Origin of the sequence: Bradyrhizobium guangxiense (assembly GCF_004114915.1) — a bacterium.
Lineage (GTDB): Bacteria > Pseudomonadota > Alphaproteobacteria > Rhizobiales > Xanthobacteraceae > Bradyrhizobium > Bradyrhizobium guangxiense.
This window is the reverse complement of sequence record NZ_CP022219.1, coordinates 3193222-4100619: the sequence shown is the minus strand read 5'-3', so window position 1 is coordinate 4100619 and position 907398 is coordinate 3193222. Positions and strand designations below refer to the sequence as shown.

The following is a 907398-nucleotide window of genomic DNA, read 5'->3' as shown; positions in this document are numbered from 1 at the left end:
TCGCGCCTCTGAGGATTTTGCCTGCGTACGCGCCCAACTGGCGATAGGCATCGGAAAGGCTGGCGCCATAGCTCATGAGGCCACCTCCAGCCGGAAATTCCCGGATATGGAAGATGCCCGGCAGACGATCTCGGGACGAGAGTGTCAGGATTTGCTCGCGCCGGCTGTCGAAGAAGGGATCATTCTGCACGATGAGTCCCGAGATCCCTGCCTTGACCAGCTCCGCGAAACTGGAGTCGATTTCGGCATCGGTGCTCGCTTGCTGGACCCGGAGCTCGCGCCCGAGCGTGAGGGCGGCGGCTGCGATGGATTGCTTATGTTCTTCGGCCGCCTCGGCGCCGAAGCGCGGGTTCACAAGTAGTCCCAGCACACGGGCGAGCGGGTGCTGAGAAATCCGACGACGGGTTGCCCCTGCTGGGCACGTGCGATTGCCGGCAGGCCAGCCGCGACGGCAAACGCTCGGATGAAATCGCGCCTTCGCATTGTTTCCTCCGCTCTTACAGCTAAGGTACACATTTTGCCGGTCACGCGCAGAGATTTCGGATGGACGAAGGAATCGGCACCGAGATCGGCGACGCAGCGGTCGCGGGCAGAATCGAATTCATTCGATGCAGCTAAACTTCGTGGGACCCCGGCGTTGGGAACAAATCCATCGAGATCCGCTTGATGCCGGGCGCGATCCCGCGCGGGAGGATTTTCGGTGAAGAATTTCGGATGGACGGCGGCAGTATTGACTATAGCTATGCTCGGCGGCGCGGATGTGGCTTCGGCGAGATTGGGCATGGCGCCCACGGCGACGCAGGACGAAAGCCTGATCCAGGTGAAGGGCGGGCATGGTCACGGTCACGGGAGAGGCCACCGCGGATGGCACGGCAACCGCGGCCACCACTACGGATGGTACATCGGACGCGGCAACCGGCGGCATCACCACTACTGAGGTCGGCTAATGGCACCGCCGGTCCTCCGGCGGTTGTCCACCGCTCTCTGCTCCACTGAGCCGACAATGTGCATCCCCCGCGTGTCCACCCCTCTCCCTGTCCCGATTGCCATCTGAAGGAGGAAGCGCGGGGGCGGCGAGGATGCGCTCATTCGATCAGCTCGTCGGCTGAGGCGAGCATGGTATCCGGAACGGTCAATCCGAGCTTTTTGGCGGTCCGCATGTTGATCACGGTCTCGAATTTGGTCGGCCGCTCAATCGGCAACTGCGATGTCGGCGCGCCCTTGAGGACCCGGTCGACGTAGTAGGCCAATCTGCGATAGCTTTCGGAGAGGTTGGGCCCATACGTGCAGATGGCGCCGCTCTTCGCGAAGACTTGCCAGCCCGAGATGACAGGCGCGCGGTGCTCGATTCCGAAGTCGATGATCCGCTGCCGGTACTGAATGGCGAAGCCGTCGGAAAAGAGCGACATGGCCTGCGGAGGGGTCTTGCCCATGGTCGCCAACGCATCTGCGAGCTGGCCCTCCGTGCCTGTCCCATAATACTCGAGCGCCAGCCCGAGTTTTTTCGCCGCCTCTTCGGAATAGGCCCGCTCGATCTGGGACCCCGGATGTTCGGGATTGGCGATGATGGCGACGCGCTTCAATCCGGGCACGATGTCTCGCAGCATCTCGAGACGTTTGGAATTCAGCTCGGCAGCCATGAAGGTCAGGCCCGTCATGCCGCCGTGCGGATGCGAGAGACTGTCGGCGAAGCCGGCGACGACCGGGTCTCCACTGAAGGCGTAGACGGATGGCGTAGAGAGTTTCAACCCGAACACGATCGGAACGGCCGCTCCTTGGACTACCAACAGATCGACGGGAAGACCGGTAAGCTCCGCGGCCAGTGGCCCGACGCGTGTCCGGTCGTCGTCACCATACCTGTATTCGATCTTCAGGTTGTCCCCCTCGCGATAGCCGAGTTCGGAAAGTCCCTCGCGGAAAGCGACGAGGAAGGGCGTCAGGCTGGCCTCCCGCTGGGCCGTGAGCCAGCCTATCCGGAAGAGCCTGGAGGCCGCACGCGCTTGCCGTCGGACCATGAGCGCCGAGGCCGCCGCGGAGGCGATGAAGGTGCGACGTTTCACTGATCTCTCCACCGTTGCTGCAGGTCCAGCATCAGTCCATTTCGGCCGGGGCTCAAGGGGGCCCCGCGCGCCTGTGGCCGGGAAAAGTCGGCAATTATCCCAGTGCAACTGCGGAACCTTGCCATCATCCGCGGGTTCTTGCAGGCCGCATCCCGCGGTCAGGAGATTTTTGATGAAGAAGCTGATGCTGACGTGCGCGACCGCCGCGTTGATCTCGACGGGCGCCATGGCGCAGTCGACTGTCGTCACGACCACCACCGGCACCGGTCATGCCGCCGCCGTGCAGATCGAGCCGGAATACCGCACCAAGATCCGCACCTACGTCACCGAGCACAAGGTACGTCCGGTGCAGCAGAAGATCGTGGTCGGCCAGCCCGTGCCGCGCGAAGCCGAGCTCGAGGCGGTGCCTGCCGATTGGGGTCCTTCGCTCACCAAGTATCGCTATGTCTACTCGGGCGAGCGCGTAATGCTGGTCGACCCCTCGACCCGCACGGTCGTCCAGGAGATCGACTAAACTTTCCGGCGGCGGGTCGCTGAAAGCAGCGGCCCGCCGCCCCACTCCGGCCCGGCCGATACCTGATTTCTCATTTGCGAGCGGCGTCCATGCCGATCATCCGTTATTTCGTCTTCGTCGGCGGGCTGCTGCTGGCGTTGTTATTCGCTGCGGATCGGTACCTGCCGGCTCCCGTCGAGCGCACGGGCCCATCGGATCCCGACAGGACCATCATCCGGATAAAATCGGCGAGGAGCCTCCCGGATAAAATCGTTTTCGACACCAGCCAGCGGTACGAAGCGCCGATGATCGCGCAAGCCGATCCGATTCCGGAAGAGCCGCCGCGAGAAGCGCGAGAAGCCATGGCCGCCGTGCCTGCAGCACCTTCCGGCGAAGCCCGGAAGGAAGCGCCGGCCCGCGCTGCGGCGGTCCTCACACATCCGAAGCGATCGGCAAAGCTGCAGAAGCGGACACCCGACCGGCGTCTCGCCTTCGAGCGGAGCGATCCATTTGCCGGCAGATGGTGGTGAGCGAAGCGCAACTGGGGTTCAAACAAAAAGGCCGCTCCCTCGGGGGTGCGGCTTTCGTTGCCTTCACGTGCGCCCGCTCTCACCAGTGGCGGTGGTGCCGATGCCAGTGATGGCGAACGACCGGATACGACCCGCGATAGTATGCGTAGGCAGGGCGGACGACACGGCGATAGCGATAACCGTAGGACACCGGAGCCGTGTAGTAGGTCGTGGTGTAGCCGCCGCCCCAGCTATAGGGCTCGTCGTACCCGTAGTCGTAGGGACCGCCATAGTAGCCGGCTCCGTAGTAGCGGGGGCCACCGTAGTAGCCATAGCCCGGTCCCCAACCATAAGCCGAGGAGGCAATTCCGCCAATGACGGCGCCTGCAACCAGGCCGCCGGCGATGCCCGGTCCCCAGCCGCCGCGCCAGTGAGCTTCGGCGGGAGACGTCGTGGCCACCGAGGCGAGACCAAGGGCGCCGACCATCAGCGCCGACATTGCAATCTTCTTCATCGAGGATCCTTTCACTTTGTTCGAACGCCCCGACCACAACGGGAAAAAATGGCAATGGTTTCACTGGCCCCGGCGGCGAGCGGGCAATGGATGCTCGGCGCCGGGGCAGCTTCACTCGAAAGCATCGAGCTTGGACCACAACAGCAAGCTCCGGGTTGGGTTCAGTTCATGTTGCGCCGCGGAAGCTCTCGATGGCCTTCGCTTGATGTAATCGCGTTAACTTTGTTGAATTCGCCGCACAGCGTTTCCGCAGTAAACTAACTCTTCTTGTGTTGGGGGTTCCCATGTTCGATCCGGCCACGACCGCGCTCTTGCGCGCCGTCTTCGACGAGGTCTGCGAAGACGTCTCGCGTCATGAGACCGCGGCGCGCACTCATGTAGCCTCGAAGATTCTGGAAGCGGCTACCGACGGCGACACCTCGCCCGAGAGGCTGAAGCAGGTCGGACGCGCGGCGCTCCACGACGCTCCGACCATGTGGCGATAGGGCGAGGAAGGCGGGGGTGAATTTCCAGGTGACCGTGCTCAAGATCCTGGTGAGCTATCCCGACGGGTTCGCCGTCATGGCCGATCTCAAGCGCGACATGGCGATCCTGGCGACGAGCGGGCGCGACTGGGCCGAGCGGACCAAGCGTCTCGCCGCACGCGTGCCGGAGCTCGACATCTTCTCGCAAGGAATGGTCGAGCGTCTGAATGGCGGATGGCGGATCACGGAGAAGGGCCGATCCGTGCTCGAGTTCATGGAAGCAAAGGCCTACCGAGAGGAACGGAGAGCGCTGCGCCCGCCGTGGAGCCGCCGGCTTCGGATCCAGCGCCGTCCCCACCTCTCGCCGCCAGGCGCTCTGGCCGAAGCCAGCGCCTGCAGCGCCGTCGTGCGGCACGCGAGCGGGCTCGCGCAAAAGCTTGCTGAACTCGCGCTTGTCCGGTTGACGCGGCTGACCGGGAAAAACCGGAAACTTTCCCAAGCGCCTTGAGTTGGCAGCGACTGGGTTCGTCTCCGGAGAGTGAGCATGGCCGGCAACGTCGTCTTGAAGAACGCCACGGAGACAGCCTGGACCGTGTATCGGGTACGGCATCCCGATGTCGACGCTCATGATGGTCGGCGCTGCCTTATGGAACGCCACCTGCATCGGAGATGGGAAGAGCGACAGAGCGATACCGAAGAACTTGCTACCTTCGGGTTAGCCTACCTGCACCGGCTTCCCAGAGACGAATGTTGACGAGCATGAAAATGCTCGTCGCGCGCCTAGCCAACGGAAGCACAAGGCCCGGCTGGACCCTGCTTGCGATTTCGTTTCTGATCTCCGCGACCATCGTCATCGGCCTGCGCATCGCGTTCGGGGCCTAGCTCGATGCGGATCGCTCAGCTTGCCCCGTTGGCCGAAAGCGTCCCTCCGAAGCTGTACGGTGGTACCGAGCGGGTGATCGCCTGGCTGGTCGACGAACTGGTCGATCTCGGCCACGACGTCACCCTGTTCGCAAGCGGCGATTCCAGTACGAAGGCAAAGCTTCACGCGGTGTGGCCGCGCGCGCTGCGCCTGGGGCGGCGCGGTGTCGACGCCAACGCCGCCTGCTCGCTGCTGATCGAGGCCGTCGCCGAACATGCGCACGAATTCGACGTCATTCATTCCCATGTCGACTGGCTGCCGCTGCCGGTGCTGAGCCGGACGGGCGTGCCGTTTCTGACCACGATGCATGGCCGACTCGACCTTCCGGGCTTGCCCGACGCGATCGGGACTTTCCCCAAGGCGCCATTCGTCTCCATCTCCGACAATCAGCGGCGCCCGCTTCCGGGCGCCAACTGGATCGCGACGATTCAGCACGGATTGCCGAAGGACCTGTTTCGTCCTTCCTACGAAGCCGGTGCGTACCTGGCCTTCCTCGGGCGGCTGACGGCGGAGAAGGGGGCGGAAGCCGCGATACGCATCGCGCGGGCGGCCCGGATGCCGCTCCGGATCGCGGCCAAGATACCCAGAGCCGAGACGGCCTACTTCAAAAAGAAGCTCGAACCCGAGATCGACGGCGAGAAGGTCCAGCTCATCGGCGAGGTGGACGAAATCCGGAAGCAACCCTTCCTCGCCGGCGCTGCCGCGCTGCTGTTTCCGATCGATTGGCCCGAGCCCTTCGGCCTGGTCATGATCGAGGCGATGGCATGCGGCACGCCCGTGATCGCCTACCGTTCAGGATCGGTGCCGGAAGTCGTCGAACACGGCGTCACCGGCTTCATCGTGGACGACGAGGAGCAAGCGATCGAAGCGGTCAAGGAAGCGCGCCGGCTGGACCGAAGCACAATCCGCGCCCGCTTCGAGGAGCGTTTCGTCGCCAGTCGAATGGCCAGGCAGTACGAAGAGAGCTATCGGGTACTGGTCGCTCGGAAAGCTCACCACGCCTGAGGAGCGTCTCATCGCGCCAAGGATTCGAAGGCGCGGGTCGTAATCGCACGTTCCGCTCCGGGAACAGCCGGCAGTGATGGGCGTTGGGGGTGCTGCACTCACGCTGGAGGAGAAATTCCATGAAAAGCTTTCTTGCTGTCGCTTTGCTGAGCACCGCCGTTGTCGGGGGCGCCGCGTTCGCGCAATCCGCTCAGCCGGCCGACCGCGCCGCGCCGGCGGCTACCGCCCAGCCCGCCGACAAGATGATGCTGAAGGGTAATTGGCGTGCTTCGAAGCTCATGGGCCTGAACGTGTACAACGAGGCCAACGAAAAGCTCGGCGACATCAACGAACTGCTGGTCGACAAGAACGGCAAGATCAACGCCGTGGTGATCGGCATCGGCGGCTTCCTCGGGATGGGCGAGCACGACATCGCGGTCTCGATGGACAAGCTGGAGTTCGTCGAAGAGCCGGTTCGGACAAGCTCGACCAGCACCACCACTACGCGCGAGACCACCACCGGTGCGGCTTCGACGACCACGACGAACCGCAACACGAACGATTGGGCGCCGGACCACGCCGTCATGAGCGGCAACAAGGAGCAGCTAAAGGCGCTCCCGCAGTTCAAATATTCGGACTACAACTGACGGGACCAAGCGTTCTCGGATTGAGGGGTCTCCATCGGAGGCCCCTTTTTCTTTGAGGTTAGATGAACGCTCGGCAAACAGAAAGGGCCCGTCCGGGAAGCTGGACGGGCCGTTGGTGCGAAAGCCAGTAGCTCAGTGCATATGAACCAGGAAATAGCCGACGCCGCCAACAACGAGAACGGCAGGAACGGCCCACAGAATCAATACAGGCATGGTCTCCTCCAATTGCTGTCGGTAGGCTCGCGGGCCTCCTTCGGCCCGCGAACGGTCGTTTACTGCTCGGTGCAGACCTTGGTGGTCTTCACGGCGGACTCGGCCTCGGTCTTGGTCTTGTAGACGCCGTTGCCCACGACGGTCGTTGTGGTCGTCGTCGGCTTGGTGTCGACCACGGTGCACTTCTTCGTGGTCGCGTCGCGGACGATGTAGAACTCGGCGGCGCTGGCGGCCTGGGTGCCGAGGGCGAATGCGGCGAGCGCGCCGCACACGATCAGCTTCTTCATGATGTCCTCCTCAATGTTCGTAAGTAGTCACTGCCAACTGAGATCCATCATCGAAGTTCCGGTTGTTCCCGACCGCTAACCGTCGTGCCATTTCGCTACAGCACCAATTATCCGGCAGCGGGAAGAAATCGACTGCTGATTGCCGAGTTTTCCCGAAATGGAACCGCACCCGACCCTTCGGGTTAATCGACGTCCGCTTTTAGGAGGTTTCAGAGATGAACAAGCGTTTATTCTTAGCTACGACCGCTGCCGTTGCGATCGCGACTTCGGCCTTCGCTCAATCTTCGCCGAGCACATCGAGCTCCACTCCGTCCGCGACGCAGCAGAAGGACTCCACATCGACGCCGTCCTCTTCGACGTCGACGCCGTCGAATTCGTCGGGCTCGGCTCAGACCAATCCTTCGAGCAACTCGGCTCAGACCCAGTCTCCGTCGTCGACCGGCCAGACCGCCGGTAGCCAGCCGTCCAATTCCGGGACGGGCACCAACACCACGCAGGCGCCCGCCTCGGGCAACTCGACGAACCAGGCCCAGACCAATCAGCCGTCGAACCAGTCCACGACGCCGTCCAACCAGGCGCAGACCAACTCGCCGTCGAGCACGACGCAGAGCGCCAACCCGCCTTCCTCAAGCACCAACCAGGCGCAGTCGCCCTCGGGTAGCGGCTCGACCAGCACCGCCCAGCAGCCGAACAATCAGCAGAACACGGCGGATCGTTCGTCGAACACCAACGTGAATGCGTCGGTGAACATCAACGACCAGCAGCGGACCCGGATCAGCGCGTCGATCTCGCACCTGAACGTGCAGCCGCTCACCAACGTGAACTTCTCCTTGTCGGTGGGCACCGTCGTCCCGCGCGACATCCGCCTGCAGCCGCTGCCGGCCGAGGTCGTCGAGATCGTGCCGCAGTATCGCGGCTACAACTTCGTGCTGGTGAAGGACGAGATCGTCATCGTCGAGCCGTCCACTTACAAGATCGTGACGGTCCTGCCGTACTCCGGCCGCTCGACCGCTTCGGCGCCTGCGCGCAGCGAGCAGCGCAAGGTGACGTTCAGCGACCGCGATCGCGAGGTCGTTCGCAAGCACGCCAAGGCGCGCCCGGTCGAGCGCGAGAAGCGGGTGACCACCGGCAGCTCGGTCCGGACCGAGATCCGGACCGGCGAGCGCGTGCCGGAGGGAGTGGAGATCGAGGCGTTCCCAGAGGAAGTCTATCGGGATGCTCCGACGCTTCGCGAGTATCGGTACATCAACCGGGATAGCCGCACCTACATCGTCGAACCTCATGAGCGTCGCGTCATCGAAGAGATCGATTGATCTCGCAACCGAAGGAGAAGAACATGAAGACCATCGTGTTGGGAGCGCTCACGGCGACCCTGATGGCGGCTTCCGCGAATGCCGCCCCACTCGCCCCTGCGGCCATCGCATCGTCCGAGGTGGGTGGCGTCGAGCAGGTCCGCCTCGTCTGCAACGAGTACGGCCGCTGCTACCGGACCCGCGGCCCCCGCTACGTCCAGCGCTATTATGGCGGGGACGACGGCTACGTGGTTCGCCGGAGCTACGGCTACTATGGCGGCGGTCCCGGCTACTACGATCGCGGCTACGGCTACTACGCCGGCGGCCCGAGCATCGGTTTCAGCTTCGGTACCCGGAGCTGGTGAACTACGAAAGGGCCGCTCTCGAGCGGCCCTTTCTCCGTTGGTTCCTGTGGGGATGATGAGATGTCGGCTGTTGTGAAGCTGCTGGCCCAGAAAGAGCAATTGCTCGCGCGCCTCGAGACCGATCCGGGTCCGAACGAACGGGCCGAGATCCAGGCGCTGCTTTCAAGGATCGAAACCGCCCTGAAGCTGCTCGGAAGCGCGGCAGACGAATAGCGCTCAGCGCGCAATTTCCCCTGGACCTTTTCTCGACGAACATCCTGTCGGGAGTGCTGGCCCCAGCCCTGGGGGGCTAGGGGGCTATGAGCTGGGGCCAGTACGGGGTTTGCCCCTGGGGCAGGGGCACTGGGAAAACTTGGCACCGAAGCCTTCGTTCCTGCGTGGAAAGCGAAGTTTGGATCTGCGGGCATCGCCCGCCGAGATCGCCGAAAGATGCGGCCGCCGCTTGATCGCTAAGCCGGCGGTGCATCCTTCGCTCCGTCGAACTCCTTGACCACCCGCACGATCTCGTCCGGGTGGAAGGGCTTCCTCACGATCCGGCTGCCTGGGACCGGGCGAGGCGGGACGGGCGAGAAGCCAGTCGCGTAGATAACTGGCAAATGCGGACACTGCTCGCGATATCGCTCCGCGATCTGCCACCCGTCGACCTGGCCCGGTAGCCTGACGTCGGTGACGAGTACATCCGCGACGCGGCGTTCGCACCAGGCGAGCGCTTCCTCTCCCGTACTCGCGTGGATCACGTGATAGCCTGCCTCGCGCAGGGCATCGACGACGAATTCGCGGATCAGAGGATCGTCCTCGACGAGAAGTACGCTCACTGGTGGCTCTTCTGGATGTATGTGTCTCGCATTCGAACGGCGCAACGTCGCGGTCGTTCCCGGTTCGGATGAAGCTTGCGAGAGGACTGGCTGTCGCGTAGAGGGGACGCCCCCGGCGAGGAACGGGGATGCGCGGCTGGCGGTTTTCGATCCATGAACAGACTCTTTCCCCTGGTCCTGGAGCATCGGCTTCCGACCGTAGCCAGGTATGCTATTTCGGCGAGCATCATGCTGGGCTGCGCCGTACTGCAGATGGCACTGCAGATGCAGACCGGCTCGCCGGGATATTTCCTGCTGCTTCCGGGCGTCTTTCTATCGGGTCTGATCTTCGACCGCGGCTCCGGAATATTCGCAGCCGTGATCGCAGTCGCCGTCGGTGCCTACGTCAGCTATGCCGGCAACAACGGCATGGACTATTTGGCGACCAACGCTCTCTTCGCCATCACCGCGGCCGGGACGGCCTCGGTCGCCGAATTCCAGCGCGCCGAACTGCGGCGAGTGGTTCTGGCGGATAAGACGAACGCTCTGCTGCTGCAGGAGATGGCCCACCGGACCAAGAACAACCTGGCGATCCTCGGCGGAATGATCCGGATGGAGGCCCGGCACGGCGGCCCGGAAGTCGGCGCCGCGCTGGAAGCCACTGCGCGCCGGCTGCAGGTGATGGCGGAGGTCTACGACCACCTCTCGCCCAACCGGGACTCGCGCTCGGTGAACATGCGCTATTTCCTGAACGACGTGGTCGAAAAGGTCTTCCAGTCATTGGCTCCTTCCGGACCGATCGCCTTCCAGGTGGTCTGCGAGGACATCGATCTCGCCAGCAACCACGCCCTCGCGATTGGCATGATCACGAACGAGCTGGTGACGAACTCGATTAAGTACGCTTTTCCCGGCGACAGGCCCGGCCACATCGTGGTGACGTTCTCGAGCGGCAGCGGCATTGAGCTATCGGTATCCGACAATGGCGTAGGCCTGCGTGAGGGAGCGGAGCCGAGCGGACTGGGGTCGCGGATCGTTCAGTTGCTGGCCCAGCAGCTGGAAGGTGAAACTTCCTACGAAAGGCTCGATCCTGGCTTCAGGGTTCGGCTGCGAGCGCATCCGCGATAGCTGCGCGTTCGGCACGCCAAAGGTCCAATCCCGCTAAAGGTCACAGGCTTAGTTAATTCTTTTGGTCGTGACTTGCTGCCGCCGCCCCAGCCACTCTCTACAATTGGCCCGAAGCTGAGTGACCGCGGACCAAGGTCCGCTTTAAGGGCAAGAACGGACAAGTCCCGCCTAGGCTTCGTTCGTCCGCCTGTGACCCTGAACGGACATTGCCAAGGTCCTTGGTCAAGGCAATCGAGGTCTTTTCGGCCGGACTGAATGCGTAGTCCCACTTGCTTTCCGTGCCGCGGCCTCTTGTAACTCGCGCCGAAATTCGTCCCGTTTCTCATGGATCGAGGCGATGGCCGATCCTGCCGCATGCCCCAATCCAATCAGCGCCGCTTCCGACAGCTGAAGGCTGGCCTCGATCGTTTCAGGCACGGCGTCGGTTACACCGATCGCATAGAGGTGGCGCGCGTGGTCAGCATCGCGGGCGCGCGAAACGATGACTATGTCCGCTCTCAGCGCACGTACCTGTCTTACGATTTCGTCGATATCGACCTGCCCGGCAACCGTTACGATGACGGCTTTGGCGTCCATGAGACCGCAGCTCTTCAGGAATTCCGGGTCTGTTGCGTTGCCGTAATAGACCTCTCGCCCGCTTCGCCGGTATGCCGGGACCGCGGCTGCGTCATTGTCCACTGCGATATAGTGATAGCTGTGCCGATCCAGCAGCGAGCAGACGACGTGCCCAACCCGGCCATGCCCTATGACGATTGCATGTCCAGCGACGCCACTTGGTGCAACGGTCAGTTCCGGGTCGAGCGCCCTGGGCTCCCGGAACCTCGGCGTCAATCGCCGCGCGACCAGAGCCAACACCGGAATGAGCGTCATCGTGATCGATGTCACCGTCAAGGTGAAGCTCGAGACGTCGGAGCTGATAAGTCCGAGCGTAGTTGCCATGCCAACGCCAACGAATGCGAATTCGCCGCCGGGACCAAGGAGAAGGCCTGTTTCGATCGCTGCAGACCAGGACAAGCGAAAGATCCGGGCGAGGCCGGTGAGCAGCAGGATCTTGATGCCGATGAGGCCGACGACAGAGGCAAGAAGCCAGAATGGCTCGCGAGCAAGCTCGCGGACGTCGATGTTCATACCGACAGTAAAGAAGAACACACCAAGCAGCAGTCCCTTGAAAGGACCAGCAGTTGTTTCGATCGCCTTGCGAAATTCGGTCTCGGCGAGCAGCAGCCCCGCGATGAACGCTCCCAGCGCCATGGAAAGTCCGGCCAGCGCGGCCGCGACCGCGGTACCGATAATCACAAACAACGTCGCGGCCACAAACAAATCAATGGTTCCGGCGGAGGCGACCAGTCGAAAGAGGGGCCGCAGAAACAGACGCCCGATGATAGCGATCGCCGTAACGGCAAGCATCGCATTCAGGAGTGTGAGCGCGAGATTGGTAGTGACTGAGCCGGTCGTGTCGCCACCTAGAATAGAGACAAAGAGCAGGATCGGAATCACGGCCAGGTCTTGCGCCAGGAGCACTGCAAAACTGGCTCGGCCAGCAGTCGTGGCGAGCCGGCCTTGGTGGGAAAGCACCTCGATAACAATCGCGGTCGACGACAAAGCAAGGCAGGCGCCGAGGATGACCGATACGGTCGTTGAGTTGCCGGTCAAGGCTGCAATGCCGCCGATCACAGCGGCGGAAATGATGACCTGCAAGCTCCCGAGTCCGAACACCAGGCGGCGCATGGTTTTCAAACGTTCGTAGGATAGTTCCATGCCGACAATAAAGAGTAGGAACACCACGCCGAGTTCGGCGATGCCAGCAACGTTTTTGGCATCGACGACGGTGACCCAGTACAACAACGGAAATGCGTGGATGAGCGAGCCCAAGCCCATTGGGCCAAGGAGCGCCCCAGCCGCGAGGTAGCCGAGCACGGGGCTAAACCCAAAACGCCGCACCAACGGAACAACGATCCCCGCCGTCCCAAGTACGACAAGCGCATCGCTATAGGCATCGATATTGATCGGCGCTGTCTCTCATTCCCCCTAGGTCTGGCTTGATGCACAGTGTCGTACTTGATTGCATCAGGTGTGAATGCGCAAGTCGGGGCAGGAACTAGTGAGGGGCGTAACGACGTACGCGGGGGTTTTCGATGCGGCTGTTCGGCTGCGGTTGGCTGCGGCGCATGATAGAATTCATCGTACGCTTAGTCAGCTGTTGGCCCTTCAGCGACCTTGTGAGATGTCGCTTTTTCGTCGCTGTTGAGGGTAGAGCGAACAGTGGTGGCGGGCTGCTTACTGAGTGCATGGCCTAACGAAAGGCGGTCCGAGTACACGGCGCTGGCTGCGCCCCCCGGGAATGGAGGCCGGCCAGAGTTTGCGGACCCCATCAGGCAGCGCTTTCAACCGACACGACTACCGTATCGTCCGCGTCACGACCGCGAGTGCTCCGGACGCCTCTCCCTGCCGGTGAGTGCTCCGTTCCGGCATGGCGACGAGTGGGCCGTTTCTGTCGGCGATAGCTGCGGTGCCACGATCGCGCCGGTCACCCTCCGCCGCCACCGGAACAACTCGACGGTTCTAGGTTCTGTCTGCGTTCGCCGGGGCGCCGGGGACGTGCTGCACTACAGCGATCGGGTCACGGCCAAAAGGGCTGATCGCGGAGCGCGTTTCACGGGCTAGACGATGCTACAGGTACCCCCTCGCCGCGTGCTGATCGAAAGCAGAGAAGAACGGCGAAAAGCGGCATCTGAGCTGGCGGACGCGGGCTGGGAAGGTTCGCATCAAGAAAAGTTCACTTGGCCTGCTTGCTTGCTCTTGAGGTCAACCATGGCAATTCTGATTTGATCCACGTCAACGCTCGAAGCGGAGCTCAGGATAGCCTTAATAGTAAGGGGTCCGCTATGCGGTTATTCAACTCGGCGAAGGGTTATGGCGCCATTGCGCAGGCGCTGCACTGGTTCACGGTCGTCCTCGTAGTCCTTGCTTGGACACTGGGCGTCTTTGCTGATCTCTTGCCTAAAGGTGAACCTCGTCACGCCGGCTTGGTCGTTCACATTTCGACGGGTATATTGATTATTGTTCTGGTCTTAGCTCGCTTGGTAAGCCGATCAGTTAGCTCGCCACCCGCGTTAGCAGCTTCGGAATTTGGCGCATGGCTCGGAAAGTGGGTCGATCCTGTCGCCCGCATTATGCACTACATCCTTTATGCGCTGCTTGTCGCAGTACCACTTACCGGTATCGTTCTTCAATTCGCGCGTGGAGACGCACTGTCACTTTTGGGGCTCGCCACCATCCCTTCGCCGTGGCTCAAGGACGCAGTTTTTGCTCACAACGTGAAGGAAGTGCACGAAATCATTGCTCACTCACTGGTCATTCTTGCGATGATTCACGCTGGCGCCGCGCTCATTCATCATTGGGTATTTCGGGACAATACCCTTCTCCGAATGTTGCCTCACACCGAAGACTGGCATGCACACGATCGATCGACGTAGCAGGTCGTACGAAATCCGTTATTGTAGGTGATCCATGTGACGGCTGTGGCACCCATTCTCCAATCGATCCTTCTTTTGACGCTCGCAAATGGGGCCCCAGTCCTTGCTAAGAAGCTCTTTGGCTCTCGCTTTGCGATGGCGCTGGATGGAGGTGTTTTATTCCTCGACGGTCGACCGGTGTTCGGAGCCTCCAAGACGGTTCGAGGTATCGTCTCATCAGTCTTCGTAACGGCAATCGGTACGTCCGCTCTTGGCCTGGGGTTGAAATTGGGAGCGTGGGTGGCGATTGTCTCGATGGCTGGAGACCTGTTCTCCAGCTTCTTGAAACGGCGCATGAACCTGCCTCCGAGCAGTCAGGCGATCGGATTGGATCAGGTTCCGGAATCGTTGTTCCCACTCATGGCCTGCCGGGAACTTCTGGGGCTGAACTACGCCGATATCTTCCTCACGGTCGCGATATTTTTCGTCGGCGAACTCGCAATTTCCCGCGTTCTATACGCGTTTCGTGTTCGCGACCAGCCGTACTGAAGCATCGGCGGGCCGGCGCAATCGGTGCAACGTGATCTCCGGCGGGCAATTGAAGCGCACGGCCACGACACTCGATCCCGCGCCGACCGACGTGTAGCCGAGCATGTTATGATAACGCCACGCGCCAGCCCCCATCCTGCGCGGCAGTACCGAGTCCAGCGTGATGGGGATTGACCCTGGAAGGCAGATCTGGCCTCCATGCGTATGTCCGCTCAGCAGCACATCAAAGCCGGCATGCGCTGCCTGCCGGTAGACTTCCGGGGTATGCGTCAGCAGGATCGAAAAAGCGCCGTCGGGGACGTCGGATCCGACCTTCTCGATGTTATCCACTCGGAAGTAATGCGCGTCGTCAATACCTGCGATGTATATCTCCTGATCCCCGCGCTTGATTGTCGTGCACTCATTCTGGAGCATGCGTATGCCCATTTCCTCGAGGCCGGGCAGCATCCTGATCGTGTCGTGGTTGCCCAGCACGCCGAGAATGGGTTGCCTCAGGTGAGCGGTGACCCGCGCCATGCCTTCAAGTGCAGCGTCGAAACTTCCGAAGGTTTTGCCGCGGTAGTCGCCTGTAAGGACGCATAAGTCGTAATTCAGGCCAGAAACCAGCTCGACCATGCGCCGCATGGTTCGCTCGTTCATATCGACGTGGGTATCGCTGATATGAAGTATCGTAAAGCCGTCGAACAGAGCTGGCAAATTGGCGCATTCGATATCGTTCTTCTTCACGAGAATGCGCTCGGCATTGCGCCGCCCGCGCCAGTAAAGGCCAGTCAGCTTCAGGATATTTCGTATAAGCGCATGAACAGAGTACCAGTTTTCGATATGAAAGAAGTTGAGACCTTGACCGAATATCTGAGCTTCATGATCAGTTTCGATCCCGAGGCGTTGCCGCGCGTGAATCCGGCCTAGGCGCTGCTCCAATCGTGAGAGCAGCTCCTCTTCAACCTTGTTTACCTTGGGTTTGGCGATCATCGCCTGCATCTGCACTGGGTGACCATTTATTACACTAGCCCACCTTCCTCATAATCAGTGGAGGTCGCCAGCGCGATTCCGCAAATTGCGAGTAACGATCCCTGAGCCAGATCGGTTCCGAGCCTAATATAGCCCAATACGCTCAATGTAAGTGTCAGCGTATTACAATGCCAACTCGATCACCAATCTAGGCGGCCTATAGGCTCTCGATGACCTTTAGGAGGATGGTCTGAACGCCTTCCGCCGCCGCCTTGAGTTCTGCATTATCGATGGCTTGCATTGATGCTACAGGATCGACAGCAGCGATCTCGGTGCGATCTTGAGCGATTTCCTGGACGACGACGTTGCAGGGCAGCATGTGCCGACCTTGTCTTCGAGCTGCAGCGCGTTGTGGGCGAGGCCCGGATTGCAGGCACCGAGGACGCGATAGTTTCGGAAATCGATCCCGACCTTTTCTTTGAACGTATGCCTTACGTCGATTTCCGTGATGATGCCGAAGCCTTCCTGCTTGAGCACTTCCGTCGCGCGCTGCACCGCTTGGTCAAAGCCGAGCGGCAAGGTCTTGCTAAAATAATAGGCCATTTTTGGATCTTTCCTCGGAAGCTCGCAAACCTCTGACCGCTACCAGGACATCATCTAAAGGAGTCGGATGGCGAAACCGGGGATGGGCATCACCAAAGGTGCCGCCAGAAGCGGTTGCGGTCCGAAGGCGAATCCAGTCGGGCCTTCTGTTCGTCGCTGAGCGTTTCGTAGAATGATTCGAATGCAGGCCGCACGGTCTTGATGGATTGCAACATGGCTTCCATGCGTCTTTCCATAAATTCCATTCGGCTGACGGTGGTGGTCGGAACCTCGGTCGGACAAGCCAGGCGGAGGGCCGCGGAGGCTTTGTCGGATGCCGCTTTCAAATCATCGAACTTGGCGCGTTGCGTCTCGGTCGGTTTGATGACCTGTTCGATCCGATCGATGCGCCACCCGAGAAGGCTGGCAGCAGCGGGGCCGCATGCACCCCGTGGGCCACCGTGGCCCATAAATCCAGGTCCCATCATCATGCCCGGACCCATCACTCCGGGTCCGGCGCGCTGCGCTGGCGCGGCTGCAGAAAACATTGCGGTCGCGATGGATAGGGCACCGACCGCGATGATCTGATTGAACTTAAGCATGGGTGATCCTCTCGCCGTCGCCGTCTTCTGTCAGAGACGAAGTCTTAGCTTAGGAGGTGATCCCAACAGGCCCTTGAGATGGATCAAACTCGCTGAAGCAGTGTTCGAGCCGTTCGAGATGATGCTGGTTGCTCCGACTGAGGGTGTATCAGCTTGGATACTTGCTATGCTGTTAGCGGCGACTTGATATGCGTCATGTCAGCCGCGCCGACTTCCTGGCAATATTTACAATCGAGTTGCGGCCAGCAGCATCGGAGTGATAACATGCGTGTTCTGCTTCTGCTCGGAGAAACCCAATCATCACTTTCCGCGCGGGAATTGGCTTTCGATCTCGCCCGTTCGGGTAGAGTGCTCGTTACTGGCCTCTCGGGAATCGATCTCTCGTCTCTGGCAGTTCCAATGATAGGCGGCATCGGCGCGTCGGCCTATCAAGGCAAGCTCGAGGAGATCCGGGGGCGGCAGGCGCGCGAGAATGACGCTCGAATACACGCATCATATGCCGACGCGTGCGAGGTGAGCGGCCTCGAATAATCCTGGCTCTCCTTCGAAGGTGACCCGCCTGAGGTCTTCCGCGCTGCTTCTGAGACGCGAGACCTGATCGTTACCGGTAACGATACGACCTTTTCAGTTGATCGACCTGCGCCGTTACCAGAATTGCTCTCCAATCTTCTGTTGCTGTCGCCGCGGCCGGTTGTCGTCTGCAGCGACGAGTATCGCTATCCCAGTGATGTATTGGTCGCATATGATGGCAGCTTGCCCGCCATGCGCGCTCTTCAAATGTATGCGCTCCTGGGATTGTGGCGCGAGGCTCGCGTGCACGTGACGTCGATCGCGGCGGACTCGGAGCTTGCGACCCGCCGCGCTCATGCGGCGGCTGAGTTTCTACGCGGCCATGACCGCAGCTGTACGGTCGTTCCGATTGAAGCGGCCATGGACCCAGCCGAGGCTATCCGAATTGAAGTCATTGATCGGGGCGTCGGTCTGCTGGTGATGGGCGCGTTTGGTCATCGCGGCTGGAGCAATGCCCTGTTCGGCTCGACGACGCGACGATTGGTCGAGCGGCCGCCTTGCCCGCTGTTCCTCTTTCACTAGGGGGCGGACTCATAACGCCCGGCCAGCTATAGGCAGATAGATGCGAGTTGGACGAAGGCAAGGTAGTTGCTGCAAGCCTGTCGTAGCGCGTCGCCACCCGACGGCACTGCTTGATTTTGTTGAAGAACCGTTCGACGAAGTTGCGAGCGCGATAGAGGTACGGGCTAAAGCAGATCGGATCGCTGCGATTGCTCTTCGGCGGATGTTGGCCCATGCGCCCTTCTTCATGGCAAGCTTCCTGATCCAGTAGGCGTCATAGCCACGGTCGGCAAACAGCATTGATCCGGATTGAGACGAGAAAGCAGCTTTCCGGCAAGTCGAACGTCGTGCGCCTCACCAGGGCTCAACGCAAGCCGTATCGGTAGACCATTGCTATCGACCACCGCGTGGAATTTGCTTGTCAGACCGCCGCGCGACCTTCCCATCGATTGGCGCTGGTTCCTTGTGATACAGGCCCCATGTTGATGTACGCGAACAATAGACGTGTCGATCATCTGCACGGCAGCATCATGGGCACCGACCAGTGCGCTCATGAGCTTGCCCACACGCCCGCCCGTCGCCAGCGAACGAACCGATTGTAACAGGTCGTGTACGGACCGAAGTTCTCTGGCAGGTCGCGCCACGGCGCCCCGGATCGCAAGACCCAGAAGATGCCATTGAGGACACGACGGTCATTCACTCGTGGCACGCCGCGCGACTTATTCGGCAGCATCGGCTAATGGAAACCACTCATAGTCCGTAAGTTCGTAGCGCATGATTCGGCCCCTTCTGTTGGGTGACTTGAATCAGGGCCCGGCTGTCAGGCTCAACTGGTCGCGATCGACCCGAAAGTGGACCTATAATGCTCACCTTGAGTTTTGTCGTTCATGACCCCAAGCAGACATGATGTCCGCGTTCACAGGCTGCCGCGCGGCGGCAACTGGCGGTCATCGCTACTGCCGGTGAGGTACACGCGCTCGTCTTCCCATGCCGCCGCGTGCTTCGAATGATCGCATCATTTTCGCTTGTACCCCAACGCTGCAGGGCTCAAAGCTCGCGTAGCGTCGGCTGCTGGGGTGGACCGTACGTGGCGTGCAAGGGTCAGGACCGCCCATTTTGGTCCAACTCGGGACTTCGCCCTATCGCGCGCCCACCTCCAGTGAAGGCCCTCTGCGGCCCACAGCAAAGTGCTAATATAGCGACCCACAGAGCGGAATCTTCATGGGGGGCGTATGCGAAGGCGGGAGTTTCTGGCGGCGATTATAGCCGCGTTGCCCTGGTCGCGGCAGAGTTTCGCCCAATCGACAAGCAGGCGAATCGCGCGCATCGCCTTCTTGGGTAATGCGAGCCCGTCAACTATGGACGCCGCGCAAATTGCTGCGTTTAAACAAGGGTTGCGTGAAAACGGGTTGATAGAAGGCAGCAACGTCGACGTCCAATATTTCTGGATTGAGGGCAGCTTGGAGCGCATGCAGAAGCTCGCAGCGGAGCTCAGCCAAAGCAATTTCGACGTCATCCTGACGGCCGGTTCAAAGGCAGTACAGACGCTTCTGGCAACCGGAACAAAGACTCCGATTGTCTTCGCAGTGATCGCAGATCCGGTCGGCAGCGGTACGGTGCAGAGCCTCGCGAGGCCCGGTGGAAACGCCACGGGTCTGTCGATGTCGGACATCGATCTGGAGAGCAAGCGCATAGAGGTTCTGAAAGAAACGGTGCCGTCCATCACGCGGGTCATGATCCTGCGCGACCCGGTCGTGGGGGTTCCGACCGGTGCTGCCGAGGCGGAGGCCACGGCGCGGACTCTGGGCCTTCATGTCGTAGTCGCCGAGGCCGCGAGCTCCGACCAGGTCGAAGCTGCGTTCAGGCGCGGACGAGAGCAGGGCGTCGACGCGGTCGCTGCCATGGCATCGGCTTTCTTCAACTTCCAGCGCAAGCAGTTGATCGAGCTGGCCGCGCTGTATCGCTTTCCCTCGATCTGGGAAACCGGCGTCTACGTTAAGGACGGCGGCCTGATGTCCTACGGACCGAACTTCCCAGACATGTACCGTCGATCTGCCGAATACATCGCTAGGATCCTGAAGGGCGCAATGCCCAGAGACGTGCCCGTCCAACAGCCAACCAAATTCGAACTCCTCGTCAATCTGAAGGCGGCGAAGATCCTTGGAATTACGATACCGCCCACGGTGCTCGCCCGTGCCGACGAGGTGGTCGAATGACTGCGTACGGGCCTTAGCCGAAGGGTAGGAGAATTTTCGCTGCAAGCTATCGGAGGCAGACCGGACGCTGGACCGTGCTCACTTCGACCGCTGCTGGTGATTCTGAGCAGACGGGTGCCGCATCGAACAATGCATAAGCGATACTGACGTGCAATTCATCGTTCGAAGTTGATCCAGCGCAACTTCAGCCGACACCAATTGGTGGTGCAATTTAAGGGGAGCAACGCCTGCAGTGGAGTAGTGCGATGGGTGAGCACGATGAAAAGGTAAAACTGCTGGAGGAAGAAATAGCGCAACAGATCGAATTGGTCGCTGAACTGATCTGCCAAGGACGACCCGCACTAGCAGCCATGCGGGTGCTCTATGCTCTTACCGGGCAACTTGTCTGGGTGGATAGTCACGGTCACACAGTTTGCAAGCGCATTCCGCCGGAACCGGAAGGTGATCCCCAATGCTCGTTATTTTGAAGGACGTAACGCATCTTGGAGGACATTGAGCGGGCAGGGTCCTCGCCACTCTCAAAGATCTTGGACGGTCTGCTTCCAAGGGATGACCGGAAGGCCTTCATAGGGCTGCCCAGGACTGTCTCTGACCCTGGCTCTGTGAAAACGCTGCGCTTTATGTGATTCGCGCGATATGATTCCCGCACGATTTGCGGGGGGCTGGAATGATTCGTTGCGGAGGCGGATCGTGGGCAATCGACGCTATTGCCCGAGTGCCTCGATGATTTCATTGACGAGAGCAACCCTGTTCGCGTGATCGACGTGTTTGTCGATGCGCTCGATTTGGCCGAGCTAAGCTTCGAGGGGGTGAAGCCGGCGGCGACCGGTCGGCCGTCATACCATCCCTCGGTTCTCCTGAAGCTTTACATCTACGGCTATCTGAACCGGGTGCAGTCGAGCCGGCGGCTCGAACGAGAGGCCGGACGCAATGTCGAGGCCATGTGGCTGCTGGGCCGGCGCGCACCTGATCACAAGACGATCGCGGACTTCCGCAAAGACAATGGCCTGGCGCTCCGCAAGGTATGCTCACGCTTCGTCGAAATCTGCCGTGAAATGGGTCTCCTCGCGACGTCGAGCGTCGCCATCGATGGCAGCAAGTTCAAAGCTGTGAACAACCGGGACAAGAACTTCACACGCGCGAAGGTGGAGCGGCGGCGCGCGCAGCTGGAGGAGAGCGTCGCGCGCTATCTGAGCCAACTGGACACGGCCGACCGGCAGGAGCCGAGCGAGGCGTTGGCCGCCAAGGTGACGAGGCTAACCGAGAAACTGACGAAGCTGAGGGAAGAAATGGGCAAGCTTGCCGTCTACGAGAAGCAGATGCTTGCGTCACCCGATCAGCAAATCTCGTTGACCGATCCCGACAGCCGTTCGATGGCGACAAGCGGCCGGGGCTCTGGCACCGTTGGCTACAACGTGCAGGTCGCCGTCGACACCGAGCACCATCTGATCGTAGCGCACGAGGTGACGAACAGCGGCTCAGATCGGGCACAACTCGCCAATATGGCCAAGCAGGCGAAGGCTGTTCTCGAGACCGAGACGCTAGAAGCTGTAGCCGATCGCGGCTACTTCAACAGCCCGGAGATCCTCGCGTGCCACGAGGCCGGCATCACCGTAACTCTGCCCAAGCCGCTGACGTCGGGTGCCAAATCGGAGGGGCGCTTCGGTAAGCAGGACTTTGCCTATTTGCCAGAGGAGGACGCCTATCGCTGTCCGGCTGGGGAGCGATTGCCGTATCGCTACACAAACGAAGAAGACGGCAAGATGCTGCGGCGCTACTGGACCACTGCCTGTCAAAGTTGTTCGCTCAAATCGCAGTGCACGACAGGACCAGAGCGGCGAATTACACGCTGGGAGCACGAGCATCTGCTTGAGGCTGTGCAGCAGCGCCTTGACGCAAACCCAGAAGCCATGCGTCAGCGTCGGGAGACGGTCGAGCATCCGTTCGGCACGATGAAGGCCCGCATGGGAGCGACACACTTCCTCACCAAAACGCTCCCAAAAGTAGCGGCCGAGATGGCACTCTCGGTCTTGGCCTATAATCTTACACGGGTCATGAACATCGTCGGGGCCAAGCCACTGATCACTGCGATCGCGGCCTGAGACAGGCGCGGTTCCTAGCTTCCGGACCGATGCCCTTTGAAGCCGTTTTTACACGGCCAAGACCGGTAGCGGACATTCGGTTTGCGCCACGTAACCAGCGTGGAACAGGAAGCTCACTGCGCGCATTCGCGACGGTTTAAGTCTTCCGGCAACTTTGATTTCGATCAAAAACAAACAACGCCACCTACCTAATGTAGCTCCTGCGTAGCCCCCACTACGCACGAAATGCCCAACCACCACAAGCCGCTGGCTTCCCCAAGGCCGGCGGCTCTTTTTGAGCCGTTGTCGTGGAAACCAACTGGACCTTCAACGCACTGGCGAATTGCGGCTGGCGTGCTCGCCGTGGTCCTATCCTCGATTTTGGTTTTTTATGACCTAAGGTCGCCTCAGCAACTGCTCCGTACAACTACTTTAGCCTGCGCGATTTTGCGGTCGATCAATTCCGGCCCCTCGCGGCCTTCCTAGGCTTTACGGTGACAGGGAGGCAAACCATGCTGGTGAATACCAACACCGCCAAGTACAAGCCAATCGATGGACACCTTGCTGGATTTGTCGGCGACCGCTGTTTGTGACCACAATTCAGACATTGGGATTTTCCGAGCTTCGTCTGCCAGATTTTTTGATAGCCGATGGCCGAGCCGACACGAGTGTGGGGACACGTCACTGTCACATCGAGCGGCGGCGCTGCGCTTCGTACCACCGCAACGAAGCAGCCGCATAACCTGCCATGTGTGGCGTCCACATCAATGCGTTGCGCCGCGCCCAGTCCCAAGCCGCGCGTTCGCGCCCGATCTGATCGGTGGATTGGTCACGGCTCTTGATATGGCCCAACTCGTGCATCGTAACCGCACCAATCTCTGCCGTGATGTGCGGCGTGAGTATGAATTCCAGTTCGCCGCTCAGTGCCAATGCCTTCGACGGAACGTCACACCATTGGACATCCGCTTCTTCGTCCGCGCACAGTTTCAAAAAATGCTTTTTGAGATCGGCGATGGTGGTCATCTTGCAAACTTAGTATCGAAATCGCTATTCCCGTTGATCCCGATCAAGGAGTTCCACCGAAAAGGCCGCAGGAGCAAGCTGCGGGATGGAAGTCGAAGAGCCGTAGGGCTGCCTCAGTTGGCGGCCTCTTTCATTTCGGATGTTTGCTGATGGCCCCTCAGCCGAAGAAGCCCGAGGTTATCCTGATGTGGGCTATCGGCAGTGGACTGACGAGGGGTGGTGATTGCCTCGACCGCCGTTTGTGACCCACAACCGACACGCCAAGGCCAAATGCGTCTGGTTCTCCTAGCGCGCCCACAAGCCATGAAAGGCCAACTCGGGTGCTTGTGCTGGGTCAATATCGAACGGTCCGCGCTAGTTTAGTTTCTATAATGCCTCAGATCCAAGTAGACGCAGGCTCGGCTGACGTTCCGCCTACCCAACAGGTTCGCTGGGCAAAATATCCTTTATTCGCACTCGCAATCGTCGCCGTAGGCCCCAGCATACTCGCACCGTTCGTTTACATTGGGCTGCGATCGTTTGGAATTGATAATCTGGATGGCTACAAAATGGAATTTAGCGGAAGCACAATCGCCTTCATGCTGGTATTCCCGGTGGTTTCCGCGATAGCGAACGTATCGTTTTTCCTGCTTTCCAAGATTTCTGTTTGGAGAGCACGAAAGGAGTGGCCGCATCTTCTCTCTGTAAAGATCGCGATGTGGTTCTCACTGATTGCAATGTGTATCCCGAACACACTTCTTTTCATCGGTACACCGCAGGAGATGATCTTGAAGGCGCCCAACGCGGGGCAGGGATCAGGCCTTGCAATCGTCGGGCTCTTCCTCACCCTTCCAATATTTGGTCTTCTTGGATGGTTTGGCGGGCGGCTTGTAGCGTGGGCTCTCCGAAAGTTCCAATAGCTCAGGTCGGCTCGTGGCCCATGGCTGACCTCAACCCAGAGCGCAGCGATGTGAGCTTCCTAGAGTTGACCCGACCAAGGGCATGCTGGCTGCCGAGGGCAGCCTTTGACCCGAAACTGAAGTTCCGCATGAGCCTGTGGTTTTCGATCACTGCTCGTGCTCAAATGCGCCTATCTGTCGGTGCTCTATCGGGAGGGAGGTATGAAGCGGCGGGACCTATTGCTTATCTCCCTGCTCGTTGCGGCACATCGTCCCCAATTACTCCAGGCTCAGCCTATAAAGGGCAAGATAGGGTATCTGCATCCCGTTACGACCGATCCGAACCATATTACCTTCTCAGTACTTCAGCGCGAGTGGCGGCGCCTCGGGTACGTTGAAGGCGAAACTGTTTTGACCCGTTCCGGCGAGGGCGAACCACAACGACTTCCCGAGTTAGTCCGAGATTTGATTAGCAACGGAATCGGCGCCCTTATTGCCGTCGGAGCCCAGGCTGTCCGTGCCGCTGCTGGTGTGACCTCGAGCACTCCAATAGTGGCTATCGATCTGGAAACCGATCCCATTCAAACCGGCCTCATTCGCAGCGTGGCGAGGCCTGGCGGTAACGTCACAGGGCTATTTCTGGATACACCCGCCCTTGCCGCCAAGTGGATCCAGCTTATGCGTGAGATGGTTCCAGCTCTCGACCGAGTTGCCTTTGCCTGGCAGCCATCTGCCGGAAGAAGCCAGCTAGACGTGGCGCTCCGCGTTGCCGAGAACTTGGGGGTCGAAACGATGGTTCTTGAATTTAGCGTCAACGACGATTTCCCCCGCCTGCTTTCGACCATCTCGGGACCAAAGCGCACCGGCATCATCCAGCTCTCAGGCCCCGGGATTACCCCTGTTGCAGAGAAATTCGTTGCCGCCGCAACGCAAAATAATCTGCCAACCCTTTCGTTTCTCGGTGAAGCGGCGCGGCGGGGGTTCTTGATGAGTTATGGCCCCAGCCAGAAAGACTATTTTCCCCGTGCGGTTCAACTGGCTGATCGAATATTGCGTGGCGAGAAAGCAGGTGATCTCCCAGTGGAGCGCCCCTCGAAGTTTGAGTTCATCGTGAATTTGAGGACAGCAAGAGCGCTCAATCTGACTGTCCCGCCCAATCTACTGATTAGCGCGGACGAGGTTATCGAATGAAATTCAGTTTTTGGCTCGTTGCTGCCCAGCTGAGTTGCCGGTGGGATGTCCTGAGTTAGCGATGAACCAGACGTAGCCAGCTGCCGGTCATGGTCTCAGGTTGACCAGCGGTCATTGCCGGTCCTGCGCCAACACCGTGCCGTTTGATGTATTCCACCAGACGAGCAGACTCGTCCTGGACGGCCAATACAGTGCCGGACTTGCGCGTTACAGCCAAATCCATGCCAGCGAAGTAGATCCCGGGTTGCTTTTTGATTCCTCCCTCGTGCAGCGGCTGTCGTCGTGCATCCAGCACGTCAGGCAGGCGGATCCAAGTAAAGTCGCCCTGCCAATCAGAATGATGGCGCCAACCGTTCCGATCAGAACTATCCCAAAACCTGCGGTTAACACGTGACCCTGGTCGATACGACGATATAAGGGTTCATCGCGGCTCAACTCGTCTAGCAGAACCAGCATCACGAGATTGAAGACGCAACTGCCCAGAGCATCTCCGACGGCTATGTCCGGCACTCGCGCAATGGCAACCGAGCTGATGCCGGTGAACAACTCCGGTAATGAAGTTGCTGTCGCGAGCAGGACGAGGCCAATTCAGGATCGGCTCAGCCCCGTCAGCCGCGCGATGAGATCGCCGTACTGCGTCAACACAGGACCGGCCAGACCGATCGCGATGGCACAGACGGCGAATTCGAGCCAAGGCAACGCGGTTGTCATCTACCGGTCTCGCTTGGCGAAGGCAATGATTGCGCGGCTGACTTGAATTAGCAGCGTTGGCGCGAGGCTGCAGCTCAGGATGATGGTCCACATTGCCCCTGTCGGGGGAGTAACGTGCAAGACCTCTGCGCCAAGGGGCCAGTAGGGTGGGACGGCGAGCAGAGCACTGCAGAGGCCGACCGCAGCCCAGATCCATGGATTGCGCGTGACCTCGTTAACGACGACTCCGGAGCGGCTGCTGTGCATGTCGAAGACGTGCCAGAGTTGCGCGAAGGCGATCGTCAGAAATGTGGTGGTGACCACTGCTTCGCTGGTCCAACCGGCCGAGAGCGCCAGCCCGAGCGAAGCAAAGGCTCCTGCCGCCAGGGCAACGCTCTGCAGCACGATCGTTGTCCATTGCCGGCGACCGAGAATTGGCTCCTTCGGATCGCGTGGCGGTCGCGTGAGGATATCGCGTTCTCCCTCGCCCATGGCCAGCGCGAATGCGGGGAATACGTCTGTCACGAGGTTCAAATAGAGGATCTGCAGTGGCAGGATCGGCAGGGGCAGTGCTGCTGCGATCGCAATACCGACGACCAGGATCTCGCTGAGATTGCAGGACAGAAGGTAAGCGGCGAAACGGCGGATATTTCCGAAAATGGCTCGGCCCTCCCGAACTGCCTTGACGATCGTCGGAAAGGCATCGTCGAGCAGGATCATCGCCGCGGCCTGGCGTGCCACGTCGGTTCCGCGCAGGCCCATGGCCACGCCGATGTCGGCCTGCTTTAGCGCCGGTGCGTCGTTCACGCCATCCCCGGTCATCGCGACGATTTCGCCAGATGCCTGATACGCGCGCACAATCGCAAGCTTCTCCGCCGGGCTCACGCGGGCGAAGATGCCAATGCGCTTCAATTCCTGCGGGTGCCTGTCGATGAGTTGCTCTATGTGGCGACCTTCAGCTACGTTGTCAGCGTCGAGCCCGAGCGCACGGCCTATGCTGCGCGCCGTGACGGCATGATCGCCAGTCACCATAACGACGCGGATGCCTGCATGATGGCAATCGTGGATCGCGTGCGGAACGTCCGCCCGCGGAGGGGCTTCCAGGCCAACAAGGCCTACAAATATCAGCTCACGGTAGGGCTGAACATCTGCCGATGTCTCCAGTTTGGTCGCGCAGGCGAGCACGCGCAGGCCCTGCTGTCCGAGTTCGGCAATCCGCGCGCTCCATAGACGGCGCGTCGCTTCGTCCAGTAAGGTCTCGCCGCCCTCGGTGAGTATGCCAGTGCACGCCGCGAGCACATGCTCTGGTGCCCCCTTCACGGCATAGAAATACGCACCGCCGTGCTGGTGCACCGTCGCCATCATCTTGCTTTCGTTGTCGAAAGCGTGCTTGGCCGCGATCGGAGAACTGCGCAGCAGCTCGCGGCGCTTCAGACCTGCCGCTCGGCCAGCCTGCAGCAGCGCCACTTCCATGGGATCACCGCTATGCGCTGCTTCTCCATGGCCCAGCGAGGCCTCGTTGCAAAGTACCATTGTATGCAACAGCCGCTGCAGCAGGGCATCGCCGGCAAGCTCCTCCGCGCCTGCCTCGTCGACTTCGCCGGACTCGACCCATAGCCGCCGTACGGCCATCCGGTTCTCGGTAAGCGTGCCGGTCTTGTCGGTCAGGATCACCGTGGTCGCCCCCAACGTCTCGACCGCGGATAGCCGCTCCAGAAGTGCATTCTGACGTGCCATGCGCCACATCCCGCGGGCAAGCGCGAGCGTAGCCACGATCGGGAGACCTTCGGGAATGGCGGCCACCGCGAGCGCGATCGACGACTCCACGACCAGGAAGGCATCTTCTCCTTTCGCCACTCCAACCGCAGCAATCACGACGGTCAGAAGCCCGACTGCCCAAACGAGCTGCCCGGATAGGCGCGCGAGCCGGCGTTCAACCGGTGAACTTTCGGGCTCCGCTTGCTCGACGAGGTGAGAAATTCGACCAAGCTCCGTCTGGGAGCCCGTCGCGACGACGATGCCAAGTCCGCTCCCGCGCGTCAGGGCCGTGCCCTTGAACAGCATCGATGTGCGCTCGGCGATCCGTGCATCCTCCGCGGCCGGCCTCGGCGACTTGTCGACCGGCATCGACTCGCCTGTCAGGGTCGACTCGTCGGCCGCGAGACGTGAGGCCTCCACTATGCGCAAATCAGCCGAGATGGCGTCGCCGGCCTCGACCAAGAGCACGTCGCCCGGCACCAGGTCCTCCGCCGGGAGCACGCGCGTGTGACCGTCGCGGCGCACGCGCGCCGATGTCCGGCCTAGCGCACGCAGCGCCTCGATCGAACGCGCGGCTCTGATTTCGGTGATGAAGCCAATGAGCGTGTTGAGCACAAGAACCGCGACGATTGCTACGCCTTCCTCGAGCTCGCCGAACCAGAAGGCAAGCGCAGCGGCTACCGCGAGCAGGTACACCACCGGACTTCGCAGCTGGTGAAGCAGTATGATCAGGGCGCTGACCCGCTTCCTTGCAGCAATCGCGTTTGAACCGAAGCGAATGCGGCGCTCCGTCGCTTCATGTTCTGCGAGGCCCTGTTCTGGATCGACTCGAAGCATGCGAAGGACGTCCTTCAGCGGCAATGAATGCGCGGTCGCCGTCGTCTGTCCGACTTGATCCATCAAATCCTTTGTCGCCATCAATCCTGCGTCTCTCCCGGCTACAGCCGGAATATCTGGTGAACGACATCAGGGCCGGCTGCACCGGCCCACGCAGCCGCGATCACAAGGATGAGGCCGGGCATCAGCCGCAGCGCGAAGGAGCGCCCGCCGCTGACCCAGCCAACGACTATCTTGCTGACCGTGTTCGTCGACAGCGCCGCCAGAATAGGAGCGACGGTGTCGGCGGAGTTGATCGTTCCCGAGGCGGCGAGGGTGGCTGTGGCGACGGCTGGCGAATGCGTGTCTGCCAGACCAGCTACGGCCGCGCTGACGATCAGGCCGATTTCTCCAAACGCTTCCCGCAGGCCGGCGGAGAGCACGAGGACTGCCGAGAGGGTCAGCGCCAGCAGCAAGGCTGAGGACAAGCTGAAAGCTCGTCCGAGCTGGAGCTCGGCACCGCCCGTCTCTTGCATGCCCCTGGCCGTGAAGATCGCGCCATAAACAATCGCCGCGGTACCGGCACAGAGGAGCGGAACCATCAGGTTTTGCAACGTAGTGAGACTTGTCGCTGCGAGCACCGCGGCGAGTTGAACGATCGTTGCGACGGTCGAAAGCGTTGCCCCGGCGGTAGCGGCGCCGAGCAACTCGGGTGCCTTGCGAGCCTGCGCCCCCATCGCTCCGATCGTTGCCGTACTCGAGACGAAGCCCGAGGCGAAGCCGGAGATAGCGAGGCCGCCTCTTGCGCCGAGCAGGCGTATGGCAATATGCCCGGTCGCGCCGATGGCCATCACCAGAATGACGATGATCCAGATCGCACGTGGATTGAGCGCGGCAAAGGGGCCGACCGGCTGATCCGGAAGCAGGGGCAGAACAACGAGGGTGGCGGCGGCAAAGATCAGGCCGTCCTTGACCTCGCTGTCGCTGAGAGCCGTACGGACGAAGCCGTGCAACGCCGCACGGGCCGCGAGCAGAATCGCCACGATGACGGCAACACCTGCGGCCAAGACAGGACGCTGCGTGGCCAGTCCACCAAGCAGAACCGTCAGGATGAGTGCGGTCTCCGAAGTCAGACCGGGGTCGTCGTTACTGGATCGCAGATAGGCGATCGCAGTCAGAACGACGATTCCGGCGGTGACGAGCGCCAGCAGGCCCTTGCCGCCGACCATGTAACTGACGGCACCGGCGAGCGATGCCGCGGCGAAGGTACGCAGCCCGGCAGGCGAGCGCCCCGGTCCGTCGCCCTTTCGGCGTTCCCGCTCCAGGCCGATCAGGAGTCCGATGCCGAGGGCAACGACAATCGCGAGAACCTCGGGACTTAGGCTCGGGTTCAACAAATCCATCATGTGTATTGCACGACCTAACGCGTCTGTGGCGATGCTTCGATCGCGCCTGCTACCCAACCCGCCAGATTCGTATGAACCTCATTGTGACCACGAGCAGCAATGGACCAAGCGCCGCGCCCGACGCTCCACCAACGGCCAATGGCTGGGATTATATCGGCAATGGCGCCAGATAGCCTGTTGATTTGGGTCAAACGCACGACCGCAGAGCATGTCACCCGGCCCGCGCTCTTTGTTCAATAGAGCTGTGATCAATCGGGACCGGAGGCGGCGGCACAGCCGGCAGGTCGAGTGGTGGCCCAGGGCTCAGGGCACCCTGTCTGCTGAGTGGAGGGCGGGTCTGCGCGATGATGTCGCAGCAGAATGTCGTGATAGGCCGACGCCTCTTGTCTGGCGCCGTGGGGCAAGGCGTCGGTACTCTGAGCTATGTCAAGCTGTCCGGAACTTGCGTGAATATGCTCCGGTAGCTTCAGTTCGGAGAGCCCAAAATGGCCATCAAAGACATCTTGCTCACCCTCACCAGCTATCCCGAGCCGACCCCGGCCGGCGTGATCGACCGCGCCGTATCGCTGGCGTCTCTCCTCGGCGCTCATATTGCCGCGGTCTCTTGTGAGGTCCATGTGCAGGTGCCTGGCAGCTTCCTCTCGGGTCCCGGAAATCTCGGGGCGATCGTGGCCAACGAGGCCCATAAGAGCCGAAAGAATGCTCAGGATCTGCTGGCAACCTTTGAATCGACCGCGCAAAAAGCCGGTGTTGTGCACGAGATCGTTCTCGATCGTTGTTTGTCGTCCGAGGTGCCGGACGTTCTAGTGGAATATGCGCGGCTGCGCGACCTCGCCATTGTGCCCGTGCCGGAATCCTACGACCAATGGTATGCTGAAGCGATTATCTTCGGTTCAGGCCGGCCGACCCTGGTGCTTCCGGAAGCATCGGCCTCCAGGGAGTTCGAACTGAACAGGGTTCTTGTTGCATGGGATTTCAGCCGCGCAGCTGCGCGGGCAGTATCGGACGCCATACCGATCCTGGAGAAAGCGCGCGAAGTCTGCATCCTCACGGTGACCAATGAGAAGACGATTTCGAGCCGACGCTCGTCGTCCGAGCTCGCCAAGAACCTGTCGAGGCATGGCATCGACGTGGTCGTGGAGGAGGTCGATGCCGCCGGACAACCCATCGGCGAGGTTCTCGCCGGGCAGGTTGCCTCCCGCAGGGCGGATCTCCTTGTCATGGGGGCGTATGGTCACTCCCGTTTGCGGGAGTTCGTATTGGGCGGCGCGACCCGGAGCATCCTGACAAGGCCGCCGATTCCGGTGCTGTTGTCCCACTGATCACCGGTTGACCAAACACCGAAGGCGGCGAGCGAGTTACGACCATGGAGGCCGAACCTTACGAACTGGATAACAAGAGATCCCCGGTGTTTCATGCCAGGGGCCTTTCGAAGACCTATCGAATGGGAGAGGTCGACGTGCATGCGCTGCGCGACGTCGACCTCGACATCTTCGAAGGCGAGTTCGTCGTGCTCCTGGGGCCGTCCGGATCGGGCAAGTCGACCCTGCTGAATATCCTGGGCGGCCTGGACAGCCCGACTTCGGGCGAGGCTCACTGGCGGGACCATAATCTGGTCGGCGCCACTGATGCGGAGTTGACCCGGTACCGGCGTGAACACGTGGGCTTCGTCTTCCAATTCTACAATCTCATTCCAAGTTTGACGGTGCTCGAGAACGTCGCGCTGGTGACCGAAATTGCGGACAAGCCGCTCGATCCGCGGGAGGTGCTCGCGCTCGTCGGGCTCGAAAAGCGGACCGATCACTTCCCCTCCCAATTGTCCGGCGGCGAACAGCAGCGCGTTGCGGTTGCCCGTGCCATCGTCAAGTCGCCGGATGTGCTTTTGTGCGACGAGCCAACGGGCGCGCTGGACTACGAGACCGGCAAGGTGGTGCTGGCGACGATTGCGCGCGCCAATGAGCGCCTCGGCACCACAACGATCATCATCACCCACAATGCTGCAATTGCGGGTATGGCGGACCGCGTGCTGCGGCTCGGTGGCGGGCGGATCGTCGGCGAGGAGCGCAATGCGCGCCGACTCTCGGCGGACGAGGTACACTGGTGAGCCTGCTTGATCGAAAGTTGTTGCGCGACGTCGGCGCGATGCGGGGGCAAGTGCTGACGATTGCCCTGTTGGTCGCAGCCGGCGTCGCCGTCTTCGTTGGGTCGGTCTCCACCTACGAATCGCTCAATACGGCCGTGGAGCGCTTCTATGCGACTGCTCGGTTTCCTCAGATTTTCGTGACGCTCAAGCGGGCGCCGCTGTCGATCGTCCCGCAACTGGAAGAAGTTGCCGGCGTTGCTACCGTTGAGCCTCGCATCGCTCGGGAAGTGATCGTCGATTGGCCGGCGGCATCACAGCCGGTGTCGGCCCGGATGGTGTCGCTCAACCATGCGGGCGACGAAAGGCTCGCCAGACTTCATCTGCGCCGTGGCACGGCGCCCGAACCCGGCTCTGCGAGAGCTGCAGCGATCAACGAAGCGTTCGCGGAACTCAACGGAGTAAATCCCGGTGACGACGTTCGCGTCCTGCTCAACGGAAAGGTGGAGGCCTTCCACGTCTCCGGCATCGCCCTTTCGCCCGAATATGTCTATGCAGTCAGACCGGGCCTGCCGATTCCGGATGATCGGCTCTATGCGATCCTTTGGGTCGACCGCAGTGCCGCAGAAGCCGCCTTCGATATGAAGGCGGCCTTCAATGACGCCGTCATTTCGCTGGCGCCGGGCACCGACCCGAAGCCGGTTATCGACGAACTGGACCGGTTGCTTGAGCCGTACGGATCGGTCGGCGCCGTTCAGCGGCGAGATCAGCCTTCCAACCGTTTCCTCGAGGATGAACTGAACCAGCAGAAGGTGATGTCGACCACGATCCCGTTCATCTTCTTCGGGGTTGCGGCGTTTCTGCTCAACAGCGCTCTGGGAAGGATTGTGGCGGTCCAACGCGAGCAGATCGCCGCACTGAAGGCACTGGGCTTTCCGACCTCGGCGCTGACCCTGCACTATCTCAAGCTCATCCTCGTCATCGTGCTGATTGGATCCGCGCTTGGAATTGGAGCCGGCTGCGGCTTTGGAAAGGCGATGATTGCAAGCTATCAGAGCTTCTTTCGCTTGCCGGAGCTGCCGTTTCGGCTGACGCCGTGGTCGTTGGCGCTCGGGATTGCAATCAGCCTGGCTGCGGCATCGCTCGGCGTCCTGGCTGCGCTGCGGCAGGTCGTCCGGCTGGCGCCGGCGGTCGCCATGCGGCCTGCCGCGCCGCTTGGCTTTCGCCGCTCGTGGATCGAAGCACTTCTGCCGAGCAACGCGACCAGATCTCGCCGCCTGATGATTTTGCGGAATACCGCCGGACGTCCATTTCGTTCGCTGCTGACGGTCGCCGGGGTGGCCTTTGCCGTCCCAATGATGGTGTTGGGACTCTTTTGGCGCGACGCCATCAACGAGATGATCGACCTGCAGTTTAACCTCGTAGAGCGAGGCAACACGGCGGTGACATTTCCGCACCCTATGGACCGTTCCATCATGCGTGACCTGGCTCGCGAGCCTGGCGTCCTGGCCGTGGAAGGACAGCGCATAGTGCCGGTGCGGCTACGCGCGGGGCAGCGGAGCTATTTGACCTCGGTGATAGGTCTATCGACCGGAGACGAGCTGCGCCGACCGCATGATGCCATGCTGCGCCCGATCGCGGCAAGCCCTGACGGGATTACGCTTACACGGCGACTGGCCGAACGGCTGGACGTGAGGGCCGGTGACACCGTCACGATCGAGGCGATGGAAGGACGACGACGTAAGCGCGATCTGGCGGTCAGCGCCATCGTCGACGAGGCAATCGGAATGGCATCGTACATGGAGATCGATACCCTGAATCGCTTTACGGGTGAGGGCGCCGTGTTTTCGGCGGCGAGCCTCTACGTTGAACCGACGGCGATGACGGCCTTAGGGCGAAGGTTCAAGAGCTTGCCGACCATCGAATCCGTGACGATGAAAGCGTATACGCTCACGTCATTCATGGAAAAGATCGCCGGTCTCGTTTTCGTTACTGCCGGTATCCTTGCGGTCTTTGCCACTATCATCACGGTGGGGGTGGTCTACAACAGTGCGCGCATCAGCTTGCAGGAGCGAGCATGGGAGCTGGCGAGCCTAAGGGTGCTGGGCTTTACGCGCGGCGAGGTTGCGAGCATCCTGTTCGGCGAGTTCGCTATCGAGATCATGCTGGGGATCCTGATCGGATTGCCGCTCTCTCATGCCGTTGTCGTACTGATCGCCAAATTTCACTCGAACGAAAGCTTCCAGATACCAGCCGTGATCGCCCCACAGACTTATCTCATTGCCGCCGGCGTTGTGCTGGTCGCCGCTGCCGCCAGCGCCTGCATAGTCAAAGGCCGTGTTGATCGGATCGATTTGGTCGCAGCTCTCAAGACCAGGGAATGAACATGCACGTCACCGGCCGTCATATCGCAATTGCTGTCGGGCTTTTGGCAGCCGTCGGAATTACGGCCTGGCTCCTGATTCCGGCCCCAGTGCCGGTCGAAACGGCCGCTGTGACAAAGGGAAAGTTCGTCGCCACCGTCGATGAAGATGGCAAGACGCGCGTTCGCGAGCGTTATGCCGTCGCAGCTCCGCTTGCGGGCCGACTGGGCCGGATCAGGTTCAAGGTTGGCGATCAAGTTCAGGTCGACGACGCCGTCGCCACGATCACCCCATCCCCCGCTCCCCTGATGGATCCGCGGACGCGCCGAGAAGTCGAGGAACGACTGGGAACGGCCGAAGCCAATCTGGAGCGCGCCAGGGCCGTCGTCGAGCGAGCGAAGGCCCAGAGCGATCAAGCAAATACTGATTTGGCCCGGGCGCGGACTCTTGCCCAGCAAGGAGCGGCGACGACGCAGGCGCTCGAGCGTGCAGAGCTTGCGGTTCGTCTCGCCGACCGTGATCTACGCGCGGCGGAATTCCAGAATCATGCCGCTGAACATGAGGTCAGCCAAATGCGCGCATTGCTGGCCCGGTACGGCAACGATGGCAACAGGCAGCCCGACAGCTGGAGCGTTGTGTCGCCTGTCGCCGGCGTGGTGCTAAAGGTTGCGCAGGAAAGTGAAACGATTGTGCAGCCGGGTACGCTCTTGCTTGACGTCGGCGACGCCAGCGATCTCGAAGTCGTGGCCGACGTTCTCAGCACTGATGCGGTCGAGATCCGCGCCGGAGCCGATGTCAGCATCGATCATTGGGGCGGGGAGGGAAAGCTGAAGGGCAGGGTGCGCCGCGTCGAGCCGGCGGCTTTCACGAAGATCTCGACGCTCGGTGTCGAGGAGCAAAGGGTCAACGTTCTAGTCGACATCCTCTCGCCCGCGGAGCAATGGGCTCGACTCGGAGATGCCTATCAGGTGGACGTTCAGATCACCGTTCTGGCGCAGGACGAAGCCACGATCGTGCCATCCGGGGCGCTGTTTCGTCGAGGGGAAAGCTGGAGCGTCTATGTTGCGAAGGATGGGCGCGCCGAACTTCGGCAAGTCGAACTCGTGCGCCGGTCTGGCCGTTTTGCGGCCGTTGGGTCCGGCCTCGCCCCAGGAGAAGAGGTAATTGTGTATCCTAGTGACCGAATTGCAGCGGACGTGCGTATTGCCCCGCGTTGATGATATACGTGAGGACTTGATCAGGCGCTGCTCGAGTGGACCCCTGCGTCTCAGGGCTTCAGTGGCCGAGATCTTCGTGCTCGCCCCGCATCTTCCAGTCGCGGCCGGCTTTGCGATGGTCCCAGTCCCTCTGGTCCATCATGCGGTTTAGCTGATGTTCGTCCTTCTGCTTTTGGTTCATCAGCTTCGACTGAGCTTCGCCAGGCTGCGGCGATCGCGTCGTCTGAGCTGGCGAGGAAGCTCGGCTCTTGCCGGCTTCCTTGGCCAAACACGGCACGACGTATGACAGCACCAACGTCATAGCTAAGATTTGAGCTGAAGTACGCATGGCAGCCTCCTCTTCTGATGCAGCCTCCTCTTCTGATAAAGTATCGGCCTGGCGATCGGGCAGATGTTGATCCAGATCAGGCGCTGACGTGCAAGGGACACTGCTCTTTCGTCGCCAATGCTCATGACTTCTTGTTGATATTGCTCAAGGAAGAAGGAAGTTTTCGGCAGAAAGTGCCCTGGTCGATAGCTCTGGAAACCAACGCCATGGCATTAGAAAGGGTCTTGCGATGGACTCTCGTGACGATCGCAGTTGCGGGATTGACTGCGGGAGTTGGTGCGACGGTCGCTGGCCGGCCTGATCTGGCCGATCTCGCCTGGGAACTCGGCACGGCGCCGGTGGTCGGGGGGCTTGCGGTCTCGATCGTCAGGGATCTTCGGAGTGGCCGTTTCGGAGTAGATGCCATCGCTCTGCTGTCGATGAGTGCGGCGTTGGCGTTGGGTCAACCGTTGGCCGGCGCGGTGGTTGCATTGATGTATTCCGGCGGCAGCGTGCTGGAAGACATCGCGATCGCAAGGGCAGAGCGCGACCTACGCTCCTTGGTCGATCGAGCACCGAGACTGGCCCATCGCAAGAGCAACGAGCGAATCGAGGAGGTTTCGATCGAGAAGGTCGCTATCGGCGAAGAACTCCTCGTCCGGGCGGGCGAGATTGTGCCTGTAGACGGTGTCCTTGGTTCGATCTCCGCCACGATCGACGAATCCGCGGTCACCGGCGAGCCCATTCCGGTCGAGAAAGCACGCGGCAGCGCAGTCCTTTCCGGTTCGTTGAATGCGGGCGAGACCTTTGAATTGACCGTGACCGCGCCAGCTGGCGAGAGCACCTACGCGGGCATCGTGCGCATGGTGACCGCGGCCCAAACGGCGAAGGCTCCCTTCGTGCGAATGGCCGACCGCTTCGCACTCATCCTTCTGCCGGTGACGTTCGTCCTCGCGTTCCTAGCATGGTGGATTTCCGGCGATCTAACCCGCAGCCTTGCTGTGCTGGTGGCGGCGACGCCTTGTCCCTTGATCTTGGCCGCACCCGTTGCCTTTATTGCGGGCGTCGCTCAAGCGGCAGGGCGCGGGATCCTCGCCAAGGGCGGTGGGGCGCTGGAGGCGTTGGCTCGCGCACATACGGTGCTCTTCGACAAGACCGGCACCCTGACTGTGGGCGGGGCGCGATTGCTTTCTGTTGAGGTCGCGCCGGGGCAGGACGCAGATGAGATCCTCACGCTTGCGGCCTCGCTTGAACAGGCATCGCATCACGTGCTTGCCAAGGCGGTCGTTGCTGCCGCCGTTGATCGCGGTCTCAAGCTCAAACCGCCTGAACACGTCAAAGAGGTCATGGGTTCTGGCCTCAGCGGGATGATCGACAGTCGCCATGTCACCGCCGGCTCGCGAGCAATGCTTCTCTCTCATGGTCAGCTATCGCCATGGGAACTGCGGGCCATTCGTCGCGCGTCGTGGCGTTCGGCGTTGATCGTCTTCATTGCCGTTGATGGACGTCCAATCGGCGCGCTGCTGCTGGCTGATGAGCTGCGGGCCGATACGCCACGGGCGATCCGGCTGCTGCGCGATGCTGGCATTGCCAGAATGGTGATGGTCACAGGCGATCGCGCCGCTGCGGCTCAGGCCGTCGGAGCAGCGCTCGACCTGGATGCGGTGCTCGCCGACCGCGTTCCTTCAGACAAAGTCGAAGCTGTGCGCAGCGAACAGCGGCTACATCCCACCATCATGGTTGGCGACGGCATCAATGATGCCCCAGCGCTGGCCGTTGCCGACATCGGGGTCGCCCTTGGCGCCCGTGGCGCCAGCGCCTCGTCGGAGGCGGCGGACGTGGTGATTCTGGCGGACCGGCTCGATCGAGTCGGCGAGGCGATTGTGATCGCGCAGCGGGCGCGGCGTATTGCCCTGCAAAGCATCGTCGTTGGTATGGGACTATCTCTGCTGGCAATGGTCGCAGCCACTCTCGGCTGGCTCGATCCTGTGCCCGCGGCGATCATCCAGGAGGTGATCGATGTTGCGGTCATTCTGAACGCGCTGCGGGCGCTTACACCGGCCCTCATCAGGAACGGCCCGCGAATAACTACAGAGCAAGGCCTGACTTTGCATCATGACCATCAGGCCCTCTTCAAGGACCTGGACCGCCTCCGCAGTATCGTCGACGCACTGGACGACGTGATGCCGGAATCCGCCGCAGCGTTGATTGGCGAGGCCAATGGTTTGGTTCAGCGCAGCGTAGTGATGCACGAGCGCGCCGATGAAGATAGCGTTTATCCAAAGCTTGCGGAGGTGTTGCGCGAACGGCACGGCTTGTCTGCCATGAGCCGCGCCCATCGGGAGATATTGCACCTCTCCCGGTTACTCGCTCGGATCGTCGAGGATCTGCCGTCAGAGAACGTCGACCGCTATCTCGTCCGTGATGCTCAGCGGGTCATCGAGGCGATCGAAACGTTAGTGCGCATGCACACAGCTCAGGAGGAGGATATCTATGAATCCGTCGCGGCCTAGGGATGGCGGGATAATCCGTGCTCCACTTTCTTTGAACCCTCCTGACTTTCTACTCCGCTCGTTTCATTAAGATGAGCTGAACTCCGGCTCGTTTCGATAACAGCCTTGGAAAGGCGCTGGTACAGATCTCGCCGCCGGACGAGCGGCCACCAATCATATAGAAAGATCTCCAAAGGACGCCAGTTCGCAACCCAGCCTAGGATCAAGAGGCTTTCCTCCAAGAGACGCCGCAACGGATTGACGAACAGGGCGCCAACGACGATGTGGGCAAGGAGCAGACACGTGATTAGAATGGCCAGCCCGATCGCCAGCGACCAACGGCCTATCCGGAATAATTCGTTGATATCCCTCTGAGTTGCGTCTGCACGATCCGTAAAATAGTGGGAAAATGCCTCATGCAGCTCAAGCGCCGCCTTCACTTGTAGATCAGTGTCGGGATGATGAATCCGGATCAGGATCGGCTCACGGCCCGGCAGCTCGCGCGCCCAGCCGACAATGTACTCCTCGGCCTCCCTGTCGAGATCACGTTCGCGAAACGGAAACGGATCGAGCGTGTGAAAGAGCTGGGCTATGTCGTCGACCCGAAGCTCGATGACTTCCTTGGATGCGCGGCCAATCATCGAATACCATGCTCCGAACTTGTCGCTCGCGTTTGCTCCAAGTCAATGCGGGCCACCGAGACTGCTCCATCTTAAGTATTTTCCTTCCTGTGCAAAAGAGGTCGGCGCAATCAGCAAAGCTGTAACGGCCTAGCGCCGTTCATCGCTATGCAGGGTGCCGTCAAGATCAGGCAGATTGACCCAATCGTGGGGAGGTCGGGGTGCGGATGCTGCTAACCTACATATTACCCTACATTATAGCCGCCATATGCATCGGTGCCCTCGTTTGGGTGGTCGCGCTGAATTAGAATGTGGAGATCGGGGGTATGCGATCCGCATGAGCGGTGGCGTCGACAGAGGGAACGATCGGCCTTCAAACACTTCGGACATCCTATTTGGGAATAATGAAATGCTGTCCCAGGCGAGGCAGCTTGCCGGTTTCACCCGATGAGGTCGATCAGGAGCACAGAGACGCTGGTGATCAGTCCTGTGACGGGCACCCACGCCGGTACGACGAACACGCCGGCAGGCGCTTTCGGCTCAGTCAGCTTGATGCGAAGAAGCGCGAGGTTGACCAAGGCAAAGATTGCGAGTGTCAATCGTGATGTCCATTCGGCCAGTCCCGTGAGCGGAACGCCGAGCGCGAGGACCAGGATCGCCGCGACGCCGCACAGGGTCGCGACGATGGGCGTGCCGGTTCTGAGGCTCACCTTGGCGAGGAGCGGCGGAAGATTGCCTTGGTCGGCCAAGCCGTACAGCACGCGGCCGATCATGATCATGTGGACGATGATGCCATTGACCGTGGCAACGATCGCAATCGCACCCAGAATTTGAGGAGGAAGGCCCGTCAGCCGCTGGAAAACCAGCGCAAGCGGGGCAGCGGAGCGGGCGAGCTCGGTCGGCGGCACGGCGGTGACGGCGATCCAGACCACCGCTGCATAGAGAACCGCCGTCGCGCCCAGCGTGATGAAAAGCGCCCACGGCAAGGTTCGGAGGGGATTTTTCATTTCCTCCGAGATGTTAACGAGGTGCTCGAAGCCGATGAAGGCGAATACGGCCAGCAGGGAGGTCTGTGCGACCCCGGTCCAGGCGCCAAGGTTGTCGGTCGCGGGCCACATTTCGGGCAGCCGCGACACCAGCGAGCCACCCTCGAACAAGCCAGCCGCGACGATGAGAAGCAATCCTCCGATCTCCACGACCGTCATCACGCCGGCGAAGCTGATGGACTGGACCGCGGAGAGGCAGGCCACGGCTCCCATCGCCAGCACGACCCCGGCAATGATCCAGGGGGAAGGGAGCGGAAAGAAGACGCTGAGGTAGCCGGCGCTTCCGACGCTGATGGTGGCGCCGGAAATCGTGGCGGCGGCCACAACGAGCAGCCCGGTGGCGCCCGCAAGCCATTTTCGTTGGAAGGCGGCCTGGATGTAGGCCGCCTCGCTTGCTGCAACCGGCATCCGTGTGCCTAATTCGGCAAACGTCCCCGCGGTCATCCCCATCACGACCGCCGCGGCAAGGAACGCCAAGGGCGCATGCATGCCGCTTCGTGCGGCCGCCGCTCCGACCAGAACGTAAATTCCTGCTCCAATCGTGACTCCGAGCCCATAGAGGACCGCATGGGTCAGCGTGAGGGATCGAATAAGCTGCGTCGGGCCTCTAGACGGCATGCTCTTTCCGGGTGCTCGCGAGGGGCTCCACATCGGAGTTGTTGGCAGGAGGTTTCCCAGTAAGGCCTGCGGCGGATTAAGTCGAGAGCTCGTTATTTTAGGCTACCACCGGTCGATATGTGTGACGGCGCTACCTTGGCGACGAATCCATCAGCCATCGCTTGCATCTTCTCGCAGTGCGGGGCGATAGGCGGCGCATGAGTAAATTCAAGGCAACGGAAGCAACACGTACCTAGGAGGAATGCGGCCCTTCACGCACTGGAGAAGAAGCTCGTGCAGCAATAGTTCGAACAGGGAGACCGATACTCGTAGGAGACCGTCACCAAAATGCGAGGCGGGCCTCGTTGCGGCCACTTACTGTCGGCCGTCAAGGTTCTAGTTGGCGCCAACCGGCATGGTCAAAATACTCGCCGTATTGAGCGAGCGCCCGCACGATCGTCGCGGCTCCTTGCTCGCGTCTGGTCCCGGCCTTCATTTCGGTTGCGCCCGCGATGATCTGCTCGATAACGAGGTGGAGTTGCTTGTCAGCCTGTTCGGGCAGCTTGCAGTTTCCCACCACATAGTCGATCTGCTTCTGGATACGCGTCGACAGAGCTTCATATTGTGCTGACGCGAACGTGTTGTTGTGAATGCGGGCCAGCGATTGGTTCATCGCGAGACGGATTTCGCTCATGCCACGGCGCAGGACGTCGTCCGTCGCCCACTTCCTGCCGTGGTCTAATTGGAGCGCGGGTGTCGCAGCTGGTTTGTCATGTGCGTGCGATCCAGCAGCAAGGACACGCTGCCCCGCGAGATAACCAAGCACGAGGAGTACCGGTATTAACGATCTGGTCAATATGGTCACGGGAGCTGCTCCGGTGCGTCTGCTTGCTTTCAAGTTGGGAGATCGCGATGACCAGGAGTTTGCGCTGGAGCAAAGTCCTGGGGTTTGACCTGCGTCCCCACGACGCAGTATGTGCCGCGATCAGGCCGGGTTGAGCAAGCTCAATGCAGCGCTACTCAATCGGTTCAAGCTGCCTCTGGGGCGTCATGGAAGAAAGGCCACATGCAGAATCTCAGACGGGCATTTTGGGGCAGTCTGGCGGCCCTCGCCCTGCTCTGGCTAATTGCCGAGCCCCAACTGCTTGGCCCGGGCTCCTTCTTTCCGCTTCGCGAGAGGATGGTGCAGTTGAGCGGGGTGCTGGCAATCGGTTGCATGAGCATGGCGATGATCCTCGCGTTACGACCGCGTTGGCCAGAGGCGTGGCTGGGCGGTCTCGACAAGATGTACCGCTTGCACAAATGGTTCGGCATCACCGCGCTAACGACTGCAGTTGTCCATTGGCTTTGGGCCAATGGGCCGAAATGGGCGGTCGGCTGGGGCTTGCTGGCGCGGCCGGAGCGGGGGGCCAGGCGATCGATTGAGAGCCCGATCGAGGGAGTTTTTTCGAGCTTACATGGATCGGCGGAGGGGCTGGGCGAATGGGCCTTCTACGGGACGGTGGTGCTGATCGCTCTGGCGCTCGTTCAACTGTTCCCGTACCGGTTCTTCTATAAGACGCATCGCCTCCTCGCCATTGCTTACCTGGTGCTGGTCTTTCACGCCGTTACGCTGATGAAGTTCAGCTATTGGATGTCGCCGCTGGGATGGATCTTGGGAGCGCTATTTGCCTACGGAGCGTGGGGCGCGGTTGTTGCGCTTTTGCGGCGCATCGGTGCTGGGCGCCAAATCAAAGGGAGGATCACCTCGCTCAAGTACTATCCCGGGGTCAGAGCGATAGAGACAGAAATCGAAGTGCCTCGGGGATGGCGCGGGCATAAACCCGGCCAGTTCGCTTTCGCTATGTCCAATCTCTCGGAGGGTGCCCATCCCTACACAATCGCCTCCGGATGGAACGCTCAAGATCCCAGGATCACCTTCATTACTAAGGAACGTGGCGACCACACCAGCCGTCTGAAGGAGAAGCTGTGTCTCGGGCAGGAAGTGAAGGTGGAAGGGCCCTATGGCTGCTTCACTTTCGATGACAACTGCGCGCACCAGATTTGGATCGGTGGTGGAATTGGCATCACTCCTTTCATCGCTCGCATGAAGGAGTTGAGCATGCTTAAAGGTACATCCGGCGTCGGCATTCCGCCGAGGGTGCACCTGTTTCACACCACAGCTGATGTCGACGAGGAGGCGCTGAGAAAGCTCGCAGCGGATGCACGATCAGCTGATGTGCACCTGCATGTTCTTATCGATACCCGTGACGGACGATTGAGTGGCGAACGCATACGCGAGGTGGTGCCGGAATGGCGCACTGCGAGCATCTGGTTTTGTGGTCCAACTGCCTTTGGTGAAGCCCTGAAGCAAGACTTTGGCGCGCACGGCTTTCGTGTGAAAGAGCGGTTCCACCAGGAGCTCTTCGCAATGCGATAGTAGGATGTTCGAATTGTCCGGACAATCTAGCCGAACAAATGCGGGAGCCAATAGGCCGCACCTGCGGCTAATCCGCCGACGAGCAGAGTTTGCAGCGCCGACTTGATCCTGTTGACGCCGGTGAACTGCCCTTTGACGGCCCCGAAGCAGAGCAGGGCGGCGCCGGTCGCAGCGACCGAGATCTGCAGCGCCGTTCCTATATTCTGGGTGAACATGTAGGGCACCAGCGGAATCAAGCCCCCGACAACGTAGGACCCTCCGATCGTGGCGGCGCTGATGGGCGCTCGCTTCGGATCGGGCCGCTCCAAGCCCAGCTCGAAGCGCATCATGAAATCTACCCATCGTTGTCGGTTTGACGAGATTGCGCCAACGACGGACTGTAGTGCATCGCCTTGGAGACCATACTCGCGAAAGATCCGTTCGACCTCCTCGGTCTCCCGGTCGCGCAGATGATCGATTTCCTGATGCTCGCGCTGTTCCTCGGCTGCGTAGTGCTCGGCGTCCGTACGTGCGGCGAGATACCCACCGAGCCCCATCGCTATTGCACCGGCAACGACTTCGGCGAGCCCCGCCGTGACGATGACGTCCGTGTTGGTCACTGCGGCCGACAGGCCAGCGGCCAGGGCAAACGGCACCGTGAGGCCATCGGCCATTCCAATCACGACGTCGCGGACGCTCTCGGAAGCGGTAAAGTGCTTTTCGACGTGCGGGGTGACGGGCATAGGAGCGCTCCTGGTCGGTAGAGTTTGGCGGTCAAGTTCGAAGAGAGCCGCTCAGTCGGCAGCCCTCTTGCGGCCGGAAATCATGGAAGCCACGCTTGAAGCTCGCGATCCGCACGCCGAGGACATGCGGCACGACCATGCCCGACGGTCAGGTTGGCCGATCGACCACGGCTCATTGGTGCCGTGAATCCTGTACAGCGTGTCCTTGCCATCCCTGAACAGATAGAGAGCACGCGCGCCGAGCGGATTTTGCGTGCCGCCCTCCATGCCTCGGGCCCACTTGATGCACTTGTCCGGCTCGCGGGCGATCATGTCCTTCGTGGGTGTCCAGCGCGGCCATTCGCGCTTCATCGCGACATTGGCGGTGCCCGACCAGGCCATGCCGGCCTTGCCGACACCTACGCCGTAGCGCAGGGCCTTGCCGCCTTCCTGAACCAGATAGAGGAAGCGGTTCTTCGGATCCACGACGACGGTCCCGGCCGGCTGTCCGGTCGGATCGTCGACGAGTTGACGCATGTAGCGGGCCTTCAGGTCGCCCGCCGGAACAGCCGCAATGGTGTAGGCGCCGTCTGAGACCGCGCCATATCGTGGCGCGGACGCCGGGGCATAAGTGGCGGCTGCCGCCTTGCGCATGATGTCCGAGTCGGAGACGCAGCCTGCCAACGCCGCCGGCAGAAACAATGCCGCAGCACAGACGGCCCATTGCTTTCGAAGCGTCATCTTTCTTCCCTTGGTACGGCCCATCGGCGCGCGTGGGACCAGTCTCGATCCGCAGCTTAAGCCAGGCTTAAGAGCGGCTCCGTTGCTCACTTCTTTGCTGCGCGGGCGCGCGCGTCGGCGGCGACGCGTTTGAAGCCTTCGTAGTTCAGTGCCTGCGTCACGCGGTACTGACCGACGATGTAGGCGGGCGTGCCCATCAGCCTGAGCGAGTCGGCTTGGGCCAGGTTGCGTCGCAGGAGCTTGGTGATTTCGTCGCCGTGGGCCTGGAGATCGGCATCCAGACGATCCATGTCGACCCCGGACTTCGCGATCGCCTCCCGCATCCGCTCGGCGGGTATCTTCGGCCCCGGAATTCCCATCATCGCGAGATGCGCGGCGTCGTAGCGGTTCTGATACTTCGCGGCCAGCGCCCACTGCGCACCCTTGATCGAATCCGGCGTGAGGATCGGCCAGTCCTTGTAGACAAGGCGAATCTTGCCGTCGGCCTTCACCAGCCGCTCGAGTTCGGGCTCCGCCTGTTTGCAGAAGGGGCAGTTATAGTCGAAGAAGACCACGATCGTCAGATCGCCCTTCGGGTTGCCCGCGGTGGGCGCGGCCGCATCGTAGAGGATGGCTTCGCGCGAAATGTCCGCCTCGGTGGGAGCGTCGTCTGCGTGCGCGGGGCCGACCATGTAGCGGATGCCCGCGACGGCGATCATCTGGGCGAGCGTGCGTCTGGAGATATGCCGAAGCATGTTGTCTTCCTTATTCTGGGAGTTGAGGTCAGTCGGCCGCGGCGGCCGCCGTCAGTTTTCCGAGCAGGGCTGCGGCATCGACGGCGCCAATGATTTTGACCGCGGGATCGACATTTCCGTGCGTGCCGAACAGCAGGATCGTCGGCGGTCCGACGATGTCGAAGCGTTTCATCAGGGCTCGACTCGCCTCGTCGACGACGGTCACGTCGGCACGAACCATTCTGAAATCTTGCAGCTGCGCACGTACTTCAGGCGTTCGCAGGACGGCATCCATGACCCGACATTCGACACACCACTCTGCCGAGAAGTCGAGCAAGAGGGGCTTTCCGTCCGTGCGGGCCGCGGCGAGTTCTTCGTGCAGCGCGGCGACCGATCGAATCGTCCGGACTGGTGCTTCGGATGCGGTCTCGCGCGTCACGAACGGATCGAGAATGCGGGTGGCGTCGAGGCTGTCGTCGCCTGCCGATCCGATCATCAGAGCCGAACCGATCAGGAGCGCGATGGTGGCCAGACCCATGGAGCCGAAGCGCCATCGGCCGTGCGCCATCAGGAACTGCGTTCCGAAATAGACGGAGACGCCCGTCGCGAGTGCGCCCCAGAGCTGCAGCGTGGTCTGCTGCGACAAAACGCGAGAGAAGATCGAGATCGCGACGGCCAGCAGGATGAACCCGAAGGCATGCCTGACGCGGACGAGCCAGGGCCCAGGTTTCGGCAGAAAGCGGGGGCCCAGCGCCCCGAAGACCAGAAGCGGCATTCCCATGCCGACGCCGAATACGAAAAGGGCAGACATGCCACGCACGACGTCGCCGGTCCGCGCGACGTACAGCAGGGCGGTTGCGAGCGGAGGTGTCACGCAGGGGCCGGCGATCAGCGCCGATCCGAATCCGAGAACGGCGGCGGCGGCCAACGGCCCGCGCCTGCCTTCGGAGGCCGCGCCCGATATCCGCCCGACCAAGGCGGCCGGCAGCTGGATTTCGAACAGGCCGAACATGGATAGCGAGAGGATGACGAGAACGGCGCTCATTGCGCCGAGCGCGATCGGCGTCTGCAGCAGGATCTGCAGGTTGTCTGCGGATCCGGACCAGGCGGCGAACGCGCCGAGCGCCGCGTAGGCCGACGCCGACGCGCCGACGAACATCGCAGCCAGGGTGAGACCGCGACCGAACGAAAGATGGTCCTGCGACCTGGCCATCAAGCCAAAGAAGATCGGCACCAGCGGGAAGGTGCAGGGTGAGAACGACAACAGAACTCCGAATCCGAAGAACGAGACCAGCATGCCGCCGAGCGTCACCCAGGAGGAGATGTCCCGGTCAGGGCTTGGCGCGGCGTTCGTCGAAAGGCGATGGTCCGATCCGCCCGCGACGTCCGGCGCGTCCACGAACTCTGACGAGGATCCGGATGAGGTCGCGCCGTTTTCGTCTCGATCCTTGATTGCCAGGGTCTGCAGGTCGATCGTCTTGGCGACCGGCGGGTAGCAGATTTGGTATTGCTCCGCACAGCCCTGATAAGTCACTGCGATCTCGCGCAGCCCTCGCAAGTCGGCAGATGGGATCTGGGCTTTGGCGGAATTCCGATAGATCTGCTGCGGCCCGAAATCGGGATCGTCCTTCGGTTCTCCTTGGGGAGTCTGGACCGACACAGGGGTCCCGGGGGGCATCGCGTTCTTGGCGACGATCATTGCGCGGTAGAGATAGCTGCCCGGCCCTATCACCCACGTGAGCGACAGCCCCGCGTCGCCGCGCGAAACCTTCAATTGGAAGGCCTTGTCGGCGGGAGGCGGCGTTCCCGCCTCCGCCTGCGCGAGCGGTAACATGAGAACGAACAATAAGATGGATAGTCGCTGAAAGCCCGGCATGTTGGGCGGCGGCCCTGCGTTTTGTGAGCGGATGCCGCGGCTTGGATAGGCTACCTTAAGCCAGCCTTAAGGCTGGCGACCGAGAGGAACCTCGGAGGTATTGATGCGCATACTTGTCGTCGAAGACGATCCGATCCTGGCCGACGGTCTGCGGGCGGGCCTGTCGTTGACGGGTGCGACGGTCGACGCAGTCGAAACCTGCGAGGATGCCGACCACGCGCTTGCGGCGTCGCGCTACTCCGCGGTCGTGCTCGATATCATGCTGCCGGATGGAAGCGGTCTAGATCTGCTGCGCAGGCTCCGGAGTCGGCGCGACGCAACGCCCGTGCTGCTTCTGACCGCGCGTGATAGCGTTGGCGACAAGGTTTTGGGGTTGGATTCCGGTGCCGACGACTATCTGGCGAAACCCTTCGATCTCGATGAGCTGGCAGCGCGCCTGCGCGCCATTGTCCGCCGGGAAGGCGGTCGTGCGGCTCCGGCCATGACCCACGGCGCCATCGTGCTCTCGCCTGCTGATCTCTCCGTCACCGTCGCGGGCGAGCCGATCAACCTGTCGCGCCGCGAGTTCGCGATCCTGGCGGCTCTGATGGAGCGTCCGGAGCAGGTTCGTTCCCGCGCCGAACTTGAGGAGCGCCTCTACGGATGGCAGGAAGACGTCGAGAGCAATGCCGTCGAGGTCCACATTCACAATCTCCGCAACAAGATCGGCAAAGACGCGATTCAGACGCTGCGTGGCGTAGGCTATCGGATGGGGACGGGCCGATGAGGTCCCTGAGACTGAGATTGTTCGCGATGCTGCTCGCAGCGACCGGGATTGTCTGGTTGGCGGCGGTCATCTGGATCTACGTCGGAACGCGTGACGAAGTGGAGCATGTTCTCGACACGCGCCTGCAGGAGGCCGCGCGCATGGTGGCCTCTCTGGCGTCCGGCTTCGATGCTCTTCCCGGGGCCTCGACATCCGCCGCGATGCAGCCCCTCGGCAGCTACGAACGGCAACTGTCATGCCAGATCTGGTCTCTCGATGGCCGCATGGTCGCGAAATCGAGCGGCGCACCCGATCAGCAGCTCTCACCTGCCGCCTCAGGATTCTCGGACCGGATCATCGACGGCGAACCCTGGCGCGTGTTCTCGGTCGAGGATGCCGATCACAATCTGCGCGTGATGGTGGGGGACCGTGTTGGGCTGCGGGAGCGGCTGGGGACCGACCTGATCAAGGGGCTGATGTGGCCGGCGCTTCTCATCGCGCCGCTGCTCGGCGCTGCGATCTGGGCGAGCGTGGGGCAGGGTCTTCGTCCCTTGCGGCAGATGGCCCTGGACCTCGGTGCGCGCGAGCCGGACGACATGCGGCACGTCGAAACCGAACGCGCTCCGACCGAGGTCAGGCCGCTCGCGGTCGCCCTGAATGGCCTTCTCAGCAGAGTGGAAGCCGCGCGTAGGCATGAACGCGAAGTGACCGCCTTCGCGGCGCACGAACTGCGCACGCCGCTGGCAGGACTGAAGACGCAGGCCCAGGTGGCTCTGGCCGCAGACGACCCCAAGGTCGTGCGCGCGGCGCTCGAACAGATCGTGACAGCCGTCGACAGGAGCACGCGCCTGGTGCGCCAACTGCTGACAATCGCAAGGCTGGACTCCGATACGGTCGATGCACCCTTGGCGCCGGTCGCGGTCGGTCCGCTTCTCGAGGAGATCGTCGCCGCCACTCCCAGGCACGAACGGACGACGGTGACGATCGACGCCAGCGTCCGGGCCATGGTGCTGAATACGAATGCCGACTGCCTCCAGCTCGCGCTGCGGAACCTGCACGAAAACGCGATGCAGTACACGAGCGAGGGACGGGTCGTCTGGATGGCCCGGGGTAATGCCATCGCCATCGAGGACGAAGGGCCGGGGATCCCCGCCGACGAACTCGATCAAATCGGAAAGCGCTTCTTCCGGGGTCGACTGAGGAGCCCGATCGGAAGTGGGCTGGGCCTTGCCATCGTCAAGCTCGCGCTCGCCAAGGTGGGAGCGAAACTCACCATATCGAACCGCGAAGGGCGCAGCGGCACTCGGTCGGAGCTGACGTTCGACGTCTGATCAGCGACCGGTGCCGCGGCATGAACGATCGTCTGGGGCCTACACGCAGGTCTGCGCGCCGCCCTTGAGTTTGACGGGGATGGTGAGATAGCGCACCCCGTTGGCTTCGGCCGGCGGGAATTTGCCGGCGCGGATGTTGACCTGAATGGAAGGTAGCAGCAGCTTCGGTGCCGACAGTTTGGTGTCGCGCGCCTGCCGCATCGCTACGAATTCGTCTTCCGATACACCGTCTTTGACGTGGACGTTGTTCTCGCGCTGCTCGCGTACCGTGGTCTCCCACGCGAACGTATCACGGCCGGGCGCCTTGTAGTCGTGACACATGAACAGTCGTGTTTCCGGCGACAGCGCCAGCAGCCGCTTGATGGAACGGTAAAGCTTGTGAGCATCGCCGCCGGGGAAGTCGGCGCGCGCGGTGCCGTAGTCGGGCATGAACAAAGTGTCGCCGACGAACACCGCATCCTCGATCTTGTAGGAGATGTCTGCCGGCGTGTGCCCCGGAGTATAGAGAACCTCGACCTCGAGTTCGCCGACCTTGAAGCGTTCGCCGTCGCGGAACAGATGATCGAAATCGCTGCCGTCGGTCTTCAAGTCGGTAACCTTGAAGATCGGCCGGAAGATGCGTTGGACGTCCTTGATGTGCTCCCCGATGCCGATCTTCGCGCCAGTCTTTGCCTTGATGAACGGCGCGCCCGAGAGATGGTCGGCATGCGCGTGCGTCTCCAGCACCCATTCGATGGTGTTGCCGGCATCTTCCGCAGCCTTCAGCATCGCCTCGACGGATCGCGTGTCCGCCTCGCCCGAACTGTGGTCGTAGTCGAGCACCGGGTCGATGATGGCGGCCTTTTTCGTTGCGGGATCGCCGACCAGGTAGCTCACCGTGTTGGTCGGCTCGTCGAAGAATGATCGGATGATGGGTCGTGACATGTCTGGAACCTCCTGATGTCAGCGTCCGGTTGTCTTGACGGATATATTAGCAATAGCTAAATAAGCAATATCTAAAGTAACGGAGATGGACCGATGGCGTCCCCAACGTTTGATCCGGAAACCTTCGAGAAGCAGGCCGTCGAGGTTGCCGCCATCTTGCGGGCGCTGGCCAATGAGCGTCGGTTGATGATCCTGTGCAGGCTGGTTGAATGCGGCGAGGACAACGTGAGTTCCCTCGCTGAAGCCGTCGGCCTGTCGCAATCGGCCCTGTCTCAGCACCTTGCGAAAATGCGCGAGGAGGGGCTCGTCGCGTTCCGCAGGGAGAGCCAAACGCTCTGGTATCGCATTGCCGATCCGCGTATCGAGCAACTCTTCGCCACGTTCTACAGGCTATTTTGCGCGCCTGTCAGAGCGAAGCGCAGATAAGCCAACAGAAGGAGCCAAGAATGTCGCTACCCGCAATCAATCCAGCACAGGCGCGTAATCTCGTCGAGAAGGGCGCTATCCTCATCGACATCCGCGAAGCGGATGAGCATGCCCGCGAACGGATCGTGGGCGCTCGAAACCTGCCTCTGTCGAAGCTCGATCAGGCCGATCTTGCGGCGCATCAGGGTAAGCAGGTCATTTTCCACTGCAAGAGCGGCGCCCGTACACAGATCAACGCGTCGCGGCTCGCGTCGAAACTGAACGGAAGCTGCGAAGCCTTCATCGTGGCAGGCGGACTCGATGCATGGCGCAAGGCGGGGCTGCCGGTTGAAAGCGTGCGCCGTTGAGCCAAGGTCTCGACCTCCTCGGCGCCGGACTGATCGTCGCTACGACCTGCCCTATGGCCGCCTTGATGTGATCGCCTTGGCATTGCCGGACTACCAGGTGCGGTGGCTGCCTGATGGCAATTGAGGAACGCACGATGCTATCCCTGACCCAAGGCGCGCTTGGTGTAGCCTCCGGTTCGCTGGTCGGCTTCTCGCTCGGCCTCGTCGGAGGCGACGGGTCGATTCTGGCCGTTCCGCTCCTGATCTATCTGGTCGGGGTCGCGGATCCTCATGTCGCGATCGGGACCAGCGCCATCGCGGTTGCGGCGAATGCCGCCGCCAACCTGGCGAACCACGTCCGCGCCGGCAACGTGAAGTGGCGCTGCGCCTCGGTGTTCGCGCTCGCTGGTATAGCCGGCGCCTTTCTTGGCTCCACTCTCGGCAAGATCGTCGATGGTCAGAATCTTCTCGCGCTGTTCGCGATCGTCATGATGGCGGTGGGCGCGCTGATGCTGAGGGGCCGTTCCGGCGAGGGGGAGCCCTCGGTGAGACTCAACCGGGAAAATCTGCCGAAGCTTGCGGGCTTGGGCCTCGCCACAGGAGCCTTGTCCGGCTTCTTCGGGATTGGCGGCGGCTTCCTGATCGTGCCCGCTCTGATCGCCGCCACCGGCATGCCGATCTTGTACGCCGTGGGTTCTTCTCTCCTGGCGGTCACCGTGTTCGGGCTGACAACTGCGGCGAACTACGCTGTGTCCGGCCTGGTGGATTGGTCTCTCGCGGGGCTGTTCATCGTCGGCGGCGTTGTTGGAGGGCTTCTCGGCGCCCGCTCCGCAACTTCCCTTGCTGGCCACAAGGGCGCGTTGAACACCGTGTTTGCGGCGCTCATATTCGCGGTTGCGATCTACATGCTGGTCCGCAGCCTAGGCCTCATTTGACGGATTACCAGTGGTCTGCTTCTCAGAGCCGTCCGGCGAGAGACAACTGCTGTTGTGCCGGTTTTCCAAGCATTCATCGAGTGCTTGCAGGGGGCGGCGGTCGGAACGAAGTTTATCGCTTCAATGTAGCCCGTTGTATCCCCAAGGTCTATTGGCAAGGGTGTGTGGTGAAAAGCACGGGCTACATTTCTGTGCTAAGCTATTGAAAATACTGGTGCCGACTGAGGGGATTGAACCCCCGACCTTCGGTTTACAAAACCGCTGCTCTACCGCTGAGCTAAGCCGGCGACGCCTGAAAACGCGGGCAGGGCCGGCATGGGCCGGGGCTGTCCACCCGTGCGCGCCGCAATACCAGACTTGATCGGAAAGTGCCAGAACCCAAGGCCGCCCTCGCGGACATGAATCAGGCGGCCCTGAAGGCCGCCTGACGTCGCGCTTTCGATTTGGATCGCCTTACTGGCAGATGTGCCGGCGGCCGTCTTCGCCCTTGAACCAGGTGCCGGGCGTACAGACGAAGCCGTTGCGCTGGGCGTAGGTGCGGGTGTCCCAGCCGCGGTTGTCCCACCGATTGTCGTAGGCATAGGAATTGTCCCAAGCGCGGAACGGCGCGGTCGCAATCGCCCCAGCGGTACCGATCGCCGCGCCGGCTACGCCAGCCGCGACGTCGGTCGGCCAGAAGCCGGTACGGCTCCTGTTCCAGTCATTATTCCAGTCGCCGCTGCTCTGACGATAGGAATTGGCCTGGCGATAGGACACGCGGCGATGACGATATCCGCTGTCGGTGTACGGATTTCCAGGGCCGAGATTCTGGCAGTTGGCATTGGGGAATTGCGCCGAGCAGCGGCCCGGATTGGTGACGACCGCCTGCGCCATAGCAGAGCCGGCCAGCATGGTCGCCGCAAGCGCCGTGGCCCCGAGAAGCTTGATGTTCATGGTTGTTGGCTCCCATTTTGTTGACGGGGGCTAAACGCCGAAGGCGCCGGACGTTCCGGTGCAACCTGTGGATTTTCGCAAGCGGACGGTCAAACGGATGTGAGCGCACCGCACGGTTCCGTGCGGCGAGGCCTTGCGCCGTTAACGCTTCGCTAGCTCGCTCTGCAGCATTTGAGCGGCGCGCGATCCTTACACATTAGGCTTACCGGAATTTGGTGAGCGGGCCTTAACCCTCTCTGCGTCGCGATCGGTTAGGTTGCCGCCTGAATAACCGGGGTCTTCTTATGCGCGCTATGGCGCTCGCCGCCTGCCTGATCGGATTGCCTGCGACGGCGTTTGCGGGAGGCTTCGACGTCGTCGTTCCCGGCCGTCCGGGAGTGCCGATCATCATCAACAACATCGACGCGTCCTACGCCGTGGTCGAGGGTGTCTGGGGCCTCGGCAAGAACCAGCAGGTGCAGCCCACGATCTATGGCGGGCGCTACGTCGCCGAGCGGCAGCCCGACAATGTCGGCCATTATTATCCGACGCTGGGACTGCGGCCCGGCTATGGCCGGCTCGAGGTCGAGCCGCCCGCGAACCGCAAACTGCCCAAGCCCGCCGAGAGCTATTACCAGAGCTGGGGCGCGCAATCGGCGCCGCTGCCGCCGCAGATGGACGTCCCCGTCAATCCGCCGGCGGTGATCCTTGCGCCCGAGATCAACGAGCGTCCGCGGCCTCGGCCCCATGTCCAAGAGCCCGGCAGGCCGCCGGGTTGAGAAACGTCAAAATCCAACAAACAGAAATCAACAGGAGAGAGTAATGCGTCAAATGATTTCGGGTCTGGTCGCGGCGGCTGCCGTGATGTTCGCCGCCACCGGGCCCGCTGCGGCCTGCGGCTTCACCACCTGCGCGCCGGTTGCGCCGGTCTATTCCGGCTGCAACACCGGCTGCGGCGGTTATGGTTACGGCTATGGCTATGGTGCCTATGAGCGTCTCGCCGAGCCGACCACGCAGTATTACTATGTCAACCAGGGCCCGACCTATACCGGCCCGGGCGCCTTCGCGCCTTATCCGACCTACCGTGAAGACGCGGTCGTCGCGCCCGCCAATTACGGCTATGGCTATCGCGCCACTGTCGCTCCCTATCACCGCCCGTATTACCGTCCGTACCGCTACGGCTACGGCCCGCGCTACGGCTACCTGCCGCGCACGCATTATGGCTACGGTCCGCGTTACGGCTACGCCCACCGCCACGCGCCCTATTACGGCGGCCATCGCGCGCTGCGCCGCTACTACTGATCCCTGACCGGCTGAAAGCTGCAAAGCGCTCGTTCGCATGATGCGGACGGGCGCTTTGTCTTGTCTAAAGCGCGGAAAACCGCTTCGCACTTCTCCGGATCGTGCTCTACCGCTTCATCAGCCCCAGCCGGCTGGCGCCGACATAGAGCGAGAGCACGGCGGCATTCGACACGTTGAGGCTCTTGATCTCGCCGGGCATGTCGAGCCGCGCCACGACGCTGCAGGTCTCGCGAGTCAATTGCCGCAGACCTTTTCCTTCGGCGCCGAGCACGAGTGCCAGCGGCTCGCGCAACGCGACCTCCGACAGATCCTCGCTGCCCTCGCTGTCGAGCCCAACGGTCTGGAACCCGCGTTCGTTCAGCGCAGTGAGCGCGCGGGCGAGGTTCTGCACGGTGACAACAGGCACCAGCTCGAGCGCACCGGAGGCGGCCTTGGCCAGCACGCCGGTCGCTTCCGGACTGTGGCGCGCGGTGGTGACGATCGCCTTCACCGCGAACGCGGCAGCCGAGCGCAGGATGGCGCCGACATTGTGGGGGTCCGTGATCTGGTCGAGCACCAGCACCATGCCCTCCTGCTTCAGGGTCTCGATATCGGGCGAGGGCAGGGGATCGGCCTCGGCGAGCAGCCCCTGATGCACCGCGTCGGGCGACAGCAGGCGGTCGATCTCCTGAGGCCGAACGATCTCAGGCGTGAGGCGGGTTTCGATGTTCTCTTCCGCAAGCCGCCGGGCCGCATTCTCGGTCAGCGTCAGCTTGCGGATCCGGCGCGCGGGATTGGCCAGCGCCATGGTGACGGTGTGCCAGCCATAGAGGATGACGGGTCCGTCGGGGTGCGAATCGCGGTCGCGCCAGGCCGGCCGGCCGGCCGATTTTCCGGGCCTGTTGAAGGGCTTAGCCCCGCCGCGAGGACCCCTTGGGGTGAATTTTCGATCCTTCATGGGCTCGCTTGTGTCACGGGTCCCCGAATATGGCAATTTGAGTGCCCGCTAGGGTGATTTTAGCTGTTCGCCTCGGTTGACTTTGCCCCACCGCTTCGCCCATAAACGCGCCCGGTCGCGCCCCCATCCGGGCTGTCGCGGCCTTCACGTTCCATGGCCGTCTTCGGTCCGCCGGCAAGGTCCGGCCCGATTGTGCTGCCGTCGAGCGGGGGAGTGTCCCGAGTGGCAAAGGGAGCTGACTGTAAATCAGCCGCCTCATGGCTTCGCAGGTTCGAGTCCTGCCTCCCCCCCCAGCCTTCGCTCGCTTCGCGAGCTACGGCGAGGCAAGCCAGCCAAGATCGTCGTCACGCGAAGCTAGCGAAGACTGTCAAGCTATTGCGTCGACCTGACGTCTGATTTTCGCGCGACTCAAAAAGCACATGCTGGTGGACGTTGCTCCAGGTCAAAATCACTCGGTAGGAGCTCTCGACGTAGGTTGCCTTTTCCGATCAGCAGCAGGCCGTCGCCTCCAAGAAATATTGAAGCCAGCCGCCGGCCGGGCCATTCGCCAAGAAGCGGCCGCCTCTAGAGATTGTGACTGCATCATACCCGTTGCCCAACTCCAGTTAGGCTGAAATCTCCAATCTGGAAAAATGCCGAACTTAATCCCATGCGGTCAGGCGGCCCATGTCAAATGCTGATGAGCCGGGAGCCGGCTTGCATCGGCGGCTTTTCAGTCGCCATTACGAATTGAGGTCCCAAAAAAAGACCCTGTCGTTTGTCACTGCCGAATACCAACTGCCATAGTACATGTCAGCATCGTGTATCTGTCCATTTACCCAGATGTCAGTATGGCCGATGGTACTGGTGTCTGTCGGTTCAAATATGATCACCCCGTTCCGGCTCCCTATTTTAGACGTGTTCGAAAACATCTGTCCGGAGCCGTACCTGTTATTGAGGTACTGCCGAAGATCGAGCGTTGAAAAAATATACTCCCAACCGTCGTCGTCCATAAGAACCCGAACTTTTTTGACGAGCACGCCACCTTTTCCATAGTCGCCATCGCAATTGATATAGTGACCATCGACATGGTTGAATGCCCAACTGATTTTCGAAGCGCACGTATTCTTGTGCCCTGGTTCGTCGTGAAACTTCTTTATGGGGCCGTTGATCATTGTCTTGAAATCGTCGGTCATGCTCGGATGTTTAGCCAGCAAAGCGCTGTAGCCGATATTGATAAAGCCCATGATCTCCCCTTGCCGTTGGACCCTTAGCGGGTGTTCGATGAGAGGGTTATGCGTGTGCACACAATTGTGGGTTCGGTTATCTTGCCTTAGCCGTTGGGTTGGTCAATGGCTTTTGCCGAAGTGTCCGAACCCGCCACCTGTTTCGCTGTCTTCCAAGAGTGGCCGGAATGGCAGAGCCAATCCAGCTCGCTGGTATCGTCGGCACCTGCGGCCTCTGTGGGCGCAACTTGCGCCTGTCTATTGAGGGAAGGGGATCGTGTCGGGCTCGGCGCCCCGCGTGTTCAGTCGGACTCCGCGAACATCGCGACGAGCGTCTCGCGCAGCCAGCGCTGCGCCGGCACCGTGTCGTTGCGCTGGTGCCAGAACAGGCTGACGATGCGCGGCGGCGCACGAAGCGGAAGCGGCATGGCGTGCAGGAGCGGCGCATGCCTTGATTGCGAGCGCAAATCGCTCGGCAGCACGGCGATCAGGTCGGATTGGCGCACGACCTCGTAGGCCGCGCTATAATGATTGACGGTCGCGACCAGGTTGCGCGACAGCCCGCGCGAGGCGAGGAACAAGTCGTAGGACGGCATCGTCTTTCCGGCGAGGCTGACGTCGACATGGCCTGCGCTGAGGAAGGTCCGCGTGCTCAGCCGTTTCTGGGCGGCGAGCGGATGGCCGCGCCGCATGAAGCAGGCGTAGTCGACCGTCCACAGCGAGCGCGAGCGAATGGCGGCCGGCTGCTGCGCCTCGTTGACATAGACGCTGAGCACGCAGTCCACCCTGTTGTCCTCGAGCTGGTCGGCGATCTCGACGACGGTATTGGGCACGGTGTGGACGCGCGACTTCGGCGCAATCTTGCCGAAATGGCTGAGCAGGTTCGGCATGACGAGCGAGGAGACGTAGTCCGACATCGACAGGCTGAACTCGGTCTGCGCGCGTGCGGGATCGAACACCTGCTCGTCGAGCGCACCGCGGACGCTTTCCAGCGCCTCGCCGATCGGCTCCCACAGCACCACGGCGCGCTGGGTCGGGCGGATGCCGGTGCCGGCGCGCACGAACAGGGGATCGCCGAGCGCGTCGCGCAGCCGCGCGAGCGCGTTGCTGACCGCGGGCTGGGTCATCCGCAGCGCATTCGCGGCGCGCGTGACGCTGCCCTCGGTCATCAGCGCCTCGAAGACTTTCAGGAGGTTGAGGTCGAGCGCGCGGAACGACACAAGCATTCACCACAGTGATATATCAGATCATGATTATAAATTATGACGATAATGTCACTTTGTCTATGGTTCCCTCCCGAGCGGCGCGCCGGGCCGTGAAAATCGAAGGGGACTTTCATGTCGATGATATCGGCGCGCATCGAGCGCCTTCCGTACGCCCGCTTCCACACGCATCTGCTGCTGATGGGCGGGCTCGGCTACATGTTCGACGCGATGGACGCGGCGGTGCTGGCCTTCATCCTGCCGGTGCTGCGCACGGCGTGGAATCTGACGAGCGTGCAGATCGGCGTGCTCGGCAGCAGCACCTATATCGGCTTCCTGTTCGGCGCGCTGCTGGCGGGCACGCTCGGCGATCTGATCGGCCGTCGTGCGGTGATGATGTCGGCGCTGGCGCTCTATTGTGCGGCATCGATCGTCAGCGCGGCGGTGGACAGCTGGCCGTCCTTCTTCGCCGCCCGCGTTGTCGCCGGCATGGGCACCGGTGCGGAGAGCGCGATCATCGCGCCTTATCTCGCCGAGTTCGTCGCACGGCGCTTCCGCGGCAGCTTCACCGGCGCGCTGGCCGGCTTCTTCTCCTTTGGCTTCGTCGCTGCGGCCTTGCTCGGCTATTTCATCGTGCCCGCCTATGACAATGGCTGGCGCATCGTGCTCGTCATCACCGCGGTGCCGGTCGTCATGCTGTTGTGGTGGCGCAGGGCGCTGCCGGAATCGCCGCGCTGGCTCGAAAGCCAGGGCAGGGCGAAGGAAGCCGAGGCGGTGCTGGACAGGATCGAAGCCGGCTTCGCGCGCCAGGGGCTGCTACTGCCGCAGCCGGTCGTCGATGTCGTCAGCCCGCCCGTCGCAGGGGGAACACTGCTTGCCAATTTTGCCGCACTGCTCGCGGGGCGGCAGGCGCGCATCACCATCATGACCTGGATCATGTGGCTCGCGATCACCTTCAGCTATTATTCCTTCTTCGTCTGGATCCCCGGCCTCCTGGTCCAGAACGGCATGAGCATCACCAAGAGCTTTGCCTATTCGATCGCGATCTATTGCGCGCAGATTCCGGGCTATTTCAGCGCAGCCTGGTTCAACGAGCGCATCGGCCGGCAGGCGACGATCGCGTGCTACATGGTGCTCGGCGGCGTCAGCGCGCTCGGGCTCGCCTTCGCGCAGAGCGACCAGCACATCATGGTCGCCGGGATCTTGCTGTCGTTCTTCATGAACGGCACCTATGCCGGCGTCTACGCCTATACGGCGGAGGTGTTCCCGACGCCGGTGCGGACGACCGGCGCCGGGCTTGCCTCGGCGATCGGCCGCATTGGCGCCATCGTCTCGCCGATCCTGGTCGGCTATCTCTATCCCAATTTCGGCTTTGCCGGCGTGTTCGGCATCACCACCAGCGTCCTGCTGATCGGCGCACTGACCGTCGTGGTGATGGGCGTGCCGACCCGCGGCCGTTCGCTGGAAGACATCGCCGCGGGCGAAGTCGCATGAGGGAGGCGACACGCCGGGCCGATCCGCTACTCGGCGCCGTGGCGGCGGCGCAGGGCAGGGTGGATCAGCCGGAGGCGCTGTTCGCGGCGCTGGATCAGGCTCTGAAATCGGCGATCGGGCACAAGCTGTTCACGATCCTGACCTATGATGACGGCAGCGGGGAAGCCGCGCGGATCTATTCCAACCGTCCCGGACCTTACCCGACGGGCGGGCGCAAGCGCCTGACCACTGGCCCGTGGACCGAGGCCGTGCTCGATCGCGGCGAAGCCTATGTCGGTTACACGATCGAGGATCTGCGCAACGTGTTTCCCGATCACGAGCTGATCGCTTCACTCGGCTGCGAGAGCGTGCTCAACATGCCCGTGCGCTGGCGCGGGCGCACGCTCGGCTCGCTCAACCTGCTCCACGAGGCGGGCTGGTACGGCGAGGACGATGTCGCCGCCTGCCTTCCGTTCGCTCAGCTCGCATTGCCCGCGCTGCTCACTCCGTCCTGACCCCGGGAATAACGACCATGCCCAGCACCCTCTTCAAGAATGCCGCGCTGCTCGATCCGCTTCAGCCGGATCTGCTGGAAGGCCATCACGTGCTGGTCGAGGACAACGTCATCAAGGAGGTCTCGGACCGGCCGCTCCAGGTCGCCGCCGATCGCACCATCGACCTCAAGGGCAAGACGCTGATGCCCGGCCTGATCGACCTGCATGTACATGCGATCGCGGTCGAGCTCAATCTGGCGCAGCAGGTGCACATGCCGAACGTGCTGGTGACGCTGCGCTCGACGCTGCTGTTGCGCGGCATGCTGCGGCGCGGCTTCACCACCGTTCGCGATGCGGGCGGCGCCGGCCATGCGCTGAAGCAGGCCATCGAGACCGGCCTCACCGACGGTCCGAGGCTGTTCGTTTCCGGCCGTGCGCTGAGCCAGACCGGCGGGCACGGCGACATGCGGGCGCGCTCGGACTTTCTCGCGAGCGATGCGCCGTGTCCGTGCTGCGTGCGTGTCGGCGCGCTTGCGCGCGTCGCCGACGGTGTCGACGGCGTGCGCAAGGCCGCGCGAGAGGAGCTGCAGATGGGCGCCGACCAGATCAAGATCATGGCGTCCGGCGGCGTTGCCTCGCCGACCGACCCGGTCGGCGCGTTCGGCTATTCCGAGGACGAGATCCGCGCCATCGTCGAGGAGGCGCGCGGGCGCCAGACCTATGTGCTCGCCCATGCCTACACCGCAGCTGCTATCGAGCGTGCGGTTCGCTGCGGCGTGCGCACCATCGAGCACGGCAATCTGGTCGATGCGCCGACCGCGCGGCTGATGGCCGAGCAGGGCGCCTATGTGGTGCCGACGCTCGTCACCTACGAGGCGCTGGCTAGCGAGGGCGCCCAATACGGCCTGCCGCCGGAGAGCGTCGCCAAGATCGCCGATGTCCGCGACGCCGGCCTGCGCTCGCTCGCGATCTATCGCGACGCCGGCGTGAAGATGGGTTTTGGCAGCGATCTGCTCGGGCCGTCGCAGCGCCTGCAGAGCGACGAATTCCGCATCCGCGCCGAAATCCTCGGCTCGCGCGCCGTGATCGCCAGTGCCACGGTGATCGGCGCCGAGGTGCTCGGCATGGAAGGCAAGCTCGGCCGGATCGCGCCAGAGGCACTCGCGGACCTGCTGGTGGTCGACGGCAATCCGCTGCGCGATGTCGCCTGCCTGCTCGGCCAGGGCGAGCATATCCCGCTGGTGATGAAGGCGGGCAAGGTTCAGTTCGACAGGTTGGACGCGTAACTACCGCCACATCCCGCGCATCTTGGCCCCGATGTCGATCTTCGGCCCCTGCGCGGCGGATCGCGCCGCCCCCGCCGAGGACTTCGGCCAGGCGGTACGCTCGAACAGATAGACCAGCTGCTCCGGAATGAAGCGGGTGCGCGAGGCGTAGACGTGGCGGTCGCCCTTGGCGGCCTGGCCGTGGGTGAAGAAGCGCTGGGGAACGACGAGGTGGAGATCGTCCTTGGCGCGCGTCATCGCGACATAGAGCAGCCGGCGCTCCTCCTCGAGCTCGGCGCTGGTGCCGGCGCCGAGGTCGGACGGCATGCATCCGTCGACGACGTTGAGCACGAACACCGATTTCCACTCCTGGCCCTTGGCGGAGTGGATGGTGGAGAGGATCAGATAGTCCTCGTCGCGCAAGGGCGGGCCTGATTTGTCACTGGTCGCGTCCGGAGGATCGAGCGTGAGCTCGGTCAGGAATTTTTCGCGCGACGAATAGCCGCTCGCGATCTGCTCGAGCTGCATCAGATCGGCCCGGCGCGTCTCGGAATCCTCGTGGATGCGGTCGAGATGCGGCTCGTACCAGAGCCGCACGCGCTCGAGATCAACAGGCCATTCCGAATAACGCAGATTTCCGACCGTGCGGACGAAGTCGGTCCAGTCCGCGCCGGTGCGCGCCGGCACCGGAAGCTGGCCGAGCGTATGAAGCGGATCGGTGCTTTCTGCCATCTGGTCGAGCACGCGCTGCGCGGTTGCAGGCCCAATGCCCGGCAACAGATGCAGGATGCGGAAACCGGCCACCCGGTCGCGCGGATTTTCGGCAAAGCGCAGCAGCGCCAGCATGTCCTTGACGTGGGCGGCATCGAGGAATTTCAGTCCGCCGAACTTGACGAAGGGGATGTTACGGCGGGTCAGCTCGATCTCGAGCGGGCCGGAATGCGAGGAGGTGCGGAACAGCACCGCCTGGTGCTTGAGCAGCGCGCCTTGCTCGCGGTTGGCCAGCACTTCCTCGACGATGTAGCGCGCCTGATCGGCTTCGTCGTGCACCGTGACGAGCTGCGGCTTCCGCCCCGAGCTGCGGTCGGTCCACAGGTTCTTGGTGAAGCGCTCGCGTGCGAGGCCAATGACGCCGTTGGCCGCTGCCAGCACCGCTTGCGTCGAGCGGTAGTTGCGGTCGAGCGTGATCATGTCCGCGCGGGGCGAGAAGCTCTGCGGAAACTCCAGGATGTTGCGCACGGTGGCGGCGCGGAACGAATAGATCGACTGCGCGTCGTCGCCGACCACGGTGAGCCCGCGTCCGTCCGGCTTCAGCGCCAGCAGGATCGAGGATTGCAGGCGGTTGGTGTCCTGGTATTCGTCGACCAGCACGTGATCGAAGCGGCTGCCGATCTCATCGGCGATCAGCGCGTCGCTCATCATCTGCGACCAGTACAGCAGCAAATCGTCGTAATCGAGCACATGCTGGGCCTGCTTGGCCTCGACGTAAGCGGCGAACAGGCCCTTCAGCTCGGCGGCCCATCCCGCACACCAGGGATAATGTTGGCCGAGCACCTTCTCGATCTCCATCTCGGCATTGACGCAGCGCGAGTAGATCGACAGGCAGGTGCCCTTGGCGGGAAAGCGGCTTTCGGTCTTCGACAGTCCGCGCTCGTGCCGGACCAGGTTCATCAGGTCGGCGGAATCCTCGCGGTCGTGAATGGTGAAGGCGGGATCGACGCCGATCCGCTCGGCATATTCGCGCAGCAGCCGCGCGCCGATGCCGTGGAAGGTGCCGGCCCAGGTGAGCGCGTCGCGCATGATCGCGGCGTTGTTCTCCCCCAGCACCTTGCGGGCGATCCGCTCGACCCGGCCGGCCATCTCGGCCGCGGCGCGGCGCGAAAACGTCATCAGCAGGATGCGGCGCGGATCCGCACCGGCGACGATCAGATGCGCGACGCGATGGGCCAGCGTGTTGGTCTTGCCGGACCCGGCGCCGGCAATGACGAGCAGGGGGGCGCCCACGGTTGCGCCATCGGCCACGCCATGCTCGACGGCGCGGCGCTGCTCCGCATTGAGCGTGTCCAGATATGTCGCCACGAATCGCCCCGGTGAAAGGGTGAGAGTCGGCGATCCCGGCGCGAATCGCAATGCGGCTGGACGGAACCGGTGTTAAGACCTAGGGGAAAGAGGGTCCGAAGGTTCCAGCCCGAAAAGTGCACCCGGCATGACCGAGCTCAAGCCCGACCAGTTCGAGATGCGGCGGCTGGAATCGCTCAGCAACACGATTTTCGGCGTCGCCATGACGCTTCTCGCCTACGACCTGCCCAAGGCGGCGGTCTTCACCAGCGCGCCGGACTGGAGCGACCTCGCCCATGTCTATTCCGGCAGGCTCGCCGGCTTCGCGCTCAGCTTCATCATCGCCGGCGTATTCTGGATCAGCCATCACCGGCGGCTGGCGCGCCCGCCTGTCGGCAGCCGCGGCGCGGTGATCCTCAATCTGTTCTTCCTGCTCTCGATCGTGCTGCTGCCGGTGACCAACGGCCTCTACACCAATTACGCCACGAGCAGCGCGGTCGCGGTGCTCTACGGCCTGCACCTGTCGGCGATCGCCGGCCTCAATGCCTGGCTGTGGTGGACGATCCTGGGCGGTTGGCGCCATGAGATCATGGCCGCGCTGTTTCCGCTGCTGGTGTTCATCCCGGGCACGATCGTTGCGGCGTTCGCCCCGCGCGTCGCGCCCTTCTTGTGGTTCGTCGCGTTCGGCGGAATCGTGATCCAGCGCTTCTACACTGCACGGACCGCGCCGGACGCCTAGCTCACCCCGCTGTCGCGCCGAACCCATCGGCTGGCACGTAAAGCTTGACCGGGCGGATTTCGTAGACCGCCGTCGGATTGACCGCACGCAGCTTCCGCGCCGCCGCGATCGCCTCGTCCTCGCTGGCGCATTCCATCAGGTGGAAGCCCAGAAGCTGCTCCTTGGTCTCGGCAAACGGCCCGTCCAGCACCATGCCCGCGCCCGGGCCACGCAAGGTGCGGGCCTTTCGGGTCTCATCCAGACGGGCAGCCGGCCCAAACTGTCCGCTTGCCCGCAAGGGCGCCTGAACCTCGATGACCTTGGCTACGACCGCGGCATCCTGCTCCGGCGTCCAGGACAGGAGCTCCTCTTCCACGTGATAGGCCAGGATGGCGTACAGCATCGTCACCTCGTCGTTTTTTTTCGCACAGACCCCAAGGACGTAGCACGGGCGGCCGTGCCGACAATCCCCACGCATAAAATATTGCGTGGTCGTGCCGCCACGAAACCGTCCTGAAACGCGATTGCGGCCTGGCTGCGTGAACGCCGCCGGAAGCGATTGCGACTGATGACCACAAACAACAAGGCTTTTGCTGGAGGCGGCTATGTCGGGTCACACCATCAAGATCATCTGCGACGCGCGTCGGGCGGGACGGTCGGAGCCGGCCGACCTGCACGATCAGGCCGGCCATCATCGCTATTACGGCAGCTCGGCCGAGAACGTCGGCGAGCGGATCGTGGAGAGCCGGCGCGGCAAGCGCCCGCGCGTGCTCAACATTCTCGGCTTCTGAATCCTCTGACGCGACCGTCTTTCCACCATGGACGTCCTGCAGATATCGATCGCGGCGATGCCGTTTCTCGTCTCGCTCGTGAGCCGCAACAGCAAGGCCATCGCGCCGTGCCTGCTCGCGAGCATTTTCACCGTGCTCCTCGGTGGGGAGCCGCACCGCGCAGTCATGGCCTGGTGTGTCGGCATCTTGATCGCCGCCGTAGCCTTGCGCGAGCGGCTTCGCGCGAGCTGACGCGTGGCTCTCACGGCGCGCTCAGGACTTGCTTGACCAGCACCTCGCGCAGCGCCGCCAGTTCGCCGCTCGCCTCCATCTGGGCGATCGCCTTTCCCACCTTCGGCGCCAGATCGCGGTGGCGTTCATGCAGGTAGTGGTAGATGTGGATCCGCTCGAGCGGCGGCGAAAGCGGGTAGATCCTGGCCTGCAGATTGAGCTTCCTCACCGCGGCAAGACCGCTGAAGAGGTCGGTCACCATCACGTCGAAACGGTCGGCGTCGAGCATCCTGACCATGTTGTCGAGGCTGCTGGTCGCGGTCACGCGGGCCATGCCGCGCGTGCCTGCTTCCGAGGAGCCGACGCCGCGGACGATGCCGATGCTGTAATCCTTGATCGAGTCCCAGCCGGCGACGTCGAACCGGAGCTTGGTCGCGAACACCGTGGGCTCGATGTAGTTGATCGCCGGCGTGATCTGGATCAGTGTCGGGTAATCGCGCGAGAGCGCGCCGATCCGCTGGATCTCGCCGTCGACCTCGCCGGCGCTCGACAGCGCGAGCGCGCGCTTGCCAGGGACGTCCTCGAATTCCAGCCTGATGTTCAGCTTGGCATAGACGGCTCGCAGCATCTCGCCGCCGACATATTGATCGGGGATGTCGGCGATGCGCGCCAGCCGGATCACGTCCTGTGCCTGCAACGGACCGGCTGCGAGCAACGACAGGCAGGCGACGACTAGCCGCCACATCAGGCGCCTCCTTCGGCCGCGCATTGCTACCACTGGATTCGGACGCCCGCGCGATCTACCGCAAGTTGGCACTTGCGCGCCGGCAACCGTTACCGCCCGCCATGCGAGCCATTCCGGACTTTCACCGATGTCATTCTAACACGCGCAGTGCTAGCTTGCGCAGAAATCCTGCCGTTGCGCGCAAGACATGACCCGCCGACCTCGAGCCGCTTCCCGGGCCGACAGGGTGATTGCGCGCATCGGGTGACGAGGCAGGCGTCTCAACCTTGGACTGCTCGAAACTGCAACCGGTGGACCGGAGCAGAGAGCCGCCATTTCGGGGACGTGGTGCATGGCCAACGCAGGTGACGAGGACGCCAAGCGCAGCCGCGCCATCGCGCCGGCGGCTGCGAAGCCGGGTCTGACTGGCATCGGCGCCCCGCTTGCGCCTTCGATGATCGCATCGCTGCCGTCGCGGCTCTTCAACTGGTCGCGCAGCGGCGTCGGACCGCGGCTGCTCGCGGCCGTGCTGCTGTTCTCTTCGGTCGTTACGCTGACGCTGACCGCGCTCCAGCTCTATCTCGACTACGATCGCGAGGTCGGTCTGATCGAGACGCGACTCGACGAGATCGGCCGCAGCACGACCGGCAGCCTCGGCGAGAGCCTGTGGAATCTCGACCAGAACCAGCTCAAGCTCCAGCTCGACGGCATCCTGCGGCTGCCCGACATCCGCGCCGCCGAGGTGCGCGAGATTGCCGATCGTCCCAATCCGATCCGTCTTGCAGTCGGCGAGCCCGGCACCCGCTCGGTCGTGATGCGCGACTATCCCTTGACCTACGGCGTGCAGGGGAGCGCACGCGGGATCGGCGTGCTCCACGTCGAGGCCACGCTGACCGACGTCTATCAGCATCTGCTGAACCGGGCCGTGGTCATTCTGGCGAGCCAGGCCGCGAAGACGTTTCTCGTCTCCTTGTTCATCATCTACATGGTCCATCTGCTGGTGACGCGACATCTGGTCGCCATCGCCGAGTTCGTCAGCAAGTACAATCTGGCGCGGCCGCCACCGCCTTTGCGCCTGGAGCGCCGGCCGCCTTACGACGCCGACGAGTTGGACAAGGTGATCGACGCCTTCAACGCTATGTGCGCAACCCTCGAGCGAGCCTATGGCGAGCTGCGCGAAGCCAATGCCAATCTCGAGCGTGACCTGACCATCCGGCGGCGCGCCGAAGCGGACGCGCGGGCGAGCGAACAGCGTTTCCGCGACTATGCCGAGACCGCGTCCGACTGGTTCTGGGAGACCGGGCCGGATCATAAGTTTACCTACCTCTCTGACCGGGTGATTGCCTTCGGTATGGATCCCCACGTGCGGATCGGCACGCGTCGTATCGATACTGCGCTTGACCGCGAGACTGAGTCGGAGAAATGGCGCGCGCATCTGGCGACGCTCGACCGCCACGAGCCGTTCCGCAAATTCGAATATCGCGGGCGCGATGCGCGCGGGCGGATGCATCATTTCAGCGTCAACGGCCAGCCGGTTTTCGACGCCGACGGACGCTTCCTGGGCTACCGCGGCTCCGCGACTGACCTCACCGCGCAGCACGAAACCGAGGAGCGCTTACGTCAATCCCAGAAGATGGACGCGATCGGCCAGCTCACGGGTGGCGTCGCGCACGATTTCAACAATGTGCTCACGGTCATCACCGGCACCATCGAGATCATCCGGGACGGGCTTGCGGACAAGCCCGAGCTCGCCGCGATCGCGCAACTGATCGACGATGCGGCTGCCCGTGGCGCGGAGATTACCTCGCAGCTCCTGACCTTCGCGCGTCGCCAGCCGCTGGAGCCGCGCGAGATCGACGTCAACGCCCTCGTGATCGAGACCGCGAAGCTGCTCAAGCCGACCCTCGGCGAGCACATCGCGATCGAGACCCGGCTCGCCGACGACGCCTGGTCCGCAATGGCAGATCCGTCGCAGCTCTCCTCCGCGATCGTCAACCTCGCCGTCAATGCGCGTGACGCGATGCCGGGCGGCGGCAGGCTCGTCCTCGAAACTGCAAACCGGGAGCTCGACGGCACGAGCGGCGATGGCGCCGTGCGCGGCGCCTTCGTGATGGTTGCGGTCAGCGACACCGGTCACGGCATTCCACCCGACATCCGCGAGCGCGTGTTCGAGCCGTTCTTCACCACCAAGGGCGTCGGTCGCGGCACCGGGCTCGGGCTCAGCATGGTCTACGGCTTTGCCAAGCAGTCCGGCGGCACCGTCGCCATCGAGAGCGAGGAGGGGCGTGGCACGGTGATCCGCCTGTTCCTGCCGCGGTCGATGGGCGAGGCGCCGGCCAGGACGGCGCCGGTTCAGGCGCTCGCCACGGCACGCGGGCACGAGGTGATCCTCGTGGTCGAGGATGATCCGCTGGTGCAGGGCTATGTCATCGCCCAGCTCGGCAGCCTCGGCTATCGCACACTTGTGGCCGGCGACGGCGCATCGGCATTGGCGCTGGTCGACCAGGGCGCCAAATTCGACCTCCTGTTCACGGACATCATCATGCCCGGCGGCATGAACGGGCGGGAGTTGGCGGAGGCCGTGCGCCTCCGCCGGCCCGGCGTGAAGGTGCTTTACACCTCGGGCTATAGCGATGACGCCATCGTTCATGAAGGGCATCTGGATCCCGGTGTGGCCCTGCTCGGAAAACCCTACCGGAAGTCGGAGCTGTCGCAGAAGATTCGCGAGGTGCTTGCCGGCGAGCCGCCGGCCTGAGTCGCGCGACCGACGAAAAGGCGCGGCGGGAAGGCCCCGTCGCGCCCGATTTCGTGCTCGCTGGTCCAGAGCTGAGAGCGCCCCGATGCCAAGCCCTTATTCAAAGCTCAGCGGGCGATCCCAGCGAGGTGACAGCGCTTGGTAAAAGACACTGGATCACCTCCTTTCGTTGGTTTCGGAAGACCTCAATATAGGCGGCATTGCCGCCACTGTTAAGGGGCGGCGGGTCCGGAGGAACCGGCGCGGTCGGCAAGGCCGGGGACGACGCCGCAAAGCGGCGTCCTGGCAGTTGAGACCGCCGCCCGGCCGTGTTAGGGAGCCCGTAACGCGGGTGTAGCTCAATGGTAGAGCAGCAGCCTTCCAAGCTGAATACGAGGGTTCGATTCCCTTCACCCGCTCCAACTCTTCTCTATTTCCCCCCTGCAGAATCAATTCGTTAGACGGTTCGCTGAATCACGCCAACAACCCAATTTCTGATTTGACGATTCTTAGGGCGCAAATTGGGCGCACATTTCTCCATGCTCTTGATGCACCGAGTATTTCAGACTCTGCGTGCTCTAGGCATCAGCCTGAAAAATCATCTGCACCGCGCTGAGTGTTCTTTCATTCGTCACGGCAGAACTTGCGCGTCACTTCGCCGAATTTTGCTGCCAATCCACGCCGCCAAAAGATCGAGTGCGTTAGAAACGCACCTGTTCAACTTGTGCGCGGTGTCCTGCGTCGTAAAGGGACGCGAAATTCAAGACTTCTTCGAGTGACTCGTTACGATGCGATGTCGTGGCGATGAACCGGCGCTCATCCGATCCATCTCCCACAACAATCTCATCGATAAGCTCTTCCACGTTTTCCGCGTCGTCGCCGACGACTGCAATCAAGCGGACTCCGTCAGCCAGGCATGCCTCAACGAAGGACTCCAGTTGGCCAGGATTTCCGAGTGGGGAGTGCAGGATGATCTTCGCGGCATAACGACCTCTTTCAACCCAATGCCGCGGATAGGGCTGCATGTCCCACGGATGCTCGGTGGTGTACGGTCCTTGCCTCAAGAACCGATAATAGATTGTCATTGCTTCGTAGTGGCTTCCAGCCTTGAACGTGTGGATTAGACGGGCGCCTGGTCCCAAGAGTTTACGAAAATCGTCCCCATGGGGGCCGGCAAGGCAACAGCTCGGCAACTGCTGGCCTGAGTCGTCGACCTGCACCCAAATCTCATGCGTCAGTTCGACCATACCTGCCTCAGTTGAAACGCGCCGTTCTTTGAGATTGCAGGAACCAGCATGCCACCTCAATCGTCAACCCGAGCTACGTGTAGGTTGACACTTCCCGAGAAATGATCCTGCAGATGCCGCCGGGGCCCATATTTTAGGGCGCAAATAGGGCGCAAAATTCCGATAACCGGGCTGTTTTTCTGTGAAGTGGGGTGAAATGGGTTTGTGATCTAACATGCTAAAATTGCTACATAAATTGCGTTTAGTGAAGTTTGCTGATGGTGCTGGGAGAAGTCTTCCAAGCTGAATACGAGGGTTCGATTCCCTTCACCCGCTCCAATCCTCAGTGCCGGCCGCGCCTGTGTCTTGCCCGGCTGAACGGCGGCGGACAGCTCGCTGCCCGTGAGCCGCTGTGCGTCACGCTGGCGTTGACGAAATCACCCACCGACAAGATCAAGTTCATTCGGTCTCCCGAACGCAATGCATCGAGCACGTTAACAGTGCCAGCAGGGACGGGCCCGGCCGCGCCGGGCCTGATCCAGGTCAATGTCCCGCGCGCCCGATCGTCTATCCATTGCTCGCAACTTCGGGAAGAGTACGACATGAGCGACAAGCCGATCGACTGGACGCCGGATCTCTCCTTGCCGACCTCCAAATCCACGGTCCAGCACTTCATCGCAAAGGCCGGCGGCGACCGCCTGGAGATCGAGACCATGCCTTGGGGCGAGGCCGATCTCATGGTCAACGGTCAGTCGATTGCGCACATCGAGACGGCATCGAGCGCCGGGGATGCGTTTCGGGCGCTCGAGACGATCGCGGAAGATTTCGAGGCCGGCAAGGATGCGCCCCTGGATCAAGCGATCGAGGATGACGAGGTTCGCGAAAGGCTGGGCTTGACGCGCCTCTTCGGCGGTCGCGGTCACCGAGACCGCTGAAGTCGCCGCTGTGATGAGTGCAATCTGCGCGTCAGAACGGGTAACGCGGAGCTTCTTGGAACCATCACACCGCGCACGAGTTGGCCGGTCGGGCTGGGCGAAAGTCACACGAGGCCAACCGTGCAACACGACGCACGCGTTCCTACCACCGCTGAGATCGCGGGTCATCCGATCCATCCGATGCTGGTGCCGATTCCGATCGCGTGCTTCGTCGGGGCGCTGCTGACCGATATCGCCTATATCGCCAGCGCCGAGATCATGTGGGCGGATTTTTCCGCCTGGCTTCTGCTCGTCGGCGTCGTCTTCGGCGTGCTGGCGGCGATCGCGGGCCTGATCGACTTCCTCGGCAATCGCCTGGTGCGGGCGCAAACGCCAGCCTGGCCGCATCTGGTCGGCAATGCCCTGGCGCTGATCCTCGCCATCGTCAACGCCTTGATCCACACCCGCGACGCCTGGACCTCGGTGTGGCCGACGGGGCTCGTTCTCTCCGTCATGACCGTACTGATCCTGCCCGTCACCGGCTGGCTCGGCTGGGCCATGGTCTATCGCCACGGCGTGGGAGTTGCGCGATGATGTCGAAGATTGCCCGCGCGTTGCTGTGCGCCTCGCTGCTGTCTCTTGCCGCTTGCGACGACGGCAGCGGCGATCCCAAGGCACAAATCGGCGCCAACCCCAAGCTCCCGGAAATCCAGCAATATCTGCTGCCGCCCGTGCACATCGCGCGCGTTGTCGGCTGGAAGAAGGACGAGACGCCGACGGTGGCTGATGGTTTGCAGGTCAAGGTCTTTGCGACCGGCCTGCAGCATCCGCGCTTCCTCTACGTGCTGCCCAACGGTGACGTGCTGGTGGTGGAATCCAAGGCGCCGAAGGGAGCCGCGATCAAGCGGCCCAAGGAGATCGTCATGGGATATATCGAGTCCTGGGCGACCTCAGGCGGCGACGACACCGGACCGGGTAACCGCATCACGCTGCTGCGCGATAGCAATGGCGACGGCGTGCCGGAGACGCAAAGCGTCTTCCTCGATCATCTCAACTCGCCGTTCGGCGTCGCGTTGGTCGGCAACGATCTCTATGTCGCCAACACTGACGCCATCGTCAGATATCCCTACACGGAAGGCGATACCAAGATCACTGCGCCGGGCACGGTGTTGACGCCGCTGCCGGGCGGGCCGATCAACCATCACTGGACCAAGAGCCTGGTCGCCAGCCCCGACGGCTCGAAGCTCTATGCCGGCGTCGGCTCCAACAGCAACATCACCGAGAACGGCCTGGAGGCCGAGCACAATCGCGCCGCCATCCTTGAGGTCGATCGCGCCAACGGCCGCTGGCGCGTGTTCGCAAGCGGCCTGCGCAATCCCAACGGGCTCAGCTTCGAGCCGCAGACCGGCGCGCTGTGGACGGTGGTGAACGAACGGGACGAGCTCGGTCCAGATCTCGTGCCCGATTACATGACATCGGTGAAGGACGGCGGCTTCTACGGCTGGCCCTACAGCTATTACGGCCAGCATGTCGATCCCCGCGTCAAGCCGCAGCGGCCGGATCTCGTCGCCAGGGCGATCGTGCCGGACTATGCGCTGAGCTCGCATGTCGCCCCGCTCGGACTGGCCTTCAACACCGGCTCCGGTCTGCCGGCCGCTTATCGCGGCGGCGCCTTCGTCGGCGAGCATGGCAGCTGGAACAGGCAGGGGCTGAACGGTTACAAGGTGGTGTTCGTGCCGTTCGCGGAGGGCAAGCCGAGCGGACCGGCCCAGGACGTCGTGACGGGCTTCCTCAACGGCGACAATCAGGCCCGCGGCCGCCCCGTCGGCGTCGCCATCGACAAATCAGGCGCGCTGCTGGTTGCAGACGACAGCGGCAACACGGTGTGGCGCGTCACCGCCGCGCATCCGCAACTGACGCAACGTTGAGCCCGCCGGCGCGTTATCTGGCAGACGGTTTCTGAAAGCCAAGATTCTGAAACTCAAAGCCAGGAGTTGGACCATGGGCCTTGCTCAATATGCCATCGTGCCGGTGCAGGACGAATGGGGCGTACTGCACGACGGCGACGTCAAGAACACCTATGCCACCAAGGAAGCTGCGTTCGAGTCCGCAGTCGCCGCGGCGTCCCTCGCGCTGCGTGAGGGACACGAAGTCCAGGTCAGCGTGCCCGGCCGCGAGACTGGGGGCAACGCGCTCGGCGTCCAAGACAACGCGTAAGACAACGCATGAGAAGGAAGCCGCGATGACCAAGCCCCGCGAGCCCAACGGTGTCGAGCCATCCCGCTCCGAAGACGACATCCAGCGCGAGCAGCTGGGTCCTCGCGGTGTGCCCGGTGCGCCTGATCCGGCCAAGATGACGCCGCAGCGCGACAAGAAGACCCCGAAGCACGTCGATCCCGGCCATACGGCGTGAATTGACTCGGCGCCATCCCGGCCGTGAGCCCGCGGATTTCGTGCGGCCGTTCAATCCGCCGGAAAGAGCCCTGATCGGACGCCGCTCTGCGGCTGGCGCTGCGGTGCCATTCGGAACCGACATGCCCGTAAACTGAGTCTCCAGCTAAGACTGGCCGCGTCGGCGCGATCTGCGCCCGGCAGGGCAGGCGAACGTCTGGAATGCGCTTCTTGAAATCTGACAGCAGGCTGATCGGCGTCCTGCTGGTGCTCGCCATCACGCAACTGGTCGGATGGGGCACGATCGGGCTTCCTGCCATCGTCGGGCGCGATCTCGCCGCCGATCTCGGCATGAGCCTGCCGGCGGTGTTCGCCGGGACATCCGTTCTCTATGTCGCGATGGGCCTGTGCGCGCCGTGGCTCGCCAAGTCGTTCGCGCGGCATGGCGCACGGACCGTCATGATGGTCGGCACGGTGGTTACCGCGCCGGGCTTCGTGCTGCTGTCTCTCGCGCGCGAGCCGATGCTCTATTTCGCCGCGTGGATCGTTCTCGGCATCGCCGGCAGCGCAACGCTCTCCACCGGCGCCTATATCATGCTGAACGAAATCGCCGGGCGGCAGGCCAAGAACGCCATCGGAGCCCTGATGCTGGTGACGGGCCTGTCCAGCAGCATCTTCTGGCCGACGACCTCGTTCCTGAGCGGCCACCTCGGCTGGCGCGGGACGTGCCTCGTCTATGCCGCGATGATGCTCCTCGTCAGCCTCCCGCTCTACGCGTTCCTCGCGCCGCGCCGCAAGATCGCGAGCGATGATGCCGGCGCGCCGGTCAAGTCGTCGCCGCCGCCTGCGATTCCAAGAAGCACATTCGGCCTCGTCGTCGCCGCGATCACGCTGAACGCCTTCGTCAATTTCGGCATCAGCGCCATTCTAATCGAGCTCTTGAGGGCGGAGGGGCTTGCGCCGGCGCAGGCACTGCTCTTCGGCTCGATGCTGGGCGTGATCCAGGTCAGCGCGCGCGGGCTGGATCTTCTCGGCGGCGGGCGCTGGGACGGGATCACGACCGGGCTCGTCGCGGGCACGGCGCTGCCCGTGGCGATGCTGCTGCTGATGATGAGCGAGGGCGCGACCTGGGCTGTCGCGGTCTTCATCCTGCTCTATGGCGCCGGCAGCGGCGCGATGGCGGTGGCGCGGGCCACCATCCCGCTGGTGTTCTACGACCAGGCCGAGTTCGCCAAGGCGATGTCGATGATCGCGCTGCCGCTCAACCTGGCCTCCGCGATCTCGCCGCCGCTCCTCGTCGGCCTGCTCACCGAATTCGGTAGCCGCGGTGCACTCGGCCTCACGCTGGTGTTCTCCTGCGCGACGGTGCTGATCCTGGTCCTGCTTGGCCGGCGGCGGCCGCGGGTGGCGGCGGCGGTGACCTGACCCGACGAGGCAATATATTCGCGGCGCGGAAAGTTGCTGATGGCAATGGCCTCCGTGCCCCGGCGGGAGATAGCCGTATGCCGCCAGTGCAGTGCTCCAGCGCGCCAAAATGGTGTATCGGCAAGGAGCGCGAGCCGCTTCGAGCGGCCAAGCCAAATCGGCGCCAAGATCAGTTCCCCGGAGGAAATCGACATGTCGGCCCTGCCGCTCTCAGGCATCAAGATCCTTGACCTCACCCGCGTGCTGGCCGGGCCCCTGTCGGCCCAGATGCTGGGCGATCTCGGCGCGGAGGTGATCAAGATCGAGCGGCCGGGCACCGGCGACGACGCGCGCGCGTTCGGACCGCCTTATTTGACCGACCCCGAAGGCAAGGCCAACAACAACAATTCGTTCTATCTCTGCGCCAACCGCAACAAGAAGTCGGTCACGGTGAACATCGCCAAGCCGGAAGGGCAGGCGATCATCCGCGAGCTCGCCAAGGACGCCGACGTCTTCATGGAGAACTACAAGGTCGGCGACCTCAAGCGCTACGGCCTCGATTATGAGACGATCAAGGCGATCAATCCCGGCATCATCTATTGCTCGGTGACCGGCTTCGGCCAGACCGGACCCTACGCGCCGCGCGCCGGCTATGACGCCATCCTGCAGGCGATGGGCGGCCTGATGAGCGTCACCGGCCATATGGACGGCGAGCCGGGCGAGGGCCCGATGAAGGTCGGCCCCTCCATCGTCGACTACATGACCGGCATGAACACCTCGATCGGCATCCTCTCGGCGCTCTATCATCGCGACGCCAATGACGGGCAGGGCCAGCACATCGACGTCTGCCTGTTCGACACCGTGATCGCGTCACTGTCGCACTGGCTGCAGATCTATCTCGTCAACGGCAAGACCCCGCCGCGGCGCGGCACCTGGGGCAATGGCGGCATGCCAGCCGGCGTGTTCCGCTGCACCGACGGCGAGCTGATGCTGGTGGTCGGCAATGACGGCCAGTTCCAGCGCACTTGCGCGGTGCTCGGTGAGCCGGAGCTGGCAAGCGATCCGCGCTTCCTTAGGAACAACGACCGCGTCGTGCACGGCAAGGAGATCATGGCGATCTTCGCCGGCCTGTTCCTGAAGAAGCCGGTGGCCTACTGGCTGGAAAAGCTGGAAGAGGCCGGCGTGCCCTCGGGCCCGATCAACAATTTCGAGCAGGGGTTCTCCGATCCGCACGTCCAGTCGCGCGGCATGCGGGTAAAGACGCAGCACAAGTTCGAGCCCGAGCTCTCCCTGATCCGCAACGCGCTGACCCTCTCGGGCACCCCCATCACCGAATATCGCGCCCCGCCGCTGCTCGGCGAGCACACTCAGGAGGTGCTTGGCGGCAAGCTCGGCTATGATGCGGCGAAAATCGAGGAGTTGAAGAAGCAGGGGATCGTCTAGCATTTTCTTCCTCCGCCTCGCCCCGGCAAGAGGGGCGAGGCGGCGCAGCTACTCTGCGGCGGCGGATTCATCTAACGTAAGCAAGCTTGCGATGTCGGAGTAGCCTCAATGACCACCAAAACCATCATCACCTGCGCCATCACGGGCAACCTGACCAAGCCCGAGCAGTCGCCGTATCTGCCCATCACGCCCGAGCAGATCGCAACCTCTGCGCTGGAAGCGGCCGAAGCCGGCGCGGCGATCGCCCACATCCATGTGCGCGATCCCAAGACCGGTCGTCCGTCCATGGAGATCGATCTCTACCGCGACGTGATGGAGCGCATCCGCGCCCGCAACAAGAGCCTCGTCATCAACCTCACGACCGGCCCCGGCGGGCGCTTCGTGCCCTCGATCGAGGATCCTCGCGTCGCCGGTCCCGGCACCACGCTGCTCCAGCCCGAGAAGCGCGTCGAGCATATCGAGCTGCTCAAGCCCGATATCTGCACTCTGGATCTCAACACCATGAATTCCGGCGGCGAGGTCGTGATCAACACGCCGCGCAACGTCCGCATCATGGCCGAGCGCATGAAGGCAGCCGGCGTGCTGCCGGAGATCGAGCTGTTCGATAGCGGCGACTGCCATCTGGCGCGCGACCTGTTCGCCGAGGGCACGCTGAAGGGGCCGGGCCTGTTCTCCCTCGTGCTCGGGGTGAAGTACGGCTTCTCGGCCACGCCCGAGACGATGTTCTACGCTCGCAGCTTGCTGCCATCAGGCGCGATCTGGTCCGGCTTCGGCATCGGCCGCGCCGAATTCCCGATGGTGGCGCAAGCCTATCTGCTCGGCGGCCACGTCCGCGTCGGCATGGAGGACAATCTCTATATGTCCAAGGGCGTGCTGGCGAAGACCAATGCCGAGCTGGTTGCGCACGCCGCCTCCATCCTGAAAAGCCTGGGCGCGAGCGTTGCGAGCGCGCAGGACGCCCGGGAACTGCTCGGGCTGGCGTAACGACTGCGCCGGATTGCCAAGCATAGATCGGTGACGACAACGTGGCGCTCGCGCGACCTTGCGTAGAGCTTGTGCGCAATCCCCAACTAAACCCGGTCCGTAGTCGCACAGGCTTCCCCTCTGCGCGCGACTCTGATTCGATCTCTCCACTTGAACGCGGGAGGGGAATGAATGTCCTACACGATCGGGTTCCAGACCAAGAACCAGAAGTCCATTCTGGCAACCGAGGCGGCGACCGCCAATCAGGCCGTCGCCATCATTGCCGCGCTGCGGCAAAGCTCCGACGAAATCAAGTTCATCCGCTCGCCGCAGGAAGGCGAGATGGGCATCGAGATGTTGCTGCTGCTCGCCAAGGAAGAGGCCGAGGAGATGCCGCAGCGGGTCTGACCCGCCGACCACACTTCGGTCAGAAGCGAAGCATGCCGGCTGCAAGATGGTGTAGTCAGGCGTCACTTTCGCTCGAACCGAAGGGTGGCCACATGAAACGCGAAGCGCTCCGCGTCGAACCGATCTCGACGTTCCTCGATCGCTGGAAGGCGCCGACCTCGCCGGTCACGCGCGCCGGCAACATGATCTTCGTCGCCGGTCTGCCGCCGTTCGATCCCGAGACGGGCGAGATCGCCTCCGCCCCGATCGAGCGGCAGAGCGAGCTCGTCATGGAGCAGATGAAGCTGTGCCTCGAGACGGCCGGCGCCTCCCTCGACAACGTCATGAAGTGCAACGTCTACTGCACCTCGACCAGGCACTTCGCTGCGTTCAACGCAATCTATGCGCGCTATTTCCCGGTCGATCCGCCGGCGCGGATCTTCGTCTGTACGCCGGAATGGTTCGGCCCCTTCGACGTCGAGATCGACTGTATCGCGATGATGTGAGGGGTGTCCCTTCGCCTCTCCCCGCAAGCGGGGCGAGGGAGCGGATCGTCGCTGTGGCTTTCGCAGTGTCTTACCGCGCCGCCACTTTCGACGGTGCCTTCGTCTCCGCCTTTCCGGCTGTCAGCGCCATCGTCGCCACGCTGACCACGCGCGCGACGACGTCCTCGACGTCGTCGAGATCGCATTTGCCTTCCGACAGCTTGGTCAGCCGCTCGCTCTCGCGGATGGTGTGGTGCGCCATCGCGAGCGCGAAATTGAGGCCCCAGTAGATATCGACCTCGCTGCGCTCTGGCAGGGCGCGGCGCATCGCACCGGCGAATTTGCGCAGATGGTCGATCTCGCGGTTCTTGATGCGCCGGATCGGCGGCACGGATTCGATCGAGGCGCGGATCATGAAGCGCGCCGCGGTCGAGCGCTGGTTCTCAGGGCCGAGGCACCCGCGCAGCGTCGGCCCGACCAGCGCGCGTAAGATCACCTCGATCGGCGCGCGGCCGCCGCCTTGCTCTTCCGCCGCCTTGAGCTCGCGCAGGCGCTCGCGGTTGGTCGCGATCGACCGGGTGACAAACAGTTCCGCGATCAGTTCGTCCTTCGAGCCGAAATGATAGTTCACTGCGGCGAGGTTGACGCCTGCCTCCGCGACGATGTCGCGCAGCGTCACGTCGCCGAAGCCGCGATCGGCATAGAGCCGTTCCGCGGCGGCAAGAATGGCAGACCTCGTATGATCGCTGGCCATGGCCTTCATCCCGTCATTCCGGGGCTCGCGAAGCGAGAACCCGGAATCTCGCGCCACATCTCGGGATTCCGGGTTCAGCCCTGTGGGCTGCCCCGGAATGACGTCGTGAGCGAGGGAGTTGCAATTCAAACACTTGTATGAAACTATCGTTTGAAGGCCGGAGAAAGTCAATCCGCAATCGAGACTCGTTCGCAACTCGCGAGCCGGCTCGGGCAGCCCCGCAAGACGCATATTCGCGCTTGCGGGCCGCGTCATGCGGGAGGACAGTCCGGCGCAAAACGACCAGCGAGAGAGAGACGAGGAGCGTCCCATGGATTTCGATCTGTCCCCCAAGCAGAAGGAATGGCTCGACCGCGTGCGGTCCTTCATGGCCAAGCACGTGCGCCCGGCGGTGCCGATCTACGACCAGCAGGATCACAGCGGCGAGCGCTGGAAGGTGATCCCGATCCTGGAGGACCTCAAGAAGAAGGCGAAGGCCGAAGGCCTCTGGAACATGTTCATGCCGCCGTCCGAGCATGAGGATGACGAATTCCATGGCGCGGGATTGACCAACCTCGAATACGCGCTGCTGTCGGAAGAGATGGGCCGCATCACCTGGGCCTCGGAAGTGTTCAACTGTTCCGCGCCCGACACCGGCAACATGGAAGTGTTCATCCGCTACGGCAGCAAGGAGCAGAAGCGCAAATGGCTGCGTCCGCTGATGGACGGCGAGATCCGCTCGGCCTTCTTGATGACGGAACCCGCAGTCGCCTCGTCGGACGCCACCAACATCGAGACCCGCATCGAGCGCGACGGCGATCACTACGTCATCAACGGCCGCAAATGGTGGTCGTCGGGCGTCGGCGATCCCCGCTGCAAGATCGCGATCCTGATGGGCAAGACCGATTTCAAGGCGGCCAAGCACCAGCAGCAGTCGCAGATCCTGGTTCCGCTCGACACGCCCGGCATCAAGGTCGAGAAGATGCTTCCGGTGTTCGGTTTCGACGACGCGCCGCACGGCCACGCGCAGGTTCTGCTCGAGAACGTCCGCGTGCCCAAGGAGAACATCCTGCTCGGCGAGGGCCGCGGCTTCGAGATCGCGCAGGGCCGTCTCGGCCCTGGTCGTATCCATCACTGCATGCGTACCATCGGCAAGGCCGAGGAGGCGCTGGAGAAGATGGTGAAGCGGCTGTCCTCGCGCACCGCCTTCGGCAAGAAGATCGTCGAGCATTCGGTGTGGGAGCAGCGCATCGGCGAGGCCCGCACCAACATCGACATGACGCGCCTGCTGTGCCTCAAGGCCGCCGATATGATGGACAAGGTCGGAAACAAGACGGCGCAGGCCGAGATCGCCATGATCAAGGTCGCCGCGCCCAACATGGCGCTGAAGATCATCGATGAGGCGATCCAGGCTTTCGGCGGTGCCGGCGTCTCTGACGAGGCGGGCCTTGCCAAGGACTACGCCCACATCCGCACGCTCCGTCTCGCCGACGGTCCGGACGAGGTGCACAACCGCGCCATTGCCAGACTTGAGGTTCGGAAGTATGCAAACTCTCCCAGTCATTAACAGGGAGAGCCGGGAGGCGCTCCCGATCTGAAGAAACGACAGGGCATGATGCGGTGACCGCTTGACGCAAGTGCGTCAGCGGTTACCGATTAGGATCATGCTCGACCTGAAAAGGTCAGGACTGAAGAGGGAGCGTCATCGTGGCTGACGGCGTCAGGAAAGACGAAGAGTTCTCGGGCACCAAGCCGGTCGAGGAGCGGCATCGTTTCGACGAGCTGCGCCTGGAAGCCTGGATGCGCGAGAACGTCGAAGGTTTCGAGGGGCCACTGGTCGTGCTCCAGTTCAAGGGTGGCCAGTCCAATCCGACCTATCGCCTGAATACGCCGAACCGTTCCTACGTGATGCGGCGCAAGCCGTTCGGCAAATTGCTGCCGTCGGCCCACGCCGTCGATCGCGAATACCGGGTGATCGCAGCGCTCGGCAAGCAGGGTTTTCCCGTCGCGCGCGCCTACGCGCTGTGCCAGGACGACAGCGTGATCGGCGCGGCCTTCTACATCATGTCGATGGAGGAGGGCCGGGTGTTCTGGGATCCGACGCTGCCGAGCCAGGACAACGATGCGCGGCGCAAGATCTTCACCAGCAAGATCGAGACGCTGGCGAAGCTGCACATGTACGATCCCACCGCGATCGGCCTCGGCGACTTCGGCAAGCCCGGCAATTATTTCGCGCGCCAGATCGACCGCTGGACCAAGCAGTATCGGGCGTCCGAGACGCAGCACATCCCTGAGTTCGAGAAGGTCGCCGAATGGCTGCCCAAGACCGTGCCGGAGCAGGCGCGCGTCTCGATCGTCCATGGCGACTATCGCCTCGACAACATGATTTTCCACGCGACGGAACCGCGCGTGCAGGCCGTGCTGGATTGGGAGCTGTCGACGCTCGGCGATCCCATGGCCGACTTCACCTACCTATTGATGCAGTGGATCATGCCGGGCCTGCAGGGCGTCGACCTCAAGGCGCTCAACATCCCGAGCCTGGAAGAGGCCGCGCAGATCTACTGCAACGTCACCAGGATGAGCGTGCCAGACCTCAACTGGTACTTCTCCTACAATCTGTTCCGCCTCGCGGGCATCACCCAAGGCATCGCCGGCCGCATCCGCGATGGCACCGCCGCTAATGCCAAGGCGCTCGAATCCGCCAAGCGCACCGTGCCGCTGTCGCAGGCCTCATGGGAATACGCGCAGAAGGCGGGAGCGGTGTAGTGACAACGAAGGCGCGGTCGATGGCCGCGCCTTTTTTGTTTTGGTGTGACGTCGTGTCTTTACCCTCGGAAGTCATTGCCCGCGAAGGCGGGCAATCCAGTATTCCAGAGACGCTAGTATTTGAACTGAGAGGCCGCGGCGTACTGGATGCCCCGGTCAAGCCGGGGCATGACAGCCGTGGTGAGGCGAGTTCATTCTGTCGCCTCTTCTTCGAGCCTCTTCGGATGCTCACACTCTACCACGCTGCTGGGGGCGGCTTGTATTCCGCGTAGTCCTCAAACTCCCATTTCCCGAGCCGAGCCAGCTTCTGGGCCACCTCAGGCCATGTGTTTGCAGAACATTTGACGCAATAGTTTTCGACAAACCTTTTTAGTTGCGCGTAGTTGAAATCCTTGACGAAAAGGTAGTGCCTCCCTTCGACGATGTCGCTCTTCATATGCGAAGCGAACCAGTCGGGAGTGCAGAGCATGAAGTCGAACGACTCTTCACCCAAGCTGTCCGCAGGTCCAATCATCGCCATGATCAAAATGCCGAACGGTCCGTCCGGCATAAATTGATCAATCGGATCGGCGTCCGGACTGAAGAGCGACTTCAGTTGTGGTCGAACTTTCCCTTCCATGGGCTTGCCCGTTCCCGCCTACCCCTTCGCACAATGCGCGATCAGCCTCTCCACGAAGCCCGCGCATTTCTCCAACTCGGCCATCTCCACGAACTCATCCGGCGTATGCGCCTGCGCGATCGCGCCCGGGCCGATCACCACTGATGGAATATCGGCCATGCTGGCGAACAAGCTGGCTTCGGTGCCGAACGCGACCTTGGCGTGGTCGTTGCGGCCGGCAAGGCTCTTGGCGAGCGTGACAATTGCGGCGTCGGCGGCGGTGTCGAGTGCGGGGTAGTCGAGGATCTCCTCGAAATCGATGCCGCAATCCGGATGCCGCGCCTTCATCGCCGGCTCGATCTCGGCTTTGGCCCAGGCGACGATCGCGTCCGTCACCTCGCGCGACTCGGTGATGCCGATGCCGCGGCATTCGAACTCGACCGTGCAGGTGTCGGGCACGATGTTCAGCGCCGCGCCGCCATGCACGATACTGGTGAGCAGCGTCGAGTGCGGAACGTCGTAGAGGCTGTCCGTCGCCCGCGCGGCCGCGAGTGCCACGGCACGGCGGCGGATCTCGGTGATCAGATCGGCCGCATATTCGATCGCGTTGACGCCGTCGGGCGCGATCGAGGAATGGCGGGCGAGCCCGTGAAAGGTCGCGCGCACGCCGTGCTTGCCCTTGTGGCCGATGATCACCTTCATCTCGGTCGGCTCGCCGATGAAGGCGCCGAGCGGCCGGACCGTCTTCTTCGCGATCTCGCCGAGCATCGGCCGTACCCCGACGCAGCCGATCTCCTCGTCATAGGAGATCGCTAGATGAATCGGTGTTGCGAGCTTGGCCTCCACCATCTCCGGGACCATGGCGAGGCATACCGCGACGAAGCCCTTCATGTCGGTGGTGCCGCGGCCATAGAGCCTACCGTCGCGCTCGACCAGCTTGAACGGATCGTGACTCCAGTCCTGGCCCGCGACAGGCACGACGTCGGTGTGGCCCGACAGCACGAAGCCCGGCCGGTCCTCCGGTCCGATCGTGACCCATAGCGAGGCCTTTTGCCCGGTGGCATCGACGATGCGCTCGCCCTTGATGCCGAACGTGGCGAGGTAGCTCTCGATATGAGCGATCAGGGGCAGGTTGGTGCGGTCACTGACGGTGTCGAAACCGACGAGGTCGGCGAGGAGCTTGCGAATACGGTTGGATCTTGAGCTTGGCATTGTCTCGTTCTGTCAGGGGGAGTGAAGCTGAGGTGCTTGCAGGAACCATACCAACGCGGTGGGCTGATGAGCAAATCACCAGGCACCCGTAGCCCGGGTGAGCGAAGCGATACCAGGGGCCGCTGGCGCGGTGAATCCGGATATCGCTTCGCTCATTCGGCCTAGCACACCTTGCGTTGCCCGACGGGCAAAACATACAAGCCATCGGTCAACGTGCGCCGCCGAAAATATTTGTCTTTACCGAAATTCTGAAATTACGTATGTATCGCGCAACCCGGCCCAAGGAAGAGGGGCGTATCGCGATCGTCACGAACGCGGGCGGGGCGGCGGTGGACGCTGATTGCATCGGCGCGACTGATTTTCGCAGGGCGGGCAACCGTGAGCGAAGGCATCGCGCGCACGACCGGTGTGATCGGCGTACGGCAAAATCGTGTGGTCCTGACGCCCGGGGTCTGTGCGTCAAGTGTTGCGGTGATGTAGGCAGCCCAACCGGGCGCACGCATCAGTCATCCGCAAGGCGACGGGGGCAATAGTGCATCGCTCCCCGGGGAGAGCACGACATAAGCCGTAAAACCACTGCGCAGGGAAGGCCGGGATGTCCTGGCTACACCTGTATGCCGCTGTGCACAGTCCTTATTGCACCATCGCACAGTGGACCTCGGGTGCCAGCGGGCTCCCGGTCTTCCCTGCGCCCTCTTTCAATTGAGGGTGAAGAGATGAAGCAAAGCTCGGGCGAAATGCGCCGCGAGGATGCGAAGGTGCGTCTGCCATGACGCGAAAATTGAAAGCGCGAGGCGCCCACCACCTACTCCGTCATTGCGAGCGCAGCGAAGCAATCCAGAACCTTTCCGCGATGGCAGTCTGGATTTACTTCGCTCCGCTCGCAATGACGATGCGGAAAGCAGTATCGCGCCGAGCACGCGGCCCGCTAGGTCCCGGCTCTGCGCCGCAACGCTTGCGCGCTGCGTCGCGTCCGGGACCCGAGACCATTGTTAGACCGGCTTGCCCGTGTACGGCATCGACGCGGTCAGGCCGCCGTCGACCGGGAAGGCTTGACCGTTCACATACGACGCCTCGTCGCTAGCCAGGAACAGGCCCATCGCCGCGAGCTCGTGCGGTTGGCCGGGGCGCTTGAGCGGGTTGAGCTGGCCGATCTTGTCCTGGGTACCGCGCTCCTTGGCGCGGTCGAAGATCGGCTTTGTCATGCCGGTCTCGATCAGGCCCGGGCACACCGCGTTGATGCGCACGCCGGTGCCGGTGAGCGAATAGGCGGTGGTCTGCACCAGGCTGATCACGCCGGCCTTGCTCGCGGCATAAGGATGTCCGCTGGCGCCGGCCTTGAGGCCCGCGACGGACGCTGTCAGCACGATCGCGCCGGACTGCTGCTTCACCATGTGCGGCATCGCATGCTTCACCGCGAGGAACGGTCCGATCAGATTGATGCGAAGGATCTCCTGCCAATGCTCCACCGTCTGCTCGGGAATCGGGACGAGCCCACCGGAGATGCCGGCATTGGCCCAGATCACGTCGAGCCGGCCGTGCGTCGTCACCGCCTTGTCGATGACGGCGATGACGTCCTTTTCGGAGCCCGCATCCGCCACCATGGCCTCCGCAATGCCACCGGCTTTCTTGATCTCCTCGACCGTCTCCTTCACCGCCTCGGTGCGATCGACCGCGATCAGCTTGGCGCCTTCCCTGGTGAAGAGGTGTGCTGCCGCACGGCCGATACCGCTGCCGGCGCCGGTGATGATGACGGATTTGCCTTGCAGGCGGCCCATGCGTTTCTCCCTTGGGTGCTCGCGCGACGCTTGCCGCGCGACGGAATTTCAAACAAGATTTCAAACGGTAAAGTGTCTTGAGACACGTTGCCTACTGACGTACAGCGACATCAGACGGGATGGAAGGGTTTCGATGGCAGGTGTAGACAGGCCCAATGTGGTGGTCACGCGGTGGTGGTGGGTCCGCCACGCGCCGGTGCGCAACGATGGCGGCAACATCTACGGTCAGAGCGATATCGCCTGCGACACCAGCGATACCTATGTGTTCAACGCCGTTGCCAAGGTGCTGCCACGCACTGCCATCTGGTATGCGAGCAATCTGATGCGCACGCATCAGACCGCGGAAGCGATCTGGGAAGCCGGCTTTCCGCGGCCTGCGTCGATGAAGTGGGAGGCGGACCTCGCCGAGCAGAATCTCGGCCGCTGGCAGGGCATGAACCGCGCCCAGTTCATCGCCAGCCGCCCCGTCGGCGCGAGCTGGTTCGCGGACATCAACGAGCCTGCGCCCGGCGGCGAGAGTTTCATGGATCTCTACAACCGCACCCGCCGCACCATCGAGCGCATCAACGTTGAGGCGGCCGGGCAAGACATCATCGCGGTCGCACATGGCGGCACGATCAAGGCGGCGTTGGGACTTGCGCTCGACAGCCAGCCGGAGCGCGGGTTGTCGTTCGACATCGACAATTGCTCGGTGACGCGGCTCGATTATTTCGCAAGTCCCGAGCGTACGGTCTGGCGGTTGCCGATGGTGAACCAGCAGCCCTGGATCGCGGATCCAGCGCACGCGGCGATGCACCAGCTGGCGGGGCCGGAAGTCAAGAAGCTCGCGTGATCTAAATTGTCATTCCGGGGCGATGCAAAGCATCGAACCCGGAATCTCGATATTCCGGGTCCGGTCCTAACGGACCGTCCCGGAATGACATCGCCTTCGAAAATCAAAATCTGGGAGAGACACATGACCTTGTTCGACATGAAGGGAAAAGTCGCCGTCATCACCGGTTCGACGCGCGGCATCGGGCTTGCGATCGCCGAGCGCATGGCCGAGCACGGCGCCAAGGTGGTGATCTCCTCGCGCAAGGCCGACGTCTGCGAGCAGGTGGCGAAAGGCATCAACGACAAGTTCGGCAAGGGCAGCGCGGTCGCGGTCGCCGCCAACATCTCGTCAAAAGAGAACCTGCAAAACCTCGTCGACGAGAGCAACCGCGCCTTCGGCAAGATCGACGTGCTGGTCTGCAACGCCGCCTCGAATCCGTATTACGGTCCGCTCGCCGGCATCTCCGACGATCAGTTCAGGAAGATTCTGGATAACAACATCGTCGCCAACAATTGGCTGATCTCGATGGTGGTGCCGCAGATGATCGAGCGCAAGGACGGCTCGATCATCATCGTGTCCTCGATCGGCGGCCTCAAGGGATCGACCATCCTCGGCGCCTACGCGATCTCGAAGGCCGCCGACATGCAGCTCGCGCGCAACCTCGCCTGCGAATACGGCAAGCACAACATCCGCGTGAACTGTATCGCGCCGGGCCTGATCAAGACCGATTTCGCCAAGGCGCTGTGGGACAATCCGGAGAACCTGAAGGCCTCGACCTCGCGCTCGCCGCTCTTGCGCATCGGCATTCCCGACGAGATCGCAGGCGCTGCCGTGTTCCTGGGCTCGAAAGCTGGCGACTTCATGACCGGCCAGACCATGGTGATCGACGGCGGCGCGACGATCAGTTGAGATAACAACAGCCGTCATCGCCCGCGAAGGCGGGCGACCCAGTACGCCGCGGCGGAAGTTGCGTGAGAACTGCCGCCGCGGGGGACTGGATGCCCGGGCAAGCCGGGCATGACAATGAGCGGGGAGATGCGGCGTCGCGCGTTAGCGCAGAGTCACTCCACCGCCGCGTAAACCAGATCCCGCACCAAGGTCCGGGTGTAGTCGCGTTGTCCCGGTCCCTGCGTCATGAATACCGTGAACAGATCCTCCTTCGGGTCGATCCAGAAGAACGTGCCCGCAATGCCGCTCCAGAAATACTGGCCGACGCTGCCGGGGAAGGGCGCGATGCCGGCCTCGCGGCGCACGGCGAAGCCGAGACCGAAGCCGTGGCCGGGAGAGAGCAGGGTGCCGTTGGTCTGCACGTGCGGTCCGAGGTGATCGGACGCCATCAGCTCAAGCGTCTTGCGGCCGATGATCCTGTTGCCGTCGAGCGTGCCGCCATTGCGCAGCATCAGGCAGAAGCGGGCATAGTCCATCGTGGTCGAGACCAGGCCGCCGCCGCCGGACTCCATGACCGGCTGCTCGAGCATGTTGAACAGCGCGACCTTGTCGCCGGTCCAGGGATCGGCCGCGAACGGCTCGGCGAGCCGGTCGGCATTGGCCTCGGACGTCGAGAACCCGGTCTCGGCCATCTGGAGCGGGCCGAGCACGCGCTCGGTCAGGAATGTGCCGAGCGATTTGCCGCTGACGACCTCGATGATGCGACCGAGGATGTCGGTGGAGCGGCTGTAGTTGAACTCCGCACCGGGCTGGCAGACCAGCGGAAAGCTCGCCACCAGTGCGGCGTGCTCGGCGTTGCTGATTTTACGGCTGCGGACGCGGGACTCCTGGTAGAGCTTGTGCACGGGGCCATCGCCCTGGTGCTCGTAGGTAAGGCCCGAAGTGTGGCGAAGCAGGTCCTGCACGGTCATCGGCCGCGCCGGCGGCACCAGTTCCAGCTTGCCGTCCTTGACGATGCCGACCTGCTGGCTCGCAAATTCCGGGATGAACTTGGCGACGGGGTCGCTGAGCAGGAGGCGGCCGTCCTCGACCAGCGCCATGACGGCGACCGAGACGATCGGCTTGGTCATCGAGAAGATCCGGAAGATCGAATCGCGCGCCATCGGCGCGGCGGCCATCGGGCTCTGCTGTCCGAGCGTCTCGAACCAGCCGATCTGGCCACGTCGCGCCACCAGCACGGTGACTCCGGGAACGGTTCCCTTGTCGATCTCCCGCCTGAAAGCGTCCGACATCGCCTGGAGGCGGGGGCGCGACAGCCCGAGCGTCTCCGGGCGGGCCTCCGGCAAGGGCGGGGTGTACGGCGCGATCGTGGTCTGTGTGCCGGCTGTAGCAGTCGCTGTGGCGGTCATGGGTGCTCCCAATTGTTCTTCATTGTCAGGCGACGACTGTGGCCCAGAAACCTCGCTACAAACAAGCGAACACGGCGCGGTTCACCCTTGCAATCCGGCCGCTCTCTGTGCTTGAAAGCGCCCCTGATCCTAAGGCGACGCAGGGTCTGTAGGAGTGTAGCTCAATTGGTAGAGCACCGGTCTCCAAAACCGGGGGTCGCAGGTTCGAGCCCTGCCACTCCTGCCAGCAAAATCAAGCGCTTAGATCAAGTTCTGGCAGGGTAGGAACACCGTGTCTCACGGGGCGATCCGCCAAGCGCCAGCCCTTTTGCCAAGGGCGTCCGCGGGAATCCTTTCAGTCGCGCCTTCGGGCTCACAGCCATCAGCAAGGGTCCCGCGCCTAGCGGCCAGCCAGCCGTTTCCAAACGGTCTCCGCGAGCGCGATATCGGTCACCGAATCCTCGCCGGAAGCCAAGGGCCTGCCTCGTGCGGCGATTTCGGACACGAAGGCGTCGGCCTGACGCCGAAATGCCCAGCTCCTTTCGCCCGTCAGCCGCGTGCTTTGACCATCGTGATCGACGATGACGTCCGCCTCTTGCTCGGCAAAAGGCGGCGGCAACTCCAGGGTCACCGCGCCGCGCTCGAAATCGATCGTCAGTCCTTCGCGCCAGGCTCCCTCTGATCCGTTCACGAGATTCAACGTGCAGGGCATGCCGTCGAAGTCGAGCGTGAGGCGCCCGGCTCCCGACGTCTCGATCGCGCTTTCGGCGACCGTTGGCGAGCGTCCGAGCAGGTAGCGCACTAGGTTGATGATATGGCTGAAGACGTTCAGAAAATTGTCGTAGCCGGGACGCAAATCGCGCGGCATCCAGTCGGGGCCATCCTGCCAGAGCTCGAGTCCGTCCGGCCGTGCTTCGCCGGTCATCACGAAATTGTCCTGCGACCGGCCGGTGTCGCCGCCGAAGCACCAGCCCCTTGCCCGGACGATGCGTCCGAGCGACCGGTCGTTGCGCAAGCGCATCAGCACCTGCAGCGCCCGCGCCACACCGGCATCGTGACGCTTCATGTAACCGATGCTGTAGACGAGGTTTTGCTGCCGCGCGGCTTCGACCAGCGAGATGGCCTGAGCGGTGGTGTAGGCCATCGGCTTTTCCGACAGCACGTGCCGGCCGCTGTGCAACGCGTCCAGGACGATCGGGCCCGTGGCCCGACGCTTCGTCACGACGACGACGGCGGCCACCTCGCTATCCGCCAGCAGCTCCCGGTGCGTGCCGTAGACGCGCGAGATGCCGAATTTCTGCGCGGCGGCGGCCGCCAGATCAGGCCGGAGATCGGCGATCGCGACGACGCGGCAAGCGGGATTGGCAGCGAAATTGGCGAGGTGGCACATCTGGCCGACCATCCCCGTTCCGATGATGCCAATGCCTGGCTTCACTGGCTACGATCCCTCGAGGCGCTTCCGGACGACGAGGAAATGCGCCGGTTGACCCCAGGTGTTGATGAACGCCGGGTCTGACTGGGTGAGGGCGGTGACCGCGGACGCATCCCGTCGCCCGATCGCGCCGAAGATGCGATGGAAGCTGTCGAGCGTCGCAATGATGGCTTCGACGTCGGCCGCATCGTCGGCGAGAACGTCTGCCGTCCGGATCGTCTCGCGCAGGGACGCAAGACCCGCGACCACGCGCGGCAATCTCTCGCCGAAGGGATCGTCGATCGTCGCATCGACGTCGAGAACCAGCGCCTCGATCGATGCCGAGATCGCCTGCACGGCATCGGCCTTGCCGACCAGATAGAGCTTTCGTCCGCCGAGGAAGCTGAGGCGGCTGCGGTCGAGATGGCGTGCCACACAACGCAGCTTGTCGTCACCGGACAGGACTTTCTTGTGCCAGTAGATGTCCAGGCTGTCGCGGTAGGGCGGCCAGGCCGAATGAATGTCGAAGCCCTGTTCGTGCGCCGCCGTGCACAAGGCGGTGGCATCGAGGAAGTAGCGGCGCCGGACGAACGGATTTTCCAGCACGTCCATCAGCCAGGATTCGAAGCTGCGGGTATGCGGGATGCTGTTCCACTTCGCCTCGAACAGCATCTTCGCCGTCTCCAGCGCGGCGTGACCGGTCAATGCCTTGCCGGCCGCATGGATCGCCTTGAGCGCGAGCTCGAAGAAGCCGCCATAGCGCTCATAATAAGACACGACGGCGTAACCGTCGGGATTGAGCAGGCGGTGGAAGATGCCGAGCCATTTTTCGCTTGGCTGCACGGTGTAGATGAAGCCCTCGGCATCGATGATGTCGAAACGGCGATCGCTGCGGAAACCCTCGACGTCGGCCAGTGCGAGCGTGCGGAGACGTTCGGTCAGGCCGAAATGCGCGAAGTAGGCCTCGATCTTCGGATGGGCATGCCGGTTCGGCTCGGCCAGCGTCATGTTCGCCCCCCAGCCGGCAAACACCAGCGCATTCTCGCCGGAATCGGGACCGACCTCGAGCACCTCGGCATTGCCGAACAGCCGCGGCGGCAGCGCCAGCTTGTCCGCGAACAGTTCGCGCCGCTGGCTGGCGTAGGCGTCGAGCTCGGCGGGCGACTTGAAATTTCCGAACGTCGGCAGGACGTCCTGACGTTCGTAATAGTTGAAGAGCTTGTCCTCAGCCATGCCGCGACCTTAGCGCCGCCTCGAGACGATCGAGCTCGCTCCAGATGTCGGAGGGCGCGAAGATCGACACGATGTGCAGCGGACGTTTCACATTTTCCCGCAGCCGACTGCTGACCTTTGCTTCGTTCTCCTCGTTCACGGCGAGAAGGCACACGAGCGGCTCCGACTTGCCGGCGAGGTCCTCGGGCGAACGGATCGGGATGCCGGTGCCGGGCAGGAACAGCCCCTGACGCTCTTTCTGATCGTCGACCGAGAGGTCGACGAGGTCCGCCAGCTCGTGGGCGTTGGTGAAGGTGCAGGCGCGGCAGCCGGCGCCGTAGATGGCGATCTCGGCGCCGCCGGCGCGGGCGTTCGCGAGAAGCGGGCGGAGACGCGCGCCGTACTCTCTTGCGCGCTGACCGAATTTCTCGCCGACGCCGGATGGTTCAGGCGGTGGCGTCACGTCGCCCTTGGCGCGGCGGGCTGCGATCGCGAGGCTGCCGCCGCTGAAATTGTATTTCTTCACGGAGACCGCCTCGAAGCCATGGCGCGCCAGCAGGGCGAGCAGGGTCGGCTCGGTGAAATAGCTGACGTGCTCTTCCCAGAGGACGGAGAGGTCGCCGGCCGTCGAGCCGGGCGCGAAATCCGGCACGTCGATGAACAGCAGCCCCTCGTCGCTGAGCGCGATCTTGACGCAGTCGAAGAAGTTTTCGAAATCGACAATGTGCTCCAGCACCTGGCGCGAGACGACGAGGTCGAACTTGCCGGCCTCAGCGACTGCGTCGTGACACAGCGCCGGGCTGATCATGTCGGCATAGACTTTGATGCCGCGCTCGCGGGCGATCTTGCCCGAGACGGGGTTGGGCTCCACACCCACCAGGATCTTCGCGCCGCGTTCGCGCAGCTTGTCCATGAACAGGCCGTCGTTGCATCCGATCTCGAACACGGATCGATGCTTCGAGAATTTCGCGATGGTGTCGAGTTCGTCCGCCTGATGCGGCTCCGGCTTCCAGCTGCTGAAATTGTAGTTGAACTGGCGGTACAGAATTTCGGGATCGATCGGCTTGACGATCTGAGGCAGGCCGCAATCGCCGCAGGCCAGCACCTCGAACGGATAGCGCTCTTCCTGCTCGTTTCGGCTATGCCGAAGCCGATGCGCGATCGGCATCAGCCCGAGGTCGATGACCGGACGCAGGTTGGTCGAATGGCAAAGGCGGCAATGGTCGGTCACGGCTTTGACTCTTTGCAGGAGTAGTACGAATCAGCATCGTTGACTGGTACCCAGCCTAGCCGAAGCTGATATTGCGGCACAGGCCGCGCTACAATTCTTAAGTTTGTCGGCCTGACGCCTCGCGGGGCCATCGGCCAAGATGCTGCCGATCGTCTGCGACGATTGCACGCCGTGCTGTTGCGACGCTTTCGTCCCAGGCCTTCATCGACTGGTTCGTCCTCGACCTGTCGCAGCCGTGACAATCGAGCGGCAGCAGCCTTGGAGGCTAGGGTCCCCGCAGATGCGCCGCGGCGAGGGCGCCAATCCTTGCGACGTAGTCCTGCACCTTTGCGGCGTCGCTGCCATCAGGCGCCCAGTCGGGAAATGCGGTACGTGAGGGATCGAACGGACCGGCGGTGGTCTCGTGGAACACCAGCCATTCCGAGGTGATCAGGATCGAGTGAAAGACCTGTTCCGGCATCCGGTAGTAGCAGAGGGCGCCCCGGCCGTATGGCGCCATCTCGAGCACGTCGCGAATGCGGCCGTCGTCCTCGAAGATCACGACCTGCGCGGTGCCTTCGATCAGGTGAAACGATTCTGGTTTGCCAAAATGCTTGTGGGGCCGCACATAGGCCTCGCGGTGATGCACGATCAGCATCTCGTGCAGGCCGGACGAGGGATCCGGATGCGTGCACAGCCGGCTGCGCAGGCGCGGATTGCCGGCGGCGATGCGCTTCAGTTCCGCGATCGTGGCGTCGTCCGCCGTGACGACGGCGTCGTCCGAATAATAGACTTCGGGATTCTGCGCACGCAGTGACGTCGGACGGCGCCGGCCCGCCGCCTCATTCGAAGAAGATGAAGCCATGGTCGCCCCGATACCCGCATTTGTCGTAGATCCACGCCCAGGTTTCCGGGCCGTGGAAGCTCAGGCAGGTGAGCTGCCAGTAGAGTAGATTGGCCTTCTCGCGCTCGTTGCGGAAGGATTCCACCATCAGATATTTCGAGGCGCCGCGTCCGACGCGCTCGATCTCGCCCACCGCGCGGAACACGTCCTCGAGCGGAAGGTTGTGCAGCACGCCGAGTGACACCACGAGATCGAAGCTGTGGTCGGGGTAGGGGAGCTCGACGGCGCTGCCGACCTTCAAATGCGGCCGCACCTCCTCCTTGGCGTTGGCGACGCCGTATTCGGAGATGTCGATGCCGGCGATCTCGAGGTCGGGGACGAGCTGGGTGAACTCATAGAGCAGGTAGCCTTTGCCGCAGCCGACGTCGAGCACGCTCATGCCGGGCTTGATGCCGTAGCGATCGATCAGGGTCTGGGCGAGTGGACGCCAGCGTCCGTCATAGCGATAGCCGCCATAGCCGTAGCGCCGGTCGCCGTCCCAGTAGTCGCGCCCCCATTGTCGTGCCACCGTGGCGGATTCCGCCTTGTCGTGCTCAACCACGCGCTGAACGTAGTTCCGCCTGGTCGACGCGTGCATCGGTTGGAGCAGGTTGATCTCGGCCATCATCGTTAACCGGATCGCGGCATCGTCACAGGATGGTCGCGAATTTGTTGACCAGCAGAATATCCTCGATCGCCTGGATGTCCTTCTGCGACGACAGCGTGATCTCCTCGACGGCGGCGTGGAGGTCGCAGCCTTCGCGCAGCACGCGGTCGTAGATCTGTCGGCGGCGAGCCTCGTCGGGCGGCAGCATGAAGATGCTGTACAGGATCAGGCCGCGCAGCTGCGGCAGCTCGTCCAGGATGTCCTCGAGCACCATGTAGCTGCCGGGCATGGTGTGCTCGGCGGCGCTAAGGAGATATTGCAGGTTCTTTCGTCGCGCGTAATCGCGGATCACGATGTTCTGGACGTGCTGCGGGGTGCGGCTGCCGTTCAGCGGCCGGGCTCCGATATAGCCGCGATGGCCGGTGCGCTCAGCCATGGAAGCCTCCCGGTAGCTTGTACTGCATGCCGACCCGGGTCGCCGGGCGCAGCAGGATCGGCTCGAAGAACTCGCCGAAGCGCTTGTCCGCATAAGGGGACATGATGCTCTTGAAGCGGCAGTTCATGCTCCAGCGCGTGCCGGGTTCCTCGTTGACGCGGTTGCCGTGCATCAGCGTCTGGTTGAACAGCATCACGTGACCGTAGGGAATCTCGATGAAGGTCGCGTGCGGCTTGATCGTCCGGTACAGCTCCTCGGCGCTGCGCAGATCGGCCATCCGGTCCTGCATCTGGCCGTTCAGGGACGGCGGCAGCAGATACATCGACTTGGTCCGGTGCACGTTGACGAGCGGCACCCAGACCACGACCTCGAACGGCGAGTCGCCCGACCAGACGTCGGAATGGGTGGCGAGCAGCGACGAGGTGTCGCCGGGAAGCTGGATGCTCAGATTGACGCGGCGCTGCATGCAGAGCTCGTTGCCGACGATGATCTCGATCGTCGAGCGTGCCAGGCGGAAATAGGTCGGCCGGAACCACGGCTCGGCGTTGAGGCCGTTGAAGACGTGAAGCCGCAGGCCGTTGAGATCGTCCACGCTCACGCGCGTGTGGATGGTGTCCAGCATCGCATAGGGATCGTTGCTGTGCGGCAGCTTCAGATAGTCCGCCGCGAGCTCGGCGGCGCGCCGCTGGATCCGGTCGAGCCCGGCGCGGTCGTCGGCCGGGGTGGTGACGAAGCCGTCGTCGATGAAGCGCTGCGCCAGCGCCTGCTCGTCGGGCTCAAGGAAGTCCGTATCCGTCATGCAAAATACTCCCGGGCGGTTGCGCAGATATAGCTGATATCTGCGGCCGACAGGAACTGGTTGATGGGAAGCGTGAGGATCTGGTCCGCTTGCCGCTCGGTCACCGGGAACGCACCGCGGCCATGCCCCAGATGCGCCGCCGCCGGTTGCAGGTGGATCGGGACCGGATAATGGATGGCGGTCTCGATGCCCTTGTCGGCCAGGTATTTCTGGAAGTCGTTGCGGCGGTCGGTCTGCACCACGAAGGTGTGGAAGGTGTTGAACTCGATGTTGCGGCAGGGCGGAATGAAGAGGGGGAGTCCTGCGAGCTCGGCGCGGTATTGCGCGGCGTTGCGCCGCCGCCGCTCGATCACCGAGGGCAGGTGCCGCAGGCGAATGCGCAGCACTTCGGCCTGCAACGTGTCGAGCCGTGACACGATGCCCCATTCCTGGACGTCACTGCGGTTGATCAGGCCGTGATTGCGCAGCCGGCGGATTCTTGCGGAAAGCTCTGTATCGGCGGTGACGAGGAAGCCGGCATCGCCAGCAGCGTTGAGGTTCTTCAGGGGGTGGGCCGAGAAGCAGCCGAACGTGCCGATGGTGCCGCTCATGCGGCCGTCATAGGTCGAACCGATCGCCTGGGCGCTGTCCTCGATCACCGCGAGCGCGTGCTCGGCGGCGATCGCCATCAGCGGGTTCATGTCCGCCATGCGGCCGGTCAGATGCACCGGCATGATCGCCTTGGTGCGCGGCGTGATCGCGGCCTCGACAGCGGCCGGATCGATGTTCTGGTCCGGCAGCACGTCCGCAAAGACGGGGGTAGCGCCGACCGCGATGATCGCGGCGGTCGATGCCACGAACGAATTCGGCGGGGTGATGACCTCGTCGCCGGGACCGATGTCGAGCGCCCGCATGGCGAGGATCAGCGCGTCGGTGCCGGAATTCAGCGTCACCACATGCGGCGAGCCGAGATAGACCGACAATTCCTCCTCGAGCTTGGCAACTGCCGCGCCGCCGATGAAGTCGCCGCGCTGGAACACGCCCTCGACCGCCTGCATGATCTCGGCGCGTTCTTCCTCGAATTGCGCGGGAAGATTGACGTAACCGATGCGCCGGCGGCCGGTGTCAGCGTCCATGGCAGAACTTCCTGACGGTCTCGATGACGCGGTCCTGGTGGGCGCGCGTCAGATGCTGGTCGACGGGGAAGCTGATGACTTCCCCGGCGTGGCGGTCGGTGACCGGGAAGGTGCCGGGCGCGTAGCCGAGATGCTTGAGGCCTTCCTGCTGGTACAGCGGGATCGGATAGTGGATCTTGGCCTCGATGCCGTTGTCGAGGCAGTATTTGTAGAGCTCGTCGCGGCGTTCGGCGAACACCATATAGAGATGGTAGACGTGCTTCACATTGGGCCGGCGCGGCGGGACGCGCAGGCCAGGCAGGCCGGCAAGGCCCGCGTCGTAATAGGCGGCATTCTCGATCCGGCGCCGCGTGATCTCGCTGGTCTGGCCGATCAGCCAGTTGCCGACGACCGCCTGGAGCGAATCCAGCCGCGAATTGCAGCCGAGAATCGCGATCTCGTCGCGGTTCTTCATGCCGTGATTGCGGATCAGACGCAGATTCTCGTTCATGCCGTCGTCATTGGTGACGACGACGCCGGCATCGCCCCAGACGTTGAGATTCTTGAGCGGATGCAGGGAGAATCCGGCTGCGATGCCATGGGTGCCGGAACGCTTTCCGGCAAACTCCGACAGGATGCCCTGGCAGGCGTCCTCGACCACAGGCAGGTTGTGCCGCTGCGCGATGGGCATCAGCTTGCCCATGTCGGTGACCTCACCGGTCAGCTGGACCGGCATGATCGCCTTGGTTTTCTCGGTGATCGCGGCCTCGACCTGGTCGACGTTCATACAAAAGGAATCGTCGCAGTCGACCAGAACCGGCGTGGCGCCGGTTTCGGCGATCGCGCCGACGGTAGCGATGAAGGTGTTGGCGGCGGTGATGACCTCGTCGCCATGGCCGATGCCGAGCGCCTTGAGCGGCAGCTTGAGCGCGTCTGTGCCGGAGCCGACGCCGATGGCGTGACGCACACCGATCAGTTCGGCGAAGCGCTTTTCGAATTCGGCGACGGGCTTGCCAAGGGTGAAGTCCCCGGTTGCAACCAGCCGGCCGATCTCGGCCAGGATGGGGGCGGGGTCGGCGAATTGCTCGAGCAGATAGGAATATCGAACGTCGTACATGTGACCCGTCAGGTGGAATGAAGTTGAGGAGCGGAGGTGAGCGACGCCGTGAGCGCATGCTCGATCGAGGTCGCAATGGCATTGGCTGACAGTCCGTGCTTCTTCAGCAGCGAATCCTGGGAGCCGTAATTGTGCATGAAGCGGTCAGGCAGCGACAGTCGCAGCATCGCCGGCAGGCCCGAACCGAGCTTGTCGATCAGCGTCTCTGCGACCGCACTGCCAAGGCCGCCGGAGGGCACGTGCTCCTCCAGCGTTGCCACCAGCTTGATACCGCGGACCGCCTGCAGCAGCGCCTCGGCGTCGAGCGGCTTCACGGTATGCATGTGCAGGATGCCGGCGCGAATGCCTTGCGCGGCCAGCAGGTCGGCGGTGGCGATTGCGCGCTGAAGCATGATGCCGGTGCTCACCATGAGGACCTCGCCCGGTGGCCGCATCAGGATGGCCTTGCCGATCTCAAAGCCGTGCTCGGCCTTCGAGACGATCGCATCGCCGCCCTTGCCCAGCCGAATGTAGATCGGCCCGGTCCAGTCGAGGGTCTTTTCCATCAGGCGTGCGGCCTCATCGGCATCGCACGGACAGACCACCGTCATGTTCGGCAGCGCCCGCATGATCGCGATGTCCTCGATCGCCTGGTGGGTGGGGCCGAGCGGCGCATAGACGAGGCCACCGCCATTGGCGATCAGCCGTACAGGCAGATTGTGCAGGCAGAGATCGACGGCCACCTGCTCGTAGCAGCGGCGGGGGAGGAAGGTCGCGATGGTGTTGACGTAGGGCACGAAGCCTTCCATAGCGAGACCAGCCGACATTCCGATGATGTGCGCTTCCGAAATGCCCTCGATCAGATGGCGCTTGGGAAACTCCTTGCTCATCGCGCGCAAGGTGCCGGCGCCGGGATCGGAGCCGATATAGAGCACGCGCTCGTCGCTTGCGGCGAGCTTGTAGACCATGTTCATCGCGGTGTTGCGCATGGGGAGCCGATCAAAAATCGCCGACGGCGACGCGGATGGCGTCGAGCTCGCTGTCGGTCAGCTTGTTCTTGTGATGCCAATCGGCATTGGATTCTGCGGCCGGCAGGCCCTTGCCCTTGACGGTATGGCAGATGATCGCGGTGGGCTTGCCCGGAGCGGCCGGGACTTGCGTGAGCACGGTGCGCAGGGCGCCGACATCGTGGCCGTTGAGCTCCTGCACGGCGAAGCCGAAGCTGCGCCATTTGTCCGCGAGCGGCTCCAGCGGCAGGACATAGTCGGTGGGGCCATAGCTCTGCAGCTTGTTGTAGTCGATCAGCGCGACGAGGTTGTCCAGCCGGTGCTTGGCCGCGCCCATGGCGGCCTCCCACACCGATCCCTCGTTGATCTCGCCGTCGCCGAGCAGCACGAAGGTCCGGTAGCTGCGCTCGCGCATGCGGGCCGCGAGCGCAAGGCCGACGCCGATCGACAGGCCGTGTCCGAGCGCTCCGGTCGATGCCTCGACCCCCGGCACCATGCCGTATTCGGGATGTCCGCCTAAGATACTGTCGGGGCCGCAAAAGCCGTCCAGCTCCGACAGCGGGAAGAAACCGCGATCGGCCAGCAGCGCATAGAGCGCGAGACAACCGTGTCCCTTGCTGAGGATGGCGCGGTCGCGATTCGGATCGCGCGGGTTCTTCGGGTCGATCCGCAGCACGTCGTCGTAGAGCACGCGGACGATCTCGATCAGCGACAGCGCCGGACCGACGTGGCCGCGTCCAGCCGAACGGACGGAGCCGAGGACCAGGCGGCGCAAGTAAAGGCTGCGCTCGTCCAGCGTGCAGGTGAGGGCGGCTTCAGCGTGGGGTGAGATCTGGATCACGTTGGCAAATCGCTTGATGAAGCCGGCGGGCTTTGTCGAGCTGACCGGCAAGGCGGACCGTCAGATCGCCACCTTGCGCGGCCATCGCGCGTCGGGAGCGGCTTTCCGGCAGATAGGCATTCAGGACAATCAGGCACCAAATCGCCCCGAACAAAGGATACAGTACGGCCTGGCGGATCGCAAAGGCGCCATCCCCAGCCTCGAATGTACGCGACAGTCGTTCGATCAACCGATTCGCGCTGGCCTGGGGCAGATCGCTTCCCGGGTGAATCGCGGTATCGGACACGAGCTTGACCGGGTCGTCCCAGCCGAAATATTCGAAGTCGATGAAGCGCAGTCGGCCATCTTCGGCGCGCAGCGCGTTGTGCAGTCCGAAATCCGACGGGCTCAATGCGCGATGCTCGGGCAAGAGGTCCGCGGCGGGATCCCGCGCCAGTTCCGCATAGCGTCGACGCAGTCGCGCTACGGCGGAGGCCGTGCTGGGAACGAGGCTCTTGTCAATGAAAGCGCGCAGATCCGGATGATCGTCCGCGGCCTGCCTCAATCCGTCGAGGCGCTGCTCGTACTGGGCGACGGCTTGCTCGGGCGAAAAGATGCTGGCCGATGCGTTCCGCAAAGTCTGCGCGCCTTCGGCGGCGCGCAGCTTCTGTAGTTCGATCAGGAAGTCGGCCAACTGGTCAGCATCGTCGTGCCGGGGCCGCAGGACTGCCGCCTCACCGTCGAACCATTGATAGAGGGCACAGGACGCATTTGCGTCCTTTGCGATCGGCCGCGGCGTCGAACTGATGCCGTGGCGCGACAGAAATGTGAGCGCGTCGTATTCTTGTCCGAGGCGATCGCGCCCGTCGGACGGATAATGCTTGAGGGCGAGGGGCGGTCCCTCCGCCATCTCCAGTCGAAACACCCGGTTGTTGCCGCCGGACCGCGCCGGCTGGACGGCCACGACCCGCGCCCCGGTCAGGCGGCTGCCGATCGCGATCGCATCCTGGACGCTCAGATCCGGCTCGCTCATGGCGTGAACACTCCGCGGTGGATATCCGCCCAGGTCGCGACCGGCTCGCAATGATCGGGATGAGGAGGCCGCGACTGCGTGAACAGGATCGATCGCGTTGCCTTCGGAAAATGCGGCTGCTCGAAGACATCGACGAGATCGTCAATGAAGACATCGAGCTTGAGGCTTGCGAGTCGCTCGACCTTGGCTGCCAAAGTGTCCTCGAAATAGACGTCGCGCGCCGCCAGCACCGCATCGGCAGCGTCGATGAGACCGGCGCTCTTCAACCAGCCGCGCGCGGCCTCGCGCAAGTCGACGCGGTCGGGGTCCTGATGGCCGAACTGGGTCTTGTGGCTGACGATGTAGACGTTCGCGCCGGCTCTGCGGCACGCCGCGAGGAACTCGCGGACTCCGGGGTAGATCTCGGCGCCGCCGATGCCCTTGCCGTAGACGAAGCCTTGCAGTCCCTGCCAAGCCAGCTCACCGCCGGCGCGGGACCGCAAGAGATCCCGCACCTCGGTCTTCAGCCCGACCCAGCCCTCCGGCACCAGCCCACGCTGCCGCGCGGCGGCGGCAAAGACCTTGTCGTAGCAGATGATGGTGTTGTCGAAATCGATGCCGATCCGCACGCCGCTCACTTCAGGCTAATGTTCTGCATCATCTTGATATTGAAGTACCGGGGATCGCTCAGCGAGTTCGGCAGGCGGCCGGCCTTGAAGGCGTCCACCAGTCCGGACACGGCCTGCTCGATCGTGTGCGTCGGCGCAAATCCGAGCTCGCGGCGGATCTTCTCCGAAGACACGTGGTAGGAGCGCAGATCGTCGGTCGGCTCGACGGCCACGTCGACGTTGCTTCCAACCACCGATTTGACGATGTCGGCGATCTTCATCAGCGAGTGGTTCTCGTAGCCGATATTGTAGGTCTTGCCGTCGATCTTCGCGTCTTCCTGCTGAAGCAGGAACAGATAGGCTGCCGACATGTCCTGGATGTGCAGATTGGGCCGCTTCTGCGTTCCGCCGAACACGCGGATGCGGCCGGTGTTGACGGCGAGATTGGTCAGGATGTTGACGACGACGTCGAGCCGCTGCCGCGGCGCGTAGCCGCAGACGGTGGCGGGACGAACTGTGCAGGTGACGAAGCCCGATGCGGCCTCGTCGGCGAGATCGGTCTCGCACATCGCCTTGAACTTGGAATAGTCGGTGAGCGGCTCGCAGGACAGGTCCTCGGTCACCTCGGCCTCGTCCTTGATGCCGTAGACGCTCGAGGAGGAGGCGTAGATGAAGCGCTTGATGCCGGCCTTCTTCGCAGCACGCACCATCGGACGGAAGCAGTCGTAGTTGATGGACTTGCCGAGCGCCGGGTCCAGCTCGAACGAGGGGTCGTTGGAGATGCAGGCGAGGTGGATCACCGCGTTGTTGCCGCGCATGGCCTCGTTGATCGCGGCCTCATCGCGGATGTCGCCCTTGACCAGACGAAGGTTCGGATTGTCGCGAACCGCGTTGAAGACGTCGTCACCGTACATGAAGAGATCGAGCACCGTGACCTTATGGCCGGCCGCCAGCAGCTGTGGAACCAGCACGCTGCCGACATAGCCGGCGCCACCGGTGACCATCACGTTCCATTTCTGATCAATCACTGTCGTTCTCCGGATTCTTCGATCGCGCTACTTCAACAACGCGGTGACGAACTTGACGAGCGGCGCCTTCTCGACCGAGTTGCGGTGACCGACGATGCCGACCTTGATCGCGCCCGCCGCGTTGCCGATGAAGGCGACGTCCTCGATATTGCCGCCGGCCGCCACCAGCGGCGCGGTGATCGTGAGGAAGGCATCGCCAGCGCCGACCGTGTCCACCACGGTCTTGGTGAAGGCGGGCACGCGCGCGACGCCGGTCTTCGACGAGAACGGGTAGCAGCCGAAGGAGCCGTGCGTGATGATCATGTTGCCGCAATCGATCTTGCGGTGCAGGCCGTCCTGGATCACCGAGGCGATGTCGTTGAACTTGTCGGTGGCGGCCAGCCGGGCTTCCGGCGCGTCGATGCAGATGTAGTCGGCCCGCGGGTACCTCGTGATCAGATTGTAGCCGTGATTGCCGCTGTTGCTCTGGGCGTTGACCGCCAGGAACCTGGCGTTCGCGATCAGCGTGCCGATTGTGCTGGATGCGATCATGCCGTGACCGAAGTCGGTGACGATGACCACGTCCGCGCCGCGCACGCGCTCGGCGGTCATGCGGTCGACCTCCTTGCGCGCGGTCTCGTCGAGCGGCGTGTCGTCCATCGTGTAGACTTCGAACAGCTTGTGCAGATAGCCCATCTCGACGTAGCGCAGCTTGCGGGTCGTCGGACGGCCCTGAATGCGGATCGGCGTCAGCTTGACGTTCGGGCGGACATGCGCGCGGATGAAATCCTCGGGGTAGTCGTTGCCACCCAGCGTCGTGACGATCTCGACCGATTTGCAGAAGCTCGCGACGTGATTGGCCGCGGCGATGACGCCGCCGGCGAACTGCTCGCCATTCTTGAACTGAGTGGCGACGATGTTCTCCTTCGAGGCCTTTCCGAGCGCCGTGACGTACTGATATTCGTCGATGATGGTATCGCCGACCAGCACGACGTGCATGTCCTGGATCTTGTCGATGAGCTTGAGCAGGCGTTCGGCGCCGCCGCCTTCGCGGACCTTCTGCAGGTAGTCGCGCAAGGGGGGATCGTAGATGTCGAAGTAGCGGTTCAGCAGCGACGACGAGCTGAAGGTCACGTCGCGCGTGAAGACGATTCGCCCGCCATGACGCTCGACGGCCTCGCGCTCGACGGCGATCTTGCCGGTGACGTCATCGTCAGGGTTTTCGTAATCGGAGCCTTTCACGTAGATGTCGGGGCGCACGGCATCGAGCACCGGCTCGGCGCTGGAGGTCTGGTTGATGCCGACCCAGTCGACCGTGCCGAGCGCGGCCAGCATCTCGGCGCGCATGCTCTCCGGAAAGATCGGGCGTCCCGGGCCCTTGTTGACGAAACGGTCGGCGGTGATGGTCACGATGACCACGTCGGCCTCGTTGCGCGCTGCCAGGATGTGTCGGACGTGGCCGAGATGCACCAGATCGAACACGCCGTGGCAGAGCGCGACGGTCAGGCCCTTTGCCTGCGCGGCGCGTGCCACCTCGCCGAGCTCCTCGATCGTCTTGATCTTGGCGTGCGGCGCCGGGTGGACGGCCGGCTTGTCTATCGGAGCATTACCCATGTGAATCACCCAAAGCTCCGGTCGGTCTCAGATGGCCGCCCGGGAACGATCGACTCACAGCAACGATAACAGGTGAACCTGTTCAGGAGCTTGCCTTCTGCGGCGAGCCCCTCTCATCACCGAGATATTTGAACCAGTCCTTGGTGGCGTCGGCGATCTTGTCGACGGTCCACAGCGGCGCGTCCTTGTACTGATCCATCGACTTCAGCATCGTCGCGACGCCGTCCTCGAATTTGACCTTCGGCGTCCAGTTCAGGACCCGCTTGATCTTGGTGATGTCGGCGTAGGTGCAATCCGGCTCGCCCGGACGTTTGGGAATGTGGACCTTGTCACCGCCGAGAAGCTCGACCAGCCGGTTGACGCTGTAGGTGTTGTCCGAGCCGACATTGAGTATTTCGTGCGATATATCGGAGCGCGCGGCGGTCACGAAGGCGTCGGCGACGTCGCTGACGAAGGTGAAGTCGCGCGTCTGCTCGCCGTCACCGACCACCGTAAAGGGCTTGCCCGCAAGCTTTTGCGCCATGAACACGCCGAACACGGCACCGTAAGTGCCGGTGGTGCGATGGCGCGGCCCGTATACGTTGAACAGGCGCAGCGCGACCGCAGGCAGCTTGTAGACCTGGCACCAGTGCATGACGCACTGCTCTCCGAGATTCTTGGTCAGCGCGTAAGGATACATCGGCCGAATCTCGGCGCTCTCTGGCGTCGGATAGACGTCGGGAATTCCGTAGCAGGACGACGAGGCGGCGTAGACGAAGCGCTTGACGCCCGCATGCCGTGCCGCCTCGAGAACGTTGACCGTGCCGTCGACATTGGCGCGATGGTAGGGAATCGGCGATTCGATCGAGGGCACGATGTCAGCCAGCGCCGCAAGATGGAAGACCCAGTCGATACCGTGGAAATACGGCTTGATCGATTCGAGGTCGGTGACGTCCGCACGCACCACCTTCAACCGGCTCGATTCGGCGCGCGAGGCCAGATTCTCGGGGCGGCCGATGACGAAATTGTCGAGCGCGATGACCTCATAGCCATCATCGAGCAGGCGATCGACGAGATGGCTTCCGATGAAGCCTGCGCCACCAGTGACAATGCATTTCATGGGGAACATCCGTGATGCGAATGCCCAGCGAAACAGGCCCGCCAACGAGAATCCGACTATCAGCCGCTCGCCGACTTTGCAAGCAGTATACCTTTGCAATCCCTGGTGATAGCCGATATCAGGGCGTGATGCTGCAAGCGAGTCGCCAGCCCATGCCTGTCGAGTCCGTCGATCCCGATCACAAGGCGTTCCTCGACGATTATGTGGCACGGCTGCATCGCGCGACGGCGGTCGACGATGGCGTTTTCGCCGGGATCTCCGCCACCCGCGCGATCTGGTTGCGCGTGCGCGAGCAGGGCAGCCGCGTCATCTTCATCGGCAACGGCGGCTCGGCCGGGATAGCCTCGCATCTGGCGATCGATCTTGCGAAGAACGGATCGGTGCCTGCGCTCTGCTTCAGCGATGCGAGCATGATGTCGTGTCTTGCCAACGACTACGGATTCGAGGACTGGATCGCGCATGCCGTCCGGCTGAACGCCCGTGCCGGCGATTGCCTCGTCGCGATCAGCTCGTCGGGACGCTCGAAGAACATCCTCAATGCGGTTGCGCAGGCGCGCTCGATGAAACTCGACGTCATCACGCTGTCGGGGATGAATGCGGACAATCGCCTGCGCAATCTCGGCGACGTCAATTTCTTCGTCGACAGCCGCAGCTACAACATTGTCGAGACCACGCACCAGTTCTGGATGATGGCCGCGATCGACCTCGTCATCGGTCGCGCGGAATATCCGGCGTCCTGAGAGCAACCGATGCAGGCGCGGTTCAAGCAGGCGGCCCGGTTCTCGCTGAAGCTGTCGATCGCGGCGCCGGTCTTCCGCCCGCGCTCGTTGCTGTCGGCCCGGTCTTCACGGGGTCAGATTACCTCATTCGCACGCAGCGCTCACTTTTCGGTCCAACGATGAAAGATCTGTTCTACGTCCGCCATACCTGCCGCCTCTGTCATTCGGACAAGCAAGAGCTCGTTGTCCCGATGGCCGGCATGCCCATCGGCACGCCGAACTTCCAGGTCCCCGAGGCCAGCGTCGACGATCCCGTGTTCCGGGCCGCGGTGCCGATGGCGCTGCATCTGTGCAGGGATTGTGGTCATCTCCAGATTCTCCATGTCGGCAATCCGGAGGTGCAGTACCGCAACTACGTCTACACCACCTCGCTCTCGCTCGGCCTGCGGGAGCACTTCGCGGGCTATGCCAACGACGTCGTCAGCCGTTTCGGCATCGCGCCGGGCTCGCTGGTCGTCGAGCTCGGCAGCAATGACGGGTCGCTGCTCGGCTTCTTCAAGGAGCGGGGGATGCGGGTGCTGGGCGTCGATCCTGCCGTCGAGATCGCGCGGCGCGCGACGGAGGCGGGAATCGAGACCATCGGCGATTTCTTCACCGACGCGATCGGTCACCGCATCCTGCAGAGCCACGGTGCGGCGAGCGTCGTGATCGCCAACAACATGATTGCCAATGTCGACAATCTCGATCCGCTGGTGATCGGGGTTCGCGACGTGCTCGCGCCGGACGGGTTGTTCGTCTTCGAGACGCAATACGGCGTCGACGTCACCGAGAAGAACCTGCTCGACACCGTCTATCATGAGCATCTGTCGTATTTTAACATCAAGCCGCTGATCCGTTTCTTTGCCCGGCTCGGCATGGAGCTGATCGACGTCCAGCACATCTGGACCAAGGGCGGCTCGATCCGCGTGACCGTGCAGCGCGCCGGTGGCGCCAAGAAGCCGTCGGCTGACGTCGCGCGGTTCGTTGCCGAGGAGGATCGGCTCGGCGTCGATCAGCCGGCCTATTATGCGCCTTACGTGAAGCGGATCGCCGCCATCCGCGACGAACTGGTCGCGATGGCCGATGCCGCCCATGCGCGCGGGCAGCTGGTTGCCGGCTACGGCGTCTCGGTCGGCACCACGACGCTGCTGCCGCAGTTCGGCCTGGAGAACAAGATCGACTTCCTGGTCGACGACGATCCCAAGAAGGGGAACGTGATGGCCGGTCCGGGTTACGACATCCCGATCCTGCCGCCGGGCGCCCTGTACGAGCGCAAGCCGGCGTTCGTCGTCGTGTTCGCCTGGCGCTATGTCGACCCGATCCGGGCCAAGCACGCCCGCTATTTCGCCGAAGGCGGAAAGTTCGTGGTGCCGCTGCCGGGCATTTCCGTGGTCGACCGGGCCGACTGAACCGGCAGTCGCGCTGCCGCAGCGGTCGCTCCAGTGGAGCGACTTGGCGAACCGGTGGGAAGCGGCGGCTGGGCCTCGCAGGGGTGGGGCAGGTAAGCCCTTGATCCGCATGGGCTCTGCTCTGCCGTCCGGGAAGCTCGGCCGGGCCGGGCGAGCCCGCTCGATCTTGACCTTTGGTCCCAACCGCAGTAGATAGCCCGCACTCGCAGCCGGCCCGTTAGACGCGGATCTCCGGCGCGGCTTTGAAATCCCCGAACAATCGAGCCCGGTTTCCGGCTCATCCTTCGAGACAGAGGGTTGGGCCAACGGCGGCTGTTCGGATCCCCGAAATTCAGTTGCGTCTGTCGACGGACGCTGGACCCTAGACGATGGCAGTCAGCCCGTTCAAGTTCTTGCAGGAAGTGCGCTCGGAGACCGCCAAGGTTACCTGGCCGACCCGCCGCGAGACCACGATCACCACCATCATGGTGTTCGTCATGGTCGCCGTGGCCTCGATCTTCTTCTTCGCCGCCGACCAGATCATCCGCTACCTCATCACCTTCCTTCTGGGCATTCACTGATGGCAACAGCAACCGCTCAACTGTCTGACAAGCGCTGGTACATCGTCCACGCCTATTCGAACTTCGAGAAGAAGGTCGCCGAATCGATCCGCGAGCAGGCCAAGCAGCGCGGGCTCGAGGAGCTGTTCGAGCTGGTGCTGGTGCCGACCGAGAAGGTCACGGAAGTGCGCCGCGGCCGCAAGATCGACGCCGAGCGCAAGTTCTTCCCGGGCTACGTGCTGGTGAAGATGAAGCTGACCGACGAGGCGTTTCATCTGATCAAGAACACGCCGAAGGTCACGGGCTTCCTCGGCGCCGAGAACAAGCCGATGCCGATCTCGGAAGCCGAGGCCATGCGGATCCTGCACCAGGTGCAGGAGGGCGTGGAACGGCCGAAGGCGTCGGTGTCGTTCGAGATCGGCGAGAACGTGCGCGTGGCCGATGGCCCGTTCGCCTCGTTCTCGGGTGTGGTCGAGGAAATCGACGAGGCGCGTTCGCGCGTAAAGGTCGCGGTGTCGATCTTCGGCCGCGCCACGCCGGTCGAACTGGAATTCGGTCAGGTCGAGAAGGTCTGATCGGGTCGCGCGCGGAGCCGCAACGCTTCGCGCAAAGAGAGGCCGTGGGAGGACGAGGGCGGTTGCCAGCCGCCCGTTGATCCCGACCACGAACCTGAAACCGCCGGCGACATGCCGGCACAACAGGAGTGATACATGGCAAAGAAAGTGACCGGATACCTGAAGCTTCAGGTCCCGGCCGGTGCGGCGAATCCTTCGCCCCCGATCGGTCCCGCGCTCGGTCAGCGCGGTCTCAACATCATGGAGTTCTGCAAAGCGTTCAACGCCCAGACCCAGAAGGAAGAGAAGAACACCCCGATCCCGGTGATCATCACCATCTATGCGGACCGTTCCTTCACCTTCGAGATGAAGACGCCGCCGATGTCCTACTTCCTCAAGCAGGCCGCCAAGATCCAGTCCGGCTCGAAGGCGCCGGGCCGCGACAAGGCCGGCAAGGTGACCAAGGCGCAGGTGCGCGAGATCGCCGAGAAGAAGATGAAGGACTTGAATTGCGACACCATCGAATCGGCCATGAAGATGGTCGAGGGCTCCGCCCGTTCGATGGGTCTGGAAGTTGCGGGGTAAGCGGTCATGGCAATCGGAAAGCGTCTGAACAAAGCCCGCGAAGGCATTGACCGCGAAAAGCTTTACCCGCTCGCGGACGCCATCAAGATGGTCAAGGAACGCGCCAAGGCGAAGTTCGACGAGACCATCGAGGTTGCGATCAATCTCGGCGTCGATCCGCGTCACGCCGACCAGATGGTCCGCGGCGTCGTGACCCTGCCGAACGGCACCGGCCGTACCCTCCGCGTCGGCGTGTTCGCCCGCGGCGCCAAGGCCGATGAGGCCAGGGCCGCCGGTGCCGACGTCGTCGGCGCCGAGGATCTGGTCGAGAAGGTGCAGAACGGCTCGATCGATTTCGACCGCTGCATCGCCACCCCCGACATGATGCCGCTGGTCGGCCGTCTCGGTAAGGTGCTCGGCCCGCGCGGCCTGATGCCGAACCCGAAGATCGGCACCGTGACCATGGACGTCACCGGTGCGGTGAAGGGTGCCAAGGGCGGCTCGGTCGAGTTCCGCGTCGAGAAGGCCGGCATCCTGCAGGCCGGCGTCGGCAAGGCCTCGTTCTCCGAAGAGAAGCTGGTCGAGAACATCAAGGCTCTGGCCGATGCCGTCTCGAAGGCAAAGCCGGCCGGTTCCAAGGGCACCTACATCCAGCGCGTTGCGGTGTCCTCGACGATGGGCCCCGGCGTGAAGGTCGAGCCGGGCACCATTCTCGGCTGAGGTTTGGAAATTGCATGAGGCGAGGGGCGGAATCGGGCAACCGATTCCGCCCCTCGTCGTTTGTGGCGGCGCTTACCGGAAACAAGAACAATGGCTGACAAGGTCCTGATCTATTCGCGCTTTCCCAAGACCATGATGGCGCGCTTCGCCGAGCGCTTCGAATTGCTCGACACCGGCGGCAAGCCGGCGCGAGACGTGTTTCCTGCCGACGAGCTCGGCGGCATCCGTGCGCTGCTGACTGCCGGCGGCTCGCCGCTCGGTGCCGAGGCGATGGACATGTTTCCGAAGCTCGGCGCCGTCGTCTGCTACGGCACCGGCTATGACGGCGTCGACCTCAAGGCCGCCGCCGCCCGCAACATCGCGGTCGGCCACAGTCCGGGCGCCAACGCCGCCTCGGTCGCCGATATGGCGATGACGCTGATGCTGGCGACGACGCGGCGGCTCCTGGTTGCCGACCAATATGTCCGCAGCGGCGATTGGGCGGCGTCGAAGCCGTCGCCGATGATGCGGCCACAGGCCGGCATGCCCGGCCGCCGCATTGGCGTCTACGGCATGGGCGAAATCGGCCGCAAGATCGCTGCCCGCTGCGCTGCCTTCGAGAGCGAAATCGGCTATTTCAGCCGCACCAGATACGATCTGCCCTATCAATATTTTCCGTCGCTGGAGGCGCTGGCCGAGTGGTGCAGCGTGCTGATGATCGCGGTCCGGGCAGGGGCCGACACCCAGCATGTCGTCAATGCCGACATCCTTGGGCGTCTCGGCGCGGACGGCTATGTCGTCAACATTTCCCGCGGATCGGTGATCGACCAGAATGCGCTCGTGGCGGCCCTGACCGACAAGGCCATCGCCGGCGCCGGCCTCGACGTCTTCGAGCAGGAACCGCACGCCCCCGACGCCCTGACCGCGCTGCCGAACGTGGTGTTTGCGCCCCATATCGGCGGCCACACCCTCGAATCGCATGTCGCCATGCAAGCCTGCGTCCTGGCGAACCTGACCGCGTTCTTCGAGGGCAAACCGCTGCCCCATGCGGTCAAAATGGCCTGAACCGGCCCTTGTCGGCCGCCTCACGCCCGGCCGGCAACGGATTGGAACTGGTGTGAAATTTGCTCTTGGCAAGCGGGCCCGGAGCGGTTAAAGAACCGCCTCCGGACGTGCCGGCCTCGGCTGGCGCGTTCGTGCACGCATTCCGAAAACCCGACACGACAGGAGCTCATTCCTTTTCAGGACGTCCGCAAGGATTTGCCCGAAAAGGAAGGAAAATCCGTCGGTTGGTGGGATGCGGGCAGGGGTCGGGCGGTTCGCCGGCTGACCTTGTCCTGTCCAAGACTGCAGGCGCCCGCGAGGAATTTCTATTTCTCAACGGCTTAATCGCATGGCCTGCATAGACGGGTGAAGACCGGATTTGACTTCGCGCCCAGCTTTAAGGGCTGGTTCGCGAAACGGGTTTGGTTCGGACCTCGACACGCCGTGGGCCCTTGGGCTCCCGGAGGGCAGGCTTTGAATTGTCGTTTTGCCCGGCGTGTCCGTGGGGTTTCGCCCCGAGGTTCAGGTTTGGGTGGGACGATGGGTGCAACCCGGCGGTCCCGCTTTTCGCGATGACCGCCAACCGGAGAGAGCTTGCTGTGGAACGAGCGGCAAAAAAGGAGGCGGTCGAACAGCTCAACGAGGTCTTCAAGACCACGAGCGTCGCGATCGTTGCTCAATATTCCGGCCTGACCGTTGCCCAGATGCAGACCCTGCGCAAGCAGATGAAGCAGGCTGGCGCCTCGGTGAAGGTCTCGAAGAACCGTCTCGCCAAAATTGCTCTTGAAGGCACTGACGTCGTTGCCATCGGCCCCATGCTGAAGGGGCCGACCGTGATCGCCACCTCGAACGATCCGGTAGCGGCGCCAAAGGTCGCCATCGAATTCGCCAAGGCGAACGAAAAGTTCGTCATCGTCGGCGGTTCGATGGGTAAGACCGTCCTGAATGTCGACGGCGTGAAGGCGCTTGCCTCGCTGCCGTCGCTGGACGAACTGCGCGGCAAGATCGTCGGCCTCATCGTGGCCCCGGCGACCAAGCTGGCCCAGCTCGCCAACGCGCCCGCGGGCAAGCTCGCGCGCGTCATCCAGGCTCATGCCTCAAAGGGCGAAGCGGCCTGACGCCCTTCGCAAAACTCAAACCCGAACCAGACTTACACCTAAGGAAACTGAACAATGGCTGACTTGCAGAAGATCGTTGACGCCCTCTCGAGCCTCACCGTGCTCGAAGCTGCCGAACTGGCGAAGCTCCTCGAAGAGAAGTGGGGCGTTTCGGCTGCCGCGGCCGTCGCCGTGGCCGGCCCGGCTGCTGGTGGCGGCGCTGCCGCTCCGGCGGAAGAGAAGACCGAGTTCACGGTCGTTCTCGCCAGCGCCGGCGACAAGAAGATCGAGGTCATCAAGGAAGTCCGCGCCATCACCGGTCTCGGCCTGAAGGAAGCAAAGGACCTCGTCGAGGGTGCTCCGAAGCCGCTGAAGGAAGGCGTGAACAAAGAAGAAGCCGACAAGATCAAGGCCCAGCTCGAGAAGGCTGGCGCCAAGGTCGAGCTGAAGTAACGCAAGTTACTTCGGCGAAATCCCCGGCTCGCGCAGCGAGACCGGGGATCGCGTCCCAGGATCATCATGGCGGGTCAAGCCCGGCCATGATGATCGGAAAGACCGGGACTGGATGCAAAAGGCGTGCGACGGATCGTCCCGACGCGGGCCGAACACGAAAAAGTGTGGGGATTTGAGGGTTCGACCCTCGAATCTGCACTATTGTCGCCCCATATCGGGTCGGCAGCACGAAAGCGCGGTGGGCAGGGAGGCCGGATTTCCCTGTAAGCCGTTGGGAGAGCAGGCTATTTCGGGCTTTTGCAGTCCGTGAAGACGATCGTTGTGACGGGCGGGCGCGCACCAGCGCCCCGCGCGTCGTTTTGCGTTTTGAAGGTCTGAAGAACAGATTCAGGACATTCTAGCCTGAAACTGAGTCTGCGGCCCCCAAAACGGGTTCGAAAAATTCAACCCGGGGAGCGGTGGCAGCCGCGTCCTGGACGGCGCGCCCAGAGCGGGCGACGAAAATGAGAGGCCACGATGGCGCAGCAGACATTCACCGGTCGCAAACGCGTTCGCAAGTTCTTCGGACACATCAAGGAAGTCGCCGAGATGCCGAACCTCATCGAGGTTCAGAAGGCGTCCTATGACCAGTTCCTGATGGTTGACGAACCCCAGGGTGGCCGTCTCGACGAGGGTCTGCAGGCGGTGTTCCGCTCGGTGTTTCCGATCTCCGACTTCTCGGGCACCTCGATGCTGGAGTTCGTCCGCTACGAGTTCGAGCAGCCGAAATACGACGTCGACGAGTGCCGTCAGCGCGGCATGACCTTCGCGGCTCCCCTCAAGGTGACGCTGCGCCTCATCGTGTTCGATATCGACGAGGAAACCGGCGCGAAGTCGGTGAAGGACATCAAGGAGCAGGACGTCTACATGGGCGACATCCCGCTCATGACGATGAACGGCACCTTCATCGTGAACGGCACCGAGCGCGTCATCGTCTCGCAGATGCACCGCTCGCCCGGCGTGTTCTTCGACCACGACAAGGGCAAGACCCATTCCTCGGGCAAGCTGCTGTTCGCCGCCCGCGTCATCCCGTATCGCGGCTCCTGGCTCGACATCGAGTTCGACGCCAAGGACATCGTCTATGCGCGTATCGACCGTCGCCGCAAGATTCCGGTGACGTCGCTGATGTTCGCGCTCGGGCTCGATGGCGAAGCGATCCTGTCCACGTTCTACAAGAAGATCCTCTACAAGCGGACCAAGGAAGGCTGGCGCGTTCCGTTCGACGCCAACCGTTTCCGCGGCTACTCGACCGTCAACGACCTGATCGACGCCGATACCGGCAAGGTCGTGCTCGAGGCCGGCAAGAAGCTCACCGTCCGTGCCGCCCGCCAGCTCCAGGAGAAGGGGCTGAAGGCGCTGCGCATGGCTGACGAAGAGCTGGTGGGCAACTATGTCGCCGAGGACCTCGTCAACCCGAAGACCGGTGAGATCCATGCCGAAGCCGGCGAGGAGATCACCGACAAGCTGATGAAGGCGCTCAACGAGCAGGGCTACAAGGAACTGCCGTTGCTCGACATCGACCACGTCAATGTCGGCCCCTACATCCGCAACACGCTCTCGGCCGACAAGAACATGACGCGCGAGGACGCGTTGTTCGACATCTACCGCGTGATGCGTCCGGGCGAGCCGCCGACGCTGGATTCGGCGCAGGCCATGTTCCAGTCGCTGTTCTTCGACGCCGAGCGCTACGACCTCTCCGCGGTCGGCCGCGTCAAGATGAACATGCGCCTCGACCTCGATGCGCCCGACACCCAGCGCACGCTGCGCAAAGAGGACATCCTCTCCGTCATCAAGACGCTGGTGGACCTGCGCGACGGCAAGGGCGAGATCGACGACATCGACCATCTCGGCAACCGCCGTGTGCGCTCGGTCGGCGAGCTCATGGAGAACCAGTACCGCATCGGCCTGTTGCGTATGGAGCGCGCGATCAAGGAGCGCATGTCCTCGGTCGACATCGACACGGTCATGCCGCAGGACCTGATCAACGCGAAGCCTGCAGCTGCCGCCGTGCGCGAGTTCTTCGGCTCCTCGCAGCTCTCGCAGTTCATGGACCAGACCAATCCGCTCTCGGAGATCACCCACAAGCGCCGCCTGTCGGCACTTGGACCGGGCGGTCTGACCCGCGAGCGCGCCGGCTTCGAGGTCCGCGACGTGCATCCGACGCATTACGGCCGCATCTGCCCGATCGAGACGCCGGAAGGTCCGAACATCGGCCTGATCAACTCGCTCGCGACCTTCGCGCGCGTGAACAAGTACGGCTTCGTCGAGACGCCGTACCGCAAGGTCAAGGACGGCCGCGTCACCGACGAGGTCGTGTACCTTTCGGCGATGGAAGAGGGCCGCTACACGGTCGCGCAGGCCAACGTCCCGCTCGACCCGAAGGGCCGCTTCACCGAAGACCTCGTGGTCTGCCGTCATGCCGGCGAAGTCTTGCCGGTGACGCCGGACAAGGTCGACTACATGGACGTGTCGCCGAAGCAGCTCGTTTCGGTCGCCGCGGCGCTGATCCCGTTCCTCGAGAACGACGACGCCAACCGCGCGCTGATGGGCTCGAACATGCAGCGCCAGGCGGTGCCGCTGGTTCGCGCCGAGGCGCCGTTCGTCGGCACGGGCATGGAAGGCGTGGTTGCGCGTGACTCGGGCGCCGCGATCGCGGCGCGCCGTTCGGGCGTGATCGACCAGATCGACGCCACCCGCGTCGTCATCCGCGCCACGGAAGATCTCGATCCGACCAAGTCGGGCGTCGATATCTACCGTCTGATGAAGTACCAGCGCTCCAACCAGTCGACCTGCATCAACCAGCGTCCGCTGGTGAAGGTCGGCGACATCGTCAAGAAGGGCGACATCATCGCCGACGGTCCGTCGACCGATCTCGGTGAGCTCGCTCTGGGGCGGAACGTGCTGGTCGCTTTCATGCCGTGGAACGGCTACAACTTCGAAGACTCGATCCTGCTCTCCGAGCGGATCGTGAAGGAAGACGTCTTCACCTCGATCCACATCGAGGAATTCGAGGTGATGGCCCGCGACACCAAGCTCGGACCGGAGGAAATCACCCGCGACATTCCGAACGTCTCGGAAGAAGCGCTGAAGAACCTCGACGAAGCCGGTATCGTCTACATCGGCGCGGAAGTGCGCGCCGGCGACATCCTGGTCGGCAAGATCACGCCGAAGGGCGAGAGCCCGATGACGCCGGAAGAGAAGCTGCTGCGCGCCATCTTCGGCGAAAAGGCCTCCGACGTTCGCGATACCTCGCTGCGCGTTCCTCCGGGCGTGCAGGGCACGATCGTGGAAGTGCGCGTGTTCAACCGTCACGGCGTCGACAAGGACGAGCGTGCGCTGGCGATCGAGCGGGAAGAGATCGAGCGTCTCGCCAAGGACCGCGACGACGAGCAGGCGATCCTGGACCGCAACGTTTACAACCGTCTTGCCGAGCTCCTCGAGGGGCGGCAGGGCATTGCCGGTCCCAAGGGCTTCAAGAAGGACACCAAGATCACCCGCGCGGTGCTCGAGGAGTACCCGAAGTCGCAATGGTGGCTGTTCGCTTCGCCGAACGACAAGCTGATGGCCGAGATCGAGGCCATGCGGAAGCAGTACGACGAGTCGAAGAAGGGGCTGGAACAGCGCTTCCTCGACAAGGTCGAGAAGCTTCAGCGCGGCGACGAATTGCCGCCCGGCGTGATGAAGATGGTCAAGGTCTTCGTCGCGGTGAAGCGCAAGATCCAGCCCGGCGACAAGATGGCCGGCCGCCACGGCAACAAGGGCGTGGTGTCGAAGATCGTGCCGATCGAGGACATGCCGTTCCTCGAAGACGGCACGCATGCCGACATCGTGCTCAATCCGCTGGGCGTGCCCTCGCGCATGAACGTCGGACAGATCCTCGAGACCCATCTCGGCTGGGCCTGTGCCGGCCTCGGCAAGCGTATCGGCCAGACCGTCGATGCGTACCTGTCGAAGCAGGACATCAAGCCGCTGAAGGAGACCTTGAAGAAGGTCTATGGCGAGGACGAGACGATCAAGTCGCTCAACGACAACGAACTGCTCGAGCTCGGCCATAACCTCAGCCGCGGCGTGCCGATCGCAACCCCGGTGTTCGACGGCGCCAAGGAAGCCGACATCGAGGAGATGCTGAAGCTTGCCGGTCTCGATGCGTCGGGCCAGTCGACCGTCTATGACGGCCGCACCGGCGATGCCTTCGATCGCAAGGTGACGGTGGGCTACATCTACATGCTCAAGCTGCACCATCTGGTCGACGACAAGATCCACGCGCGTTCGATCGGTCCGTACTCGCTTGTTACCCAGCAACCGCTGGGCGGCAAGGCGCAGTTCGGCGGCCAGCGTTTCGGCGAAATGGAGGTGTGGGCGCTCGAGGCTTACGGCGCGGCGTACACGCTCCAGGAGATGCTGACGGTGAAGTCGGACGACGTCGCCGGCCGTACCAAGGTGTACGAGGCGATCGTGCGCGGCGACGACACGTTCGAGGCGGGTATTCCGGAATCCTTCAACGTGCTGGTCAAGGAAATGCGCTCGCTCGGCCTCAACGTCGACCTGCACAACTCCAAGATGGGACCGGCGCCGACGTCGGAAGCGGCCGAGTAATTCGACCTGTCATGCCCGGCCTTCGCGGCCGGGCATCGGCGCCCGGCCCGAGGCCTTGAGGGCAGGGCGCCGTGCAGAAGTGATTTTCGAATTTGCGGCCGGAGGCGACCGGCACGCGAGGAGAAGACGATGAACCAAGAAATTATGAATCTCTTCAACCCGACGACGCCGGCTCAGGTCTTCGACCAGATCCGGATCTCGATCGCGTCTCCAGAGAAGATTCTGTCCTGGTCCTACGGCGAGATCAAGAAGCCGGAGACCATCAACTACCGCACCTTTAAGCCCGAGCGCGACGGCCTGTTCTGCGCCCGCATCTTCGGGCCGATCAAGGACTACGAGTGCTTGTGCGGCAAGTACAAGCGCATGAAGTACAAGGGCATCATCTGCGAGAAGTGCTCGGTCGAAGTCACGCTGTCGCGCGTTCGGCGCGAGCGCATGGGCCATATCGAGCTCGCAGCTCCCGTCGCCCACATCTGGTTCCTGAAGTCGCTGCCCTCGCGCATCGGCCTTCTGCTGGACATGACGCTGAAGGATCTCGAGCGGATCCTCTACTTCGAATATTACGTCGTGCTCGAGCCGGGTCTCACCGCGCTCAAGGACCGTCAGCTGCTGTCGGAAGACGAGTACCTGAAGGCGCAGGATGAATACGGCCAGGATAGCTTCACCGCCATGATCGGCGCCGAGGCGATCCGCGAGCTGCTCAAGGGCATGGACCTCGAGAAGCTGGAGGCCTCGCTTCGCGTCGAGATGCAGGAGACCGACTCCGACATCAAGCACAAGAAGCTCGCCAAGCGCCTGAAGATCGTGGAAGCGTTCCGCCACTCCGGCAACAAGCCGGAATGGATGATCATGACCGTGGTTCCGGTGATTCCGCCGGACCTACGTCCGCTGGTGCCGCTGGACGGCGGCCGCTTCGCGACCTCGGACCTCAACGACCTCTATCGCCGCGTCATCAACCGCAACAACCGCTTGAAGCGGCTGATGGAGCTGCGCGCGCCCGACATCATCATCCGCAACGAGAAGCGCATGCTTCAGGAAGCGGTCGATGCGCTGTTCGACAACGGCCGCCGCGGCCGCGTCATCACGGGCGCCAACAAGCGCCCGCTGAAGTCGCTCGCCGACATGCTCAAGGGCAAGCAGGGCCGCTTCCGTCAGAACCTGCTCGGCAAGCGCGTCGACTATTCGGGCCGTTCGGTGATCGTGGTCGGTCCCGAGCTGCGCCTGCATCAGTGCGGCCTGCCGAAGAAGATGGCGCTCGAGCTGTTCAAGCCGTTCATCTACTCGCGGCTGGACGCCAAGGGCCTGTCCACCACCGTGAAGCAGGCGAAGAAGCTGGTCGAGAAGGAGCGGCCCGAGGTCTGGGATATCCTGGATGAGGTCATCCGCGAGCATCCGGTGCTGCTCAACCGCGCACCGACGCTGCACCGCCTCGGCATCCAGGCGTTCGAGCCCGTGCTGATCGAGGGCAAGGCGATCCAGCTGCACCCGTTGGTCTGCTCGGCGTTCAACGCCGACTTCGACGGCGACCAGATGGCCGTGCATGTCCCGCTGTCGCTCGAAGCGCAGCTGGAAGCGCGCGTCCTGATGATGTCGACCAACAACATCCTGCATCCGGCCAACGGTCAGCCGATCATCGTACCGTCGCAGGACATCGTGCTCGGTCTCTACTACGTCTCGATCATGCGCGAAGGCCTGCCCGGCGAGGGCAAGGTGTTCGGCGACATGGCCGAGCTCGAGCATGCCCTGCACGCGAAGGTCATCCACCTCCACACCAAGATCAAGTATCGGTGGGAAGGCATGGACGAGACCGGCAAGGTCTCCAAGCGCTGGATCGAGACCACCGCCGGACGCGTCATGCTCGGCAATCTGCTGCCGAAGAACCCGCGGGTCACGTACGAGATCATCAACAAGCTGATGACCAAGCGCGAGATCTCGGGCGTCATCGACCAGGTCTATCGCCACTGCGGCCAGAAGGAGACGGTGATCTTCTGCGACCGCATCATGGCGCTCGGCTTTTACAACGCGTTCAAGGCCGGCATCTCGTTCGGCAAGGACGACATGGTCGTGCCGCACGGCAAGTGGAAGATCGTCGACACCACCCGTACGCTGGCGAAGGATTTCGAGCAGCAGTACAACGACGGCCTGATCACCCATGGCGAGAAGTACAACAAGGTCGTCGACGCCTGGTCGAAGGCCACGGAAGAAATCGCCAAGGCGATGATGAAGGAAATCTCCGCTACCAAGAAGACGGCGAGCGGAGCCGATGCCGACATCAACTCGATCTACATGATGGCCCACTCCGGTGCCCGCGGTTCGCCGGCCCAGATGCGCCAGCTCGCCGGCATGCGCGGCCTGATGGCCAAGCCGTCGGGTGAGATCATCGAGACGCCGATCATCTCGAACTTCAAGGAAGGCCTCTCGGTGCTCGAGTACTTCAACTCGACCCACGGCGCCCGCAAGGGCCTCGCGGACACCGCGTTGAAGACCGCGAACTCGGGCTACCTGACCCGCCGTCTCGTCGACGTCGCGCAGGACTGCATCATCACGCAGAGCGACTGCGGCACCAAGCTCGGCATCAAGATGCGCGCCATCGTCGATGCGGGCACCGTCGTCGCTTCGCTCGGCTCGCGCATCCTCGGACGCACGGCCTGCGAAGACATTCGCGACAGCTCGGGCAAGGTGATCATCAAGCGCGACACGCTGATGGAAGAGAGCCATCTGGAAGCCATCCAGCAGGGTGGCGTGCAGGAGGTGAAGATCCGCTCGGCGCTAACCTGCGAGCTCGTCAACGGCATCTGCGGCAAGTGCTACGGCCGCGATCTCGCCCGCGGCACGCCGGTCAACCACGGCGAAGCGGTCGGCGTCATCGCGGCGCAGTCGATCGGCGAGCCGGGCACCCAGCTCACCATGCGCACCTTCCACATCGGCGGTGCGGCGCAGCTCAACGAGCAGTCCTTCGTCGAAGCCAATTTCGACGGCAAGGTCGTGATCAGGAACAAGGCCATCGCCCGCAACAGCGAAGGTCACCTGATCGCGATGGTGCGCAACATGGTGGTGGCGATCGTCGATGCCGACGGCACCGAGCGTGCGACGCACCGCGTCCAGTACGGCTCCCGCCTGCACGTCGACGAAGGCGACATGGTCAAGCGCGGCCAGCGCGTCGTCGAGTGGGATCCCTACACCCGTCCGCTCCTCACCGAGGTTGAAGGTACCATCGGCTTCGAGGATCTGGTCGAGGGGCAGTCGATCTCGGAAACGCTCGACGAAGCCACCGGTATCGCCAAGCGCGTGGTCATCGACTGGCGGTCGACCCGCGGCGGCTCGGACCTGCGTCCGGCCATCGTGGTCAAGGGCAAGGACGGCAAGGTGCTCAAGCTCGCCCGTGGCGGCGATGCCCGCTACATGCTGTCGGTCGACGCCATTCTCTCGGTCGACGTCGGAGCCAAGGTCAATCCGGGCGACATTCTCGCCCGTGTCTCGACCGAAAGCGCCAAGACGCGTGACATCACCGGCGGTCTGCCGCGGGTGGCGGAACTGTTCGAGGCACGGCGTCCGAAGGATGCGGCGATCATCGCCGAGATCGCGGGCACCATCCGGTTCGGGCGCGACTACAAGAACAAGCGTCGCATCTCGATGGAGCCGATGGACAAGACCGACGAGCCGCGCGAGTACCTGATCCCGAAGGGCAAGCACATCCACCTTCAGGACGGCGACGTCGTCGAAAAGGGCGACTTCATCGTCGAAGGCAACCCGGCGCCGCACGACATCCTTGCGGTCAAGGGCATCGAGGAACTCGCGGCCTATCTGGTCAACGAGATCCAGGAGGTCTACCGGCTCCAGGGCGTGCTCATCAACGACAAGCACATCGAGGTGATTGTCCGTCAGATGCTCCAGAAGGTGGAAGTCACCGACCAGGGCGACACGGACATGATCTCCGGCGAGCAGGTCGACAAGATCGAGTTCGACGCGCTGAACGAGAAGGCCAAGGAAGAAGGCAAGAAGCCCGCCACGGGAACGCCGGTTCTGCTCGGCATCACCAAGGCGAGCCTGCAGACCCGCTCGTTCTTCTCGGCGGCCTCGTTCCAGGAGACCACCCGCGTCCTCACGGAAGCGGCGGTCAACGGCAAGATCGACCCGCTCGAGGGCCTCAAGGAGAACGTCATCGTCGGCCGGCTGATCCCGGCGGGCACCGGCGCCTCCATGGCCAAGATCCGCGAAGTCGCCATGAAGCGCGACAAGCTGATTTTGGACGAGCGCGAGAAGCAGGCGGCGGTCGTGTCGCCCGCGCCGGAAGCGGAGCTTCCTGCGCTGCCGCCGGCGGAATGATCGTTCATCCGTAGGAATACCGAGGACAATGAAAAGGCCGGCGAAAGCCGGCCTTTTTGCTGCTTTCTTCGCTTGCTGCGATGCAGGATCAACCTTTGTTCATCTTTCCTTCAGGCGTAAAAGCGCTTCTGCTAGGAGAGTTTAGGCCGGTGGTCCCGAGCAGGGGGCGGACCGGGAGACCACGGAACTCACATGCTTGATCTTGCAATCGTAGGCGGCGGCCCTGGCGGGCTGATGAGCGCCTGGTATCTGAAGCGCAAGCTCGGCGATCTCTGTCGCGTCACCATCTACGAGGCCTCGGACCGGCTCCGCGGCAAGATCGTCACGCGCAAGTTCGATTCCGCGCCGGCGATCTACGAGGCCGGCGTTGCCGAGATCTACGACTACTCGATGACGGGTCCGGATCCGTTGCGCGAGCTGATCCAGCATTTCGGGCTGCAGACCATTCCGATGGACGCCGAGCAGGTGCAGCTCGGCGGCGAGCTGCTGAACGACGTTCCCGGCATGCGCCGCAGATACGGGGCCAAGACCGCGGCTGCGATCGAGGCCTTCCGCAAGCGCTGCACCGAGGTGATGTCGCCGATCGAATATTACGAGGGCGTCGGTGCGCACGACAACGAGAATCCCTGGGCCTACAAGACCGCCGAGCAGGTGCTCGACGAGGAGGTCGAGGACGAGACGGCCAAGCGCTTCTTCAAGGTGATGGCGCGCTCCGACATCGCGACCGAGAGCCACAACACCAACGGCCTCAACGCGCTCAAGAACTATCTGATGGATGTCGACGGCTATATCGGCCTCTATTCCATCCAGAACGGCAATGAGCAGCTAATCGAGTGCCTGCAGTCGGAGGTCAACGCCGACATCCAGCTCAATCACCGCGTCCTCACCGTGGGCAAGGCGCCGACCGGTCGCTACCAGCTCAAGATGATGAACGGCAAGGGACCGGAGACCCGCGACTTCGATCTCGTGCTGGTCTGCCTGCCGCATTCCTGGCTCGCTACCATGGGGTGGGAAGGCGAACAGCTGCGGAAGTCGATGGTCAAGCACGTCGCCTATTTCGACCGTCCCGCGCATTACCTGCGCGTCTCGATTCTGTTCGACACGCCGTTCTGGGGCGAGAAGATTCCCGGCGCCTGGTTCATGTCGGAAGCTTTCGGCGGCTGCTGCGTCTACAACGAGGGCGCGCGCCACGACGTCGGCAAGCACGGCGTGCTGAACTGGCTGATCCCGGGCTCCGACGCGCTGGCCTATGCTAATCTGTCGGACCAGGAGCTGATCGACGCCGCGCTGAAGTCGCTGCCGGCCTCGCTCGGCGATGCGCGCTCGCACTTCATGGAAGGCAAGATTCACCGCTGGCTGTCGTCGGTGAACGCGATCCCGGGCGGTCTGCCCGTGCGCGACGTCATGACCAATCACCGGCCGGAGCCGAAGGAGCATCCTGGCATCGTGGTGGTTGGCGACTATCTGTTCGACTCGACGCTGAACGGCCTGCTCGACTCCTCTGATGCCGCCACCGACATCATCCTGACCGAGATGATGCGCCTGCGCCGCGAACGCGCGCAGACGGACAAGCCGCTCTCCGACAAGATCGATCGCGATTATTTCGAGAATTATCGCGGCCTCGGTCCCTATCACGAGACGTGGCGCCACTTCACCGATCCCGATTATCTCACCGGGCTGCTCGGCATCGTCTGGGGCAAGACGAAGGGCGCCAAGCTGCTCGTCGCGGGCTCGGCCAGCGGCGAATTGGTCGGCGCGCTGCGCGAGCGCGGCATCGATGCCTTCGGCATCGAGAACAACCGTTCCATCCACGCCAAAACGCCGAAGGCGCTGAAGAAGTACAACAAGCTCGGTTCGATCACCGACATGCCGTTCAAGGACGGCGCGTTCGACTTCGTGTTCGAGACCAGCCTCTGCCACGTTTCCCCGAAGCAGGTGGTGCGTGCGATCCGTGAGCTCAACCGCGTGGTCAAGACCGGCCTCGTGTTCGGCTCGATTACCTCGGACATGGCTCCGGCTCTGATCGATCGCTACGACCTGCTGCGCGGCGTCAAGAAGCTCGGCACCTGGTGGGAATGGTCCGAGCTGTTCTTCGGCAACGGTTTCGACCTGTCGATGCACCGCAAGGATTGCACCGATGCGCTCTGGGAGGCGACGCTCGCCGCCAACAAGGGGCCAGGGCAGTGGTACGCCGACGCCGACAGTCTGCGCTATTCCTTCTTCGACAAGGTCGAGGACGAGGACTAGCCGCGGGGGCGCGCGTCGAATTCGCCAATTGTTTTGCTGAATTCATCCTGATCGCATAGAATCGGTTCAATAGCGGTTGCCGCTATATCCTGCTTTCTCTGCGGTCATGCCGGCCGTCAGCATCGGTTGGTTTCATGGCATCCAAGCCTCTCGCTCCCGACGACAAGCCTCTCTCGCCCGACAAACAGAAGCGCGCCGCGGCAGAGGCCGCCGAGCTCGACGACAAGCTCGCCGCTTCTGCCGAGCCGGACCTCGAAGATGACGAAGAGGACGGCGAAGACGAGCTGGAACTCGACGACGACGACGAAGACGAAGATCTCGTCGTCTTCACCGCGCGGGAAGCTGCCGGCGCGCTCGCGACCATCGTCGGCTTCGTCAAGCCTTTCGTGTCGAACTACAAGCGGATGCTGTCGTTCGTCGCGTTCGGCGTCTTCGTCGAGACGCTGTTCAACGTCATCATGCCGCTCAGCCTCAAGTTCCTGATCGACGACGCGCTCGGCGAAGAGGACTTCCAGGCGCTGTACAAGATCCTCGGCGTGCTCGCCGTCGCCGGCATCTTCACCTCGATCATCGCTGTCTGGTACGAGCGCTGGGATGCGCGGCTGGCGGCCTGCATCATCTCCGACGTCCGCAAGCGCCTGTTCGAGCACGTCCAAGACCTGCCGGCGGCCTATTTCGGCCGCACCAAGCGCGGTGAGATTCTGTCGCGCTTTTCGGTCGACCTCTCGGCCTTCGAAGGCTCGGTGAAGACCTTCGCCAACAGTGCCGCGCTGCCGTTTCTGGAACTGGTCGCCGGCATCATCCTGATGGTGTTCCTGAACTGGCAGCTCGCGGTGGTTGCGCTGCTGGTGTTTCCGATCACGCTGATCGGCCCGCGGATCCTGACGCCCAAGGCGGTGCAGGCCAATTACGAGCAGAAGCTGAACGAGAGCGCGCTGCTCGGCATGGTGCAGGAGAACGTGGCGGCGCAGGCGGTGATCAAGGCATTCAGCCTGCAGCGCAAGATGTTCGGCTTCTTCACCTTCCGCAACGACGAGACCCGCAACAAGATCGCCTCGGCCGCGTTCCTGTCGACCATGGTGGAGCGGACGGTCACCATCTCGGTCTTGATGCTGCACCTCGTGGTGCTCGCGATCGGCGCGTATCTGGCGACCAAGGGCCAGATCACCATCGGCACCTTCGTCACCTTCGAGAGCGCGTTCTGGGAGGTCTCCTACAACATCGCCCACGTCATGCATTTCATCCCGGTGTCGATCTCCTCGGCCGCCGCGATCCGCCACATCCAGGAGCTGCTGGACGAACCGACCCGCGGCGCCGATCGCCCCGGCGCGCCCGATCTGCCGCGCATCACCAACGACATCACCTTCGACCACGTCACCTTCCAGTACGAGGGCAGCCAGACGCCAGTGCTGGACAATCTCAGTCTCAAGCTGAACGCGGGCAAGCGCATCGCGATCGTCGGCCCGAGCGGCTCCGGCAAGAGCACGTTGCTCAACCTGATCCTGCGGCTCTATGTGCCCGACGAGGGGCGCGTCACTATCGACGGCGTCGACGTCCGCAAGGTGACGCTGGATTCGTTGCGCCGGAGCATGGCGGTGGTGTTCCAGGAGAACATGCTGTTCAACATGTCGATCCGGGAGAACATCCGGCTCGGCAAGGAGGGCGCGACCGACGAGGAGGTGGAGGAGGCGGCCAAGAAGGCCGAGATCCACCGCTTCATCATGAGCCTGCCGCAGCGCTACGACACCCCGGTCGGCGAGCGCGGCGACACCCTGTCGGGCGGCCAGCGCCAACGCATCGCGATCGCGCGCGCGATCATCCGCAACCCCTCGGTGCTGCTCCTGGACGAAGCCACCTCCGCACTCGACCAGACCACGGAAGCCGCGATCAACCGCACGCTGCTCAAGGTCGCCAAGGGCCGCACCATGATCTGGTCGACCCACCGTCTGACGTCGGTGGTGGAGATGGACGAGATCATCGTGATTTCCGGGGGCAGGGCGATCGAACGCGGCTCGCACGCCCAACTGCTGGCCAAGAACGGGACCTATCGCAAGCTCTGGAACGACCAGATCCACCAGCCGCACGGCGCGGCGGCTCATGCCGACGACAGAGACGAGGACGACGAAGACGATCTCGAGGATGACGAGGATGACGACGAGGAGTGATCGGGCTCGCAGCGAGTCCGCGATTCCGGCCGTCGGCATGCCTGCGGGCCGAACCTGACGGCGAGGGCCTCGATTCGAATCCGCGAGATCGGATGGCTCTCAGCAGACTGGCCTGGCCGTCGAAAAGCTCGTGCGCCCGACACTGCCGGCGTCAGTCGAGCGGACCACCCGATGCCGAGCATGGCGATGTTCGTCGCGGATTGCTGCGGAATCGAGAGATTAACGCGCCTTAACGCATTACGAGCGCAAAAGCCCCTCGTTTTGGGTCATAAAGTTCCTTTTTATCCGGATATAAATGATCTGCAGGCTGGCGAATTGGAGACTTCGGTCCCATATCAGGGCGGCACGTCGAGGGCGGCAAACAGCGATTTTGACAGGCCCCTGAAGCGCTTTGTGGCTGTCGTTTCGCCTTGACTTGAGCGATTCTCACTTATAGAAAGCGCCTCACTTAACGACAGGCGGTGAGCATCGCCAGCGTCGGAACGGGCCACCCGTTAGACCCCGAAGGACCTGGATCCCTTGGGGTCGCTCAAGGCGGGCACCAACCTCGACGAATGCCGCTCAAACGCTGTCGATCATAGCTAGGCAATGCCAGTGCGACTTTAGTTCTCTTGAGCACGTTCTCTTGAGACCGAATTCGGATGCATGACCTCAGTGCGCGGGCCGCGGCTTTACGCCGATCGGCCCAGATACTGCGGTCCTCTGTGGCGTCGAAGCGCTTTCCGCTCGTTGATGGAGCGGTTGGCGCAATTTCGCTTTGTGCGGATTGTTCCGCGAAGGCGGCCTCGTCGGGCGGGTGGCTCGAAAGAATTTGCAGTCCCGGTAACGGGCTGCGGCAAGACAGTGGATCCGGAAGGATCTGCGACAGAACAAAGGGTAAGGCCAGGATGCCGACGATCAACCAGCTGATCGCTCAACCGCGTGAAGTGCAGAAGTCGCGCAAGAAGGTGCCGGCGCTGCAGCAGTCGCCGCAGAAGCGTGGTGTTTGCACCCGCGTCTACACCACGACCCCGAAGAAGCCGAACTCGGCGCTTCGTAAGGTCGCCAAGGTGCGCCTGACCAACGGTTTCGAGGTGATCGGCTACATCCCCGGCGAGGGCCATAACCTTCAGGAGCACTCGGTCGTCATGATCCGCGGCGGCCGCGTCAAGGACTTGCCCGGCGTGCGCTACCACATCCTCCGCGGCGTTCTGGATACCCAGGGCGTCAAGAACCGTAAGCAGCGTCGTTCGAAGTACGGCGCGAAGCGTCCGAAGTAAGCGGGAACCAGCTCCATGTCTCGTCGCCACTCAGCGGAAAAGCGCGAAGTCCTTCCCGATCCGAAGTTCGGGAACATCATCGTCACGAAGTTCATGAACTCGGTGATGTACGCCGGTAAGAAGTCTGTCGCGGAAGGCATCGTCTATGGTGCGTTCGGCATCATCGAAGCCAAGACCAAGCAGAACCCGCTCGGCGTGTTCGAGCAGGCGCTCGAGAACGTCATGCCGACGATCGAGGTTCGCCCCCGCCGCGTCGGCGGCGCGACCTACCAGGTTCCGGTCGAGGTTCGCTCTCCCCGCCGGCAGGCGCTGGGCATCCGCTGGCTGATCTCGGCTGCGCGTGAGCGCAACGAGAAGACCATGACCGAGCGGCTCTCGGCCGAGTTGCTGGACGCATCGAACAACCGCGGGAACGCCGTCAAGAAGCGTGAAGACGTGCACAGGATGGCGGAAGCCAACCGCGCCTTCTCGCACTATCGCTGGTAACGGCGACACACTCGGACTCGCAAGGAACCACCCATGCCCCGCCAACATGCCATCGAGGACTACCGTAACTTCGGTATCATGGCGCATATCGACGCCGGCAAGACCACGACGACCGAGCGCATCCTCTATTACACCGGCAAGAGCCACAAGATCGGCGAAGTGCACGAGGGTGCCGCGACGATGGACTGGATGGAGCAGGAGCAGGAGCGTGGCATCACGATCACCTCGGCTGCGACCACCGCGTTCTGGGCCGGCAAGCGCCTGAACATCATCGACACGCCCGGCCACGTCGACTTCACCATCGAGGTGGAGCGTTCGCTGCGCGTGCTCGACGGCGCCGTCTGCGTGCTCGACTCGAACCAGGGCGTCGAGCCCCAGACCGAGACCGTCTGGCGTCAGGGCGACAAGTACAAGGTTCCGCGCATCGTCTTCGCCAACAAGATGGACAAGATCGGTGCGGATTTCTTCAAGTGCCTGTCCGACATCGTTGACCGCCTCGGCGCCAAGCCCGTCGCGATCCAGCTTCCGATCGGTGCCGAGAACAACTTCAAGGGTCTCGTCGACCTCGTGAAGATGAAGGGCGTGATCTGGAACGACGAGTCGCTCGGCGCGAAGTTCGACTATGTCGACATTCCGGAAGATCTCGTCGACCAGGCCAAGGAATACCGCGAGAAGATGGTGGAAGCCGCCGTCGAGCTCGACGACGACGCCATGGCCGCCTATCTCGACGGCAAGGAGCCGGACGAGGCGACCCTGAAGCGCCTGATCCGCAAGGCGGTTCTGACCGGTGCGTTCTATCCCGTGTTGTGCGGCTCGGCCTTCAAGAACAAGGGCGTACAGCCGCTGCTCGACGCCGTGGTTGACTACCTGCCGTCGCCGCTCGACGTGCCCGCGATCAAGGGCACCGACGACAAGGGCAACGAAGTCGTGCGCAAGGCGGACGACAAGGAGCCGCTCGCGCTGCTCGCGTTCAAGATCATGGACGACCCGTTCGTCGGCACCATCACCTTCTGCCGCATCTATTCCGGCATTCTGCAGAGCGGCACCGGTGTCGTGAACTCGACCCGCGAGAAGAAGGAGCGGATCGGGCGCATGCTGCTGATGCATGCGAACAATCGGGAGGACATCAAGGAAGCCTACGCCGGCGACATCGTCGCGCTGGCCGGCCTGAAGGAGGCGCGCACCGGTGACACGCTGTGCGATCCCGACAAGCAGGTGATCCTGGAGAAGATGGAATTCCCCGAGCCGGTCATCGAGATCGCGATCGAGCCGAAGTCCAAGGCCGACCAGGAGAAGCTGGGCGTGGCGCTGGCCAAGCTCGCCGCGGAGGATCCGTCCTTCCGCGTGTCGACCGACCACGAGTCCGGCCAGACCATCCTCAAGGGCATGGGCGAGCTCCATCTCGACATCAAGGTCGACATCCTCAAGCGCACCTACAAGGTCGATGCCAACATCGGCGCGCCGCAGGTGGCCTTCCGTGAGCGCGTCACCAAGCGGGTCGAGCACAGCTACACCCACAAGAAGCAGACCGGCGGTACCGGTCAGTTCGCGGCGGTGTCGTTCATCGTCGAGCCGAACGAGCCCGGCAAGGGCTACGAGTTCGAATCGAAGATCGTCGGCGGCGCGGTGCCGAAGGAATACATCCCCGGCGTCGAGAAGGGCCTGGAGAGCGTGCTGTCGTCCGGCGTGGTCGCGGGCTTCCCCGTGGTCGACGTCAAGGTGCAGCTCGTCGACGGCAAGTATCACGACGTCGACTCGTCGGCGCTCGCCTTCGAAATCGCATCGCGCGCCTGCTTCCGCGAAGCGCTGCAGATGGGCAAGTCCGTCCTGCTCGAGCCGATCATGAAGGTCGAGGTGGTGACCCCGGAAGACTACACCGGTTCGGTCATCGGCGACCTGAATTCGCGGCGCGGTCAGATCCAGGGTCAGGACATGCGCGGCAACGCCAACGTCATCAACGCGATGGTGCCGCTCATGAACATGTTCGGTTACGTGAACAACCTGCGCTCGATGAGCCAGGGTCGCGCGACCTTCACCATGCAGTTCGACCACTACGCAGAAGCGCCGGCCAACGTGTCGGCAGAAGTCCAGAAGAAGTTTGCCTGATTGTCGTCGGTCTCAAGCTGACGATTGAACGGAGAGTCAAATGGCCAAAGCAAAGTTTGAACGTACCAAGCCGCACTGCAACATCGGCACCATCGGTCACGTCGACCATGGTAAGACGTCGCTGACCGCGGCGATCACCAAGATCCTCGCCGAAGCCGGCGGTGCGACGTTCACCGCGTACGATCAGATCGACAAGGCGCCGGAAGAGAAGGCGCGCGGCATCACCATCTCGACCGCGCACGTCGAGTACGAGACGCCGAACCGTCACTACGCTCACGTCGACTGCCCCGGCCACGCCGACTACGTCAAGAACATGATCACCGGCGCCGCCCAGATGGACGGTGCGATCCTGGTCGTGTCGGCCGCTGACGGCCCGATGCCGCAGACCCGCGAGCACATCCTGCTCGCCCGCCAGGTCGGCGTGCCCGCTCTCGTCGTATTCCTCAACAAGTGCGACATGGTCGACGATCCGGAGCTGCTCGAGCTCGTCGAGCTCGAAGTCCGCGAGCTGCTCTCGAAGTACGACTTCCCTGGCGACAAGATCCCGATCATCAAGGGTTCGGCGCTCGCCGCTCTCGAAGATTCCGACAAGAAGCTCGGCCACGACGCCATCCTCGAGCTGATGAAGAACGTCGACGAGTACATTCCGCAGCCGGAGCGTCCGATCGACCAGCCGTTCCTGATGCCGGTTGAAGACGTGTTCTCGATCTCGGGCCGCGGCACCGTCGTGACCGGCCGCGTCGAGCGCGGCATCGTCAAGGTCGGCGAGGAAATCGAGATCGTCGGTCTGCGCGCCACGCAGAAGACCACGGTCACCGGCGTCGAAATGTTCCGCAAGCTGCTCGATCAGGGCCAGGCCGGCGACAACATCGGTGCGCTGCTCCGCGGCACCAAGCGCGAAGACGTCGAGCGCGGCCAGGTGCTGTGCAAGCCGGGTTCGGTCAAGCCGCACACCAAGTTCAAGGCTGAGGCTTACATCCTCACCAAGGAAGAGGGCGGTCGCCACACCCCGTTCTTCACCAACTACCGTCCGCAGTTCTACTTCCGCACCACCGACGTGACCGGTGTTGTGCACCTGCCGGAAGGCACCGAGATGGTGATGCCGGGCGACAACATCGCGATGGAAGTGCACCTGATCGTGCCGATCGCGATGGAAGAGAAGCTCCGCTTCGCGATCCGCGAAGGCGGCCGCACCGTCGGCGCCGGCGTCGTCGCCTCGATCATCGAGTAATTACGAGAATAGGGACGGCGAGTAGCGAATGGTGACATTCGCTATTCGCTATTCGCCACCCACTGAAGAGAGACCACGGCAATGAACGGCCAAAACATTCGTATCCGTCTCAAGGCGTTCGACCATCGTATCCTCGATACGTCGACCCGCGAGATCGTGAACACGGCGAAGCGCACCGGCGCGCAGGTCCGCGGACCCATTCCGCTGCCCACCCGCATCGAGAAGTTCACCGTCAACCGTTCGCCCCACGTCGACAAGAAGAGCCGCGAACAGTTCGAGATGCGCACTCACAAGCGCCTGCTCGACATCGTCGATCCGACCCCGCAGACCGTCGATGCTTTGATGAAGCTCGACCTGGCCGCCGGTGTCGACGTCGAGATCAAGCTCTAAGATTTTGGATCCCGTTCGCGTAAGCGGACAGAAAGAACAGGAAGCAAGCCGATGCGCTCCGGAGTGATCGCACAAAAGGTCGGGATGACGCGGGTCTTCACGGAGGCCGGCGAACATATCCCCGTGACCGTGCTGAAGCTCGGCAATTGCCAGGTCGTAGGCCACCGCACCGAAGAGAAGAACGGTTACGTCGCGCTCCAGCTCGGTTCTGGCGCCCGCAAGACCGTTTACATGCCCAAGGCTGAGCGCGGCCAGTTTGCGGTCGCCAAGGTCGAGCCGAAGCGCCGGGTCGAGGAATTCCGCGTCACCGCGGATGCGATGATCCCGGTCGGCGCCGAGATCCAGGCCGACCACTTCGTCGTCGGCCAGTTCGTCGACGTCACCGGCACCTCGGTTGGTAAGGGGTTTGCCGGCGGTATGAAGCGTTGGAACTTCGGCGGTCTGCGCGCCACGCACGGTGTGTCGATCTCGCACCGCTCGATTGGTTCGACCGGCGGCCGTCAGGACCCCGGCAAGACCTGGAAGAACAAGAAGATGCCCGGCCACATGGGTGTCGACCGCATCACCACGCTCAACCTTCGCGTCGTCCAGACCGATGTCGAGCGCGGTCTGATCCTCGTCGAGGGCGCCGTTCCCGGCTCCAAGGGCGGCTGGATCCGCGTGCGCGACGCCGTCAAGAAGCCGCTGCCGAAGGAAGCTCCGAAGCCCGGCAAGTTCAAGGTTGCTGGCGACGCGGAAGCCGCTCCGGCTGCGCAGGAGGCGTGAGATGGAATTGAAGGTCACCACCCTCGAAGGTAAGGAAGCGGGCTCCGTCCAGCTCTCCGACGCCATTTTCGGTCTCGAGCCGCGCGAGGACATCATCGCGCGCTGCGTGCAGTGGCAGCTCAACAAGCGCCAGGCCGGCACGCACAAGGCCAAGGGGCGTGCCGAGATCTGGCGCACCGGCAAGAAGATGTACAAGCAGAAGGGCACCGGCGGTGCTCGTCACGGCTCGGCCCGCGTGCCGCAGTTCCGCGGCGGCGGTCGCGCCTTCGGTCCGGTGGTGCGCTCGCACGCCACCGACCTGCCCAAGAAGGTCCGTGCGCTTGCGCTCAAGCATGCGCTCTCGGCCAAGGCCAAGGACGGCGATCTCGTCGTGATCGAGAAGGCTGCGCTGGAAGCCGCCAAGACCAAGGCGCTGCTGGGCCACTTCTCGGGCCTCGGGCTCACCAACGCTCTGATCATCGACGGCGCCGAGCTCAACAACGGTTTTGCTGCTGCGGCCCGCAACATCCCGAACATGGACGTGCTGCCGATCCAGGGCATCAACGTCTATGACATCCTGCGCCGTCAGAAGCTCGTTCTGACCAAGGCCGCCATCGATGCGCTGGAGGCGCGCTTCAAATGAGCAAGAACATCGAGCCTCGCCACTACGACGTGATCCTGTCGCCGGTCGTGACCGAAAAGGCCACGATCGCCTCGGAGCACAACAAGGTGCTGTTCAAGGTGGCCGCCAAGGCGACCAAGCCGCAGATCAAGGAAGCGATCGAGAAGCTGTTCGACGTCAAGGTCAAGAGCGTCAACACGCTGGTCCGCAAGGGCAAGGTCAAGGTCTTCCGCGGCAATCTCGGTTCTCAGTCGAACAGCAAGCGCGCGATCGTGACCCTCGAAGAGGGTCACCGGATCGACGTCACCACCGGTCTGTAAGGTCGCACGACGATGGCACTGAAGACATTCAATCCCACGACGCCGGGCCAGCGCCAGCTGGTCATGGTCGATCGTTCGGCCCTCTACAAGGGCAAGCCGTTGAAGGCGCTCACCGAGGGCAAGAAGTCCTCGGGCGGCCGCAACAACACCGGCCGCATCACCGTGCGTTTCCGCGGCGGTGGCCACAAGCAGACGCTGCGCACCGTGGATTTCAAGCGCGAGAAGATCGATGTCCCCGCGACCGTCGAGCGTCTCGAGTATGATCCGAACCGCACCGGCTTCATCGCGCTGATCAAGTATCAGGACGGCGAGCAGGCCTACATCCTGGCGCCGCAGCGCCTGGCCGTGGGCGACACCATCATCGCCGGCAACTACGTCGACGTGAAGCCGGGCAACGTCATGCCGCTCGGCAACATGCCGGTCGGCACCATCATCCATAACATCGAGGTCAAGATCGGGAAGGGCGGCCAGCTCGCCCGTTCAGCCGGCACCTACGCCCAGCTCGTCGGCCGCGACCAGGACTACGTCATCATCCGCCTTAACTCGGGCGAGCAGCGTCTGGTGCACGGCCGTTGCCGCGGCACGATCGGCGCGGTGTCGAACCCGGATCACATGAACACCTCGATCGGCAAGGCCGGTCGCAAGCGTTGGATGGGCCGTCGCCCGCACAACCGTGGTGTCGCGATGAACCCGATCGACCATCCGCACGGCGGTGGTGAAGGTCGTACCTCGGGCGGTCGTCACCCGGTCACTCCGTGGGGCAAGCCGACCAAGGGCAAGAAGACCCGCACCAACAAGTCGACCAACAAATTCATTCTCCTAAGCCGCCACAAGCGGAAGAAGTAAGGAACGCCGGACATGGTTCGTTCAGTCTGGAAAGGCCCGTTCGTCGAGGGTTCTCTGCTCAAGAAGGCAGATGCCGCGCGCGCGTCCGGCCGTCACGACGTCATCAAGATCTGGAGCCGTCGCTCGACGATCCTGCCGCAGTTCGTCGGCCTGACCTTCGGCGTCTACAACGGTCAGAAGCACGTGCCGGTGGCCGTCAACGAGGAAATGGTCGGTCACAAGTTCGGCGAGTTCTCGCCGACCCGGACCTTCCATGGCCACTCCGGCGACAAGAAAGCCAAGAAGGCTTGAGGATTAAACGATGAGCAAACCTAAGCGCGAACGGAGCCTCGCCGACAACGAGGCCAAGGCGGTCGCCCGGATGCTGCGGGTGAGCCCGCAGAAGCTCAACCTGGTCGCCCAGCTCATTCGCGGCCGGAAGGCTGCTGCTGCGCTCGCCGATCTGCAGTTTTCGCGCAAGCGGATCGCGGTCGACGTGAAGAAGTGCCTGGAATCGGCTATCGCCAACGCCGAGAACAACCACGACCTCGACGTCGACGATCTCGTCGTGGCGCAGGCTTTCGTCGGCAACGGCCTCGTGATGAAGCGCTTCGCCGCGCGCGGCCGTGGCCGCTCGGGCCGTGTCTACAAACCATTTTCGCAGCTGACGATCATCGTTCGTCAGGTCGAAGCTGAAGCCGCCGCTTAAGGGCGCAGGAGAACACGATGGGTCAAAAGATCAATCCGATCGGTCTGCGCCTCGGCATCAACCGTACCTGGGATTCCCGCTGGTTCGCCGGCAAGCAGGAATACGGCAAGCTGCTGCACGAGGACGTCAAGATCCGCGAGATCCTGCACAAGGAGCTCAAGCAGGCGGCCGTCGCCCGCATCGTGATCGAGCGTCCGCACAAGAAGTGCCGCGTCACCATCCACTCGGCCCGTCCGGGCGTGGTGATCGGCAAGAAGGGCGCCGACATCGACAAGCTGCGCAAGAAGGTCGCGGACATCACCTCGTCCGACGTGGTCATCAACATCGTCGAAATCCGCAAGCCGGAGCTCGATGCGACGCTGGTGGCTGAGTCGATCGCGCAGCAGCTGGAGCGCCGCGTGGCGTTCCGCCGTGCCATGAAGCGCGCCGTGCAGTCGGCGATGCGTCTCGGCGCGGAAGGCATCCGCATCAACTGCTCGGGTCGTCTGGGCGGTGCGGAAATCGCGCGCATGGAGTGGTACCGCGAAGGTCGCGTGCCGCTGCACACGTTGCGCGCCGACATCGACTACGGCGTTGCGACCGCGTTCACGACCTTCGGCACCTGCGGCGTCAAGGTCTGGATCTTCAAGGGCGAGATCCTCGAGCACGATCCGATGGCCCAGGACAAGAGAATGGCCGAAGGCGAGACGGGTGGCAGTGGTGATCGTGGTGGCCGTCAGCGCCGCGATACGGCTGCAGCCTAAAGCCGCACAGGAATTTGAGGGCTTAAAGCCATGATGCAACCTAAGAAAACGAAGTTCCGGAAGGCGCACAAGGGCCGCATCCACGGCGTCGCGTCTTCGGGCGCGACGTTGGCGTTCGGCCAGTTCGGCCTGAAGGCGACCGAGCCTGAGCGCGTCACCGCGCGCCAGATCGAAGCCGCTCGCCGCGCGCTGACCCGCCACATGAAACGCGCCGGCCGCGTCTGGATCCGCGTGTTCCCCGACGTTCCGGTGTCGAAGAAGCCGGCCGAAGTCCGCATGGGCTCCGGCAAGGGTTCGCCGGAATTGTGGGTGGCGCGCGTCAAGCCGGGCCGGGTGCTGTTCGAGATCGACGGCGTCAACACCCAGACGGCGCGCGAGGCGCTGACCCTGGCGGCCGCCAAGCTGCCGATCAAGACGCGCTTCGTCGAGCGCATTGCGGAGTAATGGCCATGGCCCAGATGAAGATCGAAGACATCCGCGCGATGAGCCCCGACCAGCAGGATGACGCCATCCTGAACCTGAAGAAGGAGCGCTTCAACTTGCGCTTCCAGCGTGCCACCGGGCAGCTCGAGAACACCTCGCGCCTGCGCGAAGCCCGCCGTGACATTGCCCGGATCAAGACCGTCGCCGCGCAGACGCGCGCGAAGAAGAAGTAAGAGGCTTACGAAGATGCCGAAACGTACTTTGCAGGGCGTGGTCGTCAGCGACAAGCAGGCCAAGACCATCGTGGTGCGCGTCGATCGCCGTTTCACGCACCCGATCTACAAGAAGACGATCCGCCGTTCGAAGAACTACCACGCGCACGACGAGAGCAACCAGTTCAAGCCGGGCGACATGGTGTGGATCGAGGAATCGAAGCCGATTTCGAAGTTGAAGCGCTGGGTCGTGGTCCGGGGCGAGCACAAGAAAAGCGCCTGATCTGTTGGCTTTAGCCGACTGACTTCAGGGAAATGTTGAGCGCCGGCTGGGCTGGCGCAAAGAGAAAGAGGACGAGGTGCATCAATGATTCAGATGCAGACCAACCTCGACGTGGCCGACAATTCTGGCGCACGCCGTGTCATGTGTATTAAGGTGCTCGGAGGCTCCAAGCGCCGCTACGCCACGATCGGCGACATCATCGTCGTCTCGATCAAGGAAGCGATTCCGCGTGGCAAGGTGAAGAAGGGCGACGTGATGAAGGCCGTCGTGGTGCGCGTCCGCAAGGACATCCGCCGCGCCGATGGCTCGGTCATCCGCTTCGACCGCAACGCCGCCGTTCTGATCAACAACCAGTCCGAGCCGGTCGGAACCCGTATCTTCGGGCCCGTGCCGCGCGAGCTGCGCGCCAAGAACCACATGAAGATCATCTCGCTCGCGCCGGAGGTGCTGTGATGGCTGCGAAGATTCGCAAGGGCGACAAGGTCGTCGTGCTGACCGGCCGCGACAAGGGCCGGACCGGCGAAGTGTTTGAGGTGCGTCCCGACGCCGGTACGGCGCTGGTGCGCGGCATCAACATGGTCAAGCGTCACCAGAAGCAGACGCAGGCCCAGGAGGGCGGCATCATCTCCAAGGAGTCGCCGATCCAACTGTCCAACATTGCGTATGTCGGCAAGGACGGTAAGCCGACCCGCATCGGATTCAAGATTCTGGCGGACGGCAAGAAGGTTCGCATCGCCAAGAGCTCGGGAGCTGAGATCGATGGCTGAGGCCGCTTACACCCCGCGCCTGCGCGCGGAATACGACGCGAAGATCCGCACGGCTCTGACTGAGAAGTTCGGTTACGAGAACGTCATGCAGGTTCCGCGCCTGGACAAGGTCGTGCTGAATATGGGCGTTGGCGATTCCGTCAACGACCGCAAGAAGGCCGAGACCGCCGCTGCTGAGCTGACCCAGATCGCCGGCCAGAAGGCGATCGTGACCTATTCGCGGATCGCGATCGCGACCTTCAAGCTGCGTGAGAACCAGCCGATCGGCTGCAAGGTCACGCTGCGCAAAGCCCGCATGTACGAGTTCATCGATCGCCTGGTGACGGTCGCGCTGCCGCGCGTCCGCGACTTCCGCGGCCTGAATCCGAAGAGCTTCGACGGCCGCGGCAACTACTCGCTCGGCATCAAGGAGCACATCATTTTCCCCGAGATCGACTTCGACAAGGTCACGGAAGCCCGCGGTATGGACATCACCGTCTGCACCACGGCCAAGACCGACGAAGAGGCGAGGGCCTTGTTGACCGCTTTCAATTTCCCGTTCCGGCAGTGAGACGCTGACCTAAAGCCTCTCAAACGCGGATACCCAGGAGCCAAGCATGGCAAAGAAGAGTTCAGTCGAGAAGAACAACCGGCGCAAGCGGATGGTGAAGAACGCCGCCGCCAAGCGCGAGCGGTTGAAGGCGATCATCGCCGACAAGACGCTGCCGATGGAGGAGCGGTTCGCCGCGACCCTGAAGCTGGCGGAAATGCCGCGCAACTCGTCGGCGACCCGCATCCGCCTGCGTTGCGAGCTGTCGGGCCGTCCGCGCTCGAACTACCGCAAGAACAAGCTGTCCCGTATCGCGCTGCGCGACCTTGGCTCCAAGGGCATGGTCCCGGGCCTCGTGAAGTCCAGCTGGTAAGGAGGGTCGTTTAGATGTCTACGCACGATCCAATCAGCGATCTGATCACCCGTATCCGCAACGCGCAGATGCGCTCCAAGACCAAGGTCTCCACGCCTGGCTCGAAGATGCGCGAGAACGTGCTCGAGGTCCTCAAGACCGAGGGCTACATCCGTGGCTACGCCACGCTCGAGCATTCCTCGGGCCGCAGCGAGATCGAGATCGAGCTGAAGTATTTCGACGGCGAGCCCGTCATCCGCGAGATCGAACGTGTCTCCAAGCCCGGGCGCCGTGTCTACGCCTCGGTGAAGAACCTGCCGCGGGTCAACAACGGGCTCGGCATTTCGGTGTTGTCGACGCCGAAGGGGATCATGGCCGACCACAGCGCGCGCGACGCGAATGTGGGCGGTGAAGTCCTCTTCACGGTGTTCTGAGAAGGATTTTTGATCCATGTCACGTGTTGGCAAAAGGCCTGTGGCGGTGCCGTCCGGTGTTACCGCGACCGTCGATGGGCAGACCGTCAAGATGAAGGGGCCGAAGGGCCAGCTTCAGTTCGTCGTTCATGACGACGTCGAGGTGAAGCTCGAGAGCGGCCAGATCAAGGTCAAGCCGCGGCTCGAGACCAACCGCGCGCGCGCGCTCTATGGTACTGCTCGCGCCCAGGTCGCGAATCTGGTCGAGGGCGTCACCAAGGGCTTCGAGAAGAAGCTCGAGATCACCGGCGTCGGTTACCGCGCCGCGATGCAGGGCAAGAACCTGCAGCTCGCGCTCGGCTACAGCCACGACGTGATCTACCAGATCCCGGAAGGGATCACGATCGCGGTGCCGAAGCCGACCGAGATCACGGTGTCGGGCAGCGACATCCAGCGCGTCGGCCAGGTCGCGGCCGAGATCCGCAGCTATCGCCCGCCGGAGCCCTACAAGGGCAAGGGCGTGAAGTATGTTGGCGAATTCATCTTCCGCAAGGAAGGCAAGAAGAAGTAACGGAGCCGGTCATGTCCAAAGCCAAGGTTACGAATGCCCGGCGCAAGCGGAGTGTGCGGCTGAAGCTGCGCCGCTCCGGTGGTGGCCGTCCGCGTCTGTCGGTGTTCCGTTCGTCCAAGCACATCTACGCCCAGGTCATCGACGACCTGAAGGGCGAGACGCTGGCCTCTGCCTCGTCGCTCGAGAAGTCGATGCGCGACGGCGGCAAGACCGGCGCCGACATCGATGCGGCGAAGGCGGTCGGCAAGCTGCTGGCCCAGCGCGCCGCCGAGAAGGGTGTCAAGGAAGTCGTGTTCGATCGCGGCAGCTATCTCTATCACGGGCGCGTCAAGGCTCTCGCCGACGCGGCGCGTGAGAGCGGGCTGAGCTTCTAACAGAATTTGAGGATTGAGGCGTAAGCCTCTGAAGGATTGGAAAAACCATGGCAGCTGAACGCGAACAACGTGGTGGACGCGATCAACGCGGCGGCGGACGTGAACGCAGGGAGCGCGAGGAGCGCGACAGCGAGTTCGTCGACAAGCTCGTCCACATCAACCGCGTGGCCAAGGTCGTCAAGGGCGGTAAGCGCTTCGGTTTCGCAGCGCTGGTCGTGATCGGCGATCAGAAGGGCCGCGCCGGCTTCGGTCACGGCAAGGCGCGCGAGGTGCCCGAGGCGATCCGCAAGGCCACCGAATCCGCCAAGCGCAACCTGACTCGCGTGTCGCTGCGCGAGGGCCGTACGCTGCATCACGACATTGCCGGCCGTCATGGCGCGGGCCGTGTCTACCTGCGTGCAGCTCCGGCCGGTACGGGCATCATCGCCGGCGGCCCGATGCGCGCCGTGTTCGAGACGCTCGGCGTCCAGGACGTGGTTGCGAAGTCGATCGGCTCCTCGAACCCCTACAACATGGTTCGCGCAACCTTCGACGCGCTGAAGCATCAGGATTCGCCGCGTTCGGTCGCAGCCCGCCGCAACATCAAGGTGTCCACCCTCCAGTCCCGCCGTATCGGTGGCGACGCCGAGGCGGCTGCCGACTAACGGAAGCTTTTCGGAGTAGACTCCCATGGCCAAGGCCGCAAAGACGATCAAGCTCGAGCAGACCGGCAGCGCGATCCGCCGCCATCACTCGCAGCGTTCGACGCTGATCGGGCTCAAGCTCAACAAGATCGGCCGCACCAGCGAACTGCCTGATACCCCGGCGGTTCGCGGCATGATCGAGAAGGTTCACCATCTCGTCCGCATCGTCGACGAGAAGTAAGCAAGGGCGCATGATCCCGAAGGGCGGGCTACCCGTTTTCGGCGAAGATCAGGCGCAAGACACAAGGAGAAGGGCGATGAAGCTCAGCGATATCGCCGACAACGCCGGCTCGCGCAAGAAGCGTATGCGCGTCGGCCGCGGCATCGGTTCGGGCAAGGGCAAGCAGTCCGGCCGCGGCGGCAAGGGCCAGACCGCGCGTTCGGGCGTGCGCATCAAGGGTTTCGAAGGCGGCCAGATGCCGATGCATCGCCGTCTGCCCAAGCGCGGCTTCAACAACATCTTCCGCGTCGAGTTCGCCGAGATCAATCTCGACCGGCTCCAGGAAGCGGTCGATGCCAAGAAGATCGACTCGGGCAGCGTCGTGAACGTGGAGGCCCTGGTGAAGGGCGGCGTGCTGCGCCGCGCCAAGGCCGGCCTGCGGCTGCTCGGTCGCGGCGAGCTCAAGTCCAAGCTCAACATCGAAGTGCACGGTGCCACCAAGACCGCGATCGCCGCGGTCGAGAAGGCCGGCGGTTCGGTCAAGATCCTCGCCCCTGCCAAGGAAGAAGGCGAGGCGGCGTAACAACTGCGTCATTGGCCCGCGGCTCGCGGGCCTTTACGCATGCGGGACGTGGACTTATCGAAGCCGAGCCCCAGATAATGTCCGGCGTCCGCTAGAGCATGATCCGGAAAAGTGTGACGCGGTTTTCCGGAAAGATCATGCTCAAACGACAGCCTGAAGCGCGATATCATCGCGCTTTAGTAGCCCGGCCGCGGGCATGACGGCGCAATAGGCGGCGGGAGAAAGTCCAAGATGGCCTCTGCAGCGGAACAACTGGCAGCCAATCTCAATTTCGGTGCGTTTGCCAAGGCTGACGAACTGAAGAAGCGCATCTGGTTCACCCTGGGTGCGCTGCTCGTTTATCGGCTCGGGACCTATATCCCGCTGCCCGGCATCGATCCCAACATCTGGGAGCAGGTGTTCCGCTCCCAGGCGGGCGGCATCCTCGGCATGTTCAACATGTTCGCCGGCGGCGGCATTCACCGCATGGCGATCTTCGCGCTGAACATCATGCCGTACATCTCGGCCTCGATCATCATCCAGCTCCTCACCACCGTCTCGCCGCAGCTCGAGGCGCTGAAGAAGGAAGGCGAGGCCGGCCGCAAGACGCTGAACCAGTACACCCGCTACCTGACTGTGATCCTGGCCGCGTTCCAGTCCTACGGCATCGCGGTGGGCCTCGAGGGCGCCGGCAACGTCGTCAGCGATCCCGGCATGTTCTTCCGCCTGTCGACCGCGATCACGCTGACCGGCGGCACCATGTTCCTGATGTGGCTGGGCGAGCAGATCACCTCGCGCGGCATCGGCAACGGCATCTCGCTGATCATTCTCGCCGGCATCGTCGCCGAGCTGCCCGCGGCGCTCGCCAACATGCTCGAGCTCGGCCGTCAGGGCGCGATGTCGACCGGTCTGATCCTGGTCGTCATCGTCATGGCCGTCGCCGTGATCGCCTTCATCGTGTTCGTGGAGCGCGCGCAGCGCCGTCTCCTGATTCAGTATCCGAAGCGCCAGGTCGGCAACAAGATGTTCGAGGGCCAGTCCTCGCATCTGCCGCTCAAGCTCAACCCCTCCGGCGTGATCCCGCCGATCTTCGCGTCCTCGCTGCTGCTGCTGCCGACCACGGTCGCGAATTTTAACGCGGGCAGTGGACCGGAGTGGTTCCAGTGGATCACCACTCAGCTCGGCCACGGCCGTCCGCTGTTCCTGATCATGTATCTGGCGCTGATCGTCTTCTTCGCCTTCTTCTACACCGCGATCGTGTTCAACCCGACCGAGACCGCGGACAATCTGAAGAAGCACGGCGGCTTCATTCCGGGCATCCGCCCGGGCGAGCGCACCGCGGAATACATCGACTATGTGCTCTCGCGCATCACCGTGCTCGGCGCGATCTATCTGGCGATCGTCTGCTTGATCCCGGAGATCCTGATCTCCTACGCCTCGGTGCCGTTCTATTTCGGCGGTACCTCGCTGCTGATCGTCGTCAGCGTGACCATGGACACGGTGGCGCAGGTGCAGGGCTATCTGCTGGCCCATCAGTACGAAGGCCTGATCCGCAAGTCGAAGCTGCGCGGCCGCCGCCGCTAAACGCATCCTCTCGGGCGGCGCAACTGCGCCGCCGATTCGCGGTGCGAGCAACGTGGTGCGTCCGCGACTGCCGTTGTCGGGCCGCTCGGCCGCATCCGCAGAGCGGCTCTCACTGTGCGCAATCCCTGATTTCAAAGCCTTCTTGGCGTCCGCCCATTCGCTCCCTTATGATATGGGTAGCGGTGCAGCGCTGATTGTGGTTTGCACCGTTCTTGATCTTCAAACACAGGTGCGCGACGTATCGCTCACCAATCCTGGGGGCGTACGCCGATGAGAATTATACTTCTGGGACCGCCGGGGTCGGGCAAGGGGACCCAGGCGCAGCTCTTGGTGCAGCGCTATGGCATCGTCCAGCTCTCGACCGGCGAGATGCTGCGCGCCGCGGTTGCGGCGGGGACGCCGGTCGGGCTGAAGGCCAAGGAGATCATGGCCAGCGGCGCCCTCGTGCCCGACGAGGTCGTGGTCGGGATCATCTCCGACCGGATCGACCAGCCGGACGCCAAGAACGGCTTCATCCTCGACGGCTTCCCGCGCACCGTGCCGCAGGCCGAGGCGCTGGACGAGCTGCTCAAGGCCAAGCACCTCAAGCTCGACGCCGTGATCGAGCTCCGTGTCAACGAGAGCGCGCTGCTGAGCCGTGTCGAGACCCGCGTCGCCCAGATGCGGGAGCGCGGGGAGGAGGTCCGGCTCGATGACACCCCCGAGGTCCTGACCAAGCGACTCGCCAGCTACCGCAGCCAGACGGAACCGCTGATTCACTACTATTCCGAGCGGCGGAAGCTCTCCACCATCGACGGCATGATGGCGATCGACGAGGTCACCCGCGCCATCCATCGCCAGCTGCTGGCGCTGGGGGCGGTCGAGCCCAAGACCCATGCCAGGAGCGCAGCGAAGGCGGCGCCGGCCAAGAAGGCCAAGGCGGGGACCAAGGCAGGGAAGAAGGCGGCCGCCAAGCCGGCGAAAACGGCCAAAAAGGGTGCCAAATCGGCTAAAAAGGCCGCCAAGTCAGTGGTGAAGGGCCCAAAGAAGGCGGCCAAGAAACCGACCAAGAAGGCCACCAAGAAAGCCGTCAAGAAGGCAGCCAAGAAAGCCACCAAGAAGGCCGTCAAAAAGGGTGCCAAAAAGGCCGCAAAAAAGGTCACGAAAAAGCGAGCCAAGCGCTAGCAGCGGTTGACGAAAGCCCCCGGAATCCCCTAATAAGCCCCGCATCCAAGTCGGATAGTTTCAGACGATGCCGGGCCCCAGGAAGACCGGGGGTGGGCGTCGTGTTCGCGTTTGTGAACACCTGCCCGAGAAAGCAAGCACTTAAAGCCCGATTCCTGACGAGGGATCGGCAACAGGAGAGAAGGCCGTGGCCCGTATTGCCGGCGTGAACATTCCCACCAACAAGCGCGTGCTGATCGCGCTTCAGTACATCCATGGCATCGGCCCGAAGATCGCCGGTGACATCATGGAGAAGGTGAAGATCCCCGAGGATCGTCGCGTCAATCAGCTCAGCGACGCCGAAGTGCTCCAGATCCGCGAAGTGATCGACCGCGACTATCTCGTCGAGGGCGACCTGCGCCGCGAGGTGGGCATCAACATCAAGCGTCTGATGGACCTCGGCTGCTATCGCGGCCTGCGTCATCGTCGCGGTCTGCCGGTGCGCGGCCAGCGCACCCACACCAATGCGCGTACGCGCAAGGGTCCGGCCAAGGCCATCGCCGGCAAGAAGAAGTAAGTTTTCGCATCCAATCGCGGCGTGTGGCGAAAGGGGATGACCCGTTCGCCGCGCGCTTTTCGTTCCACAGGTGTAGCCGCTGGCATTACGGCGGCGTTTGAGATCTTCAGGAAAGGGACTCAATGGGCAAGGAAGCCACCCGCGTTCGTCGTCGTGAGCGCAAGAACATCGCCTCCGGCGTCGCGCATGTGAACTCGTCGTTCAACAACACGACCATTACCATCACCGACGCGCAGGGCAACACGATCGCTTGGTCCTCCGCCGGCACGATGGGCTTCAAGGGCTCGCGCAAGTCGACCCCGTACGCCGCGCAGGTTGCCGCCGAGGACGTGTCCAAGAAGGCGCAGGAGCACGGCATGCGTACGCTGGAAGTCGAGGTCGCCGGCCCCGGTTCGGGTCGTGAGTCGGCTCTCCGCGCGCTCCAGGCCGCCGGCTTCACCGTCACCTCGATCCGTGACGTCACCACGATCCCGCACAACGGTTGCCGTCCCCGCAAGCGTCGTCGCGTTTGATTTTGACAAGTTGCGGGCGCATCGGCGCCCGCAATGACTTTGCAAGAAGCCGCGGGAATGCTCTGCGGCCTTTCTCCAACGCCAGTGTTTGATGCCTCAAATTGACTGGCCTGTATGGGTGAAACAGTGACGATCCAGAAAAATTGGCAAGAACTGATTCGGCCGAACAAGCTCCAGGTCACGCCCGGCAGTGACCCCTCGCGTTTCGCGACCATCGTCGCCGAGCCGCTCGAGCGCGGCTTCGGCCAGACCCTCGGCAACGCGCTGCGCCGCATCCTGCTCTCCTCGCTCCAGGGCGCGGCGGTGCAGTCGGTGCACATCGACGGCGTGCTGCACGAGTTCTCCTCGATCGCGGGCGTCCGTGAGGACGTCACCGACATCGTGCTCAACATCAAGGACATCTCGATCAAGATGCAGGGCGAAGGCCCCAAGCGCATGGTCGTGAAGAAGCAGGGCCCGGGCGTCGTCACCGCCGGCGACATCCAGACGGTTGGCGATGTCGTCGTGCTCAACCCGGACCTGCAGATCTGCACCCTCGACGAGGGCGCCGAGATCCGCATGGAGTTCACGGTCTCGACCGGCAAGGGCTACGTGCCCGCCGAGCGCAACCGTCCCGAGGACGCGCCGATCGGCCTGATCCCGGTCGACAGCCTGTACTCGCCGGTCCGCAAGGTCTCCTACAAGGTCGAGAACACCCGCGAGGGCCAGATCCTCGACTACGACAAGCTGACCATGACGATCGAGACCAACGGCGCGATCTCGCCGGATGATTCGGTGGCCTACGCTGCCCGCATCCTGCAGGACCAGCTCAACGTGTTCGTCAACTTCGAAGAGCCGCGCAAGGAAGTCGCCCAGGAGATCATCCCGGACCTCGCCTTCAACCCGGCCTTCCTCAAGAAGGTGGACGAGCTCGAGCTGTCGGTGCGTTCGGCCAACTGCTTGAAGAACGACAACATCGTCTACATCGGCGACCTCGTGCAGAAGAGCGAAGCGGAAATGCTCCGCACCCCGAATTTCGGCCGCAAGTCGCTGAACGAGATCAAGGAAGTGCTGGCTCAGATGGGTCTGCACCTCGGCATGGAAGTGCCGGGCTGGCCGCCGGAGAACATCGACGAGCTCGCCAAGCGCTTCGAGGATCACTACTGAGCGCAGCATGATCCCGGAAAAGTGCAAAGCGGTTTTCCGATAAGGATCATGCTCAAACAAGAAAGCGAAAGCGCGTCGCGCTTTCGCGGGCGAACGCAGGAAGCCCACCTGAAAACCAGTCGCTGAACCACCGCGACACAATCGAAGAAGGACTACACACATGCGTCACGGCAAGGTTCATCGGAAGCTCAACCGCACAGCCGAGCACCGCAAGGCGATGTTCGCCAACATGGCGGCCGCGCTGATCAAGCACGAGCAGATCGTCACCACGCTGCCGAAGGCCAAGGAGCTCCGCCCGATCGTCGAGAAGCTCGTCACCCTCGGCAAGAAGGGCGGCCTGTCGCTGCGCCGCCAGGCGATCTCGGAGCTGCGCGACGTCGATATGGTCAGGAAGCTCTTCGACACGCTCGCGACTCGCTACAAGGACCGCCAGGGCGGCTACACCCGCATCATCAAGGCCGGCTTCCGCTACGGCGACAACGCCGCGATGGCCGTGATCGAGTTCGTCGATCGCGACGTCGATGCCAAGGGGCAGGATTCCGGCCCGGTGCAGGAAAAGGAAGCCGAGGCGGCGTAAGCCGACCGGCAGCCAAGTTTTCGGAAAGCGGCGCCCCCGGGCGCCGCTTTTTTTATGGCGCGGCCATCGTCTCCCGAGCAACGTCTTTCCCTGGAAAGCGGTCGACTGAGCGCCTGGAGCGATCACCAAATCAAACGTGCGATTGCGCAAGACGTGGCGTGAGGCGGGCACAAGCTGGACTCGCCGCTGGTGTATGCTGCCGTTGGATCGCATCCCTCATTGACAGGTCGACGCGCTACGCTTTGCCCACCTTTGCCGCACTGCTGTCATGACGCCGATCCTCACGCGTCGGTGAGGGACGATTGAAGCTGCCTGCGCCGCGCACGATATCTCGGTCAACCCCTATGGAGACGACGCATGAACATCGACCTTTCCGGAAAAACTGCGCTGGTGACCGGCTCGACTGCGGGCATCGGCCATGCCATCGCCAAGGGCTTGGCGGCCTCCGGCGCCAGCGTCGTGATCAACGGTCGCGGCCAGGACAAGGTCGATGCGGCCGTGCGCAAGCTGGAAGGGGCGGGCGCCAAGGTGCGCGGCATCGCTGCCGACGTCTCGACCGCTGTGGGCTGCAAGGCGCTGGTGGCTGCTCTGCCCAAGGTCGACATCCTCATCAACAATGCCGGCATCTTCGAGCCCAAGGACTTCTTCGACATTCCCGACGAGGACTGGAGCCGCTTTTTCGAAGTCAACGTGATGAGCGGCGTGCGGCTGTCGCGCGCGTACATGAAAGGCATGCTCGAGCGCAATTGGGGCCGCATCGTCTTCATCTCCTCGGAATCCGGGCTCAACATTCCCGTCGAGATGGTCCACTACGGCATGACCAAGACGGCCCAGCTCTCGGTCGCGCGCGGCCTCGCGCAGCTCACCCGCGGCACCGGTGTCACCGTCAATTCCGTGCTGCCGGGCCCGACCATGTCGGAGGGTGTCGAGACGTTCGTGAAGGATCTTGCCAAGCAGAACGGTCAGTCCGTGGACGAGGCCGCCGCCAATTTCGTCAAGCAGCATCGGCCGAGCTCGCTGCTGCAACGCTTCGCCAGCGTCGAAGAGATCGCCAACATGGTGGTCTACGTTGCCTCGAAGGAGGCGTCTGCCACCAATGGCGCCGCGCTGCGCGCGGAAGGCGGCATCGTCAATACGATCGCGTAAGGCCCCGTCGCGTGTCAGCCTATGTGATCTCCGAGGTCGAGACCCGCGACAGGGCCGCGATGGAGCCCTATCGTACGCTGGCCGCGCAGAGCATAGCGCGATATGGCGGCCGCTATCTTGCGCGCGGCGGTGCCGCTGAGGTGGTGGAGGGCGGCCCGCCGCCCAAGACCATCATCATCGTGGAGTTTCCCTCCATGGCCCGCGCGCGCGAATGGTTCAAATCGCGCGAATATGCCGAAGCGCTCAAGCTGCGAGAGACCGCATTGGAGCGGCGGCTCATGTTCGTCGAGGGCGTTGTCCCGGCCTACCTGATCTGCTCACTTGCGGCTTCAATTCGGACCCCAACGCGCTTAAACGGGCCTGCATGCTCCGGTCCCTGTCGCCCCGCCATAAACGCCTGTTCAGGCTGACGTCCGCGCGATGGCAGCGGCAGGCCATCTTCCTGCTCGGCGGTATCGGCGTTGGCGCGGCGGCTGTGGCTCTGGCGCAACTCGCCGATCTGGCGCAGCATGCTTTCGCGCTGCTGCTGGCGAAGTCGCGCTACGCCGTGCTGGTGGTGACCCCGCTCGGCTTCATGCTGTCCGCTTACCTGACCATCCGCCTGTTTCCCAACGCGCAGGGCAGCGGCATCCCGCAGGCGATCGCCGCACGCCATCTGACCGATCAGAGGGCGCGCGAGGGTCTGGTGTCGATCCGGATCGCGGTCGGAAAAGTGATCCTCACTCTGTTCGGTCTGTTGTGCGGCGGCTCCGTCGGCCGGGAAGGACCCACGGTGCAGGTCGGTGCCTCCATCATGTTCGCGCTCGGCCGCGTCTCGCCGCGCCGCCAGCCGGGGCTGATCCTGGCCGGCGCCGCCGCAGGCGTTGCCGCGGCGTTCAACACGCCGCTGGCCGGCATCGTATTCGGCATCGAGGAGATGAGCCGCGCTTTTGAGACCCGCACCTCCAGCCTCATCATTGCGGCGGTGATCGCGGCCGGCCTGACCTCGCTGGCGCTGGCGGGCAATTACGCCTATTTCGGCAGCAGCGCGACGTCTTTGGCGCGTGGCACGGATTGGCTGGCGGTTCCGCTCTGTGGCGTGGCAGGCGGCCTCGCCGGAGGCCTGTTCAGCCGCATCGTTATCGCGATGGCGCGCGGGTTTAAGACTCCGCTTGGACGCGCGATCAAAGGCCATCCCCTCTGGTTTGCATTCGCGTGCGGCATCGCCGTCGCGATCTGCGGCCTGGTCTCTGGCGATACGATCTACGGTACCGGCTATGAGCAGGTGAAGACGGCATTGGAGCATGGTTCGGCCTTGCCGCAGGATTTCGGCGTGCTCAAGCTCGTCGCGACGACCTTTGCTGCGATCAGCGGCATACCGGGCGGCATTTTCTCGCCGTCGCTGGCCGTCGGCGCCGGCATCGGCAGCAACATCGCCTCGTTCTTCCACGACGCGCCGCTCGGCGCGATCATGCTGCTCGGAATGGTCTCGTACTTCGCTGGCGTGGTGCAGGCGCCGATCACGGCGTTCGTAATCGTGACCGAGATGACGGACAACCATGGCATGGTCGTGCCGCTGATGGCGGCCGCGCTGATCGCGCATGTGACCTCGCGAATGATCTGCGAGGAGGGCATCTATCACGCACTGGCAAAAGGCTTTGTCGAACGGGCAACGCCTCCTGCGCAGGATAGGGCGCCGTAGGATGGGCAAAGCGAAAGCGTGCCCACCACCTTGGTAGCGTGTCGGGAAGATGGTGGGCACGGCGCAACTGCGCCCTTTGCCCCCAAAGCATGATCCGGAAAAGTGCGAAGCGGTTTTCCGGAATGATCATGAACAGCCCTCAAGCGCGATGATGATTTAAATCTCATCGCGCTTTGGGACGCCATTACCACCCCTCGAGCACGATCTTGCCGCGCGACTTGCCGCTCTCGAGCAGCGCATGGGCGCGCTTGAGGTTGGCGGCGTTGATTGTGCCGAAGGTCTGGTCCAGCGTGGTGCGCAACACGCCCTTGTCGATGAGGTCGGCGACGTCGTTGAGCAGATGATGCTGCGCGATCATGTCCGGCGTCTGGAACGAGGAGCGCGTGAACATCGATTCCCAGTGCACCGAGATCGCCTTGCCCTTGAATGTGCTCATGGCAAATTCCGGGGGATCGTCGATCAGGCCGAACTTGCCCTGCGGTGCCATGAATTCCGCGATCGCCTTGTAGTGCTGGTCGGTGAAGGTGAGGCTGGCGACCAGCGCGACCGGCGGCAGCTTCAATTTCTCGATCTGCTCCTTCATCGGTTTGCCATGGTCGACGACGGCATGTGCGCCGAGATCGAGGCACCATTTCTGCGATTCCGGCCGCGTCGCGGTGGCGAGCACCGTGAGGCCGGTGAGGCGGCGGGCGAGCTGGATCAGGATCGAGCCGACGCCGCCGGCGCCGCCCGTGATCAACAGCGTGCGCGGATCGACGCTTTTGCCCGGCACCGCGCCGAGCCGGTCGAACAGCAGCTCCCAGGCGGTGATGGAGGTGAGCGGAAGGGCGGCGGCCTGGGCGAATGACAGGCTCTTCGGCTTGCTGCCGACGATGCGCTCGTCGACCAGATGGAATTCGGAATTGGTGCCCTGGCGCAGGATCGAGCCCGCGTAAAACACCTCGTCGCCTGGCTTGAACAGCGAGACCTCGGGCCCGACGGCATCGACCACGCCAGCCGCGTCATAGCCAAGGATCTTGATCTCGCCCTCGGGCGGGGCGGCGCGCTTGCGCACCTTGTAATCGACCGGATTGGCCGAGATCGCCTTCACGGCGACGCGGATGTCGCGCCCTTTGGGCTCGGATTTTGCGGTCTCGAAATCGATCAGCGATTCCGCCTCCTCGATCGGAAGCGATTTCTTGTAGCCGACGGCTTTCATGGCATGTCTCCATCAGATGGCGCGCAGCTTGGCATGGGCGCCTGACCTGCTAACTGTCTCCCTGGCTTCGATTTGGCAAGTACTGTAAATTCGGGGATATAGTCCCTGTTTGGATACTATTGGGAAAACTCCGCATGAAACGGCGCAATTTTGCCCGTCGTCCCGGCTGCTCGGTCGAGGCGACGCTGGATCTGATCGACGGCAAGTGGAAGGGGGTGATCCTCTATCACCTGCAGAGCGGCACCCAGCGTTTCGGCGAGTTGCGCCGCCGGATGCCGGGGATCACCCAGCGCATGCTGACAAAACAGCTTCGCGCGCTGGAGGAGGACAATCTCGTCATCCGCAAGGTCTACGCCGAAGTACCGCCGCGAGTGGAATACTGCCTCTCCGAACTCGGTGAGAGCCTCAAGCCGGTGATCGACATTTTGAAAGCCTGGGGCGAAAGCCACCAGCAGCGGCTCTCCTGCGCGCCGCCGCCGGTGGTCGTCAAGAAGAAGCGCGCGGCGTGAAGAGGCGAGGTACGCGGTGCAGACCCTGACCTCTCCCCGACGGGGAGAGGTGAAAGATCAGAACGCGAACTGCGTGCGCATCGCGATGGCGTCGTATTTCGAGCCGACATCGGCGGTCGAGACCGGCGAGGCCTGTCGCGACACGGTGCCATGCAGATAGTCGAGCATAAAGCGGACGTTGCCGTTGACGTACCAGTTGAGCGCCAGCGTGTAGACGGTCTGCCGTCCACCGGCGACGCCGTTGGCGGTCGCGAGCTGGTTGTTGAGGTCGATCGTCGAGAAGCGTCCCGCGATTTCCCACGCGCCCCAGCCGCCGCCGTCGAGGGAGAATGGATGCGCCGGCTTGACGCCGCCATAGGCCGCGCTCGCCGCGTTGTAGGACCGGCTCTCGCCGGTCAGCACGTAGCCGGCCTGGGCATAGCCGCCCTGGAATTTCAGGCTCGGTGCACCGACCAGCGGCACGCTGGTGTTGGCGTTGCGGTCGATGTTGTACCAGAAGTATTCGCCCTGGACGATGAACGGGCCATAGGTCGCGGCCGCCTCGACGCTGTAGACCTGCGCGCCCGAGACGTTGGGGATCGCGCCGGTGGAGATCAAGGCGGTCGGATCGATGCGCAATTCCGGACGGTCGCTGAGCGCGAGCGTTTGCGTGTTGGCGACGAGATTGCGCGGCGGCTGGATCAGCCACTCTGCGTCAGCGCCGATATGGACGGAGTAGTCCTTGCCGCTGATCGGGTTGCCGGCGATACGCGCCACCGCGCCGTATTGCTCGCTGGTGCCCACAGGCGCAGCGCTCGATGCCGAGTGGATCGCGCCGGTCGACGGTCCCGTGACGTAGCCGCCGATCCAGAGCTGGTCGCTATACCAGCGCGTGCCGATCGCGGAGCGGAAGTCGCCCGCGGCGATGTTGGTGGCGACGATGCCGGCCGAGGCGCGCTCCATGAACAGCGTGTCGTTGGAGCTGGTGGCTTCGTCCATGGTGTAGGGCAGGTCCATGATGCCGCCCTCGATCGCCATCTTTCCGCCGAACGGCTTCAGGCCGGTATAGCTGAGATAGGCGTTCTCGACGCCGGACACGGCCCCGCCAGGCAGGGAGCCTGGCGCCGCGCCGCCGAAACCGTCGGAGGAGCCGCCGAAATCGTAGATCAGCGCGAAATTCCAATCGTTGAAGAACTTGCCGGCGACGCCGATGCGCGCGCGGCGGACGTTCTGGCCGCTGTCGAGCTTCTGCGGCACGGTCGCCGCCGTGTTGGGGCGATAGTCGTAGCCGCCGACATCCCAATGCAAGCGGCTGGTGATGGCGACGCAGTTGGCCTGGTCCGTAGTGCAGATGGTCGGCCGGTTGTTCGGCATGGTCACGACGACGCCGGACGCAGGCGCCGGTCCCTTGACGGGGATCGCCGCAGTCGCATTGGCCACGACCGCTTTCGCCTCAGAGCGCGCTTCGGCTTTGGCTTCGGCCTTTACCTCGGCCTTGGCTTTCGCCGCGGCCGCCGTGTTCGCGGCGGTCTGGCTCTGCAGCCTGTCGAGCTTCTGCTCCAGCATCTTCAGCTGCTGCTTGAGAAGCGCGATCTCCTGCTCGCTGCTGTTGGCTGATTGGGCCCGGGCTTGCGAGGCCGCCAGCGCGCCGGCGAGACCAATCGCCGCGGCTGCAATCCTTGTCTTGCTCACGTCATCACTCCCTCGTTGGACGAACTTCCCCAAGTCGCAAGCGCAGAGCCTAGGAATGGTCGATGACTGCCCCGCGACGGCGCGTGTCGATTGCGCGGTTCCCACTGATGCAATTTCGTCGCAACCGAATCCGCCGTAGCAAAGAATGCAAGATGACGCGCGTCATGCCAATGCAGGAGGACCAGCCAGTTGCCTTTTCGCACGTTCCGCTTGCATGCCGGAGCCGCCGGATGGGGGCCGAATATTGCCGCCCGCCGCCCTTCTATTGGGGGACGAACGCGCCTATATTCCGGCGTCTTTTCCAAGAGGTAGGAATGTTTCGATCGATCTCGGCTGCCGTCGTCACGGCTTTGTGCATAGCCTTTTCTGCCCAGTTCAATCCGGCTGCGGCGCAGGACCGTCGGGTCCCGTCTTCGCCGGCCGAGCTGCGGCTGTCCTATGCGCCGATCGTGCAGCGGGTGCAGCCGGCGGTGGTCAACGTCTATGCCGCCAAGGTGGTGCAGAACCGCAACCCGCTGCTGGACGACCCGATCTTCCGTCGCTTCTTCGGCGTGCCGGGCCAGCAGCAGGAGCAGGTGCAGCGCTCACTCGGCTCCGGCGTCCTCGTCGATGCGTCCGGCCTCGTCGTCACCAACGTCCATGTCATCGAAGGCGCGGACCAGGTGAAGGTGTCGCTGTCGGACAAGCGCGAGTTCGAGGCCGAGATCGTGCTGAAGGATTCCCGCACGGATCTTGCGGTACTGCGTCTGAAGGATTCGAAAGAGAAGTTTCCGGCACTCGAATTCACCAATTCCGACGAGCTGCTGGTCGGCGACGTCGTGCTGGCGATCGGTAATCCCTTCGGCGTCGGCCAGACCGTGACCCACGGCATCATCTCGGCGCTGGCGCGCACGCAGGTGGGCATCACCGATTATCAGTTCTTCATCCAGACCGATGCGGCGATCAATCCCGGCAATTCCGGCGGCGCGCTGGTCGACATGAACGGCCGGCTCGCCGGCATCAACACTGCGATCTACTCGCGCTCCGGCGGCTCGCAAGGAATCGGCTTTGCCATCCCCGCGAACATGGTGCGCGTCGTCGTCGCCTCCGCCAAGAGCGGCGGCAAGGCGGTCAAGCGGCCATGGTTGGGCGCAAAGCTGCAGGCGGTGACGCCTGAGATCGCCGAGAGCCTCGGGCTGCGCTCGCCGACCGGCGCGCTGGTTGCCAGCGTGGTCTCGAACGGCCCCGCGGCGAAGGCCGGCCTGAAGTCTTCCGATCTCATCACGGGGATCGACGGCCAGACCGTGGATGATCCCAACGCGTTCGACTATCGCTTCGCCACCCGTCCGCTCGGCGGCACCGCGCAGATCGACGTGCAGCGCGGCGGCAGGCCGCTCAAGCTGACGGTGGCACTGGAGACCGCGCCGGATGCGGGGCGCAACGAGCTCGTCGTCACTGCGCGCTCGCCGTTCCAGGGCGCGAAGGTCTCGACCATCACGCCGGCGCTTGCCGACGAGCTGCATCTGGACGCCGATACCGAAGGCGTCGTGATCACCGATCTCGGCGGCGACAGTGCGGCCGCGAGCGTCGGCTTCCAGAAGGGCGATATCATTCTGGCGGTCAACAACCAGAAGATCAGCAAGACCGGCGACCTCGAAAGGGCGGCCGGAGAGCGCCCGCGGATCTGGCGCATCACGCTGGTGCGCGGGGGCCAGCAAATCAACGTCACGCTGGGCGGATGAGTCCGAAACGACCACAACAGACGCCAACTCTGTTTGCCGCGGCGGGGCTCGACCAAGAGGCTCCGCATCCGCTGCCGGATCGGCTGCGCCCGCGCGCGCTGTCGGAGGTCGTCGGCCAGGACCACATCCTCGGTCCCGACGGTGCGCTGACGCGCATGCTGGAGACGCGCACGCTGGGGTCCCTGGTGTTCTGGGGCCCGCCCGGCACCGGCAAGACCACGGTGGCCCGGCTGCTGGCGGATGCGACGGATCTGCATTTCGAGCAGATCTCCGCGGTGTTCTCCGGCGTTGCCGATCTGAAGAAGGCCTTCGACGCCGCGCGCGCGCGCCGCGAGACGGGCAAGGGCACGCTGCTGTTCGTCGACGAGGTACACAGATTCAACCGCGCCCAGCAGGATTCGTTTCTGCCCGTGATGGAAGACGGCACAGTGGTGATGGTCGGGGCCACCACCGAAAACCCGTCCTTCGAGCTCAACGCGGCGTTGCTCTCTCGCGCGCGCGTGCTGGTGTTCCGCTCGCTCGACGCCGCCGCGATTGAAAAGCTGTTCGCGCATGCCGAGGCGGTCGAGGGCAGGAAGCTGCCGCTGGACGCCGAGGCGCGTGCGGTGCTGGTGCGCATGGCCGACGGCGACGGCCGCGCTTCGCTGACGCTGGCCGAGGAAGTCTGGCGTTCGGCGCGCGCGGACGAGGTGTTCAACGCCGCGCAGCTGCAGGACATCTTGCAGCGCCGTGCGCCGATCTATGACAAGTCGGCCGATGGCCATTACAACCTGATCTCGGCGCTGCACAAGTCGGTGCGCGGCTCCGATCCCGACGCCGCGCTGTACTATCTTGCGCGCATGCTCGATGCCGGCGAGGACCCGTTGTTCCTGGCCCGCCGCGTCGTGCGCATGGCGGTCGAGGACATCGGCCTTGCCGATCCGCAGGCGCTCGTGATCGCCAATGCGGCGAAGGACGCCTTCGATTTCCTCGGCCATCCCGAAGGCGAACTCGCCATCGCGCAGGCCGTCGTCTATCTTGCCACCGCACCGAAATCGAACGCGGTCTACACCGCCTTCGGCACCGCCATGCAGGTCGCCAAGCAGGCCGGCTCGCTGCTGCCGCCCAAGCACATCCTGAACTCCCCGACCAAGCTGATGAAGTCGGAAGGCTACGGCGCAGCTTACGAATACGACCACGACGCCCCCGATGCCTTCTCCGGCCAGGACTACTTCCCGGAAGCGCTGGGGCGTCAGACCTTCTACGACCCGCCCGAGCGAGGCTTCGAGCGCGAGATCCGGAAGCGGCTGGACTATTGGGCCAAGCTGCGCAAGGAGCGGGGCGGCTCGCGGTAGAAATGGCCATTTCGCCGTGACGGGAGCCGGCTTTTAGGGTACGCAGGCATCCATGAGCCGCCGCATCAAGAGAATGAACCCGAAGCCGCGTTCGCGTGACGAGCGCGACGATTCGCGTCCGCATCAGGCGCGTAGTGCGAAGAAGGCCGGTCCGCGTCTTGGCAAGCCCGGCGGTAAGCCGGGTGCGAAGCCGCCGCGCTTTGCCGGCGAGCGCGCCGAGCGGCGTCCGCCCAAGGCTGAGCTGGAAAGAGCCGCACCTACAAAACCCGTCGAGGCGCTGCTGCCGACAAAAGTGCAGACCGTCACAGTGACGGCCGACGAGAACAACATGCGCGTCGATCGCTTCCTCGAAGCGCGCTTTCCCGGCCTGTCGTTCTCCCACATCCAGCGCGTCGTCCGCAAAGGCGAGCTGCGCGTCGACGGCAAGCGCGTCGACAGCAAGGACCGTCTGGAGGGGGGGCAGAGCGTCCGCATTCCGCCGCTGAAGCTCGACGCGCCGAAGGCGGCAGGCCCGCTCTCGGAGGCTGCGCAGAAGACGCTCAAGGCGCTGAAGGAGATGACGATCTTCGAGGACGACGACGTCCTCGTCCTGAACAAGCCGGCGGGCCTTGCCGTGCAAGGTGGCTCGGGCATGACGCGGCACATCGACCAGATGCTGGAGGTGATGCGTGACGCCAAAGGCCAGAAGCCGCGGCTCGTGCACCGCATTGATCGCGAGACCTCGGGCTGCCTGCTGATCGCCAAGACGCGCTTTGCCGCCTCGCATCTGACCGGGGCATTCCGCTCGCGGTCGGCGCGCAAGATCTATTGGGCGCTGGTGCCGGGCCTGCCGAAGCCAAAGCAGGGACGTATCTCGACCTTCCTGGCGAAGGAAGAGAGCGAGGACGACACCATCATGCGCATCGCCCAGCATGGCGACGAGGGTGCGAGCCACGCGGTGACCTATTACGCGGTGGTGGAGACCGCCGGCAACAAGCTGACCTGGGTGTCGCTCAAGCCGGTAACGGGACGTACCCACCAGCTGCGCGCCCACATGGCCCATATCGGCCACCCCATCATCGGCGATCCCAAATATTTCAACATTGAGAACTGGGAGCTGCCGGGCGGCCTGCAGAACCGGCTGCATCTGCTCGCGCGGCGCATCATCATCCCGCACCCGCGCGGCGGCGTGATCGACGCCACCGCGCCGCTGCCGCCGCACATGCAACAGTCGTGGAATCTGCTCGGGCTGGATGCCAGCCGGTTCGATCCGATCGAGAACGCGCCGGAGGAATAGGGGCGCGCCGCGCTATCAGCGGCGGCCCCCTCAATTCCGAAACTGCTCCAGAAACATCCGCAAGCTATCATGCGGGCTCTCGATATCCGTGATCAGCCAGCCCTCGGGACCGTTGACCAGGATGAAGTTCAGCGTCACGGCCCTGCCGCGATTGTCGAAATTCGCGGCGACATAGGTCTTGTCGTATTGCCTGCGGACCACCGCGATCGCGACCGGGCCGAGCTTCCAGCTCTGGCTTTGCACCAGGAAATCGTAGGGTTCGACCCGCGGCGCGCTCCAGGCCCTGCGCAAGGGAGGATCGAAGAATTGCCGGGCTGTGGCCGCATCCCGCGGCAGCCCCTTCGACAGCTCCGGCGCGCCTTCGCCATAATGGGCATAGACGTTGCGGACCAGCGATTCCGGGGTGCGAAAGCCGGCCTCCGCCGCGGCCGGCCAAAGCCCCGCGAACAGGGCCACGATGCCCGCAAGTTCCCTCATGCCCGCTGCTCGCTTTATCGGCTGCCGGTCTTATCTTAAAAGCCTAGCATCCAGTGACCAGGGCCGAAACGACATGCGCGAATTGTTCGAAGAAGCCGCGGGGCAGACCCCGCCCGATCCGCAAGGAGCGATCCGGCAGGCCGCGCGCACGCCCTTGCGCAAGCGCTTCTACAAGGAGGCCGGCGTCACCGATGCCGAGGACGGTTTTGCCATCACGCTCGATGGCAAGCCGATCCGTACACCGTCCGGTCGCCAGGTGGTGATCCCGTCGCGCGAACTCGCCGAGGCCGTGGCTGCGGAATGGGCGGCTCAGGGCGAGGCGATCGATCCATCGACCATGCCGTTGACGCGGATCGCCAACAGCGTGGTCGAGGGCGTGGTCGACCGCGTCGAGTTCGTCAGCGACGACCTTGCGAAATATTTCCAGTCCGATCTGCTGTTCTATCGTGCCGGCCATCCCGAGGGGCTGGTCGCCCGCGAGGCCGCGCATTGGGATCCCGTGCTGTTCTGGGCCGCGGAGACGCTGGGAGCGCATTTCATCCTGTCCGAGGGCATCATGCACGTGAAACAGCCGGACGAGGCGCTTCAGGCGGCCCGCGCCGCGCTGCCCGACGATGCCTGGTCGGTCGCCGCGCTTCACGTGGTGACGACCCTGACCGGCTCGGCGCTGTTGGCGCTGGCGCTGGCTCATGGCGCGCGGGAGCCCGGCCAGGTCTGGGCCGCCGCCCATGTCGATGAGGACTGGAACGCCGACCAGTGGGGCGTGGACGAGGAAGCGGCCGCTCGCCGGGCCACGCGCCTGCGGGATTTCGAAGCTGCCGTGGCGGTCTTGGCGGCGGTCAAGGCGGTGGCGTCCAAAGGTCCTTAACGAGAGGTTTACGACGCAGGCGTTAGGGTGGGGGCATGCTTCCCTGGGCTCCCTGAGATGCCGACGCCGGTCACTTCCATCGTTCCCGTCAGTGCCGCCAGCCGCGCGGCTGATGCGACGACGCCCGACCTCGTGCTTCAGGCCGGCAGCGTCGTGGACGCACGAGTCGTCAGCGTGATGGCCGACAATCTGGTGCGGATTGCGATCGCCAATTTGTCGATGGACGTGATGTCGGAAGTGGCGCTGACACCGGGGCAGAATCTGCAGCTCGCGGTGTCGCAGAATGACGGCACCATCCGGCTCGCCGTGCTGAACGGCGCAGGCGAGGCGGCCAGCGATCAGATCACACTGACGCCGCGTGCGGCCTCGCTGGTGGAGAGCCCGCCGCTTGCGCCCGCGGCGAGCGCGGCACGCAATGCGCTGACGCCGGCGGAGCAGGCGGTTGTCACCACCGCCTCGGCCGAGGCCGTGACAAAGCAGGGCAGTCAGGCACCGCTGTTCGCCAACCTGGCGTCCGTCGTCACCGGCAGCAATCTGCCCGCGGGCCTGAAGCAGGCGGTGCTGGATGTGCTGGCGCAGCAGACGCCGCTCGATTCCGGGCTCGACGGTGCCGACATCGAGTCCGCATTCCAGAAATCCGGCTTGTTCCTCGAGGCCTCGCTGGCCACCGGCGCGACGCCGCCCTCCGGCACGATGCCCGACCTGAAGGCGGCACTGCTGGTGCTGCGCCAGGCCTTGGTCACGCTCGAGGCCGCGGCGCCGCAGGCGCAAGCCGCCGCGCCTCCGGCCAGCATCGCCCCCGCGCCGGCTCAGCCGGCAAATCAGGCCGCGCAGGCCGTGCCGCCGTCGATCGCAGCCGAAACCGCGCAACAGCCGCAAATGCCGCGCGGTGCCAATCTCGCAGCCGCGGTGCTCGCCGACATGACGGCCGACGCGCCGCAAACGGCGATGTCGCGGATCATGTCCGCGGGTCTCGCCGCGAGCCTGCTGCGGGAGGTCACGCAGAACCTGCCGCGTCTCACCGGCAATGTCCCGGGCTCCAACGAGGCCGTGCCCGATAGCCATATCTTCGAGGCCGCGGCGCGGGCGACACCGCCGCCATTTCGTGGCGCGCTGCCATCGGCGCAGTCCATCGTCTCGCCGTCGCTCGCACCGGATGCGCCGCTCTCTGCGACCGTGCATCGCCTGCTCGACGATACCGATGCCGCGATCGCGCGGCAGACCTTGCTCCAGGTCGCATCGCTTCCCGATCGCACTGACGCCAGCGGTCATCGCGTCGATCCCACGGTGCCGCAGTGGAATTTCGAGATTCCCTTTGCAACGCCGCAAGGCACCGCGATGGCGCAATTCGAGATCTCGCGCGACGGCGGCCATGAGTCAGAAGATCCCGCCAGGCGCGCCTGGCGCGCGCGCTTCTCGCTCAATGTCGAGCCGGCGGGCCCGGTCCACGCGCTGATCACGCTGAGCGGCGACAAGACGTTCGTGCGGATGTGGGCGGAGCGGCCGGCGACGGTGCAGCAGCTCCGCGCCGGCATCGGAGAGCTCAATCAGGCGCTGACACGGGCCGAGCTCAAGCCCGGCGACATCATGGTCCGCGAGGGCACGCCGCCGCAACCGGCACCGGCGCGCGCCGGCCACTTTCTGGATCGCGCCACATGAGCGACCCCTCCAAGCTTGCGATCGCGCTGCATTACGAAAAGGGCTCGGGCGCGCCGGTCGTCGTCGCCAAGGGCAAGGGCACGATCGGCGAAAAGATCGTCGAGATCGCCAAGGCCCATGACATCCCGATCGAGGAGAACGAGGTCTTGGCCGGTGCGCTGTCCAAGGTCGAGCTCGGCGACGAGATCCCGCCCGATCTCTACAAGGCCGTCGCGGAAGTCCTGGTGTTCGTGCTGCGGCTGTCGGGCCGGGGGCGGTAGAGCAGCGGTTTTTCGAATAGACCTCGAGATTTAACCCGTCATCGTTTCACCATGGAGCGGCTGCATGGTCGCGCCACCTCCATCGCTCAACGGACATCCCGCTTGCTGACCCGCCGCTCCACCCTCGGCCTTCTCGCCGCAGCCGCCACCATGCCGCAGCGCGCATTCGCCCATGTCGCGCCGCCACGAAATGAAATTCGCGACAGCCTGGCAAAACGCTTCGCCGATCTCGGCACATCCGGCACCTTCGTCGGCTACAAGGTCGAGGACTATCTGGTCGTCGCCAGCGACAAGGAGCGCTCGGGCGAGGGGAAGCTGCCGGCCTCGACCTTCAAGATTTCGAACTCGCTGATCGCGCTCGAGACCGGCGTGGTCGCTGACCCCGACAAGGACGTGTTTGCCTGGGACGGCGTCAAGCGTCCGATCGAGGTTTGGAACAAGGATCACACGCTGCGCAGCGCCATCGCGGTCAGCGCAGTGCCGGTCTACCAGGAGATCGCGCGCCGCATCGGCCAAGAGCGCATGCAGAAATATGTCGACGAGTTCGACTATGGCAATCGCGACATCGGCGGCGGCATCGACCAGTTCTGGCTCACCGGGGCCTTGCGCATCGATCCGGTCGAGCAGATCGATTTCATCGACCGATTGCGCCGCCGCGCGCTGCCGGTTTCCAAACGCAGCCAGGACCTCGTCGCCGACATCCTGCCGGTGACCAAGGTGGGCGACAGCGTCATCCGCGCCAAGTCGGGCCTGCTCGGTGCCGAGCGCGGCGAGCCGTCGCTCGGCTGGATGGTCGGCTGGGCCGAGAAGGGCGAGGCGCATACCGTGTTCGCCCTCAACATGGATTGCAAGGAGCCGCGTCTCATCGGCGAGCGCATGACGCTGACGCAAGCCTGCCTTGCCGATATCGGCGCGATCTAGCGCTGCCGCGCCGGCGGCGCTCGATTAGCATCCTCCCGGCCAAGAAAGAAAACCGGGAGGATCACGATGAACTCAACGCCACTCTGGCTCTCGTCGCTCATGCTTGCCGCAGCCGGCGGCTGGCTCGCCGCAACAATGTTCGCCGGCCCCGCCACCAGCAAGGAGCCGCGTTTTCCGCAGCTCACCATGGATCAGCTCGATGCCAAGCAGAAGCCGCTCGGCGAGCAGATCATGAAGGTGTCGAGTGTCGGCATCGGCGGTCCCTACAATCCGATGATCCGCAGCCCGGTGCTGGGCCAGCGCCTGTTCGACCTGTTCCATTATCTGCGCTGGGAGACCTCGGTCCCGATCAAGCTCAACGAGTTTGCGATCCTGATCATCGGGCGGCAGTGGCGTTCTCAGGTGGAGTGGTTTGCGCATGCGCCGCTGGCGGCCAAGGCAGGCTTGTCGGCCGACATCATCGCGGAGCTGAAGGCCAACAAGCGGCCGTCGAAGATGGCCGAGGACGAGGCGGCGGTCTACGATTTCGTCACCGAGCTCACCACAACCAAGAAGGTTTCCGACGAGACCTATGCGCGGGCGAAGGAGGTGTTCAACGACCAGCAGATCGTCGATTTGACCGCGGTCGCCGGCAACTACGTGATGGTGGCGATGCTGCTGGCGATGGCCGAGGAGACCGTGCCGCCGGACAAGCAGGAGCCGTTCAAGCCGGGTGAGCCGTGATAGGAGCTTGCGGCCATCCTCGAACCCATGCAGGCCCCGGCTGCCTCTCAGCCCAGCTTGAACAGCGCCTGCAGGAACTCCACCACCGCCTTGCGCGACTCCGCCGCCGTCGTTGGATTGCCGCCGACATGCGGGTTCAGCTCGACGCAGGAATCCTTGTAGGTGAAGGGGGCGTTGGTATCACCATTCATCAGCACGCCGCCATCACCTTCCCTGATCTTGCAGCTGCGCACGGTCTGCGCGTTGGCTGATACGGCCACGGTGCCGACGCCGAGCAGGCCGCTGTCAAACCCGTGCGCGCTGTCGGGGTATTCGGTCAGTACCACGTCGCGCCCGGCCGTCTTGAGCCGTTCGACGAAGGCCTTGCAGCTCTTCACAGGATTATAGTCGTCGGGCGAGCCGTGGAAGATGCGGATCGGTCGTGCGCGACCTCGTTGTCGCTCCGATACGTCGTCGAGCAGTCCGGATAGAACGGGATATAGGCCGCGAACTGGATGCCTGACTTGTTCCAGAGCTTGTTGAAGCGGTCGAGGCTCGCATAGAGCGTCGCCTGTCCGCCGCGGGAAAAGCCCATCAGCACGATGCGATCAGGGTCGACGCGTGGATGTTTCGCCAGGATCTCCAGGGAGCGGTAGATGTCCACGATCAGGTTGAGTCGACCGAGCAGGGCCTGGTTCGGCCCGACCACCGTCAGCCCGCGGCCGGTGAATCCATCGATCACGAAGGTCGAGATGCCCATGGCGTTGAAGGCGTGCACCCAGGCTTCGGTGGTGGCGCCGACGCCGCTCGAGCCGTGCATCAGCACCACGACGGGGAGCTTGCCGGTGCCTTGCGCGACGCGGAGTTCGCCGGCCACCGTCACCGGCCGACCGGCGGCGGCATCGCCGCTGAGGAATTGCTGGTCGGAGAGGGTGAGGGAGGGGATCGGATAGATCTCGGCGCGGGTGGCGACTTCCCTGGGCAGGGACTGCGCATGGGCGAGCACGGTGGAAGCGCAGAGTGCAATGAGCGCCATGGCGGCGCGGAATGCCGTCGGCATCGGATCCTCCCTGATGTTTTTTTCAGTAGAACAACGTGCCGGAGTGCTGTCAATTTGTCGCGGCTCGGCCTCAGGCCTTGTCGGTAGTCTTCTTCGCCGTCAGCGCCTGCTCGATCGCAAAGCCGCCGATCTCGCTCATGGCCTGCGAGATCACGTCGCCCTTGCGGGCAAAGCCGGCCGAGAGAAAGTCGAACTGCGTCCGCGCCAGCCGCAGCACCTCGATCGGCACGGAGACCACGGTCTCGTTGAAACTGTCGACGGAGGCGCGCAAGCTGTCCAGCTCGCTGGTGAGGTTGCCGATATGGCTCTCGGCATTCTGCATCAGGCCGATCAGCTTGCCGCGCTCGGCGTCGAAGGCGGCGCGCTCGGCCGCGGCTGCTGCCGTGACCTCGGCGAGCTGCGCCCGCAGCAGCTCGATCTTGCCGGCCATGGCATCTGCGGCGCGCTCGGCGACCTCGCGCAGCTCGGAGTTGCGCGTGCCTTCGATCTGCTGCTCGTGATACAGCCGCTCGGCCGACATCGCCCGCTGTGCCAGCGACTCGATCAGCTTCGCGGCGCGCAGCAGCATCTCGCCATTCCGCCCCGACACCATGCTGGCCATCCGCCGCAGGAAATCGGTGGTTTCGGACGATGACTTCGGCGGCAGGGGGACGACCGTCGCGGACATGAGTGATGCTTGCAGCCAGACGTGATGACCGCCGCCGTACCGACTGGGCTCACGCAACACTCGGCGCCTGATCGTAAGCTTGAAGCAAGCCTGAATCGGCGGGCGCGGTCAACAGCCTGACGCTGCGCTCCATCCGGGCTATCCCGTCCGCCGAAGCCGGGCCGCCACTACCGTCAGGCGTCCTTCTGCCGGCCGATTCGTCCCAGATGGGTGAAGCCGAACCCGGCGGAATATTTCAGCCCGTAGCCCAGCGCCCGGTCGATGCCGATATGGGCGAGCCAAATCAAGGCGATGGACAGGGTGAGCGGCGAGGCGAGGCCAAAGCCCAGTGTCAGCAGCGTCACCGGCGCCATGTAGCTGTGGGCGGCGTTGTAGACCATCGCGCCGAAGCGCGTGTCGGCGAGGTATGCGAGGAAGCTCAGATCGGGGACGAAGAACAGCAGGGCAAACACCAGCCAGGAGCCGTCCCAGGCCCAGTAGAGCATCACCATGCCTGCGAACAGGGTCAGGCCCTCCAGGCGCAGCAGGGTCCTGACGCCACCTGTCGCAGCTCCTGTTTCGGTCGCTCGCTCGTCCATCTAGGCCTCCCAGGCAAAACATTGTAATTCCTTGCGCTTTCACGCTGCGTCAAGGCAGCCCTGCGGCGCCGAAAGCCGCTTCCCGGTCTGCAAAATGCCGTGTTAGAACCCCCGGCAAGCATGGCTTAGTTAAGAACTGGCGGGAGCAAATGAAGCACATCCTGGACGCCCTTGAAGATCGTCGTGCCGGCGCAAAGCTCGGCGGCGGCGAAAAGCGCATCGAGGCGCAGCACGCCCGCGGCAAGCTGACCGCGCGCGAGCGCATCGAGCTCTTGCTCGACAAGGGATCGTTCGAGGAGTTCGACATGTTCGTCGAGCACCGCTCCACCGAGTTCGGCATGGAGAAGACCAAGGTACCCGGCGACGGCGTCGTCACCGGCTGGGGCACCGTCAACGGCCGCAAGACCTTTGTGTTCGCCAAGGACTTCACGGTGTTCGGCGGCTCGCTGTCCGAGACCCACGCGCTGAAGATCACCAAGTTGCAGGACATGGCGATGAAGGCGAGGGCGCCCATCATCGGCCTCTATGACGCGGGCGGCGCCCGCATCCAGGAGGGCGTTGCCGCGCTCGCCGGCTATTCCTACGTGTTCCGCCGCAACGTGCTCGCCTCCGGCGTGATCCCGCAGATCTCCGTCATCATGGGCCCCTGCGCCGGCGGCGACGTCTATTCGCCTGCCATGACCGACTTCATCTTCATGGTGAAGAACACCAGCTACATGTTCGTCACCGGCCCCGACGTGGTGAAGACCGTCACCAACGAGGTCGTCACGGCGGAAGAGCTCGGCGGTGCCTCGGTGCACGCGACGCGCTCCTCGATCGCCGACGGCGCCTTCGAGAACGATGTCGAGACGCTGCTGCAGATGCGGCGCCTGATCGACTTCCTGCCGTCCAACAACACCGACGGCGTGCCGGAATGGCCGAGCTTCGACGACATCGGCCGCGTCGACATGTCCTTGGACACGCTGGTCCCCGACAATCCGAACAAGCCCTACGACATGAAGGAATTGATCCTCAAGGTCGTGGACGAGGGCGACTTCTTCGAGCTCGCGGAAGCCTTCGCCAAGAACATCGTCACCGGCTTCGGCCGCATCGCGGGCCGCACCGTCGGCTTCGTCGCCAACCAGCCGATGGTGCTGGCGGGCGTGCTCGACAGCGACGCCTCGCGCAAGGCGGCGCGCTTCGTCCGCTTCTGCGACGCCTTCAACATCCCGATCGTGACCTTCGTCGACGTGCCGGGCTTCCTGCCTGGAACCGCGCAGGAATATGGCGGCCTGATCAAGCACGGCGCAAAACTGCTGTTCGCCTATTCGCAATGCACCGTGCCGCTGGTCACGGTCATCACCCGCAAGGCCTATGGCGGCGCCTTCGACGTCATGGCCTCCAAGGAGATCGGCGCCGACATGAACTACGCCTGGCCGACCGCCCAGATCGCGGTGATGGGCGCCAAGGGCGCGGTCGAGATCATCTTCCGCAGTGACATCGGCGACCCCGACAAGATCGCCGCGCGCACCAAGGAATACGAAGACCGCTTCCTGTCGCCGTTCATCGCCGCCGAGCGCGGCTATATCGACGACGTCATCATGCCGCACTCGACCCGCAAGCGCATCGCGCGGGCGCTGGCGATGCTGAAGGACAAGAAAACGGAAATGCCGGCGAAGAAGCACGACAATTTGCCGTTGTGAGGACGCTTAGCCCGGATGAGCGGAGCGACATCCGGGTCTTTGCCGAGGTCCCGCATGTCGCTTTACTCATGCGGGCTACCGCTTACTGCTGATTCGATCCCATGACCGAAGCCGATCCGATCGACGAAATCTCCGACATCGAAGATCGGATCGAGCGGCTCGCCGAGATCGCCGAACGATGCCGGAAGTACATTCTGGCATCCAAGATCGCGATCGGCGGCGGGGCTGTGCTGCTACTCGTGACGATCCTTGGCCTGTTCGGATTTGGTCAGACCGCCGCGCTCGGATCGATTGCGCTGGTGCTGGGAGGGATCGTCTCGCTCGGCTCGAATGTCTCGACGCTGCGGCAGACGGACGAGGCCATCAGTGCGGCAGAGGCGCGGCGTGCGGCGTTGATCGGCAGCATTGACCTCAGGGTCGTCGCCGATGCCCCGCTGAAGCTGGTCTGACGCGCACCGGCACGCTCACGCGGCGGTCTTGAGTGTCAGCTCCGACAATTCGGTGCGGCATTCGGCGGCGAAGGCCTGAAGCCGATCGGCGGTGTGCCGGTCGAGGATGGCTTTGGCCAGCCGCTCGGCGCGGGCGATCTGTCGCTTGAGATATTCGATGCGCAGCATGTGGCACCTGTCGAATGGCTTTGTTCCGATGGCGGCAACTCTACGCCGGGCAGCGGGTCGATTATGTGAGGCGCATCACACCCCGCGCGCCTTATCCGCCGCGGCGAAATGCGCCAGCTGGTCCGCATGCGCCTTGGCGAACGCTGGGCGGCCGGTGGCGCGCGCGACATAGGCACGGCAGGCGGGACTGTCCGCCAGCCCGCCGAATTGATCGATGACGCGCAGCACATCCGCCATCAGGATGTCGGCGACGGAGAAGGAACCGGCCAGCCATTTTCGGCCGGCGAGCACCGGCTCGAGATGCCTCAGCCGAAGCTTGAGAAAGTCGTCGACGAATTTCCACGCCGCCGTGTCGGTCGGATGTCCCATGAACTTCGACATCCCCCAGGGCAGGCTGGCGATCTCCACCGAATTGAGCGCTGCGAACACCCATTTCGTCGCTTCAGTGCGGCCGCGCGGATCTCTCGGCATCAGCTTCTCGCTGCGCTCGCCGAGATGCAGCAGGATCGCGCCGGTCTCGAAGATCGAGATGTCGCCGTCGGTCAGCCACGGCACCTGGCCGAACGGCTGGGGCGCGAGGGGTGCGGCCCCGCGATCATCGAACGGAGCGCTGGCGACGCGATAGGGCAGGCCGGCCTCTTCGAGGGCCCAGCGCACGCGAAGGTCGCGCACGAGGCCACGCGGCGGTTCGGGAACCCAGTTGAAGGTGGTCAGGGTGAGGTCGGCCATCTGCTGTCTCCGTGTCCTGTTCGAAGCAAGGACGAGCGAAGAGCGGCCATTCCGACACCACGGCCAACTCTTTTTTGTCACCGGCGGCTGAAGCAGTTAGTCTCGGTGCAAACAACAGGAGCAAATCCGATGCCCGCCGCCTTCTTCGTCGTCCGTGCCACCGTCTCCGATGCCGACAAGCGCGCCGCTTTCGACCGATGGTACGAGACGGAACATGTGCCCGATGCGGTGGAGGCATTTGGCGTGAGCAAGGCGTGGCGGTTCTGGAGCCTCGATGATCCCTCGCTGCATCAAGCGATGTATCAGTTCGATGACGAGGCCAAGCTCGCGGCGATGCTGAAAGGTGATGCGCTGCAAAAGCTGGTCGCCGACTTCAACCGCGACTGGCCCGACGTGAAGCGCACGCGCGAGACGCTGGTGCTGGCGCAGGAATTCGTCGGTAGCGAGGTCCTGTAGCGCGATCGCGCTGCACTCGATCCGGGCTACGAATTCTCATCTACACTCGATTCAGCCTCGGTTGATTCAGCCCTGGTTCATGTCCCGACCGCGACACTTCCTCTGCATCACTTGCCAGGTAGCCTAGAGGTTATGTCATGGAGCGTCGGAACTTTTTGAAACTTGCATTGGGTGTGACCGCGGGCGCGGCGGCCTTCGCCGCGACGGCGACGCAGGCCGCGCCGCTGTCACCGCAGCCGCTCGGTGATCCCGCTCGCACGTCGCAAGGCAATCCCGACGCTCATCCGGCCGTCACCACCAGCGAGGAAGCCGCCAAGCTGACGCCCGAGCAGGTGCACTGGCATGGCCATCACCGCCACTGGGGCTGGCACCGCCGTCATTGGCGGCGGCATCACCGACGCTGGCACCGCCGCCACTACTGGTAGCCTTGCGACAATTCGCGGACTGGACGGGGATCGCCGCTGGCGGTCCCCGTTTCGATTCTGGAGGCGCTTCAGTTCCACGCCGCTTGAAGCGTCGGCAGCCTCCAAAGAAAAAAGGCCGCGCAGGCTTTCGCCGCGCGGCCAATTAGCGATGTGAAAAGGCGAGATCAGAACGGACGGCAGCGGCCGGCGTACCAGCGGAAGCCATAGGGGCACACGCGGGCGCGGGGCACGACGACAACCGGCGGGGCGACGACGACAGGGGCAGGGCGGACAACGACCGGACCGCGCATCGGACGGCAGCCGCCATAAGGGCCGCGATACCAGCCGGGACCGCAACCGCCGGCGGCGCTGGCCGCCTCGCTGAAACCGACCACGGCACTGGCGAGCATGGCGGCGGCGAACAGGTATTTCATTTGATCTTCCTTCTTGTCCTTGGGGGAGGCTCAGGGGAATGGCGCTTGCGGCGCACAATGAATCAACAGACACGATTCGACACGTTCAATCTGGGAGACTCGTGCCGATGCGTCGCGATCCAAACCTGCCAATCATGACCTGAATGCGGCATGAACGTTCGCCGCATCCTGCCTCACGCGACACGCAACGCTCGCTAACGGCCGAGAAAGCCCAGCACCAGCTCGCGATACTTTTCGGGCGACTCCAGGAAGACGAGATGCCCGGTGTCGGGGATCACCTCGGCCCGCGCGTTCGGCATCGTCGCGGCGAGCTGCTTCGCAAGCTCTGCATTCTGTCCCATCTTTGCGCGCAGCGCTTCGGGCGCGAGCGGCCGGCCCGGCGCGTTGTGGTCGTCGGCGCCCATGATGAACAGCGTCGGCAGCGCGATCAGAGGGATCTCGTGTGCGACCGGCTCACGATAGATCATCTGGCCGGAACTGACGAAGGCGCGCAGCCAGCGCGGATAGTCGGGGCTGCCCTTGATGTTGAAGCGGGCATCTATGAACGGCGTGATCGCGTCGCCAGGCAGCTTGATCGCGTAGTTGGTCTGCAGCTGCTTGCGATAGCCGTCCGCGGTGAGCTTGTCCTCAGTCTCGATCATCTTCTCGGTCGGCGTCGGCGGCACATAGAAGCGGTAGTCTTCGAGTCCGATCGGCGCTGTCAGCACCAGATGGGCGACGCGGTCGGGATAGGCACGCGCGATGCGCACGCCCAGCATGCCGCCGAGCGAATGCGCGACGATCTCGGCCTTGTCGATCTTGAGATGGTCGAGCAGTGCGATGGTATTGCGCGCCAGATTGTCGAAATGCAATTCGCCCGCCGGCTTGGAGGACTTGCCGAAGCCGACCTGGTCCGGCACCACGACGCGGAACCCGGCCTCGCTCAGCATCTTGATGACAGGCGCCCAATAGCTCGATGGAAAATTGCGCCCGTGCAGCAGCACCGCGGCGCGGCCGTTCGGTTGCGCGGGCGCTACGTCCATATAGGCCATGCTGAGCTGCTCGCCGTCATTGACAACGGGCAGCAGATGCACGGGATAGGGATAGGCAAAGCCTTCCAGCGCAATGCCGTAGGGCTCGCGCGGTGCGGTCTCGGCAGCGTGGGCGGAGGTGAGCGGCGAAGCGAGGAGAGCGGCGGCGAGTGCGGCCGGGAGGAAGCGGTTCATTTGGGGGTCTCATAATTGGAGCCGTCATTCCGGGGTGCACGGAGCGCGAATCCGGAATCTCGAGATTCCGAGGTCGATGCTTTGCATCGCCCCGGAATGACGTTGGCCATAAACGCGTGGACGGCCGGGTCAAGCGCGGCCATGACCAGAGCGCACATTCACACGCAAACGTGCGATCCCACACAGATTGCGTGATCAATCCTTCCCGTTGCCAAACAGCGCGGCAAACTGCTTCTCACCAGTGCGGGTGAAGTTCACGACGCGGCTCCCCGGGGTCGCGTCGCGTGCCGCCCACTTCAACTCGGCGAAGCGCTGCATCATGGCAGCGCCCAGCGTACCGGCGAGGTGGTGCCGCCGCTCGCTCCAGTCGAGGCAGGCCTTGCACACCGGACGGCGCGGGTGGGCGAGCATGTCGGGCGAGATCTGCAGATGCTTGGCGAGAAAACGCTCGCCCTCGGCGGTGAGCTCGATGTCCTGCTTCTTCTGCCTGACCAGATTCCGCTCGCGCAGGGAATCGAGCATCTGCACGCCGAGATCGCCAGCGAGATGGTCGTAGCAGATCCGCGCGCGCCGCAGCGCCGGATCCTTTGGTCCGGTACGCACCCGCATATGGCCGGTCCGCGCGGCGAGACCCGCAAGGCCCTCGAGCACGCCGGCGACGTCGTCGTCGGTGAGGCGGTAGTAGCGGTGGCGGCCCTGCTTCTCCGGCTCGACCAGGCCTCCGGCCTCGAGCTTGGCCAGATGCGAGCTCGCCGTCTGCGGCGTGATGCCGGCCTCCTGCGCCAGCTCGCTCGCCGTCAGCGCGCGGCCGTTCATCAGCGCGGTGAGCATGTTGGCGCGGGCGGGGTCGCCGACCAGCGAAGCGACCATGGCGATGTCGGGTCCTGATTTCATGCTTCGATGGTAGCCGAAGCATTGACGTCGGGCAAGGGCGTAGCTTCTCACCAACGCGTCATTGCGCACACAGCGAAACCGTAGGGTAGGCAAAGGAGCGTAGCGACGTGCCCATCATTCTTCGTTGCGGAGAATCGACGTGGGCACGCTTCGCTTTGCCCACCCACCCTAGGAGACTGCGCTCGCATTGACGGCGTGGAAACACAGGAGCCCATCATGTCCGTCACCGTCTTCATCCGCTACCAGCTCGATCCGTTCAAGCGGGCGCAGTTCGAGGCGTACTCGAAGCGCTGGCTCACCGTCATTCCGAAATGCGGTGGTGATCTGATCGGCTACTTCATGCCGCATGAGGGCACCAACAACATCGCCTTTGCTCTGATCACCTTCGAGAGTCTCGCCGCTTATGAAGCCTATCGCGCCCGGCTGCGGCAGGATGCCGAAGGCATGGCCAATTTCCATTTCGCCGAGGAGCACAAATTCATCCTCGCCGAAGAGCGCACCTTCCTGCGTAAGGTGGTATTGTAGGCCAATATCGCAGCAGCAGGAGACGCCTATGATCGCCGTGATCTTCGAGGTCTGGCCGAAGCCGGAACACCGCCAGGATTATTTCGACCTCGCAGCCGATCTGAAGCCGATCCTGCAAACCATCGACGGCTTCATCTCGGTCGAGCGCTTCGAAAGCCTGACCGAGAAGGGCAAGATCCTGTCGGTGTCGTTCTGGCGCGACGAGGCGGCGGTTGCTGCCTGGCGCAACACGATGGAGCACCGCCGCACCCAGGCCAAGGGCAGGGCGCAGATCTTTGCCGATTATCACCTGCGCATCGCCAGCGTGGTCAGGGACTACGGCATGAATGATCGCGAGCAGGCGCCGAAGGACAGCCGGGCGGTGCACGACGCGCACTAGCGCTGTCGGCCCGCTCTGGCACTGCCGGCTCGGCGCCCCTATGTGTGCGCGGCCAACAAGGGAGACAAACATGCACGTCACGACGGCGGACAAGCGCGCGACCTTCAGGAAGATGCACGAGAGCGGGTGCTTCATCCTGCCCAATCCGGTCGACGTCGGCGGCGCCAAAGCACTGCAGCATCTCGGCTTCAAGGCGATCGCCTCGTCGAGCGCGGGCTTTGCCTGGACCATCGGCAAGGCCGACAACCACGTCACGGTCGAGGACGTCTGTCAGCATCTGGCAGCATTGAGCTCGGCCGTCGACATTCCCGTCAACGCCGATTTCGAGGGCGGCTTTGCGGTCGAGCCCGACAGGGTCGCGGACAATGTCGAGCGCTGCGTGCGCACCGGGGTTGCCGGCCTGTCGATCGAAGATTCCACCGGCGACAAGGAAAAGCCGATCTACGAGCGTACGCTCGCGGTCGAGCGCATCAAGGCCTCGCGCAAGGCGATCGGCGACAGCGGCACGTTGCTGGTCGGCCGCTGCGAGGCTTATCTGTGGGGCGTCACTGATCTCAAGCTCGTCATCGACCGGCTCACCGCTTACGCGGACGCCGGAGCCGATTGCCTCTATGCGCCGGGCCTCAAGAGCCGCGAGGACATCGCTGCCGTCGTGAAGGCCGTCGCTCCCAAGCCGTTCAACCTCTTGATCGGTGCGTCCGGCCTGTCGCTGAAGGAAGCGGAAGACCTCGGCGTGCGCCGCATCAGTGTCGGCGGCTCGCTGGCCCGCGCCGCCTGGGGCGGCTTCATGCGCGCGGCAACGGAGATGGCGGAGAAGGGCACATTCACCGAACTCGGCAGCGGCTATTCCGGCGGCGAGCTCAATAAGATGTTCAGCTAGCGGCACAACGAAAAGCGGCGGGACTGGATGAGTCCCGCCGCTCCCACGCGCTGTTGCTAGTTGTTACTTCGCGCCGTCAGACGGCGTCTGTGCATCCGGCGCCGGCTTGCTCGGCGCCGCGCCCGTGGTAACGCCGGGTCCCGTGTTGTTGCGCGGCGTCACGTCGCGCATGCCGGGAGGCGCGGCCGGATTGGTGGGCTGCGTCTGTGCCGTCTGCGAGGTCGGTGCGTTGCTGGCCTGGTTGGTCGTGCTGCTATTGTTCAGGCCGTAGAACACGGCGCCCAGCACCAGTGCGATCGCAACGGCGAACAACGCAACCTTGCCGCTGGAGGCGGGGCCTTCGCCGAGCTCGGGGTCGGCTTGCAGATCGGTATCCCGGCGGGCCGCGCGAAGATACTCATCGTCGGCGAGGTTCGGGCGGTACGGATCGTTGGGAAAACGGTCGTCAGCCATCGATTGGGTCTCCTCGGTTATGACACCAAGACAACCCTCAGATGTGAGATTCCGTTCCGCGCTCCCTTATCGTTTCGGTGCATGTTGCTCCGCCGCAGGGAATCGGGAACCAGTTGACGCCGGGAACAGGACGCGAGTTCCATGACCATGAGGAGGGAGCGAGCCAATGTGGAGCTTGCCGCCGACCGACAGCGTGCTGCATTTCATGTCTCTGGTCGCCGTGGCCGCCCAGGGCATGACGGCTGCGCTCGCTGCGGGGCGCCGCAGCATGGACTGGTTGGGGGTCTGCTTTCTCGGCTGCATCACCGCGCTCGGCGGTGGCACATTGCGGGATCTCTTCCTCGGCCATTATCCGCTGGCCTGGGTGCAAAGCCCGGTCTATCTCGCGCTCGCCGGCGGTGCGGCGTTCGTCACCATCCTGACGGCGCATCTGGTGCACCGGCTGAAGGTCGCCTTCATCGTGCTCGACGCCATCGGGCTCGTCGTCTTCACCATGGCGGGCTGCGACGTCGCCTGGCAGATGGACGCCTCGCTGCCGATCGTCATCGTCTCGGGCATGGTGACCGGCTGTGCCGGCGGCGTGTTGCGCGACGTGCTCTGCAACGACGTGCCGCTGCTGTTCCGCTCCGAGCTCTATGCCAGCGTGTCGGTGGTGACCGGCCTGTTCTATGCGACGGCATTCGGGTTGCAGCTTAACGCCGAGCTCTGGACCATTCTGACCTTCGCCCTCGGCATCAGCTTCCGCCTGCTCGCAGTCCGCTACAAATGGGAGATGCCGAAATTCGTCTTCACGGGGGACGAGGAGCGGTAATTACTTTTCGTCTCTTCCCGCAAGCGGAGAGGGGCAACTACTCCGTCTTCCTTGCCTTCGCCACCTGCGCCGGCGTCACCAGCAGGCCGGCATTGCCCCAGGAATTGCGGATGTAGTTCGTCACCGCTGCGATCTCCTCATTGGACAGCTGCTTGGCATAGCCCGGCATCTCGCCGGTGTTGGGGGCGCGCGGCGTCGTCACGGTGTGGGCGCCGTCGAGGATGATGCGCAAGGTGGAGGACGGATTGATCGATTGCAGCAGCGCGTTGCCGGGCAGCGGCGGATAGATGCGCGGGCTGCCCGTGCCGTCGGCCTCATGGCAGGCGATGCAGAGCTTGGCGTAGACCGCCTGGCCCGCTCTCATCTCGGCGTCGTCGGGCGGCGTCACGATCGTCTCGCGCCGTGCCGCCGGCAGGCTCTTCAGATACAGCGCGATCGCGCGCACGTCGGCATCGCTCATCTTCGAGGTCGAGTTGACGATGACCTCCGCCATCGGTCCACCGGCATGGCTCTTCGCGTTGCGGCCGCTTTGCAGATACTCCTTGATATCCGCCTCGCTCCAGGACTTCAGCCCGGTGCGGACGGCGCCGTCGAGGCGCGGGGCAAACCAGCCGCCGACCGCATTGCCGGAGAGCGCCTGGGCGTCCCGGTCCGCGCCGAAATAGTTCTTCGGCGTGTGGCATGCGCCGCAATGGCCGAGCCCGGTGACGAGATAGCCGCCTCTGTTCCAGGCCGCGCTCCTGCTCTGGTCCGGCTCGAACAGGCCGGGCTTGAAATACACGGCGTTCCAGATCCGCATCAGGCCGCGATAGCCGAATGGCCAGCGCAGTTCCGGAGGCTTGTTGCGGCTGACGACAGGCGCGAGCGTGCCGAGATAGGCGCGGATCGCCAGCGTGTCGTCCTTCGTCATCTTCGTGAAGTAGGGATAGGGAAAGGCCGGGTAATAGTTCGATCCGTCAGGCGCGATGCCGGTGCGCAGGGCGCGGGTGAAATCGGCATCCAGCCAGGCGCCGATTCCGGTGTCGCGGTCCGGGGTCAGGTTGGGCGCATAGATCGCGCCGAATGGGGTGTCGATGCGCTTGCCGCCCGCGAACGGACGTGCGGGATCGGCGGTGTGGCAGCCCGCGCAGTCGCCGGCCTCGACCAGCGTCTTGCCATAGGCGATCAGCTCCGGCGACGGCTCGGCCGCGCCTGCAACCGCACTGCACAATGCCAAGCCCAGGGCCAAGCCGGTCAGAATCGTCCGCATCGAAAGCCTCTCCTGCGACCAATCGACGTCACCCGCATGGGTGCAGCGTCAATTCATTTCGCAATGGCGGGGGTATGGTGACACAAATTGAAAATGCCTGGCGTGTTTCAGGCCACGAAATTGCGATTTTTGCTCGGGCCTCCCTCTGGTCCAGATTTGTGATGCGGATCGTGAAATATCCGACATAGAGTGGCGCAATTGGTCGGCGCGCCCTAGCTAAAAACAACGGGAAGGCAACGGCTTAAGTCAGCAAGACCTGAACAGGGCGGCAAAAGAGGACAGCATGGGCATCAACCAGGGTCTGATCAGTCTCGATCAAAAATACACCCAGGAGACCGGGCACGTCTTCACCACGGGCATCCAGGCCCTGGTCCGCTTGCCCATGGCCCAGATCCGGCGCGACCGCGCCAGCGGCCTCAACACCGCGGGCTTCATCTCCGGCTATCGCGGCTCGCCGCTCGGCGGCTACGACCAGCAGCTATTCGCCGCCCGCAAGCACCTCGAGCAGTACAACATCAAGTTCCAGCCCGGCGTGAACGAGGACCTGGCGGCCACCGCCGTCTGGGGCTCGCAGCAGCTCAACCTCTCGCCCGGCGCCAAATACGACGGCGTGGTCGGCATCTGGTACGGCAAGGGCCCCGGCGTCGACCGCTGCGGCGACGTGTTCCGCCACGGCAATGCCGCGGGCTCCGCCAAGAACGGCGGCGTGCTGTGCCTTGCCGGCGACGACCACGGCGCAAAATCCTCCACCGTCCCGCATCAGTCCGACCATGCCTTCATGTCGGCGCTGATGCCCTATCTCTATCCCTCGAGCATCCACGAGATGATCGAGATGGGCCTGCTCGGCATCGCGATGTCACGCTATTCGGGCTGCTGGGTCGGCATGAAGGTGATCACCGAGACGGTGGAGACCACCGCCGAGATCGATCTCACCGACGAGATGAAGCCGTTCATCATCCCCACCGATTTCGAGCTGCCGCCCGGCGGCCTCAACCTGCGCTGGCCCGACGACCGTTTCGAGCAGGATCGCCGCCTGCAGGACTACAAGGGCTTTGCCGCCATCGCCTTTGCGCGCGCCAACAAGGTCAACCGTATCACCATGGATTCGCCGAACGCCCGTTTCGGCATCATGGCCTCCGGCAAGAGCTACGAGGACGTTCGCCAGGCGCTCCGCGAGCTTGGCATCACCGAGGAGGTTGCCGCAAAGATCGGCCTTCGCCTCTACAAGATCGGCATGCCCTGGCCGCTGGAGCCGGAAGGCGTGCATCAATTCGCCGTCGGCCTCGAAGAGATCTTCATCATCGAGGAGCGCCGCGAGATCGTCGAGAACCAGGTCAAGCAGGTGTTGTTCAACTGGCGCGACGATGTCCGTCCGCGCATCGTCGGCAAGATGGACGAGCATGACAAGCGCTTCCTGACCTTCGCCGCCGAGCTCAGTGTCGCCTCGCTCGCGACCTCGCTGACCGAGCGACTTCTCAAGCTCGATCTCAACCCCGAGATCGCTTCGATGCTCCGCGCCAAGGCCGACTGGTTCAACGGCCGCCAGGCGACCCAGATGCAGGCGGTCGCCCCTGTCTCCCGCACCCCTTATTTCTGCTCCGGCTGTCCCCACAACACCTCGACCAAGGTCCCCGAAGGCAGCCGCGCGCTCGCCGGCATCGGTTGCCATTTCATGGCGCTGTGGATGGACCGCTCGACCGAGACGTTTACCCATATGGGCGGCGAGGGCGTGCCCTGGGTCGGCATCGCGCCGTTCACCAACGAGAACCACATCTTCGCCAATCTCGGCGACGGCACTTACTTCCACTCCGGCCTTCTCGCCATCCGTCAGGCCGTCGCGTCCAAGACCAACATCACCTACAAGATCCTTTACAACGACGCGGTGGCCATGACCGGCGGCCAGCGCCATGACGGCGATCTCTCGCCGCAGCAGATCACTTTCCAGCTCCACGCCGAAGGCATTCGCGAGATCTATCTGGTCTCAGAGGCGCCCGACGCCTATCCGGCCGATACCATCGCGCCCGGCGTGAAGAAATATCACCGCGACGAGCTGCAGAACGTCATGAAGATGTGCCGCGAGTACAAGGGCACGTCGGCGATCGTGTTCGTGCAGCCCTGCGCCGCCGAGAAGCGCCGCCGCCGCAAGCGCGGCCTGATGGAGGATCCGGCGCGCCGCGTCATGATTAACCCGGCGGTCTGCGAAGGCTGCGGCGACTGCTCAGTGCAGTCGAACTGCATCTCGGTCGAGCCGCTGGAGACCGAGTTCGGTCGCAAGCGCGCCATCAACCAGTCCTCCTGCAACAAGGACTATTCGTGTCTGAAAGGCTTCTGCCCGTCCTTCGTCACCGTCGACGGCGGCAAGCCGCGCCACCGGGCACCTAGCGAGCTGGCTGACATCGGCGAATTGCCCGAGCCGGCGTCGCGCCCGATGCTCGATAAGCCCTACAACATCGCGGTCGGCGGTGTCGGCGGCACCGGCGTTCTCACCATCGGCGCGTTGCTCGGTATGGCCGCCCATATCGAAGGCAAGGCCTCGATGATCCTGGACATGTCGGGCCTTGCGCAAAAGGGCGGGGCGGTGCTCAGCCATGTCCGCCTGTCGGATCATCCGGCGGAAGTGACCTGTTCGCGCATCGTCACCGGCACGGCCGATCTCGTGCTTGCCGCCGACGAAGTGGTCGCCGTTGCCAAGGACACGATCTCGCTGTGCGACTCCAGCCGCACCCACGGCATCATCAACAGCCACGTCATTCCTACCGCCGATTTCATCCTCAACCGCGACTTCAACTTCCAGACCCGCAAGCTGAATGCGGTGCTGGAGACGGCGCTGCACAAGGACTCCGTCTTCTTCGATTTCACCAAGCCGGCCGAGCAGCTGCTCGGCGATGCCATCGCCACCAACATGATGATGATGGGCTATGCCTATCAGAAGGGTCTGTTCCCGCTGTCGGCGGAATCGATCGAGCAGGCGATCGAGGTCAACGGCGTCTCGATCAAGATGAACAAGGAAGCCTTCCGCCTCGGCCGCCTCGCAGTCGCGGACCCCAAGCGTCTTGCTGACATGCTGAAGGGCACGGACGAGGTGATTGCGCCGAAGACTCTCGACGCGATGACGCTGGACGAGGTCATCGAGCACCGCGCCAAGCATCTGACTGCCTACCAGAACGGCCGCCTGGCCAAGCGCTATCGCAAGCTGGTCGACCAGGTCCGCGACGCTGCCAAGCAGGGCGGCTATGGCGATGCGCTGCCGCGCGCGGTCGCGATCAACTACGCCAAGCTGCTCGCTTACAAGGACGAGTACGAAGTCGCGCGCCTCTACACCGACGGCGCCTTCGAGCAGCAGCTCCGCGATCAGTTCGAGGGCGACTTCACGTTCAATTTCAACCTGGCCCCGCCGATCCTCAGCAGCGGCGTCGACGCGCTCGGCCGCCCGAAGAAGCGCGCCTTCGGCCCGTGGATGCTGAATGTCTTTCGTGTGCTCGCAAAGTTCAAGTTCCTGCGCGGCACGCCGTTCGACATTTTCGGCCGCAGCGCCGACCGCAAGCTCGAGCGCGACCTGATCGCCGGCTACGAAAAGGATGTCACCACCGTGCTCGGCCTGTTGTCGCCGCTCACGATCGACACTGCGGTCGAACTCCTGTCACTGCCCGACCGCATCCGCGGCTACGGCCCGGTGAAGGACAAGGCGGTGGCCGATGCCAAAGCGCGCTACGCGCAGCTCGCCGCGGATCTCGCCAATCCACCGCCCGCGCCACGGCAGATCGCAGCCGAGTAGGGCAGTCTCGTGGGGTGGGCAAAGGCGCAGAGCGCCGTGCCCACCACCTGGCCATGCTTGCGCAAAGACGAGGGCACGCTTCCGCCGTCGCTCTTCGAGCTATGGCGGACAAGTCGCTTTGCCCACCCCACAGCACCATCCCTTGTATTGCTCGGCGGGCAAAACACCCATAGGCCGGTCAATCCACTCTCGCAAAAACATTCCGCTTTACCGAAATTCGGAATTATCGTAATCGTTCGCCACCTCATCCCTCTCAGAGGGGCGTATCGCGATCGTCACGAAACGCGGGGTGAGCGGCGGTGGACGTGGGCTGCGTCGCGCGAGCGATTGTCTCGTGCACGACGGGCCTGTCTCGCGTACGGCAAAATCGTGTGGTCCTGACGCCCGGGGTCTGTGCGTCAAGTCTTGCGGGTCACTCGCAGGGCGACGGGGGCAATAGTGCATCGCTCCCCGGGGAGAGCGCGACATAAGCCGTAAAGCCACTGCGCAGGGAAGGCCGGATGTTTGGCTTCACCTGTATGCCGCTGTGCATCTGTTCTTCGCGCAATTCGCGCACAGCGGACCGTGGGTGCCCAGCCGGCACCCGGTCTTCCCTGCGCCCTCTGTTTTTGGAGGGTCGCAAGACGGACGCAAAGCTCGGGCGAAACGCGCCGCGAGGATGCTAAGCTATGCCCGCAAACTTAACGGGAGCAGGAGATGGATGCTGCCCAGCGTATCGTCATAGGCCTGCCGCTCGCTGAGCTCTGGACCAACCAGGGCGCGCTTCGTGCCCAGCGCGCCGAGAGGATCGGGGCGACTGCAATCGTGGAACTTCTGCTGGATGGGTCGAGCTTCGTCGTTGCTGACGTGGGAAAGCCTTTGCGCTGGATACCGAGCGCGGACCGCTTTGATTTCTGGAGGGTTGAGTTGAAATGTCGGCTCGTGCCTCCCGATGTCGACAGGTTTGATCTCGACGCCTATCCCGGCGGCTATTGCTATCTGGCGTCGGTGTGGCGAGACGAATCTTCGTCTCCAATCATTGTCCTGGAAACGCATCATTGAGGGTTGCAGCCGCGAGCTGCGTTCACCGCTCTTTCCCCGTCATCCTGAGGCGCGAGCCCCTTCAGCGAGCCTCGAAGGACGACGGCCCGGCTGTAGCCGCAAGGATTGCGTAGAGGCGGATCGGCTGTGCATCCTTCGAGGCTCCCGGCGCGATGCTTTGCATCTCGCCACTCGCGCCTCAGGATGACGGGGAGGGGAATTGCGCCAACCTGCTACCCTCTCGCAGGGCGGAATATTTCCGCGCTTGCCAATCCGCCCGGTGCGGTTCAGAAAAACGGGGCAATAAGAAACGCGAGCGGAGACCTGAAGTTTGACCATCAAGGGCAAGGCCTACATTGCCGGGATCTATGAGCACCCGACCCGGCATGCGCCGGACAAATCCACCGCGCAGCTCCACGCCGAGGTCGCCAAGGGCGCGATCGAGGATGCCGGGATCAGCAAGGACGACGTCGACGGCTATTTCTGCGCGGGCGATGCCCCCGGTGGCGCCTGGCCGATGGTCGATTATCTCGGCCTGAACACCAAGAAGCTCCGCCACGTCGATTCCACCGAGACCGGCGGCTGTTCCTACATCATCCATCTCGGCCATGCGGCCGAGGCGATCGCCGCCGGCAAGTGCTCGATCGCGCTTGTTACGCTGGCCGGCAAGCCGCGCACCGGCGTGATGCCGCCGCGCGCGGCCGGCGCCGAGGTCGATTTCGAGTCCGCTTACGGCGCGACCACGCACAATGCCTACGGCATGTGTGCCATGCGCCATATGCACGACTATGGCACGACCAGCGAGCAACTGGCCTGGATCAAGGTCGCGGCTTCCCACCACGCGCAATACAATCCGCATGCCATGCTCAAGGACGTCGTCACCGTCGAGGACGTCCTGAACTCGCCGATGATCTCCGATCCCCTGCATCGCATGGATTGCTGCGTCGTCTCCGACGGCGGCGGCGCGATGATCGTGACGACGCCCGAGATTGCCAAGAGCTTGAAGAAGCCGCTGGTGCGCCTGATCGGCCATGGCGAGGCCATGAAGGGCCCGCGCGGCGGCAAGGATCTCGACCTCACGTACTCCGCCGGCGTCTGGTCCGGCCCGCGGGCGTTCGAGGAAGCCGGCATCACGCCGAAGGACATCAAATACGCCTCGATCTATGACAGCTTCACCATCACGGTGCTGATGCAGCTCGAGGATCTCGGCTTCTGCAAGAAGGGCGAGGGCGGCAAGTTCGTCGCCGACGGCAATCTGATCTCGGGCGTCGGCAAGCTGCCGTTCAACACCGACGGCGGCGGCCTCTGCAGCAACCATCCCGTCAACCGCGGCGGCATGACCAAGATCCTAGAGGCCGTGCGGCAGCTGCGCGGCGAGGCGCATCCGAAGGTGCAGGTCAAGAATTGCGATCTCGCCATCGCCCACGGCACCGGCGGCCTCTTGGGTGTCCGCCACGCCGCCTCGACGGCCATTCTGGAGCGCGTGTGATGGTAGATGCAAAGAAATATCCGGCCCCGGTGACCAATCCCGAGACCGCCGCGTTCTGGGATGCGGCGAAGCAGGGCAAGTTCATGATCAAGCGCTGCACCGCCTGCGGGGAAGCGCACTACTTCCCGCGCTCGATCTGCCCGTTCTGCTACTCCGACAAGACGGTGTGGGAGGAGGCGTCGGGCGAGGGCACGATCTACACCTGGAGCCTGATGCGGAAATCGCCGACCGGCCCTTACGCCATCGGCTACGTCACGCTGAAGGAGGGGCCGTCGGTGCAGACCAATTTCGTCGACTGCGATCTCGAGAAGCTGAAGATCGGCCAGAAGGTGAAGGTGGTGTTCAAGCCGACGGATGGCGCCCCGCTGCCGTTCTTCACAGTCGCCTGATTGCTTTCTTCCTTCTCCCCCTGTGGGAGAAGGTGGCATAGGCCGTCTCTGGCGGCCGTCCCTCAAGAGACGCCGAAGCGAAGCTTCGGCTTCGGCGCCGGATGAGGGGTTCTCTCCGCAGAGAGGCTTTTTCTGAGGAGCCAACCCCTCACCCATACGAGTTTGTTGCTCCGGCGGAGTAGCCCTCTCCCACAAGGGGAGAGGGCACATTAACGAGCGCCGGCGCTCGCTGAGACAAATGCCGGAGAGGAAAGAAAGAATGTCCGCCAGATACGAAGAACTCAAAGGCCTGAAAAACCTCGGTCAGAAATATGCCTACACCGATCGCGAGGTGATGCTCTACGCCTACGGCATCGGCCTCGGCGCCGACCCCATGGACGAGAAGGAGCTTGCCTTCGTCAACGAGGGCACGTTCACCCCGCGGCCGCTCAAGGTGGTGCCGACCTTCGCCTCTGTCGCGGCGTGGGGTGCTGGTCCCGGCGAGATGAATCTCAACCGCGTCATGGTGGTTGACGGCGAGCGCGACATCACCTTCCACCAGCCGCTGCCGGTGGCCGCGCACATCACCGCCGACTCCTCCGTGCTCGAAGTCTACGACAAGGGCAAGGACAAGGGCGTCGTCATCGTGCATCAGACCGTGCTGAAGAACGAGAAGGGCGAGAAGCTGGCAACGCTGGTCGCCTCGCGCTTCGCCCGCGGCGACGGCGGCTTTGGCGGGCCGAACCTGACGCAGCCCGACCCGCACAAGATCCCATCGCGCGAGCCCGACAAGACCATCGATATCACGACGCGTCCCGATCAGGCGCTGGTCTATCGCCTCTGCGGCGACCGCAACCCGCTGCACTCCGATCCCGAGTTCGCCAAGAAGGCCGGCTTTCCGCGCCCGATCCTGCACGGCATGTGCACCTACGGTATCACCTGCCGCGGCGTGCTGCAGACCTATGCCGACTACGACGCCAGCGCCTTCCGCCAGCACGTCGCGCGGTTCTCTTCCCCGGTCTATCCCGGCGAGACCGTGACCATGGATCTCTGGAAGGACGCCAACGTGATCTCGTTCGAAGCCGAGGTGAAGTCGCGCGGCGTCACCGTGATCAAGAACGGCAAGACGGTGCTGGGTTAGGGCCCTCCGTCATTCCGGGGCAGCCCGCAGGGCTGAACCCGGAATCCAGAAGTTGTGGCACGAGATTCCGGGTTCGCGCTTCGCGCGCCCCGGAATGACAACAATAAACAGGGAGAAGCCACCATGGGACTACTCGATGGCAAGGTTGCGCTGATCACCGGCGCGGGCGGGGGGCTCGGTGAGGCCTATGCGAAGCTGTTCGCGCGGGAAGGGGCCGCGGTCGTCGTCAACGACCTCGGCGGGCCTCGCGACGGCTCCGGCGCCGACACCTCGATGGCCCAGCAGGTGGTGGACGCGATCAAGGCCGAGGGCGGAAAGGCGGTCGCTAACGGCGCCGACATCTCCACCATGGAGGGCGGCCAGTCGGTGTTCGACGACGCCATCAAGCACTTCGGCCGAGCCGACATCCTGGTCAACAATGCTGGCATCCTTCGCGACCAGACCTTTCACAAGGCCAGCGAGGCCGACTGGGACAAGGTCATCAAGGTCCATTTGAAGGGTACCTTTTGTTGCACCATGCCGGTGTTTCGCTGGATGCGGGAAAACGGCGGCGGCGTCATCGTCAACACCTCCTCGACCTCGGGGCTGATCGGCAATTTTGGCCAGACCAATTACGGGGCGGCCAAGGGCGGCATCTGGGGCCTGTCCAACGTGCTCGCGATCGAAGGCCGGAAGTACAACATCCGGATCTGGACGCTCGCCCCGGGCGCCCTGACCCGCATGACCGCAGACCTGCCCCGCTATAAGGAGAACCCGGGGGCGGCGCTGGGGCCGGACGGCATCGCGCCGGCCGTGCTATACATGGTCAGCGACTTGTCGGGCGACCAGACCGGCAAGGTGCTGGGCGTGTCCGGGCCCCGCGGCGTGCGCGAAATGCGGATGATGGAAATGGAAGGCTGGAAGCCGCCGCACTCGGGCTGGAACGCCCAGGACATCGTCGATCACGCCAAGGAGATCTTCTTCTCCGAGGAGCAGATCAAGATGGGGGCGCGGCGGTTTTAGCTTTCCCGTCATTCCGGGGCGTGCGAAGCACGAACCCGGAATCTCGGGATTCTCAGGTGCGCAATTGCGCACCAGAGTTCGGCTCTGCGAGCCGCCCCGGAATGACGAACCAGAGGATATTGGACTGATGAAACTGACCGCCGACGCCAAGGGCACTTTCGCAATCGCGCCGACGCCGTTCCACGACGACGGCCGGATCGACGAGCGCTCGATCGACCGCCTGACCGATTTCTACGAGGAGGTCGGCTGCGACGGCGTCACGGTGCTGGGGATCCTTGGCGAGGCCCCGAAGCTCGATGCCACCGAGGCCGAGCAGGTGGCGGTGCGCTACGTCAAGCGCGCCAAGAAGATGCAGGTGATCGTCGGCGTCTCGGCGCCGGGCTTTGCCACCATGCGCTCGCTGGCGAGGGCCTCGATGGATGCGGGTGCGGCCGGCGTGATGATCGCGCCGCCGCCATCCTTGCGCACCGACGACCAGATCATCGGCTATTTCAAGCAGGCGGCGGAAGCGGTCGGCCCGGATGTGCCCTGGGTGCTTCAGGACTATCCGCTCACCTTGCAGGTGGTGTTCACGCCATCCGTGATCCGCAAGATCGTCATGGACAATCCGAACTGCGTGATGCTCAAGCACGAGGACTGGCCGGGCCTGGAGAAGATCACGACGCTGCGCGGCTTCCAGAAGGACGGATCGCTGCGTCCGCTCTCGATCTTGTGCGGCAATGGCGGCACCTTCCTCGACTTCGAGATGGAGCGCGGCGCCGACGGCGCCATGACCGGTTACGCCTTCCCCGAGCTTCTGATCGACGTCGTGAACCTCTCCAAGGCCGGCAAGCGCGATGCCGCGCATGACCTGTTCGACGCGCATCTGCCTTTGATCCGCTACGAGCAGCAGCCCGGCGTCGGCCTGACCGTGCGCAAATACGTGCTGCAGAAGCGCGGCGTCATCGCCTCCAGCGCGCAGCGCAAGCCGGGCGCAACGATGACGGCGACAGCGAAGGCCGAGGTCGACTATCTGTTGTCCCGCGTTGCCCGTTTCGACAAGCGCGCCAATCTCGGCCCGCAATCCAGCGCCGCGGGTTAGTTGAATGGCCGAGACATCAGCATCACGCCCGGCCTCGACCATCCTCCTGCTCCGTGACGGCGGGAAGGAGCTGGAGGTCTTCATGATGGTTCGCCATCATCAGATCGAGTTCAATTCGGGCGCGCTGGTGTTTCCCGGCGGCAGCGTCGATGCCGGCGACAAGGAGATTGTCGCCCGCACCGACCTGTATTCGGGCGGTGAAGGTCTCAGCGAGGCGGACCGCGGTTTCCGTATCGCCGCGATCCGCGAGACGTTTGAGGAGAGCGGCATCCTGCTGGCGCGGTCGAAGGAGACGGGTGCGCCGGTTGATGCCAAGCGTGCCGGCGAGATCGCCGACAAGCATCGCGTCGCGCTCAACGAGCACAAGGTCAGCTTCCTCAACATCCTGGCCGATAACAACCTTCAGCTAGCGCTCGACACGCTGGTGCCTTACGCGCACTGGATCACGCCGGAGGGCATGCCGAAGCGCTTCGACACCTGGTTCTTCCTTGCCGCCGCGCCGCCTGACCAGCTCGGCGCCCATGATGGCCGGGAGTCGACGGATTCGATCTGGGTCTCGCCGCGCGAGGCGGTAGAGGGTGGCGAGAGCGGCCGTTTCAAGCTGCCATTCCCGACCACGCGCAATCTGATCCGCCTCGCCAAACAGCCAAACGTGAGCGCTGCGCTCGACCATGCCCGGGCCATGTCCATCGTCGCGGTGATGCCGGTCATGACCAAGACAGAAACCGGCCGTCAGCTCCGGATTCCCCGTGAGGCCGGCTATGACGGCGAGGTGTTCGATGTCGGGGCCGTTGGCTAAGACACTTCGACGCCAGACGAAGTATTGACGACCGCGGTCGCGCTAGGTTCCGTCCGTTGCGAAGGACGGGAGCGGACCATGGACACCAGGCAGGACACCAACATCGCCGTCGAGCTGGCGCTGCTGGTCGCGCTCGCGACGTTGTGGGGCGGCTCCTACACCTTCATCAAACTCGGGGTCGCCACCATTCCCCCCATCACGTTGATCGCGGCTCGAACCACGATTGCGGGTCTGCTGCTGCTCGTCGTGATGTGGGCGCGCGGCATCATGATGCCCAGAGATGCCGCGACCTGGCGGCGCTTCGCGTTCCAGGCCGTGCTCAACAGCGTCATCCCCTGGACGTTGATCGCCTGGGGCGAGCGTCATGTCGATGCCGCACTCGCCACCATCCTCAACTCGGCCGCACCGATCTTCACGTTCCTGCTCCCCCTCGTCGTCCCCCGCCACGAGGCGACGACCCCCAGGAAACTGTTCGGTGTGGTCGCCGGAATGGCCGGCATCTGCCTCATTGTCGGAACCGACGCCTTCGATGGCATCGGTCGCGGCCTCCTCGCGGAAGCGGCCATCGTTGCCGCCACCCTATGCTACGCCTGCGCCGCGATCTTTGGCCGCAGCTTCAAGGGCCTCGATCCGATGGCCCCAGCCGCCGGCTCGCTGCTGGCGGGGGCGGCGGCCCTGATTCCGGCCTCGCTCGTGGTCGAGCGGCCCTGGACGCTGTCGCCGTCACTGAGCTCCGTGCTGGCGTTGCTCGCGCTCGCCGTGTTCTCGACCGCCGCGGCGTTTGCGATCTACTTCCGCCTGATCCAGACCCTGGGCTCGGTCAGCACCACGGCGCAGGCCTATCTCCGCGTGCCCATTGGCGTCGCCATCAGCGTCGCCTTCCTCAGTGAGAGCCTCAGCCGGACCGCCTGGATCGGGCTTGCCTGCGTCGTCCTCGGCGTCGCCGCCGTGACGATCCCGGCCCGGCAGACGGCGAGCCTCAAACCGTCATAGATTGGGAAAAGGGGGCTCCGGGACCGCCATATTTAGGATAATCGGCGTTCGGAGGCATGTTCCCCCGGGGCGGCAATACGTCGTATATTGGGCCTCCGATAGCCCGGTCCTCTCATCGCCAATGTCCGCCGAATTGACGCCGACCCCTGAGAAAAAGCGAACCTTCTCGCTCTCCATCGGCCAGCTCACCTTCGGCAGCTTCCTGTTGGTGCTGGCGGTGATCATCGTCACCTCGACCGCGAGCGTGATCGCGATCCGGCACATCGACACCACCTTCGCCGAATTGCAGCGGCTGCAGAGCGTCGGCGACCTTGCCGAGGACATCGACCGCCGCATGAACGAATTGCGCCTCGCCGCGCGCGACTTCGTCACCGATCCCGGCGCCGGCATCCAGTTCAAGCAGGTGGGCGAGGCGGCCTCGACCCTGAGCGACATCCTGAAGAAGACCCGCATCGAGCTCGCGCCCGAGCAGCAGGACATGATCGACGGGGTCACCGAGCGGCTTGCGACCTATCGCAATGGCCTCGAGCGGATCTCGACGCTGATCGACCGCCGCGCCCAGCTGCTCGCGGGCTTGCCGCCGTTGCGTGACCAGTTCGATGCGGCCGTGTCGGGCACCGCCGACCGTGAGCTGGCCTCGCGCCTGTCGGAGGCGCAGAGCCGCATCGCGCTCGGGCTGCTCGCGCGCAACCCGTCCGCGGCCGAGCAGGCTGCGCAGACCATGCGGGCCCTGAACATCGGCGATGCCAAGCTGAAGGCGGCGGTGAACGATTACGCCGAGGCGATCATGGCGGTGGCCGTCCGCGAGCGGCAGATCGCCGACATCGACCGCGAGGTGCTGGGAACCGAGGGCCGGCTGATCGGTCGCGTCACCGAATTGCTGCGCGAGGTCAGCGCCCGGCGCGGCCACGTGCTGTCGCGCGATTTCGCCCGGACACTGACGGAAGCGCGATGGCAGAGCATCGTGCTCGGCACCATCGGCGTCCTGATCGGTATCGGCGCTGCGCTGTTCGTGGTGCGCCGGACGGTCCGTCCGCTCGCCCAGATCGCACGCTCCATCCGCGCGCTTGCGGCGGGCCAGAAGGACACCTTGATCCCGTCGGCTGATCTCGACAATGAGATCGGCGACATCGCGCGTGCAGCAGAAGTGTTCCGCCGCGCGCTGGAGGAGGCCGACACGGCGCGCGAGGCGGCGGTGCGCGCGCTCACCGAGCAGCGCCTCGCCGAAGAGAGCTACCGAAAGCTGTTCGAGGGCTCGATCGACGGCATCTACGTGACGACGCCGGCCGGCGATCTCCTCAACGCCAATCCGGCGCTGGCGCGGATGATGGGCTACGACAGCCCGCAGCAGCTGATCGACAGCATCAGCGACATCGCCCACACCATCTATGTCCATCCCGAGGCGCGGGTCGAATACCAGCGGCTGATGGCGCGCGACGGCATGGTGCGCGAGTTCGAGTATCAGGTGCGCCAGCGCAGCGGCAACATCCTGTGGCTCTCCGACAGCGCCACCGGCGTGCGTGACGAAGCGGGCAACATCGTCCGTTACGAGGGCACGCTGCGCGACATCACCGACCAGAAGCGGGCGGAAGACGCCATCGCCGAAGGCCGGCGCCTGCTCCAGCAGGTCATCGACACCGTGCCGGCGGTGATCAACGTCAAGGACCGCAACCTGCGCTATGTGCTGATGAACCGCTATATGGCGGGCATCTTCGGCATCGAACCCGCTGACGCGCTCGGCCGCACCACGGCCGACTTGATGTCGCGCTATGGCGCGGCCAAGACCGACGAGAACGACAAGCGTGTCCTGAGCCTCCGCAAGGGGCTCGGCTTCTACGAGGAGGAGTACAAGGACGCCTCCGGCAACATGCGGCAATGGCTGGTCAACAAGCTGCCACTGCTCGATGCCGACGGCGAGATCGAGCGGATCGTGACCGTCGCGCTCGACATCGGCGAGCGCAAGCGCGGCGAGCAGGAGATGCGCAAGGCCAAGGAAGCCGCCGAGACGGCGCTGCGCAATCTGCGCGAGACGCAGGCCTCGTTGATTGAGGCCGAGAAACTCGCCGCGCTCGGGCGCCTCGTCGCTGGCGTCGCGCACGAGGTCAACAATCCCGTCGGTATCAGCCTCACCGTCGCCTCCGCGCTGGAGCGCAAGACCGCGATATTCACCGCCGAGGTCGAGCGCGGCGAGCTCCGCCGCTCCACGCTCAACGATTTCCTCAGCACCAGCCGCGACGCCTCCTCGCAGCTCGTGTCCAATCTCAACCGCGCCGCCGAGTTGATCCAGTCGTTCAAGCAGGTCGCCGCGGATCGCAACTATTCGGACCAGCGCACCTTCGATCTCGGCGACCTCACCGAGCAGGTGGTGATGAGTCTCCGGCCGGGCCTGCGCAAGCACAACCTGACGCTCAACGTCGAGTGCCAGCCCGATCTCACCATGAACAGCTATCCGGGTCCGTACGGCCAGGTGCTGACCAATCTGTTCCTCAATTCGGTGGCGCATGCCTTCCCGGATGGCCGGCCGGGGACCATCGAGATCCAGGTGCGCGAGTCCGGCACGGACAATGTCGAGATCATCTTCTCCGACAATGGCTGCGGCATGTCGCTCGACGTCCGCCGCCGCGCCTTCGATCCGTTCTTCACGACCCGGCGCGACCAGGGCGGCACCGGCCTCGGGCTGCACATCGTCTACAGCATCGTCACCAACCGGCTCGGCGGACGGCTCGATCTCGATTCCGAACCGGGCAACGGCACACGCATCCAGATCATCCTGCCGCGCACGGCGCCGTTGGAGCAGGCGGCGGAGTGATCCATGACCCGAACGCGTTGACGCGCACCGCTGTCGTCACCCACGAACGAGAGCCGCGCCAAGGACGAGACATAGGACCCCCAACGCGCGCGTCGGCGTGATCGGATGCTGCGGCAGGCCGAACATGCCGACCTGGTCGAGCGCCAACGAACCGACCAACTGGCCGACAACGATCAGCGTGAGCACGGTCGCCACGCCGAGACGCGGCACCATCAAGATGCTGGTCGCGATGAAGATCGCGCCGAAACCTCCTCCGGTCCAGGCGATCCAAGGAGCTCGCCCGGCGAGGGCGGCCGTCGGCATCGGCTCCCGCGCGAAGAGGAGAGCCAGCAGCAGCGCAATCGTCCCGCCAAGATAACTCACGAACGCCGCCCACTTCGCGGATTGCATGGCGCTGCCCAGGCTGGCGTTCAGCACCTGCTGAAAGGCGAGGCTCAGGCCCGCAGACAAGACCAGGAAAGGTGCGAGAAGGTTCATGCGCGGCTCGCAATGGCATGGAGAGATGCAGCCAGCGTAGCGCCCGGGTCAATTCATGTCTGGAACGAAATCGACGGCCTCAATCTGCGAACGCTGAGCGATAGGCGGCCGGCGTTGCGCCGTAAGCGCGCCGAAACAGGCGACCAAGGTGGCTCTGGTCGGAGAATAAACCGGCATAGGCGACGTCGGCAACCGCATCGCCGCGCTTCAGCTGCGAGCGCGCCGACGCCAGTCGCCGCGCGAGACGATAGGCGGCCGGCGTCATGCCAACCTCTCGCTTGAACAGCCGAATGAAGCCATCGGTTGATCGGCCCTGCCGTGCAGCCATCCTGCGGATGTCGAGATCGTCACACGAAGCCAGTTCCATCAGCGCGGCACGTCTTTCCGGCCGCACGGGATCTCTCGGCCACGGATCGTGCGAGCCGACTGCATCGAGTATCTCGTCGGGCAGGATTGCTCGGGAGCGGCGGATGTGGAGCGGCCTCGAGATCTCGCTCACGGCTGCATGATCGCTCGGCACATAGAGATGGGTGACGATGGAGCCAGCGCCGCCGCGCGCGGCGTGTGGTACGTCCTTCGGAATCACGACGATGTCGCCGGCAGCGGCGCGGAAGTCGCCGAACGCGCTCGTGTACGTCCGCCATCCTTCCGTGACGGCGGCGATTTGAACGTCCGGGTGAACGTGACGTGCAAGCACGGTCGCCGATGCCGCCGTGAGACGACCCAGCTCGATCGCCGAACCGCGAGCCAACGGACGATATGTCCACGCTCCAGACATCCTCACTGCCTACGACGTTTCGCTCAGGATGTCAGGGGCCATGTTTCGGCCGCGCATCTAATCGACGTCAGCGAGCTTGTGCAGGGTGGCGCCGAAGATCAGGCTGGCCTTGCCGACCAGCGCCGTGCCGGTCATCTCCGCGCGCGTGTCCGTGTAGGTGCCGCTGACGCCGATGCCGACCGGAGCAGGGCCACCGAACAGCGGATTGTCATCGCCCCGCGGCGAGGTGTGCCGTTGCACCAGCACCTCGCCTTTGAAGGTCGTGCTGTCCTTCACCACGTAGCTGCCAGTGTAATAGAGATAGGCATCGCCGCCAAGAATCTTGCCGTCGCGGAAAAGAATGACGCCGCTGCCCTTGCCGACTCGACCATCGAGCAGGGTCACATGAATCGAATAGAGGCCGTTCTTCATAACGTCCCGTCGGCCGGCCGCCATCGCCCAATGGCGTAACCGGTTCTGCTTTTATGCCAAAGCGCATCCGCTCGCGCAACGCGGCAGTTTGCCGGCCAGACGCAAGTGCCCGCCGCTGCGAGCCGTAGTTGTCCCGGCTTGCGTGTGACGCCTCATGACGGCCTGATGACGGGACGAGGCCGGTCGCTGCGAATCGGACTTGGCCCGTGAAATGCATAACCATTTGTTGCACTGGCCGCGGGGTGCTGGAGCAAGACGATGAGGAACTGGATCAAATCCGGCGGCGATGAGCCGCGTCTATACGGTACGCGTTCCACGACATGTTACGGCGGCAGCTCGACACGCTGGCGAGGCGTCGCAAGCTTCGCTTGCGTCTTGGCGTTGATGGCGCTTGCAGCCCCCTTCGGGCATGCGCGCGACCGCGGTCAGTACGCCAACACCAATCCCGATTTGAAGGCCTGGTTTGACGGCCTGCGCAGCGGCAAGGGGCCGTGCTGCTCCGATGCCGACGGCTCGGCGCTCTCGGATAGCGACTGGGACAGCAAAGACGGGCATTATCGCGTCCGCGTGCCGCGCTACGGCTACGCGATCGACGGCCAGAAGCAGGAGCTGGTCTGGGTCGACGTGCCCGAGGAAGCCGTGATCGCGGAGCCGAACCGTGTCGGGCGTACCATGGTCTGGCCGATCTACGGCTATATGGGCGTCACCATCCGCTGTTTTATGCCCGGCAGCATGACTTGAGCCGCACCGGGCGGCACTTCGCCCGGTGGCCCGATATTCGACTCGGCACGCGCCGCGTCAGGTATATTTCTTGTCGCGCTCGAGCAGCTCGATGGAGATGCCTTCGGGGCCCCGGATGAAGCAGATGCGCACGCCGGGCCGGATCGTGGTCGGCTCGCGGGTGAAGGTGACACCCTTGCCCTTGATCTCCGCCGCGACGGCGTCGATGTCCTTCACCGCCAGGCCGAAATGGTCGAGGCCCTGATGCGGGTGCGGGGGCGGCGGGTTGACGGCGTTGTCGCCCTCAAGCGGCGCGATGAATATCCTCGCACCGCCGAGATTCACGTCGATCCGTCCCGGCGCGCGCACGACCTCGCCGCCGAGGATGTCCCGCAGCCAGGCCGCTGTGGCCTCCGGATCGGGGCTGCGCAGATGGACGTGATCCCAAGTGACGGCGATTGGCATTTCATGTTCTCCCGAGGGGCTTTGATGTTGCAGCGCATGTTAGCGGCCGTGGCCGGCAATCGCCACTGTCCTTGCCGATTCGCAACTACGCGGGAACCTTAGGTCGTCTTCCGGATTGAAGTAGGCTTGCGGCCGAATCCGTCGTCCGATGTGCTTCGGCTGCTATCGGTGATGTCATGAACGCGAGGCTTGACCGAATCGGGTTGAGACGTGTCGCCGGGACAGGCGAGCAGCTGGCGCGGGCCGTGACGATCGCGAGCGTTTCGTTTGGCCGGAGCCTGCTGTGGCTGCTGGCGGCCATCATTCTCGGATGCGGTGTGTGGATGCTGCTGCCACTGTCCAGGGGCAACAGTACCGAGCCGGCGAAGTCGGAGGTGGCTGCTGTCGAGACGGCTCCCCCGGGTGATGCAGCAACGGCGCCTTCGGCTCCCGAGGCGCAAGTGACGGCGAGGGCGGAGCTCGCTCGCTTGCGCATTTCATCGCAGACCTGGCGCCGCGGCGGCCTTGGCTCAAAAGCCTTGGTGACGTTCACGCTGCGAAACGACAATGACTATGCCGTAAAGGATGTCGAGATCGTCTGCGCCTTTGCGCGGCGTGACGGCAGCCATCTCACCGATCGCAGTCGCGTGCTGGCAGACCCGGTCAGCATGAGGAGCCGCAAGACCTTTGCGCGAATTCCCGTCGGCTTCGTCAACGTTAATGCCGATCAGGCGAAATGCTCGTTGGTTGCGGCACACCGCGCGTAAGGCGGCATGCTCCGGTAGCGGAAAAGTTACCTTGCGCGACCCTCCGCGCCCCTTGGCCCAAAAACCTCGCGTCGCCATTTGAACCAAACGGCTGGGCCAGGAACCAATTAAGAGATCGCCTGTTGAGGCGGAGAGCCCACGCGGGGATGCGGGGGGCGGAGCGCGGCCAATGCCCATCTTTCGGTATTTCACGTTTGTCGGTGGAGCTCTGCTCGCACTGCTATTCGCAGCAGACTTTGTTCTGCCATCGCAACCGGTTGCGCAGGCCGTCGCCACGGTAGGCAATGATCAGCCGCTGATCCGGATTCGCTCCGACCGCCACCTGCCCGAGCGTGTTGTGCTCGACACAACCCAGCCCACGATCGTACCGCCTGCGGTGAAGACCGCCGCCGTCGTTGCGCCTCAGCCGCCGGTGCAGGATGCCACGTCTGCAGCTCTCGCCGAGATGTCGGCCAAGGCCCGGGTGCGCGAGACCTTCGCCCAGTTCACGCCGGCCCCCAAGTCCGACGCCACTGCGGCGAAGAAGGCGGACGCCAAGCCGCAGGTTCAGGCCCAGGCCCAGCCTACTCAGGCGCAGCCGCCGAAGCGCAAGGTCGTCAGGGCGCATTCGGTGCCGCAACAGCAGGACCGGCCGATGATGGTGGCGCAGCGCCCGCAATTCGGCTTCTTCGGCAACACCTGGTAAGAACGGCACCGCCCCGCTTCGAAACGAGGCGGGAAGGGCTTTTTATTCGTCGGTCTCTCTGCTAATTCCAACCCATCCGAACGCCGCTCGGTGCGCTGGCCTCAGCCGCGATGCGGTGTTTTCCCGATTGTTGCCGATCGGGCCCAGGCGCTCGTAGCTCAGCTGGATAGAGCATCGGATTTCGATTCCGAGGGTCGGAGGTTCGAATCCTTCCGAGCGCGCCAGCTTCCCTGTCCCGGATATGTTCCGAACCGGCGCTGAGGCCGAGCCACCGTCGCAAGGGCCGCGTCAGTCGGCCTGACGGCAACCTCCTTGCCGGCCGCGTGCCAGCGTGTCGGACGGCGCCTCGTGGAAGATTGCGCGGTAGGCTGCGGCAAATTCGCCGAGATGATGGAAGCCCTGGGCACGCGCGCACGTGGCGACGGTAGCGCCGCCGCCCTTCAGGAGGCGAGCGCGGGTCGCCCACAGCCTCTTGAGACGAATGTATTGATGCAGGCTCATGCCCCGCACCTTGCTCACCGCGCCGCCGAGCGTCCGGATCGAGACACCGAACTGGCTGGCGAGATCGGCGGGGTAGATCGGCGCGGTGGGATAGGCTGCGACGTAATCGTCGATGCGCTGCACGAGCTTGATCGCTCGCTCGCCCTGGGCCGAGGCGCGCAGGTCCAGCATCGGATCAATCCGAAACAAATCGTCAAGCGCGAGCAGCAGGCCCTCCTGGAGATGCGCGGCCACTTCGGTGGTCTCGAACAGGAGCGGCTGCACCGAGGCGGTGCGCAGGATATCGAGCAGGAGTTGCCGCGCGTGGAGCAGGGCGGGCCGGTTCGCAACACGGGCCCGCAAGCTGTCAGAGCGATCGAACCAGTCCCGGTCTTTCAGCTCGGGCGAGAAAATGATCATCGCATGATGGTTGGTCTGAGGCTCGACGAAATGGCATTCGTCGTTGCCGCGGAGCGCAACGAAGAAACGCGCATCGAGATCCAGTCCCTTGAAGTTGACCTGGAGGTCGTCGGTCATGGACAGGATCACCATCCCGCCTGGCATCCGATAGGCGGTGTCGAGGATGCGCGCGAACGATCTCATCACGATGATGCGGCACGCCGGCAGGGAGACGGCGGCGCGGGCCGCGGCGAAGTTCGGAATGTCGAGCGGAATGCTTCTCGCGTCTTCCATCGTCTCAACCGGCCGAAACGCATCGACGTCGGCAAAGCCGATCAGCTGAAGCGCGGAGGAGGGGGCGAAGGCGTCGAACAACATGGATCTGGCGGCTGCTGAAATGGGACAATCAAATGAACGTCGATGTACCGCCATCAATGGCGGAACATCGCGTTTCAGTAAATCGAATTTCAGGCCGTAGTATTGCGGACATCATGCCATGATGTCCGTCCGATCAATGTCACCGTCAACGTTCTTGGCTCATCGGTTTTCCGGAAGCGAGGTCGATGAAGTGCAGCCGTGCAGGCGGGACAGGCAAAGGACGCAAAGCTGCGTCCTTCGATTTTCTCCTGCTTCTCCAGATGCGTCTGCACGTTCATGCCCGTCTGAGGACATCGAAAGACGATCAACTCGGCCATCGTGGTAAAATGACGGTGTGGGCGGCTTTCGCTTTGATCTAGATCAGTTTTGGAATCGCTCCAGGCCGGCGACGACGGGGCAAGACGTGATCTCGCAAAAGCGAAGGGGCCCGAAGGCCCCTTCAGATGTCACCAGCGGCGATAATAGCCCGGGCCATAATAACCATAATAGCGCGGCCGATAATACCGTGGGCCGTAATACGGCCGCGGACCGTAATACCCATAATAGTTCGGACGCCACCAGCAGCGCCCCCAGGCGTCGCAGACCATGCGGACCTGCTCGACGCCGGAGAGCTGCGATGTCGCAGGCGCGGGCGCGATGGGCATGGCGGACGCCGGCGATGCCGCCAACGCGCCAAACACGGCACCGAACAGGCCTGCGCCGACGAGGCCGATCTTGAAAGTCATGATGTCTTCCTCCGCTTACGGAAAGCAGGATATCGAAGATGTTCTGCTCAAATTGTGGCGGAGCCGAAATGTAATTCTGATGAACAGATTTTCAGCCAATCCGGGCCTCTGCGCCTTTGGCGGCACGGCCCATGTGCTTGCCGCCAACCTTGATCCTGCGCAATTCGAAAGTCTGCGTCGGCTCATAGTGTTGCTGGCGTGGCGGCAGCATGGTGCTTGCTGCGGGACAAGGTGAACTGGATGCGAGTCATTCCAAATCTGTCGATCTCGCCGGAGAAGGTCTTCTTCGTCATTTCGAAATCGCGCCGGTCCGACAACGAGGCGGCCGGAGGCGGCGTCGTCCTGGACTTCGGCGACGATGACATGAGCTATGGCCGCGGAGGGCGCGGCGGGACCACCGACCGTGCGGAGCTCGCGGGCTTTATCCGCGATCTCAATGTCGACGAGCAGATCGATCTCGTGGCGCTGACCTGGCTTGGGCGCGGCGACGGTGATCTCTCCAATTGGCGCCAATTGCACACCCAGGCCGCGCAGGCGCACAACCAGCGCACCGCGTCCTACCTGATCGGCACGCCAATGCTCGCCGACTATCTGGAGGAGGCGATGGCGCAGTTCGGCAAGTCCTTCGAGGAATTCGAAGAACATCTCTGATGCCAGCCGCGGCGTCCAAGAGTTTCAAGGAGAGTGGCAATGGACAAAATGAGAATCGACAAAGGCGACTGGCTGGTCGTGTGCGACGGGCGCAAGGCGCTCATTCTGGAAAACCTCGGCGACGAGATGTTTCCGAACCTTCACACCAAGGAGGTGCACGAGCAGCCCAATCCCTCGACCAGCGCGCAAGGAAGCGACGCGCCGGGGCGACTGCACGCCGCTGCCGGCGGGGCCCGCAGCTCAGTCGAGCAGACCGATTGGCACGACGAGGCCGAGCGCGCCTTTCTGCGAAGCCTGGCCGGCCGGCTCGATGCCGCCATCAGCTCGGGCGAGACCACAGCCCTGACCATGGTGGCCTCGCCCCGCGCGCTTGGCATGATCCGCGCCGATTACTCGGACGTCGTGCGCAAGGCGATTCAAGGCGAGGTCGGCAAGGATCTCGTCAAGATGCCGGTTCACGAGATCGAGAAGCAATTGCTGCGCTCGGGCGCCGCCAAATAAGGGCGCCCGGTGCAGACGCTCCGGCGCGCCTCAGTAGCAGGGGTGCCGGCGGCGGTCCTGGCCAACATAGACGGCCGAGCTCTGGTAGCAGTGGTTGGTCGACGGGCCGTCGTAATAGGCGAAGGTGCCGGGGGTGATACCGGGCCCGTAATTGTGCACATAGCTGATCGGGTAGGGCAACGGGTTGATGTAAGTGCGGTGGTGCCGGTGGTGGCCCCCCGCCTCCGCAAGGCCAGGGGCTAGGATTGCAGCCGACAGGGCTGCAACCGCGGCTACAAGCTTGAACTTGCTCATCTCGATTCTCCGGAACCCGCGCGAATAGCACCCTTCTATAGCCATTTCGAGCCCCCGGGGCACCGGTCCTATGCCCGGAAATCCGGGCTAATCCCGCAGATTTCCGGCCGGGTGTGACAGAATTGCCGGATATGCGGTCGAAGGCTGCCTATTTTTGGCCTTTTCGAGATGCTTAACGAATTCCCCACACAAGTATGACCAAAGACTATTCGGTTAAGAATCCTGTCGCCGGCCTGCTGGGGTCCTTCGAGGCCGGTCCATTCCTGAAGGCTGCCGCCGTCACCTCGCCATGCGCATCACGCTTCTGAGCCTGCTGTCGCTCTGCCTCGTCGCCGCTACGCCGGCGCGGGCCGAGCTGCATATCACCCGCGACCACGGCGGCTATGTCGAGGAATACAAGGCCAAGTACAAGCGCGTCCGCGAGAAGGGCGAGCGCGTCATCATCGACGGCATCTGCAATTCGGCCTGTACGCTGGTGCTCGGCATCGTGCCGATGAACAAGATCTGCGTGACGCCGCGCGCGAGCCTCGGCTTCCATCAGGCCTATTACGACAAGGCCTTCACCTTCGGCATCAAGGTCACCAGCTCCGAGGGGACGTCCGACCTGATGTCCTACTATCCCGATACGGTGAAGGACTGGATTCGTCGCAACGGCGGGCTCACCACCGAGATGAAGAAGATCAAGAATGGCGTCGAGCTCTGGAAGATCGTCGACCCCTGTCCGGAAGAATGGTGAGCGGCTGAGCTGAGCCGCCGGCGCCCGTCGCAGCGCAGCATCGCCCGGCCGAAATTCGCATTGCCGCATAGTCCCCGGTGGGGCAATGAGGACGGCAATGAATCATAATCAAGAAGCCCTGACCGCCCGCGCCGCGCCGATCCTGTTCGTCCTGCTCTGGAGCACCGGATTCGTCGGCACCAAATACGTCGTCAACAACGCCGATCCCTTGACCTATCTCGCCATCCGCATGGCGATCGTGGTCGGCCTGATGGCGATCATTGCCGGCCTCGCACGGCCGAAATGGCCGGACCGTGTCGGCATCGCGCACAGCGCGGTCGCCGGCATCCTCGTCCATGGCTTCTATCTCGGTGGCACCGCGATCGCGATCGCGCATTCGATTCCGGCCGGGCTTTCTGCGCTGATCCCGGGCCTTCAGCCGATCCTGACCTCGACAATTGCCAATCGCTGGCTCGGCGAGCGGGTGACGCCGCTGCAATGGGCGGGGCTGGTGCTCGGCCTCGGCGGCGTCGTGATGATCCTGCACAACCGTCCCATGACCGGCGAAGCCGGGCTTGGCTGGCTCGCCTCGGTGGTCTCGCTGATCAGCATCACGCTCGGCACGCTCTATCAGCGCCGCTACTGCAACCAGATCGACTGGCGCGCCGGCAATCTCGTGCAATATGTCGCTGTCACCATTTTCTTCGCGATCGGAGCCTTCCTGTTCGAGGACCGCGTGGTGCACTGGACGCGGGAGTTCGTGCTCGCGCTCGCCTGGCTCGCCGTGGCGCTCTCGATCGGATCGATCGGGCTGCTCTACTGGCTGATCCGCCACGCCGCGGCAACCTCGGTCGCGAGCCTGTTCTATCTGGTGCCGGCCGTGACAGCGCTGATGGCCTACGTGCTGTTCGGAGAGAAGCTCGATGCGCTGGCGATTGCCGGCATGGCGATGTGCGCGGCCGCGGTGTTCGTCGTCAACCGGCGCGCCTAGGCTGACGGGGCAGCGAGGGTAGGCCTCGCCGCACAGATCTCCGGACGCACTCGCATCCGGAGACCCGGTCTCACGCCCCGATCAGCGCTTCGCCTTCTTGGCCTTCTTCTTTGTCTTTGCCTTCTTGGTAGACTTCTTCGCCTTCTTCGCGGTGGTCTTGGCCGCCTTCTTTGAGGACTTCTTGGCGGCCTTCTTCGAAGACTTCTTCGAGCTCTTCTTGGCTGCCTTCTTCGGCGCTACTTTCTTTGCGACCTTCTTGGCGGCCTTCCTGACTTTCTTGACCGCGGTGACTGCCGCGTCCTTGGTCGCTTCCACGGCAGTGGTGATCGTCTCCATCGCCTGTTCGGTGATCGGCTTGTCGTCGTCCATGTCGTCCCCCACAGTTTGACTGCGTTGGTGACGATAGCGGGTTTCGAAATTGAGTCAAAGCCGCGCTCAACCTTTGCGGATCGTCGTGTAGGCAGCGAGCGCACGCTCGCGCCCTTTGGCATGATCGACGATCGGCTGCGGATAGGTCTTGCCGAGCGTGATGCCTGCGCTCGCAAGCTCGATCGGCGTTGCCTGCCAGGGCCGGTGGATCAGCCTGGCCGGCATGTCCTCCAGCTCCGGCACCCAGCGCCGAACGTAGGTTCCATCCGGATCGAACTTCTCGCCTTGGAGCTGCGGGTTGAACACGCGGAAGTAGGGTGCAGCGTCGGCGCCGCAGCCGGCGACCCATTGCCAATTGGCGGGATTGCTGCCGGCGTCCGCATCGACCAGCGTGTCCCAGAACCAGGCTTCGCCCTCGCGCCAGTCGATCAAGAGGTGCTTGACCAGGAAGGAGGCGACCACCATCCGCACCCGGTTGTGCATCACGCCGGTGTGCCAGAGCTCGCGCAGGCCGGCATCGACGATCGGATAGCCGGTGCGGCCGCGCTGCCAGGCAGCGAGCGCCTTGGCGTCGCGCTTCCAGGGGAAGCCGTCGAAGTTCGTTTGCAGGTTTGCGGTGGCGAGGTTGGGATGGTCGTGGAGCAGGTGGCGGCAGAACTCGCGCCAGCCGAGCTCGCTCAGGAACTTTGCGATGCCCGGCCCGAGTGCCGGATCATCGTCCGTGGCAAACCGCGCCGCGTGCCAGATTTGGCGCGGGCTGAGCTCGCCGAACCTCAAATGCGGCGAGAGCCCTGAGGTGCCGTCGCGATCCGGGCGATCGCGATCGCCGACATAGCGGCGCACAGTGTGGCTGAGGAAGTCGCGCAGGCGCGCTCGTGCGGAGGCCTCGCCCGGGGTCCATGCCTCGCGCAGCCCGCCTGCCCAATCCGGCTTGCTCGGCTCCAGTCGCCAGCTCTCCAGCACGTCACCGGCGATATTCGGTGCAGGGCGCAGCTGCTTCGGAGCAGGCAGCGGTTTTGGCGGATCGCCGAGCGACAGCAGGCGCCGCCAGAATGGCGTGAACACGCGCAACCCGCGGCCGTCCTTGGTACGGATTACCGAGGGCGGGACAAGGAGGTCGCCGGGAAAGCTTTGCGAGCCGATGCCGAGCCTTGCCAGCATCGCCGCGAGCTGGCTCTCGACAGCTCGATGCGGCGCTTGCGCGATCTCATTCCAGTAAACGGCACGGGCGCCGCTCTCGCGGGCGAACTCGCCGATGACCTTGGCGGCCGGTCCCTTGCGCAGGACGAGCGACCCGCCGCGCGCGGCGATTGCGGCCCCGAGCGATCGTAGCGACTGCGCCAGCCACCAGCGCGTCGCGGCGCCGGGCGCCCGCCCGGCGGTGTCGTCGACGACGAACAGGCAGAGCACTGGCGCACCGGTTTTGGCGGCGGCATGCAGGGCGGGATGGTCGGACAGACGAAGGTCGTCGCGGAACCAGACGATGATGGGGGGCGCGCTCGGCGTGGTCAGGGGGAGTCCTCGTTTACGATTTGGAAAGCATGTGGGCGGGGACGGTGCGAACCATCGTTAATTTTACCGTAAGTCAACTGCACGAATATGCAGGAATTACGGGGGTAGTTCCATTCATGTCCAAAGCACTGACTGGGAAGTTCTTGTCGCAGTTCAAGCTGGGCACGAAAGCGGTGCTGTGCGCCGTGCTGCTGATCGCCGTGAACACGGCGCTCGTGGTTGGCGCCGGCTATTGGTCGCTGACGTCCGCCTTCAATGACCGCGCACTGCGCGACATCGAGGTCAACCTGCGCACGCTGGCGTTGGCCTTCACCGAAACTGTCCCATCCGCCAAGGTCACGATGCGGGATGGTACGGTGGTGCGCGCCCAAATCCCCAAGATGCCCGATCTTGGTGATCACGCCATCGTCGACCGCGCGGTGTCCTATGTCGGCGGCAATGCGACCCTGTTCGTGTTCGACGAAGCGAGCGGGCAGTTCGTCCGCCGCTCCACCAACGTGAAAAAGGAAAATGGCGACCGTGCCGTCGGCACCCAGCTCGCCGCCGATCATCCGGGGCAGGCGCCGCTGCGCCGTGGCGAGGCCTACAGGGGTCCGGCGACGCTGTTCGGCAAATCGTTCATGACCGCCTATTTCCCGATCGTGGACGGCAGCGACAAGGTCGTCGGCATTCTCTATGTCGGCATCCCCATGATGCAGTACGAGAGTATGCTGGCCCACGCGATCGAGAGCATGGCGGCGGCCGCCGGCCTTGCCGCGCTTGTGGTGCTGGTCCTGACCCTGCTGGTCGTGCGCCGCGTCACCCGTCCGCTCACCTCGGTCACCCGCTCGCTCACCGCGCTTGCCAACGGCCAGAGCGACGTCGCAATCGAGTGCGAGGATCGCGCCGACGAGATCGGCGAGATCGCCCGCACGGTCGCGGTGTTCAAAAGCAATTCGCTGGAGCGGGCGCGCCTGCGCAGCGAGCAGGCGGCGGCCTCGGCCGCAGCGGTCGAGCAGCGCAAATCCGACCTGCGCAACTTCGTCGAGGAGTTCCGCGGCAGCGTCGGCGGCATCCTCGACAAGGTGCTGACGTCGTCGGGCGAGTTCGAGCGCGTGGCGCGGCAACTGACCGACGTCGCACGCTCCACCGCCGACCTGTCGGCGCAGTCCGCCGGCGCTTCCGAAAACGCTTCCGAGCACGTGCGTTCGGCGGCGTCGGCCTCCGACGAGCTGTCTCAATCGATTTCCGAGATCACGCGGCGGGTGCAGGAATCCAACGAGATTTCCGCCGCGGCGGTCCGGCAGGCCGAGGCAACCGACCAGCGCATTGCGCAGCTCTCTGACGCCGGCGCGCGCATTGGCGACGTCGTCAAGCTGATCACCTCGATCGCCGAGCAGACCAACTTGTTGGCTCTGAACGCCACCATCGAGGCCGCGCGCGCGGGCGACGCCGGCCGCGGCTTTGCGGTGGTAGCCCAGGAGGTCAAGACGCTGGCCGGCCAGACCGCAAAGGCGACGGACGAGATCTCGAACCAGATCGAGAGTATGCAGCTCGCGACCGAGGAGTCGGTTGCCGCCATCAAGGCGATCAGCCAGACCATCGAGCGCATCAGCGGCATCGCGGGCTCGATCTCGGCTGCGGTCGAGCAGCAGAAAAGCGCGACGCACAACATCGTGTCCAGCGTTCGCGCCGCGGTGTCGGGCACGGCCGATGTTGCCGTCAACGTCCGCCAGGCCGCCAAGGGCGCCAGCGAGACGGGCGAGACGTCGAGCCGGATGTTTGCCTCCGCCCAGGCGCTGTCGGGTGAGAGCCTGCTTCTCAAGGCCGAGGTTGACGGCTTCCTGGAGCGCGTGCACGCGGCTTGATTGTTACCGTCATTCCAGGACGGTCCGAAGACCGAACTCTGGTGCGCAATTGCGCACCAGAGAATCTCGAGATCCCGGGTTCGCGCTTCGCGCGCCCCGGGGATGACTTCTTGCGGTCGCCATGCGCGACCGCCGAAAAAGTCATTTCGGCTGCGGCACGATGCGGATGTAGGGCTTCGGCTCTTTCCAGCCCTGCGGGTAGATCGTCTTGGCCTCGTCGTTGGAGACCGAGCCCGCGATGATGACGTCGTCGCCCTGCGACCAGTCGGCCGGCGTCGCGACGCGATGCTTGGCAGTGAGCTGGAGGGAGTCGATGACGCGCAGGATCTCCTGGAAGTTCCGGCCCGTGGTCATCGGATAGACCAGCACCAGCTTGATCTTCTTGTCCGGCCCGATGACGAAGACATTGCGGACGGTCTGGTTGTCGGCAGCTGTGCGCTTGAGGGGATCGCCCGAAATGGCAGCCGGCAGCATGCCGTAGAGCTTGGAGACGTTGTAATCGGTGTCGCCGATCATCGGATAGTTGGGAGCTGCGCCTTGGGTCTCCTTGATGTCTTCAGACCATTTGGCGTGGTTGTCGACCGGGTCGACCGAGAGGCCCATCAGCTTGACGCCGCGCTTGTCGAATTCCGGCTTCAGCCTGGCGAGCGCGCCGAGCTCGGTCGTGCAAACCGGCGTGAAGTCCTTGGGGTGAGAGAACAAGAGCGCCCAGCTGTTGCCGATCCAGTCGTGGAACTTGATCTTCCCTTCGGTGGTCTCGGCTTCGAAGTCGGGTGCGGTGGCGCCGATCGGAAGTGTCATGATTTTACCTCATCGCGTTGAATTTACTGGGAAATTCGTCTCTGGCCGTCCGCCTGATTATAGGGGCCTTGCAAGACCAAGTGAACGCCAACTGAACCGGCTCAAGTAAAATGTGAATTTCTTCCCTGAAGGGCCGATTTTCTAGCAACTTATTGTTACAGCGGCACCTGCGGCGAAACAGCTCCACCCGGGCTCACACGGTCTCGCTCGCCCCGATAATGCCTTTTATGACTTCCATCACGCTGCCCGTCGCGAGCCAGAACCAAAACGGTCCTGACAGCGACCAATTGGCAACCATCTAGAAAAGTCGCGACCCCCGTATCGAATCGTTAACCACCCCTTTACGTCGGCATGAAAATGCTGACCGGTCAGAAGAAATCTGGAAGTGAACTATGTCTGCCGCTGCGCCTAAATCTGTTGAGTCGTCGTCCCTCGAACCGTCCTGCCGCGATACCGCGGCTCATGCACTCTCCATCGTGCGCGACGGCGTGATCACGGGCGAAGGTCCGACCACCAAGGGAAGGGTGCACTTCTCCCGTTCGCTCGATGCCGATGACACCGCCTGGTGCACGCGCATCCTGACCGCCACTGCCGTCAACGACCAGCCGGTCAGCCGCGCGGAAGCTGAAGTCCTGTTCGAGATCAACGAGGCCGCGACCGAACGCACCGATGGTGGCCGCTTCGACGACCTGCTGGCGAAGGCCGTTGCCCATTATGCCGCAAGCGCCTCGGGCCTGAAGGTGCCGCCGCGCAGCGTCGCGCTGTCGGCCGACACCGACATCGAGAGCTGGGCGCCGTCCTATGCCTCCAAGGTCAATGGCGAGATGCTGGAGTGGATCGCCGGCCAGATGCGCGGCAAGCGCCACAACAACCGTCGCCTGATGGCGATGGTGGCGACCTTCCTCGGCGCCACCGCGCTGCCTCTGGCAGGCCAATTGCCGAACGTGTTCGACATCGGCATGTGAATTCGCGCCTCTCGCGAGGAGGATCTGAGCGGCGGGGTTATTTCCCCGCCGTTTTTTGTTTGCCGCTATCAGGCTCGAGGCCCAGCGTGCGGCCGGGGAAACCGGCGGCATCGAAGTAGCGCTGGTTGCCGACACGCTGGGCGTTGAGCACGGTCTCCAGACCGTTCTCGGCCTTCTTCTTCGATCTCTCGACCATCTTGAACGCCTTCGGCACGACGCCGTTGGGCAGCGCCTCCGACATCACCCGGCCGACCAGGCCGCCGTTCTGCGAGGCGCGCAGGTCCATGAGATGGGCCGCGGTCATGCCGACATCGGCATTGCTGACCGGGAGCTCGTCGACGAAGCCGGCTTTGAAGTCCGGGCCGATGGCGGCCATGAAGTTCATGGTGTCGCCCCGGCTGAAGCTGCCATGCATGCCCTGGCCCTGGCGCAGCACGGTGTCGGCGACCTGCACCGAGCAGTTGGTCGGAGCCTCGCCGCAGGCGCTGGCATAGGAGCGGAAGTTGACGACGATCGACGGTGTCGGCGTTGCGGCCTTGCCGCGCAGGTTGATGCTCGACAGCGGCAGCGTGCCCGGGAAGCGGCCGAGTGAGTCCTCGACGAACAGGCCGGAGACGTAGTCCTGCTCGAGCAGCGCCTTGATGGTCCTCGCCGCCAGCTTCTTGTCCTTGTTCGGGAGATAGACGAGGTCGGAGCCGCCATTGGTGGCGACGACGAGATCGGGCTTGGTCGGATCGCTGCCGAGCACGCCGTTGCCGGCCTTCGGATGCTTGTTGCCTTCGACCTTCGCATTCTTGTCGTTGGGATCGAACAGCGGCAGGTCGAGCGCCTTGGCCAGGTCGAGCGCCAAAAAGCCCATCGGCAGGAAGTCCTTGGGCGTGTCGTCATAGCTGACCTTGGCCGACGGGCTGGTCTTGCTCTCCTTGGAAATGGTGGAGAAGCCGTGGTCCGCCGAGACGATGATGTTGGTCGAGGCGGCGAGCCCGAGCTCGTCGAGCGCCTTGCGGAGCTGGGCGAGGTTGGTGTCGGCGTTCTTGATGCCGGCCATCGAGGTCGGCCCGTTGATGCCCGGCATGATCTGGTTGAGGCTGTCGCCGGTGTTGTGCTGGCTGCCGTCGGGGGCGCGCGACCAGAACACCAGCACGAACGGCTTGTTGCGCGCCTTGAACATCGGCAGCACCACCTTGGTGGCGACGTCGGCGAAATAGGCCTGCTGGGCGACGTTGGCAACCGTGGTGCCCGGCGTCTTGGCATCGCCCGCCTTGGAATTATCGCCGCGCGGCGGCGTGGCGGTGGGCAGGCCGGCCTTGGTCAGCGCGTCCTTCACCTCGTCCGATAGCGCCACCCCGTTCTTGCCGCCGGTGGAATCGTCGAACACGATCGAATGCTGGCCAGCCTTTTCGGGCTTGTCGGTGTGGTCGAACTGGTAGGTCGGGCCGACCTTGCCGATTGCCGCGGTGCTGAGGCCCTTGCCGCGGGCCATCTTCAGAATCGTCTCCTCGTTGAGATAGTCGCCCTTGAAATGCTCGTCGATGTCGCCGAGCACGGCGTCGTTCTCGATGAAGGGGACCACTGTGTCGCCCGCCGGGGCCGAGGTGTAGTTGGTCCAGATCGTGTTGGAGAACACGCCGGTATCGCCGAGGTAATGGCCGGTCGACATCGCCGAGCCATTGGCCATGGTGAAGGTCGGGAAGAGCGAGTGCGGGTTCTTGAAGTTGACGCCCTTGTCGCGGACTTCGGCCATTGCGGGGGCCGTCTCGGGGGTGACCTTCAGCGCGCGCAGACCATCCGGGATGAACAGGATGAGATTACGGGGGGTGTTGTTCTGGGCGGAAGCAAGTCCGGTGGACAGCACTGTCAGTCCGGCGGACAGCAACAGCAGTGAACGGCGCATGGAGGTCTCCTGGCGGTGAGGCGGCATGGCCGCCGACCGCGGCCCCCGGTTCGTTTAGTTTCGGTGGGTGACAGTTTTGTTACAAGAGCGGCTGCCGATGCAAGAGGGCCGGGAAGGGGATGGCGTTACTCTCGCGTCCCCGGCGCGATAGTTCCGAAATTCAGGAGGCTGAATATCCTCGGCCGCATGCGTTGACCGTCGGCGCGGGTGTTTTGCCCGCCAGTCACCGCAACAGATTGCGGCCGCGACGTTCAGTCCGTCGCGGTCTGCACCCCCGGACTTTGCGCGGGGGCCTGAGCGGGCTTTGGGGCGGGCGGACGGCGGTCGGCCCTGGCAAGATTGCGGCGCAGCGACAAGGGGGCGGCATGCAGGGCAAACGCGATCGCGATCTGCGTTCGGTTCTGGAGCCGGTACTTGCGCATGATGTTGCCGATATGCGCCCGCACCGTGTTCTCCGAGATCTTGAGCTCGTAGGCGATGTTCTTGTTCTGCAGCCCTCGCGCGATCAGCATCATCAGCTCGCGCTCGCGCGGTGTCGGTGTAATCGAATCCTTCGGATCCGGGCTCATGATGCGCTCCTCCCTGGTCTTCGGGCTGAATTGGTCGCCTCCGGCATCTTCTCACTCCGTCTTGAGTGCCTCGATTGGGCTGAGCTTGGATGCCTTGTGGGCGGGATAGAAACCGAAGATGAGACCGGTCGCGATCGAGAAGGCGAGGGCAAGGCCGATCGCCTGACCGTCGATCGAGGTGACCCATCCGGCCATCCGGGCGACCGTCATCGAGAGCGTGACGCCGCCGGCAACGCCGATGGCCCCGCCGAGCAGGCAGAGCACCAGCGCTTCACAGAGGAACTGCAGACGGATGTCGCGCATCCTCCCGCCCAGCGCACGGCGGATGCCGATCTCCCGCGTCCGCTCGGTGACCGACACGATCATGACATTCATGATGCTGATGCCGCCGACCAGCAGCGAGACCGAGGCGATCGCGACGAGCAGCAGCGCGACGGTGCGGATCGCGCCCTGCTGCGCTTCCATGGCGGCGGCGGGATCCTGGACCTTGAAGTCGTCTTCCTGACCGGCGGGAATACGGTGGCGCTGCCGCAGCAGGTTCTCGATCTCCGCTCGCGCTCCCGCCATCTGTCCGTCGCCGGCGACCTTGGCGATGATGTAGGCGACCGAATCGCGATTGATGTTGCTTGCGCTGCCGAGAAAACGCAGCTTGGCGGTGGCGAGCGGCACGAAGGCGACGTCGTCCTGGGCAGGGTCCTTGCGGTCGAGAACGCCGACCACTTCGAGCGGGACCTTCATGATCCGAATCTGCGAACCGATCGGGTCGTCGCCGGCCGGAAACAGCTCGCGCGCGACCCTGCTTCCGAGGATCACGACCTTGCCGGCGCCCGATTCTTCCGCGCTGGAAAAATAGCGGCCGGCGGCAAGCTGCCAGTCGCGCACCATGAAATGTCCCGTGGTCGTGCCGTTGATCGTCGTATTCCAGTTCTTGCCCTCGTGGATGACCTGCGCCGTCCCGGCGATCGAGCCGGCAGCGGCCTGGATTTCCGGAATCTGCTCGAGGATGGCCTGCACGTCGCTTTCGGTCATCGTCAGCTTGCTGCCGTCCTTGAGACGCACGCCGCCCTGGTAGACCGCACCGGGGTTGATCATCAGCACGTTGGCGCCGATCGAGCGGATCTGCTCCTGCAGACGCAGCTGCGCGCCGGCGCCGATCGCGAACACCGTCACGATGGAGGCAACGCCGATGACGATGCCGAGCATGGTGAGGAAGCTGCGCAGCGGATTGAGGCGCAAGGCGTGCAGAGCGATCTGAAAACCCTGGAGCATCGTCATGGCGCAAGGCTCCGCTTCGGCAGGATCGGAGCCTGCGTTTCGTCGCTGACGAGCTCGCCGTCATGCAGGCGGATGGTGCGGCGGCATTGCGTCGCGATGCCGGGATCATGCGTGATCATCACGATGGTCTGGCCGGTGCGGTTGAGCGCGGCGAACAGGGCCAGGATCTCGGCGCCGGTATGGCTGTCGAGGGCGCCGGTCGGCTCGTCGGCGAGCACGATCAGCGGGGAGGCGATCAGTGCGCGCGCGATCGCGACGCGCTGCTGCTCGCCGCCCGAGAGCTGCCGCGGGAAGTGATGGGCCCGGTGCAGCATGCCGACGGCCTCGAGGCTCGCTTCCGCACGCGCCAGGCGTTCCCTGCGATTGATGCCGCAATAGACGAGCGGCAGCGCGACATTCTCGATCGCATCGTGCCGGGCGAGCAGATTATAGGACTGGAACACGAAGCCGATGCTGCGGGCGCGCAAGGACGACCGGCGATCTTCCGACAGACCGGCGACGTCGGTGCCCTCGAGATAGACGGCGCCCTCGTTCGGCAGGTCGAGCAGCCCGATTATGTTCATCAGTGTCGATTTGCCCGAGCCGGACGGCCCCATCACGGCCGCGATCTCGCCTTGCGCGATGTCGAAGCTGACATTGCGCACCGCTGTCACCGCGATGCCGTCGGTGCGGTAGGTTCTGCTGACCGAGCGGAGGCTGATGAGAGGAGAGGCGGTCATGATCCGAACCTGATGCCGAGGAATTCAAAGCCCGCCGGACGGATCGCCTGGCCGACGGCCACCTGGCTGCCCTCGTCGAGATCGCCGCTCTTGAGTGCGACCTGTTCGGTACCGGCCGCGCCGACCGTCACGGCAATGCGCTGGAGCGAGCCGCTCGCGGTGCGCACCCACACCCCGCTGTGCGTGCCTGCCGGCTCCGGCCGCATGCCGGAGGGCTGGAAGCGCAGCGCAGCGAGCGGCACCTTCAGAACGTCGTCCTGCCGCTCGATCACGATCTTCACCAAAGCGGTCATTCCGGGGAGCAGCGCGCCGTCCAGGTTGGAGGTTGCAAGCACGACGGTGTAGGTGACGACGTGCTGCTGAGTCTGCGGCGCCTTGCGGCCCTGCCGCACCACGGCCTCGAAGCGGCGATCCGGGTAGGCGTCCACCGTGAAATGGGCACGCTGGCCGGGAGCGATGCGGCCGATATCGGCTTCGTCGACCTGCGCGTGGATCTCCATGTCTTCCAGGCGATGGGCGACCACGAAGGTGGTGCGCGATTCCAATCCGACCGCGAGCGTCTGGCCCTCGTTGACGAACCTGCCGACGACGACGCCGTCGATCGGCGAGCGGATCACAGTGCGGTCGAGATCGGCCTGGGCCGCGGCGAGAACGGCCGCCTTCTCGGGCACCGTCATCCGGGCCTGCTGCAGCTCTGCCTCGATGCGGCGGACGTCGGCCTGCGCGCCGTCGACCGAATAGGTGTTGAGGGACACCAGGATCTCGGCCTCGCGCTCCTGGGCCAGACGTGCCGTGAACTCCGTCTGCGCGTCGTCGACCGTCGTGGTCGCCACCACGTTCTGCGATTGCAGCGCGAGCTTGCGCTGTAGGGTCTTCTGGGCCGAGCTCTTGACCGCCTGGGCGCTCTCGAGCTTGGCGGCGAGCACGTCCCGGCTGCCTCTGGCGTTTTGCAGGTCGATCCTGGCGCGATCGAGCTTGGCCCTGGCGATGTCGACCATGGAATTGGCGACCGCCAGCGAAGCCCTGGCTTCGTCGACCTTGGCCGCAAAGCTGCGCGGGTCGATCAAGGCGAGCGGCTGATCCTTGGCGACCGTATCGTTGAAGTCGACATAGACCCGGGCGAGCTGCCCGGACAATTGGGAACCCACCTCGATCGTCTTGACCGGCTGCAGGGCACCCGTGACGGTAACTGTCTGCTCGATGCTGCCGCGCTGGATCGATGCGTAGCGGAACACCGGCGAATCGGGCCCGAATGTCGAGGCTTTCTGCCCGGCGGGCACGAGCAGGCGTCTGGTCGATTCCAAGGCGTGCGACGCCTTGTCAGCAGCGCCCCCGGCCGCGCCGATCACGGCCGGCCCTGCGGCATAAACCGCGGCGAGGCTGCAGGCAGTTCCAAGCAAGGCAATGACTGGCACAAATCGCATATCAAAACCCCGCCTCTTGAAATGGCTTCGTGGCGGCACGGATAGAGATCGCGCTATGGTTGTAATTCCCAAAAGCAACACCGATCGTCAGTATGTCGCCGCCGCCGGGGCGACGGTCGGGTGCGTTTGATGATCCAGTAGTAAAGTCTGCGCAGTGCTACTTTTTGTGATTTGAAGACAGGACATACCGGGCGTATCGATATGACGCGCGCGGTATCGAGCTCGATAAGCCGATTGAACGTCCCGTCTGGTCTGGCCGAAGCGGCCATCCGCGGCGTTCGAGCCGGCACATGGGTGACGATGCCATGACGCAGCCGGTGACACCACGACGCAGGATTGCCGCAGTCTCGATATCGGCCCGCCGCGATGCCGCCGGAGGCGAGGCCGAATCTCTTCGATCACGAAGCCAGATATGTGAACGCCTTCACTCGTCTCAGGCGCGTGTTGGCTCTAAGAGGTCGAACCGGCGGAGCGATGCGCCTCGTTCGACCTCCGCGATTCTATCCAAGCACCTTGATCACGCTTGCAAGAAGAATGGATGGTTCGTTGCTTTTTCATCGAGCCCCAAGCCGGGGGAGCCCGCTGCCCATGAGTTCAGGTCAAGCCACAGTTTATATCGTTGACGACGAAGTCCAGATTCGAACCGCGATCGGAAGCCTCTGCGAGGAGACCGGGCATCAGGTGAAGTTGTTTGCGTCGACCGACGCATTCCTCACGGAGACCATTTCGCCTGGGCCTTCTTGCCTCGTGCTCGATGTCCGCTTTCCCGGCACCTCGCCGACCGGCCTCGAGCTACAACGGCGGCTCGCCGAGACCGGCGTGCCGATTCCGATCGTCTTCATCAGCGGCCATTCCGACGTCCGCGTCTCGGTCGAAGCCATGAAGCGCGGCGCGGTCGAGTTCCTGCCGAAACCCTTTCGCGAGCAGGAGATCCTCGACGCGATCAGGCACGGCATCGAGCGCGATCGCAGGCGGCTCGAACGCGAAGATACCGTGCGTGAAGCCCGCCAGCGCGTCGAGACGCTGACGGCGCGAGAGCGCGAGATCATGCTGCTGATGGCCGAAGGGCTCGTCGCCAAGCAGATCGCGGCGCGGCTCGGCGTGAGCGAAGTGACCGCGAAGGTCCATCGCGCCCGGATGATGCGAAAGCTGGAGCTGCGTACGCCGATCGAGGTGGTACGGCTGATCGACAGCATGGGGCGCAACGCAGAGACGACGCGGACCGGTGCTGGGTAGCGGCGCATCGCGCGGCTTTCGAGCAGACTCCGCGCAACGTCTAGTCCGTACCGACTAGCATGAACTGCAGTCTGTCGCGCAGGCCATGATCGGTTCAGAGTATTCCCACGATGTCAGTCGCATTCAGGACCGGCATCCGAACCCAGTCAAACAACTTGGCCCGAAAGGAATACTCCATGCGCAAATTGTTTTTTGCTTCCGTTGCCGTTCTCGCCCTGTCGTCTGCGGCGCAGGCTGCCAACACGTCGACCGTTCTGCAGATTGGCGTCGTGAACGGATCTTCGGTGAACCAGCAGGGTACCGTGAATGACACTTCGACCACCGCCCAGTTCGGTATCATCAACAACGCCAGCACGATGCAGGGTACGACCACTCCGTCCCTCAACAGCGGCAGCTCGGTAACCCAGGTCGGCGCCTCCAACACTGCCGCCACCGGCCAGGTCGCCCTCTTCAACAACACGAGCTCGATCACGCAGCAGTCGATCGGCGGTCCGCCGAGCAACAGCGCAGCGGTCGGACAGCTTTCCATCATCTTCGGTGCGAACTCGAGCACCGTCGTTCAGCACTAAGTCAGCCCCGTGTCGGCCCGGGCGCGTCCATCGAGCGGCGCGTCTGGGCGATACTCGACAGCCATGTTCGGAATGATCGCGATCAGGTCGCCTGAAGGGGGCGGCAGATCGTTGATACCTTGCGGAGGAAATCACGTGCGCATCAAATTTCTCGTCACGACAGTCGTCATGCTGAGCGCGCTGACTGCTGTCGATGCCCAGGCCGCCAACTCGGTGAGCGTGTTGCAGTTCGGCGCGACCAATACGTCCACCACCAGCCAGAGCGGTGCGACCAACAATACCGCGACGGTCCTGCAATTCGGAGCGACCAACCAGGCGACGGCTGTGCAGATGGGGGGGCTTGCCTCCCTCAACTCATTGACGATCGGGCAGGGCGGCACCACGGCAACTGCGTCGAATACGGCGATCGGCGGCCAGGTCGGGGGTTCCAATACGAGCCTAATCGGGCAGATCGGCGCGACCAACTCGGCTGCATTGGCGCAGCTCGGAATTCTGAACTCATCTACGATTTTGCAGCAGGCTCCTTGATTGCGGATCCATTTTGGTAAGCGAGGCAGGTCATGAGACGTTTTTCAGGCGTCGCCTTTGGCGCATTTCTCACGCTGTATTGCGCAGGCATCGGATCGGCCGGTGCGCAGACCGCTGATATCAAGACCATCGTGTCGGTCGGCGGCCCCCCAGTGGTATTGAATCAGAACAGCCAGCTCAACATGGCGGGCGTATTCATGATCGGCGGCAGCACCAGTGCGACCGTCACCCAGAACGGCACCAACAACGCTACCGGAATCCTGCAATTTGGTGGAACGACGACGGCGTTGGTTGGGCAGACGGGCTCAAACAACCTTGCATTCGTCGGTCAGGCAGGTCAGTCGGCGAGCAGTGTGTTGTCGCAGCTCGGTGCCATGAATACCGCTGCTATCGCCCAGTTTGGCATGATCAACTCGTCCACGGTTGTTCAACATAGTCCGTAGGACGGCTGGCGGTTCACTAGCGTCGGGCAAGCCAAAGGGGAAGACGATGAGGTATGGCAGACAGCTCTTGGTGCTGGCAGCGTTGCTGGCCGCCATCGTTACGTCGACGCCGGCGTCGGCCGGATCTGCCCAGCGCAGCGTGACGAACCGGAACGTCAGCATCGAAACCATCGTGCAGTTCGGCGACAATGTTCAGCCGGTCACGATCGAGGAGAGCAGCCGCATCAATATCGCGCGGGTGATCCAGATCGGCGGCACCGGGACGGTGGATGCGACCATCATCCAGAACGGCACGCGCAACTATGCCAACGTGATCCAGGTGGGCGGCACCACCAATGCGCTGATCGGTCAATCCGGCGCGAGCAATACCGCCGAGATCACCCAGGTCGGCAATTCCACCAACGCGCTCCTGCTCCAGATCGGAGACATGAATACGGGAGCGGTGAGGCAGTTCGGGCGTTTCAACTGGCTGGCGATCTTTCAGTTCAGCCGATGATGGAGGTGTGACATGAGGTTGCTCCTGCTCGCATCCGGAATAGGAGTCATGAGCATGATCGCAGCGGCGCCGGCCGGCGCTGCCGACGGTCACACGACGGTGGTGCAGGACGAGAACGGCACCTCGGTCATCACGCAAAGCGGCGATCCCGCGCAGGCGGAGGTCAAGATCGAGAAGGAGCCCGGGCGCACGACGGTCTATCGCCGCAGCGGCGGTAACACCGCGATCGTGACGCAGGGCAGTGGAAACACGCAGGAAAACATACGGGACATGCTCGACTGGCTGCACAAGCAGCAGGGCCGTTGACGCAACAGGGCCCACCGTCCGCGTAGGACGATGGGCCTCGTCGCGAGCCGCGTTACCAGCGATAGCCGCCGGTCAGCGTGCCGTTGTTGTTGCCGTCAGGGCCGACGTCGCCCTGCGTCGAGCCCGGGGTCGGATGGTTGGTGCCGTTGAGCGCGCCATACGGCCCCCCGACATCAGGATAGTATGCCCGTGGCTGGACCGGCTCGTAAGCGGGGGCGGTGCGGTCCCAACCCCTGCGCGGACCGTTCCAGTCGTAGCCTTGCGCCGAGGCGGCTGCCGTGCCGGCGATGAGTGATGCCGCGATCAGGCAGAGGAGTTTTGACTTGTTCTGCATTGGAGATGCTCCTTGCTCGTGTCGGGGGCCAACGGTTGCGCTGCGGGAGCGTTCCGGACGTAGTCGCGGCGTGCGATCAACTCCGATCAACTGGTTATGAAGATCGAGCTCGTTGGACCGAAGTGTTTGAAATGCGTGGAGAAACCGGGCGTCTTGCCGCACCTGTTCCGCCGTTAATCGCGTGCCTTAACCAATAATTAATTATACGTTTGCGGGTGAGTGACGGCCCGGCCTAGCGTAGCTGCGGGGAGCCGCTTTCGCTTAAGCCCAACGAGTTGGTGCGTATCATGACCTATCGAATGCATGGGGCCTTGCTCGCCTCGCTCAGCGCAGCCGCGCTGCTCCTTAGCCCCAATGACAGTTTTGCCAGACCCGGCGGCGGCGCGCCGCACGGGATGATTGCTGCGCCTTCCGGTGCAATGGCGCGTCCGCCGATCGCGCCCGGCGCCCGGTTCCACCGGCGGAATAATCCCTGGGTCTACTGGCCGGGAGGCGGCGGATTCTTCTACGACAGCGCCGGCTACAGCCAGCCCTTCGCTGATGCGGGGCAGCCGGTCTCCACCGACGTGCGCTACACCTACACCTATGATGTCCCGTGGGACTGGACGCATCGCTTCCCGCCGAACGTCGTGCCGTCCGATCGGCCCTACGTGCCGAGCTGCCCGACGGAGCAGGTGACGGTTCCCGGCCGCGGCGGCAGCGAGCACACCGTCAACATTATGCGCTGCTACTGAGTGGCGCTCTAGCCCAGCTCGAAGCTGGTCACGCCGAAGACGCGGTCGATGCGCAGCGGCGGGATCGCTCCCGTGTACATCCGCGCCGTCTCGAACACCGGCTTTAGCCCCAGCGCTTCTGCGAGCCCGACGGCTTCACGATTGACGGCGGGGACGTCGAGAAACACCTCGCCGCCATCCGTGCCTGCCAGCAGAGCCTGCACGATCGCCTCCGCGGCTGCGCGGTCGTCGGCAACCAGCGGGCCGATCTTGCAGCCGGTGCGGCAGGGCCGGATCACGCCCCATGCGGCGAGCTTGCCGTCACGCCGCAGCGCGCGGCCGACATGGCCTGACGTGTTGATCCAGGTGCGCAGGAAGGTGCTGCGCGGCGCGGGGAAGACCGTGGCGTCGTCGGCTTCCACAAGCGTAAACGGGATCGTGTCGAGCGAGACGACATCGGCAGGCGGCTTCGCGGGGGCGACGATGACGCCGCCATAGCGGATATTGGCGTAGGCGAGCTGGAAGCCCGATTTCCTGTAATTGTCCTGCTGTGCCACGACTCCGTCGAGCCCGATCACGCGCGTGCCCGCATGCGCGATTGCCGCGTTCCAGATGCGCAGACCGTGGCCGGAGCCGCGAAAGCTCTTGGCCACGATGTAGAAGCCGAGGAAGGCGAAACGATCGTCGTAATTGACGCAGGAGACGGTTGCCACCGGTTCGCCGTCGATCTCGCCGACGAAGAAGCCGTGCGCGTCGGGAGCCGCGAAGCAGGCGGCATCGGAACGGCCGGGATTCCAGCCTTCGGCCGCCGCCCAGTCGATGGGAAGCGAGACTTCCTCGGGGCGCAGATTCCGGATCAGCAAATCACTCATTGCGCGTCGCTCATGATGGATGCCTTCGACCATGGACCTGCCGACAGGTCTGGCTGTAGAAGGCCTCATGATAGGCCGAGCCTGCGGCTCGCCTCAACTCAAGGGATGATCAAGTCATGGCAGCAGAGAAGGTTGCGCTCGTCACCGCCGGCGGCAGCGGCATGGGGGCAGGGGCTGCGCGGCGGCTGGCGGCGGACGGGGTTCGCGTCGCGATCCTGTCGTCCTCCGGCAAGGGCGAGGCGCTGGCCGCCGAGCTTGGTGGCTTCGGCGTGACCGGCTCGAACAAGTCCAATGACGACCTGAAGCGGCTCGTCGACGGCGCCATGGTGAAATGGGGACGGATCGACGTGCTCGTCAACAGCGCCGGCCACGGTCCGCGCGCGCCCATCACCGAGATCACCGACGAGCAATGGCACACCGGCCTCGACACGTATCTCCTGAACGTGATCCGCCCGACCCGGCTGGTGACGCCGCTGATGCAGGCACAGAAGGGCGGCGCCATCATCAACATCTCGACCGCCTGGGCGTTCGAGCCCAGCGCGATGTTCCCGACCTCGGCGGTGTTCCGCGCAGGGCTCGCCGCCTTCACCAAGATCTTTACCGACGCCCATGCGGCCGACAACATCCGCATGAACAACGTTCTGCCGGGCTGGATCGACAGCCTGCCGCAGCAAGACGCGCGCCGCGACAGCGTGCCGATGAAGCGTTACGGCAAGGTCGAGGAGATCGCGGCGACGATCGCGTTCCTGGCCTCGGACGGGGCCGCCTACATCACCGGCCAGAACATCCGCGTCGACGGCGGCCTGACGCGCTCGGTCTGAGCGGCGCCTCAATGTGAGGCGACAAGCCGCACCAGCTCCGGCAGGATCTTGTAGCGGGCGATCTCGTGCGGATACTCGCCGCGATTGGCTAGCAGGACGATGCCGATCCGCCGTGCTGGCACCAGGCCGATATAGCCGGAGGCGTTGTTGAGGCTGCCGGGCTTGTCGACGATGGTGACCCCTGGGAGACGCACGGTCTCCCAGGCCATGCCCTGTCCGAATTTTTCGTCGACGCGGAAGACCTCGCGCTGCGTCATCCGCAGCGCCTCGCGCAAATGCGGATCGATCGCGCGGCCGTCGACGCAGGCCGCGGCGAAGACGGCAAGATCCCGGGCGGAGGCGAACATCTGGCCCGTGCCGGGAAAATCGAAATAGCTCTGCTGATTGCCGATCGGGCCAATCGCCATGCCCTGGTCGGAATAGCCCTGGACCACGCGCTGCATCGTGGCCCGGTCCATGACGGCGCGGTTGTCCGGGCCGCGCTCGGGGACGAAAGTGGAGTCCATGGCGAGCGGGCGGAGAATGCGGTGCTGGATCAGCGCATGGATCGGCATGCCGTAGCAGCGCTCGAGTACGAGCTGAAGCAGCACGTAGCCAGCATGGGTGTAGACGCGTTGCCGGCCGGGGGCGACGCCGGGCGCCGGCGTGAAGGCGTTCAGCATGGCGATGAACTGCTCGCGTGTGTACTGTTCGTTCGGCCAGGGCGGATGGTCGGTCGGCAGCAGCAGGCCCGAGGTGTGCGTCGCCAACTGGCCAACAGTGACATTGCGGATGTCGTTGCCGTTCAGCTCAGGCAGGTATTTCGGCAGACGATCGTCGAGCCGCAGCTCGCCACGCAGCGCACCGAGCGCCACGAGTGTGGCCTCGAACGGCTTTCGCAACGAGGCGAGATTGAACAGCGTGTCGGGCGTCACCTTCCGTCCGGTCACATCGTCGGCAAAACCGTAGTTGAAGAACTCGACATGCCGCCCGGCATAGAGGGCTGCGGTGAGACCGCCCGCATGGTCCGGCGTCGCGGTCGGCGCCAGCTCGTTCGCGACGATGTCACGCATCTGCGCGATCATGTCGGAATCCGCGGATGCCCGGCGCGGGCAAAGCGCCATCGCAATCGGAATGAGTGCGGCCCGGGCGAAGAGTCGCCGGGTGATCGAGGAAGAGGTGACAATGGGCGGCACGTGCTGTGGTGAACGATGCTGATGTGCCCCGGATATTGTTTAGCGAGGACGGCGCGATGTCCCAATTCACAATTGCGCGTTGTGGGTTCCGCCTGCCGATTGGCGGATGGAGCGCGAAGATCTCCGGATGACGCTGTGTTCCATCCGGGCCGCAAAACTGAGCCAATCAGCTAACAATTGTTGACCTCGGTTATTCTGTGTGTATAGTTAGCTTCATGGCTAACCAATCATCCAGGCTCGACCAGGTCTTCGCAGCGCTTGCCGATCCGACAAGGCGCGCGATCGTGATGCGGCTGTGCGACGGGGAGGCGTCGGTCGGCGAGCTCGCCGATCCCTTCGACATGACGCTGCCGAGCTTCATGAAACACATCCATGTGCTGGAGACGAGCGGGCTCCTGCTCTCGGAGAAATCCGGCCGCGTGCGCACCTGCCGTCTCAGCCCGGATGCGCTGCTCGGTGCGGAAGACTGGTTCCAGCAGCAGCGCGCGATCTGGGAGGCGCGGCTCGACCGGTTCGAAGCCTACGTGATGAAGCTCAAGAAAGAAAAGGAGAGGGCGGCCGCCAAGCGGCCGTCCCGAACAACCAAACGGAAAGGTTCCGAGTGATGACGAATTCTGCCAATCCCGCTCTGTCGCAATGGTCGCTGGATCGCGAGATCGTGATGTCGCGCGTGATCGATGCGCCGCGCGATCTGGTGTTCGAGGCGTGGTCCGACCCGAAGCATCTGCCGCAATGGTTCGGGCCGAAAGGATTCAAGGTCGAGACATTCGAGATCGACGTGCGCGTCGGCGGCGTCTGGCGCTTCAACATGATCGGCCCGGACGGCACGGTCTATCCGAACCGCATGCGCTTCCGTCGCATCGAGCGGCCCTCGCTGATGGAGATGGACCACGGTGTCGATCAGGATGAAGATCCCGGCATGTTCCGCTTCACTGTCACCTTTGCCGAGCAGAGCAACGGCAAGACGGTCTTGATGATGCGCCAGCTCGCTTCGAGCACCGAGCAGCGCGACGGCATGATCGGCTTCGGTGCCGTCGAGTACGGCTATCAGACGCTGGACAAGCTCGCGGCTTATGTGGCGAGCCTGAAGCGTTGAGGACGAAACGGTCCCGGCGAAGGAGTCGCCGGGATCGCATTCGCGCGCGCGTCGAACGATAGGCTCCGAAGCGCGCGATCGACACGCGACTAACGGCGTGGTGTGGTGCCGTTCGACCGCGGCGTGGTCTCGTTGCGCATGCCGGGAGCACTGGACGCGCCCTGTCCACCGCGTTCCGTATGGGTGATGCCGCCACTGCCGGAGCCGGAGCCGTCCCCGGCGCTTCCGGAGCCAGCTCCGCTGCTGCCTGCACCCGCGCCAGCACCACCCGCACCGGCACCACCTGCGCCGGCACCGCCCGCACCAGCACCGGCTCCGCCGCCTGCGCCGCCACCAGCACCACCACCACCGGCGCCTTGAGCGAACGCTGCGCCCAGGGAAGCGCCGGCGAGCATTGCAGCTGTGAAGATCGTCAGCATCGTCTTACGCATGTTGTGTCTCCTTGAGGTTCATGCTGGACCAATCACGCGCGTGACCAACCGTTCCTGCACGGGTCGATGTGGAGGAGCTGCCTCGGCGAAAGTGGCTGGCAGCCTTGTCGCAGATTAGTTTCGGGTCCCAACCCCGGAACATCTTTCGGGCATGCGATGGAAGTGCAGGCGCGGGAGTTGATGGAACGCCAGTCGGAACGGCTGGACGAATATCCGGAGGTCAAGGCGAGGTTACCGCGCACCTGTCGCATCAGCACCAGGCGGTGTAGTTTTCGCATTCTTCGCCAGGATCGGACCACCGGCGCACGAAGGCGGCCGGTGGTTTTTCACGTCCTCGGCCCGGTCCGTCCCCGTCCAGTAGGAACGATCGCTGCGCTCCGGCTTTGGCAGTGATGACGCACATCATCTTCAGCGACTATCGCAATCCCGCCGCGGAGGAGGCCTACGAGATCGCCTGGGACTTTCTCGTGCGCACCGGCGCCATCCACGAGGAGTTCGATGCCTGCGTGTTCCTGGCCCAGCGTATCACGGTGATGGTCGAGGAGGGGCAGACGAACCGGATCCGCATGGCCAACCGTGCGATCTCCGAATATCAGCGCCATATCGACGAGAGCGACGATGTCATCCGCGCCGGCGGCCGTCGCGCGGGACGGCATTGAGAGCCGCACCCGCACGAGCCTTGCGCTGTCGCCTCACTCCCTGGCCTCGTCCGTCACGATCTCGCCGAGCTTCTGCCAGTGCTGTCCGTCGAACTGCACCATCTGGAACTGCTTGTTGACGCGATAGTCGGTCGGCGAAGTCGTGACCGAGATCCCGGGCAGCGTCAGGTCGAGCTCGATATTGTTGAGGTTGGCCGCCTGCCGCATCACATTGTCGCGGGTGAGGTCGTCGCCGCATTGCTTCAGCACTTGAATCAGGAGCTGCGCGGTGATGTAGCCGTAGACGTTCAGGTTCGAATCCTTGTCGCCGTCGGGATAGTACTTGGCCATGAAGGCTAGATAGCGCTTCATGCCGGGATCGACCTTCCATTCGGGATCGGCAGGATCCTTGACGTAGCCGACGCTGACGACGCCCTTCGAATTGTCCAGACCTGCCGGTTTCAGCACGGCGCTGAGCGAGGAGGCGTTGATGTCGATGATGTGCAACGGCTTCCAGCCGATCTCCGCGACCTTCTTGATGGCCTGGGCCGCCTGTTTCGGCGTCGTGGCGCTGAACAGCACGTCGGCACCGGCGTCCTTCAGCCGCAGAATCTGCGAGTCGATCGTCGGCTCGGTGATCTCGTAGGACGTCTCGGCCACGATCATCTTCGCCTTGTCGCCAAGACCGGCCTTGAGCCCGGCGAGATAGTCCTTGCCGAGGTCGTCGTTCTGGTAGAGCACGCCGATCCTGGCATTCGGATGGCTCTTCAGGAGGTACTGCGCATAGATGCGGCCCTCGACGAGATAGGACGGGTTGAAGCCCATCGTCCAGGGGAAGTTCTTGGGATCGGTGAAGCGCGCCGCACCGGTTGCGGCAAAGAGCTGCGGGATTTTCTTGGCATTGAGATATTTCTGCACGGCGACGTTGGGCGCCGTGCCGATGATCTGGAACGTCAGCAGCACCTCGTCGCTTTCGACCAGCCTCCGGGTCTGCTCTACGGTCTTCGGCGGCGAGTAGGCGTCGTCATACTGGATCAGGTCGACCTTGCGGCCGTTTACGCCGCCCTGGTCGTTGATCATCCTCATGTAAGCGGCCTGGGTCTTGCCGATCACGGCGTAGGCCGAAGCCGGACCGCTCAGTGGAATGGTCTGTCCGACCTTGATCGAGGTATCGGAGGCGCCGGGATCATATTTCTTTTGCGCATGTGCTTGTGCGATCGACATCGCCAGAGCGAGTGCGGCGGCCGCGACGCGTTCGAGAAGTCGGGTCTTCATTTTCATTCCCCGTGCACCAACGGTCATTCACCCTTGAGACCGGCGTCGCGGATCAGCCTGGTCCATTTTTGGGTCTCGCTATCGATGAACTGGCCGAATGCGGCGGCGTCGCCCGCGCGTACCTCCAGACCTTGAGCGGTCAGCTTGTCCTTGATCGCCGGCTCGGCGAGCGCGCGCAGGACTTCTGCCTGGAGCTTGTCGATGATCGCGCGCGGCGTCGCAGACGGCGCCATGAAGCCGTACCAGCCGGCGGCGGCGACGTTGGGAAAGCCCTGCTCGCGCAAGGTGGGCGCCTGCGGATAGAGTGCGCTGCGCTCGGGCGAGGCGACGCCGAGCACGATGAACTTGCCGCTCTGGATGTAGGGCAGGGCGGTCGGCAGCGCGGTCAGCGTGGCGTCGACGCGGCCGGCGAGCAGCTCGGTATAGGAAGCGGCATCGCCCCGGAACGGGATGTTGAGACCCTTGACGCCGGCATCGCGGAACAGCAGCTCTCCGGCAAGGTGCGGCTGCGAGCCGGCGCCCGGCGAAGCGAAGGTCAGTCCATCCGGCTTCGATTTGCCGTAGGCGATCAGCTCGGGAAGCGTCTTGAATGGGGCGTCGGCGCTGATGATGAGAAACAGCGGCGCGATCACCACCATGGCAACCGGCTGCAGATCCTTGCGGTCATAGGTCAGCTTGCCGAACAGCGCCTCGGCGGTGGCGTAGGGGGCCGCAACGTAGAGAATGGTGTAGCCGTCGCCCGGCGCATGGGCGACCATGTCGTTGGCGATGCGGGTGCCGGCACCCGGCTTGTTCTCAACGATGAACTGCTGGCGGAGACTGCGGCCGAACTCCTCGGCGAGCAGGCGCAGCGAGATGTCGTTGGAGCCGCCGGGCCCGTAAGGTGAGATCAGCCGCACCATGCGCGAGGGCCATGCATCCTCGGCGCTTGCCGCCAGGCTGGATCCGGCGACCAGGCCGCCCGCGATCGTGCTCAGCAGGGTTCGGCGTGTGACTTCGAGCGATGCCACTGTTGTCTTCCTCCCGTTTTATTGTTGGTCTTCTTGTGACGTTCAGATCACCTTCCGATCGGTGAGTCGTTCGATCTCCTGGTCCGAAAGGCCGAGCCAATCCCGAAACACCTCGTCATTGTCCTGGCCGACGTCGCCGGCGGCGTGACGTATTCGCGCGGGATCATTGGTGAAGCGTGGGACGACATTGGTCATGGCGACGGTGCCAAAATCGCGGTCGGCGACGCGTGTGATCACCTCGCGCGCCTTCACTTGCGGGTCGCCCGCGATCTGGTCGATCGAATAGATCGGAGCGAGCGTTCCCTGTGCGGCATTGAATTTGGCGAGGACCTCGCCGAGGGGATGGGCGGCACACCAGGTGGCGAAGATGTGGTTGAGCTCGGAGGCGTGCTTGACGCGCCGGTCGTTGCTGGCGAAGCGCGGATCGTCGATGAGGTCGGGCCGTTCGATCGCCCGGCAGTTCGCGGCGAAGAGTGCGTTGGTCGAACCTGCGAGCGTCACCCAGTGGTCGTCGCTGGTGCGGAACACGGCAGGCGGCGCCGAATAGCCGTTGGCGTTGCCGATGCGGCTGCGAACGGCGCCGAGCTGATCGTGCTCGATGGCGAGAACGTCGAGCAGGCGGAAAGTGGCCTCAGTCAGCGAAAGATCGATCTCCTCGCCGGGCGCATCGGGATCACGCGCCCGTTTCCACAACGCCGCCAGCACGCCGACGGCGCCGAACAGGCCGCCGATCGAATCTCCGATCGGATATCCGGGATGGGTCGGCTCGCCATCCGTCTCCCCCGTGATGTAGGTGAGCCCGCCCATGGCCTCGAAGATGCGGGCAAAGCCGGGCCGCTCGCGATAGGGGCCATCCTGCCCGAAGGCGGTAGCGCGCAGGATCACGAGGCGCGGCTGGATCGACCACAGCACCTCCTTGGGCAGGCCGCATCGATCAAGCGTTCCCGGACGGAAATTCTCGATCAGCACGTCGAAATGCGGAAGCAGCTGCTTGAACAGCGCAAGTCCGTCCCGCGTGCGCAGGTCGAGCGTGGCAAACTTCTTGTTGCGGTTGGCCGCCTTCCACCACAGCGGCTTGCCGTCCTTGAACGGCGGAAACGAGCGTACGCCGTCGCCCTGGCCGGGCATCTCGATCTTGAGCACCTCGGCGCCGTAGTCGGCCAGCAGCGTTGCGGCAAAGGGCGCTGCGATGATCGTCGCGATGTCGAGAACCTTCAATCCCTCGAGCGGTCCAGCCATGTCATGTCCCGCCGCTTGTGATCTTCTTGGTCTTGCGCGGCGGCGCGAGTTCCGTGTGTCCAACGATGGCGCGGATGCTGTCGGCGAGCGCTGCGATGCGCGGGCCGATCTCGGCTTCCAGCTGGCCCGGCTGGAGGCGAAACGCGGGGATGCCGCAATTGATCGAGAACGACTGCTTCGATTCGCTCGCGTGAAACAGCGGCGCCGCGACCGCATGGATGGAGGCGATGTACTCGCCCCAGCATGTGCAGAAGCCGCGGCTTTTGCATTGCACGATCCCGGCCCGGTACTTGTCGCGAAAAGCCGTCCATAGCCCGGAATCTTCGGCGGCGATGTTCCGTTCGAGCCGGTCGGCATCGGCCGGCGGCAAGGTCGCCGCCGCGGCGCGTCCCATGGCGGTCAGCGCCACGGGGATCGGCATGCCGATGTCGGGCACGTGCGGGCCGACGTCGCCGGAGCGCGCGGTCTCGACGTAGATCATCGAGGTGGCGTCGAGCAGGCCGATCGAGACAGTGCCGCGGACGCTGAGCGCGAGCTCCTGCATCATGGGCCGTGCGACCTGGCGGAATTGCATTCCGGCGAGCAGAGGATGCGCGATGCGCAGTGCCCGCGCACCGACGCGGTACTTTGACCGCTCGGCGTCGTAGCGGAGATAGCCGAGCTCAGCCAACGTGTGGGTCAGCCGCGCCACCGTCGGCCGTGGAATACCCGTCAGTGTCGACAGCTCCATGTTGCCCAGCAGCGTACTCCCGCCCCTGAACGCTTCGAGCACGACGAGCCCCTTTGCCAGCGTTGTGGAGAAGGCGGCGTCATCGACGCTCTCCGCCAGCACGGCAGCGGCGGAGGAGGGCGGGTGTCGCGACTTGGATGAGTCTGTCCTAGGCATTCCCAACTATCGAACGGCCGCATCAGCGCTGTCCAATAAATTCATCGATTATCGATAAAATGTCCGATATGTGGACAATACATATGGGCCGCCGTTCCATGAAAGGATGCGCTGGACCGATCCAACACGCAGATTTTTGTCGTGATTGCATGCCGACTTGTGACAGGATTATTACGTCGACATGTCAGATAGGTAATTTGCGGAGCGGTTCATGTTGCAGTGGCAGGCGCGGTCAAATCCTCTCGCGTGGTGGTGGGGCTCCCTGACGCTTGTGAGCGCGGCCAACATCCTCGTCTGGTTCATGCTGTACCGCGAGTTTTATCCGACGCCCTCTAGCAGCCACGGCGGCGGCTCGGATATCGGGCTGATGTTCCTGCTTTGCGCCGGCTATGTTTTCGGCTGCGCGTTCCGCTCGGTGCTGCCACGCGCCGACGTGCAGCGCATCTGCCTGTTCGACACCTGGTTGTCGAGCGTCGTCGTCGGCCGGACGGTCGCGACCGTGGCCGAGCTCTGCTTCGTCGCGCAATGGGCGATCATCCTGCATCAGCTCGGCAAGATGACGGGCGCCGAGACCGCGGTGAACATCGCGCTGGTGATCGTGCCCATCATCATCATCGCGGAGTGTTTCTCCTGGTACGCGGTGGTGACGACCAACTTCCTCTACAACGGGATCGAGAACTCGCTGTGGGCGGTGACCTTCTTCCTGGCCGGCATCGCGCTGTGCCGCCTGATGCCGGAATTCCAGGGCATGGTGCGCTGGGCGCTGATGTCAGGCATCGTCGGCATCGCTTGCTTTCTCGCCTTCCTCGTCACCGTCGACGTGCCGATGTATCTCAGCCGCTGGCGGGCAGGGCACGCCGAGGGCAACACGTTCCTCGGCCTCATCGAGGGCCTGCATGACGTTTCGACGCGCTGGGTGGTGACCCACGACGTCGCGCATTGGAAGGGCGAGCTGACCTGGATGTTCCTGTATTTCAGCGCCGCCGTGTGGTCGAGCCTGGCGCTCTGCGCGCTCTATGCGATGGAAGGCTATCTGGCGCTGTATCTGGCGTAAGCCTGGAGCAGCGTTCCGATGGAACGTTGCTCCAGGTTCTTGGTTTGACGCGTTTCTTCGCGCGAACCGGTGTCCACTTCGCTTGATAACGCTCTATTTGCCCACCAGGCTGCACTTGCTGCGGTCGAGCGGACGGAAGGCTTGGTCGGGCGGGATGGTCGCGACCAGCTTGACGAAATCCCATGGACCCCGGGACTCCTGGGGCGTCTTGACCTGGACCAGGTAAAGATCGTGCACCATGCGCTGATCCTCCCGGATGCGGCCGTTGGGGGTGTAGGCGTCCGACACCGGCGTCGCCTTCATCTTGGCCATCACGACAGCGCTCTCGTCGGAGTCGGTGTCCTTCACGGCCTGCAGATAGTGGCGCACGGCGGAATAGACACCGGCCTGGATCTGCGAGGGCATTGCTTTCCGCCGCGCATAGAAGGCGTCGGAGAACTTCCGGGCGGCGGGGGAGACGTCCTCGAAGAAGGAGGTGACGATGAGGTCGCCGCGGGTTGCCTTCAACCCGACCGACTCGATATCGACGTTTTGAAACGACATCGGCACGATCTTGATGCCCTGATCGGCGAGGCCGAACTCCTCGGCCTGCTTGATCGCGGTGGCGTTGTCGCCGGCGACGTTGATGGCGAGGATCTTGGCGCCCGACGACTGCGCCTGAAGCAGGAACGAGCTGAAATCGGGCGTACCGAGCTGCGCCTTGACGCTGCCGGCGACCTTGCCGCCGAGCTCGCCGATGCGCCCGCGCGCCGTCGCCTCGATCGAATGGCCGAACGCATAGTCGCCGGTGATGAAGAACCATGGCTCCTTGCTGGTCCGCATGATGCCGGAGACCACGGCGGTCGCGGTGGAATAGGCGTCCTGGGTCCACTGCACGCTGGTCGGCGCACAGGCTTCATCGGTGAGCTGGTTGGCACCGGCGCCGGAGATGAGGAAGATCCTGCCGTTGCCGCGCACCAGCTCTTGCACGGCGAGGGCGGCGCCGGAGCTGCCGCCGTCGGCGATCGCCTGGACACCTTCGCTGAACCATTTGCGTGCGAGCGATGCCGCCAGATCCGGCTTGTTCTGGTGATCGGCCTGCAGGATCTCGATCGGCTTGCCATTGATCTTGCCGCCGAACTCTTCCGCGGCCATCCGCGCCGCCTCGACTGAACCCGGGCCCATGGCAGTTGCGAATACGCCGTTCATGTCGGTGAGCACGCCGATGCGGATTGTCTCACCCTTGATCTCGGCGCGCGCAGGCGGGCCTGCGAACGCCAGCGTGACCAGCAGGATGGCGGCGGATGCAGCGCGAAGGTTGCCCATGGTGTTTCCCCGTTTGTCATTTTGATTGTTCGAAGGCGTCGTCAGGCCGGTTCGGCGATGACCGTGTTGCGCAAGGTTCCGATGCCTGAGATCTCGACCTCGACGTTGTCGCCGGGCTGCATCCACAAGGGCGGCGTGCGCTTGGCGCCGACGCCGCCGGGCGTGCCGGTGACGATGACGTCGCCGGGGACGAGCGGACAGATCGTGGAGATGTAGGCGATCAGCTCGGGGATCGCGGTGATCAGGAGGTCGGTGGTGGTGTTCTGCACCAAAGTGCCGTTCAGGCGCGTCTGCAGGGTGAGCTTTGACGGATCGGGAATCTCGTCCGCTGTCCCCAGCCACGGGCCGAAGCTGCCGCTCTCGGCAAAGGTCTTGCCGGAAAGAAACTGGCTGGTGTGGCGCTGCCAGTCGCGGACGCTGCCTTCGTTGTAGCAGGAATAGCCGGCGATATGATCGAGCGCGCGGCTCGCCGGGATGTGCCGGCCCTGCTTGCCGATGACGAGCGCGAGCTCGCCTTCATAGTCGAAATCGTCGCTCACCTTCGGCTTCACGATCGGCTGGAGATGGCCGACCTGGCTGCAGGGGAAGCGGACGAACAGCGCCGGGTTCTCGGTGACGGTGCGTCCGGTCTCGGCGACATGGTCGCGGTAGTTCAAGCCGACGCAAATGATCTTGCCGGGGTCCGGGATCACGGGGGCGAAGCTGATCTTGTCGAGCGGATGATCAGGCGCGGCGGCCGCGACGAGCTTGGCCGCCTCGGCAAGGCGCCCAGCTTCGAGCAACTGCCGCAGCGTTGAACAGCCCGTCATGCGCGCACCGAGATCGACGACACCGTTGTCCTTGACGGCGCCGAAAGAGGCGCGGCCGTCGGTGATGAAAGACAGCAGCTTCATGAGATATCCCTAGGAGTGTTCGCTTCAGGCCGCGGACGGCACGTGGGTTGAAGGCGTGATGGCGGCGATGAGCTGGTCGAGCTCGGTCTCGTTCCGCGCCGTGCCGCGCACATAGCGGTCGGGGCGAACGAGCGCGGCGATGATGCCGTGCCTGCGCAGCCAGTCGCCGATGGCGTAAGCATCGTCGCCGGTCAGGATTTTGAGTCCCGCAAGAGCCGGGCGTGAGGAGAGGGCGGCCGCGTTTGCGGCGAGCAGGACATGGCCGTAGCCGACACGATCGTCGCTGCGGCTGCCGTCCCGAAGCTCGAACTGCGGCGCCAGATCTCCGGCGAGAGGCTGGTCGCGGGGCGCCAGCCCGGGGCCGAGCAGAGGCTTCTTCACCTCGAGCTTCACGGGCGCGTTCTCGCGAATCTCTCCAGCGGCAAGGCCAGCTTCGATCGCCTTGGTATTGATCACGCCGCCCAGCCGAATGGCGAGCTCGATGAATTCGCGCACATGCGGTTCGCGCTCGTTCTGATAGGTGTCGAGCAGCTCCGACCTTGAGACGCCCCGGATGATGGCGTTGAGCTTCCACGCAAGATTCGCGGCATCGCGGATGCCTGCGCACATACCCTGTCCGAGAAAAGGCGGGGTCTGGTGTGCGGAATCTCCCGCGAGCAGCAATCGTCCACTTCGCCATCGCCGTGCGATGACGGAATGAAAGGTGTAGACCGCAGCACGCTCGATGTCGGCATCGTCGGGCGTGATCCAGCGCGACAGCAGATCCCAGACTTTCGCGGGCTGCGCGATCTCGTGTGAATCCTCGCCCGGAAGAATCGTGATTTCCCAGCGCCGCCGCGTGCCGGTGCCGCGCACATAGGTCGCGGGCCGTGCAGGGTTGCAATGCTGGAGGCTGTAGTCGCCAAGATCGTCGCGCTCACGCTTGAGCAGCACGTCGATCACCAGCCAGCGCTCGTGGAAGCCGAGATCGTCCATGCTGGAGCCGATGAAGCGGCGGACCAGCGAGCGGGCGCCGTCGCAGCCGATCACATAGCCTGCGCGGACTCCAGCGAGTTTTCCGTTCGAGAGGTCCTCATAGCGGACGCGCACGCCATGCTCGTCCTCATCGAGCGCGAACACATCGCAGCGGTTGCGCAGGGTGACGTGCGGCCAGCGGGAGAGGCCACTGATCAGGACATTCTCCAGATCCGGCTGGTGAAAACGGTAGCTGAGATGCCAGCCCATCGGGGTCAATGTCTGCGGACGGGACCAGTCCAGCAGCATACGGCCCTCGGCATCGAGAAAGAGCATTCCGGGGCTGAGGATCACGTGGGGCAGGATGGCGTCGGCGAGACCGATGGTCTGGAACACGCGCATGCATTCGTCATCAAAATGCACCGCGCGCGGCAGATGATAGGTCCGCGCCTCGCGCTCCAGCACCAGCGTTCGCACGCCGCACAGGCCGAGCAAATTGGCGAGCGTGGCGCCGACCGGGCCGCGGCCGACGATCACGACGTCGAATTCTTCGGGGGTGGATCTATCTTGCATGGCGCCATCTCTTCCCCAAGCCGCGCCGCAGCATCAACGGCCGCGCGCCAAGTGTCCGCCCAGCGGACGGGGCTCGTGCCGCTGGCCATTGCCGGCTGGACGGAGTGGAGGCGTGGGTGCGTTACACTTCGAGCGGGATGGCGGCAGCGGTCTCCTGAAGCTGCACTGCGAACTGAGCGATCGCCTCGTCGATCCCCAGTGCCGAGCGAATCCAGATGATGGAGATGCAGCCGAAGACGATCTCATTGCGCACGATGGGGACGGCAATCGAAGCTGTCTTGGGATTGTATTCGCCCTCGCTGCGGATCGCGTAACCGCGCGCCTGCGTCTCGGCGATCATGCGATCGAGGTGGGCTGCGTCCAGGAACGGACGGTCGTCGGCCTCGTCGATGCGGCGCAGATGATTGACGATCAGGTCGCGCTCGCGCGCGGAGCAGGCGGCGAGATAGGCGCGGCCAGCGGAGGTGCGCAGCATCGGCAGGCGCTTGCCGATCATGCCGCGGTCGATCGAGAGCGGGCTGCGCGCGTGGGTGGTCTCCTGCACGACCATCGCGGCGTTCTCATAGGTGGAGAGATCGACCGGCCAGACCAGGGTCTTGCTGAGCTCGGCGAGATAGGGCGCCGCCGCCTGGCAGATCACAACACCGGGATCGTAGCCGTCTCCGAGGCCTAGCGCCCGCCGGGTCACCCGAAATCGGTCGTCGCTGGCGCTGCGTGCGACGTAACCCAGTTCCTCCAAGGTTTCGAGCAGGCGGTAGACGGTGGGACGGGGCAGATCGAGCGCGCGGGCGACGTCACCGGCGCGGATGCCGCCGGACCGGTTGACCTCTCGCAGCACGTCCAGCCCGCGCTTGAAGGCACGGACGCCTTCGGATTGCCGCGGCGCTCCCGGTCCCGTCCGCTCCTTGGACACTTCGCATTTCCTCCCTTGTGGCGCACGGTCCCGCGATTATCGTTGCGAACGCGAAGCGATTGCGAAACGCCACGTTAAGATCGCGCGCGGTCGGTATCAAGTTTGCCGTATTGCGGCACAGGGGATGCCTTCGGGAGGAATTCGATGGAAATCACCGCACTCGGCTACATTGGGATCAACTCATCGCAGCTCGACCAGTGGGACCGGATGGCGACGGGGCTGCTCGGCATGCAGCAGGTCGATCGCGGCGGCAAGATGCGCGCCTTCCGCATGGACGACCGCAAGCAGCGGCTGATCGTCGATGGCAGCAGCGATGCCGGCCTTGCGGTCATGGGATGGGAAGTTCCATCAGGCGCCGAGCTCGATCGCCTCGCCGGGCGGCTGGAGAGCCACGGCATCAAGGTGATATCCGGATCGCGCGCGCTCGCCGATGAACGGCGCGTGACCCAGCTGATTTCGTTCGCTGATCCCGCGGGCAACCGGCTCGAGGCCTTTTGCAAGCCTGAGCTTGCAACCGAGCCCTTCAGGCCGGGCAGGCCGATCTCGGGCTTCCGCACCGGCGCGCTCGGCATGGGGCACGTCGTGCTCAATGTGGAGGATGTCGAGTTGCTGCTGCCGTTCTATCGCGACGTGCTCGGCTTTCACGTCTCGGATTTCGGGTTGAAGCCCTATGGACTGTATTTCTTCCACGTCAACTGCCGCCACCACAGCTTCGCAATGGTCGGCTCCGGGCGGAAGGCGCTGCATCATTTCATGGTCGAGCTCGGCAGCCTCGATGATGTCGGTCAGGGCTACGATCTCGCGCAGCTCGATGAGGGCCGCGTCGCCTACACGCTGGGCCGGCACACCAACGATCACATGACTTCGTTCTATGTGAACACCCCGTCCGGCTTCTTCATCGAATATGGCTGGGGCGGACGTGTGATCGATCCCGAGACCTGGCAACCGCACGAGACCTTTGACGGCCCGTCGCTGTGGGGCCACGAGCGGCTCCATATGCCGGAAGAACAGCGCAAGCGTCTGCGCGACCTGCGGCTCGATGCGGCGGCCCGCGGCGTGCGCGTCGCCGATCCGCGGGTGCCGCCGCTCAACTGCGCATGGCTGGACCAGGTGATCGCGCGCGAATGATCCGTCGTCACGCGCCCATGATCTAACACGCAAGGAATGAGTTATGCTCACGAACCTCGTGCGGGCAGGCCTCGTGCTGCTCGCGCTCAGCACGTCTGCGCCTGCCGAACCGATCAAGGTCACGCTGCTGGGCACCGGCGTGCCGACGCCGCGGCCGACGAGCTTCAGCGCCTCGACACTGGTGGAGGCGGGGAGCGAGAAGCTGCTGTTCGATCTCGGCCGGGGCTCGACCATGCAGCTCTACAAGCTGAAGATCCCGCTCGGCGCGGTCACCGCGAATTTCATCACGCATCTGCATTCCGATCATCTCGTCGGCCTTCCCGATATGTGGCTGACCGGCTGGCTCGCCACCCCCTGGGCATCCCGCAAAGGACCGATGAAGCTCTACGGGCCCAAGGGCACCGTTGCGATGACGGAGAACCTGACGAAGGCCTTTGCCGACGACATCCGCATTCGCATCGATGACGAACACCTCGATCCCGTGGCGATCACATTTGCCGCAAAGGACATCGAGGCCGGGGTCGTCTACGACAACAACGGCGTCAAGGTCACCGCGATCGAAGTCAATCACGGCGAGAAGATCAGGCCGTCGTTCGGTTACGTCGTCGAATATGGCGGCCACAGGGGGGTGCTGTCCGGCGACACCAAGTACGACGAGCGGATCGCGAAGGCGGCCGAGGGCGCCGACCTGCTGATCCACGAAGTCGCGGTGATCGAGCCGGAACTATTGGTCAAAAGTCCAGTCTATAAGGACATTCAGGCGCACCACACCTCGCCCGAGGAGGCCGGCCGGATCTTTGCATCCGCCAAGCCAAAGCTCGCCGTTTATTCCCACATCGTGTTCGGCGTGGTGAAGCCTGCGCCTGACATTCCGGAGGAGCCGCTGATCCTGCGCACGCGCACGAGCTACAAGGGACCTCTGCTCGTCGGCCGCGACATGATGTCGTTTGCGATCGGCGACGCGGTCGAGGCGTTTGCGCATGATGGAGCGAGGCTTGCGCCCTAACGCGTTTTCGAGCGAAGTGGACACCGGTTCGCGGGAAGAAAACGCATCAAAACAAGAATCTAGAGCTTCGGTTCTGATTCGATCAGAACCGAAAATGCTCTATCGGCACGTGACGATCAGGCCTCGCCGAGATCCGGCTCCGTCAGCAGTCCCTGGCGTAGCGCGAGGCGGACCAGCTCGATGTCGGAGCCGACGCCGAGCTTGTCCTTGATCAGCGAATGCAGGTTGGCCACCGTCTTCGGGCTGACATGGAGCGTCTCGGCGATCTCGTCCGTCGTCTTCTCGGCGAGCAGCAATCGCAGCACCTCGAACTCGCGCGCGGTGAGGAGGTCGGTGGCCGAGCTTTCGCCGCCGAGCCGGCTCAGCGCGAGCTCGTGATCGATGTCGGGGCTGATAGCGATCTTGCCGGCGAGCACGTCCATCACGGCCCGCACCAGCGTTTCCGGCGGGCTGGTCTTGGTGACGTAACCCCTGGCGCCGGCACGGATCGCCTGCACGGCGAAGCCCGCATTCTGGTGCATGGTGAAGACGAGGATCCTCGCGCCCTTGTCCCATTGCCTGATCCGCCTGACGGCCTCGATGCCGCCGATGCCGGGCATGCTCAGGTCCATGATGACGAGGTCGGGGGTCTCGGATTTGTACAGGCGATAGGCCTCTGCGCCGTCGGCGGCTTCGGCGACGACGCGCAGGCCCGGCTGCTTCTGGAGCACGGAGCGATAACCCTCGCGGACGACGGAATGGTCGTCGACCAGCAGGATGGACGCATCGGCTGCGCTCATGCCGCGTGCTCCAGCCCCTGCCGATCGGTGGCGGCGAATGGGATGGTGATGCGCAGCGCCGAGCCGCCGTTGCGGCCGACGTCGAAGCTCATCCGGCCGCGCAAGGCCGCAACGCGCTCGCGCATGCCGAGCAGGCCCATGCCGGACTTGCCCGATGCATCGCTCGGCCGGCCGTCGTCGTCGATGGCCAGCGCGATCTCGTCTGCAGCCATCGTCAGCTGCAGGCCGACCTTGGTGGCGCCGGCGTGCTTGGCGGCGTTGGTGAGCGCCTCCTGCACGATGCGGTAGAGATTGGCGCTGATCGCGGCAGGCAGGGTCTCGAACGCGCCGTCGAATTGGATCGTGAAGCGCGTCTCGCCGCGGCTGCGGCCATTCCAGCCGGCGACGAGGCCTTCCAAGCTCGCAACGAGCCCGAGCTCCTCGACGTCGGGCGGCCGCAGCCGGAACAACGCGCCGCGCAGCGTCTCCATCATGCCGGTCGCGGTGCGCGCGATACCGTCGCATTCGGACAGCAAAGCTGGGCAATCCTGCGCGGCGGTCTGGCGGGCGGAGGAGGCCAGCGCGCGGATGGCGGCCAGCGACTGGCCGAACTCGTCGTGCAGCTCGCGCGCGAGATGGCGGCGCTCGTCGTCCTGCAGCGCGATCAGCTTCCGCGTCAGCTCGCTGCGTTCGGCAAGCGCGGTGTCGAGGCTCTCGGCGAGATGGTTGAAGCCGTCGCGGATCGCGGAGAGTTCGGCGAGGTCGAACGGCGGCAGCCGTGCCGAGAGGTCGTTGGCCGCGATCCGCTCGAGGCCGGTGCAGATCAGGCGGGTCGGACGCAGTGCGCGTGCCAGCGCGGCGTAGACCAGCAGGCACAAGAGCGGCAGTGCGATCGCAAGCGCGATCATCAGGCGGCCGGCCTCGTGCCAGGCTTCGGCTGTCTGTACCGCCGGATCGACCGAGACCACGGTCTCGCCGAGCTTCGTGCCGCGCGCGATCACAGGCCGCGCCGCTTCGCGGCCGGGATCGAACAGGCTGCGATAGAAGGCCGCAAAGGCCTGCGGCGGTGGGCTCGCCGGAGCAGGTGCGCCACTGCAGAACCGCTGCAGCATCTCGCCGCTGGCGCCGCGGAATGCCAGGCACAGGCCGGGCGTCATCACATAGGCGGCGACGGGGTCGAGGTTGGGGAAGTCCGAGCGCGGACCGGCCACCCACTGGATCTTGCCCTGCTGCAGCTCCAGTGACTTCGCCACGATGGCGGCGATGCTGTCGATGCGCGCATGGGCCTCACGATCGGCCGTGATCAGGAAATAGGCGGAGATCCCGGCGAAGCAGGCGGCCGATATCGCGGCCACGCGCAACGTCAATCGGACCTTGAGATCGAATCTCGGGCGGTTCCACATCGGGGTGCCTTGCGCGAACGGGTTTGTCGCCTCCGCATTAAACGGCAGAACGCCAGCCGCGGAAAGCGTCAGGCGTTACCGCAGTGCAACGTCGTGAAATTTTCCCGGGGCTCGCCGGGATTCCCCCCGTTGCAGCGCCTCGGGCTGCCGTCGAGATTTCCGACCCGCTCCACCTCGCAAGGCCCCGCTCATGCACCTCTCCCGGTCGATCCTTCCTGCGCTTCTGCTCTTCCTCCTGCCCTGTGCGCCGGCTGCCGCCGAGGCCCCCATCGGCGTTGCCATGGACGATTTCAGCTATACCGATACGTCGGCCGAGCCGACCAACCAGACTGCGGCCCACGAGCGGCGGCTGTCGGCGTTCATGGCCGCGATGCGGCGCGACATCGAGAAGGGTGGGCGCTATCACCTGGTGCCCTCGGCCCAGGAAGGCGCCGCGTTCAAGGTCATCGGCGGCATCCAGAAGACGAGCACGCTGGTGCAATGGGCCAAGGTTGCCGTGATCGATGCCGGCACCAAGAAGCTCGTGATGGACAAGCTCTACACCTTTCGCGGCGACAATGATGAATCCTGGGAGCGCGCCGAGATGTTCGTCTCGCGCGAGGTCATGGCTGCGCTCGCAACACCTGCTCCGGTCGCGCTCGCCGTGTTCGATTTCGAGCTCGAGGACACGACCGCAGCCTCGGTGAGCGGCTCAGCCGCGTCGGACGCGTCGCACCTGGCTGAGGTCACCGGCAGTGTGCGTGACCTCCTTGGCCAATCCGGCCGTTACCGCATCGTCGAGGTCGGTGGGGAGGCGGCGAGGGCGGGTGCGCTGCGCGACTGCGGCGGCTGCGAGGCTGCGATTGCGAAGGGGCTCGGGGCCGATCAATCGCTGATCGGGGTGGTGCGGCGGATCAGCCGCACCGAATACACGCTCCGCTTCCAGGTTCGCGATGCCAGCACCGGCGCGGTGCTGGCGCGCGGCGACAGCGGCTTGCGTATGGGCGCGGACTATTCGTGGAAACGCGGCGCGGTTCGGCTGGTCAGCGACCGGCTGGTCGAGAGTCAGCAAGCTGCAGGCGCTGCTAAAAAGTAAGCTGCACCTTCATCGACTGCGAGCGGTCGCTGGCGAGCTCGAAGGCGGCGACCGCGTTCTCGAACGGCATGGTGGCCGTGATCAGCGGCTTCACGTCGATCAAGCCTTCGCCCATCAGGCGCACCGCGAGCTCGAACTCGGGGTCGAAGCGGAATGTGCCGCGTAGCTGCAATTCCTTGGCGACGATGGAGTTGATCGGCAGCGTCATCTCGCCGCCGAGGCCGAGCTGCACCAGGGTTGCGCCGGGACGCAGCACGTCCAGCGCGGTGCGGAGCGCGGCCTGGTTGCCGGAGGCTTCGAACAGCGTGTCGAACACGCCCTTGCCGGCGCGCCAGGGATCGAGCGCTGCGGCATCGGTCGCGACATTGAGGGCGTGTGTGGCGCCGAGCTTTCGGGCGGCCACGAGCGGCGCCTCGGCCACATCAGTCACGACGATCTCGGACGCACCTGCGAAGCGCGACACCAGGATCATCAGCGCGCCGATCGGGCCGCAGCCGGTGATCAGCACGCGCTTGCCGAGCAGGAGACCGGCCTGCTTGCCGGCATGCAGGCACACCGCGAGCGGCTCGGCGACCGCCGCTTCCGCCAGCGAGAGCTTGTCCGCGATCGGCACGGCCTGCGAGGCGTCGACCGTGATGAACTCACGGAAACCACCTTGCACATGGGGAAAGCGCATTGCGCTGCCGAGGAAGCGCATGTCGAGGCACTGGTTGCGCATGCCGTCCTGGCAATGCGTGCATGCCCCGCACGGTTTGCTTGGATTAACCGCGACGCGCGTGCCTGCCTTCACGCTGCCGACACCATCACCAACCGCGGCGACGACACCGGCGATCTCGTGCCCCAGTGCCATCGGCTGCTGGATGCGGACGACGCCGAAGCCGCCGTGATGGTAGTAGTGCAGGTCGGAGCCGCAGATGCCGCCATTGGCGATCTTGATGCGGACCTCGCCCGAGCCGGGCGCCGGATCGGGGTAGCTGTCGATCCGCAAATCCTTCGGGGCGTGGATGACGACGGCGCGCATGGTCTGCTCCTGGTTCGCGGTCACATCGCGGCGATCATGCCGCCGTCGACATAGATGATCTGGCCGTTGACATAGGTGGAGGCATCCGACGCCAGGAAGATCGCCGCGCCGACCAGCTCGTCCGGCTTGCCCCAGCGCTTGGAGGGGATGCGCCCCATCAGCCAGTTGTTGAAATCGGCATTGTTGACCAGCGCCTCGTTCATGTCGGTCAGCATGTAGCCGGGGCCGATCGCATTGGCCTGGATGCCGTGCTGGGCCCATTCCACCGCCATTGAGCGGGTGAGATTCTTGATGCCGCCCTTGGCCGCGGTGTAGGGCGCAATGGTGGGTCGGGCGAGCTCGCTGCCGAGCGAGCCGATATTGATGATCTTGCCGTGCTTGCGCGGGATCATGCGCTTGGCCGCCTCGCGGCCAATCACGAAGGCGCTGGTGAGGTTGGTCTCGATCACCTTGCGCCATTCGTCGGTGGTGAACTCGACCAGCGGCTTGCGGTGCTGGATGCCGGCATTGTTGACGACGATGTCGACCGCAATGCCTTTTTTGTCGAAGTCGTTGAAGGCGGCGACGATCGCACCCTCGTCGGTGACATCGAACGCGGCGCCTTCGGCCTGATGGCCCGCGGCACGAAACTCGGCGACGGCCTGCTCGACCCGCTTTGGGTCGACGCCGTTGATAATGATCTTCGCGCCAGCCTTCGCCATGCCCTCGGCGATGGCGCGGCCGAGGCCGCGGGACGAGCCGGTCACGAGCGCCGTGCGGCCGGAGAGATCGAAGAGGGAGGTGCTCATGTCGGAAAAGTCCTTAGACGTTGGAGCGGCGCACGGTGAGATCGGTGCGGTCGAACACGGCAGGCAGGAGGTCGACGCCGAGGCCGGGGCCCTCCATCGGGAAGACAAAGCCGTCCTTGATTACCGGCATCGTGGTGACGAGCTCATTGTACCAGCCCTTGTAGAAGGCGCGCACCGATTCCTGGATCAGCGTGTTGGGCTGGCTGAACGACATGTGGATGGCGGCGATGAAGCCGATCGGGCCAATGCAGTCATGCGGAGCAAAAGGCCGGTGATAGGTCTCGGCCATCGCGGCGATCTTGCGGCCCTCGGTGAGGCCGCCGGTCCAGCACAGGTCGGCCATCACCACATGCATGGCGTCGCGGTCGAGCATGTCCTTGTACGGGAAACGCGAGCCCAGCGTCTCGCTGGCGCAGACCCAGACATCGGTGGAGCGGGCGTATTCGGCCAGCGCCTGCGGCGAGTTCATCCGGATCGGGTCTTCGTACCAGGTCGGCTTGTAGGGCTCGAGTGCGCGCGCGATCTGCTTGGCGGTCGGCAGGTTCCAGAGCGAGTGGAGCTCGACCATGATCTCCATCTTGTCGCCGACCGCTTTTCGGATCTTCTCGAACGGCTCGATCGCTTGCTTCATCTGCGCGGCGGTGATGTAGAGCCCCTTGTTCTCCTGGGCCGCCGGATCGAACGGCCAGATCTTCATCGCCGAGATGCCGCTCTCCAACAGGCTTTCGGCGAGGGCATCGGCGCGGTTCATGAAGCCGTCTAGATCCTCGTAAGGACCCTTGGACGCGCCGAGATTCCAGTTCGAGACCGGACTGATATTGGTCGAGCGGACATATTGCGTGCCGGCGCAGGTATTGTAGATGCGCTGCTTGTCGCGGCAGAGGCCGCCGAGCATCTGGTGCACCGGCTGATTGCAGACCTTGCCGAACAGGTCCCACAGCGCAATGTCGATCGCGGACGCCGCGCGATATTCGACGCCGGTCGAGGACTGCGCCATCGGCAGGGTGAGCATGTCGCGATGGATCGCTTCGATGTGCAGGGGATTGCGGCCGAGCAGCCGGCCGGCAAAGGTGTCGTGGATCTGCGCCTCGACCGCGCCCGCGCCATAGAAGGTCTCGCCGAGCCCGATCATGCCGGTGTCGGTGTGGATGCGGACCCAGATGACGTTGGAAAATTCCTCAGTGCGCAGTGTCTCGATCGACGTGATCTTCACGGCAACTACCCTCCCATCGATAGGCGCTTCGCACCCGACGTCTCATTTTGCGCTGCAACATGCTGCAGGCAGCGCCGACGTCTTACGCCTGCTTGTAATATATCACAACATGTTTTAAGGCTGCCACAAACAGGGCGCCATCCTGCAACGAGAGCGCGGGCTGACGGGAGGACGACATGGCACGGCGCAAGCGCGCGCTCGAGGTGGTGAGAAACGATGACGGCGAGGGCAGGCCTTCCCGTAGCAACCGTCTCAACTTTTTCGAGTTGGCCTATCAAAGGATCGAAGAGCTCCTGGTTCATTGCGAGCTCAAGCCAGGCCAGTTCATGACCATGCTGGAATTGCAGCAAATCACTGGTTTCGGCCGCACGCCCGTGCATCACGCCGTCAATCGTCTCTCCGCCGACACCCTCATCATCATCCGCCCGCGTCACGGCCTGCACATCGCGCCGATCGATCTGGCGCGCGAACGCATGCTGCTTGGCCTCCGCCGCGACATGGAGCGTTTTGTCATTCGCCTCGCGGCCGATCGCGCCAGCCTTTCCCACCGCAATCAGGCGCTGCATATCGAGCGTTTGCTGCGCGAACGCCGCGCCACTTTGACACTCGACGAGTTCAACAGCCTCGACCGCCGCATTGATGCGCTGGTGCTGGAGGCGGCCGGCGAGCCGTTCCTGGTCCATACGCTGCGGCCGCTGCACACGCTGTATCGTCGCATCGGCTACATCCATCACCGCTTCATGCCGGGGCAGGCCGACCTGTCCGGCACGATCGATCATCATCTCGCCATTCTGAACGCGGTGGCCAGCCGCCGTGTCGAGGACGCTGTGAAGGCGAGCGATGCCCTGATCGACTACATGGGCGAGATGTTCACGGGCATGGAGGCGGGGATCGACCCGCGCCTGCTCGATTGCAGTATCGAGCCGCTGCTCGGCGCGTAGCGCATGATCCGGAAAAGTGTGAAGCGGTTTTCCGAAGAGATCATGCGCAAGACAACAAGCTAAAGAGCGATGAGATCTCAATCTCATCGCTCTTTAGAGAGTTCTGAGAAAGGAAGAAGAATGTCAACGATGGCGATGCCACAACCGACCGCGAGCGAAGCCGCGGTCCGCTACCTCATCACGAACTACAGTCCCAAGGGCAACAAGGTCGGCTGGCTGATGATGGCCTCGATCCTGGTCGAAGCCTGGGATCTCTATTCGATCGCCTTCGTGCTGATCTTCATCAAGGAACAGTACAATCCTTCGGCTCTGATGCTGGGCCTCGCCGCGGCGGGAACGCAGGGCGGCGCCTTGATCGGTGCACTGCTCGGCGGCTGGCTGTCCGACAAGATCGGCCGCCGCGTGATGTTCCTGGCCACGATGGTAATGTTCATCGTGCTAGCGCTGGCGCAGGCCTTCGTGCCTGATATCACCTGGCTCATCGTGATCCGCTTCCTGCTCGGCATTCCGCTCGGCTCAGACATCTCGACCGGCTACACTTACATCATGGAATCCATGGCCAAGGGCGAGCGCGAGGTCATGGGCAACCGCTGGCAGTTCATGTTCGCGGTCGGCGAGGTCCTCACCATCGGCGTCATCGTGATCTTCCTGCTGATCGACATGAATCACGAGATATTGTGGCGCGTGACGCTCGGGCTCGGCGCGGTGCCGGCGCTGATCATCCTGATCATGCGGCACGACGTGCCGGAGACGGCGGTATGGCTGGGGCAGAAGGGCCGCTACCGCGAGGCCAAGCAGGTCGCGCGCGAGATGTTCAACGACAATCTCGACATGTTGCCGGACCATGACGTCGAGATGCCGAAGGTCTCGACCCGCGCGTTCCTCGCCGATCTCAGGAAGGATCCGATCCGCTGGCGTGCGACGATCTACGGCTGGATCGCCTGCTTCGTGCAAGCCAGCGAGTTCTCGACCTTCGCGTTCTATCTGCCGGTACTCTTCGTGATGGTCGGCGTGTCGAGCGTGCTCGGCATCAATCTGGTGACGATGGCGCTGTTCTCCTTCGCCGCACTGTCGGGTTGGGTCGGTCCGCTGCTGACGCCCAAGATCGGCCACCGCGGCATCTCGATCGCGGGCTTCTCGATCGTGCTGGCTGCGCTGCTGGTCGCGGCCTTCGCGCTCTACACCGACAACAAGATCCTGCTGCCGTTCGCGGCCGCCGCGATGTTGTGGGGCCATTATTGGGATGCGTCGAACTGCATGACGATCCCGACCATGGTCGCCAAGCCCAAATATCGCGGCACCGCCAGCGGCTTCGCCTACATGTTCGTGAAGCTGCCGTCGTTCCTGGCGATCTTCCTGTTCCCGACAGTGTTTGCCGCGATCGGGCAGGCCAATGCCACGCTGACGGTCGCGATCTTCCCGCTGATCGGATTGCTCGCCGCAATCTTCATCCTGCCGGAAGTCTACGGCTACGAGAACGACTGACGAAGCACGGCCCGGTCGCGGCCATGGCCGCGATCGGGAGGGAGTTCGAAATGCTGCGCGACGGCGACTAAGGGCTCAGGAACACCGGATCGATTCCCATCCCATGGCCGAGCAGGCCGAGCGCCTGAAGCTGGACGGTGTGGAGGTCGATCTCCACGATCGCGAACAGGGCGAACAACGCCACTGCGGTGACGATCAGCAGGGGATGGGCCGCCTCGGCGCCGCTCTCGCCCGCTGCGGTGAGGCTCCGGATCGTGCGCCGCAGGGAGAAGCTCTGCGGCAATGCTTTCGATTGGATTTGCATGATAGACCTTCCTTGCCGCGCTGATTTGCGCGACAACGAAACTCTAGGCTCAGCGTCGCCGCCGGCATTGACGCACCGCAAACAGCTGGCACGTCATGTCGAAGCTACGTCCGGTTTCCCTTACCTGATTGCCGCCGCCAGGGCGGCTATCAGGGCGGGCGGCGTCACCAGCAGGCCGAGCTTGAGGAACGGCCAGGCGCCGACCTCGATTTTTTCCCGGCGGAGCGCGACCAGCCAGAGAATGGTGGCGAGCGATCCGGTCACCGACAGATTGGGGCCGAGATCGACGCCGATCAGAATGGCGCTGACGACCGGCGCCGGCAAATGATCGCTGGCGGCGACCGATCCGGCGACGAGGCCCACCGGAAGGTTGTTGGCGATGTTGTCGGCCAGCGCGGTGGCGATGCCGACGCTCCAGGCCGCCTGCGGCACCGATTGCGCGACCGCCTGGTGCAGCAGCGCGCTGAGCTGCGCGATCACACCGGTCTTGATGAGCGCCTCCACCATGACGAAGAGCCCGCCGACCAGCGGCAGCACGCTCCAGGACACGCCCCGCAGTACGGGCACGGGCGACTGCCGGCTGAGCAGCAGCACGATCGCGGCCGTGACGCCGCCACAGATGAAGGTCGGCAGGCCCAGCTGCTTGTCCAGCGCTGACGCCGTGACCAGCACGACGCCGATCGCGACGATGCCGATGGCCGTCAGCTTGCCGCCGCGGCCGAGCTTGGGATGTGGCACGGCACGCGCAATCGTCTCATCCTTCAGCGCGCGGTGCTGGGTCAGGCGCAGCACGATATAGGTCAGCAGGATCGAGGCCACTGATGGCAGGACGAACAGGCGCAGCCATTCCGTCAGGTGTGGCATGCGCGCGCCGAACACGACGAGATTGGCGGGGTTGGAAATCGGCAGCACGAAGCTCGCGGCATTGGCGATGAAGGCGCAGACGAAGAGATAGGGCAGCGGTTTTGCGCCGGCCGCGCGCGTCGCGGCATAGACAGCCGGCGTCAGCACGATCGCGGTGGCATCGTTGGAGAGCAGCACCGTCACGAGCGTGCCGACGAGATAGATCAGCAGGAACAGCCGCTGCGGCGAGCCGGCCGCATATTCCACCGCGAGCGCGGCGAGATAGTCGAACAGGCCTTCGAGCCGCGCGAGCTCGGCGATCAGCATCATGCCGATCAGGAAGAGGTAGACGTCGAGGCCCTTTTCGATGCCGGCGAGGGCATCCCGCCACGGCAGCAAGCCTGATAGCACCAGGGCGCTCGCGCCGATCACGGCCCAGATCGCTTCGGGCAGGCGAAACGGCCGGACGATGACGCCTGCGGTCGCGACGGCGATGATGCTCCAGGCCCAAATGGCGGCAGACGGCACGGTCAGTCCTTGAGATGAAATGCGTTCATTCGGCAGCGATAGCGGATGCCGGCGCTGCTGTCTCCCCCCGGCGCGAGGTGCCATGTCGTGTCTCGGGCAGGGCGAGAAAGCAGATGATGGCACCGATTGCGGCGACGATGCCGAGGGTGATGAATGCCGCGCTATAGCCCGCGCCGACCACGACGAAACCGGCCAGCGTCGTCGACAGCGCCGCGCCAATGCTCTGGGCGGTAATGACCGCGCCTTGCGCGACGTTGAAACGGCCGGTGTTGCGCATGAGATCGGCGACGATGACGGGAAAGATCGCACCAAAGATGCCGGCGCCGACGCCGTCGAGCAACTGCACGCCGACCAGCCAGAACGGATTGTCGGAGAGCGTGTACAGTGCGCCGCGGATCGGGAGGATCAACAGCGCTGCGAGGAAGAATCGCTTGTGGCCCCAGCGGTCGGCCCTGGCTCCGACCAGCAGGGCAAACGGCACCATCACCAATTGCGCGGCGACGATGCAGGCCGACATCAGGCTGGTGCCCATGTTCTTGTCCTGCAGCGCAAGCTTCTGCCCGACCAGCGGCAGCATCGCCGCGTTGGAGAGGTGGAAGAGCAGGACACAGGCCGCAAAGACGAGCAGGGGACGGCAGGTCAGGAGCACGGCGAGGCCCGACGGCGTGTCCCGCTGCGCAGCCGTGTCCGCATCGTGCAGCCCGCGGGCGAGGTCGTGATCGATGGCGCGAGTGGGGATCGTGAGGATGCTGAGGAGGCTCGCGCTCGCCATTGCGCCGAGAAGATAGAACACGACGGTCGGGCCGAACCAATAGGCAGAGACGCCCGCCAGTGCGGCCGCGACGGCATTGCCGGCGTGGTTGAAGGTCTCGTTGCGGCCGATCCGTCGGGTGAAGGCGGCATGGCCGAAGATGCCGAGGGAGACGGCGGCGATCGCGGGTGGAAAGACCACGGCAGCAGCCTGGGCGATGCCTTGCGAGATCGCGACCGGCAGGAAGCTCGGAAACAATGGCAGCGACAGCGAGGCCAGCGTCACCATGATTGCGGCGATGGCCATTACCAGTCGCTTTGCCCGCGTCGCGTCAACCAGCGCGCCGGCCGGCGTCTGTGCCACGATGCCGGCGATGGTCGCGATCGACATCACGAGGCCGATGCGCGCCTCGTCCCAGTGCTGCTCGGTGAGAAGATAGACGGCGAGATAGGGGCCGAGGCCGTCGCGGACATCGGCGAGGAAGAAATTGGCCGCATCCAGCGCGCGGCCGGCCTGCCTTGCCTGATCGGGGTTTTCGCTGGACATCGGTGTCTCGATCGAGGCAGGGAAGTGCCGCGGCAAGAACCGATATCATGGCATCATTGTTCCCGCCTTCAACTTCACATCTGCGCGTTGGGTCGGCGCAACGGTGCCGGCAGCCGCCGGCGCACGTCACCTTCACCTCGCCACCGATAGCTTCTCCGTGATCGCCTTGCGCAGGATTCGCGACAGCGATTCCACCGAATACGGCTTCTGGATCAGTTCGAAGCCGCGATGGGCGTTTTCGGCGAGCACGTTGCTGTAGCCGGAGGTGAGCACCACGGGCAGGCCCGGATAGCGCTCGCGGATGATGCCGGCAAGCTCGACGCCGTTCATGCCGGGCATGATGACGTCGGAAAACACGAGGTCGACGGCAAATTCGTTTTCGCCGAGGATCGCCAGCGCAGCGTTGGCGTTGGCGACGCGGCGAACGACATAGCCGAGATCTTCCAGCAGCTCGGTGGAGAAGCGGCCGACTTCGTCGTCGTCCTCGACCACGAGCACGCGATAGCCGCGCCCGCTGGCTGCCGCCTCGTGGGTCAGTGCCGCGGCTTCCTTGTCCGTCGCCGGGCTTTGCGCCTGCGGCAGATAGATGGTGAAGGTCGCACCCTTGCCCGGGGTGCTCGTCACCGCGACGTCACCCTCGGACTGCTTTGCGAAACCAAAAGCCTGGCTGAGGCCGAGGCCCGTGCCCTTGCCGACCTCCTTGGTGGTGAAGAACGGTTCGAAGATCGAGTCGAGATGTTCCGGCGCGATCCCGCTGCCGGTGTCGGTGACGGAGATGGCGACGTAGTCGCCGCCGCGCGCCGACTGCGCGCGCAGGCTCGGGATGCCAGAGACCTTGCGCACGGCAATGACGAGGCGGCCTTCGCCGTCCATGGCGTCCCGGGCGTTGATGGCGAGGTTGATCAGCGCGGTCTCGAACTGGGCGATGTCGGCGACGGTGAAGCAGTCGGCGTCGTGAATTTCCACCGCGATCTCGATACGTGCACCGACCAGCGGCCGTACCAGTTGCGCGACGGCCTCGACCTGGCTGCCGACGTTGAAGATCTGGGGTTTCAGCGGCTGGCGGCGCGCGAACGCCAGAAGCTGGGCGGTCAGCTTGGAGGCGCGCTCGACCGTCTCGGAGATGGCGTCGACATAGCGGCGGCGGCGCTCCTCGGGTAGCTCGCGGCGGCGCAGGAAATCGGTGGCGGATCGGATGATGGTGAGGAGATTGTTGAAGTCGTGTGCGACGCCGCCGGTGAGCTGGCCGATCGCTTCCATCTTCTGCGACTGCCGCAGCGCTTCCTCGCCGCGGCGTCGCTCGGTGATGTCGACGGCCTCGGGCACGGCGCCGGTGATGTTACCGTGGCGGTCGAGTACGGGACGCATGCTGAAGTCGAAATCGCGATCGCCGATGGGAAGGCGCAGGCGCATCTCCAGGCGCACAGCCTCGCCCTTGAGCACGGTGCCGAAGGCCTCGCGCACCAGCGCGCCCATGCCCTCGGTGGCGCTGAACCAGGGCGTCTCCCACAACGGCTTTCCGATCACATCCGAGGAGCCTGCCTTGATGCCGTCCAGCGCCGTCTTGTTGGCGTAGAGCAGCTCGCCCTTGAGATTGACGAGGCCCTGATATTGGTTGCTGGTCTCGAGGATCGCGCGCAGCCGGGCCTCGTTGGACTCGAGCTCGGCCGTGCGCTCCGCAATGCGCTCCTCCAGCGTCTCATTGAGCCGCCTGAGCTCGATCTCGGCCTGCTTGGCCACGGTGATGTCGTGGGCAACGCCGATGAATCCGATGTGCTTGCCGGTCGGATCCCAGCGGGGCTGGGATTCCGAGCGCAGCCAGCGCCATTCGCCGCTGGCGTTCTTGTAGCGCGCTTCGAGCACGAAGGGCTTGAGTGACGCCTCGCCCTGGACGGATTGCTGGAGCACGTGCGGCAGGTCGTCCGGGTGCAGCACCTTGCGCCAGTCGAAGTCGATGGCCTCATCGTAGGGCAGGCCGACGAAATCCACATAGGCCTGGTTGGCGAAGGAACGCTTGCGATCGAGCTTGGTCACCCAGATCGGCACCGGCGCGCTGTCGGCGATCAGCCGAAAGCGCTCCTCGCTTTCGCGCAGCGTCTCGCGCGCGAGCATCCGGTCGGTGATGTCGATATGGGCGCCGACGAGGCGAATGGCGCGGCCATCCCTGTCGCGCTCGATCTCGGCGACGACACGGATCCAGCGGGTCTCGCCGTCATTGGGGCGGATGATGCGATATTCGGCGCTGTAGTCTTCGCTCGTGCCGGCGAGAGCTTCGAAGAAGTGCTTGACGGTGGCGTCGCGGTCGTCGGGATGGATACGATTGACCCAATCCTCGTGCGACTCCTCCGCCGCCTCCGGCGGCAGGCCGTGGATCATCAAATATTCGGGCGAACGACGGTTCTTGAAGCCTTCGCGGAAATCGACCTCGACGCCGCCGACCTTGCCGATGCGCTGGATGCGCGCCAGCTCGGCCTCGCGCTCCTGGAGCGCACGGTAGGCGTTATCACGCTCGCGCGCGACGTCTTCAAGGTGCTGGCGCAGCCTTTCGGCGGCGATGGTTTCTGGCAAGGGATCGTTCAAGGCGTCGGCCGTTGTCATGCGGGAGCGCACGTGCCGAACCGATATTCACACAGACGGAGCGTGATGGCCATTGCCTAGAGGGACGTGCGTGGCGGGAAAATGCGGACGTGCGCAGACGGGAAAAAGTATGCCTCGCCAACGCCCGGTCTGGCAATTTGTTCCGGAGACTGGAACGATCAGCGGGCGGATGCGTCTTCGCGAGGCGCAATCACCAGCTTCCGTGAGGCTCCCCTTTCCGAAGAGGTTAAATCTTGAAGCTCTTTGTCTGCCAGGCCTGCGGCAACGTCCTCTATTTCGAGAACCGTGCCTGCGAACGCTGCGGCCATCGGATCGCCTTCCTGCCGGAGAAGGAGACGATGTCGGCGATAGAGCCCGACGCGGAGGCCTGGAGGGTCCTTGCCGACAAGGGCGAACGCCGGATGCTGTGCCGGAATGCCGAATACGATGCCTGCAACTGGCTGACCGACGCGGGCGACACCACCGGCTATTGCCGCGCCTGCCGCCACAATGGGACGGTGCCGAACCTCTCTGATCCGGCGCAGCTCGCCGGCTGGCGCGAGTTGGAGGTGGCGAAACACCGTCTGTTCTATTCCCTGATCCGCTGGAAGCTGCCGCTCTGGCCCCGCCAAGACGACCCCGAGCATGGTCTGATCTTCAATTTTCTCGCCGATGATCCGCACAGCGGCGAGAAGGTCCTGACCGGCCACGACAACGGTCTGATCACGATCGCGCTCACCGAGGCTGACGACATCGAGCGCGAGCGCCGCCGGCTGGAGATGGGCGAGCCCTATCGGACGCTGCTCGGGCATTTCCGCCACGAGGTCGGGCACTATTTCTGGGACGTGCTGGTGCGGGCCGGCGGCAAGCTCGATCAATGCCGCGCGGTATTCGGCGATGATTCCGCCGATTACGGCCAGGCCTTGCAGCGTCACTACGCCGAAGGGCCGCCGCCGGACTGGCAGCAGAATTATGTCTCCGCCTACGCCACCACGCATCCCTGGGAAGACTTCGCCGAGACCTGGGCACATTATCTCCACATCGTCGATACCCTGGAGATGGCTGGCGAGTTCGGCATGGAGGTGCGCCCCAAGGTCGACCGCGACGGGGAGTTGACGGCGCGCATTCGTTTCAACCCCTACGAGGCCAGGGACGTCGAGGCGCTGGTCACTGCATGGCTGCCCTTCACCTTCGCCATGAACAGCGTCAACCGTGCCATGGGCCTGCGTGACCTCTATCCCTTCATCCTGTCGCCGGCCGTGGTCGCCAAGCTGGGCTTCATTCACGGCCTGGTCCGGGACGCGGCCAAGCCTGGGAAGCCGCAGGACGCCGCAGGCCGTCCCTAGGGCTCGCCGAGCCCGTTTCGGTCTTGCGCTGGTACGCCAGAGTGGGCCGGATTTAGACCGTTGCCTCCGGCCCATTTTGATGTACCACGGGAGCCACACGGCCCGTCCCGATAGGCCCCAACGGCCGGGGAAGGGTCCCGCCCAAGGTCGAGACTCAAGAAAAGCATGTTCAAACGCATTCTGATCGCCAATCGCGGCGAAATCGCCTGCCGGGTCATCAAGACCGCTCGCCGCATGGGAATCGAGACAGTTGCGGTCTATTCCGAGGCCGATCGCGATGCCCTCCATGTCGAGATGGCCGACGAGGCCGTGCTGATCGGCCCGCCGGCGGCGGCCGAGAGCTATCTGGTGATCGAAAAGATCGTGGAGGCCTGCCGCAAGACGGGCGCGCAGGCCGTGCACCCCGGCTACGGCTTCCTGTCCGAGCGCGAGGCGTTTCCGCGCGCGCTGGAGGCGGCCGGCATCGTCTTCATCGGCCCGAACCCGGGCGCGATCGCGGCGATGGGCGACAAGATCGAATCCAAGAAGGCGGCTGCCAAGGCCAAGGTCTCGACCGTGCCGGGCTATCTCGGCGTCATCGAGGACGACAAGCACGCCGTCCGCATCGCCGACGAGATCGGCTACCCCGTGATGATCAAGGCCTCCGCGGGCGGCGGCGGCAAGGGCATGCGCATCGCGCATTCCAAGGCCGAGGTCGCCGAAGGCTTCAATCTGGCCAAGGCAGAGGCCAAGGCCTCGTTCGGCGACGACCGCGTCTTCGTCGAGAAGTTCATCGTCGACCCCCGCCACATCGAGATCCAGGTACTGGGCGACAAGCACGGCAACGTGATCTATCTCGGCGAGCGCGAATGCTCGATCCAGCGCCGCAACCAGAAGGTCATCGAGGAAGCGCCATCGCCGCTGCTCGACGAGGCTACGCGCCGCAAGATGGGCGAGCAGGCCGTGGCGCTCGCCAAGGCCGTGAATTACGACTCCGCCGGCACCGTCGAGTTCGTCGCCGGCCAGGACAAGAGCTTCTACTTCCTGGAGATGAACACGCGCCTCCAGGTCGAGCATCCCGTCACCGAGCTCGTCACCGGCATCGACCTCGTCGAGCAGATGATCCGCGTTGCCGCCGGCGAGAAGCTCGCCATCGCGCAGAAAGACGTCACGCTGACCGGCTGGGCGGTGGAATCGCGCCTCTATGCCGAAGACCCGTTCCGCAACTTCCTGCCTTCGATCGGACGCCTGGTGAAGTATCGCCCACCAGCGGAAGCCAGCAAGGACGGCATCACCATCCGCAACGACACCGGCGTGCAGGAGGGCGGCGAGATCTCGATCCATTACGATCCGATGATCGCCAAGCTCGTCACCCATGCGCCGTCGCGCGCGGCCGCGATCGAGGCACAGGCCACCGCGCTGGATTCGTTCTATGTCGACGGCATCCGCCACAACATTCCGTTCCTGTCCGCGCTGATGCATCATCCGCGCTGGCGCGAGGGCCGGCTTTCGACCGGCTTCATCGCCGAGGAATTCCCCAAGGGCTTTGCGGTGCGCGTGCCCGAAGGCGAGGTCGCCCGGCGGATCGCCGCGGTCGGCGCCGCCATCGATCACGTGCTCGGGGAGCGCAAGCGGCAGATCTCCGGCCAAATGGGCGGCCGCGTCGTGCAGCGCGAGCGGCGCCGCGCGGTCTGGCTCGACCGCCAGGAGATCCAGCTCGAGGTCGGACGCGAGGGCGAGGCGATCGCGATCCGCTTCATCGACCCCGAGGGCAAGGCTGGCAATGCGCATCTGCTGCGGTCGCCGTGGAAGCCGGGCGATCCGGTCTGGCAGGGCACCATTGATGGCCACTTCATTGCGGTGCAGGCGCGCCCGATCCCGAACGGCATTCGTCTGGCACATCAAGGCGTCGAGGTGCCGGTCTATGTCTGGACCGAGACGGAAGCGACGTCTGCGCGGCTGATGCCGGTGACGGCGGCCTCCGACACCGGCAAGAAGCTGCTCTGCCCGATGCCGGGCCTCGTCGTCTCGATCGCGGTGAGTGAGGGGCAGGAGGTCAAGGCCGGCGAGACGCTGGCGGTGGTCGAAGCCATGAAGATGCAGAACGTGCTGCGCGCCGAGCAGGACGGCACCGTGAAGAAGATCCACGCCAGCGCCGGCGCGACGCTTGCGGTGGACGCACTGATTTTGGAGTTTGCGTAGCGCTCCGGAGTACGACAGTAGACCGTCACCCGGAGGAGCGCGCCTGTTGGCGCGCGTCTCGAAGGGCGGAGGCCACCAGCCTGGCCTGCATCCTTCGAGACGCGCGCAAGAGCGCGCTCCTCAGGATGAGGAATTGAGAGTGAGGCACCCATGGCCTTTCGTTCCCGCCGCGAGAAGCTTCGCGCCGTCCTGTCGGGCGGGGCTTGCGTCCATCCCGGTTCGGTTTATGACGCCATCTCGATCCGCATCGCCGAGGATCTCGGCTTTCCGCTCGGCATGTTCGGCGGTTCGGTCGCCTCGCTTGCGGTGCTGGGCGATCCCGATATTGCGCTGATCACGCTCGCCGAGCTTTGCGAGCAGATGCGGCGAATGTCGCGCGCCTCCGCGCTCCCCGTGCTGGTCGATGCCGATCATGGTTACGGCAATGCGCTGAACGTGCGCCGCACCGTGCAGGAGCTGGAGACGGCGGGCGCCGCCGGCCTCACCATCGAGGACACTCTGCTGCCGGGCGCCTTTGGTGAAGCGAAGACGCAGCTGATTTCGCTCGAGGAAGGCGTTGGCAAGATGAAGGCCGCGCTCGGCGGCCGCAGCGACGCCTCGCTGGTCATCATGGGCCGCACCGGAGCGGCTTCGATCACCTCGATCGAGGATGCGATCAAGCGTGCCAAGGCCTACGAGGCGACGGGCGTCGATGCGCTGTTCTTCACCGGCATCAAGTCGCGCGCCGAGCTCGAGGCGGTTAGCGCCGCGACGCGCCTGCCGATCGTGCTTGGCGGGGCGCCGGAGGAACTGAACGCGCCCGATTACCTCGCAAGTCAGCGCGTCCGCATCGCGCTGCAGGGCCATGCGCCGATCGCGGCCGCGACGCAGGCCGTGTACGAGACGCTGAAGGCGCTCCGCGAAGGCGCGTCGCCGAAAAACCTCAAAGGGCTCGCTTCGTCCGAGCTGACGGCCCGCGTCATGCGCGAGGCCGATGTCAAGGCGCGCAGCGCCGACGTCCTCGGATTGAAGAAATGAGCCGGGCGATTCTCCAGGTCATGATCCGCGGGCGCGTGCAGGGCGTCGGCTATCGGGCCTGGGTCGAGTATCAGGCGGCGGCGAGCGGCCTCGAAGGCTGGGTTCGTAACCGCCGCGACGGCAGCGTGGAAGCGCTGTTCGCGGGCCCACCGAAGCATGTCGCCGACATGGTCGCACTATGCCGCCATGGTCCACCATCCTCGCGCGTGGACAGTGTGACGAGTGAGACGGCCGGTGCGGATGAGCTGGATTTGCGCAGGGCAGGGGAAGCGTTTTCGGTGTTGCCGACGGTGTAGGGGCATCCTCACTAAAGGTCGTCATGCCCGGGCTTGTCCCGGGCATCCACGTCCTTCGCACTGTGGCTAGACGTGGATGGCCGGGACAAGCCCGGCCATGACGCCGTGGAGGCTTGGCGCTTCAAACCCTCACCGCGGCAATTTCGCGATCGCCTCGCTCAGCTCGTGGATCTCATATGGCTTGCGCAGGATCGGGAAGTCGCCGCGCACGTGGGCGGCGACCTCGCTGTAGCCGGTGGCGAGCAGGATCGGCAAACCAGGCCGAATCTGGCGGAGATGATGGGCAAGGGTAAGGCCGTCCATCTTGCCGGGCATGACGATGTCCGAGAACACGAAGTCGACGCCGTTCGTCTCGATCTCGCGCAATGCGGCTTCGGCGTCGGCAACCCGTCGCACGTGGTAGCCGAGTTGCTCCAGCAGGCCGATGCTGACGGCGGCGACGTCCGGATTATCCTCCACCAGCAGCACCGTGCCGCTGCCCTGGAACGCCGGCTCTCCCGTCGTGCCGTGCGACGGCGCGTCTTCCCCGCGTGGCAGGAGGACGGTGAACGTCGCGCCCTTGCCGAGCTCGCTTGCGACCCGCACCGTGCCGCCGGCCTGGTGCGCGAAGCCGTGCACCTGAGACAGGCCGAGGCCGGTGCCCTTTCCGATCGGCTTGGTCGTGAAGAACGGCTCGAAGATCTTGTCGAGAACGTCGGAGGGGATGCCGAGCCCGGTATCGGTGACGTCGATGGCAACGAAATCGCCGGCGAGCGGCGCCTCGTCCAGCACGGCATTGCGCGCGCGGATCGTCACCGTGCCGCCGTCGGGCATCGCGTCGCGGGCATTGATGACGAGGTTGAGCAGCGCGGTCTCGAGCTCGGAGACGTCGGCCTTGATCGGCCAGACGTCATGGCTGATGTCGAAGGCCAGCCGCACGGAGCTGCCGACGCCGGCATCGAGCACCTCACGGATCGCCGCGATGCGTTCGGCGAAATCGATCGCCTGCGGATTGACGCTCTGCCGCCGCGCGAAGGTGAGCAGCTGGTTGGTCAGCGCCGCGCCGCGCTTGGTGGCGGTCTCGATCGCCGAGATCGCGCGCTGAACCTTGGCTGCGTCGCCGGCCCCTCGCTTCAGCATGTGGAGGCTGCCGCTGATGATCATCAAGAGGTTGTTGAAGTCGTGGGCGCCCCCGCCGGTGAGCTGCCCGAGCGCATCGAACTTCTGGGACTCGGCGAGCTGCTTCTGCATCGCCTCGAGCTTGATCTGTGTGTTGCGGCGTTCGGTGATGTCGCGCGTGATCTTGGCGAATCCGACCAGCTCGCCGTCCTCGTAGATCGGATCGATCACGACGCTGGCCCAGAAGAACGTGCCGTCCTTGCGGACGCGCCAGCCTTCCTCCTCGTAGCGGCCCTTTTCTCGCGCGATGCCCAGCGCACGGGCCGGCTTGCCGTTGGCACGGTCGGTCTCGGTGTAGAAGCGGGAGAAATGCTGGCCGAGGATCTCCTCGGGGGAGTAGCCCTTGATGCGCTCGCCGCCGATATTCCAGCTGGTGATGGTCCCCTTGGGATCGAGCATGTAGAGGGCGTAGTCCGCAACTCCCTCAACCAACAGCCGGAAACTGCGTTCGCTCTCGAACAAGTCTCTCTGTTGACTGAACTTTTTGACCATTCCGGACCCCGCCTCGACGGGGACAAACGCGGCAGGCGACGAATGGTTCCCCGAAATGGAGCATTTTTAGGCAGGTATTCCCGTCCGGTATGCAGACAAGGGCCGCTGAAACCTCCACGAGATCGTCAGGCCGCCCCGCTGCGGAACGTCGCCGCCACCGCACGCAGCGCCGCCAGCTTGGCGGGGTCGCTAACCTTCGAATGCAGCATCACTTTGGAGCTGCCGAGCTTCGGCAGCTTGTGCGCAGGTCCGATGTCGATCAGACCGGGAGGCGCAATCCGCCGTGCTAGCGGTGCAATTGCAAGTCCGGCCAGCGCGGCGGCGACCACCGCGGTGACGCCGCCGCCGACAAAGCGCTCACGCCAGGCGATGCCGGCCTTGTCGAGCGCGCGCACGGCAACGGCACGGACGCCGCAGGGCGGGGCGAGCGTTGCAAGCGGCAACGGCTCCCCCTTCGGCAGGGCGAAGCGTCGTGCGGCGTACCAGCCGAACTCGTCTTCAGTCAGCCTCTCGCCGCCGCGGCGACTGCCTTCCTGACGCACGATCACGGCGTCGAGCTCACCCGAATCATAGGCATCCTGCATCTCGCGCGAGAAGCCGATGGTGACGGCGAGCGTGAGATTCGCAGACATCGCGTGCAGGCGTTCCAGCAGCGGCACCAGTTCGGGGCCGGCGGCGTGGTCGGAGATGCCGAGCGAGAGTGAGTGCGCGGTCGATGTCTCGCCCGAGAGTGCGCGGTCATGCGCGGCCATCAGCGCGCGGGCGCGATCGAGGAACGCAGCGCCGTCGGCGGTGAGCCGGACCGCGCGCGGCGAGCGTTCGACGAGACGTTTTCCCAGCAGCGTCTCCAGCCGCTGCAGCTTCAAGCTGACGGCCGCCTGCGTCGTGCCGAGCGCTTCGGCCGTGCGCGTGAAGCTCTGCAAATCGGCGACCAGCAGGAAGGCTCGAACAGTGGCGATGTCGAGGATTTGTGTCATTATGAAGTCTTATCATTGATATCAACAGAGATAAGGTATCAAAATGACGCGCGGGGGTCTAGCTTCTCACCAACGCCGCGCCAGCCAGCGCAGCATCTTGAGGAGAGCCACCATGCCCCTGATCACCGTGTCCTACACCACGTCGCGCCAATCACCTGCCCTGAAGGCCGACGTCGCGAACGCCGTATCCGAGCTCACCGCAAAGATCCTGCACAAGGATCCCAAGGTCACCGCCATCATCGTGAAGTCCGTTGATGCGGGCGACTGGTTTGCTGGGGGCAAATCGCTCGCCGAGCAGAAGCTTGCAAGCTACTGGATCGACATTCACGTCACCGAGGGCACCAACACCAAGGACGAGAAGGCGGCCTATCTCGCTGCCATGTTCAAGCGCATGGCCGAGATCCTGGGCCCGTTGCATCCCGAGACTTACCTGCATGTCGACGAGGTCAAGGGCGACGCCTACGGCTTCGGCGGCCTGACGCAGGAGCGGCGCTACATCGCCGGCAAGCTCGACGTTTCGCTGCAGGCGGCGTGATGCGAGAGGCCGCGGGTGAGCCATGTCCCCCGCGGCCGATTCGCGAGCAATCGTCAGCTTGCTGCGCGGAACTGAACCTCGGAATTGCTCAGGAAGCACGTCTTGTCGAACAGCTTCAGGTCCAGCGGGTTCGGCAATCTGACATCGCTGAGATCAGGACAGAGCTTGACTGAAGGATCATAGGATCGATCGATCTGCGAGACGAAGACGACGATCAGCCCCTTGTCGCGCGCGAATGATTTCAGCGCGCGCACCTGCACGGTGAGATCAGGATTTTCTCGTCTCTGGTCGAGCAGTTGCAGATAGTCGATCACCACGACGGTGCCGCGCGGAGAAGCGGCCATCTGCTTGATGACGTGGTCGGCGCTGATCGCGTCGGAGCAATCGACCTCGAACAGCTTGTCGAACTGCGCCGGCTCTACGCCGATCGCCCGAAGGCGATCCAACACATCTCGCTCGGTATATTCGAGCGAGAAGAACGCGGCCCGATGGCCTGACCTCATGGCCTCCACGGCAAATTCGAGGCTCATCAGCGTCTTGCCCTGGCCGGGACGGGCCCCGACCAGCACCAGGTCGCCTGGCCTGAATTGCGGAAACAGCCTGTTCGCCGGTGTCGTTGCGGCGGCTTTCGCCGCGAGCATGCTCCAGGCTGAAAACCCTTCCGTCGTGGCAATGCGGTCCAGTGCATCGTGGAGCGGAATGCCTTCCTCGCGCGACAGGCGCTTCGCTCTTCGCTTCAGCTGATAGATTGGCGCAGAGAGTCTCATCGTCCAAACCTCCCATTGCGAGCAGAAGCGCAATCCCTCCTTATGCCTGGCGCTCGAACAGTCGGTCCGATGGTCTCATCGCCCGACATGAGGTTTGCTTTCCCGGCGGAGGGGGGAGGCGTGGGCGGCACCGGAATTGAACATAGCCGATTCCGCGTCAGCCGAGAACGCGAGATGCCAAGTCGCCAACAGGAATGGGTCAGGCGACCGCTTCCGGCATCAGCGCGCGGGTCGGTCCGAACAGCTCCTCGAACGCCTGCCGGAGTGCGAGATCGACATCGGCCATGGTCACGAGCTGGCCGAGGTCGACCAGCGAGGTGACGCCGTGGCGGGGATCGACCACGCCGCAAGGAACGATACCGGCAAAATGCGACAGCTCCGGCTCGACATTGATCGCGATGCCGTGGAACGACACCCAGCGCTTCAACCGAACGCCAATCGCGGCGATCTTGTCCTCGTGCTCGGGCCCCTTGTCGGGCCGCCTGACCCAGACGCCGACCCGGTCCTCGCGCCGCTCGCCGCGAACGTTGAAGGCGGCGAGCGTGCGCAGAATCAGCTCCTCCAGGCTCGCGACATAGGCCCGGACGTCCGGCCGGCGGCGCTTGAGGTCGAGCATGATGTAGGCCACCCGCTGGCCCGGCCCGTGATAGGTCAGCTGCCCGCCGCGTCCCGTGGCGAAGATCGGGAAGCGGGGATCGAGCAGATCTGCAGCCTTGCCTGAAGTGCCGGAGGTGTAGAGCGCGGGGTGCTCCAGCAGCCAGACCAGCTCCGGCGCTTCGCCCGCCGCGATTGCGGCCACGCGCGCTTCCATGGCGGCGACGGCCTCCGGATAGGGTACCGGCGCGTCCGAGATTCGCCAATCAACCGGCGCGCCGCCAGAAGTCGAAAACGACGTCAAATCGAGCTGTTGGCGGGGTTTTTGGAGTGAATTAACCATTGGCTAACCATAACGTGGTGATGATTGCAGGCGCAAATGCCAAGTCCTTGGCGTCAGTCTTTTAGTTGCGGCGGTCCTGACAGTGCCCACTCTCGACAAAGTCACCGTGGATCTCATGGTCGTCCTCGGGACGACCACTATGCCGATTCATCAAGTATTACGTCTTTCCCGCGGCGCCATCATCGAGCTGGACGCAACCGAGGCCGATGAGGTCAAAGTCCTGGCCAACAACCTGCCGATTGCCTCCGGTGTCGTGCTCGTCGACCGCAACCGGATTGCGGTGGAGGTCAAGCAGATGCTGCCCCGCTCCCCGGGCACGCGGTAGCGCCTGAGCACACGGCAGTGGCCCGGACCCGGGGAAAAGGCCAATCCCGGGCAGGGCGGCGCTTTCCTGCCGACCCTGTGGAATTCGGGATCTTTGCAGGCTTGTATCCCCCTGATGGATTTGTTAGATCGGCGCCGCTGATCCGGCCGGCCCTCAAGCCTCAGGCCGGCATCCCCAAAGCGCTCGTGGCGGAACTGGTAGACGCGCTGCCTTGAGGTGGCAGTGAGTAAAATCGTGGGGGTTCGAGTCCCTCCGAGCGCACCAAATCCTCGTTTGTCCCTGAAATAGCTAAGCTTTTCCGAAAAGCTCAACCGGGCTTGGCACGGCCTCGGGCCGCGCGCCATCCGTCCGCTGCCGGTCCCCGCGCCGGCCGGGAGGCGTGGCAGTCTAGGGCTGTGATCGACCGAACCGGGCTTTCTCATTTGCGCTGACGCCATCCCGGCCTCGAATCGCCGGGGCGGGCGTATGCGGACTTCGTCGGCTGCCGATCGACGGCCTCTGATGCGGAACGATGATCGTCGAGATCGCATTTGCAGTCGGTAAGCCGCGGCCGACCTGCCGCAGCCATGAGTGCGCCGGTGGAGGACAATGAGGAGCAGCACGTCAGACGTGGCCGACATCAAGGACGCCGTTCACCTCTGCATCGACATGCAGAACATTTTCGCCCCCGGCGGTCTGTGGGCGACCCCCTGGATGGAGCGCGTCCTGCCGACGATCGTCTCGATCGTCTCGCGCAGCCAGGTCAGGACGATCTTCACGCGCTTCATCACGCCGGAAGATCCGCAAGATCGTCCCGGACAATGGCAGCGCTATTTTCAGCGCTGGCATCAGGCGACGCGGAAGCACCTTGCGCCATCCGCCCTCGAGCTCGTGCCGGCCCTGAGCCGCTTCGTTCCGCCGGCCTCCGTGATCGACAAGCCGGCCTATTCCGCCTTCAGCAATCCAGGCCTTGCGGGCCTGCTGGTCGAAAAGAACATCGGCACGGTCGTGATCTCCGGCGCCGAGACGGACGTTTGCGTGCTTTCGACGGTCCTCAGTGCCGTCGATCTCGGCTTCAGGGTCGTCATCGTCGAGGACGCGTTGTGCAGCTCGTCCGACGTCGGGCACGATGCGCTGATGACGATGTATCGCACCCGCTTTCACGGCCAGGTCGACCTGGTGACCGCGGAGGAGCTGGCCGAGTTCTGGCGCGAGTAGCAGCGGCTCAATTGACGTTGTCGGCGAACATGTTGCGGAAGGCGGTGGCGACGGCCGCAAGTCCGGTCACGCCGTGCATGAGCGCGATCTCGCCCTGCTGCTCGTGGCGAATGGCATGAGCCATGATGCGCAGGCGCGGATCGCCGCGGCTCCCCCACATCTGATCGGCCATCCTGACCGCGCCGGCGTGATGCCTGCTCATGGCCTCGACGAAGACCGCGTCGAACCGGTCGGATGGTGCGGCCTTGACCTGTCGCATTTCGGCTGGCGTCAAGAAGCCGGGCATGGCGGCGCGTTCTTCCGTGCTGCAGTCCGGCATCTCCGTGTCGAACCAGCTCAGCCACCAGTTCTCGAAGATTCTGTTCTCACCGGCCTGGCTTGCGACCATCAGCATCGCGAGCTTGCGCAGATGCGGGTCCTGAGCGTGTTCGGCGCCGATCCGCGCAAGTTCGATGCCCTGGACGTGATGCGTCGTCATGTGACGGATATAGGTCTGGTCCGCATCCCTGTCGCGGCCCATCCACGGCGGCTCGTACCCGTGGCTGCCGAACAGCGCGACCGTGCCGACCAGCACCACCGCAGCCAGCGCACCGGTGATCCAGGCATTGGTGAAGAGAATATCGCGCGCCGGCGCATGGCCGCGCCTCCAGCGCAACCGGGCGAACAGGGGGTACATCACGGCCGAGGAGGCGTGAACCAGCAGGCCGATCCAGTAGGGCTGTTGCAGCGTGAACAGCGGCTGCCAGAACGGAATTAGCGGCACCAGCGCAAACCATTCCGCGCTCGACGAGAACACCGCCCAAGGCAGCGCGAGCAAGAGGATCATTCGCGGCCGCAAGTCCGCGGTCCAGCGGCCGAGCACGCCGAAGAAGACCAGGGCCCAGGAAAAATCCGCCCATTGATGAAAGGCGATGCCGGCGAGGATCGCGCTCCAGGATGGCTCTGGGCTGAGCGCCCAGTCGCGCGCGGGGATGGTGGCGACCGTCATCCAGTCGACCGCGGCATCGCGGCCGATGCGGGCGGCGAAAAGCTGGCTGACGAGGGTCGAGAACGTGCTGCTGATCAGGCCGAGCTCGGCGGCGGCGATCCAGCGCGAACGCCGCTGTCGCCCCGCGAACCGCAACGCACCTCCGCCAGCGTGCTGCGCTGGATCGGAAGGCGCTGGTCGCGGTTCGGCGTTCACGTCAGCTGCTTGAGCTTCTTCAGTGGATTGAGTTCGCTCGGCTTGTCCTGTTCGTCGCGGCCGCGCTCGGCTTGCGCCTTGCCGTCATCGTGGAGATCCTGGTCGCCGATGATCTCGCCGACGGCCTGCCTGGTCTTGCCGACGATGCGTTGCCGCAGACCCTTCGTCCTGCTCATGAGCTGCCTCCATTGGCCTGGCTCCAGGCTTCATGCCGCCAACCCCGGCGCCTGAAGGGGGGCGAGCGCCGGGGCCGCGGTTTCGTGCAGTCCGCCTCCGGCAGGGGGGATGTCGGAGGCGTTGATCAGACTCCCTGATGCGCCGATGGTTCCTGCCGTCACCGCGCCTCGACCGCGATGATCACGCCTTCATTGCCGCGGAGCAGGATGGAGGCGTCCGGCAATGGCGCGGGCGGGCGATCGAGATGCGTCGACAACAGCAGGCGGCCGCGACCTTGCCAATGACATTTCCGCGGCTCGGCCGCGATGTTGAGCACGACCAGAAATCCGCTGCCGCCGTCGGTTCGCTTGTAGGCGAGAATATCGTTCTGAGCACGCAGCGGCTCATAGCCGCCCCGGCGCAGACATGCATGCTCGCGCCGCAGTGCCATCAGCGCGCGAAACAACATCAGCATCGAACGCTCGTCGCGCTGCTGCGCGGCGACGTTGGCGGCGCCATCGGGGCGCTCCAGCGGCAGCCACGGATCGCCCGTCGTGAAGCCACCTTGGGGACTATCGTCCCAGCGCATCGGCGCACGCTCGGGATCGCGGCAAAGTTCGAAGCCGGGCACGAGCTTCTCGAAGGGATCGCGAACGCGATCGGACGGGATAGGAACGCGCTTGCGGCCGATCTCGTCACCCATGTAGAGGAAAGGCGTTCCCCGCAGCGTCATCAGCAGCATCGCCAGCACGCGCATCTGCGCTTGCCCGATCCTGCTGGCGATCCGCTGCTTGTCGTGGCCGCCGATCACCCAGACCGGCCAGGCCTGCTCCGGGATGGCGTTGAAGTACGCGTCGATCGCCGCCTGCAGCGACAGGGCGTTCCAGGGCGTGTCGAGCAGCGCAAAATTGAGCGGCAGGTGCAGGCGCGGCTTGCCGTTGCCGTAGAAATGCCCGATGCGGTCGGTCTTGCCCTGGACCTCGCCGCAGAGCATCCGGCCCGAGTATTCGTCGATCACCTCGCGGATGAATTCGATGCAATCCATCGTCTCCGGCCGATCGTCGGTAAACACGGGCGTCTGTCGCTGCGGCGGCGGCTTGCCCTTGGCAGCGGGATTGGCGGGATTGTCGCGCAGCAGCGCGTCCTTGATCAGGACGGCGCTGGCATCGACGCGGAAGCCGTCGACGCCGCGGTCGAGCCAGAAGCGCATCACATCGGCGATCCCGGCGCGGACCTCTGGATTGCGCCAGTTGAGGTCGGGCTGCTCGACCAGGAAGGAGTGATAGTAATATTGCCGCCGCGCTTCGCACCATCCCCAGCCGCTGCCGCCGAAGCGGCTCAGCCAGTTGTTGGGCGGGCCGCCATTCTCCGCCGCGTCGGCCCAGATGTACCAGTCGGCCTTGGCGCTGTTGCGCGAGCTCGCGCTCTCGAGGAACCAGGCGTGATCATTTGCGGTGTGATTGGGCACGAGGTCCAAGACAAGGCGGATGCCGTTCCCGTGCAGCGCCTCGAGCAGGCGGTCGAAATCACCGAGGCTGCCGAAGGCGGGATCGATCGCGCAATAATCGGAGATGTCGTAGCCAAGGTCGCGGAACGGGCTCTTGTAGATCGGCGTCAGCCAGACGGCGTCGACGCGGAGCCATTTCAGGTAGTCGATGCGCGATATCAGCCCGGGGAGATCGCCCTTGCCGTCGCCATTGGAGTCCTGGAAGGAGATCGGTGCGATCTCGTAGATGATGGCGGATTCCCACCACGCTGCTTCGTCACGGGACTCGACGCTCATCACCCTGCTTCACCTCATTATGCCCAGCGTGGGAGGCGATCTGCCTTGCCGCCGTTCGGACGCTCTCGATGCCCTTGGGGAAACCGCTGCGGGTCGGATAGAGCTTGCGCCGTGCGTCGCGCGGCGGACGGCGCGGCTTGGTGTCCTGCGCGGCGCGGTAGTCGAGCATGGCAATGCCGCCGACCATCAGCAGCGCCAGCGCGATATTGCCTTTCCTGGGATTGTCTGCCGTCAGGCCCGACAGCAGCGCGGCGGCATCGAGGCCGTCGCCGCCGACACGGGCCCAGAGGCCGGCGTTCTTGTCGACCGACAGCGACATGATCCCGGCCATGATCTCGCGCACGCCAAAGGCTCGCACCAGCGTCTCCTGGCCTTCCATGCCAAGCGTTTCCGTGACGCGGCGCGGCGCGAACAGCTCGACGACGCCGAGGCCAATGCTGAACCAGCCGAGCGCACGGGCGAGCTGATCTGCGGACCGCTTAAGGCTCGGCCCGCCTTCGACGATCTTCGGATCGCCCTTGGTGCGCACGATGTTGGAGAAGTGAAACATGGCTTGCTCCTTCAGGGTTTCAGCACGACCTTGACGCAGGATTCGCGCTTGTCGCGAAACACCTGGTACATCTCCGGCCCCTGCTCGAGCGGGACGGTGTGGGTGATGACGAAGGATGGATCGATCTCGCCATCCTCGATGCGGCGGAGCAGGTCGTCGGTCCAGCGGTTGACGTGGGTCTGCCCGGTCCGCATCGTCAGGCCCTTGTTCATGAAGGCGCCCATCGGCAGCATGTCGGACAGACCGCTGTACACGCCCGGTACCGAAATGATGCCGCCGGGCCGGCAGACATAGATCATCTCGCGCAGCACGTGGGGCCGGTCGCTCTCCGCCATCACCATCTGCTTGGCGCGGTCGAGCAGGGTGTCGGGCAGCGAGGCCATCACATGCGATTCCATGCCGACGCAATCGATGCATTTTTCCGGGCCCTTGCCGTCGGTCAGCTCCTTGAGCCGCTCCAGCACGCTCTCGGTCTCGAAGTTGATGGTGGTGGCGCCGCCGGCCTCCGCCATGCTCAGCCGCTCGGGCAGGCAGTCGATTGCGATCACCTGATTGGCGCCGAGCAGGATGGCGCTGCGGATTGCCATTTGCCCGACCGGGCCGCAGCCCCAGATCGCAACCGTGTCGGTCGGCTCGATGTCGCATTGCGCGGCGGCCTGCCAGCCGGTCGGGAAGATGTCGCTGAGGAACAGCAATTGCTCGTCGGGAATGCCTGATGGCACCTTGATGTGGGTGGCGTCCGCAAAGGGGACGCGCAGATATTCGGCCTGGCCGCCGGGATAGCCGCCGGTCAGATGCGTGTAGCCGAACAGGCCGGCGGTAGTGTGTCCGAACACCTTGTCGGCGAGATGGCGCTTGCGGTTGGTCGTTTCACAAACGGAGAAATTGCCGCGCTTGCACTGGTCGCATTCGCCGCAAATGATCGTGAAGGGCACGACGATGCGGTCGCCCTTCTTCAGCTTGCCGTCGACGCCGGAGCCGACCTCGACCACTTCGCCCATGGTCTCGTGGCCCATGATGTCGCCGGGCAGCATGCCGGGAATGAAATTGTGAAACAGGTGCAGGTCGGAGCCGCAGATCGCGCAGCTGGTGACCTTGATGATGGCGTCGCGCGGGTCCTGGATCTCAGGGTCTGTGACGGTGTCGCAGCGAATGTCCTCCTTGCCGTGCCAAACCAGCGCCTTCATCTTCCGTCCTCCCGGCTGAACCAGTTGGCACTTAAGTCCAGGAATGAACGATGGTTGCTAGGCGACGTGCAATTCTTCGCAGGCGCGCCTGATAGGAACGAGATGGCGGCGGCGTGATTAGGCGTCATCATCCCACTCAAGGACCTCTGCCATGCCTGCCAATCAACTCGCCGTCGTCACCGGCGCTTCCACCGGCATCGGCCTGGAACTCGCACGGTGCTGTGCCCAGGCAGGATTCAACCTCGTCATCGCCGCCGATGAATCCCAGATCGAACGGGTGGCGGTGGATCTGCGCCGGCTCGGCGGCAGCGTGGAGCCGGTTGAGGCCGATCTTTCCACCACCGAAGGCGTCGACAAGCTCTGCGCCGCGGTCGGCGACCGGCCGATCGACGCGCTGCTCGCCAATGCCGGCGTCGGCCTTGGCAAGGCGTTCCTGGATCAGGACTTCACCAGGATCAGACATCTGATCGACACCAACATCACTGGCACGCTCTATCTGATCCATCGCGCCGGCAACGAGATGCTGCGGCGCAAGTCCGGGCGCATCCTGATCACGGGTTCGATCGCCGGCTTCACGCCGGGCAGCTTCCAGGCGGCCTATAACGCCAGCAAGGCGTTTCTGGACTCGTTCTCGTTCGCGCTGCGCGAGGAGCTGCGCGACAGCGGCGTCACCGTCACCTGCCTGATGCCGGGCGCCACCGAGACCGAGTTCTTCCGCCGCGCCGGCATGATGGACACCAAGGTCGGCACCGAGAAGAAGGACGGCGCCTACGATGTGGCCAAGGCCGGCTTCGATGCGATGCTGCGCGGGGAGGCCGATATCGTCACGGGCCTGAAAAACAAGATCCAGACCACCGTGGCCAACGTGACGCCGAACGAGATGCTGGCCAGGCAACATCGCAAGATGGCCGAGCCGGGCACCGCGAAGTCGTAGCGCGATACCCCCGTAACCACCGCGGAGCGGCGCCGGCCCATCCTGCGGCTCAGAAAGCAGAACGCCGATTCACATAGCCTAATGCGCCGCGGCCTCGAACCCGTCAAATTGTACGGGCTGGAAAAAGAAGGGGGCTGTCATGGCGATGGATCGCATCGAACAGGCCTTTGTCGCAACCGCCATCACCGGGTTTCTTGTGATGATGGCTGCAATTGTCTGGATGATGATGAGCTGATGCGGAAGGGCTTGCGGTTTTGCGCGTCGCGCTACCTTATGCCGCGGTTCTGCTCTGCCTGGCGGTGACCGTCTGGCTCGCCTTCGCGCATCTGTTTTGATCGCCTGTCGAGAATGGTATCGGCTGTGTAGATCATCGGACGTCGCTCGCGTTGCAAGACTGGTTTGCAAGTCGCGGTAACGGCGACGCTGCGCCGCATCATTTCCTTCGATCGCCGACGAGCTTCGCCACGTTCTGCGCCATCGCCACGATGTCGATCGGTTTCTCCCAGAGCGGCACGTCCTTGAACTCTGCCCCGATGCTGACGGTGTCGTAGCCGGTGGTGAACACGAAGGGCACGGAGCGCGCCTTGAGCTCACGGGCGATCGGAAAAATCGGCTCGGTGCGAATATTCACGTCGAGCACCGCGGCATCAAGGGCGCCGCCATTGTTCAGCATCTCGACCGCATCCTCAATGTGGCCGACGGGACCGGCGATCTCCGCGCCGAGCGCGCGCAGCGCCTTCTCGATGTCATCGGCAAGAAAATATTCGTCCTCGACCACGAGGACCCGGCGGTCCGCCAGTGGTGCGCGTTGACGGGATGGCGTCGGTGACACGGACATGATCCCTCCAGCAAGCCGTACGGACCGATAGGAACATAGGGCGGGGCGCCGCCTTGGTGCAAAACGATGGAAGCGAAGGTGGGTTCCATGGGCAACCGCGACATCATTGTCATTGGCGGCTCGGCCGGAGCCACCCAGCCGTTGAGGCAGATTCTGGGCCGCCTGCCCGCGGACCTGCCCGCTGCCATCCTCGTGGTCCTGCACATTCCGGCCCAGGGCATCGGCATCCTGTCGACCGTTGCCAGCAGCGCCGGGCCGCTCCCGGTGCGTCAGGCCGAGAACGGCATGAAGATCGAGCCCGGCAACATCTATCTGGGCGCGCCGGACCATCACCTGCTCGTCGCGGAAGATCGTATCGTCCTCGGCCGCGGCCCCCGCGAAAACATGGTCCGTCCCGCGATCGACGCCCTGTTCCGGTCGGCCGCGCTTCATTATGGCCCGCGTGTGATCGGAGTGCTGCTGAGCGGCCTGCTGTCCGACGGGGCTGCCGGTCTCAATGCGATCAAGCGCTGCGGCGGAATGACCGTCGTCCAGGATCCCTCGGACGCCGTGTCGGATGAGATGCCGCGGCGTGCCATGGAGGCGACCACCGTCGATCTCTGTGTTCCCGGCGCCCGCATGGGCGACGTGCTCTCCGACCTCGTCCGGGAAGAGGCAGGGGCGGCGCTGCCGATCCCGCCCGAGATCAGGCTCGAGGTCGAGATTGCCGCCGGCGACCGGATCGGCAGCGACAATCTCATCTCCGTGGCCGATCCGGTCGCGCTGACCTGCCCGGCCTGCGGCGGGGGGCTGTCGGAGGTCAAGGACTCGCGCCCGATGCGCTTTCGCTGCCAGGTCGGCCATGGCTTCACCGCCGATGTTCTTGGCAAGGAGCAGGAAGGGCGTGTCGATGAAGCCCTGCGGGTCGCGCTGCGCATCATCGAGGAGCGGGCGGAGCTGGTGCAACGCATGGCCGCCGATGGCCGGCGCAGCGGCCGCTCAGCAGTCGCTCAGATGTATGAAGCACGTGCGGTCGAATATCGCGAATATGCCGACATGATCCGGCGTGTCGTGCTAAAGTCGCTCGATCCTCCTCCGGCTCGCAAGCGGGAGGCTTGAGGCTCCGTCATGGCTATGTCCCTTGCCGAACGCGCTGAGCAGCTCAATGCGGAACAGCGCCTGCTGGAGAAGGCCGATCAGGGCATCGATGACGGCTGGCGGCGCATCCGCGATCAGGAGGATCGCGTACGCGAGCTGATGGCGGGCGGCCAAGATACGCGCCAGGCGCAACGGCTGGTCGATCTGCTCAAGCAAACCCTGATCGAATGGGAGCACCATCGCGTCCTGATTGAGCAGCGCGTCAATTATCTTCGGCAGGATGTCGAGACGAGATCGCCGGAAGCCGGCTGACGGCGAGCTTCCTGAACTCTGTGCCGAGTTCGATAGTCTGGTCGAGCTGCCGCCTCGTGCTGCGCCGCCAACTGACGTTCTCGTCGACAAGCCGGTCGGCTGTTGCGATGGCGTCCTCGGCCCGGTCGATCAGCTCCGCGAGTTCGTCACGCATCTGCATCGGGTTCCTGGCCTCCCGGCCCAGTATGGACTTTTTCCGCCGGGCCCGACGGCACTCGGACCGGGAATCGAACGGAGCTTCGGGACATTTTCGCCTTTGATCTGTTTGGATTATATCGATTTCTGCTATTTGCAGGAGCCGGGCCCCTGTTCGTCCCGGTCAGCGAAAGAGAGCGACCAAAGCCATGAATGAAATCGGCGACCAGCCGGTCGATGGAGAGCGCCATAGCAAGGTCCCGCTGATCATCGGCGTCGGCGCATCGCCTGGAGCCCTGGACAGTATCGAGCGCTTCTTTGCCAAGCTGACCGTCGGGGCCGACCAGGCCATCGTGCTGGCGCTTCAGCATCATGAAGCCTTTGACGAGCCGCGGCTGCGCGGCATCGTGCAGGGATCCAATGGCGGCAAGGTCGCCGACATCCGTGACGGCCATGCGATCGAGGGTGGCACGATCTATCTGTGCCCGCCGGCGATGATCACCACGATCCAGGGCGGCCGCTTCGCGATCCGCAAGGCCGAGCAGGCCCCCGGGGAGCGCGCCACCATCGACAGCTTCCTCGTGTCGCTGGCTGAGGAACGCGCCGAGCAGTCCATCGGCGTCATTCTCGCCGGCACCGGCGGCGACGGCACGCTCGGCACCGCGACGCTGAAGGACCACGGCGGTCTCGCCATCGCCGAAAAGAACGCCGGCACCGACGAGGCCGAGCATCTGGTCGATGGCAACACGCCTGCCGCCATCGCCGACTACGTGCTGCAGCCCGAGGACATTCCCGAGCACATCCAGGTCTACGCCCGTCATCTCAGGCGCCTGGAGGAGAAGCAGGGCTTCGACGAGGTTCTGGCCGCGGCGGCAACTTCGCTGTCGCGCATCGCCGACATCCTGCGCAACAAGACCGGCAACGATTTCCACGGTTACAAGCAGAACACCTTTCTACGCCGGGTGCAGCGGCGGATGCAGGTGGTCCGGATCGACGAGATCCCGGCCTATGTCGAATTCCTGCGCAACGACAAGGACGAGGCCCAGCATCTCTTCAACGACCTCCTGATCGGCGTCACCGAATTCTTCCGCGACAAGCGCGAATTCGAGGTGCTGGAAAACCACGTCATTCCGAAGATCTTCGAGAACAAGGGCGCTGGGCAGCAGGTGCGCGTCTGGGTGCTGGGCTGCGCCACCGGTGAGGAGGCCTATTCGATCGGCATTCTCCTGCGCGAACACATGGCACGGATGGATTCCGTGCCGCAGGTGCAGATCTTCGCCACCGACATCGACGGACGGGCGCTCGCGACTGCGCGCGTCGGGCGCTACCGCACCAGTATCGAAGCGGACATGACCAGCGAGCGCCTGGCGCGCTGGTTCGTGCGCGAAGGCGACACCTATTGCGTGGTCAAGGAGCTGCGCGAGATGTGCATCTTCTCGCAGCACAATGTCATCAAAGATGCGCCGTTCTCCAAGCTCGACCTCGTCTCCTGCCGCAATCTTCTGATCTACCTTAATGCAGAATTGCAGAACCGGGTCATCCCGCTGTTCCATTTTGCGCTGTTGCCGGAGCGCTATCTCTTTCTTGGCAATTCCGAGAACGTGACGCGTCACCCGAAGCTGTTTGCGCCGGTCGATCGCCGCGCACGCATCTTCAAGAAGCTTGAAACCGGAACGCGGCTGCCGCCGGAATTTCCGATCACGGCCACGGCGGGCAGGGTGCCGGTCGAAGTGCCGCCGGTGCGCTCGTTCGGACCCGACGTCGGATTGGAGCGGCGCGCACAGCGCATCGCGGAGCGCTATGCGCCGGCCTATGTCATCACCGACGAGAATTTCCAGATCCTGCACTTCTCCGGGCGAACCGGCCGCTACATCGAGCCGATGGCGGGCACCGCTACGCTCGATCTGCTTCAGCTCGTGCATCGCGATCTCCGGCTTGAATTGCGCACCGTGCTCAGCCGTGCCGCGGAAACCAATGAGCCGGCTCATGCCGAGCAAGTGCAGCTCGGGGTCAACGGCCACCGCGTCCTCGTCGACATCGCCGTCGAGCCAATCCAGGAAAACGCCGGTGGCCATCGCAATTTCGTCGTGCTTTTCAAGGACGGCCCCGTCCACGCGATCGAGGCGAACCACAACAACCCCAACGCACTGGTGCGCACCGAACACGTCGAGCGCCTCGAAAGCGATCTGCGCGCCACGCGCGAGCGTCTCCAGGCCACCATCGAGGAGCTCGAGAGCACCAATGAGGAGCTGAAATCCTCCAACGAGGAATACCAGTCTCTCAACGAGGAGCTGCAATCGGCCAATGAGGAGCTGGAAACCTCTCGCGAGGAGTTGCAGTCCGTGAACGAGGAGCTGACCACGGTCAACGGCGAGCTGGCGCACCGGGTGCAGGAATTGACGCGCGCCACCAGCGACCTCAAGAATTTCCTGGAGAGCACGCAGATCGCCACCATCTTCCTCGACAATGACCTGCGCGTGATGAACTTCACGCCTGCGATCACGCAAATCCTGCATCTCGTCGAGACTGACACTGGCCGGCCGATCGCCCACATCAAGGCTCGCGTCCCCATCGAGGAGCTCTATGAGGACGTGCGCCGCGTGCTGCGCACGCTCGCCAGCGTCGAGCGCGAGCTGAGCGCGCCGGACAGCGGCACGCGCTACATCGTGCGCATCCTGCCTTATCGCAGCATCGACAACTTCATCGCCGGCGTCGTCATCACCTTCATCGACGTCACGGCGATCACCCGCGCCGAGGAGCGGCAGCGCCTGCTGCTGGCCGAGCTCCAGCACCGCGTCCGCAACACCATCAGCGTGGTGCGCTCGATCGCACGCCGCTCGGCGGAATCGAGTTCCACGGTCGAGGAGTATGCCGCCCATCTCGATGGCCGCCTCAACGCCTTTGCCCGCACCCAGGCGCTGGTGACCCGCGATCCCGAAGGCGGCGTCGACCTCGAATATCTCGTGGTCGAGGAGCTGCTGGCCTACAACGCCCGCGAAGGTGAGCAGATGAGGGTCATCGGCCCGACTGTTCGCTTCCAGCCCAAGGCCGCCGAGACCTTTGCGCTCGCGATCCACGAGCTTGCGACCAATGCGTTGAAATATGGCGCCCTGAGTCAGCCGGGCGGGCGCATTGAAATCAGCTGGCGCGTCGACGAAAGCACGCAGCCGGCGGAGCTGGTGTTCGAATGGCGCGAGCGCGGGGGACCGCAGGTCAAGCCGCCGCCGAAAAAGGGTTTTGGGACGGAACTCCTGGAGCGTACACTCGCATTTGAGTTCAAGGGGCACACTACGCTGGCTTTCGACCCGGCGGGTCTGCAATGCACCATCACGATCCCGCTCAGTAAGCGCGCGTTCCACACACCGGTGGTGGCTGGCTGATGCCGTTGTCGATGTCCGATCGCAGCCTGGTGGAGCCGGCCATTCGCCGGCTGAATGCGCTGAGGCCGCTATCCGCGGAGGGCCGCACGTCGCTCGAATATGCGATGCTCGAAGGGCTCCAGCGCGCCGGAGCCGGCGAGGACCTCATCTCTGAAGGCGATCCCGTCGATAGCGTCCGTTTCGTGCTGTCGGGCTGGCTCTGCCGCTACAAGACGCTCGAGGATGGACGGCGCCAGATCGTCAATTTTGTCTTTCCGGGCGAGAGCTGCGACGCGCATGCCTTCTTGCTTCCGGTGATGGATCATTCCATCGCGACGCTGACGCCGGTCGTCTATTCCGAAATCAAGCGCGCACGTTTCGAAACCCTGGTGGCGGGGGACCGCTCGCTCGCCGAGGCGTTCTTGTGCGAGACCCTCGTCAACAACGCCGTCCAGCGCGAATGGGCGATCAATCTTGGCCGCCGCACGGCCCTGGAGCGTGTGGCGCATTTGCTCTGCGAGATTGTCGAGCGGCTTCGCCCTGTCGGATTGGTGGACGGCAATTCCTGCAGCATGCCGGTGACGCAGATGGACCTTGCCGACGCCACCGGCCTTTCCGTCGTCCATCTCAATCGAACTGTTCAGGAGCTTCGTGCGTCCGGCCTGATCGTGCTGCGCGATCGGACGTTGATCATCAACGATTTGGGCGCGCTCAGGGAGGCGGCGCTATACTCTCCGAGCTATCTGCAGATGTATCGAGGAGCTGAAGCGACGCGGTGAGGTCCGCGCTTGCCTCGCTCACGCTCTCGGGAACGTCAGGTCCGAGCGGGAGCTCGCCGCTCGCGATCATCACGGTTTGCGAGGCTGCTCGTCCGGCAAATCGTCATCTTGTTCACTTGGAAAAGGTTCGTGAGTTCGTCGGCCGAGAAACGTATCCGGCAGGGGGAGATCCAGGGCTTTCCGCGACTCGCGCATGGCGTCGCGAACCTGCTCCAGGTGCTTCGCATCCGACTGCAATGGATAATGAGTTTGCTTCGCCATAAGGCGCTCCCCTGTTTGGCAGGCGGGAGCGCGAACGGTCTCTCAGCCACCAGCGCCTACGGGCAGAGCCTCAGCCGGTGATGAACCGACCATAGACTGGCCGCGGCGTTTCGGCCAGCGGAAACGGGAGGTCTGCCAAATTTACAAGTCCGGCCCTCCCGGCTCTCGGTTGAAGAGGGGGTCGCAAAGGTTGTGAACACTTGATCCAGGTTAGTCAGAGAAGCTTTTTGAGCGATTGGCTCGATTTGAGTAACCTATGCAAGAGACCGCTCGTGAGCTTTGAGGCATCATGGCGGATGCCTGACGCCCTGTTTGCCCGCGCCACACGCGCTATCGAGGAAAGTCGCGCCCTTCGGGAGCAGCATAGACGGCTTGCGGGTTACTATGGCGAGACCGTAAACGATTTGCGTCTGGCCATCATGGACAGCGCCATGCTTCGCTCCGAGATCAGGGCGCGTCGGGACAACGAGGAACCATAGTCCGTTTTTCCGCAGAAGCGCGCAACCGTGCCGCTGCTGGAACGTTGATCATCTGCCAATTTGTGCAGCCAGGCACCCATCAACGTCAGAACGCAACGGCGCGCTCGGCCTCATGCACCAGGAGACGCCTGATGACGACGCGACAACGGTTCAAGCAAAGAGATTCTCTGGAAATCCGGCTCGCGGCGGAGGCGGAACGGTTGCGGAAACAAGCGAGTTCGCTTCCTCCCGGTGCAATGCGTGATGAGGTGTTGCGCAAGGCACGCCAGGCGGAAACCGGGTCCCAGATGAGCGAGTGGCTGCGCTCGCCGGGCCTGCAGCCGCCGGACTAAGCTCAGCGGCCGTAAAGCGAGCAGGCGGCACGCGCCGGGAACGGGTTAGATGTCGGCGCGTACCGATGCGCTGGTGTCGTGGGCAGAAACCGGAAAAATGAGCGCCACGTCCATCGTCCCCGTTGTGTCCGGTTGTCACCCGGCGGTGCCTTCCGTCAACGCCGCTTCGCGGCTTTGGTTCGCCGGTTGTAGGGTGAACGGTTCGCGGGGCGCAGCGAAATTCCTTCGCGCTGCGCCTTGCTGCGAATGGCTGCGACCGGGCGCTGCAGCTTGATGCTCATCACGCCGGTTGGCGTGTTGCCCTTGGCGAGCTGCTTCAGCTTGCTCACATCCGCAGGCGTCCACGGCTGACGTGCGCGGCGCTTGTACGCGGGATTGGCCTTGCGCGGTCCCTTGCGGCCGATCGGTGAGCCCGGCCGTTTCCATGCTGCTCTTGCCATGATGACTCCTCCTTCAAGTCGCTGTTGAACACACGAATCAGCATTTCGGTTCCGCCGCAGTCAGGACGTGTGGTGGCCGGCTTAAAATCGCGCAGCGTTAACTTATTGAAATGCTGGAACCGGTTCTCGCAGCGGAAGCTATCAACGTTGCCGGGCTGGGCCGCCCCAACCGGCAAGCGACTGAGTGACAACAACTTGGGCCCCGGCGCCCAATCCCCCCGCCGGGGCCCACTTCCCTCACTAAAAATCCCGTGTGAAAGTCAGATGACCGCCAAACGTAACCGCAGGAAACAGACCCAGTCGCTCCAGGAGCGGCTCACGACATTCGCTGAAAGCGCCCGCGAGCGCGCCCGCAGCCTGCCGCCCGGCAAGGAGCGGGAGATGCTGCTGCGGCGTGCCAAGCAGAACGAAGTGACCTCGAACCTGACGGAGTGGCTGAGCGTACCCGTCTATCCAAGGCGAGGACAACCATAATGGGAAGCTTCAAGCACTACCGCGCGTTCCAGATCGATCCGGACGGGCACGTGTTCGGATGCATCAACCTCGTCTGCGACAACGACGAGCAGGCCAAGCGCGAAGCCGCCGGGCTCGTGCTGGTGCACCGCATCGAGCTGTGGCGGCTCGATCAGCGCATCGCGAAATTCGACGTGGCGCAGGACGTGCTTCGGAGTTAACGGAAGGAACCGCGCGCTGCGCCCTGGGTTGGTCGGACCATACCGACTTCGCCGGGAGCCAGCATGACGGACACCGAAATTCGCAAAGGCATGCCGCCCGTCAAGCTGTCGCGCGAAGAGTTCGAGCGGCGGTACAGGAGCCAGTTCGTCGATCCCGCCTTTGCCCCGCTGCAGCGCGAGCTCGATGTCATCACCGGTGCAGCCTGGGACGCCTACAGCCACTCGCGCAAGGCGCCGTTGACGCGGAAGGCGGGCGCAGGTTTTTCCGATCCCGACTACGACATCGCCATCGACTGGCTCGATGCGCGTGCAAAAATCCTGGACGCGCAACGACGGCACGACGATGCGAGCGAGCCGCCGCGCATCCTTGTCATCAACGGCGCGGCCCGCAGCGAGCACACCTGTCCGGGCGAGATGTCCAAGCCCTGGCGCCTGGTCAAGCTGGCCGAGCCTGTCTTCACCGAGATGGGGTTCGCCGTCGATATCCTCGATCTGTCGCGCCTTGTCTCGGAGTTCGGCAAGGCGATCCATCCGTGCAAGACCTGCGTCGGCACCGCCATGCCGCTCTGCCACTGGCCGTGCAGCTGTTATCCCAACTACTCGCTGGGCCAGACCCACGACTGGATGAACGACATCTATCCGCTCTGGGTCGCCGCCCGGGGCATCCTGATCGTAACGCCGGTGAACTGGTATCACGTGCCCGCCGGCCTCAAGGCGATGATGGATCGGATGGTCTGCGCCGACGGCGGCAATCCCGATCCGACCTCGACGCATGGCAAGAACGCCGCTGAAGCCAAGGCGTTGGAGCTGAAGGGCTGGCCTTATCCGCGCCATCTCGCGGGCCGTCATTTCGGCCTCGTCGTGCACGGCGATGCCGTCGGTGCCGAGGGCGTGCGTCGCACCTTGTCGGACTGGCTGACCGACATGCAGCTGATCTCGGCGGGGCGCTTCGCGGAACTCGACGGCTATGTCGGCTACGGGGAGCCGTATGCCACCTCGCATCACGAGCTCGACGAGAACAGGGAATTCCAGCAGCAGGTGCAGAATGCGGCGCGCGCGCTGGGCCATGCAGTCCGGCTGGCGAGAAGCGGGCGTCTTCAGGAGCCCGGCGCCGGTCTTGCGGACCCGAACCCCAAATGACCGGCGCGCCGCCGCTCGATTGCCTGATCGTCGGCGGCGGCCCCGCCGGACTGATGGCCGCGATCTATCTGGCGCGCTTTCGCCGCAACGTCTGCGTCGTGGACGCCGGCGCGAGCCGCGCCGCCTTGATCCCGCGCAGTCACAACGTCCCGGGCTTCGTCCATGGCGTGCCCGGCACGGAATTGATTGCACGCATGTCGGCGCAATTGGATGAGCTCGCCGTCAAGCGGGTGGCGACCGAGGTCACCGCATTGCGGCCGCACGACCATGGCTTTGAAGCGATCTGGAACGGTCGCGCGCATCAGGCCGCCACCGTCGTTCTCGCCTGCGGCATCGTCGACACCCATCCGCCATTCGCCGAATGGCGCGCGGCAGTTGGTGAGGGGCTGCTGCGCTACTGTCCCGTCTGCGACGCCTTCGAAGCTGCTGACCGCCGCATCGGCGTTGTCGGCCCGCTGCAACGCGCTGCCGGCAAGGCGCTCTTCCTGCGCGGCTATTCGCGCGACGTGACGCTGCTCGCAACCGGCCCGGATGACAGAGAGGCCGCAACCTCGGAACTGTCCGAGGCGGGAGTCGGATTCCTGTTCGCGCCCGATCTCAACTTGACGCGGCGAGACGGCGGCGTCCAGGCGGTCCTTGCGGACGGCCGGACCGTCCAACTCGACATGATCTATCCCGCAATGGGCGCGCAGGTACGATCGCAGCTCGCGATGTCGCTGGGCGCCGAACATACGGAGGAGGGTTATCTGAAGGTCGACGACCATCAGCGCACGTCGATTGATGGGCTCTACGGCATCGGCGACATCGTCACCGATCTGCACCAGATTTCGGTCGCGTTCGGTCACGCCGCGATTGCCGCCTGCACGATCCACAACAGCCTGCCGCGCCGTCTGGCGTGACGCAGCCGCGCCGGACAATCAACCGGAACCTGGAACGAAGCGTGCCGCCCCGCTTTGGTCGAGCGGAGCGGGGCGCGCGATGGAGAGAACGGATGACCCAATCCGAAGACATGACCCGCTGCATCGGGCTCTGCATGAGCTGCTACCAGACATGCCTCGGCACGGCGATGAACCATTGCCTCGAGACCGGCGGCAAGCACGTCGAGCCAAAACACTTCCGCCTGATGACGGCCTGCGCCGAAATGTGCCGGACGGCGGCGCATTTCATGCTGATCAACACGCCGCATCACAAGCACACGTGCGGCGAATGCGCCGAAATCTGCACCGAATGCGCCGAGGATTGCGAGCGGGTCGGCGGCATGGACGAATGCGTCGCGATGTGCCGCTCCTGCGCCCAATCCTGCCGCGCAATGGCGGCGTGAAGGACGAAGCCCATGCTGGAAGAGAAACTCAAGGACGCCATCATCGGCGAGCTGCAGCGCCAGGCCGCCAACCGGCCGCAGGCGCTCAAGATCGAGGGCGCCAAGGATGCGAGAGGCTCGGAAGAGCTGACCGTCAACGGCAGAATAGACCTCGGCGCGCTGGTCATGGTGATCGCCGGATCAGTCGCGGGCGGGCCTTGAGCCATCGCCTCAGCCGTATTCCTCGCCGATACCGTATTCCCGGTAGATCTCCAGCGGGTCGAGGTCGGGAAACAGGCGGCACTTGGCCTGGGCGAGGTGCAAGCTCACCGCCGCCGGCTCCTTGCCGTTCGCGAGCAGCTTGCGGATGTCCTCCATATGCGCGTTCGGCTGGTGCTTCGGTTCGAGCTGCTCCAGCGCGACCAGAGCGGTCGCGAGAGCCTCGGTCAGAACCCAATCGTCGTGGCCGGTGATTCCCTTCTTCGGCATCGGCAAGACCCCGGATATGGCGGCACGGCCAAGTCTATGGCCAAGTCTATCGTGACTTCCGTCAAACCGCCAATGAGCCGTTGCGGGCGCGCTGCGCGGGCAGGGCGATGGCTTGCATTGTGGCCGCGTGTGGCTAAAAGGCGGCGACTTGCTGTATCTTTGTTGAAACAAAGTTGGCATAGACCGGGGCCGCAATGGGCATCCGGCCGGCCCTGCCGGTCTGGTTCCTCCGCACCCCGAATTTCGCAACACGATCCCGGTTGCGCCCGCTCAAGGCTCGAACCAGCATGGTCTTTCTCAGCTTCGTCTACCGCTTCTTCACCAACTTCGCGTTCATGGCGGTGGTCTATTTCAGCCTGAACTTCATGGAGAAATATCCGAACCGGGCGATCCTTGCGATCCTGGTGCTGGTCTATGCCGCCATGCGCGCCGTCTCGACGCTGCGCGCGTTCTACTTCTTCCAGAAGGTCGAGAGGCTGGAAGCCGAGACGAAGCGCCTCCAGGGCCCGATCAATGACGGCTCCGGAGGAACGAACGCGCGCAAGCAGATCGTCGTCGACGTCGCGCGGCTGCGGCGCGACGGCGAGCTCAAGTCCTACATGGACCTATTCTTCCTGGCGCTGATCGTGCTGCTCTGCGTTGCCGCCATCCTGCGGCAGTAGGGGCTAAGCGCGCTTCTTCAGGCTGGCGACGCGGGTCGGGCGCGGCGTACCGCTCTTGACCTGCGCGGCATGCTTGGGCGCGGCCGGTGCCGCATGCGCGGCGTGGCGGGCCTGGGGCCTGGCTGTCTTGCCCCGTGCGACCTTGCCCTTGGCTGCCTGCGGCGCCTCGGCCGCCATCGCCATCCGCGTCGCGGCACGCCGCGACAGCGTCGTCGACAGCAACACCTCGACCGAGCCTTCCGGGATTGCAAACAGGGCGCGGCCGGGCACGGGCAGGGTGGATGCGAGATCGATCTGCCCCTTGGCCCGGCGCGGCAGCAGCGACTGATGCTCGGCCTGCGCGTTGAGGTCGGCGAGCGAGGGCGCCGGAAGCGTCCGCGTCTCGGTGAACACGAAGTGCGGGACAGCCGGCCAGCGCGCGATCGGCACGGTCTCGCTCGGCGGATGCAGCAGCCATTCGACCGGCGTGGTCGGCGTCGCCGGCCGGTCGGCGGTCGCCGGTACCACATGCACGATGCGATAGCCGCGCGCCTTGAGGTCGCGGATGATCTTCGGCAGCGCCGCCACGGTGCGGGCCTGGATGTCGTGCAGCAGCAAAATGCCCTTGCCCTTGGCCTCCAGCCGCTGGATCGCGAGCTGATAGACGCGGTCGGACGACACGTGGCGCCAATCGTCGGCCGGGAAGTCGGCGCTCCACACCTGGATGCCGCGCGAGTTCAGATGGTGCTCGACGCCTTCGGCGCGCATCAGGCCGGGAATGCGGAAGAACGGCGCCAGCTTGGACGGATCGGTCATCGCGGCCGAGGTCCACTCGATACCGCCGTTGATCTCGGCCTCGAATTTCTCGGCCGGCATCCGGTCGAAGGTCAGCGGATGGTTCATGCTGTGGGTGCCGACGGTGTGACCCGCCGCCACCAGCTTGCGCACGCCTTCGGGATTGGCCTTGGCCTGGCTGCCGATGATGAAGAAGGTCGCCTTGATGCACTCGTCGTCAAGGATCTTGAGAACCTGGTTGGAATATTTCGGCAGCGGACCGTCGTCGAAGGTCAGGACGACCTCGTGGTCCTTCAACGGCAGCGTCTCGCGGTACTGCATGGTGCCGATCAGCGGATGCTCGCGCGGATCGACCACCAGGGTGCGGGACGTCCCGAGCGCGTCCGGATGGCCCGGACAGTCGGCCGCACGCGCCGCCGGCGATCCGATGGTCGACAATCCAAGGAATCCGCCGAGGCAAAGGACGATCCACGATCGCGTCCGCAAAACAACGCTACTTCCGATCATGAACCCGGTCTGCCCTCATGCGCGATTGCCGCCATAGTAGGTCGGAGACATCCGGAAACGGTTCAGGCGCCACGAGCCCTTCCCGGTATGAAGTCCCCGTCCATTTGCAGGGGGTAGCATGAACAGAGTGTTAATAGGGCCCAAATCACCCCATTTTGCGCCGGCGTGACATTCCGGCATCAGCGCGCGTCGGCATTCTTCTGTGACGTGCCGGGCGGTACGATGTGGACGATCCGGTAGCCGTTCTCGCGCAAATATCGCAGGAAGGCCGGCATCATTGCGGCCGTGCGCGCCTTGTTGTCGTGGAAGAGGATGATGCCTTTGCCGCTCGCGGCGAGGCGTTCGGTGACGAGTTTCAATTGCTGCTCCGGCGTCATCTCCTCCCAGTCGCTGGCCCATAGATCGGCCCCGAACACCACGATGCCGCGCGACTGGAGCAGATCGAGCTGCGCTGGTGTCGACTCGAAATAGGGGAAGCGGAAGAACGGCGTCGAGGGCGTCGTCGTCGAGGTTCCGCGCAGCGCCATCTCGTCTGCGGCAATGCCCCGGTCGATGTCGGCCGTGGCCTTCTCGAACGGAATATGCGCCATGAGCGGATGCGAGTAGGAGTGATGCCCGACGGTGTGGCCCTCGCGGGCGATGCGTTTGACCATGTCGGGATGCTCGGAGGCGTGCTGGCCGATCAGGAAAAAGGTCGCTCGCACGCATTCCTGCGCCAGCGCCGCCAGCACCTTCGGCGTCGTCGGCGGGTTCGGCCCGTCGTCGAAGGTCAGCACGACCTCGTGATCGGCCAGCGGCAGCGTCTGCGGAAAGCTCTTCAGGCCGACGCGCGGATAGGTCTTGGGGTCGACGCTGATGACGCGCGAGGTGCCGAGCGCGTCCTTGCGCGGGCACTCGGCGGCCTCCGCCGCGACGTTGCTGATGACGGTCGCGGCGAGCGCGCCCGCCATGGTCGAGGTCCACCTCAGTCGCAGCATCTTTGTCATTGCGCTTGGCTTTGCCTTGTGGGTATTGCCTGAACAATCAGCTCACACCACCCGTTCCAACCTGTCAAACGGCGAGGCGCGCCATGGATGAACATCTGGACGTTGCCGCCCCCGTCGCGGATTCGGTACTCGACCACGTGCCGATGCGCAATGAAGACGGCGAAATTCGTCACGAATTCGTCGAGGAGATCGCGCGTGCGATCGAGGCTGGCGACAGTGCCTTGCTGCGCGCCTGCGTCGCCGAGCTGCACGAGGCCGATCTCGGCGACCTGATCGGCGCCCTGGAGCCCGACGACCGCGTCCGCCTGGTCGAGCTGACCGGGCGCGACTTCGACTTCTCCGCGCTGAACGAGGTCGACGAGGCCGTCCGCGAGGAGATTCTGGAGGAACTGCCGCCGGAGACCGTCGCCGAGGGCGTCCGCGAGCTCGAATCCGACGACGCCGTCGAGCTGCTGGAGACCCTCGACCAGGCCGAGCAGGAGGAGATTCTCGAGAAGCTGCCGCTGAAAGAACGCGTCGCGCTCGAGCGCAGCCTGCTGTACCCGGAGAATTCCGCCGGCCGCCGCATGCAGACCGAGTTCATCGCCGTGCCCCAGGATTTTACCGTCGGCCAGGCGATCGACTACATGCGCGAGACGCCGGATCTGCCTGATCGCTTCTACGAGATCTACGTCGTCGACAAGGACCAGCACTGGCAGGGCGCCGTCCCCCTCGACGTGCTGTTGCGCGCGCGCCGGCCGGTCGCGCTGACCGAGCTGACCGACGAGGATCGCCGCCGCGTCTCCGTCCTGGAGGACCAGGAAGAGGTCGCACGCATGTTCGGCAAGTACAATCTCGTCGCCGCGCCCGTGCTCGACACCCAGGACCGCCTGGTCGGCGTCATCACCGTCGACGACGTCGTCGACGTGATCGAGGAGGAGGCGGACGAGGACCTCAAGGCGCTCGGCGGCGTCACCAGCGACGAAGAGCTGTCGGATACCTTCCTGACCATCGCGCGCGGCCGCTTCAACTGGCTGTTGGTCAATCTCGCCACCGCCTTCCTGGCGTCCTCCGTGCTCGGCCTGTTCGAGGGCCAGCTCGAGAAGATGGTCGCGCTCGCAGTGCTGGCGCCGATCGTGGCGAGCCAGGGCGGCAATGCCGCCACCCAGACCATGACGGTGGCGGTGAGGGCGCTGGCGACGCGCGAGCTCGGCTCCTCCAATGCCTGGCGCGTGGTGATGCGCGAGGCGCTGGTCGGCCTCGTCAATGGGCTCGCCTTCGCGGTGATCACGGGGATCGCGGCGGTGGCCTGGTTCAAGATTCCCGGCCTCGGCATCGTCATTGGGCTCGCGATCATCTGCAACCTCGTCGCTGGCGCGCTCGGCGGCATCCTGATCCCGATGGCGCTCGAACGGGTCAGGGCCGATCCGGCGGTGGCCTCCGGCACCTTCGTCACCACCGTGACCGACGTCGTCGGCTTCTTCTCCTTCCTCGGGATTGCGACGCTCTGGTTCGGGTTGAGATAGGGCGAGTTGGGACGCCGCGTTCTCTCCACGTCATTGCGAGCCAACGGGTCCGCGCGAAGCGCGGCCCGATGACAGGCTCCGCGAAGCAATCCAGGCTGCCGCTGTGGAGGGGACTGCGTCGTCGCAAGAGCTCCTCGCAATGACAGGGTTGGGCTGGGCTACGGCCCACTATCTTTAATCCGACTTTAAGCGACCTGCCGCATCATCGCCTGTGCGTGGGGGAATGGGCATGCGGTTGCGGCTAAAGGCGGACGGACGGATCGTCGAATTGCGGGATGGGCAGGAATTTCCGGTCCAGCCAACGGCCAATGCCGCGCCGGTTGATACCTCTTCGCTCGCGGTGCGCGATTTGCGCCGCCGCGCCTGCCTGACCCAGATGGAGTTCGCCGCCAAGCTCGGCGTTCCCGTCGAGACCATCCGGAACTGGGAGCAGGGCAAGCGTGCTCCGCGGGGACCGGCCCGCGCGCTGCTCGCGGTGATCGCGCACGCCCCCGAGACGGTGTTCCAGGCGCTCGCCAAAGCCTGACGTCAGGGCGTACCGACCAGCCCTGACACGAACCTCCCGTTAGCATTGCGCCAAATATCCCGCCGGGCTGCCGCGGTCTGCGTTGGCAGGGTCATGGGCCGGGTCCATAATGTCGCCTGATGACGTTTGGGGCTGCCGCAACGGAAGAGGACTCCTCATGCTGTTCGTCGAGGCCAATGGCGCAAGAATTCCGGCGATCGGGCTCGGGACCTGGGAGCTGAGCGGAAGGCCCGCCGCGCGCGTGGTCGAGCAGGCGCTGCGGCTCGGCTATCGCCACATCGACACCGCGCAGGCCTACGACAATGAACGCGAGGTCGGCGACGGCTTGCGCGCCTCGGGCGTGCGCCGTGACGACGTCTTCCTTACCACCAAGGTCTGGACCAACCATTTCGCGCCCCACGATCTCGAGCGCTCGGTCAAGGAGAGCCTGGCGCGCCTGCGGCTTCCCTCGGTCGACCTGTTGCTGCTGCACTGGCCCAATCCCCATGTCCCGCTGGCGGAGACGCTCGGCGCGCTGTCGCATGCCAAGACGATGGGCCTGACCCGCCACATCGGCGTTTCCAATTTCACGGTGGCGCTGATCGAGCAGGCGGTCGCGGCTTCGCCGGAGCCGCTCGTCTGCAACCAGGTCGAATACCACCCTTATCTCGACCAGGCGAAGGTGAGGGCGGCCTGCGACCAGCATGGCCTTGCACTCGTCGCCTACAGCCCGATCGCCAGGGGACGCATCAAGACTGATCAGACGCTGGTCGAGATCGGACGCACCCATCGCAAGACGCCGGCGCAGGTCTGCCTGCGCTGGCTGGTGCAGCAGAATGTCGCTGCGATCCCGCGCACCTCGCGTATCGAGCGCTTGTCTGAGAACATCGAGATCTTCGATTTCGAGCTGTCGGAGGACGAGATGAGCCGGATCGCCGCACTCGCCAACCCCAAGGGCCGGCTCACCGATTTCGGCTTCGCTCCGAAATGGGATTGAGGGGAGACCGCGGTATGCTAACAGCAGGGCGGCAATCCAAGATCAGGCAATGGAACTGCGGTCAATCATACGGACGGACGTTGCTGCGTCGGCGATCGCGCATCTGACGCTGGTGATGCTGATCATCCTGATCAGCGAAGTCCATCCGTTTCGCAGCCAGCCGCCCGAGACCGTCGCGGTGGACATCGTCACGCCGGAGCAGGTGAAACAGGAGGAGGCCAAGGCCCAAGAAAAGGTGGAAGCGAAGGCGGAGGAGAAGGCCAAGGAAGATGCGAAAGACAAGCCGCCGGAGCCCGACCTGAAGCTGCCGAAGCTGGATTTCACCGACAAGGACAAGGCGGAAACGGCGCCGAAGCCAGCGGCCAAGCAGCAGGCGCCATCGCCGCAGCCTTCGCCCGAACCGCAAACGCCCGCGCAGCCACCGCACGAGCAGCCTGCGCAGAAGCCGCGCGAGGCCAACGCGCAGCCGCAACCCCAGTCCCAGCCGACGCCGCAACCGGCACAGCAACCGCCGCCACAGGCTGCACCGCCGCCGGCCTATCAGGCGCCGCAGCCTGACGTCACCGTCAAATACGGCGTCATGCTGGGCCTGCCGCCAGAATTGCCGCTGCAATTGCCGAAAGACGCTCCCAAGGATGACGGCGGCGATGCCAAGGATTCGATCGCGGCCAAGCTGCCGCCCGAGATCATCGCCGAGCTGCGCCGCCATTTGCGGAGCTGTGCGAAGTTGCCCGCCGGACTAAGCCCGGCCGACAACGTTCACATCAAGCTGCGCACGGTGTTCGCGACCGACGGCACGCTTGCGCGTGAGCCGATCCTGATCGAGGCCCCGCCGTCGGCGAAAGGGGTGGCGCTCGTGAAGTCCGCCATGAGCGCGGTTCAGAACTGCCAGCCGTACAAGATGCTGCCCGCCAATCTGTACGGGGAATGGAAGGTCATGGACCTATCGTTCAGCCCGCGGGATTTCGGGTCGTAGCTGTCCCGTGACCCGGGCTACGCGACCGCGCCTGTGTCGCCTCCTGTCAATCCGGCCCGCCCAAAATATTCCGCTTTACCGAAATTCGGTTTTGGCGTATGTGTCGCCCATCCCGGCTCATCCTTGAGGGGCGATCATGTTGTCGTCACGATGCGCGAGCCGGGCTTGCGGTGGACGCGGCAGCGTCGGCACGAGTTGGGGCGGGCAGGGCGGGTAGTCCCTGTGAGCCTGAATCCCGCGTGCAGATGAGCGGCGCTGCTAGGCTTCGTCTCGCTCGTAAGTTTCCGGCTTCGTCGACAGGGCCGGGAAAACTGCGGCGACATGGCGGGCCGTGCGTACGGCAAAACCGTGTGGTCCTGGCCGTCGTTGCTACGGTCAAGCCTTTCGAAGATGCGCGCGAGCCCAACCGGGTGGACGGCATCATCCAATTCGAACGGCGAGGGAGGCCAGAACGAACTCGGCTCCCGGGAGAGCACGGCATAAGCCGTCCGACCATCGCGCAGGGAAGGCCGTGTGTTGGGCTTCACCTGTATGCTGCTGTGCGGTTCTTCCTGCGTGTGCCTTTCGCGCAGCGGACCGCAGGTGCCGCCGGCACCCGGCCTTCCCTGCGCCCTCTTGGCTCAAGAGGTAGCGAGATGAAGCAAAGCTCGGGCGAAACAAGCCGCGAGGATGCGAAGGCGTGTCTGTAGCCACACAATAGGTGTCATCGCCCGGCTTGACCGGGCGATCCAGTACTCCGAGACGGCAGTGATTGAACCGAGAGGCCGCGGCGTACTGGTTCCCCCGCTTTCGCGGGGAATGACGGCGTCACTTGGAGAAGCGACTTGCTACCACATACTCCGTCATTGCGAGCGCAGCGACTTGTCAGCCGAAGCCTCGGCGAAGGCGGAAGCAATCCAGATACTTTCCGCAGAGGGTTTCTGGATCCCTTTGTCGCAAGGGCTTCTCGCAATGACGACGCGGGGAGAGCGAGCGCTCAATGACTGCGCCTGATGCTCTCCTCACCCGGCACCGTCTCCGGCGCCATCGCCGCCCACGCACTGGATGCGAACTGCCGCCGCCATGTCACCACCACCACGGCGGCCGTCGTCACGAACAGCACCCAGGGGCTGACGAACCAGCCGAGATAGCCGAGCGCGAAGAAGAAGGCGCGCTGGCCACGATTGAAATGGCGGCCGGCGGATTCGAACAGGCGCGAGGTGCGGATGACATGGGCCTCCGCTTCGGGCGTGCCGCGCTGCGAGGCCGGCGGCATGCCGCCGAATAGGATCGCGACATAGTTGAACAGGCGATAGGCCCAGGCGAATTTGAAGAAGGCATAGACGCAGATCAGCACGAGGCCGACGCATTTCAGTTCCCACATGGCGGGCGAGGGACTGAGGTCGACCGGCAGCTTGCTCAGGATCGTGATGGCGTCGTTGGTGGCGTGCAGCAGCGCCAGCGCGCCGCCGAGCGCGAACAGGCTGGTCGAGGCGAAGAAGGCGGTGCCGTTCTGCAGCGAGGCCATGATCTGCATGTCCACCATGCGCGTCTCGCGGTCGAGCAATCGGCGCACCCAGACCTCGCGATAGCGGTTCATGCGCGCCGACAGGCTGTCGCGGCCATAGCTCGAATGTTCCAGCGTCAGGGCATAGCCCAGCCACTCGATGATGAAGAAGCCGACGGCGGTGATGTCGACCCAGTGCCTGCTCATGTCTGTCTCGTGTCCGTCTCTTGTCCATCTCTTGGCGCGGATCGCAACGATTGCCACGCATGACGGGGCGCAGCAACGATTGATTGGCGGCAGGTGATGGCGTTAAAAGCGGCTCGTTTCAAAGCGTCTCGGGAAGGATTGATGACATGGCTGCGCTGAAACTCGCCATCGGCAACAAGAACTACTCGTCATGGTCGATGCGGCCCTGGCTCGCGCTGCGCGCCCACGATATCCCGTTCGTGGAGACGCTGATCCCGCTCTACACCGACAACCCCGCGGACAAGGAGCAGATCCTGTCCTTCAGCCGCGCCGGCAAGGTGCCGGTGCTGGTCGATGGCGACGTCACGGTGTGGGATTCGCTCGCCATCATCGAATACATCGCCGAGCGCTATCCGGAAGTGAAGTTGTGGCCCGACGATGTCGCGGCGCGCGCGCATGCCCGGTCGGTGTGTGCCGAGATGCATTCCGGCTTCGTGGCACTGCGCAGCGAATGCGGCATGAACCTGCATCGGCCGATCCGTCCCGTGGCACTGTCGGCGGACGCCAAGGCCAATGTCGCGCGCATCGAGGAGATCTGGCGGGACTGCCGCACCCGCTATGGGGCGAAGGGGCCGTTCCTGTTCGGCCGCTTCGGTGCTGCGGATGCGATGTACGCGCCGGTTGTGCACCGCCTGCGCACCTACGCGATCGAGGTCGCGCCGGAGACCAAGGCCTACATGGAGACGATGATGGCGCTGCCGGCGTTCCAGGAATGGACCCGCGACGGGCTCGCCGAAACGCTAGTCATCGCCAAGTTCGAGGACGCCTGATCGCTCACCTGACCGAGCCGCCGGCCGTGCTTCGGCCGGCGGGCTGCTGGCCCGGAAATTGACCGGGGGTGACGGATCAAGCAGGGCCGCGACACCGCCTGTGACAAGCCGGCCAAATGCTTGGCGCAGGCGGTATCATCGGCCTGCCGGTCCCATCTCTATCGGTTTGAAAAATCTGCAAAATTTGTGCACTCACCACGCCGCCATGGCGCTGGCCAAAACGACCGGCCGCGTGCTATACAGCGGCCCGGGTTTCCGGCCGGCCATCGCAGTGGGACACTGGGCGAGGCAGGCGCTGTTTGAGTAATGGAGAGGGTGTTGAAGCACAAATTCCCCGTGGGAACGCGCGTATTGTTCACGGCCAGCAACGTTGCGCGTCCGGCTGCGAGCGGCGCGTATGAGATCATCCGTTTGCTGCCGACCGAAGGCGACGACTGCCAGTATCGAATCAAGAGCTCGACCGAGGCCTTCGAACGGGTCGCCAAGGAAAGCCAGCTCGCGCTCTCCTGAAGCTCGCGCATTCCGCGCATTGCTGCCATCAGGGAATTGTGTCCTACCGCCGTCAAAAGGCCCGCTTCACCTTCACAAGGTGGGCAGGGGCAGTTGCCGACTCGCGGTGCTCGCTTGACCATTTGCTCTCTGCTCGCGTGAGGGGACGTCGCGCATGAACTGGGCATGGGCCACTTCGCTTGACCAAATCTGGCGCGCGCCGGCCTTTCCGATGTGGATGACGCTGGCCGCTGCCGGATTCTTCGGCTTGATCCTGCTGATCACGCTGCTGCGCGCCGAGAAGTCGGTCGCCAACGGCGCTCTCACCGTCATTACGCTGCTGTCCATCGCAATTGCCGGAGCTGCCACCGTACGCGTCTATGACCCGGCGGGGCAGGACGCCCCGACCGAGGCGCGCGCGCAAGGTGCACTCACCGCCAGCCTTCCGGCATTGTCCTGCCTCGACGATCTCGCCGGCGATACCGTTGCCGCCGGCTGCGAGAAGGCGCTGTTCGGCTCGCCGGATGCCGTGGCCGCGGCCGTAGCCTACACCGCGGCCCGGATCGACCGCCTGACGGCGCTCGGTGATGCCGCGTCCGCCGAGAGAAGCCTGACGGTGGACATGAAGGTGCTGCGCAAGTCGCTGGAGCGCGATCGCTACGGCCTCGTGGCGCAGGTGCTGGTCGTGCGCGACGGCTGCACGCAGTTCGATTGCGCCGCCTTCCGCTCGCTGACCGACCAGCAGCAGGTCGCTGCCAATATGGATTCCCATCTCTACGACACGCTGGTCGCGCGCCATGCGCCGACCTGGAACGCGCCCGCAATGGCGACCGCGCCGGCCGCTTTGCCGCCGACCGCGGCACTCGCCGGTCTGCCGCCGTCGATGCCGACGGGCAAGCCGACCAATGCCGAGTTCCCCAGCGCCTCGTCGACGCCGCCGGTGAGCATCATGAATCCGGAGCCTACGGCAACGACGCGGCAGGCGGCTCCGGCCGCGAACGCGGCAGCGCCGGCAGCTTCGCGCGCGCCGACGCCGACCACGGCACAGGCGGCAGCGCCGGCCGCGAAGAAGCCGCCGGTTCCGAAGGCTGCGCGTGCCCCCGCAGCACCGGTTCCGCTTGCGCCCCCGCCGGCGTCGGTTGCGGCTCCCGCGGCTGCGGATAACGAGTAGATCGGCATTCCAAATGTGGTGCTGCCCGGCTAATGCTTGGGCATGCCGCTACACCTGATCAAGCTCGCCGTCGGCTGCGACTCCGTCAAGGAATTGAAGGAGTGGATCGCCGAGCGGATGCAGACCGCCAAAAAGAAGGGTCTGCCGCAACATCACATCCACATCACCCGCATGGTCCCCAAGCGCGACGCCGAGATCCTCGCGGGCGGGTCGCTCTACTGGGTGATCAAGGGTGAGATCGCCGCGCGGGAAAAGATCATCGGCATCGAGCCGTTCCGCGACAAGGACGGTATCGGCCGCTGCCGCATCGTGATGCAGCCGAAGGTGATCTCGGTGTCGCCCCGGCCGATGCGCCCGTTCCAGGGCTGGCGCTATCTCACCCAGGATTCCGTGCCGCCCGATCTCGGCAAGTCCGCCGCAGGCTCGATCGCGGCGATGCCGGAGCCGATGCGGCGCGAATTGCGCGACCTGGGTCTGCTCTAAACCCCGATATTGTCGATCAACCGGGTGCTGCCGAGCTTGGCCGCCACCAGGATCCGCAACGGGTCATCCTTGCGCGAGGTGATCGGCGCCAGCGTCTCGGCATGGCGGATCTCGTAATAGTCGAGCGCAAAGCCCGCCGCTTTGATCATCTCGGCGCCGCCGGCCATCGCAGGCGCGATGGCATCGCCGGCCTTGATCCGCCGCGCGCTCTCCTTCATCGCCCGGTAGAGCACGGGGGCGGTCTGCCGCTCCTCGGGCGACAGGTAGACGTTGCGGGAGGACATCGCGAGCCCGTCGCGCTCGCGCACGGTGCGGGAGCCGACGACCTTCACACCGAGATCAAGGTCGCGCGCCATCTGCGTGACCACCCGCAACTGCTGAAAGTCCTTTTCGCCGAAGATCGCAAAGTCCGGCCGGACTTGCGTGAACAGCTTGCCGACGACGGTGGCGACGCCGCCGAAGAAATGCGGGCGGAAGCGGTCCTCGAGGCCGGCGAGTGCGGGCCCTTCTGGCACGATTCGCGTGGCGAAGCCGTCCGGATACATGGCCTCGACGCCGGGATGCCAGACGATGTCGACATCCTCGGCGGCGAGCTTGGCGATGTCGGCCTTCCAGGTGCGCGGATAGGCGCCGAAATCCTCCGTCGGGGCGAACTGGGTCGGATTGACGAAGATCGACACCACGACGCGGCTGGCGCGCCGCTTGGCGAGGCGGACGAGGGACACATGCCCGTCATGGAGGGCCCCCATGGTCGGGACCAGCGCGATCGTTGCTTTTCGCTTGCGAAGATTGTCGACGGCGCGGCGCAAGGCTGGGATCGTGCGGGCGATCAAGGGGCTTGGTGACATCAGGACTCGACAGGGTTGGGAATCGGCGCGGCAATGATTCAGCGCCCGGGGCGGCTAACCTTAACAAGCAGCGATCATGGACGCCATGCATCTGGATGCGGCACAGCAACCCGTGCGAGGCCGCGCACGACGTCGCGACATCGTGGACTGGTTCACAGACGAAGATTGGCGCCGCAATTCATGATGAAAATTGCGCCGTGCGATTTGCATCACCTGTCACGCATTTCACTTGACCGCAGACGCGGCCAACTCGAAGATATTCATCAGGGGCGTTGAGGATCACCATGCTTGTGCAGGCTAGCCAAGGCCAATCCGGCGCGGCGCACGTGGTCGTGCTCGGTAACGAGAAGGGCGGCTCCGGCAAGTCGACCACCGCCTTGCATATCGCGGTTGCGCTCCTGAAGGCCGGCCAGCGCGTTGCCACCATCGATCTCGACTGCCGTCAGCAGAGCTTTACCCGCTACATCGGCAACCGCACCGCCTGGGCGCGTCGCACCAAGCTCGACCTCGAACTGCCCGTGCATCGCTGCATCAAGCTCGGCGAGACCATGCAGATCGCCGAGAACGAGAATTCCGAGTTCCAGCAATTCATGGAGGCGATCTCGGCGGTCGAGAGCAGCTTCGATTTCATCGTCATCGACACGCCCGGCACCGACAGCTACCTGATGCGGCTCGCGCACTCGATGGCCGACACGCTGGTCACGCCGATCAACGACAGCTTCCTCGACTTCGACGTGCTCGGCACGGTCGACGCCGCAAGCTACGCGGTGACGGGCGAGAGCCACTACGCCGAGATGGTGCGCGACGTCAGGCGCAAGCGCCGCCAGCTCGACGGTTCGACCACCGACTGGATCGTCGTGCGCAACCGCCTGTCGATGCTCGGCTCCCGCAACAAGCAGCTGGTCGCAGAGGGATTGAAGGATCTGTCGCTCAGGCTCGGCTTCCGCTACGTCGACGGCTTCGCCGAACGCGTCGTCTATCGCGAATTTTTCCCGCGCGGCCTGACCGCCCTCGACGAGATCGACGAGGCCACGCTCGGCATGCGGCCCAATCTCGGCCATCTCACTGCACGGGAAGAGGTGACGAGCCTGCTGCGCCAGCTCAAGCTGCCGCTCGACGAGCGCGGCCGCCGTCGCGCCGCCAACCGGGCCGAGTGGTTCAACCAGGTCGACAAGCCGCTCGAACTCCACGATATCCTGGGCGTCTGAGGTATAGCGCTACTTCCGGTCGGTTGGAGCGGCCGGCTGCCGCGGGAACCGAGCCCGCGCTCTCAGCGTTTTCATCCGACATTCACTGCGAATTGAACCCGATCGGTATCGGTTGTGTCGGATGGTAAGGTGCATCCTGACGTAGCCATCGGAAAACGGGATGCTCAGAAAACGTGTGCGCCGCACAACGAAAGGGCTGCCGGTTCACAATATTTAGCCTTCCTGTCACGCGCCTGTGACATATATTAGGGAATAGGCGACAAGGGGACGAAGAGCCCCGGAAGAACACGATTTTCAACAGGGATTCAGGCCGCAAGCGCCTGAGGCTGAGGACGAAAATGAAGCGTGGAATTGCCGTTCTGGTTTCGGTCAGTGCCCTCTGCGGCGTCGCCTATTTCACGGCGAGCAAGTGGGCGATCAAGCACGAGACCATCACCTTCTACGATGCCTCGCGCGACAACCGTCCCGTGCCTGTCGATATCGCGGTGCGCCGCGACAAGGAAATGCAGGCCAATGCCGGCATGATCACGCTGCCGGTCGCAGTGATCAATCACGGCAACACCGTCAAGAACACCGAGTACGGCTTCCTCGCCAACATCTTCGCTGCGCGCGGCTATATGGTCGTGAGCCCGCAGCACGATTTGCCGACCGATCCTCCGATGGTCACCAAGCCCGGTGAGCTCTATGTCGGCCGGCTGCCGCAGATCCTGCGCGGCGTCGCCAACATCCATCTCGCGATGCAGGAGATGAAGAAGGTTCAGCCCAACGCCGATTACGCCAAGGTGACGATGGTCGGCCACTCCATGGGCGGCGACATCACCATGTATTTCGCCAAGCAGTATCCGGACGAGGTCAAGAAGGTCGTCACGCTCGACAATCTGCGCGTGCCCTTCGTCACCGCCGGCAAGTTCAAGATCCTGTCGTTCCGCTCGCAGGATCCGCAGTTCAAGACCGATGCAGGCGTGATCCCGTCCGACGAGGAATGCGAGAAGGCGGGCATCCAGGTCGTCAAGACCGAATTCCAGCATAACGACATGCGCGACACCGGCCCGGATGTCGCCAAGAGCTCGATCCAGAGCATGCTCGACAAATTCCTGAGCGTGACGGACAGCGAGATCGCGCCGGTCGACACGCAATCGTCCCCGCCCAAGATCCTTGAGCCCGGGCCGGTCGCGCTGATGGCGCCTGCCAAGAGCTGACGCCTCGACGGCTGACGCCTTGGCGTCGGCGTCTTCCGCATGGTTGGTTACAAGCCTCCGCCGGCTCCGCCCGCGGGGGCTTTGCACATTGACCGGCCCGCCCGCGCTGACCACATTAGCTGCCCACGCAGGGTCAAGAGATGTCGGGCGAACCCATCAAGCCGCGCCGCGGCGATGCCGTCTCGGCGCAAGCGGGCGGCGCGGTGCCGCAGGCCGCAACGTCGACCGCGGATGACATTGCCGCTTTCGTCGCCAAGGCGCGGGCGCTGTCTCCCCATGCACCGGGCGCGAAGGGCCGGCTGATCTTCGCCTTGGATGCGACGATGAGCCGTCAGCCCACCTGGGACATGGCCTGCGCGCTTCAGGCCGACATGTTTCGCGAGACCGCGGCGCTCGGCAGTCTCGATATCCGTCTCGTTTACTATCGCGGTCTGAACGAGTGCCGCGCCACGGGGTGGATCTCCGACAGCGACAGGCTCGCGGCGTTGATGAGCAAGATCGATTGCCGCGGCGGCGATACCCAGATCGGCAAGGTGCTGACGGAGGCGCGGCGCGAAGCGGTCGCATCGGGCGTGCGCGCCGTCGTCTTCGTCGGCGATGCCATGGAGGAGAAGGTCGACGAGCTCTGCGCCAAGGCCGGCGAGCTCGGCATGCTCAAGGTGCCGGTGTTCGTGTTTCAGGAAGGCCATGACGCCGTCGCCGAGCAGGCCTTTCGCGAGATCGCGCGCCTGACCGGCGGTGCCTGGTGCCGGTTCGATCCCGGCGCGGCGGCGCAGCTGCGCGAGCTGCTGCGGGCGGCCGCGGCCTATGCTGCCGGCGGCCGCGAGGCATTGTTGAAACTGGCGAAGACCGCGAGCGGTGCGGCGAAGCTGATCGGCCAGATGAAATAGCGCTCGGGCCGTCCTGGCGCGCGGCGGCGCGCATGCGATGCATTTTGCCGCGAGGGCGACTATATTCGGGGCATGACTCTGATTGCCGGCGCCCTTGCCGTTATCACGCTTTATCTGCTGCTCCAGATGTTCCGCGCCGCCAACCCGGTGGTGCTGGCACGCGCCATCAGATTCGGAGGCGGCGTGCTGGCGCTGGCGATCGCAGCGTTCACGGGCTTGCGCGGCGAGCTGGTGGTGGCGATCCCGCTCGGGTTTTTCGGCGCCGGGCTCCTGGGCTGGACACCGCTGGCAAACGCTGGCTTCGGCAATGTCGGCGGGCTGTTCGGCGGCGGCGCTGCGCCCGCGTCAGGACAGACCTCACGCGTGCGCTCGCAATTCCTCGACATGCGGCTCGACCACGACTCCGGCCAGCTTGGCGGACAGATCGTCGCCGGCCCTCACGCCGGGCGCGATCTCGGCGAGTTCGATCTCGCGGGCCTGCTGGCCATGGTCCCGACGTTCGACGCCGAGAGCGTGGCTTTACTTGAAAGCTATCTGGACCGCCGGTTTCCCGCTTGGCGTCAGAACGCGCAGGGCGACGCGGCAGGGGGGCAGCGCCGCACGGCGACGAGCGGCAAAATGACGGCGGAGGAGGCCTATCAGATCCTTGGCTTGCAACCGGGGGCGGGGCGTGACGACATCAGCCGGGCGCACAAGTCCCTGATGAAGAAACTCCATCCCGACCAGGGGGGCTCGAACTATCTCGCTGCCCGGGTAAACGAGGCCAAGGATACTCTGCTTCGTACGCATAACAGCTGACTCCGGCACCACGCCACAAACGCCCGTACCGTGTGAGCTCCGCTTGCTCCGTTTGCCGTCGCCCCGATGCCCGCCATTTCGGCGTGGTCGATCCCTTGAGCAAAGTTTTAACCGTAAATTCTTGACGAGAGGTTGTCGCGGCACAGTCTCGTCGTGATCGCGTCCCCAAAACGAAAATGCCCGCGCAGGGCGCGGGCATTTGGTTTGCAATGGGGAAGGAGATCAGTTGCGCACGGTGATGCAGGAGATGTCGGCGCGCTTCAGGGCGCGGCAGACCGCTTCGGCTTGGTCGCGCTCGAGCCCGGCGAAGCGGGCGCGGTAGAGCTTGCGATTGTCCTTGGCGACGACGGGCTCGGTGAACGGATCGGCCTTGCTGAGCAGGCCGCGGGCCGAGCTGCGCGCAGCGTCGATACGCTGCTGGGCTTCGTTCTCGCTCTCGAGCGCGCCGACCTGGACGATCCAGCCGCTGTGGGTGACGGCCGGCTTGGTGGTGGCGCTCATCTGGACCGGCGTCGGATCGGCGGAGGCGAGCTTCGGAGCCGCCGGGGCGGGCGCGGCGGCCGTTGCGGCCGGCAGCACCCCGAGGATGCCATTGCCGGTGCCGAAGCCTGCCGGCTGCCGCGGCAACTCGGTGCGGGCGACCTCGGCCTTCGGCGTTTCCGGTTGGCTGACGATCTCGGGCTTGTTGATGAGATCAGCCCGGGCGACGACGGCGCCGGAGGTTTCCGCGACGTCGGAACGGGACGGAATGGCGCTTGTGACGGGTGGGGCGACTTGGGTGGGAGCGGCGGAGGCGACCTTCACGGCACCGGCCTTGACCTGAACCGTCTTGACCCGGACGGGCTTCATCGGCTCGGACGAGCCGGGGATGATGGAGAGCGGTTGGCTCGAGATCACGCCATTGGTGAGCGGCGCCGGCTCGATCTTGGATTCCGTCGGCCGAACCTCGGGCTTGGCTTCCGGCCTGGTCGGGGCCGGCGGCACCGCGGCCGTCGCCGCGGCAAGTGTCGAGAGGCGGGCGGCGAGGCGGGACGGGGCCGACTCGGGAGCAGGGGCCGCGGCCTGGACCGGCGCGGGACGGGCTGGCGGCGTATCCGAGGCGTCGGCAACCTCTGTCGCGGCGTCAGCGCCATTGCGCTCGGTGACCGCGGCAACGGTGTGGACGGTCGCCCCCTTCTCGAGATTCTCCGCGAGCAGGTTGCGCATGATGGCATCGCGCGAGCCGCCGCTGCGGCCGCCGAGCACCACGCCGATCAGATGGCGGTTGCCGCGGCGCATCGAGCTGACGAGATTGAAGCCGGAGGCGCGGGTGTAGCCGGTCTTGATGCCGTCCACGCCCTCGACGCTGCCGAGCAGGTGGTTGTGATTGCGGATCGACTGTCCACGCCAATTGAACGTGGAGGTCGCAAAATAGCGATAGTAGCGCGGGAAGCGCTCCTGGATGGCGCGCCCGAGCGTGGCTTGGTCGCGCGCGGTCGTCACCTGCTCGTCGTTGGGGAGCCCGTTGGCGTTGCGATAGACGGTCCTGGACATGCCGAGCGCGCGCGCCTTGCGCGTCATCATCTGGGCGAAGTCGTCCTCGTCGCCGGCGATCGCTTCGGCGATGACCACCGCGGCGTCGTTGGCGGAACGGGTGACGAGACCCTTGATCGCGTCCTCGACACGGATGGTCTGGCCGGCACGGAGGTTGAGCTTGGTCGGATCCTGATCGGCGGCGTGCTGGGACACCGGCATCTCGGTGTCCAGCTTCATCTTGCCGGACTCGAGGCGCTCGAACAGCAGATAGAGCGTCATGATCTTGGTCAGCGAGGCGGGGTGGCGGATCCCGTCGGGGCTCGTAGCCTGCAGCACTGCGCCGGAATTGCCGTCGACGATGATCGACGCGAATTTCGGGCTCGAACTCTCGGATACATCGCGCTGCACCCGGTGGTGCGCGTAGTGGCGGCGATGGCGCCGCGCCTCGGCGGCATCGGTGGTGAAGATGACCGCGGTGGTGACCGTAAGAAGCCCGAAAACGCCAACCCGCGCCAAGCGCGAGGAAGACAAGTTTTTACGAAGCATGGAACCCCGTCCCCGTTTCTGACTAGATCACCGGCTCGTGAGGCGAAATTGTGCCCATCGACCCGGGATCATGACCTGCTCAGGCTGTCCCTCCGCTGGTGTTCGCCGCGGGGGACGTTGGGCCTGAGCCGCTGTTCTGGCTAAGGTGATGTTCTCAAACGGCTTTTGACCGTCTGCGGAAGCTGAACACGTCCAGGGAATCAAGGTAGGGGGCCGCGGTTTCCAAAAGCTTAAAGAACCCTTGCGGGAAACCCCGGGAATCTCAGCGAATTGCGTCTGATTTTGTGCGTCGCACAAAGATTCTTGACTTTTTTGTGCGTTGCACTAATTGTGGGCAGAGTCAGGGAGCCGGGGCTTCCGACGAGAGCCAGGGAAAAGGATTCCGAAATGTTCAAGGTTGAAGACTTCCAGAACTACGGGAAAGAGCAGTTCGAGCAGTGCGTTGCTTCCGCGACCTCGGTGCAGCACGGCCTCCAGGCGATCGCCAGTGCCTATGGCGACTACACCAAGAAGTCGTTCGAAGACACCAAGTCCTTCGTCGAGAAGCTTTCCGGCGTGAAGTCGCTGGACAAGGCCATGGAAGCGCAGACCGACTTCGCGCGCTCCGCCTACGAGACCTTCGTTGCGGAATCGCAGAAGATCGCCGGGCTCTATAGCGACCTTGCCAAGCAGGCATTCAAGCCGGTCGAGACCATCGTCTCGAAGTTCACCCCTGCTGCCCAGTAACGTTTTTCGGGACATCCTGGAATCGAGAAGCCCGGCTGGACCAGCCGGGCTTTTTGTTTGCGCACGGTGGATCCGTCAGCGCGCCACGCGCAGCTTCGACAGCGAGGTGCCGATGTCCTTGAACACCGAGACGGTCTGGCTGGCCGACGTGACCAGGTAGAACTTGTCGGTGCTGCTGGCGCAATATTGCAGCACGCTCAGGTTTGGATCGCCCGTCGACAGCGTCACCCCGCTCCCAGGCGAGGCCAATGCCCCTGGTAGGTGTTGCCCCTGCGCTTCACCGCGTCGATGCGGCTCAGCGAACTCCAATCGTAGCTCAGCGGCATGATCGGTTACAGATAGGACGAGCTGCCGGAGGAGTACTGCTTAGCCAGGAAAAGCGTTCCTGCATTGCCGCTCGCCGGCGTCGACTTTCACGTGTTGCAGTTGTAGGCGTTGCCGGACGTGCAAGTGCAGCTGCCGTTGGCGGCATCCCAATCGCTGAAATCGATCGGGCTCTAATTGCGGTTGATGGCACCGACATTGACGTCCTTGGGGAACAGAACGATCGAGATGCAGACGTCGCCATCGGCCTTCACGAGCGCGCTGAGCTTGATCGACCGGATTCTTCGTGGTCCTCTGCATCGCCGCCATCTGGCGGCGCGCGAAACATGACGATCGCCGAAATCCGTGGTTTTGCCCGGTTTCGCGCCATGCCCTTGAATCCTCGGTAAACTGGACCGTAGAAGACCGGGGTGCCCGGAGCCGAACGGTCATGGCTGCGTCGAAGAGCCAAGTTCCTGCTCAACATGTTCTAAGCGAATTGGGCATAAATTTTTGTCAAATCGGTCCGGATTGATTAACCTTGGTCCGGATCGCCCGGACCAGGAATCGGGACTGCCGCGGCCATCGGTCGGACCTTCGCACGCTTGCGGCGAGCCGGGGGGAGGCCCATATTGCTGGCGAACGATCCGGTCCGGACCGGATCTGTCGGGAGCGGCGATCCAATAAGGCGGCGCGCCTGCGCGGAGCTCCGAAGGGTGGAGTCGCGAGGCAACCGCCATTCGCTTCCGTGGGGAATTTGAACGCCTGTGCCATGCCGCAATTGACTTCCAGACTTGACCTGTCCGCGCCAGCCGCTGCCTATGCTCCTCGTATGAGCAATGACGAGAACCGTTCGGGCAGCCCGACGGGCCCGAACACTTCGGTCATCACCAAGGTCAAGCCGAAGACCAAACGACCGAACCTCTATCGCGTGCTGATCCTGAACGACGACTACACGCCGATGGAATTCGTCGTCCATGTACTGGAGAAGTTCTTCAACAAGGACGTCGAGGCGGCGACCAAGATCATGCTGCATGTCCATCATCACGGCATCGGGGAGTGCGGCGTGTTCACCTACGAGATTGCCGAGACCAAGGTGACACAGGTGATGGATTTCGCCCGCAAGCACCAGCATCCGCTGCAATGTGTGATGGAAAAGAAGTAATCTTGCGGCGCGTTTGATGCCGGCCCTCGAGCAAGTCGCAGTGTAAGCGTCGCGCGACGCCTGCGCCGACGACGTCTGTCGCGATCGACAAAACTACGGAATTCGCCACCGGCGCCGCTCCTGCCCAATTCGGAACGGGTTTTGCATCAAAAAGTACCGCAAGCGTGGAGCCGCCGAGTCGCGGAACCGGTCTTTCGCCGCGGTCTTGTATAACTATATGTGACAAAGGTTGTTGTTGCCTGACCGGGCGATCACGACCATGATGGTGGGGGCCATAGAGGACGCGAATGCCGACTTTTTCCCAAAGCCTTGAACAATCCCTGCATCGTGCGCTGGCGATCGCAAACGAGCGTCATCACCAATACGCGACGCTCGAGCATCTCTTGCTCTCCCTGATCGACGACTCCGATGCAGCCGCGGTCATGCGCGCCTGTAGCGTCGATCTCGACAAGCTCCGTACGAGCCTCGTCAATTATCTTGAGACCGAATTCGAGAATCTGGTGACGGATGGCGCCGACGACGCCAAGCCGACCGCCGGTTTCCAGCGCGTGATCCAGCGCGCCGTGATCCACGTGCAGTCGTCCGGTCGCGAAGAGGTGACCGGCGCCAACGTGCTGATCGCGATCTTCGCCGAGCGCGAGAGCCATGCCGCATATTTCCTGCAGGAGCAGGACATGACGCGCTATGACGCGGTCAACTACATCAGCCATGGCATTGCCAAGCGGCCGGGCGTCTCCGAGGCGCGGCCGGTTCGCGGCGTCGACGAGGAGACTGAAGCCAAGGGCAACGAGGACGCCAAGAAGAAGGGCGAGGCGCTCGAGACCTATTGCGTCAATCTCAACAAGAAGGCGCGCGACGGCAAGATCGATCCGGTGATCGGACGCAATTCCGAGATCAACCGCGCCATCCAGGTGCTATGCCGCCGGCAGAAGAACAACCCGCTGTTCGTCGGTGAAGCCGGCGTGGGCAAGACCGCGATCGCGGAGGGCCTCGCCAAGCGCATCGTCGATAGCGAGGTGCCGGAAGTGCTGGCGGCCGCGACCGTGTTCTCGCTCGATATGGGCACGCTGCTCGCGGGCACACGCTATCGCGGCGACTTCGAGGAGCGTCTGAAGCAGGTCCTGAAGGAGCTCGAGGCGCATCCCAACGCCATCCTGTTCATCGACGAGATTCACACCGTGATCGGTGCGGGCGCAACGTCGGGCGGGGCGATGGATGCCTCGAACCTGCTCAAGCCTGCGCTGGCCTCGGGCACGATCCGCTGCATGGGCTCGACCACTTACAAGGAATATCGCCAGCACTTCGAGAAGGACCGCGCGCTGGTGCGGCGCTTCCAGAAGATCGACATCAACGAGCCGACGGTCGAGGACGCGATTGCGATCCTCAAGGGTCTAAAGCCGTATTTCGAGGACTACCACCGGCTGAAGTACACCAATGAGGCGATCGAGGCCGCTGTTCAGCTCTCCTCGCGCTACATCCACGACCGAAAGCTGCCGGACAAGGCGATCGACGTGATCGACGAGTCGGGCGCGGCGCAGATGCTGGTTGCCGAGAACAAGCGCAAGAAGACCATCGGCATCAAGGAGATCGAGACCACGATCGCTTCGATGGCGCGGATTCCGCCCAAGAGCGTGTCGAAGGACGACGCCGAGGTGCTCAAGCATCTTGAGCAGACCTTGAAGCGCACGGTGTTCGGCCAGGACAAGGCGATCGAATCGCTCGCCGCCTCGATCAAGCTGGCGCGGGCCGGCCTGCGCGAGCCGGAGAAGCCGATCGGCTGCTACCTGTTCTCTGGTCCCACCGGCGTCGGCAAGACCGAGGTCGCCAAGCAGCTCGCGGCGACGCTGGGCGTCGAGCTGCTGCGCTTCGACATGTCCGAGTACATGGAGCGGCACACCGTGTCGCGCCTGATCGGCGCGCCTCCCGGCTATGTCGGCTTCGACCAGGGCGGCCTGCTCACCGACGGCGTCGACCAGCATCCGCATTGCGTGGTGCTACTCGACGAAATCGAGAAGGCCCATCCCGACCTCTACAACGTGCTGCTCCAGATCATGGATCACGGCCGGCTCACCGACCATAACGGCAAGCAAGTCAACTTCCGCAACGTGATCCTGATCATGACCACGAATGCGGGCGCGGCCGACCTTGCCAAGCAGGCGTTCGGCTTCACGCGTTCGAAGCGGGAAGGCGACGACCACGAGGCGATCAACCGGCAGTTCGCGCCGGAATTCCGCAACCGCCTCGATGCCATCGTCTCGTTCGGCCATCTCAGCGTCGAGGTGATCGGCACCGTGGTCGAGAAGTTCGTGCTGCAGCTCGAGGCTCAGCTCGGCGACCGCGATGTCACCATCGAGCTGTCCGAGCCGGCCAAGACCTGGCTGGTCCAGCATGGCTACGACGAGCAGATGGGCGCGCGGCCGATGGCCCGCGTGATCCAGGAGCACATCAAGAAGCCCCTGGCCGACGAGGTGCTGTTCGGCAAGCTGAAGGGCGGCGGCCACGTTCGCGTCGTTCTGGTCAAGGACGAGGCCGACGAGACCAAGGACAAGATCGGCTTCGAATTCGTCGAGGGGCCGGTCACGCCGAAGCAGGAGAAGCTGCCGGGCACCCGCAAGCGCCCGCCGGGCAAACCCAAGCCGGGTGGCCCCGGCGGCTCGAAGGGGCCGACCTCCAAGGGCCCGCTGGTCAAGGCTTGATCCCGAGCGCATCATCAATCGAAAGGCCGGCTGTGAAGCCGGCCTTTTTGTTGTTCGCCATCCGTACCGTGAACCGGCCTCAGTCGCCCCGCAGGCGCTGATCGTCCTGCACCCGGACGTGCTCGGCGCCGCGCGCGCCGGCCGGGGACAGCCGCAGCATGCTGAGCAACGCTCCGCAGAGTGCAAATCCGACGCCTGCGAGGAGTGCCAGCCTGGTGCCGTCGGTCGGATACCGGCCAAGCAGCAGCGCCACGAGTGCGGCGCCCGTGGTCTGGCCGAGCAGGCGCGCCGTGCCCAGCATGCCGCTGGCGCCGCCGGCACGCTCCCGTGGGGCTGCGGCGATCATGGTGCGGTTGTTGGGCGTCTGGAACAGACCGAACCCGGCGCCCGCCAGCGCCATGCGCCAGATCACGTCGAACGGCGCCGGCTCTGTGGGCAGGAAGGCGAGCGCGGCAAGGCCGCACGCGAAAAGAGTGAGCCCGATGCCGCCGAGCAGGCCGGCCGGATAACGCTCGACCAGGCGGCCGGCCAGCGGCGCTGCGAACGCCACCGCGATCGGCCATGGCGTGATCAAGAGGCCCATATGCACCGCCGAATAGCCGAAGCGGCTCTGGAGATAGAAGGGGATCGCGACGAAGGCGAGCATCTGTCCGCAGAACGAGGCAATCGAGGTCGCAATCGACAGCGCGAACACCGGGATGCGCAACAGGTCGACCGGCAAGAGCGGCGAGGTCATGTGGGTCTCGCGGTAGATCAGCAGCGCACCGGCGAGGAGAGCGATGGCGAACTGGATCAGGCAGGTGACCGCTGCCCCGCCATGACCGACGCTGTCGACCGCGGCGATGCCGACGCCGAACGTGATCGCGGACAGCCCCGCGCTCTGCCAGTCGAACGAATGGCTGGCGGGCCTGGTGTGCGGCAGGCTGCGCAGGCCCAGCAACAACGTCACCGCACCGAGCGGCACGTTGATGGCGAACAGCCAGGGCCAGCTTCCGATCGCGAGGATGCCCGCAGCAAGGGTCGGGCCGATTGCAGCGGAGAACGCGACGACAAGCGCGTTGAGACCGATGCCGCGGCCGAGCTGGCTGCGCGGATAGGTGAAGCGCACCAGCGCCGAGTTGACACTCATGATGCCGGCGGCGCCAAAGCCCTGGATGATGCGCGCGACCGTCAGCAGTGGCAGCGTATGCGCCAGCGCGCAGAAGGCGGACGCCAGCGTGAACAGCACCAGCCCGACCAGATAGACGCGGCGATAGCCGACGATCTCGCCGAGCGAGGCCAGCGGCAGCAGCGAGATCGTGATCGCGAGCTGGTAGCCGTTGACGATCCAGATCGAAAAGGCCGGACTCGCATCCAGGTCGGCCGCGATGGTCGGCAGCGCGACATTGGCAATGGCGCTGTCGACGACCGCCATGATGATGCCGAGCGCGATCGTCAGCACCGCCTGGTTGCGCTGCGGCTGCGGCAGGCCGTCGGCGTGCTCGATGGGGGCGGAGGGCATGAGGGAGGCGCGGTTGATTCGAGCCGTGATTCATCTCCGAATAGGAAATTGCCGGATCGACAGCAACCCATCAGGCTACCCGCAGTTCCCGCGAGGAAAGCAGACCTCCCGTTGCGGCAAACGTCGGTCTGGACGGCCTCCGCGCCTTACCAGCGCGCAGTCGACTTTCCGAAGATGTAAAGCGCGATGAGACCGATCGTCACCGCCGTCGAAAAAACCAGGATGCGGCGATCCCAGTCGATCCGCGTCCGCTCGGCGCGGCTCAGATTAAGGGCCGTGAACAGGGCCTTCATGGCAAATCGACGCATCGGGGGCCTCGCGAGGCCGCACGGTGCCACGGCCGCAATGCGCCGGCTTGATGTAGCTCAAAGGGCCGCCGCGTCCTATACCGCCGGCGGGGTGCGGTCGATGAAGGTCGTCCGCTGGTGCCAGTAGGGATAGGGCAGCGTCACCGTGCTCGCCGCGTCGAGCTTTGCGATCTGGTCTTTGGTCAGCGACCAGCCGACCGCGCCGAGATTTTCGCGCAGCTGCGCCTCGTTGCGCGCGCCGATGATCAGCGTCGACACCGTGGGGCGCTGCAGCAGCCAGTTCAGCGCGATCTGCGAGACGCTCTTTCCCGTTTCCTGCGCGATGTCGTCGATGGCATCGACGACACGATAGACGTGCTCGTCCGGCACGGGTGGGCCGAACTCGGCGGTCTTGGGCAGGCGGCTCACCTCGGGCTTGGGCTGACCCCGGCGGATCTTGCCGGTGAGGCGTCCCCATCCGAGCGGCGACCAGACTACCGCGCCCAGTCCCTGGTCGAGGCCGAGCGGCATCAGCTCCCATTCGTAGTCGCGCCCGATCAGCGAATAATAGGTCTGGTTGGCGACGTAGCGCGGAAAGCCGTGCTTGTCGGCCACGGCGAGCGACTTCATCAGGTGCCAGCCCGAGAAGTTCGAGACGCCGACATAGCGGATCTTGCCGGCGCGCACGAGCACGTCGAGGGTTGAAAGCACCTCTTCGGGCGGCGTGAAGGCGTCGAAGCCATGAAGCTGGAACAGGTCGATGTAATCGGTGCCGAGCCGGCTCAGCGAGCCATCGATGGCGGCAAGCAGATGCTGCCGTGACGAGCCGATGTCGTTGGGGCCTTCACCAAAGCGGAAGGTGGCCTTGGTCGAGATCAGCACCTTGTCGCGGCGGCCCTTGATGGCTTCGCCGAGAACGCGCTCGGACTCGCCGAGCGAATAGACGTCCGCTGTGTCGAACATCGACACGCCGGCCTCGAGGCAGATGTCTAGCAGGCGCCGCGCTTCGGTCGCGTCCGTCGAGCCCCACGCCGCGAGGCGGCCGACGCCGCCGAAGGTGCCGGTGCCGAGGCTCAGCGCGGGCACCATGAGGCCGGACCGGCCCAAGCGTCGGTATTCCATCGATATGCTCCTCGGCTGGCTGCTGATTGATCGTTGCGGCCTTGTGCCGAAGTTAGCGCAGGCAAGCGCCTCGTCCTATCACGCGCGCACATACCCGCCTTGCTTCGACAACCGCCTAGTCATGCAACAGCATGTCATCGAGCGCCGCGTCGGCAACGCGCGGGCCGACCGTCTTGGCCGGATGCCGGGCCTCGCTCTGCGTTGCAGGCGAGGGGAAGCAGGCGCTTTCGCCGTCACCCACCTGCCGCGGCAGCAGCGTCAGGCCCCAGCCGACCAGAACCAGCACCGCGAGCCGGATCGCGATCACACCCAGCAGCAGCTCGGTTCCGCTTATCGTGGTGTGAGTCCTCATGCGCGCCAGCCTGATGCAGGCGGCGGGGCCTGACAATCTGGAATTCACGAGCCTTGTCTTCGCCCCGAGCGAAGGCTCCGGCCAATGGCTGCGCGGATGTCAGTGCCGCAACTGGCTGTGCCGGAAGTCGCGCGGCGACATGCCAAAATGCTCACGGAAGACGCGGCCGAAATGCGAGAGATCGTTGAAGCCCCAGGCGAAGGCGATCTCGCTGATGTGGCGATGGACGAGCATGGGCGAGGCGAGGTCGCGCCGGCATTGGGCGAGGCGTTCGGCGAGGACGAAACGCTGGAACGAGGTCTCTTCGTCGGCAAGAAGGTCGTTCACGTAGCGCGGCGAGATGCCGAGCGCCGCCGCAGTCTCCGGCAGTGAAAGGCCGGGGTCTGCGAGATGGGCGCGGACGTGCGCCTTGAGCCGGTAGATCAGTGCGGAGCGGTGGGTCGAGGATGGCAGCGACGTTTTGCCGAGCCGCTCGCTCAGCGCCATCGCGAGCAGATCGACCGCCTGCTCGGACAACGCGGCCGCTTTGTCTGAGGGGAGGCGGTCCGCATTTTGGCAAAGCCGGAAGACGAAGTCGTAAGCGAGCCGCTCAAGCGGAGCGTCAGCACCGAACGACATTGCGGTCAGCGCCTCGGTGGCACCTAACCGGCGCTGCAGCATCTCGCGCGGCACCTTGAAGATGGTCTGGGTGAAAGCATCGTTGAACTTCAGCTCATAGGGACGCGTGGTGTCGTAGAGCGCGAAATCGCCGGGATGAATCACGGTCTCGCGGCCGTCCTGCACCACGCCGCCGTCGCCGCGATGGCCGAGTGCGATTAGGACGAAATCCTGATCCGAGCGCGCGATGCGGGAGGGCGTGCGGAAGACATGCTGGCGATCGGAGCAGACCTCCGAGCACACCGCCTTGCCGAGCGGCACTTGCGTCACCGAACCGCGAAAGGCGCTGCCGAGATCGGATTTGCAGTCGAGCCCGACGAAGACGTCGCAGACGATATCCTGCCAAAGGGCGAGCCGCCGATAGCCGGGGCTGCCGTCCGTCGTGAACTGGATTGGCATTGGGAAAGCCTCCCTTTCACATCCCGTCAAACCGCATGTTGGCGCAATCGAGCCTGACTGCAGGCAAATTCATACTGGGGCGCCGGTCGCGTCCAGTCGAGTTTTTGTTCCGCCGCGGTCGAGCGCCAGGCCGCCCGGCTTGGCCAAATAGACTGCATCGGAGATGGCTTCCGATCAACCGGCAAGGGAGGCGGCAATGGGCATCGAACATCCGAAATACAAGGTGGCGGTGGTGCAGGCAGCGCCGGCCTGGCTCGACCTCGACGGCTCGATCGACAAATCGATCGCGCTGATCAGGGAAGCCGCGGAAAAGGGCGCGAGGCTGATTGCCTTTCCGGAGGCCTTCATCCCTGGTTACCCCTGGCATATCTGGCTGGACTCGCCGGCCTGGGCGATCGGCCGCGGCTTCGTGCAGCGCTATTTCGACAATTCGCTGTCCTATGACAGCCCGCAGGCCGAGCGGCTGCGCGACGCCGTGCGCAAGGCAAAGCTCACCGCCGTGATCGGCCTGTCCGAGCGCGACGGCGGCAGCCTCTATCTGGCGCAATGGCTGATTGGGCCCGATGGCGAGACCATCGCCAAGCGTCGCAAGCTGCGGCCGACCCATGCCGAGCGCACGGTCTACGGCGAGGGCGACGGCAGTGATCTCGCCGTGCACGCGCGGCCCGACATCGGCCGTCTCGGCGCGCTGTGCTGCTGGGAGCATCTCCAGCCGCTGTCGAAATACGCGATGTACGCCCAGAACGAGCAGGTGCATGTCGCGGCGTGGCCGAGCTTCTCGCTCTATGATCCCTTTGCGCCGGCGCTGGGGGCCGAGGTCAACAACGCCGCCTCGCGTGTCTATGCGGTGGAGGGCTCCTGCTTCGTGCTGGCGCCTTGCGCGACGGTGTCACAGGCCATGATCGACGAGCTCTGCGACCGGCCGGACAAGCATGCGCTGCTGCATGCTGGCGGCGGCTTTGCCGCGATCTACGGCCCCGACGGCAGCCAGATCGGCGACAAGCTGGCGCCGGACCAGGAGGGGCTATTGATCGCCGAGATCGATCTCGGCGCCATCGGCGTTGCCAAGAACGCCGCAGATCCGGCCGGCCATTATTCGCGCCCCGACGTGACGCGGCTGCTGCTGAACAAGAAGCGGTACCAGCGCGTCGAGCAGTTCGCACTGCCGGTGGACACCGTCGAGCCCACGGACATCGCCGCGGCGGCAAGCTGATCACTGCAATCGAGGAGAGGGACACGGCCATGGAATCCGCAATTCCTCGGCATCTCGAGACTCAGCGCACGCGCCACAAGCGCGTGCCGGACGATTACCAGCCGCCATATCCGTCCTTCGTGGCGCGCTATAAGCCGGGTGTCAGCCGCCTCGTGATGGCCTATTTCGGCATGCAGTATCGCGGCACGGCGCCGGCCGCCGCAACGGAGGCGCTTGCCGAGATCGCGCGCCGGTTCGTTGCGGCAGGCGGCCCCTCGCATTGGGACCGCGCCCGTTACCTCGACCAGGCCGGCCATGAGACCATCGTCTCGGTCGCCTATTGGGACCATATCGCGCGTTTCGACACCTGGTTCGAACCGGCGCGCGAGGCCTGGACCGGACAGAAGCGCGAGAGCATCGGCACCTTCATCGAGGTGCTGCGTCCCACCGTGGCGCGGCACGAGACGCTGTTCTCCTCGCCCGACCGCACCGAGGGCGTCGCCGCGATCGCCGACGGCATGAGCGGCGAGGTTCAGGAGCACGCCTATTGGGGTGGCATGCGCGACCGTATCCCGCTCTCGCAAACCGACGCGATGGCGCCTGGCGGCGCGCCGGAACTGATCCGCGACGGCGCCCGTCTTCGCGTCGTGGCGCACGACAATCTCTGCCTGATCCGTTCCGGCCAGGATTGGAGCGATACCGAAGCATCGGAGCGCAAGCTCTATCTCGACGATGTCGAGCCGGTACTGCGCGAGGGCATGGATTTCCTGCGCGACGAAGGCCTTGCGATCGGCTGCTATTCCAACCGCTACATGCAGGTGCTCGCGGCCGACGGCCGTGCGAGCGAAAAGTCCTATGGCCAGAGCTGGTGGAAAAGCCTCGCCGCGCTGGAGCGCTGGGCGGAGTCGCATCCGACCCATGTCCGGATATTTGGCGCGGCGATGAAATACCTCTCGACGCTCGGCCCGTCAGCCAGGCTGCGGCTCTATCACGAGGTCACGGTGGCCGCCGCAGACGAGCAGTTCTTCGAGTATCTGAATTGTCACCCGAAAACGGGCATGCTGGCCGCGGTAGAGTCGGTCGGAGCCTGATCGGCTAGGCCACACAATGGCCGAGCAGCTCGGGATGCGCGGCGCAGATGTGATGCGCGCCGGCGTCCTTGAGCTCGGCCTCACTGCCATAGCCATAGAGCACGCCGATCGCGGTCATGCCGTTGGTGCGGGCGCCGATCACATCGTGACTGCGGTCGCCGATCATGATCGCGCTGCCCGCATCGACCTTGGTCTCGTCCAGCGCGTAACGCAGCAGGTCGCGTTTGTCGACGCGGGTGCCGTCGAGTTCGGAGCCGAACACGCGCTCGAAATACGGTTTCAGGCCGAAATGATCGACGATGCGGGTGGCATAGACGGCCGGCTTGCTGGTCGCGACGAACATGCGCGGCGTCGTCGCGGCGAGCGTCGTCAGAGTGTCCACGATGCCGGCATAGGCCTCGTTCTCGAAAAAGCCGATGTCGGAAAAGCGCTCGCGATAGAGCAGGAGCGCACGGTCGGCGAGCTCGTCGGTTCCGGTCAGCTTCTTCAGGCTGGCATGCAGCGGCGGCCCGATGCACCAGGTCAGTTCGTCCTCGCTCGGGACCGTGACGTCCAGCCGCTCCAGCGCATACTGGATCGAGCGCGTGATTCCCGGCTTCGGATCCGTGAGCGTGCCGTCGAGATCGAAGAAGATGGTGGCCATGCCGTCAGGTCCAGGGTTGATATCGCCCCGTTGCTAGTTGGATCGGGTTTCAAGTCAAGAGCCGATGCGTCATTGCTGCCGGGCCCATTCGACGATCGCGGTGGCGTCCGCGCCGGCCTGCGCCTCCCAGATGGCGACTGTGACCGATGCCGCCTTCTGGAGTGCGGCGAGGAGGGATTGCGGCGCCGGCTCGGCGATGGTGACGCCGTTGTCGCGCATGCGTGCATAATTTTCGGAGGTGCGATGGGCCAAGAGCGCGAACTGGCTTTGCTCGGTCTCGGCGGCCGCTGCCATCACCTCGCGTTGCATCGGTTCGGGCAGTTCGGCAAAAGCGTCGCTGCGGACGAACGCGATCGACACCGGCATCGCGTAGTTGATGGCGGTGAAGTGCGGCAGGAAGGCCCAGAGCTTGCGCCCGGCGCCGCCGTCGCCGGAGGTGAGGAACGCGTTCAGACGATGCTCCTTCAGTCCTGCGAGCGCCGCGTCCATCGGCAGAAACTGCGCATTGGCGCCGGCCGCGCGCATGACCGCGCTGGAATTCGCGTCATAGGCCCGCAAGTCCAGCTTCGGGAGATCGTCGGCGCCTTGGAGCGCATGCTCCGACCACAGGCCCGTGGCTGGCCAGATCGTCAGATAGAGCAGCTTGAGGCCGCGCGCCGCGAGCGCCTTCTCGTAAAGCGGGCGCGCCCGCAGATTGGTGGCGCGGGCGAGCTCGACCGATTGCACGAGGAAGGGCAGGGTGGACAATCCGAGCACCGGGTCGACGCCGGAGAGCGCGCCTGCGAAGGCATCGCCGCCGACGATCCGACCATCGAGCGCGGCGCGCGGCATCTCGCCCGAATTGATCTTGAGCTTGTTGTCGAAGGCGTTGGTCACGCTCACGAAACCGTGGGTGCGTTCGGAGACGCGGCCGGCAAAGGTCGCAAGCCCGATCCCGGAGATGTTATTCTCGGGGTATTCTGTCGTCATCTGCCAAGTGACCTGAGTGGCGACCTGAGTGGTGACTTGAGCAAGGGCCGGCGCGATGTTCAGGACCAGCGCGATCCAGGCGGCGAAGGCGACGATGGTGCGGATCCGTTTGGCGGGGGAGCGCATTAGGACAGGCAGGTCAGGCAGCATAGATTGGCAACTCATCGAACCATGGCACAATGCCACAGCATGGCGGATCATCTTGTCGCACGCCGCGGCGGCGCACGCCACTGCCATGCCTGCACGCGATGGGTGCAGATTGCATCTGGCATCGTCACCGCGCTGCTCGTCTCGGCGTCACAGGCCGCGGCGTCAGACAGCTCGCCGGCACAGAGTGATGCCGCCTTTCCTAGCGCCGAGGCGCCCGCGAAGCCGCCGGAGAAGCCCGATGCGCGTGAGAGCGACACGCGGGAATCGATCTGCCTGATCGTGGAGGCCGCCGCGCGCGATGCCAATCTGCCGCTGGAGTTCTTCGCCCGGGTGATCTGGCAGGAGAGCCGCTTCCAGGCCGATGCAGTCGGCCCCATGACGCGCAGCGGCGAGCACGCGCAGGGGATCGCTCAGTTCATGCCGGGCACGGCAAGTGAGCGCGGGCTGCTCAATCCCTTCAATCCGGTGCAGGCGCTGCCGAAGTCGGCGGAGTTCTTGAGTGAGCTGCGCAACCAGTTCGGCAATCTCGGCCTTGCCGCGGCGGCCTATAATGCCGGTCCGCGCCGCGTGCAGGAATGGCTCGCCGGCACCGGACCGATGCCGGAGCAGACCCGCAACTACGTCTATGCCATCACCGGCACCAGCGTCGATGCCTGGGCCAAGGCAGGAGCGACCGGCACGGGGCCGCCGAGCTCGCCGCCGACGAGCTGTCGCGATCTGATGGCGCTGCTCAAGCGCGCGCCGAATGCCTTCGTCGCCGAGCTCGAGCAGCATGTCGAGCTTGCGGCCGCAAAGGCCTGGGGCGTCCAGCTCGCCGCCGGATTCGACCGCAACAGGGCTCTTGCGATGTACTCCCGCGCGGTGACGCGGCTCAATACGGTGATCGGCGACCGCGATCCGAGCCTGCTATCGTCGGTCATGCGCAGCCGCGGCACGCGTGCGTTCTACCAGGTGCGCATCGGGGCCGACACGCGAGCCGAGGCGGATGATTTGTGCAACCGCATCCGGAAAGCGGGCGGCGCGTGCTTCGTGCTGAGGAATAGGGGCGTGAGCGGTTAAATGAGGGCGGTGGGTGCGTCACGCATGCCAGCCCCGCCACGCCTTTCCTTGACGCGCGCCGCCGCATCGCCCGTTATGCGAGCACGATTCCTCACCCGGCCAAGCTCTCCGTGGCGCTTCCTCCGCTCGATTCACCCAAATGGAATAGTCCCTGGCTTGCCTTCGGCTGGGGGCTGCGCTCGATCACGCAGACGATCCTCACCATCGTGCTGTTCGTGACTTATCTCGGCATCGGTGCGCTGGCCCATGACACCCATTTCAGCCTGGTCTGGGCGCTCTGCTCGACGCTGTTCGTGTGGGCGGGACCGGCGCAGATCATCCTGATCACAACGCTCGGCTCCGGTGCCACCATCATCCAGTCGGCGATCGCAGTCACTGTCAGTGCGATCAGGCTGTTTCCGATGGTGGTCTCGGTGCTGCCGCTGATGCGCACGCCGACGACCAAGCGGCGTGAGCTGATCTTTGCCGCGCATCTCACCGCAGTGACGCTGTGGGTCGAATGCCACCGCTTCCTGCCGCAGGTGCCGCGTGAGCGGCGGATCGCTTTCGTTCACGGGCTCGGCTGCGGCCTCGTCTCGGTGTGCCTCGTCGCCAACACGGTCGGCTATTTCCTCGCCGCCAACCTGACGCAGACGCTTGGGGCGGCGATCCTGCTCTTGACGCCGCTATCCTTCCTGTTCTCGACCGCGCGCAACAGCCGCGAGGTCGCCGATGTCGTCGCGCTCGTGCTGGGCATATTGCTGTATCCACTCGCCGCGAAGATGAGCTCCGGTCTCGACATCCTGGTCAGCGGGCTCGTGGCCGGCACGATCGCCTATGGCGTGCATTGGTGGCGGGAGGTGCGCGCATGAACTACGCGCAGCTCATCGGCGACTGGCAGGCGCTCGCGGTGCTATTCGTCGCCGGCGTCGTTCCCAACCAGATCTGGCGCATGCTGGGCCTGTGGTTAGGCGGCGGCATCGACGAAGGCTCCGAGCTGCTGGTCTGGGTGCGGGCGGTCGCGACCGCGATCCTCGCCGGCGTCATCGCCCAGATCGTGGTCGAGCCGCCGGGCGCGCTCGCCAGCGTGCCTGATCTGCTGCGCTACGGCGCGGTGGTCGCCGGCCTCGTCGTGTTCCTGCTGACCCGCCGCTCGATCTTTGCGGGCGTCGTGACCGGCGAAGTCTTCATGCTGGCCGGCAAGTGGTGGTTGGGCTAAAACCGCCGGCGAACAGCTAGGGAACAGGAATATGGTTCGCGAACAGGAGCTCCGCGAGGGCGAGGTCGCCATCGAGCTGCCACCGACGCAAGACGCCGGTCTCGTCTTCATCGGCCGTATCCGCACCCCCTGGACGTCGCGGCTGGAGACGCCGCGGCAGGGACGTCAGGACGGCCCGATCTGCCGGCTCGAGATCTTCGAGCCGTTCGTACCGGCCATCAAGGGCGTCGATTTCTACAGCAATCTCGAAGTGCTCTACTGGCTCGACCGGGCGCGCCGCGACATCGTCCTTCAGAGCCCGAAGAACAACGAGAAGACCCGCGGCACGTTTTCCCTGCGCTCGCCGGTGCGGCCCAATCCGATCGGTACGTCGATCGTGAAGCTGGTCGGCATCGAGGGCAATGCGATCCTGGTGCGCGGGCTCGATTGCATCGACAACACGCCGCTGATCGACATCAAGCCCGACCGCTGCGAGTTCACCCCGCTGGCGGCGCCGCAGAAGGGTGATTTCGAGACGGAGTGACCTTCTTTGTCATTCCGGGGCGTGCCGTAGGCACGAACTATGGTGCGCAACTGCGCACCTGAGAATCCATCGCGCTGCAGAGACGGTGGTGAAATGGATTCCGGGCTCGACGCTTCGCGTCGGCCCGGAATGACGAGGGGAGAGAGTCAGCCCGTCTTCAACGTCGCGATCAGCTTCGCCGCGTGCTCTTGCAGCACCTTGTCGTCTTCCTTGCGGCTCGCGGGCGGCAGCATGGCGACGCCGTCGTGGCGCGGCATCACATGCATGTGCAGATGAAACACCACCTGTCCGCCGGCGGGCTCGTTGAACTGCTGTACGGTGATGCCGTCGGCCTTGAAGGCCTTCATGGCGGCAGCCGCGATCTTGTGCGCGCCGCGGGCGACATGGGCGTAATCGTCAGGCGTGATGTCGAGGATGTTGCGGACAGGGGCCTTCGGGATCACCAGCGTATGGCCGGGCACGCGCGGCATGATGTCGAGGAAGGCGAAGACGTGCTCGTCCTCGTACACCTTGTAGCAGGGCAACTCGCCGCGCAGGATCTTTGCGAAGATGTTGTTGGTGTCGTAGGCGGTCATGGCGGCGGCTCCCAAAAAACGTTCAAGACCTTTGCGCTTGGAACTTTGCGTTTACTGTCACCAGCCGCGGCAGGCCGTCAAGGCGCCTCGTCGGCGCCTTTTCGGAACGGGCCGAGCTCGGCGAGCTCCCGTCCGGCCTCGGCGACATAAGCGCGCTCGCGCTTGAGGTAATCGTCGATGGCGCGGCGCAGGCCGGGATCGGCGATGAAGTGCGCGGAATGGGTGGTGCGCGGCAGGTAGCCGCGCGCGATCTTGTGCTCGCCTTGTGCGCCGGCCTCGACATGCCTGAGGCCGCGTTCGATGGCGAAGTCGATCGCCTGATAATAGCAGACCTCGAAATGCAGGAACGGATGATGCTCGACCGCGCCCCAGTTGCGGCCGAACAGCGTGTCCGAGCCGATGAAATTGATCGCGCCCGCAATCCAGCGATTGTTGCGGCGGGCCATCACCAGCAGCACGTCCTCGCTCATGGTTTCGCCGATCAGCGAGAAGAACTCGCGTGTCAGGTAGGGACGGCCCCATTTGCGCGAGCCGGTCTCCATGTAGAATTCGAAGAAGGCGTCCCAGGCATCCTCGGTAATGTCCTTGCCGGTGAGCCAGTGGATGGTGATGCCGGCGGCCAGCGCATCGCGCCGCTCGCGCTTGATCGATTTGCGGTGGCGCGAGTTCAGCGTCGCCAGAAAGTCGTCGAAGCTCGCAAAGCCTTCATTGTGCCAGTGGAACTGCTGGTCGGTGCGCTGCAGGAAGCCGTGCCCGGCGAGTAGCTTCCATTCGCTCTCCCGCGCGAAGGTGACGTGGACGGAGGAGGCCTTGCTGACTCCGCACAGCGCGATGAGACCACTCGCCAGCGCCTCGGTGATGCGCTCGCGATCGACGCCGTCGCGCACCAGCAGCCTCGGCCCCGTGGCCGGGGTGAAGGGAACCGAGACCTGGAGCTTCGGATAATAGCGTCCACCAGCGCGCTCATAGGCGTCCGCCCAACCGCGGTCGAAGACGTACTCGCCTTGGGAATGCGATTTCAGATAGCAGGGGACGATTCCGGCGATGCGGCCATCGACCTTGGCCACGAGATGCCGTGGGCCCCAGCCGGTGCGAATGGTCGCCGAACCCGATTTCTCGACGGCCAACAGAAATGCGTGCGAGACGAATGGGTTATAGGCAGGCTTTGAGAGCCCGAGGGAATCGCCTGGAAATCCGGATGAGGTTCCATTGCCACCACCATGGCACCAGCCGCCAGGATTGGCGCAGGCGTCCCAATCCTCGGGCGAGACTTCGCCAATGGACGGGACGGCCTCGAGCGTAATTTCGGATGATGCCATTGAGCCCAAGATCGTGCATTGCAGCAGCGAGTTCAAGGGGGCGGGGAACACGGGTCTCGTGCCCCGGACGCAGCGCTGCCGGACGATGCTTCACATCGCCGGGCTAGGGCACGAACCCCTCAAAAATCATCTGGTCCGCGTATTGCGCCACCCGCATCCGTTGCTCCGGAGTGCGGACGGTCCAGCCGAGCAGCGCGCAGCCGAAGACGTTGCGGGCGATCCAGGGGGCGGGGGCCGGGAGATGGTCGACCTTGAAGGCGACGAAGTGCGGCTGGGTCTGGAAGCCGTGGCGCAGGTAGAGCATGCTGTCGCGCTGCTCCTGCGTGAGCTTGGCCCAATAGTCGTCCTCATAGGTACGTTGCGCGACGATGCCGCGCGGGCGGGAGGGCAACAGCTGGCGCAGCGCCAGCACCTGGTCGGGGTCGAAGGACATGCCGACGGCCGGGCCGTCATAGGATGCCAGCACCTCGGCCATCCGCTTCACCAGCTTGCGGTCGCCGCCAAAATGGCTCTTCACCTCGATCACCAGCGGCACGCGGCCGGCGACCAGGGCGCAGAGGTCTGACAGCGACATCATCCGCTCAGGCGTGTCCTTGAACCTGACGGCCTTCAGCTCCGCCGCGGTCTTCGAGATCATGTCGCCGGTGGCCTCCGTGAGGCGGCCGAGAGCGTGGTCGTGATGCACCATGGCCTCACCATCGGCGGAGAGCTGGATGTCGACCTCGATCGCGAAATTGCCTGCGATCGCGGCTTGCACCGCGCCCGGCATGTTCTCGACGATGCCACGGGAGATGTCGTGCAGGCCGCGATGGGCGACCGGCCGGGCTGTCAGCCAATCGGGAGCGCGCATTTGGCGTCAGGCGACCTCGAAAATGCCTTCGACCTCGACCGCCGCATCGGCGGGCAGCGAGGCGACGCCGACGGTGGTACGGGCATGGCGGCCCTTGTCACCGAAGGCGGCGACCATCAGGTCGGAGGCGCCGTTCAGCACCTTCGGCCCGTCCAAAAAGTCCGGCGCCGAGTTGATGAAGCCGCCGAGACGCACCACGCGCACCACCTTGTCGAGATCGCCGAGCGCCGCCTTGACCTGGGCCAGCAGATTCACCGCGCAGCCTCGCGCCGCCGCGGCGCCGTCTTCAATGGAGACGCCGGCTCCCAGCTTGCCCTTGGCGATCAGCTTGCCGGCGGGATCAAAGCAGACCTGGCCGGAGACGAACAGCAAATTGCCGGTGCGCACGAACGGGACGTAATTCGCGACGGGGGTGGGGGCCTCGTGCAGCTTGATCCCCTGTTCCGCCAGCTTCTGCTCGCCCGTGCCCGCCATGTCCGACCTCGTTGTCCAAAAATCCTTCGCCCCGGCGCGACCGCTGGCCGGGCGCGCCCTGTTTCGCCCATCGGGCCGCCACATGCAAGCAACCCGCAAGGAGGTGCCTTTTTCCGCGGCGGAGCAGCAGGTTCACCGGCAGAGCCGCAACTTTACGTGAAACGGCCTCAGTTGCGACGCAATGGAACGGTCATTAAAATGTCGAATCTGCGCTTCCCGAAGGATGCGTCCTCAAGGAATAGACATGGTGCACCTTATCCGGACTTCGCTCGGTGTGATGGCGCTCGCGGCTGCGAGTTTCGGCCTTGGCGAGGGCGCGCAGGCCGCGAACGGTCCGTTCCTGCCGCATCAGGCGCTCTATGACCTCAGCCTGGTGAAATCGCGCTCCAACTCGGTCAACAGCGCGCGAGGCCGTATCCTCTACAACTTTACTGGAAACTCGTGCGAAGGCTACACCTCCGAATTCCGCCAGGTCTCCGAGCTCGACAGCGGCGAGGGCAAGGTCACGCTCAGCGACCTCCGCTCCAATTCCTGGGAGGACGCGGCCGGCAAGAGCTATCGCTTCAAGATCGAGACGCGCATGAACGAGGCGGACGCCGGCCGGGTCGACGGCTCGGCCGAGCGAGACGGCGACCACATCAACGTCAAGCTGAAGCTGCCGGAGCCGAAGAGTTTTACCCTCGACGGCAAGATCGTGTTCCCGACTGAGCAGATCCAGCGCATCATCGCTGCCGCCAAGGACGGCAAGTCGCTGCTCGAGCTGTCGGTCTATGACGGCTCCGACGACGGCCAGAAGGTCTACAACACGCTGACCGTGATCGGCCAGCCGATCACCGCCGACCGCACCACCTCGTCCGATCCGTCCACGTCTGACGAGCACATGAAGTCGCTCAAGCGCTGGCCAGTCACCGTCAGCTATTTCGACCGCGACGCCCAGCAGAAAGAGGGCGAGCAGACGCCGGTCTATGCGATGGCGTTCGAGCTCTACGAGAACGGCGTCTCCCGCCAGCTCGTGCTTGACTACAACGATTTCGTCATCTCTGGCGCGATGGGCAAGTTCGACGTCAAGGACAGCAAGCCCTGTAATTGAGAGGTGTTGCCACAGCGCACGCCACTCTATCACCGTCACCCTGAGGCGCTCGTCCTGCGGCTTGCCGCAGGGCGAGCCTCGAAGGGCGACGGCCCGGCTGCATCTGGGCCGTGCATCCTTCGAGGCTCGCCCAGCGCGCTGCTTCGCACCGCGCAACTCGCACCTCAGGATGACGGGAGTGCGATTGGTGGTCGTCGCATCTAGCCGGTGTCATGATCTCCAGCTACGCTCCATCGCAACCAAGAACCTCAGGGAGCCAGCCCATGCCTAAGCTCGATCATCTGCGTCCCAGCGGCCTGCATCACAATCCCGCTTATTCCCACGTCGTTACCGCCTCGGGCGCGCGCACCATCTATATCTCAGGGCAGGTCTCGGTGGACGAGGAGGGGCGGATCGTTGGCGAGGGCGATATCGCCGCGCAGACCACGCAGGTGATGCAGAATCTCGGGCTCGCGCTGAAAGCGGCCGGGGCGAGCTACTCCAACATCGTGAAGATCACGACCTTCGTGGTGAACTACAAGCCGGAGCTGCGTCCGATCATCGGCAAGGCCCGCTCGGCCTTCTTCGAAGGCATGGAGCCGCCAGCGTCCACGCTCGTCGGCGTCTCCGCGCTCGCCGCGCCGGAATGGCTGATCGAGATCGAGGCGATCGCGGTCGCCGATTGATGTCGCAGCTGCCGTAGCGCGTCATCCGGGCTACGAGTGCTCCGCCTCTGACAGTTCTTGCAGCAGCGCCATCGCCTCGTCGGCCCGGTCAACGGGTACGAAGAGATGATCGTGGTGGAACGCCGACACAGCATTCACGCTGATGCCGGCGCCTGCGAGGCGCACCGTGATCGCGGCCAGCAAGCCGACGGCATCGAGCGCCGAGTGAACAGTGAGGGTGATCACGCGTGAGGGGAATTCGTGGCGCAGTCCCGCGCGTTCAGCGTCCTCGCGAGGGAGCGCCAGCGTCGTTCCTTCCTGCTCGCGAAACGTCATGAGCGGATCGAGTGCTGCGGGAATAGTCTCGTCTGCCGGGATGGTGCAAAACACAAAAATACCCGGCTGCAGCCGCGGTTTCATATGCCGCAGCAGCGCGTCGAGATCGCGTTCACCTGTCATCACTCCTGCGCCTTCTCCGGCCCCTCATAGGCAATGCCGCGGATCACCGCCGCGCTACCGAACTTCTTGCGCAGGCTGTCGACCGCGCGCTCGGCATGGGCGGCGCGGCGGTCGAGCATGTCGGTGTCGTCGGCGGGGGAGCCCTCGCGTAGCGCGCTGACGCCGGCGCCCATCAGGCGGAAGGCGGTGCCGTCGATCTCCTTCGCCAGCATCTCGCGGCAGATCGAGAAGATCTTCGCGGCAAGCTGCGTCGGCGCTGCGATCGATTGCGAGCGCGTGCGCTGACGGAAATCGGCGGTCTTCAGCTTCAGCGTGACGGTGGAGCCGGCGAGCGCGCTGCTCTTCAGCCGTGTCGACGTCTTCTCGCACAGCCGCCACAAAATCTTCTCCAGCGTCGCGAAATCGCGGATGTCGGTCTCGAAGGTGGTCTCGCTGGAAATGGTCTTGGCGCCGCGGTCGGGCTCGACGCGGCGGTCGTCGATGCCGCGCGCAAGGCGCCACAGCCTGCGGCCATCGCTCGGGAACTGCCGCATCATCTCGATCTCGTCGGCCTTCTGCAGGTCGGCGATGATGCGGAAGCCGCGCTGCACGAGGCGCTCCTGCGTGGCGGGGCCGACGCCGAAGATGAAGCCGACCGGCCTCGAAGCCAGCATCGTACGCGCTTCCTCCTGGTCGAGCGCGGCAAAGCCGCGCGGCTTGTCGAGGTCGGAGGCGATCTTGGCCAGGAACTTGTTGCAGGACAGGCCGACCGAGACGGTGATGCCGATGTTCCGTTCGACGTCGCGGGCAAAGCGCGCCAGCACTTTTGCGGGGATCATGCCGTGCACGCGCTCGGTGCCGGAAAGATCGAGGAAGGCCTCGTCGATCGAGAGCGGTTCGACCAAGGGCGTCAGCGCCTGCATGGCCTGGCGCACCTCGCGGCCGACGCGGACGTATTTGGCCATGTCCGGGCGGATCACGGTGGCATGCGGGCAGGCCTCGAGTGCCTTGAACATCGGCATGGCCGAGCGCACGCCATAGGTGCGCGCGATGTAGCAGGCGGCCGAGACCACGCCGCGCTTCCCCCCGCCGATGATGACGGGCTTGTCGGCGATGTCAGGGTTGTCCCGCTTCTCGACCGTCGCGTAGAACGCATCGCAGTCGATGTGGGCGATGGTCAGGCTCGCCAGCGCGCGGTGGCGGACGAGGCGAGGGGAACCGCAGGCGGAGCAGCGGCGTACCCCCATATCGAGATCGGCCGAACAATCCCGGCAGAAGCAGCGAGGCCCGGCCGGGTCGAGCGCGGTCACGGCACGTCGCGCTCCCAATTGGGATCGCCGAGGGCGTCGCCCAGGACCTGCCGCGCCGCAGCAACGTTGGTCGGGTGCAGCTCGGCGACCTTCGCAAACTCCTTCACGGTGGCGTCGTCCCGCATCACGAAATCGAGCACGCTGAGGAGGAAGTTCGGATCCGAGGCGGCGTTGCGCAGGGTCTCCGGACCGACGCCTGTCTCGGCCAGGAACAGGCCCAGCCGCTCGGGCTCGCTGGCGACGAAGGACAGCGCCTGAATCGCAACGATTTCAGCGACTTCGCGGGGGTTGTGAACAGGCTTTTTCAAGGGGACGGTTTGCCTTTCCGTTAACTTTCGGTCTCTAATTTGGAATCATCATGCCCGAGTCTCGGCCTCAAGTCTTCCGACCCCAGACAAGCAACTGGAAACCACATCGCAGAAAGTCGACCCTCGGGTTTAACGAAACTCAAGCGAATCTGAGGCTAGTTTGAATCCAGTTTTCGAAACGCCGGCGAGCGGCGTCTGAGGCGTGACATGTACCGGTCCTTCGGACCAATCAGGAGGGCGGGATGGCTAAGACCGTCCTGATCGTGGAAGACAACGAGCTCAACATGAAGCTCTTCCGCGACCTGTTGGAGGCGCACGGCTACCAGACCACCGGCACCAGCAATGGCTACGAGGCGCTCGACCTCGTTCGCAAGATGCGGCCTGACCTCGTGCTGATGGATATCCAATTGCCGCAGGTCTCCGGCCTCGAGGTGACGCGCTGGATCAAGGACGATCCTGAGCTGCGTGCCATTCCCGTCGTCGCGGTCACGGCATTCGCGATGAAGGGCGACGAAGAGCGCATCCGCGAGGGCGGCTGCGAAGCCTATTTGTCCAAGCCGATCTCGGTCGGCAAATTCATTGAGACGGTCCGGCGTTTTATCGGATAGGAAGTGAGTTCACAGTGTCCGCGCGTATCCTCGTCGTCGATGACGTCCCCGCCAACGTCAAGCTGTTAGAGGCTCGCCTTTCTGCCGAATATTTCGACGTGATGACCGCCTCGAACGGCACCGAGGCGCTGGCGATCTGTCACCGCGCCGAATGCGACATCATCCTGCTCGACGTGATGATGCCTGACATGGACGGGTTCGAGGTCTGCCGCCGCCTCAAGTCCGATCCGGCCACGCATCACATTCCGGTCGTCATGGTGACGGCGCTCGACAGCCCCTCGGACCGCAATCGCGGGCTCGAGGCGGGCGCCGATGACTTCCTGACCAAGCCCGTTTCCGACGTCGTGCTGATCGCGCGGGTACGCTCGCTGACGCGGCTGAAGATGATGACGGACGAGCTGCGCATGCGCGCCATCACCTCGCTCGAGATCGGCATGCAGGCGCCCGAGCGCAGCGCCGTCGCCGACACGGGCAAGGGCGGCCGCATCCTCCTGGTCGACGACCGCCAGTCCTCCTACGAGCGGCTGGCGACGATCCTCGCCGCCGAGCACACCGTCGACGTCGAGCCGAATCCGACGGAGGCGCTGTTCCACGCCGCCGAGGGCAATTACGACCTGCTGATCGTGTCCCTCGACCTCAACAATTTCGACGGCCTCCGCCTTTGCAGCCAGGCGCGCTCGCTGGAGCGCACGCGCCACGTGCCGATCCTGGCGATCGCCGATCCCGAGAATTCCACGCGGCTGCTCCGCGGCCTCGAGATCGGCGTCAACGACTACCTGCTGCGCCCGATCGACAAGACCGAGCTCCTGGCCCGTGCCCGCACCCAGATCCGCCGCCGCCGCTACACCGATCATCTGCGCGACAATGTGCAGAACTCGATCGAGATGGCGATCACCGACGCCCTCACCGGCCTGCACAATCGCCGTTACATGGAGAGTCATCTCGCAACGCTCGCCGAGCAGGCCGCGACCCGCGGCAAGCCGCTGGCGCTGATGATCCTGGACATCGACTTCTTCAAGGCCATCAACGACAATTACGGCCACGACGCCGGCGACGACGTGCTGCGCGAGTTCGCGGTGCGGGTACGCAAGTCGATCCGCGGCATTGATCTCGCCTGCCGTTACGGCGGCGAGGAATTCGTCATCGTGATGCCCGAGACCGATCTCCACGTCGCCGGCATGGTCGCCGAGCGCCTGCGCCGCTCGATCGCGGGCGAGCCGTTCGCTATCCACAAAGGCGCAAAGCGCATCGAGGTCACGATCTCGATCGGCCTCACCACATTGGAGCAAAAGGGCGAGGCGGTCGCCGACGTCCTCAAGCGCGCCGACATGGCGCTCTACCGCGCCAAGCACGACGGCCGCAACCGCGTGGTGTCGCAGGCGGCGTAGAGGCGGCCGCGACACAAAAATTGCGAAAACAACCCCATGCACAGTAGCCGGCGTTAGTCGGATCAATGGCTTACGCGGGTGGCCAACAGGATTGCGTCGCCGGCAGCGCTGTTTGACTCGTCGGGCAAAGCAGGAGCATGTTGGTAGGATCACGACAGTCGTACAATCTCCGCTGTCATTCCCCGCGAAAGCGGGGAATCCAGTACGCCGCAGCCTCTCCGTTCAATCACAACCGCCTATGGAATACCGGATCACCCGCTTTCGCGGGTGATGACACCGAACGATACGGTGGCGGCGATCATTGTGGCGTGGGCCTGCTTCGCTTCGCCGGTTTCTCCGCAATGTCCCCCACATCCACGCCCGCATTCCGCAGCAGCACCGTCGCCGCGTCCTTCGCCGCGCGGGCCATCGCGGGATCGTCACGCACCAAGTCCTGCGCGATGGAACCGTCGACAAGCAGCACGAGCTGCGTCGCGAGCGCGTCGGCATCGGCAACGCCGAGCTCGGTCAGGCGGTCGCGAAACCAGAGGCGGCGGCTTTCCTTGAAGGCGATGGCGATCTTCTTCACGGCGCGGTCGGAAGGCCCGAGCTCGGCGACCGCGTTCACGAATGGGCAGCCGCGAAAATCCTTCGCCGCGAAGCGCCGCTCCAGCGAATCGAAGGTGGCGAGAATCTGCTCGGCCGGCGGCTTGTCGGAGGGGGATGCGTGTACGAAGCGGCGCTCGAGGTAAGCCGCGATCAGCGCGTCCTTGGAGGCGAAGTGGTTGTATAGCGTGCGCTTGGAGATGCCGATCTCGGCCGCGATGGTGTCGACGCCGATCGCGCGAATGCCTTGCAGATAGAACAGCTTGTCGGCGGTCTGAAGGATCCGCTCTTTCATCGTCTGTGGGGTGGGCGGGGGAGCCATGCGGCGGAATGCGTCCTGTTCGCTTGACAGCAGCAGCTATCTATAGCCTAAGTACACAGGTCTGTGTACCCAAAAACATCGGCAAAAGCAGACGACGGCACGCGTGCCGCGCCCAAAAGGGAGAAGAAAAATGCCCCTGTTGCAGGTCCTGCGTCCGACATTGCCCATCCTGATCGGCGCCTCGATCATGCTGACGCTGAGCATGGGGCTGCGGCAGAGCCTCGGCATTTTCATGCAGCCGCTGACGCATGACATCCACATCTCGATCTCGGATTTCACGCTGGCGCTGGCCGTGCAGAACCTCGCCTGGGGCTTCCTGCAGCCGCTCGCCGGCGCGATGACCGTGCGCTACGGCTTCCGTCCCATCATGATCGCGGGCTCGCTGATGTATATCGTGGGCCTCGCGCTGATGGCGACCGCGAATGGGCTTCCCAGCATCATGATCGGCGCCGGCGTGCTGATCGGGACGTCGCTGGCCTGCACCGCGGCCGCGATCGCGATGTCGGTGGCAGCACGCGCGGTGCCGGCAACGGTGCGCTCCACCGTGCTCGGCATCGTCTCCGGCGCGGGCTCGCTCGGTGCGCTGCTGTCGGCGCCGATCGGGCAGATGCTCAACGAGGGCTTTGGCTGGCGCGTCGGGCTCACCGGTTTCGTCGTCATGTCGGTGCTGATGATCCCTGCGGCGTGGTATGCCGGCCGCGTCGATCAGGTCCCGCTGCCCAAGCCTGCTGCCGATGATATCGGCGATGCGACGGCGGCCTCCGTGACCAAGGCGGCGTTCGGCAACGCCTCCTTCGTCGTGATGACCTGCGCCTATCTGGTCTGTGGTATGCAGCTGGTGTTCCTCACCACGCATCTGCCGTCGTATCTGGCGATCTGCGGCCTCAATCCGATGCTCAGCGCGCAGACGCTCGGCATGATCGGCGGCTTCAACGTGCTGGGTTCGCTGTTCTTCGGCTGGGCCGGCCAGCGCTGGAACAAACTGGCGCTGTTAGGGGGCATCTACATCCTGCGCTCGCTGGCGCTCGCCTGGTACTTCATGCTGCCGGCCACGCCGTTCTCGACGCTGCTGTTCGGCGCGATCATGGGCTTCCTCTGGATGGGCGTCGGCCCGCTGGTCGCAGGCGCGGTCGCTGAGATGTTCGGCCTGCGCTGGCAGGCGATGATCCAGGGCCTCGCCTTCATGAGCCACCAGATCGGCAGCTTCCTTGGCGCCTACGGAGGCGGGCTGCTCTACGACGCGCTCGGCTCCTACACCATGGCCTGGCGCATCGGCGTCGCGCTCGGTCTTGCCGGCGGCATCGTGCAGGTGGCGTTTGCGCTTGTCAGGCCGCCACCGCCGCCCGCGCCGGTGCTGCGGACGGCGTAGGCGGGGGGGGGACTCAAAGAATGTCCGTCGGAGTTTGGGGCGGACGCAGGAACGCGATGAAGTCGGTCTTTGACCGGAACGTCCGTCATCCTTCCGGCACGCCAGCGAGGCGGAAGCCTTCACACGCGCGCTCGACCCCAGCAAGGAAAGCTGGATTGTCGCTTTGTTGAGCAGTGACGAAGCGACGGATTGTGAAACCTGAGTTGAGCGCAAGTCCCGTTCTTGCAGCAGTTCGCGCCTCATCGAGCGCGCCAGTCAGGCCTAACGCAGCGGCGAGCGCCAAATGAGCGAGAGGAAAGTTGCGGTTCGCCTCAGTGCTTCGTCGTAGCCAACTGACGGCTTCGACGTTCGAACCCAGCTGTAGCTTGGCCACGCCTACAAAACACGCCCATTGATAGGCATCGATGTCGCGAGGGGAGAGACGTAGAGCCTGGAGTATGTGGCCTTCGGTCTCGGCGGCGCGCCCCATATAGAATTTGGCAAAACCAAGGGCTGCATGAGCGTTGGCTATATTCGAATCGAGCGCCAACACATGCTCAAATTCACGGATAGCTTGGGCGGCCCGGTTCGTAAAGATCTGGACCCAACCCCGAGCCAAGTGGGCCGAAGTACGGTTCGGCCTGATCGACAAGGCCCTATTCGCCATCGCCTCGGCCGCTGCAAGCCGCGCAGGCCCGTCATCCGTCGTAAAGCTGGTCGCAACTGCCGTATCAGCATTTGCCAGGCCAATCATTGCCTCGACGTTGCAGGGGTCGCACGCTAGAGAGCGTTCGAAGAAGCTCCGCGCTTGCGTTACGCATTCAGGGCTAAATCCCTTCATCAACCAGGCCCGGCCTTGGAAGTACAAATCCATCGCATCAGGGTGCAGCGTACGCTCGGCTCGTCGCGCCTCAGCCTCGATGAGCTGGCGACCTAACGTATTGGCGAGCCTCGAAACGATTTCGTCCTGCATGTCGAACAGGTCGACGACAGTATTCTCGAAGCGCTCGGCCCAAAGATGCCGGCCGCTCTCAGCATCAATCAACTGCACGTTCATCCGAAGCCGCTTGCCGCTGCGTTGCACTGAACCTTCGAGCACGTAGCGAACGTTTAATTCGCGGCCGACTTGCCGTACATCGACTGCCCTAGCTTTGTATGAGACGGCGCTGTTCCGTGCGATTACAAATGAACCAGCGATGCGCGACAAGTCTGTGGTCAAACTCTCGGCTACACCATCCACAAAATAGTCCTGCTCACGATCATCGCTCAGGTTCGCGAAGGGTAGCACGACGATGGATAGGCGCGGCGGCATGTCGCCCGCTCGCTCGACTGAGCCAACCGTCTCACTTGCGGAGCTACCGGCTTCCTGCACGGCAGCCACGAAGCGGAAACCTTTGCGCGGCAATGTTTTGATCAACTGCTGTTTCTCGCCGGTGTCGCCGATGGCGCTCCGAGCGGCATTGATGCGCGTCGTCAGAGCGGCGTCCGAGACGATGCGGCCGTTCCAGACGCCAGCGATGAGGTCGTCCTTGCTGACGACACGTTCCCTGTTCCGGATCAAATAGTTCAGAAGGTCGAAGACCTGCGGCGCGATAGAGATTGTCTCGGCTCCTTGCCGTAGCTCCCGCCGTTCCGTATCCAGCGTGAAATCCGAAAAGGAGTAAAGCAAATGCATCCTCCCGCGGTACGATCGCACCCGTGGAGCCGATATGTAAGCAGACGGTAAGAAGAATGGAAGGCGCCTGTAAAGCGCTTCTCGTGACCTTGGCCCATCCTCGTGCGCGGCTGAACTGTATGAACTGCTTGCGGATCTCGCGTCACGAGGGAGGATGTCATGCGGCGGACGGCTGCACTGACGTGGGCTGCCACTGCAGCGAGGCTCTTGATCTGGGTCGTATGCGTTCTCGCCTCTGCGAACCGCGCTCACGCTCAATGCTCGGCGCGCGATGTGTTGCAGAGGCAGTTGGTGCTCAAGGCGGCGCCCGTTGTCCCGACACGCACGGGTCCGGTAGCGTCCGTTTCGGATGTTGCCGAATGGAAAACGATCAGCATCGGGACGTTCCCGGATACGTTTGCTCTCCTCACCGCGCTGAGCGCGATGGGTTGCGGCGTCGGTAACTCGGCTGCGGAGGCTCTTGCCCGACCTGCGTTTACGCTCAGCGGTGCCAGAACGGCGGTAACGCTTCTGACGGTGACCGCGGCCGATCTGGGCTTCCGGGGTGAGACGGTGCCGTTGCGGCAAATCTACGAACTCGCGCAGCAACTGGGCTTCGGACTTGCACCGCCCGAAATCGCTCCGCAGCTCAGACTTCAATATCTGGACCAGCCCGTAGGTGAGTTTCTCGTGATCGGGATGAACCCGATCCGGACATGGGCTGGTGAAGAGGTCATCCTGACCGTGGCAAATGGGGGAGCGGGTCTCATTCTGATCGGCCAGGATGGTCGCGCCGACGCGGAGATACCAGTGACCTCCCGCTTCGTGTTCCTGCGCTCCTTGCCGATTAGGCCAGCTGCGCTGAATCGAAACTGATTTTACGAGATGGCCGAGGTGACGAAATGCTGGCGATCAGAGCGATGAAGCGCTTGGCAGCTCAAATCTGCCTGTTGCTGCCAGTGTCGACCGCGACATTTGCGCGAGACGACGGGCGCTATGCGAATTCCCCGCTGAAGCCCTGGTTCGAAAGTCTGCAAAGCGAATTCGGGAAGTGCTGCGAGGACTCCGACGCCTACGTGGTCTCCGAACCGAATTGGAAGTCCGATCACGGACAATATCGCGTTCGCATCGACGACGAATGGGTGCTCGTGCCAGACGGCGCTGTCATCAAGCAACCCAATCTTGCAGGACGGACCATGGTCTGGAAGCACTACATCGATGGACATCCTCGTGTCCGCTGTTTCATTCCGGGCAGCATGACGTGATGCGTCGACCATCGTTTAGTGGAGGGGGAGAGCGGAAGTCGGCGGCATCCGTCCAACCGGCGCGAATGACCATGGTCGGCGTGGAGCCGACGCTTCCGAAAACCGATCCCATCCTCGTTATCCAGTCGGTCTTCAATGTGCTAGTTTGAAACTGGCGATCGGCTACTTCCAGGCTTGGTCCGCGGGCGCGGGACATGAGACGACGCGAGTTCAGTGCGGTACTCTGCGGCGCAGTCTGGCGGGCGAACTGTTGAGTGAAACAGGGGAGAAGGCCCATGAAGGATCTGGCTGGACGGACCGCCTTCGTGACAGGCGCTGCCTCGGGGATTGGCCTCGGGATCGCGACCGCGCTGTCACAGGCGGGGGGGAAGGTCATGCTCTGCGACATCGAGGAAGAAGCGCTGAAAAAAGCGGTCGCGGATCTGAAGACACGGACCAACGTCGATGTCGATGGTGTGAAAGCCGACGTCTCGCTCAAAGGCGAACTTCAGGCGGCAGCGGACGCGGCCATCGCGCGGTATGGCAAGATCCACATCCTGGTCAACAATGCCGGCGTGGGCGGCGGCGGTCCCTATGGTGAGTGGACCGATGCTGGTTGGGACTGGGTCCTCGGCGTCAACCTGAGGTCGGTGATCTGGGGCTTCGAGATATTCGGTCCGCTGATCGAAGCGCATGGCGAAGGAGGGCAGGTCGTTTCCACAGCGTCCGTCGCCGGGCTGATTCCGGGACCAAGTCCGGCGTACGACGTGAGCAAATACGGAGTGGTGGCGCTGTCCGAAGGGATGCGTAAGGTCCTCGCGCCGAGGAAGATCGGGGTCTCCGTTCTGTGTCCGGGCATCATCCGCACGCAGATCATGAACTCCCGGCGCAACGTGCCGCAGCGATTTGCCGGGGCGGTCGGCAAGCCTCCGCCGACGGAAGGCCCCCGCGCCGAGTTCATCAAGGCATTCCAGGAACGGATCAGCTGCGGCATTGATCCGCTCTATGTGGGCGAGCTGGTCTGCGAGGCCATCGAAAACGACTGGCCTTACATTTTCACCGATACCGAGCACGAACCCTATATCGACGAGCGCTTTGCAGCGATCAAGCAGGGCTTCGACCGGATCCGCGGACGAACGCCGCGACGCTAGGCCTCGTGTCTGCTCGGAGTTTCTGGTTGCCAAGCGCCCCCAACGGACGCGGTCGCTTAGTCGATCTTGTTTCGAGAAGGTTCATGCGGCTCTCGAAAATTTCGCCGCTCCTCAAGGCTCGTATCCAGTCATAGGATCGGTTCTCCGGGCACAATAGCTTTGGCCCAACGCTGAACGCCTGCGTTGGCGCCAAGGCGGAGCTGCTGGTCGAATCCGGCCATAGCCGCAAACAAAAAAGCACAGGGGGGACCATCATGTCCGCGTTGTCACGCCGCGATTTCCTGGCACTGTCGACATCCGTTGCTGCCGTCGGCCTTAGCGCGCCGGTGCAGGCCGCGATGGGGCCGAACGACAAGTACGATCTGGTGATCCGCGGCGGGGAGGTGCTCGACCCCAGCCAATCGCTACGCGCCAGACGCGATATCGGCATCCGCTGGGGCATGATCGAGACCGTGCAGGAGACGATCCCCGCCGAGCGTGCGCTGAAAAGCATCGACGCGTCAGGCAAGCTCGTGATGCCCGGTCTCATCGATCTGCATTGTCATGTGTATCCCTACGGCTCGGCCATCGGCATTCCCGCCGACGAACTCGTGCAATTCCAGGCCACGACAACCGTCGTTTCGGCGGGCGATGCCGGGGTCAACAATCTGGCGGCGCTACGCCGGTTCATCGTGGCCCAAACGCGGGCGCGGATGTACGCCTTCGTCCACATCGCCAATAACGGCCTGTCGGCGTTCCCGGCTGCCGAGCTGTACAATATCGACGTCGCACAGACCGAAGCCTGCGCGATGGCGCTCGCCGAGAACGCCGATTTCCTGCTCGGGGTCAAGGTGCGGATGTCGGAGAACGTGATCTACAAGCACGGGCTCGAGCCGCTGAAGCGCGGCATCCAGGCGTGCGAGATGTGCGGCTGGCCGGCCAAGATGATGGTGCACATCGGCGGCGTCGAAACCAAGGAGTTGATGTCGCAAATTCTCGACTTGCTCCGCCCGGGCGACGTGCTGACCCATGCCTATTCCGGCGCTCCGAACATGTCCAACGTCTTCACCAACATCGTCCAAGACGGCAAGCTGCTGCCTGCGGCTCTCGCCGCCAAACAGCGCGGCGTCATGTTCGACGTCGGTCATGGCGGCGGCAGCTTCGACTTCACCGTGGCGGAGGGGGCGATCCCCGGCGGATGCACGCCCGACACGATCTCCTCCGATATCCATGTCTTCTCCGGCAATTCGCCGGGCATTCCGTTCCTGCCCAACGTGATGAGCAAGTTCATGACGCTCGGCTTCACCCTGGAGCAGGTGGTCGCGATGGCGACCACGGCGCCGGCAACAATCATCAATCGCGCGCCGAAGATCGGCACCCTGCAAGTCGGTGCACCCGGCGACGTCGCCATCATGGAGCTGGTGGAGGGACCGGTCAGCTTCGTCGACACCCGCAACAACAAGCGGGAGGGGAAGGCCTATCTCAAGCCGATCCAGACCGTGATCAACGGGGTGCCCTTCGGCCGGCCTTATCAGGCGCCGTTCGCGGTGAGATAGAGGGGCGGCCGACGGTCCCGCATGCATCTGGGTTTCGAGCCTTCCCCTGCGATGCCGTGCATCGCACGTTTCGCATCTCAAGCGACGACGGCTTGTCGTCGCGCGAGGATGACGGATCGGGGGGATCTCGTCATGAAAGCCGCCCAACTCTCGCGCCCCGGAGGCGGTGCCGCGCCGGAGCGCGCCGAAGACGCGCGTGAACGCGCTTATGGCGGTGCATCGCGTCCGGGACACGAGAGCAGAGGGCTGGAGCTCAACCGCAGCAGAAGAAGGCCTGCGGCGAGGAGGAACTAACGCGAGCGTCCTGAGCGCTTGAGATCGGCGACCTTGAACCTGTTGCCGGCTTGCAGGCTGCTGCAAAACCAATGAGCCCTGTTTCGATTCTCGCCCAGGAACACCTTTGTCTCCACGCAATTCTCGAAGGAAGCGTGGGTGATGGTGTCTCGGCAGGTCGGCGACAAGGGCCCATAGTTCAGGCCGCCGCCCGACTCGCTGCATCCAATCCAGGGCTCGTTGCCTTGACGGAAGCTTGTTGCACAGCCACCGTTGCAGCTGCTGGCGACTTTCTCCAGGCTGGCAATCCTCCCCATCACAGAACCCGGCGCATAGGAAGGCGCGCGCGCGGTTGACGTTTGAGCGGTTGGCGCGGTCCGGCGGGATGCCGTTGTGCTTGCTCCCCGCTCCGACACGTGCGGCCTTGCCACCGGTTTCGGCGCATCGACCGTGACAGGGGGAAGTGTGGCGGCGGCGCCGGTCGGGATTTGCGATGCTGCCGGGGCGCACAGCAAGACAGTCGACAAGGCAGCGATGGTTGAAGGCACGACAAGGCTCGATGACAATCTCATGACCATGTCCTTCCAATGCCGGGACGGACATTCCGCGCCGGTGAATGCACGGTAACATACATTTCCGGCTGAGCAACTGAAGGTTGAGCGACGGCTGCTGATAGTCGCGTCATCGGCGCGTCGTTGCGAGTTCTGCGCAAGGATAGTGTGGAGGAGGAGCGCGTCGACTTCAGTTTCGTGCCGCCCGACGCAGCGCGGCGTCAGCCGAAGCATCATCCGGCGATGGCGCGCCGCAGCGCCGGAAGACGAGACGGCAAAAATAAAACGGGGCCCTAGAGGGCCCCGTCAAACGCTTCGACGCTTGAGCCGATCTTACTTGATCTTGGCTTCGCGGAATTCGACGTGCTTGCGCGCGACCGGATCGTACTTCTTCTTGACCAGCTTGTCGGTCATGGTGCGCGAATTCTTCTTGGCGACGTAGTAGAAGCCGGTGTCGGCCGAGGACACGAGCTTGACCTTGATGGTGACCGCTTTGGCCATGTTCTGAACCTCAGAGAATTGGGGAATCTGGAGCCGGCCAAACGGCCCGCGTTGGCCGGCAACCTAGCCAGAAACCGCCTGATGTCAAGGTTTCGAAGCGTTTTCGAGCGAAGTGGGCACCGGTTCGCCTGAAGAAAACGCGTCAAAAACAACAACCTACAGGCCCGTAGGGGCTGTAGGCCCCGAAAACCACTCAAATCGGGCCTATTGCGCCTCGAAGAAGCGGTTTTTCGGGCGCGGCAGGCCCAGATTCTCCCTCAAAGTGGACCCTTCATACTCTCTGCGGAAAATCCCGCGCTTCTGCAGCTCAGGGACGACCTTGTCGACGAAGTCGTCGAGGCCGGCGGGCAGGAACGGGAACATGATGTTGAAGCCGTCGGAGCCGCGCCCGACCAGCCATTCCTCCATCTGGTCGGCGATGGTCTTGGCGGTGCCGACGAAGGATAGCCCGCCATAGCCGCCGACGCGCTGGGCGAGCTGGCGCACCGTGAGCTTGTCACGTTTGGCGAGGTCGACCATGCGCTGGCGGCCGCTCTTGCTGGCATTGGTCTCCGGGATCTCCGGCAACTGCCCGTCGGGGTCGAAGCCGGAGGCGTCGGTGCCGAGGATGATGGAGAGCGAGGCGATGGCGCTGTCGTAATGCACGCGGCTGTCGAGCAGGGCGCGCTTCTCCTCGGCTTCATCCACGCTGTCGCCGACCACGACGAAGGCGCCGGGCAGAATCTTGAGGTGCTCGGGGTCGCGGCCGATCTTCTCCATGCGTCCCTTGATGTCGGCATAGAGCTTCTGCCCGTCGGCGAGGCTGCCGCCGCCGGTGAACACGGCTTCCGCGGTCTCGGCCGCAAGCTGCTTGCCGTCCTCGGAGGCGCCGGCCTGCACGATGACCGGCCAGCCCTGCACGGGGCGGGCGATGTTGAGGGGACCGCGCACCTTCAGATATTTGCCGTTGTGGTCGAGCGTGTGCATCTTGGTGGGATCGAAGAACAGGCCGCTCTCGACATCGCGCACGAAGGCATCGTCGGCGAAGGAATCCCACAGGCCCGTGACGACGTCGTAGAATTCGCGGGCGCGCTTGTAGCGCTCGGCGTGCTCCATGTGATCGTCGAGGCCGAAATTCAGCGCTGCGTCCGGGTTCGAGGTGGTGACGATGTTCCAGCCGGCGCGGCCGCCGCTGAGATGGTCGAGCGAGGCGAAGCGCCGGGCGACGTGATAGGGCTCGTCGAAGGTGGTTGAGCCCGTCGCGATCAGACCGATGCGCTCGGTGACCGCCGAGAGCGCCGACAGGAGGGTGAACGGCTCGAACGAGGTCACGGTGTGGCTGCGCTTGAGCGCGTTGATCGGCATGTTCAGCACGGCCAAATGATCGGCCATGAAGAAGGCATCGAACTTGCCGGCTTCGAGCTTCTTGATCAGCGTCTTGATGTGGCCGAAGTTGAAATTGGCGTCGGGCCAGGCCCCGGGATAGCGCCAGGCGCCGGTGTGGATGCTGATCGGGCGCATGAACGCGCCAAGCTTGAGTTGCCGTTGTGCCATCGCCCGGTGTCCTTCTTCATTGTCGTTCGGAAAGACATAGGCACGCGTGGGAACTCCGCCATTGGCGGAGGCGGGAAGAATTTTTTGTTTTTTGCTGCTCTCTCAGCACGTCATTCCGGGGCGCGCCTTTTGGCGCGAACCCGGAATCTATCGGGCCGCAGAGATCGTGGATACATGGATTCCGGGTTCGCGCTGCGCGCGCCCCGGAATGACGGAGGAGAGAACCGTCCCGCAATCTTAGCCTAGCTCAAGATATCCTTTTGCATCTTGCCGCCGTAGAAATGGAAGAATGGCACTGGCGCATCGTGGCGGAGCGGACCGGTGGCAAGGCGGGTGTCGAGCTCGTTGAGCACGTTGCGCGTCATCGGATGCAGATCGGCGAGCGGCTTCGAGCCGAGCTCGACCCAGACCAATTCGACCAATTCGGCATCGGCATGGATCACGCCCTCGACGCGGTGGGTGATCGCGGAGGCATCGGCGGTGAAGAAGCGCGTGTCGAACCGCTTGACGCGGCCGGGTGGGGTGATCGCGCGAGCGATCAGGAACAGGCTGGACGGGTCGGGCAGCAGGCCGGCATCGGCGAACGGCTGCCAGGGCCCGTCGAGTTTTGTCACCTTGCCCTCGGTCTTGCGGCCGAGACAAAGGCCGGTCTCTTCGCAGGCCTCGCGGATCGCGGCAATGGCCAGCGACTTCGCGCGCGAGGCGGGCGTCTTCGGGCTGCCCTTGGCGAGATTGGCTTCCAGCTCGGCGGTGATCGGCGCCGCGCAGGGCACGCGATAGTCGGCCTTGTCGACGCGTCCGCCGGGGAAGACGAATTTCCCGGGCATGAACACCACCTTGTCGTGGCGCTTGCCGACCAGGACTTTCGGAATGGCGCCGCTGCGATCGACGAGGATCAGCGTCGCCGCATCCTTCGGGCGGAAGTAGGGATGATGATCGGCTTCCTTCTCCTCGTGGACCTTTGCCTTCTCCGCGACCTGCGCAATATCCGTCATGTCCTCACCCAGACCTGTTCTTGCTTATTTTGCCTAGACCGGCGGAATACCATCCGGAGGGGTGTCGTCAAACCCGTGCATGCGCAGAGCCCATTGCAAGCCGACCACAGCTCCCTTCACCGGCTGCAGCAGCGCGAGCGATGCGACGAAGGTGAAGGGCAGATAGGCCGCGAAGCTGATCCAGACCGGGGTCGTGTAATTGGTCTCGATCCAGAGCACGGCCGGCACCACGATGTGACCGACGATGACGATGACGAGATAGGCCGGCAGATCGTCGGCACGATGCGGGGTGAAATCGAGCTCGCATTTGGCGCAATGATCTGCCGTCTTCAGGAAAGCGCGGAACAGCTTTCCCTCGCCGCAGCGCGGGCAGCGGCCGCGAAAGCCGCGCTTCATCGCCGTCCACACATCGCGCTTCTCGACGAGACCCGTCTCGCGCGTCCAGATCTTGGAGGTCGTGCTCATCGTCACCAAGCTTTGCCCTTCTGACCCTTGCCCTTGGTCTTTCCCTTGTTGTTTCCTTTGGCCTTCTTCCCCTTGCCGGACTTCGGCTTCGCCGGCTTGCGTTTTTTATCCGGGCTGCGTCCCGGATGGGCCTTGAACGAGGGGCGGCGTTGCGGGCCGGGCCGCCTGCGGTCGCGCGGCGCGGTCTCGCTGGAGGATGACAGCAGCTCGAAGCGCAGCGCGCCCGCGATCGGCGCGGCCTCGATCAGGCGGACGTCGACGACGTCGCCGAGCTGATACATGGTGCCGCTGCGGGTGCCGATCAGCGCATGGCGGCTCTCGTCATAGTTGAAATATTCCGTGCCGAGGGATCGGATCGGGATCAAGCCGTCGGCGCCGGTCTCGCTCAGTTTGACGAACAGGCCGGCGCGGGTGACGCCGGAGACGCGGCCCTGGAAGCTCGCGCCGATGCGGTCGGCGAGGTGATGGGCGATCAGGCGATCGACGGTCTCGCGCTCGGCCTTCATCGCGCGCCGTTCGGTCAGCGAAATATGCGCGGCGACCTCGCCAAGGCTCTCCGGCGTCTCGCTGTCGGGCAGGGCGCCTTCGCCGAGGCCGAGCGCACGGACCAGCGCGCGGTGCACGACGAGGTCGGCATAGCGGCGGATCGGCGAGGTGAAATGGGCGTAGCGGCGCAGGTTCAGGCCGAAATGGCCGTAGTTCTCTGACGAATATTCGGCCTGCGCCTGGGCGCGGAGCACCACCTCGCTGACCAGCGGGTAATAATCGTGGCCTTCGAGCTGGGCCAGCACGCGGTTGAACAGGGTCGGGCGCAGCGCGCCGGATTTCGTGAAGGGGACGTCGAGCGTCTCCAGGAATTCGCTGAGCGCGTGGACCTTCTCTAGCGTCGGCTCGTCGTGCACGCGGTAGATCAGCGGGAGCGACTTCTTCTCCAGCATCTCGGCCGCGGCGACGTTGGCGAGGATCATGAACTCCTCGATCAGCTTGTGCGCGTCGAGACGCTCGGGGACCACGACGCGATCGACCGTACCGTCGCTCTTCAAGAGGATCTTGCGCTCGGGCAGGTCGAGATTGAGCGGATCGCGCTCGTCACGCGCACGCTTGGCGCAGGCATAGGCGGCATAGAGCGGCCTCAGGATCGGATCGAGTAGCGGGCCGGTGGTGTCGTCAGGTCTTCCGTCGATGGCGGCCTGCGCCTGCGCGTAAGCGAGCTTGGCCGCCGAGCGCATCAGGATGCGATGAAAGCTGTGCGAGCGCTTGCGGCCGTCGGGGCCGAGCACCATGCGCACCGCGAGCGCGCCGCGCGGCTCGCCCGGCACCAGCGAGCAAAGGTTGTTCGAGATCCGCTCGGGCAGCATCGGCACGACGCGGTCGGGGAAATAGACCGAGTTGCCGCGATCGAGCGCGTCACGATCGAGCGCTGTGCCGGGACGGACGTAGAAGCTGACATCGGCAATGGCGACGTTGACGATGAAGCCGCCCTTGTTGTTGGGATCGTCGTCCGCTTGCGCGTGCACCGCGTCGTCGTGATCCTTGGCATCGGGCGGATCGATGGTGACGAGCGGCACGTCGCGCCAGTCCTCGCGGCCTTTCAGGTTGGCCGGCTCTGCGGCTTCCGCCTCGCGTATCGCCGCGGAAGAGAATTGCAGGGGAATGTCGTGGGCGTAGATCGCGATCAGGCTGATCGCCTTCTCGGACTTGACCGAGCCGAGCTTCTCCTTCACGCGTCCCGAGGCAAGGCCAAAGCCGCGCGAGCGAACGATGTCGACGCTGACGAGGTCGCCGTCCTCGGCGCCGCCGGTGTCGGCCCTGGCGATGTTCAATTCGCGGTCGGCGAACTTCTTGTCGACCGGGATGAGCCGTCCGCCGCCTTCAGGAAGGCTGCGAAACACGCCGAGGATGCGGCTCTTCGCTTTGTCGATGACTTTGATGATGCGGCCGCGATAGGCGGGGCCTTCATCGTCGTCCGAGCGCTCGACGCGCAGCAGAGCGCGGTCGCCGACGCCGGCGGCGGTGCCGGGCCTGGGCCGGCGCGGCATCTCGATGAGGATTTTTGGCGGCTCGCCGCTCTCGACCTCGTCCCATTCGGCGGGGGAGGCGATCAATTCGCCATCGGTGTCGCGTCCCGTGATGTCGGCGAGCAGGGTCGGCGGGAGCACGTCCGGCTCGGAGACCTTGTGGCGCTTCTTCTTGATGACCCCGTCGTCGGCGAGCTCGCGCAGCATGCGCTTGAGCTCGACGCGATCGGCGTTCTTCAGGCCGAACTCGCGCGCAATTTCGCGGGTTCCGACCTTTCCTGGATTTGCCTTGATGAAGGCGACGATGGCGCTCCGCTCGGGAAAGCCACGGTCTTTCTTTGGTTTCACTTAACCTCTAATTCTTGATCTCAAGTCTTGCCGGCACTCTTCTTGGCCGGTGCCTTGGTGGCGGCGGCCTTGGTCGGCGACGTTTTTGCGGTCGACGACACGGCGGCGCGCGCCTTGCTGGTGGATTCAGTTTTCGATTTGGCCGCCTTCTTCGCGGCCGGTTTCTTGGGCTTGGGAGGGCTATCCTCGCCGTCCGCGGCCTTCTCTGCAGTCTTCTTGGTCTTGGCGGGCTTCGCCACCTTCTTGGCTTTCGCCTTTCCGCCCCCCTTGGCCGCGCGCTCGTCGATCAGCGCGATCGCCTGGGCGAGCGTGACGGTGTCCTTCTCGAACTCGGCCGGGATCGTCGCGTTGACGCCGCCCGCGGTGACGTAGGCGCCGTAGCGGCCGCTCTTCACGGTGACGGTGCCCAGCGTCGGATGATCGCCGAGCGCCTTGCCGGGATCGGCGCCGAAGCGGCGGCTCGGGCCCTTGGCGACCTTCTCTGCGATCAGCGTCACGGCGCGGTTGAGGCCGATGTCGAACACCTCGTCGCCGGCCTCGAGGCTGGCATAGGTCTTCTCGTGTTTGACGAACGGCCCGAAGCGGCCGAGGCCCGCCGTGATCGGCTGACCGGTCTCCGGGTGCTTGCCGATCTCGCGCGGCAGCGACAGCAGCTTCAGCGCGAGCTCGAGATCGACATCGCCAGGCGAGGTGCCCTTCGGGATGCCGGCGCGCTTCGGCTTCTCGCCTTCCTCATAATCCTTGGGCTCGCCGAGCTGGATATAGGGTCCGAACCGGCCGGCCTTGACCCAGACGTCGCGCCCCGTCTCGGGATCCTGGCCAAGCGAGCGGTCGGCAGTCGCCTCGCCATCGGCGGCGAGCTGACGCGTGTAGCGGCATTCCGGATAGTTCGAGCAGCCGACGAAGGCGCCGAACTTGCCGGCTTTCAGATTCAGCCGGCCGGTGCCGCAATTCGGGCACTGCCTGACGTCGCCGCCGTCGGCGCGGGGCGGATAGATGTGCGGCCCGAGCATCTCGTCGAGCACGTCGAGCACCTGCGCGACGCGCAGATCCTTGATGTCGTCGACGGCGCCGATGAAGTCGCGCCAGAAATCCTTCAGCACCTGCTGCCAGGAGATCTCGTTGTTGGAGATGCGGTCGAGCTGCTCCTCCAGCGCGGCGGTGAAGTCGTATTCGACGTAGCGGCTGAAGAAGCTCTCCAGGAACGCGATCACGACGCGGCCCTTGTCCTCGCCATGCAGGCGCTTCTTCTCCAGCTTGACGTAGCCGCGGTCCTTCAGCACCTGCAGGATCGAGGCATAGGTCGAGGGCCGGCCGATGCCGAGCTCTTCCATTCGCTTGACCAGCGAAGCCTCGGAGAAGCGCGGCGGCGGCTCGGTGAAGTGCTGGGTGACGGACAGGCTCTGACGCTTCACGGCCTCGCCCTGGCTCATCGCGGGCAGGCGGCGCGAATCCTCGTCCTCCTCGTCGTCGCGGCCTTCCTGATAGAGCGCGAGGAAGCCGTCGAACTTGACGACCTGGCCGGTGGCGCGCAGCTCAAGGGTGCGGGAGCCTGCCTTCGCCGCGATGTCGACGGTGGTGCGCTCGAGCTCGGCCGATTCCATCTGGCTGGCGATGGTGCGCTTCCAGATCAGCTCGTAAAGCTTCGCCTGATCGGCATCGAGCTTGCGGCTCATGCTGTCGGGGCGGCGGGAGAGGTCGGTCGGGCGGATCGCTTCGTGCGCTTCCTGGGCGTTCTTGGCCTTGGCCTGGTACTGGCGGGGGGCGTCCGGCACATAGGCATTGCCGTAATCCTCGCCGATCACCTTGCGCGCCTGGGTGATCGCCTCGGGCGCAATCTGCACGCCGTCGGTACGCATATAAGTAATGAGTCCGGTGGTCTCGCCGCCGATGTCGATGCCTTCATAGAGGCGCTGGGCGATGCGCATCGTGTGCGCCGGCGCAAAGCCGTATTTGCGGCTGGCTTCCTGCTGCAGCGTCGAGGTGGTGAAGGGCGCCTGCGGATTGCGCCGGGCCGGTTTGGCGTCGACCGCGGTCACGGCGTAGCTGGCGGCTTCCAGCGCCTTCTTGAAGTCCTCGGCTTCCGCGCCGGTGCCGATGTCGAGCCGCTGGATCTTCTTGCCGTCGGCGCCGACGAGGCGGGCCTCGAACGCGTCGCCGCGCGGGGTGAGCAGGGTCGCGATCAGCGACCAATATTCGCGCGGTACGAACTTCTCGATCTCAAGCTCGCGGTCGCAGACGAGGCGCAGCGCCACCGACTGCACGCGGCCGGCCGAGCGGGCGCCCGGCAGCTTGCGCCACAGCACGGGGGAGAGGGTGAAACCGACGAGATAGTCGAGGGCGCGTCGCGCCATATAGGCGTCGACCAGCGCACCGTCGATCTCGCGCGGATGCTTCATGGCGTCCGAGACCGCCTGCTTGGTGATGGCATTGAACACCACGCGCTCGATCTTCTGGTCCTTCAGTGCGCGCTTCTCCTTCATCACCTCCAGCACGTGCCAGGAGATGGCCTCGCCCTCACGGTCGGGGTCGGTGGCGAGAATCAGGCGGTCAGCACCCTTCAGGGACTTGGCGATGTCGTTGAGCCGGCCGGCCGCCTTGGGGTCGACCTCCCAGATCATCTTGAAATTGGCATCGGGATCGACGGAGCCGTTCTTTGCAGGCAGGTCGCGGACATGGCCAAACGAGGCCAGAACCTCATAGGACGAGCCCAAATATTTGTTGATCGTCTTGGCTTTCGCCGGCGACTCCACAATGACGATATTCATGTAGTTCCAGTAACTTACGGGAAAATCTCGGGCCGAAAACGAAAGGACTCGGGTCGGCCGTTTCGACCCGAACATGGGTGGTGAGGCCTCCGCTGTCAAATCGAGGGGTGTTGAAAGCCCCCGAAATGGGAAAAGTTTCATATCGAAAAAGTTGCAAATCACCACCTTGGAGTTGCGGCCGCTATCGGCGTAATGTTTCCGCGGGGCATGGATTCGGGTGGGGTCTGGTGACTAGGCCGGGAAAGAAACGGGCGCGCGCCGCATCAGGCGTGCCGGGGGGCTCGCGTCACGACGAACCGGGGGAGGGCGGCGCGGACGAGGCCGTCGCCTTCATCGCCGAGCAGGTCGGAGCCTTGCGCAAGCTCGCCGAGCGCCACAAGCTCGACGTGCTGCATTATCTGCTGGGCATGACCAAGCTGGAGGCCGACGAGCACTTGCGGCTGCGGACCAAGCGCAAGCTGTCGTGAGGGGCGGCGTTGGGAGCGCCGTAGGTCTGACCTGTCCCTGCGCGAGCGCGTAGCGCTCGTCGCTGGAGGCGCGAGCATCGCGCCGGAGCCTCGAAGGATGAGCGGCCCCGCTGATGCAGCCGAGCCGTCGCCCTTCGAGGAAGGACACTCAAAGGTTGCTTCGTCATTGCTTGACAACAAGGACGCCGCCGTCATCCTGAGGTGCGAGCCGTGCGGTGCGCAGCACTGCGCGGGGAGCCATCGAAGGATGGTGTTGTGGGTATCTATGTCTACATGCTCCGCTGTGCGGACGGCTCTTTCTACGTTGGAAGCGCGACCGCCGATGACACATCCAAGCGGGTCGATGAGCACAACGCCGGCGCTTATCCGGGATATACTTACTCGCGGCGGCGAGGCTCGCCGAAGGGGCGAGCTCCTCAGGGTGACGGTGAGAGATTGAGCTCGTAGTCCTGATGACGAACGCGGCAGTCGCGTGGGCTCTCAGGCCGACTTTTTGCGCGGCACGGGGCGCGGCTTCAGCGTGGTCTCGGCCGGCGAGAGCAGCCGTCCATCCTCCGCGCGCATTTCGAGCTTCTTCACCGGGCGGCCATTCTCGCGGTCGACCAGGATGGTGGCGATCTCCTCGGGGTGGTCGTCGAACTCCTCGCTCCATTGCCGCAGCGCGACCAGGATGGGGAAGGTGCCGCGGCCCTTTGGCGTCAGCACATATTCCTGGTAGGCGCTGCCGTCGGAGGCGGGGGCGGTCGCTAGGATGCCGTGATCGACCAGTGCGCGCAGTCGCGCCGACAGGATGTTCTTGGCCATGCCAAGCTTGTTCTGAAATTCGCCGAAGCGGCGGAGGCCAAACAGGGCCTCGCGGATGATCAGCAGCGACCACCAATCGCCGAGCGCGTCCAATGACCTCGCGATCGGGCAGGCATCGCCCTCGAAGCTGGTTCGTTTCACCATCGTCTTTCGTCCTGTCGCATTCGCACGACTCCGGTAGCGATCACACGCTTGTGTGGTTGCATCATAAAACCGTATGCCTTAGATGGCAACTCAGTTTCATCATGAAACCAATGGAGGCGAGCGTGAGACTTCAAGGCAAGACGGCACTGATTACGGGCGGCAACAGCGGCATCGGGTTTGCGACGGCAAAGCTGTTTGTGGCCGAGGGCGCGAAGGTGGTGATCACCGGGCGCAACAAGGAGACGCTGGCGGCGGCCGCCAAGGAGCTCGGCCCCAACGCGCTCGCGCTCGTCGCCGATGTCACCGACATCGCAGCAACGGAAGCCGCGATCAGGCAGGGCGCCGAAAAGTTTGGCAAATTCGACGTCGTGTTCGCCAATGCCGGCATTCCCGGCGCCGGCGGCACGCCGCTCGGTTCGGCGACGCTCGACGTCTTCGAGAAGGTCATCAGAACCAACCTCACCGGCGTGTTCTTCACGGTGCAATCGGCGCTGCCTTATCTCAACGACAATGCCTCGATCATCCTCAACGGCTCGGTGATCTCGGTGCTCGGCATTCCCAGCTACTCCGCTTACGGTGCGGCGAAAGCCGGCGTGCGCGCGATGGCGCGGATCATGGCCTCGGAACTGTCACCGCGCGGCATCCGCGTCAACGTCGTCGCGCCCGGCGCGATCCGCACGCCGATCTGGGGCGCGGCGATCGCAACGCCGGAAGCCGAGAAGGCATTCGAGAAGCGCATTGGACTGATGACGCCGCTCGGCCGTCTTGGTGAACCGGATCACGTGGCGAAGACGGTGCTGTTCCTGGCCTCGGATGATTCCGCGCATGTGCAGGGCCAGGAAATCTTCGTCGACGGCGGCGCGGTGGCCTCGCCGAGCGGCGCGCCGATCTATCGCGGTTGATCAAGTGAAGTGAAAATTGAGTCCGTCGGCGGGACCGCGAGCGGTTGCGCCGGCGGGATCTTGCGTCTTTCGAGAGGTGTTTCCCGAACGATTGCGTGAGGTGTTGAACCTTCGCGCAGTCTGGGAAGACCCTTCTACGGGCAGGGGCAGAAGACTCGTTTTTTAAGGAGAGTCCGTTATGCCGAAAGCAGCTCGTATTCTTTCGTCGATTTCAGCACCGCGCATTTTCACTGAAGATTCGGCCATCCCGGCCAAGCGCTCGGACAAGTCCGAGTTCGTCGCCGTCGCGTTGTTCGCCGGCCTTGGCCTGTTCGTTTCGCTCGTGGCCGTCATCCTGGGCATCCAGGGCAGCTGGCTGTAGCGCTGCTGCGGTGGTCAGCCGCCGCCGGAAGCCGGCAGCGGCCGATGCCAACGGCGCGCCCTTATGCCGCGCGCAGGCCGGTGGCTGCCTGAAGCGCACCCGCCAAGGCCTTCTCACGGTGATCCGGTCCGAGCTGGACGCCGTCAGCGGGGATGAACTCGACGTTGGTGATACCCATGAAACCGAACACCCAGCGCAGATAGGTTTCGAGATGCTCGCCGGCCGCGTATGGCGTCTCGACGCCGTAATGGCCGCCGCGCGAGATCGCGACGATCACGCGCTTGGCCCCAGCGAGCCCCTCGGGACCGGCGGCGCCATATTTAAAGGTCTTCCCCGCCACCAGGATTCGGTCGATCCACGCCTTGAGCTGGCTCGGAATGGTGAAATTGTACATGGGCGCGCCGATCACGACGATGTCGGCGGAAAGGAACTCGTCCAGCGCGGCCGCGCTCGCGGCGAGGTCGGGTCCGAGTTCCGCCGGCGCGGGCGCGCCTTGCGCGGCGGCGAGATGCGAGCCGGAGAGGTGGGCAAGCGGCGTCTGGGTCAGGTCGCGATAGACCACGTCGAGCGAGGGCGTCGCTAGCTTGAGACGGTCGACGATGGCAGCGGAGACCTGTCTGGAGACGGAGTGGGGGCCGAGGACGCTTGAGTCGATATGGAGAAGTTTCATTTGGGTCATCCATGGTATAGATTTGTAACCCGCACTACATGAGTGACTACCAAAAACCCCGCAAGAACGCACTTTTTTGAGCCATGGGCACATTATTGAAACCGACGCACGCCGATTTGCCTGCTCCGTCGCGGCCAAATCCAGCGCCAACTCAGCGGCCCGATCCCAGGCCGGACCCCAACCACGCCGACTGCCGCGGGGTTGCCTCTGTGCTGTCGCGGGTCGGCGACAAATGGAGCGTGTTCGTCATCATGATGCTGAGCGACGGGCCGAAACGGTTCAACGAGCTGAAGCGCATGATCAACGGCATCTCGCAGCGGATGCTGACCCTGACGCTGCGTGGCCTCGAGCGCGACGGCCTCGTCACGCGCACGATCTTCCCGACCATTCCGCCGCGCGTGGACTATGAGCTGACCGACCTCGGCCACGGACTGCAGCAGCCGGTGAAAGCGCTCGGGCAGTGGGCGATAGACCACCTGATCCAGATCGAGGCGGCGCGCAGCCAGTTCGATCAGCGCAACGAGGGCTAGGCTAGCGTTGCTACTCCATCCGTCATTCCGGGGCCCGAGCGAAGCGAGGGAGCCCGGAATCCATTTGGCCCCCAGATCAAGCGGATGAATGGATTCCGGGCTCGCGACTTCGTCGCGCCCCGGAATGACAACCGCGGACGCTACAGCAGCGACACCAATCCGCCGCCGTGACGCTCGAGCTTTCCGGCCAGCTCAAGCTCCAGCAGCACGGTGCGCACGATCGCAGGTGAGGCGCCGGACATCCGCACGAGGTCATCAATCGAGATCGGCGCAGGGCCGAGCAGGCCGGTGATCTGGTCGCGGTCGTGCCCTTGCGGATTGCTCTCGAACGGCTCGCTGTCGGGCTCGCTCGCAGGAACCAGCAGCGGCCGCTCCATGATCGGTGCGACCGCGTTGACGATGTCGGCAGCTTCGGTGACGAGCGTTGCGCCCTGCTTGATCAGATCGTTGGCGCCGGCGGCGCGCGGATCGAGCGGGGAGCCCGGCACCGCGAACACCTCGCGACCCTGTTCGGCCGCCATGCGCGCGGTGATCAGCGAGCCCGAGCGGTGCGCGGCTTCCACCACGACGACGCCGAGCGAGGCGCCGGAGATCAGGCGGTTGCGGCGAGGGAAATCGCGGGCGCGCGGCTCATGGCCGAGCGGCATCTCGGAGATCGCCGCGCCCTCCTGGTCGAGGATCGCCGTGAGCAGACCGCCATGCTCGGGTGGATAGATGCAGTCATGGCCGCCGGCCAGCACCGCGATCGTGCCGCTCTCCACGCTCGCGCGATGCGCGGCTTGATCGACGCCGCGGGCGAGGCCTGAGATGACGGCGAAGCCGGCTTCGCCGAGCTCGCGCGCAAGCTGACCGGCGAATTTCAGCCCGGCGCCGGAGGCGTTGCGCGAGCCGACGATCGCGATCATCGGCCGCATCAGGGTCTTGTTGCTGCCGCGCACCGCGAGCAGCGGCGGCGCATCGTCGATCATCGCCAGCCGCGCCGGATAGCCGTCCTCGCCGGGCGCGAGCCAGGCGATGCCGAACTTGCGGCTCGCGGCGAGCTCGGCCTTCGCGTCATCCGCGCTGCAGATGCGCCCTGACCGCGCCGCGCCACCGCGACGGGCGAGATCCGGCAGCCGCTCCAGTGCGGCGCGCGCGGTGCCGAAATGATCGACCAGCGAACGGAAGGTGCGCGGGCCCACATTGTCGGAGCGGATCAGCCGCAGGCGGTCGATCCGCTCAGCCTCGGTCAGCTCCACGCTTGGATTGATGGCGTCCACGGCGTCTCCTTGTGGACGGAGCATGGAACAACCTGAGGGCGTTGCGCAACAGCGACGTGCGCTTGCGCGGCCTCGTCGCAATGCTAAAAGCGATCCCAATAAGAAGGATTTTGCCATGATCTCACTTGCCGACCTCCAGCGCCGCATCGAAGCGGGGGAGCTTTCGCCCGATGCCGCCATCGCCCAGTCGCATGCGGCGATCGAGGCCAAAGAGAAGGACGTCCGTGCCTTCGTCCGTCACGACAAGGCCGCGAAGGCGCAAGGCTCGGGCCCGCTGCGCGGCATCGCTGTCGGCATCAAGGACATCATCGACACCGCCAACATGCCGACCGAGATGGGCTCGGAGATCTATCGCGGCTGGCAGCCGCGCGCCGATGCGCCTGTTGTCATGATGCTGAAGCGGGCGGGGGCCACCATCATCGGCAAGACCACGACCACGGCGTTTGCCTCGCGCGATCCGACCCCGACGCTCAATCCGCACAATCTCGGCCATTCGCCGGGCGGCTCGTCCTCGGGCTCGGCCGCCGCCGTCGGTGCCGGCATGATTCCGCTGGCGCTGGGCACCCAGACCGGCGGCTCGGTGATCCGGCCCGCCGCCTATTGCGGGACCGCCGCGATCAAGCCCTCGTTCCGCATGCTGCCGACGGTCGGCGTCAAATGCTATTCGTGGGCGCTCGACACGGTCGGCCTGTTCGGTGCGCGCGCGGAGGACCTCGCGCGCGGACTTTTGGCGATGACCGGCCGCACCGAATTTTCCGGTGTCGTTCCGGCGACGTCGCCGCGCATCGGCGTGGTCAGGCAGGAGTTTGCCGGCGCCGTCGAGCCGGCGGCCGAAGAGGGACTGCTGGCCGCGATCAAGGCGGCGGAGCGCGCCGGTGCCAGCGTGCAGGACATCGATCTGCCCGAAGCGGTGCAAGAGGCCTGGCGGATCCATCCCATCGTCCAGGACTTCGAGGCGCATCGCGCGCTGGCCTGGGAATTTTCCGAGCGTCACGACGAGATCGCGCCGATGCTGCGGGCAAGCCTCGATGCGACGGCCCATCTGACGCCGAAGGAATATGACGAGGCGCGCCGGGTCAGCCGTCGCGGCCGCCGCGAGCTCGGCGAGATGTTCGAGGGCGTCGACGTGCTCTTGACCTATTCGGCGCCCGGCACCGCGCCGGCCAAGGAGCTCGCGACGACCGGCGATCCCCGCTACAACCGGCTCTGGACGCTGATGGGCAATCCTTGCGTCAACGTGCCGGTGCTGAAGGTGGGCGGCCTGCCGATCGGCGTGCAGGTGATCGCACGGTTCGGCAATGACGCGGGCGCGCTCGCGACGGCGTGGTTCCTGGAGAACGCGCTGGCGAAGTCAGGTTAGCGCAGGCTCGGAAGCAGCAAGGATCCGGGCGGGCATAGACGGCGGCGTGCCAGCCTTTGCATCTTGCCCGAGCCAGCGCTCGGCGGCTGCGCGGCCGCTCCGGTGCAGCAGCCGAATAAAGCCGCGGCCGAGATCGGTGGATGAGCGTTGTGCCAGGCCGTCGACGGAGTCTTCCGCTGCGATCCTGGTGAGCCGCAGCGGAGAGACCGCGTGCGATCGCGCCCAGGCGATCGCGGCCATCTCGGCGTTGAGCGCGGCGTTGGCCGCGATCTGGTCCAGCCTGCGGTCGATCGCGGCGAGTGTGATCGGCACATAGCTGTCGCGCGCCGGCGTGACCTGGACCAGCAGGACGTCGGCCGTCGTCGTGTCCTGCGCCAGCCTCAGCAAGGGCGGATTGCCGCCAAAGCCGCCGTCCCAATAGGCTTCGCCCTCGATCTCGACGGCGCAGTGCACCAAAGGCGGGCAGGTCGAGGCCAGCGCGACGTCGGCGGTGATGGCGTCGTTGCGGAAGATCTGCTGCTGCCCGTCACGGATCCGCGTCGCAGCGATCAGGAGCTTGGGGCACCGCGCATCGCGCAAGACGGAAAAGTTGATGTCGCGCGACAGCGCCTGCCTGAGCGGATCGAGATCGAACGGATCGAACTGGCCGGAGCGCAGCGTCGGCCCGAATGCGACCGAGCTTCCTGCCGGCGAGAAACCGCCGACCAGCATCAGCGAGCGGAACGAGGCCTCGTGCATCAGGCGGAGCCAGAACCTGCTCAGCCGGCTACGCGCAGCTTCGCGGCCGCCTTCGGCGAGGCCGGAGGCGAGCAAAAGCGCGTTGATGGCGCCGGCACTGGCGCCACTGACGGTGCCGATCTCGACGGGTTCTTCCAGTAACCGCTCCAGTACGCCCCAGGTGAAGGCGGCAAAGGTGCCGCCGCCCTGAAGCGCCAGCGACAATCGTCGCGGCGGCCATTGCTCGGAGCGCGCCGGGGCGGGGGCGACCGGCACGGCCGCGGCGCGGATCTCGACCGCGACAGGAGATGGTGCGACGAGGGCAGGTGACGGCGAAATGGAAGCCGGCTTTGGGGGAGGGGGCGGCGCGGGTGAGTCGGACCAGATGCTGGTCATCGACAGCAGCCGACTTGCCGCGGTGCCCTGCGAACCAACTCCGTCCTGCGTGCCGTCAATCTTCTCGCTCATTCTGAGCAACCGCGTAACGCCATCATGCCTGTCAGGATGACAGGCATGGAACCCGCTCGCTACTACCGGCCGCGAGCAGGCGGTAAGTTGCGAACAGGATTTGGCATATAATGCAGAAAGGGTGCGGCGGTATCCGTACTTTTTACGCCTTCTCGCCGATCCGGCTTTCCTTGCCTGCTTGCAATCGCTTGATGTTCTCGCGGTGCGCGTAGAACAGCAGCAGCGTCAGTACCGCAAACAACGCGGACAATGCGAGATGGCCGAACCACCACAGGAACATCGGCGTGATGAACGCGGCGACCAGCGCCGACAGCGACGAGTAGCGGGTGGTGAAGGCGGTCGCCAGCCAGAGCAGGCAGAACACCACCATGCCGGGCCAGAACAGGCCGAGCAGGATGCCGATATAGACGGCGACGCCCTTGCCGCCCCTAAACTTAAGCCAGACCGGGAAGAGATGGCCGAGGAAGGCGCCGAGCCCGGCCACCATGGCGGCATTGGGTCCTGCAATGTAGCCGGCGATCACCACGGCGGCGGTGCCCTTGAGCGCGTCGAACAGCAGGGTACCCGCGGCAAGGCTCTTGCGTCCGGTGCGCAGCACGTTGGTGGCGCCGATGCTGCCGGAGCCGATCGAGCGGATATCCTGCGTGCCGGCGAGCCTGGTCAGGATCAGCCCGAACGGAATCGAGCCGAAAAGGTAGCCGATCACGAAAGCTACCGGCAAGAATGCTTCAAGCCCCATGGCGGCAGCTCCAAAGGCTGGATCTCAATGTCGCGTGATCGCGCGCGTCAGACATGCTCGTACACCGTACGGCCGCCGACAATGGTGCGCACCACGCGGCCTGTAAAGCGGGCCTCGTCGAACGGGGTGTTCTTGCAGGGCGATTTGAGGTCGGCGGGATCGACCACCCAGGGCACGTCGGGGTCGATCACGATCACGTCGGCGGGACTGCCTGCGCGCAGGGTTCCGCCAGGCAGGCCGAGCAACTCGGCCGGACGGGTCGACATCGCCCGGATCAGCGTCTTCAGTTCCAGCTCGCCATTGTGCACGAGGCGCAGGCCGGCGGGCAGCATGGTTTCCAGGCCGATGGCGCCGGGAGCCGCTTCCGCGAACGGCAGGCGCTTGACCTCGACGTCCTGCGGATTGTGGTCGGACATGATGACGTCGAGGAGGCCGGAGGCCATCGCGGCCACCAGCGCCCGGCGGTCGTCCTCGCTGCGCAGCGGCGGCGACAGCTTCAGGAACGACCGGTAGGGGCCGATGTCGTTCTCGTTCAGCGCCAGATGGTTGATCGAGACCGAGGCGCTGACGGCGAGCCCGGCGTCGCGGGCGCGCTGGAGGACGTCGAGGGAGTCGATGCAGGTCAGCGAGGCCGCGTGATAACGGCCGCCGGTCAGCGCGACGAGGCGCATGTCGCGTTCGAGGACGACCGCCTCGGCGGCACTCGGGATGCCCATCAGGCCGAGGCGCGAAGCGAACTCGCCTTCGTTCATCACGCCTTCGCCGACGAGATCGGGGTCCTCGGTGTAATGCACGATCAGCGCGTCGAAATCGCGCGCGTAGGTCAGCGCGCGGCGCATCACCTGCGCATTGGTCACGCTTCTGGCAGCGTCGCTGAAGGCGACGGCGCCGGCGGCCTTGAGCAGGCCGAACTCGGTCATTTCCTCGCCGTGCATGCCCTTGGTGAGCGCCGCCATTGGCTGGATGTTGACGATGGCGGTGTCGCGGGCGCGGCGCATGACGAAGTCGACGGTCGCCGAATTGTCGATGACCGGCAAGGTATCGGGCTGGCAGATGATGGTGGTGATGCCGCCGGTCGCGGCCGCCTGGCTCGCGGAGGCAAAGGTCTCGCGATGGCTGAAGCCGGGCTCGCCGACGAAGGCGCGCATGTCGATCAGGCCGGGCGCGACGATCTTGCCGGAGCAGTTGACGATGTCGGTGCCCTCGGGGACACCGGCAGCACCAATGCCGCGGCGGGTCTCGCGGATGGGGCCGTCGGCAATCAGGACGTCGCCGATGCCGTCGAAATCCCTGGAGGGATCGACGACGCGGGCGTTGGCAAGCAGGACGGGGCGGCGGTCGGTCAACATCGGCATCACGCGTTCGGCAGGTTACGGGCGAGCGCTTCCAGCACCGCCATGCGCACGGCCACGCCCATCTCCACCTGTTCGCGGATCAGGGATTGCGCGCCGTCGGCGACCGCCGTGTCGATCTCGACGCCGCGGTTCATGGGGCCGGGATGCATCACGAGTGCGTCCGGCTTGGCGTAGGCGAGCTTCTTCTGGTCGAGCCCGAAATAGTGGAAATATTCGCTCGACGACGGCACGAAGGAGCCGTTCATGCGCTCGCGCTGCAGCCGCAGCATCATGACGATGTCCGCGCCGTTGAGGCCCTCGCGCATGTCGCGCGCGACCTCGACGCCCATCCGCTCGATGCCGGGCGGCAGGAGCGTGGATGGGCCGACGACGCGGACGCGGGCACCCATGGTGTTGAGGAGGATGATGTTGGAGCGGGCGACGCGCGAATGCAGCACGTCGCCGCAGATCGCGACGACGAGCCCCTCGATCCGGCCCTTGTTGCGGCGGATGGTGAGCGCGTCGAGCAGGGCCTGCGTCGGGTGCTCGTGCGCGCCGTCGCCGGCATTGATCACGGAACCGTCGACCTTGCGGGCCAGCAGTTCCACCGCGCCGGAGGCGTGATGGCGCATCACCAGGATGTCCGGGTGCATGGCGTTCAGCGTCATCGCGGTGTCGATCAGCGTCTCGCCCTTCTTGATGGACGAGGAAGCGACCGACATGTTCATGACATCCGCGCCAAGCCGCTTTCCCGCGAGTTCGAACGAGGATTGGGTCCGGGTAGAGGCCTCGAAGAAGAGGTTCACCTGCGTCCGTCCCCGCAGGACGGTGCGCTTCTTGTCAACCTGGCGGTTGAGCTCGACATATTCTTCGGACAGGTCGAGGAGGCCGGTGATGTCGGCCGCGGAAAGGCCCTCGATGCCCAGCAAATGCCGGTGGCCGAGGACGAAGGTCGATTTCGATGTCATTAAAAGCAGAGCTATAGGCGGGGATGGGGGGTGGGGCAAGGGGCAAACGGCGGGAGGGGAGTTATCCCCTGATCTGTCGCCCGCATAGTCATTCCGGGATGGCGCGCAAGCGCCAGACCCGGAATCTCGAGATTCCGGGTTCGATGCTTCGCATCGCCCCGGAATGACAGGGGGAAGGTAAATGAGCTTGGTCAGATCTATTTCAGTCTCGTTTTTCATAATCGCATCGATCTCATCCGCTTCAGCCCAATCGCCCCCCGGCGATTTCGTCTATCTGCGCGACGTCGACCCCAGCATCATCCAGGACATCCGCTACGCCACGTCGAACAATTTCGTCGGCCGTCCGCTCGCCGGTTACGACGCCGGCGAATGCGTGGTGAAGCGCGAGGTGGGGCTGCGGCTCAAGGCGGTGCAGCAGGAGCTGGCGGCGCAAACTCTATCGCTCAAGATGTTCGACTGCTACCGGCCGGCGCGGGCCTCGCTCGACATGGTCAAGTGGTCGCAAAACGGTCGCGAGACCGCCGCCGAGCGGCGCTACAATCCCAAGATTCCCAAGACCGAGCTGTTCCGCCTCGGCTACATCGCAAGTCGCTCGCAGCATTCCGCCGGTGCGGCAGTCGATCTCACGCTGGTCGATCTCAAGGCTGACAATTCAGGCAGGTACGACCCGTCGAAGAGCTATGCCGACTGCACGGCGCCGGTCGAAGCGCGGGCGCCGGAAGGCAGCGTCGACATGGGCACCGGTTACGACTGCACCGACACGAAGGGCCATACCGCAGCACCGTCGATCACGCCGGAGCAGCGGGCCTGGCGCAAGCGGCTGGTGGCTGCGATGGCCAGGCAAGGCTTTGTGAACTATTCGAAGGAGTGGTGGCATTTTTCCCTGCCTGGGGCCGGCGGGGCGGCCTATGATTTCCCGATCCAGCCGCGAACAAGGTAGAGTTTGATTGAAGCAGATGCAGCCGCGAGTCGGATTACCTCTCCCAAGGGGAGAGGTGGCACCGCCGGTGCCGACATGGATTTGATCGGAACGCAAATGACCCAACCGAGCTTTGCGACCCACGAGGTCTTCAACCAGTCGCCGCCGTTCGAGGATGTCGACCTGTTCACGGTGGACCGGCCGCTGGTCGAGTCCGTGAAGGCCAATGGGGGTGCGGCGGCGGAACGGGAGCTGTCCGAGTTCGGCAAGCAATGGGGCTCGGCCGCGATGGCCGATCGCGGACGCCTCGCCAACGAGAACACGCCGAAGCTGCGCACCTTCGACGCAAAAGGAAATCGCCGCGACCAGGTGGAGTTTCACCCGGCTTATCACGAGCTGATGGCGCACAGCGCCCACGCCGGCGTGCACAATTCGACCTGGACTGCGAAAGGCAAACCCGCTGGCGAGGCCGCCGAAGTCATTCGCGCGGCAAAATTCTACATGGCCGCCCAGGTCGAGACCGGCCATCTTTGCCCGATCACGATGACGCGTGCCTCCGTCGGAGCGCTGGCGACGCAGCCGGATCTGCTTCACAAGGTGATGCCGGTGCTCTCGACCAAGAGCTACGATCCGAGCTTCGCACCGTGGTGGCAGAAGCGCGGCATGACGCTCGGCATGGGCATGACCGAGAAACAGGGCGGCACCGACGTGCGCTCCAACATGACGCGGGCCGTGCGCGAGGGCGAGGCCTATCGTATCACCGGCCATAAATGGTTCATGTCGGCGCCGATGTGCGATGCGTTCCTGGTGCTGGCGCAGGCCGAGGGCGGGCTGACCTGTTTCTTCATGCCGCGCTTCGCGCCGGACGGCTCCGTCAACGCGATCCAGTTCCAGCGCCTCAAGGACAAGCTCGGCAATCGCTCCAATGCCTCGTCCGAGGTCGAGTTCATCGGGGCCTATGGGCAAGCGGTCGGCGAGGAGGGCAAGGGCATCCGCACCATCATCCAGATGGTGCAGCTGACGCGGCAGGATTGTGCGATCGCCTCGGTCGGCCTGATGCGCGCGGGGCTGGCGCATGCGCTGCATCACGCCCGTCACCGCAGCGTGTTCCAGAAGCATCTGGCCGATCAGCCTCTGATGCAGGCGGTGCTGTCCGACATGGCGCTGCATGTCGAGGCCAGCACGGCCCTGGTGATGCGGCTCTGCCGTGCTTTCGACCGGACGCCGCATGATGCGGCGGAGGCTGCCTATATGCGGCTGCTGACGCCGGCGATCAAATACTGGACCTGCAAGAGCGCGCCGCCGTTCCTCTATGAGGCCATGGAATGCCTCGGCGGCAATGGCTATGTCGAGGACGGCATTCTGGCGCGGCACTATCGGGAGTCGCCGGTCAATGCGATCTGGGAAGGCTCCGGCAACGTGATGTGCCTCGACGTGCTCCGCGCCCTCTCGCGCGAGCCGGAGCCGGCGATGGCGGTGCTTCAGGCTCTCGCGGCCGAGACGAAGGGCCTGCCCGGGGCGGGGGAGGCGGTCAGCTTCATCGGCAAGACGTTTCGACGCGCCGATGGTGAGCGTGTCGCGCGGCTTGCCGTCGAGAAGCTTTCGCTGCTTGCTGCCGCCGCGGCGCTGAATGGCGTGTCGCCACACAATGCCGAACTGTTCGCGAGCACGCGCCTTGCGGCCAATCACGCCAGCATGTACGGCGCCGTCGAGCTGGAGGGCGGCGAGGCGCGCGCGCTGCTGGAGCGGGCGCTGCCGTGAGTCTCCAAAACGAAAGCCTCTTGATGGACTCCCTCAATCCCGACCATCCGCCGCTGACCGAGGCGCCGGCGGCGCCACGCGTCTGGAAGTTCTGGGGCACGGCGCTGTGGGGCCTCTTCATCTTCGTCGCGATGTTCGTCGGGCAGATCGGCGCTGTCGTGCTGCTGGCGGCCTCGCGCGGCCTGCCGATGGATCTTGCCTCGATCCAGCTGGTCGGCCACGAGCCGCAGACGCTCGCGCTCTCGGTCATCATGGGCCTGCCGGCGACGCTTCTGGCGGTGTGGCTCCCCATCGCCATCAAGAAGGCCTCCTTCGTCGACTATTTGGCACTGCATTGGCCGTCCTGGAAGCAGCTCCTGTTCGGCGCGATCGGACTCATCCTGATCGTGCTGGTCTGGGAGACGATGTCGCGCGCGCTCGGCCGCGAGGCGACGCCGGGCTTCATGACCGATCTGTTGAAATCCGGACGCGACAAGGGCGCGGCACTGCTGCTTCTGTTCGCCTTCAGCGTAGCCGCTCCGATGTCGGAAGAGGTTTTGGCACGCGGTTTCCTCTATCGTGGCTGGTCGGCGAGCTTCCTGCGCGTGCCCGGCGCGATCCTCTTGTCGTCGCTGGTGTGGACCATCGTCCACCTGCAATACGACATTTACTTCCTCGCCGAGGTCTTCACCATCGGTCTGTGGTTCGGCTACATGCGCCATCGCGCGGGTTCGCTCTGGCTCACCATCGTGCTGCACGCGCTGAACAACATGACGGCGGTGGTGCTGACGATGTGGCTGGGCGGCTAGGCCACCAGCGCGATCGCGATCGGCATCGTGATCGCCGCCAAAATCGTCTGCAGTGTGATGATCTGCGCCAGCAGCGGCGCATCGCCGCCCATCTGGCGGGCCAGCACATAGGCGCTCGACGAGGTCGGGACCGCCGAGCAGATCGCGACGATCGCCAGGCTGTCGCCCGTTAGCCCGAACCAGACGGCGAGAGCGAGAGCGAGTGCCGGCATCAGGACCAGCTTGAAAACGACGCCGATCGCAGCGGCAGCGCTCGGGCGCAGCAGGCCTTCCAGGTGCAGGCCGGCGCCGGTGACGAGCAGCCCGATCGCCAGCGAGGAACGGCTGAGCGCGTCGGCCACCTCATGCCAGAGTTTCGGCAGCGGCAGGTGGGTGACATTGACGAAGAGGCCGATGGCGCAGGCCCAAATCAGAGGATTGCGCACCAACGTCATCACGATGGCAGGGTCGGATTGCTTTTCGGGCGCGGCGTAATGCGCGAGCACGGCGACGCTGAAGACGTTGACGAGCGGGATGATCGCGACCATCGCCACGGAGGCGAGCGCCAGCCCGAGATCGCCGAACATGTTGGCGGCGATCGACAGCGCGACGAAGGTTTGCCAGCGGGTTGCGCCCTGGAAGATCGAGGTGAAGGCGGGGCCGTCGATATCGAGCCGCGCCAGGGCAGGGCGGAGCGCGAGGCAGAGCAGCGACATCGCCAGCGCCGACAGCAGCAGCGCGCCGCCGACGCCGGCGACCGGCACCTTGGAGAGGTCGGCCTTCACCAGCGTCTGGATCAGCAGCATGGGGAACAGCACGAAATAGGTCAGCCGCTCCAGCCCGTGCCATTGCGTGTCGAGCCGCATCAGGCTGCGCTTTAGCACCACGCCGAGCACGATGAGGATGAAGACCGGCAGCAGCGCCGCGACCACGACGGCCATCGGTCAGGCGGTCCCTGGACCGAGATTGGCGAGACGGTCGAGCGCGCCTTGCAGGATGAAGATCGCGGCATGCTCGTCGATCACCTCGGCGCGCTTGGCGCGGCTGACGTCCATGCCGATCAATTCACGCTCGACCGCCGCGGTCGAGAGCCGCTCGTCCCACAGGCCGATGGGCAGCGCGGTCAGGCCGGCAAGGTTGCGGGCAAAGGCGCGGGTGGATTGCGCGCGCGGGCCCTCGCTGCCGTCCATGTTGATCGGCAGGCCAAGCACGAAGCCGACGACCTTGCGCTCGGCCGCAATCGCGAGCAGCCGGGCGGCGTCCTGCTTGAATTGCTTGCGCAGGACCGTCTCGACGCCGGTCGCAAGCCGCCGGTCCGGGTCGGACACGGCGACGCCGATGGTCTTGGTGCCGAGATCGAGCCCGACCAGCGCGCCGCGCGCGGGCCAGTGGGTTGCAGCATCGATGAGGGGCAGGATAAGAGCCGGCATGGCGTAGCGCATATCACGCGTCGCGCCGGGGAGTGAACCCGGAACCATGGATGCGCTGACATTATTCGGCCTGTTCGCCGTCACGGCGATGCTGGTCACCTACGCCCTGGAAGACCGCAGCCATTGGTTCGTGCTGCTGTTTGCCGCCTCCTGCGCGCTCGGCTCGGCCTATGGCTTCCTCCAGGGCGCCTGGCCGTTCGGTCTGGTCGAAGCGATCTGGGCGATCGTGGCGCTGCGGCGGTGGTACCTGAAGCGGTAGATCGTCCGCCGGCCGCAAGCCGCCGCGAGATCGCGATGCCCAGCTGCGTCGATCAAGTGTGGGAAATCTCACACTGGTGAGGTTGCAGACCATGGCATGATGCCGCGTGGTTGCGTGGCAGTAGATATACAGGTCTAAAGTAGTGTCGGGGGCATGCCCCCGATTTCCGCAGCGACCGGCAGTCCGGCCTGCGCTGCAACTTGGCGTCAATTTTTTGGGGCGCCGACCACGTCCAATATTCGCCCAGCCATTTGAGAGGTCACGATGCTCATCAAGCCAAGCCTGATCGCGGGCTCAGAAAGGCGATTCAAGCAAGCCGAGTTCTCACCCGAAGCCTTGAACCGGAAATTGGGCGACGGTCCGATCGAGATGACCGTCGAAAAGATGCGCCTGCGCCAGCGCCAGCTGCTGGCCGAGACGCAGGACGTGGAGAAGGCCGAGATCGGCCTGGAGCGGATCATCCAGGGCAATGATCTGGACAGCATCAATTATCTCGCCAAAGGGACCGCCGCCTCGCGCTCGGTCTGCCGCATCCAGCTCAGGGATCTCAAGTCGAACCTGCTCGGCTATGGTTCGGGCTTCCTGATCGGCCCAGGCCTGTTGCTGACGAACCATCACGTCTTCGGCAAGCCGGCCGAAGCCGCCAATTCGATCGCCGATTTCAACTATGAGCTCGACGTCGCAGGGCAGGAGCGCGTGCCGGTGCGGTTCGGCTTCGAGCCGGGCAAGTTCTTCTACACCAACGACGGGCTCGATTTTTCGATCGTCGCGGTGACGCCGACCTCGCTGTCGGGCGGAGAGGAGCTCGAGGATTTCGGCTGGGTGCCGCTCAGCGGCGCGCCCGGCAAGGCAGATCCCGGCGAGTACCTCACCATCATCCAGCATCCGAGCGGGCAGATGAAGCAGGTCTGCGTCCGCGAGAACAAGCTGCTCAAATATGTCGGCGACTTCCTCTGGTACAACACCGACACGACCGCGGGATCGTCTGGCTCGCCCGCGTTCAACCGCTTCTGGCAGGTGGTCGCGCTGCATCACAGCGGCGTTCCCCGCAAGGATTCTCAGGGCCGCACCCTGACCAAGGACGGCAAGGTGTGGAAGCCCTCGATGGACGAGACTCTGATCGACTGGATCGCCAATGAAGGCATCCGGATCAGCGCGATCGTCGCCGATCTCAAGGTTGCCGTCGGCTCCCATCCGCTGATCAAGCCGGTGCTGGACGAGGAGGAGCCGCCGATCCGGCAAGAGATCGCGAAAGTCCGGGCACCGGCTGCCGCACCTGCTTTCGGCGCCAGTGTCTGGGTCGAGCAGTCCCTCGACGGAACCTCGCTCGTGGTCCCGATCCGCGTCCCCTTGCCGATGTTGAGGAAGGACATCCCGTTCGCGCCGCCGGCACCGGTGCCGGGACCTGTGGGGGGCAACGGAGGCACGACGAACGGCGGCATGCAGAACGGCGGCACGCCGTTGATCCCCCCGCCGGCCGGCCTGCTGCCTCACATCAGTGCGAACAACGGCCTGCCGATGGAGAGCGTGCATATCGATCAGAGCACGCTCAAATCGCGTCCCGGATACAAGGCGAACTTTCTCGGCAGCGGCAAATTCGCGGTGCCGTTGCCGAAGATTCCGGCCTCCCTCAAGCCCAAGATCGCGATGCTCAAGGGAAGCTCCAAGCAATCCGAGCTGAAATATTTCAACTACAGCGTGGTCATGAACAAGGAGCGTCGGCTCGCCTTCTTCAGCTGCGTCAACATCGACGGCGGCAAGCAGCAGGACGTCGGCAAGCGCGAGGGTGATTCCTGGCTACGCGATCCGCGCATCGACGACGATGCCCAGATCGGCGACGAGTTCTACCGCAAGCAGGCCACCTTCGAGGCGGATCGCAGCAAGAATCCGTTTGACCGCGGTCATCTCGTGCGCCGCCTGGATGCGACCTGGGGCGACACCGTCACTGCGGCCAAGCAGCATGGCGATGATTCCTTCCACTTCACCAATTGCTCGCCGCAGTTCTTCTCGTTCAACCAGGGCAAGCAGCTGTGGGCGGGACTGGAGGATTATACGCGCGATGTCCTGCTCGAAGGCGAGGCGAAGGGCATCGTCATGAACGGTCCGGTGTTCGACGGGCCGGACGCCGATGGATCCGATCTTCCCAATCCGGCAGGCCGGCCGCACAAGGATCCGAGCTTCGGCGGCGTTCAAATCCCGAAATATTTCTGGAAGATCCTGATCCGGCGCAACGAGGATGACGACGCTCTCAAGGCGGCGGCCTTCCTCATGAGCCAGCGAAAGCTGATCACGGAGATCGATCGCATTCAGGAGGTGGATTTGCGCGAGCGGATGTCCGAGGAGGATGTCAGCGTCTTCCAGGTCTCGATCGCGGATTTGACGAGGTTGACCAAGCTGGATTTCGGCACTCTCACCGATGCGGATTCGCACGAGGCAACCTCGGTCGGCCCGCGGCGGATCGAGTCCTACGAGGACATTCGGCTCTAAAGGATGCTGAAATACCGAGGTGGCGTCACCGCGTCAGGCCGCGATGACGTCCTCGTCGGTCTTCAGGCAAGCGGCAAAACCTTGCAACGCGCTGTATTGGTGTCCGGCGCGGCGCTGGATGAAGAGGGTCTCGACGCGCGCGTGCGAGGCGCTCAACGTGTGGATCGAAACACTGCCGTTCATCGCGCTACGCTCGACGACCGCGCGCGGCAGCAACGTCACGCCCATGTCGGCGGCGACGCAACCGATCATGCCGTCGAGCGTGCCGAGCTCGAAGCGCGCTGCCGACGGCCAACCGAACTCGACGAAGATCTGTTCGAGCCTTTGGCGGTAAGTGCAGCCGGTGCGGAACACCAGCGCGGTCGGGCCGGAGTCCGGCGTGCCGGCGCGCAATTCGGCGAGCGAGCTCCAGCGTCGCGCGCCGACCAGCACCAGCTCCTCGCGGAACGCGCTCGTTGCGGTGAGGTCGGCGTGCGTGATGGGGCCTGCGACGAAGGCGCCATCGAGCGTGCCGTCGAGCACGCCGGCGACGAGGTCGGCGGTCGGTGCGGTACGCAAGGACAGCCGCACCGCGGGAAAGCGGCGGTGGAAGTCGGCGAGGAGCGGCGGCAGCCGCACCGCCGCTGTGGTCTCCATCGAACCGATCGCGAGCGGTCCCTTCGGCTCGCCATCGTCACGCGCGGCCAGCACGGCTTCGCGCGATAGCGCAGCCATCCGCTGTGCATAGGGCAGGAGACGCTTGCCGGCGCCGGTCAGCGTCATGCCGCGGCTGTGGCGTTCGAACAGCGGCGTGCCGATCTCGGCTTCCAGCGCCTTGACGCGCTGGGTGACGTTGGATTGCACCGTGTTGAGCTCCTCGGCGGCGCGGGTGATGCCGCCGGTGCGGGCGACCGCGGCGAAGGTCTGGATGTCGCTGAGTTCCATTGCACCGTTTCGCTTTTGAGATGGTAGCGTTCGGAAGAATTCAATTTTCGAGAATGCTAGTCGCGCTTACTGTCGCTGTCCAGATCGGGGAGGGACCATGTCCATTGCGACGTCACTGACGAGGCTGCTGGAGATCAAGCATCCCATTCTGCTGGCGCCGATGGATGTCATCGCGGGCAGCCGCCTGGTCGCGGCCGTGAGCGGCGCCGGCGGCTTCGGCATTCTCGGCGGCGGCTATGGCGAGCGGGCGTGGCTGGAGCAGGAGACGGCGAAGCTCGCCGAACTGCGTGCGCCGTTCGGGATCGGTTTCATCACCTGGAGCCTCGCCAAGCGGCCCGAGCTTCTCGACATCGCGCTCGCCGCAAGACCATCCGCGATCATGTTGTCGTTCGGCGATCCTGCGCCGTTTGCAGCGAAGATCAAGTCGGCCGGTGCGCGTCTGATCTGCCAGGTGCAGGACGATGCGATGGCGCAGCAGGCGCTCGAAGCCGGCGCCGATATCCTGATCGCGCAGGGGACGGAGGCGGGCGGTCACGGCGCCTCCCGCACCACGGTCGATCTCGTACCCGCGATCGTCGATCTTGCCGCGGGCGTGCCGGTGGTTGCGGCCGGCGGCATCGCCGACGGGCGCGGGCTTGCTGCGATGATGATGCTGGGCGCGAGCGGCGTGCTGCTCGGCACGCGCTTCTACGCGAGCCGCGAGGCCGACGGCGCGGAGGAAGCCAAGCGGCGCATCTGCGCGGCAAGCAGCGGCTCCACGGTGCGCGGCATCATCTTCGATCTCTCCCGCAACAATGTCTGGCCGGCGCCGTTTACCGGACGATGCCTGGTCAATGATCACGCCCGGCGCTGGATCGGCCGCGAGGTCGAGTTGATGCAGAATGTCGCCACGGTCGCGGCCGATTATGCCGCCGCGAAAGAAACCGGCAATTTCGATATCGCGGCCGTGATCGCGGGCGAGGCGGTTGGGTTGATTCATGATATCCCACCGGCGGCCGAGATCGTCGAGCGGATTGCGGCCGAAGCGGAGCAGTTGCTGGACGGACGACGCAATTCGGCCGGTGGTGTTCTTCCTTCTCCCCTTGTGGGAGAAGGTGGCGCGAAGCGCCGGATGAGGGGTATCTCTCCGCCAACTTAGTATGGTGATTGAGGAGAGATACCCCTCATCCGTCTCGCCGCTATCGCGGCGATCCACCCTCTCCCACAAGGGGAGAGGGGAACAGCGAATGCGAGGCAAGAACCATGTGGCCTGACCGTCGACTGATCGACCTCTTCAAGACTGAATTTCCGATCGTGCTGGCGCCGATGGCCGGCGTGATGGACGCGGAGCTGGTGATCGCCGTGGCGCAGGGCGGTGGGCTCGGCTCGCTGCCGAGCGCGATGATCTCGCCGGAGAAGGCGCGCGAGCAGGTTGGTCTGATCCGCCAGTGCGTCAAGGCGCCGGTCAACATGAACTTCTTCTGCCACACGCCGGTCGACCTGACGCGCGAGGCCGAGGCGCGCTGGAAGCAGCGGCTCACGGGCTATTACACCGAGCATGGACTCGATCCCGCCGCGCCGATCGCTGCGGCGAACCGCGCGCCGTTCGATGCGGCCTTCTGCGAGGTTGTCGAGGAGCTGAAGCCGGAAGTCGTCAGCTTCCATTTCGGCCTGCCGGAGCAGGCGCTGCTCGAGCGGGTGAAGGCAGCCGGCTGCCTCGTGATCTCGTCGGCAACGACGGTGAAGGAGGCAGTGTGGCTCGAACAGCGCGGTGTCGACGCCGTAATCGCGCAGGGCGCCGAAGCCGGCGGCCATCGCGGCATGTTCCTGACGGACAAGATCTCCGAGCAGCCCGGCACCTTCGCGCTGGTGCCGCAGGTCGCCGATGCCGTGAAGGTTCCGGTGATCGCAGCCGGCGGTATCGCCGACGGGCGCGGCATCGCGGCCGCCTTCGCGCTCGGCGCCTCCGGTGTGCAGATCGGGAGCGCTTATCTGCGCTGTCCGGAATCGAAGGTCAGCGCAGGCGGGCGCAAGGCGCTGGCCGAAGCGCGGGACGATTCCACCGTCATCACCAATGTCATGACCGGTCGTCCGGCGCGGGGTGTGCAGAACCGCCTGATGCGGGAGGCCGGCCCGATCTCGCCGGATGCGCCGCCGTTTCCCCACGCGGCGACGGCGCTGAGTCCGCTGAAGGCGGCTGCCGAAAAGCAGGGCAGGGTGGATTTCACCAACCTCTGGGCCGGCCAGGCCGTGGCGCTGGGCCGTGAGGTCCCTGCAGCCGAATTGACCCGGGATCTCGCCAAATCGGCGCTGGCCCGCATGAAGGCCCTCGCCGGATAGGGAGAAGCGCCGGTTGCGGCGCAAAACCGGCCTCTGCTATACGGCACTCAGGTTTTACCGTGCTGGGTTTTGCCGTGAGAGGCCTTATATAATGTCCGTCGACGCCGCTACCGTCCGCCGCATCGCGCATCTGGCGCGCATTGCGGTCTCCGAGGACGAGGTTCCGCATCTGCAGGGCGAGCTTAACGCCATGCTCGCCTTCGTCGAGCAGCTCTCGGAGGTCAATGTCGAGGGCGTGGAGCCGATGACCTCGGTCACCCCGATGCAGATGAAGAAGCGGCAGGACGTGGTCGATGACGGCGAGATCGCCGACGATATCGTTGCCAACGCGCCCGCGACCGAAGGTCACTTCTTCCTGGTGCCGAAGGTCGTGGAGTAGAGTCTTCAATTCAGGACGCCGTCCGATGTGCATGCTTTGCGACGATGAGAAGGCCTACCAGGCCTACATGAACTATCTCGACAAGATGGAGCGGCAGGGCAAGGCCGCCGATCCCAACGTCGCCGTCAATGCCGTGCTCGACGAGCTCGAGGCCGCCGCGAACGCGGCCGCCAAGAAAAACGTCAGGCAAGACGACCCGGCCAACGACAAGACCCTGTCTCCGTTCTTCTGCAGCCCGATCAATAAATGACCGATTTGACATCGCTGACGCTCGCCGAGGCCCGCAAGGGTCTCGCGGCAAAAACTTTCACGTCGCTCGAGCTGACCGACGCGCATCTTTCCGCGATCGAGGCGGCGCGTGTGCTCAATGCCTTCGTCATGGAGACGCCGGACCAGGCGCGCAGCATGGCGAAGGCGGCTGACGACAAGATCGCCAGGGGCGAGGGCGGTCCGCTCGCGGGCATCCCGCTCGGCATCAAGGATCTGTTCGCGACCAAGGGCGTGCGCACTACGGCGTGCTCGAAGATCCTCGGCAATTTCGTGCCGACCTACGAGTCCACCGTCACCTCGCAGCTCTGGCGCGACGGCGCGGTGATGCTCGGCAAGCTCAACAACGACGAGTTCGCGATGGGCTCGGCCAACGAGACCTCGTGCTTCGGTCCCGTCGGCAATCCCTGGCGGCGCGAGGGCAGCAACACCACCCTGGTGCCGGGCGGCTCGTCCGGCGGCTCCGCCTCGGCCGTGGCGGCCCTGCTGTGCATGGGCGCGACCGCGACCGACACCGGCGGGGCGATCCGCCAGCCCGCCGCGTTCACCGCGACCGTCGGCATCAAGCCGACCTATGGCCGCTGCTCGCGCTGGGGCATCGTCGCCTTTGCCTCCTCGCTCGACCAGGCCGGCCCGATCGCCCGCAGCGTGCGCGATGCCGCCATGCTGCTGCGCTCGATGGCCGGACACGATCCGAAGGACACGACCTCGGTCGACATCCCCGTGCCGGACTACGAGAGCGCGATCGGCAAGTCCGTGAAGGGCATGAAGATCGGCATCCCCAAGGAATATCGTCTCGACGGCATGCCGGCCGAGATCGAAAAACTCTGGAGCGAGGGGGCGGCCTGGCTGAAGGCGGCCGGCGCCGAGCTCGTCGAGGTGTCGCTGCCGCACACCAAATACGCGCTGCCGGCCTATTACATCGTGGCCCCCGCAGAGGCGTCCTCCAACCTCGCGCGCTACGACGGCGTCCGCTACGGCCTGCGCGAGCAGGGCAGGAACATCGTCGAGCTCTATGAGAACACGCGCGCCGAGGGATTTGGCGCAGAGGTGCGCCGCCGTGTCATGATCGGCACCTACGTGCTCTCGGCCGGCTATTACGATGCCTATTATCTGCGCGCGCAGAAGGTGCGCACGCTGATCAAGAAGGATTTCGAGGATTGCTTCGCCAGGGGCGTCGACGCGATCCTCACCCCGGCGACGCCGTCGGCCGCCTTCGGCATCGGCGAGAAGGGCGGTGCCGACCCGGTCGAGATGTATCTCAACGACATCTTCACGGTGACCGTGAACATGGCGGGCCTGCCTGGCATCGCGGTGCCTGCCGGCAAGGACGCGCAGGGTCTGCCGCTCGGCCTGCAATTGATCGGCCGGCCCTTCGACGAGGAGACGCTGTTCTCGCTCGGCGAGGTGATTGAGCAGGCCGCCGGCCGCTTCACGCCGACGAGGTGGTGGTGAATGTCGCGGCCTTCATCGCGAGCCTCGACGGCGCGGCGCCTGCGCCGGATCTGAGCGCGCCGCTTCGAGGTCTCTGGTGGGCCGCCAAGGGCGACTGGGACCAGGCGCACAAGATCGTTCAGGACGACCAGGGCCGCGACGCCGCCTGGGTGCACGCTTACCTGCACCGCGTCGAAGGCGATCTCGGCAATGCCGGCTACTGGTATCGCCAGGCCGGCAAACCCGCGGCAAAGGATTCATTGGAGGCGGAGTGGAAGCAGATCGCTGCCACGCTGCTCGGGAGCAAGACATGAGCACGGCCACGCATAAGCTTCTCAAGGGCGCCACCGGCGATTGGGAGATGGTCATCGGCATGGAGATCCATGCCCAGGTGACGTCGAACGCAAAACTGTTTTCTGGCGCGTCGACCGCGTTCGGCGGCGAGCCGAACAGCCACGTGTCGTTGGTCGATGTCGCGATGCCCGGCATGCTGCCCGTCATCAACGAGGAATGCGTCAGGCAGGCTGTCCGGACCGGGCTCGGTCTTAACGCGAAGATCAATCTGCGTTCGGTGTTCGACCGCAAGAACTATTTCTATCCGGCCCTGCCGCAGGGCTACCAGATCAGCCAGTACAAATCGCCTGTGGTGGGTGAAGGCGAGGTGATCATCGATCTCGACGGCGGCAAGACGGCCACCATCGGGATCGAGCGGCTGCATCTGGAGCAGGATCCCGGCAAGATGCTGCACGACCGGTCGCCGTCGCTGTCCTTCATCGATTTCAACCGCTGCGGCGTGGCGCTGATGGAGATTGTCTCGAAACCGGACATCCGCGACGCCGAGCAGGCCAAGGCCTATGTGACCAAGCTGCGCTCGATCATGCGCTACCTCGGCACCTGTGACGGTGACATGGAGAAGGGATCGTTGCGCGCCGACGTCAATGTGTCAGTGCGCAAGCCTGGCGCGCCGCTCGGCACCCGCTGCGAGATCAAGAACATGAATTCGATCGCCTTTATCGGCCAGGCGATCGAGTATGAAGCGCGGCGCCAGATTGAGATCCTGGAGGATGGCGGGCAGATCGAGCAGGAGACCCGTCGGTTCGACCCCAACAAGGGCGAGACGCGCTCGATGCGCTCGAAGGAAGAGGCGCACGACTATCGCTACTTCCCCGATCCCGACCTGTTGCCGCTGGAATTCAGCCAGGCGTTCGTCGACGAGCTGAAGACCGAGCTCCCCGAATTGCCCGATCAGAAGAAGGCGCGCTTCGTCGCCGATCTCGGCCTGTCGGCCTATGATGCGAGCGTGCTGGTCGCCGAGCGCGAGAGCGCGGTGTTCTACGAGACCGTGCTGGACAAGCTCGGCAACCGTGCGCGCGACGGCAAGATGGCGGCGAACTGGGTGATCAACGAGCTGTTCGGCCGTCTCAACAAGGAAGGCCGGGATATTACGGACTCGCCGGTGAACGCCGAACAGCTTGCTGCGATCGTCGATCTGATCGGCGAGGGCACGATCTCGGGCAAGATCGCCAAGGATCTGTTCGAGATCGTCTGGCAGGAAGGCGGCGATCCCCGCGCGCTGGTCGAAAGTCGCGGCATGAAGCAGGTGACGGACCTTTCGGCGATCGAAAAGCTTGTCGACGACATCATCGCGGCCAATCCCGACAAGGCCGCGCAGGTCAAGGACAAGCCGCAGTCGCTCGGCTGGTTCGTCGGTCAGGTGATGAAGGCATCCGGCGGCAAGGCCAACCCGCAGAGCGTCAACGATCTGCTCAAGTCCAAGCTCGGCGTCTGACGTCGCGCGTTCAAACGAGGTGACGGAGAGTGTCCGTCACGTCGCTTTCAAGTCCTCGATGCGATGCTCGCACGCATCCTCGGCGGCAAACTTCATCCCAATCACCGGCATTGCGGCGACCGAATCGCCGTCACGCGATTCGTCCAAAACGGCGGCTCGCGCACGCTGTGGCGAGCGTTTGCGCCGTTAAGCATGAAAATATTTTCGTTGCCAAAAATCGCGACTCAGAGTCCGCAAAGCGCCTCCGCGAGACCTTCGCGCGATTTGCCGCGCATGTCGTCGCATCGCTCGCGCGTGATGCGCGTGCGCAGAAAAATACTTGCCGCATAGTGTTTTCCTGCAATCGCATCGCTCGCAAACATGGACGATGCGCCCACTCTCTGCGATCGCGCCGACGTGCCGTGCGGCGCACTTGCATCGCGCTCGCCAAGCCCACGCGCGTTGCTGCGTCAACACTTCTTTAAGCGAGACGCTGTTTTTTTCTTCGTGTTGGTGTATTCGGGATGAAGTGCATTCGATCCCCGAGTGCACGCAGCGATTAAAGCCATCTCACACATCGGAGGGCAACATGGCCAAGAAAGCGAAGAAGGCGAAGAAGGCGAAGAGCGCAGTGAAGAAGACTGCGAAGAAGACCCGCAAGGTCGCGAAGAAGAAGAAGTAACTTCGCTTCTGAAGTTGCCGGCTCTTAAGCGCCGGCACGTCATCAGCGCCTCCTCGAGGTTCTGATCGACGATAGAGGGTGTCGGCGAGACATCAGGTCAACGGTCGGACCGTTCTCTTTCACGGTCCGGCAGAAGAAACGAGTTTTCTTCGTTCGGTGCGGTTCTCCCTAATGAGCTCCGCAATTTCACAAGCGGCCTTCGGGCCAACGTGGAATCTGGTCCTGACGTGTTCGCCGACGCCCTCGTTGTCCTGAGCCGGGGTATTGCCGGCATTCCTTTCCCCGACATTGCTGATCTGACCGCGACGTGATCGCGTTGCCATGCTCGAGCTTCCCGCGGGGCAATTGGGGCTGCCGCCTGACGCAGGCCGTTCGCATGCCGCTTTTCCGGTCGCGGTGCCGTCGCCCGGCTTCTTCAGCCCGGGGACATGACCGACGGGCGTTCGGGGACATCGCCGACACGTCGAACCGGGCGCCCCGCTCTGCGAGACGGCCTTGATTGAATTGATCAGCTGCGGCGAGCTCGGTGCCCGCTGGAGCCCGTCATCGGGCGCGCCAAAGGCGAGACCGGTAATTGGGAACGACGCGTTGCGGGTGCCGCCACGACAGTGACCCGCCCCGTGGATCGTAACCTCATGACACGCGCCACCGCGCGCGATGGTTATCGATGTCCTGAGATCACAGGGTAAACCGAATCTGACGAATCGCAGAAGTGCCTGCAAATCAGGGGCTTTTCGAATTCTTTCCGCTCGCCCCACGCGCTCGCGTTTACGTCCGCTTCATCGCGATGCTTAAACTGCCATTCAAATTTGCCCGCCATCATCGCCTTCAACAAGCCGGCAAACGGCGATGGGGAAGAGTTGAGCCGTGCACGATCCCGGGAAAGGTCATGCACACCAGAGTTGGACGGGAGCCGCGCTCGGGGAACGAGGCGGCATTAAGAAGATAGGGGATGCGTGATGTTTCAGGGGACTTTCGATCTGGAGACGGCGACGCCGATCGACGCGACCGCGCTGTCGGATGTGCTGTTCGAGCGCGGGATCTATTGGGCGAGCGGCCGCTCTGGCCTCGTCGATCTCGTCGCCGCGCACAAATGGTTCAACCTCGCGGCGCTGAAGGGCCGCAAGGACGCGGTGGCGCTGCGCCAGGAAGTTGCCGGGCAGATGTCGGATGCCGAGATCGCGGCCGCGCAGCGTGAGGCGAGGGCGTGGGTTTCCGCTCACTGAACCCAGAATCGCGGCCAAACCCGTGTTTGCACGGGTAGGCCTGGTTGCGCTGAATCAAGTTTGCTCGTCGTGCCGCCACATAAGAATTCAGCGGCATGAACGATCCCGATACGAATGGACGATGGCTGCCGATTCAGATCGCGCCCGAGGAGTGCGACCTGGAACTCGGACGCCGGCACAAGACGGGGATAATGCCCTGGCCGTTCCCGTGCCGGCGCAGGTCCGGCGTCTGGTTCAATGTCTGGGCCGACGAAGCCGTGCTGATTTCGCCCTCGCATTGGCGAGTCTGGCGGTCCCGCCGCTAGCGGGCCGACGCACATATATATGGGGTCGTGCGAAACGAGTTGGGTCAGTCGTGCTGGCGTCAGGCTGTCGCGCCGGCCCCGCGACCGCTTTCAAGTGAAAGAACGCTGAGATCCTGATCGATTCTGCCGCTGGGTGGCGGAGAGGGAGGGATTCGAACCCTCGATACAGCTTGAGACCGTATGACGCTTTAGCAAAGCGTTGCCTTCAGCCACTCGGCCACCTCTCCGGTGCGAGCCTTATGCATCTAATTGCTTGGGCCGGTCAATTTGGAAGCGTGTGTTTTTGCTCGAATACTCCCAGCGTTTTTCACGGTTTGCTCTCGGGGCAAGGCCGTAACGCGGCGAGAATGGGCCCAGAGCCGGAACGTGCTGCCCAGGTTGAATGGCGGTGCCGGGCCTGAAAACGCTTCTGCCCGTGCAAAAGCCTGAGTTTGCTGGAAAATTCGACGCGACCTGGGGAAGAGGGCCCGTCGAAGCTCCGAATCGCCTCATCGCCGCGAGTCATAACCTCACTATTGATAAAGGCTGCTGATCGCGCGCCCACTGGCCATGCCTGCAGCCGGCCGGAAGTCGGGGAGCAAGTCGATGCCTTCTCCTTGAGTCTCGCGCTGATTCCGCGATTCGAACGCGTCAAAGCTCTTCAGAACGAGGACTCCTCTCGCGGCGCCTTAAGTGGGGAACTTTGATGGCAAATGGAACCGTCAAAAAAATCATAATAATAACAATGCGTTAAGACGACGGTTTGATCACATCTGCGTGTTATTTGTGCAACACCCGATGGAAAACAAGCTTCATGGGCCCGTTCCGGAGCGTTCTCTTGTTGTGTGTGCAAGGACGTTCGGTAATTGTGACTGAGCGACGGAGGGGGGCATCCCGAGGTCGTCCCGTTTAGGTCATTCGCTTAAGTCCCTCGCGTTCATGCGGGTGTGTCCGAAGGCGCGAAGGGGGCCAAAGCGGTGATTTAGAGGGGGTTGGGGAATTGGCCGTCCGGTCAGTGACCTTCCCTGAAGAGCAACTTGGAGGTTTAACATGAAGTTGGTTAAGAGCCTTTTGCTCGGCTCAGCGGCGGGTCTGATCGCCGTGGGCGGGGCTCAAGCAGCTGATCTGCCCGTGAAGGCCAAGGCGGTCGAATACGTGAAGATCTGCTCGCTGTACGGTGCGGGCTTCTACTACATCCCGGGCACCGACACCTGCATCAAGCTGGGTGGTTATCTGCGCGCTGAAGTCGCGCTGAACACCAACTCGGACTTCAGCGGTCAGCTCACCGGCAACAACGGTGCGCGCAACCGCCTGACGAACTACTACACCATGCGCGCTCGTGAAGATCTCAACATCGACACGCGCACCGCGACCGAGTACGGCGTCGTCCGTACCTTCTTCGACGGCGTGTTCTCCTGGACCACCGGCAACTATGCCGGCACGGGCAGCGCGACCGGCGGCCGTCTACCGGCACCTGGCCTCAACACCTCGGGTGCAACCCCGGCTCTCGTTGGTTCGTCGATCAACGGCACCGACGGCAACACCTCGGGCGGTTCGCTCGGCGTGTACTACGCCTTCATCCAGTTCGCTGGCTTCACCATGGGTAAGGCGGTGTCGCAGTTCGACGCGCCCTGGACCAACTATCCTGGCAACAACATCGACAGCCTCGTCGGCGGTTCCGGCACGGTCACTGGTGTCAACCAGTTCACCTACACCGCTGACTTCGGTCAGGGCGTGACGGCCTCGTTCTCGGCTGAAGATGCGACGGCCTACTACCAGGCGGGCAACCTCTCCGGCGCCAGCGCTGGCATGATCGGTGGCTACGGCACCAACGCCATCGGCGGTTCGCGTTCGCCGAACCTCGTCGGTATGGTCCGTGTCGACCAGGCCTGGGGCCTGTTCCAGGCGTCGGTCGCTGCGCATGACAACCACGTCGCCTATTACGGCGCCACCGAGCCGACTGGCCACCCCGACGACAAGTGGGGTTGGGCGGTTCAGCTCGCTCTGTCGATCAAGAACATCCCGACCGGCGCGGGTGACACGATCAACATCCAGGGCGTCTACACCGACGGCGCATCCCGCTACAACTTCCAGAACCTGGCGGGCGGCAGCTACTCGATGTTCGGCAGCTCGGGCATCGCCTACCAGAGCGTCGGCTTCGCCATCGCTCCGGACACCGTGTTCGTGACCGGTTCGTCTCAGGAGACTGTGAAGACCTGGGGCTTCCGTGGTGCTTACACCCACAACTGGGATCCTTACTGGAACACTGCGCTCTACGGTGCTTGGGCTCAGGCCCAGTTCGGCACGCTGGCCAAGACCACGCTCTGCGGCGCGACTGGCACTGGCGGTGTGTTCGGTGGTCTCGCGGGTGTCACGGGTTGTAACCCTGACTTCACGATCGCCCAGCTCGGTATCATCACCCGCTGGACCCCGGTCAAGAACCTCACGTTCTCGGCTGACTTGAACTGGACCCATCTCGACCAGAGGTACTCCGGTACTGTCGGTTACGCTGGTTCCGGCACGACGGCCAAGCCGGCCGCTGTGTACGAGCTGAAGGATCAGGACACCATCACCCTGCTCCTCCGCGCTCAGCGCAACTGGTAAGTTCGGTCTAACGACCTGACAGAGAGCCCCGGCGGGAAACCGCTGGGGCTTTTCTTTTGCCGATCATTCTTGGTCGGCAATGTTCTTGCCGCCCCCAGTCGATTCCCGCCTCTCGCGCCGCGCCGTGGCAGAATCCGGGCGCCGCTCGCCGTTGATCAATTCCTGGCCAGGCGCGACGAAAGCTGGCCGCGGGGCGGGCTCCGCGTCAGCGCGTCTTCCCCGACCGACGCACCCGCGCGACCTGCGGGCCAGCCGCGATCCTCCTGCATATGCCACGCGGATCAGGTCTTGCTGCATCAGGCGTCTCAGCGCCCCTCGGGCCGATGCGGCTTTGCCTCATCCCGAGGAGACCGCAGCAAGCGGCCGTCTCGAAGGACAAGGCGCCTGTTCATGTCGCAGCCAGGATCCTTTGCGATTGCCCTGCGCTGCAAACGGGAGCGCTCGCGCATTGCACGCGGGCTTCGGATCTCGTTGGCAGAGGCCAGCGCCTGACGACTCGCCGTCGATGCTCCCGGCAGCAAACCGAGCGAGGATGCCGCTACTCGACGCTGCCGGCGCCGCGGCGCAGATCAGCCTCGATCTGCAAGCGCGAGCCGCCGCCGAAGCGGGCGCGGTAGACCTGAAGATTCTCCATGATCCGCTGCACGTAGTTGCGCGTCTCCGAGAACGGAATCAGCTCGACCCAGTCGACCGCGTCGACCTTCGGATCGCGTGGATCGCCGTAGCGGTCGATCCATTTCCTCACGCTGCCGCGGCCGGCATTGTAGGCGGCAAAGGTCATGATGTAGGAGCCGCGATAATCCTCGAGCAGGCCGCCGAGCTCAGCCGAGCCGAGCGTGGCGTTGTAGACCGAATCGTTCTTCAACCGACCCAGATCATAAGTCGCGCCGTGCCGCTTGCAGACATAGCGCGCAGCGTCCGGCGTCACCTGCATCAGCCCGTAGGCCTGCGCCGGCGAGACCACGCGAGGGTTGAACGCGCTTTCCTGCCGCGCGATCGCGTAGACGATGCTGCGCTCGACCTCGGGGCCGATCGGCGTGAAGTGGGGAATGCCGTTGACGGGGTAGGCGTAGAAGTCGAACGGCAGACCGCGATTGAGCGCGGCCTTTCCGAGCAGCAGCATGCCGCGCGCGTCGCTGTAGCGCTGGGTGAGCTCGCCGAGGCCCGCGAGCGCTTCGGGATCGCCGTTCTCGCCCATGTCGGCCAGCAGCGGCACCACCAGCTCGCGCTCGTCCAGCTCGTAGAGCAGCTGCGCGGCGCGCACGATCTCGAGCCGTTCGGCGCCGCGGCCGCGCGGCTGGCTGTTGAGCTCGATCTGCGGCAGGCCGAGCTTTGCGCGCGCGAGCTGGCCGTAATAGCTCGTGGATTGCTCGGCGGCACGGGCATAGGCGTTGCGTGCCTCCTGCTGGCGACCCATCGCTTCCGCGGCGCGGCCCTGCCAATAGCCGGCGCGCGCCAGCGTGGTCGGATTGACGCTGCCGACGCCGATGCGGGCAAAATGCTGGGCGGCGGTGGCGGGATCGTTGAGGAAGCGCAGCGCGATCCAGCCGGCGGTGAATTCCTGCTCGGTCTTGTAGATGTCGCGGGAGGGCAGGGCCGCATCGCGCGCAATCAGATAGGCGCTGCGGAATTCCTCGGTGTCGATCATCTTGCGCGCCAGCAGGCGCCGCTCGATCCACCATTCGTCGAGATTGTAGAGCCGGCCCGGATCCTTCGGTGCCGACAGCATGAGCTGGGCAGCCTCCGCGAACTTCTCCTCGCGGCGCAACAGCTGGATCTTGCTGAAGATGAAGCCGGGATCATTGTGCAGCTCGCGCGGTACCGCATCGAGCAGCGCGTGCGCGTTCGGCGCTTTCTTGACGGCGGCGATGCGGGCCTTGGCAAGCGCAACATAGCCGGCACCGAGGCGCTTTGCGGCACGCAACGCGGCCTCGTTCTCGCTGCCGTAGAGCAACGTGTCCATCCGCGCCTTCTGGTCGCCCGGTGTCAGCAGGGCGCCGAACTGGTCGAGCGCGCTGTTCTCGGTATCCTCCGACATCGGATCGCTGCGCCAGGCCTCCCGCACCAAGCGCTCGGCATTGGCGCGGTCGCCGCGCGCCAGCATCGCCTTGGCGAGCGTGAAGCGGCCCTTGGCGGAGATCGGAGATTCATTCTCGAACCACGACCACGCCACTGAATCGTCGCGCCTGTCGTCCCACATCGCAGCTTCGAGGCGCCGGCGCAGGAAGGTCTGCGACGGCCAGCTCGGATTGGCGGAGAGGAAGGCGCGGTAACGCTCCACGGTCGCGCCATTGTCCTCGCTGCGCAGGATGATCCATTCCGCGAGTTTCCGCGCGACCGGATCCGAAATGCCGGCCGCGGCATTGGTAGCGTCGCCCGCATTGCGCTTGCGCACGAGCTCGATGACGCTCTCGAGGGTTTCCTTGTCGCCCTGCGACGTCGACGAGGTCACAGCGACCGCGGCCGGTATGACCGGCTTGCGCGGCGCGGCATGCTGGCGGGTCGCCGGCGCGAGCACGGGGGCTGCGGCGGGGCGCGGGGCAGGGGCGGAAGGTCTGACAGTGGCGGTCACGGCCGGCGCGGGGGCCGGGTTCGGAGGCGAGCCGCTGGCGGCCGGATGTGATTTCGGCGCAGGGGCCGCGGCGGCAGGTTTGGGCTTGTCCTTCGCGGGGTCCTTCCCGGCGTTCTTGCCGGCATCTTTGCCACTATCCTTGACCGGTTTCTTCGCAGCATCCTTGGCCGGCGCGCCAGCCGCGCCCTTGCTGACGCCCTTGGCTGCGTCCTTCGTCGCTTCCTTGCTGATTTCCTTGCCGGTTCCCTTGCCCGTTCCCTTGGGCGAGCCCTTCGCCGCGGCTGGCTTCGCCGTGTCCTTGGCGGTGTTCTTGGTGGTTTCCGCGGTCGTCTCGTTGGGCTTGTCGCTGGACTTGGCCAGGGCGGCGCAGCCGACCGAGAGCCCTGCCATCAGGCACACGACTAGACCGGTGGATCGCCAGGCGGCGCGAGGGAATGAGGTCACGGGTGTCGTCGCCCCGAATCAGTCAAGTGGCTCAAGATCTAGCTGTATTTGATTGAATATGCGGACAAAATACCAACAGCCGCTTACCTCGGACCGATTTGCACCACCACCGCGGCAAAATCGCGGCCTAAACGGTGCGTCACGCGGCAGCGGGCCTTTTACCGGCGGGATAGACCCGATATGAAGGGGGCTTGCTCAAGAGATAGCCGCGTACGGAGGAAGTCCATGGCAGCCAAGACGAAATTCCGGGGGTCTTTCACCGCCTTGGTCACCCCGTTCAAGAACGGCTCGCTGGACGAGGCGGCGTTCCGCTCCCTGGTCAACTGGCAGATTTCGGAGGGCACCAACGGCCTGGTCCCGGTCGGCACTACCGGCGAGAGCCCGACGCTCAGCCACGACGAGCACAAGAAGGTGGTCGAATGGTGCATCGCTGAGGCCAAGGGCCGCGTGCCCGTCATTGCGGGAGCGGGCTCGAACTCGACCAAGGAGGCGGTCGAGCTCTCCCAGCACGCCGAGAAGGCCGGCGCGGACGCCGTGCTCGTGGTGACGCCGTACTACAACAAGCCGACCCAGGAAGGCCTATACCAGCACTTCAAGGCGATTAACGACGCGATCGGGATTCCGATCATCATCTACAACATCCCGCCGCGCTCGGTGATCGACATGTCGGTGGACACCATGAAGCGGCTGTGGGAGCTGAAGAACATCGCCGGCGTCAAGGACGCCACCGCCAGCATGGTGCGCGTGTCGCAGCAGCGCGCCGCGATGGGCGAGGACTTCAATCAGCTCTCCGGCGAGGACGCCACCATCATCGGCTACATGGCCCATGGCGGGCATGGCTGTATCTCGGTGACCTCGAACGTCGCGCCGCGCCTCTGCGCCGAGTTCCACGCCGCCTGGCAGAAGGGCGACACCAAGGCGGCGCTCGCGATCCACGACAAGCTGATGCCGCTGCACAACAACCTGTTCATCGAAAGCAATCCGGCGCCGATCAAATATGCGATGTCGCTGCTCGGTAAGCTGGATGAGACGCTGCGGCTGCCGATGGTGCCGGTGTCCGAGCCGACCCGCGTTGCGGTGCGCAGCGCCATGGTGCACGCTGGCCTGATCAACTGACGTTAGGCCTTGGGGAGCTTGCAATGAGCGGGGTCGACGACAAGGGCAGGCGGATGCTCAAGGAGTTTCGCGAGTTCGCCATGAAGGGCAACGTCGTCGATCTCGCGGTCGGCGTCATCATCGGCGCGGCCTTCGGCGCCATCGTCACGTCGCTGGTCGGTGACATCATCATGCCGATCATCGGCGCCGTCACCGGTGGCCTCGACTTCTCGAACTACTTCATCCCCTTGTCGAAAGCGGTTACCGCCACCAACTTAGCGGATGCGAAAAAGCAAGGCGCCGTCCTTGCTTACGGCAGCTTCCTGACGCTGACGATCAACTTCATCATCGTCGCCTTCGTGTTGTTTCTGGTGATCCGCGCCATGAACACCCTGAAGCGCAAGGAGGAGGCGGCCCCCGCCGCTCCGCCGAAGCCGTCGGCCGAGGTAACGCTGCTGACCGAGATTCGTGACCTCCTCAAGAAGTGACGCGCGCGCTTCAACCGAACTGTTAGCTTTGCTGCGCATCTCGATCAGGTTTGCCTCTCATGGCCGATAAAAACGAACGTCCCATCAAGGTCATGGCGGAAAATCGCAAGGCCCGCTTCAACTATGCGATCGAGGACACGATCGAGGCGGGCATTGCGCTCACCGGCACCGAGGTCAAGTCGATCCGCAACGGCAAAAGCACGATCGCGGAGTCCTACGCCGATTCCAAGAACGGCGAGATCTGGCTGATCAACGCCACCATTCCCGAATATCTGCAGGGCAACCGTTTCAATCACGAGCCCAAGCGGCCGCGAAAGCTGCTGCTGCATCGCCGCCAGATCAACAAGCTGATGGGCGCGGTCGACCGCGAGGGCATGACGCTGATCCCGCTCAAGCTCTATTTCAATGAGCGTGGTCGCGCCAAATTGCAGCTGGCGGTTGCAAAGGGCAAAAAGCTGCACGACAAGCGGGAGAGCGAGAAGAAGCGGGACTGGAGCCGCGAGAAGGGCCGCCTGATGCGGGCGAGGGGCTGACGAGATGACCCAACGGAACCTGCTCGAGGTCGATTGGAGCCAGATTCCCGCACCCGTCGACGACGGTGCGGCAGACCATCTCACCGGCGCGGTGCTGCCGCCGATCGGCCTGCTCGCGACCAACGACACCTCGGTGACCCTGTCGGCGCTGCGCGGCCGGACCGTGGTGTTCGCCTATCCGCGAACGGGCGAGCCCGGCAAGATCGCGCTGGTGGACGATTGGGACATGATCCCGGGAGCACGCGGTTGCACGCCGCAGACCTGTGCGTTTCGCGACCTGTTCGCCGAGCTCAAGGCCGCCGGCGCCTCGCACGTGTTCGGCCTCTCGACCCAGAGCAACGAATACCAGACCGAGATGGCCTCACGGCTGCATCTGCCGTTCCCAGTGCTGTCGGACGAGAAGCTGGCGCTCACGCGCGCCTTGAGGCTGCCCACCATGGAGGTCGCGGGCCTGACGTTGATCAAGCGCCTGGCGCTGATCATCGACGAGGCGCGCATCACGCATGTGTTCTATCCGGTGTTTCCGCCCGACCGGAACGCCGGCGACGTGCTGGACTGGCTCAAGGCCAATCCGGCCAAGAGCTGAACCTCTCCCCGCCAAGGCGAGGTGGACCCAGATCACCGGCTACCCGAGCCGCATCGGCCCTCTAATCGAGATCCGCCTTCACCTTCGCGAACACCGACCGGAACATGTCCGCGGTCAGCACGCCGGTGTTCGTATTGTAGCGCGAGCAATGATAGCTGTCGTAGAGCTTGAACGCGCCGGCCTGGTGCACGGCGCCATGGCCGAAGGGGGCCTGGGAGGCCTTCAGCTTCAGTGGCTTGAGCACGCTATCGTGCGCAATTCGCCCGAGTGCGATGATGGCGCGCAGGTTCGGCATCGTCTCGAGATTCGCGACGAGAAACTGCCGGCAGGTATTGATCTCGACCGGCAGCGGCTTGTTCTGCGGCGGCACGCAATGCACGGCATTGGCAATCCGGCAGTCGATCAGCTTCAACCCGTCATCGGGACGCGCCTGATAGGTGCCTTTGGCAAATCCGTATTCCAGCAGCGTGGCGTAGAGCAGGTCGCCGGCATAGTCGCCCGTGAACGGCCGTCCGGTGCGGTTGGCACCCTGCATCCCCGGCGCGAGGCCGACGATCAGAAGGCGTGCCTTGATGTCACCGAAGGGAGCGACCGGCGCATTGTGCCACAAGGGCTCGCGCGCGCGATTTGCCGCGCGAAAGGCAACCAGGCGCGGACAGAGCGGACAATCACGGTCGGGAACGACGGTGGGGGGCTGGCGGCTTGACCGAGCCGCCTCACTCCTCGAAGTCGTCATCGCCCCTCGGCGCCATCGTGGTTGCGCGCTGGAGGAACTGCGGGGCGTGGTGGCGGGCCTCGCGCTCGCCACGGTCGCGCGGGGCGGGGCGCTCGGACGGATCGCGGCCGAGCTTGGACTGCAGCTCGACGAGGTCGGTGAAGACGTCAGCCTGGCGGCGCAGCTCGTCGGCGATCATCGGCGGCTGGCTGGCGATGGTGGAAATCACCGTGACCCGCACGCCGCGGCGCTGCACGGCCTCGACCAGGGAGCGGAAATCGCCGTCGCCGGAGAACAGCACCATCTGGTCGATGTGCTCGGCGAGCTCCATCGCGTCCACGGCGAGCTCGATGTCCATGTTGCCCTTGACCTTGCGGCGGCCCGAGGCGTCGATGAATTCCTTGGTCGCCTTGGTGACGACGGTGTAGCCGTTGTAGTCCAGCCAATCGATCAGCGGGCGGATCGAGGAGTATTCCTGATCCTCGATGATCGCGGTGTAGTAGAACGCCCGCAGCAGCGTCCCGCGGCCCTGAAACTCCTTCAGCAGGCGCTTGTAATCGATGTCGAAGCCCAGGGTCTTCGCGGTCGCGTAGAGATTGGCCCCATCGATGAAGAGCGCGATCTTGTTGGTAGGAGAAGGTGACATTCAGTTTGCTCGCGTAGTGTTCGTGATTGATCGTTTATTGTTGGCGCGGCGACAGCAGGCCGCGCATTTCTTAGAGTGCCGCTAAGACCCGTCGAAACCGCAAGTCCGGAGAAGTCGGGGCAATCAAGGTATAGTTATGGCGGACTTGCATACACCCGGCACCGCCCTCGATGGCAGCCCGGGAAACCACCCATCCCAGCCCTAATGTGGGGGTAGCAGAGCCGTTTGGCGAGGCCAAATCACAAATTGGCCTTGCGAAACCGGCCCGGTCCCTATAACTAGCCCCAATCATCCACATATTTCGTCTCACCCACAACGGAGCGACAGTCCATGGCTCGCGTCACCGTAGAAGATTGTATCGACAAGGTCGACAACCGGTTTGACCTGGTCCTGCTGGCCGCCCACCGTGCCCGCATGATTTCGTCCGGTTCACAACTAACGGTTGACCGCGATAACGACAAGAACCCTGTTGTGTCTTTGCGTGAAATTGCTGAGACGACCATTTCGCCCGAAGACCTCCGTGAGGAGCTGGTGCACTCGCTCCAGAAGTTCGTCGAGGTCGACGAGCCCGAGCCGGATACGGTGCCGCTGATCGGTTCCGCGGGTGCGAGCGTCGATGCCGACGACACCGAAGTGGCAGTCGAGCGCATGACCGAAGAGGAGCTCCTGAAGGGTCTCGAAGGCCTCGCGCCGCCGGAGGAGCAGCCCGAGGAAGACGAGTAAATCGTCAGTCGCGATCGTCGATTTCTTGTGATCTTATTCAAAGGCCCGAACCCTCGTTCGGGCCTTTGCTTTTGTTGACGTTTTCGTGGTTACCATAGCGTGGTCGATTGGCGATGTGTCCTGTCACCGAATTGATCGGACACCAACGCGATCGGAGCTAAGATGTATACAACGGGCCGGCTCGGGCCCGTTTGAAGGCAGGAAGGCATGGTATATCGGCGTCGCAGCCCCTCGCAGATGCAGGCCGCAACCGAATCGGTTGCTGTGGCCCCGACTGCGCCGGTCGCGCGCCCAGCCAAGCCCCGCGCACGGATGATGCGTCAATATGACCTCGTCGAGCGCGTCCGTTCCTACAATCCCAACACCAACGAAGACCTGCTGAACCGCGCCTATGTCTACGCCATGAAGGCGCATGGCTCGCAGACCCGCGCCTCGGGTGATCCCTATTTCTCGCACCCGCTCGAAGTGGCGGCGATTCTCACCGACCTGAAGCTGGACGACGCCACCATCGTGGCCGCGCTGCTCCACGACACGATCGAGGACACCGAGGCGACGCGGGCCGAGATCGACCAGATCTTCGGACCGGAGATCGGCGCGCTGGTCGAGGGCCTGACCAAGCTGAAGCGACTGGAACTGGTGTCGCGGGAGGCCAAGCAGGCCGAGAATCTGCGCAAATTGTTGCTAGCCATTGCCGACGATGTCCGCGTGCTCCTGGTCAAGCTCGCCGACCGTTTGCACAACATGCGCACGCTCGACTTCGTCCCGACGGAATCGCGCCGGCGCATCGCCGAGGAGACGCTCGACATCTATGCGCCGCTCGCGGGGCGCATGGGCATGCAGGAAATGCGCGAGGAGCTGGAGGATCTGTCCTTCCGCACCCTCGATCCCGAAGCCTATTCGGTGGTGATGCAGCGCCTCGACGCGCTCGCCGAACGCAACCGCAACTTGATTGGCGAGATCGAGGACCAGCTGTCCAACAATCTGCGCCACCGGGGCCTGGGGGCGCGGGTGTATGGCCGCCGCAAGAAGCCGTTCTCGATCTGGACCAAGATGGAACGCAAGTCGGTCGGCTTCGAGCAATTGTCCGACATCTTCGGCTTCCGCCTCGTCGTCAGCGACATCGAGGCCTGCTATCGCGCGCTCGGCATCGTCCACACCACCTGGCCGGTGGTGCCGGGACGCTTCAAGGACTACATCTCGACCCCGAAGCAGAACGACTACCGCTCGATCCACACCACGGTGATCGGCCCCGGCAACCAGCGCGTCGAGCTGCAGATCCGCACCGAGGCGATGGACCAGATCGCCGAGCGGGGCATCGCCGCGCATGTCTTCTACAAGGAAGGCGTCGGCTCGCCGACCGAATTCCTCAAGCGCGAATCCAACGCGTTCGCCTGGTTGCGCCACACCATCGGCATCCTTTCGGAGAGCGCCAATCCGGAGGAGTTCCTCGAGCACACCAAGCTCGAGCTGTTCCACGACCAGGTGTTCTGCTTCACCCCGAAGGGCAAGCTGATCGCGCTGCCGCGCCACGCCAACGTGATCGACTTCGCCTATGCGGTGCATACCGACGTCGGCAACAGCGCGGTTGGCTGCAAGATCAACGGCCAGTTCGCGCCGCTGTCCTCGGAGCTGCAGAACGGCGACGAGGTCGAGGTGCTGACCTCGGAAGCGCAATCGGCGCCGCCCTCGGCCTGGGAAACGCTGGCCGTCACCGGCAAGGCGCGCGCCGCGATCCGCCGCGCCACGCGGACCGCGGTACGCGATCAATATGCCGGTCTCGGCCGGCGCATCGTGGAGCGCCTGTTCGAACGCGCCAAGATCGAATATGCCGACGACAAGCTCAAGGGCGCGCTGCCGCGGCTCGCGCGCACCTCGATCGAGGACGTGATGGCGGCTGTCGGGCGCGGCGAGATCAAGGCCTCCCACGTCGCACGCGCGATGTATCCCGACTACAAGGAGGAGCGCATCGCGCGCTACGGCGTCAAGAAGGGGCTTGCCGCCAAGCTCAAGGAGAAGTCGTCGGAGGCACCGCGCAGCCCGGTGGCCATTCCGATCCGCGGCATCAATTCCGACCTGCCGATCAAGTTCGCGCCGAACGGCGGCGCCGTGCCGGGCGATCGCATCGTCGGCATCGTCACGCCGGGCGAGGGCATCACGATCTACCCGATCCAGGCGCCGGCGCTGAAGGATTTCGAGGAGGAGCCCGAGCGCTGGCTCGACGTCCGCTGGGACATCGAGGACTCCGCACCGCAGCGCTTCCCGGCCCGCATCAAGGTCGAGAACGTCAACGAGCCCGGCGCGCTCGCGCAGATCGCGACCGTGATCGCCGAGCACGACGGCAACATCGACAACATCAGCATGCAGCGCCGCTCACCCGACTTCACGGAGACGACGATCGATCTGGAAGTCTACGATCTGAAGCACCTGAGCGCGATCCTGGCCCAGCTGCGTGCGAAGGCGGTCGTCGCCAAAGTCGAACGTGTTAACGGATAGGCGTATCTCCCATGCGCCGGTCCCTCTGATTGTAGAGTCCTGAAATGCCCGCTTCGAAGCTTCGCCTCGGCGTCAATATCGATCACGTCGCAACCGTGCGTAACGCGCGCGGCGGCCGCCATCCCGATCCGGTGCGCGCCGCGCTGCTGGCGATCGAGGCCGGCGCCGACGGCATCACCGCGCATTTGCGCGAGGACCGCCGGCACATCCGCGACGAGGACATGGCGCGACTGAAAGCCGAGATCTCCAAGCCGCTCAATTTCGAGATGGCGGCGACCGACGACATGATGCGCATCTCGCTCGCCACCAAGCCGCATGCGGTGTGCCTGGTGCCGGAACGCCGGCAGGAGGTGACCACCGAAGGCGGGCTGGATGTGGTCGGCCAGCACAACGCGCTGGCGCCCTATATCGCGCGGCTGAGCGATGCCGGCATTCGGGTCTCCCTGTTCATCGCCGCCGATCCCGCCCAGATCGAGATGGCGGCGCGGCTGCGCGCGCCCGTCATCGAGATCCACACCGGTGCCTGGTGTGATGCCGTCACCGACGGCCACACAGACAAGGCCGAGGCCGAATGGCAGCGGATCGTGGCGGGCGTGAAGCTGGCCAAGGCCGCCGGCCTCGAGGTCCATGCCGGGCACGGGCTCGACTATGCGACGGCGGAGACGATCGCGGCGCTGCCTGAGATCATGGAACTCAACATCGGCTATTACATGATCGGCGAAGCGCTGTTCGTCGGGCTGGCCGAGACGGTGCGGAGCATGCGCGCGGCCATGGACCGTGGCCGGAGCCGGGCATGATCATCGGCATCGGCTCCGACCTGATCGACATCACCCGCGTCGCCAAGGTGATCGAGCGCCACGGCGAGCGTTTTCTCGACCGCATCTTCACCGCGGCCGAGCGGGCCAAGGCGGAGCGGCGCGCCAAGAACGAGAAGATGGTGGTGGCGACCTACGCCAAGCGTTTCGCTGCCAAGGAAGCCTGCTCCAAGGCGCTCGGCACTGGGATCCGGCGCGGCGTCTGGTGGCGCGACATGGGGGTGGTCAACCTGCCGGGCGGGCGGCCGACCATGCAGCTGACCGGCGGCGCCCTGGCCCGGCTCCAGGTCCTGACGCCGGAGGGGTTCGAGGCGCGGATCGACCTGTCGATCACTGACGACTGGCCGCTGGCGCAGGCCTTCGTCGTCATTTCCGCCGTCCCGCTGCCGAAACCCTGACCGAGCCTCGATCGTTTTGTGATTTTCTTTATAAATCAATACCTTAATCAGTTTTGATGCGATCCTTGATTGCGTGGCCTCCGACAACCGTCTAAAAGTCCGCGAACGCAAATCAGCCTGGGCGAATTCGGCTTTACGCCGGAATTGGCCCTCACTATCAGAATCAGGACAATCTCCTTGCGCCGCGAACCGGTGGGCCGTTCGCGGGAAGAGGGCGCTCTGTGATCGCCGGCCGGAATTGAGAGAGCAATGAGCGTGACTTCGGGAACGAAAACTGAGAGCGGCGTCGGCGAAACGATCCGGGTCGTGATCCACGCTCTCCTGATCGCGCTGGTAATCCGCACCTTCTTGTTCCAGCCCTTCAACATCCCGTCCGGCTCGATGAAGGCGACGCTGCTGGTCGGCGACTATCTGTTCGTCTCGAAATACTCCTACGGCTATAGCCACTATTCGATTCCGTTCTCGCCGCCGCTGTTCTCCGGGCGGATCTGGGGCTCGGACCCCGCTCGTGGCGACATCGTCGTGTTTCGCCTGCCGAAGGACGATTCCACCGATTACATCAAGCGGGTGATCGGCCTTCCCGGCGACCGTATCCAGATGCGGGACGGGCTGCTCTACATCAACGACACGCCGGTCGAGCGGCAGCGGATGAGCGAGTATGTCGGCGAGGAGCCCTGCGGCTCGGAAGCTGGCGGCATCTCCCGGGTGAAGCGCTGGAAGGAAACGCTGCCGAACGGCGTGTCCTATGAGACGCTCGATTGCGCCGACAACGGCTACGTGGACAACACCAACGTCTACACCGTCCCGCCCGGCCATTTCTTCATGATGGGCGACAACCGCGACAACTCCACCGATAGCCGCTTCCTCGGCCAGGTCGGCTATGTGCCGCAGGAAAATCTGATCGGCCGCGCCCAGATGATCTTCTTCTCCATCGCCGAAGGTGAGCACGCCTGGATGTTCTGGCGCTGGCCGTGGGCCTTGCGCTGGAACCGCTTCTTCAAAATCGTCCGATGAAAGACGAAGCCAAGGACATCGCGATCCAACCGACCGAGGCGCAAGCCGCTCCCGAGAGCGAAGCTGCAGCGAAGACGCCTGCCAAGAAGAAACGGGCGCGGAGCAGCAAGGCCAAGGGCACGAATGCCAACGCCGCGCTCGAGGCGCGCATCGGCCACGGCTTCACGGACCCGAACCTGCTGATGCAGGCGATCACGCATGTCTCGGCGCTGAAGTCGGGGCGCAAGCGCGGCGACAGCTATCAGCGGCTGGAATTCCTCGGCGACCACGTGCTCGGGCTCGTCGTCTCAGACATGCTCTATCACGCTTTCCCGAACGCCGATGAAGGCGAACTCTCCAAGCGCCTCGCCGAGCTCGTGCGGAAGGAAAGCTGCGCGGACGTTGCCAAGTCGCTCGGCCTGCTCGACGACATCAAGCTCGGTTCGGTCGGCTCCAGCGCCGACGCCCGCCTGCGCAAATCGATCCTCGGCGACATCTGCGAAGCCGTGATCGGCGCCATCTACCTCGACGGTGGCCATGCCGCGGCGGCCGAATTCGTCAAGCGCAACTGGACCGAGCGCATGCACAAGCCGCGCCGTCCCTTGCGCGATCCCAAGACCGTGCTGCAGGAGTGGGCGCAAGGAAAGGGGCTGCCGACCCCGGTCTACCGCGAGGTCGAGCGCACCGGCCCGCATCACGATCCGCAATTTCGCGTCGCCGTCGACTTGCCGGGCCTCGCGCCGGCCGAAGGCGTTGGCGGCAGCAAGCGCGCGGCGGAGAAGGTGGCAGCTTCAGTGATGATCGAACGTGAAGGCGTCGGCGGCGGCAATGACGGCTGAAGCAAGCGGCGAGACGCCCACCGCGACGCGCTGCGGTTTCGTTGCGCTGATCGGCGCGCCGAATGTCGGCAAGTCCACGCTGGTCAATGCGCTGGTCGGCGCCAAGGTCACGATCGTCTCGCGGAAGGTGCAGACCACGCGCGCGCTGATCCGCGGCATCGTGATCGAGAACAACGCGCAGATCATCCTGGTCGACACGCCCGGCATCTTCCTGCCGAAGCGACGGCTCGACCGCGCCATGGTCTCGACCGCCTGGAGCGGGGCGCATGATGCCGATCTCGTCTGCGTGCTGCTCGATGCCAAGACCGGAATCGATGAAGAGGCCGAGGCGATCCTCGCCAAGGCCGCCAGCGTCAATCACGACAAGATCCTCGTCATCAACAAGGTCGACCTGGTCCAGCGTGAGAAGCTCTTGGCGCTGGCGCAGGCTGCCAACGAGCGCATGAAGTTCGCAAGGACCTTCATGATCTCGGCGATCTCGGGCGACGGCGTCGACGACATCCGCAGGACGCTTGCGGAAATGGTGCCGCCGGGCCCGTACCTTTACCCCGAGGACCAGATGTCGGACGCGCCGATGCGGCAGCTGGCGGCCGAGATCACGCGCGAGAAGATCTATCAGAAGCTGCACCAGGAGCTGCCGTACCAGTCCACGGTCGAGACCGACAAGTGGGAGGAGCGCAAGGACAAGTCGGTGCGGATCGAGCAGACGATCTTCGTCGAGCGCGAAAGCCAGCGCAAGATCGTGCTCGGCAAGGGCGGCGCCACCATCAAGTCGATCGGCGCAGACTCGCGCAAGGAGCTGATGCAGATCCTGGACGTGCCGGTGCATCTGTTCCTGTTCGTCAAGGTGCGCGAGAATTGGGGTGACGATCCCGATCGCTACCGCGAGATGGGTCTCGACTTCCCCAAGGAATAATCAAGCAAAGATCGGTATCTGATGAGCGTGCCCAGCAACGTCCGGCGCTTCGAAGCGCTGCTCTATGCATCGTTGATGCTGGACGCCCTGTCTGTTGCCGTGCAGGACCGCACGCCGAATGCCGAGGTGACCGAGCAGATGATCATGACGGCGACATTGCTCGCCGGCGGCATGATCCTGCTGCTGGTCTATTTCGTCTGGCTGGCTGCACATTGGCGTAAGAGCTGGCCGCGCTTTGTGCTGGCGGCAGCCCTCGTGCTGTCGGTGATCTCGCTCGGCCAAATCATCGGGGAGAAGGGCCTGGAGCTCGACAGCGCCATCGAGATCGTCTCCTGCGCGCTGACCACGATGGGTCTGTATTTCTCATTCAGCGGCGACGCGCGAGGTTGGTTCAACGCGTGAGGCGCCGTAAGGTGGACTAGTGCCTTAGGGTGGGCAAAGGCGCAGCTGCGCCATGCCCACCATCTCGCGCCGTCGATCAAATCGGTGGGCCCGCTTCGCTTTGCCTACCCTACGACAGCTCGAAATGCGGTAGACTTCCCCAATGGAATGGACCGACGAAGGCATCGTGCTGGGCGTCCGGCGGCATGGCGAATCCAGCGCCATTGTCGAGCTGTTGACGCGCGGGCATGGCCGGCATCTCGGCCTCGTGCGCGGTGGCGCCAGCTCGCGGATGCGGCCGCTGCTGCAGCCCGGCAACAGCGTCAGCGCGGTGTGGCGGGCGCGGCTTGACGAGCATCTCGGCACCTATGCCATCGAAGGCCTGAAGCTGCGCGCGGCGACACTGCTGGGCTCCTCCCACGGCGTCTACGGCGTCACCCATCTCGCCTCGATCGCGCGCCTGCTGCCGGAGCGAGATCCGCACGAGGAGATTTTCGCGCTGCTCGAACATGCACTCGACGATTTCGACGACATCGGCGGCGCCGCCGTGCACCTGATCCATTTCGAGCTGGCGATGCTCGCCGAGCTCGGCTTTGGCCTGGCGCTGGAGAATTGTGCGGTGACGGGCGAGACCACGGACCTGATCTATGTCTCGCCGAAATCCGGCGGCGCGGTGTCGCGCGGGGCGGGCGAGCCGTGGCGCGACCGCCTGCTGCGCCTGCCGCCGTTCCTGCGGCATGGCGAAACCGCAAGCGATCTCACCGAGCAGGATCTCCAGGACGGCTTTCGGCTCACCGGCCTGTTCCTGCTGCGCCATGTGCTGGAGCCGCGCGGACAGGCCCATTCCGACGCAAGGGCCGGCTTCATCAACGCGTTGATGCGGCAGCAAACCAGGGCGGCCCTTCCATCGCCATGACGTGGATGCGCCTCTGCGTTGCCCCTGGACATGGAGTTCCCTGGAACGAAATCCGTCCGAGCGGAATTGGCTCAGAGGTTCCAAAATGGGGACAGCCTAAATGTTGATCAGGGGATTCGCCTTGTCCGCGGCGCTGCTCACGCTCGCGCCCGATGCAATGGCCGGTGAGCCGCAACCCGGCGTGTTTCGCCGGGCCTCCTGCACCGTCGTGCGGTACTATGTGGCCAAATATTCCGCTGCGGCTGCAGAGGCATGGGCGCGGTCCCATGGCGCGACCGAGGCCGAGATCGAGACGGCCCGCCGCTGTGTGACCAATGCGCCGGCGCCTGCCCAAACGCCTGGTCCGGCCCAGACCCAGACCGTGACTGCCGGCTGGGCCGGCCACTAGCCGCTCACAGGGAACCAATCGATCCTTGCCCGATTCGCTTCCACGGTTTAACCGGGCGGCATGGGAAAACGAATCGTTCCGCCGGAAGAACCGGCCGAAATTCACGAGGTGCCGCTGCGTGAAGCGCTGGAAGAGCGCTATCTCGCCTATGCGCTCTCCACCATCATGCACCGAGCGCTGCCGGATGCGCGCGACGGCCTGAAGCCGGTCCACCGCCGCATCCTCTACGGCATGCGCCTGCTCAGGCTCGACCCCGGCACCGCCTTCAAGAAATCCGCCAAGATCGTCGGCGACGTGATGGGCTCGTTCCATCCGCACGGCGACCAGGCGATCTACGACGCCATGGTCCGCCTCGCGCAGGACTTTTCCTCGCGCTATCCGCTGGTCGACGGCCAGGGCAATTTCGGCAATATCGACGGCGATAACCCCGCCGCCTACCGCTACACCGAAGCGCGCATGACCGATGTCGCGCGGCTTCTGCTCGAGGGCATCGACGAGGACGGTGTCGAGTTCCGCGCCAACTACGACGGCCAGTCGAAGGAGCCGGTCGTGCTGCCCGGCGGCTTCCCGAACCTGCTCGCCAACGGCGCGCAGGGCATTGCCGTCGGCATGGCGACCTCGATCCCGCCGCACAACGCCGCCGAGCTCTGCGATGCCGCGCTGCATCTGATCGAGAAGCCCGACGCGAAGTCCAAGGCGCTTTTGAAGTGGGTGAAGGGCCCGGACTTCCCGACCGGCGGCATCATCGTCGATTCCAAGCAGGCGATCGCCGAAGCTTACACCACCGGCCGCGGCTCGTTCCGCGTCCGGGCGCGGTGGACGCAGGAGGAGGGTGCCCGCGGCACCTGGGTCGTCGTCGTCACCGAGATTCCCTTCCTGGTACAGAAGTCCCGCCTGATCGAGAAGGTCGCCGAGCTGCTCGACCAGAAGAAGCTGCCGCTGGTCGGAGATATCAGGGACGAATCGGCCGAAGACGTCCGCATCGTGATCGAGCCGAAGTCGAAGAACGTCGATCCGGCGCTAATGATGGAATCGCTGTTCCGGCTCACCGAGCTTGAAAACAAGATTCCGCTGAACCTCAACGTGCTGGTCAAGGGCCGCGTCCCCAAGGTGGTCGGCCTTGCCGAGGCCTTGCGCGAATGGCTGGACCATCTGCGCGATGTCCTGATCCGCCGCAGCAACTATCGCAAGGCGCAGATCGAGCATCGGCTGGAGGGCCTCGGCGGCTTCCTGATCGCCTATCTGAACATCGACAAGGTGATCAGGATCATCCGCACCGAGGACGAGCCGAAGCCCGAGCTGATGAAGGCGTTCAAGCTCACCGAGGTGCAGGCGGAAGCCATCCTCAACATGCGCCTGCGCTCCTTGCGCAAGCTCGAGGAGATGGAGATCCGCACCGAGGACAAGAACCTCCGCGCCGAGCTCAAGGGCATCAATGCGGTGCTCGCCTCCGAGACCGAGCAGTGGAAGAAGGTCGGCGAGCAAGTCGGCAAGGTCCGCGACATGTTCGGACCGAAAACGCCGCTCGGCAAGCGCCGCACCACCTTTGCCGATGCGCCCGAGCACGACCTCGCCGCGATCGAGGAAGCTTTCGTCGAGCGCGAGCCGGTGACCGTCGTCGTTTCCGACAAGGGCTGGATCCGCACTATGAAGGGCCATGTCGAGGATCTCTCGGGGCTTGCCTTCAAGCAGGACGACAAGCTCGGCTTCGCCTTCTTCGCCGAGACCACCTCGAAGCTGCTGCTGTTCGCCACCAACGGCAAGTTCTACACGCTCGATGTCGCCAAGCTCCCGGGCGGCCGCGGCCACGGGGAGCCGATCCGCCTGTTCATCGATCTCGAGCAGGAGGCCGCTCCCGTCGCGCTGTTCGTCAACAAGGGCGGCCGCAAATTCCTGGTCGCCAGCCACGAAGGCCAGGGCTTTGTCGTCAACGAGGACGATTGCGTCGGCACCACCAAGAAGGGCAAGCAGGTCCTCAACGTCGACATGCCGAACGAGGCCCGCGCGATCACCGAGGTGCTCGGTGACACCGTCGCGGTGATCGGCGAGAACCGCAAGATGCTGGTCTTCCCGCTCGACCAGGTGCCCGAGATGGCACGCGGCCGTGGCGTGCGCCTGCAGAAGTACAAGGATGGCGGTCTGTCCGACGTTTCCGTGTTCGAGGCCAAGGGCGGCCTGACCTGGAAGGACTCTGCGGGGCGCGAATTTTCCGCGACCATGAAGGAGCTCGCGGAGTGGCAAGGCACCCGCGCCGACGCCGGCCGCCTGCCGCCGAAGGGTTTCCCGAAGTCGAACAAGTTCGGCAAGGTGATCGGGTAAGACAGTCTTCTGCCCCGGACGCAACGCGCAAGCGTTGATGTGCGGAGCCGAGACCTGTGCCACGCCGCAGATGTCATGCCCCGCCTAGTGCGCAATTGCGCACGGGGGCGGGGCATCCAGTACGCCGCGGCTTCTCGATCTAATCACGCCTGTCTCTTGAATACTGGATCGCCGGTCTAGCCGGGCGATGACTGCGAGGGTCTAGCCCGCAAACGCTTGGCAGATAGGCGTGAGCGCATGAGTGCCCGTGTCGATCGGGCACGAACATTGCTTTTTCCTGGCGACTGCGAACGTTTCAGTCAAAAGGCAAAAACAACCCAATGTTCAAACTGAAGGCTTTCATTCCGGCGCTGTTCGGTCTCGTGCTGGCGGTGGCGCCGGTGCATGCGGCGGGCAATCTGGTCGCGGTGCTCGAGGCGGAAATCGTCACGCTCGATCCGCATTTCTCCACGGCCTATATTTCGCGCACGTTCGGCTATATGGTGTTCGACACGCTGTTCGCGAAGGACTCCAAGGGCGAAATCAAGCCGCAGATGGTGCAGGATTGGAAGGTCTCCGGTGACGGGCTGACCTATACGTTCACGCTGCGCGACGGTTTGAAATGGCATGACGGCCAGCCGGTCACATCAGCCGATTGCGTCGCCTCGCTGCGCCGTTGGGGTACCCGCAGCGCGCTTGGCCGCCGCATTTTTGCGGTCACGACTTCGCTCGAGCCGACCGATGCCAAGACCTTCGTGCTGACGCTGAAGGAGCCGTCCGGCCTTGTCATCGACGCGCTTGGCAATCCCGTCAGCCCCGTCGCCTTCATGATGCCCGAGCGCATCGCGAAAACGCCCGGCGACCAGCGCATCACCGAGATCATCGGCTCCGGTCCGTTCGTCTACAGCAAGGCCGATCACCGCACCGGTGACCGCATGATCCTGAAGAAGTTCGCCGACTATGTGCCGCGTTCCGAGCCCGCCGACTTCCTGGCCGGCGGCAAGCGCGTCAATATCGACTCGCTGGAGATCCGCGTCATTCCCGATGGTGCGACGGCCGCCTCCGCGCTGCAGGCCGGCGAGGTCGACTTCATGCAATACGCGCCGTTCGATCTGTTGCCGCAGCTCGAGAAGAACTCCCGCGTGAAACTGGTCAACTTCACCGGCGGCAACATGTTCGCGGGCGCCTATCGCCTCAACGCCGCGTCGAAGCCGTTCGACGATCCCGAGATCCGCCGGGTGCTGTGGAAGCTGGTCGATCAGCGCGAGGTGCTGGATGCGCTTGGCCTGGACGCCAAATACGCCACGCCTTGCGCGACTTACTTCACGTGCGGCACCACCTATGAGAGCAAGGCCGGCACGGAGGCTGCGGCAAAGCCGTCGATCGAGGCGGCGAAGGCTGCGCTGAAGGCGACCAAATATGCCGGCGAGCCCGTCGTCGTCATGGAGGCCAATGATCTCGAGGCCCCGCGCGTTTCAGCGCAGGTGCTGGCCGAGCGGCTGAAGGCCGCCGGCTTCAACGTCGATCTGCAGGTGATGGACTGGGCGAGCGTGCTGGCGCGTCGTGCCAAGAAGGAGGGCTGGAGCGTCTATGGCGTTCACGCCGGCGGTTTCGATCTGGGCTCGCCGCTGACCAACGTCATGGTCGCCTTCAACTGCGCCGACTTCACCGGCTGGCAGTGCGATGCGCGCATCACGCCTTTGATGGAAGCCTTCGTCAAGGCGCCGGCCGAGGAGGACCGCAAGAAGATCGCGGGCGAGATCCAGACCGTGATGTACGATCAGGCACCCGCGATCCCGTGGGGTCAGTTCGCCCAGCCCGCCGCCTATCGCGCGACTTTGCGCGGTCTGATACCGTCCGCCATTCCCGTGTTCTGGAACGTTGAGAAGTAACGCGATGTACGATGTCATTGTTGTCGGCGGCGGTTCCGCCGGCGCCGCTGTGGCCGCAAGGCTCTCCGAGGATCCCGCACGCCGCGTGCTGCTACTGGAAGCCGGTCTCGACTGGCGCGCTGATGAAGCGCCGTGGGAAGTGAGGACGCCGAACCCGATCCCGATCATCCACAAGCGCGAGTACCAGGAGAAATGGCAGTGGCCTGATCTGTTGACGCGCCGCGTGGCCGGGCAGGCGCCGCGCTTCTACTGGCGCGGCAAGGGGCTCGGCGGCTCGTCGATGATGAACGGCCAGATCGCGATCCGCGGCGTTGCCGATGCGTTCGACGAATGGGCCGCCAACGGCTGCGCCGGCTGGGCGGCCAGGGAGGTGATGCCGCTGTTCTCCGTGATCGAGGACGATCTGGAGTTCGGCGATGCCGCGGGCCACGGAAGCGGCGGGCCGCTGCCGGTCTATCGCGCGCCGCCGGAAAAGTGGGGCCCGATCGATCGGGGCCTGCGCGACGCGGCGCTCGCGAGCGGCTATCCCTGGTGCGCCGATCTCAACGGTCCCGATGGCGAGGGCGTCGCCTGCTATCCCATCAACAGCCGCGACAGCCGCCGCATCAGCACCAATGAAGGTTATCTCGAGCCGGCGCGCGGCCGCGCCAATCTGGAGATCCGCGGCCACGCGCTGGTCGACCGTGTCCTGATCAGCGATGGAAGGGCAACCGGCGTTCGCGTTCACATCGAAGGGCAGGGCACCCATGAGATCAGCGCGCGGCAGATCGTGCTGTGCGCCGGCGCGATCCACAGTCCGGCGATCCTGCTGCGCTCGGGCATTGGTCCTGCGGAGGAGCTGCAAGCGATGGGCATTGCGGTCGCGCGCGATCTGCCGGTCGGCCGCCACTTTTTCGACCATCCGCTGTTTCGCGCCACGATTCAGCTCCACGAGAATCTGCGGCCCACGGATCCGGACACCCGTCACACCAACTGCTGCGTGACTTATTCCTCGGGGCTCGCCGATGGCGGCAAGCGCGACATGATCCTGATCGCCTTCAATCATCGTGGCATCGGCAATGCCGGGGCGATCGGGGCCGGGCTGTTCAACGCCTATTCGCGCGGTACGCTCAAATTGGCCTCGACCGATCCCGCGATCGATCCCCTCGTCGAGGAGAACATGCTCGCCGACCCCCGCGACATGCTGCGGATGATGGATGCGGTGAGGCGGCTCGCGGTGATCACGTCGCAGCCGGCGCTGTCTGATATCGCCGACTGGATCCGGCTCGCCGACACCGATCTGACGCTGCCGCAGGCCGCCAGCCTGCCGGATCACGAGCTCGACGCGGTGCTGCGCCGCGAGACCGGCGACATCCAGCACGCCGCCGGCAGCTGCCGCATGAGCGGCGCTGGTGACGCCGATGGCGTGGTCAATCCCGACGGCACCGTGAAAGGCATCTCCGGCCTGCGCGTCGCCGACGCCTCGATCATGCCGTCCGACTGCCGCGCCAATACGCATTTCACCACGGTGGTAATCGGCGAGGCGATTGCACGGATGATGATGAAGTAGCCACAATGACGGAGCAAGCGGCGGGGGTATTGCTCTCGAACTCGCATGTCAAACAGCAGACGCAGGTTCGCCTTCTCGCGGCGCGTCTCGCCCGAGTTTTGCTTCATATGCCGCGCCCAAAAGACAAGGGCGCAGGAAAGGCCGGGCGCCGGCTGGCACCCGAGATCCGTGCGCGACAGAAATGCACACGGGGTGGACCACAGGTGTTGCCGGTCGCCCGGCCTTCCCTGCGCGAATGGGTTTAACGGTGTCCTTCGTGCTCTCCTCGGGGAGCGTTGCACTATTGCCCCCGTCGGCTTGCGGATGGCTGATGTACGTGTCCGGTCGGACCGCCGCATCACCGCAAGCCTTGACGCACAGACCCCGGGCGTCGGGACCACACGACTTCTCCCGTCCGCGCACGTCCTCGCATGTCGCTTCGAGGGGTGGCGTGTGCTCGCCCCCGAAGCCATGCGAAGACGCTGTCAGCGCCGTGTCGTTCGCGCGATGGTCGTTGCTCACAGCCGAAGCCGCCCTACAATGCCCGATTGCGCCCGACGCCGTCGCGTCCATCGCTCCCCGGCCTGCGGTTCGTGACGATCGCGATCCGCCCCTTGTCTCAGGCCAGGGTGTTTCGTGCGTACGACAAATCCGAATTTCGGTAAAGTGGAATATTTTGCGAGATGGGGCTTGACAGTGCGCGCGGCGGAAATGATCGGTTGTTTTGCACGACGGGCAGTGGCAGCTTGGGCCGGAATGCCGAGTTTCACCCGTAGGACGTGTAGTCGTCAACGGCAGCTTCAGAGAGCAAACCGGAAGGTGCGCCGCTTGGCTATCGTCGACGGCTAGTGACCGATGTCGGACATAAGCCCAAGAAGCGCCGAAAGCTCTTCGGTAATCTGTGCACCTGAAGCGCCCGAGCCAACCACCAGCACCGCGCCCGACGGAAGTTGGTCGGGGCTTCTGTATTGGCTAGCATGCAGCTGAAAAACGTCAGCCTCTTCCTGCAACAAAGATGGGATAAGAGGTCGCTGATAGGGGCCGGTGGCCACAACAACATTATCAGCTTCAATCGGGCCGCCCGACGTCTCGGCAACGAAGCCGGTCCCGCTTTGCTTTCTATGGAGCGCATCAACGGACACCCCGCAGCGAATTGGGGCTGCGATAAAGTCAGCATACGCTGAGATGAACTCAACAATCTCGCTACTGGTTGCGAAACCGTCGGGATCTGTGTGAGCGAACGGAAAGTCCGGCAATTGCACGGACCAGTTCGGAAATTGAAAACGCGGGCCGTCCCACCGTTCGGTTCGCCAGCGCTTGGCGATCCGGCTGCGCTCAAGCACGAGATGAGGGCAGTCGAGTTTCGTCAGCATGTGGCTCATGGCCAGCCCGGCTTGGCCACCGCCCACGACAAGTGTCTTCACACGTTCGATCGGCATCGACTGTTTCCATCGATGAAAACGAGGAGACCGCCGCTGTTAATAGCCGCCACATTCTTTTCGCAGTCAAGCTGCTACGATGACCGCTGTTGGCCCTTAGCCGAAGACCGAGGCGCCCATTGCCATGTCCGCTGTCGCGGATAACCGGACGCCGGGCTGGCGCAGGCTCGATGACCGCTTGTGACCTAGTTCGGACGTCCGCGAACCTAATTTACGGTCGCGCAGCTGGTTTCCGCACTATCAATGTACTCGTTTTCGCCGATATGATGTTGCTTCCCGAACACGAGTGAGACCCATGAAGCGACGAGAACTTCTTGGTGTTATTGGTGGAGCGGCAGCTTGGCCGCTCGGGGTCTGGGCGCAGCAGCCCAAGAACGTACCTCGCATTGGGTTCCTGGTGACGGGTTCGATCGAGTCTCCCGAGGCGCGCGCAGCTCTAAAAGCCTTTGATCAAGGACTACGCGAATTCGGCTACGTCGATGGCCAGAACGTGCTCGTCGAGGTTCGAGCTGCGGACTTGAACGTCGAGCGGTTTCCGGCGCTGGCGAGTGAATTGGTCCGCCTTAAAGTCGATCTCATCGTCGCGTCGAATACCCCCGCCGCGCGTGCCGCACAGCAAGCTACCACCACTATTCCCATTGTCGTACCGGTTATGGGCGATCCTGTAGGAGACGGGCTGGTGGCGAGCCTCGCTCGACCCCAGGGAAACATCACTGGGTTGACCTTCCTCGGCCCGCAGCTTGTCCCCAAGCGCCTAGCCTTGCTCAAGGAAGCACTACCCACAACTTCCCAGGTGGCGGTTCTTTGGCACCCAAGCGCCTATGGCGAGCGCACGATGAATGACATGGTGACAGAGGCAAATGAGGCTGCACTGACCCTGGGAGTTCAGCTTCGACTTGTTGCTGTGCATGTCCCTGACGATTTGGATCGCGCATTTTCCACGATTATTGGAGAACGTGCGGACGCCATTCTCATATTTCCGAGCCCGATGCTTTACAATCAACGTAAACGCATTGTCGAACTAGCGGGAGAGCATCGGCTGCCCATAGTGGCGATGGGAAAGGAGTTTGTACAACTCGGTGGGTTCATGTCCTATGGAGCAGACATTATGGACTTCAATCGGCGCTGCGTTGCCTATGTGGATAAGATACTCAAAGGCGTGAAGCCTGCTGACTTGCCGGTTGAACAACCCACCAAGTTTGAACTGTTCATTAATCTCAAAACTGCGAAGACCTTTGGTATCGAGATTCCACCTTCGCTGGTCGCTCGCGCAGACGATGTGATCGAATGACATTTGTCGATGTACCGCATGAGTCTCCTGTTGGCCCAAAGCTGCCATGCAGCCCTGTCGGCTTCGACGTCGGCTTCCGACAGCAAACCGGACGCGACGACATGGCCATCTTAGATCCCCCCCGCCAGACGTAGCGCCACGCCCGCCGCGCAGCTTCCCGCCAGCACCGTCAGCATCCCCAGCTTGAGCCGGAAGATGGCGGTTGCTGCCGCGATCGCCAGCACCAGCGCCGGCACATCGACGCTTCTCAGCACCGGCATGTCGAAGTTCAGCGGAAACGCATGCACCGGCACGGTCTCGCGGAATAGCGTGTGGAGCGCGAACCAGATCGAGAGGTTGAGGATGACGCCGACGACGGCGGCGGTGATGGCGCTGAGCGCGCCGGCCAAACCTTTGTTGCCGCGCAGGCGCTCGATATAGGGCGCGCCGACGAAGATCCAGAGGAAGCAGGGCGTGAAGGTCACCCAGGTCGCGAGCAGTCCGCCGAGCGTGGCCGCCAGCATTGGCGACAGCCCGCCCGGGTCGCGATAGGCCGCCATGAATCCCACGAACTGCAGCACCATGATCAGCGGGCCCGGCGTGGTCTCGGCCATGCCGAGGCCGTCGAGCATCTCGTGCGGCTTCAGCCAGTGATAATGCTCGACCGCCTGCTGGGCGACATAGGCCAGCACCGCATAGGCGCCGCCGAAGGTGACGAGCGACATTTTCGAGAAGAACAGCGCGATCTGGCTGAAGACGTTGCCTTGGCCAAGGGCGAGCAACAACGCGATCACCGGCACCAGCCAGAGCCCCAGCCACAACGCACTGAGGCGGATCGCACGCGCGGTGTTGGGACGGACGTGATCGGGGACGGCCTCGCCGAGCATGCTGTCGATCGCGGCGCCGCTGCCGCCATGGCCGTGACCGGCCGGGGCGAACTCGGTGCGGCCGCTGCGCGCGCCGGCATAGCCGATGATGCCGGCGGCGATGATGATGATCGGGAAGGGCACCGCGAAGAAGAAGATCGCGACGAAGGCGATGGCCGCGAGCGCGATCATGATACGGTTCTTCAGCGCGCGCTTGCCGACGCGCACCACGGCCTCGACGACGATGGCGAGCACGGCGGCCTTCAGGCCGAAGAACAATGCCTCGACGAAGCTGACATTGCCGAAAGCCGCGTAGATGTAGCTGAGGCCCATGATGGCGATGATGCCGGGCAGGATGAACACCCCGCCCGCCATCAGCCCGCCGGCGGTGCGATGCATCAGCCAGCCGACATAGGTGGCGAGCTGCTGCGCCTCGGGTCCCGGCAGCAGCATGCAATAGTTCAGCGCATGCAGAAAGCGGCCTTCGGAGATCCATTTCTTCTCCTCGACCAGGATGCGGTGCATCACCGCGATCTGCCCCGCGGGCCCGCCGAAGCTCAAGGCGGCGACGCGGAGCCAGACGCGGAAGGCTTCGCCGAAGCTGATGCCGTGACCGGCATCGGCTCCTGCTTGGTTGGCACGAATATCCATCACGCCTTCACCTTGTTGGTCGGCCAGTTGTGGGTCTCGGCAGTCGCGTCGCGGCACCAGCGGTAGAAGGCATCGTACAGCATCATGCCGGCCTCGAGCTGTTCGAGGTCGTCGTCATACATCCGCGACAGCCCGAGCGAGGCCGCGAGCAGGCCGGGGGCCTCCGGGGCGAGGTCTGGCCGCGCGGTGTCGGCGCCGCGCACCAGCGTGGCCAGCCGCAGCAGGGGTGGTGTGGCGATGCCGAACTCCTCGATCATCACGTCGAAGGTGCAGAGCTCGCCGCGGTGGCTCCAGAACACGTTCTCGATGTCGAAGGGGGCGGCGCCAAAGCGCTCGCCGACGGCGACGACCTCGGACGGCGCCACATACAGGAAAACCGCGTTGGGATCGACGAATCGGCGGATCAGCCAGGGGCAGGCGATGCGGTCGACCTTGGGCCGGGCGCGTGTCACCCAGACGGTGCGCCCCTTGGCATCGCGTGGCGGCAGCTTGCGGGTGTCGACCAGCGGCAGCTTGGCCGCCTTCCAGCCCTCGAAGCCGCCTTCGAGCGTCTCGGCGGACACACCCAGCTGGCGAAGCCAGGCCGCCGTGCCCTGTGCGAGCTTCTCTCCGCGCAGGCACGAGACGATGGCCCGGCGACCGGCGAAGTCGCCGCCCCAGTCCGCCACATTGTCGTGGCCGAGCTTGAGGGAGCCGGGAATCAGCCGCCGGTCAGCGGCAAAGTCCTCCTCGGTGCGCACGTCGATCAGGACAGGGGCATTCGCCGTGCCGATCAGCCGGGCCAATTTGTCAGATGATATGGTCGTGAAAGTAGACATGATGCGTCCTCGCAAGAACCGAACGGGACGCGATGCTTGGGCTTGTCGCCTCGTGGGGAGATCGCTCAAGTCCCCATGGCGCAGATTACAGCGAAACTAAGAAGCACTGTCAATCCGCGGAACGGTTGAGCCTTAGAAAAGTGATGCCAGACGTCTATACTGCAGCCCGACAGACCTGAATCTGCTGGAGAATTCGATGCATTCCCATTCCATCGAACAATGGACCCACGATCACGCTTTTCTGGGCGAGAAGCACGACGCGAACGAGCGGCGCACCTGGTTCGTGGTGGTGCTGACGCTGGTCATGATGGTCGGCGAGATCGTCGCCGGCTCGCTGTTCGGTTCGATGGCGCTGCTCGCCGACGGCTGGCACATGGGCACCCATGCGGCCGCGCTCGGCATCGCGGCGTTCGCCTACCGCTTCGCGCGCCGGCATCTGGGCAATGCGCATTTCACCTTCGGCACCGGCAAGTTCGGCGATCTCGCCGCTTTCGCCAGCGCGATCATCCTTGGACTGATCGCGGTCGAGATCGCCTATGAGAGCGTGCTGCGGCTGATCACGCCGGTGCCGATCGTCTATGGCGAGGCGATGGCGGTGGCAGCGCTTGGCCTCTGCGTCAACCTCGCCAGCGCCTGGCTGCTGCGCGACAGCCACGATCATCACCATCATGGTCACGAGCACGGCCACGCGCACGATGAGCATGACGATCATGACCACGATCACCACCGTGGCCATCGCCACCATCATCACGACAACAATCTTCGCGCGGCCTATGTTCATGTCATGACCGATGCTGCGACCTCGGTGCTGGCGATCGCCGCGCTTGCCGTCGCCATGAATTCGGGATGGGTCTGGGCCGATCCCGCGGTCGGGCTGATCGGCAGCGTCGTCATCGCGAGCTGGGCGTTCGGCCTCGTCAAGTCGTCCGGTGCGGTGCTGCTTGACGTGCGGGCCGACGAGAAGCTGGAGCGGGTGATCCGCTCGCGCATGGAGGTCGGCGAGGACCGCGTCACCGATCTGCATCTGTGGCAGGTCGGCCCCGGCCATTGTGCCGTGCTGCTCTCGGTGGTCTCGGACAAGCCGAAGCAGCCGGCCGTCTACAAGCGGCGGCTCGCCGGATTGAAGGGCCTCAGCCACGTCACCGTCGAGGTCGAGACCTGCCCGCATTAACGAGGCCTTGCGGGAATTCTGTGGACGGGCCGGGGTTGATCCTCGGTCACGGCCTGCATGGCTATCGGGAAGGACAACAAATGCCCAGGATCACGCTCGCATTCGCCATCGCAGCACTCGTTCTGTCCGGCCCTGCGGCGCATGCGCAATCGGACAAGGCTGGGGTCGAGAAGCTCTATGTGCTCAATTGCGGAGAGGGGACCGCAGGTGACATCTCGCGCTGGACGCCGGGCCTGAACGAAGGCAAGACGATGGACTTCGTCGACACCTGCTATCTCGTCAGGCACGCCAGGGGCTGGTTCCTGTGGGATACCGGCATCGCCGATTCCGTCGCCGCGATGCCGAACGGTCTCGTCCCCGCCGATCCCAAGGCCGTCACCTGGCGCCGGCCGAAGACGTTGCAGGCGCAGCTCGAGCAGCTCGGCCTCAAGCCCGACGACATCAAGGCGATGGCGGTCTCGCACACCCATCCCGACCATACCGGCAATGTGGAGCTGTTCCCGCAGTCGATGCTCTACGTGCAGAAGGCCGAATATGACTGGCCCGGCGCCAACAACGCGCCGCGCTTCAAGCCCTCCCATCCGGTCGAGCTGCTCAGTGGCGACAAGGATGTCTTCGGCGACGGCAGCGTGACGATCCTGTCGACGCCCGGACACACGCCCGGGCACCAGTCGCTCTTGGTGAAATTGCCGAAGACCGGCGCGGTGGTGCTGTCGGGCGATGCCGTGCACTTCAGGGATAATTGGGACAACCGCCGCGTGCCCAGCATGAACGTCGACAAGGACCAGAGCACGGCCTCGATGCAGAAGATCGCCGATACAATCGCCAAGGAAAAGGCGCAGCTCTGGATCAACCACGACAAGGCCCAGCGCGATGGCCAGAAGCTGGCGCCGGAGTTTTACGACTAGGTCTTTTCCGCATTCCCTGCTGCCATGTCGGTGGCAGCAGGAGTGTGTTAGCCGCCGCTGAAAGCTCCGAAGGAGACGAAGCGTGGGGGAGTGGCTAGGCGTTGCGATTGCGCTTGTCTCGAGCTGCATCGGCGGGGCGGCTGCGGCGATCACCCGCTATCTGGTCGGCGGCGCCGATCCGATCCTGCTGGCGATCCTGCGCTGGGGGATCGGCTTTCTCTGCCTGTTGCCATGCGCTCTGATGCTCGGCGTACGCTGGCCGCAGCGGCCGGACTGGCCGGCCGTGGCGGGGCTCGGCATCTGCTTCTTCAGCCTGTTCTTCATCCTCTACAACATCGCGGTGTCCTACACGACCGCGGCACGGGCCAGTCTCGCGCTGGCAACATTGCCGCTGCACACCATGGTGGTCGGTGCGCTGCTCGGCGTCGAGCGTCTCACCGCACGCAAGATGATGGGTGTCGGCATCGCGGTGCTCGGCGTGGCGGCGGCGCTGGCCGCGGGACTCGCGCAAAGCCCACCGGGAGCCTGGCGCGGCGAGTTGATCATGACCGGCGCGGTGTTCTGCATGGCGTTCTACAACGTGCTGTCGCGGCCGCTGATGAAGCGCTCCAGCGCGCTCGGCTTTCTCACGGTCGGTATGGGCGCGGGCGCCGTCGTGCTGGTGCCCGCTGGCCTGCTGAAAGGCAGCTTTGCGTCCCTCGAGCAATTTACGACAGGGCAGTGGATTGCCGGCATCTACCTCGGCGTCGGTGGTGGCGCGCTCGCCTTCATCCTCTGGGTCATGGCGCTGGCACGGGCCACGCCGACGCGGATCGCCAATACGATGACGGTCAATCCGATTGCCGCCGCGCTGCTGGCGGCGCTGCTGGTCAATGAGCCGATCACGCTGAATCTTCTGGCCGGGCTGGTCGCGGTGTTCGCCGGCGTCTGGATCGCGACCAGCGAGGCGAAGACGGCTTAGGTCCGCGGCGCGCTCGCCGTGGGGGAGCTCGGCTCCGGCGTCTTCTTCGGCTTCAGCGTGCCGGCGTAGAACGACAGCAGCCAGACCAGCAAGACGGCGAGCAGATAGACGCCCCAAGCCTGCGGCGGCGTGGTTGCCCAGCGCAGGAGGCCTTTGAACGTACGGGGCGGGGTCTCTTCGCTCATGGCCTGTTTGTGCGCGAAAGGCTTGGCTGGGTCAATCTTGGGGCTCGTCAATCCGGCCGCGGCGCCGGGCGGATCAGGAACAGCGCCGCCAGCGCCGACAGGCTGAGCGCGGAGGAGACGATCAGCACCTTGGCGCCCATGAGGTCGATCAGCAGGCCGAAGGCCAGCGGCGCCACTGCCTGCGCCATGCGCGCGGGGGCGCCGATGATGCCAAGGCGATAACCGAAATCCTTCGGGCCGAAGATCGACAGCGGCAGGGTGCCGCGCGCGATCGTCAAGATGCCGTTGCCGGAGCCGTGGAACAACGCGAACGCGCTCGCCGCGGCGCCGCCGAAGATCGCCACGATCACCGCACCGATAGGGTGGGTGAGGCGGGCGAGCCGCGTCGACCACAACGGATGGAAACGGCTGAGGAAGCCTGCCTCTAACATGCGTGCACCGACTTGCGCCGGGCCGATCAATGCGCCGGCCGCGATGGCCTCGGCGGGCGTTGCGCCCGTCGTCTCCAGGATGCGCGGGAAATGCGCGGCCATGGCGCCGGTCACGGTCCAGACCGCCGCGAAGATGAAGGCCAGCAGGAGCATGGTGCGGTCGAGCGGCAGATGCGGTTTCTCGGCCGTGGCCGCTGCCTGCTTGGCGCCCTTGATCGCCGGCAGCATGAAGACGTTGAGGGGCAGGCCGATCAGGAGATTGGCGGCCGCCCAGGCAAAGCAAGTGTCGCGCCAGCCGATATGGGCGAGGCCCCAGGCAGTGAGCGGCCAGCCGACGGTGGAGGCAAAGCCCGCCATCAGCGTGATGCCGGTGATGGGCCTGCGCGCCTCGGTGCCGTAAATGCGCCCCAGCGCGGCGAAGGCGGCATCGTAGAGCCCCATCGCCATGCCGATGCCGAGCACGAGCCAGGCGATCGCCATCACGATGATGGACTGCGAGAGCCCGAGCAGCACGAGGCCGGCGGCGATGGTCAGGTTCGAGGCCGACAGCACCTGCCGGCCGCCGACGAGATCGATCTGCCGCCCGATGCGCGGGCCGAGCATCGCCGAGATCACCAGCGAGGCCGAGAACGCGCCAAAGATCCAGTTGGAGGAGACGCCGAGGTCGCGCGCCATGGGATCGGCGAGCAGCGCCGGCAGATAATAGCTCGAGGCCCAGGCCAGCGTCTGCGTGGTGCCGAGCGCCAGGATGATCGGAAGCTGGCGCTGGCTCATTTCCCCGTATTTCTGGTCGTCTGTGTCATTGGTTGCATTTGCCCCCCGCGGCCGGAGTGCGTCAACAGCGCCTGCGGCATATTCGATCTGCTGCGGGCGGGAGCCTTGGCCGGCGCCCGCGCGGCCTTTCGTTGGTCACGAATGCACGCCATAATGGCGTATGCAATTATCCTCGCGCCTCGAATTGATGAACTGGTTGGCCAGCCAGGGCCTGACTGGCCTGCCCGAACCCGAGCTGCTGCGCGGCTTCTGCGAGCGCTGCCGCGCCCAAGGCCTCGACCTGTCGCGCGGCCTCGTCGTCATCGACACGCTGCATCCGATCTACGAGGGCCGCGCTTTCCGCTGGAGCGATACGCCGAGCAACGAAAGCGACGTCATCGAGTACGGTTCGACGGCGGAAGGCGACGCGGCCAAGAACTGGCGCCGCTCGGTGTTCTATCATTTGCTCGAGCATGGCCACGACGAGATGGTGATCGACCTCGCCGAGGCGCCGTCGCTCGATTTCTCGCAGATCGGCGACCTCGCCGAAAATGGCCATCGGCATTTTCTGGCTTTCGTGCACCGCTTCGGCGAGACCGGCGCGCTCGGGCAGATGGACTGCCTCTATTCCTATTGGACGACGCGGCGGGACGACGGCTTTACCGAGGCCGAGCTTGCTGCGCTGCGCGATCTCGTCCCGGTGCTCGGTCTTGCGATCAAGTCGGCGCAGCAGGTCGACATCGTGCGGACCCTCGGCCGCGTCTATCTCGGCCGCGACGCCTCCGAGCAGGTGCTGCGCGGGCGCATCTCGCGCGGCGTCACAGAGCGCATCAACGCGGTGCTCTGGTATTCGGATCTGCGCGGCTCGACCGCAATCAGCGAGAGCATCGGCCCCGACGAGATCATCCCGTTCCTCAACGACTATGCGCAGGCCGTGATCGACGCGATCCACGGCGCCGGCGGCGATGTGCTGAAGCTGATCGGCGACGGCGTGCTCGCGATGTTCTGGGGCGAGGACATGGCGGATGCGCGCCGTGCCGCGCTCCGTGCCGAGCATCTGTTCCGCAAGAACATCGCGACCCTGAATGCCCGCCGGGCGGCGGAGGGCCGTCCGACGACGTCGGCCTATATCGGCCTGCATGTCGGCCAGGTCTTCTACGGCAATATCGGCAGCGATGACCGGCTCGACTTCACCGTGGTCGGCCCGACCGTCAACGAGGTCAGCCGTATCGCCTCGATGAGCCGCTCGGTCGACCGCGAATTGCTGGCGTCATCCGAATTCTACAAGGGCCTCGATGCCGCCGGGCGCCGCTATCTCGTCTCCACCGGCCGTTACGCGCTGCGCGGCATCGGTCGCGCGCAGGATCTCTACACTCTGGACCCCGATGTCGATGCGAGCGAGCCGGTGACGGGAAGCTACGAGCGTTATCTGGCGAGTTAGCCTTCGCTGCCTCAACATACTCCGTCGGTGCCATGACGGTTGCGGCTAGCCCCCCGCCGCGACTTCGTCCCCCACCATCTCCGGCTGCCGGTCGAGCGCCACGGCCGGCGACAGCCAGATCACCAGCGCTTGCACGCCGAACACCGCGGCCGCCAGATAGAGACAGGCTTCCGCGCTCCAGAACCCGCCGACGATTGCGCCCAGCGCGGAGCCGATCGGGCGGGCGCCGTAGCTCATGATGTTGATGGCGGAGACGCGTCCCAAGAGGCGCGGCGGCGTCACCGACTGGCGCAGCGTCGTGGTCGAGATCACCCACAGGATTGGCCCGACGCCGAGCAGGAAGAAGCTCAAGGCCGCAAGCCACGGCGAGGGGACCGGCACTGTCAGCGCCATCACCACCGCGGCAATGAAGCCGGTGACCGGGCCGAGACCGACCACGGTGCCGAAGCTGATGCGCCGCATCACGCGGGTTGCGATCAGTGCGCCGATCACCATGCCGACGCCGTACATGGTCAGCACCGTGCCGACGGCCGCGGCGGTCAGGCCGAGATGGCGTACGGCGTAGGGCACGAACACGGCGATCTGAAGGAACCAGCCAGTGTTGAAGATGAACTGGGTGATGAACACCGGCCGCAGCAGCGGATGCCGAAACACGAAAGCCGCGCCTTCGCGGATGTCCTGGAACGGATGGCGGCGCGGCGCGGGGGCACGTGCGGGCTCGTAGATGCCGGAGAGCAGCACGACGGCGATGGCCGAGAGCGCCGCGGCAAAGCCGAAGGCCGGGCTCGCGCCCCACCAGCCGACCAGCGCGCCGCCGAGCGCGGGGCCGCTGGCAAAGGCGATGGTGCGCGCAAGCTCGATCCGCGCATTTGCCGCCGGCAATAGCTCCGCGCTCACGAGCGAAGGCACCAGCGCTGGCGCGGCCACGCTGTAGACGACCGTGCCGCACACAGCAGTGAAGCCGAGCAGCGCCAACAGCGGCAGATTGAGCGCGCCGAGCGCGAGCAGCAGTACGATCGTCCCGAGCGCTGCGGCCCGCAGCGCCTCGGCCCCCGCCATCAGCGAGCGGCGCGAGATGCGGTCGGCGAGCAGGCCGGCGGGAATTGCGAACAGCACAAAGGGCAGGGTCAGCGCGGTCTGCAACAGGCCGGTCTGGCCTTCCGCGACGCCGAGCGTGAGCACGGCGACGATGGGGGCTGCCGCCAAGGCGATCTGCTCGGCGGACTGCGCTGCGAGGTTGGACCAGGCAAGCCGGCCAAAGGTGTCGGGAAGACGAGGGGGCGTTGACATGGCTCATTTCCTGCAAAGTCGGTTTGGCGCCAGTATTCGGCTCTTGGGGTCCCCAAACCCACCCGCTTTCCGACAGGGCGACCATTCACGGCACGGACGGGAACCCTTGAGGCTAGATGCAGTTGCAAATGAGTTGCAATAAGAACGAAGTTGGGTATTCTGCCGGCATGGATGCCCGATCGCCCGATTTGCCCCCCGACACCGCCGCCGGCTGGCGCGCTGATGCGCCCGCCACCAAAAGCCTCGCCGAGGTCAATGCCACGATCGCCATTCCGGCCGCTGGCCGCTGGTGGCGGCGGCTGCTCGCCTTCGTCGGCCCGGGCTATCTCGTCTCGGTCGGCTACATGGACCCCGGCAATTGGGCGACCGACCTCGCCGGTGGTTCGAAGTTTGGCTACACGCTGCTGTCCGTCATCCTGCTCTCGAATTTGATGGCGATCCTGCTGCAGTCGCTGGCGGCACGGCTCGGCATCGTCACCGACCGCGACCTCGCGCAGGCCTGCCGCGCCACCTATTCGCCGGCGGTGAACTTCCTGCTCTGGCTGGCTTGCGAGGCGGCGATCATCGCCTGCGATCTCGCCGAGGTCATCGGCACCGCAATCGCGCTCAAGCTCCTGTTCGGCATTCCCCTGATCGGCGGCGCGCTGCTCGCAGCGCTCGATGCCTTCCTGCTGCTGTTGCTGATGAACCGCGGCTTCCGCTTCCTGGAAGCTTTCGTCATCGCGCTGCTTGCGGTGATCGCGGTCTGTTTCGCGGTCCAGATCGTCGCCGCCGCGCCGCCGGTGGCGGAGGTCCTGCAGGGCTTCATGCCGAAGACCGAGATCTTCATCAACCCCGAAATGCTCTACATCGCGATCGGCATCATCGGCGCGACGGTGATGCCCCACAATCTCTATCTGCATTCCTCGATCGTGCAGACGCGCGCCTATGCGCGCAACGACACCGGTCGGCGCGAAGCGATCAAATGGGCGACGACGGATTCGACCATCGCGCTGATGCTGGCGCTGTTCATCAATGCCGCCATCCTCGTCGTCGCCGCGGCGACGTTCCACAAGAGCGGCCATTCGGATGTTGCCGAGATCGGCCAGGCCTTCGAGCTGTTGTCGCCGCTGCTGGGGCTCGGCATCGCCTCGACGCTGTTCGCGGTGGCGCTGCTCGCCTCTGGCCTGAACTCGACGGTGACCGCGACGCTCGCCGGCCAGATCGTGATGGAAGGGTTTCTCGACCTTCGCCTGCCGAGCTGGGCGCGCCGCCTGCTCACGCGCGGCATCGCGATCATTCCCGTGATCGTCGTCACCGCAATCTATGGCGAGCGCGGCACGGCGGATTTGCTGGTGTTCAGCCAGGTCGTGCTGTCGATGCAGTTGCCCTTCGCCGTCATCCCGCTGGTTCGCTTCGTTTCCGACCGCCGCAAGATGGGCAAGTTCGCGATATCGAGATCGGTCGCGGCGATCGCGTGGATCATCGCAGGCGTGATCGTGATCCTGAACTTGAAGCTGTTGTTCGACACATTGTTTGGATGAGTGCAGGGGGCTGCAGCTTTTCTATATAGGGCGTCCCGGCCGTACCCGTTTCGCGCGAACTCAGTTCAGCTCTTCGGAAATCCGAGCCGTCCGAGTGGCCGGCGGCTTTCATCGTGAGTCGACGAACTACCGCTTTTCAATTGGTGTGAAGAGGGTATACTACCTTCAATTGCTGATAGGCCGCATATTGCGAATAGGCCGTGGTATGACCGTGTATTTTTCAGGATTGATTGTTCTCCCCGCGGGATAATCGGCGGTCCCGCGCCGGAGTAAGTGCGCCGATCGCATTTTCTCCGGATACGTCTAATGGTTGAGCGCCTAAGTCGGCGCGTGGAGCCAGTGGTGAGACCATTGGTTTGCTGAAGTGATTTGACTGCGCGGGTTCACGTCCGGGGAGGGGACGATGATCAGGCCAGAATGCGTTGATTGCTGCGTTGAAGTCATTGATGAGCGTGTGCTGCCGTGACCAAGTGTCCTGCGTGTTCAGCCCGAATTACTCGCGAGCATCGCTTCTGCTCTCAATGTGGCGCGCGCCTCGATCGCGCCGTGGAGCAGTTCTCCGCTCCGCCGGTTGCCGGCGCAGCTGCCGGCGCAGCGCGGGTTGTTCCGCTGCATGATCATGTCGCGGTTCGGTCACAGATGCTGACCGAGAACAAGCAAGTCAGCGTTCTGTTCGTCGACGTCTGCGACTCGACATCGCTGCTCCAGCACTCCGACCCCGAGGAATCCCGCAACTATCTCGGCAAGGCGCTGAACCACTTGGCCGAGGCGGTCGGGACCTATGGCGGCACGGTCAGCCAGTTGCTGGGCGATGGGCTCGTCGCCTTGTTCGGCGCGCCCGTGGCCCAGGAGGATCACGCCCTGCGGGCCTGTCTTGCCGCTCTCAAGATGCAGAGAGCAAGCATTCCCGGCCAGGAGGTTCAGGGCGTGGCCAGCCCGATGCTGCGCGTCGGCATCAATTCGGGCGAGGTGCTGGTCGGTGTCGTCGGCCAATATGGTTGGTCGCACTACGGTGCGGACGGCAAGACCATTCACCTTGCCTCGCGGCTCGAAAAGATGGCTCCACCCGGCGGCATCCTGATCAGCGCCGCAACGCAGCGCCTTGTCGCGCAACAGATCGACACGCGCCCGGTGGGGACGCGGTCGGTCCGAGGGCTGGATGATCCGGTCGAGCTCCATGAGGTCATAGTCGCCACCGAAAGTTCGGCAGCGGCGCCGTTGACACGCAAGGAGCGCTGGGCGCCTCTGGTCGGCCGCGAGGAGGCTTTGCGGATCCTGGCCGGGGACGTCGATATCGCTCGCTCCGGCGCGATGCGAACCATCGGGCTGTGCGGCGATGCCGGGATCGGGAAATCCCGCTTGATCGCCGACTGGGTCGCCGCGCTCGCAAGCCGCGGCATGGAGGTCTGCGTTGCTCAGGCGAGGGGTTATGCGAGCGCCCGCGCTTACAGCACCGCCGCGGACCTGATCGTAAGCCTGGCCGGCCTGCCGCAAACGAGCGGGACAGACGCGGAATCCGTCAGGCAGACCCTGGCTGCCAAATGGGGCGCTGAGGGCGCCGCGCATCTCGCCGCGGTCAATGACCTGTTGGGGCTGGCAGCGCCGGACCAGGCCTGGCTGGAGCTGAACCCGGCGCAGCGGCGACGCCGAATAGGCGACGCATTGCTGTGGCTCGTGCGCAGACGTACCGAGGCGGGCCCGTTCGTGCTCGTGCTCGAGGATGTTTTCCTGGCCGATCGCGAGAGCCGGCGGTTGTTCGAGGCTCTGCTTCCAAAACTCCAGGGACTGCCCATCCTCGTTTGCGTGAGCTATCGCCCCGATTTCGACCATCAGTGGCGGCAGGCGCCCTGGTTTGCAGAGCGGGTGATCGAGCCTCTGCGCGACGGCGAGATGCTCAGGCTCGCGCGCGCGTTGCTGGGCGATGATCTATCCGTGCTCGGCGTCATGAACGAATTGGTCGGGCGCGCCGACGGCAATCCCTTCTTCCTGGAGCAGTTGGTCATTACGCTGATCGACGACGGATCGCTCGAGGGAACGCCGGGTGCGTACCGCCTGCAGAGGCCGCCCGGAGATCTGCGCGTGCCGGGCTCCATCGCCGCGGTGATCGGCGCGCGCGTCGATCGCTTGCCGGAAGCCGCCAAGTCCGCGCTCGAGGCTGCTGCGATCCTTGGCGATCCCATCACGCGCGAGCTGATCGCGGCGATGCAGGCCGTCGATCTTGGGCGTGCCGAAGAATTGCTCGGTCTGTGCGTTGCATCCGGACTGCTGGCCGGGCCGGATCAGGCGCGCGGTCAGCTCGAGCAGCACGTGTTCGCGTTTCGGCACGCATTGGTGCGCGACGTCGTGCTCGGCGCCCTCACGCGCGCGCGTCTCAAGGCGCTGCACCGACAGGCCTTCCTGGCGCTGCATGCGCAGCCGGGGGCGACCGAGGCGGATGTCGCGCCGGCGCTGGCGCACCATGCCTTCAAAGGGGAGGAATGGGAGCAGGCGGCGAGATTCACGGTCAAGTCGATGGCCCGTGCCATCTCGCGCTCGGCCAATCAGGAAGCCCTTCAACTGTTCGACAGAGGTCTTCAGGCGGCCCGCCGTGTCGACGACGCCTCGATTGCGCAGACCCTCGAGCTCGCGCTTCGGCTGGAGGCGATCGGGGCGATGCTGGCGCTCGGCCAGATCGACGACATCTTCAGCAATATGGAGCGCGCGGAAGCCATCGCGGTGCAGCTGAACGATCAGCGCGCGCGCGCGGCGGTGTCGACCGAAACGGCGGTGTTCCTTTGGATGCGCGGACGCTTCGAGCAAGGCCTGCGCTATGCCTCACAGGGGCTCGAGGCGGCTCGCCTGGCGCAGCGCCGTCACATGATGATGGCGGCGCATCAGACCCGCCTCATGCACCTCCATGCTCTCGGTCGATATGCAGAGGCGGCCGTGGAAAGCCAGGTTCTGCTCTCCGACTACGGACCGGAGCTGTCGGCGCATGTCGTCCAACCCGGATGGGCCGCCATTCCCATCATCAATCTGTATGCGTTTCATGCCAGCACGCTCTGGCGGCTGGGAGACGGCGCAACCGCCCACGCGTTCTGCGCCAAGGCCTACGAGATCCTGTCGAACATCAATCATCCCTATTCCCGCCTGCTCATCGACACCGTGCAGTCGCAGATCTGGATCGAGAGCAGGGAGCTCGATCGGGCCGAGTCCGTGATGCGCATGGGTGTGCAGCAATGCTTGACGCACAACGTCCCGACCATGCTTTCGGTCTGCACCGGCGTTCTGGGCAGCGCGCTCGCGCACAACGGCAAGGCCGCCGAAGCGGTGACGATGCTGGAGAAGGGGTTCGCCGATCGGATCTACGAGGCGGCCGGTCCCTACGGCAGGACGTTCATGCGCGTGAGCCTCGGCGTCGCCTATCGCAAGCTCGGTCGGCTGGACGATGCGATCGCCGTCGGTCGCAAAGCCGTCGAGCAGGCTGCTGAAGAATACGGCCACCAGACCGAAGCTCTGTACGAGCTTGCGGAGACCTTGCGGCAGGCCGGCGATACGGCCGGCGCCGAAACGCATTTCGGGCGAGTCGCCGAGGCCGCGGAGCGTCTGGGCATGCCCCACTATCAAAGACAGGCCGCAGCGGCCCTCGCGGATCGGCGGAAGGACGGGTATGCAGCATGAAGGTCTCAGCCGGCACTCCTGATACAATGCCGCCAGGGCTCCGCAGCCTCCTCTACGGGATCTTTTGCTGGGCCAATCGTCATCCGGGCGCTTTGCGCGCGGTCGGTGCGGTGCTCCGGCATTGGCCGTTCGTCGGCGGCTGGTTGGGCGTGGCGGCCCGGGCCGACGCTGTCAAAAAGGTGCTGACCAGGCCGAACAGTTTCTCCAACACCGCGCACGCGGCGAACCTGTCGGCTGGCGACTATCTGATCGGCATGGATCCCGATGCCACATACAAGGCGGACAGGCTTCTGCTGGATGGTCGGTTGGCTGTCCTGGACACGACATTGCCCGCCGCGGCCGATCTTGCGGCCCGAGACTACGTTGAGAAGCTCCGGCCGATCGGCAAGAACAAATCGTTCGATCTCATCGAGGATTACCTGATGTGGATCGTGTTTCGCGCTATGCATCCCTTGTTCGGGGAGGCGACCAACAGGGTGGCAGCGGGCGCGACCGGAAGCCTCGATGATCCCGGGCTGCAGCGGCAATATCTCCTCGAGATCCGCTATGTGGCGGGGCAACTCCTGGCTGGCAGCTCGGCGACGCTAAGGGTGCAGCGCAGGGCTGAACTCAACGCTGACGCACTGAGATCGCGTATCGCCGGCGTGGGCAACGACATTCAGCTCGCATGGGGGACGTCCTGTCCGTTCAATGTCATCAAGCGGAACGCGGTCGGCCTCGCCTGGATCTCGCATCCGGTCACCGTGCAGTCGGGGGCGCTCGCCGTGCAAGAGCTGCTGGGGCGTCCCGATGTCCATAAGGCATTGCGCGAGCAGGCGCAGCAGCTCCTGAAAACGGGTTCGAACCAGATTTGGGAGGACAAGGCCTTCCGCAAGCTGGTGCAAGATCATGTCCTCGAACTTTTGCGTTTCCGCCCGATTTTTCCGCTGCTCGCGCGCGATGTGCCGCGCGACACGGAATTCGAGACCGGTGCGCGGCACAATGCCAAGTGCCCCGCCGGCGGAAAGATGGCGATCTGGGGGATCGCCGCAATGTTCGATACCGCGATAGAGAAAGACATCAGCCGATTTTCTCCGGCGCGCAACTGGGGCGCGAACGAAGATCTGCGCTGGCTGATGTTCGGATATGGCACGCGTCAGTGTCCGGCCATGGTTTACGCGATCAAGATCCTGACCAGCGCGCTGATCGGTCTGTTGATCCTGCCCGAGCTGGAGCTGGCGCGGGGTGAGGGCAAGCCCATCACCTATGACGGACCGCTGATGTCGCGAATGCGCGTGAGTTTCATCTAGCGGGCGGGAGAAGGACGGGCATGCTCAAGATGGTCCGCCAGCAGATGATCTGCATCGTGGTGCCGGGCTGGAACGGCACGACCGATCTTTCGGAAGGCAGCCCCGTTTCCAACGGGCTGTACTCTCTGTTCCGAGACGTCGAGGTGGTCCAGTTCGCCTCCCTCGCATTGCTGCCGGCGAGGGCCGACGCAAGCGACAAGAGGCCCTGGTTGATGCTCGAGCTCGCGATCGAAGAGGGAATCGATCCCTACGATATGATCTACCGGCTCCTCTACCATTGGAGCGAGGCGATGTGGTCGCTGTACAGCTCCTTCTGGCCGGGCGATGCCACAGCGCTGCGCAGCGAACGCAACGACAAGCTCCACAAGATGTTGATGAAGCATCTCAGCATCGCTGATGGCGGCTTCATCGGCGCCCGTGACCGAACGGCGCGGCAGATCGAGAAGGAGCAGGAGCTGCTTGAATGGACGCGAGACGAGGCGCGGGCCATGAAGCAAGCCATGCTGTATGGCGATGATCGCTCTGCGTTCGCGCTGGCGCTCGCGCAACGGGCATTTCAGAATCCCCGTTTCGGCTGGGCACTGGATCGGGCGCCGCGGTCGTACTGGCGGGGGAAAGGCGCAAGCATCTCCGCAAAAATCGGTTACGTGCTGACGCTGTTCGTGCTGTGGCTGATCGCAGTGTGGCTGGTCGGCGCAGTGCCGCGCGGTGCGCTTGGCATCTACACGTGGTTGTTTGGGCCGCCTTATTCCGGCGTGACGGACGTTGTGGCCTTCATTTCAATGGCCAGTTGCTGGGTGCTTGGCGTCAGTATCCGCAGCGTACTTGCGCTGCTCGGGCTCGGGGTCTTGGTATGGCTGTTCCTGATCGCTCTGCCAGCCCTTTCCAGGACATGGCGACGCTGGCTGGAGAGCGTCGGGCGCGAGCTCGACCGGCCGGCGGAGACTTGGTCGTCATGGCTTACCTATCGGATCGGCCTGTTGCTCAGCGTGCCGATCGCTTGCGCTCTCGTCGCGCTCGCGCTCGCCTTCATCTTCTGGCCCTGGACGATTGTGCAGGCTTACCAAGCGTTGACTGCCAAATTCCTCGGATGGCAGATCATCGCCTTCATCATTCTTGCGATCGTCGTGTTGACCTGCGCGGTCAGCCTGCTGTCCCGGATCAATCAGGATCTCGCGAAAGTTGGCAACTGGTTCTTCCAACCTTATGAAGAGCCTGTGCTGCGCGCCCAACAGGTCGATCCATCGATCGACAACAGCGAAGGGCTGGTGGTGTGCGAAACCGCCCATATGGTCAGCCTGACGGATCTTCGCAGTCCGAACGGCTGGAGTGCCTGGTGGATTCGGGTGTCGCTGCGCATTGTGACGCTGTTTGGACGTGTGATCTTCACCGAGAGCCGGCTGGGTAGTGCGCCGGGCATTCATTTCGGCCATTGGCACATCATCGAAGACGGGCGCCGCTACCTGTTCTGCTCGAACTACGATGGCAGTTTCGGCGGCTATCTCGACGATTTCATCAATGGCGCCACGATCGGGACCAACCTCGCCTGGCGGTGGACCACGTTGAAGCCCCGTGGTTCGGCAGCGATCGGCCAGCCCGCCATCATCCATGCGCGCAGCTTCCCGCCGACGCGATTCATCGTGTTCCGGGGCGTGAAGTGCGAGCTGCAGTTCAAATCATATGCGCGCGACAGCATGCTTCCGCACGTGTTCCGCTTCGACGCCCGCAAGGAGTCGGTCGACCAGATCAACCTCGCGACCGGACTGCGCGACGCTCTGTTTGGCGAGCGCAATGACACCAACGACGACCTGATCATGAGGGCCATCGAATCATGAAAGCGCCGGCAGCGCATCTCGCGCATCATTTCGATGACATCCAGGGAATGCTGAGGAGCGGCTACGGCTGGCTGCAAGACAGTCGGTTCTGGCTGCTGACGATCAGGGACGGGCAGGAGGCGGCGGCCCGGGCGTGGCTCGCAAAATTCGTGGAGAGCGGCGTCATTGCCAACGCAAAGAAGGTCGGGAAATCGAGAACACATCCAATCGCGAAGGCTGCCGCGATCGCGTTCAGTTTTTCCGGGCTAACAAAGCTCGGATGCGTGGAGGACACCCTATATCCATTCCCGACACCTTTCCGCAGTGGCATGGGCAGCGATGCGCGCGCGTTGCTGCTGAGGGACAATCCCCGCGCATGGCGCTGGTCGGACGTTGATGGCGACAGCGGCGATGCCGTACATGTCCTGATTGCCGAATGGACGGAGAGAGGCGTCGGGCCGATCATTTCGCGTCCGGATGAAACGATATTCAGCGCCATCCAGGTTGATAACGATCCTTGCTCATTTCGAAAACTGGAAGGCGACAAGGAAGAGAAATTGCGCGAGGCGTTCGGGTTTCGCGACGGCCTGGCGCAGCCCATCATCATGGGATTGAAGCAAGACGACGGTGTCCGACTGCGCCCGTCAGAGAAAGACAAGAAGGAGCCCGATGCGCTGTACAACGACCGCGTCGTCCAGCCTGGAGAGTTCATCCTTGGATATCGTAACGAATATGATGAGCTCACTTATTGCCCGGACGTGAAGGGGTGGGGGGCCTCAGGCCTCGCCAAACATCCCGGCGGCCGTTTTGCCCTGAACGGAAGCTACCTTGCCGTGCGCCAGATCGAGCAGGACGTGGCGGCGTTCGATCGTTTTCGGGAGGTGAACGGTCAGCACATCTGCAATAAGCTGATGGGACGCCAGGACAATGGCTGGCCGCTCGCGTGGAAATACGATCCGAGCACCCCAAAAACGGATTCGGAACTTGACGCGTTCCGCTATCGTGTCGACGACGCCAACGGCTTCATATGCCCGAAGGGGGCTCACATTCGACGGGCGAATCCGCGGGATACGCTTGGTGCCGACGTCAAATCGAGCATCAAGTCGACCAAGCTGCACAGGCTGCTTCGTCGCGGCCGGCCGTATCGCGAGGATAGTAACGGCGAGACGCGCAAGGGCATCTTCTTCATCGCCTGCAATGCGGATCTCGAGCGGCAGTTCGAGTTCGTCCAGCAGCGTTGGGCGCGGAATCCGAGTTTCGTTAACCTTCACGCCGACGATCCGCTCGTCGGGTCGTCCGACCCACGGACCTTCCCGAAGGCCTTGTCGTTGCCGGGCCTGCCGAGCGGTGGAGAGGTCTCCCTGGCGAACTTCGCGACGACGCTCGGGGGAGGCTACTTCTTCCTGCCCGGACTTGCGGCGCTCGAGTTCATCCTCGGTGAGGAGGGGGCTGCAAAGTTCGCGACATCGGAAGTGGCCGAAGCTGCGGCCCCCTGAAAGCCGCGAAGTGGGACCTCAATCCTGCGGCTCGGACGCCGCATCGCCCTGTGCGTCGATGCGCAGCCAGCCGGAGGGGGCGAGGCGCTGTTGCGGCAGGAAGCGGGCCTTGTAGTCCATCTTCTTGGAGCCCTCGATCCAGTAGCCGAGATAGACGTAAGGCAGCCCTTGCCGGCGGGCGCGCGCGATGTGGTCGAGGATCATGAAGGTGCCCATCGAGCGGCTGACCTGGCTCGGCTCGAAGAACGAATAGACCATCGACAGGCCGTCGCTGAGCACGTCGGTGAGCGCCACCGCGATCAGCTCCTCGCCGCGGCCGGTGAGGCCGCTGTCGGGGCCGCGCTTGCGGTATTCGATGATGCGGGTCTCGACATGGCTGTCCTCGACCATCATGGCGTAGTCGAGCACGGTCATGTCGGCCATGCCGCCATGGCGGTGGCGGGCGTCGAGATAGGCGCGGAACACCGAATATTGCTCGGAGGTGGGGACCGCGCTGCGCTGCTCGCCGATGATGTCGGCATTGCGGGCCATCACCTTGCGGAAGTTGCGGGAGGGGCGGAATTCGTTGGCGACGACCCGGACGGAGACGCAGGCGCGGCACTGGTCGCAGGCCGGCCGGTAGGCGATCGATTGGCTGCGGCGGAAGCCGCCATGGGTCAGGAGGTCGTTGAGGTCGCCGGCCCGGTCGCCGACCAGATGCGTGAACACCTTGCGCTCATGCCGGCCCGGCAGATACGGGCAGGGCGAGGGCGCCGTGAGGTAAAATTGGGGGGTGTCGCGCGAGTGCTGGGTCAAGGGACGTCGTGGGCCTCCGAAGTGAGTATCAGCATCGCGCTACGGAAGCTCCCGGTCAATTGGTCTGCTCGGCAGGTCAGATCGGCAATCAGCTTAGTGGGTCCCGGTTAGTAGGCCGTTGCTCACCAGGTCCTTGGCTCACCTGGTCCTTGGCTCACCAGGTCCTCGCCGCCTGCGGCACCGGCGCGCGGACCGAATTGTTGATCACGACCGTTCCCAGCACGAAATCGTGCAGCAAGCGCCGGCGGCTGTTGAACAGCCCGACCAGGACCACGAAGGGCGACAGGAACGAGACCGTCACCCAGAACAGCACGGCGTGGGTGGCGCCGAGCACGAAATAGCCGGGCGCGCCGTACCAGGTGCGCAGCTCCAGATCCATCAGGCGCATGCCGATCGTCGCCGACGAAGGGCCGCCGATGCAGGCGCCGTAATAGACGATGGCCCAGATGACGGAGGCCGGCCAGGCCAGCCAGAACAGCGCCCAGCCGATGCCGAGCGTGACCACGCCGAACAATGCGATGAAGATGTAGCCGAGGATCACCGGCACCGAGATCACGACCATGTCGATCAGGAAGGCGAACGCCCGCCGCGTCGCAACGCCACGGAACAGTTCCGGATGCAGATCGGGGTCGTAGGCGTGCGGTTGCACGGCACCGTCATTGCGCCAAGCGCCTGAATTGCCCGAGTCGTACGACATGGTCCGTCCTCCCAGCGGGAAACAGAGGGAAAACCCTCAAGGCAGGACATGGGAACAGGCCACCTCCGTGCCAAGGGCGCACGGGCATTAACAAGCCGAAATATTCCGGCGATTCGGGGGCGGTTCTCGCAGCACGGTCATTCCGGGGGCGGTCTGGAGGACCGAACCGGGAATCTCGAGATTCCGGATTCGATGCTAACGCATCGCCCCGGAACGACGAGAGTTGCTCAACGCATTCGCTCCACGGCACCTACACTTGGCTGCGCAGCTTCTCGGCCGCCTTTGGCGCAAAATAGCTCAGCACGCCGTCGGCGCCGGCGCGCTTGAACGCGAGCAGGCTCTCCATCATCGCGCGCTCGCCGTCGAGCCAGCCGTTGTTGGCGGCGGCGGCGATCATCGCGTATTCGCCCGACACCTGATAGGCGAAGGTCGGCATCGCAAAGGTGTCCTTCACGCGGCGGACCACGTCGAGATACGGCATGCCGGGCTTCACCATCACCATGTCGGCGCCCTCGGCGATATCGAGCTCGACCTCGCGCAGCGCCTCGTCGGTGTTGGCGCTGTCCATCTGATAGGTGCGCTTGTCGCCGGTGAGCGTCTTGGCCGAGCCGATGGCGTCGCGGAACGGGCCATAGAAGGCGGAGGCGTATTTGGCCGCATAGGCCATGATCTGCACGTCGAGCAGGCCGGAGCGATCCAGCGCCTCGCGGATCGCGGCAACGCGGCCGTCCATCATGTCGGACGGCGCGATGATGTCGCAGCCGGCTTCAGCCTGCACCAGCGCCTGGCGCACCAGCACGGCGACCGTCTCGTCGTTCAAGATCTTGCCATCGGAGATCAGGCCGTCATGACCGTGGCTGGTGAAAGGATCGAGCGCGACGTCGCAGAGGACGCCGATCTCCGGAAACTCCTTCTTGATTGCTCGCACGGCCTGGCAGACCAGATTATTCGGGTTGGTTGCCTCCGAGCCTTCCTCGTCGCGCAAGGACGGCTCGGTGTAGGGAAACAGCGCGATGCAGGGGATGGTGAGCTTCATCGCGCGCTCGGCCTCGCGCACGGCCTGGTCGACGCTGAGGCGCTCGACGCCGGGCATCGAGGCGACCTGCTCGCGCTTGTTGTTGCCGTCGATCAGAAACAGCGGCCAAATCAGATCGTCGGTGGTGAGCACATTCTCCCGCACCATGCGCCGGGCCCATTCGGCCTTGCGGTTGCGGCGCGGACGGACGGTCAGATCGAGGGCGTGGGGCACCGCCGTGCCTTCGCGGCGCGACACCTCGCGCAATTCGATCGGACGTCCGTATTTGATCGCCATCACTCTTCCTCCGGCTGGAATTATTCTTATCCCAGCTCGCACGGTTCCCGTCACCGCGGCTTGCCCTGCCGCAAGGCAGAGTTGAACTGAAGGCGCAGCCGATTGATTTTGCAGGGCGAAGCAGCCACAAGGGGCCCATGTCCGAGATCTCCACCCGCGATGCGGCCCGCGACGGCGCCAGGGACGCTGCCAGAGACACCGCCAGAGAGACGGCCATGTCGGTCGCGGCGCTCTCGTCGGAGCGGGCCGAGTCCGACGACAATGTCTGGACGCGCCGCCTGGTGCTGTTCCTGCGGGTGATGGCACTGCTCTCGATCCTGAAAGGTCTCTATCACTGGGCGCAGGTGACGGGCTTCGTCGGCGGCGAGGACGAGGCGTTCGAGAACCAGTCGATGGCCTGGCAGGCGGCGACCGTCTACTTCGCGGTGATCGAGCTCGTCGCTGCGGTCGGGCTGTGGCTGGCAACGCCGTGGGGCGCGGTGGTGTGGCTGACCACTGTGGTCTCGATGGCGGTGATCGAGCTGATGTTCCCGGGCATCTACGGCGGCAGCCTGATCGTCGTCGGCGTCGAGGCCTTCATGCTCGCCGCTTATCTTGCGCTCGCGTGGATGGCCGCGCGTGAACGGCCGCCGTAGGCGACAACGCCGCGATCAACAATGCTCTCGTGCCGGGACGCAGCTCACCTTAGCGGTGCGCTGCGGAGCCGGGGCCTATCTCTCCAACATCCCGTTTGTGGCTTCTGGGTCCGGGATCTTCGCTTCGCTCGTCCAGGACACGAGAGCGGAGTTGTGCGCGTTTGGTTGACCGCTGGTTGCCTAAAATTTGCGGTAAGTTTTCGTTGCCCAGCCGGTTCCGCCACAGCCGTTACGCCCGCGTTTCGAAACGGGGCGGGGCTGTTCTGGAATGCGACAGTTGCGGCGGACGGAGGGTGAACAGGACCTTGCGAAGGTCAACAGAGCCTTTCGAAAAGTGCTTGTGGCACAGGCTTAATCCGCAATTCACTGTCTTAAATTCATGATCTCTTTATTCTCTTATTTAAGCCGATCTTCAAACGCGCCCCTTAAGTTGCACCTATCAGACGGGACACAAGTTTCGTCGAATAAGTGTCGATAAAAACGACTACAGGGGAAGTGTCATGATGAAAGCCGTCGCAACTGCGGCAGATACCGCAGAGCGCGTCTCCGGCCAGCAGGGTTCGGTGCAGTCGCTCTATCTGGAAGCTTTGACTCTGGTGGAGCGGCTGCATCGCCGGCTCCTCGACGTGATCAAGGACGAATTCGATCGCCGCGGCCGTGCGGACATCAACTCGGTCCAGGCGCTCTTGCTCTATAACATCGGCGACAAGGAGCTGACCGCGGGCGAGCTGCGCACGCGCGGTTACTATCTCGGCTCCAACGTCTCCTACAATCTGAAGAAGCTCGTCGAGCTTGGCTTCCTCGATCATCAGCGCTCGCGCGTCGATCGCCGCTCGGTGCGCATCCGCCTGACCCCCCAGGGCCAGGAAGTCCGCCGCATCGTCGATGCGCTCTACCAGAAGCACGTCAAGACGGTGGAGCAGGTCGGCGGCATCTCGGGCGAGGAGTTCTCGACCCTGAACAAGTCGCTGCACCGCCTCGAGCGGTTCTGGACTGACCAGATCCTGTATCGGCTCTGATTTTCCAAGGGATCAAGGCCAAGCCGGCCCGCGACAAGATCGGCAAGCCTCCCGAACGTGCCTGACTTCCCCAAGCGCGCCGGCCCGGAGTTGCCCCGGACCGGTGCGTTTTATATTTTGCACCTGCGAAATAATTTCGCGGATGCGAGGAACAAGGTCCATCCTCACGGCTTATCTCCTTCGGATCGGAGACAAGTCGATGCTGGTCGAGCGCGGGCTTCAGGTGATGAACGTGGAACTCGTGAGCGAGGCCTACGCCATCGCCGCGAATTCCCTCCGCCGTTCCGGCGCGATCCCCGATACGCTCGTCACCGACGAACGCCTGCTCGGGGTCATCGTCAAGCTGCTCCAGCACGGCGAATTCAACAAGATCAGGCTCGCCAACAAGGCAATCGCCCGGTTCCTGGCGCAATCCGAGGTCCGCGCGGTTGCCTGATCAACAATCCCAAAATGCCGACGAACCAGAGGGGTGCCATGGAAGCCGCCATCGACCGCATCATGCAGACCTATGACCTGCTCGCCAACCGCACCGCAGCGGCCAGCGAGGAGGCGCGGGCCAAGGTCACGAACTATCTCAACATCCTGGTCGAAGCCGGCGAGAAAGACACTCACAGGTTGACGGTCTGCGGCCTGACCTATCTGCGCCAGCTCGACGGCAGCATCGACCCGGTGAAGGCGGGATATACCGGGCTGTAGCTGAGAGGCCGGTTACACCGCTGGCTACGGACGCAAGGAAAGAGGCCCGAAGCGGCCCATTTTGAAGGTGCTCGCAGAGGGGCGGTTCCATAGAACCGCCTTAGCGTCGAAAACCCTCAATCCCCACCATATCTTGCATAAATATCAGGCCCCACCCGCAAATGCTTGGCCTGTTGCGGGCGATGTGGTAGATCGCGCGTGCTTCCGAACGCCACACCAGACCCGCCCGTAGCCCGCCAAAAGGCTGCGGCGGTGGAGATATTCGCAAGATGACCCTCGCCAAGAACTCTAAAGCGTCCGCCTCCGCGCCCGATTCGTTTTTCTCCGCCTCGCTCGAGCAGGCCGACCCGGAAATCGCCGCCGCCATCAAGGGCGAGCTCGGCCGTCAGCGCCACGAGGTCGAGCTGATCGCCTCCGAGAACATCGTCAGCCGGGCCGTGCTGGAAGCGCAGGGTTCGGTCATGACCAACAAATATGCGGAAGGCTATCCGGGCGCGCGCTATTACGGCGGTTGTGAGTGGGTCGACGTCGCCGAGAACCTCGCGATCGATCGCGCCAAGAAGCTGTTCGGCGCCAATTTCGCCAACGTGCAGCCGAACTCGGGCAGCCAGATGAACCAGGCGGTGTTCCTGGCGCTGCTGCAGCCCGGCGACACCTTCATGGGTCTCGATCTCGCCGCCGGCGGTCATCTCACCCACGGCTCGCCCGTCAACATGAGCGGCAAGTGGTTCAAGGCCGCGCACTACACCGTGCGCCGCGAGGACCAGATCATCGACATGGATGCGGTGGCCAAGCAGGCCGAACAGGTCAAGCCGAAGCTGATCGTCGCCGGCGGGTCGGCCTATTCGCGCGCCTGGGACTTCAAGCGCTTCCGCGAGATCGCCGACAGCGTCGGCGCTTATCTGCTGGTCGACATGGCGCACTTCGCAGGCCTCGTCGCCGGCGGCGTGCATGCTTCGCCGGTGCCCCATGCCCACATCACCACCACAACGACGCACAAGTCGCTGCGCGGTCCCCGCGGCGGCCTGATGCTGTGGAATGACGAGACGCTGACCAAGAAGTTCAACTCGGCGATCTTCCCGGGCCTGCAGGGCGGCCCGCTGATGCACGTGATCGCGGCGAAGGCGGTCGCCTTCGGCGAGGCGCTGCGTCCGGACTTCAAGGTCTACGCCAAGAACGTCGTCGAGAACGCCAAGGCGCTGGCGGAAGCGATGAAGAGCCACGGCTTCGACATCGTCTCCGGCGGCACCGACAACCATCTGATGCTGGTCGATCTCAGGCCGAAGGGCCTGAAGGGCAACGTCTCGGAGAAGGCGCTGGTCCGTGCCGCCATCACCTGCAACAAGAACGGCATTCCGTTTGATCCGGAGTCGCCGTTTGTCACCTCCGGTATTCGTCTGGGCACGCCGGCGGCGACCACGCGCGGCTTCGGCGTCGCCGAATTCCAGCAAGTCGGCGGCATGATCGCCGAGGTCCTGAACGCGATCGCGCAGTCCTCCGACGGCAAGGCGCCGCTGGTGGAAGCTGCGATCAAGGAACGGGTCAAGGCGCTCACCGATCGGTTCCCGATCTACCAGTAAGGCCTGGGGTACACGGATGCGCTGCCCGAACTGCAACAGTCTCGATACGCAGGTGAAGGACTCGCGTCCGACCGAGGACTCGTCCGTGATCCGCAGGCGGCGCGTGTGCGTCGCCTGCAATTTCCGCTTCACCACCTTCGAGCGCGTGCAGCTGCGCGAGCTCACGGTGATCAAGCGCAACGGCCGCCGCGTGCCGTTCGATCGCGACAAGCTGATGCGTTCGGTCCAGATCTCGTTGCGCAAGCGGCAGGTCGAGCCGGAGCGCGTGGAGAAGATGGTCTCCACCATCGTGCGCGAGCTCGAGACCGGGGGCGAGGCCGAGATCTCCTCGGAGGTGATCGGCGAGACCGTGATGGAGCATCTGCGCACGCTCGACGACGTCGCCTATGTGCGCTTCGCCTCGGTCTACCGCAATTTCCGCGAAGCCAAGGATTTCGCCGAGGTGCTCGGCGAGCTCTCCGGTGAGGAGGAAGCGCGGCTCGCCGCGATCCGCAAATGATCTTCCGCATCCTGGAAGACCAGTTCGCGCAGAAGGCCCGCGAGGCCAAGGACGCCGATCTTCGTTTCATGCAGCTGGCGCTTTCGCTCGGCCGGCGCGGGCAGGGACGCACCTGGCCCAATCCGGCGGTCGGCGCCGTCGTCGTCAGGGACGGGGTGATCGTCGGCCGCGGCTGGACCCAGCCGGGAGGACGGCCGCACGCCGAGCCGGAAGCGTTACGACGGGCGGGTGAGGCGGCGCGGGGCGCCGCGCTCTACGTCACGCTGGAGCCGTGCTCGCATTTCGGCAAATCGCCGCCATGCGCCGATGCGGTGATCGCCGCCGGCATCAAGCGGGTGGTGGCGGCGATCGAGGATCCCAATCCCGAGGTCGCGGGGCAGGGGCATGCACGCCTGCGGGCTGCCGGCGTCCATGTGGACGTGGGCCTGTGCGCGGCGGAAGCCGCCTTCGATCATGCCGGGCATTTCCGTCGCATCCGCGACAAGCGCCCGCATGTGATCCTGAAACTCGCGGTGTCACCCGATGGCAAGATCGGCGCCGCCGGCGGCAAGCCGGTCGCGATCACCGGGGAGGCGGCGCGCAATCGCGTGCATCTCTTGCGCGCGCAGAGCGACGCGATCCTGGTCGGCATCGGAACGGTGCTGGCGGACGATCCGGTTCTCACCTGCCGTCTACCGGGCATGGCGTCGCGATCACCGGTGCGCGTGGTGCTCGATCAGAGCCTGCGCATTCCCGGTGCGAGCAGGCTTGTGGGCTCCGCGCGCGAGACGCCGCTCTGGGTGGTGGGGTCTGACCTCGCGGAAGCCGCGGCCGCAACGCGGCTTGGGGCGGCAGGCGCGCAAATATTGCGTGTGCCCGCCGGCGGTGCTTCCGGGCTCGATCTGCCGGCCGTGCTGCATGCGCTGGCCGGGAAGGGCATCACCCGCCTGATGGTTGAGGGCGGCAGCCGGGTTGCATCCTCGTTCGTCGCGGCCGATCTGGTCGACGAGATCTGGCTGTTCCGCGGCGTGGAAGCGGTGGGCAGTGCGGGCGTCGATGCGCTCGATGCATTGCCCCTGTCGAAAATCACGCAGTCGCAGGCCTACAAGGTTCATGCTAGCGAGACATTCGGCAACGATACTCTTACCATCTACGAGCGCGCGTAATGTTCACCGGCATTGTCACCGATATCGGCGAGATCGTCAGCTTCACGCCAACGGCGCAGGGGCAGCTGCACCGGCTGCGTATTGCCTGTCGCTACGATCAGACCACCATTGCCGACGGCGCCTCGATCGCCTGCAACGGCGTCTGCCTGACCGTGGTCGCCTCGGGCGTCGCTGACGGCAAGGATTCTTCTCAAAAGACCTGGTTCGATGTCGATACCGCGGCCGAGACGCTGGCGCTGACGACGGCAAAGCACTGGAGGGTTGGGACGAGGCTCAACCTCGAGCGTGCGCTGAAGATCGGCGACGAGCTCGGCGGCCATATCGTCGCCGGCCATGCCGACGGGATCGCGACCATCGTAAGCCGCGAAGACCTGCCCGACATGGCGCGCTTCGTGCTCTCGACGACACGCGAGTTGGCGCGCTTCATCGCCACCAAGGGCTCGATCACGCTCGACGGCGTCTCGCTGACGATCAATACGGTTGCAGACGTGACCTTTTCGGTGCTGATCATCCCGCACACGTTGACGGTTACGACCATCGGCGGCTGGAAGGCGGGGGACGAGGTCAATATCGAGGTCGATCTGATGGCCCGCTATGCGGCGCGGCTGACGGAAATGAAGTGACCGGCGTAGCCGGTCATTCCGGGGCGATGCGTCAGCATCGAACCCGGAATCTCGAGATTCCGGGTTCGGCTCTTCGAGCCGCCCCGGAATGACGTTTCTAACTTGGCTTACATGCTTCCGGCGACTACATAGCGCCGACCCCTTTCGAAACGGATCTTGACGATGGCAGACGCGCGGCGCGCACCCCTGAAGGACCAGACCGACATTTCCGGCGCGCGCGCGCTGATTGTCGAGGCACGGTTCTATGACGATCTCCAGGACGCACTTCTGGACGGTGCAGTTGCCGAGCTGAAGGCGGCCGGCCTCACCCATGACGTCATCACCGTTCCCGGCGCGCTGGAAATCCCGGCGGCCGTGGCCATCGCGGTCGATGCGGCTGCGGCGAACGGCAAGCCCTACGACGCCGTGATCGCACTCGGCTGCGTGATCCGCGGCGACACCATCCATTTCGAGATCGTGTCGCAGGAATCCTCGCGCGCGCTGATGGACCTTGCGGTGTCGCGGAAACTGCCGCTCGGCAACGGCATTCTCACCGTCAACACCGAGGACCAGGCCTGGGCGCGGGCGCGCGCCAGCGAGCTCAACAAGGGCGGCGATGCCGCGCGCGCGGCGCTTGCGATGCTACGCATCAAGCGCCGCCTGGCGCGGACCTGAAGCCATGGCTGATACCAAGAAACCGGCGGCTGCGGAGAAGAAAGCGAACCGGCGCGGTGCGGCGCGGCTCGCCGCTGTGCAGGCGCTGTACCAGATGGACATTGCGGGCGCCGGCATCAACGACATCTTCGCCGAGTTCGAGAGCCATTGGCTCGGCAACGAGGTCGAGGGCGACACCTACCTGCCGGCGGAAGCGGCGTTCTTCCGCGACGTCGTCTCGGGCGTGGTGCGCGACCAGAAGAAGCTCGATCCCCTGATCGACGAGGCGCTGTCGAAGGGCTGGCCGCTGAAGCGGATCGAGGCGATCCTGCGCGCGGTGCTGCGGGCCGGGGCCTACGAGCTCCAGCATCGCAAGGACGTGCCGGGCCGTGTCGTCGTCTCCGAATATGTCGATGTCGCCAACGCCTTCGTCGACCGGGAGGAGACCGGCATGGTCAATGCCGTGCTCGACCAGATCGGCCGCCAGTTTCGCGGCGACGAGTTCGGGCGGGGGTAGTTGAGACATCGACTTCCGCCGTAGCCGTCACCCTGAGGTGCCGGAGCGAAGCGGAGGCCTCGAAGGGCGGCGGCGTGCCGCTGAGGTCGCACCTCGGCCGTCCATCCTTCGAGGCTCGCAAGGGCTCGCACCTCAGGATGACGGGTCGGCTATCGTGACACAGGACAGAACACAGCCCTCCGCCGAAGACTCCCTCATCGCGCGCTATTTCAAGCCGCTGGCGACCGATCCCGGCGCATTCGGGCTGGTCGATGATGCCGCGGTGCTGTCCTCGTCCGGCGACGACATCGTCGTCACCACCGACGCCATCGTCGAGGGCGTGCACTATCTTGCCAGCGATCCGCCTGAGACCATCGCGCGCAAGGCGTTGCGGGTGAACCTGTCCGACCTGGCCGCCAAGGGCGCGATGCCGGCCGGCTTCGTGCTGACGCTGGCACTGCGCAGCAAGGAGGATTCCTGGCTGCGGCCCTTCGCGGACGCGCTCGGTGAGGACGCAGCAGAATTCGCCTGTCCGCTGCTCGGCGGCGATACCGTCTCAACGCCAGGCCCGCAGATGATCTCGATCACCGCCTTCGGCCGCGTGCCGAAGGGGCGGATGGTCGGCCGGACCGGCGCTCGGCCGGGTGATCGCATTCTGGTGACGGGCACGATCGGCGATGCAGCGCTCGGCCTCGACGTGCTCAAGGGCGGCGCCGCAGCGGCGGTACTTGCGAGCGATCCCGCCGCAAGGGAAGCCCTGGTCTCGCGCTATCGTGTGCCGCAGCCGCGCAACGTGCTGGCGCGGGCGGTGCGCGATCATGCGACCGCAGCGATGGACGTCTCCGATGGCCTCGCCGGTGATCTGGTGAAACTCTGTGCGGCGTCCGGGGTGTCGGCCACGGTCGAGGTGGCAAGCGTGCCGCTCTCGGCCGCCGCAGCAAGCCTGGTCGCCCGCAACGTCGTTTGCGTCGAGACGCTGCTTGCGGGGGGCGACGATTACGAGGTGCTGTGCACCGTCCCGCCGGCGCAAGGCGATGCGCTGATTGCCGCCGGGCGGGCGGCCGGCCTTGCCGTCACCGCGATCGGCACGGTCGTCGCGGGGAAGGAGCGGGTGCGCTTCCTCGATGGGCAGGGCCAGGAACTGGCCTTGACGCGGCTCTCCTACAGCCACTTCTAGGAATTGCTCCAAACCAGCATCTTCGTTCTCGGCACTTGGTCTTAAATACCTGCCGAGATCGGCGTTTCCGGCCCGATCCGGCGTTGCACCCTCAATTTGATTTTGGCAAGCTTGCGGCTGACTGAAGCCGCCCCTTTTGGGCAAGGGGCGGCTTTGTTCGAAATCAAGGCGCCGCACCGCACGACGGACAACAAAAGGCGCCGGGGGTACATCAAGGATCTGAGGCAAAAATCACATGACAGCATTATGGTTGATAGTGCTCTGCGGAGTGCTTTCCGTCGTCTACGCGATTTGGGCGACGTCTTCGGTGTTGAGCGCGGATGCGGGGTCGCCGCGCATGCAGGAGATCGCGGGAGCGGTGCGTGAAGGCGCACAGGCCTACCTGCGGCGCCAGTACACCACGATCGGTATCGTCGGCATCGTCATCTTCGTGCTGCTTGCCTATTTCCTCGGACTTTACGTCGCGATCGGCTTCGCCATCGGCGCCATCCTGTCGGGTGCCGCGGGCTTCATCGGCATGAACGTCTCGGTTCGCGCCAATGTGCGCACGGCCCAGGCCGCGACGACGTCGCTCGCCGGCGGCCTCGAACTCGCCTTCAAGGCGGGCGCGATCACCGGCCTTCTGGTCGCAGGTCTGGCGCTGCTCGGGGTGACCCTCTATTTCGGCTTCCTGGTCCACTCGCTGAAGCTGGCGCCCGATAGCCGCACCGTGGTCGACGCCATGGTGGCCCTCGGCTTCGGCGCCTCGCTGATCTCGATCTTCGCCCGTCTCGGCGGCGGCATCTTCACCAAGGGTGCGGACGTCGGCGGCGATCTCGTCGGCAAGGTCGAGGCCGGCATTCCCGAGGACGATCCGCGCAATCCCGCGACCATCGCCGACAACGTCGGTGACAACGTCGGCGACTGCGCCGGCATGGCAGCCGACCTGTTCGAGACCTATGCGGTGACCGCGGTCGCCACCATGGTGCTGGCTGCGATCTTCTTCGCCAAGACGCCGATCCTCGCCAACATGATGACGCTGCCGCTCGCCATCGGCGGCATCTGCATCATCACCTCGATCATCGGCACCTTCTTCGTCAAGCTCGGGCCGAGCCAGTCGATCATGGGCGCGCTCTACAAGGGCCTGATCGCAACCGGCATCCTGTCGCTGATCGGCATCGCGCTGGTGATCTACTACCTGATCGGCTTCGGCAAGCTCGACGGCGTCGACTATACCGGCATGGCGCTGTTCGAATGCGGCGTGGTCGGCCTCGTCGTCACTGCCCTGATCATCTGGATCACCGAATACTACACCGGAACCGACTATCGTCCGGTGAAGTCGATCGCCCAGGCCTCGGTGACCGGCCACGGCACCAACGTGATCCAGGGCCTTGCCGTCTCGATGGAAGCGACCGCGCTGCCCGCGATCGTCATCATCGCCGGCATCCTGGTCACCTACAGCCTCGCCGGGCTGTTCGGCATCGCGATCGCGACCGCCACCATGCTGGCGCTCGCCGGCATGGTTGTCGCCCTCGACGCCTTCGGCCCCGTCACCGACAATGCCGGCGGCATTGCCGAGATGGCGGGCCTGCCGAAGGAGGTGCGCAAGTCGACCGACGCGCTCGACGCGGTCGGCAACACCACCAAGGCGGTCACCAAGGGCTATGCGATCGGTTCCGCCGGTCTCGGTGCCCTCGTGCTGTTCGCGGCCTACAACCAGGACCTCAAGTTCTTCGTCGGCGACAGCGCACACCATCCTTACTTCGCCGGCGTCAATCCGGACTTCTCGCTGAACAATCCTTATGTGGTGGTGGGCCTGCTGTTCGGCGGCCTCTTGCCCTACCTGTTCGGCGCGATGGGCATGACCGCGGTGGGCCGTGCGGCCGGCGCGATCGTCGAGGAGGTTCGTCGCCAGTTCCGCGAGAAGCCGGGCATCATGCAGGGCACCGACAAGCCGGACTACGGCAAGGCGGTCGACCTGCTCACCCGGGCAGCGATCAAGGAGATGATCATCCCCTCGTTGCTGCCGGTGCTGTCGCCGATCGTCGTCTACTTCGTGATCTACGCGATCGCGGGCGGCGGCGCGGCCGGCAAGTCGGCGGCGTTCTCTGCGGTCGGCGCCATGCTGCTCGGCGTCATCGTGACGGGCCTGTTCGTCGCGATCTCGATGACCTCGGGCGGCGGCGCCTGGGACAACGCCAAGAAGTACATCGAGGACGGTCATTTCGGCGGCAAGGGTTCTGATGCCCACAAGTCGGCGGTGACCGGCGACACCGTCGGCGATCCCTACAAGGACACGGCGGGACCTGCGGTGAACCCGATGATCAAGATCACCAACATCGTGGCCTTGCTGCTGCTGGCGATCCTGGCGCACTGATCGGCGCACACGTGACAAGAGAAAACCCCGCGGCGCGAGCCGCGGGGTTTTTGTTTCTCGCCGTCATTCCGGGGCGGTCCGAAGGACCGAACCTCAGGTGCGCAATTGCGCACCGGGGAATCTCGAGATTCCGGGTTCGGCTCTTTCGAGCCGCCCCGGAATGACGCTGCGCGTCACTGCACATCCATCTGCAGCCCTTCCTTCTGGATGATGCCGGCGAACTTCTTCGTCTCGGCGTCCACGAAGGCGGCGAACTGCTCCGGCGTGCCGTAGTCGGCGCGGGCGCCCATGGCGGCGATCTGCTTCTTGACGTCGTCGCGCTCGAGCATCGCCTTGACCTGAAGATTGAGCGCGTTCAGCACCTCGGGCGAGACGCCCTTGGGCAGGAACACCGAGAACCAGGACGAGATGTCGAAACTCGCCAGCTCCGGCGCGCTCTCGCGCATGGTCGGCAGGTTCGGCGCGAGGTCGCTGCGCTCGGTCGTGGTGACGCACAGACCGTTGAGCGTGCCGTTCTGCACCTGCGGCAGGCTCGGATAGAGATTGTCGAACAGGATCTGGATATCACCGGCAAGCGCGGCCTGGAGCGCGGGACCGGCGCCGCGGAACGGAATGTGGGTCATCTTCAGTCCGGTGAGCTGGAGGAACCAGGCGCCGGTGAGGTGAGGACTCTGGCCGACGCCGGAGGAGGCGTAGCTGAGCTTGTCCGGATTGGCCTTCAGGTACGCGATCAGCTCGGGAATCGATTTGATACCTGTCTTCGGATGCGCCGACACGATGTTCGGGATCCGGATCATGTTGGAGACCGGCTGAAGCTGGTCCGGCTTGTAGGTGAGATTCTTGAAGATGCTGTAGGCGATCGCATTCGGGCCCGGATTGCCGATCAGGATGGTGTGGCCATCGGGCTTGGCGCGGACCGCCTCGGCCGTGCCGATGGTGCCGCCGCCGCCAGAGCGGTTTTCCACCACGGCCGACTGGCCCCAGGCGGTCTGCAGATGCGCGGCTAGGAGCCGGCCCATGACGTCGGTCGACCCGCCGGCCGCGGCCGGCACGATGAGACGAACGGTCTCGGTCGGTTTCCAGTCGGCGAGGCTCGATCGCGGCAGGATCGCTGCGGCCGTGAGACCGGCAGCGCCGGTGAGCACAACTCGGCGGGACAACAAAGTGTTCTGGAGTTTAGCGTTCCGAAGGTCAGCGTTCTGTAATTTCTGGGGCACGAATCCCTCCCTGCTTCTTGCTTTGCAGGGAGCGTAGGGAACCGAGCTTGCGACGGCAAGTCGCACGCGACGTCAAAGGCCGTGCGCAGGGCGGCACGACGCCGCAGGCGAACGCCGATTTACCTTCCAGCGGAATTGGAGCGGGCTGCAGACTCAGTTGAAGCTGAGCAGCTTGAACAGCGGCGCGAGGTAGCTCATCTCCTGACCAGACGTCGGCGTGGTGCGGCTGATGAAGTCGAAGATCTTGCCGTCCTGCAGGCCGTAATTCGCGAGGCGTCGCACGCGCCGGTTCTTGTCGAAATAGATCGCGATCACGCGCTGGTCGATTACCTTCTGGTTCATGAAAGCAACCATGCGCTCCGAGCGCTGCGAGATGTAATAGAACACTTCGCCGTCGAGGGTCGCGACGGTCGAGGGGGTGCCCATCACAATCAGCACCTGGTCCTGGCTCGCGCCGATCGGAATCTGCTCCAGCGCGCCGGGCGGCAGGATGTAGCCCTTCTGGAATTGCTCGCCGGTGCAGCCCGCAAGAGCTGCGCCGACCACGGCCGCGGCCGTGAGCATGCGCAGGCTGCGCCAGCATGCATGAAGGCCGCGCCACTTGTCTGCGCGCAGGCTGGTCTGGTTCGTTGTCGTCATAGCGGAACTGATTCCGTCCCCTTGCGTCGCGCGAGGCGCTGAAGTACCGGGCTGGGCGTCTTAATGCAACACGCGCGCGCCCGCTTGCGGAAACCACAATGCTTTGGCCGTTCAATCACTTCAGGAAACCCCGGCGAACCCCGGCGGGCACCATTGAAGCCATCTATGGCATGATCGTGACGCAGGCGCGAGAACCCATATTTTACCGCGACTTGGGCGTGCCCGACACGGTTAACGGGCGTTTCGACCTGTTGCTGCTGCATCTGTGGCTGGTGCTGCGGCGCCTGCGTATGGCTCAGGGCGCCACTGGAGGTGCCAGTGAACTATCGCAGGCGCTGTTCGATCGCTTCTGCGAGGACATGGACGACAATCTGCGCGAGATGGGGGTAGGCGATCAGAGCGTGCCCAAGCGGATGCGGGCCTTCGGCGAGGCCTTTTATGGCCGCGTCCAGGCCTATGACCAGGCCATGGAAAGCGGCGGCGAAGCACTGGCGGAGGCGATCTGCAAGAATATCTTGAACGGGACCAGCCTGGATCGGGCGCAGCGGCTGGCGGCCTATGCCCGGGCCACCGAGGCCGATCTCGGCCAGACCGACAAGGCTGCGCTGCTGCGGGCCTCATTCAGGTTTCCTCCAGCGCTCCCTGAGGATGTCACGCCATGAGCCGACCAACGACTGGATCCGAGCCCGATCCCTGGCGGGCGCCTGTCATCGTCGCGCAAATCCCCGACACGGGGCTGCATCGCCAGCTCAAGGCCTCGGCTGCCGAGCGGCAGGCCATGGCGGAGGTCGCAGGCCTGCGAGAGATCCTGTCCGCTGAAGCCGACTTCGATGTGGTGCCCAGGAGCGGCGGCCGGGTCCAGGTGACCGGCACCGTTCGGGCCACGGTCGGCCAGACCTGCGTGGTCACGCTGGATCCGATAGAGAGCGAGATCGAGGAGGAGGTGGACCTGATGTTCGCCCCCGAGGCCGAGGCACGGCGCCTGGCCGACCTGATCGAGGAGGGGCAGGACGATGAGGCACCGCCTGAGGTTGCGGATCCCCCGGAGGCGATCGTAGGCGGCATCATCGACCTCGGCCGGCTCGCCACCGACGCCCTGTTCCTGGCGATCGATCCCTATCCGCGGAAGGAGGGAGCCGTGTTCGAGGCGGAGGTCACCGCCCCCGATCCGGAAGACCATCCATTCGCCGCGCTGAAGGCCCTTCAGGACAACAAGAAGGACCGGTAACGGGGCATTTCCTTGAGTGTAGCGCCTTGCTGGCACGTGCGAGGCATTTGCCGGGATGGTTTGAAAGACCTCGTTATCCGACTGATTTCAATGTGTTTTCTGCAAATTCTGGGATTCGCGGCGCGGGTCGCGCGGAAAGCAAAAGGCTGGGGGCAAGAGGTTGTTTCGGGGTAACAAAACGCTATTGTCGCGCCCCGGTCCGGGTGCGGCGTGGCGCTTGGCCGGTCGCCATGTCCGTGGCGAACACATTTTGCGGCCCCGCTCGTGCAAGACCGCACCAGACCAGGTTTCCAGGACTTCTATGCCAAGCAAGGTTCGCATCGCGCTGGACGCCATGGGAGGCGATGTCGGCCCCGCCGTGGTCATCCCGGGCGCCGCCATCTCGCTTCAGAGGCATCGCGACACCGAGTTCCTGCTGGTCGGCGATCGCGCCAGGATCGAGCCCGAGGTCGAGAAGCATCCTGCGCTCAAGGCCGCGTCGAAGATCATCCATACCGACGTCGCCGTCGGCATGGACGACAAGCCGAGCCAAGCCTTGCGGCGCGGCCGCAAGACCTCCTCGATGTGGATGGCGATCGATGCCGTCAAGCGGGGCGAGGCCGATGTCGCGATCTCGGCCGGCAATACCGGCGCGCTGATGGCGATGGCCCGGTTCTGCCTGCGCACGCTGCCGGGCATCGACCGCCCCGCGATCTCCGCGATCTGGCCGACCAAGCGCGGCGCGTCCGTTGTGCTCGACTTAGGTGCCACGCTCGGCGGCGATGCCCACCATCTGGTGTCGATGGCCGTGATGGGCGCGGCGAAGGCGAGCGTGCTGTTCAACAAGAAGCGGCCCACCGTCGGTCTGCTCAACATCGGGACCGAGGAGGTCAAGGGCCACGAGGAAATCCGCGAGGCCAGCGAGATCCTGCGCGCCAGGAACCTGCCCGAGCTCGACTATATCGGCTTCGTCGAGGGTGACGGCATCGGCAAGGGGCTGGCCGACGTCATCGTGACCGAGGGCTTCAGCGGCAACATCGCGTTGAAGGCCGCCGAAGGAACCGCGCGACAGATGGCGGAATTACTTCGGAACGAGATGCAGCGGAGCTGGCTGACCAAGCTCGGCTATCTCCTTGCCCGCCGCGCCTTCCAGGCGCTGCGCGACAAGATGGATCCCAATAAGTCCAACGGCGGCGTGCTGCTTGGGCTAAACGGGATCGTGGTCAAGAGCCATGGCGGAACCAGCGCCGAAGGCTTTGCCTATGCGATCGATGTTGGCTATGAAATGGCTCACTACGATCTCCTGAACAAGATCAATCAGATGCTCAACCGCGAGGGTGGTGCACTCAATTCCGTGCAGGCCGCGCAGGAGGCTGTTTCGTGACTCAAATTCGTTCGGTCGTGCTGGGCTGCGGCTCCTATCTGCCGGAGCAGGTGGTGACCAACGCCCAATTGGCGGCGCGTATCGACACCTCCGACGAGTGGATCGTGCAGCGAACCGGCATTCGCGAGCGGCACATCGCGGCCGAGGGCGAGTTCACCTCGCATCTGGCGCTCAAGGCGGCGCAGGCCGCGCTTAACGACGCCGGGGTGAATGCGCAGTCGATCGACCTGATCGTGCTGGCGACCTCGACGCCCGACAACACCTTCCCCGCAACCGCCGTCGCCGTGCAGAACGGGCTCGGCATCAACCATGGCGCGGCGTTCGACTTGCAGGCGGTGTGCTCGGGCTTCGTGTTCGCGCTCGCCACCGCCGACAATTTCCTGCGTACCGGCGCCTTCAAGCGCGCGCTGGTGATCGGCGCCGAGACCTTCTCGCGCATCCTCGACTGGAACGACCGCGGCACCTGCGTGCTGTTCGGCGACGGTGCCGGCGCGGTGGTGCTGGAGGCGCAGGAGCAACCGGGCAATGCCGCGACCGACCGCGGCGTCGTCACCACGCATCTGCGCTCCGACGGCCGTCACAAGGCAAAGCTGTTCGTCGACGGTGGCCCGTCCTCGACCCAGACCGTCGGCCATCTGCGCATGGAGGGTCGCGAGGTCTTCAAGCACGCGGTCGGCATGATCACCGACGTCATCGTCGATGCCTTCCAGGCGACCGGGCTCAATGCCGACAGCATCGACTGGTTCGTGCCGCACCAGGCCAACAAGCGAATCATCGACGCCTCCGCCCACAAGCTCCATATCGCGCCGGAGAAGGTGGTGCTGACGGTGGACCGTCACGGCAACACCTCGGCCGCCTCGATCCCGCTGGCGCTATCGGTGGCCCGCAAGGACGGCCGCATCAAGAAGGGCGACATGGTTCTGCTGGAGGCCATGGGCGGCGGCTTCACCTGGGGCTCCGCGCTGGTGCGCTGGTAGAGCCACAGTCGATAAACTTTTGCCGGATTTAGCCGCGATTATCGATGCGTCTGCATTGATGAGCGCTGTTGACCGCCGTATCGTAACCTCATAATTTCAGACAACAATTGTTCGCCGTGATGTGGGGCAGGGCGATGACCGATCAAAGTAAAACCGTAACGCGTGTCGATCTGTGCGAAGCCGTCTACCAGAAGGTGGGCCTGTCGCGCACGGAATCGTCCGCCTTCGTGGAACTCGTGCTGAAGGAGATCACCGACTGCCTGGAGAAGGGCGAGACGGTGAAATTGTCCTCGTTCGGCTCCTTCATGGTCCGCAAGAAGGGCCAGCGCATCGGCCGCAACCCGAAGACCGGCACCGAGGTGCCGATCTCGCCGCGCCGCGTCATGGTGTTCAAGCCCTCGGCGATCCTGAAGCAGCGGATCAACGCCCAGCACCGCACCAACGGCGACGCCAGCAAGGCGCAACAAGAGGCGTAACGCCTCTCGCAAAGGATTTGGCATTTGGACAAGGCGCCGGATGCGTTCCGAACCATCAGCGAAGTAGCGCAGGAGCTCGACATCCCGCAGCACGTGCTGCGGTTCTGGGAGACCCGCTTCTCCCAGATCAAGCCGATGAAGCGCAGCGGCGGCCGCCGCTATTACCGCCCCGACGACGTCGACCTGCTCAAGGGCATCCGCCGGCTGCTCTACGGGGAGGGATATACGATCCGCGGGGTGCAGCGGATCCTGAAAGAGCACGGCGTCAAATCGGTGCAAGGCCTCGCCGACAGCGCGGCCGCGGTCTCCTTCGGCGCCATCGAGGACGCCATCGGCGCGAGCCTGATGGAGCCCGGGGACGAGGAGGCGCCGATCAAGGGCGTCACTGATGCCGACGATGACGACTATCAGGGTGACGAGGAAGAAGGCATCGACTTCCGCTTCACCGAGATCGACGACGAGGACATCCTCACCACCTTCCGCAAGGGCGGCGCCGCCGCCGCGCCGGCCGGCCCCAGCGCCATCGACCGGGAACGCCTGGGCCGGGCCCTCGCCGACCTCGTCGCCTGCCGGGAAATGCTGGATCAGGCGCTGAAGGACGGCTAGGGCCGATTTCGGCAGCTTTGCGCGCAGTTCCGGGGGCCTTTGGGCGCGGACATACCAAAATGGTGTGACCTCGCCTTGCGCAAAGCGGCGATCCTAGCTAATGGAACGACGTTCGGAGCGTGGCGCAGCCCGGTTAGCGCACTAGTCTGGGAGACTAGGGGTCGGAGGTTCAAATCCTCTCGCTCCGACCATTTTTTCCAAACCATTTGTTGGGCGGATTGACCGGGGCGGTAGGGCTCGCGCCGGCTTGGGAGGCGTGCGCGATGGTCAGCAGCGGGGGACTGCTTCGGCGGCGGTAAAATCAAAATGCCGAAAACAACCCCATGCACAGTAGCGATGCCATTGATGGAATGTCGTTTTTCCGAATCAATTTTGACGCGTCGGTAAGGGGTATGGTGTCATTATGCCGGGTGTGGGATGGGCTCTCCTGGCCAGCAAATAGCGCCGACACGCCAGACATCACTCCAGCTACTGCGGGCATTCAGTCGATCCTTGCGCACCCTCCTATAGTGTTGCGGGGCTTTGCCTAGATCCAAATGAGTGCACCGTCACCGTAGCCCTTTGACTGAGTTGCGGAATGACTTTGAACCGTGGCACTTCGTTCGCACGAATGCGACTGGGATTCTGATGGCTGATATTTATCTCGACAAGGAACGCTACGGTCGGCTTGTGGCCACACTGGTTGATATACAGCAAAGTCCGGCAATGACGGCGATTGCTGAGGATGCAGTGAAAGCTGCGTTGGGAAAGATAGGCGGTATCTGGCCGGAGGATACTCAAACGATCGAAACGTCACCTTCTAAGAACGAGCCGCCACCTCTGAAGAAGCCGAAGTGGCAGCGGATTTTAGAATTGGAGGCTGCGGCCAAAGGTGCGTTGCCGGAACTCACGGCCGGAGCATATCGGCCTGAAGATCCTCCCGTTGCTAGGCAGATGGCCGATGATCTTCGGGAAATTCGTCGCAAGCAGTCGATCGAGTTCTACGCCCCGGGAATTGCTCTCCTTCTGGTGGTTGGCTTCATTGTGTGGTTCCTAAGGCATTAATCCAAGAATGACCAACTCCTCACCCCTTCCAAGGGAAACTTTCTCCCTCCAGAGATAGGCCGAGAGCAACAGCCCTTGATGCTTAACCCGAAGGGAGAGAGATTCTAAATTGCGGTGACAGTGCTGGACGCTGCCTCGTCCAAATAAGTGCACTGTTACCAATTTAGGTAGTCAGGCATCTAGGTAGTCAAGCATCACTACCTCAAATACCCCACCACCATCCTTGTCGTCTCCTCCACCAGCACCTTCACCATCTTCTCCGACAGCATCTCGGCGCCGTGCAGCACGGTGTTGTGCGCGACCGACTCGATCGCGCTGACGCAGATGAAGGTCGCGACATCGAGGTCGATCTTGCGCATCTCCTTGCGGCGGCTTTCGAGATAGGTGCGCACCAGGGTCTGGACCTCGCGGTTGAAGGCTTCGACGTCCTTGAGCTGGCCGGTGCGCGGGATCTGCTCGGCGAGCACCCGATGGAGTTTCGGGCTGATACGGTGAGCATCGATCGCGACGGTGACGAGTTTGCGCACGGCTTTCTCGATTGGGAGGTCGGCGACTTCTCTCAGCGTCGTGCGGACGATGGCCATGATCTCCTCGTTGTGACGATCGATCACGGCGGCGACGAGCGCCTCCTTGCTCGGAAAATATTGATAGAGCGAGCCGACGCTGACGCCGGCGACCTCCGCGATGCGGTTTGTGCTCGCCTTCTCAAAGCCTTCCTTGACCAGAATGCGAGCAGTTGCCTCGACCAGCGCGTCCACCGTCGCGCGGGATCGCTCCTGCGAGGCATTTTTCCGGGGTGTTGTGGGCGGTTTGCGGGCCACGGTCTTGTGATCTGAATGCGAGTAGGAAAAGCGAGTGAATGCTCACATTATAGCGGCAAGTGGCGGCGGGTCGGCAACCCTCTTCGTCGCCGGGGTCGAAACAGCCGGATGGGGATGTGGCGATGAGCGTTGCAAGACTTGTGTCGGCCTTTCAATTCTGTCCAGGCGGCTGCGTATTCGGCGCGCGGGCGCCACGCGATCCCGCACCAAGCCTGCAAAGCCGTGCCTTCAACCTGCTGCTGCGCCTTCTTCCCTACAAGCAGCAGCTTGCATCAGCAGAAGCCGTGCAGGCGCATGTGCAGAAGCTCGCCTTGCAGCCGGCCTCGTTCGAGCCTAAGGGGCTCGGCCGCGATGTCGAGGCGACGCTGACCAAGATGGGCGGATGGCCGGTGTACTACACCGCGCCGTCGTCGGGTCATGAAGGCTGCAACTACGTCATGTTCCTGCATGGCGGCGGTTACATCAACGAGATCGTGCCGGCGCATTGGCGCTTCATTGGCCAGATGACCCGCAAGGCGCGCGTGTGCTGCGTTGTGCCGATCTATCCGCTGGCGCCGCGGGCGACGGCCAAGGACGTCGTGCCGGCGACGGGCGAGCTGCTGCGCATGTTGCTGGAGGATGCCGAGCCGGCAAAGGTCACGGTGGTCGGCAATTCGGCCGGCGCGGGGCTTGCGCTCGCCGCGTGCCAATGGCTGCGCGACCGCGGCCACCGGCAGCCGAACCGGCTGGTGCTGATCTCGCCGGCGGCCGATGCATCGGTCGGCCGTCCGGAGCAGATCGAGATCGCAAAGCGCGATCCGATCCAGGACATTCCTGGTATCGTCGAGGCCGGGCGGCTTTATGCCGGCGCGCTCGACATTGGCCATCCCTTCGTCAGCCCGCTCAATGGCGCCTTCCGTTTCCTCGCGCCGATGACGATCTTTTCGGGCACGCGCGATCTGCTCTACCCCGACAGCGTCGATCTCGCGGAGCGGGCGAGAGCGGTGGGCGTGCCGGTGGAGCTGCATCTGATGCGTGACCAGCCACACAATTACGCGCTGATGCCGACGCCGGAGGGGCGGCGCGCGCGGGCGATCATTTTGCGGGCAGTGGGTTAGGGAATGTGACCGTCGTCACAAGACGGCCGTCTGATCGGACTGGCGCTGTGCGGCCCGTCGGAGGCGGCCTCCGGGGCGTTTCCTCGTCGTCTTCTATCCGTGGTCGATGTACCAGTAGTTTTGCGGGCCTTCAGGCGTGGCCCTTGATCTCGTAGTGACCGGGCACGCATTTGAACCGATCCAGGCGCCAATTGGCGTGATAGATCGGATGCTCGCCCATCCATTTCGCCAGCGGGGCCTGTGCGCCGACCGCGCACTGCATCATCGAAATCTCGGGCGTCATGTTGCTGTCGGTCACGATTTCCTCGACGCAACTGCCTGAGCTAGCTGCGCTAAGCCGGCAGAGCACGGCTACGACGGTCACGAACATTCCTGTCACCTCATCGGTAGTTGCAGACCACGAAGAGGATGCAAGCGGAGTGCCAGAGCCTGTGACACGCAAACAACACGCTGGCCTGGCCGACTCGACCCAGCGTCCGGGGTCCATTTGGCGATTCGGATTGTAAAAAATTTGCCCATAAACCGAAGCCGGACAAATACGGGAACCGGACCGGTTATGCCCGGCTGTGGCGGCAGCGTCGCGAGCGCTCGCTTGCATAGGCGGGCTAGTGCACGTGCTTCCCGGCGGCGACGGAGCAAGCGCCTCGTCCTTCGAGACGACCGCTTTCAGCGGTCCCTCAGGATGAGGCTATTGGGCATCGGTGCTCGCGAAAACGGCGGCCGCAGACTCCGTCCTCATCCTGAGGGCCCGCCAGCGGCGGGCGTCTCGAAGGATGTGCCGCGGGCGAGGCTTTCTGAAGTACACGGACCGCATGAGAAGCCGATAGTCCGCGCGCCGAAATAATCGCTGCCGAAGATGACATCGCCGATCCGCTTTCATTTGCGGATGCGGCGCTGCTACATTTCGCGCGCGCCCGAGAGCGGCGCGGCGACGAAGAAACATACCGACAAGGGAGGGGCCGAAAGTCCCATGAAGGATTTCGCAGGAAAGATCGCAGTCATCACCGGCGGCGGCACGGGAATGGGGCGCGAGCTCGCGCGGCAGCTCGTGGCCGAAGGCTGCAACGTCGCGATGTGCGACGTCTCGGAAGCCGCCATGGCCGAGACCAGGCGGCTGTGCGAGACCGAGAAGTTGCCGCAAGGGCTGCGCGTCACGACCCATGTCGCCGACGTCGCGATCGAGGATCATCTGAAGCGCTTCCGTGACGAGCTCGCCGAGCAGCAGAAGACCGACAAGATCCATCTGTTGTTCAACAATGCCGGCATCGGCGGCGGCGGCAGCCTGTTCACCAACACGCGCGAGCAGTGGGAGCGCACCTTCAACATCTGCTGGGGCGGCGTCTATCTCGGCGTGCGTACCTTCCTGCCGATGCTGGTGGCGGCGGACGAGGCCCACATCGTCAACACCGCGAGCGTCAACGGCTTCTGGGCCTCGATCGGCATGAACCAGGCGCACACCGCCTACAGCTCGGCGAAGTTCGCGGTGAAGGGATTTACCGAAGCGCTGATCAACGATCTCCGCCTGCACGCGCCGCACGTCAAATGCTCGGTGGTGATGCCCGGCCACATCGGCACCTCGATCGTCTCCAACTCGCGCAAGGTGCAGAGCGCCGATGGATCGGAGCGACTCAACGCCGACGAGGTCGCGCTGACGCGCAAGCGCATGGTCGCGGCCGGCGTGCCGGACGCCGACAAGATGTCGGACGAGGACATCCAGGCGGCGTTCGCCGAACGCGCCCGCAGCTTCCTGGAGGATGCGCCGACGACCGCGGCGCAGGCCGCCAAGATCATCCTCGACGGGGTGAAGGCGGAGCGATGGCGCATTCTCGTCGGCGAGGACGCCAAGCGTCTCGACGAGCGCGTGCGCACCACGCCGGAGCAGGCCTATGACCGAGCCTTCTACGAAAGTTTCGCACAGGAGGTCGGCTGGCGGCTCGGTTGAGATCGCTGGGCCGAGATGGCCGGCGAGCGCGCGTATCTAAGTATGATAATCATCATGACAAGAGGTGCACGGCTGATATTGCGTGCCACCTCTTGCCAATGTCCGGGCCCTCATGCCGAATTGGAATGTCACGCATGCGGCGTGACCATTCGTTCAAGCGATGTTGATCTCAAAGGTCTGTAATGCCACGCGCGACGCCTTGGTTGAGCAACTGAAATAGTTTACTCAATCAGCGATAACGCGACGATAGAGCGTAGCTCCCGATGATGCCTGCATGCCTCTCTGACGACTGGATCCTTTGCCCGGAGCGAGAGGACATTTCTGCTGAATTCACGCGGCTGCTCACCGCGGCCCAGGAGGGCGGCGCCACCATCGCTGAATGCCTGATGATCGCGCGGCAGCTGAAGCGGGGTGACGACCGCTCATGGCATCGCGAGTGGAAGCGGCTGGCGCAAGCCAATCGGCAGCGCGCCGAGGCCGCCTTCGCGGAAGGCCACATGGCGAGCGCACAGCGCAATTGGCTTCGCGCCATGAACTACTATGGCGCGGCGGCGATGCCGCTCGAGCAGGACGACGAGCGCCGCTGGGTCGCGGTGCTCGCGATGCAGGAATGCGCGCGCCGCTATCTTTCGGCGCGCAGCCCGGCCGGCGAAGTCGTAAGGATTCCCTGGCTCGAGGGACATGCGCTGCAGGGTTACTTCCTCCCCGCGGCGAGCGGACGGGCGCCGACCGTGATCTGCATCGGCGAACCCGGCCACCGCAAGGAGGAGTTTCTGTTCAAGCTCGTGCCGCATGCGCGCGAACGTGGATTCTCGATGCTGGCGCTGGACCTGTTCGGCGACCAGCGCGACGATTATATCGACGCGCTGTTGCGGCGGAGCGATCTCGAGAGCGCGATTCCCAGCGTCATGGACTATCTGGAGACGCGCAGCGACGTCGATTTCGCGCGGGTCGGGATCATCGCCGATGGTTGGGGCTCTTCCTTCGTGGCACGCGCGGTGTTGCAGGAGCCGCGGCTTGCCGCCGCCGTCTGCGACGGCGGCCTGTGGGACCTGCACGAGCGGGCCTTCTTTGCCAGCCGATTCGCGCTGAGCGACGTTAGCATCGTGCCGGTGCCGCATGCGCCGCTGATGGCCTCCAGCGCCGAATGCCCGGTGCTGATCACACTCGGCGAGGACGGCTGGCTCAAGGCCGACCGCGCGCGTCAGATCGTCCAGAGCTCCCGGCTCGTCAGCTCGGAAATCGAGTTGAAGGTGTTCACGGCCGCCGAGACCGGCGCGGCACAGGCCCATGCGGACAATCCGAGCCTTGCCAACGAATACATCTTCGACTGGCTCGAATCGCGGCTCGGCGCTGGCAATCTGCGGATCTGAGCGTCGTCTTAGGGCCTAAAGCGCGATGCGATTGCGGTGAATCGTCATCGCGCTTTAGGTTGTTGTTTAAGCATGATCTCTTTGGAAAACCGCTGCGCACTTTTCCGGATCATGCTTTAGAAATCCAGCGAGATCCGGACACAGGCCTTCTCGAGGCGGTTCTTCAATGTCGCGAGCTTGGCGGTAAATTCCGTCAGCTCGTCCTCGTCGAACTCCTGGAAGACGAACTCGCGGATCGTCTTGTACTGCTCGTTGAGGCTTGCGATGTGCTTCTGCGTCTTCTCGACCAGCGACAACCGCACCACGCGGGCGTCGGTCGGGGAGGGACGCCGGCGCAGCAGGCCCTTCTTTTCGAGCAGCTTGGACTGGGTGGTGACGAAGGACGGATCCACGTGCAGGAGCTTGGAGACGACGTTGACCGGGACGCCGTCGTCCTTGTCGAGGTCGGAGATGGCCATCAGGATCAGCCATTGCGGGCCACTGATGCCTAGCGTCTTCGCCCAGAACTGACGCAGCTCCTCCAGATACATGTTGATCGACGATATCTCCCAGGTGAAGCGCCTGATGATATCCAGATTGCCGATCGAGCGCAGGCGCGCCCCTTCTTTCCTCGTCGCGGACACAGCGTCACTCTCCAGTGAACCGATTGTTCGGGCCGATGTTCGTGGCAGGTCATAGTCCACGCAAGCCTGCTCTGACGCAAGTGCAGAGCAGGATAATTTTGTCACGAAAACTACAAAGATGATCAGCTCAGCGATTGGCCGGTCCCCGGTGTTGCGCGCGGGGCACAGGTTTAGCAAAACCGAAAAGCTGATCTAATAAACTATTTTGATTACGGAACGACGCAGGCATAGTGCTCGGCGACGGTGGGGGGTACTCGATCGTCCCGTTGCAGGTGGTTCGCTCACGTTCTCGGCGTCGAAAGCCGGAGTGTCCGAAAGCGGCCGAGCGGATTTGAGAGACGGAGATCTTGGGGGGCCTCACGGTCCGGTCTCCGTAAAGGAGCAACTTGGAGGTTTTAATGAAAGTGGTGAAGAGCCTTTTGCTCGGCACTGCGGCGGGTCTGATCGCCGTCGGTGGAGCCCAGGCGGCCGATCTTCCGGTCAAGGCCAAAGCGGTCGAGTATGTCAAGATCTGCACGCTCTACGGCGCGGGCTTCTACTACATCCCGGGCAGCGACACCTGCATCAAGCTCGGCGGCTATCTGCGTGCCGAAGTGGCGCTCAATGCCGGCGGCAATTACAGCGCCCAGTACAACGGCGTGTTCGCGGCCAACAACCGTCTGACCAACTACTACTCGATGCGCGCGCGTGAAGACCTCAACATCGATACGCGCACCGCGACCGAGTACGGCGTGGTCCGCACCTATTTCGATGCGGTCTTCACCTGGACGACCGGCAGCTATGGCGGGACCGGCTCGGGGACGGGTGCGACCCAGTACAGCGGCACGATCGGCCTCAACGCGGCCGGCACCGGCCTCACCGGCTCGAGCGGCGGCAACATCAACGGCACCGACGGCAACCTCTCGGGCGGCGCGCTCGGCGTCTACTACGCCTTCATCCAGTTCGCCGGCTTCACCATGGGTAAGGCCGTGTCGCAGTTCGACGCGCCCTGGATCAACTATCCCGGCAACAATTTCGACCAGCTCGTCGGCGGCAGCGGCTCCACCAACGGCGTGACCCAGTTCACCTACACCGCCGATTTCGGCCAGGGCGTGACGGCTTCGTTCTCGGCGCAGGATCAGACCCAGGTATTCCAGACCAACATCTGGAACACGGCCGGCATGTCCACCACCGGCGTGCTCGGCGGCGCCTATGGCTCCAACGACCTCGGCGGCACCCGCTCGCCCGATCTCGTTGCTATGGTTCGCGTCGACCAGGCCTGGGGCCTGTTCCAGGCGTCGGTCGCCGCACACGACAACCATGTCGCCTATTACGGTGCGACCGAAGCCACCGGTCATCCCGAGGACAAGTGGGGCTGGGCCGTTCAGCTCGCCTTGGGCATCAAGAACATCCCGACCGGCGCAGGCGACGTGATCAACATCTCGGGCGTCTACACCGAGGGCGGGAGCCGCTACAACTTCCAGGAGCTGGCTGCGACCAGCTACTCGATGTTCGGCAGCTCGAACGCCGCGTATCAGAGCATCGGCTTCGCCGGCGTGTCCGACGCGGTGTTCGGTCCGGGCGGCCAGCTCGAGCTGACCAAGACCTACGGCTTCCGCGGTGCCTACACCCACAATTGGAGCCCGTACTGGAACACGGCGCTCTACGGCGCGTGGGCTGCGGTCAACTACAGCGGCACCGCGAAGGGCCTGATCTGCGGCAGCGCCGCGTTCGCCACCCTGACCGGCACCTGCAACCCGGACTTCAACATCGGCCAGGTCGGCGTCATCACCCGCTGGACGCCGGTGAAGAACCTGACCTTCTCGGCTGACTTCACCTACAGCCACCTCGATCAGAAGTATTCGGGCGCGATCACGACCGGAGCGCTGACGGGCGTCGCCAAGCCGGCGGCGACCTATGAGCTGAAGGATCAGGACACCTACAGCCTGCTGCTGCGCGCCCAGCGCAACTGGTAAGGCCTCGAAATCCTTCGATTCGACGCAAGCCCCGGCGGGACACCGCCGGGGCTTTTTTGTCGGGTTTTCGGATCACCGAATGCCCGTTGCATCGGACGAAGACGAGCCATGCGATTCAAACGCCTCAGATTAATTTACTTACCTGAGTTACTAAGCTATATAGCTCTCAGCCAAATACGAAAGTTGCGGCTCTTAGCTTCACGCTAAGCCTCCAGGAACCTCCGGCGATGCCCCGCCGGAGGTTTTTCATGTGCGGGTTTCAGCCGCGCAGCACACGGGCGCGCGCGGTCGGCCGGTAGGCGAGGCGGCTGTGGCCGGCGCAATAGGGCTGACCGTCGGGCGCGGAGTTGCCGCAGAAGCAGAAATCCTCGGCGCCGGGCGTCGAGATCGGCCAGCGGCAGCGGTTCTCCGCCAGCTCCAGCAACGAGCAGCGATTGGCATCGTCGATGGGACCTGCGGCCGCGGGGGCGTCGGTGTCGCCGTAGATCGTCGCGAGCATCTCGTATTGCAGCCGCGGCACCGCCCTTCGCGCCCGCGCAAAGCCTCTGTCCTGAACCTTGCGATCCTCGTTGATCCGGCCACGCGTCAGATTGAGACGGGACAGCTTGCCGATCACCGCGTTGCGGCTGACGCCGATGTCGGCGGCGATCTCGCGGCAGGAGAGGCCGGCCTCGAAGTGCTGCTTCAGAAGTTCAATTCGTTCGTCGGTCCAGGTGGGTGAGAGAACAGGCATTTGTAAACGGTCCCAGGTTGCAGATGTCGGCCATCCGCCTCCCGAGATCCGTCCGCCTCACGTTCGGCGCGCGCTCACGTCCTGCCATTGTCGCGAATCGACAAAAGCCCGTCCTTGATGGCGAGACGGATGCCTTCCTCGATCAAGGTCCGTGCGACGCCGGGAACGCTGGTGCCGTGGGTGCCCTGTCTCACCAGCTTCTCCAGGTAGGTGATGGTCGAGAGCGCCAAGGTTACGGGAATGCGGTCAGTCTCGGCTTTTTCGGTGGCCATGGCCGAACGCTAGCCTCTTACTCGGGTACATAAAAGTAACGATTAAGACTCTATTTAGGTTCAGGGGCGGAAGTCAAATGCGAGTTGTGTGTGACGCTCAGCATGTTGGAATCGCACGCGAAATCACCCACGACTCAGCGCGCCGCGCGGCAAACCGGGCGGCGCGGGACTTCAACAGGTCAGGAAGAGGTGGCCCGGCTTAGCCGTGCACGATCGCCTTTTCGATCATGCAATGGATGCCTTTGGCGCCGTTGACGGTCTGGGTCACCCTGAGATCGGCGGCCAGGCTGCACAGCGTGTAGGCATCTTCGCGCGACAGATTTCGGGTCTCGCCGAGCAGCGCGATCATGTCCCGCAGCGCGCGCACGACGCACTGGTCGAGATCGGGGTCCATCGCCATCGTGATGTAATGGGTCGGCGTTTCGGCGCGGGGATAGCCGAACTTGAGGTCCTTGCGCAGCGTCAGGCGGAAGCGGCCCTGCAGCGCGGTCTCGATCGCGGTGACGCAGACCTCGCCGTCACCTTGCACGCCGTGGCCGTCGCCGCAGGAGAACATCGCGCCCGGCACGAACACCGGCAAATAGAGCGTCGCACCGGCACCCAGCTCCTTGTTGTCGAGATTGCCGCCCATCGCGCGCGGGATCAGCGAGGAGATTCGGCCCCAGCTGGGCGGCGGCGACACGCCCATCACGCCGAAGAACGGCTTGAGCGGCAGGTCGAGGCCCCACGGCATGCGGCCGACCATCCGTGTCCGGTCGAGCGGGATGTTCAGGATGCGGGTCTCGTGGAAATCATCGGGCAGCGTGCCGGACAGCGGCTTGATCATGTTCCAGCCCCAATCCTGCCGAAGCTGGACGTCGAGGATCTCGACCGCGAGCACGTCGCCGGGCGAGGCGCCTTCGACCGCGATCGGCCCGGTGAGGATGTGGCCGGGCAGCATGCGCTCGTTGTTGGCATGAACCTCGTACATCTCAGGCGGAATGTGAAACTTGTCGCGGTCGGGCAGCATGTCCGGTCCGCCGCTGATGGTATCGACCGTCACCTCATCGCCGCTGGCGATGGTGAGGACCGGCTTGAGCGCGGCTTCGAAGAAGCCCCAATGGCAGGTCCTGGGGCTGGAATGCAGGTGGTGATGGGCCATGTGTCGCGTCCGGTCGCTTTCATCAGGCCGGGCTTGACCCGGCGATCGATCCTCTTCCAAGAAGATTTCTGAAGATCGCCGGGCAGGTCAAGCCCTGCGCAGACCGGCCAGATCATCCCAGCGAGGCTCCCCTGTTTTTCGTTCTGTCCAAGACCATCGGCACCGCGCTCTTGCCGATCAACCTTCTGGTCGAGCTCGGTATTGTCTCGCTGCTGCTGATGGCGACGCGCTTTGCCGCGCTCGGCCGCAAGCTGGCCGTGACCACGCTGGTGCTGCTGGCGCTGGCGGCGTTCTCGCCGCTCGGCAATCTTCTGATCTATCCGCTTGAATCGCGCTTTCCGGCGTGGGACGCCGCGCGCGGCGCGCCCGACGGCATCATCGTGCTCGGCGGCTCGGTCGACACCGATCTGTCGGCGGCGCATCGCACGCCTGTCGTCGCGCACGCCGCCGATCGTCTGTTCGCGCCGGCCGAGCTCGCGCGCCGCTATCCGAATGCGCGCATCGTGTTTACTGGGGGGAGCGCAAACCTGGTCTCCACCGACGCCAGGGAAGCCGACTATTCCGCGCCGATCCTGGAGAATCTCGGCATACCGAAGGAGCGCCTGATCCTCGAGCGCAATTCGCGCAACACCTGGGAGAATGCGATCTTCACGAAACAGCTGGTCATGCCGAAGCCGGGCGAGCGTTGGCTCCTGGTGACGTCGGCCTTCCACATGCCGCGATCTATGGGCATCTTCCGCGCGGCCGGATTTAACGTCGAGGCCTATCCGGTGGACTGGCGGATGGGCGGACGCGACGATCTGTTTTCTTTTACCAACATGGGTGCGGACGGCTTGGGCCGAACCGAAGTTGCGGTGCGCGAGTGGATCGGTCTTACCGCCTACCGCCTGATGGGCAGGACCGCCGAGTTGCTTCCGGGACCCGCCAAGGACTAGAACGAGGCTGCAAAATTAGAATACGCGGCGTGCAATCGCCGGTCCGGAGGACGCCATGCAACAGCACAATGCAGACAGCATCGACCTTGCCGGCCTCGTCGCCGATCTGAACAGCCTGCTGCGGCTGAAGACGAACGTGATCGGCATGAAGCTGTTCGCGAGCGTCGCAGAGATGGAGGCGATCCCGAAGATACGGCGGCCGAATGCGATCCACACCACCGACCAGATCGTCAGCATGGCCGCGCGGCTGGGCTGGACCGTCGGCATCACCGCCGATGATCTCGTAGGCAGCCAGTGCCGTGCAGTGATCGGGCTTGCGCCGCAGGACGAGAAATGGCTGGCCGGTGAGAATTATGTCGGGGTCTGGCATGGCACGGCTGAGGACGCGCGCAAGCGCCAGGAGGCGCTGGACGTCGTGCCGTTCGGACAATATCAGGCGCTCGTCGTCAGTCCGCTCGCGAGCGGCCGGCTCGATCCGCCCGACATCTGCCTCGTCTATGCAACGCCCGGGCAAATGATCATCCTGATCAACGGGCTGCAATATACCGGCTACAAGAAGTTCGAATGGGGCGTGGTCGGCGAGACCGCCTGCGCCGATTCCTGGGGGCGCGCGCTTAAGACCGGGGAGCCCAGCCTGTCCTTGCCATGTTATGCCGAACGGCGCTATGGCGGCGTGCCGGACGAGGAGATGCTGATGGCCCTGAAACCTTCGCATCTCGCCAAGGCGGTTCAGGGCATGAAGGCGCTGGCCAGGAACGGCCTGCGCTATCCGATCCCGCCCTATGGCATTCAAAGTGACGTCCGTGCCGGCATGGGCGTGAGTTACGCGAAAAAGTAAAGGCCGATCATGAGCTCAGCGAAATTCGACATCGTCGTCTACGGTGCGACCGGTTTCACCGGCCAGCTCGTCGCCGAATATCTGGCGGCGCATTACAACGACGACAAAGCGCTGAAATGGGCGATGGCGGGCCGCAGCCTCGACAAGCTGAAATCGGTGCGCGATGCAATCGGTGCGCCCGCGGAGACGCCGCTGATCGTGGCGGACGCGTCGGATGCTGCGTCGCTGAAGGCGATGGTGGGACAAACCAGGTCGGTGATCACGACGGTTGGTCCGTATCAGGTCTACGGCGAGGGGCTGCTCGCGGCCTGCGTCGCTGCGGGTGTGGATTATTTCGACCTCTGCGGCGAGCCGATCTGGATGCGGCAGATGATCGACAAGTACGAGGCGGCTGCGAAACAGAGCGGCGCGCGCATCGTGTTCTCCTGCGGCTTCGATTCCGTGCCGTTCGAGCTTGGTACTTTCTTCGTGCAGGAAGAGGCCAAGCGCGTGTTCGGCGCACCCGCGGCGCGCGTCAAGGGCCGTGTGCGCGACATGCGCGGTACGCTCTCCGGCGGCACCGCGGCGAGCGCGAAGGCGACTTTCGACGCCGTCGCTAAGGACACCAGCCTGATCGCGATCCTGAACGATCCGTTCGCGTTGACGCCGGGCTTCACCGGTCCGAAGCAGCCGAAGGGCAACAGGCCGGTGCTCGAGGAGGACCTGCAATCCTGGGCCGCGCCGTTCATGATGGCGCTGATCAACACGCGCAACGTCCATCGCTCCAACATGCTGATGGGCTTTCCCTACGGCCAGGACTTCGTCTACGACGAGATGGTTCTGACCGGCCCCGGCGAGAAGGGTGAAACCAACGCCAAGCGCGTGATGGCCGCCAATGCCGAGAAGACCGGTCCGAACGCGCCGAAGCCGGGCGAGGGGCCCTCGAAGGAGGAGCGTGAGAACGGCCTGTTCAATCTGCTCTACGTCGCGATCGCACCTGACGGCCGCATGGTCCGCGCCGGCGTCACCGGCGACCGCGATCCCGGCTACGGCTCGACCTCGAAGATGATCTCCGAATGCGCGATCTGCCTGCTGCGCGAGGCGACGGAGGTTCCGGCCGGCTTCTGGACGCCGGGCGCAGCGATGCAGCACAGGCTGATCAAGCGGCTGCAGGATCATGCGGGGCTGACATTCAAGGTGGAAGCCTGAAGTCCAGGGTGCTGCAGGAAGCGTGATCCGTGCCCGCGAAGTTCGACATCGTCGTCTACGGTTCAACCGGATACACCGGCCAGCTCATCGCCGAGTATCTCGCCGCGCATTATGTTGGCGACGGCGCGCCGACCTGGGCCATGGCGGGGCGCAGCAAAGACAAGCTCGCTTCGGTTCGTGACGCGATCGGCGCGCCCGAGGACACGCCGCTCATCGCTGCGGACGCAGCCGATCCCGCATCGTTGCGCGCGATGGTCGATCAGGCGAAGCTGGTCATCACCACCGTTGGTCCGTACCAGCTTTATGGGACCGATCTGCTTGCGGCCTGCGTTGCGTCGGGCACCGACTACATGGATCTGTGCGGCGAGCCGATCTGGCTGAAACAGATGATCGACAGGCATGAGGCCGCAGCCAAGGCGAGTGGCGCCCGCATCATGTTCTCCTGCGGTTTCGATTCCGTGCCGTTCGAGCTCGGTGCGTTCTTCGTGCAGGAAGAAGCCAAGCGCGTGTTCGGCGCTGCGGCGCCGCGCGTCAAGGGGCGCGTTCGCGACATCAGCTGGAAGTTCTCCGGCGGCACCTCGGCGAGTGCAAGGGTCACCTTCGAGGCAGTTGCGCAGGACCTCAGCCTGGTCTCGATCCTCAAGGACCCGTTTGCCTTCACGCCGGGCTTCGAGGGACCCAAGCAGCCGCGCGGCAAAAAGCCGATCTTCGAGGACGACCTGCAATCCTGGTCCGCGCCGTTCGCGATGGCGACGCTCAACACGCGCAACGTCCATCGCTCCAACATGCTGATGGGATTCCCGTACGGCCGGGATTTCGTCTACGACGAGATGGTGCTGACGGGAGCGGGGGACGACGGGCAGGCCAATGCCAGGCGCGTCATGGCCGCCAACAGCGAGAAGACCGGCCCTGAAGCGCTCAAGCCGGGCGAGGGACCGTCGAAGGAGGAGCGCGAGAATGGTCATTACGACCTGCTCTATGTCGCGATCGCGCCCGATGGCCGTCAGGTTCGCGCGGCGGTGAAGGGCGACCTCGATCCGGGCTATGCGTCGACGGCGAAGATCATCTCGGAATGCGCGGTCTGCCTGCTGCACGACGCGCCTGACGTTCCGGCCGGTCTCTGGACGCCGGGCGCAGCGATGCAGCACCGGCTGATCAAGCGGCTGCGGGACAACGCGGGGCTGAGGTTCGAGGTGGAGGGCTAGCTCCTCGCCTTTCCCCGCAAGCGGGGAGAGGGAGAAGAGTCACACCGCCCGCGCGTCATATGCGTACATGAACTCCATGCCTTTTGCCCCGAGCGGCAGCAGCCATTTCAGCATCTGATTGCGGACCCAGGCGCCGGGAGCGCTGAACTCGCGCTTGCTGTTGCCGTTGCGGCGCGCCATGGCGACGATCTTCTCGGTGCGCGGGCGCCGCTCGGCCTCGAAGGCCTGGAAGGTGGCGCCGAGCTCCTGTCCCTCCTGCATCAGGCGGACGAGCCGCATCGCATCCTCCAGCGCGAGCGAGGCGCCCTGGCCGGCATGGGGGCTGGTCGCGTGCGCAGCGTCGCCGATCAGCAGCGAACGCTTGCGCGACCACGTCGGCAGGGTCGCGACATCGAGCATGTCGGTGACCACGATGTTCTCGGCTGCTTCGATGATATCGGGAATCGGATCGTGCCAGCCGCGGTGGAAGTCGCGCAGATGCTGTTTCAGCGTCGCGGGGTCGAGCGCGCGGAACATCGCTGCGTCCATGCCGTGTGCGGGCTGCGTGCTCCACCACATCACGCCGTCGTTCGGATCCGGGCTGCAATAGCCGTAGCCAAAGAAGCCGCTCTGGCCGAACGTGGTCTCGACGTGCCGGCCGATCGATCTTCCGGCGAGGACGGCGTGAGGCACGAAGCCGCCGAAGCCGATCAGTCCGGTGTTGAAGGGTTGCGGCCCGTCCGGCACCACCTGGCGGCGCGTCACCGAGTGGACGCCGTCGGCGCCGATCAGGAAGTCGCCTTCGGCGGTGGTGCCATCGGCGAAATAGGCGATGATCGGCTGGTCGCCGCGGTCCTCGATCTTGATCAGGCGCTTCTCGAAATAAAGCGAGACACAGGCGCACCAGGCCTTGTCGATCAGGATCTCGTTCAGGGTCGCACGGCAGACGTTGACGGCCGGCTGGCCGAAGCGCCGTGCCATGTCGCGGTTGATCGAGCCGAGCTTCGCGCCCCCTTGCGAATAGAAGTCAAAGGAGTCCGCGACCGAGCCGCGGCTGATCAACTCGTTCGCCAGCCCGATCTCGTCCATCACATGCATGCCGTTCGGCGCGATCTGAAGGCCGCCGCCGATGCCCTTCGAATAAGGCCAGGCCTCGTAGATTGCGGAGTCGATGCCGGCGCGGCGCAGCAGGATCGCAGCCACCGGTCCGGCGATGCCGGCGCCGATGATCAGGGCCTTGCGGGGACGATAGGACATGGCTTGCTCCCGACGTTTCCGTGGTGCTAGGAGAAATTACGGTCGCTAAATCTCTTAGTGACTAAGATATATATCGACTAAGATATGAGGTCGGCCTTGTCAAGGACGAAGGTGCGCGCTGCGCTGCTGCAGGATCTCGAAGAGGCGATGCGCCGATCGTCCGCGCAGGGCGTGCTCTATGGGCAAACCGTTGCCAACGTTGCCGGAATTGCCAATTCCGATCTCGAATGCATGGACATCCTCTATCTCGAAGGGCGCGTCACCGCAGGCAGGCTCGCCGAGGTCACGGGCCTCACAACCGGCGCCATCACGGGGGTGATCGACCGGCTCGAGAAGGCCGGCCTGGTGCGCCGCGAGCGGGACGAGAAGGACCGCCGCAAGGTCTTCATCGCGGTCGTGCCAGAGGCGATCGCCGGCCTCGGTCAATACTATGTGCCAATGCAGCAGGCGATGGAGAATGTCTGCAACGGCTATTCAGACGAGGAATTGCGGCTGCTGCTGCGGTTCGCCAACGAGGCCTACAAGGGGGTGCTCGCGGCAACAGAAGCCTTGAAGGGCCTGCTCGACACGCCGCCGGAGAAGCGGCCCGAACTCAAGCTGAAGACGCGTCCTCGCCAGCATTAGCCTTGTAGAGCTGTGCGGCCGCGATCATGCCCCACATCGCGCCCAGCATCATCCAGAAGTGTCGCCAGTGGTCGGTGTCGATCACGAAGCTTTCGCCGACGGTGCCGACGAAGGCCGAGAAGATCGCGAGGTAGGCGCGCTGCCAGGGCACACGGACGAAGATGTGCCGGAAGCCCATGATGACGGTGGTGAAGACCAGCGCGGGATAGCACACGCCGGACAGCCAGCCGCCCGACATGAAGGCGTTGAGATAGGAATTGTGGGTGTCCTCGGGGAAGAAGCGGTGGAATTGCAGGGGACCGATGCCGAAGGGCAGATCCAGCGCCATCTCGGCGCCGAGGATGTGGCGGCCGAAACGGCCGAACCGGCCTTCGTCGTAGCTCTGGTCGAAGCTCGCGCGCTGCTTGAACATCTCGGCAGTGGAATCGAACGACAGCAGCACCGCGATCAGCGCCAGCCCCAGCACCGCAGCGACGATCGCCATGACGATGATGCGCGAGCGCTGCGCGTTGGTGCGGCTGGTCAGCACCATCAGTGCCAGCATGAAGGCGGAGGTCAGCACCAGGCCACCCCAGGCGGCGCGCGAGAACGCGAGCAGGATCGCCAGCGACATGATGCCGAAGGCGATGACGTTGCGGAACGCCTTGGCCACCTTGTCCGAAACCACGCTCTGGAGCGAGAACAGCGCCGGCAGGATCAGGAAGGCGCCGAGCACGTTCGGGTCCTTGAAGGTGCCGCGCGCGCGTCCGTAGAGCGTGAGCAGGTCGTTGCCGCCGGGCACGAGGTGGAAATAGCCGGCGACCGCCAGGAGCGAGGCGACCATCGCGCCGACCACGAGCCCGCGGCGCAGCATGTCGAGCCGGGCCGCCGTGTCTTCCGACGTGACCATGGCGAAAAACACCACCGTCACCGCCATGTACCAAGAGGTCGCGATCCAGCTCATGACCTCGGACTGCTCGAACAGCGGGATCGCGCTGATGGTGTAGCCGACATTGAGCAGGACCAGCAGCGCGACCAGCGGCATCAGAACGAGCTTCAGCCGCAGGCCGGTGGCGAAGAATGTGACGGTCGCGAGCAGCGTCGCGATCTCGTACGGGCTCGGCTCGATGAATACGATCGCACCGGAGGCGCCGACCAGCCACATCAGCGCGCGCTGCAGCGCCAGCACGCCGGGCGCAGCACGGACCGCTGCATTCATCTCCCCGGCTGTCGCCGCATACGTCATCACACGCTCATACCCTTACGCAACTGGTACACCACAAACACAGCTGTCATCGCCCGGCCTGAACGGGCGGTCCAGTGCTCCGCGGCAGCGAGGTTCAGCCTCGGCGTCTCGGCGTACTGGACGCCCCGCTTTCGCGGGGCATCACGGAAGCCTCAATACGCGTTCTCGTTCTTGGTCAGCAGCGAGATCGGCGTCTTCAGGAGAATGACGAGGTCGAACAGCACCGACCAGTTCTCGATGTAATAGAGGTCGAACTCGACGCGCTTCTGGATCTTCTCTTCATTGTCGATCTCACCGCGCCAGCCGTTGATCTGGGCCCAGCCGGTGATGCCGGGCTTGACGCGATGGCGGGCGAAATAGCCGTCGACGGCCTCGTCGAACAGGCGGCTCTGGAGCTTGCCCTGCACCGCATGCGGTCGTGGGCCGACCAGGGAGAGGTTGCCGGCGAAAACCACGTTGAAGAGCTGCGGCAGCTCGTCGAGGCTGGTCTTGCGGATGAAGCGGCCGACGCGGGTGACGCGCCGATCATTCTTGGTCACGACTTTCGAGGCGGTCGGATCTGCCTCATGGTGGTACATCGAGCGGAACTTGTAGACGTCGATGCGCTCGTTGTTGAAGCCGAAACGCTTCTGACGGAACAGCACGGGACCGGGACTGTCGAGCTTCACTGCCAGGGCCACCAGTCCCATTACCGGCAGGGCCGCGAGCAGCGCAAGGCTGCCGACCACGCGATCGAACAGCCACTTCATCACCAGGTCCCAGTCGGTGATCGGCGCCTCGAACACGTCCAGCGTCGGTACCTTGCCGAGATAGGAATAGGAGCGGGGACGGAAGCGCAGCTTGTTGGTGTGTGCGGACAGACGAATGTCGACCGGCAGCACCCAGAGCTTCTTCAGCATCTCGAGAATACGCGTCTCAGCCGAGATCGGCAACGCGAACAGCACGAGGTCGACGCGGGTGCGGCGGGCGAACTCGACGATGTCGTCGACCTTGCCGAGCTTGCGCGCGCCGGCGCAGGTGTCGAGCGCGCGGCTGTCGTTGCGGTCATCGAACACGCCCAGCACGTGGATGTCGGAATCCTCCTGCGCCTTCAGCGCCTCGACCAGCTGCTCGCCGTTGCGGTCGGAGCCGACGATGATGGTCCGGCGGTCGAGGCGGCCCTCGCGCGCCCACCTCCGCACCAGCGAGCGCAGCATCAGGCGCTCGCTGGTCAGCGCAGCGAGCCCGAGAGAGTAGAAGGCGGCAAGCCACAGCCGCGAGATTTCGCTGCCGTATTTGGCGAAGAAGGAGATGCCGATGAACAGCAGGAAGACGAAAGACCAGGACGAGATCATCCGCGTCATCTGCCGAAGCTGACCGCGGAACAGTTGCACCTGATAGATGTCGGCGGCCTGGAAGCAGACGACGGCGGCGATCGCGACCGCAATGACTTCCGCAGGATAGATCCAGCTGAACGCACCGGCGAGCGGCATGACATAGCCGAAATAGACCGCGATACCGACGATGCTCAGCAGCGCGAAGTCGGCCAGGCGTACGAAGCCGGCGATGACGATCGGCGAATAGGCGCGGGCGACCTTCTCGTTGACGACGTCAAGGGCGGCTGGCGAGAGCCTGCGGCGGCGCTCGACGAACGGCTGGTCAGCAGGCCTTGCCGCGGCGCTGGCCGCGGCTTCGAGCATCGAGCGAGCGTTGAGCGGTTCCACGAGCGTCCACGTCCATTCCACGACCCGCGGCGCGGCTTTGCGCGCCGGGGCAAGCATCCCCTGCGTCTCCGATTATCCAACAAATCGGAAGATTCTCTAAAGCGGGCTTAAGGATGGTTAATGATTGGCAAATGCGTCGCGATAGCCGGCGAGCACGCCGTCGACCATCGCGGCTTGCGAGAAATGCGCCGAGATGCGTTCGCGCAGCGTGACTGCGCGCTGGATCGTCGTCTGCGGATCGTCGAGCGCGGCCGCGATCGCCTCGGCCATGGCCTCGGAATTGCTCGGCGCGAACAGGGCCGGGCTCTCCGCCCCGAAGATCTCGGGAATGCCGCCGATGCGCGATGCGATCATGGGAATGCCGGCAGCGCCCGCCTCGATGACGACATAGGGCATGGAATCGCCGCGCGAGGGGACGACGAGGAGCCGTCCCTTGGAAAAGCCGTGGCGCGCCTTGACGTGACCGATGAAGCGGACTGCGTTGGACAGGCCGAGCTTCTCGACCTGCGCCTTCAGTGTCGCCGTTTCCTCGCCGTCGCCGCCAAGCGTCAGCGTGACCTTCTTGCCGCCCTCGTGCAGGCGCGCCACGGCATCGACCAGGAGATCCGCGCCCTTGATGCGCCTGAATTCGCCGACATAGCAGAGGTCGGTGGCATCGTCGGCGGTGACGACGGGCTCGAACTCCTCACGCGTGACGCCGTTGAAGACGCAATGTACCACGCCCTTGGGCGTGCCGACGATGCGTTGATAGGTGTCGCGGGCGAAGGCGCTTTCGAACAGGAACAGGTCCGTCGAATCCATCAGCGCGCGCTCGAGCCGCGCGTAGAACTCGCCCTTGAAGGTGTTGAGAGGATAATGCAGCGAGCCGCCATGCGGCGTGTAGATGCGGATGGTGTCGTCGGAGCGCCGCCGCATGCGGATGAAGGCGCCGGCCTTGGCGCCGTGGCCGTGCATGACGTCGGGTTTGACCTCCGCGATCAGTCGGCGTATGCGCAGCCACACCAGGACGTCTTCGAGCGAGGGTTCGCGGCGGATCGCCAGGCGATGCACGCCGAGCTTCAGCCGCGGCGCGAGTTCGGCAAGCGCCTTGTCGGCGCGTTCGCCGCCGGTGAGGCTGTCGGCGAGGATGCCGACATGGTGCCCGCGGTCGACTTGGCCGTTGGCAACGTCGAGGATGTGGCGGAAGATGCCGCCGACAGGTGCTCGCACGGCGTGCAGGATGCGAAGCGGCTGGTCAGGAGAGGGGGGCATGAAGCAGGACCGGCGCTCGGCGGCGATTGCCAACAATTCCACGAAATATCGAGACGGATTAAGGGCCCTCGTGGTTAACAAACAGTGACGAGCACACGGGTGGTGCTATGGCTGGATGCGTGCGATTAACCCAGCGGCAACCTTAATGGAGTGTAATCGCTGCGGGTGAGGTAGCTTGGTGGCGTTGCCCCCGCGGGAGTGTTCGATGCGTTTAGCGTTCTGGCGTGCCGGCAAGGACAAGGCGGTGGTTGCGAGGGCCGTTGCGAAGTCCAGGGCCGAAGCTACACCCAAGGCTCAGGTCAACCCTGACGTCAACGCTGAGGTCGAGCCCAAGATTGACGTCAGGCCTGCGCCAATCGTCACCAAGCACACGCAAGTCGAGTTCGGCGATATCGATCTGCACGCGCTCGGTGCGGCCTTGGCGCGCAAGCGCGGCTGGATCATCGTGCCGACGGTGTTGGCGCTCGTCGGATCGATCGCCGCCGTCAATCTCGTGACGCCGCGTTACAAGTCCGAATCGCGCATCCTGATCGACGGCCGCGAGAACGTGTTCCTGCGCCCGAGCAGCGACCGTACCGAGGAACGGCAGGCGCTCGACGCCGAAGCCGTTACCAGCCAGGTGCAGCTCGTGCTGTCGCGCGATCTCGCGCGTGAGATCATCAAGAAGAACAAGCTTGCGGAGCGTCCTGAATTCGATCCGGTGCTGCACGGCATCTCGCCGCTGAAGTCGCTGGCCGCGCTGATCGGTATCGGGCGCGACCCGTTCTCGATGACGCCGGAAGAGCGCGTGCTCGATGCCTATTACGAGCGCCTCCAGGCCTATGCCGTCGACAAGTCGCGCGTGATCGTGGTCGAATTCCAGTCCGCCGATCCCGAGCTTGCCGCCCGTGTCGCCAATTCGATCGCTGACGGCTATCTGGTGCTCCAGCAGGCCGCCCGCCAGGAGCAGGCCAAGAACGCCAGCCAGTGGCTCGCCGGCGAGATCGAGAGCCTGCGCAAGAAGGTGTCGGACGCCGAGGCGAGGGTGGAGGACTTCCGGTCCAAGTCTAGCCTGTTCGTCGGCACCAACAACACCACGCTGTCGAACCAGCAGATGGGCGAGGTCAACACGCAGCTCAACAATGCGCGCTCGATGAAGGCGGATGCGGAATCCAAGGCGCGGCTGATCAAGGAGATGCTCCAGAGCGGCAAGCCGATCGAGGCGTCCGAGGTCGTGAACTCCGAATTGATGCGCCGGTTGTCGGAGCAAAGGGTGACGCTGCGTGCGCAGCTGGCCGAACAGTCATCCACGCTGCTCGGCAATCATCCGCGGATCAAGGAGCTGAAGGCGCAGCTTGGCGACCTCGACAATCAAATCCGCGACGAAGCGGCCAAGATCTCGCGCTCGCTTGAGAGCGATGCAAGGATCGCCAGTGGCCGGGTCGACGGCCTGACCGTGAGCCTCGAGCAGCTCAAGAAGCAGGCGGCCTCGACCAACGGTCAGGACGTCCAGCTCCGCGCGCTGGAACGCGAGGCCAAGGCGCAGCGCGATCTGCTCGAGACTTATCTGGCCAAATACCGCGAGGCCAACACCCGCGAAACCATCGACACGGCGCCGACCGACGGCCGCATCATCTCCCGCGCCATCGTCTCGAACACGCCGGCCTATCCCAAGAAGCTGCCGATCGTGCTGATCGCGACGATCGCGACGCTGCTGCTTGCCTCCGGCGTCGTCGTTACCGGCGAGCTGCTGCGCCAGACCGCGCCGCGGGTGGCGGCGGCGGTGCTCCCGGCGCAGGCGCCGGTGCGCCAGACGGCGCGGGTCGAGCCGGCCGTCGAGCCTATCGCCGAGCCCGACATCGATCCCGCTTTGGCGGAGCCCGCGCCGCTCCAGCCGGAGATGACGACCGAAGCGGACGTCACCGAATTCACCGAGATCGAACGCCTGGCCGACAAGCTGCGCGCCGCCGGCGCTGCGGCGAAGAAGGTCACCGTGCTCGGCACCGCCTCGGGCGAGGCCATCACGCTGTCGACGTTGACGCTCGCACGGCATCTGGCGCGCGAGGCGCGCGTCGTCGTGGTCGATCTCGCAGCGTCCTCGCCGACGATTGCCGCGGTGTCCGTCGATGCGTCAGCGCCCGGCCTTGCCGAGCTGATGCAGGGTGAGGCCTCGTTCGCGCAAATCATCACCCGGGACAAGCTGTCACGGCTGCATCTGGTCATGGCCGGCCGTCCCGGCTTCGACCGCAGCCTGCTGCAATCGCCGCGGATGACGCTCGCCATCGACGCGCTGCTGCGCGCCTATGATCACGTCCTGATCGACGCCGGCAGCGCCTCGGATCTCCCGGCCGAGCTGTTGACGGCACATGCCCGCGCCGTCGTGGTGCCCGATGCCTCGATGGCACCGGATGCGCGCACGCTGATGTGTGAGCAACTGAAGGCGGTCGGCTTCAGCGAGGTGACGATGCTGAACAAGCCCGTGCAGCCGTCAAACGCGGTGGAGACACCGCGCGTCGTGGCGGCTTAGGCTTTTCTTTCTCTCTCCGCACATTCGGAATCGTAGGGTGGGCAAAGGCGCGCTTTGCGCCGTGCCCACCACCCGTCGAATACAGTCACGGAAGACGTGGGCACGCTTCGCTTTGCCCCCCCTACCACATCAGCGTATGCGGAGAGGTTTTACCCGAACGCCTGCCGCAGCCGTCGGGCCAAATCGAACAGCATCTGGTTCTGCTTCACCAGCCGCTTGCCGTGGCTGAGCGATGACATGGCCATGGCTGCGAGCTTGCCGCGCGAGGTCAGCGGAACGAAGCTGTCGAAGATCTCCTCGTCGTCCTTGCAGAACATCCGCTTGTAATCGTCCGAGCCGATGCCGAGATCGAGAGAGCGGTAGCCGCGCTCGCCGTAGCGGTCGATGATATAGCGCATCAGGATCAGGCCGGGGCTGTAGCGGGCGTGCTCCGACATCGTGTAGGTGTTGAACATCATCGAGAAGCGCTCGCCATCGGCGACCCCGGCGAAGATCGCGATCACCTCATTGTCGCATTCGAGTGCGTGGATGTCGATGACGCGGCCTTCACCGCGCGGCGCAAGGCAGGCGCTGCGGACGAACTGTTCGACGCCGGGTTCGGCGAAGACGTTCGGGAGCTTTTGTTCGGCCATCCGGGCCGGCTTGACGCGGAAGAACCAGTCGAGCAGGCGAATGATGTCGGCATCGGTGGTGGCGAGGTGATAGCGATAGCCGGAGAGGGACTGGAGCTTCTTCTCCTTGCTCTTGAGGCGACGGCGAAGGGAATTGCTGATCCGTGATGCGGGCGGCCCGCCCGGCTGCATCACCAGTTGCGGACAGCCGTTGATCGCGCTCTGTCGCGGCAATAGCGCAAACGGGTTCTGCTGGTCGTGCCAGCGCAGCGGCTGCTGCGTCAGCGCCAGCACATCGACATGCTCGCGCAACGGCGCCAGCAGCGTCTCGAGATCGGCGACGGCGGTCTGCGCGGCGCACGCTGGGTTCCACATGCCCATGTTGAAGGTTGTATGCTTGCCGCCCATGAAGCAGGCCGTGCGCACGCCGTGGCTTTGCCGCAGCGAGAGCGGCAGCAGCAGCAGCGGCTTGTGATCGGCGTCGCGGCCGATCACGACGAAGGGGCGCGCGCCCTCGCGCTCGCCGACCAGCCGCTGCCAGGGACTGAGCAGATCAAAGCGCTGATAAGGCGTGAAGAGATGTCCGGGCTCCTCGAAGGCGCGCCAGACCGGCTCGGCGGCGCCGAGATCGCTGACGATATCGAGGTGCGCGATACAGCTCGCTTTCGACCGCGCTGGCGCTTCTGCCGTCCGGCTTTGCATCGCCGCAGCCATGGTCATCCGCGAAACCTGTCGAGAAATCAGAAAGTGACGTCAATCGGCCTGTGGCCGACCTTTGCAAAGAATTGTCAACAAAGGGTAAGGACAATGGGAGCGGGAACGGGCGCCTCGCGGGCGCGAAGGATGGGATCTTGGCATCCGACGTGAGATGGCTGGAACGGCTGCGGCTTGAGCTGGCCTGGTTCACCGGCCGGGCCGCCCTGCGCGGTCGCGGTGCCGGCGCCATCCTGCGCTTTCAACGGGTGCGTCCGCGACGGCGCGGCGGGTTTCAGCCGCTGCGCGCGAACGAGGTCACGCCGCAGTTTCTCGACCGCGCCATTCGCGCGCTGAAGCGCTGGCAGTACGATTTCCTCGGCATGGATGAGGTCTGCCGGCGCGCGGTGACGCTGCCGGAGCCGCGGCGCTTCGTGGCGCTCACCTTCGACGGGGCGGCCAAGGATGTCATCGACTTTGCCTACCCGGTGCTGGTGCACCACGCAGTGCCTTTCACGATCTACGTGCCCACCGCGTTTCCCGATAGCGCCGGACAGGCCTGGTGGCTCGGGCTCGAACAGGTGATCGCACGCCAGAGCCGGATCAGCCTGATGATGGGCGAGAAGGAGCAGCGCTTCGTCGTCACCGATCCTGCCGAGAAGCAGGCGCTGTTTTCGTATCTGGAAAGCTGGCTGCGCTCGTTGTCGCCGGCGGACTTGTCGGCGGCCATCGCCGATCTCTGCACACGCTACCGCATTGATCTTGCCACGCTCTCGCGCGAGGCGTCGATGGATTGGGAGGATCTGGCGAAGCTCGCCGCCGATCCGCTCGTCACGATCGGCAGCGCGACCGTGAATTATCCCGTTCTCGCCAACATGAAGGATGCGGCGGCGCTGCGCGAGATGACGATGGGCAAGGCCGTCGCGGAAGCCGCCTTCGGCCGCGATGTCCGGCATTTCGCCTTTCCGTTCGGCGATCGCACCTCCTTCCGGCGCAGCCACGTCTTGATGGCGGCGGAGGCCGGCTTTGCCAGCGCGGTGTCGACGATCCCGGGCATCGTGGATGCGGAGGGACGGACCAATTTGCGCGCGCTGCCCCGGATTTCCTGGGACGGCCGCGTGCGCTCGTTGCGCATGCTGCGTGTGCTGGTATCGGGCGTTGCCTTTGCGCCGGTGAAACCGACCGCTACGAGCCAGACTTGACGCGGTCCGGCCGCTGCATCCAGCTCACGATCGGCATTGCCGGCAGCACCCAGCCCATGCCGACCACGACGTAATAGATCGCCTGCCGCCAGCCGGACTCGGCGATCCAGGGCATCTGCGCCGCCGCCATGCCGAGCAGGGCCCAGACCGTGGCCAGCACCAGGAGCAGGATGGCGCCGAGGAACTTGCGGGTGCGGATCGTCATGGCGGAATATCGTGGCTTTCGCGTAACTTGCGCTGCGGGAGCGGGGGACTATAAGGGGCACGCAGTCCGGTTCAAGTCTCTTCGGCACAGGCTTGGTTTTGTCCCTGAAATGACAATGATTTCCACTCCGTCCGAGCCGCATCGCGCGGTGCGCTGGTGGCTGATCTCCGTGGCCGCGCTGATCGCGCTGATGGTGCTGGTCGGCGGCGCGACGCGGCTGACGGAATCGGGGCTCTCCATCGTCGAATGGAAGCCGGTCACGGGCAGCGTGCCGCCGCTGTCGGAGGCGCAGTGGACCGAGGCGTTCGAGGCCTACAAAAAGATCCCGCAATACCGCGAGCTCAATGCGGGCATGAGCCTGTCCGAGTTCAAGGAGATCTTCTGGTGGGAATGGAGCCACCGGCTGCTCGGCCGCTTCATCGGCGTCGCCTATCTGCTGCCGTTCCTGTTCTTCCTGTGGCGCGGCGGCCTCTCCGGCGAATTGAAGCGGCGGCTGTGGCTGCTGTTCGCGCTTGGCGGCCTCCAGGGCGCGGTCGGCTGGTGGATGGTCGCCTCGGGCCTTAGCGAACGGGTCGAGGTGTCGCAGTATCGGCTGGCGACGCATCTGCTGCTCGCGCTTCTGATCTTCGCCGGTATCGTCTGGACGGTGCGGCGGCTGACGAAGCGGCCGCAGATTGCAGCACCGGCGCGGCTGCGGTTCACGAGCGCGCTGCTGCTCGTCGTGACATTGGTGCAGATCTATTTCGGCGCGCTCGTTGCGGGTTTGCGCGCGGGCCGCGCCTACAACACCTGGCCGCAGATTGACGGTGCGTTCATTCCCTCGGCCGAGCGGCTGTGGTTCGAGACGCCGTGGTGGCGCAACATGTTCGACAACGTCCTGACAGTGCAGTTCGAGCACCGCATGACCGCCTATGCGCTGTTCGCGCTGGCGCTGCTGCATTCATTCGATGCGGTACGCTCGCGCGCAGGCTCGGCGGCGGGCGGGGCGCTGTGGCTGTTCGCCGCGATCAGCCTGCAGGCGGTGCTCGGCATCCTCACACTGCTCAACCAGGTGCCGATCGATCTCGCGCTCGCTCACCAGGCGGTTGCGATCGTGGTGCTCACGCTCGCGGTGATGCAGATGGAACGGCTGGCTTCGCGCCACCAGACGCACGCGCAGACACGCGCGGTTCCGGTCGGTCAGCCCGGCTGATCACGATCGGCCCGGCTGATCAGCAATAGCCGTAAACGCCGCATGCATAGGGCAGGCGCCAGAAATAGTTGACCTGCGGTCCGCCGTAATACGCGCCCTGATAATCGTAGCTCCAGGGCCGGCCATAATAGCCCGGTAGCGCGTGTGAGCCCGGAAGCAGCGGGGTACCCGGCAGGTTGCTGATGTAGCTGCCGATGCCGTAGGCCGGCGAGATCAGCGCGTCCGGATCGGTTTCGACGTAGACTTTCGGCGGCTCCTGTTGAGGACCTGCGGTCCGCCGTTTCGGCGTGGCCGGCAGGTCTGCGGCGAGCGCGCTTGAAGCCGTCAGCGTCACGGCCAGGGCAGGCATCATCCAGCGCAGCATCGTCGGCTCCGAATCAAAGGGGCGATCCAAAAGACGATCTATGCGGCAGATATGGTTAACGATCGTTAACTGGCGGTGGGCCGCCGACGTCATTCCGGGGCGGTGCAAAAGCACCAAACCCGGAATCTAGAGGTGACTAGCGACATCGAGGTTCCGGGTTCGCGCTGTCGCGCGCCCCGGAACGACGGGAGCCTACGCCCCCAGTGCCTGTTCCAGATCCGCGATCAGGTCTTCCTTGTCCTCGATGCCGACCGAGAGACGCACCACGTCGGGGCCAGCGCCGGACTTGATCTTGGCGGCGTCGTCGAGCTGGCTGTGCGTGGTCGAGGCCGGGTGGATGACGAGCGAGCGGGTGTCGCCGACATTGGCGAGGTGCGAGAACAGCTGCAGCTTCGAGACGAGGTTCACGCCGGCGTCATAGCCGCCCTTCAGGCTGAAGGTGAACACGGCGCCCGCGCCCTTCGGCGCGTATTTGCGGGCGAGCTGGTTGTACTTGTCGTTTGCAAGGCCCGCATAGCTGACCGAGGCCACCGCCGGATGGCCGGCGAGGAATTCGGCAACAGCCTTGGCGTTGTCGCAGTGCTTCTGCATGCGCAGCGGCAAGGTCTCGATGCCGGTCAGGATCATGAAGGCGTTGAAGGGCGACAGCGCGGGGCCGAGGTCGCGCAGGCCGAGCACGCGGCAGGCGATCGCGAAGGCGAAATTGCCAAAGGTCTCCTGCAGGCGGATGCCGTGATATTCGGGGCGCGGCTCCGAGAGCATCGGATATTTGCCGCCGGTGGACCAGTCGAAGGTGCCGGCATCGACGATGATGCCGCCGAGCGAATTGCCGTGACCGCCGAGGAACTTCGTCAGCGAGTGCACGACGATGTCGGCGCCGTGATCGATCGGACGAATGAGGTAGGGGGAGGCCAGCGTGTTGTCGACGATCAGCGGCACGCCTGCCTTGCGCGCCACCGTCGAGATCGCCTCGATGTCGGTGATGCTGCCGGCGGGATTGGCGATCGACTCGATGAAGATCGCCTTGGTGCGCGGCGTCACCGCGCGCTCGAAGCTCGCGATGTCATCGGGATCGGCCCACACCACGTTCCAGCCAAAGCTCTTGAAGGCGTGCGTGAATTGGTTGATCGAGCCGCCATAGAGTTTTCGCGCGGCGATGAATTCGTCGCCGGGCTGGAGCAGCTGCTGCAACACCACGACCTGCGCGGCATGGCCCGAGGCGACTGCGAGCGCGGCGGTGCCGCCTTCGAGCGCGGCAACGCGCTCTTCAAGCACCGCGTTGGTCGGGTTGCCGATGCGGGTATAGATGTTGCCGAACGCCTGCAGGCCGAACAGCGAGGCGGCGTGGTCGGCGTCGTTGAAGACGAAAGAGGTCGTTTGATAAATCGGAGTCGCGCGCGCGCCGGTGGTGGGGTCGGGCTGTGCACCGGCATGCACGGCGAGGGTTGAAAATCCCGGAAGGCGATCGCTCATTGAGGGCGTCCTGTTCTTGTGGCCTGAAAATCGCGCGGCATGCTGATCGGCGTCGCGTTCCGCGTCAAGGCGCCGCTTCACATCGGAATGATCTTGCTACGCATTGTCGCGTTCGCGAAATGAATCCTTCGCGATTGCGTCAGCCTTGCTCGGTCTTGTTTTTCGCAGCGCGATCCGACGCTGCAGTGTTGCCGCCGCCGACACTCATCCGATTGAGCGATAGCCGCATGCCCTGGGTCGGTGCCGGCGCGCGCTTGGAACTCAGCGTGCGCGAATTGACGCCCATCCAGGAGATCTCTGACGACAGGCGGCCATATTCGATCTTGGGGCAGCGGTTCATCACCACCTTGATACCGACCGCTTCCGCCTTCGCTGCCGCGGCGTCATCGCGCGCGCCGAGCTGCATCCAGATCACCTTCGGCAGCGGGTCGAGCGTGAGCGCTTCTTCGACGACGGCCATGATGTGGCTGGAATTGCGGAAGATGTCGATCATGTCCACGGGGCGGCCGATGTCGGCGAGGGAGGCGACGAAAGGCTTGCCGAGCAGCTCTTTGCCGACATGGCCGGGATTGACCGGGATCATGTCATAGCCGCGCTGCGCCAGATATTTGAACGCGAAATAGCTCGGACGCACGTTGACGGGCGAGGCCCCGACCATCGCGATCGACTTCACGCCGTTGAGAATGCTGCGGATGTAATTGTCGGGATAGGCGTCGTGGTTCATGTGATCCTTCATTCGTCATTCCGGGCGGCTCGAAGAGCCGACCCGGAATCTCGAGATTCCGGGTTCGATGCTTCGCATCGCCCCGGAATGACGGCGTAAGAAATACAGTTATTCATCCCGCCAGGTCGGCGTGCGCCTCTCGATGAATGCACCGATGCCTTCCTCGGCGTCGCGCGCCATCATGTTCTCGGTCATCACCTCTGCCGCATAGCGATAGGCGTCGGCAAGGCTCATCTCGGCCTGGCGGTAGAATGCTTCCTTGCCGAGCTTGATGGTGTAGGCGGATTTCAGCGCGACCTGCTGCGCGAGCTCGATCGCGGCGCTGAGCTCGAAGCCGGCGGGCACCACGCGGTTGATGAGGCCGATTTCCCGGGCGCGCTCAGCGGGAATGGGCTCGCCCGTCAGCAGCATCTCCATTGCCTGCTTGCGCGGCACGTTGCGAGACAGCGCCACCATCGGTGTCGAGCAGAACAGGCCGATGTCGACGCCGGGTGTGGCGAACTTCGCGTCCTGCGAGGCGATCGCAAGATCGCAGCTGGCGACGAGCTGGCAGCCGGCCGCGGTCGCGATGCCCTGGACGGACGCCACCACGGGCTTCGGCAGGTGGACGATCGCCTGCATCATCGCGCTGCAGGCGGTCATCATCTCGGCGAAGAAGGCGCGGCCGTGGTCTGGATCAGTGCGGCGCGCGGTGAGTTCCTTCATGTCGTGGCCGGCGGAGAAGGCTGGACCGTTGGCGGCGATCACGACGCCGCGGACGGCCTTGTCGTCGCGGATCTCGTTAAGCTCGGCATGCAGGCTGGCGATCATCGCCGCCGACAGACTGTTGCGCGCAGCGGGCCGGTTCAGCGTTAGGACCGCGATGGAGCCTACGGACTCGCGCAGCAGGATCGGCGGTTGCGGGGAGGGGGCGCGGGCGGCCTGGCCGGACATCGAAGCGTTTCCGTTGGATTATTGCATTTGAATGACGCAGATAACTTAATGTAACAGGGCAGGCGAAGCGAGGGTGGGAACAGCATGGCGTCAGCGAAAATGAGCGTGGCAGAGGTCGAGCAGTTCCTCCGTCACGAGTTTCCCCAAGCCTTCAGCGGCGACGACATCACGATTGAGAGTGCCGACGGCCAGACTTGCCTTTTGCGGCAGCGCTACAGCGAAAAGATGCTGCGGCCGGGCGGTACCGTGTCCGGACCAACCTTGATGGCGCTGGCCGATTTCGCGATGTACGTGGTGCTGCTGTCCGCGATCGGGCCGGTCGGGCTCGCGGTGACCACCAATCTCAACATCAACTTCCTGCGCAAGGGCGGGTCCGGGCAGGACGTGCTGGCCGAGGCGCGACTGCTCAAGCTCGGCAAGCGGCTGGCGGTCGGCGAGGTGAAGCTGCTGTCGGGCCCCTCGCCCGATCCGATCGCCCATGTCACCTCGACCTATTCCATTCCAAATGTTTGAGGTTTTTGCAGGTAATATCGCACCATATTTTTAAGCGATTGATATTTCTATTATAATTCTTGCCGTCGGGCATTGACCGTCGCGCGTCTGTTCTCTAGAAACCCGCGCAGTCCGGTGCGGTGTTCGCGCCGATATCTCCCGTCCACGGAAACTCCGACATGAAAACCTTTTCGGCAAAGCCGGCTGAGGTGACGAAGAAGTGGGTGCTGATCGACGCCAAGGGTCTGGTCGTCGGCCGCCTCGCCACCATTGTCGCCATGCGCCTGCGCGGCAAGCACCTCCCGACCTACACTCCGCACGTCGATTGCGGCGACAACGTCATCATCATCAATGCGCAGCATGCGGTCCTCACCGGCCGCAAGCGCGAGCAGAAGACCTATTACAAGCACACCGGCTATGTCGGCCACGTCAAGGAGCGCACCGCGCGCCAGATCCTCGAGGGCAAGCATCCCGAGCGCGTGCTCGAGAAGGCCGTCGAGCGCATGATCCCGCGTGGTCCGCTCGGTCGCGTGCAGATGGGCAACCTCCGTGTCTACGGCGGAGCCGATCATCCGCACGAGGCGCAGCAGCCCGAGAAGATCGACATCGCCAAGTTGAACCGCAAGAACACGAGGGCCGCATAACATGGCCGAATCCATCCAGTCGCTCGACCAGCTCTCGCAGCTCAAGACGGCGGCGGCGCCCGAGGCGCCCAAGCACGAGAAGAAGGTCGACAAGTTCAACCGCGCCTATGCCACCGGCAAGCGCAAGGACGCGGTCGCCCGCGTGTGGATCAAGCCGGGCGCCGGCAAGGTCACCGTCAACTCGCGCGAGGTTGAGGTCTATTTCGCCCGTCCCGTGCTGCGCATGATGATCGAGCAGCCGTTCTCCGTGGCCCAGCGTTCGGGCCAGTACGACGTGATCTGCACGGTTGCCGGCGGCGGTCTGTCCGGCCAGGCCGGCGCGGTCCGTCACGGCATCTCCAAGGCGCTCACCTATTTCGAGCCGGAGCTGCGCGGCGTGCTCAAGAAGGGCGGCTTCCTGACCCGCGACTCGCGCGTGGTCGAGCGCAAGAAGTACGGCAAGGCCAAGGCCCGCCGGTCCTTCCAGTTCTCGAAGCGTTAATCGCTTTTGTCACATTCGCCGCGAAAGCGGCTTCAATGAGATGCAAAAGGGCGCTGATTTCAGCGCCCTTTTTGTTGTTCGTTTGTACGCAAATTGATGGCGTGTTTCCGGAAAACTTGGGCTCGCGCGAAAACCTGAATGGAACCCGCCCGCCCTAGCGTCGCCTTCGGAAGGGCGCGCAAATCGGATGTACCGATCGCGTAACTGCTATGATCTAGAGGGGGCCGACATGATGTCGCTCGATAGCATCACGCTCTATTTGGTCGCCACGATGGTTGCCGCACTGCTCGGCGCCATGATGGTGTTTTTCGGCAGGCAGGAGAACAGTCCTGCACTGAAATGGTGGGGCACCGCCTACCTGCTCGGTGCAGCCTCCGTCGCGCTGTGGACCGCGGCCGGCGACAGGCTGGGCCCGCATCTCTACCTCGCGCTGAACGCAGTCGGCTTCGTCGCCTGCGGCATGGTGTGGAACGCTGCGCGCGTCTTCCATGGCCGCAAGCCGAACTGGCCGGGGCTCTTGCTCGGCGCGCTGGCCTGGGTCGCCGCCGTCACGCTGTTCGCCCCCGAGGCATCCATGCTGCGGATGATCATCGGCGCCGGCATCGTCTCGGTCTATGCGGCGCTGACCGCCAGCGAGCTCTGGACTGAGCGGCGCAAGAGCGTGCAGCGACGCTGGCCGGCCTTCGTGATGCCAGTGATGCACGGCTGCGTGTTGATGCTGCCGATCGTGATCGGCAGCTTCCTGCGTCCGCACGATGCCGGCTTTTCGTCGAGCATCTGGGTCACGGTGTTCGCGGTCGAGCTGATCCTCTACGCCGTCGGCACCGTATTCGTGATCTTCATGCTGGTGTCCGAGCGCACCGTCACTGCGCACCGGACCGCCGCCTCGACCGATCCCCTGACCGGCATGCTCAACCGGCGCGGCTTCTCGGAAGCCTGCGGCCGCGTGATCGAGCGCGAGGCCAAGGCCGGACGTCCTGTGACCGTGATGATCTTCGACATCGATCATTTCAAGTCGATCAACGATCGCTTCGGCCATCCCGCCGGCGACGAGATGCTGAGACTGTTCTCCACCGTTGTCGTCAGCAATTTGCGCATCACAGACCTGTCGGGCCGCATCGGCGGGGAGGAATTCGCAGCGCTCCTGCCATGTTCGCTGGAGGAGGGCGTGCTGGTCGCCGAGCGCGTGCGCGAAGCGTTCGAGACCTCCGGCGTCGTGGTCGATGAGGGGCCGGTCGACACGACGGTCAGCATCGGCGTTGCCGGCGGCCCCGCCGGCACCGAGCTCGAGGTGCTGCTGGCGTCGGCCGACACTGCGCTCTACCAGGCCAAGCGCGGCGGCCGTAACCGCGTCGAGGCGGCGGAAGAGCTGCCGCTGTCGCTGGAGAACTGGCGCCGCCAGAGCGCTGCGCGGGTCGGTGCGCCGCAGGCGCGGCCGGCCACCGCTTAAGACACCAGGTGGCACTGCGATAAGCTTCTGTTTACCATTCGATCCCTACCATTGCGGTCATGGAATCGATCCGTCGACAGAATCCGCAAGTCACCCTGATGTCGCTCGAAGCCGCTGCAGCCTCGGCACGCAGCGGTTTCGCCTGTCTGTTCTCCACCGCGGATGAATATGAGAGCGCGCTGATCGGCGAGCGCCGCGCGCAGGGGCGCTACACGCAAAGTCGCCGCAGCTACTGTCCCGTCGGACTGTTCGTCGGTTGCGCCCTCGTCGTGGCAGGCACGGTCCTGCTGCTGGTCTGAGAGATCTGCATTTTTCGGCCGACCAGGGCGCCGTTTCGGCGCCTTTTTCTTTTTCGCCGGCTGCGGTAGAGACGCTGATCGAACAAAAAGGGTGGGAACCGATGATCACAGAGATCGCGCAAATCGACGTCAAGCCGGGCACTGAGAAGGATTTCGAAGCCGCCGTCGCCAAGGCCAAGGCCACGTTCGGCCGCGCCAAGGGGTTTCACGGCTTCGAATTGCACAAGTCGATCGAGAAGCCGCAGCGCTACCGGCTGATGGTGAAATGGGCGACGCTGGAGAGCCACACCGTCGATTTCCGCGGCTCGGAGAATTTCACCGAATGGCGCGGTCTCGTCGGCCAGTATTTTGCCGCGGCCCCCGAGGTCGAGCACACCGAAACTGTGCTGACGACCTGAGCTGGGTCAGGCCGTCTCACGCCGCCTCCACCAGAGACGTCGCCTGGTAGGTCTTGAAATGGTCGATCATGACCTTGGCGATGGCGACCAGCGGTAGCGCTAGCGCGAGGCCCCAGATGCCGAACACGACGCCGAGCAGGATCTGGAACGCGAACAGCGTGGCCGGCGGAATATCGAGCGCCTGCCGCTGCAGGATCGGCGTCAGCACGTAGCTCTCCATCGCGTGCACGCCCATGAAGAGCAGAAAGGCCGAGAGCGCCGGGATCCAGCCCGACGCAAGGCTCGCCAGCACCACGATGACGCCGGCGATGATGGCCCCGACGGTCGGGATGAAGGCGAGCAGGCCGGCCTGGATCCCCAGGATGAACGAGCCGGGGATGCCGATGAGGGCGAGCCCGATCCAGGTCACCGCGCCGACGGCGAGCATGACGATGATCTGCGCGATCAGCCAGCGCTCCAGGGTCTCGGCGATGCGATCGATGACGAGGGTGACGCGGGTGCGGTGCCTCGCCGGCGCCAGGAACAACAGGCCGTCGTGATAGACGGCGGGCTGGGCGGCGAAGGCGAAGCCCAGGAACAGCACGATGAAGATGTTGCCCACGCCGTGGATGGTGCCGAGCAGCAGCTTGAAGGTCTGGCTCACGATCGCGCCGCCGCTGGAGGCCAGCGCGCCTGCGCTGGGCAGGGGACCGCGCGAAGGCGCAGCCGGTGGCGACGTCGGGCCCGACGTCGCATTGCTCGAGGCGTCAGCCGCGCCGTTGCCGAGATCGAAGAAGCTGGTGTCGATGCCGTGGCTGTCGAGGAAGGACCTGACGCTGGCAAGCTGCGACTTCAGGGTCTTGCTCAGCAGCGAAGCCTGCTCGGCAATGGTGGCCCCGCCGAGATAGGCGATGCCGGCGAGCATCAAGGCGAGCGCGACGCAGACGATCGCGAGCCGCACCGCATGCGGCAGCGGCACGTGGCGGCCGAGCGCGCCTGTCAGCGCGTTGAGGCCGAGACCGAGCAGCATGCCGGTGAAGATCAGCAGCAGGGTCGTGGCGAAATACCACGTGAAGGCGAGCAGCGCGGTGAACAGCACGACGCCGATGCCTCCGACCGAGATCGCCCAAGCGAGGTCGCCGCGAGTCCGGGAGCGTTCATCTTTGGACATGGTCACATCGGATCCTTTTCAGCGCAATGCGCGCCGCACTCTCTCGACAAACGCGCTTCCGATCAAGACCGCGTCAACGCGCTGGTTTGACGCCGGCACGCCAACGGTGCAGAGCGATGCGGACCAGAACAATGGAGCGGTTTGAGCTTCATCGGCAAATGGGCCGGTCTGCTCGGGCTCCTGGCCGTGCATCGAGGCGAAGCTGCCCTGGCTGGCTGCGCCGGGCAATCCGGCGGCAACCGCCCTGAAGGCGGCCGGCCTTGCCTGCCGGGGGCGAGGCCCGGGAGGCATTTGCGCGAAAATAGCATTGCCGTCCCGCGATCCCTTCTGTTGAATTTGTTCCATTGGAGGGGCATGTTTGGAGAATCTTCTTCACGGAGAGGCGCGGAACGACAGATGAGAAAGCCGGTCGTCGGCGTGATCGGGAATTCCCATCGCGTCGAAAATCGATTTCAGGTCCAGATGGTGGGCGAGCGCAATTTGCGCGCCGTGGCCGAGGTCGCCGGCGGCTTGCCGGTGATGTTCGCCGGAGCCCCCGACATCACCGATATCGCCGCGCTGCTCGACACCGTGGACGGCATCATCCTCACCGGCGCACGGGCCAACGTGCATCCGACCCGCTTCAACGTCGACCCCTGCGAGAAGCACGAGCCCTACGACATCCACCGCGACGAGGTGGCGCTGGCGCTCTCGGTCGCCTGCATCGCCCGCGGCATTCCGCTGTTCGGCATCTGCCGCGGCCTGCAGGAGATGAACGTCGCCTTCGGCGGCTCGTTGCATCCTGAGATCCGTGAAATCCCGGGTCGTATGAACCACCGCATGCCCCGGCTCGAGAACGGCGAGATCCATCCCGACCCGACCGTGGTGTTCGCCGACCGCCACGACGTCGACCTGACGCCCGGCGGGGCGTTTGCAAGGATTCTCGGCTGCGAGAAGATCCGGGTCAATTCGCTGCACGGCCAGGGCATCCTCGATCCCGGCAAGCGCGTGCTGATCGAGGGCGTCGCCGAGGACGGCACCATCGAGGCGATCCGGATCGCGGAAGCCCCGACCTTTGCGCTCGGCGTGCAATGGCACGCCGAATACGATCCTCAGCACAATCCGATCAACCGCAAGCTGTTCGAGGCCTTCGGCGAAGCGCTGGTCGCGCGGCAGAAGGCGGCGGCGTAGGGCACGCGCGTTGTCCCGGACGCGCTGCAGCGTTCTTGCGCTGCCGCGCCGAGCCGAACCCGGCGTAGCTGCGTGCACAGAGAGGGCTTCAGGCACGCTCTCGCCGCGTCCGTCACAGATCAGAATTCTGAAGCGTGAGTATTTCGTGCCGAGGGCTGGTGTCTTCGACGCCTTGCGAGATGCCCTGATCTTTAGGTGACCAACGCAGCCCGGCACGTATTGCGCTATCCCAATGCCGGGAGACGACTTATCGGGAAAGATTGGTTTGATGGGGTGGCGTTCTGTCCCAAGACGGAGGATGACTTCATGAGCAGACCGGTGAAGACCGAGAGCGAACTCATCGCCATGGCAAGGGCCGAGTTGAAGGTTCACGCCGACTGTCCCGATGGAATGACGATCTCCATCCTCCGCGACGGGAATTCCTGGGAGTTTCGGGCGAGCGCAGATCGGGCCACCTCGGATCGGCCCGGCTACCCCGAATGCGTCGCCATGCTCGTCCAGATCGGTGATCACCTCTGCAAGCAGTACGACGTCGAGGGTTAGGCCCGCCTCGACGCTTCGAGGCGGGAAAGACATGGCGACCTGCAGCGGGGCGAGAGCCGCGACTCTATTCAAACCTTGCTGCAGCCAACTGTCCATTTTCCTGTTGACCCGGAATTGGCGGACGGTAAAGCTGCCCTCGCTTCGCGCGGCGGGTGAGACCTGAACATGTCTTGCCAAAAACCGACAACAAGAACGGGCGGAAGCATCAGGAGGGGTGGACTAGCTCCCGCGCAGAAATGGATGGCTGCTGACGCAGCGCCATGGTCCTGCTCGTTTGGGCTCAGCACTCAGCGAGCGGGGAAACGGCATCGATGCGCCCATTGTTGGCGGTAAGTACAGCTATCGACTGGCTGAATGAAAAGGTCGGCAACGTCTGCAACATCCTGGTGCTTGCCGCCTGCGTGGTCAGCGCTGCAAATGCGATGATCCGGTATGCCTTCAGCTACAGCTCCAACAGCTGGCTCGAGACGCAGTGGTATATGTTCGCCGTCATCGTGATGTTCGGCTCGTCCTATACCTTCAAGCGCAACGAGCATGTCCGCGTCGAAATCGTCTACCTCATGCTGTCCGAACGCGGCCAGCTGTGGCTGGACCTGATCGGGACTTTGGTTTTCCTCGTCCCGGCGTGCCTGCTCCTCAGCTACCTGTCATGGGCGATGTTCTACAACTCGTTCATCATCGGCGAAATGTCGAACAATGCCGGCGGCCTCCTGCGGTGGCCGATCAAGTTTGTCCTGCCGGCAGGCTTCTTCATGGTGGCATTGCAAGGCGTTTCGGAAGCGATCAAGCGAGCGGCGGCCTTGCGCGGTGAAGTCACCATCGATGCGAAATACGAGCGGCCGACCCAATGATCACGATCGAGATGATGCCGCCGCTGATGTTCGGCGGGCTGGTCCTGGCCATGCTGATCGGATATCCGGTCGCCTTCACGCTGGCCGCTCTCGGGCTGTCGTTCGGATTTCTCGCGATCCACGAAGGATTCTTCGGCTTCAGCTTCCTTCAGGCGATCCCGGAACGAATCTACGGCAGCGTTCTCGCAAACGAGCTGCTGCTGGCCATTCCATTCTTCACATTCATGGGCGCGATCCTGGAGCGATGCGGCCTCGCTGAGGACATGCTGGATTCAATGGGGCAGCTGTTCGGCCCCGTTCGCGGCGGTCTCGGCTATTCCGTGATCATCGTCGGCTTCATCCTCGGTGCCATCACAGGCACCGTGGCGGCGCAGGTGATCGCGATGGCGCTGATCTCGATGCCGGTGATGATCCGCTATGGCTACAACATGCGCTACATCACCGGTGTGCTTGCGGCCTCCGGGACCATTACCCAGCTGGTGCCTCCCTCGCTGGTTCTGATCGTGCTTGCGGACCAGCTCGGGAAGTCGGTCGGTGACATGTATCTCGGCGCCTGGGGCCCATCGATCCTTCAAATCGCACTGTTTGCGGGCTACACGTTTGCTCTGAGCGTGATCAAGCCGGGCCACGTGCCGGCGGTGCCGAAGGAAGCGAGGACGCTCAAGGGCTGGGCGCTCTGGCGCAAGTGCCTCTTAGGCATCATCCCGTCCGCCGTCCTGATCTTCGTCGTGCTCGGCACGATGATGCTGGGCCTTGCCACGCCGACCGAAGCAGGTGCGATGGGCGCAGTCGGCGCGATCGTCCTCGCGGTCATCCATCACAAGGATTTCAGCTCGGCCGGCCACAAGGTGCTGCTCGTCGGCGTCGCGGCGGCCGGTGTCGGCACCATCATCGGCATCTACTTCACGCCGAATCTGGCGTTCAAGATCGCCTTCGCGATCGCCTATCTCGCGGTTGCCTGGGTCTGCATCGAGGCAGCCAGGATCCCGGACCTGCGCATCCTGGTCAAGCAGGGCTACGAGACCACCATGCGCATCACCTGCATGGTGACGTTCATCCTGATCGGATCGACCTGCTTTTCGATCGTCTTTCTCGGTTGCAACGGCGGTGTCTGGCTGGAGCACATGCTGACATCGCTCCCCGGCGGCGTCTGGGGCTTCCTGATCTTCATGAACCTGTTCATCTTCTTCATTGCCTTCTTCCTCGATTTCTTCGAGATCGCCTTCATCATCATTCCGATGATCGCGCCGATCGCGCAGAAGCTGCTCGCGCCCGTCGTGGGGGCGGATGCCGCCTTGATCTGGTTCGGTGTCATGCTCTGCGTCAACATGCAGACCTCCTTCCTGCATCCTCCCTTCGGCTTCGCCCTGTTCTACCTGCGGGGTGTGGCGCCGAAGGAGGTCAAGAGTTCGGACATCTACTGGGGCGCGATGCCCTGGATCGGTCTGCAGGCGATCATGGTTGCGATTGTCATCGCATTCCCGATCACCGTCACCGGGCTGCTGGACGCTCCTAGGAAGGTGGATCTGGACAAGATCAAGATCGAGATTCCGGACGTCGAGCTGCCGCCGCCGCTCGATTTCGGCCAGCCGAAGGATTGAGGATTGTGCCTGGGATAAACCAATCAGTAGGAATTGGTCCGCTCTGATTTTCTCGGCTCTGATTTGTTCTTTGAGAACGAAGTGGAGTCGAATGCGGAACGAAAGCGGACGGCGCCAAAATGCCTCACATCGTCCGCTCCATCCGTCGCGCGCGATAGGCCTGCGGTGACATCAGCGTCAATTTCCGGAACGCCTTACGAAAGCTGCTCTCGTCCTCGTAGCCGGTCGCGCGTGCGATGGCCTTGATCGGCTGCGTCGTCGTCTCCAACAGCGTGCGCGCGTGCTCGAAGCGGCGGCGCATGATGAAGGCTTGCGGCGGCTCGTGCGTGAGCTCCTGAAACTTCCGATTCAGCGTGCGCTCACTGAGGCCGAGCTCACCGGCAAGGCGCTTGACCGTCATCGGGGCCTTGCCGGTGCGGCGAACCAGGAGGTCGGCCTTGGTCAGCAGTGGGTCTTGCGACAGCAGATAGCCGACCGGCATGAAGATCGACTGGCTGCGCTGCGCTGTGTCGATGACGACGTAGTCCGCGCATAGTTTTGCGGTCTGCTTGCCCTCGACCATCTCGATCAGTCTGAGCAGGAGATCGACCCACGACATCGGGCCGGCGGCGCAGACGATGCGGTCCGCAACCGTGATGACGGCGTCGGCGGCGAGGTCGATCGTGGGGTGACGCTGCCGCAACTCGCCTTGCAGCCACCAGGTGATGGTGGCGCGGCGGTTGTCGAGCAGGCCGGCTCCGGCCAGCAGGAACACGCCGCTGCAGAAGGCGCCGATCAGCCGCCCGTTCGCATGCTGCTGCCGGAGCCAGGCGCCGGCGCGGGCATATTGCGGTTGCAGCCGCTCCGCAGTGACATGATCGACGAGGTTGCCGGGGACGAGGATCGCGTCGAAGCGTCCGCGTTGTGCGATGGCGCCATCGACCGCGACCATCTGGCCGCCGCCGGCGCGCACCGGCCTGCCGTCGAGCGAGAGCGTCTGCCAGCTGAAGCGGGCTTTTGCGCCGCTCTGTTGCATCACGTGGTCGGCGAGCGACAGGATGTCGGCGACGCCTGATATCGCCGAGTGCATGCAGCCTTCCACCGCCAGAATAGCGAGCTTCATGAGACCTCCGGGCAGGACGTGGTGCATCCTATCGGATCGGGGGTGCGGGCGTGTGGCGGAAATTGCCTGATCTCTGTCTTATCCGCCACTGCCTCGCCGGTCACGATCAGGTCAATCTGCGCACCGTCGTCACACGACATGATTGGAGAGAGACAATGCCTTACGTCACCATTTCCACCGTCCGCGGCATCCTGGATGCGGCGCAGAAGAAGCAGTTGCTCGAACGCGTCACCGATTTGCTGGTCGAGGTCGAAGGGCAGGGCAATGTGGAATTCCGCCGCAACGTCTGGGTCAGGATCGAGGAGCAGGAGCCTTCGCACTGGTCGCTGGGCGGGATGCAACCGACAGCCGAGATCATCGCCGGCACGTTCGGTGCGATCGGGACGGACGGGCTGCGGATCGCGAGACCGAGGCCGTAGCCGTCTGGCGGGTAGAGCAGAGCAGGGCCCATCGCGACGCGATCGGCAAGATGATGTCCTGCGACGGCTCTGCCCGTCCTGCGTGCGGCTGCCCATCTTCGGCCCAATTGCGCGGTTTCGAATAGCTTGCCCGGGACAGCAGGAGGATATTCGATGATCAGCGACGCCGTCAGATCAGCACGTCACCGGCCCGGCCGGGTCTCGAGACTTGCCATTCCATTGATGTCTTTCGCGCTCTGGTCCGGCAGCATCGGCGTCTCGGCGCAGGCTGCAGAGCCGGGCAAGGATGCCTCCCCCGCCAATCTGCCGCGCGTTCTCGTGCTTGCGACCGGCGGCACTATCGCGGGCCAGGCCGACGCGCGTGCGACCGGCGCCTACAAGTCCGGCCAGATCACGGGCGAGCAGTTGATGCAGTCGGTGCCGGGACTGGACAAGCTGGCGAAGCTGAGCGCTGAGCAGATCTCGTCGATTGGGTCACAGGACATGAACGACAAGGTCTGGTTTGCGCTGGCCCGCCGTGTCCAGGAGGCCTTCGACAAGAACGAGGCCGACGGGGTCGTCATCACCCACGGCACCGACACGCTCGAAGAGACCGCGTTCTTTCTCGACAACGTGGTGCGCGGCGACAAGCCAGTGGTGATCGTCGGCTCGATGCGGCCGGCGACGGCGGTCAGCGCCGACGGTCCCGGCAATCTCTACGAAGCCGTGCAGGTCGCGGCCGATCCGCGCTCGCGCGGGCGCGGCGTGATGGCCGTGCTGAACGACAAGATTCAAGGCGCGCGCTCCGTCACCAAGACCAACACCACCAGCATCGAGACGTTCAGTTCCGCCAATGACGGGCCTGTCGGCTATGTCGACACCGCCGGGGGCATTCGTTTCATGGCGCAGGCTCCCGGGTTCAAGCGTGCGACCTATCCGCTCCCGGCGGGCGAGCAATTGCCGCGCGTCGAGATCGTCTACTCGCACGCCAACATGGACGCCGTTCCGATCGAGGACGCCATTTCGCACGGTGCCAAGGGCATCGTGCTGGCCGGCGTCGGCGACGGCAATACCTCGAAGACTGCGCTCGATGCGCTCGAAGCGGCCGCGAAGAAGGGCATCATGGTCGTGCGCTCGACGCGGGTCCGGTCCGGCTTCGTGACGCGCAACGTCGAGGTCGACGACGACAAGAACGGTTTCGTGGTGTCCGAGGACCTCAATCCGCAGAAGGCGCGCGTGCTCACCCAATTGCTGATCGCGGGCGGCGTGACGGCGCCGGCCGAGCTGCAGAAGGCTTTTACGGCGACGTGGTAGCGGCCGGCCTGCCAAAACGAAAAGGCGCTTCCATCGGAAGCGCCTTTTGTTTTGTTGCGACGGTTCAGGCCGCCTAAAGCGCGATGAGATTTAGATGAAACGTCATCGCGCTTTATGTTGTTGTTTGCGCATGATCTTTCCGGAAAACCGCTTCGCACTTTTCCGGATCATGCTTTAGCCCGAATAGTACATCTCGAACTCGACCGGGTGCGGGGTCATCTCGAAGCGGGCGACTTCGGTCATCTTCAGCTCGATGTAGGCGTCGATGAAGTCGTCGTCGAACACGCCGCCGGCCTTGAGGAAGCCGCGGTCCTTGTCGAGGTTCTCGAGCGCCTCGCGGAGCGAACCGCACACCGTCGGGATCTGCTTCAGCTCTTCCTTCGGCAGGTCGTAGAGGTCCTTGTCCATCGCCGGACCCGGATCGATCTTGTTCTTGATGCCGTCGAGGCCGGCCATCAGCATCGCGGCGAAGCCGAGATAGGGGTTGGCCATCGGATCGGGGAAGCGCACCTCGACGCGCTTGGCCTTCGGCGAAGCGGTGTAGGGGATGCGGCAGGAGGCGGAGCGGTTGCGCGCGGAGTAGGCGAGCAGCACGGGAGCCTCATAGCCCGGGACCAGACGCTTGTAGGAGTTGGTCGACGGGTTGGTGAAGGCGTTGATCGCCTTGGCGTGCTTGATGATGCCGCCGATATAGTGGAGGCAGGTCTCCGAGAGGTCGGCGTACTTGTTGCCGGCGAACACCGGCTTGCCGTCCTTCCAGATCGACTGGTGCACGTGCATGCCCGAGCCGTTGTCGCCATAGACCGGCTTCGGCATGAAGGTGGCGGTCTTGCCGTAGATGTGGGCGACCTGGTGGATGCAGTACTTGTAGATCTGCATGTGGTCGGCCATCAGCGTCAGCGTGTCGAACTTCATGCCGAGCTCGTGCTGGGCGGACGCGACCTCGTGATGGTGCTTCTCGACCTTGACGCCCATCTTGGCCATGGCGCCGAGCATCTCCGAGCGCATGTCCTGCACCGAATCCTGCGGCGGAACCGGGAAGTAGCCGCCCTTGGTGCGGATGCGGTGGCCGAGATTGCCGCCCTCATATTCGGTGTCGGAATTGGTTGGCAGCTCGGAGGAATCGAGGCGGAAACCGGTCTTGTAGGGGTCGGACGAATAGCGCACGTCGTCGAACACGAAGAACTCGGCTTCGGGGCCGACGAACACGCTGTCGCCCACGCCCATCGACTTCACCATGGCCTCGGCCTTCTTGGCGATGCCGCGGGGGTCGCGGTTGTAGGGCTCGCCGGTGGTCGGCTCGAGCACGTCGCAGGTGATGACCATGGTGGTCTCGGCGAAGAACGGGTCGATCGTCGCGGTGACCGGGTCGGGCATCAGGCACATGTCGGACTCGTTGATCGCCTTCCAGCCGGCGATCGAGGAGCCGTCGAACATCGTCCCTTCGGCGAAGATGTCTTCATCGATCATGCTGACGTCGAACGTCACATGCTGCCACTTGCCGCGCGGATCGGTGAAGCGCAGGTCGACGTACTTGACGTCGTTGTCCTTGATCGATTTCAGGACGTCTTTGGCGGTCTTCATGCATACCCCTTTTGGCTCTGCGGGTCAGTTTCTAGATGAGCAAAATTATTCTCGCTCGGGCGAGTTTTGCGCGACCGCACAAACGAAATCAGGCCGCCGAAGCAGCCTTATTTCTAGTCGGAGTGTCGCAAAATGCGGGATAGCACCCGGCTCAGATAGCGTCCAGCCCGGATTCGCCGGTTCGGATGCGGATCGCCTCTTCGATGTTGGAGACGAAGATCTTACCGTCGCCGATACGCCCGGTTTGCGCGGCGCGGCGGATCGCGTCGATGGCACGTTCGACCAGATCGTCGCCGATCACGATCTCGATCTTCACCTTGGGCAGGAAGTCGACGATGTATTCGGCGCCGCGGTAGAGCTCGGCGTGACCCTTCTGCCGACCAAAGCCCTTGGCCTCGGTGACGGTGATGCCCTGAAGGCCGACTTCCTGAAGCGCTTCCTTCACCTCGTCGAGCTTGAATGGCTTGATGATGGCTTCGATTTTCTTCACTGCGCGCCTCCCGGCCTTTCGATCAAATAGTAACGTCTTCGTCAGGATGCGCTTTTCTTCACGCACGATCTTGTCTTCGCTATGCCGGGAGTCCTGACCTGTCCGGCGACAACGGCCGGCGACACCCTGATAAACGCCAGTGAGCACGACGAACCGAAGCGGCTTCCTCGAAAGCAGGGTCTATGCCAAGTTGCAAATGCCCTGATTATCGGAGCGTTATCAGCCTTTTAACGAGCATCTCTGACGGCGGCGCCGGCCTGCACAAAATACCGAAGACTACGAAATAGGCAAACGGTTCAATATATATGCAGATCGTTGTTCCGCGCGCCGCGCCGACGCTGAAGATGCCTGTTGAAAAGGCGATTGTACTAGGGAAATGGCATGGAAGTTCTGACCAACGCCGAAATGCAGCGGGCGGACCAGCTCACCATCGCGGCCGGCACGCCCGGCTTCAAGCTGATGCTGAGCGCGGGCCAGGCGGTCGCCGAGGCCGCCCAGGCGCTGGTGGAGGAGGGGCCGATCCTGATCGTGGCTGGCCCCGGCAACAATGGTGGCGACGGTTTTGTCGCAGCCGCCGAGCTCGCCGCCCAGGGGCGGGAGGGCTCGGTGATCCTGATGTGCGAGCGCGAGCAGCTGCAGGGCGATGCGGCGTCCGCCGCGCGCGGCTGGAAGCACCCGGTGCTGCCGTTCAATCCGCAGGCGATCGGAAGACCTGCGCTGATCATCGATGCGCTGTTCGGCGCGGGCCTCAGCCGCCCCGTCGATGGCGAGGCACGGGAGATGATCGAGGCGATCAACGCCAATGGCGCGCTAGTGCTCGCGGTCGACCTGCCGAGCGGCATCAACGGCACCAGCGCGGCGGTGATGGGCGCGGCCGTGAATGCTGCCGAGACCGTCACCTTCTTTCGCAAGAAGCCGGCACATTTGCTGCTGCCGGGCCGGATGCATTGCGGCCGCGTGCGCGTCGCCGACATCGGCATCGACCCGCAGGTGCTGGACGAGATCGCGCCGCAGACCTTCGAGAACGATCCGGATGTCTGGGGCGCCGCCTTCCCGGTGCCGCGCATCGACGGCCACAAATATGCGCGCGGCCACGTGCTGGCGGTCTCCGGCGATGCAGCGGCGACCGGTGCTGCGCGGCTCGCCGCACGCGGCGCGCTGCGCGCCGGTGCGGGTCTTGTGACATTGGCGAGCCCACGCGATGCGCTCGCGATCAATGCGAGCGCACTGACTGCGGTGATGGTGCGCGCCGTCGACACCGCGATCGAGTTCGGCGACCTGCTCGGCGACAAGCGCTACAACACCTGCATGATCGGCCCCGGCGCTGGTGTCGGTGAACGCACCTGCGACTTCGTTCACGCCGCGCTGTCGGCGCAGCGGCATCTGGTGCTGGATGCGGATGCGCTGACCAGCTTTGCCGCAAAGCCCGAGCGGCTGTTCGAATCGATCAAGTCGTCACAGGACAATGCAGTCGTGCTGACGCCGCACGAGGGCGAGTTTCCGCGCCTGTTCTCCGACCTCAGCAACAAGCACCCCGGCCGCTCCAAGCTCGAGCGCGTGCGTGCCGCCGCCGAGCGTTGCGGAGCCGTCGTGCTCCTGAAGGGGCCGGATACCACCATCGCCGCGCCCGACGGCCGCGCCACCATCGCCGTCAACGCGCCGCCCTGGCTGGCCACCGCCGGCGCCGGCGATGTGCTGTCCGGCATCATCGCAGGCCTGCTGGCGCAGGGCGTGCCGTCGTTCGAAGCCGCCTGCATCGGCGTGTGGATGCATGGCGAGGCGGCAAGCGAAGCCGGGCCGGGCCTCATCGCGGAGGATCTCACCGAGACCCTGCCGGCCGTGCATCGGCGCATCTATGATGTGCTCGGGGTGGAATACTAGTGCTGAGGCAGCTCGCGCTCGCCGACATGGACATGGCCGCGGGCGTCCATCGGATGGCGTTTGACCAGGCGATGCCGTGGCTCGCCGGGCTGCACACACCGGACGAGGACCGCTGGTTCTATCGTGAGCGTGTCTTTCCGACGCGCCGCGTGTGGGGCCGTTTCGACGGCGATGAGCTTTGCGGGATCATCGCGTTTCGCGACGGCTGGGGCGAGCAGCTCTACGTGCTGCCGGTCGCGCAAGGCCGCGGCGTCGGCAGCGAGCTCCTCGACATCGCCAAAGGCGCCAGCGATCGGCTGGAGCTCTGGACCTTCCAGCGCAATGCGGCGGCGCGGCGCTTCTATGAGGCGCGCGGGTTCAAGCTGATCGAGGAAACCGATGGGGCACGGAATGAGGAGCGGGAGCCCGATGCCCGCTACTGTTGGAGGCGGCCGGGCCAATAAGTCGCTTGACTGCGTTCCGGCCCAGTAGGTGGCAAAGCCAAGCGTGCGCACCATGTTTGCCGGCATAAGGAAAATGGTGGGCACTGCGCGAAGAACGCCTTTGCCCACGCGACGAAGCCGAGCGCGTGCATAGCTCACTCCACCGCGTACCAGCGCACCAGCCGCGGCGCGGCCCAGTCGGTCACGACGGATTCGATCAGCCATCGTCCGGGTGCGGTCGCGGCGAAGGCGATGCGCTGGGTCTGGCCGGGTTCGATTGCGAGCGTGTGGAGCCAGTACGGCTTCCAGCCGTCGTCGAGCTTGTCGAGCAGGCGGAACGGATGACCGTGCAGGTGGAACACGGTCGCGATGGGGCCGAGGTTCTTCAGGGCGAGCACGACGGTGCGGCCGGGTTTGGCGCGGAAGGCGGGGGCAGACGCCGTGGAAAAGCTTGCAGGCCGCGCCCAGCCGGAATCAGGCGCGCCGAGCGCGACATCGAACCGCAGGGCACCTTTCAGATCGAGCTTCTCGGGCAGGTCGTTCGGGGGGAGTGGCTGCGGCGGCGCGAGCGGTGCGCGCCGCTCCAGCTGGCCTGACATCTTCAGGCCGCCCACCTGGCGGGCCTCCTTGCCGTCATGCAGCAGGAATGCGGCCGATGTGGCCGCATCCACAACGGCGTCGGCCCGTGCGCCGGGGGCCAGCACCAGCGCCCCGTTGCGCGCCGGGAACGGCTCGGCGGGCTGGCCGTCAAGGGCCATCACCTGAACGTCATGGCCCTCCAATTTGATCGCCAGAACAGTGCGTTGGGAGCCATTGATGAAGCGCAGCCGCAGCCGCTGATGGCCTAAGGCTGAGAGTTCGAATGAAGTCTGCCCGTTGACGGTATAGAGCGGGGTCGTGCCCGTCGGGTCCTGGCCCGGCGGGACCGCGGTGCCATCCGGCCGCAGACGCCATTCCTCGATCAACAGCACCTCGTCATGGTCGACGACTTCAGGGCCGGTCTCAGCCGCAATGATCGGGAGCGGGCGCGCGGGCTGCTTCAGGCCGTCCTCGAACAGGCGGAAGTCGGCCAGCAGGGTTCCAGCGTGAGGTATTGAAATAATTGAGGTTTCGACCGCGCTTGGCGGGGCGGGCGCGCGCCCCCGCAGCGGGGCGGCCGGGACCGCGCCATTCAGCCCGTACCAGACTGGCGCAAGCGGGACAGGGAGGTCGTTCCGAAACACCATCTCACAGCGGTCGCCACGCTTGAGACGGACGTCCTTGAGATGGCTTACGGCGGCCAGCTCCCAGATTGGTATAGCCGGCTGAGCGGGCTTGAGGGCCAGCGTTGCTGCTCTGGCCTGAAGAGCGAGCTGGGCGGTCACGAGCGGGCCTGCGCCGCCCGCGATCAGCCCGACCGCCGACGCTCCAAGCCCAGCCAGAACCTCGCGCCGATGAGGGTCAAAGATCCGCGGTTTCATGTCACGATCCCGACCACGCCACGCTGGATAAGTCCAGCCGCCGTGCCTACTTGAAGCCTGCCTCCATCAGGCCATTTTTTTGCTGCGAACAGTCAGGCACATGCTATAAGCCCGGCCGCCCGCGGCATCGCGGCCGGTCTAGATGCAACTTCACGCGGGCGTGGCGGAACTGGTAGACGCGCTGGATTTAGGTTCCAGTGACGAAAGTTGTGGGGGTTCGAGTCCCTCCGCCCGCACCAAGCGCTTATCGCGTTTGCACGGATTACGAGGACCGCTTCTGCGCGGATTTTGTCCGCATGAAGCCGGTTCGATGAACCACCGGCGGTGAGGCGTTTGCCTCGCGCCGGATCGATTAACGACAGCGTCCCGACGCATGCGCGCCGGGACCGAACGAAAAGAAGATTGGACGCCATGCAGGTCACAGAGACCCTCTCGGAAGGTTTGAAGCACGAGTTCAAGATCAGCGTTCCCGCGTCTGATCTCGACGCCAAGGCCGGTGCCAAGCTCGTTGACCTCAAGGACAAGGTTCGCATCAACGGCTTCCGCCCCGGCAAGGTGCCGGTCTCGCACCTGAAGAAGGTCTATGGCCGCTCGGTGATGGCCGAGACCATCGACCAGACCATCCGCGACACCAACACGCAGCTGTTCTCCGAGCGCGGTTTCCGCCTTGCGACCGAGCCGAAGATCACCATGCCGAGCGAGCAGGCCGAGGTCGAGGAGCTGCTGAGCGGCAAGACCGATCTGACCTACACGGTCGCGATCGAAGTGGTGCCGGCGATCGCGCTCGCCGACTTCAAGTCGTTCCAGGTCGAGAAGCCTGTCGCCGAAGTCGCCGACGCCGACGTCGACGAGGCGATCAAGCGCATCGCTGATTCCAACCGCGGCTACGCGGCGAAGGCGGATGGCGAGAAGGCCGCCTCCGGCGACCGCGTCACCATCAACTTCAAGGGCAGCATCAACGGCGAAGTCTTCGAGGGCGGCACCGGCGAAGGCATCCAGGTCGTGATCGGCTCCAACACCTTTATTCCGGGGTTCGAGGAGCAGCTGATCGGCATCGGCGCCAATGAGACCCGCACGCTGAAAGTGTCGTTCCCCAAGAACTACATGAACGACAAGCTCGCCGGCCAGCCCGCCGAGTTCGAGACCACTGCAACGCGGATCGAGGCGCCGCAGGATCTTGCGATCGATGACGAGTTCGCCAAGACGCTCGGTCTGGAATCCCTGGATAAGCTGAAGGAAGCCGCGCGCGAGCGTCTGTCCGCCGAGTTCGCCACTGCGACGCGCCAGCGCGTCAAGCGCGCGCTGCTTGACCGTCTCGACGAAGCGCATCGCTTCGAGGCGCCGCCGTCGCTGGTCGACGAGGAGTTCAATCTGATGTGGAACTCGGTCAAGGCCGAAATGGACTCCGCCGGTAAGACCTTTGCCGACGAGGACACCACTGAGGACAAAGCCAAGGAAGAGTACCGCAAGATCGCCGACCGCCGCGTGCGCCTCGGCCTCGTGCTCTCCGAGATCGGCGAGAAGAACAAGATCACCGTGACCGACGACGAGGTCGGCCGCGCCGTGATCGAGCGTGCGCGCTCGATGCCCGGCCGCGAAAAGGAGGTCTGGGATTATTACCGCAACAACGCCCAGGCGTTGGCCCAGCTTCGGGCCCCGATCTATGAGGACAAGGTCGTCGACTTCATCCTCGAGCTTGCCAACGTGACCGAGAAGAAGGTCTCGCGCGAGGACCTCTACAAGGACGACGAGGCGGAAAAGACCGCAGCCTGAGGCCGCCAGAGCGCTTTCGAGCGAGGATTGGGATCGGGGGGCAGCCATCTATTAAGGATGATCCGCGAAGAGGCCCAGCTAGCCAGATGGCCGGCTGGGCCTCTTTGTGCGAATCAGCTTCAACTGCCCGACGGATTAAGCCTTAATGCGCTCCGCACTTGTCAGAAGCGAATTGGGCTATATCTGTCGCTACGCCTTCTGCTTCTTACCCAAGTTCCTGCATCACAGGACGTCCATTCGCCTTCCGGCAAATCCAGCCAACTGGCAAGCCTGCCCGGCGATGTCCGTCTCCGAAACCCTAGGTGACTCATGCGCGATCCGGTTGAAACCTACATGAACCTCGTGCCCATGGTGGTCGAGCAGACCAACCGTGGCGAGCGCGCCTACGACATTTTCTCGCGCCTCCTGAAGGAGCGCATCATCTTCGTGACCGGTCCGGTCGAGGACGGCATGTCGACGCTGATCGTCGCGCAGCTGTTGTTCCTTGAGGCGGAAAATCCGAAGAAGGAGATCTCGATGTACATCAACTCGCCGGGCGGCGTGGTGACGTCGGGCCTTGCGATCTACGACACCATGCAGTTCATCCGCCCGCCGGTTTCGACGCTGTGCACGGGACAGGCCGCCTCGATGGGCTCGCTGCTGCTCGCCGCCGGCGAGAAGGACATGCGCTTCTCGCTGCCGAACGCGCGCATCATGGTGCACCAGCCATCCGGCGGCTTCCAGGGCCAGGCCACCGACATCATGCTGCACGCTCAGGAAATCCTGAACCTGAAGAAGCGGCTCAACGAGATCTACGTGAAGCACACCGGTCAGACCTACAAGTCGATCGAGGATGCGTTGGAACGCGACAAGTTCCTGACCGCGAACGACGCCAAGGAGTTCGGCCTGGTCGACAAGGTCATCGATAAGCGCGCCGAGGAAGCCGCGCCGGCGAAGGCCCCGTAACACTACTGGAGTGTGACGACGATCCCATGGTCCCCTTGGGATCGTCCGTTGCCCCATTCAGGTTGTGTTCACGCTATGGACGCGTGCGCGCTTGCAAAACGCCAGTTTTGCGCCCTGCGGCAAGCAGAAAGTTCCGCTTTCGTGCTTGTTTTTCGTGGCAATCCAGCAACGCCGTCGTGATTTCGGTCACTTCGCCCGTGCCAAGGCCGGAAATCACGGTATTGTCACGGGTAGCCGGCGACCCCCGATTAGCGAATTCTTGATAGTCGGGTGACAGCATGGTTGGCTACGATTGATCGGCTATGATCGCGGAGAATCGAGTGACCGTGATTCGCACGGGATGTAAGGCGTAGGGTCTTTTTTGGTACAGAATTTGCTCTACTTAAGCTTCATGCCGACCATCGTGTCGGAATGGAGCGATCGAGCGGAACGGGATCGAACCGCGGACGGAGACATGAATGAGTAAGGTCGGCACGAGCGACTCCAAGAACACGCTATATTGCTCGTTCTGCGGCAAGAGCCAGCACGAAGTCCGCAAACTGATCGCGGGTCCCACGGTCTTCATCTGCGACGAGTGCGTCGAGCTCTGCATGGACATCATCCGCGAGGAGAACAAGTCCTCGCTGGTCAAGTCGCGCGACGGCATTCCGACGCCGAAGGAAATCTGCAAGGTCCTGGACGACTACGTGATCGGTCAGAGCCATGCGAAGAAGGTCCTGTCGGTCGCGGTGCACAACCACTACAAGCGCCTCAACCACCAGACCAAGCACAACGACGTCGAGCTCGCCAAGTCGAACATCCTGCTGATCGGTCCGACCGGCTCGGGCAAGACGCTGCTCGCGCAGACGCTCGCCCGCATCCTGGACGTGCCATTCACCATGGCCGATGCGACGACGCTGACCGAGGCCGGCTATGTCGGCGAGGACGTCGAGAACATCATCCTGAAGCTGCTCCAGGCCGCCGACTACAATGTCGAGCGCGCCCAGCGCGGCATTGTCTACATCGACGAAATCGACAAGATCAGCCGCAAGTCCGACAATCCCTCGATCACGCGCGACGTGTCGGGTGAGGGCGTGCAGCAGGCGCTGCTCAAGATCATGGAAGGCACGGTGGCTTCGGTCCCGCCGCAGGGCGGCCGCAAGCATCCGCAGCAGGAGTTCCTGCAGGTGGATACCACCAACATCCTGTTCATCTGCGGTGGTGCGTTCGCGGGCCTTGAGAAGATCATTTCGGCGCGCGGCCGGTCGACCTCGATCGGTTTCGCGGCCCAGGTGATGGCGCCGGAGGATCGCCGTACCGGCGAGATCTTCCGTCACGTCGAGCCTGAGGACCTCCTGAAGTACGGCCTCATCCCGGAATTCGTCGGCCGTCTGCCGGTCGTGGCGACGCTCGAGGATTTGGACGAGAACTCGCTGAAGAAGATCCTCACCGAGCCGAAGAACGCACTGGTGAAACAGTACCAGCGGCTGTTCGAGATGGAGAACATCGAGCTGACCTTCGCCGACGAGGCGCTTGGCGCGGTCGCCCGCAAGGCGATCGAGCGCAAGACCGGCGCGCGCGGCCTGCGTTCGATCCTCGAGGCGATCCTGCTCGAGACCATGTTCGACCTGCCGGGCCTGGAAGGTGTGGAAGAAGTCGTTATTTCCCGCGAAGTCGTGGAAGGAACGGCGCGTCCGCTCTACATCTACGCCGATCGGTCCGATCGCGCCGTCGAGAACGCCAGCGCCTGATTTGCGGCGCTGGAACGCTCCAATTGTCTCCTCAAAGTGGGCTGCGGAAGTTCATCTCCGCAGCCGGTGTTGCGTCGCTTGTCGCGTTGCGTAAGCGCCTGATGGCGCGCGTTTTTCAATGACTTGACACCCCCCCGGTCGATAGCCACCTAATGTCGGCGGCGAGCGAAAATTCTCTTCCAGATTCGCCTCAGTTCCGATCCGGCGAGCCGGTCCAACTTGCAAAGGACCGACCGGTCTTGCGGATCACCTCGGCACCTTGTGGCGGTTGCGCATGAGCATGGCGGGCTGCGTGCAAGGGGGCAAAGCAAAAGGAAAAGGCCATGACTAATCCGAAACCCCGGCCAACCATCGTCCATGGCGAAACGCACGCCTATCCAGTGCTGCCGCTGCGCGACATCGTAGTCTTCCCGCACATGATCGTTCCGCTCTTCGTCGGCCGCGAGAAGTCGATCCGCGCGCTGGAAGAGGTGATGAAGAACGATGCGCTGATCATGCTCGCGACGCAGAAGAACGCGTCCGACGATGATCCGGCGCCCGATGCCATTTACGAGACCGGTACGCTTGCCAGCGTGCTGCAGCTTTTGAAGCTCCCTGACGGCACCGTGAAGGTGCTGGTCGAAGGGCTCGAGCGTGCGCGCGTGGCGAAGTACACCGATCGCGCCGACTACTATGAAGCGACCGCCGTCGCGCTCGCCGACACCGATGCGAAGTCGGTCGAGGCGGAAGCTCTGGCGCGCTCGGTCGTGTCCGACTTCGAGAGCTATGTGAAGCTCAACAAGAAGATCTCGGCCGAGGTCGTCGGCGTCGTGCAGGCGATCACCGATTTCGCCAAGCTCGCCGACACCGTTGCCTCGCATCTTGCGGTCAAGATCGCCGATCGCCAGGGCATCCTGGAGACGCTGTCCGTCACCACGCGCCTCGAGAAGGTGCTGGGCCTGATGGAGAGCGAGATCTCGGTGCTGCAGGTCGAGAAGCGCATTCGCTCGCGCGTCAAGCGCCAGATGGAGAAGACCCAGCGCGAGTATTATCTCAACGAGCAGATGAAGGCGATCCAGAAGGAACTCGGGGACGACGATGGTCGCGACGAGCTCGCCGATCTCGAAGAGAAGATCTCCAAGACCAAGCTCTCCAAGGAAGCGCGCGAGAAGGCGCAGCATGAATTGAAGAAGCTGCGCCAGATGTCGCCGATGTCTGCGGAAGCGACCGTCGTGCGCAACTATCTGGATTGGCTGCTGTCGATCCCGTGGAACAAGAAGTCCAAGGTGAAGAAGGATCTGGAGCAGGCGCAAGCCATCCTGGACTCCGATCACTATGGGCTTGAAAAGGTCAAGGAACGCATCGTCGAGTATCTCGCCGTGCAGTCGCGCGCGAACAAGCTGACGGGACCGATCCTGTGCCTGGTCGGGCCTCCCGGCGTCGGCAAGACCTCGCTCGGCAAGTCGATCGCGAAGGCTACGGGCCGCGAGTTCGTGCGCGTGTCGCTCGGCGGCGTGCGCGACGAGGCCGAGATCCGCGGTCACCGCCGCACCTATATCGGCTCGATGCCCGGCAAGATCATCCAGTCGATGCGCAAGGCCAAGTCGTCCAATCCGCTGTTCCTGCTGGACGAGATCGACAAGATGGGCGCCGACTTCCGCGGCGATCCGTCCTCGGCGCTGCTCGAGGTGCTGGACCCCGAGCAGAACGGGACCTTCAACGACCACTATCTCGAGGTCGACTACGATCTGTCCAACGTGATGTTCATCACGACCGCGAATACGCTCAATATTCCGGGCCCGCTGATGGATCGCATGGAGATCATCCGGATCGCGGGCTACACCGAGAACGAGAAGGTCGAGATCTCGCGCAAGCATCTGATCCCGAACGCGGTGTCCAAGCACGGCCTGGACTCCAAGGAGTTCTCGATCGACGACGACGCGCTGCTGCTGTTGATCCGCCGCTACACACGCGAAGCGGGCGTGCGTAATCTGGAGCGTGAGCTCTCCACACTCGCCCGCAAGGCGGTGAAGGAGCTGATGATCTCCAAGAAGAAGGCGGTCAAGGTCACCGAGAAGACTCTGGAAGAGCTGCTCGGCGTGCCGAAGTACCGCTTCGGCGAGATCGAGAGCGAGCCGCAGGTCGGCATCGTCACCGGCCTTGCCTGGACCGATGTCGGCGGCGAGCTGCTGACCATCGAAGGCGTCATGATGCCCGGCAAGGGCAAGATGACGGTCACGGGCAATCTGCGTGACGTGATGAAGGAGTCGATCTCGGCGGCGGCGTCCTACGTCCGCTCGCGCGCGATCAACTACGGCATCGAGCCGCCGATGTTCGACCGCCGCGACATCCACGTGCACGTGCCCGAAGGCGCGACGCCGAAGGATGGTCCGTCCGCGGGCGTCGCCATGGCCACCGCGATCATCTCGGTCATGACCGGCATCCCGGTCCGCCACGATGTCGCGATGACCGGCGAGATCACGCTGCGCGGCCGCGTGCTGCCGATCGGCGGCCTCAAGGAGAAGCTGCTGGCTGCGGCCCGCGGCGGCATCAAGACGGTGCTGATCCCCGAGGACAACGCCAAGGATCTCACGGAGATTTCCGATGCGATCAAGGGCGGTATGGAGATCATCCCGGTCTCCCGTCTCGACGACGTCATCGCCAAGGCGCTGGTGAAGAAGCCGACGCCGATCGTCTGGGAGGAGGACACCAAGGTGACGGTGAAGCCGGACGGCGATGAAGCCGCCGGCGGCCTGACCGCTCACTAGGTTTCAGCGAAAGATGATAAAACGGCGCCTTCGGGCGCCGTTTTTGTTTGGGCAAGGGGAGGAGGCAATGCACATCGACGGACAGTGCCATTGCGGCAAGATCACCTTCGAGGCCGACATCGACCCGGAGACGGTCTCGGTCTGTCACTGCACCGATTGCCAGACGCTGACCGGCTCGCCATTCCGCGTGACAGCCATCTGTACCAGCGCCGACGTCAAGCTCACCGCCGGCGCGCCCAAGGTCTACGGCAAGCGCGGCGACAACGGCCGGATGCGCTTCCAGCATTTCTGCGGCGACTGCGGTTCGCCGCTGTTCACCAGCGGCGAGGGCGACCAGGCCGACGATTGGGGCATCCGTTGGGGCTCGATCCGCCAGCGCGATGCGCTGAGGCCGGTGCGGCAGATCTGGTGCCAGTCCGCAGCAGTCTGGATCGACGCGGTCCCGCTGCTGCCAGGGCGACCGCAGGATTGAAGGCTGAGATTGCGGGGCCGAAGCTCGACGCGAAAAGCGCGCCTTCGCCAAACGGCTTCGGCGTGGCAGCCTTCGCCAGCTTCGCGCCATGAGCGCCACGGCTGGCTTGCAAAGCCGTAGCCTGCGAAGCAGGCGAAGGCTGGTGGGCGGTCACGGATTCGAACCGCGGACCCTCTCGGTGTAAACGAGATGCTCTAACCAGCTGAGCTAACCGCCCAAATGCGCCTTCAAGTGCGCCTCTTTAGCGCCCCGGCGGGTGCCGAAGCAAGAGCCGAGCGCGCCGCGAGCTGGCTCCAATTCGCGGGTCAAGCCGGGTTTTCATGCCGGATACGAGCGGACTGCAGCAGGCGCGCTGCAGGGCAATCCTGCTTCGTCGCGCGGATCTTCAGGTCCGGCCGGGGCGGCGACGACGGTGCTCGCCGCCCGCTGCGAGGCCTCGAAACGCCGGTCTGGTGTCAGGCCGTCTTGGTGAACATCGTCAGGACGCCGTCGGCGATGTTGATCGCGACGACTTGTGACGAGCTCAAGCCCTTGGCCTTGAGCACGGAGGCGGCCTGCGGCGTGGCGTCGATGGACTGCCGAAGCGATTGGATGTCCTTGTCGCTCGTTTGCGCCACGAGTTCATCGACCTTCGCGCGAACGGCGGGCTGCAATTCCTTGACGTCCACAACTTGGATGCTCCGGATCACCGTGCTGGACTGTGTGGACGGCTGTTCCGAGCCGGGCTGTGACGAGGTGCCCTGCGCCTGCACGAGGGCCGGTGTGCCCAGGGAGAGAGCCGCAACGATGACGGATGCCGTGAAGCTGCGCATGGTCATGCCTTTCCGGTTTGAGGAACGGCGAAGCCTATCGACCAAATCTGGTTGGCATCTGATTCCGATGTGGCCGTTCGGTGAAACCAATGCGGCCGCAATGCGCACGGAGAAGCCCGCTTTGTCCCGACCGGACAGGACGGCAGCCGGTACAGTTACAGACGATTTGCCCTGTCGCTTGCGGTTTCGCGGACCGGAAAGAGTGCGCCGAGCGTCCCGACGTGATATCGCCGCTGTGCCGGTGCATGCGGGTGGGCCGCGGTGGCGGCGGGTATTGCGCGGATGGGAATGACGGGGACACTATGCAACAACCGAGCGGACACGAGCAGAACGCCGACCAGATCGCCTATTGGAACGGGCCGAGCGGGCAGCGCTGGGCCGATCGCCATGCGGCGCAGGAGAACCTGCTCGGACCCATCGCCGATGTGCTGATCGACCGCGCCGGCGTGACGCCGGGCGAGCGCGTTCTCGATGTCGGTTGCGGCTCCCGCGCGACGACTTTTGCCTTCGCGAGGGCGGTCGCGCCGAATGGATTTGCGCTCGGCCTCGATGTGTCCGAGCCGATGCTGTCGCAGGCGCGCGCGTTTGCGCCAAAAGGCCTGCCGCTCGATTTCGTGCTGGCGGACGCGACGGTGTATCCGTTCGAGCCGGCGAGCTTCGATCTCCTGGCCTCGCGCTTCGGCGTGATGTTCTTCGCCGATCCCGTTGCCTCCTTCACCAATCTGCGGCGTGCGCTGAAGCCGACCGGGCGGCTCGCCTTCGCCTGCTGGCGCGAGCCGAAGCAAAACCCGTGGATGATGGCGCCGTTGATGGCGGTCTACAAGCACGTGCCGAAGATGCCGCCGGTCGGGCCGGAGGAGCCGGGCCCGTTCGCTTTCGCCTCGGAAGAGCGCGTGACGCGCATCCTCAAAGGCGCGGGCTTCGTCGACGTGGCGATGGAGCCCTATGATCTTCCGATGGACGTCGCGATCGGCGGCGGGCTCGATGCGGCGGTCGACGGCGCGCTTCAGATCGGCCCGGCCAGCCGTGCGCTCCAGGGCCATCCGCCGGAGACATACGCGGCCGCCAAGGCGTCGATCCGCGAGATGCTCGCGCCGTTTCTGAAGGGGCAGAGCGTGACGCTGCAGGGCGCGATCTGGATCGTGACGGCGAAGACGGGATAGCGGCAGCGATCCTCGAAGCTTGCGGCCCTATCAGATCCGTCATCCTGAGGTGCGAGTGGCGCGATGCGGAGCATCGCGCTGGGAGCCTCGAAGGATGAACGGCCGAGATGCAGTCGGGCCGTCGCCCTTCGAGGGCCGCTGAAGAAGCGGCCACCTCAGGGTGACGGTGAGAAGCCCTCACACCACATCATCCGGCGCCAGCGCGCAGCCGTTGTCCGGATGCGTCTCGATCTGAAGCGTGGTGTGGCCGATGCGGAAGGAGGCCTTCAGCATCTGCGCGGTCTCCATCAGGAATGCATCGGCGCTGCCTGCGGGCATCACGAGATGGCAGGTCAGCGCCGTCTCGGTGGTTGAGATCGGCCAGACGTGGAGATCGTGAATCCCCGAGACGCCCGGCCGCGCCAGCAGGAACGCCCGGATCGCGGCGAGATCGGTGCCCTTGGGGGCGGCCGCCATCGACATGTCGATGGAGCCGCGCAAGAGGCTGGTCGTGCTCCACAGGATGGTGGCGCAGATGACGAGGCTGGTGACGGGATCGAGCCAGAGCCAGCCACTCCAGATGATCAGCGCGGCCGAGATCACGACGCCGAGCGAGACCGCGGCGTCCGCCGCCATGTGCAAATAGGCGCCTTCGATGTTGATGTCGTCCTTGCGCCCGCTTGCGAACAGCAGGGCGGTGAAGCTGTTGATGAGGATGCCGATGCCAGCGACCACCATCACGGTGACGCCGGCGACCGGCTCGGGCTCGCGCAGGCGCAGGATCGCCTCCCAGCCGATCGCGCCGGTCGCGACCAGCAGGAACACCGCATTGGCCAGCGCCGCCAGGATGGTGGAGGCGCGAAAACCGTAGGTGAAGCGGCCGCTGGGCGCGCGGCGGGCTGCGATCGAGGCGCCCCAGGCGATGACGAGGCCGAGCACGTCGGACAAATTATGGCCGGCATCGGCGAGCAGGGCGGTGGAATTGCCGATATACCCGTAGACCGCCTCGGCGGCGACCAGCGCGGTGTTGAGCGCAATGCCGAGCGCGAACGCCTTGCCGAAATTGGCGGGCGTGTGGACATGGCCGGGCCCATGACCATGATCACCATGGCCATGATTGTGCGCGTGACCTTGGTCGTGGCCATGGTCATGCGAATGGTCTGCATGACCATGGTGGTGATGACCGTGGTGGTCGTGGCTGCCCAATTCTAGCGCTCCCCGGACGCCGCCAAATCAAGCGCCATTGTAGGCGTTTCGTGTGCCACGTCACGGCGGAACAGCACGTAGAGCGCCGGTAGCACCAGCAGCGTCAGGATGGTCGAGGAGATGATGCCCCCGATCACCACGGTCGCGAGCGGCCGCTGCACCTCGGCGCCGGCGCCGGTGGCGAGCGCCATCGGCACGAAGCCGAGCGAGGCGACGAGGGCGGTCATCAGCACCGGGCGCAGCCGCGTCAGCGCGCCTTCGCGCACGGCCTCCGCGATGGTGCGTCCTTCGCGGCGCAGACGCTCGATGAAGGCGATGATGACGAGACCATTGAGAACGGCGATGCCCGACAGCGCGATGAAGCCGACGCCGGCGCTGATCGATAGCGGGATGTCGCGCAGCAGCAGCGCCGCAACGCCGCCGGTCAGCGCCAGCGGCACGCCGGAGAACACCAGCGCCGCATCCGCAGCCGATCCCATCCCCATGAACAGCAGCAGGAACACCAGGAGCAGGGCCACCGGCACCACGATCATCAGCCGCTTGGTTGCCGAGACCAATTGCTCGAACTGGCCGCCCCAGCCGATGAAGTAACCAGCCGGCAGCTTGACCTTCTCGGCCACCGCCGCTTCGGCCTCGGCCACGAAGGAGCCGAGGTCGCGGGCGCGGACATTGGCGGTGACGACGATCCGCCGCTTGCCGTTCTCGCGGCTGATCTGGTTCGGCCCCGGCGTCGCGTCCACGGTGGCGACCGACGACAACGGCACGTAGCGCATCTGGGCGAGGGGAGAGCTGGCCAGCGCCGTTCGAACGGCTGCGCCGATTGCTACGTCCTCGCCGGGCGGCAGCGGGATCGGGATCGCCCGGATCGCCTCGAGATTGCCGCGCAGGTGCTCCGGCAGGCGCACGACGATGTCGAAACGGCGATCGCCTTCGAACAGCGTGCCGGCCGACTTGCCGCCGACCGCGATCTCGACGATGCCCTGCACCTCGCCGACGCTGAGGCCGTAGCGCGCGAGCGCCTGGCGGTCGAGGCGGACGGTGAGGATCGGCAGGCCCGCGACCTGCTCGATCTTGACGTCGCTGGCGCCGCGGATGCCGCGGATCGCGGCCTCGACCTGCTTGGCGGCGCCTTGCAGGATGTCGAGATCGTCGCCGAAGATCTTGACGCCGACGTCGGTGCGCACGCCGGAGATCAGCTCGTTGACACGGAACTGGATCGGCTGGGAGATTTCATAGGCGCTGCCGGGAATCTCGTCCGCGGCATGCTCGATGGCCTCGATCACGTCCGATTTCCGCTTGCCCGGGTCAGGCCATTCGGCGCGCGGCTTGAGCATGATGTAGCCGTCGGTCTGCGCCGGCGACATCGGGTCAGTCGCGATCTCGGCGGTGCCGATGCGGGTGAAGAACTCCTTGACCTCAGGGACTTGCTTGACGCGCTTTTCCAGCGCCTTCTGCAGGTCGAGCGATTGCGTGAGGCTGGTGCCGGGAATCCGGATCGAGGCCAGCGCGACGTCGCCTTCGTCCAGGCTCGGAATGAACTCGCCGCCCATCCGCGCGGCGGCGATGCCGCTCGCGGTCACGATGAGTCCAGCCGTGAGGGCGACGGCAATCCGGTTGTCGATAGCAAGGTGGAGCAGGGGGAGATAGGCGCGCTTGGCCATCCGCATGAACAGGTTTTCGTGCTCGGACACCTTGCCGGTGACGACGATGGCGACCGCCGCCGGCACGAAGGTGACGGAGAACAGCACGGCGGCGACCAGCGCCATCAGCACGGTCAGCGCCATCGGCGTGAACATCTTGCCCTCGATTCCGGTCAGCGTCAGCACGGGCAGATAGACCACGGCGATGATCAGTGTTCCGAACAGGCTCGGCTTGATCACCTCGCTCGACCCGCGCAGGATCGCGCGCAGCCGTTCGGCGGTCGTGAGCAGACCGCCTTTCTCGCGTTGCGCCGCGGCCAACATGCGCAGGCAATTCTCGACGATGATGACGGCGCCGTCGACGATGATGCCGAAATCGATCGCGCCCAGGCTCATCAGGTTGGCGCTCACTTTCGTCGCGACCATGCCTGATATCGTCATGGCCATGGACAACGGAATGACGCTGGCCACCACCAGCGCCGCGCGGATGTTGCCGAGGATCAGGAACAGCACGGCCACCACCAGGGCCGCGCCTTCCAGCATGTTGTTCTTGACGGTGCGAATGGTGGCTTCGACGAGGTCAGTGCGGTCGTACACGGTCCGCGTCACGCCCCCGTCGGGCAGCGACTTGGCGATCTCCTCGAGACGAGCCGCGACCCGGCGGGCGACGCTGCGGCTGTTCTCGCCGATCAGCAGCATGGCGGTGCCGAGCACGGTTTCCTCGCCATCGCGCGTTGCAGCTCCCGTGCGCAGATCGCGGCCTTCCGTGACGGTTGCGACGTCCCTGATCCTGACGGGATTCCCGCCGCGCGAGCCGATCACGATGTCCTGGATCTCGCTGATATTGCCGACCTGGCCCGGCGAACGAACCAGATATTGCTCGCCGTTGCGCTCGATATAGCCGGCGCCGACATTGGCGTTGTTGGCGGCCAGCGCCGTCATCACGTCGCGGAAGCGGAGCCGGTAGGCCATCAGCTTGCCGGGGTCCGGCAGCACGTGGAACTGCCGCTCGAAGCCGCCGATGGTGTTGACCTCGATCACGCCAGGCACGTTGCGGAGCTGCGGACGGATGATCCAATCCTGCACGGTGCGCAGATCGGTCAGCGAATAATCGTGGCCGCCTTGCGTCTTCGCGCGCGCCTTGTCGTCCGTCTTGGCCTCGACGGTATACATAAAGATTTCGCCGAGGCCGGTCGAGACCGGGCCCATCGCGACCTCGACGCCCGCCGGCAGCTGGTCCTTGACCTGCTGGATGCGTTCGCCGACGAGCTGCCGGGCGAAGTAGATGTCGGTGCCGTCCTTGAAGACGACCGTGACCTGGCTGAGGCCGTAACGCGACAGCGAGCGGGTGTAGTCGAGCTTCGGCAGGCCGCCCATCGCGGTCTCGACCGGGAAGGTGATGCGCTGCTCGGTCTCGAGCGGCGAATAGCCGGGCGCGCGGGTGTTGATCTGGACCTGGACGTTGGTGATGTCAGGCACCGCGTCGATCGGCAGCCGCTGGAAATTCCAAACTCCGAAAGCGACAGCGCCGAGCGCGAGCAGGAGGACCAGCCAGCGCTGGTGTAGCGAGACGGCGATGAGGCGCTCAATCATGTTCGGCCTCGCCCTTGCCCATCTCCGCCTTCACGACGAAGCTGTTCTCGGCGACGTAACGCTCGCCGGCCGAAAGGCCCGCCTTGATCTCGACGTGGCGCGAATCGGAATCGCCTGTTTCCACGGGCCGCGCCTCGATCTTGTCGCCGTCCTCGCGTACGAACACGATCGTCTTGTTCTCCGGCGTCTGGATCGCGCTCCGGCGCACCGCGACCGCGACGTCGCGGGCGGCGAGGATCAACCGCGCGGTGACGAACAGGCCGGGCCGTAGGCGCCCGTCCGCATTGGGCAGCACCACGCGGGCGAGCGCGGTCTGCGTTTCGCTCGAGCCGATCGGCGCCATGTAGGAGATCGTGCCCTTGATCTCGCCGCGACCGTCGTCGGGATCGATCAGCACCTCGTCGTTGAGACGGACGCGGCGGAGATCCTGCCGGTAGATCGACAGGTCGACCCAGATGGTGGAGAGGTCCGCGACGACGAAGGCAGGCTTCTGTTCGGAGGCGTATTCACCGAGCGAGATCTGCCGCTCGATGACGGTGCCGGCAATGGGCGCCTTCAGCTCGTAGACGGTGAGGCTTTGGTTGCTCTCGATCGCGGCGAGCAGATCGTCCTTGCCGACCTTGTCGCCGATGCGCTTCTGGATGGATTTGGCGAGGCCCGGAAAGCGCGGCGTCACCTGCACCACGGCTTCCTGGTTGGTGCGCAGAATGCCGTTGAAGGCGAGCGTGTCGGTCAGCGTCGCGCCCGCAGCCTCCGCCAGCACCACACCGGCGGCCGCCAGCTTCACGTCGGAGATGCGGATGCGGTCGGCGCCGTGCTCGTCCTGCTCGACATGGTCGTTCGGCTTCCTCGGCTCGGAATGCTCGGCATGCGCGCTGGGTGCAGGCTTCGCCGGCGCGAGCAGGGAATAGCCGTAAGCGCCGAGCGCGGCGGCAACGACGGCCACGAGAATAATGGAGGGGATCTTCATCGTGCGCTCTCCCGCGCCAGCGTGAAGGGGTTGCCGACGAGACCTTCGATGGTCGCAACGCCGGCGTGAAAGCTCTGCAGCGCCTCCTGCTCGCGCAGCCGCGCCTGGGTCACGCTCGCCTGGGCATCGAGCACCTCCAGCAGGGTGAAGCGGCCCTGGCCATAGCCTTGCGAGATCGCCTCGGACGCCTCGACGGCCTTGGGGATCGCGGTCTCGCGCAGCATCGCGAGCTCGCGCAGCGAGCCCTGCAGCGAATCGTAGGCGCGGCCGGCGATCACGATCAGCGCGTTGCGATTGGCCTCGCGCTCGGCCTTGGTCTTGGCGAGGCTTTCCTGCGCCGAGAGGATGTTGCCCTGGTTCTGGTCGAACACGGGAATTGGCACAGAGAGGGAGAGCCGCACCGCATCGTCATTGGTCTCGCTGTAGTGACGCCAGCCCGCCGCGATCCGCACGTCCGGATAGGGCTTGAGCCGCGCCAGCAAGAGCTCGGCATTGCGCTGCGCATAGACCGCGGTCCAGCGCGCCAGCTGTGGATTGGCGTCGATGGCGGCGACCACGGACTGGAACGTCGGCGGCTTGCCCATGGTGTCGAACCGGCCGGAGACCTCGCCGAATTTCGCCGACGCATCGCCCATCAGCACCGCAAGCTCACGCCGGGCGCTCGCCAGCGTCGCTTTGAAGCGTTCGCGGTCGGCCTTCACCAGGGCGGAGGCGACCTCGGCGCGGCCGGTCTCGGCCGGCGAGGAGGCGCCGGCTTCGACCCGGCGGCGCAGCAGCGGCGTCAGGCGGTCGATGGCGGCGATCTGCTCGTCGAGGATCTGGATGCGCCGCTGCGCGCCGAGCACGCCGAGAAAGGCGATCGCGGTCTCCGACAGCACCTCGAGCCTGATGGCCCTGCGCTGGATCGCGGCGACCTCGACGCCGGCAGCTCCGGCCGCGATCCGCGCGTCGCGCTTGCCGAACAGCTCGAACGCCTGGCTGATCTGGAGCGTGGTCTCGGCCGATCGGGTCCCGCGATATTTGCCTGAACCGAATGAATCGTCCTGTTCGTAGGACAGTTCCGGATTGATCAGGGCGCGCGCCTGGATGCGCTGGCCGGTAGCGATGCCGACGTCGCGCTCGGCTGCCGTCAGACGCGGGCTCGCGGCCAGTGCGCGCGACAGCGCGCTTCGCATCGTCAAAGTCTGGGCCTGCGACGGTGTGAGCGCCACGCCTGCAATCAGGCATGCTGCCGCGCACGCGATGCGCGCGGCCATTCCCTTACGAAACATGAAACCGACCTGTGAAGGATGAACCTATGGGCGCGGAACGCCCGACCAATCCGTTCAGGCAACAGGTCTGGGAGGGGGAGAGTCGGTATCGGGAACAATTCCGGCGAGCCGGGCGGCCTGTTGCGGGCTCGGCGCCGACACGAGCGCGGTCGCTGCGGTCGACAGCGCCGGCTGCGCCACCGTCAGCGAGAAACAGCCATGGCAATGATGTCCGCCGATGGCCTTGTGGTCGCCATGGCCGGCGCTGCCATCCAGGACCGCGGCGATCTCCGAACCGCCGCCGGGCGTGGTGACGTCGATATCGTGTGCGCCGTGCAGCGCGCCCGCGAGCAGATAGACGACCGCGATCAGCACGGACAGCAGGCCGCGCCAGTTGCGCGGACGGCAGGTTCGTGAAGGCTGGCGATGCGCGGGCACGACGTCACTCTGATTGCGGTCGGTGCCCGGCCTAGCATGGCGGCGGGAACAGTGTCGACCCGCAACATTGTTACGTCCTCGGAACAATTGCCGCAGTGCCGCGTCCGCCGCTTACTGGCGGGCGATGAGGCGTTGATGCGGGGCAACGGTTTCGATGATACCCGTCGGCTCGGGATTGCCGCCCTCGACGGTTACGGCGGCGCGACAACTCGCCTCCATCGCGCGTTCCAGCCATTTGATGGCTTCATCGATCCACTGGTCGTGGTGCTCGGGATCGGCGAGGGCCTTCTCCCGGAATGCGTCGGCTTGATGCAGGCACGCCGTTCTGCGATCCACGCGCCTCTCCCGATCTGGAGGTCCCGCCCCGATCGCATCTTCAATGATCGCGAAGCCGGCGTCGTTAACATAGGACAGGTGAGGGGAGCGATCAGGCCTTACGAACGCGGAAAGGCCCCAGCCGGTATGACCGGCTGAGGCCCTTGTGCTCACAATCTTCATCCTCGGGACTCGAACAGGCAACGCGCATGCGGCCGGTTCGTTCCGCAACTGACGCCGAATTAGGAACGTTCGTCATCCTTCCCGATTAGCGACCAGAAATGTCTGAGGAGGATGGGACAATGGACGGACTGATTTATCTGATCGGCCTGATCGTCGTGATCATGGCGATCCTGTCGTTCTTCGGCCTGCGCTGAGAGAACGGCAATGGAAACTCTCGTACGGGAAGACGTGATGGAGGGTGGCGCGGCGACTGCCGACCGCCGGACCATCCAGTGGAGCTCGGTGTTCGCCGGCGCTCTCGCCGCTGGTGCAATGTCGTTCATCCTGGTCGGCTTTGGCGTGGCAGTCGGCCTCGGCGTCAGTTCGGCCTCGCCGACATGGCGCGATGCCTCGGCAGCCCTGGCGCTGCTGTCCGGGCTGTACCTGATCATCCAGGCGGTCATCAGCTTCGGCTTTGGCGGTTACATCGCCGGCCGGACGACGCGTCCAGCGCCCGCGCTGGCGACGATCGAAGACGATGGTGAGCGGCGGGACGGCCTGCACGGTCTGACCTCCTGGGCCATGGCTGTGCTGGCCGGCGCGGCTCTGCTCGCGCTTCTCGGCGCTGCCACGATCGACCGTTCACCGATGCGCAGCTCGGCAGGCACCACGTCGGCGGCCGAACCCTTGTTGAGCTATGAGCTCGATAAGTTGTTCCGCGCGCCGCGCCGCGCGCCAAATGTCGATCTGAGGGAAGCACGGGCCGAGGCGGGACGCATTCTGATGACCTCGTCCAGCCACAGCGGCGTTAGCACCGACGACCGCGCCTATCTGGTGCAACAGGTTGCTGCTCTTACGGGGCTGGCGGCCCCGGACGCCGAACGGCGGGGCGATGCGTTGATCGCGGACTCCAAGACGGCAATCAACCGTGCGCGGCGCAACTCCATCATCGTGGCGTTCTCGATCGCCGCCGCGACTTTGATTGGTGCCGCGGTGGCGTGGGCTGCGGCCGTGGCCGGCGGACGGCATCGTGACGGAGAACCGTTGCCGAACTGGATGGCGAGCTCAAATCGCTTCCATCGCAGTCCTCGCGCAATGCCGGTGCCGTAGGCTCGAAACAAATGGCCGGGCGCAAGCCCGGCCATAACGGACGCCGTCGAGAAGCGTCAGGCCTTCTCTTCCCAGATCATCGCCAGATGCACGATGGTCTGCACCGCCTTTTCCATATCCTGCCGGCTAACCCATTCGAGCCGGGAGTGAAAGGCGTGCTCGCCGGCGAAGATGTTGGGGCAGGGCAGGCCCATGAAGGACAGGCGCGAGCCGTCGGTGCCGCCGCGGATCGCAGTGCGCATCGGGCGCAGGCCGGCGCGGCGGATCGCTTCGATGGCATATTCGAGCACGTGCGGGTGACGGTCGATCACCTGCTTCATGTTGCGGTACTGCTCCTTCACCTCGAACGTGTAGGTCGAGCGCGGATAGTCCTTCATCACGTCCTTGACGATACCCTCGAGCAGGACCTCCTTCTCCTTCAGCCCTTCCTCGGTGAAGTCGCGGACGATGAAGGAGAGCGTTGCCTGCTCCAGCGCGCCCTCGATGCCGATCGGATGCAGGAAGCCCTGCTTGCCCGAGGTTGTCTCCGGCGAGCAGCCTTCCTTCGGCAGGCGCTCGACGATGGCGGCTGCGATCTTGATGGCGTGCTCCATCTTGCCCTTGGCGTAACCGGGATGGGCGCTGACGCCGTTGATGGTGATGGTGGCGCCGTCGGCCGAGAAGGTCTCGTCCTCGACGCAGCCGGCGCTCTCGCCGTCCATGGTGTAGCCGAAATCGGCGCCCAGCTTCTTCAGGTCGACATTGTCGACGCCGCGGCCGATCTCTTCGTCCGGCGTGAACAGGATCTTGATGGTGCCGTGTTTCACATCGGGATTGTTGATGAAGAAATGCGCGGCATCCATGATCTCGGCAACGCCGGCCTTGTTGTCGGCCCCCAAGAGCGTCGTGCCGTCGGTGGTGATGATGTCGTTGCCGATCTGGTTCTTCAGCGCGGGGTGCTCATTGAAGCGGATCACCTGGCTGGTGTCGCCCGGTAGCGTGATGTCGCCGCCGCGATAGTTCTTCAGAACTTGCGGCTTGACGTCCTTGCCGGTGACGTCGGGCGAGGTATCCATGTGCGAGCAGAAGCAGATCACCGGCACCTTCTTCGTCGTGTTGGCCGGGATCGTGCCGTAGACGTAGCCGTATTCGTCGAGATGCGCGTCCGCGACGCCCATGGCCTTGAGCTCGGCGGCGAGCACGCGGCCGAGATCCTTCTGCTTCTCGGTCGAGGGCGAGCGAGGGGATTCCGGATCGGACTGGGTGTCGATGGTGACGTAGCGCAGGAAGCGCTCGGTCACGGTGTGCGAAAAGGTGAGGGAGGACATTGCTGGTCAAACCGCCGGGTCAGGGGAAGACAGGCGGTATAGCAGAAAGCGGGCCGCGGCGCGGCCGGAACGAGATGAGATCAGGCTTAATGAAACCTTGGCTCAGATCGCCTCTTTCAGTTCCTTGACCGGACGGAAGGTGACCTTCTTGCTGGCCTTGATGTGGATGGGCTCGCCGGTGGTGGGATTGCGGCCGGTGCGGGCGGCGCGCTTGCGGACCTGGAGGATGCCGAGCCCGACGATGCGGACGCGGTCGCCCTTCCTGAGGTGCTTGGCGATCAGGTCGACCATGTCGGTCAGGACGGCTTCGGCGCGCTTCTTCGACAGGTCCTGGCTTTCGGCGATGTCGGCGGCGAGGTGCTTGAGCGTGACGGTGGCTGCCTTCTTTGCCGAATCCTTCTTGGCTGAATCCTTCTTCGCCATGTCGGGCCTCCTCGATTCCAATGACAGGGAAGCCCCGGAAAAGCCGGAAATGGGTAGGGATCCCTCTAAGTCCTGGAAGGCGTAGACGATTCGGGCGCGGCCTGACTATGCCGAGAGTTCCCGCGGGATACCGTCAATGGCTGGCGCCGATGCGATGGGCGTCGAGGAGTTCAGGCTAAGGCTATGAAGGGATTGCCAAAATGGCGCGAGAGACGGGGCTCGAACCCGCGACCTCCGGCGTGACAGGCCGGCGCTCTAACCAACTGAGCTACTCCCGCGTGGTTCGCTGGACGCGCGCGGAACGAGGGGGGACTTAAAGGTGGGGCTGGGTGAAGTCAAGGACGTTGCGTGGCGCCGGTGCATCTCGGCTAAGCATTGCTCTGGAAAACGAAAAAGGCCGCCCGGCGGCGGCCTCTGATCAGCCCCAAGCCGGCCGTCTCAGCGAATCTCTGACGTCCCCACGCTCGTCACCACCACCGGCTTGCCGGCCTTGATCACGTGGGTGGACTGGGCGGTCTGGCTGTCATCGGCGTGGGTGCGGGCTGCGATCCCGAAGCCGGCAACGACGATGCCGGCCACCAGCGCCACCACCACGATCTTCAGGTGGGTCGCACGATCAGCAGAATGAATTGAGTGGTTCATCTGAGCCTCCCGACGGGCTTTGCCGCCGTCTGTAGGCTCATGTCTTAAGGACCATCTGTTTCCGGATGGTTTCGCGGGTTCCGCAAAATGGTTTCATCATTACGCCCGCTGGATTGCGCCAGGCTGGCGGCCGGAATGGCCTTCAGGCCGCCAGCCCGGGCGGCCCAGATGAAGAGCACAGCGCCGAGGGTGGTCGTGACGGCTGCCGTGGCACGACACGCCGAGGCCGTCGGCCGGGACAAGGGACAGATCAGCCGCGCGCTGGCCAATCTGCTCTCGCGCAAGCTGATCACGAAGATCGCAAATCCGATGGACAGCCGCGAGGTGGTGATCTCGCTGACCCCGGCGGGTCTCGCTGCGCACGATGCGATCGTCGAAGGCGCGCAGGAGTGTAACCGGCGCCTGCTGGAATAACTGAGCGAGGCCGAGTTCCACACTGCTGGCGCAGGTCGATCTGCTCACGGCGATCGCCGCCGAGATGCTCGAGAGAAGAGGTCGCGCTCATCATCCAGCAATCTCCGGACATCTTGGATCGCCTCTAAGAGTCCTTCTAAGAAGCCTTCAATTAGGGAATTCTCGCGCCCTCTCATAAGCGTCACCTCCAAGCGCATGCCGCCGGGGACAGGCGGCATGACGTGTCGAAGATGCAGCTTTGGGGTAGCGCGTTGAACAATCTTGGAATGCTGCGGTCGGCCGTGTTGGCGACCGCATCCGCTTGGGTCTTGATGCCGCAGGCATCGCTCGCACAATCTTCTGCGCAGAGTGGCGCGCAGAATCTGCCGTCGGTGACGGTCACCGCGCCGGAAGCGCGCCGCCGCGCGGCGACGACGCCTCAGCGCCGTGCGCCGCGCTCGGTGCAGGCCGCCAGCAGGAACAAGCCTCAGCCGCAACGCAATGCCGGCTTCGTCGAGACGCCGCGCGGTCCGGTGAACGGCTATGTCGCTGGCCGCAGCTCGTCCGGCACCAAGACCAACACGCCGATCATGGAGACGCCGCAATCGGTGTCCGTCATCGGTGCCGAGCAGATCCGTGACCAGAAGCCGAACAAGCTCGACGAGGTCTTGCGTTACACCGCCGGCGTGCGCGCAGGGACTTTCGGCACGGACACCCGCAACGACTGGTGGCTGATCCGCGGCTTCAAGTCCGAGGATATCGGCCTGTTCCTCGACGGCATGCAGCTGTTCTACACGTCCTATGCCAGCTGGAAGCTGCAGACCCCGAACATGGAGCGGGTCGAGGTGTTGCGCGGTCCGTCGGCCGTGCTTTACGGCGGATCAAGCCCGAGCGGCATCGTCAACGTCATCAGCAAGATGCCGCCGGCCGAGCCGATCCGCTACATCGAGGCGGGCGTCAACAATTTCGGCAATGCCTATGTCAGCTTCGACATGGGCGGCCCGGTCGCGACCAGCCCCGAGAACGGCAAGCTGTTCGCGCGCGTGGTCGGCCAGGTCCAGAACGGCGGCACGCAGGTTAACTTCACGCCTGATAACAACTACTTCATCGCGCCATCGTTCACCTGGAAGCCCGATGCCGACACGAGCTTCACGGTGCTGGCATCGGCCTCGAAGCAGGATACCCGCGGCATCAACTTCCTGCCCTACCAGGGCACGGTGACGAACGCGCGGTTCGGCAAGATTCCCACCAGCTTCTTCGTCGGCGATCCCAGCGTCGACAAGTTCACACGCGAGCAGGAGATGCTGGGCTATCAGTTCGAGCGCAACCTCACCGACGATTTGACGTTCAGGCAGAACGCCCGCTTCGCGCATGTCGACATCAGCTACCGCGGCTATGTCGGCAACGATTGGGCCAACATCAACACCGCCACGATGGGGCGATATAACTGGTACGCGAAGAACACCGCCACCCAGGCCAATCTCGATAACCAGCTCGAGTATCGCTTCAACACCGGTCCGGTCAGGCACACGATGCTGTTCGGTGTCGATCTGCGGGGCTATCAGATCGACGATTACCAGGCCTTCGGGTTCGGCGTGCCCTCGATCAACGTCTTCAATCCGGCCTATGGGGGAGCCGAGGTTCCGTTACCGGGCTCGCCGTTCCGCAACTTCCTGATCACGCAGAAGCAGGCCGGCACCTATCTTCAGGACCAGATCAAGCTCGGCAATTTCACGCTGGTGCTGAGCGGCCGCAATGACTGGGTCGAGACGACGCAGGAGGCCCGGGACACCGGCGCGACCGTCGCCAGCCGGGACGACAGCAGGTTCAGCGGTCGCGCCGGGTTGATCTACAATTTCGACAGCGGCATCGCGCCCTACGTGTCCTACTCGACGAGCTACAATCCGATCATCGGCCTCAATGCGTCGAACCAGCTGTTCCTGCCGGAGACCGGCAAGCAGGCCGAAATCGGCGTGAAGGTCGCGCCGGTTGGTTTCGACGGCTATTTTACCGTCTCGGCTTTCGATCTTGTTCGCCAGAACGTGACGACGACCACGGGAGCGGGCATCGTGCCGGTGCTGCAGAACCAGACCGGAGAGGTGACCTCGCGCGGCATCGAGCTGGAAGCGGTGGCCAACGTCACGCGTGAGCTGAAGCTGATTGGCGCCTTCACGTCCTATCATCTTTTCACGAGCAAGGACCTCGACCCGACCCTCGTCGGCAAGACACCGACCAACACGCCCCAGCTTCTGGCGTCGGGCTGGGCCGACTACACCTTCAAGGAAGGACCGCTGACGGGGTTCGGCTTCGGCGGCGGCTTGCGGTACATCGGCTCGTCCTGGGCCGACCAGGCCAACACGCTGGAGGTTCCCTCGGTCCTGCTCGGCGATCTCACGCTCCACTACGAATGGGAGAACTGGCGGACGGCCCTGAACGTGATCAACCTGACCGACAAGATCTACGTCGCCAGCTGCGCCTCGGCCACGTCCTGCTTCTACGGCGATCGCCGGCGCGTCACCGCCAGCGTCTCCTACAAATGGTGAGGACGGGCGAGGGGGCGACACCGGAGCCGTAATTGACGAGATAGATGAGCTCGCGGGCCATGCCCCCCGGCCCGAAGCTCATCCGGGCGCGGCACGTGCGATGGCCTGGTCGTCGCCGTCGCCGCGCTCGCGGCTGGGGTCGGTCGGACTGCACTATACCGCGGGACGATGCCGTTCCCGCAGGAGGCAGACCGCTCTCGCCGCGATGCATAGCTCGTCTGACGACCTGCGCCTGTGGATAGGTGGCTTTGCTGCAACTTGTCTTGTCTTGCGGCTGCGACAATCATCGGCGGTCGTGCGGCGCTGTTCAGGGACATGGCCGGCCCAAGATGTCGCCGGATGACGGTCGGAGCCCTGACGGTGGGCGCATCCCGAATTGGGGGCGCTGCGGTGCCGGGAAACCGTGCGTTTTTCTCGGACGAACCGTGGCAAAACGCAGCCGTGGCCTGAGCGCCGCCATCTCCGGACAGCTGCCCTGCAAAACCTGTGGCCGCACTTGCTGGGCCCGACGATCTGCTCCATACCAGCGCCGGGCGATTCCGGGATTTTCACCGTTCTGGGGGCGGCAAAGGGCCTAAAACGAGCGTGTCTTGCGCCCATTGGTGCACTGCGCTAAGGCTCAGAATAATTCCAAATCGGACGAATCCGTGGCTGTCCCGAGGCCTCGGGAAAAAGGGCTCGCCAATGAGCGGCATTCTGCAGAACTATCTTCCACTCGTCGTCTTTATAGGGGTAGCGGGCCTCATCGGCCTCGTGCTGCTGATCGCGCCCTTCATCGTGGCGTTCCAGCAGCCCGATCCGGAAAAGCTGTCGGCGTATGAGTGCGGCTTCAACGCCTTCGACGACGCGCGCATGAAGTTCGACGTCCGCTTCTACTTGGTCGCCATCCTCTTCATCATCTTCGACCTCGAGGTGGCGTTCCTGTTTCCCTGGGCGGTGGCGTTCGGCAAGCTTGGCGCGACCGGCTTCTGGTCCATGGTGGTGTTCCTCGCCGTGCTGACGGTCGGGTTCGCCTATGAATGGAAGAAGGGAGCTCTGGAATGGGATTGAACCCTGCATCGTCCACGGGTCCGGTCATCGCGCCGGCCGCCAAGGGCATTCTGGACCCGTCGACCGGCAAGCCGGTCGGGGCCAATGATCCGTTCTTCCTCGAGGTCAATTCCGAGCTGTCCGACAAGGGCTTCTTCGTGGCCGCGACCGACGACCTCATCACCTGGGCGCGCACCGGCTCCTTGATGTGGATGACCTTCGGTCTCGCCTGCTGCGCGGTCGAGATGATGCAGGTGTCGATGCCGCGCTACGACGTCGAGCGCTTCGGCTTCGCTCCGCGTGCCTCGCCACGCCAGTCCGACGTGATGATCGTCGCGGGAACCCTGACCAACAAGATGGCGCCCGCGCTGCGCAAGGTCTACGACCAGATGCCCGAGCCGCGCTACGTCATCTCGATGGGCTCCTGCGCCAACGGCGGCGGCTACTATCACTATTCCTACTCGGTCGTGCGCGGCTGCGACCGCATCGTGCCGATCGACATCTACGTGCCGGGCTGCCCGCCCACGGCGGAAGCGCTGCTCTATGGCGTGCTGCTGCTGCAGAAGAAGATCCGGCGCACCGGCACCATCGAACGCTAAGGTTTTACGTCATGGACGACGCCAAGCTCGACGCCCTGGGGCAGACGATCGTTAGTGCGCTTCCGGGCGCCGCCACCGGTCATTCGGTGGCCTTCAACCAGCTCACGGTTGATGTCGAGGCCAGCAAGATCGTCGAGGTGGTCAAGTACCTCCGCGACGACCCGGGCTGCCGCTTCGTCAACATCACGGACATCACGGCGGCGGACTATCCGTCGCGCGAAAAGCGCTTCGACGTCATCTATCACTTCCTGTCACCGACGCTGAACGCACGCATCCGCCTCAAGGCGCAGGCCGACGAGACCACCCAGGTGCCGTCGCTGATCGACGTGTTTCCCGGCGCCGACTGGTTCGAGCGCGAGGCCTACGATCTCTACGGCGTGTTCTTCGTCGGCCATCCCGACATGCGCCGCATCCTCACCGACTACGGGTTCGAGGGGCATCCGCTGCGCAAGGACTTCCCGACCACCGGTTTCGTCGAGGTCCGCTACGACGACCAGGAGAAGCGGGTGGTGTACGAGCCCGTCCGGCTCAACCAGGAATTCCGCAAGTTTGATTTCCTCTCGCCGTGGGAAGGGGCCGACTACCCGCTTCCCGGTGACGAGAAGGCGGGACCGAAGGCCTGATCATGAACGAGCAATCTGAACAGCTTCGCAACTTTACCATCAACTTCGGGCCGCAGCATCCGGCGGCGCACGGCGTGCTGCGTCTTGTGCTCGAATTGGATGGTGAGGTGGTCGCGCGCGTCGATCCGCATATCGGCCTGCTTCACCGCGGCACCGAAAAGCTGATCGAGCAGAAGACCTATCTGCAGGCGATCCCGTATTTCGACCGGCTCGACTACGTCGCGCCGATGAACCAGGAGCACGCCTTCTGCCTCGCTGCCGAGAAGCTGCTCGGCATCGAGGTGCCGCGCCGCGGCCAGCTGATCCGCGTGCTCTATTGCGAGATCGGCCGCATCCTGTCGCATCTGCTCAACGTCACCACGCAGGCGATGGACGTCGGCGCGCTGCCCCCGCCGCTGTGGGGCTTCGAAGAGCGCGAGAAGCTGATGGTGTTCTACGAGCGTGCCTCGGGCAGCCGCATGCACGCAGCCTTCTTCCGCATTGGCGGCGTGCACCAGGATTTGCCGCAGAAGCTGGTCGACGACATCGAGGCCTGGTGCGATCCGTTCCTGAAGGTCGTGGACGACCTCGACCGGCTGCTCACCGCCAACCGCATCTTCAAGCAGCGTAACGTCGATATCGGCGTGGTGCCGCTGAAGGAAGCCTGGGAGTGGGGCTTCTCGGGCGTGATGGTGCGCGGCTCGGGCGCGGCCTGGGATTTGCGCAAGTCGCAGCCCTATGAATGCTACGCCGAGATGGATTTCGACATCCCGATCGGCAAGAACGGCGACTGTTACGACCGCTACCTGATCCGGATGGAAGAGATGCGCCAGTCCGTGCGCATCATGAAGCAGTGCATTCAGAAGCTGAATGCGCCTGAGGGCAAGGGCCCCGTCGTCGTCGCCGACAACAAGGTCGCGCCGCCGCGCCGCGGCGAGATGAAGCGCTCGATGGAAGCCTTGATCCACCATTTCAAGCTCTACACCGAAGGCGTTCACGTGCCGGCCGGCGAAGTCTATGCCGCGGTCGAGGCGCCCAAGGGCGAGTTCGGCGTCTATCTCGTCGCCGACGGCACCAACAAGCCCTACAAGTGCAAGATCCGCGCGCCGGGCTTTGCCCATCTGCAGGCCATGGATCACATCTGCCGCGGCCATCTGTTGGCCGACGTGTCGGCGATCCTCGGCTCGCTCGACATCGTGTTCGGAGAGGTCGATCGGTGAAGGCGCAGGCGCCAATCCAGTTTGACCGCGCCTCGGGGGCCCTTGAAGGGGCCAACCTGTGGGAGCGGACGGCTGCCTTGGCGCTGGTGACGGGATCGAAGATCTCCTCGCACTTCTCGCATATGGGCTACATCGCCTGCGCGAATCTGCTGCGGAAGACGCTGCCCGAGCGCAACATCGCGATCAGGCTCAATCCCGACGCCGTGTTCGAATTCCCCTACGGCGACGGCTATTGGAGCAAGCTGCTCAACCGCTCGTACAATTACGAGGACGAGCTCGAGCTTCTGTTCGCCGACTCCATCGACGTCGACTATACGCTGCTCGATTGCGGCGCCAATTACGGTTACTGGTCGGTGCTGGTCTCGAGCAAGCCGTTCGGCGCGCACAAGGCGATCGCGATCGAGCCGTCGGAGCAGAACTATCCGAAGCTCGCCAACAATGCGCGCGTCAACGGCAACCGCTTCGAGACCATGAAATGCGCGATCGGCGCCGCCCGCGGCACCGCGCGGCTGTCCGGCACCAAGCACGAAGCCTTCAGCATCGCCGGCGATCCTTCGGCGGGCGGTGAGGAGGTGCCGGTCATCGCGCTCGACAATCTGATCGAGGACGGCAAGGTGGCGGCGACCGGCAAGTACCTGGTCAAGCTCGACGTCGAGGGCGTCGAGATCGAAGCGATCAAGGGCGGGGCACGGCTGCTCCAGGCCGACAGCGTCATCATGTGCGAGGAGCACGGCAGCGACCGCTCCCATGCCGTGTCGCGCTACATCCTCGAGCAGACCCCGCTGAAGCTGATCGTGTTTGATCCGCGCAGCAACCGGATGGAGACCGTGACCGAGCTGTCGATCCTCGACCGCATCAAGGTCTCGACCCATGTCGGCTACAACGTTTTCGGCACCGCAAGCGCATTCTGGCAGGACAGGATCGAAGCCATGAACGCCAAGAACTTGAATGCCAAGAACTTGAATGCGAAGTCCGCGCGCCGCATGCAGTGAGAGATAACAGATGTCCGTTCGCCGATTAGCACCGAAGGAAGTCCAGCCCGCGAGCTTTGCGTTCACGGAGGAGAACCTCGCGTTCGCCAGGCAGCAGATCGCGAAATATCCGGCCGGCCGGCAGGCTTCCGCCGTGATCGCCATCCTCTGGCGCGCGCAGGAGCAGAACGAGGGCTGGGTGTCGGAAGCCGCGATCCGCGTCATCGCCGACATGCTGGACATGCCCTATATCCGCGTGCTGGAGGTCGCGACCTTCTACACCATGTTCCAGCTGGCGCCCGTCGGCAAGAAGGCCCACGTCCAGGTCTGCGGCACCACGCCGTGCCGGCTGCGCGGCGCCGAGGATCTGATCCACGTCTGCGAGCATCGCATCCATCACGAGCCCTTCCATCTGTCCAAGGACGGCAATTTCAGCTGGGAAGAGGTGGAGTGCCTGGGCGCCTGCGTGAACGCGCCGATGGTGCTGATCGGCAAGGACACCTATGAGGACCTGACCAAGGAGAGCTTCGGCAAGGTGCTCGACGGTTTTGCTTCGGGCAACCCGCCCAAGCCCGGCCCGCAGAACGGCCGCCAGTTCTCGGCGCCGATCACCGGCCCGACCACGCTGAAGGAGACCACCTGATGCGTGATCTTTCGTCGCCCGCGGGGCAGGGGAGCGGTGCCATGAAGAAGTGGGGCTTCATCGCGATGCACGCCGCTGTTGCGGCCACCTTCATTTTCCTGCTGCAGCGTTTCAGCCTGAACGCGTCGCTGGAATCCAGCCTGCTCTGGGCGCTGACCTTCGCCGTCTGCGCCGCCGGACTTGCCTACAAGCAGTCCAATCGTTGATCGGAAAGCACTGATATGCTCGAGGACAAGGACCGCATCTTCAAGAACCTCTACGGCCTCCATGATTGGGGGCTCGAGGGTGCGCGGCGCCGTGGCGCCTGGGACGGCACCAAGACCATCATCGACAAGGGCCGCGACTGGATCATCAACGAGATGAAGGCGTCGGGCCTGCGCGGCCGCGGCGGCGCCGGCTTTCCGACCGGTCTCAAATGGTCCTTCATGCCGAAGGAATCGACCGACGGCCGGCCGAGCTATCTCGTCGTCAACGCCGACGAATCCGAGCCCGGCACCTGCAAGGACCGCGAGATCATGCGGCACGATCCGCATCTCCTGGTCGAGGGCTGCCTGATCGCCAGCTTCGCGATGAACGCGCATGCCTGCTACATCTATGTCCGCGGCGAGTTCATCCGCGAGCGCGAGCGCCTTCAGGCCGCGATCGACCAGGCCTATGAGGCCAAGCTGATCGGCAAGGACAATCTCAACGGCTGGCCGTTCGACCTCTACGTCGCCCACGGCGCCGGCGCGTATATCTGCGGCGAGGAAACTGCGCTGCTCGAGAGCCTCGAAGGCAAGAAGGGCCAGCCGCGCCTGAAGCCGCCGTTCCCGGCCAATGTCGGCCTGTTCGGCTGCCCGACCACCGTCAACAACGTCGAGTCGATCGCCGTTGCGCCGGACATCCTGCGCCGCGGTGCGGCGTGGTTCGCCGGCATCGGCCGGCCGAACAATGTCGGCACCAAGCTGTTCTGCATCTCCGGCCATGTCGAGCGGCCCTGCAACGTCGAAGAGGCCATGGGCATCCCGTTCCGTGAGCTGATCGACAAGCATTGCGGCGGCATTCGCGGCGGCTGGGACAACCTCAAGGCCGTGATCCCCGGCGGCTCGTCGGTGCGCATGGTGCCGGCCGAGCAGATCATCGACACGCCGATGGATTTCGATAGCTTGAGCAAGCTGCGCTCGGGCCTCGGCACCGCGGCCGTGATCGTGATGGACAAGTCGACCGACCTGATCCGCGCCATCGCCCGCATTTCGTACTTCTACAAGCACGAGAGCTGCGGCCAGTGCACGCCGTGCCGCGAAGGCACGGGCTGGATGTGGCGCGTGCTGACCCGCATGGCCGAGGGCCGCGCCCACAAGCGCGAGATCGACATGCTGCTCGAGGTCACCAAGCAGGTCGAGGGCCACACCATCTGCGCGCTCGGCGACGCGGCGGCATGGCCGATCCAGGGTCTGATCACGCATTTCCGTCACGAGATCGAAGCGCGCATCGACCAGTATTCGCACAGGGCCGATGTCGACGATATCGGCGTCCGCGATCCCGTGAACATGGTCGCGGCGGAGTAAGAGACATGACCAAGCTCATCATCGACGGCAAAGAGATCGATGTCCCGCCGGAGTACACGCTGCTGCAGGCGTGCGAGGCGGCAGGCGCCGAGATTCCGCGCTTCTGCTATCACGAGCGGCTGTCGATCGCCGGCAATTGCCGGATGTGCCTCGTCGAGGTGAAGGGCGGCCCGAAACCGGTCGCGAGCTGCGCCTGGGGCGTGCGCGACTGCCGTCCGGGCCCCAAGGGCGAGCCGCCGGAGATCTCGACGCGTTCGCCGATGGTGAAGAAGGCGCGCGAAGGCGTGATGGAATTCCTTCTGATCAACCATCCGCTGGACTGCCCGATCTGCGACCAGGGCGGCGAGTGCGACCTGCAGGACCAGGCGATGGGCTATGGTGTGGACACCAGCCGCTTCGCCGAGAACAAGCGCGCGGTCGAGGACAAATATCTCGGTGCGCTGGTCAAGACCTCGATGAACCGCTGCATCCAGTGCACGCGCTGCGTCCGCTTCTCGGCGGAAGTCGCGGGCGCCCCCGAAATGGGGGCCACCGGCCGCGGCGAGGACATGGAGATCACCACCTATCTCGAGCACGCGCTGACCTCGGAACTGCAGGGCAACCTCGTCGATATCTGCCCCGTGGGCGCGCTGACCTCGAAACCCTATGCGTTCGCGGCGCGGCCGTGGGAGCTCGGCAAGACCCAGTCGATCGACGTGATGGACGGCGTGGGCTCGGCGATCCGGGTCGACACCCGGGGGCGTGAGGTGATGCGGATCCTGCCGCGCATCAACGAGGCCGTGAACGAGGAGTGGATCTCGGACAAGACCCGCCACGTCGTCGACGGCCTGCGCACCCAGCGCCTGGATCGGCCCTATATCCGCGAGGCCGGCAAGCTGCGCGCGGCGAGCTGGCAGGAGGCCTTTGCGGCGATCGCCTCGAAGGCGGCGCGCACCGACGGCAAGCGCATCGGCGCGATCGCCGGCGACCTCGCCGGTGTCGAGGAGATGTTTGCGCTGAAGGACCTGCTGGCCAAGTTCGGCTCGTCCAACTTGGCGGTGCAGGGCGGCGACGCCTTCGATCCCGCACTCGGCCGCGGCTCCTACATCTTCAACCCGACGCTGGCCGGCGTCGAGCAGGCTGATGCGCTGCTCATCATCGGCGCCAATCCGCGCAAAGAGGCGGCCGTGTTCAACGCCCGCATCCGCAAGCGCTGGCGCGCCGGCGGCTTCAAGGTCGGCGTGATCGGTGCCAAGGCAGACCTGACCTACGACTACGATCACCTCGGCGCGGGCACCGAGACGCTCGGTGAGCTTGCAGCCGGCAAGCATTCCTTCATGGACGTGCTGAAGAACGCCAAGAGCCCCATCATCCTGGTCGGCGCGGGCGCGGCCTCGCGCCATGACGGCGCGGCCATCCTCGCGGCGAGCGCCAAGCTCGCGCTCAACGTCGGCGCGGTGAAGGACGGCTGGAACGGCTTTGGCGTGCTGCATGAGACCGCCTCGCGCGTCGGCGCGCTCGATATCGGCTTCGCTGCGGCCGGCGGCGGGCTGAACGCCGCGCAGATGACGACGTTCGGTACGCTCGACCTCCTGTTCCTGCTCGGAGCCGACGAGATCAACGCGGCGGACGGCACCTTCGTCGTGTATATCGGCACCCATGGCGACCGCGGCGCGCACCGCGCCGACGTGATCCTGCCGGCGGCCGCCTACACCGAGAAGTCCGCGATCTATGTCAACACCGAAGGCCGCGTGCAGATGACGGGCCGCGCCGCGTTCCCGCCGGGCGAAGCCCGCGAGGATTGGGCGATCATCCGCGCACTGTCGGAAGCGCTCGGCAAGAAGCTCGGCTATGACTCGCTCGCGCAACTGCGCCAGGCGATCTTCAAGGCCGTTCCGCACCTGATCCGTCTGGACCAGATCGAGGCCGGCTCGGCCGACCAGATCAAGAAGCTGGCGGGGAAGGGCGGCTCGTCGGAGAAGGCCCCGTTCAAGCCGCTGGTCGAGGACTTCTATTTGACCAACCCAATCGCGCGTGCGTCCGCCGTGATGGCGGAATGCTCGCGCCTCGCCTCCGGGCACATGCTGACCGCAGCGGAGTGAGCGTGATCTGATGGAATTCTTCGAAAGCGCATTCTGGACCGGTTTTCTCTGGCCGCTGATCATCATGGTCGCCGAGAGCGTCTTGGTGCTCGTCGTCCTGCTGGTCGCGATCGCCTACATCCTGCTCGCCGACCGCAAGATCTGGGCGGCGGTGCAGATCCGGCGCGGCCCGAATGTGGTCGGCCCCTGGGGCCTGCTGCAATCCTTCGCCGACCTGCTCAAGTTCGTGCTCAAGGAGCCGATCATCCCGGCCGGCGCCAACAAGGGCGTGTTCCTGCTGGCACCGCTGGTGTCTTGCGTGCTCGCGCTCGCCGCCTGGGCCGTGATTCCGACCAATCTCGGCTGGGTGATCTCCGACATCAATGTCGGCATCCTCTTCATCTTCGCGATCTCGTCGCTGTCGATCTATGGCATCATCATGGCCGGCTGGTCGTCGAACTCGAAGTACCCGTTCCTGGCCGCGCTGCGCTCGGCGGCGCAGATGGTGTCCTACGAGGTGTCGATCGGCTTCGTCATCATCACGGTGCTGCTCTGCGCCGGCACGCTGAACCTCTCGGCCGTGGTCGAGGCCCAGCATGCCCGCGGCCTCGCCAGCCTGATCGGGCTGCCGCAGCTGACCATCCTGAACTGGTACGTCTGGCCGCTGTTCCCGATGTTCGTGGTGTTCTACGTCTCGGCGCTGGCGGAGACCAACCGTCCGCCCTTCGACCTCGTCGAAGCGGAATCCGAGCTCGTCGCCGGCTTCATGGTCGAGTACGGCTCGACACCGTACCTGCTGTTCATGCTCGGCGAGTACGTCGCGATCGTCACGATGTGCGCGATGGCCACGATCCTGTTCCTCGGGGGCTGGCTGCCGCCGGTCGACCTGCCGCCCTTCAACTGGGTGCCGGGGATCATCTGGTTCTCGCTGAAGCTGTTCTTCATGTTCTTCCTGTTCGCGATGGCAAAGGCGATCGTGCCGCGCTACCGCTACGACCAACTGATGCGTCTCGGCTGGAAGGTGTTCCTGCCGCTGTCGCTGGCGATGGTGATCGTGGTGGCGGGCGTGCTGCACTTCGCCGGCATCGCGCCGAAGTGAGGGCTGTCATGGGTATCAACGTCAACGCCACTGCACGCTCGCTTCTGCTGTCGGAATTCGTCTCGGCATTCTTCCTCGCCATGCGCTATTTCTTCCAGCCGAAGCCGACGCTGAACTATCCGTTCGAGAAGGGCCCAATCTCGCCGCGCTTCCGCGGCGAGCACGCGCTGCGCCGCTATCCGAACGGCGAAGAGCGCTGCATAGCCTGCAAGCTGTGCGAGGCGATCTGCCCCGCGCAGGCCATCACCATCGAGGCCGGCCCGCGCCGCAACGACGGCACCCGCCGCACCGTGCGCTACGACATCGACATGGTGAAGTGCATCTATTGCGGCCTCTGCCAGGAGGCCTGTCCGGTCGACGCCATCGTCGAGGGCCCGAACTTCGAGTTCGCGACCGAGACCCGCGAGGAGCTCTATTATGACAAGGCCAAGCTGCTCGCCAATGGCGACCGCTGGGAACGCGAGATCGCGAAAGCGATCGAGCTCGACGCGCCGTACCGGTGAGGTGAGGGCATGATCCAGATTTCCAAGTCATTCCGGGATGGTCCGAAGGACCAGACCCGGAATCTCGAGATTCCGGGTTCACGCTTCGCGCGCCCCGGAATGACGGGAGTTTCTCGATGATCCTTCCCGCGCTGTTCTTCTACCTCTTCGCCGGCGTCTGCGTCGCTTCGGCCGTGATGGTGATTGTCTCGCGCAATCCCGTGCACTCCGTGCTCTACCTGATCCTGGCCTTCGTCAACGCCTCCGGCCTGTTCGTGCTGATGGGCGCCGAGTTCCTCGGCATGATGCTGATCGTCGTCTATGTCGGCGCGGTCGCGGTGCTGTTCCTGTTCGTGATCATGATGCTCGATGTCGACTTCCTCGAGCTGCGCGAGGGCTTCATCGAGTACCTGCCGGTCGGCCTCGTGATCGGCGGCATCTTCCTGTTCGAGCTGCTGCTCACCGTCGGCTTCTGGGTCATCAATCCCGGCGTGTCCAAGACGATCACGGCGGCGATCCCGGCCAACGTCTCCAACACCGAGGCGCTTGGGCTCGTGCTCTATACGAAGTACATCCACTACTTCCAGCTCTCGGGCATGGTGCTGCTGGTCGCCATGATCGGCGCCATCGTGCTGACGCTGCGCCACAAAGCGAGCGTGAAGCGGCAGGACATCAACGTTCAGAACGCACGCACGCCCGACATGGCGATGGCGATGCGCAAGGTGGCGCCGGGGCAGGGCCTCTCGGACGCCGATGCGGCGGAGTGGGTGAAATGACGATCGGGCTCGGACATTATCTGGCGGTCGGCGCGATCCTGTTCACGCTCGGGATCCTCGGCATCTTCCTGAACCGCAAGAACATCATCGTCATCCTGATGTCGATCGAGCTGATCCTGCTCTCGGTTAACATCAACCTCGTGGCATTCTCGACCTTCCTCGGCGACATCGTCGGCCAGGTCTTTGCGCTGCTGGTGCTCACCGTCGCGGCGGCCGAAGCCGCGATCGGTCTCGCCATCCTGGTGGTCTATTTCCGCAACCGTGGCTCGATCGCGGTTGAGGACGTCAATCTGATGAAGGGCTGAGCTCTCAAATGGTTCAGGCAATCGTTTTCCTGCCGCTCCTGGGCGCCATTCTGGCCGGCCTGATCGCGCTGTTCGGCGCGCATGCCCGCAACCCCTCGGGCGACGAGGTCGAGCATCACGGCGATCACGGCCACGGCGCGCATGCGCATGCGTCCGATACGATCAGCGAGGATGCATCCGTCATCCACGAGACCCATCACGAGCCCGGCGACGGGCATGACGGTCACGGTCCGGCGGAGCCCCCGGCGGCGGGCTCGCGCGCTGCCGAGCTGATCACCACCGGGCTGCTGTTCGTCTCGGCCGCGCTGTCCTGGATGACCTTGGTCGATGTCGGCTTCATGCACCATGACATGAGGATCCAGCTGCTGCCCTGGATCTTCTCCGGCGACCTCCAGGTCTGGTGGACGCTGCGCGTCGACACGCTGACCGCCGTGATGCTGGTGGTGGTGACGACCGTCTCCTCGCTCGTGCACCTCTATTCCATCGGCTACATGGACGAGGACCCGAACCGTCCGCGCTTCTTCGGCTATCTCTCGCTGTTCACCTTCGCCATGCTGATGCTGGTGACGGCGGACAACCTCGTGCAGCTGTTCTTTGGCTGGGAAGGCGTCGGTCTCGCCAGCTATTTGCTGATCGGCTTCTGGTACCAGAAGCCCTCGGCGAACGCCGCCGCCATCAAGGCCTTCGTGGTCAACCGCGTCGGCGACTTCGGTTTTGCGCTCGGCATCTTCGCGATCTTCATGCTGGCCGGCTCGACCGACTTCGAGACCATCTTCCATGCCGCACCTGGGTTGACCGGCAAGACCGTCAATTTCCTCGGCTGGCACGCCGACGCCCTGACCCTGACCTGCCTGTTGCTGTTCATGGGCGCGATGGGCAAGTCGGCGCAGTTCCTGCTGCACACCTGGTTGCCGGACGCGATGGAAGGCCCGACCCCGGTGTCGGCGCTGATCCATGCCGCGACCATGGTCACCGCGGGCGTGTTCATGGTGGCGCGCCTGTCGCCGCTGTTCGAGCTCGCTCCGACCGCCCAGGCCGTCGTGATGTTCTTCGGCGCCACCACGGCGTTCTTCGCGGCCACGATCGGCCTCGTCCAGAACGACATCAAGCGCATCGTCGCCTACTCGACCTGTTCGCAGCTCGGCTACATGTTCGTGGCGATGGGAGCAGGGGCCTATTCAGTCGGCATGTTCCATTTGTTCACGCACGCCTTCTTCAAGGCGCTGCTGTTCTTAGGTTCCGGCTCGGTGATCTACGCGATGCACCACGAGCAGGACATCCGCAACATGGGCGGCCTCTGGAAGAAGATCCCCTACACCTATGCGGTGATGGTGGTCGGCACGCTGGCCCTGACCGGCTTCCCGCTCACGGCCGGCTATTTCTCCAAGGACGCGATCATCGAGTCCGCCTACGCCTCGCACAATCCGTTCGCGGTGTACGGCTTCCTGATGACGATCATCGCCGCCGGCCTGACCTCGTTCTACTCCTGGCGCCTGATCTTCAAGACTTTCCACGGCGAGCCGCATGACGAGCATCACTATGAGGCGGCGCATGAGGCTCCGCTCTGGATCCTGATCCCGATCGGCGTGCTCGCGGTCGGCTCGTTCGTCGCCGGCTTGCCGTTCAAGGAGCTGTTCGCCGGTCACGGCGTCGAGGAGTTCTTCCGCGAGTCCGTGAAGATGAACCCGCACATCATCGAGGAGATGCACCACATCCCCGAGACCATCGCGTTCCTGCCGACGGTGATGATGGTGCTGGGCTTCCTCGTCTCGTACCTGTTCTACATCCGCCGGCCGTACCTGCCGGTCGAGCTCGCGAAGACGCAGCCGATGCTGTACCAGTTCCTGCTCAACAAATGGTACTTCGACGAGCTCTACGACATCATCTTCGTCCGCCCGGCGAAGTGGATCGGCTACCAGCTCTGGAAGAAGGGCGACGGCTTCATCATCGACGGCTTCGGCCCCGACGGCGTCTCGGCTCGCGTGCTGGACGTCACCCGCAACGTCGTGAAGATCCAGACCGGCTATCTCTATCACTATGCATTCGCCATGCTGATCGGTGCCGCCGGCCTGATCACCTGGTTCATGTTCGGCTTTGGAGGCCAGTAAATGACACCCTGGCCCATCCTTTCGGTCACGACGTTCCTGCCGCTGGTCGGCGCGCTGATCGTTTACTTGAGCCGCGGCGATGACGAGGCGGCCAAACGCAACTCGCGCTGGATCGCGCTCTGGACCACGCTGATCACCTTCGCGGTGTCGGTGATCCTGGTCATGCGCTTCGACCCCAGCAACCCCGACTTCCAGTTCGTCGAGAAGGCGAACTGGCTCGCGACCGGCATCACCTACCATATGGGCGTCGACGGCATCTCGCTGCCGCTGGTGATCCTGACCACTGCCGTGATGCCGTTCTGCATCATTGCGAGCTGGAAGGCGATTTCGAACCGGGTCCGCGAATACATGATGGCGTTCCTGATCCTGGAAACGCTGATGATCGGCACCTTCTCGGCGCTCGATCTCGTGCTGTTCTACCTGTTCTTCGAAGGCGGCCTGATCCCGATGTTCCTGATCATCGGCGTCTGGGGTGGACCGCGCCGGGTCTATGCATCGTTCAAGTTCTTCCTCTACACGCTGCTCGGCTCGGTCCTGATGCTGCTCGCCATCATGGCGCTGTACTGGAATGGCGGCACCACCGACATCCCGACCCTGATGCACACCGCCGTGCCGCGGTCCTTGCAGACCTGGGCCTGGCTGGCCTTCTTCGCTTCGTTTGCGGTGAAGATGCCGATGTGGCCGGTACACACCTGGCTCCCCGACGCTCACGTCGAGGCGCCGACCGCAGGCTCGGTGGTGCTGGCCGCGATCCTCCTGAAGATGGGCGGCTACGGCTTCTTGCGCTTCTCGCTGCCGATGTTCCCGCTGGCCTCGCACGACTTCGCGCCGCTGATCTTCACGCTCTCGGCCATCGCCATCATCTACACCTCGCTGGTGGCCTTGATGCAGGAGGACATGAAGAAGCTGATCGCGTACTCCTCGGTCGCGCATATGGGCTTCGTCACCATGGGCATCTTCGCCGGCACCATGCAGGGCGTGGCCGGCGGCGTGTTCCAGATGATCTCGCACGGCATCGTTTCCGGCGCGCTGTTCCTCTGCGTCGGCATCGTCTACGACCGCCTGCACACCCGCGAGATCGCGGCCTATGGCGGTCTCGTCAACCGGATGCCGCTCTACGCGATGACCTTCATGGTCTTCACCATGGCCAATGTCGGTCTGCCCGGCACCAGCGGCTTCGTCGGCGAGTTCATGACGTTGCTCGGCACCTTCAAGGTCTCGATTCCGACGGCGTTCTTCGCCAGCTTCGGCGTGATCCTGTCGGCGGCCTATGCGCTGTGGCTCTATCGCAAGGTCGTGTTCGGGGCCCTGGTCAAGCCGTCGCTGGCGAGCATGAAGGATCTCACCTTGCGCGAATGCGTGATTCTGTTCCCGATGATCGCGCTGACGATCCTGTTCGGCGTCTATCCGAAGCCGGTGCTCGACATGTCGGCCGCCTCGGTCCAGCAACTCGTCAACAACTACAACACCGCTGTGACGGCCGTGAAGGCCGCCGCACTGCTCCAGTGATCGGGCAGGTCAGGATATCGCCATGAGCTTTGAGACTGCAGGTTATCAACTGGCGCCGGTGCTGCCCGAGATCGTGCTCGCGATCGGGGCGATGGCTCTGCTGATGCTGGGCGCCTATCGCGGGCAGGGGACGACCGGTGCGGTCACCTCGCTGGCGGTCGTGCTCCTGGTCGTGGTCGGCGTGCTCGAATACATGCTGCCCGCGGGCAAGCAGGTGACCTTCGGCGGCAGCTTCATCGTCGACGATTTCGCCCGCTTCATGAAGATCCTTGCCCTGATCGGCTCGGCGGTGACGCTGATCCTGTCGACCGAGTTCCTGTCCGACCCGTCGCGCCGCATCTTCGAATACGCCATCCTGGTGCTGCTCTCGACGCTCGGCATGATGGTGCTGATTTCGGCCGGCGATCTGATCTCGCTCTATCTCGGCCTGGAACTGATGTCGCTGGCGCTCTATGTCGTCGCGGCCTCCAACCGCGACAACGCCAAATCGACCGAAGCCGGCCTGAAGTACTTCGTGCTCGGCGCGCTGTCCTCGGGCATGCTGCTCTACGGCGCATCGCTGGTCTATGGCTTCACCGGCACGGTCAGCTTCACCGGCATCGCCGCCGCCGCGACGGTCTCGAATGTCGGCCTCGTGTTCGGCCTGGTCTTCCTGCTCGTCGGCCTCTGCTTCAAGGTCTCGGCCGTGCCGTTCCACATGTGGACGCCTGACGTCTACGAGGGCGCGCCGACCCCGGTCACCGCCTTCTTCGCCTCGGCACCGAAGGTGGCTGCGCTCGCCGTCTTCACCCGCGTGACGCTGACCGCGTTCCCCGGCATCGTCTCGCAGTGGCAGCAGATCCTGGTGTTCGTGTCGATCGCCTCGATGGCGCTCGGCTCCTTCGCCGCGATCGGCCAGAGCAACATCAAGCGTCTGATGGCCTATTCCTCGATCGGTCATATGGGCTTCGCGCTGGTCGGCCTTGCCTCCGGCACGATCGAGGGCGCGCAGGGCGTCTTGATGTACATCGTGATCTATGTCGCGATGACGCTGGGCTCGTTCTCGATCATCCTCGCCATGCGCCGCAACGGCCAGGCCGTCGAGCAGATCAGCGATTTCGCCGGCCTGTCGCGCACCAATCCGCTGCTCGCCTTCATGTTCGCGATGCTGCTGTTCTCGCTCGCCGGCATCCCGCCGCTCGCCGGCTTCTTCGCGAAGTGGTACGTGTTCGTCGCCGCCATCAAGGCCAATTTGTTCACGCTCGCCGTCATCGGCGTGCTGACCAGCGTGGTCGGCGCCTACTACTATCTCGCCATCGTCAAGACGATGTATTTCGACGAGCCGGCCGGCCGGGTCGATCCGGTGCGCGTCGAGGTGCGGACGGTGCTGGCCGTGGCGGGCCTGTTCAACATCCTGTTTGCGCTGTTCGCAGGTCCGGTGGTGAGCGTCGCCTCCGCCGCGGCAAAGTCGCTGTTCTAGGATGGCGTTCGCGCTCGGTCCTCGCGCGTCGGCCGCGGGCTACAAGCTCGCGGCGTTCGAACGGACCGGCTCGACCAACACCGAGGCGATCGAACGCGCCAGGGCCGGCGAACGCGGCCCGATGTGGTTCGTCACATCCGAGCAGACTGCCGGCCGCGGCCGGCGCCAGCGCCCCTGGATCGCGCCGAAGGGCAATCTCGCCGCCAGCGTCCTCGAAGTTCTGGACGTGGCTCCGGCGGTTGCCGCCACCATCGGGTTTGCCGCCGGGCTTGCCGAGGAGGCCGCGCTCGAGAAGGTCAGCCTGGAGGCCATCCTGCGCCTCGGCGAGGGCCGGCCGCGCTACGCCCTGAAATGGCCCAACGACGTGCTGGCCAACGGCCAGAAGCTCGTCGGCATCGGCCTGGAGGCGGAGGCCGTCGGCGACCGCCTTGCCATCGTCGTCGGCATCGGCACCAATGTCGTCGCCGCGCCCGAGGGCACCCCGACGCCCGCGGTGTCGCTGGCCGGGCTCGGCGTCCAGATCAGCGCGGAGGAGCTGTTTTCGGCGCTGTCGGACGCTTGGGTCGAGTTCCGTGGCATTTGGGACAATGGAAACGGCTTTGCCGAGATCCGTAAACTGTGGCTGGCGCGCGCCGCCGGGCTCGGCGAGCGGGGCGCAATCCACACGGGAACGATGACGCTGGAAGGCATTTTTGACACCATCGACGACACCGGCTGCCTGATCGTCCGCACCGCGGAGGGCCGCCGTGTGCCGGTGGCGGCAGGCGAGGTGTTCTTCGGCCCGGTCCGCTCGGTGGGAGCTGCGTGATGGCAAAGCCCGACGAACTGGTGTTCGCGCCGCTCGGCGGTGTCGGCGAGATCGGCATGAACCTGTCGATCTACGGCCTCGGCAACCGCCAGCAGCGCGCCTGGCTCGCAGTCGATCTCGGCGTCTCCTTCGGCGACGAGGAGCATCTGCCGGGCATCGACCTGATCATGCCCGACATCAGCTTCCTGGAGAAGGAGCGCAAGAATCTGATGGGCCTGGTGCTGACCCACGCCCATGAGGACCATTTCGGCGCCATCATCGACCTTTGGCCGAAGCTGAAATGCCCGATCTATGCGACGCAGTTCAGCGCCGCGTTGTTCGAGGCCAAGTGCGCCGCCGAGCGCAACGCGCCGCAGATTCCGGTGACGGTGGTGCCGTCGGGCGGTCGCATCGATGTCGGCCCGTTCAACGTCGAGTTCATCCCGGTCGCGCATTCTATTCCGGAAGCGCACGCGCTGGCGATCCACACCTCCGCGGGCATCGTGCTGCACACCGGCGACTGGAAGATCGACCCGACCCCGACGCTTGGCGCGCCGACCGACGAGAAGCGGCTGCGCGAGCTCGGCGAGGAGGGCGTGCTCGCCCTGATCGGCGATTCCACCAACGCGGTGCGCGACGGCCGCTCGCCCTCGGAAGCGGAGGTCGCCCGAACCATCATCGATCTCGTGAAAGCCGCCAAGGGCCGCGTCGCCGTGACGACCTTCGCCTCCAACGTCGCCCGCATCAAGGCCGTGGCCGCCGCCGCGAAAGCCGCTGACCGCGAGGTCGTCGTGGTCGGCCGCGCCATGGAGCGCGTGGTGCAGGTCGCGCGCGAGACCGGCTATCTCGACGGCGTGCAGAACTTCCGCTCGCCCGAGGTCTACGGCCACCTGCCGCAGGACAAGGTGCTGGCGCTTTGCACCGGCAGCCAGGGCGAGCCGCGCGCCGCGCTGGCCCGCATCGCCAATGACGACCACCCTGAAATTACGCTCAACCGCGGCGACAGCGTGATCTTCTCTTCGCGCACCATTCCCGGCAACGAGAAGGCGGTCGGCTCGATCGTCAACAATCTGGTGCTCCAGGGCGTCGAGATCATCACCGACCGTGAGGCACTGGTGCACGTCTCCGGCCACCCCCGCCGCGAAGAGCTGCGCGATCTGATCTCCTGGGTGAAGCCGCAGCTTCTGATCCCGGTCCACGGCGAGGCCCTGCATCTGCATGAGCACGCCAAGCTGGCGCGCGCTGCCGGCGTGCCGCGCGTGCTGGTCTGCCGCAACGGCGACCTCGTCAAGCTCGGCCCCGGCGATCCCGGCATCGTCGGCGAGGTGCCCTCGGGTCGGCTCTACAAGGACGGCACGATCCTGGAGGATTCCAAGTCCCGGGCCGTGGTCGAGCGCCGCCGCATGGCCTTCTCCGGCTGTGCCTTCGTCGCCATCGCCATGACCGCGCAGGGCGAGCTCGCCGACGAACCCGAGGTCGATCTGGTCGGCGTCCCCGAGAAGAACCGGGCGGGCGAGACTTTTGACGACCTGGTCTTCGACGCCGTCATGTCGACGATCGAGGGACTGCCAAAGCCGCGCCGCCGCGATCCGGATGCGCTGGCCGAGTCGGTGCGACGCGCCGTCCGGGCGGTGATCAACGAACATTGGGGCAAGAAGCCTCCCTGTCTGGTACACGTCCTGACAGTGTAGACTAGGCGTGGTCTTGCGGATCACGCCGTGAGGGAGAAGAAACATGCTGGGCCGGCTCAACCATGTCGCGATCGCGACCAAGGATGCGGTCAAGGCCGCGAAGATCTACGGCACTGCGTTCGGCGCCCAGATCTCGGAGGCCGTGCCGCTGCCCGAGCACGGCGTCATCACCGTGTTCGCGACGCTGCCCAACACCAAGATCGAGTTCATCGAGCCGCTCGGCGAGGCCTCGCCGATCGCAAAGTTCGTCGAGCGTAACCCGGACGGCGGCATTCACCACGTCTGCTATGAGGTCGTCGATATCATCGCCTCGCGCGACACGCTGGTGAAGGAGGGCGCGCGCGTGCTCGGCGACGGCATGCCGAAGATCGGCGCCCACGGCAAGCCGGTGCTGTTCTTGCACCCGAAGGACTTTTCCGGCGCCCTCGTCGAGATCGAGCAGGCGTAAGGCCGGGTCATGGCCATCCAGATCTCGACCGCGCTTGCGATCTACTTCGTCATCTGGTGGATCGCGCTGTTCCTGACGCTGCCGTTCGGCGTGCGCAGCCAGCACGAGGACGGCGTCGGCGCGCCCGGCACCGATCCCGGCGCGCCGATCCTGACCCGGATGGGCCGCAAGCTGATCTGGACCACCATCATCTCGGCGATCATCTACGGCCTCGGCATGGTCGCCTATCAGGCCGGCTATCTCTCGATCGAGCGCCTGTCGAGGCTGATGGGGATGCCGTTCTAGGTTCTTGGTGCGGCGCATCCTTCGAGACGCCCGCTTTTCGCGGGCTCCTCAGGATGAGGACAGAGTGCGCGGCAGCAGTTTCAACGGGCGCCGATGTCCGTTAGCCTCATCCTGAGGAGACCGCGAAGCGGTCGTCTCGAAGGACGAGGCGTGCGCGCTTCGTCTCGTCTTGAGTTTTGTACCTGTTTTGATTTGGGGGCATCAATGACTTTTCAGAGAATCGTCATCGCGCTGCTGGTGCTCATCGTCGCCGGTCTCGGTGCCATCGCCTACGTCGAATGGAAGATGGCGGTGCAGGTGCGCACTCTGAAGGCGTTCGTCGAGGGCTACGTCTTCAACGAGGCCGTGATGGCTTGCGAGCAGGCCAAAAGCTCGACCCCGTTCAAATGGAACGGCGGCAAGAGCACCTCGGTGATCGGCCTGAACTCCGTCAAGCTGGACAAATACAACGTCAGCGCCAGCTACACGCTGGTGGCGGATCTCGTTTATTGTGATTACGATCCGATCAAAAGAAAGGCCGAGATCGGCTCGAGCTTCCTGGAGCGGGAGGAACGATCCGGCCCACACAGTGGGATGGGATCGTCATGGCGCAGAGGCAGGGGGAATACCGGATTCTGCATGAGGCGGCCTTGCGGGACTATCTCGCCGGCCTGCCGGACCTGACGGCGCGCCTCGGCGGCAATCCGGCCGCCTGGGACATCACCGAGGTCGGCGACGGCAACCTCAATCTCGTCTTCATCGTCAAGGGCGCGCGCGGCGGCGTCGCCGTCAAGCAGGCGCTGCCTTATGTCCGCCTCGTCGGCGAAAGCTGGCCGCTGCCGTTGTCGCGGGCCCATTACGAATATCTCGCGCTGACCCGCCAGGCCGAGCTCGCGCCCGGCCTCGTACCGGCCGTGCTGCATCACAACGAGGTGCTGGCGCTGACGGTGATGGAGCTGCTGGAGCCGCACATCATCATGCGCAAGGGTCTGGTCGCAGGCACGCAATATCCGGGCTTTGCCAGCGACATCACCAATTTCATGGCGCGCACCCTGTTCTTCACCTCCGACCTCGCCCTGTCCGCGGCCGAGAAGAAGGAGGGCATCGCCGCCTTCGCCGGCAATCACGCGCTCTGCAAGATCACGGAAGATCTGATCTTCACCGATCCCTACCGCATCGCCGAGCAGAACCGCTGGACCGCACCCTATCTCGACGGGCTCGCCGCGGCGCTGCGCGACGACATGGACCTGCACATCGCCATCTCCAGGCTCAAGCTGAAATTCATGGCCAGCCCCGAGGCGCTGCTGCACGGCGATCTCCACACCGGCTCGATCATGGTGACGGCCAGCCAGACGCGGGTCATCGACCCGGAATTCGCGTTCTATGGCCCGATCGGGTTCGATGTCGGCGCCGTGCTCGCCAATCTCCTGATGGCCTATTTCGCCTCCGCGGGCCACGAGCGCGCGCCGGGCGAGCGGGCTTCATTCGAGGCCTGGGTGCTGGAGAAGGTCGAGCAGGTCTGGAACGAGTTTGCCCGCAAGTTCCTGGAGCTCTGGCGGGCGGGAGGCACAGGCGATGCCTATCCGGTCTCGCTCTTCGCTGGCGCGCAGGGCGCCGCGCGGCTCGAGGCGGAGCGCCTAACCTACCTGCAGCGCCTGTTCGCCGACACCGTCGGCTTTGCTGCCGCGAAGATCATTCGCCGCATCTTCGGCCTCGCCCACAACATCGATTTCGAGCTGATCGAGGATGCGAAGCGGCGCGCCGTCAGTGAGGGGCGCGCGGTGCGGCTGGCGAGGGCGATGATGGTGGAGACGGCGTCGTTTCGGACCATCGCCGACGTTACGGATGCTGCACGAAAATTGCGGGATTGGCAGCCGGAATTGTCGGGCTGAAGACGCCGCAAAAGGCGGACCCGCATGCTCCGCAATGACAGGGAGGGAGCGGAGCCTCAATACAGCCGCATCGGCAGCGGAGCGCCCTCGGGGCCGACCAGCAGACCCCAGGTCTCGTTGGCCGCGACCTCGAACTGTCGCTTCTGCGCCGCGCTGCCCGCGAGCTTGAGGGTGACGTTGTACTTGCCCGGCTGCAGATCGATCTTCTGGCTGTCGGGCAATTTGTCCGCGGCGGCGTCGGAGTCGATCAGTTTCTCTCCGGCGTGAGCCGCCAGTCTGATGGTTTGCTCATTGACGGTGATGTCAGCCGCTTGATCCGTCTTGTTACCGAGCAACAGCCTCACTTGGCCCGGCGGCGGCTGGATGCGGGCCGTGGCGGCCAACGGCTTACGCAGCGAAAGGTCGGCGATCGTCGTGTTGTCCTGACGGGCAAGCCGGAGCAGTGCCGGCCCATCCGACGTCGTGAAGACGACAACGGCCCTGTCAGGCTCGACGACCGCACCGTCGTCTTCGCTCCATCCGCGCTTTTCGAGTGCGGCGCGATAGAAGCCGAGCACGGCCGCAATGCCGAGCGGCGTCTCGACGTGCGCCGACATGATGAAGGGTGAATTCTTCGCGGTCATCAGGCCCCAACGGTCGGCGAGCGGCAGGCCCATGTCGTCGGACATCTTGGCCTCGAACGTCCGGCTCGCGCCCCGGGCCAGAAGACCTACGGCGTCGCAGAGCAGGCGCTCGCCGAGATAGTCCGGCGCGCAACGGTCCCTGGTCGCCCACCACGTATCGTCGACATAGCCGTCTGACCGCGTGGTATGGGACCAGCTGATCTGGATGGTGTTGGCCGGGCTGTCGCGGACAGGGTCCGGCGTGACGGGGATCGCCATCGCCGCCGTCGCGGCGAACAGACTGCCGGCGAGCAGGATACCTAGCGTTCGGCGTTGCATTTTCCGCGATCCCTGTTTTCCGAGATCGCGATGTTCGGATCCCTGGGGGCTCAGATGACGTTCCTGTGCTTGGTCGCGTCGATCACGAAAAATGTTCACTGCTGCCGGCCGACCGATGACGCACCGCGCCAACCGGCAGCTTGCATCGCTGCGCGGATGCAACCCAACCTCCGGGCTCCCTCGTCCAAGGGCCGCGCTTTCGGAACTGACATTGGAGCCCATCGAAAACGAAGCTTGCATTCGACAGGCTGCGAATGATCAAATCTCTGATCGGAATACACCTGCGTTGTTGGGGGACTCATGATGTTCAGGATGATTGCGGTCGTCGCGGGGCTCGGGCTGGCGCTTGCCGCTACAGCGGAGGCCCAGACTCCGCGCAAGGGCGGAACCATCCGCATGACTGCGCCCTATGGTTCGAGTTTCACCAGCCTGGACATTCACACCACGCAGCGCGCCCAGGACGAGATCTATGCCAAGGCCCTGCATCGCTCGCTCTACATCTGGAATTCCGCCGAAGGCAAACCGGTCCTGGAACTCGCCAAGGAGGATGTGGTCTCGGGCGGCGGCCTCGTTCACACCTTCAAGCTGCGCGACGACGCCTATTTTCACAACGGACGGAAGATGACGGCTGACGATATCATCTGGTCCTATAACCGCATCATGGATGGCACCAAGGCGTTCCCTGGCGCGCGGTATGTCCGCGTAATCGAGGGCGCCGCCGCGGTCGAGAAGGGGCAGGCCAAGGACATCTCCGGGCTGAAGAAGATCGACGACTTCACCATCGAGATGAAGCTGACCGAGAAGGTCGATCCGGGCTTCTACTTCTTCACCGCGCTGACCTCGATCTATCCCGCCGACGAGGGCGCCAAGGAGACTTTCATCCAGAAGCCGATCGGCCTTGGGCCGTTCAAATTCGTCGAGCACGTGCCGGGATCGCGCATCGTCCTGGAGCGGTGGGACCGGTTCTACAAGCCCGGCAAGCCCTATGCCGACAAGGTGGTGGTCTCGATCATGGCCGAGGCCGCGGCGCGCGACGTCGCCTTCCGCAACAAGGAGATCGACACCTCCGTGCTCGGACCCGCGCAATACGTGGCCTACCAGTCCGACGCCGCCCTGAAGGGCACCATCGTCGAGGTCGCCGAGGTGTTCACGCGCTACATGGGCATGAACCCCGCGTTCAAGCCGTTCACCGACAAGCGCGTCCGGCAAGCGATCAACTACGCGATCGATACCGACCTGATCATCAACAAGCTGGTCAAAGGCAAAGCCTACCGCGCCTCGAGCTGGTTGCCGCTGACCTCGACGGCCTACGACAAGGCCATGAAGCCTTACCCCTACGATCCCGCCAAGGCCAAGCAGCTGCTCACTGAGGCTGGCTATCCCCAGGGCTTCGAGTTCGAATGGACCACCAGCCCGAATGAAAGCTGGGGCCTGCCGATCGTCTCGGCCGTCATCCCGATGCTGGACAAGGTCGGCATCAAGGCCAAGGTCAAGCAGGTCGAGACCGCGGTGCTGGCAGAGGTGGTTCGCACCGGCGACTATCAGGCCTTCATCTATTCCCAGGCGAGCGGCCCGGATCCGCTGTCTGCCCTCAAATGCTTCCATTCGTCGACGCCGCAGCCAGCCTGCAACTACATGAGCTACAAGAACGCCGATTTCGACAAGATCATCGATGAGGCAGGGCAGGCCGACGACCCCGCCAAGCGCACCGAATTGCTGCAGAAGGCCAATGCGCTGCTTTATGACGACGCGCCGGTCTGGTTCTTCAACTACAACAAGGCGGTCATGGCGGTGCAGCCGTGGCTCAAGGGGATCCAGCTGAACGCGACGGAGCTGACCCATCAAAACGTCGAAGACCTCTGGGTCGACGAGACCTCGCCCGCGAAGTGACATACGCTCTCGCGCTCCCTTCATCGCTTCGAGCGATGGAGGGAGAGAGGACCAGTGCCGATGCTCTCCTTCCTGATCCGTCGTCTCCTGCAGACTATTCCGACCGTGCTCGCGGTCGTGCTGCTGGTCTTCGTACTGTTCAGCATCGTGCCCGGCAGCATCGTGACGTCGATGAGCGACGACAGCGACCCGCAGGTCGAGCTGCGCATGAAGCAGCAGCTCGGCCTCGATCAGCCCGTTCACGTGCGTTTCGGCACCTACATCGCCCAGCTCGCGACCGGCGATTTCGGCCCCTCGTTCCGGACGCGCGAGCCTGTCACGACCATGATCGCCAAGCGGGCGTGGCCGACGCTGCAGCTCATCTTTGCAGCCATGGCCTTTTCCGTCGTGATCGGTGTTCCGCTTGGCTTTATCGCAGCACTCAAGCCCGGTGGCATCGTCGACACGATCGCCATGATGGTGGCGGTGTCGGGCCTCTCCATCGCCAAATTCTGGCTTGGTCTGGTGCTGATGTATCTGTTCGCGTTGAAGTTAGGCTGGCTGCCGAGTTTCGGCTATGGCGACGGCGGACTGAAATATCTGTTGCTGCCGGCCGTGACGCTCGGCGTCTCGCCGATGGCGCTGTTTGCCCGGACGACCCGCGCCGCGGTCCTGGAGATCATGACGGCTGATTTCGTCCGCACCGCGCGCTCCAAGGGCATGAGCGAGACGAGGGTCGTGAAGTGGCATGTGATGCGCAATGCGCTCGTCATCATTCTCACGACCGTCGGCCTGCAATTCGGCGGATTGATGGGGCAGGCGGTGGTCGTCGAGAAATTGTTCTCCTGGCCGGGCATCGGCTCGCTGCTGGTCGACAGCGTCCTGCAGCGCGACATTCCGGCTGTCCAGGGCTCTATTCTCGTGGTGGTCCTCGCCTTTCTCGCAATCAATCTGCTGATCGACGTGCTCTACGGCGTGATCGATCCCAGGATCAGATACGCATGAAGCTCCGCGCCAATCTCGTCATCGGAGGAACACTGTTCGCGCTGGCGATCCTGGTCGGCCTGCTCGCGCCGTGGCTCGCGCACACCGATCCGGTCATGGATGCCAACCTGATGAACGCGGAGGAGCCGCCGAGCTGGACCTGGTGGTTCGGCACCGACGACCAGGGCCGCGACATCTATTCCCGCGTCGTCTACGGCGCCCGGGTCTCGCTGACGGTCGGCATCATCTCGCAGCTGATCAACAGCGTCATCGGCGTGGCCTTGGGGCTGAGTGCCGGCTATTTTGGCGGCTGGTGGGACGATGTCGTCAACGCCCTGACCAATCTCATGCTCGCGATCCCGTCGCTGATCTTCGCGCTCGCCATCATGGCGGTGCTGGGGCCTGGCCTGACCAGCCTGTTGATCGCCCTCGGGCTGACCAACTGGTCCTTCACGTGCCGGATCGCGCGGGCCTCGGCGCTGTCGCTGAGGAGCCAGGGCTATGTGCAGGCGGCGACCGTGCTCGGCTATGGTGATCTGCGCATCATGATCACGCAGCTGCTGCCGAACATGCTCGGGCCGCTGATCGTCATCGGCACCCTCGGCATGGGCAGCGCGGTCCTGTCGGAAGCGGCGCTGTCGTTCCTCGGCCTCGGCGTCCGTCCGCCGTTTCCAAGCTGGGGCAGCATGTTGTCGGAAGCCCGCGAGCAGATCACGACGGCGCCGTGGCTCTCTGTATTTCCTGGCCTTGCCATCTTCCTGACGGTGCTGGGCCTCAATTTGCTCGGTGATGGCCTGCGCGACATCCTCGATCCCCAATCGCGGAGCCGGCGGACATGACAGGCATGCCGCTGATCGAAGTCGAGAATCTCCGGCTTGATCTCGATGATGGATCGCGGCGCGTCGCGGCCGCCGAGGGCATCTCCTTCCGGATCGATCGCGGCGAGACGTTCGGTCTCGTCGGCGAGTCCGGCTGCGGCAAGAGCATCACGGCGCTCGCCTTGATCGGTCTGCTGCGGCCGCCCTTGTCGATCGGCGGCGGCGTCATCCGGTTCGAGGGGCGGGAGATCCAGCATCTTTCAGCGGCCAAGCAGCGGGAGCTGCGCGGCAATCGTATCGCCATGATCTTTCAGGAGCCGATGACGGCGCTGAACCCGGTCTCGCCCGTGGGCCGGCAGATCGCCGAGATGTTCGTGCTGCACAAGGGCAAGAGCTGGCGGGAAGCCAACCAGCTGGCGGTCGAGGCGCTGGCCAGTGTCCGCGTTCCCGCGCCGGATCGCCGTGTGAAGGACTATCCGCACCAGCTCTCGGGCGGCATGCGCCAGCGCGTGATGATCGCCATTGCTCTGGCCTGCGGTCCGGATCTTCTGATCGCCGACGAGCCGACCACCGCGCTCGATGTCACCGTGCAGGCCGAGATCATCGAGTTGATGCGGAATCTGTGCGCGGAGCGGGGAACGGCGATCCTGATGATCAGCCACGACCTTGGCCTCGTCGCCAATGTCTGCCGCCGCGTTGCCGTGATGTATGCCGGCCGCATCGTCGAGGAACGCGGCTCGGCCGATATCTTTCGTTCGCCCTCGCATCCCTATACGCAAGGCCTGGTCGCCTCGCTGCCGCGGCTCCGCAGCCGCGCTGCGCTTGGCCGCACCAGGCTCAAGGAGATCGCAGGCGTCGTCCCGGCCATCACGAGCTTCCCTGACGGTTGCCGGTTCAATCCGCGCTGCGCGCAGGCGACCGATATTTGCCGGACGGTCGTCCCGGAAACCGATTGGCTGGAAGCCGGCGGGTTGGTGAGGTGTCACCACCATGCATGAGCCGCACAACATGCAGGGCGAGCGCAGGCCGGACGACGATCTCATCCTCAGGGTCGAGGATCTCGCGGTCCATTTTCCGCTCGGCGGCGGCCTGCTGGGCCGTGGCCGGCGGCTGCTTCGTGCCGTGGATGGTGTGGATCTCAGCTTGAGGCGGGGCGAATGCCTCGGCCTCGTCGGCGAGTCCGGCTCGGGCAAGTCGACGGTCGCATTGTCGATCCTTGGCATGCTGGCGCCGACGCGCGGCCGCGTCGTGCTGGACGGGCAGGTCGTCAAGACCCGGCCATCGGGCGATCGCAAGGCGTTGGCGCGCACCGTGCAGATGGTGTTTCAGGATCCCTACGCCTCGCTCAATCCGCGCCAGACCGTGCGCCGCACGCTCGAGGATCCGCTGCGGGTGCACGGCGTGACCGCCAAGAGCGAGATCGAGGACCGCGTCGCGACGATGCTGCGGCATGTCGGCCTGCGGCCCGAACAGTCGTGCCGTTACCCCCATGAATTCTCCGGCGGCCAGCGCCAGCGCATCGGCATTGCCCGTGCGCTGATCCTCAACCCCAAGATCGTCATCTGCGACGAGCCTGTCTCGGCGCTGGATGTCTCGATCCGTGCCCAGATCATCAATCTGCTGCTGGAGCTGAAGGAGACGCTCGGTCTGTCCTACATCATGATCAGCCACGATCTCGGCGTCGTCGAGCACATGAGCGACCGCGTCGCCGTGATGTATCTGGGCCGCATCGTCGAGAACGGCCATTGGCGCGAAATCTTCGAACGCCCGGCGCACCCCTATACGCAAGCCCTGATCGCCGCCATCCCGGATCCCTTGCACCATGCGCCGCTGGCGACGACCGGCGGCGATCTTCCCAACCCGCTCAATCCACCGAACGGCTGCGCCTTCAGCCCGCGCTGCCGCCATGCGGAAGCGGTGTGCCGGAGCGAGCCGGGCCCGGTGCTGGAGGCGCGGCCGGACGGGCATGCGGTGAGATGTTGGCGGGCGGATGACATCGGTCCGGCGAACCTCGCTCTATCTCCGTCACCCTGAGGTGGCCGCTTCTTTAGCGGCCCTCGAAGGGCGACGGCCCGGCTGCACATCTCGGCCGCTCATCCTTCGAGGCTCCGCATGCGATGCTTGTCGCATCGCCAGCTCCGCACCTCAGGATGACGGTCTGGTTGTTGTGAACGCTTGGGGCGAGCTACTATTGATGCGGCGCCGCCACGATGACGTCCTGCTCCTGTTTTGCCGGACGAGTCAAATTTTTGGCGCGGCCGCACTCACATCATTGCGCGTATCGTAAGCCGCTGAACCCCCTCACATTTTCTACTGTGCATGGGGTTGTTTTCGCACTTTTTGTTTTGGCGGCCGTCTAATCCGCCGCCTTTTCTCTCAGCCGCTGCGCATAGACGTTGATGACCAGTGCGGCCAGGAGGATCAGGCCGCGGATCAGGATCTTCAGGAAGCTGTCGATGTTGACGTGGTCGAGGCCGTTGTTGAGAACACCGAGCACGAACAGCCCGACGATGGTGTTGCCGATGCCGCCGCGGCCGCCGAACAGGCTGGTGCCGCCCACCACGACGGCGGCGATGGAGTCAAGCAGGTAAGTGTCGAACTCGTTCTGTTGCGCGCTGCCGAAATGGGCGACACCCAGCATGCCGCCGATGCCGGAGCACACCGCCGAGATCACCATCACGCTGCCCAGGATGAGCTTGACGTTGAGGCCGGAATATTCGGCCGCCTCGCGATTGCCTCCGACCATGTACACGTAGCGGCCGAAGCGCGTGTAGGTCAGCACCAGATGGCCGCCGAGCAGCATGATGGCGGCGACGATGACGATCCAGGGGATGCCACTGACCGAGCCCGAACCGAGCGTCGTGATCAGGCTCGGTACCTTGTAGGCGATCTGGCCACGCACCAGCAGCGCGGAGATGCCGGCGGCGATCTGCATCATCGCCAGCGTCATGATGAAGGAGGGGATGCCGATCACGGTCAGCCCCAGCGCGTTGACGAGGCCGAGCAGGGCGCAGAGCAGGATCGACAGGATGATCGCGACTGCGCCGGGCAGGGGAATGTTGGCGATGTTGACGTAGGATTCCTGCAGCGTGAAGTAGGCGACCGCGATGCCGGTGACGTTGGCGATGCTGGCGATCGACAGGTCGATCTCGGCGCAGAGGATCACGAAGGTAAGTCCGACGGCAATGATGCCCGTGACCGACACCTGGGTCAGGATGTTGCCGAGATTGTCGAGCGTCGCGAAGGAGGGGCTGGCGAAGGCGAAGAAGGCGGACAGGAAGATCAGGGTGAGGAACGGCGCGATGTTGCGCATCTGCGAGCGCAGGAAGGGTGCAAGGCCCCGTGTCCGCTGCTGCGCCGCCAGGGCCGTTTCGCTGCTCATGTGCTTCTCCGTCACGCCGCTTCCAGCAGGCGATCCTTGCTGACCGGCTCGTTCTTGAATTCCCGCACCACTGCGCCGCGCTTGAGCACGAGGATGCGGTCGGCCAGCGACAGCACCGTTTCCGGCTCGGTCGACAGCACCATGATCGCAAGCCCCTTCGCGCGGAGGTCGCGGACGATGTTGATGACGTCGTTCTTGGCGCCGACATCCATGCCGCGGGTCGGCTCGCACAGCACCAGCAGCTTGGGCGGATAGGTCAGCCATTTGGCCAGCGCCACCTTCTGCTGGTTGCCGCCGGAGAGCATGCCGAGATCGAGGCCGACCACCGGCGGCCTGATCTGCAGCTGCTCGACCTGGCGCTGCGCGATATCGCGCTCCCGCGCCGGCTTAAGCAGCAGCGCCGAGATGCGGTCGAGAATGCTGATCGAGACGTTCTTGTAGACCGGTTCCTGGTGGAACAGCATGTCGCGCCGGCTCTCCGGCACCAGCGCCACGCCGGCGCGCCGCGCCGCCGCCGTGCTGGCAAAGGTTTTTGCCCTGCCATCGACGATGAGCGTGCCGCTGTCCGGCTTCAGCTTGCCGAACAGGATGCGCGACAGCTCCTGCTGGCCGCAGCCCATGAAGCCGTAGATGCCGAGCACTTCGCCGGCGCACGCCTCGAAGGAGATGTCCTTCAGGCTGCGGGCCAGCGACAACCGGTCGACCTTGAGGACCACCGAGCTGTCGCTCGGCCGCGGCAGCATCAGATCGTCGGTGTAGCTGTGCTCGAGCGCTTCGCCACCGCGGCCGATCATGGCTTCGATCAGTGCGCCCTTGCTGGTCGCGGCGCTCGCTGTCTCCGCGACCTTCCGCCCGTTGCGGAACACGGTGACCGTGTCGGACACGCGCAGGATGTCCTCGATGAAATGCGAGATGAAGACGATCGCAGTGCCTTCCTCGCGCAGGCGACGAAGGGTCGCGAACAGCCGCTCGACCTCGGGCGGGGAGAGCGCGGAGGTCGGCTCGTCCAGGATGACGATGCGCGCGCCGGAGAACAGCACGCGGGCGATCTCGATCAGCTGCTGCAGCCCGATCGGAAGGTCGCCAAGCCGCGTCATCGGATCGACGTCGATGCCGAAGCGAGCGAGCTGCTCGCCGGCCTCGCGTGCCATGCGCCGCCATTGCACGAGGCCGAGCCGATTGGTAGGCTGGTTGCCCAGGAAGACGTTCTCGGCGACGGTGAGATCGGGCGCGACGCTGAGCTCCTGATGCACCATGGCGATGCCGGCCGCATGCGCATCGCGCGCCGAGCGGAAATGCCTCTCCTGACCGTCGACCAGGAAGCGGCCGGAGAACTCGGTATGCACGCCGGCGATGATCTTCATCAGCGTGCTTTTTCCCGCGCCGTTCTCACCGACGAGCCCGTGTATTTCGCCGGGATGAAGCGCGAAGTCGACACCACGAAGCGCTTCGACGCCACCGAAGCTCTTCGTGATGCCCTGCAGTTCAAGGATGGGCGAATGCACCTCGGGCATGAAGGCTCAGATCAGGAAGTGATCCTGCATCCACTGCATTCCGGCGGCATTGGCCTTGGTCACGACTGGGCCGTCGGTGACGACGTTCTTGGGAATGCCCTGTCCGCTCTTCTCGCCGCCGACCACGGCGGAGACGCCCGCGATGATCGCGCCGCCATGGATGCGACAGGACGGATTGCGGACGGTCGCGAACATGCGGCCTTCGCTCACTGCCTGGATCGCCGGAGGCATGGCGTCGACGCCGCCGATCAGGATGTTGGTACGGCCGCGGGCCTTCATGATGTTGGCGGCGGCGAGCGCCATGTCGTCATTGTGGAAGAACGCCGCGTCGATCTGAGGATATTTGGTCAGGTAGGTTTCCCAGAGGCGGGCGGGCTTGGAGACGTCCCAGTCGGCCGGCTGGGTGTCGAGCACTTCGATGCCGGGGAATTGCTTGACCACCGAGTTGAAGCCCTTGGCCCGTCCTTGCGCGCCTGTATGCCCGAGCGCGCCTTGCGTCATGATGATCTTGCCCTTGCCGCCCATCGCGTTGCACAGCGCCTGGGTGACCGAGGCGCCCATGAACTCGTTGTCGGGAGCGAGGAAGGAGTGGACGTTGATCTGGTCGAGCGGCGCGATCAGCGTGTCCATGTCGATCACGGGCGTACCGGCGTCGATCATCTTCTGCACGGGCTGGGTGAGGGTGCCGATGCCGAAGGCCTGGATCGCGACGAAGTCCCATTTCTGCGAGGCCATGTTGTCGATCGCCGCGCGCTGCTTCACGGCATCGAGCTGGCCGTCGAACCAGGTGACCTCCACGTTGAACAGCTTGCCCCAGAATTCTGCGGCCTGCTTGCCCTGTGCGCACCAGGTCGCCTGAAGGCCTGCGTTGGAGAATGCCGCCTTCAGCGGCTTCTCGCTGCGTCCGACCTCGGCAGCCAATGCGGGGTTCATGCCCATGCTGCCGAGGAGGGCAGCTCCGGCGCCGGCGGTCGCTGCCGCCTGAAGAAGATCGCGCCTCGTCGTCGAGAAATCTTTCGTCCCGGACATCGCTCGCTCCCATATGTCTTGTCGTCGGCGCGTCATTGATTGCGCGACCGATGCCCGAAAGTGTCTCACAAGAGTTGGCGCCACTCAATCTGCAATCACTCGCTACGATTGCAGCAAGCCGCGTTGGTGCAGCGCAAAGCGTCAGGCGGTCGGACCGGCGAATGCGTCGATGTCGACGAGCAGTGTGTCCCAGGCTCGCGCGATCTCGAATGACCATTCATCGTTGAGCAGATCGCGCAGCGTATCCCTGATGACGGCGAAGAAGGCCATGAACAGTTGGCGCGGCGTGCCATAGGCGTCGTGGGAAGTGAGCTCGCAGGCGATCAGCCGGAAATGCCCGCGACGTATCCCGGCGAAATCGAGGATGGCCTCCGAGCGAACATCGCGCGTATCTCGGGATGTGCGTCGAGCAGGCGTCGGTAGACGAGGGGCGTGAGATCCGTGCAGCGCGAGGCCGCGAGCGCGAAGCTGATTTCGATCGGATTGGCCGAGGCATCATCGGCAGTTCAGCCGCGCGGACAAAAAAAGAGCGGGGCCCTGGCCCCGCTCAAAAATTGTGTCGACCCTATTATCCCCGATTCTAAGATTTGCTCTTGATTGACGGGGCGACGCTGCATTTTGCGCGCCAGGGGCTCCTCCCGAGACTTGGACCACCAGACTTGGACCTCGCGGCCAGCCTGAGCGAGAGGGATGCTAGATCAACTTTTCTCACTTGTCATCATTTTCAGCAACGAATGTTCAAAATTCGATCAGTAGACGAAACGATCGAGCTTCGTCCCCGGCAAGTATATGACAAATATAAGAAATCTTTGGAGTTCCGGGTCGCTTGAGGTGCCTCAAATGCCCCACCCCAGTGCCGTGCTGCGTTATCCGGGCCATGATTTTCGCCAAATTTGCGCTGGGCCAAGAAGGCGGCGGAACTGATCTCGACTTGGGCGCGACACGGTGTTTAGTTAGTGGACGAACGAACGGTTCGGCGGATGCGCGCGCGGCTTCAAAAATTCCTGCCCCTGATCCTGCTCGCCCTGGCGATGCAGGTGCTGGCGCCGATTGCCGCCTGCTGGGCGACGGGCCTCGCCATTGCCGATCCGCTGTCTGCGGGCGTCATCTGCCACAGTGCGAGCGAGCAGGGCGGCCCGAACGATCAGACCGGCACGCCGACCGCGCATGCCGGGGCCTGCGCCTTGTGCTGCCTGGCCCAGGCCAACGCCTCGCTCGATTCGCCGACCTACGCGGCATTCGCGATTCCCGTCCGCCATGGCGAGCGGGTGCTGTGGCATCCAGTGGATGCGTTCGCCATCGCCTCTCCCGAGGGGACGATCGCTCAGGCGCGCGCCCCGCCTCAATTTTCCTGACCTAGCGACAAACCGAGTCGTCGGCGCGCGCCGTTGCCGCGCCGACGGCGTGCTCAATGGACCGGCCGACGCGCCGGATGTCAGGAATTCAATTGATGTTGCGCATTCGTGCGATCGGGAGCGCGGGCTTGCCCGTGCTTTTCGGACTGCTGTCCTCGATGGGTTCAGACGCGCTCGCCCAGGTTGCCTCGGAAGCGCTTCCCGCGGTGACTGTTGAGGCGCCGAAAACGTCCCGTCCCAAACCAATCACCCGGCCATCGCGGCCGCGCTCCGCTTCGGCGGCCCGCGCAACGAGGCCGGTGGCGGGGAACGCGCCCGATGGCGTCCAGGGACAAAAGAACACGAACGACGCCGGCACAGTGCGGGCCGGTCTCAACCAGTCACCGGCCGGACAGACCGCGACGACCATCGATCGCAGCCAGTTCGACAATCGCCCGTCCTTCTCGGTCGGCGACGTCTTGCGGGACAGTCCGGGCATTTCGGTCAAGCAGGGGAACGGTCCCCGGGATTTCGGCATCTCGATTCGGGGCTCCAATGCCCGGAACGGTTTCGCCATCCGCAACCTCGTGATCTTCGAGGACGGCTTCCCGGTGACGCAGCCGGACGGCCTGTCGCGCAGCGACCTGATCGATCCGCACGCCTATGGCGCGATCGACGTGATCCGGGGACCTTCATCCGCGCTCTATGGCAACTATGCGACCGGCGGCGCGCTCAATTTTCGAACGCGGCCGGGCGGCACCATCGACGGTGTCGAGTACGGCGTGGATGGGGGCAGCTACGGCTACCTCAACAACTACCTGGCGGCCGGCAAGAAGGTCGGGAATTTCGAGGGTTCGCTGTTCGCGAGCGACACTCGGGGCAACGGCTATATCGGCAACAGCTGGTTCAACACGCAGACCGTCAACTTCCTCGGCACCCTCAAGGCGACGCCGGACGACCGCTTCACGGTCAAGATCATCAACAACGACCTCAGCGCGCGGCTGCCGATCCGCTCGTCGCTGCACCAATATTATCAAAACCCTTTCCAGCAGGGATGTGCGACCGGAGCCACAGCTGCGCCGGGGTGCGGGACAGTCAGGTTGTTCAACAATGGTTTCAACGCGACCGGCGGGACCGACATCGAGACGGCCGTGCAGGCCGGGCTCGGCCGCAACGACCGACGGACCATCGTCGGCGGCCGGTGGGAGCACGATTTCGACAACGCCACAACCTGGCGCAACCAGTTCGTGTTCGACGACCGGAACATCAGTCAGCCGACCGGCACGACCAGCGCGATCGGAGATTTTCCATCGTACAACTTCATGAGCGATGTCACCAGGCGGGGCGAAATCCTCGGGCTGGAGTCGACGACATTCTTCGGCGCCTTCTACAACACGTTGGCGGCGTCGAGCGATACACGGAACGTGATGCCGGGAGGAAACGCGACGCTCGGTCGATTGTCGAGCAATCTCCAAAGCGAAACGACCAACTATGGGGTTCGTGCCAGGGAAGAGCTCAAGCTTGCCTATGCACTGACGGCGGTCGCCGGCATCGGCTGGGAGACGACGCTCCTGAAGGGAGTCAACACGGCGTATGCCTATGCCGGCCCCACCGGCATCACCACCGCGACGCTGACGACCGCGGACCGGCAGATTCAGAACGCTGCGCCAGAACTAGCGCTGCTCTACAATCTCAACAACGAATGGCTGTTCCGCGGACGAGTCGCCACGGGCTATGGCACTCCGCAGGTTTCGAATCTCTTTGTCCTTCCGACCGGGTTGTCGGGCAACAACACCCAGCTCCAGGCTCAGAAGAATCTGGGCTATGATCTCGGTTTCGACTGGACTCCGAACAAGACGCTCAAGCTGAGCGCGACCGGCTTTTACGAGTTTTTCCGCAACGAGATCGTCAGTCAGGCAACACCGGTCTCCGGCATATCCTACACCTTCAACGCACCGCGATCGGAGCATCGGGGTATCGAGCTTGCCGCCGACTGGACGTTCTATCCAGGCTGGCGGTTCATGGCGGCGTACACTTATCTCGACGAGGTCTACACCGAATATGTCGAGAACATCACCAATGGCGCCGTGTTCAGCTTCAACCGGGCGGGTAACAAGATTCCCGGGATCTCGCCCAACGAGCTCACCGCTCGAATTGGCTATGACGCGTTCGTCGGGCCGCTGGCCGGCCTCGGTGGCTTCGTCGAGGTCCAATGGAAGGACTCCTTCTACATGGACAATGCGAATTTGCTGAAGGCGCCCGGCTATGAGCTGGTCAACGTGAACGTTCATTACAAGACCGATCTGGTATCCGACACCGTCAGATCCCTGAACCTGTTTCTCGAGGTCAGGAACGTGTTGGACCGCACCTATGTCGCCTCGGCGAACAACATCGCCAACACCGTCACGGGGGCAGGCCTTCAAAACCCTGCGAGTGTGCTCGCAAACACAACCGGATCGATCTACGCGGGCTCGCCGCGCACATTCGTTGCGGGTATGAAGGTGGCGTTCAAATGATCCGGGCTCTCGAAGGGAGTAGGGCGGTGATCCGAAGTGGCTTTCTCGGCATCGTTGCTCTCGTGTTCCTGCATGGCGCGGCGCCCGGGGAGATGCGTGCCCCACCTGCATCCGAAGCGGCGTGTGAGGAACCGACGCTGCGCTGTGCGACAAAGGCGACGCCTGCATTCGGTCCGGACGGCACGCTGTGGCTGGTCTGGATGGCGGGAGGGCAGGTCTCGGTCGCACGCTCGCAGGATGCGGGCCGCAGTTTTTCGTCACCCATCCAAGTCACGACGAAGCGGCTGAACCTCGACTGGGGGCCGGATGCCCGGCCAAAGATCGTGGTCGATCGCAAGGGCGGCATCGCGCTCGCGTTCTCGACCTTCAGGGACGAGTCCTTCAACGGTCAGGTGCTCTACACGCGCTCGGCCGACGGCGGGAAGAGCTTTGCCGAGCTGAGGCCGATCACCTCAGACAATGAGAGCCAGCGGTTTGAGGCGCTGGCGCTCGATCAGGATGGAACGGTGTTCGCGGCCTGGCTCGACAAGCGCAATCGTGTCCCTGCGAAAGAGGCAGGGCGGAAGTACGAGGGAGCGGCGCTTGTCTTTGCCTCGTCGCGCGATGGCGGGGCCACCTACACGGAGGCTGCTCTTGCGCGTGACGGTACTTGCGAGTGCTGCCGATTGGGGTTGACGTTCGCAGCTCCGGGGCGGCCGGCCGTGATCTTCAGGAACCTCTTCGACGGCGGCGTGCGCGATCACGCCATCATGACCTTCGCCGACCTTTCGACACCGGGTGAAATCCGTCGGGTCAGCAACGACGACTGGCAGATCAACGCCTGCCCGCACCACGGGCCGAGCCTCAGCGTCGCGCCGAACGGGACCTATCATGCGGTCTGGTACACCAACGGGAAGGCGCGAAAGGGATTGTTCTATGCGCACTCCCGCGACGAAGGCCGCACGTTCTCGACGCCGATGGCGCTGGGGCGGCCGGATCGCAATCCTACGCGCCCCTTCGTGCTTGCGGGCGCGGCGCGAACGGCGATGGTCTGGAAGGAGTTCGATGGCGAGAAGACGTCGGTCCAGATCACGACTTCCCGCGACGACGGCGAGACCTGGTCGTCGCCGCGAGCGGTATCGAGCACGACCGACACCTCCGACCACCCCTTGCTCGTTTCCAATAGCGGGCAGATCTACCTGTCTTGGATGACGAAGGCCGATGGCTATCGTCTTATTGCGATCGAGGACCAACCATGAGACGTCGACTTGCAGTGATTCTGGGTCTGGGTGTCCTGATCGCATCGGCCTCGGCGCTCGGAGCGCCGCCGGGCCTCAAACCGTTCGAACGCGGCACCTGGCGAAGCGTCCTGAAGGGGCATGAAGGGCGCCCGACGCTCGTGCACTTCTGGGGCGTGACCTGCGGGCCCTGCAAGGTCGAGCTACCCTTGCTCGGGCGGTTTGCAAAAGACCATCCGGACATCGATGTCGTCACGATCAGCGCAGATCTGGTGCCGAACCTGCCGGCCGCCACGCAGTCGATGCTCGACAAGGCCGGGCTGTCGTCGACCGAGAACTTCGTCTTCAACGACGGCTTCGCCGAGCGCTTGCGGTTCGAGATCGACCCCACGTGGCAAGGCGAGATTCCCAGGACCATGCTCATCTCTCCGGAAGGGACCATCACCACGATCGAAGGCTCGGCCGAAATTGCCGACCTCGAAAAGTGGTCGGCGCAACAACTCTCCAAGCACTGAAGCTCAATCTGCAAAGGAACGACTGATATGAAGACAATCTCGAAGAACGTGTTGCTGGCTGCGTTCGCTCTTGCAATCAGCGCAGCTCCGGCGATCGCCGACGACGTCAAGGCCGGCGACCTCGTCATCTCGCAGGCGTGGAGCCGCGCGACGCCCGGCGGCGCAAAAGTTGCCGGCGGCTATCTCGTCATCGAGAACAAGGGGACGGCGTCGGACAGGCTGGTCGGCGTGTCCGCCGATATCGCCGGGAAGGCCGAGATCCACGAGATGGCGATGGATAACGGCGTGATGAAAATGCGCCCGCTCGACAAGGGGCTCGCGGTCGATCCGGGCAAGACGGTGAAGCTCGCGCCCGGTGGCAATCATCTGATGCTCCAGGAGCTGAAGGGCCCGTTCAAGCAGGGCGACAAGGTGCCGGTGACGCTGCAATTCGAGAAGGCCGGCAAGGTCAGCGTCTCCCTCGACGTCCAGGGCGTCGGTGCGCAGGCGCCCGGCGATGCCGGGCATTCGGGCCATATGGACATGAAGAAAATGCCGGACCATTCGGGAATGAAGATGAAGTGAGACTGATCTCAATTCTCGGGAGGCCGAGCATGTCGAAGCGATCCAGCCTGTTCCTGATCACTGCGCTCGCCGCCTCGCCGGCGGCGGCGCACGTCTCGCTCGAGACCAAGCAGGCGACGGTTGGCGCGCCCTACAAGGCCGTCTTCACCGTACCGCATGGCTGCGCGGGCTCGCCGACGGTGAAGATCCGGGTGCAGATCCCTGAAGGGGTGATCGCGGTCAAGCCGATGCCGAAGGCGGGCTGGAGTGTCGATGTCGTCGAGGGCAAATATGCCGGAGAATACGACTATCACGGCAACAAGCTCTCCTCCGGCGTCAAGGAGGTGGCGTGGTCCGGCGGCAAGCTGCCGGACAAGAACTACGACGAGTTCGTCATGCACACGGTCCTGACCGACAAGCTCAAGCCGAACACGATCCTGTACTTCCCCGTCGTCCAGGAATGCGAGACCGGCGTCAGCCGCTGGATCGAAATTCCGGTCGAGGGGGCAGGGCATTCGCATGATGGCAAGTCTGAAGGCAAGTCGCCTGCGCCGGGCGTAAAGCTGTTGCCCCAACCCTGATGCGCGGACTGGCTGCGCTCGCGACGCTGTTCCTCGCTGCCGGGTTTGCGAGCGCGGCGTGGGCGCATGCGGCCCTCGTCTCGGTCGAGCCGGCGAGCGGGAGCATGCTCGCGGGCGCGCCCAAGGCGGTGCAGCTGCGCTTCAACGAGACGGTCACGCCGGGCGCGATCCGGCTGATCGACGGGGCCGGCAGGGCGCGGAACGACCCACATGTCAGCGTGTCGGGCGAGACCATTTCGATCGTGTTGCCGGCGGATCTGCCTGAGGGGACCGCGATCGTCAGCTATCGCGTGATCTCGCAGGACGGCCATCCCGTCACCGGCTCGGGGATCTTTTCGGTCGGCATGCCGACGGCGACGAAGCCTGCGACCGCCGTGGACGGCAGCTTGAACGCGTTGATCTGGCTGGCACGGGTCGGTCTCTATATCGGGCTGTTCGTTGGCGTGGGCGGCGTGTTCTTCGCGCGTTGGATCGCGAGGTCAACGATCAGCACGGCTGTCCCGCGCATGTCGCTCGCCCTCGGCCTTCTCAGCGCGGTGGCGTCCCTTGGTGCATTGGGCCTGGATCTGCTCGGGCTGCCCGTAGCTGCTCTCGCGACGGCTGGCCCCTGGAAGGTCGCATTCGCGACTAGTGCAGGCCCTGCCTTGCTGGTTGCCTTCACGGCGATGCTGTCCGCATTGATCGCGTTGCGTGGCACATGGCACGCGCGCGCCCTTGCGTTGATCGCATTCATCGGTGCCAGTTCGTCGCTCGCCATGACCGGGCACGCCGCGACGGCATCGCCTCGGGTGCTGATGCAGCCGGCGATCTTTCTTCATGGCCTCGGTGTTGCCTTCTGGATCGGCGCGTTGGCCCCGCTTGTCGCTCTGGTGTCGAAGCCGACGAAGGCGACGTTGCCGATCGTGAGCCGCTTTTCCCGCAGCGCCATGCCGGCGGTCGGAGTTCTGGCATTGACCGGGCTTGGTCTTGCAATCGTTCAGCTCGAAAAGCCAGCCGCGCTGATCGAGACCCGCTACGGCCTCATCCTCGTGGTCAAGCTCATGCTGGTCCTCGTGCTGCTGATGCTGGCCGCGCTCAATCGCTATCGACTGACGCCGGCGCTCGCAAAAGCTCGCAAGGCCGCGACGGTCCTCAAGCGCTCGATCTTGCTCGAAATCATCGTCGCTCTCGCAATTCTGGCCGTGGTTGCCGGCTGGCGCTTCACGCCGCCGCCGCGGACCATGGTTCCCGAGACGCCTTTGGCGATCCACATCCACAGCGACAAGGCGATGTTCCAGGTTCTGGTCTCGCCGGGCAAGGCGGGGATCGACGATTTCGTGCTCCAGCTCATGACTGGCGAGGGGACGCCTCTGGCGGCCAAGGAGGCGAGGTTGACGCTGAGCCTGCCCGAGCGCGGCATCGAGCCGATGGAGCGGAAGGCCTCGCTTGGCCCGGACGGCAACTGGCACGTGCGCAAGGTTGAGCTTCCGTTTGCCGGCCGCTGGCATGTGCGGATCGACGCGCTGGTGACCGACTTCGAGCAAATCACGCTTGAAGATGAACTCGAGGTCACGTCGCCGTAAGGCACAGCTCAAGCTGAACCTGAAGTCCGACGGAAAAATGACAGGAATTCCGTTGCCTTAGCGGCTTTTCCTCATTCCCGGTCTTGTATTTTCGCTCTCAATCCGGTTTCACTGCAGACGATCACTGATTCCCAGAGTGTTGCCATGCGGTTGTCGCGGTTCTTTCTGCCCATCCTGAAGGAAAATCCGAAAGAGGCGGAGATCGCCTCGCATCGGCTGATGCTGCGTGCCGGCATGATCCGGCAGGAGGCGGCCGGCATCTATGCCTGGTTGCCGCTCGGCTTTCGCGTGCTGAAGAAGATCGAGCAGATCGTGCGCGAGGAGCAGGATCGCTCCGGCGCGATCGAGGTCTTGATGCCGACTTTGCAGCTCGCCGACCTCTGGCGCGAGAGCGGCCGCTACGATGCCTATGGCCCGGAGATGCTGCGCATCGCCGATCGCCACAAGCGCGAGCTCCTGTACGGGCCGACCAACGAGGAAATGATCACCGAGATCTTCCGCGCCTATGTGAAGTCCTACAAGAACCTGCCGCTGAATCTCTATCATATCCAATGGAAATTCCGCGACGAGCAGCGTCCGCGTTTCGGCGTGATGCGCGGCCGCGAGTTCCTGATGAAGGACGCCTATTCGTTCGACCTCAACGAGGCCGCGGCGCGCGTCGCTTACAACAAGATGTTCGTCGCGTACTTGCGCACCTTCGCGCGGATGGGGCTGAAGGCGATTCCGATGCGCGCCGAGACCGGCCCGATCGGCGGCGATCTCAGCCACGAGTTCATCGTGCTGGCGGAAACCGGGGAATCCGGCGTCTTCATCAATCGCGACGTGCTGGACCTGCCAGTGCCCGGCGAAGACGTGGATTACGAGAACGACCTGACGCCGATCATCAAGCAGTGGACCTCGCTCTATGCAGCGACCGAAGACGTCCACGACGCCGCGCGCTTCGAGCAGGAAGTGCCCGCCGACAAGCGGGTGAACACCCGCGGCATCGAGGTCGGCCAGATCTTCTACTTCGGCACCAAATATTCCGAGCCGATGAAGGCCCTGGTGGCGGGACCTGACGGCGTTGACGTGCCGATCCATGGCGGCTCCTACGGCGTCGGCGTCTCGCGCCTGCTTGGCGCGATCATCGAGGCCTGCCATGACGATGCCGGCATCAAATGGCCGGAGGCGGTGGCGCCGTTCCGCGTGTCGATCCTCAACCTCAAGCAGGGCGATGCGGCCGTCGATGCGGCCTGCGAGAAGCTTTATGCCGAGCTCACGGCCAAGGGCGTCGACGTGCTCTACGACGACACCGACCAGCGCGCCGGCGCCAAATTCGCCGCCGCCGACCTGATCGGTATCCCCTGGCAAATCATGATCGGCCCGAAAGGCCTCGCCGATGGCAAGGTCGAGATCAAGCGGCGAAGCGACGGCTCCCGCGAGACCATGTCGCCCGCCGACGCAGTCGCAAGACTTGTGGGCTGATAAGGCTGGTCGACTGAATATTGTTCATCGCGCGATATCGCGGCCGCCAATCCGGCCACAATTGACCCCGAATCATGGGATTATCGAGCGATGGATGAAACCATGACCGAAACCGTGCAGACCGCGCCTTTTGCGCCATTCGAGTGGATGCTGTCGGCGCGCTATTTGCGGGCGCGCCGCAAGGAGGGATTCATCTCGGTTATCGCCGGGTTCTCCTTTCTCGGCATCATGCTGGGCGTGGCGACGCTGATCATCGTCATGGCCGTGATGAACGGCTTCCGCAAGGAACTGCTCGACAAGATCCTGGGCCTCAACGGCCACATCCTGGTCCAGCCCCTGGAATCGCCGTTGACCGACTGGAAGGACGTTGCCGACCGCCTCAGCCAGGTCGACGGCATTCGGCTCGCGGCGCCGGGGGTGGACGGTCAGGCGCTGGCGTCATCGCCCTGGAACGCCTCCGGCGTGCTGGTGCGCGGCATCCGCTCCGACGACCTCAACAACCTCACCTCGATCGCCAAGAACATCAAGCAGGGCTCGCTCGAGGGGTTTGACGAAGGGCAGGGCGTCGCGATCGGCCGGCGCCTCGCCGACCAGCTCTCGCTGCATGCCGGCGACAGCATCACGCTGGTGGCGCCGAAGGGCGCGGTGACCCCGATGGGCACGACGCCGCGCATCAAACCGTACAAGATCGTCGCGGTGTTCGAGATCGGCATGTCCGAGTACGATCTCGGCTTCGTGTTCATGCCGCTTGCCGAAGCGCAGGCCTATTTCAACCGCAGCAACGACGTCACCTCGATCGAAGTGTTCACCACCAACCCCGACAAGATCGACGCCTTCCGCAAGGCGGTGACGGAGGCCGCCGGCCGGCCGGTGTTCCTGGTCGATTGGCGGCAGCGCAACTCGACCTTCTTCAACGCGCTCCAGGTCGAGCGCAACGTGATGTTCCTGATCCTGACCATGATCGTGCTGGTCGCGGCGCTGAACATCGTGTCGGGCCTGATCATGCTGGTGAAGGACAAGGGAAGCGACATCGCGATCCTGCGTACGATGGGCGCCTCGCAAGGATCGATCATGCGGATCTTCCTGATCACGGGTGCTTCGATCGGCGTGGTCGGGACGCTGGTCGGCTTCTTCGTCGGCCTCGTGATCTGCCTCAACATCGAATCGATCAGGCAATTCCTATCCTGGCTGACCTCGACCGAGCTGTTCTCGCCGGAGCTCTATTTCCTGTCGAAACTGCCCGCCGAGATCGACATCGGCGAGACCACGGCGGTGGTCATCATGGCGCTGACGCTGTCGTTCCTGGCGACGCTGTATCCGTCGTGGCGCGCCGCGCGCCTCGATCCGGTCGAAGCGCTCCGGTACGAGTGAGGGGCTGATGGAGCAGCAGCAGGGGGCTGAAGATGTACCGGTCATTTATCTCCACGAGATAAAGCGGCAGTACTTGCAGGGCGAGGTGCCGCTGACGATCCTGGACGGCGCCAAGCTGGCGCTGTGGGCCGGCCAATCGGTCGCGCTGGTCGCGCCATCCGGTTCGGGCAAGTCGACGTTGCTGCACATCGCAGGGCTCTTGGAGGCGCCCGATTCCGGCGAGGTCTATGTCAACGGCGCGCCGACCTCGCAGCTGCCCGACATCGAGCGTACCCAGCTGCGCCGCACCGATATCGGCTTCGTCTATCAGTCGCACCGGTTGCTGCCGGAGTTCTCCGCGCTTGAGAATGTCATGCTGCCGCAGTTGATCCGCGGCCTGAAGAAGTCCGAGAGCGTCAAGCGCGCCAAGGAGATCCTCGGCTATCTCGGCCTCGGCGACCGCATTACGCATCGCCCCGCCGAGCTGTCAGGCGGCGAGCAGCAGCGCGTCGCGATCGCCCGTGCGGTCGCCAACGCACCACGGGTGCTGTTCGCCGACGAGCCGACCGGCAACCTCGACCCGCACACCGCCGATCACGTGTTCCAGGCCCTGATGCAGCTGGTCAAGGCGACCAAGGTGTCGATGCTGATCGCGACCCACAACATGGAGCTCGCCGGCCGCATGGACCGGCGCGTGTCGCTGTCGAACGGCCAGGTGATCGAGCTCGACTAGCTAATCTTGCGAAAACAACCCCATGCACAGTAGCCAAGTGCCTGGCGGGACTTGCGAAAAAAATCGGCGCTCCGCCGCCCCCTGAGGCTCAAGGCCGGATCACCGTCAATCTGAACGGCCCGCCATTGGCCGCGGCATGCTCCACCGCCGCGTTGGCATGGTCGAGGTCGAAGGCGGCGGTCTCGTATTCCTCGAGCCGCAGTAGCCCGGCACGCACCAGCGCGATCAGGCGGCTTGCGGCATCGGGCGGGTACATCCAGACACCGTGAATGCTGATGCAGTTGCGCATGATCCAGGGGTAGGGCAGCTCGAGCCCCGCGCCGCCCGCCATGCCGACGCCGCCCATCAACACGACCCGGCCATAGGGACGCACGGTCATCACCGCCGCGCGCACCACGGTGGTGCTCACCGAGGGCGGCATGATGTCGAACACGCAATCGATCGGCCCTGGCGCTGCGCGCTTCATCGCCTCGCGGTCGTGGTCTTCGTTGCCGGTGAGCCTGACCGGTTTCACGCGGCTGCCGAAGCGGCGGACGAGGTCGGCCAGGATGGTCTCGTTGCGGCCCGGCGTGACGACGCAGGCGGCGCCCATCGCCAGGGCCACCGAGACGGCTGCGCTGCCGAAATTGCCGGTGGCCCCACTCACCAGCACGGTCTCGCCGGGGTGCAGGTTCGCCGCGAGGAAGCCGCCGTAAGGCACCAGCAGCGTCCCCAGCGCACACCATTGCGTCGCGTCCTCGGACGTGATCGCGCCCAGCCGCTTCACGTTCTCGGTCGGCACGCGCATCTGCTCGGCAAACGAGCCGTGGCGAAAATGCCGTTGCAAGCGCATGCCGCCGGCACCGGCAGCGGTCAGGCCCTGCAGCGCGATGTCGGGCGCGACGGCGTCGTCGCGCGAACGCACCGTCGGATCGCAGAACACCCACTCGCCGATGGCAAGCTTGGTTGCGTCCGGTCCGATCGAACGGACGCGGCCGATGCCGCCCGGACCCGGGATGATCGGCAGCTCGAGTGCATAATTGCGCGTCCCGTCGAAGACCTCGTTCATGTAGGACAGCACGCGTGTGGCGACGACGTCGACAATGACCTCGCCGGTGCCGAGCACCGGTTCCGGGACATTTTCGATCACCAGCGGCGAGCCGAAGGATTTGAGCACGGCAGCTTTCATCATGTTCACCTCAAAGTCGGGTGAAACCGATATGCGCCGCCTTGGCGGGGACAAGAAGGCCTGGTATTATCCTAGTATTCCAGAGGCCCTCCATGCAGGAGCGACGGTAATGGCCGACCCGCGCCGCGTCGAATTCGGCGATTTCCTGAGGTCCCGCCGCGAAAAGCTGTCGCCGAAGATCGTCGGCCTTCCGGCGGGCCGCCGCCGGCGCACCGCCGGCCTGCGCCGCGAGGAGGTCGCGCAGCTCGCTGGCATCGGCGTCGACTGGTACATCCGTCTCGAGCAGGGCCGGACCGTCAGCCCGTCCGTTACCACCATTGACGCGCTGGCCCGCGCACTCCGTCTCAGCAAGACCGAGCACGCGCACCTGAAGGCGCTGGCCCGCGACGGCGCAAGAGGCGCGTTCACGCGCGAGATTGTGCCGCCGCCGATCCGGCGGATGATCGCGAGCCTGCATCAGCCGGCCTACGTCACCGGCCGGCGCTGGGATGTGCTGGCCTGGAACGAGGCGGCCGAGGAGATCTTCGGCTTCGGGAAATTGCCTGAGCAGGACCGCAACACCCTGCTGCTGGTCCTGACCAACAAGCAGACGCGAAAATTCTATGGCGCGAGCTGGACCGACGTCGCCAGGAGCATGGTCGCGATGTTTCGCGCCACCCACGACGTCTGGGCCGGCGATCCCGCTTTCACGGAGCTGCTGACGCGGCTGCGCCAGGGCAGTCCGGAGTTTGTCAAATGGTGGGAAGACCATGATATCCGCAACACCACCTCGGGCCTCAAGACCATGAACCATCCGACCAGGGGCTTGCTCAGGTTCGAGCACACCAGCTTCCAGGCCAACGACGATCCCGCGCTGAAGCTGGTGATCTACACGCCGGTCGGCGGCGCGGACTGACGAACGGGCAGGCTTCAGCTTCCGGAGATTGACCGGCAAGCCTGCTCATCGCTCGCCGTGCAGTCACGGTGTGGGTGCGGGCAAAGGCGTTGCGCTGATGTTCGTACTTGCCGTCCAAGGATTGTCCGTCCAGGGCGTCGGCTGCAGAGGATTCACCGGCCATCGTTTTGCCGGGCCTGCCGCCGCCGAGGTGCACGACGTTCCAAGCTGCGTCCACACCGACGCCAGGCCTGTCGTGTCGATGTTGAAGCTTGTGACGTCAGCCTTTCCTTCCGAGTCCGGCGCGGTTTCGCGAATCTGCAGGGCGTGCGAGGCCAGCACCGCCTTGACCATGTCGGGATCGACGGCGCCGTTCCAGACCTCGTACTTTCCGAACCGCATCGGAGGCCCTCCCGCTTCCTTGCTCGTGTCGGCGCTGGCCGCCATCAGGACGGTTCTCTTGCCGGTGGCCGATGCGTCGATCTCGCCTGCGAACAACAGCGGCACGCGCTTCTTGTTTTCGCAGTAGAGGCGCCACTCCATGATCCGGAACGAGGCGTCGCTCTCCTTCTTCACCGCAGCGACCTTGCTGACGAACGGCCGTGTTCCCTTCTCGAGTCGCCACATCGTCTCGGCCAGCGGTCGCGTGTCGATTCCGAACCGGTAGAGCTCGGGCCGCGTCAGCACGTGCAGGCTTTCGAACTTCACGCTGTGGATCAGCGCATCGAGCTCGCGGCTGATGCCCATCGCCGCAATGAAGGCGGCGCGGTCGCGGTCGGCGCTCGCGATCCGGCGCCGCCGCGTCTCTGCGACCACTTCCGGAGGCGGATTGCCGCGAAGCTGGAGGATCAGCCTGGAATTATGGACCGCCAGCGCGGCATCGGGGGCAACCTCGCGCGAGGTCGCTCCGAGAAACACGTAACCGCAGGCTGAGTTGCACATCGCATGGTAGGTGGTGAGCTCGGCCTCGACCTCGCCGGTCGCATTCTTGATCTTGAGGCATGCAGCGTCCATCTGCGTGCCCGCGGCGCACGCCGTCGCGATCGTCCGGCCAACCCGGGCGATCGCTTTGCGGCTGCGCAGCAGCCGAGCGATCACATAGGACTGCTCCACGTTTCCGCCGGGCGAATGAAGGTAGATCGGCCGCTGCGGGTCCTTGACGCCGGCGAAGAAGCGGCGAACGCGCGAGGCTGCGTCCTGATCGATCTGGCCCTCGATGGCGATCCAGCGGTCGCAACCCGGCCCGCAGGTGTCGGGAGCGCCCCTGGCGAGATAGATCGTCAGCTTGGTCGCAAATCCGTTCTTCTCGGCCGACGATCCTTCTGCACGCAATGCTCCGGAGATCGATAGGGACGTAAGGAGAAGCAGGACTCGGACGAACATCAATTGTGAGACCACGAGGTGAATATCGGCCGCTGACGCTACACGACGGCCGCTGCCTTCACAACTTGAAGTCGCCTACAGTTTCGTTTGTTGGCTGGGCCAGAATGGGCCATTCTGCTTTCCCCGAAATTGCTGGACGCGTCAGCCGCGATCCGATCTTCCGGAACCTTAGCTCATTCATGAGGTTATCAGGAGCGCCGGTGCCGATCTCTCGCTGGCTCGAAGCTGATGCCGCCAGATTGCTTAAACGACATTCGGTGACGTGAACAAATTGACGGGGGAGTCAGATGACAACGGCGGCCGGGGAGAACTCGACCGATCGCAATGCCGTCTTGGCTGCCCTTGGGGACTACATCCGGGAGATCGCCAACCCTGACGATCTCGCCTATGCGGCGGCAGAGTTGCTCGGCCGCAGCCTCAAGGTCAGCCGGGCGGGCTACGGGACCGTCGATACGTCCGCCGAGACCATCACCATCGCTCGCGATTGGAACGCGCCGGGCATTTCGAGTCTGGCAGGAGTGCTGCACTTCCGCGACTATGGCGACTATATTGAAGACCTGAAGCGAGGCGAAACCGTCATCTGTGCCGACGCGGAGAAAGATCCTCGCGTTGGCGACCGCGCCCGTGCGCTCGAAGCGATATCCGCTCGCGCGCTCGTCAACATGCCCATCTCGGAGCCCGACGGGGTCGTAGCGCTCCTGTATCTCAACGACGCAACACCGCGGCAATGGAGCCCCGAGGAACTCGAGCTCATCCACGACGTCGCGGAGCGCACGCGCACCGCAGTCGAGCGGCGACGCGCCGAGGCGGCAGTGCGGGAGAACGAGAGCCGCCTGCTGTTCCTGGATGCTCTCAGCAGGGAGACGGCCAAGACTCGCGATGCCGACGGCGTGATGGCGGTGACGACGAGGATGGTCGGTGAGCATCTCGGAGTGTCGAACTGCGCTTATGCCGACATGGATCCCGATCAGGACGGCTTCACCATCCGCGGGGATTGGGCGGCCCCCGGCGCGATGCACATCCTCGGTCATTACAGTCTGGCTGATTTCGGCGAGAAGGCGGTGCGAGACCTTCGCGCCGGCAGGCCTCTCGTCATCAACGACAATCTGAAGGAGATCGCGCCGCAGGAAGCAGCCACCTTTCAGAGCATCGGTATCGGGTCGACGATCTGCATGCCACTGGTGAAGGCAGGCCAGCTTACCGCTTTGATGGCCATCCATCATCGCGGCCCCCATCAATGGACGCCCCGCGAACTCGCGTTGCTCACGGAGGTCACCGAACGGTCGTGGGCCCATATCGAGCGCGTTCGATCGGAACAGGCCGCGCGAAACGCGGCCGAACGCCTGAGCCTTGCCAACAAGGCGGCAGGCATCGGCACCTGGGATTACGATCCGGTCAACGACGTCCTTGGCTGGGATAATCGCTGCAAGGAGGTGTTCGGCTTGTCGCCGGAAGCAGCAGTGAGCTACGAGGGGTCGTTCCTGAAAGGCATCCACCCTGATGACAGGCAGCGCGCTCATGAGGCCGTGTCCGCCGCTCTCCGGCCGGATTCCCCGCAAAGCTACAACATCGAATACCGAACCATCGGCATCGAGGATGGTATCGAACGCTGGATCGCCGCGACCGGCGAGGCCATCTTTTCCAAGGGCAAAGCCGTCCGCTTCATCGGGACCGTGCTGGATATTTCGGCGCAGAAGAAGACCGAGCGCCAACTCAGGATATTGAACGATACCGGTGCCTCCGTCGCCCGCGAGCGCGACCTCGAAACGATCGTGCAGATCGTGACCGATGCCGGCGTCGAGCTGACAGGCGCCCAGTTCGGAGCGTTCTTCTACAACGTCCTGGCGGCGGACGGCGGCAGCTACATGCTCTATTCGCTATCCGGTGTGCCGCGATCCGCCTTCGACAACTTCCCGATGCCGCGCAACACCGCGGTGTTCGAGCCGACGTTCAAGGGCACGGGCGTGGTGCGGTCCGACGATATCCTGCAGGACCCGCGCTATGGCAAGAACGCGCCGCGCAAAGGCATGCCCGAGGGACATCTTCCGGTCCGATCCTACCTCGCTGTTCCCGTCATCTCGCGCGCCGGAGAAGTTCTCGGCGGGCTCTTCTTCGGCCATGCCGAGACGGGCCAATTCCAGGCGGAGCACGAGAGCGCATTGCTCGGCATCGCGGGCCATGCCGCCACCGCCATCGACAACGCCCGCCTCCTGACCCGGCTCGAGGCGCTCAATGCCGAACTCGAGAAGCGTGTCGCCGACGAGATTGCCGAACGCATGAAGGCCGAAGAGCAATTGCGGCAATCCCAGAAGATGGAGGCCGTTGGGCAGCTGACCGGCGGGATCGCGCACGACTTCAACAACATGCTGGCCGTCATTCTGGGAGGCTTGAATCTCGCCAAGCGGCGGCTCGGCAAGGGCGAGGTCAATATCGAGCGCTTCATCGAGGGCGCGATCGACGGAGCAAATCGCGCTGCCACCTTGACGCAAAGGCTGCTCGCGTTCTCGCGGCAACAGCCGCTGGCGCCTGAGGTGGTGGACATCAACAAGATGGTCGGCGGCATGAGCGAACTGCTCGAACGGTCGCTCGGAGAGCTTGTTCGCCTCGAAACGGTCCTCGCGGCCGGACTTTGGCGCGTCAAGGCAGACCCGGCCCAACTCGAAAGCGCTGTCATCAACCTTGCGGTCAATGCGCGCGATGCCATGCCCAAGGGCGGCCGGCTGACGATAGAGACCAGCAATGCCTCGATCGACCGAAAATATGCCCGGGAATACGCATTGTCGCCCGGACAATATGTTCTCATTGCAATAACCGATAACGGCACCGGGATTCCGGCGGACGCGCTGGGAAAGGTGTTCGATCCCTTCTTCACGACCAAGGCCGTGGGCAAGGGCACCGGCCTCGGCCTCAGCCAGGTCTACGGGTTCGTGCGGCAATCGGGCGGCCACGTCAAAATCTATTCGGAAGTCGACGTCGGCACGACCGTGAAGGTCTATCTTCCACGCTTCGCCGGCGAGGAGGCAGCCGCGACGTCGTCCCAGGGCGTGACACATCCGGGTGCTAGCCTTCAGGGCGAGACCATCCTGGTCGTCGAGGACGATGAGCGGGTCCGTGGCATCTCATCCGAAAGCCTGCGCGAGCTCGGCTATACCGTCGTCGAAGTCGCGAGTGCCAAGGAGGCGATCAGGACGATTGAAAACGGCCTCGTTCCGGATCTGCTGTTCACCGATGTTGTCATGCCCGAGATGACAGGCGCTGAGCTTGCAGCCAAGCTGTCGAAACGATACCCGGATCTGAAGGTGCTGTTCACCACCGGCTACACGCGCAACGCCATCGTTCACAATGGCATGCTCGACGCCGGCAAGCACCTGCTCTCCAAGCCCTTCGCGATCGAAGACCTGGCCGCCAAAGTTCGTGCCTTGCTGGACGAAGTTTGATCCTCCGTTCGGTCCGATCATCCAGCGGACGATCGTCGCCAACAAACGGATCAGGGATTTGACCGTAGCCATTCCGAAAAGGCGCGGATCGTTCTCGCACGCGGATGGCCTGGCTTGCTGACCACGTGGAAGCCGTAGCCGGGCAAGCTCAACTTGAACGCCTTCACGAGCGTCCCGGCGGCGAGGTCGCGTGCCGTCAGGACATCACTGAACACTCCGATTCCTTGTCCTGCGATCACCGCCTCGATGGCGTGCAGTTCCTCCCGGAAGCTCAGATGCTGCAGGTCCTTGAATGCGGGGACTTCGTGCCATCTGCGCTGAGCCGCGGCGAGCCAGCGCTGCCAGGTGGGCGGGTCACGATCGGCGGGCGACCAATAGGAGTGGATCAGGACGTGATTTGCGAGATCGACTGGGCGCTTCAGGCGCCTCGTTGCAAGCAGGCGCGGACTGCAGATGACCCAGAATGTGTCGCTGAAGAGATCTTCGACGATGCCGTCTGCCGGCCGCACCCGGCTGGTCGCGTAGCGAATGGCAACATCGCCGTCTCCGGCCTGCAGATCGAGCACCGTGTCAGTGCCGATGACGTCCAGTGGCACGTCGGGATGCAACTTCCGCCACAGCGGCAGGCGGGGCACCAGCCAGCGGCTGGCGAATGCGTTGGTCGTCGTCACGCGAAGCGGCTGTTGCGTGCCGTCCTGCTTGACGGTTGCGATGGCCGCAGCGAACACCTCGAGCCCACCGCGTATGGCGGGGGAAAGCCGCACGCCGGCATCAGTCAGCGAGAGCGGTCGTGGCCTGCGGCGGAACAGAGCGCGACCGCAATACTGCTCGAGCAGCCCGATCTGGTGGCTGATCGCCGTTGGCGTCACGCCGAGTTCTGCTGCAGCCTTCTTGAAGCTGAGATGGCGGGCGGCGGCTTCAAAAGCGCGAAGCTCGATCAGCGGCGGCAGCTTGTGCATGCCTCCCAGTGTAGGTGAAATTAATTCATCGTCACCTGAATTCTTCGGATTTGCGCCGAGGCAGTCCGCGGTCGAGGATATGGCGGGTCAAGCTGAGGAGACCATGTCATGTCGTCCATCGCATCTGTCGCCAGCGCTGCCGCTGATCTTAGCGCCTCTTTCGGAGGACAACTCCTCAAACCAGCGGACCAGGGCTACGAGGAGGCGCGAAAGGTCCACAACGGGTTGGTCGACAAACGGCCGGCATTGATTGCCAGGTGCCGCAGCGTGGCCGATGTCGTCGATGCCGTCGCTCTTGCGACCAAGCTCGGCCTTGAGGTCGCAGTTCGCGGCGGTGGCCATAATGTGGCAGGGCGCGCAACCATCGACGGCGGGATCATGATCGACCTCTCGCCCATGAAGGGCGTGCGGGTCGACCCTGTCGGTCGGACCGTCTGGGCGCAGGGCGGGGTCACCTGGGGCGAGCTCAATCGCGAGACGCAGCTTCATGGGCTTGCGGTCACCGGGGGTGTGGTTTCGACCACGGGGATCGCCGGCCTGACCCTCGGCGGAGGAATCGGCTGGCTCATGGGCAAGCATGGTCTCGCCCTGGACAATCTGCGGGCCGTCGAACTCGTCACGGCTGACGGCAAGGTACTGCGGGCCAGCACGAAAGATGAGCCCGATCTGTTCTGGGCCGCTCGCGGCGGCGGCGGAAACTTCGGGATTGCCATCGCACTCGAATACGATCTTCATTCGGTCGGACCGATCATCACCGGCGGCCCGATCGTACATCCCATCGAGCGCTCCCGCGACGTGCTCGAATTTTTCCGGACCTGCACGCGATCGCTCGCGGACGAGCATATGCTGTTCGCATCCTTGACCCATGCGCCAGACGGATCCGGCACAGAGGTCGCCGCCCTGGTCACCAGCCACTGCGGACCCGTGGCGGATGCCGAACGAGCGGTGCGGCCGCTGAAACAGTTCGGGACTCCGATCCTGGATGCAGTCGGGCCGATACCCTATTGCGAACTCAACCGCATGCTCGACGCCAATTATCCGAAAGGCGCCTTCAACTATTGGAAATCGAACTTCCTCGCGGAGTTGAGCGATGGCGCGATTGCGACCATGATCGAATGTTTCGCGCGCTGTCCGACCCCCATGGGTCAGCTCCTCCTCGAACATATTCACGGCGCGGTGGCTCGTGTCGATGCGGGAGACACCGCATTTCCGCATCGACAGGAGGGCTATAACTTCTTGATTCTGGCGCAGTGGACGCAGCCCAGCGATACGAACCGTTGCATTGCTTGGGCGCGCGACACTCACGAAAGGATGCGGCCCTTCTTTGCCTCCGGCCGCTATGTCAATTATCTCGATGATGACGAGACAGGCGATCCTGTCGCTGCCGCCTATGGACCGAACTACCGGCGCCTGCAGCGGATCAAGGCAAAATACGACCCGACGAACTTCTTCCGTATGAACCAGAATATCCGGCCGCTCGCCTGATCATCGACTGAGGACTGGTTGCCCTCATGGCTGTCGTGTGCCGACCTGCTCGCATCGATGATTTGGCCAGAGCCGACGAGATCGTGGTCGCGAGCATCAACGAGCTCACGCAACGGCGGGGGGTCGGCAAGATGGCATCCTCTCAGCCGCTGAGTTTTCAGGCCTTCTCGCTTGCGGATGATCCCGCCGGTCTGTGGGTCGCCGATGACGACGGAGAAATCGTCGGCTTTGCGTGGAGCTGGGTATGTGGCGAGCTTTGGTTTCTGGCGCAGCTGTTTGTCGCGCCTGACCGGCAGAGCGACGGCATTGGCAATCAACTCATCAGCAAGACATTCGCGCACGCGGAAGCGCGCGGAACATCCCTCAAGGCGCTGATCACCTTCACCTTCAACAACGTGTCGCAGGGCCTCTACATCCGCCATGGACTGTTTCCGCGCTGTCCGATCTACATGGTCAGCGTGCCTCGTGACCGCCTGGCGTCACGGCTGGCCGGGCCGCGGCTCCATCTCGAACCCCTTGCTGCTCCGGCGCCCCGGTTCGAGGACCTTGTGCCCATTGATATCAGTGCTCTCGGCGTTTCCAGAGCAAAGCATCACCGATATCTCCTGGGCGACAGCACGACGAACGGGTTCACCATTCATGCCGGCCGTGAATGCGAAGGGTATGTCTATATCTCGGACGGACACATTGGCCCGCTCGCCGTGCGCCGGCTCGATCTCGTTGGGCCCGCCTTTGCGGCTGCGCTTTCATTCGCGGCACGGAGCGATGTCCCGATCATCTCGGCCTTTGTGCCGGGTACGAGCGAGCCGGCGCTCAAGGTGGCGATCGACCACGGCATGCATCTGAAATTCCCGATGCTGCTGATGTCTGATCGACAGTTCGGCGATTGGGCCAGGTATCTCCCGCGTAATCCCGGCTTCATGTAGGTCCGCCCCGGGGCTGGCTATACCACGTTCTCGGAACGCTGAGGCGGCTCCGCGAACGATCTTGGCACACTCCATTTGCAAGCCGTCCTCGCAAGCGCTATGCCGCAGCTTTCGAGAAGAGCCGCCACATGACCATCTCCGACGACAACGACCTGACGCGCCTGCAGGAGATCGGGCGCATCGTCGCCAACACACTGGAGGCGATGGGCAAGGCGCTCGAGCCGGGCATGACCACCTCCGAGCTCGACCGGATCGGGCGAAGGCTCCTGGAGGTCGCCGGGGCACGCTCGGCGCCGGAGCTGGCCTACGATTTTCCCGGCGCGACCTGCATCAGCGTGAGCGAGGAGATCGCGCACGGCATCCCCGGTGAGCGGCGGATCGCGCGCGGCGACCTCGTCAACATCGACGTGTCGGCCGAGAAGAATGGGTTCTTTGCCGATACGGGCGCCTCGTTTGCCGTTCCGCCCGTCACCCGCGCGGTCGAACGGCTCTGCCGCGACGGCCGGCGGGCGATGTGGACCGGGCTGCGGCAGGGGGGCGCCGGCAAACCGATGGCCGGCATCGGCCAGGCGATCGGGACCTTTGCTCGGAAGCACGGCTACAGCCTGGTCAGGAATCTCGCCAGTCACGGCGTCGGCCTGTCGCTCCATGAGGAGCCGACGGAGATCGCAACATGGCCCGATCGCTCCGAACGTCGCATCATGACCGATGGCCTGGTGTTCACCGTCGAGCCGTTCCTCTCCATGGGCGCGGAGTGGGCGGAGAATGGCGATGATCCGTGGACGCTCTACAGCAGTCCCGCAGCGCCGACGGTGCAGTACGAGCACACTGTTGTCGCCACAAAGCACGGCCCGTTGATTGTGACGATGGCGGGCTGAGGCGACCGGGACCGGGACGCCTTATGCCTTGCCTGACCTGCGCCGACGTCATGCCACCGGATCGCAGGCGGAAGCCGAGCGGCTTCGGTGGTCCGGCGCCAGCGGGGGCGCAAGTGGAGCTGCCTCGCGTTGCGCGATGATGCCGGCCGGCGCAGGCCCGGTGTCGCGCCAGGCGATGATCCAGATCAGGAATCCGAGAAGCGCCAGCGCTGCGCCGACAGGGCCGGTGGAGGTCCAACCCAGTCCCTCGCGGATCGCAAGACCCCCGAGGAACGGGCCGAGCGCGTTGGCCGTATTGAATGCCGAATGATTTAGCGCGGCCGCCAGCGCCTGTGCATCTCCCGCAACATCCATCAGCCGCGTCTGCAGGATGGCGCCGAGCGAGACGCTGGCGCCGATGGCGAAGATGTCCGCCGCGAGCAGCCAGGGATTGCCGGCCGCAAGCGGGAATGCCAGCAGCGCGACTGCGGCAAACAGCAGGATGACGCCCGCCGTCGGCATCAAGGCACGGTCGGCGAAGCGCGGTACGAACAGGTTGCCCAATGTCGCGCCGATGCCGAACACAGCCAGGAAGAACGGGATGACCGCGGTGCTGACCTTGGTGACCTCGATCAATGTCGTCGCAAGATACGTATAGACCGCGAACATGCCGCCGAAGCCGATGGCGCCGATCGCGAGCGTGATCCAGACGCGGCCGCTCCTGAGCGCGCCGAGCTCGCGCAACGGATCGGACTTGCCGGCCTGATCGCGCGGCGCGAACAAGGCGCAGAGCAATACTGTGAGCAACGCCAGCACCGAGACGAGGCCGAAGCTCGCGCGCCAGCCGGCTGCCTGTCCGATCAGATTGGCGAGCGGCACGCCGATGATGGTGGCAGAGGTCAGGCCGAGCATAATTTGGCCGACCGCCTGCGAGCGACGATGCTGGGGAACCAGCGAGGCCGCGACCAGTGCGGCGATGCCGAAATAGGCGCCGTGCGGCAATCCGGAGAGAAAACGGGCCGCGATCATCGCGCCATAGCCGGGCGCAAGCGCCGTGAGCGCATTGCCGAGCGCGAACACGGCCATCAGTGCCAGCAGCTGCGTGCGCCGGGCGAATCGCGCGCCGAGCACGGCGATCAGCGGCGCCCCCAGCACCACGCCGAGCGCATAGGCACTGATCGCGTGGCCCGCTGTCGGCTCGTCGATACCGAGATCGGTGGCGAAGAACGGCAACAGGCTCATCGATGCGAATTCGGTGGTTCCGATCGCAAAGCCGCCCATAGCAAGCGAGAACAGCACGATGGCAAGGCGAGGGGGCGCGGAAGCCGGAGCTGATTTTGCGCGACGCGAGGCCGCTTGAGACGAAGTCGTCATGAGTCCTGCATTGGTGGCGGCAACGGGAACCAGCCCAGCGAACGTCGCCACCCTTGCAAGATTTGTCTGTCGTACTTAAACTGCGATCAGCCCGCGTCAACACAAGAGCACCGGCGGAGAGCCGACTGCATATCAGCGTCCCGCACGTGCCGAACCGGGGTTGGCCGACCGCGATGGGCGAGGAGGCTTTTTCAGCGGATAGTATGGATTCACGGTGCAGCTCGCCGAGCGTCCGACGGCGAGATATCTGCACTGCTCGAGCGAGCCGTAGCGGCAATCGAAATAGCCGACGGGGCCGTAGATCTGCATGCAGACCGGATAGCCCGGATCGTAGGTCTGCGCGGGTGCCGGTCCGTCCGCGAGAAGCAGGCCTATGGCGGCGAGCGTGAGACAGGCGCCGCGCATCTCAGCGCGGCAGGTAGATGCCGGGCGAATAGCCCGGCGTCTGTGCGCGCGGACGATTCTGATAGGCGTAGGGGTCGTCGCTCTGTCCGGCGAAATACGGATTCGCGATGCAGGTCAGCGCGCGTCCCGATGCGCTCGCCTGGCACTGCGCGTAGGTGTCAAACCTGCAATTGCTCAGCCCGGGCCATTCATCGCCGGTGAGACAGAACGGATGATGCGTGCCGAATGCGTGCGCCGGTGTGCTGGCGTTCGACAGAAGTGCAAATGTGGCGAGCGCGAGCGAGAATGTGGCGACAATGGGGAGGGCAATTCGTTTCGGCATCTTCAATTCTCCATCACGCGAATGTGCGCGCGACGTTGTTACGCGCATATGCAATTTATCTCGTGTCGCCAACAATGGAACTACAGAAAACACTTGTTTCAAGGGGTTTCCCGCGCGCGCTGATAAACCTTCATTAATGAAGCGCGGGCCTTTGGAGCGAACTGTTGCGTCGAGGTTACAGCAATTCCGTCGATCGCTGTTATGACCACTGCACGGCCAGGGGGCCTAACGACGAAACTGGAACGGGACTCAAATGAAGAAGAATTTGTTGCTTGCTGCTGTGAGCCTTGTTGCGCTCAGCGCGACTGCGCCGGCACTGGCTGCTGACCTCGCAGCACGGCCCTACACCAAGGCGCCTGCGATGGTCGCCGCGATCTACGACTGGAGTGGCTTCTACATCGGTATCAACGGCGGCGGCGGTTCCGCTCACAGCACCTGGGATCTCGTCGGTGGTGGCCGCGAAGGTTCGCACGATGCGACCGGCGGCACGGTCGGTGGCCAGATCGGCTATCGCTGGCAGTCCGGCCAGTGGGTGTTCGGCGTGGAAGGTCAGGGCAACTGGGCCGACTTCTCGGGCGACAATGTCAGCGCGCTGTTTGCCACTCGCAATCGCTCGAAGATCGACTCGTTCGGTCTGATCACCGGTCAGGTCGGCTACGCCTGGAACAACGTCCTGCTCTACGTCAAGGGCGGTGCGGCTGTGGTCGGCGTCAAGTACGACGTGTTCAGCACGGCCTCGGGTGCGTTGCTGTCCTCGAACGACCAGACCCGTTGGGGCGGTACGGTCGGTGCTGGCCTCGAGTACGGCTTTGCGCCGAACTGGTCGGTTGGCGTCGAGTACAACCACATCTTCCTGTCGGACAAGGACGTCACCTTCGCCGGTCTCGCCGGCACCGACCGCATCAAGCAGGACGTCGACATGGGCCTCGTCCGCCTGAACTACAAGTTCGGCGGCCCGGTCCTCGGCCGTTACTGAGATCGATCGCTCTCTCGAGCGTTCGTCGAAGCCCCGGCCTCGGCCGGGGCTTTTTTATTGCGTGAATTCAGCGAGTTAACCATTGCCTTTAGAGATCACCTGACGCGCTTGACTCCCGAGAACGAAATGAGAACAATGTTCTTCATACGTTCTAGCAAAGGAGCGAGACATGTTCAGGGTTTTCGTCGAAGAGGCCGCCGCACTGGCGTCGATCACGCTGTTCGTCGGGATGATCGCGATCTGGGCCCAGGTCATACCCCAGCTCTGAGTCCCGGCCCTTCAAAGCGTGTCTGGTTGGGGAAAAGCGGGACGACGCGGCGAAGCGGCCGCTCCGGCGTGGACTCTCGCGGCGCGGCACCCCACCATTGTGCCTGCGAGTCGGCCGGACAGGCGCATGATGCCTTGAGGAGCCGGCACCCGCTCCATCCCATCTGCGAAAGGCCATCACGCGACCATGCCGAGCGCCGGATTTGTTCACCTTCACGTTCACTCGGCCTATTCGCTGCTCAAGGGCTCGATCAAGATCGGCAAGCTCGCCGAGCTTGCCAAGAAGGACCACCAGCCGGCGCTGGCGCTGACCGACACCGACAATCTGTTCGGCGCGCTGGAGTTCTCCGACAAGATGGCGGGCTCCGGCATCCAGCCGATCGTCGGTTGCGAGCTGGCGATCGATTTCGGTGACCAGGATCCGAATGCGCGCAATGCGATGGGACCCTCGCGTGTGGTGCTGCTGGCGGCGCAGGAGCCCGGCTATCGCAGCCTGATGCGGCTGAACTCGCGCGCATTCCTGGAATCGCCGGACAGCCATGCTCCGTTCATCAAGTTCGACTGGTTCGAGGGCGAGACCGAGGGGCTGATCGCGCTGACGGGCGGACCGGACGGGCCGATCTCGCTGGCGCTGGCCGGGGGGCATGCCGAGCTCGCCGCGACGCGCTGCGAGCGTCTGGCGGGCCTGTTCGGCGATCGCCTCTACATCGAATTGCAGCGCCACAACACCGAAAAGGAGCGGCGCGTCGAAAGCGGCCTGATCGACCTCGCCTACGCCAAGGGACTGCCGCTGGTCGCGACCAACGAGCCGTATTTCGCCTCGACCGACGATTACGAGGCGCATGACGCGCTGCTCTGCATCGCCGGCGGCAGGCTGATCGCCGAGACCGAGCGCGAGCAGCTCACCCCCGATCATCGCTTCAAGACCCGCGCCGAGATGGCGGTGCTGTTCGCCGACATTCCGGAGGCGCTGGCCTCGACGGTCGAGATCGCCGAGCGCTGCTCGTTCCGCCCGATGACGCGCAAGCCGATCCTGCCGTTCTTCACCGTCGGCGCCGCGCAGAGCTCGGACGCCGCCGCAGTCGAGGCGGCGGAATTGAAGCGCCAGGCCGAGGAGGGGCTCGCCAGGCGCCTCGGCGTCCACGGCCTGTCGCAGGGCACGACGGAAGAGACCTACGCCAAGCGGCTCGCCTTCGAGCTCGATGTCATCACCCGCATGAAATACGCGGGCTACTTCCTGATCGTGTCCGACTTCATTAAATGGGCGAAGAGCCAGGGCATTCCGGTCGGGCCGGGCCGCGGCTCGGGCGCTGGCTCGCTGGTCGCCTGGGCGCTGACCATCACCGACCTCGATCCGATCAAGTTCGGCCTACTGTTCGAGCGCTTCCTCAATCCCGAGCGCGTCTCGATGCCGGACTTCGACATCGACTTCTGCCAGGACCGCCGCGGCGAGGTGATCCAATACGTGCAGCAGCGCTACGGCCGCGACCAGGTCGCGCAGATCATCACCTTCGGAACGCTGCAGGCGCGCGGCGTGCTGCGCGACGTCGGCCGCGTGCTGCAGATGCCCTATGGTCAGGTCGACAAGCTGACCAAGCTGGTGCCGCAGAATCCGGCGGCCCCGGTGACGCTGGCGGCCGCGATCGAGAGCGAGCCGAAGCTGCAGGCGTTCCGCGATGAAGATCCCGTGGTGGCGCGCGCCTTCGACATCGCCCAGCGCCTCGAAGGCCTGACCCGCCACGCCTCGACCCACGCGGCCGGCATCGTGATCGGCGATCGTCCCCTGAGCGAGCTCGTGCCGCTCTACCGCGATCCCAAATCCGACATGCCGGTGACCCAGTTCAACATGAAGTGGGTCGAGCCCGCCGGCCTCGTCAAGTTCGACTTCCTCGGCCTGAAGACGCTGACCGTGCTCGACGTCGCGGTGAAGCTGTTGAAGCCGCGCAACATCCATGTCGATCTCGCCACGCTGCCGATCGACGATGCCGAGAGCTACCAGATGCTGGCCCGCGGCGAGGTGGTCGGCGTGTTCCAGGTTGAAAGCCAGGGTATGCGGCGCGCGCTGGTCGACATGCGCCCGGACCGTTTCGAGGACATCATCGCGCTGGTGGCGCTGTATCGCCCGGGCCCGATGGCGAACATCCCGACCTATTGCGCGCGCAAGCACGGCGACGAGGAGCCCGAATATCTGCATCCCGTGCTGGAACCGATCCTCAAGGAGACCTTCGGCGTCATCATCTACCAGGAACAGGTGATGCAGATCGCGCAGGTGATGTCGGGCTATTCGCTCGGGGACGCCGACCTGCTCCGCCGCGCCATGGGCAAGAAGATCCGCGCCGAGATGGACAAGCAGCGCGACATCTTCGTCGCGGGTGCAGTGAAGAACGGCGTGCCCAAGGCACAGGCCGAGACCATCTTCGAGCTCTTGGCGAAATTCGCCGACTACGGCTTCAACAAGAGCCATGCGGCGGCCTATGCGCTGGTCTCCTACCACACCGCCTACATGAAGGCGCATTATCCGGTGGAGTTCATCGCGGCGTCGATGACGCTCGATCTCAACAACACCGACAAGCTGTCCGAATTCCGCTCCGAGGCGCAGCGCCTCGGCATCAAGGTCGAGCCGCCGAACATCAACCGGTCGGGCGCGACCTTCGACGTCGGCGAGAAGACGATCTACTATGCGCTCGCCGCGCTGAAGGGCGTCGGCATCCAGGCGATCGAGCAGATCATCGAGGAGCGCACGAAGCGGGGCTTGTTCACCTCGCTCGCCGACTTCGCCGCGCGGGTCAATCCGCGTGCGATCAACAAGCGCATCATCGAAAGTCTCGCCGCCGCCGGCGCCTTCGACACGCTCGAGCCGAACCGCGCCCGCGTCTTCGCCGGCGCGGATTCGATCCTGGCCGCCTGCCAGCGCGCGCATCAGGCCGAGACCATCGGCCAGAACGACATGTTCGGCATGTCGGCGGATGCGCCGACCATCATGCTGCCGCAGATCGAGCCGTGGCTGCCGGCCGAAAAGCTCCGCCGCGAATACGACGCCGTCGGCTTCTTCCTGTCGGGCCATCCGCTCGACGATTATGCCACCGTGCTGAAGCGGCTGCGGGTGCAGAGCTGGGCCGAATTCTCGCGCGCGGTGAAGACCGGCGCCACCGCCGGCAAGGTCGCAGCCACCGTGGTCTCGCGCATGGAGCGGCGCACCAAGACCGGCAACAAGATGGGCATCATGGGGCTCTCCGATCCCACCGGCCATTTCGAGGCGGTGCTGTTCTCCGAAGGGCTCGCGCAATATCGCGACGTGCTGGAGCCGGGCGCCGCCGTGCTGCTGCAGCTGGGCGCCGAGCTGCAGGGCGAGGACGTCCGCGCCCGCGTGCTGCATGCCGAGCCGCTCGACGATGCCGCCGCCAAGACGCAGAAGGGCCTGCGCATCTTCCTGCGCGACACCAAGCCGCTGGACTCGATCGCCAAACGTCTGGCCGGCCCCGACATGGCCGCATCGAATGGTGCCGCGCCGAAGATCGGCAGTCCGGGCATAGCGCCGCGCTCCAATGGCGACGGCGAGGTATCGCTGGTGATGATGCTCGACCTCGAGACCGAGGTCGAGATGAAGCTGCCCGGCCGCTTCAAGGTCTCGCCGCAGATCGCCGGCGCGATCAAGGCGGTCGCGGGCGTGGTGGACGTGCAGCAGATCTAGCGTTGCGCGTACCGCCGCAAACCAAAGCTTAACTAACAAGCTCACGCATGGTTTCGAAGCCTGCCCGGCACAGCTATCAGTTGTTGCCCGGCGCGAAACCAAGGAAGAAGAACCATGTGTGACAAATGCTCCGAAAATCTGCATCAACCGCGTGCTCCCTCCCGCCGCTCGATGATGCTTCTCGCCGCCTCCGCACTCGGGGCCGCGGCGTTTGGCGGGGCCGCAGTGGCCAAGGAAACCAAGCCTCCGCCGAAACCTCAGAACGTGCTGTCGCCCGATGCGGCGCTCAAGCGGCTGATGGAGGGCAATTCGCGCTATGTATCGGGCGTGTCGCGCCGCCACGACTTCACCCATGAGCGCGAGGCTCTGGTCGGCGGCCAGAATCCCTACGCGGCCGTTCTGAGCTGCGCCGATTCACGGATCGCGCCCGAATATGCCTTCGACAGCGGACGCGGCGATCTGTTCGTGTGCCGCGTCGCCGGAAACTTTGCCGGCGACGAAACCATTGCGAGCATGGAGTACACCGTCGCGGTGCTCGGCACGCCGCTAATCCTGGTGCTCGGCCACGACAATTGCGGCGCGGTCGATGCGACGATCAAGTCGCTGAAGGACGACAAGCCGCTGCCGGGACACATCCCCTCGCTGGTCTCCGCGATTGCGCCGGCGGTGAAGACGGCGGCCCAGCAAAGCGGCAATGCGCTCGACAACGCCATACGTCAAAACGTGATCGATAACGTTGCCAAGCTGAAGTCGGCGGCGCCGATCCTCAACGCGGCGGTCGAGCAGGGCAAGCTCAAGGTGGTCGGCGGCATCTACCGGCTGAGCACGGGGGCCGTCGAGTTGCTGGCCCAGGGCTGAAGCCCGGCATTGAGCACCGGGCGTCATGTGCAGCAGTTCTGACGCCCGGGCTGCACCTTGCATCAATCGTCCCACGACGTTGTTGCAACCTATCGATGATGCCAGCTACATGCTGCCATAGGTGCGCTGCACGACGGATGCTCGATCGGATCGCATAAGGCCGCGGGTTGAAGGAGCCTTACGCCGTTTTGAGGCTGACCCGGCGCTGACGCGAGCAGCCGCGTGGCCACGCCACCGCCTCAATCCGGGCTTTTCGTTCAACCGCCGTTCAGGCGGCCGCGCGCCTGATGCGTCGTGGGACCTCAACAACGATAACGGGCAAGCAAGCCATGCGTGGGACGTTCAGAGTCTTCATCTGCCTTCTCCTGCCGATCGTCGTGCTTGCCGGCGGCGCGCCGGACGCAGCTCGCGCCCAGCAGCCGGAAAAGCGCATCGCGCTCGTGGTCGGCAACGGGGCCTATGCCAAGTCGCCGCTGGCGACCACCGCCAACGATGCCGGGCTGATCGCGCAGACGCTGCAAGCGGCCGGCTTCGATGTCGTCGGCGCGCGCGATCTCGACGGCGACACGCTGCGCAAGAGTTTTCGCGACTTCATCCAGAAGGCCCAGGCCTCCGGGCCGGGAACAGTTGCGATGATCTATCTTGCCGGCTACGGCGTGCAGCTTGCCGGCGAGAACTATTTCATCCCCGTCGATTCCAACATCACCCGCGACACCGACATTCCGACCGAGGCCTTGCGCATCGGCGACTATGTGCGACAGCTTGCGGCCATTCCACTCAAGGCCAACATCGTCGTGCTCGACGCGGCCCGCGCGCAGCCATTCATCGAGGGCGGCCAACCGATCGCAAGCGGTCTGGCGCTGGTCGAGCCGGAGCCGAACATGCTGATCGCCTTCAACGCGGCGCCCGGCACCGTGGCACCCGAGGAGCCGGGGCCGTACGGCATCTATGCGCAATCGCTGGCGGAGATGATCCGCACCGGCGGCCTGCCGCTGCCCGAGGTATTCGACCGCGTCCGCCTACGCGTCAACGAAGCCAGCAAGGGCGCGCAGGTGCCCTGGAACGAGCAGAAGATCTCCGCGCCATTCTCGTTCTTCGAGCGCGGGCCCGATGCGCCACCGCCGGCGGCTGCACCGGACCAGGTCGCTGCCATCCGCAACAAGCCGATCCGCGATCTCGGCGTGCAGGATGCCTATGCTGCCGCGCTCGAGCGTGACACACTGCCGGCCTATGAGGAATTCCTCGCGGCCTATCCGAATGATCCGCTCGCAAAGCGCGTGATGGCGATCGTGGCAGCGCGCCGCGAAGCCATCACCTGGCGGCGGACCTACCGGACCGATACGCCGGAGGCCTATTGGTCGTATCTGCGCCGCTATCCGCGCGGGCCGCACGCGGCGGATGCGCGCCGGCGCCTCGCGATCCTCACCGCGCCGGTCGAGCCGCCGCCGAGCTTTGCGATGATCGACTACGACGTGCCGCCGCCGCCGCCCGAGGAGGTGGTCTATGTCGACCGTCCGGTGCTGTATTTCAGCGATCCCGATTTCGGATTCGCGGCGCCACCGCCGCCACCGGTCTATTATCTGCCGCCGCCACCGCCGGATTTCGTCGTGCTGCCGCCGCCGCTGCCCGTGGTCGGCCTGTTCGTGCTGCCGCAGCCGGTGTTCGTGCCGATCCCGGTGTTCGTCAGGCCGCCGGTCTACGTCGCGCCGCCGCCGAACAACATCATCTACCAGAACATCCACAATACGACGGTGATCAACACCGTGATCAACCAACCGCCGGCACCTGCGCCGGGCGTCGGGCCGGGGGCCGGTCCAGCCGCTCTGGCTCCGGCGATCGCCGGCCGTGCCAACCCGGTAGCTCCGGCCGTGCCGCAGGCGGTCGCGCAGCGCGCCGCCCTGATCCAGCAGGGCAAGGCACCGATGCCTCCGAGCGCGACGATCCAGCCGACCGCAAGGACTGCAACGCCTCCGACGACGCCGACCGCCGTCGCGCCGACCGCAGCACCAACCATCGCGCCACAGACCAGGTTGCCACAGGCCAACACGCTGCCGGTCCCCGGTGCCCAGGGCGGGCCGCCAACGCCGGCCCCGGGGGCAGGGAACCTGCCGGGCGGCAGGCCCGCTCCGACAGCGACTGCTCCCACGAGCTCGCCGACCCATCCAGGAGCGCCGACCACCGCATCTCCCGCTGCGCCGCCGCCGGCTCGTCCCAATACGCCAACGGCTGCCGCGCCGGCGACCGTCGCGCCCAACGCGACAAACCCTGCTGCTGCGACCGGCCAGCCGTCGAAGCTCCCGGCGGCGCAGACACCGCCCGGGACCGCACCGGCAGACCGCGCCAAGTCTGCAGTCCGCGAGCCGGCTGGCGCGCCGCCGCCGGCAGTTGCCGGCAAGCCGGGCACAGTTCCCGGTGCCGTTCCTGGCGCTGCGGGAAGGCCCGTTCCACCGCCGCCATCGGCCGCGCGCGAGCCGATCAGGCCGCAGAATCAGCCGCCGGGTGCACCGGCGCAGGCCACCCGGCCGTCCGCGCCACCAGCGCGCCCCCAAGCGGTGGCGCGACCAACACCTCCGCCGCCGCCCGCGGCCATCGCGCGTCCGGCACCACCACCTCCGCCGCGTGTCGCACCGCCTCCGCCGGCACGGGTGGCTCCGCCCGTGGCGGCTGCGCGGCCGGCGCCTCCTCCGCCTATGGCGCGGCCCGCGCCGCCCCCGCCGGTCGCCCGGCCGGCACCACCGCCGCCTCCGCCGCGGATGGCCGTCGCGCCACCGCCGCGCCCGGCGCCACCACCTCCGCCGCGACCTGCGGCACCGCCTCCGGCGGCTGCGAAGAAGTGCCCGCCCAACCAGCCGAGATGCTAGCCGGGCTCCAATCCAGCGGCAGGGTTTGACGGGGGGCTCTCCGGAGGGGGGCCCAGGCGGGCGAAAACCGCCCCCGAAAGGCCCTTATTTCCTTGCTTCTGGCCGAAATTGCGCTATAGAGCGCGCCATCTCACACGGAAACATGGCTCGCAAGGCCGTCCGGTGGCAACCGGGGCGAGAACGCTCCGTTTTGCTCACACGTTTCCGGAGGAACCAACCGGAGAATTAGAACGATGGCGCTACCCGATTTCACCATGCGTCAGCTGCTCGAAGCTGGCGTGCACTTTGGTCACCAGTCTCACCGCTGGAATCCGAAAATGGCTCCGTTCATTTTCGGCACCCGCAACAACATCCACATCGTCGACCTCGCCCAGACCGTCCCGATGCTGCACCAGGCCCTCCAGGCCGTCAGCGACACGGTGGCCAAGGGCGGTCGCATCCTGTTCGTCGGCACCAAGCGCCAGGCGCAGGACGGCGTTGCCGATGCGGCCAAGCGCTGCGCGCAGTATTTCGTCAATTCGCGCTGGCTCGGCGGCACGCTGACCAACTGGAAGACGATCTCGGCCTCGATCAAGCGCCTGCGTCACCTCGACGACGTGCTGTCGGGCGGCGAAGCCAATTCCTACACGAAGAAGGAGCGCCTGACGCTTCAGCGCGAGCGCGACAAGCTCGACCGTTCGCTCGGCGGCATCAAGGACATGGGCGGTCTGCCCGACCTCATCTTCGTGATCGACACCAACAAGGAAGACATCGCGATCCAGGAGGCTCAGCGGCTCAACATCCCGGTCGCCGCGATCGTCGACACCAATTCGGACCCGAAGGGCATTACCTATGTGGTGCCGGGCAATGACGACGCCGGCCGCGCCATTTCGCTGTACTGCGACCTGATTGCGCGTGCGGCGATCGACGGCATCTCGCGCGCCCAGGGCGATTCGGGCATCGACATCGGCGCCTCGGTTCGTCCGGCCGCCGAAGAGCTGCCGGCTCCGTCGTCAAGCGGCTTCCAGGGCCTTGCAGGTCCGCGCGGCACCGCCGACGACCTCAAGAAGCTCCCGGGCGTGTCGGGTGCGATCGAGAAGAAGTTCAACGACCTCGGCATCTTCCACTACTGGCAGCTCGCCGAGCTCGACCACGACACCGCGCACACGATCGGCGAAGAAGTCGGTCTTCCGAGCCGCGCGGATGCCTGGGTCGCCAAGGCCAAGGCGCTGACCGCGGAAGCGGAATAGTCAAAAAGAGCGATGGGTTGGCCGGATAGGATCCGGCCACCATTTCAGTTGACGCGAATTCCTGAGATGGACCGCGGCGGGGCAGTTGGATGCCACGCCGCGGCAAACCGGCAGGCACAAAGGATTTTCAACAATGGCAACGATCACAGCTGCGATGGTCAAGGATCTGCGCGAGTCCACCGGCGCAGGCATGATGGACTGCAAGGCCGCGCTGACCGAGAACGACGGCAACATGGAAGCGGCGCAGGATTGGCTGCGCAAGAAGGGTCTGTCCAAGGCCGCCAAGAAGTCCGGCCGCGTCGCGGCGGAAGGTCTGATCGGCGCGCTCACCAAGGGCAACAAGGGCGTCGTGGTCGAGGTGAACTCCGAGACCGACTTCGTCGCACGCAACGGCCAGTTCCAGGGCCTGGTCAAGATGATCGCCCAGGTCGCGTTCGACACCGGCGCCGATGTCGAGAAGATCAAGGCCGCCAAGGTCGGTGACGTCACGGTCGAAGCCGCGATCAACGACGCGATCGCCACCATCGGCGAGAACATGACGTTGCGCCGTGCCGCTTCGCTCGAAGTGAGCCAGGGCGTCGTAGCGCACTACATCCACGGGGCCGTCGTCGACGGCGCCGGCAAGATGGGCGTGATCGTGGCGCTGGAATCGCCGGGCAAGGCCGACGAGCTCGCGACCCTCGGCCGCCAGATCGCGATGCATGTCGCGGCCACCAACCCGCTGGCGCTCGATCCGTCCGGCCTCGATCCGGCGGTCGTCAAGCGCGAGAAGGACGTGCTCGCCGACAAATATCGCCAGCAGGGCAAGCCCGAGAACGTGATCGAGAAGATCGTCGAGTCCGGCCTCAAGACCTATTACAAGGAAGTCTGCCTGCTCGAGCAGGCCTTCATCCATGACACCGGCAAGTCGGTGGCGCAGGCGGTGAAGGAGGCCGAGGGCAAGGTCGGCGGCGCTGTGAAGATCGCTGGCTTTGTGCGCTATGCTCTCGGTGAGGGAATCGAGAAGCAGGAAAGCGACTTCGCAGCCGAGGTCGCCGCGGCCAGCGGCAAGAAGTAAGCGCCGGAAAGTTCCTTCCGGCGTGCCGCCGGAAGCGGCGTCCGGACAAGGAAATTGCTCATGACTGATCCGGTCTATCGTCGCGTCGTGATCAAGCTGTCCGGCGAATATCTCGCGGGACAGCAGGGGTTTGGCATTGATCAGCCGACCGTCGACCGGGTTGCGGACGATCTGATCGCCGCCCGTCATCTCGGCACCGAGGTTGCGGTCGTGATCGGCGGCGGCAACATGGTCCGCGGCGTCGAGGTCTCCTCCCGCGGGGTCTCGCGCACCACCGGCGACACCATGGGCATGCTCGCCACCATGATGAACTGCCTCGCGCTGGAAGCGGCGATCGAGCGCAAGGGTACGCCGGCGCGTACGCTGTCGGCCTTCGTTATGCCCGAGATTTCCGAGCTGTTCACCCGCACTGCGGCGCACAAATATCTCGCCGAAGGCCGGATCGTGCTGCTCGGCGGCGGCACCGGCAATCCGTTCTTCACCACCGATACGACCGCGGTGCTGCGCGCCGCGGAGATCGGCGCTCAGGCGGTCCTGAAGGCGACCAATGTCGATGGCGTCTACTCGGCCGACCCGAAGACGGATCCGGGCGCGACCCGTTTCGACCGGTTGACGCATTCGCAGGCGATCGAGGGCGGCTACAAGGTGATGGATGCGACCGCCTTCGCGCTTGCCCGCGAGACGTCGCTGCCTATCATCGTGTTCTCGATCGCGGAGCCGGGCTCGATCGGTGCGATTCTGCGTGGCGTCGGCCACGGAACCATCGTCGCCGGCTGACGGCTCGGCTGCCGCGCCTTGAACGGAAGGGCGTAGGAGCAGTCGCCGGGATTTTGAAGGAGAAACGTGATGGCCACGGGTAATTTCGACCTCAACGAAGTGAAGCGCCGCATGCAGGGCGCCGTTCAGTCGCTCAAGCACGAGCTCGGCGGCCTGCGGACGGGGGGCGCCTCCGCCTCGATGCTCGATCCGGTGCAGGTCGATGCCTATGGCAGCCACATGCCGCTCAACCAGCTCGCCACCGTCAGCGTGCCGGAGCCGCGCCTGATCTCGGTGCAGGTCTGGGACAAGTCGATGGTCAAGGCGGTGGAAAAGGCCATCGTCGATTCCAATCTCGGCCTGTCTCCCGCGACCGAGGGCCAGGTGCTGCGTCTGCGCATCCCCGAGCTCAACGAGGAGCGGCGCAAGGAGCTGGTGAAGGTCGCGCACAAATACGCGGAAGCTGCCAAGGTCGCCGCGCGTCACGTCCGCCGCGACGGCCTCGACGTCCTCAAGAAGCTCGAGAAGAATCACGAGATGTCGGAGGACGATCAGAAGCGTCACGCCGACGAGGTGCAGAAGGCGACCGACGGCACCATCGCCGAGATCGACCAGCTGCTGGCCGCCAAGGAAAAAGAAATCCTGACCGTTTAAGGCTGCCATCATGTCCAACGCCGCCGCGCCTGCAACGGAAGGATCCGATCGGTCCGACGCGCCTGCGCATGTCGCCATCATCATGGATGGCAACGGGCGTTGGGCCGCCGCGCGCGGTTTGCCGCGTGCGGAGGGGCATCGCCGCGGCGTCGAGGCGCTGCGCCGCGTCGTGCGTGCCTCGCACGAGCTCGGCATCCGCTATCTCACCATCTTCTCCTTCTCGTCGGAGAACTGGTCGCGTCCGGCGAGCGAGATCGGCGATCTCTTCGGCCTGCTGCGCCGCTTCATCCGCAACGATTTGGCGAGCCTGCACCGCGACGGCGTCAAGGTCCGCATCATTGGCGAGCGCGAGGGGCTCGAGAGCGACATCTGCGCGCTTTTGAACGAGGCGGAGGAGCTGACGCGCGACAACACGCGCCTCACGCTGGTCGTCGCCTTCAACTACGGCTCGCGGCAGGAGATCGCGAAGGCGGCGCAGAAGCTCGCCCGCGAAGTTGCGGAAGGCAAGCGCGACCCCGATACGATCGACGCCGAGACGCTCGGGGCGCATCTCGATGCGCCCGACATTCCCGATCCCGATCTCATCATCCGCACCAGCGGCGAGCAGCGGCTGTCCAATTTCCTGATGTGGCAGGGCGCTTATAGCGAACTCGTGTTCGTGCCGATCCACTGGCCCGATTTCGACAAGGCGGCGCTGGAAAGCGCGATCGCCGAATTCGCCAGGCGCGAGCGCCGTTTTGGCGGTCTGGTCGCGAAAACCGCCTCGTGAGCGAACAAGACGCCGCACCGGCGGGCGCCAAGCCTGCCCCGAGCAATCTGGCGATGCGAGTGCTCGCAGCGCTGGTGCTGGCACCGTTGACCATTGCGATCGCCTACGTCGGTGGCTGGCTGTGGGTGCTGCTCGTCACCCTGGTCTCGATCGGGCTGTTCGCCGAATGGCTGATCGTGGTCGGCGCAGGCTCCGCCGCGCTGACCGGGGCGGGAACGGTCGTCATCGCCATGATGGGCGCCGCGATCGCCTTTGGCGGGCTCAAGACCTCGGTCGTGGTCGGCCTCGTCGGCGGCGCGATCGTGACGCTGATCGCGCGCGGCAAGTTCGTCTGGGCGGCCACGGGATTTGCCTACGCAGCCGCAGCGCTGCTGGCCTCGATCCTGGTCCGGAAGGATCTCGTTAACGGCTTCTCCGCACTGATGTTCGTGCTGCTCGTGGTGTGGGCGACGGATATCGGCGGCTATTTTGCCGGCCGCAGCATCGGCGGGCCGAAGCTGTGGCCGCGCGTGAGCCCGAAGAAGACCTGGGCCGGAGCGCTCGGCGGCTTCGTGGCGAGCCTTGCGGTGGCCGGAGGTTTTGCCGCGTGCGGGATCGGGAAGGCGGTTCCGCTGCTGCTGGTCAGCGCCGTCCTGTCGGTGGTCTCGCAGGCGGGCGATCTGTTCGAATCCGCGGTGAAGCGGCGCTTCGGTGTCAAGGATTCCAGTCACTTAATTCCCGGCCACGGCGGGCTAATGGACCGCCTGGACGGATTTATCGCCGCCATCCTGGCGGCCTGGTTTATCGGCTTCCTCCGCCATGGTGTGCATAGCGCCGGAAGCGGTCTTATGGTTTGGTGAGGATATGAGCGCGGTCCCATTGCGAAACAACAAGACTGTGGCGTCCGACGTCCGCAGCGTCACGGTTCTCGGCGCCACCGGCTCGATCGGCGACAGCACGATGGATTTGCTGCGCGCCTCGCCCGAGCGCTACCGCGTCGAGGCGCTGACGGCGAACGGCAATGTCGAAGCACTGGCGAAGCTCGCCAAGGAATTTTCCGCGCGTTACGTCGCGATCGCCGACACCTCCAAGCTCGCCGAGCTCAAGGCCGCGCTCGCGGGGACCAGCACCGAATGTGGTGCCGGCGAAAGCGCGGTGATCGAAGCCGGCGCGCGTCCGGCCGAGTGGGTGATGGCAGCCGTGAGCGGCGCCGCCGGACTGAAGCCGGCACTCGCCGCGGTCGATCGCGGCGCGCATGTCGCACTGGCCAACAAGGAATGTCTGGTCTGCGCCGGCGATTTCTTCATGCAGCGCGCGGCCAAGGCGGGCGCCTGTATCCTGCCGGCCGATTCCGAGCACAACGCGCTGTTTCAGGCGCTGAGCTCGGGCAATCGCGACGAGCTCGTCCGCGTCATCATCACCGCCTCGGGCGGCCCGTTCCGCACCTGGAAGCCCGCGGACATCGAGCAGGCGACCCTCGCGCAGGCCCTGAAGCATCCGAACTGGAGCATGGGCCAGAAGATCACGATCGATTCCGCCTCGATGATGAACAAGGGGCTCGAGGTGATCGAGGCCTCCTATCTGTTCGCGCTCACGCCCGACGAGATCGACGTCCTGGTCCATCCGCAGTCGATCATCCACGGCATGGTCGAGTTTTCCGACTGCTCGGTGGTCGCCCAGCTCGGTGCGCCCGACATGCGTACCCCGATCGCGCATTGCCTCGGCTGGCCCGACCGCATTAAGGGGCCGGCGGCCAAGCTGGACCTTGCCAAGATCGGCCAGCTGACCTTCGAGGCGCCCGATTTCGAGCGCTTCCCCGGACTTCGGCTGGCTTACGATTCACTCCGGACCGGGAAGGGGGCGACCACCGTCTACAACGCCGCCAACGAGGTCGCGGTCGCCGCGTTCATCGCCGGCAAGATCCGGTTCGGCGCGATTGCCCGGCTGGTGGAGGCGACGCTGGACGACTGGATCCGCAGCGGGAACCAGGCACCCCTGACGTCCGCCGATGATGCAATCTCTGTTGACCATGTTGCGCGAAATAGAGCTGCCGCCCTATTGCCTCAAATTGCCTTAAAGGCATCCTAGATGGTTCGGGGCCAGGGCCTTGCGGCGCTGGATGAGGGAATTCGATGATCGACTTTTTCGCCCATAGTTTCAATACGTTGAGCCATGGGATCCTGGGTTATGCCGTCCCCTTCCTGTTCGTCCTGACGATCGTCGTGTTCTTCCATGAGCTCGGCCATTTTCTGGTCGCGCGCTGGGCGGGCGTTCGCGTCTTGACCTTTTCGCTCGGCTTCGGACCTGAGCTGGTCGGCTTCAACGACCGCCATGGCACGCGCTGGAAGATCTCGGCGATCCCGCTCGGCGGCTACGTCAAGTTCTTCGGCGACGAGAGCGAGGCCTCGACGCCGTCGGCCCAGACGCTCGCGGCCATGACGGCCGAGGAGCGCGCCGGCAGCTTCCACCACAAGAAGGTGGGCCCGCGCGCCGCCATCGTCGCGGCCGGCCCGATCGCCAATTTCATCCTGGGTGCGCTGATCTTCGCGGGCATGGCGCTGTACTACGGCAAGCCGAGCACGATCGCGCGCGTTGACGGCGTCGTGGCCGATGGCGCTGCGGCAGCGGCGGGCTTCAAGGTCGGGGACGTCGTCATCCAGATCGACGGAAAGCCGATCGAGAGCTTTGCCGACATGCAGCGAATCGTTGCGATGAATGCCGGTTCGGCGCTTGCGTTCCAGGTGAAGCGGGACGGCGCCATCGTCTCGCTGACGGCAACGCCGGCGCTGCTCGAGCGCAAGGATCCATTTGGCAACAGCCATCGTCTCGGCGTGCTCGGCGTCGAGCACAAGGCCCAGGCCGGCGAGGCCTCGACCGCGCCGGTCGGCGTCGCCGAGGCGCTCAAGATCGGCGTCGAGCAGGTCTGGTTCATCATCACCAGCACCTTCAAGTTCCTGGGGTCGCTGTTCGTGGGGCAAGGCAACCCCAACGAGGTCAGTGGCGTCCTGGGAATCGCGAAGATGTCGGGGCAGGCGGCCAGCGCCGGGTTCCAGTTCGTGATCAATCTGTGCGCGGTGCTATCGGTGTCGATCGGCCTGTTGAACCTGTTCCCGATCCCGCTGCTCGATGGCGGCCACCTTATGTTCTATGCGGCGGAGGTGGTCCGTGGCCGGCCCTTGTCCGAGCGGACTCAGGAAATGGGGTTCCGAATCGGGCTCGGTTTGGTGCTGATGTTGATGGTGTTTGCGACCTACAACGACATCCTGCGAATGGCGGCGTCTTGATGGAGGCTTTTTTGTGGCGTTGCTGTTGAGCAACGTCTTGGAATGAATTTGAAATTACGGCGCTTTCGGCCGTTTGCGGCGTCGGGGAAATTGGCTACAAGCGGCCTCGACTTGGGGAATCTTCCAGACCGGCGTTGGGGTTGGGTCTGGCTCGGAATGATAAGGGCGCGTTGCGCATGAAGTTTGGACTGCGACTCCGGGGGGGCTTGCTCGCAACCCTGATCATGTTCGGCGCGCCGGTGGTTGCCCCGGTCGGGGCTGTTTTGGTGTCTTCGTCTGCGCTCGCTCAGACCGTTCAGTCGATTTCTGTCGAAGGAAATCGCCGCGTCGAGGTGGAGACGATCCGCTCCTATTTCAAGCCGGGTCCGGGCGGCCGCCTCGATCAGGCTGCCGTCGACGACGGCCTCAAGGCGCTGATCGAGACCGGCCTGTTCCAGGACGTCAGGATCAACCGCGGCGCCGGCGGCCAGATCATCGTCTCGGTGGTGGAAAACCCGGTGATTGGCCGGATCGCCTTCGAGGGCAACAAGAAGATCAAGGACGAGCAGCTCACCACCGAGGTTCAGTCCAAGGCGCGCGGCACCTTCTCCCGCGCCATGGTGCAGTCCGACACGCTGCGAATCGCCGAAATCTATCGGCGGTCCGGCCGCTACGACGTGCGCGTCACGCCTGAGATCATCGAGCAGCCGAACAACCGCGTCGACCTGATCTTCACGATCGAGGAGGGCGCCAAGACCGGCGTCAAGTCGATCGAGTTCGTCGGCAACAATGCGTTCTCGTCCTACCGCCTGCGCGACGTCATCAAGACGCGCGAATCGAACCTGCTGAGCTTCCTCGCCAGCGGTGACATCTACGATCCCGACCGCGTCGAGGCCGACCGCGACCTGATCCGCCGCTTCTACCTCAAGAACGGTTTCGCCGACGTCCAGGTGGTGGCTGCGCTCACCGAATACGATCCGGAGAAGAAGGGCTTCAACGTCACCTTCAAGATCGAGGAAGGATCTCAATACCGGGTCGGCGCGGTCGACTTCCGCTCCAGCATTCCGAACTTCGATCCCTCGTCGATGCGCACCTATTCGCGCGTCCATGCCGGCTCGCTCTACAACGTCGAATCGGTCGAGAAGTCGGTCGAGGAGATGCAGATCGAGGCCTCGCGCCGCGGCTATGCCTTCGCCGTGGTCCGGCCCGGCGGCGACCGCAATTTCGAGGCGCACACCGTCTCCGTCGTGTTCAACATCGACGAAGGCCCGCGCACCTATATCGAACGCATCAACCTGCGCGGCAACACCCGCACGCGCGACTACGTGATCCGCCGCGAGTTCGACATCTCGGAAGGCGATGCCTACAACCGCGCCCTGGTCGACCGCGCCGAGCGGCGCCTGAAGAACCTCGACTACTTCAAGAGCGTGAAGATCACGACCGAGCCCGGCTCGTCGAGCGACCGCGTCATCCTGGTCGTCGACATGGAAGAGAAATCGACCGGCGACTTCTCGATCTCGGGCGGTTACTCCACCACCGACGGCGCGCTGGCCGAAGTCTCGATCTCCGAGCGCAATCTGCTCGGCCGCGGCCTGTTCGCCAAGGCGTCGGTGACCTATGGCCAGTATGCGCGCGGCTATTCGCTGTCGTTCGTCGAGCCATATCTGCTCGACTACCGCGTCGCGCTCGGCCTCGACCTCTATCAGCGCCAGCAGCTGTCCAACAGCTACATCTCCTACGGCACCAAGACGCTCGGCTTCTCGCCGCGCCTCGGTTTCTCCTTGCGCGAAGATCTGTCGCTGCAGCTGCGCTACTCGATCTACCAGCAGGAAATCACGCTGCCGAGCTACCTGGCGAACTGTAACAATAACCAGTTCCTGGCTGACGGCGTGACGCCCAATCCGGCGTTCAATCCGAGCCCGGCTTTCTCGGCTGCGACTGGCATTCCGCTGAATGGAGGAACCAACGGCCTCGGCTGCTACAGCGACGGTGAGGCCTCGCTGCCGGTGCGCAGGGAGCTCGCCAACGGCAAGACTCTGACCTCGGCGCTTGGCTACACGCTGTCCTACAACACGCTCGACAACAACAAGAACCCCACCGACGGTCTGCTCGTCGACTTCCGTCAGGATTTCGCCGGCGTCGGCGGCGACGTCTCCTACCTGAAGTCGGTGATCGATGCGAAGTACTACACTCCGCTGGTGTCCGACATCGTCGGCCTGGTCCGTCTGCAGGGCGGCATGCTGAACAAGATGAGCAGCGATCTGCGCATGCTCGACCACTTCCAGATGGGTTCGAACCTCGTCCGCGGTTTTGCCCCGAACGGCATCGGCCCGCGCGACCTGAATCCGTTCGGCACGCAGGACGCGCTCGGTGGCACCAAATACTGGGGTGCTTCGCTCGAACTGCAGATGCCGTTCTGGTTCCTGCCGAAGGAAGTGGGTCTGAAGGGCGCGGTCTATGCCGATGCCGGCGGCCTCTACGACTACAAGGGACCGACCAGCTGGACCGCGACCAACGAAGTCAACGTGCCGGGCTGTATCCCATCGACGATCAATCCGTCGAGCGCCGGCACCTGTACCGGCCTGGTCTACGACGACAGCAAGGTCGTCCGCTCATCGGTTGGTGTCGGCCTGATCTGGCAGTCGCCGTTCGGTCCGCTGCGCTTCGACTACGCCGTGCCGCTCAGCAAGGGCAAATACGATCGCGTGCAGGAGTTCCGGTTCGGCGGCGGCACATCGTTCTAGTTCGATCAGCACGGCACGATCCGGATCACTGGAGCCGGTTTCCGAAAGGGATCGTGCCATTTCAAGAGATGGGGCATGATGCGGCCTGATCCGCTTCATGCCGAAGCCGGACCGCGACGGGGTGGAATGGCGCAGCCGATCTTCTTCACAAAGCCGCCGGCCTCAGCGCTGGCCGACATCGCCGCGATGGCCAAGGCGGAACTGGTCGATCCCGGCCGGGGCGGCCACGTCATCACGGGCCTTGCTTCGCTCGACGAAGCGGGTCCGATGCATCTGGCGTTCTTCGACAACCTCAAATATGCCGGCGAGCTCAAGGCGACCAAGGCCGGCGCCTGCCTGGTCAGCCCGCGCTTCGAGGCGCAGGTGCCCGCCCATGTGGCCGTGCTGCGGGTGGCGCAGCCGTTCCGGGCCTTCGTCAGGATCGCTCGGGAATGGCATGGCGACGCGCTGCGGCCGCAATCCTGGGTCGGCAATGACGGTATAGCCCCGTCCGCGATCATCGACCCCTCGGCTCGCCTCGAGGACGGCGTGATCGTCGATCCGCTGGCGGTGATTGGGCCGGACGTGGAGATCGGCACCGGCACCGTGATCGGCGTCGGGGCGGTGATCGGTCCCGGGGTCAAGATCGGCCGGGACTGCAATGTCGGCGCCCGCACCGCGATCCAGTGCGCCCTGATCGGCAACAACGTGCTGATCCATCCCGGCTGCTCGATCGGCCAGGACGGCTACGGCTTCATCTTCTTCGGCCCGGAAGGCCATCTGAAGGTGCCACAGACCGGACGGGTGCTGATCCAGAACGACGTCGAGGTCGGCGCCAACACCACGATCGACCGCGGCAGCCTGCGGGACACCATGATCGGCGAGGGGACCAAAATCGACAATCAGGTCCAGGTCGGCCACAATGTGACGATCGGCCGGCACTGTCTGCTGGCGGCCCAGATCGGCCTCGCCGGCAGCCTGACCATTGGCGACAACGTGGCGCTCGGAGCGAAGGTTGGCATCAACAACCACCTCAAGATCGGCGACGGGGCTCAGGTGACCGCCATGAGTGCCGTCAAGGACGACATCCCGCCGGGCGGCCGCTGGGGCGGGCATTTCGCCAAGCCGACCAAGCAGTGGTTCAAGGAGATCATCGCGGTGGAGCGCCTGGTACGCGACAGCAAGGCCGATCCGAAGGACGAGGGACGCGAATGACGGAGGAATCACCTGTTAAGTTCGAGCTGGTGGATATCAATGCCATCCTCCAGACCCTGCCGCACCGCTTCCCGATGCTGCTGATCGACCGTGTGATCAACATCCGCGCCGACTACAGCGGCATCGGCATCAAGAACGTCACCTTCAACGAGCCGGCCTTCCAGGGGCATTTCCCGGAGCGTCCGGTCTATCCCGGCGTCATGATGATCGAGGCGATGGCGCAGACCGCGGGCGTGATCGGCATCAAGTCGGTCGAAGGCACCGAGAAGCCGCGGGCGGTGTATTTCCTCACCATCGACAAGTGCAAGTTCCGCAAGCCGGTGCTGCCCGGCGACACCATCGAGTACCACATGCGCTCGCTCGGCCGCCGCAAAGCGATGTGGTGGTTTCACGGCGACGCCAAGGTCAACGGGCAGGTCGTCGCGGAAGCCGATGTCGGCGCCATGCTGACGGACTGAGCGGCTTCGGTCCCCGCACGGATGGGACTCACGCGCTGCAATCGTAGCGGCCGCCGGCGGCCTCGCGCCTGATATGCCGGTTGAAGAACTGGCCCATGGACGGCGCGCCCAGAAAGCGGTCGACGGTCTTGGCCGTGACGCCGCAATAGCGCGCATAGAAGCCGCCGGTCGCAACCACGAGGTCGTGCTGCGCGCGGTCGTAACAGACACGCTGAAGCACCGTGCTGCGACTGATGTCGCGGCATTCGAAGGTCGCGAGATCGATGGGGCGGCGATCACCGGTCTCGACCGTCTCCGACACGATCGGTGCGGCCGCCAGCTGTGCGAGCAGAAGTGCCAAGGCCCTGACCACGAGTGCTGAAGCTCCACATGAACTTGCTGCCGGACCGCGACGGCCGCCTCATCCGACACTTGAAACACGGCGAGATGATACGTCACTGGACAGATCGGGCATAGTCGCGCTAACCACCGGAAAACCGAGCGACTTCAACATATAATCAGACCTTCCTAACGAGTAAGATTGCTTGATGAGCAAGATTGATCCCACCGCACGGATCGCGGACGGTGCCGTGATCGGCGAGGGCACCGAGATCGGGCCCTATTGCATCATCGGCCCGAATGCAGTGATCGGCGCCAACTGCAAGCTGATCGGACAGGTCACCGTCATCGGCCATACCTCGGTAGGCGATGGTTGCGTGATCTCGCCGTTCGCGGTGCTCGGCGGCGCCCCGCAGGATCTCAGTTACAAAGGTGAGCCGACCCGGCTCGAGATCGGCTCGGGTTGCACCATCCGGGAAGGTGCGACGATGAATGTCGGCACCATCAAGGGTGGAGGGCTGACGCGCGTCGGCAATGGCGGCTATTTCATGAACAATAGCCATGTCGGCCATGACTGCATGGTCGGCGACAACGTGATCTTCGCGACGTCGGCGACGCTCGGCGGGCACTGCGAGATCGGCGACGCCGTCTACATCGGCGGTCTGTCCGCGGTGCATCAGTTCACGCGCATCGGCCCATACGTGATGGTCGGCGGGGTCTGCGGCGTGCGTGACGACGTCATCCCGTACGGGCTGGTCAATGGTCAGTACGCCGTGCTGGAGAGCCTCAACCTGATCGGCATGAAGCGCCGCAAGTTCACCAAGCAGCGGCTTGCGACGGGGCGGGGGGTCTACCAAAAGCTCTTCCACGGCCCCGGCACCTTCGCCGAACGGTTGGAGGCATCGAGGCCGCTTGCCAGCGAAGATCCGGCGATCGCCGAGATCCTCGACTTCATCGGCAAGGGCAAGCGTCCGCTCTGTCTTCCCGCCATCGCGAAGTGATCTCGGCATGGCCGCGGACATGACATCGGCGGCTTCGCAAGTTTCATCGCCGGTCGGGATCGTCGCCGGCGGCGGCGCAATGCCGTTCGCGGTCGCGGATTCGCTCGCCGCCCGCGGCATCACGCCGGTGCTGTTTCCCCTTCGAGGCGCCTGCGATCCGGCCCGGGTGGAAAAATTCCGTCACCGCTGGATTTCGGTTGGTCAGCTCGGCCGTGCGATGCGGCTGTTTCGCGAGGAAGGCTGCCGCGACCTGATTTTCATCGGCACCTTGGTGCGGCCCTCGCTCGCGGAGATCCGGTTCGACGTCAAGACGCTGCGCCTGCTCGGAAACGTCATCCGCGCCTTTCGCGGCGGCGACGATCATCTCTTGTCCGGCGTCGGCCGCATCCTCGAGCAGGACGGCTTTCGCATGGTCGGGATCAAGGACGTCGCGCCCGACTTGTTGATGCCCGAGGGCTGCATCAGTCGGGCCTGGCCGAATGACAATGCCAAGGCCGACATCGCGCGCGGCCGTGCGGTGCTGACCGCGCTCGGCCCGTTCGACATCGGCCAGGCTGCGGTGGTGATCGACGGCCATGTGGTCGCGGTCGAGGACATCGAGGGCACCGATGCGCTGCTCGCACGCGTCGCGCGGTTGCGCGAGGAGGGGCGGATTCGCGCGGCTGCGGGACGCGGCGTGCTGGTGAAAGCGCCGAAGAGCGGCCAGGATCTGCGCTTCGACCTGCCGACGATCGGCCCGCGCACCATCGAGGGCGTCGCAGCGGCCGGCCTTGCGGGCATCGCCGTCATCGCCGGCAACACCATCGCCGCCGAGCCCCAGGCGATGATTGCGCTGGCCGACGCCAAATATCTCTTCGTCATCGGTCTGCCGGCGTGATGCAGTCGCGCGATCCCAAGCGCAAGATCTTCCTGATCGCCACCGAGGAATCCGGCGACCGGCTCGGCAGCGCCTTGATGAAGGTGCTGCGCCAGCGCCTCGGCGACGGGGTCGAGTTCGTCGGCGTCGGCGGTCGCACCATGGCGCGCGAGGGGCTCGAATCGCTGTTTCCGATCGAGCAGCTGTCGATCGTCGGCTTCGCCGCGGTGCTGCAGCAATTGCCGAAGATCCTGCGATTGATCCGCAATACCGCGGAGGCTGTAGCTGAGGCCGCGCCGGACGTGCTCGTCATCATCGACAGTCCCGATTTCACCCACCGCGTCGCGCGCCGCGTGCGCGCGAAGAATTCCGCGATCCCTGTCGTCGACTACGTCTCGCCGCAGCTCTGGGCGTGGCGGCCGGGACGGGCGCGGACCATGCTCGGCTATGTCGACCATGTTCTCGGTCTGCTGCCGTTCGAGCCGGAGGAATACCGCAAGCTCGGCGGACCGCCCTGCAGCTATGTCGGTCACCCCCTGATCGAGCAATTGTCGTCGCTGCGGCCGAACGCGGAGGAGCAGGCACGCCGCGACCGCGAGCTGCCAGTGCTGCTGGTGCTGCCCGGCAGCCGCCGCAGCGAGGTCAGGCACCATCTCGACGTATTCGGCGCGACGCTCGGCCGCTTGCAGGCGGAAGGCCGCAGCTTCGACCTGATGCTGCCGACCATGCCGCACCTCGAAGCCACCATCCGCGAAGGCATCGCGGATTGGCCGGTGAAGCCGCAAATCGTGATCGGCGAGAACGAGAGGCGTGCCGCGTTCCGTATCGCGCGCGCGGCGCTGGCCAAATCCGGCACGGTGACGCTCGAGCTTGCGCTGTCGGGCATTCCGATGGTGACGGCCTATCGCGTCGGAGCGATCGAGGCCTTCATCCTGCGCCGGGCGATCCGCGTCTCCTCGGTGATCCTTGCCAATCTCGTGATCGGTAAGGACGTGATTCCGGAGTTCCTGCAGGAGGAGTGCACGCCGGAGAAGCTGGCACCCGCGCTTCATGATGTGCTGACGGACTCCCCGTTGCGGCGGCAGCAGGTCGAGGCCTTTGCCCGGCTTGATCAGATCATGTCGACCGGCAACAAATCGCCGAGCGTGCTCGCCGCCGACATCGTGCTCGCCACGATGCGCAAGGGCAGGTGGTAAGCGACGGTCCCGGAGGGTGGGCAAAGCGACTTGTCCGCCATAGCTCGAAGAGCGACGGCGGAAGCGTGCCCACGCATCTCTTGCAATCGACAGAGATCGTGAGCACGGCGTGCGAAGGGCGCGCCTTTGCCCACCTTACGAGATCAGGCAAGTCCGGCATCCACCCGAAAACACTGGCCGGTAATGCGCTGGCTTTCGTCGGAGGCGAGGAACAGCGCCATATTCGCGATATCCTCGGGCGTCACCGCATCCGGAACGGCCTGGCGCGAGCGCATCTCGCTGATGACCTGCTCGTCTGGATACCATAGCCGGCGCTGCCGCTCGGTGACGACCATGCCGGGCGCGATCGCGTTGACGCGGATGCGGTCGGGGCCGACCAGCCGGGCCAGCGAATTGGTGAAACCGACGATGGCCGCCTTCGCCCCGGCGTAGACCGGCAGCGCCGGTGCGCCGCGCATCCAGGCGATCGACGACATGTTGATGATCGAGCCGCCACCGCGCGCCTGCATCTGCGGCACCACCGCTTGCGCAACAAAGAAGACGTGCTTGAAGTTGACGCCGGTCATCCAGTCGAATTCGGCCGGCGTTACCTCCGCCAGCACCTGGCGCTGGTCGTTGGCGGCATTGTTGACGAGCACCGCGGCGTCACCGAGCGAGCGCTGGACCTGCGCCAGAGCGGCGCGCAAGGCGTCGATGTCGAGAAGATCGCACGGCACGAAAAGCGGTGCCGTCCCGCATGCGGCCGCGACCTCCGAGGCCAGCGCCTTGCCGGCCGGCTGGTCGATATCGAGGAACGCGACGCGGGCGCGCTGGGCGGCGAAGGCGCGCACGAACGCGGCACCGATGCCGCTGGCGCCACCGGTGATCAGCACCACGCGGTCCGCGAGGCCGGCATAGCTCGTCTGGGTCATGCGATCAGTCGCTCCGTCACGGGGTCGAACAGGCAGATGCGCCGGGTGTCGAGCGCGAAAGAGGCGGACGCGCCGAGGTGGGGGCGGATATCCGGCGAGACGCGCGCCATTGCTGGCTCGCCCCCGAGCCGCAACGACACCATGGTCTCGGCGCCGGTCGGCTCGACCATCTCCACCCGCGCCTCGACGAGGACAGGCGCCTCTCCTGAAAACGCGCGGCTGCCTTCGGCAATGCATTCCGGCCTGATCCCGAACACCACGTCGCGGCCGACAAACGACCCTGCGCCGTCATAGTCTCTCAGGCGCAGACGGATCTCATCGGGCCGACCCGCGCCGATCACGACCACCAGGGCGTCATTGTCGGTCTCAAGCCGAGCCGGTATCGTGTTCATCGGGGGCGAGCCCATGAACCGGGCGACGAACAGATTGGCCGGATAGCGGTACACGGTATCGGGGTCGGCGAATTGTTGCACGCGGCCCTGATGCATCACGGCGATCCGTGTCGCCATCGTCATCGCCTCGATCTGGTCGTGGGTGACGTAGACGATGGTGGCGCCGATGCGCTGGTGCAGCCGCTTGATTTCCATTCGCATCTCCACCCGCAGCTTGGCGTCGAGATTGGAGAGGGGCTCGTCGAACAGGAAGAGCAGGGGATCGCGCACCAACGCGCGGCCCATTGCCACGCGCTGGCGTTGGCCGCCGGACAATTGCGAAGGTTTGCGGCCGAGCAGCGGCTCGATCTGGAGCAACTTGGCGACATTCGCGACCGCCTTGTCCTGCTCGGCCTTGGGCACGTGGCGGCATTCCATGCCGAAGGTGATGTTCTGACGCACCGTCATGGACGGATAAAGCGCGTAGGACTGAAACACCATGGCGATGTCGCGGTCCTTCGGCGCGACATCGTTGACGACGCGCCCGCCGATCTCGACCGTCCCCGCGCTCGGGCGGTCGAGGCCGGCGACGATGTTGAGCAGCGTGGACTTGCCGCAGCCGGAGGGGCCGACCAATACGGTGAATTCGCCGCTCTCGATGTCGAGCGCGATGTCCTTCAGCACCTCCAGATTGGCGTAGCGCTTGGACAGGGCGCGAATGCTCAGTGCTGCCATGACAACTCCATCATTTCACGGCCCCGGCAGTCAGGCCGCGGACGAAGTACTTGCCGCCGAGGAGATAGATCAGCAGCGTCGGGAGCGCGGCGATGATCACTGCTGCGCTCTGCACGCCATGCTGCGGGATGTCGGCGACGGCGGCCGATAGCGCGATGAGGGCCGCCGTGACGGGCTGCTGCTGGCCGGTGGTGAACGTCACGCCATAAAGGAATTCGTTCCAGATATGCGTGAACTGCCAGATCACCGTGACGATCAGGATCGGCCCGGAGAGCGGCAGGATGATGCGCCAGAAAATACGGAAGAACCCGGCGCCGTCGATCCGCGCGGCCCTGATCAATTCATGGGGGATGGCGACGTAATAGTTGCGGCAGAACAGGGTGGTGAAAGAGAGCCCCTGGATGGTGTGGATCAGCACGAGGCCGGCCAGCGTGTTGATGAGACCGATGTCCCGCAGCACGATGGTCCAGGGCAAGAGGCGCATCTGCTGAGGCAGGAAGAGCCCAAGCGTCACGATTCCGTAGATCCAATTGTCGCCGCGAAAACGCCAGAGCGACACCGCGTAGCCGGCGATCGCGCCGAGCAAGGTCGAGAAGATCGTCGCAGGGATCGTGACGAGCGCGGAGTTCAGCATATAGGGGCGGATGCCGGCGCAGGTTTCGGCAACGCAGAAGCCGCTCCACGCGGCGGCGTAGTTGCTCCAGGCCAGATGTTGCGGCCACCCGATCATCGAGCCCTGCGCGATCTCCTCATTGGTGCGGAGCGAGTTCAGCACGACGACGGCGAGCGGCGCGAGCCAAGCCGCGGCGATCAGTGCGACGGCGAGATAGATGAAGATCCGGCTCGGGGCGAAGCTGCGCTCACGCATGGAGGGCCCGCCGTCGCTGAACATAACGCCACCCCGCATAGGGCAGCAGCACCGCCAGAAGAATGAGCAGCATCAGCACGGCCGCCGCCGCACCCCGACCGAGCAGGCTACGCTGGAACATCAGGTCGTAAACGACGAGGGCGGGCAGCTGGGTCGCAATTCCAGGTCCGCCATTGGTGAGGGCGCGGACGAGATCGAATGTCGAAATCGCGAACTGCAGCTGGATCACGACGACGGTCACGGTGATCGGCCAAAGCGAGGGTAGAATGATGCGCCGGTAGATCCGGACCGGTCCGGCGCCGTCGATCTGTGCGGCCTTGATGATGTCGGCGTCGACGGAGCGAAGGCCGGCAAGAAAGAGCGCCATGGCAAAGCCGGAAGACTGCCAGATCGCGGCGACGACGATGGTCCAGATCGCCATGTCGCGGTCGATCAGCCAGTCGAACTTGAACGAGGTCCAGCCGAGATCGTGGACCAGCTTCTGAATCCCGAGGCCGGGGTTGAGCAGCCAGCTCCAGACCGTGCCGGTGACCACGAACGACACCGCGAGAGGATAAAGGAAGATCGACCGCAGCAAATTCTCGCCGCGAATGCGCTGATCGAGCAGGATCGCAAGGATGAGGCCGGTCGCGGCGCTCAACACCACGAAAGCGCAGCCGAACAGCAACAGATTGTCGAAGGCGATCTGCCAGTTCCGCGATGCCGTGACCGCCGTGTAATTGCGCAAGCCCACCCAGCCCGAGACAGGAACGAGCGTGGACGGCGTGAACGAGATCCAGATCGTCCACAGCGAGAACGACACAAGGTGCGCCGCGGACAACAGCAGCGGCACCCAGATCATCAGAACTTCGGGCAGCCGGCGCACCCATTCAGGAAGCGCCGGCCGGCCCAGTCTCATCGCCGCGGCATTGCTCAACGCGCGCCCTCGACGGCCTCAGCGAGGCGGGTCGCCGCCTGCTCGGGCTTGATCGTCTTGTTCTTCACATACTCGGTGATCACGTCGATCATCGCAGCTGTCATGCCGTTTTCCTGCGCCATGTTGTGCGCCATGCTGAGGACGGCCTGGTTGCCGGCAATGGCGTCCTTCAGGGCCTTAGCGGTGGTGCGCTGACCGTCCGACCAGCCTTCGCCGGACAGATCGACATCGGTGCGAACGGGGATCGACCCCGTGATCTGCGAGTACATAGTCTGGATCGCCGGATCCATGACCAGCTGGGCCATCAGCGTCTGGCCGGCTTGCAGGTCAGCCTCCTTGCGCTGCCAGAAGATGAAAGCATCGGCATTGAGCAGGAAGACCGGCTTGCCGTTGTCGCAGGGGCCCGGCGCGATCGTGAAGTCCTCGAACTTGAAGCCGGCGTTGCGCAACACGCCCTGCGCCCAGCCGCCCATGATCATCATGCCCATATCGCCGTCGACGAAGCGCTTCAAATTGGTCGAGAAGTGCTGGGCGCCGACATTGGGGTCCATCCAATCGGCGATCTTGCGCACCTGCGCGAATGCTGCCTTGATCTCGGCACCCTCCAGCGCCTTCTTCTCAAGGTTCATGATGGCGGCCCGATAGGCGAGCGGACTGATGCCGGCGAGAGCGGCCTCGAATTTCTGCCCGTCGTCCGGGCGGGTGCCGCCGTTGGCGATGGGATAGGGGACGCCGCCCGCCTTCATCTTCTCCGCGAGGTCGTTGAAGTCTGCCCAGGTGACCGGAATTTTGTCGGCCTTGGCCTTGTCCATGGCGCGTTTGGACAGGAACAGCATGTTGGTGCTGTAGATCTGCAAGGGAAGTGCAATCCATTTCCCGCCCGGCTTGTGCAACTTCGCAAGGTCCGGCGCGACGACCTTCTCGTAGCCCGCGGCAGCGACGACGGCGTCGAGATCGACGGTTGGGGCGATCTTCGACCAGGCTGCAATCTCGGGCCCCTTGAGCTGCGAGCAGGCCGGTGGATCGCCCGCCATGATCTGGGCGCGCAGCTTGTTCATCATCTCGGTGGTGAAGCCGGGAACGGGCGAGTGCTGCCAGACGCCGCCCTTCTCCTCGAACTTCTTGCCGAGCGCGGTGATGGCCGCACCATCGCTGCCCGCGGACCATTGCGAGATCGCGGTCAGGCGCGGCTTGACCGCGCCTTGCGCGCGGGCAAAGGCTGGCAGCGCGAGCGTGGCAACGGATCCAGCGAGCAGACGACGCCTTGTTATTGTGATCGGCATGGCAGTTCCTCCCGGTGTGAAATCTTTCGCGCGTGTGGACGTGCTGGTTCAGCGCATGTCAGGCAGCCTCCGTCGTTGCCGTTGGCAGGCCGCCACGGCTGGCGAGACAAAAGGCGGCGAAGGCAAGCGCGGCCTGCGGATCGTTGCCCGTCGACGACGGCACGAAGGCGATGGACACTTGCGCCAATTTGCGTCCGCCGAGCAGGCAGGCATCGATTCCTTCGATGATGGCCTTGCGATCATCGTCGGCGAGCAGCGACGGCCAGCCGCTGATCGCAACGCCACCACACGGCTTCACGTTCAGCGTGTTGCCGATCGAAAGGCAAAGCCGGAATAGCCGCCGGCGCAACTCCTGCCGCACGCGCGATGAGATCGGGATCGTGTTCACCCATTCGTTGCCGAGCCGAAGCAGCTCGGTTTCGGAAACGCCGAGCAGCTCGGCCAGGGCGGGAATCGACGCGTAGGCCTCGACGCAGCCATGATGTCCGCAGCGGCAGCGCGGTCCCCCAGGCCCGAACACCATGTGGCCGAGCTCGATCGGTTGCAGCGCATCGGTCTCGGCCGGATCATCCATCCACGCGCCGGCCACGCCATGGCTGACGAGCACGAACAGATGCGTGTCGTTGAACGGATAATTCTCAGTGCGGCAGCGATGAAAGGTGGCGTGCGCGACGACCGAATTGGTGAACTCGAGCGGCACGTCGGCGAACATCTCGGCGAACATCTCGCCGATGCAGCCGACGTCGCAGGGGATGATCGGATTGGCCGATATGCTCAGGCGGCCGAGGCCGGGAATGGAGACGCCGATCTGCGCGAGCGCGATCCGACGGCGCCGCGCCCAGTCGCGCAGTAAGGTCATGGCTTCGCGAAATGCCCGGCCGACGGTCTCGGCGCTCGGCGTCTTCGGCAGCGGCACACGCTCGGTATAGTGCAACTGTCCCGACAGCCCGCCGACGCCGACGCAGAGATGCTGAGCCGTCAGCTCGAAGGCCGCAAGCGCCACCGCGCCGTCGAGCGACACGAGACCGGTCGGGCCGCCGACATAAGGGGCAGGGCGCCGCACCTCCTCGATCAGGCCTTCGGCCTTCAGGTCGAACAGGATGCGCGACAGGCTCGCTTCCGACAGGCGCACGGCCTTGGCCAGAGGTGGACGAAACGAGCCGCCCGACTGAAGCAGATGGGTCAAAATGGCAGCGCGTGTCTGCCGCCGACTTCTCGGCTGCTCCGGCATGTCCATCCCTATCGTCATTCTTACTTAGTGTAAGAATGCGCGCGGAGCATTTCGGCTGTCAAGCGTTCGGCTGGGTGAGGCGCCGACTTGTTGTTGTGCGCGGCAGCAAGCGTGTCGTGTCGCGGATAGGTGGTGGGCACGCTGCGCTTTGCCCCCCTACGGCGTTTGCGCAAAGAAAAACGGCGCCATCTTGCGATGGCGCCGTTCTGTTGGAGTATTTCCGTCAGATCTTACTTGCGATCCTTCATCGCGACGTAGTCGCGGCGGGGGACGCCGGTGTAGAGCTGGCGCGGACGACCGATCTTTTGCTGCGGGTCCTCGATCATTTCGCTCCACTGGCTGATCCAGCCGACGGTGCGTGCGACCGCGAACAGCACGGTGAACATCGAGACCGGGAAGCCCATCGCCTTCAGCGTGATGCCTGAATAGAAGTCGACGTTCGGATAGAGCTTGCGGTCGATGAAGTACTGGTCGCTGAGCGCGATCTTCTCCAGCTCCATCGCCACCTTCAGCATCGGATCGTCGCCATGGCCGGTCTCCTTGAGCACGGCGTGACACATCTTCTGCATGATCTTGGCGCGCGGATCGTAGTTCTTGTAGACGCGGTGACCGAAGCCCATCAGGCGGACTTCGGAGTTCTTGTCCTTCACCTTGGCGATGAATTCGGGAATCTTGTCCACGGTGCCGATCTCGGCCAGCATCGCGAGCGCGGCTTCGTTGGCGCCGCCATGCGCCGGGCCCCAGAGGCAAGCGATGCCGGCGGCGATGCAGGCGAACGGGTTGGCACCGGACGAGCCGGCGATGCGCACCGTCGAGGTCGAGGCGTTCTGCTCGTGGTCGGCGTGCAGGATGAAGATCTTGTCCAGCGCGTCAGCAAGCACCGGGTTGATCTTGTAGTCCTCGCACGGAACGGCGAAGCACATGTTGAGGAAGTTCTCGGAGAACGACAGCGAGTTCTTCGGATAAATGAAGGGCTGGCCGACCGTGTACTTGTAGGCCATCGCCGCGAGCGTCGGGATCTTCGCGATCATGCGCATGGATGCAATCATGCGCTGCTTCGGATCGTTGATGTCGGTGCTGTCGTGATAGAACGCGGCGAGCGCGCCGACGGCGGCGACCATGATGGCCATCGGATGGGCGTCGCGGCGGAAGCCCTGGAAGAAGCGAGCCATCTGCTCGTGCACCATCGTGTGATGGGTCACGCGGTCGTCGAAATCCTTCTTCTGCGCGGCGGTCGGCAGGTTCCCGTAAAGCAGGAGATAGCAGGTCTCGAGGAAGTCCCCGTGCTCGGCGAGCTGCTCGATCGGATAGCCGCGGTATTCCAGCACGCCCGCGTCGCCATCGATATAGGTGATCTTGGACTGGCAGCTCGCGGTGGAGGTGAAGCCGGGATCATAGGTGAACAGCCCCGACTGGCCGTAGAGCTTGCCGATATCGATGACATCAGGCCCGACGCTGCCGCTGTGGATCGGGAGATCGTAGTTCTTGTTTCCGACCGTCAGCGTAGCGGTCTTTGGGCTTGGTTTTGCGTCCATCAGAGGTCCCCGATGTATGGTGAAACGGGCCGGAGCCGGAGCCCCCGAGGCGGATAATGGGGGCAGACCGGATGTTCCAGAAGGTACGGGGGAGATGGGTATATTATTGCTATGTGCGCTGCAAGATCAGCGCACGCATGGTCGACTTACGTCGTAGACTGATCCTTAAGCCGGCCGAGGCTCTCCTGGCGTCCAAGGACGTCCAAAACCTCAAATATGCCAGGCGACGTCGTCCGTCCGGTCAGCGCCGCCCGCAAGGGCTGGGCAACCGCGCCGAGCTTGAGACTATTTTCCTCGGCAAAACTGCGCAATGCGGCTTCAGTGGTGGCGCCGCTCCACGTCTCGACTTTCTCCAGCGCGGAATGAAGCTGGCCGATCAGCTTGCGGTTCTCCTGCGTCAGCAGCGCCTGCGCCTTGGGATCGAGCTGCAGCGGCCGGTCGGCGAAGATGAAATAGGCGCCGTCGATCAGCTCGATCAGCGTCTTGGCGCGCTCTTTCAGGGCCGGCATGGCCTTGAGAAGCTGAGCGCGCGTGGTGTCGTTTAATTTGGCCTTAATCTCGTCGCGGCTGGGCACGACGTGATCCAAGACGTCCTCGAACATCTTCACGAGTGATTGATTGTCGGCGTGGCGGATGTAGTGGCCGTTGAGGGTTTCCAGCTTGGCGAAATCGAAGCGGGCGGCGGCGCGGCCGACGCTGGCGAGGTCGAAGGCTGCGATCATCTCCTCGGTCGAGAAGATCTCCTGGTCGCCGTGGCTCCAGCCGAGCCGGACGAGGTAGTTGCGCAGCGCCGCCGGGAGGTATCCCATGGCGCGGTAGGCATCGACGCCGAGCGCGCCGTGGCGCTTCGAGAGCTTCGAGCCGTCCGGGCCGTGGATCAGGGGAATGTGGGACATGCTCGGCAGGGTCCAGCCCATCGCGTCGTAGATCTGCTTCTGGCGGGCGGCATTGATCAGGTGGTCGTCGCCGCGGATCACATGGGTGACGCCCATGTCGTGGTCGTCGACCACCACGGCGAGCATGTAGGTCGGGTTGCCGTCGCCGCGCAGCAGCACGAGGTCGTCGAGGTTCTCGTTCTGCCAGACCACGCGGCCTTGAACCTGATCCTCGATCACGGTCTCACCGGTCTGCGGCGCGCGCAGGCGGATGGTCGGCTTGACGTCGCTTGGGGCCGTCGCGGGATCGCGGTCGCGCCACATGCCGTCATAGAGGCGGGTGCGGCCCTCTGCGCGCGCCTTCTCGCGCATGGCGGCGAGCTCCTCGGCGGTGGCGTAGCAGCGATAGGCCTTGCCGTCGGCGAGCAGCTGCTCGGCGACCTCGCGGTGGCGCGCGGCGCGGGCGAACTGGTAGATGACCTCGCCGTCCCAGCCGAGCTCGAGCCATTTCAGCCCGTCGAGGATGGCGCCGATCGCAGCCTCCGTGGAGCGCTCCCGGTCGGTGTCCTCGATCCGCAGCAGCATCTTGCCGCCGTGCTTCTTCGCATAGAGCCAGTTGAACAGCGCCGTGCGGGCGCCGCCGATATGGAGGAAGCCGGTCGGCGAGGGGGCGAAGCGGGTCACGACGGAATCGGTCATTCTTGGCAGGGCCTATGCATTGGAGGCGGTGGTGTATAGCAGGAACGGGACATAACTAAAGCCCGGCGGCGGACCTGCCCGGCCTTGCTCAAGCTCTTGCTTAGGCTCTTGGCTCAGCCTCCCGAATTTGGCAGAAGGACCGCTGATTTCCCGACAGGATTTTCGTAATGACAGAACCGGTGGCAGCTGAGGTTGGGCGCGATTTCATTCGTGACATCATCCAGGCCGACCTCGATCAGGGCAAGTACAGGGAGATCGTGACCCGGTTCCCGCCGGAGCCGAACGGCTACCTGCATATCGGCCACGCCAAGTCGATCGCACTCAACTTCGGCATCGCCCAGGAGTTTCCGGGCCGCTGCCATTTGCGTTTCGACGACACCAATCCGGTCAAGGAGGAGCAGGAATACATCGATTCCATCCAGGCCGACGTGCGCTGGCTCGGCTTCGATTGGGGCGAGAACCTGTTCTTCGCCTCCGACTATTTCGACCGCCTGTACGAATGGGCGGAGAAGCTGATCCGCGACGGGCTCGCCTATGTCGACGACCAGACCCAGGAGGAGATCCGCTCCTCGCGCGGCACGCTGACGGAGCCGGGCAAGAACTCGCCGTTCCGCGACCGCAGCGTGGAGGAGAACCTCGACCTGTTCCGTCGTATGAAGGCGGGCGAATTCCCCAACGGTGCACGCGTGCTGCGGGCCAAGATCGACATGGCCGCCGGCAATATCAACCTGCGCGATCCCGTGCTGTACCGCATCCTGCATGCGCACCATCCGCGCACCGGGACCAAGTGGCACATTTATCCGAGCTACGATTATGCGCACGGCCAGTCGGACGCGATCGAGGGCATCACGCACTCGATCTGCACGCTGGAGTTCGAGGACCACCGGCCGCTCTATGACTGGTTCATCGAGAAGCTGCCGGTGCCGTCACAGCCGCACCAGTACGAGTTCGCGCGGCTCAATTTGACTTACACGCTGCTATCCAAGCGCGTGCTGACCCAGCTCGTCCGCGATGGCCACGTCGCCGGCTGGGACGATCCGCGGATGCCCACCATGGCTGGCATGCGTCGCCGCGGCGTGCCGCCGGCGGCTCTTCGCGAATTCGTCAAGCGCATCGGCGTTGCCAAAGCCAACAGCGTGGTCGATGTCGGCATGCTCGAATTCTGCATCCGCGAGGAGCTGAACCGCACCGCGCAGCGCCGCATGGCGGTCTTGAGGCCGCTCAAGGTCGTGATCGAGAATTATCCGGAAGGACAGACCGAGGAGCTCGAGGCGATCAACCACCCCGACGATCCCTCGGCGGGCACGCGAAAGATCACGTTCGGCCGCGAGCTCTATATCGAGCAGGACGACTTCATGGAGAACCCGCCGAAGAAGTTCTTCCGCCTGTCGCCGGGCAACGAGGTACGGCTGCGCTACGCCTATTTCGTCAAGTGCACCGGCGTGATCAAGAACGACGCCGGCGAGGTGGTGGAGCTGCGCTGCACCTACGACCCCGCGACCAAGGGCGGCAATGCCCCCGACGGCCGCAAGGTCAAGGCGACCATGCACTGGCTGCCGGCGGCGACGTCGAAGCCCGCGGAGATCCGCATCTACAATCAACTGTTCGCCAATCCGAGCCCGGACGCCCAAAACTTCGCGGCCGATCTCAATCCGAACTCGCTGGAGATCCTCAGCGATGCCCGGATCGAGGCATCGGTGGCCGAGAGCAACTCGACCGAGCCGATGCAGTTCGAGCGCCAGGGCTATTTCGTGCGCGACAAGGACTCGACGCCCGGCAAGCCGGTGTTTTCGCGCACCATCGGCCTGCGCGACACCTTCGCGAAGGAAGTCGCGAAGGGTTGACGGGCATGAGCAATGAAGCCGACGCCATCGTTTCCGCCATCATCGCGAAATGGTGCGCCGGCTTTGCTGCGCTCGATGCGGCCGAGCTGTCATCGCTCTATGCGAAGAACGCGTTCTTCTTCGGCTCGAACCCAAAGCTCTATCGGGACAGAGACGGGGTCGCCGACTATTTCAACGGCCTGCCGCGCTGGCGCAGGCCGAGCGCCGTGTTCTCCGAGGTGAACGCAACGCAGGTCGGTCCTGATCTGATCAACATGGCTGCGACCATCTCATTCGATCTCGCCGGCGAGCGGGACGATCTCGTCGTCAAGATGAGCTGGGTCATCATCCGCGAGGACGGTGACTGGAAGATCGTCAATCATCATGCCTCGTCGCAGGCACCGCTGATCTAAAGCACGATCCGGAAAAGTGCGCAGCGGTTTTCCGGAAAGATCATGCGCAAACAACAACCTAAAGCGCGATGACGATTCATCTAAATCTCATCGCGTTTTAGGCAGCACACGGCATCGTCATTCCCGAGGGCGAGAACGAACCTCGTTCCTGCGCGTTGGAGTGGGTCCAACAAGGAACCCACCATGCAGAACATCGCAGAGCATATGGAAGTCATCGGCGCCGACGGCGTCCATGTCGGCACCGTCGATCGCGTCGAGGGCAACCGCATCAAGCTGACCAAGAAGGACAGCGGCGAGGGCAGCCACAAGGGGCACCATCATTTCATCGACAAGGGCCTGGTTGCCGACGTCGAAGGCAACAAGGTGCGGCTGTCCGCCAAGGCGGACGTTGCCGTGACGATGGAAGAGGAAAAGTAGAGCGCTCTCTCTTCGTTCCTGATTTGTGCCGCTATTCGTCTGCCTGCACGTTCCGGTAGCCTCGGCGCTGACCACGTCGCGTAAGGTGCAGGGGAATGACGGAGCCGAGCCGGCCACTACGCTCCCAGGGAGTTGCCGGGACGTGGCCGGTCGGCCGCGCTGCGCCAGCCGGCGGCTTTGCGCCGGCGGGCTTGGGCCTCTGGCCGGCGATCGTCGAGACGCTGCGCGAATGGGTCCGCGCCGAGGCCGGCCCCGGGCGGCTGTTGCCGTGGGTGCCGGTCGCCTTCGGCGGCGGCATTGCGCTCTATTTTGCTGCCGATCATGAGCCTGTGCTGTGGCTTGTTGCGACCACGGCGGGCGCGCCCCTGCTCGGCGCGATCCTGTTGCGGCGGAGCCGGCTGTTTGCGCCGGCGATCATGATCGCGGCGATCGCGGCGGGGGTTGCCGTGGCGACCTGGAAGACCGCGCGCATCGCGCACAACGTGCTGGCCAAGCCGCTCTATTCAGTGTCCCTGTCGGGCTTCGTCGAGACGCGCGACATCCGCGAGCGCACCGATCGCTTCGTGCTGCGCGTCACCGCCATGGAGGCGCAGCGCAGCGACGTCAAGCTCGATCGGGTCCGCCTGTCCGTGCGTAAGGGCACCGCGCCGGAGGTCGGCAGCTTCGTGCAACTCAGGGCGCGGCTGATGCCGCCGCTCTCGCCGGTCCGCCCCGGCAGCTACGACTTTTCGCGCGATATGTACTTTCAGGGCATCGGCGCCTCCGGCTTCGTGATGGGCGCGATCACGGCTGCGGTGCCGCCGGACGCCGGAGGCCTGCGGCTGCGCTACGCCGCCTTCATGCAGGGCCTACGCGATGCGATCGACGCCCGCATCCGAGCCACGCTCGAGGGCGACGACCGCGCGATCGCGACAGCGCTGCTCACCGGGCGGCGCGATGCGATTTCCACGCCCGTCAACGATGCCATGTTCGTCTCGGGGCTCGGCCACGTGCTTTCGATCTCGGGCTACCACATGGCCGTCGTCGCCGGCGTCGTGTTCTTCGCGGTGCGCGCGCTGCTGGCGCTGATCCCGGGTCTCGCCGTCGGCTTTCCCATCAAGAAATGGTCGGCGGCCGCGGCGCTGGTTGCGGCGGCGTTCTATCTTCTGCTCTCGGGCGCGGAGGTCGCCACGCAAAGATCGTTCTTCATGACGGCGGTGGTGCTGATCGCGGTCATGGTCGATCGGCGCGCCATCACCTTCCGTACGCTGGCCGTGGCGGCGCTGATCGTGCTCGCGGTCGCGCCGGAGGCGCTGGTGCATCCGAGCTTCCAGATGTCGTTTGCAGCAACGCTCGGGCTGGTGGCGCTGGTGCAGATCGGCATGCCGAACCTGCTTGCCTCGCCCGACCATTCGGCGACAGCGCGCGTCGCGCTGTGGGGCGGCCGCGAGATCGCGATGTTGTTCCTGGCCTCGCTGATCGCGGGGCTTGCGACCACGCCCTACGCCGCCTTCCATTTCCATCGGGTCACGCCTTACGGCGTGCTCGCCAATCTCGGTGCGATGCCGGTGGTCTCTGCACTGGTGATGCCGGCCGGACTGTTGGGATTGCTGGCTGCGCCGTTCGGGCTCGATGGCGCGTTCTGGTGGCTGATGGGATTGGGCATCGACTGGATGGTTGCGGTCTCGCGCTGGGTGGCGGCCTTGCCGGGCGCGGTCGGCCACATCCCCGCGTTCAGTATTGCGCCGCTGGTCGGAGCGAGCCTCGGCATCATCGTGATGGGCCTGTTGCGCACGCCCTTGCGCTGGGCCGGTGCCGTGGTTCTGCTGGCTTCGATCGCCTGGGGCCTTTCGGTGCGGCAGCCCGATGTCCTGATTGCCGGGGACGGCGCGAGCGTCGCGGTGCGGGGCGGGGACGGGCGTTTGCACCTGATCAGGGCTGGGAAGGACAATTTCCTGCTGAGGGAGTGGTTGGCGGCCGACGCCGATCCGCGCGATGCCGGCAGTAGCGCGCTGGCCGACGGTATATCGTGCGACGAGGCCGGCTGCGTCACGCCGCTCGCCGACGGGCGGCTGGTCGCGCTGGCCTTGCGCATCGATGCGTTGGCGGACGATTGCAGCCGCGCCGCCTTGGTGGTGACGTCACGGCCCGCGCCGCCCGATTGCGCGGCGATGGTGGTGGATCGGCAGCGGCTGGTTCGCCAGGGCGCGCTGGCGCTCACGCCGCGTGGTGACGGATTTTCCGTCCAGGCGGTGAGGGCGAGAGGCACCAACCGCCCGTGGTTGCCGGCCGGTGCCGGCGAAGGCGAGTTCGACGGCAGTCTTGCGCCGAGGACGGCTCCCCGCAACCGCGACGCAACGCCAACGGAGACCGACTTGCAGGCCGACGATTGAGGATGGAGGGGAGGGGAAAGGGGGACGGTCCGATGGGATTCCGTGAGACGCAAGCCATACCATCTCGCCGGCCTCGGCCGGCGACGGCATTTCCTTAGCCTCGACCTTGCGGCCGGGGCGGCGTCAGCCGATCGGCAGACGCGTGACCGGCGGCCGGCTGTCGGCGATGCTCTGCGGCTTGTGCTCGCGCTCGCCGACCGGCTGGGTCACCGGCAGCTGCAGCACGGTCGCACGCTGGCCTTCGACGAGCTGCGTCACCAGCACGTATTTGCCGTCAGGGAATTCGATCGCGTCGTGATGGCGGTCGGGAATGTGCGGATCGATCTTGCCGAACTTGCCGACGCGGGAATTGACGGTGCGCGTCCAGATCCAGCGGTTGTCGTAACGGACGTTGTCGGCGAAGGCGAGCTCCGTTCCTGGAAGCAGGCAGACCGCAACGGAGAGATCGGCTTCGGAGGCGAAGCCGCGTGTCGAGGTGCCGCGGAACGTGGTCGTGACGATCGTCTCGCCGACTTCCGCGGGGCGCGTCGCGACGGCATGCAGGCTATAGTCACACATCGGGTGCTCCTCATGCGAAGAAAGCGACCCGCACCTCTCTTGGAGGCACAGGCCTCTGTCAGAGTAAGGACGCAAAGCTCTGCTTGGTTGAAGGCGAATCTGCGGCTGTGATCTGCGCGCCGCGATCACATTAACTTTCCCGGATTCGCTAGGAACAAAGCCCGCTGCCGCGCATTTGGCCGGCACGTGTCAACGGCTGGCAAACGCGACGCCTGCATCGCCAGCACGATTGCGGTGCTGCGCAATTGCATTGCGCCGGGCGTTGCAGACATGACGATGCGGTTGCGCGGCAACCGCCTGCCGGTGGTGCGACCAGCGGCGGTCACAGCGGCACTCAAGCGATACGCACTTGCCTGTCCCCTCCAACGCGGAGGCCGTGACGCGATGCTGTCTCGTGCGATCCGCTGAGGACGTGGCCGTGGAGGAGGGGCCGGATAATCTGTGCAGAACCAGAAAGACTATCCAGCCGGAGCGGACATCCGTCCGCTCCAATATCTGATCGGCGTACCGATCGAAGGCGCGCAAGGCGCCGGATGTTCCTGTACCGAGTGCGTCCGCAAATCAGTACTTCCGGTAAAGTCCGATCAGCTTGCCCTGAATCTTCACGCGGTTCGGCGGCAGGATGCGTACTTCATAAGCGGCATTGGCGGGCTCGAGGGCGATTGAGGCGCCGCGGCGGCGGAAGCGCTTGAGCGTGGCCTCCTCGTCATCGATCAGCGCCACAACGATGTCGCCGGTGTCGGCGCTCTCGTTGCGCTGGATCAGCGCCATGTCACCGTCGAGGATACCGGCCTCGACCATGGAATCGCCGCGCACTTCGAGTGCGTAATGCTCGCCCGAGCCGAGCATGTCAGGCGGCACGCTGATGGTGTGGCTTCGGGTCTGTAGCGCCTCGATCGGCGTGCCGGCCGCGATGCGGCCCATCACTGGCACCGCCACGGGCCGCTCGCCCTCGTCAGCGGGCGGGCTGGTGCTCGCGCGCACCTTGCCGAGATTGCCTTCGATGACGCTTGGCGTGAAGCCGCGTCGGTTGCCGGCGGCCGCCTGGAGCTCCGGCAGCTTGATCACTTCGATGGCGCGGGCGCGGTTGGGCAGGCGGCGGATGAAGCCGCGCTCCTCGAGTGCGGTGATCAGGCGGTGGATGCCTGACTTCGAGCGCAGGTCGAGCGCATCCTTCATCTCGTCGAAGGAGGGCGGCACGCCGCTTTCCTTCAAACGTTCGCTGATGAACCGCAGAAGCTCGTATTGTTTGCGCGTTAACATCTCGACCAAAGTCCCCCGGTTGATGTCGTTCGATTCCGAGACGGTGAATTCAGCGACAGGGCGCTACATGCTCGAAACAAATCATGAACGGACACTATATGTTCGATATGTGTTCCGCAACTGCTTAATTTACCGTGAACGAAGCGAACCTCGCGGAATACGTGTGGCCGCGCGGCTCAAACCGGCAGCCGCAACACCTCGCAAGGGCTGCCGGCTTCGGCCTTCTGCGCGAAGGGTGCGCGCACGAGAAGTACCTGTGCCGCAGCGAGATTCGCAAGCAGAGAGGAGTCCTGATGGCTGACGGGAAGGGCGACTTGCGTGCCGTCGTCGCGCAGCTCCAGACGCGCGCGCAAGTAATCCTCGCGCTGGTCGTTGGCACCGAGATCGCGGCCCAGCACGGCGCGTTCGCGGCGATGATGAATCACCTCTTGGCCCGATAGGGCACGAATCAGCGGCACCATGAACAGGAACGCGCACACGTAAGACGACACGGGATTGCCGGGCAGGCCGATCACGCGCATGGCGCCGAGCCGCCCGTGCATCATCGGCTTGCCTGGCCGCATCGCGATCTTCCAGAACGCCATCGCGATGCCTTCGTCCTTGAGCGCCTGCTGGACCAGGTCGTGGTCGCCGACCGAGGCGCCGCCGGTGGTGATCAGGATGTCCGCGCCGCTGTCGCGGGCGCGGCGGATTCCGGCGGAGGTCGCCTCCAGCGTATCCGCGGCGACACCGAGGTCGATGGTCTCGGCGCCCTCGCTGCGGGCGAGCGCATGCAGTGCGTAACCGTTGGAATAGACGATCTGGCCGGGGCCGGGCGTGGTGCCGGGCATCACCAGCTCATCGCCGGTGGCGAGGATCGCGACCTTCGGACGGCGGCGGACGGGCAGGTGCGGGTGATTCATTCCAGCGGCGAGCGCGAGATCGCGCTCGGTCAGACGGGCTCCCCTGCGCAGGAGCACGTCACCCTCGCGGAAATCGACGCCGGCCGGGCGAATGTGCCGTCCGGCGATCGCGGCCTCCCTGATGGTGACCCTGTTGCCGTCCGCAACGGTGTCCTCCTGGATCACCACCGCGTCCGCGCCGTCTGGAACGACGCCGCCGGTGAAGATCCGTACGGCTTCGCCGGTGCTGACCGTCCCGGTGAACGGCCGGCCGGCCGCGACCTCGCCGATGACAGTCAGCCTGGAATCAATCATTGCCGCATCCACCGCGCGCACGGCATAGCCGTCCATCGCCGACATGGCATGCGGCGGCTGCGTGCGCCGCGCCGCGAGGTCATGGGCGAGCACGCGGTGGTAGGCTTCGTCGAGCGAAACCATCTGCTCAGGCAGCGGCTCTGCCCCCGCCAGCACCGCAGCAAGGGCGTCGGAAACCGGCATCAAGGCCACGGCGGAACTCCTGCTGAGCACATCGATAAAATGGCGGAGAGTTCTAGCCGAGTGCAGGCGCGAGGCAAAGCAGCACGCAGAATGATTTATCGTGCGTGATCTCAGTGCGGAGGAGGGAAGCTCACGTCCGCCGGGGCATGATCCGGAAGGCAAGGCAAACCGGCATGAGGATCGCCATGGCTAGAACGAGAAAAACAAGCGCCACGGCCAGCATCGGTCAACTCCCGGTCGGTCCGTCCGTACCGAGGTCGAACGCGACGTCTGGAGCTTTGGGCCCTTGATCCTTGTCGGGGAGCGGGTCGGCCTGCGATTTCAGGTCGGCCGCCTTTCTGATCAGCTTGGCGGAAAGGTCCGAATCCGAGGTGTTTCTTGCGAATTCAAGCAGGAGAGAGGCTTGCTTGGTGAGGTAGGTTTTGCCCAGCACGTCGATGAGTCCGGTGTAGAAGTCCCAACGGACTCATGAGTCCGGAGGGTGGTATTCCGTTCCCGGGAACTCTGTATAAAAATGCACAAAGTGATCAGGTTCCATATTTGCTGCAAATTTAGTTCCGGACGCGCTTCCGGCGCGGGCTTCGCGTAACGAATCTCTGGGGTCAGATACCCAACGCCTTCAATGCGTTCCCAACGTCGCGCGGCGACGTTACATGCACGGCCGTCAGGCCGCGCGCCCGCGCGCCCTCGATGTTCTCGGCGAGGTCGTCGAAGAACACGATGCGCTCGGCGGGCACGCCGATCGCGGCAACGACATGGTCGAAAGCCTCCGCATCCGGTTTGCGCAAGCCGATGCTGGACGACAGGTATAGCTCGCGGAAATGGCCGAGCAGGTCGGCATATTCCTTCGAGAAATAGTCGACATGTGGCCGGTTGGTGTTTGAAAAGGCGTAGAGCGGTATCTGCTTCGCAGCGCGCGGCAACAGCTCGGCGATGTCGGGCATCTCACCGGCGAAGATCGCGTTCCAGCCCTCCAGGAACTGCGCGTCCGAAATGCCTATTCCCAATGAAGCGCGCAGCGAGGCGAAATAATCCTCGTCGCTGATCTTGCCAACCTCGTGCAGCCGGTAGGCCTCGTCGCGCACATAGCGCGCGACGATCGCCTCGGGCTGGCAGCCGGCATGTCCCGCCCAGCAGGCGATCGCCTTGGAGAAATCGATGTCGAGCACGACGCGCCCGAGATCGAACAAAAGCGCGTCCGCGCTGCCGGGAGAGAGCGATGTCACATGCATCCTTTCATTTGAGGATCTGCCAATCAGTACCGATAAGGCTCGTGGTCGAACAGCGGGAACGCGCTGAACACGCTCGGCGCGTTGGTGGCGGTCGCCGGATGCAGGCAGGACCTGTCGACCTCGGCAAACGACGTTGCGCCCAACAGGCCGAGGCAGCGCAGCACCTCGTCCTCCAACAGCTCCAGCATCCGCGTGATGCCGGCTTCGCCGGCCGCCGCCAGCGCCCAGCATTGCAGCCGGCCGATGCCGACGAGGTCAGCGCCCGCTGCGATCGCCTTGACGATGTCGGTGCCGCGACAGATGCCGCCGTCGACCATGATCTTGGCGCGGCCTTTGACGGCCTCCACGATCTCGGGCAGCACATGCATCGCACCGCGGCCATGGTCGAGCTGGCGCCCGCCATGATTGGAGACGTAGATCCATTCGACGCCGTGATCGACCGCGATCAGGGCGTCTTCGGCGGTGGCGATGCCCTTCAGGATCAGCGGGATCTTGAACTTGTCCTTGATCATCTTCACGGTCCGCCACTCCAGTCCCTTCTGGAAATCGCCGCCGGTGGCGCGTAGGCGGCTTTCGCGAACGTAGCGCTTGGCGATGTCACGTTCGCGACGGCTGTAATGAGCGGTGTCGACGGTCAGGCAGAAGGCGGCGTAGCCGTTCTTCTCGCTTCTGCTGACGACATCGGCGACGAAGGCGTCGTCGCCGCGGACATAGAGCTGATAGAGCCGGAGCGCATCGGGCGCAGCTTCCGCGGTCTGCTCCAGGCCAGGCTCCGACACCGAGCTCAGCATATGGGCGGCACCGAAGGCGCCGGCACCGCGCGCGACGCTCGCCGCGCCATCGGGATCGAAGATCTCGAGCGCTCCAACGGGAGCGAGCACGACCGGCAGGCGCATCTGGCGGCCGAACCGCTGAACCGAGCCGTCCACCCTGCGGACGTCGCGCAGCACTCGCGGCCGAAAGGCGATCTCGTCCAGCGCCATGCGGTTGCGGCGCATCGTGGTTTCGGTCTCGGCGGCTCCGACGATGTAGTCCCAGGCGTTCTGGTTCAGGTTGGCCCGCGCCTTTCGGATGAATTCGTGCAGGTTCTGGAACGGCTCGTTGCTGGCGCCGAGTTCGACGTTCCGTTCCGGCCGGATGCGGGGTGCTTCGTTCATTGTTTTCCTCCCGAGAATTTGAAGCCTTATGTCATCGCCTAACCCGTCCAGCCCTCCAAAACTATCCTAAAATCGCATAGCTGCGAGGCGTGGACCGGCCCACCGATTCCCCTTGCGGGCAGACCAGTCCTGCAACGTTGCCAAAAGTTTAGGCTCGAACGAAGCGATTTCTGCGGAGGACCCGCCGGCGTGGCATCCCGGCCTTGAAGAAACCAGAATGGTATTGTGAGAAACGGACTGGATCGCCAATTGCATGGCGCCTCCCAAGTCTTGAGAGCAAGCTTAAGCGAACCGCCAAAGCAAAAAGGCCAACCCATCCATGCGGAAATCCCTGCTGTTCCCTCTCGGTACGCTCACCGGCGCGTGTCTGACCCTTCTGGTAGCGAGCCCGCACGGCGGCGTATGGGCGGCGCGGGCGGCAGCGAGCGCAGATGATGCCTATTCCCAGCTCAACCTGTTCGGCACCGTGTTCGAGCGGGTGAAGGCGAGCTATGTCGAGAAGCCCGACAATGCCAAAATGATCGAAGGCGCGATCACGGGCATGGTGACCTCGCTCGATCCGCATTCGCGCTACATGAACGACAAGGCCTGGACCGAGATGCAGGAGACCACCTCCGGCGAGTTCGGCGGCCTCGGCATCGAGGTCACGATGGAAGACGGCCTCGTCAAGGTCGTCTCGCCGATCGACGATACACCGGCCTCGAAGGCGGGCCTGATGTCCGGCGACCTCATCAGCAAGATCGACGGCGAGGCCGTGCAGGGCATGACGCTCGAGCAGGCCGTCAACAAGATGAAGGGCCCTGTCGACACCAAGACCAAGCTCACCATCGTGCGCAAGGGCGCGGACGCGCCGCTCGATGTTGCGATCACGCGCGAGATCATCCACGTGCGCCCGGTGCGCTTCCACGTCGAGAACGGCGACATCGGCTATATCCGCGTCACCTCGTTCAACGAGCAGACCACCGATGGCCTGAAGAAGGCGATCGCATCGATCGTCAAGCAGGTCCCGCAAGAGAAGCTCACCGGCTACGTGCTCGACTTGCGCAACAATCCGGGCGGGCTGCTCGACCAGGCCGTGTCGGTGTCGAGTGCTTTCCTGCAGCGCGGCGAGGTCGTCTCGACCCGCGGCCGCAGTCCGGAAGAGACGCAGCGCTTCACGGCGCATGGTGGCGACCTCACCAAGGGCAAGCCGCTGGTGGTTCTGGTCAACGGCGGCTCGGCTTCGGCTTCTGAGATCGTGGCCGGCGCGCTGCACGATCACAAGCGCGCGACGATCATCGGCACGCGCTCGTTCGGCAAGGGCTCGGTGCAGACGATCATTCCGCTCGGCGCCGGCAACGGTGCGCTGGCGCTGACCACGGCGCGCTACTACACCCCGTCGGGCCGCTCGATCCAGGCCCAGGGCATCGCGCCCGACATCGAGATCCTTCAGGACGTGCCGCCGGAGCTGAAGGGCCGCATGGACACTATGGCGGAGTCCCAGATGCGCGGCCATCTGCAAGCCGCCGACGGCACCGAGCAGACCGGATCGCAGTCCTACGTCCCGCCGGAAGAGAAGGACGACAAGGCTTTGCACGCGGCCTATGACTTCCTGCACGGCGTCACCGCCAATGCGGTCGCCGCCAAGCCTGCGCCGAAGGCTGCGGTGCCGAACTAGACTTTCCGATCTTCAGAGATGGAACGCCCGGGAGTGGATGGCCGCTCCCGGGCGAATTCGTTCTGGGGTGACATCTCGTTGGGGCGGGCTACATGCGGGCTAGCTTGCTTCGCGCCGGCGGCTCTCGCTGCCGCCGCGCTGGGCGAGCTGGCTGCGATGCAGCGCGAACAGCTCCAGCACCTTGTTGGCAGGCTTTGCGGCGCTGAACAGATAGCCCTGCATCTCGGAACAGCCGAGCGCGCGCAACAGGCGCTGCTGCTCTTCGGTCTCGACGCCCTCGGCTGTGGTGGTCATGCGGCGCGCCGCTGCCAGGTTGACGACGGCCTGGACGATGCTGGCGGAGCCGTCGGGACGGGCGATGTCGTCGACGAAACAGCGGTCGATCTTGATCTTGTCGAACGGGAAGCGGTGCAGGTAGCTCAGCGACGAGTAGCCGGTGCCGAAATCGTCGAGCGCGATGCGCACGCCGATGGCGCGGAGCTGATGCAGGATCGTGAGCGCGACATCGTCGTCGCGGATCAGCACCGCCTCGGTGATCTCGAGCTCCAGCCGGCTCGCCGGCAGGTTCGAAGCGGCGAGCGCGGCCATAATCTTCAGCGCCAGCGTGCCGCTTTTGAATTGCACCGGGGAGACGTTGACCGCGAGGCGGATATCGTCCGGCCAGCCCGCGGCGTCCCGGCAGGCGGTCGCCAGCACCCATTCGCCGATCTCGTTGATCAGGCCGGTATCTTCGGCGATCGGGATGAACTCCGCCGGCGAGACCATGCCGCGCTCGGGATGGCGCCAGCGCACCAGGGCCTCGCAGCCGGTGATGCGATCATCCTTCAGGCTGAGGCAGGGCTGGTAGTAGACCTCGAGCCCGCCTTCGAGATCCCCTTGGGCGATGGCGTGGCGCAGGTCGCTCTCGAGCTGCCGGCGCTCGCGCACCTTGGCGTCCATCTCCGGCTCGAAGAAGCGATAGGTGCGGCGTCCGGCGGACTTGGCGGCGTACATCGCCATGTCCGCGTTCTTCAGGATCTGGTCGAGCGCCGTGCCGTGTTCCGGTGCGAGCGCGATGCCGATGCTGGCGTCGGTGGTGAGATGATGGCCCATGCAGTTGAACGGGGCCCGGATGGCCGCGAAGACCCGCGCAACGAGGTCGTCGACCTGATCCCGCGACGTCACGGCGCTCTGGACGATGGCGAATTCGTCGCCGCCGAGCCGCGCCACGAAATCCGTCGGACCCGCACAGCGCCGCAGGCTCGCGGCAACCGATTTCAATAGCTCGTCGCCGACGAGGTGGCCGAGCGCGTCGTTGACGCCCTTGAACTCGTCGATGTCGATGTAATGCACCGCGATCTCTTCGCCCTTGCCAACCGCGGCCAGCTCGGCGCGCAGATGCTCGTGGAACATGGCACGGTTCGGCAGGTCGGTCAGCGCGTCGTAATGGGCGAGGTGGGTGATGCGCTCCTCTATGCGGCGGCGCTCGGTGATGTCCTCATGGGTCGCCACCCAGCCGCCATCCGCGAGCGGTTCGTTGAGGATGTGGATGGAGCGGCCGTCGGCGGTGTCGATCACCATGGAATTGCGGACGTGGATGTCGTTCAGAACGAGCGCGACGTAAGCGTCGACGTCTCCTGTGAACGAACCGGTCGCCTTGCGATGGGCGATGATGTCGTGGAAGCTGCAACCCGGCTTCACGACGTCGACCGACAATCCGTACATCTCGATGTAACGATGGTTGCAGACCACCATCTGCCGCTCGGCGTCGAACAGCAGGAGGCCCTGCGTCATGTTGTTGACGGCGCGGTCGAGCCGCTGCTTCTCCAGCCTCAGCCGTTCGCGCGACGCGCGGTGCTGCTCCAGCAGCTTGCGCACGATCGCGATTAGCACGCCTGCGATGGCGAGCGCGGAAGCCGCGGCGACCGAGATCAGCATGCCGATCTGCTCGCGCCAGTCGGTCAGGGCCGCCGCGCGCGTCGTGGTAGCCATCATCAGGATCGGGAAATGGGGCAGCGCCCGCGAGGAGATCAGCCTGTCCTCGCCGTCGACGGGGCTCGTGAAACGGCCGGCGAAGTGATCGAGGCCGAAAACCCTCTGCTGCTCGAATGAGCCGGTCTTGAAATTCTGTCCCATCAATTCGCTGGCGTGCGGATAACGGGCGAGCAGCGTGCCGTCGCGATGCAGCATCGAGATCGTCGCACCTTCGCCGAGCACCACGGATGCGAAGAACTTCTCGAAATTGGCGGGCTCGATGCCGCGTCCGACGACGCCCAGGAACTCGCCATTGGGCCCGACGATCCTCCGGGCCACCAGGATGGTCCATGCGCCGGAGATGCGACTGTGCAATGGCTCGATTAGGACATCCGGCGAATTGGGATCGTACTTGAAGGTGCGAAAATAGGCGCGGTCGGCCATGTTGACCTTGGGAGCCGGCCAAGCCGTCGACGAATTGATCAGATTGCCTTCGGCATCGATGATGTTGACGCCGCCGATATAGGGCAGCGCCTCGATCTTCGATCGCAGCATCTGGTGGATGTCCCGACCGGAGAGGCGAGCGCGGAGGTCTGCAACGCTTGCGATGCCGATCGAACGCGCGTGATCGACGAAGTCTCGCTGGATGACTGCGAAGTCCTGCAATTGCTGGTCGAAGTGATGGGCGAGCATCAGCACGGTGTTTTCCAGCTCGCGGCCGGAGTTGCGCAGCGCCCGCTCGCGGAAATTCTGCGCCATCAGAACGGAGCCTATGGCGATGGCCGCGATCAGCAGCGTGCCGCCCACCACCAGCCAGCGGATCGGTCCGCCGCGCACGAAGGCTTGGTCAAAGAGGCGATTGCCGAATCTCGTCATCATGCTGGATCATTGCCGCGCACACCTCAGGATCAATTCTTGGCCCCGAAAACATCCGTTGGTTTACGGGAACGGTGTGGAGGCGAAGTTAGGAAGCGCGGTTAACGGAGCATGAACGGTCGCGCGCAAAAGCAATCGATGCGCACGATGCAAGAGGCGGGTCGCTGAAATGAGCGCGCGTCAGGCGCGGTAATGGCCGGACTTGCCGCCGAGCTTCTCGACCAGGTGGATGCCTTCGATACGCACGCCGCGCTCGACCGCCTTGATCATGTCGTAGATGGTGAGGCAGGCGACAGACACCGCGGTGAGTGCCTCCATCTCGACGCCGGTCGGTCCCGTCACCTTCACGCTGGCCCGTACCACGCAGCCCGGCAGCGTTGCGTCAGGCTTGATGTCGACAATGACCTTCGACAGCGCGAGCGGATGACAGAGCGGGATCAGCTCCGAGGTGCGCTTGGCGGCCATGATGCCGGCGATGCGCGCGGTGCCGAGCACGTCGCCTTTCTTGGCATTGCCGGACACGATCAGGTCGAGTGTCGCCCTGGTCATGACGACGCGGCCTTCTGCGCCCGCGAGCCGCTCGGTCGCCGGCTTGTCCGACACGTCGACCATTCGGGCCTCGCCGGAGGCAGCGATGTGGGTGAGGGCGAGGCCGGTCTTGGTTTTCAAGAGCTTGGTTTTCAAGAGCTTGGCCTTCGATTGCCCGGTCGCGGAAGCCTTGCGCGCCATGTCAGCGCGTACCGGTCGCGCGCGCGGCCGTCTCTCGGGCAAGCAGCGTACGCGTCGCCGCGGTGACGTCGGCCTGCCGCATCAGGCTCTCGCCGACCAGGAAGGTCGACATGCCGACGCGCTCGAGCCGGGCAAGGTCGGCGGGCGTGAAGATGCCGCTCTCGCCGACCATCAGCCGGTCCGAAGGGATCAGCGGCGCCAAGGCCTCGCTGGTCGCGAGCGTGGTTTCGAAGGTCCGAAGATTGCGGTTGTTGACCCCGATCATCGGCGAGCGAAGCTTCAGCGCCCGGTCGAGCTCGGCGCGGTCATGGATCTCGATCAGCACGTCCATGCCGTAGGCAGTCGCGGCGTCTTCGAGGTCTCTTGCCGTGGCGTCGTCGAGCGCCGCCATGATGATCAGGATGCAATCGGCACCGTGCGCGCGGGCCTCGGCCACTTGATAGGTGTCGAACATGAAATCCTTGCGCAGCACCGGCAGGGAGGTCGCCGCGCGCGCCGCCACCATGAAGTCGAGATGGCCCTGGAACGAGGGCGTGTCGGTCAGCACCGACAGACAGGCTGCGCCGCCGGCCTCATAGGCCTTGGCAAGCCGGGGCGGGTCGAAATCGGCGCGGATCAGCCCTTTCGACGGCGAGGCTTTCTTCACCTCGGCGATCAGCGCGAAATCGCCATTGGCGTGCTTGGCCCTGATCGCGCGCACGAAGCCGCGCGGCGCGGCTTGCGCCTTGGCCGCCGCCTCGACGGCCGACAGCGGCTGCGCGCGCTTGGCGGCAGCGATCTCCTCGCGCTTGTAGGCTTCGATCTTGGTCAGGATGTCCGACATGCCGGGCTCAGCCGTTCGAGATCGCGATCAGGTGCTTCAGCTTCGCCTTGGCTGCGCCGCTGTCGATCGACTTCATGCCGAGCGCGACGCCTTCCTTGAGGTCCTTGGCGCGTCCGGCCACCACCAGCGCGGCCGCGGCGTTCATCAGGGCGACGTCGCGGTAGGCGCTCGGCTTGCCGTCGAGCACGCTTTGCAGCGCGATCGCGTTGGCGTCGGCATCGCCGCCTTTCAGCGCGCCGGCTTCGCAGCGCGACAGGCCGGCGTCCTCCGGCGTCACCTCGAAATTGCGGATCTCGCCATTGTGGAGCGCGGAGACGAAGGTCGGGCCGGTGAGGGTGATCTCGTCGAGGCCGTCGGAGCCGTGCACCACCCACGCGGATTCGGAGCCGAGATTCTTCAGCACCTGCGCCAGCGGCTGCACCCATTGCCGGGAGAACACGCCGACCATCTGCCGCTTCACGCCGGCCGGGTTGGACAAGGGACCGAGCAGGTTGAAGATCGTGCGCGTCGCAAGCTCGACCCGGGTCGGACCGACGTTCTTCATGGCGGGATGGTGGGCAGGAGCGAACATGAAGCCGATGCCGCATTCACGCACGCAGCGGCCGACCTGTTCGGGCCTGAGGTCGATCTTCACGCCGAGCGAAGCCAGCACGTCGGCGGCGCCCGAGCGCGACGACAGCGCGCGGTTCCCGTGCTTGGCCACCGGCACGCCGGCGCCCGAGACGATGAAGGAGGCGCAGGTCGAGACGTTGACCGAGCCGGAGCCGTCGCCGCCGGTGCCGACGATGTCGACGGCATCAGGCGGTGCCGTCACGGTCAGCATCTTGGAGCGCATCGCCGCAACCGCGCCGGTGATCTCGTCCACGGTCTCGCCGCGCACCCTGAGCGCCATCAACAGGCCACCCATCTGCGAGGGCGTAGCCTCGCCGCTCATCATGGCGTCGAAGGCGGAAGCCGCTTCGTCACGCGACAGGCTGGCGCCGGTCGCCACTTTTCCAATGATCGATTTCAGGTCGTCCATCGCGTGCTTTCAACTCACTGGTTCGCGCCGGTCACCTGCGCGAAGGCGGCCTGATTAATGGTGGTCCCGATGTCGGTTTCAAGCTTGTTGACGTAGGAGGCGACCTGCTCCTCGGTCTGGGCGCGGTCGAGGCTGTCTTTCAGCTTCTTGACCGCGTCGGAGGCGGCGTCGACTGTGGGGTCGACGATGCCGGTGACGCGGAAGACGATCACCTCTGTGCCGCCGGTCACCGGCGTCTGTCCGACACCGTCCTTGGCGGCGCGGAAGGCGGCGGCCACGACGGCTGTGGGCACACTGGCGGGCGTATCGTCGCGCTTGAAGCCGGCGGCGGTCTCGACCTTGACGCCGACCGCTGCGGCTTCATCGGCGAGCTTGCTGCCCGATTCGAGCTTCTGCACCATCTCGGTCGCCTTGGCCTTCAGCTTGGTCGCGGTCTGGTCCTGGCGCCAGCGCGCCTCGACCTGGTCGCGGACCTCGTCGAGATTGCGGTCCCGCGAGGGCGTGATGGCGAGCACGTCGTACCAGACATACCCGCCCTTGAACGAGATCGAGTCGTTGTCGACGCCGACATCGGTGTTGAAGGCCTGCGACACCACGTCGAGGCCCTGCGGAATGTTGGCGACCGCCTGGCCATTCGGGGCGCGGCCGGAACGGTCGACGGCGTCGATGGTCACGGCGGTGAGGCCGAGCTTCTGCGCCGCGTCGATCACGCTGGAGCCGCCGCCGCGCTCGTCTTCCATCTTGTCGCGGAGATCGTTGACCTTGACGCGCGCGCGCTCGGTCGCGATCTCGCGCTTGAGGTCGCCGGCAAGGCTGGCGTAATCCGCCTCCTTGCCCGGCTCGATCTTGTCGACCTTGACGATCGACGTGCCGAGAGGCCCCTGGATCGGCTGGCTGATCTCGCCGGCGGGAAGCGCGAAGGCCGCATCGCCCACCGCGGGGGCGAGCGCGGATTTGGTCACGAGACCGAGATCGACGTCGGAGGGGCTCAACCCGCGCTCCTTGCCGAGGTCCTCGAACGACATGCCGCCGACGAGCCGCTCCCGAGCGGCCTGAGCCTCCGCGGCGTTGGGGAATACAATCTGCTGGATCTGGCGCTTCTCGGGCGTGCCGAGCCGGTCCTTGCGCTGCTCGAACACCTTCTTGGCGTCCTCGTCCGACACCTCGCTCCACTTGCCGATCTCTTCCGGCGAGACCACCACGAAGGCGATCTTGCGATATTCGGGCGCGCGGAACTGGACCTTGTGATCCTCGAAATAGGATGCCAGCGCCTCGGGCGAGGGCGGGTCGATCTGGCCTGCCTGGGCGGTATCGAGCCTGACGAATTCGATGGAGCGCTGCTCGTTCTGATAGCGCGTCAGCGCATCGATCATGGCCTTCGGCGGCTCGAGGCCGGCGCCGATCGTGCCGGTGATCTGCCGGCGCAGCGAGACCTTGCGCTGCTCGGCGACGTAGCGCTGCTCGGTATAGCCGAAATTGCGGATCACGGCCTGGAAGCGGTTCGCGTCGAAATTGCCGCCGACGCCCTTGAAGTTGCGGTCGTTCATGATGACTTGGCGGATCTGCTCGTCGGACTGGCCGAGTCCGAGCCGGCGCGCCTCTTCGTCGAGCGCGGCTTCCGCGATCGTCTGCTGCAGCACCTGGCGGTCGAGGCCGAAGGCGCGCGCCTGGTCGGGTGTCAGCGGACGGCCGAACTGGCGGCTGATCTGCTGCAGGCGGTCGGTGTAGATCTGGCGGAACTCGTTCAGCGAAATCTCGGTGCGGCCGACCTTGGCCACCGTGGACTGCCCGAAGCCGCGGAAGATGTCGGCGATGCCCCAAATGCCGAAACTGATGATCAACACGCCCATCACCACGGCCATAATGGTCTTGCCGAGCCAGTTTGATGAGGCCTTGCGCATTCCTCGAAGCATTTGGTCCAACTTGTTTGGTCAGGAGGGGAACGGGAGCGCGTCTTAATGCAGATTCCGCAAAAGCGCGTCACCAAATTGATAGATCATCATAAAGTGGCGGCTTTCCCCCCGCAACCTCAGGCCAGGGGACCGCTTGAAGCCGCGGTTAAACGCCCCAAAGCGTTTTCCAGCGAAGTGGACCCCGGTTCGCGTCAGAAAACGCTTCAAAACAAGAATCTGGAACTGCAGCAGGTCCTCTGCTAGCGCATGCGCAAACCTCATTTTGCTGGAAATGGACATGACCGACGCCATACGCCCCCTGATCGCCGGCAATTGGAAAATGAACGGCCTGAAGGCCCAGGCTGCTGAATTCGACGCCATGCTCAGCGGCGCGGCAGATGTGGCCGCCAAGGCCGATCTGCTGGTCTGCCCGCCGGCGACCCTGGTGGCGGCCTTTGCCGACAAGGCGCGCGGCAAGAGAGTCGCGGTCGGGGCCCAGGATTGCCATCCCAAGGCATCCGGAGCCCATACCGGTGATATCTCCGCCGAAATGCTGGCGGACGCGGGCGCGACCGCCATCATCGTTGGTCATTCTGAGCGCCGCGCCGACCACGGCGAAGGCGATGCCCTGATCCGCCAGAAGGCGGAAGCCGCCTGGCGCGCCGGAGCGGTCGCGATCGTCTGCGTCGGCGAGACGCAAGGTCAGCGCGACGCCGGCCAGACCCTGGATATCCTGCGCGGCCAGCTCGCCGGCTCGCTGCCGGATGGCTCGACCGCCGCCAACCTGATCGTGGCCTATGAGCCGGTCTGGGCGATCGGCACCGGCCTGACCCCGACGGCCAAGGATGTCGAGCAGATTCATGGGTTTATCCGGGAGATCCTGACCATCAGGTTCAAGGCCGAAGGTGCCAGGATGCGGATTCTCTACGGCGGCTCGGTCAAGCCCTCGAACGCGGCCGAACTGATGGCGGTCAAGAACGTCAATGGTGCGCTGGTCGGCGGCGCCAGCCTGAAGGCGGCCGATTTCCTTGCGATTGCCAAAGGCTGTCCAAATTGAGGGCTGCCCCTAGCGAGCCCAAAGCTTTGGTTCGGGACCGATCGGGGGTGGCAATACCCCCTCTGATCGTGTAACACCGCGCAACTTCAGGAAAACCCGCGAAGCGCGATCGGCCGCCGTCAGGCGCCGCCCGCTTGTGACGGAAGGATACTATGCAGACCGTTGTCATCGTCATCCACCTCATGATCGTCGCTGTCATGATCGGCGCCGTCCTGCTCCAGAAGTCGGAAGGCGGCGGCCTCGGCATGGGAGGAGGCGCTGGCTTCATGTCGAGCCGCGGCACGGCGAATCTGTTGACGCGGACCACTGCAATCCTGGCCGTGGGCTTCTTCCTCACCAGCCTGTTCCTGTCCTGGTACGCCGGCTACGACCGCAAGCCGTCCTCGATCATCGGCCAGCCGTCGCAGACCCAGCCGGCCGGTGGATCGCCGGTCGCGCCGCCGACATCGGGCGGCATCCTGGATTCCCTGAAGAAGGCGGACGAGCAGCAGAACCAGGCGCCGGCAGGTCCGCAGGTGCCGCGTTCGCAATAAAGCAGGGGGGCCATGCAGGGCGGCTTCTACCGTCCTGCATCAACGATCCCCATCAAACCACTGTCACCACTCTTAGTTTTGGCTCACCCACAGGCCCGCAAAATCTTTTGGGGCGGAAGACGAATCGCTTTGGCGAATCGAATTCGAGGGATTAGAGGTTAAGTCCCATGGCGCGGTACATATTCATCACCGGCGGCGTGGTTTCCTCGCTCGGCAAGGGTCTGGCTTCAGCGGCACTCGGTGCACTGTTGCAAGCCCGGGGCTACAAGGTCCGCCTCCGCAAGCTCGACCCCTATCTCAATCTCGATCCCGGAACGATGTCGCCGTATCAGCACGGCGAAGTGTTCGTGACCGATGACGGCGCGGAGACCGATCTCGATCTCGGTCACTACGAGCGCTTCACGGGTCGGCCTGCGACCAAGGCCGACAACATCACGACCGGGCGCATCTACCAGGACATCATCTCCAAGGAGCGCCGCGGCGATTATCTCGGCGCGACGATCCAGGTGGTCCCGCACGTCACCAACGCCATCAAGGAATTCGTCCTCGACGGCAATGACGACTACGATTTCGTGCTGGTCGAGATTGGCGGCACCGTCGGCGACATCGAAGGCCTGCCGTTCTTCGAGGCGATCCGTCAGCTCAAGAACGAGCTTCCGCGCGATCACGCCGTCTACATCCATCTGACGCTGTTGCCCTACATTCCCAGCGCCGGCGAATTGAAGACCAAGCCGACACAGCACTCGGTGAAGGAGCTGCGCTCGATCGGCATCCAGCCGGACATCCTGCTCTGCCGCACCGACCGCGAGATCCCGAAGGAGGAGCGGCGCAAGCTGGGGCTGTTCTGCAACGTGCGCGAAAGCGCCGTGATCGAGGCACGCGACGTCGACAACATCTACGCGGTCCCCGAGGCCTACCACAATGCAGGCCTCGACGACGAAGTGCTCGCCGCCTTCGGCATCGGCTCGCGGATTCCGCCGGTGCTGCAGAGCTGGCAGCAGATCAACGAGCGCATTCGCAACCCCGAAGGCAACGTCACCATCGCCATCGTCGGCAAATATACCGGCATGAAGGATGCGTATAAGTCGCTGATCGAGGCGCTCTCGCACGGCGGCATCGCCAACAAGGTCAAGGTCAATCTCGATTGGATCGAGAGCGAGATCTTCGAGAAGGAAGATCCGGCGCCGTTCCTCGAGCACGTCAACGGCATCCTGGTGCCCGGCGGATTCGGCCAGCGCGGCGCGGAGGGCAAGATCAAGGCGGCGCAGTTCGCGCGCGAGCGCGACGTGCCATATTTCGGCATCTGCTTCGGCATGCAGATGGCGGTGATCGAGGCGGCGCGTAACCTCGTCGGCATCGAGGACGCCAATTCGACCGAGTTCGGCCCCACCAAGGAGCCGCTGGTCGGCCTGATGACGGAATGGCTGCGCGGCAACGAGCTCGAGAAGCGCTCGCAGGCCGGCGATCTCGGCGGCACGATGCGCCTCGGCGCGTATCCCGCCGCGCTCAACCGCGGCAGCCGCGTCTCCGAGGTCTATGGCGGCGCCACCGAGATCTCCGAGCGCCACCGCCATCGCTACGAGGTCAACACCGCTTACAAGGATCGCCTCGAGCAGCACGGCCTGAAATTCTCAGGACTTTCGCCCGACGGCGTGCTGCCCGAGATCGTCGAGTACGAGGATCACCCCTGGTTTATCGGCGTCCAGTTCCATCCCGAACTGAAGTCGCGTCCGTTCGAGCCGCATCCGCTGTTCGCCTCGTTCATCGCGGCGGCGGCGAAGCAGAGCCGGCTGGTCTGATGGCTCAGCGCACGGCGGAGTAGTCGCGCGCGTGATGCATCGGCGCCGGCGCGACGCGCGCTGATGGTTGAGGCGCAAACGATCCCGTGATCAGCTTCATCTGCGGCCGCCGCGTCAGCCTGTAGACCGCGGCAGGCGGCACGTTCAGCAGGGCGCGATCCACGAGCTTTGCGCGCAAGCCGAGCCGGTCAAGCACGGGCCGCGGCACCGGGCAGCTCATGCCGTAGGTGAACTGGTAGAAGGCGCCGCCGGGGCGGACATAGCTGAACGCGCCGTTGAGGATCGAGATCACCTTGCGCCTGGATATGTTGAGCAGTGGCAGGCCGCTCACGACCGCGCCGACCGGGGCGCCGTCATAGAGGCGCTCGGTCGCAAGCCGCGCCGCGTCCATCCACAGCACGCGCGCCCCGGGAAAGCGCATCTGCAGGATCTTCATGAAGTCGGAGCCGTATTCGATCAGCGTGAGATCCTGCGGCCTCACGCCGCGCTTGAGCAGCTTGTAAGTGAACGCGCCAGTGCCGGGACCGAGCTCGAGAATCGGTCCCGTCGTTGCACTGATCTCGCGCGTGATGAGATCGGCGAGCGCCGCACCCGATGGTGCGATCGCGCCGACCCGACGCGGGGACGACATCCAGGACAGGAAAAAGGACAGGAAATCGTTGGGCATGCGCACTCCGGCATCTTGATTGCACCTCGATGGAGGTGCGACGGATGCAGTGTGGCGGGAGCGCATTGCGACAGCATTGCGCTATGGGACGTGAATACGAATTGAATCAGCTCCGCTGGGCGTCCGGCAGCGTCATCCGGAAACAGGAGCCGCCGTCCGGCCCGTCCGTCACCGAGACGTGACCGCCATGCAGCTGCACGATCTCGCGCACCATGTTGAGGCCGAGGCCGGCACCGCGATCGAGCGGCGTCAGCCGATAGAACGGCTCGAAGATCTGCTCGCGCTGATCGGCGGGAATACCAGCGCCTTCGTCCGTGACCTCGATGCTCGCCGGTCTGGCGACGCGAATCCCGATCGTGCCGCGGCGCGGGCCGTGCTGGATTGCATTCTGCACGAGGTTGGTTAGCGCGCGCTCGAGCGCAGCCGCATCGCCGATCGTCTCGACCGGTGTCGCCGGCGCATCGAGGGCAAGCTCGTAGCCAGCGGCAATCGCCAAGGGAGCGAGGTCGGCGGCGACGCTTTGCGCAACGGCGGCGAGATTGACGCGCGTGAACGGATGGCCGCAGCGGTCGAGCCGCTGGATATCGAGCAATTGCTCGGCAAGCGTTGCCAGCCGCGCGGCATCCTCCAGCAGGCGGGTCTTGTCCGGCCCGGGGCTGAGCGACTCCAGGCGCGTGTTCAGGATCGCGATCGGTGTGCGCAGCTCGTGCGCGGCATCCGCAACGAAGCGCTTGTGGCGGGCATAGCCATGGTCGAGCCGCGCCAGCGCGTCGTTGATCGCGGTCACCAGCGGCATGACCTCCAGCGGAATACGCTCCACCGGCAGCCGCGCGCCGCGCTGATGAATATCGATGCGCCTGGCCTCGTCCGCCGCGGTGTCGAGCCCCCTGAACGCGCGCCGCACGATCATCGGCGTGGCAATGAACGTCGCCGTTCCCATCAGCAGCAAGCCGGGCAGGGCGATGCCGAGGAACGCAAGGGATGTCATGAACAGCGCCTTCGGGCCGGTCAGACGTCCCTGGGTCGCCGTGATGACCTGCAAATTGCCCGCATCGGTGTCGACCCGCTTCATCCGCGCCGCCGGCTTGCGCGGATCGTCCTCGAACATCTGCCAGCCGAGCCGCGCCTGGCTGATCTGGTCGAGGCCGCTGCCGATCGCGGCGAACTCGGCCGGCACGCTGCCTTCGCTCAGGACGCGACCCTGCCGGTCGCGCACGAGGAACCAGAGGTCTGGCGTCTCGCTGCGCAATTGCTGCAACTCGGCCGTCGGCTGCAAGGCCAATCCGCCTTGTGCGTCGCGCGCGAGCGCGCGCCGGACGACGTCGATGACGCGGTCCTCGTCGCGCTCGGCGAGCACGAAGCCGGAGGCGCACAACGCTCCGACCACGACGGCGACAAGTGCGAGGAGCAGGGCGGCCTGGAGCGAGAGCAGGCGCCAGCTCAGCCGCGAGCGCAGGCAATAGGGATCGTCGTGTTTGCTCATATCGGCTTCTTCAGGCTGGCAGCTTCTTGAGGAGATAGCCGACGCCGCGAATGCCGTGGATCTCGATGCCTGCGTCGGCGTCCGCAAGCTTTCGCCTGAGCCGTGAGACATGCGTGTCGAGCGCGTTGGACTGGATCTCGTCGTCGAAATTGTAGACCGCCTCTTCCAGCGCCGAGCGCAGCACGGTCCGGCCCATGCGGCGGATGAGGGCCTCAAGCACCAGCAGCTCGCGGCGGGGCAGCTCGAACGGCTCTCCGTCGATGCTAGCCTCGCGATGACTGAGGTCGAAGGCGAGCCGGCCGGCACGGACGACGTCTGGAGACAGGCCGGCGGGGCGCCGCAGCACGGCACGCAGCCGCGCGAGCAACTCCTCGACCGCAAACGGTTTTGCCAGATAATCGTCGGCGCCGCTGTCGAGCCCGGCGATGCGGTCAGCGAGCTCGCCGCGCGCGGTCAGGACAATGATGGGCACGCCGTCGGCGCGCGCGCGGAGCTTGGGGATCAAAGCGAGCCCATCGCCGTCGGGAAGCTGGCGATCGAGCAGGACGGCGGCATGGACGTCGGCCGAAATGGCCTCTTCCGCCTCGGCCAGCGTCGGAGCATGGTCCACCACCATGTCGTAGCGCTTCAGCGCCGAGGCCAGCGCGCAGGCCATTTCCGCTTCATCCTCGACCAGCAAAATCCGCATGTGACAGCCCGAACTGCAACTGAGCCTTTCTAGCGGCCCGATCATTGCGGCAGCATTGCGGGAGTCTGGCGCAACGCGGTGAGCTCAAGCCATGCGCAGAACGCCACATGGGGCGGCCCGGAGGGGCTCAAGACACCGTCGGGGCCAGCCGCTATAACCGCCGGACCTGTTCAGGGAGGACCATGGATGATCTACGAAATGCGCGTCTATCGCTGCCTGCCCGGCCGCTTGCCGGCGCTCTTGAAGCGGTTCGAGACTGCCACGCTGAAGATCTGGGAGAAACACGGCATCAAACAGGCCGGCTTCTTCACCACGCTGATCGGCGAATCCAACCAGGAGCTGACCTATTTCCTGGCCTGGGAGTCGCTTGCCGAGCGCGAGACGAAGTGGGGCAAGTTCATGACCGATCCGGACTGGATGAAAGCGCGCGCCGAGAGTGAAGCGGACGGCCAGATCGTCGGCAATATCGTCAGCCAGATCCTGACGCCGACTGCCTTCTCGGCGGTGAAGTAGGAACCTGCCGCTGCAAGGGTGGCGCCGGTAGCCCCGGCGCAACCCTGATATTCGGATGGCCCGGGCCGAATAGGGTTGATCCGACCTTCGTGGCGGCTATGGTCGCGGCGAAACGAGGGATTTGCCTTGAGCTCTTCGCATTCAGCAGCGCCGATCGTCGGCATCGGCAGCGTCAAATTCGGCAACGATCTGCCGATCTCGATCATTGCGGGACCGTGCCAGCTCGAAAGCCGCCAGCACGCGCTGGAGGTGGCCTCCGCGCTCAAGGAGATCGCGGCGCGGCTGAACATTGGCCTTGTCTACAAGACCTCTTTCGACAAGGCCAACCGCACCAGCGCTTCGGCGGCGCGCGGCCTTGGGCTTTCGCAGTCGCTGCCGATCTTCGCCGAGATCCGCTCCTCGCTCGGCCTGCCTGTTCTGACCGACGTGCACGAGGTCACGCAATGCGCCGAGGTGGCGCAGGCCGTGGACGTCCTGCAGATTCCCGCCTTCCTGTGCCGGCAGACTGATCTGCTGCTCGCCGCGGCCGCGACCGGCAAGGTCGTCAACGTCAAGAAGGGGCAGTTCCTGGCGCCGTGGGATATGGCGAACGTGGTCGCGAAGATCACCAGCGCTGACAATCCCAACGTGCTCGTCACCGAGCGCGGGGTATCGTTCGGCTACAACACGCTGGTCTCTGACATGCGCGCGCTGCCGATCCTGGCGCGCACCACCGGTGCGCCCGTGATCTTCGATGCGACGCACTCGGTGCAGCAGCCGGGTGGGAAGGGGACCTCCTCGGGCGGCGAGCGCGAATTCGTCCCGGTGCTCGCACGCGCCGCGGTCGCGGTCGGCGTTGCCGGCGTCTTTATCGAGACCCATCCCGATCCCGACCGCGCGCCCTCGGACGGTCCCAACATGGTGCCGCTGCGCGAGTTCGAGGGACTGATCGCCAGGCTGATGGCATTCGACGCGCTCGCAAAGAATTCGCGCTGATGCAGCAAGGCGAGGCGCGGCCGCACGATCACGGCTTGCCGACGGCGCTCTACGTCATATCAGGCGCAAGCTTTGCCGCGGCCTTGTCGGCGCGCGCGCTCGATCCGGTGCTGCCGCACGTCGCCGAGGATTTTGGCGTCAGCATCGCGACTGCCGCCGGCTTTGCCGCGGTGTTCGCCTTCACCTTCTCGATCACCCAGCCGATCATCGGCGCTGCCGCCGATCTGTTCGGCAAGACGCGGCTGATGATCGGCTGCCTCGCGCTGCTCGGCCTCGCCAACATCCTGGGCGCATTCTCGACCTCGTTCTCCGTCCTGTTTGCGACCCGCGTCCTCGCCGGCATCGGCTCGGGCGGCGTGTTCCCGGTGGCGCTCAGTCTCACCAGCGACCTCGTCGGGCCCGAGAAGCGGCAGGTCGCGATCAGCCGCACGCTTGCCGGCGCCATGACCGGCAATCTGCTCGGCGCCTCGGCCTCCGGCCTGATCGGCGACTTTCTCGGCTGGCGCGGCGTGCTCGCGGTGCTCGGTGGGCTCGTGATCGTGGCATCGATCGCGGTCGCCGCCGGCTTTCGCGGCGCCAGGGTCAAGCATCCGCCGAAGACGAGCCTGTCGGCTCTGAAGGCCGGCTATCGGACCATCTTCACCAATCCGAACGCCTATGTCTGCTATTCCGCGGTGTTCATCGAAGGCTGCTGCGTGCTCGGCCTGTTTCCCTACATCGCCTCGTTCCTGTTCGAGCTTGGCCAGACCTCGCTCTCGATCGCGGGCCTCGTCATCGCGGGCTTTGCCGTCGGCGGCCTGTTCTACACGCTGACGGTGTCGCGGCTGCTGCCGTGGCTCGGCGTCAAGGGCATGATGATCGCAGGGATGACGCTGGTGGCCTCGCAGCTTGTCGCCGTCGCCTTTGGTCCACGCTGGGAGGTGCAGGCGCTGAATCTGATCGTGATGGGCTGGGGCTTCTACATCGCCCATGGCTGTCTTCAAGTCTTCGCCAGCGAACTGTCGATCGGGGCGCGGGCGACGGCGATGTCGCTGCATTCCTTCTTTTTCTTCATGGGGCAGACCGTGGGGCCAATCGCTTATGGCCTCGGTCTCCAGCATGGCGGCAAGCTTCCGACGCTGCTCGTGAGCGCCGCAATCATGGTGGTGCTGGGCCTGGTCTGCGCCCGGCTGCTCAGGCAGCGGGCACCGTCCGACGCGCTCGCCTGAGGGGGCGGCGACACGATGCATGTCCGGTTGGATCGCAGGACTCGGAAGGAGGCTAGCTCACGCAGCTCTTGCGATACTCGGCTGGCGTGACGTTCATATGTCTGCGGAAAATCCGATTGAGATGGCTTTGATCGGAAAATCCGCTCAAGAGCGCGATTTCCTTCAGGGCGAGCCGATCCTTGCGCAGATGTTGGCGGGCGCGCTCCAGCTTGCGGCTCAGGACATAGGCATGCGGCCGCATGCCATAGTGCACCTGGAACTTGCGCGCGAACTGCACCGGCGAGCAGTTGCAGATATTGGCTAGCTCCTCGAGCGTGATGTTCCTGGAGATGTTCTGTTCGACATAGTCCTCGATCAGCCTTGCATGCGCTGGCCTGAAGCGCCCCTGCGGACAGGGCAACTTGAACTCCACCGAGGCATATCTTCGCAAGATGTGCACGCTCGCCTGAAGTGCCAGCGCATCGTAGCAGAGCCGGCCGCCCGGACCGCCTTCGGACACTTCCTGCACCATCCGGTCGCCGATCCAGGTCAGCACCGGATCTTCGATCCTGAGCAGATCGTGGAGCTCGACGCTTCCTGAGTCGCGGTCGAATGCCTCGCTCGCGGTCTTCGTCATCAGGCTCGGCGAGATGTAGAAATGGCTGACTTCGAGGTCATTGCTCCAGCGCCAGCTCGAAGGCTCCGCACGTGTCAGCAGGGTTGTGACGCCACGTCCGACGTGATCCTGCTTCCAGCCGCCGGTCACGCGGCGGTTCATCGACGTTGCGCCTTCGCGATAGACGACGATCAGGAAATTCTCGGAAGGCGGCACCCAGATGTCGGATGGCGCATAGCGGAAGACGCGCAGCCGGAAGTCAGTCTTGCCCACCGCGGAACTGTCCAGCATCAATTGGCCGGGAGCGTAGTGTGGCAGCTCCTCGACCGTGATGAATTGGCCCATCGCGCGAGACTCCTTCCCTGATTCTAAGGCGCGGTTGACCGCTTCTGCTTCTCATTGGCCGAACGGCGGAGACGAGCATAGGCCGGTTTTGCCATTTGCCAAGCGAGCCGTCTGCCAAACTGCAGTCCCGGCAAGGGAGCCTGCGGCTTCGTTCAAAGAATTGTCCGATTTGTTCAAGCTCCAGCCGCCGGAATACTCATAGCTTTTCTCCCATCCCGTACTGACGGGATCAACAATGACGCGCTGCACCACCATTCCATCGCATGACGGGTGGGGAAGGTCGTGCGCACTCAAAAATCACCGAGGAGGAAAAAATGGCGGAAGCCCTGACCAAATCCAATGGAAGCAACGGTTCGCATGGAACAGCGAGGTTCGATGCCGTGGTTATCGGAGCCGGGGTCGCCGGGCTCTATCAACTCTATCGTCTGCGCGAGCAGGGATTGAGCGTCAGGGGGATCGACGCCGCGGCAGGCGTCGGCGGCACCTGGTATTGGAATCGATATCCCGGCGCGCGTTTCGACTCCGAGGCCTACATCTATCAGTATCTTTTCTCCGAGGAGCTCTATCAGGGTTGGAGCTGGAGCGAGAAGTTTCCGGGCCAGCCCGAAATCGAACGCTGGATGAACTACGTCGCCGACCGTCTCGATCTGCGCAAGGACATCCAGTTCAGCACGACGGTCAAGAGCGCGCATTTCAACGAGGCCACGCAGCGCTGGCTGGTCACGACCGACCGGGGCGACGTGATCGACACCCAGTTTCTAGTCGCCTGCTGCGGCATGCTGTCGGCTCCCTACGTGTCGTTTCCGGGGCAGGAGACCTTCAAGGGGCAGTTGTTCCACACGGCGCGCTGGCCGAAGCAGCCTGTCGACCTCACAGGCAAGCGCGTCGGAGTCGTCGGCAACGGTGCGACCGGCATCCAGGTCATCCAGACGATCGGCGGCGATGTCGGCCATCTCAAGGTGTTCGTCCGCACGCCGCAATACATCATCCCGATGAAGAATCCGAAATTCGGAGCCGCGGATGTCGAGGACTACAAGTCGAGGTTCAAGTCGCTCACTGAACGCCTGCCGCGCACTTTCACCGGCTTCGAATACGATTTCGAGCACGCCTGGGCAGACCTCACGCCGGAGCGCCGCCGCGCGGTGATCGAGGCTTGCTGGAATGACGGTTCGCTGAAGCTATGGATATCCTCGTTCGCCGAGCTGTTCTTCGACCCAGTGGTCAATGCCGAGATCTCCGAATTCGTGCGCGAGAAGATGCGCGAGCGGCTCGGGGACCCGAAGCTGTGCGATGCGTTGATTCCTGCCGAATATGGGTTCGGAACGCACCGTGTACCGCTGGAGCAGAACTTCCTCGAGGTCTTCCATCGTCCCAACGTCGAGATCGTCGGCGTCAAGAGCAATCCGATCGATCGCGTGACGCCCACGGGTATTCAGACCGCTGACGGTACCGTTCATGAGTTGGATATCATTATCCTTGCAACTGGCTTCGACGCCGGCACCGGTGCCTTGACGCGCATCGATATCAGGGGCCGCGGCGGTCGATCGCTGAGCGAGGACTGGGGCAGGGATATCCGCACCACGATGGGCCTGCAGGTTCACGGCTATCCCAACCTGTTCACGACCGCCGTTCCGCTCGCTCCGTCGGCGGCGCTGTGCAACATGACCACGTGCCTGCAGCAGCAGGTCGAATGGATCGATGACTGCATCAAGTACATGCGCAGCAAGGATCTGACGGTGGTCGAGCCGACAAAGGACGCCCAGGACAGCTGGGTGGCCCATCACGACGAGATCGCGAACGCGACGCTGATCGCGAAAACCAATTCCTGGTACCTGGGCTCGAACGTCGAAGGCAAGCCGCGCCGCGTCTTGTCGTACTGCGGTGGCGTCGGCGCGTATCGGCAGAAGTGCGATGAGGTCGCTATGAACGGTTACGAGGGCTTCGCGATGCAATGAGCGCTCGCGACGCGAGCATCGATCACATCAATCAATCCAGCACGGGAAGGACGATCATGACCATGAATTTTGGCGCGACGGCAGATGCCGTTCTCGATGGCGTCGTCACATCCACGCCGCGCGTGCCCGGCGTTGTCGCAATGGTGACGGACCGCCGGCGCAAGATCTATGAAGGCGCGGCTGGCAAACGCCGGCTCGATCAGCCGGCGGACATGTCCACCGACAGTGTCTTTGCCCTTTTCTCCACGACCAAGGCGATTACCGGCACGGCCGTTCTGCAGCTCGTCGAGGAGGGCAAGCTCGATCTCGATGCGCCCGCGAAGCGCTACGAGGACGAGATCGGAAAGCTGCAGGTGATCGAGGGCTTCGATGCGGCGGGCGAGCCGATCCTGCGGGCACCGAAGCGCGATATTACCACGCGCATGCTGATGACCCACACTGCGGGCCTGAGCTACGATTTCATCAATCACACCTATAATCGACTGGCCCAGGAGAAGGGGCAGCCCAGCGTGATCACCGCGACCAAGGCCTGCCTGATGACCCCGCTGCTGTTCGATCCTGGCGAGCGCTGGGACTATGGGACAAACCTCGACTGGTGCGGCCAGATCGTCGAGGCCATCACGGGCAAGCGACTCGGTGAAGTCTTCAAGACGCGCATCTTCGAACCGCTCGGGATCAAGGACATGAGCTTCGAGCTGACCGACGCGATGCGCCAGAAACTGGCCGGCATCCACGCGCGAAACGCCGACGGGTCGCTGACGCCGATGGATTTCGAGCTTCCGGCAAAGCCCGAAGTCCATATGGGCGGCCACGGCCTGTACGGCACGGTCGGCGACTACATGCGTTTTATCCGCATGTGGCTGAACGACGGGGCTGGCGAGCACGGCCGCGTGCTGAAAGCTGAAACTGTCCGGATGGCGGAAAAGAACCATCTGGGCAACACGAAGGTGACGCCAATCACGGGCGTGATCCCGTCGTTGTGCAATGACGCGGAGTTTTTTCCGGGCCAATCCAAATCCTGGGCGCTGAGCTTCATGATCAACGACGAGGAGGCCCCGACGGGACGTCCCGCCGGCGCGCTGGGCTGGGCCGGGCTTGCCAACCTGTTCTACTGGATCGATCGGCAGAACAACGTCGGCGGGGTCTGGGCCACCCAGATTCTGCCCTTCGGCGATCCGACGTCCTTCATCGGTTATATGAATTTCGAGACGGCGTTCTACCAAAGCCTGAGGCAGCGCCTGGCAAGCTAAGACCACGATGCGAGAGCGGCCTCGTCGCTGTCGGCCGAGGCCGTTTTCTCTCGATGTCCAAACGTGACCGAGCTATGTCTTAGGCCCGGTCCCTCACCATGACACCGCGGCGGTCGTATACATGGCACACGAATTGCTTTTATTCAGGGCAACTCGAGGTGTGACATCGTGGACGCCCAGCCGATCCGTTTGCTCAGTCCAGCCGAAGCGGCCCGGTCGACCGGATATCCCGCCAAGCCGCCGCTGCGGCGTTTCCTGAGCGACTGCTACGAGGAATTCAGGACGGACAATTCCGGCGAGCTCGCCGACTACATTCCCGAGCTGACGCGCGCCGATCCCAGCCACTTCGGCATCGCGCTCGTCACGATCGACGGGCACGTCTACGAGGTCGGCGAGAGCGACGTGCCCTTCACGATCCAGTCGGTGTCCAAAGCTTTCGTCTTTGCTCTGGCGCTGGAGATGGTTGGCGAGGCGCGAGTCTCGGCCACCATTGGAGTCGAGCCGAGCGGCGAGGCCTTCAACTCGATCCGACTCACCAGCGACAACCGCCCCTTCAATCCGATGGTCAATGCCGGCGCGATCGCCTGCTCGGGCCTGATCTATGAGGTGGAGGGGAAGGGGGCCTTCGAGCGCGTGCGCGCCAAGCTCAGCCAGTTCGCAGGCCGCGAGCTCGGTGTCGACGAGGCCGTGCATGCCTCGGAGACGGCGACCGGCAACCGCAACCGGGCGATTGCCTGGCTGCTGCGAAACTATGCGGTGCTGCCGGATGACGTCGATGCCGTGCTTGACGTCTATTTCCGCCAATGCGCCATCCTGGTGACTGCACGCGATCTCGCGGTGATGGCGGCAACGCTCGCCAACCGCGGCATCAATCCCGTGACAGGCGTGCAGGTGATCACCCCGCACATCGTCGCCCGGACACTGTCGGTCATGACGAGTTCGGGCATGTACGACTATGCCGGCGAGTGGACCTATCGCGTCGGCATTCCCGCCAAGAGCGGCGTTGGCGGCGGCATCGTTGCGGCGTTGCCGTCGCAGCTCGGCCTCGGCACCTTCTCGCCGCTGCTCGACAATCATTTCAACAGCGTCCGCGGCCTCAAGGTCTGCGAGGCGCTGTCGGAGCGGTTCGACCTGCACATGCTCAACCGCAACGCCGACGTCCGCACCAGCATCATGGCGGATTACGACGTCTACGGCATCTCCTCGCGCCGCAGCCGCCAGCCGCACGAGCAGCAGATCCTCGACGAGCGCCACAGCGACATCCGCGTGCTCGAGCTGGTCGGCGCGATGAATTTCGGCACCATCGACTATGTCACGCGAAGGCTCGTCGAAGAGCCACCCAACGCGCCGCTGCTCATCATCGACTTCCGCCGCGTCCCCGACATCACCACCGCCGGTGCCGAGTTGCTGGGCGAGACGCTGGGCGCGCTCGGCAATGCCGGTGTCACCGCCATCCTGTCCGGCTTCGAGGCGACGTCGGCGGTGTGGACCGCAATCGCGGCGCGCACCGCTGAGCCGCGCCGGTTGCGGCGCTTTGCACTGCTGGACGACGCCGTCGAATGGGCCGAGGATCAGGTGATCTACCGCTTCGGCGGCTTCACCGACGTGAAAGAAGGCGCGCATCTTCACGAACAGGCGCTGCTTGCCGAGCTTGACGCCGACGAGATCGCCGCCATCGTCAAGTTGTCGACCACGCGGCATTACGTTGCCGGCCACCGCATCGTCGCCGCCGGCCAGCCCGCCAATTCGCTGTTCTTTCTCCAGAGCGGCATGGTCAGCGTGAAGCTGCCGAGCGGCGTGCGGCTCGCGTCTCTCGGTCCCGGCATGGAGTTCGGCGAGATGGCTATCCTGGAGCAAAGCCGCAGCGCCGACGTTTTCGCGGACACGCCCGTCACCTGCCTCGAACTGCCGCTCGACAGCTTTGCCGACTACCGCCGGCTGCACCCGGAGACGTCGCTGAAAATCATGCGCAACCTCGCCGCCATCCTAGCGCGGCGGCTCGTCGCCGCCAACACTAAGGTCGATCTCCTGAGCGCTTATTAGCCCCGCCCGCGATAGGGCGCGACGCCTTGCTCGGGCACCCACAGGCCCTTTGGCACGCGGCCGGTCTGCCAGAACACGTCGATCGGGATGCCGCCGCGCGGATACCAGTAGCCGCCGATGCGCAGCCATTTCGGCTTGATCTCGGATGCGATGCGCTTGCCGATCATCACGGTGCAGTCCTCGTGGAAGCCGCCGTGGTTGCGGAAGCTCGCGATGTAGAGCTTGAGCGACTTCGATTCCAGCAACCACGCGCCCGGCGCGTAGTCGATCATCAGATGGGCGAAATCCGGCTGGCCGGTGACCGGGCAGAGCGAGGTGAATTCCGGCACGGTGAAACGCACCAGATAGTCGGTGCCCTTTTGCGGATTGGGCACGCGGTCGAGCTGGGCATCTTCCGGTGTGTGCGGCCACTCGACCGCACGGCCGAGCTGAAGGGATTTTTTCGCCATCGTCGTTGGATCCTGTTTCGGACGCCGGGATGGACGCAATCGCGGCCGCCGTCAACCGGCGGCGATCGTCTGGATCATGACGATGCGGTCGTTGCCGGATTCACAGCCCCAGAGCTCACCCGGCCGCCCGTCGAGCTGGCGCACATTGGCATTGGCCTTGTCGCTCGCGAAGACATTGAATTTCTCAGTCGCGGGATCGAAACGCACGATGGCGTTGGCAGAGAAGTCGGTCAGCCAGACCTTGTCCTTGTCGTCGACGAAGACGGCGTAGGCGCGGGGGCGCTCGCCCGGCAGCTTCCAGGTCTTCCACGACCCGTCGGCGGGGTCGTGCGCCGAGACATGGCCGCTGTTCCACTCGCTGACCCAGATCCGGCCCCTCGAGTCCGACCACACACGCCGTGATCCATGGCCCGGTGTCGGCGGCGCGACCACGCTGGCGCTGCCGCTCGCCAAATCGATCCTGGCGATATAGCTGCCGGCGAGCGAGGCGTACCAGATGTCGCCCTTGGGCGTCACCGTGATGCCATAGGGGCCGACACCCCCCGGCGCCCTGAACACATTCATTTCGCCGGATTTCGGCGCGAGGCGGCCGTAATAGCCGGACTGGCCGGTGAACCAGTAGGTGCCTTGCTTGTCGAACACGCCGGTATTGAGATTGGCGGACGCGAACTTTTCCGGCAGGCGGAACAGCGTGACCTTGAGGTCGGAGGGGTCGACCCGCGCGATCGCGTTCTGGCCGCCCTCGGTGATCCAGGGCGCTCCATCGGGGCCGATGGTCACGCCATGCGGAGCGGCGCCCTGACCGAGACTGACCGTCTTGAAACTGCCATCCCGGGGATCGAGTCTCCCGAGCAGGCCCTTGCCCTGCGCCGTGAACCAGATCGAACCGTCAGGGGCGGGCGTGAGATCGTGCAGGCCCATGCCGGCACTGATCGGGAAGTATTTCGTCCGGAACGGGCCCTCCTGGGCCAAACCCGGGCGGATCACGAACAGGGCGGTACTGGAGGCAAGAAACTGGCGGCGATTCATGGCGTTACCCCGACTGCCTGGGATTGAGGATGCACGCGCTGACCCGGTGTCTCGAGCTTAATCCCGGCGACTTCAGGCGTCAGTCGAAGGGCCACCCTCAAGCGTTCACATTTGCTTGCGGCCCGTGTAAGACCCGCGGCGAACCGATCAAACCCAACGAACGGAAGTGCACATGACCGCCATCATTGACATCATCGGCCGTGAAATCCTCGACAGCCGGGGCAATCCCACCGTCGAGGTCGATGTCGTGTTGGAAGATGGCGCGCTCGGCCGTGCCGCGGTGCCGTCGGGCGCCTCGACCGGCGCCCATGAGGCGGTGGAGCTGCGCGACGGCGACAAGGCCCGCTATCTCGGCAAGGGTGTCACCAAGGCGGTCGGCGCCGTCAACGGCGAGATCTTCGAAGCCCTCAGCGGCCTCGATGTCGAGCAGCAGGCGCAGATCGACCAGATCATGATCGACCTCGACGGTACGCCGAACAAGAGCCGGCTGGGCGCCAACGCCATCCTCGGCGTGTCGCTGGCCTGCGCCAAGGCGGCCGCGAACTCGCTCGACATGCCGCTCTATCGTTACGTCGGTGGCACCTCGGCCCGCCTGCTGCCGGTGCCGATGATGAACATCATCAATGGCGGCGTGCATGCCGACAACCCGATCGACTTCCAGGAATTCATGATCCTGCCCGTCGGCGCATCCTCCTTCGCCGAGGGCCTGCGCTATGGCGCGGAAGTCTTCCACACGCTGAAGTCGGAGCTGAAGAAGGCCGGCCACAACACCAATGTCGGCGATGAGGGCGGCTTCGCCCCGAACCTGCCGTCGGCGGATGCCGCGCTCGACTTCGTCATGAATGCGATCGGCAAGGCCGGCTTCAAGGCGGGCACCGACATCATGCTCGGCCTCGACTGCGCCTCGACCGAGTTCTTCAAGGACGGCAAGTACGTTTACGAGGGCGAGGGCAAGACCCGTTCGATCTCCGAGCAGGCCAAATACCTTGCCGACCTCGTCTCGCGTTATCCGATCGTGACCATCGAGGATGGCATGTCGGAAGACGACATGGACGGCTGGAAGGAGCTGACCGACCTGATCGGCAAGAAGTGCCAGCTGGTCGGCGACGACCTGTTCGTCACCAACGTCAAGCGCCTCGCCGAAGGTATCAAGACCGGCCGCGCCAACTCGATCCTGATCAAGGTCAACCAGATCGGCACGCTGACCGAGACGCTCGCCGCCGTCGAGATGGCACACAAGGCCGGCTACACCTCGGTGATGTCACACCGTTCCGGCGAGACCGAGGATTCCACCATCGCCGACCTCGCGGTCGCCACCAATTGCGGTCAGATCAAGACCGGCTCCCTTGCACGTTCCGACCGCACCGCCAAATACAATCAGCTCCTGCGCATCGAGCAGCAGCTCGGAAAGCAGGCGCTCTACGGCGGCAAGGCTGCATTGAAGGCGCTGGCATAAGCCAGCGCCTGGGCTCGCGAAAAGGCGGGACAGGGGAGGATCGACATGAGCGACGGCACGTCCGGACTGCAACTGCGTTCACTGCTCAAGAAGAGCGGCGAGCTGGAATTGTCCCTCGTGAACATCCCGACGCCGGAGCCGGCCGAGGACGAGGTCGTGGTCCGGGTCGAGGCGACGCCGATCAACCCCTCCGACCTCGGCCTCCTGATCGGGCCCGCCGACATGTCGGCCGCCAAGGCGTCCGGCACCAAGGAGATGCCGGTCATCACCGCGACAATGCCGGAGGCTGCGATGCGGATGATGGCGGCCCGGTTCGATCAGTCGCTGCCGGTCGGCAACGAGGGCGCCGGCACGGTGATCCGGACCGGATCGTCGGACGCGGCCAAGGCCCTGATGGGCAAGACGGTGTCGATGATCGGCGGCGCGATGTACACGCAGTACCGCGTGCTGAAGGTCCGCGACGTCATGGAGCTGCCGGCGGGCACCACGGCCGCCGACGGTGCGTCCTGGTTCGTCAATCCGCTGACCGCGCTCGGTATGACCGAGACGATGCGGCGTGAGAACCACAAGGCGCTCGTGCATACGGCCGCAGCGTCCAATCTCGGCCAGATGCTCAACAAGATCTGCATCAAGGACGGCATCGGCCTCGTCAACATCGTCAGGAGCAAGGAGCAGGCCGATATCCTGCACAAGATCGGCGCCAAGCACGTCGTGAATTCCAGCGCGCCTGATTTCACCGACCAACTCACCAATGCGTTGGTCGAGACCGGCGCCACGATCGCGTTCGATGCCATCGGCGGCGGCAAGCTGGCCAGCCAGATCCTGACCGCCATGGAAGTTGCGGCCAACAAGACCGCGAAGGAATACAGCCGCTACGGCTCCAACGTGTACAAGCAGGTCTATATCTACGGCAGCCTGGACAACCGTCCAACCGAGTTGAGCCGGTCGTTCGGTCTCACCTGGGGGGTCGGCGGCTGGCTGCTGACCCCGTTCCTGCAGAAGATCGGTCCAGCCGAGATCGGCCGCCTGCGTCAGCGCGTCGCGTCCGAGCTCAAGACCACCTTCGCCAGCCACTACACCAAGGTGGTGTCGCTGGCCGAGGTGCTCGATCCCGCCAACATCGCGGTGTACGCCAAACGCGCTACCGGCGAAAAATTCCTCATCAACCCAAATAAATAATCGCGATCTGCGACGGCAGGTCACCGAGCGAAGGTCTTGCCTTCTGAGCGAAGCGGGAGATTATTCCGCCGCCAGTGAATGCGGAAAACCGCAAGGGCTCAGAAGGGGACCTCTCCATGACCGATCTCAATCGCCGTCACCTGCTTGCAGGCGCCGCTGCCGTCGGCGCGGCCGTCATTACCGGCCTTCGTCCGGCCACCGTCAATGCCGCAGTGCCGCAAGCCGGGACGCAGGCACCAGGCTTCTATCGCTACAAGGTCGGCAGCTTCGAGTGCACCTCGATCAATGACGGTGCGCGCACCTTCCCGATGCCCGACAAGTTCGTCGCCAACAAACCGAAGGAAGAAGCTCTGGCCGCGGGCGAGGCGGCCTACATGCCGAAGGGCATGGTCACGGTGCCGTTCAATCCGCAGCTCATCAACACCGGCTCCAAGCTCGTCCTGATCGATACTGGCAACGGCATCGCCAATCTTGAGCCGAGCAAGGGCGCGGTCGGCCGCACCCTACAGAACCTTCAGGCCGCCGGCGTCGATCCGAAGAACATCGACGTCGTGCTGCTCTCGCATCTGCATCCCGATCACACCAACGGCATTCGCCTTGCCGACGGCGCGCTGGCATTCCCCAATGCCGAGATCATGGTGCCGGGCAAGGACTGGGAGTTCTGGACCAGCGAGGACAACGCAGGCAAGGCCGAGTCCAATCCGATGATGAAGAGCTACTTCGCCAACGTGAAGAAGACCTTCGCCGGCCTGGAGTCCAAAGTCACCAAATACGAGTGGGGCAAGGAGGTCGCGCCGGGCATCCCCTCGATCGCGACCCCGGGCCACACGCCGGGCCATACCTCGTTCGCGGTCGCCTCCGGCGATGCCAAGGTGCTGATACAGTCCGACGTCACCAACATTCCGGAATTCTTCCTGCGCAATCCGGACTGGCACGTGATGTTCGACAACGATGCCGCGATGGCGCAGGAGACGCGCCACAAGTTCTACGACATGGCGGCGGCGGAGAAGGCGACCGTGATCGGCTTCCACTTCACGTTTCCGTCGGTCGGCCATGTCGAGAAGGACGGCGCGAAATATCGCCTGATCCCGTCGGCGTGGAATCCGACGATCTGACCTGAATTGGACATTTTGCACGAAAGGTCGGGCCGCCGCTTTGGCGGCCCGATTGTTTTGGGACAACCATCTGCTTTCGCGAAACGCTGCGTTTCCAAATCAATCCGGTTCATGCACTTGCATCAAATGGTCCGGGTCGTTTAAGTGCCATGCGGCACTTTCCTCTCAAGGTCTCAAGGACAACCATGGCCTACAACATCGTCGTTATCGCCGGCAGCCTGCGCAAGGAGAGCTTTTCGCTCAAGATCGCCAACGCGCTCGCCAAGCTCGCTCCAGATACGCTCAAGCTTGAGGTCATCACGCCGGCGGGCATCTCGTTCTTCAATCAGGATCTTGAGGGGGCGCCGCCCGCGGACTGGCTGGCCTTCCGCGACAAGCTGCAGAAATCGAACGGCGTCCTGTTCGTCACCCCCGAATATAATCGCTCGATCCCGGGCGTCCTCAAGAATGCGATCGACGTCGCTTCGCGCCCCTACGGCAAGAGCTCGTTCCTCGGCAAGCCGGTCGGCATCATCTCGAACTCGCCGGGTCCGCTCGGCGGCGTCAGCGCGGCCAAGCACCTGCAGAACATCCTGCCGGGCATTTCCGGTCCGCTGCTCCAGCAGCCGGAAATCTACCTCAACGGCGTCGGCGATGCCTTCGATGCCGAGGGCAACCTGACCAAGGACTCCCTGAAGACGGTGCTGCAGCAATACATCGACGCCTTCGCCGCGCACGTCGCGAAGAACCAGGGCTGAGGCGGAGTGACCCGCGGCCACGCTTGAGGTCCTCATCCTGAGGAGACCGCGAAGCGGTCGTCTCGAAGGATGGCCGTGGGCGCAACATGGGCCTTCATGGTTCGAGACGGCGCTTCGCGCCTCCTCACCATGAGGGTCTGATAGCGCGGCGCGCGGTGGGGGCGAGTTAGCACTCCCTTAACCAACCTGTCCCATCTTCCCAGGATGGTCTCCCGCGCCCGCCTGAAATCGATCCTGACCGGACTTGCCCTCTACGCGATGGCGGCCGCCATCGTCGGCTATTTCGGCGTCAACGCCTATACCGGCAAATACGGCCTCAACGCCCGCCAGGAACTCGACCAGGAGATCATCGCGCTGACCAGCGAGCTGGCCCAGCTCAAGCGTGAGCGGGCCAGGAGCGAGCAGCGGGTGTCGCTGCTGCGGTCCCAGCGGATCGACCCCGACATGCTGGACGAGCGGGCCCGCTTCCAGCTCGACTACGTCAATCCGCGCGATCTCGTTCGGATGATTCCGGCGAACTAGCGCTTTCCGCAGTTTTCGAAACCGACATCGAAAGCCGCCGCCGAAATCCGATCGGCACGCCGTCGGCTCCTGCGAAGGTCGTAATCCCAAGGCCGGGCGGCCGCCTTGACGGCGGCCCCGCGACGGGCTCATGGCTTCTGTGGCAGTCGCCGAAGTTGACGCAGATCAAACGGGCGGCACCGGCACGTCCTAGTCTGCTATCCGGAGGAAACCGTGATGAATGGGCCAATGCCCCGGCATCACGCGGCCCGTGTCGAGGCCGCGATCGCGTCAGGTCAGGCGGCACGATCCGCGCTTGTGGCCTCGTGGTGTCGTTCGTCCAGATTGCATCATCTCGATCCTGTCGGCCACACCTCGCCGATGCGGCTAACCGAAGCCGAGCTGCACCAGGCGCGCGAACGGATCGCGCCGCTGCTGATCGCCGCACAAGGCGCGATGGACCGGCTCTATCAGGCCGTCGGCGCGAGCGGCTGCTGCGTGCTGCTCGCCGATGGCGAGGGCGTGCCAGTCGATCGCCGCGGCACGGCGGCGGATGACGCGACGTTTCAGTCCTGGGGGCTGTGGACCGGTGCGCTCTGGAGCGAAGAGCACGAAGGCACCAACGGCATCGGCACCTGCCTCGTGGAGCAGCGTCCGCTGACGATCGACCGCGACCAGCATTTTTTTGCCCGCAACACGCTTCTGAGCTGCACCGCCGTTCCGATCTACGACCATGAGGCGGCGCTGGCGGGCGTGCTCGACGTCTCCTCCTGCCGCGCCGACCGGACCGATGCGTTTTCCAGTCTGATTGCGCTCGCGACGGGGGAGGCCGCCAAGCGTATCGAAGCCGATCTGTTCCGCAGGGCCTTCGCTCATGCTCGCATCGTGCTGACGCAAAGCGCAGACGGCCAATGCGGAGGTCTCGTCGCGGTCGATGCGGACGATCTCGTGATCGGCGCAACCCGCTCCGCCCGGCTGGCGCTCGGAATTGCCCCCGGCCGGGCGTTGCAGCCGGTGCCCGCAGCCGATCTGCTCGGCGGCGATGCCGCGCGCGACCATCTTGTCAGCGGGCAGCGCGCGGTGGTGCAGCGGGCGCTGCTCCGCGCCGGCGGCAACGTCTCGGCCGCCGCCAAGGCCCTCGGCGTCAGCCGCGCCACGCTGCACAGGAAGCTCAAGCGGTTCGAGCTGAACCACTAGGCCGCGCGATCTCCTCAATCGTCATTGCGATGCGGCTCCGGCGCGCGTGCATCTCGGGCTCGTGCCCCGGACACTGCGCAGCGCGTCGCCGTTGTGACGTGGTGGATACCTCGCCCACGACTGTCGCAGAACTGCGACAGGTCGGCCCCGCCATCGCTCCCCTCAGGGCTGACAGAAATCGTCTCCCGCATCATCGTCCGCGCAAGTCGCGGATCACGCGACGGCTTGCGCAAACAGCAAACATTGGGAGTGATCAATGAACAAGGTGGAATTCCTCAGCGTCACCAAAGTTCCCTTTGCCGAACGCTATGACAATTTCATCGGCGGCAAATTCGTCGCGCCGGTCTCCGGCAAATATTTCGACAATGCCTCGCCGGTGAACGGCCAGATCGTCTGCAAGATCGCGCGGTCCGACGCGCAGGACGTCGAGCTGGCGCTCGATGCGGCGCATGCCGCCAAGGCGGCCTGGGGCCGCACCAGCGTCGCCGAGCGGGCCGCGATCCTGAACCGGATCGCCGATCGCATGGAAGAGAATCTCGAGCGCCTCGCCATCGCCGAGCCCTGGGACAACGGCAAGCCGATCCGTGAGACCCGCGCCGCCGACATCCCGCTCGCCATCGATCACTTCCGCTATTTCGCCGGCGTCGTGCGCGCCCAGGAAGGCTCGATCGGCGAGATCGACCACGACACCATCGCCTATCATTTCCACGAGCCGCTCGGCGTGGTCGGCCAGATCATTCCGTGGAACTTCCCGTTGCTGATGGCCTGCTGGAAGCTCGCACCTGCGCTCGCCGCCGGCAATTGCGTGGTGCTCAAGCCCGCCGAGCAGACCCCGGCCTCGATCATGGTCTGGGCCGAGATCATCGCCGATATCCTGCCGCCCGGCGTGCTCAACATCGTCAACGGCTTCGGCCTCGAGGCCGGCAAGCCGCTGGCCTCGAGCCCGCGCATCGCCAAGATCGCCTTCACCGGCGAGACCACGACGGGCCGGCTGATCATGCAATATGCCAGCCAGAACCTCATCCCGGTGACGCTGGAGCTCGGCGGCAAGTCGCCGAACATCTTCTTCAAGGACGTCACCGCCGAGGACGACGATTTCCTGGACAAGGCGATCGAAGGCTTCGTCATGTTCGCACTGAACCAGGGCGAGGTCTGCACCTGTCCGAGCCGGGCGCTGGTTCACGCCGACATCTATGACCGCTTCATGGAGCGGGCACTGAAGCGCGTCGCGGCGATCAAGCAGGGTGACCCGCGCGATGCCACCACCATGATCGGCGCCCAGGCCTCCGGCGAGCAACTGGCGAAGATCCTGTCCTACATCGACATCGGCAAGCAGGAGGGCGCCAAGGTGCTCGCGGGTGGCGGACGCGCCGAGCTCGGGGGGGATCTCGCCGGCGGCTTCTACGTCAAGCCGACCGTGTTCGAGGGGCACAACAAGATGCGGATCTTCCAGGAGGAGATCTTCGGCCCCGTGGTCTCGGTCACGACCTTCAAGACTGACGAGGAGGCGCTCGAGATCGCCAACGACACGCTCTACGGCCTGGGTGCCGGCGTCTGGAGCCGCGATGCCAACCGCTGCTATCGCTTCGGCCGGGCGATCCAGGCCGGCCGGGTCTGGACCAACTGCTACCATGCCTATCCCGCGCACGCGGCGTTCGGCGGCTACAAGCAGTCAGGCGTCGGTCGCGAGACCCACAAGATGATGCTCGATCATTATCAGCAGACCAAGAACCTGCTGGTCAGCTACAGCCCGAAGAAGCTCGGCTTCTTCTGATCGGCGGTGGGAGAGGGCGGCGCCGTGTTCGGCGCCGTCCGTCCCAAAGGCGGTGATCGGCATGGTCAATAGTTCTTGATCCGGTCCGGAATCCGCACACGCGGGTGATGCATAGATTTGTTGCCCGATCGGCGCCAAAGATTTTCCAATATTTCGATCACGTTGCAGTGCGGCATAATGAAAGTCGTGGCATGTCGCCGCGGTGCTTTCCAAGGGCGTTTGACTTGGGTTAGAGAGGGCGAAAGTTTTCTCTGACCCGGAATTCCCATGGCCGCACCCAAGAAAGCCGCCGCAAGCACTCCACAGGACAAGACCGACGGCGGCTCGCCTCCGGAATTCACGAGGGAACAGGAGCTCAAGGCGCTCCGCGACATGCTCCTGATCCGGCGGTTCGAGGAAAAGGCCGGCCAGCTCTACGGCATGGGTGCGATCGGCGGCTTCTGCCACCTCTATATCGGCCAGGAAGCCGTGGTTGTCGGCATGCAGATGGCCCTGAAGCCGGGTGATCAGGTGATCACCGGCTATCGCGACCATGGCCACATGCTCGCCACCGGCATGGACGCCAACGGCGTCATGGCCGAGCTCACGGGGCGTCGCGGCGGCTATTCCAAGGGCAAGGGCGGCTCCATGCACATGTTCAGCAAGGAGAAGCACTTTTACGGCGGTCACGGCATCGTCGGCGCCCAGGTCTCGCTCGGCACCGGTCTCGCCTTCGCCAATCACTATCGCGGCAATGACAATGTCAGCGTCACCTATTTCGGCGACGGCGCGGCCAATCAGGGCCAGGTCTATGAGAGCTTCAACATGGCGGAGCTCTGGAAGCTGCCGGTGATCTACGTCATCGAGAACAACCGCTACGCCATGGGCACAGCGGTCTCGCGCGCCTCGGCGCAGCAGGATTTCTCCAAGCGCGGCGTGTCCTTCAACATCCCGGGCAAGCAGGTCGACGGCATGGACGTTCGCGCCGTCAAGGCTGCGGGCGAGGAGGCGGCGGCCTGGTGCCGTGCCGGCAAGGGTCCCTACATCCTGGAGATGCAGACCTACCGCTATCGCGGCCATTCGATGTCCGACCCTGCAAAATATCGCACACGAGAGGAGGTCGAGAAGGTCCGCCATGACCAGGACCCGATCGAGCAGGTGCGTAATCGCCTCTTGGCCGCGAAGGTCAGCGAGCAGGATTTGAAGGCGATCGACGCCGAGGTGCGTGACATCGTCAACGCGTCCGCCGATTTCGCCCAGCATGATCCCGAGCCGGACGCCGCCGAGCTCTGGACCGACGTTTACCGCTGAACGCGCGCTAGCTTTCTTTTGGAGAAGATATGCCAATTCAAGTGCTGATGCCCGCGTTGTCGCCCACGATGGAAAAGGGCAACCTCGCCAAATGGCTGAAGAAAGAGGGCGAGACGATCAAATCCGGCGACGTCATCGCCGAGATCGAGACCGACAAGGCGACCATGGAGGTCGAGGCGACCGACGAGGGCACTCTCGGCAAGATCCTGATCCCCGAGGGGACCGCCGATGTCGCCGTGAACACGCCGATCGCGACCATTTTGGCGGATGGCGAAAGCGCCGCGGATCTCGCGAAGGCGCCTGCGCCGGCCGCGCAGAAGGCTGCCGAGTCAGCGCCGCCCGCCGCGGCGAAGGCCGAGGCGCCAGCGCCCAAGGCCGCTCCTGCGCCGCAGGCCGTCGCCGAGCCCGATCCGGAAGTGCCTGAAGGCACCGAGATGGTGACGCAGACCATCCGTGAAGCCTTGCGCGACGCCATGGCCGAAGAAATGCGCCGCGACGCCGACGTCTTCGTGATGGGCGAAGAGGTCGCCGAATATCAGGGCGCCTACAAGGTGACCCAGGGCCTGCTGCAGGAGTTCGGTGCCAAGCGCGTCATCGACACCCCGATTACCGAGCACGGCTTTGCCGGGGTCGGCGTCGGCGCCGCGATGACGGGGCTCAAGCCCGTCGTGGAGTTCATGACCTTCAACTTCGCCATGCAGGCGATCGACCAGATCATCAACTCGGCGGCGAAGACGCTCTACATGTCCGGCGGCCAGATGGGCTGCTCGATCGTATTCCGCGGGCCCAACGGCGCCGCCGCACGTGTCGCCGCCCAGCACAGCCAGGATTACTCGTCCTGGTACTCCCACATTCCGGGCCTCAAGGTCGTCGCGCCGTATTCGGCGGCCGATGCCAAGGGGCTTTTGAAGGCCGCGATCCGCGATCCCAATCCGGTGATCTTCCTCGAGAACGAGGTGCTCTACGGCCACACCGGCGAGGTGCCGAAGCTCGACGATTTCATCATCCCGATCGGCAAGGCCCGCATCGTGCGCTCCGGCAGCCATGTCACGATCATCTCCTGGTCGAACGGCATGACCTACGCGCTGAAGGCGGCCGACGAGCTTGCCAAGGACGGGATCGAGGCCGAGGTGATCGATCTGCGCACGCTGCGGCCGATGGACACCGAGACCATCATCAACTCCGTCAAGAAGACCGGGCGCGCCGTCACTGTGGAAGAGGGCTGGGCCCAGAGCGGCGTCGGCGCCGAGATCGCCGCGCGCATCATGGAGAACGCCTTCGATTATCTGGACGCGCCGGTCGCGCGCGTCTCCGGCAAGGACGTGCCGATGCCCTATGCCGCCAACCTGGAGAAGCTCGCGCTGCCCTCGGCGGCGGAAGTCGTCGAGGCCGCCAAAGCCGTCTGCTACAGGTAGACCATGGCGGGGCCCAAGGAGCAGCCACTTCCGCCCGATGTCATGACCCGCGACGACGCGGTCGAGATCCTGCGCGTCTTCGTGCTGGATGGCGGGCTGTCGATGGCGTTCCAGCGCGCCTTCGAGGAGCCCGACATGTGGGGCCTGTTGCTCGTCGATCTCGCCCGCCACGCCGCGCGCGCCTATGCACGCGAGAGCGAATACACCGAGGAGGACGCCCTGAACCGGATCCTGGAGATGTTCCAAGCCGAGATCGAGCGCCCAACCGACACCGGCACGACGACGCCGAGCGGCAAGGGACACTGACCGTGGCCATCGAAGCCCATCATTACGATCTGATGCTTGAGGCGATCCGCGAGGCGGAGGCTTCGATCGCGCAAGGCGGCCTGCCGATCGGCGCGGTGCTGACGCGCGATAACAAGATCATCGCCCGCGGTCACAACAACCGCGTGCAAGAGAACAATCCGATCCTGCATGGCGAGATGAGCTGCCTGCGCGAGGCCGGCGCGATCTCGTTCCACGACACGGTCATGTACACCACGCTGTCGCCATGCTCGATGTGTGCCGGCGCACTCGCGCTGTTCAAGGTCAAGCTCGTGGTGATCGGAGAGTCCGTCACCTTCGAGGGCTCCAAGGACATCCTCGACAAGTTCGGCATCCCCTGGATCGACCTTGCCGACCAGCGCTCCATCACCATGATGAAGAATTGGCGTTCCATCCCTGCCAATGAGCGCCTGTGGCAGGGCGACATCGGCAACTAAACCTGGTCTGTTCGTCTTCGGTTGTCGAAGACGACGTTTTGAGAAGTTCTTCGTGAGGTCAGCATGCCCATCAACATCCTGATGCCCGCTCTCTCGCCGACGATGGAGAAGGGCAACCTCGCCAAGTGGCTGAAGAAGGAAGGCGACAAGGTCAAATCTGGCGACGTCATCGCCGAGATCGAGACCGACAAGGCGACCATGGAGGTCGAGGCCATCGACGAGGGCACGATCGCCAAGATCCTGGTGCCCGAGGGCACGCAGGATGTGCCGGTCAACGACGTGATCGCCGTGCTCGCCGGCGAGGGTGAGGATGTGAAGGCCGCAGGTAGCGCCAAGCCCAGCGCCTCGGCCGCGCCGCCGAAAGCTGCTGAAGCACCCGCTGCTGCCCCGGCGGCCGCGCCAGCGCCGGCTGCACCCAAGGCCCCGCCGCCCGCCGCAGCACCTGCGCCGCAGCCCGCGGCTCCGGCCGCGCAGGCCAACGGTCATGGCGGCCGCGTGTTCTCGTCGCCGCTGGCGCGGCGTCTCGCCAAGGAAGCCGGCATCGATGTCGGCATGGTCACCGGCACCGGCCCGCACGGCCGCGTGGTCGCGCGCGACGTCGAGCAGGCCAAATCCGGCAAGGGTCTCAAGGCACCCGCCGCGGCCCCGTCGGGCGCGCCCGCGATCGCGCCGACCATGTCGGACAAGCAGATCCTGTCGCTGTTCGAGCCGGGCTCCTACGACATCGTCCCGCATGACGGCATGCGCCGCACGATTGCCCAACGTTTGACTGCGTCGATCCAGAACGTCCCGCACTTCTACCTGACCATCGACTGCGACATCGGCAAGCTGCTCGCCGCGCGCGAGGAGATCAATGCCGCGGCTCCGAAGGACAAGGAAAAGAAGCCGCTCTACAAGATCTCGGTCAACGACTTCGTCATCAAGGCGATGGCGGTGGCGCTGCAGAAGATTCCGAATTGCAATGTGAGCTGGACCGAAAGCGGCATGGTCAAGCATCACCATTCCGACGTCGGTGTTGCCGTGGCGATGCCGGGCGGCCTGATCACGCCGATCATCCGCAAGGCCGAGACCAAGACGCTCTCCACCATCTCCAACGAGATGAAGGATTTTGCCGCGCGCGCACGGTCCCGCAAATTGAAGCCCGAGGAATATCAGGGTGGCACCACGGCGGTCTCCAACCTCGGCATGTACGGCATCAGCCACTTCACCGCCGTGATCACCCCGCCGCATGCGACCATCCTCGCGGTCGGCACCAGCGAGGAACGCCCCGTCGTGCGCGGCGGCAAGATCGAGATCGCGCACATGATGAGCGTGACCCTGTCCTGCGATCACCGCGCCATTGACGGCGCGCTCGGAGCCGAGCTGATCGGCGCCTTCAAGCAGCTGATCGAAAACCCTGTGATGATGATGGTCTGACGCGGCGGCAGAGGGGGCAACCTTGCATGTCCGGACCCGCTGGCCATGGATATCGCTGCTGTTCGGCGCCGTCGTCGCGCTCAACCCGATTGGGCTCGACTTTCTTCACTCTGCGTTCTTTGCCGGAGAGCAACTGGCACGGAACATCGCTCAGCCGATCGTGCTCACCGCGCTGGCCGTCATGGTCCTGGCGGTGATGCTCGAATGGTTGGTGAGATCTTTTCTGGTCAAGCGCCGCGCCCGCGGCGCCTCTTGAGTTGAACGGGAGCCGCCATGGCCGATACATCCTTCGACGTCATCATCATCGGCTCCGGTCCCGGCGGCTATGTCACCGCCATCCGCGCCGCCCAGCTCGGCTTCAAGACCGCGATCATCGAAAAATCCTACCTCGGCGGCATCTGCCTGAATTGGGGCTGCATCCCGACCAAGGCGCTGCTGCGCTCGGCCGAGATCTACCACTACATGCAGCATGCCAAGGATTACGGCTTGTCGGCAGAGAAGGTCTCGTTCGATCCGAAGGCGGTGGTGCAACGCTCGCGCGGCGTCTCCAAACGCCTCAACGACGGCGTCGGATTCCTGATGAAGAAGAACAAGGTCAGTGTGATCTGGGGCGCGGCCTCGATCGACGCGCCCGGCAAGGTCACCGTGAAGAAATCCGACGTCGAGGCCCCCAAGGGATCGCTGGGCGAGGGGACTTACCAGGCCAAGCACATCATCGTCGCGACCGGCGCGCGGCCGCGCGTGCTGCCCGGGCTCGAGCCGGACAAGAAACTGATCTGGACCTATTTCGAGGCGATGGTGCCAGAGCGGATGCCGAAGTCGCTGCTGGTGGTCGGTTCGGGCGCGATCGGCATCGAGTTCGCCTCGTTCTTCCACACCATGGGCTCCGACGTCACCGTGGTCGAGGTGCTGCCGCAGATCCTTCCGGTCGAAGACGCCGAGATCGCGGGCCTCGCCCGCAAGCGCCTGGAGAAGCAGGGCATCAAGATCATGTCCTCGACCAAGGTGACGAAGCTGGAGAAGAAGGCCGACAGCGTCGTCGCCACCATCGACGACGGCAAGGGCAAGCCCGTCACCCCCGAGTTCGAGCGCGTGATCTCGGCGGTCGGCGTCGTCGGCAATATCGAGAATCTCGGCCTGGAAAAGCTCGGGGTCAAGACCGACCGCGGCATCATCGTGGTCGACGGTCACTGCAAGACCAACGTCCCCGGCATCTATGCCATCGGCGATGTCGCGGGCCCCCCGATGCTCGCGCACAAGGCCGAGCATGAAGGCGTGATCTGCGTCGAGGCGATTAAGGGCCTCAATCCGCATCCCATGGACAAGAATATGATCCCGGGCTGCACCTATTGCCATCCCCAGGTCGCCTCGGTTGGCCTTACCGAAGCCAAAGCGAAAGAGAGCGGTCGCGAGATCCGCGTCGGCCGCTTCCCCTTCGTCGGCAACGGCAAGGCGATCGCGCTCGGCGAGGACCAGGGCCTGGTCAAGGTCATCTTCGACAAGAAGACCGGCCAGCTGCTCGGGGCCCACATGGTCGGCGCCGAGGTCACCGAGCTGATCCAGGGCTACGTCGTCGCCATGAACCTGGAGACGACCGAAGAAGAGCTAATGCACACGGTCTTCCCGCATCCGACCTTGTCGGAGATGATGAAGGAAGCCGTGCTGGATGCCTATGGGCGGGTGCTGAATATCTAGTCGCTTCTCCGCTCGTCATGCGCGGGCTTGACCCGCGCATCCATCCAGCGAAGCGCTCTTCAAGGGATGGATTGCCGGGGCAAGCCCGGCAATGACGGAGAAACTGGCACTATAACGAAGAAGAAAGAATCACCCCATGCACGACAACGACAACCTCACCATCGAACGCCCGACCTTCGTCACCCATCTCGAATGCGCGATGGAGGGCGATCATTACGCCGCCGATCAGGTCCACAATCTCTCCAAAGCCGGCAAGCCGCTGCTGGTCCGCTATGACCTCGCCGGCGTGAAGAAGGCGCTGACCAAGGATGCGCTCAGCAATCGCCCCGGCGACATGTGGCGCTACCGCGAGCTGTTGCCGGTGCGCAAATGCAAGGACATCGTTTCGCTTGGCGAAGTCACGACGCCGCTGATCCGGCTGCCCAAGCTCGGCAAGAAGCTCGGCGGTGGCGAGATCATCGTGAAGGACGAAGGGAGGCTGCCGACCGGCTCGTTCAAGGCGCGCGGCCTGGTGATGGCGGTGTCGATGGGCAAGGCGCTCGGCATCAAGCACATGGCAATGCCGACCAACGGCAATGCCGGCGCGGCGCTCGCAGCTTACGCGACGTCGTGCGGCATCAAGACCACGATCTTCTGCCCGGCCGATACGCCCGAGGTGAATGTCAGCGAGATCGAGCTGCAGGGCGCGACCGTCTACCGCGTCAACGGCTATATCGACGATTGCGGCAAGATCGTCGGCGAGGGCAAGGCCAAGGTCGGCTGGTTCGACACCTCCACGCTGAAGGAGCCGTACCGCATCGAGGGCAAGAAGACGATGGGCCTCGAGCTCGCCGAGCAGCTCGGCTGGGACGTGCCCGACGTGATCTTCTATCCGACCGGCGGCGGCACCGGCCTGATCGGCATGTGGAAGGCGTTCGACGAGCTCGAGAAGATCGGCTTCATCGGCTCGAAGCGCCCGCGCATGGTCGCGGTGCAGGCCTCGGGCTGCGCGCCGATGGTGCGCGCTTACGAGGCCGGCACCGAGCATGCGACGCGCTGGGAGGACGCCCACACCATTGCCTCGGGCATCCGCGTGCCGCAGGCGATCGGCGATTTCCTGATCCTGCGTGCGGTGCGCGAAAGCAAGGGCTTTGCGATTGCAGTCGACGACGACAAGATCTCGGCGGCGCTGAACGAGGTCGCGCGCGAGGAGGGGCTCTTGCTGTGCCCCGAGGGCGCTGCCACCTATGCGGCCTACAAGGAGAGCCTCGCCGACGGCCGCGTCGCGAAGAGCGACCGCGTCATGCTGTTCAACTGCGCCCCCGGCCTGAAGTATCCGCTGCCGCCGGTCACCCGTACGCTCGACCGTCACAAGCCGATCGACTATTCGCAGTTCTAGTTTTTGCGCGGCAATACGCCACGAATGCTTCCTCTTCCCGTACGCGGGAAGAGCAAAAACAAAAATGACATCGCTGGGGAGAAGACAATGACGAAGGCCGTCTGGGCTGCGCTGTTCGCTATTCTCGCTGTGACCGGTGCCGTGCGCGCCGATGACTATCCCTCCCATCCCGTCACCATCATCGTGCCCTTCGCGGCCGGCGGCCCGTCGGATGCGATGGCGCGGGTGCTCGCCGAGCGCATGCGCGTGTCCCTTGGTCAGCCCGTCGTGGTCGAGAATGTCACTGGCGCGGGCGGCTCGATCGGCGTTGCCCGTGCGGTGCAGTCGCCAGCGGACGGCTACACCATCTCGTTCGGCCATCTCGGCACCCACGTCGCCAACGGCGCCGTTTACAAGCTCAAATACGACCTCGTCGCCGATCTCGAGCCGGTGGTGCTCTTGCCCAGCAATCCCATGATCGTCGTCAGCAAGACGGCCGTGCCTGCGACCTCGCTGAAGGAGCTCCTGGAGTGGCTAAAGTCTCGGCCGTCGCCGCCGACCGCCGGCACCGCAGGGGCCGGCTCCGGCAGCCACATCGCCGGCGTCTATTTCGAGAGCGTATCCGGCATCAAGCTGCAATATGTGCCGTATCGCGGCACTGCGCCGGCCCTGAACGATCTCATCGCCGGGCAGATCGACATCATTGTCGACCAGACCTCCAATTCGATCGGTCAAGTCCGCGCCGGCACCATCCGCGCCTACGCCATCACCGACGACAAGCGCCTCACCTCCGCGCCTGACATCCCGACCGCGGAGGAGGCCGGCCTGAAGGGTTTCAACATGACGCTGTGGTCGGGCATGTGGGTGCCGAAGGGCACGCCGAAGGAGATCGTGGCGAAGCTCAACGCCGCAGCCGTGGAGGCGCTGAACGATCCTGCGGTGAAGAAGCAGCTCGAAAACCAGGGGCTGGAGATGACGCCGAAGGACCAGCTCACCCCCGAAGCGCTCGGCACCCGTCAGAAGGCCGAGATCGCAAAATGGTGGCCGATCATCAAGGCGGCGAACATCAAGGTGGATTGAGGGAAGGCGTGACGGTGCGTCGCGTGCAACACCCCCAGACCTCATCCTGAGGAGGCCGCTGGAAGCGGCCGTCTCGAAGGATGTGCTGCAGGCGAGATCGGGGCCTTCATCCTTCGAGACGCCTGCTTCGCAGGCTCTTCAGGATGAGGGGATAGAATGGGCGCGGCCTCTTCTAATCCGCGCCGATCAATCCCGCCGGCGTCGCCTTGGCGCTGGCGTCCTTCGTCACCACGCGCTCGTCGCTCTTGCCGGCGAGCATGCTGCTGCCCTCGAACCGGGCGCGATAGACCAGCACGTTCTCCATCACACGCTGCACGTAGTTGCGCGTCTCCGACAGCGGGATGCGCTCGACCCAGTCGACCGGATCGACATTGGGATCGCGCGGATCGCCGCGTGCCTGCACCCATTCGCGCACGCGGCCGCGGCCGGCATTGTAGCCGGCGAAGGTCATGATCTGGTTGCCGCGATATTCTGACAGCAACGCACTGAGCTCGGCGGCGCCCATCTGGGTGTTGTACACGGGATCGGAGACCATCTTGTCCCAGTCGTAGGTCAGGCCGAAGCGCTTTGCCGTGTCGCGGCCCGCTTCAGGCGTCACCTGCATGAGGCCGACCGCGTTGGCCGGCGACTTGTCGCGCTGGTCGAATGAGCTTTCGGTGCGCGCCACCGAATAGATCACGCTGGTCTCGATCGCTGGCGCCAACTGCTTATGCTCGGGAATGCCGATGGTCGGGAAGGCGTAATGGTCGAGGGCAAGCCCGCGCGCCAGCGCCGATTTGCCGACCTCCAGCATCACCCGCGCATCGTTGCGCCGTCCAGCAAGCTCGCCGAGCGCTTCGAGCGCTGCGACATCGGTACTCTCCTTGGCAAAGTCCTCGGCGTAGTAGAACACCACGTCGCGCTCGCCGATGCCGTAGAGCATGTCGGCGGCGCGTACGCGCTCGTCCGCGGGCGGGGTATCGGCGGCGGCCAGCACGGGCGAGGGCGGCCGCAGCTCGATGCGGTCGAGGCCGAGCTTTGCACGCGCCAGCTGGCCGTAATAGGCGGTCGAATAGCGCGAGGCCGCCCGATAGCTCATGCGCGCATCGGCGGTCGCGCCCATCGCCTCGGCGGCACGGCCGCGCCAGTAATGGGCGCGCGACAGCGCGATCGGATTGGCCGAGCCTTCGTCGATCGCGGCGAAGTGCACCATCGCGGTCTTGGGATCGCTCAGAAAGCGCAGCGCGATCCAGCCGCACATGAAGTGATAATCGACGCGATAGACTTCCTTCTCAGGCACCGCGGCCGTGCGCACCACGTCATACGCTGTTCTGAACTTGCCCTGGTCGAGCAGCTTGCGCGCCAGCAGACGCCGCTCGCGCCACCACGCATCGGTGTCCTGCGCGGCCAAGGTGTCGGGCGCGGCCGCCAGGATCACCTCGGCGGCGTCGTCGATGCGGTTCTTCTGCAGGTGCCATTGCGCGCGGCACAGCACATAGCCGAGATCGCGGCGTTCTTGGGCCGCCACGTCGTCGAGATAATCCTTGGCCTTGCTGACCTTGCCGGTCACGGCGGCGCAGGCCTTGACGATCGCAAGCGCATCCTCGCCGAGCCGCTTTGCGGCGCGCCGCGCACCCGCATAGTCCTTGGCGCCGAGCCGCTTGTCCATGCGGGCGCGATGATCCTCGGCGGTGAGGAGATCGCGGAACGCCTCATAGGCGTCCTCTTCGCTGCGCTCGGACAATTCGTCCGTACGCCAGGCCTCGCGTACCAGCTGCGCAGCCCTGTCCGTGTTGCCTTCGGTCAGCAGCACGCGGGCGAGCGCGAACTTGCCCTTGGCGCTGGTCGGACGATCCATGGTGAATTTGTGCACGGTGGTGGCGTCGCTCTTCCCCTGCCACAGCCGCGCCTCGGCGCGCCGGCGCAGCAGCGCGCTGCTCGGCCAGTCCGGATTGGCGGCGAGGAAGCCGGCATAGCGCTTGAAGTTTGCCGTGCTCTCGGAATGGCGCAGCATGAACCAGTCGGCGAGCTTCTGTCCCGCGGGATCGGCAATGCGGTCGCGCGCGGCGTTCGCGTCGTCCGTCTTGCCCTTGCGCGCAAGGTCGATCGCGTCCTTCAGTGCGGCGAGGTCGCCGGTCAGTGCCGGCGCAGCCGGCTTGTCCGCGGGCTCGTCGTCGTGCTTCTTCGACTTGCGCTTGGCCTCGGCGTGCTTGCCGTGACGCGACTTCGCTGAGGACTTGACCGCGGACTTGGCGGCCGCATGACGCTGCTTGCCGGCTTTCGCCTCATGCGTCTTCTTCGGCGCGGATGATTTGTGACTGCTCTTTGCCGCCAGCTCGGTGGGCAGGAAGGCCATTGCGGCCACGGCAACGACACACGCGAGCGAGCGTAGGCACTGGTTCATTCGATGGTCCCCCTGCGAAACCACTACAAACCAAGGTCCGCGACGACATGCGGCTTGAGAATCAAAGACGACACCAAACGATGCCACGGCATCGTTTCGCATTTCTCACGCTCACGCAACAATGCGGCAAAATCCGGATTGGAACTCGGGAACTTCCGGAATGGCAAAATGGCAGCGACTTTAACCTTTGTTAACGCTTGGGCTGTTGCGACGCGTGCCGGGCTCACGGCGTCACGGACGCCCAGATCCGCATGTTCCCGCGGCCAAATCCGGTGTATTGAGTTCCCCGGTTCCGTCCTTTCAGCCTTTGCCCCGTACCTATGCCGATTTTCAACCAGTCGATCCGGCGCAAGATCGTCGGCATCGCCCTCGGATTGATCGTCCTGATGCTGGTCACCTCGATCCTGTCGATGGTGATGTCGAGCCAGGTCGGCGTCCTGCTCGAGGAGCTGACCAACCGCTACATCCCGGCCTATAGCCATCTGGCCCGTGCCAATATCCGTTCGCTGGAGCGGGCGCTGGCCCTGCGGCGAATGATCATGACCAGGATGGGATCGCCGACGGACGAGGAAGCCTACACGACGCGGCTTCGCGACTTCGAGGCATTGGACCGCAAGTTCGAGGAGGAGGCCGAGACCGCGCGCAAGCTCATCAACGCGATCATCGACGACCCCAGGACGTATTCCGACAATGCCGCGTTGGCCCGGCTCGACGTCCGGATCGAAAGCGCCGTCACCGAGCTGCGGCGCGATCTGGACCAGGGCAATGCGAAACTGCTCAAGCAGGTCGAGGCCAAGGACATGGTAGAGGCCCGCGGCACGCTGGAACAGCTCGACACGCTGCGCGATGTGTTCAACCAGAAGGTCGATGCGATCCGCGCCGACATGCTGACGCAGGTGTTCTTCTCGACGGCGCAGGTGATCAGCCGTCAGCGTCAGGCGATTGTCATTTCGGGCATCGTGACCTTGCTCGCGGCGATCGTCGGATTTGTCTTTGCGCTCCTGGTCTCGAGCGGCATCACGCGTCCGGTGCGGCTGCTGCTCGCCGGCACCCGTGAGGTCGAGGCGGGCCGGGTCGACAAGACCATCACCGTCTCCACGCAGGACGAGATCGGCGAGCTCGCGGCGGCCTTCAACCGCATGACCGAGCAGCTCAGGCACAACGAGCGCATCCGCGAGACCTTCGGCCGGTACATCGATCCCAAGGTGGTGCAGGGGCTGATCGACCGGCCGGAGATCGCGATCGATGGCGAGCGCCGGGTCATGACCATCATGTTCTGCGACATGAGCGGCTTCACCTCGATGAGCGAGGGCATGACCCCGCGCGGCCTTGTCAAGGTGATGAACCACTATTTCACTGTCATGTCCGCTCCGATCAGGAACAATCGCGGCATCATCGACAAATATATTGGCGATGCCATCATGTCCTATTGGGGCCCGCCCTTCATCGAGGAGGACGAGCAGGCGCTGCTCGCGGGCCTTGCAGCCGTCGAGATGACCGACCAGGTGCCCGCGCTCCAGAAGCAACTGCCGGACCTGCTCGGCATCCGCGCCATGCCGGCGCCATGTGATTTGCGGATCGGCATTGCCACCGGCGAGGTCCTGACCGGCAGCATCGGCTCGGAATTGATGATGAGCTTCACCGTGATGGGCGATGCCGTGAACCTCGCCTCGCGCCTGGAGGCCGCCAACAAGATCTACGGCACCCGCATCCTGGTCTCGCAGGCCACCGCCGAGGCGATCGGATCGCGGCTCGAGCTGCGCGAGATCGACCGTCTGGCGGTCGCGGGCCAGCACGCGCCGCAGCCGATCTTCGAGGTGATGGCGAAAGCGGGCGCACTCACCGGCGCGCAAGCGAGCTTGCGCGCACACTATGCCGAAGCGCTTGCTGCCTATCGCGGCCGGCGGTTCGATGCGGCGCGCGCGGCCTTCAACGCCGCGCTCGAAGCCGTCCCGGGCGATGGTCCCTCGCGCATGATGCTCGGCCGCATCGCGCAGTTCGAGACGAGCCCGCCGGACGACGGATGGGATGGCGCTTGGCGGCTCGACAGCAAATAGGCCGCGCATCGGAAAAATTGATTGTACTCGATAACGATGTTCGCCATGACCTATTTCCCGGGCTTAGGTTGGATGTCCTTGAGGCGTTTGATGGGGACACGCCGATGACAGACCTTCACGACAGGCTGGAACGGTTCGAGACGCTCACCGCCGAATGCGAGCTGATCGCCAAGCTCGCCACCGACAGCACCAAGCGCGAGTTCTATCTGAAGCTGTCGGAGCAGTACCGTCAGCTGGCGGTGGACATGCGGCAGGCGATCGCGACCAAGGCCGCGGCCTGAGGCCGGCGGCAATCAATCCGTTCTTAATGTTTGGAGCGCATCCTTGAGGCTACGCGAGCGTCGCTGATCGGCGCTCGTGGTGGGAAGGCCGGGGTTCGCTGCGATGCAGCGCGTCCCGTGAGCGTCATTTTGCCGTGCCTGACAGGGCAGTCCCATGCGCCTCGTTGCAGTGATCATATTCGCGCTCATGACGGCGGCCTGCGATCAGGAGCAGGACATCACCGGCTCGACGACGCCGGCCTGCCCGATGCGGAACTACAGCTACAATCCCCGCGACCTGAACCAGTGCGTCAGTGCCTGCAAATCCTGTGATCGCGGCACCACGGTCACCTGCACGACCTCCTGCACCCTCAAGGGCGCGCGCTGAGCGCACCGCCTGCTGTCTTGCACGGGGCGCAACCGCGCAACTGGTGGTGCTTGGGCACCGGAACGATTCACTTGGGTTAATCATTGGAGGAGCGGGCAGGACGCGGAGTCCGATGGAAATGGGTGTGCTGGATCCCGGTCGATTTCTGGTGTCGTGCTCGCATTGCGATGCCTGGCCAATGGCGGCCAATGTGAAGCGGTCGAGCTGGTCGGCGTCCCCGCACGAGGTCCGCTTCGTCTGCACGCGCTGCCGCCGCGAGGAAACCGCGATCGTCTCGGCCTCCGGCGAATTGACCCCGATCAAGCGCGTCGATATTCCCCCGCGCGATGTCGCCGTCGCCTGGGCCCAGGCCCAGCGTTTGCGAGGGCGGACCTGAGCGGCGGCTCGTTTCGTCTTTTCCGCACGGAACCTGGCCTCGCCACCTCTTGGCGGGCTCCCGGTCGGCCAGAGCTGTTCCTTGGCATAACCGGTCGATTGACTCTCCGGCGCAACGACACATAAATGATCGGCGACGGTTCTCCTCACGGAGATCAAAAGGGAATGTGGTGCGGGATTGTCCCAACGCCGGGATTGATCTCAACGCCACGGCTGCCCCCGCAACTGTAAGCGGTGAATCTTTCGTCCTGTGCCACTGGGAATCTCGGTCCTGGGAAGGCGACGTAAGGTCATGCCCCGCGAGCCAGGAGACCTGCCGTCAGCCGTGGTCACACGCGAAGATGTCGGTCGGGGAGTACAGGCATTAGCTGCACCGGAGCAAATCGATTGCTCTGCCGTGAAGCCTCGTTCGCGGTGACGTGCCACTGACGTCATACCGAGGTTACAATTGTGTCCCGTCTCGTCCCTGCCGCCTGGCGCCTCAGCGCCGGCCTGTTCGCGTCCGTTTCCCTCCATTCGCTCGGTCTATCCTCCGCCTTCGCCCAGCACGCCCTTGCCGAGCAGTTACCGCCGATCGAGGTGAGCAAGCCCGACGATCAGAACCGCACGCGGGCCAGGGCGACAGGTGACGGCGAGACGACTAGATACCGGGGAACCGCGAGTGCCGCGCCGGCAGGAAATGGCGCCCGCTCATCCGGCGCCGAGGCCGTCGCCAGCAACGGCGGTATCGTCGGAGCCGCCACCACCGTCATCACGGCCGCCGATATCGCGCATTCGCCATCGCAGACGCTGGCCGAGATCATCGCCGCGCAGACCCCGGGAGCCCAGATCACGACGTTCTATGGCGGCCAGATCGGCGCCAAGACCAGCGTGGACCTGCGTGGCTTCGGCGCCTTTGCCACCGCCAACACGCTGGTGCTGGTCAATGGCCGGCGGCTGAACGACGTCGACATGGCGCAGGTGGACCTCTCCACCATCCCGCTCAACTCCATCGAGCGTATCGAGATCACGCGTGGCAACTCCGGCGCGGTGCTCTACGGCGACAACGCGGTCGGCGGCGTGATCAACATCGTCATGAAGACCGGCGTCGGAGGGCCGCCCATGTCCGCACGGATCGAGGCCGGTTTCGGCTCATTCAACACCGGGCTCGGCAACATCTCGACCTCGCTCAATTCCGGTCCGTGGTCGACCTCGTTCTATGGCAATGCCGTCAGGACCGATGGCTATCGCGACAACAATCGCTACTCCCAGCAGAATGGTGTCGGCAATCTCAATTACACCGCGCCCGGCCTGACCGCGTTTCTCACCATCACCGGTGACAATCAGGAGCTGCGACTGCCGGGCGGCCGCACTGTCGATCCCTCCATCGGCCTCGACCAACTCACCGCCAACCGGCGAGGAACCAGCACGCCGTTCAACTACGCCAACCAGCAAGGCTTTGGCGTGACAGCGGGCTTCACCAAGACCCTAGTCAACGGCGTCGATCTCATCGTCGACGGCGGCGTGCGCGACAAGAAGCAGCAGAGTGCATTCTTCTCCAGCCCGACGCCGGTTCCGGCCTTCTTCACGTCGACTCATGTCGATTCCAATCTGACGAATTGGTCGATCACGCCGCGGCTCAGCGTGAAGAGCCTGCTGCTCGGCATGCCATCGCAGCTCCTCACCGGCATCGATTATTACGATGCGAGCTTTCGGCAGAACCGCGGCGCCGGGCAGGGCCTTGCCGCTTGGCACAATTACGACCTCAGGCAGCAGACGGTCGCGGGCTATTTCCAGCACACATTGGGCGTGGCGCCGGCGACCGAAATCTCCTATGGCGCGCGGGTGCAGACCGTCAGTCTTGCGGCACGCGACAATTTCGACCCGGCCGCGCCATTCAACGCCGACATTGGCGCGCTGCCGCTGACGAGCAATGAGACCCAATATGCGCTGCATCTCGGGGCCGAGCATCGCCTCAATGACACGGTCGCGCTGTTCGGCCGCGCCGCGCGCGCTTTCCGCACGCCTGACGTGGACGAGCGCCTGTCCTCGGGGCCGCCCTTCGATCCCTTGACCTTCGCCGCGATCCCGCAAACGTTCCAGCTCAAGACCCAGACCTCTTGGGATATCGAGGGCGGCCTGCGCATCGAAGGCGGCGGGCTGCAGCTGCAGAGCAGCCTCTATTTGATGGACCTCACCAACGAGGTCCATTTCAGCCCGGTCCTGTTCTACAACACCAATCTTGATCCGACCCGGCGCTACGGCTCGGAGACAAGTCTGTCCTATCGTGTCAATGATGCTCTGCTGCTGCGCTCCGGCATGGCCTACACCCGCGCGGCTTTCCGCGAAGGCATTTGGGCGGGCAACGACGTGCCGCTGGTGTCGCGCTACACGGCGAGTGCCGGCGTCACCTGGAATATCTGGCAGAACTATTTGGTGCTCGATGCCACTGCGCGCTTCTGGAGCGAGCGGCGCATGGACAACGATCAGGCGAACCCCCAGAAGCCGATCCCTGCCAATGGCACGATCGACCTCAGGCTCGGCGGCCAGGTTGAGCGCTACTTCTGGTCGCTCAGCGTCAATAATGTGCTGAATGCGCTCTACTACGACTACGCCGTCGCGAGCACCTTCACCGACGGCCGCTTCAGCGCCTATCCGCTGCCCGGTCGCAGCTATCTGCTCAAGGCCGGCGCAACCTTCTGACCTCAAATGGACTGGCATCCGAAAGAGAAGGAATTCACCCGTGTCTCCTGGCATCATGGCTCGCAGCATCCAGCCGTCTCACAGCGGCCGTTTTCGGCTTCACCCGGTCGCGCCGCGCCTTGCACCGACGTTCTGCTTTGCGCTGCTGACGGCGTCATGTGCGCTCGCAAGCTTCGCATTCGCCTGCGCAACGCCGTTCGCGGCCTTCGCCGTCGTTGCCGCGGCGATGCTGCCGCTGCGGCCGGCGCTGCTCGTCGTCGCCGGCGCCTGGCTCGTGAACCAGAGCATCGGTTTCGGCGTGCTGCACTATCCCGTTGACGCCAACAGCATCGCCTGGGGCTTTGTCATCGGCGCAGCCGCGCTGCTATCGACCGTGGCCTCGTCGATGGTGGTTGGCCTCCTGCCGCAGGGCCGCATGCGGTTGGTGCTCGCGGTCGCGCTCGTCGCCGCCTATGGGACCTACGAGCTCGCGCTGCTCGCCGCGACGCCGCTGCTCGGCGGCGAGGGGGCCTTCACCGCCGCCATCGTGACGCGCATCGGACTGACCTGCGCCGTCTGGCTCGCCGGCCTCCTCGCCATCTGCGAGATCGTCCGTCTGGTCGGTCCGGCCAGGCGCAAAGGAGCGATGTCAGCCTGAGCCGTGCGATTGAAGCCGTAGCCCGGATGAAGCGAAGCGCCCTCCGGGACCGCTCGCGCCGCATTCTGCACCGTCACGGATGACGCTCAGCTGCAGAACCGGGAGCCCATCCATGGGCATCGGACGGTCGCTTCCGAGGGCGGCTCTGCGCAGCAGCGCTGCTGCGCGCCCGGGACACGGCGGTGCGGCTGAAGGCCGACTCACTTGCATGCATCTCCTCGAAGCCGGAGCTTGGGCGCGCGATACGCACCATGAAGCCTGAGGTTGTGAGTTGTCATCTTCTTGATGGTATCAAGGTAACTCTGCCCGTGTCTTCCTGGTAACGATTGTGATGTCTACGCAACACTCGGTTCCGATTTAACCGTCATCACTGGTGGTTCGCATCACCGCCGCTTTTTGGCCACACCCAAACATGAATAAAATCGCTCTAATGTTTTAAGGGCAGCGGCGGTCCTCGAGGCGACGGAAAAATCCCAAGGTCGATTCAAATCTTGGCTCTGATTTTTCGGGTCTGACAGGGTTGACCGGGGAAACTGGTTTGCGATGGACGCGAAGACCGACATCAAGCAGAGGCTGCCAAGCCGTCACGTGACGGAAGGCCCTGCGCGTGCGCCGCATCGGTCGTATTTCTACGCGATGGGTCTGACCACCGAGCAGATCCACCAGCCCTTCGTCGGCGTCGCCTCGTGCTGGAATGAAGCCGCTCCCTGCAACATCGCCTTGATGCGCCAGGCGCAGGCGGTGAAGAAGGGAGTGGCGTCGGCCGGCGGCACTCCGCGCGAGTTCTGCACCATCACCGTGACCGACGGCATCGCCATGGGTCACGACGGCATGCGCTCCTCGCTGCCGTCGCGCGAATGCATCGCCGATTCCGTCGAGCTCACTGTTCGCGGTCATGCGTATGATGCCCTGGTCGGGCTTGCCGGCTGCGACAAGTCGCTGCCCGGCATGATGATGGCGATGGTCCGTCTCAACGTGCCCTCGATCTTCATCTATGGCGGCTCGATCCTGCCCGGCAATTTCCGCGGACAGCAGGTCACCGTGCAGGACATGTTCGAGGCGGTCGGCAAGCACTCGGTCGGCGCCATGTCGGACGAGGACCTCGACGAGATCGAGCGCGTGGCATGCCCCTCGGCCGGCGCTTGCGGCGCGCAGTTCACCGCCAACACCATGGCGACCGTCTCCGAGGCGATCGGTCTTGCGCTGCCTTACTCTGCCGGTGCCCCCGCACCGTACGAAATCCGCGACGCCTTCTGTACGACGGCGGGCGAGAAGGTGATGGACTTGATCGCGTCCAACATCCGGCCGCGCGACATCGTGACCCGCAAGGCGCTCGAGAACGCGGCTGCCGTGGTCGCGGCCTCCGGCGGCTCCACCAATGCTGCACTGCACCTGCCGGCGATCGCGCATGAGGCCGGCATCAAGTTCGATTTGTTCGACGTCGCCGAAATCTTCAAAAAGACACCATATGTCGCGGATTTGAAGCCGGGCGGCCGTTATGTCGCCAAAGACATGTTTGAAGTAGGTGGCATACCGCTTCTGATGAAGACGCTGCTCGACAACGGCTTCCTGCACGGTGATTGCCTTACCGTCACGGGCCGCACGATCGCCGAAAACCTCAAGAGCGTGAAGTGGAATCCGCACCAGGACGTGGTGCACCCGGCAGACAAGCCCATCACCGTGACAGGCGGTGTGGTCGGTCTGAAGGGCAATTTGGCGCCAGAAGGTGCGATCGTGAAAGTCGCGGGAATGTCCAACCTCCAGTTCACCGGTCCGGCCAGGTGCTTCGACCGTGAGGAGGATGCTTTCGAGGCGGTCCAGAAGCGCACCTACCGCGAAGGCGAAGTCATCGTGATCCGCTACGAGGGGCCGAAGGGTGGCCCCGGCATGCGGGAAATGCTCCAGACCACCGCGGCGCTGACCGGCCAGGGCATGGGCGGCAAGATCGCGCTCATCACCGATGGCCGCTTCTCCGGCGCCCCCCGCGGCTTCTGCATCGGCCATGTCGGGCCCGAAGCCGCCGTTGGCGGCCCGATCGGGCTGCTCGAGGACGGCGACATCATCGAGATCGATGCGGTCGCCGGTATCCTTAACGTAAAATTGAGCGACGCCGAGCTCGCCCAGCGCAAGACCAAATGGAGCGCTCGCGCGACTAACCACACGTCGGGTGCGCTCTGGAAATATGCTCAGCAGGTTGGACCAGCGGTCGGGGGGGCAGTGACCCATCCGGGCGGCGCGCACGAGAAACAGTGCTATGCGGACATCTAGGCGTGCCATAGTTGCGTTTGTGTTGGGAGCCGGTGCGCTGGCCGCGCCGGCGCTCGCCTTCGACGGCGCACCGGTCAACAAGGACGCGACCATCCCTGTCGTGACCACCTTGCCGGGGACCGCCGCGACCGTGCGCAGCAAGGTCGCACCGGCGACCGTGCCCCAGGAAACCTCGCTCAGCGCCCTGCAATATGCCGCCGAGGGCGGACACCCGATCGCGCAGTGGAAGCTCGGCCGCATGTACGCCAATGGCGACGGCGTCGCCCAGGACGATTTGCGCGCCTTCGAATATTTCAGTCGGATCGCCAATGCGCATGCCGAGGACAGTCCGTCGGCGCCGCAGGCGCAGGTCGTTGCCAACGCCTTCGTCGCGCTCGGTCGCTATTATCTCAGCGGCATCCCGAACTCGAAGATCAAGTCGGATCCGGAGCGGGCGCGGGAGATGTTCTCCTATGCGGCGTCCTATTTCGGCAATGCCGACGCGCAATACGATCTCGCCCGGCTTTACCTGAAGACGCCGGACGCCTCGCGTGAGGATTTCCGCTATGGCGCGCGCTGGCTCGGCCTTGCCGCGCAGAAGGGCCAGCACGAGGCGCAAGCGCTGCTCGGCCAGATGCTGTTCAACGGCGACCGTCTGCCGCGGCAGGCCGCACGCGGCCTGATGTGGCTGACCCTGGCGCGCGATAGCGCCGGCGCCGAAGAGACCTGGATCAAGGAAAGCTACAACCGCGCATTCGCCAAAGCCTCTGACGACGACCGCGCCATGGCCCTGCAAATGCTGGAGCAATGGGTGCAGGGCCGCCGGGAGTAATCACGACACGCAGTCATTCCGGGGCGGCTCGAAGAGCCGAACCCGGAATCTTGAGATTCCGGGTTCGATGCTTCGCATCGCCCCGGAATGACCAATCTGAAGTCTAAGCCGCCTCCAGATCCAGATCCGCCCAGACCGGGACGTGGTCCGACGGCTTCTCCCAGCCGCGCACATAGCTGTCGATTCCGACATTGGCGAGCTTGTCGCTGGCCTGCGGCGACAGCAGCAAATGGTCGATCCGCAGGCCCTGATTCTTCTGCCAGGCGCCGGCCTGATAATCCCAGAAGGTGTACAGCCCGCCCTCGTCGGTGACGGCCCGTAAGGCGTCGGTCAGACCGAGACCGAGCAAGGACTGGAAGCTCTCCCGCGTCTCGGCCTTGAACAGCGCGTCCTCGGTCCATGCCGCCGGATTGTGCACGTCGCGGGCGTGCGGGATGACGTTGAAGTCGCCGGCCAGGATCAGCGGCTCCTCGGTCTTGAGACGCTCCTTCGAATATTCAAGAAGCCGGGACATCCATTTGAGCTTGTAGGGATATTTCTCGGTGCCGACCGGATTGCCGTTGGGCAGGTAAAGGCAGGCGATGCGCAGCACGCCACGCTTGAGCGTCACCACGCCCTCAAGGAAGCGGGCATGGGCGTCCTCATCGTCGCCGGCGAGCCCCGACTTGGTCTCATCGAAGCGGAGCTTGGAGAGCAGGGCGACGCCGTTGAAGGTCTTCTGGCCGTGCGTCACCACGTTGTAGCCGAGTGCCTCAATCTCCAGCCGTGGAAAGGCCTCGTCGACGCATTTGATCTCCTGCAGGCAGACGATGTCCGGCTGGCACTCCTTCAGCCAAGTCAGCAGCAGGTCGATCCGCTGCCGGACCGAGTTCACGTTCCAGGTGGCTACTCTAATGGACATGGGAAGGGCTCCAGGCGGGGGCCATGGTTAGAACAAACTGCCAACGCGCCCGTCAAGGACGCCGCAAAATCTCCCACAAAATTAACCCGGCTTAAGCACGCGGCAGGCCATTGATCGTCAAAAGGTTCCATGGATGGGATGGCCGCACAAATCGATGACGCGAACTGAGCCGCGCGACGGCGTGATCGGCGCGTTCCTGCATTGGTTCGGCGGCTTCGAGATCGAGGACGGCCTGACCGCCGGGCTCAGCGAGCGCGAGCTGCGGCGCATCCGCGCCAAGCAGATCGACGCGGTCACGCAGCTGATCCCGGTGACGATGGCCGTCACCATTCTCAACGTCGCCATCGTCCTGATCCTGTTCTGGGGCAGGGGCTGGAACGACTTCCTCGCGATCTGGGGCCTGACGCTGGCCGCCACCGCCTCGCTCGCGGTGCGCTCGTGGCGCCGGTCGCACCGGACCCCGCCGCAGGAGGCCTCACCTCGCGCCGCGCAGCAGATGCTGCGGCAGGCCTTTTTCCTCGCCGCGATCTGGGGCACGCTACCGCTCGCTTTGTTCAGCCGCATCGAGCCGACCAGCCAGCTGATCCTGGCCTGCCTCATGGTCGGCATGATGTCCGGCGGCGCCTTCACGCTGTCGACCTTCCCGCGCGCCGGCCTGGTCTATCTCGCCACCATGACGGTCGCTTGCGCCGGCGCGCTGCTGCTCTGCGGCACCGGGCCGTACCTCGTGACCTCGGTGTTCCTGCTGCTGTTCGCGTTTTTCATGGCGCGCAACATCGTCTCGCAGGGCAATCTCTTCCTTGGCAATCTGAAGGCCCAGCTCGAGCTCGAGCGGCAGACCGAGATCATCTCGCTGCTGCTGAAGGATTTTCAGGAGAACGCCAGCGACTGGCTGTGGCAGACCGATGCCGAGGGGCATCTGGTCGACGTGCCCGAGCGCTTCGCCGCGGTCGCGCAAATGCCGCTGCCGCTGCTGAAGGGGGCGTATTTCGCCGACGTGCTCGACATGCTCTGCCCAGAGGACAAGTCCGCCGCCTACAACATCGTCGGCCTGATGGAGCAGTCCGAGCCGCTGCACGAGATGAACCTCAAGGTCGTCGCCGGCGGCGAGGCGCGGTTGTGGTCGCTGACGGCGAAGCCGGCCTATGACCGCGAGGGACAGTTCCTCGGCTATCGCGGCTTCGGGCGCGACGTGACCGAGCGCTGGCGCGCTGAAAAGGCCGAGGCCGAGAGCCGCGCCAAGTCGGATTTCCTTGCGGTGATGAGCCACGAGATCCGCACGCCCATGAACGGCGTGCTCGGGCTTGCCAGCATGCTTCTCGAAACCAAGCTCGATCCGGAGCAGCGCGAGGCCGTCACCACGATCCGCGAATCCGGCGACAATCTCCAGCGCATCCTCAACGACATCCTCGACCTCTCCAAGCTCGAGGCTGGACGCTTTCAATTCGAGGCGATCGACTTCGCCCCGCAGGCGCTGGTCGAGATAGTCGCGAACGTGGCGCGCGCCAGCGCCAAGGCCAAGGGGCTCGCAATCAAGGTCGAGCTCGATCCGAACCTGCCGCCGACGTTGCGTGGCGACGTCGCCCGCATCCGCCAGGTCCTGCTCAACCTCGCCTCGAACGCCGTGAAGTTCACCGACGAAGGCGAGGTGACGATATCGGCGACCTGCCAGGCGCGCCGCGACCTGCTGGCGACGGTCGAATGGACTGTCACCGACAGCGGCATCGGCATCGCTCCGGAAAAGCTCGGTCAGCTCTTCAGCGACTTCGCGCAGGCCGATGCCTCGATCAGCCGCCGCTTCGGCGGCACGGGGCTTGGGCTTGCGATCTCCCGGCGCATCATCGAGCAGATGGGCGGCACCATCGGCGTCACCTCGACGCCCGGGGAGGGCTCGACCTTCCGTTTCACGCTGGTGCTGCCCTGGAGCCAGGCGCCGGCATCCGAGCAGACGGCCGGCCGGGACGAGGCCGACGATCTCAAGGCGCGTATCGCCGAGCTCGACCGGCCGCTGAAGGTGCTGGTCGCCGAGGACGATGCGGTCAACCGCATGGTCGTGAGCAAGATGCTGGGAGCCTTCGACGTCGAACTGCGCGTCGTCACCGACGGTGTCGAGGCCGTGACGGCCGTGTCTGAGGGCGATTACGACATCGTGCTGATGGACGTGCGCATGCCGGAGATGGACGGCCTTGCCGCGACCCGGGCGATCCGCGCGGAAGGCGGGCGCTTCGCGGCCTTGCCGATCATCGCGCTGACCGCCAACGCCTTCCCGGAAGACGTCAGGATCTGCCGCGAGGCCGGCATGTCGGACTTCCTCGCAAAGCCGCTGCGCAAGCCGGCGCTAGTTGCCGCGCTCCTGCACGCGCTCGACGGCCACACCATGGCGGAAGACGCGCCGTTGCAGCCGGAGCTGATGCCGGCTGACGTCGAGTGGACGGACGAGGAAAGGCAGATCACGGGCGCGTAAGCGCTAACCACGTGACTGAATATGCGTTTCGCATCGGTTGGCCGGACGCTGGAAATTCGGATGCGCCGTGTTAGCTTGCTCTGCCATGCGCCTTGTTGTCCTGCTTCTCATCCTGGTCACGGCCTCCGCCCGCGCCGGCGACGGTCCGTTGATGAGCGCGCATATGATGTTGCCTGTTGTGATCTCCGGCAACAAAGTATCGCTCGAAAGCTTCGTCATTCGTCCTGATCGTCCCGGCAAATTTCCTCTCGTCGTGATCACTCACGGAATGCCTGGCGGCGGCGAGGAATTCTTCACTGAAATCCTCAACCGTTCTCCAGTCGGTTACAGCAAGGCGGCCGTCGCCTTCGCGCAACGCGGATATGCAGTGGTCTCAATCATGCGTCGTGGCTATGGACGATCTGGGGGAGGGTTCTCCGAGTCTGCGCGGCAGACCTGCGATTATCTTCCGGCCACGCGCGCTGCCGCCGACGATGTCATTGCGGCGGTCGCCTCACTGAGTCATGAGGCCTGGGTCGACGCTGAGCATGTTGTCTTGCTCGGTCATTCCGTTGGGGGGCTCACGGTGATGGCCGTCGCCGCACAGAACATACCGGGAGTCGTCGGCGCCGTGAACTTTGATGGCGGTCGGCATAGCTTCTCCGCATCCAACCAACCTTGCTCGCCTGATAATCTGGTCGATATATCAGCCGTATTGGGGCGCACAGCCCGTGTCCCGATGCTCTGGCTCTATGCCGAGAACGATCAATTCTACGGTCCAGATTTGGCTCAGCGCATGTTCGCGGCCTATGGCGCTGGCGGTGCGCCTGCGGAGCTGCAGGTGCTGCCTCCGTTCGGATCGAACGGCCACAATACCGTCATGCTCGCACCGGCAGACCATTGGTTTCCGTCCGTCGAACCCTTCCTCGAAAGGCTAGGTCTTCCAACCAAGACCGTCATCGAGGCGCCGTTGTTCGCTGCCCTGCCAATCCCGCCGGGAGCTGTCGCCGCTTGTCAGGGGGCGTTCGCGGACTACCTCGCCAATCCCGATGATGCCAAGGCCTTCGCGGTGAGCACGCGCGGCCATTGCGGGACTGGATTTGGCCGTACAGCTGTCGAGGCGCGCGAACCCGCTGTGATGAAATGCAAGATCAATTCGCGCGGCGAAGATTGCAGGCTTTACGCGGTCGGACAGAAGCTTTCGGGAGATTGAAACGTAGTCCGCGCGATGGCGACACGCCCATCGCAATTCGCCGGAATGATCCAGCCACGACCCGTCAAAAGTCGGATCAGACCGAGAAGCTGGTCCCGCAGCCGCAGGACGCCGTCGCGTTCGGATTGTTGACGCGGAACGAGGCGCCGATCAGGTCATCGACGAAATCGACCTGCGATCCTGCCAGGAACGGTTGCGAGGCGGAATCGACCAGCACCACCGCGTTGTCCTGCTCGATCACGAGATCGTCGTCGGTTCGCGCGCGGTCGATGTCGAACTTGTACTGGAAGCCGGAGCAGCCACCGCCCTCGACCGAGATGCGCAGCATCGCGCCAGACCCTTCGCCCTTGAGGATCTCCCCAATGCGGCGTGCGGCGCGGTCGCTGATGGTCACGGCAGTCGTCATATTCGGTCTCCGATCATCCCGCGGTCACACAAGGGTCTTGCCCATTTCATTTGGTATCCCGCGTCCGGCATAGTTAAGTGCAAGGATACGCAGAATCAAATGGATAGGGACTAAATTCGTCGTGTCCGTCGGAATGGCAGCCCCCCGCGCGCCCTATGCCTGCGATCCCGACCGCAGCCGCGGCCGGCTGGTCGCCGAGCCGCCGAGCCGGACCCGCAGCCCGTTCCGGCGGGATTGCGACCGCGTCATCCATTCCACCGCCTTTCGCCGCCTGAAGTACAAGACCCAGGTGTTCGTGTTCCACGAAGGCGATCACTACCGGACCAGGCTGACCCATTCGCTGGAGGTGGCGCAGATTGCCCGCGCGCTGGCCCGGCAGCTCGGGCTGGACGAGGACCTAACCGAAACCCTGGCGCTGGCCCACGATCTTGGCCATCCCCCGTTCGGCCATGCCGGCGAGCGGGCGCTGGACGCCTGCCTCAAGGATTTTGGCGGCTTCGACCACAACGCCCAGACGCTCCGCGTCGTCGCCTCGCTCGAGCATCGCTACCCCGAGTTCGACGGGCTCAATCTGACCTGGGAATCGCTCGAGGGCATCGTCAAGCACAACGGTCCGCTGACCGATCGCAGCGGCGCGCCGGTCGGGCGCTATCGCGAGCACGGCATTCCCGTCGGCATCGCCGACTATATCAAGACCTACGATCTCGAATTGTGGAGCTTCGCCTCGCTGGAGGCGCAGGTCGCGGCGCTCGCCGACGACATCGCTTACGATGCGCACGACATCGACGACGGCCTGCGCGCCGGCCTGTTCCATCTCGACGATCTCAAGGTGATGCCCCTGACCGAGGAGATCATCGCCGGGATCGCCGCCCATTATCCCGATCTCGAAGCTGTCCGGCGCGGTGCCGAGCTGGTGCGTGAGCTGATCTCCCACCTGATCGGTGCCGTGTTTGAGGAGGCGCAGAAGAACCTCGCCGCGGTGAAGCCGCAATCGGCCCAGGACGTGCGCCGGCAGAGCCGGGCCCTGGTCGCGTTCCCGGCCGAGGTTGCCGAGGAGGAGGCCGCCATCAAGACCTTCCTCTACCAGCACATGTATCGCCACGAGCGGGTGATGCGGGTGATGGGGGAGGCGGAGCAGATTCTGTTCGACCTGTTCGCGAAATACCTGAAATCCCCCAGCGAGCTGCCGCCGGAATGGCTGCTCGGGGCGGAAGCAGACGACGAGGGCGCCCGGGCCCGCCGGATCGGCAATTTCATTGCCGGGATGACTGACCGTTTCGCTCTGACCGAGCATCAGCGGCTCTTTGACTCGACCCCGGATTTGCGTTAGGCGGCGGCCATGCCCCAGACATCCTCATCCCTGCATCTGTTCGCCGACGTGCTCGCACGCGTGCACGCCGCCTGCCGCGCGCTTGCGAAGGACTCCAGCTGGCCCGAGGGCATCGATTTCTCGCGCTTGGTGGTCGAGCCGCCGCGCGACGCCTCCCATGGCGACATGGCGACCAATGCCGCAATGGTGCTGGCGAAAGAGGCCAAGGCAAAGCCCCGCGATCTCGCCGAGCAGATCGCCGAGCGGCTGCGCGCCGACGCGCTGATCGCCAAGGTCGATGTCGCTGGTCCCGGCTTCATCAATCTGACGCTGAAGCCTGCTGCCTGGGCGGAGGCTCTGCGCACGGTGCTGCGCGAGGGCTCCGATTACGGCCGCGTCCACGGCGGCTCCAAGGTGAACGTCGAATACGTCTCGGCCAATCCAACCGGGCCGATGCATGTCGGTCATTGCCGCGGCGCCGTGTTCGGCGACGCGCTGGCAAGCCTGCTCCAGTTCGCCGGCCACGACGTCACGCGCGAATATTACATCAACGATGCCGGCGCCCAGGTCGATGTGCTCGCGCGCTCCGCCTTCCTGCGATATCGCGAGGCGCTCGGTGAGGACATCGGCGCGATCCCGGAAGGGCTCTATCCCGGCGACTATCTGAAACCGGTTGGGCAGGCCCTTGCGGAGGAGCACGGCGACAAGCTGCTCGCCAAGCGCGAAGCCGAGTGGCTGCCAACCGTGCGCGCCAAGGCGATCGCGATGATGATGGACGAGATCAAGGACGATCTCGCCGCCCTCAACATCCGCCACGACGTGTTCTTCTCGGAGCGCTCGCTGCTCGAGACCGGCAACAACAAGGTTGCCGAGACCATCGATTTCCTGAAGGCCAAGGGCGATATCTATGAAGGCCGCCTGCCGCCGCCGAAGGGCGCGCCGGTCGAGGATTGGGAAGACCGCGAGCAGTTGCTGTTCAGGGCGACGGCTTACGGTGATGACGTCGATCGTCCCCTGATCAAGTCGGACAATTCCTACACCTACTTCGCCTCCGACATCGCCTACCACAAGAACAAGTTCGACCGTGGCTTTGCCGAGATGATCGACGTCTGGGGCGCCGACCATGGCGGCTACATCAAGCGCATGCAGGCGGCGGTGAAGGCGACGACGTCGGGCAAGGGGTCGCTCGACGTCAAAATCGTCCAGCTCGTCAAGCTGCTGCGCAATGGCGAGCCGGTGAAAATGTCGAAGCGGAGCGGGGACTTCGTCACCTTGCGTGAGGTGGTGGATGAAGTCGGCCAGGACGCCGTCCGCTTCATGATGCTCTACCGCAAGAACGATGCGGTGCTCGACTTCGACCTCGCAAAGGTCATGGAACAGTCGCGCGACAACCCGGTGTTCTACGTCCAGTATGGTCACGCCCGTGGCCACTCGATCTTCCGCAACGCCCGGGCGGAGGTGTTCCCGGAGCTGCCGGAGGACGCCGGTCAGCGCATCGCATGGCTCGCTGAGTCGGCGGTGGAACGGCTCTCGGACCCTGTCGAGCTCGACCTTCTTAAGCGACTCGCAATTTATCCGCGCATGCTGGAGGCCGCCGCCGCGGCCCATGAGCCGCATCGAATTGCCTTTTATCTCTATGATTTAGCCAGCGAATTTCACGCACTTTGGACGAAAGGGCGGGATTTGCCCTATTTACGCTTCATTATCAATAATGATGCAGATCTTACAAAGGCGCGACTGGCCATGGTCCAGGGCGTCGTCTCGGTTCTGGCATCGGGCCTTGCCATCCTCGGCGTCCATGCCCCGAACGAGATGCGGTAGTTTGGGGCGAACTACTTAGGGGATTTGTTGGGGGTACCGGCAGAAGCCGGATCGCTGAGACTTGGTTGAATGCCTTGTGGGTCGAAAGCCGTGCCTTGGTCGAGGGGCGCGCGGCTTTCCCGAAGGGACGCATCATCACGATGGCCGAACGATATCAGGACAGACCGTTTCCTTCCGATGACTATGGTCGCGGCACCGACCAGCATGGCAGGGCAGACAGCGATCCCTTGGCTGAGCTTGCCCGCCTGATCGGGCAGACCGATCCGTTCGCCGCGCAATCGCGGCCCGGCGCGCGTCCACTGGCTGCTCCTGCGCCGGCGCAGAGCTATCAGGACGACGGCTATCGGCAGGACGATTATCAGCAGGACTATGCGGAGCAGGCTTCACCGCCAGCGGCCGGGCCGCCCTCATGGATGCGGCGCGCCAATGTGCAGCCGCAGCCGGCGCCAGCCCCCGAGCCTGACTATCCCGTCTCGGTCAACCCGATCCATCCGTTGCATCGCTATTCAGCCCAACCCGCGGCGCCGGAACCTGAACCGCGTCAGCAGCAGGCTTATGCGGACCACGCCTATCAGGATCAGGCTTACCAGCCGGATCAGGCCTACCAGCAGCAAGCCTATCAGGAGCCGCATCAGCAGCCGGATCCGTCGCGCTACGACGATGCGCTCTATGGCCGGCTCGAGGCAGGGGAGCAGGACTATCAGCGCGATCCGGCCTATCCCGACGATCCCTACGCGTATCAGAGCGACTATCCCGACGCAGAGGCCGACGACGAGCCCAAAAGGCAACGCGGCGGCATGATGACGGTCGCGGCGATCCTGGCACTGGCCGTGGTCGGCACCGGCGCAGCCTTCGCCTACAAGACTTACATTGGCTCGCCCCGCAGCGGCGAGCCGCCGATCATCAAGGCCGACAACACGCCGACCAAGATCGTGCCGGCGCCGGCGGATTCCTCGGCCAAGGTGCCGGATCGCATGGTGAGCGGCGACGGCACCGAAAAGATCGTGCCGCGCGAAGAGGCGCCGGTGGACGTGAACGCCAGGGCGGGCGGTCCTCGCGTGGTGTTCCCACCGCTGAATCAGAATGCGAACCCGCCGTCGGTTGCGAGCGTGTCGCCGTCTGCGGTGCCGCCGCCGAGCACGACCGCGAGCAACGGCACACTGCCGAACAATTCACCGCGCCCGATCAGGACTGTCGCGGTGAAGGGCGATCAGACCGATAGCGGCACGCCGCAATCGGCTGCTGCCGCCAAGCCCGCGCCTGCACCGAAGCCTGTTGCTGCGCCCGCGGCATCGGCCGCGCCGCGCAATCCGCCGATCTCGGCCAATGCCAGCGCCAACCAGCCGATGTCGCTGGCACCGCAATCCGTCCCGGCCACCGAACCGCCGCAGCGGATGGCGGCGACCGCTCCGACCCAGCTGGCGCCCGCCAGCAGCGGTGGCGGCTACGTCGTGCAGGTCTCTTCGCAGCAGAGCGAGGAGAGCGCCGCCGCGTCGTACCGCGTGCTTCAGAGCAAGTATGGCAGCGTGCTCGGCTCCCGTTCGCCGGTGATCAAGCGCGTCGACCTGACCGACAAGGGCAAGGGAGTCGTCTACCGCGCCTTCGCTGGGCCCTATGGCTCGGCGGAGGAGGCGACGCACGCGTGCAACAGCCTGAAGTCCGCCGGCTTGTCGGCGTGCTTCGTCCAGAGGAATTAACGGCCGTTTCCTTGACCCCCTCGCGGGTCAGGGTTAATCGGCCGTTATGAGCACGCGGGCCTTCATTACCGGCGTATCCGGAACGGAACTGACCGCCGTCGAGCGGGAGTTTATCCGCGACCAGCGCCCATGGGGCTTCATCCTCTTCAAGCGCAATGTCGCAACGCCAGCCCAAGTCGCTGCATTGGTTGCAGAATTGCGGACGGTGGCTGGTGTCGCCGACGCCCCCGTGCTGATCGACCAGGAAGGTGGACGGGTGCAGCGGCTGGGTCCGCCGCACTGGCCTGTCTATCCCCCGGGCGCCGTTTTCTCGACCTTGTACGACACTGATTCGGCGCTCGGGCTCACCGCGGCGCGCCTGTCCGCCCGCCTGATCGCAGCCGATCTCGCAGATCTCGGCATTACCGTGGACTGCCTGCCGCTGGCCGATGTGCCGGTGCCGGGCGCCGATGCCGTCATCGGCAACCGGGCTTACGGCACTGAGCCGGCCAAGGTCGCGGCGATCGCGCGCGCCGTCACCGAAGGGCTGGAGCAGGGCGGCGTGCTGCCGGTCCTCAAGCACATTCCCGGCCATGGCCGGGCCACCGCCGACACCCATCTCAAGCTGCCGACGGTCGATACGCCGAGGGATGAGCTGGAACAGACCGACTTTGCCGCGTTCAAGCCGCTCTCGGACCTGCCGATGGCCATGACTGCACATGTTGTGTTTAGCGCGGTCGACCCCGCCCATCCGGCGACGACATCTGCGAGAATGATTGCTGACGTGATTCGCGGCGCAATCGGGTTCCAGGGTTTGTTGATGAGTGATGACGTGTCGATGAACGCGCTGTCGGGGAATATCGCCGAGCGGACCCGCGCCATCTTCGCGGCCGGCTGCGACGTGGCCCTGCATTGCAACGGCAATATCGACGAGATGCGTGCTGTTGCCGGTCAGACGCCTCTGCTGTCGGACCGGGCGCTCGAGCGGGCTAATGCCGCGCTCGCCGCGCGCAAGGCGCCGCAGCCGCTCGACCGCACTGCCGCGCGCACTGAGCTGGACGCATTGATCGCACGGGCAAATACGGCATCCGCATGACCGCAGAAATTCTATCTTTCGAGACCGGGCGGCCCGCAGAGCTTGCCGAGGGTGAGCCGGCGTTGGTGGTGGACGTCGAGGGCTATGAGGGCCCGCTCGACCTGCTGCTCGCGCTGGCGCGACAGCAGAAGGTGGACCTCGCCAAGATCTCGATTCTGGCGCTGGCCGACCAGTATCTCCACTTCATCGAGGCCGCGCGGAAGATCCGGCTCGAGCTTGCCGCCGACTATCTCGTCATGGCGGCATGGCTCGCTTTCCTGAAGTCGCGCCTACTGCTGCCGGAGCCGCCGAGCGCGGAAGGCCCGAGCGCCGAGCAGATGGCCACCGCGCTCGCCAACCGTCTGCGCCGGCTGGAGGCCATTCGCGAGGCTGCCAATCGCCTGATGAACAGGCCGCAATTGCAGCGCGACATCTTCGCGCGCGGCGAGCCCGAGCAGATCGCCGAGATCAAGCATCCGAAATACACGGCGACGCTGTACGATTTGCTCACCGCCTATGCCTCCCAGCGCCAGTCGCGCGTGCTGGCGAGCGTGCATCTGGCCAAGCGCACCGTGTGGTCGCTCGCCGAGGCGCGCGCCACACTGGAGCGACTGGTCGGCAGCATCACCGAGCAGGACGATTGGGGCGTGCTCGACGATTTCCTGATCCGGCATGTCGCCGATCCGACGCAGCGCGCGACGGTGTTCGCCTCGAGCTTTGCCGCCGCACTGGAACTGGTGCGCGAAGGTCAGCTGGAGCTGAACCAGAAAGAGGCGTTTGCGCCCATCTATTTCCGGAAGGGGCGCCCAAAACCGGTTCCGGACGCAGCTCCTGCGCCTGATGCGCCGGTCGGTTAAGTGCAAGAAGGAGAATCTGCCATGGCAAGCCTGGCTGAAGTGCGGGTAGAAGAGGCCGAGCCGATGGAGAACGAAACCCAGGCACGTCCCGAGGAATTGCGGCTGCTGGAAGCCCTGCTGTTCGCCTCGAGTGAACCGCTGGATACCGCGACGCTGGCCAAACGCATGCCCGAGGGTGTCGATGTCAAGGCCGCGCTCGAACAGCTGCAGGCTGACTACGCCTTGCGTGGGGTCAATCTCGTCCGCGTTGCCAACAAATGGACGTTCCGCACAGCCGGCGATCTCGCCTGGCTGATGACGCGGGAGAGCACCGAGACGCGCCGCCTGTCGCGCGCTGCCATCGAGGTGCTGGCGATCATCGCCTATCACCAGCCCGTGACTCGCGCCGAGATCGAGGAGATCCGTGGCGTCGTCACCTCGAAGGGCACGCTCGATGTGCTGCTGGAGACCGGCTGGATCAAGCCGCGTGGCCGGCGCAAGACGCCCGGCCGCCCGCTGACCTTCGGAACCACCGAGGACTTCCTGTCGCAGTTCACCCTGGAACAGCTCGGCGATCTGCCGGGCCTCGAGGAGCTGAAAGGTACGGGATTGCTGGATTCGCGTCTGCCGACCGGATTCAGCGTGCCGACCCCGTCGGATGATCCGGCTCTGCGGGAGGACGAGGATCCGCTGGAACCGGGCGATGAGCTCGATCTCGCGCTCGCGCCTGCGGTCGAGCCCGAGAGCCCGCCGGAAGGCGGCGATGAGGGGGGCGGCGAGGGCGGCGCCGAGGAGTGACGCCCCGGCGAAGTACGGGTCCCCTGCGACAGTTAACACTAGCAAGATTACGTAGCGCCCACAGCGAATTGGCGCTGCCTTGGTCCTTGTTTTTGAGGCCTGCCAAGCCTAGGTTTCGGTGAAGATCGGCCGGGTCCCCGGCCATGCGCGTTTGGAGGGTTGCAGGATGGGTTCACTCAGCATTTGGCACTGGATCCTGGTGATCGCAGTGGTCCTGCTGCTGTTCGGCCGCGGCAAGATTTCGGATCTGATGGGCGACGTGGCGCAGGGCATCAAGGCGTTCAAGAAGGGCATGCAGGACGACGACAAGCCTGCCGAGAAGCCCGAGCCCGCCAAGTCGATCGAGCACAATGGTGCGCCGACCGCGGCGCGGTCCGACGTCGGCAGCAAGGCCGTCTGAGCCAGAGAGTACGCGAGACGCGGGTAGCGGCCCCGATCCTGCGCGCAAGGGATTGGGCCGATTGCGGCTTCGCGTGAACGGAAGACCTCATGTTCGACATCGGGTGGAGTGAACTGGTCCTCATCGGGGTCGTGGCCCTGATCGCCATCGGCCCGAAAGAGCTGCCGGGCGTGTTGCGCATGGTCGGGCAGTGGATGGGCAAGGCGCGCAAGATGGCCGCCGAATTCCAGGGCCAGTTCCAGGAAGCGATGCGCGAGGCCGAAATGGCCGACCTCAAGAAGAGCTTCGACGAGGTCAAGGAGGCTGCTACCGGATTCAATCCGCTGACCTCGCTGCAGAAGGACGTCAGCGACGCGCTCCGTGTCGACGCGTTGGACAAGCCGGCCGAGACATCCGCAACGACCGCTGTCGAACCGCCTGCGACTTCAAGTGAAGCGCCGGCGACGCCCATGACGCCGGAAGCGCCGACGCCTGCGACCTTCATTGAGGCCGAGGCGCATGCGGCCGCCAACGAGCCGCTCGCGATCACCCGTGAGGTCGAACAGGCGCCGGTTGCGCAGGACACCGCGCCATCCGAAACGATCAAGGACGCCAAAGCGTCATGACCGACGCCGATATCGAGGCCAGCAAAGCCCCGCTGATGGACCATCTGATCGAGCTGCGCTCGCGGCTGATCAAGGCGCTGCTCGGCTTTGGCGTGGCCTTCATCTTCTGCTTCTTCTTCGCCAAGCAGATCTACAACGTGCTGGTGTGGCCGTTTGTGTGGGTCGCGGGTCCCGAGAACTCGAAATTCATCTACACGGCGCTGCTGGAATATTTCATCACCCAGCTCAAGCTCGCCCTGTTCGGGGCCGGCTTCATCTCGTTCCCGATCGTTGCGACGCAGATCTACAAATTCGTCGCGCCCGGCCTCTACAAGCACGAGAAGCAGGCCTTCCTGCCGTATCTGGTCGCGACCCCGTTCTTCTTCGTGCTCGGCGCGGCGCTGGTCTATTTCGTCGTGCTGCCGATGCTGGTGCGCTTCTCGCTCGGCATGCAGCAGGCCGGCAGCGACGAGACCGCGCAGATCCAGCTATTGCCCAAGGTCGGCGAATATCTGTCGCTGATGATGTCGCTGATCTTCGCCTTCGGCATCGCCTTCCAGCTTCCGGTGATCCTGACTTTGCTCGGCCGGATCGGCATCGTCACCTCGAAAATGCTGCGCGAGAAGCGCCGCTATTTCATCGTCATCGCTTTCGTCATCGCGGCCGTGCTGACCCCGCCCGACGTGCTCAGCCAGTGCTCGCTCGCGATCCCCCTGCTGGCGCTCTACGAGGGCTCGATCATCGCCGTGGGGATGGTGGAGAAGAAGGCGGCAGCCGCGCAGACGACCACCGGCACCGACGTGTCGACGCCGGCCAATCCGGCGGAGTAGCGCGGCCCACGTCCTCCGCCGTCATTCCCCGCGGATGCGGCGAATCCAGTACGCCGCGACCCCTCGAGGAATCACCGCCGTCTCTGGAATACTGGATCATCCGCCTTCGCGGATGATGACAGCTGTGCTAGGACGCGCGCCAATGTAAACTGACAACATTCGACGTTGATTGTTTACGCGCCGATCCAGGACCACTGCCATGCACGACATCAAATCGATCCGCGACAATCCGCAAGTCTTCGACGCCGGCCTCGCGCGGCGCGGCCTCAAGCCGATGTCGGCTTCGCTGCTCGCGATTGACGAGAAGCGGCGCGCGGCGATCCTGGCCTCCGAGCAGGCCCAGGCGCGGCGCAACGCGGCCTCCAAGGAGATCGGTGACGCCAAGAAGGCCAAGGACGAGGCGCGCGCGGCCAAGTTGATGGCCGAGGTTGCGGAGCTCAAGACCACGATGCCTGAGCTCGAAGCTGCCGCCAAGGCCGCCGACGAAGAGCTGACAAAAGAGCTGTCGGCGATCCCGAACATTCCGTTTGACGACGTGCCCGACGGTGTCGACGAGCACGGCAACGTGCAGCACCATGTGTTCGGCAACAAGCGCAATTACAGCTTTGCGCCGAAGCTACATGACGATCTCGGCACCGCGCTCGGCTACATGGATTTCGAGGCGGCGGCAAAACTCTCCGGGGCGCGCTTCGTGGTGCTGAAGAAGGGCTTGGCACGACTCGAACGCGCAATCGGCCAGTTCATGCTCGACCTGCACACGACCGAGCATGGCTACACCGAAATCAATCCGCCGCTGCTGGTGCGCAACGAGGTGATGTTCGGCACCGGACAATTGCCGAAATTCGAGGACGATCAGTTCTGGGCGATCAAGGGCGAGCTTCTCGCTGCACCCGACCAGGAGCGCCTGAGGACCGAACGTCTCGGCCTCATTCCGACCGCGGAAGTCTCGCTCACCAACCTCGCGCGCGAATCCATCCTCGACGAGAAGCAACTGCCGATGCGTCTCACGGCGCTGACACCGTGCTTCCGCGCCGAGGCGGGCGCTGCGGGGCGCGACACCCGTGGCATGATCCGCCAGCACCAGTTCACCAAGGTCGAGCTGGTCTCGATCACGACACCCGAAACCAGCAAGGACGAGCTGGAGCGGATGCTGTCCTGCGCCGAGCAGGTGCTGCAGAAGCTCGACCTGCATTATCGGGTGATGACGCTCTGCGCGGGGGACATGGGCTTCTCGTCGCAAAAAACCTATGACATCGAAGTCTGGATGCCCGGGCAGGGCGAGGGCGGCATGTTCCGCGAGATCTCCAGCTGCTCTGTCTGCGGCGACTTCCAAGCCCGGCGCATGGATGCGCGCTCGCGCGGTCCCGACGGCAAGCCGCGCTTCGTGCACACGCTGAACGGCTCCGGCACCGCGGTCGGCCGCGCGCTGATCGCGGTGATGGAGACCTATCAGCAGGAGGACGGCTCGATCGCGGTCCCCGACGTGCTGCGGCCCTATATGGGCGGCGTGAAGGTGATCGGCCGCGACTAGGGTTGCGCGGATCGGGTGGCCGGTTATCCTGCTGCCCACCCTTCAAAGCGAACCCACCGTTCATGGCCTTGCACCGCGACATCTTCTGGGTCGGCCGACAATGGGCGGTGACGGGTGCCGGCATCCAGGCCGTGGATCAGCGCCTGCGCGGCGTGCTCGACATCGAGATCGCGCGGCTCTGGGACGACGATCTCGTGCAGGGCCGGCGGGCCAAGCCCGGTGTCAATGCGTCCGACTTCGACAAGGCGCTGACGGTGGCACGCGAACGCTTTCCGCAGCCGCCGGAGTCGAATCCGCTGGTTGCGCAACTGGAGGCGCTCGGCGTGATCGAGGCTCCAGTCGTCAGTCCGGCCATGCCGGCGATGAAGCTGCGTGCGGAGGGGCGGCTGGCGCGCTTCCTGCCGCAATGGCGCATCCGAAGGTAACAGGATTGGTCGGGAACCTGCCGCCCGGGCTCCAAGCGTCCGGTTTGCCTGATCGGCCGGAGCCGGATAAGACGGCTTAGACCCCGCTTTTCTGGAATCGACCCTTCGCATGCGCATTCTCTGCACCAACGACGACGGCATTCACGCCCCCGGCCTCAAGGTCGTGGAGGAGATCGCGCGCGCCTTGTCCGACGACGTCTGGGTGGTCGCACCCGAGCTCGATCAGTCCGGCGTGTCGCATTCGCTGTCGCTGAACGATCCCTTGCGCCTGCGCGAAGTCGGGCCACGGCACTTTGCCGTGCGGGGCACGCCGACCGACTGCGTCATAATGGGCGCGCGCCATATCCTGGGGCCCAAGCTGCCCGACGTCGTGCTGTCCGGGGTCAACAAGGGCCGCAACGTCGCCGAGGACGTGGTCTATTCCGGCACGATCGCCGGCGCCTTGGAAGGCACTATCTTGGGGTTGCCGTCGTTCGCGCTGTCGCAGGAGTTCAGCGTCGAGACCCGCGAGCGCCCGCCGTGGGACACCGCGCGCAAATTCGGGCCAGACATTCTGCGCAAGGTGATTGCTGCGGGCATCCCGAAGGACACCGTCATCAACGTCAACTTCCCGTCCTGCGCGCCGGAGGATGTGCTGGGCATCCGCGTCACGCGCCAGGGCAAGCGCAATCTGGGCTTCCTCAGGATCGACGAGCGCAAGGACGGCCGGGGCAACCCCTATTTCTGGATCGGCTTCGAGCGCGCTGCGATGATGGATACGCCGGCCGATGGCACGGATCTGGCGGCGCTTCGCGAGCGCTATGTCTCGGTGACGCCGCTTCGGCTCGACCGGACCAACGAAGCCTTTTCGGAAGAGCTGAGCGCGACCCTGAAATAGCGGCCTGCGATGGTCCTGTAGCCCGGATGGAGCGCAGCGAAATCCGTGCTACGGAAATCTCCTAGCTGCCGCGGAGCGCGGCTTCGATGGTCTTGCCGAGCGCGTCGAGCTGAAAAGGCTTCTGGAGCGCCGGCCGGTCGCGGTACTGCTCGGGCAGGCCGGAGGAGCCGTAGCCGGTGGCGAAGATGAACGGGCAGCCTTTCGCCTTGATCACGTCGGCGACCGGCGAGATGACCTTGCCGTTGACGTTGACGTCGAGAATGGCGATGTCGAATTCGGTCGCCTGGGCGAGCCGCATGGCCTCGGTAATGTCGCCCGCCTCGGCCGCGACCTTGTAGCCGAGCTCTTCGAGCATGTCCGCGACCATCATCCTGATCATCACCTCGTCCTCGACGAGGAATACAGAGCGGCCGGAAAGCCCTGTCGCGGTCATAGTTGAGTCCTTGCCCATCGCCAAAAACGTTCGCAGATAACACGAATCGACGCAATGCGCGTTTCGACGAACGGATGTCTGAAAATGGTCATCGCGGCTCGCCCGCGGCAAGCCAATCTGTGGTCAAATGCTCCGCTCGAAGGCTATCATGAGTTCCTGAGCAGGAACAGATTCTCGCGCCCGGGCTTGACGCCCAGCGGGCCCGGGCAAGACAGCACAAGTAGGCAATGACCTCCCATCAGCACCCGCCGGAAAAGATGATGTTTCAGCTCACGCTGAGGCGTCGGGGCATCAGCGATCAGGCGGTGCTGCGAACCATGGAGGAGGTGCCGCGCGAGCTTTTCGTCGACGAGGCCGATCGCGAGGGCGCCTACTGCGACAGTGCGCTGCCGATTGCCTGTGGGCAGACCATCAGCCAGCCCTTCGTCGTGGCCTACATGACCGAGCAGCTTCATCTCCGGAAGCAGCACCGCGTGCTCGAGATCGGGACCGGTTCCGGCTATCAGGCGGCCGTGCTGTCGCGGCTCGCTGGCCAGGTCCTGACGGTCGAGCGCTATCGCAAGCTTGCGGACACGGCACGCGCCAGGCTCGAACAGCTCGGCTGTCACAATGTCGAGGTGATGCTGGGTGACGGCCTCAACCTGCCGCCCAATATCGGCCCGTTCGACCGCATCATCGTCACAGCCGCGATGGAGCAGATTCCGGACAATTTGGTCGAGCGGCTTGAGGTTGGCGGCATCCTGATCGCACCGGTCGGCCCGCACCAGGGCGTGCAGACGCTGATCCGCCTGACCCGCAGCGAAGCCGGGATCGAACGCAAGGAACTCGTCGAGGTCCGCTTCGTGCCGGCACTGCCCGGAGTGGCGCGCGAGCTGTAGATTCCCGGATTGGCTGTGCCGCCAACATCTTATTGGGAGGGTTAAGCCGTTATTTACTCGGCGCGTGTTTACTTAAAACACCAGTTCAGTTGCGTACGAGTGAGTAACCATGTCCGCTGTCGCCGAGTTGCTTTACTCGCGCCGCGTGCCGCAGGTCGCGGTGCTGGCGCTGATCTCCTTCAGCTTCGCAGGGTGCAGCGCCGACATGTCGTCGCGGCTGTCCCAGTCGAACTTCTCCAATCCCTTTTCGTCCGAGGCGACCGGTTCGGTGCAGCAGGCCCCGCCGCCGCAGCGTGAGCTGCCGCAATATGCGCGGCCGCAGACGCAGCCCGGTTATTATCAGTCGCAGCCGCTGCCGCCGCCGGCGGTGTCCGCACCGCAATCCTATCCCGCCGCTTCGGGTGGCGGCGTGTCCGGTGGTGGACGCGGCGTCGGCTCCTACGTACCCCCGGCGCAGCCGCATCTGGAGACCACGGCCACCGTGCCGCCGCGCTCCGTTGCCGCCGCCCAGCCAGCCGGCGGGACCAAGATCATCGTCGGCACCAGCGACACGCTCGACGTGCTCGCCAAGCGCTATCACGTCACGCCGCAGGCGATCCTCGCCGCCAACGGCTACAAGGGGCCGCGCGCACTCTCGCCCGGCCAGCAGCTGATCATTCCGCATCCGGCCACGGCCGCCGCACCCGCGCCGGCGGTGACTCCGGTCGCGGCAGCTCCCGCTGCGAAGCCGGTTGCGGCCATCGCTGCGCCGCCGAGCACCCACTACGTCAATCATGGCGACACGCTCGCCAGCATCGCCCGCAAGAACCATATTTCTGCGGCCGAGCTGGCCCGCGCCAACGGCCTCGATCCGTCGGCCAAGCTCAAGCTCGGCGCCAAGCTGACGGTGCCGGGGGCAAAGACCGCCGCCGTCGGAGCTCCGGTCGCTGCAGCGCCGGTCGGGGTCGCTCCCGTCGCCGGGACCCTGCAGCCCGTCGCCGCTGCTCCGGCGCCCGCAACGAAGATGGCCGCCGCTGCGCCCGTGCAGAGCGCACGCCTGGCGCAGGCCACGGCCAATGTCGAAGAGAAGCCCGCCGAAGTTCCGGCCAAGGCTGCGGAGACCACCAGTGCGCTGCCGACCTTCCGCTGGCCGGTGCGCGGCAAGGTGGTCACGAGCTACGGCGCCAAGACCAACGGCAAGTCCAATGACGGCATCAATCTCGCGGTGCCCGAGGGCACGCCGGTCAAGGCAGCCGAGGACGGCGTCGTCGCCTATTCCGGCAACGAGCTGAAAGGTTACGGCAATCTGGTCCTGGTTCGGCACTCCAACGGCTACGTCACCGCATATGCCCATGCGAGTGAGCTGCTGGTGAAGCGCGGCGATACCATCAAGCGCGGCCAGGTCATTGCCAAGTCGGGTCAATCCGGGGAAGTGGCGTCGCCGCAGCTCCACTTCGAGATCCGCAAGGGATCGAGCCCGGTTGACCCGCTTCAATTCCTGAACGGGGCGTGAGGCGCCGTCAGGCTCTCACATACCAACGGTGTCATCGCCCGCCTTGTGCGCACTTGCACACTGGAGCGGGCGATCCAGTATTCCAGAGACAGTTGTTGTTGAGCCGATAGGCCGCGGCGTACTGGATTCTTTCGCGGGGAATGACAGTTGTGGGTTGAGTTAGAGCCAACCCTACTTCGCCGTCAGCTTCACGCTGAGCCGTCCGGCCAGCTCCTGCACGAACTGCCAGGCGACGCGGCCCGAGCGTGAGCCGCGCGTCGTCGACCATTCCAGCGCCTCGCGCTCCAGCGTCTCGTCATCGATCTTGATGCCGAAATGGCTGCAATAGCCGCGCACCATGGCGAGGTATTCGTCTTGGCTGCAACGATGGAAGCCGAGCCAGAGGCCGAAGCGATCCGACAGCGAAACTTTTTCCTCGACGGCTTCGCCGGGATTGATCGCGGTCGAGCGCTCATTCTCGATCATGTCGCGCGCCAGCAAATGACGGCGGTTCGAGGTGGCGTAGAGGATGACGTTTTCGGGCCGGCCCTCGATGCCGCCTTCGAGCACCGCCTTGAGCGACTTGTACGACGCGTCATTGCCGTCGAAGGAGAGGTCATCGATGAACACGATGAAGCGGAAGCTGGCGTCGCGGAGCTTCTCCATCAGCATCGGTAGTGTTTCGATGTCCTCACGATGGATCTCGATCAGTTTCAGCTTCTCGGCCGGTTTGCGGTCCGCATTGATGCTGGCATGCGCGGCTTTCACCAGCGACGACTTGCCCATGCCGCGGGCGCCCCAGAGCAGGGCGTTGTTGGCGGGCAGGCCATTGGCGAAACGCTCGGTATTCTCCATCAGAATGTCGCGCATCCGGTCGACGCCCTTCAGCAGGAACAGCTCGACGCGGCTGACTCGCGGCACCGCCGCAAGGCGGCCGTCGGGATGCCAGACATAGGCGTCCGCTCGCTCGAACGACTCAGCGGCAACGATCGGCTTGCCCTGGGCGGCGAGGGGCGCCGCAATGGTCTCGAGCGCGCGGACGATGCGCTCCTGGGAGAGGTCCGCGACGGCCTCGAGGGACGCCTTGGCGGCCCCCTTGGAAGTCCCCTTGGAAGTCCCCTTGGAAGTCCCCTTGGGGCGTTTTGCCGCGACGCGGGCGGGCATTCGGGCAGGGGTGCGGGGGCCTTTGCCGGCCGGGCTTTTGCTGAGGTTTTTGGGCATGTCCGAAGTTCCTGAGAACGCAGCCTTATCGGGCCTGAGGAGCCGCCGCAAGGTGGCTAAATGAGCGGTCTGGCAGCGTTGCAATTAGGGCAATGGCCGCTATAGTCCGCGCGAATTTGACCGAACCGGTCGCCTTTAAGGGCCTGACCGGCTTTCCCCCGTTCTCACGAGGATCGTCCGAATGCTGATTACCCCTGCGTATGCCCAGGCCGCGGGCGCCGGTGACACCAACAGCATGTTGATGTCGCTGCTGCCGTTCGCCCTGATCTTCGTGATCATGTACTTCCTGATTCTGCGCCCGCAGCAGAAGAAGGTCCGCGACCACGCCGACCTCGTGAAGAACATCCGCCGCGGCGACACGGTCGTGACCTCGGGCGGCCTCGTTGGCAAGGTCACCAAGGTCGTCGACGACGACCAGATCGAGTTCGAGATTTCCGACGGCGTGCGGGTGCGGCAGATGCGCCAGATGATCTCCGGCGTGCGCGCCAAGGGCGAGCCGGCCAAGGAATCCAAGGATAGCAAGGAAGCTGCCAAGGACGACGCCGCGTCGAAGTGAGCGCGTCCGCGAGCATTTCAAGTCTCCTGATCTGACAGGTCCAGTCGATGTTGTATTTCACGCGGTGGAAGGCGCTCGGGATCATCCTGACGGCGCTGATCGTGTGCCTCTGCGCGGTCCCGAACTTCTTCCCCGAGGCCCAGGTCAAGACCTGGCCCGCCTGGGCGCAGCGTCGGCTCGTGCTCGGGCTCGACCTGCAGGGCGGCTCCTATCTGCTGCTCGAGGTCGATTCCAACTACGTGAAGAAGGAGCGGCTCGACCAGGTCCGTGACGACGTTCGCCGCACCCTGCGCGATGCCAAGATCGGCTTCACCGGCGGTGTGGTCGTGCGCAACGACGCGGCCGAAGTGCGCATCACCAAGGAAAGTGACGTTCAGGCTGCGCTCGCCAAGCTGCGCGAATTGTCCCAGCCGCTGGGCGGCCTGATGGGATCCAGTGGCCAGCGCGACCTCGAGGTCAGCGATGCCGGCGGCGGGGGGATTCGCCTGAGCGTCCCGCAGGCCGCGATGCTCGATCGCCTGCGCAAGACCATCGAGCAGTCGATTCAGATCGTCGAACGCCGCGTCAACGAGCTCGGCACCGTCGAACCCGTGATCCAGCGCCAGGGCAATGACCGCATCCTGGTGCAGGTCCCCGGCCTTCAGGACCCGACCCGCCTGAAGGAGCTGCTGGGCAGGACCGCGAAGATGGAATTCCGCATGGTCGACACGTCAGTGCCGCCGGATCAGGCGCAAGCGGGCAGGTTGCCGCCGGAATCCGAGCTGCTGATGAGCGCCTCGCCGCCGCCCACGCCCTATGTGGTCAAGAAGCAGGTGCTGGTCGCCGGCGGCGATTTGACCGATGCCCAGGCGAGCTTCGACCAGCGCACCGGTGAGCCGGTCGTCAGCTTCAAGTTCAACACCTCGGGCGCGCGCAAATTCTCGCAGGCCACGCAGGAGAACGTGGGGCTGCCGTTCGCGATCGTGCTCGACAACAAGGTGATCTCGGCGCCGGTCATCCGCGAGCCCATCACCGGTGGCCAGGGCCAGATCTCCGGCAGCTTCACCGTGCAATCGGCCAACGATCTTGCGATTCTCCTGCGCGCCGGCGCGTTGCCGGCACCACTCACGGTGGTCGAGGAACGCACCGTCGGTCCGGGCCTCGGCCAGGATTCGATCGAGAAGGGCGAGCTGGCGGCTTACGTCGGCTCGATCCTGGTCGTCGTCTTCATGCTGCTGACCTACCGGCTGTTCGGCGTGTTCGCCAACATCGCGGTGGTCATCAACGTCGCAATGATCTTCGGCCTGTTGTCGTTGCTCAACGCCACGCTGACGCTGCCCGGCATCGCCGGCATCGTGCTCACCGTCGGCATCGCGGTGGATTCCAACGTGCTGATCTACGAGCGCATCCGTGAGGAGCTGCGCGGCGGCCGCAACGCGATTTCGGCGATCGACGCCGGCTTCAAGCGGGCGCTGGCGACCATCCTCGATTCCAACATCACCACCTTCATTGCCGCTGCGGTGCTGTTCTATATCGGCACCGGCCCGGTGCGCGGCTTCGCCGTGACGCTCGGCATCGGCATCATCACCACGGTGTTCACCGCCTTCACCATGACGCGGCTGATCGTCGCCGGCTGGGTACGGTGGAAGCGGCCGCAGAGCGTGCCGATCTAGGAGCCTGATCGTGACTCAGACCGTTCTCATCGGGCTCGGCGTTCTCATCGCCATTCTCACCGTGGTCGCCGCCCTCGGCCTGCTGCCGTCGCTGCGTATCGTCCCGGACAACACGCATTTCGACTTCACGCGATTCCGCCGCATCAGCTTCCCGATCTCGGCGGCGCTCTCGATCGTCGCCATCACGCTGTTCTTCACCCACGGGCTGAACCTCGGCATCGACTTCAAGGGCGGCACGCTGCTCGAGGTGAAGGCCAGGTCCGGCACCGCTGATATCGCCGCGATGCGCACCTCGCTCGACGCGCTGGGCCTCGGCGAAGTCCAGCTGCAGCAGTTCGGCGGCCCCGAGAACGTCCTGATCCGTGTTGCGGAACAGCCGGGCGGCGATGCCGCACAGCAGGCAGCTCTGCAGAAGCTTCGTGGCGCGCTCGGCGACAGCGTCGACATTCAACGCACCGAGGTGCTCGGCCCGCGCGTCGCCGGCGAGCTCTTGGCCTACGGCATGCTCGGCCTGATGCTCGCGATCGTCTCGATCCTGATCTATCTCTGGTTCCGGTTCGAATGGCAGTTCGCGCTCGGCGCCATGATCGCCAACGTGCACGACATCGTGCTGACGATCGGCTTCATGTCGATCAGCCAGGTCGATTTCGACCTCACCAGCATCGCCGCGCTCCTGACCATTCTCGGCTATTCGCTCAACGACACCGTCGTCATCTACGACCGTATCCGTGAAATGCTGCGTCGCTACAAGAAGATGCCGATGCCGCAGCTGCTCAACGAGTCCATCAACTCGACGCTGTCGCGCTCGATCATCACCCACTTCACGGTGACGCTGGCGCTGCTGGCGCTGCTGCTGTTCGGCGGTCATGCCATCCACAGCTTCACCGCGGTGATGATGTTCGGCGTGGTGCTGGTCGGCACCTACACGTCGATCTTCATCGCGGCCCCGATCCTGATCTATCTCGGCGTCGGCGAGCATCGCGAAGATGCGAAGGACGAGGCTACGCCGGCGAAGAAAAACAAGGCATGATCCGAACCGCTTGCCCTCGCGCGAGTTGGCGAGGGCAGTAAGCTCATTCGGACGAAACTGATGGCCGGCGATCCCAACGCACCGCATTTTCCGCGCTCGGCGCCGATCGAGGCCTATGGCAAGGGCGGCTTTGCCTTTGCCGGCATGTCGCATCGGGGATCGCTGCTGTGCCTGCCCGATGCGATCTGGGCCTGGGACGTGACGGACCCGGCCAAGATCGACCGCTATTCGCTGGATCGGGTGTTCGCAGCCGCCAACGGCATCGACACGCTCCTGATCGGCACCGGAACCGGGCTCTGGCTGCCGCCGCCGGAGCTGCGCCAGGCGCTCAAGGCAGTGAGGGTGGTGCTGGACACGATGCAGACCGGCCCGGCCGTGCGCACCTATAACATCATGATCGGCGAACGGCGGCGGGTCGCGGCGGCGCTGATCGCGGTGCCATGAGCCTATGAGCAGCGCCGCGCCGCCGCCCGATTCAGTCGCCTTTTGCGCCGATCTCGTGCGCAGCCACGATTTTCCGCGTTATGCCGCGACGCTGTTCGCACCTGCCGCTGAGCGCCGCGCGCTGCTGGCGCTCTATGCCTTCAACGTCGAGATCGTCCGCGTCCGCGACCAGGTCAGCCAGCCCTTGCCCGGCGAGATCCGGTTTCAATGGTGGACCGATCTGTTCTCGGGCCTCGTCCACGGCAGTGCCGAGGGCAATCCGGTCGCGGCCGAGCTGCTGCGCGCGATCCGCGATTTCGATCTGCCGGTGGAGCCGTTCTCGCTGCTCATCGACGAGCACCAGTTCGACCTCTACAACGATCCGATGCCGACCATGGCGGCGCTGGAGGGCTATCTGGCCGCGACCTCATCGGCATTGTTCGGTCTGGCCGCGCAGGTCCTGGCGCCGCCGTCGGAAGCGGTCGAACATCTCGCCCGTCATGCCGGGCTGGCGCAGGGCATCGTGCAAATCATCACGAACCTGCCGCGCGATGCGTCGCACCGGCAGCTATTCTTGCCGCAGCAGGTGCTGGCGAGCCATGGCTGCCAGATGGAGGACGTGTTCGCCGGCAAGGAGACGTCGAACCTGCGGGCCGTGCTGGCGGAGCTCGCCGGCGAGGCGCAGCAGCATTTGACTACGGCCTTGTCGCTGCTGGCGGATGTGCCGGCGGCGGTGCGTCCGGCGTTTCTGCCGCTGAGCCAGGTCAGGGCCGATCTCAAGCGCCTGTCGCAAGCCGGCCGCAATCCGTTTGCGCTGCAGCCTTCGTCACGGCTGCGTACGCTGTGGACCCTCTGGCGGGCTTCACGTTCCCGGGAATTTACCAAATAGCGGTTGGCTTATCGCCCGAGCCGGGCAAATGCTCTATGCTGTCCCATGGCTGACTTGTCCCAAACCACATCGCCCGACCTGAGCGACTTTCCCGTCGCACCCAGCGACATTCGTGCTGCCGCCGAGACGATCAAGGGCGCTGTCGTCGAGACGCCCTGCAGCTACAGCCGCACGCTGAGCAGCATCTGCGGCTGCGAGATCTGGCTCAAATTCGAGAACCTCCAGTTCACCTCCTCCTTCAAGGAGCGTGGCGCGCTCAACCGCCTCACGGCGCTGACGCCGGAAGAGCGTGCGCGTGGCGTGATCGCCATGTCGGCCGGAAACCACGCGCAGGGCGTTGCCTATCACGCCAAGCGGCTCGGCATTCCCGCCACCATCGTGATGCCGGTCGGCACGCCCATGGTGAAGATCGAGAACACAAGGCATCACGGCGCGGAAGTCGTCGTCACCGGCGCGACGCTGGAGGAGGCGGCCGCGTTCGCCCGCAACCACGGCGAAGCCAGGGGAATGATCTTTGTCCACCCTTACGACGATCCGCTCGTGATCGCGGGGCAGGGCACCGTCGGGCTGGAGATGATGAGCGCCGTGCCGGAGCTCGATACGCTGGTCGTTCCGATCGGCGGCGGCGGCCTGATCAGCGGCATCGCCATTGCCGCGAAATCGATCAAGCCGTCACTGCGAATCCTGGGCGTCGAGGCCTGGCTCTATCCCTCGATGTACAACGCCATTCATTCGAGCAATCTGCCGGCGCGCGGCGATACGCTGGCCGAAGGCATCGCGGTGAAATCGCCCGGCAAGATCACTACCGAAATCGTCCGCCGCCTCGTCGACGACATCGCGCTCGTCAACGAAGCCGAGCTCGAGCGTGCTGTCGCGACCCTGATCTCGATCGAGAAGACGGTGGTCGAAGGCGCCGGCGCCGCCGGCCTCGCCGCGCTGATGTCCGATCGGACCCGCTTTGCCGGCCAGAAGGTCGGCCTCGTCCTGAGCGGCGGCAATATCGACACGCGGCTGATCGCCTCCGTCCTGACGCGCGAGCTCGCACGAGAAGGGCGGCTGACCCAGCTCTCGCTCGACATCCCCGACAGACCCGGGCAATTGGCCGCGGTGGCGACGCTGCTCGCCGAGGCCGGCGCCAACATCATCGAGGTCTCGCACCAGCGCACCTTCTCGGACCTGCCGGCCAAGGCCACGCTGCTGCAGCTCGTCATCGAGACCCGCGATGCCGCGCATCTCGACGAGGTGATGGCCAAGCTCAGTGCATCCGGCCTGAGTGCGCGTTGCACGTAAGCGCAGGCCGGGCCGAGCACTACTCCGGAAGCCCTGCAACGCGGAGGGCATCGCCAAGCGAGGAGGCGAGCGCCGGCGCGCAGTTGACGCCCTGGAATTGACGGCCGTAGCGGAACGTCGGGTGAAGCTCCAGCACCCGCGCGGCCGCCGCTTTCGCCTCCTGCAATCGTCCAAGTTTTGCCAGTGCTGCGGCCAATTGCACATGGGTGATGCTGTGGCGAGGGTTGGCTTGAACCGAGCGGTAAGCGGCGCGGCACGCCTCGTCATATCGGCCGCGATGGAAGTGCCCGAGCGCCTGGGCGTCGAATGCGGCGAAAGCCCAGGAATCGAACGGGCTGAGCCTTAGGCCTTGCTCGCTCCATTCGATGGCGCGGTCGGAATCTCCGCCCCAGCCGAGCACGACACTGCCGAGGATATAGGTCAGCGCCGATGATGGGCTGATGGCGAGCGCGGCCTCGAACGCAGTGAATGCTGCAGAACGATCGTGCCCGTCCATGCCGATCGAGAAACCCGCGAGCGTGAGAGCGAGCGCATCATCCTGGCCGTGGGCAATGGCCGAGCGCGCGTGGCGGATCGAGGCCCCGCGATTGGCATCCTGCAGACCGGCCCGGAGAAACAAGCAATGATGGCACATCGCTGCATTGCCGTGCGCGAGTGCATACGCAGGCTCGAGCGCGATCGCCCGTTCGAGCAACACGAGCGCCTGGGTGACCTGGGCCGGCATGCCGGAATCGACGTCCGGTTGGGCGCGCAGCACGAGATCATAGGCGTCCAGACTCTCGGGCCGCTTGCGCTTGACCCTATTGATCTCGGCGCGCCGCAGGCTGGGCGCGATGGCACCGACGGTCGACAATGCGATGTCATCCTGGAGGGCGAAGACGTCTTCGGACCGGCGGTCAAATCGCTGGGCCCATACGTGCATTCCAGTCGATGCATCGATCAACTGGCCAGTGATGCGGACGAGCGTGCCTGTCCTGCGGACACTGCCTTCCAGCACGTAGCGCACACCAAGCTCGCGGCCGACCTGCTTCACGTCCACCGCGTGGCCCTTGTAGGCGAATGTGGAATTCCGCGCGATCACGAACAGCCAGTTGATGCGCGAAAGCCCGGTGATGATGTCATCGACCATCCCATCGGCAAAATAGTCCTGGTTCGCATCACCGCTCAGGTTCGTGAAAGGCAGCACCGCAATCGACGGCCTGTCGGGCAATGTCAGCGGCGGCGCTTGTGCCGCTGCCTGTGTGCAATCCGGATTTGACGTCGTCACGGTGGGGCCGACATAACGATAGCCGCGGCGCGGCAGCGTTTCGATCCAATGCGCCTCGCCGGAGATGTCCGCCAGCGTGCGCCGCACCGCAGCGATCTGGACGGTCAGATTGCTGTCCTCAACGGCCTGGGCGGGCCAGGCCGCCTCGATCAAGGCATCTTTCGAAACCGGCGCTCCAGCTTGCCGGACGAGGAGGGCCAGGAGCAGCACGGCGCGCTGGCCGAGTCCGGTCGGCTCGGCACCGTGGAACAGGACCCCCGCCTCACCATCGAGCCGAAAGGGACCAAATTCAAGGATCGCGGCCATGCCAAAGAAGGGCACATTTCGCAGGTTTTTTGCAACGTTTTCCGAACGGCTTCACCACTTTTGGCCTGGATCGGACCATGATCGCGCTAGCCGTGAGGAGCACTGCAACAAGCCATGGAGGAGTACATGACCGCGAAACACGTGATCCGCAGGCCCGGCGAGACTGAAGGGGTCATGCTGCGTGGCCAACCAATGGCCTTCCTGGTGACCGGAGAGGACACTAGGCACACCAGTATGTTCGACTGGACAGTTCCGGCAGGATTCGCCACCGGCCGGCACGTTCATCGTGTTCAGGAAGAGACTTTCTACATGCTCGAAGGCACGTGTGAATGGCACGTCGGGGAGGAGGTTGTCCGGGCAACCCCAGGGACCTTCCTCTTCATTCCGCCCGGCATTCCTCACAACATCACCAACACGAGCGAAAAGCCCGCGCGCGTGCTGATGACCGTATCGCCGCCGGGACATGAGCATTACTTCGAGGAGTTGGCCAAGTTGACGGCAAGCGGAGCGCCGGATGCGAAAGCCATCAGCGCGCTACGCGCCCGCTTCGATACCGACCAACTCTCGGCGTTGACCACAAGAGCCTGAGGTCCAGGCGGCGCGACGGTGGATCGGCTTCACGGTCGGCCTGGTCGCGCCGGCTCCTGCTGCTATCGCGACGCCAGATCCGCCAGATGCGCGAGCAGCCGATCGACCTCGGCTTCCGTGTTGTAATAATGCGGAGATGCCCGCACGAGATGGGGCAATGAGCGAAGTTCGGCATCGATGCGCGTGCTCGAGGGATCCGAAGCGCCGATCGTGATGCCAGCTGCCGCGGCACTTGCGACGACCGCGGCCGCTTCGAGCCCGTCCATCGTGAAGCTGACGATGGCGCCCGGCGCGCGCCCGAGGTCGCGAATGGTGATGCCGGGAAGGGCGGCAAGGCCGCTGCGAAGGCGGCCGGCAAGCAGGCGGCAGCGTTGTTCGATCGGAGCGATTCCGATCTCGAGGGCGTAATCGACAGCCGCGCCCAACCCAAGCCGGGCCGCGTAATTGTTTTCCCAGGTCTCGAAGCGGCGCGCATCGTCACGGAGCCGATATTCATCGCGCGCGACCCAGGGCGCCGCGAAGTGGTCGATCATCGGCGGCTCGAGCTGCTGCAGCCTCTCGCGGCGAACGAAGAGAAAGCCAGTGCCGCGGGGGCCCCGCAGGAATTTGCGCCCCGTGGCCGACAGCATGTCGCAGCCGATGGCCTCGACGTCGACGGCCATCTGGCCGACCGCCTGGCAGGCGTCGAGCAGATAAGGAATGCCGTGCGCCCGTGCGATCCTGCCGATTGCCGCTGCCGGATTGACCAACCCGCCATTGGTCGGGACCCAGGTGATCGCGATCAGTTTCACCCGCTCGTCGATCATCCGTTCGAGCGCATCGAGGTCGAGCTCACCGCTGGCATCGCTCGGCACCACGTCAATGACCGCGCCGGTTCGCTTGGCGACCTGAAGGAAGGCGACATAATTGGCTGCGTATTCCGCTTCTGCAGTCAGGATCCGGTCGCCCTTGCGAAACGGAAGCGAATAGAACGCCATCTGCCAGGCGACCGTCGCGTTCTCCACGAGCGCGATCTCGTCCGGCGCGGCATTCAGCAGGCGCGCAACCGAGCCGTAGACCGCCTCGAGCCGACCGGACTCGCGGTCGGACGCGGCATAACCGCCGATCTCGCTTTCCAGGTCGATATGCTGCTTCATTGCCGCGACAACTGAGGTCGGCATGAGTGCCGCGCCGGCGTTGTGGAGATAGGCGAGCCGGTCAGTCGCTGGCGAGTCGGAACGTATCCGGTCGAGGTCGATCACTCACGCCCTCCGCTTCTGGCGATCTCGTGCATGAATTAGGCGCGTTGCCGAGCGCGAGCAAGATGGGCTGGCGCGCCTCAGATGCAGAGGCCCAGCAGCTTGACGTGACAGTTGCCGGACTTTGGCTTGCTGGCCGGAGCGACCTCGCGTTTCACGGCAACGACGGGCTCCTTGTCCTTTTTCTTGCCTTTGCCCTTCGGCTCGTAATCGCCGGCGATCACCATGGCCCAGTAGGTACGCTTGCCGCTGGCGTTCTTGGCGCTGGCGATGCCGACGCGGGAGGCGTTGTGGAGCAACAGGTTCTTGCGGTGCCCGGACGAGTCGATCCACTGCCCCAGGGTCTTCTCGAAATTGTCGTAGCCGTAGGCGATGTTCTCCGCGGCGCGGCCCGCGCCGGCCGGCGCGACACGGCGGTTGAAGGGCCCGAGCGCGTCGTGGCTGAGGTCATCCTTCGCTGCCATCGCGCGGGCCTGGTCCATGGCTATGCGATCCAGGGTGGCATCGCGGACGACACGGGCCTCACCGTGTTTGAGGCGGAAGCCGGAGATCAGCTCGGCCGGAGAGTCCGCCTTCGCGGGCGCTCCCGCCAGCAGCAGAAGGCCGGCGATCATTCCGCCAACCCCACAACGCATCATCCTCCACCGCGTGCTCATGACCCCCACCGAGCCCAAAATGTCGACTGCTTCTCTATCGCCAATGTGGACGCTTCAAGGCGCGGGCAGCCCGTCAGCCCGTCGGCAGGTCCGCCTCGAAGTTGAAGCGGTCGCGCAGGTTCTTCCGTTGTTCGAGGATGTCCTTGAGGAAGGCGCGATCCTGCTCGTTCTTCATCATCGGCTCGATCAGGTCCAGCTGGTTCATGGCCACCAGTTGCAGGATCTCGGTGCGCGGCTTGCCGCTGGTGTCCCGCGGCAGCGCGTGCACGACCTGGATGTGTTCCGGCGGCTTCGGGCCCTTCGCGGCCGTGAGCTCGTTCCGCAACTGGCCTTCGAGCGTGGTCTGATCGGCTTCGACGAAGGCATAGAGGCCGACTCCGGAGCGGCGGTCGGCGAAAGCGACGATGGCGGTGTCGCGCACCGCCGGATTCTTGCGGATCAGCGCGCTCAGCACCGGCGCATCATTCACCAGCCTGCGGCCGCCACCCTCGCGGTCGGTGAAATTGAACAGGCCGCGCGTGATGGCGCGATAGACCTTCTTGCCGGTCGCGAGCCACAGGCTTGCCGCGAACGACTTCTTGGCGAGGATCTTTCGCTCCCGCGGGGTCAGCGCGTCGGGCGCGTAGGAGCGCTTGTGCTTGAGCAGGTGCCGGAGGTCTTCATAGGCGAGGATGCGATAGAGCCGGCTGCGGCGGTCAAAGCAGGCCGCGAGCTGGAAGTCGGTCACATAGGCGCGGCCGTCACGGCCGACCAGCCAGTTCTGCTCCTTGGCAAGATCGTTGTGGCAGATGCCGGCGCGGCGCAGCCGGCGCAGCACCGCCTTGGCCGAACGGAAATAGGCGAGGTCGCCATGCGGCTTGGCCAGATGCAGCGCGGCGCCGTCGACGAAGCCGCGTACCAGGGCGCGCTGCCCGGCCCACAGCAGCTCGGGACCGACATTGAGGCCCTTGGCGCGCGCCAGCGCGTGCTTCTCGCGGGCGAACAGATGACGGGCCAGCAGGAACGACCACCACGGCACCTCGTCGAGTCGGCGCAGCACGGCGTCGACCTCGCCGGTCTCGCTACGGAAGCGCCCGCGCTCGACGGTCGAGAACACGTCGCGTTTGAGCAGCACGCCCTCGGTCCAGCGCGCCGAGAGCTCTGCGGCGTCGTCTTTGGGAAGACTCATCGAAGACTCACGCGGCGGCGGCAATGCGCAGGTGATCGGCGATCCAGCGATCGAGATCGGCGAGCGCCCGTGCGCTCAACGCCTGCTTCTTGGCCACCGTCTTCTCGTTGCCGCGCAGGCGCGTGCCGTCGGGCTTCTTGGTCGGCACGGTCGCAAGCGGCGGGAACAGGCCGAAATTGATGTTCATCGGCTGGAACGAGCGGGTGCCCGGCTCGATGGGTTCGATATGGCCGCCGGTGATGTGGCCAAGGAGCGATCCGAGCGCGGTCGTGCCCGGCGGGCTGACAAGCGCCTCGCCACGCGCGTCCGCTGCGGCATAGAGCCCGGCGATCAGGCCGACGCTGGCCGATTCCACATAGCCCTCGCAGCCCGTCATCTGGCCGGCAAAGCGCAGCCGTGGCTGCGCACGCAGGCGCAGCTGGCCGTCGAGCAGCTTCGGTGAATTGAGGAAGGTGTTGCGATGCAGGCCGCCGAGGCGGGCGAATTCGGCATTCTCCAGCCCCGGAATGGTCCGGAAGATGCGCTGTTGCTCGCCGTATTTCAGCTTCGTCTGGAAGCCGACGATGTTGTAGAGCGTGCCGAGCTTGTTGTCCTGGCGCAGCTGTACGATCGCATAGGCTTTGGTGGTGGGATCGTGCGGGTTGGTGAGACCGACCGGCTTCATCGGACCGTGGCGCAGCGTCTCGGGGCCGCGCTCCGCCATCACTTCGATCGGCAGACAGCCGTCGAAATAGGGCGTGTTGGTCTCCCACTCCTTGAATTCCGTTTTCTCGCCGGCGATCAGCGCGGCGACGAAGCCGTCATACTGCTCCTTGGTCATCGGGCAGTTGATGTAATCCGCGCCGTTGCCGCCGGGGCCGACCTTGTCGTAGCGCGACTGGAACCAGGCGACCGACATGTCGATCGACTCGCGGTGCACGATCGGCGCGATCGCGTCGAAGAAGGCGAGCGCGTTCTCGTCCGTCAGCTCGCGGATGGCATCGGCCAGGGGGGCGGAGGTGAGGGGACCGGTGGCAACGATCACGTTGCTCCACTCGGCGGGCGGCAGGCCTGAGACCTCGCCACGGGCAATCTCGATCAGGGGGTGGTCGTTGAGGGCCTTGGTCACGGCCGCCGAGAAGCCGTCGCGATCGACCGCCAGCGCGCCACCGGCGGGCACCTGGTTGGCGTCGGCCGCACGCATGATCAGCGAGCCGAGCCGGCGCATCTCCGCATGCAAGAGGCCGACGGCATTGTTGGCGGCATCGTCCGAGCGGAACGAATTGGAGCAGACGAGCTCGGCGAGGCCGTCGGTGCGGTGCGCTTCGGTCATGCGGGTCGGCCGCATCTCGTGCAGCATCACGGGCACGCCGGCCTTTGCCACCTGCCAGGCGGCTTCAGAGCCGGCGAGGCCGGCGCCTATCACGTGGACGATGTTGGATTGGGGTCCTGTCATGGGGCGGACAGGTAGCGCTTTTCGGCCGGGAGTGGAATCGCCGAGATCGAGTTTTCTGCCTTCAGAAACGACGACGCCCGCACGAGGCGGGCGCTATCGGTTGGTCCGGTTGAGGGCTGACGATATCAGCCCTGATACTGACCGGCGGCAACGCGCGGGATGTCCGAGCGATCGAGGCCGATATCGGCCAGCTCGCGATCGCTGAGCTGGGACAGCTCGGCAACATTGCGCTGATAGTCCCGGAAGGCCTGGATCATGCGGATGAGCGAGAGCAGCATTGGTAGTCTCCTGTAGTTCGATTCAGCTCTTGCTTCGAGCCTCATCGTTGAAATGAATATAGGTGAGAGTGGTGCAGTGCGAAAGTTCCGATGTTGCGATGCAGCTAAGCGACTAACGCATAGCGGTAGTAACGAACGATTAACGCGAAGGCGCTCCTGCCCAAAGCTTGCTCAAGATCGTTGGAAGGCCGCAATAAGTGTCCGTGAAATCACGGGTTTAAGGCGCATCCTTTGATCTCGATCATCTCGGAAATAGGGTGCATGCTTGTCGACGGCAAGCAGGGGGGGCAGCTTCTAAACCCAAGTCCGACATGCGCGAATCGCATGAGAAGACGACCTCCTGATTGAACATTGATTCATTACATGGAGATGCGGATTCGGGCGCTGAAGTGAGGATCCTGCGCGTCGGCGCACATTTCGCGATGGACAGGACGGTGGGCCTGGTCGAGCTCCACATTCATGGACTTGCCAGGGCCGCACCCGTCTCAAGCGTGCGATTCGATGACCAAGATGTCATGGAGGACAGAATTTCTGCATGCCGCTCTGCGCGGTCCGCAACATCACGCAATTCTCGCGATGAATTTATTGCGGCAAGTTGCCGCACTCGAAGGAAAGTCATGTCGCAGAGTCGGCAATGTCGCCGGGTCTGCCTCAAGAACAAGAGAAGGAAAGTAACATCATGACGAAGTTACTCGGGGTTATCGCCATTGCCACATTCGCGCTCGCCATCGCGCCGGCCCAGGCCGCCAAGCACGCCATGGGCGGCTGCAGCTCGGCCAACCTGGAGAAGACGGAAACCGCGATCGAGAACATGGCCGACGGTGACAGCAAGTTCGTCGCGCAGAAGGAGATCGCGGCGGCGCAGGATTCACTGCTCAACGGCAAAATGACTGCGTGCGGCGCACATCTGAACAAGGCGATGCACGCCACCATGGCCAAGTAGACGGGCAGGTAAACGCGACCCAAGAGAGGGCCGATCGCCGGGCGATCGGCCCTACGCGTTCCGCCGATTGCGATCTATGGGGCGCGGGCGAGCTGGGTGGCGAAATAGGCGACGGTCTTGGAATAGACCTCGCTCTTGTTCCACTGCTGCAGCACCGCAAAATTAGGACTGCCGGGCTGCCAATCCTTCCCCTTCTGCCAGCCATAGCCGGCGAGATAATTGGCAGTGGAGGCGAGCACGTCGGGCGCGTTGTGCAGGAGATCGCGCTTGCCGTTGCCGTCGAAATCGACGGCGTATTTCATCCAGGATGACGGCATGAACTGGGTCTGGCCGAGCTCACCGGCCCAGGCGCCCTTCATCTCGGCTGGCGCGAGATCGCCGCGCTGGACGATGCGCAGCGCATCCATCAGCTCGGCGCGAAACTGCTCTGTCCGCCGGCAGTCATAGGCCAACGTTGCGAGCGAGCGGATCGTGGCGAACTTGCCGGTGTTGACGCCGAAATCGGTCTCCAGGCCCCAGATCGCGACCAGGATCTCGCCGGGAACGCCATAGGCCTGCTCGATGCGCGACAGCACGGAGCCGTATTGCTTCATCTTGTCGGAGCCGCGTTGCATGCGCGGCGGCACCATGCGGCCGGAAAACTCCTCGAAGGTCTGGGTGAAGACCTTTTGCGAGCGGTCGCGGTTGAGCACGCTCTGATCCAGCGTCACGCCGGCGAGCCCCGATGCTATGGCCTGTTGCGAGATGCCCTTGGCCGCAGCGTCGGTCTTGAAGTCCGCAAGCCAGGCATCGAAATTGCCTGAACCGCAGGCAACCGCGGCGAACGCTGGTTGGACGGAAAGGATTGACGCGGAGAGGGCGAAGGCTGCGAGAGCGAGACGAGAAATCGTCGAGGTCATTCGAGGTAATGAATTCCGTGAAGCGATCTGGCCGGCGGGGAGCAATCTCGGTCGGAACCGCGGCCAAAGCAAGGCGCACGACAGCGCGATCCTGCCCGAGCAGGGCAGGATCGCACGTCACGATACCGTCAGGCGTCGGTCCTGTTGCGCCAGGGGAAGAGATTGGCCGGGAAGTCGGCTGCCGGTTTGCGCGGACGATGCGGCGGGGGCGGCATCGGACGTGCGCCGGGCTCCGAGACGATCACCTTGCGGTAGAGATGCCAGGTGGCATGGCCGAGCAGGGGGATCACCACGGCAAGGCCGAGGAACGCCGGAATGGTGCCGAGCGCGAGCAGCACCGCGACGATCAAGCCCCAGGCCGCCATCGGCACCGGGTTCTTCGCGACAACGCGCAGCGACGTGCTCATCGCCTCGAACGCGCCCGCATGGCGGTCCAGCATCAGCGGGAACGACACGGCGCTGAGGCAGAGCGCGGCGAGCGCGAACAGGAAGCCAGTGCCGCAGCCGACCACGATCAGCCACCATCCTTGCTGCGTCGTCAGCACGCGCGTTACGAAGTCCGATATCCCGGTCACGCCCTCATAGCCGAATGCCGCGACGTAGATCGCCTGCGCGGTTGCAACCCAGGTCACGAACAGAGCGAGCAGCAACGTGCCGAGGCCGAGCATCGCTCCGAACGAGGGCGAGCGCAGCACGTCCATCGCATCCCAGGCACTGGCGTCTTCATAGCGTTCGCGCCGGCTGGAAAGCTCGTAGAGGCCGAGCGCCGCGAAGGGGCCGATCAGCGCAAAGCCGGCGGCAAGCGGAAACAGCAGCGGCAGCACCGAATAGCCCATCACCACGCGGGCGAGCACGAGGCCGAGCACCGGGTAGATCACGCAGAGGATGATGGCGTGGCTCGGAACGGCCTTGAAATCATCCCAGCCGCGCCGGAGCGCATCGTGCAGATCGGAGAGTTGGATGGTTCGGATCACTGGTCCTGCCGCGTCTGCGGTCCGACCCATCGTGGGGACATTGCCCCGGTAGAGTGTGGCCATGGTCGCTAGCTCCCTTGCCGCGCGGCCGAATTCGGCGCCGGCAAACGGCGCGAGCGGCCGCCATTTTCGAGTTTCGCGATTCCGACCAGACGCGAATTCCGGAAGGCATCGCGAGCTGAACGTAAAGCGTACGCCTATTTCCGAGTCCTGTCCCTCACGCTTGGGTGAAATTCGATGCCGCAGCGCAACTTCGGCAACGTCATTCGGTCGTCATTTCGCCGCAGATAAGCTGATGCTGCGCGATGGTTCGCGGAACTTTGCGGGCGCTACGCAGTAACTTGGTCTATAAGTGTGCCACTCAGGCCCTTCCAACGGATCCTTTTCGGGGAGCAGATATGAGCATTTTCGGGAAAATCATGAGCGCGATCTTCGGCAGCCAGCCGGCTTCCGCCGCGCCCGGTGGCACAGCGCCGAGCAGTGCGCCCGCAGGGACTGCGCCGAGCGCATCTGCGCCAGCCGCCGCGCCCATGGCCGCGGTCGACGTGGCGGCGATCGTCGACAAGGCGGTGGCCGTGCACAAGGGCGAGAAGCTCGAATGGCGCACCTCGATCGTCGACCTGATGAAGGCGCTCGACATCGATTCCAGCCTCGCCGCGCGCAAGGACCTCGCCAAGGAGCTCGGCTACAGTGGCGACATGAACGACTCCGCCAGCATGAACGTCTGGCTGCACAAGCAGGTGATGTCCAAGCTCGCCGCCAATGGCGGCAAGCTGCCGCCCGAGATCAAGCACTGACCGAGCACCCGGTCGTGCCGCAAGGGCCCGCGATCTCGCGGGCCCTTTTGCTATCAGCCGACCAGATCCGCATCCTCCGGATGCCTGTCGAGATAGTCGACGACGAAGCCGCAGCCGGCGATCACCTTCCGGCCGTCGCGGCGGATCAGATCCAGCGCGCCCTTGATCAGCTCGGAGCCGATTCCGCGGCCGCGCAGTGCGCGCGGTGTCTCCGTATGGGTGATGATGACGGCCGTCGGGGTCAGCCGGTAATTGGCGAAGGCGATGTCGCTGTCGACATCGAGCTCGAAGCGGCTCCTGTCCTTGTTGTCCCGTACCGATGCGGCCATGCAAGATCCTTCCGACGTGCAGTGTCTCTCTGATCTAGGCGCCTGAACCGGTGCTTGCCAAGATGCGACCAAGGAAGGTTGCCGCAGGGGAGATATCCGTAAAATGCGTGTCACGCTCAGTCTCATGGCGTTGCTTGCCGCGCTGATCTCGACGGCGGCGGCCGAAGGCGGTCCGGCCTGGGATGTCTGCGTGGGGCTGACCAGTACGCCCGACCAGCGGGTCAAGGCCTGCTCGAGCGTCATCGACACCAAGAGCGAGAGCGGCCACAGGCTCGCCGGCGCTTATTGCAACCGCGGTCATGGCCTCACCGAGAAGCGCGAGCTCGACGCCGCGCTGTCCGATCTCGACGAAGCGATCAGGCTCGCGCCGGACTATGCCTGTCCTTACATCAATCGTGGCCGCGCCTATTCGTTCAAGCGCGACTACGATCGCGCCATTGCCGACTACGACCAAGCCATCAAGCTCGATCCGTCGCCGGCGCTGGCCTACAACAATCGCGGCGAGTCGCGCTTGAACAAGGGTGACCTCGACGGCGCCCTGGCCGACTTCGATGCGGCGATCAAGCGCAACCCGAATTACGCCATGGCCTATGGCAGTCGCGGTCTCGTCTATTACCGCAAGCGCGACATGGCCCATGCGCTCGCCGACTATACGAAGCAAATCAAACTCGCGCCCGATCTGCTCGCCTATATCGACCGCGGCAACGTCTATCGTGACACCGAGCAGCTCGACCGTGCTGCGGCCGACTATGGCGAGGCCATCCGCCTCGCGCCCACCGACGCCCGCGGCTGGCGCAATCGCGGCCTGGCCCGCCTGTTCCAGGGCGACTACAGGGGCGGCGTTGCGGACTACGACAAGGCGCTGCAATACGATCCGTCCGACGCGTTCTCCTGGAATAATCGCGGACAGGCTAAGCTGCGGCTCGGCGACAAGCAGGGCGCGATCGCCGATCTTAGGAAGGCGCTGGAGTTGAAGCCGGGCTTATCGTCGGCGCAGGAGTCGCTGAGCAAGCTTGGGGCGCTCTAGCTGCGGTGCGGCATGAGCACCGGCGAACGTCGCGCGGCCACCGAAATAATCCTGAAATCCGCTCTTGCGCGGCCGCCGGCGGTTCCCACGTCCTGTGGAGGACATACGTCCGGATGCGGCCGGCAAGGTCGCCAAGACATTCGGAAGTCGTGACCGCCAGCCGCCGACGTGTGCCTCTGTCATAGGAGGGTACGATGTCGGACTTTGGTTTCTTGAAGACTCATCGAACATGGGAAGACTGGTGCGGGATGCTGCTCGGCGCGGTGATCGTGGCCTCGCCCTGGTTTCCGATCCAGGATCCGGCGATCGCCGGACATCAGACGGCAATCTTGAACACGGTCGCAATCGGTCTGGTCGTCTTTGGCATCAGCCAGCTCGAATATGTCGCCTTGCAGCGTTGGCAGGAGGTGACGACGATCGTCATCGGGCTGTGGCTCATCGCCTCGCCCTATGTCATCGGCTATTCCGCTGACGGCTTTCTCCGCGTCTATCACACCGGTCTCGGCGCCGTGCTCGTGCTGCTGGGCATGCTCCAGCTATGGCAGGACTGGGATCTGACCGATCAGGACATGCTCAAGCATGGACAATAGGCGATAGATACCGGCAGGCCCGCCGACTGCAGCGCGGCGGGCCTGTGCCTTATCCCGCCACGAGATCCGCATAGTCCGGGTGCTTCTCGATCCATGCCTTCACGAACGGACATTGCGGGACGACCTTCAATTCCGCCGCGCGGACCTGGTCGAGCGCGCCTTGCACCAGTTTCGAGCCGACTCCCTTGCCGCCAAGCTCCTTCGGCACGTCCGTGTGCTCGAAGGTGATCACATTGCCGTCGAGCTTGTAGTGCTCGGTTGCGAGATAGCCCTCGACCTCGAGCTCGAAGCGGTGATGGGCCTTGTTGTTGATGACGTTGCTCATGTCGTCTCCGGTCAGCCCTTTGCGCACGCAGTCGTAACGCACGATCTGCCCAGCAGGTTTCCAGCGTTGGTTCAATCGGTCGCTTTGGCGAGCCTGGAATCTTCGGGCTGCTGCGGCGGGCGCAGGCACCCTTGGCAGATGACCAGGGAGCGGTTGACCCTGGCATCCTGCTCGGCCTCACTGCCGTCCTGCGCTTGCCACCACTCCTTCGAACGGGACTGATGCTCGGCTTGCGACCCGTTGCGGTCGGATCGCGCCGCGGCGCGCATCGGTTGCGCGGCGGCATGCGGTCGATTGGGATCCTTGCCGGCGCCATCCCAGGCATAACGTGCAGGCTTGAACGCGGGATCGGACGCCAGATGCGCCTGCGGCGTCACGGCACATCCGGCGAGCGCCAGCGACAGCAGGAGGAGGGCGGGCGCTTTGACCATGATGCGGCACTCTGCAGGCGAGAACTGCGCGAGGTTGCGCTGATCATGCTTAAGATTTCCTGAACGGTTGCGGCTGCGCCCGCGACCAACGTCCATGCGCCATCTGCTGCTTCTGCTTGTGCTGATCGCCTCCGCCGCGCGTGCCGAGGATGCCAAGCCGTTCAATCCGTCCGACTATCCGCCGGGCGTGCAGAAGGCGCTGCTCTACGCCAACGAGGAATGCACCAGCCAGGACGGCGGCGAGGTGAGCTTCGCGCCTGACACGGTGCGCAAGATCGATCTGACCGGTGACGGCCGCGACGACTACATCGTCGATTTCCGCGACACCAAATGTGGGAATCGCGAGACCACCTATTGCGGAACCGGTGGCTGCGTCATGAATATCCTGGTGACACTGCCCGACGGCGGTGTGCGTGAGGTGTTCGACGGCTATGTCCGCAGCTACACGATCATGGCACCGCCGGTGAATCGCGGCGCCGCGCGCAGCATCCGCTTCGATCTTCATGGCAGCTTCTGCGGCGGCTTTGGTGCGCAGGTCTGCGTCAAGCAGAGGTCGATCACGGCGACGCCGTTCACGTTCAAGCAGCCGTAGGGCAGGTGTGCGGCCGGCGGCCTTGCAGGGGCGCGGGTGATGGCGATAAATGGGTTGCAATGAGCGGGCGGCCTGCGCGCCGTCCGCCGCCGAAGAGGAATCCCCATGCAGCCCCTGCGCATGTCCCGCCGCGTCATGAATCTCGCTCACATGCTGACCCAGAATGCGCGGCGGCATGGCGCGCGTCCCGGTTTCGTCTGGGGGGACAAATCCTGGACCTGGCGCGAGATCGATATGCGGGTCTCGGCGCTGGCAGCGGCGCTTGCCGCGCGCGGCATCGCCAAGGGCGACCGCATCCTGGTCCATTCCAAGAATGGCGACGAGATGTTCTTCTCGATGTTCGCTGCGTTCCGGCTGGGCGCGGTCTGGGTGCCCACCAATTTCCGCCTGATGCCGGATGAGGTGACCTATCTCGCACAAGCCTCCGGTGCGAAGGCGTTTCTGTGTCACGTCGATTTCCCCGAGCACGCGGCGGCCGTGAAGGGCGGCGCGCTGGAGTTCACCTGGAGCGTCGACGGCAAGGGGGCGTTCGGCGAGACCTCGGTTGCGGAGGCCATCGTCTCGCGAGCCGGAGCGGTGGTCGAGAACGTCGCCGTCGAGCACGACGATCCCTGCTGGTTCTTTTTCACGTCCGGCACCACCGGACGCTCCAAGGCCGCGGTGCTGACGCACGGCCAGATGGGCTTCGTCGTCACCAATCATCTCGCCGATCTGACACCAGGCGTCACGGAGAACGACGCCTCGCTGGTGGTGGCACCGCTGTCGCACGGCGCCGGCGTGCATCAACTGGTGCAGACCGCGCGCGGCGTGTCCACCGTCTTGTTGCCGACCGAGAAGTTCGACATCAACGAGGCGTTCCGCCTGATCGAGAAGCACCGGGTCGCCAATCTCTTCACCGTGCCGACGATCCTCAAGATGATGGTCGAGCACCCCGCCGTCGACAAATACGATCACTCCTCGCTGCGCCACGTGATCTATGCGGGCGCGCCGATGTATCGCGAGGATCAGAAGACCGCGCTGAAGAAGCTCGGCAAGGTCATCGTGCAATATTTTGGTCTCGGCGAGGTCACCGGCAACATCACCGTGCTTCCAGCGGCGCTGCACGATCCCGAGGACGGCCCGCATGCGAAGATCGGCACCTGCGGTTTCGAGCGCACCGGCATGCAGGTCTCGATCCAGGACGACGAGGGCCGAGAGCTCGCGGCCAATCAGAGCGGCGAGATCTGCGTGATCGGACCGGCCGTGCTCGCCGGCTATTACGACAATCCCGAAGCCAATGCGAAGGCATTCCGCAACGGCTGGTTCCGCACCGGCGATCTCGGCCACATGGACGAGGAAGGGTTCGTCTACATCACGGGACGTGCCTCCGACATGTACATTTCCGGCGGCTCCAACATCTATCCGCGGGAGATCGAGGAGAAGATCCTGACCCATCCCGCGGTCGGCGAGGTCGCGGTGCTTGGCGTGCCCGATGCGACTTGGGGCGAGGTCGGCGTCGCCGTCTGCGTTCCGCGCGAAGGTGCGAAGCCGGTGAGCGAGGCGGAGATGGCGGCGTTCCTCGGCCCGAAGGTACCGCGCTACAAGATGCCGAAACGCTTCTTCTTCTGGGAGGCTTTGCCGAAATCCGGCTATGGCAAGGTGCCGAAGCGCATGGTGCGCGACGAGCTCGAGGCGCGCGGCCTGCTGGATCTGGACAAGACGAAGGCAGGCTGAGCGCGCGCGATGCGGAATATCAAGCAGCCGGGCCCGGCAGTCGCCGAACGCATCCAATGGGTGGAGGCGAGCGGACGCGCCTTCTCGTTCACGCTTGAGGCTGGCGTGCCGCTGCTCGAGGCCGCGGGACGCGGCTTTGCAGCGGAGGGTTTTGCCGGCGGCGTGCTGAATTTCCGGCGCGGCGCGCTCGGACCATTCGCCTATGTGATGCCAGCGCTGTCGAAGACCGGCGAGAACGCCGCGTTCTACAGCGACACGTACCGGCCGGGCGGCTTGACGCGTTTGAGGCTCGGCAGCATGACGCTCGGCATGCGCGACGGGGCGCCGTTCTTTCATTGCCATGGGCTGTGGACGGAGGCGAACGGCAAGGCGGGCGGTGGCCACATGATGCCGGATGAGACTGTCGTCGCCGAACCGTTCGAGGTCGACGCCTTCGGCATCGATGGTGCGATGTTCACTGCCGAGCCCGATCCCGAGACCAATTTCAAGCTGTTCGGACCGGTCGCGGCCGCGCGCACCGGCGCGCGCACCACGAGCCGCGCCTTCGCGCTCCGGCTTCGGCCCAACCAGGATTTTGCCGGCGCGCTCGAAGCGTTCTGCTATGCGCACGGCATTGCGCGCGCGAAGATCCATGGCGGCGTCGGCTCGACCATCGGCGCGCGCTTCACCGATGGCGGGGTCACCGAGCCGTTCGCGACTGAGCTTGCCATCACAGCCGGGACGATCGCGCCAGATGCCGCCGGCGCGCGGGAAGCGAGGCTCGACGTCGCCCTGATCGACTACACCGGCGGGATCGCCGAGGGGCGCCTGGTCCGCGGCGACAACCCGGTGCTGATGACGATGGAGCTGGTGCTGGAGGCGCTGGACTAGGTTGCAGCCTGAACTTGTCATGTGCGGCTGAAGCCACTTTCGTAGGGTGTTCGTTCTTGGTATGTTCCGATCGGGATGGCCGGAATTGGAGTTGGCATGAGCCGAAGAAGCCGTCGAACGATTAACCTGCCGGCGCCTTACCTGAAACGGGTCTGGCTCGATCCGTCGAAAGTGCGCGATCGCGACGCCTATCCGTTCTGCTTGCCGATCTTCCCGGACGAGTTCGAGCTCAACTTCGATGCCGCCATCACCATCATCGTCGGCGAGAACGGCACGGGGAAGTCGACGATCCTGGAGGGGATCGCCGCGCTCGCCGGATACGACGATGCCGGCGGCGGCAAGGGGTACATGCCGGTCGATCACTCCGAGGCGCGCGAGGAGATGGGCGGCCAGCTCTCCAGGGCGCTGCGCGCAAGCTGGCTGCCGAAGATCACTAATGGCTGGTTCTTTCGCGCCGAGAGTTTCTTCTCGGTCGCGCGATATCTGGACAAGGCCGCGCGTGATGCCGGCCAGGTCGGTCCTGATTTTTTGTCGCACTCTCACGGCGAAGGATTTTTGCGCTTCTTCGAGGAGCGCTGCCAGCGTCAAGGCATTTTCATCTTCGACGAGCCCGAATCCGCGCTGTCGCCGGCGCGGCAGATGGAATTCCTCAAGCTGCTGCGCCGCATGGAGGAATCCAGCATCTGCCAGGTCATCATGGCGACCCATTCGCCGCTGCTGATGGCCTATCCCGGCGCGCAGCTGCTGCGGCTCGGGAAATACGGGCTGGAGCCAACGACGGTGGAGCAGACCGATCATTACCGGGTGATGCGGGAGTTCTGCGATGACCCGCGGGGGTTCGTCGAGGCAACGATGGCGGAATAGCAATGACGACTGTGGCCGCTTGCTTGCTCCTTCAGCCAGCGTTTGAAGCGCAGACACGCCTTCGCTTCCTCGCGGCGCATTCCGCCCGAGCTTTGCCAGCACATTCGCCCCCAAAGATGCCGAGGGCGCAGGGAAGGCCGGGTGCCCGCTTGCACCCACGGTCCACTGTGCGAAAGCGTGTGCTTAAGGAAGCTGCACAGCGGCATACAGGTGTAGCCAAACATCCGGCCTTCCCTGCGCAGTGGGTTGACGGCTTATGTCGTGCTCTCCTCGGGGAGCGATGCACTATTGCCCCCGTCGCCTTGCGGCTGATCGATGTGCGCACCGGTTGGCCGCCGCATCGCCGCAAACCTTGACGCCAGACCCCCGGGCGCCAGGACCACACGATTTTGCCGTACGCGGGCTGCGCCTGTCGTATGCACGCGTGGCCTGCTCACGGTGTGACCCGCCCTGCAAACCGACGGCGCGCGACGCGGCCCGCGTCCACCACCTCCCAACCCGCGTTCGTGACGATCGCGATCCGCCCCTCGGCCCGGGTTGAGATGACCGAAACATGCGATATTTCCGAATTCTAGTAAAGCGAATTGTTTTGAACTGGACGCATTGACCTTCCCGTAGGTGTTTTGTCCGACCGGCCGCGCAACAGGTGGTCGATGGAGCGCCGCCGCAACGGCGCCACGAACCGGTCTCCCCTCGGCCCCAAAATGCGCTAGGATGACTGGGAGCGCGCACGCCAAGTCGCGCATGATCAACTGGACGTAAGAGGAAGCGAGAATGAGGGTGACGATTGGGCGGCGCACGGCCGTGGCTGCGGCGCTGGCTGTCATTGGGGCGGCAGGCTTGACGGCGACCTTTGGCCCGGCCTGGGCCCACGGGCCGACGCGGCAGAAGGTGCGGGAATCCATCGAGATCAATGCGCCCCCGGCCGAGGTGTGGGCCGCGATCTCCAATTTCCAGGACATGAGCTGGCTTCCTCCCGTCAACAAGACCACGGGCGAGAAGGGCAACGAGGTCGGCGCGACGCGGACGCTGACTCTGCAGGGCGGGGCGACTGTCGAGGAGGAGCTCTACAAATACGAGCCCGATATGCTGAGCTATTCGTACCGGATCACCAAGGTTGACGTGAAGGTGCTGCCGGTGACCAATTATTCCTCGACGTTGACGGTGTCGCCGGCGCCCGACGGCAAGTCGAAGCTGGAATGGGCCGGCGCGTTCTACCGCGGCTTTCCCAACAACGATCCGCCGCCGGAGCTGAACGACGAAGCCGCCAAGACCGCGGTGAGCGGGCTCTACAAGACCGGCCTCGAGGCGCTGAAGAAGAAGATCGAGAGCGGTAGCTGATCGTGCGGGCCTTGGTCCTGGCGGCGCTCGCCGCCAGCCTTTGCTGTGCTGCTCCTGGCCCAGACTTCGGCAGCGCGTTTGCCGAAGAAGCCTTCGTCACCAATCAGCTCAGCGACGATCTGATGGTCGTCGATCTCGGCAAATTTCGCAGCGTCACGACCATCCCGATCGGCGGAAAGCCGGCGGGCGTCGCCGTCAGCGCCGACGGACGCTTTGCCTATGTCACGAGCCCCGACGCCAAGGCGGTGACAGTGGTAGACGCCGCAATGCGGCAGGTGGTGGGACGGATCGAGGTCGGCGGCGGGCCGCTCGGCATCGCGGTCTCGCCCGATAGCAAGACCGTCTATGTCGCCGACTTGTATGCGGCGGCGGTGCGGGTGATCGATGCAGCCTCGCGCAGCGTCACCGGGAGCATCGCGGTCGGCGCCTCGCCGTCGGGTTTGGCGGTGACACCTGACGGCAAGCTGCTGCTCTCGGCCGACCGCGACGACGATAGCGTCTCGGTGGTCGACACCGCGACGCGCCGGCGCAAGGCGGTCATCAAGGTCGGCACGCGTCCCTTCGGCGTCACCATCGATGCCGAGGGCAGGCGCGCCTACACTGCCAATGTCGGCTCCGACGACGTCTCCGTCATCGACATTGCGGAAGGGCGCGAGATCGGCCGCGTGCCGGTCGGCATGCGGCCTTATGCGGTGGCGCTGACGCCAGGGCGCGGCTTCGTCACCGACCAATATGGCGGCACCGTCAGCGTGTTCGACCTTTCGAGCCTGAAACCGGTCAAGCGCATCAATGTCGGCGACTACCCCGAGGGCATCAACGCGACCGCCGACGGCAAGCGCGTCATCGTCGCGTGCTGGGAGAGCAACACGCTCAGCATCATCGATGCGGTCGAGCTGAAGGTGATCGGCGAGATCAAGACCGGCGACGGCCCGCGGGCATTCGGGGCGTTCTTGCGCAGGACGGAGTAGGGGATTGCGTAGGGCGCAGCGTAACCCACCTCTTTGGCTTCCGCGGCGCCAGAGGTGGTGGGTTGCGCTGCGCTAACCCACCCTACGAATTCGGCACACGACATCCGTAATCTCATCCATCCGCTCGAACATATGATCCGGCTCCAGCGCCCGCAGCGCCAGTGGGGCCGCATATCCCCAGCACACCGCGCCGCAGGCAATGCCGACTGAGCGCGCCGCTTCGATGTCGCGCACCTCGTCGCCGATCGCGATGACCTTGCCCGGCTCGACGCCGGCGCGGCCGATGATGCGGCGGAATTTCGCGGGCTTGCCGAACAGCGACGCCGAGCAATCGAAATACGCGAACAGCGCCGCGGCATCCCCGAGCTTCTTGCGCGCATTGGCTTCGCTGTCGGACGTCACCAGCGCCAGCTGCACACCGTTCTCAGCGAGCGTCTGCAGCATCACCTCGACGCCCGCAAACAGCGAGATCTCGCTGGCTGCCTCACCCTTCAGCCGCCGCGCATGCCGCGCGATCGCCGGCAACTTCCACAACGGTACTTCGAGCCGGGTGAGGATCTCGCGCGTCGAGGCATGCCGCAGTCCCTCGATGTCCTCATCGGCGACGCGGCGAAAGCCGAAGCGGTCGGCAATGTCGTTGATGGTGCGCAGGAACCAGGGGAAGCTGTCAGCCAACGTGCCGTCGAGATCGAAGATGGCAAGGGAGTAGGGCATGGAAGCTTCGCAAAAACTAGAACAATCTAAGGGACCATCCATTGAGGCTGGCGGCGGCTCCTACGGAAGGTCTCGATTCCATTTGCTCCAAGGTTCGTCAGTTGCTCCTTCCTCTTTGAGACGAGTGCGCACGCCGTCCGATAGGATCTCTTCCGAGCAATAAAGTGGACGACCAATTCCGCCATAAAATCCCAAGTGTGACAAATGATCTGCCCAAGGACGAATCGCTGGGTCCTCGAAAGCAATTCGATGTGTGAGTTCGTAAATGAGGCCTGCCAGAATTGACCCAGAAAAATCCAACTCGGGATGTTTCCTAGTCTCGTCTAGAGCAGCATACATGGCTGCAACAACGCCATCTCTCTCTAACTCTGAGAGCTCTTCCAAGTCTTGCTGGCTTAGACTCTTGCCGACCAGAACATGCTTGCTCAATGACAAGATCGCTGTATCTGCAACGCACACAACGTCCAACAATTCGCGAGGGTGTTCGGAGCATTCGGCAGCATACTTTTCAACCGCGTCGTATAAACGATGCCAGCTTTTCTCGATCTTCCCAAAGGACTGTGAATGCGCCAACAGTCCGAAAATCGGACCGCGATTTAGCTCTTCGTAGGGAGTACCCGAACGGGGTGGCGCTTTCCGCTTGATTGCCGCTGCTGTCGTAAAGGCTCGTTTAATGTCTGCGATGCGGAGGGTCAATTTGCATTCAAATGCCGCTACAACGCCGCCAGCAAAAACGTACTTTTCATTCCCTAAACCTCGTGGATATGAGGGGGCGAGAACTAGGACATCAACCTGCGGACTTGACGAACCATCAGCAAATAGAATCCTTCCTTTGGTGACGATTTGATAGTTCGCGGGCAGCCAATCTTTTAGGATCTCTGCCCAATCTTCTTCGACCTGATCTCCAGCCGTTCCCGGATCTTCCTTACTTCGTGCGCGTATGCGGAGATAAGCGCTGTTGAGCGACTCCTTCACGGAACTCATTAGTTTGAAGAAGTCGTGGTTCTTCACGCCTTGACCTAGTGTTGTGGAAGCTACTCCGCGGCCTCGCTCGCCGCACGCCTCCGCTTCGGCTTCCGCGCTTTCTCGAGCACCGGCTCCAGGAACTTGCCCGTGTAGCTGCGCGGCGCCTTGGCGATGTCCTCCGGCGGGCCCCAGGCGACGATCTCGCCGCCGCCGTCGCCGCCTTCGGGGCCGAGGTCGATGACCCAGTCGGCGGTCTTGATGACTTCGAGATTGTGCTCGATGACGACCACCGTGTTGCCTTGCGCGACCAGCTCGTGCAGCACCTCCAGCAGCTTCTTGACGTCGTGGAAGTGCAGGCCGGTGGTGGGCTCGTCCAGGATGTAGAGCGTGCGGCCGGTGGCGCGCTTGGACAGCTCTTTTGCCAGTTTGACGCGCTGGGCTTCGCCGCCTGAGAGCGTCGTCGCCTGCTGGCCGACGTGGATGTAATCGAGGCCGACGCGGTGCAGGGTCTGGAAGGTCTCGCGCACGCGCGGCACCGCCTTGAAGAACTCGGCGGCTTCCTCGACGGTCATGTCGAGCACGTCGGCGATGCTCTTGCCCTTGAACAGCACCTCCAGCGTCTCGCGGTTGTAGCGTTTGCCCTTGCAGACGTCGCAGGTGACGTAGACGTCGGGCAGGAAGTGCATCTCGATCTTGATGACGCCGTCGCCCTGGCAGGCCTCGCAGCGGCCGCCCTTGACGTTGAATGAGAAGCGGCCGGGCTCGTAGCCGCGCGCCTTGGCCTCCGGCAGGCCGGCGAACCATTCGCGGATCGGCGTGAAGGCGCCGGTATAGGTGGCAGGATTCGAGCGCGGGGTACGGCCGATCGGCGATTGGTCGATATCGATGATCTTGTCGATGTGCTCGAGGCCCTCGATGCGATCGTGCGGGGCTGCGCCTTCGCTGGCATTGTTCAGCTTGCGGGCAATGGCGCGGTAGAGCGTGTCGATCAGCAGCGTCGACTTGCCGCCGCCGGAGACGCCGGTGACGCAGGTGAACAGGCCGAGCGGAATTTCGGCGGTGACGTTCTTGAGGTTATTGCCGCGCGCGTTCACCACCTTGATGGTGCGGCGATGGTTCGGCGGACGCCGCTCCGGCACCTCGACCTCGAGCTCGCCGGTCAGATACTTGCCGGTGAGCGATTTCGGGTTGCGCATGATCTCGGCGGGGGTGCCTTCGGCGACGATGTGGCCGCCATGCATGCCGGCGCCGGGGCCGATGTCGAGCACGTAGTCGGCGAGGCGAATGGCGTCCTCGTCATGCTCGACCACGACCACGGTATTGCCGAGGTCGCGCAGCCGCTTCAGCGTGTCGAGCAGGCGGGCGTTGTCGCGCTGGTGCAGGCCGATCGAAGGCTCGTCGAGCACGTAGAGCACGCCCGTCAGGCCGGAGCCGATCTGGGAGGCCAGGCGGATGCGCTGGCTCTCGCCGCCGGACAGCGTGCCGGAGGAGCGGGATAGCGTGAGATAGTTGAGGCCGACGTCGAGCAGGAAGGTGAGGCGCTCGCGGATCTCCTTCAGGATGCGTCCGGCGATCTCGTTCTGTTGCGCGTTGAGCGCATCGGGCACGGTCTCGAACCATTCGCCGGCCTTCTTGACCGACAGCTCCGAGATCTCGCCGATGTGCTTGGCCCCGATCTTGACGCAGAGCGCCTCGGGCTTGAGCCGGAAGCCCTTGCAGCCCTCGCAGGGCACGTCGTGGAAGTACTTCGCGAGCTCCTCGCGCGCCCACTCGCTTTCGGTCTCGCGATAGCGGCGGTTAATGTTGGTGATGACGCCCTCGAACGGCTTCTTGGTGTCGTAGGAGCGCACCCCGTCCTCGTAGGAGAACTTGATCTCGTCCTCGCCGGAGCCATGAAGGATCGCGTCTTTCGTCTTCTTCGGCAGATCCTTCCACTTGGTGGTCAGCGTGAACTTGTAGTGCTTGCCGAGCGCTGTCAGCGTCTGCACGTAGTAGGGCGAGGACGATTTGGCCCAGGGCGCAATCGCGCCCTTGCCGATGGCGAGCTCCTTGTCGGGGATGACGAGGTCTTCGTCGACATGCTGCTCGACGCCGAGGCCGCCGCAGGCAGGACAGGCGCCATAGGGATTGTTGAAGGAGAACAGGCGCGGTTCGACCTCAGGAATCGTGAAGCCGGAGACCGGGCAGGCGAACTTTTCCGAGAACAGGATGCGCTCGGGGCCGCTCTTGTCGTGGATCTTGGCGGTCTTCTTTTTCTCCTCGGCAGGTGCTGCCGCCGACGCGTCGGCGAACTCGACGACGGCGAGGCCCTCGGCGAGCTTCAGCGCGGTCTCAAAACTCTCGGCGAGGCGCTGGCCGATGTCGGCGCGCACCACGATGCGGTCGACGACGACGTCGATGTCGTGCGGGAATTTCTTGTCCAGGCTAGGGGCTTCCGCAAGCTCGTAGAAGGTGCCGTCGATCTTGACGCGCTGAAAGCCCTTCTTGAGCCATTCGGCGAGCTCCTTGCGGTACTCGCCCTTGCGGCCGCGCACCACGGGCGCAAGCAGATAAAGACGGGTGCCCTCGGGCAGTGCCAGCACGCGGTCGACCATCTGCGAGACGGTCTGACTCTCGATCGGCAGGCCCGTGGCGGGCGAATAGGGCACGCCGACGCGGGCCCAGAGCAGGCGCATGTAATCGTAGATCTCGGTGACGGTGCCGACGGTCGAGCGCGGGTTCTTCGAGGTCGTCTTCTGCTCGATCGAGATCGCCGGCGACAGGCCGTCAATCTGGTCGACATCCGGCTTCTGCATCATCTCCAGGAACTGACGCGCATAGGCCGAGAGCGACTCAACGTAGCGGCGCTGGCCCTCGGCGTAGATCGTGTCGAAGGCGAGCGAGGATTTGCCGGAGCCTGACAGGCCGGTGAACACCACCAGCTTGTCGCGGGGAATCTCGACGTCGATGTTCTTGAGGTTGTGCTCGCGCGCGCCACGGATCGTAATTGCGCGCAGGCTCGAGCCCGCGTTCTGTTGTTGGCGCTTCGCCTTGATCACTTCATCCATCCGAGTTGCCCTCAAGGAAGCCCATGGGTGCGCGACCGCGCCTGGAAAAAGAGGCGCGCTGCGCCCGGAACCGGGGTCGGCGCCGATGGGTATGGCAGCGAACGTAGGAAGAACGGAAGCGGATTTCCAGAGGGAGTTGCGAATCGTCAACCGAATGTTGGCGCGCTGGCGGCACATGGCAGCAGGAGGACGCGGAGCTGCTCTGGAGCGTGCCGAAAAAACAGAAAGGCCGGCGCGAGGCCGGCCTTTCGTAACGCGGATAGCGTTGGACTAGAGCTTAGTACTTGGCGACGATCGGGCCACCGAAGTGATAGTTCACGCCGACCTGCACGGTGTGGAGGTTGAGCGTGCCGGTGGGAACGGCACCGAAGTAGGTCTCGCCGCCGAGGCTGCGATAGAGATACTCGCCCTTGACCGACCAGTTCGGCGCGAAGAACGCCTCGACGCCCGCACCGACAGTCCAGCCGGAGTGGAACTTGCTGTCGGAGACCGAGAGGCCACCCAGCGTGGCGGTGATCTTGTTGTCGATCCAGGCGTAACCACCGGTGCCGTAGAACAGCACGTTGTTGACGGCCCAGCCGATGCGGCCGCGCACGGTGCCCATCGCGTCGGTCTTGGAACTCACCGAAGCGGGGATGCCACCGATGCCGGGGACGAAAACCGTACCAGCGGCCGAAGCGCTGACGTCAGCCCAGGCGCCATCGGCCTCGACGCCGAACACGACGTTGCCGGTCTGCCAGTTGTAGCCGGCGGTGCCGCCGACGAAGCCACCCTTCATCTTCGGGTCGCCGGAAGCGTCTTCCCAAGCGCCGCCACCGACGATACCGAGATAGAAACCGGTCCAGTTGTAGACGGCCGCAACCGGAGCGACGGGCGCCTTGGTGTAGGGGCGAGCCGCGAGATCAGCAGCCGAAGCGGGGGCTGCCAGAGCAAACAAACAGGCCGAAGCCAACAAAACCTTCTTCATTTTCAACTTAATCCCAGTCCCAGTTTCTGTTGTTGCCTTCCGTGACCGGAAGGGAGCGGACTCATCGGCCCAACTGGTGCCGTGCTTACACCACCAAAGCTGCAAGTTGTGTCTCTCAAAAGCCACACGGTCGCCTAAAACGTGAGCGTGACTCACCCATCCGGCGAGCCACCAACGACAAAGGCCGGCGCGGGGCCGGCCTTCAGTCTCGATGATATCAGACGGATATCAGTATCGCGTGGCGCCCGGCAGGCCCCAGTTGAAGTGATAGTTTATGCCCGCCTTGACGGTGTGGACGGTGTCTTTCCACTCTGAGCGGTTGGTCGGGACGGCGCTGTACTGAATCGTGCTCTTGCCGAAGTCGATATAGTTGTACTCGACCTTGGCGGACCAGTTCGGCGCGAACATGTATTCCGCGCCGGCGCCGACGGTCCAACCCCAACGCCAGTCGTTCCGGACGAAGACGTTTCCGGGGACGCCGTCATAGCGATGCTGGATGTCGCCGACCGCGGCACCGCCGCTGACGAACAAGAGCGCCGGACCGGTCGAATAGCCGAGGCGGCCCTTGATGTCGCCGAAGCCGCGAATCTTCGTGAAGTAGGTGTCGCCAACGCCGGCATTGATCTCGGCCGAACGGCCGCTGATGTCAGCCCAGTGATAATCGCCTTCGAGGCCGAACACGACCGGACCCGACTGCCAGTTGTAGCCGAACACGCCGCCGACGAAGCCGCCGGTGATGTCATAGTTCTGGGATCCAGCGAAGATCGCCGTATTCGGAGCGCCGAAGAAGGTCTCGTTGCTGCGACCCCAGCCGCCGCCGCCCTGCACACCGACGTAGAAGCCGGTCCAGGTGTAGATCGGAGCGGGGGGCGCGACCGGCGCCTTGGTATAGGGACGGGCTGCGAGATCGGCAGCACCGGCCGGAGCCGAGATGGTCAGCGCAGCTGCGCCAGCGAGGCCGAACAGAATTTTCTTCATTGCAATCTCCCCAGTCGTATCCGCCTATCGAGTTCCCCGAGGCGGACTATTCAGGCGCAAGGCCCATTTGCATCAAATCGAGGCAACGATAGCCCGGCGCGGTGGCCGAGTCCGTGCCCGATGCGCAACAGTCCGGGCCAATCCGACCGCTCTTAACTTAATGAATGTTAAGTGGTTTTTGTGGTTCACGGGAACCCGGTTTGGTTCCATTCCCACGGCCATCGCGACGCAATTTTAAGCCATTCCCGTCTCCGCATTTTGTGCTGAAGCTCGTGGGAACAAATCTGGAACAGATCCGACGTCGATGCTATATGTGGGGATAACCTTTGGCGGTGGCGGGCTGAGCGGTCCCGGCAAGCGTATAGGTCGCCTCAGCAGGGGGCAGAGGAGCGCGGGCAGCGCGCTCGGCCTTTCAGATTCAGTGGCATTCGGAGTGGAGAGCGGCGATGGCGGGAAGCGTCAACAAGGTCATTCTGGTTGGAAATCTGGGCAAGGATCCTGAAATCCGCCGCACCCAGGACGGGCGGCCGATTGCGAATTTGAGCATCGCCACCTCGGAGACCTGGCGCGACAAGAATACCGGCGAGCGCAAGGAGAAGACCGAGTGGCATCGCGTCGTGATCTTCAATGAGGGGCTCTGCAAGGTCGCCGAGCAGTATTTGAAGAAGGGCGCAAAGGTTTACATCGAGGGCGCGCTCCAGACCCGCAAATGGACCGACCAGAGCGGCGTCGAGAAGTATTCGACCGAGGTCGTACTCCAGGGCTTCAACTCGACCCTGACGATGCTCGACGGCCGCGGCGGCGGCGGAGGCGGTGGCAGCTTCGGCGACGAGCCGGGTGGCGATTTCGGCTCCTCAGGTCCCATCAGCAGCGCGCCGCGCCGCCCCGTGGCCGCCGGCGGCGGTGGCCGCAACAGCGACATGGACGACGACATCCCGTTCTGAGCGGGTGGAGCACAACGCGGGAGCGGCGGCAGGTTTGGCCAGAGCTCTCATTTTGTGTCAGCAGATCTTACTAATCGACGGGGCGGGCTCGGGATTCCGGGCCCGCTTCACGTTTGGGATGAGGTCGGCTTAGGCCGGGCCGGTTGGCCGGCCGGGGTGGGTTTGCGGCGCGGTCGCTGGACGCGTAATTGACGTTCCGCAGGGGCTGTTTCCCGGGCCGTTCCAGGCACCGGCTCCGAGGCCGTAAGTAGTTGGAAAAATAAGCGGAAAAAGCGCTTTACGGCGGGCTGCAAGGGGGGTTATCCGACCTCCGATGCGCTATATGATTCCCAGACAAAAACTCACCGGATTCCCCCTTGGCTGACGACGACAACAAGCCCGGCGACCAGCCGGCGCAACCCTCGGACATTCGCCCCGTCTCCATCTACGAGGAGATGAAGAAGTCCTATCTCGACTACGCCATGAGCGTGATCGTGTCGCGTGCGCTGCCCGATGCGCGCGACGGGTTGAAGCCGGTGCACCGCCGCATCCTGTTCGCGATGAACAATCGCGGCGACACCCCGGACAAGAAGCACAAGAAGTCCGCCGGTGCCGTCGGTGAGGTCATGGGTAAGTACCACCCCCATGGCGACCAGGCGATCTACGACGCCTTGGTGCGCATGGCGCAGGACTTCTCGATGCGCGCGCCCCTGATCGACGGACAGGGCAATTTCGGCTCGGTCGACGGCGATCCGGCGGCGGCGATGCGCTACACCGAGTCCCGCCTCACCAAGATCGCGCTGAAGCTGCTCGAGGACATCGACGACGACACGGTCGATTTCCAGGACAATTACGACGGCTCCGAGCGGGAGCCCGTGGTTCTGCCGGCGCGGTTCCCGAACCTGCTGGTGAACGGCGCCGGCGGCATCGCCGTCGGCATGGCCACCAACATCCCGCCGCACAATCTCGGCGAGGTGATCGACGCCTGCGTGGCGCTGATCGACAATCCATCGCTGACGATCGACGAGCTCAACAGCATCATCCCGGGCCCGGATTTCCCGACCGGCGGCATCATCCTCGGACGCCAGGGCATCCGCAGCGCCTATCATCTCGGCCGCGGCTCCATTGTCATGCGCGGCAAGGTCACGTTCGAGACGATCCGCAAGGAGCGCGAGGCGATCGTCATCACCGAGATCCCGTATCAGGTGAACAAGGCGACGATGGTCGAGCGCATCGCCGAGCTCTACAAGGAAAAGAAGATCGAGGGCATCTCCGATCTGCGCGACGAATCCGACCGCGACGGCTACCGCGTCGTCGTCGAGCTCAAGCGCGACGCCGTGCCCGACGTGGTGCTGAACCAGCTCTACAAGTTCACGCCGCTGCAGACCTCTTTCGGCGTCAACGCCGTCGCGCTCGATAGCGGCCGTCCGCAGACGATGAACCTGAAGGACATGCTGACGATCTTCGTCGGCTTCCGCGAGCAGGTCGTCACCCGTCGGACCAAATACAAGCTGCGCAAGGCGCGCGAGCGCGCGCATGAGCAGGTCGGCCTCGCCATCGCGGTCGCCAATATCGACGAGATCATCCGCGTGATCCGGCATTCGCCGACGCCGGCCGCCGCGCGCGAAACCCTGATGACGCGTGACTGGCCCGCGCGCGACGTCGAGGACATCATCACGCTGATCGACGATCCCCGCCACCGCATCAACGAGGACGGCACCATCCGCCTGTCGCTGGAGCAGGCGAGGGCGATCCTGGAACTGCGCCTCGCACGCCTCACCGCACTCGGCCGCGACGAGATCGGCGAAGAGCTCGCAAAGCTCGCCGGCGAGATCGGGGAGTATCTCGCGATCCTGCGCTCGCGCGCCCGCATCCTCGACATCATCAAGACCGAGCTTGCCGAGGTGAAGGCGGAGTTCGCGACGCCCCGCCGCACCGTGATCATGGAGCAGGAGGGTGAGGTCGAGGACGAGGACCTGATCCAGCGCGAGGACATGGTCGTCACCGTCTCGCACGCCGGCTACGTCAAGCGCGTGCCGCTGTCGGCCTACCGGGCGCAGCGCCGCGGCGGCAAGGGCCGCTCCGGCATGCAAACCCGCGACGAGGATTTCGTCAGCCGTTTGTTCGTGGCTTCGACGCACACGCCGGTGCTGTTCTTCTCCTCGCGCGGCCAGGTCTACAAGGAGAAGGTCTGGCGTCTGCCGATGGCTGCGCCGAACGCGCGCGGCAAGGCGCTGATCAACATCCTGCCGCTGGAGCAGGGTGAGCGCATCACCACCATCATGCCGCTGCCGGAGGACGAATCCACCTGGGGCGAGCTCGACGTGATGTTCGCCACCACCGGCGGCAACGTCCGCCGCAACAAGCTGTCCGACTTCGTCGATGTCCGCCGCTCCGGCATCATCGCCATGAAGCTCGACGACGGCGAGTCGATCGTCGACGTGCAAATCTGCACCGAGCGCGACGACGTGCTGCTGACCGCGGCCGGCGGCCAATGCATCCGCTTCCCGGTGCCCGATGTGCGCGTGTTCACCGGGCGCACCTCGATGGGCGTGCGCGGCATCGCGCTCGGCGAAGGCGACAAGGTGATTTCGCTGGCGATCCTGCGCCATGTCGAGACGACCTCGGACGAGCGCTCGGCGTACCTGAAGATGCGGCGCGCGGTGGCTGGCGAATCCGCCGCGGAAGAGACGCCAGGGGATGCCGAGGCCGAGGAGACCTCCGGCAGCTTCCAGCTCGCGCAGGAGCGCTATGTCGAGATGTCGGCGGCCGAGCAGGTCGTGCTGACGGTCTCCGTCAACGGCTATGGCAAGCGGACCTCGTCCTACGAGTACCGCACCACCGGCCGCGGCGGCAAAGGCATCGTCGCGATGAGCGTCAACAACCGCAACGGCAACCTGGTGGCGTCCTTCCCGGTGGAAGAGGCCGATCAGATCATGCTGGTCACCGACAAGGGCCAGCTGATCCGCTGCCCGGTCGAAGGCATCCGCATCGCCGGCCGCTCGACGCAGGGCGTGATCGTGTTCGACACCGCCGAGGACGAGCATGTCGTCTCGGTCGAGCACATCACCGAAGAGGCGGAGAGCGGCAACGGAGCGAACGGGGAATAGCGGGTCCTCCCGGTAACCCGGATTGCGCTTCGCTCCCTCCGGGCTACGATGTGGCCTGCGAAAGCTCCGCCGTGAGATCGGCAAGCGCCTCGTGCTTGCCGATCTGTGCCATCCAGCACCATAGCTCCAGCGTGCAATACATGCGGTAGAGACCGAGCGTCTCCTGCCAGTGGGGACGTTCGATCTTGCCATAGCCCGCGAGCAGTCCTTCTCGCTTCGGCGCATCCTTCGGCGTGAAGTAGTAAAGCGCCTTCGCGATATCCATCAGCGGATCGCCGGACGTCGCATTCTCGAAATCGACGATGCCCGACAGGCGCGGTTCGCCCTGCGAGGTCACCAAGATATTTCCGGCGTGGAAGTCGTAATGGCACAGGCGAGGGACATCCACTGCGTCCAACAGATGCTGGCGCGCCAAAACGCTGTCCCGGAGCCGCGCGGCAAGCGCGGGATCGCCGCCCCGCGCGCAAAACTCCTTCAGCTTCCTCTCGAGCTGCGCGGACATGTAGGCCTGATTGCTCGGATATGCCGTCCACACCCCGTTGGGGCCGATATAACCAAAACTGTCGAGGGTAATGTCGTTGATCTCACGGAGCGCCGCGCCCATCGCGGCATAGATTGCAAACAGCTCGGTCTCCGACAGCATTGCTCGCGTCGGCCAAGCATGACGCCGTCCAACTTGGTCATGAGCACATAGTTCAGCTCGATCACCGATCGCGTGTCGTCGGCGAGCAGGATCGTCGGGATGGCTTCGCCGAGATCCCGCAAGAGCCCTAGCACATGGACTTCCTTGGCCATCTTCCACTGCAGCGATTCCGGATAGACCTTGAGGATGCAGGCTGGCGCATCCGCCAGCGTGATCTCCAGGACGGTCCCGATCTCGCCGCCATGCAGTTCGGTGATGCCGAGGACCAACGCGTGCGGAGTGATGCGGCGGACGATCGCCTCGGCCTGATCGCGCGAGATCGCCAACCTGGGTTTCAACATGAGAGACATCTCGTCGCCTGCTGCGGTCAGCCCCCTAGCGCTAGATCTCCAGCTCCGTGCCGAACTCCACCACCTGCTTGGTCGGCACGCCGAAGAACGCCGCCGAACGCTCTGCGTTGCGCTGCAGGAAGGCGAACACGCCTTCGCGCCAGACCCACATGCCCGGAACGTCCTCGCGCGGGATGATGGTCTCGCGGCCGACGTAATAGGTGATCTCGGCGAGATCGATGCCGGGCAGCTGGCCCTGGCGGCAGGTGAGCTTCAGGCCTTCGTAGATCGTCGGATTCTGCATGAAGCCGTAATGCAGGACCACGCGGGTGATGCCGGGAATGATTTCATGCACCTCGGCACGTTCCTCGTCCGGGATGTGCGGGGATTCCTCGATTAGCACGGTGACGATCAGCACGCGCTCATGCAGCACGCGGTTGTGCCTGACGAACTGGGTCAGCGCGAGCGGCACGCCGCGCGGTGCGGCGGCCAGGAATACGGCGGTTCCGGGCAGCCTCGCATGGCATTTGTTGACAGCGGTCTCGATCAGGTCCTCCTCGGGCTGGCGCAGCCGGGCGCGTGCCGCTTCGACCAGCTTCACGCCGGCACGCCAGGTCAGCATCAGGAAGGCGACAAGGCCGGCGAGCAGCAGCGGAAACCAGCCGCCCTCGAACAGCTTGATCGAATTGGCCGAGAAGAAGATCAGGTCGATCGCAAAGAAGCCGCCGTTCACGACGGCCACGAGCCAGGGCGAATAGCCCCATTGGATCGCAACGAGAGCGGCCAGCAACGTGGTGATGGCCATCAGCAGCGAGACTGCGATGCCATACGCACCGGCAAGCGCGTCGGACGTGCCGAAGCTCAGCACCGCCCCGAGCGTTGCGGCGGCGAGCAGCCAGTTCACCAGCGGCACGTAGATCTGGCCGATCGCATCGCTGGTGGTGTGGCGGATCTGCATGCGCGGCAGGAAGCCGAGCTGGATCGATTGCTGGGTCAGCGAGAACACGCCGGAGATGATCGCCTGCGAGGCGATCACGGTCGCGACCGTCGAGAAGGCGACGAGGACATAGTGCAGGGCGTCGGGGCAAAGCTGGAAGAACGGGTTCTCGATCGTCGTGGGATCGGTGATCAGCAGCGCGGCCTGGCCGAAATAGTTCAGCACCAGGGCGGGCAGGCAGATGGCGAACCAGGCCAGCCGGATCGGCAGGCGGCCGAAAAGGCCCATGTCCGCATACATGGCCTCGCCGCCGGTCACCGCAAGGAAGGCCGCGCCGAGAATACCGAACGAGATGTGGAAATCGTGGTGGATCAGGAAGTCGAAGGCGTAGAGCGGGCTCAGCGCCGCCAGCACCGCCGGCGCCTTGACGATGCCGTGGATGCCGAGCGCGGCGAGCACGACGAACCAGGCCAGCATCACCGGTCCGAAGATGCGGCCGATGAAGCCGGTGCCCTGCTTCTGCATCATGAACAGGCCGATCAGGATGGCGACGGTCAGCGGCACCACAGCGGGCGCCAGCGAAGGCGCATCGACCTTGAGGCCCTCGATGGCGCTGAGCACGGAGATGGCCGGCGTGATCGCGCCATCGCCATAGAGCAGGGCGGCGCCAATGAGGCCGACCACGAGCAAATGGGCGCGCCAGGTGCCGGGCTGGGCGTGGCGGGCGTGCAGCAGCGCCAGCAGCGCGACGATGCCGCCTTCGCCGCGATTGTCGGCGCGCAGGATCAACAGCGCATATTTCAGCGAGATGATCAGCAGCAACGCCCAGAGGATCAGCGAGGCAACCCCCAGGACAGCCTCGTGGCTTAGAGTGCCGCCATGCGCAGCCGCCTTGGCAGCTTCCTTCAGGGCGTAGAGGGGGCTGGTGCCGATATCGCCATAGACCACCCCGAGGGCGCCCATGGTCATGGTCAGCGGCAGGGGATCGGGACGGTGGCCGGAAGCGGTTGCTTGTGTCGTAGACAACGGTGCCCCCAATGGGATCGCGCCCGACGGGCCATTCCGACGGGCGCGAGCATCACACAGTCTGCGACGAGACGTCGCAAATATCCATGGGATTTAGCCTGGGGTTTAGCTTGGGATTCAGCTCGGGGAGCTGACGCGAAACTGACAGACCCGACTACGGGTTGCGGTTGGCAGTCACGAGGCGCGCCTCGCGGATGGTCGCCTTGGTGCCGGCACGCCGCAGGCAAGATGCTTCGAAGTTCGGCCAGGCCTGCGCGGAGCAGTCCTTGCCGATGGTGCGGATATCGAGCCGGTCGCTCTTGGCCAGCGGCTGCGGGACGCTGGCCTCGACCGTCGGGGCAAAACCGGGCAGCAGGGTGAGGGCGGCAGCAACGCATGCGGAGATGGCAATCGCCGAGATAGTCTTGATCATTGACAGTCCCCTGTGATGCGGCCGCCTGCATCCTTGATGCGGCCCGTCATTCGTTGACCGGATTGGTAACCATGGCCAGTTTCCGGACGTCTTCGCCGCACCGGGAAATGGTTTCGTGTCCCCGCCTCTTTGTTTCGTGGGCGCCCTCAGGACGAAACAAACCGGCTCTCGCCGACTGGGCCGGCGGGATATTTCGCCGGAAACGGCCACGGAACCTGCCCGGCTTGCCGGGCCGGGCCGGGCGCGGTAGGAGGGAGCCATGCCGCGCATTGCCTTTTATCCCGGTTCCTTCGACCCCATCACCAACGGCCATCTGGACGTGGTCCGGCATAGCGCGTCGCTGTGCGACAGGCTCGTGGTCGCGATCGGGGTCCACCCCGGCAAGAAGCCGCTGTTCTCGACCGAGGAGCGGCTCAAGATGCTCCATGACGTTTGCGGGCCGGTGGCGGCCAAGGCCGGCTGCGTGCTCGAAGCCGTGACCTTTGACGATCTGTCGGTGACGGCGGCGCGCAAGCACGGGGCGACGATCATGATTCGGGGCCTCCGCGACGGCACCGATCTCGACTACGAGATGCAGCTCGCCGGCATGAACGAGGCGATGGCGCCCGAAGTGCACACCGTCTTCCTGCCGGCCTCTCCCATGGTTCGCCCGATCACCGCCACTTTGGTGCGCCAGATCGCCGGCATGGGCGGGGACGTCTCGGCCTTTGTCCCGCCGCTTGTAGCCAGCCAGCTCAAGGCAAAATTCGCCGGATAACGGCGCTTCCTTCTCTTCTCTGATCCGGAGTTGTCATGATCCGAATTCTCGCAGTTCTTGCCGCGCTTCTGTTCGCGGTGCCGGCGCTGGCGCAGCAATTGCCTGTAAACCTCGACAAGGCCAACGCCATCGTCATCGACAGCACCAAGGGCCGCATCGTCATCAAGCTCAGGACCGATATCGCGCCGCAGCATGCCGAGCGCATCAAGCAGCTCGCGCGCGAGGGCTACTACAACAACGTGCCGTTCCATCGCGTCATGGACGGCTTCATGGCGCAGACCGGCGACGGCCAGAATTTCAACGGCACCGGAGGTTCGAAATATCCGAACCTGAAGCAGGAATTCTCCAAGGTGCATTTTGCCCGCGGCATCGTCGGCATGGCCCGGCGCGGCGACAGCGTCGATAGCGCCAACTCGCAGTTCTTCATCATGTTCGCCGACGGCGGCAGCCTCGATGGCCAGTACACCGTGATCGGCGAGGTGGTGCAGGGCATGGACGTCGTCGACAAGCTGAAGAAGGCACCCCCCGGCTCGCCCGGCGGCTCCGTCACCGATCCCGACAAGATGGTGAAGGTGCAAGTCGCTTCCGATATCAAGTAGGAGCGGCGATAGTGCGCTGTGGCGACAAGCTCTTGCTGGTTGCCGCAATGCTGCTGCTCGGCGTCTCCGGCGCAGCCGCCGAGGATGGGCAGGTCAACACCATCCAGGACGTCTTCCGGCACTTGCGTACCTGCTGGAGACCGCCGCCGCCCGCCAAGGCCCGCCCCCTCGACATCACCGTCGTCGTGAGCTTTAACCGGGCCGGAAACATTCTGGGCCATCCGAGGATTACCTATGAATCCGCGGAGGCCTCCGACAATGACCGGCTGCAATACCGGATCGCGGTGATGGAGGCGTTGCAACGCTGCACGCCGATGCCATTTACCGATGCAATGGCCGGCGCCGCCGCGGGACGTCCATTCGCGATCCAGTTCCGCAGCCGCAAAACGTCGCCCGACAAGACTTCACCCCCAACGCAAGAGAGACGAGCATGAGCGTCACCGAAAACACCCTGATCCTCGAGACCACGCAAGGCCCCGTCACCATCGAGATGCGCCCCGACCTCGCGCCCGGCCATGTCGCGCGCATCAAGGAGCTGGTCCGTGAGGGCTTCTACGACGGCATCGTGTTCCACCGCGTCATCGAGGGCTTCATGGCGCAGACCGGCTGCCCGCACGGCACCGGCACTGGCGGCTCCGGCAAGAAGCTGAAGGCCGAGTTCAACAAGGAGCCGCATGTGCGCGGCACCGCCTCGATGGCGCGCGCCGCCAACCCCGATTCCGGCGACAGCCAGTTCTTCATCTGCTTCGACGACGCCCGCTTCCTCGACAACCAGTACACGGTGTGGGGCAAGGTGACCGAAGGCATGGAGAACGTCGACAAGATCAAGCGCGGCGAGCCCGTGATGAATCCGGATAAGATCGTCAAGGCCCGGATGGCCGCGGACAAGGAGTGACCACGTAGCGTCATTCCGGAGCGCGCGTAGCGCGAATCCGGAATCTCGAGATTCCGGGTTCGATGCTGCGCATCGCCCCGGAATGACGGTGGTGACGAGGGATGCGCACCGATCTGTTCGATTTCGACCTGCCCGCAGAGCGCATTGCCTTGCGCCCGGCGAGCCCGCGCGACTCCGCCAGGATGCTGGTGGTGGAGAACGGTGCGTTGCGCGACCAGACCATCGCCGACCTGCCGCAATGGCTGAAGGCGGGCGACCAGCTCGTCGTCAACGACACCAAGGTGATCGCTGCGCAATTGAAGGGCCGCCGCATCGGCCGCGAGACCGAGCCGAAGATCGAGGCGACCCTGATCAAGCGCCTCGACGGCTCACGCTGGCAGGCGCTGGTGAAGCCGGCGAAGAAGCTTGTTGCCGGCGATCGAGTCCGCTTCGGCAATGAAGGCAAGGTCTGCCTGCTCGGTCATCTTGACGCCGAGGTCGAGGCCAAGGGCACCGAGGGCGAGGTGACGCTGTCGTTCTCGTTCCACGGCCCGGCGCTCGACCAGGCCATCGCCGATCTCGGCAGCCCGCCGCTGCCGCCCTACATCGCCTCCAAGCGCACGCCTGACGATCAGGACCTTGCGGACTATCAGACGATGTTCGCGGCGAATGAGGGCGCGGTTGCAGCGCCCACCGCAGGGCTGCATTTCACGCCCGCGCTGGAGCAGGCGCTGCGCGCGCGCGACGTCGGCCTCAACCGCGTCACGCTGCATGTCGGGGCAGGGACGTTCCTGCCGGTGAAGGTGGACGACACCGAAGCCCACAAGATGCACGCCGAGTGGGGCACGATCTCGGCCGAGACGGCGGAGCGGCTCAACACGGCGCGGAAGAACGGCGGCCGCATCATCGCGGGCGGCACCACGTCATTGCGTCTGCTCGAAAGCGCGGCGAGCGAAGATGGCACGATCCGGCCGTTCGCGGCGGAGACCTCGATCTTCATCACCCCTGGCTATCGCTTCCGCGCGGTCGATATTCTGATGACGAATTTCCACCTGCCGAAGTCGACGCTGTTCATGCTGGTGTCGGCATTTTCAGGGCTGGAGACGATGAAGCAGGCCTATGCGCATGCGATCGCGCAAGATTATCGCTTCTATTCGTATGGCGATGCGTGTTTGCTGTTTCGGGCAGAGCTGTAGGCGACCCGCGCAAAAGCATCACCGTCACCCTGAGGTGCTCGCCTCTTCGGCGAGTCTCGAAGGGCGACGGCCCGGTTGCTGCATCTCGGCCGTTCATCCTTCGAGGTTCACCATGCAGCGCCTGGCGCTGCATGGTTCGCACCTCAGGATGACGGATCGACAGGCGTGCTCTGTTACGCCATCACGCGCTGCGGCAGCAGCTCCGCAATCTGCACCGCGTTCAGCGCCGCGCCCTTGAGCAGCTGATCGGCCGCCACGAACATCGAGATCGAATGGCCTGAGGTGTCGCTGAGGTCCTTGCGGATGCGGCCGACCAGCACGTCGTCCTGGCCCGAGGCGTCGATCGGCATCGGGAAGTAGTTCTTGGTGCGGTCGTCGACCACCTTCACACCGGGGGCCTGCGCCATGATGGCGCGGACCTGGTCCTCGGTGATCGGCTTCTCGCATTCGAAGGTGATGGCCTCGCAATGCGCGCGCAGCACCGGCACGCGCACGCAGGTGACGCCAACGGCGATACTGTCGTCCTCGAAGATCTTGCGGGTTTCCTTGATGACCTTGGTCTCTTCGTCGTTGTAGCCGGTGTCAGGGTCGATCGCCGTGTTGTGGTTGAAGAGGTTGAAGGCGTAGGGGTGTGGCATCACCTTGGGCGTATAGACCTGCCCGTTGAGATTGGCGCGGGTCGATTCGACCAGCTCCTCCATCGCCGCGGCACCGGCGCCGGAGGCGGCCTGATAGGTCGAGATGATGACGCGCTTGATGCGGTTCTTCTGGTGGATCGGCCACAGCGGCACCAGCGCGGTGATCGCGGCGCAGTTCGGGTTGGCAATGATGCCCTTGTGGTTGCGGATGCGGTTCGCGTTGATCTCGGGGATCACCAGCGGCACGTTCGGGTCCATGCGGAAGGCGGAGGAGTTGTCGACCACGACGGCGCCGGACTTGACCGCGATCGGCGCGTACTTCCTGGAGATGCTGCCGCCGGCGGAGAACAGGGCGATATCAACACCTTCGAAGGAGCGCTCGGTCAGCTCCTCGATTACGATCTCCTTGCCGCGGAACGACACCGTCTTGCCGGCCGAGCGGGCGCTGGCGAGCGCCTTGAGCTTGCCGACGCGAAAGCCGCGCTTGTCCATGGTGGCGATGAATTCGGCGCCCACCGCACCGGTGACGCCGACAATCGCGACGACGGGATCGTTACTCACTTTGTCCTCCATTGACTTGAGATTGAGACAACAAAAAAGCCCCGGACCATCGAGGGCGGGGCTTGCCGTAGAGCTGATGCGTTTAAGTCGACGACCTACGCGCGCACGCCTCCCCGGGCCCCTGGGGCCGTGGTGGTTTTGGTCGTGCGTTTGGTGGTCGTGAACATGGCGGCGACTTATGCGGGAGAGTCTTGCGCCCGTCAATGGTTTTTCGGCGGGAATGCGGCCCCGCGAGGGACTACGCTATTTGGCGCGCGCGCCCGGCGGCTCCAGGGTGACCTCCTTGAGGTCGTCGCCGCTGAGGACGACGATCGAAAAGTTCAGCCGGCCGCGCTCGCGCACCAGCCCGCCGCTGATCGCCTTGCCCGAGGCGGCGCGCTCGGCAACGCGCACGGCATCGGCGAGCCGATGCCTGATCGCGCCCAGGGCTGCGAGATTGCTGCGATCGTCCTTGTCGAGCTCGGTCAGGGGCAGGGCGGCTTCCCCACCTACAAGCTCGCCGGTCGCAGCGTTGATGGTATGGCGCCAGATCCGGTCGTTGTGCACGGTCTTCACCCGATACACCGGCACACCGGAGCCGCCGTCGAAGCTCACGTCCGCCGTCGTGGCGCCGGCATGGCGGGCTTCCGCGATCGCCATGGCCTGGCTGATCGAGATCGACGAGCTGCGAAAGCGCTCGATCTCGCGGCTGACGGCCTGGCGGTCAGCCTCGGCGTCACCATCTGTATCGCTATGAAGGGCGGTCGGTGTGCCCATGGACACCGTTGCCCCTGCCGGTGCGGCGATGAGCAGCACGGGCAAGGCGATCGCAAGCAGTTGCGAGGTCCATCGTTTGGCAGTCGTCATGCTCGAAACCCTCGGCCAGCGAGTGTGCCGGATGATCGTAAAGAATTCGCGGCCGACCTTGGGCGAAGGCCGGCCGCGGAGCGTCGAGGCGGGTTGTACCCGCCGTGACGATCTCGGTGATACGGGCCGCCTTTGGGGCTGGTGAAAAAAGCCGGTCCGCATCGCCCATAACTAAACCATACCGTGTCGTTTTATTTTGGTCAATGGCGTGGCGGTCGTCCCCGTGGGGATAGAGCGGGATCCTCACGGAATTGTCAGCGCGAGGGGCGGCGGCGTTGCGTGCCCTTGGCGGCGTCTTGGCCGCGGTCGGCAGGTCCGAGCGCGCCGGCCAGGAACAGCTTGATCGTCGCGCGCATGCGCTTTTCGGCGGCCTTCATCTCGAGCGCCATTCCGAAGGTCGCCATGCGGTGGGCGTGACCGGCCACCACGTCGAGAAATACCTCGGCGGCAATGGTGGTGTCCTCGACGTCGAGCGCACCCTGCGCCACCAGATGGTCGAAGAAGCGCGCCGTGGTGGCGACCGCCTTGAGCCAGCCTTCCTCCTTGCCGAGCTTGGCGACGTCGGGGAAGTTGATGGCCTGCGCGGTCATCATGCGGCTGAAGGCGACGGCATCGGGACCGCAGGTGAAGGTCAGCATCTCGCGCCCGATCTCGACCAGCCGCTGCTCGACCGAGATGTCCGCGGGGCTGCTGAGCTGCGTCTCTGCGGCTGCGGACAGCGGCGCAAGCCAGCGCGCGATCTCGCGCCTCAGCACGGCGGCAAACAGGCCGCGCTTGTCGCCGTAGCGGGAATAGACGGTGGGCTTGCTGACCCGCGCCGCTTCCGCGACCGCGTCGAGCGAGGTGGCGTCGAAGCCGCGGTCCAGGAACAGGCGGGTGGCGACCTCGATCAGCCGCTGGTCGCGCTCGATGGCAGCTGACTTCGTCGGCCGGCCGCCGCGGGATTTCGGCACCTCGCGCCGCGGCGCTGCCGGTCTGGTCTTGGTCGCAGTCAATCCCATGCCCAATGATTCCTGCGCGTTTCTGACAGTCGTCATTCGCTCTATATCGCGCAGGAGCCGAGGCGTCATCGCGAATCTGGCCGAATTGGCCGTATCGTCAACGGTTTCGGCCGGGCCTCGTTCCTCCACGCGGGCTCACGGCACCGTGGAGGTCCAGGCCTGACCGGACGCGGCCTTGTCGTACCCGTATTGATAGAGCGCACGCATATAAGCGGTATCGAACCCTTCCGACGGCGGCGCCGGATAGTCGTGCGCGATGTAGGACAGATGAAAGCCGAGACGGTTGCGCCTGGCGAAATCATAGGTCGAGAAGATGATTGAGCGCGTCTGTGACTGGGTGATCGCCGACAGGCTGCGCGAGGCGACATCGATGGTGCCGTTGGAGACGAGCTCGAAATTGCGTTCGATCTTCTTGTTGACGAGGATGTAGATGTCCATCTTCGCCGTGCCCGGCAGCCGGCTGCCCTGGAACAGCAGAGCTTCGGGCAGCGTCAGCACCGGGGCGGTCACGCCGCCGTCGACATGCATCTCCTGAAACTTGCGGCCCGCGCCTTCGGCGTCGATCATGATCGGCGGAAACACCAGGGGAATGCTGGCGGAGGCCGCCATCACGTCGCGAAACAGCTTGAGCGCCTCGGGCGTTCCGACCGCGGCGATCTTGCCCATGTCCCAGATCGCAGTGCGCTGGGTGTCGAGATCGGTCGTCACGATCAGCAGCTTTCGCCCCTTGGCGTTCTCGCGCGCGACCTGCGCCATGATCTCCGGCCCGACATAGCGAGCGACGAGCTCCCGCAGCCGCGTGTTGCCGAACAGGCCGGATCCAAACAGCACGCGCATGATGCTGGGATCGTTCAACAGGCTTTCGGCGATGCCGCTGGTGTAGACCTCCTTCAGCGTGTCGTCATATTGCGAGCCGAGAAACGCGAACGGCGCGATCAGCCCGCCGGTGCTTACGCCCGAGACGACGGAGAAGGCGGGGCGGGTTCTGGCCGCGGTCCAGCCGTTGAGCACGCCGACGCCGTAAGCCCCATCGGCGCCGCCGCCGGAGAGCGCCAGATAGGACTTCGTCGCAGTGCTGGTGTCCTTCTCGAAGCTGAATTTCGTGGCCGGCTCGTCGGCGTAGCGCCTGAGGCCGTCGATATCGAGCACGCGCGATGCGCGGGCTTCAGCGGCCGTGTAGGGCGTGCGGGGCAGGGAGGTGCAGGCGGCGAGCGCCAGGCCGCAGGTCAGGGCCAGGAGCCCGGTCAGGCGGCCGCCTGCCTGCCTGATCCAGCCACGGGAGCGGCTGGACACGTCAGTCGAACACGAAGGAAGAGGCATTGTCGGTGGCTGGCGATCACAGATTTGGCGCCGCCGGCAACTTCGCCGCGGCATCTCGTCCAGCCCCCATGGCAAAACTACACTGTATCGTTTTGTTTAGCAAGCGCGCCGGCACGAATATCCGCGTCGATTGTGTCCCAGTCCGAGGCACCCGGCCGGCCGCAGCGGGTTGATCGACTTGCTCCGACACGCAATAAGCACCGCCATGAATCCCGACAATGATCTACCCAATCACTTCGAGCTGCTCGCCACCGACGGCGCCGCGCGCACCGGCCGCCTGACCACACCGCATGGCGTAGTGCGTACCCCGGCGTTCATGCCGGTCGGCACCGCCGGCGCCATGAAGGGCATGCACTGGCGCGAGGTGCGCGACGCCGGCGCCGACATCGTGCTCGGCAACACCTATCATCTGATGTTGCGTCCGAGCGCCGAGCGGATCGCAGCGCTCGGCGGCTTGCAGAAGTTCACCGGCTGGAACGGCCCGATGCTGACGGATTCCGGTGGCTTCCAGGTGATGTCGCTGGCGGACCTGCGCAAGGTCACGGAGAACGCCGTCACCTTCCGGTCGCATATCGACGGCGCCAAGGTCGAGCTGTCGCCGGAGCGCTCGATCGAGGTGCAGCGCCTGCTCGGCTCCGACATTGCCATGCAGATGGACGAATGCGTGCGGCTGCCGGCCGAGCGGGCCGATATCGAGCGCGCGATGCAATTGTCGCTGCGCTGGGCCGAGCGCTCGAAGCGCGCCTTCGAGAGCGCTCCCGCCGGCTACATGCTGTTCGGCATCGTGCAGGGCGGCGACGTGCCCGAGCTTCGTCATGCGAGCGCCACAGGCCTGGTCGCGACCGGCTTCCACGGTTATGCGATCGGCGGCCTTGCCGTCGGCGAGCCGCAGGAGGTGATGCTGGCGATGATCGACGAGACCGTGCCGCTGCTGCCGACGGAGCGCCCGCGCTATCTGATGGGCGTCGGCACGCCCGACGACATTCTCGAGGCCGTGAAGCGCGGCATCGACATGTTCGACTGCGTGATGCCGACGCGCAATGGCCGGCACGGCGTCGCCTTCACGCGCTTCGGCCAGGTGAATTTGCGCAACGCACGACACGCCGACGATCCGCGTCCGCTCGACGAGGAGAGCTCGTGGCCGTCGACGCGGAGCTACGCGCGCGCCTATCTGCACCATCTCGTCAAGGCGGGCGAGACGCTGGGCGCGATGCTGCTGTCCGAAATCAATATCGCTTACTATCAGTTCCTGATGCAGGGCATCAGAGACGCGATCGCACAGGGAAAATTCGACGAGTTCTATCAGCGTACGCGCGCGGACTGGGCGAGGGGCGACATCGCCCCGCACTAGGTCAGTTGCAAGTGAAGCGTGGCTTCACGGCGTGCTTGGTCACGAAGCCATAGCCGCAATTGTCGCAGGTCCAGAGATAGCTGATCATGTGGTCCGAGACGTAGGCGGACGCTTCGGCGGCGACCATGGAGTCGGCGCAAACGGGACAGGTGGGCAACTCGCTGCAACGCGGATCACGGTTCGGCGCGACGGTCGACAACACTTCAGCAACTGCTGACATCGTGGTGACCTCCCTGCTTTGAGACGTAAGTCTAACATAAGCAGAAGCAGTTGACGAGGTCGCAACACAAATGCGTTGGTTTTCTGATATTTGTCATTCACGTGATTTTGCGATGCAGCGTATTTAACATGTGTCGCATTGTCGCTTGCGTGCTGCCGCAAGCTGTCTGTAACTGCGCAAGGGTCGCGATAGAACTGCAAATTCGCCAGAGGGAGTTCAACATGGACGCATCGTCCAACACGGGTGCAGCGCACCAACCCGGCCGCGGCCGGATCTATGACTCGATCGTCGAGGCCTTCGGCAACACGCCGATCGTGCGCTTGCGCCGGCTTCCCGGCATGCACGGCGTGAATGCGACCATTTTGGCAAAACTTGAATATTTCAATCCGGCTGCAAGCGTGAAGGACCGCATCGGCGCGGCCATGATCGTCGCGATGGAAAAGGCCGGCATCGTCAAGCCCGACACCGTGCTGATCGAGCCGACCTCCGGCAATACCGGCATCGCGCTCGCCTTCGTGGCGGCGTCCCGTGGCTATCGCCTCAAGCTGGTGATGCCGGAATCGATGTCGATCGAGCGGCGCAAGATGCTGGCCTTTCTCGGCGCCGAGCTGGTGCTGACGCCGGCGGCGCAAGGCATGAAGGGCGCGATCGCCGCCGCCGAGGAGCTGTTGAAGACGACCCCGAACGCGGTGATGCCGCAGCAGTTCAAGAATCTCGCCAATCCCGAGGTGCACCGCCGCACCACCGCGGAGGAGATCTGGAACGACACTGGCGGCAATATCGATTTCTTCGTGGCCGGCGTCGGGACCGGCGGCACCATCACCGGCGTCGGCCAGGTGCTCAAGCCGCGCAAAGCCTCGCTGCGCGTGGTTGCGGTGGAGCCGGAGGAGAGTCCGGTGCTGTCAGGGGGACAGCACACGCCGCACAAAATTCAGGGCATCGGCGCCGGCTTCGTTCCTGACATCCTCGACCGTGCCGTGATCGACGAGATCGTGAAGATCAACTCGACGACGGCGATCGAGACCTCGCGCGCGCTGGCGCGGCATGAGGGGATTCCTGGAGGCATCTCCTCGGGGGCTGCGATCGCGGCCGCGCTTCAGATCGGCAAGCGGCCGGAAGCTGCGGGAAAGACCATCCTCGCAATCGTGCCGTCCTTCTCCGAGCGCTATCTTTCGACGGCTCTGTTTGAAGGAATCTAGCACATGGCGGATCAACCGAGACGGCCGCGCACGCTTGGCGATGCCAGGACGGAGGCCGAGGCGGCGTTCAAGAAGGTGACCGCCAAGGTCGCCGCGGCGCCGCCGAAACAGAATGCCGTTCCCGGCATCAAGGAACAGGTCACGCTGCGCATTGACCAGGACGTGCTCCAGTTCTTCCAGGAGGGCGGCGCTGGCTGGCAGGACCGCATCAACGAGGCGCTACGGAAGGCGGCGGGGAAGTAGGCATCCTTTCATCAGGCGGTGTGGACTCCTCATCGTGAGGAGCTTGCGCAGCAAGCGTCTCGAAGGATGGAAGGCCCCGCTGATCGAGGCCTTCATGGTTCGAGACGGCGCTTCGTGCCTCCTCACCATGAGGACCACAAACGAAAAAGCCCGGCGTGAGCCGGGCTTTTGATTTTGAAACGTACGTACGTTCTGCCTCAGCGGCGGAACATGCCGCCCATCATGCCGCCGACGACACCGCCGACGAAGGCCGCACCGGCCGCGTCGCCCGGGCTGCTGCGCTGGGGCGCCGGAGCCGGCGCGCTGCTCTGAGCCGGGGTGCTGGAGGCGCGCCGGGCGGCCTTCTGGCTGCTGTCGCTCGCGGTCGCCGGGGCAGCCACGATCTCCGAGAGCAGGGCCTTGTGCTGGTGCTTGTTGAGGTAACCCGATGAGGGGTAACCACGCGCGGCCTGCCAGCGCTTCAGCACGGCCCGGGTCTCCTCGCTGAACACGCCGGTCTGCTTGGTGTCGAAGCCAAGGCCGGTGAGGCGGCGCTGCACATCGCGCCGCTGGGTCTTGTCGAGGCCGATCTGGTCCTCGGTGAGCTGGGTGGCCTCGTCGGTGAAGGTTGCGGGATCGACGCCGGCGTTCAGCGTGCGGGTCGCAGTCGAGGGGCCGCTCTTGATCGCCGCGAGGCGTGCCAGTGCCAGCGCCTTGAACTGACCATTCGGATAGGCGGAGAGATAGGCGTTGAGTTCCTCAGGCTTGTTGGACTCCTTCACCGAGCGCCAGTATTCGAGCTCGACACCGTCCGAGCTTCCGGCCGCCGCCGGCACGACGCCGGACGCGGTCGGAGCCGCGTTGGCGACCTGGGCGGTCGGAGCCTGATTGAGATAGACGGAGCCCGTCAGGTTGGTGTGGCCCCAGGGCAGCTGGCCCTTGCGCGTCTCTTCATTGACCTGAGCGCGCACCGCCGTCATCGCCTGCTGGATCTCGACGCCGGGCTTGGTGATGTTGTCGATCAGGGCGCGCGTAAACGGGCTGTTGTTGCCCTCCTGGCCGTCGAGCGCGGTCTGGCCGGGGCCGGTGGCGAACGCGATCAGCGTGCCTTCGCCGGACTTCATCTCGGCGAGGCCGCTCTGGACGTTGACGCTGCGGGTCGCCGAGTTCGACTTGATCTTGGCGGCGAACGGATTGTCTCGGCATGCATCGAGGAAGACGAGCTTGACCTTGGCATCGCCCATGGTCTGCTCGAGCGTCAGGTCGATGTTGATGGCGGCCCCTAACTTGACGTCCATCTCCGACTTGATGTCGGCGTCGACGGGCAGGAGGTAGTTGGTGCCGCTCACGGCGATGCCGTGGCCGGCATAATAGAACAGCGCGATATCGGAGCCCTGCGCCTTGCGGCCGAAGTCGAGCAGCTTCTCGGTCATCTGGTCGCGGCTGAGATTGGAGCCTTCGATCACCTCGAAGCCTACATTGCGCAGCGTCGAGGCCATCGCCTTGGCGTCGATCGGCGGGTTCGGCAGTTGCGCGACGTTTTTGTAGGAGCCGTTGCCGACAACAAAGGCGACGCGGCGGTCAGCCTTCGCGGCACCGACCGACAGCGCCACGCACATCAGCGAAGCGAGGAGGGTGAGATAGCGCATTCTGAAATCCCCAGAATCGAATTGCAGGCAGCAACAAATTGGCAACGAACCTACACGAAGTGCCCGACTTCGTGCCACCAAAACGGCAGTCCGCGCGTTCAACCCGCTGCTGTGTGGCCGAATGTGCACGGTGGAATCATTTCCCAACGTGATCCAAATCACACGGCCACTTCGTTTTGTCGCGCAAGGCGGCGGAAGGTTCACTGCGCGCGGGCAGGAACCGCCGGCGCAGGCTTCAGATTCAAGAGATTGCCGCACAGGATCAGCGCCGCGCCCAGCACGGTCCAGCCGTCGAGGCGCTCGGCGTAGAGCAGCCAGCCGGCAATCGCAGTCAATGGAACCCGCAGGAAGTCCATGGGAACCACGATCGTCGCATCGGCATAGCGCATCGCGCTTGCGAGGCAGTAGTGTGAGAAGGTGCCGCAGACGGCGATCACGCCGACCCAGGCCCAGGCATAGGCCGACGGCCAGGTCCAGACCAGCAGCGTCGGCACGAAGCCTGCGACCGACTGCACCACCAGCATCCAGAACAGGATCGATAGCGCGCTTTCCGTGCGGGTCAGCGATTTCACCAGCGCCATCGACACGCCAAATCCCATCGCGGCCCCGAGCGCGATGAGCTGGCCCGGATTGATCTCGCCAGTGGCCGGCCGCACGATCACGATCACGCCGACGAGGCCGAGCACGATGGCGGCGATCTTCCACGGCGTTATGCGCTCGGAGAGGAAACTCGCCGCGAGGATCGCGGTCCAGATCGGCATGGTGAACTCGATCGCTACGACTTGGCCGATCGGAATCAGCGTCAGCGCAAAGAACCAGCCGAGCTGGGCAACATAGTGCACGAGGTTGCGCGCGACGTGGTGTTGCAGGCGCGATGTCCTGAGCATCCTGAAGCCGCCGGCGCGATAGATGATCGGCGCCAGCAGGACGAAGCCCGCCAGCGAACGGATCTCCATGATCTCGAAGACGTTGAGCTCGCGTGTGGTCTCACGTCCGGCCACCGCCATGACCAGCATGAGCGACAGCCAGCCGGTCATCCACAGCGCAGCCATCGTTTTGGACGGTGTCGTGCTCATTGGCGGGAATTGCTGGAGGACCGAATATGGAGGGACGGCCGGTATCGGCGACATCGTTGCCGTTTGCAACGGCCAAATCTGCGGATGCAGCGATGCGGCGTGTCGTGCTACAGCATGATCCGGAAAAGTGCGAAGCGGTTTTCCGGAAAGATCGTGCGCAAACAATCATCTACAGCGCGATCACGATTCATCTAAATCTCATTGCGCTTTAGGCATCATCGAACAACGAGAAAATCGGGAGAGCTTCGCTCATGCAAATCTTGCAGCCGGCCGAATGGAAGAAACCGCGTGGCTTTTCTCATGGCGTCGTGGTCGAGGGACCGGGGCGCTGGGTAGTCCTGGCCGGCCAGACCGGCGGCGACGAGGCCGGCAACTACGCACCCGACATGGCGGCGCAGGTCGCAGCCGCGCTGAAGCGGATCATCAAGCTTCTCGGGGAGGCCGGCGCAGGTCCGGAGCACATCGTCCGTCTGACCTGGTACCTGACCAGCCGCAGCGAATACGAGGCGGCCGGCGCCGGCATCGGCGCGGCGTGGAAGGAAACGCTCGGACGCAATTTCCCGCCGTCGACGCTGCTCTATATCGGCGGCCTCGTGGACGAGCGGGCCAAGGTCGAGATCGAGGTCACCGCGTTCGTCCCGGACGCGTAAAAAAGCGATCCGGCGAGGTCGCCGGATCGCTTGCCGTATGGCCGTAATGGCTTAGCGCGACATCGAGATGTTGGCGCCGCGGAACTGGCTGTCGGCGCGCATCGTGACGGTCTGCTTGTTTCCGCTCGTCCGCAGCCCGATGTTGGCGTTGAAACCGGCGGCGGAGGCGACCACTTCGAAATTCCCGCCGCCGCCGCGGCCCTGGAGCGAGCCGGAGATGTTGCGGCTGGCCTCGGACCAGCTGCCGGTGATGGCGCTGCCCTCAGCCCTGACACTGGCCGCGAGGTTGAACTTGTAGGCGTCGCTGGCGCAGGTCAGCGACATCTCCATGGTGGGCCCGATCGGGGCGTATTTGGCCCGGCAGCGGATTCGTTCGGTCGAGCCGTCGTCCAGGGTGACAGTGCCGCTGCCGCTCCAGCTGCCCGCCATCGGGCCGAACGGGCCCGATTGCGCCTTGCTTTCGGAGCTGGCGATTCCCGCCGCAAACAAAACGGCGGCCGCGATCAGCAGCCGCCGGCTCCAGGCGCGAGCCGCGTTTGGTTTATTGGCGCGATGCTTCCCACCGCCCGCTGCACGGTATGCCTGCAGATGCTCCATTCCACTTCCCCGATCCGGCGTTGCCGTTGAGTTGACCGTTGGCATATGCACCATTGATCGAAACTTTCACAAGTCCCCCACTACCGATGGTGCCGGAAACGTTAGCGCCAGGGGCAGTGATCCTGCCGTCGGCAACCGTCAGCATGGAGCTCGCGGTCGGCTCGCAGGAGCCGCTCTTGGTCACGATCGTGACCTGCCAATTGCCGTCATAAGGGCTCTGGGCGAAGGCGGGAGCGGCGAGGGTGCCGGCGAAAACTGAAGCGGCACAAAACACCGCAATGCGATCAAAACGCATAAATTCCGTCCTTGAATGTGTCTGATATTCTGACGCTTATTCGGACGAAATGTGACGGAAATTTGTTGCAATGCCAAATCGAAAATTGTTCCTGTGGAAACAATGGTTTATTTGCGTTTCCGGATACAATTTTCGAAGCAGATTCAATGCGGCCTCACGTTAAGGGTAAACATGAGGAGCGGGGCTTTACGAGAGGCTCGGCGCAGAGGTCGCGAACTGCTCGTCCTGAATCTTGGCGGGTAGCGCCTTGTGGACTTTGGCGTAGTCGATCACGTCGGCCAGCAGCTTGAGGCCAAGCGGCGCCAGCGCGCGCTCCCAGAGCTCCCGCGCCGTCTCGCCTTTCTTGACGAAGCACCAATCCTGGGCGGCGATGGCGCCGGCGTCCATGCGGTCGGCGAGATGGTAGATCGTGCCGCCGGCGATCGGATCGCCTTCCTTGATGGTCCATTCCACGGCGGCCTTGCCGCGATGGCGCGGCAGCAGCGAGGGATGATAGCCGATCCCGCCAAGCTTGGCGGCGGCGAGCGCGTCCTTGCCGATTCGGGCGTGGCTGTGCGCCGTGATGATCAGATCGGTATCGGGGGCAATCTCGGAGGCCACCACCAGCTTCGGATTGGCCTGCACCACGACCTCGATGCCGGCCGCCTTGGCAGTCGCGGCGAGGCGATCCTCGGCATCGGCCACCACGACCCGGACGACCGAGACGCTGTGCTCCCGGAGCATGTTCAGGGTGGTCACGCCGAAATGGCGGGAGCCGACGAGGGTAATGCGCATGGGTGTCCGATCCGGTCTCGCAACTGCGTTATCCCCCGATAACACGTCCGGACGCCCTGTCACCACCCGCGCAGCGTTTGCCTGGGTTATCAACAATGCGCCGCGGCGCCGGGCGCGACGAACGCCACGCGCGCGGGGGCAGGTGACCAGTTTCTATCATCGCGCCTCTTCCGGCGAGGAGCGGCCGGTGCTCTATCGCGGCTACGCCTACCGGCCGTACTACCGCGACAACGCCCATCGCAGGTTGCCGTGCGCGTCCTTCTGCGTCGCCGACTGGCGTTGCCGCGCGGCACGGTCCGCCTGGCAGGCGGCCGATAAGCCGGTTCCTGTGTTTCGTTTTAAACAGAGGTAACCTTGGTGGGCTGATAAGAAGGTGCCGACCGGGGCTGGCGACATTTCAACCCGCATCCGTTTTCGAACCCGGTTTTGGCCGCTGACCCAATCGTCAGCGGCCTTTTCATGCAGTGCGTCGCGGAAATCATCCCATGGTAACACGATCTCAACCAGCTTGGCGTATCGACGAATCCGTCGCGGATTTGTATTGCGTACCGTGACACCGAAATGTCCCGCCGGCGTCGGGTGCGTCGGCGCGGTCTTTTCCGCCGGGACCAGATTTCATGCCGCGCGCGATTGAGCAGATCGTCGACAGCTATGTCCGACTGAAGAACCGGCGCGGCCTTGACGAGCTTATGATGCACAGGCAGCGGCTCGCGGTCGATCTGAAGAGCAGGACCGGCTATGATTTCAGCCTGCCGATCGGCCAGATCGACGAGGAGATCGCCATCATCGAGGCAGGCCTAGCCCGGCTCAAGGCTGAGAATTCCACGCCGATCTAGCGGAGCCTCGGGCCCTGGGGATCCATTGTCGCAGCTACCCGAACAGCGCACACGCGCCCGTCCTGCACGGGCGCAAGCTGATCGCCCGGTGGGCGTGCCTGTCGTTCAATCGCGCCGGCCGCCGTCGATCACCGTGAACAGGGGCCGCGCCGGAGTCGGCTCGACCAGAAGCTCTTCCACCAGCGCGGTGGCCGCATCGACATATTTGCGTGTTGGCTTGTCGAGGGGCCGCTTGGCCTCGTCGTCGAGGGCGACCTTGGCGGCTTCGACGAGCTTGCGCATGCGCGCCGCATGATCATCGCCCGCCGTCAGCGTCGCGCGCGCCAGCGAGCGCAGCACGAACAACTCGCCTTCGAGGCGGAGCAGGCGGTCGTTGAGCCTGGTGAGGACGGCGTTGAGGTCGGCCATGATTGCGGGTTCGGCGCGAAGGATCCGTCCTGATCTAGCGGCGATCGGTGAACGGAATCCAAACGGCATTGACGCAATTGGGACGATTTCCCGTCACGCCGCGGTCCGCGCCAGATAGTCGCGCGCAAAGGCGAGATACCAGTCGAGGCAGGCGGGATTGGCCATAGCCTCCTTGTTGATCACCTTCTCGACGGGATGGCCGAGCAAGAGCTTCTTGATCGGCAGCTCCTGCTTCTTGCCGGAGAGTGTGCGCGGGATCTCGGCAACGGCGAAGATCTCGTTCGGCAAAAAGCGGCGCGACAGGCCGGCCTCGATCGCCTTGTTGATCTTGGCCTGCATCGCGCCGTCGAGCGCCACGCCCTCGCGCAGCACCACGAACAGCGGCATGTAGCTGTCGCGACCGAGATATTCGAGATCGACGACGAGGGAATCGAGCACCTCCGGCAGCGCCTCGATCGCGGAATAGAGCTCGCTGGTGCCCATGCGCAGGCCGTGGCGGTTGATGGTGGCATCGCTGCGGCCGTAGATGATGCAGGAACCATCCGGATTGACCTTGAGCCAGTCGCCGTGCCGCCACACTGGGCCGCGGCCGCTGCCGTCAAAATTGTCCGGATAGGTCTCGAAATAGCTGGCACGATAGCGCGTGCCGTCCTTGTCGTTCCAGAAGTAGAGCGGCATCGACGGCATCGGTTCGGTGCAGACGAGCTCGCCGACCTCGCCGGTGACTGCGCGGCCCTGCTCGCTGAAGGCTTCGACGGCCGCGCCGAGCAGGCGGCACTGCATTGCGCCGGGCGTCTGCGGCAGCTCGCGATTGCCGCCGATGAAGGCGCCTGCGAAATCGGTGCCGCCGGAGATGTTCGCCCACCAGATGTCGGCCTGCGCCTTGCTGCCGTTCGTCTTCGACAGCGCCGCGAAGCGGTCGTTGAACCAGGCTTGTGTGTCGGCGCTGAGGGGGGAGCCGGTCGAGCCGAGGCAGCGCAGCCGCGACAGATTGCCGGCGGCGGCGAGGTCGACCTCGGCCTTGGCGCAGTTGGCGAAGAACGCCGCGCCTGCGCCGAAGAAGGTCGCCTTCGACCGCGCGACGAAGCGCCACAGCGTGGACCAGTCCGGCTTGTCCTTGCTGCCGCCGGGGCTGCCATCGAAGATGCAGCAGGTGGTGCCGCCGAGCAGACCGCCGACTTGCGAATTCCACATGATCCAGCCGGTCGACGAGTACCAATGATATCTCTCGCCGAACGAGTTCGGGTGATAGGAGCAGCCGATGTCGTTGTGCAGCCCGAGCAGTGCCAGCACCACGATGACGATGCCGCCATGCCCGTGCACGATCGGTTTCGGCAGGCCGGTGGTGCCGCTGGAATAGACGATCCAGAGCGGGTGATCGAACGGCAGCCACATCGGCTCGAACCTGTCGATCGCATCGCCGGTTCGCGCCGTGATCTCGGAGAGCAAGGCATCGGACGCAGCATCCGCGCCGGCCTCACCGTGCAGGATGACATGCGCGACGGTCGGCAGCGATCGCCGCAGTTCGGCCACCACATCGCGCCGATCGTGCCGCCGGCCGGCATAGGTGACGGCGTCGCAGGCGATCAGCACCTTCGGCTCGATCTGCTTGAAGCGGTCGATCACGGCGGGGGCGGCCATGTCGGGCGCACAGACGCTCCAGACCGCGCCGATGCTGACGCTTGCGAGAAACGCGATGATGGTCTCGGGAATATTGGGCAGATAGGCCGCGACGCGGTCGCCCGGCTTGATGCCTATGTCTTTCAGGTGCAGTGCCAGTGCCGCCGCCTTGCGGCGCAGCTCGCGCCAGCTCGTCTCCGTGATCCTGCCGTCCTCGCCGCTGCTGACGATCGCAGGCAGGCCGGCGGCATCGGCCGCTTCGACATGCCGGAAGACCTGGCGGGCATAGTTGACTTGTGCGCCCGGAAACCAGACCGCGCCTGGCATCTTGCGCTCGGTGAGCACGGCCTGGAACGGCGTCGGCGATTGCAGATCGTGATAGTCCCAGATGCTGCGCCAGAAACCGTCGAGATCACGCACCGACCATTGCCGCATCTCCTCGTAATCGGCGAAGGAGAGACCGCGCTGCGCGGCGAGCCAATTGCGGTAGAGGGCGATCTGGGGAACGAATGGGGCGGTCATTGGCTTCGGCGTCGGTTGCGGGGAGGGCAATCTAACCGGTGCCGCAGAGTAGCAGAAGCCGCAGTTCACGCAGGCTGCAATGACGGGAGCGGAGGCGCCGTTGCCTCAGCCTACCAGCCGGCGCCGGCCCAGCGCCGTCCGAACACCGCCGGCTTGGTCTTCACCGCCTGCCAGCCGAAAAAGTGATGCTTGCCGGACCAGCTGTGCACCACGCTGCTGCAGATGGTGCACTTGAAGCAGCCGGAATGGGTTTCGCTATGCTCCTCCCTGGTCGCGGTGTAGTTCATGCTGCAACCGCTGCAGGTGAATTCTTCGATCGTCCAGATGCTATTGGCCATTGCACGGAATGCTTTTTGGTGACCCCGATCCACGGTACGCACGGGCGTTTGCGGCGGCGTAAATTGACGCACGGGAATCCGGTTAACGCGCGTTAGCCAAGCCCGGCCGCAACCGCAGGCCGTGCGCGATCGGCGCGGCCGTTGGACCTGGATCAGTCGCTGTTTCGCATGTCCCGGTCGATGCGCATTTGCACGCGCCGGATCGCCAGCAATGGCAACCGGCCCTGGACCCGTCCGGAGCGGACCTTGTCGTGGATCGTGTAGGCGTAGCGCCAATAGCCCGGCGCCGCGTTCCGTTTGAGCGAAAAGTGAACGCCGCGGTGTGTCCCTGCATGCTGGTCGGGCTCTCTGGGGTTGTGCGGCATCGCAACGGAATGGTTTTTCGATCGATACGTTCCTAATCCGGCGGCTGGTGCGTCCTTGTGAGGGAGGCCGGTCGTCTTGACGGCGGATGCGCGGCTGGCAATAACGGCCTAGCCGTGCAAGTGCCGGAACCCGCGTCGATGCCGCAAGGAAGGTCGTGCCCGTGAAAAGTCTCCGTCAGCTCCTGACGGGAGAGGACGTCATCCAGCTCGTGATCCGGCTCGGTCTGCTCGCCCTGCTGATCATCTGGACCTTCCTGATCATCCGCCCGTTCGTGCCGATCCTGGCCTGGAGCGGCGTGCTCGCGGTTGCGTTCTACCCGGCCTTCAGCTGGGTCGCCAAAGCCATCGGTGGCCGGCCCAAGACCGCAGCAGCGATCCTGACCATGGTCACGCTCGGCATCGTCATCGGCCCGGCGACCTGGCTCGGCATCAGCGCGGTGGACGGCGTGCGCGAGCTGGCACATCAGCTCGGCACCGGCGATCTGGCGCTTCAGGCTGCGCCCGAGCAGATCAAGTCCTGGCCGCTCGTCGGCCCCTGGCTCTACGAGCTCTGGGATCAGGCCTACAATAACGTTCGCGCGGTGGTGCGTGAGGTGGCGCCGTATCTCCAGCCGCTGGCGGGCCCGCTGCTTTCGCTCGCGGGCGATGCCGGCGTCGGCACGCTGCAGTTTCTGGTTTCGGTGTTCGTGGCCGGCTTCCTGTTCCCACACGGGCCGCGGCTGGTCGCGGCCGGCCGCAGCTTCCTGTTTCGCATCGTGCCCGAGCAGAGCGAGCATTTCCTGTCGCTCGCAGGCGCGACCATTCGCGCCGTGGCGCAGGGCGTGATCGGCGTTGCGATCGTGCAGGCGCTGCTCGCCGGCATCGGCTTCAAGCTCGCCGCTGTGCCGAGCGCCGGTCTTCTCGCCTTTATAGTGCTGCTGCTCTCGATCGTGCAGATCGGTGCCTTCCTCGTGCTGCTGCCGGTGATCATCTGGATCTGGACCGCCAAGGACCTCACCACGGCACTGCTGCTCACCGTGTTTCTCGTCCTGGTTGGTTTCATCGACACCATGTTGAAGCCGCTCGTGATGGGACGTGGACTGACGACGCCGACCATCGTGATCTTCGTCGGCGTGATCGGCGGCACGCTTGCCCACGGCATCGTCGGCCTGTTCATCGGCCCGATCATCCTGTCGGTTGCCTGGGAGATGATGATGGCTTGGATCAGGACCGAGGACCGGGCAGGGACGGGCAAGGACTGAGCTCGCCGCCGCGAGCGGTGCGATCCGCCGGCGGTGTTGCGCCAGGTCCCGGCGGCCCGCGGCCTGTGATCAGGCAAGGCCGCGAACTTGTCTATCCGACTAGACAAGTTACGATTGGAACGATTCTGTTTCAATGACGGCAGCAATGGCGAAGTCTTCCAAGCTGGTTGCCGCAAGGCGCGGCAAGGTATTGTTGGTCAGACGCCGGTCGGACGGCCTGTGGATGTTTCCTGGCGGCCGCAAGCGTGGGCGCGAGTCCGCAAAGGACTGCCTGCGGCGCGAGATCAGGGAGGAGCTGCCCAAGCTGAAGCTCGGCAGGATCAGTCTCTGGAAGGAAGTGAAGGCGAGGAACAAGCGCTCCGGCCGCAAGATGAGCGATGCGATCTTCATTGCCAAGACAGCCAAGGGCAGGCTGGCAATTGGCGACAAGAAGGAGATCGACCGCGCCGCCTGGCAGAAGCCGCGCGGCATCCGCCTGACCCCGACCTCGCGCTACATCCGCGACCGCCTGTTTCCGAGGAAGCAAAAGCGCAGGTGAGCTAGCCCTCGCGTTCCCCCGATCGCGCCCGCCCGGCAAATCTCCTCGATTGCCCCGTGCGCGGTTCGGGTGCAGCGAGCTTCGCGACCATGGCCTCCCGCATCTCCTTGCGAGCCTTGCGCGCATTGCGCATCGCGCGCTTGATGAAAGGATGTTGGGAATCCTCGGCGAAGAACAGCACCACTTCGCAACTCGGACATTGCCTGGAATAGCCGTCCTGCAACCGCCCAGCGCGATCGCGAAACACGTTCTTGCACCGCGTGCACTGAATCTGGACCGAACTCATGCGTGGACGACAATGACTTTGAATATGGAACTTCAGCTGATCCCAAGTGTCTGAAGAAAGCTTGAATGGCTTGGCAGTGGTTGTCGCAAGAACGGGCGCGGCCAAGCGCCATCGGCCGGCGGCGGAGGAATCCGGTTCGAACAGTTGCCGAGCGTTATTGCTTGGCCGCCATCGCATCCAGGCAGTGGTTGAGGAAGGCAGTGCGATCTCTGGGCAGCACCTTCTCGAGATCCGCCTTCAGCGCGCATTCGCGCTGGCGCAACTGCTCGGCCCGGCGCTTCTCAGCCGCCTCGCGATATTCCGGAGCAACCTTGCTGGGATCGACCAGCGCCTGCGAGCGGGCGGGAGCGATCGCAAGCAGTGCGATGGCAGCGATGAAAATGAATGGTTTCAAATGAGCCTCCTAAAAAGTGCGCATCCTAGCGCGCAGCGGGTGCGCGCTCAATCGCGAGCGCGGTATCCTGCTCCGGCCTGATTGGCGGATGGACCGTTCGGGCCACCCCGGCGCACCTTTCGGCCGACGGCTTTGGAACGACTGCGCCTGGCCGGCGTCGAATCCTTGCTCTCGGCCCAACCCCAAGCCCCCAAAGCCGCGGGCCGCGAGAAAACCTTCCCCACAAAGGTTGGCGACCTCAGGGCTCCCCGCACTGAGGTCGTTTGTTTGGCGGAGGTGTGAACCAGTTCACACGCCTGCGCTGACATCGCTGCTATGAAGACATCATTGCTTGACCAATTCATTTAGCTCGAAACGCCCCAGCGTGGCTCCAAGCGCTGGGGTTTTTCGTGTCTTCCTGTGCGCAGACCGTCTACAATCGCGCCGGGCGTCGCATCGACCGACGCAGATCCCGCGCCGTGCCAGTTCCGACCCACGCGTCGGGATCGCGGCGTCGCGCCGAACGTTGCCGCCAGGCGTGCGTTCACGGGGCAAATCCCATATGCATGGCGCGAAGTCGCCGAATCGGATTGCGGGCGGCTGGCGTTCAGTTGACGACGGTTTACGACCAGAAACGGATTCAAGTGAGGCTTACCAAGAAGGCGCGGGTGGCCAAGAGGTCGCCGAAGAAGACGTTGCCGAACAGGACGTCGACAAGCAGGGCGTTGCCGGGCAAGAGGTCGCCAAGGACAAGCAAAGCGGCGCAGCGCGCCACGATCTCGTCTTCGTCCCCGCTCGGGGTGCTGGCGCTGCATCTGCTGGCGCAATGGAAACAGTCCGGACGCAGCGGCATCGTCTTTCTCGCCGAGAACGAGAACAGGGCGGAGCGGCTCGGCAGCGTCATTCACGCGCTCGATCCCGCTTGCGAGGTCCTGGTGTTTCCGCGCTTGAACCCCCTGCCGTTCGACCAGCTCGAGCCCTCGCACGAGCTCGCGGGGCGCAGAGCCTCGGTCCTGAGACGCATCGCAAAATCCAAGAAGCCGCTGTTTCTCGTCTCGACGGCGGAAGCCGTGATGGAGCGGCTGCCGCTGCCGGCGAGCCTGTCGCGCCTGAGCGTGAGCCTGAAGGTGGGGGGCACGTTCTCCGAGCGGGACCTTGAGACGCGCCTCGAAGCTCTCGGATACGATCTCGGCGACGAGCCTGATTATCCGGGCGGGGTGCTGTTCCATGGCCAGACCTTCGAGATATTTCCGGCCGGCGCCCTGGGCCCGTTCCGGATCGAGCATTCGGATCGCGCGATCAAACGGATCGTGGCGTTTGACCCGAACGAGCACAGGATCATCTTCGAGACCAAAGAGCTGCTCGTCGATCCCATGTCGGAGCGGCTTGGCCTTGCCGGCCAACGCGGCAAGCGCGCCAGCCTGTTCGACTATTGCGGGCGCGCCAAATGGATCGCCGATGCGGGGGTCCCGGCGCATGCCGAGGGCTGGATCGATACGATCGAGGAGGCCGCTCCGCGCGCGGAGCGCGAGCGCGAATATCTCGGCCGGCGCGACTGGAAGCAGCTTTCCAAGGGCATGAAGGTGCTGCCGCGCGCTTCGTCCTTCCAGACCGTCCCGGAGTTTTCGAAGCTGACATCTGCCAGGAAGGCGCTGCGCGCTTTCGTCGAGGACACACGCCGGGCCGGATCGCGGCTGATCCTCGTCGCGGCGCAGGAGGACGATCTGCGTGTGATGGAGCGGATGAGCGGCCTCAAGGCGCAGCGCTGCGCAGACTGGGACGAGGCAACGAGCGGTCGGAACGGCGAGGCGGCGCTGCTGGCCGATCTCGATGCGGGCTTCGTCGTGCCAGGGAAGAAGCCTCTCGTCGTCGTGACGGCCTCCGACGTGCTCGGCAGCCGGGCGCATCATGCCCAGCCGATGGCGCGCGCCTGGAGCGCGGCCTTCGACCATCCCGATGTGCCCGAGCAGGGCACGGTGGTGATCCATCTCCAGCGCGGCCTCGGCGTGCTCGATGGCTTGCAGACCGTGAACACCGGCGGCGGCGCGCTGCGCGAGATGATCCGCCTGAAGTTCGCCGGCGACAACGCGGTGCTGGTCCCGCCGACTGATCTCGCCTTGATGTGGCCCTACGCCGCCGAGCTCGGCAGGCTCTCGCTCGACAAGGCGGACGGCAGCACATGGTGGGCGCGCCGCACCGAGGCCGAGCGCGAGATCCAGGTCGCCGGCAAGGCGCTGGCCAAGCACATCAGCCAGCGCCGCAAGCGGCGCGGCGAAAAGCTGGTTCCGCCGGGATCGACCTACGAGAAGTTCGTGGCGCGCTTCCCTTATTTCACCACGATCGACCAGGCCAAGGCGATCCGCGACGTGCTGGACGATCTCGCCTCCGGTCATCCGATGGATCGGGTGGTCTGCGGCGACGTCGGCTTTGGCAAAACCGAGGTGGCGCTGCGCGCGGCGGCCGCCGTGGTGCTGTCGGGCAAGCAGGTGGCGATCGCGGTGCCGACGACGGTGCTGGCCCGGCAGCATGTCGCAACGTTCCAGAAGCGGTTTGCGCCGTTCGGCATCGAGGTCGGCAGCCTGTCGCGGGCAACCTCGGGCGCGGAGCTGCGGGAGACGAAGGACGGCCTGCGCAGCGGCCGGACCAAGGTCGTGATCGGCACCCAGGCGCTCACGGCCAAGGACGTCAGGTTCGACGATCTCGGCCTCGTCATCATCGACGAAGAGCAGCATTTTGGCGCGGCCGAGAAGGCAAAGCTGTCCGGCCTTGCCAAGAACGTCCATGTGCTGATGATGAGCGCGACGCCGATCCCGCGGACGCTCGCCGCGGGCCTTGCCGGCTTCCGCGACCTCAGCGTGATCGCCTCGCCGCCGGTGCACCGGCTGCCGGTCGCAACCCGGATCGCGCCGCTGTCGGACGCGGCGATTGCCTCGGCGCTGCTGCGCGAGCAGCGCCGCCACGGCCAGAGCTTCCTGATCTGTCCGCGCATCCAGGATCTCGATCCGATGCTGGCGCGGGTGCAGGCCGTGGCGCCGGACCTGCGCATCGTCTGCCTGCACGGCAGGCTGGCGGCGGACGAAATCGACGACCGCATGATGAGCTTCGTCGAGGGCAGGGCCGACGTCCTGCTTGCGACCAACATCGTCGAGAGCGGCCTCGACATTCCCCGCGCCAACACCATCGTGGTGTGCTGGCCGGAGAAGTTCGGCCTTGCCCAGCTGCACCAGCTGCGCGGGCGCGTCGGCCGCGGCGGCATCCGCGCCTACGCCCATCTCCTGACCGAGACCGAGTCCGGACAATCCGAGAAGCGGCTGGCCGTGCTGGAGGAGTTCAGCCGGCCCGGCGCGGGCTTTGCCATCAGCGAGCGCGACCTCGACCTCAGAGGCGCGGGCGATCTGTTCTCGGAGCAGCAATCCGGCCACGTCCAGGTGTTCGGGCCCGTGCTCTACAGCCACCTCCTGAAGATGGCTTCGGAGAAGCTCGACGAGGGGCAGGCGGTGTGGGTGCCGGACCTGACCCTGCCGGTTGGCGACATGCTGCCCGAGACCTATGTGCAGTCCGAGCCGGTGCGGCTCGAGCTCTATGCGCGCGCCGCAAGATGCACCGACGAGGACGACCTCGAAGACCTCGAGGAGGAACCCGCCCGCCGCTTCGGCCCGCTGCCGAAGGTCGCGCGCGACTTCTTTGCCGCAGCCAGGCTCAGGCTCGAATGCAAGCGAAGAGGCATCATCCGCCTCGACGTCGGCCCCGAAGCTGCGGCCGCAACCTTCCTGCCCGGACGCCTGCGCAAGTCGCGCGGCAAGTCACTGCAACGCGACGGCGATCGCGTGGTCTATCACGCCAAGATGCAGGACGCCCCGTTCGAGCGGGTGGAGGAGTTGTTCGAGCTGCTGGACGAAGGCTAGGGCGGCCATTCGAAAATGCGAAAACAACCCCATGCACAGTAGCTAAGTGGCGCTGGGACAAGACGTTTTGAATTCGGCTGGTGGGCGCGTTTGCTCCGTCGGGCAAAACGGGGGTATTCTGCCAGCTTCGGAAAATCCGTCTTCCGCGTGTTGAGCTAGGTCCGGCTCGGCACCGGTGCCGCGCAGCCGGCCCTTATCCTCAGGGCCCGCCAGCGGCGGGCGTCTCGAAGGATGGCCACGGGAGAAGCGCTTCCACTTGCGACGACCCCCGTAGTCGGCCGGGGTGACCGGGCCCATAGGATGGTCCCGCCGCTAACGTGGAATTAATTCAAAATGCTCACAATTTTGGACAGTTGGAGTTGGGTGCTGCGTACAAGGACTCGTCGCGAGGACGTTCCAGGGGCGGCTTCCTGTTGCTCATTGAGGTCCCTGCACGTGACCACGACTTTGGAAACAGCAAGCTTCGCCGAAGAGCTCGACGCCGCAGCACTTGCAGCCGCCGCAGCAACGCACGAACCCGAAATTCCCGAAGCTCCGGAGCCGATCAAGCGGTCCAGCCGGAAATCGATCCTGGCCTTCTCGCTGTGTGCCCTGGCCATCAACGGCGCGGCGGCGATCTATACATCGCCATCTGATTTTTCGTCGCTGAGTATCAGCCGACTGGCCGAGCTGCTTCCGCGCCAGGGGGCGTCCGAGCCAAAGCCGGATCCCGTTGTCGCCGCGTTGAAGGACATTCAGGCCGCCCAGCAGCAACACACCGCGTTGCTGCAGCAGAACAATCAGGCAGCGGATCAGAACTCGGTCCTGCTGCAGCAGGATTCAATGCTGCTGCTGTCGCTGCGACAGAGCATCACGGACGAGCGGGTCGATGTGAGGAAGATCTCCTCGCAGCTCTCCACGTTGATGGCGAAGATCGACGCACTGCAGACAACGATGATGCCGGACGTCACGTCGTCCATCCGAAGGGCGCATGCGCGCTATGGACTGTCGGCGGCGATGCGCAAGCGGATGGTTCGGGATTCCAAGCCCGTGGGGCCGGTCTCGGTTGGCGGCGCTCCGCTGAGTGTGCCGGTCGCGCCGGCCGCGCCGGAGAGCTGAAGGCAGGTCAAGCGCAGCGCGCCTTGGCGCGTGCGGCCGCCGCCGCGGCCTGAGAGGCCTGCAGCGAAATCTAGAGCATTTTCGGTTCTGATTGGATCAGAACGGAAGCTCTAGATTCTTGTTTTGACGCGTTTTCTTCACGCGAACCGGTGTCCACTTCGCTCGAAAACGCTCTACCTCTTCTTGAAGCTGAGATACCTTATCGACTGATTGGCGCGCGAGGTGCAGGCCGAACCGGAATCCGAAGCGCCGGTGGCCAGGCCGAAGCTGCCATGGCTGCAGTACCTGCCGTGACAGGCAGCCCCGCTCCTCGCGTAGAACACGGTGATGGGGTAGCCGCATTTGTTGGCCACGCTCAGGCACGTGCAGTTCCTGCCATTCGGCTCGTCCGCGCACTGGGTGGGCGCTGAGCCAACCACCGACCCGCAGATTTCATCGGCCGATTTCGCCGCCGGCGGCGGTGGATTTCCTGCGATCTTCTTGCCGGGTTGGAGCGGCTGCGAGCCGGATGGGCGGTACTCGGTTTGAATGGGCGTCGATGTCTCGACCTTCAACTTAGCCGGCGGTGACTGCGGAGCGGGCTTGCCGGGCTGTGCCGCAGCCGGGCCGCCGCCGATCCGCGTGACGACGATCGAGCCGTAGGTCATCACGCCGTTCGACTGCAGCGTGTAGACGTACGTTCCGGCACTGTTGGTATAGGTCAGGCTGTTGCCGCTGCAGGTCCAGGTGCCCTGGACGCAGAAAGCATTCCCGGTGCAAAGCGCCTGCCCATCCGGCGTCAACGTGCCGATGTTGCTGTTGCCATGCTGCCAGGTGCCGATGAACTTGCTTGCACATGATGACGGCGGCGCGGCCAGGGCATTGCCCGCGAGCAGGAGCAAGACGAAAGACCCAAGAGCGCGCAACCAGATCATTCCAAATCCCCCCATTGCAAATGCGGGCAAGAGAGCCATCGCAAAAGCTGAAAATCAAGGCGCCCTTTCCACCGTGGTTACCTCGTCGGCGGGCAGGACCTAAGGCTTGCCCTCAATAGTTTCGCGATCGCACGTCCATCGCCGGACTGTGATGCCATGTCGGATTGCGGCGGGACTGCCGGCGCATCACATCAGCCCGGTTGTTCGACAGGAGCTGATGCGATGCGCGCTATCCTGGCCATGGGCCTCATGATCGTCCTGTGCACCGCTGCGAGTGCCGCGCCAGCGCATCGCGCCCGTGCACATCACCCGAATTATCCCGCGGTCGATCGTTCCGGCGCGGAAGTGAATCCCCGGGTGCAGTTCGCAGTTCCCGGCTGGAGCGATGAAGCAACGCAGCGATGGCTGAACAGTGCCTCGTCCAATGTCGGCCGAGGGGGATAGCCGATTGCATCGTCCGCTCGCGCTGGCGAGCTGATGGGGCCGGCTTTCCAGATGGCGAGGAGTGGAGCGGTTAGGCGGCCTGCTCTTCAAACGAGGTGTAGATGCGCCCGGTGGGATCAACGACCTGAACGTCCCAGCAGCCGTCCTCGACCAGCTCTCGAGCCTTCTTGAGGGCCGCGGCGAGTGAAGGCCGCTTGAGGCTGACGACGCCCGCCGTGTCGAAACCGTTGATTTCAAACATGCCGTTTCCTCCGGTTTTGGTGAAATCCTACACGTTTGCGGCGCCTTGTCAGCGGGTTTTTGGCAGGGCCGGGAAGGGCTGGCTCAGCGCGCAGGATGGGCTGGGCTCTTGCGAAAGCCATCGCCGGCAATTCCGCCGGCGGGCTGCGCGATGGGCGGGGCAGGTCCCGCACAGTCCATCGCCGCCAGCGGCGGCTTGCCCGTCTCGAAGTCTGGTCTGAGCTCGGCACCGCGCCTGCCGCAAGCCGTGCAGACCAAGCGAGGCTCCACGTCCGACAGCCGCAGATCATTCGGCCAGCGATCCGCGCTCAAGGCCATGTGGTGACCGCAGCAGCAATAGACCAGGACACGGCGGACGCCCATCTCGCGCATCTCGCCCAGCGTGATCTTGACGGGCCGACCGTCGGCGCGGGTCGGCGTGATGCGTCTGGTCGGACGAGGCATCCCGCCAAGAATGGCGCTGACGACGCGGAGTCAAATTATCGATTCCGAGTAGGCCGGAACAACGCCGAGCTACTGCCTGTCGTGGCTGTGGACAACAACGCTGCGTCTCCTCGCCTACGCCAGCGGAATGCTGTCGACGCGCAGACAAGGGCGGCACTGGAAGGCGTGGACCGCGGGCAGATTGAGGATGGCGGGGAGCGTGGCCAGAAACGTCATCGGCCGTCTGCACTTGGAGCAGATCAGAACGGGCGGGCCGTCTTTCGCTGTACCGATCATCGCCAAAATGCCCAGGGAGGGAGGGCACCTTAGGCGGATGCTGCGGATGGTTCATCCCGGGGGGACTACGGGGCTCTATCGGAATTTGGCGGGTTCTTGTGCGTCAAAGGCGCGATCGAGGATTGCTGCGAAAGTGTCGGTAGCAGTGGTGCTGATCGAAACGCGCGATGGGGTTTGCAGGAGCTTACCCCCATCCCATGCGTCCGAAATTTCGGTTTTTCAGCTCAGGAGCCCCGCTGGTTCACGCCGGCGGCCCATCGTGCTACAATTGATGAGCAATCGGCAATTGTTGGCTTCGCGTTAGTTGATTTGATGTGGGCGTGAGACATCCGCCTCAAGACGGAGGCTCATGCCATTCCTCTCCTCGTTGGACATAGGAGACTGGGAATGATCAGGCATATTTTATTTGTTTCCATTGCAGTGGCTGTGACTGCTGGCGCTGTACAGGCCCAACAGGGCATGTCTCGTAAGGGCTTTGTCCGAAGCTTGGACAGCTGCAGGCAGCTCGCCAGCGAACGTGGTTTTTCGAGTGCGGGGGGAATTATGAAAGGACAAGGTCGCGCAAAGCGAGAGTTTGTCGTCAACTGCATGCGCGGCAAGCAAGCCTGAGCAAGCGCTTCCATTCAGGGACAATCCGGACAGCGCCGTTTCATGCCGGGACCCCGTTGTTCTCCGGCCAAGAACATCTCTTGCAAATAATCAGTCCTGCTTCGTTCTCTGGGCGTGTATTTATAAGCGGAACACTTAAAAGGAGAGTCTCCAAATTTTTGGCGCCTCGCGGTCTGGCTGGCCGCGCAAAGAAAATAACTGGCGGCGTTCAAGATTCGGGAACAAGTGGCAATTCGGCGAGTTGCCCCTGTGCTCCGGTGTCCCCAACGCCCCCCTGAAACCGGAGCAGACCCCAACGGCCCCGGCAGCCGCCCTGCTGGGGCCGCCCCTTCTAAACCTCCGTCGGCCAATCGATCGGTGTGCAGACCAGCCCGCGGCGCTCGATTTCCTGTTTGAGCCTCTCCGCCCGTTCGCGCGCGGGTTCACCGAGCAGACGAACGCCTGACATGACGTCGGCGCGCGCTTCATCGCGAACGTTTTCGTACATCCGGATGATGAATTGATCGGAGAGATTTTCGAACGGCAATGGGGATCCTCCCGAGAGGGTGGGCCGCCAGACTTGGGGCGGTATCGCTGGCGGCCCGTACCGGACGATTGAAATTGCGGTCTTGGGGTTTCGACCTGGGGGTAAAGACCAGCCTCGTCCGGTGCCCGCGATCATGCCGGCAGCGGAGCCCGCATCAAGCGGATGTTCGGATTAACCTCACCTCTCAAGGTTGAGCAAAGTCGGGCAGGCCGCTCGCATCCGCCAAGCCGATGGCCCACGCCTCGCTATGAACAAAGGTCGAGAGCGGATTTCTTAGCGGTGGTGCAAGTCACTCTCATCGCAGCAAATTGGCCGGACGTGGGCATAGGGCTTCAGCGCGGGCATGCAGCTATCGAGACGTGTCGCGCTCCAGGTCAATTAGCGGTGCGGAGCGAGCGGCAGCTACTGCTTGTCGTGTGTGTGGATGTGCTGGTGTTCGCGCTTTTGGCGGCCTTTTCCAGCATGAAGCGGCCAACTATTGAGCTCCAGAAGATCACCAACCCCACGACAACGAGAGTGACTGCTTCAACGCCACATCGAAGGGCGTCTTGAGGACCGTGCACTTTCAGGGATAGCGGCCATAGCAACCGGCTCCGTGCTCACCAGCGCGCAATCGTCACATCTGAATAATCTGCAGTGGGCGTGCTCGCCCAAGAACTTCATCGGCATCAGGCAAAGCTCGCAAGTCCTGACAGGAGTGCCACTGCTGGTAAAAAGGACTTTCATTATGCTCTCCGCGGAAATGAGGACATAAGAATCCGATTCGCCGGGAAGCCAAAGACCCTCGTTTGTTCAATCGAGCGTCGAAGACGCAAAAAGGGCCGTAGCAGGTGGACTGCTACGGCCCGCGCGATGGTCAAAAATATGCCGGGTGAAAGATCAAAGTGAAACAATGCGCCAGCCCCGGTAGCGCGACTAAATCACTGGATTGTTTCTGGCGTGTTTCGTCGCGAAAGAAATTGCTGTTCCTTTTGAGGAACTTAGGCTGTGTGGGCATTCCGGCGCGGTGTGAGGGGAGGCCCGCCGGGGCTGGCGAGCTGACGGGCCTCCACCTCTGTGCGAAGCCGCGTTTGCCCCCCGCGGCCCGTCCCGAGAGCAAGCTGCCAGATTCTCCCTAAACAGGGACCAGGATCATGGCGGGGTCGGCGCGCTTTATTCTCGCACCGGCGTTGCGTCTGATGCACGCCGAACCGGCCCGGGCCTGACACCTGGAAGAGCTCGCAAGCGCTTGTGCCATGTCCCGGACCACATTCGCCTTCCAGTTCAGAACGGTCGCCGGCGTCGCGCCGCTGACCTATCTCACCGAGTGGCGCATGCATCTTGCCGAACGTGCCTTTCGGGAGGAAGCTGCTCCGATCGCGACCATCGCGCGCTCCCTCGGCTATACGTCGGAGAGCGCCTTCAGCAACGCTTTCAAGCGCGTGACCGGCAAATCGCCGCGAGCGTGCCGGATTGCAAGCGACGTCTCCAGTCCGCTTGTTGCCGGCAGGCAGACCAACGGCAGTCATTCCCTTGCGCAGACCGCGACCAGCATCGAAGCGCGGGAGTGAGGGCGCGGGGCTGACCCGGATAAGTCGGTCGGAAGCTGTTCCCACCGCGAACCGGTTTTAGCGGCGGCGTCATCGACCGCCCCGTTAAGCATGCAAGCCAAGTCAAGCTGCCACTGATCTCGTCCGCGGTACTCACGCGATCCGGCGCGATGTCGCCGCGTTCGTCGGGGGCGGTTCTGAGCCTGCGAACGGCTGGAGCGCGTCCGTCATGGTGGCCTTGCATTGGTCCAATCATTTGAGTATTACATCAGCCATGAACTTCACCACGGTCAAGTCGGCCCGATTGTTCGAGGAAGTCTCGCGGCAGATCGGCGAGCAAATTCAGTCGGGACGGTTCCCGCCCGGCGGGAAACTGCCAAACGAGCGGGAGCTCGCCTCGACCTTCGCGGTCAGTCGGCATGTCGTGCGGGAGGCTCTGCGCTCCCTGGAGTCTCTTGGCCAGATCGAGTTGCGCAAGGGTGCTGCGGGAGGCGCTTTCATTGCGACAAGCGGCCCGCAGCCGCTCACCAAGATCATGCGCGGCATGGTGGCCGTCGGAGGCATCGATCTCGCGCAGCTCACCGAAGCCCGGCTGGCAATCGAATCGGCAGTGATCAAAGCCGCTATCGAAAGGGCAGATGAAGCCGGTCTTGCCGCGCTCGACGGGAATATCGATGAAGCCGAACGTCAAACGCTGGCTGGAGACCTCGCGCTAAAGACGCAGACGAATGTCCACTTCCATATCCTGGTCGCGGAGCTCACGGGCAACCCCATCCTCATCATGATGATGAAGTCATTGATGAGCATCCTCAGCGACTTCATCGCCGAATTTGGCTCCGTCATGGGCGTGGACGTCATCCGGTCGCGCAGACGTTTCATGAAGCACATGCGCGCCGGACATGCCGAGCTCGCGGTAGCCGAGATGGAGCGTCACCTGAAGATCCTGCATCAACACTATCTCGAAGCCGCGAAAAAGGCGCAGAAAAGAAGAGGAAAGCTCGATGGCTGACGCGGAGACTTTGCGATCCATGGTCGATCAGACTCGGCGCTTCGTCCGCGAAGAGCTCATTGCGGCGGAGGAATGGGTCGAAGAACACGACGAAATTCCCGACCATATCGTCGCACGTCTCAAGCAATTCGGCTATTTCGGAATGACGATCCCCGAGCAGTATGGCGGGCTTGGCCTGTCGATGTACGAGGAGGTCGCCGTCGTCTGCGAGATCGGCTACGCCTCGCCTGTATTCCGCTCCTATTTCGGCACCAGCAACGGGGTCGGTACGCTCGGTATCATCATCGATGGTACGGAAGAGCAGCGGAAAAAATATCTTCCGCGCATCGCAACGGGCGATCTTGTCGCCTCGTTCTGCCTTACCGAGCCTGGAGCGGGGTCGGATGCCGCCTCCTTGACAACGCGCGCGATGAGAGATGGCGACAGCTATATCATCAACGGCACGAAGCGCTTCACCACGAATTCGCCCCATGCCGGAATCTTCACCGTGTTCGCGCGGACCGGCTCGAAGGAGCAACGAGCGTCGGGCATTTCGGCGTTCCTGGTCGAGCGGGACACGCCTGGCATTACTATCGGGCCACGCAACAAGAAGATGGGATTTCGCGGAGCGCACACCGCCGACGTCATCTTCGAGGACTGCCGCGTGCCGGCAACCGCTCTCCTGGGCGGCCGGGAAGGTGTCGGCTTCAAGACGGCGATGAAATCTCTGGACCATGCGCGGCTTCACATGTCTGCCGTCGCGACGGGCATGAGTGAGCGCATCATAGATGAGGGGGTGCGCTACGCCTCGCAGCGGGTCCAGTTCGGGTGCGCGATCGCGCAGTTCCAACTGATCCAGGGCATGCTCGCCGACTGTCAGGCAGAGGCGCTGGCATCGAGAGCGATGGTGGAGCGTGTCGCGCACCTGCGCGACGAGGGCAGGGCGGTCACGAAGGAAACGGCCTGCTGCAAATACTTCACGACGGAAGCGCTCGGCCGGATTGCCGATCGCGTGATGCAGATCCACGGTGGGTACGGATACATCAAGGAATATCCGATCGAACGGCTCTACCGCGATGCTCGCCTGTTGCGCATCTACGAAGGAACCAGCCAGATCCAGCAACTCGTCATCGCGCGCGAAATGCTGAAAGAAAGCGCGGCATAGGATGGCGGGTCCGCTCCAGGGCATTCGTGTTCTAGATCTGACGACGGTCGTGATGGGGCCTTATGCCTGTCAGTTGATGGGCGACTACGGCGCCGACGTCATCAAGGTGGAGTCGCCTGACGGCGACGTGATGCGGCTCTCCGGTCCGATGAAGAATCCGGGCATGGGCCACCTCTTCATGTCGACAAACCGCAGCAAGCGGTCCGTTGTCATCGACCTGAAGACGAAGGAAGGACGGAAGCTGCTGCTTCGTCTGGCTGAGCGAGCGGACGTCCTCCTCTACAATATCCGCCCCCAGGCGATGGCGAGGCTGGGGCTGGGGTACGAGGACCTGCGCGCTGTCAATCCGCGGCTGGTCTATGTCGGAGCATTCGGCTTCAGTCAGCGCGGTCCGTATGGGGCGCGCCCAGCCTATGACGATTTGATCCAGGGAATGTCAGGCATCCCATGGCTCTCGCTGAAGGCGGGATCGTCCGAGCCGCGCTATGCCCCCGTGATCCTCGCTGATCGAATTGTCGGCCTGCAGGTCGCTTTTGCGACGATGGCGGCTTTGCGCCATCGCGATCTCAGCGGCGAAGGCCAGCGCGTCGATGTGCCGATGTTCGAGAGCCTTCTGACGATCGTGCTCGGAGAACATCTTGCCGGCGCGATGTTCGAGCCCCGGATTGGCGAGGTCGGTTATCAGCGCAGCCTGGCGCACAACCGTCGTCCACACCGGACGCGTGACGGGTACATCTGCACGCTGGTTTACACCGACAAGCACTGGCGGAGCTTCTTCGCGGCAATCGGGCAGCCGGAGATTTTCGAGAACGACAAGCGGTTCTCCTCGCAAAGCGAGAGGCTCGCGCACATCGACGAAGTCTACGGGGATCTGGCCGGCGTGCTGGCGACCCGTACGACCGAGCAATGGATCGAGCTTCTGACGGAAGCTGACGTCCCGGTGGCGCGCATGAATTCCCTGGATGACGTCTTGAGCGACGAGCACCTGCTCGCGATCGACTATTTCCGAACGGTCGAGCATCCGTCGGAGGGGCCCATCAGGGATATCGCAATTCCGACGGAGTGGTCTGTCTCGTCTCCGGACGTGTCTCGGCACGCGCCGGCATTGGGCGAGCACACGATTGAGGTCCTGAAGGAGGCCGGGTTGGACGCCGAAAGCATCTCAGAGTTGCTCGAAAAGGAAATCATCAGGGCCGGAAAGGCTCGTACTTCCGGGAAGGAACCCCATGGCTAGGCGGCTTGCTTTCGTTACCACCTTATTCGCAGCACTGGCGTGTTTGGCGGCTCTGAGCTGCGCCACGGCCGCGCTGGACGCGAATGGCCCCGTCAAGCTTGCGGTGCTCGACGATATGAGCGGTCCCTACGCAGAAAATTCGGGACAGGGCAACGTGCTGGCAGTTCGGATGGCGATCCAGGATTTTGGTGGTTCGCTGCTGGGCAAGCCCATCGAAATGATGTCGGCTGATCTGCAAAATAAGCCTGACATCGGCATGAACATCGCGCGCAAATGGTTCGATGTGGAGGGTGTCGATGCGATTGTCGGCTTGGGAAGCTCCGCCGCGGCACTTGCCGTCCAAAAGCTCGCTGCCGAGAAGAACAAGATCACGCTAGCGACGACGCCCGCGACCGCTGAACTCACTGGAAAGGCCTGCTCGCCGACCGGCGTTCATTGGGTCTACGATACCTACGCTCTCGGCAAAGGTGCGGCGACCGCAGTGGTCGCCCAAGGTGGGAAGAGCTGGTATTTCATCACGGCCGATTACGCCTTCGGACAGGCGCTGGAGGCAAGCGCTGCAAGTTTCGTAAAATCGCTCGGCGGTACGGTGCTTGGCGCCGTCAGGCATCCACTCAATACGTCCGATTTCAGTTCGTTCTTGTTGCAGGCCCAGAGTTCGCGTGCCCAGATTATTGGTTTAGCGAACGCCGGCAATGATACCATTACCGCCCTGAAGCAAGGTGCCGAGTTCGGCATTCAGCAGAACGGCCAGAAGATCGTCGGCCTCTTGATGCAGGTGACCGAGATTCATTCGTTGGGCCTCAAGGCCTCGAAGGACCTTCAATTTGTGGAAGCTTTTTACTGGGACCAGAACGACGAAACGAGAGAGTTTTCGAGGCGCTTCTGGAAAGAGTATGGGCAGCCGCCGACCCAGGTGCAGGCTGGTACGTACAGCGCCGCCATGCATTACCTGAAATCTGTGAAGGCGGCAGGCACGAAGGACGCAAAGGCCGTCATGGCGAAGATGAAGGAGCTGCCGATCAACGATTTCATGACAAAGGACGGAACCATTCGTGATGATGGGCGCGTGATCAGGAACATGTACCTTCTTGCGACCAAAGATCCGTCCGAGTCGAAGGGCGAGTGGGATCTCATGAAAGTCGTCACGACGATACCCGGCAAGGACGCGTTTCGGCCCTTAGCAGACGGCGAGTGCCCTTTGGTTCAGCGAAGACAATAGCTCGAGAGCGATTGCGCGCTCCACTTGGTCCCATACAACAGAGCCTGATGGCGCCATATTGATGCTAGCGGCGGAGTCGCCGCGCCGTCTTCGTGGCCGCTTGAACTGCAGCCGGAGAGGCGAGGGACCTTATCAGAGATGATTTGACGCTGGCCACATGGTCCCGCATCAGCATCTCGGCGCGCCAGGGCTCGCGCCCGACGATCGCCTCGAAGATGCGATGGTGATCCTCGTGGCGGCGGCGAACGTCCCCTTCTTCGAACGCCACCACATTGCGTGGCGACGAGACCGGCACCTGCTGACACAGATACACCATGTCATTGAGCAGCCTCGAACCGGCAGACGCATGGATCGTGACGTGGAAACACGCATTGATCCGGCTGTACTCGGATCGGTGCTCGTCGGTGATGTGCCCATTACGAAGCAAGTCGTCGCCGTCCCGGAGCGCCTGTTGTAGGGTCCCGATCTCGCCGACGTTAAGCCCGCGCTCGGCGCTCAGTCGTGCCGCAAGGCCCTCCAGCACGGCGCGCACGTCATAGGCGCTGATCACTTCGTCGATTGAGAATTCCCGCAGCGTATAGCCGCGGTTCGGCGTGTAATCGAGCAATCCTTCCGATGCCAGCTTCTGAAGCGCCGCGCGGACGGGTGTGCGTGAGACGCCCAGCAGAGACGTAAGCTTAACTTCGTGCAGGCGTTCGCCCGGTTCAAACTCGCCGGCAAGAATGGCAGCGCGAACCGCCTCGAGCACGGATTCGAACCGGGTGGAGGATGACGTTTCTGAGGCTGGCAGGGCGGCCATACGAAAAGATCCGAAGCTTGTTTGTACACAATCTAGCGAAAGGTCGAAGGCGCGCAAGCTCCGTCGGCCAATCACGGGCGAACACGTTCTTGCACTGCGAGCGGCCCAATTCGGAGCCAGATTGAACAGGGACTGATCGTCCCGTGCACAATATCCAAGCGCAAAATGTATACATTATCTTTGACTCGTCGCAAGAATGTATTGCAGACTGAGGGGAGGCGAGCTTGTCGCTTGCCCAACAATCCGGATGCCAAGGAATGGGCACATGAATCTCGGCGTCGACCACCCTGAGGCTGCGATCATCGCAATTGATCTGCATCGCGGTCACCTGGATATGGACGTCGCGACCATGCCGACATCGCCGGAGATCGCGCAGCGGGTGATCGCGGCTAACAAGCGCCTGTTCGATTGGGCACGTAGCGCCGAGATCCCGGTCATCCACCTGCTGACGCAGTATCGCGATGTCGCCGAAATCGCTTCCAATCCGTTCTGGCGCACGCGCGCGGAAGATCCGAATGCGACTCGCAGGAATGTGCTGCGGCACAACATCGCCGGGATGCCAGGCGTTGCCATCATCCCGGACCTCTATGATGGCGAGCGCGACTTGGTTGTCGACACGAAGAAGCGTTACGATTGTTTTCTCGGCACCGATCTCGATTTCACGCTACGCGCGCACGGCATCAACACGCTGTTGGTGACAGGCGTCAACACCAATTCCTGCGTCCTCGCCACGACGACGGCAGCCAATGTCCGCGACTATGCCGTGATCGTCGTGAAGGATTGCGTCGAGACCATGGATGGTCCGGCGTTGCATGAGGCAGGCCTGCTTTGCATCCGGACCGCATTTGGGTTCGTGCTCGACAGCGGTGAAGTTCAGCAACTCGGCCTGCGTGGCCCGGCCACGAAAAGCGCCGCATAGGAATTCGCGATGACGCCCTCGCTGCACGTTCCGGATCTTCCAGTCCCCGTCATCGCGACCGCATCGCTTCCGGTGGCGGGGGCATCGGTGCGCTTTCCGGTGCGGCGGATCTATTGCGTCGGCCGGAACTATGTCGAGCATATTCGCGAGATGAAGGAAGGTGACGAGCGAGACCCGCCATTCTTCTTCCAGAAGCCTTCGGATGCGCTCGTTGAGGATGGAGCGGTCGTGCCTTACCCAGCCGATACCGAGGATTTCCAGTTCGAGATCGAGCTCGTGGTCGCTCTCGGCGCCGGCGGTCGTAACCTGTCGCGCGACAGCGCGCTGGCGAGCGTTTATGGGTACGCGGTCGGGATCGACCTCACGCGTCGCGACCGGCAACGCGAAATGCGCGCGAAGATGCTGCCCTGGGAACGGGGCAAATCGTTCGATGCGTCGGCACCCTGCGGAGCCATTCATCCTGTTGCCGAAGTGGGGCATCCCGCGCGCGGTGCCATCACGCTCGACGTCAACGGGCGCGAACGGCAGCGCGGCGATCTTTCGCAGATGATCTGGAACGTGGCTGAGATCATCGCCAATCTGTCGTCGTCCTATCGCCTTGCGCCTGGTGACCTCGTGATGACGGGCACCCCTGCGGGCGTCGGGCCTCTGTTGCCCGGCGATCAGGTCACCGGAGCTGTCGAGGGCGTCGGCACAATTGCCATCACCATTGGAGCGCGCGAGACGTGAACATGCTGCCAACCGACCGTCTGGCCTATTCGTCGATCGCGGACCGCCCGCGGCTGGTGCTTCCGGATGCTGCGCGCGTCGCCGTCTGGGTGATCGTCAATGTGGAGGAGTGGGACCCGAAAGAGACAATGCCACGAACGGTGCTGACACCGCCGGCCGGCGGTGCGCCGATGCCCGACATCCCGAACTGGGCCTGGCACGAATACGGCAATCGCGTCGGATTCTGGCGCATGCTGGAGGTGCTGGACGGATTCGGTATCAAGGCGGCTCTCGCCATCAACGGCAAGGCGATCGGCACGTATGAGCCGATCGCGAAGGCGGCGCACGAGCGGGGGGGGGAATTCATCGGTCACGGGTTCGGCCAGAAGAACATGCAGAAAGTCGCGGACGAGCGCGAGGACATTCGCAAGACGCGCGACGCGATCCGCGCCTTCACCAGCAAGAATCCGCGCGGCTGGCTGGGGCCTGGGCTCACCGAGACCTGGGAGACGCCGGACATCCTGGTCGAGGAAGGGTTCGAGTACGTTTGTGACTGGGTGCTCGACGACGAGCCGGTGGTCCTGAAGACCCGCACGAAGCCGATCGTGAACGTGCCCTATACCCAGGAATGCAACGACGTGGCGATGATGCTGATCCAGCATCACAAGGCGTCGGAATACCAGGACCGCGCGATCGACCAGTTCGACCAGATCTATGCCGATGCCAAGAACTCGTCCCGTATCATGGCGCTGGTGGTCCATCCTTACATCATGGGAGCGCCGCACCGGCTCAAACATTTCGCGGCCGCCATCGAGCATATCAAGCGTCATCCCGACGTGACGTTCTGGACCGGAGAGCAGATCTACGATTGGTACCTGTCGCAACGTCCGAACGCACTGAAGGATCAAGCTCCAGAATGATGGGGATCAATCTCTTTCAGATCCTGAACGGCCTGACCTTCGCGGCGCTGATCTTCATCGTCGCGTCCGGTTTCACCTTGATTTTCGGCTTGTTGCGTATCGTCAATCTCGCTCACGGAGCGCTCTATCTGGTCGGCGGCCTCGCCGGTTATTCGGCGGCAAAAGCCAGCGGAAGTTTCGTGGTGGGAGCGTTGGCTGCAATGGCGCTGGTAGCAGCGCTCGGGGCGGTGCTCGACCGTGGCTTGCTGAGCTTCGTGCGCGGGGTCGAATTGCGCCAGGTGCTCCTCACACTCGGCGTCGCCTTCCTTCTCAACGACATCTCGCTCGTGATCTGGGGCGGAGACACGTTCTCGGTGCCGGTCCCGGAGGCCCTGAGAGGCGCCATGTGGATCGGCGGGGGGATGTATCCGAAGTATCGCATCTTCGTTCTAATTCTCGGTCTGCTGGTGTTCGCCGCGCTGTGGCTGCTCCTCAACAAGACGCGGCTCGGCGCCTTGATCCGCGCAGGTGTCGATGATCCCGAGATGGTCGAAGCCATGGGTATCAACATCCAGCGGGTCTTCCTGGGTACATTCATGCTCGGGGCGGCTTTGGCAGGCCTCGGCGGGGGGGTCGGTGGTGCCTTCCTGACACTTTACCCGAGTGCCGACGCCGAGATCCTGGTGTTCTCGCTCGCGGTCGTCATCATCGGCGGACGCGGTAGCCTCGTGGGCGCTGCCCTCGGCGCATTGTTGGTTGGCCTGTTGAATGCGATCGGGCAGGTGATGTTTCCGGAACTCGCCTACTTCGTCATTTTCGGGCCGATGGCGGTGCTGTTGGCATTCCGGCCACTGGGCCTGTTCGGGAGGGCGGCGTGAGATCGGCTCCGTTGTCCCCGGCTGCATCGGCGCCGGCTCCCTCGCTCCGCCGGCCTCGCGCTATTGGCTGGATCGCGATGGTCCTGCTCGCCCTCGCGGTCCTGCCTGCCTTCTTGCCCAGTTACCAGGTCTCCGTCATCACGCAGGTCCTGATCTTCAGCGTCTTGGCGATGTCGATCGACATTCTCGCAGGGTTTGCGGGACGCACCTCGCTCGGTCACGGCGCGATTTTCGGCGTCTCAAGTTATGTCGCGATCTACTGGACATCGACGCTTGGCGGCGACATCTGGATCGGCATCGCCCTCGGCATTCTGGCGGCGACGGCGCTTGCCGGCGTGTTCGCGGCGCTCGCCATCCGCACATCAGGCGTCTATTTCCTGTTGCTGACGCTGGCGCTGGGCATGATCGTGTGGGGCGTCTGCTTGCGCTGGACCGCGGTCACCGGCGGTGAAAACGGACTGCGCGGCGTCGGCCGTCCCGTCTTCATCGCAGACCATGCCAGCTTCTACTACGCTGTGCTGATCGTTGTCGCGCCGCTGACCTGGCTGATGTGGCGGCTGGTCCACTCGCCGTTCGGGCTGACCCTGCGGGGTATCCGCGATTCCGAGAGCCGTATGCGGAGCCTCGGCTACAACGTTCCGCTTCATTTGTTCGTGGCCTTCGTGCTGTCCGGCTTCTTCGCGGGTGTCGCCGGAGGCCTCTATGTCTTGTTCAACAATTTCGTCAGCCCCTCGACGGTGCAATTGTCGCAGTCGGTCTCGGCTCTGCTGATGGCCATCACCGGGGGCGTCGGCACCTTGCTCGGGTCCTTTGTCGGAGCTGCCGCCATCATCGTGCTCGAAAACGCCGTCAGTGCCTATACCGCGCGGTGGCCCAGCGTGCTCGGGATCGCCTTCGTGCTCATCATGATCTTCGCGCCGGAAGGCGTGGTCGGCCGTGCGCGCCTTCTGCTCGCACGCCGGCGTTTCCGTTCCTCAAAACCAAATCATTCCGGAGGGTAGACGATGGACCGCAGACGCTTTCTGAAAACAACCGGCTTGACGCTCGCAGCCGGCACCGGTGTTCTATCCGCCCCCTTCGTGGCGCGCGCCCAGGCAGCGCCGATCCGTATCGGTCTGATGGCGCCGCAGACCGGTGTCGTCGCAGCCGGCGGCCGTGAGATCATCGACGGCTTCTCGCTATTCTGGGAGGGCGCAGGCAACCAGGCGGGCGGCCGCAAGGTCGAGATCATCGTCGAAGACGACGCTTCCAACCCAGACACGGCGCTGCAGAAGGCGCGACGCCTCGTCGAGCAGGCCAAGGTGGATATGCTCTTCGGCAATCTTCTGGCCAACACCGGCCTTGCCGTTGCCAACTACGTCAAGGGCAACGGGACGCCGTATTTCATTCCGGTGATCGCGGCCGACGATCTCACCCAGCGCGCCAGGATCAAGAACGTTATCCGCGCCGGTGGCTACAGCGCCAGCCAGTTCTCGCGGCCTCTCGCTGATTGGGCGCTGAAGCAGGGCTACCGCAAGGTCGCGATGATATCGCAAGACTACACGTTCGGCCACGAGCAGTGCGGCGGCTTCGCACAGACGTTCACGGAAGGCGGCGGCACGGTCGTCGGCCAGTTCTGGCATCCGCTGAACACGTCCGATTTCAGTCCCTATCTTGGTCAGGTGGCGGGTGTGAAAGCTGACGTCGTGTTCGCGATGCAGACCGGCGCAGATGCGACGCGCCTGATCCAGCAATATGCAAGCTTCGGCCTGAAGGATCAGATACCGCTGCTGGGATCGCAGAACGCGACCGACCAGTCCGTGATCCGGACGATGGGTGCCGAGTGCGAGGGGATCGTCACCTCCGCCCATTTCGCCGAGGGCGCCGACCTGCCGGCCACCCAGGCGTTCGTGAAAACCTACTCGGGCAAGTTCAGCAAGATCCCGTCGCTCTACGCCTTTTCGCATTATGTCGGCGCGATGTGGGTGGCCAAGGCGATTAACGCGATCAACGGCAAGGTGGAAGACCGTGATGTCTTCCTCGACACCGTGCTCAAGACAGACCTTCCCGACAGCCCGCTCGGCAAGCCGGTCCGCTTCGATGATTACGGCAACCCAGTTTACGACGTCGTCATCCGCAAGACCATGAAGAACAAAGACGGCAAATTCTGGAATGTCCCGATTGGTGGCTATCCGCAGGTGTCCCAGTTCTGGAAGTATGACCCCGCGACCTACATGAAGCAGCCGTCCTATTCGCGGGATTTCCAGGGCATCAAGAAGGCCTGAGACCATCAAGGCGGCCGGCTTGCCGGCCGCCACATTCTGCCAATCGACGAGAAAGCGCGTGCCGGACACCATCCTCAAGCTTGATCACGTCGGCGTCTCCTTCGATGCGTTGAAGGCGGTTGACGACGTGACCCTGCGGGTCGGGCGTGGCGAGCGGCGAGCCATCATCGGCCCCAACGGCGCCGGCAAGACCACGCTGTTCAACGCCATCACAGGCGTGGTGCCGCCGACCTCCGGCCGCGTCGAATTCGATGGCCGCGACATCACGAGGATGCCGCCGCACCGCCGAGCCGCTTGCGGCATCAGTCGCACCTTCCAGATCACCAATCTGTTTCCGAGTCTGACGGTCGAGCAGAACATGCAGCTCGCGCTTTGCGGCCTGACGCCGCGCAAATTCTCGCTGCTTGGTTCGGGCGGCTTGACTGATGCCGAACGCGGCCAGGCCGACCGCGCCCTCGGCTTGTCGCGTCTCGGCCAACGTGCAGGATCGCTGGTCAGCGAATTGTCCTATGGCGAGCAACGCCAGCTCGAGATGGCGATGGCGCTGGCGCCTAGTCCCCGGCTGCTCCTGCTCGATGAGCCCGCTGCGGGCCTGTCGCCGGCCGAGCGCGTCATCGTTGCCGACGTCATCCGTAGTCTGCCGGCGGAGATCACCATCGTCCTGATCGAGCACGATATGGACCTGGTGCTCTCCCTGGTGGACTGGGTGACCTGCCTCAACAACGGCCGGTTCCTGGCCGAGGGGGCACCGGCAGAGATCCGCGGCAACGCCGACATCCAGGACGTCTATCTCGGCAAGGCACACCGTCATGCTTGAGATCCGCGATCTTCACAGCTTCTATGGCGAGGCCCATGTGGTGCAGGGCGCCTCGCTCACGGTGCGCGACCGCGAGGTTGTCGCGCTGCTCGGTCGTAACGGCATGGGCAAGACCAGCCTGATCCGCTCGGTGATGGGCTTGTCGGCGCCCCAGGTGCGCCGGGGCAGCGTCGCGTGGAAGGGCGAGGTCCTGACCGGGATGAAATCGCACGAGATCGCCGGGCGCAAGATCGCGCTGGTTCCGCAGGGGCGGCGGCTCTTTCCGTCGCTCACAGTGACCGAACATCTCACCATGATTAAATCCGCCCGCGCGCACAACGGCTGGACCGTCGATCGCGTCATGGAGCTGTTCCCGCGGCTGGCCGAGCGGCGCCAGCACCGGGGCAACCAGCTCTCCGGCGGCGAGCGACAGATGCTGGCCGTGGCGCGCGCGCTGATGATCGACCCTGAGCTCATCCTGATGGACGAGCCCTCCGAAGGACTGGCGCCGGTCATGGTCCAGCATCTGGAAGGCATCATCGCGCGGCTGAAGGAGGCGGGTCTGGCGATTCTGCTGGTCGAGCAGAACCTCTACAGCGCGCTTGCGGTCGCAGACCGCGTCTATGTCATCGAGACCGGCAAGATCGTCCACGAGGCGGATGCGTCGGCTCTGGTCGATAACCCACAATCGCTCATACGCTTCCTCGGCGTGCACTGAGGCCCGACTGCATGAAGATCGATATCCACAGCCACGTGATTCCGGACCGCATCGTCAGCGCCATCGCCGCCGATCCCAAGCGCTTCCGCGCGCGCGTCGAAGGCGAAGGGCCTGCGCGGAAGATCATTCATGACCAGGGCTACGTCTATCCCTTGTTCGAGGAGTTTCGCCAGACCGAGGCTAAGCTTGCTGCCATGGACCGCAAGGGCATCGACATGTCCGTGATCTCGCCGGCCCCGCCGATGTTCTATTATTGGGCCGATGCCGATCTGGCGCTCGAAGTCGCCGGCCTGGTCAATGATGGCGTGGCGGACATGGTCGGCGTCAAGCCCGCCCGATTGCGGGGGATGGCGACTGTGCCGATGCAGCATCCGGATGCCGCCGTCGCCGAGCTCGAGCGCGTCGTTCGTGCCTACGAGTTCAAGGCCGTGGAGATCGGCACCTCGATCGAGGGCGCGCAGCTCGCCGAGGAGCGTTTTCGTCCGCTGCTGCGCCGCGCCAGCGAGCTCAACGTCTTCGTCTTTGCGCATCCCTATTATGTTGGCGCCAAGAGCGGGCTCGAGAACTACTATCTCACCAATCTGATCGGCAACCCGCTGGACACCACGGTGATGCTGGCCAATCTCATGTTCTCCGGCCGGCTCGATGAACTGCCCGACCTGAAGCTCGTCCTGGCGCATGGCGGCGGCTTCGCGCCTTACCAGATCGGACGGCTCGTGCACGGACACGCGGTGCGCAGCGAAGCCAATGGCATCAGCAAATCCTCGCCCAAGGACCTGCTCAAGCGGATCTATTTCGACAGCCTGGTTTTCGAGCCGAAGGCGCTGCGTTACCTGATCGATCTCGTCGGCGCAGATCACGTCTGCATCGGAACCGATGCGCCCTTCGACATGGCCGACGTCGACCCAGGTGCGACGATCGAGGCGGTGCCGGCGATCACCCCGTTTGAGCGTCAGTGCATCTGCTGCGGCACGGCGCTGAAGCTGCTGTGCGAAGGTTAAGAGGGAGGAAGAGATGTCAGAGCCCGTCGGCAACAGCCTCCGCAATCGGCTGCCCTATGTCCCGATTCATCGCAGGCCGCCGCTAAAGCTCCCCAACGATGCGCGGGTGGCGGTGTGGACCATCGTCAATGTCGAGAACTGGAGTCCGAACGGCGCGATGCCTCGCGCAGTGCTGCCGCCGCCGATGGGACAGCCGCTGCTGCCCGACGTCCCCAACTGGGCCTGGCACGAATATGGGATGCGTGTCGGCTTCTGGCGTTTCCTGGACGCGCTGGGCAGCCGGAATCTGAAGGCGACGTTTGCGCTCAACGGCTCCGTCTGCGAGCTTTATCCCGAAGCTTGCGAGGCGGCGCGGGACGCGGGATGGGATTTCATGGGTCACGGCTTCGTGCAGAAGCCGATGCACAAGGTCGAGGACCAGAAGGCGGCGATCGCCGACACGATCGCGGCGATCACGAAATTCACCGGCAGGCCGCCCCGCGGCTGGGAAAGCCCTGGACTCACCGAGACCGACGAGACGCTCGATCTGCTCGCCGAAGCCGGCATCGAATATGTCGCCGATTGGGTGCTGGACGAGCAGCCGGTCCCCCTGAAGACGCGCCACGGCGACATCATCTCCGTTCCCTATACGGTCGAAATCAATGACGTCGTCATAAGCGCGGTCCAGCAGCAGCCCTCGGACGAAATCCTGCGCCGTGGCCGGGATCAATTCGACCGGCTTTATCTCGATGGCGCCAAGGCGCCGCGCGTCATGGCCATTTCCATCCACCCCTATCTGACGGGTGTGCCGCACCGGATCAAATATCTCGAGATGCTTTACGACTACATTCTCGGCCACGACGGCGTCGTGATGTGGACCGGGGCCGAGATCCTCGATTGGTACCGTGCGCAGGTGCCGGCTTAGGCCGGCGATGCAGCAAGCGTATCAGGTCAGGAAATCTTCGATGGCGCGGATGAACGCCTCCGGCTGCTCCAGCGGGGGGCAGTGCCCGCATCCCGGCAATTCACGATAGGACGCGCCGGGGATCTTCTCCGCCAGCAGCCGGCAGAGGGAAGGCGGGGTAGCGGCGTCGAGCTCTCCGCACACGACGCGGGTGGGTTTGCTGATCGCGCCGAGTTGCGGCGTCAGGTCCGCAGTCATCAAGCTGCGACAAGCCGCGATGAAGCCCTGGGGATCGATGCCGAGCAATACGCGGCGCCGCTCGTCGACGGCGCCGGGATGCGCAGAAAGATAGGCCTCGTGGAAGACGCGGTTGGCCGAGATCGTCGCAACCGAACCGATGCCTTCGTTCTCCACCTTGGCCGCCATCACTTCGAAGGCCTTGCGGCCTTCCGGCGGAAAGCCGGCAGCGACGTCCGAGAGGATGAGCTTGCCGAACTTGTCGCCGTGCCGCAGCGCCATCGCGACCGCAACCGTGCCGCCGAACCCGTTGCCGACCACCACGGTCTGTTCGGACAAGCCCTGTGGCGTGAAGACCTGGGCGAGATGATCAGCGTAGCCCTCGATTCCCGCGGGGATGCAGGCAGAGCCGTGGAAGCCGGGCAGGTTCAGGAGGGTGACGCGAAAACGCTGCGTGAGCCAGGGCAGGACGGGATCAAAGGCGGTTCGGTCAGCCAGAAGCGAATGAATAACCAGCAGATCGGGGCCCGAACCGGCCTGAACCGCCGTCAGGCGACCTGCCGCGAAGATGACTGGCTTGGGCTTCACGTGCAACTCCTGGAATATTATGGAAGATAACAACGGGCAAACGTTGCCCACGATCTAGCCCATTCGGCAGCAGACTGAAAGTAATTTCAGTGGCTTGCCAAGAAGGGCGAGCCGCTTATAATATATCAGATGAACGAAATTCCTTACCACCTGATGCGCTCCGACATCTACGGCGTTCTTCGCCGGGAGCTGTTGAGTTGCGCTATCCGCCCCGGCGCCGAGATCAAGGACGCTGAGATCGCGGAGCGTTTCGCGGTGTCCCGTTCGCCGGTCCGGGACGCGTTGCTGCGGCTGGAGGCCGAGGGGCTCGTGGTCATCAGCCCGCGCAAGGGCTATCGGGCCGCGCCGATCTCGATTGCGGACGCGCGCGATCTGTTCGAATTCCGTGCCATCCTCGAACCTGCTTGCGCGGCGAGCGTGGCATCAGAGGCTACCGACGAGGCCCTGCGGGGCCTGGAGCGCTTCCGCTCCATGAGCGGGTTCGCTGCGGGGACTTCGGACGCCGAGCCGACATTCGTGCAATACAACCGCGAATTTCATCTGGCGATCGCGGGTCTGTGCACGAACCAGCGGATGCGAGAGGCGGCCATCGACCTGATCGAGCAGTTCGACCGTCTCGTCATCGTCAGCATCAGCAGCGGCGGGGGCGGAGGCCAGCAGGAGGCGCTGATCGCCGAGCATTGCGAGATCATTACGGCGCTGCAGGCGCGCGATGGCAAGCGGGCAGGGCGCATTCTGGCGCGCCATGCGGGCCGTGCGCGCAAGCGTGTGTTGTCGGCGCTCTCGCGCTCGCCCATCGTGCCCTAGGGAGCAGCGATGAAAGCGCCTCCTTTCACCTATCACGATCCGCGCAGTCGCGATGATCTGGTCGGCTTGCTCGCAGAGCTCGAGAACGCCAAGCTGCTGGCGGGTGGTCAGTCGCTGGTGCCGATGTTGAATTTCCGTGTGGTCGCCCCAGACCACCTGATCGACATCAACCGCATTCCAGATCTTGCCGGCATTCGTGTTTCCGCCGATGACGTCGTGCTCGGGGCCATGACGCGGCAATGCGATCTGCAGGCATCCCCGGACCTTGCCGCAACGGCACCTATCATTCGCCGGGCGCTGGCCCATGTTGGTCACTTCCAGACCCGTTCACGCGGCACGATCGGAGGAAGCTGCTGCCATCTGGATCCGGCCGCGGAATTGCCGGCCCTCTGCGCGCTGTTCGACGCCGAGTTCGACGTCGCGGGTCCGAACGGCGCACGCGTCGTGAAGGTCGCCGACTGGTTCAAGGGCTATCTCGAATCCGCGCTGGGAGAACGGGAATATCTGCAGTCCATTAGGCTGCGCCGCTGGCCGGCCGGACATGGCTATGGTTTCAGTGAATACGCGCGCAGGCGCGGCGATTTCGCCATCGCCGGTGCGGGCGCGCTGCTCGATTTTGCCGAAGATGCACGCATCCGGCGCGCTGCGATTGTCGTGTTCGGTGTCGAGCCCGCGCCGGTCAGGTTGGTTGAAGCCGAGCGGATGCTGGTGGGGCAGACATTCAGCGAAGCACTGCTGGCCGAAGTCGCCGCCCTGGCGAGCGCGCTCGATGCGATGGCCGACGTGCATGTCTCCGCCGCCTATCGGCGACATCTCGCCGGCGTCGTGATCCGACGCGCGCTCACCGAAGCCTCGCGCATGGGGGTGGCAAAGCGATGAGCGCCCGCAAGATCAACCTGACCGTCAACGGTCGAGCCGTCGAAGCCGAGGTCGAGGCCCGTGTCAACCTGGCCGATTTTCTTCGCCAGACCCTCGCCCTCACCGGTACGCATCTCGGCTGCGAACATGGCGTGTGCGGCGCCTGCACGGTCATCGTGGATGGGCGGCCCGCGCGCGCCTGTCTGATGCTCGCCGTTCAAGCCGATGGCGCGAAGGTGGAAACCGTCGAGAGTCTGGGAACGCCGGAGGCACTATCGGAACTGCAGCTGGCCTTCCGCGATCGTCACGCGCTGCAATGTGGCTTCTGCACGCCGGGCATGCTGATGACGATCGAGGCCCTTCTGCGCGTCGAAGCTGCGCCGACGCGCGAGCAGATCAGGGACGTGCTGTCGGGCAATCTCTGTCGCTGCACCGGTTACCAGGCCATCGTCGATGCGGCGCTTGATGCAGCCGAAGCGCGCAGGGGGACGCGATGAGCACACGCTATTTCGGTGCCGCCGTTCCGCGTCTCGAAGATCCCCGGCTTCTCACAGGCAAGGGGACCTATGTCGACGACATCGTCCTGCCCGGCATGCTTCATGCCGCCTTCCTGCGTTCGTCGGTTGCGCACGGCCGCATTCGACGTGTTGATGCGACGGCTGCGTTGTCGATGCCGGGCGTGCGTGCGGTCTATACGATGGCCGATCTGGGCGGTTTTGGCGCCCGGCCCATGCCGGCAATGGCGCCTCATCCACTGTTAAAGACCCCAATCACCTGCAGCCCGCTTGCGAGTGACGAGGTCTGCTATGTCGGTGAGGCGATCGCGATGGTTCTCGCCGACAGCCGCGCCGAGGCCGAGGACGCGCTGGGCGCGATCGAGCTCGACATCGAGCATCTTCCGGTCGTCGCAGATGCGCGCCAAGGCGTTGCCGCCGGCGCGCCGCGGGCCCATTCGGGCCGGGACAGCAACGTGATCGCCACGCTGCGCGGGTCCCATGGCGATGTCGACGCGGTCTTCGCCGCCGCAGCGCATCGGTTCAGCGAAACGTTCGAAATCCATCGCGGAGGCTGCCACTCCATGGAATGTCGCGGCGTTGTCGCGGCGCCGGAGCCGCGATCGGGCGAGTTGTCGCTCTGGACGTCTTCACAATCGCCCTACATGGTGCGGCGGCATCTGGCGACGTATCTCGGGCGCGATGAAGCCGATATTCGCGTCACGGCGCCGGATGTCGGCGGCGGATTCGGCCCCAAGGCCAATGTCTATCCGGAAGAATTCGCCGTCGCGCTTGCCGCGCTCGCCTGCGGCCATCCGGTCAAGTGGATCGAGGACCGGCAAGAGCACTTCCTTGCGACCACCCAGCAGCGCGACCAGTTTTGGTCGCTGGAGGTCGCCTGCGATGCGGCTGGCCGCATGCTGGGCGTGCGCGGACGCTGCATTCACGACAACGGCGCCTATGCGCCTTATGGCCTCATTCTGCCCGCCACCGCGCTGGCGTCCTTTCCGGGCCCTTATGCCTTGGCGGCGTTCGATCTGTCGATCGACGTCGTGCTGACCAATCTGGTGCCGACGTCGCCTGTGCGCGGCGCGGGCCGCCCCAACGCCGCCTTCGTGCTCGAGCGCCTTGCCGATACCATCGCCCGACGTTTGAATCTGCCGCGCGAGGAGGTTCGCCGCCGCAGTTTTGTCCGCGCCGAGCAGATGCCCTATGTCACGGGCGGAAAGATGCGTGACGGCTCACCGGTGGCCTATGACAGCGGAGATTATGCGAAGGCGTTGTCGCTGGTGCTCGAGAAGATCGACGCCGCCGGATTTGCGCGGCGGCGCGCCGAGGCCGCGGCTCGCGGGCGTTTGCTTGGATTTGGTCTTGCGTCCTGCGTCGAGGATACCGGCCTTGGACCGTTCGAGGGCGCCTCGGTCCGCGTCACGCCGGCCGGTAAGGTCGTGGTCACGACGGGTGCTGCGAGCCAGGGCCAGGGGCACGCGACGACGCTGGCCCAGATCGCCGCCGATGCGCTCGGCGTCGATCTATCCCAGGTGACCGTCAAGGCCGCCGATAGCCGCGTCTTTCCGCTCGGAATCTCCACGATTGCAAGCCGTGTCGCCGTCACAGCGGGGTCCTCGGTCGAGATCGCTGCCCGCAAGGTACGCGACAAGGCGATCAAGATCGCCGCGCACATGTTGGAAGCGGGTGAGCACGATCTGGAGCTCGAGAACGGGCAGGTTCGCGTGGTCGGCGTGCCCGACATGAACGTGGCGTTATCGACCATCGCACGGATTCTGTCCGGCTCCGCCGGTGTGCCGATCCCTGCCGGCGTCGAGCCGGACCTGGCCGCGACCGGTTATTTCGAGGCGAACCAGCTCGCCTTCGCCTATGGGTCCCAGGCCTGCGAAGTCGAAATCGATCCTGAAACCGGTGATTGCCGGATCACCCGCTACGTGGTCGCGCATGATTGCGGACGATTGATCAATCCGATGATCGTCGATGGCCAGATCAGGGGCGGGGTCGTGCACGGCATCGGCAACGCCTTGTTCGAGCATATGCGGCACGACGAGGCGGGACAGCCGTTGACCGCGACCTTTGCGGATTACCTTCTGCCGGGCGCCGCCGAGATGCCCGATATTGAGATCCATCACATCGAGACGCCGTCGCCGCGCAATCCGATCGGGGCCAAGGGCGCCGGCGAGGGCGGCACGATACCCGCGGCGGCCTGCGTGATCTCGGCCATTCAAGATGCGCTCGGGCCAACGGCGCCCTTCGTCACAATGCATCCGGTCTCACCGGAGCAGATCGTGGAATGGATCGACCAAACCAGAAAATAAAACAGGGGGAAACGATGAGTGTAGTGGCAGATACGACGCCTTTGACTGCAGCCTCGGCGACGATGACGGTGCAGTCGGGAGCCAGGCTCGACCGCTTGCCGATCTCAGCGTTCCACAAGCGAATATTCTGGCTGATCGGAGCCGGGATGTTCTTCGACGGCTACGATCTGTATGTCGGAACCAGCGTGCTGGGCGCTACACTTGCGAGCAAGTTTTCGACCCTGGCACAAAATGCGCAGTTCGTGTCGGTCACCTTCACGGGCATGACAATTGGTGCGCTCGCCGCAGGCTTTCTCGGTGACTCCTATGGACGGCGCTTCACCTACCAGTTCAATCTGCTCCTATTCGGGATCGCTTCTCTGGGGGCTGCGTTCGCGCCGTCCATGGAATGGCTGATCGCCGCCCGATTGCTGATGGGGCTTGGCCTCGGCGCTGAAATCGTCGTCGGCTACTCTTCGCTTACCGAATTCGTGCCGCCCGCCTCGCGCGGCAAGTGGCTGGCGCTGATGACCATGATCGTGGTGAGCGGCCTGCCCGCCACGACCCTGCTAGGTTCGCTCCTGATTCCGCTGGTCGGCTGGCGGGCGATGTTCCTCATCGCCGGCGCCGGCGCGCTGTTTGTCTGGTACCTCAGAAAAGCCTTGCCGGAATCGCCGCGCTGGCTCGAAATCAAGGGTCGTGCCGAGGAGGCGGAGGCCATCGTCGCCGAAATCGAGAAGGAGTGTGGTGCGTCCGCGTTGCCACCATTGCCGCCTCCCGCCGCAGTCAAGAGCTTCAGCGCGGCGGAATTGTTCGGGCCGGTCCTGCTGCCCCGCTTGATCCTCGGGTCGATCGTTCTGATCGTGATCAATACCCTGATCTTCGGGTTCGTGACGTGGCTGCCGACCTTCTTCGTTCAACAGGGCATCACGCTGACAAAGTCGTTCGCTTATACGCTCGTCATGTCGTTCGCCGCTCCGATCGGTTGCGCGTTGGGAAGTGTCCTCGCGGACCGTGCAGGCCGACGGCGAACGATCATCGGCGGATCGGTGTCCACGATCGTGTTCGGACTCATCTATCCCATGCTTTCCGATCCCGTGGCCTTCGTCGCCATCGGGTTCTGCCTGTTGCTGTCAATCTATGTCCTGGTCGCGCTGCTCTACGGCGTCTATACGCCCGAATTGTTCCCGACCGAAGTCCGGCTCCGTGCCAATGGCATCTGCAACATGCTCGGGCGCGGCGCGACCATCGTCTCTCCGTTCATCGTCCTCGGACTGTTTAAGGCCTATGGCATAGGCGGTGTGACATCCCTCATGATCGGCCTCCTGCTGATCCAGATCGTCGCGGTGATGGCTTGGGGGATAGAGCCGGCAAAACGGCGGTTGGAGGAGCTCGCCGACGGGCACTGATTGCTTCACAGTCCCGGCGAGGGGGCCGCTCGGCAGCGTAAGCCCTGGGCAGGGCTTTCGCGCAACGAGAAACGATCGTAGCATGTCGTGAGGCCTAGATCGATCGAGGACCTGACGGATGGCCGCTAAAATCGATCTCCTGACGTTGGAATTGTTCGTAGCGATCGCCGAGGAGCAGAGCATTGCGAAGGCGGCGGAGAAGAAGAACATCGTTGCGTCCGCTGTCAGCCGGCGCATCTCGGATATCGAGGATCGTTTCCAGGTCGAGTTGCTGCATCGCCATTCCAAGGGAATCGAGCCGACGCCTGCCGGCTTTGCCCTGCTCGAGCATGCCCGCATCATCCTGGGCAATCTCAGCCGGCTTGAGAGCGAGCTGACGGGATATCGCCAGGGCAAGCGCGGGCTGATCCGGGTGTGCGCCAACAAGTCGGCGATCCTCGAAGCTCTCGCCGACGAGCTCAGCCTGTTCCTCGAACGGCATCCGCTGGTCCACATCGACATCGAGGAGGACCTTAGCCCGGCGATCGTCCGCGCCGTGATGGAGAACCGGGCCGATATCGGCATTTTCGGCGGCAACATCGACGGGCAGGATTTGGAATTGCTGCCCTATCGCAGCGACAGTCTGGTCGCGCTGGTCACGCGCGATCATCCGCTGGCGGCCCAGAGCAGCGTTCGCTTCCGCGAGCTGGTCGATTTCGACTTCGTCAGCCTGGAGAAGGGCAGCTCGATCGAGACGCTGTGCGTCAGGGCCGCCGCGGCGCTTGGGCAGCATCTCAAGGTGCGCATCCGCGTCAGCAGTTTCGATGCGCTGTTCCGGGTGATCGATGCCAGGATGGGCGTCGGCATCGTCCCGCTCGAGATCGTTCGCGGCCGCTACGGCGTCGACAGCCTTGTCACCATTCCGCTCGACGAGTCCTGGGCGCGGCGCGAGCTGGTCATGGGCGTGCGCGATTACAAGTCGTTGCCGCCGGTCACGAAGCTGCTGGTGGACCATTTGCGGACCCAGGACGAGACGCGCCTCACCGCGAGCGGCGGCTCCGACAGGCTGACGGTCGTCCGCAGCCGAGGCTGATATCGCCGACGCAGATGGGCCAGCCATCGCCGGCCGCGATGGCACCCCTGCCGAACCGTCACTGCACATTTCCTTGGACGACTTCTATCCTGTTCCCAACATCGCTTCCGGTCCATATGACCGGGAGCAATACGGCACATCAGATGCCGAATACGGGAGGACGGATCGTGGACACGCGCGGTCGCACGCTGCTGGCCAAAATCTGGGACCAGCATGTCGTCGCTCAGCTCAGCGACGATACCGATCTGCTTCATGTGGATCGCCATTTGCTGCATGACCTCGGCGGCTCCCGCGGCCTGCTCGACCTCAAGAGCCGCAACATCCCGGTCCACAATCCCGAGCTGACCTTCGCGACGCCCGATCATGCGATTTCGACGGCGGCAGCGCGTGCCGGCACGATCAAGACCGGATGGGATCTGCTGGCGGCATTGCGGACCGAAACATCGGCCAGCGGCATCCAGCTGTTCGATCTCGACCAGCCGGGGCAGGGCATCGTCCATGTCATCGGGCCGGAGCTCGGTCTCAGCCTGCCCGGCTGCCTGATCGTCTGCGGCGACAGCCATACCTGCACCCATGGCGGGCTTGGCGCGCTCGCCTTCGGCATCGGCTCCAGCGAGCTCACCCATGTGCTGGCGACCCAGACCATTATCCAGCGCCGGCCCAAGACGATGCGCGTGACGTTCGACGGCCGGATGCCGTTCGGCGTGACGGCGAAGGATCTCATTCTCGCCTTGATCGGCCATGTCGGCGCCGCCGGCGGCACCGGTTACGCCGTCGAATATGCCGGCAGCGCGATCGGGGAGATGCCGATCGAGGGGCGGCTGACGATCTGCAATCTGTCGGTCGAGCTCGGCGCCAAGATGGGTCTAATCGCGCCCGACGACAAGACGTTCGATTACATCCGCGGCCGTCCCTATGCGCCGAAAGGCGAGATGTGGGAGCGAGCGGTCGCGGAATGGCGGACGGTTCGGAGCGACAGCGATGCGGTGTTCGACCGCGAGGTATCGATCGATGTCAGCACCATCATCCCGCAGATCACCTGGGGGACCAGTCCCGAACATGTCCTTGGCGTGGACGGCCGTATCCCGGATCCCGCCGACATTGCCGATCCGGCGCGCCGCAGCGCGATCGAGATCGCACTCGACTATATGGGCCTGAAGCCAGGTGCGCCCATCGCCGGTACGCCGGTGGATTGGGTCTTCATCGGCTCCTGCACCAATAGCCGTCTCAGCGATCTGCGTGCCGCGGCGGAAGTCGCGCGTGGCCGGAAAGTTGCGCCCGGCGTGCGGGCCTGGGTCGTGCCGGGTTCGGAGACCGTCAAGCGAGATGCGGTGGCCGAGGGGCTCGACAGGATCTTCATCGACGCCGGCTTCGAATGGCGCGAGCCCGGATGCTCGATGTGCCTTGCCGCCAATGGCGAAACCGTGCCACCCGGCCAGCGCTCGGTGTCGACCTCGAACCGGAACTTCATCGGCCGGCAGGGGCCGCGTGCCCGCACCCATCTGGCGAGCCCGGCCACGGCGGTCGCGGCGGCGATTTCAGGCGCCATCGCCGACGTCCGAATGCTGGAGCGCTAGATGCCAAAAGCCTTCACCAAGCTGACCGCGACGGCCGCGCCGATCATGCGCACGAATGTCGATACGGACATCATCATCAGCATCAACCGCATGGTCGGAAATTCCGTCCGCGGCCATCTCGGCAAATGGGCGTTCGGCTCGCTCCGCTATCTGCCTGATGGCTCGGACAATCCTGAGTTCATCCTCAATCGCGAGCCTTATCGCCAGGCGGAAATCCTGGTGACGGGTCCGAATTTCGGCTGCGGCTCCTCGCGCGAGGCGGCGGTGTGGGCGCTGCAGGAGATGGGCATTCGCGCCATCATCGGGTCCGGCTTCGGCGACATCTTCTTCGCCAATTGCTTCCAGAACGGTATTCTGCCGGTGGTGCTGGACAAATCCATCATCGACAGCCTCGCCGCGGAGATCGAAGCGAGTCAGGGCGCGGGGCGTCTCAGTGTCGATCTGCAGGAGCAGACGATCACCTCGCCATCGGGCGTGCGACATGCCTTTGAGATCGATCCGCGCCGGCGCGCGGGTCTGCTCGAAGGCTTGGATGAGATTTCGCTGACGCTGCGGCGCGACCAGGAGATCCGCGCATTCCAGGCATCCGACCGCGCCGCGCGGCCGTGGATTCACTTTGCAGGATAGTCGGCAAGATCATCGTCAGGACACATCAGGCATGAACACGCTCTCGAACATGATCAAGGTCGCTGTGGTCGGTGGTGAAGGCATCGGCCCTGAAGTGACCGACCAATCCCATCGCATTCTCAAATGGTTTTCAGCCCGGCGCGGCATCCCCGTGGCGCTGCGCGAAGCGCAATACGGACTCATCCCCTATCTCGCGACCGGCAAGGTGTTGCCTGACGATACCGCCGAGGCGATGGAGGAGGCCGACGCGGTCCTCTGGGGCGCGACGGGTGGTCCTGAAACCAAGGAGGTTCCTCCGGCAGCGCGCAAGGCGGGAAGCCTGCTGTCCCTGCGCAGCAAGTATGATCTCTATGCGAATCTCCGGCCGATCGTCGCCAATCCGGCGCTGGCCGATTCCGCACCGCTCAAGGCCTCGGTGCTGAAGGATGTCGACTTCATCATCATCCGCGAGCTTACCAGCGGCATCTATTTCGGCGAGCCGCGCGGCATCGAAACGCTGCCCGATGGCCAGCGCCGCGGCTTCAACACCCAGCAATACACCACCAGCCAGATCCGGCGGGTGGCACGCACCGCCTTCGAGCTGGCGCGGACGCGCAAGGGCCGCGTCTGCTCGGTCGACAAGGCCAATGTGCTGGAAACCAGCGTGCTGTGGCGTGAGGAGGTCACCGCGCTGCACCAGGCGGAATTCTCCGATGTGGAGCTGACGCATCTCTATGTCGACAACGCCGCGATGCAGATCGTGCGGGCGCCCTCGCAGTTCGACGTCATGGTGACCTGCAACATCTTCGGCGACATTCTCTCCGATTGCGCCGCGATGGCGTCGGGCTCGCTCGGCATGCTGCCGTCGGTCTCGCTTGGGCCGCCGGACCGGCTCCGCCGTCGCAAGGCGCTCTACGAGCCGGTCCACGGCAGTGCGCCTGACATAGCCGGCAAGGGCATCGCCAATCCGCTTGGCTCGATCCTCAGCGTCGCAATGATGTTGCGTCTCACCCTCAATCGGCCTGATGATGCCGCGCTGCTGGAGAAGGCCGTGGATACGGCTCTGGCGGGCGGCGCAAGAACGGCCGATATCGCCGAACCCGGCGCAAAAAGACTTTCGACCCAGGAGATGGGCGATGCGGTGCTGAACGCGCTCGACAAGGTCGCCGGCAGGGAAAGGGAGCACGCATGATGAGAACTCAGGTCACCAGACGGTCCGCGCTGACCATCGTCGCCGGCGCCGGTGTTTCCTTGGCGGCTGGGCGGGCGTGGGCGGATACCCCGTCGGGCCGCGTGATCTATCCGGTGGCCATTCCGGTCTATCAGTCCCAGTTCGTCGCTGATCGGGCCGGGTTCTTCAAGGAGGCCGGCCTCGACTGCAAGCTGATTCAGGGCGGCAGCGGCGTGAAGACGCGCGAGATCATCGCCTCATCCCAGGGCGACATCGGCATCGGCGACATCACCCACCCGATGCAGCTCAGCAATCACGGTCGCAGCGCGCGGGTCCTGATGCCGGTCGATACCCGCAGCAACGCCGCGATCTTCATTATCCGCAAAGACCTGTTCGATCAGGGCATCACCACGCTTGAGGCGCTGGCAAAGTGGAAACGGCCCGACGGACGGAAGCCGATCGTCTCGGTGTCCTCGCTCGGCGGCACCAACCACGTCTGGGCCTCCTACTACATGGAGACCATGGGACTCGACGACAAGGTGACCTGGATCGGCACCGGCAATGTCGACACCATGATGGGCACGTTGAAGACGAAACAGGTCGATGTTCTCATCAACTCGCCGTCGATCCTGAAGGACTCGATCGAGCAGGGCTGGGGTGCGCTGCTGTTCGATGGCACGGACGAGGCGGTCTGGGCCAAATATATCGGCGGCAAAGTCCCGGTGACGTCGCACTTCACGCTGCAATCGACCATCGACAAGGACCCGCCGAAGATGCAGGCCTTCGTCACCGCGCTGTGGCGCGCCACCCAGTGGATCAAGGGACACTCGCCCGAGGAGATCTATGACGCGATCGAGCCCTATGTCGGGAGCACGTCGCGCGATGCGAATATTTTCGACATTGGGATCATGAAGAAGATCACCGATTACGACGGCATCATCGATGAAGCGAGCTTCGCGCGCGGCCAGAAGGTCTGGTTTCGCGAAATGACGGGCATCAAGCCGCTTGGCATGGCCGACGTCGTCAACACAAGCTTCATCGAAGCGGCACGCAAGGCCTATCCGGCTTGAGCGTGCAGGCCCTCCACGCGCCGCGATCCGACGCGCCGCCCGATGTGCGGCGCATCGACGTGCGCGGGTTATGCAAGACCTTCCAGCTGGCGGGGACGGCCATCGAGGCGGTGCGCGACGTCTCCTTCAATGTCCGGCGCGGCGAATTCGTCGCCCTGCTCGGGCCCTCCGGCTCGGGCAAGAGCACCGTCCTCAACATGATTGCGACGTTGATCAGGCCGAGCAGCGGCGAGATCCTGATCGACGGTGTGCCCGTCGTTCCCGGACGGGCGACGTCCGACGTCGGTTATGTATTTCAGCGCGACACCCTGTTTCCCTGGCGAACCGTCGCCGACAATATCGGCTATGGGCTGGAGCTCGCGGGCGTCTCGGTGGCGGAGCGCAAGGAACGCGTCAACGCCTGCCTGGCGCAGGCCGGGTTGGAGGGCTTTGGCAATGCCTACCCTTCCGCCTTGTCGGGCGGCATGCGCCAGCGCGCCGCCCTGATGCGAACGCTGGTGGTTGAACCGCAGGTGCTGCTGATGGACGAGCCGTTCGGCGCGCTCGACACCCACACCAAGATCGACATGCATGACGTGCTGCTGCGCATCTGGGAGCGCGAAAAGCAGACCGTGCTGTTCGTGACTCATGATCTCGGCGAGGCCCTGACGCTGGCAGACCGCATCATCCTGTTTTCGGCGCGGCCCGGCCGCATCAAGGAGACTTTCGAGGTGGACTTTGCCCGCCCGCGCAACGCCGTGAAGATCCGCGAGACGCCGCGTTACGCCGAGCTATTCCAGTTGATCTGGCACTCGCTCGGCGAGGAATTCATCAGGGGACGCAAGCCGTGAGGCGCACGCGCCGCCCGGGAAGAACGTTTGCTTGGCAGGCGCTGATCTGCGCCAGCCTCCTCTCGATCTGGCAGTGGGGCTACGATCTGCACGGTCGCCTTCCATGGCTGGTGCCGGATTTGCTCGACCCGTACTTCATCTCCAAGCCTTCAGACATCTTCGAGCACTTCCTGATCCTGAGCTGTCTCAAGTCCAAGCTCGGTGTGTTCAACGGCTGGTTCAATGGCGAATTCACCCGATGCATGGCGCGATCCGAGAACAATCTCTGGATTGCGACCGCCATCACGCTGAAAAACACGTTCTTCGGCTTCGTGACCGGCGTCGTCAGCGGCTTTGCCGCGGGCCTCGTGCTGGGGCGCTCGGATCGCCTGAGCGCGATCTTCCAGCCGTTCATCACGGCGGTCAACTCGATTCCCCGCATCGCGCTGGCGCCGATCATCGTGCTGGCCTTCGGCATCGGCGATACCTCGAAGGTCGTGACGTCGTGGATCGTGGTCGTCTTTCTCGTGTTCTTCAACACGTTCGAAGGCGCGCGCTCGATCGACGAAGGCTTCGTCAACGCGGCGCGGCTGCTCGGCGCCAGCGAGTGGCAGATCACCCGCACGGTGGTCATCCCTTCGACCATGGCCTGGGTCTTCGCGTCGCTGACACCCGCGATCTCCTTCGCGCTGATCGGGGTGATCGTCGGCGAGTTCATTGGTGCGGAGCGCGGCATCGGGCGCCTGATCATCGAATCCGAAGCGCGAGCGGAGGCGTCGGGAATGATGGTTGCCGTGATCGTGCTGATGCTGGTAGGCGTTGCGCTGTCTGCCCTGATCTGGCGATTGCAGGCCTACCTGCTGCGCTGGCAGAGCCACAATCTGGCAGAGTAGTGCGGAGCAGGCCGATGCGAATCGCCTGCCGATCGACACCATTGTGCTGAAACTCGGCTCGAAGCCGATTGCATGGCTATACAGCCGTGGTTGAGCGCCGCGCGGCGATCGCCGTGACATCGTAGAGCCAGGATAGGTTTTCGCAGAACTGCTCAAGGCTCATGTCGCGCATGATCTGGTTGCGCAAAAGAGCGTGTGCTCCGGCCGGGTGGTAGACATGGTTGCCGAGTTCGCGCGACTGCAGCTGGACCCGGGTCGTGCGAAGCAGTCGCGCGGCTTGGTACTGCGCCAAAGCCCGCTCGACATTGAATGGACGTTCAGACACCTTTTCCGCGAGGCATACGGCGTCCTCGAGGGCCATGCACGCGCCTTGCGCGAAATACTGCAGCATCGGATGGGCGGCATCGCCGAGCAGGACCACGCGGCCATCGCTCCAGCGCTCGATCGGATCCCTGTCGCAGGTCACCCAGGCTTTCCAATTCTTGCCGTGATGAATGATGGCTTTGGCACGGGGATGCACATCGCGAAAGCCCTCCATCACTTCCTCATGCGAGACCGGCCTGGCCGCGAATGCTTCTGACGGATCGTTATGGCAGGGGATCGCGAGATTGAAGACCTTCCAGCCCGAAAACGGGTAGTGCACGAGGTGGCATTTGGCACCGGCCCATAGCGTCGCGGCGTTCCAGCGAAGGTCTTCAGGCATCTGCTCGGTTGGGATAACGGAACGGTATGTCGTGTGGCCGGCGATGCGCGGCGCACCGTTCTGGGCGATCGGCGGGGCCGCCATCGTCGGGGGGGCTCACGATCGGATCGCTCGGCGTCGGCCGTCAGGCCGTCACTGCCGTCGCGATCCGCGCGGATGGTCCTTGGGCGGGGCCATCATGAATCGCTCTTCTAGGAGCGGCTCGGACGGAGGGCGGTTCGTCCATGATGACGAGGCGCGCATCGAGCGATAGTTCAATATCGTGATGGCGTGTTGATGATCCGCTTCTTTGGCAGTCATGAAGACCATGACAAGGTCAACGCGGAGACGGTGTGATGAAGGCAACATTGATAATTATCCAGAACCAAGCCGATCATGAGGCGGCCAAGGCGCTTGTCGGCAAGCTGATGAAATCGAACGAGGCTGTCGATCGAGCCTGCATGGTCGCGCAGGCTTACCTTATCGAGGCGTATGAACGTGTGCGCTGGCCGCGCAAAGCGCCGCCGTTGCCAGATTTGTTGGCCTATTTGGTGGAGCAACATGGTTTGACGCATGCTGATCTTGTGCCGCTTCTGGGCACTGCGAGTCGCGTTAGTGAGGTCATGTCCGGCAAGCGCGAATTGAGCATGACGATGGTGAAGCGTCTGCGCGAGCGTTTCAATATTCCGGCGGATTTGCTGATTTCAGCGAGCGGAAGTGTTGCTGCTAAGGCCGATCGGGACTGTGACGGTCTGAGTTGAATTTGCCGGCAAGGAGCAGACTCGGATGGAAGCCCCAGTTCTGGCCAACCGACTCGGGTGCAACCAGATGGACTCTGAAGGGCCATAATCCGTGAGGAGCACAACGTCCTCGTGTATCTCAGTTCGCAGAAGGTTCATTACGCGAATTAGCTCGCGAACGCATTCGGTCGGATCGGCAAGGTTGGCCCTCTGAGAACACGGCGCGAACCGAGTTTGCCAACTCGCGGGCAAAAATTGTCAACCGGTAAGCTCGTCAAACATCCAGTCTATATTTTAAGCCGCTGATGTAACTTCAGAAATTTGGTGAGCGCGCTGGGGCTCGAACCCAGGACCCCGTGATTAAAAGAAAGGTGCTCTCGGAAATTCGCCCGTATTATCAATGCCGGCGGGTACAAACTCCGCGATACTAACGCGCTAAAATGGGCATGAAGGAGGGGGCTTTGTACCCGTTATGGCGGGCGAACCGACGGCACCGTTGATTGATTTTGATTGATTTCAAAGGCCCGGGTGCTGTCCGTATTTAACACCCGGTGTCCTAAGTTGATTTGGCGAGTGTCCTAATTCGCCTAACCCAAGTGAAAGCAACTTTCCCCGGTCTGCCGTATTCCTAACGGCATGACCGATTCACTACTCGCCCGCGCCCAATTGGCGATGGAGGAAAACCGCAAGGCCCGCCAAGAACGGTTGGCTCTGCGGGCTGAGCACGAGACCGCTGCAAATGAGTTGCACCGCAACCTTTTGGAGAGCGCATCCTTGCGGGTTGAAATCGGGTACTGTCCGTATTTGACCCCGAGTGTCCTAGTTTAATGAGATCATTGTCCTAATTCGCCTAAGCTGGAGAATGAGCAGATTTGACAAAGAGCGATATCTCGGGCTGACCGAAGACCGAATTTCCCGGGGCGAGCAACGGATTTCGCGGCAGCTCGCGTTGATCGAAAAGCTTCGTCACCGTCACCATTCGACCGATTTGGCGGAGGACACGCTCTCCGCCATGGAGACGACACTGCGGCAGTTCTACAAGCAACGGAACACGCTGCTTTCCCTCAAAGAGTAAGGCCGCCTCAGTTGGCGGCCTCCGCGTCCGGATTATCAGCCCTCATCTTCCGGTAAGCTGCCGTCAGCTTGGTCCTGGCGCGCTTGCGCTCCTTGAGACGTGCTTCGATCTCGCCGGCATCGTTCACTGCGATGGCCGCCATGATCTGGTTGTAGATAGTGTTCCGTACGGACGTTTTGAACGTCCCGGGCGTGGCCGCGATGGCCGCCGGATACATGATCTCGATGTGGGCGACGACCTCCTTGCCGATGTCCATTGCGATCTCCTTGACCAGCTCGCGGCTCCACGGACTTTGGGTTTCGGGCAGGTTTTCAGACGACATTCGGGTTACTCCTTACCAACAATTTTGACGCTGCCGAGGACGCTGGGGCGAAGCTTTGCCCAACCTTCCTCGAACTGCTCCATGGCGGCTCGCGCCAAACGGAACTGGGAAACCTTCTTGCTGTAGTGGTGCACCATCGCCGGGCTCATGTTGACGATCGCGGCGACGCGAGCTTCCGAGCACCCTACCTCCAGCAGGTTATTGACTGCGTTCTTGCGGGTGCCGTGGAAAACCCAGCGGTTCTTCCGGAAAATCTCGAACTCCGGACGATTCATTTCGCGCTGCCAGGCCGTCTTGAATCCGAAATAGGTCCAGGGCTGTCCATCCTCACGGAGATGCAGCATCGTGTGGTCTGACTTCTGAGCCTGGATGATGGCACGGTACTCGGAGTGGATCTGGACCGGCACCAGTTCGCCCGTTTTCTGGGCGACGAGGGGCATCTCTGTCACGCCTTCACGCGGCCGGCGCATGTCGATTACGTCGCTGAGGCGCTGACCCGTGAAAAGGCCGCTATAGACGGGCAAATGCAGCCCGATCCGAGCATGTTGAAAAAAATGCTCAAAAGCTGCCGGCGTCCATGGGTCGTAGGTGCCGGCGTTCTCGCTGGTCTCGGTGTGCTCGACCGGGTTGGAGGTGCCGTACCCGCGCGGAATCCCCCATGAGCAAAGGCGGCTGAGTACGGAGCGGAAAACTCGACCCGCCGACGGCGTGTCGCGGAAGGCGTCGATCGCCTTCTGCACATCCACCGGGGTGAGGTCGGCGACGGGATCCGATCCCCATGCCTCCTCGATATCATCGAGGTTCCGTTCGTACTGGTCACGCGTGGACTCGGCGAGCCCAGGGCGCGAGTTCCCGTTCTCGTCGATGTTCAGTTGATAGGCTGCGCTGGCCTTAAACTCGGCGATCAGGGCCGAGAAAGTCTTCCTGACGCCTGCCGACAGCTCGAGGCCAACGGCGTCGGCGCGCTCGACGGCCTTCCAAAACGCCTCAGGATCCGGCTGAGGGGCGGGGAGGTCGTGGCGCCGGTCCATTATGTCGACGAACTGCCAAGACCAATCCTCGCCTTTCTTGTTCGCCTCGAGGCGAGCGCAGAGGGAGACCTTCCGCACGAACTCCTGCGACAATGGATTGCCCGGGAGCTTCACCCGCGGCCAAGCGTTCGCCGTACCGCGAAACTTTTGGAACGACAGCTCCAGGCCGCCACGGCGGCGCTTGGCGTGCACATATCGCGGTAGCTCAACCATTCCTGCCCCGCTTCGTGGCCGCAAACCGGTCTCCCATGCCGCTCGATGACGTCGCCGCAGATTGCTCGGTGGCGGGGGGCGGGGTCAACCCGAACAAGGCTGCCGACCGGAGGCGGCGCCACTGGTCGATCGCTTCCAGGTCGTACATACCCGTGTCCAGATCGGCCGGCGGAAATCCTCTGGCCAGCAGGCGGGGGAGGACCGCGTTGAACTCCACCAAGGTGAGGTGAAGCCGGCGAGCAGCCTTCTCCGGCGGGACGTCGCCCGGCTCGACCTTGAAGCGCACTGTGGACGGGATCGGGGCGGTCATGATGACCTCCCAACGGGCCTGCACTGAGCCTGAATTTGCAGGTTACGGCTATGGGCGGCGAGCGCGGAATCCTCACCTGCGATTTCCACGCAGACGCCACCACACCACACCCCCACACCCCATAGCTGGGTGTGGTGGGGGTGAAGGTTGTGGACCCGACTCCTCACCGGCCACACCTCACCTACGGCGGTGGTGGGGAAACTAGTCATTGGCCAGAACCCCGACCTGGACGAAGTAGCGCGGATTGCCCTTGGCGTCGTTGTCTTCGACCTTCTTCAGAGCGCCGGACTTCAGCCAGACCTTGAGAAGAGCCATGATCTTCCGCTTGTTCTTGGGCTGGTCGAGATCGATTCCCAAAGCCTCGGCAACGGCCTTGCCGACCCAGTCCTGAGCCTGGTGGTTCTCCCGGTAGGGGCGCTTGGAGACTAGGGCCTGGACCTGACGAAGATCCGAGACGGTGACGTCCGACATGAGGTCCGGCCAGACCCACGGGACCACGACGCCGACCGAGTCGCCGTAGCCGCCGGACGGGTTGTTGCCGAGGTCGATGCTCTTCAGGTGGAACCAGTCTGAATTTTCGGCGGGAGGCGCCAGATTGGCCTTGTCCACAAAGACGCGGAAATAGGAGCGCGGGTTATCGACGCCGGCCTTTTCAGCCTCATCTGCGGTCATGCGGTTGAGAACGCGCACCGATCGGCAACCGTCAGTCAGTGCCTTACCGCCGCGGGCGGACTCGGCCGTGGTCTCGGTCTCGCCCGCCGCCGATTTGCGGCTGTGGTGGACGAGCTCGATGCTGCAATTCGCCCGCTGCGCCACGCGTCCCCAAGCCTTGACGATGCGGTCCATGGCCGAGTTGTCGTTCTCCGAGGCGTCATGGGACGAGACGAACGGATCGACGACGAGATGATCGATCTGGCGAACGAGGAGTTCGGCGACCAAGGCATCGACAACCGGCTCCAAGATCGTGGTGCCGGCGCGATCGGTGATCGTGATTACCAGTCGTTGGTCGCGGCCGCTATCGACGAAAAGATGACCTTCGATGTCGCTGGCGCTCAATTCGAAGTGCTGCGCCGTGGCCTGGACGTGGCGGGCGATCTCTTCCTGCGGGTCCTCAAGATTCCAGAGCCAGACGCGGAGGCGGGACGTCGGCTGGACCCCGAGCAGGGCCTTCCCCGACACCATCGACAGCGTTTCCGAAACGATCAGGCTCGATTTGCCGACACCACCGGGAGCGATCGTGGCGCTCACGAATTTTCGGATCAGATGCCGGCCGTACACGAAGTCTCGGCGCGGGATGATGGTCGGATCCATCCAGGTGTAGGGCGTTGCCTTTAGAACGGAGGCTTTCGTGAGCGCCTCTGCGGAGGCCGGAGAGCTGACGTCAGGCGCGACACGCGGCTTGTACGATTCCTCCATCTTGGAGATCTGCAACAACGCGCCGATCGTATTGCCCATCTGGAAATAGTCCGACACGTCGCCTTTGTGCGGGACCTCGGTGAAGTGCACGACGCGGACTGAAGCGGCGACGGGGTAGGCGAGGGCCGCCTTCTTGGCAGCGTGGTCACGGCCGGGGGCATCGTTGTCCGCCAGGATCACGACGTGCCGGCCGCGGACATACTCTTCGCACCCAGCGGGAAGGCCGTCGCCAACACCACCGAAAGTCACGGCGAGCTCGCCACGGGCGGTGACACTTTCGGCATCCTTCTCGCCCTCGGGCCAGAAGAGAAAATCGTCCTGCCGCTCAGTATCGCTCCAATCCAAGCTGCCGAAAAAGACGACTTCCTTGAATCCAGCCGGCTTCTGAAGCTGCCAGCCCGAAGCGTCGCCGTCGGAGACGCGATACCAGATCAGCGCATCGCCTGCCTTCCGCATCACCTTGATCTTGATGGGCACCGTGCCGCACTTGTAGACGTGGCGGCGCTTCTCATCGCCGTAGACCCGCGGCCCCTCAGCGCCAGCGATCACGAACCGAGGCTTCCCCTCGGCATTTGGCGGCGTCCTGGGCGGGAAGTTAGACGGATCACGGAGGCTTTGACCGGGAGGCAACACGCCCGCGGCCGATGTGGTCACCGCCGGCACGACGCTGGCGCGCGGACCGAGGTTCAAGCGCGCGATGTTCGACGCGCGGGGCACGCCGAGCAGATCGCCAACTTCCCTTGCGGCGTCGAGCGGATCGCCACCAAAAAGATATACCCAGAGATCCATCATGTCGCCGCCGGATTCTCCCGTGGCGAAATCGGACCAAACGCCGGTAATGACGTTGACCTTGAAAGAGCCCGGCCGCCCATCATTGCGCGTCGGATTGGTGGCGACCCATTCGTTGCCCAGGCGCTTGCCGTGAGGCAACCACCTGCCGGCCAGCGTCTCGACCGAGCCAAGGGAAGCGGCTTTGACGGCGGCGAAATCAACGTGCCCGTTAATGGTATTGAGGACGGCTCCCATTATGCCGCCCTCCCGCTACCCGGCCCGATGATGTCGGGCGACATCGTCCGCTCAACAACGGTCTCGGAGGCGTCGCTCAGAGCACGACCGATCTCCATCAGCTCATGCCGCTGAAGTTCGGAACTCGACGTTTCGACCAGATGAGTGATCGCCCGAACCTGACAGATGATTGCAAGCGCGGTAGGCTGCATCGGCTTCAAGACTGCCCCTCCGACGCCGGCAGGGGCGGGCTCACGATCCAGATGCTCGCCGTCATGCCGGACGCGTTCGTGCCGCGGTTCGGAGCCGGCCGGATCTCGCCCTGACGGTGAAGTTCCGCGACCCGCGGACGGACGCTGAGGATCGACTTGTTCAGCTTGGCCGCGACCTCGTCGGCTGTGAGACCCGACGGCGAAGCCGCGATCGTGGCGCGCACACGCTCGCGCAAAGTCTTGGCGGTCGCGGCCATCAAGGTCGCGGCCTGCTCGGAGGGGCCCTTGGCTTTGAAGCCCGGCGCGTCGGGGTAGCCGATGTCTGACGACGAGCCCTTCATTCGCGCGGCCCCATTTTCAAGTCGGAGCAATGGGGGACGTACACCGCGTTCAGTCGGCGCGCTTCGGCCTGAGCTTGGGCCTGCGCATCAGCCAAGCTATTCACGTACGCGCCATTAATGCCGACGCCGGGGAGCCAGTGAACCCACATCCAGCCAACGGGCTTGATGTGCACGCTTCCGCCGAGCTGGATCTCGTCGTAGGTTTCCGCGACCGTGCAGTAGCCGTTCTTCTCGTCGGGGCGGTAGGTCATGCCGACGCCCTCCGCGCGGCCGACGCGTCGTCGATCTCTTTCTGATGCTCCTCGACGAGGCGCTGCAAATCGGCGACAAGGCGGACGAGACCGGCGAGCCGGTGGCATCCGACCTCGAGCGCCGGACCGGCACGGCGGCGGGTTCCGTCCGCCGCCACCTTCCAGCGGCCGATGCTCACGACCTGCACACCAGCAGCGCGCTCGGTGATCTCGGCCCGGAACAGTTCATGCCTGTTCAAGGGATACTCGGTTGCGGGGGTCATGAGTGCCTCCGCGTGTAGGCCATCCGAGCGACGGTCAGCGCCATGTCGAGCGACATCGGATAGTGGCGACGCAGCAGCATCGCTTGCCGGAGCGCCAGCGCTTCGGTATCGTCGTCGAACTTGGTAACGAGAACTTTGCGACCCGCCCGCGTACTGGCTGCAACAGTGCGCGGGCTTCGTGCATCAGCGGTCCTCACGCAGCGATCGCCGCCAGCTTGTGCTCGATCGCCGAGAAAGCGCCGGCGCCGATGATCTTCAAGGCCCAGGCGTCGAGGTCGGTCGGCGAGTAGAGGACGTCACGGCCCGCCTTGTGGAACGCGGGGCCCGTGCCCTGGCTGCCCAGCTTGGCCAGCGTCTTCGGCGAGCGCTTGAGGCCATGCTTGTCACGCAGATAGAGCGCTGCGTCGGAGCGATTGAGAAAACGAACGGTGGTCATCGGTCACCCTCGGTTAAGTCCGGTCAAGGCCGGTTTACGAGAGTGAAAATCTGGGTTTCTGGCCGATTTCGCAAAGAATCCGCCGGAAGACTTGGCCAACTTATCCCGTCACGTCGGAAAACTTGGCCAAGCTATCCAGCCTTGATGATGTCTCTCAGATATCGCTCGAGAGTTGCCTCGGTGTACTGCCCGAGACCATGCTGATCGAGAGCCGCATTAACGAGAGGGAGAAGCACGCCAGCGACGTGCTTCGAGCTCTTCATCTTCGGCGCTGCTCCTTCCTTCTTCCTAAGTTTATCGTACTCGCGGCGGACGACATCCTTCCGTGCTTCGCCTCGTTGCTTTGAAATCTGTGGGCCGGAGCGCAGACCTTCGAGTCCTTTTTCGGCCGACAGACCTGCCGCCGCGCTTTCGTGCTCGCCGCTCCATTCTAGATGTAACCAGTGCCACGCGTCGGCGTAGGCATTCGCCGCTGCCTGCATTTCTGGTGTCTCGCTCAGCAACATGAAGAGCCTATCGCGAGCCTGGATGAACCGGGTGGCTGCAGTCTCGATCGAAAGGGAGCCAGTGCGGGCCTCGACGTCGTCGGCCACGGCTTCAAAATACGTCGTTGCTTCTTCAGGTTCGGCAACATCGCGGCCTTGACGATTGGCGCGGTTATCAGCCTCGCCGATGATCTTGAAAAAGTCCCACTCGCCCTTGGCTCGCAGGTGCCGGTTGGCCGCCATGAACAAGGTAGCGGCCGTATCATCCGGGCCCCACTCGGCGTAAAGGTCTTCCAGCGTCTTTTCGGGCGGTGATGACCAAACACGCCGACGCGATCTACGGATCCCGCGGCTTTCGACAACAGTCTTTGCCAGAGGCGTCCCCGGCACGCCTGGCTGCTCTTCAATCTTATGGGTCAACGTCGAGAAAATCTCGGTGGCGTCGTCTGTGACGTCGCCACCATTTGGTTCGGCTTCACGCAAGAGCCGGCGAACTCGCGCGGCTTCCTGCCATCCTTCCGGAAGGTCGTCTTCGTCAGCCATGGCACCTCCGCACGGTGCATCCGCAAGGTGACGGTACGGCAGGCTGGTGCGGACCAGCTTTTCGGGAGCTACCCTAGCCGTACCGAACTGTTAGGCCTCGTCGTCGTTGGCGCCGACGATACTGCGCTTCTTTCCGTTCTTGGCCATGAGATCGTTCAGAGCCTCAACGATAAGGCTTTGCAGCGACTCGCCTTTTTCGATGCGCAACGTCTGAAGGTCGCGCCATGAATCCTGGGTGAGGCGGGTCTGAACGTACTTCATGCCGCTGCTGCTCTTGCCGCTCGATTTCGCGTTGGTCTTTTTCGCCATGGATGGCCCCATGCCGGACCAGCCGGCTCAGTAAAGCACGAAACGGGTGCGTGGGTAAATGCACCCTTGCACCCATTCTCTGATTCGTCTATTTTTCAAGCTTACGATAATGGTATTTATTGAAAGCTAGGTCATGACCGACGGTCACCAGCTTCCCGTTCCTGTCACCCCGACCGGAACACTGGTCAATCCCTCCGAGATTGCTCAGAAGGCGGCCTCCTATGCCGAGGCCAGCCAGAGCGACAACACCAGGAAAGCCTACGCCTCCGACTGGCTGGTATTCACGGACTGGTGCCGGGTGCAGCAGGTGGAAGCCCTCCCGGCATCGCCCGCGACGGTCACGGCGTGGATCATCGATACCGCCGGCAAGGTAGCGGTGACGACGCAGAGACGTCGTATCAGCGCCATCCAGGACATGCACAAGCAGGCAGGCCATCACCTGGATCTCAGCGGCGGCGCATTCCGTAAAGTATGGGCTGGCGTCAGGCGCACCCACGGCCGGCCGCCAGTAAAAAAGGCCGCGTTTCTCACGCCTGCGCTGCGGAATGCCGTCAATGCGATGCCGGACAGCTTGACCGGCATCCGGGACCGTGCGCTGCTACTGGTCGGATTTGCTGGAGCGATGCGGCGGACCGAACTGGCTGCGGTGGAAGTTTCGCCGCGTGATGGCGCAAACTGGATCGAGGAAGGTGCCGACGGCCTGACTGTTCACCTCGCCCGATCGAAAGGGGATCAGGAAGGCGCGGGGCAGAGGATCGGTATCCCATTCGGCTCGAACCCAAGCACTTGCCCTGTGCGGGCTTACCGGGCTTGGCTGCAAGCGGCTGGGATCACGGAAGGCCCGGCGTTTCGCTCAATCAACCGCCATGGAACCCTCGGCGGTGACGCTCTCTGCGATCATTCTGTGGCGCTCGTCATCAAGCGCGCCATCGTGGCCGGAGAAATCGCTAACGGTGCGGCCAAATCCGAGGCAGCCGCCACAGCAAGGCGCTTCGCCGGCCACTCGTTGCGCAGCGGCCTCGCCACATCGGCAGCGGTGCACGAAGTCGCAGGCCACTTGATACAGCGCCAGCTACGGCACAAAAAATATGAGACGACGAGCGGCTACATCCAGGACGCGGAGCTGCTGCGCAAGAACGCCGCCGGAATGGTCGGGCTGTAGCTACACGGACCAACTGGTACAAGTTGCCATCATATCGATCATGCGTTGGTCGTAAGTGATTGTTGTGTCATCAAACTCTCTGCGCGCTGCGTGGCGATCACGTCGCAACTTCGTCTGGAATTTCGATGAGTGACGCGCAAACCTTGTTGACAAACCCTTGTGCAGCGAGCCTTCGAAAATCGCAAAATTCCCCGCTTTCAAAGCTGTTTCGTGAAACTCCGACCTGAGCCAGCATGAGGCTACAGAAAGGAGAAGTTGAGGACATCAAGGCATGGCGTTTGTGACCACAAGGGCCACACGCCAACAGCCGGGCGGTGCAAGAACACCCCCGACCCCCCCCTCAGCTAACAAGCAAGTAATGATCAAGTCCGAACTGATCCGCTTGCGCGCTGATCCGCGCCAAGTTGCTGCTTGGCATCGCCGTGCCCGCAAGAACGGCATGACGCTCTCCGAATACATCCGCTTGGCCGCAGGTGCGGCTGCCGCGGACATCCTGTTCGGCACGGCCCTGAAGGATGAGTTGCTCAAGGTGCGCTCGGCCCTCAACCTCGCGACGCACGTGCGCACGGCGGACATGAAGAACCTCCGCATCGAGGACGCGCTGGACATCATCAACGATCTCCTGGAGTCCATGTAGATGTTCGTGCACGCCCGCATGACGGAACGCGACCTCATCGAGGATTGCTATGACACGTCCGCGTTCATATCTACGACCGCACTGCCCATGATCATCTCCAATCGGCTGGCCGCGACTGTGAGCGGCGCCAACCATGCCGTGCAGCACCTCCTGAATGCCGACGACAACGAGATCGCAGAATGCATCCAGGGCAGCCCGCGTGATCTGATCGATATGGTCAATCAGGCGCGCGGAGGCGGCAAAAAGTATTCGATGATGCAGTTCATCGTGGCGCCGAACTGGGACATGTCCCGCGCTGATTTCTTCACCTTCCTGCTACCCCTGATAGCGATGGTGTTCGGCTTCGCACAGCTCCGCTGCGTCGTTTTTGAACACGTTAAGCGTCCCGAAGACCGGAAAAACGGGGGGAGCCTGCGTCACTGGCATATTTGCGTGTCATACGTAGATCCCATTACGGGTAAGGTGAGCCCCGGATGGCGGATGAGCCACGCCAAGTGCGAGCGCGTTTCGCGGGAAGCCGAGGCACGCGGCTGGGATGGTCCGCATATTCTTAAGGGGCGTTTCACGCCTGCGGTCATCGCTCAACTCCGCAGCGAGGGTAAGCACGACGTTGCCGACAAGATCGAGGCGGCGCACGCTCCGTACGCACAGCCCGAAGGTCGCACTGCTCCCTTGGAGATCGAACAGCCGGCACGTGCTGCTGGGATCGATTTGCGCGCGATCAGCAAAGCCGTAAAGCAGGCCTTTTACGCCTCCGATGATCATCCGACCTTTACCGCGAAGCTCGCCGATATCGGCCTCGAGCTGCGCGTCACTAATCGTGGAAAGTCGCCCGCGTGGGCGGTTTTCAACGGTCCCGATGACAGTGACTTCGTCAATCTGTTGACGCGCTGCCTCCCGGGCGTACCGCGTCATTCCATCATCAATATTGTGGAGAAGAACTATGACGGACGAGGAAATGCGCGCGCGGTCGATGAACGCGGTGCAGAAGCTGCAGAGCACGTTGGACTCGATCAACCGCGGGGTGCTGTTGATGCAGAAGGGACTGCGCTTGTCCCTGATGCTGCAGCTCAACCCGGTGGATCCCGCGAACCCGGACGCCCCGGAGATGGCCGAGCTGAACAGCTTTTTGTCGAAGCTCTCGGCATCGTAGATGCCGAAACCGGCGCGTTGGATCGGCTCCTGGCCGATGCCCAAGCGCTCTGTTTTGGTACCGCGGCGGTATTCGCCAAGTTTTTCCGCAACGTCGAGCTGGCGGCACGCCGCTGGCTCGACGGACGCGTTACGAAATATGCCAATCAGCGCCCCGCTGTCAGCATGATGCTCGAAGGCATCCGCGCTGAAGGCGATGAGCTCAGGTCCCAGCTCGGCAAGTGCAACGTTGCTGTGTTGGAGGCAAGCAGCCAGATCAGCAGAATGCTGGGGGTGCCGGGGGCGCCAACGGTCGGCGCTAAGGTTCACAAGCAGCGCATGGCTGAGGCGCAGAAGGAGTATGACGAGGCGGTTACGGCTCAGAAGGCCGCCGCTGACGCTTACAAGGCGCATCAGGATCAGGCGCGCATCTACGAAGACGACCTGGCTGCACGTCAGGGCCGCTGGGATGCGAAGATGGATGAGCTTGCCCGCAAGTGGCTGGCGGTCGCGGCGTCCGCGCTGGCTACCGTGAAGCGCTTCCCGCGCCTCGTTCAGTATGGCCCCGAAGCCATCCTCGCGTTGGGCATGTCGCGCTACGGCGACCCCCAGCCCAGGCCGGCAGAAGATGAAGACTACTCCTCGAACGGGCCGCGCGGACCGAAATAGCCGGCGCGAGCGCTGATCGATTCGCTGGAATGCAATAGAAAAATCGCGTTCTTAACGTGCTTTAGGTGTAAAAATTTTGGCCGCAACTTCCTTGCCAAGTTGCGGCCAGCCACCAAGTCAAATGATTGCGAAATGGATCATTCGAGCGAAAGCATTCGCTTGAGCCGCAGAGCCGCTTCTTCCGAGGTGACGCGGGCAAGAATCTGAACCTCGCTGGGTTCTGCACCGCCTTTCGTCTCGAAGAGAAAGTAGCCGCTCTTGTCGTCGATGGTCTCTCCGGAAAGCTCAAGCCGCCGATCAGTTATCGGGGCGATGCAGAGGGTGGTGTCGTTTCCGATGTCTGCGCTGAAATAGAAATCCGACATGCTTATTCTCCACGGAGGGGATCGTGACCAAAAAGACTCACGTTGAGGTCAAGGCACCGGAAATTGACGTCCGGAATCTTGCCGACTACATGGCTGCTTCCGAGAGGAAGCGCCGTTCGATCATTGAGGGTTGCAAGTTTCGGCCCATCGCCAGGTTGCTCCAGCACCGGGAGGCTCGGATCACCGTTGCAAGCGCTCTGCGCAAGCATGAGACAGACCCGCAAGTCCTTAAGGACAAAGCTGAATCGATCCGAAACAAGATCGCCACGGACGACTTTGACGCGTTGACGAATGAGACAAACGCCGACTACGTGAAGCAGTTCAGTTCTGTTTTGGCGAAGGTCGAATTGCCGGAGGCGGAGATTTTGCCGGGCAAAAGTTTCCCGGTGATCCCCGTGAATGGCGTCAATATCAGATTCTCGCCGGACCTGTTGCTGCGCCGCAAAACCAAGACCAACAAGCTGAAGCGCGGTGCAGTGATGCTCCGGTACGCAAAGGGGAAAGGGCTCAGCGAGGCGACCGCGGGATGGCAATCGGCGGCCATTCTCGGCATGCTTGGTGAGCACGCGGACGAAGATGGGGCTGAGCCTGAAAAGGCGCTCTGCGTCACGATCGATTGCCACACCGGCGAGACTTACCCTGCGTTGGGCGCCGCGGTGAGCATGTTCGCGAACATGAAGGCTGCCTGCCAGTCCATCGCGGAGCGGTGGCCCAATATTCCGCCGCCGGACGGTGCCGTTCTCTAGCCAGTAGCACTGTCGTGTGGGGCTGGACATTAGACTCGGACGTCGGTCGCTATTGTCAACTGCTGACCTGAGAGGCACAAAAATCCATCATCGGCCTCGGCGGCGCCCGAGGCCAGCATGACAGCGATCTGGCGTGATCCGTCATCCTGGCTCGCGACCTTGAGGATATGGACTCGCCGGCGGTTGTCTTTTCGCTGGCGCTCGATCGCAATGAGGCGGCGCCTAATGGCGGATCTCATGGCCGGCTCTCCGATCTACTCTCAACAACTCATACCAAAGGTCGGCGTCGCTCCATTCTGACAATCGCTTGTATTCAAGTTGATCGGTCGCTTGTCCGGCGGCCTCTTGAAGTAGCTTGCCGAGCGCGGTCCACTCTCGTTCTGAGATTCCTATGGGGAAATTGCCATACCAAGCAGGTGCTGGCGGCTCGTCGACCGCGGGCCAGGGCGCGATACCCACACGATCGAACGGATCGAAGAGGTGGCGATGTTTTTCGAGAACCGCCTCGGCTCTTTCATTTGATCTGCTCCAAATCAGCAGCATCTCGCCCGCGTGCCTCGCGCGGCCTTCTAGCTTAATGATCCGGGATTCGAGATTGCGGGCTTTCATTGCAGGATCTCCGGCCGGCCGTAGATCGCGATCCACTCTTCGACCGTCGCGCAGGGCCACGGGCCAACCATGAAGCAATGTCCGGCTGATTTGGCTGCCTCGATAGCTGCCAATTCGTCCGCCGTTGCAGGTTCACTCACGTGATAGACGTAGGGCAGGCGGTTCGTAGCTTTTCGGCGATCTTCAAGTTTGGTGACCCGTGTTTTGAGATTTCGTCCAATCATTGACTGGTCATCCTTTCCAGCCGCTCGAGCCGCTCCGTCAGTTCAGCGGTCTCATAGGCCTTCACCCAAGTGTCGATGAGTTTACTGATCTCTCCGGCCTCCGAAGGGGTGAGTTCGCCCGCGGCCACTGCTGACAGCACCGCTGAAGACACCTTCGCCGCATCGTGCGCCGTGTTGATAGGCGGCAGCGCGAAGGTCACGGGCCGATCCTTCCGAGGCGGCATGATGCGATCGAGGCAGATGCGGAGGGCGGGAATGTCGCCCGCCAGTGCAAGATCGATGGCCTTTTGCGTCAATGCCTTCGCCTGACCATCGAGCAGCGCCTCTAGCGCGATGGTAGTCGTGTTGCGGGTGCCGCGCGGCTTGCCTGCCGGGTTTCCGCTTTGGCCGGGTTTAAACCTAGTCGAACGGCCCTGCTGGCTGGAACTCTTGCCCGTCAATTCAACGACCCCACGTAAGCGAGCGACGATAGTTTGTGAAAGAAACCGAGCTCAATCGGCCCAATAGCGAGCTTTCCGCTGGCGGCCTTGGACGTGATCGTGCTGACAATCAGCTCCAGCACCAGGGGGTCGTTTCGAGCCCGGGCGTGCATTACGGCCATCTCGGCGTACGATTCACCCAATGCGACATTCGCCGCGTAGCTGCCTTCTGGCTTCGGAGGGGTCCAGAAGTCGGTCCAGCCGCTCTCCAGCGCTCTCATGAACGGCGGCGGCACTTCTTCGCTCTGTTCCGGAGTCCGGGCTTCGGCTAGGGTGTGCGACATCTGATCCTGCTCGGCTGTGAAAATTGACCGAAAATGCGACGCTTGCAGTTGGAATTGCCTTCACGGTCGTATTCTGGGCGATCGTGATCTGGCTTTTTGCCTCAAGGAAGGGCGGCACGATTTTGCGCCTTGCCGGCCTGCTATTCTTGGCGGCCTGCCTCGCAGGCGGCCTCTATCTGCACTGGGATCCATACTTGGTGATGATTTGCCTTCCAGCAGGGTTCATCGCCGGTCTGTTCTATGCCGAGTGGTACTATGGAGTTCATCGGCTCACTGCGCCCCAATCAGGTCAAGAGCGGCCGCACCCACAGGACGATCATACGGAGCGCTTCCAGACAGAGCCGCGCCCGATGCTAGGTTACGAACCTGCCGGGCAAGCGTACCGGAGCGATCGCGCTGCTGGGCCGCGCGGATAACGGCATCAATGGCCCGCTGCCTATCCGGACCTTGCAGGGTGAGGATGTCTGCCATTGCACCTTCGATGGCCTTCTGACGGCCGGTTTGTACGGCTTCAATGGCGCGATCTAGGAGCTTTAGGCCCACACCGCGGGCTGCGCCCATCATGCCGCCGGCAGCGAAGCTATCCCTGATACCCAAGCCGTTGCTGCCGGGCGTTAGATCCTCGCGACCGGCCACGCGGGCCGCGGTCTCGCTGTTGCCGATCACGCGATGCGAGGTATTCGCCGCGGTCGTCTCAAAGCCAACTTGTCGCATGAGATCGTTGGCGGCCTGTGGTCCCAGCACCATCTCGAGCTTTTCCTGATTGAACCCCTTCTGAAGCAATTGGCGCACCCGCGATGCGTCATTTCGCGCGGTACCCATGATGGTTTGGATCTGCGCACGCGCTCCTTGCAAGAACGCGTCTCGCTCGCCGGCCGTCATCCCGACGAGCTGATCCCCAATTTGCTGGGGCGAGATGTTGTCACCGAAGAGGTTGCGGCCGGCTTGCAAGGCGTCGCGGATCGCGCTTTCGCCAGCGTAGGCATCGCGAGCCATCGCGTATTCGGGGACGTGGTTGTCCACCGCATCGACGAGTCTATCCCGCAGGTTCGCAATGATGCGAGCCTCGTTGTTGCGGCCGGTCCGCTGGCCCATTGAAACGACGTCATCCAGCGTGCGCTTGATAAGATCGACGCCGCGCACGGAGTTGGGATCAAACGGGATTCCTTCGTCCCTGGACAGGCGCGCGGCCCGTGCAGCCGCAGCTCGGCCGGTGGGTGTATTCAGAACCTCCTGAACCTCTGGGATCGGGGGCAGGGGTGTCTGATAGGCTTGGTCGTAGAGAGGCCGAGCTGCGTTGCTACGCCGCTGAATGATGGAGCTCTCGATCTGCCCGTAATTGACCGGCCCGCCCATGGCCCCGTTGACGGCATTTGTCACACGTCCCGACGCACCAGCATTGCGTGCTTCAATTGCCGCGCGGATAGTTTGCTGACCAGCACCGGGAGATGCTGCGATCACGGCAGCCTGCTGCGTCGCGTTTGGACCGACGTCTGCAATCATTGCCTGGGGGCCGATCGCATCAAGCCGACTTTGCAGATTTGCTGGTGTCACGCCGTCACGCTCCAGTGCGTTCAGCACCTTTCCGGCCGCGGTGCCGGCCGTGCCCTCGCGGTTCATCACAGCGCTGATGCCTTTGCCGACAGCATGCCCGACGACGGGAGCGGCACCGCCAAGTACAACACCGACGGGCGCGCCCTCGGCCGCGCCAATCGCCCGGTCGGTGAGATCGCCGTTGGCGTCGCCGGCGCCTGTTATCCCGCCGATGATGCCGCCGGCTGCGGCGGAACGAACGACCGCCCCAGCAAGGGTGGCGCCCGTCCCGACGCCTTTCACGATCTTGCTTGCCGGCAGGAACGAGCCGCCGATCTGCGAGGCGTTGTACGCAATCGGATGATCTTCCGCGGCGTTCTTTTGACGCTCGCGGATTCTGGCCACGGCTTCGTCGTAGGTTTTCGTGGCTTCGCCGGGCTCTCCGCTGAAATGTTCCGCGGCAAGCCTAGCGGCACCAAACGGTGCGCGGAATCCTCCCATCCATTCCGGCAGCCCCGATGCTTTCGAGGCGCCATAAACCTCGTCTCGCCAGCCTGCACCGGCGCCCGTCAGCGCGCCTTGCAGGACGGCTTCGCTGGTGCTGGTCTTGGGCGTCTGCGGCTCCTGAGACGCTGACCAGTCCATCTCCCAAGGTGGCGTTTCCGCCGACGAGGAGGAGGCTTCCGGGGATGCCGGCGCCCAGTTCATCTCCCAGGGATTAGCCATCAGATGCGCCCCCACGACCGTTGGTCTTTCGGGTCTCCGCCGAGATATCTGAAGCCGTTGAAGACAGTCCCGGCCCGCGGGGCGGGCATAGCCTGCTGGCGCGCCTGGTACTGGCCTGGCTGCTCGACACGATAGACCGTCCCGTAGTCCTTGAGGGCATCCGACGAGCTCAGGGTGCGCTCAGCAAGGTTGTTGTGTTGATCAATGCGGGCTCGAGCAGCCCGTTCACCGATGTCGAGGATCCGGCGGATCGATTTCTCGTCTAGTTTGATGTTTCCGCCGGCCATAGCCGCAGCGAAGTCGCGGTCAGCGTTGGAAATGCCGGCCCCGGCACCAAGGCCCTTCACCAGTGAAAGCGTGCGAGAGCCGATGGCGCTACCGAAAGCTTCAGTGTTCGCGATCTTGTCCGCGTTCGGGACGCCCATGAACTCCGCAACCTTCGCCAGCTTCAGGCGTGTATCTGCTGCCGTGCCGGAAAAGATGCCGCCAGGTGCGTCGAGCTGTTCTCGCGAACGGTGGATGGCCAGGATTTCGTCGCGCGCTGCCGACGCGGTGTCTTGGGACTTGTCGAGCTTTGGCAAAATGCTGCCGCTGAGGATCGCTCGCTCAGTGTTGGCGTTGTCGTTGCGATCGATATATTCGCGTACGCTCATGCCGGCCGCGCGCGCGTTCTTCATATCCGGCGTGGGCTCCAGAGCCTTGTGAATGGCTTGGATGCGGCCTTCCAATACCTTGAGCTGGTCGGGCAGCACGCGGCCGCTACCAGCCACAGCTTCCAATCGCTGCACGTACGCGGCGGGGTCGGGATAGCCGGCCGGGATCAATCCGCCTAAGGTCGGGTCAGCCGGCTGGGTTGGCTGGGCCGGGCCCGCGCTCGGCGCCATGGCTGGCCTTGCGGCCATCTGAGGCTGAGGAGCGCTTGCAGCCGGCAAGCCGGCCGGCGCTCCAACTGGGGGCATCTGCGGCTGAGCGGTTGGTCTCGCTACGGCGGGAGCAGCATTCTGCTGCAGTCCTCCGCGCCTGAAGTTAGCGAGCACCTGCCGGACCTGCATGTTATTCATGTCGAGCGGCGCGTTCGGGTCGATACGCCGGCCGGTTACGGCAGCGAGCTGACCGCCAAGAATGTTCGCGGCCGATCCCTGATCTTGCTCGGGTACGCCGTTAGCGGACAAGAAGCCGATCAGCGATCCCTTGGCATCACCACCGCGCCAAGATCCATCAGGCGCCGCCGCAACAGGTCCTGACGCGGTGGAGACGGGGGCTGGAGTACCCTGGGGCGCCGCAGGTCCGGACGACGGTACTACGCCGCCGCGCGCGAGGGGAGGCGCAACAACGGCCGGCGCGTTGCGCGATGCCGAGGGCGGGAAATTCGGCGCCGGCTGCGAAGTGGTAGGCGGCTGGAGAATGGCTTGGACGGTAGGCGCATTTCGATAGCGGTCCTGCTGGAAACCGGTTTCAGCCAGCTTTGACGCCTGGTCGATGGCCCCGACCCCGCCGAGTTGCAGGAGGCGTTCGTATGTCTTTCCCCAATCAACATCTCCCGTTTTGGGATCGCGGGGCACCCCGCCGTTTTCATCACTAAACGCGCCGCGCAACTTTTGCTGATACGCGAAGTCCTTTCCCTCGCGATACGACTTCAGGATGCTGTCGGCGCCGGATAGGAAATTTGCATCCGTCTTGCCGCTATTCGCGATCAAGTACGGCATGTAGTCGGATTCAGCCATTGGCCTTCTCCGGCGCGGGCGCAGCTTCAATGAAACCGGGGACTGTGCCGGCAGTGTTGGCCGGCGAGCGCAGCCACGCGCCGGCACAGAGCGCCAAGCACGCAGCGGTCAACAAGAGCTTGATGGTTTTGATGGCACCCGCCATGGGACCGATCCGTGCTGTCGTACCTGCGGTGCCCAAGCCGCATCAGGGGTAAGACTGCACGACGAAGTGAACCATCACGGTTCAACCAAATCGGCGAGTGACCAGAATCTAATCCGGAAGAGCTCGGCTTTCAATGGGCGCGGTGGCTGCGCCAACAGAAGGCGTAGGGGCTCGGCGAGGGGCCAAGAAGGCCCTCAAAGGGAAGGGGCTCGGCGTCTTCGACATTCAGCAAGGGAAGACTACTTGGCTTTCAATCGCACACCTGGCTGTCCGTGATTCAGAAACTCTATGCCGGCTTGTTCTAGAGCCTTCTGCACAGCGACGACGGTCTGATTGTTCGCTTTGATCGTCTCGTCCTTGGAAGCTTCCATATTGCGGATGGTGTTGACGTTGACTCCCGCCGCCTCAGCCAGCGCGCCCTGATCCATGTCCGCTAAGGCGCGCGCGGCCCGTAGCTGATTTCCAGTCGACAGCATCAGATTTCCCTGTGGGCTGAACTCACAAAAATAGGTTTTATACCCAACAAACTGGTTGACATCACCATCGGAGCCAATTAGTGTTTATACCTATCGGGATGGGTATTAACCACATAGAGGCGGCGATGGCAACTAGCAATGCAATCCTCACGGTGGCGAACCTCACTGACCCGGTCACCGGCAAGCTCAACCGCGAGGTCTATGAGGCGCTGGTTCGCCGCGAGGCGATGCGGACCTTCGGCTCCTGCGCTCCCCGCTACATCCGTCAGGCCTCCAAACTCTATCGCGATCACGTGGCGATGCAGGTGACAGCTTGGCGCCAGCGCAGCGGTCTGACCGTCGAAACCACATTCGTGTCGGCCTTTGGCATCCATGCTGATGGCGTGCGCCGTTCGGCCTTCTGAGGAGCTACCAACATGCTCGCCCCGTCCAACCAAAACTCACTCGTCAAGGTCCCGGCGCGCCACCTTCTGCGTGGTGACGTGACCGGCTCCGGAGAAGTCGTGCTTAGCGTTAGCGCTGGCGCCAAGACGCCCCGCGGCATGGTCGATGTTCTCCTGCAGAAAGGCGAGCGCAAGCGCGCTGCCATCTGGAATGCGCGCACAATTATCGGCGTGCGCCGCGGCAGCGATGCTCCTGCGGACATCGCGCCAGAGCCTGAAATACCTCTCTCGGATCGGCTTCCCACGTTTCACGAACTTGCCTCGTTCGATGCCGGCAAGGCTTGGGATCAGTTGTCACCAGAGCAGCAGCGCGAAATTGGCGTACTCGCCCTCAGGTTCGGCACCGTTGGTCAGTGCGAGGGGTACTTCCACGAAACCATCGAAGCCGTGCGCGCAGGCTTCTCCTCAAGCCATTGGACTCCGCAAGTCCAGGCAACGGCCGTTTGGCCGCGACTGCAAATCGATCTAGTTGAGAGCGCAGCCCGCGCTGCCTTCGAAGCTCTCTGCGAACACTTCGATCCCCTTTGGCCCCAACTGTTCGATTGGCAAGCCGGAAGGGAGGTGAAGCAACCATAGGCTCGCCGGACATCACAACAGACTGTTCACGGGCGGTGCGCAGTCATCATCAATCATCAAATCCGAGAACTGACATGAGCAACGCGGTAGCTAAAGGCGCCACGGGCGCCGGACAATTCTTAACAGCCTCCTCAAATCGGGAAAGCGGGCGGGATGCATGTCAGCCCGTATCAGGACGGCCAGAACCATCCGCTCTCATGGACATTCCCAACTCCGGGGCGCGGATCAACAGGAGAGTAGCCATGAACATGCTCGTCAGCTCTGCAATCGTGGGAAGCACCGTCAATCTCGGGCTCGCACCTGAGGCTTCCGCAAGCTGTGAAGCTGATGCGCGCCTGAAGGAGCTTGCAAGACTGATCCCTGAGGCTGTTGAAGCCGATAAGGCCCTGGATGCTAAGTATGCTGCCGCCCGAGAAGAATATGACGCTTTAGCACCTCAACGGCCGGCTGCCCTGCGATGGACACCCACCGATCCGGTCTGGATCGGCTACGACATGGAGCGGCTTCCGAACAACAAGTGTCTGCTGTGGTGCTCCGCTATCGACATAAACCGCGCTCGACGCGAGGACACAAGACTGGTCTCCTACTATGAATACGTCGGGCCGGAGGGAGGCGATGACAACATCAAGGATGATGACTTCGACGACACGCAAAACCCCTATGCCCCCAAGCCGCACATTGCGCATCTTTACAAGCCAGTCACGCGGGACGCGGACGTAGAGCGCTCCAAGGAGATCATTGCCGCCTACGACGAACACAAGAGCGCTTGTTCCGCGCTGGAAGCGGAACTTGGCATTGATCGGCTATTAGAACTGAGCGACGATTCTGCGGACCGGCTCTATTCGCTTTATCGCGAAGCTACCGAGATCCAAACGGCGTCACTTGAAGGTCTGCGCGCGAAGGCGACCATTCTGTTAGCCTACGATTGGCGCAAAGGGATCGACGATGAAGATGCGGAAGTGGACGACCTGCTCCGTAGCATCGTTGCGGGGCTGCTGCGGCAGCCTGTGGGCATGCAGCAAGTAGAACGTGTGGCGCCTTCCAATGTCGGGTCCGATCCGATTTTCGGGCTGATCGAGGCTCATAAGACCGCCAACACGGAATACGACCAAGCGCTGAAAGTGCTCGTTCCCGGAACTGTCAGCCCCGATCCGGAGAAGGAAAAAACCTTTGGGGAGCAGGAGAGCGATGCCCGATGGGATTTGACGACAACCGTTCCTACAACGCTCTCGGGAGCGCTGGCCGTCCTGACCTACGTTGAGGATGTTAGCAACGGAAAGTACTCTCCGAACGGCAATCCGGATGCCGCGTTCGACGAGGACAGCCTGATGAACGTCATCGTCTCAACAGGAGACTGCCTGAAACGGCACCTGCATATGTGATGCTCGCCTGTCGCTAGGACGAGGGGGCCAAGGCTAACCAGCCTTGGCCCCTATTTTATGTCGGAGGGACGCACAAAAACTTTGACGACCTTCCTGAACTCTTCGTGCAATGAGAGATCGTCGCGATGATGGATGAACGGCACATCTTCGGTGCCGGCATCAGGCGTGACCTCCAAGAGGCCGCCCTCTGGCGGCTCGACAAGTGAATGAGCCATAACGATCCAGTGCGACAGGCCGGTCATCTGAGGAGATAGAACCAGATAACCGAAAACGTGCTTCAAGCCTTCATACCAATTGACGACTGTGGCGACGTTTGCGTGGCAGTTGTGCTGCCTCGGCACCCAGGACGTGCCGGCTCCTTCCAGCTTGATCGGCATAAACCGAGCGTATTCGGCTTCGGTCGGTAGGCGACGGATGACCTCTATGGCGCGGCGCGTCAGTTTATCACCGGCCCACATCTGAATTACCTAAACGACCTGATGACTTTGTCGCTGATCTCGACGAATATTCGCCGGCCTTCCTTGCCGGCGGTGACGTTCCATTCGTGTTCAATTAGCGACATGGCTTCGCGAACGCGCGCAGCAGCATCTGGTTCGAAGCAAGACAGCTTGATGAGGCCTAGCCTTAGGTACTTGCCAGAACCTACGCCGTGTCCCTGCGCTATCCGCTTCATGTCGCCATCGAGAGCGACAAGGACCGCATTGTTGATGTCCGCGATCGCACAGACAAGGTGATCTGGCGATCCTCGAACCAGTTCCTTGTTCAGGAAAGCTACCTGATGGCCATGCTCCATGAAAGCATGGCCTACAGAATCCGGGACACCTTCATCGAGAAATAATCTCAATGACGGTCGATCGGCCATCAGGCAGCCAAGCCGTCTTTCCCGTGCCGTTTCGCGGCCTCAACGTCCGCTTCCGTCAGGCTCGGGTATTCCTTGAGAATACTGGCAGTCGAATAGCCAGCTTCGATAAATCGCAGAATTGTCGCTACCCGAATGCGCGTGCCGGAAATAACGGCCGCATGGTGCGATACGTAACGGTGCTTTTCGACTTGGCCGATTTGCCCAGGCTCGCGCTGACGCAGTTGCTCGGCGGCCTTCCTGACATCTTCCATGACACTGGCAATGGGCAGAAGGGCGTATTGACCGTCAACGACGCCGCGAACTCGGCCGGTGTCCGGTTCTTTGAACTGGACCTTCTTTTTCAGCACGTAAAGCGTGATCTCGGCCCACGGCGCCATGCTGTAGGACGCGAGCTCCTTTGCGACTGTCTGCAGATGAGGCAGCGAGCATTTATACTTGCTCTTCAGAATGCTCAGTGTTCGCAACCCGACTACGTCTTTGAAAGAGTAAATTCGGGAATAAGGCGTCTTCCGATCTTCCGACCCGTACTGCGGCTGAAAAAAGCCAAGCTTGTCCCAATAGGCAAGCTGCCCCATCGAGAGGCCAGTTAGCCGCACGACCTGGTCAGCGGTGAAGGCGCTAGTGATGTTGGTAATTTCCGTCATCGGCGCCTCCTTCCTAGACCAATTTCTAGTCGATTCTAGCACAAATTTGTAAATGCGGCCCGAGGCTGCCCGAACTCGGAACGGCGCGTCGGTCAGCGAGTTCCGGGTCTAATTTTCAATAATACCCATTATCGTAAGTCAGGCCGCGGGAAGGGCGACCAGCTTCCCGGCCTGGGTGCGAAGATGTCCTGGTGGGACAGTCTCGGCCTCCAGATCGCGGTGACACGACGTCACAACATCATCAAGCCAAGGCGAGAAGATCAATGGTCGCCCCGGCTTGAAATCAACCATCCTCAAAGTGGCACTCTCGACGAAATGGCGTGCGGCCATCTCGTCTGGCGCTTCGACCCAGACTGCTTCCTTGAGGTTGGAGGCTGCCCATTTCTCATCGTTTGCTCTGATGTCGATGGGCGCCAGCCGGTACACGGACATCGGACTCAGTACCGCGGCGTGCGCGTGCCGAATGTTCCGTTGTTTGGATTGTAGTTGCCCGACGTGCCGTAATTATCCCTCTGGGTGCCGTTCGGGTTCGTAGCGGTGTAAGGCTGCACGTAGGTGCCGTTGCTCCTGGTGTAGCCCGAAGTGGTGTGGCTATTCGGATTGGAGCCGGTGCCGCTGGTGTATTGCGCCTTAGCTGCGGTCGCGACGAGTGCAAGTGCGAAGGCGAGTGCGATAATTCTCATTTGGTCCCCCCATGGTTTTATGAAACGTGGGATGCAACCATGGGCCGCCCAACGGTGTCGAGTCCGACCAATGGATGAGGACACGCCAGCTCACGCGCTAGAACTTGGGAAATTTACGGGTTGTCAGCCTCCGAGAAGGCTCCCGGGCGTCAATAGCCGCACGTAAGTCCCGCTCTCATGAAGCTCAAGCCAGCCCTGATTGATCGCATGCTTGATGCCGGCACCGAACTCTGGGCCTGATGCCTTGAGCTTCGAGAGGAACGGCGCGTTGATCTTTTCGATATGAATGCGGCCGTCCTGAACCGCCTCGATGCCCATGGCGAGCTCGATCAGCTTGCGCGCCGCGGCCTCTGGATCGGAGTAGGGGCGCTCGCTTATCAATTTCATGGATCTATCCTCAGCCGCAATTGCCGCCGAGCTATAGGCGATTCTCAATTCAGCGGATCACTGTACAGACCCTGGCCTTCTTCAGCCAGGCTCGATTTCGATGATGACGATACCCTGACGGCGCAGAACATCGGCAAGCCAACTCGCCTCAGGTTCGATGCTGCGGACAGCAATGCTCAAAGACGTTCCCGGAAACGATTTCGAGTAGCGCTTTAGCTGTCCTGCCGCTTCACCGAGGGCCGCGCTCGACCCTCGGAACTTGCACTCGATCAGCTCATCCGCCGTCAGATCGAAGATATCGACAATTCCACCCGCACACCGGTGCTGGCGACGTATTTCATGTCCAAGTGCCCGCCGTGCACGCGCCAACGGCTCTTCAACCTTAAGTGCTTCGTTGGTGGGACCTAACTTCGATCGCAACGACTCGACGCCATTTTTGAGCGCTTCCTCAAGACCTGCCTTGAGATCGACCGCCGACCTGAGCATACCGTCGTCCCCCTGATCGCGGGCGACGGCGATATGCCGCTCGACCAGCGCAATCGCTTGCTCAACCATCACGTCCGTGGCGTGTCCACTCCGCGCAAACCTTAGGATCGTGATCACAAGGCTGGTTTCGTGGTGAAGGTCGACGAGTTGCTTCGCCTTTCGCGCAATGTCGTCTTTGGTTGCACTTGCGCTCGCTGGCATCGCAGTCAGGTCCGAATCGGGGATAGGGTATGCTGCCGCTTGCCGAGATCGGTTGACAGCGCCGATTTTTCTTATCCACCGAGCTACCCCGTTCCCATCCGAGGCGGTGGATCATCCCTCCGGACGATGGCGCCTCGCCTGCCGCAGACCCCACAGACGAATCGAGGCTCCAGATCGGAGATGCGGAGTTCATCCGGCCATTGATCGACCACGTCCGGCGCCAGCTTCACGTTATGGCTACAGCGGTAGTCCTCGCAGAACACGATGACGCCGCGCGCGCCGGTCTCGCGCATCTGGCCAAGGGTAATCTTGACCGGGCGGCCATCTGGCAGGGCGGGGGTGATGCGTCTGGTCGGGCGAGGCATCCCGCCAAGAATGGCCTGACCAGAGCTGAGTCAAATTGACGATTCCCAGTAGGTCGGGATGGCGTCGGGCTACTGCGGGTCGTGGGTGTGGAGATCTCTCCTACAGCACAATTCCTCCGGGAGGGGTGCGCGGCTTCAGCTTTCGCTTCTTGATGGTCTTGCGACGAGCGGGTGCTGCGCGACTAGCGCGCATCTCCTGCAGGGCTCTCCGCCGCCGCCCTTCTCGAACCTCTTCCAGTTCCCGGAGGCCCCGATGAAATTCGCTGTCGCCCGCACTCTCCTGAGTCTTCTGACCGATCATGCGCGATGCGATTACCTGGAGTGCACCGCAAAAAGTGATGTACTCAGCCGACATTTCGTCAAGCGTCCCATCGTTTCGCCAACGGTCAATGTCCGCCTGACTTAAGTTGCCAGCGCGGCACCGCTCAAGAATCTCTTGCCTTTCATCATCTAGATGCAGCTCCGCGGCAATCACATCATCGGGCCAGTAGCCGTGCACCTCTTGAAACTTGACGGCGCTATCGATGACTTTCTTCATTTGGAGCAGCAGCTCATGTGGCTTGCCCGCTCCACGGACGATTCTGAGCAAATTGGCTGCGCACTCCCGGACGGCCCATGAGATATCCCCCTTTGCCCACTCGCGCCTGCGAACTTGCTCCTCATGCGCTTGAACTTTGTCGCGTTCTTCCTTGCTCGGCCCGCCGCCGTCGATGACTTTGAAGGACATGCCCGTCTCCCTGTCAGGGCAGGGTGCCTTCGCTTGCGGGGGGTTGTCCAGACACCGTGTGCTGTGCCTCCTCTTTTGTCTGAACCACAAGGGATAGAAAAATCGCGTGACGATTCCGGCCTTGGGACCCTAATAAAGGTCAAAGGGGGACAAATCGCATGAGCGTTACACCAATCGCACTTCACAGGGCGTCGGCCGTAGGAGCCTTCCGCTGGACGGTGTTCTTCTTCGTCGCCATAGCGGCTTTTGCCCAGCGAGACGAAAAAACAGGGACGATCCTGGCGACGCTCGTCTTTCTAATCGACGTCGTGTCGTGGAACCTCAGCGAGGTAATGGTGACGGTCGTCGCAGCATCGTCAAACCAACAGTGGCACAGCACGCTGGCCGATCGAATGATCTTTGAAAAGCTGCTCGATCGCTTCCGCGACCGTGAGCACATCGATTTTCAACAAATCACGAAGGAGGGCACGCGAGCTGCGACCGAAGACGTCAACACTTATGTGCGCGACACGACGTTCTGGTCAGAGTGGGGCGGCTTTCGAAAGACGCTTCTCGGGATCGGATATTATCTTTGGTTCTGGATCAGCTATGGGATGTTCTACGGAGCCGCTGGTTGGATTGGCTCGAGCATGCGAGGAACGTACGGCTACTGACGGGTATGGTCGTTGCTAGTGGCGATACAGTCCTGTGGTGTCAGTTCTCTGTCGTCTTCTGCGCCGCTTCAGGAGAGGCGGCTGCCACTAAACCATCCGTCACTTTGGGCGGCGATATGAGATTTTTGTATGCCTCGACAGTGATCTTTTCGAGCTCGAGATAGAACGGGAATTGTAGGTCAATGAGCGGCCTTGGAGTCTTGGTGCCATGTTCGTCAACAAACGGATTATGCCACTCCAGAAAATGGCCGCTCGGATCCTTTCGTTTTGTTCTTTCAAAAAGTTCACGATAGCGCCGATGTGAGATGCCATGGAAATGAACAAAATCCACGGCCGGGTAATCCTGATACCGACCTCTATCAGCTCCTTCGATCCGCACAGAATCTCCGTGCAATGAAGCCGTCAAACTCTTCGGATAGGGCTCAAGAAATACGACCTTGGCGATTCCTGCAGCGACGACGTGCTTGGCGCACATGTGGCATGGGAATGTTGTTGAGTAGAGAGTCGCGCCGCCCAACGCACGGCCAAGCCTTGCGGCGTCGCAAATTGCCGACATTTCGGCATGGATGATTCTGCCATACTCTAGCGCATCCATGAACTGGGTGTTTTTAACTGCCGGCAAGGTCGCGGCTTCGGTTTTGACATCAAGAGCTTTTGTTAGTTCGGATAGAAGTTCGCGTTTCCGGAGATCGTTGCTGTCGTATTCACGCACGTAGTCTCGATCATCAATTTTCTTGGGATCATCCGACCAATACGTTCCGCCATGTGCCTTCGGTACTTCATTGGATCCCATCGAGAGAATTTCACCGTCGCTGGAGAAGACGGCGGCTCCGACCTGGCGAGATAGATCAAGTGTTCGCAATGCAGCCGATTTGGCAACAAACATTCCATATTCATCGCGCGTAGGCGAAATCTTGTTCGATCCAAACAGCAGATTTACGAAACGACAGATCTGGTCCTCTAAAGCCTGATCGCTCGCATCGGAGTTGAGGATCAAGTCTCCGTTATGGAAGATCGCTGACACGCGTTGTCCATGCGTATTGTCGGCTTCGTTCTGATCGGTCTGGACGATAGCCTCGGCTTTTGAACGAAATGGGTCGCTTGTGCCAGAGTTCTCTGCTCGCGCGAAAGACTTGGCCAGGTGCTCTACTCGAGCACCATATCGAGAATAAATTGATACCTGGAAGAACACTCTGCCATAAATCGATCTCAGTAGATCAACTTCCTCGCGTCGCTTGAATTGATAGAGGAAAAAGACGGTCTTGTTGGGCGTGGATACTTTGTCAGTAGCTTGCTTCACTCGTTCTCTGACAATGCTCGCAATCGTGAGCCCAGCCAAGATTGCATCGTCTTCAAAAAATTCTCTGAGTTGGTTGCCGTATTTTATGTATCGCTCAAGGCGAATATGCGGAGGGCTAGGAACCAGTTCCTCGCGCGGCTTAACGACTGTCTGAAGTTCCTTGAAGACATCTGTGACTTTGATGGGGATGACGTTGTATCCAAACCTTTCAAAGTGAGTGCGGAAGTGCTTCAACGACGAGATCATTTCAACGCCGACCGGAGCGACGAATCCTAGGAAAATTTCTGGGAAGTCAATTCGAGAAAATGCGGCGCACAAGTGAATTTACTCCCCGTTAATACGATGGTAGTTTGCTATCTACACGCGAAGCAGGATGATTCCGCTATGAATCTCAAGATTCAACATGCAAATGATGCTGTCCTGCAGCACTCGGACGAGTTGCTCCGCGCCCATCAATTGATCATCGATTCTTGGTACGCATCATGGTCGAATGAACAGCGCGAGCGTGCTGCTGCCCTCTATCGGCGCAAGGAGATTAGTTCGGCCGTCGATGAAACTAAGGCCGGCTGATTAATTTACCGCCATCAGCCGGCGCGATTCGCGCGGTCTTTCTTGATCATGGCGCCCCCGGAAATTGGACGCCGTCCGGCGCTCTCGCCTGCACAGCAAGGCCATTGCCAGCCCCGCCCGCGCGGCGGCCGGGAGCTGTACAAAGGGTGCCCTCAGAAGGAGGGGCGCACTGCCACTTCGCGCGCGTCCAGAACAGGCGATGAACTGAGTTTGTACCCCGGCGAGCCCAGTTTGTACCCGCGCCTACTTCCTGACAGGCCCGCGAACTGGGAGATTTGTTTATTGGCAATTGGTTAGTTGGTGAGCGCGCTGGGGCTCGAACCCAGGACCCCGTGATTAAAAGTCACGTGCTCTACCGGCTGAGCTACGCGCTCCCATGGCCGCTGATGGCTTTGACGAGATGGCCATCGTTGTCGGACATTCGAGAAGCATGTCTTGCCGCTCCGCCCAATTTGCGTCGCGGGGAAAACCGGCTGTTTCCGGATCATGCCTTCGGCCCGGGCTGTGTAGGGGGAGTGGCTGCGGAGGTCAATAGCGGGCGTGGCTGCCGAAAGTCCTGGCAGGGGCGGGGATTCGCTCGCTGCCTCCGCTGGTTAGGCCGGGAATTTCAACCTGATTGGCGGGCCGTCATCCACGCCGAACTGCAGAGGGACGCCGACGGAGCTCGGCCTTTATGGTTCGAGACGCCGGCTTTGGCGGGCTCCTCACCATGAGGGTCTAAGGGCTTGCCGCAGACACCATACCTCTTCCTGGCCCCGGCGGGCGTCTCGAAGGCTGGCCACTAGGTGAGCTTTCGTCGGTCAGTTCGTCTCCCGCCGCACCTCGCTCGGCACCGGCTGCGGCGTGCCGCCCGGGTGGGGCAGGGCGACCGGGCGCAGCCCGATCAGCTCGGCGGTGCGGATCGCGCTGTCGCGCCAGAACTGGAACGAGTTGATGCGGCTGAGCTCGAGGATGGCGATGGCGACGGCCGCCAGGAACGGAAGGCTCTGCAGCACGAGGACACCGGCGAAGATGTAGATCTCGGTGATCTGGCGGAAGCTGTTGGAGGCGATCAGGACGCCGGCGCCGACCAGGAGCAGGGTGCCGATCACGGCCTCCCAGAACGCCTGGAACTCGATCGACATCCGGGACAGGCCGCCCTTGGAGGTGCGCGCGAACGCGATGTGCTCGGTGATGAGGCCCTGCGCCACCGCGCGCGACACCGTCCACTGCACGCTCATCGCCGCGATCATGGCACCCAGCATCTGGCCAGGCTTGATGGCGACGCGGGCGCGGTACATCGACAGGAAGTGCACCAGCGAGACGACGAAGGCGCCGATGATCGGCAGCGTCAGGATCTTGTCGGGGATGGCGATGTCGGCGAAGGCGACGATCGGCACCCAGACGAGGTTGAGCAGCGCCACCACCACGCCGAGGCTCTCGGCGCCCAGCCAGTTCAGCCAGCCGAGGCCGTATTCGCGCTTCTGGTCGGCGGTCAGCCGGCTCGCGCCCGGCAGGAAGCGGCGCCAATGCTTCTTCACGATCTGCAGGCCGCCATAGGCCCAGCGATGCCGCTGCTTCTTGAAAGCCTCGTAGGTGTCCGGCAGCAGGCCCGCGCCGTAGCGGGTGTTGGTGTAGTGCGTGGTCCAGCCGAGCTCCTGGATCGCAAGACCGAGATCTGAGTCCTCGCAGATCGTGTCGGACGACCAGCCGCCCGCCATGTCCATCGCGGCGCGGCGGATCAGGCACATCGTGCCGTGCACGATGACGGCGTTGAGCTCGTTGCGCTGGACCATGCCGATGTCGAAGAAGCCGGCATATTCGCCGTTCATGATGTAGTGCATGATCGACAGATCGCCATCGCGGTGCTCCTGCGGCGCCTGCACGAGGCCGACACGCGGATCGGCGAAGGCGGGCACGAGATCCTTCAGCCAGTCGGGCTCGACGACATAGTCGGCATCCAGGATGCCGATGATCTCGGCATCGGCCGCGGTGCGATCCATCGCGATCCGGAGCGCGCCGGCCTTGAAGCCCTGCACCTTCTCGGCGTTGATGAACTTGAAGCGTTCACCGAGCGCGCGGCAATGATCCTGGATCGGCTGCCAGAAGGCGGGATCGGGCGTGTTGTTGATGATGACCACGCATTCGTAGTTCGGATAGTTGAGCCGCGACAGCGCATCGAGCGTCTGCTTGAGCATGTCGACCGGCTCGAAATAGGCGGGGATGTGGATCGAGACCTTCGGGCAGAAACCTTCGGGAACGTTCTCGACCGGCTTGTCCTTGGTGATCAGCCGCTGCGGCGGCCGGCCGAAGGCGACGGCGGCGATCTCGTCGATGCGCGCCATCGCGATCAGGACGAGGGGAACAAGCAGGATCATGCCGAGCGTCAGCGCGAAGGCGGAGCCGAAGATGAAGTAATGGCTGTTCCAGAACGCGAACACGGTCGCGGCCCAGGCGCCGACGCCGTTGGCGGTCGCCGAGAGCAGGAAGGCCTGCTTCGCGGTCGCTTTCTCGATCCGCAGGATCGGCAGCGACAGCAGGACGCCGACCAGCAGCGCGATGCCCATCAGCTTCCAATAGTCGGGATTCTCGACCGGGCCGGTCCAGGCGAATTTCGGCTCGCGGTTGGCGTTGAGGATGCCCCAATACGGACCGACGCCGCCTTCGAAGAACTTCCAGGGCTGATCGATGGCTTCGACGATGTTGTATTCCATGCCGATGGCTTCGGCGCGGGTGACGAAGTTGCGCAGGATCAGGGCCTGCTGGAACGGGCCCGGATCGGCGTTGCGCAAATTGTAGCCCTGGCTCGGCCAGCCGAACTCGGCAATCACGATGCGCTTGCCGGGGAACAGGTTGCGCAACAGGTTGTAGCGGTCGACGGCCTGGTCGACCGCCTGGTCGGAGCGGAAGTTTTCCCAATAGGGCAGCACGTGGGCGGCGATGAAATCGACGCTGGAGCCGAGGTCGGGATTGTCGCGCCAGATGTTCCAGATCTCGCCGGTGGTGACGGGCACGCGCACCGAGCCCTTCACCTTCTTGATCATGTCGATGAGGTCTTCGACCTTCTGCTCGCCGCGGTAGATCACCTCGTTGCCGACGACGACGCCGACCACGTTGCTGTTCTTGCGGGCGAGCTCGATGGCGGCCTTGATCTCGCGCTCGTTGCGATCCTTGTCCTTGTCGATCCAGGCGCCGACGGTGACCTTGAGGCCGAACTCGGCGGCGATCGGCGGCACCAGCTCCACGCCGCCGGTGGACGAATAGAGGCGGATCGCGCGCGTCATGGTCGACAGCGTCTTCAGGTCGGCGCGGATTTTCTCGACGGTCGGGATGTTGTCGATGTCCGGGTGGGCCGAGCCCTCGAACGGCGCGTAGGAGACGCTGGGCAGCAGGCCCTTGAAGTCGGGCGCGGGTTCCCTGTCGCGCAAGACTCCCCAGATGCCGGCGTGAAGCGCGGACACGAGCAATAGAACGGCGGCGACAACGCGCATCGCGGCTAAACCAATAGGGGCTGAGGTGGCAGGGAAGCGGATCCGACCCCGAGATCCGACCGTGTCCGCGGCAAAGGAAGCATACCTCTGCCGCGCGGTTTCACAACTGTCATGGCCTCATGTCCTTATGAGGGCATGGCCTTTTCTGGAAGACGCGCGGCAGTGCCAACCCCGTCTATGGCCGATCGTTCCTGAACGACAGCTGAAACGATCCGCGGTTATTTCGGGGGCGCGGGGCTCGGGCTTGCCGCCGGCGAGGGGCTCGCGGCCGGCTGCGGTGCCGGCGGATTGCCTGACGCCGGTGCTGCGGGCTGAGCGGCGCTCGCGGCCGCCTGCTGCGGCTGGGCCGCCGGGTTGATCCAGCAGGCGTGCACACGGCTGTCCAGGGTCTCGGCGACCTTGGGATCGATCTGGCCGCCGAACCGGGTCAGGCAGCGGAACGCGGCCTGGATGTGGCCGCCGGGGCAGCCGAACCGATCGTAGAGGTCGAGATGGCGGAACGCGGTATCGAGGTCATCCCGCCACATCAGCCGCACCACGCGCCGGCCGAGCCAGACGCATTCGGGATTGCCGGCCGGGCCGTTGATGACCTGGGCCGCTTCGGCGAACTCGTCGGTGCGGCGCTGATTCTGAGCGGCATCCTTGGCCGCGTCGGCGGGCTGGGCAGCGGCCTTGCCCTGGTCGGGGGCGGGCGTGCCGCTCTGGGCGGCGGCGCCACCGAGACCGGCGAAAACGAGAAGGGAGGAGACGGCCAAGGTGGCGGCGAACTGCCGCAGGACCGCATTTCGTGACTCGAACACCCGTTGCCGCATGAATTCCCCAATGTATCCGCTGGCCGTCCGCGTCAGGATCCCGCGGACGCGCCGGTGATGGCGTCCAAATGGGTCTCCAATGCGGCGGAAAAGTCTTTCGGAGTCCATGACCTGTATTTGGAATTTTGTCCAGCAAAGTCACGATGCTAGGCCCCGGTCGAACAGCCGCAGTCCGATTCCTCCGAGGGGAGGCGCGGATCAGCGCAGTGCGACCGGCATTTGGACACCCCCTTGGCAGACGGCGTGCAAGCAGGTAATCGACGGACCCTTCGCGGAGGACGGAACCGATTTCTCTTCGTACGCCACTGGCGCTTCTGCTCGTTTCATTGGGTGCGATTGCTGCCGTGTGGTGGTGGTTGGCGACGCCGATTACGCTCGCGCGTGCCCCGATCGATCCCGCCGAGAAGGTCCAATGCGTCTCCTACGCGCCGTTCCGCGGCGAGCAGACGCCACTGAACGCGTGGACCCATATCGACGCCGAGCAGATCGAGCAGGATCTGCGTCAGCTCAAGGAGATCACCGACTGCGTCCGCACCTATTCGATGGAGAATGGGCTGGACCAGGTGCCGGCGATCGCCGCCAAGGTTGGCGGGTTGAAAGTGCTGCAGGGCATCTGGCTCTCCAGCAACCGTGCCAAGAACTACGAGCAGGCCGGGCTCGCCATCCGCCTTACCAAGCAATTCCCAGAGGTCATCACCACGCTCATCGTCGGCAACGAGGTGCTGCTGCGCGGCGAGATGACGACGGCGGACCTCGTCTCCATCATCCGCCTGGTGAAGACGCAGGTCAGCGTGCCCGTCACCTATGCCGACGTCTGGGAATACTGGCTGAAGAACCGCGAGGTCTATGACAGCGTCGACTTCGTCACGATCCACATCCTGCCTTATTGGGAGGATTTCCCGGTCAAGGCGAAATTCGCCGCAGCCCATGTCGAACAGATCCGCGAACGCATGGCGGTGGCCTTTCCCGGCAAGGAGATCCTGATCGGCGAAACCGGCTGGCCGAGCGAGGGGCGCATGCGCGACGCGGCGCTGCCCTCGCGCACCAACCAGGCGCGGGTGGTCTCGGAAATCCTGAGCCTGGCAAAGGCGCAGAAGTTCCGCGTCAACCTGATCGAATCCTACGACCAGCCGTGGAAGCGCAGGCTGGAAGGCACGGTCGGCGGCTATTGGGGCCTGTATGACGGGGTTCGCCGGAGCCTGAAATATCCGCCGGGCCAGCCGATCAGCAATTTCCCGTACTGGAAATGGTACATGGGCGCGGGCATGGGCCTTTCCGTGCTGGTGTTCGCGGTCGCCCTCATCACGCTGCGCCGGCGGCCGTGGACGCCGCGCTTCTCGGCCTGGCTCGGCGTTGCCATCTCGGCGACGACGGCGGGGAGCCTGCTCGGGATCGGCGCCGACAAGATGTATTACGAGAGCTACGGCATCGGCGGCTGGCTGCTCTGGGGCGCGCTGCTGCTGGCCGGCATCCTGTCGCCGATCTTCTGTGCCCAGGCCATGGTGATCGGCCGCAGCCTTCCGACCTTCCTCGATCTGCTCGGACCGCGCGAGGGGCGGAAATGGTCGAAGCTGACCGCCGTGCTCGGCCTGACGCTCGCGGTGACCGCGGTGATCGCGGCCGCCACCGCGCTCGGCTTCGTGTTCGATCCGCGCTACAAGGATTTTCCCTACGCCGCGCTGACGATGGCGGTGGTGCCGTTTGCGCTCTTGATGCTGAACCGGCCGCAGATCGGCCAGCGTCCGATCGCCGAAGCGGTATTCGCGGGCGTGCTGGCGCTGTCGGCCGCCTTCGTGCTCGTCAACGAAGGCCGCGACAATTGGCAGTCGCTGTGGACCTGCACGATCTATCTGTTGCTCGCGCTCACGCTGTGGCGGGCGCGGGCCGAGCAAACCCGAGAATGAACAGGCCGATCGCAAGGCCCGACAGCACGACATTGTAGAGCACGATGCCGAGGCCGGCCGCGACGAGGCCGACCGTGAGCAGCACGATCGAGGGCCGCATCAGGTTCAACGTCGCAACCACCAGCGCGACGATGCCGAACACCGAGTTCTTGAACAGCACGGTCGAGACCGACCGCGACTTGCAGATCAGCGTCTGAAGCCCGGCATCGCAGGCGAGCGCGACCTGCGAAAACTCGATCGCGAGATAGCGCACGTAGAGCGCACAGCCGACGGTGACGAAACCGACGACGAGCAGGAACTGCACCTGGTAGGGCGTGAGGCGGAAGGGCTTCTTTGTCATGGGGGCAATATGGTCGGGATGGCGCGGGCAGGCAACAGGGCAGGTGATGTTTCCGGCGATTTGGCTCGCCCCAGGCCCCGCGAGGAACAGGCTGGGATCAGGCTCGTTCTGGACGGTGTGATGGTGCATCTTCCGGTCAAGGAGCGAGCATGGACAAGCCGACACAGGAGCAGCTCAACGAACTGAAGCGGCTGAGTAAGGAGGCGCGGGTCGAGGATTGGTCGGAGATCGTCCAGTCCAGAGACGAAGCCGAGATGCGCATTCGCGATCTCAAGGAGAAGGCACGCATCGAGTAGTCGCGTGCGCGCAAGAAAACATCAGGATCGACCCGGAATCTTCCGGTTCTGCTCGGCGAGCCGGCGCTCGTATTTTTCGGCCAATGCGAGCAGTCGTTTCCTGATATGGGGATCTGCCTGGTCTGCAAGCTCGCGGATCAACGCGAGTTGCTCCCGCAAGAAATTCGCGTCCGTCATCTCCGCTCCGAATCACATTCGTCGCGGATAGTGCCTTCTTGAGCCGAGCGCTTCGCTATCATTTGGTATGTTCGCCGACCAGCATGATGGCCATTTCGATCCGAGCCGGCGCTCGACCCAGCCGAGGACGAACAGCACAAGCAATGTGAAGGCAGCTCAGGTCCAAGCGTCCGATCGCCGCACGCTAGCGGCGGCTGTCGCGGATGGCGCGTGCTATCGCCTGAAGAACGACGACAGCGTCGATGTCGCGGTTGCCGACGCCGATGCGGTCTCCGGTTTGGCCGGCGCGGGCTGCGCGGCAGGCGCAGGCGGCGGCTCCTCGCGCTTGGTGCGTTTGGAGGAGTAGCTGCGGCGGCGCTGCGGCTTCTCCGGCTTTGCGCTCGGCGCGGGCGCGGTTTCGGCTTGCGGTGCCGCGTCCTGGGTCTTCTCCGGGCTCTTCTCTTGAACCCTGTCCTGAGACTTCTCCTGTCCCTTTTCCGAGCCGCGCATCGACAGGCGCTGGCCGTCGAAGACGGTGGTCTCGCAGTGACGATCGTTCTCGGCGAGGGTCGCGCAGAATTTTGCGGCGGCGGCCGCGTTGACCAGCGGGCCGGCCCCGAGGCGGAGCTGCATGCCGAGCCCGCTGGTGCCTTCCTTGATCATGATGATCGGCCGCAGCGCCGCGATTTCCGGATTGGACTTGGTCACGCCGCGCCAGAGCGCGCGCAGGCCGTCGATCGAATTGGCGCTGCCGAGATCGATCGCAAAACGCGTCTGCTGAACCGCGATCGCGGGGGACTCGCTCTCGGCCGCGTCCGGCGGCTTGGCGGCTGTCGCGACTTCGGTCGGGGCGGCCTCGGTCTTCTTCTCGGCGGCCTTCTCGTTTGCCTCGGGCTGCACCAATTTCGACGCGGCCGGATCGGGTGGCGCCATGATCGACTTGGACGGCACCAGCGCAAGCGTCGGCAATGCCGAAGTCATGGCGGGCGACTGCTGCACCAGCGAGGCAGCCGCCGCGGTCTGCGGCGGCGGGCTCGATGGCTCCTTGGCCGTTTCCTTTACTGCTTCCTTGGCCGTTTCTTTGGGCGTGTCCTTGGCCGCATCCGTGCGCGGCTTGTCCGCGGCGGAGGCTGGCGTCGAGGCGACCGGCGCAACACTGGGGACCGCGGGCACGGCATCCTGCGGCTTGCCGGCCTGCGGCGGCGTGATCTGCTTGGCGATGGCGCCGGTGACGGAATCGAGCCCTTGCTCCAGCACGGTGACGCGCGAATAAAGCCGGTCGCGATCCGTGTTCAGCGTCTCGATGGCGGCTGCGAGCCGGCGCGCCTCGTTTTGGCTTTCCCTGGTCAGCACCTGGAGCCGGTCGGCCTGGCGCGCAAGGTCGGCGGAGGCGACCTGGTCACGGCGCCAGCCGAGCTGAGCCTGATTGGCCATCACCGCGATGGTGACGGCGCCGACGGCCGCCACGCCCCACGAGCCGAGCCGCCACATCAGGCGGCGGTCGAGCGCGCTTTCCTCGGCCACAAGTCCGGAGAACAGCCCGCTGGTCTCCTTGGTGCCGAAGGCATCCGCCAGTGGGTCGGAATCCTTTGCCATGAACGTTAAGTGCCCAGCCCTGTCCGGCTTCCCCGAATCAATCAGGGAACATTAACAGGAAATGCGTGTCGCACTTGAATTCCGGGCGTTTGCGGGGGTAGCAAAGCAGGACCTTTTTGAGGGTGGCTCGCCGCCCGTCGCGCCAATCGATTCGGCCATATCTGACAGGATCTCGATGACCGCCCGTTCCAGCCTCACGATCGTGCTCGCCGCCGGCGAAGGCACGCGCATGCGATCGAGCCTGCCGAAAGTTCTGCATCCGGTCGCAAGTCAGACGCTGCTTGCCCATGTGCTCGCCGCTGCCCCCCCGGGAACCGGCAGCACACTTGCTATCGTGATCGGTCCCGACCATCAGGCGGTCGCGAATGAGGCAAGGCGCATCAGGCCCGACGCGCTCACCTTCGTGCAGGCCGAGCGGCTCCGCACCGCGCATGCGGTGCTGGCAGCGCGCGAGGCCATCGCACGCGGCGTCGATGACCTCCTGATCGCCTTCGGCGATACGCCGCTGATCTCGGCCGAGACCTTCGCGCGGCTGCGTGCGCCGCTCGCGAAGGGCGCCGCGATCGCAGCGCTCGGTTTTCGCGCCGCTGACCCCACCGGCTACGGCCGCTTCATCGTCGAGGGCGACCGCCTGGTCGCGATCCGCGAGCAGGCCGATGCCAGCGCCGAGGAGCGCAAGATCGATCTGTGCAATGCCGGCGTGATGGCGATCGACGGTCGCCGGGCGCTCGAGATCCTCGGACAGATCGGCAATGCCAATTCCAAGGGCGAATATTATCTGACGGACGCGGTCGAGATTGTCCGCAAGCAGGGATGGGAGTCCGTGGTGATCGAGACCGGCGAGGACGAGGTGCGCGGCATCAACACCAAGGCGCAGCTCGCCGAAGCAGAAGCCGTGATGCAGGCGCGCTTGCGCAAGGCGGCGATGGAGGTCGGCGTCACGCTGATCGCGCCGGAGACCGTCTATCTTGCCGCCGACACCGTGTTCGGCAAGGACGTGACCATCGAGCCGTTCGTGGTGATCGGCCCCGGCGTCTCGATCGCCGACGGCACGGTGATCCATTCCTTTTCGCACATCGTGCAGACGACGCTCGGCAAGAACGTCTCGATCGGGCCCTATGCGCGGCTGCGTCCCGGCACCTCGCTCGGCGACGGCGCGCGCATCGGCAATTTCGTGGAGACCAAGGCGGCGACGCTGGAGGCCGGCGTCAAGGTCAATCATCTCTCCTATATCGGCGATGCCACCGTCGGCGCCAATTCCAACATCGGCGCCGGCACCATCACCTGCAACTACGACGGCTTCAAGAAGCACAAGACGGTGATCGGGCAGGGTGCCTTCGTCGGCACCAACTCCTCGCTGGTGGCACCGGTCAGAATAGGCAACGGCGCCTATATCGGCTCGGGCTCCGTGATCACCCGTGACGTGCCCGACGATGCCATGGCGCTGGAGCGCAATCAGCAGACCATCCGGGACGGCGGCGCGGCGCGCTATCGCGAGATGAAGACGGGCGGCAAGAAGCCGGAGAAATGAGCGGCTGCGTGCCGATTCCTATCCGGTCTTGCTAGGGCTACGCGCTCATGGACGAGGACTTCGTCGACGACGCGTTCGCATTCATCGTCAAGCGTGTCATCATGCCACCCGGACGATGGGTCTTGGAGCAGGTCGGCGAACCCAACCCAACCGAGATCGCGTCCCTGGTCACCGGATTGGCGTTCTGGGCGTTCGTCGTGTTTCTCGTGTTCGCCCTGGTGCTGGGGTGGTGACGCCTCGTTATTCGTCGTCGGCGAATTCCGAGAAGATTGCGCGGGTCAGGCGCCAGCCGCGCGGCTTGGCGCGCTTGACCGGCTCGCCTTCCGGATGCTTCATGAAGACGGGCTTGCTTTCCTTGCCGCGCTGGGGCGGTGGCCAATGCGCCAGATGCGTGCCCGTGGTCTCGCTGGCACGCAAATACATCGATGACAGACCTTTGCGGTCGGACGAGCCCTTCATGGCCTTACTCTCCTGGAGCGGAATCGTTGGCCAAACATGTTGACAACGGGTTAACGCGCGCGGTTTAAGGCCGGCCAATTCGACGCAGGCGAAGCTCAGGTTGCGGTCCATGCTGTCTCAATCCGCAATAATTATTGAGTATATGGTTCCCTGGGAATTTCGCTAAAAACCGAACGCGTCGTTTAGGCGATTTTTCGACGATTTGGGGGATAGTGATCCGCATGTGCGGGATTGTCGGCATTCTCGGGCGCGAGCCGGTTGCGGAGCAGCTGGTGGATTCGCTCAAACGTCTTGAATATCGCGGTTACGACTCGGCGGGGGTTGCCACGCTCGAAGGCAAGCACCTCGAGCGCCGCCGCGCCGAAGGCAAGCTGAAGAACCTCGAGAAGCGGCTGGAGGCCGAGCCGCTCAAGGGCACGACCGGCATCGGTCACACCCGCTGGGCCACCCACGGCAAGCCGACCGTCAACAACGCCCATCCGCACGCGACCGAGCGCGTCGCCGTGGTCCACAACGGCATCATCGAGAATTTCCGCGAGCTGCGCGAGGAGCTCGAGAAGAAGGGCACGGTGTTCAACACTGAGACCGACACCGAGATCGTGCTGCACCTCGTCGACGATCTGCTGACGCGCGGCAACAAGCCGGTCGAAGCCGTCAAGCTGGCGCTGGGACGCTTGCGCGGCGCTTTCGCGCTCGGCTTCATCTTCGCCGGCGACGACGACCTCATGATCGGCGCCCGCAACGGCCCGCCGCTGGCGATCGGCTATGGCGACGGCGAGATGTATCTCGGCTCGGACGCGATCGCGCTTGGCCCGTTCACCGACACGATCAGCTATCTCGAGGACGGCGACTGGGTGGTGCTGACCCGCAAGAGCGCCGATATCTTCGACAAGGACGGCAATGCCGTCCAGCGCGACAAGATCAAGCACGCGGCCTCGACCTCGCTGGTCGACAAGGCCAATTACCGCCACTTCATGGCCAAGGAGATCCACGAGCAGCCGGAAGTGGTCGGCCACACGCTGGCGCGCTACGTCGACATGGCGACCGAGCGCGTCGCGCTGCCGGTCAAGCTTCCCTTCGACTTCAAGACCGTCCAGCGCATCAATATCACCGCCTGCGGCACTGCGAGCTATGCGGGCTACGTCGCAAAATACTGGTTCGAGCGCTTTGCGCGCCTGCCGGTCGAGGTCGATGTCGCCTCCGAATTCCGCTACCGCGAGGCGCCTTTGCGCAAGGGCGATCTCGCCATCTTCATCTCGCAGTCGGGCGAGACCGCCGACACGCTGGCGGCGTTGCGCTATGCCAAGGCCGAGGGCGTGCACACGGTCGCCGTCGTCAACGTGCCGACCTCGACCATCGCACGCGAGAGCGAGACCGTCCTGCAGACGCTGGCCGGCCCCGAGATCGGCGTCGCCTCGACCAAGGCTTTCACCTGCCAGCTGATGGTGCTGGCCAACCTTGCGATCGCGGCCGGCAAGGCGCGCGGCGAATTGTCCGACGAGGACGAGACCAAGCTGGTCCACGGTCTCGTGGAGGTGCCGCGCTTGATGGCGGCTGCGCTCACCACCGAGCTCCAGATCGAGAAGCTGGCGCACCGGATCGCCAAGTCGCGCGACGTGCTCTATCTCGGCCGCGGCACCAGCTTCCCGCTCGCACTCGAAGGCGCGCTGAAGCTGAAGGAGATCTCCTACATCCACGCCGAGGGCTATGCGGCCGGCGAGCTCAAGCATGGGCCGATCGCGCTGATCGACGAGACCATGCCGGTTGTCGTCATCGCGCCCTACGACCGGGTGTTCGAAAAGACCGTCTCCAACATGCAGGAGGTCGCGGCCCGCGGCGGCAACATCATCCTGATGACGGACGCCAAGGGCGCGGAAGAGGCGACCGTCGAGTCCCTCGTCACCATCGTCATGCCCGACATGGCGGCGGCTTTCACGCCGATGGTCTATGCCGTTCCCGTGCAGCTGCTCGCCTATCACACCGCCGTCGTCATGGGCACCGACGTCGACCAGCCGCGCAACCTCGCGAAATCGGTGACTGTGGAATAGGCAGACGGGATATCGATCGGTCGCGGTCTTCCAAAACCTGCTAGAAGACCCTAGCTTGTGTGCTGCGACCGACCTGGAACCCGAATGACCCCCCGCGACGACGCGCCTGCGCCTCTTGATCCCGTCCCGGAACCGCATACCGGCCTGATGGGCCGCTTCCGCAATTATTTTCTGACCGGCCTCGTCGTCACAGGACCGATCGCAATCACCCTGTACCTGGTCTGGTGGTTCGTCACCTGGGTCGACGGCGTGGTGCGGCCATTCGTGCCGCTTGCCTATCGGCCCGAGACCTATCTGCCCTACGTCATTCCCGGCTGGGGACTGGTTGTCGCATTCTTCACGCTGACCCTGGTCGGATTCCTCGCCGCCAACCTGATCGGGAAGACGCTGGTCGACGTCGGCGAGACCTTCCTCGGCCGGATCCCGGCCGTGCGCGCGATCTATCGCGGCCTGAAGCAGGTGTTCGAGACGTTGTTCTCGGGCAAGGGATCGAGCTTCCGGAAAGTGGGCCTGGTCGAATTTCCGTCGCCGGGCATGTGGTCGATCGTGCTGATCTCGCAATCGCCGAACGAGGACATCGCGCGCAGCCTGCCGGGGCAGGAGGAGCACGTCTCGGTGTTCCTGCCATGCTCGCCGAACCCGACCACCGGCTTCTTCTTCTATGTCCCGAAGAGCAAGGTCATCGAGGTCGATCTCACGGCCGAGGACGCGGCGACGCTGATCATGTCGGCCGGCGTGGTGCAGCCGGGCTCGGCACCCGATCCGAAGAAGGCGGCGGCGCTTGCCGGCGTGGCGAATGCCGCGCGGATCGCCAATGCGTCGGCGCTTCAGCCCGAGCCTGCGAAGGTGGAGTAGGGCCATTCCCTCGCGGGATGGCCGCGTTCACACAAGCACTTTCGTCCTCTGCTAGTGTTCCGGTTGAATCGAGCGCCTCGCTCGCAATTCGACCTGGAGTGCACGATGTCCAAGACCATTGCGTCCAAGACCATTGCGATCCTCGCACCCGGCGCCATGGGCAGCGCCATCGCCCGTCGCCTCAGCGAAAACGGCGCGCGCGTGCTGACCTCCTTGAAGGGCCGCAGCGAGGCGACGCTGAAGCGCGCAGCAGACGCCGGCATGGTCGGCGCAGATGACGATGCGATCGCCGCCGCCGACATCATTCTCTCGATCGTGCCGCCAGGCGAAGCCGTTGCGCTGGCCGAACGGCTGGCCGCGCTGATCGTCAGGCGCCAGAACAAGCCGATCGTGGTCGATTGCAACGCCGTCAATGTCGACACCGTGCAAAGGATTGAAGAGATCATCGGCTCAGCCCAGGCGCCGTTCGTCGATGCCGGCATCATTGGATTTCCGCCGCAGCCTGGCGGCAAGAGCCCGGCCTTCTACATGTCCGGCGAGTACGCTAAGGACGTTGCGGTGCTCAGGGATTTCGGCCTCGACGTGCGGATCGTCGAAGGCCCGGTCGGCGCGGCCTCCGCTCTGAAAATGTCCTATGCCGGCATCGTCAAGGGCCTCGCCGGCATCGGCTCGGCCATGGTGGTCGCGGCAACGAAAGCGGGCGCGGCCGACGCGCTGCGCGACGAGCTGGCTTTGAGCCAGCCCGCGATCCTGGCACGGCTCGAGATCGCGCTGCCGGACATGATTCCGAAGGCCTATCGCTGGGTCGCCGAGATGCGGGAGATTTCAGGTTTCCTCGGGCCTGATCATCCCGCCAGCCAGATCTATGAGGGCCTTGCACGGTGGTTCGAACATCTGGCGGAAGATGCGAAGGGCGAGGCGATCGACGCCGAGCTGATGAAGACGTTTGCCGCAAGCATCGCGCGGAAGACATCCTGACCGGCCCGTGCTCACTCGCCTTCCACTGAAACCGAGTCCAGAAAGCCCTGAATGTCCCGGTCGCGTCTCAACCGCACGACCGGGACGTCGGGGCCATGTTGGCGGCGCTCGGCGTCGATGACCGGCACGCGCTCGGTATCGTAGCGCCACGCCTCCTGCATCAGCTTCCAGTCGAACTGTTCCGGACATCCCTCGGGCAAATCGGGCCGGCTCATGTCGCGGTCGAAGGCCGAGCGCCAGAGAATGCGCCACTGGCAGAGCCAGCGCGGACGGTCGATAACGACGAGAATATCGGCGCGTGCGATCGTGAGATCGAAGGCGAGGCCCGAGAAGCTGCCGTCGACGACCCATGCATCGCCCGCGATCGCTTCAGTGACTCGCGAGCGAAAGCTGGCTTTGTCGGATGGCGTCCAGCCCGGTTGCCAATAGAGCACGTCGAGATGCACCACGGGCAGGTCGAGCTTTCGCCCGAGATTGAGGGCAAGGCTCGTCTTTCCGCTTCCCTGGGAGCCAACGACGATGATCCGGCGCATGGTGGCAAGGTTTCACGAAAACAGGCTCTGCGGAAGGGTCAGTCTTCTGACCCGGCTCTCCCCACGGCGTCATTGCGAGCCAACGGGTCCGCGCATAGCGCGGCCCGATGACGGGCTCAGCGAAACAATCCAGAATCTTTCCACAGAGACAGTCTGGATTGCTTCGCTTCGCTCGCAATGACCGGGAGGAGACGACGCGAGGCCCATCTGTTATTGTTTCTGCGGATGCAGTTCCTCTGCAATGGGAGCTTGAATGAGAGTGCTGGTGATCGGCGCGGGCGCGCTGGGCGGCTATTACGGGGCTTGCCTCGTCCGAGCAGGCCGCGACGTGACCTTTCTGGTGCGCGGGAAGCGGGCCGATCAACTGCAGCGGAACGGCCTTAAGGTCGCCAGCCCACACGGCGACTTCGCCGTGCAGCCGAAGCTTCTTGTGGCCGGTGAACTCAAGGCGCCGTTCGACGTCGTGCTCGTCGGCGTGAAGGCCTATTCGCTGGATGACGCGATGAGCCAGTTTGCGCCCGCTGTCGGGCCCGACACGATGATCCTGCCGATCCTGAACGGGTTGAAACATCTCGACGCCCTCACCGCCAGGTTCGGCGCTGCTCGTGTCCTCGGCGGGCTCGCGAATGTCAGCGCCGGGCTCGATGCGGAGGGCCGGGTGGTTCACTTCATGGCCAATCAGACCATCGTCTTCGGCGAGATCGAGGGCGCACTGAGCGAACGTGTGCTCGCCCTGGAAAAGCTGCTCCAGGTCCCCGGTATCGACGTGCGCGCCAGCGAAGCGATCATGCAGGACATGTGGGAGAAGTTCGTCCAGCTCTCGACGCTCGCCGGCATCACCTGCCTGATGCGCGCGAGCATCGGAGACATCCTGGCCGTCCCCAACGGGGAGCAATCCATCTTCCGCCTGTTCGCCGAATGCTGCGCCATTGCGACGGCTTCCGGTTTTGAACCACGCGCGCCGTTCATCGAATTCGACCGAAAACTGTTTACGACCCTGGACTCGCCGCTCAAGGCCTCGATGCTGCGCGACATCGAGCGCGGCTCGATCACGGAGGCGGAGCATATTCTGGGCGACATGGCTAATCGGGCCCGCATCCTCGGCATCGACACGCCGCTGCTGGACCTCGCCCGCGCGCATGTGGCGGCTTACGAGGTGGGGCGGCAGAGGGCCGAGCGTTAACCCGCGCCGATCAACGGGATCGCCTCGTCCCGCTCGTACAGATATAGCAGGCAGCGCAGCGCCTCGCCGCGCTCGCCTTTCAGCTTCGGATCCTCCTTGAGGATGCGCAGCGCCTCGTCTCTGGCCTGGGCGATGAGCTGGCCGTGCACCTCCGGGCGCGCGATGCGGTAGCCGGGCAGTCCGCTCTGACGCACGCCGAGCACGTCGCCTTCGCCGCGCAGCTTCAAATCTTCCTCGGCGATACGGAAGCCGTCGGTGGTCTCGCGGATCACTTTCAGCCGCGCCTTCGACATCTCACCAAGCGGCTCGCCATAGAGCAGAATGCAGGTCGAGGCTTCCGAGCCGCGGCCGATGCGGCCACGGAGCTGGTGCAGCTGGGCGAGGCCGAAACGTTCGGCGTTCTCGATCACCATGATGGTCGCGGCCGGCACATCGACGCCGACCTCGACCACGGTCGTTGCGACAAGGAGGCCGATCTCGTGGGCGGCGAACTGGCCCATGACGCGGTCCTTCTCGGTGCCCTTCATCTGGCCGTGGACGAGGCCGACGCGGTCGCCGAAACGTTTTTGCAGGGTCTCGAACCGCTTGGTCGCGTTGGTGAGGTGCTCGGTGCCCTCGGCCTCGGATTCCTCGACCAGCGGGCAGATCCAGTAGACCAGCTTGCCGGCATCGAGCGCGCGGCCGACTCCCTCCATGACCTCGCTGATCCGGCTCATCGGCACCGCGCGGGTATCGATCGGCTGGCGACCGGCCGGCTTTTCGCGCAGCTCGGAAATGTCCATGTCGCCGAAATAGGTCAGCACAAGTGTGCGCGGGATCGGCGTGGCGCTGAGCACCAGCACGTCGACCGCTTCGCCCTTTGAGGTCAGCGCCAGCCGCTCGCGGACGCCAAAGCGGTGCTGCTCGTCGACGATGGCGAGCGCGAGGTCGCGGAAGATCACATCGTCCTGGATCAGGGCATGGGTGCCGACGAGGAGGTCGATCTCACCTGTTGCGAGCTGCGCGATGATCTCGCGCCGTTCCTTGCCTTTTTCGCGGCCGGTGAGGATCGCGACTCGTATGCCGGCCCGCTCGGCGAGCGGGGCGATGGTCTTGATGTGCTGGCGCGCCAAGATTTCCGTCGGCGCCATCAGCGCGGCCTGCTTGCCGACCTCGGCGACGGCGGCAGCCGCGAGCAGCGCCACCACGGTCTTGCCGGAGCCGACATCGCCCTGGAGCAGCCGCAGCATGCGCACCGGCTGCTGCAGATCCTCAGCGATGGCGGCCGCGGCGCTACGCTGGGACGGCGTCAGCGCGTAAGGAAGCGCGTCGATGATCTTGCTGCGCAGGTGTCCGTCGCCGGCATTGCGCACACCGGCCGGGCGGCGGAGTTGCGCGCGGATCAGGGCCAACGCGAGCTGGCCGGCCAAGAGCTCGTCGAAGGCGAGCCGCGACCAGAACGGCCGGTCCGGCAGGATATCCGTCAGCTCGATCGGCTGGTGCACACGGGTGAGCGCTTCCGCGATCGGCGGGAAATTGCAACGGCGCATCACCTCCGGGCTGATCCATTCCGGCAGGGCCGGCAGCTTCTGCAGCGCCTGCGCGATCGCGCGGCGGAGCGAGCCGAGCGCGAGGCCTTCCGTCAGCGGATAGACCGGGTCTATGCCGGAGAGTTTCGAGATCGCCTCCTCGTCGAGCACGCGGTCGGGATGCACGATCTGCGGGATGCCGTCGTACATCTGCAGCGTGCCGGAGACGAAGCGCTTCTCGCCGACGGGCAAGAGCTTCTCGACATAGCCTGGCTTGGCGCGGAAGAAGGTCAGCACGACGTCGCCGGTGTCGTCGCTGGCATAGACCAGATACGGCGCGCGCGCGTTGCGCGGCGGGGGCGGGCGGTGGCGATCGACGGTGACCTCCAGCGTCACCATGGTTCCCTGGACCGCGTCGCGGATCTTCGGCCGCGCCCGGCGGTCGATCACCTGGCTCGGCAGATGCAGCAAGAGGTCGACCAGCCGCGGCGTCTCATTGCGGCTGAGCAGGTACTGCAGCAGCTTGTCCTGCTTCGGACCGACGCCGGGAAGGCTGGTCACGGCAGCAAACAGCGGATTGAGCAGGCTGGGGCGCATTCTCGCAACATTCGTCATGCGCGGGCCTGACCCGCGCATCCATCTTTTCAATGACGATGGATTGCCGGGTCCCGGCTCCGCAAACGGCTTCGCCGGGCTCTCGATATCAGGCCGGCGAAGCTTTGCGAAGACGGCAAGCCCGGCAATGACGGTCCCCAAACAATTGCAATAACAAAGGGCTGACAGGGCCACCTCGAGTGGCTATATCACCCCGGCCCGGCACGTCCGGGCTTTCTGCGTTTGACTGGATTTGAGACATGACGGGAACGACACGATCGAGCAGCGGGCTGGACGACCGCCGCAAGCGGCTTTTGTTCCGCTGCTGGCACCGCGGCACGCGCGAGATGGATTTGATCCTCGGCCGCTTCGCGGATGCCGAGATCGGCAATCTGTCGGATGACGAGCTGAGGCAGCTCGAGACGCTGCTCGAGGTCAATGATCCCGATCTCTATGCCGCCATCACCGGCGACAAGGTGCTGCCGGCCGAGGTCACCGGCGCGCTGTTTGCCCGCATCAAGGCCTATCCGATCGCGGACGGCGGCGTATGAAGCAGGGGATGAAATCTCCGGCCGAGCTGCTTGCGCCCGGCCGAGCGCTGACGCTTGCCAATGTCGCGGAAGGCGCCGAGGGGCTGGTCGTCTCCGACCTCGCGCGGGCCATCGCGGCGCGGCCGAAGAAGCCGGCGGTCAGCCTTGCCGTGGTGTGCCGCGACGGTCCGCGTATGCAGCAGCTCGAACGCGCGCTGCAATTCTTCGCGCCGGATCTGCCGGTGCTGACCTTTCCGGCCTGGGACTGCCAGCCCTATGACCGCGTCTCGCCGCATGGCGGCATCCTGGCCCAGCGTCTGACCACGCTGGCACGGCTGGCGGCGCTCACCGGCAGCGACAAGCCGCTGATCGTGCTGACGACGGTGAACGCGGTGGTGCAGCGCGTGCCCGCGCGCGAGCTCGTCGCGGCGCAGGCGCTGTCGGTCGCACCGGGCAACGTGGTACCGATGGACACCATCGTCGGCTGGCTCGAGCACAACGGCTACAACCGCTCCTCGACCGTGCGCGAGCCCGGCGAATACGCCGTGCGCGGCGGCATCCTCGACCTGTTTCCGGCCGGCCTCGAGCAGCCGGTCCGCTTCGATTTCTTCGGCGACAGCCTGGAATCGATCCGCACCTTCGACGCGGAGACCCAGCGCACGCTGCTGGACATGCGTTCGCTCGATCTCGTGCCGGTCTCGGAATTTCAGCTCGTCACCGACACCATCCGCCGCTTCCGCATGGGCTATGTCGCCGAGTTCGGCGCGCCCGAGCGTGACGATGCGCTGTACGAGGCCGTCAGCGAGGGGCGCCGCCATCCCGGCATGGAGCACTGGTTGCCGCTGTTCCAGGACCGGATGGACACGCTGTTCGACTATCTGCAAGGCGCAGCGATCGCGATCGAGCCGCAGGCCGAGGACGCCGTCCGCGAGCGCTTCAAGCAGATCCTCGATTACTACCAGGCCCGTCGCGAGGCGATGGAGCATCCCGGCGGCGGTGCGATCTACAAGCCGCTGCCGCCGGATCGGCTCTATCTGACCGAGGAGGAGTGGACCAGGCGCCTCGGCGAGATCCCGCTGGCGCGGCTGACGCCGTTCTCGGTGCCGACGGATGGGACGAGCGTCGTCGACGCCGGCGCGCGCAAGGGCCGCGATTTCGCGCCGGAGCGCAACGACACCACCGTCAACGTGTTCGAATCCGTCGTCAGCCACGTCATGGCGTTGCAGGCGCAGCGCAAGAAGGTCGTGATCGCACTGTGGACCGAAGGCTCGCGCGACCGCATGACCTCCATGCTGCGCGACCACAAGCTGGCCCACACCACCAGCGTCAATTCCTGGCGCACGGTGCAGGCCACACCGCGCAACGAGACCATGCTGGCCGTGCTCGGCCTCGAAAGCGGTTTCGAGACCGACGAGATCGCGCTGATCAGCGAGCAGGACATCCTCGGCGACCGCCTGGTGCGGCCGCGCAAGGCCAGCCGCAAGCTCGACAATTTCATCTCGGAGGTGACGAGCCTTGCCGCCGGCGACATCGTCGTCCATGTCGAGCACGGCATCGGCCGCTTCGTCGGCCTGCAGACGCTGGACGTCGCCGGCGCGCCGCATGACTGCCTCGAGCTGCATTATGCCGCCGAGACCAAGCTGTTCCTCCCGGTCGAGAACATCGAGCTGCTGTCGCGATACGGCTCGGACCAAACCACGGTCGAGCTGGATAAGCTCGGCGGCTCGGGCTGGCAGACCCGCAAGGCGAAGCTGAAGAACCGGATCCGCGAGATCGCGGGCGAGCTGATCAAGATCGCCGCCGAACGCATGCTGCACGAGGCTCCGAAGCTGCCGGTGCAGCAGGGCCTTTACGACGAATTCTGCGCGCGCTTCCCCTATGACGAGACCGAGGACCAGCTGGGGGCGATCGAGTCCACGCTGAAGGACCTCGAAAAGGGCCGCCCGATGGACCGGCTGATCTGCGGCGACGTCGGCTTCGGCAAGACCGAGGTGGCGCTGCGCGCCGCCTTCGCGGTGGCGCTCGACGGCAAGCAGGTCGCCGTCGTGGTGCCGACCACGCTGCTGGCGCGCCAGCACTACAGGACCTTCAGCGAGCGGTTCAAGGGCTTTCCCGTCAACGTCGCGCAGGCCTCGCGCCTGATCCCGACCAAGCAGCTCAACGAGGTCAAGAAGGGCCTCGCCGACGGCTCCGTCGACATCGTCGTCGGCACCCACGCGCTGCTCGGCAAGGCCATCAAATTCCGCGACCTTGGCCTGCTCATCGTCGACGAGGAGCAGCATTTCGGCGTCAGCCACAAGGAGCGGCTGAAGGCGCTGCGCGCCGAGGTCCACGTGCTGACGCTGTCGGCGACGCCGATTCCGCGCACCCTGCAGCTGGCGCTGACCGGCGTCCGCGAGCTCTCGATCATCGCTTCGCCCCCGGTGGATCGTTTGGCGGTGCGCACCTTCGTCGCCCCGCACGATCCCCTGATGATCCGCGAGGCGCTCTTGCGCGAGCGCTATCGCGGCGGCCAGGCGTTCTACGTGGTGCCGCGCATCGACGACCTCGCCGAGGTCAAGGACTTCCTCGACAAGAACGTGCCGGAGATGAAGGTCGCGGTTGCGCACGGCCAGATGCCGCCTGCCGTGATCGAAGACATCATGACCGCATTCTACGACGGCAAGTTCGACATCCTGCTGTCAACCACGATCGTCGAGTCCGGCCTCGACATCCCCAACGCCAACACGCTGATCGTGCACCGCGCCGACATGTTCGGCCTGGCGCAGCTCTATCAGCTCCGCGGCCGCGTCGGCCGTTCGAAACTGCGAGCCTATGCGCTGTTCACGCTGCCGGCACAGCAGAAGATCACCGCGCAGGCCGAGCGCCGGCTCACGGTGCTGCAATCGCTGGAGACGCTGGGCGCCGGCTTCCAGCTTGCGTCCCACGACCTCGACATCCGCGGCGCCGGCAATCTGCTCGGCGAGGAGCAGTCCGGCCACATCAAGGAGGTCGGCTTCGAGCTCTATCAATCGATGCTGGAGGAGGCGATCGTCAACCTCAAGGCCGGCGTCTCCGAGCCGGCCGCCGACCGCTGGTCGCCGTCGATCACCATCGGCATGCCCGTGCTGATTCCGGAGGATTACGTCAGCGACCTCTCGGTGCGGCTGTCGCTGTACCGGCGTCTGGCCGATCTCGACACCGAGGAGGAGATCGAGAATTTCGGCGCCGAGATGCGCGACCGCTTCGGCGTGCTGCCGGACGAGGTGCGCTATCTGTTCAAGGTCGCCGCGATCAAGGCGTTCTGCCGCCGGGCCAATGTCGAGAAGATCGACGCCGGCCCGAAGGGCGCCGTCATCGTCTTCCGCGACAATTCCTTCGCCTATCCCGATCGCCTCGTGACCTTCATCCGCAGCTACGGCCAGGCCGCCAAGGTGCGGCCCGACATGAAGGTGGTGTTCCTGCAAGACTGGGAGACGCCGGAAGAGCGTCTCGCCGGCACCACGGAGATCATGCGGCAGCTGGCGCAGCTCGCCGAGAGCAAGAAGGCGGCTTGAAGGCTCCGGTCTCACCACCTCATTGCGAGCAGCCTTTGCGACGAAGCAATCCAGAATCTTTCCACGGAGACAGCCTGGATTGCTTCGCTGCGCTCGCAATGACGGTGTTTGTCGCGGCAGCTCGCGAGAAAGTTACGACGCCGCCCTCGACGCGTCCGCCGACAGCCGCGCCAGCAAGGACCTGGCGGTATCGGACGGCGACAGCGAATCCACGCTGACAACGGGCTCGCTGCGCATCTCGTGCTTGCCGTTGGAGGTGTGCCGCATCACGGCCGATAAGCGTCGCGCGATCATGTGCGCGGTGCGGAAGTCAGTTTCCGCGAAAACGACGATCACCGAGCCGTCCTTCTGCGCCGCGCCGAAGTCCATCTGCCGCATCAGCCGGCTGAGGATGCGGGCAGCATCGAGCTGGGCGCGGGAATTGCCGGGATCGAAGGCGAAGCGCGCGACCGACAAACCACCGCCGCGGGCGAGGGTCTGTTCGACCGCCTTGGCGAAATCGCGAGCGAAGGCTTCCACCGTGAGCAGGCCGCTGCGCGGATCGAGCCAGCCCCCGGCATCGATCGAGCGCAAGGTGCGGCTCAGCTGCGCTTCCATCGCGTGCTGGCGGATCAGGGGCAACGCGTTCGCGGCGACCCTCGCGGGCTCGCCAGGGATCAGCTCGAGATTGGGCAGGTCGTAAGTCTGTGTCAGCTGGTGCGCGGTGACGACGACGGGCAGGCTGCGGAATCGGGTGTCCTCCGCGAGCACCGTGAGAAAGGCATCGGTCACGCGCGCGGTAAAACCTTCGGCGAGCACGACGCCGTCGAGGTCGCGGGTGTTGAGATGCTTGGCGGCGGCCTCGATCGAGAGCGCACCGACCACGCCGACGCGCTCACCCAGCGCGACGGAGAGCGCAGGGTAAGCCGCACCCCGGCCGATCAGGAGCACAGTGGCATCGCGCGCGGGATCGCCTTCCGGCAGCGCGACCTTCGCTTCGGGCAGCCGGCGCAGCACCGTGGCATGGAGCGTACGCACGCGCAGCGCGGCGCGAAGCCGTGCGATCAGGCCGTCAGGATTGCCGCCACGCGAGGAGAAGGGCAGGGCGTTGTGAGGCAGGGTGCCGGCGGCATCGACGGCCACGAAGGGAAGGTAAGGCGATTGTTCGGCGATCTTCTTTGCGAGCGGCGCGATATGCGGCTCGTGTCCGCCATGCATCGCGGCGAGAATTGCCGCCGGCTGCACCTCCTCGACCGCGCGTGCCGCGCTGGCCCAGTCGATGTCCACCACGGGAAACAGCCGGGCCTCGTCCAGCGCCCCGATGAAGGGCGGCCGCTCGGCATTGGACACAAACAGGATCGGGCCCGCCTGGGACATGAGGAAACTCTGATCGCGCAGCAATTTGCCGCGCAATCTAGTTCGGCCGCCTTAATGCAGCGTCAACGGAGGTGGCAAAACTGTGCCTAGACTGGCCCGGAGCGGTCACGAAAGGCTTCGACCATCAGGGGGTTAAGCCCGAGCTCGCTGAGCGCCTCGCGGGCGCGGGCATTGTCCTGGGCGCGCCCGGCGAGCCGGTGGCCCGAGAGCCGGTCGGGCAGCGCGGTAAGCAGCGCGCCCTGGCCGAGCCGGCGGGCCCATTCCTGCAGGTCGTTTGAGAGGAAGCGGTAGCCGCCGACGGCCATAATGCCGGAGGGGGGCGCGGTGATGCAGATGGCGCCGCTCGGACGGTCGAGCCGAGCGGCATAGCCGGTGTCGACATAGTCGCGCGGCGGCTGCGCCGTCAGCGTCTCGCCGACCGGCTGCGGCGGCGCATAGGCCGCGATCGGCACCATCGCGCCGCGGAGGCCGAGCGTGCCCTTCGGCGTCAGCAGGATTTCGCCGGCAATGGACGAGCCCGCTTGCTCGCGCGGGGCGCCGTGCGGCCCGGGCATCACCGGGACCGGCATGCCGTCCTCACCGCGGCGGGCGCCGAACAGGCCGGCCTCTCCGAACAGATAGACGTCGGTCAGGGGCGCATGGGGAGCGATCCAGGCATCGCTCGCCGCCACCTGCTCGGGCGCGCGCCACAGGCCGATGACGTTGCGCAGGGTCGGCATCCGGGCCGCCAGATCGGCATCGCCGAGCCGCAAGGCAAGCTGCGCCGGCGCGATCAGCACCTCGCATTCATGCTCGTTGATCTGCTGCTCCAGCACCTCGTTCTCGAACGGATGATGCAGCGCCAGCGCGCCACCGGAGAGCAGCCACACCGCGAGTGAGGAGGCGAGGCCGGCGAACGACATCGGCGCGAACGCCGTCATCACGGTCGCGCCCTGCCTGATGTCGGCTTCCAGCGACATCGCAAGGCCGCCCGCGATCAGGCTGAAATGCGGCCGCGGCACCGGCCGAAAGCCTTCCGCCGTGACGTCGAAGGAGATCATCGCCGCCTTGCGGCCGTCTTGGATCACGGCACGCGTGGTGCCGGGCGGACGGGCCAGGACGTCGTCGAGCGAGGCCATGCCTTCGGGCAGGTCGCCTCCGAAGCCGTAGACATGACGGATCGAGAAAGCTTCGGCGGCGGCGTGCATCGCGAGGTCGGCATAGCCGATGCCGTCGACCGTGCTCATGGTGACGATGGCGCGCGCCGCGGTGCGGTTGAGCGCCGCGGTCAGCTCTGCATGCCGCCACAGCAGCGGCAGTACGGCGACGACGAGGCCGGCGCGATGGGCGGCGAGCACCGTGAGCACGAACTCGACCGTGTTGGGCAACTGGATCGCAATGACGGAATTGGCCGGCAGGCCCGATTCGACGAAGTGCGCCGACAGCGCCTCGATAGCCGTGTCGGCCTCGGCATAGGTCATCCGCCGCGGCTGGTGCCCGGTGATGCGCGCCTTGTTGAAGGGATCGAGCAGGGCGGTCGCATGCGGCTGCCGGATCAGCGTGCGCTGAAACAGTGTGTCGAGCGTCGGCGATACGGCTGGCTGGTTCACGGCGTTACTTCGCTTGCGTCGCTGGAGGCTCACCCTTCGACCACCAAGTCTCCGGCAGGTAGCCTGAGAGCGAGGTGTCGTTGGGCCGTTCTATCCGATTCCAGCGCGCGATCCATTGCTCGGATACGTTAAACAGCGGGATTGTATAGAAGCCTGCGATCAAGGCGCGGTCGAGCGCCCGCACCGACGAGACGAAATCCGTATGTTCACGGGCCTCGAGCAGGGTGGCGATCATGGCATCGATCGCCGGATCCTTGGCGCCCATGTAGTTGCGGGTGCCCGGATTGTCCGCGGCAGCGCTGCCCCAGTAGAAATATTGCTCGTTGCCCGGCGACAGCGACTGGTCCCAGCGGTTCTGGATCATGTCGAACTCGAAGGCGAGCCGGCGCTGGTCGAATTGCACGGGATCGACCGACCGCACGCTCGGCTCGATTCCGGCGCGCTTGAGGTCGCGCTGGAACGCGAGCGCGATCCGCTCCTGGTCGCGGGTCGTGACCAGGATCTCGAAGGTGAACGGAGCCTTGGTCGTGCGGTTGCGCAGCACATTGCCGTTGAGCTCGTAGCCGGCCTCCGACAACAATTTCAGCGCCGCGCGCAACGTGGTGCGGTCGTGCCCCGAGCCGTCGGTGACCGGCAGGCGGTAGCTGCCCTCCATGATGTCGGGCGGAATTCGGGCCGCGAACGGCTTCAGCAGGTCGCGCTCGCGCGTGTCCGCGGGCCGGCCATAGGCCGAGAGGTCCGAGCCGGCAAAATAGCCGGCGACGCGCGAATAGAGTCCGAAGAAGTAGTTGCGGTTGACCAGCTCGAAATCGAACAGCAGCGTCAGCGCCCGGCGCACGCGGATGTCGGCGAAGATCGGGCGGCGCGTGTTGAAGACCAGGAATTCGGACGGCTGCGGCACCCCCGGCTTGACGGTGTCGCGGATCACCTCGCCGCTCCTTGCGGCCGGAAAATCGTAGCCGTCATGCCATCGCAGCGGCTCGTGCTCGATGCGGAAATCGTAGAGACCGCGCTTGAAGGCTTCGAACTGGCCGTTGGCCTCGCGAAAATAGTCGAGCCGGATCTCGTCGAAATTGTAGAGCCCGCGGTTGATGGGCAGGTCGCGGCCCCAATAGTCGGGATTGCGGGTCAGCGTGACGCTGGCGCCGGGCTTGACCGCCGTGACGCGATAGGGGCCGGACCCGATCGGGCTCGTCAGCGTCGTTTCCTCGAAGGTCGCGACATCGATTGCGTGCTTCGGCAGGATCGGCATCAGGCCGAGGATCAGCGGCAGCTCACGATCGTTGGCGCCTGCGAGATCGAAGCGGACGGTGAGGGGATCGGGCGCCTCGACCTTGGCGACCTTGGCGTAGTATTGCCGGTGGTTGGGCCGGCCGTGGTCGCGCAGCAACTGCCAGGAGAACAGCACGTCCTCAGCAAGCACCGGCTTGCCGTCGGAGAAACGGGCGCGCGGATCGAGGCGGAAGGTGACGAAGCTTCGCTCGTCGTCAGTCTCGACGCTTCTGGCGAGCAGGCCATAGAGCGTGAATGGCTCGTCATTGCCGCGCGCGAGCAGGCTCTCGACCACGTAGCTCCGCATCTGCTGCACGGCCAGTCCCTTGACGATGAAGGGATTGAGGCTGTCGAAGGTCCCGAGAACACCCCAGGTCAGGCGGCCGCGCTTGGGGGCATCCGGATTGACGTAGGGCATGTGGGTGAAGTCGGCCGGCATCGCCGGCTTGCCGTGCATGGCGATGGCATGGGCCTCCTCGGCCCGCGCGGCGCCTGACGGCAGTCCGCCGCCAAGGACCGAGACAACGGCCGAGGCCAGGACGCAAAGACGGACACCGAGGCCCTCGAAAAGGCGTGGGAACATGAACATCAGGACACGTTGATTCGAGGATCGGCGCGTTTGAATCCTATCACAGGGAATTTCACCGGGCGCAGCTGCGGATGTGGTCAAAGGCGCTTGTCGGCATTGATCTTTTCGTCGGCCACGTTAAGAAGGCACCCGATCGCGCAAGAGCGTCGAGCCCGTCACTTATCCGCCTCAATTGACGGGGAGAGAGCCGCGCCCAACGCGGCCAGGTTCGGCGCTTCGGAGCGGTTCGGGCACTTCCCGTTCAGAAAGGGTTTTCCGCAATGAATTTCCGTTACTTGGCCGCGTCCGTCCGGCCGCGCGGGCGACTTCTCGCCTTGTTGACGGCGACGGCGTTGGCCGTTCCGTTTGCTGCCGAGGCCCAGACCCCGGCGCCGGCCCCCGGCGCGCCCAAGGCCGCCCCGGCCCCGAAAGCGGCGGCTCCGAAGGCCGCTCCCAAGGCGCCGGCCCAGGCGCAGCCGGCCCCGCAGGCTCCCGCCCAGGGCGCTCCGGCGCAGCAGGGTGCGGCTCAGCCGGCTGACCAGCAGATCCAGCTGATCTACGCGCCCTGGACCAAGTTCTGCCTCAAGGGCCAGGACGCCAACGCCAAGCAGGTCTGCTTCACCGGCAAGGACGGCCGCATCGAATCGGGCCAGCCGGTCATCGCAGCCGTCATCATCGAGCCGGAAGGCGAGCCCAAGAAGATCCTGCGCGTGACGCTGCCGCTCGGCATGCAGCTCGTGCACGGCACCCGCATCATCGTCGACAGCAACGCGCCGCTGCAGAGCCCGTATGTGATCTGCTTCCAAAACGGCTGCATGTCCGACTACGAGGCGACGCCCGAGCTCATCAACAACATGAAGAAGGGCCAGAATCTCGTCGTCCAGGCGATCAATGCCAACGGTGCGCCGCTGCCCCTGCCGCTGCCGCTCGCCGGCGAATTCCAGAAGGCCTATGACGGTCCGCCGACCGATCCGAAGGTGTTCGAGGAAACCCAGAAGAAGCTCCAGGAAGAGCTGCAGAAGAAGGCCGAAGAGCAGCGCAAGAAGCTCGAACAGCAGGGTACGCCTCCCGGCACACCACCGGCTGGTCAGAAGTAATCGGGACCAAATCCCGGACATGGAAAAGGCGCTCATCTCGAGCGCCTTTTTTGCTGCCCGCACGTCGAGAGGTGAACGAAGCCCTCGCCGCGTGAAGCCTTCGCCGCGTTCTAGTTCAGCGAGGGATTGCGCGGGCGGTAGCCGCCATCCTTGTTCTTGATGAATATCTCGGCGACCTGGGAATGCCGGATCGGCTCGCCGGACTCGTCCGGCAGCAGGTTCTGCTCGGACACATAGGCGACGTACTCGGACTCAGCGTTCTCCGCGAGCAGGTGGTAGAACGGCTGGTCCTTGTGGGGCCGCACCTCCTCGGGGATCGACAGCCACCACTCCTCGGTGTTGTTGAATTCCGGATCGATGTCGAAGATCACGCCCCGGAATGAGAAGATCCGGTGGCGCACGACCTGTCCGATCTGGAATTTGGCGGTCCGCGCTTTAATCATCTCTCGTCGATAGACCAGGATTGTGGCCGATGCTAGTGCCCTGATCTGGAATTCACCTGCGCTTGCTGGGCGGATAGCCCCAAAATCTTCAGAAAACACTTCATCAATGGTCGATATCCTCAATTTGGCACTACCTTATTTCGGCTTGATCTTCGTCGGCTTTGCGTGCGGCAAGGTCAAATCGCTGCCGGAATCGGGCCTCGCCTGGATGAACTTCTTCCTGCTCTACGTGTCGCTGCCGGCGCTGCTGTTTGCGATCATGTCCAAGACGCCGTTCTCGGAATTGAACAACCCGCCGTTCCTGATCGCGACCACGCTGTCCACCGTCGCTGCATTCACGCTGGCGCTGGTGGTCGGCAAGGTTTTCGGCCGGCTGACACTGCGCGAGGCGACGCTCGCCGGCCTCTCGGGTGGCTACGGTAATATCGGCTACATGGGGCCCGGGCTGGCGCTCGCCGTGCTCGGGACCAAGGCTGCGGCGCCGACCGCGCTGATCTTCTGCTGCGACAGCATCTTCCTGTTCACCATCGTGCCGCTGCTGATCGAGCTATCCGACCGCGACCATCCCTCGATCGTGCACGCCTTCGGCGTCGTGCTGAAGCAGATCGTGCTCAATCCGCTGATCATGTCGGCCTGCTTTGGTGCGGCGGTCGCGGCGCTGCATATCGAAATGCCCGTCGCGCTCGACCGCATCATCACCTTCCTGCAGAACGCCGCGGCCCCAACCGCGCTGTTCGTGCTCGGCGTGACCGTGGCGCTGCGCCCGTTCGACCGCGTCCCATGGGAGGTGCCGGGCGTGATCGCGATCAAGCTGCTGGTCCATCCGCTCGCTGCATTCGGCCTGATGCTGGTGTTCGGGCCGTTCGCGCAGCCCTGGGCCGCGACCGCGGTGTTGATGGCATCGCTGCCGCCCGCGCTGAACGTGTTCGTGATCGCCCGGCAGAACGAGGCCTGGATCGAATCCGCCTCCGTCGCCGTGCTGCTCGGAACCTTCGCGTCGGTGGTCACATTGACCAGCGTGATGTGGGCGATCCAGACGGGACGGCTGGCGTTTCCGTAGCGGCTTGTCCGCCGCCAAGCCTAACGTCGCCAGGTTGGCGTCAGGCCCTCGCGCATCGCAAAGCGGCGAAGCGGGCCGATGGCGCCGAGCAGGTGCATCCCGACGGCGCGAACCGGCTGCAGCGGCAGGAAATCATTGAGCAGGGAGCGGTTGGCGATGTCGATCGCAAACGTCCGGCTCAGGATGTCCGGGCGCCGGGCACGATCGTAGCGCTTCAGCACCTCGTCCGCGCCGGGATCCTGGCCCGCGGCGATGGCTTCGCCGGCAAGCCGCGCGATGTCGGCGGCATCACGCAGGCCGAGATTGAGGCCCTGCGCGCCGATCGGCGGAACCACATGGGCGGCTTCGCCGACGAGCGCGATGCGGTCGCGGCCGAAGGATTTTGGACGTTCGATGGCCAGCGGGAACAGGTTGCGCCCGGGCTCGACCGTCATGCGTCCCAGGATCGAATGTGACTGCTTCTCGACCGCTGCGGACAGCTCCTCATCGCTCAAGCTGCGGAGCCGTTCGGCTTCCGCCGGTGCCGAGACCCAGACGACACTGGAGCGGTCGCCGGGCAGGGGCACGAACACGCAAGGCCCGTGCGGGGTGTGGAACTCGGTGGAGACGTTGCGATGCGGCCGCACGTGCCCGACGTTGAAGGTCAGCGCCGTCTGGTTCAGCTCACGCCGCGTCACCTCGATGCCGGCGGCCTCCCGGCACAGCGAATGCCGGCCGTCGGCGCCGACCACGAGACGGGCTGAGAGAAACTGTGCGGAAGCCGTGCGGATCGCGACGTCGTCGGCTTCGATGATGACGCTTTCGGCCTCGTCGTCGAAACGGACGAGATTGGGCAGCTCAGCCGCACGCTGTTCCAACGCCAGCATCAGCGAGCGATTGTCGATATTGTAGCCGAAGGCGTCGAGGGCGATCTCGTGACAGGAGAACCTGACCTCCGGGCTGCGGAACAGCCGGCCGGTGTCGTCGACCAGGCGCATGACCTCGAGCGCGGCTGCCTTGTCCTTGCAGCGCGACCAGACATCGAGCGTCTCCAGGAGGTCGACGGATGCGCCGAGCAACGCGGTGGTGCGATTGTCGGCATAGGGAACGCGGCGCGCCACCAGTGCGGTCCGGGCACCCGCCTGAGCCAGCGCGATCGCCGCGGCAAGGCCCGCCGGTCCGCCGCCGATCACGGCGGTGTCATGGAGTGTCGATGCGTCTGTCATGGAACGACAAATGACACGCTCGGCGGCAAATTCAAGTCCGCTGATTTTGCCCGGTTTTTCGACGAATTGTGCGGCCGGGCGACGCCATGGCGGATGTGCAAATCGGCCTCGTTCTGATAGCAGAAGCCATGGATAGCCAAGAGGATTCCCTGAAGCCCACGCCCGTGATCCGCGCCGCGGCCTTCTCGGTGCACATCTTCACCGCGTTCGGCGCGGCGATCGCGCTGCTGGCGATGCTTGAAGCCGTCCGCGAGCACTGGGCGGCGATGTTTCAATGGCTGGGCGTCGCCCTGATCATCGACGCGATCGACGGTCCGATCGCGCGCCGGCTCGACGTCAAGAACGTGCAGCCGAACTGGTCGGGCGACGTGCTCGATCTCGTGGTCGACTTCGTCACCTATGTCTTCGTGCCGGCCTACGCGATCGTGGCCAGCGGGCTGTTGCTGCCCGTCGCAGCTCCCTTGCTCGGCGTCGCCATCATCGTCACCAGCGCATTATATTTCGCCGATCTGCGCATGAAGGCGGACGACAATCATTTCCGCGGCTTCCCGGCGCTGTGGAATGCGGCGGCGTTCTACCTGTTCCTGCTGCATTGGCCGCCGCTGTGGTCGACGCTGCTGGTGGCCGCGCTCGTGGTGCTGACCTTCGTGCCGTTCCACGTGCTGCATCCGGTCCGCGTCGTGCGGCTGCGCTGGCTGACGATGTCGCTGATCGCGCTCTGGGCGGTGCTCGGCCTCTACGTGCTGGAGATGGACTTCCACGTCGGCACCTCCGTCACCATCGTGCTCTGCGCCATCGCGCTCTGGATCAGCTTCAGCGACGCCTTGATCCGCCTGGCAAGATCGTTCGCATGATGCACCTGCTGACCAGCCCCGAAGCCTGGGCGGCGCTGCTCACCTTGACGTCGCTCGAGATCGTGCTCGGCATCGACAACGTCATCTTCCTGTCGGTGATCGTCTCGCGCATCCCGGCGCGGCAGGCGCATCGCGCCCGCCAGATCGGCCTCGCGCTGGCGCTGGTGTTCCGCATCATCCTGCTCAGCCTCCTGGTCTGGCTGATCGGCCTGACCGCGCCGGTGTTCGCCGTCAAGGGCTACGACTTCTCCTGGCGCGACCTTATCCTGATCGGTGGCGGCCTGTTCCTGATCGCCAAGGCGACGCATGAGATTCACGGCGAGGTCGAAGCCGAGGACGGCGAGGGCGAGGCGAGCTCCGGCCGTAGCGCCTTCTTCTGGGTGATCGTCCAGATCGTGATCATCGACATCGTGTTCTCGCTGGATTCGATCATCACCGCGATCGGCATGGCGCAGGACATCGAGATCATGGTCGCGGCGGTCGTGATCGCATGCCTGATCATGTACATTTCGGCAGGGCCGGTGTCGCGCTTCGTCGCGGAGCATCCGACGACGAAGATGCTGGCGCTGGCCTTCCTGGTGCTGATCGGGGTCGCGCTGGTCGCGGACGGATTCCAATTCCACATTCCCCGCGGCTATATCTATTTCGCAATTGCGTTCTCCGCGGCGGTCGAATTCTTCAATGTGCTGGCGAAGCGCAACCGCAGGAAAACCGGCAAGCCCGCCGCCTAGCGGCTGCGGCGAGCGTCAAGTTGACAAGGCGGGCGCGATGTCTTTCGCTCAAGCCCGGGAGAAGAGGAGGCCAGGTGATGACCAAAGCGGTCCGTGTGCACAAGGTCGGAGGCCCCGAGGCCCTGGTCTATGAGAGTGTCGAGGTGCCGGCACCCGGTCCCGGCGAGGTGCGCATTCGTCAGCATGCGGTCGGCCTGAACTTCATCGACGTCTATTACCGCACCGGTCTCTACAAGGCGCCGGGGCTGCCCTTCATTGCCGGCAACGAGGCCTCGGGCGAGGTCATGGCGGTCGGGCCCGGCGTGACGAATTTCCATCCCGGCGACCGCGTCGCCTACTACCACAATCTCGGTGCGTATACCGGCGAGCGCAACATCCCCTGGGAGAAGCTGGTCAAGCTGCCCGACCACATCACCCACGAGCAGGGTGCCGTGCTGATGCTGAAGGGGCTGACTGTCTGGTATCTCCTGCACAAGCCCTTCAAGGTCGAGCCGCATCACCGCGTGCTGATTCATGCCGCCGCCGGCGGCATCGGCCTGCTCGCCTGCCAATGGGCGAGGGCGCTCGGGGCGCACGTCATCGGCACGGTCGGCTCGCGCGAGAAGGCCGAGCTCGCCGAGGCCAATGGCTGCGACCACGTCATCCTCTACAACGAGGAGGACTTCGTCGCGCGCGTCAAGCAGATCAGCCGCAACGAAGGCTGCGATGTCGTCTATGACGGCGTCGGCAAGGCGACGTTCCCGGGCTCGCTGTCCTGCCTGAAGCCGCGCGGCATGTTCGTCTCGTTCGGCAACGCCTCGGGCCCGGTGCCCCCGTTCTCGATCGCCGAGCTCAACAATCACGGCTCGCTGTTCGCGACGCGGCCGAAGCTCAACGACTACATCGGCACGCGCAAGGAGCTGCTGGAAGGCGCCGACACGCTGTTCGCAGCCGTCATCAACGGCAAGCTGCACGTGCCGATCAACCACGCCTACGCGCTCAAGGACGCCGCAAAGGCCCATATCGACCTCGAAAGCCGCAAGACCACCGGCGCGTCGATCTTGAAGCCGTGAGTGGCTGTCATTCCGGGGTGGCTCGACGAGCCGAACCCGGAATCTCGAGATTCTCAGGTGCGCAATTGCGCACCATAGTTCGATGCTGCGCATCGCCCCGGAATGACGAACGTGCGGATACGTCCTACGCGACGCGCCGTGCCGCCCCAGCTTTCGTCAAGATCGCGTCGAGACATTCGATCATCTCGGCGATCTCTGCCTTCGTGACGTTCAGCGCCGGTATGAAGCGCAAGGTGTCGACCTGCGGGGCGTTCAGCAGCACACCGGCTTCGAACGCCTGCGCGACGATGCCCAGCGCGATCGGCAGCTTGAGGTCGAGTGCGAGCAACAGGCCGCGTCCCCGCACGCCGCCGAGCCCATGCCGGGCCGAGACCTTCTGCAGCTCGCTTTCGAGCAGGAGGCCGGTCTCGGTGACCTGTTTGAGGAAGTCGGGCACGCTGACCTGTTCGAGCACCGCAAGCCCCGCCGCGCACATGATCGGATTGCCGTTGAACGTGCCGCCCTGGTCGCCGTGCTCGAAGCAGGAGGCGCGTTCGGTCGCGAGCAGCGCTGCGAGCGGCACGCCGCCGCCGATGCCCTTGCCGAGCGTCATGATGTCGGGGGCGATGCCGGCGTGCTCGTAGTGGAAGAGCTTTCCGGTCCGGCCCATGCCGGTCTGGATCTCGTCGAAAATGAGCAGCAGGCCGTGTGCCTCGGTCAGCGCGCGAAGCTCCTGCAGAAACTGATCGGTCGCAGGCCATACGCCGGATTCACCCTGGATCGGCTCCAGCATCACAGCGACGGTGTTAGCGTTGATCAGCTTTTCGACCGAGGCGATGTCGTTCAACTTCGCTTTCTTGAAGCCCGCGACCTTCGGCTCGAACAGCGGCTCGAATGCCTTCTTGCCCGAGGCCGACATCGTCGCCAGGGTCCGGCCGTGGAAGCCGCCTTCGAAGCTGATGATCTCGAACGCGCCGCCTTTGTGCAGGCTGCCATATTTTCGCGCGAGCTTGATCGCCCCCTCATTGGCTTCCGCGCCTGAATTGGCGAAAAAGACCTGGTCGAACGCGCTGTTCTCGACCAGCGCCTGCGCCAGCTTCAGGCTCGGCTCGTTGTAGAAGGCCGGGCTCGGCGTCAATAGCCGCTTGGCCTGTGCGGCGAGCGCATCGGCGATCGCGGGCGAGGAGTGGCCGAGGCAGTTCACGGCCCAGCCCTGCACGAAATCCAGATAGCGCTTGCGGCTGTCGTCCCAGAGGTAGGAGCCGGCGCCGCGGACGAACACGGCCTTCGGCCGTGCGGTGATGTCCATCAGCGCGTCATACGGATGCGTGGTCATGTCGAACTCCTCTGGAGGCGGGTGGAAAAGGGGCGCAAAAAGCAGAAAGGCCGCACCTTGCGGGTGCGGCCTTCTCGAAAACTTCAGCTGAATTCAGTGGTTCAGCGGCGTCCTCGGACATGGCGCACCCTCTCGTCGTCGCGGGAGCGACGGCGGTGCATGTTGGTGCGCTGGTTGGTCCGGGCGTTGATCATGGGGCGCGTCCGTACAGCCGAATAGCAGGACTTGTCAAGCGGGCTTTTGCAACAAGCAGGCATTTTGCAAGATGCTCGCCGAGCGTGCGTCGGTCACGTCGGGTGCGCGGCTTCCTCGGCCTCTTCATCGCCCCAATCAGCGTCCGCGATAGCGGTGTCGATCACCTCACCGCGCAGCAGCTTGAGCGGCGAATTCCAGTACAGCGCGATGTTGTGGAAGGGATCGGTCAGCACCTTGAACACCCAGACGAGGCCCATCGTGACATCGCGCGTCGCGAACAGCTGCAGCATGCGCGCAAGTCCGCCGCCGACACCGATGGCGAGCCAGAGCGTGCCGACATGCCGGACGAAATCGAGGCGGTCAGCTGGCGCATCGAACAGCCCGAACAGCGTCGGAAAGGCATACAGCGCAAGCGGCGCGCTGCCCCAGACCAGCAGCAGGATGATCTTGCGGGTCTGGTTGTAGCCGACCTTGATCGCTTCCTTGTGTTCGTTGCTGACGTCGTTGACGGCGTCATAGCCGTTCGGCTCGAAGAAGAAATGCCCGGTCTGCCGCGTCAGCATCGCGAGCCAGCCGACGATGCCGGCGATGGCGGGGTCCTTGAACAGCAGAGCGTAGCAGCCGAGGAAGATCACAGCACTGATCAGGTGCAGCGTCTGGTTGACGGTGCTCTGGTGGTAGAAGCGGTAATCGTCGAAGCGCTGCGTGCGCAGCATGTCCGAGAGGCGGCTCATCCTCGTTCCTCGCTCGCGTTGAAAGCGCGGGCAGAGTTAGGCCGAGTCCGTGACCTCTGCGTGAATGCATTATAGTGTCACATTGCGGCCGAGGGCCTACTGAACGCGATGATGCGCGACGCTATCGGCGATGCCGGCAGTGATCGCCTTGGCCGCCGCGATGTCGCGCTCCGCGCCTTCGGCCTATCGTGCCGATTGCGCCCAGCGCTGAGCCGATACCAACCTTGTGATTGTATTTCGCCGAATGCAGCGCAGAAACCATTGAGCCTCTAGCGCGTTTGTGATCAAGGGACATAGTTTGGTTCGAACCGGCCGCCGGACGGTTGAGACCAAAAGGGACGGGACCAACCAGACAGCTTCAGCCTTGTCCGACACGCCTTACCCAATCGACCTCGACAGCATTCGCGGTGCATTTCCGCCGGGTATCGAGGCGCCATCGCTATTGGTCGATTTCGCCGGCTGGCTCAAGGGGCGCCCCTGGGGCAGCGTCGGCTGCTTCTCGCTGCAAGGCCAGTTCTCCGATTCAGCGCCGATCGTCGACGGCAGTTCCTTGCGCGACCGGTTCTCGCTGTTCATGCGCCTGCCTGACGGCTCGGCCGTCGGCGGCTGGTATGGCGCGGGTCTTGACCGCGACAACCCGCCGATCGTCGGACTGGGATCGGAGGGCGATTACGAGCTGCTGGCACCGTCTCTCGACGCGCTGCTGACGAGGCTGACATCGCAGCAATTCGACCGGGCCTGGAATGATCTGAAACCGCATCAGGAAGTCGAGCCCCAAACAGTCGAGCTGGCGCAATGGCTCGCCGGACAGCCGGTCGGCGACAAGGCGGCGTGTGAGGATGGCGCGGCGGATCTGCCCGACTTCCGCGGCTTCGTGGAAAAATGGAGCCGGGATCGCGAGGACTACTGGGCCAATCACCGCCTGATGGCCGAGCTTGGCTGGCGGCTCGCCGCGCATCTGCCCAAGGGCAGGAATGCTTGGGACAAGACGCGTTTCGAGATCGCGATCGTCGGGACCCAATACCAGGCCCGCGTGCTGACGCGCGGGCCGCAGCCGTTCGAGGAAGCAGGCTCGATCGAATCCCTGCTACGCGATCTGCGCGAGGAAATGCGCCGTGCGCAGCCGGAGCTCGGGCTTTGGTATGCGATGAAATTCGGTCTCTATGCCGACGGCCGGGTCATGCCGAGCTTCGAATACGATGTGCGCCCGACCATCGACGGCGAGCCGGCTGAACTGTCGGAGGCGAAAGCCGATCTTGCCCGCGCCCCGCGCCCGGAGCGCTGGGTGCCGAAATGGCTGGCGTAGCGACCAGTATTCCTAATTGTCGCATTTGCCGGGGTTGCACCAGCGACTGACCGCGGCACTATCCCAGCCACGGGCCTTGTTGACAGAGACACATTGGTCGTAGGTGCACGTCTTGCCCTTTGTTTTTGGCTGCGACGTTTTTTGTTGAGCCAACGTCGGGCTGCTAACGGCCACACCGACGACAACTGCAAAAGCAAATGTCCGCATGAATATATCCCTGCCGGAAAGCTGAAGGCTTACCCCGGCGGAGATGTCTTCGCAATCGGCAGCAGGGCCGGCTCTAGAACCCCGCGACGCTGCCGTGCAGATCGTATGCATCGGCGCGCTCGATCTTGGCGGTGACGATCTCGCCGACACGCAAGGGGCGGCGGCTCGTCAGATACACCGCGCCGTCGATCTCCGGCGCATCGGCCTTGGAGCGGCCCTTGGCGACGGTCGGGCCGACCTCGTCGATGATGATCTGCTGGCGCGTGCCGACCTTGCGCTTGAGCCGGCGCGAGGAGATCTTCTGCTGGCGGGCCATCAGCGCGTTGTAGCGCTCCTGCTTGACCTCTTCGGGCACAGGGTTCTCGATCGCGTTCGAGGTGGCGCCGGCGACCGGCTCGTACTTGAAGCAGCCGACGCGGTCGATCTCGGCCTCGTCCAGCCAGTCGAGCAGATAAGCGAAATCTGAATCGGTCTCGCCGGGGAAGCCGACGATGAAGGTCGAGCGCAAGGCGAGGTCGGGGCATTCCTCGCGCCAGCGCTTGATGCGCGCCAGCGTCTTATCCTGCGCGGCCGGACGCTTCATCGCCTTCAGCACCTCGGGGCTCGCATGCTGGAACGGGATGTCGAGATAGGGCAGCACCTTGCCCGCGTTCATCAGCGCGATGACCTCGTCGACATGCGGGTAGGGATAGACATATTGCAGCCGGACCCAGGCTCCCAGCTCGCCGAGCTCGCGCGCGAGGTCGAGGAATTTGGCGCGGACCTGGTGGTCCTTCCACGGGCTCTCGGCATATTTGAGATCGACGCCATAGGCCGAGGTGTCCTGCGAGATCACCAACAGCTCCTTGACGCCGGCGCCGACCAGGCGCTCGGCCTCGCGCAGCACGTCATTGGCGGGGCGCGAGACCAGATCGCCGCGCAGCTTCGGGATGATGCAGAAGGTGCAGCGGTTGTTGCAGCCCTCGGAGATCTTCAAATAGGCGTAGTGGCGCGGCGTCAGCTTGATGCCGTGCGGCGGCACCAGGTCCACATGCGGATTGTGCGCGGGCGGCAGCGCGCGGTGCACGGCGTCGAGCACGCTCTCATATTGCTGCGGGCCGGTGATGGAGAGCACGCCGGGATAGGCCTGCTCGATCTGCTCGGGCTCGGCGCCCATACAGCCGGTCACGATTACCTTGCCGTTCTCGGCCATGGCCTGGCCGATCGCCGACAGCGATTCCTGCTTGGCGCTGTCGAGGAAGCCGCAGGTGTTGACGATGACAATGTCGGCCCCGTCATGCTTGCGGGCGAGCTCGTAGCCCTCCGCGCGCAGGCGCGTGATGATGCGCTCGGAATCCACCAATGCCTTGGGACACCCGAGTGACACGAAGCTGACCTTGGGCGCAGCCGTCTGATCCATATCCAAATCTGCCTGATTGACCGGCCTGAGCTAGTCCCAATTGCCCATAATTACAACCCTTTGCAGGGCGTTCGGGCGTGCTATGGATGAATCACCTGCCGTGAGTGAGCCATGAGCGCCGAACAGTCGCCCAAAATCGTGATCGTCGACGAAAGCCCGATCCGGGCCGCGATCCTGGAGGAGGGATTGCGCGAAGCCGGGTTCACCCAGGTCGTCCATATCAGCGAGATGCAGAGCCTGCTGGCCCGTATTTATGCGGTCGACCCCGACATCATCCTGATCGACCTGGAGAACCCCAGCCGCGACGTGCTGGAGGCGATGTTCCAGGTCAGCCGCGCCGTGAGGCGGCCGATTGCGATGTTCGTCGACCAGAGCGATTCCGCCTCGATCCAAGCCTCGGTCGAGGCAGGGGTGTCGGCCTACATCGTCGACGGGCTGAAGAAGGAGCGCATCAAGCCGATCCTCGACCTCTGCGTCTCCCGCTTCAACGCCTTCGCCAAGCTCCAGGAGGAACTCGAGCGGACCAAGTCGCAGCTCGAGGACCGCAAGGTCATTGAACGCGCCAAGGGAATCCTGATGAGGGTGAAGGGCCTGACCGAGGACGAGGCCTATGTGCTGCTGCGCTCCACCGCGATGCGCGAGAAGAAGAAAATCGGCGAGATCGCGCAGTCGATCATCACCGCGTCGGAGATGCTGAAATGACCGCCACCCTTCGCATCGGGTTCATTCCGCTGGTCGACGCCGCCGCGCTGATCGTCGCCGTCGACAAGGGATTTGCCGCCGCCGAAGGGCTCGATGTCGAGCTCGTGCGCGAGGTCTCCTGGTCCAACGTTCGCGACAAGCTCAATATCGGCCTGTTCGATGCCGCGCATCTGCTTGCGCCGGTGGCGATCGCGTCCTCGCTCGGACTCGGTCACGTCAAGGTGCCGATCGCCGCGCCGTTCAATCTCGGCATCAACGGCAATGCCATCACGGTCTCGCCGGCGCTTCATGCCGCGCTGATGGAGCAGATCGACGGCGACCGCTTCGATCCGATGGCGACGGCGAAAGCGCTGGCGAAGGTTGTTGCCATCAGGCGCAAGGCGGGAGCCGAGCCGCTGACCTTCGGCATGACCTTCCCATTCTCCACCCACAATTATCAATTGCGGTTCTGGATGGCAGCGGCCGGCGTCGATCCCGACGAGGATGTGCGCCTCGTGGTGCTGCCGCCGCCCTATATGGTCGACAGCCTCAAGAACGGCCATGTCGATGCGTTCTGCGTCGGCGCGCCCTGGAACTCGATCGCGGTCGATCTCGGAATCGGTCACATCCTGCACTTCGTCTCCGACATCCTGGTCCGTGCGGCGGAGAAGGTGCTGGCGGTCCGCCAGACCTGGGCCGACAAGAACCCTGACGTGGTCGCAGCCCTGGTGCGGGCAGCCGTGAAGGCCGCGGAGTTCATCGAGCATCCCGAGAACCGGACCGAGGCGGCGCAAATCCTGGCGCAGCCCGAGCGGATCGGCGTCGACGCCGAGGTCATCCAGCGCACCCTGACGGGGCGCCTGAAGATCTCGCCCGATGGCACCTTCCGCGAAAGCGGCCGCTACCTGCTGGTCGGACGCGAAGGGGCAGGACGGCCCGATCCGACCCAGGCCGCTTGGCTCTATGCCCAGATGGTGCGCTGGGGCCAGACGGCGCTCACCCCTGATGGCGTCAAGACGGCGATGGCGGTGTTCAGGCCCGATCTTTACGACGCGGCGCTCGGCAACAGGGCGCCCGAGCAAGCTCCTGCGGCGTTCGGGGCATTCGCTGGCCCGGTGTTCGATCCCGACAACATCCGGGGGCATCTTGAGGCCTTTGAGGTCGGGCGCTGGAAGACGTGATTCGGCCTTGCATCAATTTTGAGCAGGTGCGCTCGTCGGTTAAAGTTTGAGCGTCCTGCTCGAATTTCGTGAGCCATGGGTGGCCGGGATTTTCCGGGCCGGTCCTTAATCATCTGAAATCACTGCAATTCCTCTTTGGTCAAAGCTGGCACGCAACTTGAATGTTGCACTGCGGCCAGCTTGTCACAGGTGACTGCTGAGCCAAGTCCCGCAGCAACGAAGCTGATCGGACCGTTGGGTAATGAGGCCGGCTTGTGAGCCAGCCAAGTTCCTCGCGGGTCGCACCAATGTCCGTCGATGCCACCCCCCGTGGCCGCAGGAGCTTCGTTACCGACCATGAAAATCGATACGGTCTCAGTCGACTTTACCGACGAGCAGAAACGCTATCTCGAAGGCTTCACGACCGGCCTGCAAATCAGCCGCGTCGGTCGCGGCCTTGGCAGCGGCGGCAAGGCCAATGCCGAGCCTGTTGGTCCCGATGCCGTGCACATCAAGGCGCAGGACAAAGTGATCGCGTCGGGCAAGAAGCTCGCCGACCAGGAGAAGTTCAAGCGCGACGAGCATCCCTTCGATGCCTATCCGCGACTGCGCCAGCAGGCGCGTGACAACGCCCCGCCGAGCCCGGCGGACAATTTCCGCTGGCGCTATTACGGCATCTTCTACGTCGCACCGACGCAGGACTCCTATATGTGCCGCCTGCGGATTCCGAACGGCATCATGAAGCACTGGCAGCTGTCCGGTCTTGCCGATCTCGCCGACGAGCTGTGCGGCCCCTACAGCCACGTCACGACCCGTGCCAATCTCCAGCTGCGCGAGATCCCGCCGAAGCATGCGGTGAAGCTGATCGAGGGCATCCAGGATCTCGGCCTGTGCTCGCGCGGCTCCGGCGCCGACAACATCCGCAACGTCACGGGAACGCCGACGGCCGGCATCGATCCGCAGGAAATCATCGACACGCGGCCGCACGCGCGCGAATGGCACTACCACATCCTCAACGACCGCTCGCTCTACGGCCTGCCGCGCAAGTTCAACGTCGCCTTCGACGGCGCCGGCAGGATCGCCGTGCTCGAGGAGACCAACGACATCGCGTTCACGGCCTATGAGGTGAAGGAGGGGTTCGGGGTCGAGCCCGGGGTCTGGTTCCGCCTCGGCCTCGGCGGCATCACTGGCCACAAGGACTTTGCAAAATACTCCGGCATCATCGTCAGGCCGGAGCAGGCGACTGCCGTTGCCGACGCCATTGTGCGGGTCTTCATCGACCATGGCGACCGCACCAACCGCAACAAGGCGCGGCTGAAATACGTGCTCGATGCCATGGGCCATGACGGCTTCCTCAAGCTGGTCGAGGAACGGTTGAAGACGCCGTTCACGCGGGTGCCGGAGGAGGCGTTTCTCCCGCGGCCCGCGGCTGACCGCATGGCTCATGTCGGCGTGCACAAGCAGAAGCAGGACGGCCTCAACTGGATCGGCGTGTCGTTGACGCTCGGCAAGCTCAGCTGCGACCAGATGCGGGGCCTTGCCAAGGTTTCGCGCGACCTCGGCGACGGCGAGATCCGTCTCACGGTCTGGCAGAACCTGCTGATCTCAGGAGTGCGCGACGAGAACGTCGAGCTCGCCATCGCCGCCATCAAGCAGATCGGGCTCGCGGTCGAGGCCTCGCACATCCGCGCCGGCCTGATCGCCTGCACCGGCAATGCCGGCTGCCGCTTTGCGGCGGCCAATACCAAGCGCCACGCTGCGGAGATCGGCGACTGGTGCGAGCCGCGCGTTGCGATGGACAAGCCGGTCAACATCCACGTCACCGGCTGCCATCATTCCTGCGCGCAGCACTACATCAGCGACATTGGCCTGATCGGCGCGCGTGTGCCTGTGGGCGAGGAGGACACGGTCGAGGGCTATCACCTCTTCACCGGCGGCGGGTTCGGTCCCGATGCCGATGTCGGGCAGGAGGTCTATCACGATCTCAAGGCCGAGGACGCGCCGAAGGCGGTCGAAAAACTGCTGAAGGCCTATATCGCCCATCGCTCGTCGCCCGACGAAACCTTCCTCTCCTTTGCGCGCCGCCACGACGGCGAAGCGCTGCGCAAGCTTGCAGATGCCGAGGTGTCCTCATGAACCAGATCACCCCTCCGCCCAGGCTCGACATCATTCCTGCCAGCGCACCGTTCTCCGATGCGCAGCGCTCCTGGCTGAACGGCTTCTTTGCCGGGCTGCTGTCGCCCGATGTCGCCGCGCCGCTATCGGCGGAGCAGGGCGCCGCCGTCATGCAAGGCGCCGCCGGCGACGGTGACGACGGCGAAGCCCCCTGGCATGACCAGACCATGCCGATCGCCGAGCGGATGAAGCTCGCCGAGGGGCGCCCGGTCCGCCGCAAGATGATGGCGGCGATGGCGCAGCAGGATTGCGGCCAGTGCGGCTACAATTGCCACGACTATTCGGAGGCGATCGCCAGCCGCACCGAAGCGCGGCTCAACCTCTGCATCCCCGGTGGCAAGGAAACCGCGCGGATGCTGAAGTCGCTCTATGAGGAGCTGGACAAGGCGGCGGCCGCCAAAGCGCCCGACAAGGCGGATGCGGTCGCCGCGCCCGCCGTGACGGTGACGATCGCAGAGCCGGGCCGCTCGCGCGACAATCCCGCCTTGGCGACCTTCCTGTCGCGCCGCCTCCTCAACAAGGGGAAGTCGGAGAAGGAGACCTATCACGTCGAGTTCGATCTCGCCGAGAGCAAGCTCGACTACGTGGTCGGTGACTCCTTCGGCGTGTTCGCGCGTAACGATGTCGGCCTCGTCGACCAGATCATCGCGCTGCTCGGCGCCTCCCACACCACTGAGGTCAACGGCAAGACGCTGCGCGAGGTGCTGATCGACGACGTCTCGCTGTCGCCGGCGCCGGACTCGCTGTTCGAGCTGATCTCCTTCATCACCGGCGGCGCGCAGCGCGAGAAGGCGCGGGCGCTGGCGCAGGGCGAGGATCCCGATGGCGATGCCGCCACCCTCGATGTGATGGCGGCGCTGCAGAAGTTTTCGGGCACGCGGCCGCATCCGGAAGCGTTCGTGGAGGCGCTGGAGCCGCTGCAGCCGCGGCTCTACTCGATCTCGTCCTCGCACAATGCGACGCCGGGGAAACTGTCGCTGACGGTCGATTCCGTGCGCTACGTGATCGGCAAGCGCAAGCGCGTCGGCGTCGCCTCGACCTTCCTCGGCGAGCGCATCAACGAGGGCGAGAAGCTCAAGGTCTACGTGCAGAAGGCGCACAATTTCGGCCTGCCGCAGGATCCGAAGACGCCGATCATCATGGTCGGCCCCGGTACCGGCATCGCGCCGTTCCGCGCCTTCCTGCTCGATCGCAAGGCCACCGGCGCGCCCGGCAAGAACTGGCTGTTCTTCGGCCACCAGCGCAGCGATTGCGATTTCTTCTACCAGGACGAACTCAATGCGATGAAGACCTCAGGCCAACTGACTCGGCTGTCGCTGGCCTGGTCGCGTGACGGCGAGAAGAAGTTTTACGTGCAGGACCGCATGCGCGAGGTCGGTCGCGAATTGTGGACCTGGCTCGCCGAGGGCGCACATTTCTACATCTGCGGCGATGCCAAGCGCATGGCCAAGGACGTCGAGCGCGCGCTGGTCGATATCGTCGCGCAGTTCGGCGCCCGTTCGACGGACGAGGCCGTCAGCTTTGTCGCCGAGCTCAAGAAGACCGGCCGCTTCCAGGCCGACGTCTATTGAAGATTGTCACTCCACTGTCATCCGAGCCGGTTCCAACTGGCTCGGATTTGAACGAATAAGATTCTCGGAACCCGCCCTTGCGAAGAATTTGAACCTGCGATCGGGGCTCGAAAGAGAACCCCCATCGCTATTTGCTCCACCATCTTGCCTCCCGCCCTGGTTGATCCCTCATAATCCTGCAAATGGGGCGTTGGAGATCGACCATGCGCGAACTATCGGCGGAAGCCAGGCTGCACTTCTACGCGCGCTCGCTCTCGCGGCAGACCCGGGCGAGCATGCATCATTTCGCTCTCTACAGCGCGTTTGCGGTCATCGCGGCGATCGTGTTCGGCACGCTGTCGGTGCACCCGTTCTGAATCGTCGTTCCGGGGCGGCAAAGCCGAACTCTGGTGCGCAATTGCGCACCTGAGAACCTCGAGATTCCGGGTCTGATGCTTCGCATCATCCCGGAATGACGACAAACCTCACCCCCGCTTGAACGGCGCGACCTCGATCCCTGCGTCCTTCAACGCCTGACGCAAGGTCCGCGCGATCTCGACGGCCCCCTGCGTGTCGCCATGGATGCACACCGTATCCGTGCGCATCTTGATGACCTTGCCGGTCACCGAGACCACCGCGCCGTCCTGCACCATGCGCACCACGCGGTCGGCGATCGCCTTGGCATCGTGCAGCACCGCACCGGGCTTCTTGCGTGAGACGAGGTTGCCGTCGTCCTCATAGGCGCGGTCGGCGAACACCTCGTGCACCATCGGCAGGTTGGCCTCCTCGCCGGCCTTGACCAATTTGGAATTGGCGAGCACGACGAAGATGAGGCTGGGATCGACCGCCTTGATGCCGGCGGCGATGGCCTTCGCCGTCATGTCGTCCTCGCAGGCGACGTTGGAGAGCGCGCCATGCGCCTTCACATGCGTGACCTTGTGGCCGGCGGCCGTCGCAATCGCCTGCAGCGCGCCGATCTGGTAGGCGACGAGGTTCTCGATCTCGGAGGCCTTCAGCCCCGCGATCGGATGCCGGCCGAAGCCGTGCAGGTCGCGATAGCCGGGATGGGCGCCGACCGAGACGCCGCGCGCCTTCGCCAGCTCGACGGTCCGGCGCATGATGTCGGGGTCGCCGGCATGGAAGCCGCAGGCGACGTTGACCGAGCTGGCCAGCTCGATCATCGCGGCATCGTTGCCCATCTCCCACGCGCCGAAACCTTCGCCGAGGTCACAGTTCAGATCGATCGTCTTCATGGGTGCTCTCCGCCTCTGGTCTTGTTGTCGCCTCAAGGCTCCGCTGTGACCTGCCAGGTGCCGGCATCGACCGCGTTCACCGCATGGCCGGCAACGTTGGCATCGCTGAGGGCCTCGATGTTCAGTGCGACGGTGTCGGAGGACCGCAGGCGATCGGGCAGGCTGCGGATCGCTTGCGCGAACTTCCTCGCCTCGTCCTGCGCCTCGGCCATGCTGACCGCCTTGAAGCGAAATGCCGTTCCCGCCGAGGTCTGCGCCAGGCGCCCGACATCGGCCGTGATCACGGTTGCGATCTTCGGATAGCCGCCGGAAGTGCCGCGGTCCATCATCAGCGCGATCGGCGCGCCGTTGCCCGGCACCTGGATGCTGCCGTTGACGGTGCCGTCGGAGACGATGTTGTGGCCGTAGAGATGCTTGATGGCGGGGCCTTGGAGCCGGTAGCCCATGCGGTCGGAGGTCGCCGAGATCTTCCACTCGCTGTTCAGGAACAGCGCCTTATTGGCGTCGTCGAACTCGTCGTCCTGTGGTCCCAGCAGGACCCGGATGGGGCCGCTCACGGGCTTTGGCAATTCGATCCGCATCTCGGGCGCGCCGCTCGCGGCATCGACGCTGAATTCGTCTCCGGCCTGGAGCGGGCGCGGGTAGGGGCTGCCGAGACCAGCGCGCGCATTCACCGCGAGACTGCCGAACACCAGCTCGCCCGTGATGCCGCCCTCGATCGCGAGATAGGTGAAGGCGCCGCCGCGGGCGAAGCCCAGCGTCAGCGTCTCGCCGTCCTTGAGCGTGACCGAACTGTCCATGGCGACCGGGCTTCCGGCGACGTCCGCGTTGCGCGGCGCGCCCGAAATCGCCACCCGCACGGCGCCGTCACGGGCGGTGAAGGCGGCACCGAACGGCCCGATCTCGACGGCGGCTGCGAGCGGCGCGTTGCCGACCAGCGTGTTCGCCGCGGCCAGTGACAGGCGGTCCATCGCACCGCTCACCGTCAGGCCATAGCGCTGCGCGCCGTGGCGGCCGCCGTCCTGGACGGAGCTTGCCGGGCCGATACTGGCGACGACGAGCCGGCTCATGCGGCCACCTGCTCGGCGACGAGTTCGCCGGCTTCCGCAGCGCGGTCCAGCTCCTCGAAGGTCTTGTGGTCGATGGCGAAAAACGTCACGCGATCACCGGGCTCGGTCAGGAAGGTCGGATTGCGGTGGAGCTGATAGGTCCGCACCGGCGTGCGGCCGAGCAGATGCCAGCCGCTGGGGGCGGCCAGGCACTGGATCCCGGCCTGGACCCCGCCGATCGAGATCGTGCCGGCGGGCGTCAGCAGCCGCGGATTCTGCCGGCGCGACATGTGCAGGGATTTGTCGAGGCCGCTGAGATACGACCAGCCCGGCGTGAAGCCGATCATCGCAACCTTGTAGTCGCCGCCCGCATGGCGGGCGATGATGTCGTCCGGCGTGGTGTTGAGCGCCTTGGCGACATCCTCGAGGTCGATGCCGTGCTCGCCGCCATAGGCGACCGGAATGCGCCAGCGGCGCGCCTTTGTCACCGGCGGCGGCGGCTGGATCGCGATCGGCAGCAGCTTTTCGCCGAGTGCATCGAAGCCGATCTTGCCGGGGTCGTAATGCACCAGCAGCGAGCGATAGGTCGGCACGGTCTCGGTGATGCCGTCGATCGGGCTTGCGACAAGCGCCTTGTCGAGCGCCAGCACGCGCTGGTTGGCGTCGTCGTCGATAGTGCGGCTGAACTCGACCGTGACGGCGCTGTCGCCACTGGGCAGAAGGCGGGGCGGGGGAAGCGTCGCGGCCATGAGCTGTCGAAATCGGGCTTCTCAGGAATGCGCGGGCTCGACCTTGAGTTCCGCTGTTCTCCCTGCTTCGCGTAAATGCGCCCGCAAGTCCAATAAATTAATGCAAGGGGACGCGATAAAGCCTTGTTATCGCATCGCATAACAGCCCGGCGGACCTGCATTATTGCTGGCCTTTTGCCCTTGACGCAAGGGCTGCGGCTCGCAAGATGCGCGCGTTCTTTCCCGCACCTCGGAGCTCGTTCTCGTCCATGTCGCTGTCCCCCGAAGCCCGCAAGACCCTCGCCGGCATCACCACCGCCACCATCACCACGGTCCTGCTGAAGAAGGGCCTGCGCAATGTGTGGATGCGCGGCGCGCGGCCGCTACGCCCCGGGCTGCCGCGCCTGGTCGGACCGGCCTTCACGCTGCGCTTCGTGCCGGCGCGTGAGGATCTGGCGACGCCGGAATCCTGGTCCTCGCCGATCTCGACCCGCACCGCGATCGAGGCGATGCCGGAAGGCTGCATCGCCGTGGTCGATGCCATGGGCATCACCGATGCTGGCATCTTCGGCGACATTCTCTGCGCCCGCATGGTGAAGCGCGGCGTCACCGCGCTCGTCACCGACGGCGTCGTCCGCGACGTCGAGGGCGTGCTCGGCACCAACCTTCCGGTGTGGTGCGACGGCTATGCCGCGCCGCCCTCGGTCGCGGGCCTGACCTTCGTCGGCTGGGGCGAACCGATCGGCTGCGGTGGCGTCGCGGTGTTCCCGAACGACATCGTGGTCGCCGATCAGGACGGCTGCGTTTTGATCCCGCAGGCGATGCTCGACCACGTGCTGGCCGAGGGCGTCGAGCAGGAGCGCATGGAAGCCTGGATCGTGGGCGAGGTGAACAACGGCGCCGCGCTGCCGGGCCTCTATCCCATGAACGCCGAAACCAAGGCGCGCTACGCCGCCAGCAAGAAGTAACGGACAAGGAAACGAGGTACCGCATGGATATCACGCTCGCCGGCACGCGGCCGACCCGCCGCGCGCCGAAGGAACACTTCACCGGCACCGTGTTGCAGGATCCCATCAACATGGCCCCGGCACCTGCGCGGCTGAACGTCTCGCGCGTCGCATTCGAGCCGGGTGCGCGCACCAACTGGCACCACCATCCGCTCGGCCAGACGCTCTACGTGATCTCAGGCGTCGGCCGCGTTCAGACCAAGGGTGGACCGGTCCAGGAAATCCGTCCCGGCGACACCGTCTGGATTCCGCCGGGTGAAGTGCACTGGCACGGCGCATCGCCAACCAACGCCATGTGCCACATCGCCATGCAGGAAGCGCTCGACGGCAACTACTCGACCTGGCTGGAGCCGGTGACGGACGCGGAGTACGGCGCGCCGCTCGGCTAAGGCTGTCATGTCCCGGACAAGACGCATCGCCGGTGGCGATGCGTCGCCGAGCCGGGACACGGCGACTTACATCGTCTCCGCCGTCCAGGTGCCCGTGCACAGCGGGCCTCGCCACGCGCCGGAGCCGGTGCCATCACCTTGTTGCCGCGGCGCGATCGATCACGCGCGCCAGCGCGACGGCGGAGTCGGAGTCGGCCAGAGCGGCTTTGCCGACCGTTGTTCGCAGTGCGAAGGCCTCTGACGCGAACAGCTTGTCGGGATCCTCCGGGGCGCCCTTGATGAGCAGGCGGATTTGCATGCCCTTCAGGACCTCGGTCACGCCCGGCTTGATGATCGTCTTGTCGTTGGGGTCAGGCAGAAGTGCCTTCTCCCAGCCGCGGTGAGCGTTTCTCGGGGTCACGCGCTCCACCAGCTTGTCGTAGCTGGTCTGGTAGGCGCCGATCGCCACCAGACGATCGTTTTCGGCAAGCTCGGGCGAGGTGATCACCTCGGCGCGCAGCGTCAACATCTGTTCGTCCGCTTGCTCCAACTCCCGCTTCATGATGCTGCTTGCGACACCCTGCCAGTGTCGATGAAATCCGAGTTGCGTGAGAGGATTGATCGTGTCCGGCCCGTCGGGCAGCAGGCTGGCCGTGAACTCGATGGCAAGGAGGCAATAGTCCAGTCCCGACACGCGCTGGCCGTCCAGCAGCAATCGGTCGTCGGTCACCACCAGCCGCTTGGCCGCCGTTTCCTCGAGGTCGGAACCCGCGACCAGCAGATAGCCGCTGCGGCCAAGCGCGTTGCCGTCGGCATAGGAGAACAGGGGCGTGACGATGTTGAGTCCGAACAGGCCGGCGACCCGGTCGTAGATCTTTTCAGCCACACGCAGCCCGTCGGAGACACCCGGCGCGAGCCCGGTCTGCGTGGTCAGGTCGGCGGCCAATTGCAGGACCTGCTGGGCGACGTCGTGAAACGGAAGACGGAAGAGCCCGACGAACAGAGACAGATTGTCCTGCTTCATCGGCGCGCGCCGGACCGCGTAGATATTCTTGAAATCGACATAACCTGGCGCGGCACCGGCTCCCTTCAGCTGAGCGGCGATCTCGTCATTGCTCAAGATCGTGGGCCGGCGCTGCCGCCCGTCGCCGAAACTGAACTCGGTGAGCACGACGCCGAGCGGGAGGAACGAGCTGAAGAACTTGCCGCCCTCGCGCAAACCCATCTCGACCATGCGCACGCCGAAATAGCTCGCTTCGGGCACGAAGGCCTGTCCCGCCGTCGCTGCATTGCTACCGGTCGAAGCGACGTAGCCGACATAAGGGCGCCGCAGCTCGCGGCTCGCCCCGTGCTCGACGACGTTCTTGAGTGTGGCCCAGACTGTCATGACGTTCGTCCACTACGAGCTGCTCACTGGCAGCGAGCCGCCCAATCGGTCGACTGCGCCAGCAGGATCGGCGACAGCCAGATCGGGCTTTCGTCGTCGTATTTCAGGCTTTCCCAGGATGCGCGACACGCTTTGCGGAACGCCAGGCACACGGACCGCGTCTTGTAGAGTTCGTCATAGAACTCCCTGGCGAACTGCGGCGCGCGTTCGTCCTCGACATTCCATCGGAAGCCCAAAGCATAGGGAATCCCATTCATCACCAGTTGCTGAACGCAGCCCTTGGAGATGCCGCGGCAGGCCGAGAGGTAAACCAGCGTGGTCGCTGACAGGCCGTCCGATGCCGCAACCCTGTCGAGCTTCAGGCCGACGGCCTGCTCCGGTTGCATTCCGGGCAGGACGAGGGTCGCGGTTTTCTGGCCGTCGCTCCAGGCGTGCCCGGCGTAGTGGAGGATGGTCGGCCGAAACGCGTCGAGCTGCTTCAGCAGATAGGGGGCGGCCTCGCCCGGAGGAGCGTCCGACAGGTTGACGATCCTCAGATCGAAATGGCCTTGGGCGCCGAGCGTCTTCACGTGATCCAGCTCGATATCGATATTGCCGAGCTTGTCGAACTTCTTGCCGTCGCAGATCGCGCTGTCGAGCTTCAGGTCGGGATGTTCGCCGATCTGAGAGCGAACGAACATCATTTTCGCGCCCGGTCTGATCCGCGCCCGCTCACTGGTCCTTCCACGGACGAAGGACGGAATGCGCCGGACAATCGGCGCATAGAGCAGCACGAACGGCCCATTTTCCTCCGAGAGATAACGCACGCTCGCCTCGAAGGGCACCGAGTAGAAGCCGGCATCGCTGATGACGAACCGGAACGACAGTCCCACAAGTCCGCCCGCGGACTTCTCGATCTGCGAGAACAGATGTTCGCCGATGGCCTTGACGACGAAGCTCTTGAACAGGCGTGTTCCGACATCCCGGGTCTGGCCGAGCCAGTTGGTCGGCGGCATCTCATCGCGTGCATAGGTTTGAGCGGCGGACTTGAGGTCATCGAGATCGCTGATGGTGTTCCAGCGAAGCATCGGCGAGCCGTCTTCACCCGTTCCGAGCCGGCATTCCACCTTGGCGCTGTGGATCTCGATCTCGATCACGCGGAACGCGCCGGGAATGGCGTCCGTCTCGTCGGGACGGCCGGTGAGCGTCGCAATGAACGGGCGCAAGATCCGATGCCGGTGCAACTGCAGCGTATCCATCGGCAGGATCAACGCATTGCCGACTGCTCTGCAATCCTCGTCGAGGTCCACGCAGGTCCCCAACGAAGGGGCCATGACCAGCACGGAGGTGTGCGGATCCTGCGCCAGCACGGTGTTGAGAACGCGCTTCGCGCCATACGTCGTGCGTGAGTCGTAGGCGGTGTTCGGGTCGGTCGGCAACCGGGCATCGAGCACGAGCAATTCGGTTTCATTCGCGACGAGCCACTCGCTCGTCTGGTCCGGGGTCGTCAGAGGCTTGTCATACAAGTCCTCCACGGTCACTCCCGCCGCGAGCAGATGTGCCCGCAGCGTTTCGAACATGCTTGGCTCGGCGGTGGCGATAGCAATCCTTGCTGTCATGTTGGTGCCTCCTGCGCGCACAATGGCAGGTCGAACTCGAAGCCCGCGCCGTCCAAATCGGCCAGAGTGCCGTCGTGCTGCTCGGCAGTCTTGCGTATCGCCTCGACCGCGACGCTGGCCATCTGTCGGGCCCGGTGCTGGCTCTGCTCGATTGGGTCCGCCGCCGCAGCCAGCGTGTCGGCGATCGTCGCGGGCAAGCGCATGGACACCGAGAAGTGATGCGGCGGCCGTTCCGCGATGGTCACGGTCAGCTTGTCGCTCGGCGTAATGCGCAACAACAGCAGGGAGCTGAGGGCGGAACGAAACGCAAAGCTCAACCGCTTCGTCCAACCGTTGACCAGCAAGGGGCGGCGGGTCGCAATCTCGTCGACGATGTGGATCGCGTCGCGATCTTCGACCGGAAGGCCCTCGATCTCGTGATAGAGCACATCCAACACGTCAAATTGCTCGGGCGCCTCCTGCGGAGCTTGCTGCACGGTCAGACGGTCGGACAGACGCTCGAACGTGAGATCGGCCCTGAGCAGGTGATTGGCGGCCTGCTCGAGCAGATCGGCGCAATTTCTCATGAGGTCCGGGTTGCTCAAGAGCGATGCGGCGCCGCGCAGCAGGCCGTCGGCCATCAGCAGCGGGGCGCGCGTCTCGCGCGCGACCGCCGTGACGGTCTCCTCCAGATAGCCCCAGTCGCTCTCCCGACTTTGATCGGCAAGGCTGGTGAACAGCCAGAGCTGATGACCATAGTCGTCGTTTAGCGGCTCGCGATTTGCCAGAACAGCCAGTTCGGTGCGCGGTGCATCGCCGATCGACAAATGGAGGCGAAGACGGTGCTGAATCCCGGATTCCGACAGTTGTCTCGAATCCTCGTCCCGGGCACCAAATGACGAGAGCTTCTTGTCGCGCGTCTGGCCGAAGATGCTCATGGCTGCACCGTTCATGTGGCAGATCGACCCCACGGCGTCGACGATGACGGCCGCCTGCTCGATCCTGTTCATGAGCGCGTGCTCGATCGCTTCGTGCCAGCGAGCCGCAAAGATCTGTTCGCAATCGGCGGCGAGGCCACTTGCCGCGTCGCGATCGGGTCCACGGAACGCGTTCAGCTCCGATGATTCCATGTCCAGGATCAGTTCGATCTTGCCGTTCACGAACAGGGGCACAGTCATGGCCGATCGTTGATCGGGTGCGGTCTTGATGAAGCCGTAATTGCTCTCGGCATCGCTGATGTCGGGAACGACGAGGATATCCCGCGCGGCCAGGCAGCTGCCGAGCATGCCGCTGGACAGCTCCTGGGTGTATTCGGCCTTGCGGTCGGCTGCTTTCACAAGCAGGTTGCGGTCGTTCTTGACGTGTTCGGCGACGAGGACGAACTTGCCGCGCAGACGATCGACCCGGAACACGCCGACATATTCCCAGCCCAGGCATTTCGTGGCGCCCGTGGCGAGCAGCTCGGCGATGGCGCGTGCACTCGGAGCCTTGTTCAGATCATCCTTGAGTTTGCGCAAGGCGCGCGCCTGAGCCTGTTCCATCGCGGCGTTTGCGGCCTGCAATATCTCCTCGACGCCGAGATTTTGCAGTGTGCGCAAATCCGAAGCCGTGTATTTCTGCGTGCGGGACAGCAGAGCCAGCGAGCTTCCAAACTGGCCTCCCGCCTTGCGGATCGGCAATACGAGCATCGACTCGAACTTGTCGGCGATGATGGCCTTGCTTACCGGGTTGTCCTTTTCCTCGGGATTGCGGCTTTCGACGAATGCGGCCAGATTGTTGTCCCACGTCTTGCCCTGCTCGAGCCACTCGATCACAACCGGCGGCACCGTGAACCAACGCGTGCTCCACTCCCAGTCGGGTCTTGGAAAGATCGTGAGCGCACGCCAATAGTCGTTGAGATCGTTGTAAACCCCGAACATGCTCATTTCGAACGGGATGACCTTGCCGATCGCCTGAAGCGTTGCTTCGATGATCTCTTGCGGATCGTCGTGCTCGACGAGAATCGTCTTGAGCTCCTGGCGCGCGCGATCTTCTGCAAGAGGGGCGAACAGCACCAACAGCCCCGCCGAGCTGTTCGTTGCTTCCATGTAGGGCGTTCCGCTCACCCTTGCCAGAATGGAGCGCCTGTCTTTTGGGCGCAGCCGGACGAAGCTCGAGAACCCCGTTTGCCTGGTGGTCCATTCGGCGAACAGGTTCGTCGTTCCCTCGTCGTCGGGGCCGAATACCTCGGAGAGCGGCATCTCCTTGAGCTCTGATTCCGAGAATCCCAGAACCTGCACCGCGCGCTCGTTCGCGAACCGGATCTTGCCGGTCAGGTCGGTTCGGAGCACACCATCCTGCAGGGCATCGAGGCGGCTCTGCTCGGCGCTCTGGTCGAGAAGCAGTGCATAATTGCCGGGCTTGCCATCTTCGTCGCGCAGCGGGCCAATCTCGACCCTGACCTGACGAACCGTTTCGTTGGTCTGGATGTCTGCGCGCAAGCTCGTGTTGTGATTTGCCCGGAGGGCCATCCACACATCGGCCGCACGGGATCCGAACAGACCGGAGAAGGGAGCGCCGCGGCTGCCGGGAATAAGCTTGTCGAATGCCGCGTTCGAATAGACGATGCGGCCATCATGCGCCAGTTCGACGAAGGGGATCTCGCTGTAATGCGCGGCTTCATCGAGCGCGTCATACCGATCCGACAGGACGCTCAGCACGGTGTTTTGCGATTGCAGGATCTTGCCGACCGTCTTGGCGTCGAAGCCGAATTCCGAAACGAGCACCCGCGCTTGCTCTGTGACCAGCGGCTGCAGCGCGGTCGTCAGGCTTGTCTGCCGGCTTCGGAGTGCGCCGATGACATGGCGCCGTATGCGTTCTTCCGACATCAGCGAGCCGGGGCCCCAGTCACCTGAGACTAGCGATGGCGTCGCACGGAGTTCCTCCATAACAACCTCGCTCGCTTACGCAACGACCGGCGCCGAAAGGATGTCTGGGAAATGACTCGTTTCGGTCTACTCGTCTCGGCGAAACGGTGCCGACTGTGTCGTATAAAGGTCGCAAATAGCCTGACGATCAATCCAGACTAGAAGCACATCCGCGGGTGGAGTATGAAGTGGTTCACATGGATGCGTTTGAATCGCGCGCCGGGGATGCGGCTCTCATTGGTGCGGGATAGCGACTGCCATTTCGGCAGTCGTGTCGTCGATGGCGGGTTGCGCGGCGAAAACGTCAGCGGAGCTGCGCTATGTTGGCTTCGGTGCAGCCGCTCAGTTGAGCCGTGTCCAGGTCTGGCCACCGCAGAACATGCCGCCGAAGGCGCAGCCCTGCACGCGCAGACGGTCCGTGCCTTTCATCGCGATCGTCGAATCGTAGGTCGAGCCGGAGTTCGGATCGAGGATACGGCCCGACCACTTCTGGTCCTTGCCCGGCTTCATGTTGATCAGGACCTGCTCGCCGTTCTGGTTCGATTTGCTGTCGACCGAATAGCCGCACAGATTGGCGCCGCATTGCTCGATGCGGACCTTGCCTTCCTTCTCCTCGGTCAGCCAGACCCCGAGCGGTGAGTTGAGATCGCGCGTGGAAGCGGCTGCCGGGGCCGGTGGGGCGACGGCGGCGGCCTGAGCGGGGGCAGGCGGCGGAGGCGGGGCTGCAACCGGGGGGGCCGCAGCCACTGTCGCGGCCGGCGACGGCGCAGCGGGAGCCGCCTGCTGCTCGACCGGCGCAGGTGCCGCAGGGGGCGCGGGTGGCGGCAAGACGGCCGTCGCGGCCGGTGCGTTGCTGGCGGTCGCTGCCGCAGGCGGAGCCGGAGGCGGCGCTGCTGCGGCAGCAGGGGCAGGCGCGGGCGCCTGCACGGCGGCGGGGGGCGTGGTGACCGGGGTTGGGGCCGACGCAGCCGGCGTTTGCGGTTCGATCGTGGCTTGCTGCGGCGGCTGGCCCGGGGATGTCTCGTTCTTCTTGGCCTTCTTGGCCTTGGTCTGACCGGTGTTGTCGTACACGCCGGGGATCTGCACCGTGCCGCGGTCCGGGTCGATGCGGATGGTGCGCCCGCCATATTCGAAGGTGTACTGCGCCTGCGCAGCCGTGCTCGCCAAAAGGAATGCGGCCGTGGCCAACAGCTTCCTCATTTCCATCTCCTGAACAGGTGGTCCCCGGACCGACGCTTACGCGCCGGTTTGAATGCAGAAAGTGATCTAGATCACTGTCTCGGTATGAGTCGTCGTCCCGCTGTCCCGGGTTCAATAGACCGGTGGCCGGTCCAAAGTTGGGCCAAGACGGGCGACAGGAGGGCGCGGCCTGGAGCGCCGTTCCCGCCGATCGGAGCGGGATCCAGCGTCTTATGCGCCCTGCGCGCCGGTATCGCGCGAAAACGCTAGTCGAACCAGGCGGCGTAGATCTTCCTGTAGCTGCCGTCCTCCATGGAAATGTGCAGCCATTGGTCGACGAAAGCCTTCAGTGCCATGTCGCGCTGAAGCCAATAGGCCTTCTCGGAGAAGTCGAACGGCTTTTCTGGATGCACAGCGCAGAGCACGCCGGCGTGCTGCTTCTGCTGGTAGCGCGTCTCGGAGGCGTCTGTCATCATCAGATCGGCATTGCCCTTGGCGATCTCGTCGAAGATCACGGTGTTGTCGGCGAACACGGTGATCTCGGCGTCCTTGATGTTGGCACGCGCGAAGCGCTCGTTGGTGCCGCCGGGATTGACGATCACGCGGGTGCCCTTCTTGTCGATGTCGGCGATGCTCTGGTACTTGCCGACGTCGGCGCAGCGGGCTATCGGCGTCTTGCCTTCGCGCATGATTGGCGTCGAGAAGAAGCCCTTCCTCTGCCGGTCCAGCGTGACCGAGACGCCACCCATGGCGATGTCGAACTGGTCGGCCTCGAAATCCTTCATCAGCTTCGGCCAGGCCGTCGGGACGAACTCGACCTTGACCCCGAGCGCCTTGCCGAGCGCTTCCGCCATGTCGACGTCGAAGCCGCTGAATGTCTGCGTCGCCTTGTCCAGATAGGTGAAGGGCTTGTAGTCGCCGGTCATGCCGACGCGCAGGATGCCGCGCTTGACGATCTCGTCGAGGCGCGAGGGCGCCTGCTGCGCGTGGACCGAAAGGCTTGCCAGCAGCACCACGGCCAAAGCGACCAAGATTCGAACAGCCATCCGAACGATCATCTCTTCTCCACCCCTGCGCGAGCTGTCATTGTGCAGCTCTTCGGATGTGGATTTAGACCAGATGCCCGTCGCTGGCGAGGCGGAATTGAAAGGAATCTCCGACGTGACGATCTCGATGTACGAGGCCTCGGTAGGCCTCTTCGTGCCGTACTTGCGCAATCTGTCGGTCCTGCTCGACAAGGGCGTCGCCTATGCCGAGGCCCGCAAGTTCAATTCTGCGGTCCTGCTCGGCATGCGCCTTGCGCCGAACATGTATGACCTGGCGCAGCAGGTCGGCGAGGCTTGTCGGCATGCCGTGCTCGCCCCGGCCTTGCTGGCGGAGTGCGAGCCGGTGGCGCTACCGGCGCTGGAGCACGATATGGCCGGGCTCCAGGCACGCATCGCGACCTCGATCGAGTTCATCGAAAGCCTGGCGCGCGCGGATATCGACGCCGCGGCGGAGCGCAATGTCTTCTTCAAGCTGAAGAACGGGACCGAGCTGCCCTTCACCGGGCGGACGCTGCTGCTGACGTTCAGCGTCCCGCAGTTCTTCTTTCACGTCACGACCTCCTACGACCTGTTGCGGCACGCAGGCGTCGAGCTCGTGAAGAAGGATTACCTCGGACGGAAGTAGCAGCCTGGGGGCGTCAGGCTTCGCCCTTGCGCTCGTAATCGGCGAGCGAGCTGCGGCCGGCGATCTCGCTGCGCAGCAGCTCGAAGCGCCGATGCGCCTCGCCCTCCTGGGCATCGACGAAATGCACCGCGGCCTCGCTGGTCATGGGGCCGCTGACCACGGGAGCCGATTGTTCGCCGATGGTCTCGTGCACGTAATACTGGCCGTCATCGCCGCGATGGACCGTCCATTTGAGTCGGATCGCCACCATCGGCCCGGGCCCGACCTTGCTGTAGCCGTCGGCATCGGTGTGCTCCGGCACCAGCGGCTGCTCCTCGACCACGGGGGGCTCGTCGACCGCCGGTTGCTCGTCGATGACCGGAGCCTCGTCGGAAGCAACGTGCTCACGCTCTCCGGCGACCACGATTTCGGTCTCGGTCTGGCGAACGACGAGGACGGGCTCGGGGTGCTCCAGGATGCTGGCGATGGTCGCCAGCGCGTGGTCGGTCGGGTCGATCTCTGCCAAGGCTCCATCCTCCAGCTCGACGCGGCCGGCAAGTCTGTCCCACTGCCGCCGCGGCCGGGAACATTAGGCGCGTTTGATTAAGGCTGAGTTGGGGCCCGATCTGCACCAAAATGGGACGCATTCTGGCCATCCGAAGGCGGCGGATGTCTCCGCCCGCCTTTGCTCCGTTCAGGCCAGCACATCCTGGTTGATGACGTTCTGCCGGATCGGATCGCCGTCCAGCACACTCAGGATGTTGCGCGCGGTCTGCTCGCTCATGCGCTGGACCGCCTCGACCGTGACGCCGGCGACATGCGGGGCGATGATGACGTTGGGCAGGGCGAACAACGCGTTGCTGACCGGCGGCGGCTCCACCTCGAACACGTCGATGCCGGCGCCGGCAAGCTTGCCCGAGACCAGGGCGTCGTAGAGCGCGGCTTCCTTCACGATGCCGCCGCGGGCGGTGTTGATGAGATAGGATTTCGGCTTCATCCGGCCGATCCGCGCCGCATCGAACAGGCCAACCGTCTCCGGCGTCTTCGGACAGTGGATGGTGACGAAATCGGCGTTCGGCAGCGCCGCGTCGAGGTCAGCGACGGGCTCGCAGCCGGCGGCCTTGATCTCGGCGGCCGGCTTGTAGGGATCGTAGACCTGCACGTTCATTTCCATCGCCAGGCACCGCTTGGCGGTGCGGCTGCCGATGCGGCCGAAGCCGATGATCAGCACGGTCTTGCCGTAGAGATCGAACGGCAGCATGCCGAGCCGGTCGGCCCATTTGCCGTCCTTGACGCAGGCATGCAGTTCATTGGCCCGTTTCGCCAGCGTCAGCATCATGAACAGCGCCTGTTCGGCGACCGAAGGCGAGTTGGCGCTGCCGGCGACCATCAGCGGCACCTTGCGGCGGGGGAGGGCGGGCACGTCGACGGCGTCGAAGCCGACGCCGATCCGCGTCACCACCTTCATGTCGCGCGCCGCCTCGAGCTCGGTCTCGCCGAAGGCGGTGGCGCCGAGCGCCACGCCGTGGACCGGGGCGTGGCTCTTCAGCAGGGCCTCGAAATCCTTGGCCGAGATCAGGTTGGAAAATTCGACGAGCTCGATATCGTCCCGCTGGGTGAGGAGGGCACGTGCCCCTGGCGACAAAGTCTGTGTAACGAAAATCTTCTTCTTGTTGGTCGCCATCGTCCCCTGCCTGCACGAGTTTCTTGGACCGGCGTCACAACACGACGCCGGTGGCCTCGTTTAGCAGGTGCATATTGTTGAGGTCCATCGCCAAACGCATGGGTGCCCCGTCCTTGGCGCCGGCATTGGGATTGACGCGGCCGCAGACCGGCGTGCCGTCGAGCCCGAAATAGACCAGCGTCTCCATTCCCATCGGTTCGGTGACGTCGAGCACGGTGTCGAAGGTCTCGACGCCGGGCTCCAGATGCGCGTGCGACTCGGTGAGATGCTCGGGGCGGATGCCGAGCAGCAGCTTGTCGGTGCGCGGCAGCGCGTTGTAGCGCGCGGCACGGGCCGGCGGCAGCGCGAAGGCGATGCGGTCGGTGAGGCGGATCTGCAACGTGCCGCCGACATCCTCGAGCCGGCACGGGATGAAGTTCATCGCGGGCGAGCCGATGAAGCCGGCGACGAAGCGCGTTGCCGGCTTGTGATAGAGCTCGTTCGGGGTGCCGATCTGCTCGATGCGTCCCTTGTTCATCACCACGACGCGATCGGCCAGGGTCATCGCCTCGACCTGGTCGTGGGTGACGTAGACCGTGGTGGTGCGCACCTTCTGATGCACCTTCTTGATCTCGATCCGCATCTGCACGCGGAGTTTCGCGTCGAGATTGGATAGCGGCTCGTCGAACAGGAACACCTTCGGATTGCGCACGATGGCCCGGCCCATGGCGACGCGCTGGCGCTGGCCGCCGGAGAGCTGCTTCGGCTTGCGGTCGATCAGGTCGGTGATGTCGAGCAGGCGGGCGGCTTCCGTCACCCGCGCTTTAATCTCGGCCTTGGGGTAGTGCTTCAAACGCAATCCGAACGACATGTTCTCCGCGACCGTCATGTGCGGATAGAGCGCGTAGTTCTGGAACACCATCGCGATGTCGCGGTCCTTCGGCGGCACGTCGTTGACGACGTCGCCGCCGATCATGATGTCGCCGTCGCTGATGTCCTCGAGGCCTGCAATCATCCGCAGCGTCGTCGACTTGCCGCAGCCGGAGGGGCCGACCAGCACGATGAATTCGTGGTCGGCGATGTCGAGGTCGATGCCGCGCACCGCTTCGACATCGTCGTAACGCTTAACTACCTTCCGCAAAGCAACGTCAGCCATCGAACTTTAGCTCCTCGCCATCAACCCTTTGTCGCGCCGGCGGTCAGGCCGGCAATGTAGTAGTCCATCAGGAAGGCGTAGATGATCAGCGGCGGCGCCGCGCCGAGCAGCGCGCCGGTCATGATCTGCCCCCAGTTGAAGACGTCGCCCTTGATCAGCGTGGTGATGATGCCGACCGGCAGGACGAGTTGGTCCGTGGAGGTGGTAAACACGAGCGGATAGAGGAATTGCGCCCAGGACACCGTAAAGGCGAAGATGGTCGCGGCGATCAGCCCCGGCAGCGCCACCGGAATGAAGATCCGGGTCAGCGTCTGGAACCAGGACGCTCCATCGATGATGGCGGCCTCGTCGAGCTCCTTGGGAATCGAGGCGAAGTAGCCGATCATGATCCAGGTGCAGAACGGCACCGTCAGCGTCGGATAGATGAAGAGCAGCACGTACCAACGGTTGATGAGCTGGATGCCAGTCCAGTCGCCGAACAGCGCAAACACCTTGAACAACGGAATGAACAACAGGCTGTCCGGGATCAGGTAGGTCAGGAACACGCCGGTCGCCAGCGTGGCCGACCCCCAGAACCGCATCCGCGCAAGGGCAAATGCCGCGGGCACGCTGATCAGCATCGTGATGGTGACCACGAAGATCGAGACCAGCGCGGAATTCCAGAAGAACCGCAGAAACTGGTTTGACGTCAGCAGCCCGACATAGTTTTCGAGCGTGGGCTGGAAAACCCACCATGGATTGGTCGCCGCCGAGATCTCGGCGCTGCTCTTCAGCGAGGTGATCAGCATGTAGATGGGCGGGAGCAGCGAGAAGACCGCAAACAGCGTCAGGAAGAAGTACGACCACCGCAGCGCCCATTTGCGGTCGCGGCTCATGCTTCCATACTTGACCGTGCGCGTCGGCGCCGCCTTGTCGATCGTGACTGAGCTCATCAGGCTTCATTCCCGCGCTTGTTGACATCCCGCAGGATGAATATCGCTGCGATCGCCAGGATTGGCACCATGAACAGGGAGACGCTGGCACCGAGCGGAATGTCGCTTCCTTCGATGCCGATCCTGAAGGCCCAGGTGGCGAAGATGTGGGTGTGGTCGAGAGGGCCGCCGGCGGTCAGGATGCGTACGATGTCGAAATTGGCAAAGGTGACGATCAGCGAGAACAGCGTCGTGATTGCTATGATGTTGCGCATCATCGGCAGCGTCACGTACCAGATGCGTTGCCACCAATTGGCGCCGTCAATCGCTGCCGCTTCATAGAGCTGGTCGGGCACCGATTTCAGGGAGGCCAGATACATGATCATGAAGAACGGCGCGCCGTACCAGACATTGACCAGAATGACGGAGAAGCGCGCCCAGGCCGCATCGCCGGTCCATGGAATCGGGCCGATCCCGAAGAACGACAGCGTATAGTTGAATGCACTGTAGGAGGGATCGAACAGCCACAGCCATGCCAGTGTGCTCATGGCGGGCGGGGTCACCCACGGGACCAGCAGCATGCCGCGCCATTTGCGCTGACCCTTGGCCGGAATGTTGTGGACGAAGTGCGCGACGATGAACCCGATCAGCGCCTTGAACAGCACAGCCGTGATCGCGAAGATGCACGATTGCTTGACGACCAGCCAGAAGGTGTCGCGCTTGAACAGGAATTCAAAGTTGCCGAGACCGATGAATCTCTGCATCGACTTGTTGAGGGTCGCCAGATGAAGCGAATAGAACGCAGGATAGAGCACCAGAACCGTGATGAGGATGATCAGCGGTAGCGTCATCAGGAACGCGGCGGTGGATTTGCGTTTAAGCGCCTTCTGCAGACTGGAGCGTTTTCGCGCCGGTTGCGCTGCGCCAACCCTGTCCGGCTGCAATGCGACATCCGCCATGATGCATTTTCCTCGCGCGGTTTGATTCAAAGGGCTCGATTTCGGAACTGTTCCCGGCTCGTGCCGAGGCGGGAGGAGGTGTCGCCGCAAGACGGCTCACGGCCGCTTGCGGCGACACCTCGCCGTCTCAGCTCCGCATGAAGCCTTCACATTCGCCTTCGGCCCAGGCGAGCGTCTTTTCCATCGCTTCACCCTGATGATAACGCAGACACATCTTGGTAAGCGTGGCCTGCGCGTAGATTTGCTGTGCAATCTTCGGCGGCGCCGGCGAGGCTGCAATCGACAGCGTCTGATGCTTGTAGGGGTTCGGATAGTGATAGAGCGTGCCCTTCGGCGGCCCTTCCTCCTGCCAAACCTTCAACGTCGTCAGCTTGTCATAGGCTGGTAGATCGTAGCCGCCGCTGGCCACCACCATCTTTTCGATGGCCGCCGGCTTCGACAAATGGACCAGGAGGCTCTTTGCCGCGTCCTTGTTCTTCGAGAAATTCCAGATGCTCCAGAAGTACGGCAGGTAGGGCGCAAAACGCCCCTTGGGTCCGGCCGGGAAGCCGTGGGTCCAGCATTGCTCTGCAACCTGCGGCGCGTCGCGCTTGGCAACGGCCCAGGCGCTCGGCGGGTTCATGATCATCGCCCCCCGGCCGGAGACCAGCCATTTATTGTTGGATGCGTCATCCCAGGCTGCGACGTCAGGCGGCAGGAAGTTGATCAGCTTCTTGTAGAAGTCGAGTGCCTGACGTACCGCATCGGTCTTGACGGTGAGATTGCCCTTGGCGTCGACGAGCTGGGCGCCAAACGACAGGAAGATCGCGCCCGCCGTATCGACGTTGTCTGTGGTCTCGCCGAGGCCGATGCCGAACGGGACGCCAGCCTTGTGACAGGCTTCGGCAGCCTTCAGGAATGTTTCGAGGGTCCAATCATCCGCTTTTGGTTCAGAACCGGCCGGATACATCGCCTGTACATCGATGCCGGCATGCTTCTTCATCAAATCGATGCGGGAGCAGGGGCCCTTGATCTGACTGCCGACGCAGGCCGGGACTCCAAGCCATTTGGTCCCGACCGTGCCGAGATACTTGGCGGTGCCGTTGACCTCGCCGTTCTCGGCGATGATCGGTCCCATGATATCGCTAACGTTCTCCAACTGCTCGGCATTGGCGTGGGCCCACCACGTCGGCATGGCGAAAATATCGTGGCCCGACTTTGCCTGCGCTTCGGCGGCAATGGTGAGCAGGTTCTTATTGCCCTGACTGGGGATGTAGTCGATCGTGACTTCGACCTTCTCCTTCGCCGCCCATTCGTTGACGAGGTCGGTCGAGGCCTTATTGGCGCCGGGGACCCAATGGTCCCAGAAGCCGATCGAGAGCTTGCCGGCGGCGTAAGCGCCGCGGACATAGGGCGCCGTGATCAGCGCTGTGGAGGACAATGCAGTGGCAGCCACAAATTGACGTCGCGTCAGTGCCTTGCGTGACATCTCGTTTCCTCGCTTGGGTGTTGTTGTTGGAGTTTCCTCTACGACTTCTTTTTCCGAGTTCTTGTTGTTCGATTTTCTTATTGATGCCGTCGGCCCCCATGTGCAATTCGCGAAGGCCGCAGCAAATTGGTAGCGCGATCAGATCATGATTGATCGCGTCTGTCGAGAAAACCAAACGGCTCGCGCATAGAACTAACGTTGCGTCCCGTTGCGAGGGCGTGCCGTGCGGGCGATCGCTTGTTTTGCGACGCACACTTCGCGCGAGCCGGTCGGGAACGATCCGTGCGCAATTACGCCGCAGTTTCGAATAAGCCTGCATAACCGCTTCGCGCGAAAGACTTTTCGGGCGTGGACAGCGATCGGCGGCGTCTGGACCGCAAAGCGGCGGAAACGATAGAGTTGCGGCGGGGGGGGGCTCCCGCCCAACAGGCCAGTCAGATCGACGATGGAGACGAGAATGATCAACCCGGCGCCGTCAGCGCGGCTTCACATGCGGCGATGTTTCGCGCTCGGGGCCGTGCTTGCGTTGCTGCTCGGTGCCGCCGCAGTGGCCAATGCTCAGGGCTTGGTCAAAGGCGTTCAGGACGGCGCGGCGGCCGGAAACAAGGCGGCAGGTCCGGTCGGTGGCGTGCTCGGCGGCGCGATCGGCGGCGTGGTCGGGGTCTTCACCGGCGTGCTCGGCGTCGGCAACAATGGCGGCAATCCGCCGCCGCCGGCTGCCAAAGACTCCGGCAAGGATGCCAAGCAGCCGGGCGCGGCCAAGGACAAGGATGCCAAGAGCGCCAACAAGGCGGGCAAGGGCGCCAAGGCCACCAAGGAGGCGAAGAACGCACCGCAGGGCAAGGACGGCAAAGACGTCACTGTCCTCACCCAGCCCGGCGCACCGCAGCAGACCGCCGAGCAGATCGTTGCCAACAGTGATGCCTATATCGAACGGATCAAGACCGAGCTGAACCTCACGCCTGAGCAGGAGAAGCACTGGTACGGTTTCTCCAGCGCGATGCACTACCTGGGACACAATGGTGCGGAGCGGCTCAACCTGCGGGTTGCCCGCGCCAAGCGGGATCCCCCCGACGACATCATCGAGCAGATGCGCAACGAGTCGCAGTTCCTGATCGACCGTGCCGCCGACCAGCGCAATGTCGCCGATGCCGCCGAGCCCCTTTATTCAAGCCTCGATGACAAGCAGAAGCAGGTCTTCATTCAGGAGATGGTGCGTCTGAGCCACGAGCGTGGATTGGATTGATCAAGTTGAATCGGATCGGGCGCGTCTGAATTAACGGAGCCCGCTATGAATTCGTGAATCCTCTCCAAATTTGAGGTATGATCATCTTCGCAAGCTGACTGCGGGGTTGATATGGCGGACGGACTCTCCGTTTTCCTGGTCGAAGACGAGGCGCTGATCCGGATGATGATCGCCGACATGGTGGCGGAACTCGGCCACCACGTCGTCGCGGAAGCGGATAATGTTCGGGACGCCAGCGCGTTCGCCATGACCGCGCAATACGATCTGGCCATCCTCGACATCAATCTGATGGGCGTCTACGTCGACCCCGTCGCCGACCTGATCGAGCGCCGCGGAAAGCCGTTTCTGTTCGCCACCGGCTACGGGCCGGAACTGCTGCCGTCCTTGCTCCGGCGCCGGCCGATCCTGCGCAAGCCGATCGCAATGGATCAGCTCAAGGCGATGATCGATTCGATGTTTCCGGAAGGCGCAGTCGAGGCGCCGCACTGAAACGAAAATGGCCGCCCGATAGGGGCGGCCATCTGACGAGAGGCTGTCGCACTCTCAGATCAGGCCGGCGCCGAGGTCGATGCCGGACGCCATCAGGCCGAACGAGGCGACCAGGCCCGCGCAGCAGAACAGCAAGATGGTCTTGAAGGACGAATTGGCGGAACGCGTTTCAGCGACGGCCGGCATCGCAGCAAGCGAAATCATGCTCATGTTCATTCCCCCTGTTGTTGATCCTGAATTGCATCAGGTGAGGGAACTCTTAGAGCAAAAAGTTTGACGTGAGATTGCGAGGCGTCGTTAACGAATTCGCAAAGGAATCCCGCGTTTCCACCGCCGCGAGCGGAGTGCAAGTCTCAGTTGCGGCCGTTCTTCAGCACCGTGGCGATGGTGTGGGCGGTCATGGCCGCGCGGTCCGAAACCCGTTGGGCGGCCAGCCGGTCGCGCGCCTTTTCCTCGATCAACAATTCGATCAGCGCCAGCCGCTTGCCTTCGTCGTCCGCTTCGCTCAGCAGACGGTGATAGCGGTGATAGTCGAAACCCAAATCCTGCTTACGCATGCTACGCCCCGCAACTACGCCACACACGGTTTGATTGTTTCTCATCGGGAACATGCAGGCAAGCACGTTGATGGTCGGAACGGCACCCGCTGCAAATCAGCTGTGAATTGTGGAACCGCTGAGCGGAGAAAAGCTTCGTGCCTCAATCCACATTGTGGTCGGCAAACATCTTCAGGCCAACGAAGCTCGCGTCGGGCTTGATCACGAGCCGGGTCGGGATGTTCCGCAGATAGTCCTGGAACCGGCCCTTGGCTTCGAACCGGGCGCGGAACGCGGAGGCCATCAAGAACTCGCGAAAGCGCGGCACGATTCCACCGGCGATATAGACGCCACCGCGGGCACCGAATGTCACAGCGAGATTGCCGGCGACGGAACCGAGGATGGCGCAAAACATCTCCAACGTCGCACGGCTGATGGAGCAACTGCCGTCCAGGGCCGCCTTGGTGATGGCGGCGGCGTCGCGATGCGGAACCTGAGCGCCGTCAATCTCCGCCAAGGCTTCGTAGAGGTTTTGCAGTCCCGACCCCGAAAGCGCGCCACGCTCGATCGAGACGTGGCCGAGGCGTCTGCGCAAGCACGCGATCACGCGTTCCTCGCGCTCGTTCTCCGCCGGCAGGGGCGCGTGCCCGGCTTCGGTGACGACGGCCAGTCGCGCGCCATGGCGCTCGACCAGGCAGGAGACGCCAAAGCCGGTTCCGGGTCCGACCACCAGCAGCGGCTCGCCGGGCAGGCCGTCCTGTCCGCCGAGCGGGATCAGATCGGCGGGCTGCAAGGCGGGCAGGGACCAGGCGACCACCTCGAAGTCGTTGAGCACATGGACGCTGTCGAAGCCGAGTGCCGGTTGCAGCTCGTTGCCGTCGATGACCCACGGACTGTTGGTCATGACGCAGCGGTTGTTGGTGACGGGGCCGGCGACCGCCAGCACGGCCCGTTGCGGCTGCTCGCCGCCGGAGCGGCGTGCGAGGACGTCCGCGATGGCCTCCCGGACGGTCGGGAAGTCGGCGACCTTCACATAATCGATCGGTCCGGTCTGCTCGAAACCGCCCTGGCCCGATTCGCTCCGGCTCAGCGCGAAGCGCGCATTGGTGCCGCCGATATCGGCGAGAAGAATCTGTCCTGTCTTGCCGATATTCATGGTCTCGCGGCTGCCACCGCCTTCCGGCGCAGCAACCCTGTCCTCCGCTCCTTCGCCCCGATCCGCCCGTCGCGAACAATGCGAGAATCCGCCCTTGGGCGCGCCTAGTCAACACGGACGGGGCCAAACCGTTGCATCCTGCCGGCCGTCCGCTGACCAAGTCGCACAGGGCTTCGCATCGTGCCGGTGGTTGCGAAGCTGCGCGGGAAGGCCGACACTGAGGCAGTGTTGTCCGGCGCCGGCGCGCCGGAGGCCCATCGAATGAGATTGGCGATGAAGATTTCCGACCGCGACGTGCTGCTGGCGATCGACGTGCAGAACGACTTCTGCACCGGCGGCGCGCTCGCCGTTCCCGGCGGCGAGAAGGTCGTCCCCGCCATCAACCGAATCGCCCAAAAATTCGTCAATGTGGTGCTGACCCAGGACTGGCATCCGCGCGACCACGTCTCGTTCGCGCCGAACCATGCGGGCAAGCAGCCGTTCCAGACCATCGAGCTCGACTACGGCACCCAGGTGCTCTGGCCGGCGCACTGCGTGCAGGGCACCTCGGGCGCCGAATTCCATCGCGATCTCGATGTCGCCAGGGCGAGCCTGGTCGTGCGCAAGGGGTTTCGCCGCGGCATCGATTCCTATTCGGCATTGTTCGAGAACGACCATCGGACGGCGACGGGCCTGCTCGGGTATTTGCGCGAACGCGAGCTGAAGACCGTCTTTGTCGCCGGTCTCGCGCTGGACTTCTGCGTCCGCTTCTCGGCCGAAGATGCGCGCAAGGCGGGGTTAGAGGTGGCCGTCATCGAGGACGCCTGCCGCGGCATCGATCTCGACGGCTCGATCGCCGCGACGCATCGGAGTTTTCGCGATCTCGGCATTTCCGTCGTCAGCCTCGAGGCGTTTCTGTAAGGACCTTGGGAAAGTCATGGTGGACAAGACCGATAAACGGCCGGGTGGACCGGGTCATGCTCCTGACGAGCCGCTGCTATGGCCTTTTACGGCGGCGCGGCTCGCCATGGATGCTTGCTTCTGGTGGGTCGAGCGCGGCCAGGCCGAGCAGGACGAGAGCACCCTGCCGTGGACGACGCCGAACCGCGTTGCGCTGGAGCTTGCGACGATGCACCTGCGCGACTGCTCGCAGACCCGGTCAGGCCAGCCGGTCCTGGTCTGCGCGCCCTATGCGCTGCATCGGGCCCTGATCGCCGATTTCGCACCCGGCCACAGCGTTGTGCAGTCTCTGCAAGCTGGCGGCATCGACCGGATCTATCTCACCGATTGGCGGTCAGCGACCCCCAGCATGCGCTATCTCTCGATCGACAGCTATCTCAGCGATCTCAACGTCGCCGTCGACGAGATCGGCGCGCCGGTCGATCTGGTCGGCCTGTGCCAGGGTGGTTGGCTGTCGCTGCTCTATGCGGCACGCTTTCCGGCCAAGGTACGGCGGCTGGTGCTGGTCGGCGCGCCCGTGGATCTGTCGATCGAGTCCTCGTTGCGCCGGCTCACCCGCAACGCGCCCGAGATGGTCTACGACCAGCTCGTCGCGCGCGGTGGCGGCAATGTCAGCGGCGGGGGGATGCTCCGCTTGTGGTCAAAGGCGCCAAACCGCGATGATATCGTCGCGTCCTTGCAGACAGATCTGTCGGACGAGGAGGGCGCGGCGCTGCTCGCGCGCTTTGAGCGCTGGAATGCGGAGACGCTCGATCTGCCGGGCAAATATTACCTGGAGATCGTCAGCCGGATCTTCCGGGAGAACCAGATCGCCAGCGGCAGTTTCGTGGCGCTCGGCCGCGTGGTGGATCTGAAGGTCGTCAAGGCGCCGGTCTTCCTGCTGGCCGGGCTCGACGACGACGTCGTGCCGGCCGTGCAGGCGCTCGCCACCGCCAAGCTCGTCGGCACGCCACCGGCCTTCATTGCGGCCGCCTCCGAGCCGAGCAATCACCTCGGCCTGTTCATGGGGGCGCGCACCCACGCCCATGCCTGGCCGCGGATCGCGCAATGGCTGCGCGACGATCTGTCGGGCGTGCTGGCCCGCAGCGCCTGAGCGCGCCAGGCACTCTGAACCGGCGGCCCTGCAAATCCGTTATGCATGACGGCGGATGGCCTGCACGGGGCCGGGCCGATGGGCTACATATGGTCCGGAGCTGACGGCTTGGGCAGCGAAGAGATCAAGGGTACTGCGCTCGATGACTTTCCACTCGATCTACGCCCACGGATTTGCGCGCGTGGCGGCCTGTGTCACCACGTCCCATGTCGCCGATCCCTCGGCCAATGCGAAGGCGGTGCTGGCGGCGGCCAACGCCTGCCACGAGCAATCGGTCGCGGTCGCCGTGTTTCCCGAGCTGAGCCTATCCGGCTATGCGATCGAAGATCTGGTCAAGCAGGATCCGCTGCTCGATGCCGTCGAGCGCGGCCTTGCGGGCCTCGTCGAGGCCTCCGCGGGGCTGATGCCGGTCCTGATCGTCGGCGCGCCGCTGCGCTTTGGCCATCGCATCTACAATTGCGCGGTCGTCATTCATCGCGGCAGCGTTCTCGGCGTGGTGCCGAAGAGCTACCTGCCGACCTACCGCGAATTCTACGAGGGCCGGCATTTCGCCTCCGGCGCCGGGATCGCCGGAGAAACGATTGCCTTCGGCGGGCTGCATGCGCCGTTCGGCGTCGACCTCCTGTTTTCGGCCGAGGACGTCCCGGGCCTCACCATCGGCGTCGAGATCTGCGAGGACATGTGGATCCCGGTGACGCCGGCCTCGGAGCTCGCGCTGGCGGGCGCAAGCGTGCTGATCAATCTCTCGGGCAGCCCGATCACGATCGGCCGAGCGCGTTCGCGCGCGCTGCTGTGCCAATCGACGTCGGCGCGCTGCCTTGCGGCCTATGTCTATTCCGCCGCGGGAGCCGGGGAATCGACCACGGATCTGTCCTGGGACGGTCAGACCTCGATCTACGAGAACGGCGTGCTGCTGGCCGAGGGCGAACGGTTCCGCCAGGGCGGCCAGATCACGCTGGCCGACGTCGATCTCGATCTGCTGAGGCAGGAACGCGCGCTGATGGGCACGTTCGACGATAACCGGCGGCAGCGCGAGGCTTTCTATCGCAAGGTGACGTTCGCGCTGAAGCCGCCATCCGGAGATATCGGATTTCTGCGCAAGATCGAGCGCTTCCCCTTCGTGCCGAGCGACGAAAGCCTGCTCGAGCAGGATTGCTATGAGGCCTACAACATCCAGGTCGCCGGCCTCGTGCAGCGCATGCGCGCCACCGGCACCAAGCGCGTCGTGATCGGCGTCTCGGGCGGGCTCGATTCCACCCATGCCCTGATCGTCGCCGCCAAAGCGGTCGACCTGCTCGGCCTGCCGCGCGAGAATATCCTGGCCTACACCATGCCGGGCTTCGCCACCGGCAGCGAGAGCAAGACCCATGCGTTGGCGCTGATGCAGGCGCTGCACACGAGCTGGCAGGAGCTCGACATCCGCACCACCGCGACGCAGATGCTGAAGGATATCGGCCACCCCTTCGGCAAGGGCGATAAGGTCTACGACGTCACCTTCGAGAACGTGCAGGCAGGCCTGCGCACGGATTATCTGTTTCGGCTCGCCAACCATCACGGCGGCATCGTGATCGGAACCGGTGATCTCTCCGAGCTCGCGCTCGGCTGGTGCACCTATGGCGTCGGCGACCAGATGGCGCATTACAACGTCAATGCAGGCGTGCCGAAGACGCTGATCCAGCACCTGATCCGCTGGGTGATCTCGTCGAAGCAGTTCAGCGACGATGTCAACCGCACGCTTGGTGCGATCCTGTCCGCCGAGATCTCGCCCGAGCTGGTGCCGGTGGAGCCCGGCCAGAAGCCGCAGAGCACGGAAGCCTCGGTCGGGCCGTACGAGCTGCAGGATTTCAACCTGTTCTACACGCTGCGCTTCGGCATGCGCCCCTCCAAGATTGCCTTCATGGCGCTGCAGGCGTGGAAAGACGTTGCCAAGGGTGAATGGCCGCCGGCGTTCCCGAACGATCGGCGCAGGGCTTACGACCTCAAGGAGATCCGCCGCTGGCTCGAAGTGTTCCTGCGCCGCTTCTTCGCCTTCAGCCAGTTCAAGCGGTCGGCGATGCCGAACGGCCCGAAGGTCTCGGCGGGCGGCTCGCTGTCGCCGCGCGGTGACTGGCGGGCGCCGTCGGATTCGAGCGCGACGGCATGGCTCGAGGATCTCGAGCGGAACGTGCCGAACTGATCGGGGCAGTGGGGTCGGTGGGGGATGATCGGATGTCGGCTGGCAGCGGGGCGGAAGCGGAGGCCAATGTCGTCAACGGCCTCTACATCTTCGACATCGAGATGCGGGACGGCAAGCGTGGCCAGGCCAGAGGCGTGGTCGTGCTCTGCGACGGCCGCATCATGGGCGGCGACAGCTATTTCTACTACACCGGCAGCTACACCTTCCGGAACGGCAAGTGGCGCGGCGACATGATCGTCAACCAGCACACGGAAGCCGTCGGCAAGACGCTCGTCTTCGGAGGCAGGGAGGTGACCTGCGGTTTCTCCGGTGACTATTACCCAGGCGGTGCAGAGGTCGAAGGAATGGCGCTGGTCGGCAAGATCAGCGTCACGTTCACGGCCCGGCTCACGCTGAAAGACGCAATGTGAGCCCGATCTGACCCTCCCGGCAGGGAAATGACCTGCGTTCCTCCTCAGGAACATTCGCATCGACGGAGCGTTCGCGTCTGTTGTTACGAATTGTCGAGGAGAGGGACCATGCGTCAACACTTGATGTTATCGACTGCGGCCATCGGGCTCATGCTCGCGTCCGGCATCGCCTATGCCCAGGCGCCCGGTGAGCGCAGAGACGAGCCGAAACGGACCGAGGAACCGGCGAAAGGCGCCACGCCCCAGCACGGTGGGGCAGCTCAAGAACGTGTTCAGGAGCGTGCGCAGGGCGCCCAGGAGCGACTGCAGGGCGCCGGCCGCGAGGAGAAGGGCGGCGCCACCAAGCACGAGGCAAACGAGGACAAGCGTCAGCCCGCCACGGCTTCCGAGCGCAATCAGCCGAAGGCGAAGGAGCAGGCACAAGAATCCCGCGAGCCTGCGCGAGATCGCAACCGCGAAGCCGAGACTGCGAAACCGGGCCGCGACAGCGGCAAGAACAGCGCGGAAACGAAGCAGGACAAATCTGCGCCGCAGAAATCAACGGCCGAGTCCGAGAAATCCAGGACCGGCCCCGCCAGCCAGCAGAACGAGCGCACGGGCGCTGCAGCCAATCAGAACGAGCGCAATCAGGCGCAGCCTCCGCGCAACGCCGCCGAGCAGCAGCCGCCGGCGCAACAGAACAACCGGCCGGCCACTGCGACCGATACGAACCGGACGGCTCCGACCAACAACGCGCAGACCGCGCCTGGCACCTCGGGCACGCAGACCAATCAAGCCAATCAAACCACCCAGACCAATACGCAGGTCAATCAGCAGGCCCAGGTGACTTCCGAGAAGCAGGTGCGGATCTCCGAAACGGTGAGCCGCGCGCGCCTCGCACAACCCGAGCGCAATCTGAACATCTCGATCCGTGTCGGCGAGACGATCCCGCCGCGCGTGCGTCTCTACCGGCTTCCGCCCGAGATCGTGTCGATCGAGCCGGAATATCGGGACTACGAGTATTTTGCCACGGATGACGATGTCGTCATCGTGGAGCCGCGCACGCACCGCATCGTCAGCCAGGTGCCGCGCGATCCGTCGCGCGCCCGCGCGCAAATGGGCGGCAGTGCTCCCTCGTCGAGTATGGCAGCCGCCGGCACCGCGACGAGCAATAACGTGAACTGTCAGATCGTGCGGCGTGACGCGTCGGGCCAAGTCGCCCAGGCTGAACCGTCAACTGTCGGCTCGACCGCGCGCAGCGATACCATGAGCGTGATCGTCCAGATGCCTGGTGGCGGTGCGTCCGCACCGATCGCCCTCGGTGCGCCCGCGGGCAATATCGTGGTGGCAACCCAAGGGCAGGGCGACTGCACGGTGACTCTGGAGCCGCAGACGCGCTGATCGGAAGGACGACCTGAAACGACAACGCGCCGCCCGGATGCCCCAGCCGGACGGCGCGAAGTCGCGTTCAGTCTCAGAAAAGTTTCGAGGTCCGGAGTGCCTAGGAGTCCGGACCTCGTCACCTTGCCCCAGCCTTAGATCCCCCGCCCCATGTGGTCCCCCAACCCCATGTCGCGCGATCAGAGGGTGATGCCCGTGGAAGTGGCCGCCGATCGATGTCCCGCGATGTACGCGAAGCTTGGTTAGGATTCCATTCCGGGTCACTACGGACTCAAATACCGCTTGCCCTGTGTTCGTTCGGCATCGGTCCCGCGATCGCTGTCGTCCGAATCCGCAAGGCGCGGTCGGCACGATGTCCACATCTGTTCGACACTGAGAAACCTCGGTTTCACGGGCCTGTCATTGAACTGGTCTAGCGCTGCTCCCGTCATCGCTGACGGCCAAGGAGCAAGCCATGTCGAAGCCGGTGCTGGGCGCCGCATTGTCCATCAAATCGATCCCCGCGCATCGCGACTGGCTTCTCGAGCGGCAGCGCGATCTCGAAATCCAGGACTTCTTCCGCGCCGATTTGCTTGACAGCGACTGGCGCAGCACAGCCGGCGAAATCAAGCAGATGCTGTCCGGCCATACCGGCCGGCTCGGCATCCACGGCCCGTTCTGGGGCTTTAAGATCGACAGCCACGATCCCATGATCCGCCAGGCGGTGACCAAGCGCCTGCTGCAGGGCCTCGATGCCGCCGAGTTCCTCGGCGCGACGCAAATGGTGATCCACTCGCCGTTCACGACCTGGGACCACAACAATCTCGATCTCTATCCTGACAATCGCGCCAATATCGTCGAACGCGTCAAGGCGACGCTCGCCGAGGTGATCGCGCGCGCCGAGACGATCGGCTGCGAGATCGTCATCGAGAACATCGAGGACAAGGACCCGCGCGACCGCGTCCGCCTCGCCAAGGCGCTGGAAAGTGCCAAGGTCCGCGTCTCGCTCGACACCGGACACGCGAATTACGCCCACATCTCCACCGGCGCGCCGCCGGTCGATTATTATGTCGAGACCGCCGGCGACATGCTGACGCATGTGCATCTGCAGGATAGCGACGGCTTTGCCGACCGGCACTGGGCGCCGGGCGAAGGCAACATCCCCTGGGTCGCCGTGTTCCGCGCTCTTGGCCGGCTGAATTCCAACCCGCGGCTGATCCTCGAACTCCGCAACCACGACGACGTCCGCGCCGGCGCAGCCCATCTCGCCGCGCTCGGTCTCGCCGAATAACAAATCACCAAAGGAGCAGGGGTCACCGCCATGAGCAAATTCACCCGTCGCACCATCCTGAAGTCCAGCGGCGTAGCCGCTGGCGCCCTATTGCTGCCGCGCTTCGCCATCGCGCAAGGCGATAACCGTCCGTCGGTGACCATCGCCGTGCAGAAGGTCACCAATGCGAACGTGCTCGACGTGCTGCGCGAGCAGTCCAATGTCGGCGAGCGCGTGTTCTTCTCCTCGATCTGGGAAGGCCTGATCTCCAAGAACTGGCGCGGCAATCTCGAGGCCGTGCCTGGCCTTGCCACCGAATGGCGCCGCATCGACGACCAGAGCGTCGAGCTGAAGCTGCGCCAGGGCGTCAAGTTCCACAACGGCGACGAGCTGACGGCGGAAGACGTCGTCTTCACTTTCAGCCGCGAGCGCATGTTCGGCGAGACCGAGGCGAAGAGCCGCTCCACCATCCAGGCCTTCGAGAAGATCCCGACGCCGCGCCCAGGCAAGGAATTGCCGCCCGATGTGCCGGCCGTCGCGCGCCGCATCTGGCCGGACCTCGTGCGGGTCGATGCGGTCGACAAGTACACGGTGCGCTTCTACAACGCGACGCCCGACGTCACCATCGAGGGCCGGCTCTCGCGCTACGGTTCCGACATCATGAACCGCCGCGCCTGGGAGGAGTCCGCCAGCTATCTCGATTGGGCGCGCAAGCCCGTCACCACCGGCCCTTACAAGGTCGTCGAGCTCAAGCCCGACGTGTCGCTGACGCTGGAAGCCCACGACGAATATTGGGGCGGTCGTCCGCCGCTCAAGCGCATCCGCTTCCTCGAAGTGCCTGAAGTGGCGAGCCGCATCAACGGCCTGTTGTCGGGTGAGTACCAGTTCGCCTGCGACATCCCGCCGGACCAGATCGCCGGCATCGAGAAGAATTCGGCGTTCGAGGTGCAGGGCGGCACCATCCTCAATCACCGCCTGACCGTATTCGACAAGAACCACGCCGTGCTCGCCAATCCCTTGGTGCGGCGCGCCTTCACCCATGCGATCGACCGCCAGGCCATCGTCGACAGCCTGTGGGCGGGCCGCACCCGCGTGCCGAAGGGGCTGCAGTGGGAATTCTACGGCGACATGTTCAACGCCGACTGGAGCGTGCCGGCCTACGATCCCAAGCTCGCGCAGGATCTGCTCAAGCAGGCCAATTATAAGGGCGATCCAATTCCCTATCGCCTGCTCAACAATTACTACACCAACCAGGTCGCGACCGCGCAGGTGCTGGTCGAGATGTGGAAGTCGGTCGGCCTCAACGTGCAGATCGAGACCAAGGAGAATTGGTCGCAGATCATGGAGCGGGCGCCGACCCGCGCGGTGCGCGACTGGTCGAACTCGGCCGCCTTCAACGATCCCGTGTCGTCGCTGGTCGCCCAGCACGGGCCCAACGGCCAGCAGCAGCAGATCGGCGAATGGACCAATGTCGAGCTCAACACGCTCTCGGAGTTCCTGGAGACCTCGACCGACCGGCCCGCGCGCAAGAAGGCGTTCCGCCGCATGCTGGAGATCGCCGAGCGCGAGGACCCCGCCTACACGGTGCTGCACCAGAACGCGACCTTTACCGCCAAGCCGAAATCGATCAAGTGGAAGGCGGCTCCCGCCTTCGCAATGGATTTCCGCGCCGGCAATTTCGAGGCCTAAAGGTGTCGCCGCTGGTCAGCATCCGGGACTTGCGTGTCGCCTTCAGTGGCGTGCCGGTCCTGCGCGGCGTCGATCTCGTCCTTGGCAAGGGCGAGGCCGTCGGCCTCGTCGGCGAGTCCGGATCGGGCAAGTCGGTCACCTGGCTCGCCGCGCTCGGTCTGCTGCCGCGGCAGGCGCAGGTCTCGGGCTCGGTCCGGCTCGACGGGCGTGAGCTGCTCGGCGCGCCGGCCACCGAGCTCGACGGGGTCAGGGGCGGGCGGATTGCCATGATCTTCCAGGATCCGGCGAGCGCCCTCAATCCGGTGCTGACCATCCGCAAGCAGCTCTGCGAAGCCCTGGCTCTGCATCGTGATCTCCAAGGCAACGCCGTGAAGGCCGAAGCGCGGCGGCTGCTCGACCTCGTCGGCATTCCCGATGCAGGCCGTCGTCTCGAGGCCTATCCGCACGAGTTCTCCGGCGGCCAGGTCCAGCGCATCATGATCGCGATGGCGCTCGCCGGAAATCCAGACCTCCTGATCGCGGACGAGCCGACCACCGCGCTCGATGCCACCATCCAGGCGCAGATCCTGGAGCTGCTCTCGACAGTTCGCCGTGAAATGAGCATGGCGATGGTGCTGATCAGCCACGATCTCGGCGTCGTCGCGGAGAACTGCGACCGCGTCGCGGTGATGTATGCGGGACGGATCGTCGAGCAGGCCCCCAGCAACCAGCTCTTCGCCGATCCCGTGCACCCCTACGCGCAGGGCCTGATCGGCGCGCTGCCGCCGCTCGACGGCCCGCGCCGCCGTCTCACGGCCATCCCTGGCACCGTCCCAGATCCCGCGATGATGCCGAGCGGATGCGCCTTCGCGCCCCGTTGCGCGATTGCGGCCGAGCCGTGTGGCCATGCCGCGCCGACCCTGGCGCCGATCGCGGACGGCCGCGCCGTGGCCTGCATCCGCGCCGAGGCATCACGCCGCGCGCTGCTCGGGATCGCGGCCGAATGAGCCCGCCGCTCGTCGAAATATCCGCGATCTCGCGCAGCTATTCGATGCGCTCCGGCATGTTCGGCCGCAGCACCGCCGTTCACGCCGTCGACGGGGTGTCGCTGGCCATTGGCAAGGGCGAGACGCTCGGCCTCGTCGGCGAGTCCGGCTCGGGCAAGTCGACCACCGGCCGCATCGTGCTTGGCCTCGAGCCGCCCGATCGCGGTGAGGTGAGGTTCGACGGCAAGCCGATGGCGGCGCCGGGCACGTCGGCCTGGCGTGCGCAGCGCGCGCGCATGCAGATGATCTTCCAGGACCCGCTGGGCGCGCTGGACCGGCGGCTGCCGGTCGCGACCCAGATCCGCGAGCCCCTCGACATTCACGGCGTCGGCACGCCCTCGATGCGCGACGAGCGCGTCCGCGAATTGCTGCGCGCCGTTGAACTCACGCCGGCCCATGGCGGACGTTATCCGGGCGCACTGTCCGGTGGCCAGCGGCAGCGCATCGTGCTGGCGCGGGCGCTCGCCACGAAGCCGGATTTCCTCGTCTGCGACGAGCCGGTCAGCGCACTCGACGTCTCGATCCAGGCGCAGGTCGTGAACCTGCTTTGCGATCTTCAGGCGCAGCTGTCGCTGACGTTGCTGTTCATCAGCCACGATCTGCGCGTGGTCAGGCAGATCAGCAATGTCGTCGCCGTGATGTATCTCGGCCGCATCGTCGAGATCGGCAACGCCGACGATCTCTTTGCGCGGCCGGAGCATCCCTACACCCAGGCGCTGGTCTCGGCCTCGCCCGCGCCGGGCCGCCGCAGTGCCGGCCGCATCGTGCTGTCAGGCGATCCGCCGAACCCGGCCGCGCGCCCCAAAGGCTGCGCCTTCCATCCGCGCTGCCCGCGTGCGATCGCGCGCTGCAAGAGCGAGGTGCCGGCGCTGTCGGCCGTCGGCGGTAACAGGCAGGTCGCCTGCCATCTCGTCACGGGCACGCAGACGCGGGACGCGGCGTGATGGGACGCTATTTCGCCATTCGGATCGGGCGCGCGGCGCTGACGATCGTGCTCGTCGTCACCTTCGCCTTCATCGTCTTGCGGCTGTCGGGCGATCCCGCGCTGATGATCCTGGGGCCCGAGGCGCCGCCTGAGGTGCTTGCGGCGTTCCGCAAGGCCTGGGGGCTCGATGATCCCATCTGGTTCCAGTATCTGGATTACTTCGGCGCCATCGCCAAAGGCGAGCTCGGCCGCTCCATGCGCGACGGCCGGCCGGCGATCGAGCTGGTCCTGGAACGCGTTCCGGCGACGCTGGCGCTGACGCTGCCCGCGTTCTTCTTCAAGGTCGCGCTCGGCGTTCCCGCCGGCATCTACGCGGCGCTGCATCGGGGCTCCGCAATCGACCGCGCCGTGATGATGACGGCGGTCGCCGGCTTCACCGTGCCGAGCTTCGTGCTGGCGCTGATCCTGGTTCTGGTCTTCGCCGTGCAGCTCGGCTGGCTGCCCTCGGGCGGGCAGGACAGCTGGCGCCACGCGATCCTTCCCATCGCCACGCTGAGCCTCGGCGGCGCCGCCGTGCTGGCGCGCTTCACCCGTAGCGCGATGCTGGAGGTGCTGGGCCAGCCCTATATCCGCACCGCCTCGGCCAAGGGCGTACCGTGGCGCAAGGTGGTGACCTCGCACGCACTGCCGAACGCGGCGATCCCGACCGTCACCATTTTGGGCTTCATGGTCGGCACCCTGATCGCGGGCGCGGTCGTGGTGGAAAGCGTGTTCGCCTGGCCAGGGGTCGGACGGCTTCTTGTCGTTGCGGTTGCCAATCGCGACCTCGCGGTCGTGCAGTGCATCCTGCTGCTGGTCGCGATGACCATGGTGACGTCCAACCTGATCGTCGACTTCCTCTACGGCTTCCTCGATCCGCGCCTGCGCAGCAAGGGAGCGCACGCATGACCGACGCCGCGTTGAAGGATACGGCCGCGCGCCGCCGCATCAGCCTTCCCGCGATCCCGGTCTCCGTCGCGCTCGCGATTACGTGGATCGTCGCGATGCTGGTGATCGCGGCCTTCGCCGAGAAGATCGCACCTTACGGCTCCACCCAGCTCGATCTGCGCAACCGGCTGGCAGCGCCCGGCAATGTTGCGCACTGGCTCGGCACCGACGAGCTCGGCCGCGACGTGCTGTCGCGGCTCCTGGTCTCGATCCGCATCTCGCTTCTGATCGCGTTCGGCGCCACCGCGATCTCCGCGGTCGTCGGCACCATGCTCGGCTTCCTCGCTGCGCATTTCCGCGGGAGCATCGAGCAGCTCGTGCTGATGCTGTCCGACTTCCAGGCCAGCATGCCGTTCCTGATCATGGCGCTCGCGGTGCTCGCCTTCTTCGGCAATTCGTTGCCGCTCTTGATCGGCCTGATGGGCCTGTTCGGCTGGGAGCGCTACGCCCGCATCGCGCGGGGCCTTGCCATTTCCGCCAATGCGCAAGGCTACGCCGCCGCAGTCCGCCAGTTGGGCGCGACGCCGTCGCGGATTTACCTCCGGCACATCCTGCCCAACATCGCCTCGACCCTGATCGTCTCGACCACGCTGGTTTTCCCCGAGGTGATCCTGATGGAGTCGGGCCTGTCCTTCCTCGGCCTCGGCGTGCAGCCGCCGATGACCAGCCTCGGCAACATGGTCGGCTACGGCCGCGAATATCTGACCAGGGCCCCCTGGATCATGCTGGCGCCGGCGACCACCATCGTGGTCACCACGCTGGCGGTGTCCGTGATCGGGGATTGGCTGCGCGACCGGCTCGATCCGACGCTGCAATAGGAGCTCCGACGCGCCCCCCGCTGTCATTCCGGGGCGCGCCGAAAGGCGTGAACCCGGAATCCATTGTCCCACGGGTGCTGCCGCCCGATGGTTTCCGGGTTCGATGCTGCGCATCGCCCCGGAATGACGGAGCGGTAAGACGGGCGACAAAAGCCCGCGCCGGGAGCAGGGGAGCCCTGTCCGGACCAAGTTCCCGTTGCGCGCGCCCGGCCCGTGCGCTATCCGGCCGGAAAGGCCTGAGGCGGCTCCATATTTTCCCGCCGGCCCCCGAACCCGAGGACGGAAACCGCCATGCCAGCCTATCGCTCCCGCACCACCACCCACGGCCGCAACATGGCGGGCGCCCGCGGCCTCTGGCGCGCGACCGGCATGAAGGACGCCGATTTCGGCAAGCCGATCATTGCGGTGGTCAACTCCTTCACCCAGTTCGTGCCCGGCCACGTCCACCTCAAGGACCTCGGCCAGCTCGTTGCCCGCGAGATCGAGCAGGCCGGCGGCGTCGCCAAGGAGTTCAACACCATCGCGGTCGACGACGGCATCGCCATGGGCCATGACGGCATGCTCTACAGCCTGCCGTCGCGCGAGCTGATCGCCGACAGCGTCGAGTACATGGCCAACGCGCATTGCGCCGACGGCCTCGTCTGCATCTCCAACTGCGACAAGATCACGCCCGGCATGCTGATGGCAGCGCTCAGGCTCAACATCCCCGCCGTGTTCGTCTCGGGCGGGCCGATGGAGGCCGGCAAGGTCAAGCTGGCCGGCAAGACCAAGGCCGTCGACCTCATCGATGCCATGGTGGCCGCCGCCGATTCCAAGGTCAGCGACGACGACGTCAAGGTCATCGAGCGCTCGGCGTGTCCGACCTGCGGCTCCTGCTCGGGCATGTTCACGGCCAATTCCATGAACTGCCTGACCGAGGCGCTGGGCCTGGCGCTGCCCGGCAACGGCTCGGTGGTCGCGACCCATGCCGACCGGAAGCGGCTGTTCGTCGAGGCCGGCCACACCATTGTCGATCTCGTCCGCCGCTATTACGAGCAGGACGACGCCTCCGTGCTGCCGCGGAACATCGCCAACTTCAAGGCATTCGAGAACGCCATGACGCTCGACATCGCGATGGGCGGCTCGACCAACACCGTGCTGCATCTGCTTGCCGCCGCCCATGAAGGGCAGGTCGAGTTCACCATGCGCGACATCGACCGGCTCTCGCGCCGCGTGCCCGTGCTCTGCAAGGTCGCGCCGTCGGTTGCCGACGTGCATGTCGAGGACGTGCACCGCGCCGGCGGCATCATGGGCATCCTCGGCGAGCTCGACCGCGCCGGGCTGATCGACACCTCGGTCTCGACCGTGCACGCGCCGACCATGAACGAGGCGCTGGAGCGCTGGGACATCAAGCGCACCAAGAGCGACACGGTGCGCACCTTCTATCGCGCCTCGCCGGGCGGCATCCCGACGCAAGTCGCCTTCAGCCAGGAGCGCCGCTACGACGAGCTCGACGCTGACCGCGAGAAGGGCGTCGTGCGCGACCTCGCGCACGCCTTCAGCAAGGACGGCGGCCTCGCCGTGCTCTACGGCAATCTCGCGCAGGACGGCTGCATCGTGAAGACCGCCGGCGTCGATGCCTCGATCCTGAAATTCTCCGGCCCCGCGCGCGTGTTCGAAAGCCAGGATGCGGCGGTCGAGGGCATTCTGGGCGGCAAGGTCGTTGCCGGCGAGGTCGTGGTCATCATCTATGAAGGCCCGCGCGGCGGCCCCGGCATGCAGGAGATGCTGTATCCGACCAGCTATTTGAAATCGATGGGCCTCGGCAAGGCCTGCGCGCTCGTCACCGACGGACGCTTCTCCGGCGGCTCGTCCGGCCTGTCGATCGGGCATTTGTCGCCGGAAGCCGCCGAAGGCGGCAACATCGGCCTGGTTCGCACCGGCGACATCATCGCGATCGACATCCCGAACCGCAGCATCAGCCTCGAAGTCTCCGACGAGGAGCTTGCTAAGCGCCGCGCCGCGGAAGAAGCCAAGGGCGATGCCGCCTGGCAGGCGACGGGCCGCAAGCGCAACGTCTCGACCGCGCTGCAGGCTTACGCCGCGCTCACCACCAGCGCTGCGCGCGGCGCGGTGCGCGAGGTCAAGCGGCGCTCGAAATGAGCTTCGTGCCGTCCGCCGAAGCGCGGATGGTCAACGAGTCCTTAGCGGCCGGCGCAAGCCGGCCGTTCGCATTAAGGATGCCCTGATGAACTTCAGCAGCCCTGGATTTTGCCGCGTATAATGCGGCCACCTTCGCAAATCCATTTGGGCAACTGGGGCACTACATAATGTCGCGTACTCTTGCTGTTGTTTTCTCGACCGCCGTCGCCGCGATGTCCATGACGGGCGCAGCCTCCGCCGGTTGCTACAATTGCTACGCACCGCCGCCCTGCACGACCTGCTACCAGCAGCAATACGTGCCGCCGCAATACCGCACGGTCGACGAGACCGTGATGGTCTCGCCGGGCTCCGTGGTCGCACACCGCACGCCGGCGCAGTACCGCACCGTGATGGTGCCGCAGACCGTGATGGTGGCGCCGCCCGGCGTCCAGTACGAGCGCATCCCGCCGCAATACGCCACGCGCCAGCGAGTCGAGATGGTTTCGCCCGGTTATTCCTATTACGCCCCGGTGCAGATGGGCTGCGCGTCCTGCGGATACTGACGCCGACTGACGAGACCGGATTTGCGCGGCGCTCCCTCGAGGGCGCCGTTTGCATTTGCGAGCCGCAAAACGAGGCCCGGGTATGGAGACCAGTCCAACCGGGCCTCGCAACCAGCGACGCCCTGGGAGATGTCGCCAGTGTCCGGGATTTGCGAAGGCACAGGCTAAGCGAACAGGCTGACGCTGGCCTGACAGTGAGCAAGCCCGATGGGGGTGAGGCGAGGGCGCCCAACTTCGCGTTGCCTTGCGCGGTCGGCTGGGCTAAGCGACAGCCATTCCGGACTTGGAAGGGTGGCCGAGTGGTTTAAGGCACCGGTCTTGAAAACCGGCGTGCCCGCAAGGGTACCGTGGGTTCGAATCCCACCCCTTCCGCCAGTCAAGGCTAAAAAGCCAATATTTTTCAATATTTGGCGGTTTTCGTTCGCCAAACGCGACTCGCTAGGTCTGGGGAGTACCGCAGTCGTCACCTATTCTATTTCCTCAAAACTCGTGCTCCGTCAAAGTGAATGCCGATGCTGCATGATAATCGGTGAGCCGTTTGGTGGACGCAATTCTTTCCCAATCGTCGCCACAAGCCATTTCGATCGTTTACGCCCCGAACGCGGCGGATGGTGTTTCCACTTTCGTGGGCAAGCCGCCGAGGAGGGCGCGTGGCCCATCGGTGACGTTGCCGCCGCGTCTGAGGGAGGTCTGCTTATGGCGCCAGAGCGGATCCGATTTGCTCAACCTGAGTTCTTCGCATTTTGGACCCGAAGCTAACCTCAAGTTCGTCAAGACGCCGTCGCTCCGACTAGGCCGCCAGCCTTGAAATACCATTCAACGTCATAAAGGTCTCGGCGGCTTAGCTGATGTAAGCTGCTGGAGTGGTCGGACGCAGCGCAAATTGCCAAGAACATAAGGGTGTGCGAGGCTCGAAACTGTCCGTCGCTATCCGAAGACGGATTGAGTTTTTTCGCGCAAGCAATTGGGAGGACGAAATGCCGTTGTTCATCACGTACGCTTCGTATTCTCACACTGCGATCAAAGGGATGGTCAGCGAGCCAACGGACCGCACCGCAGCTATTAACGGGCTCGTCGAGAAGGCTGGCGGCAAGCTAGTGGCGGCATACATGACGACGGGCTCAAACGACATCGTGATCATCACCGAGGTTGCCGACGGCTCGGATGCGGTCGCTGCAGGAATGGCTGCCGCAGCCACTGGCGCGTTCACGAAGCTCGAAACGGTGCGGGCTTGGACCCTGCCCGAATTTAAGGGTATCCAGGAAAAAGCAACCCGTATCGGTGCAGGGTTCAAGCCTCCTGGGACATGATACCCGCTGAAGGCCGCTTGTCAGACTTCTGGCATTGAGCAGATGCAACCATAATGCTACGATCCATTTACATCATAGCTTTTAGATGATGGGCGGGCGTGATCAGGCTTACGGACTGCCGCCTGCAAATTGAAATTGGAATACTTTAAACCATAGGCCCCGCCTCCGGACGCATTTCCAAGTCGGCCGGGGAATGTTCATGGACGTCATTTCCCTCCGTTCTTCCCATTGACTCGGAGGCGGGCTTTTTCTGTCAAGCTCTTGATTGAAAAAGTGGTTTGCCATGTCTATTGCAAAAGGCATAGCGCAATGGATTGCAGTCAATAGGCACAGCAGGAGCCTGGTCGGCCACTACTTCGTGGTTTTGATACTTTCGGCTTTCATTGTTCAGCTCTCAAGCAGTGCGGCGCAAGCTCAGTGCTCGGCGCGTGATGTCTTAGAAAGGCATCTCAAATCGACGCCACGCAATGCAGAGGGGCCTCAAGAGCTCATTAGATCCTCGGGCGACGTTGCGACTTGGAAAACTATTGCCATAGGCACTTTCGCTGATTCACTTAAGCTGCGCACCGCGATGGACAGTATGGGCTGCAATGTGGGTGGCCAAGCGGCCGAAATTCTTGCTCGACCGACCTTCATCCTTGCTTCTCAGAAGACGAACATCGAGCTCGCACTCGTCTCGCCGGCTCAGCTTGGCTTCACGTCCGATAGCGTCACATTGGCTGACCTTTACGCACGAGCTAGAAACCTCGGCTTACAACTTGCGCCGTCTGAGGTCGGACCCCAGTTGCGCATTCAATATTTCGATCAGCCCATAGGCGAGTTTCTCGTCATCGGAATGGAGCCGATTAAGACGTGGAGCGGAGAGCCGATCATTCTGAATGTAGCAAATGGAGGCGCGGGATTGATCCTGATCGGACAAGATGGTCGGCCCGAGGCGAATCTGCCAGTTACATCTCGTTTCATTTTTGTCCGATCCCATCAGCCTGCAGTCAGCACCGAATCCGTCGAATCAGTCGCTGCATTTTTGCCGCCGTGACTCGCGCCTATTCATTTCATTTATGCGATTGCCTCTTTCCTGGATTCCGAATCATGTTCGTGACGATGGTTGCCGTGCTTTGTCACCTTACCGCGCCGGACTGCACTGAGGTGGTTGTCACAAATTCGTCCTTGGAATCGGGTCTTACTCTCCAAGAGTGCATGATCGGTGGCCAGGCAAGCTTGGCCCAATGGAAGGAGAACCACCCCATTTATCGGTCCGAGGATTGGCAAGTTGGTCGCTATAAGTGCGTGGTAGGTCGCTACGAAGCTAGGGCCAAGATCTGATTTCGCAGACCGTCGTCATGCCCGCAATCTGGCTCGCATTAACGATGCCTATCCGTGACGATTTGCGTAGCCATAGACCGAGCCTTCGTTCGCCGCCCTTGCGTACGCGGCACCTTGTCGATGTGGTCCGATTACTTCTCCGCAAACGGCACCATAATCACCTCGGGATCCTTGACCACGATCCTCGCCGCCCTGTAGTCGACGCACTTATGCGTCGGCGTAACACCGACCGTCGTAGCGAATCTTTGGGCCAGCGCCTCGCATTGGGCTTCTGATTCAATCCCCGGTACTGAAATTGTCGCCGTCGTTCCGATGGTAATGACGAGTAACCACGCAATCATGATACTTCGAACCACTAATTGGTGAGGGAATCCTGCACGTCCTCGCAGCGACGATGGTCGGGCCGGGGGCAGGCGAAATGTCTCGACCCTCGACCGGGGGTGATGCGTTCAAAAGCCGAACCAGAGTTGGTAACGAACATCGCGGCCACGACAACACGAGTGGGTTCGCCGATCGGCGGGAACGGCGCAAACGGCGGACGACCTGCTAGACCATGCCCCCGAAGTCGATGCCTTCCTTGGCAAGCTTCTCGGCTTCCTCGCCCGACGAGGTGGGCTTCGTGTCGAGATAGGGATGCTCGGATGCCGGCATGATCGTACGGATGTTCTTGCCGTCGGTTCGTGTGATGCGGGCAACCCAGCGCTTCGGACCGTGCTCGAGGCGCTCGATGTGGTACTGCTTGTACGTGATCATTACTGTTGAACGCTACTGACGCTGGGAGGCTACCTTCTATCGAAGGGAACCCGGCCGCACAACCGGCAGGCTTAAGACGAGGTTAATTTCCCGAGCGATCCTGTTCACTTTTGACTTACCGCGGGCTGAGCCGAGCCGTCTGTGGCGTAGTGATGGCTCGGCCGGAGTTCTGCCTAAAGCCGGCCTGCGTTCCAGCGTCCTGGCGCGCGAGCAGCAACCTTTGCTGAAGCGAATACCTCAGCTCTTCGGACCTGCGCTCTTCAGCGCGTCCCAGGCGGCCTGGTTCGCCTGATCGAACGCCTTGCGGGATTCGGCGAGCGCGGCGCTCAGGACCGACCAGGATTCGCTGCCAGCCTGCTTCAGCTTCTGCAGGCGCGCTTCGGCTTCGGACGCGTCGGATTTCATCTGCTTGAGCGCGGCATCGACATCGACGGTGCGGGCTGCGGCCACCTTGCCGGCGGCCTCGCGGAATTTGTCCGCCGCTTCGCGCCAGGCCTTGGCCTGTGCCGCTGCGACGTCCTTGAACGTGGCCTGCTGCTGCTCGAACTGTTTGCCGGCGCCTTCGAAGTAGGTCTTCACCTGGGCTTCGAATCCGGCCCACTGCTTTTCCAGGTCCGCCTTGGCCTTGGTCCAGGCGACTTCACCGGCTTCCGCCTGGGTCTTGAGCATGGCCCGAAATTCGTCACGGCGCTTGGTGAGATCGGACAGGAGTTCATCCGTCTTGACCTTGGACTCGGCCTTGGCCTGGCCGGCCTTGACCTCGAACGAGGCCAGCGCGGCATCCATTTCGTCGATCCGCTCCTTGGCCCAATTGAGATAGAAATGCATGCTGCTCTGCTCTGACATGGCCCTCTCCATTGTTTGCCGGAGGCAGAATTCCAAAACTTGGGCTGGTTCATATTGACCTGCCTCAACAACGTCGTGGTCTCACGAATTTGCGTTGCGGCGCCGCACCGCTCTTCCTGTTCGGGATGCTTCGGGTCTGACTTTCAGGAACCTGGCCCTCGCTGACTTGTTGTTCGCACTCTCGTCCAGCCACGGAGAGCGCATTTGGAAAGTACCATCATCGGTGAATTCGACACGCGCCGCGGCGCCGAGCTTGCGATCGAGCATGTCGTGCAGGAATGCGGCGTGCCGCGCAGCGACGTCTTCGTCCAGGCCGCCGGCGGCGCGAATACAGCCGGCACACGACCGGCAGGGAGCGACGTCAAGGTCGCGCCTGCACCGGACGGCCGGCAGAAGCTGGACGGACTGATCGAGGTCTCGGTCGATTTCCACGGCGATGCCCCCGAGAAGATTGCAGACGTCTTGAGGAGCGCCGGCGCCAAGACGGTCCGCACCAAATAGCGCAATCCGCGATGGCGCGAGCCAACTCATGCCTTCGGCATTCTCGCATGCTGAACGGCAATCCCGACTGCTGACGACGTGGAACCCCTTGAGCGTTCAGCGCGTTTAGACGCGAATGCGAATTGCGAGGTCCACCTGCTTCAGAGTTCATCGACACTGATCCCCGGCCACACCGTCTGGCGGCGGTGTGAGGCGCGGCGTGTGGCGGTTCTCAACGATGCTGCCGCTTATTTCGCAGCCCTACGGGAGGCGCTGCTGGAGGCGCAGGATCTCATCTACATCGTCGGATGGGATATCCATAGCGAGACCAGGCTGGTCGGAGCGTCCGGACGCGCGGATGACGGCCTGCCGGAACAACTCGGCCCGTTCCTGCGCGCGCTGGTTCAACGCCGTCCCACCTTGCAGATCAACATTCTGGTCTGGGACTTCGTCTCGTTCTACGCCTCGGAGAGGGAATGGAATTCGGCGGCGAAATTCACCGCAGGCACGGACGGCCGCGTCCAATTTCATTTGGATTCCACGCTTCCGTTCGGCTCGGCGCAGCACCAGAAGATCGTCTGCATCGACGGTTCGCTCGCGTTCGTCGGCGGGCTCGATCTGACGATCAGGCGCTGGGACACCCGTGACCATCGCGCCGATCACGAATTGCGCTGCGACCCCCAGGGTAGGCCATCCCCGCCGTTTCATGATGTTCAATGCCTGGTCGATGGGGATGCTGCAGCCTCGCTGTTCGACCTCGCCGAGGAACGCTGGCGTGCCGCAGGTCAAAAGACGCATGAACGGCGCGCGCTTAAGCGCATGCGATGGCCGGTGCATGTGCCGGTGGAGGCTGAGCATATGCCGGTCGGGATCGCGAGGACCGAGGTGAACTGCCCCGCAGGTTCGACCATCAGGGAGGTCGAACGCTCGTTGATTGCCGCGATCCGGTCGGCCACCAGTTTTGTCTACATCGAGAACCAGTTCACCAGCGCCATCAAGATCGCGCGCGAGCTGGCGGAGCAGATGCGCCGTGTGCCTTCGCTCCGGGCTCTGGTTGTCGCCCCCAAGCTGCATTCCTCGTGGCTGGAATCCCAGGCGATGCAGAACGGCCGCGGCGCCTTCATCGCTTGCTTCGACGAGGCCGGCGTGGCCGATCGGATCCGCTTCGTCTATCCGGTCTCATGCGAGGGCGATACGGAAGCGGCCGTGATGGTGCACAGCAAGCTCATGATCGTCGACGACCGGATCTTGAGGATCGGCTCGGCCAATTTTAACAACCGGTCGATGGGTGCCGACAGCGAATGCGATCTCATTCTCGAAGCCACAACCGATGAGCACCGGGACTTCGTCGCGTCGGTCCGCCGTCGGCTGATCGCCCATTTCTGCGGCCTCGACGAACAGACCATCGCACGCAACGAGGATCGTCTTCCTGCTCTGCTGGATGAGGTGTCGCGAGCCGGTGGGGAGAAAACGCTGCGGGAGGTGGAGTCCTCGGTCCTGACCAGCACTCTAGCCACAATGGTTCAGCCGGTGGCGGACCCTGAGCGGCCGCTTCATCTGGAGCGGGCGGCGTCGCGCATGTGGAGCACGAAGACCATCATCGGGATCGCAGCGATCGCCGCGGCGCTCCTTGGCTTGGCGATGGCTTGGTCCTACACGTCCTTGAGCGATTTCGCCGACACCAATCACGTGTCGACGTTCCTGTCCGCCTACGCGCACTCGGTCTGGGGGCCGCCATTCGCGATCGCAGCCTTTGTGGTGGGCGGGCTGGTCGTGTTTCCGGTTCTCGTGCTGATTGCCGCAACTGCCGCCGCCCTGGGGCCATGGCTGGGTTTCGCCACAGCAATGGCGGGGGTCACGCTCAGCGCCTTCATCCTTTTTGCAATCGGACGTTTGCTCGGCCGCGAACGCCTCCAACATCTGCTCGGACGACGCGCCGCGCGCATCCAGCAACGTGTCGTCGGCAAGGGGGTTCTCGCGGTCGTCGTCATCCGGATGATTCCGATCGCGCCGTTCTCGCTGGTGAATGTCGTGGCGGGCGCGAGCACGCTGCCGCTTCGTGACTTTCTGGTCGGAACCGTGCTCGGCATGATGCCGGGTATTCTCGCCATGGCCGTTCTGGGCGCGCAGATCGCAGATCTGGCCAGGAATGCGTCCTGGAGCAATCTGTTGCTGTTGGCGCTGGCGTTTCTGGGCTGGCTCGGGATCTGCGCGGGCGCACAATTCGTCGCGACCTGGCTCGCCGGGAGACGGTGATGGCGCCGATGCGCTTCATGACGTGGAACGTGCATGGCACGTTCAATCTCAATCCGACGTTCGATCTGGAAGGTGTCTGCTCGATTGTCCGCAAATGGGCCCCTGATGTCGTCGCGCTTCAGGAGGTGGATTCGCGATCGAGGTCCGACGATCCCTTTGCGAAGCTGGCGAGTGTCGTCGGCGATCACCGCGTCCACGCCAAGTCGATCGTCACCAGGGATGGCGACTACGGCCAGATGCTCCTCAGCCGGTTTCCTTTCTCCGCTGCGCCAGAGATCGTCGACGTGTCCTATCGTGAGCGGGAGCCGCGCAGAGCGATTGCGGCGGGATTGCTGGCGCCTTCCGGCGACGTGCGCGTGGTCGCCACGCATCTCGGCTTGAGCATCCACGAGCGCTATGCGCAGGCTCAGACTCTGGTGAGCCTGGTGAAACCCGGGCGGACCGTCGTCCTCGGCGATTTCAACGACTGGTTTTGGGTCAAGTCGGTGCGGCGCGTGCTCGCGCAGGCCTGCCCAAACCGCACGAGACTGCGGACCTTCCCGTCGCGTCTGCCGCTTCTGCGGCTCGACCGGATCTATGCAACGTCCGACAGCCGGATCGTGAAAGTCTGGACCGACGCGGAGGCGAGAGCCTACTCGGACCATCTGCCGGTCATCGCCGAGATCGAGATTTAGGGCCTTGGAGCCTTACAGAAAAGCTTTGTTCTCCAACAGCATAGCTACTGTGCATGGGGTTGTTTTTCGGTATTTTGCGCAAGGCGCGTTCGGGGGAGGTGAGGAACTCTTTCCTCACACCCGCGTTATCTCAGCATGACTGAAGACCTTTCATTCCGACGCAAACCCCTGACCCCCGAGCAGCGCCAGGCCCGCGATGCGGCACGCCGGATCGAGGCCGAAAAGGCCATGCGCGACCATGAAGCGGCGCAGAAGGCGTTCTACGCCAACAAAGAGCGCCTCAGAGCCGAACGCCTTGCGCGCGAAGCCGCCGCAGCCAAGGGCTGAGCGCTTTCGCCAGCCCCAGCGATCTCTTGAACCAGACGCGCCCACCGGCCTTCGTGCCGGTGGGCGCTTTCGCGTTGAGGACCTACGACGTGCCGGATGGCTTGACGGCATTCGCCGTCCGGGAGGAAGCTTGACGCAATCCTGAACCGACCTGAACCCGCGGAGACGTTCGCCCCCGACCAGTCCGACCCTCATCAGCGAAAGCGCAATGGAGCTGACCATGACCACGTTCGACAAGCGCGAGCAGGGCTTTGAGGCCAAATTCGTCCACGACGAGGAGCTCATGTTCAAGGCCACGGCCCGGTCCAACAAGCTGCTCGGTCTCTGGGCCGCCGGCCGGCTCGGTCTGAGCGGCGATGCCGCCGCGAGCTACGCGACGACGCTGGTTGCGGACCATCTGGAAGACCGGACGATGGACGAGGTGCTGGACAAGGTGTCGGGCGATCTCGCCGGCACCGGCGTTGCGCGCGAGCAGGTCGCCGCCAAGCTTCAGGAGTGCCTGCATCAGGCCATGCAGCAGCTTGAAGCCGACAGGTGAGTCGGTCGTCCGGTGCTATGCGGCCTGCTTGCGCGCGCCGGAGTCACCGAGCCTGTCGATAAAGGCAATGCCGATCGCCGAGACGACGAAGGTGAGGTGGATCAGCCCCTGCCACATCACGCCGTTCTCGGTGTAGCCGGCGCGGTTCGAGCCGAGATTGCCGGCCTCGATGAAGGTGCGCAGCAGCGCGATCGAGGAGATGCCGATGATGGCCATGGCGAGCTTGATCTTGAGCACGCTCGCATTGACATGGCCGAGCCATTCCGGCTCGTCGGGATGGCCTTGCAGGTCGAGCCGCGAGACGAAGGTCTCGTAGCCGCCGACGATCACCATCACGAGCAAATTGGAGATCATCACGACGTCGATCAGCGCGAGCACGCTCATCATGATCTGTTGTTCGGTGAGGTCGAGGGCGTGCCAGGAGAGGTGCCAGAGCTCCTTCAGGAACAGCGCGATGTAGACGCATTGCGCCACGATCAGTCCGAGATAGAGCGGCAGCTGCAGCCAGCGCGAGCCAAAGATGATCATCGGCAGCAGGCCCAGGCGCGGCGAGGGTGGGCGGCGTTCGGTACCGAATTCGGATCGGGGTCCAGGCTCAACCGACATTCAGGCCGCATCCTCGCAATCGCAGGCGATCTCGCTTTTCTCTAGCCCGACAAGATGGCCGGCGGAAGACGCCATGCGTCTCGCCTTCGGCGGATCGCACCATTTCGTGCTACCTTGCTATGCGGCCATCGCACGACGGACGGGATTGGGAGGCGGGACGTGACGGGGAGCGGCTTCGGCGGATGGGCCGGCGGGATCGTGCTCGCCGGCGCGATCATGGTGGGCGCCGGCTCCGGAGAGGCCTTGGCAACGCCGCTGACGCCGTTTCGCTACGAGGCGCAAGCGCAGCGTCACTGTCCGCACGACAAGGTGGTCTGGCTCGATTTCAGGAAAGGCGTCTACTACCGCAAGGGTCAGAAGCGCTACGGCCAGGGCTTCGACGGCAGCTTCGTCTGCCAGAGCGAGGCGCGTGGCAGCCTTTATCGCCGCTCCCTGCTGGGCCTGCGCTGAGCGCGCGTGAAGGCGCCGGCTATGGCCGCGCCGGCGGCACCTTCAGCGGCACGTGCGGGGAGGTGCTGATGACCCGCGGGCTTCCGTCCGGATAGGTGCGGTCGCCGCGGAGCAGTGATTCCAGGACCAGGAAGAATTTCTCGGCAAGCATGTGCGTCACCCCAGTCGGTGATGGCCTCTTGAAACTTAGTCGAGGCGCCGCACGCGGAAATTCAATCAACTCAATGAGAGCGGGACAAGGCGGGTAAGGTTGCGTGCCGGGGGGCCGCCGCGCTTGAAAATCGGAAGGAGGGGATAGGCGCTCAGGCGAAGGCCAGTGCCACGAGGCTCGAGCAGAGCAGGACCAAGCCGCCGGCGGTCAATGCCAGGAAGCCGTCAGATACTAGGTCATGGTTGCGCATGGGACCCCTGCCGCTCTCGTCTTCGATGCTCGGTCGGATCGATTGAAATTGTCCGAACGTGCCGTCTTGAAAGAGGTGATGCTTGCCGTGTGCGCGAGTGCCTTCAGGCCCTCGTGCGGTAGCCTTCAAACGCATGGGCCAGGAAGATCCCCGCGCTTACCAGACCCATCAGTGCCGAAACCGTCTCGATCATCGTTAAATTCCAAATCCCGCCCTTGCATCCGAGAGAACGCGTGCGGCCTTGCACAGTCAAAAGAATTCCGGTGAAGGCAACGACAATGGGGGTGGAGTGAGGATTTGGCGCAACAGAATGTCCAGCGCTGGCACAACGCGGGCGCCATCGGCCCGTACAACAACGGAAAAATGCGAACGTCCCGTTTACCATCCCGGCGGGATCGCTGTGGGCTCCCCATTTCCGCCGCGTTCGGGTTGCGTTATCCTTACCACGTCCGAGACGGTGGTGGGCCGCCGCGGATCAGATGACCGGACGGCGCTCCCGTAGCCAAGCGGGTGGGATACGCCTCCGGCAAAATGGTATTTGGGGCGAATGGGGATCCGACGGTCAGATTCGGTTTTGCGGGCCGCGCGCGGTGTTGCGGCGGTCGCGACCTGCGTTGCACTTGCCAATTGCGCCTCCTCCAACAAATTCGCCAGCCGCGTTGATCCCAAATACGGCGTGTCCTCGAGCCCCCGGGTGGTGGCCTGGGGCGATCCGGTCCCGAAGGGCGGCGGCACCTATCGCGTCGGCAAGCCTTATGTCGTGGCGGGCAGGACCTACGTGCCGGAGGAGGACGTCAACTACCGCGCGGAGGGCATGGCGTCCTGGTACGGTGACGATTTCCACGGCCGCCTGACCGCCAACGGCGAAGTGTTCGACATGGCCTCGCTGACCGCGGCGCATCCGACCCTGCCGATGCCGTCCTACGCGCGGGTGACCAACATCTCGAACGGTAAGTCGCTGATCGTCCGCGTCAACGACCGCGGACCCTATCACGGCAACCGCCTCATCGACGTCTCGAACAAAGCCGCCGAACTCCTTGAATTCAAAGGAAATGGCGTCGCCAAGGTCAGGGTTGAATATGTCGGCCGGGCGCCGCTTGAAGGCTCCGACGACCGCCAGCTTCTGGCGACCCTGCGCACCGGCGTTCCGGCGCCGTCGCCCTCGATGGTCCGGGTCGCCTCGGCAAAGCCCTTCGTGCCGGAATTGCCGTCCTCAGGCCGCGGCGCCATTCGCGGCGACGTGCCGATGCCGGAGGGGCGGCCCTATAATCTCGGCAACACCTCCGCCGACATGGCCTCGCTCAATGCGACCTCGGAAATGTCGGCCTCGAGTCGCAGCCGGGGCCGTGCGCTTCAGAATGCTCGCGCGGTGTCATACGACGAGGACGGCCGCTACGCCGCCGAGAGCGCGGCCTCATCGACCGACGGCGCCGCCGAGGCCCGCAGCATCCTGAGCGGTCGCGGGCTCTACTGAGCCGCGCTTTCCTTTAGGAAGGTCACCAGCGCCGCGTTCACCTCGTCGGGCCGTTCTTGCTGCACCCAGTGGCCGGCGCCCTCGATGATCAGCTTGCGCTTCAGATTGGGCAGCACCCGTTCGAGCTCGTTGACGCGCTTGGCCCCGATCAGGCCGGTGATGACGGCGTCCCTGGAGCCGGCGATGAACAGCGAGGGTTGATGAATCTGCGCGTCCTGCCAGGGCGCCGTCAGCTCCCAATTGCGGTCGATGTTGCGGTACCAGGTCAGCCCGCCGCGAAAGCCGGACTTGCGGAAGCTTTCGGTGAAATAGGCGAGATCAGCCTCGTCGAGCCAGCCGGGCAGCGGCTCCTCGGCGGTCGCGTGGCTGAGAAAGCCCTTGCCCTCCTGCACGAACATGGCGGCGGTGGGGTCGGCAAGGCCGCGTCCTCCCAGCACGATGCGCATGGTGCGGGCGACGTCGCGCTCGAGCTCGGCCTCGGCGACGCCCGGCGCCTGGAAATACTGCCAGTAGAAATTGGTGACGCCGCCCTGGCGCAACAGGTCGAGCGGCTTGCCGCGGCCGCGAAACGGGGGCGGCACGCTGAGGCCAGCGACCGCCGTGAAGATGTCGGGCCGGAACAGCGCCGCATGCCAGGCAACCGGCGCGCCCCAATCATGGCCGACCACCATCGCCCTGGACTCGCCGAGCGCCTGCACGAGGCCGACCACGTCACCGACCGTGTCGAAGATGGAGTAGGCGGCAATCTCGGGCGGCGCCGCGCTCTGGCCGTAGCCGCGCATGTCGGGGGCGACGACGTGAAACCCGGCCGCCGCGAGCGCGGGGATCTGGTGGCGCCAGGAATAGGACAGTTCCGGCCAGCCATGACAGAGCACCACCAGTGGACCCTGGCCGGCTTCGCGGATGAAGAGATCGATGCCGTTGGCCTTGATCACGCGGGTAGAAGACATCGCTTTTCCGCCTTGTTTCAGGGGTTTGGTCGAAAAACATGAGGCGCCACGATAGGGGCGCGGTGAGAATCGTGCAATCTCGCGGCAGTCGTCCAACCCTCGTGTTGTTCGCACCCGTTCCAGCTGTTAGAACGCCGCTCTCAGGGCTTGGCCATGGCATTTCGTCCTTCTTTGCTTCGTCGCACCCGCTTCACCGCCGGAGCGCTGGCGCGCGGATTGGTCGCGACGGTTCTCGTTGTAGGCATAAGCTGGGGCGGGGCGCTGCTGGCCGCCAATCAGAGCGTCCAGGGCGCCAAGAAGGCGGACGATACGGGCTTTGACGGCGATGCCCCGACCGCGATCCTGATCGAGGCTTCCAGCGGCAGCGTGCTGTTCGAGAAGAACGCCGACGAGCTGCGCGCGCCCTCCAGCATGATGAAGTTGATGACGGCGGAGGTCGTCTTCAATGCGATCAAGAAGGGCGACATCAAGCTGACCGACGAGTACCGGATCAGCGAGAACGCCTGGCGCCGGGGCGGGGCGCCCTCGGGCGGCTCGACCATGTTTGCCGCCATCAACAGCAAGGTCTCGGTCGATGATCTCCTGCATGGCGCGATCATCCAGAGCGGTAATGACGCCTGCATCGCGCTCGCCGAAGCCATGGCGGGCAACGAGAAGATCTTCGCCGCGGACTTCATGACCAAGCGTGCCCGCGAGCTCGGCATGACCAGGTCGACCTTCGGCAATTCCAACGGTCTGCCCGATCCCGGCAACAAGATGACGGTGCGCGAGCTCGGCGTCCTCGCCCGGCACATCATCCTGGACTTCCCCGAATTCTACAAACTGTTCGGTGAGAAGGAGTTCACCTGGAACAAGATCCGCCAGCCCAACCGCAATCCGCTGCTCAATTCGATGGAAGGCGCCGACGGCCTGAAGACCGGCTATACCAAGGAAGGCGGCTACGGCATGGTCGGCTCGGCCGTGCAGAACGGCACGCGGCTGATCGTGGTCGTCAACGGGCTGGAAGACCCTGAAGATCGCGCGACGGAAGCCAAGAAGATGCTGGAATGGGGCTTCCGCAATTTCGAAACCCGCACGCTGATCGCAGCCGAGCAGCCGGTCGGCTATGCCAAGGTGTTCGGCGGCGAGAGCCGTTCGGTCAAGCTCGTCGCCAAGACCCCTGTGAAGGTGATGGTGCACAAGAACGGCAGCGACAAGCTGATCGCGCGCGTCGTCTATAGGGGCCCGGTGCGGGCGCCGGTCGAGGCCGGCCAGCAGGTCGGCGTGGTCAGGGTCTGGCGCAGCGGCAATATCGCGGTCGAGACGCCAGTCTACGCCGGCGAGGCGATCGGCACCGGCTCGACCATGCGCCGCGCGATCGATGGTGCCAGCGAGCTCGTGATCGGCATGTTTCGCGCGGGCGCCGAGAAGCTCTGATCATGAGCGAGAGCGCGGCACAGCGGCCGTCCGGACGCGGACGCTTCATCACCTTCGAAGGCGGCGAGGGAACGGGCAAGTCGACCCAGATCAAGAAGCTCGCCGATCGCCTCAACGCGACAAAGCTTCGCATCCGCATCACGCGCGAGCCGGGCGGCTCACCTGGGGCCGAGATCATGCGCCATCTGGTGCTGTCGGGCATGGGCAAGCTGCTCGGTCCCGAGGCGGAGACGCTCTTATTTGCCGCCGCGCGCGATGACCACGTCCGTACCGTGATCCTGCCTGCGCTCAACCAGGGCACCTGGGTGCTGTGCGATCGTTTCGCCGACTCGACGCGGGCCTATCAGGGCAGCTTGGGCCGCGTGCCTGATGGCCTGATCAACGCCATGCAGCGGGTCACGATCGGCGATCTCAAGCCGGACCTCACCATCATCCTCGATTTGCCGGTCGAGATCGGCCTGCAGCGCGCGGCCGCGCGGCGCGGCAGCGGCACGCCGGACAGGTTCGAGGCCGAGCAGCTCAGCTTCCACCAGGGCCTGCGCGAGGCCTATCGCAAGATCGCCGCGGATGAGCCCGCGCGCTGCGTGCTGATCGACGCCAATTCCGATCCTGACACGGTCGCGGCCCGGGTCTGGACCGCGCTGCGCGATCGTCTTCTTCCCACACCGGCTTCGGTGATATCCGCATGAGCCCGCGTCAGACCGAGCGCGAAACCGCCATTCCGCATCCGCGCGAGACATCGAGGCTGTTCGGCCATCGCGAGGCCGAGACGGCGCTGCTGACAGCCTATCGCAGCGGGCGGATTCCGCATGCCTGGCTGATCGGAGGGCCGCAAGGGATCGGCAAGGCGACCCTGGCCTATCGCATGGCGCGCTTCGTGCTCGCCCATGGCCAGCCGCTGACGCCCGCCGTGCAGCGCGCCGAAGATCTTGCGATCGATCCTGACGACGCCGTTGCGCGGCAGGTGGCGGCCGGCTCGCATGGCGGCCTGCTGACGCTGGAGCGCACCGCCAATGATCGCGGCGTGATGCGCACCGTAATCACGGTGGACGAGACGCGCGAGACGATCGGTTTCTTCGGCTCGACCGCGGCAGCGGAAGGCTGGCGTGTCTGCGTGGTCGACACCGTCGACGAGCTCAATCCAAATGCGGCCAACGCGCTTCTGAAGATTTTGGAGGAGCCGCCGCAGCAATCGCTCTTCCTTCTGGTGAGCCATGCGCCGGCGCGCGTGCTCGCCACGATCCAGTCGCGCTGCCGCAAGCTGCGCCTGCGGCCGCTGGCCACGGACGACGTTATCGCAGCAGCGGCTGCGGCGGCCGACCTCGATCCAAACGATCCTGCGCTGCGTGAGGCGGCAGAGGCCTCCGAGGGCAGCGTCGCACGGGCCCTGACGCTGCTCGGTGGCGATGCGCTGAAACTTCAGCAGCGCACGGCGGCGCTGCTGGCGCGCCTGCCACAGGTCGATCCGCGCGAACTGCACACGCTCGGCGATTCGCTTGGCACCAGCGACCGCGTCGCGCTTGCGGCCTTCGTCGACGGCATCGATCGCTGGATCGCGGAGCGCCTGCATGCGGACGAGGCCAATGCCAACCAGAACCTGCCGCGCCTTGCGCGCCTAGCCGAGGTATGGGAAAAGATCGTCCGCGCCGCGCGCGACACCGAAACCTACAATCTGGAGCGCAAGCCCTTGGTTTTCTCGGTGTTCGGCTGGCTCGCGGACGCAACGCGCTAAAGCATGATCCGGAAAGGTGCGCGGCGGTTTTCCGAAAGGATCATGCGCAAATCAATAATCGAACTCAGGTTCGTTTCCAGGTTTCGAGAAGCCGGTAAAGGAATTCGTCGTGGCAACGCGAGCTAAGAAAAGCGCCAAGGGCAAGAAGGCTACGAAGAAGGCCGTCAAGAAAGCCGCGAAGAAGGCCGTGAAGGCGCTTGCGCCCAAAGCTGCCAAGAAGGTCGCGAAGGCCAAGAAGGCAGCCGGCAAGAAGAGCGCGAAGAAAAGCGCCGCGAAGACGGCAAAGAAAGCCGGCACGAAGGCTGCGAAGAAGCAGGTCGTTGCCAAGAAGGCAGCGAAGAAGGCGGCCAAAAGGCCAGCCGCGAAGACAGCCAAGACAACAGCGAAGGCTCCGGCGGAGAAAGTAGCCAAGAAGGCCAAGGTCGCTGTGCCTGCTGTGATCGCTGCGCCGGCTGCCGTCGTCGCGCCGCCGAAGGCTGCCAAGCCGAAGACGCCGCCGGCGCCGAAGCCTGCCGCAGCTCCGCAAGCCGCAGCGCAGATTGCCGCTCCCGCGCGCGACAACGTCTTCTACATCACGACCGCGATCGCCTATCCCAACGGCAGCCCGCATATCGGCCATGCCTATGAGGCGATCGCGACCGACGTGCTGGCGCGTTTTGCGCGGCTCGACGGCAAGGACGTGTTCTTCCTGACCGGCACCGACGAGCACGGTCAAAAGATGGTTCAGACGGCGGCCGGTGAAGGCATGACCGCCGCAGCCCTGGCAGCCCGCAATGCCGGCCGCTTCAAGCAAATGGACGAGCGCCTGAACGTGTCGTTCGATCGCTTCATCCGCACCACCGAGGAGCAGCATCACCGCTCCAGCCAGGAAATCTGGCGGCGCATGGAAGCGAACGGCGATATCTATGCCGACACCTATGCCGGCTGGTATTCCGTGCGCGACGAGGCGTATTACGCCGAGGACGAGACCCGCTTGAATGATGACGGCGTCCGGCTCGGGCCGCAGGGCACGCCGGTCGAATGGGTCGAGGAAAAGAGCTATTTCTTCCGCCTGTCGGCATACCAGGACAAGCTGCTCAAGCTCTATGCGGATCACCCCGATTTCATCGGGCCGGATTCCCGCAAGAACGAGGTCGTCAGCTTCGTCAAGGGCGGCCTGCGCGATCTCTCGATCTCACGCACCACGTTCGATTGGGGCGTGAAGGTGCCCGGCGACGAAGAGCACGTGATGTACGTCTGGGTCGACGCGCTGACCAACTACATCACCGGTGTCGGCTTCCCCGACGAAAGCGACAAGAACTGGCGCTATTGGCCGGCCGACGTGCACATCATCGGCAAGGACATCATCCGTTTCCACGCCGTGTATTGGCCGGCGTTCCTGCTGTCGGCCGGCATTCCGCTGCCGAAGCGGGTCTATGCCCACGGCTTCCTGTTCAACAGGGGCGAGAAGATGTCGAAGTCGGTCGGCAACGTCGTCGATCCCTTCAACCTTGCAGACCAATACGGCGTCGACCAGATGCGCTATTTCTTCCTGCGCGAGGTGCCGTTCGGCCAGGACGGCAATTACAACCACGAGGCCATCGTCGCGCGCATCAATGCCGACCTCGCCAACGATCTCGGCAATCTGGCGCAGCGTTCACTGTCGATGATCGCCAAGCAACTGGGCGGCGTGCTGCCCGAGCCCGGCGAATTCAGCGACAACGACAAGGCGATCCTGGCGATGGCCGACGGCATGGTCGCGGCCTCGCGCGAGGCTATGGCGACGCAGCAGATCCATCAATGGCTCAACGCGGTCTGGGCCGTGGTCGCCGAAGCCAATCGCTATTTCGCGGCCGAGGCGCCGTGGGCGCTCGCCAAGACCGATCCTGCCAGGCAGAAGACGGTGCTCTACGTCACCGCCGAAGTCGTGCGCCAGATCGCGATCCTGGCTCAGCCGGCGATGCCGACCGCTTCCAGCAAGCTGCTCGACAGTCTCGGTATCCCCGAAGCCGAGCGCAGCTTCGCCATGCTCGGCGGCGCCAAGCGCATCGCGCCCGGTTCGACGCTGCCGGCGCCGACCCCGGCGTTCCCGCGCTACATCGAGCCGGCGGCCTGAAGGCGTTCGTGCGATGCTGGTCGACAGCCACTGCCATCTGGATTTTCCGGACTTTGCCGACGATCTCGACGGGATCGTGTCACGGGCGCGCGCGGCCGGCGTCGGGCGCTTGGTCACGATCTCGACGCGGGTGCGGCGGCTAAAGGGCCTGCTCGCGATCGCCGAACGCTATGACGACGTCTATTGCTCGGTCGGGACCCATCCGCACAACGCGGATGAGGAGGACGGCATCGCGCCCGACGAGCTCGTGGCGTTGACGGAGCATCCCAAGGTCGTGGCGCTCGGCGAGGCCGGGCTCGACTATTTCTACGACAACGGCTCGCCGGAGGCGCAGGCGAGGGGCTTCCGTGCCCACATCGCCGCTGCACGCACGACCGGCCTGCCGCTGGTGATCCACACCCGCGAAGCCGACGAGGATTGCGCTCGCATCCTGGAAGACGAGGCCGCAAAGGGATCGTTTCGCGCCGTGCTGCATTGTTACACCGGCGGGCGCGAGCTGGCGCTGAAGGCGGTGTCGCTCGGGCTCTATATCGGTTTCACGGGAATCCTGACCTTCAAGAAATCGGAGACCTTGCGCGCGCTCGCAGCCGAACTGCCCTCCGACCGCATCCTGGTCGAAACCGACTCGCCCTATCTTGCACCCGGCAAGTTCCGGGGCAAACGCAACGAGCCGGCTTATGTGGTCGAGGTCGCAAAGGTGCTGGCGGAGACGCGCGGTGTGTCGCTTGACGAGATCTCGCGCCAGACCAGCGAGAATTTCTTCCGCCTGTTCTCGAAAGTGAAAGCTTGAAACCGGGGACCGCATGACGCTGACTCTGACGATCCTGGGCTGCGGCTCCTCCGCCGGCGTGCCGCGCCCGGCGCTCGGCTGGGGCGCCTGCGATCCCAACAATCCCAAGAACCGCCGTCGCCGCTGCTCGCTGCTGGTCGAGCGGACCT

Annotated in this window: 893 protein-coding genes, 13 tRNA genes, 10 pseudogenes and 1 riboswitch (2 of these 917 cut by a window edge); of the genes and pseudogenes, 557 read left to right on the top strand and 359 right to left on the bottom strand. The window is 64.3% G+C overall.

Translation table 11 applies throughout. The annotated features are described in order from the left end of the window. The 3 genes from X268_RS19650 to X268_RS19645 all read right to left on the bottom strand — a co-directional run. Nucleotides 1–355, bottom strand: the 5' portion of a protein-coding gene (locus X268_RS19650; protein WP_164937817.1) for an ABC transporter substrate binding protein. The gene continues 128 nt to the left of window position 1, outside the view; 355 of the gene's 483 nt are visible here — the first part of the coding sequence; the start codon lies at nucleotides 353–355; its stop codon lies beyond the left edge, outside the window. Further along, on the bottom strand, nucleotides 352–783 hold the full coding sequence (locus X268_RS39540) for a hypothetical protein (RefSeq protein ID WP_164937816.1): 432 nt from the start codon (nucleotides 781–783) through the stop codon (nucleotides 352–354). Before X268_RS39540 ends, X268_RS19650 begins: the two co-directional genes overlap by 4 nt. Nucleotides 784–1085: 302 nt before the next feature. After that, the gene (locus tag X268_RS19645; protein WP_128926443.1) at nucleotides 1086–2288 is read right to left on the bottom strand and encodes an ABC transporter substrate-binding protein; all 1203 of its coding nucleotides are present in this window, start codon (nucleotides 2286–2288) and stop codon (nucleotides 1086–1088) included. Between X268_RS19645 and X268_RS19640 the strand changes: the two genes are divergently transcribed. Continuing rightward, the gene (locus tag X268_RS19640; RefSeq protein ID WP_128926442.1) at nucleotides 2233–2574 is read left to right on the top strand and encodes a DUF1236 domain-containing protein; all 342 of its coding nucleotides are present in this window, start codon (nucleotides 2233–2235) and stop codon (nucleotides 2572–2574) included. The genes X268_RS19645 and X268_RS19640 overlap by 56 nt on opposite strands. Before the next feature lie 89 nt (nucleotides 2575–2663). Next, complete coding sequence (locus X268_RS19635; protein ID WP_128926441.1) at nucleotides 2664–3083, top strand: hypothetical protein; 420 nt, start codon at nucleotides 2664–2666, stop codon at nucleotides 3081–3083. A 79-nt stretch (nucleotides 3084–3162) separates the two neighbouring features. Here X268_RS19635 and X268_RS19630 read toward each other — a convergent pair whose 3' ends face one another. Next, the gene (locus X268_RS19630; protein ID WP_208764381.1) at nucleotides 3163–3576 is read right to left on the bottom strand and encodes a hypothetical protein; all 414 of its coding nucleotides are present in this window, start codon (nucleotides 3574–3576) and stop codon (nucleotides 3163–3165) included. A gap of 284 nt (nucleotides 3577–3860) precedes the next feature. On the opposite strand from X268_RS19630, the gene X268_RS19625 reads away from it, so the two are divergent. The 5 genes from X268_RS19625 to X268_RS19605 all read left to right on the top strand — a co-directional run bounded on the left by X268_RS19625 (nucleotide 3861) and on the right by X268_RS19605 (nucleotide 6593). Beyond that, nucleotides 3861–4061 (top strand): hypothetical protein, encoded by a 201-nt coding sequence (locus X268_RS19625; protein WP_128926440.1) that lies wholly within the window; start codon nucleotides 3861–3863, stop codon nucleotides 4059–4061. 28 nt (nucleotides 4062–4089) lie between these two features. Next, on the top strand, nucleotides 4090–4548 hold the full coding sequence (locus X268_RS19620) for a hypothetical protein (protein WP_245477561.1): 459 nt from the start codon (nucleotides 4090–4092) through the stop codon (nucleotides 4546–4548). Between the two features lie 251 nt (nucleotides 4549–4799). Continuing rightward, nucleotides 4800–4922 (top strand): hypothetical protein, encoded by a 123-nt coding sequence (locus X268_RS40550; protein ID WP_283818269.1) that lies wholly within the window; start codon nucleotides 4800–4802, stop codon nucleotides 4920–4922. 4 nt (nucleotides 4923–4926) lie between these two features. Next, the gene (locus tag X268_RS19610) at nucleotides 4927–5967 is read left to right on the top strand and encodes a glycosyltransferase family 4 protein (RefSeq protein ID WP_128926438.1); all 1041 of its coding nucleotides are present in this window, start codon (nucleotides 4927–4929) and stop codon (nucleotides 5965–5967) included. A 119-nt stretch (nucleotides 5968–6086) separates the two neighbouring features. Then, nucleotides 6087–6593 (top strand): PRC-barrel domain-containing protein, encoded by a 507-nt coding sequence (locus tag X268_RS19605; RefSeq protein WP_128926437.1) that lies wholly within the window; start codon nucleotides 6087–6089, stop codon nucleotides 6591–6593. Nucleotides 6594–6865: 272 nt separating this feature from the next. Here X268_RS19605 and X268_RS19600 read toward each other — a convergent pair whose 3' ends face one another. Continuing rightward, nucleotides 6866–7093, bottom strand: a complete 228-nt coding sequence (locus X268_RS19600; RefSeq protein ID WP_124162174.1) for a hypothetical protein — start codon at nucleotides 7091–7093, stop codon at nucleotides 6866–6868. A 215-nt stretch (nucleotides 7094–7308) separates the two neighbouring features. Here X268_RS19600 and X268_RS19595 point away from each other — a divergent pair, with 215 nt between their 5' ends. Genes X268_RS19595 through X268_RS39535 form a run of 3 tightly spaced genes read left to right on the top strand, consistent with a single transcriptional unit; the run spans nucleotide 7309 to nucleotide 8963 of the window. Further along, nucleotides 7309–8406, top strand: coding sequence for a DUF1236 domain-containing protein (locus X268_RS19595; protein WP_128926436.1), 1098 nt, complete (start codon nucleotides 7309–7311; stop codon nucleotides 8404–8406). A gap of 23 nt (nucleotides 8407–8429) precedes the next feature. Further along, nucleotides 8430–8750, top strand: coding sequence for a hypothetical protein (locus X268_RS19590; RefSeq protein WP_128926435.1), 321 nt, complete (start codon nucleotides 8430–8432; stop codon nucleotides 8748–8750). A gap of 60 nt (nucleotides 8751–8810) precedes the next feature. After that, entirely contained in the window at nucleotides 8811–8963 is a 153-nt protein-coding gene (locus tag X268_RS39535; protein ID WP_164937815.1) for a hypothetical protein, read from the top strand. 236 nt (nucleotides 8964–9199) lie between these two features. Here the strand turns inward: X268_RS39535 and X268_RS19585 are convergent, their stop codons facing one another. Further along, nucleotides 9200–9565 (bottom strand): response regulator transcription factor, encoded by a 366-nt coding sequence (locus tag X268_RS19585; RefSeq protein WP_128926434.1) that lies wholly within the window; start codon nucleotides 9563–9565, stop codon nucleotides 9200–9202. A gap of 228 nt (nucleotides 9566–9793) precedes the next feature. On the opposite strand from X268_RS19585, the gene X268_RS40050 reads away from it, so the two are divergent. Then, complete coding sequence (locus X268_RS40050; RefSeq protein ID WP_128926432.1) at nucleotides 9794–10669, top strand: sensor histidine kinase; 876 nt, start codon at nucleotides 9794–9796, stop codon at nucleotides 10667–10669. 222 nt (nucleotides 10670–10891) lie between these two features. Here X268_RS40050 and X268_RS19570 read toward each other — a convergent pair whose 3' ends face one another. Further along, on the bottom strand, nucleotides 10892–12670 hold the full coding sequence (locus X268_RS19570) for a cation:proton antiporter domain-containing protein (protein WP_347341919.1): 1779 nt from the start codon (nucleotides 12668–12670) through the stop codon (nucleotides 10892–10894). An 884-nt stretch (nucleotides 12671–13554) separates the two neighbouring features. On the opposite strand from X268_RS19570, the gene X268_RS19565 reads away from it, so the two are divergent. Both X268_RS19565 and X268_RS19560 read left to right on the top strand, forming a co-directional pair. Then, the gene (locus tag X268_RS19565) at nucleotides 13555–14145 is read left to right on the top strand and encodes a cytochrome b (protein ID WP_128926430.1); all 591 of its coding nucleotides are present in this window, start codon (nucleotides 13555–13557) and stop codon (nucleotides 14143–14145) included. Between the two features lie 36 nt (nucleotides 14146–14181). After that, nucleotides 14182–14673: a CDP-archaeol synthase gene (locus X268_RS19560; RefSeq protein ID WP_128926429.1), complete on the top strand. Its 492-nt coding sequence runs from the start codon at nucleotides 14182–14184 to the stop codon at nucleotides 14671–14673. Here the strand turns inward: X268_RS19560 and X268_RS19555 are convergent. From X268_RS19555 to X268_RS19545, 3 genes and pseudogenes are all read right to left on the bottom strand, one after another. Continuing rightward, a complete protein-coding gene (locus X268_RS19555; protein ID WP_128926428.1) occupies nucleotides 14638–15645 on the bottom strand; it encodes a metallophosphoesterase in 1008 nt (335 codons plus the stop codon). The two genes, X268_RS19560 and X268_RS19555, sit on opposite strands and share 36 nt — an antisense overlap. Nucleotides 15646–15841: 196 nt before the next feature. Further along, a pseudogene (locus X268_RS19550) lies at nucleotides 15842–16227 on the bottom strand (DUF302 domain-containing protein). Nucleotides 16228–16316: 89 nt separating this feature from the next. Next, a complete protein-coding gene (locus X268_RS19545; RefSeq protein ID WP_128926427.1) occupies nucleotides 16317–16808 on the bottom strand; it encodes a Spy/CpxP family protein refolding chaperone in 492 nt (163 codons plus the stop codon). Between the two features lie 264 nt (nucleotides 16809–17072). Between X268_RS19545 and X268_RS19540 the strand changes: the two genes are divergently transcribed. Together X268_RS19540 and X268_RS19535 are read left to right on the top strand one after the other, a co-directional pair. Next, complete coding sequence (locus X268_RS19540; RefSeq protein WP_128926426.1) at nucleotides 17073–17339, top strand: hypothetical protein; 267 nt, start codon at nucleotides 17073–17075, stop codon at nucleotides 17337–17339. A 123-nt stretch (nucleotides 17340–17462) separates the two neighbouring features. Beyond that, a complete protein-coding gene (locus X268_RS19535) occupies nucleotides 17463–17900 on the top strand; it encodes a universal stress protein (protein ID WP_128926425.1) in 438 nt (145 codons plus the stop codon). 26 nt (nucleotides 17901–17926) lie between these two features. On the opposite strand, the pseudogene X268_RS19530 reads toward X268_RS19535, so the two are convergent. Next, a pseudogene (locus tag X268_RS19530) lies at nucleotides 17927–18655 on the bottom strand (IS5 family transposase). Nucleotides 18656–19237: 582 nt separating this feature from the next. Between X268_RS19530 and X268_RS19525 the strand changes: the two are divergent. The 3 genes and pseudogenes from X268_RS19525 to X268_RS19515 form a co-directional block, all read left to right on the top strand. Next, nucleotides 19238–20095, top strand: a complete 858-nt coding sequence (locus X268_RS19525) for an ABC transporter substrate-binding protein (protein ID WP_164937814.1) — start codon at nucleotides 19238–19240, stop codon at nucleotides 20093–20095. Between the two features lie 245 nt (nucleotides 20096–20340). Continuing rightward, nucleotides 20341–20562, top strand: coding sequence for a hypothetical protein (locus X268_RS19520; RefSeq protein ID WP_128926423.1), 222 nt, complete (start codon nucleotides 20341–20343; stop codon nucleotides 20560–20562). Between the two features lie 204 nt (nucleotides 20563–20766). Continuing rightward, nucleotides 20767–22197: pseudogene (locus X268_RS19515) on the top strand (IS1182 family transposase); the annotation flags it as partial. A 666-nt stretch (nucleotides 22198–22863) separates the two neighbouring features. Here the strand turns inward: X268_RS19515 and X268_RS19510 are convergent. Then, complete coding sequence (locus tag X268_RS19510; RefSeq protein ID WP_128926421.1) at nucleotides 22864–23199, bottom strand: hypothetical protein; 336 nt, start codon at nucleotides 23197–23199, stop codon at nucleotides 22864–22866. 371 nt (nucleotides 23200–23570) lie between these two features. On the opposite strand from X268_RS19510, the gene X268_RS19505 reads away from it, so the two are divergent. Continuing rightward, on the top strand, nucleotides 23571–24098 hold the full coding sequence (locus tag X268_RS19505; protein WP_128926420.1) for a hypothetical protein: 528 nt from the start codon (nucleotides 23571–23573) through the stop codon (nucleotides 24096–24098). A 201-nt stretch (nucleotides 24099–24299) separates the two neighbouring features. Next, nucleotides 24300–25268, top strand: a complete 969-nt coding sequence (locus X268_RS19500) for an ABC transporter substrate-binding protein (protein ID WP_128926419.1) — start codon at nucleotides 24300–24302, stop codon at nucleotides 25266–25268. Nucleotides 25269–25475: 207 nt separating this feature from the next. Here the strand turns inward: X268_RS19500 and X268_RS40865 are convergent, their stop codons facing one another. Genes X268_RS40865 through X268_RS19485 form a run of 4 tightly spaced genes read right to left on the bottom strand, consistent with a single transcriptional unit; the run spans nucleotide 25476 to nucleotide 29938 of the window. Further along, on the bottom strand, nucleotides 25476–25844 hold the full coding sequence (locus X268_RS40865) for a hypothetical protein (protein WP_430648420.1): 369 nt from the start codon (nucleotides 25842–25844) through the stop codon (nucleotides 25476–25478). 12 nt (nucleotides 25845–25856) lie between these two features. Continuing rightward, on the bottom strand, nucleotides 25857–25979 hold the full coding sequence (locus X268_RS40545) for a hypothetical protein (RefSeq protein WP_283818268.1): 123 nt from the start codon (nucleotides 25977–25979) through the stop codon (nucleotides 25857–25859). Next, nucleotides 25980–28634 carry a cation-translocating P-type ATPase gene (locus X268_RS19490; protein ID WP_128926418.1) on the bottom strand — a complete coding sequence of 885 codons (2655 nt, stop codon included), beginning with the start codon at nucleotides 28632–28634 and terminating at the stop codon, nucleotides 25980–25982. It lies immediately after the preceding gene. 20 nt (nucleotides 28635–28654) lie between these two features. Next, a complete protein-coding gene (locus X268_RS19485) occupies nucleotides 28655–29938 on the bottom strand; it encodes an MgtC/SapB family protein (RefSeq protein WP_128926417.1) in 1284 nt (427 codons plus the stop codon). 485 nt (nucleotides 29939–30423) lie between these two features. Between X268_RS19485 and X268_RS19480 the strand changes: the two genes are divergently transcribed. From X268_RS19480 to X268_RS19465, 4 genes are read left to right on the top strand one after another with little or no spacing between them, the layout of a single operon-like run. Next, nucleotides 30424–31260, top strand: coding sequence for a universal stress protein (locus tag X268_RS19480; protein ID WP_128926416.1), 837 nt, complete (start codon nucleotides 30424–30426; stop codon nucleotides 31258–31260). A gap of 44 nt (nucleotides 31261–31304) precedes the next feature. After that, nucleotides 31305–32042, top strand: a complete 738-nt coding sequence (locus X268_RS19475) for an ABC transporter ATP-binding protein (RefSeq protein WP_128926415.1) — start codon at nucleotides 31305–31307, stop codon at nucleotides 32040–32042. Beyond that, nucleotides 32039–34402 (top strand): ABC transporter permease, encoded by a 2364-nt coding sequence (locus X268_RS19470; RefSeq protein WP_208764379.1) that lies wholly within the window; start codon nucleotides 32039–32041, stop codon nucleotides 34400–34402. The genes X268_RS19475 and X268_RS19470 overlap by 4 nt, the downstream gene beginning before the upstream one ends. Before the next feature lie 2 nt (nucleotides 34403–34404). After that, nucleotides 34405–35598, top strand: a complete 1194-nt coding sequence (locus X268_RS19465) for an efflux RND transporter periplasmic adaptor subunit (protein WP_128929315.1) — start codon at nucleotides 34405–34407, stop codon at nucleotides 35596–35598. Nucleotides 35599–35656: 58 nt separating this feature from the next. Here the strand turns inward: X268_RS19465 and X268_RS19460 are convergent, their stop codons facing one another. Further along, nucleotides 35657–35899, bottom strand: a complete 243-nt coding sequence (locus X268_RS19460) for a hypothetical protein (RefSeq protein WP_128926413.1) — start codon at nucleotides 35897–35899, stop codon at nucleotides 35657–35659. Nucleotides 35900–36132: 233 nt separating this feature from the next. Between X268_RS19460 and X268_RS19455 the strand changes: the two genes are divergently transcribed. Beyond that, nucleotides 36133–38418: a heavy metal translocating P-type ATPase gene (locus tag X268_RS19455; protein ID WP_128929314.1), complete on the top strand. Its 2286-nt coding sequence runs from the start codon at nucleotides 36133–36135 to the stop codon at nucleotides 38416–38418. On the opposite strand, the gene X268_RS19450 is transcribed toward X268_RS19455, so the two are convergent. The 3 genes from X268_RS19450 to X268_RS19440 all read right to left on the bottom strand — a co-directional run bounded on the left by X268_RS19450 (nucleotide 38415) and on the right by X268_RS19440 (nucleotide 41525). After that, nucleotides 38415–39038 carry a hypothetical protein gene (locus tag X268_RS19450; protein ID WP_245477558.1) on the bottom strand — a complete coding sequence of 208 codons (624 nt, stop codon included), beginning with the start codon at nucleotides 39036–39038 and terminating at the stop codon, nucleotides 38415–38417. The two genes, X268_RS19455 and X268_RS19450, sit on opposite strands and share 4 nt — an antisense overlap. A 419-nt stretch (nucleotides 39039–39457) precedes the next feature. Beyond that, nucleotides 39458–40681: an APC family permease gene (locus X268_RS19445; protein ID WP_128926412.1), complete on the bottom strand. Its 1224-nt coding sequence runs from the start codon at nucleotides 40679–40681 to the stop codon at nucleotides 39458–39460. Nucleotides 40682–41048: 367 nt separating this feature from the next. Next, nucleotides 41049–41525, bottom strand: coding sequence for a hypothetical protein (locus X268_RS19440; RefSeq protein WP_245477556.1), 477 nt, complete (start codon nucleotides 41523–41525; stop codon nucleotides 41049–41051). A 201-nt stretch (nucleotides 41526–41726) separates the two neighbouring features. On the opposite strand from X268_RS19440, the gene X268_RS19435 reads away from it, so the two are divergent. Beyond that, complete coding sequence (locus tag X268_RS19435; RefSeq protein ID WP_128926411.1) at nucleotides 41727–43079, top strand: ferredoxin reductase family protein; 1353 nt, start codon at nucleotides 41727–41729, stop codon at nucleotides 43077–43079. 26 nt (nucleotides 43080–43105) lie between these two features. On the opposite strand, the gene X268_RS19430 is transcribed toward X268_RS19435, so the two are convergent. From X268_RS19430 to dsbD, 4 genes are all read right to left on the bottom strand, one after another. Next, a complete protein-coding gene (locus X268_RS19430; RefSeq protein WP_128926410.1) occupies nucleotides 43106–43801 on the bottom strand; it encodes a VIT1/CCC1 transporter family protein in 696 nt (231 codons plus the stop codon). Between the two features lie 51 nt (nucleotides 43802–43852). Beyond that, complete coding sequence (locus tag X268_RS19425) at nucleotides 43853–44521, bottom strand: L,D-transpeptidase (protein ID WP_128926409.1); 669 nt, start codon at nucleotides 44519–44521, stop codon at nucleotides 43853–43855. Nucleotides 44522–44607: 86 nt separating this feature from the next. Continuing rightward, nucleotides 44608–45243, bottom strand: a complete 636-nt coding sequence (locus X268_RS19420) for a DsbA family protein (RefSeq protein WP_164938161.1) — start codon at nucleotides 45241–45243, stop codon at nucleotides 44608–44610. 40 nt (nucleotides 45244–45283) lie between these two features. After that, on the bottom strand, nucleotides 45284–47110 hold the full coding sequence (gene dsbD / locus X268_RS19415) for a protein-disulfide reductase DsbD (RefSeq protein WP_128926407.1): 1827 nt from the start codon (nucleotides 47108–47110) through the stop codon (nucleotides 45284–45286). Nucleotides 47111–47213: 103 nt separating this feature from the next. On the opposite strand from dsbD, the gene X268_RS19410 reads away from it, so the two are divergent. Next, nucleotides 47214–47876 carry a response regulator gene (locus X268_RS19410; RefSeq protein WP_128926406.1) on the top strand — a complete coding sequence of 221 codons (663 nt, stop codon included), beginning with the start codon at nucleotides 47214–47216 and terminating at the stop codon, nucleotides 47874–47876. Next, nucleotides 47873–49186 carry an ATP-binding protein gene (locus tag X268_RS19405; protein WP_128926405.1) on the top strand — a complete coding sequence of 438 codons (1314 nt, stop codon included), beginning with the start codon at nucleotides 47873–47875 and terminating at the stop codon, nucleotides 49184–49186. Before X268_RS19410 ends, X268_RS19405 begins: the two co-directional genes overlap by 4 nt. A gap of 39 nt (nucleotides 49187–49225) precedes the next feature. On the opposite strand, the gene X268_RS19400 is transcribed toward X268_RS19405, so the two are convergent. Then, nucleotides 49226–50110, bottom strand: coding sequence for an MBL fold metallo-hydrolase (locus tag X268_RS19400; RefSeq protein WP_128926404.1), 885 nt, complete (start codon nucleotides 50108–50110; stop codon nucleotides 49226–49228). Nucleotides 50111–50203: 93 nt separating this feature from the next. Between X268_RS19400 and X268_RS19395 the strand changes: the two genes are divergently transcribed. From X268_RS19395 to X268_RS19385, 3 genes are all read left to right on the top strand, one after another. Further along, entirely contained in the window at nucleotides 50204–50536 is a 333-nt protein-coding gene (locus X268_RS19395; RefSeq protein ID WP_128926403.1) for an ArsR/SmtB family transcription factor, read from the top strand. Nucleotides 50537–50556: 20 nt separating this feature from the next. Further along, nucleotides 50557–50883, top strand: coding sequence for a rhodanese-like domain-containing protein (locus tag X268_RS19390; RefSeq protein ID WP_245477555.1), 327 nt, complete (start codon nucleotides 50557–50559; stop codon nucleotides 50881–50883). A gap of 134 nt (nucleotides 50884–51017) precedes the next feature. Further along, nucleotides 51018–51797, top strand: coding sequence for a sulfite exporter TauE/SafE family protein (locus X268_RS19385; RefSeq protein WP_128926402.1), 780 nt, complete (start codon nucleotides 51018–51020; stop codon nucleotides 51795–51797). A gap of 212 nt (nucleotides 51798–52009) precedes the next feature. On the opposite strand, the gene X268_RS19380 is transcribed toward X268_RS19385, so the two are convergent. Together X268_RS19380 and X268_RS19375 are read right to left on the bottom strand one after the other, a co-directional pair. Further along, a tRNA-Thr gene (locus X268_RS19380) sits at nucleotides 52010–52084 on the bottom strand. 166 nt (nucleotides 52085–52250) lie between these two features. Continuing rightward, a complete protein-coding gene (locus tag X268_RS19375) occupies nucleotides 52251–52730 on the bottom strand; it encodes a hypothetical protein (RefSeq protein WP_128926401.1) in 480 nt (159 codons plus the stop codon). Nucleotides 52731–53014: 284 nt separating this feature from the next. Between X268_RS19375 and X268_RS19370 the strand changes: the two genes are divergently transcribed. Continuing rightward, on the top strand, nucleotides 53015–53488 hold the full coding sequence (locus tag X268_RS19370) for a hypothetical protein (protein WP_128926400.1): 474 nt from the start codon (nucleotides 53015–53017) through the stop codon (nucleotides 53486–53488). A gap of 43 nt (nucleotides 53489–53531) precedes the next feature. Continuing rightward, nucleotides 53532–54011 carry a hypothetical protein gene (locus tag X268_RS19365; protein ID WP_128926399.1) on the top strand — a complete coding sequence of 160 codons (480 nt, stop codon included), beginning with the start codon at nucleotides 53532–53534 and terminating at the stop codon, nucleotides 54009–54011. Between the two features lie 106 nt (nucleotides 54012–54117). Here X268_RS19365 and rlmB read toward each other — a convergent pair whose 3' ends face one another. Further along, complete coding sequence (gene rlmB, locus X268_RS19360) at nucleotides 54118–54948, bottom strand: 23S rRNA (guanosine(2251)-2'-O)-methyltransferase RlmB (protein ID WP_164937813.1); 831 nt, start codon at nucleotides 54946–54948, stop codon at nucleotides 54118–54120. A gap of 207 nt (nucleotides 54949–55155) precedes the next feature. Here rlmB and X268_RS19355 point away from each other — a divergent pair. Continuing rightward, a tRNA-Tyr gene (locus X268_RS19355) sits at nucleotides 55156–55241 on the top strand. Nucleotides 55242–55670: 429 nt separating this feature from the next. Here the strand turns inward: X268_RS19355 and X268_RS19350 are convergent. Next, complete coding sequence (locus X268_RS19350; protein WP_128926397.1) at nucleotides 55671–56174, bottom strand: T6SS effector amidase Tae4 family protein; 504 nt, start codon at nucleotides 56172–56174, stop codon at nucleotides 55671–55673. A 281-nt stretch (nucleotides 56175–56455) separates the two neighbouring features. After that, nucleotides 56456–57379 (bottom strand): LysR family transcriptional regulator, encoded by a 924-nt coding sequence (locus X268_RS19345; RefSeq protein ID WP_128926396.1) that lies wholly within the window; start codon nucleotides 57377–57379, stop codon nucleotides 56456–56458. A gap of 111 nt (nucleotides 57380–57490) precedes the next feature. Here X268_RS19345 and X268_RS19340 point away from each other — a divergent pair, with 111 nt between their 5' ends. From X268_RS19340 to X268_RS19330, 3 genes are read left to right on the top strand one after another with little or no spacing between them, the layout of a single operon-like run. Further along, a complete protein-coding gene (locus tag X268_RS19340; RefSeq protein ID WP_128926395.1) occupies nucleotides 57491–58849 on the top strand; it encodes an MFS transporter in 1359 nt (452 codons plus the stop codon). Next, entirely contained in the window at nucleotides 58846–59343 is a 498-nt protein-coding gene (locus tag X268_RS19335) for a GAF domain-containing protein (RefSeq protein ID WP_128926394.1), read from the top strand. Before X268_RS19340 ends, X268_RS19335 begins: the two co-directional genes overlap by 4 nt. A gap of 17 nt (nucleotides 59344–59360) precedes the next feature. After that, nucleotides 59361–60608, top strand: coding sequence for a metal-dependent hydrolase family protein (locus X268_RS19330; protein ID WP_128926393.1), 1248 nt, complete (start codon nucleotides 59361–59363; stop codon nucleotides 60606–60608). Here the strand turns inward: X268_RS19330 and X268_RS19325 are convergent, their stop codons facing one another. Then, nucleotides 60609–62666 carry an ATP-dependent helicase gene (locus tag X268_RS19325; RefSeq protein WP_128926392.1) on the bottom strand — a complete coding sequence of 686 codons (2058 nt, stop codon included), beginning with the start codon at nucleotides 62664–62666 and terminating at the stop codon, nucleotides 60609–60611. A gap of 127 nt (nucleotides 62667–62793) precedes the next feature. Here X268_RS19325 and X268_RS19320 point away from each other — a divergent pair, with 127 nt between their 5' ends. Further along, nucleotides 62794–63384, top strand: a complete 591-nt coding sequence (locus X268_RS19320) for a TMEM175 family protein (RefSeq protein ID WP_128926391.1) — start codon at nucleotides 62794–62796, stop codon at nucleotides 63382–63384. Nucleotide 63385: 1 nt separating this feature from the next. Here the strand turns inward: X268_RS19320 and X268_RS19315 are convergent, their stop codons facing one another. After that, on the bottom strand, nucleotides 63386–63766 hold the full coding sequence (locus tag X268_RS19315; RefSeq protein ID WP_128926390.1) for a YciI family protein: 381 nt from the start codon (nucleotides 63764–63766) through the stop codon (nucleotides 63386–63388). Nucleotides 63767–63968: 202 nt separating this feature from the next. Here X268_RS19315 and X268_RS19310 point away from each other — a divergent pair, with 202 nt between their 5' ends. Continuing rightward, nucleotides 63969–64154, top strand: coding sequence for a hypothetical protein (locus X268_RS19310; RefSeq protein ID WP_128926389.1), 186 nt, complete (start codon nucleotides 63969–63971; stop codon nucleotides 64152–64154). Nucleotides 64155–64181: 27 nt separating this feature from the next. Next, nucleotides 64182–64385 (top strand): hypothetical protein, encoded by a 204-nt coding sequence (locus X268_RS19305; protein ID WP_128926388.1) that lies wholly within the window; start codon nucleotides 64182–64184, stop codon nucleotides 64383–64385. 10 nt (nucleotides 64386–64395) lie between these two features. Here X268_RS19305 and X268_RS19300 read toward each other — a convergent pair whose 3' ends face one another. Beyond that, nucleotides 64396–65109: a substrate-binding periplasmic protein gene (locus tag X268_RS19300; protein ID WP_164937812.1), complete on the bottom strand. Its 714-nt coding sequence runs from the start codon at nucleotides 65107–65109 to the stop codon at nucleotides 64396–64398. Nucleotides 65110–65440: 331 nt separating this feature from the next. Between X268_RS19300 and X268_RS19295 the strand changes: the two genes are divergently transcribed. Further along, complete coding sequence (locus X268_RS19295) at nucleotides 65441–67843, top strand: ATP-binding protein (RefSeq protein ID WP_128926387.1); 2403 nt, start codon at nucleotides 65441–65443, stop codon at nucleotides 67841–67843. A gap of 327 nt (nucleotides 67844–68170) precedes the next feature. Further along, a tRNA-Gly gene (locus X268_RS19290) sits at nucleotides 68171–68244 on the top strand. A 279-nt stretch (nucleotides 68245–68523) separates the two neighbouring features. Here X268_RS19290 and X268_RS40045 read toward each other — a convergent pair. Then, a complete protein-coding gene (locus tag X268_RS40045) occupies nucleotides 68524–69069 on the bottom strand; it encodes a DUF7684 family protein (protein ID WP_245477553.1) in 546 nt (181 codons plus the stop codon). Between the two features lie 251 nt (nucleotides 69070–69320). Between X268_RS40045 and X268_RS19275 the strand changes: the two genes are divergently transcribed. The 10 genes from X268_RS19275 (at nucleotide 69321) to X268_RS19235 (ending at nucleotide 77056) form a co-directional block, all read left to right on the top strand. Beyond that, entirely contained in the window at nucleotides 69321–69983 is a 663-nt protein-coding gene (locus tag X268_RS19275) for a hypothetical protein (protein ID WP_128926386.1), read from the top strand. Between the two features lie 120 nt (nucleotides 69984–70103). Continuing rightward, nucleotides 70104–70556, top strand: coding sequence for a DUF2231 domain-containing protein (locus tag X268_RS19270; RefSeq protein WP_128926385.1), 453 nt, complete (start codon nucleotides 70104–70106; stop codon nucleotides 70554–70556). Beyond that, nucleotides 70553–71890, top strand: coding sequence for a PQQ-dependent sugar dehydrogenase (locus tag X268_RS19265; RefSeq protein ID WP_128926384.1), 1338 nt, complete (start codon nucleotides 70553–70555; stop codon nucleotides 71888–71890). Before X268_RS19270 ends, X268_RS19265 begins: the two co-directional genes overlap by 4 nt. Nucleotides 71891–71963: 73 nt before the next feature. Beyond that, nucleotides 71964–72179 carry a hypothetical protein gene (locus X268_RS19260; protein WP_128926383.1) on the top strand — a complete coding sequence of 72 codons (216 nt, stop codon included), beginning with the start codon at nucleotides 71964–71966 and terminating at the stop codon, nucleotides 72177–72179. Between the two features lie 25 nt (nucleotides 72180–72204). After that, complete coding sequence (locus X268_RS39525) at nucleotides 72205–72375, top strand: hypothetical protein (RefSeq protein ID WP_018322208.1); 171 nt, start codon at nucleotides 72205–72207, stop codon at nucleotides 72373–72375. Between the two features lie 200 nt (nucleotides 72376–72575). Further along, nucleotides 72576–73778 (top strand): MFS transporter, encoded by a 1203-nt coding sequence (locus tag X268_RS19255; RefSeq protein ID WP_128926382.1) that lies wholly within the window; start codon nucleotides 72576–72578, stop codon nucleotides 73776–73778. Nucleotides 73779–73970: 192 nt separating this feature from the next. Beyond that, entirely contained in the window at nucleotides 73971–75200 is a 1230-nt protein-coding gene (locus X268_RS19250) for a CaiB/BaiF CoA transferase family protein (RefSeq protein ID WP_128926381.1), read from the top strand. Nucleotides 75201–75308: 108 nt separating this feature from the next. After that, nucleotides 75309–76184 (top strand): beta-keto acid cleavage family enzyme, encoded by an 876-nt coding sequence (locus X268_RS19245; RefSeq protein ID WP_128926380.1) that lies wholly within the window; start codon nucleotides 75309–75311, stop codon nucleotides 76182–76184. Nucleotides 76185–76355: 171 nt separating this feature from the next. Then, nucleotides 76356–76571: a hypothetical protein gene (locus X268_RS19240; RefSeq protein WP_128926379.1), complete on the top strand. Its 216-nt coding sequence runs from the start codon at nucleotides 76356–76358 to the stop codon at nucleotides 76569–76571. Nucleotides 76572–76663: 92 nt separating this feature from the next. Then, nucleotides 76664–77056, top strand: coding sequence for a RidA family protein (locus X268_RS19235; protein WP_128926378.1), 393 nt, complete (start codon nucleotides 76664–76666; stop codon nucleotides 77054–77056). 70 nt (nucleotides 77057–77126) lie between these two features. On the opposite strand, the gene X268_RS19230 is transcribed toward X268_RS19235, so the two are convergent. Further along, a complete protein-coding gene (locus tag X268_RS19230) occupies nucleotides 77127–77789 on the bottom strand; it encodes a TetR/AcrR family transcriptional regulator (RefSeq protein ID WP_128926377.1) in 663 nt (220 codons plus the stop codon). Between the two features lie 310 nt (nucleotides 77790–78099). Here X268_RS19230 and X268_RS19225 point away from each other — a divergent pair, with 310 nt between their 5' ends. Continuing rightward, complete coding sequence (locus tag X268_RS19225) at nucleotides 78100–79335, top strand: acyl-CoA dehydrogenase family protein (RefSeq protein ID WP_128926376.1); 1236 nt, start codon at nucleotides 78100–78102, stop codon at nucleotides 79333–79335. Nucleotides 79336–79475: 140 nt separating this feature from the next. After that, a complete protein-coding gene (locus X268_RS19220; protein WP_128926375.1) occupies nucleotides 79476–80534 on the top strand; it encodes a phosphotransferase family protein in 1059 nt (352 codons plus the stop codon). Nucleotides 80535–80769: 235 nt separating this feature from the next. Here X268_RS19220 and X268_RS19215 read toward each other — a convergent pair whose 3' ends face one another. From X268_RS19215 to X268_RS19200, 3 genes are all read right to left on the bottom strand, one after another. After that, nucleotides 80770–81153, bottom strand: coding sequence for an immunity 8 family protein (locus tag X268_RS19215; RefSeq protein WP_128926374.1), 384 nt, complete (start codon nucleotides 81151–81153; stop codon nucleotides 80770–80772). An 18-nt stretch (nucleotides 81154–81171) separates the two neighbouring features. After that, complete coding sequence (argE, locus tag X268_RS19210) at nucleotides 81172–82344, bottom strand: acetylornithine deacetylase (protein WP_128926373.1); 1173 nt, start codon at nucleotides 82342–82344, stop codon at nucleotides 81172–81174. Nucleotides 82345–83336: 992 nt separating this feature from the next. Beyond that, nucleotides 83337–84122 (bottom strand): SDR family NAD(P)-dependent oxidoreductase, encoded by a 786-nt coding sequence (locus X268_RS19200; RefSeq protein WP_128926372.1) that lies wholly within the window; start codon nucleotides 84120–84122, stop codon nucleotides 83337–83339. Between the two features lie 133 nt (nucleotides 84123–84255). Here X268_RS19200 and X268_RS19195 point away from each other — a divergent pair, with 133 nt between their 5' ends. Together X268_RS19195 and X268_RS19190 are read left to right on the top strand one after the other, a co-directional pair. After that, the gene (locus X268_RS19195) at nucleotides 84256–84954 is read left to right on the top strand and encodes a histidine phosphatase family protein (RefSeq protein ID WP_164937811.1); all 699 of its coding nucleotides are present in this window, start codon (nucleotides 84256–84258) and stop codon (nucleotides 84952–84954) included. Nucleotides 84955–85077: 123 nt separating this feature from the next. Beyond that, nucleotides 85078–85845 carry an SDR family NAD(P)-dependent oxidoreductase gene (locus tag X268_RS19190; protein ID WP_128926371.1) on the top strand — a complete coding sequence of 256 codons (768 nt, stop codon included), beginning with the start codon at nucleotides 85078–85080 and terminating at the stop codon, nucleotides 85843–85845. 152 nt (nucleotides 85846–85997) lie between these two features. Here the strand turns inward: X268_RS19190 and X268_RS19185 are convergent, their stop codons facing one another. Further along, nucleotides 85998–87233 (bottom strand): serine hydrolase domain-containing protein, encoded by a 1236-nt coding sequence (locus tag X268_RS19185; protein ID WP_128926370.1) that lies wholly within the window; start codon nucleotides 87231–87233, stop codon nucleotides 85998–86000. Between the two features lie 150 nt (nucleotides 87234–87383). Between X268_RS19185 and X268_RS19180 the strand changes: the two genes are divergently transcribed. Further along, nucleotides 87384–87459, top strand: a tRNA-Trp gene (locus X268_RS19180). A gap of 153 nt (nucleotides 87460–87612) precedes the next feature. On the opposite strand, the gene X268_RS19175 is transcribed toward X268_RS19180, so the two are convergent. The 16 genes from X268_RS19175 to X268_RS19100 all read right to left on the bottom strand — a co-directional run bounded on the left by X268_RS19175 (nucleotide 87613) and on the right by X268_RS19100 (nucleotide 103127). Continuing rightward, nucleotides 87613–88647, bottom strand: a complete 1035-nt coding sequence (locus X268_RS19175; RefSeq protein ID WP_128926369.1) for a Gfo/Idh/MocA family protein — start codon at nucleotides 88645–88647, stop codon at nucleotides 87613–87615. 3 nt (nucleotides 88648–88650) lie between these two features. Continuing rightward, complete coding sequence (locus tag X268_RS19170; protein ID WP_128926368.1) at nucleotides 88651–89856, bottom strand: class I SAM-dependent methyltransferase; 1206 nt, start codon at nucleotides 89854–89856, stop codon at nucleotides 88651–88653. Further along, nucleotides 89849–91066 carry a class I SAM-dependent methyltransferase gene (locus X268_RS19165; RefSeq protein WP_128926367.1) on the bottom strand — a complete coding sequence of 406 codons (1218 nt, stop codon included), beginning with the start codon at nucleotides 91064–91066 and terminating at the stop codon, nucleotides 89849–89851. Before X268_RS19165 ends, X268_RS19170 begins: the two co-directional genes overlap by 8 nt. Before the next feature lie 265 nt (nucleotides 91067–91331). Further along, on the bottom strand, nucleotides 91332–91910 hold the full coding sequence (locus X268_RS19160; protein ID WP_128926366.1) for a WbuC family cupin fold metalloprotein: 579 nt from the start codon (nucleotides 91908–91910) through the stop codon (nucleotides 91332–91334). After that, nucleotides 91888–92553: a class I SAM-dependent methyltransferase gene (locus X268_RS19155; RefSeq protein WP_128926365.1), complete on the bottom strand. Its 666-nt coding sequence runs from the start codon at nucleotides 92551–92553 to the stop codon at nucleotides 91888–91890. The genes X268_RS19160 and X268_RS19155 overlap by 23 nt, the downstream gene beginning before the upstream one ends. Before the next feature lie 25 nt (nucleotides 92554–92578). After that, nucleotides 92579–92971, bottom strand: a complete 393-nt coding sequence (locus X268_RS19150; RefSeq protein WP_128926364.1) for an LIC12192 family sporadic carbohydrate cluster protein — start codon at nucleotides 92969–92971, stop codon at nucleotides 92579–92581. Further along, nucleotides 92964–93770 (bottom strand): sporadic carbohydrate cluster 2OG-Fe(II) oxygenase, encoded by an 807-nt coding sequence (locus X268_RS19145; protein WP_128926363.1) that lies wholly within the window; start codon nucleotides 93768–93770, stop codon nucleotides 92964–92966. The genes X268_RS19150 and X268_RS19145 overlap by 8 nt, the downstream gene beginning before the upstream one ends. Further along, entirely contained in the window at nucleotides 93767–94885 is a 1119-nt protein-coding gene (locus tag X268_RS19140; protein ID WP_128926362.1) for a DegT/DnrJ/EryC1/StrS family aminotransferase, read from the bottom strand. Before X268_RS19140 ends, X268_RS19145 begins: the two co-directional genes overlap by 4 nt. Beyond that, on the bottom strand, nucleotides 94875–95981 hold the full coding sequence (locus X268_RS19135; RefSeq protein WP_128926361.1) for a DegT/DnrJ/EryC1/StrS family aminotransferase: 1107 nt from the start codon (nucleotides 95979–95981) through the stop codon (nucleotides 94875–94877). The genes X268_RS19140 and X268_RS19135 overlap by 11 nt, the downstream gene beginning before the upstream one ends. Before the next feature lie 8 nt (nucleotides 95982–95989). Then, nucleotides 95990–96949 carry a transketolase family protein gene (locus X268_RS19130; protein ID WP_128926360.1) on the bottom strand — a complete coding sequence of 320 codons (960 nt, stop codon included), beginning with the start codon at nucleotides 96947–96949 and terminating at the stop codon, nucleotides 95990–95992. Nucleotides 96950–96959: 10 nt separating this feature from the next. Continuing rightward, the gene (locus tag X268_RS19125) at nucleotides 96960–97808 is read right to left on the bottom strand and encodes a transketolase (protein ID WP_128926359.1); all 849 of its coding nucleotides are present in this window, start codon (nucleotides 97806–97808) and stop codon (nucleotides 96960–96962) included. Next, nucleotides 97783–98820, bottom strand: a complete 1038-nt coding sequence (locus X268_RS19120) for an aminoglycoside phosphotransferase family protein (protein ID WP_164937810.1) — start codon at nucleotides 98818–98820, stop codon at nucleotides 97783–97785. Before X268_RS19120 ends, X268_RS19125 begins: the two co-directional genes overlap by 26 nt. After that, a complete protein-coding gene (locus X268_RS19115; protein WP_245477551.1) occupies nucleotides 98817–99428 on the bottom strand; it encodes an HAD family hydrolase in 612 nt (203 codons plus the stop codon). Before X268_RS19115 ends, X268_RS19120 begins: the two co-directional genes overlap by 4 nt. Before the next feature lie 5 nt (nucleotides 99429–99433). Continuing rightward, nucleotides 99434–100435 carry an NAD-dependent epimerase/dehydratase family protein gene (locus X268_RS19110; RefSeq protein ID WP_128926357.1) on the bottom strand — a complete coding sequence of 334 codons (1002 nt, stop codon included), beginning with the start codon at nucleotides 100433–100435 and terminating at the stop codon, nucleotides 99434–99436. A 27-nt stretch (nucleotides 100436–100462) separates the two neighbouring features. Further along, nucleotides 100463–102028, bottom strand: a complete 1566-nt coding sequence (locus tag X268_RS19105) for a PfkB family carbohydrate kinase (RefSeq protein WP_128926356.1) — start codon at nucleotides 102026–102028, stop codon at nucleotides 100463–100465. An 82-nt stretch (nucleotides 102029–102110) separates the two neighbouring features. After that, nucleotides 102111–103127, bottom strand: a complete 1017-nt coding sequence (locus X268_RS19100) for an SDR family oxidoreductase (RefSeq protein ID WP_128926355.1) — start codon at nucleotides 103125–103127, stop codon at nucleotides 102111–102113. A 152-nt stretch (nucleotides 103128–103279) separates the two neighbouring features. On the opposite strand from X268_RS19100, the gene X268_RS19095 reads away from it, so the two are divergent. The 47 genes and pseudogenes from X268_RS19095 to X268_RS18860 all read left to right on the top strand — a co-directional run bounded on the left by X268_RS19095 (nucleotide 103280) and on the right by X268_RS18860 (nucleotide 146747). After that, on the top strand, nucleotides 103280–103867 hold the full coding sequence (locus X268_RS19095; RefSeq protein ID WP_245477550.1) for an SIS domain-containing protein: 588 nt from the start codon (nucleotides 103280–103282) through the stop codon (nucleotides 103865–103867). Between the two features lie 158 nt (nucleotides 103868–104025). Then, nucleotides 104026–105294, top strand: coding sequence for a class I SAM-dependent methyltransferase (locus X268_RS19090; protein ID WP_128926353.1), 1269 nt, complete (start codon nucleotides 104026–104028; stop codon nucleotides 105292–105294). A 368-nt stretch (nucleotides 105295–105662) separates the two neighbouring features. Beyond that, nucleotides 105663–105854 carry a preprotein translocase subunit SecE gene (secE, locus tag X268_RS19085; protein WP_007611620.1) on the top strand — a complete coding sequence of 64 codons (192 nt, stop codon included), beginning with the start codon at nucleotides 105663–105665 and terminating at the stop codon, nucleotides 105852–105854. Continuing rightward, the gene (gene nusG / locus X268_RS19080) at nucleotides 105854–106408 is read left to right on the top strand and encodes a transcription termination/antitermination protein NusG (protein ID WP_007602985.1); all 555 of its coding nucleotides are present in this window, start codon (nucleotides 105854–105856) and stop codon (nucleotides 106406–106408) included. Before secE ends, nusG begins: the two co-directional genes overlap by 1 nt. Nucleotides 106409–106543: 135 nt before the next feature. Next, on the top strand, nucleotides 106544–106972 hold the full coding sequence (gene rplK / locus X268_RS19075; protein ID WP_011088164.1) for a 50S ribosomal protein L11: 429 nt from the start codon (nucleotides 106544–106546) through the stop codon (nucleotides 106970–106972). A 6-nt stretch (nucleotides 106973–106978) separates the two neighbouring features. Next, nucleotides 106979–107671 (top strand): 50S ribosomal protein L1, encoded by a 693-nt coding sequence (rplA, locus tag X268_RS19070; RefSeq protein ID WP_128926352.1) that lies wholly within the window; start codon nucleotides 106979–106981, stop codon nucleotides 107669–107671. A gap of 90 nt (nucleotides 107672–107761) precedes the next feature. After that, nucleotides 107762–108715: a 2-hydroxyacid dehydrogenase gene (locus tag X268_RS19065; protein WP_128926351.1), complete on the top strand. Its 954-nt coding sequence runs from the start codon at nucleotides 107762–107764 to the stop codon at nucleotides 108713–108715. A gap of 578 nt (nucleotides 108716–109293) precedes the next feature. Further along, complete coding sequence (gene rplJ / locus X268_RS19060) at nucleotides 109294–109812, top strand: 50S ribosomal protein L10 (RefSeq protein ID WP_128926350.1); 519 nt, start codon at nucleotides 109294–109296, stop codon at nucleotides 109810–109812. Between the two features lie 54 nt (nucleotides 109813–109866). Beyond that, complete coding sequence (gene rplL / locus X268_RS19055) at nucleotides 109867–110244, top strand: 50S ribosomal protein L7/L12 (RefSeq protein WP_128926349.1); 378 nt, start codon at nucleotides 109867–109869, stop codon at nucleotides 110242–110244. 516 nt (nucleotides 110245–110760) lie between these two features. Beyond that, nucleotides 110761–114879, top strand: a complete 4119-nt coding sequence (gene rpoB / locus X268_RS19050; RefSeq protein ID WP_128926348.1) for a DNA-directed RNA polymerase subunit beta — start codon at nucleotides 110761–110763, stop codon at nucleotides 114877–114879. Nucleotides 114880–115008: 129 nt separating this feature from the next. Next, a complete protein-coding gene (rpoC, locus tag X268_RS19045) occupies nucleotides 115009–119205 on the top strand; it encodes a DNA-directed RNA polymerase subunit beta' (protein ID WP_128926347.1) in 4197 nt (1398 codons plus the stop codon). 192 nt (nucleotides 119206–119397) lie between these two features. After that, complete coding sequence (locus X268_RS19040) at nucleotides 119398–121452, top strand: FAD-dependent oxidoreductase (RefSeq protein WP_128926346.1); 2055 nt, start codon at nucleotides 119398–119400, stop codon at nucleotides 121450–121452. Nucleotides 121453–121586: 134 nt separating this feature from the next. Then, nucleotides 121587–123617 (top strand): ABC transporter ATP-binding protein, encoded by a 2031-nt coding sequence (locus tag X268_RS19035; protein ID WP_128926345.1) that lies wholly within the window; start codon nucleotides 121587–121589, stop codon nucleotides 123615–123617. An 887-nt stretch (nucleotides 123618–124504) separates the two neighbouring features. Next, nucleotides 124505–124876, top strand: coding sequence for a 30S ribosomal protein S12 (gene rpsL / locus X268_RS19030; RefSeq protein WP_007603006.1), 372 nt, complete (start codon nucleotides 124505–124507; stop codon nucleotides 124874–124876). A gap of 15 nt (nucleotides 124877–124891) precedes the next feature. Continuing rightward, the gene (rpsG, locus tag X268_RS19025; RefSeq protein WP_128926344.1) at nucleotides 124892–125362 is read left to right on the top strand and encodes a 30S ribosomal protein S7; all 471 of its coding nucleotides are present in this window, start codon (nucleotides 124892–124894) and stop codon (nucleotides 125360–125362) included. A 33-nt stretch (nucleotides 125363–125395) separates the two neighbouring features. Next, nucleotides 125396–127468 carry an elongation factor G gene (gene fusA / locus X268_RS19020; protein WP_080137240.1) on the top strand — a complete coding sequence of 691 codons (2073 nt, stop codon included), beginning with the start codon at nucleotides 125396–125398 and terminating at the stop codon, nucleotides 127466–127468. A 40-nt stretch (nucleotides 127469–127508) separates the two neighbouring features. After that, complete coding sequence (gene tuf, locus X268_RS19015; RefSeq protein WP_128926343.1) at nucleotides 127509–128699, top strand: elongation factor Tu; 1191 nt, start codon at nucleotides 127509–127511, stop codon at nucleotides 128697–128699. Between the two features lie 81 nt (nucleotides 128700–128780). Continuing rightward, on the top strand, nucleotides 128781–129089 hold the full coding sequence (rpsJ, locus tag X268_RS19010) for a 30S ribosomal protein S10 (RefSeq protein WP_002712302.1): 309 nt from the start codon (nucleotides 128781–128783) through the stop codon (nucleotides 129087–129089). A 51-nt stretch (nucleotides 129090–129140) separates the two neighbouring features. Then, a complete protein-coding gene (rplC, locus tag X268_RS19005; protein ID WP_027564407.1) occupies nucleotides 129141–129854 on the top strand; it encodes a 50S ribosomal protein L3 in 714 nt (237 codons plus the stop codon). Nucleotide 129855: 1 nt separating this feature from the next. After that, nucleotides 129856–130476, top strand: coding sequence for a 50S ribosomal protein L4 (gene rplD / locus X268_RS19000; protein WP_018647243.1), 621 nt, complete (start codon nucleotides 129856–129858; stop codon nucleotides 130474–130476). Beyond that, nucleotides 130473–130775, top strand: coding sequence for a 50S ribosomal protein L23 (locus tag X268_RS18995; RefSeq protein WP_128926342.1), 303 nt, complete (start codon nucleotides 130473–130475; stop codon nucleotides 130773–130775). The genes rplD and X268_RS18995 overlap by 4 nt, the downstream gene beginning before the upstream one ends. A gap of 12 nt (nucleotides 130776–130787) precedes the next feature. Further along, nucleotides 130788–131621, top strand: coding sequence for a 50S ribosomal protein L2 (rplB, locus tag X268_RS18990; protein ID WP_027574056.1), 834 nt, complete (start codon nucleotides 130788–130790; stop codon nucleotides 131619–131621). Nucleotides 131622–131633: 12 nt separating this feature from the next. Continuing rightward, entirely contained in the window at nucleotides 131634–131912 is a 279-nt protein-coding gene (gene rpsS / locus X268_RS18985; protein WP_008136357.1) for a 30S ribosomal protein S19, read from the top strand. 10 nt (nucleotides 131913–131922) lie between these two features. Then, entirely contained in the window at nucleotides 131923–132309 is a 387-nt protein-coding gene (rplV, locus tag X268_RS18980) for a 50S ribosomal protein L22 (protein WP_028137020.1), read from the top strand. Between the two features lie 17 nt (nucleotides 132310–132326). Continuing rightward, the gene (rpsC, locus tag X268_RS18975) at nucleotides 132327–133052 is read left to right on the top strand and encodes a 30S ribosomal protein S3 (RefSeq protein WP_014494500.1); all 726 of its coding nucleotides are present in this window, start codon (nucleotides 132327–132329) and stop codon (nucleotides 133050–133052) included. A 30-nt stretch (nucleotides 133053–133082) separates the two neighbouring features. Beyond that, nucleotides 133083–133496 carry a 50S ribosomal protein L16 gene (gene rplP / locus X268_RS18970; protein WP_008136349.1) on the top strand — a complete coding sequence of 138 codons (414 nt, stop codon included), beginning with the start codon at nucleotides 133083–133085 and terminating at the stop codon, nucleotides 133494–133496. A gap of 5 nt (nucleotides 133497–133501) precedes the next feature. Continuing rightward, nucleotides 133502–133708 (top strand): 50S ribosomal protein L29, encoded by a 207-nt coding sequence (rpmC, locus tag X268_RS18965; RefSeq protein WP_011088144.1) that lies wholly within the window; start codon nucleotides 133502–133504, stop codon nucleotides 133706–133708. Nucleotides 133709–133721: 13 nt separating this feature from the next. After that, complete coding sequence (gene rpsQ, locus X268_RS18960) at nucleotides 133722–133970, top strand: 30S ribosomal protein S17 (RefSeq protein WP_128926341.1); 249 nt, start codon at nucleotides 133722–133724, stop codon at nucleotides 133968–133970. Nucleotides 133971–134054: 84 nt separating this feature from the next. Next, nucleotides 134055–134423: a 50S ribosomal protein L14 gene (gene rplN / locus X268_RS18955; RefSeq protein ID WP_007603030.1), complete on the top strand. Its 369-nt coding sequence runs from the start codon at nucleotides 134055–134057 to the stop codon at nucleotides 134421–134423. Beyond that, nucleotides 134423–134737: a 50S ribosomal protein L24 gene (rplX, locus tag X268_RS18950; protein ID WP_128926340.1), complete on the top strand. Its 315-nt coding sequence runs from the start codon at nucleotides 134423–134425 to the stop codon at nucleotides 134735–134737. The genes rplN and rplX overlap by 1 nt, the downstream gene beginning before the upstream one ends. Further along, nucleotides 134730–135287, top strand: a complete 558-nt coding sequence (gene rplE / locus X268_RS18945; RefSeq protein WP_018647250.1) for a 50S ribosomal protein L5 — start codon at nucleotides 134730–134732, stop codon at nucleotides 135285–135287. The genes rplX and rplE overlap by 8 nt, the downstream gene beginning before the upstream one ends. Before the next feature lie 46 nt (nucleotides 135288–135333). Continuing rightward, on the top strand, nucleotides 135334–135639 hold the full coding sequence (gene rpsN / locus X268_RS18940) for a 30S ribosomal protein S14 (protein ID WP_024342455.1): 306 nt from the start codon (nucleotides 135334–135336) through the stop codon (nucleotides 135637–135639). 14 nt (nucleotides 135640–135653) lie between these two features. Beyond that, nucleotides 135654–136052, top strand: coding sequence for a 30S ribosomal protein S8 (gene rpsH, locus X268_RS18935; RefSeq protein WP_027554158.1), 399 nt, complete (start codon nucleotides 135654–135656; stop codon nucleotides 136050–136052). A 16-nt stretch (nucleotides 136053–136068) separates the two neighbouring features. Continuing rightward, nucleotides 136069–136602 (top strand): 50S ribosomal protein L6, encoded by a 534-nt coding sequence (rplF, locus tag X268_RS18930; RefSeq protein WP_128926339.1) that lies wholly within the window; start codon nucleotides 136069–136071, stop codon nucleotides 136600–136602. Between the two features lie 11 nt (nucleotides 136603–136613). Next, nucleotides 136614–136976: a 50S ribosomal protein L18 gene (rplR, locus tag X268_RS18925; protein WP_027554160.1), complete on the top strand. Its 363-nt coding sequence runs from the start codon at nucleotides 136614–136616 to the stop codon at nucleotides 136974–136976. A gap of 47 nt (nucleotides 136977–137023) precedes the next feature. Continuing rightward, nucleotides 137024–137620: a 30S ribosomal protein S5 gene (gene rpsE, locus X268_RS18920; protein ID WP_014494507.1), complete on the top strand. Its 597-nt coding sequence runs from the start codon at nucleotides 137024–137026 to the stop codon at nucleotides 137618–137620. A gap of 25 nt (nucleotides 137621–137645) precedes the next feature. Continuing rightward, entirely contained in the window at nucleotides 137646–137840 is a 195-nt protein-coding gene (rpmD, locus tag X268_RS18915) for a 50S ribosomal protein L30 (protein WP_011088137.1), read from the top strand. A gap of 76 nt (nucleotides 137841–137916) precedes the next feature. Continuing rightward, nucleotides 137917–138402, top strand: coding sequence for a 50S ribosomal protein L15 (rplO, locus tag X268_RS18910; RefSeq protein ID WP_128926338.1), 486 nt, complete (start codon nucleotides 137917–137919; stop codon nucleotides 138400–138402). Nucleotides 138403–138633: 231 nt separating this feature from the next. After that, nucleotides 138634–139965: a preprotein translocase subunit SecY gene (gene secY, locus X268_RS18905; protein ID WP_128926337.1), complete on the top strand. Its 1332-nt coding sequence runs from the start codon at nucleotides 138634–138636 to the stop codon at nucleotides 139963–139965. 270 nt (nucleotides 139966–140235) lie between these two features. Next, the gene (locus tag X268_RS18895; RefSeq protein WP_128926335.1) at nucleotides 140236–141129 is read left to right on the top strand and encodes an adenylate kinase; all 894 of its coding nucleotides are present in this window, start codon (nucleotides 140236–140238) and stop codon (nucleotides 141127–141129) included. A 187-nt stretch (nucleotides 141130–141316) separates the two neighbouring features. Beyond that, on the top strand, nucleotides 141317–141685 hold the full coding sequence (gene rpsM, locus X268_RS18890) for a 30S ribosomal protein S13 (RefSeq protein ID WP_027574068.1): 369 nt from the start codon (nucleotides 141317–141319) through the stop codon (nucleotides 141683–141685). A gap of 122 nt (nucleotides 141686–141807) precedes the next feature. After that, nucleotides 141808–142197, top strand: coding sequence for a 30S ribosomal protein S11 (gene rpsK, locus X268_RS18885; protein ID WP_007603045.1), 390 nt, complete (start codon nucleotides 141808–141810; stop codon nucleotides 142195–142197). Between the two features lie 114 nt (nucleotides 142198–142311). After that, complete coding sequence (locus tag X268_RS18880; protein ID WP_100176993.1) at nucleotides 142312–143343, top strand: DNA-directed RNA polymerase subunit alpha; 1032 nt, start codon at nucleotides 142312–142314, stop codon at nucleotides 143341–143343. Between the two features lie 160 nt (nucleotides 143344–143503). Then, nucleotides 143504–143920, top strand: a complete 417-nt coding sequence (gene rplQ, locus X268_RS18875) for a 50S ribosomal protein L17 (protein ID WP_126258111.1) — start codon at nucleotides 143504–143506, stop codon at nucleotides 143918–143920. A 357-nt stretch (nucleotides 143921–144277) separates the two neighbouring features. Beyond that, the gene (locus X268_RS18870; RefSeq protein ID WP_128926334.1) at nucleotides 144278–145066 is read left to right on the top strand and encodes an SDR family NAD(P)-dependent oxidoreductase; all 789 of its coding nucleotides are present in this window, start codon (nucleotides 144278–144280) and stop codon (nucleotides 145064–145066) included. Nucleotides 145067–145077: 11 nt separating this feature from the next. Next, nucleotides 145078–145371: pseudogene (locus X268_RS18865) on the top strand (DUF1330 domain-containing protein); the annotation flags it as partial. A 59-nt stretch (nucleotides 145372–145430) separates the two neighbouring features. Beyond that, nucleotides 145431–146747 (top strand): chloride channel protein, encoded by a 1317-nt coding sequence (locus tag X268_RS18860; RefSeq protein WP_128926332.1) that lies wholly within the window; start codon nucleotides 145431–145433, stop codon nucleotides 146745–146747. Between the two features lie 184 nt (nucleotides 146748–146931). On the opposite strand, the gene X268_RS18855 is transcribed toward X268_RS18860, so the two are convergent. Continuing rightward, nucleotides 146932–147945: a zinc-binding alcohol dehydrogenase family protein gene (locus X268_RS18855; protein WP_128926331.1), complete on the bottom strand. Its 1014-nt coding sequence runs from the start codon at nucleotides 147943–147945 to the stop codon at nucleotides 146932–146934. 134 nt (nucleotides 147946–148079) lie between these two features. Between X268_RS18855 and X268_RS18850 the strand changes: the two genes are divergently transcribed. After that, nucleotides 148080–148454, top strand: a complete 375-nt coding sequence (locus tag X268_RS18850) for a winged helix-turn-helix transcriptional regulator (protein WP_128926330.1) — start codon at nucleotides 148080–148082, stop codon at nucleotides 148452–148454. Between the two features lie 57 nt (nucleotides 148455–148511). Here the strand turns inward: X268_RS18850 and X268_RS18845 are convergent, their stop codons facing one another. Next, nucleotides 148512–150125: an OprO/OprP family phosphate-selective porin gene (locus X268_RS18845; protein WP_128926329.1), complete on the bottom strand. Its 1614-nt coding sequence runs from the start codon at nucleotides 150123–150125 to the stop codon at nucleotides 148512–148514. 314 nt (nucleotides 150126–150439) lie between these two features. Here X268_RS18845 and X268_RS18840 point away from each other — a divergent pair, with 314 nt between their 5' ends. From X268_RS18840 to X268_RS18830, 3 genes are read left to right on the top strand one after another with little or no spacing between them, the layout of a single operon-like run. Next, the gene (locus X268_RS18840; RefSeq protein ID WP_164937809.1) at nucleotides 150440–151846 is read left to right on the top strand and encodes a DegQ family serine endoprotease; all 1407 of its coding nucleotides are present in this window, start codon (nucleotides 150440–150442) and stop codon (nucleotides 151844–151846) included. Then, on the top strand, nucleotides 151843–153180 hold the full coding sequence (locus X268_RS18835; RefSeq protein ID WP_128926328.1) for a replication-associated recombination protein A: 1338 nt from the start codon (nucleotides 151843–151845) through the stop codon (nucleotides 153178–153180). The genes X268_RS18840 and X268_RS18835 overlap by 4 nt, the downstream gene beginning before the upstream one ends. A 52-nt stretch (nucleotides 153181–153232) precedes the next feature. Next, on the top strand, nucleotides 153233–154456 hold the full coding sequence (locus X268_RS18830) for an RluA family pseudouridine synthase (protein WP_128926327.1): 1224 nt from the start codon (nucleotides 153233–153235) through the stop codon (nucleotides 154454–154456). A gap of 30 nt (nucleotides 154457–154486) precedes the next feature. On the opposite strand, the gene X268_RS18825 is transcribed toward X268_RS18830, so the two are convergent. Beyond that, nucleotides 154487–154933: a hypothetical protein gene (locus tag X268_RS18825; protein ID WP_128926326.1), complete on the bottom strand. Its 447-nt coding sequence runs from the start codon at nucleotides 154931–154933 to the stop codon at nucleotides 154487–154489. Between the two features lie 73 nt (nucleotides 154934–155006). On the opposite strand from X268_RS18825, the gene X268_RS18820 reads away from it, so the two are divergent. From X268_RS18820 to X268_RS18795, 5 genes are all read left to right on the top strand, one after another. Further along, nucleotides 155007–155801 carry an ATP12 family chaperone protein gene (locus X268_RS18820; RefSeq protein ID WP_128926325.1) on the top strand — a complete coding sequence of 265 codons (795 nt, stop codon included), beginning with the start codon at nucleotides 155007–155009 and terminating at the stop codon, nucleotides 155799–155801. Between the two features lie 57 nt (nucleotides 155802–155858). Then, complete coding sequence (gene fliK / locus X268_RS18810) at nucleotides 155859–157460, top strand: flagellar hook-length control protein FliK (RefSeq protein ID WP_164937808.1); 1602 nt, start codon at nucleotides 155859–155861, stop codon at nucleotides 157458–157460. Then, nucleotides 157457–157720, top strand: coding sequence for an EscU/YscU/HrcU family type III secretion system export apparatus switch protein (locus X268_RS18805; RefSeq protein ID WP_025036968.1), 264 nt, complete (start codon nucleotides 157457–157459; stop codon nucleotides 157718–157720). Before fliK ends, X268_RS18805 begins: the two co-directional genes overlap by 4 nt. A gap of 102 nt (nucleotides 157721–157822) precedes the next feature. Further along, nucleotides 157823–158641, top strand: a complete 819-nt coding sequence (gene blaOXA, locus X268_RS18800) for a class D beta-lactamase (RefSeq protein WP_128926324.1) — start codon at nucleotides 157823–157825, stop codon at nucleotides 158639–158641. A gap of 66 nt (nucleotides 158642–158707) precedes the next feature. After that, nucleotides 158708–159364: a carboxymuconolactone decarboxylase family protein gene (locus tag X268_RS18795; RefSeq protein WP_128926323.1), complete on the top strand. Its 657-nt coding sequence runs from the start codon at nucleotides 158708–158710 to the stop codon at nucleotides 159362–159364. Nucleotides 159365–159411: 47 nt separating this feature from the next. On the opposite strand, the pseudogene X268_RS18790 reads toward X268_RS18795, so the two are convergent. From X268_RS18790 to X268_RS18780, 3 genes and pseudogenes are all read right to left on the bottom strand, one after another. Beyond that, nucleotides 159412–160403, bottom strand: a pseudogene (locus tag X268_RS18790) (dienelactone hydrolase family protein). Between the two features lie 70 nt (nucleotides 160404–160473). After that, entirely contained in the window at nucleotides 160474–161070 is a 597-nt protein-coding gene (locus X268_RS18785) for a hypothetical protein (protein ID WP_128926322.1), read from the bottom strand. A 173-nt stretch (nucleotides 161071–161243) separates the two neighbouring features. Continuing rightward, nucleotides 161244–161648, bottom strand: coding sequence for a DUF4260 domain-containing protein (locus X268_RS18780; protein ID WP_128926321.1), 405 nt, complete (start codon nucleotides 161646–161648; stop codon nucleotides 161244–161246). 149 nt (nucleotides 161649–161797) lie between these two features. Here X268_RS18780 and X268_RS18775 point away from each other — a divergent pair, with 149 nt between their 5' ends. Next, nucleotides 161798–163330 carry an acyl-CoA carboxylase subunit beta gene (locus tag X268_RS18775; protein ID WP_128926320.1) on the top strand — a complete coding sequence of 511 codons (1533 nt, stop codon included), beginning with the start codon at nucleotides 161798–161800 and terminating at the stop codon, nucleotides 163328–163330. Nucleotides 163331–163431: 101 nt separating this feature from the next. Further along, nucleotides 163432–163779 carry a hypothetical protein gene (locus tag X268_RS18770; RefSeq protein WP_128926319.1) on the top strand — a complete coding sequence of 116 codons (348 nt, stop codon included), beginning with the start codon at nucleotides 163432–163434 and terminating at the stop codon, nucleotides 163777–163779. A gap of 15 nt (nucleotides 163780–163794) precedes the next feature. Here X268_RS18770 and X268_RS39520 read toward each other — a convergent pair whose 3' ends face one another. Together X268_RS39520 and X268_RS18765 are read right to left on the bottom strand one after the other, a co-directional pair. Then, nucleotides 163795–163947 carry a hypothetical protein gene (locus X268_RS39520; RefSeq protein WP_164937807.1) on the bottom strand — a complete coding sequence of 51 codons (153 nt, stop codon included), beginning with the start codon at nucleotides 163945–163947 and terminating at the stop codon, nucleotides 163795–163797. Between the two features lie 75 nt (nucleotides 163948–164022). Continuing rightward, nucleotides 164023–164676 carry a glutathione S-transferase family protein gene (locus tag X268_RS18765; RefSeq protein WP_128926318.1) on the bottom strand — a complete coding sequence of 218 codons (654 nt, stop codon included), beginning with the start codon at nucleotides 164674–164676 and terminating at the stop codon, nucleotides 164023–164025. A gap of 129 nt (nucleotides 164677–164805) precedes the next feature. Between X268_RS18765 and X268_RS18760 the strand changes: the two genes are divergently transcribed. Further along, on the top strand, nucleotides 164806–165132 hold the full coding sequence (locus tag X268_RS18760; protein ID WP_128926317.1) for a hypothetical protein: 327 nt from the start codon (nucleotides 164806–164808) through the stop codon (nucleotides 165130–165132). Between the two features lie 137 nt (nucleotides 165133–165269). After that, nucleotides 165270–165557 carry a twin-arginine translocation signal domain-containing protein gene (locus X268_RS18755; RefSeq protein ID WP_128926316.1) on the top strand — a complete coding sequence of 96 codons (288 nt, stop codon included), beginning with the start codon at nucleotides 165270–165272 and terminating at the stop codon, nucleotides 165555–165557. 164 nt (nucleotides 165558–165721) lie between these two features. Here X268_RS18755 and X268_RS18750 read toward each other — a convergent pair whose 3' ends face one another. The 3 genes from X268_RS18750 to X268_RS18740 all read right to left on the bottom strand — a co-directional run bounded on the left by X268_RS18750 (nucleotide 165722) and on the right by X268_RS18740 (nucleotide 168069). Next, nucleotides 165722–165970, bottom strand: coding sequence for a GCG_CRPN prefix-to-repeats domain-containing protein (locus tag X268_RS18750; protein ID WP_128926315.1), 249 nt, complete (start codon nucleotides 165968–165970; stop codon nucleotides 165722–165724). A 194-nt stretch (nucleotides 165971–166164) separates the two neighbouring features. Continuing rightward, the gene (locus tag X268_RS18745; protein WP_128926314.1) at nucleotides 166165–167175 is read right to left on the bottom strand and encodes an alpha/beta fold hydrolase; all 1011 of its coding nucleotides are present in this window, start codon (nucleotides 167173–167175) and stop codon (nucleotides 166165–166167) included. Between the two features lie 195 nt (nucleotides 167176–167370). Continuing rightward, nucleotides 167371–168069, bottom strand: a complete 699-nt coding sequence (locus tag X268_RS18740) for a winged helix-turn-helix domain-containing protein (RefSeq protein ID WP_128919643.1) — start codon at nucleotides 168067–168069, stop codon at nucleotides 167371–167373. 216 nt (nucleotides 168070–168285) lie between these two features. Here X268_RS18740 and X268_RS18735 point away from each other — a divergent pair, with 216 nt between their 5' ends. The 3 genes from X268_RS18735 (at nucleotide 168286) to X268_RS18725 (ending at nucleotide 169853) form a co-directional block, all read left to right on the top strand. Continuing rightward, complete coding sequence (locus X268_RS18735; RefSeq protein WP_164937806.1) at nucleotides 168286–168594, top strand: NIPSNAP family protein; 309 nt, start codon at nucleotides 168286–168288, stop codon at nucleotides 168592–168594. Nucleotides 168595–168622: 28 nt separating this feature from the next. Further along, the gene (locus X268_RS18730; protein WP_128926311.1) at nucleotides 168623–168973 is read left to right on the top strand and encodes an antibiotic biosynthesis monooxygenase family protein; all 351 of its coding nucleotides are present in this window, start codon (nucleotides 168623–168625) and stop codon (nucleotides 168971–168973) included. Between the two features lie 70 nt (nucleotides 168974–169043). Then, nucleotides 169044–169853 (top strand): isocitrate lyase/PEP mutase family protein, encoded by an 810-nt coding sequence (locus tag X268_RS18725; RefSeq protein ID WP_128926310.1) that lies wholly within the window; start codon nucleotides 169044–169046, stop codon nucleotides 169851–169853. Nucleotides 169854–169916: 63 nt separating this feature from the next. Here X268_RS18725 and X268_RS18720 read toward each other — a convergent pair whose 3' ends face one another. Continuing rightward, nucleotides 169917–170306 (bottom strand): hypothetical protein, encoded by a 390-nt coding sequence (locus X268_RS18720; RefSeq protein WP_128926309.1) that lies wholly within the window; start codon nucleotides 170304–170306, stop codon nucleotides 169917–169919. A gap of 166 nt (nucleotides 170307–170472) precedes the next feature. On the opposite strand from X268_RS18720, the gene X268_RS18715 reads away from it, so the two are divergent. Continuing rightward, entirely contained in the window at nucleotides 170473–171117 is a 645-nt protein-coding gene (locus X268_RS18715; RefSeq protein WP_128926308.1) for a trimeric intracellular cation channel family protein, read from the top strand. Nucleotides 171118–171154: 37 nt separating this feature from the next. On the opposite strand, the gene X268_RS18710 is transcribed toward X268_RS18715, so the two are convergent. Beyond that, entirely contained in the window at nucleotides 171155–172366 is a 1212-nt protein-coding gene (locus tag X268_RS18710) for a c-type cytochrome (protein ID WP_128926307.1), read from the bottom strand. A 283-nt stretch (nucleotides 172367–172649) separates the two neighbouring features. Here X268_RS18710 and X268_RS18705 point away from each other — a divergent pair, with 283 nt between their 5' ends. The 10 genes from X268_RS18705 (at nucleotide 172650) to X268_RS18655 (ending at nucleotide 186843) form a co-directional block, all read left to right on the top strand. Further along, a complete protein-coding gene (locus tag X268_RS18705; protein WP_128926306.1) occupies nucleotides 172650–176141 on the top strand; it encodes an indolepyruvate ferredoxin oxidoreductase family protein in 3492 nt (1163 codons plus the stop codon). Between the two features lie 696 nt (nucleotides 176142–176837). Further along, complete coding sequence (locus tag X268_RS18695; RefSeq protein WP_128926304.1) at nucleotides 176838–177182, top strand: hypothetical protein; 345 nt, start codon at nucleotides 176838–176840, stop codon at nucleotides 177180–177182. A 310-nt stretch (nucleotides 177183–177492) separates the two neighbouring features. Then, nucleotides 177493–178650, top strand: a complete 1158-nt coding sequence (locus X268_RS18690) for a thiolase domain-containing protein (protein WP_128926303.1) — start codon at nucleotides 177493–177495, stop codon at nucleotides 178648–178650. Then, on the top strand, nucleotides 178650–179039 hold the full coding sequence (locus X268_RS18685; protein WP_091957356.1) for a Zn-ribbon domain-containing OB-fold protein: 390 nt from the start codon (nucleotides 178650–178652) through the stop codon (nucleotides 179037–179039). Before X268_RS18690 ends, X268_RS18685 begins: the two co-directional genes overlap by 1 nt. Nucleotides 179040–179298: 259 nt before the next feature. After that, the gene (locus X268_RS18680; RefSeq protein ID WP_128926302.1) at nucleotides 179299–180159 is read left to right on the top strand and encodes a MaoC family dehydratase; all 861 of its coding nucleotides are present in this window, start codon (nucleotides 179299–179301) and stop codon (nucleotides 180157–180159) included. Nucleotides 180160–180282: 123 nt separating this feature from the next. Next, complete coding sequence (locus X268_RS18675) at nucleotides 180283–181161, top strand: SDR family oxidoreductase (RefSeq protein ID WP_128926301.1); 879 nt, start codon at nucleotides 180283–180285, stop codon at nucleotides 181159–181161. A 127-nt stretch (nucleotides 181162–181288) separates the two neighbouring features. Then, on the top strand, nucleotides 181289–182242 hold the full coding sequence (locus tag X268_RS18670; RefSeq protein WP_128926300.1) for a dihydrodipicolinate synthase family protein: 954 nt from the start codon (nucleotides 181289–181291) through the stop codon (nucleotides 182240–182242). A 4-nt stretch (nucleotides 182243–182246) separates the two neighbouring features. Next, nucleotides 182247–183041, top strand: a complete 795-nt coding sequence (locus X268_RS18665) for an NUDIX hydrolase (protein ID WP_128926299.1) — start codon at nucleotides 182247–182249, stop codon at nucleotides 183039–183041. 78 nt (nucleotides 183042–183119) lie between these two features. Continuing rightward, nucleotides 183120–184034, top strand: coding sequence for a DMT family transporter (locus tag X268_RS18660; RefSeq protein ID WP_128926298.1), 915 nt, complete (start codon nucleotides 183120–183122; stop codon nucleotides 184032–184034). 121 nt (nucleotides 184035–184155) lie between these two features. Continuing rightward, nucleotides 184156–186843, top strand: coding sequence for a PAS domain S-box protein (locus X268_RS18655; protein ID WP_128926297.1), 2688 nt, complete (start codon nucleotides 184156–184158; stop codon nucleotides 186841–186843). A gap of 36 nt (nucleotides 186844–186879) precedes the next feature. On the opposite strand, the gene X268_RS18650 is transcribed toward X268_RS18655, so the two are convergent. The 3 genes from X268_RS18650 to X268_RS18640 all read right to left on the bottom strand — a co-directional run bounded on the left by X268_RS18650 (nucleotide 186880) and on the right by X268_RS18640 (nucleotide 188509). After that, a complete protein-coding gene (locus X268_RS18650) occupies nucleotides 186880–187320 on the bottom strand; it encodes a DMT family transporter (RefSeq protein ID WP_128926296.1) in 441 nt (146 codons plus the stop codon). 79 nt (nucleotides 187321–187399) lie between these two features. Next, entirely contained in the window at nucleotides 187400–188071 is a 672-nt protein-coding gene (locus X268_RS18645) for a helix-turn-helix transcriptional regulator (protein WP_164937805.1), read from the bottom strand. An 84-nt stretch (nucleotides 188072–188155) separates the two neighbouring features. Beyond that, entirely contained in the window at nucleotides 188156–188509 is a 354-nt protein-coding gene (locus X268_RS18640; protein ID WP_164937804.1) for a GrlR family regulatory protein, read from the bottom strand. 258 nt (nucleotides 188510–188767) lie between these two features. Between X268_RS18640 and X268_RS18635 the strand changes: the two genes are divergently transcribed. After that, nucleotides 188768–189250: a hypothetical protein gene (locus tag X268_RS18635; protein ID WP_128926293.1), complete on the top strand. Its 483-nt coding sequence runs from the start codon at nucleotides 188768–188770 to the stop codon at nucleotides 189248–189250. A 57-nt stretch (nucleotides 189251–189307) separates the two neighbouring features. Here X268_RS18635 and X268_RS18630 read toward each other — a convergent pair whose 3' ends face one another. Then, nucleotides 189308–189694: a VOC family protein gene (locus X268_RS18630; RefSeq protein WP_128926292.1), complete on the bottom strand. Its 387-nt coding sequence runs from the start codon at nucleotides 189692–189694 to the stop codon at nucleotides 189308–189310. Nucleotides 189695–189870: 176 nt separating this feature from the next. Between X268_RS18630 and X268_RS18625 the strand changes: the two genes are divergently transcribed. From X268_RS18625 to X268_RS18615, 3 genes are all read left to right on the top strand, one after another. After that, entirely contained in the window at nucleotides 189871–190440 is a 570-nt protein-coding gene (locus X268_RS18625) for a hypothetical protein (protein ID WP_128926291.1), read from the top strand. Nucleotides 190441–190609: 169 nt separating this feature from the next. Continuing rightward, nucleotides 190610–191125, top strand: a complete 516-nt coding sequence (locus X268_RS18620) for a hypothetical protein (RefSeq protein WP_128926290.1) — start codon at nucleotides 190610–190612, stop codon at nucleotides 191123–191125. Nucleotides 191126–191272: 147 nt separating this feature from the next. After that, a tRNA-Arg gene (locus X268_RS18615) sits at nucleotides 191273–191349 on the top strand. A gap of 64 nt (nucleotides 191350–191413) precedes the next feature. Here X268_RS18615 and X268_RS18610 read toward each other — a convergent pair. Next, entirely contained in the window at nucleotides 191414–192382 is a 969-nt protein-coding gene (locus X268_RS18610) for an AraC family transcriptional regulator (RefSeq protein ID WP_164937803.1), read from the bottom strand. Between the two features lie 446 nt (nucleotides 192383–192828). Beyond that, the gene (locus X268_RS18600; protein ID WP_128926289.1) at nucleotides 192829–193107 is read right to left on the bottom strand and encodes a hypothetical protein; all 279 of its coding nucleotides are present in this window, start codon (nucleotides 193105–193107) and stop codon (nucleotides 192829–192831) included. Between X268_RS18600 and X268_RS18595 the strand changes: the two genes are divergently transcribed. From X268_RS18595 to X268_RS18585, 3 genes are read left to right on the top strand one after another with little or no spacing between them, the layout of a single operon-like run. Next, entirely contained in the window at nucleotides 193097–193342 is a 246-nt protein-coding gene (locus tag X268_RS18595; RefSeq protein ID WP_128926288.1) for a hypothetical protein, read from the top strand. The two genes, X268_RS18600 and X268_RS18595, sit on opposite strands and share 11 nt — an antisense overlap. A gap of 5 nt (nucleotides 193343–193347) precedes the next feature. Beyond that, nucleotides 193348–193758, top strand: a complete 411-nt coding sequence (locus X268_RS18590) for a DUF3775 domain-containing protein (RefSeq protein ID WP_128926287.1) — start codon at nucleotides 193348–193350, stop codon at nucleotides 193756–193758. Nucleotides 193759–193797: 39 nt separating this feature from the next. Further along, nucleotides 193798–194259 (top strand): host attachment protein, encoded by a 462-nt coding sequence (locus X268_RS18585; protein ID WP_128926286.1) that lies wholly within the window; start codon nucleotides 193798–193800, stop codon nucleotides 194257–194259. Nucleotides 194260–194289: 30 nt separating this feature from the next. On the opposite strand, the gene X268_RS18580 is transcribed toward X268_RS18585, so the two are convergent. Further along, nucleotides 194290–194553, bottom strand: a complete 264-nt coding sequence (locus X268_RS18580; RefSeq protein WP_128926285.1) for a hypothetical protein — start codon at nucleotides 194551–194553, stop codon at nucleotides 194290–194292. 289 nt (nucleotides 194554–194842) lie between these two features. Between X268_RS18580 and X268_RS18575 the strand changes: the two genes are divergently transcribed. Together X268_RS18575 and X268_RS18570 are read left to right on the top strand one after the other, a co-directional pair. Further along, a complete protein-coding gene (locus X268_RS18575; RefSeq protein WP_128926284.1) occupies nucleotides 194843–195289 on the top strand; it encodes a hypothetical protein in 447 nt (148 codons plus the stop codon). A gap of 97 nt (nucleotides 195290–195386) precedes the next feature. Further along, nucleotides 195387–196259: a DMT family transporter gene (locus X268_RS18570; protein WP_128926283.1), complete on the top strand. Its 873-nt coding sequence runs from the start codon at nucleotides 195387–195389 to the stop codon at nucleotides 196257–196259. Between the two features lie 81 nt (nucleotides 196260–196340). On the opposite strand, the gene X268_RS18565 is transcribed toward X268_RS18570, so the two are convergent. Next, on the bottom strand, nucleotides 196341–196628 hold the full coding sequence (locus X268_RS18565; protein ID WP_164937802.1) for a histone: 288 nt from the start codon (nucleotides 196626–196628) through the stop codon (nucleotides 196341–196343). 66 nt (nucleotides 196629–196694) lie between these two features. After that, nucleotides 196695–198086, bottom strand: a complete 1392-nt coding sequence (locus tag X268_RS18560; RefSeq protein ID WP_245477959.1) for a cryptochrome/photolyase family protein — start codon at nucleotides 198084–198086, stop codon at nucleotides 196695–196697. Nucleotides 198087–198256: 170 nt separating this feature from the next. Here X268_RS18560 and X268_RS18555 point away from each other — a divergent pair, with 170 nt between their 5' ends. After that, entirely contained in the window at nucleotides 198257–199987 is a 1731-nt protein-coding gene (locus X268_RS18555) for a methyl-accepting chemotaxis protein (protein WP_128926280.1), read from the top strand. A gap of 141 nt (nucleotides 199988–200128) precedes the next feature. On the opposite strand, the gene X268_RS18550 is transcribed toward X268_RS18555, so the two are convergent. Then, the gene (locus X268_RS18550) at nucleotides 200129–200788 is read right to left on the bottom strand and encodes a peroxiredoxin (protein WP_128926279.1); all 660 of its coding nucleotides are present in this window, start codon (nucleotides 200786–200788) and stop codon (nucleotides 200129–200131) included. A gap of 392 nt (nucleotides 200789–201180) precedes the next feature. Here X268_RS18550 and X268_RS18545 point away from each other — a divergent pair, with 392 nt between their 5' ends. Then, on the top strand, nucleotides 201181–201753 hold the full coding sequence (locus X268_RS18545) for a hypothetical protein (RefSeq protein ID WP_128926278.1): 573 nt from the start codon (nucleotides 201181–201183) through the stop codon (nucleotides 201751–201753). A 37-nt stretch (nucleotides 201754–201790) separates the two neighbouring features. On the opposite strand, the gene X268_RS18540 is transcribed toward X268_RS18545, so the two are convergent. From X268_RS18540 to X268_RS18520, 5 genes are all read right to left on the bottom strand, one after another. Then, a complete protein-coding gene (locus tag X268_RS18540; protein ID WP_128926277.1) occupies nucleotides 201791–203647 on the bottom strand; it encodes an alkaline phosphatase family protein in 1857 nt (618 codons plus the stop codon). Nucleotides 203648–203898: 251 nt separating this feature from the next. Further along, complete coding sequence (locus tag X268_RS18535) at nucleotides 203899–204216, bottom strand: response regulator transcription factor (RefSeq protein WP_128926276.1); 318 nt, start codon at nucleotides 204214–204216, stop codon at nucleotides 203899–203901. A gap of 51 nt (nucleotides 204217–204267) precedes the next feature. Beyond that, complete coding sequence (locus X268_RS18530) at nucleotides 204268–205491, bottom strand: ABC transporter permease (protein WP_128926275.1); 1224 nt, start codon at nucleotides 205489–205491, stop codon at nucleotides 204268–204270. After that, nucleotides 205488–206210, bottom strand: a complete 723-nt coding sequence (locus X268_RS18525) for an ABC transporter ATP-binding protein (RefSeq protein ID WP_128926274.1) — start codon at nucleotides 206208–206210, stop codon at nucleotides 205488–205490. Before X268_RS18525 ends, X268_RS18530 begins: the two co-directional genes overlap by 4 nt. Then, nucleotides 206207–207634: an efflux RND transporter periplasmic adaptor subunit gene (locus tag X268_RS18520; RefSeq protein ID WP_128926273.1), complete on the bottom strand. Its 1428-nt coding sequence runs from the start codon at nucleotides 207632–207634 to the stop codon at nucleotides 206207–206209. The genes X268_RS18525 and X268_RS18520 overlap by 4 nt, the downstream gene beginning before the upstream one ends. A 588-nt stretch (nucleotides 207635–208222) precedes the next feature. Here X268_RS18520 and X268_RS18515 point away from each other — a divergent pair. From X268_RS18515 to X268_RS18490, 6 genes are all read left to right on the top strand, one after another. Next, a complete protein-coding gene (locus X268_RS18515; protein ID WP_128926272.1) occupies nucleotides 208223–208870 on the top strand; it encodes a response regulator transcription factor in 648 nt (215 codons plus the stop codon). Between the two features lie 176 nt (nucleotides 208871–209046). Then, nucleotides 209047–209439, top strand: coding sequence for a curlin subunit CsgB (locus X268_RS18510; RefSeq protein ID WP_164937801.1), 393 nt, complete (start codon nucleotides 209047–209049; stop codon nucleotides 209437–209439). A 135-nt stretch (nucleotides 209440–209574) separates the two neighbouring features. Next, nucleotides 209575–209967: a curlin gene (locus X268_RS18505; protein ID WP_128926271.1), complete on the top strand. Its 393-nt coding sequence runs from the start codon at nucleotides 209575–209577 to the stop codon at nucleotides 209965–209967. 32 nt (nucleotides 209968–209999) lie between these two features. Next, a complete protein-coding gene (locus X268_RS18500) occupies nucleotides 210000–210410 on the top strand; it encodes a curlin (protein ID WP_128926270.1) in 411 nt (136 codons plus the stop codon). Nucleotides 210411–210456: 46 nt separating this feature from the next. After that, nucleotides 210457–210906 carry a curlin gene (locus X268_RS18495; protein ID WP_128926269.1) on the top strand — a complete coding sequence of 150 codons (450 nt, stop codon included), beginning with the start codon at nucleotides 210457–210459 and terminating at the stop codon, nucleotides 210904–210906. Between the two features lie 12 nt (nucleotides 210907–210918). Next, nucleotides 210919–211212 (top strand): hypothetical protein, encoded by a 294-nt coding sequence (locus tag X268_RS18490; RefSeq protein ID WP_128926268.1) that lies wholly within the window; start codon nucleotides 210919–210921, stop codon nucleotides 211210–211212. Between the two features lie 52 nt (nucleotides 211213–211264). Here the strand turns inward: X268_RS18490 and X268_RS18485 are convergent, their stop codons facing one another. Continuing rightward, entirely contained in the window at nucleotides 211265–211546 is a 282-nt protein-coding gene (locus X268_RS18485; RefSeq protein WP_128926267.1) for a hypothetical protein, read from the bottom strand. Between the two features lie 287 nt (nucleotides 211547–211833). Between X268_RS18485 and X268_RS18480 the strand changes: the two genes are divergently transcribed. Continuing rightward, nucleotides 211834–212280 carry a hypothetical protein gene (locus X268_RS18480; protein ID WP_164937800.1) on the top strand — a complete coding sequence of 149 codons (447 nt, stop codon included), beginning with the start codon at nucleotides 211834–211836 and terminating at the stop codon, nucleotides 212278–212280. An 8-nt stretch (nucleotides 212281–212288) separates the two neighbouring features. On the opposite strand, the gene X268_RS18475 is transcribed toward X268_RS18480, so the two are convergent. After that, on the bottom strand, nucleotides 212289–213131 hold the full coding sequence (locus X268_RS18475; protein ID WP_128926265.1) for a GNAT family N-acetyltransferase: 843 nt from the start codon (nucleotides 213129–213131) through the stop codon (nucleotides 212289–212291). A gap of 116 nt (nucleotides 213132–213247) precedes the next feature. On the opposite strand from X268_RS18475, the gene X268_RS18470 reads away from it, so the two are divergent. Then, nucleotides 213248–213952: an SDR family oxidoreductase gene (locus X268_RS18470; RefSeq protein WP_128926264.1), complete on the top strand. Its 705-nt coding sequence runs from the start codon at nucleotides 213248–213250 to the stop codon at nucleotides 213950–213952. Between the two features lie 8 nt (nucleotides 213953–213960). Here X268_RS18470 and X268_RS18465 read toward each other — a convergent pair whose 3' ends face one another. After that, nucleotides 213961–215016, bottom strand: a complete 1056-nt coding sequence (locus X268_RS18465) for a serine hydrolase (protein ID WP_164937799.1) — start codon at nucleotides 215014–215016, stop codon at nucleotides 213961–213963. 326 nt (nucleotides 215017–215342) lie between these two features. On the opposite strand from X268_RS18465, the gene X268_RS18460 reads away from it, so the two are divergent. Together X268_RS18460 and X268_RS18455 are read left to right on the top strand one after the other, a co-directional pair. Next, the gene (locus X268_RS18460; protein WP_128926262.1) at nucleotides 215343–215732 is read left to right on the top strand and encodes an ArsR/SmtB family transcription factor; all 390 of its coding nucleotides are present in this window, start codon (nucleotides 215343–215345) and stop codon (nucleotides 215730–215732) included. Continuing rightward, nucleotides 215732–216223 (top strand): SRPBCC family protein, encoded by a 492-nt coding sequence (locus X268_RS18455; protein ID WP_164937798.1) that lies wholly within the window; start codon nucleotides 215732–215734, stop codon nucleotides 216221–216223. The genes X268_RS18460 and X268_RS18455 overlap by 1 nt, the downstream gene beginning before the upstream one ends. A gap of 89 nt (nucleotides 216224–216312) precedes the next feature. On the opposite strand, the gene X268_RS39870 is transcribed toward X268_RS18455, so the two are convergent. Continuing rightward, nucleotides 216313–216654 carry a hypothetical protein gene (locus X268_RS39870; protein WP_208764378.1) on the bottom strand — a complete coding sequence of 114 codons (342 nt, stop codon included), beginning with the start codon at nucleotides 216652–216654 and terminating at the stop codon, nucleotides 216313–216315. 392 nt (nucleotides 216655–217046) lie between these two features. Here X268_RS39870 and X268_RS18445 point away from each other — a divergent pair, with 392 nt between their 5' ends. Next, entirely contained in the window at nucleotides 217047–217313 is a 267-nt protein-coding gene (locus tag X268_RS18445) for a hypothetical protein (protein WP_128926259.1), read from the top strand. A 33-nt stretch (nucleotides 217314–217346) separates the two neighbouring features. Here X268_RS18445 and X268_RS18440 read toward each other — a convergent pair whose 3' ends face one another. The 4 genes from X268_RS18440 to X268_RS18425 are packed head-to-tail and all read right to left on the bottom strand — an operon-like array spanning nucleotide 217347 to nucleotide 221702. Further along, entirely contained in the window at nucleotides 217347–218567 is a 1221-nt protein-coding gene (locus tag X268_RS18440; protein ID WP_128926258.1) for an ABC transporter substrate-binding protein, read from the bottom strand. A gap of 23 nt (nucleotides 218568–218590) precedes the next feature. Next, complete coding sequence (locus X268_RS18435) at nucleotides 218591–219577, bottom strand: Bug family tripartite tricarboxylate transporter substrate binding protein (RefSeq protein WP_128926257.1); 987 nt, start codon at nucleotides 219575–219577, stop codon at nucleotides 218591–218593. A 42-nt stretch (nucleotides 219578–219619) separates the two neighbouring features. After that, nucleotides 219620–220816, bottom strand: coding sequence for a CaiB/BaiF CoA transferase family protein (locus X268_RS18430; RefSeq protein WP_128926256.1), 1197 nt, complete (start codon nucleotides 220814–220816; stop codon nucleotides 219620–219622). 1 nt (nucleotide 220817) lies between these two features. Continuing rightward, entirely contained in the window at nucleotides 220818–221702 is an 885-nt protein-coding gene (locus X268_RS18425) for an IclR family transcriptional regulator (RefSeq protein ID WP_128926255.1), read from the bottom strand. A gap of 211 nt (nucleotides 221703–221913) precedes the next feature. On the opposite strand from X268_RS18425, the gene X268_RS18420 reads away from it, so the two are divergent. Further along, a complete protein-coding gene (locus tag X268_RS18420; RefSeq protein ID WP_128926254.1) occupies nucleotides 221914–222756 on the top strand; it encodes a hypothetical protein in 843 nt (280 codons plus the stop codon). A gap of 93 nt (nucleotides 222757–222849) precedes the next feature. Here X268_RS18420 and X268_RS18415 read toward each other — a convergent pair whose 3' ends face one another. The 4 genes from X268_RS18415 to X268_RS18400 form a co-directional block, all read right to left on the bottom strand. Then, a complete protein-coding gene (locus X268_RS18415) occupies nucleotides 222850–224061 on the bottom strand; it encodes an ABC transporter substrate-binding protein (RefSeq protein WP_128926253.1) in 1212 nt (403 codons plus the stop codon). Between the two features lie 41 nt (nucleotides 224062–224102). After that, nucleotides 224103–224954, bottom strand: coding sequence for a fumarylacetoacetate hydrolase family protein (locus X268_RS18410; protein WP_128926252.1), 852 nt, complete (start codon nucleotides 224952–224954; stop codon nucleotides 224103–224105). 24 nt (nucleotides 224955–224978) lie between these two features. Further along, nucleotides 224979–226481 carry a bifunctional 3-(3-hydroxy-phenyl)propionate/3-hydroxycinnamic acid hydroxylase MhpA gene (mhpA, locus tag X268_RS18405; protein WP_128926251.1) on the bottom strand — a complete coding sequence of 501 codons (1503 nt, stop codon included), beginning with the start codon at nucleotides 226479–226481 and terminating at the stop codon, nucleotides 224979–224981. A gap of 121 nt (nucleotides 226482–226602) precedes the next feature. Further along, nucleotides 226603–227394, bottom strand: coding sequence for a DNA-binding transcriptional regulator (locus X268_RS18400; protein ID WP_128926250.1), 792 nt, complete (start codon nucleotides 227392–227394; stop codon nucleotides 226603–226605). A 144-nt stretch (nucleotides 227395–227538) separates the two neighbouring features. On the opposite strand from X268_RS18400, the gene X268_RS18395 reads away from it, so the two are divergent. Then, on the top strand, nucleotides 227539–228522 hold the full coding sequence (locus tag X268_RS18395; RefSeq protein WP_164937797.1) for a VOC family protein: 984 nt from the start codon (nucleotides 227539–227541) through the stop codon (nucleotides 228520–228522). Between the two features lie 43 nt (nucleotides 228523–228565). Further along, entirely contained in the window at nucleotides 228566–229528 is a 963-nt protein-coding gene (locus X268_RS18390; protein WP_128926249.1) for an MBL fold metallo-hydrolase, read from the top strand. A gap of 116 nt (nucleotides 229529–229644) precedes the next feature. Here X268_RS18390 and X268_RS18385 read toward each other — a convergent pair whose 3' ends face one another. Both X268_RS18385 and X268_RS18380 read right to left on the bottom strand, forming a co-directional pair. Beyond that, nucleotides 229645–230307, bottom strand: coding sequence for a response regulator (locus tag X268_RS18385; protein ID WP_128926248.1), 663 nt, complete (start codon nucleotides 230305–230307; stop codon nucleotides 229645–229647). Beyond that, nucleotides 230304–231689 (bottom strand): sensor histidine kinase, encoded by a 1386-nt coding sequence (locus tag X268_RS18380; RefSeq protein ID WP_128926247.1) that lies wholly within the window; start codon nucleotides 231687–231689, stop codon nucleotides 230304–230306. The genes X268_RS18385 and X268_RS18380 overlap by 4 nt, the downstream gene beginning before the upstream one ends. 190 nt (nucleotides 231690–231879) lie before the next feature. On the opposite strand from X268_RS18380, the gene X268_RS18375 reads away from it, so the two are divergent. Continuing rightward, the gene (locus X268_RS18375; protein ID WP_128926246.1) at nucleotides 231880–232764 is read left to right on the top strand and encodes a DUF3280 domain-containing protein; all 885 of its coding nucleotides are present in this window, start codon (nucleotides 231880–231882) and stop codon (nucleotides 232762–232764) included. On the opposite strand, the gene X268_RS18370 is transcribed toward X268_RS18375, so the two are convergent. The 3 genes from X268_RS18370 to X268_RS18360 are packed head-to-tail and all read right to left on the bottom strand — an operon-like array spanning nucleotide 232754 to nucleotide 235786. Beyond that, nucleotides 232754–233785, bottom strand: coding sequence for an L-idonate 5-dehydrogenase (locus X268_RS18370; RefSeq protein WP_128926245.1), 1032 nt, complete (start codon nucleotides 233783–233785; stop codon nucleotides 232754–232756). The two genes, X268_RS18375 and X268_RS18370, sit on opposite strands and share 11 nt — an antisense overlap. Nucleotides 233786–233805: 20 nt before the next feature. Then, nucleotides 233806–234573 carry an SDR family oxidoreductase gene (locus X268_RS18365; RefSeq protein WP_128926244.1) on the bottom strand — a complete coding sequence of 256 codons (768 nt, stop codon included), beginning with the start codon at nucleotides 234571–234573 and terminating at the stop codon, nucleotides 233806–233808. A 13-nt stretch (nucleotides 234574–234586) separates the two neighbouring features. Then, nucleotides 234587–235786, bottom strand: a complete 1200-nt coding sequence (locus X268_RS18360) for a mandelate racemase/muconate lactonizing enzyme family protein (RefSeq protein ID WP_128926243.1) — start codon at nucleotides 235784–235786, stop codon at nucleotides 234587–234589. Between the two features lie 176 nt (nucleotides 235787–235962). Here X268_RS18360 and X268_RS18355 point away from each other — a divergent pair, with 176 nt between their 5' ends. After that, nucleotides 235963–236727 (top strand): GntR family transcriptional regulator, encoded by a 765-nt coding sequence (locus tag X268_RS18355; RefSeq protein ID WP_128926242.1) that lies wholly within the window; start codon nucleotides 235963–235965, stop codon nucleotides 236725–236727. Nucleotides 236728–236847: 120 nt separating this feature from the next. Then, nucleotides 236848–238212 carry an MFS transporter gene (locus tag X268_RS18350; protein WP_128926241.1) on the top strand — a complete coding sequence of 455 codons (1365 nt, stop codon included), beginning with the start codon at nucleotides 236848–236850 and terminating at the stop codon, nucleotides 238210–238212. Between the two features lie 67 nt (nucleotides 238213–238279). On the opposite strand, the gene X268_RS18345 is transcribed toward X268_RS18350, so the two are convergent. The 4 genes from X268_RS18345 to X268_RS18330 form a co-directional block, all read right to left on the bottom strand. Beyond that, nucleotides 238280–238516, bottom strand: coding sequence for a hypothetical protein (locus X268_RS18345; RefSeq protein WP_128926240.1), 237 nt, complete (start codon nucleotides 238514–238516; stop codon nucleotides 238280–238282). Between the two features lie 120 nt (nucleotides 238517–238636). After that, nucleotides 238637–239887 (bottom strand): arsenic transporter, encoded by a 1251-nt coding sequence (locus X268_RS18340; RefSeq protein ID WP_164937796.1) that lies wholly within the window; start codon nucleotides 239885–239887, stop codon nucleotides 238637–238639. A gap of 25 nt (nucleotides 239888–239912) precedes the next feature. Further along, a complete protein-coding gene (locus tag X268_RS18335) occupies nucleotides 239913–241184 on the bottom strand; it encodes an MFS transporter (protein ID WP_128926238.1) in 1272 nt (423 codons plus the stop codon). 132 nt (nucleotides 241185–241316) lie between these two features. After that, entirely contained in the window at nucleotides 241317–243794 is a 2478-nt protein-coding gene (locus X268_RS18330; RefSeq protein ID WP_128926237.1) for a PAS domain-containing hybrid sensor histidine kinase/response regulator, read from the bottom strand. 221 nt (nucleotides 243795–244015) lie between these two features. On the opposite strand from X268_RS18330, the gene X268_RS18325 reads away from it, so the two are divergent. From X268_RS18325 to X268_RS18310, 4 genes are all read left to right on the top strand, one after another. Further along, nucleotides 244016–245107 carry a zinc-binding metallopeptidase family protein gene (locus X268_RS18325; RefSeq protein ID WP_128926236.1) on the top strand — a complete coding sequence of 364 codons (1092 nt, stop codon included), beginning with the start codon at nucleotides 244016–244018 and terminating at the stop codon, nucleotides 245105–245107. A 165-nt stretch (nucleotides 245108–245272) separates the two neighbouring features. Further along, nucleotides 245273–247288 (top strand): acetyl-CoA carboxylase biotin carboxylase subunit, encoded by a 2016-nt coding sequence (locus X268_RS18320; RefSeq protein WP_128926235.1) that lies wholly within the window; start codon nucleotides 245273–245275, stop codon nucleotides 247286–247288. A gap of 150 nt (nucleotides 247289–247438) precedes the next feature. Beyond that, nucleotides 247439–248305 carry an isocitrate lyase/PEP mutase family protein gene (locus X268_RS18315; RefSeq protein ID WP_128926234.1) on the top strand — a complete coding sequence of 289 codons (867 nt, stop codon included), beginning with the start codon at nucleotides 247439–247441 and terminating at the stop codon, nucleotides 248303–248305. Then, nucleotides 248302–248601 carry an acylphosphatase gene (locus X268_RS18310; RefSeq protein WP_128926233.1) on the top strand — a complete coding sequence of 100 codons (300 nt, stop codon included), beginning with the start codon at nucleotides 248302–248304 and terminating at the stop codon, nucleotides 248599–248601. Before X268_RS18315 ends, X268_RS18310 begins: the two co-directional genes overlap by 4 nt. A gap of 129 nt (nucleotides 248602–248730) precedes the next feature. Here the strand turns inward: X268_RS18310 and X268_RS18305 are convergent, their stop codons facing one another. Both X268_RS18305 and X268_RS18300 read right to left on the bottom strand, forming a co-directional pair. Beyond that, the gene (locus X268_RS18305; protein WP_128926232.1) at nucleotides 248731–250251 is read right to left on the bottom strand and encodes a PAS domain-containing sensor histidine kinase; all 1521 of its coding nucleotides are present in this window, start codon (nucleotides 250249–250251) and stop codon (nucleotides 248731–248733) included. Between the two features lie 125 nt (nucleotides 250252–250376). Then, complete coding sequence (locus X268_RS18300) at nucleotides 250377–251228, bottom strand: LysR family transcriptional regulator (RefSeq protein ID WP_128926231.1); 852 nt, start codon at nucleotides 251226–251228, stop codon at nucleotides 250377–250379. A gap of 112 nt (nucleotides 251229–251340) precedes the next feature. Here X268_RS18300 and X268_RS18295 point away from each other — a divergent pair, with 112 nt between their 5' ends. Beyond that, a complete protein-coding gene (locus X268_RS18295; protein ID WP_128926230.1) occupies nucleotides 251341–251763 on the top strand; it encodes a tautomerase family protein in 423 nt (140 codons plus the stop codon). Nucleotides 251764–251816: 53 nt separating this feature from the next. On the opposite strand, the gene X268_RS18290 is transcribed toward X268_RS18295, so the two are convergent. Together X268_RS18290 and lipB are read right to left on the bottom strand one after the other, a co-directional pair. Next, nucleotides 251817–252530, bottom strand: coding sequence for a DNA helicase (locus X268_RS18290; protein WP_164937795.1), 714 nt, complete (start codon nucleotides 252528–252530; stop codon nucleotides 251817–251819). Nucleotides 252531–252729: 199 nt separating this feature from the next. Then, nucleotides 252730–253467: a lipoyl(octanoyl) transferase LipB gene (gene lipB, locus X268_RS18285; protein WP_128926229.1), complete on the bottom strand. Its 738-nt coding sequence runs from the start codon at nucleotides 253465–253467 to the stop codon at nucleotides 252730–252732. A gap of 82 nt (nucleotides 253468–253549) precedes the next feature. Between lipB and X268_RS18280 the strand changes: the two genes are divergently transcribed. The 3 genes from X268_RS18280 to X268_RS18270 all read left to right on the top strand — a co-directional run bounded on the left by X268_RS18280 (nucleotide 253550) and on the right by X268_RS18270 (nucleotide 254989). After that, nucleotides 253550–253792 carry a FliM/FliN family flagellar motor switch protein gene (locus X268_RS18280; RefSeq protein WP_128926228.1) on the top strand — a complete coding sequence of 81 codons (243 nt, stop codon included), beginning with the start codon at nucleotides 253550–253552 and terminating at the stop codon, nucleotides 253790–253792. Between the two features lie 179 nt (nucleotides 253793–253971). After that, nucleotides 253972–254056, top strand: a tRNA-Leu gene (locus tag X268_RS18275). Nucleotides 254057–254380: 324 nt separating this feature from the next. Beyond that, entirely contained in the window at nucleotides 254381–254989 is a 609-nt protein-coding gene (locus X268_RS18270) for a cysteine hydrolase family protein (RefSeq protein WP_128926227.1), read from the top strand. 7 nt (nucleotides 254990–254996) lie between these two features. Here X268_RS18270 and X268_RS18265 read toward each other — a convergent pair whose 3' ends face one another. The 5 genes from X268_RS18265 to X268_RS18245 form a co-directional block, all read right to left on the bottom strand. Further along, nucleotides 254997–256112, bottom strand: a complete 1116-nt coding sequence (locus X268_RS18265) for a DUF305 domain-containing protein (RefSeq protein WP_128926226.1) — start codon at nucleotides 256110–256112, stop codon at nucleotides 254997–254999. A 56-nt stretch (nucleotides 256113–256168) separates the two neighbouring features. Next, nucleotides 256169–256348: a CsbD family protein gene (locus tag X268_RS18260; protein ID WP_128926225.1), complete on the bottom strand. Its 180-nt coding sequence runs from the start codon at nucleotides 256346–256348 to the stop codon at nucleotides 256169–256171. 158 nt (nucleotides 256349–256506) lie between these two features. Then, nucleotides 256507–258111, bottom strand: a complete 1605-nt coding sequence (locus X268_RS18255) for an alpha-amylase family glycosyl hydrolase (protein ID WP_128926224.1) — start codon at nucleotides 258109–258111, stop codon at nucleotides 256507–256509. Continuing rightward, nucleotides 258092–258661 carry a hypothetical protein gene (locus tag X268_RS18250; RefSeq protein ID WP_128926223.1) on the bottom strand — a complete coding sequence of 190 codons (570 nt, stop codon included), beginning with the start codon at nucleotides 258659–258661 and terminating at the stop codon, nucleotides 258092–258094. The genes X268_RS18255 and X268_RS18250 overlap by 20 nt, the downstream gene beginning before the upstream one ends. 11 nt (nucleotides 258662–258672) lie before the next feature. Next, complete coding sequence (locus tag X268_RS18245; protein ID WP_128926222.1) at nucleotides 258673–259848, bottom strand: zinc-dependent alcohol dehydrogenase; 1176 nt, start codon at nucleotides 259846–259848, stop codon at nucleotides 258673–258675. A gap of 151 nt (nucleotides 259849–259999) precedes the next feature. Here X268_RS18245 and X268_RS18240 point away from each other — a divergent pair, with 151 nt between their 5' ends. Beyond that, nucleotides 260000–260782 (top strand): SDR family NAD(P)-dependent oxidoreductase, encoded by a 783-nt coding sequence (locus X268_RS18240; protein WP_128926221.1) that lies wholly within the window; start codon nucleotides 260000–260002, stop codon nucleotides 260780–260782. Nucleotides 260783–261215: 433 nt separating this feature from the next. Here X268_RS18240 and X268_RS18235 read toward each other — a convergent pair whose 3' ends face one another. Then, nucleotides 261216–261620, bottom strand: coding sequence for a response regulator (locus X268_RS18235; protein WP_128926220.1), 405 nt, complete (start codon nucleotides 261618–261620; stop codon nucleotides 261216–261218). Nucleotides 261621–261707: 87 nt separating this feature from the next. Between X268_RS18235 and X268_RS18230 the strand changes: the two genes are divergently transcribed. Both X268_RS18230 and X268_RS18225 read left to right on the top strand, forming a co-directional pair. Then, nucleotides 261708–262718 carry a chemotaxis protein CheB gene (locus tag X268_RS18230; protein WP_128926219.1) on the top strand — a complete coding sequence of 337 codons (1011 nt, stop codon included), beginning with the start codon at nucleotides 261708–261710 and terminating at the stop codon, nucleotides 262716–262718. A 9-nt stretch (nucleotides 262719–262727) separates the two neighbouring features. Further along, complete coding sequence (locus X268_RS18225; RefSeq protein WP_128926218.1) at nucleotides 262728–263009, top strand: hypothetical protein; 282 nt, start codon at nucleotides 262728–262730, stop codon at nucleotides 263007–263009. On the opposite strand, the gene X268_RS18220 is transcribed toward X268_RS18225, so the two are convergent. Further along, nucleotides 262960–263163: a hypothetical protein gene (locus X268_RS18220; protein WP_128926217.1), complete on the bottom strand. Its 204-nt coding sequence runs from the start codon at nucleotides 263161–263163 to the stop codon at nucleotides 262960–262962. The genes X268_RS18225 and X268_RS18220 overlap by 50 nt on opposite strands. 190 nt (nucleotides 263164–263353) lie before the next feature. On the opposite strand from X268_RS18220, the gene X268_RS18215 reads away from it, so the two are divergent. Both X268_RS18215 and X268_RS18210 read left to right on the top strand, forming a co-directional pair. Then, nucleotides 263354–266524: a CheR family methyltransferase gene (locus X268_RS18215; protein WP_128926216.1), complete on the top strand. Its 3171-nt coding sequence runs from the start codon at nucleotides 263354–263356 to the stop codon at nucleotides 266522–266524. Next, nucleotides 266524–267282: a Crp/Fnr family transcriptional regulator gene (locus X268_RS18210; protein ID WP_128926215.1), complete on the top strand. Its 759-nt coding sequence runs from the start codon at nucleotides 266524–266526 to the stop codon at nucleotides 267280–267282. The genes X268_RS18215 and X268_RS18210 overlap by 1 nt, the downstream gene beginning before the upstream one ends. Before the next feature lie 69 nt (nucleotides 267283–267351). Here X268_RS18210 and X268_RS18205 read toward each other — a convergent pair whose 3' ends face one another. After that, nucleotides 267352–267543 carry a hypothetical protein gene (locus X268_RS18205; RefSeq protein WP_128926214.1) on the bottom strand — a complete coding sequence of 64 codons (192 nt, stop codon included), beginning with the start codon at nucleotides 267541–267543 and terminating at the stop codon, nucleotides 267352–267354. A 610-nt stretch (nucleotides 267544–268153) separates the two neighbouring features. Here X268_RS18205 and X268_RS18195 point away from each other — a divergent pair. Beyond that, a complete protein-coding gene (locus tag X268_RS18195; RefSeq protein ID WP_128926213.1) occupies nucleotides 268154–268354 on the top strand; it encodes a hypothetical protein in 201 nt (66 codons plus the stop codon). A gap of 155 nt (nucleotides 268355–268509) precedes the next feature. Here the strand turns inward: X268_RS18195 and X268_RS18190 are convergent, their stop codons facing one another. Continuing rightward, nucleotides 268510–268794 carry a hypothetical protein gene (locus X268_RS18190; RefSeq protein ID WP_128926212.1) on the bottom strand — a complete coding sequence of 95 codons (285 nt, stop codon included), beginning with the start codon at nucleotides 268792–268794 and terminating at the stop codon, nucleotides 268510–268512. Between the two features lie 264 nt (nucleotides 268795–269058). Between X268_RS18190 and X268_RS18185 the strand changes: the two genes are divergently transcribed. The 6 genes from X268_RS18185 to X268_RS18160 all read left to right on the top strand — a co-directional run bounded on the left by X268_RS18185 (nucleotide 269059) and on the right by X268_RS18160 (nucleotide 272130). After that, nucleotides 269059–269268, top strand: coding sequence for a hypothetical protein (locus X268_RS18185; protein ID WP_128926211.1), 210 nt, complete (start codon nucleotides 269059–269061; stop codon nucleotides 269266–269268). Beyond that, complete coding sequence (locus X268_RS18180; RefSeq protein WP_128926210.1) at nucleotides 269268–269468, top strand: hypothetical protein; 201 nt, start codon at nucleotides 269268–269270, stop codon at nucleotides 269466–269468. Before X268_RS18185 ends, X268_RS18180 begins: the two co-directional genes overlap by 1 nt. A gap of 63 nt (nucleotides 269469–269531) precedes the next feature. Further along, on the top strand, nucleotides 269532–270608 hold the full coding sequence (locus X268_RS18175) for a flavodoxin family protein (RefSeq protein ID WP_128926209.1): 1077 nt from the start codon (nucleotides 269532–269534) through the stop codon (nucleotides 270606–270608). Then, the gene (locus tag X268_RS18170) at nucleotides 270605–271507 is read left to right on the top strand and encodes an NAD(P)/FAD-dependent oxidoreductase (protein ID WP_128926208.1); all 903 of its coding nucleotides are present in this window, start codon (nucleotides 270605–270607) and stop codon (nucleotides 271505–271507) included. The genes X268_RS18175 and X268_RS18170 overlap by 4 nt, the downstream gene beginning before the upstream one ends. Before the next feature lie 92 nt (nucleotides 271508–271599). Further along, nucleotides 271600–271929 (top strand): four-helix bundle copper-binding protein, encoded by a 330-nt coding sequence (locus X268_RS18165; RefSeq protein ID WP_128926207.1) that lies wholly within the window; start codon nucleotides 271600–271602, stop codon nucleotides 271927–271929. A 12-nt stretch (nucleotides 271930–271941) separates the two neighbouring features. Further along, a complete protein-coding gene (locus X268_RS18160; protein ID WP_128926206.1) occupies nucleotides 271942–272130 on the top strand; it encodes a hypothetical protein in 189 nt (62 codons plus the stop codon). Between the two features lie 9 nt (nucleotides 272131–272139). Here the strand turns inward: X268_RS18160 and X268_RS39510 are convergent, their stop codons facing one another. Continuing rightward, the gene (locus X268_RS39510) at nucleotides 272140–272397 is read right to left on the bottom strand and encodes a hypothetical protein (protein ID WP_164937794.1); all 258 of its coding nucleotides are present in this window, start codon (nucleotides 272395–272397) and stop codon (nucleotides 272140–272142) included. Between the two features lie 287 nt (nucleotides 272398–272684). Here X268_RS39510 and X268_RS18150 point away from each other — a divergent pair, with 287 nt between their 5' ends. Further along, nucleotides 272685–273059: a hypothetical protein gene (locus tag X268_RS18150; RefSeq protein ID WP_128926205.1), complete on the top strand. Its 375-nt coding sequence runs from the start codon at nucleotides 272685–272687 to the stop codon at nucleotides 273057–273059. A gap of 3 nt (nucleotides 273060–273062) precedes the next feature. Here the strand turns inward: X268_RS18150 and X268_RS18145 are convergent, their stop codons facing one another. Together X268_RS18145 and X268_RS18140 are read right to left on the bottom strand one after the other, a co-directional pair. Next, the gene (locus X268_RS18145) at nucleotides 273063–274340 is read right to left on the bottom strand and encodes a polysaccharide deacetylase family protein (protein WP_128926204.1); all 1278 of its coding nucleotides are present in this window, start codon (nucleotides 274338–274340) and stop codon (nucleotides 273063–273065) included. A 179-nt stretch (nucleotides 274341–274519) separates the two neighbouring features. Further along, on the bottom strand, nucleotides 274520–275326 hold the full coding sequence (locus tag X268_RS18140) for a polysaccharide deacetylase family protein (protein WP_128926203.1): 807 nt from the start codon (nucleotides 275324–275326) through the stop codon (nucleotides 274520–274522). Between the two features lie 83 nt (nucleotides 275327–275409). Here X268_RS18140 and mgtE point away from each other — a divergent pair, with 83 nt between their 5' ends. The 4 genes from mgtE to X268_RS18120 all read left to right on the top strand — a co-directional run bounded on the left by mgtE (nucleotide 275410) and on the right by X268_RS18120 (nucleotide 279309). Further along, a complete protein-coding gene (mgtE, locus tag X268_RS18135; protein WP_128926202.1) occupies nucleotides 275410–276831 on the top strand; it encodes a magnesium transporter in 1422 nt (473 codons plus the stop codon). Between the two features lie 223 nt (nucleotides 276832–277054). Then, the gene (locus X268_RS18130) at nucleotides 277055–277357 is read left to right on the top strand and encodes a helix-turn-helix domain-containing protein (RefSeq protein ID WP_128926201.1); all 303 of its coding nucleotides are present in this window, start codon (nucleotides 277055–277057) and stop codon (nucleotides 277355–277357) included. Between the two features lie 157 nt (nucleotides 277358–277514). Continuing rightward, entirely contained in the window at nucleotides 277515–278333 is an 819-nt protein-coding gene (locus X268_RS18125) for an aldo/keto reductase (protein ID WP_128926200.1), read from the top strand. Nucleotides 278334–278382: 49 nt separating this feature from the next. Beyond that, a complete protein-coding gene (locus X268_RS18120; protein ID WP_128926199.1) occupies nucleotides 278383–279309 on the top strand; it encodes a hypothetical protein in 927 nt (308 codons plus the stop codon). A 976-nt stretch (nucleotides 279310–280285) separates the two neighbouring features. Here X268_RS18120 and X268_RS18105 read toward each other — a convergent pair. Further along, nucleotides 280286–281002 (bottom strand): DUF599 domain-containing protein, encoded by a 717-nt coding sequence (locus X268_RS18105; RefSeq protein WP_128926198.1) that lies wholly within the window; start codon nucleotides 281000–281002, stop codon nucleotides 280286–280288. A 146-nt stretch (nucleotides 281003–281148) separates the two neighbouring features. Between X268_RS18105 and X268_RS18100 the strand changes: the two genes are divergently transcribed. From X268_RS18100 to X268_RS18085, 4 genes are all read left to right on the top strand, one after another. Further along, on the top strand, nucleotides 281149–281811 hold the full coding sequence (locus X268_RS18100; protein WP_128926197.1) for a glutathione S-transferase family protein: 663 nt from the start codon (nucleotides 281149–281151) through the stop codon (nucleotides 281809–281811). A gap of 306 nt (nucleotides 281812–282117) precedes the next feature. Further along, nucleotides 282118–282321 carry a hypothetical protein gene (locus X268_RS18095; RefSeq protein WP_128926196.1) on the top strand — a complete coding sequence of 68 codons (204 nt, stop codon included), beginning with the start codon at nucleotides 282118–282120 and terminating at the stop codon, nucleotides 282319–282321. Between the two features lie 154 nt (nucleotides 282322–282475). After that, a complete protein-coding gene (locus X268_RS18090; RefSeq protein ID WP_128926195.1) occupies nucleotides 282476–283471 on the top strand; it encodes a hypothetical protein in 996 nt (331 codons plus the stop codon). Nucleotides 283472–283513: 42 nt separating this feature from the next. After that, nucleotides 283514–283954, top strand: coding sequence for a DUF1489 family protein (locus X268_RS18085; protein WP_128926194.1), 441 nt, complete (start codon nucleotides 283514–283516; stop codon nucleotides 283952–283954). Here the strand turns inward: X268_RS18085 and panC are convergent. Beyond that, nucleotides 283951–284802, bottom strand: a complete 852-nt coding sequence (gene panC, locus X268_RS18080; RefSeq protein WP_128926193.1) for a pantoate--beta-alanine ligase — start codon at nucleotides 284800–284802, stop codon at nucleotides 283951–283953. The genes X268_RS18085 and panC overlap by 4 nt on opposite strands. A gap of 284 nt (nucleotides 284803–285086) precedes the next feature. Here panC and X268_RS18075 point away from each other — a divergent pair, with 284 nt between their 5' ends. The 4 genes from X268_RS18075 (at nucleotide 285087) to X268_RS18060 (ending at nucleotide 288897) form a co-directional block, all read left to right on the top strand. Then, nucleotides 285087–286010 carry a division plane positioning ATPase MipZ gene (locus X268_RS18075; protein WP_128926192.1) on the top strand — a complete coding sequence of 308 codons (924 nt, stop codon included), beginning with the start codon at nucleotides 285087–285089 and terminating at the stop codon, nucleotides 286008–286010. Between the two features lie 338 nt (nucleotides 286011–286348). Next, nucleotides 286349–287209 (top strand): alpha/beta fold hydrolase, encoded by an 861-nt coding sequence (locus tag X268_RS18070; protein ID WP_128926191.1) that lies wholly within the window; start codon nucleotides 286349–286351, stop codon nucleotides 287207–287209. A gap of 140 nt (nucleotides 287210–287349) precedes the next feature. Beyond that, nucleotides 287350–288099: a vWA domain-containing protein gene (locus X268_RS18065; RefSeq protein WP_128926190.1), complete on the top strand. Its 750-nt coding sequence runs from the start codon at nucleotides 287350–287352 to the stop codon at nucleotides 288097–288099. Nucleotides 288100–288171: 72 nt separating this feature from the next. Then, on the top strand, nucleotides 288172–288897 hold the full coding sequence (locus X268_RS18060) for a DnaJ domain-containing protein (protein WP_128926189.1): 726 nt from the start codon (nucleotides 288172–288174) through the stop codon (nucleotides 288895–288897). Between the two features lie 222 nt (nucleotides 288898–289119). Here the strand turns inward: X268_RS18060 and X268_RS18055 are convergent, their stop codons facing one another. After that, nucleotides 289120–290958: a D-alanyl-D-alanine carboxypeptidase gene (locus tag X268_RS18055; RefSeq protein ID WP_128926188.1), complete on the bottom strand. Its 1839-nt coding sequence runs from the start codon at nucleotides 290956–290958 to the stop codon at nucleotides 289120–289122. A gap of 387 nt (nucleotides 290959–291345) precedes the next feature. On the opposite strand from X268_RS18055, the gene X268_RS18050 reads away from it, so the two are divergent. After that, nucleotides 291346–291684, top strand: a complete 339-nt coding sequence (locus tag X268_RS18050; protein ID WP_128920536.1) for a phasin family protein — start codon at nucleotides 291346–291348, stop codon at nucleotides 291682–291684. Between the two features lie 75 nt (nucleotides 291685–291759). Here X268_RS18050 and X268_RS39865 read toward each other — a convergent pair whose 3' ends face one another. Then, the gene (locus X268_RS39865; RefSeq protein ID WP_208764376.1) at nucleotides 291760–291912 is read right to left on the bottom strand and encodes a hypothetical protein; all 153 of its coding nucleotides are present in this window, start codon (nucleotides 291910–291912) and stop codon (nucleotides 291760–291762) included. A 907-nt stretch (nucleotides 291913–292819) separates the two neighbouring features. On the opposite strand from X268_RS39865, the gene clpS reads away from it, so the two are divergent. Both clpS and clpA read left to right on the top strand, forming a co-directional pair. After that, complete coding sequence (clpS, locus tag X268_RS18040) at nucleotides 292820–293152, top strand: ATP-dependent Clp protease adapter ClpS (RefSeq protein ID WP_164937793.1); 333 nt, start codon at nucleotides 292820–292822, stop codon at nucleotides 293150–293152. 287 nt (nucleotides 293153–293439) lie between these two features. Further along, nucleotides 293440–295848, top strand: coding sequence for an ATP-dependent Clp protease ATP-binding subunit ClpA (clpA, locus tag X268_RS18035; protein ID WP_128926186.1), 2409 nt, complete (start codon nucleotides 293440–293442; stop codon nucleotides 295846–295848). 79 nt (nucleotides 295849–295927) lie between these two features. On the opposite strand, the gene X268_RS18030 is transcribed toward clpA, so the two are convergent. The 5 genes from X268_RS18030 to X268_RS18015 form a co-directional block, all read right to left on the bottom strand. Continuing rightward, on the bottom strand, nucleotides 295928–297349 hold the full coding sequence (locus X268_RS18030) for an MFS transporter (RefSeq protein WP_128926185.1): 1422 nt from the start codon (nucleotides 297347–297349) through the stop codon (nucleotides 295928–295930). Between the two features lie 146 nt (nucleotides 297350–297495). Beyond that, nucleotides 297496–297657 (bottom strand): hypothetical protein, encoded by a 162-nt coding sequence (locus tag X268_RS39505; protein WP_164937792.1) that lies wholly within the window; start codon nucleotides 297655–297657, stop codon nucleotides 297496–297498. A gap of 75 nt (nucleotides 297658–297732) precedes the next feature. Continuing rightward, nucleotides 297733–298758, bottom strand: coding sequence for an aldo/keto reductase (locus tag X268_RS18025; protein ID WP_128926184.1), 1026 nt, complete (start codon nucleotides 298756–298758; stop codon nucleotides 297733–297735). A 115-nt stretch (nucleotides 298759–298873) separates the two neighbouring features. Then, nucleotides 298874–299110: a hypothetical protein gene (locus X268_RS18020; RefSeq protein WP_128926183.1), complete on the bottom strand. Its 237-nt coding sequence runs from the start codon at nucleotides 299108–299110 to the stop codon at nucleotides 298874–298876. 99 nt (nucleotides 299111–299209) lie between these two features. After that, complete coding sequence (locus tag X268_RS18015; protein WP_128926182.1) at nucleotides 299210–300166, bottom strand: AraC-like ligand-binding domain-containing protein; 957 nt, start codon at nucleotides 300164–300166, stop codon at nucleotides 299210–299212. 196 nt (nucleotides 300167–300362) lie between these two features. Here X268_RS18015 and X268_RS18010 point away from each other — a divergent pair, with 196 nt between their 5' ends. Together X268_RS18010 and X268_RS18005 are read left to right on the top strand one after the other, a co-directional pair. Continuing rightward, a complete protein-coding gene (locus tag X268_RS18010) occupies nucleotides 300363–301379 on the top strand; it encodes a carbon-nitrogen hydrolase family protein (RefSeq protein WP_128926181.1) in 1017 nt (338 codons plus the stop codon). Nucleotides 301380–301408: 29 nt separating this feature from the next. Continuing rightward, a complete protein-coding gene (locus X268_RS18005) occupies nucleotides 301409–302449 on the top strand; it encodes a phenylacetaldoxime dehydratase family protein (RefSeq protein ID WP_128926180.1) in 1041 nt (346 codons plus the stop codon). A gap of 4 nt (nucleotides 302450–302453) precedes the next feature. Here the strand turns inward: X268_RS18005 and X268_RS18000 are convergent, their stop codons facing one another. Then, the gene (locus X268_RS18000) at nucleotides 302454–303092 is read right to left on the bottom strand and encodes an HAD family hydrolase (protein WP_128926179.1); all 639 of its coding nucleotides are present in this window, start codon (nucleotides 303090–303092) and stop codon (nucleotides 302454–302456) included. Between the two features lie 69 nt (nucleotides 303093–303161). Then, complete coding sequence (locus X268_RS17995) at nucleotides 303162–304211, bottom strand: TRAP transporter substrate-binding protein (protein WP_164937791.1); 1050 nt, start codon at nucleotides 304209–304211, stop codon at nucleotides 303162–303164. A gap of 21 nt (nucleotides 304212–304232) precedes the next feature. On the opposite strand from X268_RS17995, the gene X268_RS17990 reads away from it, so the two are divergent. The 4 genes from X268_RS17990 to tsaA all read left to right on the top strand — a co-directional run bounded on the left by X268_RS17990 (nucleotide 304233) and on the right by tsaA (nucleotide 306991). Continuing rightward, entirely contained in the window at nucleotides 304233–305270 is a 1038-nt protein-coding gene (locus X268_RS17990; protein WP_128926178.1) for a lytic transglycosylase domain-containing protein, read from the top strand. Between the two features lie 110 nt (nucleotides 305271–305380). After that, nucleotides 305381–306121 carry an AzlC family ABC transporter permease gene (locus tag X268_RS17985; protein ID WP_128926177.1) on the top strand — a complete coding sequence of 247 codons (741 nt, stop codon included), beginning with the start codon at nucleotides 305381–305383 and terminating at the stop codon, nucleotides 306119–306121. After that, the gene (locus X268_RS17980; RefSeq protein WP_128926176.1) at nucleotides 306118–306468 is read left to right on the top strand and encodes an AzlD domain-containing protein; all 351 of its coding nucleotides are present in this window, start codon (nucleotides 306118–306120) and stop codon (nucleotides 306466–306468) included. The genes X268_RS17985 and X268_RS17980 overlap by 4 nt, the downstream gene beginning before the upstream one ends. A 31-nt stretch (nucleotides 306469–306499) precedes the next feature. Beyond that, nucleotides 306500–306991, top strand: coding sequence for a tRNA (N6-threonylcarbamoyladenosine(37)-N6)-methyltransferase TrmO (gene tsaA / locus X268_RS17975; protein ID WP_128926175.1), 492 nt, complete (start codon nucleotides 306500–306502; stop codon nucleotides 306989–306991). A 146-nt stretch (nucleotides 306992–307137) separates the two neighbouring features. Here the strand turns inward: tsaA and X268_RS17970 are convergent, their stop codons facing one another. The 4 genes from X268_RS17970 to X268_RS17955 form a co-directional block, all read right to left on the bottom strand. Then, nucleotides 307138–307566, bottom strand: coding sequence for an HIT family protein (locus tag X268_RS17970; protein ID WP_128926174.1), 429 nt, complete (start codon nucleotides 307564–307566; stop codon nucleotides 307138–307140). Nucleotides 307567–307643: 77 nt separating this feature from the next. After that, nucleotides 307644–308885, bottom strand: coding sequence for a GNAT family N-acetyltransferase (locus tag X268_RS17965; protein ID WP_128926173.1), 1242 nt, complete (start codon nucleotides 308883–308885; stop codon nucleotides 307644–307646). Nucleotides 308886–308988: 103 nt separating this feature from the next. Next, nucleotides 308989–309735, bottom strand: a complete 747-nt coding sequence (locus X268_RS17960; RefSeq protein WP_128926172.1) for a glycerophosphodiester phosphodiesterase — start codon at nucleotides 309733–309735, stop codon at nucleotides 308989–308991. A gap of 6 nt (nucleotides 309736–309741) precedes the next feature. Next, nucleotides 309742–310209 (bottom strand): RidA family protein, encoded by a 468-nt coding sequence (locus X268_RS17955; protein WP_128926171.1) that lies wholly within the window; start codon nucleotides 310207–310209, stop codon nucleotides 309742–309744. Here X268_RS17955 and X268_RS39500 point away from each other — a divergent pair. The 3 genes from X268_RS39500 (at nucleotide 310208) to X268_RS17945 (ending at nucleotide 311964) form a co-directional block, all read left to right on the top strand. Beyond that, nucleotides 310208–310369 (top strand): hypothetical protein, encoded by a 162-nt coding sequence (locus X268_RS39500; RefSeq protein ID WP_164937790.1) that lies wholly within the window; start codon nucleotides 310208–310210, stop codon nucleotides 310367–310369. The genes X268_RS17955 and X268_RS39500 overlap by 2 nt on opposite strands. Nucleotides 310370–310453: 84 nt before the next feature. After that, nucleotides 310454–311299, top strand: coding sequence for a cell envelope integrity EipB family protein (locus tag X268_RS17950; RefSeq protein ID WP_128926170.1), 846 nt, complete (start codon nucleotides 310454–310456; stop codon nucleotides 311297–311299). Between the two features lie 263 nt (nucleotides 311300–311562). Then, nucleotides 311563–311964: a RidA family protein gene (locus X268_RS17945; RefSeq protein ID WP_128926169.1), complete on the top strand. Its 402-nt coding sequence runs from the start codon at nucleotides 311563–311565 to the stop codon at nucleotides 311962–311964. 30 nt (nucleotides 311965–311994) lie between these two features. Here the strand turns inward: X268_RS17945 and X268_RS17940 are convergent, their stop codons facing one another. The 3 genes from X268_RS17940 to X268_RS17930 are packed head-to-tail and all read right to left on the bottom strand — an operon-like array spanning nucleotide 311995 to nucleotide 313999. Further along, complete coding sequence (locus tag X268_RS17940) at nucleotides 311995–312402, bottom strand: ACT domain-containing protein (protein WP_128926168.1); 408 nt, start codon at nucleotides 312400–312402, stop codon at nucleotides 311995–311997. Further along, nucleotides 312402–313691, bottom strand: a complete 1290-nt coding sequence (locus X268_RS17935; protein WP_128926167.1) for a DNA polymerase IV — start codon at nucleotides 313689–313691, stop codon at nucleotides 312402–312404. The genes X268_RS17940 and X268_RS17935 overlap by 1 nt, the downstream gene beginning before the upstream one ends. After that, nucleotides 313688–313999: a DUF3572 domain-containing protein gene (locus X268_RS17930; RefSeq protein ID WP_128926166.1), complete on the bottom strand. Its 312-nt coding sequence runs from the start codon at nucleotides 313997–313999 to the stop codon at nucleotides 313688–313690. The genes X268_RS17935 and X268_RS17930 overlap by 4 nt, the downstream gene beginning before the upstream one ends. A 242-nt stretch (nucleotides 314000–314241) precedes the next feature. Here X268_RS17930 and X268_RS17925 point away from each other — a divergent pair, with 242 nt between their 5' ends. Then, the gene (locus tag X268_RS17925; RefSeq protein ID WP_027547216.1) at nucleotides 314242–314607 is read left to right on the top strand and encodes a response regulator; all 366 of its coding nucleotides are present in this window, start codon (nucleotides 314242–314244) and stop codon (nucleotides 314605–314607) included. 14 nt (nucleotides 314608–314621) lie between these two features. Continuing rightward, a complete protein-coding gene (locus X268_RS17920) occupies nucleotides 314622–315995 on the top strand; it encodes a PleD family two-component system response regulator (protein WP_128926165.1) in 1374 nt (457 codons plus the stop codon). Nucleotides 315996–316293: 298 nt separating this feature from the next. Here X268_RS17920 and X268_RS17915 read toward each other — a convergent pair whose 3' ends face one another. Continuing rightward, nucleotides 316294–316902: a TetR/AcrR family transcriptional regulator gene (locus X268_RS17915; RefSeq protein WP_128926164.1), complete on the bottom strand. Its 609-nt coding sequence runs from the start codon at nucleotides 316900–316902 to the stop codon at nucleotides 316294–316296. Between the two features lie 130 nt (nucleotides 316903–317032). Here X268_RS17915 and X268_RS17910 point away from each other — a divergent pair, with 130 nt between their 5' ends. Further along, nucleotides 317033–318271: an MFS transporter gene (locus X268_RS17910; RefSeq protein WP_128926163.1), complete on the top strand. Its 1239-nt coding sequence runs from the start codon at nucleotides 317033–317035 to the stop codon at nucleotides 318269–318271. Nucleotides 318272–318356: 85 nt separating this feature from the next. Here X268_RS17910 and X268_RS17905 read toward each other — a convergent pair whose 3' ends face one another. Further along, nucleotides 318357–319925, bottom strand: a complete 1569-nt coding sequence (locus X268_RS17905; protein ID WP_245477541.1) for a winged helix-turn-helix domain-containing tetratricopeptide repeat protein — start codon at nucleotides 319923–319925, stop codon at nucleotides 318357–318359. Nucleotides 319926–320084: 159 nt separating this feature from the next. On the opposite strand from X268_RS17905, the gene X268_RS17900 reads away from it, so the two are divergent. The 4 genes from X268_RS17900 (at nucleotide 320085) to X268_RS17885 (ending at nucleotide 323834) form a co-directional block, all read left to right on the top strand. Beyond that, nucleotides 320085–320780, top strand: a complete 696-nt coding sequence (locus X268_RS17900) for a hypothetical protein (RefSeq protein ID WP_128926161.1) — start codon at nucleotides 320085–320087, stop codon at nucleotides 320778–320780. Nucleotides 320781–320806: 26 nt separating this feature from the next. Next, nucleotides 320807–321169 carry a hypothetical protein gene (locus X268_RS17895; protein WP_128926160.1) on the top strand — a complete coding sequence of 121 codons (363 nt, stop codon included), beginning with the start codon at nucleotides 320807–320809 and terminating at the stop codon, nucleotides 321167–321169. A gap of 275 nt (nucleotides 321170–321444) precedes the next feature. After that, nucleotides 321445–322299, top strand: coding sequence for an SDR family NAD(P)-dependent oxidoreductase (locus X268_RS17890; RefSeq protein WP_128926159.1), 855 nt, complete (start codon nucleotides 321445–321447; stop codon nucleotides 322297–322299). Nucleotides 322300–322553: 254 nt separating this feature from the next. After that, complete coding sequence (locus X268_RS17885) at nucleotides 322554–323834, top strand: amidohydrolase family protein (RefSeq protein ID WP_128926158.1); 1281 nt, start codon at nucleotides 322554–322556, stop codon at nucleotides 323832–323834. 290 nt (nucleotides 323835–324124) lie between these two features. Here X268_RS17885 and X268_RS17880 read toward each other — a convergent pair whose 3' ends face one another. The 7 genes from X268_RS17880 to topA all read right to left on the bottom strand — a co-directional run bounded on the left by X268_RS17880 (nucleotide 324125) and on the right by topA (nucleotide 333286). Continuing rightward, the gene (locus X268_RS17880) at nucleotides 324125–324679 is read right to left on the bottom strand and encodes a hypothetical protein (RefSeq protein WP_164937789.1); all 555 of its coding nucleotides are present in this window, start codon (nucleotides 324677–324679) and stop codon (nucleotides 324125–324127) included. A 312-nt stretch (nucleotides 324680–324991) separates the two neighbouring features. Continuing rightward, nucleotides 324992–325159, bottom strand: coding sequence for a 50S ribosomal protein L33 (rpmG, locus tag X268_RS17875; protein WP_007603295.1), 168 nt, complete (start codon nucleotides 325157–325159; stop codon nucleotides 324992–324994). 204 nt (nucleotides 325160–325363) lie between these two features. After that, nucleotides 325364–326692 carry an LLM class flavin-dependent oxidoreductase gene (locus X268_RS17870; RefSeq protein WP_128926157.1) on the bottom strand — a complete coding sequence of 443 codons (1329 nt, stop codon included), beginning with the start codon at nucleotides 326690–326692 and terminating at the stop codon, nucleotides 325364–325366. Nucleotides 326693–326934: 242 nt separating this feature from the next. Continuing rightward, a complete protein-coding gene (locus X268_RS17860) occupies nucleotides 326935–327687 on the bottom strand; it encodes an NUDIX hydrolase (RefSeq protein WP_128926155.1) in 753 nt (250 codons plus the stop codon). A gap of 33 nt (nucleotides 327688–327720) precedes the next feature. Further along, nucleotides 327721–328152 (bottom strand): DUF983 domain-containing protein, encoded by a 432-nt coding sequence (locus tag X268_RS17855; protein ID WP_164937788.1) that lies wholly within the window; start codon nucleotides 328150–328152, stop codon nucleotides 327721–327723. Nucleotides 328153–328154: 2 nt separating this feature from the next. Next, nucleotides 328155–330518 (bottom strand): ribonuclease R, encoded by a 2364-nt coding sequence (gene rnr, locus X268_RS17850; RefSeq protein WP_128926153.1) that lies wholly within the window; start codon nucleotides 330516–330518, stop codon nucleotides 328155–328157. A 20-nt stretch (nucleotides 330519–330538) separates the two neighbouring features. Then, nucleotides 330539–333286, bottom strand: coding sequence for a type I DNA topoisomerase (gene topA / locus X268_RS17845; protein WP_128926152.1), 2748 nt, complete (start codon nucleotides 333284–333286; stop codon nucleotides 330539–330541). 227 nt (nucleotides 333287–333513) lie between these two features. Here topA and X268_RS17840 point away from each other — a divergent pair, with 227 nt between their 5' ends. Further along, the gene (locus X268_RS17840; RefSeq protein ID WP_128926151.1) at nucleotides 333514–333753 is read left to right on the top strand and encodes a hypothetical protein; all 240 of its coding nucleotides are present in this window, start codon (nucleotides 333514–333516) and stop codon (nucleotides 333751–333753) included. Nucleotides 333754–334008: 255 nt separating this feature from the next. Further along, a pseudogene (locus X268_RS17835) lies at nucleotides 334009–334143 on the top strand (GIY-YIG nuclease family protein); the annotation flags it as partial. 90 nt (nucleotides 334144–334233) lie between these two features. Here the strand turns inward: X268_RS17835 and X268_RS17830 are convergent. Next, nucleotides 334234–334701: a winged helix-turn-helix transcriptional regulator gene (locus tag X268_RS17830; RefSeq protein ID WP_128926150.1), complete on the bottom strand. Its 468-nt coding sequence runs from the start codon at nucleotides 334699–334701 to the stop codon at nucleotides 334234–334236. Between the two features lie 122 nt (nucleotides 334702–334823). On the opposite strand from X268_RS17830, the gene X268_RS17825 reads away from it, so the two are divergent. Beyond that, nucleotides 334824–335603, top strand: a complete 780-nt coding sequence (locus X268_RS17825) for an SDR family oxidoreductase (protein ID WP_164937787.1) — start codon at nucleotides 334824–334826, stop codon at nucleotides 335601–335603. A gap of 178 nt (nucleotides 335604–335781) precedes the next feature. Beyond that, the gene (locus X268_RS17820) at nucleotides 335782–335964 is read left to right on the top strand and encodes a hypothetical protein (RefSeq protein ID WP_128926148.1); all 183 of its coding nucleotides are present in this window, start codon (nucleotides 335782–335784) and stop codon (nucleotides 335962–335964) included. 61 nt (nucleotides 335965–336025) lie between these two features. Here X268_RS17820 and X268_RS17815 read toward each other — a convergent pair whose 3' ends face one another. Then, complete coding sequence (locus tag X268_RS17815) at nucleotides 336026–336634, bottom strand: FMN-dependent NADH-azoreductase (protein ID WP_128926147.1); 609 nt, start codon at nucleotides 336632–336634, stop codon at nucleotides 336026–336028. An 83-nt stretch (nucleotides 336635–336717) separates the two neighbouring features. Between X268_RS17815 and X268_RS17810 the strand changes: the two genes are divergently transcribed. Then, nucleotides 336718–337164 (top strand): winged helix-turn-helix transcriptional regulator, encoded by a 447-nt coding sequence (locus X268_RS17810; protein ID WP_128926146.1) that lies wholly within the window; start codon nucleotides 336718–336720, stop codon nucleotides 337162–337164. A 140-nt stretch (nucleotides 337165–337304) separates the two neighbouring features. On the opposite strand, the gene dprA is transcribed toward X268_RS17810, so the two are convergent. Continuing rightward, entirely contained in the window at nucleotides 337305–338447 is a 1143-nt protein-coding gene (dprA, locus tag X268_RS17805) for a DNA-processing protein DprA (protein WP_128926145.1), read from the bottom strand. A 91-nt stretch (nucleotides 338448–338538) separates the two neighbouring features. Here dprA and X268_RS17800 point away from each other — a divergent pair, with 91 nt between their 5' ends. Next, nucleotides 338539–339783 (top strand): amidase, encoded by a 1245-nt coding sequence (locus X268_RS17800; protein ID WP_128926144.1) that lies wholly within the window; start codon nucleotides 338539–338541, stop codon nucleotides 339781–339783. Here X268_RS17800 and X268_RS17795 read toward each other — a convergent pair. From X268_RS17795 to X268_RS17780, 4 genes are all read right to left on the bottom strand, one after another. Then, complete coding sequence (locus X268_RS17795) at nucleotides 339775–340968, bottom strand: patatin-like phospholipase family protein (protein WP_164937786.1); 1194 nt, start codon at nucleotides 340966–340968, stop codon at nucleotides 339775–339777. The two genes, X268_RS17800 and X268_RS17795, sit on opposite strands and share 9 nt — an antisense overlap. A gap of 142 nt (nucleotides 340969–341110) precedes the next feature. Continuing rightward, a complete protein-coding gene (gene plsY, locus X268_RS17790; protein WP_128926142.1) occupies nucleotides 341111–341707 on the bottom strand; it encodes a glycerol-3-phosphate 1-O-acyltransferase PlsY in 597 nt (198 codons plus the stop codon). Nucleotides 341708–341754: 47 nt separating this feature from the next. Beyond that, on the bottom strand, nucleotides 341755–343056 hold the full coding sequence (locus X268_RS17785; protein WP_164938156.1) for a dihydroorotase: 1302 nt from the start codon (nucleotides 343054–343056) through the stop codon (nucleotides 341755–341757). 5 nt (nucleotides 343057–343061) lie between these two features. Continuing rightward, complete coding sequence (locus X268_RS17780; protein WP_128926140.1) at nucleotides 343062–344009, bottom strand: aspartate carbamoyltransferase catalytic subunit; 948 nt, start codon at nucleotides 344007–344009, stop codon at nucleotides 343062–343064. Nucleotides 344010–344190: 181 nt separating this feature from the next. On the opposite strand from X268_RS17780, the gene X268_RS17775 reads away from it, so the two are divergent. The 3 genes from X268_RS17775 to X268_RS17765 all read left to right on the top strand — a co-directional run bounded on the left by X268_RS17775 (nucleotide 344191) and on the right by X268_RS17765 (nucleotide 347477). Beyond that, the gene (locus X268_RS17775; protein ID WP_128926139.1) at nucleotides 344191–344949 is read left to right on the top strand and encodes a M15 family metallopeptidase; all 759 of its coding nucleotides are present in this window, start codon (nucleotides 344191–344193) and stop codon (nucleotides 344947–344949) included. 96 nt (nucleotides 344950–345045) lie between these two features. Then, complete coding sequence (locus X268_RS17770; RefSeq protein WP_128926138.1) at nucleotides 345046–346689, top strand: isovaleryl-CoA dehydrogenase; 1644 nt, start codon at nucleotides 345046–345048, stop codon at nucleotides 346687–346689. Between the two features lie 23 nt (nucleotides 346690–346712). Further along, a complete protein-coding gene (locus X268_RS17765) occupies nucleotides 346713–347477 on the top strand; it encodes a CPBP family intramembrane glutamic endopeptidase (RefSeq protein WP_128929302.1) in 765 nt (254 codons plus the stop codon). Here the strand turns inward: X268_RS17765 and X268_RS17760 are convergent. After that, entirely contained in the window at nucleotides 347474–348397 is a 924-nt protein-coding gene (locus X268_RS17760) for an AEC family transporter (protein WP_128926137.1), read from the bottom strand. The genes X268_RS17765 and X268_RS17760 overlap by 4 nt on opposite strands. A gap of 3 nt (nucleotides 348398–348400) precedes the next feature. Next, entirely contained in the window at nucleotides 348401–348886 is a 486-nt protein-coding gene (gene ruvX / locus X268_RS17755) for a Holliday junction resolvase RuvX (RefSeq protein WP_128926136.1), read from the bottom strand. A 46-nt stretch (nucleotides 348887–348932) separates the two neighbouring features. Between ruvX and X268_RS17750 the strand changes: the two genes are divergently transcribed. Further along, nucleotides 348933–349145, top strand: coding sequence for a hypothetical protein (locus tag X268_RS17750; protein WP_128926135.1), 213 nt, complete (start codon nucleotides 348933–348935; stop codon nucleotides 349143–349145). A gap of 336 nt (nucleotides 349146–349481) precedes the next feature. Further along, the gene (locus X268_RS17745) at nucleotides 349482–351632 is read left to right on the top strand and encodes a DNA/RNA non-specific endonuclease (protein ID WP_164937785.1); all 2151 of its coding nucleotides are present in this window, start codon (nucleotides 349482–349484) and stop codon (nucleotides 351630–351632) included. Between the two features lie 33 nt (nucleotides 351633–351665). Here X268_RS17745 and X268_RS17740 read toward each other — a convergent pair whose 3' ends face one another. Continuing rightward, a complete protein-coding gene (locus X268_RS17740; RefSeq protein WP_128926133.1) occupies nucleotides 351666–352556 on the bottom strand; it encodes a LysR family transcriptional regulator in 891 nt (296 codons plus the stop codon). A 97-nt stretch (nucleotides 352557–352653) separates the two neighbouring features. On the opposite strand from X268_RS17740, the gene X268_RS17735 reads away from it, so the two are divergent. The 7 genes from X268_RS17735 to gatB all read left to right on the top strand — a co-directional run bounded on the left by X268_RS17735 (nucleotide 352654) and on the right by gatB (nucleotide 358744). Beyond that, a complete protein-coding gene (locus tag X268_RS17735) occupies nucleotides 352654–353694 on the top strand; it encodes an NAD(P)H-dependent flavin oxidoreductase (RefSeq protein WP_128926132.1) in 1041 nt (346 codons plus the stop codon). A 104-nt stretch (nucleotides 353695–353798) separates the two neighbouring features. Continuing rightward, a complete protein-coding gene (locus X268_RS17730; RefSeq protein WP_128926131.1) occupies nucleotides 353799–354875 on the top strand; it encodes an NAD(P)H-dependent flavin oxidoreductase in 1077 nt (358 codons plus the stop codon). A gap of 91 nt (nucleotides 354876–354966) precedes the next feature. Then, nucleotides 354967–355254 (top strand): Asp-tRNA(Asn)/Glu-tRNA(Gln) amidotransferase subunit GatC, encoded by a 288-nt coding sequence (gene gatC, locus X268_RS17725; RefSeq protein WP_128265297.1) that lies wholly within the window; start codon nucleotides 354967–354969, stop codon nucleotides 355252–355254. 25 nt (nucleotides 355255–355279) lie between these two features. Continuing rightward, the gene (locus X268_RS17720; RefSeq protein ID WP_128926130.1) at nucleotides 355280–355504 is read left to right on the top strand and encodes a hypothetical protein; all 225 of its coding nucleotides are present in this window, start codon (nucleotides 355280–355282) and stop codon (nucleotides 355502–355504) included. Continuing rightward, nucleotides 355501–356976, top strand: a complete 1476-nt coding sequence (gene gatA, locus X268_RS17715) for an Asp-tRNA(Asn)/Glu-tRNA(Gln) amidotransferase subunit GatA (RefSeq protein WP_128926129.1) — start codon at nucleotides 355501–355503, stop codon at nucleotides 356974–356976. The genes X268_RS17720 and gatA overlap by 4 nt, the downstream gene beginning before the upstream one ends. Beyond that, on the top strand, nucleotides 356967–357269 hold the full coding sequence (locus tag X268_RS17710) for a hypothetical protein (protein ID WP_128926128.1): 303 nt from the start codon (nucleotides 356967–356969) through the stop codon (nucleotides 357267–357269). Before gatA ends, X268_RS17710 begins: the two co-directional genes overlap by 10 nt. Then, entirely contained in the window at nucleotides 357266–358744 is a 1479-nt protein-coding gene (gene gatB, locus X268_RS17705; protein WP_128926127.1) for an Asp-tRNA(Asn)/Glu-tRNA(Gln) amidotransferase subunit GatB, read from the top strand. The genes X268_RS17710 and gatB overlap by 4 nt, the downstream gene beginning before the upstream one ends. A 224-nt stretch (nucleotides 358745–358968) precedes the next feature. On the opposite strand, the gene X268_RS39495 is transcribed toward gatB, so the two are convergent. After that, nucleotides 358969–359106 (bottom strand): hypothetical protein, encoded by a 138-nt coding sequence (locus X268_RS39495; protein ID WP_164937783.1) that lies wholly within the window; start codon nucleotides 359104–359106, stop codon nucleotides 358969–358971. Nucleotides 359107–360364: 1258 nt separating this feature from the next. On the opposite strand from X268_RS39495, the gene X268_RS17690 reads away from it, so the two are divergent. After that, nucleotides 360365–360631: a hypothetical protein gene (locus X268_RS17690; RefSeq protein ID WP_128926125.1), complete on the top strand. Its 267-nt coding sequence runs from the start codon at nucleotides 360365–360367 to the stop codon at nucleotides 360629–360631. A gap of 439 nt (nucleotides 360632–361070) precedes the next feature. Here X268_RS17690 and X268_RS17680 read toward each other — a convergent pair. Then, a tRNA-Ser gene (locus tag X268_RS17680) sits at nucleotides 361071–361163 on the bottom strand. Nucleotides 361164–361965: 802 nt separating this feature from the next. Between X268_RS17680 and X268_RS17675 the strand changes: the two genes are divergently transcribed. Further along, nucleotides 361966–363519, top strand: a complete 1554-nt coding sequence (locus X268_RS17675) for a porin (protein WP_128926123.1) — start codon at nucleotides 361966–361968, stop codon at nucleotides 363517–363519. A 538-nt stretch (nucleotides 363520–364057) separates the two neighbouring features. Here the strand turns inward: X268_RS17675 and X268_RS17670 are convergent. Then, the gene (locus X268_RS17670) at nucleotides 364058–366481 is read right to left on the bottom strand and encodes a lytic transglycosylase domain-containing protein (RefSeq protein WP_164938155.1); all 2424 of its coding nucleotides are present in this window, start codon (nucleotides 366479–366481) and stop codon (nucleotides 364058–364060) included. A gap of 279 nt (nucleotides 366482–366760) precedes the next feature. Between X268_RS17670 and dapA the strand changes: the two genes are divergently transcribed. The 4 genes from dapA to X268_RS17650 are packed head-to-tail and all read left to right on the top strand — an operon-like array spanning nucleotide 366761 to nucleotide 369237. After that, nucleotides 366761–367651 (top strand): 4-hydroxy-tetrahydrodipicolinate synthase, encoded by an 891-nt coding sequence (gene dapA, locus X268_RS17665; RefSeq protein ID WP_128926121.1) that lies wholly within the window; start codon nucleotides 366761–366763, stop codon nucleotides 367649–367651. 53 nt (nucleotides 367652–367704) lie between these two features. Beyond that, on the top strand, nucleotides 367705–368118 hold the full coding sequence (mscL, locus tag X268_RS17660) for a large conductance mechanosensitive channel protein MscL (RefSeq protein ID WP_164938154.1): 414 nt from the start codon (nucleotides 367705–367707) through the stop codon (nucleotides 368116–368118). Nucleotides 368119–368177: 59 nt separating this feature from the next. Then, nucleotides 368178–368651, top strand: coding sequence for an SsrA-binding protein SmpB (gene smpB, locus X268_RS17655; protein WP_024341117.1), 474 nt, complete (start codon nucleotides 368178–368180; stop codon nucleotides 368649–368651). A 4-nt stretch (nucleotides 368652–368655) separates the two neighbouring features. After that, a complete protein-coding gene (locus X268_RS17650; protein ID WP_128926119.1) occupies nucleotides 368656–369237 on the top strand; it encodes a peroxiredoxin in 582 nt (193 codons plus the stop codon). Nucleotides 369238–369298: 61 nt separating this feature from the next. On the opposite strand, the gene X268_RS17645 is transcribed toward X268_RS17650, so the two are convergent. Beyond that, on the bottom strand, nucleotides 369299–369973 hold the full coding sequence (locus X268_RS17645; RefSeq protein WP_128926118.1) for a uracil-DNA glycosylase: 675 nt from the start codon (nucleotides 369971–369973) through the stop codon (nucleotides 369299–369301). Then, the gene (locus X268_RS17640) at nucleotides 369954–370598 is read right to left on the bottom strand and encodes a LabA-like NYN domain-containing protein (protein ID WP_028135957.1); all 645 of its coding nucleotides are present in this window, start codon (nucleotides 370596–370598) and stop codon (nucleotides 369954–369956) included. The genes X268_RS17645 and X268_RS17640 overlap by 20 nt, the downstream gene beginning before the upstream one ends. A gap of 330 nt (nucleotides 370599–370928) precedes the next feature. Here X268_RS17640 and rpoZ point away from each other — a divergent pair, with 330 nt between their 5' ends. From rpoZ to X268_RS17575, 13 genes are all read left to right on the top strand, one after another. After that, a complete protein-coding gene (rpoZ, locus tag X268_RS17635) occupies nucleotides 370929–371321 on the top strand; it encodes a DNA-directed RNA polymerase subunit omega (protein WP_007603391.1) in 393 nt (130 codons plus the stop codon). 207 nt (nucleotides 371322–371528) lie between these two features. After that, nucleotides 371529–373814: a RelA/SpoT family protein gene (locus X268_RS17630; protein WP_128926117.1), complete on the top strand. Its 2286-nt coding sequence runs from the start codon at nucleotides 371529–371531 to the stop codon at nucleotides 373812–373814. 44 nt (nucleotides 373815–373858) lie between these two features. Further along, nucleotides 373859–374611 (top strand): pyridoxine 5'-phosphate synthase, encoded by a 753-nt coding sequence (locus X268_RS17625; protein ID WP_128926116.1) that lies wholly within the window; start codon nucleotides 373859–373861, stop codon nucleotides 374609–374611. Next, nucleotides 374608–375027 carry a holo-ACP synthase gene (gene acpS / locus X268_RS17620; protein WP_128926115.1) on the top strand — a complete coding sequence of 140 codons (420 nt, stop codon included), beginning with the start codon at nucleotides 374608–374610 and terminating at the stop codon, nucleotides 375025–375027. The genes X268_RS17625 and acpS overlap by 4 nt, the downstream gene beginning before the upstream one ends. A gap of 249 nt (nucleotides 375028–375276) precedes the next feature. Then, nucleotides 375277–376041: a signal peptidase I gene (gene lepB, locus X268_RS17615; protein ID WP_128926114.1), complete on the top strand. Its 765-nt coding sequence runs from the start codon at nucleotides 375277–375279 to the stop codon at nucleotides 376039–376041. Then, the gene (gene rnc, locus X268_RS17610; RefSeq protein ID WP_128926113.1) at nucleotides 376038–376859 is read left to right on the top strand and encodes a ribonuclease III; all 822 of its coding nucleotides are present in this window, start codon (nucleotides 376038–376040) and stop codon (nucleotides 376857–376859) included. Before lepB ends, rnc begins: the two co-directional genes overlap by 4 nt. Then, complete coding sequence (gene era / locus X268_RS17605) at nucleotides 376849–377775, top strand: GTPase Era (protein WP_128926112.1); 927 nt, start codon at nucleotides 376849–376851, stop codon at nucleotides 377773–377775. Before rnc ends, era begins: the two co-directional genes overlap by 11 nt. A gap of 21 nt (nucleotides 377776–377796) precedes the next feature. Further along, nucleotides 377797–378177, top strand: coding sequence for a hypothetical protein (locus tag X268_RS17600; protein ID WP_128926111.1), 381 nt, complete (start codon nucleotides 377797–377799; stop codon nucleotides 378175–378177). A 142-nt stretch (nucleotides 378178–378319) separates the two neighbouring features. Continuing rightward, nucleotides 378320–379072, top strand: a complete 753-nt coding sequence (gene recO / locus X268_RS17595) for a DNA repair protein RecO (RefSeq protein WP_128926110.1) — start codon at nucleotides 378320–378322, stop codon at nucleotides 379070–379072. 100 nt (nucleotides 379073–379172) lie between these two features. After that, entirely contained in the window at nucleotides 379173–379460 is a 288-nt protein-coding gene (locus tag X268_RS17590) for a hypothetical protein (protein ID WP_128926109.1), read from the top strand. A gap of 60 nt (nucleotides 379461–379520) precedes the next feature. Then, entirely contained in the window at nucleotides 379521–381779 is a 2259-nt protein-coding gene (gene parC, locus X268_RS17585) for a DNA topoisomerase IV subunit A (protein ID WP_128926108.1), read from the top strand. Between the two features lie 320 nt (nucleotides 381780–382099). Continuing rightward, nucleotides 382100–383650, top strand: coding sequence for an ABC transporter substrate-binding protein (locus X268_RS17580; protein WP_128926107.1), 1551 nt, complete (start codon nucleotides 382100–382102; stop codon nucleotides 383648–383650). A gap of 4 nt (nucleotides 383651–383654) precedes the next feature. Continuing rightward, nucleotides 383655–385199: a GMC family oxidoreductase gene (locus X268_RS17575; protein ID WP_128926106.1), complete on the top strand. Its 1545-nt coding sequence runs from the start codon at nucleotides 383655–383657 to the stop codon at nucleotides 385197–385199. 824 nt (nucleotides 385200–386023) lie between these two features. On the opposite strand, the gene X268_RS17565 is transcribed toward X268_RS17575, so the two are convergent. Continuing rightward, the gene (locus tag X268_RS17565) at nucleotides 386024–386617 is read right to left on the bottom strand and encodes a flavin-containing monooxygenase (RefSeq protein ID WP_128926105.1); all 594 of its coding nucleotides are present in this window, start codon (nucleotides 386615–386617) and stop codon (nucleotides 386024–386026) included. A 295-nt stretch (nucleotides 386618–386912) separates the two neighbouring features. Here X268_RS17565 and X268_RS17560 point away from each other — a divergent pair, with 295 nt between their 5' ends. Next, nucleotides 386913–387908 carry an ABC transporter substrate-binding protein gene (locus X268_RS17560; protein WP_128926104.1) on the top strand — a complete coding sequence of 332 codons (996 nt, stop codon included), beginning with the start codon at nucleotides 386913–386915 and terminating at the stop codon, nucleotides 387906–387908. Between the two features lie 110 nt (nucleotides 387909–388018). Here X268_RS17560 and chrA read toward each other — a convergent pair whose 3' ends face one another. Continuing rightward, a complete protein-coding gene (gene chrA, locus X268_RS17555; protein ID WP_128926103.1) occupies nucleotides 388019–389404 on the bottom strand; it encodes a chromate efflux transporter in 1386 nt (461 codons plus the stop codon). Beyond that, nucleotides 389404–390222 (bottom strand): chromate resistance protein ChrB domain-containing protein, encoded by an 819-nt coding sequence (locus X268_RS17550; protein ID WP_164937782.1) that lies wholly within the window; start codon nucleotides 390220–390222, stop codon nucleotides 389404–389406. The genes chrA and X268_RS17550 overlap by 1 nt, the downstream gene beginning before the upstream one ends. A 196-nt stretch (nucleotides 390223–390418) precedes the next feature. Here X268_RS17550 and dmeF point away from each other — a divergent pair, with 196 nt between their 5' ends. The 3 genes from dmeF (at nucleotide 390419) to X268_RS17535 (ending at nucleotide 393262) form a co-directional block, all read left to right on the top strand. Beyond that, nucleotides 390419–391393, top strand: a complete 975-nt coding sequence (gene dmeF / locus X268_RS17545; RefSeq protein ID WP_128926101.1) for a CDF family Co(II)/Ni(II) efflux transporter DmeF — start codon at nucleotides 390419–390421, stop codon at nucleotides 391391–391393. Nucleotides 391394–391473: 80 nt separating this feature from the next. Further along, nucleotides 391474–392301, top strand: coding sequence for an N-acyl homoserine lactonase family protein (locus X268_RS17540; protein WP_128926100.1), 828 nt, complete (start codon nucleotides 391474–391476; stop codon nucleotides 392299–392301). Nucleotides 392302–392383: 82 nt separating this feature from the next. Continuing rightward, the gene (locus X268_RS17535) at nucleotides 392384–393262 is read left to right on the top strand and encodes a DMT family transporter (RefSeq protein ID WP_128926099.1); all 879 of its coding nucleotides are present in this window, start codon (nucleotides 392384–392386) and stop codon (nucleotides 393260–393262) included. On the opposite strand, the gene X268_RS17530 is transcribed toward X268_RS17535, so the two are convergent. Together X268_RS17530 and X268_RS17525 are read right to left on the bottom strand one after the other, a co-directional pair. Further along, nucleotides 393259–393447, bottom strand: coding sequence for a hypothetical protein (locus tag X268_RS17530; protein WP_128926098.1), 189 nt, complete (start codon nucleotides 393445–393447; stop codon nucleotides 393259–393261). The two genes, X268_RS17535 and X268_RS17530, sit on opposite strands and share 4 nt — an antisense overlap. Nucleotides 393448–393494: 47 nt before the next feature. Further along, nucleotides 393495–394652, bottom strand: a complete 1158-nt coding sequence (locus tag X268_RS17525; RefSeq protein WP_128926097.1) for an MFS transporter — start codon at nucleotides 394650–394652, stop codon at nucleotides 393495–393497. 160 nt (nucleotides 394653–394812) lie between these two features. Here X268_RS17525 and X268_RS17520 point away from each other — a divergent pair, with 160 nt between their 5' ends. Continuing rightward, nucleotides 394813–396072 carry an adenylate/guanylate cyclase domain-containing protein gene (locus tag X268_RS17520; protein ID WP_128926096.1) on the top strand — a complete coding sequence of 420 codons (1260 nt, stop codon included), beginning with the start codon at nucleotides 394813–394815 and terminating at the stop codon, nucleotides 396070–396072. A gap of 45 nt (nucleotides 396073–396117) precedes the next feature. Here the strand turns inward: X268_RS17520 and X268_RS17515 are convergent, their stop codons facing one another. Then, nucleotides 396118–397362, bottom strand: coding sequence for an MFS transporter (locus X268_RS17515; RefSeq protein WP_128926095.1), 1245 nt, complete (start codon nucleotides 397360–397362; stop codon nucleotides 396118–396120). Between the two features lie 167 nt (nucleotides 397363–397529). On the opposite strand from X268_RS17515, the gene X268_RS17510 reads away from it, so the two are divergent. The 5 genes from X268_RS17510 (at nucleotide 397530) to X268_RS17495 (ending at nucleotide 407144) form a co-directional block, all read left to right on the top strand. Beyond that, nucleotides 397530–398885, top strand: coding sequence for an Nramp family divalent metal transporter (locus X268_RS17510; RefSeq protein WP_128926094.1), 1356 nt, complete (start codon nucleotides 397530–397532; stop codon nucleotides 398883–398885). Nucleotides 398886–399431: 546 nt separating this feature from the next. Beyond that, nucleotides 399432–402545 (top strand): ATP-binding protein, encoded by a 3114-nt coding sequence (locus tag X268_RS17505; protein WP_245477538.1) that lies wholly within the window; start codon nucleotides 399432–399434, stop codon nucleotides 402543–402545. Then, the gene (locus X268_RS17500) at nucleotides 402542–403834 is read left to right on the top strand and encodes a cytochrome P450 (RefSeq protein ID WP_128926092.1); all 1293 of its coding nucleotides are present in this window, start codon (nucleotides 402542–402544) and stop codon (nucleotides 403832–403834) included. The genes X268_RS17505 and X268_RS17500 overlap by 4 nt, the downstream gene beginning before the upstream one ends. 20 nt (nucleotides 403835–403854) lie before the next feature. Further along, entirely contained in the window at nucleotides 403855–405669 is a 1815-nt protein-coding gene (locus X268_RS39490; RefSeq protein WP_164937781.1) for a hypothetical protein, read from the top strand. Then, entirely contained in the window at nucleotides 405666–407144 is a 1479-nt protein-coding gene (locus X268_RS17495; RefSeq protein WP_164937780.1) for a Dyp-type peroxidase, read from the top strand. Before X268_RS39490 ends, X268_RS17495 begins: the two co-directional genes overlap by 4 nt. A gap of 18 nt (nucleotides 407145–407162) precedes the next feature. On the opposite strand, the gene X268_RS17490 is transcribed toward X268_RS17495, so the two are convergent. From X268_RS17490 to hemB, 3 genes are all read right to left on the bottom strand, one after another. Next, nucleotides 407163–407939 (bottom strand): arginyltransferase, encoded by a 777-nt coding sequence (locus X268_RS17490; protein ID WP_128926091.1) that lies wholly within the window; start codon nucleotides 407937–407939, stop codon nucleotides 407163–407165. Nucleotides 407940–408093: 154 nt separating this feature from the next. Next, complete coding sequence (locus tag X268_RS17485; RefSeq protein WP_128926090.1) at nucleotides 408094–408636, bottom strand: RDD family protein; 543 nt, start codon at nucleotides 408634–408636, stop codon at nucleotides 408094–408096. A 250-nt stretch (nucleotides 408637–408886) separates the two neighbouring features. Continuing rightward, nucleotides 408887–409948, bottom strand: coding sequence for a porphobilinogen synthase (gene hemB, locus X268_RS17480; RefSeq protein WP_128926089.1), 1062 nt, complete (start codon nucleotides 409946–409948; stop codon nucleotides 408887–408889). Nucleotides 409949–410085: 137 nt separating this feature from the next. On the opposite strand from hemB, the gene X268_RS17475 reads away from it, so the two are divergent. The 12 genes from X268_RS17475 (at nucleotide 410086) to X268_RS17420 (ending at nucleotide 420807) form a co-directional block, all read left to right on the top strand. Then, nucleotides 410086–410583 carry a DUF6163 family protein gene (locus X268_RS17475; protein ID WP_128926088.1) on the top strand — a complete coding sequence of 166 codons (498 nt, stop codon included), beginning with the start codon at nucleotides 410086–410088 and terminating at the stop codon, nucleotides 410581–410583. A gap of 500 nt (nucleotides 410584–411083) precedes the next feature. After that, nucleotides 411084–411602 (top strand): transcriptional regulator LdtR, encoded by a 519-nt coding sequence (ldtR, locus tag X268_RS17470; RefSeq protein ID WP_018320040.1) that lies wholly within the window; start codon nucleotides 411084–411086, stop codon nucleotides 411600–411602. Nucleotides 411603–411801: 199 nt separating this feature from the next. Beyond that, nucleotides 411802–412038 (top strand): hypothetical protein, encoded by a 237-nt coding sequence (locus X268_RS17465; protein ID WP_128926087.1) that lies wholly within the window; start codon nucleotides 411802–411804, stop codon nucleotides 412036–412038. A 38-nt stretch (nucleotides 412039–412076) separates the two neighbouring features. Then, the gene (locus X268_RS17460; protein WP_128926086.1) at nucleotides 412077–412298 is read left to right on the top strand and encodes a hypothetical protein; all 222 of its coding nucleotides are present in this window, start codon (nucleotides 412077–412079) and stop codon (nucleotides 412296–412298) included. A gap of 269 nt (nucleotides 412299–412567) precedes the next feature. Then, entirely contained in the window at nucleotides 412568–413878 is a 1311-nt protein-coding gene (glyA, locus tag X268_RS17455; RefSeq protein WP_128926085.1) for a serine hydroxymethyltransferase, read from the top strand. A 16-nt stretch (nucleotides 413879–413894) separates the two neighbouring features. Then, a complete protein-coding gene (gene nrdR, locus X268_RS17450) occupies nucleotides 413895–414377 on the top strand; it encodes a transcriptional regulator NrdR (RefSeq protein ID WP_028135990.1) in 483 nt (160 codons plus the stop codon). Beyond that, nucleotides 414374–415522 carry a bifunctional diaminohydroxyphosphoribosylaminopyrimidine deaminase/5-amino-6-(5-phosphoribosylamino)uracil reductase RibD gene (gene ribD / locus X268_RS17445; protein ID WP_128926084.1) on the top strand — a complete coding sequence of 383 codons (1149 nt, stop codon included), beginning with the start codon at nucleotides 414374–414376 and terminating at the stop codon, nucleotides 415520–415522. The genes nrdR and ribD overlap by 4 nt, the downstream gene beginning before the upstream one ends. Continuing rightward, nucleotides 415522–416145, top strand: a complete 624-nt coding sequence (locus tag X268_RS17440; RefSeq protein WP_128926083.1) for a riboflavin synthase — start codon at nucleotides 415522–415524, stop codon at nucleotides 416143–416145. Before ribD ends, X268_RS17440 begins: the two co-directional genes overlap by 1 nt. Before the next feature lie 162 nt (nucleotides 416146–416307). Next, nucleotides 416308–416799 carry a 6,7-dimethyl-8-ribityllumazine synthase gene (ribH, locus tag X268_RS17435; protein WP_128929301.1) on the top strand — a complete coding sequence of 164 codons (492 nt, stop codon included), beginning with the start codon at nucleotides 416308–416310 and terminating at the stop codon, nucleotides 416797–416799. A 4-nt stretch (nucleotides 416800–416803) separates the two neighbouring features. Then, nucleotides 416804–417295: a transcription antitermination factor NusB gene (nusB, locus tag X268_RS17430; protein WP_128926082.1), complete on the top strand. Its 492-nt coding sequence runs from the start codon at nucleotides 416804–416806 to the stop codon at nucleotides 417293–417295. Nucleotides 417296–417449: 154 nt separating this feature from the next. After that, nucleotides 417450–418451 carry a thiamine-phosphate kinase gene (gene thiL / locus X268_RS17425; RefSeq protein WP_128926081.1) on the top strand — a complete coding sequence of 334 codons (1002 nt, stop codon included), beginning with the start codon at nucleotides 417450–417452 and terminating at the stop codon, nucleotides 418449–418451. A 235-nt stretch (nucleotides 418452–418686) separates the two neighbouring features. After that, entirely contained in the window at nucleotides 418687–420807 is a 2121-nt protein-coding gene (locus X268_RS17420) for a sodium-translocating pyrophosphatase (RefSeq protein ID WP_128926080.1), read from the top strand. A 173-nt stretch (nucleotides 420808–420980) separates the two neighbouring features. Here the strand turns inward: X268_RS17420 and X268_RS17415 are convergent, their stop codons facing one another. Both X268_RS17415 and X268_RS17410 read right to left on the bottom strand, forming a co-directional pair. Further along, complete coding sequence (locus X268_RS17415; protein ID WP_164938153.1) at nucleotides 420981–421970, bottom strand: Bug family tripartite tricarboxylate transporter substrate binding protein; 990 nt, start codon at nucleotides 421968–421970, stop codon at nucleotides 420981–420983. 207 nt (nucleotides 421971–422177) lie between these two features. Next, complete coding sequence (locus tag X268_RS17410; RefSeq protein WP_128926078.1) at nucleotides 422178–422663, bottom strand: outer membrane protein assembly factor BamE; 486 nt, start codon at nucleotides 422661–422663, stop codon at nucleotides 422178–422180. A 98-nt stretch (nucleotides 422664–422761) separates the two neighbouring features. On the opposite strand from X268_RS17410, the gene X268_RS17405 reads away from it, so the two are divergent. The 8 genes from X268_RS17405 to X268_RS17370 all read left to right on the top strand — a co-directional run bounded on the left by X268_RS17405 (nucleotide 422762) and on the right by X268_RS17370 (nucleotide 428357). After that, nucleotides 422762–423325 carry a ubiquinol-cytochrome C chaperone family protein gene (locus X268_RS17405; RefSeq protein ID WP_128926077.1) on the top strand — a complete coding sequence of 188 codons (564 nt, stop codon included), beginning with the start codon at nucleotides 422762–422764 and terminating at the stop codon, nucleotides 423323–423325. Continuing rightward, the gene (locus X268_RS17400; RefSeq protein ID WP_128926076.1) at nucleotides 423322–423891 is read left to right on the top strand and encodes a YceD family protein; all 570 of its coding nucleotides are present in this window, start codon (nucleotides 423322–423324) and stop codon (nucleotides 423889–423891) included. The genes X268_RS17405 and X268_RS17400 overlap by 4 nt, the downstream gene beginning before the upstream one ends. Before the next feature lie 301 nt (nucleotides 423892–424192). Continuing rightward, nucleotides 424193–425254, top strand: a complete 1062-nt coding sequence (gene plsX / locus X268_RS17395; RefSeq protein WP_128926075.1) for a phosphate acyltransferase PlsX — start codon at nucleotides 424193–424195, stop codon at nucleotides 425252–425254. Next, on the top strand, nucleotides 425251–426231 hold the full coding sequence (locus X268_RS17390) for a beta-ketoacyl-ACP synthase III (RefSeq protein WP_128926074.1): 981 nt from the start codon (nucleotides 425251–425253) through the stop codon (nucleotides 426229–426231). Before plsX ends, X268_RS17390 begins: the two co-directional genes overlap by 4 nt. Before the next feature lie 134 nt (nucleotides 426232–426365). Then, on the top strand, nucleotides 426366–426707 hold the full coding sequence (locus X268_RS17385) for an integration host factor subunit alpha (RefSeq protein ID WP_208764375.1): 342 nt from the start codon (nucleotides 426366–426368) through the stop codon (nucleotides 426705–426707). A 24-nt stretch (nucleotides 426708–426731) separates the two neighbouring features. Beyond that, nucleotides 426732–427313 carry a MerR family transcriptional regulator gene (locus X268_RS17380; RefSeq protein ID WP_128926073.1) on the top strand — a complete coding sequence of 194 codons (582 nt, stop codon included), beginning with the start codon at nucleotides 426732–426734 and terminating at the stop codon, nucleotides 427311–427313. Between the two features lie 113 nt (nucleotides 427314–427426). Next, nucleotides 427427–427504 (top strand) — tRNA-Pro (locus X268_RS17375). 436 nt (nucleotides 427505–427940) lie between these two features. After that, nucleotides 427941–428357, top strand: a complete 417-nt coding sequence (locus X268_RS17370) for a hypothetical protein (RefSeq protein ID WP_128926072.1) — start codon at nucleotides 427941–427943, stop codon at nucleotides 428355–428357. A 197-nt stretch (nucleotides 428358–428554) separates the two neighbouring features. On the opposite strand, the gene X268_RS17365 is transcribed toward X268_RS17370, so the two are convergent. Beyond that, entirely contained in the window at nucleotides 428555–429115 is a 561-nt protein-coding gene (locus X268_RS17365) for a TetR/AcrR family transcriptional regulator (RefSeq protein WP_245477535.1), read from the bottom strand. A gap of 185 nt (nucleotides 429116–429300) precedes the next feature. On the opposite strand from X268_RS17365, the gene X268_RS17360 reads away from it, so the two are divergent. Continuing rightward, complete coding sequence (locus tag X268_RS17360; RefSeq protein WP_128926070.1) at nucleotides 429301–430275, top strand: alpha/beta fold hydrolase; 975 nt, start codon at nucleotides 429301–429303, stop codon at nucleotides 430273–430275. Between the two features lie 130 nt (nucleotides 430276–430405). On the opposite strand, the gene X268_RS17355 is transcribed toward X268_RS17360, so the two are convergent. Next, a complete protein-coding gene (locus X268_RS17355; RefSeq protein ID WP_245477533.1) occupies nucleotides 430406–430573 on the bottom strand; it encodes a hypothetical protein in 168 nt (55 codons plus the stop codon). 672 nt (nucleotides 430574–431245) lie between these two features. On the opposite strand from X268_RS17355, the gene X268_RS17350 reads away from it, so the two are divergent. Next, nucleotides 431246–432217, top strand: a complete 972-nt coding sequence (locus X268_RS17350; RefSeq protein ID WP_128926068.1) for an SDR family NAD(P)-dependent oxidoreductase — start codon at nucleotides 431246–431248, stop codon at nucleotides 432215–432217. Between the two features lie 263 nt (nucleotides 432218–432480). After that, nucleotides 432481–433590, top strand: a complete 1110-nt coding sequence (locus X268_RS17345) for an alpha/beta hydrolase family protein (protein WP_128926067.1) — start codon at nucleotides 432481–432483, stop codon at nucleotides 433588–433590. Between the two features lie 116 nt (nucleotides 433591–433706). Here X268_RS17345 and X268_RS17340 read toward each other — a convergent pair whose 3' ends face one another. Next, nucleotides 433707–434213, bottom strand: coding sequence for a MarR family winged helix-turn-helix transcriptional regulator (locus tag X268_RS17340; RefSeq protein ID WP_128926066.1), 507 nt, complete (start codon nucleotides 434211–434213; stop codon nucleotides 433707–433709). Nucleotides 434214–434611: 398 nt separating this feature from the next. On the opposite strand from X268_RS17340, the gene X268_RS17335 reads away from it, so the two are divergent. Next, nucleotides 434612–436168: a porin gene (locus X268_RS17335; protein WP_128926065.1), complete on the top strand. Its 1557-nt coding sequence runs from the start codon at nucleotides 434612–434614 to the stop codon at nucleotides 436166–436168. A gap of 259 nt (nucleotides 436169–436427) precedes the next feature. Here the strand turns inward: X268_RS17335 and X268_RS17330 are convergent, their stop codons facing one another. The 3 genes from X268_RS17330 to X268_RS17320 form a co-directional block, all read right to left on the bottom strand. After that, on the bottom strand, nucleotides 436428–436901 hold the full coding sequence (locus X268_RS17330; protein ID WP_128926064.1) for a GcrA family cell cycle regulator: 474 nt from the start codon (nucleotides 436899–436901) through the stop codon (nucleotides 436428–436430). Nucleotides 436902–436975: 74 nt separating this feature from the next. Then, nucleotides 436976–437173 carry a hypothetical protein gene (locus X268_RS17325; protein ID WP_007603456.1) on the bottom strand — a complete coding sequence of 66 codons (198 nt, stop codon included), beginning with the start codon at nucleotides 437171–437173 and terminating at the stop codon, nucleotides 436976–436978. A gap of 199 nt (nucleotides 437174–437372) precedes the next feature. Then, a complete protein-coding gene (locus tag X268_RS17320) occupies nucleotides 437373–438314 on the bottom strand; it encodes an acetamidase/formamidase family protein (RefSeq protein WP_128926063.1) in 942 nt (313 codons plus the stop codon). Nucleotides 438315–438445: 131 nt separating this feature from the next. On the opposite strand from X268_RS17320, the gene X268_RS17315 reads away from it, so the two are divergent. The 4 genes from X268_RS17315 to X268_RS17300 are packed head-to-tail and all read left to right on the top strand — an operon-like array spanning nucleotide 438446 to nucleotide 442480. Beyond that, nucleotides 438446–439249, top strand: a complete 804-nt coding sequence (locus X268_RS17315) for a YdcF family protein (protein WP_208764464.1) — start codon at nucleotides 438446–438448, stop codon at nucleotides 439247–439249. A gap of 55 nt (nucleotides 439250–439304) precedes the next feature. Next, the gene (locus tag X268_RS17310; protein WP_128926061.1) at nucleotides 439305–440087 is read left to right on the top strand and encodes a DUF169 domain-containing protein; all 783 of its coding nucleotides are present in this window, start codon (nucleotides 439305–439307) and stop codon (nucleotides 440085–440087) included. 9 nt (nucleotides 440088–440096) lie between these two features. Then, a complete protein-coding gene (locus X268_RS17305) occupies nucleotides 440097–441275 on the top strand; it encodes a saccharopine dehydrogenase family protein (RefSeq protein ID WP_128926060.1) in 1179 nt (392 codons plus the stop codon). A gap of 29 nt (nucleotides 441276–441304) precedes the next feature. Then, on the top strand, nucleotides 441305–442480 hold the full coding sequence (locus X268_RS17300; RefSeq protein WP_128926059.1) for a saccharopine dehydrogenase family protein: 1176 nt from the start codon (nucleotides 441305–441307) through the stop codon (nucleotides 442478–442480). A 39-nt stretch (nucleotides 442481–442519) separates the two neighbouring features. Here X268_RS17300 and X268_RS17295 read toward each other — a convergent pair whose 3' ends face one another. Then, a complete protein-coding gene (locus X268_RS17295) occupies nucleotides 442520–443716 on the bottom strand; it encodes an FAD-dependent monooxygenase (protein WP_128926058.1) in 1197 nt (398 codons plus the stop codon). A 147-nt stretch (nucleotides 443717–443863) separates the two neighbouring features. Here X268_RS17295 and X268_RS17290 point away from each other — a divergent pair, with 147 nt between their 5' ends. Beyond that, nucleotides 443864–444340, top strand: coding sequence for a MarR family winged helix-turn-helix transcriptional regulator (locus X268_RS17290; protein WP_164938150.1), 477 nt, complete (start codon nucleotides 443864–443866; stop codon nucleotides 444338–444340). On the opposite strand, the gene X268_RS17285 is transcribed toward X268_RS17290, so the two are convergent. From X268_RS17285 to X268_RS17275, 3 genes are all read right to left on the bottom strand, one after another. Beyond that, entirely contained in the window at nucleotides 444309–445565 is a 1257-nt protein-coding gene (locus tag X268_RS17285; protein ID WP_164937779.1) for an O-antigen ligase family protein, read from the bottom strand. The two genes, X268_RS17290 and X268_RS17285, sit on opposite strands and share 32 nt — an antisense overlap. 152 nt (nucleotides 445566–445717) lie before the next feature. Beyond that, nucleotides 445718–447268: an undecaprenyl-phosphate glucose phosphotransferase gene (locus X268_RS17280; RefSeq protein ID WP_164938149.1), complete on the bottom strand. Its 1551-nt coding sequence runs from the start codon at nucleotides 447266–447268 to the stop codon at nucleotides 445718–445720. Between the two features lie 117 nt (nucleotides 447269–447385). Continuing rightward, nucleotides 447386–448519 (bottom strand): glycosyltransferase family 4 protein, encoded by a 1134-nt coding sequence (locus tag X268_RS17275; RefSeq protein ID WP_128929299.1) that lies wholly within the window; start codon nucleotides 448517–448519, stop codon nucleotides 447386–447388. Nucleotides 448520–448724: 205 nt separating this feature from the next. On the opposite strand from X268_RS17275, the gene X268_RS17270 reads away from it, so the two are divergent. After that, on the top strand, nucleotides 448725–451025 hold the full coding sequence (locus tag X268_RS17270) for a GumC family protein (protein WP_128926054.1): 2301 nt from the start codon (nucleotides 448725–448727) through the stop codon (nucleotides 451023–451025). 149 nt (nucleotides 451026–451174) lie between these two features. Here X268_RS17270 and X268_RS17265 read toward each other — a convergent pair whose 3' ends face one another. Further along, nucleotides 451175–452356 (bottom strand): GNAT family N-acetyltransferase, encoded by a 1182-nt coding sequence (locus X268_RS17265; RefSeq protein ID WP_128926053.1) that lies wholly within the window; start codon nucleotides 452354–452356, stop codon nucleotides 451175–451177. Between the two features lie 131 nt (nucleotides 452357–452487). On the opposite strand from X268_RS17265, the gene X268_RS17260 reads away from it, so the two are divergent. Then, on the top strand, nucleotides 452488–453531 hold the full coding sequence (locus X268_RS17260; protein ID WP_128926052.1) for a polysaccharide deacetylase family protein: 1044 nt from the start codon (nucleotides 452488–452490) through the stop codon (nucleotides 453529–453531). Here X268_RS17260 and X268_RS17255 read toward each other — a convergent pair. Continuing rightward, nucleotides 453515–453736 (bottom strand): DUF2842 domain-containing protein, encoded by a 222-nt coding sequence (locus X268_RS17255; RefSeq protein ID WP_018320088.1) that lies wholly within the window; start codon nucleotides 453734–453736, stop codon nucleotides 453515–453517. The two genes, X268_RS17260 and X268_RS17255, sit on opposite strands and share 17 nt — an antisense overlap. Nucleotides 453737–453845: 109 nt before the next feature. Between X268_RS17255 and X268_RS17250 the strand changes: the two genes are divergently transcribed. Next, complete coding sequence (locus X268_RS17250) at nucleotides 453846–454928, top strand: COX15/CtaA family protein (RefSeq protein WP_128926051.1); 1083 nt, start codon at nucleotides 453846–453848, stop codon at nucleotides 454926–454928. 19 nt (nucleotides 454929–454947) lie between these two features. Here the strand turns inward: X268_RS17250 and X268_RS17245 are convergent, their stop codons facing one another. From X268_RS17245 to X268_RS17230, 4 genes are all read right to left on the bottom strand, one after another. Continuing rightward, complete coding sequence (locus tag X268_RS17245) at nucleotides 454948–455292, bottom strand: hypothetical protein (protein WP_128926050.1); 345 nt, start codon at nucleotides 455290–455292, stop codon at nucleotides 454948–454950. A gap of 192 nt (nucleotides 455293–455484) precedes the next feature. Beyond that, complete coding sequence (locus X268_RS17240; protein WP_128926049.1) at nucleotides 455485–456765, bottom strand: O-acetylhomoserine aminocarboxypropyltransferase; 1281 nt, start codon at nucleotides 456763–456765, stop codon at nucleotides 455485–455487. 139 nt (nucleotides 456766–456904) lie between these two features. Further along, the gene (locus tag X268_RS17235) at nucleotides 456905–457489 is read right to left on the bottom strand and encodes a CoA-binding protein (protein ID WP_128929298.1); all 585 of its coding nucleotides are present in this window, start codon (nucleotides 457487–457489) and stop codon (nucleotides 456905–456907) included. Nucleotides 457490–457597: 108 nt separating this feature from the next. Beyond that, nucleotides 457598–458422, bottom strand: a complete 825-nt coding sequence (locus X268_RS17230) for an enoyl-CoA hydratase (RefSeq protein WP_128926048.1) — start codon at nucleotides 458420–458422, stop codon at nucleotides 457598–457600. An 84-nt stretch (nucleotides 458423–458506) separates the two neighbouring features. Between X268_RS17230 and X268_RS17225 the strand changes: the two genes are divergently transcribed. The 6 genes from X268_RS17225 (at nucleotide 458507) to X268_RS17200 (ending at nucleotide 462186) form a co-directional block, all read left to right on the top strand. Further along, nucleotides 458507–458935 carry a PaaI family thioesterase gene (locus X268_RS17225; RefSeq protein ID WP_128926047.1) on the top strand — a complete coding sequence of 143 codons (429 nt, stop codon included), beginning with the start codon at nucleotides 458507–458509 and terminating at the stop codon, nucleotides 458933–458935. A gap of 158 nt (nucleotides 458936–459093) precedes the next feature. Then, entirely contained in the window at nucleotides 459094–459558 is a 465-nt protein-coding gene (gene rplM / locus X268_RS17220) for a 50S ribosomal protein L13 (RefSeq protein WP_011087726.1), read from the top strand. 1 nt (nucleotide 459559) lies between these two features. Further along, nucleotides 459560–460039 carry a 30S ribosomal protein S9 gene (gene rpsI / locus X268_RS17215; RefSeq protein ID WP_028178828.1) on the top strand — a complete coding sequence of 160 codons (480 nt, stop codon included), beginning with the start codon at nucleotides 459560–459562 and terminating at the stop codon, nucleotides 460037–460039. A 229-nt stretch (nucleotides 460040–460268) separates the two neighbouring features. Beyond that, nucleotides 460269–461489 (top strand): GGDEF domain-containing protein, encoded by a 1221-nt coding sequence (locus X268_RS17210; RefSeq protein ID WP_128926046.1) that lies wholly within the window; start codon nucleotides 460269–460271, stop codon nucleotides 461487–461489. Nucleotides 461490–461548: 59 nt separating this feature from the next. Continuing rightward, complete coding sequence (locus tag X268_RS17205; RefSeq protein ID WP_128926045.1) at nucleotides 461549–461788, top strand: hypothetical protein; 240 nt, start codon at nucleotides 461549–461551, stop codon at nucleotides 461786–461788. A 101-nt stretch (nucleotides 461789–461889) separates the two neighbouring features. Continuing rightward, entirely contained in the window at nucleotides 461890–462186 is a 297-nt protein-coding gene (locus tag X268_RS17200; protein ID WP_128926044.1) for an antibiotic biosynthesis monooxygenase family protein, read from the top strand. A 16-nt stretch (nucleotides 462187–462202) separates the two neighbouring features. Here X268_RS17200 and X268_RS17195 read toward each other — a convergent pair whose 3' ends face one another. Continuing rightward, nucleotides 462203–463342: an AI-2E family transporter gene (locus X268_RS17195; protein ID WP_164937778.1), complete on the bottom strand. Its 1140-nt coding sequence runs from the start codon at nucleotides 463340–463342 to the stop codon at nucleotides 462203–462205. 390 nt (nucleotides 463343–463732) lie between these two features. Between X268_RS17195 and X268_RS17190 the strand changes: the two genes are divergently transcribed. The 4 genes from X268_RS17190 (at nucleotide 463733) to X268_RS17175 (ending at nucleotide 467501) form a co-directional block, all read left to right on the top strand. Next, on the top strand, nucleotides 463733–464506 hold the full coding sequence (locus X268_RS17190; protein WP_164937777.1) for a gamma-glutamyl-gamma-aminobutyrate hydrolase family protein: 774 nt from the start codon (nucleotides 463733–463735) through the stop codon (nucleotides 464504–464506). Nucleotides 464507–464812: 306 nt separating this feature from the next. Continuing rightward, nucleotides 464813–465049 carry a hypothetical protein gene (locus X268_RS17185; protein ID WP_128926041.1) on the top strand — a complete coding sequence of 79 codons (237 nt, stop codon included), beginning with the start codon at nucleotides 464813–464815 and terminating at the stop codon, nucleotides 465047–465049. A 311-nt stretch (nucleotides 465050–465360) separates the two neighbouring features. Next, nucleotides 465361–465900 (top strand): TRAP transporter small permease subunit, encoded by a 540-nt coding sequence (locus tag X268_RS17180; protein ID WP_128929297.1) that lies wholly within the window; start codon nucleotides 465361–465363, stop codon nucleotides 465898–465900. Continuing rightward, nucleotides 465897–467501 carry a TRAP transporter large permease gene (locus X268_RS17175; RefSeq protein WP_128926040.1) on the top strand — a complete coding sequence of 535 codons (1605 nt, stop codon included), beginning with the start codon at nucleotides 465897–465899 and terminating at the stop codon, nucleotides 467499–467501. The genes X268_RS17180 and X268_RS17175 overlap by 4 nt, the downstream gene beginning before the upstream one ends. Nucleotides 467502–467625: 124 nt before the next feature. Here the strand turns inward: X268_RS17175 and X268_RS17170 are convergent, their stop codons facing one another. After that, complete coding sequence (locus X268_RS17170) at nucleotides 467626–468603, bottom strand: GlxA family transcriptional regulator (RefSeq protein ID WP_128926039.1); 978 nt, start codon at nucleotides 468601–468603, stop codon at nucleotides 467626–467628. 155 nt (nucleotides 468604–468758) lie between these two features. Between X268_RS17170 and X268_RS17165 the strand changes: the two genes are divergently transcribed. Next, nucleotides 468759–469022, top strand: coding sequence for a tautomerase family protein (locus tag X268_RS17165; protein ID WP_128926038.1), 264 nt, complete (start codon nucleotides 468759–468761; stop codon nucleotides 469020–469022). A gap of 153 nt (nucleotides 469023–469175) precedes the next feature. Next, nucleotides 469176–470315, top strand: coding sequence for an asparaginase (locus X268_RS17160; protein ID WP_128926037.1), 1140 nt, complete (start codon nucleotides 469176–469178; stop codon nucleotides 470313–470315). Nucleotides 470316–470489: 174 nt separating this feature from the next. On the opposite strand, the gene glnA is transcribed toward X268_RS17160, so the two are convergent. Both glnA and X268_RS17150 read right to left on the bottom strand, forming a co-directional pair. Continuing rightward, complete coding sequence (gene glnA / locus X268_RS17155) at nucleotides 470490–471899, bottom strand: type I glutamate--ammonia ligase (RefSeq protein ID WP_128926036.1); 1410 nt, start codon at nucleotides 471897–471899, stop codon at nucleotides 470490–470492. Nucleotides 471900–472050: 151 nt separating this feature from the next. Next, nucleotides 472051–472389 (bottom strand): P-II family nitrogen regulator, encoded by a 339-nt coding sequence (locus X268_RS17150; RefSeq protein WP_007603495.1) that lies wholly within the window; start codon nucleotides 472387–472389, stop codon nucleotides 472051–472053. Between the two features lie 381 nt (nucleotides 472390–472770). Between X268_RS17150 and X268_RS17145 the strand changes: the two genes are divergently transcribed. Both X268_RS17145 and X268_RS17140 read left to right on the top strand, forming a co-directional pair. Continuing rightward, nucleotides 472771–474270 carry an NAD(P)H-hydrate dehydratase gene (locus tag X268_RS17145; RefSeq protein ID WP_128926035.1) on the top strand — a complete coding sequence of 500 codons (1500 nt, stop codon included), beginning with the start codon at nucleotides 472771–472773 and terminating at the stop codon, nucleotides 474268–474270. Further along, a complete protein-coding gene (locus X268_RS17140) occupies nucleotides 474270–474713 on the top strand; it encodes a GNAT family N-acetyltransferase (protein ID WP_128926034.1) in 444 nt (147 codons plus the stop codon). The genes X268_RS17145 and X268_RS17140 overlap by 1 nt, the downstream gene beginning before the upstream one ends. A 134-nt stretch (nucleotides 474714–474847) precedes the next feature. Here the strand turns inward: X268_RS17140 and X268_RS17135 are convergent, their stop codons facing one another. Then, complete coding sequence (locus tag X268_RS17135; RefSeq protein ID WP_128926033.1) at nucleotides 474848–476152, bottom strand: multicopper oxidase domain-containing protein; 1305 nt, start codon at nucleotides 476150–476152, stop codon at nucleotides 474848–474850. A gap of 154 nt (nucleotides 476153–476306) precedes the next feature. Between X268_RS17135 and X268_RS17130 the strand changes: the two genes are divergently transcribed. From X268_RS17130 to X268_RS17120, 3 genes are all read left to right on the top strand, one after another. Continuing rightward, nucleotides 476307–476391, top strand: a tRNA-Leu gene (locus tag X268_RS17130). 172 nt (nucleotides 476392–476563) lie between these two features. Beyond that, nucleotides 476564–477925, top strand: a complete 1362-nt coding sequence (tig, locus tag X268_RS17125; protein ID WP_128926032.1) for a trigger factor — start codon at nucleotides 476564–476566, stop codon at nucleotides 477923–477925. Nucleotides 477926–478234: 309 nt separating this feature from the next. After that, nucleotides 478235–478870: an ATP-dependent Clp protease proteolytic subunit gene (locus X268_RS17120; protein WP_128926031.1), complete on the top strand. Its 636-nt coding sequence runs from the start codon at nucleotides 478235–478237 to the stop codon at nucleotides 478868–478870. Nucleotides 478871–478943: 73 nt separating this feature from the next. On the opposite strand, the gene X268_RS17115 is transcribed toward X268_RS17120, so the two are convergent. Beyond that, a complete protein-coding gene (locus tag X268_RS17115) occupies nucleotides 478944–479150 on the bottom strand; it encodes a hypothetical protein (protein ID WP_128926030.1) in 207 nt (68 codons plus the stop codon). A 178-nt stretch (nucleotides 479151–479328) separates the two neighbouring features. Here X268_RS17115 and clpX point away from each other — a divergent pair, with 178 nt between their 5' ends. The 3 genes from clpX (at nucleotide 479329) to X268_RS17100 (ending at nucleotide 483819) form a co-directional block, all read left to right on the top strand. After that, complete coding sequence (clpX, locus tag X268_RS17110) at nucleotides 479329–480600, top strand: ATP-dependent Clp protease ATP-binding subunit ClpX (RefSeq protein WP_128926029.1); 1272 nt, start codon at nucleotides 479329–479331, stop codon at nucleotides 480598–480600. Between the two features lie 323 nt (nucleotides 480601–480923). Further along, entirely contained in the window at nucleotides 480924–483347 is a 2424-nt protein-coding gene (lon, locus tag X268_RS17105) for an endopeptidase La (RefSeq protein ID WP_128926028.1), read from the top strand. A gap of 67 nt (nucleotides 483348–483414) precedes the next feature. Further along, nucleotides 483415–483819 carry a GFA family protein gene (locus X268_RS17100; RefSeq protein WP_128926027.1) on the top strand — a complete coding sequence of 135 codons (405 nt, stop codon included), beginning with the start codon at nucleotides 483415–483417 and terminating at the stop codon, nucleotides 483817–483819. Between the two features lie 140 nt (nucleotides 483820–483959). Here the strand turns inward: X268_RS17100 and X268_RS17095 are convergent. Together X268_RS17095 and X268_RS17090 are read right to left on the bottom strand one after the other, a co-directional pair. Then, a tRNA-Val gene (locus X268_RS17095) sits at nucleotides 483960–484036 on the bottom strand. Between the two features lie 238 nt (nucleotides 484037–484274). Further along, the gene (locus tag X268_RS17090) at nucleotides 484275–484631 is read right to left on the bottom strand and encodes a hypothetical protein (protein WP_245477530.1); all 357 of its coding nucleotides are present in this window, start codon (nucleotides 484629–484631) and stop codon (nucleotides 484275–484277) included. 302 nt (nucleotides 484632–484933) lie between these two features. Here X268_RS17090 and X268_RS17085 point away from each other — a divergent pair, with 302 nt between their 5' ends. Then, entirely contained in the window at nucleotides 484934–485794 is an 861-nt protein-coding gene (locus X268_RS17085; RefSeq protein ID WP_128926025.1) for a class I SAM-dependent methyltransferase, read from the top strand. 177 nt (nucleotides 485795–485971) lie between these two features. On the opposite strand, the gene X268_RS17080 is transcribed toward X268_RS17085, so the two are convergent. The 6 genes from X268_RS17080 to X268_RS17055 all read right to left on the bottom strand — a co-directional run bounded on the left by X268_RS17080 (nucleotide 485972) and on the right by X268_RS17055 (nucleotide 493368). Next, nucleotides 485972–486979 carry a cation diffusion facilitator family transporter gene (locus X268_RS17080; RefSeq protein WP_128926024.1) on the bottom strand — a complete coding sequence of 336 codons (1008 nt, stop codon included), beginning with the start codon at nucleotides 486977–486979 and terminating at the stop codon, nucleotides 485972–485974. Between the two features lie 2 nt (nucleotides 486980–486981). Further along, nucleotides 486982–490212, bottom strand: coding sequence for an efflux RND transporter permease subunit (locus tag X268_RS17075; protein WP_128926023.1), 3231 nt, complete (start codon nucleotides 490210–490212; stop codon nucleotides 486982–486984). Then, complete coding sequence (gene ihpB / locus X268_RS17070) at nucleotides 490205–491182, bottom strand: divalent metal ion exporter adaptor subunit IhpB (protein ID WP_128926022.1); 978 nt, start codon at nucleotides 491180–491182, stop codon at nucleotides 490205–490207. The genes X268_RS17075 and ihpB overlap by 8 nt, the downstream gene beginning before the upstream one ends. Next, nucleotides 491179–492453 carry a divalent metal ion exporter subunit IhpA gene (gene ihpA, locus X268_RS17065; RefSeq protein ID WP_128926021.1) on the bottom strand — a complete coding sequence of 425 codons (1275 nt, stop codon included), beginning with the start codon at nucleotides 492451–492453 and terminating at the stop codon, nucleotides 491179–491181. The genes ihpB and ihpA overlap by 4 nt, the downstream gene beginning before the upstream one ends. 54 nt (nucleotides 492454–492507) lie before the next feature. Further along, on the bottom strand, nucleotides 492508–492870 hold the full coding sequence (locus X268_RS17060) for a hypothetical protein (protein WP_128926020.1): 363 nt from the start codon (nucleotides 492868–492870) through the stop codon (nucleotides 492508–492510). A gap of 111 nt (nucleotides 492871–492981) precedes the next feature. Further along, entirely contained in the window at nucleotides 492982–493368 is a 387-nt protein-coding gene (locus X268_RS17055) for a hypothetical protein (protein ID WP_128926019.1), read from the bottom strand. 204 nt (nucleotides 493369–493572) lie between these two features. Between X268_RS17055 and X268_RS17050 the strand changes: the two genes are divergently transcribed. Continuing rightward, the gene (locus X268_RS17050; protein ID WP_128926018.1) at nucleotides 493573–494457 is read left to right on the top strand and encodes a hypothetical protein; all 885 of its coding nucleotides are present in this window, start codon (nucleotides 493573–493575) and stop codon (nucleotides 494455–494457) included. Nucleotides 494458–494513: 56 nt separating this feature from the next. On the opposite strand, the gene pepT is transcribed toward X268_RS17050, so the two are convergent. The 4 genes from pepT to X268_RS17030 all read right to left on the bottom strand — a co-directional run bounded on the left by pepT (nucleotide 494514) and on the right by X268_RS17030 (nucleotide 496829). After that, complete coding sequence (gene pepT / locus X268_RS17045) at nucleotides 494514–495764, bottom strand: peptidase T (RefSeq protein WP_128926017.1); 1251 nt, start codon at nucleotides 495762–495764, stop codon at nucleotides 494514–494516. Between the two features lie 102 nt (nucleotides 495765–495866). Further along, nucleotides 495867–496187, bottom strand: a complete 321-nt coding sequence (locus X268_RS17040) for an HU family DNA-binding protein (RefSeq protein ID WP_128926016.1) — start codon at nucleotides 496185–496187, stop codon at nucleotides 495867–495869. 201 nt (nucleotides 496188–496388) lie between these two features. Further along, nucleotides 496389–496465, bottom strand: a tRNA-Asp gene (locus X268_RS17035). A gap of 160 nt (nucleotides 496466–496625) precedes the next feature. Then, nucleotides 496626–496829, bottom strand: a complete 204-nt coding sequence (locus X268_RS17030) for a hypothetical protein (RefSeq protein WP_128926015.1) — start codon at nucleotides 496827–496829, stop codon at nucleotides 496626–496628. Nucleotides 496830–497033: 204 nt separating this feature from the next. Here X268_RS17030 and X268_RS17025 point away from each other — a divergent pair. The 24 genes and pseudogenes from X268_RS17025 to mtnK all read left to right on the top strand — a co-directional run. Continuing rightward, nucleotides 497034–497316, top strand: a pseudogene (locus X268_RS17025) (MarR family winged helix-turn-helix transcriptional regulator); the annotation flags it as partial. Nucleotides 497317–497509: 193 nt separating this feature from the next. Continuing rightward, nucleotides 497510–499765: a TonB-dependent siderophore receptor gene (locus X268_RS17020; RefSeq protein ID WP_164938147.1), complete on the top strand. Its 2256-nt coding sequence runs from the start codon at nucleotides 497510–497512 to the stop codon at nucleotides 499763–499765. A 684-nt stretch (nucleotides 499766–500449) separates the two neighbouring features. Further along, entirely contained in the window at nucleotides 500450–500815 is a 366-nt protein-coding gene (locus X268_RS17015; protein WP_008136158.1) for an NADH-quinone oxidoreductase subunit A, read from the top strand. Next, the gene (locus X268_RS17010; RefSeq protein ID WP_164937776.1) at nucleotides 500806–501393 is read left to right on the top strand and encodes a NuoB/complex I 20 kDa subunit family protein; all 588 of its coding nucleotides are present in this window, start codon (nucleotides 500806–500808) and stop codon (nucleotides 501391–501393) included. The genes X268_RS17015 and X268_RS17010 overlap by 10 nt, the downstream gene beginning before the upstream one ends. 11 nt (nucleotides 501394–501404) lie before the next feature. Then, nucleotides 501405–502016, top strand: a complete 612-nt coding sequence (locus tag X268_RS17005; RefSeq protein ID WP_128926013.1) for an NADH-quinone oxidoreductase subunit C — start codon at nucleotides 501405–501407, stop codon at nucleotides 502014–502016. Between the two features lie 2 nt (nucleotides 502017–502018). Further along, nucleotides 502019–503215, top strand: coding sequence for an NADH-quinone oxidoreductase subunit D (locus tag X268_RS17000; protein WP_128926012.1), 1197 nt, complete (start codon nucleotides 502019–502021; stop codon nucleotides 503213–503215). Beyond that, nucleotides 503212–504207 carry an FkbM family methyltransferase gene (locus tag X268_RS16995; protein ID WP_128926011.1) on the top strand — a complete coding sequence of 332 codons (996 nt, stop codon included), beginning with the start codon at nucleotides 503212–503214 and terminating at the stop codon, nucleotides 504205–504207. Before X268_RS17000 ends, X268_RS16995 begins: the two co-directional genes overlap by 4 nt. A 10-nt stretch (nucleotides 504208–504217) precedes the next feature. After that, entirely contained in the window at nucleotides 504218–504829 is a 612-nt protein-coding gene (gene nuoE, locus X268_RS16990) for an NADH-quinone oxidoreductase subunit NuoE (protein WP_061877839.1), read from the top strand. Further along, nucleotides 504829–505035, top strand: coding sequence for a hypothetical protein (locus X268_RS16985; RefSeq protein WP_128926010.1), 207 nt, complete (start codon nucleotides 504829–504831; stop codon nucleotides 505033–505035). Before nuoE ends, X268_RS16985 begins: the two co-directional genes overlap by 1 nt. A gap of 15 nt (nucleotides 505036–505050) precedes the next feature. After that, complete coding sequence (gene nuoF / locus X268_RS16980; RefSeq protein ID WP_128926009.1) at nucleotides 505051–506376, top strand: NADH-quinone oxidoreductase subunit NuoF; 1326 nt, start codon at nucleotides 505051–505053, stop codon at nucleotides 506374–506376. A gap of 5 nt (nucleotides 506377–506381) precedes the next feature. After that, nucleotides 506382–508457 carry an NADH-quinone oxidoreductase subunit NuoG gene (nuoG, locus tag X268_RS16975; RefSeq protein WP_128926008.1) on the top strand — a complete coding sequence of 692 codons (2076 nt, stop codon included), beginning with the start codon at nucleotides 506382–506384 and terminating at the stop codon, nucleotides 508455–508457. A gap of 10 nt (nucleotides 508458–508467) precedes the next feature. Beyond that, entirely contained in the window at nucleotides 508468–509535 is a 1068-nt protein-coding gene (gene nuoH, locus X268_RS16970) for an NADH-quinone oxidoreductase subunit NuoH (protein ID WP_128926007.1), read from the top strand. Nucleotides 509536–509543: 8 nt separating this feature from the next. Further along, entirely contained in the window at nucleotides 509544–510038 is a 495-nt protein-coding gene (gene nuoI, locus X268_RS16965; RefSeq protein ID WP_210268102.1) for an NADH-quinone oxidoreductase subunit NuoI, read from the top strand. A 116-nt stretch (nucleotides 510039–510154) separates the two neighbouring features. Further along, nucleotides 510155–510793, top strand: a complete 639-nt coding sequence (locus X268_RS16960) for an NADH-quinone oxidoreductase subunit J (protein ID WP_128926006.1) — start codon at nucleotides 510155–510157, stop codon at nucleotides 510791–510793. Next, nucleotides 510790–511098, top strand: coding sequence for an NADH-quinone oxidoreductase subunit NuoK (nuoK, locus tag X268_RS16955; RefSeq protein ID WP_008547737.1), 309 nt, complete (start codon nucleotides 510790–510792; stop codon nucleotides 511096–511098). The genes X268_RS16960 and nuoK overlap by 4 nt, the downstream gene beginning before the upstream one ends. An 8-nt stretch (nucleotides 511099–511106) precedes the next feature. Next, a complete protein-coding gene (gene nuoL / locus X268_RS16950) occupies nucleotides 511107–513206 on the top strand; it encodes an NADH-quinone oxidoreductase subunit L (RefSeq protein WP_128926005.1) in 2100 nt (699 codons plus the stop codon). Beyond that, the gene (locus tag X268_RS16945) at nucleotides 513207–514715 is read left to right on the top strand and encodes an NADH-quinone oxidoreductase subunit M (protein WP_128926004.1); all 1509 of its coding nucleotides are present in this window, start codon (nucleotides 513207–513209) and stop codon (nucleotides 514713–514715) included. It abuts the gene before it with no gap. A 22-nt stretch (nucleotides 514716–514737) separates the two neighbouring features. Continuing rightward, the gene (nuoN, locus tag X268_RS16940; RefSeq protein ID WP_128926003.1) at nucleotides 514738–516174 is read left to right on the top strand and encodes an NADH-quinone oxidoreductase subunit NuoN; all 1437 of its coding nucleotides are present in this window, start codon (nucleotides 514738–514740) and stop codon (nucleotides 516172–516174) included. Between the two features lies 1 nt (nucleotide 516175). Further along, nucleotides 516176–516982, top strand: a complete 807-nt coding sequence (locus tag X268_RS16935; protein WP_128926002.1) for a biotin--[acetyl-CoA-carboxylase] ligase — start codon at nucleotides 516176–516178, stop codon at nucleotides 516980–516982. Beyond that, entirely contained in the window at nucleotides 516982–518652 is a 1671-nt protein-coding gene (locus tag X268_RS16930) for a ribonuclease J (RefSeq protein WP_128926001.1), read from the top strand. The genes X268_RS16935 and X268_RS16930 overlap by 1 nt, the downstream gene beginning before the upstream one ends. Before the next feature lie 43 nt (nucleotides 518653–518695). Beyond that, on the top strand, nucleotides 518696–519100 hold the full coding sequence (mce, locus tag X268_RS16925) for a methylmalonyl-CoA epimerase (protein WP_128926000.1): 405 nt from the start codon (nucleotides 518696–518698) through the stop codon (nucleotides 519098–519100). Nucleotides 519101–519109: 9 nt separating this feature from the next. After that, nucleotides 519110–519385 (top strand): DUF1467 family protein, encoded by a 276-nt coding sequence (locus X268_RS16920; protein WP_128925999.1) that lies wholly within the window; start codon nucleotides 519110–519112, stop codon nucleotides 519383–519385. 204 nt (nucleotides 519386–519589) lie between these two features. Continuing rightward, nucleotides 519590–520048 carry a hypothetical protein gene (locus tag X268_RS16915; protein WP_245477924.1) on the top strand — a complete coding sequence of 153 codons (459 nt, stop codon included), beginning with the start codon at nucleotides 519590–519592 and terminating at the stop codon, nucleotides 520046–520048. After that, the gene (gene mtnK, locus X268_RS16910; RefSeq protein WP_128925998.1) at nucleotides 519970–521256 is read left to right on the top strand and encodes an S-methyl-5-thioribose kinase; all 1287 of its coding nucleotides are present in this window, start codon (nucleotides 519970–519972) and stop codon (nucleotides 521254–521256) included. The genes X268_RS16915 and mtnK overlap by 79 nt, the downstream gene beginning before the upstream one ends. A 56-nt stretch (nucleotides 521257–521312) precedes the next feature. On the opposite strand, the gene X268_RS16905 is transcribed toward mtnK, so the two are convergent. Beyond that, nucleotides 521313–522197 (bottom strand): hypothetical protein, encoded by an 885-nt coding sequence (locus X268_RS16905; RefSeq protein ID WP_128925997.1) that lies wholly within the window; start codon nucleotides 522195–522197, stop codon nucleotides 521313–521315. Between the two features lie 300 nt (nucleotides 522198–522497). On the opposite strand from X268_RS16905, the gene X268_RS16900 reads away from it, so the two are divergent. Genes X268_RS16900 through X268_RS16880 form a run of 5 tightly spaced genes read left to right on the top strand, consistent with a single transcriptional unit; the run spans nucleotide 522498 to nucleotide 527902 of the window. Continuing rightward, entirely contained in the window at nucleotides 522498–524087 is a 1590-nt protein-coding gene (locus X268_RS16900; RefSeq protein WP_128925996.1) for an ABC transporter substrate-binding protein, read from the top strand. A gap of 60 nt (nucleotides 524088–524147) precedes the next feature. Next, complete coding sequence (locus tag X268_RS16895; RefSeq protein WP_128929295.1) at nucleotides 524148–525071, top strand: ABC transporter permease; 924 nt, start codon at nucleotides 524148–524150, stop codon at nucleotides 525069–525071. Then, nucleotides 525068–525889 (top strand): ABC transporter permease, encoded by an 822-nt coding sequence (locus X268_RS16890; protein ID WP_128925995.1) that lies wholly within the window; start codon nucleotides 525068–525070, stop codon nucleotides 525887–525889. The genes X268_RS16895 and X268_RS16890 overlap by 4 nt, the downstream gene beginning before the upstream one ends. Continuing rightward, the gene (locus tag X268_RS16885) at nucleotides 525886–526866 is read left to right on the top strand and encodes an ABC transporter ATP-binding protein (RefSeq protein ID WP_128925994.1); all 981 of its coding nucleotides are present in this window, start codon (nucleotides 525886–525888) and stop codon (nucleotides 526864–526866) included. Before X268_RS16890 ends, X268_RS16885 begins: the two co-directional genes overlap by 4 nt. Further along, entirely contained in the window at nucleotides 526859–527902 is a 1044-nt protein-coding gene (locus tag X268_RS16880) for an ABC transporter ATP-binding protein (protein WP_128925993.1), read from the top strand. The genes X268_RS16885 and X268_RS16880 overlap by 8 nt, the downstream gene beginning before the upstream one ends. Before the next feature lie 322 nt (nucleotides 527903–528224). On the opposite strand, the gene X268_RS16875 is transcribed toward X268_RS16880, so the two are convergent. The 4 genes and pseudogenes from X268_RS16875 to X268_RS16860 all read right to left on the bottom strand — a co-directional run bounded on the left by X268_RS16875 (nucleotide 528225) and on the right by X268_RS16860 (nucleotide 532272). After that, nucleotides 528225–529250, bottom strand: coding sequence for an ABC transporter permease (locus X268_RS16875; protein ID WP_128925992.1), 1026 nt, complete (start codon nucleotides 529248–529250; stop codon nucleotides 528225–528227). 11 nt (nucleotides 529251–529261) lie between these two features. Next, nucleotides 529262–530764, bottom strand: a complete 1503-nt coding sequence (locus tag X268_RS16870) for a sugar ABC transporter ATP-binding protein (RefSeq protein WP_128925991.1) — start codon at nucleotides 530762–530764, stop codon at nucleotides 529262–529264. Between the two features lie 6 nt (nucleotides 530765–530770). Next, entirely contained in the window at nucleotides 530771–531793 is a 1023-nt protein-coding gene (locus tag X268_RS16865; RefSeq protein WP_164937775.1) for a sugar ABC transporter substrate-binding protein, read from the bottom strand. Nucleotides 531794–531934: 141 nt separating this feature from the next. Further along, a pseudogene (locus X268_RS16860) lies at nucleotides 531935–532272 on the bottom strand (globin). 501 nt (nucleotides 532273–532773) lie between these two features. Here X268_RS16860 and X268_RS16855 point away from each other — a divergent pair. The 10 genes from X268_RS16855 (at nucleotide 532774) to X268_RS16810 (ending at nucleotide 543608) form a co-directional block, all read left to right on the top strand. Next, a complete protein-coding gene (locus X268_RS16855) occupies nucleotides 532774–533148 on the top strand; it encodes a DUF2946 family protein (RefSeq protein WP_128925989.1) in 375 nt (124 codons plus the stop codon). A gap of 95 nt (nucleotides 533149–533243) precedes the next feature. Next, a complete protein-coding gene (locus tag X268_RS16850; protein ID WP_128925988.1) occupies nucleotides 533244–535643 on the top strand; it encodes a TonB-dependent receptor family protein in 2400 nt (799 codons plus the stop codon). A 26-nt stretch (nucleotides 535644–535669) separates the two neighbouring features. Continuing rightward, on the top strand, nucleotides 535670–536881 hold the full coding sequence (locus X268_RS16845) for a sialidase family protein (RefSeq protein ID WP_128925987.1): 1212 nt from the start codon (nucleotides 535670–535672) through the stop codon (nucleotides 536879–536881). Further along, nucleotides 536878–537375, top strand: a complete 498-nt coding sequence (locus X268_RS16840; RefSeq protein WP_128925986.1) for a TlpA family protein disulfide reductase — start codon at nucleotides 536878–536880, stop codon at nucleotides 537373–537375. Before X268_RS16845 ends, X268_RS16840 begins: the two co-directional genes overlap by 4 nt. A gap of 27 nt (nucleotides 537376–537402) precedes the next feature. Further along, nucleotides 537403–537939, top strand: coding sequence for a copper chaperone PCu(A)C (locus X268_RS16835; protein WP_128925985.1), 537 nt, complete (start codon nucleotides 537403–537405; stop codon nucleotides 537937–537939). Between the two features lie 29 nt (nucleotides 537940–537968). Beyond that, nucleotides 537969–538499: a YcnI family copper-binding membrane protein gene (locus X268_RS16830; RefSeq protein WP_128925984.1), complete on the top strand. Its 531-nt coding sequence runs from the start codon at nucleotides 537969–537971 to the stop codon at nucleotides 538497–538499. Next, nucleotides 538499–540061 (top strand): copper resistance CopC/CopD family protein, encoded by a 1563-nt coding sequence (locus tag X268_RS16825; RefSeq protein WP_128925983.1) that lies wholly within the window; start codon nucleotides 538499–538501, stop codon nucleotides 540059–540061. Before X268_RS16830 ends, X268_RS16825 begins: the two co-directional genes overlap by 1 nt. A gap of 144 nt (nucleotides 540062–540205) precedes the next feature. Next, on the top strand, nucleotides 540206–541525 hold the full coding sequence (gene proS / locus X268_RS16820) for a proline--tRNA ligase (protein WP_128925982.1): 1320 nt from the start codon (nucleotides 540206–540208) through the stop codon (nucleotides 541523–541525). Nucleotides 541526–541615: 90 nt separating this feature from the next. Next, a complete protein-coding gene (locus X268_RS16815) occupies nucleotides 541616–542896 on the top strand; it encodes a lipoprotein-releasing ABC transporter permease subunit (protein WP_128925981.1) in 1281 nt (426 codons plus the stop codon). 7 nt (nucleotides 542897–542903) lie between these two features. After that, nucleotides 542904–543608: an ABC transporter ATP-binding protein gene (locus X268_RS16810; RefSeq protein WP_128925980.1), complete on the top strand. Its 705-nt coding sequence runs from the start codon at nucleotides 542904–542906 to the stop codon at nucleotides 543606–543608. Nucleotides 543609–543696: 88 nt separating this feature from the next. Here X268_RS16810 and X268_RS16805 read toward each other — a convergent pair whose 3' ends face one another. Next, nucleotides 543697–544776 (bottom strand): quinone oxidoreductase family protein, encoded by a 1080-nt coding sequence (locus X268_RS16805; protein WP_164938144.1) that lies wholly within the window; start codon nucleotides 544774–544776, stop codon nucleotides 543697–543699. A gap of 109 nt (nucleotides 544777–544885) precedes the next feature. Between X268_RS16805 and X268_RS16800 the strand changes: the two genes are divergently transcribed. Next, nucleotides 544886–545671, top strand: coding sequence for a helix-turn-helix transcriptional regulator (locus X268_RS16800; RefSeq protein ID WP_128925978.1), 786 nt, complete (start codon nucleotides 544886–544888; stop codon nucleotides 545669–545671). Nucleotides 545672–545734: 63 nt separating this feature from the next. On the opposite strand, the gene X268_RS16795 is transcribed toward X268_RS16800, so the two are convergent. Then, a complete protein-coding gene (locus X268_RS16795; protein WP_347341915.1) occupies nucleotides 545735–546982 on the bottom strand; it encodes a COG3904 family protein in 1248 nt (415 codons plus the stop codon). A 338-nt stretch (nucleotides 546983–547320) separates the two neighbouring features. Here X268_RS16795 and X268_RS16790 point away from each other — a divergent pair, with 338 nt between their 5' ends. Beyond that, nucleotides 547321–550470, top strand: coding sequence for a GAF domain-containing hybrid sensor histidine kinase/response regulator (locus tag X268_RS16790; protein ID WP_128925976.1), 3150 nt, complete (start codon nucleotides 547321–547323; stop codon nucleotides 550468–550470). A 50-nt stretch (nucleotides 550471–550520) separates the two neighbouring features. Here X268_RS16790 and X268_RS16785 read toward each other — a convergent pair whose 3' ends face one another. Beyond that, nucleotides 550521–551429, bottom strand: a complete 909-nt coding sequence (locus X268_RS16785) for a LysR substrate-binding domain-containing protein (protein WP_128925975.1) — start codon at nucleotides 551427–551429, stop codon at nucleotides 550521–550523. A gap of 108 nt (nucleotides 551430–551537) precedes the next feature. Between X268_RS16785 and X268_RS16780 the strand changes: the two genes are divergently transcribed. From X268_RS16780 to map, 3 genes are all read left to right on the top strand, one after another. Next, a complete protein-coding gene (locus X268_RS16780) occupies nucleotides 551538–552914 on the top strand; it encodes an FAD-binding oxidoreductase (RefSeq protein ID WP_128925974.1) in 1377 nt (458 codons plus the stop codon). Nucleotides 552915–552940: 26 nt separating this feature from the next. Then, nucleotides 552941–553840 (top strand): GNAT family N-acetyltransferase, encoded by a 900-nt coding sequence (locus tag X268_RS16775; protein ID WP_164937774.1) that lies wholly within the window; start codon nucleotides 552941–552943, stop codon nucleotides 553838–553840. A gap of 128 nt (nucleotides 553841–553968) precedes the next feature. Next, nucleotides 553969–554718, top strand: a complete 750-nt coding sequence (map, locus tag X268_RS16770; RefSeq protein ID WP_128925973.1) for a type I methionyl aminopeptidase — start codon at nucleotides 553969–553971, stop codon at nucleotides 554716–554718. A 48-nt stretch (nucleotides 554719–554766) separates the two neighbouring features. On the opposite strand, the gene X268_RS16765 is transcribed toward map, so the two are convergent. From X268_RS16765 to X268_RS16755, 3 genes are all read right to left on the bottom strand, one after another. After that, nucleotides 554767–556071 (bottom strand): MFS transporter, encoded by a 1305-nt coding sequence (locus tag X268_RS16765; protein ID WP_164937773.1) that lies wholly within the window; start codon nucleotides 556069–556071, stop codon nucleotides 554767–554769. 132 nt (nucleotides 556072–556203) lie between these two features. Next, nucleotides 556204–556476, bottom strand: a complete 273-nt coding sequence (locus tag X268_RS16760) for a DUF3551 domain-containing protein (protein WP_128925971.1) — start codon at nucleotides 556474–556476, stop codon at nucleotides 556204–556206. A gap of 1 nt (nucleotide 556477) precedes the next feature. Then, complete coding sequence (locus X268_RS16755; RefSeq protein WP_128929293.1) at nucleotides 556478–556798, bottom strand: DUF3551 domain-containing protein; 321 nt, start codon at nucleotides 556796–556798, stop codon at nucleotides 556478–556480. Nucleotides 556799–557051: 253 nt separating this feature from the next. On the opposite strand from X268_RS16755, the gene X268_RS16750 reads away from it, so the two are divergent. From X268_RS16750 to fabZ, 15 genes are all read left to right on the top strand, one after another. After that, nucleotides 557052–557774: an outer membrane protein gene (locus X268_RS16750; RefSeq protein ID WP_128925970.1), complete on the top strand. Its 723-nt coding sequence runs from the start codon at nucleotides 557052–557054 to the stop codon at nucleotides 557772–557774. A 454-nt stretch (nucleotides 557775–558228) separates the two neighbouring features. Continuing rightward, nucleotides 558229–561732: a DNA polymerase III subunit alpha gene (gene dnaE / locus X268_RS16745; protein ID WP_128925969.1), complete on the top strand. Its 3504-nt coding sequence runs from the start codon at nucleotides 558229–558231 to the stop codon at nucleotides 561730–561732. 114 nt (nucleotides 561733–561846) lie between these two features. Then, nucleotides 561847–562590, top strand: a complete 744-nt coding sequence (locus tag X268_RS16740) for a carbonic anhydrase (RefSeq protein WP_128925968.1) — start codon at nucleotides 561847–561849, stop codon at nucleotides 562588–562590. A gap of 329 nt (nucleotides 562591–562919) precedes the next feature. Further along, nucleotides 562920–565451: a caspase family protein gene (locus tag X268_RS16735; RefSeq protein ID WP_128925967.1), complete on the top strand. Its 2532-nt coding sequence runs from the start codon at nucleotides 562920–562922 to the stop codon at nucleotides 565449–565451. A 233-nt stretch (nucleotides 565452–565684) separates the two neighbouring features. Further along, on the top strand, nucleotides 565685–566680 hold the full coding sequence (locus X268_RS16730) for a 30S ribosomal protein S2 (RefSeq protein WP_128925966.1): 996 nt from the start codon (nucleotides 565685–565687) through the stop codon (nucleotides 566678–566680). Between the two features lie 133 nt (nucleotides 566681–566813). Next, nucleotides 566814–567737, top strand: a complete 924-nt coding sequence (gene tsf / locus X268_RS16725) for a translation elongation factor Ts (protein WP_128925965.1) — start codon at nucleotides 566814–566816, stop codon at nucleotides 567735–567737. A 60-nt stretch (nucleotides 567738–567797) separates the two neighbouring features. Further along, nucleotides 567798–568514, top strand: a complete 717-nt coding sequence (gene pyrH, locus X268_RS16720) for a UMP kinase (RefSeq protein WP_128925964.1) — start codon at nucleotides 567798–567800, stop codon at nucleotides 568512–568514. Nucleotides 568515–568583: 69 nt separating this feature from the next. Further along, nucleotides 568584–569147 carry a ribosome recycling factor gene (frr, locus tag X268_RS16715; RefSeq protein ID WP_128925963.1) on the top strand — a complete coding sequence of 188 codons (564 nt, stop codon included), beginning with the start codon at nucleotides 568584–568586 and terminating at the stop codon, nucleotides 569145–569147. A gap of 10 nt (nucleotides 569148–569157) precedes the next feature. After that, nucleotides 569158–569916 (top strand): isoprenyl transferase, encoded by a 759-nt coding sequence (locus X268_RS16710; protein WP_128925962.1) that lies wholly within the window; start codon nucleotides 569158–569160, stop codon nucleotides 569914–569916. Continuing rightward, entirely contained in the window at nucleotides 569913–570755 is an 843-nt protein-coding gene (locus X268_RS16705) for a phosphatidate cytidylyltransferase (protein ID WP_128925961.1), read from the top strand. The genes X268_RS16710 and X268_RS16705 overlap by 4 nt, the downstream gene beginning before the upstream one ends. A 4-nt stretch (nucleotides 570756–570759) precedes the next feature. Then, on the top strand, nucleotides 570760–571983 hold the full coding sequence (gene dxr / locus X268_RS16700) for a 1-deoxy-D-xylulose-5-phosphate reductoisomerase (RefSeq protein WP_128925960.1): 1224 nt from the start codon (nucleotides 570760–570762) through the stop codon (nucleotides 571981–571983). A gap of 44 nt (nucleotides 571984–572027) precedes the next feature. Beyond that, complete coding sequence (gene rseP / locus X268_RS16695) at nucleotides 572028–573179, top strand: RIP metalloprotease RseP (RefSeq protein WP_128925959.1); 1152 nt, start codon at nucleotides 572028–572030, stop codon at nucleotides 573177–573179. 176 nt (nucleotides 573180–573355) lie between these two features. Then, nucleotides 573356–575902 (top strand): outer membrane protein assembly factor BamA, encoded by a 2547-nt coding sequence (gene bamA, locus X268_RS16690; protein WP_128925958.1) that lies wholly within the window; start codon nucleotides 573356–573358, stop codon nucleotides 575900–575902. Nucleotides 575903–576028: 126 nt separating this feature from the next. Then, the gene (gene lpxD / locus X268_RS16685; protein WP_128929292.1) at nucleotides 576029–577096 is read left to right on the top strand and encodes a UDP-3-O-(3-hydroxymyristoyl)glucosamine N-acyltransferase; all 1068 of its coding nucleotides are present in this window, start codon (nucleotides 576029–576031) and stop codon (nucleotides 577094–577096) included. Next, on the top strand, nucleotides 577093–577554 hold the full coding sequence (gene fabZ, locus X268_RS16680; protein WP_035702330.1) for a 3-hydroxyacyl-ACP dehydratase FabZ: 462 nt from the start codon (nucleotides 577093–577095) through the stop codon (nucleotides 577552–577554). Before lpxD ends, fabZ begins: the two co-directional genes overlap by 4 nt. Nucleotides 577555–577582: 28 nt before the next feature. On the opposite strand, the gene X268_RS16675 is transcribed toward fabZ, so the two are convergent. Continuing rightward, the gene (locus X268_RS16675) at nucleotides 577583–577906 is read right to left on the bottom strand and encodes a KTSC domain-containing protein (RefSeq protein ID WP_128925957.1); all 324 of its coding nucleotides are present in this window, start codon (nucleotides 577904–577906) and stop codon (nucleotides 577583–577585) included. Nucleotides 577907–578081: 175 nt separating this feature from the next. Here X268_RS16675 and lpxA point away from each other — a divergent pair, with 175 nt between their 5' ends. Genes lpxA through lpxB form a run of 3 tightly spaced genes read left to right on the top strand, consistent with a single transcriptional unit; the run spans nucleotide 578082 to nucleotide 580925 of the window. Continuing rightward, nucleotides 578082–578873 carry an acyl-ACP--UDP-N-acetylglucosamine O-acyltransferase gene (lpxA, locus tag X268_RS16670; RefSeq protein ID WP_128925956.1) on the top strand — a complete coding sequence of 264 codons (792 nt, stop codon included), beginning with the start codon at nucleotides 578082–578084 and terminating at the stop codon, nucleotides 578871–578873. Between the two features lie 19 nt (nucleotides 578874–578892). Continuing rightward, nucleotides 578893–579750, top strand: coding sequence for an LpxI family protein (locus X268_RS16665; RefSeq protein WP_164938142.1), 858 nt, complete (start codon nucleotides 578893–578895; stop codon nucleotides 579748–579750). Continuing rightward, on the top strand, nucleotides 579747–580925 hold the full coding sequence (gene lpxB / locus X268_RS16660; RefSeq protein WP_128925954.1) for a lipid-A-disaccharide synthase: 1179 nt from the start codon (nucleotides 579747–579749) through the stop codon (nucleotides 580923–580925). The genes X268_RS16665 and lpxB overlap by 4 nt, the downstream gene beginning before the upstream one ends. A 143-nt stretch (nucleotides 580926–581068) precedes the next feature. Here the strand turns inward: lpxB and X268_RS16655 are convergent, their stop codons facing one another. The 8 genes from X268_RS16655 to gltX form a co-directional block, all read right to left on the bottom strand. After that, on the bottom strand, nucleotides 581069–581836 hold the full coding sequence (locus tag X268_RS16655) for an SDR family NAD(P)-dependent oxidoreductase (RefSeq protein ID WP_128925953.1): 768 nt from the start codon (nucleotides 581834–581836) through the stop codon (nucleotides 581069–581071). After that, nucleotides 581833–582942 (bottom strand): ABC transporter ATP-binding protein, encoded by a 1110-nt coding sequence (locus X268_RS16650; RefSeq protein WP_128925952.1) that lies wholly within the window; start codon nucleotides 582940–582942, stop codon nucleotides 581833–581835. Before X268_RS16650 ends, X268_RS16655 begins: the two co-directional genes overlap by 4 nt. A 10-nt stretch (nucleotides 582943–582952) precedes the next feature. Continuing rightward, nucleotides 582953–583810 (bottom strand): carbohydrate ABC transporter permease, encoded by an 858-nt coding sequence (locus tag X268_RS16645; protein WP_164937772.1) that lies wholly within the window; start codon nucleotides 583808–583810, stop codon nucleotides 582953–582955. Then, on the bottom strand, nucleotides 583803–584708 hold the full coding sequence (locus X268_RS16640; protein WP_128929291.1) for a carbohydrate ABC transporter permease: 906 nt from the start codon (nucleotides 584706–584708) through the stop codon (nucleotides 583803–583805). Before X268_RS16640 ends, X268_RS16645 begins: the two co-directional genes overlap by 8 nt. Before the next feature lie 14 nt (nucleotides 584709–584722). Beyond that, entirely contained in the window at nucleotides 584723–586009 is a 1287-nt protein-coding gene (locus X268_RS16635; RefSeq protein ID WP_128925950.1) for an ABC transporter substrate-binding protein, read from the bottom strand. A gap of 58 nt (nucleotides 586010–586067) precedes the next feature. Beyond that, nucleotides 586068–587246 carry an ROK family transcriptional regulator gene (locus X268_RS16630; RefSeq protein WP_208764443.1) on the bottom strand — a complete coding sequence of 393 codons (1179 nt, stop codon included), beginning with the start codon at nucleotides 587244–587246 and terminating at the stop codon, nucleotides 586068–586070. A gap of 224 nt (nucleotides 587247–587470) precedes the next feature. Next, nucleotides 587471–588775 (bottom strand): citrate synthase, encoded by a 1305-nt coding sequence (gene gltA / locus X268_RS16625; RefSeq protein WP_128925948.1) that lies wholly within the window; start codon nucleotides 588773–588775, stop codon nucleotides 587471–587473. Between the two features lie 146 nt (nucleotides 588776–588921). After that, nucleotides 588922–590349 (bottom strand): glutamate--tRNA ligase, encoded by a 1428-nt coding sequence (gltX, locus tag X268_RS16620; protein ID WP_128925947.1) that lies wholly within the window; start codon nucleotides 590347–590349, stop codon nucleotides 588922–588924. Nucleotides 590350–590516: 167 nt separating this feature from the next. Between gltX and X268_RS16615 the strand changes: the two genes are divergently transcribed. From X268_RS16615 to X268_RS16600, 4 genes are all read left to right on the top strand, one after another. Beyond that, nucleotides 590517–592193, top strand: a complete 1677-nt coding sequence (locus X268_RS16615; RefSeq protein WP_128925946.1) for a glutamine--tRNA ligase/YqeY domain fusion protein — start codon at nucleotides 590517–590519, stop codon at nucleotides 592191–592193. Between the two features lie 5 nt (nucleotides 592194–592198). Beyond that, complete coding sequence (locus X268_RS16610; protein WP_128925945.1) at nucleotides 592199–592585, top strand: nuclear transport factor 2 family protein; 387 nt, start codon at nucleotides 592199–592201, stop codon at nucleotides 592583–592585. Nucleotides 592586–592768: 183 nt separating this feature from the next. After that, nucleotides 592769–593002: a DUF2171 domain-containing protein gene (locus X268_RS16605; protein WP_128925944.1), complete on the top strand. Its 234-nt coding sequence runs from the start codon at nucleotides 592769–592771 to the stop codon at nucleotides 593000–593002. 95 nt (nucleotides 593003–593097) lie between these two features. Next, nucleotides 593098–595374: a ComEC/Rec2 family competence protein gene (locus tag X268_RS16600; protein WP_128925943.1), complete on the top strand. Its 2277-nt coding sequence runs from the start codon at nucleotides 593098–593100 to the stop codon at nucleotides 595372–595374. A 123-nt stretch (nucleotides 595375–595497) separates the two neighbouring features. Here X268_RS16600 and X268_RS16595 read toward each other — a convergent pair whose 3' ends face one another. The 6 genes from X268_RS16595 to X268_RS16570 form a co-directional block, all read right to left on the bottom strand. Further along, nucleotides 595498–595932 (bottom strand): hypothetical protein, encoded by a 435-nt coding sequence (locus X268_RS16595; protein ID WP_128925942.1) that lies wholly within the window; start codon nucleotides 595930–595932, stop codon nucleotides 595498–595500. Nucleotides 595933–596493: 561 nt separating this feature from the next. Next, on the bottom strand, nucleotides 596494–597195 hold the full coding sequence (lexA, locus tag X268_RS16590; protein WP_128925941.1) for a transcriptional repressor LexA: 702 nt from the start codon (nucleotides 597193–597195) through the stop codon (nucleotides 596494–596496). Between the two features lie 176 nt (nucleotides 597196–597371). After that, nucleotides 597372–598583, bottom strand: coding sequence for a molybdopterin molybdotransferase MoeA (locus tag X268_RS16585; RefSeq protein ID WP_128925940.1), 1212 nt, complete (start codon nucleotides 598581–598583; stop codon nucleotides 597372–597374). 217 nt (nucleotides 598584–598800) lie between these two features. Continuing rightward, complete coding sequence (locus tag X268_RS16580) at nucleotides 598801–599007, bottom strand: hypothetical protein (protein ID WP_128925939.1); 207 nt, start codon at nucleotides 599005–599007, stop codon at nucleotides 598801–598803. A 169-nt stretch (nucleotides 599008–599176) separates the two neighbouring features. Beyond that, nucleotides 599177–599806, bottom strand: a complete 630-nt coding sequence (locus X268_RS16575; protein WP_164937770.1) for an HAD family hydrolase — start codon at nucleotides 599804–599806, stop codon at nucleotides 599177–599179. A 23-nt stretch (nucleotides 599807–599829) separates the two neighbouring features. Beyond that, nucleotides 599830–600963: an alpha-hydroxy acid oxidase gene (locus tag X268_RS16570; protein ID WP_128925937.1), complete on the bottom strand. Its 1134-nt coding sequence runs from the start codon at nucleotides 600961–600963 to the stop codon at nucleotides 599830–599832. A 319-nt stretch (nucleotides 600964–601282) separates the two neighbouring features. On the opposite strand from X268_RS16570, the gene X268_RS16565 reads away from it, so the two are divergent. Continuing rightward, nucleotides 601283–602620, top strand: coding sequence for a S41 family peptidase (locus tag X268_RS16565; protein WP_128925936.1), 1338 nt, complete (start codon nucleotides 601283–601285; stop codon nucleotides 602618–602620). A 99-nt stretch (nucleotides 602621–602719) separates the two neighbouring features. On the opposite strand, the gene X268_RS16560 is transcribed toward X268_RS16565, so the two are convergent. The 5 genes from X268_RS16560 to X268_RS16540 all read right to left on the bottom strand — a co-directional run bounded on the left by X268_RS16560 (nucleotide 602720) and on the right by X268_RS16540 (nucleotide 609935). Next, nucleotides 602720–605452, bottom strand: a complete 2733-nt coding sequence (locus tag X268_RS16560; RefSeq protein ID WP_128925935.1) for a bifunctional diguanylate cyclase/phosphodiesterase — start codon at nucleotides 605450–605452, stop codon at nucleotides 602720–602722. Nucleotides 605453–605629: 177 nt separating this feature from the next. Continuing rightward, nucleotides 605630–606178: a cyclic pyranopterin monophosphate synthase MoaC gene (moaC, locus tag X268_RS16555; RefSeq protein ID WP_128925934.1), complete on the bottom strand. Its 549-nt coding sequence runs from the start codon at nucleotides 606176–606178 to the stop codon at nucleotides 605630–605632. A 1-nt stretch (nucleotide 606179) separates the two neighbouring features. Beyond that, the gene (gene trpC / locus X268_RS16550) at nucleotides 606180–607001 is read right to left on the bottom strand and encodes an indole-3-glycerol phosphate synthase TrpC (RefSeq protein WP_128925933.1); all 822 of its coding nucleotides are present in this window, start codon (nucleotides 606999–607001) and stop codon (nucleotides 606180–606182) included. Nucleotides 607002–607008: 7 nt separating this feature from the next. Further along, nucleotides 607009–608022, bottom strand: a complete 1014-nt coding sequence (trpD, locus tag X268_RS16545) for an anthranilate phosphoribosyltransferase (protein WP_128925932.1) — start codon at nucleotides 608020–608022, stop codon at nucleotides 607009–607011. A gap of 14 nt (nucleotides 608023–608036) precedes the next feature. Further along, nucleotides 608037–609935 (bottom strand): peptidylprolyl isomerase, encoded by a 1899-nt coding sequence (locus X268_RS16540; protein ID WP_128925931.1) that lies wholly within the window; start codon nucleotides 609933–609935, stop codon nucleotides 608037–608039. Between the two features lie 45 nt (nucleotides 609936–609980). On the opposite strand from X268_RS16540, the gene X268_RS16535 reads away from it, so the two are divergent. The 4 genes from X268_RS16535 to pyrG all read left to right on the top strand — a co-directional run bounded on the left by X268_RS16535 (nucleotide 609981) and on the right by pyrG (nucleotide 613303). Then, nucleotides 609981–610178, top strand: a complete 198-nt coding sequence (locus tag X268_RS16535) for a hypothetical protein (protein ID WP_128925930.1) — start codon at nucleotides 609981–609983, stop codon at nucleotides 610176–610178. Nucleotides 610179–610212: 34 nt separating this feature from the next. After that, complete coding sequence (tpiA, locus tag X268_RS16530; protein WP_128925929.1) at nucleotides 610213–610971, top strand: triose-phosphate isomerase; 759 nt, start codon at nucleotides 610213–610215, stop codon at nucleotides 610969–610971. 152 nt (nucleotides 610972–611123) lie between these two features. After that, the gene (secG, locus tag X268_RS16525) at nucleotides 611124–611504 is read left to right on the top strand and encodes a preprotein translocase subunit SecG (protein ID WP_128925928.1); all 381 of its coding nucleotides are present in this window, start codon (nucleotides 611124–611126) and stop codon (nucleotides 611502–611504) included. Between the two features lie 167 nt (nucleotides 611505–611671). Further along, a complete protein-coding gene (pyrG, locus tag X268_RS16520; RefSeq protein WP_128925927.1) occupies nucleotides 611672–613303 on the top strand; it encodes a CTP synthase in 1632 nt (543 codons plus the stop codon). A 4-nt stretch (nucleotides 613304–613307) separates the two neighbouring features. Here pyrG and X268_RS16515 read toward each other — a convergent pair whose 3' ends face one another. From X268_RS16515 to X268_RS16505, 3 genes are all read right to left on the bottom strand, one after another. After that, nucleotides 613308–613970: a class I SAM-dependent methyltransferase gene (locus X268_RS16515; protein ID WP_164937769.1), complete on the bottom strand. Its 663-nt coding sequence runs from the start codon at nucleotides 613968–613970 to the stop codon at nucleotides 613308–613310. A gap of 106 nt (nucleotides 613971–614076) precedes the next feature. Then, nucleotides 614077–615453, bottom strand: a complete 1377-nt coding sequence (locus tag X268_RS16510) for a sensor histidine kinase (protein WP_128925925.1) — start codon at nucleotides 615451–615453, stop codon at nucleotides 614077–614079. 10 nt (nucleotides 615454–615463) lie between these two features. Beyond that, nucleotides 615464–616141 (bottom strand): response regulator transcription factor, encoded by a 678-nt coding sequence (locus X268_RS16505; protein WP_128925924.1) that lies wholly within the window; start codon nucleotides 616139–616141, stop codon nucleotides 615464–615466. A 186-nt stretch (nucleotides 616142–616327) separates the two neighbouring features. Between X268_RS16505 and X268_RS16500 the strand changes: the two genes are divergently transcribed. The 3 genes from X268_RS16500 (at nucleotide 616328) to X268_RS16490 (ending at nucleotide 618837) form a co-directional block, all read left to right on the top strand. Next, on the top strand, nucleotides 616328–616654 hold the full coding sequence (locus X268_RS16500) for an NIPSNAP family protein (RefSeq protein WP_128925923.1): 327 nt from the start codon (nucleotides 616328–616330) through the stop codon (nucleotides 616652–616654). 126 nt (nucleotides 616655–616780) lie between these two features. Further along, entirely contained in the window at nucleotides 616781–617629 is an 849-nt protein-coding gene (kdsA, locus tag X268_RS16495; RefSeq protein ID WP_128925922.1) for a 3-deoxy-8-phosphooctulonate synthase, read from the top strand. Next, nucleotides 617629–618837, top strand: a complete 1209-nt coding sequence (locus X268_RS16490; RefSeq protein ID WP_128925921.1) for an MFS transporter — start codon at nucleotides 617629–617631, stop codon at nucleotides 618835–618837. The genes kdsA and X268_RS16490 overlap by 1 nt, the downstream gene beginning before the upstream one ends. A gap of 52 nt (nucleotides 618838–618889) precedes the next feature. Here X268_RS16490 and X268_RS16485 read toward each other — a convergent pair whose 3' ends face one another. After that, a complete protein-coding gene (locus tag X268_RS16485) occupies nucleotides 618890–619777 on the bottom strand; it encodes a helix-turn-helix domain-containing protein (protein ID WP_128925920.1) in 888 nt (295 codons plus the stop codon). A 314-nt stretch (nucleotides 619778–620091) separates the two neighbouring features. Between X268_RS16485 and X268_RS16480 the strand changes: the two genes are divergently transcribed. The 3 genes from X268_RS16480 to glsA all read left to right on the top strand — a co-directional run bounded on the left by X268_RS16480 (nucleotide 620092) and on the right by glsA (nucleotide 625025). Further along, nucleotides 620092–621732: a flavin-containing monooxygenase gene (locus tag X268_RS16480; protein ID WP_128925919.1), complete on the top strand. Its 1641-nt coding sequence runs from the start codon at nucleotides 620092–620094 to the stop codon at nucleotides 621730–621732. A gap of 56 nt (nucleotides 621733–621788) precedes the next feature. Beyond that, a complete protein-coding gene (gene acmB / locus X268_RS16475) occupies nucleotides 621789–622982 on the top strand; it encodes a methyl acetate hydrolase AcmB (protein WP_128925918.1) in 1194 nt (397 codons plus the stop codon). Nucleotides 622983–623150: 168 nt separating this feature from the next. Further along, nucleotides 623151–625025, top strand: a complete 1875-nt coding sequence (gene glsA / locus X268_RS16470) for a glutaminase A (protein WP_128925917.1) — start codon at nucleotides 623151–623153, stop codon at nucleotides 625023–625025. On the opposite strand, the gene queF is transcribed toward glsA, so the two are convergent. After that, nucleotides 625022–625474 carry a preQ(1) synthase gene (gene queF / locus X268_RS16465; protein ID WP_128925916.1) on the bottom strand — a complete coding sequence of 151 codons (453 nt, stop codon included), beginning with the start codon at nucleotides 625472–625474 and terminating at the stop codon, nucleotides 625022–625024. The two genes, glsA and queF, sit on opposite strands and share 4 nt — an antisense overlap. Nucleotides 625475–625525: 51 nt before the next feature. Next, nucleotides 625526–626503: a Vgb family protein gene (locus tag X268_RS16460; RefSeq protein ID WP_128925915.1), complete on the bottom strand. Its 978-nt coding sequence runs from the start codon at nucleotides 626501–626503 to the stop codon at nucleotides 625526–625528. A 172-nt stretch (nucleotides 626504–626675) separates the two neighbouring features. On the opposite strand from X268_RS16460, the gene eno reads away from it, so the two are divergent. From eno to X268_RS16380, 16 genes are all read left to right on the top strand, one after another. Then, the gene (gene eno, locus X268_RS16455) at nucleotides 626676–627959 is read left to right on the top strand and encodes a phosphopyruvate hydratase (protein WP_128925914.1); all 1284 of its coding nucleotides are present in this window, start codon (nucleotides 626676–626678) and stop codon (nucleotides 627957–627959) included. Nucleotides 627960–628004: 45 nt separating this feature from the next. Then, entirely contained in the window at nucleotides 628005–629138 is a 1134-nt protein-coding gene (locus X268_RS16450) for a zinc-binding dehydrogenase (protein WP_128925913.1), read from the top strand. A 116-nt stretch (nucleotides 629139–629254) separates the two neighbouring features. Next, nucleotides 629255–630253, top strand: a complete 999-nt coding sequence (locus X268_RS16445) for an MBL fold metallo-hydrolase (RefSeq protein WP_128925912.1) — start codon at nucleotides 629255–629257, stop codon at nucleotides 630251–630253. Nucleotides 630254–630438: 185 nt separating this feature from the next. Continuing rightward, nucleotides 630439–630990, top strand: coding sequence for an NADPH-dependent FMN reductase (locus X268_RS16440; protein WP_128925911.1), 552 nt, complete (start codon nucleotides 630439–630441; stop codon nucleotides 630988–630990). Nucleotides 630991–631194: 204 nt separating this feature from the next. Further along, nucleotides 631195–631512 (top strand): FtsB family cell division protein, encoded by a 318-nt coding sequence (locus X268_RS16435; protein WP_128925910.1) that lies wholly within the window; start codon nucleotides 631195–631197, stop codon nucleotides 631510–631512. Between the two features lie 216 nt (nucleotides 631513–631728). Next, complete coding sequence (locus X268_RS16430) at nucleotides 631729–632688, top strand: helix-turn-helix domain-containing protein (RefSeq protein ID WP_164937768.1); 960 nt, start codon at nucleotides 631729–631731, stop codon at nucleotides 632686–632688. Between the two features lie 256 nt (nucleotides 632689–632944). Further along, complete coding sequence (adh, locus tag X268_RS16425) at nucleotides 632945–634462, top strand: aldehyde dehydrogenase (RefSeq protein ID WP_128925908.1); 1518 nt, start codon at nucleotides 632945–632947, stop codon at nucleotides 634460–634462. Nucleotides 634463–634729: 267 nt separating this feature from the next. Continuing rightward, nucleotides 634730–635752 carry a pyruvate dehydrogenase (acetyl-transferring) E1 component subunit alpha gene (pdhA, locus tag X268_RS16420; protein ID WP_128925907.1) on the top strand — a complete coding sequence of 341 codons (1023 nt, stop codon included), beginning with the start codon at nucleotides 634730–634732 and terminating at the stop codon, nucleotides 635750–635752. A 29-nt stretch (nucleotides 635753–635781) separates the two neighbouring features. Continuing rightward, the gene (locus X268_RS16415; protein WP_128925906.1) at nucleotides 635782–637167 is read left to right on the top strand and encodes a pyruvate dehydrogenase complex E1 component subunit beta; all 1386 of its coding nucleotides are present in this window, start codon (nucleotides 635782–635784) and stop codon (nucleotides 637165–637167) included. Between the two features lie 3 nt (nucleotides 637168–637170). Then, on the top strand, nucleotides 637171–637473 hold the full coding sequence (locus X268_RS16410) for a DUF5076 domain-containing protein (protein WP_128925905.1): 303 nt from the start codon (nucleotides 637171–637173) through the stop codon (nucleotides 637471–637473). Between the two features lie 2 nt (nucleotides 637474–637475). Then, nucleotides 637476–637928 (top strand): nucleoside deaminase, encoded by a 453-nt coding sequence (locus tag X268_RS16405; RefSeq protein ID WP_128925904.1) that lies wholly within the window; start codon nucleotides 637476–637478, stop codon nucleotides 637926–637928. 63 nt (nucleotides 637929–637991) lie between these two features. Continuing rightward, nucleotides 637992–639344: a pyruvate dehydrogenase complex dihydrolipoamide acetyltransferase gene (locus X268_RS16400; protein WP_128925903.1), complete on the top strand. Its 1353-nt coding sequence runs from the start codon at nucleotides 637992–637994 to the stop codon at nucleotides 639342–639344. Between the two features lie 22 nt (nucleotides 639345–639366). Next, nucleotides 639367–639600: a hypothetical protein gene (locus X268_RS16395; RefSeq protein WP_128925902.1), complete on the top strand. Its 234-nt coding sequence runs from the start codon at nucleotides 639367–639369 to the stop codon at nucleotides 639598–639600. A 17-nt stretch (nucleotides 639601–639617) separates the two neighbouring features. After that, nucleotides 639618–641039, top strand: coding sequence for a dihydrolipoyl dehydrogenase (gene lpdA, locus X268_RS16390; protein WP_128925901.1), 1422 nt, complete (start codon nucleotides 639618–639620; stop codon nucleotides 641037–641039). 136 nt (nucleotides 641040–641175) lie between these two features. Then, nucleotides 641176–642417: a threonine synthase gene (locus tag X268_RS16385; protein WP_128925900.1), complete on the top strand. Its 1242-nt coding sequence runs from the start codon at nucleotides 641176–641178 to the stop codon at nucleotides 642415–642417. Nucleotides 642418–642504: 87 nt separating this feature from the next. Then, nucleotides 642505–643476, top strand: a complete 972-nt coding sequence (locus X268_RS16380) for a tripartite tricarboxylate transporter substrate binding protein BugD (protein ID WP_164937767.1) — start codon at nucleotides 642505–642507, stop codon at nucleotides 643474–643476. A 172-nt stretch (nucleotides 643477–643648) separates the two neighbouring features. Here X268_RS16380 and X268_RS16375 read toward each other — a convergent pair whose 3' ends face one another. Further along, a complete protein-coding gene (locus X268_RS16375; protein ID WP_128925898.1) occupies nucleotides 643649–645859 on the bottom strand; it encodes a lytic transglycosylase domain-containing protein in 2211 nt (736 codons plus the stop codon). A 320-nt stretch (nucleotides 645860–646179) separates the two neighbouring features. Here X268_RS16375 and X268_RS16370 point away from each other — a divergent pair, with 320 nt between their 5' ends. From X268_RS16370 to X268_RS16340, 8 genes are all read left to right on the top strand, one after another. Further along, nucleotides 646180–647916 (top strand): adenylate/guanylate cyclase domain-containing protein, encoded by a 1737-nt coding sequence (locus tag X268_RS16370; RefSeq protein WP_128925897.1) that lies wholly within the window; start codon nucleotides 646180–646182, stop codon nucleotides 647914–647916. 104 nt (nucleotides 647917–648020) lie between these two features. Next, the gene (locus X268_RS39485) at nucleotides 648021–648197 is read left to right on the top strand and encodes a hypothetical protein (protein ID WP_164937766.1); all 177 of its coding nucleotides are present in this window, start codon (nucleotides 648021–648023) and stop codon (nucleotides 648195–648197) included. A 154-nt stretch (nucleotides 648198–648351) separates the two neighbouring features. Further along, entirely contained in the window at nucleotides 648352–648564 is a 213-nt protein-coding gene (locus X268_RS16365; protein ID WP_128925896.1) for a hypothetical protein, read from the top strand. A 118-nt stretch (nucleotides 648565–648682) separates the two neighbouring features. Next, complete coding sequence (locus X268_RS16360; RefSeq protein WP_128925895.1) at nucleotides 648683–648940, top strand: hypothetical protein; 258 nt, start codon at nucleotides 648683–648685, stop codon at nucleotides 648938–648940. 119 nt (nucleotides 648941–649059) lie between these two features. Next, a riboswitch (cobalamin riboswitch) is annotated at nucleotides 649060–649274 on the top strand. Between the two features lie 115 nt (nucleotides 649275–649389). After that, nucleotides 649390–651621 carry a TonB-dependent receptor gene (locus X268_RS16355; RefSeq protein ID WP_128925894.1) on the top strand — a complete coding sequence of 744 codons (2232 nt, stop codon included), beginning with the start codon at nucleotides 649390–649392 and terminating at the stop codon, nucleotides 651619–651621. Nucleotides 651622–651676: 55 nt separating this feature from the next. Further along, on the top strand, nucleotides 651677–652258 hold the full coding sequence (locus X268_RS16350) for a hypothetical protein (protein WP_128929290.1): 582 nt from the start codon (nucleotides 651677–651679) through the stop codon (nucleotides 652256–652258). 543 nt (nucleotides 652259–652801) lie between these two features. After that, nucleotides 652802–654526 carry a dihydroxy-acid dehydratase gene (ilvD, locus tag X268_RS16345; RefSeq protein ID WP_128925893.1) on the top strand — a complete coding sequence of 575 codons (1725 nt, stop codon included), beginning with the start codon at nucleotides 652802–652804 and terminating at the stop codon, nucleotides 654524–654526. Continuing rightward, nucleotides 654513–655337: a tetratricopeptide repeat protein gene (locus tag X268_RS16340; protein WP_128925892.1), complete on the top strand. Its 825-nt coding sequence runs from the start codon at nucleotides 654513–654515 to the stop codon at nucleotides 655335–655337. The genes ilvD (X268_RS16345) and X268_RS16340 overlap by 14 nt, the downstream gene beginning before the upstream one ends. 103 nt (nucleotides 655338–655440) lie before the next feature. Here the strand turns inward: X268_RS16340 and xth are convergent, their stop codons facing one another. Continuing rightward, nucleotides 655441–656238, bottom strand: coding sequence for an exodeoxyribonuclease III (gene xth, locus X268_RS16335; RefSeq protein WP_128925891.1), 798 nt, complete (start codon nucleotides 656236–656238; stop codon nucleotides 655441–655443). A gap of 133 nt (nucleotides 656239–656371) precedes the next feature. Here xth and X268_RS16330 point away from each other — a divergent pair, with 133 nt between their 5' ends. Next, nucleotides 656372–658702 carry an ATP-binding protein gene (locus X268_RS16330; RefSeq protein WP_128925890.1) on the top strand — a complete coding sequence of 777 codons (2331 nt, stop codon included), beginning with the start codon at nucleotides 656372–656374 and terminating at the stop codon, nucleotides 658700–658702. Between the two features lie 85 nt (nucleotides 658703–658787). Continuing rightward, entirely contained in the window at nucleotides 658788–659894 is a 1107-nt protein-coding gene (locus X268_RS16325) for a dienelactone hydrolase family protein (protein WP_128925889.1), read from the top strand. Between the two features lie 76 nt (nucleotides 659895–659970). On the opposite strand, the gene erpA is transcribed toward X268_RS16325, so the two are convergent. Next, a complete protein-coding gene (gene erpA / locus X268_RS16320; protein ID WP_024342679.1) occupies nucleotides 659971–660300 on the bottom strand; it encodes an iron-sulfur cluster insertion protein ErpA in 330 nt (109 codons plus the stop codon). A 121-nt stretch (nucleotides 660301–660421) separates the two neighbouring features. On the opposite strand from erpA, the gene X268_RS16315 reads away from it, so the two are divergent. The 12 genes from X268_RS16315 (at nucleotide 660422) to surE (ending at nucleotide 672462) form a co-directional block, all read left to right on the top strand. Next, nucleotides 660422–661630, top strand: coding sequence for a deoxyguanosinetriphosphate triphosphohydrolase (locus tag X268_RS16315; protein WP_128925888.1), 1209 nt, complete (start codon nucleotides 660422–660424; stop codon nucleotides 661628–661630). A 9-nt stretch (nucleotides 661631–661639) separates the two neighbouring features. After that, on the top strand, nucleotides 661640–663430 hold the full coding sequence (gene argS, locus X268_RS16310) for an arginine--tRNA ligase (RefSeq protein ID WP_164937765.1): 1791 nt from the start codon (nucleotides 661640–661642) through the stop codon (nucleotides 663428–663430). Nucleotides 663431–663570: 140 nt separating this feature from the next. Further along, nucleotides 663571–665127 carry an SPOR domain-containing protein gene (locus tag X268_RS16300; protein WP_128929289.1) on the top strand — a complete coding sequence of 519 codons (1557 nt, stop codon included), beginning with the start codon at nucleotides 663571–663573 and terminating at the stop codon, nucleotides 665125–665127. A gap of 46 nt (nucleotides 665128–665173) precedes the next feature. After that, entirely contained in the window at nucleotides 665174–666202 is a 1029-nt protein-coding gene (gene nagZ / locus X268_RS16295; protein WP_128925886.1) for a beta-N-acetylhexosaminidase, read from the top strand. Continuing rightward, nucleotides 666199–667038, top strand: a complete 840-nt coding sequence (locus X268_RS16290) for a segregation and condensation protein A (protein WP_128925885.1) — start codon at nucleotides 666199–666201, stop codon at nucleotides 667036–667038. The genes nagZ and X268_RS16290 overlap by 4 nt, the downstream gene beginning before the upstream one ends. 21 nt (nucleotides 667039–667059) lie before the next feature. Continuing rightward, the gene (scpB, locus tag X268_RS16285) at nucleotides 667060–667815 is read left to right on the top strand and encodes an SMC-Scp complex subunit ScpB (protein WP_164937764.1); all 756 of its coding nucleotides are present in this window, start codon (nucleotides 667060–667062) and stop codon (nucleotides 667813–667815) included. A 166-nt stretch (nucleotides 667816–667981) separates the two neighbouring features. Continuing rightward, nucleotides 667982–668215: a twin-arginine translocase TatA/TatE family subunit gene (locus X268_RS16280; RefSeq protein WP_018317874.1), complete on the top strand. Its 234-nt coding sequence runs from the start codon at nucleotides 667982–667984 to the stop codon at nucleotides 668213–668215. An 89-nt stretch (nucleotides 668216–668304) separates the two neighbouring features. Then, nucleotides 668305–668820, top strand: a complete 516-nt coding sequence (gene tatB, locus X268_RS16275) for a Sec-independent protein translocase protein TatB (protein WP_128925883.1) — start codon at nucleotides 668305–668307, stop codon at nucleotides 668818–668820. After that, nucleotides 668817–669629 carry a twin-arginine translocase subunit TatC gene (gene tatC / locus X268_RS16270; protein ID WP_128925882.1) on the top strand — a complete coding sequence of 271 codons (813 nt, stop codon included), beginning with the start codon at nucleotides 668817–668819 and terminating at the stop codon, nucleotides 669627–669629. Before tatB ends, tatC begins: the two co-directional genes overlap by 4 nt. Before the next feature lie 199 nt (nucleotides 669630–669828). Next, nucleotides 669829–671160, top strand: coding sequence for a serine--tRNA ligase (gene serS / locus X268_RS16265; RefSeq protein ID WP_128925881.1), 1332 nt, complete (start codon nucleotides 669829–669831; stop codon nucleotides 671158–671160). A 62-nt stretch (nucleotides 671161–671222) separates the two neighbouring features. Next, nucleotides 671223–671585, top strand: a complete 363-nt coding sequence (locus X268_RS16260; protein ID WP_128925880.1) for a hypothetical protein — start codon at nucleotides 671223–671225, stop codon at nucleotides 671583–671585. Between the two features lie 109 nt (nucleotides 671586–671694). After that, nucleotides 671695–672462 carry a 5'/3'-nucleotidase SurE gene (gene surE / locus X268_RS16255; RefSeq protein WP_128925879.1) on the top strand — a complete coding sequence of 256 codons (768 nt, stop codon included), beginning with the start codon at nucleotides 671695–671697 and terminating at the stop codon, nucleotides 672460–672462. Between the two features lie 61 nt (nucleotides 672463–672523). Here the strand turns inward: surE and X268_RS16250 are convergent, their stop codons facing one another. Further along, nucleotides 672524–672895, bottom strand: coding sequence for a response regulator (locus tag X268_RS16250; protein WP_128925878.1), 372 nt, complete (start codon nucleotides 672893–672895; stop codon nucleotides 672524–672526). A 227-nt stretch (nucleotides 672896–673122) separates the two neighbouring features. Between X268_RS16250 and X268_RS16245 the strand changes: the two genes are divergently transcribed. Beyond that, nucleotides 673123–673773 carry a protein-L-isoaspartate(D-aspartate) O-methyltransferase gene (locus tag X268_RS16245; protein WP_128925877.1) on the top strand — a complete coding sequence of 217 codons (651 nt, stop codon included), beginning with the start codon at nucleotides 673123–673125 and terminating at the stop codon, nucleotides 673771–673773. 109 nt (nucleotides 673774–673882) lie between these two features. Beyond that, nucleotides 673883–675265 carry a LysM peptidoglycan-binding domain-containing M23 family metallopeptidase gene (locus X268_RS16240; protein WP_128925876.1) on the top strand — a complete coding sequence of 461 codons (1383 nt, stop codon included), beginning with the start codon at nucleotides 673883–673885 and terminating at the stop codon, nucleotides 675263–675265. Between the two features lie 171 nt (nucleotides 675266–675436). Here X268_RS16240 and X268_RS16235 read toward each other — a convergent pair whose 3' ends face one another. Then, nucleotides 675437–676465 carry an ATP-binding protein gene (locus X268_RS16235; RefSeq protein WP_128925875.1) on the bottom strand — a complete coding sequence of 343 codons (1029 nt, stop codon included), beginning with the start codon at nucleotides 676463–676465 and terminating at the stop codon, nucleotides 675437–675439. Nucleotides 676466–676646: 181 nt separating this feature from the next. Here X268_RS16235 and yajC point away from each other — a divergent pair, with 181 nt between their 5' ends. Genes yajC through X268_RS16205 form a run of 6 tightly spaced genes read left to right on the top strand, consistent with a single transcriptional unit; the run spans nucleotide 676647 to nucleotide 682305 of the window. Beyond that, nucleotides 676647–677021 (top strand): preprotein translocase subunit YajC, encoded by a 375-nt coding sequence (gene yajC / locus X268_RS16230; RefSeq protein ID WP_014495068.1) that lies wholly within the window; start codon nucleotides 676647–676649, stop codon nucleotides 677019–677021. A gap of 47 nt (nucleotides 677022–677068) precedes the next feature. Continuing rightward, a complete protein-coding gene (secD, locus tag X268_RS16225; protein WP_128925874.1) occupies nucleotides 677069–678673 on the top strand; it encodes a protein translocase subunit SecD in 1605 nt (534 codons plus the stop codon). Between the two features lie 10 nt (nucleotides 678674–678683). Next, a complete protein-coding gene (gene secF / locus X268_RS16220) occupies nucleotides 678684–679703 on the top strand; it encodes a protein translocase subunit SecF (RefSeq protein ID WP_128925873.1) in 1020 nt (339 codons plus the stop codon). Between the two features lie 60 nt (nucleotides 679704–679763). After that, complete coding sequence (locus X268_RS16215) at nucleotides 679764–680147, top strand: Mth938-like domain-containing protein (protein ID WP_027559316.1); 384 nt, start codon at nucleotides 679764–679766, stop codon at nucleotides 680145–680147. A 4-nt stretch (nucleotides 680148–680151) separates the two neighbouring features. After that, nucleotides 680152–681015 carry a phytoene/squalene synthase family protein gene (locus tag X268_RS16210; protein ID WP_128925872.1) on the top strand — a complete coding sequence of 288 codons (864 nt, stop codon included), beginning with the start codon at nucleotides 680152–680154 and terminating at the stop codon, nucleotides 681013–681015. 45 nt (nucleotides 681016–681060) lie between these two features. Continuing rightward, the gene (locus X268_RS16205; protein WP_128925871.1) at nucleotides 681061–682305 is read left to right on the top strand and encodes a threonine ammonia-lyase; all 1245 of its coding nucleotides are present in this window, start codon (nucleotides 681061–681063) and stop codon (nucleotides 682303–682305) included. A gap of 19 nt (nucleotides 682306–682324) precedes the next feature. Here the strand turns inward: X268_RS16205 and X268_RS16200 are convergent, their stop codons facing one another. After that, nucleotides 682325–683878 (bottom strand): winged helix-turn-helix domain-containing protein, encoded by a 1554-nt coding sequence (locus tag X268_RS16200; protein ID WP_128925870.1) that lies wholly within the window; start codon nucleotides 683876–683878, stop codon nucleotides 682325–682327. A 126-nt stretch (nucleotides 683879–684004) separates the two neighbouring features. Here X268_RS16200 and X268_RS16195 point away from each other — a divergent pair, with 126 nt between their 5' ends. Continuing rightward, a complete protein-coding gene (locus X268_RS16195; RefSeq protein ID WP_128925869.1) occupies nucleotides 684005–684466 on the top strand; it encodes a cupin domain-containing protein in 462 nt (153 codons plus the stop codon). Between the two features lie 62 nt (nucleotides 684467–684528). Here the strand turns inward: X268_RS16195 and X268_RS16190 are convergent, their stop codons facing one another. From X268_RS16190 to X268_RS16170, 5 genes are all read right to left on the bottom strand, one after another. Beyond that, a complete protein-coding gene (locus X268_RS16190; RefSeq protein ID WP_128925868.1) occupies nucleotides 684529–685707 on the bottom strand; it encodes an aminotransferase class V-fold PLP-dependent enzyme in 1179 nt (392 codons plus the stop codon). A 77-nt stretch (nucleotides 685708–685784) separates the two neighbouring features. Further along, nucleotides 685785–686360 carry a CAP domain-containing protein gene (locus X268_RS16185; RefSeq protein ID WP_430648376.1) on the bottom strand — a complete coding sequence of 192 codons (576 nt, stop codon included), beginning with the start codon at nucleotides 686358–686360 and terminating at the stop codon, nucleotides 685785–685787. Nucleotides 686361–686433: 73 nt separating this feature from the next. Then, nucleotides 686434–687528 carry a serine/threonine protein kinase gene (locus tag X268_RS16180; RefSeq protein ID WP_128925867.1) on the bottom strand — a complete coding sequence of 365 codons (1095 nt, stop codon included), beginning with the start codon at nucleotides 687526–687528 and terminating at the stop codon, nucleotides 686434–686436. A gap of 7 nt (nucleotides 687529–687535) precedes the next feature. Continuing rightward, nucleotides 687536–688963 (bottom strand): methylenetetrahydrofolate--tRNA-(uracil(54)-C(5))-methyltransferase (FADH(2)-oxidizing) TrmFO, encoded by a 1428-nt coding sequence (trmFO, locus tag X268_RS16175; protein WP_128925866.1) that lies wholly within the window; start codon nucleotides 688961–688963, stop codon nucleotides 687536–687538. A gap of 125 nt (nucleotides 688964–689088) precedes the next feature. Beyond that, a complete protein-coding gene (locus tag X268_RS16170) occupies nucleotides 689089–689241 on the bottom strand; it encodes a DUF1127 domain-containing protein (RefSeq protein WP_007590701.1) in 153 nt (50 codons plus the stop codon). Between the two features lie 679 nt (nucleotides 689242–689920). On the opposite strand from X268_RS16170, the gene X268_RS16165 reads away from it, so the two are divergent. Next, on the top strand, nucleotides 689921–690184 hold the full coding sequence (locus tag X268_RS16165) for a hypothetical protein (RefSeq protein ID WP_128925865.1): 264 nt from the start codon (nucleotides 689921–689923) through the stop codon (nucleotides 690182–690184). A 74-nt stretch (nucleotides 690185–690258) separates the two neighbouring features. On the opposite strand, the gene X268_RS16160 is transcribed toward X268_RS16165, so the two are convergent. Then, a complete protein-coding gene (locus X268_RS16160; protein WP_128925864.1) occupies nucleotides 690259–691083 on the bottom strand; it encodes a lytic murein transglycosylase in 825 nt (274 codons plus the stop codon). A gap of 128 nt (nucleotides 691084–691211) precedes the next feature. Next, complete coding sequence (locus tag X268_RS16155; protein ID WP_128925863.1) at nucleotides 691212–692120, bottom strand: DUF2189 domain-containing protein; 909 nt, start codon at nucleotides 692118–692120, stop codon at nucleotides 691212–691214. 335 nt (nucleotides 692121–692455) lie between these two features. Here X268_RS16155 and X268_RS16150 point away from each other — a divergent pair, with 335 nt between their 5' ends. Beyond that, complete coding sequence (locus X268_RS16150; RefSeq protein ID WP_128925862.1) at nucleotides 692456–692854, top strand: DUF3597 domain-containing protein; 399 nt, start codon at nucleotides 692456–692458, stop codon at nucleotides 692852–692854. 53 nt (nucleotides 692855–692907) lie between these two features. On the opposite strand, the gene X268_RS16145 is transcribed toward X268_RS16150, so the two are convergent. Next, nucleotides 692908–693183, bottom strand: coding sequence for a GNAT family N-acetyltransferase (locus X268_RS16145; protein ID WP_128925861.1), 276 nt, complete (start codon nucleotides 693181–693183; stop codon nucleotides 692908–692910). Nucleotides 693184–693286: 103 nt separating this feature from the next. On the opposite strand from X268_RS16145, the gene X268_RS16140 reads away from it, so the two are divergent. Both X268_RS16140 and X268_RS16135 read left to right on the top strand, forming a co-directional pair. Beyond that, nucleotides 693287–694210: a tetratricopeptide repeat protein gene (locus X268_RS16140; RefSeq protein WP_128925860.1), complete on the top strand. Its 924-nt coding sequence runs from the start codon at nucleotides 693287–693289 to the stop codon at nucleotides 694208–694210. A gap of 194 nt (nucleotides 694211–694404) precedes the next feature. Then, entirely contained in the window at nucleotides 694405–694800 is a 396-nt protein-coding gene (locus X268_RS16135) for an SPW repeat protein (RefSeq protein WP_128925859.1), read from the top strand. Between the two features lie 49 nt (nucleotides 694801–694849). Here the strand turns inward: X268_RS16135 and X268_RS16130 are convergent, their stop codons facing one another. Together X268_RS16130 and X268_RS16125 are read right to left on the bottom strand one after the other, a co-directional pair. Then, complete coding sequence (locus X268_RS16130) at nucleotides 694850–695125, bottom strand: GNAT family N-acetyltransferase (RefSeq protein ID WP_128925858.1); 276 nt, start codon at nucleotides 695123–695125, stop codon at nucleotides 694850–694852. A gap of 71 nt (nucleotides 695126–695196) precedes the next feature. Beyond that, on the bottom strand, nucleotides 695197–695556 hold the full coding sequence (locus tag X268_RS16125) for a hypothetical protein (RefSeq protein ID WP_128925857.1): 360 nt from the start codon (nucleotides 695554–695556) through the stop codon (nucleotides 695197–695199). Between the two features lie 94 nt (nucleotides 695557–695650). Here X268_RS16125 and X268_RS16120 point away from each other — a divergent pair, with 94 nt between their 5' ends. The 6 genes from X268_RS16120 (at nucleotide 695651) to X268_RS16090 (ending at nucleotide 701904) form a co-directional block, all read left to right on the top strand. Next, complete coding sequence (locus X268_RS16120; protein ID WP_128925856.1) at nucleotides 695651–696148, top strand: hypothetical protein; 498 nt, start codon at nucleotides 695651–695653, stop codon at nucleotides 696146–696148. Between the two features lie 105 nt (nucleotides 696149–696253). After that, the gene (locus X268_RS16115) at nucleotides 696254–697861 is read left to right on the top strand and encodes an acyl-CoA synthetase (RefSeq protein WP_128925855.1); all 1608 of its coding nucleotides are present in this window, start codon (nucleotides 696254–696256) and stop codon (nucleotides 697859–697861) included. Between the two features lie 9 nt (nucleotides 697862–697870). After that, nucleotides 697871–698731 (top strand): PCC domain-containing protein, encoded by an 861-nt coding sequence (locus X268_RS16110; protein WP_128925854.1) that lies wholly within the window; start codon nucleotides 697871–697873, stop codon nucleotides 698729–698731. Nucleotides 698732–698827: 96 nt separating this feature from the next. Continuing rightward, entirely contained in the window at nucleotides 698828–699595 is a 768-nt protein-coding gene (locus tag X268_RS16105) for an AAA family ATPase (protein WP_128925853.1), read from the top strand. Between the two features lie 774 nt (nucleotides 699596–700369). Further along, nucleotides 700370–700936, top strand: a complete 567-nt coding sequence (locus X268_RS16095) for an SRPBCC family protein (RefSeq protein WP_128925852.1) — start codon at nucleotides 700370–700372, stop codon at nucleotides 700934–700936. 2 nt (nucleotides 700937–700938) lie between these two features. After that, nucleotides 700939–701904 carry a YVTN family beta-propeller repeat protein gene (locus tag X268_RS16090; protein ID WP_128925851.1) on the top strand — a complete coding sequence of 322 codons (966 nt, stop codon included), beginning with the start codon at nucleotides 700939–700941 and terminating at the stop codon, nucleotides 701902–701904. 72 nt (nucleotides 701905–701976) lie between these two features. Here the strand turns inward: X268_RS16090 and X268_RS16085 are convergent, their stop codons facing one another. The 5 genes from X268_RS16085 to X268_RS16065 form a co-directional block, all read right to left on the bottom strand. Then, on the bottom strand, nucleotides 701977–702618 hold the full coding sequence (locus X268_RS16085; protein WP_128929287.1) for an HAD family hydrolase: 642 nt from the start codon (nucleotides 702616–702618) through the stop codon (nucleotides 701977–701979). Between the two features lie 60 nt (nucleotides 702619–702678). After that, the gene (locus tag X268_RS16080; RefSeq protein WP_128925850.1) at nucleotides 702679–703629 is read right to left on the bottom strand and encodes a DUF6602 domain-containing protein; all 951 of its coding nucleotides are present in this window, start codon (nucleotides 703627–703629) and stop codon (nucleotides 702679–702681) included. Nucleotides 703630–703652: 23 nt separating this feature from the next. After that, nucleotides 703653–706631, bottom strand: a complete 2979-nt coding sequence (gene uvrA / locus X268_RS16075; RefSeq protein ID WP_128925849.1) for an excinuclease ABC subunit UvrA — start codon at nucleotides 706629–706631, stop codon at nucleotides 703653–703655. A 277-nt stretch (nucleotides 706632–706908) separates the two neighbouring features. After that, complete coding sequence (locus X268_RS16070) at nucleotides 706909–707598, bottom strand: outer membrane protein (protein ID WP_128925848.1); 690 nt, start codon at nucleotides 707596–707598, stop codon at nucleotides 706909–706911. A 228-nt stretch (nucleotides 707599–707826) separates the two neighbouring features. Continuing rightward, nucleotides 707827–708576 carry an outer membrane protein gene (locus tag X268_RS16065; protein WP_128925847.1) on the bottom strand — a complete coding sequence of 250 codons (750 nt, stop codon included), beginning with the start codon at nucleotides 708574–708576 and terminating at the stop codon, nucleotides 707827–707829. Nucleotides 708577–709022: 446 nt separating this feature from the next. On the opposite strand from X268_RS16065, the gene X268_RS16060 reads away from it, so the two are divergent. After that, nucleotides 709023–709520: a single-stranded DNA-binding protein gene (locus X268_RS16060; protein ID WP_128925846.1), complete on the top strand. Its 498-nt coding sequence runs from the start codon at nucleotides 709023–709025 to the stop codon at nucleotides 709518–709520. A gap of 356 nt (nucleotides 709521–709876) precedes the next feature. Next, nucleotides 709877–712609: a DNA gyrase subunit A gene (gene gyrA / locus X268_RS16055; protein ID WP_128925845.1), complete on the top strand. Its 2733-nt coding sequence runs from the start codon at nucleotides 709877–709879 to the stop codon at nucleotides 712607–712609. Between the two features lie 43 nt (nucleotides 712610–712652). Here the strand turns inward: gyrA and X268_RS40710 are convergent, their stop codons facing one another. The 4 genes and pseudogenes from X268_RS40710 to X268_RS16040 form a co-directional block, all read right to left on the bottom strand. After that, nucleotides 712653–713252 (bottom strand): phosphotransferase family protein, encoded by a 600-nt coding sequence (locus tag X268_RS40710; protein ID WP_347341914.1) that lies wholly within the window; start codon nucleotides 713250–713252, stop codon nucleotides 712653–712655. A gap of 116 nt (nucleotides 713253–713368) precedes the next feature. Continuing rightward, nucleotides 713369–713593, bottom strand: a pseudogene (locus tag X268_RS41075) (aminoglycoside phosphotransferase family protein); the annotation flags it as partial. A gap of 40 nt (nucleotides 713594–713633) precedes the next feature. Beyond that, complete coding sequence (locus X268_RS16045; RefSeq protein ID WP_128929286.1) at nucleotides 713634–715487, bottom strand: potassium transporter Kup; 1854 nt, start codon at nucleotides 715485–715487, stop codon at nucleotides 713634–713636. A 211-nt stretch (nucleotides 715488–715698) separates the two neighbouring features. After that, a complete protein-coding gene (locus X268_RS16040; RefSeq protein ID WP_128925844.1) occupies nucleotides 715699–715956 on the bottom strand; it encodes a hypothetical protein in 258 nt (85 codons plus the stop codon). Between the two features lie 259 nt (nucleotides 715957–716215). Between X268_RS16040 and coaD the strand changes: the two genes are divergently transcribed. The 5 genes from coaD to queA all read left to right on the top strand — a co-directional run bounded on the left by coaD (nucleotide 716216) and on the right by queA (nucleotide 719382). Beyond that, nucleotides 716216–716713: a pantetheine-phosphate adenylyltransferase gene (gene coaD / locus X268_RS16035; RefSeq protein WP_128925843.1), complete on the top strand. Its 498-nt coding sequence runs from the start codon at nucleotides 716216–716218 to the stop codon at nucleotides 716711–716713. A gap of 35 nt (nucleotides 716714–716748) precedes the next feature. Then, a complete protein-coding gene (locus X268_RS16030) occupies nucleotides 716749–717312 on the top strand; it encodes a peptidylprolyl isomerase (protein ID WP_128925842.1) in 564 nt (187 codons plus the stop codon). 47 nt (nucleotides 717313–717359) lie between these two features. Next, a complete protein-coding gene (locus X268_RS16025) occupies nucleotides 717360–717746 on the top strand; it encodes a hypothetical protein (protein ID WP_164938136.1) in 387 nt (128 codons plus the stop codon). Beyond that, nucleotides 717743–718207 (top strand): peptidylprolyl isomerase, encoded by a 465-nt coding sequence (locus tag X268_RS16020; protein WP_028180549.1) that lies wholly within the window; start codon nucleotides 717743–717745, stop codon nucleotides 718205–718207. The genes X268_RS16025 and X268_RS16020 overlap by 4 nt, the downstream gene beginning before the upstream one ends. 101 nt (nucleotides 718208–718308) lie before the next feature. After that, nucleotides 718309–719382: a tRNA preQ1(34) S-adenosylmethionine ribosyltransferase-isomerase QueA gene (gene queA / locus X268_RS16015; RefSeq protein WP_128925840.1), complete on the top strand. Its 1074-nt coding sequence runs from the start codon at nucleotides 718309–718311 to the stop codon at nucleotides 719380–719382. Nucleotides 719383–719555: 173 nt separating this feature from the next. On the opposite strand, the gene X268_RS16010 is transcribed toward queA, so the two are convergent. The 4 genes from X268_RS16010 to X268_RS15995 all read right to left on the bottom strand — a co-directional run bounded on the left by X268_RS16010 (nucleotide 719556) and on the right by X268_RS15995 (nucleotide 723772). Then, complete coding sequence (locus tag X268_RS16010; RefSeq protein WP_128925839.1) at nucleotides 719556–720593, bottom strand: aspartate-semialdehyde dehydrogenase; 1038 nt, start codon at nucleotides 720591–720593, stop codon at nucleotides 719556–719558. Nucleotides 720594–720824: 231 nt separating this feature from the next. After that, nucleotides 720825–721343, bottom strand: coding sequence for a PepSY domain-containing protein (locus X268_RS16005; RefSeq protein ID WP_430648416.1), 519 nt, complete (start codon nucleotides 721341–721343; stop codon nucleotides 720825–720827). A gap of 338 nt (nucleotides 721344–721681) precedes the next feature. After that, nucleotides 721682–722428 carry a TetR/AcrR family transcriptional regulator gene (locus tag X268_RS16000; RefSeq protein ID WP_128925838.1) on the bottom strand — a complete coding sequence of 249 codons (747 nt, stop codon included), beginning with the start codon at nucleotides 722426–722428 and terminating at the stop codon, nucleotides 721682–721684. Between the two features lie 135 nt (nucleotides 722429–722563). Further along, entirely contained in the window at nucleotides 722564–723772 is a 1209-nt protein-coding gene (locus X268_RS15995) for a patatin-like phospholipase family protein (RefSeq protein WP_128929284.1), read from the bottom strand. Nucleotides 723773–723953: 181 nt separating this feature from the next. Between X268_RS15995 and tgt the strand changes: the two genes are divergently transcribed. Then, entirely contained in the window at nucleotides 723954–725099 is a 1146-nt protein-coding gene (gene tgt, locus X268_RS15990) for a tRNA guanosine(34) transglycosylase Tgt (protein ID WP_128925837.1), read from the top strand. A 1-nt stretch (nucleotide 725100) separates the two neighbouring features. On the opposite strand, the gene X268_RS15985 is transcribed toward tgt, so the two are convergent. Then, nucleotides 725101–725319, bottom strand: a complete 219-nt coding sequence (locus X268_RS15985; protein ID WP_128925836.1) for a hypothetical protein — start codon at nucleotides 725317–725319, stop codon at nucleotides 725101–725103. 221 nt (nucleotides 725320–725540) lie between these two features. Between X268_RS15985 and cysK the strand changes: the two genes are divergently transcribed. Both cysK and X268_RS15975 read left to right on the top strand, forming a co-directional pair. Next, nucleotides 725541–726518 (top strand): cysteine synthase A, encoded by a 978-nt coding sequence (cysK, locus tag X268_RS15980; protein WP_128925835.1) that lies wholly within the window; start codon nucleotides 725541–725543, stop codon nucleotides 726516–726518. Between the two features lie 3 nt (nucleotides 726519–726521). After that, the gene (locus tag X268_RS15975; RefSeq protein WP_128925834.1) at nucleotides 726522–726761 is read left to right on the top strand and encodes a BrnA antitoxin family protein; all 240 of its coding nucleotides are present in this window, start codon (nucleotides 726522–726524) and stop codon (nucleotides 726759–726761) included. A 197-nt stretch (nucleotides 726762–726958) separates the two neighbouring features. On the opposite strand, the gene X268_RS15970 is transcribed toward X268_RS15975, so the two are convergent. Together X268_RS15970 and X268_RS15965 are read right to left on the bottom strand one after the other, a co-directional pair. Then, entirely contained in the window at nucleotides 726959–728389 is a 1431-nt protein-coding gene (locus X268_RS15970) for a caspase family protein (RefSeq protein WP_128925833.1), read from the bottom strand. A gap of 200 nt (nucleotides 728390–728589) precedes the next feature. Then, complete coding sequence (locus tag X268_RS15965; protein ID WP_128925832.1) at nucleotides 728590–729465, bottom strand: DMT family transporter; 876 nt, start codon at nucleotides 729463–729465, stop codon at nucleotides 728590–728592. Nucleotides 729466–729716: 251 nt separating this feature from the next. On the opposite strand from X268_RS15965, the gene X268_RS15960 reads away from it, so the two are divergent. Beyond that, nucleotides 729717–730115 carry a RidA family protein gene (locus X268_RS15960; RefSeq protein ID WP_128925831.1) on the top strand — a complete coding sequence of 133 codons (399 nt, stop codon included), beginning with the start codon at nucleotides 729717–729719 and terminating at the stop codon, nucleotides 730113–730115. 51 nt (nucleotides 730116–730166) lie between these two features. Here the strand turns inward: X268_RS15960 and X268_RS15955 are convergent, their stop codons facing one another. The 3 genes from X268_RS15955 to X268_RS15945 form a co-directional block, all read right to left on the bottom strand. Then, the gene (locus X268_RS15955; RefSeq protein WP_164937762.1) at nucleotides 730167–730712 is read right to left on the bottom strand and encodes a hypothetical protein; all 546 of its coding nucleotides are present in this window, start codon (nucleotides 730710–730712) and stop codon (nucleotides 730167–730169) included. Continuing rightward, nucleotides 730657–731007, bottom strand: coding sequence for a hypothetical protein (locus X268_RS15950; RefSeq protein ID WP_128925829.1), 351 nt, complete (start codon nucleotides 731005–731007; stop codon nucleotides 730657–730659). The genes X268_RS15955 and X268_RS15950 overlap by 56 nt, the downstream gene beginning before the upstream one ends. A 186-nt stretch (nucleotides 731008–731193) precedes the next feature. Further along, on the bottom strand, nucleotides 731194–731781 hold the full coding sequence (locus tag X268_RS15945; protein ID WP_128925828.1) for a formyltransferase family protein: 588 nt from the start codon (nucleotides 731779–731781) through the stop codon (nucleotides 731194–731196). Nucleotides 731782–731923: 142 nt separating this feature from the next. Between X268_RS15945 and X268_RS15940 the strand changes: the two genes are divergently transcribed. Both X268_RS15940 and X268_RS15935 read left to right on the top strand, forming a co-directional pair. Then, nucleotides 731924–732133 carry a hypothetical protein gene (locus X268_RS15940; RefSeq protein WP_128925827.1) on the top strand — a complete coding sequence of 70 codons (210 nt, stop codon included), beginning with the start codon at nucleotides 731924–731926 and terminating at the stop codon, nucleotides 732131–732133. Between the two features lie 265 nt (nucleotides 732134–732398). Beyond that, nucleotides 732399–732617, top strand: a complete 219-nt coding sequence (locus tag X268_RS15935) for a hypothetical protein (RefSeq protein ID WP_128925826.1) — start codon at nucleotides 732399–732401, stop codon at nucleotides 732615–732617. Nucleotides 732618–732722: 105 nt separating this feature from the next. Here X268_RS15935 and X268_RS15930 read toward each other — a convergent pair whose 3' ends face one another. The 3 genes from X268_RS15930 to X268_RS15920 form a co-directional block, all read right to left on the bottom strand. Then, on the bottom strand, nucleotides 732723–733025 hold the full coding sequence (locus X268_RS15930; protein ID WP_027575377.1) for a hypothetical protein: 303 nt from the start codon (nucleotides 733023–733025) through the stop codon (nucleotides 732723–732725). Between the two features lie 93 nt (nucleotides 733026–733118). Further along, nucleotides 733119–735167: an acetoacetate--CoA ligase gene (locus tag X268_RS15925; protein ID WP_128925825.1), complete on the bottom strand. Its 2049-nt coding sequence runs from the start codon at nucleotides 735165–735167 to the stop codon at nucleotides 733119–733121. Nucleotides 735168–735277: 110 nt separating this feature from the next. Then, nucleotides 735278–735505, bottom strand: a complete 228-nt coding sequence (locus tag X268_RS15920; protein WP_128925824.1) for a hypothetical protein — start codon at nucleotides 735503–735505, stop codon at nucleotides 735278–735280. Nucleotides 735506–736025: 520 nt separating this feature from the next. Here X268_RS15920 and X268_RS15910 point away from each other — a divergent pair. Then, a complete protein-coding gene (locus tag X268_RS15910; protein WP_128925822.1) occupies nucleotides 736026–737111 on the top strand; it encodes an AI-2E family transporter in 1086 nt (361 codons plus the stop codon). 145 nt (nucleotides 737112–737256) lie between these two features. Continuing rightward, on the top strand, nucleotides 737257–737649 hold the full coding sequence (locus X268_RS15905) for an NUDIX hydrolase (protein WP_128925821.1): 393 nt from the start codon (nucleotides 737257–737259) through the stop codon (nucleotides 737647–737649). Between the two features lies 1 nt (nucleotide 737650). On the opposite strand, the gene X268_RS15900 is transcribed toward X268_RS15905, so the two are convergent. Together X268_RS15900 and X268_RS15895 are read right to left on the bottom strand one after the other, a co-directional pair. Then, a complete protein-coding gene (locus tag X268_RS15900; RefSeq protein WP_430648367.1) occupies nucleotides 737651–738040 on the bottom strand; it encodes a hypothetical protein in 390 nt (129 codons plus the stop codon). Nucleotides 738041–738089: 49 nt separating this feature from the next. Further along, nucleotides 738090–738329, bottom strand: coding sequence for a hypothetical protein (locus X268_RS15895; RefSeq protein ID WP_128925820.1), 240 nt, complete (start codon nucleotides 738327–738329; stop codon nucleotides 738090–738092). Nucleotides 738330–739108: 779 nt separating this feature from the next. On the opposite strand from X268_RS15895, the gene X268_RS15890 reads away from it, so the two are divergent. Further along, a complete protein-coding gene (locus X268_RS15890) occupies nucleotides 739109–742213 on the top strand; it encodes a DEAD/DEAH box helicase (RefSeq protein ID WP_164938135.1) in 3105 nt (1034 codons plus the stop codon). Nucleotides 742214–742642: 429 nt separating this feature from the next. Further along, a complete protein-coding gene (locus X268_RS15885) occupies nucleotides 742643–743311 on the top strand; it encodes a hypothetical protein (RefSeq protein WP_164938134.1) in 669 nt (222 codons plus the stop codon). 173 nt (nucleotides 743312–743484) lie between these two features. Here the strand turns inward: X268_RS15885 and X268_RS15880 are convergent, their stop codons facing one another. From X268_RS15880 to X268_RS15870, 3 genes are all read right to left on the bottom strand, one after another. Then, a complete protein-coding gene (locus X268_RS15880) occupies nucleotides 743485–744225 on the bottom strand; it encodes a hypothetical protein (protein WP_128925818.1) in 741 nt (246 codons plus the stop codon). A gap of 514 nt (nucleotides 744226–744739) precedes the next feature. Then, on the bottom strand, nucleotides 744740–744910 hold the full coding sequence (locus X268_RS39480; RefSeq protein WP_164937761.1) for a hypothetical protein: 171 nt from the start codon (nucleotides 744908–744910) through the stop codon (nucleotides 744740–744742). A gap of 83 nt (nucleotides 744911–744993) precedes the next feature. Beyond that, nucleotides 744994–745353 carry a hypothetical protein gene (locus X268_RS15870; protein ID WP_347341913.1) on the bottom strand — a complete coding sequence of 120 codons (360 nt, stop codon included), beginning with the start codon at nucleotides 745351–745353 and terminating at the stop codon, nucleotides 744994–744996. Nucleotides 745354–746016: 663 nt separating this feature from the next. Between X268_RS15870 and X268_RS15865 the strand changes: the two genes are divergently transcribed. Further along, a complete protein-coding gene (locus X268_RS15865; protein WP_128925816.1) occupies nucleotides 746017–746238 on the top strand; it encodes a hypothetical protein in 222 nt (73 codons plus the stop codon). Nucleotides 746239–746569: 331 nt separating this feature from the next. Here X268_RS15865 and X268_RS15860 read toward each other — a convergent pair whose 3' ends face one another. Then, on the bottom strand, nucleotides 746570–746764 hold the full coding sequence (locus X268_RS15860) for a hypothetical protein (protein WP_128925815.1): 195 nt from the start codon (nucleotides 746762–746764) through the stop codon (nucleotides 746570–746572). Between the two features lie 1157 nt (nucleotides 746765–747921). Here X268_RS15860 and X268_RS15855 point away from each other — a divergent pair. The 5 genes and pseudogenes from X268_RS15855 to X268_RS15835 all read left to right on the top strand — a co-directional run. Beyond that, a pseudogene (locus X268_RS15855) lies at nucleotides 747922–748314 on the top strand (helix-turn-helix transcriptional regulator); the annotation flags it as partial. Between the two features lie 208 nt (nucleotides 748315–748522). Further along, nucleotides 748523–749302 (top strand): FadR/GntR family transcriptional regulator, encoded by a 780-nt coding sequence (locus tag X268_RS15850; RefSeq protein ID WP_128925814.1) that lies wholly within the window; start codon nucleotides 748523–748525, stop codon nucleotides 749300–749302. Further along, nucleotides 749295–750446, top strand: a complete 1152-nt coding sequence (locus X268_RS15845; protein WP_128925813.1) for an acyl-CoA dehydrogenase family protein — start codon at nucleotides 749295–749297, stop codon at nucleotides 750444–750446. The genes X268_RS15850 and X268_RS15845 overlap by 8 nt, the downstream gene beginning before the upstream one ends. Before the next feature lies 1 nt (nucleotide 750447). Next, a complete protein-coding gene (locus X268_RS15840) occupies nucleotides 750448–751680 on the top strand; it encodes a CaiB/BaiF CoA transferase family protein (protein ID WP_128925812.1) in 1233 nt (410 codons plus the stop codon). Continuing rightward, nucleotides 751673–752902 carry an ABC transporter substrate-binding protein gene (locus tag X268_RS15835; protein ID WP_128925811.1) on the top strand — a complete coding sequence of 410 codons (1230 nt, stop codon included), beginning with the start codon at nucleotides 751673–751675 and terminating at the stop codon, nucleotides 752900–752902. Before X268_RS15840 ends, X268_RS15835 begins: the two co-directional genes overlap by 8 nt. A gap of 64 nt (nucleotides 752903–752966) precedes the next feature. Here the strand turns inward: X268_RS15835 and X268_RS15830 are convergent, their stop codons facing one another. Further along, entirely contained in the window at nucleotides 752967–753701 is a 735-nt protein-coding gene (locus tag X268_RS15830) for a GntR family transcriptional regulator (protein ID WP_128925810.1), read from the bottom strand. Nucleotides 753702–753966: 265 nt separating this feature from the next. On the opposite strand from X268_RS15830, the gene X268_RS15825 reads away from it, so the two are divergent. The 10 genes from X268_RS15825 (at nucleotide 753967) to X268_RS15780 (ending at nucleotide 762788) form a co-directional block, all read left to right on the top strand. Continuing rightward, nucleotides 753967–754620 (top strand): cysteine hydrolase family protein, encoded by a 654-nt coding sequence (locus tag X268_RS15825; protein WP_164937760.1) that lies wholly within the window; start codon nucleotides 753967–753969, stop codon nucleotides 754618–754620. Between the two features lie 9 nt (nucleotides 754621–754629). After that, on the top strand, nucleotides 754630–755349 hold the full coding sequence (locus X268_RS15820; protein WP_128925808.1) for a fumarylacetoacetate hydrolase family protein: 720 nt from the start codon (nucleotides 754630–754632) through the stop codon (nucleotides 755347–755349). 2 nt (nucleotides 755350–755351) lie between these two features. Further along, nucleotides 755352–756248: a polysaccharide deacetylase family protein gene (locus X268_RS15815; protein ID WP_128929281.1), complete on the top strand. Its 897-nt coding sequence runs from the start codon at nucleotides 755352–755354 to the stop codon at nucleotides 756246–756248. After that, nucleotides 756245–757105 carry a branched-chain amino acid ABC transporter permease gene (locus X268_RS15810; protein ID WP_128925807.1) on the top strand — a complete coding sequence of 287 codons (861 nt, stop codon included), beginning with the start codon at nucleotides 756245–756247 and terminating at the stop codon, nucleotides 757103–757105. The genes X268_RS15815 and X268_RS15810 overlap by 4 nt, the downstream gene beginning before the upstream one ends. A gap of 77 nt (nucleotides 757106–757182) precedes the next feature. Continuing rightward, on the top strand, nucleotides 757183–758106 hold the full coding sequence (locus tag X268_RS15805) for a branched-chain amino acid ABC transporter permease (RefSeq protein WP_128925806.1): 924 nt from the start codon (nucleotides 757183–757185) through the stop codon (nucleotides 758104–758106). Between the two features lie 3 nt (nucleotides 758107–758109). After that, complete coding sequence (locus X268_RS15800; protein WP_128925805.1) at nucleotides 758110–759369, top strand: ABC transporter substrate-binding protein; 1260 nt, start codon at nucleotides 758110–758112, stop codon at nucleotides 759367–759369. Between the two features lie 58 nt (nucleotides 759370–759427). Then, nucleotides 759428–760186, top strand: a complete 759-nt coding sequence (locus X268_RS15795) for an ABC transporter ATP-binding protein (protein WP_128925804.1) — start codon at nucleotides 759428–759430, stop codon at nucleotides 760184–760186. Beyond that, on the top strand, nucleotides 760179–760883 hold the full coding sequence (locus X268_RS15790) for an ABC transporter ATP-binding protein (protein ID WP_128925803.1): 705 nt from the start codon (nucleotides 760179–760181) through the stop codon (nucleotides 760881–760883). Before X268_RS15795 ends, X268_RS15790 begins: the two co-directional genes overlap by 8 nt. A gap of 11 nt (nucleotides 760884–760894) precedes the next feature. After that, entirely contained in the window at nucleotides 760895–761884 is a 990-nt protein-coding gene (locus tag X268_RS15785; protein ID WP_128925802.1) for an amidohydrolase family protein, read from the top strand. A 13-nt stretch (nucleotides 761885–761897) separates the two neighbouring features. Then, the gene (locus X268_RS15780) at nucleotides 761898–762788 is read left to right on the top strand and encodes a polysaccharide deacetylase family protein (protein WP_128925801.1); all 891 of its coding nucleotides are present in this window, start codon (nucleotides 761898–761900) and stop codon (nucleotides 762786–762788) included. A 21-nt stretch (nucleotides 762789–762809) separates the two neighbouring features. Here the strand turns inward: X268_RS15780 and X268_RS15775 are convergent, their stop codons facing one another. Continuing rightward, entirely contained in the window at nucleotides 762810–763592 is a 783-nt protein-coding gene (locus tag X268_RS15775) for an alpha/beta fold hydrolase (RefSeq protein WP_164937759.1), read from the bottom strand. A gap of 129 nt (nucleotides 763593–763721) precedes the next feature. Between X268_RS15775 and X268_RS15770 the strand changes: the two genes are divergently transcribed. The 12 genes from X268_RS15770 (at nucleotide 763722) to X268_RS15715 (ending at nucleotide 776664) form a co-directional block, all read left to right on the top strand. Further along, nucleotides 763722–764399, top strand: coding sequence for a GntR family transcriptional regulator (locus X268_RS15770; protein WP_128925799.1), 678 nt, complete (start codon nucleotides 763722–763724; stop codon nucleotides 764397–764399). A 9-nt stretch (nucleotides 764400–764408) separates the two neighbouring features. Further along, nucleotides 764409–765278: an FAD binding domain-containing protein gene (locus X268_RS15765; RefSeq protein WP_128925798.1), complete on the top strand. Its 870-nt coding sequence runs from the start codon at nucleotides 764409–764411 to the stop codon at nucleotides 765276–765278. Continuing rightward, on the top strand, nucleotides 765275–765754 hold the full coding sequence (locus X268_RS15760; protein ID WP_128925797.1) for a (2Fe-2S)-binding protein: 480 nt from the start codon (nucleotides 765275–765277) through the stop codon (nucleotides 765752–765754). The genes X268_RS15765 and X268_RS15760 overlap by 4 nt, the downstream gene beginning before the upstream one ends. Further along, nucleotides 765751–768078 (top strand): xanthine dehydrogenase family protein molybdopterin-binding subunit, encoded by a 2328-nt coding sequence (locus X268_RS15755; protein ID WP_128925796.1) that lies wholly within the window; start codon nucleotides 765751–765753, stop codon nucleotides 768076–768078. Before X268_RS15760 ends, X268_RS15755 begins: the two co-directional genes overlap by 4 nt. A gap of 14 nt (nucleotides 768079–768092) precedes the next feature. Next, nucleotides 768093–769466 (top strand): MFS transporter, encoded by a 1374-nt coding sequence (locus X268_RS15750; protein WP_128925795.1) that lies wholly within the window; start codon nucleotides 768093–768095, stop codon nucleotides 769464–769466. Nucleotides 769467–769584: 118 nt separating this feature from the next. After that, on the top strand, nucleotides 769585–770538 hold the full coding sequence (locus X268_RS15745; RefSeq protein ID WP_128925794.1) for a LysR family transcriptional regulator: 954 nt from the start codon (nucleotides 769585–769587) through the stop codon (nucleotides 770536–770538). Nucleotides 770539–770705: 167 nt separating this feature from the next. Then, nucleotides 770706–772115, top strand: coding sequence for a 3-isopropylmalate dehydratase large subunit (gene leuC / locus X268_RS15740; RefSeq protein ID WP_128925793.1), 1410 nt, complete (start codon nucleotides 770706–770708; stop codon nucleotides 772113–772115). Then, nucleotides 772116–772742, top strand: a complete 627-nt coding sequence (leuD, locus tag X268_RS15735; RefSeq protein ID WP_128925792.1) for a 3-isopropylmalate dehydratase small subunit — start codon at nucleotides 772116–772118, stop codon at nucleotides 772740–772742. It begins immediately after the preceding gene. 31 nt (nucleotides 772743–772773) lie between these two features. Further along, nucleotides 772774–773913, top strand: a complete 1140-nt coding sequence (gene leuB / locus X268_RS15730) for a 3-isopropylmalate dehydrogenase (RefSeq protein WP_128925791.1) — start codon at nucleotides 772774–772776, stop codon at nucleotides 773911–773913. Further along, complete coding sequence (locus tag X268_RS15725) at nucleotides 773910–774962, top strand: ABC transporter substrate-binding protein (RefSeq protein WP_128925790.1); 1053 nt, start codon at nucleotides 773910–773912, stop codon at nucleotides 774960–774962. The genes leuB and X268_RS15725 overlap by 4 nt, the downstream gene beginning before the upstream one ends. Continuing rightward, the gene (locus tag X268_RS15720) at nucleotides 774959–775792 is read left to right on the top strand and encodes an ABC transporter ATP-binding protein (RefSeq protein WP_164937758.1); all 834 of its coding nucleotides are present in this window, start codon (nucleotides 774959–774961) and stop codon (nucleotides 775790–775792) included. Before X268_RS15725 ends, X268_RS15720 begins: the two co-directional genes overlap by 4 nt. After that, complete coding sequence (locus X268_RS15715) at nucleotides 775789–776664, top strand: ABC transporter permease (RefSeq protein ID WP_128925789.1); 876 nt, start codon at nucleotides 775789–775791, stop codon at nucleotides 776662–776664. The genes X268_RS15720 and X268_RS15715 overlap by 4 nt, the downstream gene beginning before the upstream one ends. Nucleotides 776665–776740: 76 nt before the next feature. On the opposite strand, the gene X268_RS15710 is transcribed toward X268_RS15715, so the two are convergent. Beyond that, nucleotides 776741–777451, bottom strand: a complete 711-nt coding sequence (locus X268_RS15710; RefSeq protein ID WP_283818294.1) for an FAD-dependent monooxygenase — start codon at nucleotides 777449–777451, stop codon at nucleotides 776741–776743. A gap of 251 nt (nucleotides 777452–777702) precedes the next feature. Here X268_RS15710 and X268_RS15700 point away from each other — a divergent pair, with 251 nt between their 5' ends. Together X268_RS15700 and X268_RS15695 are read left to right on the top strand one after the other, a co-directional pair. Continuing rightward, a complete protein-coding gene (locus X268_RS15700; RefSeq protein ID WP_128925788.1) occupies nucleotides 777703–778107 on the top strand; it encodes a helix-turn-helix domain-containing protein in 405 nt (134 codons plus the stop codon). An 841-nt stretch (nucleotides 778108–778948) separates the two neighbouring features. Beyond that, complete coding sequence (locus tag X268_RS15695) at nucleotides 778949–779161, top strand: hypothetical protein (protein ID WP_128925787.1); 213 nt, start codon at nucleotides 778949–778951, stop codon at nucleotides 779159–779161. 7 nt (nucleotides 779162–779168) lie between these two features. On the opposite strand, the gene X268_RS15690 is transcribed toward X268_RS15695, so the two are convergent. From X268_RS15690 to X268_RS15640, 11 genes are all read right to left on the bottom strand, one after another. Then, entirely contained in the window at nucleotides 779169–779417 is a 249-nt protein-coding gene (locus X268_RS15690; RefSeq protein WP_128925786.1) for a hypothetical protein, read from the bottom strand. 71 nt (nucleotides 779418–779488) lie between these two features. Beyond that, nucleotides 779489–780727: a site-specific integrase gene (locus tag X268_RS15685; RefSeq protein WP_128925785.1), complete on the bottom strand. Its 1239-nt coding sequence runs from the start codon at nucleotides 780725–780727 to the stop codon at nucleotides 779489–779491. Further along, nucleotides 780720–781037 carry a hypothetical protein gene (locus X268_RS39860; RefSeq protein WP_063958323.1) on the bottom strand — a complete coding sequence of 106 codons (318 nt, stop codon included), beginning with the start codon at nucleotides 781035–781037 and terminating at the stop codon, nucleotides 780720–780722. Before X268_RS39860 ends, X268_RS15685 begins: the two co-directional genes overlap by 8 nt. A gap of 201 nt (nucleotides 781038–781238) precedes the next feature. Then, entirely contained in the window at nucleotides 781239–783479 is a 2241-nt protein-coding gene (locus tag X268_RS39475) for an AAA family ATPase (protein ID WP_164937757.1), read from the bottom strand. Next, entirely contained in the window at nucleotides 783479–783679 is a 201-nt protein-coding gene (locus X268_RS15670) for a hypothetical protein (protein ID WP_128925784.1), read from the bottom strand. The genes X268_RS39475 and X268_RS15670 overlap by 1 nt, the downstream gene beginning before the upstream one ends. Beyond that, complete coding sequence (locus tag X268_RS15665) at nucleotides 783676–784011, bottom strand: hypothetical protein (RefSeq protein ID WP_128925783.1); 336 nt, start codon at nucleotides 784009–784011, stop codon at nucleotides 783676–783678. Before X268_RS15665 ends, X268_RS15670 begins: the two co-directional genes overlap by 4 nt. Next, a complete protein-coding gene (locus tag X268_RS15660; protein WP_128925782.1) occupies nucleotides 784008–784262 on the bottom strand; it encodes a hypothetical protein in 255 nt (84 codons plus the stop codon). The genes X268_RS15665 and X268_RS15660 overlap by 4 nt, the downstream gene beginning before the upstream one ends. Beyond that, the gene (locus tag X268_RS15655; RefSeq protein WP_128925781.1) at nucleotides 784259–784525 is read right to left on the bottom strand and encodes a hypothetical protein; all 267 of its coding nucleotides are present in this window, start codon (nucleotides 784523–784525) and stop codon (nucleotides 784259–784261) included. The genes X268_RS15660 and X268_RS15655 overlap by 4 nt, the downstream gene beginning before the upstream one ends. 193 nt (nucleotides 784526–784718) lie before the next feature. Continuing rightward, nucleotides 784719–784961, bottom strand: a complete 243-nt coding sequence (locus tag X268_RS15650; protein WP_128925780.1) for a hypothetical protein — start codon at nucleotides 784959–784961, stop codon at nucleotides 784719–784721. Nucleotides 784962–785092: 131 nt separating this feature from the next. Next, a complete protein-coding gene (locus tag X268_RS15645) occupies nucleotides 785093–785989 on the bottom strand; it encodes a hypothetical protein (RefSeq protein ID WP_128925779.1) in 897 nt (298 codons plus the stop codon). Nucleotides 785990–786079: 90 nt separating this feature from the next. Continuing rightward, entirely contained in the window at nucleotides 786080–786298 is a 219-nt protein-coding gene (locus X268_RS15640; protein WP_128925778.1) for a ribbon-helix-helix domain-containing protein, read from the bottom strand. Between the two features lie 133 nt (nucleotides 786299–786431). On the opposite strand from X268_RS15640, the gene X268_RS15635 reads away from it, so the two are divergent. From X268_RS15635 to X268_RS15625, 3 genes are all read left to right on the top strand, one after another. Beyond that, complete coding sequence (locus tag X268_RS15635; RefSeq protein ID WP_128925777.1) at nucleotides 786432–787460, top strand: site-specific integrase; 1029 nt, start codon at nucleotides 786432–786434, stop codon at nucleotides 787458–787460. Between the two features lie 271 nt (nucleotides 787461–787731). Further along, nucleotides 787732–788097 (top strand): hypothetical protein, encoded by a 366-nt coding sequence (locus tag X268_RS15630; protein WP_128925776.1) that lies wholly within the window; start codon nucleotides 787732–787734, stop codon nucleotides 788095–788097. Next, nucleotides 788098–789897: a hypothetical protein gene (locus X268_RS15625; protein ID WP_128925775.1), complete on the top strand. Its 1800-nt coding sequence runs from the start codon at nucleotides 788098–788100 to the stop codon at nucleotides 789895–789897. Nucleotides 789898–790034: 137 nt separating this feature from the next. Here X268_RS15625 and X268_RS15620 read toward each other — a convergent pair whose 3' ends face one another. Further along, nucleotides 790035–790262 carry a hypothetical protein gene (locus tag X268_RS15620; protein ID WP_128925774.1) on the bottom strand — a complete coding sequence of 76 codons (228 nt, stop codon included), beginning with the start codon at nucleotides 790260–790262 and terminating at the stop codon, nucleotides 790035–790037. Nucleotides 790263–790285: 23 nt separating this feature from the next. On the opposite strand from X268_RS15620, the gene X268_RS15615 reads away from it, so the two are divergent. After that, complete coding sequence (locus X268_RS15615; protein ID WP_057755543.1) at nucleotides 790286–791008, top strand: hypothetical protein; 723 nt, start codon at nucleotides 790286–790288, stop codon at nucleotides 791006–791008. 222 nt (nucleotides 791009–791230) lie between these two features. Here the strand turns inward: X268_RS15615 and X268_RS15610 are convergent, their stop codons facing one another. The 8 genes from X268_RS15610 to X268_RS15580 form a co-directional block, all read right to left on the bottom strand. Continuing rightward, a complete protein-coding gene (locus tag X268_RS15610; RefSeq protein WP_128925773.1) occupies nucleotides 791231–791617 on the bottom strand; it encodes a hypothetical protein in 387 nt (128 codons plus the stop codon). Further along, a complete protein-coding gene (locus X268_RS15605; protein ID WP_128925772.1) occupies nucleotides 791614–791841 on the bottom strand; it encodes a hypothetical protein in 228 nt (75 codons plus the stop codon). The genes X268_RS15610 and X268_RS15605 overlap by 4 nt, the downstream gene beginning before the upstream one ends. Next, nucleotides 791838–792281: a DUF5681 domain-containing protein gene (locus X268_RS15600; protein WP_128925771.1), complete on the bottom strand. Its 444-nt coding sequence runs from the start codon at nucleotides 792279–792281 to the stop codon at nucleotides 791838–791840. The genes X268_RS15605 and X268_RS15600 overlap by 4 nt, the downstream gene beginning before the upstream one ends. Further along, complete coding sequence (locus X268_RS15595; protein ID WP_128925770.1) at nucleotides 792278–792604, bottom strand: hypothetical protein; 327 nt, start codon at nucleotides 792602–792604, stop codon at nucleotides 792278–792280. Before X268_RS15595 ends, X268_RS15600 begins: the two co-directional genes overlap by 4 nt. Nucleotides 792605–792874: 270 nt before the next feature. After that, nucleotides 792875–794863, bottom strand: coding sequence for a hypothetical protein (locus tag X268_RS15590; protein ID WP_128925769.1), 1989 nt, complete (start codon nucleotides 794861–794863; stop codon nucleotides 792875–792877). Beyond that, nucleotides 794863–796587: a hypothetical protein gene (locus X268_RS15585; protein WP_128925768.1), complete on the bottom strand. Its 1725-nt coding sequence runs from the start codon at nucleotides 796585–796587 to the stop codon at nucleotides 794863–794865. Before X268_RS15585 ends, X268_RS15590 begins: the two co-directional genes overlap by 1 nt. Then, the gene (locus X268_RS39470; protein WP_164937756.1) at nucleotides 796580–796732 is read right to left on the bottom strand and encodes a hypothetical protein; all 153 of its coding nucleotides are present in this window, start codon (nucleotides 796730–796732) and stop codon (nucleotides 796580–796582) included. The genes X268_RS15585 and X268_RS39470 overlap by 8 nt, the downstream gene beginning before the upstream one ends. A gap of 239 nt (nucleotides 796733–796971) precedes the next feature. Next, nucleotides 796972–797208, bottom strand: coding sequence for a helix-turn-helix domain-containing protein (locus tag X268_RS15580; protein WP_128925767.1), 237 nt, complete (start codon nucleotides 797206–797208; stop codon nucleotides 796972–796974). Nucleotides 797209–797333: 125 nt separating this feature from the next. On the opposite strand from X268_RS15580, the gene X268_RS15575 reads away from it, so the two are divergent. The 3 genes from X268_RS15575 (at nucleotide 797334) to X268_RS15565 (ending at nucleotide 799609) form a co-directional block, all read left to right on the top strand. Next, a complete protein-coding gene (locus X268_RS15575; protein WP_128925766.1) occupies nucleotides 797334–797612 on the top strand; it encodes a hypothetical protein in 279 nt (92 codons plus the stop codon). Nucleotides 797613–797624: 12 nt separating this feature from the next. Beyond that, complete coding sequence (locus X268_RS15570; protein WP_128925765.1) at nucleotides 797625–798227, top strand: hypothetical protein; 603 nt, start codon at nucleotides 797625–797627, stop codon at nucleotides 798225–798227. 242 nt (nucleotides 798228–798469) lie between these two features. Further along, nucleotides 798470–799609 (top strand): hypothetical protein, encoded by a 1140-nt coding sequence (locus X268_RS15565; RefSeq protein WP_128925764.1) that lies wholly within the window; start codon nucleotides 798470–798472, stop codon nucleotides 799607–799609. A gap of 50 nt (nucleotides 799610–799659) precedes the next feature. On the opposite strand, the gene X268_RS15560 is transcribed toward X268_RS15565, so the two are convergent. The 8 genes from X268_RS15560 to X268_RS15520 form a co-directional block, all read right to left on the bottom strand. Then, entirely contained in the window at nucleotides 799660–800067 is a 408-nt protein-coding gene (locus X268_RS15560) for a hypothetical protein (RefSeq protein ID WP_128925763.1), read from the bottom strand. 5 nt (nucleotides 800068–800072) lie between these two features. Further along, nucleotides 800073–800471, bottom strand: coding sequence for a DUF5615 family PIN-like protein (locus X268_RS15555; RefSeq protein ID WP_128925762.1), 399 nt, complete (start codon nucleotides 800469–800471; stop codon nucleotides 800073–800075). Beyond that, nucleotides 800471–801115 (bottom strand): DUF433 domain-containing protein, encoded by a 645-nt coding sequence (locus X268_RS15550; protein ID WP_128925761.1) that lies wholly within the window; start codon nucleotides 801113–801115, stop codon nucleotides 800471–800473. Before X268_RS15550 ends, X268_RS15555 begins: the two co-directional genes overlap by 1 nt. Nucleotides 801116–801253: 138 nt before the next feature. Beyond that, nucleotides 801254–801547: a hypothetical protein gene (locus tag X268_RS15545; RefSeq protein WP_128925760.1), complete on the bottom strand. Its 294-nt coding sequence runs from the start codon at nucleotides 801545–801547 to the stop codon at nucleotides 801254–801256. 5 nt (nucleotides 801548–801552) lie between these two features. Beyond that, the gene (locus X268_RS15540; protein WP_128925759.1) at nucleotides 801553–801798 is read right to left on the bottom strand and encodes a hypothetical protein; all 246 of its coding nucleotides are present in this window, start codon (nucleotides 801796–801798) and stop codon (nucleotides 801553–801555) included. Between the two features lie 123 nt (nucleotides 801799–801921). Beyond that, nucleotides 801922–802185 (bottom strand): hypothetical protein, encoded by a 264-nt coding sequence (locus X268_RS15535; RefSeq protein WP_057755473.1) that lies wholly within the window; start codon nucleotides 802183–802185, stop codon nucleotides 801922–801924. 81 nt (nucleotides 802186–802266) lie between these two features. Next, nucleotides 802267–802872, bottom strand: coding sequence for a hypothetical protein (locus tag X268_RS15530; RefSeq protein WP_128925758.1), 606 nt, complete (start codon nucleotides 802870–802872; stop codon nucleotides 802267–802269). Nucleotides 802873–803337: 465 nt separating this feature from the next. Further along, nucleotides 803338–803964 (bottom strand): hypothetical protein, encoded by a 627-nt coding sequence (locus X268_RS15520; protein WP_128925756.1) that lies wholly within the window; start codon nucleotides 803962–803964, stop codon nucleotides 803338–803340. 158 nt (nucleotides 803965–804122) lie between these two features. On the opposite strand from X268_RS15520, the gene X268_RS15515 reads away from it, so the two are divergent. Then, the gene (locus X268_RS15515; RefSeq protein ID WP_164937755.1) at nucleotides 804123–804617 is read left to right on the top strand and encodes a hypothetical protein; all 495 of its coding nucleotides are present in this window, start codon (nucleotides 804123–804125) and stop codon (nucleotides 804615–804617) included. A 40-nt stretch (nucleotides 804618–804657) separates the two neighbouring features. Here the strand turns inward: X268_RS15515 and X268_RS15510 are convergent, their stop codons facing one another. Further along, entirely contained in the window at nucleotides 804658–806235 is a 1578-nt protein-coding gene (locus X268_RS15510) for an anti-phage dCTP deaminase (RefSeq protein ID WP_245477918.1), read from the bottom strand. 66 nt (nucleotides 806236–806301) lie between these two features. Between X268_RS15510 and X268_RS15505 the strand changes: the two genes are divergently transcribed. Continuing rightward, nucleotides 806302–806487: a hypothetical protein gene (locus tag X268_RS15505; RefSeq protein WP_128925755.1), complete on the top strand. Its 186-nt coding sequence runs from the start codon at nucleotides 806302–806304 to the stop codon at nucleotides 806485–806487. A 298-nt stretch (nucleotides 806488–806785) separates the two neighbouring features. On the opposite strand, the gene X268_RS15500 is transcribed toward X268_RS15505, so the two are convergent. The 3 genes from X268_RS15500 to X268_RS15490 form a co-directional block, all read right to left on the bottom strand. Next, nucleotides 806786–806861: transfer RNA gene (locus X268_RS15500), tRNA-Lys, on the bottom strand. A gap of 426 nt (nucleotides 806862–807287) precedes the next feature. Beyond that, nucleotides 807288–809957 carry a glycosyltransferase gene (locus tag X268_RS15495; RefSeq protein WP_128925754.1) on the bottom strand — a complete coding sequence of 890 codons (2670 nt, stop codon included), beginning with the start codon at nucleotides 809955–809957 and terminating at the stop codon, nucleotides 807288–807290. 218 nt (nucleotides 809958–810175) lie between these two features. Next, nucleotides 810176–810769, bottom strand: coding sequence for a beta-1-3, beta-1-6-glucan biosynthesis protein (locus tag X268_RS15490; RefSeq protein ID WP_128925753.1), 594 nt, complete (start codon nucleotides 810767–810769; stop codon nucleotides 810176–810178). A 344-nt stretch (nucleotides 810770–811113) separates the two neighbouring features. Here X268_RS15490 and X268_RS15485 point away from each other — a divergent pair, with 344 nt between their 5' ends. Further along, nucleotides 811114–812673: a glycoside hydrolase family 17 protein gene (locus X268_RS15485; protein ID WP_164937754.1), complete on the top strand. Its 1560-nt coding sequence runs from the start codon at nucleotides 811114–811116 to the stop codon at nucleotides 812671–812673. Here the strand turns inward: X268_RS15485 and X268_RS15480 are convergent. Next, nucleotides 812633–813013 (bottom strand): hypothetical protein, encoded by a 381-nt coding sequence (locus tag X268_RS15480; RefSeq protein WP_100174799.1) that lies wholly within the window; start codon nucleotides 813011–813013, stop codon nucleotides 812633–812635. The genes X268_RS15485 and X268_RS15480 overlap by 41 nt on opposite strands. A 149-nt stretch (nucleotides 813014–813162) precedes the next feature. On the opposite strand from X268_RS15480, the gene X268_RS39465 reads away from it, so the two are divergent. Beyond that, nucleotides 813163–813309, top strand: a complete 147-nt coding sequence (locus X268_RS39465; protein ID WP_164934922.1) for a hypothetical protein — start codon at nucleotides 813163–813165, stop codon at nucleotides 813307–813309. A gap of 21 nt (nucleotides 813310–813330) precedes the next feature. On the opposite strand, the gene X268_RS39460 is transcribed toward X268_RS39465, so the two are convergent. Beyond that, on the bottom strand, nucleotides 813331–813486 hold the full coding sequence (locus X268_RS39460; RefSeq protein WP_164937753.1) for a hypothetical protein: 156 nt from the start codon (nucleotides 813484–813486) through the stop codon (nucleotides 813331–813333). A 213-nt stretch (nucleotides 813487–813699) separates the two neighbouring features. Further along, entirely contained in the window at nucleotides 813700–815061 is a 1362-nt protein-coding gene (locus X268_RS15475) for a hypothetical protein (protein WP_128925751.1), read from the bottom strand. Between the two features lie 175 nt (nucleotides 815062–815236). Here X268_RS15475 and glmU point away from each other — a divergent pair, with 175 nt between their 5' ends. Both glmU and X268_RS15465 read left to right on the top strand, forming a co-directional pair. After that, nucleotides 815237–816592: a bifunctional UDP-N-acetylglucosamine diphosphorylase/glucosamine-1-phosphate N-acetyltransferase GlmU gene (glmU, locus tag X268_RS15470; RefSeq protein WP_128925750.1), complete on the top strand. Its 1356-nt coding sequence runs from the start codon at nucleotides 815237–815239 to the stop codon at nucleotides 816590–816592. A 47-nt stretch (nucleotides 816593–816639) separates the two neighbouring features. Further along, nucleotides 816640–816825, top strand: a complete 186-nt coding sequence (locus tag X268_RS15465) for a hypothetical protein (RefSeq protein WP_128925749.1) — start codon at nucleotides 816640–816642, stop codon at nucleotides 816823–816825. 7 nt (nucleotides 816826–816832) lie between these two features. Here X268_RS15465 and X268_RS15460 read toward each other — a convergent pair whose 3' ends face one another. Next, entirely contained in the window at nucleotides 816833–817051 is a 219-nt protein-coding gene (locus tag X268_RS15460; RefSeq protein WP_128929278.1) for a hypothetical protein, read from the bottom strand. Nucleotides 817052–817272: 221 nt separating this feature from the next. On the opposite strand from X268_RS15460, the gene glmS reads away from it, so the two are divergent. From glmS to X268_RS15445, 3 genes are all read left to right on the top strand, one after another. Next, nucleotides 817273–819099, top strand: coding sequence for a glutamine--fructose-6-phosphate transaminase (isomerizing) (gene glmS / locus X268_RS15455; protein ID WP_128925748.1), 1827 nt, complete (start codon nucleotides 817273–817275; stop codon nucleotides 819097–819099). An 84-nt stretch (nucleotides 819100–819183) separates the two neighbouring features. Then, nucleotides 819184–819954, top strand: coding sequence for a DUF502 domain-containing protein (locus tag X268_RS15450; protein WP_128925747.1), 771 nt, complete (start codon nucleotides 819184–819186; stop codon nucleotides 819952–819954). A 105-nt stretch (nucleotides 819955–820059) separates the two neighbouring features. Further along, a complete protein-coding gene (locus tag X268_RS15445) occupies nucleotides 820060–820932 on the top strand; it encodes an NAD(P)-dependent oxidoreductase (protein WP_128925746.1) in 873 nt (290 codons plus the stop codon). Between the two features lie 11 nt (nucleotides 820933–820943). On the opposite strand, the gene X268_RS15440 is transcribed toward X268_RS15445, so the two are convergent. After that, nucleotides 820944–821381, bottom strand: coding sequence for a P-loop NTPase family protein (locus X268_RS15440; protein WP_245477917.1), 438 nt, complete (start codon nucleotides 821379–821381; stop codon nucleotides 820944–820946). Between the two features lie 337 nt (nucleotides 821382–821718). Between X268_RS15440 and panE the strand changes: the two genes are divergently transcribed. Then, on the top strand, nucleotides 821719–822648 hold the full coding sequence (panE, locus tag X268_RS15435) for a 2-dehydropantoate 2-reductase (protein WP_128925744.1): 930 nt from the start codon (nucleotides 821719–821721) through the stop codon (nucleotides 822646–822648). Here panE and recG read toward each other — a convergent pair. Beyond that, nucleotides 822645–824753 (bottom strand): ATP-dependent DNA helicase RecG, encoded by a 2109-nt coding sequence (recG, locus tag X268_RS15430; RefSeq protein WP_128925743.1) that lies wholly within the window; start codon nucleotides 824751–824753, stop codon nucleotides 822645–822647. The genes panE and recG overlap by 4 nt on opposite strands. A gap of 257 nt (nucleotides 824754–825010) precedes the next feature. On the opposite strand from recG, the gene X268_RS15425 reads away from it, so the two are divergent. Both X268_RS15425 and mfd read left to right on the top strand, forming a co-directional pair. Continuing rightward, on the top strand, nucleotides 825011–825301 hold the full coding sequence (locus X268_RS15425; RefSeq protein ID WP_128925742.1) for an FAD assembly factor SdhE: 291 nt from the start codon (nucleotides 825011–825013) through the stop codon (nucleotides 825299–825301). Further along, a complete protein-coding gene (gene mfd, locus X268_RS15420; RefSeq protein ID WP_128925741.1) occupies nucleotides 825298–828816 on the top strand; it encodes a transcription-repair coupling factor in 3519 nt (1172 codons plus the stop codon). Before X268_RS15425 ends, mfd begins: the two co-directional genes overlap by 4 nt. 132 nt (nucleotides 828817–828948) lie before the next feature. Here mfd and X268_RS15410 read toward each other — a convergent pair whose 3' ends face one another. The 3 genes from X268_RS15410 to X268_RS15400 form a co-directional block, all read right to left on the bottom strand. Next, nucleotides 828949–830172 carry a GGDEF domain-containing protein gene (locus X268_RS15410; protein WP_128925739.1) on the bottom strand — a complete coding sequence of 408 codons (1224 nt, stop codon included), beginning with the start codon at nucleotides 830170–830172 and terminating at the stop codon, nucleotides 828949–828951. A gap of 86 nt (nucleotides 830173–830258) precedes the next feature. Then, nucleotides 830259–831761 carry a class I adenylate-forming enzyme family protein gene (locus tag X268_RS15405; protein ID WP_128925738.1) on the bottom strand — a complete coding sequence of 501 codons (1503 nt, stop codon included), beginning with the start codon at nucleotides 831759–831761 and terminating at the stop codon, nucleotides 830259–830261. Between the two features lie 4 nt (nucleotides 831762–831765). Beyond that, nucleotides 831766–833622 carry an extracellular solute-binding protein gene (locus X268_RS15400; RefSeq protein ID WP_128925737.1) on the bottom strand — a complete coding sequence of 619 codons (1857 nt, stop codon included), beginning with the start codon at nucleotides 833620–833622 and terminating at the stop codon, nucleotides 831766–831768. Nucleotides 833623–833882: 260 nt separating this feature from the next. On the opposite strand from X268_RS15400, the gene X268_RS15395 reads away from it, so the two are divergent. Beyond that, nucleotides 833883–834698: an invasion associated locus B family protein gene (locus X268_RS15395; RefSeq protein ID WP_128925736.1), complete on the top strand. Its 816-nt coding sequence runs from the start codon at nucleotides 833883–833885 to the stop codon at nucleotides 834696–834698. A gap of 110 nt (nucleotides 834699–834808) precedes the next feature. Here X268_RS15395 and hspQ read toward each other — a convergent pair whose 3' ends face one another. Then, entirely contained in the window at nucleotides 834809–835141 is a 333-nt protein-coding gene (gene hspQ / locus X268_RS15390; protein ID WP_018317973.1) for a heat shock protein HspQ, read from the bottom strand. Nucleotides 835142–835247: 106 nt separating this feature from the next. Here hspQ and X268_RS15385 point away from each other — a divergent pair, with 106 nt between their 5' ends. Continuing rightward, complete coding sequence (locus tag X268_RS15385; RefSeq protein ID WP_128925735.1) at nucleotides 835248–836201, top strand: AEC family transporter; 954 nt, start codon at nucleotides 835248–835250, stop codon at nucleotides 836199–836201. A gap of 20 nt (nucleotides 836202–836221) precedes the next feature. Here X268_RS15385 and X268_RS15380 read toward each other — a convergent pair whose 3' ends face one another. Further along, on the bottom strand, nucleotides 836222–837406 hold the full coding sequence (locus tag X268_RS15380) for a UbiH/UbiF family hydroxylase (protein ID WP_128925734.1): 1185 nt from the start codon (nucleotides 837404–837406) through the stop codon (nucleotides 836222–836224). Between the two features lie 86 nt (nucleotides 837407–837492). Between X268_RS15380 and pcsA the strand changes: the two genes are divergently transcribed. The 3 genes from pcsA (at nucleotide 837493) to X268_RS15365 (ending at nucleotide 840043) form a co-directional block, all read left to right on the top strand. Further along, nucleotides 837493–838260: a phosphatidylcholine synthase gene (gene pcsA, locus X268_RS15375; protein ID WP_128925733.1), complete on the top strand. Its 768-nt coding sequence runs from the start codon at nucleotides 837493–837495 to the stop codon at nucleotides 838258–838260. Continuing rightward, entirely contained in the window at nucleotides 838257–838991 is a 735-nt protein-coding gene (locus X268_RS15370; RefSeq protein ID WP_128925732.1) for a TerC family protein, read from the top strand. The genes pcsA and X268_RS15370 overlap by 4 nt, the downstream gene beginning before the upstream one ends. A gap of 77 nt (nucleotides 838992–839068) precedes the next feature. Beyond that, nucleotides 839069–840043 (top strand): quinone oxidoreductase family protein, encoded by a 975-nt coding sequence (locus X268_RS15365; RefSeq protein WP_128925731.1) that lies wholly within the window; start codon nucleotides 839069–839071, stop codon nucleotides 840041–840043. A 124-nt stretch (nucleotides 840044–840167) separates the two neighbouring features. On the opposite strand, the gene X268_RS15355 is transcribed toward X268_RS15365, so the two are convergent. Beyond that, nucleotides 840168–841358 carry an acetylornithine transaminase gene (locus X268_RS15355; protein ID WP_128925730.1) on the bottom strand — a complete coding sequence of 397 codons (1191 nt, stop codon included), beginning with the start codon at nucleotides 841356–841358 and terminating at the stop codon, nucleotides 840168–840170. Between the two features lie 287 nt (nucleotides 841359–841645). Continuing rightward, nucleotides 841646–842287: a hypothetical protein gene (locus tag X268_RS15350; protein WP_128925729.1), complete on the bottom strand. Its 642-nt coding sequence runs from the start codon at nucleotides 842285–842287 to the stop codon at nucleotides 841646–841648. 364 nt (nucleotides 842288–842651) lie between these two features. On the opposite strand from X268_RS15350, the gene X268_RS15345 reads away from it, so the two are divergent. Next, entirely contained in the window at nucleotides 842652–843593 is a 942-nt protein-coding gene (locus X268_RS15345) for a hypothetical protein (protein ID WP_164937752.1), read from the top strand. A 280-nt stretch (nucleotides 843594–843873) separates the two neighbouring features. On the opposite strand, the gene rimO is transcribed toward X268_RS15345, so the two are convergent. After that, on the bottom strand, nucleotides 843874–845199 hold the full coding sequence (gene rimO / locus X268_RS15340) for a 30S ribosomal protein S12 methylthiotransferase RimO (protein ID WP_128925727.1): 1326 nt from the start codon (nucleotides 845197–845199) through the stop codon (nucleotides 843874–843876). A 111-nt stretch (nucleotides 845200–845310) separates the two neighbouring features. Here rimO and X268_RS15335 point away from each other — a divergent pair, with 111 nt between their 5' ends. The 5 genes from X268_RS15335 (at nucleotide 845311) to X268_RS15315 (ending at nucleotide 851142) form a co-directional block, all read left to right on the top strand. Further along, a complete protein-coding gene (locus tag X268_RS15335) occupies nucleotides 845311–845901 on the top strand; it encodes an ANTAR domain-containing response regulator (RefSeq protein WP_128925726.1) in 591 nt (196 codons plus the stop codon). Next, the gene (locus tag X268_RS15330) at nucleotides 845898–847061 is read left to right on the top strand and encodes a CmpA/NrtA family ABC transporter substrate-binding protein (RefSeq protein WP_128925725.1); all 1164 of its coding nucleotides are present in this window, start codon (nucleotides 845898–845900) and stop codon (nucleotides 847059–847061) included. Before X268_RS15335 ends, X268_RS15330 begins: the two co-directional genes overlap by 4 nt. A gap of 336 nt (nucleotides 847062–847397) precedes the next feature. Next, entirely contained in the window at nucleotides 847398–849176 is a 1779-nt protein-coding gene (locus tag X268_RS15325) for a NirA family protein (protein ID WP_128925724.1), read from the top strand. Then, entirely contained in the window at nucleotides 849173–850786 is a 1614-nt protein-coding gene (locus X268_RS15320; protein WP_128925723.1) for a sulfite reductase subunit alpha, read from the top strand. Before X268_RS15325 ends, X268_RS15320 begins: the two co-directional genes overlap by 4 nt. 203 nt (nucleotides 850787–850989) lie before the next feature. Continuing rightward, on the top strand, nucleotides 850990–851142 hold the full coding sequence (locus tag X268_RS15315) for a hypothetical protein (protein ID WP_164937751.1): 153 nt from the start codon (nucleotides 850990–850992) through the stop codon (nucleotides 851140–851142). 108 nt (nucleotides 851143–851250) lie between these two features. Here the strand turns inward: X268_RS15315 and X268_RS15310 are convergent, their stop codons facing one another. From X268_RS15310 to pxpB, 3 genes are read right to left on the bottom strand one after another with little or no spacing between them, the layout of a single operon-like run. After that, the gene (locus tag X268_RS15310) at nucleotides 851251–852018 is read right to left on the bottom strand and encodes a LamB/YcsF family protein (protein ID WP_128925721.1); all 768 of its coding nucleotides are present in this window, start codon (nucleotides 852016–852018) and stop codon (nucleotides 851251–851253) included. Between the two features lie 32 nt (nucleotides 852019–852050). Continuing rightward, on the bottom strand, nucleotides 852051–853088 hold the full coding sequence (locus X268_RS15305; RefSeq protein ID WP_128925720.1) for a 5-oxoprolinase subunit C family protein: 1038 nt from the start codon (nucleotides 853086–853088) through the stop codon (nucleotides 852051–852053). Further along, nucleotides 853085–853816, bottom strand: a complete 732-nt coding sequence (gene pxpB, locus X268_RS15300; protein ID WP_128925719.1) for a 5-oxoprolinase subunit PxpB — start codon at nucleotides 853814–853816, stop codon at nucleotides 853085–853087. Before pxpB ends, X268_RS15305 begins: the two co-directional genes overlap by 4 nt. 248 nt (nucleotides 853817–854064) lie before the next feature. Between pxpB and X268_RS15295 the strand changes: the two genes are divergently transcribed. Further along, nucleotides 854065–854763, top strand: a complete 699-nt coding sequence (locus tag X268_RS15295; protein ID WP_128925718.1) for a ribonuclease activity regulator RraA — start codon at nucleotides 854065–854067, stop codon at nucleotides 854761–854763. Between the two features lie 23 nt (nucleotides 854764–854786). Further along, the gene (locus tag X268_RS15290; RefSeq protein WP_128925717.1) at nucleotides 854787–855191 is read left to right on the top strand and encodes a (R)-mandelonitrile lyase; all 405 of its coding nucleotides are present in this window, start codon (nucleotides 854787–854789) and stop codon (nucleotides 855189–855191) included. Between the two features lie 133 nt (nucleotides 855192–855324). On the opposite strand, the gene X268_RS15285 is transcribed toward X268_RS15290, so the two are convergent. The 5 genes from X268_RS15285 to X268_RS15265 all read right to left on the bottom strand — a co-directional run bounded on the left by X268_RS15285 (nucleotide 855325) and on the right by X268_RS15265 (nucleotide 863265). Then, nucleotides 855325–856410 (bottom strand): hypothetical protein, encoded by a 1086-nt coding sequence (locus X268_RS15285; protein WP_128925716.1) that lies wholly within the window; start codon nucleotides 856408–856410, stop codon nucleotides 855325–855327. A 170-nt stretch (nucleotides 856411–856580) separates the two neighbouring features. Further along, entirely contained in the window at nucleotides 856581–858155 is a 1575-nt protein-coding gene (locus X268_RS15280) for a CHAT domain-containing protein (RefSeq protein WP_128925715.1), read from the bottom strand. After that, entirely contained in the window at nucleotides 858152–861001 is a 2850-nt protein-coding gene (locus tag X268_RS15275) for a PAS domain-containing protein (protein ID WP_164937750.1), read from the bottom strand. The genes X268_RS15280 and X268_RS15275 overlap by 4 nt, the downstream gene beginning before the upstream one ends. A 381-nt stretch (nucleotides 861002–861382) precedes the next feature. After that, on the bottom strand, nucleotides 861383–862240 hold the full coding sequence (locus X268_RS15270; protein WP_128925713.1) for a DUF2147 domain-containing protein: 858 nt from the start codon (nucleotides 862238–862240) through the stop codon (nucleotides 861383–861385). 245 nt (nucleotides 862241–862485) lie between these two features. Next, nucleotides 862486–863265, bottom strand: coding sequence for a transporter substrate-binding domain-containing protein (locus X268_RS15265; RefSeq protein ID WP_128925712.1), 780 nt, complete (start codon nucleotides 863263–863265; stop codon nucleotides 862486–862488). Between the two features lie 127 nt (nucleotides 863266–863392). Between X268_RS15265 and X268_RS15260 the strand changes: the two genes are divergently transcribed. Then, a complete protein-coding gene (locus X268_RS15260) occupies nucleotides 863393–863890 on the top strand; it encodes a DUF1993 domain-containing protein (protein WP_128929277.1) in 498 nt (165 codons plus the stop codon). Nucleotides 863891–863903: 13 nt separating this feature from the next. Here X268_RS15260 and X268_RS39455 read toward each other — a convergent pair whose 3' ends face one another. From X268_RS39455 to X268_RS15230, 6 genes are all read right to left on the bottom strand, one after another. Beyond that, nucleotides 863904–864395, bottom strand: coding sequence for a hypothetical protein (locus tag X268_RS39455; RefSeq protein ID WP_164937748.1), 492 nt, complete (start codon nucleotides 864393–864395; stop codon nucleotides 863904–863906). A gap of 168 nt (nucleotides 864396–864563) precedes the next feature. Continuing rightward, nucleotides 864564–865553, bottom strand: a complete 990-nt coding sequence (locus tag X268_RS15250) for a hydroxyacid dehydrogenase (RefSeq protein WP_128925711.1) — start codon at nucleotides 865551–865553, stop codon at nucleotides 864564–864566. 34 nt (nucleotides 865554–865587) lie between these two features. Then, on the bottom strand, nucleotides 865588–866688 hold the full coding sequence (locus tag X268_RS15245; RefSeq protein WP_128925710.1) for an ABC transporter ATP-binding protein: 1101 nt from the start codon (nucleotides 866686–866688) through the stop codon (nucleotides 865588–865590). A gap of 20 nt (nucleotides 866689–866708) precedes the next feature. After that, nucleotides 866709–867620 (bottom strand): carbohydrate ABC transporter permease, encoded by a 912-nt coding sequence (locus X268_RS15240; protein WP_128925709.1) that lies wholly within the window; start codon nucleotides 867618–867620, stop codon nucleotides 866709–866711. Continuing rightward, nucleotides 867620–868558, bottom strand: coding sequence for a carbohydrate ABC transporter permease (locus X268_RS15235; RefSeq protein ID WP_128925708.1), 939 nt, complete (start codon nucleotides 868556–868558; stop codon nucleotides 867620–867622). The genes X268_RS15240 and X268_RS15235 overlap by 1 nt, the downstream gene beginning before the upstream one ends. 127 nt (nucleotides 868559–868685) lie before the next feature. Further along, complete coding sequence (locus X268_RS15230; RefSeq protein WP_128925707.1) at nucleotides 868686–870026, bottom strand: ABC transporter substrate-binding protein; 1341 nt, start codon at nucleotides 870024–870026, stop codon at nucleotides 868686–868688. 457 nt (nucleotides 870027–870483) lie between these two features. On the opposite strand from X268_RS15230, the gene X268_RS15225 reads away from it, so the two are divergent. Together X268_RS15225 and X268_RS15220 are read left to right on the top strand one after the other, a co-directional pair. After that, nucleotides 870484–871272, top strand: coding sequence for a Spy/CpxP family protein refolding chaperone (locus tag X268_RS15225; RefSeq protein WP_128925706.1), 789 nt, complete (start codon nucleotides 870484–870486; stop codon nucleotides 871270–871272). A gap of 111 nt (nucleotides 871273–871383) precedes the next feature. Next, nucleotides 871384–871761 (top strand): response regulator, encoded by a 378-nt coding sequence (locus X268_RS15220; RefSeq protein WP_128925705.1) that lies wholly within the window; start codon nucleotides 871384–871386, stop codon nucleotides 871759–871761. A gap of 54 nt (nucleotides 871762–871815) precedes the next feature. Here the strand turns inward: X268_RS15220 and X268_RS39450 are convergent, their stop codons facing one another. From X268_RS39450 to glk, 3 genes are all read right to left on the bottom strand, one after another. Continuing rightward, nucleotides 871816–871971: a hypothetical protein gene (locus X268_RS39450; RefSeq protein ID WP_164937747.1), complete on the bottom strand. Its 156-nt coding sequence runs from the start codon at nucleotides 871969–871971 to the stop codon at nucleotides 871816–871818. Nucleotides 871972–872114: 143 nt separating this feature from the next. Then, complete coding sequence (locus X268_RS15215; RefSeq protein ID WP_128925704.1) at nucleotides 872115–872318, bottom strand: hypothetical protein; 204 nt, start codon at nucleotides 872316–872318, stop codon at nucleotides 872115–872117. A gap of 142 nt (nucleotides 872319–872460) precedes the next feature. Then, nucleotides 872461–873453 carry a glucokinase gene (glk, locus tag X268_RS15210; RefSeq protein ID WP_128925703.1) on the bottom strand — a complete coding sequence of 331 codons (993 nt, stop codon included), beginning with the start codon at nucleotides 873451–873453 and terminating at the stop codon, nucleotides 872461–872463. Between the two features lie 261 nt (nucleotides 873454–873714). On the opposite strand from glk, the gene pncA reads away from it, so the two are divergent. The 16 genes from pncA (at nucleotide 873715) to X268_RS15130 (ending at nucleotide 891174) form a co-directional block, all read left to right on the top strand. Continuing rightward, the gene (gene pncA, locus X268_RS15205; RefSeq protein ID WP_128925702.1) at nucleotides 873715–874353 is read left to right on the top strand and encodes a bifunctional nicotinamidase/pyrazinamidase; all 639 of its coding nucleotides are present in this window, start codon (nucleotides 873715–873717) and stop codon (nucleotides 874351–874353) included. Nucleotides 874354–874369: 16 nt separating this feature from the next. Beyond that, nucleotides 874370–875485, top strand: coding sequence for an alpha/beta fold hydrolase (locus X268_RS15200; protein WP_128925701.1), 1116 nt, complete (start codon nucleotides 874370–874372; stop codon nucleotides 875483–875485). Nucleotides 875486–875627: 142 nt separating this feature from the next. Beyond that, nucleotides 875628–877661 carry an NAD(+) synthase gene (locus tag X268_RS15195; RefSeq protein ID WP_128925700.1) on the top strand — a complete coding sequence of 678 codons (2034 nt, stop codon included), beginning with the start codon at nucleotides 875628–875630 and terminating at the stop codon, nucleotides 877659–877661. A gap of 32 nt (nucleotides 877662–877693) precedes the next feature. Beyond that, nucleotides 877694–878071 (top strand): GrlR family regulatory protein, encoded by a 378-nt coding sequence (locus X268_RS15190; protein ID WP_164937746.1) that lies wholly within the window; start codon nucleotides 877694–877696, stop codon nucleotides 878069–878071. 27 nt (nucleotides 878072–878098) lie between these two features. Further along, on the top strand, nucleotides 878099–879451 hold the full coding sequence (locus tag X268_RS15185; protein ID WP_245477912.1) for a DUF1236 domain-containing protein: 1353 nt from the start codon (nucleotides 878099–878101) through the stop codon (nucleotides 879449–879451). 454 nt (nucleotides 879452–879905) lie between these two features. After that, complete coding sequence (locus X268_RS15180) at nucleotides 879906–880721, top strand: sugar phosphate isomerase/epimerase family protein (RefSeq protein WP_128925698.1); 816 nt, start codon at nucleotides 879906–879908, stop codon at nucleotides 880719–880721. Between the two features lie 30 nt (nucleotides 880722–880751). Continuing rightward, complete coding sequence (locus X268_RS15175; protein ID WP_128925697.1) at nucleotides 880752–882389, top strand: ABC transporter substrate-binding protein; 1638 nt, start codon at nucleotides 880752–880754, stop codon at nucleotides 882387–882389. A 2-nt stretch (nucleotides 882390–882391) separates the two neighbouring features. Then, nucleotides 882392–883375 (top strand): ABC transporter ATP-binding protein, encoded by a 984-nt coding sequence (locus X268_RS15170; protein ID WP_128925696.1) that lies wholly within the window; start codon nucleotides 882392–882394, stop codon nucleotides 883373–883375. Continuing rightward, complete coding sequence (locus tag X268_RS15165) at nucleotides 883372–884358, top strand: ABC transporter ATP-binding protein (RefSeq protein ID WP_128925695.1); 987 nt, start codon at nucleotides 883372–883374, stop codon at nucleotides 884356–884358. The genes X268_RS15170 and X268_RS15165 overlap by 4 nt, the downstream gene beginning before the upstream one ends. Then, nucleotides 884358–885287, top strand: coding sequence for an ABC transporter permease (locus tag X268_RS15160; RefSeq protein WP_164937745.1), 930 nt, complete (start codon nucleotides 884358–884360; stop codon nucleotides 885285–885287). Before X268_RS15165 ends, X268_RS15160 begins: the two co-directional genes overlap by 1 nt. Further along, entirely contained in the window at nucleotides 885284–886144 is an 861-nt protein-coding gene (locus X268_RS15155) for an ABC transporter permease (protein WP_128925693.1), read from the top strand. The genes X268_RS15160 and X268_RS15155 overlap by 4 nt, the downstream gene beginning before the upstream one ends. A gap of 291 nt (nucleotides 886145–886435) precedes the next feature. After that, complete coding sequence (gene ilvD, locus X268_RS15150) at nucleotides 886436–888286, top strand: dihydroxy-acid dehydratase (RefSeq protein ID WP_128925692.1); 1851 nt, start codon at nucleotides 886436–886438, stop codon at nucleotides 888284–888286. A 218-nt stretch (nucleotides 888287–888504) separates the two neighbouring features. Next, nucleotides 888505–888828, top strand: coding sequence for a hypothetical protein (locus tag X268_RS15145; RefSeq protein WP_128929274.1), 324 nt, complete (start codon nucleotides 888505–888507; stop codon nucleotides 888826–888828). A gap of 285 nt (nucleotides 888829–889113) precedes the next feature. Next, nucleotides 889114–889203 (top strand) — tRNA-Ser (locus X268_RS15140). Nucleotides 889204–889805: 602 nt separating this feature from the next. After that, nucleotides 889806–890138 carry a GYD domain-containing protein gene (locus X268_RS15135; RefSeq protein WP_128925691.1) on the top strand — a complete coding sequence of 111 codons (333 nt, stop codon included), beginning with the start codon at nucleotides 889806–889808 and terminating at the stop codon, nucleotides 890136–890138. A 265-nt stretch (nucleotides 890139–890403) separates the two neighbouring features. Next, nucleotides 890404–891174: a hypothetical protein gene (locus X268_RS15130; RefSeq protein WP_245477910.1), complete on the top strand. Its 771-nt coding sequence runs from the start codon at nucleotides 890404–890406 to the stop codon at nucleotides 891172–891174. 833 nt (nucleotides 891175–892007) lie between these two features. Here X268_RS15130 and X268_RS15125 read toward each other — a convergent pair. Further along, a complete protein-coding gene (locus tag X268_RS15125; protein ID WP_128925690.1) occupies nucleotides 892008–892214 on the bottom strand; it encodes a hypothetical protein in 207 nt (68 codons plus the stop codon). 237 nt (nucleotides 892215–892451) lie between these two features. Further along, entirely contained in the window at nucleotides 892452–893060 is a 609-nt protein-coding gene (locus X268_RS15120) for a sll1863 family stress response protein (RefSeq protein WP_128925689.1), read from the bottom strand. Between the two features lie 204 nt (nucleotides 893061–893264). Here X268_RS15120 and X268_RS15115 point away from each other — a divergent pair, with 204 nt between their 5' ends. From X268_RS15115 to X268_RS15095, 5 genes are all read left to right on the top strand, one after another. Beyond that, entirely contained in the window at nucleotides 893265–893561 is a 297-nt protein-coding gene (locus X268_RS15115) for a hypothetical protein (protein WP_128925688.1), read from the top strand. 78 nt (nucleotides 893562–893639) lie between these two features. Beyond that, nucleotides 893640–895796 (top strand): VTT domain-containing protein, encoded by a 2157-nt coding sequence (locus X268_RS15110; protein WP_245477908.1) that lies wholly within the window; start codon nucleotides 893640–893642, stop codon nucleotides 895794–895796. After that, complete coding sequence (locus tag X268_RS15105; RefSeq protein ID WP_128925687.1) at nucleotides 895796–896470, top strand: endonuclease/exonuclease/phosphatase family protein; 675 nt, start codon at nucleotides 895796–895798, stop codon at nucleotides 896468–896470. Before X268_RS15110 ends, X268_RS15105 begins: the two co-directional genes overlap by 1 nt. A 135-nt stretch (nucleotides 896471–896605) precedes the next feature. After that, on the top strand, nucleotides 896606–896797 hold the full coding sequence (locus X268_RS15100; RefSeq protein ID WP_018641976.1) for a hypothetical protein: 192 nt from the start codon (nucleotides 896606–896608) through the stop codon (nucleotides 896795–896797). Nucleotides 896798–897017: 220 nt separating this feature from the next. Next, nucleotides 897018–897335 carry a DUF1476 domain-containing protein gene (locus tag X268_RS15095; RefSeq protein ID WP_164937744.1) on the top strand — a complete coding sequence of 106 codons (318 nt, stop codon included), beginning with the start codon at nucleotides 897018–897020 and terminating at the stop codon, nucleotides 897333–897335. Nucleotides 897336–897350: 15 nt separating this feature from the next. Here the strand turns inward: X268_RS15095 and X268_RS15090 are convergent, their stop codons facing one another. After that, complete coding sequence (locus tag X268_RS15090) at nucleotides 897351–897941, bottom strand: TIGR00645 family protein (protein ID WP_128925685.1); 591 nt, start codon at nucleotides 897939–897941, stop codon at nucleotides 897351–897353. Nucleotides 897942–898100: 159 nt separating this feature from the next. On the opposite strand from X268_RS15090, the gene X268_RS15085 reads away from it, so the two are divergent. Then, nucleotides 898101–898391: a hypothetical protein gene (locus X268_RS15085; RefSeq protein ID WP_128925684.1), complete on the top strand. Its 291-nt coding sequence runs from the start codon at nucleotides 898101–898103 to the stop codon at nucleotides 898389–898391. A gap of 19 nt (nucleotides 898392–898410) precedes the next feature. Here the strand turns inward: X268_RS15085 and X268_RS40540 are convergent, their stop codons facing one another. Next, complete coding sequence (locus X268_RS40540) at nucleotides 898411–898542, bottom strand: hypothetical protein (RefSeq protein ID WP_283818293.1); 132 nt, start codon at nucleotides 898540–898542, stop codon at nucleotides 898411–898413. A 797-nt stretch (nucleotides 898543–899339) separates the two neighbouring features. Between X268_RS40540 and X268_RS15075 the strand changes: the two genes are divergently transcribed. Continuing rightward, entirely contained in the window at nucleotides 899340–900266 is a 927-nt protein-coding gene (locus X268_RS15075) for a septal ring lytic transglycosylase RlpA family protein (RefSeq protein WP_128925683.1), read from the top strand. Here the strand turns inward: X268_RS15075 and X268_RS15070 are convergent. Beyond that, nucleotides 900260–901216, bottom strand: a complete 957-nt coding sequence (locus tag X268_RS15070) for an alpha/beta fold hydrolase (RefSeq protein WP_128925682.1) — start codon at nucleotides 901214–901216, stop codon at nucleotides 900260–900262. The two genes, X268_RS15075 and X268_RS15070, sit on opposite strands and share 7 nt — an antisense overlap. A gap of 153 nt (nucleotides 901217–901369) precedes the next feature. Here X268_RS15070 and X268_RS15065 point away from each other — a divergent pair, with 153 nt between their 5' ends. The 6 genes from X268_RS15065 to X268_RS15040 all read left to right on the top strand — a co-directional run. Further along, nucleotides 901370–902632: a D-alanyl-D-alanine carboxypeptidase family protein gene (locus X268_RS15065; protein ID WP_128925681.1), complete on the top strand. Its 1263-nt coding sequence runs from the start codon at nucleotides 901370–901372 to the stop codon at nucleotides 902630–902632. Between the two features lie 2 nt (nucleotides 902633–902634). Further along, on the top strand, nucleotides 902635–903321 hold the full coding sequence (gene tmk / locus X268_RS15060) for a dTMP kinase (protein ID WP_128925680.1): 687 nt from the start codon (nucleotides 902635–902637) through the stop codon (nucleotides 903319–903321). Beyond that, nucleotides 903318–904364, top strand: coding sequence for a DNA polymerase III subunit delta' (locus X268_RS15055; protein ID WP_128925679.1), 1047 nt, complete (start codon nucleotides 903318–903320; stop codon nucleotides 904362–904364). Before tmk ends, X268_RS15055 begins: the two co-directional genes overlap by 4 nt. A gap of 109 nt (nucleotides 904365–904473) precedes the next feature. Beyond that, complete coding sequence (gene metG, locus X268_RS15050; RefSeq protein WP_128925678.1) at nucleotides 904474–906459, top strand: methionine--tRNA ligase; 1986 nt, start codon at nucleotides 904474–904476, stop codon at nucleotides 906457–906459. Nucleotides 906460–906472: 13 nt separating this feature from the next. After that, nucleotides 906473–907249 (top strand): TatD family hydrolase, encoded by a 777-nt coding sequence (locus tag X268_RS15045; RefSeq protein ID WP_128925677.1) that lies wholly within the window; start codon nucleotides 906473–906475, stop codon nucleotides 907247–907249. 13 nt (nucleotides 907250–907262) lie between these two features. Next, nucleotides 907263–907398: the beginning of an MBL fold metallo-hydrolase gene (locus tag X268_RS15040; protein WP_128925676.1), read on the top strand. Its footprint extends 662 nt past the window's final position; only the first 136 of its 798 coding nucleotides appear in the window; the start codon lies at nucleotides 907263–907265; its stop codon lies beyond the right edge, outside the window.

Coding starts and splice junctions, on each gene's coding strand:
- X268_RS19310 (WP_128926389.1), top strand. CDS start 63,969: ATGTCGGGTCACACCATCAAGATCATCTGCGACGCGCGTCGGGCGGGA.
- X268_RS17290 (WP_164938150.1), top strand. CDS start 443,864: ATGCGCCGATCGTCCGCGCAGGGCGTGCTCTATGGGCAAACCGTTGCC.
- X268_RS19315 (WP_128926390.1), bottom strand. CDS start 63,766: ATGCTGTACGCCATCCTGGCCTATCACGTGGAAGAGGAGCTCCTGTCC.
- X268_RS39475 (WP_164937757.1), bottom strand. CDS start 783,479: ATGGGAGCCGTCCTCAATACCATTAACGGGCACGTTGATTTCGCCGCC.
- X268_RS39470 (WP_164937756.1), bottom strand. CDS start 796,732: ATGGCGGGTGCCATCAAAACCATCAAGCTCTTGTTGACCGCTGCGTGC.
- ldtR (WP_018320040.1), top strand. CDS start 411,084: ATGATGAAAGCCGTCGCAACTGCGGCAGATACCGCAGAGCGCGTCTCC.
- X268_RS16515 (WP_164937769.1), bottom strand. CDS start 613,970: ATGCCCAACGATTTCCTGTCCTTTTTCCTGTCCTGGATGTCGTCCCCG.
- X268_RS17115 (WP_128926030.1), bottom strand. CDS start 479,150: ATGCTGTCACCCGACTATCAAGAATTCGCTAATCGGGGGTCGCCGGCT.
- X268_RS18205 (WP_128926214.1), bottom strand. CDS start 267,543: ATGGCGAAGCAAACTCATTATCCATTGCAGTCGGATGCGAAGCACCTG.
- X268_RS15125 (WP_128925690.1), bottom strand. CDS start 892,214: ATGATCACGTACAAGCAGTACCACATCGAGCGCCTCGAGCACGGTCCG.
- X268_RS19225 (WP_128926376.1), top strand. CDS start 78,100: ATGGATTTCGATCTGTCCCCCAAGCAGAAGGAATGGCTCGACCGCGTG.
- X268_RS19135 (WP_128926361.1), bottom strand. CDS start 95,981: ATGTACGACGTTCGATATTCCTATCTGCTCGAGCAATTCGCCGACCCC.
- X268_RS15955 (WP_164937762.1), bottom strand. CDS start 730,712: ATGGAGCATCTGCAGGCATACCGTGCAGCGGGCGGTGGGAAGCATCGC.
- X268_RS17100 (WP_128926027.1), top strand. CDS start 483,415: ATGCACATCGACGGACAGTGCCATTGCGGCAAGATCACCTTCGAGGCC.
- X268_RS19385 (WP_128926402.1), top strand. CDS start 51,018: ATGCTATCCCTGACCCAAGGCGCGCTTGGTGTAGCCTCCGGTTCGCTG.
- X268_RS17995 (WP_164937791.1), bottom strand. CDS start 304,211: ATGCTGCCTGACCTGCCTGTCCTAATGCGCTCCCCCGCCAAACGGATC.
- X268_RS18720 (WP_128926309.1), bottom strand. CDS start 170,306: ATGGCTGACGACCGTTTTCCCAACGATCCGTACCGCCCGAACCTCGCC.
- X268_RS18695 (WP_128926304.1), top strand. CDS start 176,838: ATGGATGCTGCCCAGCGTATCGTCATAGGCCTGCCGCTCGCTGAGCTC.
- nuoK (WP_008547737.1), top strand. CDS start 510,790: ATGACGATCGGGCTCGGACATTATCTGGCGGTCGGCGCGATCCTGTTC.
- X268_RS15260 (WP_128929277.1), top strand. CDS start 863,393: ATGTACGAGGCCTCGGTAGGCCTCTTCGTGCCGTACTTGCGCAATCTG.
- X268_RS17250 (WP_128926051.1), top strand. CDS start 453,846: ATGACAATGATTTCCACTCCGTCCGAGCCGCATCGCGCGGTGCGCTGG.
- X268_RS17915 (WP_128926164.1), bottom strand. CDS start 316,902: ATGGCTCCCCCGCCCACCCCACAGACGATGAAAGAGCGGATCCTTCAG.
- gltA (WP_128925948.1), bottom strand. CDS start 588,775: ATGGACGCAAAACCAAGCCCAAAGACCGCTACGCTGACGGTCGGAAAC.
- X268_RS15225 (WP_128925706.1), top strand. CDS start 870,484: ATGATCAACCCGGCGCCGTCAGCGCGGCTTCACATGCGGCGATGTTTC.
- X268_RS18355 (WP_128926242.1), top strand. CDS start 235,963: ATGGCACGGCGCAAGCGCGCGCTCGAGGTGGTGAGAAACGATGACGGC.
- X268_RS15905 (WP_128925821.1), top strand. CDS start 737,257: ATGGCGAAGTCTTCCAAGCTGGTTGCCGCAAGGCGCGGCAAGGTATTG.
- bamA (WP_128925958.1), top strand. CDS start 573,356: ATGAAGTTTGGACTGCGACTCCGGGGGGGCTTGCTCGCAACCCTGATC.
- X268_RS16540 (WP_128925931.1), bottom strand. CDS start 609,935: ATGCTTCGAGGAATGCGCAAGGCCTCATCAAACTGGCTCGGCAAGACC.
- X268_RS15310 (WP_128925721.1), bottom strand. CDS start 852,018: ATGAAGACGATCGATCTGAACTGTGACCTCGGCGAAGGTTTCGGCGCG.
- nuoL (WP_128926005.1), top strand. CDS start 511,107: ATGGTTCAGGCAATCGTTTTCCTGCCGCTCCTGGGCGCCATTCTGGCC.
- ihpA (WP_128926021.1), bottom strand. CDS start 492,453: ATGTTTCGTAAGGGAATGGCCGCGCGCATCGCGTGCGCGGCAGCATGC.
- cysK (WP_128925835.1), top strand. CDS start 725,541: ATGGACGCATCGTCCAACACGGGTGCAGCGCACCAACCCGGCCGCGGC.
- X268_RS16880 (WP_128925993.1), top strand. CDS start 526,859: ATGCATGAGCCGCACAACATGCAGGGCGAGCGCAGGCCGGACGACGAT.
- X268_RS17590 (WP_128926109.1), top strand. CDS start 379,173: ATGTTGATCAGGGGATTCGCCTTGTCCGCGGCGCTGCTCACGCTCGCG.
- X268_RS39490 (WP_164937781.1), top strand. CDS start 403,855: ATGCTCAAGATGGTCCGCCAGCAGATGATCTGCATCGTGGTGCCGGGC.
- X268_RS18785 (WP_128926322.1), bottom strand. CDS start 161,070: ATGTCCGCGACGGTCGTCCCCCTGCCGCCGAAGTCATCGTCCGAAACC.
- X268_RS16775 (WP_164937774.1), top strand. CDS start 552,941: ATGGCTGTCGTGTGCCGACCTGCTCGCATCGATGATTTGGCCAGAGCC.
- X268_RS18780 (WP_128926321.1), bottom strand. CDS start 161,648: ATGGACGAGCGAGCGACCGAAACAGGAGCTGCGACAGGTGGCGTCAGG.
- X268_RS18555 (WP_128926280.1), top strand. CDS start 198,257: ATGTCCAAAGCACTGACTGGGAAGTTCTTGTCGCAGTTCAAGCTGGGC.
- rplD (WP_018647243.1), top strand. CDS start 129,856: ATGGAATTGAAGGTCACCACCCTCGAAGGTAAGGAAGCGGGCTCCGTC.
- X268_RS16000 (WP_128925838.1), bottom strand. CDS start 722,428: ATGGGATTGACTGCGACCAAGACCAGACCGGCAGCGCCGCGGCGCGAG.
- rplB (WP_027574056.1), top strand. CDS start 130,788: ATGGCACTGAAGACATTCAATCCCACGACGCCGGGCCAGCGCCAGCTG.
- X268_RS16615 (WP_128925946.1), top strand. CDS start 590,517: ATGACAGAACCGGTGGCAGCTGAGGTTGGGCGCGATTTCATTCGTGAC.
- X268_RS19375 (WP_128926401.1), bottom strand. CDS start 52,730: ATGAACATCAAGCTTCTCGGGGCCACGGCGCTTGCGGCGACCATGCTG.
- X268_RS40545 (WP_283818268.1), bottom strand. CDS start 25,979: ATGACAACCGCGTTGCCTTGGCTCGAATTCGCCGTCTGTGCCATCGCG.
- X268_RS15745 (WP_128925794.1), top strand. CDS start 769,585: ATGGCCGCTAAAATCGATCTCCTGACGTTGGAATTGTTCGTAGCGATC.
- X268_RS19555 (WP_128926428.1), bottom strand. CDS start 15,645: ATGATCGCCAAACCCAAGGTAAACAAGGTTGAAGAGGAGCTGCTCTCA.
- X268_RS16400 (WP_128925903.1), top strand. CDS start 637,992: ATGCCCATCAACATCCTGATGCCCGCTCTCTCGCCGACGATGGAGAAG.
- X268_RS16665 (WP_164938142.1), top strand. CDS start 578,893: ATGACATCGGCGGCTTCGCAAGTTTCATCGCCGGTCGGGATCGTCGCC.
- X268_RS19185 (WP_128926370.1), bottom strand. CDS start 87,233: ATGACCGCCACAGCGACTGCTACAGCCGGCACACAGACCACGATCGCG.
- X268_RS19150 (WP_128926364.1), bottom strand. CDS start 92,971: ATGGCTGAGCGCACCGGCCATCGCGGCTATATCGGAGCCCGGCCGCTG.
- rplN (WP_007603030.1), top strand. CDS start 134,055: ATGATTCAGATGCAGACCAACCTCGACGTGGCCGACAATTCTGGCGCA.
- X268_RS16535 (WP_128925930.1), top strand. CDS start 609,981: ATGCAGATTCCGCAAAAGCGCGTCACCAAATTGATAGATCATCATAAA.
- X268_RS18390 (WP_128926249.1), top strand. CDS start 228,566: ATGCTCACGAACCTCGTGCGGGCAGGCCTCGTGCTGCTCGCGCTCAGC.
- X268_RS15640 (WP_128925778.1), bottom strand. CDS start 786,298: ATGGCGAAAAAGACCAACGCGAAATCGAGCGGCAAGAGCAGCAGCGGC.
- X268_RS15780 (WP_128925801.1), top strand. CDS start 761,898: ATGTCAGAGCCCGTCGGCAACAGCCTCCGCAATCGGCTGCCCTATGTC.
- X268_RS17310 (WP_128926061.1), top strand. CDS start 439,305: ATGCAACAGCACAATGCAGACAGCATCGACCTTGCCGGCCTCGTCGCC.
- X268_RS16765 (WP_164937773.1), bottom strand. CDS start 556,071: ATGACGACTTCGTCTCAAGCGGCCTCGCGTCGCGCAAAATCAGCTCCG.
- X268_RS18160 (WP_128926206.1), top strand. CDS start 271,942: ATGCTGGAAGAGAAACTCAAGGACGCCATCATCGGCGAGCTGCAGCGC.
- X268_RS15605 (WP_128925772.1), bottom strand. CDS start 791,841: ATGATTGGACGAAATCTCAAAACACGGGTCACCAAACTTGAAGATCGC.
- X268_RS17385 (WP_208764375.1), top strand. CDS start 426,366: ATGACCGATCAAAGTAAAACCGTAACGCGTGTCGATCTGTGCGAAGCC.
- rplC (WP_027564407.1), top strand. CDS start 129,141: ATGCGCTCCGGAGTGATCGCACAAAAGGTCGGGATGACGCGGGTCTTC.
- X268_RS19605 (WP_128926437.1), top strand. CDS start 6,087: ATGAAAAGCTTTCTTGCTGTCGCTTTGCTGAGCACCGCCGTTGTCGGG.
- X268_RS16600 (WP_128925943.1), top strand. CDS start 593,098: ATGACGGAGCCGAGCCGGCCACTACGCTCCCAGGGAGTTGCCGGGACG.
- X268_RS17785 (WP_164938156.1), bottom strand. CDS start 343,056: ATGTTGACCGACCGCCGCCCCGTCCTGCTTGCCAACGCCCGCGTCGTC.
- X268_RS18770 (WP_128926319.1), top strand. CDS start 163,432: ATGACCGAAGCCGATCCGATCGACGAAATCTCCGACATCGAAGATCGG.
- uvrA (WP_128925849.1), bottom strand. CDS start 706,631: ATGGATGAAGTGATCAAGGCGAAGCGCCAACAACAGAACGCGGGCTCG.
- X268_RS17170 (WP_128926039.1), bottom strand. CDS start 468,603: ATGAAGCTCGCTATTCTGGCGGTGGAAGGCTGCATGCACTCGGCGATA.
- X268_RS15465 (WP_128925749.1), top strand. CDS start 816,640: ATGGACGAGGACTTCGTCGACGACGCGTTCGCATTCATCGTCAAGCGT.
- X268_RS18840 (WP_164937809.1), top strand. CDS start 150,440: ATGTTTCGATCGATCTCGGCTGCCGTCGTCACGGCTTTGTGCATAGCC.
- X268_RS18310 (WP_128926233.1), top strand. CDS start 248,302: ATGAGCCGGGCGATTCTCCAGGTCATGATCCGCGGGCGCGTGCAGGGC.
- X268_RS19565 (WP_128926430.1), top strand. CDS start 13,555: ATGCGGTTATTCAACTCGGCGAAGGGTTATGGCGCCATTGCGCAGGCG.
- X268_RS18465 (WP_164937799.1), bottom strand. CDS start 215,016: ATGATCGCGCAGATGCGTGACATCGTCGCGAACGAGCTGGCGCCGACC.
- X268_RS15865 (WP_128925816.1), top strand. CDS start 746,017: ATGATCAGGCATATTTTATTTGTTTCCATTGCAGTGGCTGTGACTGCT.
- X268_RS19430 (WP_128926410.1), bottom strand. CDS start 43,801: ATGCCCGTCACCCCGCACGTCGAAAAGCACTTTACCGCTTCCGAGAGC.
- X268_RS18290 (WP_164937795.1), bottom strand. CDS start 252,530: ATGAGACTCTCTGCGCCAATCTATCAGCTGAAGCGAAGAGCGAAGCGC.
- X268_RS19480 (WP_128926416.1), top strand. CDS start 30,424: ATGGCCATCAAAGACATCTTGCTCACCCTCACCAGCTATCCCGAGCCG.
- X268_RS15965 (WP_128925832.1), bottom strand. CDS start 729,465: ATGAGCACGACACCGTCCAAAACGATGGCTGCGCTGTGGATGACCGGC.
- X268_RS15630 (WP_128925776.1), top strand. CDS start 787,732: ATGGCGTTTGTGACCACAAGGGCCACACGCCAACAGCCGGGCGGTGCA.
- rplV (WP_028137020.1), top strand. CDS start 131,923: ATGAGCAAACCTAAGCGCGAACGGAGCCTCGCCGACAACGAGGCCAAG.
- X268_RS16380 (WP_164937767.1), top strand. CDS start 642,505: ATGACGAAGGCCGTCTGGGCTGCGCTGTTCGCTATTCTCGCTGTGACC.
- X268_RS18065 (WP_128926190.1), top strand. CDS start 287,350: ATGTCGGGCGAACCCATCAAGCCGCGCCGCGGCGATGCCGTCTCGGCG.
- X268_RS16760 (WP_128925971.1), bottom strand. CDS start 556,476: ATGCGCGGCGCCTGTCTCACGCTCGCCGCCATAGGCCTGCTTCTCGCG.
- X268_RS19500 (WP_128926419.1), top strand. CDS start 24,300: ATGAAGCGGCGGGACCTATTGCTTATCTCCCTGCTCGTTGCGGCACAT.
- X268_RS16855 (WP_128925989.1), top strand. CDS start 532,774: ATGCGCGCGCGGCTTCAAAAATTCCTGCCCCTGATCCTGCTCGCCCTG.
- X268_RS16145 (WP_128925861.1), bottom strand. CDS start 693,183: ATGGCCGCATCGGTACGGGACAACAAGGACAGGAGCCGCTTCGAGCTC.
- X268_RS16195 (WP_128925869.1), top strand. CDS start 684,005: ATGACCGCGAAACACGTGATCCGCAGGCCCGGCGAGACTGAAGGGGTC.
- nuoN (WP_128926003.1), top strand. CDS start 514,738: ATGAGCTTTGAGACTGCAGGTTATCAACTGGCGCCGGTGCTGCCCGAG.
- X268_RS18530 (WP_128926275.1), bottom strand. CDS start 205,491: ATGACGATGCTCCAGGGTTTTCAGATCGCTCTGCACGCCTTGCGCCTC.
- X268_RS18090 (WP_128926195.1), top strand. CDS start 282,476: ATGAACTGGGCATGGGCCACTTCGCTTGACCAAATCTGGCGCGCGCCG.
- X268_RS16185 (WP_430648376.1), bottom strand. CDS start 686,360: ATGAGCACGCGGTGGAGGATGATGCGTTGTGGGGTTGGCGGAATGATC.
- X268_RS15530 (WP_128925758.1), bottom strand. CDS start 802,872: ATGCCAGCGAGCGCAAGTGCAACCAAAGACGACATTGCGCGAAAGGCG.
- X268_RS16900 (WP_128925996.1), top strand. CDS start 522,498: ATGATGTTCAGGATGATTGCGGTCGTCGCGGGGCTCGGGCTGGCGCTT.
- X268_RS16835 (WP_128925985.1), top strand. CDS start 537,403: ATGAAGACAATCTCGAAGAACGTGTTGCTGGCTGCGTTCGCTCTTGCA.
- X268_RS19105 (WP_128926356.1), bottom strand. CDS start 102,028: ATGGGTAATGCTCCGATAGACAAGCCGGCCGTCCACCCGGCGCCGCAC.
- yajC (WP_014495068.1), top strand. CDS start 676,647: ATGCTGATTACCCCTGCGTATGCCCAGGCCGCGGGCGCCGGTGACACC.
- X268_RS18805 (WP_025036968.1), top strand. CDS start 157,457: ATGAGCGACCCCTCCAAGCTTGCGATCGCGCTGCATTACGAAAAGGGC.
- tatB (WP_128925883.1), top strand. CDS start 668,305: ATGTTCGACATCGGGTGGAGTGAACTGGTCCTCATCGGGGTCGTGGCC.
- X268_RS16135 (WP_128925859.1), top strand. CDS start 694,405: ATGTCGGACTTTGGTTTCTTGAAGACTCATCGAACATGGGAAGACTGG.
- secY (WP_128926337.1), top strand. CDS start 138,634: ATGGCCTCTGCAGCGGAACAACTGGCAGCCAATCTCAATTTCGGTGCG.
- X268_RS19435 (WP_128926411.1), top strand. CDS start 41,727: ATGCAGAATCTCAGACGGGCATTTTGGGGCAGTCTGGCGGCCCTCGCC.
- X268_RS15250 (WP_128925711.1), bottom strand. CDS start 865,553: ATGGCGACCAACAAGAAGAAGATTTTCGTTACACAGACTTTGTCGCCA.
- X268_RS15385 (WP_128925735.1), top strand. CDS start 835,248: ATGGTCGATATCCTCAATTTGGCACTACCTTATTTCGGCTTGATCTTC.
- X268_RS15195 (WP_128925700.1), top strand. CDS start 875,628: ATGACTTTCCACTCGATCTACGCCCACGGATTTGCGCGCGTGGCGGCC.
- X268_RS15330 (WP_128925725.1), top strand. CDS start 845,898: ATGACCGCCACCCTTCGCATCGGGTTCATTCCGCTGGTCGACGCCGCC.
- X268_RS15355 (WP_128925730.1), bottom strand. CDS start 841,358: ATGACCACGCATCCGTATGACGCGCTGATGGACATCACCGCACGGCCG.
- rpmD (WP_011088137.1), top strand. CDS start 137,646: ATGGCCAAGGCCGCAAAGACGATCAAGCTCGAGCAGACCGGCAGCGCG.
- X268_RS19455 (WP_128929314.1), top strand. CDS start 36,133: ATGGCATTAGAAAGGGTCTTGCGATGGACTCTCGTGACGATCGCAGTT.
- X268_RS17910 (WP_128926163.1), top strand. CDS start 317,033: ATGCCCCTGTTGCAGGTCCTGCGTCCGACATTGCCCATCCTGATCGGC.
- X268_RS19590 (WP_128926435.1), top strand. CDS start 8,430: ATGAAGACCATCGTGTTGGGAGCGCTCACGGCGACCCTGATGGCGGCT.
- X268_RS18240 (WP_128926221.1), top strand. CDS start 260,000: ATGCCTGCCAATCAACTCGCCGTCGTCACCGGCGCTTCCACCGGCATC.
- X268_RS15635 (WP_128925777.1), top strand. CDS start 786,432: ATGACCGACGGTCACCAGCTTCCCGTTCCTGTCACCCCGACCGGAACA.
- X268_RS18145 (WP_128926204.1), bottom strand. CDS start 274,340: ATGATCGGAAGTAGCGTTGTTTTGCGGACGCGATCGTGGATCGTCCTT.
- X268_RS40540 (WP_283818293.1), bottom strand. CDS start 898,542: ATGCTTGCCGAGAAATTCTTCCTGGTCCTGGAATCACTGCTCCGCGGC.
- X268_RS18005 (WP_128926180.1), top strand. CDS start 301,409: ATGGAATCCGCAATTCCTCGGCATCTCGAGACTCAGCGCACGCGCCAC.
- nuoG (WP_128926008.1), top strand. CDS start 506,382: ATGACCAAGCTCATCATCGACGGCAAAGAGATCGATGTCCCGCCGGAG.
- X268_RS17955 (WP_128926171.1), bottom strand. CDS start 310,209: ATGGCGGGCACGGGCGAGCAGAAGCTGGCGGAACAGGGGATCAAGCTG.
- X268_RS15425 (WP_128925742.1), top strand. CDS start 825,011: ATGACGGGAACGACACGATCGAGCAGCGGGCTGGACGACCGCCGCAAG.
- X268_RS18480 (WP_164937800.1), top strand. CDS start 211,834: ATGACCTATCGAATGCATGGGGCCTTGCTCGCCTCGCTCAGCGCAGCC.
- X268_RS18030 (WP_128926185.1), bottom strand. CDS start 297,349: ATGCCCTCCGCCCCCATCGAGCACGCCGACGGCCTGCCGCAGCCGCAG.
- pcsA (WP_128925733.1), top strand. CDS start 837,493: ATGGCGGATGTGCAAATCGGCCTCGTTCTGATAGCAGAAGCCATGGAT.
- X268_RS19305 (WP_128926388.1), top strand. CDS start 64,182: ATGGACGTCCTGCAGATATCGATCGCGGCGATGCCGTTTCTCGTCTCG.
- X268_RS16790 (WP_128925976.1), top strand. CDS start 547,321: ATGACAACGGCGGCCGGGGAGAACTCGACCGATCGCAATGCCGTCTTG.
- X268_RS18430 (WP_128926256.1), bottom strand. CDS start 220,816: ATGGCTGGACCGCTCGAGGGATTGAAGGTTCTCGACATCGCGACGATC.
- X268_RS18670 (WP_128926300.1), top strand. CDS start 181,289: ATGAAACTGACCGCCGACGCCAAGGGCACTTTCGCAATCGCGCCGACG.
- X268_RS17475 (WP_128926088.1), top strand. CDS start 410,086: ATGTCCGAGATCTCCACCCGCGATGCGGCCCGCGACGGCGCCAGGGAC.
- X268_RS16415 (WP_128925906.1), top strand. CDS start 635,782: ATGCCAATTCAAGTGCTGATGCCCGCGTTGTCGCCCACGATGGAAAAG.
- X268_RS17815 (WP_128926147.1), bottom strand. CDS start 336,634: ATGAAACTTCTCCATATCGACTCAAGCGTCCTCGGCCCCCACTCCGTC.
- X268_RS17405 (WP_128926077.1), top strand. CDS start 422,762: ATGCTTTGGCCGTTCAATCACTTCAGGAAACCCCGGCGAACCCCGGCG.
- X268_RS15570 (WP_128925765.1), top strand. CDS start 797,625: ATGCTCGCCCCGTCCAACCAAAACTCACTCGTCAAGGTCCCGGCGCGC.
- X268_RS16480 (WP_128925919.1), top strand. CDS start 620,092: ATGGCGGAAGCCCTGACCAAATCCAATGGAAGCAACGGTTCGCATGGA.
- X268_RS15575 (WP_128925766.1), top strand. CDS start 797,334: ATGGCAACTAGCAATGCAATCCTCACGGTGGCGAACCTCACTGACCCG.
- X268_RS15805 (WP_128925806.1), top strand. CDS start 757,183: ATGGTCCTGCTCGCCCTCGCGGTCCTGCCTGCCTTCTTGCCCAGTTAC.
- ilvD (WP_128925893.1), top strand. CDS start 652,802: ATGGACGCGAAGACCGACATCAAGCAGAGGCTGCCAAGCCGTCACGTG.
- X268_RS15620 (WP_128925774.1), bottom strand. CDS start 790,262: ATGTCGGATTTCTATTTCAGCGCAGACATCGGAAACGACACCACCCTC.
- X268_RS17860 (WP_128926155.1), bottom strand. CDS start 327,687: ATGACGGATATTGCGCAGGTCGCGGAGAAGGCAAAGGTCCACGAGGAG.
- X268_RS18520 (WP_128926273.1), bottom strand. CDS start 207,634: ATGCGATTTGTGCCAGTCATTGCCTTGCTTGGAACTGCCTGCAGCCTC.
- X268_RS17720 (WP_128926130.1), top strand. CDS start 355,280: ATGTGCATGCTTTGCGACGATGAGAAGGCCTACCAGGCCTACATGAAC.
- recG (WP_128925743.1), bottom strand. CDS start 824,753: ATGCGCCCCAGCCTGCTCAATCCGCTGTTTGCTGCCGTGACCAGCCTT.
- X268_RS18025 (WP_128926184.1), bottom strand. CDS start 298,758: ATGGAATACCGACGCTTGGGCCGGTCCGGCCTCATGGTGCCCGCGCTG.
- rpsG (WP_128926344.1), top strand. CDS start 124,892: ATGTCTCGTCGCCACTCAGCGGAAAAGCGCGAAGTCCTTCCCGATCCG.
- X268_RS16130 (WP_128925858.1), bottom strand. CDS start 695,125: ATGAGCAACGTCATCAACAACAAGGCCCATCACCGCTTCGAGCTCGAG.
- X268_RS17270 (WP_128926054.1), top strand. CDS start 448,725: ATGCGTTTAGCGTTCTGGCGTGCCGGCAAGGACAAGGCGGTGGTTGCG.
- tgt (WP_128925837.1), top strand. CDS start 723,954: ATGAATCCCGACAATGATCTACCCAATCACTTCGAGCTGCTCGCCACC.
- X268_RS15820 (WP_128925808.1), top strand. CDS start 754,630: ATGACGCCCTCGCTGCACGTTCCGGATCTTCCAGTCCCCGTCATCGCG.
- X268_RS17460 (WP_128926086.1), top strand. CDS start 412,077: ATGGAAGCCGCCATCGACCGCATCATGCAGACCTATGACCTGCTCGCC.
- X268_RS18850 (WP_128926330.1), top strand. CDS start 148,080: ATGAAACGGCGCAATTTTGCCCGTCGTCCCGGCTGCTCGGTCGAGGCG.
- X268_RS16505 (WP_128925924.1), bottom strand. CDS start 616,141: ATGCGGATTTTGCTGGTCGAGGATGAAGCGGAAATGGCCTGCGCGCTG.
- X268_RS17575 (WP_128926106.1), top strand. CDS start 383,655: ATGTACGATGTCATTGTTGTCGGCGGCGGTTCCGCCGGCGCCGCTGTG.
- X268_RS19595 (WP_128926436.1), top strand. CDS start 7,309: ATGAACAAGCGTTTATTCTTAGCTACGACCGCTGCCGTTGCGATCGCG.
- X268_RS17465 (WP_128926087.1), top strand. CDS start 411,802: ATGCTGGTCGAGCGCGGGCTTCAGGTGATGAACGTGGAACTCGTGAGC.
- X268_RS19540 (WP_128926426.1), top strand. CDS start 17,073: ATGCGTGTTCTGCTTCTGCTCGGAGAAACCCAATCATCACTTTCCGCG.
- X268_RS15215 (WP_128925704.1), bottom strand. CDS start 872,318: ATGCGTAAGCAGGATTTGGGTTTCGACTATCACCGCTATCACCGTCTG.
- X268_RS19370 (WP_128926400.1), top strand. CDS start 53,015: ATGCGCGCTATGGCGCTCGCCGCCTGCCTGATCGGATTGCCTGCGACG.
- ilvD (WP_128925692.1), top strand. CDS start 886,436: ATGCCAGCCTATCGCTCCCGCACCACCACCCACGGCCGCAACATGGCG.
- X268_RS18540 (WP_128926277.1), bottom strand. CDS start 203,647: ATGCGCCGTTCACTGCTGTTGCTGTCCGCCGGACTGACAGTGCTGTCC.
- X268_RS17760 (WP_128926137.1), bottom strand. CDS start 348,397: ATGGCCGTCGTGGTCGCGGCGCTGCTGCCGGTCTTCATCCTCATCGTG.
- X268_RS19445 (WP_128926412.1), bottom strand. CDS start 40,681: ATGCCGTCTAGAGGCCCGACGCAGCTTATTCGATCCCTCACGCTGACC.
- X268_RS17225 (WP_128926047.1), top strand. CDS start 458,507: ATGGCGTCAGCGAAAATGAGCGTGGCAGAGGTCGAGCAGTTCCTCCGT.
- X268_RS15325 (WP_128925724.1), top strand. CDS start 847,398: ATGAAAATCGATACGGTCTCAGTCGACTTTACCGACGAGCAGAAACGC.
- lpxA (WP_128925956.1), top strand. CDS start 578,082: ATGAGCAAGATTGATCCCACCGCACGGATCGCGGACGGTGCCGTGATC.
- X268_RS18590 (WP_128926287.1), top strand. CDS start 193,348: ATGCGAGTCATTCCAAATCTGTCGATCTCGCCGGAGAAGGTCTTCTTC.
- X268_RS16460 (WP_128925915.1), bottom strand. CDS start 626,503: ATGAATCGCCGCCAGTTTCTTGCCTCCAGTACCGCCCTGTTCGTGATC.
- X268_RS16245 (WP_128925877.1), top strand. CDS start 673,123: ATGACCTCCCATCAGCACCCGCCGGAAAAGATGATGTTTCAGCTCACG.
- X268_RS17210 (WP_128926046.1), top strand. CDS start 460,269: ATGATGTCGCTCGATAGCATCACGCTCTATTTGGTCGCCACGATGGTT.
- serS (WP_128925881.1), top strand. CDS start 669,829: ATGCACGACATCAAATCGATCCGCGACAATCCGCAAGTCTTCGACGCC.
- X268_RS19505 (WP_128926420.1), top strand. CDS start 23,571: ATGCCTCAGATCCAAGTAGACGCAGGCTCGGCTGACGTTCCGCCTACC.
- X268_RS18020 (WP_128926183.1), bottom strand. CDS start 299,110: ATGAGGACTCACACCACGATAAGCGGAACCGAGCTGCTGCTGGGTGTG.
- X268_RS17370 (WP_128926072.1), top strand. CDS start 427,941: ATGGCTGATATTTATCTCGACAAGGAACGCTACGGTCGGCTTGTGGCC.
- tsf (WP_128925965.1), top strand. CDS start 566,814: ATGGCAACGATCACAGCTGCGATGGTCAAGGATCTGCGCGAGTCCACC.
- X268_RS18375 (WP_128926246.1), top strand. CDS start 231,880: ATGCACCTCTCCCGGTCGATCCTTCCTGCGCTTCTGCTCTTCCTCCTG.
- X268_RS16095 (WP_128925852.1), top strand. CDS start 700,370: ATGAGGGTGACGATTGGGCGGCGCACGGCCGTGGCTGCGGCGCTGGCT.
- X268_RS18120 (WP_128926199.1), top strand. CDS start 278,383: ATGGAACTGCGGTCAATCATACGGACGGACGTTGCTGCGTCGGCGATC.
- X268_RS15665 (WP_128925783.1), bottom strand. CDS start 784,011: ATGAAGGGCTCGTCGTCAGACATCGGCTACCCCGACGCGCCGGGCTTC.
- X268_RS15450 (WP_128925747.1), top strand. CDS start 819,184: ATGACCCCCCGCGACGACGCGCCTGCGCCTCTTGATCCCGTCCCGGAA.
- X268_RS15290 (WP_128925717.1), top strand. CDS start 854,787: ATGGATATCACGCTCGCCGGCACGCGGCCGACCCGCCGCGCGCCGAAG.
- X268_RS15580 (WP_128925767.1), bottom strand. CDS start 797,208: ATGCTGTCGACTGGAAATCAGCTACGGGCCGCGCGCGCCTTAGCGGAC.
- X268_RS17730 (WP_128926131.1), top strand. CDS start 353,799: ATGTGGCCTGACCGTCGACTGATCGACCTCTTCAAGACTGAATTTCCG.
- X268_RS16290 (WP_128925885.1), top strand. CDS start 666,199: ATGACCGCAGAAATTCTATCTTTCGAGACCGGGCGGCCCGCAGAGCTT.
- X268_RS17690 (WP_128926125.1), top strand. CDS start 360,365: ATGTTTCAGGGGACTTTCGATCTGGAGACGGCGACGCCGATCGACGCG.
- X268_RS18000 (WP_128926179.1), bottom strand. CDS start 303,092: ATGGCCACCATCTTCTTCGATCTCGACGGCACGCTCACGGATCCGAAG.
- X268_RS19350 (WP_128926397.1), bottom strand. CDS start 56,174: ATGGGCTTTATCAATATCGGCTACAGCGCTTTGCTGGCTAAACATCCG.
- X268_RS16915 (WP_245477924.1), top strand. CDS start 519,590: ATGACTTTTCAGAGAATCGTCATCGCGCTGCTGGTGCTCATCGTCGCC.
- X268_RS15650 (WP_128925780.1), bottom strand. CDS start 784,961: ATGACCACCGTTCGTTTTCTCAATCGCTCCGACGCAGCGCTCTATCTG.
- X268_RS16430 (WP_164937768.1), top strand. CDS start 631,729: ATGAATGGGCCAATGCCCCGGCATCACGCGGCCCGTGTCGAGGCCGCG.
- rplO (WP_128926338.1), top strand. CDS start 137,917: ATGAAGCTCAGCGATATCGCCGACAACGCCGGCTCGCGCAAGAAGCGT.
- X268_RS17880 (WP_164937789.1), bottom strand. CDS start 324,679: ATGAGATTGTCATCGAGCCTTGTCGTGCCTTCAACCATCGCTGCCTTG.
- chrA (WP_128926103.1), bottom strand. CDS start 389,404: ATGGATATTCGTGCCAACCAAGCAGGAGCCGATGCCGGTCACGGCATC.
- acpS (WP_128926115.1), top strand. CDS start 374,608: ATGATCATCGGCATCGGCTCCGACCTGATCGACATCACCCGCGTCGCC.
- X268_RS18860 (WP_128926332.1), top strand. CDS start 145,431: ATGCTCCGGTCCCTGTCGCCCCGCCATAAACGCCTGTTCAGGCTGACG.
- clpX (WP_128926029.1), top strand. CDS start 479,329: ATGAGTAAGGTCGGCACGAGCGACTCCAAGAACACGCTATATTGCTCG.
- X268_RS16870 (WP_128925991.1), bottom strand. CDS start 530,764: ATGCCCGAGGTGCATTCGCCCATCCTTGAACTGCAGGGCATCACGAAG.
- X268_RS15320 (WP_128925723.1), top strand. CDS start 849,173: ATGAACCAGATCACCCCTCCGCCCAGGCTCGACATCATTCCTGCCAGC.
- X268_RS16180 (WP_128925867.1), bottom strand. CDS start 687,528: ATGAGTCTTCCCAAAGACGACGCCGCAGAGCTCTCGGCGCGCTGGACC.
- X268_RS17010 (WP_164937776.1), top strand. CDS start 500,806: ATGGGATTGAACCCTGCATCGTCCACGGGTCCGGTCATCGCGCCGGCC.
- X268_RS15335 (WP_128925726.1), top strand. CDS start 845,311: ATGAGCGCCGAACAGTCGCCCAAAATCGTGATCGTCGACGAAAGCCCG.
- X268_RS16750 (WP_128925970.1), top strand. CDS start 557,052: ATGAAGAAGAATTTGTTGCTTGCTGCTGTGAGCCTTGTTGCGCTCAGC.
- rplQ (WP_126258111.1), top strand. CDS start 143,504: ATGCGTCACGGCAAGGTTCATCGGAAGCTCAACCGCACAGCCGAGCAC.
- X268_RS18055 (WP_128926188.1), bottom strand. CDS start 290,958: ATGCTTCGTAAAAACTTGTCTTCCTCGCGCTTGGCGCGGGTTGGCGTT.
- X268_RS15950 (WP_128925829.1), bottom strand. CDS start 731,007: ATGCGTTTTGATCGCATTGCGGTGTTTTGTGCCGCTTCAGTTTTCGCC.
- X268_RS19475 (WP_128926415.1), top strand. CDS start 31,305: ATGGAGGCCGAACCTTACGAACTGGATAACAAGAGATCCCCGGTGTTT.
- X268_RS15055 (WP_128925679.1), top strand. CDS start 903,318: ATGAGCCCGCGTCAGACCGAGCGCGAAACCGCCATTCCGCATCCGCGC.
- X268_RS19490 (WP_128926418.1), bottom strand. CDS start 28,634: ATGGCGACAAAGGATTTGATGGATCAAGTCGGACAGACGACGGCGACC.
- mfd (WP_128925741.1), top strand. CDS start 825,298: ATGAAGCAGGGGATGAAATCTCCGGCCGAGCTGCTTGCGCCCGGCCGA.
- X268_RS17965 (WP_128926173.1), bottom strand. CDS start 308,885: ATGGCATCATCCGAAATTACGCTCGAGGCCGTCCCGTCCATTGGCGAA.
- X268_RS18735 (WP_164937806.1), top strand. CDS start 168,286: ATGTCCGTCACCGTCTTCATCCGCTACCAGCTCGATCCGTTCAAGCGG.
- X268_RS15235 (WP_128925708.1), bottom strand. CDS start 868,558: ATGGCGGATGTCGCATTGCAGCCGGACAGGGTTGGCGCAGCGCAACCG.
- nuoF (WP_128926009.1), top strand. CDS start 505,051: ATGCTCGAGGACAAGGACCGCATCTTCAAGAACCTCTACGGCCTCCAT.
- X268_RS17185 (WP_128926041.1), top strand. CDS start 464,813: ATGAGCAGACCGGTGAAGACCGAGAGCGAACTCATCGCCATGGCAAGG.
- rpmC (WP_011088144.1), top strand. CDS start 133,502: ATGGCCCAGATGAAGATCGAAGACATCCGCGCGATGAGCCCCGACCAG.
- X268_RS15495 (WP_128925754.1), bottom strand. CDS start 809,957: ATGCGCGTTGTCGCCGCCGTTCTATTGCTCGTGTCCGCGCTTCACGCC.
- X268_RS18510 (WP_164937801.1), top strand. CDS start 209,047: ATGCGCAAATTGTTTTTTGCTTCCGTTGCCGTTCTCGCCCTGTCGTCT.
- X268_RS15160 (WP_164937745.1), top strand. CDS start 884,358: ATGGGACGCTATTTCGCCATTCGGATCGGGCGCGCGGCGCTGACGATC.
- X268_RS19130 (WP_128926360.1), bottom strand. CDS start 96,949: ATGCGCAACACCGCGATGAACATGGTCTACAAGCTCGCCGCAAGCGAC.
- glmS (WP_128925748.1), top strand. CDS start 817,273: ATGTGCGGGATTGTCGGCATTCTCGGGCGCGAGCCGGTTGCGGAGCAG.
- rseP (WP_128925959.1), top strand. CDS start 572,028: ATGATCGACTTTTTCGCCCATAGTTTCAATACGTTGAGCCATGGGATC.
- X268_RS18195 (WP_128926213.1), top strand. CDS start 268,154: ATGACGACGCGACAACGGTTCAAGCAAAGAGATTCTCTGGAAATCCGG.
- moaC (WP_128925934.1), bottom strand. CDS start 606,178: ATGGCGCGCAAGGCTTCCGCGACCGGGCAATCGAAGGCCAAGCTCTTG.
- X268_RS15760 (WP_128925797.1), top strand. CDS start 765,275: ATGAGCGCCCGCAAGATCAACCTGACCGTCAACGGTCGAGCCGTCGAA.
- tig (WP_128926032.1), top strand. CDS start 476,564: ATGCAGGTCACAGAGACCCTCTCGGAAGGTTTGAAGCACGAGTTCAAG.
- X268_RS15095 (WP_164937744.1), top strand. CDS start 897,018: ATGACCACGTTCGACAAGCGCGAGCAGGGCTTTGAGGCCAAATTCGTC.
- X268_RS18710 (WP_128926307.1), bottom strand. CDS start 172,366: ATGCGGACGATTCTGACCGGCTTGGCCCTGGGCTTGGCATTGTGCAGT.
- X268_RS17530 (WP_128926098.1), bottom strand. CDS start 393,447: ATGAGCGAAGAGACCCCGCCCCGTACGTTCAAAGGCCTCCTGCGCTGG.
- X268_RS17055 (WP_128926019.1), bottom strand. CDS start 493,368: ATGAAGATTGTGAGCACAAGGGCCTCAGCCGGTCATACCGGCTGGGGC.
- X268_RS16935 (WP_128926002.1), top strand. CDS start 516,176: ATGGCGTTCGCGCTCGGTCCTCGCGCGTCGGCCGCGGGCTACAAGCTC.
- X268_RS17145 (WP_128926035.1), top strand. CDS start 472,771: ATGGAAGTTCTGACCAACGCCGAAATGCAGCGGGCGGACCAGCTCACC.
- X268_RS15930 (WP_027575377.1), bottom strand. CDS start 733,025: ATGGCCGACCTCAACGCCGTCCTCACCAGGCTCAACGACCGCCTGCTC.
- nuoH (WP_128926007.1), top strand. CDS start 508,468: ATGGAATTCTTCGAAAGCGCATTCTGGACCGGTTTTCTCTGGCCGCTG.
- X268_RS15710 (WP_283818294.1), bottom strand. CDS start 777,451: ATGGCGGCCCCGCCGATCGCCCAGAACGGTGCGCCGCGCATCGCCGGC.
- X268_RS15700 (WP_128925788.1), top strand. CDS start 777,703: ATGAAGGCAACATTGATAATTATCCAGAACCAAGCCGATCATGAGGCG.
- ribH (WP_128929301.1), top strand. CDS start 416,308: ATGGCAGACGCGCGGCGCGCACCCCTGAAGGACCAGACCGACATTTCC.
- X268_RS17500 (WP_128926092.1), top strand. CDS start 402,542: ATGAAGGTCTCAGCCGGCACTCCTGATACAATGCCGCCAGGGCTCCGC.
- frr (WP_128925963.1), top strand. CDS start 568,584: ATGGCCACGGGTAATTTCGACCTCAACGAAGTGAAGCGCCGCATGCAG.
- X268_RS17540 (WP_128926100.1), top strand. CDS start 391,474: ATGCCCAGGATCACGCTCGCATTCGCCATCGCAGCACTCGTTCTGTCC.
- X268_RS16930 (WP_128926001.1), top strand. CDS start 516,982: ATGGCAAAGCCCGACGAACTGGTGTTCGCGCCGCTCGGCGGTGTCGGC.
- X268_RS40710 (WP_347341914.1), bottom strand. CDS start 713,252: ATGCTGTCGGAGACCGAGCTGTTTGCAATCTATGCCGCGATGGGCGCG.
- X268_RS18455 (WP_164937798.1), top strand. CDS start 215,732: ATGACGAATTCTGCCAATCCCGCTCTGTCGCAATGGTCGCTGGATCGC.
- X268_RS15535 (WP_057755473.1), bottom strand. CDS start 802,185: ATGAAATTGATAAGCGAGCGCCCCTACTCCGATCCAGAGGCCGCGGCG.
- X268_RS15240 (WP_128925709.1), bottom strand. CDS start 867,620: ATGAGCTCAGTCACGATCGACAAGGCGGCGCCGACGCGCACGGTCAAG.
- X268_RS19265 (WP_128926384.1), top strand. CDS start 70,553: ATGATGTCGAAGATTGCCCGCGCGTTGCTGTGCGCCTCGCTGCTGTCT.
- X268_RS16240 (WP_128925876.1), top strand. CDS start 673,883: ATGTCCGCTGTCGCCGAGTTGCTTTACTCGCGCCGCGTGCCGCAGGTC.
- X268_RS18745 (WP_128926314.1), bottom strand. CDS start 167,175: ATGAACCGCTTCCTCCCGGCCGCACTCGCCGCCGCTCTCCTCGCTTCG.
- X268_RS15275 (WP_164937750.1), bottom strand. CDS start 861,001: ATGTCGGAAGAACGCATACGGCGCCATGTCATCGGCGCACTCCGAAGC.
- X268_RS17510 (WP_128926094.1), top strand. CDS start 397,530: ATGGATGCCCGATCGCCCGATTTGCCCCCCGACACCGCCGCCGGCTGG.
- X268_RS17200 (WP_128926044.1), top strand. CDS start 461,890: ATGATCACAGAGATCGCGCAAATCGACGTCAAGCCGGGCACTGAGAAG.
- X268_RS16210 (WP_128925872.1), top strand. CDS start 680,152: ATGAGCAGCGCCGCGCCGCCGCCCGATTCAGTCGCCTTTTGCGCCGAT.
- X268_RS17295 (WP_128926058.1), bottom strand. CDS start 443,716: ATGTCCTATCGTCCCCGCAAGGCCCTGATCATCGGCGCCGGCATCGCC.
- X268_RS19320 (WP_128926391.1), top strand. CDS start 62,794: ATGACCGAGCTCAAGCCCGACCAGTTCGAGATGCGGCGGCTGGAATCG.
- X268_RS18220 (WP_128926217.1), bottom strand. CDS start 263,163: ATGCGTGACGAACTCGCGGAGCTGATCGACCGGGCCGAGGACGCCATC.
- gatC (WP_128265297.1), top strand. CDS start 354,967: ATGTCCGTCGACGCCGCTACCGTCCGCCGCATCGCGCATCTGGCGCGC.
- X268_RS16040 (WP_128925844.1), bottom strand. CDS start 715,956: ATGATCAAGACTATCTCGGCGATTGCCATCTCCGCATGCGTTGCTGCC.
- rplP (WP_008136349.1), top strand. CDS start 133,083: ATGATGCAACCTAAGAAAACGAAGTTCCGGAAGGCGCACAAGGGCCGC.
- X268_RS15365 (WP_128925731.1), top strand. CDS start 839,069: ATGACCAAAGCGGTCCGTGTGCACAAGGTCGGAGGCCCCGAGGCCCTG.
- nuoE (WP_061877839.1), top strand. CDS start 504,218: ATGTCCGTTCGCCGATTAGCACCGAAGGAAGTCCAGCCCGCGAGCTTT.
- pncA (WP_128925702.1), top strand. CDS start 873,715: ATGAGATTGGCGATGAAGATTTCCGACCGCGACGTGCTGCTGGCGATC.
- tatC (WP_128925882.1), top strand. CDS start 668,817: ATGACCGACGCCGATATCGAGGCCAGCAAAGCCCCGCTGATGGACCAT.
- X268_RS17560 (WP_128926104.1), top strand. CDS start 386,913: ATGAAGCGACGAGAACTTCTTGGTGTTATTGGTGGAGCGGCAGCTTGG.
- X268_RS17895 (WP_128926160.1), top strand. CDS start 320,807: ATGCTGGCGATCAGAGCGATGAAGCGCTTGGCAGCTCAAATCTGCCTG.
- X268_RS15480 (WP_100174799.1), bottom strand. CDS start 813,013: ATGACAAAGAAGCCCTTCCGCCTCACGCCCTACCAGGTGCAGTTCCTG.
- X268_RS16150 (WP_128925862.1), top strand. CDS start 692,456: ATGAGCATTTTCGGGAAAATCATGAGCGCGATCTTCGGCAGCCAGCCG.
- X268_RS18550 (WP_128926279.1), bottom strand. CDS start 200,788: ATGACACTTCCGATCGGCGCCACCGCACCCGACTTCGAAGCCGAGACC.
- X268_RS18320 (WP_128926235.1), top strand. CDS start 245,273: ATGTTCAAACGCATTCTGATCGCCAATCGCGGCGAAATCGCCTGCCGG.
- mtnK (WP_128925998.1), top strand. CDS start 519,970: ATGGCGCAGAGGCAGGGGGAATACCGGATTCTGCATGAGGCGGCCTTG.
- X268_RS17885 (WP_128926158.1), top strand. CDS start 322,554: ATGTCCGCGTTGTCACGCCGCGATTTCCTGGCACTGTCGACATCCGTT.
- X268_RS19145 (WP_128926363.1), bottom strand. CDS start 93,770: ATGACGGATACGGACTTCCTTGAGCCCGACGAGCAGGCGCTGGCGCAG.
- X268_RS15920 (WP_128925824.1), bottom strand. CDS start 735,505: ATGGCCAATAGCATCTGGACGATCGAAGAATTCACCTGCAGCGGTTGC.
- trmFO (WP_128925866.1), bottom strand. CDS start 688,963: ATGACAGGACCCCAATCCAACATCGTCCACGTGATAGGCGCCGGCCTC.
- X268_RS18260 (WP_128926225.1), bottom strand. CDS start 256,348: ATGAGCAGGACGAAGGGTCTGCGGCAACGCATCGTCGGCAAGACCAGG.
- X268_RS15835 (WP_128925811.1), top strand. CDS start 751,673: ATGGCTAGGCGGCTTGCTTTCGTTACCACCTTATTCGCAGCACTGGCG.
- X268_RS39540 (WP_164937816.1), bottom strand. CDS start 783: ATGCCCAATCTCGCCGAAGCCACATCCGCGCCGCCGAGCATAGCTATA.
- X268_RS18385 (WP_128926248.1), bottom strand. CDS start 230,307: ATGAGCGCAGCCGATGCGTCCATCCTGCTGGTCGACGACCATTCCGTC.
- X268_RS18490 (WP_128926268.1), top strand. CDS start 210,919: ATGAGGTTGCTCCTGCTCGCATCCGGAATAGGAGTCATGAGCATGATC.
- X268_RS39505 (WP_164937792.1), bottom strand. CDS start 297,657: ATGCGTCGATTTGCCATGAAGGCCCTGTTCACGGCCCTTAATCTGAGC.
- X268_RS17905 (WP_245477541.1), bottom strand. CDS start 319,925: ATGCATTTGCTTTACTCCTTTTCGGATTTCACGCTGGATACGGAACGG.
- X268_RS17240 (WP_128926049.1), bottom strand. CDS start 456,765: ATGAGCGATCGCCTTCCGGGATTTTCAACCCTCGCCGTGCATGCCGGT.
- X268_RS17005 (WP_128926013.1), top strand. CDS start 501,405: ATGGACGACGCCAAGCTCGACGCCCTGGGGCAGACGATCGTTAGTGCG.
- X268_RS17980 (WP_128926176.1), top strand. CDS start 306,118: ATGAACTACGCGCAGCTCATCGGCGACTGGCAGGCGCTCGCGGTGCTA.
- X268_RS17810 (WP_128926146.1), top strand. CDS start 336,718: ATGGGCACATTATTGAAACCGACGCACGCCGATTTGCCTGCTCCGTCG.
- X268_RS16595 (WP_128925942.1), bottom strand. CDS start 595,932: ATGTGTGACTATAGCCTGCATGCCGTCGCGACGCGCCCCGCGGAAGTC.
- X268_RS15985 (WP_128925836.1), bottom strand. CDS start 725,319: ATGTCAGCAGTTGCTGAAGTGTTGTCGACCGTCGCGCCGAACCGTGAT.
- X268_RS17230 (WP_128926048.1), bottom strand. CDS start 458,422: ATGTCCGGCCAGGCCGCCCGCGCCCCCTCCCCGCAACCGCCGATCCTG.
- X268_RS18535 (WP_128926276.1), bottom strand. CDS start 204,216: ATGAGCCCGGATCCGAAGGATTCGATTACACCGACACCGCGCGAGCGC.
- rplM (WP_011087726.1), top strand. CDS start 459,094: ATGAAAACCTTTTCGGCAAAGCCGGCTGAGGTGACGAAGAAGTGGGTG.
- X268_RS18640 (WP_164937804.1), bottom strand. CDS start 188,509: ATGAAGAACGGCCTCTATTCGATTCATGTGACCCTGCTCGATGGTCGA.
- X268_RS17135 (WP_128926033.1), bottom strand. CDS start 476,152: ATGAAACCGCGGATCTTTGACCCTCATCGGCGCGAGGTTCTGGCTGGG.
- X268_RS16250 (WP_128925878.1), bottom strand. CDS start 672,895: ATGACCGCGACAGGGCTTTCCGGCCGCTCTGTATTCCTCGTCGAGGAC.
- X268_RS16385 (WP_128925900.1), top strand. CDS start 641,176: ATGCACGACAACGACAACCTCACCATCGAACGCCCGACCTTCGTCACC.
- X268_RS18085 (WP_128926194.1), top strand. CDS start 283,514: ATGCCGCTACACCTGATCAAGCTCGCCGTCGGCTGCGACTCCGTCAAG.
- X268_RS19250 (WP_128926381.1), top strand. CDS start 73,971: ATGTCGGCCCTGCCGCTCTCAGGCATCAAGATCCTTGACCTCACCCGC.
- X268_RS17020 (WP_164938147.1), top strand. CDS start 497,510: ATGCTGCGGTCGGCCGTGTTGGCGACCGCATCCGCTTGGGTCTTGATG.
- X268_RS19215 (WP_128926374.1), bottom strand. CDS start 81,153: ATGGAAGGGAAAGTTCGACCACAACTGAAGTCGCTCTTCAGTCCGGAC.
- X268_RS16120 (WP_128925856.1), top strand. CDS start 695,651: ATGCGCCATCTGCTGCTTCTGCTTGTGCTGATCGCCTCCGCCGCGCGT.
- X268_RS18680 (WP_128926302.1), top strand. CDS start 179,299: ATGTCCGCCAGATACGAAGAACTCAAAGGCCTGAAAAACCTCGGTCAG.
- X268_RS17285 (WP_164937779.1), bottom strand. CDS start 445,565: ATGACGTATGCGGCGACAGCCGGGGAGATGAATGCAGCGGTCCGTGCT.
- X268_RS15755 (WP_128925796.1), top strand. CDS start 765,751: ATGAGCACACGCTATTTCGGTGCCGCCGTTCCGCGTCTCGAAGATCCC.
- X268_RS18170 (WP_128926208.1), top strand. CDS start 270,605: ATGACCGGCGCGCCGCCGCTCGATTGCCTGATCGTCGGCGGCGGCCCC.
- X268_RS17950 (WP_128926170.1), top strand. CDS start 310,454: ATGGTGCACCTTATCCGGACTTCGCTCGGTGTGATGGCGCTCGCGGCT.
- X268_RS15540 (WP_128925759.1), bottom strand. CDS start 801,798: ATGAGAATTATCGCACTCGCCTTCGCACTTGCACTCGTCGCGACCGCA.
- X268_RS18365 (WP_128926244.1), bottom strand. CDS start 234,573: ATGAGCACCTCCCTCTTCGATCTCTCCGGCCGCACGGCGCTCGTGACC.
- trpD (WP_128925932.1), bottom strand. CDS start 608,022: ATGGACGACCTGAAATCGATCATTGGAAAAGTGGCGACCGGCGCCAGC.
- surE (WP_128925879.1), top strand. CDS start 671,695: ATGCGCATTCTCTGCACCAACGACGACGGCATTCACGCCCCCGGCCTC.
- X268_RS18515 (WP_128926272.1), top strand. CDS start 208,223: ATGAGTTCAGGTCAAGCCACAGTTTATATCGTTGACGACGAAGTCCAG.
- X268_RS15825 (WP_164937760.1), top strand. CDS start 753,967: ATGAATCTCGGCGTCGACCACCCTGAGGCTGCGATCATCGCAATTGAT.
- X268_RS17245 (WP_128926050.1), bottom strand. CDS start 455,292: ATGCTGCGCTGGATGATGCCTGCCCTGGCCGTGACGCTGACGGCTTCA.
- X268_RS15075 (WP_128925683.1), top strand. CDS start 899,340: ATGGGGATCCGACGGTCAGATTCGGTTTTGCGGGCCGCGCGCGGTGTT.
- X268_RS18250 (WP_128926223.1), bottom strand. CDS start 258,661: ATGTTTCACTTCTCCAACATCGTGCGCACCAAGGGCGATCCGAAGATC.
- dapA (WP_128926121.1), top strand. CDS start 366,761: ATGGCAGCCAAGACGAAATTCCGGGGGTCTTTCACCGCCTTGGTCACC.
- lpxD (WP_128929292.1), top strand. CDS start 576,029: ATGGCGCAGCCGATCTTCTTCACAAAGCCGCCGGCCTCAGCGCTGGCC.
- X268_RS15830 (WP_128925810.1), bottom strand. CDS start 753,701: ATGGCCGCCCTGCCAGCCTCAGAAACGTCATCCTCCACCCGGTTCGAA.
- X268_RS16645 (WP_164937772.1), bottom strand. CDS start 583,810: ATGCGTGAGCGCAGCTTCGCCCCGAGCCGGATCTTCATCTATCTCGCC.
- X268_RS16030 (WP_128925842.1), top strand. CDS start 716,749: ATGATCCGAATTCTCGCAGTTCTTGCCGCGCTTCTGTTCGCGGTGCCG.
- X268_RS39500 (WP_164937790.1), top strand. CDS start 310,208: ATGTCCGACCTCGTTGTCCAAAAATCCTTCGCCCCGGCGCGACCGCTG.
- X268_RS15220 (WP_128925705.1), top strand. CDS start 871,384: ATGGCGGACGGACTCTCCGTTTTCCTGGTCGAAGACGAGGCGCTGATC.
- X268_RS15960 (WP_128925831.1), top strand. CDS start 729,717: ATGCAAATCTTGCAGCCGGCCGAATGGAAGAAACCGCGTGGCTTTTCT.
- X268_RS19520 (WP_128926423.1), top strand. CDS start 20,341: ATGGGTGAGCACGATGAAAAGGTAAAACTGCTGGAGGAAGAAATAGCG.
- X268_RS17765 (WP_128929302.1), top strand. CDS start 346,713: ATGGACTCCCTCAATCCCGACCATCCGCCGCTGACCGAGGCGCCGGCG.
- X268_RS16610 (WP_128925945.1), top strand. CDS start 592,199: ATGAGCAATGAAGCCGACGCCATCGTTTCCGCCATCATCGCGAAATGG.
- X268_RS17190 (WP_164937777.1), top strand. CDS start 463,733: ATGAGAAAGCCGGTCGTCGGCGTGATCGGGAATTCCCATCGCGTCGAA.
- X268_RS18410 (WP_128926252.1), bottom strand. CDS start 224,954: ATGAAGCTGCTGTCTTTCATCACCGACGGCCGCGCCTCTTTCGGCGCC.
- X268_RS15545 (WP_128925760.1), bottom strand. CDS start 801,547: ATGTCCGTGTACCGGCTGGCGCCCATCGACATCAGAGCAAACGATGAG.
- X268_RS18370 (WP_128926245.1), bottom strand. CDS start 233,785: ATGCGCGCCGTCGTCATCCACGCCCCGAAGGATTTGCGGATCGACAGC.
- X268_RS18180 (WP_128926210.1), top strand. CDS start 269,268: ATGGGAAGCTTCAAGCACTACCGCGCGTTCCAGATCGATCCGGACGGG.
- X268_RS18270 (WP_128926227.1), top strand. CDS start 254,381: ATGAGGAGCAGCACGTCAGACGTGGCCGACATCAAGGACGCCGTTCAC.
- X268_RS40045 (WP_245477553.1), bottom strand. CDS start 69,069: ATGGTCGAACTGACGCATGAGATTTGGGTGCAGGTCGACGACTCAGGC.
- clpS (WP_164937793.1), top strand. CDS start 292,820: ATGAGCAATGACGAGAACCGTTCGGGCAGCCCGACGGGCCCGAACACT.
- X268_RS15230 (WP_128925707.1), bottom strand. CDS start 870,026: ATGTCACGCAAGGCACTGACGCGACGTCAATTTGTGGCTGCCACTGCA.
- rpsH (WP_027554158.1), top strand. CDS start 135,654: ATGTCTACGCACGATCCAATCAGCGATCTGATCACCCGTATCCGCAAC.
- X268_RS16800 (WP_128925978.1), top strand. CDS start 544,886: ATGGCCGACCCGCGCCGCGTCGAATTCGGCGATTTCCTGAGGTCCCGC.
- X268_RS16780 (WP_128925974.1), top strand. CDS start 551,538: ATGTCGTCCATCGCATCTGTCGCCAGCGCTGCCGCTGATCTTAGCGCC.
- X268_RS17305 (WP_128926060.1), top strand. CDS start 440,097: ATGAGCTCAGCGAAATTCGACATCGTCGTCTACGGTGCGACCGGTTTC.
- nusB (WP_128926082.1), top strand. CDS start 416,804: ATGGCTGATACCAAGAAACCGGCGGCTGCGGAGAAGAAAGCGAACCGG.
- X268_RS17800 (WP_128926144.1), top strand. CDS start 338,539: ATGATCTCACTTGCCGACCTCCAGCGCCGCATCGAAGCGGGGGAGCTT.
- X268_RS17335 (WP_128926065.1), top strand. CDS start 434,612: ATGAAAGTGGTGAAGAGCCTTTTGCTCGGCACTGCGGCGGGTCTGATC.
- X268_RS16565 (WP_128925936.1), top strand. CDS start 601,283: ATGCGGAAATCCCTGCTGTTCCCTCTCGGTACGCTCACCGGCGCGTGT.
- nagZ (WP_128925886.1), top strand. CDS start 665,174: ATGAGCACGCGGGCCTTCATTACCGGCGTATCCGGAACGGAACTGACC.
- X268_RS19405 (WP_128926405.1), top strand. CDS start 47,873: ATGAGGTCCCTGAGACTGAGATTGTTCGCGATGCTGCTCGCAGCGACC.
- X268_RS15520 (WP_128925756.1), bottom strand. CDS start 803,964: ATGTCCTTCAAAGTCATCGACGGCGGCGGGCCGAGCAAGGAAGAACGC.
- X268_RS16330 (WP_128925890.1), top strand. CDS start 656,372: ATGGGATGGCCGCACAAATCGATGACGCGAACTGAGCCGCGCGACGGC.
- X268_RS39860 (WP_063958323.1), bottom strand. CDS start 781,037: ATGACCGCCCCGATCCCGTCCACAGTGCGCTTCAAGGTCGAGCCGGGC.
- X268_RS17015 (WP_008136158.1), top strand. CDS start 500,450: ATGAGCGGCATTCTGCAGAACTATCTTCCACTCGTCGTCTTTATAGGG.
- X268_RS17645 (WP_128926118.1), bottom strand. CDS start 369,973: ATGACGACTTCGAGGAGTGAGGCGGCTCGGTCAAGCCGCCAGCCCCCC.
- X268_RS39460 (WP_164937753.1), bottom strand. CDS start 813,486: ATGACGGACGCGAATTTCTTGCGGGAGCAACTCGCGTTGATCCGCGAG.
- X268_RS19255 (WP_128926382.1), top strand. CDS start 72,576: ATGCGCTTCTTGAAATCTGACAGCAGGCTGATCGGCGTCCTGCTGGTG.
- X268_RS16115 (WP_128925855.1), top strand. CDS start 696,254: ATGCAGCCCCTGCGCATGTCCCGCCGCGTCATGAATCTCGCTCACATG.
- X268_RS17090 (WP_245477530.1), bottom strand. CDS start 484,631: ATGCGCAGCTTCACGGCATCCGTCATCGTTGCGGCTCTCTCCCTGGGC.
- X268_RS18345 (WP_128926240.1), bottom strand. CDS start 238,516: ATGCAAATCCAATCGAAAGCATTGCCGCAGAGCTTCTCCCTGCGGCGC.
- pxpB (WP_128925719.1), bottom strand. CDS start 853,816: ATGGCCGCGACGCTTCCCCCGCCCCGCCTTCTGCCCAGTGGCGACAGC.
- X268_RS17740 (WP_128926133.1), bottom strand. CDS start 352,556: ATGGAACTCAGCGACATCCAGACCTTCGCCGCGGTCGCCCGCACCGGC.
- X268_RS17565 (WP_128926105.1), bottom strand. CDS start 386,617: ATGCCGATCGAACGTGTGAAGACACTTGTCGTGGGCGGTGGCCAAGCC.
- X268_RS15175 (WP_128925697.1), top strand. CDS start 880,752: ATGAGCAAATTCACCCGTCGCACCATCCTGAAGTCCAGCGGCGTAGCC.
- rpoC (WP_128926347.1), top strand. CDS start 115,009: ATGAACCAAGAAATTATGAATCTCTTCAACCCGACGACGCCGGCTCAG.
- X268_RS15645 (WP_128925779.1), bottom strand. CDS start 785,989: ATGGCTGACGAAGACGACCTTCCGGAAGGATGGCAGGAAGCCGCGCGA.
- X268_RS18760 (WP_128926317.1), top strand. CDS start 164,806: ATGCCCGCCGCCTTCTTCGTCGTCCGTGCCACCGTCTCCGATGCCGAC.
- X268_RS18315 (WP_128926234.1), top strand. CDS start 247,439: ATGGCCTTTCGTTCCCGCCGCGAGAAGCTTCGCGCCGTCCTGTCGGGC.
- X268_RS17650 (WP_128926119.1), top strand. CDS start 368,656: ATGACCCAACGGAACCTGCTCGAGGTCGATTGGAGCCAGATTCCCGCA.
- X268_RS17870 (WP_128926157.1), bottom strand. CDS start 326,692: ATGGCACAACGGCAACTCAAGCTTGGCGCGTTCATGCGCCCGATCAGC.
- X268_RS18685 (WP_091957356.1), top strand. CDS start 178,650: ATGGTAGATGCAAAGAAATATCCGGCCCCGGTGACCAATCCCGAGACC.
- X268_RS18825 (WP_128926326.1), bottom strand. CDS start 154,933: ATGAGGGAACTTGCGGGCATCGTGGCCCTGTTCGCGGGGCTTTGGCCG.
- lexA (WP_128925941.1), bottom strand. CDS start 597,195: ATGTTAACGCGCAAACAATACGAGCTTCTGCGGTTCATCAGCGAACGT.
- X268_RS19635 (WP_128926441.1), top strand. CDS start 2,664: ATGCCGATCATCCGTTATTTCGTCTTCGTCGGCGGGCTGCTGCTGGCG.
- X268_RS16510 (WP_128925925.1), bottom strand. CDS start 615,453: ATGAGCAAACACGACGATCCCTATTGCCTGCGCTCGCGGCTGAGCTGG.
- X268_RS39465 (WP_164934922.1), top strand. CDS start 813,163: ATGGACAAGCCGACACAGGAGCAGCTCAACGAACTGAAGCGGCTGAGT.
- rnc (WP_128926113.1), top strand. CDS start 376,038: ATGAAAGACGAAGCCAAGGACATCGCGATCCAACCGACCGAGGCGCAA.
- X268_RS17925 (WP_027547216.1), top strand. CDS start 314,242: ATGGCTAAGACCGTCCTGATCGTGGAAGACAACGAGCTCAACATGAAG.
- X268_RS15785 (WP_128925802.1), top strand. CDS start 760,895: ATGAAGATCGATATCCACAGCCACGTGATTCCGGACCGCATCGTCAGC.
- X268_RS15065 (WP_128925681.1), top strand. CDS start 901,370: ATGGCATTTCGTCCTTCTTTGCTTCGTCGCACCCGCTTCACCGCCGGA.
- X268_RS18230 (WP_128926219.1), top strand. CDS start 261,708: ATGGGCAACCGCGACATCATTGTCATTGGCGGCTCGGCCGGAGCCACC.
- X268_RS15565 (WP_128925764.1), top strand. CDS start 798,470: ATGAACATGCTCGTCAGCTCTGCAATCGTGGGAAGCACCGTCAATCTC.
- X268_RS16165 (WP_128925865.1), top strand. CDS start 689,921: ATGACGAAGTTACTCGGGGTTATCGCCATTGCCACATTCGCGCTCGCC.
- X268_RS18245 (WP_128926222.1), bottom strand. CDS start 259,848: ATGAAGGCGCTGGTTTGGCACGGCAAGGAGGACATTCGCTGCGACACC.
- X268_RS15850 (WP_128925814.1), top strand. CDS start 748,523: ATGGTGGCCTTGCATTGGTCCAATCATTTGAGTATTACATCAGCCATG.
- X268_RS16360 (WP_128925895.1), top strand. CDS start 648,683: ATGGGTGTGCTGGATCCCGGTCGATTTCTGGTGTCGTGCTCGCATTGC.
- X268_RS15280 (WP_128925715.1), bottom strand. CDS start 858,155: ATGACAGCAAGGATTGCTATCGCCACCGCCGAGCCAAGCATGTTCGAA.
- X268_RS16825 (WP_128925983.1), top strand. CDS start 538,499: ATGCGCGGACTGGCTGCGCTCGCGACGCTGTTCCTCGCTGCCGGGTTT.
- X268_RS16340 (WP_128925892.1), top strand. CDS start 654,513: ATGCGGACATCTAGGCGTGCCATAGTTGCGTTTGTGTTGGGAGCCGGT.
- mhpA (WP_128926251.1), bottom strand. CDS start 226,481: ATGCAAGATAGATCCACCCCCGAAGAATTCGACGTCGTGATCGTCGGC.
- X268_RS18215 (WP_128926216.1), top strand. CDS start 263,354: ATGAATGAAATCGGCGACCAGCCGGTCGATGGAGAGCGCCATAGCAAG.
- X268_RS19600 (WP_124162174.1), bottom strand. CDS start 7,093: ATGAAGAAGCTGATCGTGTGCGGCGCGCTCGCCGCATTCGCCCTCGGC.
- X268_RS18500 (WP_128926270.1), top strand. CDS start 210,000: ATGAGACGTTTTTCAGGCGTCGCCTTTGGCGCATTTCTCACGCTGTAT.
- X268_RS19120 (WP_164937810.1), bottom strand. CDS start 98,820: ATGAGCGAGCCGGATCTGAGCGTCCAGGATGCGATCGCGATCGGCAGC.
- ribD (WP_128926084.1), top strand. CDS start 414,374: ATGATCTTCCGCATCCTGGAAGACCAGTTCGCGCAGAAGGCCCGCGAG.
- X268_RS18635 (WP_128926293.1), top strand. CDS start 188,768: ATGAGGAACTGGATCAAATCCGGCGGCGATGAGCCGCGTCTATACGGT.
- rplF (WP_128926339.1), top strand. CDS start 136,069: ATGTCACGTGTTGGCAAAAGGCCTGTGGCGGTGCCGTCCGGTGTTACC.
- X268_RS17780 (WP_128926140.1), bottom strand. CDS start 344,009: ATGACATCGAAATCGACCTTCGTCCTCGGCCACCGGCATTTGCTGGGC.
- X268_RS18775 (WP_128926320.1), top strand. CDS start 161,798: ATGAAGCACATCCTGGACGCCCTTGAAGATCGTCGTGCCGGCGCAAAG.
- X268_RS18620 (WP_128926290.1), top strand. CDS start 190,610: ATGCCCATCTTTCGGTATTTCACGTTTGTCGGTGGAGCTCTGCTCGCA.
- X268_RS18880 (WP_100176993.1), top strand. CDS start 142,312: ATGGGTGAAACAGTGACGATCCAGAAAAATTGGCAAGAACTGATTCGG.
- fliK (WP_164937808.1), top strand. CDS start 155,859: ATGCCGACGCCGGTCACTTCCATCGTTCCCGTCAGTGCCGCCAGCCGC.
- X268_RS15090 (WP_128925685.1), bottom strand. CDS start 897,941: ATGTCGGTTGAGCCTGGACCCCGATCCGAATTCGGTACCGAACGCCGC.
- secD (WP_128925874.1), top strand. CDS start 677,069: ATGTTGTATTTCACGCGGTGGAAGGCGCTCGGGATCATCCTGACGGCG.
- X268_RS39450 (WP_164937747.1), bottom strand. CDS start 871,971: ATGAGCATGATTTCGCTTGCTGCGATGCCGGCCGTCGCTGAAACGCGT.
- X268_RS18125 (WP_128926200.1), top strand. CDS start 277,515: ATGCTGTTCGTCGAGGCCAATGGCGCAAGAATTCCGGCGATCGGGCTC.
- X268_RS15925 (WP_128925825.1), bottom strand. CDS start 735,167: ATGACCGCCCCATTCGTTCCCCAGATCGCCCTCTACCGCAATTGGCTC.
- X268_RS19335 (WP_128926394.1), top strand. CDS start 58,846: ATGAGGGAGGCGACACGCCGGGCCGATCCGCTACTCGGCGCCGTGGCG.
- X268_RS15100 (WP_018641976.1), top strand. CDS start 896,606: ATGACTGAAGACCTTTCATTCCGACGCAAACCCCTGACCCCCGAGCAG.
- X268_RS18675 (WP_128926301.1), top strand. CDS start 180,283: ATGGGACTACTCGATGGCAAGGTTGCGCTGATCACCGGCGCGGGCGGG.
- X268_RS15660 (WP_128925782.1), bottom strand. CDS start 784,262: ATGACCTACCGCCCCGACGAGAAGAACGGCTACTGCACGGTCGCGGAA.
- mscL (WP_164938154.1), top strand. CDS start 367,705: ATGCTCAAGGAGTTTCGCGAGTTCGCCATGAAGGGCAACGTCGTCGAT.
- X268_RS19630 (WP_208764381.1), bottom strand. CDS start 3,576: ATGAAGAAGATTGCAATGTCGGCGCTGATGGTCGGCGCCCTTGGTCTC.
- X268_RS18460 (WP_128926262.1), top strand. CDS start 215,343: ATGGCTAACCAATCATCCAGGCTCGACCAGGTCTTCGCAGCGCTTGCC.
- X268_RS18105 (WP_128926198.1), bottom strand. CDS start 281,002: ATGAGCAGGCACTGGGTCGACATCACCGCCGTCGGCTTCTTCATCATC.
- rpsJ (WP_002712302.1), top strand. CDS start 128,781: ATGAACGGCCAAAACATTCGTATCCGTCTCAAGGCGTTCGACCATCGT.
- X268_RS19410 (WP_128926406.1), top strand. CDS start 47,214: ATGCGCATACTTGTCGTCGAAGACGATCCGATCCTGGCCGACGGTCTG.
- pyrG (WP_128925927.1), top strand. CDS start 611,672: ATGGCGCGGTACATATTCATCACCGGCGGCGTGGTTTCCTCGCTCGGC.
- X268_RS17205 (WP_128926045.1), top strand. CDS start 461,549: ATGGAATCGATCCGTCGACAGAATCCGCAAGTCACCCTGATGTCGCTC.
- glnA (WP_128926036.1), bottom strand. CDS start 471,899: ATGAAGACCGCCAAAGACGTCCTGAAATCGATCAAGGACAACGACGTC.
- map (WP_128925973.1), top strand. CDS start 553,969: ATGACCATCTCCGACGACAACGACCTGACGCGCCTGCAGGAGATCGGG.
- X268_RS15880 (WP_128925818.1), bottom strand. CDS start 744,225: ATGATCTGGTTGCGCGCTCTTGGGTCTTTCGTCTTGCTCCTGCTCGCG.
- X268_RS19100 (WP_128926355.1), bottom strand. CDS start 103,127: ATGAAATGCATTGTCACTGGTGGCGCAGGCTTCATCGGAAGCCATCTC.
- X268_RS16560 (WP_128925935.1), bottom strand. CDS start 605,452: ATGATGACGAGATTCGGCAATCGCCTCTTTGACCAAGCCTTCGTGCGC.
- X268_RS17350 (WP_128926068.1), top strand. CDS start 431,246: ATGAAGGATTTCGCAGGAAAGATCGCAGTCATCACCGGCGGCGGCACG.
- X268_RS16640 (WP_128929291.1), bottom strand. CDS start 584,708: ATGAGACTGGGCCGGCCGGCGCTTCCTGAATGGGTGCGCCGGCTGCCC.
- X268_RS19090 (WP_128926353.1), top strand. CDS start 104,026: ATGAAAGATCTGTTCTACGTCCGCCATACCTGCCGCCTCTGTCATTCG.
- X268_RS19485 (WP_128926417.1), bottom strand. CDS start 29,938: ATGATGGATTTGTTGAACCCGAGCCTAAGTCCCGAGGTTCTCGCGATT.
- X268_RS17550 (WP_164937782.1), bottom strand. CDS start 390,222: ATGTCTACTTTCACGACCATATCATCTGACAAATTGGCCCGGCTGATC.
- tmk (WP_128925680.1), top strand. CDS start 902,635: ATGAGCGAGAGCGCGGCACAGCGGCCGTCCGGACGCGGACGCTTCATC.
- X268_RS19140 (WP_128926362.1), bottom strand. CDS start 94,885: ATGGACGCTGACACCGGCCGCCGGCGCATCGGTTACGTCAATCTTCCC.
- X268_RS16570 (WP_128925937.1), bottom strand. CDS start 600,963: ATGAACGAAGCACCCCGCATCCGGCCGGAACGGAACGTCGAACTCGGC.
- X268_RS18225 (WP_128926218.1), top strand. CDS start 262,728: ATGGCTATGTCCCTTGCCGAACGCGCTGAGCAGCTCAATGCGGAACAG.
- X268_RS17160 (WP_128926037.1), top strand. CDS start 469,176: ATGATCAGCGACGCCGTCAGATCAGCACGTCACCGGCCCGGCCGGGTC.
- mce (WP_128926000.1), top strand. CDS start 518,696: ATGCTGGGCCGGCTCAACCATGTCGCGATCGCGACCAAGGATGCGGTC.
- X268_RS17820 (WP_128926148.1), top strand. CDS start 335,782: ATGCCGAAAGCAGCTCGTATTCTTTCGTCGATTTCAGCACCGCGCATT.
- gatB (WP_128926127.1), top strand. CDS start 357,266: ATGAGCACGGCCACGCATAAGCTTCTCAAGGGCGCCACCGGCGATTGG.
- X268_RS15555 (WP_128925762.1), bottom strand. CDS start 800,471: ATGGCCGATCGACCGTCATTGAGATTATTTCTCGATGAAGGTGTCCCG.
- X268_RS15155 (WP_128925693.1), top strand. CDS start 885,284: ATGACCGACGCCGCGTTGAAGGATACGGCCGCGCGCCGCCGCATCAGC.
- X268_RS18070 (WP_128926191.1), top strand. CDS start 286,349: ATGAAGCGTGGAATTGCCGTTCTGGTTTCGGTCAGTGCCCTCTGCGGC.
- X268_RS16905 (WP_128925997.1), bottom strand. CDS start 522,197: ATGCAACGCCGAACGCTAGGTATCCTGCTCGCCGGCAGTCTGTTCGCC.
- X268_RS17265 (WP_128926053.1), bottom strand. CDS start 452,356: ATGACCATGGCTGCGGCGATGCAAAGCCGGACGGCAGAAGCGCCAGCG.
- X268_RS19450 (WP_245477558.1), bottom strand. CDS start 39,038: ATGATTGGCCGCGCATCCAAGGAAGTCATCGAGCTTCGGGTCGACGAC.
- X268_RS16945 (WP_128926004.1), top strand. CDS start 513,207: ATGACACCCTGGCCCATCCTTTCGGTCACGACGTTCCTGCCGCTGGTC.
- rplA (WP_128926352.1), top strand. CDS start 106,979: ATGGCAATCGGAAAGCGTCTGAACAAAGCCCGCGAAGGCATTGACCGC.
- X268_RS17630 (WP_128926117.1), top strand. CDS start 371,529: ATGGTATATCGGCGTCGCAGCCCCTCGCAGATGCAGGCCGCAACCGAA.
- X268_RS15815 (WP_128929281.1), top strand. CDS start 755,352: ATGCTGCCAACCGACCGTCTGGCCTATTCGTCGATCGCGGACCGCCCG.
- X268_RS15180 (WP_128925698.1), top strand. CDS start 879,906: ATGTCGAAGCCGGTGCTGGGCGCCGCATTGTCCATCAAATCGATCCCC.
- X268_RS39480 (WP_164937761.1), bottom strand. CDS start 744,910: ATGTTTGAAATCAACGGTTTCGACACGGCGGGCGTCGTCAGCCTCAAG.
- X268_RS16280 (WP_018317874.1), top strand. CDS start 667,982: ATGGGTTCACTCAGCATTTGGCACTGGATCCTGGTGATCGCAGTGGTC.
- X268_RS17320 (WP_128926063.1), bottom strand. CDS start 438,314: ATGGCCCATCACCACCTGCATTCCAGCCCCAGGACCTGCCATTGGGGC.
- argE (WP_128926373.1), bottom strand. CDS start 82,344: ATGCCAAGCTCAAGATCCAACCGTATTCGCAAGCTCCTCGCCGACCTC.
- fusA (WP_080137240.1), top strand. CDS start 125,396: ATGCCCCGCCAACATGCCATCGAGGACTACCGTAACTTCGGTATCATG.
- X268_RS16070 (WP_128925848.1), bottom strand. CDS start 707,598: ATGAAGAAGGTTTTGTTGGCTTCGGCCTGTTTGTTTGCTCTGGCAGCC.
- pepT (WP_128926017.1), bottom strand. CDS start 495,764: ATGTCCTCCCTCACCTTTTCGCACACCGTGACCGAGCGCTTCCTGCGC.
- X268_RS16575 (WP_164937770.1), bottom strand. CDS start 599,806: ATGCATGTGACATCGCTCTCTCCCGGCAGCGCGGACGCGCTTTTGTTC.
- X268_RS17750 (WP_128926135.1), top strand. CDS start 348,933: ATGGATGCGCTGACATTATTCGGCCTGTTCGCCGTCACGGCGATGCTG.
- X268_RS18190 (WP_128926212.1), bottom strand. CDS start 268,794: ATGGCAAGAGCAGCATGGAAACGGCCGGGCTCACCGATCGGCCGCAAG.
- X268_RS16605 (WP_128925944.1), top strand. CDS start 592,769: ATGCAGAACATCGCAGAGCATATGGAAGTCATCGGCGCCGACGGCGTC.
- X268_RS16490 (WP_128925921.1), top strand. CDS start 617,629: ATGCAGCAAGGCGAGGCGCGGCCGCACGATCACGGCTTGCCGACGGCG.
- X268_RS16635 (WP_128925950.1), bottom strand. CDS start 586,009: ATGCCGATCACAATAACAAGGCGTCGTCTGCTCGCTGGATCCGTTGCC.
- X268_RS16140 (WP_128925860.1), top strand. CDS start 693,287: ATGCGTGTCACGCTCAGTCTCATGGCGTTGCTTGCCGCGCTGATCTCG.
- X268_RS16450 (WP_128925913.1), top strand. CDS start 628,005: ATGAGCGACGGCACGTCCGGACTGCAACTGCGTTCACTGCTCAAGAAG.
- X268_RS19300 (WP_164937812.1), bottom strand. CDS start 65,109: ATGTGGCGGCTAGTCGTCGCCTGCCTGTCGTTGCTCGCAGCCGGTCCG.
- X268_RS17085 (WP_128926025.1), top strand. CDS start 484,934: ATGCAACAACCGAGCGGACACGAGCAGAACGCCGACCAGATCGCCTAT.
- X268_RS16370 (WP_128925897.1), top strand. CDS start 646,180: ATGCCGATTTTCAACCAGTCGATCCGGCGCAAGATCGTCGGCATCGCC.
- X268_RS18525 (WP_128926274.1), bottom strand. CDS start 206,210: ATGACCGCCTCTCCTCTCATCAGCCTCCGCTCGGTCAGCAGAACCTAC.
- leuB (WP_128925791.1), top strand. CDS start 772,774: ATGAACACGCTCTCGAACATGATCAAGGTCGCTGTGGTCGGTGGTGAA.
- X268_RS17180 (WP_128929297.1), top strand. CDS start 465,361: ATGCGCCCATTGTTGGCGGTAAGTACAGCTATCGACTGGCTGAATGAA.
- X268_RS18095 (WP_128926196.1), top strand. CDS start 282,118: ATGGAGAGGGTGTTGAAGCACAAATTCCCCGTGGGAACGCGCGTATTG.
- X268_RS15970 (WP_128925833.1), bottom strand. CDS start 728,389: ATGCGCTATCTCACCCTCCTCGCTTCGCTGATGTGCGTGGCGCTGTCG.
- X268_RS15185 (WP_245477912.1), top strand. CDS start 878,099: ATGACCTGCGTTCCTCCTCAGGAACATTCGCATCGACGGAGCGTTCGC.
- X268_RS17325 (WP_007603456.1), bottom strand. CDS start 437,173: ATGGCCACCGAAAAAGCCGAGACTGACCGCATTCCCGTAACCTTGGCG.
- X268_RS18175 (WP_128926209.1), top strand. CDS start 269,532: ATGACGGACACCGAAATTCGCAAAGGCATGCCGCCCGTCAAGCTGTCG.
- gltX (WP_128925947.1), bottom strand. CDS start 590,349: ATGACCGATTCCGTCGTGACCCGCTTCGCCCCCTCGCCGACCGGCTTC.
- X268_RS16045 (WP_128929286.1), bottom strand. CDS start 715,487: ATGACCATGGGCGCCCTCGGGGTGGTCTATGGCGATATCGGCACCAGC.
- X268_RS19195 (WP_164937811.1), top strand. CDS start 84,256: ATGGCAGGTGTAGACAGGCCCAATGTGGTGGTCACGCGGTGGTGGTGG.
- pyrH (WP_128925964.1), top strand. CDS start 567,798: ATGACTGATCCGGTCTATCGTCGCGTCGTGATCAAGCTGTCCGGCGAA.
- X268_RS39870 (WP_208764378.1), bottom strand. CDS start 216,654: ATGCGTAAGACGATGCTGACGATCTTCACAGCTGCAATGCTCGCCGGC.
- X268_RS15695 (WP_128925787.1), top strand. CDS start 778,949: ATGAGCAGATTTGACAAAGAGCGATATCTCGGGCTGACCGAAGACCGA.
- X268_RS18300 (WP_128926231.1), bottom strand. CDS start 251,228: ATGACACAAATCCTCGACATCGCCACTGTTCGAGCCTTCCTGCTGGTC.
- X268_RS17775 (WP_128926139.1), top strand. CDS start 344,191: ATGAGCTTGGTCAGATCTATTTCAGTCTCGTTTTTCATAATCGCATCG.
- X268_RS39520 (WP_164937807.1), bottom strand. CDS start 163,947: ATGCTGCGCATCGAATATCTCAAGCGACAGATCGCCCGCGCCGAGCGG.
- X268_RS16170 (WP_007590701.1), bottom strand. CDS start 689,241: ATGCTGCTCTCGCTCATCCGCATGATCCAGGCCTTCCGGGACTATCAG.
- X268_RS15595 (WP_128925770.1), bottom strand. CDS start 792,604: ATGTCGCACACCCTAGCCGAAGCCCGGACTCCGGAACAGAGCGAAGAA.
- X268_RS19040 (WP_128926346.1), top strand. CDS start 119,398: ATGCTTGATCTTGCAATCGTAGGCGGCGGCCCTGGCGGGCTGATGAGC.
- X268_RS16325 (WP_128925889.1), top strand. CDS start 658,788: ATGCGCCTTGTTGTCCTGCTTCTCATCCTGGTCACGGCCTCCGCCCGC.
- X268_RS19095 (WP_245477550.1), top strand. CDS start 103,280: ATGCCTGTCGAGTCCGTCGATCCCGATCACAAGGCGTTCCTCGACGAT.
- X268_RS18625 (WP_128926291.1), top strand. CDS start 189,871: ATGAACGCGAGGCTTGACCGAATCGGGTTGAGACGTGTCGCCGGGACA.
- X268_RS17360 (WP_128926070.1), top strand. CDS start 429,301: ATGAGCGTTGCAAGACTTGTGTCGGCCTTTCAATTCTGTCCAGGCGGC.
- X268_RS19330 (WP_128926393.1), top strand. CDS start 59,361: ATGCCCAGCACCCTCTTCAAGAATGCCGCGCTGCTCGATCCGCTTCAG.
- X268_RS15610 (WP_128925773.1), bottom strand. CDS start 791,617: ATGAAAGCCCGCAATCTCGAATCCCGGATCATTAAGCTAGAAGGCCGC.
- plsX (WP_128926075.1), top strand. CDS start 424,193: ATGCCAAGCAAGGTTCGCATCGCGCTGGACGCCATGGGAGGCGATGTC.
- X268_RS18830 (WP_128926327.1), top strand. CDS start 153,233: ATGAGCCGCCGCATCAAGAGAATGAACCCGAAGCCGCGTTCGCGTGAC.
- X268_RS16365 (WP_128925896.1), top strand. CDS start 648,352: ATGCGCCTCGTTGCAGTGATCATATTCGCGCTCATGACGGCGGCCTGC.
- X268_RS19525 (WP_164937814.1), top strand. CDS start 19,238: ATGGACGCCGCGCAAATTGCTGCGTTTAAACAAGGGTTGCGTGAAAAC.
- X268_RS18895 (WP_128926335.1), top strand. CDS start 140,236: ATGAGAATTATACTTCTGGGACCGCCGGGGTCGGGCAAGGGGACCCAG.
- X268_RS15840 (WP_128925812.1), top strand. CDS start 750,448: ATGGCGGGTCCGCTCCAGGGCATTCGTGTTCTAGATCTGACGACGGTC.
- X268_RS18305 (WP_128926232.1), bottom strand. CDS start 250,251: ATGGTCAAAAAGTTCAGTCAACAGAGAGACTTGTTCGAGAGCGAACGC.
- rpsL (WP_007603006.1), top strand. CDS start 124,505: ATGCCGACGATCAACCAGCTGATCGCTCAACCGCGTGAAGTGCAGAAG.
- smpB (WP_024341117.1), top strand. CDS start 368,178: ATGGCCGATAAAAACGAACGTCCCATCAAGGTCATGGCGGAAAATCGC.
- X268_RS15395 (WP_128925736.1), top strand. CDS start 833,883: ATGAATTTCCGTTACTTGGCCGCGTCCGTCCGGCCGCGCGGGCGACTT.
- recO (WP_128926110.1), top strand. CDS start 378,320: ATGGAATGGACCGACGAAGGCATCGTGCTGGGCGTCCGGCGGCATGGC.
- X268_RS16410 (WP_128925905.1), top strand. CDS start 637,171: ATGGCGGGGCCCAAGGAGCAGCCACTTCCGCCCGATGTCATGACCCGC.
- rplE (WP_018647250.1), top strand. CDS start 134,730: ATGGCTGAGGCCGCTTACACCCCGCGCCTGCGCGCGGAATACGACGCG.
- X268_RS18730 (WP_128926311.1), top strand. CDS start 168,623: ATGATCGCCGTGATCTTCGAGGTCTGGCCGAAGCCGGAACACCGCCAG.
- X268_RS19200 (WP_128926372.1), bottom strand. CDS start 84,122: ATGGGCCGCCTGCAAGGCAAATCCGTCATCATCACCGGCGCCGGCAGC.
- lpdA (WP_128925901.1), top strand. CDS start 639,618: ATGGCCGATACATCCTTCGACGTCATCATCATCGGCTCCGGTCCCGGC.
- X268_RS18475 (WP_128926265.1), bottom strand. CDS start 213,131: ATGAGTGATTTGCTGATCCGGAATCTGCGCCCCGAGGAAGTCTCGCTT.
- X268_RS18015 (WP_128926182.1), bottom strand. CDS start 300,166: ATGCCAATCCAGTTCACGACGGACGGCAGCCCCGGCTATCGGCGGCTC.
- X268_RS18380 (WP_128926247.1), bottom strand. CDS start 231,689: ATGTGGAACCGCCCGAGATTCGATCTCAAGGTCCGATTGACGTTGCGC.
- X268_RS16500 (WP_128925923.1), top strand. CDS start 616,328: ATGATCTACGAAATGCGCGTCTATCGCTGCCTGCCCGGCCGCTTGCCG.
- hemB (WP_128926089.1), bottom strand. CDS start 409,948: ATGGCGATCAAATACGGACGTCCGATCGAATTGCGCGAGGTGTCGCGC.
- X268_RS17670 (WP_164938155.1), bottom strand. CDS start 366,481: ATGGCAGGGCTCTCGGTCGGCTGCGCCGCCCTGGCCAAGTCCAGCGAC.
- X268_RS15765 (WP_128925798.1), top strand. CDS start 764,409: ATGAAAGCGCCTCCTTTCACCTATCACGATCCGCGCAGTCGCGATGAT.
- X268_RS17735 (WP_128926132.1), top strand. CDS start 352,654: ATGTCCATTGCGACGTCACTGACGAGGCTGCTGGAGATCAAGCATCCC.
- glk (WP_128925703.1), bottom strand. CDS start 873,453: ATGAATATCGGCAAGACAGGACAGATTCTTCTCGCCGATATCGGCGGC.
- X268_RS17050 (WP_128926018.1), top strand. CDS start 493,573: ATGGAAACTCTCGTACGGGAAGACGTGATGGAGGGTGGCGCGGCGACT.
- X268_RS17960 (WP_128926172.1), bottom strand. CDS start 309,735: ATGCGCGCTCCCGATTGGCTGACAGCCCGGCCGGTCGCCCATCGCGGC.
- X268_RS15870 (WP_347341913.1), bottom strand. CDS start 745,353: ATGCCTCGTCCGACCAGACGCATCACGCCGACCCGCGCCGACGGTCGG.
- X268_RS16110 (WP_128925854.1), top strand. CDS start 697,871: ATGCGGAATATCAAGCAGCCGGGCCCGGCAGTCGCCGAACGCATCCAA.
- X268_RS16815 (WP_128925981.1), top strand. CDS start 541,616: ATGGATGAAACCATGACCGAAACCGTGCAGACCGCGCCTTTTGCGCCA.
- X268_RS17400 (WP_128926076.1), top strand. CDS start 423,322: ATGAGCCGACCAACGACTGGATCCGAGCCCGATCCCTGGCGGGCGCCT.
- X268_RS17165 (WP_128926038.1), top strand. CDS start 468,759: ATGCCTTACGTCACCATTTCCACCGTCCGCGGCATCCTGGATGCGGCG.
- X268_RS18565 (WP_164937802.1), bottom strand. CDS start 196,628: ATGGACGACGACAAGCCGATCACCGAACAGGCGATGGAGACGATCACC.
- X268_RS15725 (WP_128925790.1), top strand. CDS start 773,910: ATGATGAGAACTCAGGTCACCAGACGGTCCGCGCTGACCATCGTCGCC.
- X268_RS18185 (WP_128926211.1), top strand. CDS start 269,059: ATGACCGCCAAACGTAACCGCAGGAAACAGACCCAGTCGCTCCAGGAG.
- X268_RS19460 (WP_128926413.1), bottom strand. CDS start 35,899: ATGACGTTGGTGCTGTCATACGTCGTGCCGTGTTTGGCCAAGGAAGCC.
- X268_RS18255 (WP_128926224.1), bottom strand. CDS start 258,111: ATGAGCGTCGAGTCCCGTGACGAAGCAGCGTGGTGGGAATCCGCCATC.
- rpmG (WP_007603295.1), bottom strand. CDS start 325,159: ATGGCCAAAGCGGTCACCATCAAGGTCAAGCTCGTGTCCTCGGCCGAC.
- rpsN (WP_024342455.1), top strand. CDS start 135,334: ATGGCAAAGAAGAGTTCAGTCGAGAAGAACAACCGGCGCAAGCGGATG.
- secG (WP_128925928.1), top strand. CDS start 611,124: ATGCAGACCGTTGTCATCGTCATCCACCTCATGATCGTCGCTGTCATG.
- proS (WP_128925982.1), top strand. CDS start 540,206: ATGCGGTTGTCGCGGTTCTTTCTGCCCATCCTGAAGGAAAATCCGAAA.
- X268_RS15370 (WP_128925732.1), top strand. CDS start 838,257: ATGATGCACCTGCTGACCAGCCCCGAAGCCTGGGCGGCGCTGCTCACC.
- X268_RS16375 (WP_128925898.1), bottom strand. CDS start 645,859: ATGAACCAGTGCCTACGCTCGCTCGCGTGTGTCGTTGCCGTGGCCGCA.
- X268_RS17275 (WP_128929299.1), bottom strand. CDS start 448,519: ATGCCCCCCTCTCCTGACCAGCCGCTTCGCATCCTGCACGCCGTGCGA.
- X268_RS18235 (WP_128926220.1), bottom strand. CDS start 261,620: ATGTCCGTGTCACCGACGCCATCCCGTCAACGCGCACCACTGGCGGAC.
- X268_RS16445 (WP_128925912.1), top strand. CDS start 629,255: ATGACCGATCTCAATCGCCGTCACCTGCTTGCAGGCGCCGCTGCCGTC.
- X268_RS16655 (WP_128925953.1), bottom strand. CDS start 581,836: ATGACCCAGACGAGCTATGCCGGCCTCGCGGACCGCGTGGTGCTGATC.
- ihpB (WP_128926022.1), bottom strand. CDS start 491,182: ATGAAGATCCCCTCCATTATTCTCGTGGCCGTCGTTGCCGCCGCGCTC.
- dsbD (WP_128926407.1), bottom strand. CDS start 47,110: ATGCCGGGCTTTCAGCGACTATCCATCTTATTGTTCGTTCTCATGTTA.
- X268_RS19640 (WP_128926442.1), top strand. CDS start 2,233: ATGAAGAAGCTGATGCTGACGTGCGCGACCGCCGCGTTGATCTCGACG.
- X268_RS16155 (WP_128925863.1), bottom strand. CDS start 692,120: ATGGCCACACTCTACCGGGGCAATGTCCCCACGATGGGTCGGACCGCA.
- X268_RS18705 (WP_128926306.1), top strand. CDS start 172,650: ATGGGCATCAACCAGGGTCTGATCAGTCTCGATCAAAAATACACCCAG.
- X268_RS19610 (WP_128926438.1), top strand. CDS start 4,927: ATGCGGATCGCTCAGCTTGCCCCGTTGGCCGAAAGCGTCCCTCCGAAG.
- X268_RS19235 (WP_128926378.1), top strand. CDS start 76,664: ATGAAACGCGAAGCGCTCCGCGTCGAACCGATCTCGACGTTCCTCGAT.
- leuD (WP_128925792.1), top strand. CDS start 772,116: ATGCCAAAAGCCTTCACCAAGCTGACCGCGACGGCCGCGCCGATCATG.
- X268_RS17410 (WP_128926078.1), bottom strand. CDS start 422,663: ATGACGACAACGAACCAGACCAGCCTGCGCGCAGACAAGTGGCGCGGC.
- X268_RS15935 (WP_128925826.1), top strand. CDS start 732,399: ATGCCGCGCGCGATTGAGCAGATCGTCGACAGCTATGTCCGACTGAAG.
- nrdR (WP_028135990.1), top strand. CDS start 413,895: ATGCGCTGCCCGAACTGCAACAGTCTCGATACGCAGGTGAAGGACTCG.
- X268_RS17600 (WP_128926111.1), top strand. CDS start 377,797: ATGAGCGTGCCCAGCAACGTCCGGCGCTTCGAAGCGCTGCTCTATGCA.
- X268_RS18665 (WP_128926299.1), top strand. CDS start 182,247: ATGGCCGAGACATCAGCATCACGCCCGGCCTCGACCATCCTCCTGCTC.
- X268_RS18660 (WP_128926298.1), top strand. CDS start 183,120: ATGGACACCAGGCAGGACACCAACATCGCCGTCGAGCTGGCGCTGCTG.
- era (WP_128926112.1), top strand. CDS start 376,849: ATGACGGCTGAAGCAAGCGGCGAGACGCCCACCGCGACGCGCTGCGGT.
- X268_RS16300 (WP_128929289.1), top strand. CDS start 663,571: ATGGCCGAACGATATCAGGACAGACCGTTTCCTTCCGATGACTATGGT.
- X268_RS16810 (WP_128925980.1), top strand. CDS start 542,904: ATGGAGCAGCAGCAGGGGGCTGAAGATGTACCGGTCATTTATCTCCAC.
- X268_RS15305 (WP_128925720.1), bottom strand. CDS start 853,088: ATGAGCCGGCTCGTCGTCGCCAGTATCGGCCCGGCAAGCTCCGTCCAG.
- dmeF (WP_128926101.1), top strand. CDS start 390,419: ATGCATTCCCATTCCATCGAACAATGGACCCACGATCACGCTTTTCTG.
- rplX (WP_128926340.1), top strand. CDS start 134,423: ATGGCTGCGAAGATTCGCAAGGGCGACAAGGTCGTCGTGCTGACCGGC.
- X268_RS17525 (WP_128926097.1), bottom strand. CDS start 394,652: ATGAGCCAGCGCCAGCTTCCGATCATCCTGGCGCTCGGCACCACGCAG.
- X268_RS17990 (WP_128926178.1), top strand. CDS start 304,233: ATGGCACAATGCCACAGCATGGCGGATCATCTTGTCGCACGCCGCGGC.
- queA (WP_128925840.1), top strand. CDS start 718,309: ATGCGCACCGATCTGTTCGATTTCGACCTGCCCGCAGAGCGCATTGCC.
- rplL (WP_128926349.1), top strand. CDS start 109,867: ATGGCTGACTTGCAGAAGATCGTTGACGCCCTCTCGAGCCTCACCGTG.
- queF (WP_128925916.1), bottom strand. CDS start 625,474: ATGGCGAAAAAATCCCTTCAGCTCGGCCGTGCGGTCGAGTGGCCGCAC.
- X268_RS19240 (WP_128926379.1), top strand. CDS start 76,356: ATGTCCTACACGATCGGGTTCCAGACCAAGAACCAGAAGTCCATTCTG.
- erpA (WP_024342679.1), bottom strand. CDS start 660,300: ATGACGACTGCCGTGACCATCAGCGACCGCGCCGCACGCCGCATTGGG.
- X268_RS18150 (WP_128926205.1), top strand. CDS start 272,685: ATGGTCTTTCTCAGCTTCGTCTACCGCTTCTTCACCAACTTCGCGTTC.
- X268_RS15690 (WP_128925786.1), bottom strand. CDS start 779,417: ATGGACATCGGCAAGGAGGTCGTCGCCCACATCGAGATCATGTATCCG.
- X268_RS15400 (WP_128925737.1), bottom strand. CDS start 833,622: ATGTTCATGTTCCCACGCCTTTTCGAGGGCCTCGGTGTCCGTCTTTGC.
- X268_RS39510 (WP_164937794.1), bottom strand. CDS start 272,397: ATGCCGAAGAAGGGAATCACCGGCCACGACGATTGGGTTCTGACCGAG.
- rplK (WP_011088164.1), top strand. CDS start 106,544: ATGGCAAAGAAAGTGACCGGATACCTGAAGCTTCAGGTCCCGGCCGGT.
- X268_RS16805 (WP_164938144.1), bottom strand. CDS start 544,776: ATGAAAGCTGCCGTGCTCAAATCCTTCGGCTCGCCGCTGGTGATCGAA.
- X268_RS15245 (WP_128925710.1), bottom strand. CDS start 866,688: ATGGCTGACGTTGCTTTGCGGAAGGTAGTTAAGCGTTACGACGATGTC.
- X268_RS16740 (WP_128925968.1), top strand. CDS start 561,847: ATGTGTGACAAATGCTCCGAAAATCTGCATCAACCGCGTGCTCCCTCC.
- X268_RS15505 (WP_128925755.1), top strand. CDS start 806,302: ATGAATCTCAAGATTCAACATGCAAATGATGCTGTCCTGCAGCACTCG.
- rpsK (WP_007603045.1), top strand. CDS start 141,808: ATGGGCAAGGAAGCCACCCGCGTTCGTCGTCGTGAGCGCAAGAACATC.
- X268_RS17175 (WP_128926040.1), top strand. CDS start 465,897: ATGATCACGATCGAGATGATGCCGCCGCTGATGTTCGGCGGGCTGGTC.
- X268_RS17485 (WP_128926090.1), bottom strand. CDS start 408,636: ATGTCGTACGACTCGGGCAATTCAGGCGCTTGGCGCAATGACGGTGCC.
- X268_RS15475 (WP_128925751.1), bottom strand. CDS start 815,061: ATGGCAAAGGATTCCGACCCACTGGCGGATGCCTTCGGCACCAAGGAG.
- X268_RS16785 (WP_128925975.1), bottom strand. CDS start 551,429: ATGCACAAGCTGCCGCCGCTGATCGAGCTTCGCGCTTTTGAAGCCGCC.
- X268_RS16885 (WP_128925994.1), top strand. CDS start 525,886: ATGACAGGCATGCCGCTGATCGAAGTCGAGAATCTCCGGCTTGATCTC.
- lipB (WP_128926229.1), bottom strand. CDS start 253,467: ATGGTTAATTCACTCCAAAAACCCCGCCAACAGCTCGATTTGACGTCG.
- X268_RS15590 (WP_128925769.1), bottom strand. CDS start 794,863: ATGGCTAATCCCTGGGAGATGAACTGGGCGCCGGCATCCCCGGAAGCC.
- X268_RS15270 (WP_128925713.1), bottom strand. CDS start 862,240: ATGAGGAAGCTGTTGGCCACGGCCGCATTCCTTTTGGCGAGCACGGCT.
- X268_RS17420 (WP_128926080.1), top strand. CDS start 418,687: ATGACAGCATTATGGTTGATAGTGCTCTGCGGAGTGCTTTCCGTCGTC.
- X268_RS17255 (WP_018320088.1), bottom strand. CDS start 453,736: ATGACGATCCGCACCCGCAAGTTCCTCGGCGCCATCCTGCTCCTGGTG.
- rlmB (WP_164937813.1), bottom strand. CDS start 54,948: ATGAAGGATCGAAAATTCACCCCAAGGGGTCCTCGCGGCGGGGCTAAG.
- xth (WP_128925891.1), bottom strand. CDS start 656,238: ATGTCCATTAGAGTAGCCACCTGGAACGTGAACTCGGTCCGGCAGCGG.
- X268_RS17580 (WP_128926107.1), top strand. CDS start 382,100: ATGTTCAAACTGAAGGCTTTCATTCCGGCGCTGTTCGGTCTCGTGCTG.
- X268_RS15790 (WP_128925803.1), top strand. CDS start 760,179: ATGCTTGAGATCCGCGATCTTCACAGCTTCTATGGCGAGGCCCATGTG.
- X268_RS17040 (WP_128926016.1), bottom strand. CDS start 496,187: ATGGCGAAGAAGGATTCAGCCAAGAAGGATTCGGCAAAGAAGGCAGCC.
- X268_RS16960 (WP_128926006.1), top strand. CDS start 510,155: ATGATCCTTCCCGCGCTGTTCTTCTACCTCTTCGCCGGCGTCTGCGTC.
- X268_RS16890 (WP_128925995.1), top strand. CDS start 525,068: ATGAAGCTCCGCGCCAATCTCGTCATCGGAGGAACACTGTTCGCGCTG.
- X268_RS19645 (WP_128926443.1), bottom strand. CDS start 2,288: ATGGCGCCCGTCGAGATCAACGCGGCGGTCGCGCACGTCAGCATCAGC.
- X268_RS19065 (WP_128926351.1), top strand. CDS start 107,762: ATGGCTGACAAGGTCCTGATCTATTCGCGCTTTCCCAAGACCATGATG.
- panE (WP_128925744.1), top strand. CDS start 821,719: ATGAGAGTGCTGGTGATCGGCGCGGGCGCGCTGGGCGGCTATTACGGG.
- glmU (WP_128925750.1), top strand. CDS start 815,237: ATGACCGCCCGTTCCAGCCTCACGATCGTGCTCGCCGCCGGCGAAGGC.
- X268_RS16200 (WP_128925870.1), bottom strand. CDS start 683,878: ATGGCCGCGATCCTTGAATTTGGTCCCTTTCGGCTCGATGGTGAGGCG.
- X268_RS18130 (WP_128926201.1), top strand. CDS start 277,055: ATGGGCATGCGGTTGCGGCTAAAGGCGGACGGACGGATCGTCGAATTG.
- X268_RS19400 (WP_128926404.1), bottom strand. CDS start 50,110: ATGTCACGACCCATCATCCGATCATTCTTCGACGAGCCGACCAACACG.
- X268_RS17030 (WP_128926015.1), bottom strand. CDS start 496,829: ATGAACCACTCAATTCATTCTGCTGATCGTGCGACCCACCTGAAGATC.
- X268_RS17440 (WP_128926083.1), top strand. CDS start 415,522: ATGTTCACCGGCATTGTCACCGATATCGGCGAGATCGTCAGCTTCACG.
- tpiA (WP_128925929.1), top strand. CDS start 610,213: ATGACCGACGCCATACGCCCCCTGATCGCCGGCAATTGGAAAATGAAC.
- X268_RS18600 (WP_128926289.1), bottom strand. CDS start 193,107: ATGACTTTCAAGATCGGCCTCGTCGGCGCAGGCCTGTTCGGTGCCGTG.
- X268_RS19510 (WP_128926421.1), bottom strand. CDS start 23,199: ATGACCACCATCGCCGATCTCAAAAAGCATTTTTTGAAACTGTGCGCG.
- X268_RS15105 (WP_128925687.1), top strand. CDS start 895,796: ATGGCGCCGATGCGCTTCATGACGTGGAACGTGCATGGCACGTTCAAT.
- X268_RS15045 (WP_128925677.1), top strand. CDS start 906,473: ATGCTGGTCGACAGCCACTGCCATCTGGATTTTCCGGACTTTGCCGAC.
- X268_RS19365 (WP_128926399.1), top strand. CDS start 53,532: ATGCGTCAAATGATTTCGGGTCTGGTCGCGGCGGCTGCCGTGATGTTC.
- X268_RS19295 (WP_128926387.1), top strand. CDS start 65,441: ATGGCCAACGCAGGTGACGAGGACGCCAAGCGCAGCCGCGCCATCGCG.
- X268_RS19425 (WP_128926409.1), bottom strand. CDS start 44,521: ATGACGCTTCGAAAGCAATGGGCCGTCTGTGCTGCGGCATTGTTTCTG.
- X268_RS15445 (WP_128925746.1), top strand. CDS start 820,060: ATGTCCAAGACCATTGCGTCCAAGACCATTGCGATCCTCGCACCCGGC.
- X268_RS17940 (WP_128926168.1), bottom strand. CDS start 312,402: ATGACAGGTGAACGCGATCTCGACGCGCTGCTGCGGCATATGAAACCG.
- X268_RS16435 (WP_128925910.1), top strand. CDS start 631,195: ATGGTCTCCCGCGCCCGCCTGAAATCGATCCTGACCGGACTTGCCCTC.
- X268_RS40550 (WP_283818269.1), top strand. CDS start 4,800: ATGAAAATGCTCGTCGCGCGCCTAGCCAACGGAAGCACAAGGCCCGGC.
- X268_RS39485 (WP_164937766.1), top strand. CDS start 648,021: ATGACAGACCTTCACGACAGGCTGGAACGGTTCGAGACGCTCACCGCC.
- coaD (WP_128925843.1), top strand. CDS start 716,216: ATGCCGCGCATTGCCTTTTATCCCGGTTCCTTCGACCCCATCACCAAC.
- X268_RS18545 (WP_128926278.1), top strand. CDS start 201,181: ATGTCTGCCGCTGCGCCTAAATCTGTTGAGTCGTCGTCCCTCGAACCG.
- X268_RS18440 (WP_128926258.1), bottom strand. CDS start 218,567: ATGAAGACCCGACTTCTCGAACGCGTCGCGGCCGCCGCACTCGCTCTG.
- X268_RS15145 (WP_128929274.1), top strand. CDS start 888,505: ATGACGGGCGCAGCCTCCGCCGGTTGCTACAATTGCTACGCACCGCCG.
- X268_RS17495 (WP_164937780.1), top strand. CDS start 405,666: ATGAAAGCGCCGGCAGCGCATCTCGCGCATCATTTCGATGACATCCAG.
- X268_RS18485 (WP_128926267.1), bottom strand. CDS start 211,546: ATGCAGAACAAGTCAAAACTCCTCTGCCTGATCGCGGCATCACTCATC.
- X268_RS15380 (WP_128925734.1), bottom strand. CDS start 837,406: ATGACAGACGCATCGACACTCCATGACACCGCCGTGATCGGCGGCGGA.
- X268_RS15585 (WP_128925768.1), bottom strand. CDS start 796,587: ATGGCTGAATCCGACTACATGCCGTACTTGATCGCGAATAGCGGCAAG.
- X268_RS18855 (WP_128926331.1), bottom strand. CDS start 147,945: ATGAAAGCCGTCGGCTACAAGAAATCGCTTCCGATCGAGGAGGCGGAA.
- X268_RS19340 (WP_128926395.1), top strand. CDS start 57,491: ATGTCGATGATATCGGCGCGCATCGAGCGCCTTCCGTACGCCCGCTTC.
- topA (WP_128926152.1), bottom strand. CDS start 333,286: ATGAATATCGTCATTGTGGAGTCGCCGGCGAAAGCCAAGACGATCAAC.
- X268_RS18420 (WP_128926254.1), top strand. CDS start 221,914: ATGTTGCAGTGGCAGGCGCGGTCAAATCCTCTCGCGTGGTGGTGGGGC.
- dnaE (WP_128925969.1), top strand. CDS start 558,229: ATGCCGAGCGCCGGATTTGTTCACCTTCACGTTCACTCGGCCTATTCG.
- X268_RS15625 (WP_128925775.1), top strand. CDS start 788,098: ATGTTCGTGCACGCCCGCATGACGGAACGCGACCTCATCGAGGATTGC.
- X268_RS16730 (WP_128925966.1), top strand. CDS start 565,685: ATGGCGCTACCCGATTTCACCATGCGTCAGCTGCTCGAAGCTGGCGTG.
- X268_RS18715 (WP_128926308.1), top strand. CDS start 170,473: ATGTGGAGCTTGCCGCCGACCGACAGCGTGCTGCATTTCATGTCTCTG.
- X268_RS17515 (WP_128926095.1), bottom strand. CDS start 397,362: ATGTCAACGCCCCCTCGTCTTCCCGACACCTTTGGCCGGCTTGCCTGG.
- rpoB (WP_128926348.1), top strand. CDS start 110,761: ATGGCGCAGCAGACATTCACCGGTCGCAAACGCGTTCGCAAGTTCTTC.
- X268_RS18050 (WP_128920536.1), top strand. CDS start 291,346: ATGTTCAAGGTTGAAGACTTCCAGAACTACGGGAAAGAGCAGTTCGAG.
- X268_RS15315 (WP_164937751.1), top strand. CDS start 850,990: ATGCGCGAACTATCGGCGGAAGCCAGGCTGCACTTCTACGCGCGCTCG.
- X268_RS18570 (WP_128926283.1), top strand. CDS start 195,387: ATGAATCATAATCAAGAAGCCCTGACCGCCCGCGCCGCGCCGATCCTG.
- rpsE (WP_014494507.1), top strand. CDS start 137,024: ATGGCAGCTGAACGCGAACAACGTGGTGGACGCGATCAACGCGGCGGC.
- X268_RS18335 (WP_128926238.1), bottom strand. CDS start 241,184: ATGTCCAGCGAAAACCCCGATCAGGCAAGGCAGGCCGGCCGCGCGCTG.
- X268_RS19155 (WP_128926365.1), bottom strand. CDS start 92,553: ATGGCCGAGATCAACCTGCTCCAACCGATGCACGCGTCGACCAGGCGG.
- X268_RS17770 (WP_128926138.1), top strand. CDS start 345,046: ATGACCCAACCGAGCTTTGCGACCCACGAGGTCTTCAACCAGTCGCCG.
- X268_RS16205 (WP_128925871.1), top strand. CDS start 681,061: ATGGCTGACTTGTCCCAAACCACATCGCCCGACCTGAGCGACTTTCCC.
- X268_RS15265 (WP_128925712.1), bottom strand. CDS start 863,265: ATGGCTGTTCGAATCTTGGTCGCTTTGGCCGTGGTGCTGCTGGCAAGC.
- clpA (WP_128926186.1), top strand. CDS start 293,440: ATGCCGACTTTTTCCCAAAGCCTTGAACAATCCCTGCATCGTGCGCTG.
- X268_RS17675 (WP_128926123.1), top strand. CDS start 361,966: ATGAAGTTGGTTAAGAGCCTTTTGCTCGGCTCAGCGGCGGGTCTGATC.
- X268_RS19260 (WP_128926383.1), top strand. CDS start 71,964: ATGGGCCTTGCTCAATATGCCATCGTGCCGGTGCAGGACGAATGGGGC.
- X268_RS18395 (WP_164937797.1), top strand. CDS start 227,539: ATGGAAATCACCGCACTCGGCTACATTGGGATCAACTCATCGCAGCTC.
- X268_RS19035 (WP_128926345.1), top strand. CDS start 121,587: ATGGCATCCAAGCCTCTCGCTCCCGACGACAAGCCTCTCTCGCCCGAC.
- X268_RS16850 (WP_128925988.1), top strand. CDS start 533,244: ATGTTGCGCATTCGTGCGATCGGGAGCGCGGGCTTGCCCGTGCTTTTC.
- X268_RS18210 (WP_128926215.1), top strand. CDS start 266,524: ATGCCGTTGTCGATGTCCGATCGCAGCCTGGTGGAGCCGGCCATTCGC.
- eno (WP_128925914.1), top strand. CDS start 626,676: ATGACCGCCATCATTGACATCATCGGCCGTGAAATCCTCGACAGCCGG.
- X268_RS15810 (WP_128925807.1), top strand. CDS start 756,245: ATGATGGGGATCAATCTCTTTCAGATCCTGAACGGCCTGACCTTCGCG.
- X268_RS18075 (WP_128926192.1), top strand. CDS start 285,087: ATGCTTGTGCAGGCTAGCCAAGGCCAATCCGGCGCGGCGCACGTGGTC.
- X268_RS18470 (WP_128926264.1), top strand. CDS start 213,248: ATGGCAGCAGAGAAGGTTGCGCTCGTCACCGCCGGCGGCAGCGGCATG.
- rpsQ (WP_128926341.1), top strand. CDS start 133,722: ATGCCGAAACGTACTTTGCAGGGCGTGGTCGTCAGCGACAAGCAGGCC.
- X268_RS39495 (WP_164937783.1), bottom strand. CDS start 359,106: ATGTTTGCGAGCGATGCGATTGCAGGAAAACACTATGCGGCAAGTATT.
- X268_RS19230 (WP_128926377.1), bottom strand. CDS start 77,789: ATGGCCAGCGATCATACGAGGTCTGCCATTCTTGCCGCCGCGGAACGG.
- X268_RS18060 (WP_128926189.1), top strand. CDS start 288,172: ATGACTCTGATTGCCGGCGCCCTTGCCGTTATCACGCTTTATCTGCTG.
- X268_RS16875 (WP_128925992.1), bottom strand. CDS start 529,250: ATGAGCAGCGAAACGGCCCTGGCGGCGCAGCAGCGGACACGGGGCCTT.
- X268_RS18750 (WP_128926315.1), bottom strand. CDS start 165,970: ATGAAATACCTGTTCGCCGCCGCCATGCTCGCCAGTGCCGTGGTCGGT.
- X268_RS17075 (WP_128926023.1), bottom strand. CDS start 490,212: ATGATTGAGCGCCTCATCGCCGTCTCGCTACACCAGCGCTGGCTGGTC.
- glyA (WP_128926085.1), top strand. CDS start 412,568: ATGACCCTCGCCAAGAACTCTAAAGCGTCCGCCTCCGCGCCCGATTCG.
- X268_RS19190 (WP_128926371.1), top strand. CDS start 85,078: ATGACCTTGTTCGACATGAAGGGAAAAGTCGCCGTCATCACCGGTTCG.
- plsY (WP_128926142.1), bottom strand. CDS start 341,707: ATGGGGCTTGAAGCATTCTTGCCGGTAGCTTTCGTGATCGGCTACCTT.
- X268_RS16630 (WP_208764443.1), bottom strand. CDS start 587,246: ATGGACATGCCGGAGCAGCCGAGAAGTCGGCGGCAGACACGCGCTGCC.
- X268_RS16060 (WP_128925846.1), top strand. CDS start 709,023: ATGGCGGGAAGCGTCAACAAGGTCATTCTGGTTGGAAATCTGGGCAAG.
- X268_RS16085 (WP_128929287.1), bottom strand. CDS start 702,618: ATGCCCTACTCCCTTGCCATCTTCGATCTCGACGGCACGTTGGCTGAC.
- tsaA (WP_128926175.1), top strand. CDS start 306,500: ATGGTTCGCGAACAGGAGCTCCGCGAGGGCGAGGTCGCCATCGAGCTG.
- X268_RS17890 (WP_128926159.1), top strand. CDS start 321,445: ATGAAGGATCTGGCTGGACGGACCGCCTTCGTGACAGGCGCTGCCTCG.
- X268_RS17830 (WP_128926150.1), bottom strand. CDS start 334,701: ATGGTGAAACGAACCAGCTTCGAGGGCGATGCCTGCCCGATCGCGAGG.
- X268_RS17640 (WP_028135957.1), bottom strand. CDS start 370,598: ATGTCACCTTCTCCTACCAACAAGATCGCGCTCTTCATCGATGGGGCC.
- X268_RS16895 (WP_128929295.1), top strand. CDS start 524,148: ATGCTCTCCTTCCTGATCCGTCGTCTCCTGCAGACTATTCCGACCGTG.
- fabZ (WP_035702330.1), top strand. CDS start 577,093: ATGACGGAGGAATCACCTGTTAAGTTCGAGCTGGTGGATATCAATGCC.
- X268_RS19625 (WP_128926440.1), top strand. CDS start 3,861: ATGTTCGATCCGGCCACGACCGCGCTCTTGCGCGCCGTCTTCGACGAG.
- X268_RS16865 (WP_164937775.1), bottom strand. CDS start 531,793: ATGTCCGGGACGAAAGATTTCTCGACGACGAGGCGCGATCTTCTTCAG.
- X268_RS15165 (WP_128925695.1), top strand. CDS start 883,372: ATGAGCCCGCCGCTCGTCGAAATATCCGCGATCTCGCGCAGCTATTCG.
- X268_RS16105 (WP_128925853.1), top strand. CDS start 698,828: ATGAGCCGAAGAAGCCGTCGAACGATTAACCTGCCGGCGCCTTACCTG.
- tuf (WP_128926343.1), top strand. CDS start 127,509: ATGGCCAAAGCAAAGTTTGAACGTACCAAGCCGCACTGCAACATCGGC.
- X268_RS16840 (WP_128925986.1), top strand. CDS start 536,878: ATGAGACGTCGACTTGCAGTGATTCTGGGTCTGGGTGTCCTGATCGCA.
- X268_RS16215 (WP_027559316.1), top strand. CDS start 679,764: ATGGCCGGCGATCCCAACGCACCGCATTTTCCGCGCTCGGCGCCGATC.
- X268_RS17345 (WP_128926067.1), top strand. CDS start 432,481: ATGATGCCTGCATGCCTCTCTGACGACTGGATCCTTTGCCCGGAGCGA.
- X268_RS15800 (WP_128925805.1), top strand. CDS start 758,110: ATGGACCGCAGACGCTTTCTGAAAACAACCGGCTTGACGCTCGCAGCC.
- dprA (WP_128926145.1), bottom strand. CDS start 338,447: ATGCTCCGTCCACAAGGAGACGCCGTGGACGCCATCAATCCAAGCGTG.
- X268_RS15190 (WP_164937746.1), top strand. CDS start 877,694: ATGTCGGCTGGCAGCGGGGCGGAAGCGGAGGCCAATGTCGTCAACGGC.
- rpoZ (WP_007603391.1), top strand. CDS start 370,929: ATGGCTCGCGTCACCGTAGAAGATTGTATCGACAAGGTCGACAACCGG.
- X268_RS16235 (WP_128925875.1), bottom strand. CDS start 676,465: ATGCCCAAAAACCTCAGCAAAAGCCCGGCCGGCAAAGGCCCCCGCACC.
- rpsC (WP_014494500.1), top strand. CDS start 132,327: ATGGGTCAAAAGATCAATCCGATCGGTCTGCGCCTCGGCATCAACCGT.
- scpB (WP_164937764.1), top strand. CDS start 667,060: ATGGCAAGCCTGGCTGAAGTGCGGGTAGAAGAGGCCGAGCCGATGGAG.
- X268_RS15845 (WP_128925813.1), top strand. CDS start 749,295: ATGGCTGACGCGGAGACTTTGCGATCCATGGTCGATCAGACTCGGCGC.
- X268_RS17945 (WP_128926169.1), top strand. CDS start 311,563: ATGCCTAAGCTCGATCATCTGCGTCCCAGCGGCCTGCATCACAATCCC.
- X268_RS18445 (WP_128926259.1), top strand. CDS start 217,047: ATGACGCACATCATCTTCAGCGACTATCGCAATCCCGCCGCGGAGGAG.
- X268_RS15135 (WP_128925691.1), top strand. CDS start 889,806: ATGCCGTTGTTCATCACGTACGCTTCGTATTCTCACACTGCGATCAAA.
- X268_RS15490 (WP_128925753.1), bottom strand. CDS start 810,769: ATGCGGCAACGGGTGTTCGAGTCACGAAATGCGGTCCTGCGGCAGTTC.
- X268_RS15410 (WP_128925739.1), bottom strand. CDS start 830,172: ATGTCCCAGGCGGGCCCGATCCTGTTTGTGTCCAATGCCGAGCGGCCG.
- X268_RS18580 (WP_128926285.1), bottom strand. CDS start 194,553: ATGAGCAAGTTCAAGCTTGTAGCCGCGGTTGCAGCCCTGTCGGCTGCA.
- lepB (WP_128926114.1), top strand. CDS start 375,277: ATGAGCGTGACTTCGGGAACGAAAACTGAGAGCGGCGTCGGCGAAACG.
- X268_RS16065 (WP_128925847.1), bottom strand. CDS start 708,576: ATGAAGAAAATTCTGTTCGGCCTCGCTGGCGCAGCTGCGCTGACCATC.
- X268_RS15550 (WP_128925761.1), bottom strand. CDS start 801,115: ATGACGGAAATTACCAACATCACTAGCGCCTTCACCGCTGACCAGGTC.
- X268_RS15295 (WP_128925718.1), top strand. CDS start 854,065: ATGTCGCTGTCCCCCGAAGCCCGCAAGACCCTCGCCGGCATCACCACC.
- trpC (WP_128925933.1), bottom strand. CDS start 607,001: ATGTCGGACATCCTGACCAAGATCGAAGCCTACAAGCGCGAGGAGATC.
- rpsI (WP_028178828.1), top strand. CDS start 459,560: ATGGCCGAATCCATCCAGTCGCTCGACCAGCTCTCGCAGCTCAAGACG.
- dxr (WP_128925960.1), top strand. CDS start 570,760: ATGAGCGCGGTCCCATTGCGAAACAACAAGACTGTGGCGTCCGACGTC.
- X268_RS19345 (WP_128926396.1), bottom strand. CDS start 57,379: ATGCTTGTGTCGTTCCGCGCGCTCGACCTCAACCTCCTGAAAGTCTTC.
- panC (WP_128926193.1), bottom strand. CDS start 284,802: ATGTCACCAAGCCCCTTGATCGCCCGCACGATCCCAGCCTTGCGCCGC.
- X268_RS18425 (WP_128926255.1), bottom strand. CDS start 221,702: ATGCCTAGGACAGACTCATCCAAGTCGCGACACCCGCCCTCCTCCGCC.
- X268_RS15350 (WP_128925729.1), bottom strand. CDS start 842,287: ATGAGCCGCCTCTCGGACATGCTGCGCACGCAGCGCTTCGACGATTAC.
- X268_RS18585 (WP_128926286.1), top strand. CDS start 193,798: ATGGACAAAATGAGAATCGACAAAGGCGACTGGCTGGTCGTGTGCGAC.
- X268_RS17520 (WP_128926096.1), top strand. CDS start 394,813: ATGCAATTATCCTCGCGCCTCGAATTGATGAACTGGTTGGCCAGCCAG.
- X268_RS18870 (WP_128926334.1), top strand. CDS start 144,278: ATGAACATCGACCTTTCCGGAAAAACTGCGCTGGTGACCGGCTCGACT.
- X268_RS39525 (WP_018322208.1), top strand. CDS start 72,205: ATGACCAAGCCCCGCGAGCCCAACGGTGTCGAGCCATCCCGCTCCGAA.
- acmB (WP_128925918.1), top strand. CDS start 621,789: ATGACCATGAATTTTGGCGCGACGGCAGATGCCGTTCTCGATGGCGTC.
- X268_RS39535 (WP_164937815.1), top strand. CDS start 8,811: ATGTCGGCTGTTGTGAAGCTGCTGGCCCAGAAAGAGCAATTGCTCGCG.
- X268_RS18835 (WP_128926328.1), top strand. CDS start 151,843: ATGAGTCCGAAACGACCACAACAGACGCCAACTCTGTTTGCCGCGGCG.
- X268_RS19390 (WP_245477555.1), top strand. CDS start 50,557: ATGTCGCTACCCGCAATCAATCCAGCACAGGCGCGTAATCTCGTCGAG.
- X268_RS18630 (WP_128926292.1), bottom strand. CDS start 189,694: ATGCCAATCGCCGTCACTTGGGATCACGTCCATCTGCGCAGCCCCGAT.
- X268_RS15655 (WP_128925781.1), bottom strand. CDS start 784,525: ATGACCCCCGCAACCGAGTATCCCTTGAACAGGCATGAACTGTTCCGG.
- X268_RS18295 (WP_128926230.1), top strand. CDS start 251,341: ATGCCCCTGATCACCGTGTCCTACACCACGTCGCGCCAATCACCTGCC.
- X268_RS16020 (WP_028180549.1), top strand. CDS start 717,743: ATGAGCGTCACCGAAAACACCCTGATCCTCGAGACCACGCAAGGCCCC.
- X268_RS16350 (WP_128929290.1), top strand. CDS start 651,677: ATGGCTCGCAGCATCCAGCCGTCTCACAGCGGCCGTTTTCGGCTTCAC.
- X268_RS17625 (WP_128926116.1), top strand. CDS start 373,859: ATGCCCGCTTCGAAGCTTCGCCTCGGCGTCAATATCGATCACGTCGCA.
- X268_RS17000 (WP_128926012.1), top strand. CDS start 502,019: ATGAACGAGCAATCTGAACAGCTTCGCAACTTTACCATCAACTTCGGG.
- lon (WP_128926028.1), top strand. CDS start 480,924: ATGACTAATCCGAAACCCCGGCCAACCATCGTCCATGGCGAAACGCAC.
- X268_RS15070 (WP_128925682.1), bottom strand. CDS start 901,216: ATGTCTTCTACCCGCGTGATCAAGGCCAACGGCATCGATCTCTTCATC.
- X268_RS19245 (WP_128926380.1), top strand. CDS start 75,309: ATGACCACCAAAACCATCATCACCTGCGCCATCACGGGCAACCTGACC.
- rimO (WP_128925727.1), bottom strand. CDS start 845,199: ATGGATCAGACGGCTGCGCCCAAGGTCAGCTTCGTGTCACTCGGGTGT.
- hspQ (WP_018317973.1), bottom strand. CDS start 835,141: ATGATTAAAGCGCGGACCGCCAAATTCCAGATCGGACAGGTCGTGCGC.
- X268_RS16010 (WP_128925839.1), bottom strand. CDS start 720,593: ATGGAGGACAAAGTGAGTAACGATCCCGTCGTCGCGATTGTCGGCGTC.
- X268_RS16485 (WP_128925920.1), bottom strand. CDS start 619,777: ATGGGCCAATTCATCACGGTCGAGGAGCTGCCACACTACGCTCCCGGC.
- X268_RS19170 (WP_128926368.1), bottom strand. CDS start 89,856: ATGGCTGAGGACAAGCTCTTCAACTATTACGAACGTCAGGACGTCCTG.
- X268_RS16125 (WP_128925857.1), bottom strand. CDS start 695,556: ATGGTCAAAGCGCCCGCCCTCCTCCTGCTGTCGCTGGCGCTCGCCGGA.
- X268_RS18610 (WP_164937803.1), bottom strand. CDS start 192,382: ATGTTGTTCGACGCCTTCGCCCCCTCCTCCGCGCTTCAGCTGATCGGC.
- X268_RS16710 (WP_128925962.1), top strand. CDS start 569,158: ATGTCCAACGCCGCCGCGCCTGCAACGGAAGGATCCGATCGGTCCGAC.
- X268_RS18755 (WP_128926316.1), top strand. CDS start 165,270: ATGGAGCGTCGGAACTTTTTGAAACTTGCATTGGGTGTGACCGCGGGC.
- X268_RS15945 (WP_128925828.1), bottom strand. CDS start 731,781: ATGCGCATTACCCTCGTCGGCTCCCGCCATTTCGGCGTGACCACCCTG.
- parC (WP_128926108.1), top strand. CDS start 379,521: ATGGGAAAACGAATCGTTCCGCCGGAAGAACCGGCCGAAATTCACGAG.
- X268_RS18415 (WP_128926253.1), bottom strand. CDS start 224,061: ATGGGCAACCTTCGCGCTGCATCCGCCGCCATCCTGCTGGTCACGCTG.
- X268_RS18350 (WP_128926241.1), top strand. CDS start 236,848: ATGTCAACGATGGCGATGCCACAACCGACCGCGAGCGAAGCCGCGGTC.
- mgtE (WP_128926202.1), top strand. CDS start 275,410: ATGGATGAACATCTGGACGTTGCCGCCCCCGTCGCGGATTCGGTACTC.
- X268_RS19395 (WP_128926403.1), top strand. CDS start 50,204: ATGGCGTCCCCAACGTTTGATCCGGAAACCTTCGAGAAGCAGGCCGTC.
- X268_RS16830 (WP_128925984.1), top strand. CDS start 537,969: ATGTCGAAGCGATCCAGCCTGTTCCTGATCACTGCGCTCGCCGCCTCG.
- X268_RS15975 (WP_128925834.1), top strand. CDS start 726,522: ATGGCGGATCAACCGAGACGGCCGCGCACGCTTGGCGATGCCAGGACG.
- X268_RS15685 (WP_128925785.1), bottom strand. CDS start 780,727: ATGGTTGAGCTACCGCGATATGTGCACGCCAAGCGCCGCCGTGGCGGC.
- X268_RS16025 (WP_164938136.1), top strand. CDS start 717,360: ATGCTGCTGCTCGGCGTCTCCGGCGCAGCCGCCGAGGATGGGCAGGTC.
- X268_RS18765 (WP_128926318.1), bottom strand. CDS start 164,676: ATGGCCGACCTCACCCTGACCACCTTCAACTGGGTTCCCGAACCGCCG.
- X268_RS18820 (WP_128926325.1), top strand. CDS start 155,007: ATGCGCGAATTGTTCGAAGAAGCCGCGGGGCAGACCCCGCCCGATCCG.
- X268_RS18995 (WP_128926342.1), top strand. CDS start 130,473: ATGAGCAAGAACATCGAGCCTCGCCACTACGACGTGATCCTGTCGCCG.
- ruvX (WP_128926136.1), bottom strand. CDS start 348,886: ATGCCGGCTCTTATCCTGCCCCTCATCGATGCTGCAACCCACTGGCCC.
- X268_RS18495 (WP_128926269.1), top strand. CDS start 210,457: ATGAGGTATGGCAGACAGCTCTTGGTGCTGGCAGCGTTGCTGGCCGCC.
- X268_RS15515 (WP_164937755.1), top strand. CDS start 804,123: ATGAGCGTTACACCAATCGCACTTCACAGGGCGTCGGCCGTAGGAGCC.
- argS (WP_164937765.1), top strand. CDS start 661,640: ATGCCCCAGACATCCTCATCCCTGCATCTGTTCGCCGACGTGCTCGCA.
- X268_RS15770 (WP_128925799.1), top strand. CDS start 763,722: ATGAACGAAATTCCTTACCACCTGATGCGCTCCGACATCTACGGCGTT.
- X268_RS17855 (WP_164937788.1), bottom strand. CDS start 328,152: ATGAGCACGACCTCCAAGATCTGGACGCGCGAGACGGGTCTCGTCGAG.
- X268_RS18140 (WP_128926203.1), bottom strand. CDS start 275,326: ATGACAAAGATGCTGCGACTGAGGTGGACCTCGACCATGGCGGGCGCG.
- X268_RS17120 (WP_128926031.1), top strand. CDS start 478,235: ATGCGCGATCCGGTTGAAACCTACATGAACCTCGTGCCCATGGTGGTC.
- X268_RS19465 (WP_128929315.1), top strand. CDS start 34,405: ATGCACGTCACCGGCCGTCATATCGCAATTGCTGTCGGGCTTTTGGCA.
- X268_RS16260 (WP_128925880.1), top strand. CDS start 671,223: ATGGCCTTGCACCGCGACATCTTCTGGGTCGGCCGACAATGGGCGGTG.
- X268_RS18655 (WP_128926297.1), top strand. CDS start 184,156: ATGTCCGCCGAATTGACGCCGACCCCTGAGAAAAAGCGAACCTTCTCG.
- X268_RS16160 (WP_128925864.1), bottom strand. CDS start 691,083: ATGACCTCGACGATTTCTCGTCTCGCTCTCGCAGCCTTCGCCCTCTCC.
- rpsS (WP_008136357.1), top strand. CDS start 131,634: ATGGTTCGTTCAGTCTGGAAAGGCCCGTTCGTCGAGGGTTCTCTGCTC.
- nusG (WP_007602985.1), top strand. CDS start 105,854: ATGGCAACAGCAACCGCTCAACTGTCTGACAAGCGCTGGTACATCGTC.
- X268_RS16985 (WP_128926010.1), top strand. CDS start 504,829: ATGCGTGATCTTTCGTCGCCCGCGGGGCAGGGGAGCGGTGCCATGAAG.
- X268_RS18795 (WP_128926323.1), top strand. CDS start 158,708: ATGAACTCAACGCCACTCTGGCTCTCGTCGCTCATGCTTGCCGCAGCC.
- X268_RS17330 (WP_128926064.1), bottom strand. CDS start 436,901: ATGCCTGTTCTCTCACCCACCTGGACCGACGAACGAATTGAACTTCTG.
- pdhA (WP_128925907.1), top strand. CDS start 634,730: ATGGCCGCACCCAAGAAAGCCGCCGCAAGCACTCCACAGGACAAGACC.
- X268_RS16735 (WP_128925967.1), top strand. CDS start 562,920: ATGCGTGGGACGTTCAGAGTCTTCATCTGCCTTCTCCTGCCGATCGTC.
- X268_RS16650 (WP_128925952.1), bottom strand. CDS start 582,942: ATGGCAGCACTGAGCATTCGCGCCCTGTCCAAGCGCTACGCCAATCTG.
- X268_RS15460 (WP_128929278.1), bottom strand. CDS start 817,051: ATGAAGGGCTCGTCCGACCGCAAAGGTCTGTCATCGATGTATTTGCGT.
- X268_RS19545 (WP_128926427.1), bottom strand. CDS start 16,808: ATGCTTAAGTTCAATCAGATCATCGCGGTCGGTGCCCTATCCATCGCG.
- X268_RS18165 (WP_128926207.1), top strand. CDS start 271,600: ATGACCCAATCCGAAGACATGACCCGCTGCATCGGGCTCTGCATGAGC.
- secE (WP_007611620.1), top strand. CDS start 105,663: ATGGCAGTCAGCCCGTTCAAGTTCTTGCAGGAAGTGCGCTCGGAGACC.
- X268_RS18650 (WP_128926296.1), bottom strand. CDS start 187,320: ATGAACCTTCTCGCACCTTTCCTGGTCTTGTCTGCGGGCCTGAGCCTC.
- X268_RS17235 (WP_128929298.1), bottom strand. CDS start 457,489: ATGAACCACGACGCCTATCCCGACAATTACATCCGCAGCATTCTCAAC.
- adh (WP_128925908.1), top strand. CDS start 632,945: ATGAACAAGGTGGAATTCCTCAGCGTCACCAAAGTTCCCTTTGCCGAA.
- X268_RS19160 (WP_128926366.1), bottom strand. CDS start 91,910: ATGGCTTCATCTTCTTCGAATGAGGCGGCGGGCCGGCGCCGTCCGACG.
- X268_RS18575 (WP_128926284.1), top strand. CDS start 194,843: ATGCGCATCACGCTTCTGAGCCTGCTGTCGCTCTGCCTCGTCGCCGCT.
- X268_RS15200 (WP_128925701.1), top strand. CDS start 874,370: ATGGTGGACAAGACCGATAAACGGCCGGGTGGACCGGGTCATGCTCCT.
- X268_RS18740 (WP_128919643.1), bottom strand. CDS start 168,069: ATGAAATCAGGACCCGACATCGCCATGGTCGCTTCGCTGGTCGGCGAC.
- X268_RS18100 (WP_128926197.1), top strand. CDS start 281,149: ATGGCTGCGCTGAAACTCGCCATCGGCAACAAGAACTACTCGTCATGG.
- X268_RS15560 (WP_128925763.1), bottom strand. CDS start 800,067: ATGTGGGCCGGTGATAAACTGACGCGCCGCGCCATAGAGGTCATCCGT.
- X268_RS17970 (WP_128926174.1), bottom strand. CDS start 307,566: ATGACCGCCTACGACACCAACAACATCTTCGCAAAGATCCTGCGCGGC.
- X268_RS17795 (WP_164937786.1), bottom strand. CDS start 340,968: ATGAGCGAGAAGATTGACGGCACGCAGGACGGAGTTGGTTCGCAGGGC.
- X268_RS16755 (WP_128929293.1), bottom strand. CDS start 556,798: ATGCCGAAACGAATTGCCCTCCCCATTGTCGCCACATTCTCGCTCGCG.
- nuoI (WP_210268102.1), top strand. CDS start 509,544: ATGGGTATCAACGTCAACGCCACTGCACGCTCGCTTCTGCTGTCGGAA.
- X268_RS15750 (WP_128925795.1), top strand. CDS start 768,093: ATGAGTGTAGTGGCAGATACGACGCCTTTGACTGCAGCCTCGGCGACG.
- X268_RS40050 (WP_128926432.1), top strand. CDS start 9,794: ATGCTGGGCTGCGCCGTACTGCAGATGGCACTGCAGATGCAGACCGGC.
- X268_RS17900 (WP_128926161.1), top strand. CDS start 320,085: ATGCGGCGGACGGCTGCACTGACGTGGGCTGCCACTGCAGCGAGGCTC.
- X268_RS18725 (WP_128926310.1), top strand. CDS start 169,044: ATGCACGTCACGACGGCGGACAAGCGCGCGACCTTCAGGAAGATGCAC.
- X268_RS18010 (WP_128926181.1), top strand. CDS start 300,363: ATGGGCATCGAACATCCGAAATACAAGGTGGCGGTGGTGCAGGCAGCG.
- X268_RS15120 (WP_128925689.1), bottom strand. CDS start 893,060: ATGTCAGAGCAGAGCAGCATGCATTTCTATCTCAATTGGGCCAAGGAG.
- gatA (WP_128926129.1), top strand. CDS start 355,501: ATGACCGATTTGACATCGCTGACGCTCGCCGAGGCCCGCAAGGGTCTC.
- X268_RS16440 (WP_128925911.1), top strand. CDS start 630,439: ATGGCCTACAACATCGTCGTTATCGCCGGCAGCCTGCGCAAGGAGAGC.
- rplR (WP_027554160.1), top strand. CDS start 136,614: ATGTCCAAAGCCAAGGTTACGAATGCCCGGCGCAAGCGGAGTGTGCGG.
- X268_RS16920 (WP_128925999.1), top strand. CDS start 519,110: ATGGCCATCCAGATCTCGACCGCGCTTGCGATCTACTTCGTCATCTGG.